General features: G+C 52.5%; 795 protein-coding genes, 16 tRNA genes, 3 rRNA genes, 3 other RNA genes, 64 pseudogenes, 1 riboswitch and 1 other annotated feature (2 of these 883 cut by a window edge). Of the genes and pseudogenes, 518 read left to right on the forward strand and 363 right to left on the reverse strand.

What is annotated here, in order from left to right:
* On the reverse strand, nucleotides 1-444 hold the 5' portion of the coding sequence (gene coaE / locus ACFK9X_RS05130) for a dephospho-CoA kinase (protein WP_151115753.1). It extends 177 nt beyond the left edge of the window; 444 of the gene's 621 nt are visible here — the first part of the coding sequence; its start codon is at nucleotides 442-444; its stop codon lies beyond the left edge, outside the window.
* Between the two features lie 225 nt (nucleotides 445-669).
* Here coaE and ACFK9X_RS05135 point away from each other — a divergent pair, with 225 nt between their 5' ends.
* Complete coding sequence (locus tag ACFK9X_RS05135; RefSeq protein WP_001217365.1) at nucleotides 670-1,713, forward strand: GMP reductase; 1,044 nt, start codon at nucleotides 670-672, stop codon at nucleotides 1,711-1,713.
* Between the two features lie 30 nt (nucleotides 1,714-1,743).
* On the opposite strand, the gene hofC is transcribed toward ACFK9X_RS05135, so the two are convergent.
* The 4 genes from hofC to nadC all read right to left on the reverse strand — a co-directional run bounded on the left by hofC (nucleotide 1,744) and on the right by nadC (nucleotide 5,883).
* The gene (gene hofC / locus ACFK9X_RS05140; protein ID WP_023200600.1) at nucleotides 1,744-2,946 is read right to left on the reverse strand and encodes a protein transport protein HofC; all 1,203 of its coding nucleotides are present in this window, start codon (nucleotides 2,944-2,946) and stop codon (nucleotides 1,744-1,746) included.
* Entirely contained in the window at nucleotides 2,936-4,321 is a 1,386-nt protein-coding gene (gene gspE, locus ACFK9X_RS05145) for a type II secretion system protein GspE (protein ID WP_023239709.1), read from the reverse strand. The genes hofC and gspE overlap by 11 nt, the downstream gene beginning before the upstream one ends.
* Nucleotides 4,322-4,330: 9 nt before the next feature.
* Nucleotides 4,331-4,768: a prepilin peptidase-dependent pilin gene (gene ppdD / locus ACFK9X_RS05150; protein ID WP_151115755.1), complete on the reverse strand. Its 438-nt coding sequence runs from the start codon at nucleotides 4,766-4,768 to the stop codon at nucleotides 4,331-4,333.
* 221 nt (nucleotides 4,769-4,989) lie between these two features.
* The gene (gene nadC, locus ACFK9X_RS05155; RefSeq protein WP_001135135.1) at nucleotides 4,990-5,883 is read right to left on the reverse strand and encodes a carboxylating nicotinate-nucleotide diphosphorylase; all 894 of its coding nucleotides are present in this window, start codon (nucleotides 5,881-5,883) and stop codon (nucleotides 4,990-4,992) included.
* Between the two features lie 87 nt (nucleotides 5,884-5,970).
* Here nadC and ampD point away from each other — a divergent pair, with 87 nt between their 5' ends.
* On the forward strand, nucleotides 5,971-6,534 hold the full coding sequence (gene ampD, locus ACFK9X_RS05160; protein ID WP_151115757.1) for a 1,6-anhydro-N-acetylmuramyl-L-alanine amidase AmpD: 564 nt from the start codon (nucleotides 5,971-5,973) through the stop codon (nucleotides 6,532-6,534).
* Nucleotides 6,531-7,385 carry a beta-lactamase regulator AmpE gene (gene ampE / locus ACFK9X_RS05165; protein ID WP_000172039.1) on the forward strand — a complete coding sequence of 285 codons (855 nt, stop codon included), beginning with the start codon at nucleotides 6,531-6,533 and terminating at the stop codon, nucleotides 7,383-7,385. Before ampD ends, ampE begins: the two co-directional genes overlap by 4 nt.
* 91 nt (nucleotides 7,386-7,476) lie before the next feature.
* Here the strand turns inward: ampE and ACFK9X_RS05170 are convergent, their stop codons facing one another.
* The 3 genes from ACFK9X_RS05170 to aroP all read right to left on the reverse strand — a co-directional run bounded on the left by ACFK9X_RS05170 (nucleotide 7,477) and on the right by aroP (nucleotide 11,370).
* Nucleotides 7,477-8,427, reverse strand: coding sequence for a family 43 glycosylhydrolase (locus tag ACFK9X_RS05170; RefSeq protein ID WP_000024778.1), 951 nt, complete (start codon nucleotides 8,425-8,427; stop codon nucleotides 7,477-7,479).
* The gene (locus ACFK9X_RS05175) at nucleotides 8,427-9,833 is read right to left on the reverse strand and encodes a glycoside-pentoside-hexuronide (GPH):cation symporter (protein ID WP_000357540.1); all 1,407 of its coding nucleotides are present in this window, start codon (nucleotides 9,831-9,833) and stop codon (nucleotides 8,427-8,429) included. Before ACFK9X_RS05175 ends, ACFK9X_RS05170 begins: the two co-directional genes overlap by 1 nt.
* A gap of 163 nt (nucleotides 9,834-9,996) precedes the next feature.
* Nucleotides 9,997-11,370 carry an aromatic amino acid transporter AroP gene (aroP, locus tag ACFK9X_RS05180; protein ID WP_161126852.1) on the reverse strand — a complete coding sequence of 458 codons (1,374 nt, stop codon included), beginning with the start codon at nucleotides 11,368-11,370 and terminating at the stop codon, nucleotides 9,997-9,999.
* 562 nt (nucleotides 11,371-11,932) lie between these two features.
* On the opposite strand from aroP, the gene pdhR reads away from it, so the two are divergent.
* The 5 genes from pdhR to ACFK9X_RS05205 all read left to right on the forward strand — a co-directional run bounded on the left by pdhR (nucleotide 11,933) and on the right by ACFK9X_RS05205 (nucleotide 19,621).
* Entirely contained in the window at nucleotides 11,933-12,697 is a 765-nt protein-coding gene (pdhR, locus tag ACFK9X_RS05185; protein ID WP_000331771.1) for a pyruvate dehydrogenase complex transcriptional repressor PdhR, read from the forward strand.
* Nucleotides 12,698-12,856: 159 nt separating this feature from the next.
* Complete coding sequence (aceE, locus tag ACFK9X_RS05190) at nucleotides 12,857-15,520, forward strand: pyruvate dehydrogenase (acetyl-transferring), homodimeric type (protein WP_000003853.1); 2,664 nt, start codon at nucleotides 12,857-12,859, stop codon at nucleotides 15,518-15,520.
* A gap of 14 nt (nucleotides 15,521-15,534) precedes the next feature.
* Nucleotides 15,535-17,424 (forward strand): pyruvate dehydrogenase complex dihydrolipoyllysine-residue acetyltransferase, encoded by a 1,890-nt coding sequence (gene aceF, locus ACFK9X_RS05195; RefSeq protein ID WP_151115762.1) that lies wholly within the window; start codon nucleotides 15,535-15,537, stop codon nucleotides 17,422-17,424.
* Between the two features lie 199 nt (nucleotides 17,425-17,623).
* Nucleotides 17,624-19,048, forward strand: a complete 1,425-nt coding sequence (gene lpdA / locus ACFK9X_RS05200) for a dihydrolipoyl dehydrogenase (protein ID WP_001519338.1) — start codon at nucleotides 17,624-17,626, stop codon at nucleotides 19,046-19,048.
* Between the two features lie 288 nt (nucleotides 19,049-19,336).
* The gene (locus ACFK9X_RS05205; protein ID WP_000765363.1) at nucleotides 19,337-19,621 is read left to right on the forward strand and encodes an outer membrane protein; all 285 of its coding nucleotides are present in this window, start codon (nucleotides 19,337-19,339) and stop codon (nucleotides 19,619-19,621) included.
* A 37-nt stretch (nucleotides 19,622-19,658) separates the two neighbouring features.
* On the opposite strand, the gene ACFK9X_RS05210 is transcribed toward ACFK9X_RS05205, so the two are convergent.
* The gene (locus ACFK9X_RS05210) at nucleotides 19,659-20,450 is read right to left on the reverse strand and encodes a DUF2950 family protein (protein ID WP_000757452.1); all 792 of its coding nucleotides are present in this window, start codon (nucleotides 20,448-20,450) and stop codon (nucleotides 19,659-19,661) included.
* A gap of 12 nt (nucleotides 20,451-20,462) precedes the next feature.
* Nucleotides 20,463-22,085: a DUF3300 domain-containing protein gene (locus ACFK9X_RS05215; protein WP_080250449.1), complete on the reverse strand. Its 1,623-nt coding sequence runs from the start codon at nucleotides 22,083-22,085 to the stop codon at nucleotides 20,463-20,465.
* 388 nt (nucleotides 22,086-22,473) lie between these two features.
* On the opposite strand from ACFK9X_RS05215, the gene acnB reads away from it, so the two are divergent.
* Nucleotides 22,474-25,071 carry a bifunctional aconitate hydratase 2/2-methylisocitrate dehydratase gene (gene acnB, locus ACFK9X_RS05220; RefSeq protein ID WP_000888953.1) on the forward strand — a complete coding sequence of 866 codons (2,598 nt, stop codon included), beginning with the start codon at nucleotides 22,474-22,476 and terminating at the stop codon, nucleotides 25,069-25,071.
* Nucleotides 25,072-25,110: 39 nt separating this feature from the next.
* Here acnB and ACFK9X_RS05225 read toward each other — a convergent pair whose 3' ends face one another.
* A complete protein-coding gene (locus tag ACFK9X_RS05225; protein WP_000110442.1) occupies nucleotides 25,111-25,575 on the reverse strand; it encodes a membrane protein in 465 nt (154 codons plus the stop codon).
* Between the two features lie 409 nt (nucleotides 25,576-25,984).
* A complete protein-coding gene (locus ACFK9X_RS05230) occupies nucleotides 25,985-26,308 on the reverse strand; it encodes a low molecular weight protein tyrosine phosphatase family protein (RefSeq protein ID WP_001101536.1) in 324 nt (107 codons plus the stop codon).
* A 270-nt stretch (nucleotides 26,309-26,578) separates the two neighbouring features.
* On the opposite strand from ACFK9X_RS05230, the gene yacL reads away from it, so the two are divergent.
* From yacL to ACFK9X_RS05255, 5 genes and pseudogenes are all read left to right on the forward strand, one after another.
* Nucleotides 26,579-26,941, forward strand: a complete 363-nt coding sequence (gene yacL, locus ACFK9X_RS05235) for a protein YacL (protein WP_000384308.1) — start codon at nucleotides 26,579-26,581, stop codon at nucleotides 26,939-26,941.
* A gap of 234 nt (nucleotides 26,942-27,175) precedes the next feature.
* A complete protein-coding gene (locus ACFK9X_RS05240; RefSeq protein WP_001022091.1) occupies nucleotides 27,176-28,129 on the forward strand; it encodes a 2-keto-3-deoxygluconate permease 1 in 954 nt (317 codons plus the stop codon).
* Nucleotides 28,126-29,397, forward strand: a pseudogene (locus ACFK9X_RS05245) (D-threonate kinase). Before ACFK9X_RS05240 ends, ACFK9X_RS05245 begins: the two are co-directional and overlap by 4 nt.
* Entirely contained in the window at nucleotides 29,387-30,370 is a 984-nt protein-coding gene (locus ACFK9X_RS05250; protein ID WP_000448745.1) for a D-threonate 4-phosphate dehydrogenase, read from the forward strand. Before ACFK9X_RS05245 ends, ACFK9X_RS05250 begins: the two are co-directional and overlap by 11 nt.
* A 9-nt stretch (nucleotides 30,371-30,379) precedes the next feature.
* Nucleotides 30,380-31,147 (forward strand): DeoR/GlpR family DNA-binding transcription regulator, encoded by a 768-nt coding sequence (locus ACFK9X_RS05255; RefSeq protein ID WP_000678254.1) that lies wholly within the window; start codon nucleotides 30,380-30,382, stop codon nucleotides 31,145-31,147.
* A gap of 29 nt (nucleotides 31,148-31,176) precedes the next feature.
* Here the strand turns inward: ACFK9X_RS05255 and speD are convergent, their stop codons facing one another.
* From speD to ACFK9X_RS05270, 3 genes are all read right to left on the reverse strand, one after another.
* Nucleotides 31,177-31,971 (reverse strand): adenosylmethionine decarboxylase, encoded by a 795-nt coding sequence (speD, locus tag ACFK9X_RS05260; protein ID WP_151115769.1) that lies wholly within the window; start codon nucleotides 31,969-31,971, stop codon nucleotides 31,177-31,179.
* A 20-nt stretch (nucleotides 31,972-31,991) separates the two neighbouring features.
* Nucleotides 31,992-32,852, reverse strand: a complete 861-nt coding sequence (gene speE / locus ACFK9X_RS05265) for a polyamine aminopropyltransferase (protein WP_000829968.1) — start codon at nucleotides 32,850-32,852, stop codon at nucleotides 31,992-31,994.
* 106 nt (nucleotides 32,853-32,958) lie between these two features.
* Complete coding sequence (locus tag ACFK9X_RS05270) at nucleotides 32,959-33,306, reverse strand: YacC family pilotin-like protein (RefSeq protein ID WP_000846613.1); 348 nt, start codon at nucleotides 33,304-33,306, stop codon at nucleotides 32,959-32,961.
* A 201-nt stretch (nucleotides 33,307-33,507) separates the two neighbouring features.
* Here ACFK9X_RS05270 and cueO point away from each other — a divergent pair, with 201 nt between their 5' ends.
* A complete protein-coding gene (cueO, locus tag ACFK9X_RS05275; protein ID WP_000946058.1) occupies nucleotides 33,508-35,118 on the forward strand; it encodes a multicopper oxidase CueO in 1,611 nt (536 codons plus the stop codon).
* Between the two features lie 84 nt (nucleotides 35,119-35,202).
* Here cueO and ACFK9X_RS05280 read toward each other — a convergent pair whose 3' ends face one another.
* A complete protein-coding gene (locus tag ACFK9X_RS05280; RefSeq protein WP_151115771.1) occupies nucleotides 35,203-37,593 on the reverse strand; it encodes a glucose/quinate/shikimate family membrane-bound PQQ-dependent dehydrogenase in 2,391 nt (796 codons plus the stop codon).
* Between the two features lie 205 nt (nucleotides 37,594-37,798).
* Between ACFK9X_RS05280 and hpt the strand changes: the two genes are divergently transcribed.
* Nucleotides 37,799-38,335 carry a hypoxanthine phosphoribosyltransferase gene (gene hpt / locus ACFK9X_RS05285; RefSeq protein WP_000683343.1) on the forward strand — a complete coding sequence of 179 codons (537 nt, stop codon included), beginning with the start codon at nucleotides 37,799-37,801 and terminating at the stop codon, nucleotides 38,333-38,335.
* 57 nt (nucleotides 38,336-38,392) lie between these two features.
* On the opposite strand, the gene can is transcribed toward hpt, so the two are convergent.
* On the reverse strand, nucleotides 38,393-39,055 hold the full coding sequence (can, locus tag ACFK9X_RS05290; RefSeq protein ID WP_000651591.1) for a carbonate dehydratase: 663 nt from the start codon (nucleotides 39,053-39,055) through the stop codon (nucleotides 38,393-38,395).
* Between the two features lie 108 nt (nucleotides 39,056-39,163).
* On the opposite strand from can, the gene ACFK9X_RS05295 reads away from it, so the two are divergent.
* Nucleotides 39,164-40,090 (forward strand): ABC transporter ATP-binding protein, encoded by a 927-nt coding sequence (locus ACFK9X_RS05295; protein WP_151115773.1) that lies wholly within the window; start codon nucleotides 39,164-39,166, stop codon nucleotides 40,088-40,090.
* Nucleotides 40,087-40,857 (forward strand): ABC transporter permease, encoded by a 771-nt coding sequence (locus tag ACFK9X_RS05300; RefSeq protein ID WP_000983418.1) that lies wholly within the window; start codon nucleotides 40,087-40,089, stop codon nucleotides 40,855-40,857. Before ACFK9X_RS05295 ends, ACFK9X_RS05300 begins: the two co-directional genes overlap by 4 nt.
* 116 nt (nucleotides 40,858-40,973) lie before the next feature.
* On the opposite strand, the gene ACFK9X_RS05305 is transcribed toward ACFK9X_RS05300, so the two are convergent.
* Genes ACFK9X_RS05305 through ACFK9X_RS05320 form a run of 4 tightly spaced genes read right to left on the reverse strand, consistent with a single transcriptional unit; the run spans nucleotide 40,974 to nucleotide 45,905 of the window.
* Nucleotides 40,974-42,053: a fimbrial protein gene (locus tag ACFK9X_RS05305; protein ID WP_000794043.1), complete on the reverse strand. Its 1,080-nt coding sequence runs from the start codon at nucleotides 42,051-42,053 to the stop codon at nucleotides 40,974-40,976.
* 8 nt (nucleotides 42,054-42,061) lie between these two features.
* Nucleotides 42,062-44,608 carry a fimbrial outer membrane usher protein gene (locus ACFK9X_RS05310; RefSeq protein ID WP_151115775.1) on the reverse strand — a complete coding sequence of 849 codons (2,547 nt, stop codon included), beginning with the start codon at nucleotides 44,606-44,608 and terminating at the stop codon, nucleotides 42,062-42,064.
* Nucleotides 44,609-44,634: 26 nt separating this feature from the next.
* Complete coding sequence (stiB, locus tag ACFK9X_RS05315; RefSeq protein WP_001086413.1) at nucleotides 44,635-45,318, reverse strand: fimbrial biogenesis chaperone StiB; 684 nt, start codon at nucleotides 45,316-45,318, stop codon at nucleotides 44,635-44,637.
* 47 nt (nucleotides 45,319-45,365) lie between these two features.
* Complete coding sequence (locus tag ACFK9X_RS05320) at nucleotides 45,366-45,905, reverse strand: fimbrial protein (protein WP_000777530.1); 540 nt, start codon at nucleotides 45,903-45,905, stop codon at nucleotides 45,366-45,368.
* 369 nt (nucleotides 45,906-46,274) lie between these two features.
* Here ACFK9X_RS05320 and ACFK9X_RS05325 point away from each other — a divergent pair, with 369 nt between their 5' ends.
* A complete protein-coding gene (locus tag ACFK9X_RS05325; RefSeq protein WP_151115777.1) occupies nucleotides 46,275-46,715 on the forward strand; it encodes a PTS sugar transporter subunit IIA in 441 nt (146 codons plus the stop codon).
* A 61-nt stretch (nucleotides 46,716-46,776) separates the two neighbouring features.
* Nucleotides 46,777-48,006, forward strand: a complete 1,230-nt coding sequence (locus ACFK9X_RS05330; protein ID WP_000245312.1) for a polysaccharide deacetylase family protein — start codon at nucleotides 46,777-46,779, stop codon at nucleotides 48,004-48,006.
* Nucleotides 48,007-48,012: 6 nt separating this feature from the next.
* Here ACFK9X_RS05330 and panD read toward each other — a convergent pair whose 3' ends face one another.
* The 9 genes from panD to thpR form a co-directional block, all read right to left on the reverse strand.
* Nucleotides 48,013-48,393 (reverse strand): aspartate 1-decarboxylase, encoded by a 381-nt coding sequence (gene panD / locus ACFK9X_RS05335; protein WP_000621526.1) that lies wholly within the window; start codon nucleotides 48,391-48,393, stop codon nucleotides 48,013-48,015.
* A 94-nt stretch (nucleotides 48,394-48,487) separates the two neighbouring features.
* Nucleotides 48,488-49,342, reverse strand: a complete 855-nt coding sequence (gene panC / locus ACFK9X_RS05340) for a pantoate--beta-alanine ligase (protein ID WP_151115779.1) — start codon at nucleotides 49,340-49,342, stop codon at nucleotides 48,488-48,490.
* A 125-nt stretch (nucleotides 49,343-49,467) separates the two neighbouring features.
* Nucleotides 49,468-50,259, reverse strand: a complete 792-nt coding sequence (panB, locus tag ACFK9X_RS05345; RefSeq protein ID WP_000805487.1) for a 3-methyl-2-oxobutanoate hydroxymethyltransferase — start codon at nucleotides 50,257-50,259, stop codon at nucleotides 49,468-49,470.
* Between the two features lie 120 nt (nucleotides 50,260-50,379).
* Nucleotides 50,380-50,859: a 2-amino-4-hydroxy-6-hydroxymethyldihydropteridine diphosphokinase gene (gene folK / locus ACFK9X_RS05350; protein ID WP_000150777.1), complete on the reverse strand. Its 480-nt coding sequence runs from the start codon at nucleotides 50,857-50,859 to the stop codon at nucleotides 50,380-50,382.
* Nucleotides 50,856-52,253, reverse strand: a complete 1,398-nt coding sequence (pcnB, locus tag ACFK9X_RS05355) for a polynucleotide adenylyltransferase PcnB (protein WP_225321152.1) — start codon at nucleotides 52,251-52,253, stop codon at nucleotides 50,856-50,858. Before pcnB ends, folK begins: the two co-directional genes overlap by 4 nt.
* A gap of 161 nt (nucleotides 52,254-52,414) precedes the next feature.
* Nucleotides 52,415-53,311 carry a tRNA glutamyl-Q(34) synthetase GluQRS gene (gene gluQRS / locus ACFK9X_RS05360; RefSeq protein WP_000132295.1) on the reverse strand — a complete coding sequence of 299 codons (897 nt, stop codon included), beginning with the start codon at nucleotides 53,309-53,311 and terminating at the stop codon, nucleotides 52,415-52,417.
* A gap of 68 nt (nucleotides 53,312-53,379) precedes the next feature.
* Complete coding sequence (gene dksA / locus ACFK9X_RS05365) at nucleotides 53,380-53,835, reverse strand: RNA polymerase-binding protein DksA (RefSeq protein WP_001155232.1); 456 nt, start codon at nucleotides 53,833-53,835, stop codon at nucleotides 53,380-53,382.
* A gap of 176 nt (nucleotides 53,836-54,011) precedes the next feature.
* Entirely contained in the window at nucleotides 54,012-54,716 is a 705-nt protein-coding gene (gene sfsA, locus ACFK9X_RS05370) for a DNA/RNA nuclease SfsA (protein ID WP_000899412.1), read from the reverse strand.
* A 16-nt stretch (nucleotides 54,717-54,732) separates the two neighbouring features.
* Complete coding sequence (gene thpR, locus ACFK9X_RS05375; RefSeq protein ID WP_001294178.1) at nucleotides 54,733-55,263, reverse strand: RNA 2',3'-cyclic phosphodiesterase; 531 nt, start codon at nucleotides 55,261-55,263, stop codon at nucleotides 54,733-54,735.
* Between the two features lie 72 nt (nucleotides 55,264-55,335).
* On the opposite strand from thpR, the gene hrpB reads away from it, so the two are divergent.
* The 13 genes from hrpB (at nucleotide 55,336) to stfH (ending at nucleotide 74,086) form a co-directional block, all read left to right on the forward strand.
* A complete protein-coding gene (hrpB, locus tag ACFK9X_RS05380; RefSeq protein ID WP_191964517.1) occupies nucleotides 55,336-57,765 on the forward strand; it encodes an ATP-dependent helicase HrpB in 2,430 nt (809 codons plus the stop codon).
* A 140-nt stretch (nucleotides 57,766-57,905) separates the two neighbouring features.
* Nucleotides 57,906-60,428 carry a bifunctional glycosyl transferase/transpeptidase gene (gene mrcB, locus ACFK9X_RS05385; protein ID WP_000918127.1) on the forward strand — a complete coding sequence of 841 codons (2,523 nt, stop codon included), beginning with the start codon at nucleotides 57,906-57,908 and terminating at the stop codon, nucleotides 60,426-60,428.
* 292 nt (nucleotides 60,429-60,720) lie between these two features.
* Nucleotides 60,721-62,910, forward strand: a complete 2,190-nt coding sequence (gene fhuA, locus ACFK9X_RS05390) for a ferrichrome porin FhuA (RefSeq protein WP_151115785.1) — start codon at nucleotides 60,721-60,723, stop codon at nucleotides 62,908-62,910.
* 48 nt (nucleotides 62,911-62,958) lie between these two features.
* Nucleotides 62,959-63,756: a Fe3+-hydroxamate ABC transporter ATP-binding protein FhuC gene (fhuC, locus tag ACFK9X_RS05395; protein WP_001157204.1), complete on the forward strand. Its 798-nt coding sequence runs from the start codon at nucleotides 62,959-62,961 to the stop codon at nucleotides 63,754-63,756.
* Nucleotides 63,756-64,646, forward strand: coding sequence for a Fe(3+)-hydroxamate ABC transporter substrate-binding protein FhuD (fhuD, locus tag ACFK9X_RS05400; RefSeq protein WP_001205357.1), 891 nt, complete (start codon nucleotides 63,756-63,758; stop codon nucleotides 64,644-64,646). Before fhuC ends, fhuD begins: the two co-directional genes overlap by 1 nt.
* Nucleotides 64,647-64,660: 14 nt before the next feature.
* Nucleotides 64,661-66,700 carry a Fe(3+)-hydroxamate ABC transporter permease FhuB gene (gene fhuB / locus ACFK9X_RS05405; protein ID WP_151117901.1) on the forward strand — a complete coding sequence of 680 codons (2,040 nt, stop codon included), beginning with the start codon at nucleotides 64,661-64,663 and terminating at the stop codon, nucleotides 66,698-66,700.
* A 939-nt stretch (nucleotides 66,701-67,639) separates the two neighbouring features.
* Nucleotides 67,640-68,200, forward strand: coding sequence for a fimbrial major subunit StfA (gene stfA / locus ACFK9X_RS05410; protein ID WP_001090553.1), 561 nt, complete (start codon nucleotides 67,640-67,642; stop codon nucleotides 68,198-68,200).
* A gap of 85 nt (nucleotides 68,201-68,285) precedes the next feature.
* A complete protein-coding gene (locus tag ACFK9X_RS05415) occupies nucleotides 68,286-70,943 on the forward strand; it encodes a fimbrial biogenesis outer membrane usher protein (protein WP_151115787.1) in 2,658 nt (885 codons plus the stop codon).
* A 17-nt stretch (nucleotides 70,944-70,960) separates the two neighbouring features.
* The gene (stfD, locus tag ACFK9X_RS05420; RefSeq protein ID WP_151115789.1) at nucleotides 70,961-71,713 is read left to right on the forward strand and encodes a fimbrial chaperone StfD; all 753 of its coding nucleotides are present in this window, start codon (nucleotides 70,961-70,963) and stop codon (nucleotides 71,711-71,713) included.
* 18 nt (nucleotides 71,714-71,731) lie between these two features.
* Nucleotides 71,732-72,244, forward strand: a complete 513-nt coding sequence (locus ACFK9X_RS05425; RefSeq protein ID WP_001250314.1) for a fimbrial protein — start codon at nucleotides 71,732-71,734, stop codon at nucleotides 72,242-72,244.
* A complete protein-coding gene (gene stfF / locus ACFK9X_RS05430) occupies nucleotides 72,241-72,717 on the forward strand; it encodes a fimbrial minor subunit StfF (RefSeq protein WP_000737997.1) in 477 nt (158 codons plus the stop codon). Before ACFK9X_RS05425 ends, stfF begins: the two co-directional genes overlap by 4 nt.
* Nucleotides 72,717-73,247: a fimbrial protein gene (locus ACFK9X_RS05435; protein WP_000239536.1), complete on the forward strand. Its 531-nt coding sequence runs from the start codon at nucleotides 72,717-72,719 to the stop codon at nucleotides 73,245-73,247. Before stfF ends, ACFK9X_RS05435 begins: the two co-directional genes overlap by 1 nt.
* Nucleotides 73,247-74,086, forward strand: coding sequence for a fimbrial adhesin StfH (gene stfH / locus ACFK9X_RS05440; protein ID WP_023200097.1), 840 nt, complete (start codon nucleotides 73,247-73,249; stop codon nucleotides 74,084-74,086). Before ACFK9X_RS05435 ends, stfH begins: the two co-directional genes overlap by 1 nt.
* A gap of 107 nt (nucleotides 74,087-74,193) precedes the next feature.
* Here stfH and hemL read toward each other — a convergent pair whose 3' ends face one another.
* Nucleotides 74,194-75,474, reverse strand: coding sequence for a glutamate-1-semialdehyde 2,1-aminomutase (hemL, locus tag ACFK9X_RS05445; RefSeq protein WP_151115791.1), 1,281 nt, complete (start codon nucleotides 75,472-75,474; stop codon nucleotides 74,194-74,196).
* Between the two features lie 169 nt (nucleotides 75,475-75,643).
* Between hemL and clcA the strand changes: the two genes are divergently transcribed.
* Together clcA and erpA are read left to right on the forward strand one after the other, a co-directional pair.
* The gene (clcA, locus tag ACFK9X_RS05450) at nucleotides 75,644-77,065 is read left to right on the forward strand and encodes a H(+)/Cl(-) exchange transporter ClcA (RefSeq protein WP_000845429.1); all 1,422 of its coding nucleotides are present in this window, start codon (nucleotides 75,644-75,646) and stop codon (nucleotides 77,063-77,065) included.
* An 81-nt stretch (nucleotides 77,066-77,146) separates the two neighbouring features.
* Nucleotides 77,147-77,491, forward strand: coding sequence for an iron-sulfur cluster insertion protein ErpA (gene erpA / locus ACFK9X_RS05455; protein WP_001278668.1), 345 nt, complete (start codon nucleotides 77,147-77,149; stop codon nucleotides 77,489-77,491).
* A gap of 100 nt (nucleotides 77,492-77,591) precedes the next feature.
* Here the strand turns inward: erpA and ACFK9X_RS05460 are convergent, their stop codons facing one another.
* The 3 genes from ACFK9X_RS05460 to mtnN are packed head-to-tail and all read right to left on the reverse strand — an operon-like array spanning nucleotide 77,592 to nucleotide 79,743.
* A complete protein-coding gene (locus ACFK9X_RS05460; RefSeq protein WP_000964234.1) occupies nucleotides 77,592-78,215 on the reverse strand; it encodes a TRIC cation channel family protein in 624 nt (207 codons plus the stop codon).
* A gap of 36 nt (nucleotides 78,216-78,251) precedes the next feature.
* The gene (gene btuF, locus ACFK9X_RS05465) at nucleotides 78,252-79,052 is read right to left on the reverse strand and encodes a vitamin B12 ABC transporter substrate-binding protein BtuF (RefSeq protein ID WP_001539046.1); all 801 of its coding nucleotides are present in this window, start codon (nucleotides 79,050-79,052) and stop codon (nucleotides 78,252-78,254) included.
* Nucleotides 79,045-79,743 (reverse strand): 5'-methylthioadenosine/S-adenosylhomocysteine nucleosidase, encoded by a 699-nt coding sequence (mtnN, locus tag ACFK9X_RS05470; RefSeq protein WP_001523143.1) that lies wholly within the window; start codon nucleotides 79,741-79,743, stop codon nucleotides 79,045-79,047. Before mtnN ends, btuF begins: the two co-directional genes overlap by 8 nt.
* 84 nt (nucleotides 79,744-79,827) lie before the next feature.
* On the opposite strand from mtnN, the gene dgt reads away from it, so the two are divergent.
* The 3 genes from dgt (at nucleotide 79,828) to cdaR (ending at nucleotide 84,208) form a co-directional block, all read left to right on the forward strand.
* Nucleotides 79,828-81,345 (forward strand): dGTPase, encoded by a 1,518-nt coding sequence (dgt, locus tag ACFK9X_RS05475; protein ID WP_000146450.1) that lies wholly within the window; start codon nucleotides 79,828-79,830, stop codon nucleotides 81,343-81,345.
* 129 nt (nucleotides 81,346-81,474) lie between these two features.
* Nucleotides 81,475-82,902 carry a serine endoprotease DegP gene (degP, locus tag ACFK9X_RS05480; protein WP_000753958.1) on the forward strand — a complete coding sequence of 476 codons (1,428 nt, stop codon included), beginning with the start codon at nucleotides 81,475-81,477 and terminating at the stop codon, nucleotides 82,900-82,902.
* Between the two features lie 148 nt (nucleotides 82,903-83,050).
* Nucleotides 83,051-84,208 (forward strand): DNA-binding transcriptional regulator CdaR, encoded by a 1,158-nt coding sequence (gene cdaR, locus ACFK9X_RS05485; protein ID WP_024138428.1) that lies wholly within the window; start codon nucleotides 83,051-83,053, stop codon nucleotides 84,206-84,208.
* A gap of 88 nt (nucleotides 84,209-84,296) precedes the next feature.
* Here cdaR and ACFK9X_RS05490 read toward each other — a convergent pair whose 3' ends face one another.
* Nucleotides 84,297-84,683 carry a DUF3461 family protein gene (locus ACFK9X_RS05490; protein ID WP_000272193.1) on the reverse strand — a complete coding sequence of 129 codons (387 nt, stop codon included), beginning with the start codon at nucleotides 84,681-84,683 and terminating at the stop codon, nucleotides 84,297-84,299.
* Between the two features lie 246 nt (nucleotides 84,684-84,929).
* On the opposite strand from ACFK9X_RS05490, the pseudogene ACFK9X_RS05495 reads away from it, so the two are divergent.
* Nucleotides 84,930-86,231, forward strand: a pseudogene (locus ACFK9X_RS05495) (MFS transporter).
* Between the two features lie 36 nt (nucleotides 86,232-86,267).
* Here the strand turns inward: ACFK9X_RS05495 and dapD are convergent.
* From dapD to map, 3 genes are all read right to left on the reverse strand, one after another.
* Nucleotides 86,268-87,092, reverse strand: a complete 825-nt coding sequence (gene dapD, locus ACFK9X_RS05500) for a 2,3,4,5-tetrahydropyridine-2,6-dicarboxylate N-succinyltransferase (RefSeq protein ID WP_001186673.1) — start codon at nucleotides 87,090-87,092, stop codon at nucleotides 86,268-86,270.
* Nucleotides 87,093-87,121: 29 nt separating this feature from the next.
* A complete protein-coding gene (gene glnD, locus ACFK9X_RS05505) occupies nucleotides 87,122-89,794 on the reverse strand; it encodes a bifunctional uridylyltransferase/uridylyl-removing protein GlnD (RefSeq protein WP_001094519.1) in 2,673 nt (890 codons plus the stop codon).
* A gap of 237 nt (nucleotides 89,795-90,031) precedes the next feature.
* Nucleotides 90,032-90,826: a type I methionyl aminopeptidase gene (map, locus tag ACFK9X_RS05510; protein ID WP_151115793.1), complete on the reverse strand. Its 795-nt coding sequence runs from the start codon at nucleotides 90,824-90,826 to the stop codon at nucleotides 90,032-90,034.
* Nucleotides 90,827-91,275: 449 nt separating this feature from the next.
* On the opposite strand from map, the gene rpsB reads away from it, so the two are divergent.
* The 21 genes from rpsB (at nucleotide 91,276) to tilS (ending at nucleotide 116,946) form a co-directional block, all read left to right on the forward strand.
* Nucleotides 91,276-92,001, forward strand: a complete 726-nt coding sequence (gene rpsB / locus ACFK9X_RS05515) for a 30S ribosomal protein S2 (protein WP_151115795.1) — start codon at nucleotides 91,276-91,278, stop codon at nucleotides 91,999-92,001.
* A gap of 257 nt (nucleotides 92,002-92,258) precedes the next feature.
* Entirely contained in the window at nucleotides 92,259-93,110 is an 852-nt protein-coding gene (gene tsf, locus ACFK9X_RS05520) for a translation elongation factor Ts (protein WP_000808106.1), read from the forward strand.
* 144 nt (nucleotides 93,111-93,254) lie between these two features.
* The gene (gene pyrH, locus ACFK9X_RS05525; protein ID WP_000224567.1) at nucleotides 93,255-93,980 is read left to right on the forward strand and encodes a UMP kinase; all 726 of its coding nucleotides are present in this window, start codon (nucleotides 93,255-93,257) and stop codon (nucleotides 93,978-93,980) included.
* A 146-nt stretch (nucleotides 93,981-94,126) separates the two neighbouring features.
* Complete coding sequence (gene frr / locus ACFK9X_RS05530) at nucleotides 94,127-94,684, forward strand: ribosome recycling factor (protein ID WP_000622423.1); 558 nt, start codon at nucleotides 94,127-94,129, stop codon at nucleotides 94,682-94,684.
* A gap of 141 nt (nucleotides 94,685-94,825) precedes the next feature.
* Nucleotides 94,826-96,022 (forward strand): 1-deoxy-D-xylulose-5-phosphate reductoisomerase, encoded by a 1,197-nt coding sequence (gene ispC, locus ACFK9X_RS05535; RefSeq protein ID WP_151115797.1) that lies wholly within the window; start codon nucleotides 94,826-94,828, stop codon nucleotides 96,020-96,022.
* A 312-nt stretch (nucleotides 96,023-96,334) separates the two neighbouring features.
* Nucleotides 96,335-97,093, forward strand: a complete 759-nt coding sequence (gene ispU, locus ACFK9X_RS05540; RefSeq protein ID WP_000947413.1) for a (2E,6E)-farnesyl-diphosphate-specific ditrans,polycis-undecaprenyl-diphosphate synthase — start codon at nucleotides 96,335-96,337, stop codon at nucleotides 97,091-97,093.
* A 12-nt stretch (nucleotides 97,094-97,105) separates the two neighbouring features.
* Nucleotides 97,106-97,963, forward strand: coding sequence for a phosphatidate cytidylyltransferase (cdsA, locus tag ACFK9X_RS05545; protein ID WP_000922419.1), 858 nt, complete (start codon nucleotides 97,106-97,108; stop codon nucleotides 97,961-97,963).
* An 11-nt stretch (nucleotides 97,964-97,974) separates the two neighbouring features.
* The gene (gene rseP, locus ACFK9X_RS05550; protein ID WP_000949017.1) at nucleotides 97,975-99,327 is read left to right on the forward strand and encodes a sigma E protease regulator RseP; all 1,353 of its coding nucleotides are present in this window, start codon (nucleotides 97,975-97,977) and stop codon (nucleotides 99,325-99,327) included.
* A gap of 31 nt (nucleotides 99,328-99,358) precedes the next feature.
* A complete protein-coding gene (gene bamA / locus ACFK9X_RS05555; protein WP_001240927.1) occupies nucleotides 99,359-101,776 on the forward strand; it encodes an outer membrane protein assembly factor BamA in 2,418 nt (805 codons plus the stop codon).
* A gap of 123 nt (nucleotides 101,777-101,899) precedes the next feature.
* Nucleotides 101,900-102,385, forward strand: a complete 486-nt coding sequence (gene skp, locus ACFK9X_RS05560) for a molecular chaperone Skp (RefSeq protein ID WP_000758966.1) — start codon at nucleotides 101,900-101,902, stop codon at nucleotides 102,383-102,385.
* Nucleotides 102,386-102,388: 3 nt separating this feature from the next.
* The gene (gene lpxD, locus ACFK9X_RS05565; RefSeq protein WP_001139265.1) at nucleotides 102,389-103,414 is read left to right on the forward strand and encodes a UDP-3-O-(3-hydroxymyristoyl)glucosamine N-acyltransferase; all 1,026 of its coding nucleotides are present in this window, start codon (nucleotides 102,389-102,391) and stop codon (nucleotides 103,412-103,414) included.
* A 105-nt stretch (nucleotides 103,415-103,519) separates the two neighbouring features.
* The gene (gene fabZ, locus ACFK9X_RS05570) at nucleotides 103,520-103,975 is read left to right on the forward strand and encodes a 3-hydroxyacyl-ACP dehydratase FabZ (RefSeq protein WP_000210741.1); all 456 of its coding nucleotides are present in this window, start codon (nucleotides 103,520-103,522) and stop codon (nucleotides 103,973-103,975) included.
* 3 nt (nucleotides 103,976-103,978) lie between these two features.
* The gene (gene lpxA / locus ACFK9X_RS05575) at nucleotides 103,979-104,767 is read left to right on the forward strand and encodes an acyl-ACP--UDP-N-acetylglucosamine O-acyltransferase (RefSeq protein WP_000565950.1); all 789 of its coding nucleotides are present in this window, start codon (nucleotides 103,979-103,981) and stop codon (nucleotides 104,765-104,767) included.
* Complete coding sequence (gene lpxB, locus ACFK9X_RS05580) at nucleotides 104,767-105,915, forward strand: lipid-A-disaccharide synthase (RefSeq protein WP_000741216.1); 1,149 nt, start codon at nucleotides 104,767-104,769, stop codon at nucleotides 105,913-105,915. Before lpxA ends, lpxB begins: the two co-directional genes overlap by 1 nt.
* Nucleotides 105,912-106,508, forward strand: a complete 597-nt coding sequence (gene rnhB, locus ACFK9X_RS05585; protein WP_000569412.1) for a ribonuclease HII — start codon at nucleotides 105,912-105,914, stop codon at nucleotides 106,506-106,508. The genes lpxB and rnhB overlap by 4 nt, the downstream gene beginning before the upstream one ends.
* A gap of 23 nt (nucleotides 106,509-106,531) precedes the next feature.
* Nucleotides 106,532-110,014 (forward strand): DNA polymerase III subunit alpha, encoded by a 3,483-nt coding sequence (gene dnaE / locus ACFK9X_RS05590; protein WP_151115799.1) that lies wholly within the window; start codon nucleotides 106,532-106,534, stop codon nucleotides 110,012-110,014.
* Between the two features lie 12 nt (nucleotides 110,015-110,026).
* Nucleotides 110,027-110,986, forward strand: coding sequence for an acetyl-CoA carboxylase carboxyl transferase subunit alpha (accA, locus tag ACFK9X_RS05595; protein WP_000055753.1), 960 nt, complete (start codon nucleotides 110,027-110,029; stop codon nucleotides 110,984-110,986).
* 179 nt (nucleotides 110,987-111,165) lie between these two features.
* A complete protein-coding gene (locus tag ACFK9X_RS05600; protein ID WP_000524169.1) occupies nucleotides 111,166-112,929 on the forward strand; it encodes a chitinase in 1,764 nt (587 codons plus the stop codon).
* Nucleotides 112,930-113,004: 75 nt separating this feature from the next.
* Nucleotides 113,005-115,146 (forward strand): lysine decarboxylase LdcC, encoded by a 2,142-nt coding sequence (gene ldcC / locus ACFK9X_RS05605; RefSeq protein WP_151115801.1) that lies wholly within the window; start codon nucleotides 113,005-113,007, stop codon nucleotides 115,144-115,146.
* Between the two features lie 55 nt (nucleotides 115,147-115,201).
* Nucleotides 115,202-115,591 carry a VOC family protein gene (locus tag ACFK9X_RS05610; protein ID WP_151115803.1) on the forward strand — a complete coding sequence of 130 codons (390 nt, stop codon included), beginning with the start codon at nucleotides 115,202-115,204 and terminating at the stop codon, nucleotides 115,589-115,591.
* Between the two features lie 62 nt (nucleotides 115,592-115,653).
* On the forward strand, nucleotides 115,654-116,946 hold the full coding sequence (tilS, locus tag ACFK9X_RS05615; RefSeq protein WP_151115805.1) for a tRNA lysidine(34) synthetase TilS: 1,293 nt from the start codon (nucleotides 115,654-115,656) through the stop codon (nucleotides 116,944-116,946).
* Between the two features lie 83 nt (nucleotides 116,947-117,029).
* Here tilS and rof read toward each other — a convergent pair whose 3' ends face one another.
* Nucleotides 117,030-117,290 (reverse strand): Rho-binding antiterminator, encoded by a 261-nt coding sequence (rof, locus tag ACFK9X_RS05620; RefSeq protein WP_000062330.1) that lies wholly within the window; start codon nucleotides 117,288-117,290, stop codon nucleotides 117,030-117,032.
* The gene (locus tag ACFK9X_RS05625) at nucleotides 117,277-117,477 is read right to left on the reverse strand and encodes a YaeP family protein (RefSeq protein WP_165886418.1); all 201 of its coding nucleotides are present in this window, start codon (nucleotides 117,475-117,477) and stop codon (nucleotides 117,277-117,279) included. Before ACFK9X_RS05625 ends, rof begins: the two co-directional genes overlap by 14 nt.
* Nucleotides 117,478-117,674: 197 nt before the next feature.
* On the opposite strand from ACFK9X_RS05625, the gene ACFK9X_RS05630 reads away from it, so the two are divergent.
* The 3 genes from ACFK9X_RS05630 to nlpE are packed head-to-tail and all read left to right on the forward strand — an operon-like array spanning nucleotide 117,675 to nucleotide 119,372.
* Complete coding sequence (locus tag ACFK9X_RS05630; protein WP_001185324.1) at nucleotides 117,675-118,220, forward strand: YaeQ family protein; 546 nt, start codon at nucleotides 117,675-117,677, stop codon at nucleotides 118,218-118,220.
* Nucleotides 118,217-118,639, forward strand: a complete 423-nt coding sequence (gene arfB / locus ACFK9X_RS05635; RefSeq protein ID WP_151115807.1) for an alternative ribosome rescue aminoacyl-tRNA hydrolase ArfB — start codon at nucleotides 118,217-118,219, stop codon at nucleotides 118,637-118,639. Before ACFK9X_RS05630 ends, arfB begins: the two co-directional genes overlap by 4 nt.
* 31 nt (nucleotides 118,640-118,670) lie before the next feature.
* Nucleotides 118,671-119,372: an envelope stress response activation lipoprotein NlpE gene (gene nlpE, locus ACFK9X_RS05640; RefSeq protein WP_151115809.1), complete on the forward strand. Its 702-nt coding sequence runs from the start codon at nucleotides 118,671-118,673 to the stop codon at nucleotides 119,370-119,372.
* Nucleotides 119,373-119,445: 73 nt separating this feature from the next.
* Here the strand turns inward: nlpE and proS are convergent, their stop codons facing one another.
* The 6 genes from proS to metN form a co-directional block, all read right to left on the reverse strand.
* The gene (proS, locus tag ACFK9X_RS05645) at nucleotides 119,446-121,164 is read right to left on the reverse strand and encodes a proline--tRNA ligase (RefSeq protein ID WP_151115811.1); all 1,719 of its coding nucleotides are present in this window, start codon (nucleotides 121,162-121,164) and stop codon (nucleotides 119,446-119,448) included.
* Between the two features lie 110 nt (nucleotides 121,165-121,274).
* The gene (gene tsaA, locus ACFK9X_RS05650) at nucleotides 121,275-121,982 is read right to left on the reverse strand and encodes a tRNA (N6-threonylcarbamoyladenosine(37)-N6)-methyltransferase TrmO (RefSeq protein WP_151115813.1); all 708 of its coding nucleotides are present in this window, start codon (nucleotides 121,980-121,982) and stop codon (nucleotides 121,275-121,277) included.
* Nucleotides 121,979-122,383 (reverse strand): Rcs stress response system protein RcsF, encoded by a 405-nt coding sequence (gene rcsF / locus ACFK9X_RS05655; RefSeq protein WP_001202315.1) that lies wholly within the window; start codon nucleotides 122,381-122,383, stop codon nucleotides 121,979-121,981. Before rcsF ends, tsaA begins: the two co-directional genes overlap by 4 nt.
* 118 nt (nucleotides 122,384-122,501) lie before the next feature.
* Nucleotides 122,502-123,317, reverse strand: coding sequence for a methionine ABC transporter substrate-binding lipoprotein MetQ (gene metQ, locus ACFK9X_RS05660; protein WP_151115816.1), 816 nt, complete (start codon nucleotides 123,315-123,317; stop codon nucleotides 122,502-122,504).
* A 38-nt stretch (nucleotides 123,318-123,355) separates the two neighbouring features.
* Nucleotides 123,356-124,009 (reverse strand): methionine ABC transporter permease MetI, encoded by a 654-nt coding sequence (locus ACFK9X_RS05665; RefSeq protein WP_001287486.1) that lies wholly within the window; start codon nucleotides 124,007-124,009, stop codon nucleotides 123,356-123,358.
* Nucleotides 124,002-125,033: a methionine ABC transporter ATP-binding protein MetN gene (gene metN, locus ACFK9X_RS05670; RefSeq protein WP_058110334.1), complete on the reverse strand. Its 1,032-nt coding sequence runs from the start codon at nucleotides 125,031-125,033 to the stop codon at nucleotides 124,002-124,004. Before metN ends, ACFK9X_RS05665 begins: the two co-directional genes overlap by 8 nt.
* 189 nt (nucleotides 125,034-125,222) lie before the next feature.
* Between metN and gmhB the strand changes: the two genes are divergently transcribed.
* From gmhB to dkgB, 8 genes are all read left to right on the forward strand, one after another.
* The gene (gene gmhB / locus ACFK9X_RS05675; protein WP_001140158.1) at nucleotides 125,223-125,789 is read left to right on the forward strand and encodes a D-glycero-beta-D-manno-heptose 1,7-bisphosphate 7-phosphatase; all 567 of its coding nucleotides are present in this window, start codon (nucleotides 125,223-125,225) and stop codon (nucleotides 125,787-125,789) included.
* A 367-nt stretch (nucleotides 125,790-126,156) separates the two neighbouring features.
* A 16S ribosomal RNA gene (locus ACFK9X_RS05680) occupies nucleotides 126,157-127,698 on the forward strand.
* Between the two features lie 69 nt (nucleotides 127,699-127,767).
* Nucleotides 127,768-127,844 (forward strand) — tRNA-Ile (locus tag ACFK9X_RS05685).
* Nucleotides 127,845-127,955: 111 nt separating this feature from the next.
* Nucleotides 127,956-128,031, forward strand: a tRNA-Ala gene (locus tag ACFK9X_RS05690).
* A gap of 182 nt (nucleotides 128,032-128,213) precedes the next feature.
* Nucleotides 128,214-131,301 (forward strand): 23S ribosomal RNA (locus tag ACFK9X_RS05695).
* Nucleotides 131,302-131,498: 197 nt separating this feature from the next.
* Nucleotides 131,499-131,614 (forward strand): 5S ribosomal RNA (gene rrf, locus ACFK9X_RS05700).
* The 16S, 23S and 5S rRNA genes sit together here with 3 tRNA genes alongside, the layout of an rRNA operon.
* 191 nt (nucleotides 131,615-131,805) lie before the next feature.
* A tRNA-Asp gene (locus ACFK9X_RS05705) sits at nucleotides 131,806-131,882 on the forward strand.
* Between the two features lie 164 nt (nucleotides 131,883-132,046).
* A complete protein-coding gene (dkgB, locus tag ACFK9X_RS05710; RefSeq protein ID WP_151115818.1) occupies nucleotides 132,047-132,850 on the forward strand; it encodes a 2,5-didehydrogluconate reductase DkgB in 804 nt (267 codons plus the stop codon).
* A 20-nt stretch (nucleotides 132,851-132,870) separates the two neighbouring features.
* Here dkgB and yafC read toward each other — a convergent pair whose 3' ends face one another.
* Nucleotides 132,871-133,785, reverse strand: a complete 915-nt coding sequence (gene yafC / locus ACFK9X_RS05715; protein ID WP_151115820.1) for a DNA-binding transcriptional regulator YafC — start codon at nucleotides 133,783-133,785, stop codon at nucleotides 132,871-132,873.
* 104 nt (nucleotides 133,786-133,889) lie between these two features.
* Here yafC and ACFK9X_RS05720 point away from each other — a divergent pair, with 104 nt between their 5' ends.
* The 3 genes from ACFK9X_RS05720 (at nucleotide 133,890) to ACFK9X_RS05730 (ending at nucleotide 136,845) form a co-directional block, all read left to right on the forward strand.
* Nucleotides 133,890-135,065 (forward strand): MFS transporter, encoded by a 1,176-nt coding sequence (locus ACFK9X_RS05720; RefSeq protein ID WP_151115822.1) that lies wholly within the window; start codon nucleotides 133,890-133,892, stop codon nucleotides 135,063-135,065.
* Between the two features lie 131 nt (nucleotides 135,066-135,196).
* Nucleotides 135,197-135,997: an endonuclease/exonuclease/phosphatase family protein gene (locus tag ACFK9X_RS05725; protein WP_001230970.1), complete on the forward strand. Its 801-nt coding sequence runs from the start codon at nucleotides 135,197-135,199 to the stop codon at nucleotides 135,995-135,997.
* A 77-nt stretch (nucleotides 135,998-136,074) separates the two neighbouring features.
* Nucleotides 136,075-136,845, forward strand: coding sequence for a class I SAM-dependent methyltransferase (locus ACFK9X_RS05730; protein WP_023255415.1), 771 nt, complete (start codon nucleotides 136,075-136,077; stop codon nucleotides 136,843-136,845).
* A gap of 55 nt (nucleotides 136,846-136,900) precedes the next feature.
* On the opposite strand, the gene mltD is transcribed toward ACFK9X_RS05730, so the two are convergent.
* Both mltD and gloB read right to left on the reverse strand, forming a co-directional pair.
* Nucleotides 136,901-138,268: a murein transglycosylase D gene (gene mltD, locus ACFK9X_RS05735; protein WP_151115824.1), complete on the reverse strand. Its 1,368-nt coding sequence runs from the start codon at nucleotides 138,266-138,268 to the stop codon at nucleotides 136,901-136,903.
* Between the two features lie 71 nt (nucleotides 138,269-138,339).
* Entirely contained in the window at nucleotides 138,340-139,095 is a 756-nt protein-coding gene (gene gloB, locus ACFK9X_RS05740) for a hydroxyacylglutathione hydrolase (protein WP_001052773.1), read from the reverse strand.
* A 34-nt stretch (nucleotides 139,096-139,129) separates the two neighbouring features.
* Here gloB and ACFK9X_RS05745 point away from each other — a divergent pair, with 34 nt between their 5' ends.
* Nucleotides 139,130-139,852, forward strand: a complete 723-nt coding sequence (locus ACFK9X_RS05745) for a class I SAM-dependent methyltransferase (protein WP_151115826.1) — start codon at nucleotides 139,130-139,132, stop codon at nucleotides 139,850-139,852.
* Here the strand turns inward: ACFK9X_RS05745 and rnhA are convergent.
* The gene (gene rnhA / locus ACFK9X_RS05750; RefSeq protein WP_151115829.1) at nucleotides 139,849-140,316 is read right to left on the reverse strand and encodes a ribonuclease HI; all 468 of its coding nucleotides are present in this window, start codon (nucleotides 140,314-140,316) and stop codon (nucleotides 139,849-139,851) included. The genes ACFK9X_RS05745 and rnhA overlap by 4 nt on opposite strands.
* Before the next feature lie 63 nt (nucleotides 140,317-140,379).
* Here rnhA and dnaQ point away from each other — a divergent pair, with 63 nt between their 5' ends.
* Nucleotides 140,380-141,111 (forward strand): DNA polymerase III subunit epsilon, encoded by a 732-nt coding sequence (gene dnaQ, locus ACFK9X_RS05755; protein WP_001670675.1) that lies wholly within the window; start codon nucleotides 140,380-140,382, stop codon nucleotides 141,109-141,111.
* A gap of 133 nt (nucleotides 141,112-141,244) precedes the next feature.
* A tRNA-Asp gene (locus ACFK9X_RS05760) sits at nucleotides 141,245-141,321 on the forward strand.
* Nucleotides 141,322-141,642: 321 nt separating this feature from the next.
* On the opposite strand, the pseudogene ACFK9X_RS05765 reads toward ACFK9X_RS05760, so the two are convergent.
* The 6 genes and pseudogenes from ACFK9X_RS05765 to tagK all read right to left on the reverse strand — a co-directional run bounded on the left by ACFK9X_RS05765 (nucleotide 141,643) and on the right by tagK (nucleotide 147,804).
* Nucleotides 141,643-142,698 (reverse strand): annotated as a pseudogene (locus ACFK9X_RS05765) (ImpA family type VI secretion system protein).
* Between the two features lie 10 nt (nucleotides 142,699-142,708).
* Nucleotides 142,709-143,704 carry a type VI secretion system baseplate subunit TssG gene (tssG, locus tag ACFK9X_RS05770; RefSeq protein ID WP_000145239.1) on the reverse strand — a complete coding sequence of 332 codons (996 nt, stop codon included), beginning with the start codon at nucleotides 143,702-143,704 and terminating at the stop codon, nucleotides 142,709-142,711.
* The gene (tssF, locus tag ACFK9X_RS05775; RefSeq protein WP_000371506.1) at nucleotides 143,701-145,584 is read right to left on the reverse strand and encodes a type VI secretion system baseplate subunit TssF; all 1,884 of its coding nucleotides are present in this window, start codon (nucleotides 145,582-145,584) and stop codon (nucleotides 143,701-143,703) included. Before tssF ends, tssG begins: the two co-directional genes overlap by 4 nt.
* A 15-nt stretch (nucleotides 145,585-145,599) precedes the next feature.
* Nucleotides 145,600-146,094, reverse strand: a complete 495-nt coding sequence (gene tssE, locus ACFK9X_RS05780) for a type VI secretion system baseplate subunit TssE (protein WP_000108006.1) — start codon at nucleotides 146,092-146,094, stop codon at nucleotides 145,600-145,602.
* On the reverse strand, nucleotides 146,091-146,915 hold the full coding sequence (locus tag ACFK9X_RS05785; protein ID WP_023210067.1) for a type VI secretion system accessory protein TagJ: 825 nt from the start codon (nucleotides 146,913-146,915) through the stop codon (nucleotides 146,091-146,093). The genes tssE and ACFK9X_RS05785 overlap by 4 nt, the downstream gene beginning before the upstream one ends.
* Nucleotides 146,902-147,804, reverse strand: a complete 903-nt coding sequence (gene tagK, locus ACFK9X_RS05790) for a type VI secretion system-associated protein TagK (RefSeq protein ID WP_151115831.1) — start codon at nucleotides 147,802-147,804, stop codon at nucleotides 146,902-146,904. The genes ACFK9X_RS05785 and tagK overlap by 14 nt, the downstream gene beginning before the upstream one ends.
* Nucleotides 147,805-148,161: 357 nt before the next feature.
* On the opposite strand from tagK, the pseudogene tssH reads away from it, so the two are divergent.
* The 19 genes and pseudogenes from tssH (at nucleotide 148,162) to ACFK9X_RS05885 (ending at nucleotide 173,230) form a co-directional block, all read left to right on the forward strand.
* Nucleotides 148,162-150,800: pseudogene (gene tssH / locus ACFK9X_RS05795) on the forward strand (type VI secretion system ATPase TssH).
* 99 nt (nucleotides 150,801-150,899) lie between these two features.
* Complete coding sequence (gene tssB / locus ACFK9X_RS05800; protein WP_151115834.1) at nucleotides 150,900-151,442, forward strand: type VI secretion system contractile sheath small subunit; 543 nt, start codon at nucleotides 150,900-150,902, stop codon at nucleotides 151,440-151,442.
* 23 nt (nucleotides 151,443-151,465) lie between these two features.
* Nucleotides 151,466-152,974, forward strand: a complete 1,509-nt coding sequence (tssC, locus tag ACFK9X_RS05805; RefSeq protein WP_000013881.1) for a type VI secretion system contractile sheath large subunit — start codon at nucleotides 151,466-151,468, stop codon at nucleotides 152,972-152,974.
* A gap of 66 nt (nucleotides 152,975-153,040) precedes the next feature.
* Nucleotides 153,041-153,427 (forward strand): BPSL0067 family protein, encoded by a 387-nt coding sequence (locus ACFK9X_RS05810; protein ID WP_000323515.1) that lies wholly within the window; start codon nucleotides 153,041-153,043, stop codon nucleotides 153,425-153,427.
* A 12-nt stretch (nucleotides 153,428-153,439) separates the two neighbouring features.
* Nucleotides 153,440-153,886 (forward strand): STY0301 family protein, encoded by a 447-nt coding sequence (locus tag ACFK9X_RS05815; RefSeq protein WP_001573854.1) that lies wholly within the window; start codon nucleotides 153,440-153,442, stop codon nucleotides 153,884-153,886.
* Nucleotides 153,887-154,137: 251 nt separating this feature from the next.
* On the forward strand, nucleotides 154,138-154,623 hold the full coding sequence (locus tag ACFK9X_RS05820) for an Hcp family type VI secretion system effector (RefSeq protein ID WP_000312793.1): 486 nt from the start codon (nucleotides 154,138-154,140) through the stop codon (nucleotides 154,621-154,623).
* A 66-nt stretch (nucleotides 154,624-154,689) separates the two neighbouring features.
* The gene (gene tssJ, locus ACFK9X_RS05825; protein ID WP_151115837.1) at nucleotides 154,690-155,226 is read left to right on the forward strand and encodes a type VI secretion system lipoprotein TssJ; all 537 of its coding nucleotides are present in this window, start codon (nucleotides 154,690-154,692) and stop codon (nucleotides 155,224-155,226) included.
* 3 nt (nucleotides 155,227-155,229) lie between these two features.
* On the forward strand, nucleotides 155,230-156,573 hold the full coding sequence (gene tssK / locus ACFK9X_RS05830) for a type VI secretion system baseplate subunit TssK (RefSeq protein ID WP_000118732.1): 1,344 nt from the start codon (nucleotides 155,230-155,232) through the stop codon (nucleotides 156,571-156,573).
* On the forward strand, nucleotides 156,570-157,874 hold the full coding sequence (gene tssL / locus ACFK9X_RS05835) for a type VI secretion system protein TssL, long form (protein ID WP_151115839.1): 1,305 nt from the start codon (nucleotides 156,570-156,572) through the stop codon (nucleotides 157,872-157,874). The genes tssK and tssL overlap by 4 nt, the downstream gene beginning before the upstream one ends.
* Entirely contained in the window at nucleotides 157,875-158,648 is a 774-nt protein-coding gene (locus tag ACFK9X_RS05840) for a Rap1a/Tai family immunity protein (RefSeq protein WP_151115841.1), read from the forward strand. It abuts the gene before it with no gap.
* A 202-nt stretch (nucleotides 158,649-158,850) separates the two neighbouring features.
* A complete protein-coding gene (locus ACFK9X_RS05845) occupies nucleotides 158,851-159,282 on the forward strand; it encodes a Shiga toxin A subunit (protein ID WP_151117903.1) in 432 nt (143 codons plus the stop codon).
* A gap of 33 nt (nucleotides 159,283-159,315) precedes the next feature.
* A complete protein-coding gene (tssM, locus tag ACFK9X_RS05850; protein ID WP_023197901.1) occupies nucleotides 159,316-163,185 on the forward strand; it encodes a type VI secretion system membrane subunit TssM in 3,870 nt (1,289 codons plus the stop codon).
* On the forward strand, nucleotides 163,185-163,973 hold the full coding sequence (locus tag ACFK9X_RS05855; protein WP_151115843.1) for a TagF domain-containing protein: 789 nt from the start codon (nucleotides 163,185-163,187) through the stop codon (nucleotides 163,971-163,973). Before tssM ends, ACFK9X_RS05855 begins: the two co-directional genes overlap by 1 nt.
* On the forward strand, nucleotides 163,970-164,386 hold the full coding sequence (locus ACFK9X_RS05860; protein ID WP_001596567.1) for a DUF2195 family protein: 417 nt from the start codon (nucleotides 163,970-163,972) through the stop codon (nucleotides 164,384-164,386). The genes ACFK9X_RS05855 and ACFK9X_RS05860 overlap by 4 nt, the downstream gene beginning before the upstream one ends.
* Before the next feature lie 23 nt (nucleotides 164,387-164,409).
* A complete protein-coding gene (locus tag ACFK9X_RS05865) occupies nucleotides 164,410-164,931 on the forward strand; it encodes a DUF2778 domain-containing protein (RefSeq protein ID WP_000968384.1) in 522 nt (173 codons plus the stop codon).
* Between the two features lie 396 nt (nucleotides 164,932-165,327).
* Nucleotides 165,328-167,559: a type VI secretion system Vgr family protein gene (locus ACFK9X_RS05870; protein WP_151115845.1), complete on the forward strand. Its 2,232-nt coding sequence runs from the start codon at nucleotides 165,328-165,330 to the stop codon at nucleotides 167,557-167,559.
* A gap of 59 nt (nucleotides 167,560-167,618) precedes the next feature.
* Nucleotides 167,619-168,077: a DcrB-related protein gene (locus tag ACFK9X_RS05875; RefSeq protein ID WP_000186513.1), complete on the forward strand. Its 459-nt coding sequence runs from the start codon at nucleotides 167,619-167,621 to the stop codon at nucleotides 168,075-168,077.
* Between the two features lie 15 nt (nucleotides 168,078-168,092).
* The gene (locus ACFK9X_RS05880; RefSeq protein ID WP_225321147.1) at nucleotides 168,093-172,808 is read left to right on the forward strand and encodes an RHS repeat-associated core domain-containing protein; all 4,716 of its coding nucleotides are present in this window, start codon (nucleotides 168,093-168,095) and stop codon (nucleotides 172,806-172,808) included.
* Nucleotides 172,805-173,230 (forward strand): hypothetical protein, encoded by a 426-nt coding sequence (locus ACFK9X_RS05885; protein ID WP_000682228.1) that lies wholly within the window; start codon nucleotides 172,805-172,807, stop codon nucleotides 173,228-173,230. The genes ACFK9X_RS05880 and ACFK9X_RS05885 overlap by 4 nt, the downstream gene beginning before the upstream one ends.
* A 74-nt stretch (nucleotides 173,231-173,304) precedes the next feature.
* Here the strand turns inward: ACFK9X_RS05885 and ACFK9X_RS05890 are convergent, their stop codons facing one another.
* Nucleotides 173,305-173,610: a SymE family type I addiction module toxin gene (locus ACFK9X_RS05890; protein ID WP_010989118.1), complete on the reverse strand. Its 306-nt coding sequence runs from the start codon at nucleotides 173,608-173,610 to the stop codon at nucleotides 173,305-173,307.
* A gap of 52 nt (nucleotides 173,611-173,662) precedes the next feature.
* On the opposite strand from ACFK9X_RS05890, the gene ACFK9X_RS05895 reads away from it, so the two are divergent.
* From ACFK9X_RS05895 to ACFK9X_RS05945, 11 genes and pseudogenes are all read left to right on the forward strand, one after another.
* A complete protein-coding gene (locus ACFK9X_RS05895) occupies nucleotides 173,663-173,860 on the forward strand; it encodes a transposase (RefSeq protein WP_001224073.1) in 198 nt (65 codons plus the stop codon).
* Nucleotides 173,794-174,367, forward strand: a pseudogene (locus tag ACFK9X_RS05900) (integrase core domain-containing protein); the annotation flags it as partial. The gene ACFK9X_RS05895 and the pseudogene ACFK9X_RS05900, both read left to right, overlap by 67 nt.
* Before the next feature lie 773 nt (nucleotides 174,368-175,140).
* Complete coding sequence (locus ACFK9X_RS05905; protein ID WP_151115847.1) at nucleotides 175,141-175,635, forward strand: hypothetical protein; 495 nt, start codon at nucleotides 175,141-175,143, stop codon at nucleotides 175,633-175,635.
* 132 nt (nucleotides 175,636-175,767) lie between these two features.
* Nucleotides 175,768-176,160 (forward strand): Saf-pilin pilus formation protein SafA, encoded by a 393-nt coding sequence (locus ACFK9X_RS05910; RefSeq protein ID WP_225321148.1) that lies wholly within the window; start codon nucleotides 175,768-175,770, stop codon nucleotides 176,158-176,160.
* A 180-nt stretch (nucleotides 176,161-176,340) separates the two neighbouring features.
* A complete protein-coding gene (gene safB / locus ACFK9X_RS05915) occupies nucleotides 176,341-177,081 on the forward strand; it encodes a pili assembly chaperone SafB (protein ID WP_000691914.1) in 741 nt (246 codons plus the stop codon).
* A 23-nt stretch (nucleotides 177,082-177,104) separates the two neighbouring features.
* A complete protein-coding gene (locus ACFK9X_RS05920) occupies nucleotides 177,105-179,615 on the forward strand; it encodes a fimbrial biogenesis outer membrane usher protein (protein WP_151115849.1) in 2,511 nt (836 codons plus the stop codon).
* A 21-nt stretch (nucleotides 179,616-179,636) separates the two neighbouring features.
* Nucleotides 179,637-180,107: an AfaD family invasin gene (gene afaD, locus ACFK9X_RS05925; protein ID WP_000266929.1), complete on the forward strand. Its 471-nt coding sequence runs from the start codon at nucleotides 179,637-179,639 to the stop codon at nucleotides 180,105-180,107.
* 407 nt (nucleotides 180,108-180,514) lie between these two features.
* Complete coding sequence (locus ACFK9X_RS05930; RefSeq protein ID WP_023200514.1) at nucleotides 180,515-181,336, forward strand: polysaccharide deacetylase family protein; 822 nt, start codon at nucleotides 180,515-180,517, stop codon at nucleotides 181,334-181,336.
* Nucleotides 181,337-181,418: 82 nt separating this feature from the next.
* Nucleotides 181,419-181,656: pseudogene (locus ACFK9X_RS05935) on the forward strand (PerC family transcriptional regulator); the annotation flags it as partial.
* A 496-nt stretch (nucleotides 181,657-182,152) separates the two neighbouring features.
* Nucleotides 182,153-183,099: pseudogene (locus ACFK9X_RS05940) on the forward strand (LysR family transcriptional regulator).
* Between the two features lie 119 nt (nucleotides 183,100-183,218).
* Complete coding sequence (locus ACFK9X_RS05945; protein ID WP_031626858.1) at nucleotides 183,219-183,434, forward strand: hypothetical protein; 216 nt, start codon at nucleotides 183,219-183,221, stop codon at nucleotides 183,432-183,434.
* Nucleotides 183,435-183,437: 3 nt separating this feature from the next.
* Here the strand turns inward: ACFK9X_RS05945 and pagN are convergent, their stop codons facing one another.
* From pagN to fadE, 4 genes are all read right to left on the reverse strand, one after another.
* The gene (pagN, locus tag ACFK9X_RS05950; RefSeq protein ID WP_000787603.1) at nucleotides 183,438-184,157 is read right to left on the reverse strand and encodes an adhesin/invasin protein PagN; all 720 of its coding nucleotides are present in this window, start codon (nucleotides 184,155-184,157) and stop codon (nucleotides 183,438-183,440) included.
* Between the two features lie 330 nt (nucleotides 184,158-184,487).
* Nucleotides 184,488-184,895, reverse strand: coding sequence for a Spy/CpxP family protein refolding chaperone (locus tag ACFK9X_RS05955; RefSeq protein WP_000788200.1), 408 nt, complete (start codon nucleotides 184,893-184,895; stop codon nucleotides 184,488-184,490).
* Between the two features lie 309 nt (nucleotides 184,896-185,204).
* Nucleotides 185,205-185,972, reverse strand: coding sequence for an amidohydrolase (locus ACFK9X_RS05960; RefSeq protein WP_023200511.1), 768 nt, complete (start codon nucleotides 185,970-185,972; stop codon nucleotides 185,205-185,207).
* Nucleotides 185,973-186,080: 108 nt separating this feature from the next.
* Complete coding sequence (gene fadE, locus ACFK9X_RS05965) at nucleotides 186,081-188,525, reverse strand: acyl-CoA dehydrogenase FadE (RefSeq protein WP_151115853.1); 2,445 nt, start codon at nucleotides 188,523-188,525, stop codon at nucleotides 186,081-186,083.
* A 238-nt stretch (nucleotides 188,526-188,763) separates the two neighbouring features.
* Between fadE and lpcA the strand changes: the two genes are divergently transcribed.
* Both lpcA and ACFK9X_RS05975 read left to right on the forward strand, forming a co-directional pair.
* Nucleotides 188,764-189,342, forward strand: a complete 579-nt coding sequence (gene lpcA, locus ACFK9X_RS05970; protein ID WP_000284051.1) for a D-sedoheptulose 7-phosphate isomerase — start codon at nucleotides 188,764-188,766, stop codon at nucleotides 189,340-189,342.
* Nucleotides 189,343-189,505: 163 nt separating this feature from the next.
* A complete protein-coding gene (locus ACFK9X_RS05975) occupies nucleotides 189,506-190,273 on the forward strand; it encodes a class II glutamine amidotransferase (protein ID WP_000333387.1) in 768 nt (255 codons plus the stop codon).
* Here ACFK9X_RS05975 and dpaA read toward each other — a convergent pair.
* Nucleotides 190,244-190,984 (reverse strand): peptidoglycan meso-diaminopimelic acid protein amidase, encoded by a 741-nt coding sequence (dpaA, locus tag ACFK9X_RS05980; protein ID WP_001225658.1) that lies wholly within the window; start codon nucleotides 190,982-190,984, stop codon nucleotides 190,244-190,246. The genes ACFK9X_RS05975 and dpaA overlap by 30 nt on opposite strands.
* Nucleotides 190,985-191,233: 249 nt before the next feature.
* Between dpaA and dinB the strand changes: the two genes are divergently transcribed.
* From dinB to prfH, 3 genes are all read left to right on the forward strand, one after another.
* Nucleotides 191,234-192,289 (forward strand): DNA polymerase IV, encoded by a 1,056-nt coding sequence (gene dinB / locus ACFK9X_RS05985; protein ID WP_023200510.1) that lies wholly within the window; start codon nucleotides 191,234-191,236, stop codon nucleotides 192,287-192,289.
* Between the two features lie 218 nt (nucleotides 192,290-192,507).
* A complete protein-coding gene (locus ACFK9X_RS05990) occupies nucleotides 192,508-193,647 on the forward strand; it encodes an RNA ligase RtcB family protein (protein WP_000528901.1) in 1,140 nt (379 codons plus the stop codon).
* Complete coding sequence (gene prfH / locus ACFK9X_RS05995) at nucleotides 193,644-194,258, forward strand: peptide chain release factor H (RefSeq protein ID WP_000602087.1); 615 nt, start codon at nucleotides 193,644-193,646, stop codon at nucleotides 194,256-194,258. The genes ACFK9X_RS05990 and prfH overlap by 4 nt, the downstream gene beginning before the upstream one ends.
* Nucleotides 194,259-194,412: 154 nt before the next feature.
* Here the strand turns inward: prfH and pepD are convergent, their stop codons facing one another.
* Entirely contained in the window at nucleotides 194,413-195,870 is a 1,458-nt protein-coding gene (pepD, locus tag ACFK9X_RS06000; RefSeq protein ID WP_001292977.1) for a cytosol nonspecific dipeptidase, read from the reverse strand.
* A gap of 248 nt (nucleotides 195,871-196,118) precedes the next feature.
* On the opposite strand from pepD, the gene gpt reads away from it, so the two are divergent.
* From gpt to crl, 3 genes are all read left to right on the forward strand, one after another.
* Nucleotides 196,119-196,577, forward strand: a complete 459-nt coding sequence (gpt, locus tag ACFK9X_RS06005; protein ID WP_001292018.1) for a xanthine phosphoribosyltransferase — start codon at nucleotides 196,119-196,121, stop codon at nucleotides 196,575-196,577.
* An 88-nt stretch (nucleotides 196,578-196,665) separates the two neighbouring features.
* Complete coding sequence (frsA, locus tag ACFK9X_RS06010) at nucleotides 196,666-197,910, forward strand: esterase FrsA (RefSeq protein ID WP_000189588.1); 1,245 nt, start codon at nucleotides 196,666-196,668, stop codon at nucleotides 197,908-197,910.
* A gap of 57 nt (nucleotides 197,911-197,967) precedes the next feature.
* Complete coding sequence (crl, locus tag ACFK9X_RS06015; protein WP_000174696.1) at nucleotides 197,968-198,369, forward strand: sigma factor-binding protein Crl; 402 nt, start codon at nucleotides 197,968-197,970, stop codon at nucleotides 198,367-198,369.
* Between the two features lie 50 nt (nucleotides 198,370-198,419).
* Here crl and phoE read toward each other — a convergent pair whose 3' ends face one another.
* On the reverse strand, nucleotides 198,420-199,472 hold the full coding sequence (gene phoE, locus ACFK9X_RS06020) for a phosphoporin PhoE (RefSeq protein ID WP_053445587.1): 1,053 nt from the start codon (nucleotides 199,470-199,472) through the stop codon (nucleotides 198,420-198,422).
* 282 nt (nucleotides 199,473-199,754) lie between these two features.
* Between phoE and proB the strand changes: the two genes are divergently transcribed.
* The 4 genes and pseudogenes from proB to ACFK9X_RS06040 form a co-directional block, all read left to right on the forward strand.
* Nucleotides 199,755-200,858 carry a glutamate 5-kinase gene (proB, locus tag ACFK9X_RS06025; protein WP_151115855.1) on the forward strand — a complete coding sequence of 368 codons (1,104 nt, stop codon included), beginning with the start codon at nucleotides 199,755-199,757 and terminating at the stop codon, nucleotides 200,856-200,858.
* A gap of 11 nt (nucleotides 200,859-200,869) precedes the next feature.
* Complete coding sequence (proA, locus tag ACFK9X_RS06030) at nucleotides 200,870-202,120, forward strand: glutamate-5-semialdehyde dehydrogenase (protein WP_000893225.1); 1,251 nt, start codon at nucleotides 200,870-200,872, stop codon at nucleotides 202,118-202,120.
* 115 nt (nucleotides 202,121-202,235) lie between these two features.
* Nucleotides 202,236-202,311: transfer RNA gene (locus tag ACFK9X_RS06035), tRNA-Thr, on the forward strand.
* Between the two features lie 163 nt (nucleotides 202,312-202,474).
* Nucleotides 202,475-202,729, forward strand: a pseudogene (locus tag ACFK9X_RS06040) (Arm DNA-binding domain-containing protein); the annotation flags it as partial.
* Between the two features lie 17 nt (nucleotides 202,730-202,746).
* Here ACFK9X_RS06040 and ACFK9X_RS06045 read toward each other — a convergent pair.
* Nucleotides 202,747-203,909 (reverse strand): annotated as a pseudogene (locus tag ACFK9X_RS06045) (IS3 family transposase).
* A gap of 66 nt (nucleotides 203,910-203,975) precedes the next feature.
* Here ACFK9X_RS06045 and ACFK9X_RS06050 point away from each other — a divergent pair.
* The 9 genes and pseudogenes from ACFK9X_RS06050 to ACFK9X_RS06090 form a co-directional block, all read left to right on the forward strand.
* Nucleotides 203,976-204,341: pseudogene (locus ACFK9X_RS06050) on the forward strand (diol dehydratase reactivase ATPase-like domain-containing protein); the annotation flags it as partial.
* Nucleotides 204,310-204,417 carry a diol dehydratase reactivase ATPase-like domain-containing protein gene (locus tag ACFK9X_RS06055; protein ID WP_021294037.1) on the forward strand — a complete coding sequence of 36 codons (108 nt, stop codon included), beginning with the start codon at nucleotides 204,310-204,312 and terminating at the stop codon, nucleotides 204,415-204,417. The pseudogene ACFK9X_RS06050 and the gene ACFK9X_RS06055, both read left to right, overlap by 32 nt.
* Nucleotides 204,418-204,526: 109 nt before the next feature.
* A complete protein-coding gene (locus ACFK9X_RS06060; RefSeq protein WP_001573898.1) occupies nucleotides 204,527-204,850 on the forward strand; it encodes a DUF1889 family protein in 324 nt (107 codons plus the stop codon).
* 341 nt (nucleotides 204,851-205,191) lie between these two features.
* On the forward strand, nucleotides 205,192-206,430 hold the full coding sequence (locus ACFK9X_RS06065; protein ID WP_077910630.1) for an MFS transporter: 1,239 nt from the start codon (nucleotides 205,192-205,194) through the stop codon (nucleotides 206,428-206,430).
* 131 nt (nucleotides 206,431-206,561) lie between these two features.
* Complete coding sequence (gene leuC, locus ACFK9X_RS06070) at nucleotides 206,562-207,983, forward strand: 3-isopropylmalate dehydratase large subunit (RefSeq protein WP_001274854.1); 1,422 nt, start codon at nucleotides 206,562-206,564, stop codon at nucleotides 207,981-207,983.
* A gap of 1 nt (nucleotide 207,984) precedes the next feature.
* Nucleotides 207,985-208,611 carry a 3-isopropylmalate dehydratase small subunit gene (gene leuD / locus ACFK9X_RS06075; RefSeq protein WP_000379343.1) on the forward strand — a complete coding sequence of 209 codons (627 nt, stop codon included), beginning with the start codon at nucleotides 207,985-207,987 and terminating at the stop codon, nucleotides 208,609-208,611.
* 14 nt (nucleotides 208,612-208,625) lie between these two features.
* Entirely contained in the window at nucleotides 208,626-209,504 is an 879-nt protein-coding gene (locus tag ACFK9X_RS06080) for a fumarylacetoacetate hydrolase family protein (RefSeq protein WP_023256545.1), read from the forward strand.
* Nucleotides 209,504-210,418, forward strand: a complete 915-nt coding sequence (locus tag ACFK9X_RS06085; protein ID WP_151115857.1) for an alpha/beta fold hydrolase — start codon at nucleotides 209,504-209,506, stop codon at nucleotides 210,416-210,418. Before ACFK9X_RS06080 ends, ACFK9X_RS06085 begins: the two co-directional genes overlap by 1 nt.
* A 33-nt stretch (nucleotides 210,419-210,451) precedes the next feature.
* Nucleotides 210,452-211,417, forward strand: a complete 966-nt coding sequence (locus tag ACFK9X_RS06090; protein WP_151115859.1) for a LysR family transcriptional regulator — start codon at nucleotides 210,452-210,454, stop codon at nucleotides 211,415-211,417.
* Here ACFK9X_RS06090 and ACFK9X_RS06095 read toward each other — a convergent pair.
* Nucleotides 211,362-211,634: a hypothetical protein gene (locus ACFK9X_RS06095; protein WP_023193128.1), complete on the reverse strand. Its 273-nt coding sequence runs from the start codon at nucleotides 211,632-211,634 to the stop codon at nucleotides 211,362-211,364. The genes ACFK9X_RS06090 and ACFK9X_RS06095 overlap by 56 nt on opposite strands.
* 691 nt (nucleotides 211,635-212,325) lie before the next feature.
* Here ACFK9X_RS06095 and ACFK9X_RS06100 point away from each other — a divergent pair.
* A complete protein-coding gene (locus ACFK9X_RS06100; protein ID WP_000766845.1) occupies nucleotides 212,326-212,724 on the forward strand; it encodes a hypothetical protein in 399 nt (132 codons plus the stop codon).
* A 46-nt stretch (nucleotides 212,725-212,770) separates the two neighbouring features.
* Here ACFK9X_RS06100 and stbE read toward each other — a convergent pair whose 3' ends face one another.
* From stbE to ACFK9X_RS06125, 5 genes are all read right to left on the reverse strand, one after another.
* Nucleotides 212,771-213,529, reverse strand: coding sequence for a fimbrial biogenesis chaperone StbE (gene stbE / locus ACFK9X_RS06105; RefSeq protein ID WP_151115861.1), 759 nt, complete (start codon nucleotides 213,527-213,529; stop codon nucleotides 212,771-212,773).
* Nucleotides 213,495-214,820 carry a fimbrial usher protein StbD gene (gene stbD / locus ACFK9X_RS06110; RefSeq protein WP_023238749.1) on the reverse strand — a complete coding sequence of 442 codons (1,326 nt, stop codon included), beginning with the start codon at nucleotides 214,818-214,820 and terminating at the stop codon, nucleotides 213,495-213,497. Before stbD ends, stbE begins: the two co-directional genes overlap by 35 nt.
* 4 nt (nucleotides 214,821-214,824) lie before the next feature.
* Nucleotides 214,825-217,386: a fimbrial outer membrane usher protein gene (locus ACFK9X_RS06115; protein WP_079787948.1), complete on the reverse strand. Its 2,562-nt coding sequence runs from the start codon at nucleotides 217,384-217,386 to the stop codon at nucleotides 214,825-214,827.
* Entirely contained in the window at nucleotides 217,370-218,131 is a 762-nt protein-coding gene (stbB, locus tag ACFK9X_RS06120) for a fimbrial biogenesis chaperone StbB (protein WP_000781492.1), read from the reverse strand. The genes ACFK9X_RS06115 and stbB overlap by 17 nt, the downstream gene beginning before the upstream one ends.
* Nucleotides 218,132-218,192: 61 nt before the next feature.
* Nucleotides 218,193-218,729 carry a fimbrial protein gene (locus ACFK9X_RS06125; RefSeq protein WP_000062036.1) on the reverse strand — a complete coding sequence of 179 codons (537 nt, stop codon included), beginning with the start codon at nucleotides 218,727-218,729 and terminating at the stop codon, nucleotides 218,193-218,195.
* A gap of 663 nt (nucleotides 218,730-219,392) precedes the next feature.
* Here ACFK9X_RS06125 and ACFK9X_RS06130 point away from each other — a divergent pair.
* From ACFK9X_RS06130 to ACFK9X_RS06170, 9 genes and pseudogenes are all read left to right on the forward strand, one after another.
* Entirely contained in the window at nucleotides 219,393-220,127 is a 735-nt protein-coding gene (locus ACFK9X_RS06130) for a hypothetical protein (RefSeq protein WP_151354190.1), read from the forward strand.
* Nucleotides 220,100-220,400, forward strand: a pseudogene (locus ACFK9X_RS06135) (hypothetical protein). The gene ACFK9X_RS06130 and the pseudogene ACFK9X_RS06135 overlap by 28 nt, the downstream one beginning before the upstream one ends.
* Nucleotides 220,401-220,899: 499 nt before the next feature.
* The gene (locus ACFK9X_RS06140; RefSeq protein WP_151115863.1) at nucleotides 220,900-222,474 is read left to right on the forward strand and encodes an EAL domain-containing protein; all 1,575 of its coding nucleotides are present in this window, start codon (nucleotides 220,900-220,902) and stop codon (nucleotides 222,472-222,474) included.
* Nucleotides 222,475-222,573: 99 nt separating this feature from the next.
* Nucleotides 222,574-223,317, forward strand: coding sequence for a transcriptional regulator (locus ACFK9X_RS06145; protein WP_000081377.1), 744 nt, complete (start codon nucleotides 222,574-222,576; stop codon nucleotides 223,315-223,317).
* Nucleotides 223,290-223,778, forward strand: coding sequence for a hypothetical protein (locus tag ACFK9X_RS06150; RefSeq protein WP_151115865.1), 489 nt, complete (start codon nucleotides 223,290-223,292; stop codon nucleotides 223,776-223,778). Before ACFK9X_RS06145 ends, ACFK9X_RS06150 begins: the two co-directional genes overlap by 28 nt.
* A 401-nt stretch (nucleotides 223,779-224,179) precedes the next feature.
* The gene (locus ACFK9X_RS06155; RefSeq protein ID WP_000830239.1) at nucleotides 224,180-224,704 is read left to right on the forward strand and encodes an Ail/Lom family outer membrane beta-barrel protein; all 525 of its coding nucleotides are present in this window, start codon (nucleotides 224,180-224,182) and stop codon (nucleotides 224,702-224,704) included.
* Between the two features lie 143 nt (nucleotides 224,705-224,847).
* On the forward strand, nucleotides 224,848-225,489 hold the full coding sequence (locus tag ACFK9X_RS06160) for a helix-turn-helix transcriptional regulator (RefSeq protein WP_151115867.1): 642 nt from the start codon (nucleotides 224,848-224,850) through the stop codon (nucleotides 225,487-225,489).
* Between the two features lie 10 nt (nucleotides 225,490-225,499).
* Complete coding sequence (locus ACFK9X_RS06165) at nucleotides 225,500-225,724, forward strand: membrane protein (protein ID WP_000737127.1); 225 nt, start codon at nucleotides 225,500-225,502, stop codon at nucleotides 225,722-225,724.
* Nucleotides 225,725-225,781: 57 nt separating this feature from the next.
* Nucleotides 225,782-226,141, forward strand: a complete 360-nt coding sequence (locus ACFK9X_RS06170; RefSeq protein WP_000722978.1) for a DUF4156 domain-containing protein — start codon at nucleotides 225,782-225,784, stop codon at nucleotides 226,139-226,141.
* Nucleotides 226,142-226,210: 69 nt separating this feature from the next.
* Here the strand turns inward: ACFK9X_RS06170 and mdsC are convergent, their stop codons facing one another.
* From mdsC to mdsA, 3 genes are read right to left on the reverse strand one after another with little or no spacing between them, the layout of a single operon-like run.
* A complete protein-coding gene (mdsC, locus tag ACFK9X_RS06175; RefSeq protein WP_151115869.1) occupies nucleotides 226,211-227,668 on the reverse strand; it encodes a multidrug efflux transporter outer membrane subunit MdsC in 1,458 nt (485 codons plus the stop codon).
* Between the two features lie 16 nt (nucleotides 227,669-227,684).
* The gene (gene mdsB, locus ACFK9X_RS06180) at nucleotides 227,685-230,852 is read right to left on the reverse strand and encodes a multidrug efflux RND transporter permease subunit MdsB (protein ID WP_151115871.1); all 3,168 of its coding nucleotides are present in this window, start codon (nucleotides 230,850-230,852) and stop codon (nucleotides 227,685-227,687) included.
* Nucleotides 230,849-232,075, reverse strand: a complete 1,227-nt coding sequence (mdsA, locus tag ACFK9X_RS06185; RefSeq protein WP_151115873.1) for a multidrug efflux RND transporter periplasmic adaptor subunit MdsA — start codon at nucleotides 232,073-232,075, stop codon at nucleotides 230,849-230,851. The genes mdsB and mdsA overlap by 4 nt, the downstream gene beginning before the upstream one ends.
* A gap of 276 nt (nucleotides 232,076-232,351) precedes the next feature.
* On the opposite strand from mdsA, the gene golT reads away from it, so the two are divergent.
* The 13 genes and pseudogenes from golT to foxA all read left to right on the forward strand — a co-directional run bounded on the left by golT (nucleotide 232,352) and on the right by foxA (nucleotide 248,563).
* Nucleotides 232,352-234,640, forward strand: a complete 2,289-nt coding sequence (gene golT / locus ACFK9X_RS06190) for a gold/copper-translocating P-type ATPase GolT (protein WP_151115875.1) — start codon at nucleotides 232,352-232,354, stop codon at nucleotides 234,638-234,640.
* An 11-nt stretch (nucleotides 234,641-234,651) separates the two neighbouring features.
* Nucleotides 234,652-235,116: an Au(I) sensor transcriptional regulator GolS gene (gene golS / locus ACFK9X_RS06195; protein WP_001020583.1), complete on the forward strand. Its 465-nt coding sequence runs from the start codon at nucleotides 234,652-234,654 to the stop codon at nucleotides 235,114-235,116.
* Nucleotides 235,117-235,193: 77 nt separating this feature from the next.
* On the forward strand, nucleotides 235,194-235,388 hold the full coding sequence (gene golB / locus ACFK9X_RS06200; protein WP_001159470.1) for a gold resistance metallochaperone GolB: 195 nt from the start codon (nucleotides 235,194-235,196) through the stop codon (nucleotides 235,386-235,388).
* Between the two features lie 291 nt (nucleotides 235,389-235,679).
* Nucleotides 235,680-236,933 (forward strand): MFS transporter, encoded by a 1,254-nt coding sequence (locus ACFK9X_RS06205; protein ID WP_000288502.1) that lies wholly within the window; start codon nucleotides 235,680-235,682, stop codon nucleotides 236,931-236,933.
* 188 nt (nucleotides 236,934-237,121) lie between these two features.
* Complete coding sequence (locus ACFK9X_RS06210) at nucleotides 237,122-239,080, forward strand: site-specific DNA-methyltransferase (RefSeq protein WP_000910370.1); 1,959 nt, start codon at nucleotides 237,122-237,124, stop codon at nucleotides 239,078-239,080.
* A gap of 9 nt (nucleotides 239,081-239,089) precedes the next feature.
* Nucleotides 239,090-242,062, forward strand: coding sequence for a type III restriction-modification system endonuclease (locus tag ACFK9X_RS06215; protein ID WP_077906240.1), 2,973 nt, complete (start codon nucleotides 239,090-239,092; stop codon nucleotides 242,060-242,062).
* Between the two features lie 276 nt (nucleotides 242,063-242,338).
* On the forward strand, nucleotides 242,339-242,440 hold the full coding sequence (gene ssaA / locus ACFK9X_RS06220; protein ID WP_000934834.1) for a small effector SsaA: 102 nt from the start codon (nucleotides 242,339-242,341) through the stop codon (nucleotides 242,438-242,440).
* 116 nt (nucleotides 242,441-242,556) lie between these two features.
* Nucleotides 242,557-243,960 carry a cytochrome ubiquinol oxidase subunit I gene (locus ACFK9X_RS06225; RefSeq protein WP_000393711.1) on the forward strand — a complete coding sequence of 468 codons (1,404 nt, stop codon included), beginning with the start codon at nucleotides 242,557-242,559 and terminating at the stop codon, nucleotides 243,958-243,960.
* Nucleotides 243,957-244,967, forward strand: coding sequence for a cytochrome d ubiquinol oxidase subunit II (gene cydB / locus ACFK9X_RS06230; protein WP_000151047.1), 1,011 nt, complete (start codon nucleotides 243,957-243,959; stop codon nucleotides 244,965-244,967). The genes ACFK9X_RS06225 and cydB (ACFK9X_RS06230) overlap by 4 nt, the downstream gene beginning before the upstream one ends.
* Nucleotides 244,967-245,038, forward strand: a pseudogene (locus ACFK9X_RS06235) (DUF2474 family protein); the annotation flags it as partial. The gene cydB (ACFK9X_RS06230) and the pseudogene ACFK9X_RS06235, both read left to right, overlap by 1 nt.
* A pseudogene (locus ACFK9X_RS06240) lies at nucleotides 245,017-245,209 on the forward strand (hypothetical protein). The pseudogenes ACFK9X_RS06235 and ACFK9X_RS06240, both read left to right, overlap by 22 nt.
* A gap of 95 nt (nucleotides 245,210-245,304) precedes the next feature.
* Nucleotides 245,305-246,309, forward strand: coding sequence for a ferrioxamine uptake transcriptional regulator FoxR (gene foxR, locus ACFK9X_RS06245; RefSeq protein ID WP_000074601.1), 1,005 nt, complete (start codon nucleotides 245,305-245,307; stop codon nucleotides 246,307-246,309).
* Between the two features lie 145 nt (nucleotides 246,310-246,454).
* Nucleotides 246,455-248,563, forward strand: a complete 2,109-nt coding sequence (gene foxA, locus ACFK9X_RS06250; protein ID WP_151115877.1) for a ferrioxamine B receptor FoxA — start codon at nucleotides 246,455-246,457, stop codon at nucleotides 248,561-248,563.
* Nucleotides 248,564-248,601: 38 nt separating this feature from the next.
* On the opposite strand, the gene ACFK9X_RS06255 is transcribed toward foxA, so the two are convergent.
* A complete protein-coding gene (locus ACFK9X_RS06255) occupies nucleotides 248,602-249,234 on the reverse strand; it encodes a LysE family transporter (RefSeq protein ID WP_151115879.1) in 633 nt (210 codons plus the stop codon).
* Between the two features lie 231 nt (nucleotides 249,235-249,465).
* Between ACFK9X_RS06255 and yahO the strand changes: the two genes are divergently transcribed.
* Nucleotides 249,466-249,741, forward strand: coding sequence for a DUF1471 family periplasmic protein YahO (gene yahO / locus ACFK9X_RS06260; RefSeq protein WP_000848026.1), 276 nt, complete (start codon nucleotides 249,466-249,468; stop codon nucleotides 249,739-249,741).
* A gap of 135 nt (nucleotides 249,742-249,876) precedes the next feature.
* On the opposite strand, the gene prpR is transcribed toward yahO, so the two are convergent.
* Entirely contained in the window at nucleotides 249,877-251,502 is a 1,626-nt protein-coding gene (gene prpR / locus ACFK9X_RS06265) for a propionate catabolism operon regulatory protein PrpR (RefSeq protein ID WP_000205277.1), read from the reverse strand.
* A 265-nt stretch (nucleotides 251,503-251,767) separates the two neighbouring features.
* Here prpR and prpB point away from each other — a divergent pair, with 265 nt between their 5' ends.
* From prpB to prpE, 4 genes are all read left to right on the forward strand, one after another.
* Nucleotides 251,768-252,655, forward strand: a complete 888-nt coding sequence (gene prpB / locus ACFK9X_RS06270; protein ID WP_151115881.1) for a methylisocitrate lyase — start codon at nucleotides 251,768-251,770, stop codon at nucleotides 252,653-252,655.
* A gap of 122 nt (nucleotides 252,656-252,777) precedes the next feature.
* Complete coding sequence (gene prpC, locus ACFK9X_RS06275; RefSeq protein WP_000132743.1) at nucleotides 252,778-253,947, forward strand: 2-methylcitrate synthase; 1,170 nt, start codon at nucleotides 252,778-252,780, stop codon at nucleotides 253,945-253,947.
* A gap of 37 nt (nucleotides 253,948-253,984) precedes the next feature.
* On the forward strand, nucleotides 253,985-255,436 hold the full coding sequence (locus tag ACFK9X_RS06280) for a bifunctional 2-methylcitrate dehydratase/aconitate hydratase (protein WP_151115883.1): 1,452 nt from the start codon (nucleotides 253,985-253,987) through the stop codon (nucleotides 255,434-255,436).
* Nucleotides 255,437-255,476: 40 nt separating this feature from the next.
* Nucleotides 255,477-257,363: a propionate--CoA ligase gene (prpE, locus tag ACFK9X_RS06285; protein WP_151115885.1), complete on the forward strand. Its 1,887-nt coding sequence runs from the start codon at nucleotides 255,477-255,479 to the stop codon at nucleotides 257,361-257,363.
* 103 nt (nucleotides 257,364-257,466) lie between these two features.
* On the opposite strand, the gene hemB is transcribed toward prpE, so the two are convergent.
* On the reverse strand, nucleotides 257,467-258,441 hold the full coding sequence (hemB, locus tag ACFK9X_RS06290) for a porphobilinogen synthase (protein WP_151115886.1): 975 nt from the start codon (nucleotides 258,439-258,441) through the stop codon (nucleotides 257,467-257,469).
* A 512-nt stretch (nucleotides 258,442-258,953) separates the two neighbouring features.
* Here hemB and ehaB point away from each other — a divergent pair.
* Entirely contained in the window at nucleotides 258,954-261,968 is a 3,015-nt protein-coding gene (gene ehaB, locus ACFK9X_RS06295) for an autotransporter adhesin EhaB (RefSeq protein ID WP_151115888.1), read from the forward strand.
* 85 nt (nucleotides 261,969-262,053) lie between these two features.
* Nucleotides 262,054-262,677: pseudogene (gene iprA, locus ACFK9X_RS06300) on the forward strand (hydrogen peroxide resistance inhibitor IprA).
* A 44-nt stretch (nucleotides 262,678-262,721) separates the two neighbouring features.
* Here the strand turns inward: iprA and ampH are convergent.
* Nucleotides 262,722-263,879 (reverse strand): annotated as a pseudogene (ampH, locus tag ACFK9X_RS06305) (D-alanyl-D-alanine-carboxypeptidase/endopeptidase AmpH).
* Nucleotides 263,880-264,225: 346 nt separating this feature from the next.
* Here ampH and sbmA point away from each other — a divergent pair.
* Both sbmA and yaiW read left to right on the forward strand, forming a co-directional pair.
* Nucleotides 264,226-265,446, forward strand: a complete 1,221-nt coding sequence (gene sbmA, locus ACFK9X_RS06310) for a peptide antibiotic transporter SbmA (RefSeq protein WP_151117905.1) — start codon at nucleotides 264,226-264,228, stop codon at nucleotides 265,444-265,446.
* Nucleotides 265,447-265,460: 14 nt separating this feature from the next.
* Nucleotides 265,461-266,555: a surface-exposed outer membrane lipoprotein YaiW gene (yaiW, locus tag ACFK9X_RS06315; protein ID WP_151115890.1), complete on the forward strand. Its 1,095-nt coding sequence runs from the start codon at nucleotides 265,461-265,463 to the stop codon at nucleotides 266,553-266,555.
* A gap of 37 nt (nucleotides 266,556-266,592) precedes the next feature.
* On the opposite strand, the gene ACFK9X_RS06320 is transcribed toward yaiW, so the two are convergent.
* Nucleotides 266,593-266,901 carry a YaiY family protein gene (locus tag ACFK9X_RS06320; RefSeq protein WP_000763139.1) on the reverse strand — a complete coding sequence of 103 codons (309 nt, stop codon included), beginning with the start codon at nucleotides 266,899-266,901 and terminating at the stop codon, nucleotides 266,593-266,595.
* Between the two features lie 267 nt (nucleotides 266,902-267,168).
* On the opposite strand from ACFK9X_RS06320, the gene ACFK9X_RS06325 reads away from it, so the two are divergent.
* Complete coding sequence (locus ACFK9X_RS06325) at nucleotides 267,169-267,384, forward strand: DUF2754 family protein (protein WP_001239240.1); 216 nt, start codon at nucleotides 267,169-267,171, stop codon at nucleotides 267,382-267,384.
* A gap of 25 nt (nucleotides 267,385-267,409) precedes the next feature.
* On the opposite strand, the gene ddlA is transcribed toward ACFK9X_RS06325, so the two are convergent.
* Nucleotides 267,410-268,504, reverse strand: coding sequence for a D-alanine--D-alanine ligase (gene ddlA, locus ACFK9X_RS06330; protein WP_001096593.1), 1,095 nt, complete (start codon nucleotides 268,502-268,504; stop codon nucleotides 267,410-267,412).
* Nucleotides 268,505-268,581: 77 nt separating this feature from the next.
* On the opposite strand from ddlA, the gene ACFK9X_RS06335 reads away from it, so the two are divergent.
* From ACFK9X_RS06335 to adrA, 5 genes are all read left to right on the forward strand, one after another.
* Nucleotides 268,582-269,295 (forward strand): extensin family protein, encoded by a 714-nt coding sequence (locus ACFK9X_RS06335; protein ID WP_000480794.1) that lies wholly within the window; start codon nucleotides 268,582-268,584, stop codon nucleotides 269,293-269,295.
* A 168-nt stretch (nucleotides 269,296-269,463) separates the two neighbouring features.
* Entirely contained in the window at nucleotides 269,464-270,675 is a 1,212-nt protein-coding gene (locus tag ACFK9X_RS06340) for a multidrug efflux MFS transporter (protein WP_151115892.1), read from the forward strand.
* Nucleotides 270,676-270,971: 296 nt separating this feature from the next.
* The gene (gene iraP, locus ACFK9X_RS06345; RefSeq protein WP_001518423.1) at nucleotides 270,972-271,232 is read left to right on the forward strand and encodes an anti-adapter protein IraP; all 261 of its coding nucleotides are present in this window, start codon (nucleotides 270,972-270,974) and stop codon (nucleotides 271,230-271,232) included.
* 351 nt (nucleotides 271,233-271,583) lie between these two features.
* Nucleotides 271,584-271,904: a phosphate starvation-inducible protein PsiF gene (gene psiF, locus ACFK9X_RS06350; protein ID WP_000705165.1), complete on the forward strand. Its 321-nt coding sequence runs from the start codon at nucleotides 271,584-271,586 to the stop codon at nucleotides 271,902-271,904.
* A gap of 91 nt (nucleotides 271,905-271,995) precedes the next feature.
* Nucleotides 271,996-273,108, forward strand: a complete 1,113-nt coding sequence (gene adrA / locus ACFK9X_RS06355) for a diguanylate cyclase AdrA (RefSeq protein WP_000484089.1) — start codon at nucleotides 271,996-271,998, stop codon at nucleotides 273,106-273,108.
* Between the two features lie 14 nt (nucleotides 273,109-273,122).
* Here adrA and proC read toward each other — a convergent pair whose 3' ends face one another.
* Complete coding sequence (gene proC / locus ACFK9X_RS06360) at nucleotides 273,123-273,932, reverse strand: pyrroline-5-carboxylate reductase (protein ID WP_000412193.1); 810 nt, start codon at nucleotides 273,930-273,932, stop codon at nucleotides 273,123-273,125.
* Nucleotides 273,933-274,071: 139 nt separating this feature from the next.
* Between proC and ACFK9X_RS06365 the strand changes: the two genes are divergently transcribed.
* The 5 genes from ACFK9X_RS06365 (at nucleotide 274,072) to ppnP (ending at nucleotide 276,758) form a co-directional block, all read left to right on the forward strand.
* Complete coding sequence (locus tag ACFK9X_RS06365) at nucleotides 274,072-274,527, forward strand: YaiI/YqxD family protein (protein WP_000158137.1); 456 nt, start codon at nucleotides 274,072-274,074, stop codon at nucleotides 274,525-274,527.
* Nucleotides 274,528-274,711: 184 nt separating this feature from the next.
* Nucleotides 274,712-275,257 carry a shikimate kinase AroL gene (gene aroL, locus ACFK9X_RS06370; protein ID WP_000983570.1) on the forward strand — a complete coding sequence of 182 codons (546 nt, stop codon included), beginning with the start codon at nucleotides 274,712-274,714 and terminating at the stop codon, nucleotides 275,255-275,257.
* 26 nt (nucleotides 275,258-275,283) lie between these two features.
* Nucleotides 275,284-275,475, forward strand: coding sequence for a protein YaiA (yaiA, locus tag ACFK9X_RS06375; RefSeq protein ID WP_001143161.1), 192 nt, complete (start codon nucleotides 275,284-275,286; stop codon nucleotides 275,473-275,475).
* A 250-nt stretch (nucleotides 275,476-275,725) separates the two neighbouring features.
* Nucleotides 275,726-276,403 (forward strand): AroM family protein, encoded by a 678-nt coding sequence (locus ACFK9X_RS06380; RefSeq protein ID WP_001276437.1) that lies wholly within the window; start codon nucleotides 275,726-275,728, stop codon nucleotides 276,401-276,403.
* A gap of 70 nt (nucleotides 276,404-276,473) precedes the next feature.
* Nucleotides 276,474-276,758 (forward strand): pyrimidine/purine nucleoside phosphorylase, encoded by a 285-nt coding sequence (ppnP, locus tag ACFK9X_RS06385; protein ID WP_000941953.1) that lies wholly within the window; start codon nucleotides 276,474-276,476, stop codon nucleotides 276,756-276,758.
* A gap of 37 nt (nucleotides 276,759-276,795) precedes the next feature.
* On the opposite strand, the gene rdgC is transcribed toward ppnP, so the two are convergent.
* The gene (gene rdgC / locus ACFK9X_RS06390) at nucleotides 276,796-277,707 is read right to left on the reverse strand and encodes a recombination-associated protein RdgC (RefSeq protein WP_000964305.1); all 912 of its coding nucleotides are present in this window, start codon (nucleotides 277,705-277,707) and stop codon (nucleotides 276,796-276,798) included.
* A gap of 125 nt (nucleotides 277,708-277,832) precedes the next feature.
* On the opposite strand from rdgC, the gene mak reads away from it, so the two are divergent.
* The gene (gene mak / locus ACFK9X_RS06395) at nucleotides 277,833-278,741 is read left to right on the forward strand and encodes a fructokinase (RefSeq protein ID WP_001219276.1); all 909 of its coding nucleotides are present in this window, start codon (nucleotides 277,833-277,835) and stop codon (nucleotides 278,739-278,741) included.
* 21 nt (nucleotides 278,742-278,762) lie between these two features.
* On the opposite strand, the gene araJ is transcribed toward mak, so the two are convergent.
* The 3 genes and pseudogenes from araJ to sbcD all read right to left on the reverse strand — a co-directional run bounded on the left by araJ (nucleotide 278,763) and on the right by sbcD (nucleotide 284,448).
* Nucleotides 278,763-279,935, reverse strand: a complete 1,173-nt coding sequence (gene araJ, locus ACFK9X_RS06400) for an MFS transporter AraJ (protein ID WP_151115894.1) — start codon at nucleotides 279,933-279,935, stop codon at nucleotides 278,763-278,765.
* A 172-nt stretch (nucleotides 279,936-280,107) separates the two neighbouring features.
* Nucleotides 280,108-283,249, reverse strand: a pseudogene (gene sbcC / locus ACFK9X_RS06405) (exonuclease subunit SbcC).
* Nucleotides 283,246-284,448 carry an exonuclease subunit SbcD gene (gene sbcD, locus ACFK9X_RS06410; RefSeq protein WP_151115898.1) on the reverse strand — a complete coding sequence of 401 codons (1,203 nt, stop codon included), beginning with the start codon at nucleotides 284,446-284,448 and terminating at the stop codon, nucleotides 283,246-283,248. Before sbcD ends, sbcC begins: the two are co-directional and overlap by 4 nt.
* 214 nt (nucleotides 284,449-284,662) lie before the next feature.
* Here sbcD and phoB point away from each other — a divergent pair, with 214 nt between their 5' ends.
* The 5 genes from phoB to malZ all read left to right on the forward strand — a co-directional run bounded on the left by phoB (nucleotide 284,663) and on the right by malZ (nucleotide 291,869).
* Nucleotides 284,663-285,352, forward strand: a complete 690-nt coding sequence (gene phoB, locus ACFK9X_RS06415) for a phosphate response regulator transcription factor PhoB (RefSeq protein WP_000113921.1) — start codon at nucleotides 284,663-284,665, stop codon at nucleotides 285,350-285,352.
* 69 nt (nucleotides 285,353-285,421) lie between these two features.
* Nucleotides 285,422-286,717 (forward strand): phosphate regulon sensor histidine kinase PhoR, encoded by a 1,296-nt coding sequence (gene phoR / locus ACFK9X_RS06420; RefSeq protein ID WP_000893645.1) that lies wholly within the window; start codon nucleotides 285,422-285,424, stop codon nucleotides 286,715-286,717.
* Between the two features lie 408 nt (nucleotides 286,718-287,125).
* Nucleotides 287,126-288,445: a branched-chain amino acid transporter carrier protein BrnQ gene (gene brnQ / locus ACFK9X_RS06425; protein ID WP_000149625.1), complete on the forward strand. Its 1,320-nt coding sequence runs from the start codon at nucleotides 287,126-287,128 to the stop codon at nucleotides 288,443-288,445.
* A 74-nt stretch (nucleotides 288,446-288,519) separates the two neighbouring features.
* On the forward strand, nucleotides 288,520-289,890 hold the full coding sequence (gene proY, locus ACFK9X_RS06430) for a proline-specific permease ProY (protein WP_001555879.1): 1,371 nt from the start codon (nucleotides 288,520-288,522) through the stop codon (nucleotides 289,888-289,890).
* Between the two features lie 161 nt (nucleotides 289,891-290,051).
* Nucleotides 290,052-291,869: a maltodextrin glucosidase gene (gene malZ, locus ACFK9X_RS06435; RefSeq protein ID WP_151115900.1), complete on the forward strand. Its 1,818-nt coding sequence runs from the start codon at nucleotides 290,052-290,054 to the stop codon at nucleotides 291,867-291,869.
* 71 nt (nucleotides 291,870-291,940) lie between these two features.
* On the opposite strand, the gene ACFK9X_RS06440 is transcribed toward malZ, so the two are convergent.
* Both ACFK9X_RS06440 and acpH read right to left on the reverse strand, forming a co-directional pair.
* Entirely contained in the window at nucleotides 291,941-292,543 is a 603-nt protein-coding gene (locus tag ACFK9X_RS06440; RefSeq protein WP_000244731.1) for a peroxiredoxin, read from the reverse strand.
* A 209-nt stretch (nucleotides 292,544-292,752) separates the two neighbouring features.
* Nucleotides 292,753-293,334, reverse strand: a complete 582-nt coding sequence (gene acpH / locus ACFK9X_RS06445; protein ID WP_001009858.1) for an ACP phosphodiesterase — start codon at nucleotides 293,332-293,334, stop codon at nucleotides 292,753-292,755.
* 93 nt (nucleotides 293,335-293,427) lie between these two features.
* Between acpH and queA the strand changes: the two genes are divergently transcribed.
* The 9 genes from queA (at nucleotide 293,428) to ACFK9X_RS06490 (ending at nucleotide 301,318) form a co-directional block, all read left to right on the forward strand.
* Complete coding sequence (gene queA, locus ACFK9X_RS06450) at nucleotides 293,428-294,492, forward strand: tRNA preQ1(34) S-adenosylmethionine ribosyltransferase-isomerase QueA (protein WP_001266530.1); 1,065 nt, start codon at nucleotides 293,428-293,430, stop codon at nucleotides 294,490-294,492.
* Nucleotides 294,493-294,688: 196 nt separating this feature from the next.
* Nucleotides 294,689-295,816 (forward strand): tRNA guanosine(34) transglycosylase Tgt, encoded by a 1,128-nt coding sequence (gene tgt, locus ACFK9X_RS06455; protein ID WP_000667305.1) that lies wholly within the window; start codon nucleotides 294,689-294,691, stop codon nucleotides 295,814-295,816.
* 22 nt (nucleotides 295,817-295,838) lie between these two features.
* Nucleotides 295,839-296,171, forward strand: coding sequence for a preprotein translocase subunit YajC (yajC, locus tag ACFK9X_RS06460; protein ID WP_000007628.1), 333 nt, complete (start codon nucleotides 295,839-295,841; stop codon nucleotides 296,169-296,171).
* Nucleotides 296,172-296,198: 27 nt separating this feature from the next.
* The gene (secD, locus tag ACFK9X_RS06465) at nucleotides 296,199-298,046 is read left to right on the forward strand and encodes a protein translocase subunit SecD (protein WP_000934808.1); all 1,848 of its coding nucleotides are present in this window, start codon (nucleotides 296,199-296,201) and stop codon (nucleotides 298,044-298,046) included.
* Nucleotides 298,047-298,056: 10 nt separating this feature from the next.
* Nucleotides 298,057-299,028 (forward strand): protein translocase subunit SecF, encoded by a 972-nt coding sequence (gene secF, locus ACFK9X_RS06470; protein WP_000046629.1) that lies wholly within the window; start codon nucleotides 298,057-298,059, stop codon nucleotides 299,026-299,028.
* A gap of 144 nt (nucleotides 299,029-299,172) precedes the next feature.
* Entirely contained in the window at nucleotides 299,173-299,538 is a 366-nt protein-coding gene (locus ACFK9X_RS06475; RefSeq protein ID WP_000793038.1) for a VOC family protein, read from the forward strand.
* A gap of 25 nt (nucleotides 299,539-299,563) precedes the next feature.
* Entirely contained in the window at nucleotides 299,564-300,256 is a 693-nt protein-coding gene (locus tag ACFK9X_RS06480; RefSeq protein ID WP_000198318.1) for a YafY family protein, read from the forward strand.
* A gap of 169 nt (nucleotides 300,257-300,425) precedes the next feature.
* Nucleotides 300,426-300,773, forward strand: coding sequence for an HNH nuclease YajD (gene yajD, locus ACFK9X_RS06485; protein WP_000974818.1), 348 nt, complete (start codon nucleotides 300,426-300,428; stop codon nucleotides 300,771-300,773).
* A gap of 437 nt (nucleotides 300,774-301,210) precedes the next feature.
* Nucleotides 301,211-301,318 carry a type I toxin-antitoxin system toxin Ldr family protein gene (locus tag ACFK9X_RS06490; protein ID WP_000176312.1) on the forward strand — a complete coding sequence of 36 codons (108 nt, stop codon included), beginning with the start codon at nucleotides 301,211-301,213 and terminating at the stop codon, nucleotides 301,316-301,318.
* 83 nt (nucleotides 301,319-301,401) lie between these two features.
* On the opposite strand, the gene ACFK9X_RS06495 is transcribed toward ACFK9X_RS06490, so the two are convergent.
* Together ACFK9X_RS06495 and ACFK9X_RS06500 are read right to left on the reverse strand one after the other, a co-directional pair.
* Nucleotides 301,402-302,265 (reverse strand): nucleoside-specific channel-forming protein Tsx, encoded by an 864-nt coding sequence (locus ACFK9X_RS06495; RefSeq protein WP_151115902.1) that lies wholly within the window; start codon nucleotides 302,263-302,265, stop codon nucleotides 301,402-301,404.
* Between the two features lie 299 nt (nucleotides 302,266-302,564).
* On the reverse strand, nucleotides 302,565-303,104 hold the full coding sequence (locus ACFK9X_RS06500) for a DUF3251 domain-containing protein (protein ID WP_000198484.1): 540 nt from the start codon (nucleotides 303,102-303,104) through the stop codon (nucleotides 302,565-302,567).
* A gap of 151 nt (nucleotides 303,105-303,255) precedes the next feature.
* On the opposite strand from ACFK9X_RS06500, the gene nrdR reads away from it, so the two are divergent.
* From nrdR to pgpA, 6 genes are all read left to right on the forward strand, one after another.
* Nucleotides 303,256-303,705 carry a transcriptional regulator NrdR gene (nrdR, locus tag ACFK9X_RS06505; protein ID WP_000543533.1) on the forward strand — a complete coding sequence of 150 codons (450 nt, stop codon included), beginning with the start codon at nucleotides 303,256-303,258 and terminating at the stop codon, nucleotides 303,703-303,705.
* A 3-nt stretch (nucleotides 303,706-303,708) separates the two neighbouring features.
* Nucleotides 303,709-304,812: a bifunctional diaminohydroxyphosphoribosylaminopyrimidine deaminase/5-amino-6-(5-phosphoribosylamino)uracil reductase RibD gene (gene ribD / locus ACFK9X_RS06510; protein ID WP_001150218.1), complete on the forward strand. Its 1,104-nt coding sequence runs from the start codon at nucleotides 303,709-303,711 to the stop codon at nucleotides 304,810-304,812.
* A gap of 88 nt (nucleotides 304,813-304,900) precedes the next feature.
* Nucleotides 304,901-305,371 carry a 6,7-dimethyl-8-ribityllumazine synthase gene (gene ribE, locus ACFK9X_RS06515; RefSeq protein WP_001021372.1) on the forward strand — a complete coding sequence of 157 codons (471 nt, stop codon included), beginning with the start codon at nucleotides 304,901-304,903 and terminating at the stop codon, nucleotides 305,369-305,371.
* Between the two features lie 20 nt (nucleotides 305,372-305,391).
* The gene (gene nusB / locus ACFK9X_RS06520) at nucleotides 305,392-305,811 is read left to right on the forward strand and encodes a transcription antitermination factor NusB (protein ID WP_000801129.1); all 420 of its coding nucleotides are present in this window, start codon (nucleotides 305,392-305,394) and stop codon (nucleotides 305,809-305,811) included.
* A gap of 78 nt (nucleotides 305,812-305,889) precedes the next feature.
* Entirely contained in the window at nucleotides 305,890-306,870 is a 981-nt protein-coding gene (gene thiL, locus ACFK9X_RS06525) for a thiamine-phosphate kinase (RefSeq protein WP_151115904.1), read from the forward strand.
* Nucleotides 306,848-307,363 (forward strand): phosphatidylglycerophosphatase A, encoded by a 516-nt coding sequence (gene pgpA / locus ACFK9X_RS06530; protein ID WP_000154063.1) that lies wholly within the window; start codon nucleotides 306,848-306,850, stop codon nucleotides 307,361-307,363. Before thiL ends, pgpA begins: the two co-directional genes overlap by 23 nt.
* Nucleotides 307,364-307,367: 4 nt before the next feature.
* On the opposite strand, the pseudogene ACFK9X_RS06535 reads toward pgpA, so the two are convergent.
* The 5 genes and pseudogenes from ACFK9X_RS06535 to xseB all read right to left on the reverse strand — a co-directional run.
* Nucleotides 307,368-307,459: pseudogene (locus tag ACFK9X_RS06535) on the reverse strand (hypothetical protein); the annotation flags it as partial.
* 7 nt (nucleotides 307,460-307,466) lie between these two features.
* Nucleotides 307,467-308,441 (reverse strand): aldo/keto reductase, encoded by a 975-nt coding sequence (locus ACFK9X_RS06540; protein ID WP_151115906.1) that lies wholly within the window; start codon nucleotides 308,439-308,441, stop codon nucleotides 307,467-307,469.
* Between the two features lie 56 nt (nucleotides 308,442-308,497).
* The gene (gene dxs, locus ACFK9X_RS06545; protein ID WP_151115908.1) at nucleotides 308,498-310,360 is read right to left on the reverse strand and encodes a 1-deoxy-D-xylulose-5-phosphate synthase; all 1,863 of its coding nucleotides are present in this window, start codon (nucleotides 310,358-310,360) and stop codon (nucleotides 308,498-308,500) included.
* Between the two features lie 23 nt (nucleotides 310,361-310,383).
* Complete coding sequence (ispA, locus tag ACFK9X_RS06550) at nucleotides 310,384-311,283, reverse strand: (2E,6E)-farnesyl diphosphate synthase (protein ID WP_151115910.1); 900 nt, start codon at nucleotides 311,281-311,283, stop codon at nucleotides 310,384-310,386.
* Nucleotides 311,284-311,526: an exodeoxyribonuclease VII small subunit gene (gene xseB, locus ACFK9X_RS06555; protein ID WP_001124944.1), complete on the reverse strand. Its 243-nt coding sequence runs from the start codon at nucleotides 311,524-311,526 to the stop codon at nucleotides 311,284-311,286.
* A 209-nt stretch (nucleotides 311,527-311,735) separates the two neighbouring features.
* On the opposite strand from xseB, the gene thiI reads away from it, so the two are divergent.
* The gene (gene thiI / locus ACFK9X_RS06560) at nucleotides 311,736-313,184 is read left to right on the forward strand and encodes a tRNA uracil 4-sulfurtransferase ThiI (RefSeq protein WP_151115912.1); all 1,449 of its coding nucleotides are present in this window, start codon (nucleotides 311,736-311,738) and stop codon (nucleotides 313,182-313,184) included.
* Between the two features lie 43 nt (nucleotides 313,185-313,227).
* On the opposite strand, the gene phnV is transcribed toward thiI, so the two are convergent.
* From phnV to phnR, 5 genes are all read right to left on the reverse strand, one after another.
* Complete coding sequence (gene phnV, locus ACFK9X_RS06565; RefSeq protein WP_000909791.1) at nucleotides 313,228-314,025, reverse strand: 2-aminoethylphosphonate ABC transport system, membrane component PhnV; 798 nt, start codon at nucleotides 314,023-314,025, stop codon at nucleotides 313,228-313,230.
* Nucleotides 314,026-314,027: 2 nt separating this feature from the next.
* Nucleotides 314,028-314,888, reverse strand: coding sequence for a 2-aminoethylphosphonate ABC transporter permease subunit (gene phnU, locus ACFK9X_RS06570; protein ID WP_000052713.1), 861 nt, complete (start codon nucleotides 314,886-314,888; stop codon nucleotides 314,028-314,030).
* 2 nt (nucleotides 314,889-314,890) lie between these two features.
* Nucleotides 314,891-316,000: a 2-aminoethylphosphonate ABC transport system ATP-binding subunit PhnT gene (gene phnT / locus ACFK9X_RS06575; protein WP_151115914.1), complete on the reverse strand. Its 1,110-nt coding sequence runs from the start codon at nucleotides 315,998-316,000 to the stop codon at nucleotides 314,891-314,893.
* Nucleotides 316,001-316,005: 5 nt separating this feature from the next.
* Entirely contained in the window at nucleotides 316,006-317,019 is a 1,014-nt protein-coding gene (gene phnS / locus ACFK9X_RS06580; protein WP_151115916.1) for a 2-aminoethylphosphonate ABC transporter substrate-binding protein, read from the reverse strand.
* 197 nt (nucleotides 317,020-317,216) lie between these two features.
* Nucleotides 317,217-317,936 carry a phosphonate utilization transcriptional regulator PhnR gene (gene phnR / locus ACFK9X_RS06585; RefSeq protein WP_000836268.1) on the reverse strand — a complete coding sequence of 240 codons (720 nt, stop codon included), beginning with the start codon at nucleotides 317,934-317,936 and terminating at the stop codon, nucleotides 317,217-317,219.
* A gap of 139 nt (nucleotides 317,937-318,075) precedes the next feature.
* Between phnR and phnW the strand changes: the two genes are divergently transcribed.
* Nucleotides 318,076-319,179, forward strand: a complete 1,104-nt coding sequence (phnW, locus tag ACFK9X_RS06590) for a 2-aminoethylphosphonate--pyruvate transaminase (RefSeq protein ID WP_000203953.1) — start codon at nucleotides 318,076-318,078, stop codon at nucleotides 319,177-319,179.
* Between the two features lie 9 nt (nucleotides 319,180-319,188).
* Complete coding sequence (gene phnX, locus ACFK9X_RS06595; protein ID WP_001526311.1) at nucleotides 319,189-319,998, forward strand: phosphonoacetaldehyde hydrolase; 810 nt, start codon at nucleotides 319,189-319,191, stop codon at nucleotides 319,996-319,998.
* A gap of 96 nt (nucleotides 319,999-320,094) precedes the next feature.
* Here the strand turns inward: phnX and yajL are convergent, their stop codons facing one another.
* Nucleotides 320,095-320,685 (reverse strand): protein deglycase YajL, encoded by a 591-nt coding sequence (gene yajL / locus ACFK9X_RS06600; protein WP_151115918.1) that lies wholly within the window; start codon nucleotides 320,683-320,685, stop codon nucleotides 320,095-320,097.
* Complete coding sequence (gene panE / locus ACFK9X_RS06605; protein ID WP_109167866.1) at nucleotides 320,651-321,559, reverse strand: 2-dehydropantoate 2-reductase; 909 nt, start codon at nucleotides 321,557-321,559, stop codon at nucleotides 320,651-320,653. The genes yajL and panE overlap by 35 nt, the downstream gene beginning before the upstream one ends.
* Nucleotides 321,560-321,684: 125 nt before the next feature.
* Between panE and ACFK9X_RS06610 the strand changes: the two genes are divergently transcribed.
* Nucleotides 321,685-322,176 carry a YajQ family cyclic di-GMP-binding protein gene (locus ACFK9X_RS06610; RefSeq protein ID WP_161126837.1) on the forward strand — a complete coding sequence of 164 codons (492 nt, stop codon included), beginning with the start codon at nucleotides 321,685-321,687 and terminating at the stop codon, nucleotides 322,174-322,176.
* Between the two features lie 46 nt (nucleotides 322,177-322,222).
* Here ACFK9X_RS06610 and ACFK9X_RS06615 read toward each other — a convergent pair whose 3' ends face one another.
* Nucleotides 322,223-323,587: an MFS transporter gene (locus tag ACFK9X_RS06615; RefSeq protein WP_151115922.1), complete on the reverse strand. Its 1,365-nt coding sequence runs from the start codon at nucleotides 323,585-323,587 to the stop codon at nucleotides 322,223-322,225.
* A gap of 524 nt (nucleotides 323,588-324,111) precedes the next feature.
* Between ACFK9X_RS06615 and ACFK9X_RS06620 the strand changes: the two genes are divergently transcribed.
* Entirely contained in the window at nucleotides 324,112-325,623 is a 1,512-nt protein-coding gene (locus ACFK9X_RS06620; RefSeq protein WP_151115924.1) for an SEL1-like repeat protein, read from the forward strand.
* An 11-nt stretch (nucleotides 325,624-325,634) separates the two neighbouring features.
* Nucleotides 325,635-327,104 carry a tetratricopeptide repeat protein gene (locus tag ACFK9X_RS06625; RefSeq protein ID WP_151115926.1) on the forward strand — a complete coding sequence of 490 codons (1,470 nt, stop codon included), beginning with the start codon at nucleotides 325,635-325,637 and terminating at the stop codon, nucleotides 327,102-327,104.
* A gap of 47 nt (nucleotides 327,105-327,151) precedes the next feature.
* Here ACFK9X_RS06625 and cyoE read toward each other — a convergent pair whose 3' ends face one another.
* The 7 genes from cyoE to ACFK9X_RS06660 all read right to left on the reverse strand — a co-directional run bounded on the left by cyoE (nucleotide 327,152) and on the right by ACFK9X_RS06660 (nucleotide 334,495).
* Nucleotides 327,152-328,042, reverse strand: a complete 891-nt coding sequence (cyoE, locus tag ACFK9X_RS06630) for a heme o synthase (RefSeq protein ID WP_000971352.1) — start codon at nucleotides 328,040-328,042, stop codon at nucleotides 327,152-327,154.
* Between the two features lie 11 nt (nucleotides 328,043-328,053).
* A complete protein-coding gene (locus ACFK9X_RS06635) occupies nucleotides 328,054-328,383 on the reverse strand; it encodes a cytochrome o ubiquinol oxidase subunit IV (RefSeq protein ID WP_000019878.1) in 330 nt (109 codons plus the stop codon).
* Entirely contained in the window at nucleotides 328,383-328,997 is a 615-nt protein-coding gene (locus ACFK9X_RS06640) for a cytochrome o ubiquinol oxidase subunit III (RefSeq protein WP_000179833.1), read from the reverse strand. The genes ACFK9X_RS06635 and ACFK9X_RS06640 overlap by 1 nt, the downstream gene beginning before the upstream one ends.
* Nucleotides 328,987-330,978, reverse strand: a complete 1,992-nt coding sequence (gene cyoB / locus ACFK9X_RS06645; RefSeq protein WP_151115928.1) for a cytochrome o ubiquinol oxidase subunit I — start codon at nucleotides 330,976-330,978, stop codon at nucleotides 328,987-328,989. The genes ACFK9X_RS06640 and cyoB overlap by 11 nt, the downstream gene beginning before the upstream one ends.
* A gap of 10 nt (nucleotides 330,979-330,988) precedes the next feature.
* Nucleotides 330,989-331,945 carry a cytochrome o ubiquinol oxidase subunit II gene (gene cyoA, locus ACFK9X_RS06650; protein WP_001239449.1) on the reverse strand — a complete coding sequence of 319 codons (957 nt, stop codon included), beginning with the start codon at nucleotides 331,943-331,945 and terminating at the stop codon, nucleotides 330,989-330,991.
* A gap of 452 nt (nucleotides 331,946-332,397) precedes the next feature.
* Complete coding sequence (gene ampG / locus ACFK9X_RS06655; RefSeq protein ID WP_000098473.1) at nucleotides 332,398-333,873, reverse strand: muropeptide MFS transporter AmpG; 1,476 nt, start codon at nucleotides 333,871-333,873, stop codon at nucleotides 332,398-332,400.
* Nucleotides 333,874-333,916: 43 nt separating this feature from the next.
* Nucleotides 333,917-334,495, reverse strand: coding sequence for a lipoprotein (locus tag ACFK9X_RS06660; protein ID WP_001537832.1), 579 nt, complete (start codon nucleotides 334,493-334,495; stop codon nucleotides 333,917-333,919).
* A 303-nt stretch (nucleotides 334,496-334,798) separates the two neighbouring features.
* Here ACFK9X_RS06660 and bolA point away from each other — a divergent pair, with 303 nt between their 5' ends.
* The 9 genes from bolA (at nucleotide 334,799) to fadM (ending at nucleotide 345,363) form a co-directional block, all read left to right on the forward strand.
* Complete coding sequence (bolA, locus tag ACFK9X_RS06665; RefSeq protein ID WP_151115930.1) at nucleotides 334,799-335,116, forward strand: transcriptional regulator BolA; 318 nt, start codon at nucleotides 334,799-334,801, stop codon at nucleotides 335,114-335,116.
* A 346-nt stretch (nucleotides 335,117-335,462) separates the two neighbouring features.
* Complete coding sequence (tig, locus tag ACFK9X_RS06670; protein WP_151115932.1) at nucleotides 335,463-336,761, forward strand: trigger factor; 1,299 nt, start codon at nucleotides 335,463-335,465, stop codon at nucleotides 336,759-336,761.
* Nucleotides 336,762-337,007: 246 nt separating this feature from the next.
* The gene (gene clpP / locus ACFK9X_RS06675) at nucleotides 337,008-337,631 is read left to right on the forward strand and encodes an ATP-dependent Clp endopeptidase proteolytic subunit ClpP (protein ID WP_000122257.1); all 624 of its coding nucleotides are present in this window, start codon (nucleotides 337,008-337,010) and stop codon (nucleotides 337,629-337,631) included.
* A 251-nt stretch (nucleotides 337,632-337,882) separates the two neighbouring features.
* Nucleotides 337,883-339,154: an ATP-dependent protease ATP-binding subunit ClpX gene (gene clpX / locus ACFK9X_RS06680; RefSeq protein ID WP_000130314.1), complete on the forward strand. Its 1,272-nt coding sequence runs from the start codon at nucleotides 337,883-337,885 to the stop codon at nucleotides 339,152-339,154.
* A 185-nt stretch (nucleotides 339,155-339,339) separates the two neighbouring features.
* Nucleotides 339,340-341,694, forward strand: coding sequence for an endopeptidase La (gene lon, locus ACFK9X_RS06685; RefSeq protein WP_001067723.1), 2,355 nt, complete (start codon nucleotides 339,340-339,342; stop codon nucleotides 341,692-341,694).
* 208 nt (nucleotides 341,695-341,902) lie between these two features.
* Nucleotides 341,903-342,175 carry a nucleoid-associated protein HU-beta gene (gene hupB, locus ACFK9X_RS06690; RefSeq protein WP_001043544.1) on the forward strand — a complete coding sequence of 91 codons (273 nt, stop codon included), beginning with the start codon at nucleotides 341,903-341,905 and terminating at the stop codon, nucleotides 342,173-342,175.
* A 290-nt stretch (nucleotides 342,176-342,465) separates the two neighbouring features.
* Nucleotides 342,466-344,331, forward strand: coding sequence for a peptidylprolyl isomerase (ppiD, locus tag ACFK9X_RS06695; protein WP_151115934.1), 1,866 nt, complete (start codon nucleotides 342,466-342,468; stop codon nucleotides 344,329-344,331).
* Between the two features lie 155 nt (nucleotides 344,332-344,486).
* On the forward strand, nucleotides 344,487-344,861 hold the full coding sequence (locus ACFK9X_RS06700; protein ID WP_000680322.1) for a helix-hairpin-helix domain-containing protein: 375 nt from the start codon (nucleotides 344,487-344,489) through the stop codon (nucleotides 344,859-344,861).
* A 103-nt stretch (nucleotides 344,862-344,964) separates the two neighbouring features.
* A complete protein-coding gene (fadM, locus tag ACFK9X_RS06705; protein WP_001194543.1) occupies nucleotides 344,965-345,363 on the forward strand; it encodes a long-chain acyl-CoA thioesterase FadM in 399 nt (132 codons plus the stop codon).
* Between the two features lie 105 nt (nucleotides 345,364-345,468).
* On the opposite strand, the gene queC is transcribed toward fadM, so the two are convergent.
* Nucleotides 345,469-346,164, reverse strand: coding sequence for a 7-cyano-7-deazaguanine synthase QueC (gene queC, locus ACFK9X_RS06710; protein ID WP_000817199.1), 696 nt, complete (start codon nucleotides 346,162-346,164; stop codon nucleotides 345,469-345,471).
* Between the two features lie 64 nt (nucleotides 346,165-346,228).
* Nucleotides 346,229-347,934: pseudogene (locus ACFK9X_RS06715) on the reverse strand (SgrR family transcriptional regulator).
* A gap of 100 nt (nucleotides 347,935-348,034) precedes the next feature.
* Between ACFK9X_RS06715 and cof the strand changes: the two are divergent.
* Complete coding sequence (gene cof, locus ACFK9X_RS06720) at nucleotides 348,035-348,853, forward strand: HMP-PP phosphatase (RefSeq protein ID WP_000113030.1); 819 nt, start codon at nucleotides 348,035-348,037, stop codon at nucleotides 348,851-348,853.
* A gap of 49 nt (nucleotides 348,854-348,902) precedes the next feature.
* Here cof and cdsH read toward each other — a convergent pair whose 3' ends face one another.
* Entirely contained in the window at nucleotides 348,903-349,958 is a 1,056-nt protein-coding gene (gene cdsH, locus ACFK9X_RS06725; RefSeq protein WP_072104615.1) for a cysteine desulfhydrase, read from the reverse strand.
* A 175-nt stretch (nucleotides 349,959-350,133) separates the two neighbouring features.
* Here cdsH and ACFK9X_RS06730 point away from each other — a divergent pair.
* From ACFK9X_RS06730 to amtB, 3 genes and pseudogenes are all read left to right on the forward strand, one after another.
* Nucleotides 350,134-350,367: pseudogene (locus ACFK9X_RS06730) on the forward strand (multidrug ABC transporter permease/ATP-binding protein); the annotation flags it as partial.
* Nucleotides 350,368-350,579: 212 nt separating this feature from the next.
* Nucleotides 350,580-350,918 carry a P-II family nitrogen regulator gene (glnK, locus tag ACFK9X_RS06735; RefSeq protein WP_000780341.1) on the forward strand — a complete coding sequence of 113 codons (339 nt, stop codon included), beginning with the start codon at nucleotides 350,580-350,582 and terminating at the stop codon, nucleotides 350,916-350,918.
* Nucleotides 350,919-350,949: 31 nt separating this feature from the next.
* Nucleotides 350,950-352,236, forward strand: coding sequence for an ammonium transporter AmtB (amtB, locus tag ACFK9X_RS06740; protein ID WP_023260097.1), 1,287 nt, complete (start codon nucleotides 350,950-350,952; stop codon nucleotides 352,234-352,236).
* A gap of 99 nt (nucleotides 352,237-352,335) precedes the next feature.
* Here the strand turns inward: amtB and tesB are convergent, their stop codons facing one another.
* Complete coding sequence (tesB, locus tag ACFK9X_RS06745; protein WP_151115936.1) at nucleotides 352,336-353,196, reverse strand: acyl-CoA thioesterase II; 861 nt, start codon at nucleotides 353,194-353,196, stop codon at nucleotides 352,336-352,338.
* Between the two features lie 214 nt (nucleotides 353,197-353,410).
* Here tesB and ACFK9X_RS06750 point away from each other — a divergent pair, with 214 nt between their 5' ends.
* Nucleotides 353,411-353,980, forward strand: a complete 570-nt coding sequence (locus ACFK9X_RS06750) for a YbaY family lipoprotein (protein WP_000779802.1) — start codon at nucleotides 353,411-353,413, stop codon at nucleotides 353,978-353,980.
* Nucleotides 353,981-354,000: 20 nt separating this feature from the next.
* Here the strand turns inward: ACFK9X_RS06750 and ACFK9X_RS06755 are convergent, their stop codons facing one another.
* Nucleotides 354,001-354,402: an MGMT family protein gene (locus ACFK9X_RS06755; protein ID WP_151115938.1), complete on the reverse strand. Its 402-nt coding sequence runs from the start codon at nucleotides 354,400-354,402 to the stop codon at nucleotides 354,001-354,003.
* An 84-nt stretch (nucleotides 354,403-354,486) separates the two neighbouring features.
* Here ACFK9X_RS06755 and ffs point away from each other — a divergent pair.
* An RNA gene (gene ffs, locus ACFK9X_RS06760) (signal recognition particle sRNA small type) lies at nucleotides 354,487-354,583 on the forward strand.
* Nucleotides 354,584-354,632: 49 nt separating this feature from the next.
* Here ffs and ACFK9X_RS06765 read toward each other — a convergent pair.
* Nucleotides 354,633-356,182: pseudogene (locus tag ACFK9X_RS06765) on the reverse strand (EAL domain-containing protein).
* Between the two features lie 224 nt (nucleotides 356,183-356,406).
* Here ACFK9X_RS06765 and ACFK9X_RS06770 point away from each other — a divergent pair.
* Nucleotides 356,407-356,667, forward strand: coding sequence for a type B 50S ribosomal protein L31 (locus ACFK9X_RS06770; protein WP_079787602.1), 261 nt, complete (start codon nucleotides 356,407-356,409; stop codon nucleotides 356,665-356,667).
* 5 nt (nucleotides 356,668-356,672) lie between these two features.
* Nucleotides 356,673-356,813: a type B 50S ribosomal protein L36 gene (gene ykgO / locus ACFK9X_RS06775; RefSeq protein ID WP_001197749.1), complete on the forward strand. Its 141-nt coding sequence runs from the start codon at nucleotides 356,673-356,675 to the stop codon at nucleotides 356,811-356,813.
* A 55-nt stretch (nucleotides 356,814-356,868) separates the two neighbouring features.
* Here the strand turns inward: ykgO and ACFK9X_RS06780 are convergent, their stop codons facing one another.
* The 6 genes from ACFK9X_RS06780 to acrA all read right to left on the reverse strand — a co-directional run bounded on the left by ACFK9X_RS06780 (nucleotide 356,869) and on the right by acrA (nucleotide 363,667).
* Complete coding sequence (locus tag ACFK9X_RS06780) at nucleotides 356,869-357,339, reverse strand: YlaC family protein (RefSeq protein ID WP_000136181.1); 471 nt, start codon at nucleotides 357,337-357,339, stop codon at nucleotides 356,869-356,871.
* Nucleotides 357,340-357,455: 116 nt separating this feature from the next.
* Nucleotides 357,456-358,007, reverse strand: coding sequence for a maltose O-acetyltransferase (gene maa / locus ACFK9X_RS06785; RefSeq protein ID WP_001278792.1), 552 nt, complete (start codon nucleotides 358,005-358,007; stop codon nucleotides 357,456-357,458).
* A gap of 178 nt (nucleotides 358,008-358,185) precedes the next feature.
* Nucleotides 358,186-358,404 carry an HHA domain-containing protein gene (locus tag ACFK9X_RS06790; protein ID WP_001280991.1) on the reverse strand — a complete coding sequence of 73 codons (219 nt, stop codon included), beginning with the start codon at nucleotides 358,402-358,404 and terminating at the stop codon, nucleotides 358,186-358,188.
* 27 nt (nucleotides 358,405-358,431) lie between these two features.
* A complete protein-coding gene (gene tomB / locus ACFK9X_RS06795) occupies nucleotides 358,432-358,806 on the reverse strand; it encodes an Hha toxicity modulator TomB (protein ID WP_000344807.1) in 375 nt (124 codons plus the stop codon).
* Nucleotides 358,807-359,301: 495 nt separating this feature from the next.
* Nucleotides 359,302-362,451: an efflux RND transporter permease AcrB gene (acrB, locus tag ACFK9X_RS06800; RefSeq protein WP_151115940.1), complete on the reverse strand. Its 3,150-nt coding sequence runs from the start codon at nucleotides 362,449-362,451 to the stop codon at nucleotides 359,302-359,304.
* A gap of 22 nt (nucleotides 362,452-362,473) precedes the next feature.
* Entirely contained in the window at nucleotides 362,474-363,667 is a 1,194-nt protein-coding gene (gene acrA, locus ACFK9X_RS06805) for a multidrug efflux RND transporter periplasmic adaptor subunit AcrA (protein WP_151115942.1), read from the reverse strand.
* 141 nt (nucleotides 363,668-363,808) lie between these two features.
* Between acrA and acrR the strand changes: the two genes are divergently transcribed.
* Both acrR and mscK read left to right on the forward strand, forming a co-directional pair.
* Nucleotides 363,809-364,462, forward strand: coding sequence for a multidrug efflux transporter transcriptional repressor AcrR (gene acrR / locus ACFK9X_RS06810; protein WP_151115944.1), 654 nt, complete (start codon nucleotides 363,809-363,811; stop codon nucleotides 364,460-364,462).
* 118 nt (nucleotides 364,463-364,580) lie between these two features.
* A complete protein-coding gene (gene mscK / locus ACFK9X_RS06815; protein ID WP_000178248.1) occupies nucleotides 364,581-367,943 on the forward strand; it encodes a mechanosensitive channel MscK in 3,363 nt (1,120 codons plus the stop codon).
* Nucleotides 367,944-367,984: 41 nt separating this feature from the next.
* Here the strand turns inward: mscK and ACFK9X_RS06820 are convergent.
* The 4 genes and pseudogenes from ACFK9X_RS06820 to priC form a co-directional block, all read right to left on the reverse strand.
* Nucleotides 367,985-368,464: pseudogene (locus ACFK9X_RS06820) on the reverse strand (Rpn family recombination-promoting nuclease/putative transposase); the annotation flags it as partial.
* A gap of 125 nt (nucleotides 368,465-368,589) precedes the next feature.
* Nucleotides 368,590-369,033, reverse strand: a pseudogene (locus ACFK9X_RS06825) (Rpn family recombination-promoting nuclease/putative transposase); the annotation flags it as partial.
* A 69-nt stretch (nucleotides 369,034-369,102) separates the two neighbouring features.
* Nucleotides 369,103-369,270 (reverse strand): pleiotropic regulatory protein RsmS, encoded by a 168-nt coding sequence (gene rsmS, locus ACFK9X_RS06830; protein ID WP_000051161.1) that lies wholly within the window; start codon nucleotides 369,268-369,270, stop codon nucleotides 369,103-369,105.
* Between the two features lie 13 nt (nucleotides 369,271-369,283).
* Nucleotides 369,284-369,811, reverse strand: coding sequence for a primosomal replication protein N'' (priC, locus tag ACFK9X_RS06835; RefSeq protein WP_011233110.1), 528 nt, complete (start codon nucleotides 369,809-369,811; stop codon nucleotides 369,284-369,286).
* A 68-nt stretch (nucleotides 369,812-369,879) separates the two neighbouring features.
* Here priC and ACFK9X_RS06840 point away from each other — a divergent pair, with 68 nt between their 5' ends.
* The 8 genes from ACFK9X_RS06840 to hemH all read left to right on the forward strand — a co-directional run bounded on the left by ACFK9X_RS06840 (nucleotide 369,880) and on the right by hemH (nucleotide 378,045).
* Nucleotides 369,880-370,257, forward strand: a complete 378-nt coding sequence (locus ACFK9X_RS06840; RefSeq protein WP_001189860.1) for a DUF454 family protein — start codon at nucleotides 369,880-369,882, stop codon at nucleotides 370,255-370,257.
* A 152-nt stretch (nucleotides 370,258-370,409) separates the two neighbouring features.
* Nucleotides 370,410-370,961, forward strand: a complete 552-nt coding sequence (gene apt / locus ACFK9X_RS06845; protein ID WP_000127350.1) for an adenine phosphoribosyltransferase — start codon at nucleotides 370,410-370,412, stop codon at nucleotides 370,959-370,961.
* 113 nt (nucleotides 370,962-371,074) lie between these two features.
* A complete protein-coding gene (gene dnaX, locus ACFK9X_RS06850) occupies nucleotides 371,075-373,003 on the forward strand; it encodes a DNA polymerase III subunit gamma/tau (RefSeq protein WP_000121967.1) in 1,929 nt (642 codons plus the stop codon).
* Nucleotides 372,336-372,400, forward strand: a sequence feature (DnaX frameshifting element). (Overlaps the previous gene by 65 nt.)
* A gap of 45 nt (nucleotides 373,004-373,048) precedes the next feature.
* Entirely contained in the window at nucleotides 373,049-373,378 is a 330-nt protein-coding gene (locus tag ACFK9X_RS06855; RefSeq protein WP_000467098.1) for a YbaB/EbfC family nucleoid-associated protein, read from the forward strand.
* Complete coding sequence (gene recR / locus ACFK9X_RS06860; RefSeq protein WP_001195023.1) at nucleotides 373,378-373,983, forward strand: recombination mediator RecR; 606 nt, start codon at nucleotides 373,378-373,380, stop codon at nucleotides 373,981-373,983. The genes ACFK9X_RS06855 and recR overlap by 1 nt, the downstream gene beginning before the upstream one ends.
* Before the next feature lie 110 nt (nucleotides 373,984-374,093).
* Nucleotides 374,094-375,968, forward strand: a complete 1,875-nt coding sequence (gene htpG / locus ACFK9X_RS06865) for a molecular chaperone HtpG (protein WP_001523272.1) — start codon at nucleotides 374,094-374,096, stop codon at nucleotides 375,966-375,968.
* Nucleotides 375,969-376,209: 241 nt separating this feature from the next.
* The gene (adk, locus tag ACFK9X_RS06870) at nucleotides 376,210-376,854 is read left to right on the forward strand and encodes an adenylate kinase (protein ID WP_001220237.1); all 645 of its coding nucleotides are present in this window, start codon (nucleotides 376,210-376,212) and stop codon (nucleotides 376,852-376,854) included.
* Nucleotides 376,855-377,082: 228 nt separating this feature from the next.
* Nucleotides 377,083-378,045, forward strand: a complete 963-nt coding sequence (gene hemH, locus ACFK9X_RS06875; RefSeq protein ID WP_001250078.1) for a ferrochelatase — start codon at nucleotides 377,083-377,085, stop codon at nucleotides 378,043-378,045.
* Here hemH and aes read toward each other — a convergent pair.
* Entirely contained in the window at nucleotides 378,042-379,013 is a 972-nt protein-coding gene (gene aes, locus ACFK9X_RS06880; RefSeq protein ID WP_151115947.1) for an acetyl esterase, read from the reverse strand. The two genes, hemH and aes, sit on opposite strands and share 4 nt — an antisense overlap.
* 152 nt (nucleotides 379,014-379,165) lie before the next feature.
* Between aes and gsk the strand changes: the two genes are divergently transcribed.
* Nucleotides 379,166-380,470 (forward strand): inosine/guanosine kinase, encoded by a 1,305-nt coding sequence (gene gsk / locus ACFK9X_RS06885; RefSeq protein WP_000671593.1) that lies wholly within the window; start codon nucleotides 379,166-379,168, stop codon nucleotides 380,468-380,470.
* Between the two features lie 122 nt (nucleotides 380,471-380,592).
* Here gsk and ybaL read toward each other — a convergent pair whose 3' ends face one another.
* Together ybaL and ACFK9X_RS06895 are read right to left on the reverse strand one after the other, a co-directional pair.
* The gene (ybaL, locus tag ACFK9X_RS06890; protein WP_000546202.1) at nucleotides 380,593-382,269 is read right to left on the reverse strand and encodes a YbaL family putative K(+) efflux transporter; all 1,677 of its coding nucleotides are present in this window, start codon (nucleotides 382,267-382,269) and stop codon (nucleotides 380,593-380,595) included.
* Between the two features lie 214 nt (nucleotides 382,270-382,483).
* Nucleotides 382,484-383,704, reverse strand: a complete 1,221-nt coding sequence (locus tag ACFK9X_RS06895; RefSeq protein ID WP_151115949.1) for an MFS transporter — start codon at nucleotides 383,702-383,704, stop codon at nucleotides 382,484-382,486.
* Nucleotides 383,705-383,876: 172 nt separating this feature from the next.
* Here ACFK9X_RS06895 and ushA point away from each other — a divergent pair, with 172 nt between their 5' ends.
* Nucleotides 383,877-385,529, forward strand: a complete 1,653-nt coding sequence (gene ushA, locus ACFK9X_RS06900) for a bifunctional UDP-sugar hydrolase/5'-nucleotidase UshA (protein WP_151115951.1) — start codon at nucleotides 383,877-383,879, stop codon at nucleotides 385,527-385,529.
* A gap of 116 nt (nucleotides 385,530-385,645) precedes the next feature.
* Here the strand turns inward: ushA and ybaK are convergent, their stop codons facing one another.
* The 4 genes from ybaK to copA form a co-directional block, all read right to left on the reverse strand.
* Nucleotides 385,646-386,125 (reverse strand): Cys-tRNA(Pro)/Cys-tRNA(Cys) deacylase YbaK, encoded by a 480-nt coding sequence (gene ybaK / locus ACFK9X_RS06905; protein ID WP_151115953.1) that lies wholly within the window; start codon nucleotides 386,123-386,125, stop codon nucleotides 385,646-385,648.
* A gap of 201 nt (nucleotides 386,126-386,326) precedes the next feature.
* Entirely contained in the window at nucleotides 386,327-387,121 is a 795-nt protein-coding gene (locus tag ACFK9X_RS06910; RefSeq protein ID WP_151115955.1) for a TraB/GumN family protein, read from the reverse strand.
* Between the two features lie 85 nt (nucleotides 387,122-387,206).
* Nucleotides 387,207-388,034: a lysozyme inhibitor LprI family protein gene (locus ACFK9X_RS06915; protein ID WP_151115957.1), complete on the reverse strand. Its 828-nt coding sequence runs from the start codon at nucleotides 388,032-388,034 to the stop codon at nucleotides 387,207-387,209.
* Between the two features lie 354 nt (nucleotides 388,035-388,388).
* Nucleotides 388,389-390,890, reverse strand: coding sequence for a copper-exporting P-type ATPase CopA (gene copA / locus ACFK9X_RS06920; protein WP_080077392.1), 2,502 nt, complete (start codon nucleotides 390,888-390,890; stop codon nucleotides 388,389-388,391).
* Nucleotides 390,891-390,999: 109 nt separating this feature from the next.
* Here copA and cueR point away from each other — a divergent pair, with 109 nt between their 5' ends.
* On the forward strand, nucleotides 391,000-391,416 hold the full coding sequence (gene cueR / locus ACFK9X_RS06925; protein WP_001026760.1) for a Cu(I)-responsive transcriptional regulator: 417 nt from the start codon (nucleotides 391,000-391,002) through the stop codon (nucleotides 391,414-391,416).
* Here the strand turns inward: cueR and ACFK9X_RS06930 are convergent, their stop codons facing one another.
* Nucleotides 391,417-391,869, reverse strand: coding sequence for an NfeD family protein (locus ACFK9X_RS06930; protein ID WP_000561177.1), 453 nt, complete (start codon nucleotides 391,867-391,869; stop codon nucleotides 391,417-391,419). It lies immediately after the preceding gene.
* On the reverse strand, nucleotides 391,866-392,783 hold the full coding sequence (locus ACFK9X_RS06935) for an SPFH domain-containing protein (protein ID WP_151115960.1): 918 nt from the start codon (nucleotides 392,781-392,783) through the stop codon (nucleotides 391,866-391,868). The genes ACFK9X_RS06930 and ACFK9X_RS06935 overlap by 4 nt, the downstream gene beginning before the upstream one ends.
* Nucleotides 392,784-392,929: 146 nt before the next feature.
* Here ACFK9X_RS06935 and fetA point away from each other — a divergent pair, with 146 nt between their 5' ends.
* Entirely contained in the window at nucleotides 392,930-393,607 is a 678-nt protein-coding gene (gene fetA / locus ACFK9X_RS06940; protein WP_079839844.1) for an iron efflux ABC transporter ATP-binding subunit FetA, read from the forward strand.
* Entirely contained in the window at nucleotides 393,594-394,373 is a 780-nt protein-coding gene (fetB, locus tag ACFK9X_RS06945; protein WP_001002130.1) for an iron efflux ABC transporter permease subunit FetB, read from the forward strand. The genes fetA and fetB overlap by 14 nt, the downstream gene beginning before the upstream one ends.
* Before the next feature lie 85 nt (nucleotides 394,374-394,458).
* On the opposite strand, the gene cnoX is transcribed toward fetB, so the two are convergent.
* The 3 genes from cnoX to tesA all read right to left on the reverse strand — a co-directional run bounded on the left by cnoX (nucleotide 394,459) and on the right by tesA (nucleotide 396,912).
* Entirely contained in the window at nucleotides 394,459-395,313 is an 855-nt protein-coding gene (gene cnoX, locus ACFK9X_RS06950) for a chaperedoxin (RefSeq protein WP_000116066.1), read from the reverse strand.
* 59 nt (nucleotides 395,314-395,372) lie between these two features.
* Complete coding sequence (locus ACFK9X_RS06955) at nucleotides 395,373-396,143, reverse strand: SDR family oxidoreductase (RefSeq protein ID WP_151115962.1); 771 nt, start codon at nucleotides 396,141-396,143, stop codon at nucleotides 395,373-395,375.
* A gap of 154 nt (nucleotides 396,144-396,297) precedes the next feature.
* Complete coding sequence (gene tesA, locus ACFK9X_RS06960) at nucleotides 396,298-396,912, reverse strand: multifunctional acyl-CoA thioesterase I/protease I/lysophospholipase L1 (protein ID WP_001010574.1); 615 nt, start codon at nucleotides 396,910-396,912, stop codon at nucleotides 396,298-396,300.
* Between tesA and ybbA the strand changes: the two genes are divergently transcribed.
* The 5 genes from ybbA (at nucleotide 396,883) to ACFK9X_RS06985 (ending at nucleotide 401,709) form a co-directional block, all read left to right on the forward strand.
* A complete protein-coding gene (ybbA, locus tag ACFK9X_RS06965) occupies nucleotides 396,883-397,563 on the forward strand; it encodes a putative ABC transporter ATP-binding protein YbbA (protein ID WP_151115964.1) in 681 nt (226 codons plus the stop codon). The genes tesA and ybbA overlap by 30 nt on opposite strands.
* A gap of 220 nt (nucleotides 397,564-397,783) precedes the next feature.
* Entirely contained in the window at nucleotides 397,784-398,917 is a 1,134-nt protein-coding gene (locus ACFK9X_RS06970) for a porin (RefSeq protein WP_000152869.1), read from the forward strand.
* 256 nt (nucleotides 398,918-399,173) lie between these two features.
* Nucleotides 399,174-400,004: a MetQ/NlpA family ABC transporter substrate-binding protein gene (locus tag ACFK9X_RS06975; protein WP_151115966.1), complete on the forward strand. Its 831-nt coding sequence runs from the start codon at nucleotides 399,174-399,176 to the stop codon at nucleotides 400,002-400,004.
* A gap of 36 nt (nucleotides 400,005-400,040) precedes the next feature.
* Entirely contained in the window at nucleotides 400,041-401,057 is a 1,017-nt protein-coding gene (gene sfbB / locus ACFK9X_RS06980; RefSeq protein ID WP_151115968.1) for a virulence-associated ABC transporter ATP-binding protein SfbB, read from the forward strand.
* Complete coding sequence (locus tag ACFK9X_RS06985) at nucleotides 401,050-401,709, forward strand: methionine ABC transporter permease (RefSeq protein ID WP_000342247.1); 660 nt, start codon at nucleotides 401,050-401,052, stop codon at nucleotides 401,707-401,709. The genes sfbB and ACFK9X_RS06985 overlap by 8 nt, the downstream gene beginning before the upstream one ends.
* Before the next feature lie 38 nt (nucleotides 401,710-401,747).
* On the opposite strand, the gene mnmH is transcribed toward ACFK9X_RS06985, so the two are convergent.
* Nucleotides 401,748-402,842 carry a tRNA 2-selenouridine(34) synthase MnmH gene (gene mnmH / locus ACFK9X_RS06990; RefSeq protein ID WP_001154067.1) on the reverse strand — a complete coding sequence of 365 codons (1,095 nt, stop codon included), beginning with the start codon at nucleotides 402,840-402,842 and terminating at the stop codon, nucleotides 401,748-401,750.
* Nucleotides 402,843-402,911: 69 nt separating this feature from the next.
* Entirely contained in the window at nucleotides 402,912-403,838 is a 927-nt protein-coding gene (allS, locus tag ACFK9X_RS06995) for an HTH-type transcriptional activator AllS (RefSeq protein ID WP_000460169.1), read from the reverse strand.
* A 226-nt stretch (nucleotides 403,839-404,064) separates the two neighbouring features.
* Between allS and allA the strand changes: the two genes are divergently transcribed.
* The 10 genes and pseudogenes from allA to glxK all read left to right on the forward strand — a co-directional run bounded on the left by allA (nucleotide 404,065) and on the right by glxK (nucleotide 415,917).
* Nucleotides 404,065-404,547, forward strand: coding sequence for an ureidoglycolate lyase (allA, locus tag ACFK9X_RS07000; RefSeq protein ID WP_000764659.1), 483 nt, complete (start codon nucleotides 404,065-404,067; stop codon nucleotides 404,545-404,547).
* Between the two features lie 78 nt (nucleotides 404,548-404,625).
* Nucleotides 404,626-405,444: an HTH-type transcriptional repressor AllR gene (gene allR / locus ACFK9X_RS07005; protein WP_000141265.1), complete on the forward strand. Its 819-nt coding sequence runs from the start codon at nucleotides 404,626-404,628 to the stop codon at nucleotides 405,442-405,444.
* Nucleotides 405,445-405,528: 84 nt separating this feature from the next.
* Nucleotides 405,529-407,310 (forward strand): glyoxylate carboligase, encoded by a 1,782-nt coding sequence (gcl, locus tag ACFK9X_RS07010; RefSeq protein ID WP_151115970.1) that lies wholly within the window; start codon nucleotides 405,529-405,531, stop codon nucleotides 407,308-407,310.
* Nucleotides 407,311-407,322: 12 nt separating this feature from the next.
* The gene (gene hyi / locus ACFK9X_RS07015; RefSeq protein WP_000943590.1) at nucleotides 407,323-408,099 is read left to right on the forward strand and encodes a hydroxypyruvate isomerase; all 777 of its coding nucleotides are present in this window, start codon (nucleotides 407,323-407,325) and stop codon (nucleotides 408,097-408,099) included.
* Between the two features lie 100 nt (nucleotides 408,100-408,199).
* A pseudogene (glxR, locus tag ACFK9X_RS07020) lies at nucleotides 408,200-409,086 on the forward strand (2-hydroxy-3-oxopropionate reductase).
* A gap of 65 nt (nucleotides 409,087-409,151) precedes the next feature.
* Nucleotides 409,152-410,399 (forward strand): MFS transporter, encoded by a 1,248-nt coding sequence (locus ACFK9X_RS07025; protein WP_000005063.1) that lies wholly within the window; start codon nucleotides 409,152-409,154, stop codon nucleotides 410,397-410,399.
* 95 nt (nucleotides 410,400-410,494) lie between these two features.
* The gene (locus ACFK9X_RS07030) at nucleotides 410,495-411,949 is read left to right on the forward strand and encodes a putative allantoin permease (RefSeq protein WP_151115972.1); all 1,455 of its coding nucleotides are present in this window, start codon (nucleotides 410,495-410,497) and stop codon (nucleotides 411,947-411,949) included.
* Nucleotides 411,950-412,027: 78 nt separating this feature from the next.
* Nucleotides 412,028-413,389 (forward strand): allantoinase AllB, encoded by a 1,362-nt coding sequence (gene allB, locus ACFK9X_RS07035; protein WP_151115974.1) that lies wholly within the window; start codon nucleotides 412,028-412,030, stop codon nucleotides 413,387-413,389.
* 58 nt (nucleotides 413,390-413,447) lie between these two features.
* Entirely contained in the window at nucleotides 413,448-414,746 is a 1,299-nt protein-coding gene (locus ACFK9X_RS07040; RefSeq protein ID WP_151115976.1) for a uracil/xanthine transporter, read from the forward strand.
* A 22-nt stretch (nucleotides 414,747-414,768) separates the two neighbouring features.
* Entirely contained in the window at nucleotides 414,769-415,917 is a 1,149-nt protein-coding gene (gene glxK / locus ACFK9X_RS07045; RefSeq protein ID WP_000706331.1) for a glycerate 3-kinase, read from the forward strand.
* A 78-nt stretch (nucleotides 415,918-415,995) separates the two neighbouring features.
* Here the strand turns inward: glxK and allE are convergent, their stop codons facing one another.
* The 3 genes from allE to allD are packed head-to-tail and all read right to left on the reverse strand — an operon-like array spanning nucleotide 415,996 to nucleotide 419,098.
* Nucleotides 415,996-416,781 (reverse strand): (S)-ureidoglycine aminohydrolase, encoded by a 786-nt coding sequence (allE, locus tag ACFK9X_RS07050; RefSeq protein WP_000540981.1) that lies wholly within the window; start codon nucleotides 416,779-416,781, stop codon nucleotides 415,996-415,998.
* A gap of 10 nt (nucleotides 416,782-416,791) precedes the next feature.
* Nucleotides 416,792-418,027, reverse strand: a complete 1,236-nt coding sequence (allC, locus tag ACFK9X_RS07055; RefSeq protein ID WP_151115978.1) for an allantoate deiminase — start codon at nucleotides 418,025-418,027, stop codon at nucleotides 416,792-416,794.
* Between the two features lie 21 nt (nucleotides 418,028-418,048).
* Nucleotides 418,049-419,098 (reverse strand): ureidoglycolate dehydrogenase, encoded by a 1,050-nt coding sequence (gene allD, locus ACFK9X_RS07060; RefSeq protein WP_151115980.1) that lies wholly within the window; start codon nucleotides 419,096-419,098, stop codon nucleotides 418,049-418,051.
* A 315-nt stretch (nucleotides 419,099-419,413) separates the two neighbouring features.
* On the opposite strand from allD, the gene ACFK9X_RS07065 reads away from it, so the two are divergent.
* The 4 genes from ACFK9X_RS07065 (at nucleotide 419,414) to ACFK9X_RS07080 (ending at nucleotide 424,065) form a co-directional block, all read left to right on the forward strand.
* Nucleotides 419,414-421,078, forward strand: a complete 1,665-nt coding sequence (locus tag ACFK9X_RS07065; RefSeq protein ID WP_151115982.1) for an acyl-CoA synthetase FdrA — start codon at nucleotides 419,414-419,416, stop codon at nucleotides 421,076-421,078.
* A gap of 9 nt (nucleotides 421,079-421,087) precedes the next feature.
* A complete protein-coding gene (locus ACFK9X_RS07070) occupies nucleotides 421,088-422,347 on the forward strand; it encodes a DUF1116 domain-containing protein (protein ID WP_000495330.1) in 1,260 nt (419 codons plus the stop codon).
* Between the two features lie 74 nt (nucleotides 422,348-422,421).
* The gene (locus ACFK9X_RS07075; RefSeq protein WP_225321149.1) at nucleotides 422,422-423,168 is read left to right on the forward strand and encodes a DUF2877 domain-containing protein; all 747 of its coding nucleotides are present in this window, start codon (nucleotides 422,422-422,424) and stop codon (nucleotides 423,166-423,168) included.
* A 3-nt stretch (nucleotides 423,169-423,171) separates the two neighbouring features.
* On the forward strand, nucleotides 423,172-424,065 hold the full coding sequence (locus tag ACFK9X_RS07080; RefSeq protein WP_000855337.1) for a carbamate kinase: 894 nt from the start codon (nucleotides 423,172-423,174) through the stop codon (nucleotides 424,063-424,065).
* 40 nt (nucleotides 424,066-424,105) lie between these two features.
* Here the strand turns inward: ACFK9X_RS07080 and purK are convergent, their stop codons facing one another.
* From purK to ppiB, 4 genes are all read right to left on the reverse strand, one after another.
* The gene (purK, locus tag ACFK9X_RS07085) at nucleotides 424,106-425,173 is read right to left on the reverse strand and encodes a 5-(carboxyamino)imidazole ribonucleotide synthase (RefSeq protein WP_000815601.1); all 1,068 of its coding nucleotides are present in this window, start codon (nucleotides 425,171-425,173) and stop codon (nucleotides 424,106-424,108) included.
* Nucleotides 425,170-425,679, reverse strand: a complete 510-nt coding sequence (gene purE / locus ACFK9X_RS07090) for a 5-(carboxyamino)imidazole ribonucleotide mutase (RefSeq protein WP_000098736.1) — start codon at nucleotides 425,677-425,679, stop codon at nucleotides 425,170-425,172. Before purE ends, purK begins: the two co-directional genes overlap by 4 nt.
* Nucleotides 425,680-425,796: 117 nt before the next feature.
* Complete coding sequence (lpxH, locus tag ACFK9X_RS07095) at nucleotides 425,797-426,519, reverse strand: UDP-2,3-diacylglucosamine diphosphatase (protein WP_000212284.1); 723 nt, start codon at nucleotides 426,517-426,519, stop codon at nucleotides 425,797-425,799.
* A gap of 2 nt (nucleotides 426,520-426,521) precedes the next feature.
* Nucleotides 426,522-427,016 (reverse strand): peptidylprolyl isomerase B, encoded by a 495-nt coding sequence (gene ppiB / locus ACFK9X_RS07100; RefSeq protein WP_000255991.1) that lies wholly within the window; start codon nucleotides 427,014-427,016, stop codon nucleotides 426,522-426,524.
* Between the two features lie 172 nt (nucleotides 427,017-427,188).
* Here ppiB and cysS point away from each other — a divergent pair, with 172 nt between their 5' ends.
* A complete protein-coding gene (gene cysS / locus ACFK9X_RS07105) occupies nucleotides 427,189-428,574 on the forward strand; it encodes a cysteine--tRNA ligase (protein WP_000912376.1) in 1,386 nt (461 codons plus the stop codon).
* A gap of 44 nt (nucleotides 428,575-428,618) precedes the next feature.
* Here cysS and ACFK9X_RS07110 read toward each other — a convergent pair whose 3' ends face one another.
* From ACFK9X_RS07110 to folD, 5 genes are all read right to left on the reverse strand, one after another.
* Nucleotides 428,619-429,443: a DUF2145 domain-containing protein gene (locus ACFK9X_RS07110; RefSeq protein WP_020839510.1), complete on the reverse strand. Its 825-nt coding sequence runs from the start codon at nucleotides 429,441-429,443 to the stop codon at nucleotides 428,619-428,621.
* Nucleotides 429,440-429,877, reverse strand: coding sequence for an STM0539 family protein (locus ACFK9X_RS07115; protein WP_151115984.1), 438 nt, complete (start codon nucleotides 429,875-429,877; stop codon nucleotides 429,440-429,442). The genes ACFK9X_RS07110 and ACFK9X_RS07115 overlap by 4 nt, the downstream gene beginning before the upstream one ends.
* Nucleotides 429,870-430,415: a metal-dependent hydrolase gene (locus tag ACFK9X_RS07120; protein ID WP_001143507.1), complete on the reverse strand. Its 546-nt coding sequence runs from the start codon at nucleotides 430,413-430,415 to the stop codon at nucleotides 429,870-429,872. Before ACFK9X_RS07120 ends, ACFK9X_RS07115 begins: the two co-directional genes overlap by 8 nt.
* Nucleotides 430,416-430,541: 126 nt before the next feature.
* Entirely contained in the window at nucleotides 430,542-430,754 is a 213-nt protein-coding gene (gene ybcJ / locus ACFK9X_RS07125; RefSeq protein ID WP_000190278.1) for a ribosome-associated protein YbcJ, read from the reverse strand.
* Between the two features lies 1 nt (nucleotide 430,755).
* Nucleotides 430,756-431,622: a bifunctional methylenetetrahydrofolate dehydrogenase/methenyltetrahydrofolate cyclohydrolase FolD gene (gene folD, locus ACFK9X_RS07130; protein ID WP_000729165.1), complete on the reverse strand. Its 867-nt coding sequence runs from the start codon at nucleotides 431,620-431,622 to the stop codon at nucleotides 430,756-430,758.
* A 546-nt stretch (nucleotides 431,623-432,168) separates the two neighbouring features.
* Here folD and fimA point away from each other — a divergent pair.
* The 5 genes and pseudogenes from fimA (at nucleotide 432,169) to sfmF (ending at nucleotide 437,373) form a co-directional block, all read left to right on the forward strand.
* Nucleotides 432,169-432,723 carry a type 1 fimbrial protein subunit FimA gene (fimA, locus tag ACFK9X_RS07135; RefSeq protein ID WP_151115986.1) on the forward strand — a complete coding sequence of 185 codons (555 nt, stop codon included), beginning with the start codon at nucleotides 432,169-432,171 and terminating at the stop codon, nucleotides 432,721-432,723.
* Between the two features lie 4 nt (nucleotides 432,724-432,727).
* Nucleotides 432,728-433,180, forward strand: a pseudogene (locus ACFK9X_RS07140) (fimbria/pilus periplasmic chaperone); the annotation flags it as partial.
* Nucleotides 433,181-433,210: 30 nt separating this feature from the next.
* A complete protein-coding gene (locus ACFK9X_RS07145) occupies nucleotides 433,211-435,823 on the forward strand; it encodes a fimbrial biogenesis usher protein (RefSeq protein ID WP_151115988.1) in 2,613 nt (870 codons plus the stop codon).
* A 14-nt stretch (nucleotides 435,824-435,837) separates the two neighbouring features.
* Nucleotides 435,838-436,845: a type 1 fimbria D-mannose specific adhesin FimH gene (fimH, locus tag ACFK9X_RS07150; protein WP_151115991.1), complete on the forward strand. Its 1,008-nt coding sequence runs from the start codon at nucleotides 435,838-435,840 to the stop codon at nucleotides 436,843-436,845.
* 9 nt (nucleotides 436,846-436,854) lie between these two features.
* Nucleotides 436,855-437,373 (forward strand): fimbria assembly protein, encoded by a 519-nt coding sequence (sfmF, locus tag ACFK9X_RS07155; RefSeq protein WP_000577507.1) that lies wholly within the window; start codon nucleotides 436,855-436,857, stop codon nucleotides 437,371-437,373.
* 45 nt (nucleotides 437,374-437,418) lie between these two features.
* Here the strand turns inward: sfmF and fimZ are convergent, their stop codons facing one another.
* The 4 genes from fimZ to fimW all read right to left on the reverse strand — a co-directional run bounded on the left by fimZ (nucleotide 437,419) and on the right by fimW (nucleotide 440,464).
* Nucleotides 437,419-438,051, reverse strand: coding sequence for a fimbria biosynthesis transcriptional regulator FimZ (gene fimZ / locus ACFK9X_RS07160; RefSeq protein WP_000801272.1), 633 nt, complete (start codon nucleotides 438,049-438,051; stop codon nucleotides 437,419-437,421).
* Between the two features lie 602 nt (nucleotides 438,052-438,653).
* Nucleotides 438,654-439,376 (reverse strand): fimbria biosynthesis regulator FimY, encoded by a 723-nt coding sequence (gene fimY, locus ACFK9X_RS07165; protein WP_115409237.1) that lies wholly within the window; start codon nucleotides 439,374-439,376, stop codon nucleotides 438,654-438,656.
* Nucleotides 439,377-439,394: 18 nt separating this feature from the next.
* A complete protein-coding gene (locus tag ACFK9X_RS07170; RefSeq protein WP_151115993.1) occupies nucleotides 439,395-439,706 on the reverse strand; it encodes a diguanylate cyclase in 312 nt (103 codons plus the stop codon).
* A gap of 161 nt (nucleotides 439,707-439,867) precedes the next feature.
* Complete coding sequence (gene fimW, locus ACFK9X_RS07175; protein WP_000948629.1) at nucleotides 439,868-440,464, reverse strand: fimbria biosynthesis transcriptional regulator FimW; 597 nt, start codon at nucleotides 440,462-440,464, stop codon at nucleotides 439,868-439,870.
* Nucleotides 440,465-440,718: 254 nt separating this feature from the next.
* On the opposite strand from fimW, the gene ACFK9X_RS07180 reads away from it, so the two are divergent.
* Nucleotides 440,719-440,795 (forward strand) — tRNA-Arg (locus tag ACFK9X_RS07180).
* 21 nt (nucleotides 440,796-440,816) lie between these two features.
* On the opposite strand, the pseudogene ACFK9X_RS07185 reads toward ACFK9X_RS07180, so the two are convergent.
* From ACFK9X_RS07185 to ACFK9X_RS07215, 7 genes and pseudogenes are all read right to left on the reverse strand, one after another.
* Nucleotides 440,817-440,942: pseudogene (locus ACFK9X_RS07185) on the reverse strand (integrase); the annotation flags it as partial.
* Nucleotides 440,911-441,325, reverse strand: a pseudogene (locus ACFK9X_RS07190) (IS3 family transposase); the annotation flags it as partial. The pseudogenes ACFK9X_RS07190 and ACFK9X_RS07185, both read right to left, overlap by 32 nt.
* A 34-nt stretch (nucleotides 441,326-441,359) precedes the next feature.
* Nucleotides 441,360-441,578, reverse strand: coding sequence for an IS3 family transposase (locus ACFK9X_RS07195; RefSeq protein WP_001541675.1), 219 nt, complete (start codon nucleotides 441,576-441,578; stop codon nucleotides 441,360-441,362).
* Nucleotides 441,579-441,964: 386 nt separating this feature from the next.
* Nucleotides 441,965-443,617 carry a DUF6056 family protein gene (locus ACFK9X_RS07200; protein ID WP_151115995.1) on the reverse strand — a complete coding sequence of 551 codons (1,653 nt, stop codon included), beginning with the start codon at nucleotides 443,615-443,617 and terminating at the stop codon, nucleotides 441,965-441,967.
* Nucleotides 443,598-444,517 (reverse strand): annotated as a pseudogene (locus ACFK9X_RS07205) (glycosyltransferase family 2 protein). The gene ACFK9X_RS07200 and the pseudogene ACFK9X_RS07205 overlap by 20 nt, the downstream one beginning before the upstream one ends.
* Nucleotides 444,514-444,876, reverse strand: coding sequence for a GtrA family protein (locus tag ACFK9X_RS07210; protein ID WP_000915524.1), 363 nt, complete (start codon nucleotides 444,874-444,876; stop codon nucleotides 444,514-444,516). Before ACFK9X_RS07210 ends, ACFK9X_RS07205 begins: the two are co-directional and overlap by 4 nt.
* 869 nt (nucleotides 444,877-445,745) lie before the next feature.
* Nucleotides 445,746-446,120, reverse strand: a pseudogene (locus tag ACFK9X_RS07215) (ATP-binding protein); the annotation flags it as partial.
* Nucleotides 446,121-446,123: 3 nt separating this feature from the next.
* Here ACFK9X_RS07215 and ACFK9X_RS07220 point away from each other — a divergent pair.
* A pseudogene (locus ACFK9X_RS07220) lies at nucleotides 446,124-446,348 on the forward strand (efflux RND transporter permease subunit); the annotation flags it as partial.
* A gap of 17 nt (nucleotides 446,349-446,365) precedes the next feature.
* Here the strand turns inward: ACFK9X_RS07220 and rclR are convergent.
* Nucleotides 446,366-447,220: a reactive chlorine-specific transcriptional regulator RclR gene (gene rclR / locus ACFK9X_RS07225; RefSeq protein WP_058107647.1), complete on the reverse strand. Its 855-nt coding sequence runs from the start codon at nucleotides 447,218-447,220 to the stop codon at nucleotides 446,366-446,368.
* Between the two features lie 215 nt (nucleotides 447,221-447,435).
* On the opposite strand from rclR, the gene rclA reads away from it, so the two are divergent.
* From rclA to rclC, 3 genes are all read left to right on the forward strand, one after another.
* Nucleotides 447,436-448,761: a reactive chlorine resistance oxidoreductase RclA gene (gene rclA / locus ACFK9X_RS07230; RefSeq protein ID WP_080205985.1), complete on the forward strand. Its 1,326-nt coding sequence runs from the start codon at nucleotides 447,436-447,438 to the stop codon at nucleotides 448,759-448,761.
* Between the two features lie 156 nt (nucleotides 448,762-448,917).
* Nucleotides 448,918-449,154, forward strand: coding sequence for a reactive chlorine resistance periplasmic protein RclB (gene rclB / locus ACFK9X_RS07235; protein WP_151115997.1), 237 nt, complete (start codon nucleotides 448,918-448,920; stop codon nucleotides 449,152-449,154).
* 12 nt (nucleotides 449,155-449,166) lie between these two features.
* Nucleotides 449,167-449,727: a reactive chlorine resistance membrane protein RclC gene (rclC, locus tag ACFK9X_RS07240; protein ID WP_000362181.1), complete on the forward strand. Its 561-nt coding sequence runs from the start codon at nucleotides 449,167-449,169 to the stop codon at nucleotides 449,725-449,727.
* Between the two features lie 78 nt (nucleotides 449,728-449,805).
* Here rclC and ACFK9X_RS07245 read toward each other — a convergent pair whose 3' ends face one another.
* The gene (locus ACFK9X_RS07245) at nucleotides 449,806-450,981 is read right to left on the reverse strand and encodes a DnaJ family molecular chaperone (protein WP_001033452.1); all 1,176 of its coding nucleotides are present in this window, start codon (nucleotides 450,979-450,981) and stop codon (nucleotides 449,806-449,808) included.
* Nucleotides 450,982-451,306: 325 nt separating this feature from the next.
* Between ACFK9X_RS07245 and pheP the strand changes: the two genes are divergently transcribed.
* The gene (gene pheP / locus ACFK9X_RS07250) at nucleotides 451,307-452,701 is read left to right on the forward strand and encodes a phenylalanine transporter (RefSeq protein WP_000786288.1); all 1,395 of its coding nucleotides are present in this window, start codon (nucleotides 451,307-451,309) and stop codon (nucleotides 452,699-452,701) included.
* 41 nt (nucleotides 452,702-452,742) lie between these two features.
* Here pheP and ACFK9X_RS07255 read toward each other — a convergent pair whose 3' ends face one another.
* Nucleotides 452,743-453,990, reverse strand: coding sequence for a mechanosensitive ion channel family protein (locus ACFK9X_RS07255; RefSeq protein WP_001156978.1), 1,248 nt, complete (start codon nucleotides 453,988-453,990; stop codon nucleotides 452,743-452,745).
* Between the two features lie 310 nt (nucleotides 453,991-454,300).
* Here ACFK9X_RS07255 and ACFK9X_RS07260 point away from each other — a divergent pair, with 310 nt between their 5' ends.
* Nucleotides 454,301-456,271 (forward strand): autotransporter outer membrane beta-barrel domain-containing protein, encoded by a 1,971-nt coding sequence (locus ACFK9X_RS07260; protein ID WP_151115999.1) that lies wholly within the window; start codon nucleotides 454,301-454,303, stop codon nucleotides 456,269-456,271.
* A gap of 266 nt (nucleotides 456,272-456,537) precedes the next feature.
* Here the strand turns inward: ACFK9X_RS07260 and nfsB are convergent, their stop codons facing one another.
* The 3 genes from nfsB to ACFK9X_RS07275 form a co-directional block, all read right to left on the reverse strand.
* Nucleotides 456,538-457,191, reverse strand: coding sequence for an oxygen-insensitive NAD(P)H nitroreductase (gene nfsB / locus ACFK9X_RS07265; RefSeq protein ID WP_023253961.1), 654 nt, complete (start codon nucleotides 457,189-457,191; stop codon nucleotides 456,538-456,540).
* Between the two features lie 96 nt (nucleotides 457,192-457,287).
* Nucleotides 457,288-457,656 carry an MmcQ/YjbR family DNA-binding protein gene (locus tag ACFK9X_RS07270; RefSeq protein ID WP_151116001.1) on the reverse strand — a complete coding sequence of 123 codons (369 nt, stop codon included), beginning with the start codon at nucleotides 457,654-457,656 and terminating at the stop codon, nucleotides 457,288-457,290.
* Nucleotides 457,656-458,237 (reverse strand): TetR/AcrR family transcriptional regulator, encoded by a 582-nt coding sequence (locus ACFK9X_RS07275; RefSeq protein WP_000113609.1) that lies wholly within the window; start codon nucleotides 458,235-458,237, stop codon nucleotides 457,656-457,658. Before ACFK9X_RS07275 ends, ACFK9X_RS07270 begins: the two co-directional genes overlap by 1 nt.
* 288 nt (nucleotides 458,238-458,525) lie before the next feature.
* Between ACFK9X_RS07275 and ACFK9X_RS07280 the strand changes: the two genes are divergently transcribed.
* Entirely contained in the window at nucleotides 458,526-458,867 is a 342-nt protein-coding gene (locus tag ACFK9X_RS07280) for a RamA family antibiotic efflux transcriptional regulator (RefSeq protein ID WP_000155631.1), read from the forward strand.
* A gap of 5 nt (nucleotides 458,868-458,872) precedes the next feature.
* Here the strand turns inward: ACFK9X_RS07280 and ACFK9X_RS07285 are convergent, their stop codons facing one another.
* The 4 genes from ACFK9X_RS07285 to ACFK9X_RS07300 form a co-directional block, all read right to left on the reverse strand.
* Nucleotides 458,873-459,121 (reverse strand): DUF1158 family protein, encoded by a 249-nt coding sequence (locus ACFK9X_RS07285; RefSeq protein ID WP_000682497.1) that lies wholly within the window; start codon nucleotides 459,119-459,121, stop codon nucleotides 458,873-458,875.
* Nucleotides 459,122-459,187: 66 nt separating this feature from the next.
* Entirely contained in the window at nucleotides 459,188-460,306 is a 1,119-nt protein-coding gene (locus tag ACFK9X_RS07290; RefSeq protein WP_001196908.1) for a YbdK family carboxylate-amine ligase, read from the reverse strand.
* Between the two features lie 11 nt (nucleotides 460,307-460,317).
* Nucleotides 460,318-461,022, reverse strand: a complete 705-nt coding sequence (gene entD, locus ACFK9X_RS07295) for an enterobactin synthase subunit EntD (RefSeq protein ID WP_000958063.1) — start codon at nucleotides 461,020-461,022, stop codon at nucleotides 460,318-460,320.
* 45 nt (nucleotides 461,023-461,067) lie between these two features.
* Entirely contained in the window at nucleotides 461,068-463,323 is a 2,256-nt protein-coding gene (locus ACFK9X_RS07300) for a TonB-dependent siderophore receptor (RefSeq protein ID WP_001034952.1), read from the reverse strand.
* 188 nt (nucleotides 463,324-463,511) lie between these two features.
* On the opposite strand from ACFK9X_RS07300, the gene fes reads away from it, so the two are divergent.
* The 4 genes and pseudogenes from fes (at nucleotide 463,512) to wzz(fepE) (ending at nucleotide 470,238) form a co-directional block, all read left to right on the forward strand.
* Nucleotides 463,512-464,726 carry an enterochelin esterase gene (gene fes, locus ACFK9X_RS07305; RefSeq protein WP_151116003.1) on the forward strand — a complete coding sequence of 405 codons (1,215 nt, stop codon included), beginning with the start codon at nucleotides 463,512-463,514 and terminating at the stop codon, nucleotides 464,724-464,726.
* A gap of 30 nt (nucleotides 464,727-464,756) precedes the next feature.
* Nucleotides 464,757-464,975: an MbtH family protein gene (locus tag ACFK9X_RS07310; RefSeq protein WP_000396012.1), complete on the forward strand. Its 219-nt coding sequence runs from the start codon at nucleotides 464,757-464,759 to the stop codon at nucleotides 464,973-464,975.
* Complete coding sequence (entF, locus tag ACFK9X_RS07315) at nucleotides 464,972-468,856, forward strand: enterobactin non-ribosomal peptide synthetase EntF (protein WP_151116005.1); 3,885 nt, start codon at nucleotides 464,972-464,974, stop codon at nucleotides 468,854-468,856. The genes ACFK9X_RS07310 and entF overlap by 4 nt, the downstream gene beginning before the upstream one ends.
* 249 nt (nucleotides 468,857-469,105) lie before the next feature.
* Nucleotides 469,106-470,238: pseudogene (gene wzz(fepE), locus ACFK9X_RS07320) on the forward strand (LPS O-antigen length regulator Wzz(fepE)).
* Nucleotides 470,239-470,290: 52 nt separating this feature from the next.
* Here the strand turns inward: wzz(fepE) and fepC are convergent.
* From fepC to fepD, 3 genes are read right to left on the reverse strand one after another with little or no spacing between them, the layout of a single operon-like run.
* Nucleotides 470,291-471,085: an iron-enterobactin ABC transporter ATP-binding protein gene (gene fepC, locus ACFK9X_RS07325; protein ID WP_000140620.1), complete on the reverse strand. Its 795-nt coding sequence runs from the start codon at nucleotides 471,083-471,085 to the stop codon at nucleotides 470,291-470,293.
* Nucleotides 471,082-472,071, reverse strand: a complete 990-nt coding sequence (gene fepG / locus ACFK9X_RS07330; RefSeq protein ID WP_000480067.1) for an iron-enterobactin ABC transporter permease — start codon at nucleotides 472,069-472,071, stop codon at nucleotides 471,082-471,084. The genes fepC and fepG overlap by 4 nt, the downstream gene beginning before the upstream one ends.
* On the reverse strand, nucleotides 472,071-473,078 hold the full coding sequence (gene fepD, locus ACFK9X_RS07335) for a Fe(3+)-siderophore ABC transporter permease (protein WP_001277879.1): 1,008 nt from the start codon (nucleotides 473,076-473,078) through the stop codon (nucleotides 472,071-472,073). The genes fepG and fepD overlap by 1 nt, the downstream gene beginning before the upstream one ends.
* 110 nt (nucleotides 473,079-473,188) lie before the next feature.
* Here fepD and entS point away from each other — a divergent pair, with 110 nt between their 5' ends.
* Nucleotides 473,189-474,433: an enterobactin transporter EntS gene (gene entS, locus ACFK9X_RS07340; protein WP_001081662.1), complete on the forward strand. Its 1,245-nt coding sequence runs from the start codon at nucleotides 473,189-473,191 to the stop codon at nucleotides 474,431-474,433.
* Between the two features lie 62 nt (nucleotides 474,434-474,495).
* On the opposite strand, the gene fepB is transcribed toward entS, so the two are convergent.
* Nucleotides 474,496-475,452 carry a Fe2+-enterobactin ABC transporter substrate-binding protein gene (fepB, locus tag ACFK9X_RS07345; RefSeq protein WP_151116007.1) on the reverse strand — a complete coding sequence of 319 codons (957 nt, stop codon included), beginning with the start codon at nucleotides 475,450-475,452 and terminating at the stop codon, nucleotides 474,496-474,498.
* Between the two features lie 308 nt (nucleotides 475,453-475,760).
* Between fepB and entC the strand changes: the two genes are divergently transcribed.
* The 7 genes and pseudogenes from entC to ACFK9X_RS07380 all read left to right on the forward strand — a co-directional run bounded on the left by entC (nucleotide 475,761) and on the right by ACFK9X_RS07380 (nucleotide 483,138).
* A complete protein-coding gene (entC, locus tag ACFK9X_RS07350) occupies nucleotides 475,761-476,936 on the forward strand; it encodes an isochorismate synthase EntC (RefSeq protein WP_000367604.1) in 1,176 nt (391 codons plus the stop codon).
* 9 nt (nucleotides 476,937-476,945) lie between these two features.
* Nucleotides 476,946-478,556 carry a (2,3-dihydroxybenzoyl)adenylate synthase EntE gene (entE, locus tag ACFK9X_RS07355; RefSeq protein WP_017441647.1) on the forward strand — a complete coding sequence of 537 codons (1,611 nt, stop codon included), beginning with the start codon at nucleotides 476,946-476,948 and terminating at the stop codon, nucleotides 478,554-478,556.
* 13 nt (nucleotides 478,557-478,569) lie between these two features.
* Complete coding sequence (locus ACFK9X_RS07360; protein WP_001007166.1) at nucleotides 478,570-479,427, forward strand: isochorismatase; 858 nt, start codon at nucleotides 478,570-478,572, stop codon at nucleotides 479,425-479,427.
* The gene (gene entA / locus ACFK9X_RS07365; RefSeq protein WP_151116009.1) at nucleotides 479,427-480,182 is read left to right on the forward strand and encodes a 2,3-dihydro-2,3-dihydroxybenzoate dehydrogenase EntA; all 756 of its coding nucleotides are present in this window, start codon (nucleotides 479,427-479,429) and stop codon (nucleotides 480,180-480,182) included. Before ACFK9X_RS07360 ends, entA begins: the two co-directional genes overlap by 1 nt.
* Before the next feature lie 2 nt (nucleotides 480,183-480,184).
* Nucleotides 480,185-480,598 carry a proofreading thioesterase EntH gene (entH, locus tag ACFK9X_RS07370; protein ID WP_000637966.1) on the forward strand — a complete coding sequence of 138 codons (414 nt, stop codon included), beginning with the start codon at nucleotides 480,185-480,187 and terminating at the stop codon, nucleotides 480,596-480,598.
* 181 nt (nucleotides 480,599-480,779) lie between these two features.
* Nucleotides 480,780-482,877: pseudogene (cstA, locus tag ACFK9X_RS07375) on the forward strand (pyruvate/proton symporter CstA).
* A gap of 63 nt (nucleotides 482,878-482,940) precedes the next feature.
* Nucleotides 482,941-483,138 carry a YbdD/YjiX family protein gene (locus ACFK9X_RS07380; RefSeq protein WP_000460619.1) on the forward strand — a complete coding sequence of 66 codons (198 nt, stop codon included), beginning with the start codon at nucleotides 482,941-482,943 and terminating at the stop codon, nucleotides 483,136-483,138.
* Between the two features lie 35 nt (nucleotides 483,139-483,173).
* Here the strand turns inward: ACFK9X_RS07380 and ACFK9X_RS07385 are convergent, their stop codons facing one another.
* Nucleotides 483,174-484,262, reverse strand: a complete 1,089-nt coding sequence (locus ACFK9X_RS07385) for an oxidoreductase (RefSeq protein ID WP_151116011.1) — start codon at nucleotides 484,260-484,262, stop codon at nucleotides 483,174-483,176.
* A gap of 126 nt (nucleotides 484,263-484,388) precedes the next feature.
* On the opposite strand from ACFK9X_RS07385, the gene ACFK9X_RS07390 reads away from it, so the two are divergent.
* Nucleotides 484,389-485,549, forward strand: coding sequence for a pyridoxal phosphate-dependent aminotransferase (locus ACFK9X_RS07390; protein WP_001245592.1), 1,161 nt, complete (start codon nucleotides 484,389-484,391; stop codon nucleotides 485,547-485,549).
* On the opposite strand, the gene ACFK9X_RS07395 is transcribed toward ACFK9X_RS07390, so the two are convergent.
* From ACFK9X_RS07395 to dsbG, 4 genes are all read right to left on the reverse strand, one after another.
* Nucleotides 485,550-486,167, reverse strand: a complete 618-nt coding sequence (locus tag ACFK9X_RS07395; protein ID WP_151116013.1) for a ParB/RepB/Spo0J family partition protein — start codon at nucleotides 486,165-486,167, stop codon at nucleotides 485,550-485,552.
* Entirely contained in the window at nucleotides 486,140-487,375 is a 1,236-nt protein-coding gene (locus tag ACFK9X_RS07400; protein ID WP_151116015.1) for a phosphoadenosine phosphosulfate reductase, read from the reverse strand. The genes ACFK9X_RS07395 and ACFK9X_RS07400 overlap by 28 nt, the downstream gene beginning before the upstream one ends.
* Nucleotides 487,376-487,540: 165 nt before the next feature.
* Nucleotides 487,541-488,443, reverse strand: a complete 903-nt coding sequence (locus ACFK9X_RS07405; RefSeq protein ID WP_000002497.1) for a LysR family transcriptional regulator — start codon at nucleotides 488,441-488,443, stop codon at nucleotides 487,541-487,543.
* A gap of 316 nt (nucleotides 488,444-488,759) precedes the next feature.
* Nucleotides 488,760-489,506: a thiol:disulfide interchange protein DsbG gene (dsbG, locus tag ACFK9X_RS07410; RefSeq protein WP_000597122.1), complete on the reverse strand. Its 747-nt coding sequence runs from the start codon at nucleotides 489,504-489,506 to the stop codon at nucleotides 488,760-488,762.
* Nucleotides 489,507-489,946: 440 nt separating this feature from the next.
* Between dsbG and ahpC the strand changes: the two genes are divergently transcribed.
* The 6 genes and pseudogenes from ahpC to ACFK9X_RS07440 all read left to right on the forward strand — a co-directional run bounded on the left by ahpC (nucleotide 489,947) and on the right by ACFK9X_RS07440 (nucleotide 496,803).
* Nucleotides 489,947-490,510: an alkyl hydroperoxide reductase subunit C gene (gene ahpC, locus ACFK9X_RS07415; RefSeq protein ID WP_000052802.1), complete on the forward strand. Its 564-nt coding sequence runs from the start codon at nucleotides 489,947-489,949 to the stop codon at nucleotides 490,508-490,510.
* 241 nt (nucleotides 490,511-490,751) lie between these two features.
* A complete protein-coding gene (gene ahpF / locus ACFK9X_RS07420) occupies nucleotides 490,752-492,317 on the forward strand; it encodes an alkyl hydroperoxide reductase subunit F (RefSeq protein ID WP_151116017.1) in 1,566 nt (521 codons plus the stop codon).
* A gap of 332 nt (nucleotides 492,318-492,649) precedes the next feature.
* Entirely contained in the window at nucleotides 492,650-493,210 is a 561-nt protein-coding gene (locus ACFK9X_RS07425; RefSeq protein WP_000377428.1) for a molecular chaperone, read from the forward strand.
* A pseudogene (locus ACFK9X_RS07430) lies at nucleotides 493,203-495,482 on the forward strand (molybdopterin-dependent oxidoreductase). The gene ACFK9X_RS07425 and the pseudogene ACFK9X_RS07430 overlap by 8 nt, the downstream one beginning before the upstream one ends.
* Nucleotides 495,479-496,036, forward strand: a complete 558-nt coding sequence (locus ACFK9X_RS07435; protein ID WP_151116019.1) for a 4Fe-4S dicluster domain-containing protein — start codon at nucleotides 495,479-495,481, stop codon at nucleotides 496,034-496,036. The pseudogene ACFK9X_RS07430 and the gene ACFK9X_RS07435 overlap by 4 nt, the downstream one beginning before the upstream one ends.
* Nucleotides 496,036-496,803, forward strand: coding sequence for a dimethyl sulfoxide reductase anchor subunit family protein (locus tag ACFK9X_RS07440; RefSeq protein ID WP_151116021.1), 768 nt, complete (start codon nucleotides 496,036-496,038; stop codon nucleotides 496,801-496,803). Before ACFK9X_RS07435 ends, ACFK9X_RS07440 begins: the two co-directional genes overlap by 1 nt.
* A gap of 67 nt (nucleotides 496,804-496,870) precedes the next feature.
* Here the strand turns inward: ACFK9X_RS07440 and uspG are convergent, their stop codons facing one another.
* Nucleotides 496,871-497,299 carry a universal stress protein UspG gene (uspG, locus tag ACFK9X_RS07445; protein ID WP_000278499.1) on the reverse strand — a complete coding sequence of 143 codons (429 nt, stop codon included), beginning with the start codon at nucleotides 497,297-497,299 and terminating at the stop codon, nucleotides 496,871-496,873.
* Between the two features lie 222 nt (nucleotides 497,300-497,521).
* Here uspG and ACFK9X_RS07450 point away from each other — a divergent pair, with 222 nt between their 5' ends.
* Nucleotides 497,522-498,760, forward strand: a complete 1,239-nt coding sequence (locus ACFK9X_RS07450) for a zinc-dependent alcohol dehydrogenase (RefSeq protein ID WP_000646116.1) — start codon at nucleotides 497,522-497,524, stop codon at nucleotides 498,758-498,760.
* Between the two features lie 82 nt (nucleotides 498,761-498,842).
* Here the strand turns inward: ACFK9X_RS07450 and rnk are convergent, their stop codons facing one another.
* The 9 genes and pseudogenes from rnk to citC form a co-directional block, all read right to left on the reverse strand.
* Nucleotides 498,843-499,253 carry a nucleoside diphosphate kinase regulator gene (gene rnk / locus ACFK9X_RS07455; RefSeq protein ID WP_000089748.1) on the reverse strand — a complete coding sequence of 137 codons (411 nt, stop codon included), beginning with the start codon at nucleotides 499,251-499,253 and terminating at the stop codon, nucleotides 498,843-498,845.
* Between the two features lie 234 nt (nucleotides 499,254-499,487).
* Nucleotides 499,488-500,295 (reverse strand): annotated as a pseudogene (gene rna / locus ACFK9X_RS07460) (ribonuclease I).
* A gap of 109 nt (nucleotides 500,296-500,404) precedes the next feature.
* On the reverse strand, nucleotides 500,405-501,868 hold the full coding sequence (gene citT / locus ACFK9X_RS07465; protein WP_000059029.1) for a citrate/succinate antiporter CitT: 1,464 nt from the start codon (nucleotides 501,866-501,868) through the stop codon (nucleotides 500,405-500,407).
* A 37-nt stretch (nucleotides 501,869-501,905) separates the two neighbouring features.
* Complete coding sequence (gene citG / locus ACFK9X_RS07470; RefSeq protein WP_151116023.1) at nucleotides 501,906-502,802, reverse strand: triphosphoribosyl-dephospho-CoA synthase CitG; 897 nt, start codon at nucleotides 502,800-502,802, stop codon at nucleotides 501,906-501,908.
* Nucleotides 502,774-503,325: a citrate lyase holo-[acyl-carrier protein] synthase gene (gene citX, locus ACFK9X_RS07475; RefSeq protein ID WP_151116026.1), complete on the reverse strand. Its 552-nt coding sequence runs from the start codon at nucleotides 503,323-503,325 to the stop codon at nucleotides 502,774-502,776. The genes citG and citX overlap by 29 nt, the downstream gene beginning before the upstream one ends.
* Nucleotides 503,326-503,328: 3 nt before the next feature.
* Nucleotides 503,329-504,858 (reverse strand): citrate lyase subunit alpha, encoded by a 1,530-nt coding sequence (citF, locus tag ACFK9X_RS07480; protein ID WP_000192327.1) that lies wholly within the window; start codon nucleotides 504,856-504,858, stop codon nucleotides 503,329-503,331.
* 9 nt (nucleotides 504,859-504,867) lie between these two features.
* Nucleotides 504,868-505,776: a citrate (pro-3S)-lyase subunit beta gene (gene citE, locus ACFK9X_RS07485; RefSeq protein WP_000622342.1), complete on the reverse strand. Its 909-nt coding sequence runs from the start codon at nucleotides 505,774-505,776 to the stop codon at nucleotides 504,868-504,870.
* On the reverse strand, nucleotides 505,773-506,069 hold the full coding sequence (gene citD, locus ACFK9X_RS07490; RefSeq protein WP_000700679.1) for a citrate lyase acyl carrier protein: 297 nt from the start codon (nucleotides 506,067-506,069) through the stop codon (nucleotides 505,773-505,775). The genes citE and citD overlap by 4 nt, the downstream gene beginning before the upstream one ends.
* Nucleotides 506,066-507,142: a [citrate (pro-3S)-lyase] ligase gene (gene citC, locus ACFK9X_RS07495; protein ID WP_000467872.1), complete on the reverse strand. Its 1,077-nt coding sequence runs from the start codon at nucleotides 507,140-507,142 to the stop codon at nucleotides 506,066-506,068. Before citC ends, citD begins: the two co-directional genes overlap by 4 nt.
* 384 nt (nucleotides 507,143-507,526) lie before the next feature.
* On the opposite strand from citC, the pseudogene dpiB reads away from it, so the two are divergent.
* Together dpiB and dpiA are read left to right on the forward strand one after the other, a co-directional pair.
* A pseudogene (gene dpiB / locus ACFK9X_RS07500) lies at nucleotides 507,527-509,188 on the forward strand (sensor histidine kinase DpiB).
* The gene (gene dpiA, locus ACFK9X_RS07505; protein ID WP_000138786.1) at nucleotides 509,157-509,837 is read left to right on the forward strand and encodes a two-component response regulator DpiA; all 681 of its coding nucleotides are present in this window, start codon (nucleotides 509,157-509,159) and stop codon (nucleotides 509,835-509,837) included. Before dpiB ends, dpiA begins: the two are co-directional and overlap by 32 nt.
* 53 nt (nucleotides 509,838-509,890) lie before the next feature.
* Here the strand turns inward: dpiA and dcuC are convergent, their stop codons facing one another.
* Complete coding sequence (dcuC, locus tag ACFK9X_RS07510; protein WP_000958619.1) at nucleotides 509,891-511,276, reverse strand: anaerobic C4-dicarboxylate transporter DcuC; 1,386 nt, start codon at nucleotides 511,274-511,276, stop codon at nucleotides 509,891-509,893.
* Between the two features lie 378 nt (nucleotides 511,277-511,654).
* Between dcuC and pagP the strand changes: the two genes are divergently transcribed.
* Complete coding sequence (gene pagP, locus ACFK9X_RS07515; RefSeq protein WP_151117909.1) at nucleotides 511,655-512,227, forward strand: lipid IV(A) palmitoyltransferase PagP; 573 nt, start codon at nucleotides 511,655-511,657, stop codon at nucleotides 512,225-512,227.
* Between the two features lie 187 nt (nucleotides 512,228-512,414).
* Nucleotides 512,415-512,624, forward strand: coding sequence for a transcription antiterminator/RNA stability regulator CspE (gene cspE, locus ACFK9X_RS07520; RefSeq protein WP_000034826.1), 210 nt, complete (start codon nucleotides 512,415-512,417; stop codon nucleotides 512,622-512,624).
* Between the two features lie 57 nt (nucleotides 512,625-512,681).
* Here cspE and crcB read toward each other — a convergent pair whose 3' ends face one another.
* The gene (gene crcB, locus ACFK9X_RS07525; protein WP_000939753.1) at nucleotides 512,682-513,065 is read right to left on the reverse strand and encodes a fluoride efflux transporter CrcB; all 384 of its coding nucleotides are present in this window, start codon (nucleotides 513,063-513,065) and stop codon (nucleotides 512,682-512,684) included.
* A 90-nt stretch (nucleotides 513,066-513,155) separates the two neighbouring features.
* On the opposite strand from crcB, the pseudogene ACFK9X_RS07530 reads away from it, so the two are divergent.
* Together ACFK9X_RS07530 and tatE are read left to right on the forward strand one after the other, a co-directional pair.
* Nucleotides 513,156-513,934, forward strand: a pseudogene (locus tag ACFK9X_RS07530) (deaminated glutathione amidase).
* 128 nt (nucleotides 513,935-514,062) lie between these two features.
* A complete protein-coding gene (gene tatE / locus ACFK9X_RS07535; RefSeq protein ID WP_151116028.1) occupies nucleotides 514,063-514,266 on the forward strand; it encodes a twin-arginine translocase subunit TatE in 204 nt (67 codons plus the stop codon).
* 85 nt (nucleotides 514,267-514,351) lie between these two features.
* Here the strand turns inward: tatE and lipA are convergent, their stop codons facing one another.
* The 11 genes and pseudogenes from lipA to ACFK9X_RS07590 form a co-directional block, all read right to left on the reverse strand.
* Nucleotides 514,352-515,317 (reverse strand): lipoyl synthase, encoded by a 966-nt coding sequence (lipA, locus tag ACFK9X_RS07540; protein WP_000042640.1) that lies wholly within the window; start codon nucleotides 515,315-515,317, stop codon nucleotides 514,352-514,354.
* A 205-nt stretch (nucleotides 515,318-515,522) separates the two neighbouring features.
* Nucleotides 515,523-516,483: pseudogene (locus tag ACFK9X_RS07545) on the reverse strand (YbeF family transcriptional regulator).
* A gap of 301 nt (nucleotides 516,484-516,784) precedes the next feature.
* Nucleotides 516,785-517,426: a lipoyl(octanoyl) transferase LipB gene (lipB, locus tag ACFK9X_RS07550; RefSeq protein ID WP_000284009.1), complete on the reverse strand. Its 642-nt coding sequence runs from the start codon at nucleotides 517,424-517,426 to the stop codon at nucleotides 516,785-516,787.
* A gap of 99 nt (nucleotides 517,427-517,525) precedes the next feature.
* Nucleotides 517,526-517,789 carry a DUF493 family protein YbeD gene (gene ybeD / locus ACFK9X_RS07555; protein WP_000850547.1) on the reverse strand — a complete coding sequence of 88 codons (264 nt, stop codon included), beginning with the start codon at nucleotides 517,787-517,789 and terminating at the stop codon, nucleotides 517,526-517,528.
* A 107-nt stretch (nucleotides 517,790-517,896) separates the two neighbouring features.
* A complete protein-coding gene (dacA, locus tag ACFK9X_RS07560) occupies nucleotides 517,897-519,108 on the reverse strand; it encodes a D-alanyl-D-alanine carboxypeptidase DacA (RefSeq protein WP_000858711.1) in 1,212 nt (403 codons plus the stop codon).
* A 139-nt stretch (nucleotides 519,109-519,247) separates the two neighbouring features.
* Nucleotides 519,248-520,381 (reverse strand): endolytic peptidoglycan transglycosylase RlpA, encoded by a 1,134-nt coding sequence (gene rlpA, locus ACFK9X_RS07565; protein ID WP_151116030.1) that lies wholly within the window; start codon nucleotides 520,379-520,381, stop codon nucleotides 519,248-519,250.
* A 10-nt stretch (nucleotides 520,382-520,391) separates the two neighbouring features.
* Nucleotides 520,392-521,504: a peptidoglycan glycosyltransferase MrdB gene (gene mrdB / locus ACFK9X_RS07570; RefSeq protein WP_151116032.1), complete on the reverse strand. Its 1,113-nt coding sequence runs from the start codon at nucleotides 521,502-521,504 to the stop codon at nucleotides 520,392-520,394.
* Between the two features lie 2 nt (nucleotides 521,505-521,506).
* Nucleotides 521,507-523,408 carry a peptidoglycan DD-transpeptidase MrdA gene (mrdA, locus tag ACFK9X_RS07575; protein WP_000828700.1) on the reverse strand — a complete coding sequence of 634 codons (1,902 nt, stop codon included), beginning with the start codon at nucleotides 523,406-523,408 and terminating at the stop codon, nucleotides 521,507-521,509.
* Nucleotides 523,409-523,438: 30 nt separating this feature from the next.
* Nucleotides 523,439-523,906, reverse strand: a complete 468-nt coding sequence (rlmH, locus tag ACFK9X_RS07580; protein ID WP_000776107.1) for a 23S rRNA (pseudouridine(1915)-N(3))-methyltransferase RlmH — start codon at nucleotides 523,904-523,906, stop codon at nucleotides 523,439-523,441.
* Between the two features lie 3 nt (nucleotides 523,907-523,909).
* Nucleotides 523,910-524,227, reverse strand: a complete 318-nt coding sequence (gene rsfS / locus ACFK9X_RS07585) for a ribosome silencing factor (protein WP_151116034.1) — start codon at nucleotides 524,225-524,227, stop codon at nucleotides 523,910-523,912.
* A gap of 328 nt (nucleotides 524,228-524,555) precedes the next feature.
* Nucleotides 524,556-525,164, reverse strand: a complete 609-nt coding sequence (locus ACFK9X_RS07590) for an adenosylcobalamin/alpha-ribazole phosphatase (RefSeq protein ID WP_001241923.1) — start codon at nucleotides 525,162-525,164, stop codon at nucleotides 524,556-524,558.
* 96 nt (nucleotides 525,165-525,260) lie between these two features.
* Here ACFK9X_RS07590 and cobD point away from each other — a divergent pair, with 96 nt between their 5' ends.
* A complete protein-coding gene (gene cobD / locus ACFK9X_RS07595; RefSeq protein WP_151116037.1) occupies nucleotides 525,261-526,355 on the forward strand; it encodes a threonine-phosphate decarboxylase CobD in 1,095 nt (364 codons plus the stop codon).
* Here the strand turns inward: cobD and nadD are convergent.
* From nadD to leuS, 4 genes are read right to left on the reverse strand one after another with little or no spacing between them, the layout of a single operon-like run.
* The gene (gene nadD / locus ACFK9X_RS07600; RefSeq protein WP_001518902.1) at nucleotides 526,330-526,971 is read right to left on the reverse strand and encodes a nicotinate-nucleotide adenylyltransferase; all 642 of its coding nucleotides are present in this window, start codon (nucleotides 526,969-526,971) and stop codon (nucleotides 526,330-526,332) included. The two genes, cobD and nadD, sit on opposite strands and share 26 nt — an antisense overlap.
* A 1-nt stretch (nucleotide 526,972) precedes the next feature.
* Nucleotides 526,973-528,004 carry a DNA polymerase III subunit delta gene (gene holA, locus ACFK9X_RS07605; protein ID WP_000620491.1) on the reverse strand — a complete coding sequence of 344 codons (1,032 nt, stop codon included), beginning with the start codon at nucleotides 528,002-528,004 and terminating at the stop codon, nucleotides 526,973-526,975.
* On the reverse strand, nucleotides 528,004-528,594 hold the full coding sequence (gene lptE / locus ACFK9X_RS07610; protein ID WP_151116039.1) for an LPS assembly lipoprotein LptE: 591 nt from the start codon (nucleotides 528,592-528,594) through the stop codon (nucleotides 528,004-528,006). Before lptE ends, holA begins: the two co-directional genes overlap by 1 nt.
* Nucleotides 528,595-528,608: 14 nt before the next feature.
* The gene (gene leuS / locus ACFK9X_RS07615; protein WP_151116041.1) at nucleotides 528,609-531,191 is read right to left on the reverse strand and encodes a leucine--tRNA ligase; all 2,583 of its coding nucleotides are present in this window, start codon (nucleotides 531,189-531,191) and stop codon (nucleotides 528,609-528,611) included.
* A gap of 236 nt (nucleotides 531,192-531,427) precedes the next feature.
* Here leuS and ACFK9X_RS07620 point away from each other — a divergent pair, with 236 nt between their 5' ends.
* The 5 genes and pseudogenes from ACFK9X_RS07620 to ACFK9X_RS07640 all read left to right on the forward strand — a co-directional run bounded on the left by ACFK9X_RS07620 (nucleotide 531,428) and on the right by ACFK9X_RS07640 (nucleotide 536,522).
* Nucleotides 531,428-531,769, forward strand: coding sequence for a UxaA family hydrolase (locus ACFK9X_RS07620; protein ID WP_001574029.1), 342 nt, complete (start codon nucleotides 531,428-531,430; stop codon nucleotides 531,767-531,769).
* Between the two features lie 16 nt (nucleotides 531,770-531,785).
* Complete coding sequence (locus tag ACFK9X_RS07625; RefSeq protein WP_001675440.1) at nucleotides 531,786-532,958, forward strand: UxaA family hydrolase; 1,173 nt, start codon at nucleotides 531,786-531,788, stop codon at nucleotides 532,956-532,958.
* 49 nt (nucleotides 532,959-533,007) lie between these two features.
* Nucleotides 533,008-533,960: pseudogene (locus ACFK9X_RS07630) on the forward strand (2-keto-3-deoxygluconate permease 2).
* Nucleotides 533,961-534,027: 67 nt separating this feature from the next.
* Complete coding sequence (locus ACFK9X_RS07635) at nucleotides 534,028-535,956, forward strand: sigma-54-dependent Fis family transcriptional regulator (RefSeq protein WP_151116043.1); 1,929 nt, start codon at nucleotides 534,028-534,030, stop codon at nucleotides 535,954-535,956.
* Between the two features lie 92 nt (nucleotides 535,957-536,048).
* Nucleotides 536,049-536,522, forward strand: coding sequence for a zinc ribbon-containing protein (locus tag ACFK9X_RS07640; protein WP_151116045.1), 474 nt, complete (start codon nucleotides 536,049-536,051; stop codon nucleotides 536,520-536,522).
* 38 nt (nucleotides 536,523-536,560) lie between these two features.
* Here ACFK9X_RS07640 and ACFK9X_RS07645 read toward each other — a convergent pair whose 3' ends face one another.
* On the reverse strand, nucleotides 536,561-537,556 hold the full coding sequence (locus ACFK9X_RS07645) for a tetratricopeptide repeat protein (protein ID WP_001016629.1): 996 nt from the start codon (nucleotides 537,554-537,556) through the stop codon (nucleotides 536,561-536,563).
* A gap of 124 nt (nucleotides 537,557-537,680) precedes the next feature.
* Between ACFK9X_RS07645 and ACFK9X_RS07650 the strand changes: the two genes are divergently transcribed.
* Genes ACFK9X_RS07650 through ACFK9X_RS07665 form a run of 4 tightly spaced genes read left to right on the forward strand, consistent with a single transcriptional unit; the run spans nucleotide 537,681 to nucleotide 541,994 of the window.
* Nucleotides 537,681-538,388, forward strand: a complete 708-nt coding sequence (locus tag ACFK9X_RS07650; protein ID WP_151116047.1) for a DUF1266 domain-containing protein — start codon at nucleotides 537,681-537,683, stop codon at nucleotides 538,386-538,388.
* The gene (locus ACFK9X_RS07655; protein WP_151116049.1) at nucleotides 538,385-539,818 is read left to right on the forward strand and encodes a J domain-containing protein; all 1,434 of its coding nucleotides are present in this window, start codon (nucleotides 538,385-538,387) and stop codon (nucleotides 539,816-539,818) included. Before ACFK9X_RS07650 ends, ACFK9X_RS07655 begins: the two co-directional genes overlap by 4 nt.
* Before the next feature lie 11 nt (nucleotides 539,819-539,829).
* Nucleotides 539,830-540,525: a DUF1266 domain-containing protein gene (locus tag ACFK9X_RS07660; RefSeq protein WP_000356624.1), complete on the forward strand. Its 696-nt coding sequence runs from the start codon at nucleotides 539,830-539,832 to the stop codon at nucleotides 540,523-540,525.
* The gene (locus tag ACFK9X_RS07665) at nucleotides 540,522-541,994 is read left to right on the forward strand and encodes a J domain-containing protein (RefSeq protein ID WP_001017760.1); all 1,473 of its coding nucleotides are present in this window, start codon (nucleotides 540,522-540,524) and stop codon (nucleotides 541,992-541,994) included. The genes ACFK9X_RS07660 and ACFK9X_RS07665 overlap by 4 nt, the downstream gene beginning before the upstream one ends.
* A gap of 21 nt (nucleotides 541,995-542,015) precedes the next feature.
* On the opposite strand, the gene ACFK9X_RS07670 is transcribed toward ACFK9X_RS07665, so the two are convergent.
* The 12 genes and pseudogenes from ACFK9X_RS07670 to miaB form a co-directional block, all read right to left on the reverse strand.
* Nucleotides 542,016-543,713 (reverse strand): molecular chaperone HscC, encoded by a 1,698-nt coding sequence (locus tag ACFK9X_RS07670; RefSeq protein WP_151116051.1) that lies wholly within the window; start codon nucleotides 543,711-543,713, stop codon nucleotides 542,016-542,018.
* Between the two features lie 75 nt (nucleotides 543,714-543,788).
* Nucleotides 543,789-545,027 (reverse strand): annotated as a pseudogene (locus ACFK9X_RS07675) (hypothetical protein).
* Between the two features lie 31 nt (nucleotides 545,028-545,058).
* Nucleotides 545,059-545,994 carry a pyrimidine-specific ribonucleoside hydrolase RihA gene (gene rihA / locus ACFK9X_RS07680; RefSeq protein ID WP_151116053.1) on the reverse strand — a complete coding sequence of 312 codons (936 nt, stop codon included), beginning with the start codon at nucleotides 545,992-545,994 and terminating at the stop codon, nucleotides 545,059-545,061.
* A 116-nt stretch (nucleotides 545,995-546,110) separates the two neighbouring features.
* Nucleotides 546,111-546,836 carry a glutamate/aspartate ABC transporter ATP-binding protein GltL gene (gltL, locus tag ACFK9X_RS07685; protein WP_000631369.1) on the reverse strand — a complete coding sequence of 242 codons (726 nt, stop codon included), beginning with the start codon at nucleotides 546,834-546,836 and terminating at the stop codon, nucleotides 546,111-546,113.
* On the reverse strand, nucleotides 546,836-547,510 hold the full coding sequence (gene gltK, locus ACFK9X_RS07690; protein WP_000272799.1) for a glutamate/aspartate ABC transporter permease GltK: 675 nt from the start codon (nucleotides 547,508-547,510) through the stop codon (nucleotides 546,836-546,838). The genes gltL and gltK overlap by 1 nt, the downstream gene beginning before the upstream one ends.
* Entirely contained in the window at nucleotides 547,510-548,250 is a 741-nt protein-coding gene (gene gltJ / locus ACFK9X_RS07695) for a glutamate/aspartate ABC transporter permease GltJ (protein ID WP_000020930.1), read from the reverse strand. Before gltJ ends, gltK begins: the two co-directional genes overlap by 1 nt.
* A 158-nt stretch (nucleotides 548,251-548,408) precedes the next feature.
* A pseudogene (locus tag ACFK9X_RS07700) lies at nucleotides 548,409-549,317 on the reverse strand (amino acid ABC transporter substrate-binding protein).
* Between the two features lie 354 nt (nucleotides 549,318-549,671).
* Nucleotides 549,672-551,210 carry an apolipoprotein N-acyltransferase gene (gene lnt, locus ACFK9X_RS07705; protein WP_000853075.1) on the reverse strand — a complete coding sequence of 513 codons (1,539 nt, stop codon included), beginning with the start codon at nucleotides 551,208-551,210 and terminating at the stop codon, nucleotides 549,672-549,674.
* Nucleotides 551,211-551,229: 19 nt separating this feature from the next.
* Complete coding sequence (gene corC, locus ACFK9X_RS07710; RefSeq protein WP_001278612.1) at nucleotides 551,230-552,108, reverse strand: CNNM family magnesium/cobalt transport protein CorC; 879 nt, start codon at nucleotides 552,106-552,108, stop codon at nucleotides 551,230-551,232.
* A gap of 157 nt (nucleotides 552,109-552,265) precedes the next feature.
* Nucleotides 552,266-552,739 (reverse strand): rRNA maturation RNase YbeY, encoded by a 474-nt coding sequence (ybeY, locus tag ACFK9X_RS07715; RefSeq protein WP_000084477.1) that lies wholly within the window; start codon nucleotides 552,737-552,739, stop codon nucleotides 552,266-552,268.
* Nucleotides 552,736-553,782 carry a PhoH family protein gene (locus ACFK9X_RS07720; protein ID WP_001018045.1) on the reverse strand — a complete coding sequence of 349 codons (1,047 nt, stop codon included), beginning with the start codon at nucleotides 553,780-553,782 and terminating at the stop codon, nucleotides 552,736-552,738. Before ACFK9X_RS07720 ends, ybeY begins: the two co-directional genes overlap by 4 nt.
* 204 nt (nucleotides 553,783-553,986) lie before the next feature.
* Nucleotides 553,987-555,411, reverse strand: coding sequence for a tRNA (N6-isopentenyl adenosine(37)-C2)-methylthiotransferase MiaB (miaB, locus tag ACFK9X_RS07725; protein ID WP_001519200.1), 1,425 nt, complete (start codon nucleotides 555,409-555,411; stop codon nucleotides 553,987-553,989).
* 143 nt (nucleotides 555,412-555,554) lie between these two features.
* Between miaB and ubiF the strand changes: the two genes are divergently transcribed.
* Nucleotides 555,555-556,730 carry a 3-demethoxyubiquinol 3-hydroxylase gene (gene ubiF / locus ACFK9X_RS07730; protein WP_151116055.1) on the forward strand — a complete coding sequence of 392 codons (1,176 nt, stop codon included), beginning with the start codon at nucleotides 555,555-555,557 and terminating at the stop codon, nucleotides 556,728-556,730.
* A gap of 66 nt (nucleotides 556,731-556,796) precedes the next feature.
* Here the strand turns inward: ubiF and ACFK9X_RS07735 are convergent, their stop codons facing one another.
* The 12 genes from ACFK9X_RS07735 to nagB form a co-directional block, all read right to left on the reverse strand.
* Nucleotides 556,797-557,372 (reverse strand): membrane protein, encoded by a 576-nt coding sequence (locus ACFK9X_RS07735; protein ID WP_001109072.1) that lies wholly within the window; start codon nucleotides 557,370-557,372, stop codon nucleotides 556,797-556,799.
* A 135-nt stretch (nucleotides 557,373-557,507) separates the two neighbouring features.
* Nucleotides 557,508-557,582: transfer RNA gene (locus tag ACFK9X_RS07740), tRNA-Gln, on the reverse strand.
* Between the two features lie 43 nt (nucleotides 557,583-557,625).
* Nucleotides 557,626-557,700: transfer RNA gene (locus ACFK9X_RS07745), tRNA-Gln, on the reverse strand.
* A gap of 46 nt (nucleotides 557,701-557,746) precedes the next feature.
* Nucleotides 557,747-557,823 (reverse strand) — tRNA-Met (locus ACFK9X_RS07750).
* Between the two features lie 15 nt (nucleotides 557,824-557,838).
* Nucleotides 557,839-557,913: transfer RNA gene (locus tag ACFK9X_RS07755), tRNA-Gln, on the reverse strand.
* Nucleotides 557,914-557,936: 23 nt separating this feature from the next.
* Nucleotides 557,937-558,021: transfer RNA gene (locus ACFK9X_RS07760), tRNA-Leu, on the reverse strand.
* Between the two features lie 8 nt (nucleotides 558,022-558,029).
* Nucleotides 558,030-558,106, reverse strand: a tRNA-Met gene (locus ACFK9X_RS07765).
* 222 nt (nucleotides 558,107-558,328) lie between these two features.
* On the reverse strand, nucleotides 558,329-559,993 hold the full coding sequence (gene asnB, locus ACFK9X_RS07770) for an asparagine synthase B (protein ID WP_000337041.1): 1,665 nt from the start codon (nucleotides 559,991-559,993) through the stop codon (nucleotides 558,329-558,331).
* Between the two features lie 289 nt (nucleotides 559,994-560,282).
* Nucleotides 560,283-561,035 carry a ribonucleotide monophosphatase NagD gene (nagD, locus tag ACFK9X_RS07775; protein WP_000153143.1) on the reverse strand — a complete coding sequence of 251 codons (753 nt, stop codon included), beginning with the start codon at nucleotides 561,033-561,035 and terminating at the stop codon, nucleotides 560,283-560,285.
* Between the two features lie 46 nt (nucleotides 561,036-561,081).
* Nucleotides 561,082-562,302 (reverse strand): DNA-binding transcriptional regulator NagC, encoded by a 1,221-nt coding sequence (nagC, locus tag ACFK9X_RS07780; RefSeq protein WP_151116057.1) that lies wholly within the window; start codon nucleotides 562,300-562,302, stop codon nucleotides 561,082-561,084.
* Nucleotides 562,303-562,306: 4 nt separating this feature from the next.
* Nucleotides 562,307-563,461, reverse strand: coding sequence for an N-acetylglucosamine-6-phosphate deacetylase (nagA, locus tag ACFK9X_RS07785; RefSeq protein ID WP_000271186.1), 1,155 nt, complete (start codon nucleotides 563,459-563,461; stop codon nucleotides 562,307-562,309).
* Between the two features lie 59 nt (nucleotides 563,462-563,520).
* Nucleotides 563,521-564,321 (reverse strand): glucosamine-6-phosphate deaminase, encoded by an 801-nt coding sequence (nagB, locus tag ACFK9X_RS07790; RefSeq protein WP_001237059.1) that lies wholly within the window; start codon nucleotides 564,319-564,321, stop codon nucleotides 563,521-563,523.
* A gap of 326 nt (nucleotides 564,322-564,647) precedes the next feature.
* Between nagB and nagE the strand changes: the two genes are divergently transcribed.
* From nagE to chiQ, 4 genes are all read left to right on the forward strand, one after another.
* Nucleotides 564,648-566,600, forward strand: a complete 1,953-nt coding sequence (gene nagE, locus ACFK9X_RS07795) for a PTS N-acetyl glucosamine transporter subunit IIABC (RefSeq protein WP_151116059.1) — start codon at nucleotides 564,648-564,650, stop codon at nucleotides 566,598-566,600.
* Between the two features lie 210 nt (nucleotides 566,601-566,810).
* The gene (gene glnS, locus ACFK9X_RS07800) at nucleotides 566,811-568,478 is read left to right on the forward strand and encodes a glutamine--tRNA ligase (RefSeq protein ID WP_001287179.1); all 1,668 of its coding nucleotides are present in this window, start codon (nucleotides 566,811-566,813) and stop codon (nucleotides 568,476-568,478) included.
* 654 nt (nucleotides 568,479-569,132) lie between these two features.
* The gene (gene chiP / locus ACFK9X_RS07805; protein WP_001258803.1) at nucleotides 569,133-570,539 is read left to right on the forward strand and encodes a chitoporin; all 1,407 of its coding nucleotides are present in this window, start codon (nucleotides 569,133-569,135) and stop codon (nucleotides 570,537-570,539) included.
* 49 nt (nucleotides 570,540-570,588) lie between these two features.
* Entirely contained in the window at nucleotides 570,589-570,921 is a 333-nt protein-coding gene (gene chiQ / locus ACFK9X_RS07810; RefSeq protein WP_151116061.1) for a ChiQ/YbfN family lipoprotein, read from the forward strand.
* A 48-nt stretch (nucleotides 570,922-570,969) separates the two neighbouring features.
* Here the strand turns inward: chiQ and tcuC are convergent, their stop codons facing one another.
* From tcuC to ybfF, 9 genes and pseudogenes are all read right to left on the reverse strand, one after another.
* A complete protein-coding gene (tcuC, locus tag ACFK9X_RS07815; RefSeq protein ID WP_000057014.1) occupies nucleotides 570,970-572,274 on the reverse strand; it encodes a tricarballylate/proton symporter TcuC in 1,305 nt (434 codons plus the stop codon).
* Between the two features lie 83 nt (nucleotides 572,275-572,357).
* Nucleotides 572,358-573,464, reverse strand: coding sequence for a tricarballylate utilization protein TcuB (gene tcuB, locus ACFK9X_RS07820; protein ID WP_151116063.1), 1,107 nt, complete (start codon nucleotides 573,462-573,464; stop codon nucleotides 572,358-572,360).
* Nucleotides 573,451-574,854, reverse strand: a complete 1,404-nt coding sequence (gene tcuA, locus ACFK9X_RS07825; RefSeq protein ID WP_000228705.1) for an FAD-dependent tricarballylate dehydrogenase TcuA — start codon at nucleotides 574,852-574,854, stop codon at nucleotides 573,451-573,453. Before tcuA ends, tcuB begins: the two co-directional genes overlap by 14 nt.
* A gap of 97 nt (nucleotides 574,855-574,951) precedes the next feature.
* Nucleotides 574,952-575,878, reverse strand: a complete 927-nt coding sequence (gene tcuR, locus ACFK9X_RS07830) for a tricarballylate utilization LysR family transcriptional regulator TcuR (protein WP_000423371.1) — start codon at nucleotides 575,876-575,878, stop codon at nucleotides 574,952-574,954.
* A 114-nt stretch (nucleotides 575,879-575,992) separates the two neighbouring features.
* Nucleotides 575,993-576,445 carry a ferric iron uptake transcriptional regulator gene (fur, locus tag ACFK9X_RS07835; RefSeq protein ID WP_000131699.1) on the reverse strand — a complete coding sequence of 151 codons (453 nt, stop codon included), beginning with the start codon at nucleotides 576,443-576,445 and terminating at the stop codon, nucleotides 575,993-575,995.
* Nucleotides 576,438-576,523, reverse strand: a pseudogene (locus tag ACFK9X_RS07840) (ryhB-regulated fur leader peptide). Before ACFK9X_RS07840 ends, fur begins: the two are co-directional and overlap by 8 nt.
* 203 nt (nucleotides 576,524-576,726) lie before the next feature.
* The gene (fldA, locus tag ACFK9X_RS07845) at nucleotides 576,727-577,257 is read right to left on the reverse strand and encodes a flavodoxin FldA (protein WP_001018621.1); all 531 of its coding nucleotides are present in this window, start codon (nucleotides 577,255-577,257) and stop codon (nucleotides 576,727-576,729) included.
* Nucleotides 577,258-577,407: 150 nt separating this feature from the next.
* Nucleotides 577,408-577,701 (reverse strand): LexA regulated protein, encoded by a 294-nt coding sequence (gene ybfE, locus ACFK9X_RS07850; protein WP_001040939.1) that lies wholly within the window; start codon nucleotides 577,699-577,701, stop codon nucleotides 577,408-577,410.
* 133 nt (nucleotides 577,702-577,834) lie between these two features.
* Nucleotides 577,835-578,605, reverse strand: a complete 771-nt coding sequence (gene ybfF, locus ACFK9X_RS07855) for an esterase (protein WP_000773246.1) — start codon at nucleotides 578,603-578,605, stop codon at nucleotides 577,835-577,837.
* A 184-nt stretch (nucleotides 578,606-578,789) separates the two neighbouring features.
* On the opposite strand from ybfF, the gene seqA reads away from it, so the two are divergent.
* Both seqA and pgm read left to right on the forward strand, forming a co-directional pair.
* On the forward strand, nucleotides 578,790-579,332 hold the full coding sequence (gene seqA / locus ACFK9X_RS07860; protein WP_000848395.1) for a replication initiation negative regulator SeqA: 543 nt from the start codon (nucleotides 578,790-578,792) through the stop codon (nucleotides 579,330-579,332).
* Nucleotides 579,333-579,356: 24 nt separating this feature from the next.
* Nucleotides 579,357-580,997, forward strand: coding sequence for a phosphoglucomutase (alpha-D-glucose-1,6-bisphosphate-dependent) (pgm, locus tag ACFK9X_RS07865; protein ID WP_000974387.1), 1,641 nt, complete (start codon nucleotides 579,357-579,359; stop codon nucleotides 580,995-580,997).
* A 114-nt stretch (nucleotides 580,998-581,111) separates the two neighbouring features.
* Here pgm and ACFK9X_RS07870 read toward each other — a convergent pair whose 3' ends face one another.
* The 10 genes from ACFK9X_RS07870 to kdpF form a co-directional block, all read right to left on the reverse strand.
* Nucleotides 581,112-581,597: a pyridoxamine 5'-phosphate oxidase family protein gene (locus ACFK9X_RS07870; protein WP_000070053.1), complete on the reverse strand. Its 486-nt coding sequence runs from the start codon at nucleotides 581,595-581,597 to the stop codon at nucleotides 581,112-581,114.
* Nucleotides 581,598-581,661: 64 nt separating this feature from the next.
* On the reverse strand, nucleotides 581,662-582,981 hold the full coding sequence (gene potE / locus ACFK9X_RS07875; RefSeq protein WP_000042658.1) for a putrescine-ornithine antiporter: 1,320 nt from the start codon (nucleotides 582,979-582,981) through the stop codon (nucleotides 581,662-581,664).
* The gene (gene speF, locus ACFK9X_RS07880) at nucleotides 582,978-585,176 is read right to left on the reverse strand and encodes an ornithine decarboxylase SpeF (RefSeq protein WP_151116065.1); all 2,199 of its coding nucleotides are present in this window, start codon (nucleotides 585,174-585,176) and stop codon (nucleotides 582,978-582,980) included. Before speF ends, potE begins: the two co-directional genes overlap by 4 nt.
* A 378-nt stretch (nucleotides 585,177-585,554) precedes the next feature.
* A complete protein-coding gene (speFL, locus tag ACFK9X_RS07885) occupies nucleotides 585,555-585,659 on the reverse strand; it encodes a leader peptide SpeFL (protein WP_015632840.1) in 105 nt (34 codons plus the stop codon).
* Nucleotides 585,660-585,936: 277 nt separating this feature from the next.
* Nucleotides 585,937-586,614: a two-component system response regulator KdpE gene (gene kdpE, locus ACFK9X_RS07890; protein WP_001623149.1), complete on the reverse strand. Its 678-nt coding sequence runs from the start codon at nucleotides 586,612-586,614 to the stop codon at nucleotides 585,937-585,939.
* Complete coding sequence (gene kdpD, locus ACFK9X_RS07895) at nucleotides 586,611-589,295, reverse strand: two-component system sensor histidine kinase KdpD (protein WP_151116067.1); 2,685 nt, start codon at nucleotides 589,293-589,295, stop codon at nucleotides 586,611-586,613. Before kdpD ends, kdpE begins: the two co-directional genes overlap by 4 nt.
* Nucleotides 589,292-589,876 carry a potassium-transporting ATPase subunit KdpC gene (kdpC, locus tag ACFK9X_RS07900; RefSeq protein ID WP_001518103.1) on the reverse strand — a complete coding sequence of 195 codons (585 nt, stop codon included), beginning with the start codon at nucleotides 589,874-589,876 and terminating at the stop codon, nucleotides 589,292-589,294. The genes kdpD and kdpC overlap by 4 nt, the downstream gene beginning before the upstream one ends.
* A gap of 8 nt (nucleotides 589,877-589,884) precedes the next feature.
* The gene (kdpB, locus tag ACFK9X_RS07905; RefSeq protein ID WP_151116069.1) at nucleotides 589,885-591,933 is read right to left on the reverse strand and encodes a potassium-transporting ATPase subunit KdpB; all 2,049 of its coding nucleotides are present in this window, start codon (nucleotides 591,931-591,933) and stop codon (nucleotides 589,885-589,887) included.
* 20 nt (nucleotides 591,934-591,953) lie between these two features.
* A complete protein-coding gene (kdpA, locus tag ACFK9X_RS07910; RefSeq protein WP_151116071.1) occupies nucleotides 591,954-593,633 on the reverse strand; it encodes a potassium-transporting ATPase subunit KdpA in 1,680 nt (559 codons plus the stop codon).
* Complete coding sequence (gene kdpF, locus ACFK9X_RS07915; protein ID WP_001670793.1) at nucleotides 593,633-593,722, reverse strand: K(+)-transporting ATPase subunit F; 90 nt, start codon at nucleotides 593,720-593,722, stop codon at nucleotides 593,633-593,635. Before kdpF ends, kdpA begins: the two co-directional genes overlap by 1 nt.
* Nucleotides 593,723-594,058: 336 nt before the next feature.
* Between kdpF and ACFK9X_RS07920 the strand changes: the two genes are divergently transcribed.
* Together ACFK9X_RS07920 and phrB are read left to right on the forward strand one after the other, a co-directional pair.
* The gene (locus ACFK9X_RS07920; protein ID WP_000401437.1) at nucleotides 594,059-594,265 is read left to right on the forward strand and encodes a YbfA family protein; all 207 of its coding nucleotides are present in this window, start codon (nucleotides 594,059-594,061) and stop codon (nucleotides 594,263-594,265) included.
* Between the two features lie 110 nt (nucleotides 594,266-594,375).
* Nucleotides 594,376-595,797 carry a deoxyribodipyrimidine photo-lyase gene (gene phrB, locus ACFK9X_RS07925; RefSeq protein WP_151116073.1) on the forward strand — a complete coding sequence of 474 codons (1,422 nt, stop codon included), beginning with the start codon at nucleotides 594,376-594,378 and terminating at the stop codon, nucleotides 595,795-595,797.
* Between the two features lie 38 nt (nucleotides 595,798-595,835).
* Here the strand turns inward: phrB and ACFK9X_RS07930 are convergent, their stop codons facing one another.
* On the reverse strand, nucleotides 595,836-597,317 hold the full coding sequence (locus ACFK9X_RS07930) for an MFS transporter (RefSeq protein ID WP_001041123.1): 1,482 nt from the start codon (nucleotides 597,315-597,317) through the stop codon (nucleotides 595,836-595,838).
* 328 nt (nucleotides 597,318-597,645) lie between these two features.
* Between ACFK9X_RS07930 and ybgI the strand changes: the two genes are divergently transcribed.
* From ybgI to nei, 18 genes and pseudogenes are all read left to right on the forward strand, one after another.
* Nucleotides 597,646-598,389 (forward strand): radiation resistance protein YbgI, encoded by a 744-nt coding sequence (ybgI, locus tag ACFK9X_RS07935; RefSeq protein ID WP_000798844.1) that lies wholly within the window; start codon nucleotides 597,646-597,648, stop codon nucleotides 598,387-598,389.
* 15 nt (nucleotides 598,390-598,404) lie between these two features.
* Nucleotides 598,405-599,061, forward strand: coding sequence for a 5-oxoprolinase subunit PxpB (pxpB, locus tag ACFK9X_RS07940; RefSeq protein ID WP_151116075.1), 657 nt, complete (start codon nucleotides 598,405-598,407; stop codon nucleotides 599,059-599,061).
* Nucleotides 599,055-599,987 (forward strand): 5-oxoprolinase subunit PxpC, encoded by a 933-nt coding sequence (gene pxpC / locus ACFK9X_RS07945; protein ID WP_000932043.1) that lies wholly within the window; start codon nucleotides 599,055-599,057, stop codon nucleotides 599,985-599,987. Before pxpB ends, pxpC begins: the two co-directional genes overlap by 7 nt.
* Entirely contained in the window at nucleotides 599,977-600,711 is a 735-nt protein-coding gene (pxpA, locus tag ACFK9X_RS07950) for a 5-oxoprolinase subunit PxpA (RefSeq protein ID WP_151116077.1), read from the forward strand. The genes pxpC and pxpA overlap by 11 nt, the downstream gene beginning before the upstream one ends.
* A gap of 323 nt (nucleotides 600,712-601,034) precedes the next feature.
* Nucleotides 601,035-601,166, forward strand: a complete 132-nt coding sequence (locus ACFK9X_RS07955) for a hypothetical protein (protein ID WP_001521652.1) — start codon at nucleotides 601,035-601,037, stop codon at nucleotides 601,164-601,166.
* A 59-nt stretch (nucleotides 601,167-601,225) separates the two neighbouring features.
* A complete protein-coding gene (locus ACFK9X_RS07960; protein WP_151116079.1) occupies nucleotides 601,226-601,792 on the forward strand; it encodes a tyrosine-type DNA invertase in 567 nt (188 codons plus the stop codon).
* Nucleotides 601,793-601,969: 177 nt separating this feature from the next.
* Nucleotides 601,970-602,305 (forward strand): hypothetical protein, encoded by a 336-nt coding sequence (locus tag ACFK9X_RS07965; RefSeq protein ID WP_151116081.1) that lies wholly within the window; start codon nucleotides 601,970-601,972, stop codon nucleotides 602,303-602,305.
* A gap of 1 nt (nucleotide 602,306) precedes the next feature.
* The gene (locus ACFK9X_RS07970; protein ID WP_001194237.1) at nucleotides 602,307-603,047 is read left to right on the forward strand and encodes a hypothetical protein; all 741 of its coding nucleotides are present in this window, start codon (nucleotides 602,307-602,309) and stop codon (nucleotides 603,045-603,047) included.
* Nucleotides 603,048-603,332: 285 nt separating this feature from the next.
* A pseudogene (gene glf, locus ACFK9X_RS07975) lies at nucleotides 603,333-604,484 on the forward strand (UDP-galactopyranose mutase).
* Complete coding sequence (locus tag ACFK9X_RS07980; RefSeq protein WP_000973919.1) at nucleotides 604,481-605,377, forward strand: glycosyltransferase; 897 nt, start codon at nucleotides 604,481-604,483, stop codon at nucleotides 605,375-605,377. The pseudogene glf and the gene ACFK9X_RS07980 overlap by 4 nt, the downstream one beginning before the upstream one ends.
* Before the next feature lie 12 nt (nucleotides 605,378-605,389).
* A pseudogene (locus ACFK9X_RS07985) lies at nucleotides 605,390-606,522 on the forward strand (glycosyltransferase family 4 protein).
* A gap of 128 nt (nucleotides 606,523-606,650) precedes the next feature.
* On the forward strand, nucleotides 606,651-607,421 hold the full coding sequence (locus ACFK9X_RS07990) for an ABC transporter permease (protein WP_000998823.1): 771 nt from the start codon (nucleotides 606,651-606,653) through the stop codon (nucleotides 607,419-607,421).
* Between the two features lie 3 nt (nucleotides 607,422-607,424).
* Entirely contained in the window at nucleotides 607,425-608,135 is a 711-nt protein-coding gene (locus ACFK9X_RS07995) for an ABC transporter ATP-binding protein (protein WP_000702849.1), read from the forward strand.
* A gap of 93 nt (nucleotides 608,136-608,228) precedes the next feature.
* Nucleotides 608,229-610,007, forward strand: coding sequence for a glycosyltransferase (locus tag ACFK9X_RS08000; protein WP_151116083.1), 1,779 nt, complete (start codon nucleotides 608,229-608,231; stop codon nucleotides 610,005-610,007).
* Between the two features lie 192 nt (nucleotides 610,008-610,199).
* Complete coding sequence (locus ACFK9X_RS08005) at nucleotides 610,200-611,033, forward strand: glycosyltransferase family A protein (RefSeq protein ID WP_001667936.1); 834 nt, start codon at nucleotides 610,200-610,202, stop codon at nucleotides 611,031-611,033.
* A gap of 57 nt (nucleotides 611,034-611,090) precedes the next feature.
* Nucleotides 611,091-613,039: pseudogene (locus tag ACFK9X_RS08010) on the forward strand (HAD family hydrolase).
* A gap of 67 nt (nucleotides 613,040-613,106) precedes the next feature.
* The gene (locus ACFK9X_RS08015) at nucleotides 613,107-613,244 is read left to right on the forward strand and encodes a hypothetical protein (RefSeq protein WP_151116085.1); all 138 of its coding nucleotides are present in this window, start codon (nucleotides 613,107-613,109) and stop codon (nucleotides 613,242-613,244) included.
* Between the two features lie 48 nt (nucleotides 613,245-613,292).
* Nucleotides 613,293-614,084, forward strand: coding sequence for an endonuclease VIII (nei, locus tag ACFK9X_RS08020; protein ID WP_151116087.1), 792 nt, complete (start codon nucleotides 613,293-613,295; stop codon nucleotides 614,082-614,084).
* 54 nt (nucleotides 614,085-614,138) lie between these two features.
* Here the strand turns inward: nei and ACFK9X_RS08025 are convergent, their stop codons facing one another.
* Nucleotides 614,139-615,185, reverse strand: a complete 1,047-nt coding sequence (locus ACFK9X_RS08025) for an AbrB family transcriptional regulator (protein WP_151116089.1) — start codon at nucleotides 615,183-615,185, stop codon at nucleotides 614,139-614,141.
* Nucleotides 615,186-615,321: 136 nt separating this feature from the next.
* The gene (locus ACFK9X_RS08030) at nucleotides 615,322-616,605 is read right to left on the reverse strand and encodes a citrate synthase (RefSeq protein WP_000785808.1); all 1,284 of its coding nucleotides are present in this window, start codon (nucleotides 616,603-616,605) and stop codon (nucleotides 615,322-615,324) included.
* A gap of 100 nt (nucleotides 616,606-616,705) precedes the next feature.
* Here ACFK9X_RS08030 and ACFK9X_RS08035 point away from each other — a divergent pair, with 100 nt between their 5' ends.
* The 27 genes from ACFK9X_RS08035 (at nucleotide 616,706) to pnuC (ending at nucleotide 641,162) form a co-directional block, all read left to right on the forward strand.
* Nucleotides 616,706-616,951: a hypothetical protein gene (locus ACFK9X_RS08035; RefSeq protein ID WP_001539488.1), complete on the forward strand. Its 246-nt coding sequence runs from the start codon at nucleotides 616,706-616,708 to the stop codon at nucleotides 616,949-616,951.
* 393 nt (nucleotides 616,952-617,344) lie between these two features.
* The gene (gene sdhC / locus ACFK9X_RS08040) at nucleotides 617,345-617,749 is read left to right on the forward strand and encodes a succinate dehydrogenase cytochrome b556 subunit (protein WP_000263340.1); all 405 of its coding nucleotides are present in this window, start codon (nucleotides 617,345-617,347) and stop codon (nucleotides 617,747-617,749) included.
* A complete protein-coding gene (gene sdhD, locus ACFK9X_RS08045) occupies nucleotides 617,743-618,090 on the forward strand; it encodes a succinate dehydrogenase membrane anchor subunit (RefSeq protein WP_000254356.1) in 348 nt (115 codons plus the stop codon). The genes sdhC and sdhD overlap by 7 nt, the downstream gene beginning before the upstream one ends.
* Nucleotides 618,090-619,856 carry a succinate dehydrogenase flavoprotein subunit gene (gene sdhA, locus ACFK9X_RS08050; protein ID WP_000775561.1) on the forward strand — a complete coding sequence of 589 codons (1,767 nt, stop codon included), beginning with the start codon at nucleotides 618,090-618,092 and terminating at the stop codon, nucleotides 619,854-619,856. The genes sdhD and sdhA overlap by 1 nt, the downstream gene beginning before the upstream one ends.
* Nucleotides 619,857-619,872: 16 nt before the next feature.
* The gene (sdhB, locus tag ACFK9X_RS08055) at nucleotides 619,873-620,589 is read left to right on the forward strand and encodes a succinate dehydrogenase iron-sulfur subunit SdhB (protein ID WP_151117911.1); all 717 of its coding nucleotides are present in this window, start codon (nucleotides 619,873-619,875) and stop codon (nucleotides 620,587-620,589) included.
* Between the two features lie 525 nt (nucleotides 620,590-621,114).
* A complete protein-coding gene (gene sucA, locus ACFK9X_RS08060; protein ID WP_151116091.1) occupies nucleotides 621,115-623,916 on the forward strand; it encodes a 2-oxoglutarate dehydrogenase E1 component in 2,802 nt (933 codons plus the stop codon).
* Between the two features lie 14 nt (nucleotides 623,917-623,930).
* The gene (gene odhB, locus ACFK9X_RS08065) at nucleotides 623,931-625,139 is read left to right on the forward strand and encodes a 2-oxoglutarate dehydrogenase complex dihydrolipoyllysine-residue succinyltransferase (protein WP_000099858.1); all 1,209 of its coding nucleotides are present in this window, start codon (nucleotides 623,931-623,933) and stop codon (nucleotides 625,137-625,139) included.
* 141 nt (nucleotides 625,140-625,280) lie between these two features.
* Complete coding sequence (gene sucC / locus ACFK9X_RS08070; RefSeq protein WP_001048590.1) at nucleotides 625,281-626,447, forward strand: ADP-forming succinate--CoA ligase subunit beta; 1,167 nt, start codon at nucleotides 625,281-625,283, stop codon at nucleotides 626,445-626,447.
* Complete coding sequence (gene sucD, locus ACFK9X_RS08075; protein ID WP_000114633.1) at nucleotides 626,447-627,316, forward strand: succinate--CoA ligase subunit alpha; 870 nt, start codon at nucleotides 626,447-626,449, stop codon at nucleotides 627,314-627,316. Before sucC ends, sucD begins: the two co-directional genes overlap by 1 nt.
* Nucleotides 627,317-628,899: 1,583 nt before the next feature.
* On the forward strand, nucleotides 628,900-630,468 hold the full coding sequence (gene cydA, locus ACFK9X_RS08080) for a cytochrome ubiquinol oxidase subunit I (protein ID WP_000884369.1): 1,569 nt from the start codon (nucleotides 628,900-628,902) through the stop codon (nucleotides 630,466-630,468).
* A gap of 15 nt (nucleotides 630,469-630,483) precedes the next feature.
* Nucleotides 630,484-631,623 (forward strand): cytochrome d ubiquinol oxidase subunit II, encoded by a 1,140-nt coding sequence (gene cydB / locus ACFK9X_RS08085; RefSeq protein WP_000568258.1) that lies wholly within the window; start codon nucleotides 630,484-630,486, stop codon nucleotides 631,621-631,623.
* Nucleotides 631,624-631,637: 14 nt separating this feature from the next.
* Nucleotides 631,638-631,751 (forward strand): cytochrome bd-I oxidase subunit CydX, encoded by a 114-nt coding sequence (cydX, locus tag ACFK9X_RS08090; protein WP_000270278.1) that lies wholly within the window; start codon nucleotides 631,638-631,640, stop codon nucleotides 631,749-631,751.
* 210 nt (nucleotides 631,752-631,961) lie between these two features.
* Nucleotides 631,962-632,243, forward strand: coding sequence for a cyd operon protein YbgE (gene ybgE / locus ACFK9X_RS08095; RefSeq protein ID WP_000875305.1), 282 nt, complete (start codon nucleotides 631,962-631,964; stop codon nucleotides 632,241-632,243).
* Between the two features lie 228 nt (nucleotides 632,244-632,471).
* Nucleotides 632,472-632,876, forward strand: coding sequence for a tol-pal system-associated acyl-CoA thioesterase (ybgC, locus tag ACFK9X_RS08100; RefSeq protein WP_001046240.1), 405 nt, complete (start codon nucleotides 632,472-632,474; stop codon nucleotides 632,874-632,876).
* Nucleotides 632,873-633,565, forward strand: a complete 693-nt coding sequence (gene tolQ, locus ACFK9X_RS08105) for a Tol-Pal system protein TolQ (protein WP_151116093.1) — start codon at nucleotides 632,873-632,875, stop codon at nucleotides 633,563-633,565. Before ybgC ends, tolQ begins: the two co-directional genes overlap by 4 nt.
* Nucleotides 633,566-633,568: 3 nt before the next feature.
* Nucleotides 633,569-633,997 (forward strand): colicin uptake protein TolR, encoded by a 429-nt coding sequence (gene tolR / locus ACFK9X_RS08110; protein WP_000124676.1) that lies wholly within the window; start codon nucleotides 633,569-633,571, stop codon nucleotides 633,995-633,997.
* 64 nt (nucleotides 633,998-634,061) lie between these two features.
* Nucleotides 634,062-635,234, forward strand: coding sequence for a cell envelope integrity protein TolA (gene tolA / locus ACFK9X_RS08115; protein WP_151116095.1), 1,173 nt, complete (start codon nucleotides 634,062-634,064; stop codon nucleotides 635,232-635,234).
* Nucleotides 635,235-635,357: 123 nt separating this feature from the next.
* Nucleotides 635,358-636,650 carry a Tol-Pal system beta propeller repeat protein TolB gene (tolB, locus tag ACFK9X_RS08120; RefSeq protein ID WP_001562341.1) on the forward strand — a complete coding sequence of 431 codons (1,293 nt, stop codon included), beginning with the start codon at nucleotides 635,358-635,360 and terminating at the stop codon, nucleotides 636,648-636,650.
* Nucleotides 636,651-636,684: 34 nt separating this feature from the next.
* Nucleotides 636,685-637,209: a peptidoglycan-associated lipoprotein Pal gene (pal, locus tag ACFK9X_RS08125; protein WP_001176623.1), complete on the forward strand. Its 525-nt coding sequence runs from the start codon at nucleotides 636,685-636,687 to the stop codon at nucleotides 637,207-637,209.
* A gap of 9 nt (nucleotides 637,210-637,218) precedes the next feature.
* The gene (gene cpoB / locus ACFK9X_RS08130; RefSeq protein ID WP_000097553.1) at nucleotides 637,219-638,007 is read left to right on the forward strand and encodes a cell division protein CpoB; all 789 of its coding nucleotides are present in this window, start codon (nucleotides 637,219-637,221) and stop codon (nucleotides 638,005-638,007) included.
* A gap of 164 nt (nucleotides 638,008-638,171) precedes the next feature.
* A tRNA-Lys gene (locus tag ACFK9X_RS08135) sits at nucleotides 638,172-638,247 on the forward strand.
* Between the two features lie 139 nt (nucleotides 638,248-638,386).
* Nucleotides 638,387-638,462, forward strand: a tRNA-Lys gene (locus tag ACFK9X_RS08140).
* 134 nt (nucleotides 638,463-638,596) lie between these two features.
* A tRNA-Lys gene (locus ACFK9X_RS08145) sits at nucleotides 638,597-638,672 on the forward strand.
* Between the two features lie 128 nt (nucleotides 638,673-638,800).
* Nucleotides 638,801-638,926: non-coding RNA, RtT sRNA (locus ACFK9X_RS08150), on the forward strand.
* Nucleotides 638,927-638,955: 29 nt separating this feature from the next.
* Nucleotides 638,956-639,080: non-coding RNA, RtT sRNA (locus ACFK9X_RS08155), on the forward strand.
* Between the two features lie 294 nt (nucleotides 639,081-639,374).
* Nucleotides 639,375-640,418, forward strand: coding sequence for a quinolinate synthase NadA (gene nadA, locus ACFK9X_RS08160; RefSeq protein ID WP_151116097.1), 1,044 nt, complete (start codon nucleotides 639,375-639,377; stop codon nucleotides 640,416-640,418).
* 24 nt (nucleotides 640,419-640,442) lie between these two features.
* On the forward strand, nucleotides 640,443-641,162 hold the full coding sequence (gene pnuC, locus ACFK9X_RS08165; RefSeq protein ID WP_000345361.1) for a nicotinamide riboside transporter PnuC: 720 nt from the start codon (nucleotides 640,443-640,445) through the stop codon (nucleotides 641,160-641,162).
* Here pnuC and zitB read toward each other — a convergent pair.
* Together zitB and ACFK9X_RS08175 are read right to left on the reverse strand one after the other, a co-directional pair.
* On the reverse strand, nucleotides 641,159-642,097 hold the full coding sequence (gene zitB, locus ACFK9X_RS08170; protein ID WP_079840467.1) for a CDF family zinc transporter ZitB: 939 nt from the start codon (nucleotides 642,095-642,097) through the stop codon (nucleotides 641,159-641,161). The genes pnuC and zitB overlap by 4 nt on opposite strands.
* Before the next feature lie 110 nt (nucleotides 642,098-642,207).
* Nucleotides 642,208-642,594, reverse strand: coding sequence for a YbgS-like family protein (locus ACFK9X_RS08175; protein ID WP_000784385.1), 387 nt, complete (start codon nucleotides 642,592-642,594; stop codon nucleotides 642,208-642,210).
* Between the two features lie 319 nt (nucleotides 642,595-642,913).
* Here ACFK9X_RS08175 and aroG point away from each other — a divergent pair, with 319 nt between their 5' ends.
* On the forward strand, nucleotides 642,914-643,966 hold the full coding sequence (gene aroG, locus ACFK9X_RS08180) for a 3-deoxy-7-phosphoheptulonate synthase AroG (RefSeq protein WP_001109233.1): 1,053 nt from the start codon (nucleotides 642,914-642,916) through the stop codon (nucleotides 643,964-643,966).
* A 93-nt stretch (nucleotides 643,967-644,059) separates the two neighbouring features.
* Here aroG and ACFK9X_RS08185 read toward each other — a convergent pair whose 3' ends face one another.
* Nucleotides 644,060-644,605: a FumA C-terminus/TtdB family hydratase beta subunit gene (locus ACFK9X_RS08185; protein ID WP_000970374.1), complete on the reverse strand. Its 546-nt coding sequence runs from the start codon at nucleotides 644,603-644,605 to the stop codon at nucleotides 644,060-644,062.
* Nucleotides 644,606-644,619: 14 nt separating this feature from the next.
* Nucleotides 644,620-645,465 (reverse strand): fumarate hydratase, encoded by an 846-nt coding sequence (locus tag ACFK9X_RS08190; protein WP_151116099.1) that lies wholly within the window; start codon nucleotides 645,463-645,465, stop codon nucleotides 644,620-644,622.
* Nucleotides 645,466-645,594: 129 nt separating this feature from the next.
* Here ACFK9X_RS08190 and ACFK9X_RS08195 point away from each other — a divergent pair, with 129 nt between their 5' ends.
* On the forward strand, nucleotides 645,595-646,485 hold the full coding sequence (locus tag ACFK9X_RS08195) for a LysR family transcriptional regulator (RefSeq protein WP_151116101.1): 891 nt from the start codon (nucleotides 645,595-645,597) through the stop codon (nucleotides 646,483-646,485).
* On the opposite strand, the gene ACFK9X_RS08200 is transcribed toward ACFK9X_RS08195, so the two are convergent.
* A complete protein-coding gene (locus ACFK9X_RS08200) occupies nucleotides 646,486-647,469 on the reverse strand; it encodes a LysR family transcriptional regulator (RefSeq protein ID WP_000282119.1) in 984 nt (327 codons plus the stop codon).
* 222 nt (nucleotides 647,470-647,691) lie between these two features.
* On the opposite strand from ACFK9X_RS08200, the gene ACFK9X_RS08205 reads away from it, so the two are divergent.
* The 7 genes and pseudogenes from ACFK9X_RS08205 to ACFK9X_RS08235 all read left to right on the forward strand — a co-directional run bounded on the left by ACFK9X_RS08205 (nucleotide 647,692) and on the right by ACFK9X_RS08235 (nucleotide 655,415).
* The gene (locus tag ACFK9X_RS08205; protein WP_000074129.1) at nucleotides 647,692-648,960 is read left to right on the forward strand and encodes an SLC13 family permease; all 1,269 of its coding nucleotides are present in this window, start codon (nucleotides 647,692-647,694) and stop codon (nucleotides 648,958-648,960) included.
* Nucleotides 648,961-649,009: 49 nt separating this feature from the next.
* Nucleotides 649,010-649,255 (forward strand): oxaloacetate decarboxylase subunit gamma, encoded by a 246-nt coding sequence (locus tag ACFK9X_RS08210; protein WP_022544642.1) that lies wholly within the window; start codon nucleotides 649,010-649,012, stop codon nucleotides 649,253-649,255.
* A 15-nt stretch (nucleotides 649,256-649,270) separates the two neighbouring features.
* Complete coding sequence (gene oadA, locus ACFK9X_RS08215; protein WP_151116103.1) at nucleotides 649,271-651,046, forward strand: sodium-extruding oxaloacetate decarboxylase subunit alpha; 1,776 nt, start codon at nucleotides 649,271-649,273, stop codon at nucleotides 651,044-651,046.
* Nucleotides 651,047-651,061: 15 nt separating this feature from the next.
* A complete protein-coding gene (locus ACFK9X_RS08220) occupies nucleotides 651,062-652,363 on the forward strand; it encodes an oxalacetate decarboxylase subunit beta (protein WP_151116105.1) in 1,302 nt (433 codons plus the stop codon).
* A gap of 118 nt (nucleotides 652,364-652,481) precedes the next feature.
* A pseudogene (locus tag ACFK9X_RS08225) lies at nucleotides 652,482-653,180 on the forward strand (triphosphoribosyl-dephospho-CoA synthase).
* Nucleotides 653,181-653,559: 379 nt separating this feature from the next.
* The gene (locus ACFK9X_RS08230) at nucleotides 653,560-654,639 is read left to right on the forward strand and encodes an iron ABC transporter permease (protein WP_000128327.1); all 1,080 of its coding nucleotides are present in this window, start codon (nucleotides 653,560-653,562) and stop codon (nucleotides 654,637-654,639) included.
* Nucleotides 654,639-655,415, forward strand: a complete 777-nt coding sequence (locus ACFK9X_RS08235; protein ID WP_151116107.1) for an ABC transporter ATP-binding protein — start codon at nucleotides 654,639-654,641, stop codon at nucleotides 655,413-655,415. The genes ACFK9X_RS08230 and ACFK9X_RS08235 overlap by 1 nt, the downstream gene beginning before the upstream one ends.
* Before the next feature lie 90 nt (nucleotides 655,416-655,505).
* Here the strand turns inward: ACFK9X_RS08235 and gpmA are convergent, their stop codons facing one another.
* The 8 genes and pseudogenes from gpmA to modE all read right to left on the reverse strand — a co-directional run bounded on the left by gpmA (nucleotide 655,506) and on the right by modE (nucleotide 664,372).
* Nucleotides 655,506-656,258 carry a 2,3-diphosphoglycerate-dependent phosphoglycerate mutase gene (gene gpmA, locus ACFK9X_RS08240; protein WP_151116109.1) on the reverse strand — a complete coding sequence of 251 codons (753 nt, stop codon included), beginning with the start codon at nucleotides 656,256-656,258 and terminating at the stop codon, nucleotides 655,506-655,508.
* Nucleotides 656,259-656,481: 223 nt separating this feature from the next.
* Nucleotides 656,482-657,522, reverse strand: coding sequence for a galactose-1-epimerase (gene galM, locus ACFK9X_RS08245; RefSeq protein ID WP_000931428.1), 1,041 nt, complete (start codon nucleotides 657,520-657,522; stop codon nucleotides 656,482-656,484).
* Entirely contained in the window at nucleotides 657,516-658,664 is a 1,149-nt protein-coding gene (galK, locus tag ACFK9X_RS08250) for a galactokinase (RefSeq protein ID WP_001049366.1), read from the reverse strand. The genes galM and galK overlap by 7 nt, the downstream gene beginning before the upstream one ends.
* A gap of 2 nt (nucleotides 658,665-658,666) precedes the next feature.
* A complete protein-coding gene (gene galT, locus ACFK9X_RS08255) occupies nucleotides 658,667-659,713 on the reverse strand; it encodes a galactose-1-phosphate uridylyltransferase (RefSeq protein ID WP_151116111.1) in 1,047 nt (348 codons plus the stop codon).
* Between the two features lie 10 nt (nucleotides 659,714-659,723).
* Entirely contained in the window at nucleotides 659,724-660,740 is a 1,017-nt protein-coding gene (galE, locus tag ACFK9X_RS08260) for a UDP-glucose 4-epimerase GalE (RefSeq protein ID WP_001265465.1), read from the reverse strand.
* 222 nt (nucleotides 660,741-660,962) lie between these two features.
* Complete coding sequence (locus ACFK9X_RS08265; RefSeq protein ID WP_000885519.1) at nucleotides 660,963-661,871, reverse strand: DUF2167 domain-containing protein; 909 nt, start codon at nucleotides 661,869-661,871, stop codon at nucleotides 660,963-660,965.
* 170 nt (nucleotides 661,872-662,041) lie between these two features.
* Nucleotides 662,042-663,516 (reverse strand): annotated as a pseudogene (gene modF / locus ACFK9X_RS08270) (molybdate ABC transporter ATP-binding protein ModF).
* Between the two features lie 67 nt (nucleotides 663,517-663,583).
* Complete coding sequence (gene modE, locus ACFK9X_RS08275) at nucleotides 663,584-664,372, reverse strand: molybdenum-dependent transcriptional regulator (RefSeq protein WP_001147416.1); 789 nt, start codon at nucleotides 664,370-664,372, stop codon at nucleotides 663,584-663,586.
* Nucleotides 664,373-664,500: 128 nt separating this feature from the next.
* On the opposite strand from modE, the gene ACFK9X_RS08280 reads away from it, so the two are divergent.
* From ACFK9X_RS08280 to modC, 4 genes are all read left to right on the forward strand, one after another.
* The gene (locus ACFK9X_RS08280; protein WP_000891513.1) at nucleotides 664,501-664,650 is read left to right on the forward strand and encodes an AcrZ family multidrug efflux pump-associated protein; all 150 of its coding nucleotides are present in this window, start codon (nucleotides 664,501-664,503) and stop codon (nucleotides 664,648-664,650) included.
* A gap of 166 nt (nucleotides 664,651-664,816) precedes the next feature.
* Nucleotides 664,817-665,590, forward strand: coding sequence for a molybdate ABC transporter substrate-binding protein (modA, locus tag ACFK9X_RS08285; protein ID WP_151116113.1), 774 nt, complete (start codon nucleotides 664,817-664,819; stop codon nucleotides 665,588-665,590).
* A complete protein-coding gene (gene modB / locus ACFK9X_RS08290; RefSeq protein ID WP_000604026.1) occupies nucleotides 665,590-666,279 on the forward strand; it encodes a molybdate ABC transporter permease subunit in 690 nt (229 codons plus the stop codon). Before modA ends, modB begins: the two co-directional genes overlap by 1 nt.
* Before the next feature lie 2 nt (nucleotides 666,280-666,281).
* Nucleotides 666,282-667,340, forward strand: coding sequence for a molybdenum ABC transporter ATP-binding protein ModC (gene modC / locus ACFK9X_RS08295; RefSeq protein ID WP_000891706.1), 1,059 nt, complete (start codon nucleotides 666,282-666,284; stop codon nucleotides 667,338-667,340).
* On the opposite strand, the gene ACFK9X_RS08300 is transcribed toward modC, so the two are convergent.
* A complete protein-coding gene (locus tag ACFK9X_RS08300) occupies nucleotides 667,341-668,159 on the reverse strand; it encodes a pyridoxal phosphatase (protein WP_001748281.1) in 819 nt (272 codons plus the stop codon).
* Nucleotides 668,160-668,322: 163 nt separating this feature from the next.
* On the opposite strand from ACFK9X_RS08300, the gene pgl reads away from it, so the two are divergent.
* Nucleotides 668,323-669,318, forward strand: a complete 996-nt coding sequence (pgl, locus tag ACFK9X_RS08305) for a 6-phosphogluconolactonase (RefSeq protein WP_151116115.1) — start codon at nucleotides 668,323-668,325, stop codon at nucleotides 669,316-669,318.
* Nucleotides 669,319-669,461: 143 nt separating this feature from the next.
* On the opposite strand, the gene ACFK9X_RS08310 is transcribed toward pgl, so the two are convergent.
* Nucleotides 669,462-670,745 carry a putative acyl-CoA thioester hydrolase gene (locus tag ACFK9X_RS08310; protein WP_001094776.1) on the reverse strand — a complete coding sequence of 428 codons (1,284 nt, stop codon included), beginning with the start codon at nucleotides 670,743-670,745 and terminating at the stop codon, nucleotides 669,462-669,464.
* 238 nt (nucleotides 670,746-670,983) lie between these two features.
* On the opposite strand from ACFK9X_RS08310, the gene hutI reads away from it, so the two are divergent.
* From hutI to hutH, 5 genes are all read left to right on the forward strand, one after another.
* Nucleotides 670,984-672,207: an imidazolonepropionase gene (hutI, locus tag ACFK9X_RS08315; RefSeq protein ID WP_151117913.1), complete on the forward strand. Its 1,224-nt coding sequence runs from the start codon at nucleotides 670,984-670,986 to the stop codon at nucleotides 672,205-672,207.
* On the forward strand, nucleotides 672,204-673,145 hold the full coding sequence (gene hutG / locus ACFK9X_RS08320) for a formimidoylglutamase (protein WP_151116117.1): 942 nt from the start codon (nucleotides 672,204-672,206) through the stop codon (nucleotides 673,143-673,145). The genes hutI and hutG overlap by 4 nt, the downstream gene beginning before the upstream one ends.
* A gap of 44 nt (nucleotides 673,146-673,189) precedes the next feature.
* The gene (locus tag ACFK9X_RS08325; protein ID WP_151116119.1) at nucleotides 673,190-673,915 is read left to right on the forward strand and encodes a histidine utilization repressor; all 726 of its coding nucleotides are present in this window, start codon (nucleotides 673,190-673,192) and stop codon (nucleotides 673,913-673,915) included.
* A gap of 196 nt (nucleotides 673,916-674,111) precedes the next feature.
* A complete protein-coding gene (gene hutU / locus ACFK9X_RS08330) occupies nucleotides 674,112-675,797 on the forward strand; it encodes a urocanate hydratase (RefSeq protein ID WP_151116121.1) in 1,686 nt (561 codons plus the stop codon).
* A 1-nt stretch (nucleotide 675,798) separates the two neighbouring features.
* Complete coding sequence (hutH, locus tag ACFK9X_RS08335) at nucleotides 675,799-677,319, forward strand: histidine ammonia-lyase (RefSeq protein ID WP_151116123.1); 1,521 nt, start codon at nucleotides 675,799-675,801, stop codon at nucleotides 677,317-677,319.
* 84 nt (nucleotides 677,320-677,403) lie between these two features.
* On the opposite strand, the gene ACFK9X_RS08340 is transcribed toward hutH, so the two are convergent.
* The gene (locus ACFK9X_RS08340; protein WP_000767403.1) at nucleotides 677,404-677,880 is read right to left on the reverse strand and encodes a kinase inhibitor; all 477 of its coding nucleotides are present in this window, start codon (nucleotides 677,878-677,880) and stop codon (nucleotides 677,404-677,406) included.
* A gap of 57 nt (nucleotides 677,881-677,937) precedes the next feature.
* Entirely contained in the window at nucleotides 677,938-679,227 is a 1,290-nt protein-coding gene (gene bioA, locus ACFK9X_RS08345; RefSeq protein WP_151116125.1) for an adenosylmethionine--8-amino-7-oxononanoate transaminase, read from the reverse strand.
* An 86-nt stretch (nucleotides 679,228-679,313) separates the two neighbouring features.
* Here bioA and bioB point away from each other — a divergent pair, with 86 nt between their 5' ends.
* The 7 genes and pseudogenes from bioB (at nucleotide 679,314) to slrP (ending at nucleotide 688,385) form a co-directional block, all read left to right on the forward strand.
* A complete protein-coding gene (bioB, locus tag ACFK9X_RS08350; protein ID WP_000090724.1) occupies nucleotides 679,314-680,354 on the forward strand; it encodes a biotin synthase BioB in 1,041 nt (346 codons plus the stop codon).
* Entirely contained in the window at nucleotides 680,351-681,508 is a 1,158-nt protein-coding gene (gene bioF / locus ACFK9X_RS08355) for an 8-amino-7-oxononanoate synthase (protein ID WP_023242032.1), read from the forward strand. Before bioB ends, bioF begins: the two co-directional genes overlap by 4 nt.
* The gene (gene bioC, locus ACFK9X_RS08360) at nucleotides 681,492-682,247 is read left to right on the forward strand and encodes a malonyl-ACP O-methyltransferase BioC (RefSeq protein ID WP_151116127.1); all 756 of its coding nucleotides are present in this window, start codon (nucleotides 681,492-681,494) and stop codon (nucleotides 682,245-682,247) included. The genes bioF and bioC overlap by 17 nt, the downstream gene beginning before the upstream one ends.
* On the forward strand, nucleotides 682,240-682,926 hold the full coding sequence (gene bioD / locus ACFK9X_RS08365) for a dethiobiotin synthase (protein ID WP_151116130.1): 687 nt from the start codon (nucleotides 682,240-682,242) through the stop codon (nucleotides 682,924-682,926). Before bioC ends, bioD begins: the two co-directional genes overlap by 8 nt.
* 649 nt (nucleotides 682,927-683,575) lie before the next feature.
* Nucleotides 683,576-685,597: an excinuclease ABC subunit UvrB gene (uvrB, locus tag ACFK9X_RS08370; RefSeq protein ID WP_000042502.1), complete on the forward strand. Its 2,022-nt coding sequence runs from the start codon at nucleotides 683,576-683,578 to the stop codon at nucleotides 685,595-685,597.
* Between the two features lie 308 nt (nucleotides 685,598-685,905).
* Nucleotides 685,906-686,080: pseudogene (locus tag ACFK9X_RS08375) on the forward strand (hypothetical protein).
* 7 nt (nucleotides 686,081-686,087) lie between these two features.
* Nucleotides 686,088-688,385, forward strand: a pseudogene (slrP, locus tag ACFK9X_RS08380) (SPI-1 type III secretion system effector E3 ubiquitin transferase SlrP).
* A gap of 91 nt (nucleotides 688,386-688,476) precedes the next feature.
* On the opposite strand, the gene yvcK reads toward slrP, so the two are convergent.
* Nucleotides 688,477-689,385, reverse strand: a complete 909-nt coding sequence (yvcK, locus tag ACFK9X_RS08385; protein ID WP_001246031.1) for a uridine diphosphate-N-acetylglucosamine-binding protein YvcK — start codon at nucleotides 689,383-689,385, stop codon at nucleotides 688,477-688,479.
* A 264-nt stretch (nucleotides 689,386-689,649) separates the two neighbouring features.
* Nucleotides 689,650-689,794, forward strand: a riboswitch (molybdenum cofactor riboswitch).
* Between yvcK and moaA the strand changes: the two genes are divergently transcribed.
* The 9 genes from moaA (at nucleotide 689,782) to ACFK9X_RS08430 (ending at nucleotide 695,290) form a co-directional block, all read left to right on the forward strand.
* Entirely contained in the window at nucleotides 689,782-690,771 is a 990-nt protein-coding gene (gene moaA / locus ACFK9X_RS08390) for a GTP 3',8-cyclase MoaA (protein WP_000168186.1), read from the forward strand. It overlaps the preceding riboswitch by 13 nt.
* A 21-nt stretch (nucleotides 690,772-690,792) precedes the next feature.
* The gene (gene moaB / locus ACFK9X_RS08395) at nucleotides 690,793-691,305 is read left to right on the forward strand and encodes a molybdenum cofactor biosynthesis protein B (protein ID WP_151116132.1); all 513 of its coding nucleotides are present in this window, start codon (nucleotides 690,793-690,795) and stop codon (nucleotides 691,303-691,305) included.
* Between the two features lie 2 nt (nucleotides 691,306-691,307).
* Entirely contained in the window at nucleotides 691,308-691,793 is a 486-nt protein-coding gene (moaC, locus tag ACFK9X_RS08400; protein WP_000080894.1) for a cyclic pyranopterin monophosphate synthase MoaC, read from the forward strand.
* Nucleotides 691,786-692,031, forward strand: a complete 246-nt coding sequence (moaD, locus tag ACFK9X_RS08405; RefSeq protein WP_161126829.1) for a molybdopterin synthase sulfur carrier subunit — start codon at nucleotides 691,786-691,788, stop codon at nucleotides 692,029-692,031. The genes moaC and moaD overlap by 8 nt, the downstream gene beginning before the upstream one ends.
* 1 nt (nucleotide 692,032) lies before the next feature.
* On the forward strand, nucleotides 692,033-692,485 hold the full coding sequence (moaE, locus tag ACFK9X_RS08410) for a molybdopterin synthase catalytic subunit MoaE (protein WP_151116137.1): 453 nt from the start codon (nucleotides 692,033-692,035) through the stop codon (nucleotides 692,483-692,485).
* A gap of 47 nt (nucleotides 692,486-692,532) precedes the next feature.
* Nucleotides 692,533-693,237 (forward strand): Bax inhibitor-1/YccA family protein, encoded by a 705-nt coding sequence (locus tag ACFK9X_RS08415; RefSeq protein ID WP_104075927.1) that lies wholly within the window; start codon nucleotides 692,533-692,535, stop codon nucleotides 693,235-693,237.
* 145 nt (nucleotides 693,238-693,382) lie between these two features.
* Nucleotides 693,383-694,090, forward strand: coding sequence for a Bax inhibitor-1 family protein (locus tag ACFK9X_RS08420; RefSeq protein ID WP_151116139.1), 708 nt, complete (start codon nucleotides 693,383-693,385; stop codon nucleotides 694,088-694,090).
* A 23-nt stretch (nucleotides 694,091-694,113) separates the two neighbouring features.
* Nucleotides 694,114-694,722 (forward strand): hypothetical protein, encoded by a 609-nt coding sequence (locus ACFK9X_RS08425; RefSeq protein WP_077951057.1) that lies wholly within the window; start codon nucleotides 694,114-694,116, stop codon nucleotides 694,720-694,722.
* Nucleotides 694,723-694,729: 7 nt separating this feature from the next.
* Complete coding sequence (locus tag ACFK9X_RS08430) at nucleotides 694,730-695,290, forward strand: hypothetical protein (protein ID WP_001750124.1); 561 nt, start codon at nucleotides 694,730-694,732, stop codon at nucleotides 695,288-695,290.
* A 2-nt stretch (nucleotides 695,291-695,292) separates the two neighbouring features.
* On the opposite strand, the gene ACFK9X_RS08435 is transcribed toward ACFK9X_RS08430, so the two are convergent.
* From ACFK9X_RS08435 to ACFK9X_RS08445, 3 genes and pseudogenes are all read right to left on the reverse strand, one after another.
* A complete protein-coding gene (locus tag ACFK9X_RS08435; protein ID WP_151116141.1) occupies nucleotides 695,293-696,255 on the reverse strand; it encodes a YbhN family protein in 963 nt (320 codons plus the stop codon).
* Nucleotides 696,255-697,496: a cardiolipin synthase ClsB gene (clsB, locus tag ACFK9X_RS08440; protein WP_000649639.1), complete on the reverse strand. Its 1,242-nt coding sequence runs from the start codon at nucleotides 697,494-697,496 to the stop codon at nucleotides 696,255-696,257. Before clsB ends, ACFK9X_RS08435 begins: the two co-directional genes overlap by 1 nt.
* Nucleotides 697,493-698,250 (reverse strand): annotated as a pseudogene (locus ACFK9X_RS08445) (endonuclease/exonuclease/phosphatase family protein). Before ACFK9X_RS08445 ends, clsB begins: the two are co-directional and overlap by 4 nt.
* A 132-nt stretch (nucleotides 698,251-698,382) precedes the next feature.
* Here ACFK9X_RS08445 and ACFK9X_RS08450 point away from each other — a divergent pair.
* Nucleotides 698,383-698,793 carry a YbhQ family protein gene (locus tag ACFK9X_RS08450; RefSeq protein ID WP_000871970.1) on the forward strand — a complete coding sequence of 137 codons (411 nt, stop codon included), beginning with the start codon at nucleotides 698,383-698,385 and terminating at the stop codon, nucleotides 698,791-698,793.
* On the opposite strand, the gene ACFK9X_RS08455 is transcribed toward ACFK9X_RS08450, so the two are convergent.
* The 5 genes and pseudogenes from ACFK9X_RS08455 to cecR all read right to left on the reverse strand — a co-directional run bounded on the left by ACFK9X_RS08455 (nucleotide 698,755) and on the right by cecR (nucleotide 704,498).
* Nucleotides 698,755-699,861 (reverse strand): ABC transporter permease, encoded by a 1,107-nt coding sequence (locus ACFK9X_RS08455; RefSeq protein WP_151116143.1) that lies wholly within the window; start codon nucleotides 699,859-699,861, stop codon nucleotides 698,755-698,757. The genes ACFK9X_RS08450 and ACFK9X_RS08455 overlap by 39 nt on opposite strands.
* A gap of 115 nt (nucleotides 699,862-699,976) precedes the next feature.
* Nucleotides 699,977-701,107, reverse strand: coding sequence for an ABC transporter permease (locus tag ACFK9X_RS08460; RefSeq protein ID WP_000045765.1), 1,131 nt, complete (start codon nucleotides 701,105-701,107; stop codon nucleotides 699,977-699,979).
* A complete protein-coding gene (locus ACFK9X_RS08465; RefSeq protein WP_001287612.1) occupies nucleotides 701,100-702,836 on the reverse strand; it encodes an ATP-binding cassette domain-containing protein in 1,737 nt (578 codons plus the stop codon). The genes ACFK9X_RS08460 and ACFK9X_RS08465 overlap by 8 nt, the downstream gene beginning before the upstream one ends.
* Complete coding sequence (gene hlyD / locus ACFK9X_RS08470) at nucleotides 702,829-703,824, reverse strand: secretion protein HlyD (protein ID WP_000743436.1); 996 nt, start codon at nucleotides 703,822-703,824, stop codon at nucleotides 702,829-702,831. Before hlyD ends, ACFK9X_RS08465 begins: the two co-directional genes overlap by 8 nt.
* A pseudogene (gene cecR / locus ACFK9X_RS08475) lies at nucleotides 703,824-704,498 on the reverse strand (transcriptional regulator CecR). Before cecR ends, hlyD begins: the two are co-directional and overlap by 1 nt.
* Before the next feature lie 229 nt (nucleotides 704,499-704,727).
* On the opposite strand from cecR, the gene rhlE reads away from it, so the two are divergent.
* From rhlE to ybiB, 3 genes are all read left to right on the forward strand, one after another.
* On the forward strand, nucleotides 704,728-706,089 hold the full coding sequence (rhlE, locus tag ACFK9X_RS08480) for an ATP-dependent RNA helicase RhlE (protein ID WP_000007065.1): 1,362 nt from the start codon (nucleotides 704,728-704,730) through the stop codon (nucleotides 706,087-706,089).
* A gap of 207 nt (nucleotides 706,090-706,296) precedes the next feature.
* Nucleotides 706,297-708,441: an ATP-dependent DNA helicase DinG gene (gene dinG / locus ACFK9X_RS08485; protein ID WP_001218675.1), complete on the forward strand. Its 2,145-nt coding sequence runs from the start codon at nucleotides 706,297-706,299 to the stop codon at nucleotides 708,439-708,441.
* Nucleotides 708,442-708,470: 29 nt separating this feature from the next.
* Nucleotides 708,471-709,445, forward strand: a complete 975-nt coding sequence (gene ybiB / locus ACFK9X_RS08490) for a DNA-binding protein YbiB (protein WP_151116145.1) — start codon at nucleotides 708,471-708,473, stop codon at nucleotides 709,443-709,445.
* A gap of 155 nt (nucleotides 709,446-709,600) precedes the next feature.
* Here ybiB and ybiJ read toward each other — a convergent pair whose 3' ends face one another.
* The gene (gene ybiJ / locus ACFK9X_RS08495) at nucleotides 709,601-709,861 is read right to left on the reverse strand and encodes a DUF1471 family protein YbiJ (protein WP_000849089.1); all 261 of its coding nucleotides are present in this window, start codon (nucleotides 709,859-709,861) and stop codon (nucleotides 709,601-709,603) included.
* A gap of 284 nt (nucleotides 709,862-710,145) precedes the next feature.
* A complete protein-coding gene (locus tag ACFK9X_RS08500; RefSeq protein WP_000146330.1) occupies nucleotides 710,146-710,412 on the reverse strand; it encodes a DksA/TraR family C4-type zinc finger protein in 267 nt (88 codons plus the stop codon).
* A gap of 204 nt (nucleotides 710,413-710,616) precedes the next feature.
* On the opposite strand from ACFK9X_RS08500, the gene rlmF reads away from it, so the two are divergent.
* On the forward strand, nucleotides 710,617-711,543 hold the full coding sequence (gene rlmF, locus ACFK9X_RS08505; protein ID WP_108614510.1) for a 23S rRNA (adenine(1618)-N(6))-methyltransferase RlmF: 927 nt from the start codon (nucleotides 710,617-710,619) through the stop codon (nucleotides 711,541-711,543).
* Here the strand turns inward: rlmF and ybiO are convergent.
* The 6 genes from ybiO to rhtA form a co-directional block, all read right to left on the reverse strand.
* The gene (gene ybiO / locus ACFK9X_RS08510) at nucleotides 711,540-713,762 is read right to left on the reverse strand and encodes a mechanosensitive channel protein (protein WP_001267704.1); all 2,223 of its coding nucleotides are present in this window, start codon (nucleotides 713,760-713,762) and stop codon (nucleotides 711,540-711,542) included. The genes rlmF and ybiO overlap by 4 nt on opposite strands.
* Before the next feature lie 118 nt (nucleotides 713,763-713,880).
* Complete coding sequence (gene glnQ, locus ACFK9X_RS08515) at nucleotides 713,881-714,603, reverse strand: glutamine ABC transporter ATP-binding protein GlnQ (RefSeq protein WP_000569093.1); 723 nt, start codon at nucleotides 714,601-714,603, stop codon at nucleotides 713,881-713,883.
* The gene (glnP, locus tag ACFK9X_RS08520; RefSeq protein ID WP_001159076.1) at nucleotides 714,600-715,259 is read right to left on the reverse strand and encodes a glutamine ABC transporter permease GlnP; all 660 of its coding nucleotides are present in this window, start codon (nucleotides 715,257-715,259) and stop codon (nucleotides 714,600-714,602) included. The genes glnQ and glnP overlap by 4 nt, the downstream gene beginning before the upstream one ends.
* 145 nt (nucleotides 715,260-715,404) lie before the next feature.
* Complete coding sequence (glnH, locus tag ACFK9X_RS08525; RefSeq protein ID WP_000838671.1) at nucleotides 715,405-716,151, reverse strand: glutamine ABC transporter substrate-binding protein GlnH; 747 nt, start codon at nucleotides 716,149-716,151, stop codon at nucleotides 715,405-715,407.
* A 476-nt stretch (nucleotides 716,152-716,627) separates the two neighbouring features.
* Entirely contained in the window at nucleotides 716,628-717,131 is a 504-nt protein-coding gene (gene dps / locus ACFK9X_RS08530) for a DNA starvation/stationary phase protection protein Dps (protein ID WP_000100805.1), read from the reverse strand.
* Nucleotides 717,132-717,433: 302 nt separating this feature from the next.
* A complete protein-coding gene (rhtA, locus tag ACFK9X_RS08535; protein WP_151116147.1) occupies nucleotides 717,434-718,321 on the reverse strand; it encodes a threonine/homoserine exporter RhtA in 888 nt (295 codons plus the stop codon).
* Nucleotides 718,322-718,674: 353 nt separating this feature from the next.
* On the opposite strand from rhtA, the gene ompX reads away from it, so the two are divergent.
* Nucleotides 718,675-719,190, forward strand: coding sequence for an outer membrane protein OmpX (gene ompX, locus ACFK9X_RS08540; RefSeq protein ID WP_151116149.1), 516 nt, complete (start codon nucleotides 718,675-718,677; stop codon nucleotides 719,188-719,190).
* 191 nt (nucleotides 719,191-719,381) lie between these two features.
* Nucleotides 719,382-719,840, forward strand: a complete 459-nt coding sequence (tnpA, locus tag ACFK9X_RS08545) for an IS200/IS605-like element IS200F family transposase (protein ID WP_000502121.1) — start codon at nucleotides 719,382-719,384, stop codon at nucleotides 719,838-719,840.
* Between the two features lie 123 nt (nucleotides 719,841-719,963).
* On the opposite strand, the gene ACFK9X_RS08550 is transcribed toward tnpA, so the two are convergent.
* Nucleotides 719,964-721,544 carry a phosphoethanolamine transferase gene (locus tag ACFK9X_RS08550; protein ID WP_151116151.1) on the reverse strand — a complete coding sequence of 527 codons (1,581 nt, stop codon included), beginning with the start codon at nucleotides 721,542-721,544 and terminating at the stop codon, nucleotides 719,964-719,966.
* A gap of 265 nt (nucleotides 721,545-721,809) precedes the next feature.
* The gene (mntS, locus tag ACFK9X_RS08555; protein WP_001001755.1) at nucleotides 721,810-721,938 is read right to left on the reverse strand and encodes a manganase accumulation protein MntS; all 129 of its coding nucleotides are present in this window, start codon (nucleotides 721,936-721,938) and stop codon (nucleotides 721,810-721,812) included.
* 185 nt (nucleotides 721,939-722,123) lie between these two features.
* Between mntS and mntR the strand changes: the two genes are divergently transcribed.
* Both mntR and ACFK9X_RS08565 read left to right on the forward strand, forming a co-directional pair.
* Complete coding sequence (mntR, locus tag ACFK9X_RS08560; protein WP_000533542.1) at nucleotides 722,124-722,597, forward strand: manganese-binding transcriptional regulator MntR; 474 nt, start codon at nucleotides 722,124-722,126, stop codon at nucleotides 722,595-722,597.
* Nucleotides 722,594-723,706, forward strand: a complete 1,113-nt coding sequence (locus tag ACFK9X_RS08565; RefSeq protein WP_151116153.1) for an anion transporter — start codon at nucleotides 722,594-722,596, stop codon at nucleotides 723,704-723,706. The genes mntR and ACFK9X_RS08565 overlap by 4 nt, the downstream gene beginning before the upstream one ends.
* 43 nt (nucleotides 723,707-723,749) lie before the next feature.
* Here the strand turns inward: ACFK9X_RS08565 and ldtB are convergent, their stop codons facing one another.
* Nucleotides 723,750-724,670 (reverse strand): L,D-transpeptidase, encoded by a 921-nt coding sequence (gene ldtB, locus ACFK9X_RS08570; protein ID WP_001056404.1) that lies wholly within the window; start codon nucleotides 724,668-724,670, stop codon nucleotides 723,750-723,752.
* Nucleotides 724,671-724,888: 218 nt separating this feature from the next.
* On the opposite strand from ldtB, the gene ACFK9X_RS08575 reads away from it, so the two are divergent.
* Complete coding sequence (locus ACFK9X_RS08575; protein WP_151116155.1) at nucleotides 724,889-726,484, forward strand: ABC-F family ATPase; 1,596 nt, start codon at nucleotides 724,889-724,891, stop codon at nucleotides 726,482-726,484.
* 121 nt (nucleotides 726,485-726,605) lie between these two features.
* Here ACFK9X_RS08575 and ACFK9X_RS08580 read toward each other — a convergent pair whose 3' ends face one another.
* A complete protein-coding gene (locus ACFK9X_RS08580) occupies nucleotides 726,606-727,871 on the reverse strand; it encodes a DUF1479 domain-containing protein (protein ID WP_151116157.1) in 1,266 nt (421 codons plus the stop codon).
* 261 nt (nucleotides 727,872-728,132) lie between these two features.
* On the opposite strand from ACFK9X_RS08580, the gene ACFK9X_RS08585 reads away from it, so the two are divergent.
* Nucleotides 728,133-728,942, forward strand: coding sequence for a Cof-type HAD-IIB family hydrolase (locus ACFK9X_RS08585; protein ID WP_000217910.1), 810 nt, complete (start codon nucleotides 728,133-728,135; stop codon nucleotides 728,940-728,942).
* 77 nt (nucleotides 728,943-729,019) lie between these two features.
* Here ACFK9X_RS08585 and ACFK9X_RS08590 read toward each other — a convergent pair whose 3' ends face one another.
* The 4 genes from ACFK9X_RS08590 to moeA all read right to left on the reverse strand — a co-directional run bounded on the left by ACFK9X_RS08590 (nucleotide 729,020) and on the right by moeA (nucleotide 734,619).
* Complete coding sequence (locus ACFK9X_RS08590; RefSeq protein ID WP_151116159.1) at nucleotides 729,020-731,452, reverse strand: glycyl radical protein; 2,433 nt, start codon at nucleotides 731,450-731,452, stop codon at nucleotides 729,020-729,022.
* 5 nt (nucleotides 731,453-731,457) lie between these two features.
* On the reverse strand, nucleotides 731,458-732,357 hold the full coding sequence (locus ACFK9X_RS08595) for a glycyl-radical enzyme activating protein (protein WP_000576953.1): 900 nt from the start codon (nucleotides 732,355-732,357) through the stop codon (nucleotides 731,458-731,460).
* Between the two features lie 277 nt (nucleotides 732,358-732,634).
* Nucleotides 732,635-733,384 (reverse strand): molybdopterin-synthase adenylyltransferase MoeB, encoded by a 750-nt coding sequence (gene moeB, locus ACFK9X_RS08600; RefSeq protein WP_000829278.1) that lies wholly within the window; start codon nucleotides 733,382-733,384, stop codon nucleotides 732,635-732,637.
* Nucleotides 733,384-734,619 carry a molybdopterin molybdotransferase MoeA gene (gene moeA / locus ACFK9X_RS08605; protein ID WP_161126782.1) on the reverse strand — a complete coding sequence of 412 codons (1,236 nt, stop codon included), beginning with the start codon at nucleotides 734,617-734,619 and terminating at the stop codon, nucleotides 733,384-733,386. The genes moeB and moeA overlap by 1 nt, the downstream gene beginning before the upstream one ends.
* 203 nt (nucleotides 734,620-734,822) lie before the next feature.
* On the opposite strand from moeA, the gene iaaA reads away from it, so the two are divergent.
* Genes iaaA through gsiD form a run of 5 tightly spaced genes read left to right on the forward strand, consistent with a single transcriptional unit; the run spans nucleotide 734,823 to nucleotide 741,112 of the window.
* Nucleotides 734,823-735,764: a beta-aspartyl-peptidase gene (gene iaaA, locus ACFK9X_RS08610; protein WP_151116164.1), complete on the forward strand. Its 942-nt coding sequence runs from the start codon at nucleotides 734,823-734,825 to the stop codon at nucleotides 735,762-735,764.
* A 10-nt stretch (nucleotides 735,765-735,774) separates the two neighbouring features.
* Nucleotides 735,775-737,646 carry a glutathione ABC transporter ATP-binding protein GsiA gene (gene gsiA, locus ACFK9X_RS08615; RefSeq protein WP_151116165.1) on the forward strand — a complete coding sequence of 624 codons (1,872 nt, stop codon included), beginning with the start codon at nucleotides 735,775-735,777 and terminating at the stop codon, nucleotides 737,644-737,646.
* A gap of 32 nt (nucleotides 737,647-737,678) precedes the next feature.
* Nucleotides 737,679-739,217 carry a glutathione ABC transporter substrate-binding protein GsiB gene (gene gsiB / locus ACFK9X_RS08620; protein ID WP_023210284.1) on the forward strand — a complete coding sequence of 513 codons (1,539 nt, stop codon included), beginning with the start codon at nucleotides 737,679-737,681 and terminating at the stop codon, nucleotides 739,215-739,217.
* Between the two features lie 60 nt (nucleotides 739,218-739,277).
* Nucleotides 739,278-740,198, forward strand: a complete 921-nt coding sequence (gsiC, locus tag ACFK9X_RS08625) for a glutathione ABC transporter permease GsiC (RefSeq protein WP_000936067.1) — start codon at nucleotides 739,278-739,280, stop codon at nucleotides 740,196-740,198.
* A gap of 2 nt (nucleotides 740,199-740,200) precedes the next feature.
* Nucleotides 740,201-741,112, forward strand: coding sequence for a glutathione ABC transporter permease GsiD (gene gsiD, locus ACFK9X_RS08630; protein WP_001236024.1), 912 nt, complete (start codon nucleotides 740,201-740,203; stop codon nucleotides 741,110-741,112).
* A gap of 90 nt (nucleotides 741,113-741,202) precedes the next feature.
* On the opposite strand, the gene rimO is transcribed toward gsiD, so the two are convergent.
* On the reverse strand, nucleotides 741,203-742,528 hold the full coding sequence (gene rimO / locus ACFK9X_RS08635; protein WP_000073317.1) for a 30S ribosomal protein S12 methylthiotransferase RimO: 1,326 nt from the start codon (nucleotides 742,526-742,528) through the stop codon (nucleotides 741,203-741,205).
* Between the two features lie 230 nt (nucleotides 742,529-742,758).
* Here rimO and bssR point away from each other — a divergent pair, with 230 nt between their 5' ends.
* The 8 genes and pseudogenes from bssR (at nucleotide 742,759) to ACFK9X_RS08675 (ending at nucleotide 749,690) form a co-directional block, all read left to right on the forward strand.
* Nucleotides 742,759-743,142: a biofilm formation regulator BssR gene (gene bssR, locus ACFK9X_RS08640; RefSeq protein WP_151116167.1), complete on the forward strand. Its 384-nt coding sequence runs from the start codon at nucleotides 742,759-742,761 to the stop codon at nucleotides 743,140-743,142.
* A gap of 102 nt (nucleotides 743,143-743,244) precedes the next feature.
* Nucleotides 743,245-743,530: pseudogene (locus tag ACFK9X_RS08645) on the forward strand (IS4 family transposase); the annotation flags it as partial.
* A gap of 325 nt (nucleotides 743,531-743,855) precedes the next feature.
* Nucleotides 743,856-744,371: a CoA ester lyase gene (locus ACFK9X_RS08650; protein WP_001521476.1), complete on the forward strand. Its 516-nt coding sequence runs from the start codon at nucleotides 743,856-743,858 to the stop codon at nucleotides 744,369-744,371.
* A 22-nt stretch (nucleotides 744,372-744,393) separates the two neighbouring features.
* Nucleotides 744,394-745,143 carry an electron transfer flavoprotein subunit beta/FixA family protein gene (locus ACFK9X_RS08655; protein ID WP_001523061.1) on the forward strand — a complete coding sequence of 250 codons (750 nt, stop codon included), beginning with the start codon at nucleotides 744,394-744,396 and terminating at the stop codon, nucleotides 745,141-745,143.
* A gap of 10 nt (nucleotides 745,144-745,153) precedes the next feature.
* Entirely contained in the window at nucleotides 745,154-746,101 is a 948-nt protein-coding gene (locus tag ACFK9X_RS08660; protein WP_000157776.1) for an electron transfer flavoprotein subunit alpha/FixB family protein, read from the forward strand.
* Between the two features lie 32 nt (nucleotides 746,102-746,133).
* On the forward strand, nucleotides 746,134-746,397 hold the full coding sequence (locus ACFK9X_RS08665) for a hypothetical protein (protein WP_001528824.1): 264 nt from the start codon (nucleotides 746,134-746,136) through the stop codon (nucleotides 746,395-746,397).
* On the forward strand, nucleotides 746,394-747,557 hold the full coding sequence (locus ACFK9X_RS08670; RefSeq protein WP_000835387.1) for an acyl-CoA dehydrogenase family protein: 1,164 nt from the start codon (nucleotides 746,394-746,396) through the stop codon (nucleotides 747,555-747,557). Before ACFK9X_RS08665 ends, ACFK9X_RS08670 begins: the two co-directional genes overlap by 4 nt.
* Nucleotides 747,558-748,004: 447 nt before the next feature.
* Nucleotides 748,005-749,690 (forward strand): electron transfer flavoprotein-ubiquinone oxidoreductase, encoded by a 1,686-nt coding sequence (locus tag ACFK9X_RS08675; protein ID WP_001000306.1) that lies wholly within the window; start codon nucleotides 748,005-748,007, stop codon nucleotides 749,688-749,690.
* Between the two features lie 5 nt (nucleotides 749,691-749,695).
* Here ACFK9X_RS08675 and ACFK9X_RS08680 read toward each other — a convergent pair whose 3' ends face one another.
* Nucleotides 749,696-750,586, reverse strand: a complete 891-nt coding sequence (locus ACFK9X_RS08680) for a LysR family transcriptional regulator (protein WP_000545334.1) — start codon at nucleotides 750,584-750,586, stop codon at nucleotides 749,696-749,698.
* A 264-nt stretch (nucleotides 750,587-750,850) separates the two neighbouring features.
* Nucleotides 750,851-751,276 carry a GntP family permease gene (locus ACFK9X_RS08685; RefSeq protein ID WP_000287110.1) on the reverse strand — a complete coding sequence of 142 codons (426 nt, stop codon included), beginning with the start codon at nucleotides 751,274-751,276 and terminating at the stop codon, nucleotides 750,851-750,853.
* 346 nt (nucleotides 751,277-751,622) lie between these two features.
* Here ACFK9X_RS08685 and ACFK9X_RS08690 point away from each other — a divergent pair.
* Nucleotides 751,623-751,826, forward strand: a pseudogene (locus tag ACFK9X_RS08690) (IS1 family transposase); the annotation flags it as partial.
* Nucleotides 751,812-752,314 (forward strand): annotated as a pseudogene (locus ACFK9X_RS08695) (PQQ-dependent sugar dehydrogenase); the annotation flags it as partial. The pseudogenes ACFK9X_RS08690 and ACFK9X_RS08695, both read left to right, overlap by 15 nt.
* Here ACFK9X_RS08695 and ACFK9X_RS08700 read toward each other — a convergent pair.
* Entirely contained in the window at nucleotides 752,311-752,937 is a 627-nt protein-coding gene (locus ACFK9X_RS08700) for a glutathione S-transferase family protein (RefSeq protein WP_000631907.1), read from the reverse strand. The pseudogene ACFK9X_RS08695 and the gene ACFK9X_RS08700 sit on opposite strands and share 4 nt — an antisense overlap.
* A 243-nt stretch (nucleotides 752,938-753,180) precedes the next feature.
* Here ACFK9X_RS08700 and dacC point away from each other — a divergent pair, with 243 nt between their 5' ends.
* Complete coding sequence (dacC, locus tag ACFK9X_RS08705) at nucleotides 753,181-754,383, forward strand: serine-type D-Ala-D-Ala carboxypeptidase (RefSeq protein ID WP_151116169.1); 1,203 nt, start codon at nucleotides 753,181-753,183, stop codon at nucleotides 754,381-754,383.
* Nucleotides 754,384-754,428: 45 nt separating this feature from the next.
* On the opposite strand, the gene deoR is transcribed toward dacC, so the two are convergent.
* Together deoR and ybjG are read right to left on the reverse strand one after the other, a co-directional pair.
* A complete protein-coding gene (deoR, locus tag ACFK9X_RS08710; protein ID WP_000450106.1) occupies nucleotides 754,429-755,187 on the reverse strand; it encodes a DNA-binding transcriptional repressor DeoR in 759 nt (252 codons plus the stop codon).
* Nucleotides 755,188-755,258: 71 nt separating this feature from the next.
* Entirely contained in the window at nucleotides 755,259-755,867 is a 609-nt protein-coding gene (gene ybjG / locus ACFK9X_RS08715) for an undecaprenyl-diphosphate phosphatase (protein WP_001531378.1), read from the reverse strand.
* A gap of 312 nt (nucleotides 755,868-756,179) precedes the next feature.
* Here ybjG and ACFK9X_RS08720 point away from each other — a divergent pair, with 312 nt between their 5' ends.
* A complete protein-coding gene (locus ACFK9X_RS08720; RefSeq protein WP_001181284.1) occupies nucleotides 756,180-757,412 on the forward strand; it encodes an MFS transporter in 1,233 nt (410 codons plus the stop codon).
* A 53-nt stretch (nucleotides 757,413-757,465) separates the two neighbouring features.
* Here the strand turns inward: ACFK9X_RS08720 and ACFK9X_RS08725 are convergent, their stop codons facing one another.
* On the reverse strand, nucleotides 757,466-758,281 hold the full coding sequence (locus ACFK9X_RS08725) for a Cof-type HAD-IIB family hydrolase (protein WP_000023559.1): 816 nt from the start codon (nucleotides 758,279-758,281) through the stop codon (nucleotides 757,466-757,468).
* Complete coding sequence (locus ACFK9X_RS08730) at nucleotides 758,278-759,489, reverse strand: MFS transporter (protein WP_000217420.1); 1,212 nt, start codon at nucleotides 759,487-759,489, stop codon at nucleotides 758,278-758,280. Before ACFK9X_RS08730 ends, ACFK9X_RS08725 begins: the two co-directional genes overlap by 4 nt.
* A gap of 167 nt (nucleotides 759,490-759,656) precedes the next feature.
* Here ACFK9X_RS08730 and ACFK9X_RS08735 point away from each other — a divergent pair, with 167 nt between their 5' ends.
* Nucleotides 759,657-760,277: a TetR/AcrR family transcriptional regulator gene (locus ACFK9X_RS08735; protein WP_151116174.1), complete on the forward strand. Its 621-nt coding sequence runs from the start codon at nucleotides 759,657-759,659 to the stop codon at nucleotides 760,275-760,277.
* 116 nt (nucleotides 760,278-760,393) lie between these two features.
* Here the strand turns inward: ACFK9X_RS08735 and ACFK9X_RS08740 are convergent, their stop codons facing one another.
* Nucleotides 760,394-762,079, reverse strand: a complete 1,686-nt coding sequence (locus tag ACFK9X_RS08740; protein ID WP_001024853.1) for an aspartate:alanine antiporter — start codon at nucleotides 762,077-762,079, stop codon at nucleotides 760,394-760,396.
* Nucleotides 762,080-762,349: 270 nt separating this feature from the next.
* Between ACFK9X_RS08740 and ACFK9X_RS08745 the strand changes: the two genes are divergently transcribed.
* A complete protein-coding gene (locus ACFK9X_RS08745) occupies nucleotides 762,350-762,727 on the forward strand; it encodes an inner membrane protein YbjM (protein ID WP_000680850.1) in 378 nt (125 codons plus the stop codon).
* Nucleotides 762,728-762,758: 31 nt separating this feature from the next.
* Here ACFK9X_RS08745 and ACFK9X_RS08750 read toward each other — a convergent pair whose 3' ends face one another.
* Complete coding sequence (locus ACFK9X_RS08750) at nucleotides 762,759-763,022, reverse strand: GrxA family glutaredoxin (protein ID WP_000495513.1); 264 nt, start codon at nucleotides 763,020-763,022, stop codon at nucleotides 762,759-762,761.
* A gap of 169 nt (nucleotides 763,023-763,191) precedes the next feature.
* On the opposite strand from ACFK9X_RS08750, the gene ACFK9X_RS08755 reads away from it, so the two are divergent.
* From ACFK9X_RS08755 to ACFK9X_RS08815, 13 genes and pseudogenes are all read left to right on the forward strand, one after another.
* Nucleotides 763,192-763,482, forward strand: a complete 291-nt coding sequence (locus ACFK9X_RS08755) for a YbjC family protein (protein WP_151116176.1) — start codon at nucleotides 763,192-763,194, stop codon at nucleotides 763,480-763,482.
* Nucleotides 763,466-764,188, forward strand: coding sequence for a nitroreductase NfsA (gene nfsA, locus ACFK9X_RS08760; protein WP_000075300.1), 723 nt, complete (start codon nucleotides 763,466-763,468; stop codon nucleotides 764,186-764,188). The genes ACFK9X_RS08755 and nfsA overlap by 17 nt, the downstream gene beginning before the upstream one ends.
* 57 nt (nucleotides 764,189-764,245) lie before the next feature.
* Nucleotides 764,246-765,148 (forward strand): 30S ribosomal protein S6--L-glutamate ligase, encoded by a 903-nt coding sequence (gene rimK / locus ACFK9X_RS08765; protein ID WP_000684361.1) that lies wholly within the window; start codon nucleotides 764,246-764,248, stop codon nucleotides 765,146-765,148.
* A gap of 95 nt (nucleotides 765,149-765,243) precedes the next feature.
* Nucleotides 765,244-765,720, forward strand: coding sequence for a YbjN domain-containing protein (locus tag ACFK9X_RS08770; protein WP_000624814.1), 477 nt, complete (start codon nucleotides 765,244-765,246; stop codon nucleotides 765,718-765,720).
* Between the two features lie 348 nt (nucleotides 765,721-766,068).
* Nucleotides 766,069-767,181 (forward strand): spermidine/putrescine ABC transporter substrate-binding protein PotF, encoded by a 1,113-nt coding sequence (gene potF, locus ACFK9X_RS08775; protein ID WP_000125769.1) that lies wholly within the window; start codon nucleotides 766,069-766,071, stop codon nucleotides 767,179-767,181.
* A gap of 87 nt (nucleotides 767,182-767,268) precedes the next feature.
* Nucleotides 767,269-768,402, forward strand: coding sequence for a putrescine ABC transporter ATP-binding subunit PotG (potG, locus tag ACFK9X_RS08780; protein WP_001000698.1), 1,134 nt, complete (start codon nucleotides 767,269-767,271; stop codon nucleotides 768,400-768,402).
* 9 nt (nucleotides 768,403-768,411) lie between these two features.
* Entirely contained in the window at nucleotides 768,412-769,365 is a 954-nt protein-coding gene (gene potH / locus ACFK9X_RS08785) for a putrescine ABC transporter permease PotH (protein ID WP_000105453.1), read from the forward strand.
* Nucleotides 769,362-770,202: pseudogene (potI, locus tag ACFK9X_RS08790) on the forward strand (putrescine ABC transporter permease PotI). The gene potH and the pseudogene potI overlap by 4 nt, the downstream one beginning before the upstream one ends.
* A gap of 73 nt (nucleotides 770,203-770,275) precedes the next feature.
* On the forward strand, nucleotides 770,276-770,749 hold the full coding sequence (locus ACFK9X_RS08795) for a YbjO family protein (protein WP_000505788.1): 474 nt from the start codon (nucleotides 770,276-770,278) through the stop codon (nucleotides 770,747-770,749).
* 42 nt (nucleotides 770,750-770,791) lie between these two features.
* Complete coding sequence (rlmC, locus tag ACFK9X_RS08800) at nucleotides 770,792-771,919, forward strand: 23S rRNA (uracil(747)-C(5))-methyltransferase RlmC (RefSeq protein WP_151116178.1); 1,128 nt, start codon at nucleotides 770,792-770,794, stop codon at nucleotides 771,917-771,919.
* A gap of 294 nt (nucleotides 771,920-772,213) precedes the next feature.
* On the forward strand, nucleotides 772,214-773,557 hold the full coding sequence (locus ACFK9X_RS08805; RefSeq protein WP_151116180.1) for a PTS sugar transporter subunit IIC: 1,344 nt from the start codon (nucleotides 772,214-772,216) through the stop codon (nucleotides 773,555-773,557).
* A gap of 29 nt (nucleotides 773,558-773,586) precedes the next feature.
* On the forward strand, nucleotides 773,587-773,907 hold the full coding sequence (locus ACFK9X_RS08810; RefSeq protein ID WP_000655399.1) for a PTS sugar transporter subunit IIB: 321 nt from the start codon (nucleotides 773,587-773,589) through the stop codon (nucleotides 773,905-773,907).
* Between the two features lie 9 nt (nucleotides 773,908-773,916).
* The gene (locus ACFK9X_RS08815; RefSeq protein ID WP_000644020.1) at nucleotides 773,917-775,404 is read left to right on the forward strand and encodes a sulfatase; all 1,488 of its coding nucleotides are present in this window, start codon (nucleotides 773,917-773,919) and stop codon (nucleotides 775,402-775,404) included.
* Nucleotides 775,405-775,623: 219 nt separating this feature from the next.
* Here ACFK9X_RS08815 and artJ read toward each other — a convergent pair whose 3' ends face one another.
* From artJ to ACFK9X_RS08845, 6 genes are all read right to left on the reverse strand, one after another.
* On the reverse strand, nucleotides 775,624-776,355 hold the full coding sequence (artJ, locus tag ACFK9X_RS08820) for an arginine ABC transporter substrate-binding protein ArtJ (RefSeq protein ID WP_000737538.1): 732 nt from the start codon (nucleotides 776,353-776,355) through the stop codon (nucleotides 775,624-775,626).
* Between the two features lie 236 nt (nucleotides 776,356-776,591).
* Nucleotides 776,592-777,260 carry an arginine ABC transporter permease ArtM gene (gene artM / locus ACFK9X_RS08825; RefSeq protein WP_151116182.1) on the reverse strand — a complete coding sequence of 223 codons (669 nt, stop codon included), beginning with the start codon at nucleotides 777,258-777,260 and terminating at the stop codon, nucleotides 776,592-776,594.
* Nucleotides 777,260-777,976 carry an arginine ABC transporter permease ArtQ gene (artQ, locus tag ACFK9X_RS08830; RefSeq protein ID WP_001001677.1) on the reverse strand — a complete coding sequence of 239 codons (717 nt, stop codon included), beginning with the start codon at nucleotides 777,974-777,976 and terminating at the stop codon, nucleotides 777,260-777,262. The genes artM and artQ overlap by 1 nt, the downstream gene beginning before the upstream one ends.
* Before the next feature lie 6 nt (nucleotides 777,977-777,982).
* Nucleotides 777,983-778,714, reverse strand: coding sequence for an arginine ABC transporter substrate-binding protein ArtI (artI, locus tag ACFK9X_RS08835; protein ID WP_151116184.1), 732 nt, complete (start codon nucleotides 778,712-778,714; stop codon nucleotides 777,983-777,985).
* A 17-nt stretch (nucleotides 778,715-778,731) separates the two neighbouring features.
* On the reverse strand, nucleotides 778,732-779,460 hold the full coding sequence (gene artP, locus ACFK9X_RS08840; protein ID WP_000027186.1) for an arginine ABC transporter ATP-binding protein ArtP: 729 nt from the start codon (nucleotides 779,458-779,460) through the stop codon (nucleotides 778,732-778,734).
* Between the two features lie 229 nt (nucleotides 779,461-779,689).
* Nucleotides 779,690-780,205, reverse strand: a complete 516-nt coding sequence (locus ACFK9X_RS08845; protein WP_151116186.1) for a lipoprotein — start codon at nucleotides 780,203-780,205, stop codon at nucleotides 779,690-779,692.
* A gap of 127 nt (nucleotides 780,206-780,332) precedes the next feature.
* On the opposite strand from ACFK9X_RS08845, the gene ACFK9X_RS08850 reads away from it, so the two are divergent.
* Complete coding sequence (locus tag ACFK9X_RS08850) at nucleotides 780,333-780,656, forward strand: heavy metal-binding domain-containing protein (protein ID WP_001160725.1); 324 nt, start codon at nucleotides 780,333-780,335, stop codon at nucleotides 780,654-780,656.
* Nucleotides 780,653-781,483, forward strand: a complete 831-nt coding sequence (locus ACFK9X_RS08855; protein ID WP_151116188.1) for an N-acetylmuramoyl-L-alanine amidase — start codon at nucleotides 780,653-780,655, stop codon at nucleotides 781,481-781,483. Before ACFK9X_RS08850 ends, ACFK9X_RS08855 begins: the two co-directional genes overlap by 4 nt.
* Here the strand turns inward: ACFK9X_RS08855 and ACFK9X_RS08860 are convergent.
* The 7 genes from ACFK9X_RS08860 to ACFK9X_RS08890 form a co-directional block, all read right to left on the reverse strand.
* Nucleotides 781,480-782,493: an NAD(P)-dependent oxidoreductase gene (locus ACFK9X_RS08860; protein ID WP_000866905.1), complete on the reverse strand. Its 1,014-nt coding sequence runs from the start codon at nucleotides 782,491-782,493 to the stop codon at nucleotides 781,480-781,482. The two genes, ACFK9X_RS08855 and ACFK9X_RS08860, sit on opposite strands and share 4 nt — an antisense overlap.
* 95 nt (nucleotides 782,494-782,588) lie before the next feature.
* Nucleotides 782,589-784,022 (reverse strand): SDR family oxidoreductase, encoded by a 1,434-nt coding sequence (locus ACFK9X_RS08865; RefSeq protein WP_151116190.1) that lies wholly within the window; start codon nucleotides 784,020-784,022, stop codon nucleotides 782,589-782,591.
* A gap of 10 nt (nucleotides 784,023-784,032) precedes the next feature.
* Complete coding sequence (gene ltaE, locus ACFK9X_RS08870; RefSeq protein ID WP_151116192.1) at nucleotides 784,033-785,034, reverse strand: low-specificity L-threonine aldolase; 1,002 nt, start codon at nucleotides 785,032-785,034, stop codon at nucleotides 784,033-784,035.
* Between the two features lie 38 nt (nucleotides 785,035-785,072).
* The gene (gene poxB, locus ACFK9X_RS08875; protein ID WP_151116194.1) at nucleotides 785,073-786,791 is read right to left on the reverse strand and encodes a ubiquinone-dependent pyruvate dehydrogenase; all 1,719 of its coding nucleotides are present in this window, start codon (nucleotides 786,789-786,791) and stop codon (nucleotides 785,073-785,075) included.
* 157 nt (nucleotides 786,792-786,948) lie between these two features.
* Nucleotides 786,949-787,917, reverse strand: a complete 969-nt coding sequence (hcr, locus tag ACFK9X_RS08880; protein ID WP_000178698.1) for an NADH oxidoreductase — start codon at nucleotides 787,915-787,917, stop codon at nucleotides 786,949-786,951.
* Between the two features lie 11 nt (nucleotides 787,918-787,928).
* On the reverse strand, nucleotides 787,929-789,581 hold the full coding sequence (hcp, locus tag ACFK9X_RS08885) for a hydroxylamine reductase (RefSeq protein WP_000458785.1): 1,653 nt from the start codon (nucleotides 789,579-789,581) through the stop codon (nucleotides 787,929-787,931).
* A 143-nt stretch (nucleotides 789,582-789,724) separates the two neighbouring features.
* Nucleotides 789,725-790,624: a lysine exporter LysO family protein gene (locus tag ACFK9X_RS08890; RefSeq protein WP_000491118.1), complete on the reverse strand. Its 900-nt coding sequence runs from the start codon at nucleotides 790,622-790,624 to the stop codon at nucleotides 789,725-789,727.
* A 201-nt stretch (nucleotides 790,625-790,825) separates the two neighbouring features.
* Here ACFK9X_RS08890 and ACFK9X_RS08895 point away from each other — a divergent pair, with 201 nt between their 5' ends.
* Complete coding sequence (locus ACFK9X_RS08895; RefSeq protein WP_000599770.1) at nucleotides 790,826-792,484, forward strand: ATP-dependent endonuclease; 1,659 nt, start codon at nucleotides 790,826-790,828, stop codon at nucleotides 792,482-792,484.
* Here ACFK9X_RS08895 and ACFK9X_RS08900 read toward each other — a convergent pair.
* Nucleotides 792,481-793,431: a VirK/YbjX family protein gene (locus tag ACFK9X_RS08900; protein ID WP_001519667.1), complete on the reverse strand. Its 951-nt coding sequence runs from the start codon at nucleotides 793,429-793,431 to the stop codon at nucleotides 792,481-792,483. The two genes, ACFK9X_RS08895 and ACFK9X_RS08900, sit on opposite strands and share 4 nt — an antisense overlap.
* A 145-nt stretch (nucleotides 793,432-793,576) precedes the next feature.
* Between ACFK9X_RS08900 and macA the strand changes: the two genes are divergently transcribed.
* Together macA and macB are read left to right on the forward strand one after the other, a co-directional pair.
* Complete coding sequence (gene macA / locus ACFK9X_RS08905) at nucleotides 793,577-794,695, forward strand: macrolide transporter subunit MacA (RefSeq protein ID WP_001201759.1); 1,119 nt, start codon at nucleotides 793,577-793,579, stop codon at nucleotides 794,693-794,695.
* Nucleotides 794,692-796,638, forward strand: a complete 1,947-nt coding sequence (gene macB, locus ACFK9X_RS08910) for a macrolide ABC transporter ATP-binding protein/permease MacB (RefSeq protein WP_151116196.1) — start codon at nucleotides 794,692-794,694, stop codon at nucleotides 796,636-796,638. The genes macA and macB overlap by 4 nt, the downstream gene beginning before the upstream one ends.
* A gap of 129 nt (nucleotides 796,639-796,767) precedes the next feature.
* Here macB and cspD read toward each other — a convergent pair whose 3' ends face one another.
* Nucleotides 796,768-796,989, reverse strand: coding sequence for a cold shock-like protein CspD (cspD, locus tag ACFK9X_RS08915; protein WP_000447499.1), 222 nt, complete (start codon nucleotides 796,987-796,989; stop codon nucleotides 796,768-796,770).
* 150 nt (nucleotides 796,990-797,139) lie between these two features.
* Here cspD and ACFK9X_RS08920 point away from each other — a divergent pair, with 150 nt between their 5' ends.
* From ACFK9X_RS08920 to clpA, 3 genes are all read left to right on the forward strand, one after another.
* Nucleotides 797,140-797,217: a hypothetical protein gene (locus ACFK9X_RS08920; protein ID WP_212742690.1), complete on the forward strand. Its 78-nt coding sequence runs from the start codon at nucleotides 797,140-797,142 to the stop codon at nucleotides 797,215-797,217.
* Between the two features lie 95 nt (nucleotides 797,218-797,312).
* On the forward strand, nucleotides 797,313-797,633 hold the full coding sequence (gene clpS / locus ACFK9X_RS08925; RefSeq protein WP_000520789.1) for an ATP-dependent Clp protease adapter ClpS: 321 nt from the start codon (nucleotides 797,313-797,315) through the stop codon (nucleotides 797,631-797,633).
* 30 nt (nucleotides 797,634-797,663) lie between these two features.
* Nucleotides 797,664-799,940, forward strand: a complete 2,277-nt coding sequence (clpA, locus tag ACFK9X_RS08930; protein ID WP_151116198.1) for an ATP-dependent Clp protease ATP-binding subunit ClpA — start codon at nucleotides 797,664-797,666, stop codon at nucleotides 799,938-799,940.
* A 210-nt stretch (nucleotides 799,941-800,150) separates the two neighbouring features.
* Here the strand turns inward: clpA and ACFK9X_RS08935 are convergent, their stop codons facing one another.
* From ACFK9X_RS08935 to ACFK9X_RS08955, 5 genes and pseudogenes are all read right to left on the reverse strand, one after another.
* Entirely contained in the window at nucleotides 800,151-800,348 is a 198-nt protein-coding gene (locus tag ACFK9X_RS08935) for a hypothetical protein (protein WP_151116200.1), read from the reverse strand.
* A 161-nt stretch (nucleotides 800,349-800,509) separates the two neighbouring features.
* Nucleotides 800,510-800,863: pseudogene (locus tag ACFK9X_RS08940) on the reverse strand (tyrosine-type recombinase/integrase); the annotation flags it as partial.
* Between the two features lie 717 nt (nucleotides 800,864-801,580).
* Nucleotides 801,581-801,668, reverse strand: a tRNA-Ser gene (locus ACFK9X_RS08945).
* 148 nt (nucleotides 801,669-801,816) lie between these two features.
* Complete coding sequence (locus tag ACFK9X_RS08950) at nucleotides 801,817-802,494, reverse strand: hydrolase (protein WP_151116205.1); 678 nt, start codon at nucleotides 802,492-802,494, stop codon at nucleotides 801,817-801,819.
* 19 nt (nucleotides 802,495-802,513) lie between these two features.
* Nucleotides 802,514-803,374 (reverse strand): pirin family protein, encoded by an 861-nt coding sequence (locus ACFK9X_RS08955; RefSeq protein WP_151116207.1) that lies wholly within the window; start codon nucleotides 803,372-803,374, stop codon nucleotides 802,514-802,516.
* A gap of 108 nt (nucleotides 803,375-803,482) precedes the next feature.
* Between ACFK9X_RS08955 and ACFK9X_RS08960 the strand changes: the two genes are divergently transcribed.
* Nucleotides 803,483-804,394 carry a LysR family transcriptional regulator gene (locus ACFK9X_RS08960; RefSeq protein ID WP_151116209.1) on the forward strand — a complete coding sequence of 304 codons (912 nt, stop codon included), beginning with the start codon at nucleotides 803,483-803,485 and terminating at the stop codon, nucleotides 804,392-804,394.
* Nucleotides 804,395-804,484: 90 nt separating this feature from the next.
* On the opposite strand, the gene infA is transcribed toward ACFK9X_RS08960, so the two are convergent.
* From infA to trxB, 6 genes and pseudogenes are all read right to left on the reverse strand, one after another.
* Nucleotides 804,485-804,703 (reverse strand): translation initiation factor IF-1, encoded by a 219-nt coding sequence (gene infA, locus ACFK9X_RS08965; protein ID WP_001040187.1) that lies wholly within the window; start codon nucleotides 804,701-804,703, stop codon nucleotides 804,485-804,487.
* Entirely contained in the window at nucleotides 804,631-805,014 is a 384-nt protein-coding gene (locus ACFK9X_RS08970; protein WP_001539595.1) for a membrane protein, read from the reverse strand. Before ACFK9X_RS08970 ends, infA begins: the two co-directional genes overlap by 73 nt.
* Nucleotides 805,015-805,720, reverse strand: a pseudogene (aat, locus tag ACFK9X_RS08975) (leucyl/phenylalanyl-tRNA--protein transferase). It abuts the gene before it with no gap.
* Between the two features lie 44 nt (nucleotides 805,721-805,764).
* On the reverse strand, nucleotides 805,765-807,486 hold the full coding sequence (gene cydC / locus ACFK9X_RS08980; RefSeq protein WP_151116211.1) for a cysteine/glutathione ABC transporter ATP-binding protein/permease CydC: 1,722 nt from the start codon (nucleotides 807,484-807,486) through the stop codon (nucleotides 805,765-805,767).
* The gene (gene cydD, locus ACFK9X_RS08985) at nucleotides 807,487-809,253 is read right to left on the reverse strand and encodes a cysteine/glutathione ABC transporter permease/ATP-binding protein CydD (RefSeq protein ID WP_151116212.1); all 1,767 of its coding nucleotides are present in this window, start codon (nucleotides 809,251-809,253) and stop codon (nucleotides 807,487-807,489) included. It lies immediately after the preceding gene.
* A gap of 113 nt (nucleotides 809,254-809,366) precedes the next feature.
* Entirely contained in the window at nucleotides 809,367-810,335 is a 969-nt protein-coding gene (trxB, locus tag ACFK9X_RS08990) for a thioredoxin-disulfide reductase (protein ID WP_115286149.1), read from the reverse strand.
* Nucleotides 810,336-810,881: 546 nt separating this feature from the next.
* Here trxB and lrp point away from each other — a divergent pair.
* The 10 genes from lrp (at nucleotide 810,882) to ACFK9X_RS09040 (ending at nucleotide 826,556) form a co-directional block, all read left to right on the forward strand.
* Nucleotides 810,882-811,376 (forward strand): leucine-responsive transcriptional regulator Lrp, encoded by a 495-nt coding sequence (gene lrp, locus ACFK9X_RS08995; RefSeq protein WP_000228469.1) that lies wholly within the window; start codon nucleotides 810,882-810,884, stop codon nucleotides 811,374-811,376.
* Nucleotides 811,377-811,510: 134 nt separating this feature from the next.
* Nucleotides 811,511-815,587, forward strand: a complete 4,077-nt coding sequence (ftsK, locus tag ACFK9X_RS09000; RefSeq protein WP_151116214.1) for a DNA translocase FtsK — start codon at nucleotides 811,511-811,513, stop codon at nucleotides 815,585-815,587.
* A gap of 142 nt (nucleotides 815,588-815,729) precedes the next feature.
* Nucleotides 815,730-816,341, forward strand: a complete 612-nt coding sequence (gene lolA / locus ACFK9X_RS09005) for an outer membrane lipoprotein chaperone LolA (protein WP_001765126.1) — start codon at nucleotides 815,730-815,732, stop codon at nucleotides 816,339-816,341.
* Nucleotides 816,342-816,350: 9 nt separating this feature from the next.
* The gene (gene rarA / locus ACFK9X_RS09010) at nucleotides 816,351-817,694 is read left to right on the forward strand and encodes a replication-associated recombination protein RarA (RefSeq protein WP_151116216.1); all 1,344 of its coding nucleotides are present in this window, start codon (nucleotides 816,351-816,353) and stop codon (nucleotides 817,692-817,694) included.
* Nucleotides 817,695-817,952: 258 nt separating this feature from the next.
* Nucleotides 817,953-819,245 carry a serine--tRNA ligase gene (gene serS / locus ACFK9X_RS09015; RefSeq protein ID WP_000886697.1) on the forward strand — a complete coding sequence of 431 codons (1,293 nt, stop codon included), beginning with the start codon at nucleotides 817,953-817,955 and terminating at the stop codon, nucleotides 819,243-819,245.
* Between the two features lie 236 nt (nucleotides 819,246-819,481).
* Nucleotides 819,482-821,926, forward strand: a complete 2,445-nt coding sequence (dmsA, locus tag ACFK9X_RS09020) for a dimethylsulfoxide reductase subunit A (protein WP_151116218.1) — start codon at nucleotides 819,482-819,484, stop codon at nucleotides 821,924-821,926.
* A gap of 10 nt (nucleotides 821,927-821,936) precedes the next feature.
* Nucleotides 821,937-822,554 carry a dimethylsulfoxide reductase iron-sulfur subunit DmsB gene (dmsB, locus tag ACFK9X_RS09025; protein WP_000213069.1) on the forward strand — a complete coding sequence of 206 codons (618 nt, stop codon included), beginning with the start codon at nucleotides 821,937-821,939 and terminating at the stop codon, nucleotides 822,552-822,554.
* A gap of 1 nt (nucleotide 822,555) precedes the next feature.
* Nucleotides 822,556-823,419 (forward strand): dimethyl sulfoxide reductase anchor subunit family protein, encoded by an 864-nt coding sequence (locus tag ACFK9X_RS09030; RefSeq protein ID WP_151116220.1) that lies wholly within the window; start codon nucleotides 822,556-822,558, stop codon nucleotides 823,417-823,419.
* A 349-nt stretch (nucleotides 823,420-823,768) separates the two neighbouring features.
* Nucleotides 823,769-824,917: an MFS transporter gene (locus tag ACFK9X_RS09035; protein WP_000109278.1), complete on the forward strand. Its 1,149-nt coding sequence runs from the start codon at nucleotides 823,769-823,771 to the stop codon at nucleotides 824,915-824,917.
* A gap of 217 nt (nucleotides 824,918-825,134) precedes the next feature.
* Nucleotides 825,135-826,556 carry an APC family permease gene (locus ACFK9X_RS09040; protein ID WP_001134268.1) on the forward strand — a complete coding sequence of 474 codons (1,422 nt, stop codon included), beginning with the start codon at nucleotides 825,135-825,137 and terminating at the stop codon, nucleotides 826,554-826,556.
* Between the two features lie 292 nt (nucleotides 826,557-826,848).
* Here the strand turns inward: ACFK9X_RS09040 and pflA are convergent, their stop codons facing one another.
* Nucleotides 826,849-827,646 carry a pyruvate formate lyase 1-activating protein gene (pflA, locus tag ACFK9X_RS09045; protein WP_202441310.1) on the reverse strand — a complete coding sequence of 266 codons (798 nt, stop codon included), beginning with the start codon at nucleotides 827,644-827,646 and terminating at the stop codon, nucleotides 826,849-826,851.
* 118 nt (nucleotides 827,647-827,764) lie between these two features.
* Nucleotides 827,765-828,091: a hypothetical protein gene (locus ACFK9X_RS09050; RefSeq protein WP_010989001.1), complete on the reverse strand. Its 327-nt coding sequence runs from the start codon at nucleotides 828,089-828,091 to the stop codon at nucleotides 827,765-827,767.
* 130 nt (nucleotides 828,092-828,221) lie between these two features.
* Here ACFK9X_RS09050 and sopD2 point away from each other — a divergent pair.
* Nucleotides 828,222-829,180, forward strand: a pseudogene (gene sopD2, locus ACFK9X_RS09055) (SPI-2 type III secretion system effector SopD2).
* 75 nt (nucleotides 829,181-829,255) lie between these two features.
* On the opposite strand, the gene pflB reads toward sopD2, so the two are convergent.
* The 3 genes from pflB to ycaO form a co-directional block, all read right to left on the reverse strand.
* Nucleotides 829,256-831,538, reverse strand: coding sequence for a formate C-acetyltransferase (gene pflB / locus ACFK9X_RS09060; RefSeq protein WP_001292799.1), 2,283 nt, complete (start codon nucleotides 831,536-831,538; stop codon nucleotides 829,256-829,258).
* A gap of 59 nt (nucleotides 831,539-831,597) precedes the next feature.
* Nucleotides 831,598-832,455: a formate transporter FocA gene (focA, locus tag ACFK9X_RS09065; RefSeq protein ID WP_000642539.1), complete on the reverse strand. Its 858-nt coding sequence runs from the start codon at nucleotides 832,453-832,455 to the stop codon at nucleotides 831,598-831,600.
* Nucleotides 832,456-832,860: 405 nt separating this feature from the next.
* Nucleotides 832,861-834,621, reverse strand: a complete 1,761-nt coding sequence (gene ycaO, locus ACFK9X_RS09070) for a 30S ribosomal protein S12 methylthiotransferase accessory factor YcaO (RefSeq protein WP_000194822.1) — start codon at nucleotides 834,619-834,621, stop codon at nucleotides 832,861-832,863.
* 136 nt (nucleotides 834,622-834,757) lie between these two features.
* On the opposite strand from ycaO, the gene ACFK9X_RS09075 reads away from it, so the two are divergent.
* From ACFK9X_RS09075 to ACFK9X_RS09140, 14 genes are all read left to right on the forward strand, one after another.
* Nucleotides 834,758-835,450, forward strand: a complete 693-nt coding sequence (locus ACFK9X_RS09075; protein ID WP_000642866.1) for a DUF421 domain-containing protein — start codon at nucleotides 834,758-834,760, stop codon at nucleotides 835,448-835,450.
* A 185-nt stretch (nucleotides 835,451-835,635) separates the two neighbouring features.
* Nucleotides 835,636-836,724, forward strand: a complete 1,089-nt coding sequence (serC, locus tag ACFK9X_RS09080) for a 3-phosphoserine/phosphohydroxythreonine transaminase (RefSeq protein ID WP_000079591.1) — start codon at nucleotides 835,636-835,638, stop codon at nucleotides 836,722-836,724.
* Between the two features lie 70 nt (nucleotides 836,725-836,794).
* Complete coding sequence (gene aroA, locus ACFK9X_RS09085) at nucleotides 836,795-838,078, forward strand: 3-phosphoshikimate 1-carboxyvinyltransferase (RefSeq protein WP_000445178.1); 1,284 nt, start codon at nucleotides 836,795-836,797, stop codon at nucleotides 838,076-838,078.
* 142 nt (nucleotides 838,079-838,220) lie between these two features.
* Nucleotides 838,221-838,982, forward strand: coding sequence for a M48 family metallopeptidase (locus ACFK9X_RS09090; protein ID WP_151116224.1), 762 nt, complete (start codon nucleotides 838,221-838,223; stop codon nucleotides 838,980-838,982).
* A 172-nt stretch (nucleotides 838,983-839,154) separates the two neighbouring features.
* Nucleotides 839,155-839,838, forward strand: a complete 684-nt coding sequence (gene cmk / locus ACFK9X_RS09095) for a (d)CMP kinase (RefSeq protein WP_000125006.1) — start codon at nucleotides 839,155-839,157, stop codon at nucleotides 839,836-839,838.
* 113 nt (nucleotides 839,839-839,951) lie between these two features.
* Nucleotides 839,952-841,625, forward strand: coding sequence for a 30S ribosomal protein S1 (gene rpsA / locus ACFK9X_RS09100; protein WP_000140324.1), 1,674 nt, complete (start codon nucleotides 839,952-839,954; stop codon nucleotides 841,623-841,625).
* Nucleotides 841,626-841,780: 155 nt separating this feature from the next.
* Nucleotides 841,781-842,065 carry an integration host factor subunit beta gene (gene ihfB / locus ACFK9X_RS09105; RefSeq protein WP_000167332.1) on the forward strand — a complete coding sequence of 95 codons (285 nt, stop codon included), beginning with the start codon at nucleotides 841,781-841,783 and terminating at the stop codon, nucleotides 842,063-842,065.
* A 229-nt stretch (nucleotides 842,066-842,294) separates the two neighbouring features.
* The gene (locus tag ACFK9X_RS09110; protein ID WP_151116226.1) at nucleotides 842,295-844,559 is read left to right on the forward strand and encodes a ComEC family protein; all 2,265 of its coding nucleotides are present in this window, start codon (nucleotides 842,295-842,297) and stop codon (nucleotides 844,557-844,559) included.
* Nucleotides 844,560-844,595: 36 nt separating this feature from the next.
* Nucleotides 844,596-846,344, forward strand: coding sequence for a lipid A ABC transporter ATP-binding protein/permease MsbA (msbA, locus tag ACFK9X_RS09115; RefSeq protein ID WP_000551246.1), 1,749 nt, complete (start codon nucleotides 844,596-844,598; stop codon nucleotides 846,342-846,344).
* Entirely contained in the window at nucleotides 846,341-847,318 is a 978-nt protein-coding gene (gene lpxK, locus ACFK9X_RS09120) for a tetraacyldisaccharide 4'-kinase (protein WP_151116228.1), read from the forward strand. The genes msbA and lpxK overlap by 4 nt, the downstream gene beginning before the upstream one ends.
* A gap of 43 nt (nucleotides 847,319-847,361) precedes the next feature.
* A complete protein-coding gene (locus ACFK9X_RS09125) occupies nucleotides 847,362-848,594 on the forward strand; it encodes a winged helix-turn-helix domain-containing protein (protein WP_151116230.1) in 1,233 nt (410 codons plus the stop codon).
* Nucleotides 848,595-848,645: 51 nt separating this feature from the next.
* Nucleotides 848,646-848,828 (forward strand): protein YcaR, encoded by a 183-nt coding sequence (gene ycaR, locus ACFK9X_RS09130; RefSeq protein ID WP_000350061.1) that lies wholly within the window; start codon nucleotides 848,646-848,648, stop codon nucleotides 848,826-848,828.
* Nucleotides 848,825-849,571, forward strand: a complete 747-nt coding sequence (gene kdsB, locus ACFK9X_RS09135; RefSeq protein ID WP_023237954.1) for a 3-deoxy-manno-octulosonate cytidylyltransferase — start codon at nucleotides 848,825-848,827, stop codon at nucleotides 849,569-849,571. Before ycaR ends, kdsB begins: the two co-directional genes overlap by 4 nt.
* Nucleotides 849,572-849,781: 210 nt before the next feature.
* Nucleotides 849,782-850,675: a YcbJ family phosphotransferase gene (locus ACFK9X_RS09140; RefSeq protein WP_000436889.1), complete on the forward strand. Its 894-nt coding sequence runs from the start codon at nucleotides 849,782-849,784 to the stop codon at nucleotides 850,673-850,675.
* Here ACFK9X_RS09140 and elyC read toward each other — a convergent pair.
* Complete coding sequence (gene elyC, locus ACFK9X_RS09145) at nucleotides 850,655-851,431, reverse strand: envelope biogenesis factor ElyC (protein WP_000899553.1); 777 nt, start codon at nucleotides 851,429-851,431, stop codon at nucleotides 850,655-850,657. The two genes, ACFK9X_RS09140 and elyC, sit on opposite strands and share 21 nt — an antisense overlap.
* Nucleotides 851,432-851,566: 135 nt before the next feature.
* On the opposite strand from elyC, the gene cmoM reads away from it, so the two are divergent.
* The 7 genes and pseudogenes from cmoM (at nucleotide 851,567) to ACFK9X_RS09180 (ending at nucleotide 862,506) form a co-directional block, all read left to right on the forward strand.
* On the forward strand, nucleotides 851,567-852,370 hold the full coding sequence (gene cmoM, locus ACFK9X_RS09150) for a tRNA uridine 5-oxyacetic acid(34) methyltransferase CmoM (RefSeq protein WP_001154025.1): 804 nt from the start codon (nucleotides 851,567-851,569) through the stop codon (nucleotides 852,368-852,370).
* A complete protein-coding gene (gene mukF / locus ACFK9X_RS09155; RefSeq protein ID WP_001288828.1) occupies nucleotides 852,363-853,685 on the forward strand; it encodes a chromosome partition protein MukF in 1,323 nt (440 codons plus the stop codon). Before cmoM ends, mukF begins: the two co-directional genes overlap by 8 nt.
* Nucleotides 853,666-854,370, forward strand: a complete 705-nt coding sequence (gene mukE, locus ACFK9X_RS09160) for a chromosome partition protein MukE (RefSeq protein ID WP_000060025.1) — start codon at nucleotides 853,666-853,668, stop codon at nucleotides 854,368-854,370. The genes mukF and mukE overlap by 20 nt, the downstream gene beginning before the upstream one ends.
* A complete protein-coding gene (gene mukB / locus ACFK9X_RS09165; protein ID WP_151116232.1) occupies nucleotides 854,370-858,836 on the forward strand; it encodes a chromosome partition protein MukB in 4,467 nt (1,488 codons plus the stop codon). Before mukE ends, mukB begins: the two co-directional genes overlap by 1 nt.
* 344 nt (nucleotides 858,837-859,180) lie before the next feature.
* Nucleotides 859,181-861,023: pseudogene (gene ldtD, locus ACFK9X_RS09170) on the forward strand (L,D-transpeptidase).
* Between the two features lie 259 nt (nucleotides 861,024-861,282).
* A complete protein-coding gene (locus tag ACFK9X_RS09175) occupies nucleotides 861,283-861,831 on the forward strand; it encodes a YcbK family protein (protein WP_001748323.1) in 549 nt (182 codons plus the stop codon).
* 27 nt (nucleotides 861,832-861,858) lie between these two features.
* Nucleotides 861,859-862,506, forward strand: coding sequence for an MBL fold metallo-hydrolase (locus tag ACFK9X_RS09180; protein WP_001109471.1), 648 nt, complete (start codon nucleotides 861,859-861,861; stop codon nucleotides 862,504-862,506).
* Between the two features lie 61 nt (nucleotides 862,507-862,567).
* Here ACFK9X_RS09180 and aspC read toward each other — a convergent pair whose 3' ends face one another.
* From aspC to ACFK9X_RS09200, 4 genes are all read right to left on the reverse strand, one after another.
* Entirely contained in the window at nucleotides 862,568-863,758 is a 1,191-nt protein-coding gene (gene aspC, locus ACFK9X_RS09185) for an aspartate transaminase (RefSeq protein ID WP_000462653.1), read from the reverse strand.
* A gap of 184 nt (nucleotides 863,759-863,942) precedes the next feature.
* Nucleotides 863,943-865,034, reverse strand: a complete 1,092-nt coding sequence (ompF, locus tag ACFK9X_RS09190) for a porin OmpF (RefSeq protein ID WP_000977709.1) — start codon at nucleotides 865,032-865,034, stop codon at nucleotides 863,943-863,945.
* A gap of 605 nt (nucleotides 865,035-865,639) precedes the next feature.
* Nucleotides 865,640-867,040 (reverse strand): asparagine--tRNA ligase, encoded by a 1,401-nt coding sequence (asnS, locus tag ACFK9X_RS09195; RefSeq protein WP_000117871.1) that lies wholly within the window; start codon nucleotides 867,038-867,040, stop codon nucleotides 865,640-865,642.
* Between the two features lie 200 nt (nucleotides 867,041-867,240).
* Nucleotides 867,241-867,702 (reverse strand): Lrp/AsnC family transcriptional regulator, encoded by a 462-nt coding sequence (locus ACFK9X_RS09200; RefSeq protein ID WP_000762343.1) that lies wholly within the window; start codon nucleotides 867,700-867,702, stop codon nucleotides 867,241-867,243.
* A gap of 316 nt (nucleotides 867,703-868,018) precedes the next feature.
* Between ACFK9X_RS09200 and dpaL the strand changes: the two genes are divergently transcribed.
* Both dpaL and ACFK9X_RS09210 read left to right on the forward strand, forming a co-directional pair.
* A complete protein-coding gene (gene dpaL, locus ACFK9X_RS09205; protein ID WP_020438006.1) occupies nucleotides 868,019-869,233 on the forward strand; it encodes a diaminopropionate ammonia-lyase in 1,215 nt (404 codons plus the stop codon).
* Nucleotides 869,234-869,478: 245 nt separating this feature from the next.
* Nucleotides 869,479-870,915 (forward strand): sodium:alanine symporter family protein, encoded by a 1,437-nt coding sequence (locus tag ACFK9X_RS09210; protein ID WP_151116234.1) that lies wholly within the window; start codon nucleotides 869,479-869,481, stop codon nucleotides 870,913-870,915.
* A 77-nt stretch (nucleotides 870,916-870,992) separates the two neighbouring features.
* On the opposite strand, the gene pncB is transcribed toward ACFK9X_RS09210, so the two are convergent.
* The 9 genes and pseudogenes from pncB to ACFK9X_RS09255 form a co-directional block, all read right to left on the reverse strand.
* Nucleotides 870,993-872,195 (reverse strand): nicotinate phosphoribosyltransferase, encoded by a 1,203-nt coding sequence (pncB, locus tag ACFK9X_RS09215; protein ID WP_000191404.1) that lies wholly within the window; start codon nucleotides 872,193-872,195, stop codon nucleotides 870,993-870,995.
* A gap of 194 nt (nucleotides 872,196-872,389) precedes the next feature.
* Nucleotides 872,390-873,682, reverse strand: a complete 1,293-nt coding sequence (locus ACFK9X_RS09220) for a site-specific integrase (protein WP_151116236.1) — start codon at nucleotides 873,680-873,682, stop codon at nucleotides 872,390-872,392.
* Nucleotides 873,683-873,726: 44 nt separating this feature from the next.
* Nucleotides 873,727-873,975 carry an excisionase family protein gene (locus tag ACFK9X_RS09225; RefSeq protein ID WP_000065276.1) on the reverse strand — a complete coding sequence of 83 codons (249 nt, stop codon included), beginning with the start codon at nucleotides 873,973-873,975 and terminating at the stop codon, nucleotides 873,727-873,729.
* A 40-nt stretch (nucleotides 873,976-874,015) separates the two neighbouring features.
* Nucleotides 874,016-874,255, reverse strand: a complete 240-nt coding sequence (locus ACFK9X_RS09230; protein WP_001237031.1) for a DUF4060 family protein — start codon at nucleotides 874,253-874,255, stop codon at nucleotides 874,016-874,018.
* 42 nt (nucleotides 874,256-874,297) lie between these two features.
* Entirely contained in the window at nucleotides 874,298-875,455 is a 1,158-nt protein-coding gene (locus ACFK9X_RS09235; RefSeq protein WP_151116238.1) for a RecT family recombinase, read from the reverse strand.
* Nucleotides 875,418-878,345 (reverse strand): RecE family exodeoxyribonuclease, encoded by a 2,928-nt coding sequence (locus ACFK9X_RS09240; RefSeq protein ID WP_151116240.1) that lies wholly within the window; start codon nucleotides 878,343-878,345, stop codon nucleotides 875,418-875,420. Before ACFK9X_RS09240 ends, ACFK9X_RS09235 begins: the two co-directional genes overlap by 38 nt.
* A 126-nt stretch (nucleotides 878,346-878,471) precedes the next feature.
* Nucleotides 878,472-878,822: a hypothetical protein gene (locus ACFK9X_RS09245; protein WP_001750116.1), complete on the reverse strand. Its 351-nt coding sequence runs from the start codon at nucleotides 878,820-878,822 to the stop codon at nucleotides 878,472-878,474.
* A gap of 21 nt (nucleotides 878,823-878,843) precedes the next feature.
* Complete coding sequence (locus ACFK9X_RS09250) at nucleotides 878,844-879,002, reverse strand: YdaE family protein (protein ID WP_000917562.1); 159 nt, start codon at nucleotides 879,000-879,002, stop codon at nucleotides 878,844-878,846.
* Nucleotides 878,995-879,150, reverse strand: a pseudogene (locus ACFK9X_RS09255) (hypothetical protein); the annotation flags it as partial. The pseudogene ACFK9X_RS09255 and the gene ACFK9X_RS09250, both read right to left, overlap by 8 nt.
* Before the next feature lie 250 nt (nucleotides 879,151-879,400).
* On the opposite strand from ACFK9X_RS09255, the gene ACFK9X_RS09260 reads away from it, so the two are divergent.
* On the forward strand, nucleotides 879,401-879,607 hold the full coding sequence (locus ACFK9X_RS09260; protein WP_000373338.1) for a hypothetical protein: 207 nt from the start codon (nucleotides 879,401-879,403) through the stop codon (nucleotides 879,605-879,607).
* A gap of 32 nt (nucleotides 879,608-879,639) precedes the next feature.
* Here ACFK9X_RS09260 and ACFK9X_RS09265 read toward each other — a convergent pair whose 3' ends face one another.
* The 3 genes from ACFK9X_RS09265 to ACFK9X_RS09275 all read right to left on the reverse strand — a co-directional run bounded on the left by ACFK9X_RS09265 (nucleotide 879,640) and on the right by ACFK9X_RS09275 (nucleotide 881,660).
* Nucleotides 879,640-880,572 carry a hypothetical protein gene (locus tag ACFK9X_RS09265; protein WP_023185157.1) on the reverse strand — a complete coding sequence of 311 codons (933 nt, stop codon included), beginning with the start codon at nucleotides 880,570-880,572 and terminating at the stop codon, nucleotides 879,640-879,642.
* A complete protein-coding gene (locus tag ACFK9X_RS09270; protein ID WP_001170496.1) occupies nucleotides 880,569-881,042 on the reverse strand; it encodes a DUF6932 family protein in 474 nt (157 codons plus the stop codon). Before ACFK9X_RS09270 ends, ACFK9X_RS09265 begins: the two co-directional genes overlap by 4 nt.
* 150 nt (nucleotides 881,043-881,192) lie before the next feature.
* On the reverse strand, nucleotides 881,193-881,660 hold the full coding sequence (locus ACFK9X_RS09275) for a helix-turn-helix domain-containing protein (protein WP_001151473.1): 468 nt from the start codon (nucleotides 881,658-881,660) through the stop codon (nucleotides 881,193-881,195).
* 13 nt (nucleotides 881,661-881,673) lie between these two features.
* Here ACFK9X_RS09275 and ACFK9X_RS09280 point away from each other — a divergent pair, with 13 nt between their 5' ends.
* From ACFK9X_RS09280 to ACFK9X_RS09340, 13 genes and pseudogenes are all read left to right on the forward strand, one after another.
* Entirely contained in the window at nucleotides 881,674-881,901 is a 228-nt protein-coding gene (locus ACFK9X_RS09280; protein ID WP_000145711.1) for a YdaS family helix-turn-helix protein, read from the forward strand.
* A complete protein-coding gene (locus ACFK9X_RS09285) occupies nucleotides 881,867-882,241 on the forward strand; it encodes a CII family transcriptional regulator (protein ID WP_015702794.1) in 375 nt (124 codons plus the stop codon). Before ACFK9X_RS09280 ends, ACFK9X_RS09285 begins: the two co-directional genes overlap by 35 nt.
* Nucleotides 882,242-882,332: 91 nt before the next feature.
* Nucleotides 882,333-883,169: a replication protein gene (locus ACFK9X_RS09290; RefSeq protein WP_151116242.1), complete on the forward strand. Its 837-nt coding sequence runs from the start codon at nucleotides 882,333-882,335 to the stop codon at nucleotides 883,167-883,169.
* Entirely contained in the window at nucleotides 883,166-883,861 is a 696-nt protein-coding gene (locus ACFK9X_RS09295; protein WP_000801767.1) for a replication protein P, read from the forward strand. Before ACFK9X_RS09290 ends, ACFK9X_RS09295 begins: the two co-directional genes overlap by 4 nt.
* Before the next feature lie 13 nt (nucleotides 883,862-883,874).
* Complete coding sequence (locus ACFK9X_RS09300) at nucleotides 883,875-884,672, forward strand: hypothetical protein (protein WP_000664367.1); 798 nt, start codon at nucleotides 883,875-883,877, stop codon at nucleotides 884,670-884,672.
* A 520-nt stretch (nucleotides 884,673-885,192) separates the two neighbouring features.
* Nucleotides 885,193-885,426 carry a DinI family protein gene (locus ACFK9X_RS09305; protein WP_001217669.1) on the forward strand — a complete coding sequence of 78 codons (234 nt, stop codon included), beginning with the start codon at nucleotides 885,193-885,195 and terminating at the stop codon, nucleotides 885,424-885,426.
* 116 nt (nucleotides 885,427-885,542) lie between these two features.
* Nucleotides 885,543-885,791: a hypothetical protein gene (locus tag ACFK9X_RS09310; protein WP_014343878.1), complete on the forward strand. Its 249-nt coding sequence runs from the start codon at nucleotides 885,543-885,545 to the stop codon at nucleotides 885,789-885,791.
* Nucleotides 885,792-885,825: 34 nt separating this feature from the next.
* Nucleotides 885,826-886,428, forward strand: a complete 603-nt coding sequence (locus tag ACFK9X_RS09315) for a DUF1367 family protein (RefSeq protein ID WP_001540681.1) — start codon at nucleotides 885,826-885,828, stop codon at nucleotides 886,426-886,428.
* Entirely contained in the window at nucleotides 886,428-886,634 is a 207-nt protein-coding gene (locus ACFK9X_RS09320) for a hypothetical protein (RefSeq protein ID WP_001241019.1), read from the forward strand. Before ACFK9X_RS09315 ends, ACFK9X_RS09320 begins: the two co-directional genes overlap by 1 nt.
* 2 nt (nucleotides 886,635-886,636) lie before the next feature.
* Nucleotides 886,637-887,248 (forward strand): recombination protein NinG, encoded by a 612-nt coding sequence (locus tag ACFK9X_RS09325; protein ID WP_151116244.1) that lies wholly within the window; start codon nucleotides 886,637-886,639, stop codon nucleotides 887,246-887,248.
* The gene (locus ACFK9X_RS09330; protein WP_001617856.1) at nucleotides 887,245-887,391 is read left to right on the forward strand and encodes a YlcG family protein; all 147 of its coding nucleotides are present in this window, start codon (nucleotides 887,245-887,247) and stop codon (nucleotides 887,389-887,391) included. Before ACFK9X_RS09325 ends, ACFK9X_RS09330 begins: the two co-directional genes overlap by 4 nt.
* Entirely contained in the window at nucleotides 887,381-888,178 is a 798-nt protein-coding gene (locus ACFK9X_RS09335) for an antitermination protein (RefSeq protein WP_001047630.1), read from the forward strand. Before ACFK9X_RS09330 ends, ACFK9X_RS09335 begins: the two co-directional genes overlap by 11 nt.
* 398 nt (nucleotides 888,179-888,576) lie before the next feature.
* Nucleotides 888,577-888,701: pseudogene (locus ACFK9X_RS09340) on the forward strand (hypothetical protein).
* Between the two features lie 135 nt (nucleotides 888,702-888,836).
* Here ACFK9X_RS09340 and ACFK9X_RS09345 read toward each other — a convergent pair.
* Nucleotides 888,837-889,286 (reverse strand): lipoprotein, encoded by a 450-nt coding sequence (locus ACFK9X_RS09345; RefSeq protein WP_000798706.1) that lies wholly within the window; start codon nucleotides 889,284-889,286, stop codon nucleotides 888,837-888,839.
* Nucleotides 889,287-889,646: 360 nt separating this feature from the next.
* Nucleotides 889,647-890,333 (reverse strand): type III secretion system effector protease GtgA, encoded by a 687-nt coding sequence (gene gtgA / locus ACFK9X_RS09350; protein ID WP_001574215.1) that lies wholly within the window; start codon nucleotides 890,331-890,333, stop codon nucleotides 889,647-889,649.
* Nucleotides 890,334-890,608: 275 nt separating this feature from the next.
* Here gtgA and ACFK9X_RS09355 point away from each other — a divergent pair, with 275 nt between their 5' ends.
* The 18 genes and pseudogenes from ACFK9X_RS09355 to ACFK9X_RS09440 all read left to right on the forward strand — a co-directional run bounded on the left by ACFK9X_RS09355 (nucleotide 890,609) and on the right by ACFK9X_RS09440 (nucleotide 905,633).
* Nucleotides 890,609-890,938 carry a phage holin, lambda family gene (locus ACFK9X_RS09355; RefSeq protein WP_151117915.1) on the forward strand — a complete coding sequence of 110 codons (330 nt, stop codon included), beginning with the start codon at nucleotides 890,609-890,611 and terminating at the stop codon, nucleotides 890,936-890,938.
* On the forward strand, nucleotides 890,922-891,374 hold the full coding sequence (locus tag ACFK9X_RS09360; protein WP_000984585.1) for a lysozyme: 453 nt from the start codon (nucleotides 890,922-890,924) through the stop codon (nucleotides 891,372-891,374). The genes ACFK9X_RS09355 and ACFK9X_RS09360 overlap by 17 nt, the downstream gene beginning before the upstream one ends.
* 17 nt (nucleotides 891,375-891,391) lie before the next feature.
* Complete coding sequence (locus ACFK9X_RS09365) at nucleotides 891,392-891,871, forward strand: lysis protein (RefSeq protein ID WP_151116246.1); 480 nt, start codon at nucleotides 891,392-891,394, stop codon at nucleotides 891,869-891,871.
* 207 nt (nucleotides 891,872-892,078) lie between these two features.
* Complete coding sequence (locus ACFK9X_RS09370; protein ID WP_000371784.1) at nucleotides 892,079-892,612, forward strand: DUF1441 family protein; 534 nt, start codon at nucleotides 892,079-892,081, stop codon at nucleotides 892,610-892,612.
* On the forward strand, nucleotides 892,569-894,707 hold the full coding sequence (locus tag ACFK9X_RS09375; RefSeq protein WP_000989241.1) for a phage terminase large subunit family protein: 2,139 nt from the start codon (nucleotides 892,569-892,571) through the stop codon (nucleotides 894,705-894,707). The genes ACFK9X_RS09370 and ACFK9X_RS09375 overlap by 44 nt, the downstream gene beginning before the upstream one ends.
* Nucleotides 894,704-894,910 (forward strand): primosomal replication protein PriB/PriC domain protein, encoded by a 207-nt coding sequence (locus ACFK9X_RS09380; RefSeq protein ID WP_151116248.1) that lies wholly within the window; start codon nucleotides 894,704-894,706, stop codon nucleotides 894,908-894,910. The genes ACFK9X_RS09375 and ACFK9X_RS09380 overlap by 4 nt, the downstream gene beginning before the upstream one ends.
* On the forward strand, nucleotides 894,907-896,454 hold the full coding sequence (locus ACFK9X_RS09385) for a phage portal protein (protein WP_391029445.1): 1,548 nt from the start codon (nucleotides 894,907-894,909) through the stop codon (nucleotides 896,452-896,454). The genes ACFK9X_RS09380 and ACFK9X_RS09385 overlap by 4 nt, the downstream gene beginning before the upstream one ends.
* Nucleotides 896,378-898,459 (forward strand): ClpP-like prohead protease/major capsid protein fusion protein, encoded by a 2,082-nt coding sequence (locus tag ACFK9X_RS09390; RefSeq protein ID WP_151117919.1) that lies wholly within the window; start codon nucleotides 896,378-896,380, stop codon nucleotides 898,457-898,459. Before ACFK9X_RS09385 ends, ACFK9X_RS09390 begins: the two co-directional genes overlap by 77 nt.
* A gap of 90 nt (nucleotides 898,460-898,549) precedes the next feature.
* Entirely contained in the window at nucleotides 898,550-898,873 is a 324-nt protein-coding gene (locus ACFK9X_RS09395) for a DUF2190 family protein (RefSeq protein WP_001107908.1), read from the forward strand.
* Nucleotides 898,866-899,165, forward strand: coding sequence for an ATP-binding protein (locus ACFK9X_RS09400; protein ID WP_000774239.1), 300 nt, complete (start codon nucleotides 898,866-898,868; stop codon nucleotides 899,163-899,165). The genes ACFK9X_RS09395 and ACFK9X_RS09400 overlap by 8 nt, the downstream gene beginning before the upstream one ends.
* On the forward strand, nucleotides 899,146-899,712 hold the full coding sequence (locus ACFK9X_RS09405) for a phage tail protein (protein WP_151116250.1): 567 nt from the start codon (nucleotides 899,146-899,148) through the stop codon (nucleotides 899,710-899,712). Before ACFK9X_RS09400 ends, ACFK9X_RS09405 begins: the two co-directional genes overlap by 20 nt.
* The gene (locus ACFK9X_RS09410; protein ID WP_000196703.1) at nucleotides 899,709-900,110 is read left to right on the forward strand and encodes a phage minor tail U family protein; all 402 of its coding nucleotides are present in this window, start codon (nucleotides 899,709-899,711) and stop codon (nucleotides 900,108-900,110) included. The genes ACFK9X_RS09405 and ACFK9X_RS09410 overlap by 4 nt, the downstream gene beginning before the upstream one ends.
* A gap of 11 nt (nucleotides 900,111-900,121) precedes the next feature.
* Nucleotides 900,122-900,871 (forward strand): annotated as a pseudogene (locus tag ACFK9X_RS09415) (phage tail protein).
* 45 nt (nucleotides 900,872-900,916) lie between these two features.
* A complete protein-coding gene (gene gpG, locus ACFK9X_RS09420; protein WP_000478859.1) occupies nucleotides 900,917-901,315 on the forward strand; it encodes a phage tail assembly chaperone G in 399 nt (132 codons plus the stop codon).
* Nucleotides 901,312-901,641: a phage tail assembly protein T gene (locus tag ACFK9X_RS09425; protein WP_010989009.1), complete on the forward strand. Its 330-nt coding sequence runs from the start codon at nucleotides 901,312-901,314 to the stop codon at nucleotides 901,639-901,641. Before gpG ends, ACFK9X_RS09425 begins: the two co-directional genes overlap by 4 nt.
* Nucleotides 901,642-901,720: 79 nt before the next feature.
* Nucleotides 901,721-904,708, forward strand: coding sequence for a phage tail tape measure protein (locus ACFK9X_RS09430; protein ID WP_151117921.1), 2,988 nt, complete (start codon nucleotides 901,721-901,723; stop codon nucleotides 904,706-904,708).
* A complete protein-coding gene (locus ACFK9X_RS09435) occupies nucleotides 904,705-905,037 on the forward strand; it encodes a phage tail protein (RefSeq protein WP_151116252.1) in 333 nt (110 codons plus the stop codon). The genes ACFK9X_RS09430 and ACFK9X_RS09435 overlap by 4 nt, the downstream gene beginning before the upstream one ends.
* 98 nt (nucleotides 905,038-905,135) lie before the next feature.
* On the forward strand, nucleotides 905,136-905,633 hold the full coding sequence (locus ACFK9X_RS09440) for an Ail/Lom family outer membrane beta-barrel protein (protein ID WP_000725267.1): 498 nt from the start codon (nucleotides 905,136-905,138) through the stop codon (nucleotides 905,631-905,633).
* A 116-nt stretch (nucleotides 905,634-905,749) separates the two neighbouring features.
* Here the strand turns inward: ACFK9X_RS09440 and sodC1 are convergent, their stop codons facing one another.
* Entirely contained in the window at nucleotides 905,750-906,283 is a 534-nt protein-coding gene (sodC1, locus tag ACFK9X_RS09445; RefSeq protein ID WP_000877926.1) for a superoxide dismutase [Cu-Zn] SodC1, read from the reverse strand.
* Nucleotides 906,284-906,372: 89 nt separating this feature from the next.
* Between sodC1 and ACFK9X_RS09450 the strand changes: the two genes are divergently transcribed.
* The 8 genes and pseudogenes from ACFK9X_RS09450 to ACFK9X_RS09485 all read left to right on the forward strand — a co-directional run bounded on the left by ACFK9X_RS09450 (nucleotide 906,373) and on the right by ACFK9X_RS09485 (nucleotide 915,193).
* Entirely contained in the window at nucleotides 906,373-907,068 is a 696-nt protein-coding gene (locus ACFK9X_RS09450; protein ID WP_001152415.1) for a phage minor tail protein L, read from the forward strand.
* Between the two features lie 9 nt (nucleotides 907,069-907,077).
* A complete protein-coding gene (locus tag ACFK9X_RS09455; protein ID WP_000606351.1) occupies nucleotides 907,078-907,815 on the forward strand; it encodes a C40 family peptidase in 738 nt (245 codons plus the stop codon).
* The gene (locus tag ACFK9X_RS09460; protein ID WP_001576012.1) at nucleotides 907,713-908,417 is read left to right on the forward strand and encodes a tail assembly protein; all 705 of its coding nucleotides are present in this window, start codon (nucleotides 907,713-907,715) and stop codon (nucleotides 908,415-908,417) included. The genes ACFK9X_RS09455 and ACFK9X_RS09460 overlap by 103 nt, the downstream gene beginning before the upstream one ends.
* Nucleotides 908,418-908,488: 71 nt before the next feature.
* Nucleotides 908,489-910,937, forward strand: a pseudogene (locus ACFK9X_RS09465) (host specificity protein J).
* 26 nt (nucleotides 910,938-910,963) lie between these two features.
* Nucleotides 910,964-911,839: a DUF1983 domain-containing protein gene (locus ACFK9X_RS09470; protein ID WP_001541993.1), complete on the forward strand. Its 876-nt coding sequence runs from the start codon at nucleotides 910,964-910,966 to the stop codon at nucleotides 911,837-911,839.
* A gap of 38 nt (nucleotides 911,840-911,877) precedes the next feature.
* Nucleotides 911,878-912,120: a hypothetical protein gene (locus ACFK9X_RS09475; RefSeq protein WP_000178849.1), complete on the forward strand. Its 243-nt coding sequence runs from the start codon at nucleotides 911,878-911,880 to the stop codon at nucleotides 912,118-912,120.
* 53 nt (nucleotides 912,121-912,173) lie between these two features.
* Entirely contained in the window at nucleotides 912,174-914,612 is a 2,439-nt protein-coding gene (locus ACFK9X_RS09480) for a phage tail protein (protein WP_151116254.1), read from the forward strand.
* Nucleotides 914,612-915,193 (forward strand): tail fiber assembly protein, encoded by a 582-nt coding sequence (locus ACFK9X_RS09485; protein ID WP_000143167.1) that lies wholly within the window; start codon nucleotides 914,612-914,614, stop codon nucleotides 915,191-915,193. Before ACFK9X_RS09480 ends, ACFK9X_RS09485 begins: the two co-directional genes overlap by 1 nt.
* A 3-nt stretch (nucleotides 915,194-915,196) precedes the next feature.
* Here ACFK9X_RS09485 and ACFK9X_RS09490 read toward each other — a convergent pair.
* A pseudogene (locus ACFK9X_RS09490) lies at nucleotides 915,197-915,412 on the reverse strand (tail fiber assembly protein); the annotation flags it as partial.
* Between the two features lie 257 nt (nucleotides 915,413-915,669).
* Between ACFK9X_RS09490 and sseI the strand changes: the two are divergent.
* Nucleotides 915,670-916,638 (forward strand): SPI-2 type III secretion system effector SseI, encoded by a 969-nt coding sequence (sseI, locus tag ACFK9X_RS09495; protein WP_151116256.1) that lies wholly within the window; start codon nucleotides 915,670-915,672, stop codon nucleotides 916,636-916,638.
* 97 nt (nucleotides 916,639-916,735) lie between these two features.
* Nucleotides 916,736-917,154, forward strand: a pseudogene (locus ACFK9X_RS09500) (transposase); the annotation flags it as partial.
* Between the two features lie 131 nt (nucleotides 917,155-917,285).
* Here the strand turns inward: ACFK9X_RS09500 and ACFK9X_RS09505 are convergent.
* From ACFK9X_RS09505 to gtgE, 3 genes and pseudogenes are all read right to left on the reverse strand, one after another.
* The gene (locus tag ACFK9X_RS09505) at nucleotides 917,286-917,912 is read right to left on the reverse strand and encodes an SOS response-associated peptidase (protein ID WP_000334547.1); all 627 of its coding nucleotides are present in this window, start codon (nucleotides 917,910-917,912) and stop codon (nucleotides 917,286-917,288) included.
* Between the two features lie 68 nt (nucleotides 917,913-917,980).
* Nucleotides 917,981-918,287 (reverse strand): annotated as a pseudogene (locus ACFK9X_RS09510) (hypothetical protein).
* Nucleotides 918,272-918,958, reverse strand: coding sequence for a virulence effector protease GtgE (gtgE, locus tag ACFK9X_RS09515; RefSeq protein ID WP_001525490.1), 687 nt, complete (start codon nucleotides 918,956-918,958; stop codon nucleotides 918,272-918,274). Before gtgE ends, ACFK9X_RS09510 begins: the two are co-directional and overlap by 16 nt.
* 225 nt (nucleotides 918,959-919,183) lie before the next feature.
* Here gtgE and ACFK9X_RS09520 point away from each other — a divergent pair.
* Nucleotides 919,184-920,439 (forward strand): IS3-like element ISSen1 family transposase gene (locus tag ACFK9X_RS09520; RefSeq protein ID WP_151116258.1). Its coding sequence is split into 2 segments (ribosomal slippage): nucleotides 919,184-919,535 and nucleotides 919,535-920,439, totalling 1,257 coding nucleotides; the frame shifts between segments, so codons are not numbered across the junction.
* A 104-nt stretch (nucleotides 920,440-920,543) separates the two neighbouring features.
* On the opposite strand, the gene ACFK9X_RS09525 is transcribed toward ACFK9X_RS09520, so the two are convergent.
* Nucleotides 920,544-920,735 carry a DinI-like family protein gene (locus ACFK9X_RS09525; protein WP_000497441.1) on the reverse strand — a complete coding sequence of 64 codons (192 nt, stop codon included), beginning with the start codon at nucleotides 920,733-920,735 and terminating at the stop codon, nucleotides 920,544-920,546.
* Nucleotides 920,736-921,161: 426 nt separating this feature from the next.
* Here ACFK9X_RS09525 and pepN point away from each other — a divergent pair, with 426 nt between their 5' ends.
* Nucleotides 921,162-922,746 carry the 5' portion of an aminopeptidase N gene (pepN, locus tag ACFK9X_RS09530; RefSeq protein ID WP_023241234.1) on the forward strand. It continues 1,028 nt past the right edge of the window, so the window shows 1,585 of its 2,613 coding nt (coding positions 1-1,585); the start codon lies at nucleotides 921,162-921,164; its stop codon lies beyond the right edge, outside the window.

Raw genomic sequence — 922,746 nt, forward strand, 5'->3', positions numbered from 1 at the left:
CGTAACATCATCACGCTGCATTGTGCGTATGAGCTGCGTTTCGGGCGTCACGTCAACCACCAGTACGCGGTTGGCTTTTTGATACAGCCTGTTTTCAACCAGCAGAGGCACAACCCATAACACATAGGGCGACGTAGCCTGTTGAAACTGTCGTTGGGTTTCCTGCTGAATTAAGGGATGAAGCAGAGCGTTAAGCCAGGCTTTTTCTTCCGGATGCGAAAAAATACGCTCACGCAGCGCCCGGCGACGTAACGTGCCGTCGGCGGCGATAAGTTCAGAACCAAAATGTTCCGCTATTGCGTTCAGGGCGGGCTGCCCTGGCTCAACCATCTGGCGCGCGATAATATCCGCGTCGATGACGGTTATTCCGAGGTCAGTGAAGGCATCAGCGACGGTACTTTTACCGCTGCCAATACCGCCGGTTAAGGCTACGGTATACCTCATATCTCCAGCTTCCGGAATTTTAGTTTGACAATCAAAAGGTTAAATTTTAAACATACAAAGACGATGCGCTCTGAGCATTAACCTACTATTCGCCAGGTAAATTTATGGGATTGTAACGTAAAAAAAGAGAATTTCGCAGTCTTGTACGGCCATGATTAGTGCGTATGATAGCGTCACTGGAGTTGTGAGTTTCGATTTTTCGCCATTAACCCCAGGAATCCGCACATGCGTATTGAAGAAGATCTGAAGTTAGGTTTCAAAGACGTTCTTATCCGTCCTAAACGTTCTACCCTCAAAAGCCGTTCCGATGTCGAACTGGAACGTCAATTCACCTTTAAACACTCAGGTCAGACCTGGTCTGGCGTACCGATTATTGCGGCCAATATGGATACCGTCGGGACGTTTGAAATGGCGCAAGCATTGGCCGGGTTTGATATTCTGACTGCTGTACATAAACATTATACCGTTGAAGAGTGGGCAGCTTTTATCAACACGGCTTCGGCTGATGTTCTCAAGCATGTGATGGTTTCCACCGGGACCTCTGATGCTGATTTCGAAAAAACCGTGCAGATTCTGGCGCTGAATCCTGCGCTGAACTTTGTCTGTATTGATGTGGCCAATGGCTATTCAGAACATTTTGTGCAGTTCGTCGCGAAAGCACGTGAAGCATGGCCGACAAAAACAATCTGCGCAGGCAATGTGGTAACGGGCGAGATGTGCGAAGAGCTTATCCTCTCCGGCGCCGATATCGTGAAAGTGGGAATTGGTCCCGGCTCCGTATGCACGACGCGTGTAAAAACCGGCGTTGGTTATCCGCAACTGTCGGCGGTTATCGAATGTGCTGACGCGGCGCATGGCCTGGGCGGTATGATCGTCAGCGATGGCGGCTGCACCATGCCAGGCGACGTAGCAAAAGCCTTTGGCGGCGGCGCGGATTTCGTTATGTTGGGCGGCATGCTGGCGGGGCACGAAGAGAGCGGCGGCAGCGTGGTAGAAGAGAACGGCGAGAAATTTATGCTGTTCTACGGCATGAGTTCGGAATCTGCGATGAACCGTCATGTCGGCGGCGTTGCGAAATACCGCGCGGCAGAAGGTAAAACGGTTAAATTGCCGCTGCGTGGGCCGGTGGGCAATACCGCCCGCGATATCCTGGGCGGTCTACGCTCAGCCTGCACTTATGTCGGCGCGTCTCGCCTGAAAGAGTTGACCAAACGCACCACCTTTATTCGGGTGCAGGAACAAGAAAACCGCATTTTCAATAGCCTCTAATATTCTGGCTGGCGTAAATGTGCGCCAGCCTTATCCCATCCCGCTCATCGCGTCTCCCAGATGAAAAATCGGCAAATACATCGCCACCACCAGCGTACCGATAATTAAGCCGGTGATGATCAATAACGCCGGTTCCAACAGCGACGCCAGATTATCGGCCAGCGCCAGCGTAGTTTCACTGTGGTGACGGGCAAGGTTATGCAGCATGATATCGAGTGAACCGGACGCTTCGCCCGTTCTGACCAGTTGCAGGCATAGCGGACTAAATTCCTGGGTATTTTTTAGCGCCAACCAGACCGGATTGCCTGCGGCGATCTCCTGATGTACCTGCGTTAAACGCTGTGACCAGTAAGGGCAGCCGAGACTCTCGATAGCGCTTTCCAGTCCCTGAAGAAAAGGAATGCCTGCGCTTTGGGTCAATGCCAGTACGGTGAATATTTGCGCTAGTTTCTGGCCTCTTATCAGGCGACCCATAACGGGAAGCCGTAGCAGAAGACGCTGCCGCTGCGCTTGCCAGGACGGTTTTTGTTTTACCCTGCGGTGAGCGATAGCAACGAGCATCGTCAGGAACAAGATGAGCCAACCCCATGCCGCCCCCCATTGCGCTATCGCGATAATACCGCGCGTCAGAAGAGGGAGCGGGGTATTGAAGCTACGGTAAATGGCGGCAAATTCCGGCAGAACAAAGTGCAGCATGGCGAAAACGACCAGAGCGGCCATTGCCAGAATAATGACGGGATAGCGTAGCGCCTTTTTTACGCTAACCGTAATCTGCCGTTGCGCTTTTTGCTGACGGGCCAGTTCAAAGCAGCATTCGGCCAGTTTGCCGGTCAGTTCTCCGGTGCGGATCATCGTCTGGTAGAGCGGCGGAAATACCTGCGGCCAGGAGACTAATGCGCTGGAAAAAGGGACGCCCTGTTCAAGCTCGTGAGCCAGCGTGCGCAACAGCGCTTGCCATTGTCGGTGTGGATGCTGTTTCGCAAGGAGTTCCAGCCCTTCAGAAAGCGTCAGCCCGGCATGAATGAGCGTGGCCAACTGATGAATAATTTCAGCGCTTTGCTCTTCTTTCCACAGTGCGGCGTTAACGCCCATGCGCTTGATGCGAAGCGGCATAATGCGCTGATGTTGCAGGGTGATGATCAGCGCCAGACGATTGTCCGCCCATACAACGTCTTGTTCCAGTTGACCTTTATCGTTAACGCCTTGCCAGCGCCAGAGCTGTTTAACGCTCATGGGGCATTCCCAGAACGCGCAGTATCTCTTCAAAGGACGTCATGCCTTGTTCAACGGCGCGACAGCCATTTTCAAAAAGCGTCCCTGTACCGGTCTGTTGGAGGTGGGCTTCCAGTGCTTGCGCCGATGCGCCGCTCGCAATTAACTGACGTAATGCCGGGGTAACGGTTAACACTTCGAATAACGCGGTTCGGCCATAAAAGCCGTGGTAGCAATGCTGACAGCCGCTTGCCTGCCAGCGCGGTAGCGCGCTGGGCCAAAGATTGGGCGATAGCACTACGGGATCGTTCAGGCGCTGTTTGCAGTGCGGGCAAAGCTTCCTTACCAGGCGTTGCGCTACCACCAGCGTAAGCGCCGATGAGATCATCCAGCGTGCTACGCCCATTTGCTGCAAACGTATCAGGGTTTCGCTGGTGGAGTTCGTATGTAGCGTTGAAAGTACCAGATGGCCCGTTTGTGCCGCCTTAATGGCGATTTCTGCGGTGTCGCCGTCACGAATTTCACCTACCATGATGATGTCAGGGTCCTGGCGTAAAAGCGCGCGCAGCACATTTTGAAAGGTGAGCCCGGCGCGGGGATGGATCTGCGTCTGGTTAATCCCATCCAGTGGAATTTCTATCGGATCCTCAACGCTACAGAGGTTGATACCCGGCGTATTCCGGGTTTGTAGCGCGCTGTATAGCGTGACCGTTTTTCCGCTACCGGTGGGGCCAGTCACCAGTACCAGCCCCTGAGGTTGCTGTAGGGCTTGTCTAAAAGCGGTAAGTTGTGCCCCGGACATGCCCAGCGTGTCCAGATCCAGCGTTTGTTCAACCTGATGCAACAACCGTAAGACGACTTTTTCGCCTTCTTTACAGGGAAGCGTGGCGATACGAAAAGAGATGCTGTCGCCCGTCAGGTCAACGGTAAATTGCCCGTCCTGCGGCAGCCGATGTTCAGCGATGTCCAAATTTCCCAGGACTTTCAATCTGGCCGTCAGCGCAAGCCCCGTCTCTTTGGCGATGTCCTGCAGAATATGAAGAACGCCGTCGATGCGGAGTCTTATTCGGTAGCGGCTGGCGCCTGGTTCGAGATGGATATCAGAGGCGCGTTTCGCCATCGCCGAGCGTAATGTCTGATTGAGAAGCTGGGCCGCGGTTTCTCCACCTTTCGCGGCGTTTGTCGAGGGAGCCTGATCCGGCTTATGCCGATGATTTTCCATTTGCTGGCGAGTCCAGCACACAATATCAATCTGTTTTTGCGTGGCGAAATGCAGAGCGTCCAGTAACGCATGAGAGGGCGCGTCGACCACCGCAACAGTGATACTGTTGCTGGCGCTATTGATCAGTACAGCCTGATGACGTTGACACAAGGTGTTGAGCTGAGCGTCTTTCATCTTGTCTCCTTAGTTGGCGTCAAAACGGAAGACATCTTCACAAGCCTGTTGTAACGCGCTGTCGCTTTGAATATTGCAGTTACGCGTCCAGCCAGTAATGCCGTTAGCATTGTCCCAGGCGGGCGTCATGATGACGCTAAGCCCGCTCAGACTCTCCTGGCCGGTAAGCGTGATGACGCCTTTTTCCACGCTCATGCCCGAAACATAACGGGTGATGACGGGCGAGGGGATACCGTTGACGCCCGCATCGCATGTGCTCGTCCCACCATGTTCCAGAGCGCAGAGTTCGACGGCAGTACGGTAGGGGACAAACGTTTGCAACATATCCATCAGCGCCGCTTTACGCAGATAGTTCTGGTAAGCCGGAATGCCAATGGCGCTTAAAATGGCGATGATGCCAATAACGACCATCAGTTCGATAAGCGTGAAACCGCGTTGTTTTTCCATTGTTCGCTCCTTGAGTTAGCTGGCGCTACTGTGGCAAACGCGGGAAGAGCGGGCGAGCGGCAAAAGGTAAAACGGGAAGGCGGATTCTGAAGATTTTCGCTGCGTTACATGACACGGCAACGTTATTGCGAGGCGCTACGAATATTTTACCGAATAATGACGCGGATCTACGGACAGGTGATTTATAGACCCGACGGCGCAGCGCCATCGGGTGGAGAGGATCAGCAAAAACGCATGGAGAGATCGAGCGCGCGCACATGCTTGGTCAGCGCGCCAACGGAGATGAAATCCACCCCGGTTTCAGCAAATTCGCGTAAGGTTTCCGCGGTGACGTTGCCGGATACTTCCAGCCGCGCCTGGCCGTTGACGCGTTTCACCGCCTCGCGCATCTGGTCGGTGTTGAAATTATCCAGCATGATAATATCCGCGCCTGCTTTCAGCGCATCGTCCAGTTCATCCAGATTTTCGACCTCGACTTCTACCGGCACGTCCGGATGTAGCCAGAACGCTTTTTCCACCGCCTGACGAACCGAACCGGAGGCGATAATATGGTTTTCTTTAATCAGGAACGCGTCAGTGAGGCCCAGACGATGATTGGCGCCGCCGCCGCATAAAACCGCATATTTGAGCGCGGTGCGCAGACCCGGCAGCGTTTTACGCGTGTCGAGCAACTGGGTTTGGGTGCCAGCCAACAGTCCAACGTAGCGGCGTACTTCACTGGCGACGCCGGAAAGGGTCTGGACAAAGTTTAGCGCCGTGCGCTCGCCGGTCAGCAATACGCGAGCCGGGCCGTTCAGTTCAAACACTGTTTGGTTGGCGTGAATGGCGTCGCCGTCATCGACATGCCAGGTGAGGCGCACATCATCGCCCGCCAGTTGGATGAAGACCTCTTCAACCCAGCGCTTGCCGCAGAAAACGCCGTCTTCACGAGTGATCACCGTGGCATGGGCTTGCGTATCTGCCGGCAAAAGTTGCGCGGTGATATCGTTGCCAGCATCGACTTCTCCACCTAAATCTTCACGCAGCGCCTGAGCAACGGCGGCAGGGATATCGAGATTAATGCGTTCCAGTAGCGCGTCACGTCGGTCGTCTGGGTTATAACGGCGAGGCGGCATGATAAAACTCCAAATTGCTAACGAATCATAAGGTAGAAACATGCTACTCTGAAGCAGCTATAAGCACCACTCAAAAGGAGACTCCGCATGTTGCCAGATAAGGGTTGGTTGGTAGAGGCGCGACGCGTCCCTTCTCCGCATTATGATTGCCGTCCGGATGACGAAAAACCGTCCTTGCTGGTGGTGCATAATATTAGCCTGCCCCCCGGCGAGTTTGGCGGTCCGTGGATCGATGCATTATTCACCGGAACGATAGATCCAGACGCCCATCCTTTTTTTGCAGAAATCGCTCATCTTCGTGTTTCGGCCCATTGTCTGATTCGTCGCGACGGTGAAATCGTCCAGTATGTGCCTTTTGATAAGCGTGCGTGGCATGCGGGCGTGTCAAACTATCAGGGGCGGGAACGTTGTAATGATTTCTCCATTGGTATTGAGCTGGAGGGGAAGGATACGCTGGCTTATACCGATGCGCAGTATCAGCAGCTAGCCGCCGTGACGCGCACGCTTATCGCTAGCTATCCGGCGATCGCCGACAATATGACCGGACACTGCAACATTGCGCCTGACCGCAAAACGGACCCTGGCCCTGCCTTTGACTGGCCGCGCTTTCGCGCTTTGGTAGCCCTCTCGTCGCACAAGGAGATGACATGACGCTGTTTACGACATTACTGGTGCTGATTGTCGAGCGCCTGTTTAAGCTGGGCGAGCACTGGCAGCTCGATCATCGGCTGGAGGCGCTATTCCGTCGGATTACGCATTTTTCGATGTTGCGCACGATGGGAATGACGGCGATCGCGATGGTGGTGACTTTTCTACTGCTCCAGGCGTTAAAAGGGCTGCTATTTAACGTGCCGACGCTGGTGGTGTGGATTCTCCTGGGCGTGCTGTGTATCGGCGCGGGCAAAGTGCGAGTACATTATCACGCCTGGCTGAAAGCGGCGTCCCGTAACGATCCGCATCCTTGCGAGGCGATGGCCAGCGAGCTTACGCTGATTCACGGCGTGCCGCCGGATTGTAATGAGCGTGAATTTTTGCGTGAGCTGCAAAATGCGTTGTTATGGATAAATTTCCGTTTTTACCTCGCACCGCTATTTTGGTTTATCGTTGGCGGTCCATGGGGGCCGGTAACGCTGGTGGGCTATGCGTTTTTACGGGCCTGGCAGACCTGGCTGGCGCGCTATCAGACGCCGCACCAACGTTTGCAATCCGGCATTGACGCTATTCTTCATGTGCTGGACTGGATTCCGGTACGTCTGGCGGGCGTAGTGTATGCATTACTGGGGCATGGCGAGAAAGCGTTGCCGGCCTGGTTTGCCTCGCTGGCGGATCTGCATACTTCGCAGTATCAGGTGCTCACACGTCTGGCGCAGTTCTCACTGGCGCGTGAACCGCATACTGACAAAGTAGAAACCCCCAAAGCGGCGGTGTCGATGGCGAAGAAGGCCTCGTTTGTGGTGGTGGTGATTATTGCGTTGCTCACCATTTATGGGGCATTAGTGTAGCGTTGTGCCGATGGCGCTAACGCTTATGCTGCCTACAATGGAAAAATCTGTAGGCCCGGTAAGCGCTAGCGCCACCGGGCAGTGCAACGGCTTAGATCGTATCGGCTGGCGGCACGCCAAAATCAGGCATCCCGTTTTCGTCCCAGCGCACCCGTTTCAGACGCGTATGGCGGTTGGGATCGTACAACGGATCGCCTTCAATTTCGGTGTAATTTCTCGCGTGGTACACCAGTACATCTTCACCTTCCGGCGTTTGCGTAAAGCTGTTATGTCCCGGCCCATACTGGCGATTTTCATAGCTGGTGGTAAAGACCGGGCGCGGTGATTTATGCCAGTTGGCCGGATCGCGCGGATCGTCGTTTACGTTAATCCACAGTAATCCCATACAGTAGTTTTCATCGGTGGCGCTGGCCGAATAGCTGATAAACAGCTTGTCGCCATGCACCACGACGGCCGGACCTTCGTTAACCCAAAAACCCCGACACTCCCAGTCGTACTCTGGCTTACTGAGTCTTACCGGCTCGCCTTTAATCGTCCACGGATTTTCCAGTTCAGCCAGATAAATATTTGAGTTACCGGCAATATCCGGCGCTTTTTGCGCCCACAGATACCACTGCTTTCCCTGATGATAAAAAGTGGTGGCATCGAGGGCGAAGGTATCAAACGGTGTTTTAATTTGACCTTTCTCCGTCCACTTGCCGGTGAGTGGGTCGGCATCGGCGCACTCCAGGGCAAACATGCGATGCTGAAACATTCCCAGCTTATCAAGCGCTTGAGTATGGGTAGCGGCAAAATAGATGTACCACTTGCCGTTGATGCGGTGCATTTCCGGTGCCCAGATGAGCTGGCTCATCGGGCCGCTTTCCGGTTTACGCCAGACGACAACGGGGTCGGCGGCGCGCAACCCTTCCAGCGAATTAGCCCGGCGGATTTCCAGCCTGTCATATTCCGGTACGGAGGCAATAAAGTAGTAATCGCTGCCGTCGCGTAAAATAAACGGATCGGCACGTTGTTCAATAAACGGGTTTGGCCAGTTTGCCATCAGGCTTTCCTTACGCTTTCAGCGGCGTTGAGCTCCTGCAACTCACTCAATTCGCGGTAATTAGTGCGACGTTTTTCCAAATCGTCCTGGATTTTTTTCATCAGTTCACGGTCAACTTTCAGCAGACGTACCACGCCTGCGGTAATCAGATAGCCAACGCCGGGGATAACGGTAAACAACAGCATAATACCGTTCATCGCCGAGGCGCTTTGCGCTTTGGCGCTGGCGTCATAACCGTACCAGGAGAGCAAAAAGCCGACCATCGCCCCGGCAATCGCCAGGCCCAGTTTCAGGAAGAACAGATTACCGGAGAAGCTAATACCGGTAATGCGTTTGCCGGTTTTCCATTCGCCGTAATCATCGACGTCCGCCATCAGCGACCAGTGCAACGGGGAAGGGATCTGATGCAGAATATTGAGCAAGAAGTAGAGCGCCACTATCATCACGGTGGCTTTCGGGTCAAAGAAATAGAATGCGCAGGAGAAAATCGCCAGCGCGATATTGGTCCAGAAAAATACCTTCAATTTACACCAGCGATCGGTTAAGACTTTTGCCAGCATACTGCCGATCATCATACCGACCACGCCAAGACTAATAAAAAGCGTAGCGAAATGGGTGCTTTGTCCCATCACCCAGGTGACGTAATACATGGTCGCCGCCATACGGATAAACCCCGGGCAGACGTTACATAAGGTCAATAGCAGAATGCGTACCCATTGATCGTTTTTCCACACGTCTTTGAAATCATTCTTCATATCATCGTGCGTCGGAACGGCAGGGCGAACGCGTTCGCGGACGCTGGCAAAGCAGAACAGAAACATACCCATGCCGATAATCGCCAGCACGGTCATCGCCAACTGATAGCCTTTGGCTTTGTCGCCGCCGCCAAACCAGTCCACCATCGGCAATAGCGTTAACGATAGCAACAGCGTCGCGATGCCGACTAACACGAAGCGATAAGCCTGACAGGCCACGCGCTCTTTTGGATCGTTGGTGATCACGCCGCCCAGTGAGCAATAGGGAATATTGATGGCGGTGTAGGTCACGGAAAGCAGAAAATAGGTGACGAAAGCATAGACAACTTTGCTGTTATAGCCCCAGTCCGGCGTCGTGAACATCAGCACGCTGAACAGCGCGTAGGGAAATGCAATCCACAGTAGCCAGGGGCGGAAACGACCATATTTACTTTGGGTACGATCGGCAAGCGCGCCCATCACCGGATCGGTAACGGCATCGATAACGCGTACTGAAAGGAGTAAAACACCGACTAACGCCGGGGCAAGACCAAAAATATCCGTATAAAAATAATTAACAAACAGCATGATAGCGCCAAAAATAATGTTACATCCGGCGTCACCCATGCCATACCCGATTTTCTCTCTTACCGAAAGTCTGCCCTTATCCATTGAGACTTCTCCCCATCAGATGATGGCGGTAATTATTCGCCTGCGAGCTTTTTTTTGCGTAGCAGGATCATGCCGCTGATATGGATAAAATGGTTATACGTGGGAAACTGTGAGGCAGATAACACCCTCCCCGGACGGGGAGGGCGGAAAAGTAACGTCACGATCAGTGGGCTTTCACCGTTTTTGCCGTTTTTTCTTTACACAGATAGCCGACGCCCAGGATAAGCAGCCATACCGGAATCAGCCACACGGAGATCGCCATACCTGGCGTCATCAGCATAATGATCAATACCGCCGCCATAAACAGCAGGCAGAGAACGTTGCCGAACGGATAAAACAGGGCCGGGAAGCGGGTTTTCACGCCCTGCTGCTGTTTCGCGCGACGGAACATCATATGGGCAAGGCTAATCATCGCCCAGTTAATGACCAGCGCGGAGACCACCAGCGCCATCAGCAGTCCGAATGCGGACTCTGGGGCCAGGTAGTTGAGCAGCACGCACAACGCAGTCACGACGGCGGAAACCAAAATGGAGCTCACCGGCACGCCGCATTTGTCGACGTTCAGCAGCGCTTTCGGCGCATTTCCCTGCTGGGCCAGACCGAACAGCATACGGCTGTTGCAGTAAACGCAGCTGTTATAAACCGATAGCGCGGCGGTGAGAACCACGATATTCAGCGCATTGGCGACAAACGTATCGCCCAGCTCATGGAAGATAAGGACAAACGGGCTGGTATCGGCGGTGACGCGAGTCCATGGCAGCAGCGAAAGCAGAACCGCCAGCGAGCCGATATAAAAAATCAGGATGCGATAGATAACCTGATTGGTAGCTTTGGGAATGCTCTGTTCCGGGTTATCGGCTTCAGCGGCGGTGATCCCTACCAGCTCCAGTCCGCCGAACGAAAACATAATAATGGCCATCATCATCACCAGCCCGGTCCAGCCATGCGGCAGAAAGCCGCCCTGTTCCCACAGGTTGCGCACGGTGGCCTGCGGACCAGCGGTATCGCTGAAGAGTAACCACGCGCCGAACAGAATCATAGCGATGACGGCGATCACTTTAATAATGGCGAACCAAAACTCCATCTCACCGAACACTTTAACGTTGGTCAGGTTGATGGCGTTGATAATCACAAAGAAGGCTGCCGCAGAAGCCCAGGTGGGGATCTCCGGATACCAGAACTGGATATATTTACCCACTGCGGTCAGTTCCGCCATGGCAACTAATACGTACAGCACCCAGTAGTTCCAGCCGGAAGCGAATCCGGCAAAGCCGCCCCAGTATTTATAGGCGAAGTGGCTAAAAGAGCCGGCGACCGGTTCTTCAACCACCATCTCTCCCAGCTGGCGCATAATCAGAAAGGCAATAAAGCCTGCAATCGCATAGCCCAGGATAATTCCTGGCCCCGCCGACTGAATAACGGAGGCGCTTCCCAGGAACAAGCCTGTCCCTATCGCGCCGCCCAATGCGATAAGCTGAATATGGCGGTTTTTCAGGCCGCGCTTGAGCTGCTCGCCGTGCTGCTGACTGTCCATTATAAAACCTCGTGTATCGGGCGCGGTTTATTCATAACGCGCTTATTTTGAACGATGCAGTAGTGCGTGTGTAAGTTTGCAATTCCGCTTTTTGTATTGATTTATTTACAGATTCGTTTTTTTAAATGTCACTTCAACTCTTTCGTCTTGATCAGAATAATGGTATGTGGCCGCGAATGCACCTGCTTTGTGCAGGGGTGATGACGAGTTGCGTAAAAAGAAAGCACTTGTAAATACCTCCTTTTATTTTCCCTTACAGATGTTAATTTGTTTTTATTCATTATTTATGCATAAAAATGCATTTAATCTACTATTGAATCGGTTCAGATGAGATTTTTTATCGTTTCAAATACGTTAAATCTACCTCCAGGTGGGTAAATTTAACATTTGTGCACAGTTACAGTTTTGAAACATGATTTCTGTAAAATTGTTAAAATGTGCCTCCTTTACTGATTTCAATCAAAACCTGTATGGACAGAAGGTGAATACTTTGTTACTTTAGCGTCACAGACATGAAATTGGTAAGACCAATTGACTCCGGGCAAATGGCTTAAGACAGGAAATCATGGCCTACAGCAAAATCCGCCAACCAAAACTCTCCGATGTGATCGAGCAGCAGCTGGAGTTTTTAATCCTTGAGGGAACATTGCGTCCCGGAGAAAAACTCCCACCGGAACGTGAACTGGCAAAACAGTTCGACGTCTCCCGTCCCTCCTTGCGCGAGGCGATTCAACGTCTCGAAGCGAAGGGATTGTTGCTTCGTCGTCAGGGCGGCGGAACCTTCGTGCAGAGCAGCCTGTGGCAGAGCTTTAGCGACCCGCTGGTGGAACTGCTCTCCGATCACCCTGAATCCCAGTTTGACCTGCTCGAAACGCGCCATGCTCTGGAAGGCATTGCGGCTTATTACGCGGCGCTGCGCAGCACCGATGAAGATAAAGACCGTATTCGCGAGCTGCACCATGCTATTGAGCTGGCGCAAGAGTCCGGCGATCTGGATGCCGAGTCCGAAGCCGTGCTCCAGTATCAAATCGCCGTCACCGAAGCGGCGCACAACGTGGTATTGCTTCATCTGCTAAGGTGTATGGAGCCGATGCTGGCGCAAAACGTGCGGCAGAACTTCGAATTGCTGTATGCGCGTCGGGAGATGCTGCCGCTGGTGAGTACGCATCGCACCCGTATATTTGAAGCCATTATGGCCGGAAAACCAGAAGAAGCGCGTGAAGCGTCACACCGACATCTGGCGTTTATCGAAGAGATTATGCTGGACAGAAGCCGTGAGGAGAGCCGTCGTGAACGCGCTTTACGCCGCCTGGAACAGCGCAAGAATTAGTTTTTTCTGGCAGAACGTTAACCAGAAGATGTTGTGAATAACGCGCAAAAATGTGCGCGGCAACTAAACGCAGAACCTGTCTTATTAAGCTTTCTGACGAAAGTTTAATGGGACAGGTTCCAGATAACTCAACGTATTAGATAGATAAGGAATACCCCCATGTCAGAACGTTTCCAAAATGACGTGGATCCGATCGAAACTCGCGACTGGCTACAGGCGATCGAATCGGTCATCCGTGAAGAAGGTGTTGAGCGCGCTCAGTATCTGATTGACCAACTGCTTTCTGAAGCTCGTAAAGGCGGCGTGAAAGTCGCGGCAGGCGCAGGGGCCAGTAATTACATCAACACTATTGCCGTTGAAGACGAACCGGAATACCCGGGTAATCTGGAGCTGGAACGTCGCATTCGTTCTGCGATCCGCTGGAACGCCATCATGACCGTGCTGCGCGCGTCTAAAAAAGACCTTGAGTTGGGCGGCCACATGGCGTCCTTCCAGTCTTCCGCCACGATCTATGATGTCTGTTTTAACCATTTCTTCCGTGCGCGCAACGAACAGGATGGCGGCGACCTGGTGTACTTCCAGGGCCACATCTCTCCGGGCATCTACGCTCGCGCGTTCCTGGAAGGTCGTCTGACCCAGGAACAGATGGATAACTTCCGTCAGGAAGTTCACGGCAATGGCCTCTCTTCCTATCCGCACCCGAAACTGATGCCGGAATTCTGGCAGTTCCCGACCGTCTCTATGGGTCTGGGCCCAATCGGTGCTATCTACCAGGCGAAATTCCTGAAATATCTGGAACACCGCGGCCTGAAAGATACCTCTAAACAAACCGTTTACGCCTTCCTCGGCGACGGCGAGATGGATGAGCCGGAATCCAAAGGCGCGATCACCATCGCCACCCGTGAAAAACTGGACAACCTGGTCTTTGTTATCAACTGTAACCTGCAGCGTCTTGACGGCCCGGTCACCGGTAACGGCAAGATTGTTAACGAACTGGAAGGCATCTTTGCAGGTGCTGGCTGGAACGTTATCAAAGTCATGTGGGGCGGTCGTTGGGATGAACTGCTGCGTAAAGACACCAGCGGTAAGCTTATCCAGCTGATGAACGAAACCGTTGACGGCGACTACCAGACCTTCAAATCCAAAGACGGCGCTTACGTACGTGAGCACTTCTTCGGTAAATACCCGGAAACCGCCGCGCTGGTGGCTGACTGGACCGATGAGCAGATTTGGGCACTGAACCGCGGTGGTCACGATCCGAAGAAAGTCTACGCGGCACTGAAAAAAGCGCAGGAAACCAAAGGCAAAGCGACCGTAATCCTGGCCCATACCATTAAAGGTTACGGCATGGGCGACACCGCGGAAGGCAAAAACATCGCTCACCAGGTGAAGAAAATGAACATGGACGGCGTGCGTTACGTCCGCGATCGTTTCAACGTGCCGGTTGCCGATGCTGATCTCGAAAAACTGCCGTACATTACCTTCCCGGAAGGTTCTGAAGAACACAAATACCTGCATGAACGCCGTCAGGCGCTGCATGGCTACCTGCCAAGCCGTCAGCCGAACTTCACCGAGAAGTTAGAGCTGCCTCAACTTTCAGATTTCGGCGCGCTGCTGGAAGAGCAAAGCAAAGAGATTTCCACCACTATCGCTTTCGTGCGTGCTCTGAACGTGATGCTGAAGAACAAGTCGATCAAAGATCGTCTGGTACCGATCATCGCCGACGAAGCGCGTACCTTCGGTATGGAAGGTCTGTTCCGTCAGATTGGTATCTACAGCCCGAACGGTCAGCAGTACACCCCGCAGGACCGCGAGCAGGTTGCATACTATAAAGAAGACGAGAAAGGTCAGATTCTGCAGGAAGGTATCAACGAACTGGGCGCAGGCGCATCCTGGCTGGCTGCGGCGACCTCTTACAGCACCAACGATCTGCCGATGATCCCGTTCTATATCTACTACTCCATGTTCGGGTTCCAGCGTATCGGCGACCTGTGCTGGCAGGCTGGCGACCAGCAGGCTCGCGGCTTCCTGATCGGCGGGACTTCCGGTCGTACTACGCTGAACGGTGAAGGTCTGCAGCACGAAGATGGTCACAGCCACATTCAGTCGCTGACTATCCCGAACTGTATCTCTTACGACCCGGCTTACGCTTATGAAGTGGCTGTCATCATGCATGATGGTCTGGAGCGTATGTACGGTGAGAAACAAGAGAACGTTTACTACTACATCACCACCCTGAACGAAAACTACCACATGCCGGCCATGCCAGCAGGTGCCGAGGAAGGTATCCGTAAAGGTATCTACAAACTCGAAACCCTCGAAGGTAGCAAAGGTAAAGTTCAGCTGCTGGGCTCCGGTTCTATCCTGCGTCACGTCCGTGAAGCGGCACAGATCCTGGCGAACGACTACGGCGTAGGCTCTGACGTATATAGCGTGACCTCCTTCACCGAACTGGCGCGTGATGGTCAGGATTGTGAGCGCTGGAACATGCTGCACCCGCTGGAAACCCCGCGCGTACCGTACATCGCTCAGGTGATGAACGACGCTCCGGCAGTGGCATCTACTGACTATATGAAACTGTTCGCCGAGCAGGTTCGTACTTACGTACCAGCTGACGACTATCGCGTACTGGGTACGGATGGCTTCGGTCGTTCCGACAGCCGTGAGAACCTGCGTCACCACTTCGAAGTTGATGCTTCTTATGTGGTTGTTGCAGCGCTGGGCGAACTGGCTAAACGTGGCGAAATCGACAAGAAAGTGGTAGCGGATGCGATTACCAAATTCAACATCGATGCAGATAAAGTTAACCCGCGTCTGGCGTAAGAGGTAAAAGAATAATGGCTATCGAAATCAAAGTACCGGACATCGGGACAGATGAAGTTGAAATCACCGAGATTCTGGTCAAAGTGGGCGACAAAGTTGAAGCTGAACAGTCGCTGATCACCGTAGAAGGCGACAAAGCCTCTATGGAAGTCCCGTCTCCGCAGGCTGGCGTCGTGAAAGAGATCAAAGTCTCTGTCGGCGACAAAACCGAGACCGGTGCACTTATCATGATTTTCGATTCCGCCGAAGGTGCAGCCGACGCTGCGCCTGCTAAGGCAGAAGAGAAGAAAGAAGCGGCTCCGGCAGCAGCACCTGCTGCGGCAGCGGCGAAAGACGTTCACGTACCGGATATCGGCAGTGACGAAGTTGAAGTGACTGAAGTGATGGTGAAAGTGGGCGACACCGTTGAAGCTGAACAGTCGCTGATCACCGTCGAAGGCGACAAGGCCTCTATGGAAGTGCCGGCGCCGTTCGCGGGCACCGTGAAAGAGATCAAAGTGAACACCGGTGATAAAGTGTCTACCGGCTCTCTGATTATGGTCTTCGAAGTGGCGGGTGAAGCGCCTGCCGCAGCACCAGCGAAAGCGGAAGCCGCTCCGGCTGCGGCTGCTCCAGCAGCAGCGACGGGCGTAAAAGACGTTAACGTACCGGATATCGGCGGCGACGAAGTTGAAGTCACCGAAGTGATGGTCAAAGTCGGCGATAAAGTTGCCGCTGAACAGTCGCTGATCACCGTCGAAGGCGACAAGGCCTCTATGGAAGTTCCTGCGCCGTTCGCGGGCACCGTGAAAGAAATCAAAATCAGCACCGGCGATAAAGTGAAAACCGGTTCTCTGATTATGGTCTTCGAAGTAGAAGGCGCAGTGCCTGCGGCCGCTCCGGCTAAACAGGAAGCGGCGGCACCGGCTCCGGCGGCGAAAGCTGAGAAGCCTGCTGCCCCGGCTGCCAAAGCGGAAGGCAAGTCTGAGTTCGCTGAAAACGACGCGTACGTTCACGCTACCCCGCTGATTCGCCGCCTGGCGCGCGAGTTTGGCGTAAACCTGGCGAAAGTGAAAGGCACCGGTCGTAAAGGCCGTATTCTGCGCGAAGACGTTCAGGCTTACGTGAAAGACGCTATCAAACGTGCAGAAGCGGCTCCGGCAGCAACTGGCGGTGGTATCCCGGGTATGCTGCCGTGGCCGAAAGTGGACTTCAGCAAGTTTGGTGAAGTTGAAGAAGTGGAACTGGGCCGTATCCAGAAAATCTCTGGCGCGAACCTGAGCCGTAACTGGGTGATGATCCCGCACGTTACGCACTTCGACAAAACCGATATCACCGATCTGGAAGCGTTCCGTAAACAGCAGAACGCCGAAGCTGAGAAGCGCAAACTGGATGTGAAATACACGCCAGTGGTCTTCATCATGAAAGCGGTTGCCGCTGCTCTGGAACAGATGCCGCGCTTCAACAGCTCTCTGTCCGAAGACGGTCAGCGTCTGACCCTGAAGAAATACATCAACATCGGCGTGGCGGTTGATACCCCGAATGGCCTGGTGGTTCCGGTCTTTAAAGACGTGAATAAGAAGAGCGTGACCGAGCTGTCTCGTGAACTGACCACCATCTCCAAAAAAGCGCGTGATGGTAAGCTGACCGCTGGCGAAATGCAGGGTGGTTGCTTCACTATCTCCAGCATCGGCGGCCTGGGAACTACCCACTTCGCGCCGATTGTTAACGCGCCGGAAGTGGCTATCCTCGGCGTTTCTAAGTCGGCGATGGAACCGGTGTGGAATGGGAAAGAGTTTGTGCCGCGTCTGATGATGCCTATCTCTCTTTCCTTCGACCACCGTGTGATCGATGGTGCTGATGGTGCGCGTTTCATTACCATTATCAACAATATGTTGTCTGACATTCGCCGTCTGGTGATGTAAGCGAAAAGCCGGCCCGACGGCCGGCTTTTTTTGATAATCTCATGGAGTTTGTGAGGTTATTAGCGAAAGCGATAATTCGTGATCCGTTTGTTGTTTCAAAATTGTTAACAATTTTGTAAGATACGGGCGGATAGAACGACCCGGTGGATGATGGGCGATCAAGTACCCCGGACCGCCGGATACAAATAAAGAGGTCATGATGAGTACTGAAATCAAAACTCAGGTCGTGGTACTTGGGGCGGGCCCGGCAGGCTATTCTGCCGCTTTCCGTTGCGCTGATTTAGGTCTGGAAACCGTAATTGTAGAACGCTACAACACCCTTGGCGGTGTTTGTCTGAACGTCGGCTGTATCCCTTCTAAAGCGCTGCTGCACGTAGCAAAAGTTATCGAAGAAGCCAAAGCGCTGGCTGAACACGGTATCGTCTTCGGTGAGCCGAAAACCGATATCGACAAGATTCGTACCTGGAAAGAGAAAGTGATCACGCAGCTGACCGGCGGTCTGGCGGGTATGGCCAAAGGCCGTAAAGTGAAAGTGGTCAACGGTCTGGGTAAATTCACCGGGGCTAACACCCTAGAAGTGGAAGGCGAAAACGGCAAAACCGTGATCAACTTCGACAACGCGATCATCGCGGCAGGTTCTCGTCCGATCCAATTACCGTTTATTCCGCATGAAGACCCGCGCGTATGGGATTCTACCGACGCTCTGGAACTGAAAGAAGTACCGAAGCGTATGCTGGTCATGGGCGGCGGTATCATCGGTCTGGAAATGGGTACCGTATACCACGCGCTGGGTTCAGAGATTGACGTGGTTGAAATGTTCGACCAGGTTATCCCGGCGGCTGATAAAGACATCGTTAAAGTCTTCACCAAGCGCATCAGCAAGAAATTCAACCTGATGCTGGAAACCAAAGTGACTGCCGTTGAAGCGAAAGAAGACGGTATCTACGTTTCGATGGAAGGCAAAAAAGCCCCGGCTGAAGCGCAGCGTTATGATGCGGTTCTGGTGGCGATTGGTCGTGTGCCGAACGGTAAAAACCTCGACGCGGGCAAAGCTGGCGTGGAAGTTGACGACCGTGGCTTTATCCGCGTGGACAAACAGCTGCGCACCAACGTGCCGCACATCTTCGCTATCGGCGATATCGTCGGCCAGCCGATGCTGGCGCATAAAGGCGTTCACGAAGGCCACGTTGCCGCTGAAGTTATCGCCGGGAAGAAACACTACTTCGATCCGAAAGTTATCCCGTCTATCGCGTACACCGAGCCAGAAGTGGCATGGGTTGGCCTGACCGAGAAAGAAGCGAAAGAAAAAGGCATCAGCTATGAAACCGCCACCTTCCCGTGGGCAGCTTCTGGCCGTGCTATCGCTTCTGACTGCGCAGACGGTATGACCAAACTGATTTTCGACAAAGAATCTCACCGCGTGATCGGCGGGGCGATTGTCGGCACCAACGGCGGCGAGCTGCTGGGTGAAATCGGTCTGGCGATCGAAATGGGCTGTGACGCGGAAGACATCGCGCTGACCATTCATGCGCACCCGACGTTGCACGAGTCCGTCGGTCTGGCTGCTGAAGTGTTCGAAGGTAGTATTACCGACCTGCCGAACCCGAAAGCGAAGAAGAAATAATCTTCTGTAGGTGGCAATGCGCCACCCGATACAAAAAAGCGGCTTTACAGCCGCTTTTTTTATGCATGGCAAATCAGATGTGTCAAATGATGGCGAAGGATAACGAAACCGCAAAATTTATCGTTTCCGCAGCAGTACGTTTTTCAAAGCTTATGCCGTCGGTAGTGCCTTTGTCTGTCATTTTCGACCAACTAATTGTTTCATAAGAAATACCTCTCCTTACTTTGTCATCATCCTGAAATTGGTAACTCTATAAAATAATATCGAGCTAATTATGAGGTTTGATATATGAAACTTTTTCTGACAACAGCAGCGCTAACTGCGACCTTGATTTCCGGCATGGCATTTGCCAGCGATCCCGTCATCCCCTGGGCGACTAACAGCGGCGGTACGGAAAGCACGCATATTGCGGCAATGGGCGAGGATTTGAATGCGCAGCATCAGCAGATCACCCACACGCATGAAGGCGTATGGGCGGCTAATTCCGGCAGCATTCAGGCTGATGAAGCTGCGCTGACCAGCAACAAGCCGCCGGTACAAGGCCATCCGGAATTAATGCCGCATCAGGGCTAATGATCATGGCCTGGCGATAACGCCAGGCGCTTACGGGTTATTCGGCGACCTGCCACTGTGCGTCTGGCGCAAAACGCGTGATAGCCTGAACTTTACTCTCCGTCTCCTTGCCTAAATCCGCCTGATAAATACGATCGTCCTGGTTGACCATAAAACTCATCACCCCGGTTTCGCCGTAATGCATCGGCCAGGCCAGAAGCGCCGCGCCGTGACCGTCGTTATCGCTGATAATACGGAAATGGTAGCCGTGGTAACCCTCGTCTGGCGCTGCGGGGCTAAAGTTTGGGCCTAACGGACTGGGGACGTCGCCTGCTTTGGTTGGCCAGTACAGGCCATCTTTTTGGCCTTCGCTACTGATTATCCTGTGCGCCCAGCGATGGTTTTGTAAGTAATAGTCCTGCTGCGCATCAACGTAAGCATGCATGGCCTGTAAGGTAGAAAGTTCATTTCGCCCAATAGTACGGGTGAGGATCTCATTCCCGGCTGCCGCCATATCAAAGCGCCAGCCGCCAGTCTCTTTCACCATGGGCACCGGGAGCTGCCAGTCTTCTCGTCCGACATTCAGGTGCGCCGTATTGTCTTTTTGTACAATGCGATGGCCTTCGCGCCAGTCACGATTGAAGCGGGCCACGGCCTCGGGATCGGCACCTTCCGGCGGCAGAAATTGCCGCCAGTCATCGCCCAGTAGCGCGGTAAGCTGCGTTTCGTTTTTTCCGGCTACCGCCGCGGCGAAGGCGCTGGCGGCCGCTTCCGGGGAGGGGAACCGTTCCTGCGCGTAGCCCAGCAAGGGTAACGACAGTAACAGAGCGCTTAACATAACCTTTTTCATTATCTGCTCCGGTTAACGGCGATGAAATTCATGATGTTCAGAAAAATGTTCCCGCGCGGCGGCGCGTTGCTCGGTGTTTAAGTGACTGCCGCGACGGCTTTCCAGGCCGCGTAGCTGTTGCGATTGCCATGACGGCGATCGACTGTCGTTCCCGCTAAACACATTGGCGTGCATATTCTGGCGAAATGCCTGACGCTGCTGCGGCGTAGAGGATTCAATACGCTGGCGGGCGGTGTCTCTCTGCTGTTGTGAAACAGGGTGCTGCTGGGCTTTAGCCTTCAGCTCGGAACGATGCTGCTGCGTGGTGGATTTATTCAGTGTCTGCTGCGCCGCCTCGCGACGACTGCTGTTTTGTGTTCCGTCATAGCCACGGTAATTATTACGCTGGGCAATTTGATTTAACTGCTGCGATGCCGCCTTACGCTGGGCATCGCGGGTGCCTGGCGCTGGCAAAGAAGCGTTGGCCGTATGGCTGCGCTGTTGAAATTGCGTCATGGCCGCCTGGCGCTGACTGTCGCGAGACACTGGCGCTTGCTGCGTTGCGCTTAACCCGCCGCTAACATTGGTGGGATGGAACCGTTGCGCAACGGTATTATTCGGATAGGGGACGCCATTGCGCCAGGCGGGATTATGCTGCCAGCCCATCGTTTGGCCCGGCAGGTTTTGCCCGGATATTCGATTGAAATTATTGACATTGATGTTGATATTATCGCCATTATGTTGATAACCGTTACCACCATGATGGTAATCATCATCATGGTGGTCGTCGTCATGGTGGTGATGATCGTCGTCATCCCAGTCTATGCTGCTGAACAACGCATAGGTGGTGGCGACGCCCAGACTATAACCAAAACCTTTAACAAAACTATCGGCAAACTGCTGCCCCGGAGGGGGCGGTAAATACACCGGCGGATAAGCGGTATTGGGCCAGGCGCCATACACCGTCGCGGGGTTATAGTTCGGCACGTACACCACCTGCGGATTCGCGGGTTCAATTTTTATAACGGTCGACGGTGTCGCTGGCGTACTGGCGGATGTGGTGGTTGTCGTCGTGACGGCGGTAGAAGCGCTGGACTTCGGCACGCTGGTGACGGTTTGCTGTGGCGTGGATTTTAGCGAACCGGTTTGTTGAGCGAGCAGACGCAGCCTTTGCACCGCATCCATCACATCCTGTGGCTGGGCTAAGAACGCATCGCCCAGGTTTTGCACCCATTGCGGATTCTCGCCCATAAGCGCCATCAACTGGGGAAAGGCGACCAGCGATTTGACGCTGGGGTCCCACGGTTGGCTGGCCACCGCCTGAATAGCGGCATCGCCCTGCAGCGTAGGGTTATCGCGCGACCACTGGACGGCCTGAACTACGTTCGCCGGGTAGGTGGAGGCCATGAGCACCTGCGAAAGCAGGGCATCGGGATAAAGCGCGACAGGCGCGACCCATTGATCAATTTGCGCAGTGGTAAAGGTCGTTTTCGCGACAGGCGCGGGCACAGCGGTCTGCGTTGGCTCAGGGGCGGGAGCTGCCGCCTGCGCGGGCGCTTCGGGAGCGCGGCTTTTAACATACAGTACGCCCGAAGCGGCAAATAACCCGGCACTGCACACAAGGGCAATGAGATGGGGTTTAAAGGGCAACGTCATTTTATCTCTCCCGATTCCAGAGAATCGCTATGGTCATTATGCCTGCCGCCGACGGGGTGCAGTTTGGCGTGAGTATAAAGGGACGATAGTTTAATTTTTAGCTAATGTTGGGATCGGTAACGTTACGTGACGATCAAAGCACGAAATGAGGTAAGCATTTATGGCTGCAGCTCCCGTCTCAGTAGAGCATTAGACCATCCTTAACGATTCAGCCACTTTTTTATGTTGCTTTTTTGTAAACAGATTAACACTTAAAGAAAATCCTGTTATTGTGCCTTATGCGGTACCGGGCATTTACCCTACTAACTACTGTCTCACAGGAGCGTGAAGAGAATCGCCCATCAACAAAAGCGCCGCATTATGACAATGAGAGCGAGGAGATATCGTCGTGCTAGAAGAATACCGTAAGCACGTAGCTGAGCGTGCTGCCCAGGGGATTGTGCCAAAACCTTTAGACGCAACCCAAATGGCTGCGCTTGTCGAGCTGCTGAAGACCCCGCCTGTGGGCGAAGAAGAATTCCTGTTAGACCTGTTGATCAACCGCGTTCCTCCTGGCGTAGATGAAGCCGCTTATGTTAAAGCCGGTTTTCTCGCTGCTGTCGCGAAAGGCGACACCACCTCCCCGCTGGTATCCCCAGAAAAAGCCATTGAACTGCTGGGCACCATGCAGGGTGGTTACAACATTCATCCGCTGATTGACGCGCTGGACGATGCGAAACTGGCGCCGATTGCGGCCAAAGCGCTGTCTCACACCCTGCTGATGTTCGATAACTTCTACGACGTAGAAGAGAAAGCCAAAGCGGGCAATGAATATGCCAAACAGGTGATGCAATCCTGGGCCGACGCCGAATGGTTCCTGAGCCGTCCGCCGCTGGCGGAAAAAATCACCGTCACCGTTTTCAAAGTGACCGGCGAAACGAATACCGACGATCTCTCTCCGGCGCCGGATGCGTGGTCGAGACCGGATATCCCGTTACATGCGCAGGCGATGCTGAAAAACGCCCGTGAAGGCATTGAGCCGGATCAGCCAGGCGTTGTCGGCCCCATCAAACAAATCGAAGCATTGCAGAAAAAAGGCTACCCGCTGGCCTACGTGGGCGACGTGGTGGGCACCGGTTCTTCCCGTAAATCCGCGACCAACTCCGTGCTGTGGTTCATGGGCGATGACATCCCGAACGTGCCGAACAAGCGCGGCGGCGGTCTGTGCCTCGGTGGCAAAATTGCGCCTATCTTCTTTAACACTATGGAAGATGCGGGCGCACTGCCAATCGAAGTTGACGTTTCTAACCTGAATATGGGCGATGTGATTGACGTCTACCCGTACAAAGGCGAAGTGCGCAATCATGAAACCGATGAACTGCTGGCAACCTTCGAACTGAAAACCGACGTGCTGATCGACGAAGTGCGTGCCGGTGGTCGTATTCCGCTGATTATCGGACGTGGCCTGACCACCAAAGCGCGTGAAGCGCTGGGTCTGCCGCACTCTGATGTATTCCGTCAGGCAAAAGACGTGGCAGAAAGCAGCCGTGGCTTCTCTCTGGCGCAGAAAATGGTCGGTCGCGCCTGTGGTGTGAAAGGTATCCGTCCGGGCGCGTACTGCGAACCGAAAATGACCTCCGTCGGTTCTCAGGATACTACCGGCCCGATGACCCGCGACGAGCTGAAAGACCTGGCCTGTCTGGGATTCTCCGCCGATCTGGTCATGCAGTCGTTCTGTCACACCGCAGCCTATCCGAAGCCGGTTGACGTCACCACGCACCACACGCTGCCAGACTTCATTATGAACCGCGGCGGTGTCTCTCTGCGTCCGGGCGACGGCGTGATTCACTCCTGGCTGAACCGTATGCTGCTGCCAGATACCGTGGGTACCGGCGGCGACTCCCATACCCGTTTCCCGATCGGTATCTCCTTCCCGGCGGGCTCTGGTCTGGTGGCGTTTGCCGCCGCGACCGGCGTGATGCCGCTGGATATGCCGGAATCCGTGCTGGTACGCTTCAAAGGCAAAATGCAGCCGGGCATCACCCTGCGCGATCTGGTCCATGCCATCCCGCTGTACGCCATCAAACAGGGCCTGCTGACCGTTGAGAAGAAAGGCAAGAAAAACATCTTCTCTGGCCGCATCCTGGAAATCGAAGGTCTGCCGGATCTGAAAGTGGAGCAGGCGTTTGAGCTGACCGATGCTTCTGCCGAGCGTTCCGCTGCGGGTTGTACCATCAAGTTGAACAAAGAGCCGATCGTTGAATACCTGACCTCCAACATCGTCCTGCTGAAGTGGATGATTGCGGAAGGCTACGGCGACCGTCGTACGCTGGAACGCCGTATCCAGGGCATGGAAAAATGGCTGGCGGATCCGCAACTGCTGGAAGCCGATGCTGACGCAGAGTACGCGGCGGTGATCGACATCGATCTGGCGGATATCAAAGAGCCAATCCTCTGTGCGCCGAACGATCCGGACGACGCGCGTCTGCTGTCTGACGTGCAGGGCGAGAAGATCGACGAAGTGTTCATCGGCTCCTGCATGACTAACATCGGCCACTTCCGTGCAGCCGGCAAGCTGCTGGACAACCATAAAGGCCAACTGCCGACTCGCCTGTGGGTGGCGCCGCCAACCCGTATGGACGCCGCGCAGCTGACCGAAGAAGGTTACTACAGCGTGTTCGGTAAGAGCGGTGCGCGTATTGAGATCCCTGGCTGTTCCCTGTGTATGGGTAACCAGGCGCGTGTGGCTGACGGTGCGACGGTGGTTTCCACTTCTACCCGTAACTTCCCGAACCGTTTAGGTACCGGTGCGAACGTCTTCCTGGCTTCTGCGGAGCTGGCGGCGGTTGCGGCGCTGATCGGCAAACTGCCGACGCCGGAAGAGTACCAGACCTACGTGGCACAGGTGGATAAGACGGCGGTGGATACTTACCGTTATCTGAACTTTGACCAGCTTTCTCAGTACACCGAGAAAGCGGACGGCGTGATTTTCCAGACTGCGGTGTAACAGAGACGGGCCCGGATTTCCGGGCCCGAATGGTGCTTCTTATTTATTATTACGCTTCACTTCCCGTAGCCCCGGCAAATACGTAATTACCCCGCCCATTATTGCCCCGGCTACAATCGCTGGAATAAGCATAATCAATACTTCACCATATATTAATGGTAGTATGCTTATGTCAAAACCATATCGCACCAAATTAAACAACGTCGTGATCAGACCGCCTGCAATGGCGCAAAGGATCATCCTGTTAATTATTTTTTGATATAATTTCAGGGGTATCAGCGCGCAGGCGACACCGGTTAACCATGCGGGGAGGAGACTGTATATCCAGCCGGTAATAATAACTAATGCTGGTATTGTTCTGTAGAAACAGAACAAAAATGAGTCTGGTCCGCCAATAATGGCGGGTGAATAGTTTATGACACCTATCGCGGTGGCTGCGCCTATTAACGGCCCAAGCAGAATAAACCAACCGCTATGATAAATTATTCGTCGAAATACAGACATAATGTATCCTTCCTTAATTTTCCTTCAACCGTCTGACAAAAAATACAACTCACTACGGCTTCTCTGCTGATATCGCCCATTGCTGGAGTTCAGTTGAAAAGTGCTTATCAAGTAGCCAACAATTTCATGACAACGACCCGGATGATAAGGAAGCGTCTGAAAGACTAGCAGGCGTCGGCGTGGGCAGGGTATTGATGATTTCTGAAAAAACGCCAGAGGGACGCCGGGCTGGTAATGCTATAGCTGGATGAGGGGCAGCCGTTTTTAATGACTGCTCTCTTCCGGCGCATAATAAAAGGTCATCTAAACGGCGCGCTGCCTGATGTGAAATTTGTCGTCGAGTTTTCGCTTAACGGAGAGTAAGTGAATGTAATCGTGATCGATGATGGACATTTCCTTGCGGCAACGCCTATATCCCCAGCACTTCCGGCACCAGCTCTTCCAGTTGCCTGACCAGTTCAGGGTCCATATAGCGATAATCGTCGGGGATATCGAGTACGTGCAGGGGCTTATTTTCAATAATACGACGATATTCAGCCATCAACCGGTCTTTATGTTTCTGCTCCATAACGCAGATAACGTCAGCCCACTGAAGTAACCCGCACGACACGCTTTTTTTGGCGTTGCGGCTGGTGCCAGCGGAACGGACGCTAAGGCCAGGATAGCGGCGGAACACCTGCTCCGCCGTGGGGCTGCGCCATTGATTTCGGCTGCATATGAAAAGCACATTCATTAAATAAATACTCTTCCAGATCGCGCTTCGCTAACGGCGAGTGTGTGAATCGTGGAGACTTAATACCCCACGGTGCGGCACGTAGCACTTTGTCGGAGTGCGTGTAGATATATTGAAGCGCTAGAGTGACTTTCTGTATGAATAATAAACTGTTTTGGCATTTTTATTTTATCTTTTGTGCGCCCCGCTGTTTTTCTTTCACCGTGCTGCGATAATTACCTTAAGGCGCAATGCGGTATTGGCGCATTGCCAGGGCAGAGGAAAACAATTATGGATTACGAATTTCTGCGCGACGTTACCGGAGGGGTAAAAGTACGAATGTCGATGGGCCACGAGGTGGTCGGTCACTGGTTTAATGAAGAGGTTAAAGACAACCTCTCGCTACTGGATGAAGTAGAACAAGCCGCGCGTACGGTCAAAGGCAGCGAACGCTCCTGGCAACGAGCAGGGCATGAATACACGATCTGGATGGACGGCGAAGAAGTGATGATTCGCGCCAATCAACTGGATTTTTCCGGCGATGAGATGGAAGAGGGGATGAGTTATTACGATGAAGAGAGTTTATCCCTGTGCGGCATGGAGGATTTTCTGCGGGTCGTCGCCGCGTATCGGGAATTCGTCAGTAAAGCCTGACCCTCTCTTCGTTATTGTCCCACAACGCCAGTCGACGGACAGTTGGGGGCGGTAGTGGAAACGAAGTCGCCAAACATTCCAGCCGGGAGTATCCCGGCTTTTTTATAGCAGAATGATTTTTTGATTTTTATTAATCATTTTAAAACTGTAATCTGACGCGTTTGTGATCTTAATTTGATTTAATATAATCGTTATGATTTTATTCAATCACAACAAGCAACAGGCGGTAAGACCATGAACATCAAAAAAGCAATAGAGCGCGTACCCGGCGGCATGATGGTCGTACCGCTCGTTATTGGCGCAGTCATTAACACCTTCGCCCCGCAGGCGCTTGAGATCGGCGGTTTTACCACTGCCTTATTTAAAAACGGCGCGGCACCGCTGATTGGCGCTTTTCTGCTGTGTATGGGAGCCGGTATCAGTGTGAAAGCCGCGCCCCAGGCGTTATTGCAGGGCGGGACGATTACGCTCACTAAGTTGCTTGTCGCCATCGGGATTGGCCTGAGCGTGGAGCATCTTTTCGGCGCGGAGGGTATTTTTGGCCTGAGCGGCGTGGCGATTATCGCGGCGATGAGCAATTCGAATGGCGGACTTTATGCTGCGCTGGTAGGCGAATTCGGCAATGAGCGCGACGTCGGCGCTATCTCTATTTTGTCTCTTAATGATGGCCCTTTCTTTACGATGATTGCGCTGGGCGCGGCAGGGATGGCGAACATTCCCATTATGGCGCTGGTGGCGGTGCTGGTTCCGCTGGTTGTCGGCATGATCCTCGGCAATCTTGATCCTCATATGCGCGATTTTTTGACCAAAGGCGGCCCGCTGCTCATTCCTTTCTTTGCTTTTGCGCTGGGGGCGGGCATCAACCTGGAAATGTTACTGCAAGGCGGACTTGCCGGAATTCTGCTCGGCGTGCTGACAACGTTCGTTGGCGGTTTCTTTAATATTCGCGCAGATCGTCTGGTTGGCGGAACTGGCATTGCCGGGGCGGCGGCCTCCAGCACCGCGGGTAATGCCGTTGCGACGCCGCTGGCTATTGCGCAGGCCGACCCTTCGCTCGCCGAGGTGGCCGCTGCTGCCGCTCCGCTGATTGCCGCCTCGGTGATCACCACGGCAATCCTGACGCCAGTGTTGACCTCCTGGGTTGCGAAAAAACAGGCGCGTCAGGCTTCTTTGGAGAAAAACGCATGAAAATGATGGTTATCGCCGATGATTTTACCGGATCGAATGATACCGGCGTCCAGTTGGCGAAGAAGGGGGCGAGAACGGAAGTTATGTTGAGCGCGTCGCAAAAACCGTCCCGCCGCGCCGATGTGTTAGTCATTAACACCGAAAGCCGGGCGATGCCCGCAGATCAGGCGGCATCTGCCGTTTATGCCGCGCTTTCCCCGTGGTGTGAGACATCGCCAGCGCCGCTGGTGTACAAAAAAATCGACTCCACATTTCGCGGTAATATCGGCGCCGAAGTGACGGCGGCCATGCGCGCCAGTCAGCGAAAACTGGCCGTTATCGCCGCCGCGATCCCTGCGGCCGGACGCACGACGCTTGAAGGAAAATGTCTGGTTAATGGCGTCCCGCTACTGGAAACCGAATTTGCCAGCGATCCGAAAACGCCCATTGTCTCTTCCCGTATTGCCGAGATAGTGGCGTTGCAAAGTGAGATCCCTGTGTATGAAGTCTTTTTGCAGGATGTCCGACGCGGCGGGTTAAGCGCCTTACTTACGGCTTATGCGGCTGAGGGCGAAGGGATTATCGTCGTGGATGCGGTGGAAGAGCGGGACCTGACGTTGATTGCGCAAGCGGCGTGTGAACAACCGTCGATGCCGCTACTCGTCGGCGCAGCGGGTCTGGCGAATGCGTTGCCGGTTGAACTTTTTATGCAAGACCGGCAGCGGCTGCCGGTGCTGGTGGTGGCCGGTTAGATGAACGAAGCCACGCGACGTCAGGTGGATAATGCGCTGTGCCGGGGACGTGCGGAGGTCGTGGATATTGATGCCGCGCGCATGGTGTCGGATAGCGCGGAACAGGAAATCGCGTCTGTCGTAGAGCAGGCCTGCGCGCTGTTAAGTCAGCATCGACATACGATTTTACGCACCAGCCGTCGCGCAGAAGATCGACAGTTAATCGACGCGCTGTGCGAAAAATCCGCGATGAGTCGTCAGCAATTGGGCGAGCGACTGAGTCAGCGGCTTGGCGTCGTCACGTTAAACATTATCGAGCAGGCGCGGATTGGCGGGTTGTTTCTGACCGGCGGCGATATCGCTACCGCCGTCGCCGGCGTGCTTGGCGCTGAAGGTTATCGCATTCAGAGCGAGGTGGCGCCCTGTATTCCCTGTGGAACGTTTGTAAACAGCGAAATTGACGATCTGCCGGTCATTACCAAAGCGGGCGGATTCGGTTCAGACAGTACGTTGTGTGACGCGCTTTATTATATTGAGGAGATGTATTGTGGAGACTAAAACCGTTGCCATTACCATGGGCGATCCAGCGGGCATTGGGCCGGAAATTATTGTTAAAGCGCTAAGCGAAGACGGTCTCAACGGCGCGCCGCTGGTGGTTATTGGATGCCTCGCAACGTTGAAACGTTTACAGGCGAAGGGCATCACGCCGAACGTCGAGTTACGGGCCATTGAACGGGTCGCCGAAGCGCGTTTTGCGCCCGGCATCATTCATGTGATTGATGAGCCGCTGGCGCAGCCGGAGGCGCTGGAGGCCGGGAAAGTTCAGGCGCAGGCGGGGGATTTAGCGTATCGCTGCGTGAAGCGCGCCACCGAGTTAGCGTTACGGGGCGACGTACAGGCTATCGCTACCGCGCCGCTGAATAAAGAGGCGCTGCACCTGGCAGGGCACAACTATCCGGGCCATACCGAGCTGCTCGCGACCCTGACCCATAGCCGCGATTACGCGATGGTACTTTACACCGATAAACTAAAAGTGATTCACGTTTCAACGCATATCGCGCTGCGTAAATTCCTTGATACGTTAAGTACCGCGCGTGTCGAAACGGTGATTGGCATTGCTGATACTTTCCTCAAGCGTGTGGGTTACGTTAAACCGCGTATCGCCGTGGCAGGCGTGAATCCTCATGCGGGCGAGAATGGCCTGTTTGGCGATGAAGAGACGCGTATCCTGACGCCAGCCATTACCGATGCCCGCGCAAAAGGTATGGACGTTTATGGGCCGTGCCCGCCGGATACTGTATTTCTCCAGGCTTATGAGGGACAGTATGATATGGTGGTGGCGATGTATCATGATCAGGGGCATATCCCGTTGAAATTGCTTGGCTTTTATGATGGCGTGAATATCACCGCGGGGCTGCCGTTTATTCGGACCTCTGCCGATCATGGCACCGCATTTGATATCGCCTGGACGGGAAAAGCAAAATCTGAGAGCATGGCCGTATCGATCAAACTGGCAATGCAACTGGCATAATTCCCTGTTATGAAAGGACAACACCGTCTGGATCTCATTGTGGCGTATCTGAAAAACCATACGCTGGTTACGGTAGAACAGCTGGTTGAGGCGGTTGACGCATCGCCAGCCACTATCCGTCGCGATTTGATCAAGCTGGATGAGCAGGGCGTGATCAGCCGTAGTCATGGCGGCGTGGCGCTGCGGCGTTTTGAACCCGCCCAGCCCACCACCAATGAAAAACAACTGCGATCGCCTGCTGAAAAACGGGCGATCGCACGCGTTGCCGCATCGCTGGTCAATGCTGGCGATGCCGTCGTGCTGGATGCCGGTACGACAATGATGGAGCTGGCGAAATGCTTAACCCATCTTCCGCTGCGGGTCATCACCGTCGATCTGCATATTGCGCTGTTTTTAGCTGAGTTCCGGCAAATTGAAGTGACGATTGTCGGCGGTCGTATCGATGACAGCAGTCAGTCCTGTATCGGTGAGCATGGGCGTAAGCTGTTGCGCAGCGTGTATCCGAACATCGCGTTTATGAGCTGTAATTCATGGGGGGTAAAAACGGGCGTGACGACCCCAACGGAAGATAAGGCCGGGCTTAAACAGGAGATTATTGCTAATGCGCAGCGCAAAGTGTTGCTGGCGGACAGCAGTAAGTATGGCGCGCATTCGCTCTTTAATGTGGTGCCGCTTGAGCGCTTTAATGACGTGATTACCGACGTCAATCTGCCGCCGTCAGCGCAGGTTGAACTGAAAGGGCGCGCTTTTGCGCTAACGCTGGTGCAGCCGGAGTGACAGCGCCGTCAGGCGCTGCCAGTGGTGAATCAGACCGCAGAAATATTGCGGCCGTAGTAAATCTCGCGCATCTCTTTCCACAGCGCGGCGGTGATCTCCTGGCGTTCGGTTTCAGTGAGATCTTCCGGTTTGGTGTGAAACATGTAGTGCTTAAGATCGAACTCTTTAAGCAGCATCTTGGTATGGAAAATATTTTCCTGATACACGTTTACATCCACCATGTCATACAGCGACTTCATATCTTCCGACATAAAATTCTGAATAGAATTAATCTCATGATCGATAAAGTGCTTCATACCGTTGACGTCGCGCGTAAAGCCGCGCACGCGGTAATCGATGGTGACAATATCGGACTCTAGCCGGTGGATCAGGTAATTGAGCGCTTTTAGCGGTGAAATCACCCCGCAGGTTGACACTTCGATGTCGGCGCGAAAGGTGCATAGCCCGCCTTCCGGATGGCTTTCCGGATAGGTATGCACACAGATATGGCTCTTATCGAGGTGCGCCACCACGGTTTCCGGCAGCGGGCCGGGATGTTCGGTTTGATCGATAAGTTTCGGGTCGACTGGCTCTTCGCTCACCAGAATCGTGACGCTGGCGCCCTGGGGTTCATAATCCTGACGGGCGATGTTCAGGATGTTCGCGCCGATAATGGAGCAGGTCTCCGACAGGATCTCGGTCAGTCGGTTGGCGTTATAGAGTTCATCGATATAGGCGATATAGCCATCGCGCTCTTCTGCGGTTTTGGCGTAGCAGATATCGTAAATACAAAAACTCAGGCTTTTCGTCAGATTGTTAAAGCCATGCAGTTTCAGCTTTTTCAATTTTTATCACCTCCTTAACGTCACTGTGCGGACAGTGCGTCATGTAGATATTGCGGTAGCGCAAATGCAGCGGCATGAATAGCCGGGTTGTAATAGCGGCATTTGAGTCCGGCGGCATGAAAACGCGCCTGAATAATTTCGCTCGACAGGTGGCGAAGAGCGTCGTTGTCCGTCGCCCAGGCGAAGGTCATAATGCCGCCGTAATAGGTCGGAATCGCCGCTTGGTAGAAGCCGACATCGCTGAAGTAATGACTCAGCTTGCGGTGGCTGTCGAGCGCTTCATCCTGCTGCAGGAAGCACACGCCGTTCTGGGCGACAAAAATGCCGCCCGGATTCAGGCAACGCTTACAGCCTTCATAAAAGGCGGAGGTAAACAGGCTTTCGCCGGGGCCTATCGGATCGGTACAGTCGGAAATGATCACATCAAAGGTCTGATGGGTCTGATTGACGAAATTCACGCCGTCGTCGATTACCAGCGTAAAGCGCGGATCGTCGTAGCTGCCGGCATTGTGGTTGGGTAAATACTGGCGGCAAAACGAGACTACGCCAGCGTCGATCTCTACCATGGTGATGGTTTCGACGTTTTTATGCCGGGTAACTTCACGTAGCATTGCGCCGTCGCCGCCGCCGATAATCAGAACGTGTTTCGCATGACCGTGCGCCAGCAGCGGGACGTGGGTCATCATTTCATGATAAATAAACTCGTCGCGTTCGGTGGTCTGTACCACGCCGTCCAGCGCCATCACGCGGCCAAAAGCGGCGTTTTCAAAGATGATTAAATCCTGGTGATCGGTTTTTTCATGATACAGAACGTTGTCTACGGCAAAGTACTGACCAAACTGGTCGTGTAGCGTTTCATGCCACATCGTATTTTCGGCCATTGGCTGATACCTCCATTGTTAACACCCGTAAAAAAAGGGCGCAACATCATAGCTAACAATGACCGTGGATGCACGGTCATTATTTCAGCAATAGGATCACGGAGGATTATTTAACGTAGGCTAACAGGCTCAGAGAATCGCGGGCCAAAGCTTTGCATTTTTTAGCGACCGGAATACCGATGCCGCTAAGATCGCGGTAGCTGTCTTCGCCCAACGATTTCATATCGAAGGTGTCGTAGTTACTCAGGTCCCACTGATTTTGCTGGGCAAAAAAGACCAGCGCACGCCGAATCTGACTGTTGGGTAAATTTTGGTAACCACAGTCATTTTTCAGAAAAACGAAAACCGCCGTTAAATCGGCCATATCTTCAGCTTCGGATTCAGTAAGCGCATAGCTATTTGCGCATAAGGCCATCAGGCTGCCAAACAACACGGGTCTGAAAAACGTCTTCATTGCTTCTACCACGGCATCAGGGAAAGTCAACGTTAGCATACTGAGAACGTAGCGACGACTTTTATTATCAGGATTGGTCGCGGCGTTTTCATTCTTATTGTATTGCTGTCAGGAATGGTAAAGACGTGTTGCTGGCTTGACCTTCCCGTTAGGGCAGGGTCTAAGCTTAGACACCCGCCTGTTCATTATAAGGAAATGATTATGTTACGCCGTGATTTCTTAAAATATTCAGTGGCGCTGGGGGTTGCATCAGCGCTGCCGCTGTGGAGCCGCGCCGCTTTTGCCGCCGAACGTCCCGCGTTGCCTATTCCTGACCTGTTAACGGCAGATGCGAGCAACCGTATGCAGTTAATTGTTAAAGCCGGACAGTCCACATTCGCTGGTAAGAACGCGACAACCTGGGGCTACAACGGTAATTTGCTGGGGCCAGCGGTACAGCTTCACAAAGGAAAAAGCGTGACCGTTGATATCCATAACCAACTGGCCGAAGACACGACGCTTCACTGGCATGGTCTGGAGATTCCAGGCATCGTCGACGGCGGTCCGCAGGGGATTATTCCCGCAGGCGGAACCCGCACGGTGACGTTTACGCCGCAGCAACGCGCCGCGACCTGCTGGATTCATCCGCACAAACACGGCAAAACCGGGCGCCAGGTGGCGATGGGCCTTGCCGGACTGGTGCTGATTGAAGATGACGAGATTCGCAAATTGCGCCTGCCGAAACAGTGGGGCATCGACGATGTACCGGTGATCATTCAGGACAAACGTTTCTCCGCCGATGGCCAGATTGATTATCAACTGGATATTATGACCGCCGCCGTCGGCTGGTTTGGCGATACGCTGCTGACCAATGGCGCGATCTATCCGCAGCATTCCGCGCCGAAAGGCTGGCTACGTCTGCGCTTGCTAAATGGCTGTAATGCGCGTTCTCTGAATATCGCCGCCAGCGATAATCGCCCGCTTTATGTGATCGCCAGCGACGGCGGCCTGCTGGCGGAGCCAGTGAAAGTCACCGAACTGCCGTTATTAATGGGCGAGCGTTTTGAAGTGCTGGTGGATATCAGCGACGGGAAAGCCTTTGACCTGGTGACGCTGCCGGTCAGCCAGATGGGAATGGCGATCGCTCCGTTTGATAAACCGCATCCGGTGATGCGTATCCAGCCGCTGCGGATTACCGCCTCCGGTACGCTGCCGGATACGTTGACGACGATGCCGGCGCTGCCGTCGCTGGAAGGGCTGACGGTGCGCAACCTGAAACTGTCGATGGACCCGCGTCTTGATATGATGGGGATGCAAATGCTGATGAAGAAATATGGCGCTCAGGCGATGAGCGGCATGGATCATGACAGCATGAACGCGCATATGCAGGGCGGCAATATGGGGCATGGCGAGATGGATCATGGCAACATGGATCACAGCGGGATGAATCATGGCGCGATGGGCAATATGAATCACGGCGGAAAATTCGACTTCCATAACGCTAACTTTATCAACGGCCAGGTCTTTGATATGAACAAACCGATGTTCGCGGCGCAAAAAGGCCGACATGAACGTTGGGTGATTTCCGGCGTGGGTGACATGATGCTGCATCCTTTCCATATTCACGGCACCCAGTTCCGTATTTTGTCAGAGAACGGCAAAGCGCCAGCGGCGCACAGAACGGGCTGGAAGGATACGGTACGCGTTGAGGGTGGTATCAGCGAAGTGCTGGTCAAGTTCGATCACGACGCGCCGAAGGAACATGCCTATATGGCGCACTGTCATCTGTTAGAACATGAAGATACGGGAATGATGTTAGGATTTACGGTCTGACCGATGTCTGCGACGCAGGCCGGGTAAGGCGAAGCCGCCACCCGGCACCCGGCACAATGCCCGGCATACGCCGGGCATTAATGGTTATTTCGCGTCGTCAGGCAAAGCATAGGCCACGATATAGTCGCCCATCTTCGTACCAAACGAACCGTGGCCTCCGGCAGAAACGACCACGTACTGCTTACCGTTTACCTCATAGGTCATCGGCGTTGCCTGGCCTCCGGCGGGTAAACGTCCCTGCCACAGTTTTTCCCCGTTGCTCATGTTATAAGCGCGCAGGTAGTTGTCGGCGGTCGCGGCGATAAACAGCACGTTACCGGCGGTTGAGATTGGCCCGCCCAGCATGGGCATCCCCATGTTGAACGGCACCGGAACCGGCATCGGGAACGGCATACTGTCGCGCGGCGTCCCTATACGTTTCTTCCACACGATTTCATTGGTCTTCAGATCCAACGCGGAAATATAGCCCCAGGCCGGTTGTTTACACGGCAAACCAAACGGCGAAAGGAACGGATTCAGCGTGACGCCGAACGGTACGCCGTACTGCGGCTGAATACCCGCTTCTGTACCGGTACCTTTCGCGTCTTTCGGCGGTTCCATTGGATTACCCGGGCCGCGTGGGATCAGCTTCGAGACAAACGGCAGCGCCATCGGGTTAGCGATAGCGACCTGACGGTCTGGATCGACGGAAATACCGCCCCATTCAAACATCCCCAGGTTGCCAGGGAATACCAATGTCCCCTGCTCGGATGGCGGGGTGAAGATACCTTCATAGCGCAACTGGTGGAACATGACGCGGCACACCAGTTGGTCGAACATGGTCGCGCCCCACATATCCGCGCCGGAGAGATCTTTTTTCGGGCGGAAGGTTAAATCAGAGAACGGCTGAGTTTTGGTGACGTAATCGCCTTTTGCCGCGCCCTGTGGGACCGGTTTTTCCGGAGCGGGCACGACCAGCTCGCCATTACGTCTGTCGAGCACAAAGATATTACCGGTTTTCGCTGGCGCATAGATAACCGGAACGGTAGTACCGTCAACGGTAATATCTGCCAGCGTCGGCTGTGCCGGCAGGTCCATATCCCACAGATCGTGATGGACGGTCTGATAACTCCAGGCCAGTTTCCCGGTGGTGGCATTCAGCGCCAGGATGGAGCTGGCATAACGCTCCTGCTCCGGCGTGCGGTTACCGCCCCAGATATCCGGCGTGGTCACGCCCATCGGCAGATAGACCAGATCCAGTTTCGCATCATAGGCGGCAGGCGCCCAGGAGTTCGGCGAGTTAAAGGTAAAAGCGTGCTCATCGGCTGGAATCGCGTTCGGATCTTTCGCCCCCGGATCGAAGGCCCACATGAGTTTACCGCTATTAACATCAAAACCACGGATAACGCCGGACGTTTCGCGGGTAGAGAAGTTATCCGTGACCGAACCGGCAATGACAATTGTTTTATCGGTGATAATCGGCGGCGACGTCGGTTCATACAGTCCCGGCGTGGTATCCGGCATATTGGTTTGCAGATTCAGGACGCCTTTGTTGGCGAAGGTTTCACACAGCTTGCCGGTTTCGGCATTCACCGCGAAAAGGCGACCGTCGTTGACCGGGAGGATAATACGGCGCGGACAGTCGGCGATGACCTCCGGCGAGGCGGTATCCGCTTTGGCCTCATGATAAGAGACGCCGCGGCAGGTCACATGCTGGAAAGACGAATCGGTCTTCAACTGAGGATCAAAATGCCACTTCTCTTTACCGCTGGCGGCGTCCAGCGCGAACAGACGCTGGTGAGCCGTACACAGATAAAGCGTATCGCCGACTTTAATCGGGGTCACTTCGTTGGTGATTTCGCCCGGATCGTTGGGTTGTTTCAGATCGCCGGTGCGGAAGACCCACGCTTCTTTCAGTTGGTGAACGTTATCCGCAGTGATCTGTTTCAGCGGCGAATAGCGTTGGCCTTCCTGATTACGTCCATAGGCCGGCCAGTCTTCGTCGGCGATCGACGAACTTGTTGCGGCGGGCGTGGCGTCGGCGCGAAGCGTACCGTTGATCTCCTGCGGGTCGTTGAAGCCAGCCCAGGTCAGAATGCCGCCGCTAATCAGCAGCGCCACGACCAGCGCCGCCACTGCGCCGCTGGAAGGAACCACCAGCCGATGCCAGACAAACGGCAATATTAGCCAGATGCCGAAAAACACCAGGATATCGCTACGCGGCGTGAGCGCCCAGAAGTCGAACCCGACTTCCCACACGCCCCAAATCATTGTCGCCAGCAGCAGGGCGGCATACAGCCACAGTGCGGCACGTTTACTGCGCCATAGCAATCCGGCCACAACCAGCATCACGAGGCCCGCGATGGGGTAGTACCAGGAACCGCCAATAGCAACCAGCCAGACACCTCCGATAAGAAGATACAGCCCACAAAGTGCTGCAAGGAGGGCCGTCAGCGTCACGAGTAATCGTGGCGATCGTGCGTTATTTTCTGCCATAAAAAGACACCATCCCAAATTGTTAATTTTTTAGTAGCAATTAAGTATAGGAATTAACATGTGTGATCGTCATCACAAAATGAGCTTTCTTATCAAATGCCGCGAATGAATACGTTTGCTGTTATACTGCGTGCCTTGCGCGTCAATGCGGCGTTATTAGTCACCGGCATTGAGTGATTTGTTTTTAAATCATATGGTTATAAATATGAAACATACTGTTGAAGTCATGATCCCCGAAGCGGAGATCAAAGCACGTATTGCCGAGCTGGGTCGTCAGATTACCGAACGTTATAAAGACAGCGGCAGTGAAATGGTGCTGGTAGGTCTGTTGCGTGGCTCATTTATGTTTATGGCGGACCTGTGCCGTGAAGTCCAGGTTCCTCATGAAGTCGATTTTATGACCGCCTCCAGTTATGGTAGCGGCATGTCCACCACTCGCGACGTGAAAATCCTCAAAGATCTGGATGAAGATATTCGTGGTAAAGACGTGCTGATTGTCGAAGACATTATTGATTCCGGTAATACGCTGTCGAAGGTCCGTGAAATCCTGGGCCTGCGCGAGCCGAAATCGCTGGCGATTTGTACGCTGCTGGATAAACCTTCTCGCCGCGAAGTGGACGTGCCGGTTGAGTTCGTTGGCTTTTCGATTCCGGACGAATTTGTAGTCGGTTACGGTATCGACTACGCTCAGCGTTATCGCCATCTACCGTATGTTGGTAAAGTGGTGGTGCTGGACGAGTAAGCGCAGAAATGCCGGATGGCGTCGCTAAAGCGACTTATCCGGCCTATAGCTAATGGCTTATTGGTGGGGAATGTATTTCAGACTTAGGGCGGAAATACCCTTATGATAGCCGTTCTCCAGCGTTTCTCTGTTGGTGGCGGTGACGTCAAGATCGCGCAGCAGGCCATCATTGATACTGTACGCCCAGCCGTGAATGGTCACATTCTGACCGCGTTTCCACGCTGACTGCATAATGGTGGAATGCCCCAGGTTATAGACCTGTTCCATGACGTTCAATTCATAGAGCGCGTCCAGACGTTGCTCTTCGGGCATTTTTCCCAACAGCGAGCTATGTTTAAGCCAGATGTCGCGGATATGCAGCAGCCAGTTATTAATCAAGCCCAGCTCAGGGTTTTCTACCGCAGCCTTGATACCGCCGCAACCGGAGTGGCCGCAAATGATAATATGCTCAACTTCCAGAACATCTACCGCATACTGAACCACGGAGAGACAGTTCAGATCGGTGTGAATAACCAAGTTAGCCACATTACGGTGAACAAACAATTCGCCCGGTTCAAGCCCGGTTAAACGCTCTGCGGGAACGCGGCTGTCGGAACATCCAATCCATAGAAAGCGCGGTTTTTGCGCTTGCGCCAGTTTCTCAAAAAATCCGGGGTCCTCTTCCACCAGCATTTTTGACCATAGTGCATTGTTGCTGATGAGTGTATCTATGTCTTTCATGGAAGTTAACGACCTGTAACCAAATAAGTGCGTTGGGCTAATATAGGGCAACTCCGTAATTATTTAAACCATATATAAAGTGTAAGAACGTAAAGTAAGTGAGAATTTATGACCATTGCGCTGGAACTTCAACAACTTAAAAAAACCTATCCCGGCGGCGTTCAGGCGTTGCGCGGCATAGATTTGCAGGTCGAAGCGGGGGATTTTTACGCGCTTCTGGGGCCAAATGGAGCAGGGAAATCGACCACCATCGGTATTATCAGCTCATTGGTTAATAAAACGTCCGGGCGCGTTAACGTTTTTGGTTACGACCTGGAAAAAGACGTGGTTAACGCCAAGCGACAGCTTGGACTGGTGCCACAGGAGTTTAACTTTAACCCGTTTGAAACGGTGCAACAGATCGTAGTGAATCAGGCGGGTTATTACGGCGTGGAACATAAAGAGGCGGTTTTACGTAGCGAAAAGTATTTAAAACAGCTCGATCTGTGGGAAAAACGTCATGAACGCGCGCGGATGCTCTCCGGTGGGATGAAGCGCCTCCTGATGATCGCCCGCGCGCTGATGCATGAGCCTAAACTATTGATTCTCGATGAGCCGACGGCGGGCGTCGATATCGAATTGCGTCGCTCGATGTGGGGATTCCTGAAAGACTTAAACGCCAAAGGCACCACCATTATTCTCACCACCCACTATCTGGAAGAGGCGGAAATGCTGTGCCGCAATATCGGTATTATTCAGCACGGCGAGCTGGTGGAAAATACCTCCATGAAAAATCTGCTTTCAAAGCTGAAATCGGAGACGTTTATTCTGGATTTAGCGCCAAAAAGCCCGCTACCTAAGCTTACGGGTTATCAATATCGTCTGGTGGATACCTCGACTCTGGAGGTGGAAGTGTTACGCGAGCAGGGGGTTAACAGTGTCTTTAGCCAACTGAGTGAGCAGGGGGTTCAGGTATTAAGTATGCGTAATAAAGCCAACCGTCTGGAAGAACTGTTTGTGTCGCTGGTGCATGAAAAACAAGGAGATCGCGCATGATGCAGCTTTACTGGGTTGCCCTTAAAAGCATCTGGGCGAAAGAGATCCACCGCTTTATGCGGATCTGGGTGCAAACGCTGGTGCCGCCTGTCATCACCATGACGCTCTATTTTATTATTTTCGGTAACCTGATTGGTTCGCGCATCGGCGAAATGCATGGTTTTAGCTATATGCAATTTATTGTGCCGGGCCTGATTATGATGGCGGTCATTACTAACTCCTACGCGAATGTCGCGTCGTCATTTTTTAGCGCCAAGTTTCAGCGCAATATTGAGGAACTGCTGGTCGCGCCGGTGCCAACGCACGTGATCATCGCCGGATTTGTCGGCGGCGGCGTAGCGCGCGGGCTATGCGTAGGGATTCTGGTGACGGCGATTTCGCTCTTTTTCGTGCCTTTCCAGGTGCATTCCTGGGTATTTGTCGCGCTAACGCTGATTCTGACCGCGATTCTGTTCTCGCTGGCCGGACTGCTGAACGCCGTGTTTGCGAAAACCTTTGACGATATCAGTCTGATCCCGACCTTTGTGCTGACGCCGCTGACCTACCTCGGCGGGGTATTTTACTCGCTGACGCTGCTGCCGCCGTTCTGGCAAGGGCTGTCGCACCTGAACCCGATCGTCTACATGATCAGCGGTTTCCGTTATGGTTTTCTGGGTATCCATGATGTGCCGCTGGTGACGACGTTTGGCGTACTGGTGATCTTTATCGCTGCTTTCTATCTGCTGTGTTGGTCGCTGATCCAGCGCGGGCGCGGGTTGCGCAGTTAAGCGCTGACTGGGGAGATGGGGCGTTGGGTTGCACTTCGCTTCACCCCATCTACGGGTCCGTAATATCAATGGGTTACGGGTCGGTAGGTGAGGCTTGTCGAAACCCAACGCTTCTCTCAGCGAATCTGAATCTCCAGCGTGGCGGTGGCCTGGTATTCTCCGGTGTGGGGAACATGTCCGGTGGTATTGACCGGCGCGGCGGTGAACTCGGTGCTGCCTCTACCGTCAGTGTAATCTTCAATCGGCAATTCGGCGCTGCCGCCGGGAACGATGGTATTATCGTATTTATCGGAAATCCGTATCCCCAAATTCTCATTGTCGGTTTTCAGGTAGTCCGGGTTGTGCGGATCGGTTGCGCCATTTAATGACATTGACAGGTTGGTGCCGTCCGCCACGTTGCTACAGGTAAAGTTTACCTGAGTGGTGACGTGCGAGTTCTGCGGACTGTCGCCGAGGTGACGAATATCTTTGCCCTCAATATCCGGTAGCCTGACCTCGATAACCTGCCCGGCGTTGATGGAGCAGGACTGCGGCACGGTAATGGTCCCGGACATGGTGACGTGCGCCATCGGTGGAACGGAAGGGGGAATATTATCTCCGCTGCTGCCCGGCGTTTTTGACAAATAGAGATTCATAATCGTCGTCTCAGGAATGGTGATTTCACCTACCAGTGGGTGAGTAATATAAATACGCACGTTACCCTTATTCCCTGCGGACATTTTGTTTATGTCCGCGCCCGTACACCCGCCTGCGGTGGGGTCCTGATTACTGATCGCTGAAAAGGGAACGGGGATATACTGTTTCAGGTTACCGACGATGTAGGTTTCCGTACCAATCTCCAGCTTACCCGCGACCAGAACATAAAAATCCATCTGTTGCCCATTGCTACCCGCTTCGCTGTACGTTCCTTTTTGTGTTAAATCGCCGGTCGTGGCGGTGAAATAGTTAACGCCCTGATAATCTTTATTATCGCAGTCGCACCTGGCGCTGTATTCGCCGCCGACCGACCAACTCTCTTTGACTATTTTCCCTGCCTGGTTCTCATCCGTATCGGTAATGGTCTGGTCAAGGGGAAAAAAGAAATTATGCGTGCCGCTGGTGGGTTGACACCAGCCGCTTCCGTTGCCCATCGTTCCGTCTGCCAGCGCATGGCCTGAAAATAGCGACAGCGCCAGCAGCATCCATAAATTCTTCATTGTGTTCCTCACTGGCAGACGGCGTTCGCCATCACTATGCCGTTCATATTTTTGCTGATATCCAGGTGGTAATCCGCGCGACAAGAGGCGCTTCCCCAGTTCACCAGCAGCAGGCCCTCTTCCGGCAGGCCGCTGAGGAAGACCTGGCCTTTATCGCCGACGATACTGGCCAGGTTCGCATCCTGCCCATCGACGCTTGCCGTCGCGCCAAAGGGCACGGGCTCGCCATTGCTGCGCGTCAGCGTTAACAACACGCGATAGCCCTTATGCGTGTCATACGCCGCGCGCACCACCGCATTACGCGTCGGGTAGACGGTCTGGTTGTTGAGCGGAATATCCACGTTGTCAGCAAACGTGCTGCTGTCGAGCGAGATATCGTAGCGATAATACGGCGTGACGTTGGGGATCACCGTATAACCCCGGAAGTCGGTGGCGACGCCGGTCTGGTTTTCAACCGAAACGCCGCTGGCGCCGGGCGCTTTAATTAAAATCGCCGCGCCGGTAATCGGCTGGCTCAGGGTAATACCGTTTTCGTGCGCCAGAATGCCGCCGCTGATGCCGTAGCTGACTTGTTGGCTATCTGGCGACTGATTGTAACCGGCGTTGAGGTTGGCATAAGTGCCTTTATAGCTGGCGTTTACCCCGCCGGAATCACCGTCTTGTGTGCTGTGGCTTTGCTGTAACGACCAGTTCAGGTTTCTGTCACGCAGCGCGGTGCCGCTAAGGGTGGTGCTGTTCACCGTGGCATCGTGCTTACGCGTGTTCAGCATATAGCTGGCGTATAGCCTGGAATCGAACACCGTAAACGGAACGTGCAGCGACAGCGTGAACAGCCGATCGTTCTGGTTATAACGATCGTCGTCGTTGTCATCATCGTCATTGTCCGAACGGTACTGGTAGGTGTTTTTGTTATAGCTGTAGCTCAGCGTATAGCTCACCGGACCCCAGCTATTGTTGTAGCTGGCGCTCAGGGATTCCATCTGCTGCGCGCTGTGCCAGTAATCTTCTTTGACCCAACTTAGCGTTAAGGAACCGAGCGTATTGCTAATTTGCTGGTTGACCGAAGCTTCGAAACGATTATGGCGCTTGCCGTAGTTATCATAAAAATCGTCGTCCGGGTTGATCACCTCGCTCAGCGAATTGTAGTTTTCGCTGGCGTAACGATAGCCGGCCAGCGAAAACGTGGTGCCCGTACTGACGACGCCCTTGCTGTAGCGGACGCGCCAGGATTGCCCGATTTCTTTGCGGCCATCGTCAAATTTGGCGTGCGACCAGATGCCGTCCAGGGAAATGGCCCCCAGCATCTGCATATTTTGCCCGACGCCGAAGGCGACGGACTGGTATTTATCGCCGGCAATCTGGCTGCCGCCGTACAGGGTGATGCCCCACGGCAGGCCGTACAGCAGGGTCGCCTGGCCGAAGTCGTCCAGCGCGTGGTTGTTATAATCGCGATATTTACCCACGGTCACGCTGTATTTTGCCCGTCCGGTGCGCTGCAGAATCGGCAGCGAAGAGTAGGGCACGATAAAATGCTGTTCGCTGCCGTCGGCTTCTTTTACCGTCACGTCATAGTCGCCGTTGCTGCCGGTGGGAAACATATCGTTGATTTCAAATTCGCCCGGCGAAACGGCGGTCTGATAGGCGATATAGCCGTTTTGCCGCACGATAACCTGCGCGTTTGAGCGGGCGATGCCGCGAATCGTCGGGGCGTAACCACGCTGGCTGTTGGGCTGCATTTGATCGTCAGAGGTGAGCTGGAGGCCGCGAAAAGGTACGCTGTCGAACACGTCGGATGGCGTATTGCTGTCTCCGGCGGTGAACTGGCTTTTCAGCGCGATAATGTCGCGCTGTAAATAGTTATAAACGCTGTTCCAGCTACCGCTCTCGCCGTTATTTGAACTCCAGTTACTGTAGTTGCGAAAACGCCACGGCCCGAGGTTAAAACCCGGCTGGAGAGCGAGATACTTCGATTCCGCATCGTCGGAATCCTCACTGGAACCGTACTCTTTATAGCCGCTGAAGCTGTAGTTCAGCATCAGCGCGGTAATCCCCTCCTGCCACTTTTCCGGCGGTACGTAGCCGCGTGCGTTGTTGGCGATGTAGAGTTGCGGGATGCTTACTGATAATGCCTGTTGCTGAAAGTCAAACCGCTGGCTGGCGCCGGGGATAACGCTGAGATCGACGCAGCCTTTTTCACTCTCCAGCGTTGGAAAAAGGTCGGTTTTGACGCCGTTATCTTTTAGTTCCTGGAGCCGTAAACAGCCCTGTAATGCCTGTTGACCGTCACTGAGCGTCGCGAGTTGAAAATCAACGTTTCGTGCGCCGATTTCTGTTTTATTGATATTGATAGTGACGTAATAGGTACCAGGCAGCTGGCTTTTGTCGTTATCAAATGTCGACAGATCGACGCTTGTGCGATTCGCCTGCCCATGGTTTTCAATAAATGCCGGATTGAAATAGTCGCGCGCCCATGCAACGTGTGTGAACGTGCTGCCCAGCGCGATACACACAGCGCAGCGCGATAAATAAAATACCCGGTGTTGCCTTTTGCGCATCGGCACTCTCATCCCTGTCACTCTTCTCAAGGCGTTTGTTTATGTTCGGGGCCAGTACCGCCAAAATCGTTGATGATAGACCAGGCGATCGGGCCGCTGGCGGCGGCAGGCAGCGTGTACTGCGCGTTGCCGAAAGGCGCCACATAGCGCGGGGCTTTCACTTTTTGACTGCCAACGGAAAGGGTGGCGAAGTTCATATAATAGGGCGTGGGGTTCTTCACGGTGAGCGTGCGACCCTGACGCGACCACGTTAATCGATCGGCAACCTCTTCTGGTTTTTGGGTTAACGCTTTTGGCCGGTAAATCAGCTTAAATTCCGCTTTAACGGCCAGCATGAGCGTGTTGTGTTTATTGTCCGGATTGCTGCTGGGAATCGATTTAATATCCAGCCAGTACATCGACTCGCGATCTTCCGGCAAATTACCGCCGGTACGGATAATTCGCAGTACGTTTTTTTGCCCGCCATTAAGGCGAAAAAGCGGCGGGGTGACCATAAACGGTGCATCACCGCTCGCCCCGGTTTCACTGATCGATTGCGCCCAGGACTGAATTAAATAGGGAACGTTGTCGCTATTGCTTATCGATATGGACGCATCTTTGGCATCGCCGTGAAAAATAACCCGCGTTGTGCCGATGTTTATCCCTGCGGCATGCGCCAGCGAACCGCACAACAGGCAACAAAGCAATCCTGCTTTAGCCAATGAATTCATTGATGACCTCAATAAACAAAGGGGCCAGCCGACGCTGGCCACCAGGATCAGTTATATTGCAGATAGAATGTTGCGGTTGCATCGACCGTTCCCGACTTAACGGGAACCGCGGTGGCGATATAGCGGGCGGTGAAAGGCATTGAGAGTTCCGTCACCCCCTCTGCTGTAGGGAGCGCGACTGCGGCAGACCATGCCTGAAGATCGTTAAAGGTCATAGGGGTGCTAGTTTTATCAAGAATTTGCACGCCAATATTCTCAGCATCATCCTCATTTTTCAGGATGGTCGCATCGGTTCCGTCGAGTGTGCCTTCAAAGCGCGCCTGTACACTGCTGTAGACGTTTGCGTCGCAGTTTTCGAGTTCGATGGTGAAGTCTGTATCCCCTGCCGTCTGCCCTGCGGCAGTGAAAAGAGAGGCAAATTCTTCCTGTAATGTCACCTCTACTGAATCCGTTTTTACCGTACAGGCGTTTTGCTTAATGAGGCCGGTGATATGTACGGTGCCGTCTTTGGCGGTGTCTGCCAGCGCGGCGGGGGAGAGGGTGATGGCGGCCAGTGCCACAGTGAGTGTTTTTAAGGAGAGTTTCATTATCTTTGATCCTTTAAGATATTATAAATATTGACATAGTAACAATATCTATAGTGTGGAAAGTTATTGTTCTTTTTATTCCCGAATGAGTAAATATAATGTCCGATGATTTTTACGGCGCGAAGAAAAATTCAGAATACATAAATATGAAATATTTATAATATATATTTAATCAATTATTTTGGTGAGTGTTTGTTTAATTGAATCGCCGTGATTACCCTTTAATGGGCCAGATTCTATGAAGGCTGCTAACAATTTTAAAAATAATGCAAATTTTTTTGAATAAAAAATGATCGTGGTCATAGTGTGTTGTCGGCCAAAAAAACATGCTGACATCATGCAGGATTGGAGCTCAATGGAGGAGAAGTTATGCTGGGATGGGTCATTTCCTGTCATGACGATCGGGCGCAGGAAATGCTCGAAGGTCTTGAAAAGAAGTATGGGCCGTTGGCGCAGTGTCGGGCGGTCAATTTCTGGCGTGGGTTAAGCGTAAATATGCTCAGCCGCGTGATGTGTGACGCCCTCCATGCCACCGACTCCGGTGAAGGCGTGATATTTTTAACCGACATTTCCGGCGCGGCGCCTTATCGTGTAGCGTCGCTGATGAGCCATAAACATTCTCAATGTGAAGTTATTTCCGGCGTTAGCTATTCATTGATGGAGGAAATGATTACCTGGCGAGAGTCAATGAGCAGTTCAGCATTTCGCGACCAGATTGTCGCGCTTGGCGCGCCGGATGTCACCAGTCTCTGGCATCAGCAGCAGAAAAATCCGCCTTTTGTATTGCTGCATGATTCGTATGAGTTTTGATCAATACCATTGACGACGCTTTTGCTACAATGACGGCGTTTTTTCGCCTCGGTTATGATATATGGTTATGCGCGTTGTTCTTATCTTGCTGTTCTTTTTCGCCGGTAATGTGTTGGCTGCCTTGCCCGCTCGTTATATGCAAACGACGAAAGATGCCGCCATCTGGTCGCAGATTGGCGACAAAATGGTGACCGTAGGGAATATCCGCGCCGGACAAATTCTTTCCGTAACGCCTGTTGCGGCTGATTATTATGCCTTTAAATTCGGCTTCGGTGTGGGCTTTATCGATAAAGGCCATCTGGAATCCGTGCAGGGAAAACAAAAAGTGGAAGATGGCCTGGGCGATCTTAACAAGCCGCTCAGCAATCAGAATCTGGTGACCTGGAAGGACACGCCGGTGTATAACGCGCCGGACATCAGTAGCGCCCCGTTTGGCGTATTGGTGGATAATTTGCGTTACCCCATTATTAGCAAGCTGAAAGGCCGGCTACATCAAACTTGGTATCAGATCCGTATTGGCGACAGGCTGGCTTATGTCAGCGCCATGGATGCGCAGGAAGACAACGGCATTCCGATTTTGACCTATCATCATATCTTACGTGATGAAGAGAATACTCGTTTTCGCCATACGTCCACCACGACTTCGGTTCGGGCATTCAGCAACCAAATGACCTGGCTTCGCGATCGCGGCTATGCCACGTTGACGATGTACCAACTGGAGGATTACATCTATAACCGCGCGAATTTCCCGGCGCGCGCGGTGGCTATCACCTTTGATGATGGCCTTAAATCGGTGAGTCGCTATGCGTATCCGGTATTAAAGCAGTACGATATGAAAGCGACGGCATTTATTATCTCATCGCGTATTAAGCGCCATCCGCAAAAATGGAATCCCAGGTCGCTGCAATTTATGAGCGTGTCCGAATTGCGCAAGATAAGCGATGTTTTTGATTTTCAGTCGCATACCCATTTTTTACACCGGGTAGACGGGCATCGCCGCCCGATTTTATATAGCCGCAGCTACCATAATATTCTGTTTGATTTTGAACGTTCGCGGAGGGCGCTCACACAGTTTACTCCGCACGTATTTTATCTTTCTTATCCCTTTGGCGGCTATAACGCGACCGCGATCAAAGCAGCAAAAGACGCCGGTTTCCATCTGGCGGTCACCACGGTGAGAGGGAAGGTGAAGCCGGGAGATAATCCGATGCTGCTCAAAAGGCTGTATATTTTACGCACGGATTCGCTGGAAACGATGTCGCGGCTGATCAGCAACCAGCCGCAGGGATAAGGACTATCAGGCAACCTGTACCGGAATAGCTTTCGCGGTGCGCTTCATTTCGTTGTCGCCTTCAAAATAGGCCACTTTCGGACGCCATGTACGCGCTTCTTCATCAGACATGGTGACGAAGCTGGCGATAATCACAATGTCGCCAACTTCAGCACAGTGCGCCGCCGCACCGTTCACCGAGATGATTCTGGAGCCGCGTTCAGCCGCAATCGCATAGGTTGAGAAACGTTTCCCATTGGTCACGTTCCAGATATCAATCGCTTCGTTTTCCAGAATACCGGAGGCATCAAGGAAATCCTGGTCAATGGCACAAGAACCTTCGTAGTGCAGGTCCGCCTGCGTGACTTTTACGCGGTGGAGCTTGCCTTGCAGCATGGTGCGAATCATAACTTCTTTACCCTGTCGTTTACCTTGGCTAAGCAGGCGCTTGTGGCCTGCTTTGGAAATTCTCAGGCAGTATTGCCCGATTTTTAACTCCTGTCTACTGGGCTAATGTAACGCTTTGATTATCGATCAGACGCGCCTGACCCAGCCAGGCGGCGGCCAGAATCACTGCGCGTTTGCTGGTTTCCGTCAGCTCCTGCAGCGTGTCGGCATCACGGATTTGAATGTCGTCGGCACGGAAGCCTTTTTCATTCAGTTCCTGTTCGGCAATGGCAATAATCTCTTGCAGCTCACGATTACCCGCAATCAGTTTTTCAGCGATGCTATTCATCACGTTGTATAGACCCGGCGCAATTTTGCGCTGCTCTGCGGTCAGATAAGCGTTACGTGAGCTGAGCGCCAGACCGTCTTTAGCGCGAATAATCGGCACGCCGACGATCTCAATGTCATAACTCATATCCGCCACCATTTTGCGGATCAGCGCCAGTTGCTGGAAATCCTTCTCGCCAAAGCAGGCGATATCCGGCTGGATCAGGTTGAACAGCTTGCTGACGATAGTCGAGACGCCGCGGAAGTGGCCCGGACGGCTGGCGCCTTCCAGCATGGTGGAGAGGCCGGGAACATCAACGTACGTCTGGCCTTCCAGCCCCTGTGGGTAGATTTCCTCAACGGCTGGCGCAAAGACATAATCGACTTTGCGTTTGTTCAGCTTTTCACAATCTTCCTGCAGCGTGCGCGGATAACGCACCAGATCGTCCGGCCGATCAAACTGCATCGGATTGACGAAAATGCTGACGATCACCACATCAGCCCGGGCTTTTGCCTCATCGACCAGCCTCATATGGCCGTCGTGCAGGTTGCCCATGGTGGGAACCAGTGCGACGCGTTTACCTTCCTGACGCAGACGACGAATATGCTGGCGCAGCAGCGGCAGGGTTTCAATGATTAGCACAACAAAACTCCTTGAGTTGCTTGATGATCCTGCCCGATGGCGTTGCGCTTATCAGGCCTACATCCGTTGAGGATCTGTAGGCCGGATAAGACGCGTCGCGTCGCCATCCGGCACGGTCAGAAAAATTAGTGAAAGCTGTGTTCTTCGCCCGGATAAACGCCGGACTCCACTTCAGCCATATACTGCTGTACGGCGGCGCGCATGTCGCCTGCTTCAGCAAGGAAATTTTTCGCGAATTTGGGAATATGGCCGCCGGTGATGCCAAACGCATCGTGCATCACCAGGATCTGACCGTCGGTGACGTTGCCCGCGCCGATGCCGATCACCGGAATCGACAGCGCTTCCGTGACGCGCTTCGCCAGCTCAACCGGCACGCACTCCAGCACCAGCAGTTGAGCGCCAGCGGCTTCTAAAGCCAGCGCGTCATCCAGCAGCACTTGTCCTGCATCTCCACGGCCCTGAATTTTATAGCCGCCGAAGATATTCACCGACTGGGGCGTTAACCCCAGATGACCACAAACCGGCACGGCACGTTCGGTGAGCATTTTCACCGTATCAACCAGCCAGGCGCCGCCTTCAATTTTGACCATATTGGCCCCCGCACGCATCACGATAGCCGCGTTTTCACATGCCTGTTCCGGGGTGGCGTAAGCCATAAACGGCAGGTCGGAGAGCAATAGACAGTTGGGCGCGCCACGTCGCACGGCACGAGTGTGGTAAGCGATATCTTCCACGGTGACCGGCAGGGTGGAGTCGTGCCCCTGAATCGTCATGCCCAGTGAGTCGCCAACCAGCATCACATTGATACCTTCGTCGGCAAATAACTTAGCGAAGCTGTAGTCGTAGGCGGTAATTGTCGCGAAGCGTTTTTTCTCTTGCTTGCATTTCTGCAGCAGTGAAATAGTGGTGGGTTTCATAACGTTTCCTGATGGTAAAAGTTATATTTCCCGGCATTCTAACAGTCATATTCAGGGGGGCAATTGATTTAAGCAATCGTTTGGCGCTAAAGCAGTAAACGCTAAAGGGGAGGCGATGTTTTACCAGTGGGCGGGTTTTGCAGCACCAAGATGGGTGAGATGCTGATGCAGGCTGATACCATCCGGAAAGATCAGATCAGGAGCGATTTCGAATAACGGCCACAGCATAAAACCGCGGTTTTTCATGTCGTAGTGCGGCACGGTCAGACGGTCGGTGTTAATGACTTCATCGCCAAACAGCATAATGTCGAGATCCAGCGTGCGTGGCCCCCAGCGTTCGGCCTTGCGCACCCGGCCCTGTTGCAGCTCAATGCGCTGGGTATGGTTAAGCAATTCTTCGGGGGCGAGGGCGGTATCCAGCGCCACCGCGGCGTTCAGGTAGTCCGGCTGATCCTGTGGACCAAGCGGCGGCGTGCGGTAAAACGAAGACACCGTGACGATACGGCTATCGGGAATGTCGGCGATAGCCTTCAGGGCGGCATTGACCTGCTCCAGCGGAGAGGCCAGATTACTGCCAAGCGCGATATACGCGATCGTCATACGGAGCCCTCGCGGCGCGGCGCGCGTTTGCGCGGACGTGAACGGCGGCGGCGTGGAGCAGGATCGTCGTCCAGCTCGTTGAGCATCCCTTTTTGTTCTGGCGGCGCGGAAGCCTGAAACTCGGCCCACCACTGCGCCAGACGTTGCAGTTCAGTATTATTTTCCACCTGAGCGCGCAGCTCCAGCAAATCAAACGCGGCGCGGAATTTGGGATGTTCCATCAGCTTCCAGGCGCGTTTGCCCTGACGACGGGACATGCGTAACTGAAGCTGCCAAATATCACGGGTAAGCGTGGTAAGGCGTTTCGGGATCGCCAGTGAACGGCAGGCCTCATCCAGCACATCATTCATGGCCAGCGCGAAAGCGTCGTAATAGGCCAGACCGCTCTCCTGAGCGATTTTTTGCGCCATCTCCAGCAGCGGATACCAGAACATGGCGGCAAACAAAAATGCCGGATTAACGCGCATCTCGTTACGGATGCGGTTATCCGTATTCTTCAACACCTGCGCAATGATGCGTTCCATTGCGCTGTCGCCGTTTTCGGTGAAATAACGCGTAATGGTAGGAAACAACGGCTGGAAGAGGTGGTATTCCCGCAGTTGTTGATAGGTTTCGTAACCGTTCCCCGCCTGCAACAGCTTCAGCGACTCTTCGAACAGGCGCGCGGGAGGAATGTCGTTTAGCAAGGTTGCCAGACGCGGGATTGGCTCAGCCGTTTCAGGGCTGATACGCATATTGAGCTTCGCAGCGAAACGCACGGCGCGCAGCATTCGAACCGGATCTTCGCGGTAGCGCGTTTCCGGATTGCCGATCAGGCGAATCACGCCTTCTTGCAGATCCTGCATCCCGCCGACGTAATCGCGCACGGTAAAATCCGCCACGCTGTAGTAAAGGCTGTTGATGGTGAAATCGCGGCGCTGGGCATCTTCTTCGATAGAGCCGAAGATGTTGTCGCGCAGCAGCATACCGTTTTGCCCACGCTGGGAGGTCGTACGGTCGCTTTCACTGCCTTCATGATGACCACGAAACGTTGCCACTTCGATAATTTCCGGGCCAAACATCACGTGAGCCAGGCGGAAACGACGTCCCACCAGACGGCAATTGCGGAATAATTTCCGTACCTGATCCGGTGTTGCGTTGGTAGTCACGTCGAAATCCTTCGGCTTTTTGCCGAGCAGGAGATCGCGGACGCCGCCGCCGACCAGGTAGGCTTCATAGCCCGCTTTGTTCAGCCTGTACAGTACCTTGAGGGCATTTTCACTGATATCTTTGCGGGAGATAGCGTGCTGTTCACGCGGGATAATCGTCATATATGGACGGGCGACGGCTTGTTCTGCCTCGCTCTCCTCGCGGCTTAACACCTTACGGCAAAAATTAGCGACTCGGGTAAAAATAGCGCACCTCGGTAGTGTCATACATTAATAAGATCAACTTACTCTATGTCTTTCGCATTACGGCAGACGGGCGTAAGAGAGCAACGCGACCTGGGCTGTAAGCATCATTAACGCCGCAGCAATGCGAAAGACGATGAGCAAAAATAGCGGCTAATCATAGCTCAGCGAGACGCATTTGAGAATGCCGGATTTACATTAGCCGATGTGGGTACGGCTGTAAGCCTCCAGTGCGCCACTGCAAAGCGCAGCAACTCCTCAACAGACATCTCCTGCCACGCTACGACGTCGCGTTGGCCTAAAAAGCGCAATGCCTGGACCAGTACCGGGCGCGGATCGCCTGTCGCAAGCGCAGGGGCATGATTTTGCTTGGAAAGTTTAGCGCCTTGTTCGTTGAGCGCCAGCGGAAGGTGCACGTAGCCTGGCGCACGCCAGCCAAACTGTTTATACAGCGAAAGTTGTCGGACAGTGGGTTCGATTAAATCTGCGCCGCGGACGATCTCCGTCACCCCCTGAAAATGATCGTCGACCACCACGGCCAGATTATAAGCAAACAGTCCGTCGCGGCGGTGGATAATAAAATCTTCGCTCGCCAGCTGTGGGTCAGCCTGGATGTCGCCGCGCAAGGCATCATGGAAATGCATCACCGGATGCTGCTGTTTAATTCTGACGGCGGCATTCTCCGGCCCGTGGCATAACGTCCGACAATGGCCGTCGTAAATACCGCCCAGACGCTGAATGCGCGAGCGGGGGCAAGTGCAGTAGTAGCTCAGTCCCTGCTCGTGAAGCCAGGCCAGCGCCTCGCGATAAGCCTCATGACGCTGTGATTGCCATAAGACCTCGCCATCCCAGTGCAGGCCGTAATGTTCCAGCTGGCGCAGAATGGTCGCTGCGGCACCGGGAACTTCACGTGGGGGGTCGATATCCTCGATGCGAACGCGCCAAATTCCGCGTTGCGCACGGGCTTGTAGATAGCTGCCGAGGGCGGCGATTAACGAGCCGAAATGCAGTTCGCCGGATGGCGACGGCGCGAAACGGCCAATATAGTGTGAGTCAGTCATGCTGCGGGCAATAAAGAATAAGGCGGGAAAACTCCCGCCTGTCATAAATAGGGTAGAAACGAACGGGATTAACCCGCCATCTGTTTTTCGCGAATTTCAGCCAGCGTTTTGCAGTCGATGCACAGATCGGCTGTTGGACGCGCTTCCAGGCGGCGGATACCAATCTCCACCCCGCAGGACTCGCAATAACCGAAGTCTTCATCTTCCACTTTCTTCAGCGTCTTCTCGATCTTTTTGATCAGTTTGCGCTCACGGTCACGATTACGTAACTCCAGGCTAAACTCCTCTTCCTGCGCGGCGCGATCGACCGGATCGGGGAAGTTGGCGGCTTCGTCCTGCATGTGCGTCACAGTGCGATCGACTTCATCCCGGAGTTGATTACGCCATGCTTCAAGAATACGCTTGAAGTGCGATAGCTGGGCTTCGTTCATATACTCTTCGCCCGGTTTCTCCTGGTACGGCTCCACCCCAGCGATGGCGAGAATACTCAGGGACGATGTTTTACGGTTTTGCCCTTCTTGCATGTTGCTTCTCCTTAACACGCACTATCGATCCCCATGTTCGGGGGAAAATCAGGTCGCTATAAATAGCAGATGCTTTTCCGGATAGCAATTATCTAAACGTAACACTTGACAACCCTGTGAGGAAAAGCGTATTTACGCACGCGGCCAGAATACTTAATAATCAGGCTGTTATTCCACTACAACGTTATGGGTACTGGTTCGTTCAGTTCCATTTTTTGGGCTGAAAGTTCTGCTTTATAAGCTAAAACTTCCACGCCTTTATTCTGAGCCTCGCTCAATAGCTGCGCGTATTTTATATCGATATGACGTGCGGGTGAAAAACGTGTAATGGCGGAGTGCAGCACCGCGAACACCACCACTGCGCGATGACCTGCCGCCGCAACGCCCATCAATTCCCGAAGATGTTTTTGCCCTCGTTCGGTGATGGCGTCGGGAAAATAACCGTTTTCTTTTTCCGCTAACGTGACCGATTTCACTTCAATATAGCAGTCCGGGCGGAAATCTGCCTGTAACATAAAATCTATACGGCTGCGCTCGGCGCCATATTTGACTTCACTTTTCAGAATATTGTACCCCGCCAGCGCCGGCAGGCGATTCTCCTGAATTGCTTCTTTCGTTAGCTGGTTCGCCCGCAGCGTATTCACGCAAATGAATGCGCCGGATTGCGTTTCAGTCAATTCCCAGGTATGCGGATATTTGCGTTTAGTATTTTCTGATGTCGAATACCAGACGGTATCGCCAGGCGTGGCGCAGCCGGTCATCGCGCCGGTATTAGGACAGTGCAGCGTAAGCGTTGTACCGTCAGGGGTGATCACATCGGCTAAAAAACGTTTATAGCGCTGAATCAGCGTAGCGCGTTGTAAAGGGGGTGAGAATAGCATCGACATTCCTTCATTATTATTCGCCCAGCGTCCAGCGCTGCAGCTCGGCATAGCGGGTACGGCCTTGCCCATACGAAGAGGCGTAAAGCGCAAACGACGTGACTGGAAATGACCAGCAAAAGCCCGGCGGCGGGATAGCCACCGTATGGCTGGCGTCGCGCAGCAGCGTAATATGCGGGTGAAAAGGCTGCGGGCTTTGGTAACAACCGCTGCGGGCGGCCTGCGCGCGCAGCATATTAGCCAACTGCAACAACCCGCGCGGCGGCTGGCGCATCCCCAGCCACACCACGCGCGAACGCAGCCACTGACCGGCGTCATCCAGATGTAGCGTAAAGCCCGGCTGGCGAATTCGTCCGGCCAGTTGCGCAAGCGCGCGCTGCTTATCGCTACTGACGTCGCCTAAAAAGGCCAGCGTCAGGTGTAGGTTCGCCGCTGCGACGGGGCGTCCGTCTTCAGACGCAAAATGGGCGGCGCGCCAGGCGATAATTTGCGCGCGCGCGTCGTCGGGTAAGTCAATCGCAAAAAACAGCCGTTTTGGCTCAGACATAGGGATACTCGGTTATGGATTAACACGATGCTACAATGCGGCGCAAAGAAAGTTAACCCCGTGGAGCCGTTTGTGACGTCATTGCCCGTTGCCGCCGTATTGCCTGAATTGTTGACAGCCCTAAAAACCGCGCCGCAGGTTTTGTTGTCCGCGCCTACCGGGGCGGGGAAATCCACCTGGCTGCCGTTGCAACTCCTGCAACAGGGGCCGGTTGCTGGAAAAATCCTCCTGCTTGAACCGCGTCGTCTGGCGGCGCGTAATGTCGCGCAGCGTCTGGCGGAAGCGTTGAATGAAAAGCCTGGCGAAACGGTAGGTTACCGGATGCGCGCGCAAAGCTGCGTGGGGCCGCGTACCCGGCTGGAAGTGGTGACCGAAGGCGTATTGACCAGAATGATTCAGCGCGATCCCGAATTACGCGGCGTGGGGCTGGTGATACTGGATGAATTTCATGAGCGCAGTTTACAGGCGGATTTAGCGTTAGCGCTGTTGCTGGATATCCAGCAAGGGCTCCGTGACGATCTCAGGCTGTTAATCATGTCTGCGACGCTGGATAACGACAGGCTTTGTCAGCGACTGCCTGATGCGCCGACGATCGTCTCGGAGGGGCGCGCGTTCCCGGTGGAGCGATGTTATCAGCCGCTCGCGACGCATTTGCGTTTTGATGAAGCCGTCGCGATGGCGACAGCGGAACTGTTGCGCAATGAAAACGGTTCGCTGCTGCTATTTTTACCCGGCGTAGGCGAAATACAGCGCGTTCATGAACATCTGGCGTCGCGGGTAGGCAGCGATGTCCTGCTTTGTCCGCTGTATGGCGCATTGTCTCTGGAAGCGCAACGCAAAGCGATTGTTCCCGCACCCGCCGGGATGCGTAAAGTGGTATTGGCGACTAACATTGCCGAAACCAGTTTGACGATTGAAGGGATTCGTCTGGTCGTCGATAGCGCTCAGGAGCGCGTGGCGCGATTTGACGCGCGAACGGGACTGACGCGGCTGGTTACGCAGCGTATCAGTCAGGCATCAATGACGCAGCGCGCGGGGCGCGCCGGACGACTGGCGCCGGGTATCTGTTTACATCTGCTGGCCAAAGAACAGGCGGAGCGGGCGGCGGCGCAAAGCGATCCGGAAATCTTACACAGCGACCTTTCCGGTTTATTGATGGAGGTGTTGCAGTGGGGATGTCACGATCCGGCATCGCTTTTCTGGCTGGACAGGCCGCCGGAGGTGAATCTTCAGGCCGCCCGCTGTTTATTATTGATGTTAGGCGCGCTGGAGGGCGAGCGGTTAAGCGCGCGGGGCCGGAAAATGGCGGCAACAGGTAACGATCCGCGCCTGGCGGCGATGTTAGTCAACGCTGGCGAGGGCGATAGCGCCGCCACTGCCGCCATGCTCGCGGCCATCCTTGAGGACCCGCCGCGCGGCGGCGGTGCGGATTTAAGCGTAGTATTTTCGCGGCGACAGCCGGGCTGGCAGCAGCGTAGCCAGCAGCTTTTAAAACGGCTGCAGGTGCGTAATGGCGAGCCGGATAGCGCGCTTATTATGCCGCTGTTGGCCAGAGCGTTTAGCGACCGCATCGCGCGGCGTCGTGGTCAGGAAGGGCGCTATCAGTTAGCCAATGGTATGGGCGCGATGTTAGATGCGGATGACGCGTTGGGACGTCATGAATGGCTGATCGCGCCGCTGTTACTGCAAGGTAGCGCCTCGCCGGACGCCCGAATATTGTTGGCGCAGCCGCTGGATATTGCCTCGCTGATTCAGGCGTGTCCTGATTTACTGCGCCAGTCCGACACGGTTGAATGGGACGAGGCGCAGGGAACGTTGAAAGCATGGCGCAGAATGCGTATTGGACAGTTGACGGTTAGCGTTCAGCCACTGGCGAAGCCGTCTGAAGAGGAGCTTCATCAGGCGATGCTGAACGGCATCCGCGATAAAGGTCTGTCCGTCCTTAACTGGACGCCGGAAGCGGAGCAGTTCCGTCTGCGTCTGCACTGTGCGGCGAAATGGCTGCCGGAATATGACTGGCCTGCCGTGGATGAGGCGTCGCTGCTGGCGACTCTGGAAAATTGGTTGCTGCCGCACATGACAGGCGTACAGTCGTTACGGAGTCTGAAATCTCTGAATGTGACTCAGGCGTTACGGGGACTGCTTGACTATGCCATGTTGCAACGTCTGGATAGTGAACTGCCTGGGCATTACACTGTGCCGACGGGAAGCCGAATAACGATTCGTTATCATGAAGATAACTCGCCCGCGCTGGCGGTCAGAATGCAGGAAATGTTTGGCGAAGCGAAGACCCCAACCATCGCTCAGGGCCGCGTGCCGCTGGTGCTGGAACTGCTTTCGCCAGCGCAGCGACCGCTACAGATTACGCGCGATTTAAGCGCTTTCTGGCAGGGGGCGTATCGCGAAGTGCAAAAAGAGATGAAGGGCCGTTACCCCAAACATGTCTGGCCGGACGATCCGGCGAATACGGCCCCAACGCAGCGCACGAAGAAGTATTCGTGACGTGTTATACGTTGCCTCCAGGCCAGATAAGGCGTTAATCGCCATCCGGCAAAAGGGTAAATTGAGAGATTTCTTCTTCTGTCGTCTGGCGGAAGAATAGAGAATCGGGCCTTTGCGCCTGTATGTTGCGGAGAAAAAGCATGGCGGGGAATGACCGCGAGCCGATTGGACGTAAGGGGAAACCGTCACGTCCTGTGAAACAAAAGGTGAGCCGTCGTCGGCAGCATGACGACGATTATGATGATGACTATGAGGATGAAGAACCGATGCCGCGTAAAGGTAAGGGCAAAGGGCGTAAGCCTCGTGGCAAGCGTGGCTGGCTGTGGCTATTGCTAAAACTGTTTATCGTTTTTGTGGTGCTGTTCGCCATTTACGGCGTCTATCTGGATCAAAAAATCCGCAGCCGTATCGATGGCAAGGTCTGGCAGCTTCCGGCGGCGGTATATGGCCGGATGGTGAACCTTGAGCCAGACATGCCTGTCAGCAAAAACGAGATGGTAAAATTGCTGGAAGCGACGCAGTATCGTCTGGTGACGAAGATGACCCGTCCCGGCGAATTTACCGTGCAGGCCAATAGCATTGAGATGATCCGTCGTCCGTTTGACTTCCCGGACAGCAAAGAAGGGCAGGTGCGCGCGCGGCTGACGTTCAGTGACGGGCGTCTGGAAACCATCGTCAATCTGGATAACAACCGCCAGTTTGGCTTCTTCCGTCTCGATCCGCGGCTTATCACCATGCTTTCTTCGCCAAATGGCGAGCAGCGTTTATTCGTCCCGCGCAGCGGTTTCCCGGATCTGCTGGTCGATACGCTGTTGGCGACGGAAGACCGTCATTTCTATGAGCATGATGGCATTAGTCTTTACTCTATCGGGCGTGCGGTGCTGGCCAACCTGACGGCGGGACGCACGGTGCAGGGGGCCAGTACGCTGACCCAGCAGCTAGTGAAGAACCTGTTCCTCTCCAGCGAAAGATCATACTGGCGTAAAGCGAATGAAGCCTACATGGCGCTGATCATGGATGCCCGTTACAGTAAAGATCGTATTCTTGAGCTGTACATGAACGAGGTCTACCTCGGTCAAAGCGGGGACAATGAAATTCGCGGTTTTCCGCTGGCGAGCCTGTATTACTTTGGTCGTCCGGTAGAGGAACTGAGCCTCGATCAGCAGGCGTTACTGGTGGGGATGGTAAAAGGGGCGTCGATTTATAACCCGTGGCGCAACCCGAAACTGGCGCTGGAGCGTCGTAACCTGGTGTTACGCCTGTTACAGCAGCAGAAAATCATCGATCAGGAACTCTATGACATGCTGAGCGCGCGTCCGCTTGGCGTACAGCCGCGCGGCGGCGTTATTTCACCGCAGCCAGCGTTTATGCAGATGGTTCGTCAGGAACTGCAGGCGAAGCTGGGGGATAAAATTAAAGATCTCTCCGGCGTGAAGATCTTCACCACCTTTGACTCCGTGGCGCAGGATGCCGCAGAAAAAGCCGTTGTCGAAGGTATTCCGGCGTTGAAGAAGCAGCGTAAATTGAGCGATCTGGAAACCGCGATGGTGGTGGTGGATCGCTTTAGCGGCGAGGTGCGCGCGATGGTTGGCGGGGCGGAGCCGCAGTATGCCGGCTATAACCGTGCCATGCAGGCGCGCCGTTCCATCGGGTCGCTGGCGAAACCGGCGACCTATCTGACCGCGTTAAGTCAGCCGAACTTATACCGTCTGAACACCTGGATTGCCGATGCGCCGATTTCTCTGCGCCAGCCGAATGGTCAGGTCTGGTCGCCGCAGAACGACGATCGTCGCTACAGCGAAAGCGGGAAAGTGATGCTGGTGGATGCGTTAACTCGCTCAATGAACGTACCGACGGTCAATCTGGGGATGGCGTTAGGTTTACCGGCGGTAACCGATACTTGGACGAAGCTCGGCGTGCCGAAAGATCAGCTCAATCCGGTTCCGGCTATGCTGTTAGGAGCGCTGAACCTGACGCCGATCGAAGTGGCGCAGGCGTTCCAGACTATCGCCAGCGGCGGAAATCGCGCGCCGTTATCAGCGCTGCGTTCAGTTATTGCGGAAGATGGTAAAGTGCTGTACCAAAGTTATCCGCAAGCTGAACGCGCTGTACCGGCACAGGCGGCTTACCTGACGCTCTGGACAATGCAGCAGGTCGTCCAGCGTGGTACGGGGCGTCAGCTTGGCGCGAAATATCCGGGTCTGCATCTGGCGGGTAAAACCGGGACGACAAACAACAATGTCGATACCTGGTTTGCCGGTATCGACGGCAGCCAGGTGACTATCACCTGGGTAGGCCGTGATAACAACCAGCCGACGAAATTGTACGGCGCCAGCGGCGCGATGGCGATTTACCAGCGCTATCTGGCGAACCAGACGCCGACGCCTTTAGTTCTGACGCCGCCGGAAGATGTGGTGGATATGGGCGTTGATTACGACGGTAATTTTGTCTGTAGCGGCGGTATGCGCACTCTGCCGGTCTGGACGGACGATCCAAATACGCTGTGCCAGCAGGGCGAGATGATGCAGCAGCAACAGCAGCCGTCAGGCAATCCGTTCGATCAGTCGTCTCAGCCGCAGCAGCCTGCGCAGCAACAGCCGCCGAAAGAAGAGAAGAGCGACGGCGTTGCCGGCTGGATTAAGGAGATGTTCGGCGGCAATTAATCACGGTAATAGTACCGGGTGGCGCTGTGCTTACCCGGTCTACACCGTTACGACCCCATTATGTGCGACGTAGGCCGAATAAGGCGCTTACGTCGCCATCCGGCAAATCCCCTATAAATAACATTTCAGTCTAATTTATTAACCCTTCCTTTTCATCTGGTTATTTCTTAACCCCTTAGTTTTCGTAGGGCCGCGTATCGCTTGCCATTGCGACGATATTTCGCCTATCATGCTGTGGTTATAATAATAATTATCGTTTACGTTATCATTCACTTTCATCAGAGATATACCAATGGCGCGTCTTAAAACTGCTCAGCCAAACTCCTCACTGCGTAAAATCGCAGTTGTAGTAGCCACAGCGGTTAGCGGCATGTCTGTCTATGCACAGGCGGCGGTTCAACCGAAAGAAGAAACCATTACCGTAACCGCAGCGCCTGCCGCGCAGGAAAGTGCCTGGGGACCGGCTCCGACCATCGCCGCGAAGCGTTCCGCCACTACCACCAAAACTGATACACCTATCGAAAAAACGCCACAGTCGGTTTCGGTGGTCACTAACGAAGAGATGCAGATGCATCAATTCCAGTCAGTAAAAGAAGCGTTGGGTTACACGCCGGGCGTAACGGTAAGCAGTCGCGGCGCTTCCAATACCTATGACTTCGTGATTATCCGTGGCTTCTCTTCCGTCGGCCTGAGCCAGAATAACTATCTGGATGGCCTGAAATTGCAGGGTAACTTCTACAACGATGCGGTTATTGATCCCTACATGCTTGAGCGTGTTGAGTTGATGCGTGGCCCAACGTCCGTTCTCTACGGTAAGAGCAACCCGGGCGGTATCATTTCGATGGTTAGCAAGCGGCCGACTACTGAGCCGCTGAAAGAAATTCAATTCAAAATGGGGACGGACAATTTGTTCCAGACCGGTTTTGATCTTAGTGATTCCCTGGATGACAACGGTGAGTTCTCATATCGTCTGACGGGGCTGGCGCGTTCGACAAATGAGCAGCAAAAGAGTTCTGAGTCGCAGCGCTATGCGATTGCGCCCTCTTTTACCTGGCGTCCTGATGAGAAAACGAATTTTACGTTCCTTTCTTATTTCCAGAACGAACCAGAGACCGGCTACTACGGCTGGCTGCCGAAAGAGGGAACGGTTGAACCGTTACCGAATGGTAAACGCTTGCCGACAGATTTCAATGAAGGGGCGTCAAACAATACCTATTCTCGTAACGAGAAAATGGTGGGATACAGTTTCGAGCATGGCTTCAACGACACTTTTACCGTGCGCCAGAATTTACGTTTTGTCGAAATGAAAACCGCGCAAAAAAGCGTCTATGGCACGGGGATTGCGGCGGACGGCCATACGCTTAACCGCGGTACTATCGTTGACAACGAGCGTTTACAGAATTTCAGCGTAGATACACAACTGGAAAGTAAATTCGCGACCGGCGATATTGATCATACGTTGCTGACGGGTGTCGATTTCATGCGTATGCGTAATGATATTAACGCGACGTTTGGTAGCGCGCCGTCAATCGATCTCTATAACAATTACCATCCTGAATACTTTGCTTTCGGCGGCGCTGAGCCGTACCAGATGAACGAAAGTAAACAAACAGGCCTCTATGTTCAGGATCAGGCGGAATGGAATAAGTGGGTATTTACTCTCGGCGGCCGCTATGACTGGTCTAAACAAGCGACAACGGTGCGTCAGAATTCCACTACGCCGACAGAAGGATATATTGAACGTAATGACCACCAGTTCACCTGGCGCGGTGGCGTAAACTACGTATTCGATAATGGAATTTCACCTTACTTCAGCTATAGCCAATCTTTCGAGCCAAGCGCCTTCGATTTGTGGAGCACCCCACGCGTTTCTTACAAGCCGTCAAAAGGCGAGCAATATGAAGCAGGGGTGAAATATGTACCGAAAGACATGCCGGTTGTTGTTACGGGTGCCGTTTATCAGCTGACCAAAACCAATAACCTGACCGCCGATCCAACCAACCCATTAGCGCAGGTGCCGGCAGGCGAAATTCGTACGCGAGGTGTAGAGCTGGAAGCCAAAGCAGCATTGACGGCTAACATCAATATGACGGCGTCTTACACTTATACTGATGCTGAATACACGAAAGACACTAATCTGAAAGGGAATACGCCAGAGCAGGTGCCTGAACACATGGCGTCGTTGTGGGGCGATTACACCTTCAACGAAGGTCCGTTGTCAGGTTTAACGCTGGGAACAGGCGGTCGTTTTATTGGTTCCAGTTACGGCGATCCGGCTAATAGCTTCAAGGTAGGCAGCGCAGCGGTGATGGATGCGGTCGTCAAGTACGATCTGGCGCGTTTTGGTATGGCGGGCTCCAGCATTGCGGTTAACGTTAATAATCTGCTCGACCGCGAATACGTCGCCAGCTGCTTCCAGACCTACGGCTGTTTCTGGGGCGCAGAACGTCAGGTCGTTGCAACGGCAACCTTCCGTTTCTAATTTCTTTTTGGGCACGGCTTGCCGTGCCCGTTTTACAAGTTGGCTGCGATGCAGGAAAACCACATTCATTCCGATACCACCTTTGCGCTGCGAAGCGTCGCCTTTCGTGTGCCGGGCCGCACGCTTTTACACCCTCTCTCGTTAACGTTTCCCGCAGGTCGCGTCACCGGACTTATCGGTCATAATGGTTCCGGTAAATCCACGCTGTTAAAAATGCTGGGCCGCCATCAGCCGCCTTCCGAAGGGGATATTCTGCTCGACAATCAGCCGCTGGCGAGCTGGAGCAGCAAGGCGTTTGCCCGCAAAGTTGCCTATCTGCCTCAACAATTGCCACAGGCGGAAGGAATGACGGTGCGCGAACTGGTGGCGATTGGCCGCTATCCGTGGCACGGCGCGCTGGGACGCTTTGGCGTCGCGGACCGGGAAAAAGTAGACGAGGCGATTACGCTGGTCGGCTTAAAACCGCTGGCGCATCGTCTGGTAGACAGTCTTTCCGGCGGTGAACGCCAGCGCGCGTGGATTGCCATGCTGGTCGCGCAGGATAGCCGTTGTCTTCTGCTGGATGAGCCGACGTCAGCGCTGGATATCGCCCATCAGGTGGACGTGCTGGCGCTGGTGCATCGTTTAAGCCAGCAGCGCGGGCTGACGGTGGTTGCGGTGCTGCACGATATCAACATGGCGGCCCGCTACTGTGATTATTTAGTCGCGCTACGCGGCGGTGAAATGATTGCGCAAGGAACGCCTGCGGAACTGATGCGCAGTGACACGCTGGAACAGATTTACGGTATCCCGATGGGTATCCTTCCGCATCCGGCGGGCGCGGCACCTGTGAGTTTTGTGTATTAATGCGTGATTTATATCCTCTGACTCGCCGCCGTTTATTAACGGCGATGGCGCTCTCGCCGCTGCTGTGGCAAATGAATACGGCGCAGGCTGCCGCTATCGATCCCCGCCGGATTGTGGCGCTGGAGTGGCTGCCGGTTGAGCTGCTGCTGGCGCTCGGTATTACGCCGTATGGCGTGGCGGACGTGCCAAATTATAAGCTGTGGGTTAGCGAACCGCCGTTGCCGGATTCGGTGATTGATGTGGGTCTTCGCACTGAACCCAATCTCGAACTGCTGACGGAGATGAAGCCGTCGTTTATGGTCTGGTCGGCAGGCTACGGACCCTCGCCGGAGAAACTGGCGCGGATCGCGCCGGGGCGCGGGTTCGATTTTAGCGACGGCAAAAAGCCGCTGGCGGTGGCCCGACGCTCGCTGGTTGAACTGGCGCAGACGCTGAATCTGGAAGCTGCGGCAGAAAAACATCTGGCGCAATACGATCGCTTCATCGCCAGCCAGAAGCCGCATTTTATCCGCCGCGGGGGGCGTCCGTTACTGATGACGACGCTTATCGATCCGCGGCATATGCTGGTGCTCGGCCCGAATTGCCTGTTCCAGGAGGTGCTGGACGAGTATGGCATTGTCAATGCCTGGCAGGGTGAAACCAACTTTTGGGGCAGTACGGCGGTTAGCATCGATCGGCTGGCGATGTATAAAGAAGCGGATGTGATCTGCTTCGATCACGGGAATAACACCGATATGAACGCGCTGATGGCAACGCCGCTGTGGCAGGCCATGCCGTTTGTCCGCGCCGGGCGCTTTCACCGGGTGCCCGCCGTTTGGTTCTATGGCGCGACCCTCTCCACGATGCACTTTGTCCGCATCCTGAATAACGTGTTGGGAGGCAAAGCGTGAGCAGAAAACGTGAAATGCCGGATGGCGGCGCGAAAAGCGTCTTATCCGACCTACGGTTCGGGCGCTTTGTAGGCCGGATAAGGCGAAGCCGCCATCCGGCGTTGCTGTTATTGGCGCTGTTTGTTGCCGCCTGCTGGCTGACATGGGTTAACTTCTCCGTTGCGCTACCGCGCAGCCAGTGGCAACAGGCTATCTGGTCACCGGATATCGACATCATTGAGCAGATGATTTTTCATTACAGCCTGCTGCCAAGACTGGCGATTTCGCTACTGGTGGGCGCGGGACTTGGGCTGGTAGGCGTCCTGTTCCAGCAAGTATTACGTAACCCGCTGGCGGAACCGACCACGCTGGGTGTGGCGACCGGCGCGCTATTGGGGATCACGGTGACTACGCTTTGGACGATTCCCGGCGCGCTGGCCACGCAGTTTGCCGCCCTGACGGGAGCCTGCATTGTCGGCGCGCTGGTGTTCGGCGTGGCGTGGGGCAAACGCCTGTCGCCAGTGACCCTGATCCTCGCCGGGCTGGTGGTTAGCCTCTATTGTGGCGCAATCAACCAGTTACTGGTGATTTTCCACCACGATCAGTTGCAAAGCATGTTTTTATGGAGCACCGGAACGCTAACGCAAACCGACTGGAGCGGCGTGCAGCGTCTGTGGCCGCAGTTGCTGGGCGGTGTGATGCTCACGTTATTGTTGTTACGCCCGATGACGCTGATGGGGCTGGATGACGGCGTTGCGCGTAATCTGGGTCTGGCGCTGTCGTTAGCGCGTCTGGCGGCGCTGTCGCTGGCGATTGTGTTGAGCGCTCTGCTGGTCAACGCGGTGGGCATTATCGGTTTTATCGGCCTGTTTGCGCCGCTGCTGGCGAAAATGCTTGGCGCAAGACGTCTGCTGGCGCGCCTGATGCTGGCGCCGCTCATTGGGGCGCTTATTTTGTGGCTATCCGATCAGATTATCCTTTGGCTAACCCGCGTATGGATGGAGGTTTCCACCGGGTCAGTGACGGCGTTAATCGGCGCGCCGCTGCTCCTGTGGCTGCTGCCGCGGCTTAAAAGCATGAGCGCGCCGGATATGAACGCCAGCGATCGTGTGGCGGCGGAACGTCGGCACGTTCTTGCTTTTGCCGTTGCCGGTGGCGCGCTCCTGCTGCTGGCAACATGGGGCGCGCTCTCTTTTGGTCGCGACGCGCACGGCTGGACGTGGGCGAGCGGAACGCTGCTTGAAGAACTGATGCCGTGGCGCTGGCCGCGGATACTGGCGGCGTTAATGGCGGGCGTCATGCTGGCGGTGGCGGGCTGCATTATTCAGCGTCTGACCGGTAATCCAATGGCCAGTCCGGAAGTGCTGGGGATCAGTTCCGGAGCCGCGTTTGGCGTGGTGTTGATGCTGTTTTTGGTGCCGGGGAATGCTTTCGGTTGGCTACTGCCTGCCGGAAGCCTGGGCGCGGCGGCGACACTGCTGATTATTATGTTAGCCGCCGGGCGCGGCGGTTTCTCGCCGCAACGGATGTTGCTGGCGGGGATGGCGCTCAGCACCGCGTTTACCATGCTGCTAATGATGCTCCAGGCGAGCGGCGACCCGCGGATGGCGGAAGTGTTGACCTGGATCGCAGGATCTACCTATAACGCCACTGGCGGGCAGGTTACGCGAACCGCGATCGTGATGGTGATTTTGCTGGCCATTGTGCCGTTGTGTCGCCGCTGGTTAACGATTTTGCCACTGGGCGGCGATGCCGCGCGCGCGGTGGGCATGGCGCTTACGCCGTCGCGTATCGCGCTGCTGGCGCTGGCGGCGTGTTTGACGGCAACCGCGACGATGACCATTGGGCCGCTGAGTTTCGTTGGACTGATGGCGCCGCATATTGCGCGGATGCTCGGTTTTCGCCGGACGATGCCGCATATGGTCATCTCGGCGCTGGCAGGGGGCGTTTTACTGGTCTTTGCCGACTGGTGCGGCAGGATGGCGCTATTTCCGTATCAGATCCCGGCGGGACTGCTTTCAAGCTTTATTGGCGCGCCGTATTTTATCTATTTGCTACGTAAACAGAGCCGGTAAAAAAAGGCTGTGCCACATTTATGTCGGGTGGCAGCCATGCTCAACCCGACCTACAAATTACACAATATCAATATGTTGTGGCAATATTTTGTAGACCTAAAAATAGCTGAACGCTATCAGGTGCGAGAGCTGTCCTGTCACGTTTTATCGAGGGAATTCTGCTTTTATTTTCAGCAAGAAGCAGGTGTTATTTCTGTATCGATAAGTCATGTGCTATTTCAGTGGCGCGCTGCTGTCTTCTGAACAGGGTGACTAATTTCAACATATCCAGGCCCGAAACGTTGATGATAAATTGCGGCATGATCTATTCAATAATAAGAATTACCGGTTTCGGTATTAAGCCTTTTTAAATATTAAGATGTGGATGCCGCATCTTTAATGCATCTCGTAAATCAATTTTAATTTAATAATAAATTTTCATTATAAAACTTCGATAATAAAATATTATTTTTTTATCGAAGTAATAAAAAACAACTCTATTAAAATAAATTAATTGCCACGAGTAAACAAAAAAAATGTAATTTAGCATTTTTTGTTTTTTTTAATGAAATTTATACCAAAAATAAATGTTACGCGTCATTGCTATATATTCAGTACTGTAATTCTGATCTTTTTTTATTCATTTTGACATGTTTATTGCTTTTTTGGCTCTCCCGTCTTGCTTGCTTTGTTTGTTTTTTGAATGGTAAAAATATTTATTATTTAATTCTGATAATCCTTTAAATAAAAAACACTTGTCTTTGGGTTTTTAATGGAAAATACTTCACCGCGCCTAAGGGATGTTATTTATTAACGTGTTGTTTGCTTCTTTTGAATGTTGCATCGGCAATTTCATAACTCGTCATATAATATATATCTACTAATATAAACATGGGGTATTGAGTATAACTCCGTGTGAATAGCGTAAAAATACTCACCAACTTTTAATAAGGATGAAAAATGAATACAGCAGTAAAAGCTGCGGTTGCTGCCGCACTGGTTATGGGTGTTTCCAGCTTTGCCAATGCTGCAGGCAGTAATACTGGTACGGTTACTTTTACCGGTACTATTGAAGATTCACCGTGTTCAATCGTGGTTGGCGACGAACACCAGACCGTTAACTTGGGCCATATCGGTACCGGTTCTCTGATGGGCGGTAAAGAATCTTCAAAAGTCGATTTCCATATCGGTCTGGAAAACTGCGCATTCACCACTGAGAAAGAAGCGTCTACCGTTTTCTCTGCCATCGGTAACGAATCCAGCGCTAATCCGGGCAGCGTTGCGCTGATGCGTATCGGCGGCGGCGAAATGGCGGGTTCCAGCATTGTCATCGGCAACCACCTGGGTTCCGCGATCAAATTGGGCGACGCTTACAGCGAAAATCTGACGATGAACGGCAGCGTTGCGGCGGCGAAACAGACTCTTAACTTCAAAGCCTGGGTGAAAGGCGATTCCGCTGCCAGCACTATCGATACCGGCGAATTCAGCAGCACCGTAAACTTCACGATCAGCTATCTGTAAGTGAAATATCATCCTGCGGCAGTCTGCCGCAGGATAATGCTTAAAGTAAAAAAATAGATTATATATTTCAGGGATAGATTGTCTGATGGCTCACTATAAAAAATTTCGTCTGAGCACGCTTGCGGCCGTGGTGGGTATTGTTCTGGCTGTCGGTCCGGAAAATAGCTATGCGGAAGCGCCCATTCAATTTAATACCCGATTTCTTGATGTTAAAGATGATGCCAGCCTGGATCTCTCCCGTTTTTCCCGTAAAGGCTACATTATGCCGGGGAGCTATCATCTCCTGGTGCTGGTCAATCAGAGTCAAATTGCCCAGGATAATGTTATTACGTATTCCGTTGATAATAACGATCCTGATAACACCTATCCCTGTTTATCGCCTGAACTGGTATCGCTGCTGGGGTTAAAACCTGAAATAGCAGATAAAATGATCTGGATAAATGCCGGTCAGTGTCTGCAACCAGATCAACTGGAAGGGATGGAAACCCAAACGGATTTAAGCCAGTCAACGCTGACGGTGATTATTCCGCAGGCCTATCTGGAATACAGCGATGAAGAGTGGGATCCACCTTCCCGCTGGGATGAAGGGATTCCCGGCGTATTATTTGACTACAACGTTAACAGCCAGTGGCGACATGCTGAACATGATGACGGCGATGAGTATGACATCAGCGGCAACGGCACGGTGGGTGCCAACCTCGGCGCGTGGCGTTTGCGCGCGGACTGGCAGGCTAACTATCGTCACGAAAATGACAGCGAAGATAAAGACAACTTTGGCTCCAGTTCCGAACAGAACTGGGACTGGAACCGCTATTACGCCTGGCGGGCGATCCCGCAGCTCCGGGCGCAGCTAACGCTGGGCGAAGGATCGCTGGAATCCGATATTTTCGACGGCTTTAACTATGTTGGCGGCAGCCTTATCACCGACGATCAGATGTTACCGCCTAATCTGCGCGGCTACGCCCCGGATATATCAGGCGTGGCGCGCACCAACGCCAAAGTCACCGTGACCCAGCGCGGGCGGGTGATTTATGAGTCGCAGGTCCCGGCTGGGCCGTTTCGCATTCAGGATATTAATGAAACGGTATCCGGCGATCTACACGTCAAAATTGAAGAACAAAGCGGTCAGGTGCAGGAATATGACGTCAGCACCGCCTCCATTCCGTTTCTGACCCGTCCCGGCCAGGTGCGCTACAAGTTGGCAGCCGGGCGACCGCAGGACTGGGATCACAATATGGAAGGCGGCTTTTTCACCTCAGCCGAAGCCTCCTGGGGGATCGCTAACGGCTGGTCGCTGTACGGCGGTGCCATCGGTGAGCAGGATTATCAGGCGCTGGTGTTAGGACTGGGGCGCGATCTGGCGCTGCTGGGCGCGTTTTCCGTCGATGTCACCCATTCCCGTGCGACGCTGCCAGAGGGTAGCGCCTACGGCGACGGCACCATTCAGGGTAACTCGTTCCGTGCCAGCTACGCTAAAGATTTTGATGATATAGACAGCCGTCTGACGTTTGCTGGTTATCGCTTTTCCGAAGAAAACTACATGACGATGGACGAGTTTATCGATACGCATAATGACGATAACGATCGTCAGCGCACCGGCCACGATAAAGAGATGTATACCCTGACGTACAGCCAGAACTTTTCGGCAATAAACGTCAACGCCTATATCAACTACACCCATCGCACCTACTGGAATCAACCTAACCAGGACAGCTATAACCTGACGCTGTCGCACTATTTCGATGTCGGTGAGGTGCGCGGGATCAGTCTGTCGGTGAACGGTTTTCGCAACGAATATGACAATGAGCGTGATGACGGCGTGTACGTCTCGCTCAGTATTCCGTGGGGCAACAACCGCACGCTGAGCTACAACGGCTCCTTTAGCGATGACAACAACAGCAATCAGGTCGGCTATTACGAGCGCATTGACGATCGCAATAACTACCAGATCAACGCTGGTCGCGCGGATAACGGTGCGACTCTCGACGGCTACTACCGTCATCAAGCGAGCTATGCCGACATTGACGTCAGTGCGAACTATCAGGAAGGCGACTATACCTCCGGCGGGCTGAACATCCAGGGCGGCGCGACGCTGACTGCTAAAGGCGGGGCGCTGCACCGCACCAGCGTCAACGGCGGCTCGCGGCTGCTGGTGGATGTCGGCGATGAAGCGAACGTACCCATCTCCGGCTACAGCACGCCGGTATATACCAACGCGTTTGGTAAAGCCGTCATTGTCGACGTCAACGACTACTACCGCAACCAGGTGAAAATCGACATTACCCAGTTGCCGGAAGACGCGGAAGCAATCCTCTCCATCGCTCAGGCGACCCTGACGGAAGGGGCGATCGGTTATCGCCGCATGGAGGTGCTCAGCGGTAAAAAAGCCATGGCCAGTATCCGCCTGCGCGATGGCGGCACGCCGCCCTTCGGCGCAGAGGTTTACAACAGTCGCCAGCAACAGTTAGGGATCGTAGGTGAAGACGGCAGCGTTTATCTGATCGGCATTAACCCCGGCGAGCGGTTGCAGGTGACATGGGAAGGTAAAACGCAGTGTGAAGCGACGTTGCCCGATCCGCTGCCGGGCGATCTGTTTAGCGGCCTGTTGCTGCCGTGCATCGGCGACGCTTCATCACCTGAGGCAACGCAGCCCGAAGAGAAACCATTACTCCAGCTTCATACGCAGCGGCGGACGTCTTCGACGCAACCCGAAGCGCTCTCTTCTCGTTATCCAACACATTGATTCAGGAAACCGCATTCATGATGTCATTAAAACGTTATAACCTGGCCGCTGTTTTGCTGCTTTTGCTGGGCGGCTACGGTAGCGCCCAGGCCGCCATCGCGCCCGATCGTACCCGCTTGGTATTTCGCGGCGAAGATAAGTCGATAAGCGTCGATCTGAAAAACGCCAACAGCAAACTGCCCTATCTGGCGCAGTCCTGGGTGGAAGATGAGAAGGGCGTCAAAATCACCTCGCCTTTAATCGTCGTCCCACCGGTCCAGCGCATTGAGCCGTCGGCAATCGGACAGGTCAAAATTCAGGGGATGCCGGCGCTGGCGTCGCTCCCCCAGGATCGGGAAACCCTTTTTTATTACAACGTGCGCGAAATTCCGCCGCAAAGCGACAAGCCCAATACGCTGCAAATCGCCCTGCAAACGCGCATCAAAGTTTTTTACCGCCCGCAGGCGCTATCGAAAATCGATATGCAGCATCCCTGGCAATACAAGATCACCCTTCAGCGTCAGGGCAATGGCTATCAGGTGAGCAATCCGACCGGTTACTACGTGGTGTTAAGCAACGCCAGCAGCCGCATGGACGGCACACCGGCCAGAGGCTTTAGCCCATTAGTGATTGCACCAAAAAGCAACGTGACGCTGGGAGGGGACGCCAGTGAATTAGGTCACTCGCCTGTGCTGACTTACGTCAACGATTATGGCGCGCGGTTACCGCTGATTTTTAACTGTACTGACAACAGTTGTGCGGTAGATGAAGCAAAAAGCAGAAAGTCGTAACCGACAAGGAGACGCAAGATGAGGCAATGGCGGTTACGGCTGGGCACGGTAACGTGTGCGGCCATGCTGAGTGCGGTCAGTATGCCGCTGGCAGCGGGAAGTAAGACGGTCAACATGACGCTGACGATAGTCGTTAATGCCGCGCCGCCCTGTACTGTGACCGGCGGTGAGGTGGAATTTGGCAATGTGTTGACGACGAAAGTGGATGGGGTGAATTACCGGCAGGCGGTGGGCTATCGCCTGAGCTGTAACGGCAGAGTGAGCGATTACCTGAAGTTACAGATTCAGGGGAATGCGGTGACTATCAATGGCGAGTCGGTATTGCAAACCGATGTCGATGGATTGGGTATCCGTCTGCAAACCGCCACGGATGGCGCGCTGGTTTCACCCGGCAATACGCAATGGTTGTCATTTCAATACAGCGGTGGCAGCGGTCCGGCCATCGAGGCGATTCCTGTCAAAGATAATGGCGTAACGTTAACAGGTGGCGCGTTTAACGCAGGCGCTACGCTGGTGGTGGATTACCAATGAAAAAAATGGCTTTGATGGTGTTAATAAGCAGCAGTTTTGCCGCGCAGTCGGCTGAGAATCTTAAGTTTCACGGTACGTTAATATCACCGCCGAATTGCACGATTAGCCATAATCAGACGATCGAAGTTAAGTTCGGTAACATGCTGATTAGTAAAATAGATGGTACGCGTTACGCACAGAATGTTCCGTATGAGATCACCTGTGATTCAGCGGTGCGCGACGATACGATGACAATGACCCTGACACTAAGCGGCTCTGTGACTGATTTTAATCAGGCGGCGATAAACACCAGTGTGGCGGGGCTGGGGATTGAACTTCGGCAGAACGACCAACCGTTTACGTTGGGGTCCACCATTACTGTAAATGAGCAGTCGGCACCTGTTCTGAAAGCCATACCGGTTAAAAAGAGCGGAGCCTCGCTGACAGAAGGTGACTTCGATGCGACGGCAACATTACAGGTGGATTATCAGTAATGGTTAAAAAACAGACGTTATTACACGGCGTGGTCTTCATCCTCTGGGGGACGCTGATATTGCCGGTCTCAGCGGCAGATAATCTGCATTTTTCCGGTAGTCTGGTCGCCAGTCCGTGTACCTTAACAATGCAGGGAGCCGATATTGCTGAAGTCGATTTTTCATCGCTTGATGCTTCTGACTTTATTCCCGGCGGCCAGTCTGCCCGCAAACCTTTGGTGTTTGAACTAACAGATTGCGATTCGGCGCTGAGTAACGGAGTGCAGGTAATTTTCACTGGAACCGAAGCGACCGGAATGCGCGGTATCCTGGCCATCGATAGCTATTCAGGCGCTTCCGGGATCGGGATTGGCATTGAAACGCTATCCGGCGTTCCCGTGGGCATTAATAACGAAAGCGGTGCGGTATTTACGCTGGTGACGGGGAAAAATACGCTAAGCCTGAATGCCTGGGTACAACGTCTTCCCGGCGAGGACCTGATTCCGGGAAGGTTCTCTGCAAGTGCGCTAGCCACATTTGAGTATTTATAATGAAAATAATACGGACTTTATTTTTGCTGCTGATTGCCGTTTATGGCAGTTCGGTAGTGGCCAAACCCATGCTGAAAGCGACGTTTTCAAGCACCACGATGTATTATGGTATTGGCCCTAATAGCGACAAATCTATTGTGGCGGAGGTGACGATAGCGACTCCGGAGGGAGTGTACTATGGCTCCTGGAACCTTTCGGGACATCGTAAAGGAGAAACGCTAACCGCAGACTCCTGGTCTGGGCCAGAACCTGCGCCGAAGGTTGTATTGAAGGATTTTGATAACACTGTTTCGCGATCTGCGTGCAAGAATCTTCCCTCGAACTGGAGGGGGTGTGGTTCTTTTACCCTGGAGATTACGGTACAAAGCGATGATTATGGTTGCCCCTGGCTGGCGTCGAGCCATATCGTTGCTACCGCTTTTATCACTAACGAAACGTATTCCCCGCCGGATACGCGCAGCTCAGTTTGCCCGAAAGTTCCCGTTGATACTTTTGATATCTCCTGGGATGCGAACGTTTCGAAACAGAAAACAACCCTCATGCTTGATGCCACCGGTGGCACAGTGAATCGCACGTTACATACCTATTTGATGGAGGGGGGGAAACTGTGCGATGGCAGCAAATTTGACAACCGTGGCGCTTATTGCCGTTTTGTCTCATCGGGTATTACGCTCAATGTGCTGGGCTGCGACCAGTCGAGCGTCACGACCAGCGCCGTTGATCATCCGATAACCGATGTTGAGCTTCATGACATTAATGTAGCGGTGAACACCCGCAACATTGGCTCCGGGCAGTTCACGTCGACCTGTAGCTTCCAGTATATTATTGATGAGCTTTAGGGGGGCTGGGTGTTTGGCGAAGATTCACGCTAACTTGGTATGAACCAAAAAAAAGCCGGGTGGCGGCTTCGCCTTACCCGGCCTACGTTGTTTTTGGACGTTCTCTTTTACAGTTTCGCAAACACCCGACACGCGGCGTCAATAGTATTATTAATGTCGTCCATGCTGTGTGCGACCGACATAAAGCCCGCCTCAAACGCCGATGGCGCCAGATACACGCCTTCCTCCAGCATCAGGTGGAAGAAACGCTTAAAGCGTTCCACGTCGCACGCCATCACGTCCTGATAGCAGGTTACGCTCTCAGCGTCGGTGAAGAAAATCCCGAACATGCCGCCGACATGGTTAACCACCAGCGGAATATTCGCTTCTTCGGCAGCTTCCAGCAAACCTTCCGCCAGACGGGTGGTGAGCTCATCCAGCGTTTCATGAATGCCGGGCTGGGCGACTTCATTCAGGCAGGCGAAACCGGCCGCCATCGCAATCGGGTTGCCGGAAAGGGTGCCCGCCTGGTAAACCGGGCCCGTCGGCGCCAGCGCATCCATTACATCGCGACGACCGCCAAACGCGCCTACCGGCATCCCGCCGCCGATGATTTTACCCAGACAGGTCAGGTCAGGCACGACGCCGTAGTAATCCTGGGCTCCGGCCAGCGCTACGCGAAAACCGGTCATCACTTCGTCGATAATCAGCAGCGCGCCGAACTCATCGCACAAGGCGCGCAGACCTGGCAGAAATTCCGGCAGCGGCGGGACGCAGTTCATATTGCCCGCTACGGGTTCGACGATGATACAGGCGATTTCCTGCGGATATTGTTCAAACGCCGCGCGCACTGACGTCAGATCGTTATAAGTGCAGGTCAGCGTATGTTTCGCGAAATCTGCCGGCACGCCCGGCGAGTTCGGCTGACCGAGCGTCAGCGCGCCAGAACCGGCTTTGACCAGCAGACAGTCTGCGTGGCCGTGGTAGCAGCCTTCGAATTTGATAATCTTATCGCGGCCAGTAAAACCACGCGCCAGGCGAATAGCGCTCATCGTCGCTTCGGTGCCGGAGTTCACCATGCGCACCATGTCCATGGTCGGCACCAGGTTGGTCACCAGTTCCGCCATTTTTACTTCCATTTCGGTTGGCGCGCCGAAGCTTAAACCGCGCTCCGCAGCTTCGATCACCGCATTGCGGATAGCCGGATGGTTATGCCCCAGTACCATTGGCCCCCAGGAACCGAAATAGTCGATATACGCTTTGCCATCGACATCATAAAGATAAGCGCCGTCCGCTTTTTCGATAAACAGCGGAGTACCGCCTACGCCAGTGAAGGCGCGAACAGGGGAGTTCACGCCGCCGGGGATCAGTTCGCGGGCCGCGCTATAGAGATTTTCAGACTTACTCATGGAAAGATTCCTGGTTCGTAGAAAAAGTGAATACCCGCTATTCTAAGTTATTCAGAGAAGGTTATGAAAGTTTTACGCATTTGAAACAATACGATTTGCAGGGGATTTTCGCGGCGTTGGCGAGTAGAATGCCGACTTTAGATTTGTATTACCAATTAATGATCTTCTGATGAAAACAGACACTTCCACCTTTTTAGCTCAGCAAATTGTGCGCTTACGGCGCAGAGATCAGATTCGCCGGTTAATGCAGCGGGATAAAACGCCGCTGGCCATCCTGTTCATGGCGGCCGTTGTCGGCACGCTTACCGGACTGGTTGGCGTCGCCTTTGAAAAGGCGGTTTCCTGGGTACAAAACATGCGCATTGGCGCGCTGGTTCAGGTCGCGGACCATGCGTTTTTGCTTTGGCCGCTGGCTTTTATCCTTTCGGCGTTACTGGCGATGGTCGGCTACTTTTTGGTGCGAAAATTTGCGCCGGAAGCCGGCGGCTCGGGTATCCCGGAAATTGAAGGCGCGCTGGAGGAGTTACGTCCGGTGCGCTGGTGGCGCGTGTTGCCGGTGAAGTTTATCGGCGGGATGGGAACGTTGGGCGCAGGAATGGTATTAGGGCGCGAAGGGCCAACGGTGCAAATCGGGGGCAACCTGGGGCGCATGGTGCTGGATGTTTTTCGTATGCGCAGCGCCGAAGCGCGGCATACGTTGCTGGCGACCGGCGCGGCGGCGGGGCTCTCTGCGGCGTTTAACGCGCCGCTGGCGGGTATCCTGTTCATTATTGAAGAGATGCGCCCGCAGTTTCGCTACAACCTGATTTCGATTAAAGCGGTGTTTACCGGCGTCATCATGTCGAGCATTGTGTTCCGCATATTTAACGGCGAAGCGCCGATTATTGAAGTCGGCAAACTGTCTGATGCGCCGGTTAACACACTGTGGTTATACCTTATCCTCGGCATTATTTTTGGCTGCGTCGGGCCGGTATTTAATTCGTTGGTGCTGCGTACCCAGGATATGTTTCAGCGCTTTCATGGCGGCGAAATTAAAAAATGGGTGCTTATGGGCGGCGCGATCGGCGGCCTGTGCGGTATTCTGGGGTTGATTGAGCCGGAAGCGGCAGGCGGCGGATTTAACCTTATTCCTATCGCCGCGGCAGGTAATTTTAGCGTCGGGCTACTGCTGTTCATCTTTATTGCCCGGGTTGTCACGACGCTGCTTTGCTTTTCTTCCGGCGCGCCGGGGGGCATTTTCGCCCCGATGCTGGCGCTGGGAACGCTGCTTGGTACGGCCTTCGGTATGGCGGCGGCAGTGCTTTTCCCGCAGTATCACCTGGAGGCCGGTACCTTTGCGATTGCCGGGATGGGGGCGCTGATGGCGGCGTCGGTGCGCGCCCCGCTGACGGGGATTGTGCTGGTGCTGGAGATGACCGATAACTACCAGCTCATTTTGCCAATGATTATCACCTGTCTTGGCGCGACACTATTAGCCCAGTTTTTGGGCGGGAAACCGTTATACTCAACCATCCTGGCGCGCACTCTGGCGAAGCAGGATGCGGAACAGGCGGCGAAAAGCCAGAATGCGCCTGCGGGCGAGAATACTTGAACGAATTACCAGGGTATTAGATAATGACTGCCAATATTGGGTGAAAATTTATCCAATTACCGATGTCGTTTGGAGCAAAATATGAGTGATGACGTAGCGCTGCCGCTGCAGTTTACCGACGCAGCAGCGAATAAAGTAAAAAGTCTTATCGCTGACGAAGATAACCCGAATCTGAAACTGCGCGTGTATATCACCGGCGGTGGTTGCAGCGGCTTCCAGTATGGTTTTACCTTTGACGATCAGGTTAACGAAGGGGATATGACCATCGAAAAACAGGGCGTTGGCCTGGTGGTTGACCCGATGAGTTTGCAGTATCTGGTGGGTGGTTCGGTAGATTATACCGAAGGTCTGGAAGGTTCCCGCTTCATTGTAACCAACCCGAATGCGAAAAGTACCTGCGGGTGTGGCTCTTCCTTCAGCATTTGATCGCTGTTCGTTGTGCCGGATGGCGACGCGAGCGTCTTATCCGGCCTACAGGAAAGATGTTCCAGGCCCGATAAGCGTAGCGCCATCGGGCAAAACAATATCAACGTCCGTTTTCATCCAGGGCAAACGTCGGCAATTTCAAATGCCAGCGAATGGCCGCCAGCCGAATAAACAGCGTGACGACCATACCCATCATGCTGGCGCTTTCCAGCGGTACTGAAAACGTATAAAACGCGGTGGCGTGAACAATCCCGCCGATAATACAGGCCGTGGCATAGATTTCGGTGCGTAGGATCATGGGAATCTCGCGTGCCAGAACATCGCGAATAATCCCGCCGCCGACGCCGGTAATCACGCCCATACAGACGGCCACTAATGGCCCCGTTTCAGCGAGGAAGGCTTTATTCACCCCAATGCCGACAAACACCGCCAGCCCGACCGCATCCAGCACCGGCAACATCCATTTCGGCAGACGTCTTGGCTGGCGAACCAGCAGGATGGTCAGCATACTGGTGACCATGGCGACGACCAGGTCGGTAGGATCTTTAACCCAGAATACCGGGCCGTTATCCAGCGCCATATCGCGGATTGTCCCGCCGCCAACGGCAGTAACGACGCCGAGCACCAGGACGCCGAACGGGTCCATACGTAATTTCCCGGCCAGCAACACGCCAGAGATAGCAAATACAGCCGTGCCTACAATATCCAGCCAATAGACGAGCATTGTCGAATCCCCACTGGGAGCCTGGTAAGACAGGCTCTAATTCACCTGTGAAAGCGCATTACAGAGTTGTTTTGCGGCGAGGATAATACGCGGGCTTGCGCGTTCAAACCAGTCGCTGTTAAGCGGAATAACCGGAATTTTTAGCAGGTTTCCCCAGTATTGTTCAATTTTGAGAATTTCGCCCGCTTTTCCGGCCACGATAATGGCCTGAGGATGCCTTGCCAGCACCTGCTCACGGCTGACTTGCGGCCACGGCACGCGGCTGTCAGCAAAGACGTTTTCTCCGCCGCAGGTCGTCAAAACCTGATGTTGAATAGACCCTTTACCACTGGTAAACAGAGGATTCATGCCAAACTGAAGAAAGACGCGCTTTTTAGCTTTACCGGCATACTCGGCGTTGAGCGCGGCGTACTCGTTTAGCAATGTCTGCGCTGCCTGCTGAGCCTTTTCCGGCTGCGGGCTCCAGGCGGCCAGTTGACGGAGCGTGTCGGCGATCTGTTCGATGCTTACCGCGTCCACCCACATGACCTTAATACCTAATGACGTCAGTTGGTTTACCTGGCGTTCCGCATTACCGCCGCGCCAGGCGACGACCAGATCCGGCTTCATCGCCACAATGCGTTCCAGATTCATTCCCTGCCAGGTAGAGACCTGTTCTATTTTTTGCGCTTCGGGCGGGTAGTCGGAATAGCTGCTGACGCCAACGGGCGTAATCCCGGCGGCAAAAGCGAGCTCCGTATTGGCGGGAGAGAGGGTAATTACGCGCGGCGCAGCGTAAAGCCACACCGGGAGCGTAAGCAGCAGGGCGACCAGCGCCCTGAACATTTGCTTAACCATGCGCCAGTTTCTGTACCAGCGTTTCGACCATCAGAGTCGACTGTTTCGCCGCCACCGCGAGGAATTCGTCAAAGCTGAGGTGCGATTGCTGATCGGCCACGTCAGAGATAGCGCGTACCACCACGAACGGCACGTTGAAGTTATGGCAGACGTGGGCGATAGCGGTGGCTTCCATCTCTACGGCGACCGCGTCGGGGAAGTTATGCCGGATTTTCGCCAGCCCGACGGAACCGTTAATAAACGCGTCGCCGCTAACAATAAGGCCGCGTACCGCGTTCAGATTCAGATCCCTGATGCAGGATTCCGCGGCGGCGATCAGCTTATCATCGGCCTTAAATCCAGCCGGACAGCCCGGTAATTGCCCGTATTCATAGCCGAAAGCGGTCACATCAGCGTCGTGGTAACGTGCTTCGTCAGAGACGACGATATCGCCGACCTTCAGCGTGGACGCCAGACCGCCTGCGGAACCGGTATTGATGATCACGTCCGGCTTGCAGTGCTCCAGAAGCAACGTTGCGCCCAGCGCCGCCGCGACTTTACCGATACCGGATTTCAGCAACGCCACTTCGGTGCCGTTCAACTGGCCAGTGTAAATTTCGCAGCCGCCCAGCGTAATCGTCTGACGGTTGTCAATTTTGTCACGCAGCAGCGTAACTTCTTCTTCCATTGCGCCAATGATGCCGATTTTCATAGATTTACTCGCGATAAGTCAGTTTTGGGGGCATAGTTTATCATGCGCTTATGGGGAAGCGCATTTCTCAGGCGGGGAGAGGATATGGCATCGATCGATTTCCGAAATAAAATTAACTGGCATCGTCGTTATCGTTCACCGCAGGGCGTAAAGACGGAACATGAGATCCTGCGGATTTTTGAAAGCGATCGCGGGCGGATTATCAACTCTCCGGCTATACGCCGTTTGCAGCAAAAAACGCAGGTTTTCCCGCTGGAGCGCAATGCCGCGGTGCGTACTCGTCTGACGCATTCGATGGAGGTGCAGCAGGTGGGGCGTTATATCGCGAAAGAGATTTTAAGTCGCCTGAAAGAGCAAAACCGACTGGAGGAGTACGGTCTGGATGCGCTGACCGGTCCCTTTGAAAGTATTGTGGAAATGGCCTGCCTGATGCACGACATCGGTAATCCGCCGTTCGGTCATTTTGGCGAGGCGGCGATCAATGACTGGTTTCGTCAGCGGCTGCATCCGGAAGATGCGGAAAGTCAGCCGCTCACGCATGATCGCTGTGTGGTTTCCTCGCTACGGCTACAGGAAGGCGAAGAAAATCTGAACGATATTCGCCGCAAGGTACGTCAGGATATCTGCCATTTTGAAGGCAATGCACAGGGAATTCGTCTGGTACATACGCTCATGCGGATGAATCTTACCTGGGCGCAGGTTGGCGGAATTTTAAAATATACCCGTCCGGCATGGTGGCGAGGGCCGGTGCCGGATTCCCATCGCTATTTAATGAAGAAACCGGGCTATTATCTTTCTGAAGAGAAGTATATTGCGAGGTTACGTAAAGAACTGCAGTTAGCGCCTTACAGTCGCTTTCCATTAACGTGGATTATGGAAGCCGCAGATGATATTTCTTATTGTGTCGCCGATCTTGAAGACGCGGTAGAGAAAAGAATCTTTAGCGTTGAGCAGCTTTATCACCATTTATATCACGCGTGGGGCCACCATGAGAAGGATTCGCTGTTTGAGCTGGTGGTAGGAAATGCGTGGGAAAAATCACGCGCCAATACATTAAGCCGCAGTACCGAAGATCAGTTTTTTATGTATTTACGGGTAAATACATTAAATAAACTGGTGCCCTATGCCGCTCAGCGTTTTATTGATAATTTGCCGCAGATTTTTGCCGGTACCTTCAATCAGGCGCTGCTGGAAGATGCCAGCGGTTTTAGCCGCCTGCTTGAACTCTATAAGAATGTGGCGGTTGAACATGTGTTTAGCCATCCGGATGTAGAACAGCTTGAACTACAGGGATACCGGGTGATCAGCGGGTTATTAGATATCTATCAGCCGCTATTAAGCTTGTCGCTTAACGACTTTCGCGAGCTGGTGGAAAAAGAACGGTTGAAACGCTTCCCTATAGAATCGCGCTTATTTCAGAAACTTTCTACGCGCCATCGTTTGGCCTACGTGGAAGTCGTCAGTAAATTACCCACGGATTCGGCGGAGTACCCGGTACTGGAATATTATTATCGCTGTCGGTTGATTCAGGATTATATCAGCGGGATGACTGACCTTTACGCATGGGATGAATATCGGCGTTTGATGGCGGTCGAACAGTAAATGGACTTTTGTAAAGATGGACAATAAATTTTTACTTTTTCCAGAAACTTTGTTCCGGAACTTCGCGTTATAAAATGAATCTGACGTACACAGCAATTTTGCGTTACCTGTTAATCGAGATTGAAACACATGAAAAAAACCACATTAGCAATGAGTGCACTGGCTCTGAGTTTAGGTTTGGCATTGTCGCCTCTGTCTGCCACGGCGGCTGAAACGTCCTCTTCAGCAATGACTGCCCAGCAGATGCCAAGCCTGGCACCGATGCTCGAAAAAGTGATGCCATCGGTGGTCAGTATTAATGTAGAAGGTAGCACCACGGTGAATACGCCGCGTATGCCGCGTAATTTCCAGCAGTTCTTTGGCGATGACTCCCCGTTCTGCCAGGACGGTTCTCCGTTCCAGAATTCTCCGTTCTGCCAGGGCGGCGGTAACGGCGGCAACGGCGGTCAACAACAGAAATTCATGGCGCTGGGCTCCGGCGTAATTATTGACGCCGCGAAGGGCTACGTCGTCACCAACAACCACGTGGTTGATAACGCCAGCGTGATTAAAGTACAGCTTAGCGATGGGCGTAAATTCGATGCTAAAGTGGTAGGCAAAGATCCGCGTTCTGATATCGCGCTGATTCAAATTCAGAATCCGAAGAACCTGACGGCGATTAAGCTGGCGGACTCCGACGCGCTGCGCGTGGGGGATTATACCGTCGCTATTGGTAACCCGTTTGGTCTGGGCGAAACGGTGACGTCAGGTATCGTTTCGGCGCTGGGGCGTAGCGGCCTGAACGTAGAAAATTATGAGAACTTTATTCAGACCGACGCCGCGATTAACCGCGGTAACTCCGGCGGCGCGCTGGTGAACCTGAACGGTGAGCTGATCGGTATTAACACCGCGATTCTGGCGCCGGACGGCGGCAACATCGGTATTGGCTTCGCTATCCCCAGTAACATGGTGAAAAACCTGACGTCGCAGATGGTGGAATACGGCCAGGTGAAACGCGGCGAACTGGGGATCATGGGGACTGAGCTGAATTCCGAATTGGCGAAAGCGATGAAAGTCGATGCCCAGCGTGGCGCGTTCGTCAGCCAGGTGATGCCGAATTCGTCCGCGGCGAAAGCGGGTATCAAAGCCGGGGATGTCATTACCTCGCTGAACGGTAAACCGATCAGCAGCTTTGCGGCGCTGCGCGCTCAGGTCGGCACTATGCCGGTCGGCAGCAAAATCAGCCTCGGTCTGCTGCGTGAAGGTAAAGCGATTACGGTTAATCTGGAACTGCAGCAGAGCAGCCAGAGTCAGGTTGATTCCAGCACCATCTTCAGCGGGATTGAAGGCGCTGAAATGAGCAATAAAGGCCAGGATAAAGGCGTTGTGGTGAGCAGCGTGAAAGCGAATTCACCCGCCGCGCAAATTGGCCTCAAAAAAGGTGATGTGATTATCGGCGCTAACCAGCAGCCGGTGAAAAATATCGCCGAACTGCGTAAGATTCTCGACAGCAAGCCGTCGGTTCTGGCTCTGAATATTCAGCGTGGTGATAGTTCTATTTATTTGCTGATGCAGTAATCACCTTTGTCCCCCTTCCGCCATGGAAGGGGGCAACACTTTTCTGTGAAACCCCCCACAACTCCATACTTATTTGCACCGTTTTGTGCATTTGCACAATGTCGAGACCTGTTATCTTCCTTATGCTTGTGCTCTGCTCACAGGAGGGATTTATGGCTGGCATCTTGATACCAAAATGGCGCAGGATATCGTGGCGCGCACTATGCGCATCATCGATACCAATATCAACGTAATGGATGCCCGCGGGCGTATTATCGGCAGCGGCGATCGGGAACGTATTGGTGAATTGCACGAAGGCGCGCTGTTAGTGCTGTCGCAGGGCCGGGTTGTGGATATTGACAACGCCGTGGCGCGACACCTGCACGGGGTGCGTCAGGGGATTAATCTTCCCTTACGTCTTGAGGGCGAAATTGTCGGCGTGATCGGCCTCACCGGCGAACCAGAGCATCTGCGTAAATATGGCGAACTGGTGTGTATGACTGCCGAAATGATGCTGGAGCAGTCGCGGTTAATGCACCTTTTGGCGCAGGATAGCCGTTTGCGCGAAGAGCTGGTGATGAACCTGATTCAGGCCGAAGAAAATACGCCGGCGCTGGTGGAATGGGCGCAGCGTTTGGGGATCGATTTGAACCAGCCGCGTGTGGCGGCGGTGGTGGAAGTCGACAGCGGCCAGCTTGGCGTCGATAGCGCAATGGCGGAACTTCAGCAGTTGCAGAATGCGCTTACCACGCCGGAGCGTAACAACCTGATAGCCATTGTTTCTCTCACCGAGATGGTGGTGCTCAAACCCGCCTTAAACTCGTTTGGTCGCTGGGATGCTGAAGATCATCGTAAGCGCGTAGAGCAGCTTATCTCGCGAATGAAAGAGAATGGTCAGCTACGTTTTCGCGTGGCGCTGGGCAATTACTTTACCGGGCCGGGCAGTATTGCACGTTCATACCGCACGGCGCGCACTACGATGATGGTCGGCAAACAGCGGATGCCAGAAAGCCGCAGCTATTTTTATCAGGATTTGATGCTGCCGGTTCTGTTAGATAGCCTGCGTGGCGGCTGGCAGGCCAATGAGCTGGCGCGCCCGCTGGTAAAACTCAAAGCGATGGATAACAACGGGTTATTACGTCGGACGCTGACGGCGTGGTTTCGCCATAATGTCCAGCCGCTGGCGACCTCTAAGGCGCTGTTTATTCATCGTAACACGCTGGAATATCGGCTAAATCGTATTTCGGAACTGACCGGGCTGGATTTGGGAAATTTTGACGATCGGCTGTTGCTGTATGTGGCGCTACAACTGGATGAACAGCGTTAAGCCCGGCGGCGCTACGCTTATCAGGCCTACCGGGATATATCTGTAGGCCGGATAAGGCGTAACACGTCGCCATCCGGCAACACACAGCTTACTTACGGGTAAGCTTGTCCAGATCGGCTTCGATTTCACTGATCTTATTCGCGACGACGCTTTCCAGATGGCGCAAGTCGTCGAGGATCTTACGTTTGAGATCGAGTTCTGAGCGGTCGCGCTGGCAGATTTGGTCCAGCTCGTCAATCACATAGCGTAGGTTAGGGCTAATCTCCTGTACTTCTTTATAACCCTGACCGATGCCATCGGCCACCACCGTTTTACGCTGGCGTGGATACTTAAACTTCACGCTTTTAGCAAAGAATTCACCTCTATCCTTTTGAAAATAGATTTTCAGGATATCGTTATTGGCTTCTTGCCGCAGGCTGTAACGATCGATTTCCTCAGGATTGGTAATGCCCAGACTTTTTAGATTGTCATACATAGCGGTATCCTTCATCACACTATAACTTTTGAATAATTAACGAAAAATTGGTTTTTCGCCACCAATGTATACAAAAAAAGCGTAGTTGATCGCAGAAGACGTCTCGGCAACGTCATGAGCAAAAGGGCGGCGGTTATTGATAGCTTAAGTAATTCAACGCGATATTCCGTTTATAGAGAAAGCGTTTGAGGTCAGTGTGGGAAATTGACCGGAGGCAGTGGTCGATAACCTTGAGAGGCGGAGTCTATGTCCGGAACGTATAATGCTACTATTCGCCGGGTGGTGGTTTCCGCCTGGATAGGAAACTCCATTGAATATTATGATTTTCTATTATACGGCCTGGCAAGCGCGCTGGTATTTGGCCCGCTTTTTTTTCCTGGCGCCAGCCCATTGACTGCAACGTTATCTTCTTTTGCCAGTTTCGGCGTGGGATTTATCTCCCGACCGCTGGGCGCGCTATTTTTTGGCAACAGGGGAGATACGCTTGGGCGTAAAAACACGTTATTAATCACGTTAGGGGGGATGGGCGCGGTCACGTTTCTCATCGGTTGCCTGCCTTCTTACGCCAGTATTGGCGCGCTGGCGCCTGCTTTACTGGTTATTCTGCGTTTTCTACAGGGATTTATGGTTGGAGGCGAATGGGGAGGCGCCATGTTGATGGTCGTGGAATATGCTGCTGGAAAGCACCGGGGGCGGTTAAGCGCGCTATCGCAAACAGGAGGACTCACGGGACAATTATTGGCGACAGGCGTATTTATAGTCGTGACCCAATTACCGAAGGAGGCGTTGTTATCGTGGGGATGGCGTATTCCTTTTCTGCTCAGTGCGCTTTTGGTGTTGCCTGGATTATATATGCGTCATCGTCTGGATGAGACGCCTGTCTTCCGTGCGTTTAAAAAGCAGCAGGCCATTAATCATAGGCAGCAAAGAGAAGAAAGGCCGGTGGTCAAAGTAGTACGAGAACAATAGCGCAGCATTTTGCTGATTATAATTCTGCGTTTTGCGGAAAGCGTTCCCTTTTTTCTTGCCACCGTCTTCGCGGTTTCCTGGGCGACGACGCAGCTTGGGATTGCCAGCCTGACTATTCTGTACATTGTAATGTTCACCTGTCTGCTGGCGTATCCCATGCACGTGCTATTTGGCATCATGTCGGATCGGCGTGGCTGCCGTCAGGTGTATATTTTCGGCGCGCTTTTTGTCGCGGCAATGGCTTTTCCCTTTTTCTGGCTGCTGGAAAGCCGTTCGCTCATACTGATGACAATGGGCTACGTTCTGCTTATTAACATTGGTCATAATTCACTGAATGCCGTGCAACCTTCTTTTTTCGCCGGACTGTTTCATCCGCCTGTACGCTACAGCGGTTCATCAATTGGCGCTCAGTTGGGGGCGGTTGTGGCAGGGGGATTCACGCCGTTTATCGCTAAAGCGTTAAGCGCAGTCTATGATAACAGTTGGACTTTGGTTGCCGGTTATGTCGTTTTGACTGCGCTGGCTTCGGCGTTTGCGGCAAAGATTGCGCCGGAAACCGTGTTACCGCATTCGCCGTAATGCAAAGGGGGGCTGTCGCCCCCGCTTTTCACTCGCTTAATCAATAGTGCGCAATAATTCGTTAATGCCCACTTTACCACGCGTTTTGGCGTCGACTTTTTTCACGATCACCGCGCAGTACAAACTGTACTTACCGTCTTTTGACGGCAGGTTGCCGGAAACGACCACGGAGCCCGCCGGTACGCGGCCATAGTGAACTTCACCGGTTTCGCGATCGTAGATTTTGGTGCTCTGGCCGAGGTATACGCCCATGGAAATGACGGAACCTTCTTCGACAATGACGCCTTCCACGACCTCAGAACGCGCGCCAATAAAGCAGTTGTCTTCAATGATGGTCGGGTTAGCCTGCAGCGGCTCCAGTACGCCGCCGATACCCACGCCGCCGGAAAGGTGAACATTTTTACCAATCTGCGCACAGGAACCCACCGTCGCCCAGGTGTCAACCATGGTGCCTTCGTCAACGTAGGCGCCGATGTTAACGTAAGACGGCATCAGCACGGTGTTGCGGGCGATAAATGCGCCCTGACGAACGGCCGCAGGCGGAACGACGCGGAAGCCTTCTTTCTGAAAACGCGCTTCGTCGTAATCAGCGAATTTCATCGGGACTTTATCGAAGTAGCGGCTTTCCGCACCGTCGATAACCTGGTTATCGTTAATACGGAAAGAGAGCAGAACCGCTTTCTTCAACCACTGGTGAGTGACCCACTGACCGTCGATTTTTTCTGCGACACGCAGCGCGCCGGAATCAAGTAGAGAAATGACCTGGTTTACTGCCTCTCGGGTCACGGTATCTACATTAGCCGGCGTAATATCGGCGCGGCGCTCAAAAGCGGTCTCAATAACGTTCTGTAACTGCTGCATTGTTAAACTCTTTCATATTAATAAACACACTACCCTTTATCGTTTGGATTGAGGGCCGCTGTCAACCGTTGTTGCACCTCAAGTTGCAGCACATTATTAAGTGCGCGCCGATCCGCTGTGGCGATTATGAATAAATCTTCTACTCGTTCACCAATGGTTGTAATTCGGGCGCCATGAAGCGAAATTCCCAGATCGGCAAAAATTTGTCCGACCCTGGCCAGCAGACCAGGTTGATCGAGCGCGATCAATTCCATGAATGATTTTCTGTCGGTATGGGTGGGCAGAAAATTGACTTCCGTTTCGACCGTAAAGTGCCGTAACTTTGCCGGTTGCCGACGCGGCTGCGGCGGCTGCCAGCTACGCTGCGTAATGGTCTGTTCAAGACCGGTGCGAATAACGTCATGGCGATCCGCCGCCAGCGGGCTGCCGTCTGGTTCCAGAACAATAAACGTATCCATTGCCATGCCGTCGCGAGTGGTAAAGATCTGCGCGTCATGGACGCTTAAATTACGCCTGTCCAGCTCGGCGCAGACGGCGGCAAACAGATAGGGTCTGTCCGGACTCCAGATAAAAATTTCGGTTCCGCCGCGCGTGGCCTGCGGACTAAGCAACACTAACGGTTGGCGCAGATCGTGCTGCAATAAATGGCGTGCGTGCCAGGCGAGCTGATTTGGACTATGACGAACAAAATAGTTAGCGCGACAGCGGGTCCAGATTTTGTGCAGCGCGGCTTCATCAATATTGTCCATTCGCAGCAGCGCCAGCGCCTGAAGCTGATGGTGACGCACGCGCTCACGCATATCCGGCGTATTTTGCATTCCGCGCCTGAGCTGTTTTTCCGTGGCGAAGTACAGCTCGCGTAGCAGGCTCTGCTTCCAGCTATTCCACAAGGTTTCGTTGGTCGCGCAGATGTCCGCGACGGTCAGGCAGACCAGAAAACGCAGCCGTGTTTCGGTTTGCACCTCTTCGGCAAACTGCTTGATGACTTCCGGATCCTGGATGTCGCGGCGCTGGGCGGTGACTGACATCAGCAGGTGTTGGCGCACCAGCCAGGCGACCAGTTGCGTTTCGCGTGAGTTCAAACCGTGCAGTTCGGCGAAGGTGAGTACATCCTGCGCGCCCAGTACGGAATGGTCGCCGCCGCGTCCTTTCGCAATATCGTGGAACAGCGCGGCGATCAGGATCAGTTCCGGATGGGGAAGCCGCGGCCAGAGATCGACGCATAGCGGATGGCGCTGGCGCGTCTCTTCTTTCGCAAAGCTCTCCAGTTTGAGCATTACGCGGATGGTGTGTTCATCCACCGTGTATGCGTGGAACAGGTCAAACTGCATTTGTCCGACGATGTGCGACCACTGCGGCATATAAGCCCACAGTACGCTGTGGCGATGCATGGGCAGCAGGCCGCGGCTGACCGCGCCGGGATGGCGCAGCATACTAAGAAACAGAGTGCGCGCCTCCGGGATGTAACACAGCGGTTGGCTCAGGTGGCGGCGGGCGTGGCGCAAGTGGCGTAACGTCGTAGAGTAGATGCCGGTGATCGCGCTATTGCGCACCATCATATAAAACATGCGCAGGATCGCTTGCGGTTCGCGGATAAACAGCGTGTCGTCACGCAGATCAATGAGCGTGCCGCGCAGTTGAAACTCATCGTCAACAGGACGCGGTTTTTCATCCGCAGGCAGCGCCAGAATCGCCTCGTCAAATAGCTGAAGCAGCATCTGATTGAGTTCGCTCACCCGGCGCGTAACCCGGAAGTAGTCTTTCATCATCCGCTCAACCGGATCATTGCCCTCGCCGCTGTAGTTAAGGCGTTGAGCGACGCTTAACTGGCGGTCGAACAGCAGGCGGTTATCGTAGCGGCTGACCACCAGATGTAGCGCAAAGCGAATGCGCCACAGGATATGCAGGCACTCGTTGAGCTCCGCGCGCTCAGCGGGGGTTAAAAAGCCGAATCCCACCATCTCATCGAGCGAGGTAGCGCCGAAGTGACGTCGGGCGACCCACTGTAACGTATGGATATCGCGCAGGCCGCCGGGGCTGCTTTTAATATCCGGCTCCAGATTATAGCTGGTACCGTGATAGCGCTGGTGGCGCTGGTTCTGCTCTTCTACTTTGGCGGCGTAAAATTTGTCGGACGGCCAAAAACCTTCGCTGAAAATATGTTTTTGTAGTGCCAGAAACAGAGCGACATCACCGATCAGCAGGCGCGTTTCGATGAGGTTTGTCGCAACGGTTAAATCAGACAGACCTTCCAGCAGACATTCTTCCAGCGTACGTACGCTATGCCCGACATCCAGCTTGACGTCCCATAATAAAGTCAGCAGCTCGCCGACCTTTTGCGCCTGTTCATCGGGTAGCTTTTTGCGGCTTAAAATGAGCAGATCAATATCGGAAAGCGGATGCAGTTCGCCGCGTCCATAGCCGCCGACGGCGACCAGCGCCAGATCGGCAATCTGACCGAAACCGGCCTCAATCCACAGGCGTTGCAACAACTGGTCGATAAATTCGGTACGGGCTTCAATAAGCTGTTCAGCACAAATGCCGCTGTCAAATGCCTCTCCCAGCCAGTGTTGAAAGATGTCGATGCGGGCTTTGATACCGGCGACGGTCAGTTCAGCGCGCGGCCAGACGCCAGGGTTTTGCGGCTGGTCAGGGAGGGTGGGGAGTGCGGTATTCGCGTGCTGTTCAGGAAGAGTATTCATATGCGCCACCCATTAAAAAGCCGGATGGTGGCGTGAACGCCTTATCCGGCCTACGTATTTACTCTTCATCCTTCAAGTTGCTTCTACGTTGGCTGCGCTCGTTCACTCCAGTCACGTACTTATGTACGCTCCTGAAGATTCACTCTCTTGCCGCCTTGAGGCAACTCGAATGATTTTGAGTAAAGGTGTAATTTGTAGGCCTGATAAGATGCGAATGCATCGCCATCAGGCAAAACATTATTCGTCGTGTGTGATGATCGCCGGGATGGTGTCATCTTTACGCAGCGTCAGAATTTCACAGCCGTTTTCCGTTACCACAATAGTATGCTCGTACTGAGCAGACAAGCTGCGGTCTTTGGTTTTTACCGTCCAGCCGTCTTTCATGGTGCGGATACGGTAATCCCCGGCGTTCAGCATCGGTTCAATGGTAAAGGTCATGCCAGGCTGCAACACGACGCCGCCATCGTCTGCATCATAATGCAGCACCTGCGGTTCTTCATGGAAGCCGCGACCAATACCGTGTCCGCAGTATTCACGTACCACGGAGAAACCTTCGCCTTCGGCATATTTCTGGATGGCGGCGCCAATGGTGCGCAGGCGGATGCCCGGTTTCACCATTTTGATGCCCAGATACAGGCTCTCTTGCGTGACGCGGCACAGACGCTCGCCCAGAATGGTCGGTTTGCCGACGATAAACATCTTCGAGGTATCGCCGTGGAATTCATCTTTAATCACGGTCACGTCGATGTTGACGATATCACCATCTTTCAGATGTTTAGCGTCATCCGGAATGCCGTGGCACACCACTTCATTAATAGAGATACAGACGGATTTCGGATAGCCGTGGTAGCCGAGGCTGGCGGAGATCGCGTGTTGTTCGTTAACGATGTAATCGTTACAGATACGGTCCAGTTCGCCGGTGGTGACGCCCGGTTTGATATACGGTTCGATCATTTCCAGCACTTCGGCTGCCAGACGGCCCGCGACGCGCATTTTTTCGATGTCTTCAGATGTCTTGATAGAGATAGCCATGAATTCTGTCCATCAGTGCCGATGATTTCGGCAATAATTGTGTAAGTGCTGACAATGGTATCAGTCAGGGGTGTGCCCTGCCAAATTGAGAATCATTCTGAACTTCGCCTTTCGTGCCACAGGTGCGTTGGCGACATTTTTCACCCCAGTCACTTACTGGCCGTAAGCTCCCGGGGATGCAAAAATTTGCCGCCTGCCTGTAACACGAAATTCATCGTTCAATTCAGCATTGAGTGCCAACAATTATTGGTGTCGGTGGCGTATTTGTGGTATAAAGCGCGCCGGACCTCCGATCCATTCGAAGACTACACACGATGGACGGGAGCGACAAATCTCACTTTGTGTAACAACACACACGTATCGGCACATATTCCGGGGTGCCCTTTGGGGTCGGTAATATGGGATACGTGGAGGCATAACCCCAACTTAATCTATAGAGGTTTTAAATCATGGCAACTGTTTCCATGCGCGACATGCTCAAGGCTGGTGTTCACTTTGGTCACCAGACCCGTTACTGGAACCCGAAAATGAAGCCTTTCATCTTCGGCGCGCGTAACAAAGTTCACATCATCAACCTTGAGAAAACTGTACCGATGTTCAACGAAGCTCTGGCTGAACTGAACAAGATCTCTGCTCGTAAAGGTAAAATCCTTTTCGTTGGTACTAAACGCGCTGCAAGCGAAGCGGTGAAAGAAGCTGCTAACAGCTGCGACCAGTTCTTCGTGAACCATCGCTGGCTGGGCGGTATGCTGACTAACTGGAAAACAGTTCGTCAGTCCATCAAACGTCTGAAAGACCTGGAAACTCAGTCTCAGGACGGTACTTTCGAAAAGCTGACCAAGAAAGAAGCGCTGATGCGTACTCGTGAGCTTGAGAAACTGGAAAACAGCCTGGGCGGTATCAAAGACATGGGCGGTCTGCCGGACGCTCTGTTCGTTATCGATGCTGACCACGAGCACATTGCTATCAAAGAAGCGAACAACCTGGGTATCCCGGTATTTGCTATCGTTGATACCAACTCTGATCCGGACGGCGTTGACTTCGTTATCCCGGGTAACGATGACGCAATCCGTGCTGTTAGCCTGTACCTGAGCGCTGTCGCTGCAACCGTTCGTGAAGGCCGTTCTCAGGATCTGGCTTCCCAGGCGGAAGAAAGCTTCGTAGAAGCCGAGTAATAAGGCTTGATAACTCCCTAAAATAGTTCGAGTTGCAGGAAGGCGGCAAGCTCGAGAATTCCCGGGGGCTTACATCAGTAAGTGACTGGGATGAGCGAGTGAAGGCAACGCACCTGCGGCTCGAAATATGAAGGGGAGAGCCCTTATAGACCAGGTAGTATCACGTTTGGTTAGGGGGCCTGTATATGGCCCCCTTTTTCACTTTTATATCTGTGCGGTTTGATGCCGGGCAGATCAAATCTTTCGAGGATTTTAGAATGGCTGAAATTACCGCATCCCTGGTAAAAGAGCTGCGTGAGCGTACCGGCGCAGGCATGATGGATTGCAAAAAAGCGCTGACTGAAGCGAATGGCGACATTGAGCTGGCAATCGAAAACATGCGTAAGTCCGGCGCTATCAAAGCGGCGAAAAAAGCAGGCAACGTGGCTGCTGACGGCGTAATCAAAACCAAAATCGACGGCAACGTCGCTTTCATTCTGGAAGTTAACTGCCAGACTGACTTCGTGGCTAAAGATGCTGGCTTCCAGGCATTTGCTGACAAAGTGCTGGATGCCGCTGTTGCTGGCAAAATCACTGACGTAGAAGTCCTGAAAGCGCAGTTCGAAGAAGAGCGCGTTGCTCTGGTAGCGAAAATCGGCGAGAACATCAACATTCGTCGCGTCGCTTCCCTGGAAGGCGACGTTCTGGGTTCTTACCAGCACGGTGCGCGCATCGGCGTTCTGGTTGCCGCTAAAGGCGCTGACGAAGAGCTGGTTAAACAGCTGGCGATGCACGTTGCGGCAAGCAAGCCGGAATTCGTTAAGCCGGAAGACGTGTCTGCTGACGTGGTAGAGAAAGAGTACCAGGTACAGCTGGACATCGCGATGCAGTCCGGTAAGCCGAAAGAAATCGCAGAGAAAATGGTTGAAGGCCGCATGAAGAAATTCACCGGCGAAGTTTCTCTGACTGGTCAGCCTTTCGTCATGGAACCGAGCAAATCTGTTGGCCAACTGCTGAAAGAGCACAACGCTGACGTGACTGGCTTCATCCGCTTTGAAGTGGGCGAAGGCATTGAGAAAGTCGAGACTGACTTTGCAGCAGAAGTTGCTGCGATGTCTAAGCAGTCCTGATTTTCCTGAGGAGCCGCCTGAGGGCGGCTTCTTTTTGCGCCTCTCTTGTAAAATCAGCCGACGCCTGGCGTCTGCGCTGAAATGCGACGTACAATGTCGCCGGAATTAACTCATATCAATCGTTGACAGTCTCAGGAAAGAAACATGGCTACCAATGCAAAACCCGTCTATAAACGCATTCTGCTTAAATTAAGCGGCGAAGCTCTGCAGGGTACGGAAGGCTTCGGTATTGATGCAAGCATACTGGATCGTATGGCTCAGGAAATCAAAGAACTGGTTGAACTGGGTATTCAGGTTGGTGTGGTGATTGGCGGTGGTAACCTGTTCCGTGGCGCGGGTCTGGCAAAAGCGGGGATGAACCGCGTTGTGGGCGACCACATGGGCATGTTGGCCACCGTCATGAACGGCCTGGCAATGCGTGATGCGCTTCACCGCGCCTATGTGAACGCCCGCCTGATGTCGGCAATTCCTTTAAACGGCGTGTGCGACAACTACAGTTGGGCCGAGGCTATTAGCCTGCTGCGTAATAACCGTGTTGTGATTCTGTCTGCAGGTACGGGTAACCCGTTCTTCACTACCGACTCTGCGGCCTGTCTGCGCGGGATCGAAATTGAAGCGGATGTCGTACTGAAAGCGACCAAAGTGGATGGTGTATTCACTGCCGATCCGGCAAAAGATCCTTCCGCGACCATGTACGATCAGCTGACCTACAGCGAAGTGCTGGATAAAGAGCTGAAAGTGATGGATCTGGCGGCGTTCACGCTGGCTCGTGACCACAAACTGCCGATTCGTGTTTTCAACATGAACAAACCGGGCGCGCTGCGTCGTGTGGTGATGGGCGAAAAAGAAGGGACGTTAATCACGGAATAATTCCCGTGAGCGCCAAATACGGGTAAGATTCTGTTCTATTGACGGGTCTTATTACCTGGCAGAAATTAAACGAGACTATACTTAGCACATCTTTATATTGTGTGACCGTCTGGTCTGACTGAGACTAGTTTTCAAGGATTCGTAACGTGATTAGCGATATCAGAAAAGATGCTGAAGTACGCATGGAAAAATGCGTTGAAGCGTTCAAAACCCAAATCAGCAAAGTGCGCACGGGTCGTGCTTCTCCCAGCCTGCTGGATGGTATTGTCGTAGAATACTATGGCACTCCGACCCCGCTGCGCCAGTTGGCAAGCGTAACGGTAGAAGACTCCCGTACCTTAAAAATTAACGTGTTTGACCGTTCTATGGGGCCAGCCGTTGAAAAAGCGATCATGGCGTCAGACCTCGGTTTGAATCCAAGCTCTGCGGGCACCGATATTCGCGTTCCGCTGCCGCCGCTGACCGAAGAACGTCGTAAAGATCTGACGAAAATTGTCCGTGGCGAAGCGGAGCAGGCGCGTGTCGCCGTTCGTAACGTCCGCCGTGATGCGAACGATAAAGTAAAAGCTCTGCTGAAAGATAAAGCGATCAGTGAAGATGACGATCGTCGCTCTCAGGAAGAAGTACAGAAAATGACCGACGCGGCAATTAAGAAAGTTGATGCGGCGTTGGCAGATAAAGAAGCAGAACTGATGCAGTTCTGATTGATCTGTACGCAGATATAAACTCATTCCACCGCTAAACCTGGCGGATGAGTGGTGTACAAAGCGCCGCGCAGAAGACATTATCAGGTCTCCTGTGCGGCGTTTTGCTTTTTATTCCGTTTCAACACTTCTGGACGTTTCATGAAGCAATTAACCATTCTGGGCTCGACCGGCTCTATTGGTTGCAGCACACTGGACGTGGTGCGCCATAATCCTGATAGCTTCCGCGTTATCGCGCTGGTGGCGGGTAAAAATGTCGCCCGCATGGCGGAGCAGTGCCTGGAGTTCTCGCCGCGTTATGCCGTGATGGACGATACGTCGAGCGCAGAACAGCTCAAAATAATGCTTCAGCAGCATGGCAGCCGCACCGAGGTTCTGAGCGGTCAGCAGGCTGCCTGTGAGATGGCGGCGCTTGATGAGGTCGGGCATGTGATGGCGGCCATTGTGGGCGCGGCTGGTTTACTGCCGACCCTGGCGGCGATTCGCGCAGGGAAGACGATTCTGCTGGCGAATAAAGAATCGCTGGTGACCTGCGGGCGGCTGTTTATGGACGAAGTAAAACGCAGCAACGCCCGGCTTTTACCCGTCGATAGCGAACATAACGCGATTTTTCAGAGTTTGCCGCAATCTATTCAGCATAATCTGGGATACGCTGACCTTGAGCAAAATGGCGTAACGTCGATTTTGCTTACCGGGTCTGGTGGCCCGTTTCGTGAAACGCCAATGTGCGATCTGGCAGCGATGACGCCGGATCAGGCATGTCGTCATCCGAACTGGTCGATGGGGCGAAAAATCTCCGTCGACTCCGCCACCATGATGAATAAAGGTCTGGAATACATTGAAGCGCGTTGGTTATTTAATGCCAGCGCACGTCAGATGGAAGTGTTGATCCATCCGCAATCGGTCATTCATTCGATGGTGCGTTATCAGGACGGCAGCGTCCTGGCGCAGCTTGGAGAACCTGACATGCGTACGCCTATTGCGCATACGATGGCATGGCCGAATCGCGTCACGTCCGGCGAGCAGCCGCTTGATTTTTGCAAACTCAGCGCGCTGACGTTTAGCGCGCCAGATTATCAGCGTTATCCGTGCCTGAAGCTGGCGATGGAGGCGTTTGAGCAAGGTCAGGCGGCAACGACGGCGCTCAATGCGGCAAACGAAATCACCGTTGCCGCGTTTCTGGCGCAACAGATTCGTTTTACCGATATCGCCGGGCTCAATTTAGCGGTGCTGGAGAGGATGGATTTACAGGAACCGGCAAGCGTTGAGGACGTATTGCAGGTTGACGCCATCGCGCGTGAAGTAGCCAGAAAACAAGTGATACGGCTCTCACGCTGACGATTATCCCGCGACAGAAGATCGTGCTATTTGTTAGCGTTGGGCTTCGGTGATATAGTCTGCGCCACCTGATCGCAGGTTTTTGGCTTTTTTCTGTCAGGTTAGCCGTGGTTTTACACGGCTTTTTTGTGGATACACAAAATCATTCAGGACGCATCGGGACGGCAGGCGAATACGTTCCCGGCGTGCGCAGACAGCGCACGACAGGGGCGATGACGCGCAGTCATCCGCGAAGCGAACCGAAGAGAATGTGTATAAAGGCTTCAGTATTCCTGAGTACCGCTAAATCCTTTCAGGGACAAAAAACGCGTTATGTTGTCTGCAACTCAACCAGTAAGCGAAAATTTGCCAGCGCATGGCTGCCGTCATGTTGCAATAATTATGGATGGCAATGGTCGCTGGGCGAAAAAGCAAGGGAAGATCCGGGCCTTTGGGCATAAAGCCGGGGCGAAGTCCGTCCGGCGAGCGGTCTCTTTTGCTGCCAATAACGGTATTGATGCGTTAACGCTGTATGCCTTTAGTAGTGAAAACTGGAACCGACCGGCGCAGGAAGTGAGCGCGTTAATGGAGCTGTTTGTGTGGGCGCTGGATAGCGAAGTCAAAAGCCTGCACCGCCATAACGTTCGCCTGCGTATTATCGGCGATATCAGTCGATTCAACTCACGTTTACAAGAACGTATTCGCAAATCAGAAGCGCTTACCGCCCATAATACGGGTCTAACGCTGAATATCGCTGCGAATTACGGCGGACGTTGGGATATTGTCCAGGGAGTCCGACAACTGGCGGAACAGGTGCAGGCTGGAGTGCTGCGCCCCGATCAGATTGATGAAGAGAGACTAGGCCAGCAAATCTGTATGCATGAGCTGGCGCCTGTGGATTTAGTAATTAGGACTGGGGGAGAGCATCGCATTAGTAACTTTTTGCTTTGGCAAATTGCCTATGCCGAACTTTACTTTACGGATGTTCTTTGGCCCGATTTCGATGAACAAGACTTTGAAGGTGCGCTGCATGCCTTTGCTAATCGAGAGCGTCGTTTCGGCGGTACCGAGCCTGGTGATGACAAAGCCTGATGGGGGTCGCTTTTGCTGAAGTATCGCCTGATTTCTGCTTTTGTGTTAATACCCGCGGTCATCGCTGCGCTTTTTTTATTGCCGCCGGTGGGGTTCGCCATTATTACGCTGGTTGTCTGTATGCTGGCCGCGTGGGAATGGGGACAGTTAAGCGGTTTCGCCGCGCGTTCACAGCGGGTTTGGCTGGCGGTGCTGTGTGGTCTGTTATTGGCGCTGATGCTATTTTTGTTGCCTGAGTATCATCACAACATTCGTCAACCGCTGGTTGAGATGTCGCTTTGGGCATCGTTAGGATGGTGGATTGTCGCGCTACTGCTGGTGCTATTTTATCCCGGTTCGGCGGCAATCTGGCGCAACTCAAAAACATTGCGTCTCATTTTCGGTTTGTTAACTATTGTGCCATTTTTCTGGGGAATGCTGGCGCTGCGCGCCTGGCACTATGACGAGAATCATTACAGTGGCGCAATATGGCTACTCTATGTCATGATCCTGGTCTGGGGAGCGGACTCTGGCGCGTATATGTTTGGTAAATTATTTGGCAAACATAAGCTGGCGCCGAAGGTTTCCCCGGGTAAAACTTGGCAAGGGTTTATCGGCGGGCTTGCTACGGCTGCCGTGATCTCATGGGGTTACGGTATGTGGGCGAATCTGAATGTTGCGCCTGTTATCTTGCTGATTTGCTCTGTGGTGGCGGCTCTGGCTTCTGTACTGGGCGATCTCACCGAGAGTATGTTTAAGCGCGAAGCAGGAATTAAGGATAGCGGCCACTTGATTCCAGGCCATGGCGGCATTCTGGACCGAATTGACAGCCTGACGGCTGCCGTACCGGTCTTTGCTTGCCTGTTGTTACTGGTGTTCAGGACGCTCTAACGGAAGGTTTTATGCTGAGTATTCTCTGGAATCTGGCTGCATTCATCATCGCACTGGGCGTGCTGATCACTGTGCATGAATTTGGTCATTTCTGGGTTGCCCGGCGCTGCGGTGTGCGAGTTGAGCGCTTTTCCATCGGCTTTGGTAAAGCGCTCTGGCGTCGTACCGATCGGTACGGCACCGAGTATGTCATCGCCCTGATCCCGCTGGGCGGCTACGTCAAAATGCTGGATGAGCGCGCCGAACCGGTAGCGCCGGAATTGCGTCGTCACGCCTTCAATAACAAAACGGTGGGCCAGCGCGCCGCAATTATTGCCGCAGGTCCGGTTGCGAACTTCATTTTTGCTATCTTTGCTTACTGGCTGGTCTTTATCATCGGCGTCCCTGGCGTTCGTCCGGTCATTGGCGAAATAACACCCAACTCGATTGCAGCGCAGGCGCAAATTGCGCCTGGTACGGAACTTAAAGCCGTTGATGGTATCGAAACCCCTGATTGGGATGCCGTGCGTTTACAACTGGTGTCCAAAATTGGCGATCAGCAGACGACGGTGAGCGTCGCGCCGTTTGGCAGCGACCAGCGGCAGGACAAAACGCTTGATTTACGTCACTGGGCATTTGAGCCTGATAAGCAAGATCCTGTATCTTCTTTAGGGATTCGGCCCCGCGGGCCACAGATCGAACCGGTACTGTCAGAAGTGCAGGCGAATTCCGCAGCCAGTAAAGCGGGTTTGCAAGCAGGCGACAGGATCGTTAAAGTCGATGGTCAGCCGTTAACGCAGTGGATGAAATTCGTGACGTTTGTACGCGATAATCCCGGTAAGCCGTTAGCGTTAGAGATTGAAAGGCAGGGGAGCGCCTTGTCGTTGACGTTAACGCCGGATACGAAATCGGTTAACGGAAAGGCGGAAGGGTTTGCAGGCGTGGTGCCTAAAATTATTCCTCTGCCGGAAGAGTACAAGACTATACGCCAGTATGGGCCTTTTAGCGCCATCCTCGAAGCCACGGATAAGACGTGGCAGTTGATGAAGCTGACGGTCAGTATGCTGGGTAAATTGATAACCGGTGATGTGAAACTGAACAACCTCAGTGGGCCGATTTCTATCGCTCAGGGGGCTGGGATGTCAGCGGAGTTCGGGGTGATTTATTACCTGATGTTCCTTGCGCTAATCAGCGTGAACTTAGGGATAATTAACCTGTTTCCGCTGCCCGTTCTTGACGGGGGTCATCTGCTGTTCCTGGCGATTGAAAAGCTTAAGGGCGGGCCGGTATCCGAGCGGGTTCAAGACTTTAGTTATCGCATTGGCTCGATTTTGCTGGTGTTGTTAATGGGGCTTGCACTTTTCAATGATTTCTCTCGGTTGTAAGAGAGTTAGTTAGGAAGAACGCATAATAACGATGGCGATGAAAAAGTTGCTCATAGCGTCGCTGCTGTTCAGCAGCGCCACCGTATACGGTGCTGAAGGGTTCGTAGTGAAGGACATTCATTTCGAAGGCCTGCAGCGAGTCGCCGTTGGTGCGGCTCTCCTCAGTATGCCGGTGCGCACAGGCGACACGGTTAATGATGAAGATATCAGTAACACCATTCGCGCTCTGTTCGCCACCGGCAACTTTGAGGACGTCCGCGTCCTGCGCGATGGTAATACCCTTCTGGTTCAGGTAAAAGAACGTCCGACCATTGCCAGCATCACTTTCTCCGGGAACAAGTCGGTGAAAGATGACATGCTCAAGCAAAACCTCGAAGCGTCTGGCGTACGTGTTGGCGAGTCTCTGGATCGCACCACGTTGTCTGATATCGAAAAAGGTCTGGAAGACTTTTACTATAGCGTAGGTAAATACAGCGCCAGCGTTAAGGCGGTCGTCACGCCGCTACCGCGCAACCGTGTTGATCTTAAACTGGTGTTCCAGGAGGGCGTATCGGCGAAGATCCAACAGATCAACATCGTCGGTAACCATGCCTTTAGCACCGAAGAACTCATTTCTCATTTCCAGTTGCGTGACGAAGTGCCGTGGTGGAACGTCGTCGGCGATCGTAAATACCAGAAACAGAAGCTGGCGGGCGACCTTGAAACCTTGCGCAGCTACTATCTGGATCGCGGCTACGCGCGTTTCAATATTGACTCCACGCAAGTGAGTCTGACGCCGGATAAGAAAGGGATCTACATCACCGTCAATATCACCGAAGGCGATCAGTACAAGCTTTCCGGGGTTCAGGTGAGCGGTAACCTGGCCGGACATTCCGCTGAAATTGAGAAACTGACGAAAATTGAACCGGGCGAGCTCTATAACGGCACCAAAGTGACCAAAATGGAAGATGACATCAAAAAGCTTCTGGGTCGCTATGGTTACGCCTATCCGCGCGTGCAGTCACAGCCTGAAATTAACGATGCTGACAAAACCGTAAAACTGCGCGTGAACGTCGATGCGGGCAACCGTTTCTACGTGCGTAAGATCCGCTTTGAAGGCAACGATACCTCAAAAGATTCCGTTCTGCGCCGTGAAATGCGCCAGATGGAAGGGGCGTGGCTGGGCAGCGACCTGGTTGACCAGGGGAAAGAGCGTCTGAACCGTCTCGGCTTCTTTGAAACCGTCGACACCGACACGCAGCGCGTTCCGGGGAGCCCGGATCAGGTTGATGTGGTGTACAAGGTGAAAGAGCGTAACACTGGTAGCTTCAACTTCGGTATCGGTTACGGTACAGAAAGCGGCGTGAGCTTCCAGGCCGGCGTTCAGCAGGACAACTGGTTAGGTACCGGTTATTCCGTGGGGATTAACGGCACCAAAAACGACTACCAGACCTACAGCGAACTGTCCGTTACTAACCCATACTTTACCGTTGACGGCGTGAGCCTCGGTGGTCGTATCTTCTATAACGACTTCCAGGCGGACGACGCGGATCTATCCGACTATACCAACAAGAGTTACGGTACGGATGTGACGCTTGGCTTCCCCATCAACGAGTACAACACGTTGCGTGCTGGTCTGGGTTATGTCCATAACAAACTGTCCAACATGCAGCCGCAGATCGCGATGGATCGTTATCTTGAGTCGATGGGACAATCTGCTGATACCAGCAGTTTTGCCGCTGATGACTTCACCTTTAACTACGGCTGGACCTATAACAAGCTTGACCGTGGTTATTTCCCGACGGACGGTTCGCGCGTCAATCTGACGGGGAAAGTGACGATTCCAGGTTCCGACAACGAATACTACAAAGTGTCGCTGGATACCGCGACCTATGTGCCTATCGATAACGATCACAAGTGGGTGGTTCTGGGGCGTACTCGCTGGGGTTACGGCGATGGTTTAGGCGGCAAGGAAATGCCGTTCTATGAGAACTTCTATGCCGGTGGTTCCAGTACCGTGCGTGGTTTCCAGTCGAATACTATCGGCCCGAAAGCGGTTTATGGCTATGGTGCTCACACCGATCCTAATGATAACAATGATGATTACGAAGCCTGTACTCAGTCTTCAGGCTGTAAATCAGATGATGCGGTAGGTGGTAATGCCATGGCTGTCGCCAGCCTGGAATTTATTACCCCGACGCCGTTCATCAGCGAAAAGTATGCCAACTCGGTTCGTACCTCCTTCTTCTGGGATATGGGTACCGTTTGGGATACGAACTGGGATCCGTCATCTGCGCCGTCAGATGTACCGGATTACAGCGATCCAGGCAACATCCGTATGTCCGCGGGTATCGCATTACAATGGATGTCCCCATTGGGGCCGTTGGTCTTCTCCTACGCCCAGCCGTTTAAAAAGTACGATGGAGACAAAGCCGAGCAGTTCCAGTTTAACATTGGTAAAACCTGGTAATTGTTCATTGCAAAGGAATGCATTGGTAGTGTAGCGATGACTTTTGGCGATGCCCCTCAGGGATCGCCAGGCCACGCAAAGAGCTGTACCTTCGGGTGCAAATGGGATGGTAAGGAGTTTATTGTGAAAAAGTGGTTATTAGCTGCAGGTCTTGGTTTGGCGATGGTAACGTCCGCACAGGCTGCTGACAAAATTGCAATCGTCAACATGGGTAATCTGTTCCAACAGGTTGCGCAGAAGACGGGTGTATCCAATACACTGGAAAACGAATTTAAAGGCCGTGCGGCTGAACTGCAAAAAATGGAAACCGATCTGCAATCTAAAATGCAGCGTCTGCAATCCATGAAAGCAGGTAGCGATCGTACTAAGCTGGAAAAAGACGTGATGTCTCAGCGCCAGACTTTCGCGCAAAAAGCGCAGGCTTTTGAGAAAGATCGCGCTCGTCGTTCCAACGAAGAACGCAACAAACTGGTGACTCGTATCCAGACTGCGGTGAAAAAAGTGGCTAACGACCAGAGTATCGATCTGGTGGTAGACGCAAACACCGTTGCTTACAACAGCAGCGATGTGAAAGACATCACCGCTGACGTACTGAAACAGGTTAAATAAGTAATGCCTTCAATTCGACTGGCTGACTTAGCAGAACAGTTGGATGCAGAATTACACGGTGATGGCGATATCGTCATCACCGGCGTTGCGTCCATGCAATCTGCAACAACAGGCCACATTACGTTTATGGTGAATCCTAAGTACCGTGAACACTTAGGTTTATGCCAGGCTTCTGCGGTTGTCATGACGCAGGACGATCTTCCTTTTGCTAAGAGTGCGGCGCTGGTAGTTAAAAATCCCTACCTGACCTACGCGCGCATGGCGCAAATTTTAGATACTACGCCGCAGCCCGCGCAGAATATCGCGCCAAGCGCCGTGATTGATGCGACGGCAACGCTGGGTAGCAATGTTTCAGTCGGCGCGAATGCGGTGATTGAATCTGGCGTACAACTGGGCGATAACGTGGTTATCGGCGCAGGCTGTTTCGTCGGAAAAAATAGCAAAATCGGGGCGGGTTCACGCTTGTGGGCGAACGTAACGATTTACCACGACATTCAGATCGGTGAGAATTGCCTGATCCAGTCCAGTACGGTGATCGGCGCGGACGGTTTTGGCTACGCTAACGATCGTGGCAACTGGGTGAAGATCCCACAACTGGGCCGGGTCATTATTGGCGATCGTGTCGAGATCGGCGCTTGTACCACCATTGACCGTGGCGCGTTGGATGATACTGTTATTGGCAATGGCGTGATTATTGATAATCAGTGCCAGATTGCACATAACGTCGTGATTGGCGACAATACGGCAGTTGCCGGTGGCGTCATTATGGCGGGTAGCCTGAAGATTGGCCGTTACTGCATGATTGGCGGCGCCAGCGTGATCAATGGGCATATGGAAATATGCGACAAAGTCACGGTAACTGGCATGGGTATGGTGATGCGTCCCATCACGGAACCGGGCGTCTACTCCTCAGGTATTCCGCTGCAACCCAACAAAGTATGGCGTAAAACTGCTGCACTGGTGATGAACATTGATGATATGAGCAAGCGTCTCAAAGCGATTGAGCGCAAGGTTAATCAACAAGACTAACGTTCCGCCTTGTAGTTGCCATTCTTTTCCGGCCTGTCACATTCATACGATTGCGGCAGGCCGTGTTATTATTGCCTTTTTGTATATTTGGACAGGAAGAGTATTTTGACTACTAACACTCATACTCTGCAGATTGAAGAGATTTTAGAGCTTCTGCCGCACCGTTTTCCGTTTTTACTGGTCGATCGCGTGCTGGACTTTGAAGAAGGTCGTTTTCTGCGTGCGGTGAAAAATGTCTCCGTCAACGAGCCGTTTTTCCAGGGGCACTTCCCGGGCAAACCGATTTTGCCAGGCGTGCTGATTCTGGAAGCGATGGCGCAGGCAACCGGTATTCTGGCGTTTAAAAGCGTTGGTAAACTGGAACCTGGCGAACTGTATTATTTCGCGGGTATTGATGAAGCGCGCTTTAAGCGTCCGGTGGTGCCAGGCGATCAGATGATCATGGAAGTCACTTTCGAGAAAACGCGTCGTGGCCTGACCCGCTTTAAAGGGGTTGCGCTGGTCGACGGTAAAGTCGTGTGCGAAGCAACCATGATGTGTGCTCGTAGCCGGGAGGCCTGATTCGTGATTGATAAATCCGCCTTTATTCATCCTACCGCCATTGTGGAAGACGGCGCTGTAATTGGCGCTAATGCCCACATTGGTCCCTTTTGTATTGTTGGGCCGCAGGTCGAAATTGGTGAGGGAACCGTACTGAAGTCTCATGTGGTCGTGAATGGTCAAACCAAAATCGGCCGCGACAACGAGATTTATCAGTTTGCCTCCATCGGTGAAGTGAACCAGGATCTGAAATATGCGGGTGAGCCGACCCGTGTGGAAATTGGCGATCGTAACCGCATCCGCGAAAGCGTCACCATTCATCGTGGTACAGTGCAGGGCGGTGGGTTGACGAAGGTGGGTAGCGATAACCTGCTGATGATCAATGCGCATGTCGCACATGATTGTACGGTAGGTAATCGCTGTATCCTCGCCAACAACGCCACGCTGGCGGGGCATGTATCAGTCGATGATTTTGCGATCATCGGCGGTATGACGGCAGTTCATCAATTCTGCATTATCGGTGCGCATGTGATGGTCGGCGGCTGCTCCGGCGTGGCGCAGGATGTCCCTCCGTATGTGATTGCGCAGGGTAACCATGCGACGCCGTTCGGGGTAAATATCGAAGGGCTGAAGCGTCGCGGCTTTAGCCGTGAAGGGCTGGTGGCGATTCGTAATGCCTACAAACTGTTGTACCGCAGTGGTAAAACGCTCGACGAAGCGAAGCTGGAAATCGCTGAACTTGCTGAAAAGCATCCGGAAGTGAAGGCGTTTACCGAGTTCTTTGAGCGTTCAACGCGCGGTCCGATTCGTTAATGGCGGCACAGCGTCCTTTAACGATTGCCCTGGTCGCCGGTGAAACGTCCGGCGATATTCTTGGTGCAGGCTTAATTCGTGCGCTGAAAGCGCGCGTACCCAACGCCCGCTTTGTGGGCGTTGCGGGGCCGCGTATGCAGGCCGAAGGGTGTGAAGCCTGGTACGAAATGGAAGAGCTGGCGGTCATGGGCATTGTTGAAGTGCTCGGACGTTTACGCCGTTTGTTGCATATCCGCGCCGATCTGACCCGCCGTTTTACCGAACTCAAGCCCGATGTCTTTGTCGGGATTGACGCCCCTGATTTCAATATTACCCTCGAAGGTAATCTGAAAAAACAAGGGATTAAGACCATTCATTATGTCAGCCCGTCCGTTTGGGCCTGGCGACAGAAACGCGTTTTCAAAATAGGCAGATCCACCCATATGGTGCTGGCTTTTCTGCCTTTCGAAAAAGCGTTTTACGATAAATTTAACGTCCCGTGCCGCTTTATCGGTCACACCATGGCGGATGCCATGCCGCTGGACCCGGATAAAAATGCGGCGCGCGACGTGCTGGGTATCCCGCATGACGCCCATTGTCTGGCGCTACTGCCAGGCAGCCGTGGCGCGGAAGTGGAAATGCTCAGCGCCGACTTCCTGAAAACCGCACAATTGCTGCGACAGCGCTATCCCGATCTGGAAGTGGTAGTGCCTCTGGTGAACGCGAAACGCCGCGAGCAGTTTGAAAAAATTAAAGCGGAGGTTGCGCCGGATCTCGCCGTTCATTTGCTGGACGGCATGGCGCGCGAGGCGATGATCGCCAGCGACGCGGCGTTGCTGGCCTCGGGTACGGCGGCGCTGGAGTGTATGCTGGCAAAATGCCCGATGGTCGTGGGGTATCGTATGAAGCCCTTCACTTTCTGGCTGGCGAAACGTCTGGTGAAAACGGAGTATGTGTCTTTGCCTAACCTGCTGGCGGGAAGAGAATTAGTCAAAGAGCTGTTGCAGGAAGAGTGCGAACCGCAAAAACTCGCCGAAGCGCTGTTGCCGCTACTGGCGAACGGTAAAACCAGCCATGCGATGCACGACACCTTCCGTGAACTGCATCAGCAGATCCGCTGTAATGCCGATGAGCAGGCGGCAGATGCCGTCCTGGAGTTAGCACAATGATCGAATTTGTTTATCCACACACCCATTTAGTGGCGGGTGTGGATGAAGTGGGCCGTGGCCCGCTGGTGGGCGCCGTAGTGACCGCCGCCGTGATCCTCGATCCGGCGCGTCCGATCGTCGGTCTGAATGATTCCAAAAAATTGTCTGAAAAGCGTCGTCTGTCATTGTATGACGAGATTAAAGAAAAGGCGTTAAGCTGGAGTCTGGGACGCGCGGAAGCGCATGAAATTGATGAGCTGAATATTTTGCACGCCACCATGCTCGCCATGCAGCGCGCTGTCGCTGGTCTGCATATTGCGCCAGAATATGTGCTGATCGACGGCAATCGCTGTCCGGAGCTGCCTGTGCCGTCAATGGCCGTGGTGAAAGGCGACAGCCGCGTGGCGGAGATTAGCGCGGCGTCTATTCTGGCGAAAGTCACCCGCGACGCAGAAATGGCGGCGCTGGATATCGTTTTTCCTCAGTATGGCTTTGCGCAGCACAAAGGCTATCCAACCGCTTTTCATCTGGAAAAGTTGGCCCAGTATGGCGCGACGGCGCACCACCGACGCAGTTTTGCGCCTGTTAAACGCGCTCTGGGACTTGTGTCCTGACTCTTGTATCGAGAAATCTGAAGATGTCTGAACCACGTTTCGTTCACCTGCGGGTGCACAGCGACTACTCTATGATCGATGGGCTGGCGAAGACCGGGCCGCTGGTGAAAAAGGCGGCCTCATTAGGTATGCCTGCGCTGGCGATCACCGATTTTACCAACCTCTGCGGTCTGGTGAAGTTCTACGGAGCGGGTCATGGCGCGGGCATTAAACCCATCGTCGGGGCGGACTTTAACGTTCACAACGAACTGCTGGGAGATGAGCTGACTCATCTGACGGTACTGGCGGCGAATAATACGGGATACCAGAACTTGACGTTGCTGATCTCGAAAGCGTATCAGCGCGGCTACGGCGCGGCAGGCCCGATTATCGAGCGCGACTGGTTGGTAGAGCTTAAAGAAGGTTTGATTCTGATTTCCGGCGGACGCATGGGCGACGTAGGCCGCTGTCTGCTACGCGGCAACCAGGCGCTGGTGGAGGAGTGCGTTGCTTTCTATGAAACGCATTTTCCCGATCGCTACTTCCTGGAACTGATCCGTACCGGCAGACAGGACGAAGAGACCTATCTCCATGCTGCGGTTGAACTGGCTGAGGCACGTGGTTTGCCGGTTGTCGCGACAAACGATGTCCGTTTCCTTGAAAGCGATGATTTTGACGCCCATGAGATTCGTGTCGCGATCCACGACGGTTTCACGCTCGACGATCCTAAACGTCCACGCAATTATTCACCGCAGCAGTATATGCGCAGTGAAGAAGAAATGTGCGAGCTGTTCTCCGATATTCCGGAGGCGCTGGAAAATACGGTGGAGATTGCCAAACGCTGCAACGTAACGGTGCGTCTGGGTGAATATTTCCTGCCGCAGTTCCCGACCGGCGATATGACCACCGAAGATTATCTGGTCAAAAAATCGAAAGAGGGGCTGGAAGAGCGTCTGGCTTTCCTGTTTCCGGACGAAGAAGAGCGCAAAAAGCGTCGCCCGGAATATGACGAGCGTCTGGATATTGAACTACAGGTTATCAACCAGATGGGGTTCCCTGGCTACTTCCTCATCGTGATGGAGTTTATCCAGTGGTCAAAAGATAACGGCGTGCCGGTAGGGCCGGGACGTGGTTCCGGGGCTGGTTCGCTGGTGGCCTACGCGCTGAAAATTACCGACCTTGATCCGCTGGAATTTGACCTGCTGTTCGAACGTTTCCTGAACCCGGAACGTGTCTCGATGCCTGACTTCGACGTTGACTTCTGTATGGAGAAACGCGACCAGGTGATTGAGCACGTCGCAGACATGTACGGGCGTGATGCGGTATCGCAGATTATCACCTTCGGTACGATGGCGGCGAAAGCCGTTATCCGCGATGTGGGCCGCGTGCTGGGGCATCCGTACGGTTTTGTCGATCGTATCTCGAAGCTGGTGCCGCCCGATCCGGGCATGACGCTGGCAAAAGCCTTTGAAGCGGAACCGCAACTGCCGGAAATTTACGAGGCGGATGAAGAGGTCAGAGCGCTGATCGATATGGCGCGTAAGCTCGAAGGCGTCACGCGTAATGCCGGTAAGCACGCTGGCGGCGTGGTCATCGCGCCGACCAAAATTACCGACTTTGCGCCGCTGTACTGCGATGAAGAGGGCAAGCATCCGGTTACCCAGTTTGATAAAAGCGACGTGGAATATGCCGGGCTGGTGAAGTTCGACTTCCTCGGTTTGCGTACGCTGACCATCATCAACTGGGCGCTGGAGATGATCAACAAGCGGCGCGAGAAAAACGGCGAGCCGCCGCTGGATATCGCCGCCATTCCGCTGGATGACAAGAAAAGCTTCGACATGCTGCAGCGCTCGGAAACCACGGCGGTCTTCCAGCTTGAATCGCGCGGCATGAAAGATCTGATCAAACGTCTGCAGCCGGACTGCTTTGAAGATATGATCGCACTGGTGGCCCTGTTCCGTCCCGGCCCGTTGCAGTCAGGGATGGTAGATAACTTTATCGACCGTAAGCACGGTCGTGAAGAACTCTCTTACCCGGACGTTCAGTGGCAGCATGAAAGCCTGAAGCCGGTACTGGAGCCGACCTACGGCATCATTCTGTATCAGGAACAGGTGATGCAGATTGCCCAGGTACTTTCCGGGTATACTCTCGGCGGCGCGGATATGCTGCGTCGTGCGATGGGTAAGAAAAAGCCGGAGGAGATGGCCAAACAGCGTTCCGTTTTTGAAGAGGGTGCGAAAAAGAACGGTATCGACGGCGAACTGGCGATGAAAATCTTTGACCTGGTGGAGAAATTCGCCGGTTACGGGTTTAACAAATCGCACTCCGCCGCTTATGCGCTGGTTTCTTACCAGACGCTATGGCTAAAGGCGCACTATCCGGCTGAATTTATGGCGGCGGTGATGACTGCCGATATGGACAACACCGAGAAGGTCGTCGGCCTGGTGGACGAGTGCTGGCGGATGGGACTGAAAATTCTGCCGCCGGATATTAACTCCGGATTGTACCATTTCCACGTTAACGATGAGGGCGAGATCGTCTACGGTATCGGCGCGATCAAAGGCGTCGGCGAAGGGCCGATCGAAGCGATCATCGACGCGCGTAATCAGGGCGGCTATTTCCGCGAGCTGTTTGATCTGTGCGCGCGGACCGACACCAAAAAGCTCAACCGCCGGGTGCTGGAAAAGCTGATCATGTCCGGGGCGTTCGACCGCCTGGGGCCGCACCGCGCCGCGCTGATGAACTCATTGGGCGATGCGCTGAAAGCCGCCGACCAGCACGCCAAAGCGGAAGCTATCGGTCAGGCGGATATGTTCGGCGTACTGGCGGAAGAGCCGGAGCAAATCGAGCAATCCTATGCCAGCTGCCAGCCGTGGCCGGAGCAGGTGGTGTTAGATGGGGAACGTGAAACGTTGGGGCTGTACCTGACGGGCCACCCCATCAATCAGTATTTAAAAGAAATTGAGCGCTATGTCGGCGGGGTAAGGCTCAAAGACATGCATCCGACAGAACGTGGTAAAGTCACCACGGCTGCGGGGCTCGTGATTGCCGCAAGGGTTATGGTCACCAAGCGCGGCAATCGTATCGGCATCTGTACGCTGGATGACCGTTCCGGGCGTCTGGAAGTGATGTTATTTACCGACGCGCTGGATAAATACCAGCAGTTGCTGGTAAAAGACCGCATACTTATCGTCAGCGGACAGGTCAGCTTTGATGACTTCAGCGGGGGGCTTAAAATGACCGCCCGCGAAGTGATGGATATTGACGAAGCTCGCGAAAAATACGCTCGCGGGCTTGCTATCTCGCTGACGGACAGGCAAATTGATGACCAGCTTTTAAACCGACTCCGTCAGTCTCTGGAACCCCACCGCTCGGGGACCATTCCAGTACATCTCTACTATCAGAGGGCGGATGCGCGTGCGCGGCTGCGTTTTGGCGCAACGTGGCGTGTCTCTCCGAGCGATCGTTTACTTAACGATCTGCGTGGCCTCATTGGTTCGGAGCAGGTGGAACTGGAGTTTGACTAATACAGGAATACTATGAGTCTGAATTTCCTTGATTTTGAACAGCCGATAGCAGAGCTGGAAGCGAAAATCGATTCTCTGACTGCGGTAAGCCGCCAGGATGAGAAACTGGATATTAATATCGATGAAGAAGTCCATCGCCTGCGCGAAAAAAGCGTAGAACTGACGCGCAAAATCTTCGCCGATCTCGGCGCATGGCAGGTAGCCCAACTGGCGCGCCATCCGCAGCGTCCGTACACCCTGGATTATGTCCGTCTGGCGTTTGATGAGTTTGATGAGCTGGCGGGCGATCGCGCCTATGCTGATGACAAAGCCATCGTCGGCGGTATCGCGCGTCTGGAAGGGCGGCCGGTGATGATCATTGGTCATCAGAAAGGTCGTGAAACCAAAGAAAAAATTCGTCGTAACTTTGGCATGCCAGCGCCGGAAGGCTACCGCAAAGCGCTGCGCCTGATGGAAATGGCTGAACGCTTCAACATGCCGATTATCACCTTCATCGACACCCCGGGCGCTTACCCTGGCGTGGGCGCGGAAGAGCGTGGTCAGTCTGAAGCCATCGCCCGCAACCTGCGTGAGATGTCTCGTCTGAACGTACCGGTCATCTGCACCGTGATTGGCGAAGGCGGCTCCGGCGGCGCATTGGCGATTGGCGTGGGTGATAAAGTGAATATGCTGCAATACAGCACCTATTCCGTTATCTCCCCGGAAGGTTGCGCCTCTATTTTGTGGAAGAGCGCCGACAAAGCGCCATTGGCTGCTGAAGCGATGGGCATCATCGCGCCGCGTCTGAAAGAGCTGAAGCTAATCGATTCCATCATTCCGGAGCCGCTGGGCGGCGCGCACCGTAATCCGGAAGCGATGGCGGCGTCGCTAAAAGCGCAGCTGCTGGAAGATTTAGCCGATCTCGATGTGTTAAGCACCGATGATTTAAAAAACCGTCGTTACCAGCGTTTGATGAGCTACGGTTACGCCTAATCATTTACCTCATTTCTCCCAGGAGGCCGGATAATCCGGCCTCTTTTTTTTGGACGAGGAAAAATGAGACGCCGATGAGCTGATGTGATTAAACGCAACGGCATGTTCTCCCTGACACTGTAGCAACTGCCAGGCGTGTGGCCAGGGCAGGCGGTGAACTACCCTTCAAGGAGAAAATTATGGGATTGCAAAAAACACTGGCGCTCAGCGCCGTAGCGGCAGGGATCATGTTGAGCTTATCCGGTGCGCAGGCCGCGCCGCTGCTTAGCAGTAGTGAGCCAATGACCATTAACGCCAGCGATCTGGCGGCGAAAGAGAAAGCGCTGACGGATTTTCCGTTAATGGAGGCAGTGAAATCCTCTATCCAGACGTTGGATAACAGCGCGGTCGAACAAATCGAACCGGGGCGCGCCGCTAACCCGGCAAACGTAAAACGCGTTGAAAGTATTCTGAAAGAGGCCGACTGGGATTATCTGTTCCCGATGCGCGCGCCGGAATATACTTACTCTAACTTCCTGAAAGCGATAGGTAAATTCCCGGCGGTTTGTGGTACCTACACCGATGGACGCGATAGCGACGCTATCTGCCGTAAAACCCTGGCTACTATGTTTGCGCATTTTGCCCAGGAGACGGGCGGTCACGAAAGCTGGCGTGACATTCCGGAATGGCGTCAGGCGCTGGTCTATCTGCGCGAAGTCGGCTGGACAGAAGGGCAGAAAGGCGGCTACAACGGCGAATGTAACCCGGATGTATGGCAGGGCCAGACCTGGCCGTGCGGTAAAGATAAGGACGGCGATTTCCTCAGCTATTTTGGTCGCGGGGCAAAACAGCTTTCTTATAACTACAACTATGGGCCTTTCTCTGACGCGATGTATGGCGACGTTCGCCCTCTGCTGGATAAACCCGAGCTGGTGGCGGATACCTGGATGAACCTGGCGAGCGCCGTCTTCTTCTTTGTGTACCCGCAGCCGCCGAAGCCGTCTATGCTACATGTGATTGACGGTACCTGGCAGCCAAACGATCGCGATAAAGCAAACGGCCTGGTATCAGGTTTCGGCGTCACTATTCAGATCATCAATGGCGGCGTGGAGTGCGGCGGCGCAGATGAGAATGCGCAGTCGCTTAACCGTATCGCCTACTACAAAGAGTTTGCCAACTACCTGAAAGTGCCGGTGCCGGCTGACGAAGTGTTGGGCTGTAAAAAGATGAAGCAGTTCGATGAAGGCGGCGCTGGCGCGTTACCGATCTATTGGGAACAAGACTGGGGCTGGAGCGCCGATACTGCGGACGGTAAAACCTATTCCTGCCAGTTAGTTGGATATCAGACGCCGTATACCGCCTTTAAAGAGGGCGACTACACGAAATGTGTACAACATTATTTCAACGTTAATGTCGTCGATGATAACGGAACCACTGAACCGGATGTCACGCCAACTCCGGCGCCAGTGACGGATGAAAACGTGGCGCCAGTCGCGCGCATTGCCGGGCCGGTCGGGGCGGTGGAAGCCGGTAGCCAGGTTTCACTCAGCGCGGAAGGATCGACCGACGCGAATGGCGACAAGCTCACCTATACCTGGATGTCGCAGGATGGCAAAACGCTGAGCGGCCAGGATAAAGCCGTTGTGATTTTCAACGCGCCGGATGTCACTCAGAACACCCAGTATGTGGTGAATCTGACCGTTAGCGACGGTACGCTCTCCAGTACAGCGGTTTATACGCTGAATGTGAAAGCGAAGGCCGCCGCTGCGGATGACGAAGATAAGACCACCAGCTACCCTGCCTGGAGCAGCAGCCAGAAATGGAATCCGGGCGACATCGTCAACAGTAATGGCGCATTGTACCAGTGCAAACCGTTCCCGGAAGGCTCATGGTGTAATGTTGCGCCTGCCTACTATGAGCCCGGCGTAGGGATTGCCTGGGCCGATGCATGGAACGCATTGTAATAAGATAAATCCTGTCGGTGCTTTGCATCGGCAGGATTGTTACTATGCTTATCTCAGGTTTTTTCAGGAGAAAGCATGAACATCATCGCCATTATGGGGCCGCACGGGGTTTATTATAAAGATGAACCCATCAAGGAGCTTGAGCGTGCATTACAATCCCTGGGATTTCAAATTATCTGGCCGCAAAATAGCGTTGACTTGTTGAAGTTTATTGAACATAACCCGCGCATCTGCGGCGTTATTTTTGACTGGGATGAATACAGTCTCGACCTTTGTAGCGAAATCAACCAGCTAAATGAATACCTTCCTCTCTACGCCTTTATCAATACCAACTCCACGCTGGACGTTAGCGTTCACGATATGCGCATGGCGCTGTGGTTTTTTGAGTATGCATTGGGGCTGGCTGAAGATATCGCGACGCGCATTCATCAATATACAAACGAATATCTCGATAATATTACGCCGCCGTTTACCAAAGCGCTTTTTACCTACGCCAAAGAAGGAAAATATACCTTTTGTACGCCGGGTCATATGGCGGGAACGGCGTATCAGAAAAGCCCGCCAGGCTGTCTGTTTTATGACTTTTTTGGCGGCCATACCTTAAAGGCCGATGTGTCGATTTCGGTGACTGAACTGGGATCGCTGCTGGATCACACCGGGCCGCATCTGGAAGCGGAAGAGTATATCGCCCGTACTTTTGGCGCCGAGCAGAGTTATATGGTGACGAACGGTACGTCGACCTCGAATAAAATTGTCGGTATGTATGCCGCGCCTGCGGGAAGTACGCTACTTATTGATCGTAATTGCCATAAATCGCTGGCGCATTTGCTGATGATGAGCGATGTGGTGCCTCTCTGGTTGAAGCCGACGCGCAATGCGCTCGGTATTCTCGGCGGTATTCCTAAGCGTGAATTTACCCGCGACAGCATTGCGCGTAAGGTGGCGGAAACCGCGCAGGCGCAATGGCCGGTTCATGCGGTTATCACCAATTCGACTTACGATGGTCTGCTGTATAACACTAACTGGATCAAGCAGATGCTGGACGTTCCCTCGATCCATTTTGATTTCGCCTGGGTACCCTATACCCATTTCCATCCGATCTACCAGGGGAAAAGCGGGATGAGCGGCGATCGGGTGCCCGGAAAAGTGATTTTTGAAACGCAATCCACCCATAAAATGCTGGCGGCTTTTTCGCAGGCGTCGCTTATTCATATCAAAGGGGAATATGACGAAGAGACGTTTAACGAAGCGTTTATGATGCACACTTCCACATCGCCGAGCTATCCCATTGTCGCCTCTATCGAGACCGCGGCGGCGATGCTGCGCGGCAATCCAGGGAAAAGATTGATTAATCGTTCGGTGGAACGGGCGCTCCATTTTCGTAAAGAAGTACAGCGGTTACGTGAAGAGTCCGATAGCTGGTTCTTTGATATCTGGCAGCCGGAAGAGGTTGATGAGGCCGAATGCTGGCCGGTCACGCCGGGAGAAACCTGGCATGGCTTCACCGATGCTGATGACGATCATATGTTCCTCGATCCGGTTAAGGTGACAATCCTGACGCCGGGGATGGATGAACAGGGCAACATGAGCGAAGAGGGGATACCCGCCGCGCTGGTGGCGAAGTTCCTCGATGAGCGAGGCGTGGTGGTGGAAAAAACCGGGCCGTATAATCTGCTGTTTTTGTTCAGCATAGGGATTGATAAGACCCGTGCGATGGGGCTGCTGCGCGGACTGACGGAATTTAAACGCGCCTACGATCTTAACCTGCGCGTCAAAAATATGTTGCCGGATCTGTATGCGGAAGATCCGGATTTTTATCGCAATATGCGCATTCAGGATCTGGCGCAGGGGATCCATAAACTGATCCGCCAGCACGATCTTCCGGGGCTGATGCTGCGGGCGTTCGAGGTTTTACCGGAGATGATCATGACCCCGCACCAGGCCTGGCAGCGTCAGATCAAAGGTGAGGTGGAAACCGTGGCGCTCGATCAACTGCCAGGGCGCGTTTCCGCGAATATGATCCTGCCTTATCCGCTAGGCGTTCCGCTGTTGATGCCCGGCGAGAGGATCACGCAACAGAGTCGGGCCGTGCTCGATTTTCTGCTGATGCTCTGCTCGATTGGCCAGCATTATCCCGGTTTTGAAACGGATATTCACGGTGCGAAACGGAATGAAGACGGGGTGTACCAGGTACGAGTCTTAAAACACGCCTGTTAGCTTGCCTGACGGGAATGTGACGAGTAACGTACTGATAATCAATAAAGGAGACGCTATGCTGGGATTAAAACAGGTTCATCACATCGCGATCATTGCGACAGACTATGCGGTGAGCAAGGCGTTTTATTGCGATATTCTGGGGTTCGATCTGCTAAGCGAAGCCTGGCGGGAAGAGCGTGACTCGTGGAGGGGCGATTTGGCGCTAAACGGGCAGTATGTGATTGAGCTTTTCTCTTTTCCCTTCCCTCCGGCTCGTCCAAGCCGACCTGAAGCCTGCGGCCTGCGCCATCTGGCTTTCAGCGTGGAAAATGTGGAAAACGCCGTTGCGCATCTGGAAAAGCATCAGGTTAAGTGCGAACCGATACGCATCGATCCGTATACCGGGAAGCGATTTACTTTTTTCAACGATCCGGACGGTTTACCGCTTGAGCTGTATGAGCAGTAAGGCTTGTCATTAAGACGCTCGCCAGGTAACGTTGCCGGGCTAAGTCACTATAAGCATGGATCATGACCACTCTCACGTTGAATACCTCGTTACTCTCTTCTCGCCGTATTCTGGCTGCCTTTAGCGGCGGCCTGGATTCTACGGTGCTTCTGCATCAACTGGTGTTGTGGCGAGAACGCCACCCTGACGTTACGCTGCGTGCTATCCATATTCATCACGGTTTAAGCCCTCATGCTGATAGCTGGGTGCGGCATTGCGAAACCGTATGCGAACGCTGGCAGGTTCCGCTGGTAGTGGAGCGGGTGACGCTGGCGGATAATGGCCTGGGTATCGAGGCCCATGCGCGTGAAGCGCGCTACCGGGCGTTCGCACAGACGCTATTGCCTGGCGAAGTGCTGGCAACCGCGCAGCACCTTGACGATCAGTGTGAAACATTCCTGCTGGCGTTAAAGCGCGGCAGCGGTCCGGCCGGACTTTCCGCGATGGGAGAGTGCTCGCCTTTTGCCGGAACTCTGCTTCTTCGCCCGCTGTTGAGAGAAACGCGGAAGACGCTGGAACAGTGGGCTGTGCGTCATGGCTTATGCTGGATTGAAGATGAAAGCAATCAGGATGACGCCTACGATCGCAATTTTTTACGCCTGCGCGCGCTTCCACTCTTGCAGCAGCGCTGGCCGCATTTTCCTGCGGCGGTAGCCCGTAGCGCGACGCTCTGCGCCAAGCAAGAAAGGCTGCTGGACGAGCTTCTGGCCAGCGATCTTACGGACTGTATCACGACGGAGGGAACATTGCGGCTCTCTCCATTAATGTCGATGAGCGATGTACGGCGGGCGGCGATTTTGCGTCGCTGGCTGGCGATGCGTAATGCGCCGATGCCCTCTCGCGACGCGCTGGAACGTATCTGGCAGGAGGTGGCGCTGGCGCGCGACGATGCCTCTCCCTGTTTACGTTTTGGCGATCGCGAGATTCGCCGTTATCAGTCGCAACTGTGGTGGATTAAATCCGTGGCCGGACAACACGAAACGACGGTCGCCTGGCCCGTCTGGCAAACACCGCTGGCGCTGCCTGCCGGCTTAGGGACGGTACAGCTCGTTCCTGGCGGCGAACTGCGCCGACCGCGAGAGGAAGAATCCGTCAGCATTCGTTTTAAAGCGCCAGGGTTGCTACACATTGTGGGACGTCACGGCGGACGTAAATTAAAGAAAATCTGGCAGGAGCAGGGGATCCCGCCCTGGCGACGAGACACCACGCCGCTGTTGTTTTACGGCGAAACGTTGATTGCGGCTGCGGGTGTTTTTGTGACGCGTGAGGGAGCAGCAGAAGATAAAGAAGGGGTGAGTCTGGTTTGGCATGCCTGATGGCGCTGCGCTTATCAGGCCTACGTATCGCATGGAACGTAGGCCGGATAAGGTGCTTGCACCACCATCCGGCAACAAAATACTCAGGATTCGCTAACTACCACGGTACCAATTTCCGGGTGGCTGAAACTGGCGATTTTGTCGAGACGAAGCTCACAAGACTCGCCGGAAACCTCGGCAAGCAGATATTCTACGTTTTTACGTAAGATCAAATCGTTCGCTTTTGCCTGCAAAACCTCGCCATCTTTTAACGTTAGCGTCAGTATTAAATGATGCATGCAGGCAAGCTCAAGACTATCGTAGTCATCGCAATTAATGGGTTGATACGTTTCATTCATTGACATAATCGCTCACCAGTAAGTTCGCGGTAGCATAAGCTGCCTTTTCCCTGACCGACTCTGAAAGGGCGCTATCTGCCGCCACTTCATTAAGCACTTTCAATACACAACCCAGCGCATCCGGGACATACCCTAAGTCTCCGCTGGCGATTTCCGCATACCGCTTGCGTACTAACTCACAATATTTTTCCACATGCCCTCCTGTCAGCATTCTGACTTAACCGTGGATGCAAGTCTAAGCCTACGAAGTTAAATCTTGTTTAGCAAGGTGACTATACCATACTCATTTGCGCAATATCAGCGCCTGACGCGAGTGGGTAAAAGATTCGTTAACAGCCTTTTAGCGCGGTTTTCGCTACAATGGGCGCCTGATTCGAAAGGAGTTTTCTCATGGCGCTTAAAGCGACAATTTATAAAGCCGTCGTCAATGTGGCTGACCTTGATCGCAACCGGTTTCTGGATGCGGCATTGACGCTGGCGCGTCACCCTTCTGAAACGCAGGAGCGCATGATGTTGCGCCTGTTGGCATGGATAAAATATGCTGATGAACGGTTGCAGTTTACACGCGGGCTCAGCGCGGAAGATGAACCGGAGGTCTGGCTGCGCAACGATCATCTGGGCATCGATCTCTGGATAGAGCTGGGGCTGCCGGATGAGCGCCGTATTAAGAAAGCCTGTACTCAGGCGAGCGACGTCGCGCTCTTTGCTTATAACTCCCGGGCGGCGCAAATCTGGTGGCAGCAGCATCAAAGCAAGTGCGCGCAGTTCGCTAACCTGTCCGTCTGGTATCTGGATGACGGGCAACTGGCGCAGCTCAGTGAATTTGCCGATCGTACCATGACGCTACAGGCGACGATTCAGGACGGCGCAATCTGGCTTTCTGATGCTCGGAATAATCTGGAAATACAGCTAACCGCCTGGCAACAGCCCTCATGATTGCCATCTCCCGGACGGTCTCCATAGCCGACAATGAGCTGGAAATTACGGCCATTCGCGCGCAGGGCGCGGGTGGTCAGCACGTAAATAAGACCTCTAGCGCGATTCATTTGCGCTTTGACATTCGGGCCTCTGGCCTGCCAGAGTATTATAAACAGCGTTTGCTGACGGCCAGCCACCATCTGATAAGCGATGATGGCGTCATTATCATTAAGGCGCAGGAGTTCCGGAGCCAGGAGCTCAACCGGGAAGCGGCTATCGCCAGGCTGGTTGCCGTCATAAAAGAATTAACCGCGGAGCAGAAAAGCCGTCGCGCAACCCGTCCGACGCGTGCCTCGCAAGAGCGCCGCTTGTCCTCAAAGGCGCAAAAATCTTCTGTAAAGGCGCTTCGCGGCAAAGTTCGTCGTCCACTGGATTGACGGGCAGGAATAGCAATTTCATAAGGATTTTATGGTGAGAACAGCAATATTGTCAGTAGCGGCAGCCTGTACGCTATTTGCATTGATAGGGTGTAATAACCGTGCGGAAGTTGACGCCCTGCAACCTGCGCAGGCGGCGGAATTAAAACCCATGCAGCAAAGCTGGCGCGGCGTGCTGCCCTGTGCGGATTGTGAAGGTATTGAAACGTCACTGTTTCTGGAAAAAGACGGCACATGGGTGATGAACGAGCGCTATCAGGGCGTGCGCGAAGAACCTTCCTCTTTTGCGTCATACGGTACCTGGGCGCGGACGGCGGATAAACTGGTGTTAACCGACAGCAATGGCGAGAAATCGTATTATCGCGCGAAAGGCAATGCGCTGGAGATGCTCGACAGAGAAGGCAATCCGGTGGCTTCGCAGCTTAATTATACGCTGGTGCCTGTTACCGCCAGCCTGCCGGTAACGCCAATGCCGCTACGTGGTATGTATGTATACAGGGCCGACGCGGCGACCTTTACCGATTGCGCGACCGGAAAACGGCTGCCGGTCGCCAGTAACGCCCAGCTTGAGCGCGGCTATCTGACGGCGAAAGGTGAAGCGGAAAAACCGGTGCTGCTGATGGTCGAAGGGCATTTTGTGTTTGCCGCGAATCCGGACACGGGCGAGCCGGTAAAAACGCTAATAGCTGATAAAAATGTGAAGTTTGCGCCGGGTAAGGATTGCACTCACTAATAAAAGGCCTCGCAGGGTGCGAGGCCTTTACATATCTGCCGGATGGCGCCGGGCAATCCCAACAAAATGTCGTTTAGCCTTTAATGGCCTTGACCAGATAATCAACGATATCGCCGGTTTTAATAAGCGATTTTTCACCGCTACGACGGTATTTATACTCAATATCGTCGTTATCCAGGTTGCGATCGCCAATCACGATTGTATGTGGAATACCAATCAGCTCCATATCGGCAAACATCACGCCCGGGCGCTCTTTACGGTCGTCCATCAGCACTTCAATGCCCTGCGCGCGCAATTCGCTGTACAGCTTTTCCGCCAGCTCCTGCACACGGAAGGATTTGTGCATATTCATCGGCAGAATAGCGACCTGGAAAGGCGCAATAGCGTCAGGCCATACAATGCCGCGCTCGTCAAAGTTCTGCTCGATAGCTGCGGCAACGACACGTGTTACGCCGATACCGTAACATCCCATTGTCAGGATCTGGTTACGGCCATCTTCACCCTGAACGGAGGCTTTCAGCGCTTCTGAGTACTTGGTACCTAACTGGAAGATGTGACCCACTTCGATACCGCGTTTGATAAGCAACGTTCCCTGACCGTCCGGACTCGGATCGCCGGCGACTACGTTACGGATGTCGGCAACAACAGGCGTCGCCACATCGCGATCCCAGTTAATACCAAAGTAGTGTTTACCGTCGATGTTAGCGCCAGCGGCAAAATCGCTCATGGCGGCAACGGTACGATCGATGATGACCGGAATCGGCATATTGACCGGGCCGAGGGAGCCAGGGCCAGCATTAATTACGGCGCGAATCTCTTCTTCGGTAGCGAAGGTCAGCGGGCTGGCAACGTGCGGCAGTTTTTCCGCTTTAACTTCATTCAGTTCATGATCGCCGCGAACCAGCAGAGCCACCAGCGGAGACTTGCTGTCTTTCACCGCTTTCACCAGCAGCGTTTTTACCGTTTTTTCAATTGGCAGGTTGAATTGTTCCACCAGCTCCGCGATGGTTTTGGCATTTGGCGTATCGACCAGAGTCATTTCCTGCGTCGCCGCTGCGCGCGGCGTTTGCGGCGCGATAGCTTCTGCCAGTTCAATGTTAGCCGCGTAATCAGAAACATCAGAGAAAACGATATCGTCTTCGCCGCTTTGCGCCAGCACCTGGAATTCATGCGAGGCGTTGCCGCCGATAGAACCGGTATCGGCCTGTACCGCGCGGAAATCCAGCCCCATACGGCTGAAGATACGGCTATACGCGGCGTACATGGCGTCATAGGTTTCCTGCAACGACTCCTGAGAGGTGTGGAAAGAGTAAGCATCTTTCATCAGGAATTCGCGCGAACGCATCACGCCAAAGCGCGGACGCACTTCATCACGGAATTTGGTCTGGATTTGGAAGAAGTTCAGCGGCAACTGCTTATAAGAGCTGAGTTCATTACGCACCAGATCGGTGATAACTTCTTCGTGGGTCGGGCCGAGTACGAACGGACGCTCGCCACGGTCGACAAAACGCAGCAGTTCCGGACCGTACTGTTCCCAACGACCACTCTCTTGCCACAGGTCGGCTGGCTGAACGACTGGCATCGACACCTCGATAGCACCGGCGTTGTTCATCTCTTCACGCACGATGTTTTCGACTTTTTTCAGGACGCGCAGGCCGGTCGGCAGCCAGGTATATAACCCGGAGGCGAGCTTGCGGATTATCCCGGCGCGCAGCATCAGCTGGTGGCTGATAACCTCGGCGTCGGCAGGTGTCTCCTTCAGAGTGGAGAGCAGGTATTGGCTAGTACGCATATTGTTACGGTTCCAGTTGAACGATCGAACAGGCTCAATGTGAGCCTGATACAAAAAAAGTGATTTAGTTTACCAGCGTGCAAGAGATGTCAAAAGAGAAGGGCGTGAAATTACCGTGGTTCCAGCGCAAACACTTCAAATCCGGTGTTAACTACACGCCAGCGCACGTTAAAATCATGCAGCCAGACGGCATAGGTTTTGCCCGTCTCTTCACCCTTACGATAAGCCGGGCGAGGATCTTGCGCCAGCACATCGCAAATAAATGTCCGTAGCTGCGGATAACGCCTTTCCAGCGTCGTAAGCTGTTGAGCCACCTCAGCGGTAAAACTCACGGGCATTTCAGCTATCGGCGCCTGTTGCGCATAGCTGGCGGCGGTGTCCGGTAAGGCCTCGGCAAACGGTAAATACGGTTTAATATCCACGACCGGCGTGCCATCCACCAGATCCAGACTGCCTAATTTCAGAATTACGCTCTCTTTCCGGCACTCGATACCTTTTAGCGCAACGAGCGACATGCCAATCGGATTGGGGCGGAACGTGGAGCGCGTGGCAAAAACGCCCATTCTGGCGTTACCGCCAAGACGGGGCGGACGAACTGTTGGCCGCCAGCCGCCGTCCATCGTCTGATGAAAAACGAAAAGTACCCACAAATGGCTGAACGCCTCCAGGCCGCGAACGGCATCGGCCTGGTTGTAAGGCGCTATCAGATGCAGTTCGCCGCAGGCGCTTTTGATCAGACCAGGCTGGCGCGGAACGGCGAATTTTTCTTTATAGGGGGAGCGAATAACGCCGATTTGTTCAAACTGAAAGCTGCTCATTTCGCCGAAATATTCAGGGCGGACCCGATACAAACCGCCTGACGGTAGCAGCCTGGCGTGCCGCTGGTAATTTCACAGCTGTGTAGCAGGACGGCGTTGGCTTTCATTTTAGATGCATTAATCTGCATACGCTTGCGCGCAGTTGGAATGTTAGGCGGAGAGTCTTGATTTGTCGCCTGACAGGATTCGCCGCTAACCTCGCCAAGATCGCGGAAAGGTTTGCCGACTAAGTCTTCAGCATTGGTGTAAATCCTGACGGGAGCGGCACGCGGCGCTTTAGGTTTCTCCGGCTCCGCTTTTGGCGGGGTTGCGGTGCTTTGAACGGGTTCAACAGGGGATCTGCTTAGCATGGAACAACCGCCCAGCATGAGTGCCAATAAACAGATCGGTAAAGCACGCATAATATTTCCTCAATGAATGTTCTAATTGCCAGATATTGAATCAGGAGCTTGCATAAATGACAAGACGGGCAATAGCCCGTCCTGAATAATATTACAGATTGTGGAATCAGCCTAAAACTTACCAGCCTTTCACCGCACCGCCATTAAAAACTTTATTTGCGGCTTCGTACACTTCATCAGACTGGTAAGCCTGAACGAATTTTTTCACATTCTCGGCGTCTTTGTTATCTTCACGCGTCACGATCAGGTTAACGTACGGAGAATCTTTATCTTCAACGAAGATACCGTCTTTCGCTGGCGTCAGGTCAATCTGGCTGGCGTATGTCGTATTGATGACCGCTAACGCGATCTGCGCGTCATCCAGCGAACGCGGCAACTGCGGCGCTTCCAGCTCAACAATTTTCAGATTTTTCGGGTTTTCCACGATATCCAGCGAGGTAGGAAGCAGACCGACGCCGTCTTTCAGTTTAATTAGCCCTACTTTTTGCAGCAGCAGCAGGGAACGACCAAGGTTGGTCGGGTCGTTAGGCACAGCGACCTGGGAACCGTCCTTGAGCTCATCCAGAGATTTGATTTTTTTGGAATATCCTGCAATGGGATAGACAAAAGTCTTACCAACAGAAACCAGTTTGTAGCCGCGATCTTTGATTTGCTGATCCAGATACGGTTTGTGCTGGAAGGCATTGGCATCGATATCGCCTTTGCTCAGTGCTTCATTAGGCAGAACATAATCATTAAAGGTCACCAATTCCACGTCCAGGCCGTATTTTTCTTTCGCGACTTTCTGCGCGACTTCGGCAACTTGCTGCTCTGCGCCAACGATTACGCCGACTTTAATATGATTCGGATCTTTTTCATCCTGACCGCAACCCGCAAGTGCCAGAGAACCAATCAGAGCACCCACTGCCGCAAAGGTTTTGAATTTGAACGCCATGCTTATTTCCTTAATGAGTATTTGTGTTGTGTTTAACGTTACTTATGCGTGACAGCCCTGACGATGCGATCGCCGGATAACTGAATTAAATAAACCAGAACGACGAGTAATACCAGCACCGTATTCATCACGGTAGCATTGTATCCAATATAACCGTACTGATAGCCGATTTGACCGAGGCCGCCTGCGCCGACGGCGCCGCCCATTGCGGAGTAACCGACTAGGGTGATCAGTGTAATGGTTGCCGCATTCACCAGACCAGGCAGCGCTTCCGGTAAAAGGATTTTACGTACAATTTGCAGCGGCGTGGCGCCCATCGCTCGCGAGGCTTCAATCAGCCCGGCAGGGATCTCTAACAACGCATTTTCCACCATACGGGCGATAAAAGGCGCGGCACCGACGGTCAGCGGTACAATCGCGGCCTGCAAACCAATGGAGGTGCCGACAATTATTCGGGTAAAAGGAATCATCCACACCAGCAGGATGATAAAGGGAATTGAGCGGAAAATATTGACCACCGCAGAGAGGGAGCGATACAGCCTGGCGTTCTCCATAATCTGCCCCGGGCGCGTAACATACAGCAATACGCCAACCGGCAGGCCAATCACGAAACCGAAGAAACCGGAGACAAAGGTCATCGCCAGCGTTTCCCAGACGCCACGAACCAGTAACCACATCATTGCCTCAGACATAACCCAGTACCTCTACTTTCACATGGTGATCCTGCAGCCAGGCAATTGCGGCTTGCGTCTCTTCTTGTGTGCCGTGCATTTCCGTTAGCATAATGCCGAACTTCACACCGCCCGCGTAATCCATCTGCGCGCTGATAATATTATTGTTCACGTTGAAACGACGCGCGGTTTCAGAAAGCAGCGGGGCATCCACAGACTGTCCGGTGAATTCCATGCGCAGCATCGGCACGCTGTCAGTTTCCGGCGACGCTTTCAAACGCGCCTGGTAATCTTCCGGAATGTCCAGGTGCAGAGTGGACTGAATAAACTTCTGCGCCAGCGGCGTTTTAGGATGCGAGAAGACTTCGCTGACCGTATCCTGCTCAATAAGCTCGCCATTACTGATAACGGCAACGCAGTCGCAGATACGTTTCACGACATCCATTTCATGAGTGATAAGCAGAATCGTCAACCCCAGACGACGGTTGATATCTTTCAGCAATTCCAGAATCGAACGGGTCGTCGCGGGATCAAGCGCGCTGGTGGCTTCATCGCACAGCAACACTTTTGGATTACTGGCTAACGCGCGGGCAATCGCGACACGCTGTTTCTGACCGCCGGAAAGATTTGCCGGATAGCTGTCGTGCTTGTCGCCAAGACCGACTAAATCCAGCAGTTCTGTGACACGGCGTTTGATCTCTTCCTTTGGTGTGTTATCCAGTTCCAGCGGCAACGCGACGTTGCCAAACACGGTACGGGAAGAGAGCAGGTTAAAATGTTGGAAAATCATGCCGATTTGACGGCGAGCTTTGGTCAACCCGGACTCTGAAAGCGTTGTCAACTCCTGACCGCCGACCTGAACGCTACCTTCGGTTGGGCGTTCAAGTAAGTTAACGCAGCGGATAAGCGTACTTTTACCGGCGCCGGAGGCGCCAATGACGCCATAAATCTGCCCGGCAGGAACGTGCAGGCTGACATTATTTAGCGCCTGAATGGTGCGCGTCCCCTGCTGGAACACTTTGGTAATATTCGAAAGTTTAATCATTGATTCTTTATTATCGTAATGAAATGAGCGGAGGCATTTTCGTCTGCCTAATACGGTCAACGCCGTCAACAGAATGGATGTTAAGGCATCCAGACGTCTAAATCAATCAGGCTTTATACGATGAGCACTTTCTTGCCTGCTGAAACATGCGATACTAGCGCCACTTGCTTTACTCAGGAGCTATAAAAGGTGGCAAAGTCTGTACCCGCAATTTTTCTCGACCGTGACGGCACCATTAATGTGGATCACGGCTACGTACATGAAATCGATGCATTCGAGTTTATAGACGGTGTTATTGACGCGATGCGCGAGCTAAAAAAAATGGGCTATGCGTTGGTGGTGGTGACGAACCAGTCCGGAATCGCGCGCGGCAAATTCACTGAGGCGCAGTTTGAAACGTTAACCGAATGGATGGACTGGTCGTTGGCGGATCGCGATGTTGATTTGGACGGCATCTATTATTGTCCTCACCATCCGCAGGGCAGTATAGAAGAGTTCCGTCAGGTATGTGATTGCCGCAAGCCGCATCCAGGAATGCTTATCTCGGCGCGTGATTTCCTGCATATCGATATGGCGGCTTCTTATATGGTGGGAGACAAGCTGGAAGATATGCAGGCGGCTGCGGCGGCAAATGTCGGGACAAAAGTGCTGGTGCGTACGGGCAAACCGGTCACGGCAGAAGCAGAAAACGCGGCGGACTGGGTGTTAAACAGCCTTGCCGATCTGCCATCGGCGATAAAAAAGCAGCAAAAATAAGCGTTATGGATAAAAGATGAGCGGTTAAAACAAAAATGCATTTTTCCGCTTGTCTTCCTGAACCGACTCCCTATAATGCGCCTCCATCGACACGGCGGATGTGAATCACTTCACACAAACAGCCGGTCGGTTGAAGAGAAAAATCCTGAAATTCAGGGTTGACTCTGAAAGAGGAAAGCGTAATATGCACACCCCGCGCCGCTGAGAAAAAGCGAAGCGGCACTGCTCTTTAACAATTTATCAGACAATCTGTGTGGGCACTCGAAGATACGGATTCTTAACGTCCCCGGACGAAAAATGAATACCAAGTCTCAAGAGTGAACACGTAATTCATTACGAAGTTTAATTCTTTGAGCATCAAACTTTTAAATTGAAGAGTTTGATCATGGCTCAGATTGAACGCTGGCGGCAGGCCTAACACATGCAAGTCGAACGGTAACAGGAAGCAGCTTGCTGCTTCGCTGACGAGTGGCGGACGGGTGAGTAATGTCTGGGAAACTGCCTGATGGAGGGGGATAACTACTGGAAACGGTGGCTAATACCGCATAACGTCGCAAGACCAAAGAGGGGGACCTTCGGGCCTCTTGCCATCAGATGTGCCCAGATGGGATTAGCTAGTTGGTGAGGTAACGGCTCACCAAGGCGACGATCCCTAGCTGGTCTGAGAGGATGACCAGCCACACTGGAACTGAGACACGGTCCAGACTCCTACGGGAGGCAGCAGTGGGGAATATTGCACAATGGGCGCAAGCCTGATGCAGCCATGCCGCGTGTATGAAGAAGGCCTTCGGGTTGTAAAGTACTTTCAGCGGGGAGGAAGGTGTTGTGGTTAATAACCGCAGCAATTGACGTTACCCGCAGAAGAAGCACCGGCTAACTCCGTGCCAGCAGCCGCGGTAATACGGAGGGTGCAAGCGTTAATCGGAATTACTGGGCGTAAAGCGCACGCAGGCGGTCTGTCAAGTCGGATGTGAAATCCCCGGGCTCAACCTGGGAACTGCATTCGAAACTGGCAGGCTTGAGTCTTGTAGAGGGGGGTAGAATTCCAGGTGTAGCGGTGAAATGCGTAGAGATCTGGAGGAATACCGGTGGCGAAGGCGGCCCCCTGGACAAAGACTGACGCTCAGGTGCGAAAGCGTGGGGAGCAAACAGGATTAGATACCCTGGTAGTCCACGCCGTAAACGATGTCTACTTGGAGGTTGTGCCCTTGAGGCGTGGCTTCCGGAGCTAACGCGTTAAGTAGACCGCCTGGGGAGTACGGCCGCAAGGTTAAAACTCAAATGAATTGACGGGGGCCCGCACAAGCGGTGGAGCATGTGGTTTAATTCGATGCAACGCGAAGAACCTTACCTGGTCTTGACATCCACAGAACTTTCCAGAGATGGATTGGTGCCTTCGGGAACTGTGAGACAGGTGCTGCATGGCTGTCGTCAGCTCGTGTTGTGAAATGTTGGGTTAAGTCCCGCAACGAGCGCAACCCTTATCCTTTGTTGCCAGCGGTTAGGCCGGGAACTCAAAGGAGACTGCCAGTGATAAACTGGAGGAAGGTGGGGATGACGTCAAGTCATCATGGCCCTTACGACCAGGGCTACACACGTGCTACAATGGCGCATACAAAGAGAAGCGACCTCGCGAGAGCAAGCGGACCTCATAAAGTGCGTCGTAGTCCGGATTGGAGTCTGCAACTCGACTCCATGAAGTCGGAATCGCTAGTAATCGTGGATCAGAATGCCACGGTGAATACGTTCCCGGGCCTTGTACACACCGCCCGTCACACCATGGGAGTGGGTTGCAAAAGAAGTAGGTAGCTTAACCTTCGGGAGGGCGCTTACCACTTTGTGATTCATGACTGGGGTGAAGTCGTAACAAGGTAACCGTAGGGGAACCTGCGGTTGGATCACCTCCTTACCTTAAAGATGCGTACTTTGCAGTGCTCACACAGATTGTCTGATGAAAAACGAGCAGTAAAACCTCTACAGGCTTGTAGCTCAGGTGGTTAGAGCGCACCCCTGATAAGGGTGAGGTCGGTGGTTCAAGTCCACTCAGGCCTACCAAATTTTCCCTGAATACTGCGTTGTGAAATAACTCACATACTGATGTATGCTTCGTTATTCCACGCCTTGTCTCAGGAAAAATTATCGGTAAAGAGGTTCTGACTACACGATGGGGCTATAGCTCAGCTGGGAGAGCGCCTGCTTTGCACGCAGGAGGTCTGCGGTTCGATCCCGCATAGCTCCACCATCTCGTGAGTGTTTACGAAAAAATACTTCAGAGTGTACCTGAAAGGGTTCACTGCGAAGTTTTGCTCTTTAAAAATCTGGATCAAGCTGAAAATTGAAACACAGAACAACGAAAGTTGTTCGTGAGTCTCTCAAATTTTCGCAACACGATGATGAATCGCGAGAAACATCTTCGGGTTGTGAGGTTAAGCGACTAAGCGTACACGGTGGATGCCCTGGCAGTCAGAGGCGATGAAGGGCGTGCTAATCTGCGATAAGCGCCGGTAAGGTGATATGAACCGTTATAACCGGCGATACCCGAATGGGGAAACCCAGTGTGACTCGTCACACTATCATTAACTGAATCCATAGGTTAATGAGGCGAACCGGGGGAACTGAAACATCTAAGTACCCCGAGGAAAAGAAATCAACCGAGATTCCCCCAGTAGCGGCGAGCGAACGGGGAGGAGCCCAGAGCCTGAATCAGCATGTGTGTTAGTGGAAGCGTCTGGAAAGGCGCGCGATACAGGGTGACAGCCCCGTACACAAAAGCGCATGTGCTGTGAGCTCGATGAGTAGGGCGGGACACGTGATATCCTGTCTGAATATGGGGGGACCATCCTCCAAGGCTAAATACTCCTGACTGACCGATAGTGAACCAGTACCGTGAGGGAAAGGCGAAAAGAACCCCGGCGAGGGGAGTGAAAAAGAACCTGAAACCGTGTACGTACAAGCAGTGGGAGCCCCACCACTAAGCCAGTGGTGAACTCCACATACGCATCCTTTGCTGAGGATACGGTTAACGGAGCGAAAGCGACGTTCAACCTCAAAAGAAGCAGAGGGGGCTTAGTGGTGGGGTGACTGCGTACCTTTTGTATAATGGGTCAGCGACTTATATTCTGTAGCAAGGTTAACCGAATAGGGGAGCCGCAGGGAAACCGAGTCTTAACCGGGCGTTAAGTTGCAGGGTATAGACCCGAAACCCGGTGATCTAGCCATGGGCAGGTTGAAGGTTGGGTAACACTAACTGGAGGACCGAACCGACTAATGTTGAAAAATTAGCGGATGACCTGTGGCTGGGGGTGAAAGGCCAATCAAACCGGGAGATAGCTGGTTCTCCCCGAAAGCTATTTAGGTAGCGCCTCGTGAATTCATCTCCGGGGGTAGAGCACTGTTTCGGCTAGGGGGCCATCCCGGCTTACCAACCCGATGCAAACTGCGAATACCGGAGAATGTTATCACGGGAGACACACGGCGGGTGCTAACGTCCGTCGTGAAGAGGGAAACAACCCAGACCGCCAGCTAAGGTCCCAAAGTCATGGTTAAGTGGGAAACGATGTGGGAAGGCCCAGACAGCCAGGATGTTGGCTTAGAAGCAGCCATCATTTAAAGAAAGCGTAATAGCTCACTGGTCGAGTCGGCCTGCGCGGAAGATGTAACGGGGCTAAACCATGCACCGAAGCTGCGGCAGCGAACGTATCACTTAAAGCGATTCAGCGGGTTACGATTGACGGAGCGAAGCGACGTCAAAGCGTATACAAAGTCGAGTCGGTTTAAGGATACGTTCGTTGGGTAGGGGAGCGTTCTGTAAGCCTGTGAAGGTGTGTCGTGAGGCATGCTGGAGGTATCAGAAGTGCGAATGCTGACATAAGTAACGATAAAGCGGGTGAAAAGCCCGCTCGCCGGAAGACCAAGGGTTCCTGTCCAACGTTAATCGGGGCAGGGTGAGTCGACCCCTAAGGCGAGGCCGAAAGGCGTAGTCGATGGGAAACGGGTTAATATTCCCGTACTTGGTGTTACTGCGAAGGGGGGACGGAGAAGGCTATGTTGGCCGGGCGACGGTTGTCCCGGTTTAAGCGTGTAGGTGTGTGTTCCAGGTAAATCCGGTTCACTTTAACACTGAGGCGTGACGACGAGGCACTACGGTGCTGAAGCAACAAATGCCCTGCTTCCAGGAAAAGCCTCTAAGCATCAGGTAACATCAAATCGTACCCCAAACCGACACAGGTGGTCAGGTAGAGAATACCAAGGCGCTTGAGAGAACTCGGGTGAAGGAACTAGGCAAAATGGTGCCGTAACTTCGGGAGAAGGCACGCTGACACGTAGGTGAAGTGATTTACTCACGGAGCTGAAGTCAGTCGAAGATACCAGCTGGCTGCAACTGTTTATTAAAAACACAGCACTGTGCAAACACGAAAGTGGACGTATACGGTGTGACGCCTGCCCGGTGCCGGAAGGTTAATTGATGGGGTCAGCGCAAGCGAAGCTCCTGATCGAAGCCCCGGTAAACGGCGGCCGTAACTATAACGGTCCTAAGGTAGCGAAATTCCTTGTCGGGTAAGTTCCGACCTGCACGAATGGCGTAATGATGGCCAGGCTGTCTCCACCCGAGACTCAGTGAAATTGAACTCGCTGTGAAGATGCAGTGTACCCGCGGCAAGACGGAAAGACCCCGTGAACCTTTACTATAGCTTGACACTGAACATTGAGCCTTGATGTGTAGGATAGGTGGGAGGCTTTGAAGTGTGGACGCCAGTCTGCATGGAGCCGACCTTGAAATACCACCCTTTAATGTTTGATGTTCTAACGTGGACCCGTTACCCGGGTTGCGGACAGTGTCTGGTGGGTAGTTTGACTGGGGCGGTCTCCTCCTAAAGAGTAACGGAGGAGCACAAAGGTTGGCTAATCCTGGTCGGACATCAGGAGGTTAGTGCAATGGCATAAGCCAGCTTGACTGCGAGCGTGACGGCGCGAGCAGGTGCGAAAGCAGGTCATAGTGATCCGGTGGTTCTGAATGGAAGGGCCATCGCTCAACGGATAAAAGGTACTCCGGGGATAACAGGCTGATACCGCCCAAGAGTTCATATCGACGGCGGTGTTTGGCACCTCGATGTCGGCTCATCACATCCTGGGGCTGAAGTAGGTCCCAAGGGTATGGCTGTTCGCCATTTAAAGTGGTACGCGAGCTGGGTTTAGAACGTCGTGAGACAGTTCGGTCCCTATCTGCCGTGGGCGCTGGAGAACTGAGGGGGGCTGCTCCTAGTACGAGAGGACCGGAGTGGACGCATCACTGGTGTTCGGGTTGTCATGCCAATGGCACTGCCCGGTAGCTAAATGCGGAAGAGATAAGTGCTGAAAGCATCTAAGCACGAAACTTGCCCCGAGATGAGTTCTCCCTGAGACTTTAAGTCTCCTGAAGGAACGTTGAAGACGACGACGTTGATAGGCCGGGTGTGTAAGCGCAGCGATGCGTTGAGCTAACCGGTACTAATGAACCGTGAGGCTTAACCTTACAACGCCGAAGATGTTTTGGCGGATGAGAGACGATTTTCAGCACTGATTCAGAGTTGAGTACGCAATAATTTGCGCAGCAGCAAGGCGGCAAGCGAAGGAAAGGAAGGAGCATACAGAAGTATGTGACTGACTTTACGAGCGCAGGCAACGCCGCTGATGCGATAAAGAATTGCGTACAGAGCACAAAAGAATTTGCCTGGCGGCACTAGCGCGGTGGTCCCACCTGACCCCATGCCGAACTCAGAAGTGAAACGCCGTAGCGCCGATGGTAGTGTGGGGTCTCCCCATGCGAGAGTAGGGAACTGCCAGGCATCAAATTAGAAGTATGGCATTAACTTTTGGGGCAGTTCACTACTCGACAGAGAGTAGGACAAAAGCGAAAGCTTTTGAACGTTGCGAAGCAACGGCCCGAAGGGTGAATCACGAAGTGATTCATAAACTGCCAGGCATCAAATTGCAGTAAACCGGGATGAAAATCCGGGTTGTGACAAAGAAATTCGGTGGAGCGGTAGTTCAGTTGGTTAGAATACCTGCCTGTCACGCAGGGGGGCGCGGGTTCGAGTCCCGTCCGTTCCGCCACTTATTAAGAGCCCTGAGCATTAGCTCAGGGCTTTTTCTTTGCCTGCGATTTAATTATTGCTCAATTCGCAAAAATCCTCTGCATTTCTCGCTCTTTTTCTGCAAAGCGCTGAAGGTCATAATCCCCTCAGTTAACGAACATAGTGATTAAAAAGAGGAATTCTATGACTATCCCTGCATTCGGTTTAGGTACTTTTCGCCTGAAAGACGACGTGGTTATCGCTTCTGTGAAAACGGCGCTTGAACTGGGCTACCGTTCTGTCGACACTGCGCAAATCTATGATAATGAAGCGGCTGTTGGACAGGCGATTGCTGAGAGCGGCGTACCGCGTAATGAGCTGTACATCACCACCAAGATCTGGATTGAAAACCTTAGCAAAGACAAGCTAACCCCAAGCCTGAAAGAGAGCCTGAAAAAACTGCGTACCGATTATGTCGATCTGACGCTGATCCACTGGCCATCTCCGGGTGATGCTGTGTCTGTCGAAGAATTTATGCAGGCATTGCTGGAAGCTAAAAAACAAGGGCTGACTCGCGAAATTGGCATTTCAAACTTCACCATTCCGTTGATGAAAAAGGCTATTGCCGCGGTGGGCGCAGACCATATCGCCACCAACCAGATTGAGCTATCTCCGTATCTTCAGAATCGTAAGGTGGTTGACTGGGCGAAAGCGCACGGTATCCATATCACCTCTTACATGACGCTGGCATACGGTAAGGCGCTGAAAGATGAAGTGATTGCGCGCATTGCGGCTAAACATAATGCGACCCCGGCGCAGGTTATTCTGGCATGGGCAATGGGTGAAGGTTACTCGGTGATCCCTTCATCCACCAGGCGTGAAAACCTGGCAAGCAACCTGCTGGCGCAGGACCTGCATCTGGATGCCGAAGATAAAAATGCGATCGCGGCACTGGACTGCAACGATCGTCTGGTTAGCCCGGAAGGACTGGCCCCTGCCTGGGATTAATTACCCGATCCTTTGTACCTTTATCCCTCTTTCACAGCTCCTGCGGGGGCTGTTCTTATATATTCGCTCAAAAAGTCGATAAATGCCCGAATGCGTGTGCTGACTGCGCGATCGCTGTAGTAAACGGCGCTGAAAGGCATTTCTACCGGCAGACGTTTATCGGCCAGCAGTTCCACCAGTTCTCCCCGTGCGATCTCTTTATCAATCATATAATCTGAAAGACATGCAATGCCGTTACCGTTCAGGCAAAGCTGTTTTAACGTTTCTCCGCTGTTGGAAGAAATCCCACATTCGATCTCATGGAGCTGCCCGTCGCTACAGGCAATCGGCCAGGTATTGAGCGAAACAGGTTCTGAGAACCCCAGGCACAGATGCCGTTTTAACTCTTCAACGGTCTCTGGCTTGCCAAAACGGGCAATATAATCCGGTGAGGCGATAATCTTGCGATAGCTGGTAAATAACGGGCGCGCGCGCAGACTTGAATCTATCAACGTGCCTGCGCGTATCGCAACATCCACTTTTCGTTCAATAAGATTGATGAACGTTTCTGAGGAGACAAGAGACAACGTTATTTCCGGATACCGTTCACGAAAAGGTTTAATCAGCGGCATCAGGAAATGCAGCATTACCGGCGTTGCCGCATCGATACGCAGTAAGCCGCGCGGGGTATTACGCGACTCCATGATTTCCGTTTCTGCGGCGGCCATTTCTTGCAGTATCTGCTGCACGCGCCTGAAGTATCGCTCTCCTTCTTCAGTCAGGCTCAGCTGTCGGGTCGTACGATTAAGCAGACTGACGCCGAGCTTCATCTCCAGCTTTTTAACTGCCCGGCTGACAGCGGAATTGGCCTGTCCAAGCTGCTCTGCCGCCCGGCTGAAGCTGCCGCTTTCCACGACAGCGACAAAAATTGCGAGTTCTTCGGAGGTGGCTTTCATTTTTGCTCCTGAAGCAAAATTAAATTGATATTTTGGCTATTTTTGTCATTAAAACATCCAGGCATACTGCGTGTCATCTGATTACTGCTGTTATGGAGTTATGTATGCCTCTCGCTTTATTTGCACTGACTATAAGTGCCTTCGCTATTGGCACGACTGAGTTCGTGATTGTCGGCCTGGTGCCGACCATTGCACAACAACTGGCTGTCTCGTTACCTTCCGCCGGAATGCTGGTTTCAATCTATGCGCTGGGTGTGGCTATTGGCGCGCCGGCGCTGACCGCTCTGACCGGACGCCTGCCGCGTAAACAGTTACTGGTCGCGCTGATGGTCTTGTGTACGGCGGGGAATTTGCTGGCGTGGCAGGCTCCGGGCTATATGACATTAATCGCCGCCCGTCTGCTGACGGGCCTGGCGCACGGCGTGTTCTTCTCGATTGGCTCTACCATCGCGACAAGTCTGGTGCCAAAAGAGAAAGCGGCTTCTGCTATCGCTATTATGTTTGGTGGTTTAACGGTAGCTCTGGTCACGGGCGTGCCGCTGGGCACATTTATCGGTCAGCATTTTGGCTGGCGTGAGACCTTCCTTGCGGTATCACTGTTAGGCGTGATTGCGCTGATGAGCAGTCAACTGCTGATCCCTGCCAATATTCCTGGTCGGGCGGCCGCCAGCATTCGTGACCAGGTGAAAGTACTGACTCATCCTCGTCTGCTGCTGATTTACGCCGTTACGGCGCTGGGCTACGGCGGGGTATTCACGGCATTCACCTTCCTGGCGCCGATGATGCAGGATCTGGCGGGATTCTCTCCGGCAGCAGTAAGCTGGATCCTACTGGGTTATGGCGTATCAGTGGCTATCGGCAATATCTGGGGCGGTAAACTGGCGGATAAGCATGGCGCCGTGCCGGCGCTGAAATTCATTTTCGCCGTGCTGTTTGTTCTGCTTATGGTCTTCCAGGTGACGGCCTCCACGCAGTATGTCGCGCTGGCTACCATTCTGGTGATGGGGGTCTTTGCCTTCGGTAACGTACCGGGGTTGCAGGTCTACGTGGTACAGAAAGCGGAACAATTCACGCCTAATGCAGTAGATGTGGCGTCAGGTCTGAACATTGCGGCGTTTAACATTGGTATTGCGCTGGGTTCCGTGATTGGCGGACAAACGGTGGCGCATTACGGTTTGGCGCAGACGCCGTGGATTGGCGCCCTCATTGTTCTGGTGGCTTTCCTGCTGGTGGGCGTCAGCGGACGTCTTGATAAACCTGTACGCATTGCTCTGGAGTAAATTATTGATGTAAGCGCCTACTTACAAAACAAACTGCAATTGTTCGTTGAAAGTGAGTGCTAAAATCCCTATAACAGAAGAACCAGTCCGGTTGAGGACTGGTTGACGTTACAGAGGTTTGAAAGTCAAAAGTGCGAAAAAACACCTATGCGATGCGCTATGTTGCCGGACAGCCCGCCGAGCGGATTTTGCCGCCAGGGTCGTTTGCGAGCATTGGCCAGGCATTGCCCGCCGGGGAACCGCTAAGCAGTGAAGAGCGGATCCGTATCCTCGTGTGGAATATATTCAAGCAGCAGCGAGCCGAATGGTTATCGGTGCTGAAGAACTACGGCAAAGATGCGCATCTGGTCCTGTTGCAGGAGGCCCAGACGACGCCTGAACTGGTACAGTTTGCCACCGCTAACTATCTTGCCGCCGATCAGGTTCCCGCTTTTGTATTACCTCAGCATCCGTCTGGCGTCATGACGCTTTCTGCCGCCCATCCTGTTTACTGCTGCCCTTTACGGGAAAGAGAACCAATTTTACGTTTGGCGAAATCAGCCCTGGTGACGGTATATCCGTTGCCGGATACCCGTTTATTAATGGTAGTAAATGTTCATGCGGTAAATTTTAGTCTGGGCGTGGACGTGTACAGTAAGCAGTTACTTCCGATCGGCGACCAGATTGCGCACCATAGCGGCCCTGTCATTATGGCGGGGGATTTTAATGCCTGGAGCCGCCCACGTATGAATGCGTTGTACCGCTTTGCACGTGAGATGTCGCTGCGCCAGGTGCGTTTCACTGACGATCAACGCCGTCGTGCGTTTGGACGACCGCTGGATTTTGTTTTTTATCGTGGTTTAAACGTGAATGAAGCCTCCGTACTGGTGACGCGCGCTTCCGATCACAATCCGCTACTCGTTGAATTCAGTCCCGGCAAACCTGAGCAATAAAGGTGCGTCAGGTCTGCCGTGGGGCAGGCCTCTGCGGGTGCTGCCCTTTACTTTTCTCATAACAGAAGGGCACTACCATGACAACGCATTCCCACCATGACAATGTTGAAAAGCAGTTTGGTTCACAGGCGAACGCCTATTTACATAGCGCCGTTCACGCAGCGGGTCGTGACTTAGCGCGGCTGGCGCAAAGGCTGTCTGATTTTTCCCACGCGAACGTACTGGATATGGGATGTGGAGCTGGACACGCGAGTTTTGTCGCTGCGCAACATGCCAACTCGGTCGTGGCATACGATTTATCAGCCAGCATGCTTGAGGTTGTCGCTGGAGCGGCGGAAGAAAGACATTTAAGTAATATTACTCTCCGGCAAGGCTATGCCGAAAAACTGCCCTTTGAAGATGCATCGTTTGAGATGGTGATTAGCCGCTATTCCGCGCATCACTGGCACGACGTTGGTCAGGCATTGCGTGAGGTTTATCGTGTATTAAAACCCGGCGGCGTGCTGATTATCATGGATGTCATGTCGCCTGGACATCCTGTACGCGATATCTGGCTGCAAACGGTGGAGGCGTTACGCGACACGTCGCATGTCCGTAACTATTCCAGTGGTGAATGGCTGGCGATGGTCAATAACGCGATGCTGGTAACGAATACCGTGATAACCGATCGTTTATCGCTGGAGTTTCGCTCATGGGTAACGCGGATGCGTACTCCAGCGCCGTTGGTTGAGGCGATTCGATTATATCAGGCGAGCGCCCCGGTAGAGGTGAAGCGTTATTTTGAGTTGCAGGATGACGGCTCGTTTAGCAGCGATACTATCATGCTGGAAGCGCATAAAGCGGTATAGCAATTTAAAAGGCGCCGGGGGAAGCGGCGCCTTTTGGCTTTTTCGTCGGACAATATCAGGAGTCTGGCGTGCTATTGTCCTTCACAAACAACGTAAGCTGATCGCCCGGTTGTAGATTATCCGTATCATGGTTCCAGCGCATCACATCTTTGATATTCACCCCGTGACGTCTGGCGATACTGGAAAGCGAATCGCCTTTACGGACACGATAGGTAATGCTATCGCTATTGTTTGCCAGTCGTTGCGCGCTGCTGCCAGCGCCTACGGTCAGGCTTTGCCCGATTTTCAGGCGCGAACCACGCAGGTTGTTCCACTGCTGCAAGTCCTTCGTGCTTACGCCAAGCCGCGAAGCAATACCGGAAAGCGTATCGCCAGAGCGCACCTTATAGCTACTGCTATTCAACGGCGTATTGTCGGCGATCAGTTGGGACTGAACGGCGTCAATCTCACCGGAAGCCAGCGACTCACGCAACTGCTCGGCATGCTTTTTGGGCACCATAACATATTGCGGACCGCTTACGCCTAAGGTAGACCCTTTTACACCGGCATTAAACGTCTTCAGCTTGCTGATAGACATGCCCGCCATATCCGCAACCTGCGCCATTTCAACTGGACTGTTTAAACGAACTCGTGCCAGCGCTCGGCTTTCATCTGTTGTTGGCAGACGTACGCCGTAGCGTTTGCTGTTTTTGAGAATTTCACTCAATGCCAGCATCTTAGGTACGTAGAGTTTTGTTTCTCTGGGCAAAGAAAGCGACCAGAAATCCGTCGGTTTTCCACGCGCTTTGTTTGCTTTAATTGCCCGCATAACACGGCCTTCGCCGCTGTTATACGCTGCAACGGTTAACAGCCAGTCGCCGTCAAACATTTTGTTCAGACGCTGCATCATGTCTAACGCGGCGGTCGTAGAGGCTACAACATCGCGACGCGCGTCATAATTACGGGTCTGCTTTAAACCATAATTGCGCCCTGTGCTCGGTATGATCTGCCAGATGCCTGCGGCATTGGCGCCAGACGTTGCGTGAGGATCAAAAGCGCTCTCCACTATGGGTAGTAGTACCAGCTCCATAGGCATGTTACGTTTCTTAACCTGCCCCGCTATCCAGTACATATACGGCTCTGCCCGTAAAGTTACATCGTGGAGATAGCTCTTATTGCGTAAATACTTCTGTTTCTGTTCGCGAATCCGGCTGTTTTCCGGAATTCCCATCTTTAGCTCGTCGCCAATGAAAGCCCACAAGTCCTGATCTGGCGCGATAGACGTTCCGTCGTCCATCCATCGTGCCTGACTCGTAAACTTTCCTGCTTCCCCTTGACCAGCTGCAGAAAGGCTCTGTGCGTGCTGTTGGACGTTGCCAGTGTTCTGAGACGTCTGGCACCCCACAAGCAGGACAGAGGCGAGTAATATCGCTTTTGCCTTCATGTGTGTGTCAATAGTTGCTTAAAAGACGACCGATCATAACGGCGAAGTTAGCGAATGACAAGTAAGAATTATCAGAACGTGTCTTTCTTTGACCTTAACCATGCAAAACGCGCTTCTGGTTGTTGCAATATTGTTTCTTTGTTTATTTCGTTAATTAAATCAATATCTTCAGTTCTTAAAAAAAGATTAATCTTACGCTCATTTTTAAGAATAACGGGTAATGTCATTTGTTTTTTTACACGTAACTCTTTAACTTTACGATAATATTCATTTATGAACGAATCGTGCGGAAGTATGCTCAATGCGAACTTAATGTTAGCTAAAGTGTATTCGTGAGCGCAGCAAATGAGTGTGTCGTCAGGCAGAGAATTAATTTTCATAAGTGACTGATACATCTGTGATGGCGTGCCTTCAAACAGTCGACCACAGCCGCCAGAGAACAGCGTGTCGCCGCAGAATAAGTAAGGGTGGCTAAAGTAACAGACGTGTCCTAACGTGTGGCCCGGCGTGGCAAAAAGAGTAAATTTCTCGCCTAAAACGCGAATAGTATCGCCATCGCCAACAAGATGGGTTGCTCCCTTGTCTTGCGTTTCCGCCGGTCCATAAACCGTCATTTGCGGGAAGTGTTGCAACAGCTCTTTGACTCCGCCAACATGGTCGTGATGGTGATGCGTCAGAAAAATCGCCTCCGGCATCCACTTATGTTCAGCAATGGCCTTTAAGACGGGGGCCGCTTCGCCGGGATCAACAATCACACAGCGGCCTTCATCATTGGTCAGCACCCAGATGTAATTGTCCTGAAACGCGGGAATACTGTTAAGATTCATATATTACCTCTCAAATAATTAGCGGAAGGTTGCGATGAAACCGGCAAGGCTCTCTCAAACTGTCGTTGCGCCCGGATGTTGGGGTGAGTTGCCCTGGGGCAATTACTACCGTGAGGCGCTGGAACAGCAGCTAAATCCGTGGTTTGCAAAAATGTATGGTTTCCATTTGCTTAAAATCGGTAATTTAAGCGCAGAAATCAATTCCGAAGCGTGCGCGGTCTCCCATCAGGTGAATGTTTCGTCGCAGGGGGCGCCGATGCAGGTTCTGGCCGATCCGCTACACCTTCCTTTTGCAGATAAATCCGTCGATGTTTGTCTGCTGGCGCATACTTTGCCGTGGTGTACCAACCCGCACCGTTTATTGCGGGAAGCCGACCGCGTATTGATTGATGACGGTTGGCTGGTCATCAGTGGATTTAACCCGCTGAGTTTGATGGGGTTACGTAAACTGGTACCCGTTTTACGTAAAACACCTCCCTATAATGGTCGGATGTTTACCCTTATGCGGCAACTGGACTGGCTGTCTTTACTCAATTTTGAAGTGCTACATTATAGCCGTTTTCATGTCTTACCCTGGAAAAAGCAGGGGGGGCGGCTTTTAAATACGCATATCCCGGCGCTGGGCTGTTTACAGCTTATTGTGGCCCGTAAGCGGACCATCCCGCTTACGCTTAATCCGCTGCGACATAATAAAAGTAAAACCCCTATCCGCCAGACCGTTGGCGCCACCCGGCAATATCGCAAACCGGATGGCTAAGCCTCCGCCTGGTAGCCACTATCTTCCTGCGTGGGGTTCATTGCCGCGGCGCGCGCCAGTTCATCACAACGCTCGTTTTCGGGATGGCCTGCATGGCCTTTGACCCATACCCATTTGATCTGATGCTGACCTAACGCAGCATCGAGACGTTTCCAGAGATCGACATTTTTTACGGGTTTCTTTTCCGCAGTTTTCCAGCCGCGTTTCTTCCAGTTATGAATCCATTGGGTAATTCCTTGCCGCACATATTGGCTGTCGGTGCTCAATGTCACTTCGCAATGTTCTTTTAACGCTTCAAGCGCGACGATCGCCGCCATCAGTTCCATACGGTTATTGGTGGTCAGCGTGTAACCTTCACTAAACGTTTTTTCATGATCGCGATAGCGTAAGATAGCGCCATAACCACCAGGCCCTGGATTCCCCAGGCAAGAGCCATCGGTGAAAATTTCTACCTGTTTAAGCATCTCTGGTAGACTTCCTGTAATTGAAATCGATAACAAAACGCAAGTCTGACATAAATGACCGATATGAGCACTGCAATTACACGACAGATTGTCCTCGATACCGAAACCACCGGTATGAACCAGATAGGCGCGCACTATGAAGGTCACAAGATTATTGAGATCGGTGCGGTTGAGGTGATAAACCGTCGTCTGACCGGCAACAATTTTCATGTTTACCTGAAGCCGGATCGGCTGGTGGATCCGGAGGCGTTTGGCGTACACGGTATTGCCGATGAGTTTCTGCTGGATAAGCCGGTTTTTGCTGATGTGGTCGATGAGTTTCTTGATTATATCCGCGGCGCGGAGCTGGTCATCCATAACGCATCGTTCGATATCGGCTTTATGGATTATGAGTTTGGTCTGCTTAAACGCGATATTCCTAAAACCAATACTTTCTGCAAAGTTACCGATAGCCTGGCGTTGGCGCGGAAAATGTTCCCCGGCAAGCGTAACAGCCTTGATGCGCTGTGTTCGCGTTATGAGATAGATAATAGCAAACGTACTTTGCACGGCGCATTGCTCGATGCCCAGATCCTTGCCGAAGTGTATCTGGCGATGACGGGCGGGCAAACGTCCATGACGTTTGCGATGGAAGGAGAGACGCAACGGCAGCAAGGTGAAGCGACCATTCAGCGAATCGTTCGCCAGGCCAGCCGGTTACGGGTCGTTTTTGCCTCTGAGGAAGAGCTGGCTGCGCATGAATCGCGGCTTGATCTGGTGCAGAAAAAGGGCGGAAGTTGCCTTTGGCGGGCGTAATTTATTCCTTTTTAGGCTATAAAAATCATCCTTCGGGCGATTTTTGCAGCAACTGATTCAAAAGGTGAGAAAAAGCGTTGACGGGCGACACCGCAAACCGTAATATTCGCCTCGTTCCCAGCGGGAACATCACGGAGCGGTAGTTCAGTTGGTTAGAATACCTGCCTGTCACGCAGGGGGTCGCGGGTTCGAGTCCCGTCCGTTCCGCCAGATACAAATCTCAGGGTGTTTTTATACATCCTGTGAAGTAAAAAAAACCGTATCACTGTAAAAGGGATACGGTTTTTTTTCGTCTTCAAGAAGTTCCACCGCCTATCGTGGAATCTGACGCAAATGGGCCTACGCCTGGATGACGAACAGGATATTACCGCCACTTCTTTCACTGTCATGGCTATTTTGATCCCACTGACATTTAAGGCGCGGCCTCATGGCGGTGCTTAACTGGGATCGGGACATGTTCAGCGCAGAAGCAGACTGCGTAATGTTGATATCACTCAGATAATTACGGAGAACCGCCAGACATGCGCATCATCACTCCAGGGCATCCCACTTCTCCAGCAACTCCACCGGGATCTCATTGATCACCTCCGAGAACCGTTTTCCCACCAGTCTTTCAGCCTGGCGTAACAGTGGGATGGTCGGGCTACTGGGTTCACTGCTCTCAAACCAGCGACGAATGCACCGCAGGCGCTCCAGCGCATCATTACGATCGCGAATTGGCCCCGGTTCAGCATTGTGTGGGAGGGATATACCGGGTGGCGCGTTGACAGGCGGCACATCCTCTGCCCGTGCCGGAACGGCATTATCCATAACCGTGCCTGCGGGGTCTGGCACTGGCGCTGGCGACGGAGGGATTTCCGGTGTGGTTGTCTGTACCACGTCAGGCAGCAGCGCTAACAACTGCCGCAGGCGTGAAAAATCTGGAGCCAGATCGCCTAATGTCTCACGCGCCCACACTTGCAGGCGTTCTGCGCTTTCCTGCGCTTCGCGAAACGCCGCCAGCGGTAATGCCCCACGGGCTTCGAGGTCGGCCAGTTGCTAGCGGACGGATTCGGGGGCCAGCGCATCAGCCGGGCGAGGGGCGGATAACGCGCGCTCGACATCCCGTACCTGCAGGCGCAGGACGGCACTGTTTGACAGCGTGATACCGCGAATGTCTGCCATCACGCCTTCGTGATCCAGCAGCGCCGCCAGGGCATTACTGCGCGCCAGCGCCGCATCTTCAATAGATTCTGCGGGTGTGCCTTCGCCGGTAAGCAGCTGTGGATGGAGTGCATCGGACCAGATTACGCTCAGTTCTGCCAGTTGCGTGAGCATTTCCGCCAGTCCCTGTGCGCCAGCCTGCTGGATGCGACTGCGCAGCAGCAGGATTAACACCCGGATATCCTTACTGCGCGTGAGCAGACGGCGCGCATCACGTTCAATTTCCGGCCAGTTCACGGCTTCCGGCGTACTGACAAAATCACCATATTGCGCCTCCGCCTGGGGGGCGGCGCGACTGAACAGCAGCAGGTATTCCGGGTCGTACTCCGGATCGGGGCCGCAGGGTTGTTCCGCGCTTACCGGTTTAGTCAGGGACATGTCCATATCATTACTCTCAGTGGGTTAAGCCGTGTTCAGGTTCAAAAATCATGCCGGTCACCGGACGGTCATGCATGGCTTTACCTGCCCAGGCCGTCCAGCCAAGCCGCTGCGCACCGCCGATCACCGCAGGCGGTGCGGCATGAGGCTTCAACTGCAGCTCAATTTCCCAGCAATATTCAAAACCGATGAACGTACGCACCAGTTCTGTCAGCACGGGCAGATTGTTGCCGCCGGGCAGAAAACGCAGGTAATCCTCCAGCGTGAGCGGGCCGATAATTAGCCGGAATTTGTACTGCATATCCGGTACGGCCTGGCCGATAAGCGCCCCGTTGCCCAGCACCGAAGACTGCGCGGGCGTGCCCAGACGGGTGATTTCATCGTTCGCCACCGTTATCCAGTGCAGGGCGAATTCTTTCACCGCAAAAGGTACGCTGAAATAGTGCGCCAGCGTGGCGGCCAGCCCGTCAGGATTGCGCGATTCGCGTACCAGATGGGCGGAGGCTGCCAGGCGAACATGATCTGACAGCGGGCTTTCGGCGCTTTCCCGTAGATCCTGCCCGCTGAGACTGGCGATATAAAACGCAAAACGGTCGTGTTCCGGTTTGTCCAGCCCGCCACCAGCGGACTGGGCGCTGCGCCATGCCTGCCAGAACTGCGTCAGCCAGCGGTGGTGAAAAATATTGGAAAAATGAACCAGCGTCGGATCGTGACGACTCTCTGAGCGGTTTAGCGCCAGCTCGGTATAGTGCAGCGGCAACGGGCCGTTTGGCCCCCATAGTCCGAGGCTGTACAGGCTCAGGTGCAGGCGTCCATCCTGCCAGCTGACCTGGGCGATTTCCCGTGGCGCAAAGGTCATCGTCGGCGTCTGTCCCAGACGGAATTTTTCCATCCGTGGCTGCCAGATACTGCCTGCCGGAGTATCACAGAGCTGGGCATCCACGCGCCGCATCAGGTTCAGGAATCCGTAACGCCAGGGGGTTTTCTGCGCCTGGTCGAGAGCGCCGGTCATACGCTCCCCCGTTGCCCGGTTCTGACCGGCCAGGTCATGACATGCCCGCGTTGCATCGAGTGCAGCGTCATCTGCGAGAAGGTATTAATGGAAACATGGCGGGCAATATAGTGTTCCAGCACCAGACCGAACAGGTAAGGACTGATACCGGAAAATCCTTCTTCGTCCACGGTCAGTTCGCAACTGACGCCCCGGCCATAGACCAACAGGCCGGAGCCGGGCAGGCGGCGGGTCACCGGGGTGGTTTTGCAGCCAATCAGGCTGCGCACCTGGCGCGACTGCGGGCTGTCGTGAGCCGGGATAAACAGATTCAGCAGATCGCGCAGTGCCTGGCCGCCGGTGCGGTGATCCAGATCGGCCAGCGGCAGATAATTAAACGACAACTGCCGGATCAGCCGCCAGGCCATTTCGCGTTCAGCCAGCGGCGGCTGCGGCGGGCGCGGCGGTTTGATAAGACCCACGCCCGCCACCGGAATCGCCGCATCTACGGTCAGATCATCCCGGCCATTACGTGGAATAAGGCAGGGCAGATCGCGGTTAGTCACCATTGCCGTGACGGTGATATGGCGCAGATTTTCCGGGTAGGGCGCTTCATGCTGATCAACCAGCGACAGGAAGACTTCCGAGCCGGTATAGGGGGTTCGGGTGCCATAGCGGCGGGCGTTTTCTGACGAGCGGCGCGGCTCACGACGCAGTGAAAAATAACGCCCGTGGTTGCCTTCGTCATTATTACGGGTGTGATACAGCGGACGAAAAATCATCTTCCGTGTGGTTTCCGCTTCCAGGCCTTCGACTTCCTGAACAGAAAACACCTCGTAATCCAGCGGACGGGTACGATCCACCACCAGATGCTGTTCCGTCACGCTGTGAGTAACTTCAATCCGGGTGGTGGTGCGGGGAAACAGGTTGATCACCGGCGTACAGAACAGGCTGAACTGTGCAGCGTCCGTCTGATGAATCAGCCAGTCCGGCGGCAGGCGGTTAAGCAGTATGACAATTTCCGCCACATTGCCCTGCACCTTTTGTAACCCGGCAGACAATCCGGTCGGGGTGAAGAAGTAAAACCGTTCCGGACAGGCGAAAAATTCATGCAGCAGATTATGGCCGTGAAACACGTTCCAGGCGAGCGGCAGCAGCCCCTGCCCTGGCTCCAGCCCTTCGTGCGCCACCGGGTGTTGAAGATTCACATTCAGTTCGCCGTCAAAGTGACCGGGTTCACCGGCCAGTGTGGCGACGGCGCTGGTATGCAGCAGCTCAAACAGGTGTGACGCAATGCGTTCTTCGCCGCAGAGGTAAAAGGGCAGCCGTGCCGGACCGGCCAGCTCGCTGAAAGTCAGTTCCCCGAAGGTTCGCAGGGTGATGCGCAATGCCCCGGCGACATGAATATTAGGCGGCAGATAGCGGTGCAGGGCGGGCATATCCGGCGGCGCGGCGGTCAGGCGTACCTCCTCGATGGACAGCGGCCACAGCGTGACGTCCTGGCTGCTGCGAAACTGGCAGGCGGTATTTTCGCCTTCCGGGATGGGGGAAACGAACGCGGTATCGCGCGGCACGGTGACCCCTTTCGCCAGATCGCCTTCCTGCGTATCGGGATACAGCTTTACCACTGCCATCGATGGCGTGGGGGTGACGTAATTGGGGCTGACGACTTCCAGTAACCGCTGTGTGAATCGGGGAAATTCGGCGTCAATTTTTAGCTGAGTACGGGCGCTCAGAAAGCTGAACGCCTCGATCATGCGTTCCACATACGGGTCGGCAATATCGGTTCCCTGCATCCCCAGCCGGGCGGCAATTTTGGGATGGAGGGTGGCGAACTCAGCACCGGTCTCCCGCAGGTAGCTCAGTTCGCGGTTGTAATACTCCAGTAGCCGTGGATCCATGAATAATGCCCTGTATTAAAAGAACGTAATGCGGCTCAGCTCCATATCCAGCGCGCTGCGTACCAGAAACTCCGTGGGATACGGCTGCGTCAGAATTTGTCCGCGAATTTCAAACTGTAGCGTGTTATAGCTACCCTGCCGGGCTTCATCGAGCAAGGGCGTGACCCTGAGTGTGGCGGCGTTCAGCCGGGGTTCGAAACGGATAATGGCGCGCCGGATCGCCTCGCTGATATCGTCCCACTTGTGCTCATACATAAAGCTGCCCGCCAGCGGCGGCAGACCATAGTTGAGCACTGACGCCGCCGCCTGCGGATAGCGCCGGGCGTCGATGTCACCCTCGTGGCTAATGGTATTGAGCAAAAAGGAGAGATCCCGGCGAATGATCTCCTTCAGTTGTACCGGCGTGACGCTGATATCCCGGTCAATTTTCTGATACGGAGCATTGTCACACAGCCGATCAAACAGCGTGGGCAGCAGGTGGTTAGCGGGTGTAAAACGAGACGTGCTCATGCGCCATCGTTTTCCTGAGCATGAAAGGTACAATGGGTCATGTCCAGCAGGCTGATATCGCCGTGGCTGGTCAGCCACACTTTCTGCCCCAGCGCCCGCACGGTGGTTTCGCCGGGGCCGTCCTGCCAGGCGGTTTCCCGGCACAGACGCAGGGCGTCGGATGCACTTTCCGAACCGCTGTAACGGGTAAAGAGCCAGGCGCCGTGCGTATCGCCATTCATCAGGGTGATATTAATGGGTTTCCACAGCAGATCGGTCAGGCGCGTCGGTTGCGGCGATTCCAGCGAGCGTATTTGCGAAAACGGCAGCCAGATATACACGCCGCCGGTGACCAGCTCAAGTACCGGGCCAAGGCGGGAATCGCTGTCGCTCGCCCAGTCAAATGCGCCGCCGTTCCACTGTCCGCCAGTATCTGTTATGGCTTCCAGTGCGGTATTACGGTGTTTATCAACCTCACCGGTATCGTCATGACAGGCGAGTGCCGCCAGCAGTGACTCCACCCAAACGGGCTGCGGCAGAAGAAAACCGGGTCGTTGTTCACCCTGAAAAACGGTGTGGCGGAACATTTCGCAGCGAACCAGCTCCCGGTACAGCCGGGCCTCCTGGGTATAATTGGCCTCCATCCTGGCGCATAGCTGAAGCTGGTGCAGCGCCCGCGACCAGTCTCCGGCCACACACAGCAACTGAAACAGGCTATGGCGGCAGAGCGCCTTCGCCGGATTTTCCCGAACCTGCTGCTCCGCCATCTGAATCCCCTCCGCAATAGAGTATTCCTGTAGCAGCGCGGACAGGGTAGCAGGAAGCGTGTCAGTTTTTTTCATGGGCGGTATTTCCATTTTTCTGTGTCGGAGTGATTCGGTAGTGGCTGTCGATGCCAATAATACGATGCTCGCGGCGGGTCAGATCGGGCAGTATCTCGCTATGTGCGGTTTTCCCCGCCTGTTCCGGCGAGAGCAGTTGCAGGATATCGGGCATTGATTCCATCGCCAGCCAGTGCATTTCACCCTCACCGGTCGTGTCCAGCATATCCAGAATGGCATCAATACCGGGCGCGCCTGCCACCATATCCTGTAACGTGTCGGTGTCGCCCTTTTTATCGTATAACGACGTCAAATCCTGGGTGACAGCGTCTTCATTTCGGGGAAACGGTTTAGGACGGAGGGGCTTTTCCTGCCCGGAGGGCCGCAATGCCTGCTGATATTCCTGGTAAAGCTGGTGTAGCGTGCTATCCGCTTCATGGCCGGTGTAAGAGGACGCGGTTTCCCGGACGGGAATAATATCGAACGGGTTCTGCGGATTGAGCTGTTGTTGTTTAAACCAGTCCAGATCCAGGTACTCAGCAACGGATTCAGATGACTGAACCAACTGAGGAAACGAAACATCGGGACGGGACTCATCATTGGTGCGGGCAAGGCACCAGGATGACAGACCCCATTCAATCGTATCTCCATCATTCAGCCGCATACGGTGATGAGGTTCCATCACCTGCTCATTGACGGCACAGCACAGTTCATCAGAGTGATTAACAATCCACCACGCCTCTTCGTGGCGAACAAGACTGAGCGCGATATCGTCTTTCCCATGTTGCTCAAAAAGCGGAATGTAGGGGGCGGCGGCAGTAAATACGATGTATGTCTCTGCGGGATACTGTGCGTTATCCGTTATACCCTGCGACTGTATTTTCCGTAATTCCCACATGTCTTGTTTCATTATGTCCCTTAAATGTATTTATTTTTCTGGAGGAAACGTTTAGGGAGTTTTAATTCATAAATAATTTTAACTAAATTCATAGGGAGTCATTATTGATGACACCCTTTTTATTATTTTCGTCGTGAATGCATTGTTGTATGCATAGATGTCTTTTTTGAGATATTATTTCTTTTAATTATGCAATTGCGATTTTTATCTTGCTGTTCATTGATTATTTAATATTAACGGCTTAGTTGCTAATTAGTCCCTGATCTGTATCATTGTTTTGTTTCGATATTTTTTCGAGGCTATCAATAAAGAATTGTTTATATATTTATATGCATTGATGCATTATTTTTATGTCACAAGGCATAACACATGGAAACTCCTGTTTCACGCAGTGCGTTGTATGGAAAACTGGCCGGCCCACTATTCCGGTCGCTGGAATCGGCAACGGCATTTTGCAAACTACGCTCTAATCCCTGGGTTGAGCTGACTCACTGGCTGCACCAGTTAACACAGCAGCCCGATAACGATATTCTCCACGTTCTTCGGCATTACCAGATCCCTCTTTCTGATGTGGAGAAAGCGTTACTCCGGCAACTGGATATGCTGCCCGCCGGGGCCAGCGCCATTAGTGATTTTTCTCACCATATCGATCTCAGCGTTGAAAAGGCCTGGATGCTGGCGAGCGTCCGTTACGGCGATAACAAAATTCGCAGCGGCTGGTTGCTGCTGGCCTTGTTGACCACGCCAGAACTGCGTCGGGTACTGAGCAGTATCTGCGCGCCGCTGGCCACGCTTCCGGTTGATGAACTGACTGAAATACTGCCCTCGTTGATCGAAACATCGCCGGAAGCGCAGGAGCGCCCTTACGACGGCTCCGGCCTGGCATCAGCCATTCCCGGTGAAAGCAGTCAGGCGATTCCCAACGGCGGGCAGGACGGTAAATCCGCGCTGGCAAAATACTGTCAGGACATGACGGCACAGGCGCGCGACGGCAAAATCGACCCGGTGACGGGGCGTGAGCATGAAATCCGCACCATGACGGATATTCTGCTGCGCCGTCGCCAGAATAATCCACTACTGACTGGTGAGGCGGGCGTCGGAAAGACGGCGGTCGTCGAAGGTTTTGCCCTCGCGATTGCGCAGGGGGAAGTGCCGCCCGCGCTGCGGGAAGTACGGCTGCTGGCGCTGGACGTTGGCGCTCTGTTGGCCGGAGCCAGCATGAAAGGCGAGTTTGAATCGCGTCTGAAAGGGGTACTGGAAGAGGCCGGGCGCTCGCCGCAGCCGGTTATTCTGTTTGTCGATGAAGTTCACACTCTGGTGGGCGCGGGCGGCGCATCCGGCACGGGCGATGCCGCTAACCTGCTGAAACCGGCGCTGGCGCGCGGCACCCTGCGGACTATCGGTGCCACCACCTGGAGCGAATACAAGCGCCATATTGAGAAAGATCCGGCACTGACCCGTCGTTTTCAGGTGTTGCAGATTGCCGAACCGGAAGAGATCCCCGCAATGGAAATGGTGCGTGGTCTGGTGGATACGCTGGAAAAACACCATAACGTTCTGATTCTGGATGAGGCGGTACGTGCGGCGGTACAGCTTTCTCACCGCTACATTCCCGCCCGGCAATTGCCGGATAAGGCCATCAGCCTGCTGGATACCGCCGCGGCCCGCGTGGCGCTGACGCTGCACACGCAGCCTGCCAGCGTACAGTTCCTGCGCCAGCAGCTAAAAGCGGCGGAAATGGAACGGTCGCTGTTGCAGAAGCAGGAAAAAATGGGGATTCAGTCAGATGAGCGGCGCGATGCGCTGACGGCGCGAATTTTCTCGCTCAACAATGAACTGACTGCATCCGAATTTCGCTGGCAGCGGGAGCTGGAACTGGTACATACGTTGCAGGAACTGCGTGTCGCAGAGTCTGATGCTGATGACAAAACCACGCTGCAACAGGCCGAAACGGCGCTAAGGGAGTGGCAGGGCGACGCGCCGGTGGTGTTCCCGGAAGTCAGCGCGGCGGTTGTCGCGGCGATTGTCGCCGACTGGACCGGTATTCCTGCCGGGCGCATGGTGAAAGATGAGGCCAGCCAGGTGCTGGAACTGCCTGCCCGACTGGCGCAACGCGTTACCGGGCAAGACGGCGCGCTGGCGCAGATTGGTGAACGTATTCAGACCGCCAGGGCGGGACTGGGCGATCCACGCAAACCGGTGGGCGTGTTTATGCTGGCCGGGCCGTCCGGTGTCGGTAAAACCGAAACCGCGCTGGCGCTGGCGGAGGCTATCTACGGCGGTGAGCAGAACCTGGTAACCATCAATATGAGCGAGTTCCAGGAGGCTCACACCGTTTCCACGCTGAAAGGCGCGCCCCCCGGCTATGTGGGCTATGGCGAGGGTGGTGTGCTGACGGAAGCGGTGCGTCGCCACCCCTGGAGCGTAGTGCTGCTCGACGAGATCGAAAAAGCGCACCATGACGTCCATGAACTCTTCTATCAGGTGTTTGACAAGGGCGGGATGGAGGACGGTGAGGGAACACATGTCGATTTCAAAAACACCACGCTACTACTCACCACCAACGTGGGTTCCGACCTCATCAGCCAGCTTTGTGAAGATCCGGCCTTAATGCCCGATGCTACGGGGCTTAAAGAGGCGCTAATGCCGGAATTGCGCAAGCATTTCCCGGCGGCATTTCTGGGCCGCGTGACGGTGATCCCTTACCTGCCGCTGGATGAAACGTCGCGTGGCGTGATTGCCGTCTGCACCTTGACCGGCTGGTGGCGCGGATGGGTGAACAGCACGGCGTGACGCTGACGTATAGCGAGGAACTGGTCGCACATATTGTGGCGTGCTGTCCAATGCATGAAACGGGCGCGCGGTTGCTGATTGGCTACATCGAACAGCACATTCTGCCACGACTGTCGCGCTACTGGTTGCAGGCCATGACGGAAAAAGCCGCGATCAGGCAGATTGATATCGGCGTTAATGGTGATGAGCAGATTGTTTTTGAGATCGTTTGCTGAAACCGGCCGTTCGAAGTGTCCGTAGTGCGATTTTAAAAACTGTACCGGTATACCGCTCCCCTTGCGGCAACCAGTTGACTAAAAAGGAAATGAAGGATTATGGCTATCAACAATAGCGTGCAGAAATTCATCGCGCGCAACCGCGCGCCGCGCGTGCAGATTGAATATGACGTAGAGATTTACGGTTCCGAGAAAAAAATCGAGCTGCCGTTCGTGATGGCGGTGCTGGCCGATCTGGCCGGGAAACCGCGTGAAGAACTGCCGCCGGTGACGGATCGCAAATTCCTCGATATTGATATTGATAACTTCAATGAGCGCATGAAAGCCATTGCGCCGCGCGTGGCGTTCGCTGTGCCGAATACGCTGACGGGTGAAGGTCAGTTGATGGTCGATATCACGCTGGAAAATATGGACGACTTTTCGCCGGCACAGATTGCCCGCAAGGTGGACGCCCTGAACCAGTTACTGGAAGCCCGCACTCAACTGGCGAACCTCCAGACCTACATGGATGGCAAGGCGGGGGCGGAAAATCTGGTCAATAAACTGTTGCAGGACCCGACTCTGCTGAAAACGCTGGCGAATGCGCCGAAATCGGCCGCTACCCAGCAAGATGTGTCAGCGGATAATGAATCAGCGGAATAACGTCGAATTTTTAAGGAATTTTCATGGCAAACAGTAATATGCAGGCAACCGACGCGGTTGCTCAGGATACCGCCTCCGCATCCGGTGAATTTGATGCGTTGCTGAATCAGGCCTTCCGACCCAAGACTACCCAGGCGGCAAAAGCCGTGGAAGCCGCGGTGCAGACGCTGGCGCAACAGGCGCTGGCGAACACGATCACCGTCAGCGATGACGCCTATAAAAGCATCAGCGCTATTATTGCGCAGATCGACTTTAAACTGACCGAACAGATCAAACTGATCCTGCAACATCCCGACTGGCAGAAGCTGGAATCCTCCTGGCGCGGTATGGAGCATTTGGTTTACAACACCGAGACCGACGAAAAGCTGAAAATTCGCTTCATGAATCTGTCAAAAGATGAATTGCGGCGCAACATGAAGCGTTACAAGGGCATCGCCTGGGATCAAAGCCCGATGTTCAAGAAACTGTATGAAGCCGAATACGGCCAGTTAGGTGGCGAACCTTATGGCTGTATCATTGCGGATTACTACTTCGACCATACACCGCCCGATGTGGATCTGCTCGGCTCTATCGCCAAAGTCGCCGCGTCGGCCCATGCGCCGTTTATTGCCGGGGCTTCCCCCTCGGTACTGCAAATGGACTCCTGGCAGGAGCTGGCGAATCCCCGCGACCTGACCAAAATCGTCACCCAGAACCTGGAATATGCGCCGTGGAACTCGCTGCGGGCTAGCGAAGACTCCCGTTATATTGGCCTGACGATGCCGCGTTTTCTTGCCCGCCTGCCGTATGGCGCAAAAACCAACCCGGTGGACGAGTTTGATTTTGAAGAAGATGCGGATGGTTCTGACCATACCAAATACGTCTGGAGCAACGCGGCCTACGCGATGGGCGTAAACATCAACCGTTCCTTCAAACACTACGGCTGGTGTACGTTGATTCGCGGTGTGGAATCAGGCGGTGCGGTGGAAAATCTTCCCTGCCATACCTTCCCGACTGACGATGGCGGCGTGGACATGAAATGCCCGACCGAAATCGCCATCTCTGACCGCCGCGAGGCTGAACTGGCGAAAAACGGTTTTATCCCGTTGATCCACCGTAAAAACTCAGACTATGCCGCCTTTATCGGCGCACAATCGCTGCAAAAACCACAGGAATACTACGATCCGGACGCGACGGCCAACGCCAACCTGTCCGCCCGTCTGCCGTACCTGTTCGCCTGCTCGCGCTTCGCTCACTTCCTCAAATGTATCGTCCGCGACAAAATCGGTTCCTTTAAAGAGCGTGAGGATATGCAGCGCTGGCTAAATGAATGGATTATGAATTACGTCGACGCCGATCCGGTGAACTCCTCGCAAGAAACTAAAGCCCGTCGTCCGCTGGCTGCCGCTGAAGTAGTGGTGGAAGAGGTGGAAGGCAATCCAGGTTATTACGACGCGAAATTCTTCCTGCGTCCGCATTTCCAGCTTGAAGGGCTGACGGGATCGCTGCGCCTGGTGACAAAACTGCCGTCAGTGAAGCAGGGCAATGCCTGATGCATTTATTTTGTGAATGTTTAAGCGAGTGAAGTCAGAGAAGATAGAGAATATAAAGAGGGATATATGGCATATATTTACGGTTTGGTTGATTCGTTGCAAGGGAAAGATCAGGTCGGTGATGGGGAGTGTGTGACTTTAGTCAAGCAATATGCACATTTGGGGGTTACAGGAACCTGGAAGCAAGGGCGAAAGGTTTTTGGGGATAAGTCGATCCCCAGGGGGACAGCAATCGCAACTTTTGTTAATGGTAAATACCCAACTGGTGACGCTGTGCATAAACATGCGGCTTTCTATCTTGAACAGGATTCTAACTATATTTATGTTATGGATCAGTGGAAAAAGAAGAAAAAAATCTCGTCCCGCTCACTTTCTCGTAAAGGTGGGATACGTAGTGATGGCACATATCCGGATGCCAGTAACAATGCCGAAGCTTTTTATATTATTGAGTAGGAAATACATATTATGACCATAAGCTCAACTTTTCATCTGTTACCTGGTATTGTTCTGCTCTTTTCACAATATGCTGTAGCCTGGGAAGTCAGTTGTCCGGCTGTTATTGATACTCAGTCTTCTGCTGTGAGCCTGAAGTCTGATGTCCCAGCGCCGTGGCAGCTTTCTCCTCGATATATGTCGCGTTTATGGTTAAGTAGTATTGGGGTAACGCAGGGTAAACCTGAAAACCTGATGGATCTCAAACCAGAGACTAAAAAAGTAAACGGTGAAAATTGGTCTGTATGGGAAACAGAACGTGTTAGCGATAAAGAAACCGATCGCTATTGGGTTTCGTGCATTTATGGTCATGAACAGATATGGTTGGCGCAACCAATACCTGCTTCTTCTACTCGCTGTAAGACCCGTGATTTTGAGGGGTCGCCAGAAGACCAGTCTGTATCTTTTATCTGTAATTAGCAATTTGAAACGTGAAAATTTCAGTACAGATTATGGTTTTTATTATCGGAAGCTATGAGGCATTATTTATATGCATTAAATAATGCAAACTCATAAAATAACTAAATACATTATCGGTATCGGAAAAATATACAGTCTTCTGTTGTCCTGAAATTATTGGAGAGGAATTCTGTACGGCAATGATTTATCTATAAACAAAGATGTAGATAAAATCAGATTAATTTTAAGTAAAACTTAACAAGGATATAAAAATGGCTTATGACATTTTTTTGAAAATTGACGGCATTGACGGCGAGTCAATGGATGACAAACACAAAAATGAAATTGAAGTACTGGGCTGGCGCTGGAATATTCATCAGGAATCCACCATGCACGCCGGTAGTGGCCTCGGCTCCGGTAAGGTCTCTGTCACTAATCTGGAATTCGAGCATTATATCGATCGCGCCAGCCCGAATCTGTTCAAATACTGTGCCTCCGGTAAGCACATTCCGCAGGCCATTCTGGTTATGCGTAAGGCTGGCGGCAACCCGTTGGAGTACCTCAAGTACACCTTTACCGATCTGATCGTTGCGGTCGTTTCACCTAGCGGTAACAGAGAAGGCGAAATCGCGTCTCGCGAGCGGATTGAGCTCTCCTTCAGCACCGTGAAGCAGGAATACGTGGTGCAGAACCAGCAGGGTGGCAGCGGCGGCACCATCACCGCAGGCTACGACTTCAAGGCCAACAAAGAAATTTAACGGTTGTTTTTCCGGCCAGATTTACATCTGGCCGGATTTATTATTTTGATTTTAAAGGGATTTACAGTGAATGAATGGCGTAACCCCACTCGGTGGTTATGTGCGGTAGCTATGCCTTTTGCACTGCTCCTGCTTTCCGGATGCGGCAGTAGCGATGCGTTACCTGACCTCGAATCACAGCGACTCGACCTGAGCGTGAAAGCCTCCGATAAGGTGAATCCTGACAATCAGAAGAAGGCCGCGCCCATTGAGATACGTGTTTATGAACTAAAAAATGACGCCGCTTTCACGAGAGCTGATTACTGGTCGCTCCATGACAACGACAAATCCGTCCTTACCGACGATTTAGTGCGTCGCGACAGCTTTATTTTGCGTCCCGGCGAAGAGAAAAAACTGCGTCGCCCGCTGAATGCGCAGACCACGGCAATCGGCGTACTGGCCGGATACCGTAACCTGGCCAAATCGGTCTGGCGGGTAACCTACAAAATCCCGGAAGCCCCGGAAAAAGCCTGGTACAGCAGCTTCATACCGGGGAAAGGAAAAGTGCAGTTGGAGGCGGAACTGGAACAAAGCGCCATTGTAATTACGGAACGGGATAAATGAATTATGAGCTGGAATGACCGCGTAGTCTGGAGTGAAGGACAATTTTTACTGCCGCAGATGTTTCAGCAGCAAGAGCGTTATCTGGAACACGTCATGCATTACCGCAGCCTGCCGCTGACCCCCTTTTTCTGGGGATTCAGCCACTACAATATTGATGGCGAAGCGCTGAACATCGGTAAACTGATACTGAAAGAGGCATCAGGGATTTTTCCTGACGGCACGCCGTTTAACGCACCGGACCACACCCCGCTGCCGCCGCCGCTGACCATCCTGCCGGAGCACCTGAACCAGCAGATTTGTCTGGCGGTACCGGTACGCGCGCCGAACAGCGAAGAAACCACGTTTGACAATAACCCGGAATCACTGGCGCGTTTCTCGGTACATGAACACGACATCCGCGACGCCAACTCGCTGGGACGTGGCGCGCAGTTATTACAGCTCAGTCATCTGCGCCTGCGGCTGCTGCCGGAAAAGGCGGTGACGGGCGCCTGGATTGGCCTGCCGTTGACCCGCATCACCGGGTTGAACCCTGACGGGCGGATAGATATCGACCACGACCTGATCCCGCCCATCATTAATTATCAGGCCAGTTCACTGATGTGTACCTGGCTGTCGTGGATCAACGATCTCATCCGGATGCGGGCCGATTCGCTGGCGGAACGGCTGACCGGCAGCGACAACCACGGCCATGAAGCAGCGGAGGTCTCCGATTACCTGCTGCTGCAAATTCTCAATCGCTTTGAGCCGCTGCTGACTCACCTGGCGAAAACCCCGCTGGCCCCGGAAGTGTTGTATCGCTACCTGTCCGAACTGGCCGGGGAACTCTCCACCTATGTGCGTCCACAAACGCGACGGCCCGCTGAATACAAAGAGTACAAACACCTGACGCCCTATGCCGGGTTGAAATCGCTGGTTGATGAGGTGCAGTTCCTGCTGAACGCGGTACTGATCCGGGGCGCGCAGCGCATCGAGCTGAAAGAGGGGACTTACGGCATCCTGAATGCGGTGGTGGCCCCTTCCGATCTTGCCGATTTCAGCACGCTGGTACTGGCGATAAAGGCTTCAATGCCGACCGATGTGCTACTGCAACATTTTGCCGCCCAGACCAAAATCGGGCCATCCGATCGCCTGCCGGAACTGATCCGCTCGCATCTGCCGGGGCTGGCTTTGCAGGTTCTGCCTGTACCACCGCGCCAAATCCCGTTTCAGGCCGGATACATCTATTACGACATCCGCCGCGAGGGAGCATTGTGGGAACACATTGCCCGTTACGGCGGGATGGCCATGCATACCGCCGGGGAATTTCCGGGGCTGGAGACAGAACTGTGGGGAGTGCGCGATAAATGACAGACAGTACCCTGACGCCGCCAGCGGCGGACATGATGTCCTTTTTGTCCACCACGCCGGAGCATAAGGACAGTGAATATGAAACGCCGGTACACACCAGCCAGCGCACGGAACTCAATGTCATCGTTGAAGACGGTCCGGACAGCAAACTCCGGCTGGCTGAAATCAGCGCGGCGGCTAACCCGTTGCTCGCCGCTGCCCGGCCTTTATTGTGCGCTCTCGCAGCCATGCCCGCTAAACTGGATGCGGCCCTGGTAGAGCCTTACCGTAATCTGCTGGTACGCGAGATGCATCTGTACCAGACATTATGCGATCAGGCGAACCTGCGGCGCGAGCACGTACTGGCGGTACGTTACTGCCTGTGTACGGCGCTTGATGAAGCCGCCAATAACACAACCTGGGGACGGCGCGGCGTCTGGGCCGGAAAAAGCCTGCTGGTAACATTTCATGGTGAAAGCGAAGGCGGGATAAAACTTTTCCAGATCATCGGGCGTCTGGCGGCCAGCTTCCAGGAACATGGCAACGTACTGGAGGTTATCTACCACCTGCTGGGGCTGGGATTTGAAGGCCGCTACAGCGTGCAGCCAGACGGGCGTAAGCAACTGCACAATATTCGTCAGCAACTGCTGACACAGCTTTCACAGCGTCGCGATCCGGTCATGCCCGCGCTCTCGCCTGACTTTCAGGGGGCGATAAGCGGACGACTGCGGCGGATGCGCCGGGTGCCGGTCTGGCTGAGCGCCGGGATAGCCCTGTTGGCGATGCTGACGCTGTTTGGCCTTTACAGCCACCGGATGGATGTGCAGACCGTCACCGTACAACAGCATATTGATGCGATTGGTATAAAACTGCCGCCGCCGCCCGTGCCGGTTCATAAGCTGCGGCTGAAAATCCTGCTGGCAAACGAAATCGCCCGTGGCCTGCTGACCGTGGACGAAGATGACCAGCACAGTAGGGTGGTCTTCCGTGGCGACGCCATGTTTGTACCGGGACAAAAAACGGTGAGTGACGCAATCCGGCCAGTGATTAACAAAGCGGCGCGGGAAATCGCCCGCGTGGGCGGCGCAGTCACTGTAACGGGTCACACTGACAGCCAGCCCATTCATTCGGCTGAATTCCCATCCAACCTAGTGCTGTCGGAAAAACGGGCGGCGGAAGTTGCGGCGTTGCTGACCTCCGGCGGCGTACCTGCCGGACGGGTACATATCGTCGGCAAGGGCGATACGGTGCCGGTGGCGGATAACGGCAGTAAAGCCGGGCGGGCGAAAAACCGTCGGGTGGAAATTCTGGTAGTGGAGTGAATGATAAAAAAATCGACCTATGATGTGTCTCATCATTCGGCAATATGTGGCGTGACGGGGGATTATTATCGGATCTCAGCGACATATCACATAACACGATCTGTTCGTGTTTTTTTGATCATCTTATGTTGCCTGTTATCCGGTGGCGCTTTTGCCGGATCCCCGATTAACGCAGGCTTCATTTCCCCCGATAATGTCAACCTCAGTACTTGGGATTTCCTGAAATTTTATGCCACTGACAACGTACAGAAAAAAGACAATGCACTGATGTATATGCTGGGGGGGGAGGATGCGACAGAAGGTAAAGCCTGGTGTGGATATGGTCAGGTTGACAGTATAACAATAAACCATACTGTGCTGACCTGGTTTGAACAGCACGCAGTGAAAAAGCCTGATGTAAGGGCTTCAATACTAATAGAGGAAGCATTAGTTAAAAATTTTCCCTGTCAGAGGACAGACTCCTCCATAAAAATTGCTTCCCGGTCATCTCCCATTTTATCCCTGACTCCGGATGCGCTTAATCTTTCAGGTAATGACTTTTTTAAATTTTGGGTGTCTGGTAATCAACGGGATAAACTCAGGGCGGGTATCTATCTGCTCGGCGTGGAGGATGCGACAGATAACAAACTGTGGTGTGGATACGCTTTATTTAAGACGCTAACATTAAATGAATTAGTCTATGTTTCTCTTAAAAATAAAACCAATGAGGAACTGAATTCTCGCGCGGCTGAACTTATCATAAATAAATTAATAGAGTATCCCTGTAAGATATAAAATCATTCAAGTTGCATCAAGGCGGCAAGGGAGTGAATCCCCGGGAGCGTACATTAGTTCGTGACTGGGGTGAGCGAGGAAAGCCAACGCACATGCAGCCTGAAGTATGACAGGTATACCCTGTGATAATGTTATCGCTGCCAGTTCAGATAAAGTCTTGGTGGTAAAGTCTTGGTGGTAAGATATTGATATGTTTAAGGTAATGGTCTGTCTGTTGGTGGGTGTTCCTGCCATTTCTTATGCGCACGATTATGGGTGTGCTACGGTTGGAGCATCAATGGAGTCATCATTATTTGATGCCATAAAAAATGACCTGAATATAGATGTCGCTACTATTATAAAGGATAAAACAAAGGTAGAGATTCTTGATATCTCACCTGTATCTAAGGTCTATGCAGAATCTCTGGCCAGGATGGATTATGAAAAAGATAAGGCCAAAAATAAAGTGGCAATATTAGATAAAAAAACCTATTTCGATAGTTATTATGAAAATCAGGTTAAATCTATCGTGGCAAAATATACCTATATTAACAAAGATAAAGAAAAAGATATTTTCATTGCATCCAGCTTCATGAATGCTGATGAGTGTTCTGTAAGATTTAATGGTTATATTACTTTATCCAGGGAATTTTAAAATATTGATTATTGGGTGGCGAGTCGAAATATAATGCAAAAATTTCTTAGTCTGCTTTTTTCCCGGCGCGCGCTGGCGATTGTGGGCGTTCTGGTTCTGGCGCTGCTGGTCTGGTTTGTCGGGCCGCTGGTGTCATTTGATACCCTGCGCCCGCTGGCCTCCGTGGGTAGCCGGGTAGTGACCATTGCCCTGTTGCTGATGCTGCTGGTACTGTGGCTGGTCAACTGGTCGATGAGTATCATCGGCATCAGTGTCCTGTGCCTGGCGATTGGCTTCGTCACACCGCTGCTGGCCCTGGGCGATGTCCATCCGTTTGCGCCGCTGTGGGTCCGCCTGACATTAATTGGTTTCATCCTGCTGATGTACGCGCTGTACGGCCTGTACCGGCTGTGGCGTGCGCTGCGTATGGATGAACAACTGCTGCGTCGCTTCCTGCATCCGCGCGGGGAAGAGGTACCGGTGGCAGGCGAGATCAAAGCCGACCTGCGCACCGTCAACCATATTGTCACGCAGGCCATCCGGCAGCTGCGGCAGTTGCGGGTGGATATGCCTGGCTGGCGTAAAATCTTCGAGGGAAAACGCTTTCTGTATGAGCTGCCGTGGTTCATGGTGGTCGGCAGTCCCGGCGACGGCAAAACCACGGCCCTGCTGAACACCGGATTGCAGTTCCCGCTGGCGGAGCAAATGGAGCAGACCTCGCGTATCCTGACAGTACCGGGTGGCGGCACGCTACACTGCGACTGGTGGTTTACCAACGAAGCGGTGTTGATTGATACCGCCGGACGCTACGCCCGCCACGATGACGGCGGCGAAGCGAGCGCCGCGCAGCGTAACGCCGGAGAGTGGCAGGGCTTTCTCGGTCTGCTGCGTAAACATCGCCCCGGCGCGCCGCTTAACGGCGTGATCCTGACGCTAAACGTGGCGGATTTAACCGCACAGTCACCGGCGGAACGCCTGGCGGCCTGCGCCGCTCTGCGGGCGCGACTGGCAGAACTGCGCGAGACCCTGGGGATTCGCTTTCCGGTCTATCTGGTGGTCACCAAAATGGATTTGTTGCCGGGGTTCAGCGAATATTTTCGCACGCTGACCAGCCATCTTCGTGCACAAATCTGGGGCTTCACGTTGCCGTACAGCCGCAGGCGAAAAGCGGGCGACCCGCAGGCGCTGCACGCCGCCTGCGCGCAGGAGCTGGCGCGCCTGACGCTGCGGTTGGATCAGGGACTGGATACCCGGTTACAGGAAGAGTACGACCTTAAAAGCCGCCAGCGGCTGTATACCTTCCCGCGTGAGTTCGCCGCCCTCGGCGAGCCGTTGCTGGAGGCTATTGAACAGATCTTCCTCGATTCAAAATTCGATGCCACGCAACTGAATAACACGCTGCGCGGGGTGTTTTTCACCAGCGCCGCGCAGGCGCAGGCCGACGCCGTGGCCGACCAGTTGAGTATCTGGCAGCGCTTTGTCCGGGCGATAAAAACCGCCCGTGGCGAATCCTCCGCCTCTCTCCCACACGCTCTGCCGGACGGCAACCGCAGCTACTTCCTGCATGACCTGCTGACACAGTTTATTTTTCGTGAAGCGCACCTGGTGGAGCCAAACCTCCAGTGGGCCTGGCGTTACCGCCTGCTGCGCCTCGGCGGGCACCTGCTGGTACTGGTGCTGGCATTCCTGTTGTGGCAGGGGATGCAGACCAGCCAGCAGACCAACGGCGACTATCTGAATGAAATCAGCGCCCGCGCGACCCGGCTGGACGGTGATGTGAAAGCCTACACCGGTAAACCGGCGATGGCTCCCGTCCCGGCACTGCTGGACAGCGCAAGGGAACTGTCCGCCTGGCCGGAACTGGACCCGGACGCGCCGCCGCTGACCTGGCGCTACGGCCTGTACAGCGTACCGCCGGTAACCGACAGCGTGGCGTCGCTGTACAACCGCCTGCTGGATCAACTGCTGCTGCCGCCGCTGGTGAAACGGATGGAGTATGTGCTGGCGGACGCCATTGCCCGTCAGGATAGTAAAGCGGCCTACGATGCCCTGCGCATCTATCTGCTACTGAATCTGGATAAAGATCACGAAGATAAATACAACGCGGCGGAGATCCAGTCGTGGGTGATTAACGATCTGGGGAACAGCGACAGCGTGGCCGGGTTCGGCGGGCGCGCCGCCGTGCTGACGCATATCGAAGCGCTGTTTGACGGCAGCCGGGTGGTGCATTCACCGTATGAGAAAGATGAGGCGCTGATCCGCCAGGCGCGGGCATTCCTCGACGGTCACACCAGTACCGAGCGTATCTACGCGCGGGCGCTGGCGGCAATGGAGAGCGAAGCGCCGCAGGAGTTCACGCTGGTACGCGCCGTCGGCGCGGATGCGGGAACGGTGTTTGTGCGTAGCAACGGCGCGCCGCTGGATCGGGGCGTGCCGGGTATTTTTACCCGTGAAGGATACCGGGAGCTGTTCGACAAACGATTACCGGAATTTGTGGCGGCGGCGACGGCGAACGATGGCTGGGTGATGGGCCGGGAGAGTACGCCAAAAAAGCTGACTGACAGCCTGCGCAGCCAGATACCGGGGCAGGAGCAGTCTGTCGCCCGCGAAGTCCGCCGTTTGTACCTGACGGAATATGCCCGCCGCTGGCAGGATTTTCTGGACAGTATCCATAGTATCAACAGTGCCGGGGAAGAGGGCAGTTCCGGCCTGGCTTATGATTTACAGGTGCTGCGCACCCTGGCGTCGCCGGACTCACCGCTGATGCGGCTGGGAAAAGCGGTGGTGGAGCAGACCACGCTGGTGCCGCCGCCGGACCCGCAGGCCAGACAGAAACAACTGGCGCAGCGCGCATCCGGTAACGCGGGGAAAGTGGTACAGACGGCAAAACTGTTCCAGGATATTCACCCGGAAGAACGGCTGGAAAAAACGCTGGTGGATGACCGTTTCGCCGCGCTGCGCGAGGTCATTGCCGGGCGGACGGACGGCGGACAGAGCGGCGGTGGGACGATGCAGATCGCTTCGCTGCTGACCATGCTCAACGAGTATTACACCCAACTGACCATTGCTGATAGCGCGCTGGCGGCGGGGACGTTGCCAGCGCGCATTACTGCCGCAGACAAGTTGCAACTGGAGGCGGCGAAACTGCCTGCGCCGCTGAAAAACATCCTGCTGGATCTGACGAAGCAGGGAACGCGCAAAATCAACGCCGGGACCGGCGACGTGCTGAACACCCAGATGGAGGCGATGATGGGCGACGACTGCCGTGACGCCATCGACGGGCGCTATCCGTTCGCCGACAGTCCGCAGGAGGTCAGCGCCGAGGACTTTAACCGCATCTTCGCCAGCGGCGGCGTACTGGATGCTTTCTGGAGCAAACAACTGGCTCCGCTGGCGGACACCGCCAGCGACCCGTGGCGCTACAAACCGACCGAAGGCAACATGACGTTGCAGGGGCCGGATTTAACGCCGTTTCAGCAGGCGAAGCAGATCCGCAGCGTATTTTTTAACAGCGAGGGCGGGAAAAAATTTTCCTGGTCGATGCAGATTAGCGTGGTGGATATGGACCCGGCCATCACGGAACTGGTGATTGATATCGACGGCCAGGTGCTGCGCTACGCCCATGGTCCGGACCGTCCCCTGAAAGTAACGTGGCCGGGACCGCGCAACGGCTCGATGGCGGAAATCACCGCCAGCCCGCGTATTCGCCAGGACACCTCAACGCTACTGACCGGCGGGCCGTGGGCGCTGTTTCATCTGCTGGACGCCGGAATGGTACAGGAAACGGCGGTGCGGGGGCGTCAACTGGTGGAATATGATTTTGACGGTCGCCGGGTGGTGCTGGAAATCACCGCCGGGCGGGATTTTAACCCGGTCAGCCGGGAGCTGTTGCAGAACTTCAGTTGCCCGGCGAGGGCGCTGTAATGCGCCGGCCAGCAGTGGTATCAGCCCCGGCGATGTTCGGCAGGCTGCCGGACCAGCGCGACTATGTGCGCTGGCGAGTGGGCGCTGAAGAGGGACGAATATGGCAGGACTGGCTGAACCGCCAGACGTGGGTGGGCAGCGGGCGGCATATCGTGTTGCCGGGAGGCCAGACGACCGATGAAGAGCGTGACGGCTGGATGCACCTGTCGCCGCGTGGCGAACATGATATGCCCGCGCCGGAACACCATCCGCTGCCGTGGAGCTTTGTGATGTCGCCGGGATTTTTGCCGATGGGTGGGACGACTGACTGGCTGACCGGAGTGCTGATGGCGTCACGGGATAGCGTGGGGCGCCCGTGGCCGCTGGTGATTTACCAGCGCTGCGGTCGGGAGTGGCTGGACGAGAGTTTGCAGGAGACGCAGGGCTGGCTGTACTGGCTGGCGAGGCTGGCGGCGCAGCATATCACGCCGGACACGATGCGGCGCGGGCGGCTGACCGATCAGGTGGACCAGCTATGGGCGATGTGGCAGCCGGGGCCGTGGTGGGCGCAGTGGCTGCGCGGGTTACGACGTACATCGCAGCGCAGCCGGGAATTGACCGGGCTGCCGGATGAAGCACCGGTAGTAGAACTGCCGGGCGTGCGTTATCTGCCGTGGCCGGGCTGGCCGGGTAAGACGCTGGGGCAGGCAACACCGGGGCAAGGCTGGTTCTGGCAGCAGAACAGTGAAGGGCGGTATGTGGATGCGCTGCGGTTGGTGGATGAAAAAAATAGAGGTCAGATGCTGTGAAAAAGTACGCTGTAGAGGTTCTGTTTATGTCTGCCTGTGCAGGAATGTTCCTGCCCGTATTTGCCTGGGGCGGAACAGATGTAAACATTGATAACCCGCTGGCGGAGTGTGTGGATATCCATCCCGTTCATCGTCAGGAAATGGATAACCTTACCATTCTGAAAACAACGGTCACACTGAAAAAAAGTACCGGTGAATGTGGCTGTTTCTCAACATTAATCAACTATACCAGCTTACTGGCGCAGGATGTTGAGGGTTACGGACGCGGAAGTGCATATTCCCTTCAGGAGGGGAATATCTCACTGGCGAAGATGCAGGGACGTTATCCTTTCAGCTTTGTATTATCGGTGGATAACCAGTCTGTACGGGATCAGAAGCTGGCGCTAATGATACGTTGTACACCACCGCTGTAATACACAGAATAGTCAGAGAGAAGATGATGGCAGTAAGACTGACTTTTGACGGACAAAAGCTGACATGGCCTGGTATCGGGATATTTAAGGCGACCACGGGGTTACCGGATTTACAGTGGCCAGATAAACAGTGTGTGCCGGATGCGGCGATACCGGAAGGGAATTATAAATTGTTTATTCAGTTTCAGGGGGAGGCACCGATAAGAAATGCTGCGGATTGTGATCTGGGACCATCATGGGGCTGGAGTACCATTCCGCGAGGCCAGGCTGCCGGAACATGTGAAATATACTGGGCGAACTGGGGATATAACCGTATCCGGCTGGAATCAGCGGATGAGAAGACCCGAAAAGCCTGTGGGGGCAAGCGGGGTGGTTTTTATATCCATGATTCCACCAAAGGTTACAGCCATGGTTGTATTGAAGTGGAACCGGTGTTTTTCCGTATTCTGAAACAGGAGACGGAAAAAGAAAATGGTGAAAAGACATTTACGGTTAATGTTAAGTATGTTTCTGGTCAGCAAACGAATGGTGGAACAAAACAATAATACCGTTAAAACCGGATCAAATTATCGTGTCTGAACATGCTGTGGTTGACAATGATTACAATGGTGGCCAGATAAGTAACGAGCACCAATGATAAAGTATATGACTGGCGGTGTGCTGGTTATTAATCAAATTTTTATAAAATGCAATGCGAATCTGGTAAGCGTAATAAAAATAAAATCATAATATTGTTATATTCATTTCCTTATTTATGTAATTCAGTATTTATGTTATGTGCTAATTTTTGTGTTTTTATTTTCATGGCTCTTGTCAGCAATATACCCTGTTCTTCTGGTAAATATTTAAATATAACAGGCTGGTTGCATTATAAAGTGCGGGGCACTGTTTCCTGACGGTGAGTCTATTTATTTTAATCCGGTATTAAAGGAGTCACTACCATGAGTTTTGTATCCACAAATAATAAATCCGGTATAGGAGGGCTGACGACAACCACGCCGCCGATAACCGGAGAAAGTGGCGGTGTCACCGCAGATTCAGTCGCCGGAAGCGTGGCAGATGCGGCGGAAGCCGCCGTGGAACAGGCTGCGGGATCGCTGTTTGGCGCATTGCCGGAGCCATCAGGACTGGTGAAAGCCGCGGTGGCAGCGGCGCAGGCCGCCGCCGCAGGTATGGCGCAGGATGCGGTATCGGCCATCGTCTCCGCTGTTGCAGGCGGGCCGGGGGCGCATAATGTGACGGTCAGCGGCAGCGCCGTACCGCCGGGCGCATTACTGTTCGCCAGCCTGGACGGCGGCGAAACATTAAGTGAACTGTTCAGCTATGTGGTACAGCTAAAAACGCCCGACACCCTGAATCTGGGCTATGTCTCCCCGGCGGCCAACCTGCCGCTCAAACCGATGGTGGGCAAAGATCTGTGCGTCAACATCGAACTGGATGGTGGCGGTAAACGACATATCAGCGGGCTGGTCACGGCGGCGCGGGTGGTGGGCCATGAAGGGCGTTCGGTTACCTATGAGCTACGTATGGAGCCGTGGCTGAAACTGCTGACCCATACCAGCGACTACAAAGCATTCCAGAATAAAACCGTGGTGGATATTCTGGATGAAGTGCTGGCGGAATACCCCTACCCGGTGGAAAAGCGGCTGGTGGAAAGCTACCCGGTACGCACCTGGCAGGTGCAGTACGGTGAAACTGATTTTGATTTTCTTCAGCGACTGATGCAGGAGTGGGGCATCTATTGGTGGTTTGAGCACAGTGAGGACAGCCACACGCTGGTGCTGGCGGATGCCATCAGCGCCCACAAAGCATGTCCGGACTCGCCGCTGGTCGAGTGGCACCAGGAAGGGCTGAAGCTGGACAAGGAGTTTATCCACACTATCACGGCAAACGAGAGTCTGCGGACTGGACAGTGGGTGCTGGATGATTTCGATTTTACGAAGCCACGTTCATTGCTGGCAAACACGGTGGCAAACCCGCGTGAAACCGGTCATGCCACCTACGAGCATTATGAGTGGCCGGGAGACTACTTCGACAAGAGTGAAGGCGAGATGCTGACGCGCATTCGTATGGAAGCGCAGCGCAGCCCCGGCAGTCGGGTGCTGGGGGGAGGGAATATCCGCACACTCATGACCGGTTATACCTTCACGCTGGAAAACTATCCCACTGCCGAAGTCAATCAGGAATACCTGCTGATGCAGACCTTGCTGTTTGTGCAGGACAACGCGCAGCACAGCGGGCAGGACCAGCACTTTACCTTTTCCACCCGTTTTGAACTGCACCCCACCCGCGAGGTGTTCCGCCCGCAGCGGACGGTGAGCAAACCCCACACCAAAGGGCCGCAGAGCGCCATCGTCACCGGCCCGGCGGGCCAGGAAATCTGGACGGATCAGTACGGGCGGGTAAAGGTACAGTTTGGCTGGGATCGCTACGGCAAAATGGATGAAAACAGCTCTTGCTGGATACGCGTCAGCTACCCATGGGCGGGCAAAGGCTTCGGGATGATCCAGATCCCGCGTATCGGCCAGGAAGTGCTGGTGGATTTCAAAAACGGCGATCCGGATCTGCCGATCATCGTGGGGCGTACCTACAACCAGGACACCATGCCGCCGTGGGGACTGCCGGGCGCGGCAACACAGAGCGGGATATACAGCCACACTATCGGCGGCGGACCGACCAATGCCAACGCTCTGCGTTTTGAAGATAAACCCGGTAGTGAAGAGGTCTGGCTACATGCTGAAAAAGATCAGCGTATTGAAGTTAATAATAATGAAAGTCACTGGGTGGGGAATAATCGGGTTAAGGTCATTGATCAGTCAGAAATAGCCACTATTGGCGCTGTCCGCGACCATAAAGTTCAGTATGACGATACCTCTCTGGCCGGAGGAAATAAAACCATTCAGACGGTAAAAGAGTTATATCTGGCAGCGGGTGATTCTATTACTCTGAGTTGTGGTGACACCGTTCTGTACATGAGCAGTAAGGGGGAATTTTACGTAACCTGTAAAACGTTCAATATTACTGCAACAGATGCCGATGGTCAGATTAATACTATAAAAGGGCAGCTGGATTTAAATATGAATAAAAGAGAAACCAAAGTGGGAACATTTGGTGAGTCAGAAAAAACAGCAATGGCAGCAGTAATTAAGGAAACTTTCCCACCCAAAGAATAGTTTTTATTTTAGTGCCGGACTTATCAACACTTTCAGACCAAAAAGGATTTTATATAATCATGACGAACTATTATATCAACGAAGCCATCTTGAGTTTCTCCGGTAATATATCCCAGGACAGCACCCTCAATATGATCCGCCTGAGCGATCCGGATGCGGCGCTGATTATCAGCCGCGGCAAAATGCAGGACGGTGATGAACTGGCGTCCCAGGTTGAACAACAGATGAAAAAACTGGAAAAGCAGGTTAAGGAACTGCGTTATACGCCAGCACAGGTTGTCCGGCTGGGTATTGACGGGAAAATGGAGGGGCTGGAAATACAGAGTCAGTTCATCCGGGGTAATGAGCATGTATACCAGTACCAGGCGGTATTTGTGCTACAGAGCAGCCGGGTAATGATGGCCCTGACCTATGCCCGCTCAACAGCGTTAACCGAAGCGGATAGGGGGCGCTGGGCGGATATCAAAAAGAATCTGCGTTTCAGGTTGGACCCGGAAAACACGGCAACCGGACAATAACACAGGGAGTGTGGTATGGGAGAAGCATTCTGGGCGGCAAGGGAAGGCGACGCGCTGCTGCATACGTCCTTTCTGGCAGATCTGGTGGGCAGTGCGCTGGAATTCGCCATCAATGCGGTTATTGATTTTGCGGCACTGGCTGTTGTGGCGCTGGCGACGGGGGCTACGGTGGCAACGCTGGGATGCAGCGCCGTATTACTTGTGGGGACCGTGGTCGGCGCGACGATGTTGCTGAGTGGCGCCGGGGAGAAAATCAGTAAAGCCTGTGAAGACATAGCCAACAGCCTTTTTCCGCCGAAAATTGAGGGATATATCCTGACCGGCTCAGGCGACACCCGGATTAACAGCAAACGGGCGGCGCGGGCGGCGGCAACGGCATTATCACGCCATGATGTGGAAACCCTGGATGCGCAGGCGCAGGCAGAGGCAGAAGAAGAAAAACGCAGGCAGGACGCCAAATCAATGTGGGATGTGGCCGGGGAATATCTGGATGCAGTAAAAGGCCGGGCAGAGAATATGGCTAAGGGCGTCGTTTCCGTGGTGAGCCGGATGGGATCAGCGGAAGGATGGGCCTCGCTGGGAAATGATGCTCTGGCAGAGGCGGGCGATATGCTTTCCGACACGGGCCACTTTATTTCAGAGATGTGGCAGCCCACGGTGGCAACGGCATATCCGGGGTCTGACCCGAAACAGGATGATAAAATCGACTGCCACAAACATCCCTCTTCATTCACCCAGTTTATGGCGCAGAAACTGCAGGCGCTGACGGATGACCCGGTGGGGACGGTACTGGGGGCGATGAACACTTTCGATGTGCTGGAAACCGGTTTTCAGGAGGCAAGCGCGCTTATCGGCAGCGTGTCGAACCTGTTCAAAGGCGACGATGAGCCGCCCGCAGCAGAATATATCGCCGAAGGGACGCGGGATGTGCGTATCAACAGCCAGCCTGCGGCGCGCAGCGGGGTACGCTGTACCTGCGAGGCAAAAGTGGTGGATGAGCCTGAGAACGGCGTACATGTATCCGGTGATGTACGTATCGGCGGGCCGCTTCTGGTGGTACGGGATATCAAAAGCGGTAAGTCACAAATAACCCTGGTGACCACCATTGCGCTGACGTTCATGCAGCCCGGACGGGCGTCAGCTAAAAGTGCCTGCTTTATGATGGGATTGGGCATTAACATGATGGTTCAGAAGGCGGGGAGTGCGCTGAACCGCCCGGTAAACGCCGCCACCGGAGCCAAGTACCTGGCAGGCGATGATGACGTTGATTTCAGTCTGCCCGGCCACTTCCCGCTGGAGTGGCAGCGGACCTACAGCAGCCGTGATGAACGGACGGAGGGGATGTTCGGGCGGGGCTGGAGCGTGCTGTATGAAGTGTGCCTGGAGCGTACGCCGGACAACCCGGATGAAAACTGCATGACGTATGTATCCCCAATGGGACGGCGAATTGACCTGCAGGCGGTGGAGCCGGGGAGCGGTTTTTACAGCCCCGGCGAGGGGCTGGCAGTGCGGCGCAGCGAACAGGGCCACTGGCTTATCAGCAGTGATGACGGCGTGTACAGGCTGTTTGAAGCGGACCCGTTCAGCCCACAGCGTCGGCGGCTGAAAATGCTGGGCGACCGCAACAGTAACTGCCAGCACCTGACCTACGACAACCACGGGCGTCTGGTGGAAATCAGCGGCGATCGGCAGCGCCCCTGCATCCGGCTGCACTATGAGCTGGCAGCGCACCCGCAGCGCGTGACGCGCATCTTCCGCCATTACCCGGAAGGGGAGCCGGAGCTGCTGCGGCGTTACCGCTACGATGAGGCGGGGCGGCTGAACGGGGTGGTGGACAACGCAGGTCAGTATCAGCGCGAGTTTGCGTATGACGACAACGACTGCATGACGATGCACCGGGAGCCGGGCGGCGAACGGTATTACTACTCCTGGGCGTGGTTTGAAGGCCCGGACGATGCGGCGTGGAGGGTGACGGGCCATCATACGGACAGCGGCGAGCAGTACCGTCTGGACTGGAATCTGGCAGAACGTTCGCTGTGCGTGACGGATAGTCTGGGGCGTACGCGCTGCCACTGGTGGGATGCGCAGGGCCTGGTGACGGCGTACCGGGACGAGGCCGGGCAGATGACCACTTTCCGCTGGAGCGATGAAGAGCGGTTACTGCTGGGGATGACGGACGCGCAGGGCGGCAAATGGCGTTATGTCTATGACCGTCTCGGCCATCTGACGGAGACGCATGACCCGCTGGGCCGGGTTGAGCAGACGCAGTGGCATCCGGTGTGGCACCAGCCGGAAACGGAGGTGGATGCCGCGGGGGCGGCGTGGCGTTATGAGTATGATGAGCGGGGCAACCTGCAGGCGGTCAGCGACCCGCTGCACCAGCGCACGGTATACGGGTATGACCGGCACGGCCAGGTGGTGCGGATAACCGACGCGCGGGGCGGAGATAAATACCTGCAGTGGAACGAAGACGGGCAGCTTATGCGCCACACGGACTGTTCTGGCTCGCAGACGGCATGGTTTTATGATGAACGCACGCGGCTGGAAAGGGTGACGGACGCGGAGAGTAACAGTACGCGTTACAGCTATGACGGCAACGGACATCTGACGGAGGTCATGTTCGCGGACGGGCGTACGGAGCGTTACCAGCCGGATGCGGCGGGACGGCTGGTGAAATACACCAGCCCGGCGGGGCAGATAACACGCTGGCAGCGGGACGGCCAGGGGCGGGTGCGCAGGCAGACGGATGCGACGGGTCGCAGGACGGCGTATGAGTACGACGCTTACGGGCGGCTGACCACGCTCACGAACGAGAACGGGGAAAGCTACCGGTTCCGGTACGATGTTCTGGACCGGGTGACGGAACAGACGGACCCCGGCGGCAGCCGCCGGGCATACGGGTATAACGCGCTGAATGCGGTGACGGCGGTGATATACGGCGGGGAGCGCGGGGGAGAAATCCGTCACGGTCTGGAGCGTGATGCGGCGGGGAGGCTGACGGCGAAAACCACGCCGGAGACGCGCACGGAATACCGGTACGACGCGGCGGACCGTCTGCTGGAAATCCGCCGCAGGCGGCATGATGCGGCGGAAGGCGGAGAGCCGGAAGTTATCCGGTTCAGCTATGACAGTGCGGGTAACCTGCTGAGCGAGGAGACGGCGCAGGGCCTGCTGCAGCACCGGTACGATGTTCAGGGCAACCGCACAGAAACGCAGATGCCGGACGGGCGGATGCTGCGGTACCTGTACTACGGGAGCGGCCATCTCCAGCAAATCAACCTGGGGCGTGATGTCATCAGCGAGTTCACGCGCGACCACCTGCACCGTGAGGTGCAGCGGAGCCAGGGGCGGCTGGACACGCGGCGGATGTACGACCGGACGGGCCGGTTAACGCGGAAACTGACCTGTAAAGGAATGCGCGGTGTGGTGCCGGAGACGTTTATTGACCGGGAATATGCGTATAGTGGCCAGGATGAGCTGCTGAAAAAGCGGCACAGCCGGCAGGGGGTGACGGATTATTTTTACGACACGACGGGGCGCATCACGGCGTGCCGGAATGAGGCATACCTGGACAGCTGGCAGTACGACGCGGCGGCGAACCTGCTGGACAGGCGGCAGGGAGAGACCGCGCAGGCGGGTGCAGGCAGCGTGGTGCCGTTCAACCGGATAACGTCATACCGTGGGCTGCATTACCGTTACGATGAATATGGCCGGGTGGTGGAAAAGCGGGGCCGCAACGGCACGCAGCACTACCGCTGGGACGCGGAGCACCGGCTGACGGAAGTGGCGGTCATCCGGGGAAGCACCGTACGGCGTTACGGGTACGTGTACGACGCGCCGGGCAGGCGGGTGGAGAAGCACGAACTGGACGCGGAAGGAAAGCCGTATAACCGGACGACGTTTTTATGGGACGGAATGCGGCTGGCGCAGGAGTGCAGGCTGGGGAGAAGCAGCAGCCTGTATATCTACAGCGACCAGGGGAGCCACGAGCCGCTGGCGCGGGTGGACAGGGCGGCGCCGGGCGAAGCGGATGAGGTGCTGTATTACCATACGGACGTAAACGGCGCGCCGGAGGAGATGACGGACGGCGGGGGCAATATTGTCTGGGAAGCGGGCTATCAGGTATGGGGGAACCTGACGCATGAAAAAGAAACCCGGCCCGTACAGCAGAACCTGCGTTTCCAGGGGCAATATCTGGACAGGGAAACGGGGCTGCATTACAATTTGTACAGATTTTATGATCCGGATATCGGGAAGTTTATATCGGGCGATCCGATAGGGTTAAAAGGCGGGATAAACCTTTATCAGTATGCGCCTAATCCGATTAGATGGATCGATCCATTAGGACTTGATTATACAACCTGGCAAATTCATTCCCCTGGTTATGGTGATGTTGTTCAAAAAGGACTTCATTTTTATGCCCCTGGTGGTGTTGAATTATCTGTAAGACCTGATAATAAAGGTGGTATAACATTTACAAATGCAATCCCAAATGAAGCAGGAAGTCCAAAAGTAACAAAAGCAATTGCATTGGCTAAAGAACATTTTGAAAAAGATGTCAGATTCAGAAATGATATACTGAATAAGGCAAATGAAGCGGTGCAATCTGTTCTTGATCATGCAAAAAGAGAAACTGGATCTTTGCGTGATTTGGCTAATGGTCGATCAAGAGAGTTTCGTGATATTGCCCGAAACGTGGAAAGACATAATACACGTGGAGGGTGTGTATGAAACATAATAAATGGAATCCTGCATTTAAATTGGATGTAATGAATGTTATTAAAGATCTTTCTATTAAAGGTTTATGTGTTGGCTCATCTATTGCTCAACTTCATGAAATAATGGGAGAGCCAGAACTACCAGTGGCAAGAATGGGTAAGAAATCAAAAATATATTATTGGCTTTATGGTAATGTTAGTTTCCTTTCCGAAGGAGACTATGTGATAGCTATAGATATTGATTTTCATAGCAATAGAGAACGGGTGATTACGTTTGATAAGACAATGAATTGGGAGATCAATGATTGGTTAAATTTAGCGAATGAAAATGAATTTGACATAAATAATGATAATAAATTGTTTTATTTAACTCATGATGGCATTTCAATTTGTTTATCTCAAAATGGTAGGCTGGGCATGGTTTCTCTTCGGTGAGAATAAGAGGTGATATTTTATTTTTTAAATATGCCGGGAGATTTAAATTCCCGGCTTTTATTATTTAACCCCCATCAAATCCCGCCTTCGAGCCTGCTCCGCTTAATCACCGGAATATCCCCGGTATCGTTCAGCGCCCCCGGAAAGGTTTTTAGCCACGCTTTCACCTTCTTTTGATTAATAAAAGTCACGCCCATCCCTTCAATACAGACAAAGAGTCCGCGGGTATGCTGCGGCGTGATCACGATGCAATCCCTCATTACCCGCACCTTGACGGGCATCCCGTTAATAAACCCCGCCTGCGGCATCCATTCACCGTACAAACGAACTGAAAGTCTCTCAACGCGTGAGTATGTAAGTATCCCGCATAATCGAGCCATTCACATTTAGAGATCATCCGACATAATCAATCTGCCAACGCAGGAGATCGCTATGCGTAAAGCCCGTATTACTGCGCACCAGATCATCGCTGTGATTAGATCAGTCGAATCCGGACGGACTGTTAAAGATGTCTACCGGGAGGCCGGTATTTCTGAAGCCACCAGGGACAACTGGAGGTCTGGATACGGCGGCAGGGATACGCGTGGAATCACAAAAGGCTCCACCGTATTTACTGTCTGCTCAAGCTGAATTTTCGCCGTAAGGGTAAACAACGGCTGCCGGTACGCAATCCCTCGCCACTGGTCACGCCGGAAGCGCTGAACCAGAGCTGGTTTATGGGCGTCGTTTTCGCACGTTCAATGTTGTTGATGACTGTAATCGTGAAGCGTTGTCGATTGAAATCGATCTGAATCTGCCAGCTCTGCGAGTGGTCCGTGTACTCGACAGGATTACAGCAACCGCGGTTATCCGGCCATGCTGCGTATGGATAAGGGACCGGAATTTATCTCGCTGGCACTGGCTGAATGGGCAAAGAAACATGTAGTAAAGCTGGCGTTTATCCAGCCGGGTAAGCCGAAGAAAAACGTTTTCATCGAGCGTTTTAACCGGACATACCGTACAGAAATACTCAATTCTTATCTGTTCAGAACGCTGAATGAGGTGCGGGAAATTACGGATAAAGGGTTATCAGAATATAACTGCGAACGTCCATATGAATCGCGGAACAATATGATACCGGAGGAATACCGCCAATAACGTTATCTGGCCGGAATCTTAAAAATGCATGGAACTAAAACGGGTCTATTTACAGGGGCACCTGCGATGAATTTCGCTGCACTGAAAAGCGATACCGGATGAGAGTTGCTTCAAATTAATGTGCCATGTTCACGGGGAGGTGGTGCGACGTTTGCATAATCCAGCAAGAACTGAAAGGAAGGGGAGAGCTTTTTCATGCCTGTATAATCAGTCTGGCCTGTGTCAGTCAGCTCTTAGTGTTGAGACTCTCGTTGGAGCGTTATAATTGCTTTTCCGTTTCGGAAAACAAGATTTTCCATTAAAGATCTTCCCTGCGAGGAAAAGTTAACTAATAATCTTACCGTCGAGTTAGGAGATGTAGGAGATGTAGGAGATGTATGTTTAAATATAAACAATGTTGCAACGATGCCTGATAATTATCCTCTCTTCGAAGATAAGTTTCCCACACCCAGTGTGGTGGGTTTCATTGTAATGTTATCACTTGAATGTAAATGGAAGGTATAATTGCTTTTTGACTGGCATTCTATTCCACCCTGACAATACGATGTTAACATCAATGCTGGTTATATTGGCAATAACGCAATTTTTTTCAGATTAAGAGGTGCTCTGATATATAGATTTTTATGACATTACTTGTTTGAATTGGTAACAAATACCAATAAGTACAAGTTGTTATTACCAGCCAGGGATTTTTCCATATGGTAAAATTGTTATGACATCATAACATTCTGGATGTGCGATTTTAACTTAGTTTTAAAGAGGTATTTTTTTCAATGAAAAACATAAAAAAATTAATTATCGCAAGCGTGTTGAGCATGATAACTGCTAGTTGTTATGCTGGTTCAATCGTGGTGGGCTCAGAGCAACAAAGTTCAGTGGATATTGGCTTTGTCTCTCCCCAGCAGTTGAGCGTAACATTTGCTCCAGTGGCGGGCTTAAAGGCTGGGGTGATTAAGTCTAATACGGAGATTGCGACTATTGCAGTTAGTTCTGTTGCTGCTAAACAATTCGCGATCGCAGCGGATTTTAAGGCAAAGGATGTCATGAATGGCGATACATGGACTTTATATGGTAAAAATACTGGCAAAGGAATCAAAGTGTACTTCTATGGTGAGACAACCTCACCAAAGGGGAATGTAAATTACAATGGGCATCAGTGGATCATATATGATATTAACGACAAACTTGGTGTTAAACTAGCTGGAGATCAGAATGTCCCAGCTGATGTCTTCCCAATGACTGTAAACATAGCGGCATATCAAGCTTAATAGTAAGCAACTTCTATTAAGTATTATTAAGTCTTAAAGTATTCCCAGCCACAGGCTTTTCTGTACGGTGAATTTTGGCATGACATTATTCATTCTTGATGTGCTGGGGGATTTTGAAAAGGTGGATTTCCGATGAAAAACATAAAAGATTTAATTATCGCAAGCGCATTGAGCATTATGGCTGCTAGTTGTTATGCTGGCTCGCTCGTGCCGAATACAAGCACTGGCGTGTCGGCGGATGTAAACTTCAGCAATCCTGGACAACTACAAGCACAGCTTACTCCAGTGTCTGGCTTGGTGGCAGGGCCTCATAAGGGGGATGAGGCTATTGCTATACTTTCGGCAAGCGGTTCGAGCAAACAATACGTGGTAACGGGAGATTATTCTAAACCTGAAACAGTGGGCAACGACAGCGATGTGTGGACGGTAATTGGTAAAAGTGGTAATACCATTAAAATTACCTTTGGGGGGGTAGCCTGTGGCTCAAAAGGTTCATTAGTGGATGGTGCTTCGCATAAGTGGTAGATATATAACATGACAGACAAAGTCGCTGTGAAATTGTCTGGATCACAAACGGTAAAGGCTGATACTTATCCAGTGACGATACACATAGCGGAGTATCAAGCTTAATAGTAAACAACTTTTATTGCGCCTTTATTAAGGCGCAATAAATATCAAGTCATACATTTTTTTATAACTTGTAATATGAAAATTATTAGTTTTGGTGTAATGGCGGCTGTTTTATTCGTCTCTAATTCTATAACTCCTCCAGTGTATGCCGCTGAGCAGAAATTAAGTTTAAACACTAAATCATTCAGCGTGAAGCTGGGGGCTACACGGGTGATTTATCACGCTGGTACAGTTGGAGCCACGCTCTCGGTGAGCAACCCGCAGAATTACCCTATTTTGGTTCAGTCTTCAGTCAAAGCAGCAGACAAAAGTTCGCCTGCTCCTTTTTTGGTGATGCCGCCTCTATTTCGTTTAGAAGCGAACCAGCAGAGTCAACTGCGTATTGTCCGTACTGGTGGTGACATGCCAACGGATCGTGAGACTTTACAGTGGGTCTGTGTAAAGGCGGTACCACCCGAAAATGAACCGTCGGATACACAGGCTAAGGGCGCGACCCTTGACCTCAATTTGTCCATCAACGTCTGTGATAAGCTGATTTTCCGCCCGGATGCCGTGAAGGGGACGCCGGAAGATGTTGCAGGAAATTTAAGATGGGTGGAGGCGGGCAACAAACTTAAGGTGGAGAACCCCACCCCGTTTTACATGAATTTAGCCTCCGTCACAGTAGGGGGAAAGCCCATTACAGGGCTTGAGTATATCCCCCCTTTTGCTGACAAAACACTAAATATGCCAGGTAGTGCCCATGGTGATATCGAGTGGAGAGTTATTACTGACTTTGGTGGTGAAAGTCATCCGTTCCACTACGTCCTTAAATAAATCCAGGGGCTTAGCGGCAGAATATGAAGTTCAAACAACCTGCCTTGCTACTGTTTATCGCGGGAGTGGTTCACTGCGCAAATGCGCACACTTACACATTCGATGCATCAATGTTGGGCGATGCAGCGAAAGGGGTTGATATGTCGCTCTTTAACCAGGGGGTACAACAGCCAGGGACTTATCGAGTGGACGTAATGGTGAATGGTAAACGTGTCGACACCCGTGATGTGGTGTTCAAATTAGAAAAGGATGGGCAAGGAACGCCTTTTCTGGCTTCTTGTTTGACGGTCAGTCAGCTTTCACGCTACGGCGTAAAAACGGAAGATTACTCTCAGTTGTGGAAAGCAGCAAAGACCCCAGATGAGTGTGCGGATCTGACCGCCATTCCACAGGCTAAAGCGGTACTGGATATCAATAATCAGCAACTGCAACTGAGTATTCCGCAGTTGGCGTTGCGTCCGGAATTTAAGGGGATCGCTCCAGAAGATCTTTGGGATGATGGTATTCCGGCGTTTCTGATGAACTACAGTGCGGGGACAACGCAGACGGATTACAAAATGGATATGGAGAGGCGTGACAACTCTTCCTGGGTACAACTGCAACCGGGAATCAATATAGGTGCGTGGCGTGTCCGCAATGCGACCAGTTGGCAGCGGAGTAGTCAACTGTCGGGGAAGTGGCAGGCAGCATATACCTATGCTGAGCGTGGACTGTACTCACTAAAAAGTCGTCTGACTCTGGGGCAAAAGACTTCGCAGGGGGAGATATTTGATAGTGTGCCATTTACCGGTGTGATGTTGGCATCGGATGACAACATGGTGCCCTACAGTGAGCGGCAGTTTGCTCCGGTAGTGCGTGGGATTGCCCGCACGCAGGCTCGGGTGGAGGTCAAACAGAATGGTTACACCATTTACAACACCACCGTGGCGCCCGGACCGTTTGCACTGCGGGATCTGTCGGTAACAGACAGTGGTGGTGATCTGCATGTCACCGTGTGGGAGGCCGATGGCAGTACACAAATGTTTGTGGTGCCGTATCAGACCCCGGCGATAGCACTGCACCAGGGATATTTGAAGTACAGCCTGTTGACGGGCCGATACCGATCGTCAGACTCTGCAACGGATAAGGCGCAGATCGCGCAGGCTACGTTGATGTATGGTCTGCCGTGGAATCTCACTGCATACGGCGGTATACAGAGTGCAACGCACTATCAAGCTGCATTGCTTGGTTTGGGGGGATCTCTCGGGCGGTGGGGGAGTTTATCTGTCGATGGAAGCGACACACACAGTCAGCGTCAGGGGGAAGCGGTACAGCAAGGAGCCTCCTGGCGACTGCGTTACAGCAACCAGCTGACTGCGACGGGGACAAATTTTTTTCTGACGAGATGGCAGTATGCCTCGCAGGGCTATAACACCCTATCCGATGTGCTCGACAGTTATCGACATGATGGCAACCGTCTATGGTCGTGGCGGGAAAATTTGCAGCCGAGCTCGCGTACCACCCTGATGTTGAGTCAGTCATGGGGGAGGCATTTGGGCAATCTGAGTTTAACCGGTTCCCGTACCGACTGGCGTAATCGCCCCGGTCATGATGGCAGCTACGGACTGAGTTGGGGAACCTCTATTGGAGGGGGCTCGCTGTCATTGAACTGGAATCAAAACAGAACGCTGTGGCGCAATGGCGAGCACCGTAAAGAGAACATAACCAGCCTGTGGTTCAGTATGCCATTAAGCCGCTGGACGGGGAATAATGTAAGTGCTAGTTGGCAGATGACTTCACCATCACACGGTGGTCAGACGCAACAAGTGGGGGTCAACGGAGAGGCATTCAGTCAGCAACTGGATTGGGAGGTGCGTCAGAGTTACCGTGCCGATGCCCCGCCAGGTGGTGGTAATAACAGCGCATTGCACTTGGCATGGAATGGGGCTTACGGCCTGTTAGGTGGTGACTATAGCTACAGCCGGGCGATGCGCCAGATGGGAGTCAATATCGCGGGAGGTATAGTTATCCACCATCATGGTGTGACGCTGGGGCAACCTTTGCAAGGCTCAGTGGCGCTGGTTGAAGCGCCAGGGGCCTCGGGGGTGCCAGTTGGCGGCTGGCCTGGCGTTAAGACGGATTTTCGTGGCGACACCACAGTGGGCAACCTGAGCGTCTATCAGGAGAATACAGTCAGCCTCGATCCGTCGCAACTACCGGATGACGCAGAGGTCACACAAACCGATGTGCGCGTGGTGCCAACCGAAGGGGCGGTGGTGGAAGCGAAGTTTCACACTCGCATCGGGGCCAGGGCACTGATGACGCTGAAACGGGAAGATGGTAGCGCCATTCCTTTCGGGGCGCAGGTTACAGTCAATGGGCAGGATGGCAGTGCTGCTCTGGTGGATACTGATAGCCAGGTTTATCTCACTGGTCTGGCGGATAAGGGCGAACTGACGGTGAAATGGGGAGCACAGCAATGTCGGGTTAACTACCAGCTACCTGCCCACAAGGGAATCGCGGGCTTGTATCAAATGAGCGGTCTCTGCAGATAGCCGATTCTGAAGGAGAGAACAATGTGGATGAAAATACAGCGAATGAAAACGGTTATCTATAGCGTAACCTTACTGGTCGCTGCCAGTAGCTTGATGCCGATAGCGAACGCCGCAGAAAAACTTCAGACAACGCTACGTGTAGGGGCTTACTTTCGGGCTGGGCACGTGCCAGATGGGATGGTGCTTGCGCAAGGCTGGGTGACTTATCACGGCAGTCACAGCGGGTTTCGGGTATGGAGCGATGAGCAAAAGGCGGGTAATACGCCTGCCGTATTGTTGCTGAGCGGGCAACAGGATCCTCGCCATCACATTCAGGTTCGCCTGGAGGGCGAGGGATGGCAACCAGATACGGTGAGTGGTCGTGGCGCCATTTTAAGAACCGCTGCAGATAACGCCAGTTTCAGTGTGGTCGTTGATGGTAATCAGGAAGTGCCAGCGGACACCTGGACGCTGGATTTTAAGGCCTGTGCATTGACACACGAGGAGGCGTAGACATCTGTTCCACTCATACTTCCTGTATAAGTGAATAAGGCGAATACTGTATATCAGGTTCGAGGATGTATTGAAAATTTACTCAAGGCAAATATGGTTAGCAATCTTCATTGCAGAAAAATCAATTGCTGATTTATTTTAAAATCTGAAATTCATCTTTTTTTGTAGGGAGAGGAATATTATGTTTCGTAAAATAATTTAACGGACACTGATGCCTTTATTATTTTCTGTTTTGTGGATTTGTTTGATTCACTCTTTTGTGAGCAGGGCTTTATAAGCCCCTGGTATAAGGTTTGTTTATCTGTCAGGTATTCATATGTGATATTTAAGATTTTATGTTTAGAGGGCTTTTTCTTGTCCCCTCAGGCGTAAAAATAATTTATTTTTTATATAAAGGAATAAAGCAGATGTCTTATGCACGACATTTACCGGTATTAATGTATCACCATGTCAGTGATAAACCCGGACAGATAACCTTATCTCCCCGTACGTTCCGGGCGCAGATGAAATGGCTGGCTGAATCTGGCTGGAAAACCGTTACCGCAGCAGAGGTGGAAGCTTTTTATCATGGTGCAAGATTGCCTCGTAAAAGCGTCATGCTGACCTTTGATGGCGGCTGGCTGGATAACTGGTTGCAGGTTTTTCCGGTGCTGCAGGAGTTTAATCTGCATGCGCATCTCTTTCTTGTGACCAGTTTGATCAGTGACGGACCGGTCCGTATTCCTGCAGGCGAACCGGTGTACTCTCATGATGAGTGTCAGATGCTGGTTAAACAAGGCCGGGCTGATGAGGTCATGCTGCGCTGGTCAGAGGTCCGGGAGATGCACCTCAGTGGCCTTGTTGAGTTTCACTCGCACACGCACACCCACCGACGCTGGGACCAGAAACCTGTGTCCCGTAATCCGTCGGATTTGCTTCGTGTCGATATTCTTCTTAGTCGTAAGCGGATGAGGGAGATGCTGGGTTGCTGCAGTCAGCATCTGTGCTGGCCTGAGGGCTGGTATTGTTCTGACTATATTCATGTGGCTGAAGAGCTGGGGTTCACATACCTGTATACCACAGAAAGGCGTATGAACAATCCAGTCATCGGTTCACAGCGTATTGGTCGTATCAACACAAAGGAGCGAAAGAATGTGGGCTGGCTGAAACGTCGTCTGTTTTATCACACCACGCCCGGATTTTCTTCGCTGCTGGCCCGGCATAAGGGGGCACGTCGGATAGCTGACTGAGCCGGAGATCAGGATGAAAGTGCTGCATACCGAATCCTCCCCCATCATCGGCGGGCAGGGGTTGTAGGCTATATCCTAAATGATGGTGCTGATTTTGAGCAGAAATAAGATAACACCGGAGGCCGTGATAGACCCGGTTGCGCAGAATCTGGAGGCAGCAGGTCACTGGCGCAGGGCTTCTACCCGCTGGCTTTTGGTCATGGGCGATTTTGAATGTACAGAGGCCCAGCGGGAGTGGTTGTTGTTGCGCCGGAGTTATTGCCTTGCGCAGATATCTTCCCCTGGCGCCAGTAAAGCTGGATATCAGCGACGTGACGAAATGAGAGGAGCCTGCACATAGGTTTGTGTTTTGAGTAAGTGTCTTATTTAAACCGTCTGTTCTGTTTCCTCCGCTTTCACAAATAATATCGAGCCGGGTGGGGGGTACGCAAGTAAGAATAATCTGGCGATGTTTTGCTTGTTTCCACGGGATACTTTGTTAGGTGAACGATGCAATTAATGTGCTCCAGACTGCGTCACAGAAAAGGAGAATGCCTTTGCAGAACGGGTGCATGACAATGAACCACTTTATTATTGAGATCTGGTTCGGCGACAACCTTGACGATCACTTCTGAGATAGGGTATTTACACTGAGTGGTAAACAGGTTCAATTAGTAACCGGAGATGGATGCAAAATCATGATCGATTCAGATGCTATTTTGCAGCCAATAGATTTTTTATTATGATGATATCAAGGACATTGAGGCACACAATGACGCATCAGTAAGTCGTTGATAGCTCCTTTAATATAAGAATTTCTTTTATCAACGGAAGATAATGATGGAACTGATCAATAATCGTGGTATGCGAGACTGGATGATATTTATTAAAGTGGCGGAAGTAGGAAATCTTTCCCGGGCTGCGCGGGAATTAGATATTAGCATTTCTGCTGTCAGTAAATCGCTTAGCCGCCTTGAGAATTCTATTGAGGTTACTTTACTTCGGCGCGATTCACATCACTTAGAACTGACTGGAGCTGGTCAGACAGCCTATGCAAGCATGAAAAGGATAACATCTTCCTTTCAGTCCTTGCTGGATGAATTGCGAAATCCGGATAAAATTATCAGAGGGAGTATAAAATTTTCGGCTCCGGCTATTGTCTGTGAGTTTCTTGCCAATAAGTGGATATGGGAATTTACAGCTAGCTATCCGGATACAAAAATCTACCTAGATTCACGAGAGCGTAGCGATTTTTTTAGTAAATCCCTGGAGTTTGATGAGCTGGTTTTTAAAAGTGGCATAATCGAAAGTGAGGATCTCGTGTATCGAAAGATAAGCCCTTTAAAGTTGGTTCTTTGTGCGAGTCCGAAATATATCAGAAAATATGGCAGGATCTCACATCTTGGCGATTTGGAAAATCACATTATTGTGGGTCTTCACAACCATGGTCTTTCCGGACCTCTTACTCTTTTCCGTCAAGATGAATCATACACTATTAGTGGCGCTGTTAATGTTCATTTATCTTCCAATAATCTTTTGAGTGTTCTTAATTTGGTTTTAGAAGGAAAGGGTATCAACCTCATGACTCCGGCCTGGCTTGCCACCAAATACTTAAAAATAATGAACTTGAAATTATACTTCCTGAATGGAGGGTTCCAGATCTCCCCATTTATCTTGTATGGCGTCATCGTCAGTATTATTCTCCTTTATTTCAACGCTTTCTGTCTTTTATTGAAGATAAATGGAATAATCGCCCACAAATTGATTTTCTGAATGATGATTAACCCGTTTGGAATGGTTTTGACACGTTCCTGACTTAAACCCACATGATGATGACTGAATTGAGGCATCGAGATATGCGACTGGTCAGCCAGTCGTCTTTTGACGATGCCCAATACAAAACATGATGCCGACTGACGGAAATGATAATATCCGGAAACAGGACGGGACTGTTTTTGGGCAGCCGGAATTTAAGCCCATACCAGAAACGTTGCAGTGTACTGAAAAATGGCGCCAGGTTGCACCTGTTCAAAGATTTTCTGAAGGCGCAGGAGTATTCATTACTGATATCCTCCATTGCGCCTTCGGGAACCCACAGGACCAGCTATTTTACCAATAGTGTTTAAAAGGCGTAAGTAATGCCGAGCATGAAGTCATTGGAGGCAGCCTTTGTGTCTGCATCATAAGCGGTATGTTCATCACCAGCATAGTGATTTTTTGAAATGCTTACTTTGCCAGCATTAATGTATTTATAACTGGCGTCAATCATAATATTATCTGTTACAGCATATTTTGCACCGATACCTGCGCCCCAGGCAAAGTTATTTTTTGAAGCAGACAGAGTTTCATTAATACCAAAACCAACAGGAATGGTGTTATTACTTAGCTTCACATGAGCGAGGCCAACGCCTGCGCTGATATAGGGAGTAAATGCCGTACTATTGTGAAAATCATAATAGCCATTAACCATGTAAGTGGTCATTCGGACCTGATTTTTTACATTTATGTGTACTGGATCACCAAATGCAATAATATCCTGCCCGCCTTTAGCATCCGTCTCACCTCTGAAAGTGGTATCCAGTTCTAAACGTACTGGAAGCTGGAATGGATCATAAAAGTCATAACCGATAGCAACCCCGCCGCCAAAAACGCCTTTGGTACGGTCAGGTAACGTTGCATGACCATTGACTATCTCATCCTGGCTGAAGGTTGAGTTGATTCCATAGACATTGACTACGGATGTCCCCGCTTTCCCGGTGATATAGATCCCTTCTTTTGCTGATGCAGTAGCGGACCAGGCTACCACAAGGGGAATGATGCAGACTGCGAAAAAGTTTTTCATTTCAGAACCTGCCTTAATATTGGGCTAAAAGACAAGTTTCACGGTATAGGGTGTGATATAACGATTACATAAACGAAGCCCAAAAAACGGTCTATTGTAACGCTGGGTTTTCTGTAAGCGGGTAAAAAATGAGATGAAGATTTTAAATAACAATACGATAATCGTCGGTATGGAAATCCATCTCCTCGCCAAATTGCCCCACGTACGGTTTCACTTCTACGTTATGTAACGGGTAGTGTGAGATGGAGCGATGCTGTAAGAAAAAGATGAAGATGAATTTGTACCCGACCTGGATAAAGCCCGTTATCCCGGAATAACGGGCAAAAATATTTACTCAAGTGCCTGGGCGAGATCTTGTTGTACCTGTTGACGCTGTTCTGGTGTTAAGACTTTGCTTAAATCAAAATAATATTTAACCCGATAATAGCGAGCCTGTTGTTCTATGTTACTGAAGGCTGCAAGCTGCTGTTTTACGGCGGCGTCATCCCATTTACCGGATTTAATCACCTCTATCAGCGCACCGTCTTTAATTCCCTTCATAGAAATCTGACTGACGTCGGTTTCCAGTTGTTGGTGAAGTTTTTTGATCCGGGTAATCTGATCGTTTGTTAGCTTCAGATGCTGGACAATAGGATCCTGGGCGGGCAGGGGAGGATTGGGGACAGCGGTGGCGAAAGCGCCAAAAGAAACGCCCGCCAGAGTCGCTGCCAGTAAAGTTGTGCGTACAAAGTTTTTCATGAAGATATCCTGATAAGGGAGTGATTAACCGTTTTTATTACCCACGAATGGCGAGCAATTATCTTAGAGCCTATCCCAGTAGGCGTTATTGGCGCAGCCAGTTTGGACACGGACAGCGCGCAAAAACCGGAGCGTACACGTAGTACGTGAGGATTTTGAGCACTGCCCAGGTCCAAAATGGCAAGTAAAATAGCCCTAATGGGATAGGCTCTTAGTCAGAATACGTTGCCTGCCACATTACGCCACGCGAATTTGTTTTACGGAGAGTTACGGAGTGAAACAATCCCGCCGCGGTGAGCGGCAGGTTGCTTACAAGATGAATGGATCGGCATCGCGCCAGGCTGGAAATTTTTCGCGATAGTCCTGCAAGGCGACGAGAGAAAGATCGGCATCGATACGTGTCGCCTGGTGTGGTTCGGCGGTGGCGATAATGTCGCCCTGGGGATTAATGATCCGGCTATCGCCGCGATAATGTAACCCGTTGCCATCGGTGCCAACCCGGTTGCAGCCTGCGACATAAGCCTGATTTTCAATAGCGCGCGCCGTCAGTAATGTTTGCCAGTGTAGCGAGCGCGGCGCGGGCCAGTTCGCTACATACAGCGCCAGATCGTAATCATTGCGGTTGCGCGACCATATCGGAAAACGCAGATCGTAACAGATCAGCGGCAGAATGCGCCAACCGCGCCACTGCACGATGATGCGTTTATCGCCTGCGGCATAATGTTGATGTTCATCCGCCATACGAAACAGATGGCGCTTATCATAGAGATGAACTTTGCCTTCCGGTTCAACCAGTAAGAAGCGATTTACGGCGCCGCGCTCAGTTTGTAGCGCCGCGCTGCCGGCAATCAGAGCGTCAGTTTGTCGGGCTTTGGCCTGCATCCACGTAATCACGCTATCTTGCGAAAGTGAGTTATTAGCGGCCTCCATCGCGAAGCCGGTGGTAAACATTTCAGGCAGAACAATCACATCCCGGCCAGATACGAGCTCTAGCTGTCTGTCAAAATGACGCAGGTTTGCCGGGCCGTCCATCCAGACTAAAGGTTGTTGCAACAGAGTAATTTTCAAACCAGACACGATCGGAGCTCCTCATTGAACAGCGTCTTTACACTGTAGCATGAGCAATAATAAAAAAGCGGCAAGAAAAAGCCCCGCGAAAGCGGGGCAGGAAAGACACGAGACTGATTATGCGGCTTCGACTTTACGCACTTTCTCCGGCAGCTTTACCGGTTTGGTCGCCAGCGCTTCAGGTTCAAAATCATCAACGTTGATACTGCGCAGGCGGCTCTCTTCCGCTTTCGCCAGGATGGCGGCTTCATCTTTATCTATAAGCCCTTTCGCCAGCGCATTGCGCGCCAGTTCATCCAGACGAGTAAACGGCAGATTTTTACCCAGTTCTTTGCAGATGCGCTGGTGGATAGGGTCGGCAGCGATGACATCACGCAGCGCTTCTTCCAGTAAACCGACCGGATTATGTTCGGCGGGCGTCAGATACTGACCGCGCCCAATGCGTGAACGTGTGGCGTTCGGCACCTGTAGGATCTTCGCCACGGCGTGATCCAGCTTATCAGACGGCGCCAGATAATGACGGCCAGTCGGGAAGATCATCGCGGTGAGCAATCCGGCCACGACGCGGTTCGGGAAGTTCTGCAGCAGATCGTCCATCGCTTGTTCAGCACGATACAGCGCATCCTGTACGCCCCAGTGCACCAGCGGCAGGTCGGCTTCGTGGCGACCTTCGTCGTCGTAACGCTTCAGTACGGCTGAGGCCAGATAAAGCTGACTCAACACATCGCCCAGACGCGCGGAGATACGCTCGCGGCGTTTCAGGCTGCCGCCCAGTACCGCCATTGACACGTCGGACAGCAGGGCCAGGTTTGCGCTCAGTCGGTTCAGATGCTGGTAATAACGCTTCGTGGCGTCGCCGGTTAGCGTATGGCTCGTTAATCCGCGGGTCAGGCCAAGCCAGAAACTGCGGACGGTATTGCTGCCGACATGGCCAATATGTTTAAACAACAGTTTATCAAAGGCATTCACATCATTATTCTGCGCTGCGGCCATCTCTTCCAGTACATAAGGATGGCAGCGAATGGCGACCTGACCAAAGATCATCATGCTACGGGTCAGGATATTCGCGCCTTCCACGGTGATCGCGATAGGCGCGCCCTGGTAAGCACGCGCCAGGAAGTTGCTCTCGCCCAGCATAATGCCTTTACCCCCAGTGATATCCATCGCGTCGATAATGGACTGCTGGCCACGGTGGGTGCAGTGGTACTTCACGATAGCCGACAGTACCGCCGGTTTTTCGCCCAGCATAATGCCGTAGGTGATTAACGATGCGGCGGCATCCATCACATAAGCGTTACCTGCAATACGCGCCAGCGGTTCCTCAATACCTTCCATCTTGCCGATAGAAATTTTGAACTGACGACGAATGTGAGCATAGGCGCCGGTTGCCAGCGCGACGGATTTCACCCCGCCAGTGGAGTTGGACGGCAGGGTAATACCGCGTCCTACCGACAAACATTCCACCAGCATACGCCAGCCTTGTCCGGCCATTTTGGGGCCGCCGATAATATAATCAATAGGCACGAAAATATCGTTACCGCGGGTTGGACCATTCTGGAACGGAACGTTAAGCGGGAAGTGACGACGACCAATTTCCACACCCGGCGTTGAGGTAGGGATCAGGGCGCAGGTAATACCCAGCTCTTCTTCTCCGCCTAACAATCTATCCGGATCGGAAAGCTTAAACGCCAGACCCAACACGGTAGCTATCGGCGCCAGCGTAATGTAACGCTTGTTCCAGGTCAGGCGCATACCCAGCACCTGCTGGCCCTGCCATTCGCCCATGCAAACCACGCCGGTATCCGGAATGGCGCCTGCATCAGAACCTGCTTCCGGGCTGGTCAGCGCAAAGCAGGGGATCTCCTGGCCGCGCGCCAGTCGCGGCAGATAGTGATTCTTCTGCTCTTCCGTACCATAGTGCTGCAACAACTCGCCAGGGCCGAGTGAGTTTGGAACGCCGACGGTGATAGCCAGAATCCCGGAGACGCCGGACAGTTTTTGCAGTACACGGGACTGCGCATAAGCGGAGAACTCCAGTCCGCCGTACTCTTTTTTAATGATCATCGCAAAAAAACGATGCTCTTTCAGATAAGCCCACAGTTCCGGCGGCAGATCCGCCAGTTCATGGGTAATCTGGAAATCGTTCGCCATCCGGCACGCTTCTTCTACCGGACCGTCGAGAAACGCTTGCTCTTCGGCAGTGAGTTGCGGTTGCGGATAGTTGTGCAGTTTTTTCCAGTCAGGCTTGCCCTGGAACAGATCGCCTTCCCACCAGGTTGTACCGGCATCAATCGCTTCTTTCTCAGTGCGCGACATCGGCGGCATGACCTTACGGAAGCCGCGGAACACCGGTGCGGAAATCATTGATTTTCGCATCGGTGTGAGGTTAAACGGCACGAGGATAATGGCCAGAGGAACCAACAGCCAGATGGACCACAGGCCAGCGACGCCAAGTGCGGCGGTCCAGGCGAGCAGAATCAGGCTGCTGAGAAATAAACTCACGCGGTGATAGAACAATGCGCCGAGCAGAACAACCGTAGCGATAATACTCAAAATCATCATAACGAAAAGCTCCCTTGCTTGTAGGAGGTCTGACCACTTGTGATGATTAGGTTGTAGTGGATGTAAAATCTTTTAGCAATGTGTTTACAAAATAATTACAACAAAGCTCACATTGTTGCCGTTTTTGGGGCACGAAAAATCAAAAGCGTGAGGCGTTAATTCGGCTTATGCTTCTCGCCTGTACTGCTATCCGGTACACTGCATACTGTCATTTACATTCATGCTGAAGGATATCCTCATGTACCAGGATCTTATTCGTAACGAACTGAACGAAGCGGCGGAAACGCTGGCTAATTTTTTAAAAGATGACGCCAATATTCACGCCATTCAGCGCGCGGCGGTCCTGTTGGCTGACAGTTTTAAAGCGGGTGGTAAGGTACTTTCCTGCGGTAACGGCGGCTCCCATTGCGATGCGATGCACTTTGCTGAAGAGCTGACAGGTCGTTATCGTGAAAATCGTCCGGGCTACCCGGCAATTGCGATTTCTGATGTTAGCCATATATCCTGCGTCAGTAATGATTTTGGCTATGACTATATTTTCTCTCGTTACGTTGAGGCGGTAGGGCGCGAAGGCGATGTCCTGTTAGGGATCTCGACGTCGGGTAACTCTGGTAACGTGATTAAAGCGATTGCCGCGGCCCGTGAAAAAGGCATGAAAGTGATTACGTTGACCGGCAAAGACGGCGGCAAAATGGCGGGAACGGCGGATATTGAAATTCGCGTACCGCACTTCGGTTATGCCGATCGTATTCAGGAAATTCATATCAAAGTAATTCATATCCTGATTCAGTTGATCGAAAAAGAGATGGTTAAATAAGCCGATAATATTTGCCGGTCTTATCGGGCCTGGAACGTGTAGGCCCGATAAGCGAAGCGCCATCGGGCATTGTGGCGGATGGCGACGCAAGCGTCTTATCCGGCCTACGAGCTGTGCTTTGCTGGTCTTATCAGGCAATTAACCGTTTTAAGGTAGGTGATGTATGTGCGAACTGCTTGGGATGAGCGCCAATGTGCCGACGGATATCTGCTTTAGCTTCACCGGACTGGTGCAGCGTGGCGGCGGAACCGGGCCGCATAAAGACGGCTGGGGAATTACCTTTTACGAAGGAAAGGGCTGTCGCACGTTTAAAGATCCGCAACCGAGCTACCATTCGCCGATTGCGAAACTGGTACAGAATTACCCGATCAAGTCCTGCTCGGTTATCGCCCATATCCGTCAGGCTAATCGCGGTGAAGTGGCGCTGGAAAATACACACCCTTTTACCCGGGAATTATGGGGACGCAACTGGACTTATGCTCATAACGGTCAGCTCAACGGTTATAAGTCGCTGGAAACCGGTAATTTTCGTCCGGTGGGGGAAACCGACAGCGAAAAAGCGTTTTGCTGGCTATTGCATAAATTAACGCAGCGTTATCCCCGCACGCCGGGCAACATGACAGCGGTATTTAAATATATTGCGACACTGGCGACGGTATTACGTGAAAAAGGCGTTTTTAACATGCTGCTGTCAGATGGGCGATATGTGATGGCGTTTTGCTCAACCCATTTACACTGGATCACTCGCCGGGCGCCGTTTGGCGTAGCCACGCTGGTGGATCAGGATATGGAAATTGATTTCAGCTCACAGACCACGCCAAATGACGTGGTTACCGTGATTGCTACCCAGCCGCTAACGGGGAATGAAACCTGGCAAAAGATTATGCCAGGCGAATGGGCGTTATTTTGCCTCGGAGAGCGTATAATTTGAGGCCAGCTGTGGCTGAACGACTTCGTGACTCAACGGTTTGCTCACGACGTAACGTCCATCAACGATAGAAACAGTTGGCGGCTTATGCGTCTGTTCAAAATAATCGTAGCCGGGTTTTAGCTGCGCCCAGAAATCTTTGTAATAAGAATATTTATGACGCTGCATATTGGCGTCGGTCATCCGGAACGGATAAATACTCACCTGTACGCTCGGCTGACCAAAGACCAGCGCGGCGGTGACAAACTGGAAAATCTCATCAATGCCGCTGTCGGTCATGGCATAGCAGCCGACGGAAACACAGGCGCCGTGAATCATCAGATATTTACCATCATAGCCATGCGCGCGATCGTAGGCATTGGGAAAACCAATGTTGATGGCCTTATAAAAACGGCTGTCTGGCTTGAGTTGATTGCGCTGAACGCTGTAAAACCCTTCCGGACTTTTAAAATCGCCCTGACGGCGTTTCGGGCCTAACCCGCCGGAATAGTTGCAAATTTTGTAGCTATCAAGCAACTGGTATTGCTCACCCATTTTGACGTAAAGATCAAGGGTGCGCTCTTCTTTAAAAATCTGAATATAGACCGGTGAGCCCATTAACTGCTGCTTATACTCTTTACTGACCGGCGTGACGGGGCTGCTGCTGCTCAGCAAACCGGCAAATGAGACGCACGGCATCAGAAGCATCGCAAGAAAAAATGCGATTTTACGCATACTGCTTGTTCCTTGATAAAACGGTTACACACGCCAGAACGGCAAAAGAGTCCCCAAATCGGAGTAATCTGGATTTGGAGCGCTCACATTAGCACCACGGCAGTTTTTCGCAAGTCCCCGTGTGTACGTTTACAATTTTCCCGCCGCTTTCGTCGTCATACCTTCGAATATGTCGCATTTTTAACGCGAATGTCTCTTTGCGCGCAATAAAACATACTGTACACTTAAACAGTATTGTGGGGGCGAGCGATGCGCAAAATCATACATGTTGATATGGACTGTTTTTTTGCCGCGGTAGAGATGCGTGATAATCCGGCGTTACGCGATATCCCCATTGCCATTGGCGGGAGTCGTGAGCGAAGAGGCGTTATCAGTACCGCCAACTATCCTGCGCGCCAGTTTGGCGTACGTAGCGCGATGCCGACCGCCATGGCGCTAAAGCTGTGCCCCCATCTCACCTTACTGCCTGGCCGCTTTGACGCCTATAAAGAGGCTTCGCGGCATGTACGTGACATCTTTTCCCGCTACACTTCACTGATTGAACCGCTCTCGCTGGATGAAGCCTGGCTGGATGTGACTGACAGCCCGCACTGTTATGGTTCGGCAACTCTGATCGCCAGGGAGATTCGTCAGACTATTTTCAATGAACTGCAACTCACCGCCTCCGCCGGCGTTGCGCCAGTGAAATTTCTGGCGAAGATCGCCTCCGATCTCAATAAACCGAACGGACAATATGTTATTACGCCAGCCGATGTACCCGGCTTTCTTAAAACGTTGCCGTTAGCCAAAATTCCAGGCGTGGGGAAAGTTTCCGCCGCTAAACTGGAAAATATGGGGTTAAGAACCTGCGGGGATATTCAACAGTGCGATCTGGCGATGCTTCTCAAACGCTTTGGTAAATTTGGCCGGGTATTATGGGAGCGTAGTCAGGGTATTGACGAGCGTGATGTTAACAGCGAAAGGCTGCGTAAATCGGTAGGTGTTGAGCGTACTCTGGCGGAGGATATTCATGAATGGTCGGACTGCGAGGCCATTATTGAACATTTATATCCGGAACTGGAGCGTCGTCTGGCTATAGTAAAGCCCGATTTACTGATTGCCCGACAGGGCGTTAAATTAAAATTTAATGATTTTCAGCAAACCACTCAGGAACATGTCTGGCCGCAATTAAGTAAAGAAGACTTAATTACCACCGCCCGTAAAACCTGGGACGAGCGTCGCGGCGAGCGCGGCGTACGGCTGGTGGGGCTACACGTAACGCTGCTCGACCCTCAGTTGGAACGACAGTTGGTGTTAGGGTTATAAGTCAGGCCATTAATATTTTATCACTATTACGATTGCGCCATCTAAATTTCAGTATTACTATACCCACGTTTTCTCATTCTCAATAACTGCAAAGGAGGTTCATCATGACACTTTATTCTCTGAACGCACTTTGCAGACCTTTCCAGGATTAATTTTCTTTTATTGCCCTGGATTAGTCTGCCATTTCCTGATTTTTTAATTCATATATGGAATGGTATATGGGCAATTATATTCGTCCTTTATCAGATGTGGTATTTTCTATCGCATCAGATAACCTGTGGATCGAAGATTCCGCGATCCAACAATTATATACGACGGCTAAGTTAACCGGTATGAAACGCGTTATCGGGATGCCAGATCTGCATCCGGGGCGTGGCTATCCTATTGGCGCAGCCTTTTTCTCGCGTGGACGCTTTTATCCGGCGCTGGTCGGCAACGATATCGGCTGCGGCATGGCGTTATGGCAAACGGATATTTTAGGGCGTAAATATAACGCCGATAAACTGGAGAAGCGGCTGGCGTCGCTGACTGACGTGGCGGACGCGCAGTGGCTGGAGGAGAATGTCCCCGCCGCAATGCAGCATCATTCGTGGCGCTCTGCGCTGGGTTCCATTGGCGGCGGCAATCATTTTGCCGAGCTGCAGCAGGTCGATCGCATCGTCGATGCTGATTCGTTCGCTTTGTCGGGGTTACAAAAAACGCAGTTATTACTGCTGGTACACAGTGGTTCACGCGGTCTGGGGCAAGCTATCCTGCGTCGTCATGTGGAGGCGTTTTCGCATAACGGTTTGCCGGAAGATAGCGACGATGCGCGCCGCTACCTTGCAGAACATGACGATGCGCTGGCATTTGCCCGCAGTAATCGCGCGCTGATTGCCCGCCGGATACTGCAACAGCTCAGGGCTGAGGGCGAACCGCGGCTGGATGTGGCGCATAACTTCGTTGAACCCTGTACTGTCGCGGGTGAGGCGGGGTGGCTGCATCGTAAAGGCGCTACGCCAGATGGGCAGGGACTGGTGATTATCCCCGGCTCGCGCGGCGATTATAGCTGGCTGGTGAAACCCGTCGTCAGCGAGGAGAGCCTCTTCTCCCTGGCGCACGGCGCGGGGCGCAAATGGATGCGTACCGAGTGTAAAGACCGGTTATCGGCAAAATTTACCCCGCGACAGCTCTGCCGTACCGGGATGGGTAGCCGGGTGATTTGCCGCGATCGCCAGCTCATTTATGAAGAAGCGCCGCAGGCGTATAAATCCATCGATAGCGTTGTGGATTGTCTGGCAGACGCCGGACTGATTACGCCGGTTGCCTGCCTGCGTCCGGTGCTGACGCTGAAAACCTCAGGGGAGAAAAGCGCATGATCTTACTGCAACTTTCTTCCGCACAGGGACCGGACGAGTGTTGTCTGGCGGTAAAAAAAGCGCTGGATTGTCTGACGAAAGAAGCCGCCAGAGAAAAGGTATCGCTGACACGGCTTGAAACAGAGCCGGGACGATTACCAGACACGCTGCGTTCCGCGCTGGTCTCGCTGGACGGCGAAAAAGCCATGGCTTTCAGTGAACGTTGGTGCGGCACGTTACTGTGGATTTGTACCAGCCCGTATCGCCCGCACCATGGGCGAAAAAACTGGTACGTCGGCATTGGGCGCTTTTCCGCCGACGAACACATACAGTCTGATGAGATTCGTTTCGAGACTCTGCGCTCTTCCGGCCCGGGTGGGCAGCACGTTAATAAAACCGACTCGGCAGTGCGGGCCACGCACCTGGTGAGCGGGATTAGCGTGAAGGTTCAGTCGGAGCGCAGTCAACATGCGAATAAGCGTCTGGCCCGGCTGCTGATTGCCTGGCGGCTGGAACAGCAACGGCAAAATGAGTGTGCGGCGTTGAAGTCTGAAAGGCGTCTGTTCCATCATCAGATTGAGCGCGGCAATCCGCTGCGGATATTTAAAGGAATGGCGTTTACGCCACAATAATTCGGTGTTACTGGCGCTGTTATAGGGCTGTCTGGCTATTCGCGTGTAGCCGCAGCGCTATTCAGCGCATCCAGGAGAGCTTATCTGGCAATGGATACCCGATATTCCATATTGATAGCCCGTCCAGAAATGGGACGGGCATTTTAGCGCTTTCTTACTTCGCAGGAATCGCTTTCAGCAATTCGGTCAGCAGAGTCCAGTAGTGGCCGACGCTTTCGATATGCACCTGCTCATCCGGAGAGTGAGGTCCGGTAATGGTCGGCCCAATAGAAACCATGTCCATATCCGGATAGGGTTTCTTAAACAGACCGCATTCCAGGCCGGCGTGGATAATTTGGATGTTCGGTGTCTTGTTGAACAGACGCTGATAGGTTTCCCGCACCAGGTGCATGACCGGCGAGTTCGCATCGGGCTGCCAGCCAGGATAGCTGCCTTTTGCTTCGGTTTTCGCGCCAGCCAGCTTGCCCAGCGAATCCAGCATACTCACCACATAATCTTTACCGCTGTCGATAAGAGAGCGAATCAGGCAGTGAATTTCGACATTCGCATCAGACATTGTGACCACGCCAACGTTCAGCGATGTTTCCACTACGCCTTTCGCCACGTCTGAATTGCGGATCACGCCGTTCGGCGTTGCGTTCAGCAGGCGCACAAAGGTATCGCGTGACGGCGCGGTCAATGCGGCTTTATCACTGGCAACCTCATTGAGTTGCAGCGTCAGGTTTTTCTCTTTTTCCGCCAGTTCGTTTTTCAGAATATCCTGGTAAGCGTTCACTAATGTTTTCAGCGCGCCTACGTTGTCTGCGGCAACGGCGAGGGTAGCGAACGCTTCGCGCGGAATCGCGTTACGCAGCGTGCCGCCGTTGAAATCGATCAGACGCAGATCCAGTTCTTCTGCGTGCCCGGCCAGAAAACGCGCCAGCAATTTGTTAGCATTGCCAAGGCCTAGGTGAATTTCACCACCGGAGTGGCCGCCTTTCAGGCCTTTCAGGGTTAGCTTAAAGCATGCAAATCCTGCGGGTACAGCTTCACGGGTCAACGGCAGATTAGAGGTAAAATCGATGCCGCCTGCGCAGCCCATATAGATCTCACCTTCTTCTTCAGAGTCGGTGTTGATCAGGATGTCGGCCTGCAACCAGCCGGACTGGAGGCCGAACGCGCCATCCATGCCCGCTTCTTCGGTCATGGTCAGCAGCACTTCCAGCGGGCCGTGGACGACATTATCGTCAGCCAGTACCGCTAACGCAGAAGCCATTCCAATACCATTGTCGGCGCCGAGCGTAGTACCGCGCGCTTTAACCCATTCGCCATCAATATAAGGCTGGATAGGATCTGTAGTGAAGTCGTGAACGGTGTCGCTATTTTTTTGCGGCACCATATCCAGATGCGCCTGTAAAACGACCGGCTTGCGATTTTCCATACCTGCAGTGGCGGGCTTACGGATCAGAATATTACCGACCTGGTCGCGATCCACGTAAAGGCCTTTCTCCTTGGCCCAACTCACAATATGTTCCGCGAGTTGCTCTTCGTGATAGGACGGGTGAGGAATAGAACAGATTTTGGCAAAAATATCCCACAAAGGTTGTGGTGATAACTGAGACAGTTCAGACACGATAAGTCTCCTTGGCGGTGGTCTGAAAAACGTTCTTACAGGCCACAGGGTTAGCGGAATTGATAACTCTTACGAGATGCGACTGAGAATACCACTTTCTCCGCCTGCGGGTAGTATAAAGCATACAAAAAGAGGCGTGGATTCCGCTAAACACTGGTTTTTAGCGCGTCAGGTCTCTATAATCTCGCGCAACTATTTCCCCCTCGAACACTTTTTAAGCCGTAGATAAACAGGCTGGGACACTTCACATGAGCGAAAAATACGTCGTCACCTGGGACATGTTGCAGATTCACGCACGCAAACTGGCGAGCCGCCTCATGCCTTCAGAACAATGGAAAGGCATTATTGCCGTAAGTCGTGGCGGCCTTGTACCGGGCGCACTACTGGCGCGTGAATTGGGCATTCGTCATGTCGATACCGTATGCATCTCCAGCTACGATCACGATAACCAGCGCGAACTGAAAGTGCTGAAACGTGCAGAAGGCGACGGCGAAGGCTTTATCGTCATCGACGATCTGGTCGATACCGGCGGCACCGCCGTCGCGATTCGCGAAATGTACCCTAAAGCGCATTTCGTCACGATTTTCGCTAAACCGGCGGGCCGTCCGCTGGTTGATGATTATGTTATTGATATTCCTCAGAACACCTGGATTGAGCAGCCCTGGGATATGGGTGTGGTATTTGTACCGCCGATTTCAGGTCGTTAATCAGCAGCTTTTCAGAGCGCCCGGCAATGCCGGGCGCTGTTTTATTGGTTACAATAAGCCTCTATGAGTATCCAAGGAGGCTGCACGAATGACACAGGCTAACCTCAGCGAAACCCTGTTCAAACCCCGCTTTAAACATACTGAAACGTCTACCCTTGTCCGTCGGTTCAATCGTGGGTCGCAGCCGCCCATGCAATCCGCGCTGGACGGTAAGAACGTCCCGCACTGGTATCGCATGATAAACCGCCTGATGTGGATTTGGCGCGGCGTTGATCCACGAGAAATCCTTGATGTGCAGGCGCGTATTGTGATGAGCGACGCAGAGCGAACGGATGATGATTTATACGATACGGTCATCGGTTACCGCGGCGGCAACTGGATTTATGAGTGGGCAAAGCAGGCGATGGACTGGCAGCAGAAAGCCTGTCAGGAACAGGACGCCATGCGCAGCGGACGCTACTGGCTTCATGCTTCAACGCTCTATAACATTGCCGCCTACCCGCATTTGAAGGGCGATGAGCTGGCGGAGCAGGCGCAGGCGCTGGCGAATCGCGCCTATGAAGAGGCCGCGCAGCGGTTGCCAGGCTCGTTACGTGAAATGGAATTTGCCGTTCCTGGCGGTTCGCCTGTCACCGCGTTTTTACATATGCCGAAAGGGGATGGCCCGTTTCCGACGGTGCTCATGTGCGGCGGCCTGGACGCCATGCAAACCGACTATTACACCCTGTATGAACGCTATTTCGCGCCGCGCGGTATCGCGATGTTAACGCTTGATATGCCTTCGGTTGGATTTTCATCAAAGTGGAAATTAACCCAGGATTCCAGCTTGCTCCACCAGCATGTGTTAAAAGCGCTTCCTAATGTCCCATGGGTGGATCATACCCGTGTTGCGGCGTTTGGTTTCCGTTTTGGCGCCAACGTTGCGGTGCGTCTGGCCTATCTGGAAGCGCCGCGTTTGAAAGCGGTGGCTTGCCTGGGGCCGGTGGTCCATGCGCTACTTAGCGATCCGCAACGACAGAGCACGGTGCCGGAGATGTATCTGGATGTGCTGGCCAGCCGTCTGGGTATGCATGATGCTTCGGATGAGGCGCTGCGTGTGGAGCTCAATCGCTATTCGTTGAAAGTACAGGGGCTACTGGGCAGACGTTGTCCTACGCCAATGCTTTCCGGCTTCTGGAAAAACGATCCTTTCAGCCCGGAAGAAGAGTCTCGCTTAATTACAACATCATCTTCAGACGGTAAGCTGATAGAGATCCCTTTTAACCCGGTGTACCGCAATTTTGACCGCGCGCTGCAAGAAATTACCGACTGGATTAATCATAGATTGTGTTAATAGATTGATAAATTCTATTGATTTGGTAAAACAGTTGCTTCATTAAAGGAGATCGCAATGACGTTACCGAGTGGACACCCGAAAAGTAGATTGATCAAGAAATTTACCGCGCTTGGCCCCTATATCCGGGAAGGGCAGTGCGAAGACAATCGTTTTTTTTTCGATTGCCTGGCAGTTTGCGTCAACGTGAAGCCCGCGCCAGAGAAGCGTGAATTTTGGGGCTGGTGGATGGAGCTGGAAGCACAAGAGAAACGCTTCACTTATCGTTATCAGTTTGGTTTGTTTGATAAAGAGGGCAACTGGACCGTAGTGCCGATTAACGAAACCGAAGTGGTGGAGCGACTGGAATACACGCTACGCGAGTTTCATGAAAAACTACGCGACCTGCTGATTTCTATGGAGCTGGCGCTGGAGCCGTCTGACGATTTCAACGACGAGCCGGTAAAACTGTCGGCATAACCCTGCTGCCATGCCTGATGGCGTAGCGCCATCAGGCACAATGCGACTTATCAGAACTGGTAGGTCAACCCTATTGCCACAATATCATCGTCATTAATGCCTAACGTGTTATCGCTATCAAGCTGATTGATTTTGTAATCTACAAACGCGGACATATTTTTGTTGAAATAATAGGTTGCGCCAACGTCAATGTAATTCACCAAATCCTCACTGCCGACGCCCTCAATATCTTTGCCTTTTGACAGCACATAGCCTAATGACGGACGCAGACCAAAATCAAACTGATACTGGATAACTGCCTCGAAGTTTTGGGTTTTATTGGCAAATCCGCCGGAAACTGGCGTCATGTTGCGGGTTTCTGAATAGAAAGTCGCCATATAAATATCATTCGCGTCATACTTAACACCCGTAGCCCAGGCTTCGGCTTTATCGCCCGTACCGCGGCGCTGCAGATTTTGCTCCCTGGTGCGATCGGAGAGAGTATAAGCGCCGCTGACGGCAAAATCACTGCCGCCGAAATCATAGCTCACGGCAGTACCGAAGCCGTCGCCGTTTTGCTTTTTCACATCGCGATCTTCGTTTTTCCCCTGATACTGTAAGGTAAGATCCAGTCCATCAACGATGCCGAAGAAATCGGTATTGCGGTAAGTCGCCAGCCCGCTGGCGCGTTTAGTCATAAAATTATCGGTCTGGGCGGAAGAGTCGCCGCCGAATTCGGGAAACATATCCGTCCAGGCCTCAACATCGTACAGCGCGCCCAGGTTACGTCCATAGTCAAAAGAACCGATATCTTTTAATTTCAGGCCAGCAAAGGCCAGGCGGGTTTTTTGCTGGGACGAATCACTTTCGGCTTTATTACCGGCAAACTCAGCTTCCCAGCGCCCGTAGCCGGTCAATTGATCGTTAATTTGCGTTTCGCCTTTAAAACCAAAACGAACGTAGCTTTGATCGCCATCTTTGCTGTCATAATCGCTCATATAGTGCATGGCTTTAACTTTTCCATACACATCAAGCTTATTACCGTTTTTATTGTAAACCTCGGCGGCGTGAACAGATGCTGATGCGATGATACTCACCACTATTGCCAGAGTGCTCTTATTCATTTCCATTCCTGTTTTAATTACGCGCTATGATTTGTCGGGAGACCCGGTAAAAAACAGGAAGGTTTTTAACGTTCGGTAATGAAAGATTTATGACAAAGTGAGAATTTTTTTAAAAAAATATGTTTAATTGTTGCGGTAATAAAATGGTCAAATTCCGCCGCTACGCTTGCTGATCCTGCGCAACAAAATTTCACGCTACGCGTACAGGTTGTTGGCAACCGGAGCCAGTCCTGCTAAAACGTTCATTTGGTCTTTATTTCTTATTTTGAACGGCAGAGAATCATGAGTGACAGCCAGACGCTGGTCGTAAAACTCGGCACCAGCGTGCTAACAGGCGGATCGCGCCGCCTGAACCGTGCCCATATCGTAGAACTTGTCCGCCAGTGCGCGCAGCTACACGCTGCGGGACATCGTATTGTTATTGTTACCTCTGGCGCGATTGCCGCCGGGCGTGAACATCTCGGCTACCCGGGACTGCCGGCAACGATCGCCTCTAAACAGCTTCTGGCGGCGGTAGGGCAAAGCCGCCTGATTCAACTGTGGGAGCAGTTGTTTTCAATTTACGGTATCCATATCGGGCAGATGCTGTTGACGCGTGCGGATATGGAAGACAGAGAGCGCTTTCTGAACGCCCGCGATACGCTGCGTGCATTACTGGATAACCATATTGTGCCGGTTATCAATGAAAATGATGCCGTTGCGACAGCGGAAATTAAAGTGGGCGATAACGATAACCTCTCCGCGCTGGCGGCGATCCTGGCAGGCGCGGATAAACTGCTGCTGCTGACCGATCAGCAAGGATTATTTACCGCCGATCCGCGTAGCAATCCGCAGGCGGAGCTTATCAAAGATGTGTATGGCGTTGACGATGCGCTGCGCTCTATCGCGGGAGACAGCGTTTCCGGGCTGGGAACCGGTGGTATGAGCACTAAGCTTCAGGCGGCAGACGTGGCCTGTCGCGCGGGTATTGATACGATTATTGCCTCAGGCAGTAAACCGGGCGTGATCGGCGATGTGATGGAGGGGATTTCCGTCGGCACCCGTTTTCATGCGCAAGCCTCGCCGCTGGAGAACCGCAAACGTTGGATCTTCGGCGCGCCGCCGGCAGGTGAAATTACGGTTGATGAAGGCGCGACCGCGGCAATGCTGGAACGTGGCAGTTCACTTCTGCCAAAAGGCATCAAAAGCGTGACGGGCAATTTCTCGCGGGGGGAGGTCATCAGAATTTGTAACCTGCAAGGGCGTGATATTGCTCATGGCGTCAGCCGTTATAACAGTGATGCTCTGCGGCGGATAGCCGGTCACCACTCTCAACAAATCGATGCGATTCTGGGCTATGAATATGGCCCGGTCGCTGTTCATCGTGATGACATGATTACTCGATAAGGAACAGGCATATGCTGGAACAAATGGGCATTGCTGCTAAAGCGGCGTCGTATAAGCTGGCGCTGCTCTCCAGCGGCGAAAAAAATCGCGTGCTGGAAAAAATAGCCGATGAACTGGAAGCGCAAATGGAAAGTATCCTCAGCGCGAACGTACAAGATGTTGAGCAGGCGCGAGCCAACGGCCTGAGCGAAGCGATGCTGGACCGCCTGGCGCTGACCCCTGCGCGTCTGAAAGCGATTGCTGACGATGTGCGCCAGGTCTGTAATCTCGCCGACCCGGTCGGGCAGGTGATCGACGGCGGTCTGCTGGACAGCGGGCTACGTCTGGAGCGCCGCCGCGTGCCGTTGGGCGTGGTTGGCGTTATCTATGAGGCGCGTCCGAACGTTACCGTTGATGTGGCTTCTTTGTGTCTGAAAACCGGTAATGCGGTGATTCTACGCGGTGGGAAGGAGACGCATCGCACGAATGCCGCAACCGTTCGTGTCATTCAGAAGGCGCTGAAAGCTTGCGGTTTACCGGAGGCGGCGGTTCAGGCGATTGATAATCCGGACCGTTCGCTGGTCAATGAAATGCTGCGTATGGATAAGTACATCGATATGCTGATCCCGCGCGGCGGCGCAGGCTTGCATAAACTGTGCCGCGAGCAATCCACCATTCCGGTGATTACCGGCGGGATTGGCGTGTGCCATATTTTTGTTGATAGCAGCGCAGACATCGCCCCGGCGCTGAAGATTATTGTCAACGCTAAAACCCAGCGCCCGAGCACCTGTAACACGGTGGAAACCTTGCTGGTGCATCAGGACATCGCAGAACGCTTTTTGCCTGCGCTGAGCAAGCAGATGGCGGAGAGCGGCGTGACGTTGCATGGGGATGAAACCGTCATGCAGGTACTGCATGGCCCTGCCAAACTGGTGCCGCTGAAACCGGAAGAGCTGGATAACGAGTTTCTGTCTCTGGATCTGAACGTTGTGGTGGTCGAAAATATGGATGGCGCTATCGCCCACATTCGCGAACATGGTACTCAGCACTCCGATGCGATTTTGACGTGTGATATGCATAATGCTGCGCGTTTTGTGAACGAAGTGGATTCCGCTGCGGTTTATGTCAACGCCTCTACCCGTTTTACCGACGGCGGGCAGTTTGGGCTTGGCGCAGAAGTGGCGGTCAGCACGCAGAAATTACATGCCCGCGGTCCGATGGGGCTTGAAGCGCTTACCACCTATAAGTGGATCGGCTTTGGCGATGGTACGATTCGTGCGTAATTAATGACGAGCGGTGCAAAAATAGCCGGTTGAGTAGCAAGGCTATTGACGCACCGCCCGGTTAGTTTTAACCTTCTACCCCGTGATTCACCCGCGTGAACACACCCTTCTCAGGGCCGATATAGCTCAGTTGGTAGAGCAGCGCATTCGTAATGCGAAGGTCGTAGGTTCGACTCCTATTATCGGCACCATCTCAAGTTCCTCAAACGTCCGTATTCATCCATAAATACACTGATTTATAACGACTTTATTGCTTTTTTGTCCATCACCGTCCGTAACCATCCAGTAGAATCCGACACTGAATGTGTATAGGATTGTGTATATGTTCCTGTTCGGTCTTGGATTCCTATCCACATGCCTTTAAACGATATGCAGATTCGCCGCGCTAAGCCTGAAACTAAAGCCTATACACTCGGAGATGGGCAAGGGTTGTCATTGCTAATTGAACCTAATGGAAGCAAGAGCTGGCGGTTCCGTTATCGTTTTGCCGGTAAGCCAAAAATGATCTCGCCGGGTGTGTATCCGACGATCACACTTGCAGATGTCAGTTCTCGTCGTGATGATGCCCGAAAACTTGTGGCAGAAGGAAAGAGCTGTGATCCTACCCGCGTAATATGGGCACAACCCTAAGCGAGGTTCTGGTTTTCAAATTGTTCCGGACTGAGACCGCCACAGGCACTGTGACGACGCCACCGATTGTAATCACACTCACTATAATTAAACACTGCTGTCCGCATTATTTCCCGGCTGACAAAGTCCTCTCCGTGGATACATTCCACCCTCAGCGTATGGAAGAAGCTTTCCGCACAGGCATTGTCGTAACAACAACCTCTGGCGCTCATACTTCCCCGCAGATTATGGCGTTTCAGTAAGCTCTGGTAATCCGTTGAACAGTACTGACCGCCTCTGTCTGTATGCACGATGACATTTTCCGGACATTTACGCCGCCACAGCGCCATCTGTAACGCATCGCAGGCAAGCTGTGCTGTCATCCGCGAGGACATCGACCAGCCAATGACTGACCGCGACCACAGATCGATAACCACGGCCAGATAAAGCTAGCCTTCACCAGTGCGAAGATACGTGATGTCACCCACCCACTTCTGATTCGGGCCGCTGGCGTAAAAGTCCTGCTTCAGCAGATTCTCTGAGACTGGCAGATCATGTTTGCGGTAACTGACCGGACGGAACCGGCGCGAGGCTTTCGCCCGCAGCCCCTGCCGACGCAGGCTGGCCGCCACGGTTTTCACGTTGAACTGGTAACCCTGAGCACGAAGCTCATCCGTCAGGCGTGGCGCACCATAGCGTTGTTTTGCGTCACTGAATGCTTCCCGGACGACGTTATCACAGACAAGGCGGAACCGCTGACGCCGGTTTATCTGATGACGACGCTGATGCCAGACGTACCAGCCGCTACGGGCAATCTGAAGTACACGGCACATGGCTTTGATATTGAACTCAGCCTGATGTTTTTCGATGAAGACATACTTCATTTCAGGCGCTTCGCGAAGTATGTCGCGGCCTTCTGGAGAATGGCCAGTTCCTCATCCCGTTCTGCCAGTTGACGTTTCAGACGGGCGATCTCAGCGGACATCTCCTGCTCGCGTTCAGAAGAAGAGAGCTGATTTTGCTGTTTGCTTCGCCAGTTGTGGAGCTGTGATTCATACAGGTTAAGTTCGCGGGCGGCAGCGGCCACCCCAATGCGTTCAGCCAGTTTCAGGGCTTCCTGACGAAATTCAGGCGTGTGCTGCTTGCGTGGCTTTTTGGTGGTTGATGCTGGTTTTGTCATGTGAGTCACCTCTTACTTGTGAGTTTACTCACTTAGTCGCGTGTCCACTATTGCTGGGTAAGATCAATGGCCTCGCTGACCAGTCATGACATGAACGCCGTGCATATCCAGGATCTTCTTGCGGTGGATACGTTTATTCCCCGCGCGGTACAGGGTGGCATTGCCGGGGAATGTTCAATGGAAAACGCCGTTGGCATTGCGGCGATGGTGAAATCCGATCGCTTACAGATGCAGGCTATCGCCAGCGAGCTAAGCGCCCGGTTAAATACCCCAGTTGAAGTCGGTGGTGTGGAAGCCAACATGGCTGTGGCTGGCGCGTTAACGACGCATGGATGCGCCGTGCCGCTGGCGATCCTCGATTTAGGCGCAGGATCCACCGATGCCGCCATTATCAATAACGATGGCGCAGTACGGCGTTGTCGCCGGGCAGGGTAATATCCGTGGTACTGAAGGCCCGCGCAATGCGGTAGCGACCGGGCTGGTTTTAGCCGGAGAAGCCAAAAAATAGTGCAGAAAACAGCCGCGCAAGCGTTTAGCTGCGGGGTAAGTCAAAGAAAGGCGATGTTCTCTTTGATATCCCGGCGGAGTTGGGTACATAGTATCAAGGTGTCTCTCACGTGGTTAATTTTAAGGATAAGAGCATGCCAACAGCAATTGAAAAAGCCTTGGATTTTATTGGTGGTATGAACACTTCGGCGTCAGTGCCCCATTCAATGGATGAAAGCACCGCTAAGGGAATTCTAAAGTATTTGCATGACTTAGGTGTGCCAGCGAGTCCGGAAGTTGTGATGGCACGGGGTGAGCAGGAGGGATGGAATCCTGAGTTCACGAAAAAAGTGGCCGGATGGGCAGAAAAAGTCGCCTCCGGTAACCGCATCCTTATCAAAAACCCAGAGTATTTTTCGACCTATATGCAGGAGCAGCTCAAAGAACTCGTGTGAGCTGACTATCGAATAAAACGCTAACGGACGTTTCCATCTAAGGATGGCGGCGTCCAGAAGGGGTTGCCAGTGACAATTTTGGACTGCCGATTCATTTCTTTTCGTCAAATTAATGTCTATATATTTATTGAATAAATATATAGTTCATAACTTACTACGTTGCCATTACCGCGTCATTCTTAGATGATCTACATTTCATAAAACACTTGATTCCATTTTGTCTCTATTAAGAAAAATAAAATGTGAACGCTGTCAATTCTACAAACGTAAAAGATAAATATTGTATACACGGATGTTTGTTGGCAAACAGGCAGATGGCAATCAGGATCTTTTACGGAACATTGTGTATGAAAAATAATATTGAAGAGACAATAGGTAAGTACTTGCCTATTTTAATGATATTACCTCTGGCGGGTTTGGCAGAGTTAGCTTCTTTATATTCAATCCAGGCTTTATTACCAAAGTTAAGTGAGGTTTATAATATCCCATTGAATCAGGTAGGGATGATTTTGTCTGCTGAGGTGGGGTTTCTGGCATTAGCCATGTTATTTAGCGGCACGTTATCTGACCGTTTTGGGCGAAAGCCAATCATTTTTTATTCGTTGCTGGCAGGAGGTATTTTAACTCTATTGTGCGCAACTGCATCATCATGGCCGATGCTGGTGGTATACCGCGCTTTGCTCGGCATTGCAGTAAGTGGTATTACGGCGGCCGTTACAGTCTATATCAGTGAAGAAGTCTCTCCTGCTTTGGCAGGGATTGTTACTGGATATTTTATTTTTGGCAATTCGCTAGGGAGTATGTCTGGTCGTGTGTTTGCAACTTTGATGATGGAGCATGTATCTATAGATACGATTTTCTTTATCTTCGGTGGTGTTCTGATTGCTATGGCACTCGCGGTGAAGTTGTTTCTCCCAACATCCCGACAGTTTGTTCCTACACCTTCACTACAGCTTGGTGCAGTGTTGAAAGGCGGGTTGGAACATTTTAAGAATATCCGCGTATCATTATGTTTTGTCATTGGATTTATTCTTTTCGGCTCTTTTACGTCCATCTTTAATTTTCTGGCGTTTTACCTGCATCGACCGCCTTATGAGCTGAGCTACACCTGGATAGGTTTGATTCCAGTTAGCTTCTCATTAACTTTTTTTCTTGCGCCATATGCTGCCCGTGTCGCGTTGAATATTGGGTCGATGAATGCGCTCAGTATGCTGATCATCTGTATGATGGTCGGTGCATTTCTCACGCTAATCGCCCCTTCTCTGTGGGTTTTCATTTCAGGTATCGTTTTACTGTCAGTCGCATTTTTCTCTGCTCATTCCACCGTATTAGCCTGGGTCAGTTCACGGAGTCCAAACGCAAAAGGACAGGCGACATCGTTTTATCTGCTTTGCTACTACGCTGGCGGTGCAGTAATGGGGTATTTAAACGGGTATCTTTTCTCCTGGCAGGGATGGAATGCTATTGCGGCATCATGTCTGATGATGCTGGGGATAGGATTATTTATCTGCCGGTTTATTTTCGCAAAATATGAGAAACAACCGCAAATCAAAAAACAGTCAGTTCAGGAGAGTTTCTGATTATAGACACGAAGTGTGTTTTTATACTTTCCATAATGGAATCATCATTTTTTCATTAATGTGTCACTATAGCTAAAAGCTTAAATTGTGAATATTTGGCTACCCGGATATTCGTTGCTCCAGGAATATATATGTCTGCTAAAACGCTGTATGAAAAATTAGTTGAGTCACATACCATTCGTGAACTTGATAACGAAGGACATGTTTTACTTTATATTGATCGTTCAATACTGAATGAATATACCAGCCCGCAGGCATTTAGCGGGTTAAGAGAACGCGGCCGCACCGTTCGGCACCCCGACACGTTTTTATTGAATATTGACCATGTTAATCCTACGCGGTCGCAACGGGATGACTTAATGACCGATCCGGGAGGACAGCTACAGGTTGATTACTTTCGGGAAAATGCCGCTGACTTTGGCATCACATTATTTGATGTGCTGGATCCGCGTCAGGGGATTGAACACGTGGTTGCTCATGAACAAGGGCTAGTGATGCCTGGCATGGTGATCGCCGCCGGGGATAGTCACACGACAACCTACGGTGCATTTGGCGCGCTGGGCTTTGGTATCGGGACGTCGGAAATTGAACATCTGCTGGCCACGCAGACGCTGGTTTACCGCAAGCTCAAAACCATGCGCGTAAGTGTTCAGGGAGAGCTACCTTTCGCCTGTTCCGCAAAAGATATTGTTCTTGAATTGCTTGAACGTATTGGCGCTGATGGCGCGACGGGATATGCCATTGAATTTGTGGGTGAGGCCATCAGCGCGTTGAGCGTTGAAGGACGAATGACGCTCTGCAACATGGCGGTAGAAGCGGGGGCGCGTGGTGCCATTATTGCGCCGGATAAAAAGGTTTTTGACTATATCTACGGTAAACCGCAAATGCCTGTAGGTGAACTCTGGCAGCAGGCATTGCTGGAATGGTCACAGTTGAGCAGCGATGCTGATGCGGTATTTGATAAGACGGTGGCGATCAACTGCCATGATCTTGAGCCTAAAGTCACCTGGGGAATCAGTCCGGATCAAACAGGTTCCATCACCGGACGTGTTCCTTTCCCGGAACAGGAAACCAATCCGCTTAAGCGCCTGGCGCTTGAGAAGGCCCTTCATTACATGGGATTAACGGCTGGCATGTTGCTGAAAGATATTCGTATCTCTCACGCTTTTATTGGTTCATGCACAAATGGTCGCATTGAGGATTTGCGTGCCGTTGCGAAGGTGCTTGAAGGGCGCAAAATCGCCAGCCATGTTCGCGGGATCATTGTGCCTGGTTCAACAATGGTAAGACGCCAGGCGGAAGAAGAAGGACTGGCGAAAATCTTTATTGCTGCCGGTTTTGAATGGCGGCAGTCGGGTTGCTCAATGTGCCTTGCGATGAATGAAGATGTATTGTCGCCCGGCGATCGCTGTGCATCAGGTACGAATCGTAACTTCCCTGGACGACAGGGCGCTGGAGCAAGAACGCATTTGATGAGCCCGGCGATGGTTGCGGCGGCGGCGGTAGCGGGGCATCTGGTCGATGTTCGGTCATTACTTCAGGCAGGGGAATAAGATGGATACGTTTAAGCAAATCAGCGGGCGAATTGCGCCGATGCTGGAACCGAATATCGACACTGATGTGATTATGCCAAAACAGTTCCTGAAAGGGATCGATCGCCAGGGGCTGGATAAAGGGGTGTTTTTCGATCGTCGCTTTATGGCTGGCGGCCAACCAAATCCTGATTTTATTCTGAACATGCCGGGCTGGCAGAGCGCGACATTCCTGCTGGTTGGCCCCAATTTTGGCTGTGGATCGAGTCGTGAACACGCCGTATGGGGATTAAAACAACTGGGAGTACGGGGGCTGATAGGTAGCACATTTGCAGGCATTTTCGATGATAACTGCCAACGCAACGGGATCCTCACGGTCTCATTAGATGAACCTGCTTTGGCGCGCCTGGCGCAGCTTGCCGCGAGTGCTGATACCAATTCTATCACTGTTTCACTCGATCGCTGCGAAATTACGACGGCAGAGGAAACGATCTCCTTTGTGATCAGTGAACTCAAACGGGCGATGCTGGCCGCAGGCGAAGATGCGATAGCCTGGACATTGCAATACTTGCCGGAGATTGAAAATTTTGAGGTTGCGCATTATTCACGGCGGCCGTGGTTAAAACGCCCTGCATCCCCGCGCGGTTAAGGAAGAAGACTGCAATGAAACTGGTTCAATATCTTGTGAACGGTGGCAAACGCTACGGCATTATGCAGGAAACCGGAATAATTGATCTCTCGCAGCGGCTTGGCGACAAATATCCCACTTTGAAATCTCTCCTGTGCGCTAATGCGCTGACGGATGCGGCGTTATGGTGTGATGAGCCGGCGGATTATTACTACCAGGAAGTCACTTTTCTGCCGGTGATTGACGATCCGCAGAAGATCATCTGTGTCGGAATGAATTACGCCGATAAGCGTATTGAGTTTAATGAAACCAACCCGACCCCAACCCTTTTTGTCCGCTTTGCAGATTCTCAGACCGGGCATAATGGCCTGCTGCTGAAGCCTGAAAATACCAATGAGTTCGACTACGAAGGTGAATTAGCCGTAGTGATTGGGCGGCCATGCTCCCGGGTCAGCGCTGAGGATGCTTTAGATTATGTCGCCGGATACAGCTGCTATATGGATGGTTCAGTGAGGGACTGGCAGCATAGCTGGTTTACGGCTGGAAAAAACTGGCCTTCGACAGGATCATTCGGTCCGTGTCTGGTGACCACAGACGACATTCCCGATCCCCAGATGCTACGTTTACTGACACGACTAAACGGGCGGGAGGTGCAGAACGAATCTACGGCAAATATGATCCATCCTATCGCTTCACTCATTGCTTATATAAGCACCTTTACTCTGCTTTCCCCTGGCGACACGATCCTCACAGGGTCGCCTGGTGGAGTGGGCAAAAAACGCGTTCCACCGCTGTTTTTACACGATGGTGATGTTATTGAAGTTGAGATTGAACATATTGGAACCCTGCGCAATGTCGTCCGGGATAGCCGTTATTTAACATCATCTGTTAGCTGGCATGACGGGAGAAAGTGATGAGTACACTGATTGAATGCGGCGCCTCTCCGTTTATTCCGGGGTTTGCGCTCAAGGATGTTCGTCTGGAAAATGGTCTGACGGTAAGAGTGGCTATCGGAGGCAGCGGTTCACCTTTGGTACTGCTACATGGGCATCCGCAGAATCATACAACATGGCGGAAAGTCGCACCGACATTGGCGCAAAATCATACAGTCATTTTGCCGGATTTGCGTGGCTATGGCGACAGCGATAAACCAACGAGCGATCCGGCGCACCGTACCTATTCAGAGCGCACCATGGCGCAGGATATCGTCATGTTAATGGATGCGCTCGGCTTTTCCCGTTTTGCCTTTGTAGGGCATGATCGTGGCGGACGCGTAGGACACAGGCTCGCGCTGGGTTATCCGGATCGTGTGACCTGTTGTACTTTTATCGACATTGCTCCAACCGCGACGATGTACGCCTTGACCGATAAATCCTTTGCTACGCGTTACTTTTGGTGGTTTTTCCTGATTCAACCTTTCCCGTTACCCGAAACGATGATTGCGCACGATCCGGCATTTTTTCTGCGTAAGCATATTTCTGGCCAGCTAAAAATAGAGGGCGCGACCTCGCAGGAAGCATTCAATGAATACCTGCGCTGTTACCAGAACCCTGAGATGATCCACGCGATCTGTGAGGACTACCGGGCTGCTGCGACGATTGATTTGGACGATGATGCCGCAGATACGTCGGCGCGTATCCGGTGTCCGTTACAGTTGCTGTGGGGAGGGCTGGGAACGGTAGGGCAACTATATAATGTGGTTGGTACCTGGAAAGAAAAGGCGCTAAACGTTCAGGGGGAAGCATTGCCTTGCGGACACTCCCCGCAGGAAGAGTGTCCTGAGTACTTTATCCAGAAACTTCAGTCCTTTTTACATTCAGTGTTATAACTCGGTCATCCTTTGCAACTTCGCACTGATGCTATGAAAACGACACCTGTAGGAAAAAAACATCGCCAGCCCCTTGAGGGCTGGCCTTCTGTTGAAGATCTTTTCGTTTTTGTCACCGTTGCTCGCAACGGTGGATTTGCCCGGGCAGCGCTGGAGCTGGGGTTATCTCCCTCCTATATCAGCAAACGTATCGCTATCCTTGAAAAATGTCTCAACGCCCGGCTTTTTTTTCGAAATAACAGAGTGATGCGTCTCACACCGGAAGGCGAAAATTCGCTGGGTGGGGCTATGCAGGTCGTCAGTGAAATGGATGGTTTTGTAAGTCGTTTGGATAATCAACGTGGTGTGTTGGCTGGTAATATCACCATCAACTGCTCATTTGGTTTTGGGCATAAATATGTCGCAGAGGCGCTGTCGTCATTTATGATCACCTATCCTGATATTACGGTAAAACTCACGCTAACAGATCGTGAAGTGGATCTGGTGGAAGAGGGGATCGATATTGAAATTCGCGTTGGGGATGATATCAACGAATTGTATATCGCACGGCAGTTAGCCACTAATCGACGGATCCTGTGTGCTTCCCCTGAATACCTCGAACGACACGGCAAGCCAGAGTCTGTTAGTGCGCTTGTGCAGCACGATTGCCTAATGATTCAGGAAAAAAACTCGGCATTTGGCAATTGGATATTAACGGACGGTAAGCAGCAGACACATTGCCGACTAAACGGTTTTCATTCTTCCAACAGCGGCAGTGTGGTGCTTATTTGGGCCCTGAAAGGCCATGGCATTACATTGCGGTCGGAATGGGATGTTGCGCAGTATATTGAACGAGGTGAGCTGGTTCGCGTGTTGCCTCAGTGGTATCAGGAAGCGAATATCTGGGCTGTATATACCCGGCGTTCATCAAGTTCTGATCGTATCAAAATCTGCATCGATTTCCTCACGGAGCATCTTGCACAATGCTTGCCAGGCGGTAAAGCACCGGGCGTACTGTGATCAGTCGGTGCCAACTGTCGTGGCGCCAGATGCTCTGACTTACGTTTACTGTTAGGTGTTCTTTTTGCCAGCACCCAGTAGCTTTTAGGGCGTTGCGTTGGTGGCGCGGTTTTGTTTCCGCTATCGTGGCGAAGTTATCTTTTATCCCACCACGCGGCCCAACCTCCACATAGATACCTCCATTATTACCGGATTTCTCACCTGGTTTTAACGTCATATTTTATCTCCTGATTTTTGGGTGACGATTATCGGAGGTTGAGAATTCTATTGGTATCGGCTGGATGGCATTGTAAGTATCACACACTCACTCCATAACAATCAGATTGATTGAGCGACTACTTTAGCTCAATAGATATGTGTTCATCTTAAGCGTATTATCGCAGGTTGGCAATTAAAATCCTTTTAAAAAACAATACCATCCATCAATTCAATATGCTGATTTTTCGAGGTTTTCTCAAATTTAGTTATGCTTATGTAATGCTACCTAACTGACTAAAAGTAATTCTCTTTTCACACAAAAGCCTTAACAGAGGAAACGCAATATTACGTGACTTAATGCCTCTGCTCATTCTCATTAGTTATACCAATGTAATGTTTTCTCACAGCAAAAGAGAAGTAGCTACCTGTGCAGCATTATAGGCGGAAAATCCATTGGGGGTATTACCAAAGATGAAATAGAAAATTAATATTATTAATTAAATGAATATGAAATAGGTATTGTTCCTGTTATCGTTACAACCTTTTCTGTCATAACAATCTTCTCATTTTCTTTCTCGCATACTTGCTGAGCATGGTATAAATGTCTATGAGGACGTCAGCTCGGAAAGCATTCGTTCTGCATGGTATGCCTTTCGCTATTCTCAGGGGCGTGAAATGAAAGTTTTCTTTGATGGAGTCTATATAAGTATATGAAATTGATAATAATCCTCCTTCTCGCGCTATTCCCGTTATGTTCATCTGCCAGCAATCATTATGCCCTTGTTTTTGAAAATAACACGATACTGCTTGTTTTAAATCTTAAATGTTCTCCCTGTGATTTAAACTGCGCAAATATTCAATATCAGCTTTTCAATAAAGAGACGGAATCTGTTATTTCAGGGGTTGCTAAGCCTGTGACAACGGGCATCGAAAATAATTTTCGTGGTTATATGATGCGTAATAATAATACGTTCTACACATTAATTGAGTCAGATAATGAAAACGTATGGGATATGTCTGTTGAGGAGAAGGGAACTCAACAGAACAAAGATGCCGTGCAAAAAGTAAAATATCAGCTTAATACTATTTTTGACAATGGTACATGCTGAGTCTGACTTGTCTCAGGGATACGATCGCATCCCTGAATATTTCCCATCAAAACTCAGGAATAAAATCACTCTCACTAATATATTTTTCCAGTATGGCGGTATATTGTCGCCAGTTCCCGGAGTCATTGATTACTGCATAATTTATCGATGCTCCCGGCGTTGGCGAGCGTGTTAGCGGCACATCACGTGCTGTTTTCGGCGCAACCATGATATCGCCGATACTTTTCTTGTCATCCGTCGTTAGTGTTAAACTCATATACCACGAGGTGGGGTTAACTATCCGTATAGTATTCTCTTTAGCAATAAAGCGTAATTTTTTCTCCTCCGCTTCCGTTGGCGCTTTTAATCCGGTCGGGCGAATTAAAATTTTTAGCCGCAAACGAAGCGGTAATACCAGTTTTCGCGGGTGGTTTTTAATGTCCTGGGTGACTGGCGGTATCTGATAAATGTTTAGCCAGAAGAGACTCTCCCGGTCCGTTGCCAGCTGCTGGCGGGAACTCAGGAGCAGGCGAAGCGTTCTCAGTTCTCCTGGCTGCATTTTAAATACCGGCGGCAGCGCCACCAGCGGCGTTTTGCTATTATCCGGAGAGGCGTCAATGTTTCCGGCGTCGGTCCATACCTGTAACAGCATCGGCGTTGTATTATCGTTGGATAATGTCAACGATTGAGCGACATCATCTGAAGCAAAAATAATTCGGGTTCTGTCAATATTAACGGCGGCTTGTGTCGGGCCATACCATCCCGTCAACCCGAGTAGCGTTAATATGACTTTACTGAAAACTAACCACTGCCTGTAATTGCGCATTCACGCTTCCTGCCGTTACTGTTTGTCCGCCGATCGCCTCAAGCGAGGCAGTAAAATCACCGCTGTAGGTTTCTACTGAACCGGATGATACCCGTGTGGTTAAATCTTTATAGCCATACCAGCCTCGGGCGTTGCCAGTGCCTGTCTTGATCCGATCGGGTAACAGGTTAATTGGCGTACCGGCATCGTTATAGATGCGGATACCCACTCCGGAAGCTACGCCAGGTTCGCCATAATGGGTGTCCAGTAGCCACGACAGACCGCCTGCGGATGTGGTTAGCCCCAGGCGACGCGCCGCCGCCACGGCGGTGGGTTGATTAACGACAAACCCCATTGCGACATTAGCGGCGCTGGTGGACGGGAGGGCACTGGACACTGCGCCGGACTCACATTCCAGGCTGACGTGGAAAGGCGCCTGGCTATTGCCTCCGGCGGCTAATATGCCAACGGCGACAGGGGGAATTTTCACGATCGCAGAATAATCTTTGATTTTACATAACGCGCCGCGAACATAGGTGACGCTATTATATGTACTCCATGCCCCGGGCCAATAGCTGGGCCAGCCATAATAATCGCTGGCATGATCCAGTCCCGCTTTGATCCGCTCGGTAATCAAGCCTGGGCCTTTAAACGCGATATAACCCCGAGGCTGCGTCCAGGTATCTCGGTCCATTGGATTCTGGTAGGCAAAATATTTTCTTGAGTCAATTTTAAACATCTCATATAACACGTTGCTAAACGCGCTGGCAGGAATATAAATATATTTGTCATCCTGAAACCAACTGTCTGCGGTAAGTTGGCGTTCTTTCCAGAAGCGGCTGTAATATTCGCCGGTACTGAGGTTTGTCATACGGACAGCGACATTACGCTCCACATCATAATAAGCGCCTTCTACTTCGGGAGTAAAAAATGCCCCCGCAAAAGCGCTATCGCCATTTGTCGAATACATCTCATAGAGCTTCCCGGCATCGGCGGAATCGCAGCGGTAAAGTACCTGTTTACTGGAATAGGGCGTGCCGGTGGCGGCCGTCAGGAAGTTACCGATCCCACTGGCCAATAGTGTGCCGGAGGGTTGAAATGTTTCACTATTACTGATGCTAATCACCGTTGGCAAACCGATATTACCCGTATTCGTGTCAGTTGCGCCGATCCAGTTTTGCGCCGTGTAGCCCGCTTTTATCGCCGCGTCAGAGAGCGCGCTCTTATCGGTGACTTTGATACATGACGACCATGTTCCGGCGCTGACGAACAGGCTGGTGATAAACAATAGCGTTCGGAAACTAAAAAGCATTGTGCTATTCCTTCTCGCAGATTTTGTTCAGATAGAGAAACGGTTCTTTGGTGTGAAGATCGAGTTGGTAGGCAACCCGGCAACGCTGGTTTGCCCCTGTTCCCCAGCGCACCAGTAGAGAACCCGACGGATGGGCGATACGGGCATAAATCTGCCCACTCTGGCCGACCATGCCGATGTTTGTGCCTTCACCGTTGAAAACATCAGCGCCCATTGGCGGTATGCCGCCATCCGGCATCTTCACGGAGATCAGCACTGCTTTGCCGCTGATAGTGGCGAAATTGACACGCGCGATGGCGCCGGCATAGGGCACAATCTGCTGACTTCCTCCCGTCAGTTCGGCATCGCTGCGCATCTTACGGGTATCAAGCGTAACGTTATTGACGCGGTAAGGAGATAACGAAGGCAGAATGGCGTAACCAAAGCGATCAACCACAGCGCCCTGGCCATTTTGTACGATCGCGCCCTGCGCGCCATCGGCATGAATAAGCGCAAAGGTATCGCTGGTATAGGGGCCAGCCGTCAGACCGCCAGGGTGAAGTACCAGGGTGCCGGACGCGCCCAGCCCTTCCTGACGATAGTTATCACCCTGGTCATAGTTGGCGCGAAGTGCGCCAAACCGGGTGTTTTGTTGTAGATTACCGCCAAACGTCGTTGGCGCGCTGCTATCGCTATTACTATTGCGATAACGCTCGTAGCCGCCATAAACCGACCATGACAGGTCGCTGTTTTCACCGCTACTGCCGGTCATGGATACGGTTGAGGAACGGCTTTGACTGGACTGGTTATAATTCATGGCGACAGACGTTCTGTTTTCGCCCCAATCCAGCGGTATAGAGACATTAAACGACATTGTGGTTTCGGTATATTTTTGTCGGCTACTCACGTCCAGTGGTTCGTTAACGCCGTGATAAAAGCGATCGTAATCCCAGGTGGTGCGCTGTCGTGCGATATTCACCCCGTAGCTTATATTCCGCCACTGGTTGCTATATCCCATTTGTAGCTGTGTTATACGCGATTGGTTATTGTAGTAGTCTGCGGTGCTGGCGCTGAGGTTAAGCGTGCCAAGCTGTCCTAACGGCTGGCTTACCGTCGCGGACAGGCGATTGCGTTGATGCAGCGTGTCGGAGTAGTAATCAATCCCCGTTTTTGCTTCCCGGCGTACGCCGAGCACGTCCTGAAGATCGCGAAAGCCGTTGGTTGAATAACGATAAGCCGCCAGTACCAGGTTAGTGCCGGTGGTAAACGTTTTGCTGTAACTGAGTTCCGCGCGCCAGCCTTGCTGGCGATCGTTATGCTCTGCGCGCGCGTTCGACCAGGTGGCGTTAAGGCCGAACGCGCCCATACCGGTGGCCCAGACGCCGCCCGCCAGCCATGCCTGGTAACGCTGCGCAATTCGTGAACCGAGGTTGAGGGTAATGGTGTTATTAACGCCGTGCTGGAACGTTCCCTCAAAGAAACGATTTTCAATATCGTAGTACTGACGAACCCTGCCGAAGGCCAGCGAATAGTGCCAGTTACCGGGACGTACCGAATCCGGCACGGAAGAATAAGGCACGGTGAAACGTGAGGTTTTACCGCTGGCCTCGATAACCTCTACCTCCAGATCGCCTTGATAACGGGTGTTGTACAGATCGTCAATATAAAATGGGCCCGGCGGAACGTTGGTTTCATAAATCACTTTCCCCAGTTGTTTTACTACCACGTGCGCGCTACTGGCCGCTACGCCCCGAACTTCCGGCGCATAACCGCGTTTGCCCTGCGGGCGCATCCGCTCGTCGGTGACAAGTTTAGCTCCGTTAAAAGACAGACTGCCGAATAAGCTGGAGTCCGTATAGCTATCGCCCAGCGACAGAATACTGTTAATAGACGCGACAGGTTTTTGCACCCAGGTTCGAACGCTATTATAGCGCCAGGCGCTTCCGCTCTGGTTGCTATTGGCATAGCGCAGATTACTTTGATGACGGACCTGCCAAAGTCCGAGGTTAACGCCCATGTTTAAACCGCTCCATAAGTATTGGTAGCGATAATGGCTGTCGGTATTTTCGGTGTGGGTCCAGTTTGTGTTATGGCGTAAAAACAGCGCCAGCGCGCCGCTATCCCACTCTGAAGGGGAGATATAACCGCGCGGTTTGTGCGTAAGTTCGGTCATTGGAATCGTCAGCAACAGGCGAAGCGTGGCGCTATCAAATTGCCAACCGGCATGAGGTACCCACTCCCTGAGCGGGCGACACTCGGTCGCAGCGTCGGTCGCGGGGAGTGATTTTATCTGTGCCGCTTTCATCACCGATAAGGGCAGACAGGGTTCAGTCTGTTGACCCTCTTTTACAGCATTAAATCGAATATTAGTGCTCGCTGTTACCAGCGTGCCATTAACGTAAACGTCGGCAAGATAGTCTCCGGAAGGCGTTTGCTGTTCATTAAAACGGGCAATATTTTGTCCGTAAGTGGCCCCCTGAAGTAGCGCAGGATCAAAATAATACTCTTCACCCTGCGCGGAGCCTGAGCAAACTATGGCGATCAATAGCGCAAGGCTTTTGCGGTTCAAATTAATGGTGGGGGACATCGTAGCTCTCGCTTATCCTTGCGCCCAGGTCGTTAACCAAAGTAACGGTGACTGTACCGGAGAAGGATTTGAGTGACCGTTTGCCCGGCAGCCACCAGGTTTGACTGGAGAAAGGGGCAATCATGTCAGCATCCAGGTTATACGAAGCGCCGTTCACTTTTACATTCAGGTTACTTAAAGAGGCAAACCAGGGCTGCGGATTAACAATAACAATACCGCTTTTTCCGGAACCCTTATTTACCGTTTTAATCTGTAGTTTTTTCGCCAGATTATCAGGTTTACCTAGCCCGTCAGGACGATAGAAAAGTTTTATTCTTGAGCGCAGCATCACCAACATTTTATTTTGCCCGCTGTCGCTGCCAATATTCGTTGGTGGTACCTGTAATACGTTAAACCAGAATACTGATTCACGATCCTGCGGCAATTTTTTTGTGTTGTTATAAATTACGCGTACCACCTGGCCTGCTTTGGGTTGAATACGAAATACTGGCGGCGTGGCAATAAACGGCATCGCGCTGCTATTTTCCGGGCTGGTATTCATATCGCCATCATCAAACCAGGTTTGTACGATATAAGGTATTGCATCATTATTTTTTAACTGCACATCTACGGAGGAGGCTGTTGATGGGTAAATTATTCGGCTACCCAAAATAGTAACGCTCGCCCACGATGCTGTGGCGGGTAGGGCCAGCAATAGAAAAACTATTAAGTAATATAATGCGGAATGTCGGGTATCCATTTTCATCTCAACAACTCCCTGGCGATTGAAAATGGTCTGGCGTTTCAACGCCAGACCGTAGCGACAATTATTTATACGAAACGGCGTATTGAAGGGTGGCAGCGACTGTCCCAGCCTCTGCTTTCCCGGTAGAGTAATACCGCGCGGTATAAGTCGCGCTCGCTTCAGAAGCATTTGGTTCCAGCTGTAGGTCGCCGTCGCCAGTAAAGCCGCCGGTCAGATTGATTGGCTCCCCTGAAGTGTCGAGTAATTGGACTTCAACATTTTTCGCGCTGCCAGTATTACCCAGGTTACCGTTACTGGTGACCTGATTACCAACAAAGACAGTGGAAATTTTTGTTGTTTTGTCCTTAGAGCCGGTACACCCGGACAGCCCAATATCAAACGTTATTGGCCCCGCGGTTTTCCCTTGTTCTGATAACTCTTTAGTACTTACTGTTGGCAATAACACGACGGGTTTAGCCTGATTACCATTAATCACGACAGAGCACGTTTCATCAGAGACTTCCCCTTGAAAGGTGATGGTGTTATCAGAAACAGCCATCGCGCTGCTGGAGACAAGAAGCGAGCCTGTGATCATTGCTAAATATTTTTTCATAGACATATAATAATGTTCCTGTATTAATCTTTACTTTTTCAGGACGAGTGCAATTCGCCCGAATGTTTCGTGCTTATGGAGGAGTGGTAAAAATAACGATCATTAACTCTATTTTTGGATGTGAGCTATACCCTCCTGACTATTGATAATGCGATATAAAACAAACAGACTTATTTCTCTTATCATGAAATAGAGCGATAAGCGCTTTCGTCCATACATCTCATTAGTACAACTGATAGTGTTATCATTTGATTGAGTGTAATCCGATAACAATTATCTCCGCGTCTGAGTAGATAGACTATGTTGCAATACAAACCTGCACATTTTTGCTATGTAAAATCCGCATAAGTTAAACCTCCCGATGGATAATACGATGGTGAGATTAAGGTAAATTTTCTGAAATGTGCTTCTGAAACAGTATAATTAGTCTTACTTTTTTCTTACTTTTGGCCTTTCAGAAGTTTCCTGAGTTTGCGTTAAGGTAAAGAAAAGTGTTCAGATTTACCTATAACTGTTTGATTTGTAATGTGCAGGTAATACTTGTGTCAATTATTGTTTACTATAAGTGAGACTTATAAGTTAAACTCAGGTTAATTAGGGGGCTGAATTCTTTTTTGAGCATGATAATATGTCGTCTGAATGATGGATGCAGTTACCTTTAGGATTGTCATGAATGAAAGCATATTTTTACTTGATAAGCGTGTTGTATTTGATAGTACGAAGATGACCTTATCGCATGGTAATGAGATAATCAGAATATCAGAAGCTGAGACCCATCTGCTTCTTGCTTTTTGGCATGGTCTTTACAAAAAAGAAGATATTATTCATTTTGTTTGGGAAAATCGTGGAGGCTGCGTCTCAGAATCAAGTTACTATAAACTCATTAATCAAATGAGAAATGATTTTAGTAGCATCGGTCTACAGTCATCTGACATCGTAACTCGTCCTCGGGTGGGGGGGGCGCTGTCTGTTGCCATTGAACCTATAAAAAAAATCACCTCCCTAAAGGTGAGTGATGAAAACGTTAAAGGCACCCCGACTCGGGAGAACATATTTTACAAAATTAAACGTCACAGCGTATTTGTGGTATTAACAGGAGCCATTCTTCTGGCATTGCTCTATGGTGTATTTACTATATATAAAGCGCCTGTTCGTAACAGCCCTGATAGTTTTTTTACATATCTTGGTGAATATAACGATTATGCAATCTATAAAACAAAAGAGGATAAGGTCACATTAAGTGAAGTAGTTTTTGCTTTTAACTCTCTAAAAATTAAAATTTACCGGCAAAATGGACGCCATCTTTATTATATCAGGGAGCCAAATATGAATATTTTTCTGCAATGCTTAAATCCTGTTGAAATGGCGGTGCCAAAATGTATTACAGTAAAAGAACGTTACTGATTATATTTGTAATATTTATCGCCATTGTCGCAATCGGATCGGTAATAGCGCTTGAGTGGGTAAATCGTGACTCTTATAGAACCAATAATCTTATATGCACGACAAAATCAGAAGCGTATATTGAACCACGAAAATTGTACATGGATGGTGGACTTGTGCTGGATCTTAAATCCGGCAGGATTACCCTACACTACGATGTTACTACCGATACGAAAGAGAAGCGGCTTTTTTTTCGTGACATCTGCATCAGCAAACTGCGCAGAACGGGTATGAAAACATTTACTTTTAAAGTCAATTCAGTTAAGACCTTTGAGTCTGATACTGCTGGCGATTTATTTTCTTGGTTGAGGTTGTTACAACCCGGTACGATTAATGAGCTAAAGATTGTCAAAATTGGGAAAAACACCTACATGTTTTCGCTTAATCGGCATTTGTATAATGTGTGTACCACCAGTAGTAACGTTGAGTTGTAGCCAATAATCCCTGTATTGATGGGAATTCGTTCCGTGATTTATGCCTCATCAGGCAGCGAACCTGGTATCAGGCTAACATATTGAATTTAGATATCTGCTATCGCTTATTTTAACGATAGTATCCTGCACCTGTTGGGTATTGATATTTTCTTGTCTATTTTCGGCACAGGGAGTGCCATCTTGCTATCATTAAGAACGTATAATCTATCTCTCAATATTGCTTTTCTATATTAATGTTACTTTAGTTATCCTATAAAAGCGTACAGTGGCAAAAGGAAGGCCGGTAAGAGGGCAATGATTTGAAAGTAAGAAAGCTATTTCTGATGTTGTTTATTGCCGTTCCACTGATCGTAATGATATTGGTGGGGTTACTCGCGGGTATCTTCCAGCTAAAACGAGATATCGCCGTCAGCGCCAATACGCTGCTGCGGTTTAGCGCGGATATATCTGCCGCCTCCTGGCAAGTCGCCAGAAAAGCCGCCAGACTGGCTGAGAGTTCTTGCACTGACACGCTGAAAGAACTGTCCAGAACGCGGGCCTTCACTCCTTATGTCCGTGACATTGGGTTTCTGGAAAATGGCGATATCACTTGCTCCTTTGTCACAGGAACCGAACGCTATCATTTTTCCCGGCTGGCAGGGCTTTCTTTACCTGCTTCTTATCCGGAACGGTGGTTGCGATCTATCGGTAGTATGGCCGAAGGACCCGATCGCCTTGTTGTGGTGTATGTGAAAAAAGTAGCAGCGGATAAAGCGGCTTTCGTCATTGTGGATTCGCAGTATGTCCAGGAGCTCATGGAGATATTGGCTGCAGAAAGAGCATCAGCCTTTAGCCTGACATTCGGCGCAGGAGAGGCGATTACCAGCGCTGCGAAGTTGCGCGGTAAGGCGTTTTTAACGCAGCGGTTCACCTCAACCGATCACACTATCCAGCTGATGGTGCGAACCCCTTTCTCAACGTTATCGGCATACTGGTTACAAAACCTTTTTATTTTTATTCCGCTGTCATTATGTCTTTCTGTAGGGATGATGTTGTTCTACAGGCGCTGGTATTTAAAACGCTTATCTCTGGCCCGGGAGATTGCCAGGGGAATAACGCACAATGAATTTACGGTACATTATCAACCTGTTTTTAATGTTAAACACGGTAGTTGCGGCGGCGTGGAGGCGCTAATGCGCTGGCCGCAACCGGATGGCCGTTTTATAACTCCCGATATTTTTATTACCGCCGCAGAAAATGAAGGCATGATTATTCCACTCTCTCGTCATCTGTTCGAACTGATTGCTCATGACGTGATAAACTGGACTGTACCGGATGATTTCTATATCAGCGTAAATATATCGCCTGCGCATCTTATGGATGACGGTTTTATACAAGATATAGAGGCGCTCAGGACTCGTTTGGGAACGATAACGCTTATGTTGGAGCTCACCGAACGTAGCCTGATTGTAGAACCTTCACAGGTCGCAGAAAAACTTTCAACGCTCCGTGAAAAAGGCGTGTTAATAGCGATTGATGATTTTGGGACCGGCTATTGCTCCCTCTCCTATCTCCAGCAATTACCTGTAGACTCTCTTAAAATAGACAGAACGTTTATCGATACCATTGATACCAGCAGCGATAATGTTCCTGTCCTGGATACTATCATTACGCTGAGTCAGCGACTGGGACTCAATGTGGTTGCCGAAGGGGTCAGTACCCAGCACCAATTGCGTTACATCTTAAGCCACGGGGTAGGATTCGTTCAGGGATTTTTTTATGCCAGGCCGATGGGGACTAATGACTTTATGAGTTGGCTTGGCAAGTCAGCCCAGCGGCAAAATGGTTTGCTCAAGGGGGAAAGCGGATCCGCGAGCGATCTGGTGGCTGAATAATGCAGGAACTCGCTACGGAAAAAAATTCAATAGCACGATATATCCTGGTAATATGTTTATGCCGTGAAGAAACGTGATAGCACTGGGGCGGATATTTTTATGAGTCAGAACAATTATCTGATTGACAAAAGGGTTATTCTTGATTGTGAACGAATGACGCTTTCCTGCGCCGGAGAGTCGATAACGATATCTGAATCGGAACGCAGTTTGCTTATCGCTTTTTATGAAGGCCTTTTTAAAAAAGATGATTTAATTAACTATGTCTGGGGGCGCAAAGGTGTCGTGGTCTCTGATGCCAGTTATTATAAATTGATTAACCAGCTACGAGGGTCATTTGATAAAATTGGTCTTAAGGGGGCGTCTGTTGTGACTCGCCCTCGCGTGGGTGTTTTACTCTCAGTTTCCATTGAACCGTTGAGTGATGAGGCGCAAAATACGCCGTTGCCTGCTGTTGCTGAAACAGAAGTATCGACGGTTGAAGTGCGGCACGATGACACTATTATTACCCCAATACCGGGCGCTGTGAATAAAAAAGATTGGCTCTACTTTTGCCTGGCCGCGCTTCTGATGTTTTTTATGATGTATAAAGTTAAGGGTGAAAATATTGATTACTTTACCCTCCAGGGTTCGTATGATGGATACACTTTTTATAGTGTCGGGCATGATAAAACCCATCTGACGGATATCGTTGAAGCGTACTCTGAGATGAGTAATGAAATACATAAACAAAACGGAAAAATCATTTATTACATTCGCGTTCCTAATACAAATATTTTTGTCCAGTGTCTTAACCAACTTGATATAGCGGAGCCGAAATGCATTTCCATAAAAGAACGTTATTAAGCGTGGCGACGCTTGGTATGCTGGCTGTTTCAGTCGTACTGATGGTAGTTTGGGTACGAAACAGTAACCATAGTTCTATTAATACTAATGAATTTTTATGTACGACAAGAACGGTAACGACGATACAACCTAAAGATATCCATGCCGATGGCAATCTTGTTCTTGATTTTAAGATGAAGAGAATTACGCTTCAATATGAAATAAAAACAAAAGATAACGGTGTAAAAATATTATACCGGGACGTATATATGAAAAATTTACATCGAATAGCGCCTGGTGTTTATACGTTCGAAGTATCCCAGGTAAAAGTCTTTGCCACGGACACGGCTGGCGATCTGTTATCATATTTACGGGTTCTGCATCCGGAAGCGGCTAATGAGATTCGAATATCTAAAGTGGGTGAGAAAACCTTTTTTTATTCTCTTAATCGGCAGCTTTATAACGTTTGTACCGCGCAGTAGATCTGAATGTTGTCTGAATGCGTCAGAAAGCGAGTTGCGAAATTGCCCTCCGCAAGGGTAAAGGTTAACTCGAACACCAGTTAAAGAGCATTAAAAACAATGGGTTATGGGTTTTTTACTCTTCATGGCGGTAACTGATACTCGCTGATAACCTCTCGCAGCCCGCCTGACGGATGCGATGCCAGGATCGGGTCTGAAGCAACTATGAATCCGCTATTAATAAAAAAGTAAGAACTCTGTAAGACTGATTTCATATCCATTATCGAATATATCAGGGTATATTACCTCCGCAGTTGGCATGACTGGTAATAAGCGCATTAGGTGCTCTTAATCTAAATGCTATTTGTGTGCCATAAGTTCCGGTACCGCCTTAATTATATATCAAAAATGGAGTGGTTTTAATGAAAAGACGGTCTTCGTTCCTTGTTTTTTTAGGTTTATTATTAGCGTCACCTTTAGCTTTGGCTAACGATCAGCACACCGTATCGTTTGGTTATGCACAAACTCATCTCAGTTCATTGAAAAATAGCGATAGCAAAGATCTGCGAGGCTTTAATTTTAAATATCGTTACGAGTTCAATGAGACCTGGGGGATGTTAGGCTCATTCACCGCGACGCGCAATGAAATGGAGAACTACACCTGGAAAGAGGGGAAATTGCATAAAAATGGTTCCGATTCTGTAGACTATGGTTCTTTGATGTTTGGACCAACATATCGTTTTAATGACTATGTGAGCCTGTACGGCAATGCGGGTATAGCGACGATGAAATTTAATAAACACTCAAAAGAAGAGTCCTTTGCCTACGGAGCTGGCGTAATATTTAATCCAGTTAAGAGTATATCTATCGATGCATCATGGGAAGCCAGTCGTTTCTTTGCTGTGGATACCAATACATTTGGTGTCAGCGTAGGTTATCGCTTCTGACATTAAAATTATAAGCGTTACGTTTATGGCAAGGAATTAAAAATAATATGGCGCTGCTACAGAATAGGGATGGTTATGAGCGCTCAGGTAATCTTAAGAGGAAGATAAAACACTCACCGTAGCGTTATTCTATTGATGAAATTATGATAAATTCACTATCGGAACAACTTCCGTTAAAAACGATAGGTATAGTTTTAACGGATGATTATTATACTTATTTAGGCATCGCTTCACTCTTTGAGGATGGGAAGTGCTTTATGTTCCCACTCAATGGAGAATATAATTCGTGTCAGATATCAGCTAGCGAAGATATCATAATTATTATTGATGGACGAGTTTTGACTCAGGGGGTCTGGAAAGGTTTTAAGGCGCTCATGCAGCATTATCCACATGCTCGTCGAATCTGGCTCACGCGCAGAGATATTGGAAAACTTTATCCACATGGCTGCGATAGAGATCCTGATATCGATCCCGATTTGGCAAAGCCTGTTTTTATTGAGCATTTCATTAAATACGCTTGTGCAAACGAAGTAGCGGTCGGTGAACTTGCGCCGTTGACAAAAAAGGAGGAGGAGTTGTTATGGCACTTTTTATATAAAAAGTCGATGAGTCAGATCGCCAGTAGCTATGGCATGAGTCGTAAGACTTTGTACATTCATAGATTGCGTATCTGTCGTAAATATGGCTTCAAACGCTTTTTCCATTTGCTATTTATTTACCAAAGAAGTCGCCATATCTTCGCATCTAAAATTTGCCGTGTAGACAAAAACGCCGATCAGGCTTGAAGCAAACAAGATGAAAAAGTTAACGATGAGAGAGTGTGAAAGCATCAATCCTACTATGCTGCTTGCCATTAAGATACTTATCTCGGCGCTTGACGAAAAAACAAAAATAAGACTCAGAGAGCATATTGAAAAAACTGAACAAGAAATAGCCTCAAGCATACATGATAGCATCATGACAGAGACTTTTCTTCAGCAAATGAAAGACATTCGTTACATCTTAAATATAGTTCCTTGACGGCGTTCAGAAGCAAGAACGCGTTATTATTTAATGATTAATAGACCAGGTATTAGTATGAAAAAGATCTTAGTATGTTTCGTCGGCTTGGCTTTAACCGCATGTAGCGCTAATTCGTTGAATTATGGCGCTGAACAGGTACGGGTGATGACCAGCGAGCCAGGTAAGGAATGCAGCTACTTAGGGGATATCACGGGCAGCCAGGGGAATTTCTTTACCGGTGGCTGGACTTCCAACAGTAACCTGGAAACGGGTGCCCGTAACGATCTGAAAAACAAAGCTTATAAAATGGGCGGCAATACGGTAGTCCTGTTAACCCAGCGTGCAGGCCAGACAGGAAGTTCATGGCACGGTTCGGGCTCAAGCAAACAAACGAATGTCACGTTAAGCGGGAACGTTTATCGTTGCCCTCGTTAACCTTATTTTGCAGGCAATATATGCCTGTTTAGCGCGCGCGCCGCACTGGCGACGCGGGCGCTATTTGGGCTAACCTTGCTTTTTCTCGCTGTATTCCCGCCAACCGCCGCCTAATGCTTTATACAGATTAATGATATTCAGCTGTTGCATGAGCCGTGTGCGTACCAGGCGCTGTTGCGCGCCATAAAGCATACGATGGGTATCAAGCAGCGTAAGGTAGTCATCGACGCCTTCCTGAAAACGGAGTCCGGCCAGCTCATAGGCGATTTGGCTGGCTTCAACCGCGCGTTGTTCTGATTGCGCCTGGTCATTCAGCGTACGCTGTCCCGCCAGACCATCCGCCACGTCGCGAAAGGCTTGCTGAATAACGTTTTCATACCTGGCGATTTCAATCTGTTTTTGGACATGCGCCCTATCCAGGTCAGCGCGTAATGCGCCGCCGTGAAAGAGAGGCAAGGTGATTTGCGGTAGAAAACGCCAGCTTCCCGAGCCCGGTTCAAAGAGTCCGCTAAGAGACGCGCTGGCCGTTCCCGCCGTGCCTGTCAGGCTGATTGTCGGGAAGAAGGCGGCGCGCGCTGCGCCTATTCGGGCGTTTGCGCCACGCAGCCTGTACTCGGCGGCGCGAATATCCGGGCGGCGTACCAGCAGATCTGACGGTAATCCGCCTGGAAATGTGGTCGGGATCGCGACTTCCGTAAGCGTGACCGCCTCGTTTAGTCGACGCGACAGTTCAGGCGTGAGCGGCTGGCCCAACAGCAATTCCAGCGCGTTACGATCCCGCGCCAACTGTCGCGTATACGCCGCGCGATTGATTTCGGCAGAACGCAGCGCGATCTCCGCCATACGCAGATCGAGCTGTGTGGCGTTGCCTGTCCGGGCAAGCTGGGTTGTCAATGTGTATGAACTTTTTTGCGCGGCCAGCGTATCTTCGGTTAAGCGCAGCAGCTCCCGGTCAGCCCGTAGCGTCAGCCAGGCGCTGGCGACTTCGGAAACCAGGCTCATTCGCGCCGCAATGTACGTCTCATCAAGCGCCATATAGGCGGCTAATGCCTGGTCGCTAAGGCTTCGCACTCGCCCCCAGAGATCCAGTTCCCAGGCCGTCGTCGCCCCAGCCATCTCGTAGCGTCGGTTAATCTCAGGCTCGTCCGTGACGCTGAGATCGGCGGGAGTGCGACCGGCGTCCATGGCGGTGGCGATGCCGAGCGTCGGCAGCATCTCCGCGCGCTGAATACGGTATAACGCCCGGGCGGCTTCAACATTGAGCCCTGCCTTGCGTAAATCCCGATTATTGCGTAACGCGATCGCGATCAGTTCCTGTAGAAGCGGATCGTGGAAGAAATCACGCCAGCCAATGTCAGCGGCATCCGGCGCGCCAGAAACGGTTGACGTTGCGTAGGGATAGACCATCGCAGTCGGCGATGCGGGGCGTTCGTGCTTCGGCGCCATCGTACAGCCAGCAAGCGTGGTGACGAAAGCAAGCGTCGCCAGCGTGGCGGTCTGCCGATAGCCTGTAAAAGTGATCTTCATTATGCCATTCCCATCATTATGCTTGCTGATCATGTGAATCAACGCGGTTCTCACGCTTTAATGCCATCCTGCGAACCACCACGTAAAATACAGGCGTCAATAACAGGCTGAAGAGCGTAACGCCCAACATGCCGGCAAACACGGCGATGCCCATCGCATGTCGCATTTCCGCGCCGGCACCCGTCGCGAGTACCAGTGGTACTACGCCTGCGATAAAGGCGAATGAGGTCATCAGGATAGGACGTAGACGCAGGCGGGACGCTTCCAGTACGGCGGTCAGCGGGTCTGCGCCGTCGTGTTCTTTGGCGCGGGCAAACTCGACAATCAAAATGACGTTCTTGGCCGCCAGGCCGACCAGCACCACGAAACCAATCTGCGTAAAGATATTGTTATCTCCGCCAGATACCCACACGCCGACAATGGCTGAGAGTAATGACATAGGCGCAATAAGCAGGACGGCAAAGGGCAGCGACCAACTGTTGTACTGCGCCGCCAGGATCAGGAAGGCCAACAGCACCGCCAGCGCAAAGATAGCAAGCGCAGAGTTGCCGGCCTGTTTTTCCTGATAAACCAGATCGGTCCATTCGAAGACCATCCCTTCCGGCAACGTTTCACGCACGATCTTTTCAATCGCGTCCGTCGCCTGTCCGGAGGAGAAGCCCAGAGCCGGTCCACCGCTAATATCTACCGAGGGGAAGCCGTTGTAATGGATGATTCTGTCCGGCCCCGACTGGCGCATAATCGTGACGAAAGCGCTAAGCGGGATCATCTCGCCCTTCGCATTGCGGACTTTAAGCAGGCCGATATCCTCTTGTTGCATACGGAATGGCGCATCGGCCTGCGCCATCACCCGCCAGGTACGGCCAAATCGGTTGAAATCGTTGACGTAAAGCGAGCCGAGGTTAATTTGCAACGTTTCAAAGATGTCGGTGAGCGATACCCCCATTGATTTCGCCTTCACCCGGTCGATATCCACCTGTAATTGCGGGGCGTTCGTCTGGAAACTGGCCAGCATATTGGCCAGTTCGGGCGTCTGCATCGCCTTAGACATAATCTCGCTTTGCACCTTTGTCATCGCTTCAAATCCCAGTTCCGCACGATCTTCAATCTGCAATTTAAAGCCGCCCGTCGCGCCAAGCCCTGGAACCGGCGGCGGTGGGAAGATGCCAATAAACACGTCGGGAATGTGTCTAAATTTGTGCATTAGCTTTCCGGCGATAGCGTTAGCGGAAAGCGAAGGATCTTCACGCTCGTCAAAGGGTTTCAGCATGGCGAACATCAGCGCCGAATTTGGCACATTTACCGGGCCGTTAACCGACAGGCCGGGGAAGACGACGACACTTTCGACGCCGGGTTCCGCCAGCGCGATAGCGGACATCTGTTTTACGACCGCCTCTGTGCGATCCAACGATGCGCCGCTTGGGAGCTGGGCGATGCCGACGAGATAGTATTTATCCTGCGCAGGCACAAACCCGTTCGGCACCTGATGGAAGCCAAGCCAGGTCAGCCCCACAAAGCCAGCATAGAGCACCATCACAATGACGCTGCCGCGCACGGCCCGACGGACGGCGCTAACATAGCGGTTCGACGCGCTGTCGAAGAAACGGTTAAAGCGATGGAAAAAACCGCCAGTGACCGTGCCCATCAACCGCGTTAGCCAGTCAGCCTTCGCAGTATCGTGGTGCGGTCTTAGCAAAATGGCAGCCAGCGCAGGGGAGAGCGTCAGCGAGTTAATGGCCGAAAGGATGGTCGAAATAGCGATGGTCAACGCGAACTGACGATAAAACTCACCCTGCAGGCCCGCCAGGAATGCGGAAGGGATAAAGACCGCCGTCAGCACCGAGGTAATAGAAAGAATGGGACCAGTGACTTCATCCATCGCCTTCTTTGCCGCCTCTCCGGGGCTTTTGCCCTGCGAGATATGCCGTTCCACGTTTTCGACCACAACGATGGCGTCATCGACAACGATACCTATCGACAGGACCAAACCAAACAGCGAAAGCGTATTCAGCGAAAAGCCAAACAGGTGCATCAAGGCAAAGGTGCCGACCAGCGAAACGGGAACCGCCACCAGAGGAATAATGGACGCCCGCCAGGTTTGCAGGAACAGCACCACGACAAGGACGACCAGCACGAGGGCTTCCAGCAACGTAATCGCCACCGATTGTAGCGATGCGCGCACGAAGACCGTAGGATCATAGGCAATCCGGTATTCGATATCCTGCGGGAAGTTTTGCTGCAACTCATCCATTTTGCCGCGAATCGCGTTAGAAACGTCAATCGCATTGGCGCCCGGACTTTGAATAATCTGTAACGCTGGCGCCGCTTCGCCATTCAGTAAACTGCGCAGCGTATAGGCATCTGCGCCCAGCGTGACGCGGGCGACATCACGCAGACGCGTCACCTCGCCGTCAGCGCCGATTTTTACCACAATCTCGCCGAACTGTTCTTCGCTGGTCAGGCGGCCCAGCGTGTTTACCGTCATCTGAAAAGCGGCGGAGGCCTCCGGCTGCTGCCCGACGGAACCGGCGGCGACCTGTACGTTTTGTTCCCGCAACGCCGTAACGATATCACTGGCGGTAAGACCGCGGTTGGCGATTTTCGCCGGGTCCAGCCAGACGCGCATGGCGTACTCGCCCGCGCCCCAGACGAGAACATCGCCGACGCCGGGTAAACGGGCCAGCTCGTCGCGAACCTGCCGGATGGCGAAGTTAGACAGGTAAAGCGAGTCATAGCGTTTTTGCGGCGAGACAAGATGGACCACCATCAACATATCGGGGGACGTTTTCTCCGTTACAACGCCAATTCGCTGGACTTCTTCGGGCAGGCGAGGCAGCGCGCGGGATACCCGGTTTTGCACCTGAATTTGCGCCATATCAGGATCGGTTCCCTGTTCGAAGGCAATAGAGATAACCATGCGACCATCAATGGCCATCTGGGTATTCATATACAACATGCCGTCAACGCCGTTGATCACCTGTTCCAGCGGCGCGGCTACCGTATCGGCAATCACTTGCGGGTTAGCGCCGGGGTAGCTGGCGCTAACCTGTACCGTGGGCGGCGTAACGGCCGGATATTCACTCAGCGGCAGTTTTAAAAAGGCGATAGCGCCAGCCAGCAGCATTAACAGAGACAGGACGATGGCGAAGATGGGGCGTGCGATGAAAAAGTGGGTGAATTTCATTGGCGCACCGCCTTCGGCGCGCTGTCGCCGTCCGCTTTAGTCAATGTCGCGGTCTGTTTATCGGTCACATTCTGTCGCATCGGCACCAGACGCGGCGCAACGGTCATGCCAGGACGCACCAGCCCCTTGAGGATGATTTTTTCTCCCGGCAGTACTCCCTGTGTAACGACGCGGAGTCCATCGACCATTTGTCCCAGCTCAACCGGACGATACTCCACCTGATTCTCCTTGCCGACGATCAGCACATAGTTTTTGCCCTGATCGGCGCTCACCGCCAGATCGTCAATTAGCACGGTTTCCCGCGGCTCGCCGATGGGCAAACTGATTCGGGCAAACAGGCCGGGAGAAAGCATTCCGTCGGGGTCAGGAATCACGGCGCGCGCCCGGATAGTGCCGGTGCTGCGGTTCATCTGATTGCCCATAAAGTCGAGTGCGCCCTGATAAGGCAGCCCGTTATCGGTGGTTAACCCCATGTTGACTACCGGTGGATTTTTGTCGGAGCGGGTATGCCGTAACGCCTTCAGCCAGGTGGCTTCGTCAATATCGAAATACACATACATGGGATTGTGAGACACGATAGTCGTCAGAAGCGTGGCGTTACCCGCTACGCCGCCGCTGACCAGATTGCCCCGGGTCACCAGTATGCGGTCAACGCGTCCGGCAATGGGCGCGGTAATACGGGTCCTGGAGAGTTCAAGGCGCGCTGCGGCGACGGCGGCTTTGGCCGATTGCATCTGCGCCTGTCGCGCATTACGCGTGGCGGTGACATCGTCAGCGTTTTTACGTGATACGGCGCCGCTGGCGACCAGTCGTTGAATGCGATCGAAATCCGCCTGCGCCTGGCGGGCCAGTACTTCAGCCTGACGTAATTGCGCGACGGCGGTGTCGAGGGCGACCTCGAACGGGCGCGGATCGATCTGGAACAGCAGTTGTCCGCGGCTTACCAGACGTCCTTCCGGAACGCTGACGGCGTCAAGGGTTCCTCCCACGCGCGAACGCAGTTCCACGGTCTCCGGCGCGGCCAGAAAACCGGTGAATTCCGCCGTAGGCGCGAGTGTGCGGCTAAGGGCTTTAGCAACCGGTACCGACGGTGGAGGCGGCGCGCTGGCCGGTGGTCCGACGGCGTTGTCTTTATCCCATAGTGCTCCGCCGGCCATGTAAATCACGCCCCCGATGGCGGCGATGACGCCGGCTATCAACATAATTTTGAATGTTCTACGCATGTCGTTTCCCTCTTTACCGCAGCGTGTCGGCCATTCCGCAACGCTGCCGCAGAATTTTTGGCAAAGGCTAGGCGTTACAACGAAGGAAAGGTCAAGTGTTCCTGGCGGGTTTTTACGGGACGTAGGTCGGCATCGTGGCGTAAATGTCTCGCATCATCCTCTTTTATGAGCCATCTCACATTCTCGCCGAACCGTGCAGCCTGAATACGCTTGACCTTCCCACAATGGCAAGCTTTAGGCTTTCTGATACCGAATAGTCAGGATGGGGAAGTCGTCATGAGTCAGTCAGAAAATCGTCACGACACGATAAGCTTGCTTATTGAAGGTATGACCTGCGCGTCGTGCGTCGCTCGCGTTGAAAAAGGTATTAAGGCTGTGCCTGGCGTAACGGACGCTACGGTGAATCTGGCGACGGAGCGCGCCACCGTCCGCGGGACGGCGTCGGCGGAGGCGGTGATCGCGGCGATTGAAAAAACGGGGTATGAGGCGCGCCCGGTAGAGACGGCGGGGCAGGGCGAAGACGACTCTGAAGAGAAAAAAGAGGCCGAGCGCGTCAGGCTGAAGCGCGATCTGATTCTCGCCAGCGTGCTGGCGCTCCCCGTTTTTGTGCTTGAAATGGGCTCGCACCTTATTCCTGGTATGCACGAGTGGGTGATAAAAACGATTGGCCTGCAACAAAGCTGGTACTGGCAATTTGCACTGACCCTGTTGGTGCTGACGATCCCCGGTCGCCGTTTTTACCTTAAAGGGTTCCCGGCGCTGGCGCGTCTGGCGCCGGACATGAACTCGCTGGTCGCCGTGGGAACCGCAGCGGCGTTCGGCTACTCGCTGGTGACGACCTTTACGCCCGACCTGTTGCCTGAAGGGACGGTAAACGTCTATTACGAGGCCGCCGCAGTGATTGTCGCGCTTATTCTGCTGGGGCGCTTTCTGGAGGCAAGGGCGAAGGGGCGGACTTCCGAAGCGATTAAACGTCTGGTGGGGCTACAGGCGCGGGTCGCGCATGTGTTACGCGAGGGCCGCATCGTGGATATCCCTGTCGACGAGGTTGTGCTGGGCGACTGTGTGGAGGTTCGGCCAGGCGAGCGGATCCCGGTTGACGGCGAAGTGACCGAAGGCCGCAGCTTCGTTGACGAGTCGATGATTACCGGCGAACCGATACCGGTTGAGAAATCCGCAGGAAGCGCGGTGGTGGGCGGTACCGTCAACCAAAAAGGCGCGCTCACGCTGCGGGCGACCGCCGTCGGCGGACAGACCATGCTGGCGCAAATCATTCGTCTGGTGGAACAGGCGCAGGGTTCAAAACTGCCGATTCAGGCCGTCGTGGATAAAGTGACGCTGTGGTTTGTCCCAATGGTAATGCTTATTGCTGCGCTGACCTTTGTGGTATGGCTGGCGTTTGGGCCGTCGCCTGCGCTGACTTTCGCTCTGATCAATGGTGTTGCGGTTCTGATTATCGCCTGTCCTTGCGCGATGGGCTTGGCGACGCCGACCTCCATTATGGTGGGAACCGGTCGTGGGGCGGAAATGGGCGTGCTGTTCCGTAAGGGGGAGGCGTTACAGCTACTCAAAGACGCTAAGGTGGTGGCCGTAGACAAAACCGGGACGCTTACCGAAGGCCGCCCGGTACTGACCGATCTCGACGTGGCCAGCGGCTTTGAGCGCCGTGAGGTGCTGGCGAAAGTCGCGGCGGTAGAATCGCGTTCAGAGCATCCGATTGCCCGTGCGATTGTCGTGTCGGCAGAAGAGGAAGGGATCGCGCTACCAGGCATGAACGGCTTCGAATCGGTGACCGGGATGGGCGTATACGCTACCGTTGACGGTACGCGTGTTGACGTGGGGGCTGATCGCTATATGCGCGAAATTGGCGTGGATATTAGCGGCTTCGCCACCACCGCCGAACGGTTAGGGCAGGAAGGGAAATCGCCGCTCTATGCGGCTATTGACGGTCAACTGGCGGCGATTATCGCCGTGGCCGATCCGATCAAACCCAGTACGCCCGCCGCAATTAACGCTTTACATCAGCTCGGCATTAAGGTCGCCATGATCACTGGCGATAATGCCCGCACGGCACAGGCTATCGCCAGACAGTTAGGAATTTATGATGTGGTTGCCGAGGTATTGCCAGAAGGGAAAGTCGAGGCGATACGGCGCCTGAAAGCGGCGTATGGGCAGGTGGCGTTTGTCGGCGATGGCATCAACGATGCGCCAGCGCTGGCGGAGTCCGACGTGGGGCTGGCGATTGGCACCGGCACCGATGTGGCGGTGGAATCCGCCGACGTCGTACTAATGTCCGGCAACCTGCAAGGCGTGCCGAATGCTATCGCGCTGTCTAAAGCGACCATCCGCAATATCCACCAGAATCTGTTCTGGGCCTTTGCTTACAATACGGCGCTGATTCCTGTCGCGGCAGGCGCGCTATTTCCGGTCTGGGGCATATTATTGTCACCGGTATTCGCCGCAGGGGCGATGGCGATGTCGAGCGTGTTCGTGCTGGGCAACGCTTTGCGGCTGCGCCGTTTCCGGGCGCCGATGGCAACCCCATCCGACACATCCACGACATGAGGAGGAGCGTCATGAACATCGGTAAAGCAGCTAAAGCATCGAAAGTCTCGGCCAAAATGATTCGCTACTATGAACAGATTGGTCTGATTCCCGCGGCAAGTCGGACGGATTCCGGCTATCGGGCCTATACCCAGGCTGATGTTAATCAATTGCATTTTATACGCCGCGCGCGCGATCTCGGCTTTTCAGTTGCTGAAATCAGCGACTTACTGAATCTTTGGAATAACCAGTCGCGGCAAAGCGCTGACGTCAAACGCCTGGCGCAGACGCACATTGATGAACTGGACAGACGTATCCAGAACATGCAGCACATGGCGCAAACCCTCAAAGCGCTGATTCACTGCTGCGCCGGCGACGCGCTGCCAGATTGCCCCATTCTGCATACGCTTGGACAACCTGACGATAGCGAGCCGGAGGCGCGTACCGGAGCGGTATTGCGCCGTCCTCGTCGCCACGGACTGGCAAAGCGTCTGTAAGTCCTGAGATTACGCTTGACCTTCCAACACTGGCAAGGCCCAGACTGGCAACAGTTCCCACACAAAAGGAGTTCACTATGCAGTTCCATATTGATGACATGACCTGCGGCGGCTGCGCCAGTACGGTAAAAAAGACGATTCTGACTCTCGATGCTAATGCGACGGTGAGAACTGACCCGGCGACGCGTCTGGTTGACGTTGAAACGTCGCTATCCGCGGAGCAGATTGCCGCCGCCCTGCAAAAGGCCGGTTTCCCGCCGCGCGAGAGGTAATCGTCAATGGCGATCGGTCTGGCGACAGGCCGGTCGCGATACGCTAGCCACGCTTCGCTTTCCTTTGCATGAGATAATCCCCATAAAAAGTGTGACAAATCATGTGTCAGTAAGCTTTGTTAATAATATGTAATGATTTGTCTATTTTTGCTAACATTTTACCTGCTATATACAAAAAGATAACAAATAAGTAGCGCAACGCTACCTTGTTACGTCGCTTTGACGACGGGAGCGCTTCAGCGTTTCGCCGCTTCAAAGCTTGATGTTATTTTTTGATGCAGGACACTACCTATGTACACCCCCCTGAACTGGACGACGACACAACGACATGTGGCGTTTGCCAGCTTTACCAGTTGGATGCTGGATGCGTTTGATTTCTTTATCCTTGTCTTTGTACTTAGCGATCTCGCCGAATGGTTTCACGCTTCCGTATCGGACGTTTCCATTGCGATTATGCTGACCCTGGCGGTACGTCCCATTGGCGCGCTGCTATTTGGTCGAATGGCGGAAAAGTACGGACGTCGACCGATACTGATGCTCAATATTCTGTTCTTTACGGTGTTTGAACTGCTTTCCGCCTGGTCGCCCACCTTCATGGCATTTCTGATTTTTCGGGTCATGTACGGCGTGGCGATGGGCGGGATATGGGGCGTTGCGTCATCACTGGCGATGGAAACCATTCCCGATCGTTCGCGTGGCCTGATGTCGGGCATTTTTCAGGCGGGCTATCCCTGCGGCTATCTGTTCGCCTCGGTTATTTTTGGCCTCTTCTACAGTATGGTAGGCTGGCGCGGCATGTTCCTGATTGGCGCCCTGCCTGTTGTCTTGCTGCCTTATATCTGGTTTAAAGTGCCGGAATCCCCCGTCTGGCTGGCGGCCAGAGCGCGTAAAGAGAATACCGCGCTGCTTCCTGTTCTGCGCAAGCAGTGGAAGTTGTGTCTGTATCTGGTGCTGGTCATGGCGTTCTTTAACTTTTTCAGCCACGGCACGCAGGATCTCTATCCTACCTTCCTGAAGATGCAGCATGGTTTTGATCCGCATCTGATCAGTATCATTGCGATTTTTTATAACATTGCCGCCATGCTCGGCGGTATTTTCTACGGTACGCTATCGGAACGTATTGGGCGTAAAAAAGCGATCATGATCGCCGCCTTTCTTGCGCTTCCGGTACTCCCGCTATGGGCATTTTCCAGCGGATCATTCACGATTGGCCTGGGCGCGTTTCTGATGCAGTTTATGGTGCAGGGCGCCTGGGGTGTCGTACCGACCTGGCTGAACGAGCTGGTTCCGGCGAATGCGCGCGCCGTGCTGCCAGGGTTTGTTTACCAACTCGGTAATTTACTGGCGTCGGTTAATGCGACGTTACAGGCCCGCATCGCGGAAACGCATGGCGGAAATTACGGGTTGGCAATGGCGATCGTGGCTGGCGCGGTGGCTATTTTAATCTGTGTATTTGTGGCATTTGGTCGCGAGACCCGGGGAGTCGTCATCTCCGGTACAGATAGCGACGCCCTCCCGGAGTCGGCCATCGGTCATCGCACGTAAACACTACGCTCCTGGCGCATACTGTCGCCGGGAGCACGCCTTCCTCCCGTCGTTTTCACGCCCTTTCAACGAACAACAAAGGTTAATGATGGCATCTGCCGTTCGTGACCATTACAATCATCGCTTACTTTTTTCTTTATAAGAAATTGATTGCTGCACCTTAAAATTATCAACGGAGCGAAGATATCATGTTGAAAGATAACCAAAAACACAACGAGTCTGTTGCCCCGAATAGCGCCTTTCTGTCTGAGTTACAACGTGCATTACCGGAATTTTTTACCGCCGATCGCTATAACGAGCAGGGCGAACTGATCGCGAAAGGCGGATTTGATCTCGCCAGATTTGAGCGCGCGCTGAAAGCGCGTAATATTGATGAGCTGACTAGCGGTTATCAGATTGATTTTATTGGCAAAGATTACGCAAAAAAACAGGCGGGTGAAAAATCCGTTACCGTTATCGTTCCTGACGTGGAACACAATACTCTGGCAGAAAATAAAAACAGCCATAATCTTTTTCTGACCGGAGATAATCTGGATGTTTTACGCCATCTGCAAAATAATTACGCCGATACCGTCGATATGATCTATATCGATCCCCCTTATAACACCGGATCGGACGGGTTTGTCTATCCCGATCATTTTGAATATAGCGATCGGGCGTTGCAGGATATGTTTGGTCTTAATGATACCGAACTGGCACGTTTAAAATCCATTCAGGGTAAATCGACGCACTCCGCGTGGTTATCTTTCATGTATCCGCGTCTTTTCCTGGCCAGGAAGCTCCTGAAAGATACCGGATTTATTTTTATCTCTATCGACGATAATGAGTACGCCAATCTTAAATTAATGATGGATGAGATTTTTGGCGAAGGCGGATTTGTCACCAATGTGATGTGGAAGCGCAAAAAAGAGATTTCTAACGACTCTGATAACGTTTCCATCCAGGGGGAATACATTCTTGTTTATGCCAAAACCGGTCAGGGCGCTTTACGTTTAGAACCGCTTTCTAAAGAGTATATTCAGAAATCCTATAAAGAACCGACCGAACAGTTTCCAGAAGGGAAATGGCGCCCGGTGCCGTTAACGGTGTCAAAAGGGCTGAGTGGCGGCGGCTATACCTATAAAATTACCACGCCGAACGGTACGGTACACGAAAGACTATGGGCTTATCCTGAAGCCAGTTACCAAAAACTGGTGGCCGATAATCTGGTCTATTTTGGCAAAGATAACGGCGGTATTCCCCAGCGAGTCATGTACGCGCACCACAGTAAAGGGCAGCCAACGACCAATTACTGGGATAACGTAGCGTCGAATAAAGAGGGGAAAAAGGAGATTCTGGATCTCTTCGGCGACAACGTTTTTGATACGCCGAAACCGACCGCATTATTGAAGAAAATCATCAAGCTCGCTATCGATAAAGACGGCGTCGTCCTGGACTTTTTTGCCGGTTCCGGCACTACGGCCCATGCGGTAATGGCGCTGAATGAAGAAGATGGGGGGCAGCGCACGTTTATTCTGTGTACTATCGATCAGGCATTAAGCAATAACACTATCGCGAAAAAAGCAGGTTATAACACTATTGATGAAATCAGCCGCGAGCGAATTACACGCGTTGCGGCGAAGATCCGCGCCAACAATCCCGCGACCAATAGCGATCTCGGTTTTAAACATTATCGTTTTGCCACTCCGACACAGCAGACGCTGGACGATCTGGATAGCTTCGATATTGCTACCGGCCATTTTATCAATACCAGCGGTCAACTGGCCGCTTTCACCGAGTCAGGATTTACCGACATGATCAATCCTTTTTCCGCCAGAGGATTGGGAGTGCCGGGCGGCGCAAGCGGCGAAGAGACCTTATTAACGACATGGCTGGTCGCCGATGGTTATAAAATGGATATTGACGTACAGACCATTGATTTTTCCGGCTATTGCGCCAGGTATGTTGATAATACGCGCCTGTATCTGATTGATGAACGATGGGGAACAGAGCAGACCCGCGATCTTCTCAACCACATTGGTACGCACCAGCTTCCGGTTCAGACCATTGTCATTTACGGCTACTCTTTCGACCTTGAATCCATTCGTGAACTGGAAATCGGCTTAAAACAGCTTGATCAAAAAGTGAACCTGGTGAAGCGTTATTAAGAGGGGATGATGATGAATATTTTACTGGAAGAACTTCCCCATCAGGAACAGGCGTTAGCGGCGATTCTGGCGAGTTTCACCGGTATCGATCACGCGCAAGCCGATCATAATCACTATGCTAATCCGCTGATTAAGGAACGTTACGACGATAAGGCCAATATTGACGTTAAAATGGAGACCGGGACGGGTAAAACCTATGTCTATACCCGGTTGATGTATGAATTGCATCAGAAGTATGGCCTCTTCAAATTTGTGCTGGTAGTGCCGACGCCAGCCATTAAAGAAGGCGCGCGGAACTTTATCACCAGCGATTACGCCAGACAGCATTTTTCACAGTTCTACGAAAATACGCGGATGGAACTTTGCACCATCAACGCCGGTGATTTTAAAGTAAAGTCGGGGCGTAAAAATTTTCCGGCCCAGCTATTAAGTTTTACTGATGCCAGCCGTCGTGATAGCCATACGATTCAGGTTTTGCTGATCAATGCGCAAATGCTCAATTCCGCCAGTATGACGCGAGACGATTACGATCAAACGCTCCTGGGCGGGCTGACGTCGCCTGTTAAAGGGCTGCAAATGACGCGACCGGTGGTCATTATTGATGAACCGCATCGTTTTGCGCGAGATAACAAATTTTATCGAGCGATTCAGGCTATTCAGCCGCAAATGATCGTCCGCTTTGGCGCTACCTTCCCGGATATTGTCGAAGGTAAGGGTAAAAATAAATGTGTACGTAAAGATTACTATCGCCGGCAACCGCAGTTTGATCTCAACGCGGTGGACAGTTTTAACGATGGTTTGGTGAAAGGTATTGATATTTATTACCCGAATCTCCCCGAAGAACAGGCCAACAATCGTTATATCGTTGACAGCGTCACGGCAAAGAAATTAATCCTCCGACGGGGGAGCAAAATTGCCGAGGTTGGCGTGGGCGAAAATCTCGCCGATGTCGATGCAGGATTTGAAGGCAGTATCGAATATGCCGGCAGTAAAATGTTGTCGAACGATCTGGAGCTGGAGGCAGGGATGGCGCTGGTGCCAGGAACCTTTGGCGCGAGCTACCAGGAACTGATTATTCAGGAAGCCATTGATAAGCATTTTGATACAGAGCAGGCAAATTTCTTACGCAGCAATGAGCCAGAAAATAATGCCCCGCGTATTAAGACCTTAAGCCTTTTCTTTATTGACAGTATTAAAAGCTATCGTGATGACGAAGGCTGGTTGAAAGTCACTTTTGAGCGTTTGCTGAAAAAGAAACTGACGCAACTGATTGACGATTATCAGCGCAAGACCCTGCCGCGAGAAGTGGAGTATCTGTCTTTTCTGCAGGCCACGCTCGCCAGCCTGCACTCGGATAACCAAAACGTCCACGCTGGTTACTTTGGCGAAGACCGCGGAAGCGGCGATGAGGCGATCCAGGCTGAGGTAGATGATATTCTGAAAAATAAAGAGAAGTTGCTCAGTTTTTCAGACCATCACGGCAACTGGGAAACGCGCCGCTTTCTGTTTTCAAAATGGACGCTTCGCGAAGGCTGGGATAACCCGAATGTTTTTGTCATTGCTAAATTACGTTCTTCCGGTAGCGAGTCGAGCAAAATTCAGGAAGTGGGGCGCGGCCTGCGGCTACCGGTAGATGAAAACGGCCATCGCGTTCATCAGGAAGAGTGGCCGTCCCGGCTGTCGTTTCTGATTGGTTATGATGAAAAAGCGTTTGCCAGTATGCTGGTTGATGAGATTAATCGCGACAGCAAAGTTCAGCTTAACGAGCAGAAGCTGGATGAGGCGATGATCACACTCATCGTCACCGAGCGACAAAAAGTCGATCCTGCGTTTACGGAGCTTCGTTTGCTGGAAGATCTGGATGATAAAAAACTGATCAACCGGAGCAATGAGTTTAAACCCAGCGTCACGCTTAACGGGGAAACCAAAAGTGGTTTTGCGTGGCTACTGGAGTTCTACCCTGAGCTGACGCAGGCGCGGGTGCGAGCGGATCGCATTCGTGACAATAAGCCCGCCTCCCGGCTGCGAGTCAGGTTACGCAAAGAGAATTGGGAACAACTTAGCAGTATCTGGGAGCAGTTTTCCCGCCGTTATATGCTGCAATTCGAGCGTAGCGGCGCTTCTCTGGAACAAATTGCCGCCGAGGTGCTGCGCGATCCGGCGCTGTATATTCGCCAGAAGCCAAGCCAGGTGCAACAACGGCTGGTATCGAATGAAGATAATGGCCGTTTTGAAGTGGCGCAGCGGGAAGGCGAATTAGCCGCCAGCGAATTTATGGCGGGCATGAAATATGGCCATTTTCTTAAGCAACTGGCGTTACGCACCAGTCTGCCGGTTAACGTCCTGCACCCGGTGTTAATGGCGATGCTGCGTGATGTTTTGCACGGAGATTCACGCTATTTAAGCGAGATCTCGTTGGACAATATGACCCGCGCATTACAGACGCGGATTAATGCGCATTTTGCGCAGCGCCACGATTATCTGCCTCTCGACTTCCAGGCTTCAACGTCGGTATTTGATTCCACGGCACGGCAGTTCAGAGAGGAGATTAGCGCTGAAATTGTGGGGAAAAATGTGGATGAGAATGCGATAGACGATCCCCGTTCTCTCTATCAAATACCGCCGTTGCGTTATGACAGCGTCGATCCAGAATTGCCGCTATTAAAATACGATTATCCGCAACAGGTTTCTGTGTTTGGCAAACTGCCTAAGCGGGCCATTCAGATCCCCAAATATACGGGGGGCTCTACTACGCCGGATTTTGTGTACCGTATTGAGCGTCAGGACGCCGACAGCGTTTATTTACTGGTTGAAACTAAAGCAGAAAATATGCGCGTAGGCGATCAGGTTATTCTTGATGCGCAACGTAAATTCTTCGATATGCTGCGTCGGCAAAATATCAATGTCGAGTTTGCGGAAGCGACCAGCGCGCCGGCGGTATTTTCTACGATCAATGGCTTGATTGAGGGGAAGGCAAACTAACGGGTTTGAATGAACCTTAACGGTTATCTTTTTGATAGACCATATAAAATGGCCGCCGCGCAGCGAGCGTTGCGGTCATTCTCCCTGTGCTAATCCCCCGTCCCGTAAACCGCGTTGACTTGAAGGTTATCGTTTTACGTCTATTCTTAACTTTCAGCTACGCGTATTTTGCTGAAATTGCAAATAGTCTTGAAGACGCTGTTTTTTTGTTTTGCCGTTATTTTTATAACGGCCAGGTAGATATTGCCAAGTGAATGTAACTAAGGGAGACATGTTATGCTAAATAGATACTACCGTTTCGCTGTCGAAAAAGACGACCCCTCCGAAGCGCCAGAGTCGGGCGATAAGCCTGACAGCCAGCCGCAAAAAAAATCGTAATTTATCTGGATATTCCCCGACGTTTATACGTTTGGGGAAAATAACCGTTTCGTTTCAACCTGGTTGCGAACAGTGAATATTTTACACGAAGTGACTATATATAAACGGGAGGGAACATGGAGTTTGATGCCTTCTTTTTAGCGAGACTCCAGTTTGCCTTTACCGTCTCTTTTCATATTATTTTCCCCGCGATTACGATTGGCTTAGCCAGTTACCTGGTGGTACTGGAAGGTTTATGGCTAAAAACGCGTAATCCTGTCTGGCGCTCGCTCTATCAGTTCTGGCTCAAAATTTTTGCCGTCAACTTCGGGATGGGCGTGGTCTCCGGTCTGGTCATGGCTTACCAGTTCGGAACGAACTGGAGCGGTTTCTCCCAGTTCGCCGGCAGTATCACCGGGCCTTTATTAACCTATGAAGTGCTCACCGCATTCTTCCTGGAAGCGGGATTCTTAGGCGTGATGCTTTTTGGCTGGAACAAAGTCGGGCCGGGCCTGCATTTCTTGTCTACCTGTATGGTGGCGTTGGGCACGTTAATGTCGACGTTCTGGATTCTGGCGTCTAACAGCTGGATGCATACCCCGCAGGGATTTGAAATTCATAACGGTCAGGTGGTCCCGGTGGACTGGTTCGCGGTGATTTTCAACCCGTCGTTCCCGTATCGCCTGTTGCATATGTCCGTTGCGGCGTTTTTAAGTAGCGCGATGTTTGTCGGCGCGTCCGCTGCCTGGCATTTACTGAAAGGTAACGATACGCCGGCTATCCGCCGTATGTTCTCGATGGCGTTATGGATGGCGGTCGTGGTGGCGCCCGTTCAGGCATTGATTGGCGATATGCATGGCCTTAACACCCTGAAGCATCAGCCGGTCAAAATCGCCGCGATTGAGGGGCACTGGGAAAATACGCCCGGCGAGCCAACGCCGCTTACGCTGGTAGGCTGGCCGGATATGGAGGCGGAACGGACCCGCTATGCGCTTGAGATCCCGGCGTTGGGCAGTCTGATCCTGACGCATAGCCTGGACAAACAGGTGCCTGCGCTAAAAGATTATCCCAAAGAGGATCGCCCCAACTCTACCGTGGTGTTCTGGTCTTTCCGTCTGATGGTGGGCATGGGCGTACTGATGATCTTCCTGGGGCTGGCCAGCCTGTGGCTACGCTACCGACGCCGACTGTATCATTCGCGGCCCTTTATGCACTTTGCGCTGTGGATGGGGCCGTCCGGGCTTATCGCCATCCTTGCCGGATGGGTGACGACGGAAGTAGGACGCCAGCCGTGGGTGGTCTATGGCCTGCTGCGAACGCGTGATGCGGTTTCCGCGCACAGTACCTTGCAGATGAGCATCAGTTTGCTGGCCTTCTTTGTGGTCTATTCCCTGGTCTTTGGGGTTGGCTATATTTATATGATTCGCCTTATCCAGAAAGGGCCGCAGCCGGCGGAGACACCGACCGCTGAAACCGATGGCAGACCCGCGCGTCCTATCTCTGCCGTGGGAGAATCGCTTGAGCAGGAGAAACGCGAATGACCATCGATCTTCCGGTTATCTGGTTTGCTATTATCGTGTTCGCCACGCTGATGTATATCGTGATGGATGGTTTCGATCTGGGCGTCGGTATCCTGTTTCCGTTTATTCGCGATAAACACGATCGCGATGTTATGGTGAACTCGGTCGCGCCGGTATGGGACGGGAACGAAACCTGGCTGGTGCTGGGCGGGGCCGGGCTTTTTGGCGCGTTCCCGTTGGCTTATGCCGTCATCACCGACGCGCTGACTATCCCGCTGGTGGTTATGCTGCTTGGTCTTATCTTTCGCGGCGTCGCTTTTGAATTCCGTTTTAAAGCCACCGAGTCGCATCGCGCGTTCTGGGATAAATCCTTTATCGTCGGGTCAATCCTGGCGACCTTTGCCCAGGGGGTTGTGGTGGGCGCGGTGGTGAGCGGTTTTCAGGTGGAAGGGCGAACCTTTAGCGGTTCGCAGCTTGACTGGCTGACGCCGTTTAACCTGTTCTGCGGCGTCGGTCTGGTTGTCACCTACGCGCTGCTGGGCGCTACCTGGCTGATTATGAAAAGCGAAGATCCGCTGCATAGCCGGATGTGCGCGCTGTCGCGCCCGTTGTTGATCGTCTTGTTGTTGGTGATGGGAGGCGTCAGCGTGTGGACGCCGCTCACCCACGACGACATCGCCGAGCGCTGGTTCACGCTGCCCAATTTATACTACTTCCTGCCGGTGCCTGTGCTGGTGTTGGCTTTTAGCGTCTGGCTATGGCGCAGCGTGAAAAAACCAGAATCCCATGCGCGCCCATTTATTCTCACGCTAGGGTTGATTTTTCTGGGGTTCAGCGGGTTAGGCATCAGTATTTGGCCGAATATTATTCCACCGGATATTTCGCTGTATGCCGCCGCCGCGCCGCCGCAAAGTCAAAGCTTCATGCTGGTTGGGGCGCTGATAATCATCCCGATTATTCTGGCTTATACCTTCTGGAGCTACTACGTCTTCCGTGGAAAAGTGCGACATGGTGAGGGATATCACTGATGGTTAAAGTGAAAAAATGGTCGCGACGAGTCGTATGGATGGTCGCGATATGGTGCGCCAGCGTGCTTCTGCTGGCGGGCGTCGGAATGTTGTTCAGACTGCTCATGACCTCCGCAGGATTTCGCTCCTGACTGATATCCCCCGGACGCGCTTTCGTCTCTCGCGAAAGCGCGTTTTTATCGACAGATCGGCGTTTATCGATCACCTTTGCTCGCCTTATCTCTCCCCTCAATAGAGGTTGATAATTATTCTCATCTTTATTGTCGTTCCCGGGCCGCAGTGATATGGTTACACAGTGGCTAACGCTCTGGTATAACGCAGATAAACGGTATTGATAATGTCTCCGATCTCCTGTCACTCTTCCGCCGCCCCGGCGATGAAAAAGATCTTTTCCGTCAGCGACTTCATCGCGTTTGGCGAGCGTTATGGCATTGATTACCGCTTCCCTGCGTTACCGCAGTATACGCAGAGTAGTCCCGTACTTCATGGCGATATCGAAGAGATAGCGCTTCCCGGCGGGATTTGCATTACACGCTCGGATGTTCACGTATTACAACCTTATGAAACTACCTCTCGCCATAGTAGTCCTCTGTATATGCTGGTGGTGCTGGAAGGTAACGTCGCGCTGGCTGTCAATGAGCAGACCTTTTTGTTGAGCGCGGGGATGGCGTTTTGCTCTCAACTGAGTGAGCAGCAGACAATACGCGCCCATCACGGCGCAGACAGCAAATTGCGCACCTTGTCGCTGGGAATGTACCCGGACGGCGGATGGCGGGAGCGTTTGCCTGTCTCGCTGGCAGACGAGTGGGAAAATAGCGCGGCCTCGGCGAGGGTCTGGCAGGTGCCGGAGTTTCTGCTTTCGGGGCTACGTTATGCGCAGCAGCCCGGACCCCATGCTGCGTCACGCCAGTTAATGCTGGAAGGCATCATGCTGCAATTACTGGGCTATGCGCTAAATCTATGTCAGCCCGCAACGCAAAAACGCGGGCTTCCCGTCACCGGTGAATATCAGCGGCTGGAGCTCATTCGGCGTTTACTGGAGCAGACGCCGGAAAAAGCCTACACGCTGAACGAACTGGCGCGTCGGGCGGCAATGAGTCCAAGTAGCCTGCGGTGCAAGTTTCGCCATGCCTATGGGTGTACCGTGTTTGATTATCTGCGTGATTGCCGCCTGGCGCGCGCGCGTCGTTATCTGATGGAGGGATACAGCGTGCAGCAGGCCGCCTGGATGTCAGGCTATCAACATGCCACAAACTTTGCGACGGCATTTCGTCGGCGTTATGGTTGCTCGCCCGGCGAGCTGCGTGACGCGTCTCTGACGGCGTCCCGCCACTGTGCGTAACGCGCCCCGCCAGAGCGGTAATATCCGCTGCTAACCCGGTTTTCTGCCGCTTTGGGTGATTTTTTATCATTGCTCATAGGCAATCTGGCGTTACGCATAGTGGTCCGTTATCTCTAAAAGGTAATAATTCTTATTTACAATAAAGATGCCTTTGGAGATGTTCATGTTTGCGACAACGCGTATGGCGCTATTGATAGGCGGAGCTATCGGCGGCGCGACTTTTCCTCTTTTTGCCCAGGAAACCACAAAAAATGATACCGTCATTGTCACCTCGCCCGTTCAGAGTGGCGCGACCAAGCTGGCGACGCCAGATATTGAAACGCCGCAGTCGGTATCCATTATTACCCGCCAGCAGTTTGAAGAGCAGGGCGCAACCAGCGTGCGTCAGGCGGTCAGCTACACCCCAGGCGTATACAGTAACCAGATAGGCGCCTCTAACCGCTTTGATTACATCGTATTGCGTGGTTTTTCGGACGGTAGTCTGGATAACGTCTATCTCGACGGGTTAAAAATGATGGGCGACACCAATTCGCACAGTTCGTTGGTGGTTGACCCCTGGTTTCTGGAAGATATCGAGGTGGTACGCGGCCCGGCGTCCGTTCTGTATGGACGTTCATCGCCAGGCGGCATTGTCGCGCTGACGTCGCGAAAACCGGCGTTTGATGCCGGAGGAGAAGTGAAGCTGTTTGCCGGCAATAACAACCAGCGCGGGGCGGCTTTTGATGTGACCGGCCCACTGGATGACAATGAACGTGTGGCGGCGCGTCTTAGCGGCATGACACGTTACGCCGATTCGCAGTTTACCCCCTTGAAAGAGGAACGTTATGCGCTGATGCCGAGCCTGACCTGGCGAATTACCGATCGGACGCGTCTTGATCTTATGGCCTATCTGCACCGTGATCCGGAAGGCGGTAGCCACTCCGGACTGCCTTATCAAGGCACGGTTGTACCTTATAACGGCGGAAAAATTTCTAACACTTTCTTTGAAGGTGAAGATGACTACGACAAATACGATCGCCGTGAAAATATGGTGGGTTATAACATTGAGCATCTGTTCGATAACGGCTGGTCGGTACGGCAAAAATTGCGCTATTTGCATACCAAAGTGACGTTGAATCAGGTCTATGCCGCAGGTTGGTTGAATGAAACGGCGCTGAATCGCGGCTATTCCGGCTCCGGGGAGAAAATGTCGGCTATCGCGCTGGATAATCAGCTCGACGGCAGCGTGGATACCGGGGCGATTAATCATCGTCTGCTGGTGGGGATCGATTATCAGGATCGCAGTAATCATACTACTGGCTATTATGGCGCGTTTCCGCCGATTGATGCTTTCAACCCTGTTTATGGCGCTCAGCCGGATTACATTACGTTGTATAGCCGTGAAAAACATAAGCTGCGGCAGACCGGATACTATTTACAGGATCAGATGTCATGGGATCGCTGGCGCTTTACGTTGGGCGGTCGTTACGATCGGGTCAGCGTGTCTAACATCGACAAACTTCATGATTCACGCAGTGATCTCAATAAAAACAACGTCAGTACCCGTGCTGCGTTGCTTTATCTGTTCGACAATGGCGTCGCCCCCTATCTCAGTTATTCTATCGCGTTTACGCCGACCAGCTTCGCCGACGAAAACGGCAATGTGCTGGAACCGATGAAAGGCAAGCAGTGGGAGGCGGGGGTAAAATACGAACCGCTGGGGGGGAACAGCCAGTTTAGCGCCGCCGTGTATCGTATTAACCAGACCAATATCGCGACCAAAGAAGAACCTACCGATCCGTACCGCTCGATTGGTGAAATTGAGTCTAAAGGGGTGGAACTGGAGGCCATTAGCCATTTGTCGGATAGCGTCCGTTTGCAGGCGGCGTATACCTATACTGATATCCGTTATAAGAAAAGTAGCCCGCAAGAACAGGGTAAGCGCGCGGTTTATGCTCCACGGAACCAGGCCAGCGCCTGGCTAAGCTACGATGTGAAAAGCGGTCTGTTAGAGGGGATGACTTTGGGCTCCGGCATCCGGTACGTCAACGGCGTGACCAGCGATCGCCTGAATACCCACACCTTGCCGTCCTATACACTGGTCGACATGGTGGTTGGGTATGATTTATCCAGCATTGGGTTAAATGGCTTGAGCGCCCAGCTCAACGTAAATAACCTGACGGACAAACGCTATGTCGCTGCCTGTAATTCGCTCTCTTATTGTTATTTTGGCGCCGAGCGTAGCATTGTAGGCAGCGTGTCATGGGCGTTTTGATAACGCTTATCGTCCGGTAGCAAAGGCTACCGGGCAAACTAGCGGTGCGTCACGCCTTCATAGAGAAGTCTGAGCGCAAACATCCCGATAATGGCGCCGATAACACGGCTGGCAATGCGCTGTATACGCCCATAAGCGCGGCGGACTGCGGGAAGCGAAAAGGCCTGGCTGAGAAAAATACGCCAGATAACGGATGACAGCACAATTCCGGCCCAGGCCATTAATCTTGCCCATGTGGGCGTTTCTGCGCTAAGCGTTACGGAAAAAATACTGATAAAAAACAGTACGGTTTGCGGATTGGATAAATCGGTCATTAATCCCCGGCGAAAGAAAATTGTCCACGGGGCGGCAATTGGCGTCTGGAGCGTGCTCATTTGCGGCGTCGCCTGGTGACGAATACTGTTCCAGGCGAACCATAATAAATAGGCGCCGCCGACAATTTTGATAAGAGAAAATACCGCTTCGCATTGCGTAATGAGCGTCGCCAGACCGAAAATCCCCAGCCCGGAATAAAAGGCGTCTCCCGTGGCGACGCCCAGGCCGGTGATGACTCCCGTCCGGCGTCCTGATGCGAGGCTGGTTTGCACCACCACAAACAGATTCGCGCCGGGATTAAAAAAGGTTAACACAAACAGACTGACGGTAAGCACAACGGCATGAAACGGCTCCATAGACAACTCTTCCCATAGCCTCAAGAAATAACGTTCATCTTATTAATAGTCAAACCAGATGATTGCGAGTGAGATCACAAAGCAGGGGCGTTTTAATCCGCGTTGTTACGCCGACTGAGCGGGGGCTGACTGGATTTTTCCAGCAATCTACACTACTTATTTAATCAGTCCGAACGGCCTTTTTGTTCTGATAAAGCGATGATGGCGTAATAATAAAACGAGGGTTTTGCTATGAAAACTGGCTACAAGGTTATGCTTGGCGCATTAGCGTTTGTCGTGACAAACGTTTATGCCGCAGAAATCATGAAAAAAACGGACTTTGATAAAGTCGCCTCCGAATACACGAAAATTGGCACGATTTCCACCACCGGGGAAATGTCGCCGCTGGACGCCAGAGAAGATTTAATCAAAAAGGCGGATGAAAAAGGGGCGGATGTGGTGGTGCTGACGTCCGGGCAGACAGAAAATAAAATTCATGGTACGGCTGATATTTATAAAAAGAAATAAAAGCGTTGCATCATAAAAATACCCGCCTGGGTTTCCGGCGGGTATATTTATTCCTGGCAACCGGCATCCGTTTTGCCGGATGACGGCCTGCAGTAAACGTAGCGCCATCAGGCATTCAGGACGCGGTCATTTGTCTTAATTATCCGACTGGTCTTTGGCACCAGCTTTTAAACGACGCCACAGAGTGGTGCGGCTAATCCCCAGATAACGCGCCGCGGCGCTCTTATCGCCCTTAAAGCGCGCCAGTACATCCTGTAACGCGTTCGCATCCACGGTTGAAGGCGTCAGCTCTGCTGTGTTCACCATAAGCTCAGGTAATAACTGCCGCATAAATTGCCTGTCCAGCGTTGGCGCGGGATCGACGCTTAAAAAAAGCGCCAGGCGCTCCATCATATTACGCAGTTCGCGAATATTACCGGGCCAGCGCCAGGCCAGCAAAAGCGGCTGACACTGTGTCAATCCATGACGTATCGATTCGGTAAACGGAATTTCCATCGCTGCCAGCGACTGTTTTAAAAAGCTTTCCGCGAGCGGCAAAATATCAGCCTGCCGCTCGCGCAAAGGAGGAAGCGTCAGACGCAGAATACTCAGGCGGTAAAAGAGATCGGGGCGAAAACGTCCTTGCATTATCTCCCGATCCAGATCGCAATGCGTAGCGCTGATCACCCGGACATCCACCGGGATCGGCTGGTGTCCGCCGACGCGAGTGACGGCTTTTTCCTCCAGTACGCGCAAAAGTCGGGTTTGTAACGGCAAAGGCATTTCGCCGATTTCATCCAGAAACAGCGTGCCGCCGTGTGCGATTTCAAACAGCCCCGCCCGGCCTCCTCGTCGTGAACCGGTAAACGCCCCCTCTTCATAACCAAACAGTTCCGCTTCCAGCAACGACTCGGTAATCGCGCCGCAATTGACGGCGACAAAGGGAGGGGATGGCTTATTCTGACGGTGAGGCTGGCGGTGAAAAAACGTCTGGTGAATCGCCTGCGCCGCCAGCTCTTTTCCGGTCCCTGTTTCCCCCTGAATCAGCACTGCCGCACGGGAGCGGGCATAGAGCGTAATCGTCTGGCGGAGCTGCTCCATTTGCGGCGACTGGCCGCGTATATCGCCCAGTTCATACCGGGTTTGTAATCCCTTGCCGGATGGGTAATCCACGCGCTGGCGCCGTGTCAGACGGGTCATATCCAGCGCATCATGAAAAGCCTGACGAACGGTCGCCGCGGAATAAATAAAGATGGCGGTCATTCCCGCTTCTTCCGCCAGATCGGTAATTAATCCCGCGCCGACGACGGCCTCAATACCGTTGGCCTTAAGTTCGTTAATTTGCCCGCGCGCGTCCTCTTCGGTGACATAGCTTCGCTGTTCAAGACGGAGGTGAAACGTTTTCTGAAAGGCAAGTAAAGCCGGAATGGTCTCCTGATAGGTCACGATACCGATAGACGAGGTGAGCTTTCCCGCTTTCGCCAGCGCCTGTAATACATCGAATCCGCTGGGCTTGATGAGGATCACCGGTATTGACAGGCGGCTTTTTAAATAGGCCCCATTCGAACCCGCCGCGATAATCGCGTCGCAGCGCTCGGTCGCCAGTTTTTTGCGAATGTAGGTCACCGCCTTTTCAAAGCCGAGTTGAATAGGCGTGATGGTCGCCAGATGATCGAATTCCAGGCTGATATCCCGAAACAGTTCGAACAGACGCGTTACGGAGACCGTCCAGATCACCGGTTTATCGCTATTATCGCGCGGAGCGCTGTGGGCAGTCGTCATCGCAGTAGGTTCATCTTTAAGGGGCGATTTTTTGTTTTAAATGTGTTTCATAAATGTTGCAATGAAACAGAGCGATTCGTTTCATGAAACGTTAGCTGACACGTTTTTCTTTTCCCTTAATCGCGCTTATTCATAACAGGAATGACTGTAATTACCTGTTTTTAAATCTCATTGTATTTAATTTTCTCGCTGCCTCTTTGCCTGGCATAGCCTTTGCTTTGGTGAATACATCCTGAGTAACAATTTACTAACATGAGGACGAGATATGTCTTTACATTCGCCGGGGCAGGCATTTCGCGCCGCGCTCGCTAAAGAGAATCCATTACAAATTGTCGGCGCTATCAATGCCAACCATGCTCTGTTGGCCCAACGGGCCGGGTATCAGGCTATCTATCTTTCTGGCGGCGGCGTAGCGGCGGGCTCGCTCGGACTGCCGGATCTGGGGATTTCGACGCTGGATGATGTGTTAACCGATATCCGGCGCATCACGGATGTTTGTCCGCTGCCGCTGTTGGTAGATGCGGATATTGGCTTTGGCTCCTCCGCCTTTAATGTCGCGCGGACGGTAAAGTCCATAGCCAAAGCGGGTGCCGCCGCGCTGCATATTGAAGACCAGGTTGGCGCTAAGCGCTGTGGACACCGTCCAAACAAAGCGATCGTCTCGAAAGAGGAGATGGTAGACCGAATTCGGGCGGCAGTGGATGCGCGCACCGATCCGAACTTTGTGATCATGGCGCGTACCGATGCGCTGGCGGTGGAAGGGCTGGAGGCGGCTCTCGATCGCGCGCAGGCTTACGTGGACGCGGGGGCAGACATGCTGTTCCCGGAGGCGATCACCGAACTGTCGATGTTCCGCCGGTTCGCCGACGTGGCGCAGGTGCCGATCCTCGCCAACATCACTGAGTTTGGCGCGACGCCGCTGTTTACGACCGACGAGTTGCGCAGCGCAAACGTGGCGATGGCGCTCTATCCGCTGTCGGCGTTTCGCGCCATGAACCGCGCCGCAGAAAAAGTCTATACCGTGCTGCGCCAGGAAGGGACGCAAAAGAACGTGATCGACATCATGCAGACCCGTAACGAGCTGTACGAAAGCATCAATTACTACCAGTTCGAAGAGAAGCTGGACGCGCTGTACAGGAATAAAAAATCGTAGCCTGTAGGCCTGATAAGGCGAAGGCGCCATCAGGCAATGCCGGATGGCACTACGTTTAACCCGCCTACGGTACGGCCTACACGCCTCAATACCCTACACATTACAATAATGACGAGGACAATATGACAGACACGACGATCCTGCAAAACAACACGCATGTCATTAAGCCTAAAAAATCAGTCGCGCTTTCCGGCGTACCTGCCGGAAATACCGCTCTGTGTACCGTGGGAAAAAGCGGTAACGATCTGCACTATCGCGGTTACGACATTCTCGATCTGGCGGAGCACTGCGAATTTGAAGAAGTCGCGCATTTACTGATCCACGGAAAATTACCGACCCGCGACGAGCTGAACGCGTATAAAAGCAAATTAAAAGCGCTGCGCGGATTACCCGCCAATGTCCGTACCGTTCTGGAAGCGTTACCGGCGGCCTCGCACCCGATGGACGTGATGCGTACCGGCGTTTCCGCGCTGGGCTGCACCCTGCCGGAAAAAGAGGCACATACCGTCTCCGGCGCGCGCGATATTGCCGATAAGCTGTTGGCCTCGCTCAGCTCTATCCTTCTTTACTGGTATCACTACAGCCACAACGGCGAACGTATTCAGCCGGAAACCGACGATGATTCCATCGGCGGCCATTTCCTGCATCTGCTGCACGGTGAAAAGCCAACCCAAAGCTGGGAAAAGGCGATGCATATTTCGCTGGTGCTGTATGCCGAGCATGAGTTCAACGCCTCGACGTTTACCAGCCGGGTGATTGCCGGAACCGGCTCGGATGTCTACTCCGCGATTATCGGCGCGATTGGCGCGCTGCGCGGCCCGAAACACGGCGGGGCGAATGAGGTGTCGCTGGAAATTCAACAGCGTTATGAAACGCCGGACGAGGCAGAGGCGGATATCCGTAAACGCGTGGAAAACAAAGAGGTGGTGATTGGCTTTGGACATCCGGTTTACACCATCGCCGACCCGCGCCATCAGGTGATCAAACGGGTGGCGAAACAGCTTTCAGAAGAAGGCGGCTCGCTGAAGATGTACCACATCGCCGACCGTCTGGAAACGGTGATGTGGGAGACCAAAAAGATGTTCCCGAATCTCGACTGGTTTTCGGCGGTCTCCTACAACATGATGGGCGTCCCTACCGAAATGTTCACCCCGCTGTTTGTCATCGCCCGCGTTACCGGCTGGGCGGCGCACATTATTGAACAGCGTCAGGACAACAAAATTATTCGTCCTTCCGCCAATTATACCGGCCCGGACGATCGCCAGTTTGTGCCGATCGAAAAGCGTTGCTAATTAAAACCTCTAAATATAAAAACAGGAGTTGTACCCTATGTCCGCACATATTTCGAACGTTCGCCCAGACTTTGACCGTGAAATCGTTGATATCGTTGATTACGTTATGAATTACGAGATCACCTCAAAGGTGGCGTACGACACCGCGCATTATTGCCTGCTCGACACGCTCGGTTGTGGTCTGGAAGCGCTGGAATACCCGGCCTGTAAAAAATTGCTTGGGCCGATCGTGCCAGGCACGGTGGTGCCCAACGGCGCACGCGTGCCGGGCACCCAGTTCCAGCTCGATCCGGTACAGGCAGCCTTTAACATTGGCGCGATGATCCGCTGGCTCGATTTTAACGATACCTGGCTTGCCGCCGAGTGGGGCCATCCTTCCGACAACCTCGGCGGTATTCTGGCGATCGCGGACTGGCTGTCACGCAACGCCGTCGCCGCCGGCAAAGCGCCGCTGACCATGAAACAGGTATTGAGCGGGATGATCAAAGCCCATGAAATTCAGGGCTGCATCGCGCTGGAAAACGCCTTCAACCGTGTCGGGCTTGATCATGTACTGCTGGTGAAAGTGGCCTCGACTGCGGTGGTCGCTGAAATGCTGGGGCTGACGCGCGATGAGATCCTCAACGCGGTATCGCTGGCGTGGGTGGATGGGCAGTCGTTGCGCACTTATCGTCATGCGCCGAATACCGGTACGCGCAAATCCTGGGCGGCGGGCGATGCGACTTCGCGCGCGGTACGTCTGGCGCTGATGGCGAAAACCGGCGAGATGGGCTATCCCTCGGCGCTCACCGCCAAAACATGGGGCTTCTACGACGTTTCATTCAAAGGTGAAACGTTCCGTTTCCAGCGTCCTTACGGCTCCTACGTGATGGAAAACGTGCTGTTCAAAATTTCTTTCCCGGCAGAATTCCACTCGCAAACCGCCGTCGAAGCGGCGATGACGCTGTATGAGCAGATGCAGGCCGCGGGTAAAACGGCAGCGGATATCGAGAAAGTGACCATCCGTACCCACGAAGCCTGTCTTCGCATTATCGATAAAAAAGGCCCGCTCAATAACCCGGCGGACCGCGATCACTGTATCCAGTATATGGTCGCCGTGCCGTTGCTGTTCGGACGGTTAACCGCGGCGGATTATGAAGACGAGGTGGCGCAGGACAAGCGTATTGACGCCCTGCGCGAGAAAATCATGTGTTATGAGGACCCGGCTTTTACCGCCGACTATCACGACCCGGAAAAACGAGCTATCGGCAATGCGATCACCTTGGAGTTTACTGATGGCTCACGCTTTGGCGAGGTTGTCGTGGAGTATCCGATTGGTCATGCGCGTCGCCGCGCCGACGGTATTCCGAAGCTTATCGAAAAATTTAAAATTAACCTGGCGCGTCAGTTCCCGACTCGCCAGCAGCAACGCATTCTGGATGTCTCCCTGGACAGAGCCCGCCTGGAGCAGATGCCGGTTAACGAATACCTCGATTTATATGTCATCTGAGCCAGCCAGCAGTAAGGCGTAAGTTCAACAGGAGAGCGTGATGTCTTTTAGCGAATTTTATCAGCGTTCCATTAACGAACCGGAGGCGTTCTGGGCCGAGCAGGCCCGGCGTATCGACTGGCGACAGCCGTTTACGCAGACGCTGGATCATAGCCGTCCACCATTTGCCCGCTGGTTTTGCGGCGGCACCACTAACTTATGTCATAACGCCGTCGACCGCTGGCTGGATAAACAGCCGGAGGCGCTGGCGCTGATTGCCGTCTCATCAGAGACCGATGAAGAGCGCACATTTACCTTCAGCCAGTTGCATGATGAAGTCAACATTGTGGCCGCCATGTTGCTGTCGCTGGGCGTGCAGCGTGGCGATCGCGTATTGGTCTATATGCCGATGATTGCCGAAGCGCAGATAACCCTGCTGGCCTGCGCGCGCATTGGCGCGATCCATTCGGTGGTCTTTGGCGGTTTTGCCTCGCACAGCGTGGCGGCGCGCATTGACGATGCCAGACCGACGCTGATTGTGTCGGCGGATGCCGGAGCGCGGGGCGGTAAAATTCTGCCGTATAAAAAGCTGCTTGATGACGCCATTGCGCAGGCGCAGCATCAGCCGAAACACGTTCTGCTGGTGGACAGAGGGCTGGCGAAAATGGCATGGGTGGATGGGCGCGATCTGGATTTTGCCACGTTGCGCCAGCAGCATCTCGGTGCGAGCGTGCCGGTGGCGTGGCTGGAATCCAACGAAACCTCGTGCATTCTTTACACCTCCGGCACTACCGGCAAACCGAAAGGCGTCCAGCGCGACGTCGGCGGTTATGCGGTGGCGCTGGCAACCTCGATGGACACCATTTTTGGCGGCAAGGCGGGCGGCGTATTCTTTTGCGCATCGGATATCGGCTGGGTCGTCGGCCACTCCTATATCGTTTACGCGCCGTTGCTGGCAGGCATGGCGACTATTGTTTACGAAGGACTGCCGACGTACCCGGACTGCGGGGTTTGGTGGAAAATTGTCGAGAAATACCAGGTTAACCGGATGTTTTCCGCTCCGACCGCGATTCGCGTGCTGAAAAAATTCCCGACGGCGCAAATCCGCAATCACGATCTCTCCTCGCTGGAGGCGCTTTATCTGGCCGGTGAGCCGCTGGACGAGCCGACGGCCAGTTGGGTAACGGAGACGCTGGGCGTACCGGTTATCGACAATTATTGGCAGACGGAGTCCGGCTGGCCGATCATGGCGCTGGCCCGCGCGCTGGACGACAGGCCGTCGCGTCTGGGAAGCCCGGGGGTGCCGATGTACGGTTATAACGTCCAGCTACTCAATGAAGTCACCGGCGAACCTTGCGGCATAAATGAAAAAGGCATGCTGGTGATCGAAGGGCCGCTGCCGCCGGGCTGTATTCAGACTATTTGGGGCGACGATGCGCGTTTTGTGAAGACTTACTGGTCGCTGTTTAACCGTAAGGTTTATGCCACTTTCGACTGGGGAATCCGCGACGCCGAGGGGTATTACTTTATTCTGGGCCGTACCGATGATGTGATTAATATTGCGGGTCATCGGCTGGGGACGCGAGAAATAGAAGAAAGTATCTCCAGCTACCCGAACGTAGCGGAAGTGGCGGTAGTGGGGATAAAAGACGCTCTGAAAGGGCAGGTAGCGGTGGCGTTTGTCATTCCGAAGCAGAGCGATACGCTGGCGGATCGCGAGGCGGCGCGCGACGAGGAAAAAGCGATCATGGCGCTGGTGGACAACCAGATCGGTCACTTTGGTCGTCCGGCGCATGTCTGGTTTGTTTCGCAGCTCCCCAAAACGCGTTCCGGAAAGATGCTTCGCCGCACGATCCAGGCGATCTGCGAAGGCCGCGATCCGGGCGATCTGACAACCATTGACGATCCCTCGTCGTTGCAGCAAATTCGCCAGGCGATCGAAGAATAGCCGTAAGCCGGATAAGCCGCGTTCGGCAACGGGTTAGACTCAGCGACTGAATAGTGGGGTGTAAAGTCGGGAAAGGGCGGCAGCGCGCCGCCCTGTAACAGAATTAACGCAGAATATTTTTCTCAGCCAGATCCAGTGCTAAGTAACTGAAAATCAAATCGGCGCCGGCGCGTTTAATCGAGCCCAGACTTTCCAGCACGACCTTTTCTTCATCGATGGCGCCAGCCATAGCAGCAAATTTAATCATGGCGTATTCACCGCTCACCTGGTAAGCGCCAAGCGGCAACTCTGTGCGTTCGCGGATTTCACGCAGCACGTCCAGATACGCGCCGGCCGGTTTCACCATCAAGCAATCCGCGCCCTGGGCTTCGTCGAGCAGTGATTCGCGAATCGCTTCACGGCGGTTCATCGGATTCATTTGATACGTCTTGCGGTCGCCTTTTAACGCGGTACCCGCTGCTTCACGGAAAGGGCCGTAGAAAGAAGAGGCGAACTTGGTGGAGTAGGACATTATTGCCGTATCGGTAAAACCGGCGGCATCCAGCGCCTGGCGGATAGCCTGGACTTGTCCATCCATGGCCGCGGAGGGCGCAATAAAATCTGCTCCAGCCGCCGCCGCGATAACGGCCTGCTTGCCGAGGTTGGCCAGCGTCGCATCGTTATCCACACCGTGTTCGCACAACACGCCGCAGTGGCCGTGCGAGGTGTATTCGCAGAAGCAGGTGTCGGACATGACGATCATCTCCGGCACGGTTTGCTTACAGATGCGGGACATTCTTGCCACCAGACCGTCTTCTTTCCAGGTATCGCTGCCGGTGTCATCAGTATGGTGAGAAATGCCGAAGGTCATAACGGAACGAATGCCAGCATTTGCGATACGTTCAATCTCTCGCGCCAGCTGCTTTTCCGGGATACGCATTACGCCGGGCATGGCATCAATAGCTTTGTAATCGTCGAGTTCTTCTTCAACAAAGATCGGCAACACCAGGTCGTTCAGGCTAAGTGTTGTCTCTTCAAACATAGCGCGCAGCGCAGCGGATTTGCGCAGGCGGCGAGGGCGATGGATAAGGTCTGTCATGGTCTGCCTGATGTTTGTGGAATCGAAGGCCCAGTATACCTGAATCTGCAGGCAGATGTTTTACGAAAACGGTCCTTAACGTAGCAGGCGCAGCCCCGGCGGCGGCGGAACATGGCGCTTCTTTTATATACCGAAGATTAATACCTCAGGCACTATATCATTTTAAATAAGAATTAGTTTTACGTTGTTTTTAGTTTTATTTCATCGTCATTTAAGTAAATGTGGGTTTTAACATTATTCATGTTTATTTTGTTTTTCTTTAATCTATATTTATCTTATATGTATTTTGTTTTTTTATTTTCTTGTAAGGTCATGAAAAAGAATGCTTTTCAATTATAAAACTTCCTTTTATTACGTCTTTTTAATTCATGTCCGAATCCGGACTGAGGATAAAGAATAATTGAACCTTTTAGCAATGACGCCGCATAATCCTTCTTGCTAAACATCTGTATGTTTTTATGCATTGATAATTGATGGATCAACTATATTACGTCCCTGAGGAGGGATGACAAATGCACTCCTGGAAAAAGAAACTTGTAGTCTCACAATTAGCATTGGCTTGCACTCTGGCAATCACTTCTCAGGCGAATGCTACTACTAATGATATTTCTGGTACCACTTACAATACGTTTCATCACTACAACGATGCGACCTACGCTGATGACGTTTATTATGATGGCTATGTAGGTTGGAACAACTACGCAACTGATAGTTACTATAACGGTGACATTTATCCTGTAATCAATAACGCGCGAGTTAATGGCGTTATTTCTACCTACTATCTGGATGATGGCGTTACTACCAATACTAATGCGAATAGCCTGACAATTAAAAACAGTACTATTCACGGTATGATTACCTCCGCGTGTCTTGAGGGTACCGATTGCGTAAATCGTGACACCGGGTATGTATATGATCGTCTGGCGTTGACCGTTGATAACTCTACTATTGATGACAACTACGAGCATTATACCTATAACGGTACCTATACCGATGGTACTGCGGATACACATGTTGTTGATGTTTATGGCATGGGTACCGCGATTACACTGGATCAGGAAGTTGATCTGTCTATTGTAAATAATTCTCATGTTGCTGGTATTACCCTGACTCAGGGCTACGAATGGGAAGATATCGACGATAACACCGTTAGCACTGGCGTAAACAGTAGTGAAGTATTTAATAACACAATCAATGTTGTTGATTCTACCGTAACCTCTGGTTCATTGTCTGATGAAGGTACTTCCGGCTGGTTTGGTAATACTAATAACGCTAGCGATTACAGTGGTTCTTATACTGCTGATGACATTGCGATTGCGGCAATTGCACACCCATATGCTGATAATGCAATGCAGACGACGGTCAACCTCAGCAACTCCACGCTGATGGGCGATGTTGTATTCTCCAGCAATTTCGATGAAAACTTCTTCCCGAATGGAGCGGATAGCTATCGTGATACTGATGCTGACCGCGACACGAACGGTTGGGATGGCACTGACCGTATGGATGTTACCCTGAATAATGGTAGCAAATGGGTTGGTGCAGCAATGTCTGTACATATGACAGACACTGATACTGATGCCGATGGAGACGGTGTTTTTGAATATACTGTAGATACTAACGGCGACGGTATTCTTGATGCCACATCTCCGGATGGAGTTTACGATTCTTATGCTGTAGGTACCGAGGCAACTGCAACTCTGATCGATATCGCAGCTAATAGTCTGTGGCCATTATCAACTGTAGGTGTTGATAACATTTATACTGACTACAGTGAGTATAACCATATCGTTGGTAACGAAGTTTATCAGAGCGGCCTATTTAACGTGACCCTGAATACCGGATCACAGTGGGACACTACTAAAACTTCTCTGATTGATACGCTGAGTATCAATAGTGGTTCTGTTGTCAATGTTGCTGATTCTACTCTGGTTTCTGACACTATCGGCCTGACTGGTGGTTCTGCTCTGAACATCAATGAAGATGGTCATGTTGCAACTGATACCCTGTCTATCGATAACAGTACCGTTACGATTGCTGATGATGTTTCTGCTGGCTGGAGCGTAAATGATGCTGCCCTGTACGCAAACACTATCAACGTAACCAATAATGGTGTACTGGATGTTGGTAATAGCGCTTCTAATGCGCTGCAGGTTGATACTCTGAACCTGACCAGCTACACCGATGCTAACGGTTATGTGAACGCTGGTGTCTTCAACATCGAAAGTAACCGTTTCGTACTGGATGCTGACCTGACTAACGATCGTACTAACGACACGACTAAGTCTAACTACGGTTATGGCGTGATTGCGATGAACTCTGATGGTCATTTGACCATTAACGGTAACGGCGATACTTACGATACCGACCAGACGGAAGCAGGTCAGGATGAAGTTGATAACGTTGGTGACAATGTTGCAGCTGCCACCGGTAACTATAAAGTGCGTATCGACAACGCCACTGGCGCGGGTTCTGTTGCGGAGTATAAAGGTAATGAGCTGATCTATGTTAACGATAAGAACAGCACCGCGACCTTCTCTGCAGCAAACAAAGCTGACCTGGGTGCTTACACCTATCAGGCTAAGCAGGAAGGCAACACTGTCGTGCTGGAACAGATGGAACTGACCGACTACGCTAACATGGCGCTGAGCATTCCTTCTGCGAACACCAATATCTGGAACCTGGAACAAGACACCGTTGGTACTCGTCTGACCAACGCTCGTCATGGCCTGGCGGATAACGGCGGCGCATGGGTAAGCTACTTCGGCGGTAACTTCAACGGCGACAACGGCACCATTAACTACGATCAGGATGTTAATGGCATCATGGTCGGTGTTGATACCAAAGTTGACGGTAACAACGCTAAGTGGATCGTTGGTGCGGCAGCAGGTTTCGCGAAAGGCGATCTGAGCGATCGTACCGGTCAGGTGGATCAGGACAGCCAGTCTGCCTACATCTACTCTTCCGCTCGTTTCGCAAACAACATCTTTGTTGACGGTAACTTGAGCTACTCTCACTTCAACAACGATTTGTCTGCTAACATGAGCGACGGTACTTACGTTGACGGCAACACCTCTTCTGACGCCTGGGGCTTCGGCTTGAAACTGGGTTATGATCTGAAGCTGGGTGATGCAGGCTACGTAACGCCTTACGGCAGCGTATCCGGTCTGTTCCAGTCTGGCGATGACTACCAGCTGAGCAACGACATGAAAGTTGACGGTCAGTCTTACGACAGCATGCGTTATGAACTCGGTGTAGATGCAGGTTATACCTTCACTTACAGCGAAGATCAGGCGTTGACGCCGTACTTCAAACTGGCTTACGTTTACGACGACTCCAACAACGATGCTGACGTAAACGGCGACTCTATCGACAACGGCGTAGAAGGTTCTGCGGTACGTGTTGGTCTGGGTACTCAGTTCAGCTTCACGAAGAACTTCAGCGCCTACACCGATGCTAACTACCTCGGCGGCGGTGATGTTGATCAAGACTGGTCTGCAAACGTTGGTGTTAAATATACCTGGTAATCATTTTCTCTCAGGAGAAATAAAGGTAATTTAAACTGAAAAATGCCCGTCAAGGACTTGACGGGCATTATTGCAAGGAATGCATATGTTATCTTTAAGCAAGCCACTACAGGAATTCTACAGACTCGATAAATGCCTTTCTAAGCATGGTACGCGTTTCGAGTTTGTTAACGATAAAGAGATTATCTGTTCACCTGATGAAAGTAATACCCATACCTTTGTTATTTTAGAGGGGGTTGTTTCGTTAGTTCGCGGTGATAAAGTTCTTATTGGTATTGTGCAGGCCCCCTTTATTTTCGGTTTAGCCGATGGTGTGGCGAAAAAAGAGGCACAATATAAATTAATTGCGGAGAGCGGTTGCATTGGTTATCGCCTCTCATCATCACAAACTCTTGCCATCATTGAGTAAAACCAACTGTGGCGTGAAGCCTTCTGTTGGATAGTATGGAAAAGTCAGGTACTGGAACTTCGTGACAAGCAGCTCATTGGTAATAATTCTTACGACCAAATTCGTGCGACGTTAATGACAATGATTGAGTGGGATGAAGAACTTCGCTCACGTATTGGTGTTATGAATTATATTCATCAACGAAAGCGCGTATCGCGATCGGTGGTGGCGGAAGTTCTCGCGGCCCTGCGTAAGGGTAATTACATTGAAATGAATAAAGGCAAACTGATCAGTATTAACCGTTTGCCCTCCGAATATTAACAAAAATGTTGCGCCTCGTCTGATATAGCGCGAGGCGCGACGACTCAGGATGCAGGAATAGCAATCGGTTTATTGCCGCTTAGCTCAGTAACCAAATCGTTAATCCCGTCGCTCATATTGGTAAAACGAGTGAGGGGGGAACGGGTTACCACCACAAAAGCGCCAATATTATATTGCGGGATCATCGCCATATAGGTAATAAAACCGCCGCCGCCTCCTGTTTTCTGGATAATGCCAGGACGTCCGTCTTTTGGCGCCATATAGACCCAGCCCAGACCGAGCGCGTCGGCTTTACCCGGTACGTCCATCCCGATGATTTTCTTTAACTATGTGCGCTGATAAATCAACGTTTGCATACGATCGGCCTGATGGCTACGGTGATAAAAATCTGAAGACAGATACTGTTGCATCCAGCGCATCATATCTCCTGGCGTAGAATAGACCCCGCCGCTGCCAATGGCAGCCAGCGTATTATTACAGGGGCTTGCGCCTTTTTCTGCCACCATCAGACGTTTACACTGATCGGGAGAGGGGGTAAACGTGGTGTCTTTCATTCCCAGCGGGCGGGTAATCTTTTCTTCAAACAGTTGCGTATAAGGTTTGCCGGAGGCGGTCGCCAGCGCGTCGGCTAACAGGTCGAACGCCAGATTGGAATAGGCCGCCTGCGAGCCTGGCGCGACTTTTAACGTTGCTGTGGAGAGCCAGCTCCAGCGTTGTTCGCGGGTTGGCCAGACAAATACCGGACGATGCGCCGCGCCGCCGGGCTGTTCTCGCGGAAGCGCGCTGGTATGGGTCGCTAAGTTGACCAACGTAATCGGCGTGCCTTGATACGTCGGGACATGCGCGCCGGGAGGCGCATATTTGCTGAGAGGATCGTTTAATTTTACCGTTCCCTGATCGAGCAATTTTACCAACATTTCACTGGTCATTAGCTTGGTGAGCGAAGCGATACGAATGACCGAATCAAGCTGTGGACGAACATTATTGCCCGGTCTGGTGTCACCGAAACTACGAAATACGCGTTGATTGCCGTCGATCACCACCAGCGCCATGCCTGTGGCGCCGCTACCATAAAAGATATGCTCGGCATAACGATCAACGATATCAGAGGCAAAAACCGGATCGGCAATCGGCTGAGCCGCCTGGACAGAAGTAAGTGATGCCGCAAACAGCATGGCAGTAAAAAGCAGACTACGTTTCAACGGTGATGTCCATAAGTGAAATAACGGTGGTTATGCGTATTTATACTACCCGGCGGCACATTGCAAAACGTTAAAGAGAAAAAAGTGGGTGAAAAAACGTAACGGCGGGTTTTCGTGATGGAGAATGTTTACTTTTGTGATAAAGCGCTTGTGATAACCTGATAGCGTCAGCGTGCCTGCTGAGTATGAAACTCGTCGAAACAATTCTGTTGAGCAGAAATGCGAACTAAGCGTCACAACGTAGGTCACAATGCCTGGTTTAGCCCTTTCATTTGCGTGGGCATGGCGTGCTATTGCCGCCGTCACAGCAGCCGTAATAAAGATAAGAAGTTAGCAGGAGAGCATGATGTTTAAATCTTTTTTCCCAAAGCCAGGGCCGTTTTTCATGTCGGCGTTTGTTTGGGCGCTGATCGCCGTCATTTTCTGGCAGGCGGGAGGAGGAGATTGGGTGGCGCGACTTGTAGGGGCATCCGATGAAGTACCTATCAGCGCAGCGCGCTTCTGGTCGCTGGACTATCTGATTTTTTATGCTTATTACCTGATTTGCGTGGGATTATTTGCAACGTTCTGGTTCATCTATAGCCCGCACCGCTGGCAGTACTGGTCGATACTTGGCACCTCGCTCATTATTTTTGTCACCTGGTTTTTGGTGGAGGTTGGCGTCGCGGTTAACGCCTGGTACGCGCCGTTCTATGATTTGATTCAAACGGCGCTCAGCTCGCCGCACAAGGTCACTCTTGGTCAATTTTATCATGAAGTGGGGGTGTTTCTCGGTATTGCGCTTATCGCCGTGGTGATCGGCGCGCTGAACAACTTCTTTGTCAGCCACTATGTATTTCGCTGGCGTACCGCAATGAATGAGCACTATATGGCGCACTGGCAGTACCTGCGCCATATCGAAGGGGCTGCCCAGCGTGTGCAGGAAGACACCATGCGTTTTGCCTCTACACTGGAGAATATGGGCGTGAGTTTTATCAATGCCATCATGACGCTTATCGCCTTTCTGCCGGTGTTGGTCACCCTGTCAGCGCATGTGCCGGATTTACCCATCGTAGGACATATCCCTTACGGCCTGGTCATTGCCGCTATAGTCTGGTCATTAATGGGGACGGGCCTGCTGGCGGTCGTCGGGATCAAATTGCCGGGGCTGGAATTTAAAAATCAGCGAGTGGAAGCCGCTTATCGTAAGGAGCTGGTCTACGGTGAAGATGACGCCAGCCGCGCCACGCCACCCACCGTCCGTGAACTGTTTAGCGCGGTGCGCCATAACTACTTCCGTCTCTACTTTCACTATATGTATTTCAACATCGCGCGCATTCTCTATTTGCAGGTCGATAACGTTTTCGGTTTGTTCCTGCTGTTTCCTTCCATTGTTGCCGGTACGATTACGCTGGGGCTGATGACGCAAATCACCAACGTGTTTGGCCAGGTGCGCGGTTCGTTCCAGTATTTGATTAACTCCTGGACGACGCTGGTGGAGCTGATGTCTATTTATAAACGTTTACGTAGCTTTGAACGTCAGTTGGATGGTCAGCCAGTTCAGGAAGTGACCCACTCTTTTAGCTAACAGAAGGAAACGTTATGTCGGCGGCGTCCCGTCTTTATCCTCTGCCTTTTCTGGCGGTCGCCATATTGGCTGGCTGTAGTAGTCAATCCGGGCAGCCGGTGAGCAAGGGCGAGAAGCCTGTCGACGTGGCAAGCGTAGTACGTCAGAAAATGCCGGCCAGTGTCAAAGACAGAGAGGCCTGGGCGAAAGATATCGCGATAACGTTTAAGAGCCAGGGGCTGGCGCCGACGGTAGAAAATATCTGTTCGGTGCTGGCTGTCGCCCAGCAGGAGTCCGGTTATCAGGCGGATCCTGTCGTGCCGGGGCTAAGTAAAATCGCCTGGCAGGAGATTGATCGCCGCGCTGAACGACTACACATTCCGCTGTTTCTGGTGCACACCGCGCTGAAAATTAACTCCCCCAACGGCAAGAGCTATAGCGAACGCCTGGACACGGTAAAAACCGAAAAACAGCTTAGCGCTATTTTTGACGATTTTATCAATATGGTCCCGATGGGGCAGACGCTATTTGGCTCATATAACCCGGTGCATACGGGCGGCCCGATGCAGGTCAGCATTGCCTTTGCCGAACAGCACGCGAAAGGTTATCCGTGGAAGATGGCGGGTACGGTACGTCAGGAGGTCTTTACGCGCCGTGGCGGGTTGTGGTTTGGAACTTACCATTTGCTGAATTACCCGGCGAACTACAGCGCGCCTGTTTTCCGCTTCGCCGACTTCAACGCGGGATGGTACGCCAGCCGTAACGCTGCGTTCCAGAATGCCGTCAGTAAAGCCAGTGGGGTAAAACTGGCGCTGGATGGCGATCTGATTCGTTATAACAGCAAGGAACCGGGCAAAACAGAGTTAGCGGTGCGCAAACTGGCAGGGCAGTTGGGAATGAGTGAGCGTGAAATTCGCAGCCAACTGGAGAAAGGCGATAGCCTGGCGTTTGAAAAAACGGCGCTCTACAAGAAAGTCTATAAACTGGCCGAGGCCAAAACGGGCAAGACGCTTGCGCGGGAAATGTTGCCCGGTATTCAACTGGAAAGTCCGAAGATCACACGCAAGCTGACGACCGCCTGGTTTGCTAAACGAGTTGATGAGCGGCGGGCGCGGTGTATGGGGCGATAAATTTCGCGCTGGGATACTTTCTCCAGCGCGCTAAGGTTTATTGGTGACGGTGACGCCAGCGTAAAAACGCGGCGATAACGGCGAAAATGAGGCAGCCCGTGAGGAAGGGCACCAGGCCAAAAATCGTCCCGACGCCCAGCCCAATCTCTACCCGCGGTCGACCTGTATCCTGTACCTGCATCAGATGCTCATAGATGCCCGGCGCATGAACCAGCAGGTTTAAGAGTTGCGCTCCGGCCCAGAAGCAAAACAGTACAAATATGGCGTAAGCAATATTTCCGGGCGTAGAGGAGGTTTCTCGATGCTTCCCGCTGAACAGCGATTTTGAGAGAGTGAAATCAGCCATAAAGACCTCTAGGATGATCGGCTACGATCTGGCGTTATGCCATCGGCTTACTGTGAAGTCTGACAGGTCATTGTGTTTGTCAATATCAGAATCATGGTAATTTCACATACGGAATGTATCCATCGCGTAAATTTTTGTTAGTTGTCACAAAACGATCACTTTTATCAAAATCAATTAACATTTAAGAAATTCCGTATCCCCCACAGACTCGCCCGCCAGAAGTATGCAAAAATACGTTTTTGTTGCTGTTAATACGTCGGAGTCGTTATGCGTTTGCCTGTAAAAATTCGTCGTGACTGGCACTACTATGCCTTCTCTATTGGCCTTATCTTTATTTTGAATGGCGTCGTAGGATTGCTGGGATTTGAGGCGAAAGGATGGCAAACCTATGGTGTTGGGCTGGTAACGTGGATTATTAGCTTCTGGCTGGCGGGGTTCATCATTCGCCGGCGCGAAGATGACGAGGTAAAAGACGCCCGATAAACGTTGCGCTATCGGGCGTGCGCTATTACATCGTGGTTTTTAAGGCATTATTCGCCGTATGGCGTTCCAGCGCCAGCTCAATCAGACGGCTGATCAAATCGGTATAGCCCAATCCGCTCGCCTGCCAGAGTTTTGGATACATACTGATATTGGTAAAACCTGGCAGCGTATTGATCTCGTTAATCACGACCTCATTGTCTGCCGTTAAAAAGACATCGACACGCGCCATACCCGCGCACCCCAGCGTCTGATAAGCCTGGATCGCAATCGCGCGAATCTTGTCATTCACCCCGGAAGGGAGCTGCGCAGGTACGACAACTTGTGCGCCGTTATCATCAATATACTTAGTATCGTAGGCGTAAAATTCGCTATTCAGTACGATTTCGCCGCAGGTGCTGGCCTGTGGGTTATCGTTACCTAATACGGCGCATTCGATCTCGCGCCCTTTGATCCCTTGCTCCACCACCACTTTATGATCGAATTCGAAAGCCAGCGCGACCGCCTGCTGATATTGCGCTTCGTTAGCGACTTTACTGACGCCGACCGAAGAGCCCTGATTGGCGGGCTTAACGAACAGCGGCAGTCCCAGACGGGATTCAACCTCGGCAAAACTAAACGCGTGACGATTCGTTCGGGTGAGTGTAATAAACGGGGCGATATTCAGTCCTGCATCGCGTAGCAGTCGTTTGGCGACGTCTTTATCCATGCAGGCTGCGGAGCTCAGCACGTCTGAACCGACAAACGGTAAGTTTGCGACGCGTAGCATCCCCTGCAATGAGCCGTCTTCGCCCAGCGTACCGTGGACGATAGGAAAAATAACATCTACCGTCGGTAGCGGCTGCCCGTTCTGGGCGTTAATCAATTGGTGTTGGTGTTTGCCAGGCACCTGGGCCAGACTGATTGCCGAAGGACGTAGCGCGATATGTGCCGGATCGTCTGCATTCTGCAAATAATTTTCCGCATCGTTAACATGCCATTGTCCCGCCTTATCTATCCCTAACAGCACCACGTCGAAGCGGGTTTTATCGATCGCATCAACGATATTTTTCGCTGATTGCAAAGACACTTCATGTTCCGCCGACTTACCGCCAAATACTATTCCTACCCGCAATTTCGCCATCTTAAAAACCCATTCCATCGAATGCAAAGCGTATACATTACCACGACAAAACGCGGGTTTCGCGGGGTTCTGCCATAATGTTTATGGGATGTGAGAACGGAGGCCGCGTGAGAGGTAAGGGTTTTCTGATTATTGTGCTGTTGGGCGGTATTGGCGGGCTGGGATATCGTTATCTTCCCTCTTATTATAATCCTTTTGCTCCGCTACAACTTGCCGATCCGCCAGGCTGGATCACTACCTTCAAACTACAGCGCCTGACGCCGTCGCAGTGCCGGGAGCTGTTGACGGCGGCCAATCAACAGGGATTAATTTCATCACAACCTGTTGCGGATAGCGCTGGTGAATGTCCCTTGTCCCATGTTGTGCGCGTCAGAGATTTTGGCCAGGTCAAACTGAGCAGCAGTTTTTTAGCCTCCTGCCCGTTGGCGCTGCGCTCCGCGCTGTTTGTCGAACAGCAGGCAAAACCTTTAACAGAAACGTGGATGAAGCGCCGCCTGACCCGCATCGAACATCTGGGTAGCTATGCCTGCCGTAATATTTATCACCGCCCGGATGCGCGTCGCAGTGAACATGCCAGCGCAGAAGCGCTGGATGTCAGCGGGTTTCAGCTATCAGATGGCCGAAAAATCACTGTTCTGCGCGGCTGGGGGCGTCAGGAGACGGGGCCCTGGTTACGCGCTATGTTAAACGCCAGTTGCCATTATTATGGCAATGGGCTCGGGCCTGACTATAACGCTGCGCATGCTAACCATTTTCATCTTGGAATGCGGGGCTACGGCGTGTGTCGTTAAAGCATAAACGTCTGCCTTGCGCGGCTATATAATGTGACATGTTTCACAAAAATGATGAGCGGGGAGACAAAATAGCAAAGTGTGACGTATCGCACCTCTGGAACCACCAGGAAAAAGAGAACTTGCTAAGCTAACGCGTATTTTCAGCTACTTACCGTTACGAGTCTTATGGAATCCTGGAAAGTTAATCTAATTTCCGTTTGGTTTGGATGTTTTTTTACCGGGCTGGCAATCAGCCAAATCCTGCCATTCTTACCCCTTTATATTTCCCAGCTTGGCGTCTCTTCCCATGAAGCGTTATCAATGTGGTCCGGGTTAACGTTTAGCATCACGTTTCTTATTTCCGCCATTGTGTCGCCGATGTGGGGCAGTCTCGCCGATCGTAAAGGGCGTAAACTGATGCTATTGCGCGCGTCGCTCGGGATGGCGATAGCTATTCTCCTGCAGGCATTTGCGACCCATGTCTGGCAACTTTTCCTGCTGCGCGGAATCATGGGGTTAACGTCAGGCTATATCCCCAATGCCATGGCGCTGGTAGCCTCTCAGGTACCACGCGAACGTAGCGGCTGGGCGCTCAGTACGCTTTCTACCGCGCAGATCAGCGGCGTTATCGGCGGGCCGTTAATGGGCGGCTTTGTCGCGGATCATATCGGGCTGCGGGCGGTATTTCTGATTACCGCCATGCTGTTGGTGGTGAGCTTTCTGGTCACGCTATTTTTAATTAAAGAAGGCGTGCGTCCGGTCATCAAGAAAAGCGAACGCCTGAGCGGTAAAGCCGTTTTTGCGTCGTTACCTTATCCTGCGCTGGTGATCAGTTTGTTTTTTACCACGATGGTCATTCAACTCTGTAATGGTTCCATCAGTCCAATCCTGGCGCTGTTTATCAAATCAATGATGCCGGACAGTAATAACATCGCCTTTCTTAGCGAGTTAATTGCCTCGGTGCCCGGTATCTCTGCGCTTATCTCCGCGCCTCGCCTGGGAAAACTTGGCGACAGAATCGGCACGGAAAGAATTCTGATGGCCACGCTTATCTGCGCAGTGCTGCTTTTCTTCGCGATGTCCTGGGTCACCACGCCGTTCCAGCTGGGGCTGTTACGTTTCTTGTTAGGCTTTGCCGATGGCGCGATGTTACCCGCCGTACAAACGTTATTGGTGAAATACTCCAGCGATCAAATTACCGGACGTATTTTTGGCTACAACCAGTCATTTATGTACCTGGGCAACGTGGTTGGGCCGTTGATGGGCGCGACGGTATCGGCGATGGCCGGTTTCCGCTGGGTTTTTATCGCTACGGCGGCGATCGTGTTGATCAATATCGGGCAACTGACCCTGGCGTTACGTCGTCGGCGTAACGCGCAAAAAGCGAAAGGCCAATAGCGGTGCATCGTAACGGCGTTTCTGCCGTTACGATATGGTTTAAATTAAAAGATATATTCTTTATCCGTGAAGTTTTTCTATAGATGGCATAACCTTAAATTATGATATAGCGTGATTATTGTTTTTTGATGGTTTATTATCGTCTCGTTTTCGGTCTGAGAAACGTTTCGCTGCGGCGACAGTGATAATTATTTGTGTAAAGTTCTTCCTGTATCATAAAAATAGTACTTTCAGCCTCTAGGCAGTGGTTCTTCATAGTGATAACGTCACCCTGGAACTAATAAGGAAATATGGTCATGAAAAATCTCATAGCAGAGTTGTTGCTTAAGCTAGCCCAAAAAGAAGAAGAGTCGAAAGAACTGGTTGCTCAGGTAGAAGCGTTAGAGATTATCGTCACAGCAATGTTACGTAACATGGCGCAAAACGAGCAGGAGATGTTGATACGTCAGGTAGAGGGGGCACTTGAAGGCGTAAAGCCGGATGCCAGCGTTCCTGATCACGATACGGAATTGCTGCGCCAATATGTAAAAAAGTTGCTGAGACACCCCCGGCACTAATCGTATTTAAAACAACACAGTTGTTATAACGTTACTTTTATGAAATAACATAGCCGCTTCGTTTTTATTTTCTTCTGGGTAATACAGAGCAAAATAAAAACGAAGCGGCTATGGTAATAACAGTGTAACGTTATGCGCTGTTCTTCTGCATCCTGCCAGTGTAACTGTGGATAATCGAATTGCACATTAGCCTACGGTTTGTCAATCAATAAAACATCTATTGCTAACGGTAAGTAATACTTTTACAGCCGGGTGGTATTTTTGCCAGTAACAGCCAGACTTATATAAAGTCCCTGGGATATTTCCCAAAGGGACAACGTGTAATGTGTACACTGACAAAAGGATGGTGCTATGAAAATAACATTACTGGTGACTTTACTTTTTGGCCTGGTCTTTTTAACCGCCGTCGGCGCAACCGAGAAACCGTTAACGCCGCAACAGCAGCGCATGACGACCTGTAATCAGCAGGCGACAGCGCAAGCGTTGAAAGGCGATGCGCGTAAAACCTACCTTAGCGACTGCCTGAAAAACAGTCAGTCAGCCCCTGGCGAGAAAAGCCTGACGCCGCAACAGCAGAAAATGCGTGAATGCAATGTTCAGGCGACGGAACAATCACTGAAAGGCGATGACCGTAGCAAGTTTATGAGCGCCTGCCTGAAAAAAGCGGCGTAGTGCTATCGGGTGAGTCCTGAAAAACACTCACCCGAAATTTCATACTTCCTCCATGCGCTCTGTTTCTATAATTTGGGAAAGTTGTTTCTAAATGTTCCCAAAAATAATGAATGATGAAAATTTTTACCGAAAAGCGGTTGAACAGGCGGTAGCGCCGCCTGACCCTCCTGATGATCGTCAGCGCTCCGGGTTGCGCTTCGCCCGGCGCATCAGGCTACCGCGTGCGGTGGGGTTAGGGGGGATGTTTTTACCGGTGGCCGCCGTGTTAGTGACGCAACCTGTCTTTGGCGGCTGGTGGCTATTGCTGGTCGGCTGGTCTTTTGTCTGGCCGCATCTGGCATGGCAGTGGGCGGCGAAAGCCCTTGATCCGCTACGCCAGGAAATTTACAACCTGAAAGTGGATGCGATCCTCTCCGGCATGTGGATCGCGCTGATGGGCGTCAATATGTTGCCTGCCGCCGCGCTGTTTATGATGATGAGCATGAATCTGATGGGCGCTGGCGGGCGGCGGCTATTCACTGTCGGAATGGGCCTTTTGCTGGCGTCATGTCTGGTGACGTTGCAGCTTACCGGGCTACCCGTCGCGATGCGAAGCTCGTCGCTGGAAGTCACGCTCTCTTTGCCCGTCATTATGTTGTATCCGCTTCTGTTCGCCTGGGTAAGTTACCAAACGGCCATTAAATTAGCGGAACATAAGCGACGCTTGCAGGCGATGAGCTCGCGGGATGGCATGACCGGCGTCTATAACCGACGCCACTGGGAAATTTTATTACGTAATGAATTCGATCACAGCCGACGCCACCATCGGGAGGCGACATTGTTGATTATCGATATCGATCATTTTAAGAGCATTAACGACACCTGGGGACATGATGTTGGGGATGAGGCTATTATCGCCCTGACGCGTCAATTACAGATAACGCTACGCGGGAGTGATATTATCGGGCGCTTTGGCGGCGACGAATTTGCGGTGATTATGTGCGGAACGCCGGCAGACAGCGCGATTACCGCCATGTCGCGAGTGCATGAACGGCTAAATACCTTACGCTTGCCGGGCGCGCCGCAGGTCATGTTACGTATCAGCGTGGGCGTGGCGCCGTTAACGCCACAAATCGGTCATTATCGGGAATGGTTAAAGTCTGCGGATATGGCGCTTTACAAAGCAAAGAATGCCGGACGTAACCGCACCGAAGTGGCGGCATGACGTCCAGCCGGGCTTCAGGATTTACTGAGCGCCTCTGATTTTTCCATACACTTCGTCATCGCTTCTATTACCGCAGCGCGGAAGCCACGTTCTTCCAGAACGCGTACGGCTTCAATTGTCGTTCCGCCAGGCGAGCACACCATATCTTTCAGTTCGCCGGGATGCTTTCCGGTTTCGAGTACCATTTTCGCCGACCCCATGACGGCCTGCGCGGCGAATTTATAAGCCTGAGCGCGAGGCATACCGCCAAGAACGGCTGCGTCCGCCATCGCCTCGATAAACATAAAGACATAGGCCGGCGAAGATCCGCTCACGCCAACCACCGGATGGATCATCGGCTCAGCAATCACTTCCGCCTCGCCAAAGCAGCGGAAAATATTCAGGACATCAGCCGTATCTTCCGGTGTGACCAGCGCGTTGGGCGTGACGGAGGTCATTCCTGCGTTGACCAGCGACGGCGTATTCGGCATAGCGCGAATGATTTTACGGTCGTGTCCCAGCGCGCGCGCAAGCTGATCAAGCGTTACGCCTGCGGCGATAGAGACCACCAGCGAGTCTTTGTTCAGGCTGGAGGAGATTTCACTGAGCACTTTCACCATAATGCCCGGTTTTACCGCGCCGAAAACGATATCCGCGACCTGAGCGACCTCCTGCGCGCTTTGCGCCGCATTAATGCCGTACTGGTCATGCAGGGCGGCAACTTTATCGGGGGAGGGGGTGTAGACCCAGATCTGACCGGGAAGTACCTGACCGCTGGCAATCAGTCCGCCAAGAATAGCCTTGCCCATATTACCGCAGCCAATAAAACCGATTTTCTTCTCCATCTCGTCACTCCCTATGTTTGTGTGTTATGGGGAATGGTTAGCTTAACGCGGATTGAAAACGGGCAGAAGGAGAAACAGCACTTTGATGAAAGACAAAAGCGCGAGACAATAAAAGATTGTATACCGTACGGGAGACATTATGACCATCTGGGTGGATGCGGATGCGTGTCCGAATGTCATTAAAGAAATTTTGTACCGCGCCGCCGAGCGGATGCAGTTGCCGCTTATTCTGGTTGCCAATCAGGCCTTGCGCGTGCCGCCTTCGCGTTTTATCCGCACGCTTCGCGTGGCCGCCGGGTTTGACGTGGCGGATAACGAAATCGTGCGTCAATGCGAAGCGGGCGATCTGGTGATTACCGCGGATATTCCGCTGGCGGCTGAAGTGCTGGAAAAAGGCGCTGCGGCTCTTAATCCCCGGGGAGAACGCTATAGCGACGCCACGATTCGCGAACGTCTGACGATGCGTGACTTTATGGACACGCTACGCGCCAGCGGCGTACAAACGGGGGGGCCAAACACTCTCTCGCCGCGCGATCGTCAGCATTTTGCCGCCGAGCTGGATAAGTGGTGGCTGGAAAGCCAGCGTAAAAAATAAATCCTGTAATGAAAAATTTACAGTTTATTCATTTCTGATTCTTGCTATAGTACTAATATTGTGACTTTAGTACCTTTGTGTAAATTATTATTTACATTTATGCGTTGTACTAGTTAGATGATATGATTATAACATTGCTGATATCAAATCCTGCGTATGCGCAGTTCCTGGGGGAACGCCTGCTATGATGCAACCTCTTTATCTTGTTGGCCCGCGGGGCTGTGGGAAAACCACCATCGGTATGGCGCTGGCGCAGGCAACCGGTTTCCGGTTTGCAGATACCGACCGCTGGCTGCAATCGCACGTGCAGATGAGCGTCGCTGATATCGTTGAAAAAGAAGGCTGGGGAGGGTTCCGCGCCCGGGAAACCGCGGCCCTGGAGGCGGTAAGCGCGCCTTCGACTGTCGTGGCGACAGGGGGCGGTATTATTCTCACGGAGTATAACCGACGTTATATGCACCGTGTTGGCGTAGTGATTTATCTGTGCGCGCCGGTATCCACGCTGGTTAACCGGCTTGAGGCTGAACCTGAAGCGGATCTGCGCCCGACCCTCACCGGCAAGCCGTTGAGCGAAGAGGTTCGGGAAGTGCTTGAGCAGCGTGACGCGTTGTATCGCGAAACGGCACATTACATTATTGACGCGACGAAAACGCCGGCCCAGGTCGTTTCTGAAATTATTGCGGCGCTGCCGCCCTCGACGCAACGGTTACAGGGAGATGTCTATACTTAACGCTCACCCAGAATAAAGGAAACGCTATGCCAACCAGACCACCTTATCCGCGGGAAGCTTATATCGTCACCATTGAAAAAGGCACGCCGGGCCAGACGGTGACGTGGTATCAGCTACGGGCTGATCATCCGAAACCTGATTCGCTCATCAGCGAGCATCCGACCGCAGAAGAAGCGATGGATGCGAAAAAACGTTACGAAGATCCGGATAAATCATAGACGCATGAACCACTCGGAAGGGATTCTGAGTACCCCTAAATTGTATCTCCATCACATTCTTGAAACATTTATACTGGCAACTAAAACCGTAAATTAAGCGATAACAATACAATATTGGAGTTATTTGGAATCTTTACACAATACGTTGCTCATCTGCTGCTACGCTTTCTGAGATTTGTAGGGCAGGTAGCGCGGTGAGCGTGTGAATATTTGCCCGGGAATTACGACGAAGTAATAAGGTGGAATAAAAATGAGTGCGTCGTTGGCAATCCTCACAATCGGCGTTGTGCCAATGAGCGAAGTGTTACCGCTTCTGACGGAATACATCGACGAACAACACATCACCCATCATAGCCTGCTGGGAAAAATGAGCCGGGAAGACGTTATGGCGGATTACGCTGTAGAGCCTGGCGACGATCCGCTTTTGACGTTGCTGAATGATAACCAGATAGCCCATGTTTCCCGCCAGAAAGTGGAGCGAGATTTACAGAGCGTTGTCGAGGTGCTGGATAACCAGGGTTACGATGTCATTATACTGATGAGCACCGCGGCGATTAAAAGTATGGCAGCCCGTAATTCTATTTTGCTTGAACCGCTGCGTATTATTCCACCGCTTGTCGCCTCTATTGTGGATGGGCATCAGGTGGGCGTGATTGTGCCTGTTGCAGAACTTCTGGCGGCCCAGGAGAAAAAATGGCAGGTATTGCAAATGCCGCCGGTGTATTCGCTGGCGAATCCGGTTCACGGTTCTGAGCAACAGTTAATTGATGCCGGGCAGGCGCTACTGGATCAAGGCGCGGACGTCATTATGCTGGATTGTCTGGGTTTTCATCAGCGTCATCGGGATATTTTACAGCAGGCGCTGGATGTGCCGGTTTTACTCTCTAATGTTTTGATTGCGCGGTTAGCTTCAGAACTGCTTGTCTAATTTTACGTGACAGGCCGAACGTCAGGACTCTATATTGGATGTTAATTTAATAATGAGACGGGGCCTGATTATGCTACAAAGCAATGAATACTTTTCCGGGAAAGTGAAGTCTATTGGATTTACCAGCAGTAGCACCGGCCGGGCCAGCGTTGGTGTGATGGCGGAAGGGGAGTATACCTTTGGCACCGCCGAACCCGAAGAGATGACGGTTGTGAGCGGCGCGTTGAAGGTACTGTTGCCGGGAACTGTCGAATGGAAAGTGTATACAGCCGGTGAGGTGTTTAACGTGCCTGGCCACAGCGAGTTTCATCTCCAGGTTGCTGAGCCCACCTCGTATCTGTGCCGCTATTTGTAACGGTGAGTCCCCTCTCCGGCGGAGAGGGGCCCTCTGGTTAGCGCTGCGCTTCGCCGCCTAATCCTTCCACCAGGCTTTGAATCAGCGCCGCCAGCTCGCCGGTCATCAGGATAAAGTCCGCGTCAAAACGTTGGGCAAAATCTTCCCGGTCGATATCTTCGTTCTGATCGCGCAGCTCATCGCAGAATTTCAGACGCTTAATGGAGCCGTCGTCGCACATGACGAATTGAATACGCTGCTGCCAGTCGAGCGCCAGCTTCGTGACCACTTTACCCGCTTCAATATGAACGGCGATCTCGTCGCTGACCAGATCCTGCTTTTTCGCGCGGATCACGCCGCCATCTTCCAGCATCGCTTTCAATTCGGCTTCGTCCAGCAACTGGAAACCCTGAGCGACCGTACCGGAGCGCACCCACTCGGTGAGCGTCAGCTCAATCGGATTTTCCAGCGCCAGCGGGACGACCGGCAGCGAGCCAAGACTTTTACGCAGTAGCGCCAAAGTATCTTCCGCTTTTTTCGCGCTGGCGCAGTCAACCATAATCAGGCCGTTAACGGTATCAATCCACATCATTGTCTGACTGAAGCGGCTAAACGCGCGCGGCAGCAACGAATGCAACACTTCATCCTTCAGGGAATCTTTTTCCGTCTTCTTCAGCTTGCGTCCCTGATCGGCTTCCAGTTTCTGGATTTTCGCCTCCAGAGCCTGTTTGATCACTGGCGATGGCAGGATTTTCTCTTCTTTGCGCGCGCAAATAATAATTTGGCCATTGGCGGTGTGCGTTAACGCATCGCTGTGAGAGCCCATCGGCGGAACCCAGCCCATTTTGGCCATATCCTGGCTACCGCATGGGGTAAACGTCATTGAGGCGAGCTGTTTCTCCATCTCTTCGGCGCGTAATGTAATATCGCGGCTAAGACGGTAAACCATTAAATTTTTGAACCACAGCATGATAATTTCCACGGCCTTGTCGTTAAATCCAGGCGGTATAGTAACGAATTGTCGGCAGGCTTGCATTGCCAATCAGAACGGTGAATTCTACCCTGTTGATATTCCCAAAAAATGAGGAGCGGTATGTGCGTATTGGTATCGATTTAGGCGGCACAAAAACGGAAGTCATTGCGCTTGATGATGCAGGAGAGCAGCGGTTTCGCCATCGTCTGCCTACGCCGCGGGAGGATTATCAGCAAACGATAGAAACCATCGCTACGCTGGTCGACATGGCGGAACAGGCGACCGGCCAGACCGGTAGCGTTGGCATTGGCATTCCCGGTTCTCTCTCGCCTTACACCGGCGTGGTAAAAAACGCTAACTCTACGTGGCTTAACGGCCAGCCGTTCGATAGCGATGTGAGCCGTCGTCTGAAGCGTGAAGTGCGGTTAGCCAACGATGCCAATTGCCTGGCGGTATCAGAGGCGGTAGATGGCGCGGCGGCGGGGGCGCAAACGGTATTTGCGGTGATTATCGGTACCGGGTGTGGCGCGGGCGTAGCGCTAAATGGCCGGGCGCACATCGGCGGCAACGGTACGGCAGGTGAATGGGGTCACAATCCGTTGCCGTGGATGGATGACGATGAGTTGCGTTACCGCGAAGAAATTCCCTGTTATTGCGGTAAACAAGGCTGTATCGAAACCTTTATTTCCGGTACGGGATTCGCCACGGATTACCAGCGTTTGAGCGGTAAAACGCTAAAAGGCGATGAGATTATTCGTCTGGTCGACGCGCAGGACGCCGTGGCGGAACTGGCGTTAAGCCGTTATGAGCTACGGCTGGCGAAAGCATTATCTCATGTCGTGAATATTCTGGATCCGGATGTCATTGTGCTGGGCGGCGGTATGAGCAATGTTGAGCGCCTGTACAAGACGGTTCCGTCGCTGATGAAATCGTTTGTTTTTGGCGGCGAGTGCGAGACGCCGGTACGTAAGGCGCGGCATGGCGATTCAAGCGGCGTGCGCGGCGCGGCCTGGCTGTGGCCGCTGGCGTAATGTTTTTAGCCGGATGGCGCGTCATCCGGCAACCGGCGTGACCGATGGCTGCTTGTGTTTTAGACGTCCGTATACCAGCAACGACGACATGGCGGCAAACGAGAGCAGGGCGGCGGGAAGCGCCACATAGTGGTACGCAAAACCTAGCGTCAGCATCAGCCCGCCGCACCAGGCGCCAATTGCGCTACCGAGATTAAACGCGATTTGCCCTCCCGCCGCGCCCAGCAGTTCGCCGCCTTTGGCGTTTTGCAGCAGCAGGATTTGCAGCGGCGCAGAGAGCGCAAACAGACCAGCGCAGCAGATAAACGCGAAAGTCAGCGATGCCGTTTTGTATCCGCTGAAGAAAAAGAGCGCCATGAGAGAGAGCACGATAACGAGGTCAGTCACTACCGCGATGCGCAGCGGCGTATATCTGCCGGAGAGTTTGCCGCTTAACAGATTGCCTAACACCATCCCCAGCCCGACCAGCATCATAATAAACGTCATGCTCGTCTCCGAAAAACCGGAGATGTACATCATAAATGGCTTGATATAGCCGAACCAGGCAAAAACGCCCGCATTGCCGAACATCGTGGCGGCGAAAATGAGCCACGGCGCAGGACTACGCAAGAAGTGGAACTGCTCGCGCAGGCTGCCTTGGGCTTTGTCACGGATATCCGGCACCCAGAAGAAAATCGCGGTGAGCACGGCGATGTTGAAAACCGCGATCAATAAAAAGGTGTAGCGCCAGCTAAATTCCTGGCTCAGGTAAGTGCCGACCGGAATGCCCACCAGATTCGCCACCGTCATCCCTGAAACCATACCCGCGACGGCGGCGGTGACTTTCCCGGGGCGGATAATCTTTGACAGGACAATGGCGCCGACGCCAAAAAAGGCGCCGTGCGGAAAGCCGGAAACCAGTCTGCCGACGGCGAGCATCAGATATGACGAGGAAAAGGTAAATATGGCATTGCCCATCACGCACAGCGTGACCAGAAACAGCAGTATATGTTTAAGCGAAAAGCGGCTGGAAAAGAGCGCCATAACAGGCGCGCCCAGCACGACGCCGAAGGCGTAAAACGAGATCATATGCCCGGCGGCGGGAATTGTTATCCCGACATCGCGTGCCAGCTCCGTCAGCACGCCCATAATGCCAAACTCGGCCATCCCCAGTCCGAACGTACCCAGCGCCAAAGAAAAAATAACTTTTTTCATACCACCTGCCGAAAATAAAGGCGCATGTTGCGCGCTGTGGCTGTGAATTGTCACAGCCAATCAACGTATAGCTTGCGGATAAGCGCGAGGTAATACCATTCCTTATCCGTCTTTGTGTATTCATTATTATGCTATGTCATGACGGTATGCTGTGCGCAGGATGACACTCGCGTTACTCCACAGCAAACGCTTTGTCCAGTTTGCTATAACCAAGCCCATTGATTTTTTTTCACTTTTATCTGCACAGGGATACGTTCTTTCATGGCTTCCACGTGGCTAATCACACCGATGGTCTTCCCGTTGGCATTCAGCGCGTCGAGCGCATCCAGCGCGGCGTCCAGCGTTTCGCTATCAAGCGTGCCGAAGCCTTCGTCGAGGAACAAAGAATCAATGCGCGTTTTATGGCTGACCAAATCTGATAACGCCAGCGCCAGCGCCAGGCTGACCAGGAAACTTTCGCCGCCTGATAACGTTCGCGTATCGCGCACGGCGTCGGCCTGCCAGGTATCGACAACCTCCAGTTCCAGCGCGTCGCTGGCTTTGCGCTGCAATAAATAGCGGCCATGCAGGCGGGTGAGCTGATGATTCGCCAGCCAGACCAGATTATCCAGCGTCAGTCCCTGGGCGAATTTGCGGAACTTATCACCTTCTTTAGAGCCGATCAGAGCATTGAGATAGCCCCAGTCTTCCACTTGCTGAGAGGCTTGTTTCATTTCCGCCATCAGCGCCCGTTGGCGCTGCCGATTATCTGCATCCTGTTTAATTTGCTGGCGGATTTCCCCCTGGCGTGTCGTGTTTTCACGCAGTTGTTGCGCCAACTGCGCCAGCCGCTGCGCGAGCTGCTCCGCCGTACACGTTGGGTCCAGACCGGCGGGCGGCTGTTGCTGATGGTCAGCCAGCGCCTGCGCGGACTGCGCGCTTAACGCCTTCGCTTGTTGTAGCTGACTTTCCAGCGTTTGTTGTTGTTTTTCCAGACGGGTCACGGTCTCTTCATCCAGCAACGCCGCCAGGAACGTTGCCTGGCTGTCAAACGGGCTATTTTTTAACGCCGCATCAAAGTGCGCTATCGCCTCGGCGGCGCGCTGCTGCTCCTGCGTCGTTTGTTCCTGCAGGGTTTGCAACTGGCTTTGTAATGACACGCACTCATCATGCGCCTGCCGCCAGTTATCCAGCGGCACGTCGTCGTCGGAATCCGCGGTATCCGTTTGCGGTAGCGTCTCCAGCAACGGGGCAAGCCTGTCGATCTGCATTTGCAAATCCGCGAACTCTGTCTGACGCTGTTGCCATATTTTCGCTTCGTCGGCGCGCTCATTCAGCCACGAAGCCTCGTCTTCTGGCGCAGGAAGGGAAAGCGTATACTGCGCCAAATCAGCCGTCAGCGACGCCTGACGCGGCGCAATCTGCGCGGTAAAGCGCGCTACCTGTTCAGTATGCGCCGCGATTTGCGTTTGTAGAGCATGACGCTGGCTGAGCTGATCCAACTGTTGCTCATGCTCTTCCGCGGCGGTCAGCCAGCCCGCGAGGTCTTCTTGCGGCTGGAGCTGAACGCCCAGCGTAGCGCACAGCGTTTGCCATTCCTCAGTAAGCGCTTGCTCCTCCTGCAACAACGACTGCGCCTCGCTTTCATCCCGCTGTAATTGTTGCGTTAAGGCATCTAACTGTCCTCGCAGCGCCGCGCCTTCTTCCGCCAGCGTTTTGACCTCTTTTTCCAGCGCGTCGCGGCGGGTTTGATTCGCGCTCAGTTCCAGCGCCTGATAGGCGGCGATGGCGGGGTGCGTCGTCGAGCCGCAAAGCGGACACGGCTGGCCGGACTGTAAGTGCGCCCGCTGGCTTTCCAGATCTTTGATGCGCGCCTCCTGCTCGCAAATAGTGCGAACGTCCGCAAGCTCCTGCGCTTTAGTCTTATAACTCAAACGCTTATCCGCCAGACGTTGGGTGTATTGCGCCTGCTCCTGATGATGACGCGCGATAGCTGCCTGTAGCTGCGCCTGACGCTTTTGTTTCGGGAGAATTTGCCCCTGAAGCGCGGCGAGACGATGGCGTAGCGGACGCTGCCGAGTATGCAATGCTCTGGCTTCCGCCAGCGCCTGTGGCGTGAGGTCGAGCGTGAGCGGCGGTAGCGCATCACGCTGACGCGTATCGCTCAGCAACTGCTGTTGCCATTGGCTCAGTTGCGCCCGATCGTGGGATTGTTGTGTTAATAATGCTCGCCACCCCGCCAGTTCGCTGCGCCAGACGCGGATGCCGTCGTGTTCCGCCAGCCATGTCTTCAACCGCTGCCCTGTGGCGTTCAGTTGCGTGAATTGTCGATGCGCGCAGGCGCGGATACGCTGGCGCAGACGATACGCGCTTTGTAAGCGAGCATTCACTTCATCACTGTGCTGGCGAACACGCTCAACGGCGCGGGTTTGTTCCTGAATGCGCTCCCAATGCGGGCGCAACTGGCGAGCAGGTTGCGCCAGAGTCAACGCCGCGAGCTGCGGCTGCGCTTTTTCTCGCGCCTCTTGTGCCGCGTACATCGCCTGCTGTCGGGCGTGTAATTCAGTGTGGAGCTCGTTTTTTCGGGTCAGCCAGTGAAGGTGCTGCTGCTGTCCCTGCTGGCTGGCCAGCAGGCGTTTCTCTTCGTCAGTAAGCGCCTGCAAACTGGCTTCCAGTTGCTGTAACTGTTCGTCCGCCAATAGGGCGACGCCGCTGGCCTGCGCTTGTAACTTTTCCAGTTCGAGACGGGCTGATTTATGTTTTTCAAATACCTGTGCGGAGATCTGCCCGTAAATCTCAGTGCCGGTGAGCTCCTCCAGAAGCTCTGCGCGCTCTTTCGCTTTGGCGTTAAGAAAGGCGGCGAACTGCCCCTGTGATAACAACATCGAACGGGTGAAGCGCCCGTAGTCCAGCCCGGTCAACGTGGCGATCATCTCCAGTTTATCCTTTACCTTATCGGCAAAGATCTTTCCGTCTGAACACCGCGCCAGCTCCACGCGTGGGGCCTGGAGATTGCCGTCAGGCTGATTTCGGGCTCGGTTCTGGCTCCAGAACGCGCGCCAGGCTTCGCCTTTTACCTCAAACTCCACTTCGGCCAGACATTCCGCCGTATCGCGCGTCATCAAATCGTTTTGCGATTGCGATACCGTATTCAGGCGCGGCGTTTCGTGGTACAGCGCCAGGCAGATGGCGTCAAGCAAGGTGGTTTTTCCCGCGCCGGTCGGGCCGGTAATGGCGAATAACCCGTTACTGGCAAACGGTTCGGCGGTAAAGTCGACCTTCCATTCTCCTTTCAGCGAGTTCAGGTTTTTCAGACGCAAACTGAGAATTTTCATGCCTCGTGCTCCTCATTCAACGCGTAGAGCGTGCTGGAAAAGAGCTGATTCAGGCGCTCGCGCTGCGGGGTATCTAACGCTTCCAGCGCCAGACGCCGCGCAAAAACCTCTTCCACGCAAAGCTCGCTTAATGTTTCCCGCCGCTCGTTCGCCAGCGAGCGCTCACGCTGTTCGCGGCTACGGCGCACCAGTAATACCTCTACGGGGAGTGACTCCGTTAATGTCTGTATTCTGCGTTGGATATCGTGCAGATAATCATCGGTGGTGATTTCAATATCCAACCAGACGGGGGGCGATTGCTCAACGCCGCGCCACTGCTCAAGCTGTTCGGTAATTGATGCCAGGTCGCCTTTTAAAACCGCCAACGGTTGAGTCACGGGGACAGCCAGACTTTCGGTGCTTTGCCATTTCCCCTGGTCGAAGGTCACCAGATGCACGCATTTGCTTTTGCCGTACTCATCAAAGCTGAGGGCGATGGGCGAGCCGCAATAGCGGATATGCTCCGTGCCGCCGGCACATTGCGCGCGGTGAATGTGTCCTAATGCGATATAATCTGTGGGGGGGAAATGCTGCGCCGGAAAGGCATCCAGCGTACCGATATAAATGTCGCGAACCGCATCGCTTTTGCTGGCGCCGACGGCGGTTAAATGTCCCGTCGCGATAACCGGCAGCTTTCGTTCGCCGCGTAGCTGGCACGCTTCCTGATACTGCTGTTGATAATAATCGGCAATCGCATGAAGAAGTTGCTGCTGTTTCTCGCTGCCGGATAACCCCGCCTGACTGGTAATAATGTCGCGCGGGCGCAAAAAGGGAATGGGGCACAGTACGGCGCCCGGAGAACCGTCGCGACGATGAAGTAGCCGCGGCGCATAGCCCGCGCTGGCGATCACGGTTGTATTGAGAAACGCCAGAATGTCGCGCGACTCGTTTAGCGTGGCGACGGAATCATGATTACCGGCCAGCACCACCAGATGACAGCCCGTTTGCTGTAAATTAACGACGAAACGGTTATAAAGTTCTCGGGCATAGCTTGGCGGCGAACCGGTATCAAAAATATCGCCAGCAACAATAATGGCATCCACCTGATGGGCCTGCGCGGTCTCCAGCAGCCAGTCCAGAAAAGCCTGATGCTCCGCGGCGCGGCTTTTACTGTAGAAGTTTTGTCCCAGATGCCAGTCAGAGGTGTGGAGGATGCGCATAATTGTTCCATGCAAAAAAAGCGTGAACGGGATTATACACGTCATCCCCTCCATTTTTGGGCGCAATTTACCGCCGGTACACGGTAATGCACGGTTTCACCGGTGTCATAAATCATCAACATGCTGTCAATGCCGCCTTTTTTTTTCATAAATCTGTCATAAATCTGACGCATAATGGCGCGGCATTGATAACTAACGACTAACAGGGCAAATTATGGCGAGACGTATTCTGGTCGTAGAAGATGAGGCGCCGATCCGTGAAATGGTGTGCTTCGTGCTCGAACAAAATGGCTTTCAGCCCGTAGAAGCCGAAGATTATGACAGTGCGGTGAATAAACTTAATGAACCCTGGCCGGATCTCATCCTTCTTGACTGGATGTTGCCCGGCGGGTCAGGGTTACAGTTTATTAAACATCTCAAACGTGAGGCCATGACCCGGGATATTCCTGTGGTTATGCTGACCGCGAGAGGTGAGGAAGAAGATCGTGTGCGCGGGCTGGAAACCGGCGCTGACGATTACATTACCAAGCCGTTTTCCCCCAAGGAGTTGGTGGCGCGCATTAAAGCCGTTATGCGGCGTATCTCGCCGATGGCGGTCGAAGAGGTGATCGAGATGCAGGGACTGAGCCTTGATCCTGGCTCTCACCGCGTGATGACCGGCGACAGCCCGCTGGATATGGGGCCGACCGAATTTAAATTACTCCATTTCTTTATGACGCACCCGGAACGGGTTTACAGCCGCGAACAGCTGCTCAATCATGTCTGGGGCACCAATGTGTACGTTGAAGACCGGACGGTCGACGTGCATATTCGCCGTTTGCGTAAGGCGCTGGAGCACAGCGGCCACGACCGGATGGTGCAAACGGTACGCGGGACAGGGTATCGTTTTTCGACCCGCTTTTAATGCCTTTTCCGCCAGTTGATCACAGGTTTCTGGCGGAGAAGGCTTTCCATTCTTGAGGGAGTATGACGCGTGCTGGAACGGCTGTCATGGAAAAGGCTGGTGCTGGAGCTGGTGCTCTGTTGCATCCCCGCGCTTATCCTTAGCGCTTTTTTTGGTTATCTGCCGTGGTTTTTACTGGCGGCGGTGACGGGACTGCTTGTCTGGCATTTCTGGAATTTATTACGCCTCTCCTGGTGGCTTTGGGTCGACAGAAGTATGACGCCGCCGCCGGGACGGGGAAGTTGGGAACCGCTGTTATACGGTTTACACCAGATGCAGTTGCGAAATAAGAAGCGTCGCCGCGAGCTGGGGAACCTGATTAAACGTTTTCGCAGCGGCGCGGAGTCGCTGCCTGATGCCGTGGTACTGACCACAGAAGAGGGCGGCATTTTTTGGTGTAACGGTTTGGCGCAACAGATACTGGGGCTACGCTGGCCGGATGACAACGGGCAGAATATTCTCAATCTACTGCGTTATCCGGAGTTTACCCAGTATTTAAAAACGCGTGATTTCACCCGTCCGCTTCATTTGGTGCTCAATACCGGGCGGCACCTGGAGATCCGCGTCATGCCTTATACCGATAAACAACTCCTGATGGTGGCGCGCGATGTGACGCAAATGCATCAGCTTGAAGGCGCCAGACGTAACTTTTTCGCCAACGTTAGCCATGAGTTGCGTACGCCCTTGACGGTATTGCAAGGCTATCTGGAAATGATGCAGGAACAGGCGCTGGAAGGGGCGACGCGAGAGAAAGCGCTGCATACGATGCGCGAGCAAACGTATCGTATGGAAGGGCTGGTAAAACAACTGCTTACGCTGTCTAAAATTGAGGCGGCCCCGGCGCTGTTATTAAATGAAAAAGTGGATGTACCGATGATGCTGCGGGTCGTGGAGCGTGAAGCGCAGACGCTCAGCCAGCAGAAACATACCTTTACGTTTGAGGTCGACGATAGTCTTAGCGTTCTGGGCAACGAAGAGCAGCTACGTAGCGCGATCTCAAACCTGGTGTATAACGCGGTAAACCATACGCCGGCGGGAACGCATATTACGGTGAGCTGGCGACGTGTCGCGCATGGCGCTGAATTTTGCATTCAAGATAACGGTCCGGGGATTGCTGCCGAGCATATTCCTCGTCTGACCGAACGCTTCTACCGCGTCGATAAAGCGCGTTCGCGGCAAACGGGCGGCAGCGGCCTGGGATTGGCGATTGTGAAACATGCGTTGAATCACCATGAAAGCCGCCTTGAAATCGACAGTTCGCCTGGCAAAGGAACGCGATTTAGCTTTGTACTGCCGGAACGTTTAATTGCCAAAAATAGCGATTAATTGCCTTTCGTAAGTATAACTTTCCATAAGCCAGCGGATGCTGGCTTATTTTCTTTGCAGTTAAGACGGGCTCGTTGAAACATTCAACGTTTGGTGATTTTTTGTTCGCATGATTAGCCATAACTTTTTCATGAGAATGGTGTTTTATTCTGGTTGTAAATTTCATATCGCTATATTCATCTGGTTTTTAGATCCCACCTTGCTTTAAAACGTTATAAGCGTTTAAATTGCGCTTCAGGTGCTGTCATTACGACTGCATTTGCGCGGTAAATCGAAAAACAATTCTTCGCCGCATCGGTCCGGGAGCTTTTCCCGCTGAAATTGATAAAAAACGCCGCTTTATAATCCTCCGGGAAAGGCAAAAATTTTAATGTTTACAACATCACCATCCACAGGCAGTAAGACTTTATGACCCATCAGTTAAAATCGCGCGATATCATCGCCCTGGGCTTTATGACATTTGCGCTGTTCGTTGGCGCAGGCAATATTATCTTTCCTCCTATGGTCGGTTTGCAGGCGGGTGAACACGTCTGGACAGCCGCTATTGGCTTTCTGATTACCGCCGTAGGGCTACCGGTTCTTACTGTTGTGGCGCTGGCGAAAGTCGGCGGCGGCGTAGACAGCCTCAGTACGCCGATTGGTAAAGTGGCGGGACTCCTGCTGGCGACCGTTTGCTATCTGGCCGTCGGGCCGTTATTTGCGACGCCGCGTACCGCGACGGTGTCGTTTGAGGTCGGTATCGCTCCGTTGACTGGCGATTCTGCAATGCCGTTGCTGATTTACAGCGTGGTCTATTTCGCTATCGTTATTCTGGTTTCCCTCTATCCGGGTAAGCTGCTGGATACGGTAGGGAATTTCCTGGCGCCGTTGAAAATTATTGCGCTGGTCATCCTGTCCGTCGCGGCTATCGTTTGGCCTGCCGGTCCAATCAGCAACGCCCTGGACGCTTATCAGAATGCGGCCTTTTCTAACGGATTTGTGAACGGCTATCTGACGATGGATACGCTGGGCGCGATGGTGTTTGGTATCGTTATTGTGAACGCGGCGCGTTCTCGCGGCGTGACCGAAGCGCGCCTGTTGACGCGTTACACGGTCTGGGCCGGCCTGATGGCGGGCGTGGGGCTGACGCTGCTTTACCTTGCCTTGTTCCGCTTAGGTTCTGACAGCGCGACGCTGGTCGATCAGTCAGCGAACGGCGCGGCGATTCTTCATGCCTACGTTCAGCATACCTTTGGCGGCGCGGGAAGCTTCCTGCTGGCGGCGCTGATCTTTATCGCGTGTCTGGTGACGGCGGTGGGGCTGACCTGCGCCTGCGCTGAGTTTTTCGCGCAGTATATTCCGCTGTCTTACCGCACGCTGGTCTTTATTCTCGGCGGCTTCTCTATGGTGGTGTCAAACCTCGGACTGAGCCATCTGATTCAAATCTCCATTCCGGTGCTGACGGCTATCTATCCGCCGTGTATCGCACTGGTTGTATTAAGTTTTACCCGCTCATGGTGGCATAATTCCACCCGTATCATCGCGCCGGCCATGTTTATCAGTCTGCTTTTTGGTATCCTTGACGGCATCAAAGCATCTGCCTTCGGCGATATGCTGCCAGCCTGGAGTCAGCGTTTGCCGCTGGCGGAACAGGGACTGGCTTGGTTGATGCCAACGGTGGTGATGGTGATCCTGGCGATTATCTGGGATCGCGCGGCGGGTCGGCAGGTGACCTCCAGCGCTCACTAAAATCGCTGACATATGTGTACACCACGGGGCTTAACGCCCCGTGGTTTTTTATTGTGTTGATAGGTCAGAAATTGATGGAAAGCAATAATAAGCTAAAGCGTGGGCTGAGCACCCGGCACATTCGCTTTATGGCATTAGGTTCGGCAATCGGCACCGGCCTGTTTTACGGCTCGGCGGACGCCATCAAAATGGCGGGGCCGAGCGTGCTGTTGGCCTATATTATTGGCGGGGTCGCGGCATATATCATTATGCGCGCATTGGGGGAAATGTCCGTTCACAACCCTGCCGCCAGCTCATTTTCGCGCTATGCGCAGGAAAACCTCGGCCCGCTTGCGGGCTACATTACCGGCTGGACCTACTGTTTTGAGATCCTGATCGTCGCCATTGCCGACGTGACCGCGTTCGGCATTTACATGGGAGTCTGGTTCCCCGCCGTGCCGCACTGGATTTGGGTACTTAGCGTGGTGCTGATCATTTGCGCCATCAACCTGATGAGCGTCAAGGTGTTCGGCGAGCTGGAGTTTTGGTTCTCCTTCTTCAAAGTCGCCACCATTATTATCATGATTGTCGCGGGTATCGGCATCATTGTGTGGGGAATTGGCAACGGCGGGCAGCCGACCGGCATTCATAACCTGTGGAGCAACGGCGGCTTCTTCAGCAATGGCTGGTTGGGAATGATCATGTCGCTGCAAATGGTGATGTTCGCTTACGGCGGGATTGAGATTATCGGTATCACCGCCGGGGAAGCGAAAGACCCGGAGAAATCCATTCCGCGCGCCATTAACTCAGTACCGATGCGTATCCTGGTATTTTATGTCGGCACGCTGTTCGTCATTATGTCTATCTATCCGTGGAATCAGGTCGGCACAAACGGCAGCCCATTTGTGCTGACGTTCCAGCATATGGGGATTACCTTTGCCGCCAGCATTCTGAACTTTGTGGTATTGACCGCCTCGCTTTCCGCTATCAACTCCGATGTGTTCGGCGTAGGCCGTATGCTGCATGGTATGGCGGAGCAGGGGAGCGCGCCGAAAGTCTTTGCCAAAACGTCACGCCGTGGTATTCCGTGGGTTACTGTGCTGGTGATGACGATTGCGCTGCTGTTTGCGGTTTACCTGAACTACATCATGCCGGAAAACGTCTTCCTGGTGATTGCCTCGCTGGCGACGTTTGCGACGGTATGGGTATGGATCATGATCCTGCTGTCACAAATCGCCTTCCGCCGTCGTTTACCGCCGGAAGAGGTAAAAGCGCTGAAGTTTAAGGTGCCGGGCGGTGTCGTAACGACGATAGCGGGTCTGATTTTCCTGGTCTTCATTATTGCGCTTATCGGCTACCATCCGGATACCCGCATCTCACTGTATGTGGGCTTCGCCTGGATAGTTCTGCTGTTGATTGGCTGGATATTTAAACGCCGTCGCGACCGTCAATTGGCGCAGGCGTAGTCGTTTTTCTCTGCCTTATCCGGTCTGCAGGCAACGGTAGACCGGATAAGCGGAGCCGCTTCTCCTCCTGGAGCCTCCTCCCCTAATAAACCCCTGGATGATGAGTTATCCTTTAAATCTCTGTGGCAAGGTGGCCCCATTTTCAGTAGAGGGGATACGAGATGTTGAATGCCTGGCACTTACCGGTTGCCCCATTTGTGAAGCAACATAACGATAAATTAACCATTACGCTGTGGCTGAGCGGAGAAAATCCGCCGTCTCGCGTGACGTTGCGCTCAGAATTCGATAATGAAGAAATCTCACTGGCGATGCGCAAACAGCGCCGCCAGCCGCAGCCGGGCGTGACGGCGTGGCGAGCGACGCTCAATATCGCGTTAGGGCAACCCCGTCGCCGTTACAGCTTTAAATTGCTTTGGCATGACCGCCAGCTTTGGTTTACGCCACAGGGATTTAGCCGTTTTCCGCCTGCGCGTCTGGAACAATTTGCGGTTGATGTGCCGGATAGCGGCCCGCAGTGGGTCGCCGATCAAATTTTTTATCAGATCTTCCCGGATCGTTTTGCCCGCAGCCAGTCTCGTGAAGCTGGGCAGGATAAGGTGTATTACCACCATGCTGCCGGTCACGACATCGTGCGTAAAGAGTGGGATGAACCGCTCACCCCCCAGGCGGGCGGTTCCACCTTTTACGGCGGCTGTCTGGATGGCATTTGTGAGAAGCTGCCGTATCTGAAAAAACTGGGCGTCACAGCGCTATATCTGAATCCGGTATTTACCGCGCCGAGCGTCCATAAGTACGATACGGAAGATTATCGCCATGTCGATCCGCAATTTGGCGGCGATCGGGCGCTGCTACGCCTGCGGCGTAAAACCCAGGTGCAGGGCATGAGGCTGGTGCTGGATGGCGTGTTTAATCATAGCGGCGACTCGCATGTGTGGTTTGACAGGCATAACCGCAGCACTGGCGGCGCGTGCCATCACCCGGACTCGCCGTGGCGCGACTGGTACTCCTTTTCACCACAAGGCGTGGCGCTGGACTGGCTGGGTTATCCGAGCCTGCCGAAACTCGATTATCAATCAGAAACGCTGGTCGATGAGATCTATCGCGGTGAGGACAGTATCGTTCGTCACTGGCTAAAGGCTCCGTGGAATATGGACGGCTGGCGGCTGGATGTCGTACATATGCTGGGCGAGGCGGGCGGGGCGCGTCATAATTTGCAGCACGTCGCCGGTATTACCCGGGCGGCAAAAGAGGCGCAGCCCGAAGCCTATATTGTGGGGGAACATTTCGGCGATGCGCGGCAGTGGCTACAGGCCGATGCGGAAGATGCCGCCATGAATTATCGCGGCTTCACCTTCCCGCTATGGGGATTTCTCGCCAATACTGATATCGCTTACGAACCACAGCATATTGATGCCCGGACCTGTATCGCGTGGATGGATAACTACCGCGCCGGGCTGTCACATCAGCAACAACTGCGCATGTTTAATCAACTCGACAGCCATGATACTGCGCGCTTTAAAACTCTGCTGGGTAAAGACGCGGCGCGCCTGCCGCTGGCGGTGGTCTGGCTGTTTACCTGGCCCGGCGTGCCATGTATTTATTACGGCGATGAAGTCGGCGTGGACGGCGCAAATGACCCCATGTGCCGCAAACCGTTCCCATGGGATGAACGCAAGCAGGACGGCAACTTGCTGGCGCTGTACCAGCGTATGGCGAAACTGCGCCAGAGCAGTCTGGCGCTGCGTCGTGGCGGATGCCAGGCGCTGTATGCCGAAGGTGACGTAGTGGTATTCGTGCGAGTTTATCAGCAGCAGCGGGCGCTGGTGGCGATTAACCGGGGCGAGGCCTGTGAAGTGGCGCTGGAAGCGTTGCCGTTGCTGAACGTGGCCGGATGGCAATGTAAAACGGGAAGCGGTGATATCCGCGAGGGAAGACTTAGTTTACCCGCGATTTCCGCGACGGTATGGATGAATCGTTGAGGCGAGGTGGTTCGTAACACCTTACGAATAAAAAAGGCTCGCATTCGCGAGCCTTTTATCAATGCACTGACTTACAGGCTGGAAATGTTCTCAGCCAGGTATTTAGCCACGCCGTCCGGAGAGGCGTTCATGCCTTCTTTGCCTTTTTCCCACTGCGCCGGGCAGACATCACCGTGCTCTTCGTGGAACTGCAGCGCGTCGACCATACGCAGCATTTCGTCGATATTACGACCCAGCGGCAGATCATTTACGACCTGGTGGCGAACAATACCGTTAGCGTCAATCAGGAAAGAGCCGCGCAGCGCAACGCCTTCGTCCGGGTGTTCGATACCGTAAGCTTTCTGAATTTCACGCTTCACGTCGGCGACCATTGCGTATTTCACCGGGCCAATGCCGCCTTTATCGACAGGGGTGTTACGCCATGCGTTGTGAACGAACTCAGAGTCGAAAGAAACGCCGACCACTTCAACGCCGCGCTTCTGGAATTCTTCATAACGTTTATCAAAGGCGATCAGCTCAGACGGGCAAACAAAAGTGAAGTCCATCGGCCAGAAGAACAGAACGGTCGTTTTACCATTGGTGTGCTGTTTGAAGTTGAATTTATCAACAATCTCACCGCTACCCAGTACCGCCGCAGCGGTGAAATCCGGGGCCTGACGAGTAACCAGTACCATAATAATTCTCCTGCAATATTAAGGGTTTTAGAACGCAACGCGGGCAGTATAGGGAGGGCGAAGCGACAAAACAATGCGGTCTTGACAATCAATGAGACAGCTTTTGCCTATCGATCGGGTCATTATAAATCGTAATGATGACCCTTTTATGACAGCGAACGATCTTTCTGCCAACGGCGGATCTGACGCACGCCCTCGCTATCAGGCCGTCACAGCGCTTTGCGGGCGGCCTGTGCCATCATACGCGGATAAAAATGCCAGAAGCGCTCTTCTAACGCGTCGTAGTGCGCGTCCAGATCGTACCAGGAATCACGCAAGGCATCCAGCCGGGGACGGCGATTCGCCATGCCATTCAGCACGTTTTGAATGAAATCCATATCGCGATACCGCTCTAACCATTTTTCTGACCAAAGATAATCATTCAGGTTGACAAAGCGCGGCGGGGAGTCGGGCAGAATCGTCGCGACCTGCGCATGGGCGTAGCCGACAAACGCCTGAAGTGGAAAATCAGGGGAGATTTGCGTCCAGTGGCGCGATAAAAAATGATCCCACATGACGTCCAGCGTAATGGGCGCCACGCGCCGCGTTTCATGGCGGAACCACTCTCGCGCCTCACGAACTTCCGGCAGGTTGTCGGTCATGACGTCAATACGCCGATGCATATAAATACCCTCTACCACGTCAGGAGGATAATGCGTTGCCGGGTTACCGCGGACAAAATCGGCCAGAAGATTACCGGAAAGCGAGCTGTCGGCAAGGTGCGCCAGATGCAGGTGAGCAAGAAAATTCATTATTGATTCTCTGTCCAAAAAGCGGGTAACGGTTGCAGCGGGAACGCCCCGGCACTAGACTACCCGCCTCTTATTTTAGTCTGAGTCAGAGTCATGCGCGTTACCGATTTTTCCTTTGAACTACCCGAATCCCTGATTGCCCACTACCCACAGCCGGAACGCAGTCGCTGCCGTTTGCTGTCATTAGAGGGGCCGACGGGCGCGCTGACGCACGGTACTTTCACCGATCTGCTCGATAAGCTCAACCCTGGCGATTTGCTGGTCTTCAATAATACCCGCGTGATCCCGGCGCGGCTCTTTGGCCGTAAAGCCAGCGGCGGCAAGATAGAAGTGCTGGTCGAACGTATGCTCGATGATAAACGCATCCTGGCGCATATTCGCGCTTCTAAAGCGCCAAAACCGGGCACGGAACTGCTACTGGGCGACGACGAAAGTATCCACGCGACCATGACCGCGCGTCACGGCGCTCTGTTTGAAGTTGAGTTTAATGACCCGCGTCCGGTGCTGGATATTCTTAACGCCATCGGCCATATGCCGTTGCCGCCGTATATCGACCGTCCGGACGAGGACGCCGATCGCGAACTGTACCAGACGGTCTACAGTGAAAAACCGGGCGCCGTCGCCGCGCCGACCGCCGGGCTGCACTTTGACGAGCCGCTGCTGGCGGCGCTTCGTGAGAAAGGTGTCGAAATGGCGTTTGTTACGCTACACGTCGGCGCGGGCACTTTCCAGCCGGTGCGTGTCGATACCATTGAAGATCACATCATGCACTCCGAATATGCTGAGGTGCCGCAAGAGGTGGTTGACGCGGTGCTGGCGGCGAAAGCGCGCGGCAACCGGGTGATTGCGGTCGGCACCACCTCGGTACGCTCACTGGAAAGCGCGGCGCAGGCGGCAAAAAGCGATTTGATAGAGCCGTTCTTCGGCGATACGCAAATCTTTATTTATCCAGGTTATCAATACAAAGTGATTGATGCGCTGATCACCAACTTCCATCTGCCGGAATCGACGTTGATTATGCTGGTTTCCGCATTTGCCGGTTATCAACACACCATGAATGCCTATAAGACTGCGGTAGAACAAAAATATCGCTTTTTTAGCTACGGGGACGCGATGTTTATCACGTACAATCCGCAGGCTATTTCTGAGCGTCCGTAAGAAGGCTATCTCACTTGCCATTTTGACGCCGGGCAGTGCTCGCCATCCTCACGTACTGCGTGTACGCTCCGGTGGTTGTGCGCTGGTCGACCCCAAACTGGCTGCGCCGATGACGCCTTCGGGAATTTATTAGCTATGGAATCATTCCGTAGCGAATCGTTAAACGTCGGACTGTTTTTCTGACGCAGGAGTGATAATGAAATTTGAGTTAGATACCACCGATGGTCGCGCGCGTCGCGGTCGTCTGGTGTTTGATCGTGGCGTAGTGGAAACGCCTGCTTTTATGCCTGTGGGGACTTACGGTACCGTGAAAGGCATGACGCCGGAAGAAGTGGAAGCGACCGGCGCGCAGATTATTCTCGGCAACACTTTCCACCTGTGGCTGCGCCCGGGTCAGGAGATCATGAAGCTGCATGGCGACCTGCACGATTTTATGCAGTGGAAAGGGCCGATTCTCACCGATTCCGGCGGCTTCCAGGTCTTCAGCCTCGGCGATATTCGTAAGATTACCGAGCAAGGCGTGCACTTCCGTAACCCGATCAACGGCGATCCGATTTTTCTCGATCCGGAAAAGTCGATGGAGATCCAGTACGATCTCGGTTCCGATATCGTGATGATCTTTGATGAATGTACGCCGTATCCGGCAGACTGGGACTATGCTAAACGCTCGATGGAGATGTCGTTGCGTTGGGCGAAGCGTAGCCGCGACCGTTTTGATAGCCTTGGCAATAAGAATGCGCTTTTTGGCATTATTCAGGGCAGCGTTTACGAAGATTTACGCGATATCTCGGTGAAAGGTCTGGTAGAGATTGGCTTTGATGGCTACGCTGTCGGCGGTTTGGCTGTCGGTGAGCCGAAAGCAGATATGCACCGTATTCTGGAGCACGTTTGCCCGCAGATCCCGGCTGACAAACCGCGTTACCTGATGGGCGTGGGTAAACCGGAAGATCTGGTGGAAGGGGTGCGTCGCGGTATTGATATGTTTGACTGTGTCATGCCAACGCGAAATGCCCGTAATGGTCATCTGTTTGTGACCGACGGCGTGGTGAAGATTCGTAATGCAAAGCATAAAAGCGACACCAGCCCGCTTGACGCCGAGTGCGATTGCTACACCTGTCGCAATTATTCACGCGCTTACTTGCATCATCTCGACCGTTGCAACGAAATATTAGGTGCGCGTCTCAATACCATTCATAACTTGCGTTACTACCAGCGTTTGATGGCGGGTTTACGCAAGGCTATTGAAGAGGGTAAATTAGAGAGCTTCGTAACCGAGTTTTACCAACGTCAGGGGCGACCCGTTCCACCTTTGAACGTTGATTAATTTTAATAATGAGGGAATTTGAATGAGCTTTTTTATTTCTGATGCGGTAGCGGCAACAGGTGCTCCAGCGCAGGGCAGCCCGATGTCTCTGATTTTAATGCTGGTGGTGTTTGGTCTGATTTTCTATTTCATGATCCTGCGCCCGCAGCAGAAGCGCACCAAAGAGCACAAAAAGCTGATGGACTCCATTGCGAAAGGTGATGAAGTTCTGACGAATGGCGGTCTGGTCGGTCGAGTGACCAAAGTAGCGGAAGCCGGCTACATTGCCATCGCGCTGAATGACACCACGGAAGTGGTTATCAAACGTGACTTCGTAGCTGCCGTTCTGCCGAAAGGCACCATGAAGGCGCTGTAATATTTCGTTTTCCCAAAGGGAACTGCCGTGTTAAACCGTTATCCTTTGTGGAAGTACATCATGCTGGTCGTCGTGATTATCGTCGGCCTGCTTTACGCACTTCCCAACCTGTATGGTGAGGATCCGGCTGTTCAAATCACTGGCGTGCGCGGCGTCGCCGCCAGTGAGCAAACGCTGATCCAGGTCCAGAAAACGTTACAAGAAGAAAAAATTCCCGCTAAGTCTGTGGCACTGGAAGAGGGCGCTATTCTTGCGCGCTTCGACACCACCGATACCCAGCTACGCGCCCGTGAAGCGCTGATGAGCGTGCTGGGGGATAAATATGTCGTGGCGCTTAACCTTGCGCCGGCTACGCCGCGCTGGTTGGCGGCTATTCACGCCGATCCGATGAAGCTCGGTCTTGATCTGCGCGGCGGCGTTCACTTCCTGATGGAAGTGGATATGGATACCGCGTTAGGTAAACTCCAGGAACAAAATATCGATAGCCTGCGCAGCGATCTGCGTGAAAAAGGCATTCCTTATACCACCGTTCGTAAAGAAAATAATTATGGGCTGAGCATCACGTTCCGTGACAGCAAAGCGCGTGATGAGGCGATCGCCTATCTGACGCCGCGTCATCGTGACCTGGTGATTTCCAGCCAGGGCGGTAATCAACTTCGCGCGGTAATGACCGATGCGCGCCTGAGCGAAGCGCGCGAATACGCCGTTCAGCAGAACATTAATATTCTGCGTAACCGTGTTAACCAACTGGGCGTCGCGGAACCTGTCGTACAGCGTCAGGGCGCAGACCGTATTGTGGTTGAGCTGCCGGGTATCCAGGATACCGCTCGCGCGAAAGAAATTCTCGGCGCGACCGCGACGCTGGAATTCCGTCTGGTGAATACCAACGTTGACCAGGCCGCCGCTGCCGCCGGGCGCGTACCGGGCGATTCCGAAGTGAAACAGACCCGCGAAGGTCAGCCGGTGGTATTGTACAAACGCGTGATCCTCACCGGCGACCATATCACCGACTCGACGTCCAGCCAGGATGAATATAACCAACCGCAGGTTAACATCTCGCTGGATAGCGCAGGCGGCAATATCATGTCTAACTTCACTAAGGACAATATCGGCAAACCGATGGCAACCCTGTTTGTGGAGTATAAAGACAGCGGTAAGAAAGACGCTAACGGTCGCGCCGTACTGGTGAAACAGGAAGAGGTGATTAACATTGCCAACATCCAGTCTCGGCTGGGTAACAGCTTCCGTATTACCGGTATCAGCAACCCGAACGAAGCGCGTCAGCTCTCGTTGTTGCTGCGTGCGGGCGCCCTGATTGCGCCGATTCAGATCGTTGAAGAGCGCACCATTGGCCCGACTCTGGGTATGCAGAACATCAAGCAGGGCCTGGAAGCCTGTCTGGCCGGTCTGGTGGTCTCCATCCTGTTCATGATCTTCTTCTATAAGAAGTTTGGTCTGATTGCGACCAGCGCGTTAGTGGCTAACCTGGTGTTGATTGTCGGTATCATGTCGCTGTTGCCGGGGGCAACGCTCAGTATGCCGGGGATTGCGGGTATCGTGTTAACCCTTGCGGTGGCGGTCGACGCCAACGTTCTGATTAACGAACGTATCAAAGAAGAGTTGAGTAATGGCCGCACGGTACAGCAGGCGATAAACGAAGGCTATGCCGGCGCGTTCAGTTCCATCTTCGATGCGAACATCACGACGCTGATTAAAGTCATCATTCTGTATGCTGTCGGTACCGGGGCAATTAAAGGGTTCGCGATTACGACCGGTATCGGTGTGGCGACGTCGATGTTTACCGCGATTATCGGTACGCGTGCTATCGTAAACCTGCTATATGGCGGCAAGCGCGTCACTAAGCTGTCAATCTGAGGAGTGCGATGTGGCACAGGAATACACTGTTGAACAACTAAACCACGGCCGTAAAGTCTATGACTTTATGCGCTGGGACTTCTGGGCATTCGGCATCTCCGGGCTGTTGCTGATCGCGGCCATTGTCATTATGGGCGTACGCGGGTTTAACTGGGGGCTGGATTTCACCGGTGGCACGGTAATTGAAATCACGCTGGAAAAACCGGCTGAAATGGACGTGATGCGCGAAGCGCTGCAAAAAGCGGGCTATGAAGAGCCGCAGTTGCAGAACTTTGGCAGCAGTCACGACATTATGGTGCGTATGCCGCCAACCGAAGGTGAAACCGGCGGTCAGGTACTGGGTAGCAAAGTGGTGACGATCATTAATGAAGCCACCAACCAGAACGCGGCCGTGAAGCGTATTGAATTCGTGGGGCCAAGCGTGGGCGCCGATCTGGCGCAAACCGGCGCCATGGCGCTGCTGGTGGCGTTGATCTCTATCCTCGTTTATGTCGGTTTCCGCTTTGAGTGGCGACTGGCGGCAGGGGTGGTCATCGCGCTGGCGCACGACGTGATCATTACGCTGGGGATACTGTCGCTTTTCCATATCGAGATTGACCTGACCATTGTGGCATCGTTGATGTCGGTGATCGGTTACTCGCTGAACGACAGTATCGTGGTCTCCGACCGTATTCGTGAAAACTTCCGCAAAATCCGTCGCGGGACGCCTTACGAAATCTTTAACGTGTCGCTGACCCAGACGCTACACCGTACGTTGATTACCTCCGGTACGACGTTAGTGGTAATTCTGATGCTGTACCTCTTCGGCGGTCCGGTACTGGAAGGCTTCTCGCTGACGATGCTGATCGGTGTCTCTATTGGTACGGCATCTTCTATCTATGTCGCATCGGCGCTGGCGCTGAAACTCGGCATGAAGCGCGAGCATATGCTGCAGCAGAAAGTCGAAAAAGAAGGGGCGGATCAGCCGTCCATTCTGCCGTAAACACGTATTTAAGTGTTATCTGAATCCCGGTCATGCGATCGGGATTTTTTTTATGTACCATGACGATAAACATTACTGACAGTATGCTGTCAGGAGCCCTGTCATACACTCCTCATGAATTAACCCACACACGCAGGAGGATGTATGAAAAACTTGATTAACTGGTTTGAAATTCCAGTTACTGATATGGCGCGTGCAATCGCCTTTTATGAGCAAGTGATGCAGATATCGTTACGTCGGGAAACCATGGATGGGGTGGATCTGGCCGTATTCCCGTATGCTGAACCCGGACCCGGCGGAGCGCTGATAAAGCAGGATGATGTCGCTCCAGTTGCGCAGGGAGTCGTTATTTATCTGCATACCGCCGATTTGTTAGCCTCGATTGAACGTGTCGTCCTTGCTGGTGGTAAGTGTGTTCTGGAACCCATGGTTCCCGGAGATGACATTGGAACCATCGCGTTGTTTATTGACAGCGAAGGTAACCGAATAGGTTTACATCAACCTGCGTGATATTTGCTAAATGTAGAGAGTCAATATGACCAGACGCGCTGACCGTTTGTTTCAGATCGTGCAAATTTTGCGGGGTAGACGACTGACGACGGCAGCGCTGTTGGCACAGCGGCTTGCGGTTTCTGAACGGACAATTTATCGCGATATTCGCGATCTGTCGTTATCCGGTGTGCCTGTCGAAGGTGAAGCGGGGAGCGGATACCGTTTAATGGCGGGTTTTGATCTGCCGCCCTTGATGCTTACCCATCGTGAATCGGAAGCACTGATGGTGGCTATACGGTTATTGAAAACCTGGGGCGGCGATTCGCTATCGCGCGAGCTTGAATCCGCCCAGGAAAAAGTGTTGGCTATTTTACCGGAAGAGAGCCGTCGTAAAGCGGAGCAGACACGGATTTACGCTCCGGATTTGGGTACATCTCCACATTCGCGCAGCGCGTTTGATCTTATCCATCAGGCCGTTTCGGCGCAGCAGGTGTTGGCGCTACATTATCGTGATGAAGCGGGGCATCTCTCTTCGCGGGATATACAACCGCTGGGATTGTTTTTCTGGGGAGAGCACTGGCTACTGGTTGCCTGGTGTGAGAGACGGGAAGACTATCGGTGTTTTCGCCTCGATCGCTGTTTACAAATTACTCCGCTTAACCGGCGATTTCGTGAAACAATCGACCGTTCTTTGCGTGATTTTTTGCGAAAAGTCGAGCACGAAAAAATGCCGTAAGATGTGATAGCGATACCTCTAACGCTTGTAAAACGGGTTGATTGGTCATCAGTTTGCCTGAAATAGCCTTGCTTACCTGGATATATAAGTTGCACAGAATCATTGCTAAAAGCCCGGCTTCGCGGGAAACTGCGCATAACCCTTTGTATTATTCAGGTACCTGTTAATTATGGCTATCATCCCAAAAAACTACGCGCGCCTGGAAAGCGGCTATCGTGAAAAAGCGCTGAAGCTGTTTCCGTGGGTGTGCGGACGTTGTTCCCGTGAGTTTGTGTATTCAAATCTGCGTGAGCTGACGGTGCATCATATCGATCATGACCACACCAATAACCCGGAAGACGGCAGCAACTGGGAGCTATTGTGCCTCTACTGCCACGATCACGAGCATTCCAAATATACCGAAGCCGATCAGTACGGTTCGACGGTCATTGCCGGGGAAGATGCGCAAAAAGATGTCGGCGAGGCGACTTATAACCCGTTTGCCGATCTGAAAGCGATGATGAACAAAAAGAAATAAGCAGACTGCTGACAAAGCTGTTGGTGCTGTTGAATGTTAGGTTACGCTTCGCTCCACCCAACGGAATCCGCAATATAAATGAATTATTGGTTTTCGTAGGTCGGATGCAATCTGGCATTTTTTCAGCCCCGGAGTTTGTCGCCAGCCCCAAATGTCCTGTAACGCATACATTGTCACTGGAATCCCGATCGCAAGGTTGGGATTTTTTTGTTTTTAAGTCCTGCCGATACTGGCGAGCAGAGTAGAATCAGCGGTAAGCCGGGGCAACCCGGTGAGGCGCAATGTTGCGGGGGCTTGATCCCCGGTGGCCTTGTCGCTGGAAAGAGAAAACCCCCGCACATTGTTCGGTATTCACCGGCAACATTACGGGGGCTAACTTGACTCCAGACAAGTTGAGGATAGCCGCGAACCGTTGCCATTGCAACAAAGGCGGCAATATGACGCTCACAGAGTTGAGCATTACTATCTGGCACGATCTGGCGGCACCAACGCTGGTCGGGATTGCGACAGGTCTGTTTTTAGGCTGGTGGCATCGCCGGAAGTAATGTGAAGTGGGCGCGACTCGCCGCCGCATGGCAGCATGCGCCCGAAACGGGCCAGAGGACGACCTCTGGCCTTTTTTGCAGGTTTAGAAGTTGTAACCCACGACCAGGTAGCCGCCCCAGCCGGTAGATTTCGCGCTGAAATCGCCGTCTCCCCAGTTCAGTTTTGCGCCATTCTGCCACTGTCCGCCGTTATGGAAGTAACGCGCAACGACCGAGTAGTGCCAGTGATCGTAGTTCAGCGCCAGGATATGGCTGGAAGCGATGGAGTTGCTGGTACGGTTCGGATCGTCGCCTAAATCAGATCCCCAGTCAAAGTTGGTAAAGCCGATATAGCTCAGTTTACCGCCCCACAGATCGGTGATGGGGACGAAGTATTTCACTTTGAAACGGTAGTCGTCCCATTCGTTTTCATTGGACGCGCCGTAGTTTTGCCACTGATATTTCGCATACACGTTCAGCGACAGGCCCATCGGCAGGCCGGTGTCGATATCGGTCCCCAGACCCATATACCACGTGCTCTGGCGGCTGGCTTTGTTATCGCCCATATCGTAGATGTAGTTGTTGGCGAAATACCACTCTTTAAACGGGCCGAAGCTCAGGTCTGCGCCGGTCAGCTTATCAATTGAGAAACGCGGTTCGATTTCCATGAACAGCGGAGAACCGTCGGACCAGATACCTTTATCGTTGCCGTTACCCCAATCAAAGGTTTTGGGAATATCGATATAGCCGTAGAAATCAAACCAGTCTTTTTTGGCAAATGCTTCATATTCCAGATAGACGTCGTTGTTCAATTTCGGCGAGAAACGGGTGTGGTAGCTGCCTACCACGTTTACGCTCTGGTGCCACCAGTCGGACAAATACTGCGGCTGATCATTTTCTGCTGCGTTAGCAGTAAAAGATGAGGTGAGCGCCAGCGCTGCGCTGACTGCGAGTAAAGTTTTTTTCATATGTATGCCACTGTTTGAAATCCCTTGCGGGAGTGAAAAGAACGCAATTTGCGTTTCTAAATATTTCGTGTTTCTGCGGAGCCTATTATAAAAATCATTGCTCACAAAAATATGTCTTGTTTCACATATCTATCATTTACGTAATCGATTGCGTTCACGTTTGCGCATTTTAGACGCGGCGACAGTACTATCTTTCATGAATATTACCAATCCATGTCATAAATGACGGAAATGTCAGTAGGGCAACAAAAGTCGCGCGGGGGATGTTGCGGAACGCACAAAACGCTCCGCCAGAACGTTTATTGATTAACAGGCTGAATATCATGGATGCGAATGAAGCCTAACTGCGCCGGAGTGATCCCCTTCAACGGTAACGAAATATTGACATCACTGGGCGCCAGCAAGCTGGCTGGGGCATTTACCAGAAGGCTCTGTGCATTCACCTCCTGATAGTTCTCCGTAGTGCCCTGAAGTTGCCCGTACTCTACGGTAGCGCTGAATGCCGGCAGCGGATCGCGGGACTCGCCCTGAATGTGTAACGTTGCGTGAGCGCCGTCTGCGACAGGCGTAATTTCCAGTAATGTCATACGTAGCGTACCGATCTGGCTCTCCAGCCGGGCAGGCGTATTGGCGCCAGGCAACAAATAGACGCCGCGGGTTGACTCCGCATTCAGCTTATTTTGTTGGGTAATTTTTACCGTTTCCTGATTCAGTTGGGTCATCTCTTTATTCAGGGTGCTAATGCTTTGATGCATCTGGCGAACTTCGCTCTGCGGCGCGCAGGCGGTCAGGCTCAAGAGACTTCCCACCAGGAGAATTCTTAGGTAACGTCTTGTCATGTCGATCATTTCCTTCATGGTTCGATAGCGTAATGGTAGTGCGCTATACGCACAAAGGCACCGATCCTTTATCTCAAAAGCGCTCCGCCTTTGTTGTCGCGCCAGTTCAGGGTAAAATAGCATTTCCTAAATCATCTGGTCAGGACGCCGTATGCATTGCCCATTTTGTTTCGCCGTAGATACCAAAGTCATTGACTCTCGTCTTGTAGGCGAGGGCTCGTCCGTGCGCCGCCGTCGGCAGTGCCTGGTGTGTAATGAACGCTTTACGACCTTTGAAGTGGCTGAACTGGTCATGCCGCGCGTGATAAAAAGCAACGATGTGCGCGAACCCTTTAATGAGGATAAGCTGCGTAGCGGCATGTTGAGAGCGCTGGAAAAAAGACCCGTCAGCGCAGATGATGTTGAAATGGCATTGAACCATATTAAGTCACAATTACGTGCCACTGGGGAGCGTGAAGTTCCCAGCAAGATGATTGGCAACCTGGTCATGGAGCAGCTGAAAAAACTCGATAAAGTCGCGTATATTCGCTTTGCCTCCGTCTATCGCAGTTTCGAAGATATCAAAGACTTTGGCGAAGAAATCGCTCGCCTACAGGACTAAGCCATGCAGGATGAGTTTTACATGGCGCGAGCGCTCAAACTGGCGCAGCGTGGACGTTTCACCACTCACCCGAACCCTAATGTCGGCTGTGTCATTGTTAACAATGGCGACATCGTCGGAGAAGGTTATCACCATCGCGCCGGAGAGCCGCACGCCGAGGTCCATGCGCTGCGGATGGCGGGCGCAAAAGCCAAAGGCGCAACCGCCTATGTCACGCTTGAACCCTGTAGCCATCATGGGCGAACGCCGCCATGTTGCGATGCGCTGATTGCGGCCGGCGTCGCGCGCGTGGTCGCCGCGATGCAGGACCCGAACCCACAGGTCGCCGGGCGCGGACTGTATCGTCTGCAACAGGCGGGTATTGCGGTCAGCCACGGGTTAATGATGAGTGAAGCGGAGGCGCTCAATAAAGGCTTCCTCAAGCGGATGCGTACCGGATTCCCTTATCTTCAGCTTAAACTGGGCGCCTCCGTCGACGGACGGACGGCGATGGCCAGCGGCGAAAGCCAGTGGATCACCTCGCCGCAGGCCCGGCGCGACGTTCAGCGCTTGCGTGCGCAAAGTCACGCTATCTTAACCAGTAGCGCGACGGTATTGGCTGACGATCCGGCCTTGACGGTGCGTTGGGCGGAGTTAGATGCCTCTACGCAGGCGTCTTACCCGCAGGAAAATCTGCGCCAGCCGGTGCGAATTGTTATCGACAGCCAAAACCGGGTAACGCCTGCGCATCGTATTGTGCAGCAGCCTGGCGAAACGTGGATTGCGCGTACCCAGGAAGATAGCCGCGCGTGGCCCGATTCGGTTCGTACTATCAGCGTGCCGGCGCACAACGGACATTTGGATCTGGTTGTGCTGATGATGCAGTTAGGCAGGCAGCAGATTAATAGCATATGGGTTGAAGCCGGACCGGGACTGGCGGGCGCGTTGCTGCAAGCCGGGCTGGTGGATGAACTGATTGTCTATGTCGCGCCTAAATTGTTGGGAACCCAGGCGCGGGGATTATGCGAATTGCCGGGGCTTGAGAAGCTCGCCGACGCGCCGCAATTTACCTTCAGCGAAATACGCCATGTCGGCCCGGATGTTTGCCTGCATATGGTGAGCGCATGAGTTCTCCCGTCGAAAGGGGAGCAGCGCTCAAATTATTATGATAAAATCCGCCCCCCTGCGGGGCCAAATGAACCCTGGAAGAGAGAATATGAACATTATTAAAGCTAACGTTGCAGCCCCTGACGCTCGTGTCGCCATCACTATTGCGCGTTTCAATCAGTTTATCAACGACAGCCTGCTGGATGGCGCGGTTGATGCCCTGACGCGTATTGGTCAGGTAAAAGATGATAATATTACCGTAGTGTGGGTGCCTGGCGCTTATGAACTGCCGCTGGCGACCGAAGCGCTGGCGAAAAGCGGTAAATATGACGCCGTGGTTGCGCTGGGAACCGTGATTCGCGGGGGGACTGCGCACTTTGAATATGTGGCAGGCGGCGCCAGCAATGGCCTGGCAAGCGTTGCCCAGGACAGCGGCGTGCCGGTAGCCTTTGGTGTTCTGACCACCGAGAGTATTGAACAAGCCATCGAACGTGCTGGTACAAAAGCCGGTAATAAAGGCGCAGAAGCTGCGCTGACCGCGCTTGAAATGATTAATGTATTGAAAGCCATTAAGGCCTGATTTTTTGTAAGGGGAATTCCGTGAAACCTGCTGCTCGTCGCCGCGCCCGTGAGTGTGCCGTTCAGGCGCTTTACTCCTGGCAGTTGTCCCAGAACGACATCGCTGATGTTGAATACCAGTTCCTGGCGGAACAGGACGTAAAAGACGTCGACGTTCTCTATTTCCGTGAACTGCTATCCGGGGTGGCGACTAACAGCGCGTACCTGGATGGTTTAATGAAACCGTATCTGTCCCGCCTGCTTGAAGAGCTGGGACAGGTTGAAAAAGCCGTGCTGCGTATTGCGTTGTTTGAGCTGTCAAAACGCAGCGATGTGCCTTATAAAGTGGCCATCAACGAAGCGATTGAACTGGCGAAAACCTTTGGCGCTGAAGACAGCCACAAATTCGTCAACGGCGTACTGGATAAAGCAGCTCCGGTGATTCGCCCCAACAAAAAGTGATTCACAGGCCGGAAAGATAGCGGGCGATCGATACCCGCCGTCTCCGGCCTTTTCTTTTTTTCTGCTGAGGCATAACGTATGGCATGTGGCGAGTTTTCCCTGATTGCCCGTTATTTTGACCGTGTAAGAAGTTCTCGTCTTGATGTTGAAACCGGTATTGGCGACGATTGCGCGCTCCTGAATATTCCTGAAAAGCAGACCCTGGCGATCAGTACCGATACGCTGGTGGCGGGCATCCATTTCTTACCCAATATCGATCCTGCCGATCTGGCGTATAAAGCGCTGGCGGTGAATTTAAGCGATCTGGCGGCGATGGGCGCCGATCCGGCATGGTTAACGCTGGCGCTCACGCTTCCTGACGTCGATGAGGCGTGGCTTGCCGCGTTCAGCGACAGCCTGTTTGAACAACTGGATTACTACGACATGCAGCTCATTGGCGGCGATACCACGCGCGGCCCGCTGTCGATGACGCTCGGTATTCATGGCCTTGTGCCAGCCGGTCGGGCGCTGAAACGTTCTGGCGCAAAACCGGGCGACTGGATTTATGTTACTGGCACGTTGGGCGATAGCGCTGCCGGGCTGGCGATTCTACGGGGTGATTTTCGCGTGGGAAGCTGGGGGGATGCCGACTATCTGGTCAAACGCCATCTGCGCCCGACGCCGCGTATTTTACAAGGACAGGCGCTACGCGATCTCGCCAGTTCGGCGATCGATCTTTCCGACGGTTTGATCTCCGATCTTGGTCACATTCTGCAAGCCAGCAACTGCGGCGCGCGAATCGATTTGGAGGCGCTGCCTGACTCCGAAGAACTGTGGAGACATGCCAATGATCCCGAACAAAAGCTTCGCTGGATGTTATCCGGCGGCGAAGATTATGAACTGTGCTTTACCGTCCCGGAGCTGAACCGTGGCGCGCTGGATGTCGCGCTTGGTCATCTGGGCGTGCCGTTTACCTGTATCGGGCAAATGACGGCGGATATCGAAGGGATTGCCTTTGTGCGTGACGGAGAACCTGTCACTTTTGACTGGAAAGGATATGACCATTTTGCCACGCCATAAAGATGTTGCGAAAAGCCGCCTGAATTTGCGCAATCCGTGGCACCTGCTCGCTACCGGCTTTGGCAGCGGGCTGAGCCCTGTGGTGCCGGGCACGATGGGCTCGCTGGCGGCGATCCCCTTCTGGTATTTGATGACGTTTCTGCCGTGGCAGCTTTATTCGCTGGTCGTGATGTTTGGGATCTGCATTGGCGTTTATCTTTGCCATCAGACGGCGAAAGATATGGGCGTACACGACCACGGCAGTATTGTCTGGGATGAATTTATCGGTATGTGGATAACGCTAATGGCGTTGCCGACGACGGACTGGCAGTGGGTGGCTGCCGGGTTCGTTATTTTCCGCATTCTGGATATGTGGAAACCCTGGCCGATCCGTTGGTTTGATCGCAACGTGCACGGCGGCATGGGGATTATGATCGATGATATCGTCGCCGGCGTGATATCCGCCGGCATACTGTATTTTATCGGTCATCACTGGCCGCTCGGTATTATTTAAAGGGTTTGCCGGATGGCGGCGTAAACGCCTTATCCGGCCTATCCCCGAACAATATGTCGATTTCGCAGGCCCGATAAGTGCCGCGCCATCGGGCAATGGCAGATTATTTAAATCCCACCACCGGATGCTGTTTGTACGGCGTTTCGAGTTCAGCAATCTGCTCCGGTTTGAGCGTTAAATCAACGGCATTCAGCAACTCATCTAACTGCTCTTCACGCGAAGTGCCGATAATCGGCGCGGCGACGCCTCGTTTACTGAGTAGCCAGGCCAGCGCAACCTGCGCTCGCGTTGCGCCAAGCGCCTCGCTGACGCCAGCCAGCCGTTCCGCTATTTGCGCATCATTTTTATCGCTTTCATCGTATAAATTTTTACCCACGTCATCCGAGACCAGCCGGGCCGTGGTTTCTCCCCAGGGGCGAGTTAAGCGCCCGCGCGCCAGCGGACTCCACGGAATCACGGCAACGCCTTCCTGCCAGCACAGCGGTAGCATCTCTCGCTCTTCCTCGCGGTAGATCAGGTTATAGTGATCCTGCATGGTGACAAACGGCGCCCAGCCGTGTTGTTTTTGTAGCGCCAGTGCCTGGGCAAATTGTGAGGCGTGCATTGAGGAAGCGCCGATATAGCGGGCTTTACCCGCCTTCACCACGTCGTTTAGCGCTTCCAGAGTTTCTTCTATCGGCGTGGTGTAATCCCAGCGGTGGATTTGCAGGATATCGACATACTCCATTCCCAGACGGGTGAGGCTATCGTCAATAGAGCGCAGGATTTGCGCGCGGGACAATCCTTCCGGCAGATCGCCGACGCGATGGAAGACTTTCGTCGCTACCACCACCTCGTCGCGCCGGGCGAAATCACGCAGCGCGCGGCCGACAATCTCTTCGCTGCTGCCGTCGGAGTAGCTGTTGGCGGTATCAAAAAAGTTAATGCCGCCCTCAAGGGCGCGCTTGATGATGGGACGGCTGCTCTCTTCGGGAAGCGTCCAGGCGTGATTGCCGCGACTCGGCTCGCCGAACGTCATACAGCCCAGACAAAGGCGGGACACCTGAAGAGCTGTATTTCCTAACGTGTTGTATTGCATGACTCCGCTCCTGTTATACCCGTCACTCTTCAAGCATAGCAGGAGCAAAGAGGGGATTATGCCAGCCAGGCCTTGATTTTGGCTTCAATGCCTGCGGCGTCAAGCCCCAGTTCCGCGCGGGCTTCTTCCTGCGTTCCTTGCGGGATAAAGAAATCCGGAAGACCGATATTCAGCACAGGTACAGGTTTACGATGGGCCATTAGCACTTCGTTTACGCCGCTGCCAGCGCCGCCCATAATGGCGTTTTCTTCCAGCGTCACCAGCGCGTCATGCTGCGCGGCCATCTCCAGAATTAACGTGTCGTCCAGCGGCTTAACAAAGCGCATGTCGACCAGCGTGGCGTTCAGCGCTTCGGCGACTTTCGCCGCCTCAGGCATTAAGGTGCCAAAGTTCAGAATCGCCAGTTTTTCGCCATGACGCTTCACAAGGCCTTTACCAATAGGCAGTTTTTCCAGCGGGGTTAGCGCCACGCCCTGCGCATTACCGCGTGGATAACGTACTGCCGTCGGGCCGTCGTTATAGTGATACCCGGTAAATAACATCTGGCGACATTCGTTTTCGTCGCTTGGCGTCATGATCACCATATCCGGGATGCAGCGCAGATAGGAGAGATCGAACGCGCCCTGGTGCGTTTGTCCATCCGCGCCAACGATACCGGCGCGATCGATGGCGAACATGACCGGCAGTTTCTGGATAGCGACGTCATGGATAACCTGATCGTAGGCGCGTTGCAGGAAAGTAGAGTAGATCGCCACGACGGGCTTATAGCCGCCAATCGCCAGGCCTGCGGCGAAGGTGACGGCATGCTGCTCGGCGATGGCGACGTCAAAATAGCGATCCGGGAATTTACGTGAAAATTCCACCATGCCGGAACCTTCGCGCATCGCCGGGGTGATCGCCATCAGCTTGCTGTCTTTGGCGGCGGTTTCACACAGCCAGTCACCGAAGATTTTTGAATAACCTGGCAGACCGCCGCTGCTTTTCGGCAAACATCCGCTGGAAGGATCAAATTTAGGCACCGCATGGAAAGTGATCGGATCTTTTTCCGCGGGCTCATAGCCGCGGCCTTTCTTGGTCATGATATGCAGGAACTGCGGGCCTTTCAGGTCGCGCATGTTCTTCAATGTGCTGATAAGCCCCATGACATCGTGACCATCGACCGGCCCGATGTAGTTAAAGCCCAGCTCTTCGAACAGTGTTCCCGGCACAACCATGCCTTTAATATGTTCTTCGGTACGCTTGAGCAGTTCTTTAATTGGCGGTACGCCGGAGAAGACCTTTTTTCCGCCTTCGCGCAGAGAAGAGTAAAGCTTACCGGAAAGTAGCTGCGCCAGATGGTTGTTGAGCGCGCCGACGTTTTCCGAAATCGACATTTCATTGTCGTTCAGAATGACCAGCATGTCGGGCCGGATATCGCCTGCGTGATTCATTGCTTCAAACGCCATACCGGCGGTGATGGCGCCGTCGCCAATCACACAGACGGTGCGGCGATCTTTGCTTTCTTTCTCCGCTGCCACGGCAATACCGATACCGGCGCTGATGGAGGTGGAGGAATGCCCAACGCTCAGCACATCGTATTCGCTTTCTCCGCGCCACGGGAACGGGTGCAGACCGCCTTTCTGGCGAATGGTGCCGATTTTGTCGCGACGACCGGTAAGGATTTTATGTGGATAAGCCTGGTGACCAACATCCCAGATTAGCTGGTCAAACGGGGTGTTGTAGACATAATGCAGCGCCACGGTAAGTTCTACCGTGCCCAGCCCGGAAGCGAAGTGCCCGCTGGAACGGCTTACGCTGTCGAGTAAGTAGCGGCGTAGCTCGTCGCAGAGTTTCGGCAGACTCTCTTTCGGTAACAGTCGTAACTCCTGGGTGGAGTCGACCAATGCCAGGGTAGGGTATTTGGCTATATCAAAACTCATCGCAAGCTCATTGGATATGGGGTTTATTTATCACGCTGGATTATGTAGTTCGCTAGCGCTTCCAGTGCCGAGGTGTCCAGTGATTGCGCGGCCAGCTGATGTAACGACTGACGGGTGTCCTCTATCAGGTCCCGGGCTTTATTCCGGGCTTGCTCAAGACCCAGAAGTGCAGGGTAGGTACTTTTGCCAAGCTGCTGGTCTGCGCCCTGACGTTTACCTAACGTTGCAGTATCGCCCACCACATCCAGAATGTCATCCTGAACCTGGAAGGCAAGGCCGATACTCTCTGCATAGCGGTCAAGTATCGGCAGAGTATTCCGTCCTTTATCGCCCGCGCTCAACGCGCCAAGTCTAACGGCGGCGCGAATGAGCGCGCCGGTCTTATGGCGATGAATGCGTTCCAGCGCGTCCAGAGTGATCCGCTGGCCTTCTGCCGCCAGATCCAATGCCTGACCGCCGCACATACCGGCGATGCCGCTGGCGTTCGCCAGTTCGGCGATCATCGCGATACGATCGCGATCGGTGACTTCCGGCATCGGCGCGTCGCTGATAATGGCAAACGCCAGCGTCTGCAACGCGTCTCCCGCTAGGATTGCGTTGGCTTCGCCAAATTTAATATGGCAAGTCGGCAGGCCGCGACGCAAATCGTCATCGTCCATCGCTGGCAGGTCGTCATGGATCAGCGAATAGGCATGAATGCATTCGACCGCCGCAGCTGGCGCATCCAGCGTTGCCGTACTGACGCCAAACATTTGACCGGTGGCGTAAACCAGAAATGGCCGCAGGCGTTTACCGCCTAATAATGCGCCATACTGCATGGCTTCGACCACGGGAGTGTTCTGAAAGGGCAGTGGCGCGATAAAACGGCTCAGCGCCTGATTCGCTTGCGTTACGCAAGCCTGTAGCTGCTGCGTAAAGTCCATTTACTCATTATCCGCGATAAAAGGCTCAGGTGAAGCCTCTTCATTATCAGACAGCAAAATTTGCACGCGCTGTTCCGCCTGCTGCAGTTTTGCCTGCCCCTGACGCGCCAGTTGTACGCCGCGCTCGAATTCATTCAGCGCGTCTTCCAGCGGCAAATCGCCGCTTTCCAGGCGGGTAACAATATGTTCCAGCTCGCTCAGCGCAGTTTCAAAGCTGGCGGGCGCCTCATTTTTCTTCGGCATGATGACTGTTTGACTCTCTGTAATGGCAGCACAAGTCTATGGTAACGGACTCGCACTGATAAGCAAATAACGCGCAATGGTAAGGGGAAATGCGCAAGATGTCCGTGATGGTGATATACTTCCGCGCCTGGATGCAGCCGTAGGTATGGGCTGCTGTACTATTTCTCCACGACAAGCCTTAGATAGCTTGCTAAAGAACCATTGCCGCCATGAAGTTTATCATTAAATTGTTCCCGGAAATCACTATCAAAAGCCAATCTGTGCGTTTGCGCTTTATAAAAATTTTAACCGGGAACATCCGTAACGTTTTAAAGCACTACGATGAGACCCTCGCGATTGTCCGTCACTGGGATAACATTGAAGTTCGCGCCAAAGATGAAAACCAGCGTCTGGCGATTCGCGACGCGCTGACCCGCATTCCGGGGATTCACCATATTCTTGAAGTCGAAGATGTGCCGTTCACCGATATGCACGACATTTTCGAGAAAGCGTTGGCGCAGTATCGCGAACAGCTTGAAGGCAAAACCTTCTGCGTGCGCGTAAAACGTCGCGGTAAGCATGAGTTTAGCTCCATTGAAGTGGAGCGCTATGTTGGCGGCGGATTAAATCAGCATATTGAATCGGCGCGCGTGAAGCTCACTAACCCGGATGTGACGGTGCATCTGGAAGTGGAAGATGATCGCCTGCTGCTGATCAAAGGGCGTTATGAAGGTATTGGCGGTTTCCCGATTGGCACCCAGGAAGATGTGCTGTCGCTGATCTCCGGCGGTTTTGACTCCGGCGTCTCCAGCTATATGCTGATGCGTCGCGGCTGCCGCGTACACTACTGCTTCTTTAACCTTGGCGGCGCGGCGCATGAAATCGGCGTTCGCCAGGTGGCGCATTACCTGTGGAACCGCTTTGGCAGCTCCCATCGCGTGCGTTTTGTGGCGATTAACTTCGAACCGGTGGTCGGCGAGATTCTGGAGAAAGTTGACGACGGCCAGATGGGCGTGGTGCTCAAACGTATGATGGTACGCGCGGCGTCGAAAGTGGCGGAACGTTACGGCGTACAGGCGCTGGTGACCGGCGAAGCGCTGGGCCAGGTGTCCAGCCAGACGCTAACCAACTTGCGCTTGATCGATAACGTGTCTGACACGCTGATCCTGCGCCCGCTGATCTCTTACGATAAAGAGCACATTATCAACCTGGCGCGCCAGATTGGTACGGAAGATTTTGCCCGTACGATGCCGGAATACTGTGGCGTGATTTCAAAAAGTCCGACGGTGAAAGCCATTAAAGCGAAAATTGAAGCCGAAGAAGAAAATTTCGACTTCAGTATTCTCGATAAGGTGGTAGAAGAAGCGAACAACGTCGATATTCGTGAAATCGCCCAGCAGACCCAGCAGGAGGTGGTGGAAGTTGAAACCGTGAGCGGTTTTGGCGCCAACGATGTGATTCTGGATATCCGTTCTGTCGATGAGCAGGATGATAAGCCGCTGAAAGTGGAAGGCGTCGACGTCGTTTCGCTGCCTTTCTACAAGCTGAGCACTAAATTTGGCGACCTCGATCAGAGCAAAACCTGGCTGCTGTGGTGCGAACGCGGCGTAATGAGTCGCCTGCAGGCGCTCTATCTACGCGAGCAGGGGTTTGCCAATGTGAAGGTGTATCGCCCGTAATTCCTTTGCCGGGTGGCGGCTATGTCCTACCCGGCCTACCGTTTTATTTCTGCCCCAACCGTTTTGCAATGCGCTCCAGCTTCATCATCAGCAGCAGCGTAATGGCCACCAGCACAATGGTCAGCGCTGCGCCGTCGGCGATATTTCCACGGTCGGTCAGGCTAAAGATAGCTACCGGCAGCGTCGTCCAGCCCGGCGGATAAATCATCATCGTCGCGCCCAACTCCCCCATGGAGAGCGATAAACTCAGCGCCAGCGCTGACATCATCCACGGCATCAATAACGGCAACGTCACGTGACGCAGACGATACCAGGGCGATGCCCCCAGACTCGACGCGACGTTTTCAATATCGGCGGAAATTCGCGCCAGTCCGGTCGACACGTTACTGAAGGTAAAGGCGGAAATCAGCACAAAGTGCGCTGTCAGCACAATCCATAGGGTGCCGTTCATTTGCAATGGCCCCTGGCTGAAAGCAACCAGAATGCCCAGACCCACGGACACTGACGGAATCGCACTCGGCAGATAGAACACCATACTTAACCACTTCTGCGTTTTCACCCCATATTGACGCAGCGCCAGCGCCGCCCAAACGCCGCAAAGCAGCGCAAACAGGCTGGCGCAAAAGCCAATCGTGAGGCTGGCAAGTAGGGCATCCCATGCCGCACCGTGCAGAGCGTTAACAAAGTGGTTCAGCGTGAAGCCACTCGGCAGAATACCGTTCCACTGCTGGCTAAGGCTGGACATCAGAATCACCGCCAGCGGCAGGAAAAAGAACACGATAAACAGTACGCTAGCCACAACGCCCGCCGCTGCGCGTCCTTTAGGTGACCAAATTAGCATGGCTAGCTCCTTACGCCGGTACGCGATGCCGCCAGGCGATAGAGGGAGAACAGCCCCAGCGACAAGACAATGTTAATCAACGCAATCATGCAGGCGACCGTATAGTCGGACTCCAGAATCGCTTTGCTGTAAACCATCATCGGCAGGGTGTTAACCCCTTTCGCGCCAATAAACAGTACGATGCCGAACTCGTTAGTGGTCAACAGTAGGCACAGGCTGCCACCAGCCATCAGCGCCGGTAGCGCCGCCGGGAAAATCACCTGCCCAATCACCCGTAACGGGTGCGCCCCCAGAATACTGGCTGCCTCTAGCTGGCTTTTATCAATTTGCCGCAGCGCGGCCATCAGTGGCCGCATCACCAGCGGAGTGAACACCGTGATCTCCGCCAGAATGACGCCCTGCATCGAGTAGAGAAAATCCACCGGCGGTAGCTCAAAGGCAAACAGGCTCATCAGCGCACCGTTGAGCAGACCCGCTGACCCATAAATAAAGGTGAACGCCAGCGTAATCAGGAAGGTCGGCAGCGCAATAAAAGTATCGACGACCCGACCAATCAACTCGCTGCCGGGGAAAGGAATAAACACCAGAATCAGCGACATCACGCTGCCCAGCAGCAGGCAACCGGCGGTGGCGAAAAAGGCGATTTGCAACGTGTTCAGCAACGCGCCGACAAAGCGTTTCGAGTCGACCACCTGCCGGAAGGTCTCGAGCCCGATCTCGCCATTGGCACCGCGTAGCGCCTGTTCAACGATGAGCGACAGAGGCCAGAAAAACAGCGTCGCCAGCACCAGCAACGGGAGCAGCAGCCACAGCAGTGGGCGTAGGTTAAGCGCCGGTTTTTCCAGAGGTAAAATGAGTGACATGGTTATACCTCAATCAGGACCGCATCATCCGGTTCGAACCACAGCGCCAGCTTGTCGCCCACGCGCGGCAGCGGATTGACATGCGTCAACACCATCCGCACCGTTTCGCCAGCAACGTCACACAGCAGATGGGTTAAATCGCCCTGCCAGTGCACCGATTGCAGTGTGGCGTTGAAGCGGTTGCTGTAGGCCGAACGCGGCGTCAGGCTGAGGTGCTGAGGACGAATGCACAGCAGTTTGTTGTAACCGTGGTGGCTGCCCCGGCTGAACGCGCGAATCACCGCACCGCCGCAGCTGGCGTCCACCAGCCCCGGAGCCTCCGTTATCCCCAGCGCGATGGCGGAGAGAATATTGGCGCGACCTAAGAATTCGGCGGCAAAACGATTGGGCGGATGCTGATATAGCGCGCGGGTTTCGCCGTGAGCAATCAGCGAGCCATCCTTCATAATGCCGATTTTATCGGCCAGGGTGAGCGCTTCCGTTTGATCGTGGGTGACGTAGAGAATAGTGAGTTCCGGCAGCTCACGGTGAAGACGGGCGATTTCTTCCACCATATTATGACGAATCTGTGCGTCCAGCGCTGACAGTGGTTCATCCAGCAACAGCACGCGCGGGCGCACGGCAATCGCGCGGGCGATGGCCACGCGTTGCTGCTGGCCGCCGGAAAGTTGATGCGGATAACGGGTGGCGTAATCACTCATGCCAACCGTTTTCAGCGCCTGCGTTACACGCTCATTAATTAGCGCCTTTGGCTGCTTCTGCGCACGCAGGCCAAAAGCGACGTTGTCTTCCACTTTCAGATGCGGGAACAAGGCGTAGTTCTGCACCACCATCGCCAACCCGCGTTTATAGGGTGGCAGATGGGTGACGTCCGTATCGCCAATCAGAATACGACCGCCTGCAGGTTGCACAAAGCCCGCAACCGCACGCAGCACCGTCGTTTTTCCAGATCCTGATGGGCCAATCAGCGCCAGCACTTCGCCAGGTTCAATCGTCAAAGAGAGCGGTTTAAGCACCACGTTGCCGTGATACGCAACGCGCAGCGAGTCGAGGACTATCCCCGATGTCCCCTGCGATGCAGGGGCGTGAACGGTGGTCGTTTTCATCAGCATCAGGCTTACTCGCTTTCGGTCACTTTGTGCCAACGGCTAATATCTGCCGACAGCGAAACGGCTACGTCATCCCAATTTGGCTGCCAGCTCTGCACGCCTTCTAACGCGGCAGTGGCGGCCTTGTAATGTTCGTCGCTCGGCGTCACGTCGCTGCGTACCGGCATTCCCCAGGAGAGTTTGCTGACGCGAGTCTGCGCTTCTTTACTCAGCAGGAAGTTAATCAGCTTTTTACCATTTTCACTCTGCGGTGCCCCCTGGACCAGGCCAATGACATAAGGGATGGCCAGCGCGCTGCGCTCGCCTTTGTCGTTGGCCGGCCAGAAGATTTTCACGTTCGGGTTACGTTCCATCTGCGCGAGGTTCATTTGCAGGTCGCCGTTAGCGACGTAGATTTCACCTTTATTAACCAGCGCGGTTAGCTTGCCGGTAGAGGCAGATGGCCCGACGTTATTGGCCTGCAGCTTGCCGAGATACGCAAAACCGGCATCTTTACTGCCGAAGCTGTGGAAAGCCTGCAGCATCACCGCCGTGCCGTCAGCGGCCTGACCTGGCGTGGAATACTGGAGTTTATTTTTGAATTTACCGTCAAGCAGATCCTGCCAGCTCGCCGGGGCAGTTTTCAGCAGCTTGCTGTTGTAGATAAAGCTCAGATAGTTCTTTACCAGCGGCGAATAAAGGTTGTTGGCATCGGGGATAGCCGAGGCGGCGTCGGTGTTAAAGTTCGCCAGCAGCTTTTCGGCGGCGGCGCGCTGAATGAATGGCGGCGCGGTTACCAGCACGTCGGCCTGCGGATTCGTACGCTCTTTTGCCAGACGTTCCACTACCACGCCACCACCGCCTTCAACATAGCGTACGGTAATGCCGGTCGCTTTGGTGAATGCGTCAAACTGCACCTGGTACCAGCTGTTATCGCCATCGTGCAGCCCGTCGATGGAGTACACCGTGACCACTGATTCCGCCCATGACGGGGCGCTGGCGAGAGCGAAGACAGACAGCAGAGCAAGTCGGGAAAGTTTCATCGTAATAGCCTCATAGCGTACGTTGCATTTTCTGGCCTATACCAGGTTTGCTTTTTACGCTAAACGGCTTATATGACAAAACGATGAAAGAGAAATAAATCAGTCCACGCCGGATGATGCTGCGCTTATCCGGATAGCCGTGAGACGATACGATTGACAGGCCGGATAAGTCCCGCAGCCAACATCCGGCGCACCCGCTAGTGGGTATCTACCTCAATGCGCAGGCTGTCGTGACGCCAGTATTCGATATCCAGATCCAGCACTCGCCCGTGTTGATCGTAGTTCAGACGGCGCAGCAACAGCGCCGGGCGTCCTTCCATAACTCCCAGCGCCTGTGCGGCCTGCGCAGGCATGGCGGTGGGGTAGAACGACAGATGCATGCTGGTATAGACGAGGTTGTAGTGCGACTCGTATACCTCGGTCAGGCTGCCGTTGAGATCGTACTGCAGCAGCTCAGGCACGCGGGCGGGCAAACAATGGTTTTCGCAGTAGCACACGGCGCGGCCATCGGCGTAACGCAGACGGGTCAGCAGATAGATTTGATCAAACGGCTGGAGCTGGAGGGGCTCCATGACCTCGACAGGCACGGTGGTTAACACGCCGCTCAGTAGCGCGGTTTTTGGCTCCCGCCCCTGCTCGCGGCAAAGCTTATGGAAGTTGGTGTTCTGGGTCGGATCCAGCCACAGGCGTTCCGGCGTAACGAACCAACCGCGACGATCGGCGCGCCAGATAAGCCCACTGGACTCCAGCTGCGCCAGGCTTTCGCGAATAGTAATGCGCGTGGTGTTGAAGATCGCGCACAGTTCGCGTTCAGACGGCAGTTTATCACCGCTTTTCAACGCACCGCTCTGAATACGCGCCTGAAGCTGCGCCTTGATCAACAGGTACTGCGGGATATCGCCCGGGATAGATTTCATGCTTACTCGCTTCCGTTTTGCCTGCCGCCATTATACAAGCAGAGATGAATTTTTTGTTGCAGCGCGATTTTCTCTTTGCCCCGTCGCGGCAAAGATCGTCATGATAAATGCAATCTGGTATAGACCAAAGGTAAATAACATGACTTCGCGTAACTATCTGCTGCTGACTCCTGGCCCGCTCACCACCTCTCGTACCGTGAAAGAAGCGATGTTGTTCGATAGCTGTACCTGGGATGATGATTACAATATCGGCGTGGTGGAACAGATCCGCCAGCAGCTAATCGCACTGGCAACGGCCTCCGAAGGCTACACCTCCGTACTGCTGCAAGGCAGCGGCAGCTATGCTGTGGAAGCCGTACTGGGCAGCGCATTGGGTCCGCAGGATAAGGTGCTGATCGTCAGCAACGGTGCATACGGCGCACGAATGGTCGAGATGGCCGGCCTTATGGGTATAGCCCATCACGCTTACGACTGCGGCGAAGTTGCGCGCCCGGACGTGCAGGCGATCGACGCGATCCTCAACGCCGACCCGACGATCAGCCATATCGCCATGGTGCATAGCGAAACGACCACCGGGATGCTCAACCCCATTGATGAGGTGGGCGCTCTGGCGCATCGCTATGGCAAAACCTACATCGTTGACGCCATGAGCAGCTTCGGCGGCATCCCCATGGATATTGCAGCATTACACATCGACTATCTGATCAGCTCCGCTAATAAATGCATCCAGGGCGTGCCGGGTTTTGCCTTTGTGATTGCCCGCGAGCAAAAGCTGGCCGCGTGCAAAGGGCGTTCCCGCTCGCTGTCGTTAGATCTCTACGCCCAGTGGCGCTGCATGGAGGATAACCACGGCAAATGGCGTTTTACTTCGCCCACTCATACCGTCCTGGCGTTTGCACAGGCGCTGAAAGAGCTGGCGAAAGAAGGTGGCGTGGCGGCACGTCATCAACGCTATCAGCAAAATCAGCGCAGTCTGGTGGCCGGAATGCGGGCGCTGGGCTTTAACACGCTGCTGGATGACGAACTTCACTCGCCCATTATCACCGCCTTTTATTCACCGGAAGACCCGCAGTATCGCTTTAGCGAATTTTATCGCCGCCTCAAAGAGCAGGGCTTTGTTATCTATCCTGGCAAAGTGTCGCAAAGCGACTGCTTCCGCATCGGCAACATTGGCGAAGTATATGCCGCCGATATCACTGCCCTGCTGACCGCCATTCGTACCGCCATGTACTGGACGAAATAAGGAACCATGATGAACCGTATTCACGCTGTTATTCTCGACTGGGCGGGCACCACCGTCGATTTTGGCTCCTTTGCGCCGACGCAAATTTTCGTCGAGGCGTTCCGTCAGGCATTTGATGTGGAGATCACCCTCGCCGAAGCACGCGTGCCAATGGGGCTGGGTAAATGGCAACACATTGAAGCGCTGGGAAAATTACCTGCTGTTGACGCGCGCTGGCAGGCAAAGTTTGGTCGCTCCATGAGCGCAGCAGATATTGATGCCATCTACGCCGCTTTCATGCCGTTACAGATTGCTAAAGTTGTCGATTTTTCTTCTCCTATTGCCGGAGTTATCGACACGATCGCGGCGCTACGAGCCGAGGGCATTAAGATAGGCTCCTGCTCCGGTTACCCACGAGCGGTGATGGAGCGCCTGGTTCCCGCCGCCGCCGGGCATGGCTATCGTCCGGATCATTGGGTGGCAACGGACGACCTGGCCGCAGGTGGTCGCCCGGGGCCGTGGATGGCGCTGCAAAACGTGATTGCGCTGGGCATTGATGCGGTCGCGCACTGTGTGAAGGTAGATGATGCCGCGCCGGGCATTAGCGAGGGGCTTAACGCGGGGATGTGGACGGTGGGGCTGGCGGTATCGGGTAACGAATTCGGCGCAACATGGGACGCCTATCAGACAATGTCGAAAGAGGACGTTGCGGTCCGCCGCGAGCACGCGGCCAGCAAGCTGTACGCCGCCGGGGCGCATTACGTGGTGGATTCACTGGCGGATTTACCTGGGGTGATTGCGCATATTAATGCGCGTCTGGCGCAGGGCGAACGCCCGTAAAATAACTGCCGGATGGCGCTGTCGCTTATTCGGCCTACAGACTGTACCGTTTTGTAGGCCGGATAAGGTGTTTACGCCGCCATCCGGCAATCATTCTTACTCGTAGTAGTTATAAATCCCCGCCGCCATCACCAGTTGCGAAGCCACTTCATGCGCTTTTTCACGACCAGCCAACAAGTCGATGATTTTCAAGCCAAAATCGATAGCGGTACCAGGTCCCTGGCTGGTTAATAATTTTACCCGCGCATCCCACACCACACGCTTATCCTGCCACTGTTCGGCGGGGATCTTATCTTTCAGCGCCGGAAAACCGGTCATATTGCCGATAGGGAAGATATCGTGCGGCACGAGCACTGTAGCGGCTGCGGCGCAAATGGCTGCGACAATGCGCCCGGAGCGGTGAAACTGTTTTACGGTTTCGACCAGCAGCGGGCTGTCGCGAAAGCACTCGGCGCCTTTAATTCCGCCGGGCAACACGATGATGTCATAATCGCCGTCGGCAACTTCAACCAGCGGCGCATCCGCCAGTAGCTTCACGCCGCGTGAGCAGACAATCGTCAGGTTGCCATCGCTGGCGACGCTGGCGGTAGTGACGTGGATTCCGCCGCGAACCAGCAGATCGATAGTGGTGACCGCTTCGGTCTCTTCACTACTAGGGGCGAGGCATACCAGTGCCTGAGCGCTCATACTCACTCTCCTTTCGCTTTACCATTTCAAACAGGCGGCTATTTTCCGGAACGGCGAGACCGTGCACGCGGGCGCGCTTGAGTAAATAACCGGTGATGTAGTCAATTTCGGTATGGCGCATAGCGCGCACGTCCTGCAACATGGATGAGATGTTTTCTGCCGTACTGTCAATCACTTGCTCAACATAATAGCGTAAATCGTCTGCCGATGTGTGGTAGCCTTCACGTTCAATCACGGCGGCGACCTCTTCGCAAATTGCGTTAATTTCATCAGTATGATGGCGCAGCTCGCCGTTCGGGCAGTTCCAAAGCGCGGTGAGCGGGTTGATAACACAGTTGACGGCCAGTTTGCGCCACATCTCTGCGCGGATATTGTTATGCCAGGCGACATCGGGCAGTACCCCCTGCAGGATATCGGCGAGATAACTGTAATCGCCGTCTTGCTCGCGCGCCGGGCCAATATGCGTAGTACCGTTAGCGACATGAATAATGATATTACCGTCGCGGCGCGCAGCATGGGTGATAGTCCCCATCAACATCGGCTGTTGGATATTTTGCAGCTCTTCTATGGTTCCCATTCCATTATGAATGAGCAGGATAGGCGACGTCACCGGTAGGGTTGACGCCAGGGTTCGTACTGCGTCGGAAACCTGCCACGCTTTCAGCGTGACTAACAACAGTTCGCTCTTCGCCAAAAAATCCGGATCGTTTGCCGTCAGTGATTCGTTGAAAAAGGAACCATCGGTATCGATCAGATTTACGCTGCAATAAGGTTGTGGCACTCGTAGCCAGCCCTGTACGTCATGTCCGTGTTTGCACAGTGCCGAAAGCCAAAGTTGTCCTAAGGCTCCGCATCCCAGTACAGTAATTTTCATTGTTCCTCCTCACCTGCAACAGCGCCAGGTGTTATGGCGCTAATTATAGCGTCATCAGCTAAGCTTCTCGTTAAGCCTCGTTGCAGGTATTATGCAACGCAACGAAAATGAAGGGAGAAGAAAAGATGCCATCTTTCGATATTGTTTCTGAAGTTGATCTGCAGGAAGCGCGTAACGGCGTGGATAACGCGGTTCGCGAGGTTGAGTCTCGTTTTGACTTTCGTGGCGTAGAGGCGACTATTGAACTGAACGATGCCAATAAAACCATCAAGGTGCTGAGCGAGTCCGATTTCCAGGTCAATCAGTTGCTCGATATTCTGCGCGCCAAGCTGCTTAAACGCGGTATTGAAGGCGCTTCGCTGGATGTACCGGACGAGTTCGTGCATAGCGGTAAAACCTGGTATGTGGAAGTGAAGCTGAAGCAGGGCATTGAAAGCGCCGTGCAGAAGAAAATCGTCAAGCTGATTAAAGACAGCAAACTGAAGGTGCAGGCGCAAATTCAGGGGGAAGAGATTCGCGTGACGGGCAAATCACGTGACGATCTGCAATCGGTAATGGCGCTGGTTCGCGGCGGCGATTTGGGCCAGCCGTTCCAGTTCAAAAACTTCCGCGATTAAGTTGTTATGCCGGATAGAGCCTCGCCGCCATCCGGCAATAAAGCATTCATCCTTTGCTGATAAGCTGTTCAACTTCAAAGCGATTGGTCACTTTGCTGTCGATTTTGACGTAAGCGGAATGCTCTTCCGCCACGATCAGCGCTTCGCTTACGCCTTTCATTGCCAACAGTCGCTGTTTTAGCCTGTCGTCAGCAACGATATCCGCTGGAATTTCCACGCGCAGGCTGCTGACATAGGGCGGCTCTTTCATGGTACTTGCCACCGCCAGCCATACCATCGCCAGTACGGCCCCGGCAAGGAAAACGGTTTGCCCATCAAACGTGCCATCTATCCAGCCGCCCAGCGAGCCGCCAAGCGCCACGCCAAGAAATTGACTGGTAGAATAGACGCCCATCGCCGTTCCTTTATACCCCGCGGGCGATTCTTTGCTAATCAGCGAAGGCAGCAGCGCCTCCATCAGATTAAAGGCGAGGAAAAAGAGTTGTACGCCAATCACCAGCTCCCAGAAATGTTGGCCCGCTCCCCACAACACGATTTCTGCGACGACAATGAGCCCCACGCAGAACAGGAATACCTGCTTCATCCGCCGTTTGACTTCAGCATAGATAATAAAAGGCACGACGGCGGCAAAGGCGATCACCATGGTTGCCAGATACGCCTTCCAGTGTTCGGCGGCAGGGAAACCGGCATCGGCAAGCTGGCCGGGCAGGGCGACAAAGGTGGACATCAATAAAATATGCAGACACATAATGCCGAAATTGAGCTTGAGCAGCCTCGGCTCCGCCAGCACTTTACTGAAGCTGCCTTTGACCATCCCGGATTCGCGATTCAGCACATGGTTAGTACTGTTGGGAACCACCCAGATCGTCAGAAGAATGCCCAGAGTGGCGAGGGCGGCGATCATCCAGAACAACGCGTTCAATCCCAGACTATGGGTAACGATCGGCCCTAATACCATCGCAATCGCGAAGGTGATACCAAAGCTGACGCCGATAAACGCCATCGCTTTGGTGCGGTTTTGCTCGCGGGTGAGGTCAGACAGGAGCGCCATGACGGCGGCGGCAATAGCGCCGGACCCTTGTAGCGCTCGCCCCAGAATAATGCCCCAGATTGAGTGGGAGAGCGCGGCAATGACGCTACCCGCGACAAATACCGCCAGTCCGCCGACAATCAGCGGTTTACGGCCAATGCGGTCGGACAGCAGCCCAAAGGGAATTTGAAAGATAGCCTGCGCCAGCCCGTAAATGCCGATCGCAATGCCGATTAATGCTTCGCTGGCGCCCTGTAGCGCCATACCGTATGTGGTCAGTACTGGTAGAACCATAAACATACCCAGCATACGCAACGAAAAGACGGTCCCTAAACCCCATGTGGCGCGCAGCTCCCCTGGCGTCATTTTATAATCGTTCATTGCCACCTCTGTATAAAAGCTGGGAGTAGTGTAGTGCGGGGAGTGTGCCGGGTAAATAGAGGGTTAATTAGCAAATATTATGTTTTTGAAACAGTTGAGCTAAAAAAGAGATAAATTGTTAACACGATAGGGGCGATCGGGAGAGTCAGCATAGCCTTGTGCTCATTCATATTCCGATCTCCTTGAGCTGTAGTGGCTATCTGAGCCATCTCAGTATAGTGTAGCGGTTAGCCACGGCCTTCAGGCTGTGTACGCTGTTGCTCCATGTAGCAATAGCAGACTCGTCAAGTCAGACTGTCAGCGAACCGCGCTGCTGGCCGGTGGGTGACTTTAAACTTTTGCTTTGCCATAGGAAGCCGATTCTGAAACGATGGCAATGATCAGAACCGTCCATCTCCTGAAAATTTGATTTATTCAACAACGCCGAGACTGATAGCAAACTTTCCGCGTGATGGCGCGCGTTTATCAGGCAGAAGGTTCGTCAGCAGTCGCATTTATTATATTATTCAAGGAGTGAATTCGTTATGGAAATTAAATTTTTATCATTATGTATTTTAGCGGGTGTTTTATTTGTTAGCCAGGTGAATGCTTCAGCGAACAACGGTAAAGATGATGTAAAATATGCTGCGCTTACCCAGAAGGATCTTGATGCTTTGCCTGTGGAAAAAAGAGCTTCGGTTCTGGATGAACTGGGGTTTATCCATGAATACGGCCTTAATGTACCGATGAATCGCGAACAGGCGTTGCAGTATTACAAGCAGGCCTGTGAGCTTGGCGGTAACTACGGCTGTTATAATGTGAAGTATGCCTATCAGTATGGCGACGGAGTGGCCAAAGATAGCGCTCAGGCCAATAAGTATGCTAAGAAAATGAATCTGGATAATTTATTGATTGAGCAAGAATATATTGATAAGTTTTCGCAAGAAATTTTCACGGCAAAAGTATTGGCCGATACGGATAAATCGCAGCGACCAGAATTTATTAATGCACTATTTAATTTTCTAAATAATAGGCCAGAGAGCGATGCGCTTTTTTTTAGTCGTATCGGATTTAATCAGGAAAAAACGTTCCGCCTTGCTACGCTATGGGTGCAGGACGGCGATCCACAAATGGATTATCAACTGGGGTTACTCACCCTTAATGATTTCTCTGGTCATTATGTGGATGAGCCTTATAAAGCCAGGCCGGCCTCGTTGAAATGGTTTCGCGCCGCCGCGGAAAAAGGCGTCGTTGAGGCCCAATCTCTCTTGGGGGGTATTTATTCGGGGGGAGAGGGCGATGAGTGGGGGATTAAGCCAGACATTCAGGAAGCACAAAAATGGTATGGACAGGCGGCTAAGCAGGGGGACAGCGATGCACAGATTGCGTTAGGTAAAATCTATTATTCTGGCGTAACAGGGCGCACTGATTACGTTAAAGCGCTGGCATTATTTACGCAGGTTGAAAATGATGGCACTAATTCGCGCTCAACGATGCCGTTGAGTTGGATGTATTATAACGGTTTAGGTACTGCACCTGATTGTGATAAAGCCTGGTCGTATTACAAGAAAGCATCTCGATATGTAGGTAAGATGGTTGAGGAAAAAATATTTTTAAGTAAGTGCGCAGCGGATATTCAGAGTCGAAAAAACAACGCGGATGCTTTACCTAAAGTAACGCTAAAAAAAGAGAGTGTTTTCTCTCGCGGGATAACGGCTAAACCGAAAGAATGCGCACTAATTTTTCAGATTGGCACAGATAAAATCCGTAACATGGCGAATTTGCATATTACGCTTGAGCTGAAAAATGATGATGGAATGGCAACTGAGGAAACGTTGATGATTCCGCCATTCGGTTTGAATACTCTGGGGATAGATATGCAAAATCATGATGTTGATCCTCTCATTACCACATACGATCTCCCGCTGTATATGCAAGATTTTTGTCACGGGATCGGCGATATCCATTTTACGCTGAAATCCGCTACGGCAACGATTAACGGTAAGAATGTCGATTTACTGAAAGCTGATAGTGTGCGCTTTTTAGATAAAGAATAAGGGAATGAAAAATGATAAAACGGAAATGGAGTATTTTGTTTCTGCTTGGGCTTTCTTTCGCATCGGTATGTCAGGCAGGTGATGATATTGACGCGTTGTATAGCCGTATTGCGCAGAAAGATATTCAGGCGCTAAATGAGCTAAAAGCGTTAGCCAAAGATAATAATGCTCAAGCGCTGGCGGAGTTGGGGTTTATTTATGAGTACGGCGTTGCTGTGCCGAAAGATACGATACAGGCTATCAAGTATTATGAGCAGGCTTGTCATGTTGAAGAACCCTATGGCTGCTACAACGCTCGTTATTTTTATCTGCATGGCCTGGGGGTGATGCAGGATGACGTTTTGGCAAAAGAGCTTGCGGATAAAACCAGTAAAGCAGACACCGATACTGATGCGCAGACGGTGACGCGCCTGATAGCCGACGAAATAGATACGGCAAAGCAAGCCGCGGAAAGCGATATTACTCAGCGTTCCCGGTTTATTGAAACATTACGCCAGTATGCCAGCGGCGGGAGCGCGATGGCCGCGCTCATCACGCGCCTGGGTTATTCAAAGGCGGATATCCTGCACCTTGCGGAGCTGTGGGCGCAGGAGAGAGACCCTGAACTTAACTTTATCGTTGGTAGCCTCTATGACTCTGGTTTTGTTGAGGTCGACGATAAAGAGGCGCGTTCGTTGCAATGGTTCCGCAAGGCTGCTGAATTGGGCCAGGCTGATGCGCAGAATATACTCGGTTACTTCTACTTGAATGGAAAACGAGGGATTAAGCGCGATCTGCAGAAGGGGGTGCAGTGGTACGAGTTGGCGGCTGCGCAGGGTAATGTCGATGCGCTCATAAATCTTGGTGAGATCTATTACTCCGGGACGCAGGTTCCGCTTGATTACGCTCGGGCGTTTGAATTCTTTGAACGGGCGGCGAAGATGGGCAAGTCTCGCGCTTTAAACTATCTTGCCTGGATGTATACCAACGGTCAGTTTGTCGACACGGATTGCCGGAAGGCAGCGGAGTTGTTTGCTCAGGGGCGAACAAGTTTTGCAGACGATCCCCATTTTCAGGTGACCTGCGAAAAAGACCGACAGGCCCGCGCTGAGGCTGTGGCAATGCGTGAAAAGAATTTGCCGAAGTTAACCTTCAATCGTGATCGTGTTTTCGGTGCGAGCCAGGGCAGCGGCTATGCATGCGAGCTGGAGTTTGTCGTCAAAACGGACAGAATCAGCAGTATAGAGAATTTGCGCGTCTCACTGACGCTGAAAAATAAGGCCGGGGCGATGTCACAGCAGGTTATCGCATTTGAGCCTTTTGGGCTAAATACGCAGGACCGCAATTTACAAGGGTATAAGTCTGATACGCTCCGTGAATCGACATTACAACCTATCTATCAGCCGGAATTTTGCGATGTTGATAGCTATAGCGTGACTGCTGTGACGGGAATGGTTAACGGTAAAGAGATGGATATGCTTAAGGCAGGCGTTTTTCTGTAACTGCGAGCGAAAATAATGGCGTATCAAGCGATACGCCATTAAAAGTCTTACCAGACGTAAGTCAGCAGATTCTGCGAATTCGGCACCATAAAATCAACGGACATCATGATACTCAGCGCGGTAATCGCAATGATAGAGAAGCCGAACAGCTTGCGCGCCCAGACCTTATCATCTTCCACTTTGTAACCGCGTAGCGCCATGCCGAGCCACCAAACGCTGACCGCCGCGGCGACCACCAGGTATTTGTAACCGGCATAACCGCCCAACGTGAGCATTAGCGTTGCAACGGCAAACGCAATGATATACAGCGTGATGTGGTTTTTAGCGACTGAGATTCCTTTTACCACCGGCAGAACCGGGATATTGGCCGCCTGATAGTCCTTAAAGCGGAAAATGGCGATGGCGTAAGAGTGCGGCATCTGCCAGAGGCTGAAAATAGCCAACAGGATCGCCGCGCCGCTGTCAAAGTCGCCCGTTACGGCGCAGTAGCCAATCACCGGCGGCGCTGCGCCGGAGAGAGAACCAATCAGCGTTCCGTAGACGGAGTGACGCTTCATGTACAAGCTGTACACGCCAACGTAGACCACGAAGCCCATTACCCCCAGCCAGCAGGCCAGAGGATTGGCGCCAAACCACAACAGCATAAAGCCAGCAATACCCAGCAGGGTGGCGTATACCAGCGAGACGCCAGGAGAAATCAGGCCTTTGACCAGCACCCGATTCTTGGTCCTTTCCATCTTCCTGTCGATATCCCTGTCGATGTAGTTGTTAAATACACAACCCGACGCCACAACCAGTGACACCCCGACCAGCGTATAAATGAACAGGGGATAGTCAATGCTGCCCTTTGAGGCCAGCAGAAATCCCCCGATCACCGAGATCAGGTTGCCAAAGATGATGCCTGGTTTCGTTACTTGCAGGTATTGCTTAAACATCATACTCGCCGCTCTTAGTGCATCATCATGTTGTAGTTGAGGTTCCACATAATCCAGATGGAGCCCACAACCAGGATGGCGATGATCAGCACGGTAAAGATGAAGGCCGTCATGTTCCAGCCTTCATCAGATTTGGTGTTCATGTGCAGGAAACACACCAGATGCACCAAAATCTGCACCACTGCCATTGCCAGGATAGATCCCAGAATAACGGCCGGAGAGGCAGCGCCAGTCATCACCATCCAGAATGGAATAACCGTCAGGATGACCGACAGGATAAAGCCGGTCATGTACGTTTTTACGCTGCCGTGGGATGCGCCGCCGCTCTCGGTAGAATGACTCATTACATCGCCCCCATCAGATAAACAACAGTGAATACGCAAATCCAAATCACATCCAGGAAGTGCCAGAACAGGCTCAGACACATGATGCGGGTACGGTTAGTGCTGGTCAGACCGCGACGGGCAACTTGCACCATCAGCACCGCCATCCAGATCAAACCGGAAGTGACGTGCAGACCGTGCGTGCCGACCAGCGCGAAGAACGCAGACAGGAAGCCGCTGCGATCCGGGCCCATACCGTTAACAATCAGGTGATGGAATTCATAGAGTTCCATCCCGATAAATCCGGCACCGAACAAGAAGGTCAACGCCAGCCAGGAGATAACCTGGCTCTTGTTGTTCTTGTGCATGGCGATCGCCGCCATGCCGTAGGTAATGGAGCTAAATAACAGCAGGAAGGTTTCAACCAGAACGAACGGCAGTTCGAAAATGTCCTTACCTGTCGGGCCGCCAGCGGTGCCGTTTACCAGAACGGCATAGGTAGCAAACAGAATAGAGAACAGAATGCAGTCGCTCATCAGGTAGACCCAAAATCCGAAGATTTTGTTCTGGCCTGCGTCATGGTGCCCGTGTTCGTGCGCGTGGGCAGTCGCGTGCGTTAAAGTATCAGTTGCCATTTTTCAGCCCTGCCTTAGTAATCTCATCGAAATGCTGGTTTTCCAGTTTTTCGACTTCCGGGACCGGCACGTAGTAATCCACATCTTCATCAAAGCTTTTTACAATCCAGCTGATGATCATGCCTGCGAAACCCACTATCGCCAGCCACCAGATATGCCAGATCATGGCGAAGCCAAATACCGTCGCGAAGGCGGCGATAACAATACCGGCACCGCTATTTTTCGGCATATGAATCTCTTCATACTGTCCAGGCTGTTGGTACGCTTCGCCTTTTTCTTTCATTTCCCAGAAGGCGTCACGTTCGTGAACGTGCGGCACAACGGCAAAGTTATAGAACGGCGGCGGAGACGAGGTTGACCACTCCAGCGTACGGCCACCCCATGGGTCGCCGGTCAGATCGCGGTTCTGATCGCGGTCGCGAATAGAAACGAAGATCTGAATCAGTTGGCACAGGATACCCAGCGCAATCAGCGCGGCACCGGCGGCGGCAACCATCAGCATCGTATGGAACTGCGGATCAATTTGCTGGCTGAGGCGACGGGTCATGCCCATGAAGCCCAGTACGTACAGCGGCATAAAGGCTACAAAGAAACCGATAATCCAGAACCAGAAGGCGCGTTTACCCCAGGTTTCGTTCAGCTTGAAGCCAAACGCCTTCGGCCACCAGTAGGTCATACCCGCGAAGCAGCCAAACACCACGCCGCCGATGATCACGTTATGGAAGTGCGCAATCAGGAACAGACTGTTGTGCAGGACGAAGTCCGCGCCCGGTACCGCCAGCAGCACGCCGGTCATACCGCCGACCGAGAAGGTCACGATAAAGCCGATGGTCCACATCATTGCGGAATGGAAGACGATACGGCCCTGATACATGGTGAACAACCAGTTGAAGATCTTCACCCCGGTCGGGATGGCGATAATCATGGTGGTGATACCGAAGAAGGCGTTAACGTTCGCGCCTGCGCCCATCGTGAAGAAGTGGTGCAGCCAAACGATAAACGACAGTACGGTAATACAGACGGTCGCCCAAACCAGCGAGGTATAGCCGAACAGACGTTTACGCGAGAAGGTCGCTGCGATTTCGGAGAATACCCCGAAGACCGGCAGAATCAGAATGTACACTTCCGGATGGCCCCAGGCCCAAATCAGGTTGATGTACATCATCATGTTGCCGCCCATATCGTTGGTAAAGAAATGGGTGCCCAGATAGCGATCCAGGGTCAGCAACGCGACGGTAACCGTCAGAATCGGGAAAGAGGCGATGATCAGTACGTTGGCGCACAAAGAGGCCCAGGTAAAGACCGGCATCTTGAACATCGTCATACCCGGCGCACGCATCTTCAGGATCGTCACGAAGAAGTTGATACCGGTTAACGTCGTACCAATACCCGAGAGTTGCAACGCCCATATCCAGTAATCGACCCCGACGCTGGGACTGTACTCTATTCCCGATAGCGGCGGATAAGCCAGCCACCCTGTCTGCGCGAATTCACCCACGCCCAGCGAGAGGTTAACCAGAATAATGCCGACAACGGTGAACCAGAAGCTCAGGTTGTTCAGGAAAGGGAAAGCAACGTCGCGCGCGCCGATCTGCAGCGGAACCACTAGGTTCATCAGACCGATAACGAAGGGCATCGCCACGAAGAAGATCATGATTACGCCGTGAGCGGTAAAGATCTGATCGTAGTGGTGCGGCGGTAGAAAACCCGCTTCGCCTGCGGAGGCAAGCGCCTGCTGGCTACGCATCATGATGGCATCGGCGAAACCACGTAACAGCATCACAATCGCGACGATGATATACATGATGCCGAGGCGTTTATGGTCAACCGACGTTAACCACTCTTTCCATAGGTAGGTCCACTTACCGAAGTAAGTAATCGCTGCCAGTATCGCCAGTCCCCCGACGATAATTGCAGCGATCGTTACCATGACGATAGGTTCATGGAACGGTACTGCATCCAGTGATAATTTTCCGAACATCTTATCTTCCTCAACCCTTGGAGTTGGCGGATTCCGCGTGGCTCATGTCCATACCTTCCATTCCTTCATGCGAGCTGTGCTCACCTTCAGGTTGGGTCATGTCCATGCTCTTACCGTGGCCCATGAATTTGTTAATAACGTCCTTGAACAAATCAGGTTTCACGCTGGAGAAATATTCCACCTTGTTGTACTCGCTTGGCATAGCCACTTTCTCGAACGCCGCCATATCATTCATGGTGTTCGGAGACTGCTTCGCTTTTGCGACCCATTGGTCGAATTCTGCGCGGTCTTTGGTGGCGATAGCTTTAAACTTCATACCAGAGAAGCCCGGGCCGCTATAGCTGGCGGAGATGCCATCGTAGGTTCCGGGTTCGTTGGCGATCAGATGCAAACGTGTTTGCATACCGGCCATGGCATAAATCTGGCTACCCAGACGCGGGATAAAGAAGGAGTTCATCACGGAGTTGGAGGTCACTTTGAAATAAACCGGCGTGTTCGCCGGGAAGGCGATCTCGTTGACGGTGGCGATACCCTGCTCCGGATAGATGAAGAACCATTTCCAGTCCATGGAAACCACTTCGATGGTGATCGGTTTTTCGTCATGCGCCAGCGGCTTGCTTGGTTCAAGCGCGTGCGTGGTTTTCCAGGTCAGTACGGCAAGGAAAATGATGATTAAGATAGGCACCGTCCAGACCACGGCTTCCACTTTATTGGAGTGTGACCAGTTCGGACTATACTTCGCATCCTTATTACTCGCACGATACTTCCAGGCGAAACCAACAGCCATCAAGATGGCGGGAATAACGACGATCAACATCAGGCCAAATGCCGTCAGTATCAGCGAACGTTGCTCCAGTCCAATCTGTCCTTTGGGATCCAGCAGCGCAGAATTACAGCCACTGAGTAATGCAGTGCCTGCAATTAATGACAACCATCCCAAACTTTTATTGTATTTCCTGAGTCTCATTTAACGACCTCAATTCCACGGGACCTGGTGGCGTTTAAAGTGTAGGGGCATTTTACGGTAAGGTTACATTACTGTAAACATGATTGGTTCTGTGTTACCAAGTTCTGCCGCGCATGTCACATATGTTGCCAAGTATGTCGAAATAACTTTAAGACACTGTTGAAACTTTGCGTTATAACGGATGAGGTCTGTAAGTGGGATGTTGAGGGATAATTGGTATAACCAATGTAAAAATAAAACAATTACTTAACAATTTATTATCAATAAAAGGACAATCAACGGCAGAAATTTAAATTTAATCGGCTGAATCGTGTAAAGAATATAGGTAGCGTAGAAATTACCAATAATTTCCAAAATTCTGTTGCGCACAAAAAGACAGATATATTTTTTATCAATTGATGGTTATTTAGCCGTTATAATTCCGGGTCGTTATTACAACGGCAAATAATGTTTTAGAGCAGGCGTGTTTTTCGTAGCGCCAGGTAGTCCAGCAACCCGCCAAAGACAATGCCGCACACGGCAACCGCTACCGCAGTTTCAAGCAATCCGGACAGGAATGAGAAGTTAGTGTAATCCAACGCGTTCATGGTCAGCAGGAGTACCCAGACCGCCAGCAAAGCGACGCCCGCGAGCAGGATTGAAAGCGCGAAATTGTAGGCGCCACGGTATTGCGTGCGGGGAATGAAACGCTCGTTCTGCCAGCTATATTCCAGCGTTTGCCGACAGACCAGCAACAGTAACAGCCCGGGAACGGCGGCAACAACCGAGAAGAGGTAGAATGTCGGCCAGCCGTGCGCTTCAACGAACCAGCCCGCTACAGGACCAACATAAACCCGGCCTACTGCGGAGAGGGCCGACAGTAGGGCAAACTGTGTTGCGGAAAACGACTTATTACATAGCGTCATTAATAAGGCGACAAAGGCGGCAGTACCCATCCCGCCGCACAGATTTTCGAAAAAGACCGCCGCGCCCATGCTGAACATGTTTTTATCGGTAATGGAGAGCAACCAGTAACCGGCGTTGGACGCGCCTTGCAAAATGCCGAAAATCAGCAGCGCGCGAAACAGCGAAAGACGCTGCATTAATATGCCGCCGTATAACGCGCCGACGATTGTCGCCAACAGGCCCAGCGTTTTATTGACCACGCCGACTTCGCCGGCGTCAAAGCCGACGCCGCGAATCAAAAAGGTGGTGGTCAGGCTCATAGCGAAGGCGTCACCCAGTTTATAAAGCACAATGAGCAGTAAAATCAGCCAGGCGTTATTACGGCCAAAGAAATCGCGTAGCGGCGCGACGACGGCCTGTTCCAGCGATTTCGGGGACGGGATAGTATCGGTCGGTTCCGGCGCCAGTAAGGTGGCGATAATGCAGGGGATCAGCAATGCCGCCATCAGCCAGTACATGCCCTGCCAGCCGAGCCAGCGATCGGCCAGCCATAGCGCCAGTCCGCCGGAAACCAGCATCCCCAACCGGTAGCCAAGCACGCTGATTGCCGCGCCAGCGCCGCGTTCTTCTGCGGGTAAAACATCGGTTTTCCAGGCGTCGAACACGATATCCTGCGAGGCGGAGCAAAAAGCAATCACCACCGCCAGCGCCGCCATCCAGCGTAGCTGCGTGCCGGGTTCAAGAAATCCCATCGCCGCAATCGCCGCCAGTAATAACAGTTGGGTGGCGAGTAACCAACCGCGACGACGACCTAAAAAAGGCGGCGTGTAGCGGTCCATCAGCGGGGACCAGAGAAACTTAAACACATAGGCCTGACCAACCAGCGAGAAGAAGCCAATCGTTTTAAGATCGATATTCTCGACGGTCATCCACGCCTGTAGCGTACCGGAGGTGAGCGCCAGCGGGAGGCCAGAGGCAAAACCCAATATCAGCAGAATGGCTGAACGCGGTTGCTGGAAAATACGTAAATATTGACTTGACATAGGCATCTACAGACCCGGCTTCTGCCGGGTCTTGTTGTTGCTATTAACGGGCATTTTGCTTGATAAAATCGTGAATACTGGTGTCCTGAGACATATCAGCAATGGTATCGGTCAGAACGCTGTTTACCGCGTCGGCAATATTCTGGTTAGAGGCCTGGAACGCCCCTTCAATAGAGTAGTTGGCGCGATAGTTTTTGGTCATCTTGCTGCCATTTGCCGCGGTCGCAATAATCGCGATATCCGCTTTGGTCGCGATGTTGTAGCGCACGCTGCCCTGGGAAACATCAGCATACAGTTGGTTAACAATTATCTGCAGATTAACCGCGCCGTTAGGCCCGATCATATAGCCCCGCGCCGTCATCTGTTTTTCCAGGACTTCTTGTAACAGGAAGCGTAAATCGCGGGAGGCGGTTAACGTTACCAGCTGGTTGTTACGCGTGACTTTCGCTAACGCTTGATCCTGGCGTTGGTCCGCGCCGGTAATGCTAACGGTGACGCCCATCAGGCTCGGGTCCTGCTGTGGCAAGGTGATCTTCGGCGCGACGTCAATGGTCGTCGGCGGTGTGGCGCATCCTGCCAGCATAAACAGAGCGACTAACGGAAAGAGAAGTTTTTTTAACATATTCAGGCTCTCAATGACGCTTAAAACGTGATAGGTAAAAATTCCCGCCATCATAACACCGCTAACGGCGAGGGGAAGTGGTCAACGCAGGTAAATTCGTCGTAATGTCCGATTTGGTATTGATAACGGCGCGAGCGGGGATTTTGAGCGCTAAAAGAATGATTAAGGCAGTAAACTTCATACGTTTGGCTGAAATAATCAGACGAAAGCTAAATTTTTGTTGTCATGCTGTAATGGAAACGGTAAAAGCGGCTAGTATTTAAAGGGATGGGTGACATCACAGCGTTGTCGGAGGAGATTTTCATGATGATACGTGAGCAAATAGAAGAAAAATTAAGGACAGCGTTCGACCCCGTGTTTCTCGAAGTTGTGGATGAAAGCTATCGTCACAATGTTCCTGCAGGATCGGAAAGCCATTTTAAGGTCGTGCTGGTGAGCGATCGCTTTACAGGCGAACGTTTTCTTAATCGTCATCGGATGATTTACGGTACGTTAACGGCGGAACTCTCCACAACCGTACATGCGCTGGCACTGCATACTTATACCCTCAAAGAGTGGGAAGGGTTGCAGGGTACTATCTTCGCGTCGCCTCCTTGTCGCGGCGCGGGAAGCATCGCGTAGCAAAACGGATTTGCAACTACCTCCGCTTTTCCAGTATGTTGCTACAGAATTATGTGAAAACGGCCTGCGGGCCGTTTTGTTTTGTCTGAATTTTGAGCGTGTCGTACAGTATTCAGACAAAAATTAGCCGAGAATTGTGAAAACCGCCGCAGCATCGCACAATCACTGTTCTCGACTCACAAAAGTGATGCCGCTATAATGCGCCGTCTTATATATGAACGTCTTCGGGATGATTCTGACGACAGGGAATGTGATTGATTATGAGAACATCCCGGTTCCGCGAAGCAAATAGCACGTGCTTGCGGAGTAGAGTTGACCGAGCACTGTGATTTTTTGAGGTAACAAGATGCAAGTTTCAGTTGAAACCACTCAGGGCCTTGGCCGCCGTGTAACGATTACAATCGCTGCTGACAGCATCGAGACCGCTGTAAAAAGCGAGCTGGTCAACGTAGCGAAAAAAGTACGTATTGACGGCTTCCGTAAAGGCAAAGTACCGATGAATATCGTCGCTCAGCGTTATGGCGCTTCTGTTCGCCAGGACGTGCTGGGCGATCTGATGAGCCGCAACTTCGTTGACGCGATCATCAAAGAAAAAATTAACCCGGCAGGCGCGCCGAACTATGTTCCGGGCGAATACAAAGTGGGTGAAGACTTCACTTACTCCGTCGAGTTTGAAGTCTATCCGGAAGTTGAGCTGACCGGACTCGAGTCCATCGAAGTTGAAAAACCGGTTGTTGAAGTCACCGACGCTGACGTTGATGTGATGCTGGACACCCTGCGTAAGCAGCAGGCGACCTGGAAAGAAAAAGACGGCGCTGCTGATGCGGAAGACCGCGTGACCATCGACTTCACCGGCTCTGTAGACGGCGAAGAGTTCGAAGGCGGCAAAGCGACCGATTTCGTTCTAGCGATGGGCCAGGGTCGTATGATTCCGGGCTTTGAAGACGGCGTTAAAGGCCACAAAGCTGGCGAAGAGTTCACTATCGATGTGACCTTCCCGGAAGAGTACCATGCTGAAAACCTGAAAGGTAAAGCGGCTAAGTTCGTTATCAACCTGAAGAAAGTTGAAGAACGCGAACTGCCGGAACTGACCGAAGAATTCATCAAACGTTTCGGCGTTGAAGATGGTTCCGTAGCCGGTCTGCGCGCTGAAGTACGTAAAAACATGGAACGCGAGCTGAAAGGCGCGGTGCGTAACCGCGTTAAGTCTCAGGCGATCGAAGGTCTGGTAAAAGCTAACGACATCGACGTACCGGCTGCGCTGATCGACAGCGAAATCGACGTTCTGCGTCGTCAGGCTGCGCAGCGTTTTGGTGGTAACGAGAAACAGGCTCTGGAGCTGCCGCGCGAACTGTTCGAAGAACAGGCTAAGCGTCGTGTAGTTGTCGGTCTGCTGCTCGGCGAAGTCATTCGTACCAACGAGCTGAAAGCGGACGAAGAACGCGTTAAAGGCCTGATCGAAGAGATGGCGTCTGCTTACGAAGATCCGAAAGAAGTGATTGAGTTCTACAGCAAAAATAAAGAGCTGATGGACAATATGCGTAACGTCGCTCTGGAAGAACAGGCTGTTGAAGCGGTTCTGGCAAAAGCGAATGTGTCTGAAAAAGCCACTTCCTTCAATGAGCTGATGAACCAGCAGGCGTAATTTTTCGCGTTAAAAGCACGAAATTTGCACAAAAACCCGTCACCTTTCAGTGACGGGTTTTTTTTGTCACGCATTTTGCATGGTAAGGGTGCGAAAACCGCGTTTCAGTGTTAGCGTTAGAGCAAAAGATTGTTATGCTTGAATTATGGCGATGCCGTACCCATTACAGAGGGACTGGCTGATAATCCGTCCATCAGGTTACAATCAGTACAGCAGATTTTTTCAATTTTTATCCAGGAGACGGAAATGTCATACAGCGGAGAACGAGATAATTTGGCCCCTCATATGGCGCTGGTGCCGATGGTCATTGAACAGACCTCACGCGGTGAGCGCTCTTTTGATATTTATTCTCGTCTACTTAAGGAACGCGTCATATTTCTGACCGGCCAGGTCGAAGACCATATGGCTAACCTGATCGTGGCGCAGATGCTGTTCCTGGAAGCGGAAAACCCGGAAAAAGATATCTATCTGTACATTAATTCTCCTGGCGGCGTAATTACTGCGGGGATGTCCATCTATGACACCATGCAGTTTATTAAGCCAGACGTCAGCACCATTTGTATGGGACAGGCGGCCTCTATGGGGGCGTTTCTGCTGACTGCCGGGGCGAAAGGCAAACGTTTCTGCTTGCCGAACTCTCGCGTCATGATCCACCAGCCGCTGGGCGGCTACCAGGGCCAGGCGACGGATATTGAAATTCACGCCCGCGAAATTTTGAAAGTAAAAGGGCGCATGAATGAACTTATGGCGCATCATACGGGTCAATCTCTTGAGCAGATTGAACGTGATACTGAGCGCGATCGCTTCCTCTCCGCGCCTGAAGCGGTAGAGTACGGTTTGGTTGACTCAATTTTGACCCATCGTAATTGATGCCCTGGACGCAAGTGTGCCGCTATACACTTCATCCTTCACGCTACCTCGGTGTTGGCTGCCAGCGCGCCTCCCGGTGACTTACTTATGTAAGCGCCTGCGGAGTCGCTGAGTTGCCGCCTTGATGTAGCTCGAATGATTTTGTGTATATACTAATGAAGGGCGGCACAACGCTGATTAGCGGCTTGCGCCTGAGAATGGCATTTGCGTCGTCGTGTGCGGCACAAAGAACAAAGAAGAGGTTTTGACTCATGACAGATAAACGCAAAGATGGCTCGGGCAAATTGTTGTACTGCTCTTTTTGCGGCAAAAGCCAGCATGAAGTGCGCAAGCTGATTGCCGGTCCATCCGTGTATATCTGCGACGAATGCGTCGATTTATGTAACGACATTATTCGCGAAGAAATTAAAGAAGTTGCTCCGCACCGTGAACGTAGTGCGCTGCCGACGCCGCATGAAATTCGTACCCACCTGGACGATTACGTTATCGGCCAGGAGCAGGCGAAAAAAGTGCTGGCGGTGGCGGTCTATAACCACTACAAGCGTCTGCGTAACGGCGATACCAGCAATGGCGTCGAGTTAGGCAAAAGCAACATTCTGCTGATTGGACCGACCGGTTCCGGTAAAACGCTGCTGGCGGAAACGCTGGCGCGCTTGCTGGATGTGCCGTTCACTATGGCGGATGCGACCACGCTAACCGAAGCGGGTTACGTTGGTGAAGACGTCGAGAATATCATTCAGAAACTGTTGCAGAAATGCGACTACGACGTGCAAAAAGCGCAGCGTGGGATTGTCTACATTGATGAAATCGATAAGATTTCGCGTAAATCAGACAATCCGTCCATTACCCGCGATGTTTCCGGCGAAGGCGTACAGCAGGCGTTGCTGAAACTGATCGAAGGCACCGTCGCCGCGGTTCCACCGCAGGGCGGTCGCAAACATCCGCAGCAGGAGTTCTTACAGGTAGATACCTCTAAGATTCTGTTTATCTGCGGCGGCGCGTTTGCCGGTCTGGATAAAGTGATCGCTAACCGTGTTGAAACCGGCTCCGGCATTGGTTTTGGCGCGACGGTGAAAGCGAAGTCCGACAAAGCCAGCGAAGGCGAGCTGTTGTCGCAGGTTGAACCGGAAGATTTGATCAAATTTGGTCTGATTCCTGAGTTTATCGGTCGTCTGCCAGTGGTAGCGACGCTGAATGAACTCAGCGAAGAAGCGCTGATTCAAATCCTGAAAGAGCCGAAAAATGCGCTGACCAAGCAGTATCAGGCGCTGTTTAACCTGGAAGGCGTCGATCTGGAATTCCGTGACGAAGCGCTGGACGCTATCGCCAGGAAAGCAATGGCGCGTAAAACCGGTGCCCGTGGTCTGCGTTCTATCGTCGAAGCGGCGCTGCTGGATACCATGTACGATTTGCCATCTATGGAAGACGTCGAAAAAGTGGTGATCGACGAGTCCGTTATTGCCGGTCAGAGTAAGCCGTTGCTGATTTACGGCAAACCGGAAGCGCAGGCTTCTGGCGAATAATTAAACATTCATACAATCAGTTAGCCAAAAAAGGGGGGATTTTATCTCCCCTTTCGTTTTTCCTGTAAACACGCCGTTGAATGTGTGGGAAACATCCCCATATACTGACGTACATGTTATAGGTGGTATGGAGCACAGCTATACTATCTGATTACCTGGCGGACACTAAACTAAGAGAGAGCTCTATGAATCCTGAGCGTTCTGAACGCATTGAAATCCCCGTATTGCCGTTGCGCGATGTGGTGGTTTATCCGCACATGGTCATACCCTTATTTGTAGGGCGGGAAAAATCTATCCGTTGTCTGGAAGCGGCTATGGACCATGATAAAAAAATCATGCTGGTCGCCCAGAAGGAAGCATCAACGGATGAGCCGGGTGTAAACGATCTTTTCACCGTCGGGACTGTGGCCTCTATTTTGCAGATGTTGAAACTGCCTGACGGCACCGTAAAAGTGCTGGTCGAGGGGTTACAGCGCGCGCGTATTTCCGCGCTGTCTGACAACGGCGAACATTTCTCCGCGAAGGCGGAGTACCTTGATTCGCCAGCCATTGATGAGCGAGAACAAGAAGTGCTGGTGCGTACCGCTATCAGCCAGTTCGAAGGCTACATCAAGCTGAACAAAAAAATTCCGCCGGAAGTGCTGACGTCACTCAATAGCATTGACGACCCTGCACGTCTGGCTGACACCATCGCCGCGCATATGCCGCTGAAACTGGCGGATAAACAGTCCGTACTGGAGATGTCCGACGTTAACGAACGTCTGGAATATCTGATGGCGATGATGGAATCTGAAATTGATCTGCTGCAGGTTGAGAAACGCATTCGCAACCGCGTGAAAAAGCAGATGGAGAAATCCCAGCGCGAGTACTATCTGAACGAGCAAATGAAAGCGATTCAGAAAGAGCTTGGCGAGATGGACGACGCGCCGGACGAAAACGAAGCGCTGAAGCGTAAGATCGACGCGGCGAAAATGCCGAAAGAGGCGAAAGAGAAAGCGGAAGCGGAACTGCAGAAGCTGAAAATGATGTCTCCGATGTCGGCGGAAGCGACCGTGGTGCGCGGCTACATCGACTGGATGGTGCAGGTGCCGTGGAATGCGCGTAGCAAGGTCAAAAAAGACCTGCGTCAGGCGCAGGAAATCCTCGATACTGACCATTATGGTCTGGAGCGCGTGAAAGACCGCATCCTTGAGTATCTCGCGGTTCAAAGCCGTGTAAATAAAATCAAGGGGCCGATCCTGTGTCTGGTGGGGCCGCCGGGGGTAGGTAAAACCTCGTTGGGCCAGTCCATCGCTAAAGCAACAGGGCGTAAATACATCCGTATGGCGCTGGGCGGCGTGCGTGATGAAGCGGAAATCCGCGGTCATCGCCGGACTTACATTGGCTCTATGCCGGGTAAACTGATCCAAAAAATGGCCAAAGTGGGGGTTAAAAACCCACTGTTCCTGCTCGATGAGATCGACAAAATGTCTTCTGACATGCGCGGCGATCCGGCTTCCGCACTGCTGGAAGTGCTGGATCCGGAGCAGAACGTGGCGTTCAGCGATCATTACCTGGAAGTGGATTACGATCTCAGCGATGTGATGTTCGTCGCCACTTCCAACTCCATGAACATTCCGGCGCCGCTGCTGGATCGTATGGAAGTGATCCGTCTGTCCGGTTATACCGAAGACGAGAAGCTGAATATTGCTAAACGTCACCTGCTGCCGAAGCAGATCGAGCGTAACGCGCTGAAGAAAGGCGAACTGACGGTCGACGATAGCGCGATTATCGGTATTATCCGCTATTACACGCGTGAAGCGGGCGTTCGTAGTCTGGAGCGTGAAATCTCCAAACTGTGCCGCAAAGCGGTTAAACAACTGTTGCTCGATAAGTCGTTAAAACATATCGAAATTAACGGTGATAATCTGCACGACTACCTCGGTGTGCAGCGCTTTGATTATGGCCGCGCGGATAGCGAAAACCGCGTAGGTCAGGTGACGGGCCTGGCGTGGACGGAAGTGGGCGGCGATCTGTTGACCATCGAAACCGCCTGCGTCCCGGGCAAAGGCAAGTTGACCTACACCGGCTCGCTCGGTGAAGTGATGCAGGAATCCATTCAGGCGGCGCTGACCGTGGTGCGTGCGCGCGCGGAAAAACTGGGTATTAATCCGGACTTTTACGAAAAACGCGATATCCACGTTCACGTGCCGGAAGGCGCAACGCCGAAAGACGGTCCAAGCGCCGGTATCGCGATGTGTACCGCGCTGGTTTCCTGCCTGACCGGTAATCCGGTGCGCGCAGATGTGGCAATGACCGGCGAGATCACGCTGCGTGGTCAGGTGTTGCCGATCGGCGGCCTGAAAGAAAAACTGTTGGCGGCGCATCGCGGCGGGATTAAAACAGTCTTAATTCCATTCGAAAATAAACGTGACCTGGAGGAAATTCCGGACAACGTCATTGCCGATCTGGATATTCACCCGGTTAAGCGTATTGAGGAAGTTCTGACGCTTGCTCTGCAAAACGAACCGTCTGGAATGCAGGTTGTAACCGCAAAATAGTGACCTCGCGCAAATAGCGCTAATAAAAACAGGGCTGGCAGGCTATTTCGGACTTGCCAGCCTTTTTTTGTATAGCTAATTTAGATGGTTGATTGGGTCTGCCACCATTAACGGGTGTTGTAAGGGCGTGGCAGGCCTGATATAACTGCTGCGCGGTCGTACTTCGAAGGATTCAGGTGCGATATAAATTATAAAGAGGAAGAGAAGAGTGAATAAATCTCAACTGATCGAAAAAATTGCTGCAGGGGCTGATATCTCTAAGGCTGCGGCTGGACGTGCGTTAGATGCGATTATTGCTTCTGTTACCGAATCTCTGAAAGAAGGGGATGACGTTGCACTGGTAGGCTTTGGTACTTTTGCTGTTAAAGAGCGTGCTGCCCGTACTGGTCGCAACCCGCAAACAGGTAAAGAGATCACCATCGCCGCTGCCAAAGTGCCGAGTTTCCGTGCAGGTAAAGCGCTGAAAGACGCGGTAAACTAAGCGTGATCCCCTAGGGGGATGTGACAAAGTACAAGGGCGCATCAACTGATGTGCCTTTTTTATTGGCGATTCGGGACTTTCTGTGCGTTGCGGGCTGACAATTGCCCTCGTTTCTTGTCACAATAGGCTTTTGTGCGCCGCGTTCAGAAAATGCGATGCGCGTGAAGTCTCTATACGCAAATCATTCGGGTTGCGTCGACGCGGCTACTGAGCGAATCACTCAGTAGCCAGCAGAGAAGCCGCCTGAAAGATAAAGTGTAAAGTCACCTACAGCGGAGTGTGGTTACACCATGATGGACAGCTTACGCACGGCTGCAAACAGTCTCGTGCTCAAGATTATTTTCGTTATCATTATCGTGTCGTTCATTTTGACCGGCGTTAGTGGTTACCTGATTGGCGGAAGCAATAACTACGCCGCAAAAGTGAATGGCCAGGAAATCAGCCGGGCACAGTTTGAGAATGCGTTTAACAACGAACGTAACCGTATGCAGCAGCAGTTGGGCGACAGGTATTCTGAACTGGCGGCCAACGAAGGTTATATGAAAAGCCTGCGCCAGCAGGTGCTGAATCGTCTGATAGATGAAGCGCTGTTGGATCAATATTCCCGCGAACTGAAACTGGGCATCAGCGATGAGCAGGTAAAGCAGGCGATTTTCGCCACTCCCGCTTTTCAGGTGGACGGTAAGTTTGACAACAACCGCTATAACGCGATTGTGAATCAGATGGGAATGACCGCCGATCAGTACGCTCAGGCGCTGCGTAACCAGCTTACCACTCAGCAACTGATCAACGGCGTGGCCGGTACTGATTTTATGCTGAAAGGGGAAACCGACGAACTGGCAGCATTAGTCTCTCAACAGCGCGTGGTGCGTGAAGCCGTTATTGATGTCAACGCGCTGGCGGCGAAGCAGCAGGTGACCGATCAGGAAGTGTCCAGCTACTACGATCAGAATAAAGTCCGCTTTATGACGCCGGAACAGTTCCGCGTAAGCTATATCAAGCTGGATGCCGCGACGATGCAGGCACCGGTCAGCGATGCGGATATTCAGGCCTATTATGACCAGCATGTAGATCAGTTTACTCAGCCGGAGCGTATTCGTTACAGCATTATTCAGACCAAAACGGAAGATGATGCGAAAGCGGTACTGGATGCGCTGAACAAGGGCGAAGATTTCGCCACGCTGGCGAAAGAGAAATCTACCGATATCATCTCTGCGCGTAATGGCGGCGATATGGGCTGGCTGGAAGAGTCTGCCACGGTGCCGGAACTGAAAAACGCCGGATTAAAAGAAAAAGGCCAGATATCTGGCGTGATTAAGTCGTCTGTCGGTTTTCTGGTGGCGCGTCTGGATGATATTCAGCCTGCCAAAGTGAAACCGTTAAGCGAGGTTCGCGACGACATTGCCGCGAAAGTGAAACAAGAAAAAGCGCTGGATGCTTACTATGCGTTGCAGCAGAAGGTGAGCGATGCGGCAAGCAACGACAATGAGTCGTTAGCAGGCGCTGAACAGGTCGCTGGCGTAAAAGCGGTTGAAACCGGCTGGTTTAGCCGTGACACCTTACCGGAAGAGCTGAACTTCAAACCGGTAGCCGATGCTATCTTTAATGGCGGTCTGGTGGGCGAAAACGGTACGCCGGGGCCGAATTCAGACATTATCACCGTGGATGGCGACCGAGCTTTTGTCGTACGCGTGAGCGAACATAAACCTGAAGCCGTGAAGCCGTTGGCAGAAGTGAAGGAACAGGTCACTGCCCTGGTGAAGCATAACAAAGCGGAACAACAGGCGAAGCTGGATGCGGAAAAACTGCTGGTCGAGCTGAAAGCGGGCAAAGGCGCGGAAGCGATGAAAGCGGCGGGTCTGAGTTTTGGCGAGCCTAAAACGTTAAGTCGTACCAGTCAGGATCCGGTGAGTCAGGCGGCCTTTGCGTTAAGCCTTCCGACGAAAGATAAGCCAGTTTATGGCGTGGCGAACGATATGCAGGGTAACGTCGTTCTGCTGGCGTTTGACGAGGTGAAAGCGGGCGCCATGCCGGAAGCGCAGAAAAAAGCGATGGTGCAGGGCATCACGCAGAACAATGCGCAAATTGTCTTTGAGGCGCTGATGAGCAATCTGCGTAAAGAGGCGAAAATCAAAATCGGCGACGCTCTGGAATAGCAGTAATCGTCGAGGCGCTTCGCAAAAAATTGCAAAACGTTGTATCCCACAAAGGCCGCTTTCGCGGCCTTTTCCATTTCTGAGAATTGCCGTTTGTTCGTTTTTCTCCGCCCCGCTATCGTGGCTGCACTGTTAACAAACAAGGAGAAAACAGTATGAAACACGGAATTAAAGCACTGCTTATTACGCTTTCTTTAACCTGCGCGGGCATGGCCCATAGCGCGCTGGCGGCGACGCCTGTCGCAAAAAATGCAGCGGTGGAAACAAAAGCGGATACGCCTTCTTCATCCTCCGCCAAAGCGGCATTACCTGCTAAAGCCAGCGATGATGAAGGTACCAGGGTGAGCATTAATACCGCGTCTGCGGAGGATCTGGCGCGGGTGATGAACGGCGTTGGGCTGAAAAAAGCGCAGGCTATTGTGAGCTATCGGGAGGAGTATGGTCCTTTTAAAACGGTGGATGATTTAAAGCAGGTGCCGGGAATGGGAAGCGCGCTGGTGGAGCGTAATCTGGCAGTTTTAACATTGTAATCACTTGCACAGTGGCCAAAATTTGCCAGACTGTAGAGGTCATACCAGTTATGACCTCTGTACTTGTCGTTTACTTATAACAACAACGTAAGGTTATTGCGCTATGCAAACACAAATCAAAGTTCGTGGATATCATCTTGATGTTTATCAACATGTTAATAATGCCCGCTATCTGGAGTTTCTGGAAGAGGCCCGTTGGGATGGTCTGGAAAACAGCGACAGCTTTCAGTGGATGACGGCCCGCAATATTGCCTTTGTGGTGGTAAACATCAATATAAATTACCGTCGCCCGGCGGTATTGAGCGATCTATTGACCGTGACCAGCCAGGTACAACAGCTTAACGGTAAAAGCGGCGTATTAAGCCAGACGATTACGCTGGAGCCAGAAGGGCAGGTGGTGGCCGATGCGCTCATCACGTTTGTTTGTATTGATTTAAAAACGCAAAAAGCGCTGCCGCTGGAAGGCGAATTGCGTGAAAAGCTGGAACAGATGGTGCAATAACGCTTCGCAGTCTGATGGCGTTGAACTTGTCCGGCCTGGCGATATTGACCATGGTGAATATCGCCAGGCCGGATAAGGTGCATGCGCCGCCATCCGGCAAAACAATCACCTTAACCCGGTTTTTTGCTTCATTGCTGCCATCACCGCCGCTTTATTCGACAGATAATGATTCAGGCCGTTAGCGCGCAGATTACAGGCTGCGCAATGACCACAGCCATCGCCTTTAATGCCGTTATAGCAGGTCAGCGTCTCTTCGCGAACCAAATCCAGTTGGCCCCAATAATCGGCCAGCGCCCAGGTTTCAGCTTTATCAATCCACATTAAGGGCGTTTCGAAACGGATATCTTTCGCCATGCCCAGATTCACCGCGTGATTCAGCGCTTTGACGAACTCATCGCGACAGTCTGGATAGCCGGAAAAATCGGTCTCGCAAACGCCGGTGATCACCGCCTCGGCTTTGACCTGATAAGCGTAAATCGCCGCCAGCGTCAGAAAGAGAATATTTCGTCCCGGTACGAAAGTATTGGGGATACCGTCAGCGTTCGGTTCATAGTCCGGCACCGGAATGCTATCCCGCGTCAGGCTGCTGACCGCCAGTTCGTTCAGCAAAGTGGCATCCAGCACTTTATGCGCGCGTGCGCCAAGTTTTAACGCCAGCGCGCGCGCGACATCAATCTCTGCGCGGTGGCGCTGACCATAATCAAACGTGACACAATGCACTTCATCATACTGATGCCGCGCTTGCGCCAGACAAGTGGTGGAGTCCTGACCTCCACTAAATACAACAACGGCGCGTTTCATAGTTATCCTGATCAATGACGAAAACCAATATGGTAACGCGTACGGATAATCCCGACCAGCTTCTTCACGGCGAAGGCGGCGGAAGCCAGGCTTCGCTAAATTCAAACCAGCCGCGAGGGGTGAGCCGAACGCCGTTAACGCCCGGTGGGGCGCTGATGCGATAGTGATAATTAAACAGCGGCGTAAGTGTGGCGTCATCCATCAGGTTAGCAAAAACTTGTTGTAGCGCGGCGCGGCGCGGCGATCTTTTTCATTGGGCTGAATTTGCAGAGCGTCAAGCGTAGCCTGCAGATGGGAAAACGCAGGCGCGTCCAGGACATGCGGCCAGATCTGATCGCAACGTAGCCACTGCTCCAGCGTATATTCCGGCGCTTCGCCGATCAGCCTGTCGCCCATCATCAGATCCGCTTGCGTCAACGCAGGGCAGTTATCCCAGTTTTTGGCATTATGAAAAATCAACGTTAACTCACAGCCGAGCGTCGCCAGGTAATGTCGAAGTTGTTCCGCCATCGTATGCAGCTCTACGGGAAGGTGATACGCCAGGGTAAGTTTTTTCGGCAATGGCGTTTCATCAACGTCCTGCCATTGCGGGATTGTCCAGCCGGGTAGCAGCCCCTGACTTGGCATAATCAAGTTCTCATCTACCGGCAAGGTTTTCAGCAGCGAAGTATGATGGATAATATGTATCAGACGCCGCGCCTGCTGTACGTTGAGCCGTGAGCCCTTTTTGAGGGTTAAATAACAAAAGCCAAGACTGATACCACTACTTACCTGACTCAGCGTCGCCAGCTCTTCCGGTTTGCCGATGGCAATCTGCACCGGATGGCGGCAACTGGTGCCCAGATCCTGGGCAAACAGTTGCGGGGTGCTCCAGAATTCAATCGCTTTCAGCAGCGGATGGCTGAGGTGATAATGGTCATGACTTTCCAGACGCACCAGTTCCGGCGTGAACAACGCCAGGCGAAAAGGACCGGTGCCGATAAGCGGCAGGTCAGGATGCTCCAGACCGCTACAATAGCTCGCCAGACGATGCGCCAGCCAGTAATCAGGTCGGTGAAGGAGAAAGGTCAGGCACTGAGGATGCGTTACTTCGATCCGTGCGACGCTAATAAACAATTTGCTTAGCGCCGGTAGGGTAAGCAGCCTTTCCAGGCGTTCGTGTAGCTGCGCGGTGTCCACCGTATCGCCATTATGCCAGTGCAGCGTGGAGCGAATATAAAAATCCCAGCGTAAACCGTCGGCGGAAACCTCCCAGTGATGCGCCAAATCCCCGCAAGGATATTGACTGTCGCGGTCGAAGCGCGTTAACCCGGAAAAAACTTGCCCTGCGAGATGCTGTTCCGCGCGGCCTGGCAGGAAACCCGGCTGCAGCGGATCAAGCGGACGATAGTAGGGAATACGCAATGTCGGCGTATCGTTTTGCCATTGGCCGCCCATAAAAGGCTGGAGCATCGCCCGTAACTCGCCCGGCGCCAGCTGCGCCAGTTCCAGTACGTTGAGCTGCTGCCCTTTTTCCAGCGCCTGTTCCATCATGGCGGTGCGGAGCGATTCCGGCGTGACCAGAAACTGGAGCCGTCCACGTTTCCCGCGCCCGGACTGCGCCTCCCATCTTAGCCAACCTGCCTGCTGGGCCTGACGCAGCAGCGTTCGCAGATGGCGCTCGCTACAAAAACAGCGTTCGGCCAGTTCGCTAACGGTGACATGTTGCGTTTCCCCGGCGGAAGGCTGCCAGAGGCGTTGATATTGATTAAGCCGATTCAGTAGCCTCATAGAAACCCGGAACACTTCCTTTTATCTGTTCACTATTACTTCCGTATATCTCAGGTAATACTGAACAACAAGTTAACCGCGTCACAGTGTGGAGAAAGAGATGGCCCGTCTGGCAGCATTTGATATGGATGGCACGTTATTAATGCCCGATCACCATTTGGGTAGAGAAACGATCGCCACGCTGGCGCGTCTGCGCGAACGCGATATCACCCTGACATTCGCTACGGGTCGTCATGTGCTGGAAATGCGGCATATTCTGGGGACGCTTTCACTGGATGCTTATCTTATTACCGGTAACGGGACGCGAATTCACTCGCTGGAAGGCGACGTGCTGCATCGTCAGGATCTCGATCCTCAGGTTGCCGATACGGTGATGCACCATGCCTGGGATACCCGAGCCAGTATGCATGTGTTTAATGACAACGGCTGGTTTACAGGCCAGGAGATCCCCGCGCTACTCCAGGCGCACGTCTACAGCGGCTTTCGTTATCAGGTTATCGATATAAAAAGCATTCCGGCCCATCAGGTGACGAAGATCTGTTTTTGCGGCGATCATGACGATCTGATCCGTTTGCGCATTCAGCTCAATGAGGCGCTGGAAGAACGCGCTCATCTCTGTTTCTCTGCCGTCGACTGCCTGGAAGTGCTACCGCTGGGGTGCAATAAAGGATCGGCGCTGGCGGTATTGAGCAACCATTTAGGGCTTTCACTGGCAGATTGCATGGCGTTTGGCGACGCGATGAACGATCGGGAAATGCTGGGCAGCGTCGGGCGGGGGCTCATTATGGGCAATGCCATGCCGCAGCTTATCGCCGCGCTGCCACACCTTTCGGTTATCGGACATTGTGGTAATCAAGCGGTATCACACTTTTTGACGCATTGGCTGGACAATCCGCATCTACCTTATTCCCCCGAATGAGAGATCTCTTCCAGCAAGCCAGACATTCAGTCTGGCTTTTTTTTGGTTTTTAGTCGCCGGTAAGTAATTTTGCGATGGCCGCTGACCACGGCGTCAAATCGCCGATATGGTCGCTAACCCAGGCCGGATGGTAATAGGTATCCAGATAGCGATCGCCGCTATCGCACAATAACGTCACGATAGCGCCGGTTTCTCCAGCCTCGCGCATCCGGGCCGCAAGCTGCAGAGCTCCCCACATATTCGTGCCGGTAGAGGCGCCGACTTTACGGCCTAGCTGCGTTTCCAGCCAGTGTGTGGTGGCAACGCTGGCGGCGTCCGGCACGCGCAGCATCTCATCCACGACATCCGGAATAAAAGAAGGCTCTACTCGCGGACGACCAATTCCTTCAATTTTACTGCCCACCGGGCTGCGTAATGAAGCGTCGCGATCCTGCCAGTAAGGTAAAAAGACGGAATTTTCCGGATCCACCACCATGAGCTGAGTATCATAGCCCTGGCTGCGAATATAGCGCCCAATCGTCGCAGAGGTTCCGCCCGTTCCGGCGCTCATGACGATAAATCGCGGTACCGGATGGGGTTCGTTGCGCATCTGGCGGAAAATACTGTCGGCAATATTATTGTTGCCCCGCCAGTCGGTAGCTCGTTCTGCGTAGGTAAACTGGTCCATATAGTGACCGTTCAGTTCATGCGCCAGCCGCTCGGAGGCGGCATAAATTTCGCAGGCGCTCTCCACAAAATGACAGTGGCCGCCGTAAAATTGAATCTGTTCGATTTTACGTTTTGCGGTACAGGCGGGCATGACGGCGATGAACGGCAGTCCCAGTAAACGCGCGAACCAGGCTTCGGAAATCGCCGTTGAGCCTGATGACGCTTCAATAATCGGAGTGCCTTCTTTAATCCAGCCATTGCACAGCCCATAAAGGAACAGCGAGCGCGCCAGACGATGCTTGAGGCTACCGGTGGGATGCGTGCTTTCGTCTTTCAGGTAAAGCTGGATACCTGGAAATGCCGACAGGGGCAAACGAATAAGATGCGTATCCGCCGAGCGCTGGTGGTCAGCGTTAATTTCATTAATGGCATTTTTAACCCAATTGCTACTCATCATTAATATCCATTTATCATTTTGTGCCAAGAGTAGCGAAAAGTACGGAAAAAATTGTTGCTATTTGACCTTTAAATTACAATGTAAGGAGAAAAATATTCTCTATGGAGTGGGTATGTTAGATAAAATTGACCGTAAACTGCTTTGCTTATTGCAGCAGGACTGTACCCTCTCTTTGCAGGCGCTGGCGGCGATTCGCGAGCGCACCACGCTGGTGGTTATTGCCCATCGGCTATCGACAATCGTGGAGGCGGATACCATTCTGGTTCTCCATCGCGGCCAGGCGGTGGAGCGCGGGACGCATCAACAATTGCTGGCGGCGCAAGGGCGCTACTGGCAAATGTATCAATTACAGTTAGTTGGCGAGGAGTTAGCCGCCAGCGTACACGAAGAACCCGGCCCTGCGGCGTAAGGTTTGGCGCCACAGGGCAAAACCTCGCCCATCATGCACCGTCGTGGTGCGTTTTTCTTTCCCTGTTTCGATTTTGGGGCGCGTCAATATAAAGACGCGCCGCTAACCGCGCTTTTCCTCGCTCGCCAGCTTCTGGCACATCCTTTGCAATATCCATTCAGAAGAGTCCATGCGCGGCGGCAGCCGTTACCTAATTCTGACTGGAGGGTTCTATGAAGCTGGTTACCGTGATTATCAAACCGTTCAAGCTGGAGGACGTGCGGGAGGCGCTTTCTTCCATTGGCATTCAGGGACTGACCGTCACCGAAGTGAAAGGGTTTGGCCGTCAGAAAGGACACGCCGAACTGTATCGCGGCGCGGAGTACAGCGTGAATTTCCTGCCGAAGGTCAAAATTGATGTGGCTATCGCCGACGACCAACTGGAAGAGGTGATCGATATCATCAGTAAAGCGGCTTACACCGGAAAAATTGGCGACGGCAAAATTTTCGTCGCGGAGCTCATGCGCGTTATTCGGATTCGTACCGGCGAAGCTGACGAAGCAGCGCTGTAAGACCCGCCACACAGCAACAGGAAATGAAAAAATGAAGATAGCGATGATAAAAACCACACTGGCTTCACTGGCGCTGCTGCCTGGGCTAACGATAGCCGCGCCGGCGGTTGCCGATAAAGCGGATAGTGCTTTTATGATGATTTGCACCGCGCTGGTGCTGTTCATGACGATACCGGGTATCGCGCTGTTTTACGGCGGATTAATTCGCGCCAAGAACGTGCTGTCAATGTTAACGCAAGTGACCGTCACCTTTGCGCTGGTCTGTATTTTATGGGTGGTGTACGGCTATTCGCTGGCTTTTGGCGAAGGGAATCATTTCTTCGGTAATGCTGATGGGGCGATGTTGAAGAATATCGCGTTGACGGCGGTAACGGGTACGATTTATCAGTATATTCATGTCGCGTTTCAGGGATCTTTCGCCTGTATTACCGTCGGGCTGATTGTCGGCGCGCTGGCGGAGCGTATTCGTTTTTCGGCGGTGCTGATTTTTGTCGTGGTGTGGTTCACGCTCTCTTATATCCCGATTGCGCACATGGTGTGGGGCGGCGGCCTGCTGGCTGCTCACGGCGCGCTGGATTTTGCCGGTGGTACGGTGGTGCATATTAACGCCGCTATCGCCGGGCTGGTGGGGGCTTATTTAATTGGCAAACGCGTCGGCTTTGGGAAAGAAGCATTTAAACCCCATAACCTGCCGATGGTCTTTACCGGTACTGCGATTCTATATATCGGCTGGTTTGGATTTAACGCGGGTTCTGCGGGGAGCGCAAACGAGATAGCAGCGCTGGCCTTTGTGAACACCGTGGTGGCGACCGCCGCCGCGATTCTGGGGTGGATTATCGGCGAGTGGACGCTACGCGGTAAGCCTTCCCTGCTGGGGGCGTGTTCCGGCGCGATTGCCGGTCTGGTCGGCGTGACGCCAGCCTGTGGCTATGTTGGCGTTGGCGGCGCGCTGGTTATCGGCGTTATTGCGGGTCTGGCGGGATTGTGGGGAGTCACCATGCTTAAACGTCTGTTACGGGTAGATGATCCGTGCGACGTATTTGGCGTTCACGGCGTTTGCGGAATAGTCGGCTGTATCCTGACCGGCGTTTTTGCCGCCAGTTCGCTGGGCGGCGTTGGCTTTGTCGACGGCGTTACGATGGGACATCAGGTGATGGTACAGCTGGAAAGTATTGCTATTACGGTCGTCTGGTCCGGTATTGTCGCGTTTGTTGGTTACAAACTGGCGGATATCCTTGTTGGACTGCGTGTACCGGAAGAGCAGGAGCGCGAGGGGCTGGATGTGAACAGTCACGGCGAGAATGCGTATAACGCGTGATTGCGCAACATGCCTGATGGCGCTGCGCTTATCCAGTTTACCGTAGGCCGGATAAGCGCAGCGTCATCAGGCCATTAACGCCGCATAGCGGCATGTTTTTTAATTGTGATTACGCATTACCCCTTCCTGCACGGTTGAAGCGACCAGCGCGCCATCCTGAGTATAAAACTCGCCGCGAACAAAGCCCCGGGCGCTGGAGGCGGAAGTGCTCTCCACGCTATAAAGTAGCCATTCATTAAAATTGAACGGACGATGGAACCACATAGAGTGATCGATAGTGGCGATCTGAATGCCCTTTTCCAGAAAACCGATGCCGTGAGGCTGAAGCGCGACGGGAAGGAAATTCAGATCCGAGGCATATCCCAGTAAATATTGATGGACGCGAATGTCATCCGGAACGGTGCCGTTGGCGCGAATCCATACCTGACGCACAGGCGCGGCGACGTGACCTTTCAACGGATTGTGAAATTCGACGGGACGAATTTCCAGCGTGCGATCGCAGAGAAACTTTTCTTTCAGAATCGGCGGCAGTAAATGCGCCAGCGATTGCGCGATTTCCGTTTCTGACGGTAGTCCTTCCGGCCCGACTGCCGTCGGCATGGTTTTTTGATGTTCGAAACCCGGTTCCGGCGCCTGGAATGAGGCGGTCATATAAAAGATGGGTTTCCCGTTCTGAATAGCGGCAACGCGGCGGGCGCTGAAGCTGTTCCCATCGCGCAGCACTTCTACGTCATAGATAATGGGTTTTTGGCTATCGCCCGGCCGCAGAAAATAGCTGTGGAATGAATGCACCAGGCGTGCTTCCGGCACCGTTTCTTTGGCGGCATAGAGCGCCTGGCCCACCACCTGACCGCCAAATACCTGGCGCAGCCCTAAGTCTTCACTTTGGCCCCGAAAGAGTCCTTCTTCAATTTTTTCCAGATTCAATAATGTCAGCAAATTATTCAGTGTCTGACTCATACATACTCTCCAGGTGACAACGATGCCGAAGCGAGGTAGGGCAGAGTATAACGCAATTTTGCAAGTGGTCCGATGGGTACAAAAGTCTGAATAACAGACCAATTCCAGGCAAAAATGAGTGACATGTGCCACACTTAATCACGTTATGTTTCTGTTAACCACTCTTCCGGCGGGGGGAAAGGCCTGCTGGTGCATTGATGATAAGGAGAATTGAATGAAACTCGTGCACATCGTAAGTGGTTTAGCGGTTGCGATATCTCTGGCGGCCTGCGCTGATAAAAGCGCTGATATCCAGACGCCTGCGCCAAACCCTAACATGTCGATTACAGCTAACCAGTCTACTATTCAGCAACCCAATGTTTCCGGTACCGTCTGGATCCGCCAGAAGGTCGCTCTGCCGCCAGATGCGGTGCTGACCGTGACGCTTTCAGATGCTTCGCTGGCTGATGCGCCGTCTAAGGTGCTGTCGCAAAAAGCGGTACGTACCGAAGGTAAACAGGCGCCTTTCAGTTTTGTGTTGCCGTTTAACCCATCAGATATTCAACCTAACGCGCGCATTCTCCTGAGCGCGGCCATCACCGTTGATAATAAGCTGGTATTTATTACCGATAGCGTGAAACCGGTGATTAACAATGGCGGCACTAAAGCGGATCTTACGCTGGTACCGGTACAGCAAACGGCGGTGCCTGTGCAGGCCAGCGGTGGTGCGACGACGACGGTTCCATCGACTTCGCCGACCCAGGTCAATCCGTCTTCTGCCGTTCCTGCGCCTACCCAGTATTAATCCTGCGCCAACCCTCTCCGTTACGGAGAGGGGTAATACACCCAGCGATAGCGTTGTAAATCGATTTGTCCGCTTCCCGACACCACCACGCCTTCCGCCAGTAATGCCTGACGTTGCCGCTGTAGATCCGGCCCGGTAAGTGATATTGCGCCGTGGCGGTTCACCACCCGATGCCATGGTAAAGTGCTGCCTTCCGGCAGACGTTTTAAAACTCCGCCGACCTGACGCGCCGCCCGAGGCGAACCGGCAAGCCGGGCGACATCACCGTAGGTCGTGACAAATCCTTCCGGGATCGAGGCGACGATTTGCCAGACGCGTTGAGGAAAAGTGTCCTGAATATCCATAATAGAATCCTGCGTTAATGCTTCAGGATAATCTGGAATAAGGGGGGAGGAAAGCCCGGATGCGCAAGAAACCAGCATCCGATGCCTGATGGGTTGCAATTGCACGATATAGCAGTGATAATGCGCCTGCGCGTTGGTTCACAACGCTCTCAATGGGGGCTCTGTTGGTTCTCCCGCAACGCTACTCTGTTTACCAGGTCAGGTCCGGAAGGAAGCAGCCAAGGCAGATGACGCGTGTGCCGGGATGTAGCTGGCAGGGCCCCCACCCATTTGTGCCTCTCCACACTGTTCTTTTCTGCTGTGCGACGTTATAGCCGCTGTTCCGCCCAAAGAATAAATGCCGTAGCGGGTAGGGGCTTACTGTATAACCAGCCCTGACCATAATGTACGCCATGCTGGCGTAGCCACTGTTCTTGCCTGGTCGTTTCGATGCCTTCTGCGACCATCTTGAGTTTGAGCGTTTTCGCCATTTCAATAATATGCGGCGTGACGTTTTTATATTCCAGCGCATCGACAAAAGATTTATCAATTTTAAGGACATCCACATCCAGATTTTGTAAGTAGCTGAGGCTGGAATAGCCGGTGCCAAAGTCATCAATATAAATGGAATGTCCCGCGTTACGGTATCTGGCGACAATGGGCGCGCTGGTTTTCGGATCGGCGAACTCGCGTTCCGTTAATTCAAGCGCGATTTGCGACGGAGAAATTTGGCTACGGTTCAGCAGCGTGCTTAACAGCGTCGGCAACGTTTCCGACGCCAGATCGGATGCCTCAAGATTGATTGAAATATGTTGTTCGGGATGGGACTTTAACCAACTCCCCATGTCTTCAAAAACGGTTTCGATGATTAACCGGGTTAGCGGCTCCGTGAGCCCGGTTTGTTCAGCCAGCGCGATAAAAATTTCCGGCGAAAGGAAGGTGCCGTCCGCCTGTTGCCAGCGAGCTAAGGCTTCGGCACCGAAATTTTTCCGCTGCTCAGGGAGACAATAGGCTGATAGTGTACGTTAATTTCGCGATTGTCTATCTCATCCTGGAGACGGTGGCGGGGCGACTGTAGCCGACGCAAAATACGCAGAATAAAGGCCGCGGTCAGCAGACCCGTTACGATGCCCGCCGGTAGCCAGATAAACGCCTGTCGATACCAGCTCCTTTCCAGCGGAGCGGTCGGTGCCCAGCTTACGATAGTAATGCCCATTTCCGGAAAGGGGTGGATAGCATACTGAATGCCTCGGTTTTCCAGCCGCAGGGGCGTCTCATGGTGAATGAGCGGAAGAATAGCGGGGTCAAGGTTACCGCTGCTGGCAACCACAGTATTGCGTTCCCGGCCAATAATAGCGACGTCAATCGGCCATGCGCCAAACGGAATCACATCGATAAAGGACGCCGGGTCGATCATCACGATATAGCTGTCGCTCCCGAGTGCCGCCATATAGCGTTTTATACCCAGATCGTTTTGCGCCGTAAACCAGGCGTGATAACCGTCGCGAGTGATTTTCATGGGCGGAGGGAACGCGGGAATATGGCTCTCTTTTTCAAGTGAGGAACAAACGGGAATCGAATTTTTAAGATACAGAACTTCCTGGACATACCGAAAGCTATAAGACACGCGGCGCATGGCGAGTAAATGGGCGCTGCTGCAGGGCTCGCCTTTAAAGGAGGCAATATGCGTTAACGCGGCTTTTGCCTGGTCACTGACCCTTTCTGTACGTAGCGCCACCCGGGACGAGAAGATATCCAGCTCTTCATTAAACCTTTTTTCAACTTGACGGTGCGCCAGCCACAGGCTCAATCCTATCGGGAAAAGGACAGACAGGATAAGCACTCCCGTTACCAGGCTGACCAGATGTCGTGTTGTCACAGTGATGTCCTTATAAACACAGCGTAGAGAAAGTATATCCGATCGTAAATCGCGCCCTCGAATGATAAAGCTATTTTATCGATTTTACAGATACAGGGGCCAGACTAACGCGTTACGCCACGTTGCTTTTGCCGCCAGGAAGAGATCGTGAATGTTTACCGGTTGAAAAAGGAGTGTTGATAGCGTATTTTATTGTTATGTTATAACATGATTGAGAGAGCGCAATGAAACCTGATATTCATCCTGTATACCGCACCGTCGTATTTCACGACACCAGCGCAAATGAATATGTGAAAGTGGGATCAACTATCAAAACTGAACGTGAAATCGAACTGGACGGCGTGACATATCCGTATGTCACTATTGATGTGTCATCAAAATCGCATCCTTTTTATACCGGTAGACAGAAAACGCTTGATAGCGAAAGTAGCGCCGCACGCTTCCAGAAACGTTTTGGTCATTTTATCGGCGCTAAACGGGGGTAAATGAAATGCAGGTGTTAAACTCACTTCGCAATGCAAAACAACGGCATCCGGATTGCCAGATAGTCAAACGCAAAGGACGCTTATACGTGATTTGTAAAACAAATCCGCGTTTTAAGGCGGTTCAGGGGCGTAAAAAAAGACGTTAAAAAACCAACAGTTCAGGGAAAGCAGTGCGTACCAGGGAGGGTGCGCACTTTTTTATTACCGGCTGGCTTCTGCGCGGGCCAGCGTAAAAATATCGTAGAAGGAAAGTTCGCCCTTACGGGCAACCATTTTTTGCAGCTGGACTTTATGTTCATTATCCACCTGTGGAGACTGAAGAATCGTCTCAATGAGCGTGGGGGGAACAAAGCGGGTGTTGTACCATTCGCCGTTGTAACAGACCCGGAGGTCCAGCACATCGATGTCGTTATAGTGATAACGCGGGGCGATGTCGAAAAAGAAGAAGCCATTAAATGCGATAAATAACACCACTAACAGCCACACTGACCCCACCAGCGTTTCTGATTGCAGCATGACCGCCAGCGTCGCAAACCAGGCTGCATACATCGCGATAAATAACCCAGGATGCTTGCGGATAAAACTGATACTAAAACGCGGCCTGTTATCGCGTTTTTCACGGATGTTTAAGTCATCAATAGTTTCGCTAAGCAGGCGCTGTATCTCTGTCATCTTTTGCCTTCATGATTTCTGCGACATAGGGGTAGTAACAGCCCATTTTAAAGGGAGGTGTAACGTGAAAAAAGTAACAGATTAACCACGAATTAGCATAACAGTTATCATTTTGACTACAATTTTTTAATGATTCGCGCCGGATTTCCGCCTACCACAACGTCTGGCGGTACGTTTTTTATCACCACAGCGCCTGAAGCGACGACGACGTTATCGCCGATGGTTACGCCCGGATTAACGACGGCTCGTCCGCCTATCCAGACATTATTTCCGATAGTGACGGGTTTACCTAATTCTCTGCCGCTGTTGCGTTCGACGGCGTCCAGCGGGTGCGTGGCGGTATAGATATGTACCCCTGGCGCGAGCATACAATTATCGCCAATATGAATTGGGCAAACATCAAGCATGACGCAGTCGAAGTTAGCGTAAAAGGAGTGACCAAGAAAAATATTATAGCCGTAGTCGCAACGAAAGGAAGGTTCAATATAGGCGTCTTCGCATCGACCCAACAGGTCGCGTAAAATCGCCTGACGCTTATTTATTTCATCAGGCGTAGTATAATTGTATTGATGGATGAGTTGACGCGCCCGCAGTCGATCCTGGCATAAAGTTTCATCGGTCGGGCAATACAGTGCCCCAGCGATCATTTTTTGTTTTTCGTCACTCATCGCGCGCTCCCCTTGGTGGATATTATCGCAATAGAAGCAATAATAAAGTATTAGAGGGAACGTTCCCTGCTATTGGTATGTGATCTATATCACTGTTCTATAATAGCCCGTTGTGTTATTAGCCTGAACGAGGAGGCAGATAACACCTGCGTGTTCTCTAAAAAGTAATGTAGCGTGATTAACGAATGAATTTCCATACTGAAGAGGGGATCTTGTCGTAGAGTTTGTTCATCGTCAATTCTGCAAGACGGTGATCCGCAGCTGAGTAAAATACAGCCAGCTCATTGTCGGACAACTCATATTTATTTTTCTCAATGACGCGCTCCAGAGTGTCAATTGTCTGACAGCGCCGTAAACGCATCAAATAATCAGTTTTAGTTAATGGTTTATCAGACATAAATTCTACCTATGATTGTAATAATTTTTAACAAGACAAACTAACAGGATTAGCCCTGGTGGCGTTGACGAAACAACGGAACAGGCGGTTGCCCGATTTACGCCATTTTTGCAAATCCTGCGTATTAATACCATAGCTGCTGAACAACATAAAGGTGTCGTCCAGGTATTCATCTATCTGCGCAATCAATTTATTGTCTTCATTGTACTTAATTTTATAATTAAGCGCGAAAGTTGCAATATGCTCTATCAGCTCATTGAGCTGCAGGTTGACTGCTGAGGTCGGGTCATTAACCCAGCCATGGTTGCTTTCTTCAAGGTTTGCAAGACAGTCATGATACAGAGTTTCGCAAAGAAATTTAAGCTGTGCTATATCATGTCTTTTGGGTGAGTATTCGTCCATAATGCATCCCCTTTTTAGTGGCTTAAACTAACCGAACACCTTCGGGATGGATACAACTAACTAACCTGGTACTTCCCACGTCACCTTATGATTTAACTATAATCTACTCTAAAAAACTTTTCATCGTCATATTACTAAAAATTACAATTGCGTGAAAGCCGTGTGTCGCCATACTTTTTCGAATTTTAACAGTGAACGTCGGTCGCCTAAAAAGGAACCAGTTTTATTGCTCGTATAATCATTGGGTTAACGTTTTTTAGCTTTTCAGGCTAAAACAATAGACTCTGATAGGAGAAAATAGCCAGGAATATTCTTAATATTTCTTAATTAATGGCTGAATTAAGAAATGGCCAACTTTCCTAAGAAAAGCCTTTAACGCAGTAAGGATTATACCTTTTATTAATATGGCAAAAAATAATCAATCTAACAATAAGCGTATTTTATGATTTTTGCGTAAAAAAGGCCGCTTGCGCGGCCTTATCAACAGTGAGCAAATCAGCGATGTTCTGTCGAATGACTATGCTCAATATCTTCGCTTTTACGGCTAAAGCGGCGGCGTACCACCACGAAGAAGACTGGTACGAAGAAAATAGCCAGTACGGTTGCCGTTACCATCCCGCCCAGTACGCCAGTACCTACCGCATTCTGCGCGCCGGAACCCGCGCCGGAACTGATAACCAGCGGCATAACCCCCAGCATGAACGCTAACGAGGTCATCAGAATCGGGCGCAAACGCATCCGGACGGCCTCCAGCGTCGCTTCTACCAGACCTTTCCCTTCTTTATCCATTAAGTCTTTGGCGAATTCGACGATAAGTATCGCGTTCTTCGCCGACAACCCAATGGTTGTGAGCAGGCCCACCTGGAAGTAAACGTCGTTAGTCAGTCCGCGGAAGGTCGCAGCCAGCAGCGCGCCGATAACCCCAAGCGGAACAACCAGCATTACGGAGAACGGGATAGACCAGCTCTCATACAATGCCGCCAGACACAGGAAGACGACGATCAGCGAGATAGCATACAGAGCAGGGGCCTGGTTGCCGGACAACCGCTCCTGGTAGGACATCCCGGTCCAGTCATATCCAATGCCTGACGGCAGCTTGCTGGCCAGTTCCTCCATCATCGCCATCGCTTCACCAGTACTCTTGCTTGGCGCCGCCTGACCCAGAATTTCCATCGAAGGCAGACCGTTATAGCGTTCCAGACGCGGCGAACCATATTCCCAGCGGGAAGAGGAGAATGCGGAGAACGGCACCATCTGACCATCGCTACCACGAACGTACCAGTCGTTAATATCATCCGGCAACATGCGGTATTTCGCTTCGGACATCACGTAAACTTTCTTCACACGACCGCGATCGATAAAGTCGTTTACATAGCTGCCGCCCCATGCTGCGCCCAGCGTGGTATTAATGTCGCTAATAGACACGCCCAGCGCCTGAGCTTTTTCCTGGTCGATATCGATTTTAAACTGCGGCGTATCTTCCAGACCGTTAGGTCGAACGCCGACCAGCAGATCAGGATATTTCGCCACCTCGCCGAACAACTGATTACGTGCCTGGGTGAGTTTTTCATGACCAAGTCCCGCCTGGTCAATCAACTCGAAGTCAAAGCCGGTTGCGGTGCCCAGTTCAACAATCGCCGGCAGGTTAAAGGCGAAGACCATCGCATCTTTAATTTGTGAAAACGCTGCGGTTGCCCGCTGGGTAATCGCTTCAACCTTGTTTTTTTCGCCTGGACGATCGGCCCAGTCTTTCAACGACACGAATGCAATACCGGTATTCTGACCGCGCCCTGCAAAACCGAAGCCGTTGACGGCGAATACCGATTCAACGTTGGCTTTCTCTTTGTTCAGATAGTAATCCGTGACCTCATCCAGCACTTTTTGCGTGCGCTCTTGCGTCGCGCCGGCGGGGAGCTGGACCATTGTCAGGAATACACCCTGGTCTTCATCCGGCAAGAAAGAGCTTGGCAGACGAACGAACAGATAAGCCATACCGACGACGATAATGAGATAGAGCAGCAGATAACGCCCGGTGCTGCGCAGAATATTGCCTACGCTATCGGTGTAGTGATGCGTGCTCTTATCGAACAGGCGGTTAAACCAGCCGAAAAAGCCTTTTTTCCCTTCGCCATGATCGCCTTTGGCGACGGGTTTGAGCATCGTCGCGCACAGCGCAGGCGTCAGGATCAGCGCGACCAGCACCGACAGCGCCATCGCCGATACGATGGTGATAGAGAACTGACGATAAATTGCCCCGGTTGAGCCGCCAAAGAAGGCCATCGGAATAAATACCGCCGACAGTACCATCGCGATACCCACCAATGCGCCCTGAATCTGGCCCATGGATTTGCGCGTCGCTTCCTTCGGCGGAAGGCCTTCTTCCGTCATAACACGTTCGACGTTCTCGACCACCACGATGGCGTCATCCACCAGCAAGCCGATGGCGAGCACCATCCCGAACATCGTCAGCGTGTTTATCGAGAAACCGAATGCCGCAAGCACGGCAAAGGTTCCCAACAACACCACCGGAACCGCAATAGTCGGAATCAACGTCGCGCGGAAGTTCTGCAGGAACAGGTACATCACCAGGAACACGAGGATAATCGCTTCGACCAGCGTTTTTACCACTTCATGAATAGAGATCTTCACGAACGGCGTGGTGTCATACGGGTAGACGATTTTCATCCCTGGCGGGAAGAACGGTTCCATTTTTTTCAGTTCGGCGCGAATAGCGGTAGCGGTATCCAGCGCGTTGGCGCCGGTAGCCAGTTTGATGCCAAGACCTGACGCTGGCTGACCGTTAAATTTCGCGATGACGTCGTAGTTCTCGCCGCCAAGCTCAATTTTCGCTACATCCCGCAGACGAACCTGAGAGCCATCCTGATTCACTTTCAGCAGGATTTTGCCAAACTCATCCGTTGAGGTCAGACGCGTTTGGGCAATAATCGATGCGTTAAGCTGCTGGCCTTTTACCGGCGGCGTACCACCGAGCTGACCTGCCGCGACCTGGGCGTTCTGCGCTTTGATCGCGTTAATCACGTCGACCGGCGTCAGTTGGTATTTGGTCAGCTCTGTCGGATTCATCCAGATACGCATCGCATACTGCGAACCAAACAGCTGGACGTCGCCCACCCCAGAGGTACGGCTGATCGGATCTTTCATATTGGCGGCAACGTAATCCGAAATATCCTCCTGGGTCATGGTGCCGTCGGTGTTAATGACGCCCACTACCATCAGGAAGCTACTTGAGGACTTCTCAACGCTCACGCCCTGTTGCTGTACTTCCTGGGGAAGTAACGGCATTGCCAGTTGCAACTTGTTTTGAACCTGAACCTGCGCGATGTCCGCATCGGTGCCGGATTCAAAGGTCAGCGTGATCTGCACGGTCCCCGTGGAGTCACTGTTGGAGGACATATACATCAGGTTATCGATACCGTTCATATTCTGTTCGATAACCTGCGTGACGGTATCCTGTACCGTTTTCGCATCAGCGCCAGGGTAGGTTGCGGAGATCGTCACTGCTGGTGGCGCAATCGTCGGATATTGCGCTACCGGCAATTTGAGGATCGCGAGCCCCCCTGCCAACATGATGATGATGGCGATCACCCACGCAAATATAGGGCGATCGATAAAGAAATTAGGCATGTCTTAACGGCTCCTGTTTAAGTTAAGACCTGGGCTGAGCAGGTTGATCACCGCTTGCGGCTTGCTGTTTGTTATCCGCGGTAATTTCCTGCACTTTAACCTGTGCGCCAGGACGTACTTTTTGCAGCCCGCTGACGACTACGCGGTCGCCCGCTTTCAACCCGTCAGTCACCAGCCACTTATCGCCGATCGCCTGGCTTGCGACGATTTGGCGGGTTTCCACTTTGTTATCAGCGCCAACCACCAGCACCGTGGCATCGCCGCGTGGAGTACGGGTAACGCCCTGTTGTGGAACCAGTAATGCCGTCGGTTTTGTCCCTTCCTGCAGACGTGCGCGAACGAACATTCCTGGCAATAAGGTGTGAGCCGGGTTAGGGAAGATGGCGCGCAAAGTAATAGACCCGGTGGTTTGGTCAACGGTCACGTCGGAGAACTCAAGCGTACCGGACTGCGGGAATTTGATACCGTCGCTGGTCACCAGGTCGACCTTCGCTTTGCCGTTTTCCTGTTTCAGCGAACCATTTGCCAGCTCCTGCTTCAGGCGCAGGAAGTCATTGCTGGACTGGGTCACATCGACATAAATAGGGTCTAGCTGCTGCACTGTCGCCAGCGCCGACGCCTGACCGTTCTGTACCAGCGCGCCTTCCGTTACGGACGACTTACCAATACGACCGCTAATCGGTGAGGTGACTTTGGTATACGCCAGGTTGATACGTGCGGTTTCAACGGCGGCTTTTGCTGCGACAACGGCGGCAGTCGCTTGTTGCGCATCAGCCAGCGCCTGATCGTATTCCTGCTTACTGATGTACTGCGTACCCAGCAGCTTTTGATAACGCTTCACCGTCAGTTCAGCGATATTCGCGGCGGCCTGCGCTTTTGCCAGATCGCCCTTAGCGCTGTCGTAAGTCGCCTGGTAGGTCGCAGGATCAATCTGATAGAGAGAGACTCCCGCTTCGATATCACTTCCCTCAACGAAATTACGCTTCAGGATAATGCCGCTTACCTGTGGGCGAACTTCGGCGATACGGTAAGCAACGGTACGACCCGGAAGTTCAGTTGTGATTTGCAGTGGTTCCGTTTTTAGTGTGACAACTCCAACTTCTGGCATCTGCTGGCCGCCTTGCTGGTCCTGTTTGTCGTCACATCCTGTTAGCGCTAAGCTGCCTGAGAGCATCAGAACGACCGCCAGAGGCGTTAACCCTCTGTTTTTGTTCATATGTAAACCTCGAGTGTCCGATTTCAAATTGGTCAATGGTCAAAGGTCCTTAAACCCATTGCTGCGTTTATATTATCGTCGTGCTATGGTACATACATCCATAAATGTATGTAAATCTAACGCCTGTAAATTCACCGACATATGGCACGAAAAACCAAACAACAAGCGCTGGAGACACGACAACACATCCTGGATGTGGCCCTGCGTTTGTTCTCGCAGCAAGGCGTATCAGCAACCTCGCTGGCGGAGATTGCGAACGCTGCTGGCGTGACGCGCGGCGCAATCTATTGGCATTTCAAAAATAAGTCGGATTTATTCAGTGAGATCTGGGAGCTATCAGAATCCAATATTGGTGAGCTTGAGATTGAGTATCAGGCAAAATTCCCCGACGATCCACTATCTGTATTAAGAGAAATTTTAGTTCATATTCTTGAAGCTACTGTAACAGAAGAACGACGCCGCTTATTGATGGAGATTATATTCCATAAATGTGAGTTTGTCGGAGAAATGGTTGTGGTTCAACAGGCGCAACGTAGCCTTTGTCTGGAAAGTTACGATCGGATTGAACAAACGTTAAAACGTTGTATTAATGCTAAAATGCTGCCTGAAAATCTGCTGACTCGTCGTGCGGCGATACTGATGCGCAGCTTTATTTCAGGGCTCATGGAAAACTGGTTATTTGCTCCGCAATCGTTTGATTTAAAAAAAGAAGCTCGCGCCTACGTCACGATCCTGCTGGAGATGTATCAATTGTGTCCGACGCTGCGCGCGTCGACGGTCAACGGCTCCCCCTGATAATATTCCAGGAAAACTCCTGGACATTTTCTGTGTCGCTATTCTGTTTGTTACAGGCGTGATATTCTTGCGACTCAATTATTTCCGGTCTGCTTGCCGGTTCAGACACTTCATTCTCATGACTATGTTGCAGCTTTATAAACGTTCACAGCATTTTGTTTTTATTACAATTAGCGTCCTTATTATCCTGCTGTCCTGTCAGTCTCTGGCGTTTGCCCGGGGGCAAACGAATGGCGACCTGCCGTCAAAAGCGGATGTGCAAAACCAGCTGGATACGCTGAATAAGCAAAAAGATCTCTCCGCCCAGGATAAGCTCGTCCAGCAAGACCTTATTGATACGTTAGCTACGCTGGAGAAAATCGAGCGGGTGAAAGAGGAGACCGTACAGCTACGGCAGAAGGTGGCGCAGGCGCCTGAAAAAATGCGTCAGGCGACGGCTGCGTTGAATGCGCTGAGCGATGTCGATAATGATGATGAAATGCGAAAAACGCTGAGTGCGCTTTCGCTACGTCAGCTTGAGCTGCGCGTGGCGCAGGTACTGGATGATTTGCAAAATTCGCAAAACGATCTTGCCGCTTATAACAGCCAGCTTGTTTCGCTACAGACCCAGCCTGAGCGCGTGCAAAACGCCATGTATACCGCCTCACAGCAAATACAGCAAATCCGTAACCGTCTTGACGGCAATAACGTCGGCGAAGCTGCGCTTCGCCCCAGCCAACAGGTGTTATTACAGGCACAACAGGCGCTGCTTAATGCGCAGATCGACCAGCAACGCAAGAGTCTTGAAGGAAATACCGTTTTGCAGGACACCCTGCAAAAACAGCGGGATTACGTGACGGCCAACAGTAATCGCCTTGAACATCAGCTTCAACTTTTACAAGAGGCGGTCAACAGTAAACGACTTACGCTAACGGAAAAAACGGCCCAGGAGGCCATTTCGCCGGACGAAACGGCGCGTATCCAGGCGAACCCGCTGGTAAAACAGGAACTGGATATTAACCATCAACTCAGCCAGCGTCTGATTGTCGCGACCGAAAACGGCAATATGTTGATGCAGCAAAACATTAAAGTAAAAAACTGGCTCGATCGCGCGCTGCAGTCGGAAAGAAATATCAAAGAACAGATTGCCGTCTTAAAAGGCAGCCTGTTGCTGTCGCGTATTCTTTATCAACAGCAGCAAACTCTGCCCTCCGCCGACGAACTCGAAGATATGACCAACCGCATTGCGGATTTGCGTCTGGAGCAGTTTGAAATCAACCAGCAGCGTGATGCCTTATTCCAAAGCGATGCCTTTGTCGACAAGCTGGAGGAGGGGCATACCAGCGAGGTGAATGATGAAGTTCATGATGCGTTGCTTCAGGTGGTGGAGATGCGCCGTGAGCTATTGGATCAGCTAAATAAACAGTTGGGTAACCAGCTGATGATGGCGATTAACCTGCAAGTTAACCAGCAGCAGCTGATGAGCGTCTCGAAAAATCTGAAAGCCATTCTGACGCAGCAGATTTTTTGGGTGAACAGTAACCGCCCTATGGACTGGGACTGGCTTAAAGCGTTCCCCCAAACGTTAAAAGAGCAATTCAGCGCCATGAAAATCACGGTGAACTGGCAAAAAGCCTGGCCCGCGGTATTTATTGCTTTTTTGGCCGGGTTGCCGCTCTTGCTCATCGCCGGTTTAATCCGCTGGCGTCTGAAATGGTTAAAAGCGTATCAACAGAAGCTGGCCGCCGCCGTGGGATCGCTGCGTAACGATAGTCAGCTCAATACGCCAAAAGCTATTCTGATCGATCTGATCCGCGCGCTGCCGGTGTGCCTGATTATCCTCGCGCTTGGACTGATCCTGCTGACCATGCAGCTAAATATCAGCGATCTGCTCTGGGCCTTTAGTAAAAAGCTCGCGATGTTCTGGCTGGTCTTTGGGCTGTGCTGGAAGGTGCTGGAAAAAGAGGGCGTGGCGATACGCCATTTTGGTATGCCGGCGCAGTTGACCAGCCACTGGCGTCGCCAGATTGTACGCATTAGCCTCGCATTGCTGCCGCTGCACTTTTGGTCTGTGGTGGCGGAGTTGTCGCCGCTGAATCTGATGGATGACGTGCTGGGGCAGGCGGTTATTTTCCTCAATCTGCTGGTCATAACATTGCTGGTGTGGCCACTGTGCCGGGAAAGCTGGCGCGATAAAGAATCTCACGGCATTCGACTGGTGACCGTGACGATTCTTTCCATTATTCCGGTGGCGTTAATGGTATTAACGGCGACCGGCTATTTCTATACCACCCTGCGCCTGGCGGGGCGCTGGATTGAAACCGTCTATCTGGTCATTATCTGGAACCTGCTTTATCAAACGGTGCTGCGCGGGTTAAGTGTAGCAGCGCGCCGGATTGCCTGGCGACGCGCGCTGGCTCGTCGTCAGAACCTAGTAAAAGAGGGAGCGGAAGGGGCGGAGCCACAGGAAGAACCCACCATCGCGCTGGAGCAGATTAACCAGCAAACATTACGTATCACGATGCTGCTAATGCTTGCCCTGTTTGGCGTTATGTTCTGGGCGATTTGGTCCGATTTGATCACCGTATTCAGCTATCTTGATAGCATCACGCTGTGGCACTACAACGGCTCCGAAGCTGGCGCTGCGGTGGTGAAAAGCGTGACGATGGGCAGCTTGCTATTTGCCATTATTGCCGCGATGGTGGCCTGGGCGCTCATCCGCAACTTACCCGGCCTGCTGGAAGTGCTGGTGCTTTCACGCCTGAATATGCGCCAGGGGGCTTCGTATGCGATCACCACGATCCTTAACTACGTCATTATCGCTGTTGGCGCGATGACAGTATTCGGATCGCTCGGCGTCTCGTGGGATAAACTCCAGTGGCTGGCGGCGGCGTTGTCGGTAGGTCTCGGTTTTGGGCTACAGGAGATCTTCGGTAACTTTGTCTCGGGTTTAATCATCCTCTTCGAACGTCCGGTACGCATTGGCGATACGGTAACGATCGGCACCTACTCCGGCACGGTCAGTAAGATTCGTATTCGCGCCACCACTATTACCGATTTTGATCGTAAAGAAGTGATCATTCCGAACAAAGCGTTCGTAACGGAGCGGCTGATTAACTGGTCCCTGTCCGATACCACGACTCGTCTGGTGATCCGGCTTGGCGTGGCCTATGGCTCGGATCTGGAGAAAGTGAAAAGAGTCCTGCTACAGGCGGCGATGGAGCATCCGAAGGTGATGCACGATCCGGAACCTGCCGTATTCTTCACCACCTTTGGCGCCAGCACTCTGGATCATGAACTGCGTCTGTATGTGCGTGAATTGCGCGATCGTAGCCATACGGTGGATGAACTGAACCGCGCGATCGATCGATTGTGCCGTGAAAATGATATCAATATCGCCTTTAACCAGCTTGAGGTGCATCTGCATAACGCGAAGGGCGACGAAGTCACTGAAGTGAAGCGCGATCTCAACGGCGGCGATCTGGCGCCGGCGGCAAGCTAAAAGGCGGTGGGCTGCGCGCTTTATGAGTGCGCGCGGCGCCGCTAATGCGAAAGCGTAGAAAGCTCTTCCGGCGTAATGCCGGTGACGCTGGCGATGAGCCCAGGTTTCAGCCCGTTGGCAAGCATTTTGCGGGCAATAGCGCGCGCTTCGGCCTCACGGCCTTGTGCTAACCCTTGCTCAAGGCCTTTTTGCAACCCTTCCGTTCGGCCTTTTTCTTCCAGCCATTCCGCTATTGTCATCAGTTGTTCCTTATACTGCGGCGCGCCCTGCGCCAGTTGACGAATTAGCGCCCCGGGTTCTGCGGCGTTTCCTGCTTTCAACATATAGTTGATCAGTACACTGAGCTGCGTGTCCGTCAAATGATCCTGCGTTAAAAGCGTGATAAGGGGGTCGAGCAGTTCGCTTAAATCGCGTTGACGAATATGTTTTTACAGGAGCTCTAACATCGCTATCCGCCGATGCTGCAAAAGCTGATTATCCGGCATTGTCGTCAGGTAGACCAGCGCAAATTCATGACTGTATATACCCTTCATACTTCAAGTTGCTTATGTGTTGGCTACGCTCGCTCACCCCAGTCACATAGTTATCTATGCTCCTGGGGACTCACTCCCTTGCCGCCTTTAAGCAACTCGAATTATTTTGGGTATAAGGCCTTCGCCATATCCGGTTTCACAAACATATTATGCCAGTTAAGGCTATAGGGCCACGGGCTTTCCGGACCGTGATAAAAGAGGATTGGTACCACCAGCGGCAAGGTATCATGGCCGGCATCCAGATGACGCTGCATGGCGGCAATGGCGTAACGCATCAGGCGAAAAGCCATCAGCCGGTCTGATTTGCTCTGATGTTCAATGAGCGCGTAAACATACCCGGGGCCGTGTTGGGTATGCAGAGAGTAGAGAATATCTGAATAGCGGCTGCGTAAATTGTCTTCAACAAAACTCCCCGACTCCAGCTTCAGTGAATCCAGATCGCAGATTGCAAGAAAGTCTTCTGGCATGTGGAGAGCCAGAAAGTCGCGGGCGACCTCTTTTTGCATCAGCATTTGTCGAAATACCGCATCGTGCGGCGTGGTGGGTAGACGTTCCATGACCCATCCCTTGTTGCCTGACTGTAGCGACCACTCTGTCAGCGACAACGAGGACAAACCAGAGGGCAATTACTCTGTTTGCGAGTCGTCCTCCGTACTTTTTAACTTGTTTTCGTAATCTCGCATAACTATTTCCAGCGCGCGTAGCACCGTTCGTGCCGGTAAGCGATTCTCTTCAAGCAGCACAATTAAATCCACGGCCAGTTTGACTTCATCAGGGGCATTTTCAAGCGACATACTTTCTCCAGGATTAACGGGTTAAACGCGCCAGTACGTTTTCTATTTTCTCCAGCGCATGTCGGCAGCGCGCCAGCCGTCCTTCATAGATCTCGACTTCCTTTTGCAGCGTTTGTTGTTCGACAAGGCCGGTCGCCTGCGCCAGACGAATTTTGCGCTCCTGTGTCATCGCCAGTAGTCGACGTTCAAACTCCTGATGCTGTATTCGTCTGCGCTGCCAACGGCCAAGCCCTGGCGCGGCGGCGTCCCACTGGCGTAGCGACCAGGTGGCGGTTTCACGCGATATCGCCTCCAGTTGCGAAGCCAGATGTTCCGCCAGCCAGGCGACTTGCGGCAGTTGCTCATGTTTTACCGCCTGACGCAACGCGGCGAGATTGGCGTCAGCCTCTTCCAGATATCCCTGCAACAGAGTACTGCGGGTACGGAAAAGATGTCGGTCAAAGCGCGCGCTTAACGTCGCATGTTGCGCCAGCGGCGCGCAGCGTTGGCGTAGCGTCGCCAGCCTCTCTTCCAGCGTCTGTAACAGCATAGCGGTTTTCAATTCAACACCCCGATGAAAATAAGACAGGCTGTGCTACAGTAGCCTTCTGTTTGATAACGATTCGCATTATGCAACGTACTATTTTAATCATCATTGGCTGGCTGGCGGTAGTATTAGGGACATTGGGCGTGGTTTTGCCCCTGTTGCCGACTACGCCGTTCATTTTACTGGCGGCCTGGTGTTTCGCCCGCTCGTCGCCGCGTTTCCATGCCTGGTTGTTATACCGCTCATGGTTTGGCGGTTATCTGCGCCACTGGCAGCGCTATCGGGCCATGCCGCCGGGAGCGAAACCGCGAGCGATCGCGTTGATATTGCTGACCTTTGGTATCTCGCTGTGGCTGGTGAATATGATGTGGGTGCGGGTGCTGCTGTTGGTTATTTTGGCCTGTCTGCTGATTTTTATGTGGCGGATACCGGTGATTGATGAAAAGCAACAAAAGCGCTGAAGCACACGAATCGCTGTTGCAATTGTCGTTCACAGCCAGTAAATTCGACCGTTTTCGAGCACAGGCGCAGGCGGTCAAAGAGTAACCGAGCGTTACCCCTGACTGAAAAGTATTGCGCCGTGAGTAACACCGTACTTAGCAGGCATATATCCATGACCGCGACTGCACAGCAGCTTGAGTTTCTCAAAAACAGCATCAAAAGCATTCAAGATTACCCGAAACCGGGCATTCTTTTCCGTGATGTCACCAGCTTACTGGAAGACCCGAAAGCCTACGCGCTCAGTATTGAACTGTTGGTTGAGCGTTATAAAAATGCGGGTATCACCAAAGTGGTCGGCACCGAAGCGCGTGGCTTCCTGTTTGGCGCGCCGGTTGCGCTTGGGCTGGGCGTTGGTTTTGTTCCGGTACGTAAACCGCGCAAATTACCGCGTGAAACTATTGCCGAGACCTATGAATTAGAGTACGGCACCGATCAGCTGGAAATCCATGTCGACGCGATTAAACCTGGCGACAACGTGCTGGTCGTGGACGATCTGCTGGCGACTGGCGGCACCATTGAGGCGACCGTGAAGCTGATCCGTCGTCTGGGCGGGAAAGTCACCGATGCGGCGTTCATCATTAATTTGTTCGATCTGGGCGGCGAGCAGCGTCTGGAAAAGCAGGGGATTACCTGTTATAGCCTGGTGCCGTTTCCTGGGCATTGATTCAGGCTATCCGCACTGCTATTTTAGCCAGAGAGACAACCTCGCTGTATCGGCGAGGTTGTGTTAGCATTACCCTTCTATGAATCCACCTTCCAGCGTTTCAGAGCCTGCCAATGAGTTATCAGGTCTTAGCCAGAAAATGGCGCCCACAAACCTTTGCTGACGTCGTCGGCCAGGAACATGTGCTGACCGCACTGGCGAACGGCTTGTCGTTAGGGCGCATTCATCACGCATATCTTTTTTCCGGCACGCGCGGCGTCGGTAAAACCTCTATCGCCCGACTGCTGGCGAAGGGGCTGAACTGCGAAACCGGTATTACCGCGACGCCGTGCGGCGTTTGCGATAACTGTCGGGAAATTGAGCAGGGGCGTTTTGTCGATCTCATTGAGATTGACGCCGCATCGCGTACCAAAGTCGAAGACACCCGCGACCTGCTGGATAACGTCCAGTACGCGCCTGCGCGCGGTCGCTTTAAAGTCTATCTGATCGATGAAGTCCACATGCTGTCGCGCCACAGCTTTAATGCGCTACTTAAAACGCTTGAAGAGCCGCCAGCGCATGTGAAATTTTTACTGGCGACCACCGATCCGCAGAAGCTGCCGGTGACCATTTTGTCGCGCTGCCTACAGTTTCATCTCAAAGCGCTGGATGTTGAACAGATTCGCCATCAGCTTGAGCATATTCTCAATGAGGAACATATCGCTCACGAACCCCGCGCGTTGCAGTTGTTATCGCGTGCGGCTGACGGCAGCCTGCGCGATGCATTAAGTCTGACTGACCAGGCGATCGCCAGCGGCGACGGGCAGGTTTCGACGCAGGCGGTAAGCGCCATGCTCGGTACGCTGGACGACGACCAGGCTTTGTCATTAGTCGAGGCGGTGGTTGACGCTAACGGCGAACGCGTCATGTCGCTTATCAACGAGGCGGCGGCGCGCGGTATTGAATGGGAAGCGCTGCTGGTCGAAATGCTTAGCCTGCTGCACCGTATTGCGATGGTGCAACTTTCGCCTGCCGCGTTAGGCAGCGATATGGCGGCTATCGAGCAACGGATGCGCGAACTTGCCCGGACGGTGCCTCCCGGCGATCTTCAGCTCTATTATCAGACGTTGTTGATTGGTCGCAAAGAATTGCCCTGGGCGCCGGACCGGCGGATGGGCGTTGAAATGACGTTACTGCGTGCACTGGCGTTTCACCCGCGTATGCCCTTGCCGGAGCCTGAAACGCCGCGGCAGTCTTTTGCGCCCGTGGCCCCAACGGCGGTAATGACGCCGCCGCAGGTGCAGCAGCCGTCGGCGCCCGCGCCGCAGACATCGCCAGCGCCGCTGCCGGCATCTACCAGTCAGGTGCTGGCGGCGCGCAATCAGCTACAGCGCGCGCAGGGAGTAACCAAAACAAAAAAGAGTGAACCGGCAGCCGCATCCCGCGCGCGGCCGGTGAATAACTCTGCGCTGGAGCGGCTGGCCTCGGTTTCGGAGCGCGTACAGGCGCGCCCGGCGCCGTCTGCGCTGGAAACGGCGCCAGTAAAGAAAGAGGCTTATCGCTGGAAGGCCACCACGCCGGTAGTACAAACCAAAGAAGTGGTGGCTACGCCAAAAGCGCTTAAGAAAGCTCTGGAGCATGAAAAAACGCCGGAGCTGGCGGCTAAACTGGCGGCGGAGGCGATTGAGCGCGATCCGTGGGCGGCGCAGGTAAGCCAGCTTTCTTTGCCTAAGCTGGTGGAGCAGGTGGCGCTCAATGCCTGGAAGGAGCAGAACGGCAACGCGGTTTGTCTGCATCTGCGCTCGACGCAGCGGCACCTCAATTCCAGCGGCGCGCAGCAAAAGCTGGCGCAAGCGCTCAGCGATTTGACGGGAACGACGGTTGAACTGACCATCGTTGAAGATGATAATCCCGCGGTGCGTACGCCGCTGGAATGGCGTCAGGCCATTTATGAAGAGAAACTCGCGCAAGCGCGTGAGTCAATTATTGCGGATAATAACATTCAGACGCTGCGTCGATTCTTCGACGCCGAGCTGGATGAAGAGAGTATCCGCCCCATTTGATCGTAAGCCCGGCTTGCGATTGTGAACCATCAAGAGAGAGAGCTTATGTTTGGAAAAGGCGGTCTGGGCAATCTGATGAAGCAGGCCCAGCAGATGCAGGAAAAAATGCAGAAAATGCAGGAAGAGATTGCGCAGCTGGAAGTGACCGGCGAATCCGGCGCGGGTCTGGTGAAGGTTACCATCAACGGCGCGCATAACTGCCGCCGCGTGGAAATTGACCCAAGCCTGCTGGAAGATGACAAAGAGATGCTGGAAGATCTGGTCGCTGCGGCCTTTAACGATGCGGCGCGCCGCATTGAAGAGACGCAAAAAGAGAAGATGGCTTCCGTCTCTTCCGGTATGCAACTGCCGCCAGGCTTTAAGATGCCATTCTGATGCAAACCAGTCCGCTGTTAACTCAGCTTATGGAAGCGTTGCGCTGCCTTCCGGGCGTCGGCCCTAAGTCGGCGCAGCGGATGGCGTTTACCCTGTTGCAGCGCGATCGCAGCGGCGGAATGCGCCTGGCGCAGGCGCTGACCCGGGCGATGTCGGAAATCGGCCACTGCGCCGACTGCCGCACCTTTACCGAGCAGGATGTCTGTAATATTTGCTCGAACCCGCGGCGTCAGGAAAACGGCCAGATTTGCGTGGTGGAGAGTCCTGCGGATATCTACGCCATTGAGCAGACCGGGCAATTTTCCGGGCGGTATTTCGTGCTGATGGGCCACCTGTCGCCGCTGGACGGCATCGGGCCGGATGATATCGGTCTCGATCGTCTGGAACAGCGGCTGGCGTCAGAAAAAATCAGCGAGCTGATCCTCGCGACCAACCCGACGGTTGAAGGGGAGGCTACCGCGAACTATATTGCCGAGCTGTGCGCGGAGGCCGGCGTCGAAGCCAGTCGTATCGCCCACGGCGTGCCGGTTGGCGGCGAACTGGAGATGGTCGACGGTACTACGCTGTCCCACTCGCTGGCGGGACGCCATAAGATTATTTTCTGAACAAACGGAGGCGGCATTCGCGGCCTCCGCTTGAAATCACACCCGCTTGTCCCCATCTCACCCTCAACGTATTTTTACCATTAAAAATGGCATTGTTGAGGTCTATCCACATGAAAGGACAAGAAACGCGTGGTTTTCAGTCAGAAGTTAAACAACTTCTGCACCTGATGATCCATTCTCTTTATTCCAATAAAGAAATCTTCCTGCGTGAACTCATCTCTAACGCCTCAGATGCGGCGGACAAGCTGCGTTTCCGCGCTCTGTCAAACCCGGACCTGTATGAAGGAGATGGCGAGCTGCGTGTGCGCGTCTCTTTCGATAAAGATAAGCGTACGTTGACCATTGCCGATAACGGCGTGGGGATGAATCGTGATGAGGTGATTGACCACTTAGGCACCATTGCCAAGTCCGGCACCAAATCTTTCCTCGAATCAATGGGGTCCGATCAGGCGAAAGATAGCCAGCTCATCGGTCAGTTTGGCGTAGGCTTCTACTCCGCGTTTATTGTGGCCGATAAAGTGACCGTTCGTACCCGTGCGGCAGGCGACAAGCCGGAAAATGGCGTGTTCTGGGAATCGGCAGGCGAAGGCGAATACACCGTTGCCGATATCACCAAAAATGACCGTGGTACGGAAATCACCTTACACCTGCGTGAAGGCGAAGATGAATTCCTCGATGACTGGCGCGTACGCTCGATTATCAGTAAATATTCCGATCACATCGCATTGCCGGTAGAGATTGAAAAACGGGAAGAAAAAGACGGCGAAACCGTGATTTCCTGGGAGAAAATCAACAAGGCTCAGGCGTTGTGGACCCGCAACAAGTCGGAAATTAAAGACGACGAGTACAACGAGTTTTACAAGCACATCGCGCATGATTTCACCGATCCGCTGACCTGGAGCCACAACCGCGTGGAAGGTAAGCAGGAGTACACCAGCCTGCTGTATATCCCGTCGCAGGCACCGTGGGATCTGTGGAACCGCGATCACAAACATGGTCTGAAGTTGTACGTACAGCGCGTGTTCATTATGGACGATGCCGAGCAGTTCATGCCGAACTATCTGCGTTTCGTGCGCGGCCTGATTGATTCTAATGACCTGCCGTTGAACGTCTCCCGTGAAATCCTGCAGGACAGCACGGTAACGCGTAATCTGCGTAGCGCTCTGACCAAACGCGTCCTGCAAATGCTGGAAAAACTGGCGAAAGACGACGCGGAAAAATACCAAACTTTCTGGAAACAGTTCGGTCTGGTGCTGAAAGAAGGTCCGGCGGAAGATCACGCCAACCAGGAAGCGATCGCTAAACTGTTGCGCTTTGCCTCCACCCATACCGACTCTTCCGCCCAGACCGTGTCGCTGGAAGATTACGTCTCCCGGATGAAAGAAGGGCAGGAAAAAATCTACTACATCACCGCAGACAGCTATGCGGCGGCGAAAAACAGCCCGCACCTGGAGCTGCTGCGTAAGAAAGGCATCGAAGTGCTGCTGCTCTCCGATCGCATCGATGAGTGGATGATGAACTACCTGACCGAGTTTGACGGTAAAGCATTCCAGTCGGTCGCTAAAGCCGATGAGTCCATCGAAAAACTGGCGGATGAAGTCGACGAAAACGCGAAAGAAGCGGAAAAGGCGCTTGAGCCGTTCGTGGAGCGTGTCAAAACCCTGCTGGGCGATCGCGTGAAAGAGGTGCGTCTGACGCACCGTTTAACCGATACGCCGGCGATTGTCACCACCGATGCGGATGAAATGAGCACCCAGATGGCGAAACTGTTCGCCGCGGCCGGTCAGTCCGTGCCGGAAGTGAAATACATCTTTGAGCTCAACCCGGATCATGTGCTGGTTAAACGCACTGCCGATACCGAGGATGAAGCGCAGTTTAAAGAGTGGGTCGAGCTGCTGCTGGATCAGGCGCTGTTCGCTGAACGCGGTACGCTGGAAGATCCGAACCAGTTTATCCGCCGTATGAACCAGTTGCTGGTGTCCTGATAACGCTCATCTGATTGCCGGATGGCGACGCGAAGCATCTTATCCGGCCTACGGGCGAGTACTGTTTGTAGGCCGGATAAGCGCCAGCGCCATCCGGCATTTTTTATAATACCTTCTTTTTTCTGGATTTCTCTTCGTTAACCGTTTCAGCATCAGGCGGCTTCCTTGAGCGAAATGCGTGATGGTGGTATCGTTTAGCGCTTTTTAAAAAATATCGACAACCTTTGAGGGGATTTTCGTAATGCGTATTATTCTGCTTGGCGCTCCGGGCGCGGGTAAAGGAACTCAGGCTCAGTTCATCATGGAGAAATATGGTATTCCGCAAATCTCCACTGGCGATATGCTGCGCGCCGCAGTGAAATCAGGCTCCGAGTTGGGCAAACAGGCGAAAGATATCATGGACGCCGGTAAACTGGTGACCGATGAACTGGTGATTGCGCTGGTTAAAGAGCGTATCGCCCAGGAAGACTGCCGTAACGGTTTTCTGCTGGACGGTTTTCCGCGCACGATCCCGCAGGCTGACGCGATGAAAGAAGCGGGTATTGTCGTGGATTACGTGCTGGAATTCGACGTACCGGACGAACTGATCGTTGACCGTATTGTGGGTCGTCGCGTGCACGCCGCCTCTGGCCGCGTTTACCACGTTAAGTTTAATCCGCCGAAAGTAGAAGGCAAAGATGACGTCACCGGTGAAGATCTGACGACCCGTAAAGACGATCAGGAAGAGACCGTTCGCAAACGTCTGGTGGAATATCATCAGATGACCGCGCCGCTGATTGGCTACTACCAGAAAGAAGCGGAAGCGGGCAACACCAAATACGCTAAAGTTGACGGTACGCAGGCCGTTGCCGACGTGCGCGCAGCGCTGGAAAAAATCCTCGGTTAATTTTTTCGCGTAGTGAACCGCTTATCAGGCCTGCCATTATCCCGCAAGCCTGATAAGCGTAGCGCCATCAGGCAATCGGTGCCGGATGGCGGCCTGAACGCCTTATTCGGCCTGCTGGTATCGTTAGCGCCATTCGGCGAATTCTCGTCTTACCTCTCGCAGCAATTAGTTCTTCTTTATCACTTTTCCGCTACAATTATCAACAATTTGAATAGATAAGAGGCGGCAATGCGTCAGACGAAAACCGGTATCCTGCTGGCTAACCTTGGCACGCCAGATGCCCCAACTCCCGAAGCGGTAAAGCGCTACCTGAAACAATTTTTAAGCGACAGACGCGTGGTGGATACTCCTCGTCTGCTGTGGTGGCCGCTGCTGCGTGGCGTTATTTTACCGCTGCGTTCGCCGCGCGTCGCGAAACTTTATCAATCTATCTGGATGGATGGCGGTTCGCCGCTCATGGTATATAGCCGCGAACAGCAACAGGCGCTGGCCGCGCGGTTGCCAGACACGCCCGTCGCGCTGGGGATGAGCTACGGCTCGCCCTCGCTGGAAAGCGCTGTCGATGAACTGTTAGCAAGCGACGTCGACCATATCGTCGTGCTGCCGTTGTACCCGCAATACTCTTGCTCAACGGTGGGCGCAGTCTGGGACGAACTGGGGCGGATACTGGCGCGTAAACGTCGTATTCCCGGTATCTCATTTATTCGCGATTACGCGGATGACGGCGCTTATATCGATGCGCTGGCGAAAAGCGCGCGTGAGTCGTTCGCCAGGCACGGCGAGCCCGATGTGCTTCTGCTCTCCTATCACGGCATTCCACAACGTTATGCGGATGAAGGCGATGACTATCCGCAGCGCTGTCGCGATACCACGCGCGAACTGGTTTCCGCATTGGGACTGCCGCCGGAAAAGGTAATGATGACGTTCCAGTCGCGCTTTGGCCGTGAACCGTGGCTGACGCCGTACACCGATGAAACGCTAAAAATGTTGGGTGAAAAGGGGACTGGCCATATTCAGGTCATGTGTCCGGGATTTGCCGCGGATTGTCTGGAGACGCTGGAAGAGATAGCGGAACAGAACCGCGAGATTTTCCTTGAAGCGGGCGGTAAAAAATATGCGTACATTCCGGCGCTGAACGCGACGCCGGAACATATTGATATGATGCTGAAACTCACGGCGCCGTACCGTTAACGCGGCGTCTTCATCCTCGCCATAAAGAAGCGTGCGCCGTCCTGCAAGGCATCGTCGGCGATTGTCATCATTCGCGAATAGTGCAGAAAGGCGTGCAGCGTGCCGGGATACATTTTGTATTCGCAGGGCTGCTGGTGCGCCTGTAATGTCTGGTGCAGCAAGCGGCTGTCATCAATGAGCGGATCAAACTCCGCGCTGGCAATAAAGCAGGGCGGCACATCGCGCGTGAGATCGTTATTAAACAGACAATACCAGGGCGATTCCCGATCTTCATCGTTACGCAGATAGGCCTTTTCGTACATGTCCAGATCTTCACGCGTCAGGCCGTCCCACGCGCCGCCGAACAGACGGCGGCTTACCGAGTCCTGCAACCCATACAACCCATACCACAACAGAATTGCGATAACGTTACCGCAGCGAATGTGCTTATCACGTAGCCAGAGCGCGCTGGCAAGCGCCAGCATGGCGCCTGCGGAATCCCCGGCGAAACCGATTTTCTCCACGTTGAGCGAGTATTCATCGGCATGTTGAGAGAAGTAGCTGCATACCGCGACGGTTTCTTCAATGGCCTGCGGATAACGCGCTTGCGGCGACAGCGAATAATCAATACCGATCACGGTGCAGCCGGTATAACGCGCCAGCAGACGCATTATCCGGTCATGCGTATCCAGGTTACCGAGGATAAATCCGCCGCCGTGCAGATAGTATAAGGTGGCCTGACTGGTCGGCTGCGGCGAGTAGAGCCGGGGTGTTACATCGCCATAAGGAGTAGGGACGGCGCAGGTGCGGGTGGTCATGGACGGCGCGTCGGCATTCCAGAAACGGCGCTCAAGAAGATAATACTGACGCTGGGTCTCAATATCGCCATCGGCAGGCCAGGGGGGAAGGCCTGGTTGCTGGAAGTTTACGACGGCTGTCATTTCGTCAGATAGTCGGGTGAGTACGGGAATTTTATTTTCCGGCTTCATAAAACGCTCCTTGTGAAAGTGAACCATTGTAAAAAACGCGGCTGGAGAAACTGCGATCTCGTCGTCCGATATTGAAACGCCATCGTCCGTCGCGCGCAGCAGGGGGAATGTGCTACCATGCAGCGCTCCGTTATTCATCCGTAAGCACAATCATGAAATTTCCCGGTAAACGTAAATCCAAACACTATTTTCCCGTCAATGCGCGTGACCCGTTGTTGCAACAAATTCAGCCAGAACAGGAAACCAATGCCTCCTGGGTCGTCGGTATCGACCAGACGTTGGTGGATATTGAGGCGAAAGTGGATGACGATTTTATTACACGCTATGGATTAAGCGCCGGGCATTCTCTGGTGATAGAAGACGAGGTGGCGGAGAAGCTGTATCAGGAACTGACGCGGGAAAATCTGATCACCCATCAGTTTGCTGGCGGCACCATAGGCAATACGATGCATAATTACTCGGTACTGGCGGATGACCGTTCGGTGTTACTGGGCGTGATGTGCAGCAACATTGAGATTGGCAGCTACGCTTATCGCTACCTGTGTAATACTTCCAGCCGTACCGACCTGAATTATCTGCAAGCGGTAGATGGCCCGATTGGCCGCTGTTTCACGCTGATTGGCGAATCCGGCGAGCGTACCTTCGCTATCAGCCCCGGCCATATGAATCAGCTACGGGCGGAAAGTATTCCGGAAGCGGTGATCGCTGGCGCTTCCGCGCTGGTGTTGACCTCATATCTGGTGCGCTGTAAGCCTGGCGAACCGATGCCTGACGCGACGATGAAAGCGATCGAATACGCGAAAAAGCATAACGTGCCGGTTGTCATGACGCTGGGCACCAAATTTGTGATCGCCGATAATCCGCAGTGGTGGCAGGCGTTTCTCAAAGAGAATGTCTCGATTCTGGCAATGAATGAAGAAGAAGCGGAAGCGCTGACCGGCGAAAACGACCCGCTGCTGGCGGCGGATAAGGCGCTGGACTGGGTCGACCTGGTGTTATGCACCGCCGGGCCGATAGGGTTATATATGGCAGGCTTCACCGAAGAGGAAGCAAAACGTAAAACCCAGCATCCTCTGCTGCCGGGGGCTATTGCTGAATTTAACCAGTATGAATTTAGCCGGGCAATGCGCCATAAAGATTGTACTAATCCGCTGCGCGTTTATTCGCATATTGCGCCGTATATGGGCGGGCCGGAAAAAATCATGAACACCAACGGCGCGGGCGATGGCGCGCTGGCGGCGCTGCTGCACGATATTACGGCGAACAGTTACCATCGTAGCAACGTACCGAACTCCAGTAAGCACAAATTCACCTGGCTGACCTATTCGTCGCTGGCGCAGGTGTGTAAATATGCTAACCGTGTCAGTTATCAGGTACTGAACCAGCATTCTCCGCGTCTGACACGTGGGCTGCCGGAGCGTGAGGACAGCCTGGAAGAGTCGTACTGGGATCGCTAATCTGGCTTGCCCGATGGCGCTGCGCGCATCGGGCCGTCCGGCGTTGATTGCCTGATAGCCCGGTCTACGTAAAGTGGGACATTCCATGCCGGATAAGACGTTTGTTGTCGTCCGGCAAACCCTTAACTGGCGACGACTTCACCTGCGGGCGGCGTTTCAAGCAGTTCCAGCATCGCCCGGGCAATTTCTCGCTCGCCCATCACTACCTGATTGGCTCCCCGCTCGGTAATATATTTCACTTCATCATCATAGTGCGCGCGGGCGATTATCTCGATATCAGGGCTTTTTTCCCGCGCTGAGGCGACAATCTCGCCGGCTTCGTACCCGTTGGGGATGGTCAACAACAGCCAGCGGGCGCAGTCCAGATGCGCCAGATTCATAATTTCTTCGTTAGCGGCGTTGCCCAGCACGGCGCGAATCCCGCGTTCGCGCAGTTCATCCACGCGGGTACGGGACGTTTCGATAACCACCAGCGGAATCCCCGCCGCCAGTAATTTTTCTCCCAGCAGACTGCCTACGCGGCCAAAACCCACCAGCAGGGCATGATTACAGATATCCACCGGAATTTGCTTCTCTTCTTCGATAGCCTCTTCCAGAGTTTGCTCTTCCAGCGTTTCGGTTTTCGCCAGATACTTCTCCAGCAGGGTAAACAGTACGGGATTAAGCATAATCGACAAAATAGCGCCTGCCAGCACCAGGTTCTGTCCCGCTTGCGGCAGCAGGTTGAGCGCCATGCCGAGTCCGGCGAGAATAAAGGCGAACTCGCCGATTTGCGCCAGGCTGGCGGCAATGGTCAGCGCGGTTCGCGGCGAGTGGCCGAACATACGCACCAGGAAAAACGCAGCGATCGATTTACCAAAGACGATAATGGCAAGCGTCGCCAACACCGCCAGCGGCTGTTGAATCAAGACTAACGGATCGAACAACATGCCGACGGAAACAAAAAACAGGACGGCAAAGGCGTCGCGCAGCGGCAACGTATCGTGCGCCGCCCGGTGACTCAGTTCCGACTCATTAAGTACCATTCCAGCGAAGAACGCGCCCAGCGCAAAAGAGACGTCAAACAGTTCTACCGCGCCAAACGCAATGCCTAACGCCAGCGCCAGTACGGAAAGGGTAAATAATTCGCGCGAGCCGGTGGCGGCGCTGCGGGCCATAATCCACGGTACCAGACGGCGTCCGACCAGCATCATGATGGCGATAAACGCCACCACTTTACCAATGGTTATCCCCATATCGACTGCCAGCGAGGCTATGCCGACATCGCCTTTTTCCACCATGCCGGCAACGGCGGGCAGCAAGACCAGCGTCAGCACCATCACCAGATCTTCGACAATCAGCCAGCCGATGGCGATTTGTCCGCGCTGGCTATCAAGGAGTTGCCGCTCCTCAAGCGCGCGCAGCAGGACGACGGTACTGGCGGTAGACAGACAGAGCCCAAAAACGATGCCGGTCATTAATGACCATCCCAGCACGGCGGAAAGCGCCATACCCAGCAGCGTCGCCACCGCTATCTGAGCGACAGCGCCGGGAATGGCGATAGACTTTACCGCCATCAAATCCTTCAGCGAAAAATGCAGCCCGACGCCGAACATCAATAGAATCACGCCGAGCTCCGCCAGCTCCGGCGCCAGTTTGGTATCCGCAACAAAACCCGGGGTAAAAGGTCCCGCCAGAACGCCCGCTAACAGATATCCCACCAGTGGAGAAATACGCAATTTGTTGGCAATCATGCCGAGAATAAAAGCGAGCACAAGGCCGCCGACAATGGTGGTGATAAGCGGGGTAGCGTGATGCATTCCGTCTCCTTTGGTTGCTGGACTCCAAAACTCCGGGTAATAGTTTATGACAATTTCAATCAGGATGTTTATAAAAAATGGTTGTGTTTTATAAAAAGATACAATCTGACGGTAAAAAGAGCACGGAACGGAAAAGTGATAAGTATGGGATGGGCAAAGCATGATGGCATCGGGATGTACAGGCGGTTAAAGCGTACCTTTAACCGCCATAAAATCACGCTTTATGTCGATTATCAGGTAAGAATATGGTCAGTATCCCCAGAAGCGGCAGGAAAGCACAGATTTTATAAACTAAATAGATACTGGTATGGTCGGCAATCAGCCCCAGCACCGCTGCGCCCAGGCCTCCCATCCCGAAGGCAAACCCGAAAAACAGTCCTGAAACCATACCGATGCGTCCTGGCAGCAGCTCCTGGGCATACACCAGAATGGCGGAAAACGCCGACGCGAGAATAAAGCCGATAATCACCGTTAAAATCCCCGTCCAGTACAGCGTGGCGTAGGGTAAAACAAGGGTAAACGGCGCGACGCCGAGAATAGAGCCCCAAATCACATATTTTCTGCCGATTTTATCGCCCACAGGCCCGCCGATTACCGTCCCGGCAGCCACCGCAAACAGGAAGGCAAACAGATGGAGCTGCGCGTTTTGTATTGATAATCCGAATTTTTGCATCAGATAAAAGGTGTAGTAGCTACTGATGCTCGCCATATAGAAATATTTCGAGAAAATGAGTAGCAATAATACGCTGACCGCCAGCACGACTTTATTGCGCGGTAGCGGGTTAGCGATTATCGCTTTTGGCTTGCCTTTCGCTATCCGGTGCTGGGCGGCATACCAGCGGCTGATCTGCGCCAGCACCACGATCGCCAGCAGCGCGGTCAGCACAAACCAGGCGACATTCCCTTTGCCATAGGGCGCGATAATCACGGCGGCCAGCAGCGGGCCCAATGAACTGCCGAAGTTACCGCCGACCTGGAAGATAGACTGCGCCAGACCATGACGTCCGCCGGAGGCCATGCGCGCCACGCGGGACGATTCCGGGTGAAAAACGGACGAGCCGGTACCCACCAGCGCCGCAGCGAGCAATACGCCGCCAAAACTTCCCGCCATTGCCAGCAGTACCAGCCCGCTCAGGGTAAAACACATGCCGACAGGCAGCGACCACGGCATGGGATACTTATCCGTCCAGTAGCCGACGACCGGTTGCAGTAGCGATGAGGCGAGCTGGAACGTCAGGGTGATCAAACCTATCTGGACGAAGGTCAGCGAAAACTCCGCCTGCAACAGGGGATAAATGGCTAAGATTAGCGACTGGATCATATCGTTCAGCAGATGGGAAAGACTGATCGCGCCCAAAATACCAAACGAAGTACGTGCTTTAGCGGCCGCTGCGGGCGCGCCGGCTAACGGCTGGGTTGGTTCACTCATGGCCATAGAAAGTCACTTAAATTTTATGCGATGTTGGAGATAGTAGGATGTGTAATTATTACTTGCCTAACATACCTGTGAAATGTGTTTGAAGGAAGTCTCAATTCTGAAAACATATTTGTCTATTATTGCAAGGAAAGGTAATTTCTGCGGTTGATATTGAGTCAGGGAGAGAAAGATGAAATTTTTGAAACGGGGTGTGGCGCTGGCGTTACTGGCGGCGTTCGCGCTGACGACTCAGCCTGCACAGGCTTACGAAAAAGATAAAACCTATAAAATTACTATCCTGCATACCAACGATCACCACGGTCACTTCTGGCGCAGCGAATATGGCGAATATGGTCTGGCGGCGCAAAAAACGCTGGTGGACAGTATCCGTAAAGAGGTGGCGCAAGAGGGGGGAAGCGTCCTGTTGTTATCCGGCGGCGACATTAATACCGGGGTGCCGGAATCCGATCTCCAGGATGCGGAGCCCGATTTCCGCGGGATGAATCTGATTGGCTACGACGCTATGGCCGTCGGTAATCATGAATTTGATAACCCGCTCACCGTATTGCGCCAGCAGGAAAAGTGGGCGAAGTTTCCCTTTCTTTCCGCCAATATTTATCAAAAAAGTACCGGCGAGCGTCTGTTTAAGCCGTGGGCTATTTTTACACGCCAGGATATAAAAATCGCGGTAATCGGCTTAACCACCGATGACACGGCGAAAATAGGCAACCCGGAATATTTCACCGATATTGAGTTTCGTAAACCTGCTGAAGAAGCAAAGGTGGTGATTCAGGAACTTAATATGAATGAAAAACCGGACGTGATTATCGCGACCACACATATGGGGCATTATGACAACGGCGATCACGGTTCGAACGCGCCGGGCGACGTTGAGATGGCGCGTAGCCTGCCTGCCGGTTCGCTGGCGATGATTGTGGGCGGTCACTCACAAGACCCGGTATGCATGGCGTCGGAAAATAAAAAACAGGTGAATTACGTACCGGGAACGCCCTGCGCGCCGGATAAGCAAAATGGCATCTGGATCGTGCAGGCGCATGAGTGGGGTAAATATGTGGGCCGCGCGGATTTCGAATTCCGTAACGGCGAGATGAAAATGGTTAACTACCAGCTTATTCCGGTAAATCTCAAGAAAAAAGTGACCTGGGATAACGGGAAAAGCGAGCGTGTACTTTACACGCCGGAAATCGCAGAAAATCCGCAAATGTTCTCGTTATTAACGCCGTTCCAGAATAAAGGTAAAGCGCAACTGGAGGTGAAAATTGGTAGCGTGAATGGCCTTCTTGAAGGCGATCGCAGTAAGGTCAGATTTGTCCAGACCAATATGGGACGGGTGATTCTGGCTGCGCAGATCGCGCGCACCGGCGCCGATTTTGGCGTGATGAGCGGCGGCGGTATTCGCGACTCGATTGAGGCGGGAGATATTACCTATAAAAGCGTGCTCAAGGTACAGCCATTCGGCAACATTGTGGTGTATGCCGATATGAGCGGTAAAGAGGTGGTTGATTATCTCACCGCCGTAGCACAGATGAAACCGGACTCCGGCGCCTATCCACAGTTCGCCAATGTGAGCTTTGTCGCCAAAGAGGGCAAGCTCACCGATCTGAAAATCAAAGGCGAGCCTGTTGATCCGGCCAAAACCTACCGCATGGCGACGCTGAGTTTCAACGCCACGGGCGGCGATGGTTATCCGCGCATCGATAACAAACCGGGATACGTGAATACCGGGTTTATTGACGCGGAAGTGCTGAAAGAGTTTATTCAGCAAAATTCACCGCTGGATGCGGCGGCGTTTACGCCAAATGGCGAGGTGAGCTGGCTGTAGCGGTACGGATAGCCATCACTGCCTGATGGCGCGCAGCCTTAAGGCCTACGGATTATGTCTGCTGTAGGCCGGATAAGGCGTTTGCGCCTCTATCCGGCAATGTATTTTACGCAGGCTTAATCCCGACGCGCGATATCAGCGAATTTAGCACCCAGGATGGCGGCCAAATCGTCAGCCGCCAGTTCAATATCCAGCCCGCGTTTACCACCGGAAACATAAATAGTGGCAAACGTGCGGGCAGGCGCGTCAATCAGCGTGGGCAGCCGTTTCTTCTGTCCCAGCGGACTGATCCCGCCGACCAGATATCCCGTGGTGCGTTGCGCCACCATCGGGTCGGCCATATCGACCTTTTTCGCGCCCAGAGTTTTGGCGACTTTTTTCAAATCCAGCTGTCCGGCTACAGGCGTCACGGCGACGGCCAGTTGCTTCATATCGCCATTCACGGCAACCAAAAGCGTTTTATACACCTGATCGGCGTTTAGCCCGAGCTTACGCACCACTTCATCGCCAAAGTTAGTTTCATTCGGATCGTGATCGTAGGTGTGAATGTTAAACGGAATCTTGTTTTTTTCGAGTAACTTAACTGCGGGTGTCATAACGTTCCTTCTTACTACAGACGTGATTTGCCATCAGCATACGCCCGAAAGCGGACTAAAAAATAGTATAATCTTGTGCATTAGGTCTTGGCAGTTGCGGCAACTTTGAGCGACAATCTGAAGATCCGAAGCGAAAGCGTCGGGATAATAATAACGATGAAATTCCTCTTTGACGGGCCAATAGCGATATTGGCCATTTTTTTATTTCAATATTTGCGGTAGGTTGCCTTCGCCGTACAGATGTAGCGCCCCTACGGCTACCACGTAGCGTCCCGGCGGCAGTGCCAGCAGCGCGTCGCGCCAGGCTTCATTGCGTTTTACCATCAGTACATCATACAGCGGTTGGCTAAACGTTCTGGGGAGCGAAGCGCCGACGCTGGTCGGCGGCTGTTCAAGCCACCAGCCGATCATCACCTGCAAAAGCCGTGCGTTGGTGTGCCAGTGCGTCAGCGTGTCGTCGAGCAGCGCCATCCCGCCATCGGGCAGATCGCAGAGTAGTTCGAGCTGGTGTTTCGCCCCTTCCAGCTCTTGCACCGGCAGCGACATTTCGCGGGCAGCCTGTAATAACTGATAATCAATGCCATAGTCCGGGCGCAATCCCAGCCGTTGCGCCTGCGTGGCCTGTAGCACCATAGCTATCTGCCATAAAGGTTGATTATCAAAATGGATCAGCGGCATACCCAACTCGCTGACCCGTTTTTCCAGTGCGCTTAACTGCCCGGCGCTGAGACGTTCGACCAACGGCGGGCATTTGGTGAGATTGCTGAATGGCGTTTCGTTACCGGAAATATCCGCTTCAACGACCAGCGCATCGGCTTGGCGTAGCTTTTTCACCAGCTTTGCTGGAAGAGGAGCCATATCGCGCGTTCCCATATGGATACTGCCAACCAGATGCAGATGACGACCGCCGGGCAGGGAGAGATCGATAGCAGGCCAACTATTTGGGGTACCACGCAGCGCGCGCCATAAACGTTTAGGTTGATTTAATAGCTCCATACGCGCTCCCTTTGAAAAAGCTCATGCTAGCGCGTTGGAGAAAAGGGCGCAATGCGCCCTGACGGGACGTCAACGATCGGTCGGGTTATTCGCTACCGTCGAGATAGGCCGTTCTGGCGATGGTCATTTCAAGCTGGCATTTATAAATACTGATGCGCTTCTCAGCAGGTATGGCCTCGGATTTTGCATCGCTAAGTTTGCCGCACTGCTGCTCTTTTTTGGTCACCCAGACTCGCTGTTCTTGTTTTAATGCCGTTCGGGCAGAGGCGGGTAGCGATTTCCAGACCTGATTAAGCTCGCGATCTCTACTCTCAAATTTCTTTGCTGCGATTTCAATCAGTGAGTTATTTTTTTTCTTTATAATGCTATCACCAGATACCGTCATTCTTGCCATTACATAAATAGACCGCGCCAATTTATCGATTTTCTGCACAGGGGTGACAACAATATCTTTGTTGTTGTCTGCTAGCTGAATATTGTAGTTAACCTGTTTCCAGATCACCGTATTGTTTATTACCTGTCCATCCCCTTGTGAAATATAGAATAGAGTATTTGGTAAGTCTTTCATTAATTTAAACAATGGCTGAGGAATACTCATGGCGACGGTAGCCGAGCAAGTTCGTAGGTTGGCATTTTCTGGTTGAGGGTTCTGCGTGATTACATCACTGAATTGAACAGGAATAGCCCGGAGTTGCTGCTCGTATTGAGTCTGGGGGATATCGAAGAAAAGCGTGGAGGGCTCTTTAATATAGTCTTGCTGTAAACGACCTAATGCTTCATTGTAAATCCATTCTTTTGCCGCCGTGACTGCATTATCGTTGCCACATTTTAACTCTGGAGTGGAATCAAATAACCCTGCATAACTGACGGCGGGAGAAAGCAGGAAAAGAAGCGGAACTGCTTTTCTAAACATAAATAACACATCCTTATGATTCAAAAAAATATTATAAAATGTTGATTTTTATTTTTCTATAGGATGTGCGGTTAAATTTTTATATATTGATACGGTAAATTACTGATGACTTAATAATATATCATGCAGCTGATGCTGCCTGATATATACCCTTCATACTTCAAGTTGCTTATGTGTTGGCTACGGATTACTCGGCCCATCCATGGGCCTCGCCCTGACGGGCCGTCGCACGCGACGTTCAAATCTGCTCCCGGCAGATTTGTCGCTCACCCCAGTCACATCGTTATCTATGCTCCTGGGGACTCACTCCCTTGCCGCCTTTAAGCAACTCGAATTATTTTGGGTATAGACTTTTTACGCTTTCGGTTTAAAGCGCAATAGCCGGTTGGCATTGCTGACGACGGTAATGGAAGACAGCGCCATTGCCGCGCCCGCTACTACCGGGTTTAACAAGGTACCGGTAAACGGCCACAGAATACCGGCGGCCACCGGGATACCAATGCTGTTGTAGATAAATGCGCCAAGCAGGTTTTGCTTCATATTGCGCAACGTTGCGCGCGAAATGGCCAGCGCATCCGCCACGCCCATCAGACTATGGCGCATCAGCGTAATCGCCGCGGTTTCAATCGCCACATCGCTGCCGCCGCCCATCGCGATACCGACGTCCGCCTGCGCCAGCGCGGGCGCATCGTTGATACCATCGCCGACCATCGCAACCTGACGACCCTGGCTTTGCAGACGTTTAATCGCATCGGCTTTGCCATCCGGCAGAACGCCCGCAATGACTTCGTCAATACCCGCTTCTTTGGCAATCGCGTTAGCCGTCGTTGGGTTATCCCCGGTGAGCATTACCAGACGGTATCCGGCGTTGTGCAGGCGTTCAAGCGCGGCAATACTATCGCTGCGCAATGGATCGCGTACCGCCAGTAACGCCGCCGCTTTACCGTCAATCGCCAGCAGGACCGGAGTCGAGCCTTGCGAGGCCTGCGCGGTGATTTCCGCCGTCATATCATCCGTGGCGACGTGCTGTTCGTTCAGCAACGCCTGGTTCCCCAGAAGCAGTTGATGACCTTCCGCTTCACCGCTGACGCCCAGTCCGCGCAGCGTTCTGAAACCGTTCACCTGCGGCAGTTTATCGTCGCCGGCTTTTTCCAGAATCGCATGGGCCAGCGGGTGGCTGGAGCCTTGTTCGAGCGCGGCAGCCAGACGTAATGCCTGAGCTTCCTCAACGCCGTTAAAGGTTTTTATCGCCACCACTTGCGGCTTGCCTTCCGTCAGCGTCCCGGTTTTATCAAAAACGAGGGTATCCAACGTACTGGCGCGTTGCAGGGCATCGGCGTCGCGTACCAGCACGCCGAATTCGGCAGCGCGGCCTACGCCGGAAATAATCGACATTGGCGTCGCCAGGCCTAATGCGCAAGGGCAGGCGATAATCAGTACGGTGGTGGCGATGACCAGCGTATAAACAATTTGCGGCGCCGGCCCGAAGAAATACCAGATAGCGGCGCTGAACAGCGCAATGGCCACGACGACGGGAACGAATACCGCGGAGATTTTATCGGCCAGTTGGCCAATTTCCGGTTTACTGCTCTGCGCCTGGCGTACCATGCGAATAATGCGTGACAGCGTGGTATGACTGCCCACCGCGCTGGCGCGGAACAGGACGCTGCCGTCCTGGACGACGGTGCCGGCATGAACGCTGTCGCCTTCGCCTTTTTGCTGCGGAATGGGTTCGCCGGTCAGCATGGCTTCATCAAGCCACGCTTCGCCCTGGGTAATTTCGCCATCCACCGGCACGCGATCGCCGGTAGTGAGCCGCAGCAGCATCCCTGGCTGAACGTCCGCCAGCGGGACGCTTTTTTCGCCGTCTTCTGTCACTACGCGTGCGGTGGGCGGGGTGAGATCGAGTAATTTTTCCAGCGCTTTTGAGGAACGCTGACGGGCGCGCGCTTCCAGCATGTGTCCGAGATTAATCAGACCGATAATCATCGCGCTGGCTTCGTAATAGAGGTGCCGTGCTTCCATCGGGAACCACTGCGGCCACAGGTTGACACTCATGGAGTAGAGCCAGGCGCCCCCGGTGCCGAGCGCCACCAGCGTATCCATCGTCGCTGTGCCGTTCAGCAGGCTTTTCCACGCGTTACGGTAAAAGTGACCGCCCGCAAAGACCATCACCGCAAGCGTGATCAGGCCAATAGCCAGCCACAGGCTGCGGTTGTCGCCGGTCACCATCATGTTATCGCCGATCATCCCCCAGACCATGACCGGTATACCGACCGCCAGGGCGACGATGGCCTGCCAGCGAAAACGTTTCATGGTGGCGATGGCGGTTTCCTGCTGGCGCTCGCGGCGTTTGATGTCATCTTCAATCGCCTCTGCGCCGTAGCCGGCTTTTTCCACCGCCTGCACTAAATCAGCGGCGGACGCGCTGCCCATCACCAGCGCAGTGCGTTCCGCCAGGTTTACCCGTGCCTGCGTGACGCCCGGTACGCTTTGTAGCGCATGTTGTACGCGGGTGACACAACTGGCGCAGCTCATGCCGCTTAACAGCAACTGTTGGCTTTCTTCATCGGCCGTCGCTACCGGAAGCTCATGAGGAACCGCTGCCAGTGCTTCCGACGGGATTGATGACTCTGTCAGCGGTTTAGCCTTTGGGTGGCTTAACGTCGCGCCATACCCGGCTTGTTTGATGGTTTCAATTAACGCGTCCGCACTGGCGGTGCCGGTAACGTGCGCTTCGGTTACGGTGACGTCCGCCAGCTCAACATCCGGACGTTGTTCAAGACTTTCTTTCACGCGTTTAACGCAATGACCGCAGGACAAACCGTCCAGGGTCAGGTCGATAGTTTGAGACATAGTAAAAACTCCTTTATGATTGGTCATCAATTCATTGACCTTAGTAATCGTAGTGACTCACTGTGATAAAGGTTAAACCTTCCAGCAAGGTTAAGGTCAAGGGGGAAATATGAATATTAGCGATGTGGCGAAAAAAACCGGTTTAACCAGCAAAGCCATTCGGTTTTATGAAGAGAAAGGGCTGGTGACGCCGCCATTACGTAGCGAAAATGGTTATCGCACCTACACGCAGAAGCATTTAAACGAGCTGACGTTGCTGCGACAGGCGAGGCAGGTGGGGTTTAATCTGGAAGAGTGTGGCGAACTGGTCAATCTGTTTAACGATCCGCGACGCCATAGCGCAGATGTGAAAAAGCGGACGCTGGAAAAGGTCGCGGAGATCGAGCGCCATATCAGCGAGCTGCAATCAATGCGCGATCAACTGCTGGCGCTGGCGGAGAGTTGTCCCGGCGATGACAGCGCCGACTGCCCGATTATTGATAATCTTTCCGGCTGCTGTCATCACAAGGCGCAAAAGCCACGTTGATTAAACGGCACGAATGCGTAAGGTGATGCCTTCCACGGCGATCACTTCGACATGCGTACCTGCGCGCAGGTCTTCGTCAGCGCATACCGGCCACGAGCTGTCGCCGACACGCATATGACCCCGTCCGTTAACTAACGCGGCATCAAGCATAAACCGGCGGCCTACCAGTTGTTGTCCGCGTTGGTTAAGGCGGCTGTCGGTCGGCTTCTGCTCCCGCACGCGACGCGCCAGCCAGCGCCACCAAAGCCAGGCCGCCAGCAACGTTAAGGCCGCAAACAGCACGCCCTGCCATTCCCAGCCGAGCGGTAAGAGCCAGACGGTTAAGCCGGTAATCACTGCCGCCACGCCGCTCCACAGCAAATAGCCGTTACCGCCGAGCATTTCCGCAGCCAACAACAGGCCGCCGAGGCTAAGCCAGAAGATATGCGGATGCACCAGAATCATCGCTATCATGCTTTTTTCCGTTCGCGGGCGCTGTCCTTAACCAGCTCGCTGATCCCGGCGATAGCGCCCATCAGACTGCTGGCATCCAGCGGCATCATGACCACTTTGCTGTTATTCGCCGAGCCGATTTGCTGTAACGCTTCGGTGTATTTCTGCGCCACGAAGTAGTTTATCGCCTGAATATCCCCGGCGGCGATGGCTTCAGACACCATCTGCGTAGCGCGGGCTTCCGCTTCGGCGGAACGTTCGCGCGCTTCCGCCTGCAGGAAAGCGGACTGACGTTCGCCTTCGGCTTTCAGAATCTGCGACTGTTTTTCCCCCTCGGCTTTCAGGATTTCCGCCTGACGTACCCCTTCGGCCTCAAGGATATAGGCGCGTTTGGTACGTTCCGCTTTCATCTGGGCGTTCATCGAGGAGATCAATTCCGCGGGCGGGCGGACATCGCGAATTTCGATACGGGTAACTTTAATTCCCCACGGATTGGTGGCTTCATCGACAATATGCAGCAGCCGCGTGTTGATGCTGTCGCGCTGGGAGAGCATTTCATCCAGCTCCATCGAACCGAGCACCGTACGGATATTGGTCATGGTCAGGTTAATGATTGCCAGTTCCAGGTTGCTGACTTCATAGGCGGCGCGCGGCGCATCGATAACCTGAATAAAACAGACCGCATCGATAGTGACGTTGGCGTTATCTTTTGAGATCACCTCCTGCGACGGAATATCCAGCACCTGCTCCATCATATTGATCTTGCGGCCAATTCTGTCCATAAACGGTACAACAAGGCTTAATCCCGGCTGCAGGGTTTTGGTGTAACGTCCAAAGCGCTCCACCGTCCACTGGTATCCCTGCGGAACGATTTTGACGCCCGCGCCGACGATCACCAGCGCGACGAAAATGAGAATAGGGATAAGAATGAGCATAGCTAAACCTCCTGTTGCGTTGTCCATAAACCGATTTTGCTGACGAATTAAGCGAATTATACCTGATTCAGTAAAGCATGTTCCCCCCTTATTAATTACAGGGATACACTATCGCTATAAAAATATGAACAACGGATGCGCAATAAATGACAGAACGTAGCATGTTGCTTGAGTTAAAGCAGGTCGGTTACCGGACTGCGACGACAAAAATAGTGAATAACATCAGTTTTACGCTGCAACGCGGCGAATTTAAGTTAATTACCGGTCCTTCTGGCTGCGGAAAAAGTACGTTGTTGAAAATGGTGGCCTCGTTAATAAGCCCTGATATCGGCGTGATTCTTTTTGAGGGGCAGGATATTACTACTCTGAGTCCGGAAGCCTATCGCCAGCAGGTTTCTTATTGCGCTCAGACGCCAGCGCTATTTGGTGATACGGTTTACGATAACCTGATTTTTCCCTGGCAAATTCGCCATCAGCGCCCGCAGCCGACAGCCTTCGCAGACGATCTGGCGCGTTTTGAACTGCCGGAGACGATTCTGCAAAAACCGATTGCCGCGCTTTCCGGCGGGGAAAAACAGCGTATTGCTCTAATTCGTAATCTACAGTTTCTGCCGAAAATACTGTTACTCGACGAAATAACCAGCGCGCTGGATGAACATAACAAACGGAATGTGAATGATATTATTCATCGCTATGTTCGCGATAAGCAGGTCGCTGTCTTGTGGGTAACGCATGATAAAGATGAAATTCAACACGCGGATAAGGTGATAACGTTAACGCTATCTGCCGGAGAGATGCAGGAGGCGCGTTATGAACGAGCATAATATTACCAATACCTCGCTGGCGTTATCGATGCTGCTGGTGGTGGTCGCGATGCTCATCAGTCACAAGGAAAAGCTGGCGCTGGAAAAAGATATTCTGTGGAGCGTATGCCGGGCGGTGATACAGCTCATTATTGTCGGCTATGTACTGAAATACATCTTTGGCGTTAATCATGCCGCCCTGACGCTGCTGATGGTGCTGTTCATCTGTTTTAACGCCGCCTGGAATGCGCAAAAGCGCAGTAAATATATCGATAAGGCATTTCTCTCCTCGTTTATCGCCATCACCGTCGGCGCCGGACTAACGCTGACGGTACTGGTGCTTACCGGTTCGATTGAATTTGCGCCGATGCAGGTGATTCCCATCGCTGGCATGGTCGCCGGTAATGCGATGGTGGCGGTAGGGCTGTGCTACAACCAACTGGGGCTGCGTTTTCATAGCGAGCAGCAGCAAATCCAGGAAAAATTAAGTTTGGGCGCAACGCCGAAAATGGCCTCCGCCGGGCTTATCCGCGATAGCATCCGCGCATCGCTTATCCCGACGATCGACTCGGCAAAGACCGTTGGGCTGGTGAGCCTGCCGGGGATGATGTCCGGGCTGATTTTTGCCGGGATCGATCCGGTAAAAGCGATTAAATATCAAATTATGGTAACGTTTATGCTGTTGTCGACAGCCAGCCTGTCTACCATCATTGCCTGCTATTTAACCTACCGGAAGTTCTATAATTCGCGTCATCAGTTGGTAGTGATGCCGCTCAAGAAATCATGATAATTGCCGGATGATGGCGCAAGCGCCTTATCCGGCCTGAGGACGACAGGTAGGCCAGATAAGCGCGCCATCAGGCAAGAGAGGATTAATACAGTAGCGCGTACAACTGGCGGCGGTATTTCGACGCCAGCGCGTCGCCGGTGCCGAGCGCGGCAAGGATCTCCTGGAAGGTTTTGCGCGTCTGTCCCTCGGCGGCGGCAAGATCTTTTCTCAGATGGCTGAACAGCAATTCCAGCGCTTCTTCATTACGTCCGACCTGGTGCAACTGCAACGCCAGTTGCGTTGCCAAAGCCGCATCCTGCGGATTCTCCGCGACTTGCTGCTGAAGTTGCTGAATTTCCGGCGTATCCGCCGCCTGTTTAAGCAGTTCGATCTGCGCGACCAGCCCCTGATAACGGGTATCCTGATCCTGTAGCGGGATAGTTTTTAATACCGCTTCGGCCTCTTCAGAGCGGTTCAGCGCAATTTGCGCTTCCGCCAGTAACAGGCCAATCTCACTGTTCTGCGAAGAGAGCTGCCAGGCGTCTTTGAGTAACGGCAGTGCGTCAACGTAGTTGCCCTCCTGCATTAACTGCATCGCTTGTTGCGCTTTTAGCTCTTCTTCACGCGGCAGTACTTTATCCAGCAGAGCGCGGATTGCCTCTTCCGGCTGCGGCCCCTGGAAACCATCGACCGGTTGGCCATTCTGGAACAGATAGACAGTCGGGATGGCGCGCAGACCAAACTGAGCGGCGATCATCTGTTCGGCGTCGCAGTCCAGCTTTGCCAGAATAAACTGACCGTGGTACTGGGCAGCCAGACTTTCCAGCACTGGCGTTAATTGCAGACAGTGTTGGCTGCGTTCAGACCAGAAATAGAACAGTACCGGCGTGGTCATGGACTGCTCTAAGGTCTGCTGCAGGTTGGATTCATTAATATTGACAATGTTCTGTACGGACATGGCGTCGCTCTCTTTTGTCTGTGTCACGTTTACATGGGGGCTGACGGGCGCGCTTCAACTCAGCTTTGTAAAATTTTATCCAGCATCCGGCCCGGCAATATGCGTTTCAGCGCCATCACCGCCCAGGTGACCAGCGTAACGGGATAGCGCAGCCTGGGTTTATCGCTTGCAAAAGCATGACGTACTTTCGCTACTACCGCGTCAGGATCGCGGGTGAAACGTGCGGCGATGCCGGGATTTTCTACCGGTTGATCACGTTGCGTCTGGTTAACGCTATCCGTAAAACGGGTACGAATCGGCCCCGGTTCTATCAGGCTCACTTTAATGCCTGTGTGCCGTAGCTCCATACGTAGCGCGTCAGACCAGGCTTCGAGCGCATATTTGCTGGCGGCGTAAGCGCCGCGCCCTGGGGTGGAAATCAGCCCCATTACCGATGAGGTCATCACAATGCGTCCTTCGCCATGCGGCAACATGGCGGGAAGTAAGCGCATAGTAAGCTGATGCGCGCCGAAAAAATTACTGGAAAACTGCTGCTCCATCTGCTCACGGCTGATGGTAGAAAGGGGGCCATACACGCCGTAGCCGGCATTGTTAAAGATCCCATACAGACGATTATCGGTCAGGGCGATCACTTCATCGGCGGCACGAGCCACGCTTTCAGGGGAGTCGAGATCGATCAACACGCCGGTAAATCCCATACTGTTCATCCGGGCGACATCATCAGGTTTGCGGCAGCCCGCCAGGATTTGAAAGCCCTGGCGTTTAAGTTCAAGCGCGCTGTCCAGACCGATTCCGCTGGAACATCCTGTTATTAAGACCGATTTTTGCATAACTTTACCTGTCAGGATCTCCGTTGATTTAAGAGTCGTGGTTAACTATATCCGTCATACTTCAAGTTGCCTGTGCGTTCGTTTACTCCAGTCACATAGGTATCTATGCTCCTGGACATTCTCTTACGTGCCGCCTTCATGCAACTCGAATTATTCAGGAGAGAAAAGGGGTCAACTGCTTCGCCATCCAGTCGGCAATAAACGGCTGGGCGTCGCGGTTGGGATGAATGCCGTCATCCTGCATCCACTGCGGTTTCAGATATACCTCTTCCATAAAAAACGGTAACAGAGGAATATCGAACTCTTTGGCGAGCTTAGGATAAATGGCGCTAAAGGATTCATTATAACGGCGACCGTAGTTAGCGGGCAGATGAATTTGCATCAGTAACGGTTGGGCATCGGCGGCTTTCACCGTCTGAATGATTTTACGTAGCGTCTGTTCGGTTTGCGCAGGCGCAAAACCGCGTAGGCCATCGTTGCCGCCAAGTTCCACCACTACCCAGCGCGGGTGATGCTGTTGCAACAGCGCCGGCAAACGCGCCAGTCCCTGCTGCGAGGTATCTCCGCTTATACTGGCATTAACGACCGACGTTTTGTTTTGCCATTTATCATTAAGGAGCGACGGCCATGCCGCGCTGGCGGCCATACGGTAACCGGCGCTGAGGCTATCGCCCAGAATTAATAAGGTGTCTGCGGCGGCGGCACGGAAAGTTAACAGGATCAAAAACAGGAAGGGCAAATGCCAGCGGAAAACAGTGTTGAAGTTCATCGTCTCAGGAAGTCCGTCGGTCAGGGTGAGCATGAGCTTTCCATCCTTACCGGAGTTGAACTGGTTGTCAAACGCGGCGAAACCATTGCGCTGATTGGCGAATCAGGATCGGGAAAATCTACGCTGCTGGCGATTCTCGCCGGACTGGATGACGGCAGTAGCGGAGAGGTCAGTCTGGTCGGGAAACCGCTTCACCAGATGGACGAAGAGGCGCGGGCGCAGCTTCGCGCTCAGCATGTCGGTTTTGTTTTTCAATCCTTCATGCTTATTCCTACGCTTAACGCGCTGGAAAACGTTGAGCTACCGGCCCTGCTACGCGGTGAAAACAGCGGTCAGAGTAAGGCGGGGGCGAAAGCGCTGCTCGAACAACTGGGACTGGGAAAACGGCTTGACCACCTTCCGGCACAGCTTTCCGGCGGCGAACAGCAGCGCGTAGCGCTGGCGCGCGCGTTTAACGGGCGTCCTGATGTGCTGTTTGCCGATGAGCCGACGGGCAACCTTGACCGTCAGACCGGAGATAAAATCGCCGACCTGCTATTTTCGCTTAACCGCGAGCACGGCACCACGCTGATTCTGGTGACGCACGACCCGGCGCTGGCGGCGCGCTGCTGCTTTCCGTATGCGGCGGCTGGCTTGGCGTTCGTTTGCTGAAAGGCAAAGCGCTATTCCGACAGTTTAGTGGATGATTCATGATGTGAATAATTTCGCGCCGGTTTTTAAAACGGCGCGTACTTTTTTAGTCGCACAAATTGCTAACTCCTTGATTTTTAGTAGCACAAATCATTAAAAAATACACAACACGTAAGGTTTTATAACAGTTATTATTTGCCTGCTAAATGATTTGGATTGGCTATCTATCAAGGAAAATATAATGACAATTAAAATAACAGCGTTGGCGGCATCGATCGGCGCGGCAGTGGCTTTCATGCCTTTCGCTACTCAGGCGGAAATCACCGTTTTAAAACAAGATCCCCAGGCGGGTAATCCACTCAGCCGACTCAATTTCACCGTCGGCGGGAGTATTCGTCCGCAGTTCCAGAATATGACCGGCAATGACGGCGCGAACGGTTATAAACGTAATGGTTTTGATGGCGGGACGCGTTTCCGCTTCGCCGCGGATTATTATCTGTTTGATGATATCAGTTGGATTAGCTATTACGAGCTGGGCGTCAATATCCCTGCGGTATTTGACTGGGATAACCATTATGCGAAGGGCGCGACTGATACCACTCGCCGTATGCTGTATACCGGCTTCAAGAGCGCGACGTGGGGAACGCTGACCTTCGGTCAACAGAACAGCATTTATTACGATGTGGTGGGCGTAAAAACCGATATCTGGGATTACGACATGATAGGTCAGGCGCCTGGCAACGGGATTAACGGCGACTACGATGGTTCTTATCGCACGCGTAAGTCATTGAAGTATAAGAAAAGCATTGGCAATGTCGATCTCTACGCGTCTTATCTGTTCAGCGACGATTATAATGCCAATAACGGCCTGAATTACAAACGTAAAGGCGGCGGTTCTTTAGGCGCGGATTACCATCTCACCGACGATCTGACCTGGGGGACGGCATGGAACTATACCCGTGCGGAGATGCGCGGCAACGGCAATAAAACTTACGATCAAAATATTGTCGGTACCGCATTAAGCTGGACGCCGGAAAACTGGACTATCGCCGCAGGCGGCGGTTGGTATCAGAACTTTATGACGACCAAAAAAGTGTCTGTGAATGATTACTTTGCCGGCGATGCGTGGGGTCTGGAATATTTTGTCGGTTACGCTTTCCCGATTGGTCAGTATGCCGTGAAAGCTATTCAACCGTACTTTATGGGCGACCGCATTGAATATGTGAATGGCCGCGACTATCTGCGCACCGATAACGGCGTGGGGATCACCTTCCAACTGGATTATGGTTTCCGTGTTGATTATGAACATGTTTTCACCTCCAGCACTGACAATCTGGGCGATATGAACCTGGTGCGTCTGCGTTACGATTTCTAAAGCGTTTTCCTCTGCCGGATGTTGGCGTTAAGACCTCTTATCCGGCATTTCCCTTTACGCCATTCCCGCCTGACACACGCCTGAGCGCCTGCCTCGTACATTTAACGACACACCAGGAAACATCATGAAATAATTTCAAGGACAGCAGGCTGTGATCTGTGTCATGTTAAGAAATAGCCTTTCGTTTGGGCCAAAACAGACGATGCCGCATGAACGGCATCCGGCACAGCATCACACTATTTAAAATGGAGAAATTATGGGATTGCGTCAGAGTTTACGCATTGCGGCCAGCACGCTATTACTGGCCTGCGGATTACAGTTTGCCCATGCCGATGGTTCCCCGCAAACGATCGTATTTGGCGTCGCGCCAGGGCCGTATGGCGACATGGTGAAGCAGGCGATTGCGCCGACATTAAAAGAAAAAGGGTATAAGGTCGTGGTGCGCGAGTTTAGCGACTATGTCCAGCCCAATATGGCGTTAGCTAACGGTAGCATCGACGCCAACCTCTTTCAACATACCCTCTATTTTGACAAATTCACCGCTGACAAAGGGCTGAAGCTCAGCAAACTTATTGTGGTACCGACCGCCGGGATGGGCTTCTATTCACGTAAAATCAACAGTCTGGATGCGCTTAAAAAAGGGGACATTATTACTCTCTCCAACGATCCGACCAACCTGGCGCGTGGTCTTCGCTTCCTGAAATCGTTGGAGCTGATCACGATTAAGGACAATATCGATCCGACCAAAGCCTCTGAACGAGATATCGCCAGCAATCCAAAAGGACTGGTTTTCAAACCGCTGGAAGCCGCACAGCTACCACGCACGCTGGATGGCGTGACCGGCGCGCTGGTTAACGGGAACTTTGCGGTGGCGGCAGGACTCGATCTCTCCAGCGCGATTAAGCAGGAACACCTGGATGAGAATCTGAAAAATATCATTGCGGTACGCAGTGAAGATGCCGATAAGCCGTTTGCCAAAGATATTGTCGAGGCGGTGAAATCGCCGGCTTATCGCGCGGTTATCGACGATCCAAAGAATATTTATAGCGCCTTCCAGAAACCGGAATGGATGACCGCGACACCCTGATCGCAGCGGTGACCATCCCCAATTTCTGAGGTGAATATGATTGAAATAGAAAAAGTCTGCGTCGATTTTACCGCCGGTCGCGGTACCCCCACGCGCGCGGTGGATGATGTGAGCCTGCATATCGCCGCGGGCGAGATTTTTGGCATTGTCGGTACCAGCGGCGCAGGAAAAAGCACTCTGCTGAGTACCCTGAACGCCTTAACGCGTCCCAGCCAGGGGCGCGTCAACGTCAACGGCGTGGAAATTTCGGCGCTGGACGGAAAAGCGTTACGTCAGGCGCGGCAGCGTATTGGTATGATTTTCCAGCATTTTAACTTAATGCATACCCGGACAGTGGCGCAAAACGTGGCGTTTAGCCTGAAAGCGGCTGTCTGGGAACGCAGCAAAATCGCGCCGCGGGTGGCGGAAATTTTAACGCTGGTGGGCCTTGCCGATAAAGCGAACCGTTTCCCGGTACAGCTCAGCGGCGGGCAAAAACAGCGGGTGGGGATAGCCCGCGCCATCGCTAACCATCCGGATGTGTTGCTGTGTGACGAACCGACTTCTGCGCTGGATCTGGAAACTTCCGCCACGATTCTGGCTCTGCTCAGACAGATCAACGCACAGCTCGGGATTACTATTGTGCTGATCACCCATGAAATGAACGTGATCAAATCTATTTGCGATCGCGTGGCGGTGATGTCGGGCGGTAAGGTTGTGGAATCGGGCGAGGTGTTTGATGTGTTTGCCCACCCGCAACACGCTTTCACACAGCAACTGGTGTCTCATACCCTTAATTTGACCCTGCCGGAACGTTTACGGGAACACCTGCCCGGGCAGTTGCTGAAAATTTTGTTTATCGGCGATTCGGCGGAGCAGCCGGTACTGTCGGAGGTGGCGATCAAGTTTGGCGTCGCGGTCAATATCCTGCATGGCAAGATTGAATATATCGGCGAACGCGCGTTGGGCATTCTGGTGGTGCAATTAACCGCGCCGCATAATCCAACGGCGGTGGCCGCCGCCGTGGAGCATATCCGTCAACGTACCGCACAGGTGGAGGTGATCCGTGGATGATTTATTGCCGGATTTAACGCTGGCGTTCAATGAAACTTTCCAGATGTTGAGTATTTCAACGGTGCTGGCGATTCTTGGCGGTCTACCGCTCGGTTTTCTGATTTTTGTCACCGATCGTCATCTGTTCTGGCAGAACCGTTTTATTTATCTCGTCGCCTCGGTTCTGGTGAATATTATCCGCTCGGTGCCATTTGTTATTTTACTGGTGCTGTTACTGCCGCTAACGCAGCTTTTGCTGGGCAATACGATTGGCCCGATTGCAGCCTCCGTCCCGCTGTCGGTGGCCGCAATCGCGTTTTATGCACGCCTGGTAGATAGCGCGCTCCGTGAAGTCGATAAAGGGATTATTGAGGCGGCGCTGGCATTCGGCGCTAGTCCGATGCGTATTATCTGTACCGTACTGTTGCCGGAAGCCAGCGCAGGGCTGCTGCGCGGCCTGACGATTACGCTGGTAAGCTTAATCGGCTACTCGGCGATGGCCGGGATTGTCGGCGGCGGCGGGGTAGGCGACCTGGCGATTCGCTATGGCTACTACCGTTACGAAACCGAAGTGATGGTTGTTACCGTAGTGGCGCTGATTGTGCTGGTTCAGGTCGTTCAGATGCTGGGCGACTGGCTGGCAAAACGTGCCGACAAGCGCGACAGACACTAAGCCGGCTCAATGTAGCGTCAGCCGGCAATAAAAGTAAGCTATTGCGCCTTTAGCCAGTTGGCAACGTCTTGCCATGGGCCGCGAAAAACGATATTCGCGGCTTTTTTCTCCAGTTGATAGCGATACATCGGGTCGTAATATTCGTTAAGTAGCGGAACCAGCCATGCCATATGGCCGTCGGTGCTGCCGCTGGATAATTGCTCCGCCAGCGCCCTATCCAGCGTGTCCGTCAGTTCGGCAAAGCGTTGCAACCCCAGACGGCGGCGAATAGCGAACAGTCCATGATGAAGATATTCACTATACGCCTGCCAACCGGCTTCATCGCCGTAGGCGTGGGTGAAGTCGTGATGCATACGGATGAAATACTCTTCACGCAGTCGTTCCAGACGAAGCGCAAACGGATCTTCCACTACCGCAATGGGGGCCTGCGCCATTCTTTCGCGTAAACACTCAGGCAGATGGTTGGCGCCGATCGTTCGCCCTTCATCTTCCAGTACCCACCTTTTTAGCGTCTGACGCGCGTTAATTTTCAGCAATTCAACGGCAAGTTTGTTTTCAAAACTGGCCTGGCTGAGCTGGGGTTTCAGCGTGCGGCCAAAAGAGGAGCCGCGATGACGCGCGAGACCTTCCAGATCCACGCCGTTGGGCTGTTGTCGTACCAGTTGCGTTTTGCCGCTGCCCGTACAGCCGCCAATTAAAAGTATCGGTTTTTGCGCCAGTTGCCAGGTCGCCTGAATTGCTGTCTGGCGCAGCGCTTTATAGCCGCCTTCAATAAGCGGGCAGTCAATCCCTGTTTCTTGCAGCCAACGTTGTACGATATGTGACCGCTGACCGCCGCGCGCGCAGCACAGATACCCGTTGGGGAAACGTTGATACGCGGCTTTCCAGGCCTCAAGCCGCTGCTGGCGAATGTCGCCGCAAACCAGCCGATGCCCCAACGCTAACGCCGCATCCGCGCCCTGACGTTTGTAGCAGGTGCCGACGGCGGCTCGCTCGTCATCCATCATCAATGGCAGGTTGATAGCGCCCGGCATGGCGCCCTGTTCAAACTCAATCGGCGCGCGTACATCAATTAAAGGCGTATCGGCAAGGAGGAGCGCGCGATAGTCCTGTGCTTTTTGTCTGTCTTGCATAACGTAAAACGTAACCTTAAATCATCCTTTGCGCTATTTTACGCGCCAATTCGCAAAGTGGCTTGATTTTTAACAGCGTACCGTGTTGAAAATGGATAAAAAACCGGCTATTTCGGGTTGCCGTTGGGTAAATAATTTCACAATGTCTTCTACCGCTTTGCCTCCGCCAAATTTATGCCAGGCGAGGCTTAACGGTGAGGGCGGACGCATCGTAGGGATGGTACAGCTTACCAGTTCGTTTTTGTCGATCAGCGTTTGACAAAGCGGCTGCGGGACAAAACCGATACCGACGCCTGCCAGATGAGCGGCGATTTTGGTTTCCATATCAGGCACGATAATTTCCTTCTGCCCCGGAAGGCGCCAGGCTACCCGCTTGGTCAGCGTACGCGCGCTGTCTTCGATATTAATTGCCGGGAAACGGCGCAACTGCGCTTCTGTTAGAGGCCCGCTGACGTGAGCTAAAGGATGATCCGCGGACATTACAAAACGCCATTGTACGGAACCTAAAGGGTCGAGCATAAAGGTATTAGCCAACGGCTCGGTGCCAGTTACGCCAATCGCCAGCGAAAAACCTTCATACAGGAGCGAATCCCAGACGCCCATATAAATTTGCCGGGAAAAGTGAAACTGAGTGAAGGGGTAACGCGCATTAAGCCACGATAAGAGACTGGCGACCGCTTGCGGGCTATAGAGCAGGTTATTCACCACAATATTGACCTGACGCTCTACGCCGTCGTTAACCTGGCGTAGCTCGTCAGGCATGCTGTCCAGCCACGCAAGCCAGTCTTTTGCCTGAGAGAGAAGGTGAGAGCCCGCCGCCGTCAACGAGACGCTTCGCGTTGTGCGAAAGAACAGCCCTACGCCGGTATTTTCCTCCAGCAGTTTGATGCGGTAGCTAATGGTTGCCGTGGTTTTACACAGGCGCTCCGCCGCTTTGGAGAAACTCCCCGTTTCGGCAACGCTGATAAAGGTACGCAGTGTTTCCGGGTCAAACATCGTCAGACGCCTCCTTACGATCCTGATAAAACCAGAATTGTTTTCCTATGATTTTTAAGTAGTTTTACATAATAGCCATGTTTGATTTGTGGTCTAAATCTACTTTTGGAAAAATATTCCAACTTTTATGTTGATGTTAAATCCCGAAGGTTTTAGATTGCATGGTATTGAAACCGGACAGAGTCCAAACCGCGGTTAAACGGAATCGAGCTACAAGGGAAAAATAATGAAACTTGAGGTATTACCGTTAGATCAGAAGACGTTCAGCGCTTATGGCGATGTTATTGAGACGCAGGAACGAGACTTTTTTCATATAAACAACGGGTTAGTTGAGCGATATCACGACCTGGCGAAGGTTGAAGTTCTGGAGCAGGATCGCACGCTGATCAGTATTAACAGGGCGCAACCGGCCGCGATGCCTATTGTGGTACATGAACTGGAACGTCATCCTTTAGGTACGCAGGCGTTTGTGCCGATGAACGGCGAGGCTTTTGTCGTTATTGTCGCGCTCGGCGATGATAAACCCGATCTCTCCACGCTGCGGGCGTTTATTAGCAATGGACGGCAGGGCGTCAATTATCACCGTAATGTATGGCATCACCCGCTGTTTGCGTGGCAGACGGTTACCGATTTTCTGACGGTGGATCGCGGTGGCAGCGATAACTGTGATGTTGAAAGTATCCCGACACATGAACTCTGTTTTGCGTGACGCTATTGGCCTTCTTGCATAAGATGAACATATTGTTCATTGTTTATGCTCATATTTTGGGCCGGAGTTAACGTAAATATGACGGAAGTAAGACGACGCGGCAGGCCAGGACAGGCAGAGCCGACTGCGCAGAAAGGCGCTCAGGCGCTGGAGAGGGGCATAGCGATATTGCAATATCTCGAAAGAAGCGGCGGCAGTTCATCAGTTAGCGATATTTCCGGCAGCCTGGATTTACCGCTTTCTACGACGTTTCGCCTGTTAAAGGTACTGCAAGCGGCTGATTTTGTGTACCAGGATAGCCAGCTTGGCTGGTGGCATATTGGTTTAGGCGTATTTAATGTGGGCTCTGCGTATATTCATAATCGCGATGTCCTCTCGGTGGCCGGACCCTTTATGCACCGACTTATGCTGCTTTCTGGCGAGACGGTCAACGTAGCGATTCGCAACGGTAATGAAGCGGTGTTAATCGGTCAAAAGGAGTGCAAATCGATGGTCAGAATGTGCGCGCCCTTAGGGAGTCGTCTGCCGTTACATGCTTCCGGCGCCGGAAAAGCGCTGCTTTACCCGCTCACCGAAGAAGAGCTGGTGGGGATCGTCGTCAATACCGGTTTGCGGCGGTTTACGCCGACCACTCTGGTGGATTTACCTATCCTGCTTAAAAATCTGGAGCAGGCGCGTGAACAGGGCTACACCGTCGACCAGGAAGAACATGTTGTCGGGCTGAATTGTATCGCCTCTGCTATCTATGACGATGCGGGCAGCGTGGTCGCCGCTATCTCAATATCGGGACCGGCTTCCCGGCTGACGGAAGATCGCTTTATCAGCCAGGGGGAACTGGTACGGGATACCGCGAAAGACATCAGTACGGCGCTTGGGCTAAAACCCCCTGTAGCCTGAGCCGCATCCCGTTCGCTGGAGCGGGACTTTTTTAAAATTTTTAAAAGTTGGAAACTTTTTCCAATAAAAAGAGGTAGCAATAAAATGGCAAAAATGAGAGCCGTGGATGCGGCAATGTATGTGCTGGAAAAAGAAGGTATCACCACAGCATTCGGCGTTCCTGGGGCTGCAATCAACCCCTTCTATTCTGCAATGCGTAAGCATGGAGGCATTCGCCATATACTGGCGCGTCATGTGGAAGGCGCTTCGCATATGGCTGAGGGCTACACACGTGCGGCGGCAGGTAATATTGGGGTTTGCCTGGGCACTTCCGGCCCGGCGGGAACCGACATGATCACCGCGCTCTATTCCGCTTCTGCCGACTCTATCCCGATTTTATGCATTACTGGTCAGGCGCCACGAGCGCGTCTGCACAAGGAAGATTTCCAGGCAGTCGATATTGAAGCGATTGCAAAATCAGTCAGCAAGATGGCAGTGACGGTTCGTGAGGCGGCGCTGGTGCCGCGCGTATTACAACAGGCTTTTCATCTGATGCGCTCAGGCCGCCCAGGTCCTGTGCTGGTTGATTTACCGTTTGATGTCCAGGTTGCGGAAATCGAATTCGATCCGGATATGTATGAGCCGCTGCCGGTATATAAGCCAGCCGCCAGCCGCGTACAGATTGAAAAGGCGCTGGAGATGCTGATTCAGTCCGAGCGTCCGGTAATTGTCGCGGGCGGCGGGGTTATTAACGCCGACGCCGCGCCACTGCTGCAGCAGTTTGCCGAACTGACCAACGTACCGGTGATCCCTACCCTGATGGGCTGGGGCTGTATCCCGGACGATCACCCCTTAATGGCGGGGATGGTCGGCCTGCAAACGGCGCACCGCTACGGCAACGCCACTCTGCTGGCATCCGATATGGTTTTTGGCATCGGTAACCGTTTCGCCAACCGTCATACGGGGTCCGTTGAGAAATATACTCAGGGGCGAAAAATCATCCATATCGATATTGAACCGACGCAAATTGGCCGCGTGTTGTGCCCGGATCTGGGCATCGTTTCTGACGCCAAAGCGGCGCTAACGTTGCTGATCGATGTCGCGCAGGAGATGCAAAAAGCGGGGCGTTTGCCATGCCGGAAGACCTGGGTGGACGAATGCCAGCAGCGTAAACGGACTTTGCTGCGTAAAACCCACTTTGACAACGTGCCAGTGAAGCCGCAGCGCGTCTATGAAGAGATGAACAAAGCCTTTGGTCGCGATGTGTGCTATGTCACCACCATTGGATTGTCGCAAATCGCGGCAGCGCAGATGCTGCATGTGTTTAAAGACAGACACTGGATCAACTGCGGCCAGGCGGGGCCTCTTGGCTGGACAATCCCGGCGGCATTAGGGGTTTGTGCTGCCGATCCGCAACGCAATGTGGTGGCGATTTCCGGCGATTTCGACTTCCAGTTCCTGATTGAAGAGTTAGCCGTCGGCGCGCAGTTTAACATTCCGTATATCCATGTGCTGGTTAACAACGCTTATCTTGGTCTGATTCGCCAGTCGCAACGCGCATTTGACATGGACTACTGCGTACAGCTCGCCTTTGAAAATATCAACTCCAGCGAAGTGAATGGCTATGGCGTTGACCATGTAAAAGTGGCGGAAGGGTTAGGCTGTAAAGCCATTCGTGTCTTTAAACCGGAAGATATTGCGCCTGCATTTGAACAAGCCAAAGCGCTAATGGCGCAATATCGCGTTCCGGTGGTGGTGGAAGTCATTCTGGAACGCGTAACCAATATTTCCATGGGCAGCGAACTGGATAACGTAACCGAGTTTGAAGAGGTTGCGGATAGTGCGAAAGATGCGCCAACAGAAACCTGTTTTATGAAATATGAGTAAGGGAGGTAATCGATGTTACGTTTCTCTGCCAATCTTTCTATGCTGTTTACGGAATATGATTTCCTGGAACGCTTTGATAAAGCGGCGTTGTCGGGATTTCGCGGCGTGGAATTCATGTTTCCCTACGATAACGACATCGAAGTGTTAAAACGTAAGCTCAGGGATAATAATCTGGAACATACGTTACATAATTTACCGGCTGGCGACTGGGCGGCTGGCGAACGTGGAATTGCCTGTATTCCTGGGCGCGAAGAAGAATTTCGCGATGGCGTAGCGGCCGCAATCCGTTATGCACGTGCGTTAGGCAATAAGAAAATAAATTGTCTGGTGGGTAAAACGCCGTCAGGATTCTCCGCAACGGAGATCCACGACACGTTGGTTGAAAACCTGCGCTATGCGGCAAATATGCTGGCGAAAGAAGACATTTTATTACTTATCGAACCTATTAATCACTTTGATATGCCGGGATTCCATCTCACCGGCACTCAACAGGCGTTAGCATTAATTAAGGATATCGGCAGCGATAATATCAAAATTCAGTATGATATTTATCACATGCAACGCATGGAAGGGGAATTAACGCAAACCATGACGGCATGGGCCGATAAAATAGGCCATTTACAGATTGCTGATAACCCGCGTCGCGGCGAGCCGGGGACCGGGGAAATCAATTATGACTTTATTTTTAATGTCATTAAACAGTCTGATTATGATGGCTGGGTTGGCTGTGAATATAAACCACTGACTACCACGGAAGCGGGATTATCGTGGATTAATCAGTACCGTTAAAACGCAGAATAATTCGGGCAGCGCTTTTTTTTCCACTGTGTTGGAAGGGGATTGTGTTGCCTGAATCTGGAAACACCGAAAGCAATAAAAGAGGTTGTATATGAAACTGGGATTTATTGGCCTGGGAATTATGGGCTCGCCAATGGCTATCAATTTGGCACGCGCCGGTCATCAATTACACGTTACGACTATTGGTCCGGTCGCGGACGAACTGCTCTCGCTGGGGGCGGTAAATGTTGAGACTGCACGTCAGGTAACTGAATTTGCAGACATCATCTTCATAATGGTGCCGGATACGCCGCAGGTTGAAGAGGTGTTATTTGGCGAACACGGTTGCGCCAAAACATCGCTTCAGGGAAAAACCATCGTCGATATGAGTTCTATTTCTCCTATCGAAACCAAACGTTTTGCCCAGCGCGTTAATGAAATGGGCGCTGATTACCTGGATGCCCCGGTTTCCGGGGGAGAAATCGGGGCGCGTGAAGGCACTCTGTCGATTATGGTCGGCGGCGAGCAGAAAGTCTTTGACCGCGTTAAACCGCTCTTTGACATCCTGGGAAAAAATATCACCCTGGTGGGCGGCAATGGGGATGGGCAAACCTGTAAGGTGGCTAACCAAATTATTGTTGCGCTGAATATTGAAGCGGTTTCTGAAGCCTTAGTGTTTGCTTCAAAAGCAGGCGCCGATCCGGTACGCGTGCGCCAGGCGTTAATGGGCGGGTTCGCCTCTTCACGCATTCTGGAAGTTCACGGCGAGCGCATGATCAACCGGACGTTCGAGCCTGGTTTCAAAATCGCGCTTCATCAGAAAGACCTTAATCTTGCATTGCAAAGCGCAAAAGCGCAAAAGCGCTGGCGCTGAATTTACCGAATACGGCGACCTGCCAGGAATTATTCAATACCTGTGCGGCAAATGGCGGGAGCCAGCTTGATCATTCGGCAATGGTACAGGCGCTGGAATTAATGGCCAATCATAAATTGTCCTAATTATGTGTATCGCTGCGGCTGCAGCGATACCTGTTCACAAGGAACACTCTGTAAAGGTGAAGAACATGAGTGAAACTAAAAAATCCGGGATTGATTACTGGAAACAAATTGTTGTCGTAATGAGTCTGGGCTGGGTAGCGATTTGGATCTATCGCACCGTGCTTACGCCAATTTATCCAGAAATTCAGGCATCTTTAGACAATGTAAGTAATGCAGAAATAGGCGCCATTGCAAGTTTTTACTTTTTTGCTTACTGCAGTATGCAAATCCCTTGCGGAATATTGGTCGATAAATTCGGTCAAAAAATCATGCTGATGGCCGGATTTACGCTTTTTATTATTGGTACACTCTGTATCGCGAAAGCCAATGGCCTGGCCATGATCTATACAGGGTCGCTAATGGCAGGCGGAGGATGCGCTTCTTTCTTTAGCTCGGCTTATTCACTCTCTTCGGCAAACGTGCCGCAGGCCCGTCGGGCATTAGCCAATGCGATTATCAACAGCGGGTCGGCTATAGGGATGGGGATTGGCTTAATCGGTTCCAGCGTATTAGTAAAAAACATGAGCATGGCCTGGCAGAATGTACTGTATATCGTGGCCGCGATATTAGTAATCATGCTGTGCGTTTTTACGCTGGTCATTCGTGGTAAAGCCAAAAGCGACTCTGCGCAAGCGGAAAAGCAAACCCAAACCGTTACGGAAGATGAGAAACGCGCGCCTTTATTCTCTGGTTTATTGTGTAGCGTTTACTTCCTCTATTTCTGTACCTGCTACGGTTATTATTTGATAGTGACCTGGCTGCCCTCTTATCTACAGACTGAAAGAGGATTTGATGGCGGAGCTATCGGGCTGGCATCAGCGCTGGTGGCGGTAGTTGGCGTACCGGGGGCGTTATTTTTTAGCCATCTGTCAGATAAATTTCGTAACAGTAAAGTTAAGGTTATTCTCGGTCTGGAAATTGTGGCGGCAGCAATGTTGGCGTTTACGGTTTTGTCCCCGAATACCACGATGCTGATGGTCAGCCTGACGCTATACGGCTTGCTGGGGAAAATGGCGGTAGACCCGATCCTGATCTCCTTTGTATCTGAACAGGCTTCGGCAAAAAGTCTGGGAAGAGCTTTCAGCCTTTTTAATTTCTTTGGCATGAGCTCGGCGGTTGTCGCCCCAACGTTGACCGGATTTATTTCGGATGTAACGGGGTCGAAAGAGATCAGTTTTGTGATTTCAGCATGTTTAGTGGTCACCGGAACGCTGATCTTTGCTGTCGTCACTTTATATAAAAAGAAAGCAACGCAACGTATTGCTTCAGCTTAAAAATAATTATATCTACTAATTCTTTATTTTATATTTATTTGTTCCTCATAGCTAAACCCATAACAACGTTATCCGATGCGTGAAAAGAGGGATTTATGGAACATCAAAGAGAGCTATACCAGCAGCGCGGTTATAGCGAAGACTTATTACCTAAAACAGAAACCCAACGAAACTGGAAGGCATTTAACTATTTCACCTTATGGATGGGATCTGTACATAACGTGCCAAATTACGTTATGGTCGGCGGTTTTTTTATACTGGGGCTATCAACATTTAATATCATGTTGGCCATTATTATCAGCGCATTATTTATTGCGGCGGCGATGGTAATGAATGGCGCGGCAGGCAGCAAATATGGCGTTCCTTTTGCTATGATATTGCGAGGTTCTTACGGCGTCCGCGGCGCGCTATTCCCTGGATTATTGCGAGGGGGAATCGCGGCAATTATGTGGTTCGGCTTACAGTGTTACGCGGGATCGCTGGCATTTCTTATTTTGATTGGGAAGATCTGGCCAGGATTTCTGACATTAGGCGGAGATTTCAAGCTGCTGGGTCTTTCACTGCCAGGACTAATTACTTTTCTAATTTTTTGGATTATTAACGTTGGCATCGGTTTTGGCGGTGGTAAAGTATTAAATAAATTTACCGCTATTCTCAATCCATGTATTTACATTGTCTTTGGCGGCATGGCTATTTGGGCAATATCGCTGGTCGGCATTGGCCCGATTCTGGACTATCTGCCTTCAGGCGTGCAAAAAGCAGAGCACAGCGGCTTTCTGTTCCTGGTGGTGATTAACGCCGTAGTCGCCGTCTGGGCTGCGCCAGCAGTGAGTGCGTCCGATTTCACGCAAAACGCGCATTCATTTCGCGCTCAGGCATTGGGACAAACACTGGGGCTTATCGTAGCGTATATATTATTCGCCGTAGCCAGCGTGTGCATTATTGCCGGAGCCAGTATTCATTATGGTATGGATACCTGGAACGTGCTGGATATTGTGCAGCGCTGGGACAGCCTGTTTGCTTCATTCTTTGCGGTGCTGGTGATTCTGATGACGACAATTTCAACCAACGCCACCGGTAATATTATACCTGCGGGGTATCAAATTGCGGCGCTTGCCCCGACAAAGCTTAACTATAAAAATGGCGTAATGATTGCCAGTATTATCAGTCTACTGATTTGCCCATGGAAATTAATGGAGAATCAGGACAGTATTTATCTGCTCCTCGATATTATCGGCGGTATGCTTGGCCCGGTAATCGGCGTAATGTTAGCTCATTATTTTGTGGTAATGCGTGGAAAAATTAATCTTGATGAGCTGTACACCGCCAGCGGTGATTACAAATATTATGATAATGGATTTAACCTGACTGCATTTTCAGTCACCCTGGTCGCAGTCATTCTGTCATTAGGCGGCAAGTTTATACCATTTATGGAGCCTTTATCCCGCGTGTCCTGGTTTGTAGGCGTAATAGTTGCGTTCGTTGCTTATGCGCTATTGAAGAAACGCACGGGTTTTGAAAATACAGGAGAGAAAAAACTCGCAGGTTAAATATTGAAAAAGCATTAAGCGTATTTAATGAAGTGTGCGCTATTTAAAAACTATCTGTATCCATACAAGGAGTTTGTTATGTCTTTTGATTTAATTATTAAGAACGGTACTGTCATCTTAGAAAACGAAGCGAGAGTTATCGATATCGCCGTCCAGGGCGGAAAAATCGCCGCGATTGGCGAAAACCTGGGGGAAGCGAAAAATGTGCTGGATGCGACGGGATTGATCGTTTCGCCGGGCATGGTTGACGCGCATACCCACATTTCTGAACCGGGCCGTACCCACTGGGAAGGCTATGAAACCGGTACCCGCGCGGCGGCGAAAGGCGGTATTACCACGATGATTGAGATGCCGCTCAATCAGCTGCCGGCGACGGTAGATCGTGAGACGATTGAACTCAAGTTTGACGCGGCAAAAGGTAAATTGACTATCGACGCCGCGCAGTTGGGCGGTTTGGTTTCTTATAACCTGGATCGGCTGCATGAGCTGGACGAAGTGGGCGTTCTCGGCTTCAAGTGCTTTGTCGCCACCTGCGGCGATCGTGGCATCGATAATGATTTTCGCGACGTTAATGACTGGCAGTTTTACAAAGGCGCGCAAAAACTGGGGGAAATGGACCAGACGGTACTGGTACATTGCGAAAATGCTCTGATTTGCGATGAGCTGGGTGAAGAAGCTAAACGCGAAGGACGCGTAACGGCGCATGATTATGTCGCCTCACGTCCGGTATTTACTGAAGTGGAAGCCATTCGTCGCGTGCTGTATCTGGCGAAAGCGGCAGGTTGCCGTCTGCACGTTTGCCATATCAGCAGCCCGGAGGGGGTAGAGGAAGTAACGCGCGCGCGTCAGGAAGGTCAGGATGTCACCTGTGAATCGTGCCCGCACTATTTTGTCCTCGATACCGATCAGTTCGAAGAGATTGGCACCCTGGCAAAATGTTCTCCGCCAATTCGCGACCAGGAAAACCAGAAAGGGATGTGGGAAAAACTGTTTAACGGCGAAATCGACTGCCTGGTATCCGACCACTCTCCATGCCCTCCGGAAATGAAAGCAGGCAATATCATGCAAGCATGGGGCGGAATTGCCGGACTGCAAAACTGCATGGACGTCATGTTTGATGAAGCGGTGCAAAAACGCGGTATGTCGTTGCCGATGTTTGGCAAATTAATGGCGACCAACGCCGCCGATATTTTTGGTCTGAAACATAAAGGACGTATTGCCCCCGGCAAAGATGCTGACCTGGTCTTTATTCAGCCTGACAGCAGCTATGTTCTGAAAAATGAAGACCTGGAATATCGCCATAAAGTCAGTCCGTATGTTGGCCGTACTATTGGCGCGCGTATTACCAAAACGATTTTGCGCGGCGATGTTATTTATGACATCGAGCATGGCTTCCCTGTGCCGCCAAAAGGTCAGTTTATCCTTAAACATCAGCAGTAATCCGGTGTGATTTAATGCCCGTCGTCACGACGGGCATTCTCTATTTTAAGGTGTGGATATGTTCCCTGTTATTAACCGCGAAAGTGTATTGTCCGGCTTTCAGTGGTTTTTCTTTATTTTCTGTAACACGGTTGTGGTTCCCCCTACCTTGCTGTCCGCTTTTCATCTTCCTGCTGATAACCTGTTAATGCTCACACAATACGCTTTTTTGACCACCGCGTTGGCCTGCTTGGCTAAGGCATTTTGCGGCCATCGCCGGGCCATTATGGAAGGGCCGACAGGGCTGTGGTGGGGCGCTATTCTTACGATTACGCTTGGCGAGGCGTCTCGCGGCACGCCGCTGAACGATATCGCCTCCAGCCTGTCGGTCGGGATTGCGATCTCCGCGATGGTGACGATATTTATCGGCATTAGCGGCTTAGGACACCGTCTGGCTCGCCTGTTTACGCCAGCGGTAATGGTTTTTTTCATGCTGCTTTTGGGCGCGCAGCTGACCTCAATATTTTTTAAAGGCATGCTGGGGCTGCCTTTTGGCATTGCCGATACCAGCGCCAGAATCAAATTGGCCCCCTTTGGGCTGGCGGTCGCGGTGATGTGTTTTATCCTCGCGATGATTATTTTCCTGCAGCAGCGTATCTCCCGTTACGCGTTACTGGTAGGGACCGTGGTCGGGTGGGGGCTATGGCGGTTATGCTTTCCTTCATCACACTTACCGCCGGGTGAATTAAGCTGGCGATGGTTTCCGCTGGGCAGCCACGGCACGCTGATGCCGGGTATTATTGTGACGGCGGTGATGACGGGGTTAGTCAACATCAGCAACACTTACGGCGCCATCCGCGGTACCGATATCTTTTATCTGCATCAAGGGTCAGGCAGTTCTCGTTATCGCCGAAGCTTTATGATTTCCGGACTGATGACGTTAGTGACGGTGCCTTTCGCGGTCGTGCCTTTTTCGCCTTTTGTGTCTTCCATTGGTTTATTAACGCAAACCGGCGACAGTTCTCGCAAATCTTTTATCTGCGGTAGCGCGCTGTGTCTGCTGGTTGCCATTATAACGCCGTTAACCCGCTTATTTTGCGCTATTCCACTGGCGATCAGCAGCGCCGTTATGCTGGTCTCTTATTTACCTTTACTTTATTCCGGTTTGGTTTTTAGCCAGCAAATTACGTTTACCGCGCGGAATATTTATCGCCTGGCATTACCGCTTTTTGTCGGCATTTTTTTGATGGGGCTTCCTCCGGTCTATTTACAGGATCTTCCACTGATGATTCGTCCTCTGCTTAGCAACGGATTACTGGTGGGAATCTTACTGGCAGTGCTTATGGAAAATCTTATTCCGTGGGAACGCATTAAATAACGTGAGAAAAAAAGGAGACATGATGAAGATTGTAATTGCGCCAGATTCATTTAAAGAGAGCTTAAGCGCTGATAAATGCTGTCAGGCTATTAAAGCGGGATTTTCAACCGTATTTCCTGATGCGCGCTATGTCTGTTTACCGATCGCCGATGGTGGAGAAGGAACCGTGGATGCGATGGTGGCTGCGACCGGCGGGAAACGGGTTTCTGTGGACGTTAGCGGGCCGATGGGGGAAAAAGTAAACGGATTTTATGGCCTGACCGGCGACGGCAAAACGGCGATTATTGAAATGGCGGCGGCGAGCGGATTGATGCTGGTGGCGCCAGAGGCGCGTAATCCGTTGCTGGCATCCAGTTTCGGCACAGGCGAATTGATTCGTCACGCCCTGGACGCGGGAATTCGCCATATTATTCTGGGTATCGGCGGCAGCGCCACGGTGGATGGCGGAATGGGAGTAGCGCAGGCGCTCGGTGTGCGTTTTCTGGACGCGCAGGGAACGCCTCTTGGCGCCGGAGGGGGCAATTTATCGCGCCTGGCGAGCATTGACCTGCAGGGGTGCGATCCGCGAATTTCAGAGTGTCGTATTGAGGTCGCCTGTGATGTTGATAACCCGTTGGTGGGGCCACGCGGCGCGGCGGCGGTATTCGGTCCGCAGAAAGGGGCGACGCCTGAAATGGTCGAGACGCTGGAAAATGGATTACGTAATTATGCCCGTGTCTTACATGCCCTGACCGGACGCGACATGTCTCAAATACCGGGCGGTGGAGCGGCCGGAGGAATGGGGATTGCTGCTATCGTCTTCCTGGAAGCGGAAATGAAGCCCGGTATTGAGATTGTTATGCAGGCGGTGAAGTTGGAGGAGGCGGTAAAAGAGGCCTCGCTGGTGATTACCGGAGAAGGGCGAATCGACTCGCAAACGGCGGGAGGAAAAGCGCCGATAGGCGTTGCGTCAGTGGCGAAACGGCATCACGTCCCGGTTATCGGCATTGCCGGCGTACTGGGCGACGGCGTGGAAGTGGTCCATCGCCACGGTATTGATGCAGTATTCAGTATTTTGCCGCGGCTGGCGCCTTTGCCGGAAGTTCTGGCGAACGGTGAACAAAATCTCTACCACAGCGCCTGTAATATTGCCCGCGTCATCAAACTTGGCCAGGATATCGGGACTCGTTAAGCATAAAAAAAGCCACGGTTCTCACCGTGGCAAAATCCAACATAGCTAAATAAAAATAATCAGGAGGGCTGCCCGCCGTTAAATCATAACGTCGCGGTTACAGTCTTTGGAGTAGATGTAGCTGAATGCTTCGCCACGACCTACACCGTATCCGGCCTGCAGGGAATAAGCGCCCATGAAGATGTAGTCGCCTTTTTTCACCGGCACCCAGTTGTTGTCGAGGTTATAAACTCCCTGGCCGGAAAGGATATAAGCGCCATGTTCCTGGACGTGGGTTTCAATATAGCCGTGGCTGGCGCCCGGTTCGAACGACAGAATATGCATATTCATATCGAAGCCCAGCTCTTTAGGCAGGAAATCCAGCAGAATAACATCTTCCATGCCTTCATAATGAATACGCTCCAGCTGGCTGGCATTGCCGGAAACCAACCACGGGGCATGCCCCTCGACAGGAGTATAGCGGCGTTTATATAAAAATAGCTGGCTGTCTTCCGTTTGAGCGTTGCTAAAGGTCATCATCTCGCCCGGTGGACAATAGAGGTATCCGCCCTGGGTTAAAGAGAATGTTTTTCCTTCTGCTTTAGCTTCAATATTTCCCGCAATGACATAGAGAAAAGTTTCAATCCCCTCGCCGCCAAAGCCCTGCTGGTTGCCGCCATTCTGATGTAAGGTGACCAGATAATCGACGAAAGAAGCACCCAGCTTCGGCGTCGAAAGGATGGTGACGTCACAGTTTTCAAAGCCGGGAATAATATTTTTCACCAGACCGTCCGGCGTTAAGAGCGCATAGTTACCGTGTTTCACAATGGCGCGGTTCGCCAGTAAATCATCGCGGTAACCCGTGACGTTATTCAGATATCCCATTGATGGCTCCTTATTTTTGCCAGGCAAGTTGATGCAGCATTAATGCCAGAGTTTTGACCCCTTCAGCAAGGTCATTAATGTTGGTACGTTCCGCCGGGTTATGGCTGATACCATTAATGCTGGGGACGAAAATCATACAGGTAGGGACGCGCGGCGCGAAAATTTGCGCGTCATGACCTGCGCCGCTATGCATTATGCGATAGTTCAGTTGTTCGGTTTCACACAGCCTGGTGAGGGCCGCGACCAGTTCGGAGTTCATCGGCACCGGCGCTTCGTCCATCCACAAATCGATATCGATGCTGATATCCATTTCATCGCAGATGGCGCGCATATCGTTTTCCAACTGTTCGGTAAATTCGCGAAGTACGGCGGCGTCCGTATGCCGGCAATCGATTGTAAATGTGGTTTTTCCAGGGACTACATTGACCGTATTCGGCTGCGGCTCAACTTTGCCGAACGTTAATACCAGGGGATCGCCATGCTGTTTGGCTTTTTCAATGGACTGACTGCAAATACGACAGAAGGCGTGCACCGTATCGCGACGATAGCCCATTGGCGTTGTGCCTGCATGGTTGGACTCGCCGTTGAGCGTCACCGTGTAGCGACGTTGCCCGACGATGGCGTTGACGACGCCAATCGACTGTCCGTTGCTCTCCAGAACGCAGCCTTGCTCAATATGCAATTCAACAAAGGCGCGGATATCGGTTCGCGCAGCGAGCGGCGCGGCGGGAAGGGTAAATCCGCACGCCTGCATAGCGTCGACAAAGCCTGTGCCTTTGGCGTCCTGGATATGGCGTACCTCTTCAGGATTCGCCAGGCCAAAAATGTTCTTGCTGCCCCAAAAAACGTAAGGGAAACGGCTGCCTTCTTCCTCAGCCATTGACACTACCTCGACGGTGCGCAGCGGCGCGCCGTAGGTCGCTTTTAGCCAGTCGAGCGCCAGCCAGGCGGCAAGCGCGCCGAATTGCCCGTCCAGATTGCCGCCGTTGACGACCGTATCAATATGCGAACCGCTTAAAATCACCTGCTCCGGAAATTGTGTGCCGCAAAGGCGGCCATATAAATTTCCGACGTCATCAAAGCGTGTCTCCAGACCGCTTTCTGCCATTCGCTTTTTAAACTGCTGCTGTGTTTCCAGCCACTCAGGCGAATAAAGTAAACGCGTCATTCCGCCCGTAGGATCGGCTCCAATGGAAGAGAGCCAGGGCAATGTTTCTTCTATCGCGTGGCGAAAATGCTTTATCATAGAAAATTCCTGTTTCAATAATTATTGGGCAAAGGGATTTTTTGTTTCGTATGACTTGAGATAGAGGGCATCGGAAATCAGATATTGATAAATATCATCAACAATATCGATACCATTCATATCGGCATTTTTCTGTTTAATATCCTGATCCTGTCCAGGATAATAAACCTGTTTAAAACCGGGGGCGGGCTTCACGGCATTGAGTTCCTGCATGGTCTGACTAATATGTTTGCGGAATAATTCACAGGAAGAAAAGAACGCCGGATTAATGACCAGATGAAGTTGTCCTAAATTGCGTCCGGCGTGTAAATCTTCATACATCGAACTGACCTGGCGGCCAAACGGCAGCCCCAGCAGAATGCCGGACAAAATATCGATCATCATCATCAGGCCGTAACCTTTCGGGCCTGCGGCGGGTAATAACGCATTGACGGCAAAAGGATCATGTGTCGGCGCGCCGTTTTTATCGACGGCCCAACTCTCCGGAATGGACTCATTGCGGGACCGTGCATCGAGGACTTTTCCCCAGGCCTGCACGGTGGTGGCCATATCAAAGGTAATGATGTCATCGCCTTCGCCCGGCGCGGCAAAGGCCAGCGGATTAGTGCCATAGTAAATATCCGCCCCGCCAAACGGCACGACCATAGGATCGGACTGACAGATAGACAGACCGATCAGGCCTTCGCGAGCAGCCTGGCGGACGAAATAAGAGATGGCGCCGCTATGGCACATTCTGCTAATGCCGACAACCGCGACGCCATTTTTTTTGGCTATTTCAATAGCATGCTCCATTCCCATTTTGGCTGCGACCTGTCCGGCAGCATTATCGGCATGCAGTATCGCCGTACAGGGACCGGTATTCTCAATGCGGAACGTCGGCTCCCGGTTGGTGCCGCCTTTTGAAATTCGTTCGGCATAATATTCAACGCGTACGGCGCCATGTGAGTGAATACCTCTGGCATCTGCATAAACCAGTACGTCGGCGACGATGGCGGCGTGCTCACGTTTTAGTCCGGCTTTATAAAGCTTATTTTCGATAAGCTGATGGAGTGTTTCCCGACTGATTTTCATCTGTCTTCCTTTTTAACGACGGTGTGAAGCATGACTGAGATTAACATACCGGGAAAATAAAATGATTATGTGATCCAGACAGGCAAAAAAATATAATTAGAATTTATTTGATAATCAGGCGGGTTTTATCTTTTTGCTTAAATAAAAAGCTTTTTTAGAAAATCATAACTAATCCTTTAGCCGTTGTTTGAATTCTTTTGTTAATAAATTTGATGTGACATTAATCACTCTATTTACCCTCCCGGATATATACCGTGAAGCGCACATTAACACTGCTCGTGCAATTGCAATGGGTGCAATTATTAAGGAGTTGTTATGATCCACGCCTTTATTAAAAAAGGGTGTTTTCAGGACTCTGTCAGCTTAATGATTATTTCTCGAAAGCTGAGTGAGTCCGAAAATGTTGATGATGTATCGGTAATGATGGGAACGCCTGCGAATAAGTCGCTGCTGGAAACTACCGGTTTCTGGCATGACGATTTTCATGGCGCTACGCCCAATGACATTTGCGTGGCGATTCGTACCGAAGCGGTAGATGACGGCATTACGCAAGTGATTGTGCAACAGCTCGAAGAAGCATTGCAGCAGTTGGCGCAGGGAAGCAGCGGCAGCCAGTCGTTAATCCAGGTCAGACGCTGGGAAAGCGCCTGTCAGAAACTGCCAGAGGCGAATCTGGCGCTGGTATCGGTGGCCGGCGAATATGCGGCGGAACTGTCGGAGCAGGCGCTGGATCGTTCGTTGAACGTGATGATCTTCTCCGATAATGTCACGCTGGACGATGAAATCAGACTAAAACGCCGGGCGCGTGATAAAGGACTGCTGGTCATGGGGCCGGATTGCGGCACCGCTATGATCGCCAATACGCCGCTGGCTTTCGCTAACGTCATGCCAGAGGGCAACATCGGGGTGATTGGCGCTTCCGGCACCGGTATTCAGGAGCTCTGTTCACAGATTGCGCTGGCGGGGGAAGGGATTACCCATGCCATCGGGCTTGGCGGACGCGATTTGAGCGCCGAGGTCGGCGGGATCAGCGCGCTAACGGCACTGGAGATACTCAGCGCGGATGAAAAGAGCCAGGTGCTGGCCTTTGTCTCCAAACCGCCTGCCGATGCGGTTCGTCAGCATATTATCGCGGCGATGAAAGCCACCGGGAAACCCGTTGTAGCGCTGTTCTTAGGGTTTTCCTCTCCCGTTGCGCGTGAGGGAAACGTCTGGTTTGCCTCGACGCTGGATGAAGCCGCCCGCCTGGCATGTTTATTGTCTCGCGTGACGTCGCAGTGTAAAGAAATGGTTTCAACAGGCGGCGTGATTCGTGGCCTCTATACCGGCGGAACGCTGGCGGCGGAAGCGGCGGGGCTGCTGGCCGGCTATCTGGGCGTCGCGGCGGATACGGAACATCACCATGGCATGATGCTTGACGCTGACGGCCACCAGATTATCGATCTGGGCGATGACTTTTATACCGTTGGGCGACCACATCCGATGATCGACCCGGCGTTACGTAATCAGCTTATCGCCGGGCTTGGCACGCAGCCGCAGGTACGCGTGTTATTAGTGGACGTCGTTATTGGTTTTGGTGCGACCGCCGATCCCGCCGCATCGCTGATTCAGGCCTGGCAGAAGGCATGTGCCGCACGCGCCAGCGATCAGCCGCTGTTCGCCATCGCAACCGTCACCGGAACGGAACGCGATCCTCAGTGCCGCTCGCAACAAATCGCCGCGCTCGAAGATGTCGGCATCACGGTAGTGGATTCTCTTCCCGAAGCCACTCTGTTGGCCGCGGAACTGATTCGACCCACTCTCTCTTCTACTCATCCATCAGCTCCCCGGTTACTGGAAGCGGTAGCGGTGATTAATGCCGGGTTACGTAGCTTTGCACTGGATTTACAGGCTGCCGGTATGCCCGTGGTGCACTACCAGTGGGCGCCTGTCGCTGGCGGTAATAAAAAACTGGCTCGTCTGTTAGAACGTTTGCAATAAGGGGTTCCCATGTTTACATCAGTGGCGCAAGCCAACGCTGCAGTCATCGAACAAATTCGTCGCGCACGTCCGCACTGGCTGGATGTGAAGCCAGCTTCTTCATTAATTAGCGTGCTCAATCAAGGGAAAACGCTTCTTCATGCCGGCCCGCCGATGCGCTGGCAAGAGATGACCGGCCCGATGAAAGGCGCCTGTATCGGCGCATGCCTGTTTGAAGGATGGGCCAAAGATGAAATGAGCGCGCTCGCGCTGTTAGAGCAGGGAAAGGTCAACTTTATTCCCTGCCATCACGTTAACGCCGTGGGGCCGATGGGCGGTATTACCTCAGCCAGTATGCCGATGCTGGTCGTGGAAAATATCACCGACGGCAATCGCGCGTACTGCAATCTCAACGAAGGGATCGGCAAAGTGATGCGTTTCGGCGCCTATGGCGAGGATGTTCAGCAACGTTTGCGCTGGATGCGTGATGTGCTGATGCCGGTATTAAGCGCGGCGCTGGGACGTCTGGAGCGGGGGCTCGACCTGACCGCAATGATGGCGCAGGGCATTACGATGGGAGATGAATTCCACCAGCGCAATATCGCCTCTTCCGCATTGCTGATGCGCACGTTGGCGCCGCATATCGCCCGTCTGGAACACGATAAGCAGCAGATAGCGGAAGTGATGGATTTTCTGAGCGTCACCGATCAATTCTTCCTTAATCTGGCGATGGCCTACTGTAAAGCCGCCATGGACGCAGGCGCGCAGATTCGCGCCGGCAGCATTGTGACGGCGATGACCCGCAATGGCGATATGTTTGGCATTCGGGTTAGCGGTCTGGGCGACCGTTGGTTCACCGCGCCTGTTAATACGCCGCAGGGGCTATTTTTTACCGGTTTTTCGCAGGATCAGGCCAACCCGGACATGGGCGACAGCGCCATTACTGAAACGTTTGGTATTGGCGGCGCTGCGATGATTGCCGCGCCTGGCGTAACGCGTTTTGTTGGTGCCGGGGGAATGGAAGCGGCGAAATCTGTTTCTGAAGAGATGGCTGAAATTTATCTCGAACGCAACATGCAGCTACAAATCCCCGGCTGGGATTTTCAGGGGGCCTGTCTGGGACTGGATATCCGCCGCGTGGTCGAGACCGGAATTACGCCGCTGATTAACACGGGTATCGCGCATAAAGAGGCGGGGATTGGCCAGATTGGCGCGGGAACCGTCCGTGCGCCGCTGGCCTGTTTCGAGCAGGCGCTGGAAGCGCTGGCGGAAAGCATGGGCGTAAGTTAAGAGAGCGTCTCATGAAACGTATCCATCCTCTTATGGCAAGCCGACAATCGGCGGATTATCGGCAACCCTAGCAGATGTCAGGGGTATGGCGTCGCTCTATTAATTTTGTGGCGAAAAGCGGTGAGTTATTAACGCTTCACCGTCGGGGGAGCGGCTTCAGTCCGGGAGGGTGGATACTGCGCGGCGGCGATTTTGACGCCTTGCGTGATGTGCTCACCGATGGCGAAAAACCGCAGTCAACCGCTGCCGGTATTCAGATTGGCGAGTTTCTTTTATGCGAGCCGGAGAGGCGCTGTTCGCTGCGGGTTCCACGCTATCTTGCGTCGCCGCGTCTTAACGCGACGTACATGCAGCGTAGTGAGGAGACGGGACTGTTTGGGCCGTTAACCGTCGCCGCAGCTCAGCCTCTATGTCCGGAACTTCGCCAGTTTTGTCACTGCTTTCAGTCAGCGCTTGCAGGTGCTGCGACTGACTGGCGGCTATGGCTGGGTAAAGGGCCTGGCTTAACGCCCAGTCATGACGACACGCTGACGGGAATGTTGCTGGCGGCCTGGTATTTTGACGCCATAGATGAACGCGCCGGGCGTAATTTTTTTGCCCAATCCGGCAGCCTTGATCGGGCGACGACGCTCGTGAGCGTCAGCTATTTACGCTATGCGGCTATGGGGTATTTCGCGTCGCCTTTACTCCACTTTATTCATGCGCTGCGACGAGATGCTCGCACAGAAACGGCGATTGACGGACTGCTGGCGCTGGGGCACACCTCGGGCGCGGATACGCTGCTGGGGTTCTGGCTTGGACAACAAATAGTAAAAGGATAGGGAATGAAAACGTTGGTAGTTGCTCTTGGCGGCAACGCATTATTGCAGCGCGGAGAAGCGCTAACGGCAGAGAATCAATATCGCAATATTGCTGACGCGGTGCCCGCGCTGGCGCGACTTGCCCGCTCGTATCGGCTGGCGATAGTACATGGCAACGGCCCTCAGGTCGGCCTGTTGGCTTTACAGAACCTTGCCTGGAAAGCCGTTGAGCCTTATCCGCTGGATGTGCTGGTAGCGGAAAGTCAGGGAATGATCGGCTATATGCTGGCGCAGCGTCTGGCGCTTGAACCCGATATGCCGCCGGTGACTGCGGTATTAACGCGAATAAAGGTATCGGCGGACGATCCTGCTTTTCTTGAACCGGAAAAGTTTATCGGTCCCGTTTATTCGCCAGAAGAGCAAATGGCGCTGGAAGCGACTTATGGCTGGCATATGAAACGTGATGGAAAATATCTGCGCCGTGTCGTCGCTTCCCCGGCGCCGCGTCAGATTATCGAAAGCGCCGCTATTGAGTTATTGCTAAAAGAGGGCCATGTGGTGATTTGCAGCGGCGGTGGCGGGGTACCTGTTGCTGGCGAGGGCGAAGGGGTCGAGGCGGTGATAGATAAAGACCTGGCGGCGGCATTGCTGGCGGAGCAGATAGCGGCCGATGGTCTGATCATTTTGACGGATGCGGATGCGGTGTATGAACATTGGGGAACGCCGCAGCAGCGCGCTATTCGTCAGGCTTCGCCCGATGAGCTGGCGCCGTTTGCCAAAGCCGATGGCGCGATGGGACCGAAGGTGACCGCGGTAAGCGGGTATGTGAAGCGGTGCGGAAAGCCGGCATGGATTGGCGCGCTGTCGCGTATTGACGATACCCTGGCGGGCAGGGCGGGAACCTGCATCTGTCTGTGATCGCGACGGGCGGCAACAGAGAATGCGCCGCCCACGCTGTTTATTTAAGCTTACTTTGCGCCCAGATAATGCCGCTGGCGTATTCGCCCGGCAGGAGCGGAGAGAGCGCTTCCAGGGTGGCGCTAAGACGTGACGTATCGCTGTCGGTCAGATTCAGATGGCCGACTTTTCGCCCCGGACGTACCGCTTTATCATACCAGTGCAGATGTACCAGCGGCAGCTTCAGCCAGTCGTAATTCAGCTCGCTGCCGATCAGATTGATCATCACCGACGGGGCGTTAATCACCGGCGCGGGCAACGGCAGGCCGGTAATCGCGCGCAAATGCAATTCAAACTGACTGATGCTGGCGCCATTTTGCGTCCAGTGTCCGCTGTTATGCACGCGCGGCGCCAGTTCATTGATTAACAGGCCTTCCGGCGTGATAAAACATTCCATCGCCATTACGCCGACGTAGTTCAACGCCTGCATAATTGCTGACAGCATCGATTCCGCCTGCTCCTGCTGTTCGGCGTTCGCCTGTGGGAACGCGACGCTGGTCCGCAAGATGCCGTCCTGATGCAAATTGTGCGTTAGCGGGTAAAACACGGTACTACCGTCATGAGCGCGCGCGCCGACTAACGACACTTCGCCGGAAAAATGGATACCGCGCTCAACAATACATTCGCCATAGCAGTCATCCGGCAGTTGCCCGGTTTCGTCCGCGCGTAGACGCCACTGCCCGCGACCATCGTAGCCGCCAACGCGACGCTTAATAATCGCCAGTTCGCCCAGACGGTCAAAGATGCCGGACCACTCGTCAGCGCTGGTCAGCAGTTGCCACGGCGCGGTCGCGAGTCCCAGTTTATCGAAAAGCTGTTTTTGTGTCAGACGGTCGGCGATGATCGGAAATACATCGCGATTGACGAATGCCGGGTGGCGCGCCAGCTCGCGGGTAAGCGCGGTTTCCGGCCAGCGCTCAATCTCTGCGGTAATGACGCTCTGCTGTACCGGCACGGCGGTAGGCTCTGCATCCAGACCAACCGGCCAGACGGCGATACCCAGCGGTTCGCCCGCCTGGCGCAGCATTCGGCCCAGTTGCCCGTTGCCGAGAACGCAAACTTGCTTCATAGCGTCCCCCGCGGATCGGGATTTTCCAGAACTTCATCGGTTTGCGCTTTGCGCCAGTCGGCAATGCGCTGATGCAGTTCCGCGTCGTGTTGCGCCAGAATCTGCGCGGCGAGCAGGGCGGCGTTAGCGGCACCGGCTTTACCGATCGCCAGCGTACCCACCGGAATGCCGCGCGGCATCTGCACGATGGAGTAGAGGCTATCCACGCCGCTTAGCGCAGCGCTTTGTACCGGCACGCCGAGTACCGGGACCAGCGTTTTTGCCGCAATCATTCCCGGCAGGTGCGCCGCGCCGCCCGCGCCGGCAATAATCACTTGATATCCGTTCTCTTCCGCCGTTTCGGCGAAGCTGAACAGTTTATCGGGGGTGCGATGAGCGGAAACCACTTCTACATGGTGCGGGACATCCAGAATTTCAAAAATTTCGGCGGCGAATTGCATGGTAGCCCAGTCGCTTTTGGACCCCATCACGATGGCGACACGCGCCGGATTATTGCGGGAAGACATGCGTCTTAAAACTCCTGTGGTGCGGGACACGCTGCTTTTGAGGTGTCAGAGAATAGCATGATAATCAGGCAAGGAAAACGGTTGCGTGTACGCCGTAACGGACGATTCGACGAACATTTACAGGGGGAAGGCGATTAACTCCACGTTGTCCGGCGTGACTTTTACCATTGAACCTTCATGATGCCATGCGCCTAACACCACGCGGAACGCGGGCTGGTCGTTGGCGGAAAGTTCATGCACCGCCGGGCGGTGGGTGTGACCGTGAATCAGCCACTGTACGCGGTGTTTTTCCATTTCGGCGACGACGGTCTGTGCATTGACGTCCATAATATCCAGCGATTTGCTGCTGTTGGCGGCTTTGCTGCCGGCGCGCATTCTGGCGGCGATACGGCGGCGGATAAACAGCGGCAGGGTAAGGAATAGTCGTTGAACCCACGGATTATGGACTTTGGCGCGAAACGCCTGATATCCGGCATCATCGGTACAGAGCGTATCGCCGTGCATAATCAACACATTGCGGCCATACAGGTCGAGCACTTTTTCCTGCGGCAGTAGAATCATGCCGCTTTCGCGGGCAAAGCGTTTGCCAATCAGGAAATCACGGTTACCGTGAATAAAGAAACAGGGGACGCCGGAATCAACCAGCGATTTAATGGCAACGGCCATTTCACGATGTAGCGGGTTGGGGTCGTCGTCGCCAATCCAGGCCTCGAAGAGATCGCCAAGAATATACAGCGCGTCGGCCTGACGGGCTTCTACGGCTAAAAAACGCAGAAAACCGGCGACGATCGCCGGTTCTTCCGTTTGCAGATGCAAGTCTGCAATAAACAGTGTCGCCACGATTACTCGCTGACGGTCACGTTTTCAATGATGACGTCTTCTTTTGGTACGTCCTGGTGCATACCGCTACGGCCAGTGGCGACGCCTTTGATTTTATCTACCACGTCCATACCTTCTACGACTTCCGCAAAGACGCAGTAGCCCCAGCCCTGCAGACTTTCGCCGGAGAAGTTCAGGAAGTCGTTGTCTGCCACGTTGATGAAGAATTGCGCGGTAGCCGAATGTGGTGCCTGAGTACGCGCCATCGCCAGCGTACCACGGGTATTTTTCAGACCATTGTTGGCTTCGTTTTTGATCGCCTCTTTGGTGGCTTTCTGTTTCATGCCCGGCTCAAAGCCGCCGCCCTGAATCATAAAACCGTTAATCACACGGTGGAAAATGGTGTTGTTGTAAAAACCTTCGCGGCAGTAGTCCAGGAAGTTTTTAACTGTTTCAGGCGCTTTATCATCAAAGGTTTTGATTACGATATCGCCGTGATTAGTGTGGAAAGTAACCATTTTTGCATCCTGTTCCAAGAGAGTGGTGCTTTAGCCCGCAATGGGGCACATATAGGGGCTTGTTATAGCATAACCGTAAGCTGCGATCACCTTGCAAAGTGTGCTGCTTCGATTACGAATAATATGTATCATACGGAGATTATTACCCACACACGTCTATACGGAATCTTCGATGTTAAAAATTTTTAATACACTGACGCGCCAAAAAGAGGAATTCAAACCCATTCATGCCGGGGAAGTCGGCATGTACGTGTGTGGTATCACCGTTTACGATCTCTGCCACATTGGTCACGGACGCACGTTTGTCGCTTTTGACGTTGTCGCGCGCTATTTGCGTTTTCTCGGTTATAAGCTGAAGTATGTGCGTAACATTACCGATATCGACGATAAAATTATTAAACGCGCCAATGAAAACGGCGAAAGTTTTGTCGCGCTGGTCGACAGAATGATTGCGGAAATGCATCAGGACTTCGACGCGCTGAATATTTTGCGTCCGGACAGCGAGCCGCGTGCGACGCACCATATTCAGGAAATTATCGAGCTCACCCGCACCTTAATCGAGAAAGGGCACGCCTATGTGGCGGATAACGGCGATGTGATGTTTGATGTACCGACCGATCCGACTTATGGGCAGCTTTCCCGTCAGGATCTTGAGCAGCTTCAGGCGGGCGCGCGCGTGGATGTCGTTGACGTGAAGCGTAACCCGATGGACTTCGTGCTGTGGAAAATGTCGAAAGAGGGCGAGCCGAGCTGGCCGTCGCCGTGGGGCGAAGGGCGCCCGGGCTGGCACATTGAATGTTCGGCGATGAACTGCAAGCAGTTGGGCAACCATTTTGATATTCACGGCGGCGGTTCCGATCTGATGTTCCCGCACCATGAAAACGAGATTGCCCAGTCTACCTGCGCGCATGACGGCGAATACGTCAACTACTGGATGCACTCCGGTATGGTGATGGTGGATCGCGAGAAGATGTCCAAATCGCTGGGCAACTTCTTTACCGTGCGCGACGTGCTGAAATACTACGATGCGGAAACCGTGCGCTACTTCCTGATGTCCGGGCATTACCGTAGCCAACTGAACTACAGCGAAGAGAACCTCAAGCAGGCGCGCGCCTCGCTGGAGCGGTTATACACTGCATTGCGTGGAACGGATAAATCAGCGGCCCCGGCGGGCGGCGAGGCGTTTGAAGCGCGTTTCGTGGAGGCGATGAATGACGATTTCAATACGCCGGAAGCCTACTCCGTCCTGTTTGATATGGCGCGTGAAGTCAACCGTCTGAAGGGCGAAGATATGACCGCCGCGAATGCGATGGCGTCTCATCTGCGGAAGATTTCCGGCGTGCTGGGACTGCTGGAGCAGGAGCCGGATGTTTTCCTGCAAAGCGGCGCGCAGGCGGATGACGGTGAAGTTGCGGAAATTGAAGCCTTGATTCAACAGCGTCTGGATGCCCGTAAAGCGAAAGACTGGGCGGCGGCGGACGCGGCGCGCGATCGTCTCGCTGAAATGGGTATTATTCTGGAAGATGGCCCGCAGGGCACCACCTGGCGGCGTAAGTAAGCGCTTTTACAGGCCGCTCTATTTGCATAGAACGGCCTGTTTTTTTATTTTTTCGCACCGGGCGAAAGATAAACACACACCGACTCCCCCAGATTCTGATGTTCACACCCGGGTATTGCCCGGCTGTAATGGGCAATAAAGCGGATGACGCTGTCGCCGCTGTTTAGCCCCACATTTCCTTTTCGCAGCAATTCTGCTGGCTGATCGTCGGTGAAAACGTTAGGGGTGAACAGTTTTGCGCCTAATCGTTCAAAAGTGCCAGCACTAACGATAGAGGGTTGATAACCCTGAAGCTGCAACCAGCGGCGGGCATCATTACGTGACCAAACCTGCGCATCGTTTGCTCGCGCAAACACTTCGAGAAGCCAGCCATTCGAATTCTGATAAGGGCCGGAAAAAGGCCACGCAATCAGGTTATAGCGGGGACTGTGGAAGAGATTGAGTTTGATAGCGCTATGTAAGAGCGTTTGTAATGCCGTCGCGATATCTGAACGCGGGCGCAAAACGGCAATGCTCTGATTCACCAGGTCATCAGCCAGAAACTCATACAGGCCTTGTATATAGAGCGCTGATTCAGCGGTTCCGCAAGTATTCAGATTATGGTAAACCCGCCAGTCTCCGTTTGGCTGGCGCATGGCATAGCCAGCATGTGACCAGGTTAAATGTCGGCTCGACATATCTTGCCCCTGGCGAACCAGAATGACGACCGGATCGGGTTGACTGTTAAGCTGTTGTTTGAGCTGTAGCGCCTGATCCATTGTCGCTGCGATGTTCTCCGGCGTGTTTGCTTTTTGGTGACAGTTAGCACTGTCTGCATAAGCGTTGAGCGAGATTGCGCTGAGCCACAGGGCAAACGCGAACCGCTTCATTTGGCCGGTACCGTCTGGTTGCTGGAAAGTCCTGCGTCGTCCTGATTTACCATATGGGCAAGGACTTTGCCCTCTTTTTTCAAATAAGCGCCGGTGCCTTCCTGCGTTTTTTCCAGAGTGACTTTATCACCTGCTTTGAGGTTGCCTTCTTTGACGACATTTAGCGGAACTTGCATTTTAATGTCTTTGTTATCGGGGGACTTAGTGGTTAACAGCGCGGTTTGTTGCTTTTTATTTTCGACAACAGATCCAATGCTCAGGTTGAGCGGCAGCAGTACGGGGGAGAGTATAATTCCGCTAACCAGTGCGGAACTGCCCACGCTGACAACCGCAGACGATGCCGCATACCAGCCAGTGGCAGACATTTCTTCGCTATAGCTGGCGTGGGAAAATGAGAAACAGACGACCGCGGCGGCGAATATCATTTTATTCATATTGATTCCTTTTAATATGCGTTTTAAGTACCCATAGAAATAACACTAAAATACTTCCCGGCAACCACACCCACAGCAATTCTGAGAGAATGACCTGGTGTCCATACGGCGTGATGTAGCTTGAAAGCGCAAACGGCGCGACTTTAATCACCTGCCAGGGCGCAAAAAAACGTTCATCTGACCACGGCCACAGCCAGCCAACGCCTTTACCACCCGTGGTTATCGAATCCAGCAGGCTGTGCGACAACAATGAAACGGTTAAAAATAGCCAGCAGCGCACCTGCCCAGCTCGAAACCATCGTCGTCCCGCGAGTACGCACAACAGGGGGAGGACGAATGCGAAAAGTAAAGAGTGGGTAAATCCGCGATGGCCAAATACGTTGCCGTAGGCGACGCCAAATTTAAAGGCCAGCACGTCGGCATCGGGGAGCATCGCCAGCACAACACCGGCAAACAGCAGGCGAGGAGGGATAACTTTCAGGCCTAAGCCTGCGCCAAAACACAGAGGAACGGCGGCGTGGGTGATAACGGTAGGCATAGCGATGGTTCACAGGGAAATAGCCATGCTAGCAGTTGGAACGCAGAGGATTAAGTGGATGATTATCTGAAAAGACAGCGTAATCAGGCCGGATAAGACGCTTTGCGTCGCTATCCGGCACTTGTATCAGGCCACGACGTTCACACTTTGGCCTTCAAAGCTAACGGTTTGCCCGGCGACAATTTTGCAGCGTTTACGCGTTTCAACCGCGCCATCAACCTTCACCAACCCGTCGGCAATGGCGATTTTCGCCTGCGCGCCGCTTTCGCTCCAGCCTTCCAGCTTGAGCAGATCGCACAGCTCGACGTGCGGGTGCTTGCCTAAAGAGAATGTCGCCATATTATTTTCCTTGTGGATCGTGATATTCAATGCACGCCTGCAGCGTGTTTTCGATAAGCGTGGCGACCGTCATCGGGCCGACGCCGCCCGGTACTGGCGTGATGTATGACGCGCGCGCCGCGGCTTCGTCAAACACGACGTCGCCAACGACCTTGCCATTTTCCAGACGATTAATACCGACATCAATCACAATTGCGCCTTCTTTAATCCATTCGCCGGGAATAAAGCCCGGTTTACCTACGGCGACAATGAGCAAATCAGCATGCTCGACATGGTGACGCAGATCTTTTGTAAAGCGGTGCGTAACGGTAGTCGTACAGCCAGCCAGCAGCAGCTCCATGCTCATCGGGCGTCCAACGATATTGGACGCGCCAATGACCACCGCATTCAGGCCGTAGGTATCAATGTTGTAACGCTCAAGCAGGGTCACAATACCGCGGGGCGTACAGGGACGCAGGCGCGGCGCACGCTGGCACAGACGACCGACATTATAAGGATGAAAACCGTCTACGTCTTTATCTGGCGCGATACGCTCCAGCACTTTAACGTTGTCGATGCCTGCCGGTAAAGGCAACTGCACCAGAATACCGTCGATCGTGTTATCTGCATTCAGAGTATCGATAAGCGCCAGCAGTTCGGCTTCGCTGGTGGTTTCTGGCAGGTCATAGGAGCGGGAGACGAATCCCACCTCGTCGCACGCTTTACGTTTGCTTGCGACATAAATCTGTGAGGCCGGATTGCTGCCGACCAGCACCACAGCCAGGCCGGGAGCGCGAAGACCTGCTGCGACGCGTGCCTGAACTTTTTGAGCAACCTCAGATCGCACCTGCTGCGCAATCGTTTTACCGTCAATAATCTTTGCTGCCATCAGAGAGAAGATTCCATCTGTTACTTCAAGTCAAAGGGGATAGCGCTATTTTGTCAGAAGCGGGCCTCGCTGTCAGTTAACGTTTGTGTTTCCGATGCAAACGCGACGTCTCCCCCGTCCGTTGCCGATACTGAGACGTGACCCGTAAGCGCGCCATGATTAACCAAAAAGAAACAATTCATCACCCTGGCTATGGTTACCGTAATCCCTCGTCGTTAATAGCGTCGGGCGGCATAATGCGACATTTTATACAAAATAAGATTAGACCCTTCTTATATCCCAATAAGAATTAGCTTAGGTCATTAAAAGAGTTTGCGGCTGTTTTTTATTTAGCGAAATGTTTAATTTATTACCGTGACGAAATGTCATATTCGCAAAGATTAATTACTGCGTCTGATACTCAGGGGAGAAACAGAAAACTAATTAATCTGCGATATCTATCTTTACAGGATGCAGAGATAACTTTTCTGACATGCTATGTCGATAATAATTCAAACGGAGCCGACAGGATGCCGAAACCGGGTGTGTGTAATTCAAGGGAAATCCATGAAACATAAATTAATGACCTCTACTATTGCGAGTCTGATGTTTGTCGCTGGCGCAGCGGTTGCGGCTGATCCTACTCCGGTGAGCGTGAGCGGCGGTACTATTCATTTCGAAGGTAAACTGGTTAATGCAGCCTGTGCCGTTAGCACTAAATCCGCCGATCAAACGGTGACGCTGGGTCAATACCGTACCGCCAGCTTTACGGCGATTGGTGATACGACCGCGCAGGTGCCTTTCTCCATCGTCCTGAATGACTGCGATCCGAAAGTGGCGGCCACCGCTGCCGTGGCTTTCTCTGGTCAGGCAGATAACACCAACCCTAATTTGCTGGCTGTCTCCTCTGCGGACAATAGCACTACCGCAACCGGCGTCGGGATTGAGATTCTTGATAATACCTCTTCACCGTTGAAGCCGGACGGCGCGACCTTCTCGGCGAAGCAGTCGCTGGTTGAAGGCACCAATACGCTGCGTTTTACCGCACGCTATAAGGCAACCGCCGCCACGACGCCAGGCCAGGCTAATGCCGACGCCACCTTTATCATGAAATACGAATAATCCCGTCAGCGAACCCAAAAGCGAAAACACGCTGCGTATTATCTACGCCGGGCAACCGCTACCCGGGGATCGGGAGTCGTTATTCTGGATGAATGTGAAAGCCATTCCGTCGGTCGATAAAAGTCATATTGTAAGGAAAAACGTTCTGCAACTGGCGATTCTGTCGCGCATCAAACTGTTCGTGCGTCCGGCGAATTTGCCGCAGACGCCGGAAGACGCGCCGACCTTGCTGAAATTTTCCCGTGTCGGCAACCATCTCAAGATAACCAACCCATCTGCTTATTACCTCACGCTGGTCAATATCAGCGTGGGCGCGAAAAAGATTGATAACGTGATGATCGCGCCAAAAAGCGACATGCAAATTCCCTTACCGACTGGCGCGCAGGGCAGCGTGACATTTCAGACCGTCAATGATTACGGCGCATTGACGTCGGCGACAACGGCCAGTCTCGGTTAAGCAGAGAGCGTGAAGCCACACGAGAACACGATGAAGAAGACAACCTGGTTTGCAGGGCGATTTCCCGGTTATGTATCACCGTTAAGCGGCGTGGCGCTGTCGGTGCTGGCGGCGCTGTGTCCGCTGACGAGCCGCGGCGAAAGTTATTTCAACCCTGCGTTTTTGTCGGCGGATACCGCGTCCGTGGCGGATTTATCTCGCTTTGAAAAAGGTAATCATCAGCCTCCCGGTATTTACCGGGTGGATATCTGGCGTAACGACGAATTCGTAGCGACGCAGGATATTCGTTTTGAGGCGGGCGCCGTGGGCGCCGGCGATAAATCCGGCGGCCTGATGCCTTGTTTTACACCGGCGTGGATTAAACGGCTGGGCGTGAATACCGCGGTGTTCCCTGTCTCAGATAAAGGCGTCGATACCACGTGTATTCACCTTCCTGAGAAAATCCCGGGCGCGGAGGTCGCGTTTGATTTCGCGTCGATGCGCTTAAATATTAGCTTGCCGCAGGCGTCATTGCTCAACAGCGCGCGTGGCTATATCCCGCCGGAAGAGTGGGATGAAGGGATACCTGCCGCACTCATTAATTACAGTTTTACCGGTAGCCGCGGAACAGACAGCGATAGCTATTTTTTGAGTCTGCTGAGCGGGTTGAACTATGGCCCCTGGCGGCTGCGTAATAACGGAGCCTGGAACTATTCGAAAGGGGACGGCTATCATTCGCAACGCTGGAACAACATTGGCACCTGGGTACAGCGCGCCATCATTCCGCTAAAAAGCGAACTGGTCATGGGGGACAGCAATACCGGGAACGATGTTTTAGACAGCGTCGGCTTTCGCGGAGCGCGGCTGTACTCTTCTGACAATATGTATCCCGATAGCCTGCAGGGCTACGCCCCCACGGTCAGAGGGATCGCCCGGACGGCGGCAAAGCTGACGATACGACAGAACGGGTATGTTATCTACCAAAGCTATGTGTCGCCGGGCGCGTTTGCGATTACCGATCTTAATCCTACCTCTTCCAGCGGCGACCTTGAGGTGACGGTAGATGAAAAAGACGGTAGCCAACAACGTTACACGGCGCCTTACTCTACCGTTCCGCTATTGCAGCGTGAGGGCAGGGTGAAGTATGACCTGGTGGCCGGGGATTTTCGCAGCGGCAATAGTCAGCAGTCTTCGCCATTCTTTTTCCAGGGAACGGTGATTGCCGGCCTGCCTGCGGGGCTGACGGCTTACGGCGGTACGCAACTTGCCGATCGTTACCGTGCCGTGGTGGTCGGGGCGGGGCGAAATTTGGGCGACTGGGGAGCCGTGTCGGTCGATGTCACACATGCGCGTAGCCAACTGGCAGATGACAGCACCCATCAGGGGCAATCGTTGCGTTTTCTGTACGCCAAATCGCTGAATAATTACGGGACTAATTTTCAATTGCTGGGTTACCGCTATTCCACGCGCGGATTTTACACCCTGGATGATGTGGCATACCGCAGTATGGAAGGGTACGACTACGAATACGATAGCGACGGACGCCGCCATAAAGTGCCGGTGGCGCAGAGCTACCACAATCTCCGCTACAGCAAAAAAGGCCGCTTTCAGGTCAATATTTCGCAAAACCTGGGGGATTACGGGTCACTGTATCTTTCCGGCAGTCAACAAAATTACTGGAATACGGCGGATACCAATACCTGGTATCAACTGGGATACGCCAGTGGATGGCAAGGCATAAGTTATTCGCTGTCATGGTCGTGGAGCGAGTCGGTGGGGATCTCAGGCGCCGACCGCATTCTGGCATTCAATATGTCCGTTCCGTTTAGCATTCTGACCGGACGGCGCTATGCGCGCGACACTATTCTTGATCGTACTTATGCCACGTTTAACGCCAACCGCAACCGCGACGGCGACAACAGCTGGCAGAGCGGCGTGGGCGGCACGCTTCTGGAAGGACGTAATCTGAGCTACAGCGTGACGCAGGGGCGTAGCAGTAGCAATGGTTATAGCGGCAGCGCCAGCGCTAGCTGGCAGGCGACGTATGGCACGCTGGGCGTGGGATATAACTACGATCGCGATCAGCATGACTATAACTGGCAACTTTCCGGCGGCGTGGTCGGTCATGCGGATGGTATTACGTTTAGCCAACCGTTGGGCGATACCAATGTCTTGATTAAAGCGCCGGGAGCGAAAGGCGTGCGCATCGAAAACCAGACCGGCGTGAAAACGGACTGGCGGGGCTATGCGGTAATGCCCTACGCCACGGTATATCGCTATAACCGCGTCGCGTTAGATACCAACACGATGGACAACCATACCGATGTCGAAAATAACGTCAGCAGCGTAGTGCCGACAGAGGGCGCGCTGGTGCGGGCTGCTTTTGATACGCGGATAGGCGTAAGGGCAATCATTACCGCGAGGCTTGGCGGACGTCCGTTACCGTTTGGCGCGATAGTACGAGAAACCGCCAGCGGCATTACCAGTATGGTCGGCGATGACGGGCAAATTTATCTGAGCGGCTTGCCGCTAAAAGGTGAACTGTTCATCCAGTGGGGAGAGGGGAAAAACGCGCGTTGTATCGCCCCTTACGCCCTGGTGGAGGATAGCCTGAAGCAGGCGATTACGATAGCCAGCGCGACCTGTATCCGTCCGTCGTCATAAAAGGAAAAATAGAGATGAAAATATACTCAGCGCTATTGCTGGCGGGGACCGCGCTCTTTTTCACCCATCCCGCGCTGGCGACGGTTTGCCGTAATTCAAACGGGACGGTGACCGATATCTTTTACGACCTGTCAGATGTTTTCACCAGCGGCAATAATCAGCCGGGACAGGTGGTTACGCTGCCGGAAAAATCTGGTTGGGTCGGCGTAAACGCGACGTGCCCGGCGGGGACAACGGTAAATTATACCTACCGAAGCTATGTATCAGAATTACCGGTACAAAGCACCGAAGGAAATTTTAAATACCTCAAGCTGAATGACTACCTTCTGGGCGCGATGAGCATCACCGATAGTGTCGCTGGCGTATTTTATCCGCCCCGTAACTATATTCGCATGGGCGTCGACTCTAACGTGTCGCAGCAAATGCCGTTTGGCGTGCAGGACTCAAAGCTGGTTTTTAAATTAAAAGTGATACGGCCTTTTATTAATATGGTGACGCTCCCTCGCCAGACAATGTTTACTGTCTATGTGACGACCTCTACCGGCGACGCGTTGAGCACGCCGGTATATACCATTAGCTACAGCGGCAAAGTGGAAGTGCCGCAAAACTGCGAAGTGAATGCCGGACAGGTCGTGGAGTTTGATTTCGGCGATATCGGCGCGTCGTTATTTAGTCAGGCGGGGGCGGGTAATCGTCCGCAAGGCGTCACGCCGCAAACGAAAACTATCGCTATTAAATGTACCAACGTCGCGGCGCAGGCCTATTTATCTATGCGGCTTGAAGCCGAAAAGGCCTCAGGGCAGGCGATGGTGTCCGATAATCCGGATTTAGGCTTTGTGGTTGCTAATAGCAACGGTACGCCGCTCACACCCAATAATTTGTCGAGTAAAATTCCGTTTCATCTTGATGATAACGCCGCCGCTCGCGTAGGTATTCGCGCCTGGCCGATCAGCGTGACGGGGAATAAACCGGTGGAAGGGCCGTTTACTGCGCGCGGCTATCTACGAGTCGATTATGATTAAGGAGGCATAATGATCTTTCGGCGCGTTTTCATCGCTATCGGTTGTGTTTTGTTCAGCCCGCTGAGTCAGGCCAACTCATCTCTGGGCGAAGTGAATATTGAACTGCGCGGTAACGTGGTGGATTTTACCTGCGCCGTGGTGGCGGGCGACAGTAACAAATCGGTTAACCTCGGCACCTGGCCGACAAAACAGCTTCACGCCGCCGGTGACGCCACGCAACCGGTAGCCTTTAGCCTAAAACTTGAAGGCTGCCCGCCGGGGTCGGCGTCTATAACGTTTTCCGGGACGCCAGCGCCCGGCACGGCATTACTGGCGCTTGCTGATACGGCAATGGCGCAAAAACTGGCGATTGAAATTCGCGATGGCGATCAACGTCGATTGCCGCTTGAACAGGCCAGCAAGGCCGTCGATATTGACAACAATGGCAATGCTACCCTGAAATTCTATGCGAACTATATCGCCTTAGCCGATGGCGTGCAGCCCGGTCTTGCTAACGCGGATGCGACCTTCCTGATCAATTACAATTAGTGTCCGTTATTGTGGCTCCCGAACGATAATTCGCCGGGAGTACATTTACAATAATTCGTGTGATTTGGCGTAATCGATAAGCTCAACGATAGAGTGAAGGCCAAGTTTAGAAAATATATTGGCCTTATGCGCGCTGATAGTCTTGTTACTCAATAAAAGTTGCTCGGCAATTTCTTTGTTAGACATTCCATTGGCCAGATAGCGCAGCACGGTAACTTCGCGGTTAGAAAGTGGCATATCATGGTGCCCGCCTTTGGGGGGACGGGTATTACTGATAAAGTTAAGCGTCTCAGATGGAAAAAAAGAATAGCCGGATAAAATCATTTTTACCGCATTATAAATATCATTGAGGTCTTTGCGTTTACTTACAAATCCGTTTGCGCCCGCTCTTATTGCTCTTCCGGCATAAAAAGCCTCTGATTTCGACGATAAAAAAAGTATCCGGGTATGTTCTTGGATAGATTTGATTCGTTTAAGTAAGGTAAAGCCGTCGGTGCCCGGTAATTCAATATCCAGAATGACAAGGTCAACAGGATAAGTGCGCAGATACTCTATCGCTGTTCGGCTATCATCCGTTTTCAGGACAACCTGAATATTGCTATTTTTACCGAGTAAAACTTCGATCGACATTCTTACAATAGGGTGTTCGTCCATAATGATAACAGATGCAGGTTTCATTGTTGTATGCCTCAGACTGTTATGCGTCCTTCGTTTTAGAATAAGCGTCAGACACCTTAAAGATTGTGAAATAGCCAGATCTACACACCACACAGTGGAGCAATAATAAAGAATGAGACCTCCCTGTTGACTGGCTATTTTTCGTAAGAGTAATAAATATGTGGAATATCCATTTCGCACCAACAAAAAAGAAATTTCTGATTAAGTAAAAACAATATGGATTATACCTGGTCTGATTTCTCGGAAAAGTCTTGCGAAATGCGAATTATGGATAGCGGGTAGGATATTCTGTGACGTTATAGAAAATTTGTTCGTGGTGGAGCTATTTTCTTTGGAGTTGACATTGAGTAGTTTAAACTGTTGTTTTTAAGTATAAAAATAATATGAAAGACTAATTGTTTAGTATTTGTTATGTAATACAGAAAGATGTTGACGCTGGAGACCTCGAAAAACGAGGAGGAACAGGGGACGATGTAAGAAAAAATTTTTTATCGCTTACCAGGACGAGTTGTAAATATTAATTTTATGTGAAATATTTACATTTAATGGAAGTGAAAATAAGTAATTTCTTAAAAAATCTTATTCACCAAAACGTTACTTCGTTAAAAAATGTCGTGGAAAGTAACGTTTAGCTGCTGGACCAGCCGAAGAAAGCTTTGCCTGTGGGGAAGGTTAAGGAGGGTGATAAGTTGTTTAAGCCGGTAAACTACACGATGATAAGGTACGCTTTGCTGACGTGCTATTTCTTTTAAAGAGGCGCCTTGCGCTAAAGTTTCAATCATCAACCAGTCAGTACGGCTAAAGCTTTCCGATAAGCGAGGTTTGGAGGCTGATAACAAGGCTTCGCGTACTGAGGCCAGATTTTGTCGTCGCGACAGGACAAAAAAACGCCCAGCCATACGGATAAACTGTGTTATAGCGGGGGTTTTATCTGATACCAGCAGGTAAATCTGGATATCGCTTTGTTGCCAACTGAGCGCGCGTAGCTGGTTAAGCGCCTCAATACAGGAGACAGGTAGCGCCTCCATATCTACAATCAGTTGTCTGAGCGACCCCTTTTCAATCCACAAAGAAATGTCATCTAATGAGCGGAATGCTGCGGTACGTTTTCCGGAAAATAAGTAGTGACTCAATGAATAGCCGAGGTAGTTGTCAGTTGTAATTATTGCCTGAGAAATGATACCAACCGGCAAGGCATAATTGAGCTGTTGGTTCAGTAACTCAAGGCGATCAAATATCTGCGGCGTTGGAGAGTGATAACGGCAGGCGCAGTCTTTAGCATTTCTTAAACGGCGGTGTCTTTCCCTGCGTGGTACGCTGCGCATCCTGCTTTTTCCATTGCTCTAATATATATCTGGTAATATGGCTGGCCATAAATAACCTTGTTCCATCGTTGCACCAGCGTAAAAAGCAATGCTTCGTTGCTCTGATGTTTCAATGCCTTCCATCAGCATTAACTGCTGAAAAAAAACTTCGCTATCATGTTCTGACGGAAGTTGCGTCAGGACCTCATAGCCGATTAATTGCGCAGTTGAGAGATTAACGATTGGCTCAGATTTTAACAATTCGCTGTTGAGAAATGAATGACGTGTGGGCGAAGACGCCAGGTGTGGGGGATTTATCCTTTCCTTTAACAAAGTACCCTGTGCCACCAAACACTCCTCCAGGCATTTATGATGCAGCCATATATTTTCGACCCCTGAATCTATCAGGATATTATGGGCATCATTGTGGCAGCGTTAAAAAAATGCCTGTAGGTATCGTTACTTAATTATTGGTGAGATATTTCGTAAGCCTTGTAAAAAGTTAAGTGAGTTTACTTACTGAGTAAGAAATGAAGGTTAACTCTAATATATTTTAAAAACTGCTGCTCCGTTTTAACATGTAATTTTCGCATAATGCTCCGGCGGAGTGACTTTGTCTGCTCTTCAGAAAGTGAAAGTAAAGCGGCCGTTTCGCTTAAATGATAACCGCTGGCGATCAGTTTTAACAGGTGACGTTCTGTTACTGAAAAATGACGAGTCGTGCAGTAGTGGCAAATGCCAGAAGGGACGCTATGTCGAAGCGCTCGTTTATGTAAGATCAATATCATTTTCCGGGTAATTTCTTCAACATCATCTTCCCGATAAATATGCGGCAGCATATACAGACATGGTCTGAACATGAGCTTTTCTTTATCGCATTTATTACAAATAATCACCCGTAGCTGATGTTGGGTATGCATAGGTATCTGGTAACAGCCTGCGCTGAACCAATCATCATCCAGGGCCAGGAAAGCGATATCGGCATTATCTATCTCTTCTGGCGGCAGAAAGTCAATTTTCTGCTGCCATTGATTCGCCAGACGCGTCATGATGATTTTCAAACCATGCTCAAAGTGACTGTTTTGTTCCTTAATAGCGATACTCAGCATAAAAAATATCCTACACGGCAGGTGAATCATGGTGAAATATTAAAGAAACTTATTGATTTTCTAAATACTGGCGGCCTTAATTCCCACTTTATGCGTGCTGAGATGTGTCCAGGCGATTTCCTGGAACCTGGCATTGCGCCAGAAAAGACGATATTCGTACACTTAGTCAGCAACCAGAACAAAAGCCATTGACTCAGGAGTACCTGACCGTATAATTCTCGCGTTTCGTCTACACGAAGTCTTCACTTCACAAGGCGCCCTTAGCTCAGTTGGATAGAGCAACGGCCTTCTAAGCCGTGGGTCGCAGGTTCGAATCCTGCAGGGCGCGCCACTTATAAATCAACGTGTTACGTTTCTTTATTTCCTCCTTATTTTCCATATGGTACATATTTGGGACATCATCACCAAAAATGTCGTCTATTTTCCTCGCGTGTTCCGTTAAATGATTAGGCGCAAGGTGAGCATATCTGTGAATCACCACGGATAACCTGGACACTTCTGAGTCGTTGATGATATAGGTTTTCATATTCAGCCGGTGGCATCTGCTCGCTCGAACCATGCCGGCGTCTACTGTTATAAAACATTTCTATGTAATCAAAAATATCGCTTCTGGCTTCGTCTCTCGTTCCGTAGATCTTTTCCTTTATCCGTTCACGCTTCAGTAGCTGGAAAAAGCTTTCTGCAACCGCATTGTCATGACAGTTGCCACGACGGCTCATTCTGCTCTCCAGTCCGTGCGGTTTCAGGAGCGACTGCCATTCATAGCGGGTGATTACGTCGCCACACGGCCATCAGAAGCGCATTCAGGACTCTATCTTTTGTCATTCATGGTTGCAGTGACCAATTGAATCTATTGCGGCTTTTTTTTATATGTCCCGCTCGTCAGTAACCCGCTTCAACTCTTTCGGGAGTCGGCGGATTCCGGTCTGATCATCTGACTGCTCTTTATTTCTTTATTGGTGGAGGAGTTCGACCCGTACTTCTTTATCCTGGCGTAAAGACTGTGGGTAGTAATATCGAGATGTGTTGCGGCGCTGGAAACAGAATGGCCACGCTCAACGACCTGTCTTACCGCTTCAATTTTAAACTCTTCGGGATAACGTTTACCGCTCATAGGCACCTCTCTTTAAGTCATCTTAAATGGCTCTGAGGTGTCTGTTAAACCTGTGGCGATTCACATTGACCGCAGATTGTCAGGTTCCTTTACCCGGTAGTGAAACCAGTAGGGGGCAGTTTATCCGCACTAAAAGACGGTGTTCCTGCATCTGTGGTGGAGTTGAACCGGATGGGCTTTGGGCACATGCGTATCCTTGCGTGTATTGGTCAGTTGCCGGAGTCTGGATTAATGCACTATGGCTCCGTTGGGTTCTTTTTTGGGACTGATGGTGCATTGCGACTTCTTGCTAAGAAACCTGATGGGGCATTTGTGACATACGATATGTAGGAATCCCCGCCGCCCGTTACCCATTGGTGGCGGGGAACATTAATTATACATGAATGTTATTTAATTATTTCCGTAATATTCTCATTTGTCCTCGCCCCTGTTCTAACGTCCCATGTCCCAGATGTAATTGATTCTAATTCATTTGAATCTATGCCGTTAATCGCCCGCCCGGAAAGCCATCTTCCGTCTATTTGGAATGTCTTCTTGTCGACATCTGCATTTATAATTTTTCCATCCTTTGTTTTAAAGCTAATGAACATCGCTGTATTCTCATCAAGAGAATTAGCAGGATTTTTATTAAACTCAAATATTACAAAGGTTTTAATGCCCATTTGCTGTTTATATATCCATAATGATTTTATATAAACGTTGTTACATATTTTTGCGTTAATATTAAGAGGCTTGAAATTAAAGGCTCGTGAATAGTCGAAAAATCCTGGAGCAGTTATTTTCAAATCAATCCCGTAGTATCTAGACATTGCTTCACTGTTAAACGTATCAAGACTTGGGCCTGCATGCAGTACCGGTGGAAAGTAATAATCAGGAATTATCGCTTGATCTTGTTTGTTATGTTTCGCCCTGTCTATTATTTCTTCCCTAATCTCCGTTTGTTTGCTTATTGATTTAATTGATGAGTAATAGAGGATGTATGATGGGATGAAATATAAAAAAGCCATTGCATATGTAGTAACAGATAAATAAATGGAAGCCTTGTTAAATTTCGTAAATGCAGAATGAGCAACAAAGGAAATCGAAAGAATCATAAAGCAGAGTGCTCCATTGAGAGCCCTGCTGGGCATTGCAGGAGATGCAAGGAACGCAACATTTGCAGCAATTGCACCCAGCATGAATAAAAAGCTTCCAAACATAAGTTTGCTGCTACTATTCCTTGATAACACTACAGAGATTAGTAGTATTATAAATGCAATATAGACCTGCCAATATGCCCCCATTGCTGATGGCAGCCTTTCTGAAAAGTGCTCAAGAACCCTCCATGCAAGTGGTTGATTGTACCAGTCTTGTATTGTAGACGCACGGGATAGGTTTCCCGGAGCCAGCAGGAGAACCCCCGCGCCTATTGCAGATCCGAATACGCCAATCAGTAAATATTTATTTCTATTCATTATAAAGAAATATGCTACAGAAATTAATACAACTACAAGAGATGTATTTTCATTTGAGCAACCTGCAAATATCGATGATATGGCATATACAAAGAGTATTAAATTGGATTTTTTACCATTGCTTAAATATATAGAAATTAGTATATAAATGGCAATGAACATGTTGGTCCATAAGTAATTTGCTGACCCAACAAGCCAGAAGTTAGTTTGACCGAGGGCTGGATTTGCAACGAAGTATAAGAAAAATAAGAAAATCATCACATATGGGGACGGTGACGACTTTGTTAATGTAGCTGGGATCATTGTCCAGCACAACACCATTAATGTTAGCGCTGCTGAGTTTATTGCATTGTAAATATGCGGGGAGAAAAACTTTAATAGAGATGTGCTGATCGTATCTGACACAACCCTTCCGCTCCATCCCAAATAGTGCATTTTTACGCTAGAAAGCGAAAGCTCTCTTAGGGCATAAGTATAGTCATCAGAGTTCATTGGTGTGATAAATCCTATTGAATACACCAACGAGAAAACTATAAGGATAGCGATTACCATTTTTAATCTATTGTTAACCATTTTTCTTCTCATTCTTAATTATGTACTTAGGCCTTTTTTTTGTTTCTATGTAAATCCTGCCAATATATTCCCCAAGAATACCTATTCCTATCAATTGAACGCCACCCAGAAAAAGTACAGAAACAAGAAGAGACGGGTAGCCAGGAACATTATTTCCAAATATTAATTTATCAATAATCATCCATGCACCGTAAAGGAATGACATACCTGCAATAAACAATCCAATGTAAGTCCATATGCGGAGCGGAAATGTTGAGAAAGAAGTTATTCCTTCCAGCGCCAGATTCCATAATTTCCAGCCATTGAATTTTGAATCGCAGGCAACACGCTCAGCGCGGGCGTATTCAACTACATCAGTCTTGCCGCCCACCCATGACAGAACGCCTTTCATAAACAGATTACGTTCTGGCATCTGTTTAATATTTTCGACAACCTCACGGCTCATTAACCGGAAATCACCGACGTTCTCTTCAATTTTCGGATTGCTGATTTTATTGTGCAGCTTATAAAACCATTCAGCTGTCTTACGCTTCATGCGCCCGTCAGTTGAGCGGTCTGAGCGCTTAGCCAGCACCATATCCGCGCCAGCCTGCCACTGAGATGGGGGATAACTTCTATCGGATCCTGTAAATCGACATCAATAGGAATGACCGCATCCCCGGTTGCATGGTCGAGACCCGCGAAAAGAGCAGGTTCTTTACCGAAGTTTCGCGTAAACGAAAGCGGAATAACGAGCGGATCAGATGCAGCTATTTTGTTAATTATTGATTCAGTCGCATCTTTGCTTCCGTCGTTGATGAAAACAATCTCAACTTCATACGGTTTTAGCTCTTCAAACTCGCGAACCGTTTTATAGAAAATAGGTATCGTGGCTTCTTCATTGAAGACCGGAACGACTAACGAGACTTTCATTTCGCATCCCTAAAGACAATGAAATTTGAATAAATGAATCCGCATATCAGGCTGATAGCTGAAAAGGTGACAAGAGTAAGGAGTGGCGGCAGGGAACATTTGTCAGCCATCCAGCCAACAACGGCGCTCAGTGTTCCCATAAACCCCACGTACATCATGTAGCGAAGCGTGGTGGTGCTGGCATTAAAGGTGAAGCGCGCATTGGCATAGAAGCTGAACGATACGGCGATAACAAAACCGGAAAAGTTCGCCAGCGCCTGATGCGTATGCATCCCATACACACAAAAAGCAAATACGCCCCAATGAATAAGCGTGTTAAGAACACCGATCGATGTGTACTTAGCGAATAACTTCAACATTATGAAAATCAGCGGATTCGGAAAGGTCTGGAGTGTAGCACTACAAATTGCTTTGATCGATATAAACGATCAATAATGTGATATTTGATAGTTTAAACTTATTGTTATATTATTAATTGATCGTTGTTGCCGATCAATAGGTATTGCTGATTGCTAAGTAGTTTGGGACAAAAACGGGACACACAAAGCTTTGCATTGGTTTGCAAGGCTTTGCATGTTTTTCGAGGATGGGGCGAGTGTGAGCGCCGTAGTAATGGGATAACTTGTTGTTAGCTCAGGTAGTTCCAGGAACATCTAAGCCGTGGGTCGCAGGTTCGAATCCTGCAGGGCGCGCCATTTAACCTCTCAAAATTATGTTAATCCGTAAGCTTCTGCGGGGGCGACGTTGTGCCATCCGCAGTACGTGACGCTAATATGCAAATAACTAATTGTGTTTAATCTGTTTATGGTGCTCCTCAGCCTGGATCTCATGGGCGAAAGAATGGGCATTATTCATCGATTGATGGATGACCATTGCTTTTTCATAGTCGTCCATTTCAGAAAAGGGTGTCGCATTTTCCACAGGAGTCGGGGCGCTGGTTTTCTGTGTCTAAGCCATTTGCTGGTGCGCGAAGGCGTCACCGTTATTCATCATCTCATGCGCGGTGACGGATAATTGGCGGGATTCCATTTTCTCTGCGACTTTTACGCCAGCTGAAATAAAAAAACGACAGCTAAAAGGGATGTAAACTTATTCAACTTATTTCTCCGGTGTGGGTTAATAAGAGAAATAATAAAACAGTCGTTGAGTCTGGCGCGTGACGGGATAATGACGATGATGTCAGATTATTTTGCTGGTTAGCGATAGCGCCTTTCACTATCGCTACAGTTCAACGGAGGTGTTTGGGTAATGTCAAAATAAAACGAGTAGCGCGCGTATCGGAGGTGACAGAAACTTTTCCCTGATGCGCAATGACGATGGATTTTACAATTGCCAGGCCTATACCGCTGCCTTCCCCTTTACGCTGGCGGGAGGGATCAACCCGATAAAAACGATCGAAAAGGCGCGGCAAATGTTCCGGCGCGATTGGCGTACCGGGGTTTTCAACAATAATATGTATCTGGTCGTCCGCTTCTTTTATCCGAAGAGTAATGGTTTTACCTGGCGGCGTATAGCGCATCGCATTAGAGAGTAAATTACTGATCGCTCTGCGCAGCATGATGGGATCGCCGGTGATTCAGCAGGCGCGGCCTTCAAAGCGCAAGCTCCCAACACCTTTTCGGCAGAAACACTCAATGAGGCGCTCTACCACGGGGCGGTGCTCCGGGTGCGGCCAAAAGCCATGACGGTAGCGGTGATTATCGCCGGTCTGCTACCTGTTTTATGGGGGACCGGCGCGGGTTCTGAGGTGATGAGCCGTATTACCGCGCCGTTGCTGTCGCTGTTCATCATTCCGGCAGCCTACAAGCTGATGTGGCTGCGCAGGCATCGTCGCCTTGCGGCACACGTTTATCGTCCGAGCGCGCTGACCCGTTTGCGGTACTCGCCTGGTGTACAACCGAATTCACGGACAAACGCTTTGTGAAAAGAAGATTCGCTCGCATAACCTACCGACTCGGCAATCACCATCACCGGCAGCGCTTCACGCGACAGGGTCTGGGCGGCGATTTGCAGGCGCAGCGTTGTTAACACGGCTAAGGGCGTCGTAGCGGACACGTCGCGAAATAGCTGGGCGAAGCTCGCCCGCGACATGTGTACCCGTTGCGCCAGCGTTTCGACCGTCCAGGGATGCGCCGGTGTTTCCAGCATGTGAAGGATCACGCGGCCCAGCCGGGGATGCAGTAATAAATTGAGCACGCTTTTCTCCGTGCCAGCCTGCGATAGCCAGTCGCGAACGGCGAGGGTAAACAGCGTGGCGCACTGCTGACTGTATAAGACATCAGCGCCAGGTAAATGGCGTTCCGACTCCTGCTGTAACAGCAAAATGGCGGCGTTAAGCCAGATACTGGCGGGGCTATGCGGCGGCGGGGCAAGACATAACACTTCCGGCAACGCGGTAAGGAAATAACGTGACGTCGTGTGCAGACGTAGACTACCGCACACGATATGTGTCGGTGCTTCGCCAGACTGGCGCAAACGGTGGGCGGAGTTTTGCGGCAGAATCACCACCTTTCCCGGCGTAAGCGTCATGGCGTCGCCGGTAGGCATTTCCAGTTGCGCTTCGCCCTGCGTAACGGTATGCCAGCGAATCACCGATAGTTCGCCAGCGGCGTGCGGCAACTGCCAGTCGCCGCCTAACGGGCAATTCTTGTCGATTGAGCCCTGAGGGGCGTTAAGCGTCAATAGCCGACTAAGCGCATCCATATAGACTCCAGAACAGATTCTTTTTCAAAAATAGGGATAACCATTTCTGTCTCTGATTACTATATTTCGGACTCAATGTCATTTCTACTCTTGTTTTTGCTAACCGCTAATTTAGACGATAAGACAAAAATTGGCGCGTTACGGATAACCCTGTCTTTTTTGACGTTATTTATACTTGTCCTGACAAACAGATGGTGATTTGGCGGAGAAAGAAGATGACACAGTATCAGGCGCTCATTATTGGTTTTGGCAAGGCAGGAAAAACGTTGGCGGCAACTCTGGCGAAGACGGGATGGCGCGTGGCGATTATCGAACAGTCCGCCAGTATGTTCGGCGGAACCTGCATCAACATTGGCTGTATTCCAACGAAAACGCTGGTGCATGACGCGGAACGTGAGGGCGATTTTTCTGTCGCCATGCAACGCAAAGCGGCGGTCGTAAATTTTTTACGCGACAAAAATTTTCATAATCTTGCCGACCTGGACAATGTCGATGTGATTGAGGGAAGGGCGGAGTTTATTGATAACCATACCTTACGGGTATTTCAGGCGGACGGCGAGCGGGTGTTACGGGGAGAAAAGATCTTCATTAATACTGGCGCAGAGTCGGTGATCCCGGCTATTACGGGCTTAACAACGACGGCAGGGGTGTTCGATAGCACCGGACTACTCAGCCTGAGCCAGCGTCCGGCGCGCCTAGGGATTTTAGGCGGTGGTTATATTGGCCTTGAATTTGCCTCAATGTTCGCCAACTTCGGTACGAAGGTCACTATCTTTGAAGCAGCGCCGCAATTCCTGCCTCGTGAAGATCGGGATATCGCGCAGGCAATTACCCGTATTTTACAGGAAAAGGGCGTCGAGCTGATTTTAAACGCCAACTTACAGGCCGTATCCTCAAAGGAGGGCGCGGTACAAGTAGAAACGCCGGAAGGCGCGCATCTTGTGGATGCCCTGCTGGTGGCGTCGGGGCGAAAACCGGCGACGGCTGGCTTACAGTTGCAGAACGCCGGCGTGGCGGTGAACGAACGCGGCGGGATCATCGTGGATGATTACCTGCGTACCACGGCGGACAATATCTGGGCGATGGGCGACGTTACCGGTGGGTTGCAGTTTACCTATATTTCACTGGATGATTTTCGTATTGTACGCGACGGGTTATTGGGAGATGGCAAACGCAGTACCCGCGATCGCCAGAATGTTCCGTATTCCGTCTTTATGACGCCGCCGCTCTCTCGTGTCGGGCTGACGGAAGAACAAGCGCGGGCAAGCGGCGCAACGGTGCAGGTGGTGACATTACCGGTGGCGGCGATCCCTCGCGCCCGTGTTATGAACGATACTCGTGGCGTACTAAAAGCGGTAGTGGACGTGAATACGCAGCGTATTGTAGGGGTGTCATTGTTATGCGTCGATTCTCATGAAATGATTAATATCGTTAAAACCGTTATGGATGCAGATTTACCTTATACGGTGTTACGCGACCAGATATTTACCCATCCTACAATGAGTGAGTCTTTAAACGATCTCTTCTCTCTCATTAAGTAAAACATAAATAATGTAGCCCTGTTAATCAGGGCTTTTTTTTGCCTGTCAGACCATAAAAATACGCCAGGACAAATATGCTGGCGTCTGAAAGAAAAGGCTTTAGTCAGGCATAACGTATTATAACACCATTGAAATAACCCACGACTGGAAATCTCGATGTTAAAAGTTACCACGCTTATTGCTTCATTATTGGCTGCGCCGCTGGCGTTTTCCGCCTCCGCCCAGCCGCTAACTGACGTTGAATATATCAGCGTTTCTGCGGTGTCAGCAACGCCGTCAATGCTTGAAGACGCTATTGCCAGACTGGCGCAAAGTAAACAGGCGTCGTCATGGAAAATTACGTCAATGCGTATTGATAATACGAGTTACGCCACTGCGATATTATATAAATAAGGAGAGCCTGAGATGGATAAATATCTTCGTCTGTTAAGTCAGGGGGATCGGCTTGGATTAACATTAATTCGCCTGAGTATCGCCATCGTTTTTATCTGGATTGGACTACTAAAATTTGTGCCCTATGAGGCAGACAGTATTACCCCGTTTGTGGCGAACAGCCCGTTTATGTCTTTTTTCTATGAACATCCTGAAGAATATCGTCAGCATCTGACGCATGAGGGCGAACTAAAACCGGAGGAACGCGCCTGGCAAACGGCCAATAATACGTATGCGTTTTCGGATGGTCTGGGCGTGGTGGAATTGATTATCGCGGTGCTGGTACTGGCTAACCCTGTCAGCCGCTGGTTAGGGCTGGCGGGCGGCGTGCTGGCATTCCTGACGCCATTTGTCACGCTGTCGTTTTTAATCACCACGCCGGAGGCCTGGGTTATGCCGCTGGGCGATGCGCATTATGGTTTCCCGTATTTATCGGGCGCCGGGCGGCTGGTATTAAAAGATACGTTAATGCTGGCAGGGGCGGTGATGATCATGGCGGACTCCGCCCGTTCGTTACTTTTACAGCGCCAGTAGCGACCCTCTTACCCTCTTTATGCCGCGATTCGTCGGGTGGCGCTTGCGCCATCCGACAATGTGTTGATGAATGATGGACTACCCTGCCAGAAGTTCCTGTTCCACCTGTTGAACCTGCGCCTCCAGCGTATTGCGAATTTCGGTTAGCGCCCGTTCCTGCTCGGAGAAATAGGCTTCCTTATCCGCAACGGAAGAGGCGAGCCGCCAGGCGTTTTCCGTTTCCAGTTGCGTTATCTCTTTCAACAGCGCGTCGATTTGCGTGCGGAGCTGGCGTATTTTATGGCGCAGATGTTCCAGGTTATTGAGCCTGTCGCTTGCCATCATCGGTTCCAGACCGCTTTGCAGCTGCGTCAATAACGCGCGAATTGCCGCCAGATCGGCATTCTGCCGCGCCTGATTAAGCTGTACCATCATCTGGTGCGCTTTTTCTTTCAATTCATCGGCGACCACATCCGGGTGACACAGGCGGCTGGCCTGACGCCACAAACGTTTTAATTCATTGCGTTCGTCAGCCGACAAACGTTGATCGCGAGCGTAGCGGAATTGCGCTTCCTGCTGCTGCTCCCGGTACTGGTGATAGTCCTGTTCCGCATTTTCCTGCGCCTGGCGGAATGCGCTGTCGTCCTGATGGGAAAAATCCGCTTCCAGCTCGCGAATTTCCGCCAGCAACGCGGTAATTAATTCCGTCTGCTGCTGGATTCGCTGACGGATGCCCACCGCTTCGCGCGAGGCGGCATTCAATCCTGTCCACTGCTGTTTTAGCGTTGCCAGTTGATCCACGGCCTGGGAAATAAATTGCAGGCAGGATTGATAATCCTTTTCCCGGCGTTTTATTTCGGCTTCTTGCTTACGCTGCATACTCACCGCGAGCTGTTTACGCAACTCCAGAATACGGCTCATCAACGGCCCGAGACGCAGATGATAGAGGTCGTTGAAATCGTCGAGGATTTGTACCCGCGCATTTCGTTTGTCAATCAGATCGCGAAGTTGGGCTTCAAGCGCTTTCAGCTCCAGCTTACTGGCGGCAATAGAGGGATCTTGCCACGTCGAGAGCGCCCGTTGAGCCTGTAGCCAGGCGGCGATCTCTTGCATGGCGTCACTGAATCGACGAGCTTCAATCGCCTGGGCAATCGCGCTGATTACGGCATCCTGCGGCTCATTTTTCAGGTAGATGAGCTGCTGACGGATAATCTCTTCATCCTCAAGTTCGATGGCGCTTTTGATGATCTCTAAACGTTTGATGATTTTATTCATGACGTTGATGCCTGGCGTGGCTCAAAAACGGATAACAGATACCAGGTCTGATTCACCTTTTTGAAAATACTGAAAAAATACTAAATGTATTCTGTAGGGTGTCGTACTTTTCGTCCAGAGTTATTCACATATTTTATACTCGGCGTCTGTCACCCGTAACGTTCTATATCGGCGCGCACTCTTTTCTTTTTACTCCCCGCGACATCTTTTTTTACACGATAACGTTAACGTCCGGAGTTGAGCCTTGACAAACGATTGCGCCTTGCGGCAGCGAGAGCGAAATGTTAAAAGGTGCCCCTCAATAAAAACGATACAGGGGTAGGACGTGAAAAACGCGTCAACTGCATCCGGCGCCAGCGTGTCGGATGCCGCGTCGAAGAATGAACCGACGCTTCAGCGGGGGTTGCAAAACCGCCATATTCAGCTAATTGCGCTGGGCGGCGCCATTGGCACCGGACTGTTTCTGGGCATCGGCCCGGCGATTCAAATGGCGGGGCCGGCTGTTTTGTTGGGCTATGGCGTTGCCGGGATTATCGCTTTTCTCATTATGCGCCAGTTGGGTGAAATGGTCGTGGAAGAGCCGGTTTCCGGATCGTTTGCCCACTTCGCCTGGAAATATTGGGGGCCGTTTGCGGGCTTTTTGTCGGGCTGGAACTATTGGGTCATGTTTGTGCTGGTCGGGATGGCGGAGTTGACCGCGGCGGGCATCTATATGCAGTACTGGCTGCCTGACGTACCAACATGGGTATGGGCGGCGGCGTTTTTTATTATCATTAATGCCGTGAATCTGGTGAACGTTCGTCTGTATGGCGAAACGGAATTCTGGTTCGCGCTCATTAAAGTGCTGGCGATTATCGGCATGATAGGTTTTGGTCTGTGGCTGCTGTTCTCCGGCCACGGCGGCGAACATGCCAGCATTGATAACCTCTGGCGTTATAACGGTTTCTTCGCTACCGGTTGGCATGGTTTGCTTCTGTCGCTGGCGGTGATTATGTTTTCTTTTGGCGGACTGGAGCTGATCGGCATTACTGCGGCGGAAGCGCGCGATCCGCAAAAAAGCATCCCGAAAGCGGTGAATCAGGTGGTATACCGTATTTTGCTGTTCTACATCGGTTCGCTGGTGGTGTTGCTGGCGCTCTATCCGTGGGTAGAGGTGAAATCCAATAGCAGCCCTTTTGTGATGATCTTCCATAACCTGGACAGTAATGTGGTGGCTTCGGCGCTGAATTTCGTTATTCTGGTCGCGTCGCTTTCGGTATATAACAGCGGCGTTTATTCGAATAGCCGAATGCTGTTCGGCCTGTCCGTACAAGGCAACGCGCCGAAATTTTTAACCCGCGTCAGCCATCGCGGCGTACCGGTGAACTCGCTGATACTTTCCGGAGCGATTACCTCGCTGGTGGTGCTGATCAACTATCTGTTGCCGCAAAAAGCGTTTAGCCTGTTGATGGCGCTGGTTGTCGCGACGCTATTGCTAAACTGGATAATGATCTGTCTCGCGCATTTACGTTTTCGCGCGGCGATGCGTCGTAAAGGGCGCGAGACGCAATTTAAGGCGCTGTTCTATCCCGCCGGAAACTATTTGTGCATTGCGTTTCTGGCGCTGATTCTGGTGTTAATGTGTACGATGGACGATATGCGATTGTCGGCGATTTTGCTGCCGGTATGGATTGTATTCCTGTTTATCGCGTTTACCGTTTTGCGCCGTAAGGCTCATTAACTTTTTTGCCCGATCCCATGTTCATGCGATCGGGCAATCCATTAATGCCGCAATGTCCCTGACAGCGCGCGAATATCGCTGCCGGTCGGCGTCTGATGAATACGCAAGCCAAACTCTTCCACCACGGCAAAAATATGGTCGAAAATATCGGCCTGAATGCTCTCATATTCCAGCCACACGACGGTATTGGTAAAGGCGTAGATCTCTATCGGCAAACCATGATCGTCAGGCGCCAGTTGGCGTACCATCAGCGTCATGTCTTTACGGATGCGCGGATGGTGGCGTAAATATTCGTTCAGATAGGCGCGAAATGTCCCGATATTGGTCATTCGGCGGTGATTTAAGGCTGATTCCGGCGCATCCAGTTGTTTATTCCATTCATCGATTTCCTGATGACGGCTGGTAAGGTACGGCTTTAACAGTTGCGCGGTTAACAGCCGCTGTTTTTCATCATCATCCAGAAAATGGATACTGGTCGCGTCAATATTAATGCTGCGTTTAATCCGGCGTCCGCCGGACGCAGACATGCCGCTCCAGTTTTTGAACGAGTCGGAAACCAGCGACCAGGTGGGAATGGTGGTGATGGTATTATCCCAGTTGCGTACTTTTACCGTGGTTAAGCCAATATCAATGACCGCGCCATCTGCGCCATATTTTGGCATCTCCAGCCAGTCGCCCAGTTTGAGCATATCGTTGGCGGAAAGCTGGATACCGGCAACCAGGCCAAGAATCGGGTCTTTAAAGACCAGCATTAATACCGCGGCCATCGCGCCAAGCCCGCTGATTAAAATTGCTGGTGACTGGCCAATCAGCAGTGAGATCATCAGAATGCCGACGATAATTGCGCCGATGAGCTTAATGCCCTGAAATATTCCTTTTAGCGGTAACTGAGAGGCGGCGGGCCATTTTTGCGATAGATTGAAAATCACGTCCAGCAGAGAAAATAACGACAGCAGGGCGTAGGTCATAATCCATAACTGCGCGCAGGTCGTCAGGATATCCGCAGCCTCACTGCCTTTTTGTAGCCAGAGCGCGGCCTGAATATTGACAATGATGCCTTGTAGCGTAAAAGCCAGACGATGGAATAATTTATTCTGGGTAATAATTTGCAGCCACAGGCGGGAACTGGCGCTGGCGCGTTTTTCGAAAGCGCGCAGTACTATCCAGTGCAAAATAATATGCACGACAACTGCTGTCAGAAAAATAATACCAAATATCACCACCAGCGACGTGGTGTGATTCATTTCAATTCCCGCTAAATCTTCTACCCGGGATATCAATTCCTGCATAATCTCTCCTTTATAAACAGCAGCCTATGATGACTGCTGAATGGCATTTATGCAAATCAGGACGCCTGCGCTTCAGGCATAATCAGCAACAGACGGTTAAAAGCGCCTCTGGGGTTATCCATACGCTATATTTTATCCAGCGCCCTATAAACGTCGTTATTTTACGCGGTTCCCTCTTTTTGAACAGGCGCCAGTTCGTCAACAATGGATGAAAACATTTTAACCAGAATGCTTAAAACGATTGCAATGTTTCTGTCGGATGATGATTAGCACCGTCGTACCTATCAACAATAACATTAAGGAACATCGGATGACCCAAAAGCGTACCCTGCTAAAATACGGCATACTCTCGCTGGCGCTGGCCGCGCCATTATCTGCCTGTGCGTTTGATTCTCTTACGGTAATTGGCGATAGCCTTAGCGATACCGGGAATAACGGTCGCTGGACCTGGGATAGTGGTCAAAATAAGCTCTACGACGAACAGTTGGCCGAACTATATGGGCTGGCATTAAGCCCTTCCAGCAATGGCGGTTCTAATTATGCCGCCGGCGGCGCGACGGCGACCCCGGAATTAAACCCGCAGGATAATACCGCGGATCAGGTACGGCAGTGGCTTGCCAAAACGGGGGGAAAAGCCGACCACAACGGTTTGTATATTCACTGGGTCGGCGGAAACGATCTGGCGGCGGCCATCGCGCGACCTGCCATGGCACAGCAAATAGCCGGTAATAGCGCCACTAGCGCGGCGGCGCAGGTAGGGCTGTTACTGGATGCCGGCGCCGGGCTGGTCGTGGTGCCAAACGTACCGGATATTAGTGCGACGCCAATGCTTCTGGAGGCGGTAATCACCGCCGGGCTGGGCGCAGCGGCGCCCCCGGCGCTAAAAGCGGCGTTAGAGGCGCTGGCGGAGGGAGCTACGCCCGATTTCGCCAGTCGGCAACAGGCGATCCGCAAGGCGTTGCTGGCGGCGGCTGCAACGGTAAGCAGCAATCCGTTTATTCAGCAACTGCTCGTTGAGCAACTGCTGGCGGGCTATGAAAAGGCGGCAGGGCAGGCGTCAGCTCTGACCGATTATTATAATCAGATGGAAGAGAAGGGGCTGGAGCAACACGGCGGCAATATAGCCCGTGCCGATATCAACGGCCTCTTTAAGGAAATTCTTGCCAACCCGCAGGCGTTTGGTCTGACAAATACCGTAGGTATGGCTTGCCCGCCGGGCGTATCCGCTTCGGCGTGCTCCTCGGCAATGCCTGGATTTAATGCGTCGCAGGACTATCTGTTTGCCGATCATTTACATCCCGGTCCGCAGGTCCATACCATTATTGCGCAATATATCCAGTCGATCATTGCCGCGCCGGTACAGGCGACATACCTGAACCAAAGCGTTCAGTCGATGGCGCAAGGCAGTCGTACCACGCTTGACAGTCGCTACCAGCAGCTTCGCCAGGGGGAAAACCCTGTCGGTTCGCTGGGTATGTTCGGCGGATACAGCGGGGGATATCAACGTTATGATAATAATGAGGCCGACGGGAACGGTAATCATAATAATCTGACGGTTGGCGTCGATTATCAGCTTAACGAGCAGGTACTGCTGGGAGGGCTGATAGCCGGTTCTCTGGATAAGCAACATCCTGACGATAATTATCGTTATGACGCCCGCGGTTTTCAGGCCGCCGTATTCAGCCATTTACGCGCCGGTCAGGCGTGGCTGGATGGCGATTTACACTACCTGTCCGCTAAATTCAGTAACATTCAGCGCAGTATCACGCTCGGTGCGCTAAGACGGGTGGAAGAGGGCGAAACCAACGGTCGGCTGTGGGGCGCGAGGTTAACCAGTGGTTATGATTTTGTCATGATGCCGTGGTTAACGACCGGACCGATGCTGCAATATGCATGGGATTACAGCCACGTTAATGGTTATAGCGAGAAGCTCAATACCAGTACATCAATGCGTTTTGGCGACCAAAACGCCCATTCGCAGGTGGGCAGCGCGGGTTGGCGTCTGGATCTTCGCCACAGTATCATTCATTCCTGGGCGCAGATTAATTATCGCCGTCAGTTTGGCGATGATACGTATGTGGCGAACGGCGGCCTTAAATCGACCGCGCTGACGTTTAGCCGCGACGGAAAAGCGCAGGATAAAAACTGGGTTGATATCGCGATTGGCGCAGATTTTCCGCTGTCGGCAACGGTGTCCGCTTTCGCCGGGCTGTCGCAAACGGCAGGGTTAAGCGATGGCAATCAAACCCGTTATAACGTTGGGTTTAGCGCCCGATTTTGATGACACGCCAGGGAGGGCCAACCCCGTGGTGACAATATCGCCATCGTAGGCGCAAACCGGTGTCACGCCGTTTTCTCCTTCATCCAGATAGGGGGTATCCAGATATGGCAAACGGCGTACCAGTTTTAAATATTATTTATTTTCAATAGGTTGAAAGAAAAAGTTAACACTAGCGATGTAAAACCTGGCACTTCGCGCCATTGATCATTGGGGAACCTGGCAGAAAGGTGAAAAAAGCCGGACGGGCGTCCGGCTTAGGCAGGGGATTAGACTTCCGTCAGTGTGGTTTCAAGCGGCAGACGTGATTTCGGCAGCCCGGCGTTGAAATCCTCGACGCTATGATGGCCGACCGGCACCACGACCAGACTGGTATAGCCTTTTTCTTTCAGACCAAATTCAGCGTCGAGCACCTCGGCGTCGAAACCTTCAATGGGGACGGCGTCGAGACCCATCGCGGCGACGCCCAGCAGAAAGTTGCCGACGTTCAGATAAACCTGTTTCGCCATCCACTGGTGGTCATCTTTCAGCGAGACGCGGTGCATATCGGCGAAAAAGCGGCGACCTTTATCATTTGCCGCTTTAGCTTCCGGCGTAGCGAAACGGCCATCAGCATCTTCCTGATCGACGACGCGCTCAAGCCATGCGTCATCCATCGCGGTTTTCGCGCAGAAGACCACCACATGGGAGGCGTCTAACATTTTACGTTCGTTAAACACATAATTGGCGGCGGCGGATTTTGCGACACGCGCTTTGCCCTCTTCCGTACTGGCGACAATAAAGTGCCACGGCTGGGAATTGGTGCTGGAGGGACTGTACTGTAGTAGTGTTTTTATTTTATCCGCTTCTTCGGCGGTCAGTTTTTTGCTGGGATCGAACGCCTTAGTGGAGTAGCGCTGTAAGGCGACAGAAACGATATCCATAAATGCTCCTGGTTGGTTTAGTACCCTTTTGTATCAGCAGGGTACCGGGTTATCGGTAAAAAGATAAGGGAGGAAAATGCGGAAACGGTTATTGCATCAGCGCGGCCGCAGGCGCAGTTGCTCTCTTTTAGGCAGCCCGTCTACGACCAGATTCCATGAGTCATTTATCAAATCGTTGAGTAGCGAGACGGTGATATCCTCGCCCGCATAGACTGAAATCCAGTGTTTCTTATTCATGTGATAGCCAGGCGCAAGGCTGGGGTAAATTTGTTGATTTACCAGGGACTTTTGGGGATCCGACTTCAGGTTCACCACTGGGCGACAGTGATGTTCAGTGAACAGCATGAATATTTTGCCGCCGACTTTAAACACATCGTACTGTGGGCCGAAAGGCCAGCAGTGTTCGGTAAAAGGCAGTTCCAGCGCAAAGCGTTTTGCCCAGGCGTGCAGTGTTTGACCGTCCATTATTGCTCCTCGCGAGTCAGCGCGCGCCACATGGCTTCGAATCCCAGCGCAATATATTCGCCAGCGCGAGCGGGATCGCGCGCGGCGAAATCCATTGTTGTTTCAGCCAGCGCCAGAAAAAGGCCGTCGCCGAAGGCGCGGTACTCATCCGACATAAACACCATCAAAACGGAACGATGACATAAATCGCGCAATTCGGGGAACATATCGTCGGCCCGTTGTTCCGTCTCTTTGGTGAGCTTTTCGCTGACAGCCAGTTGACGGATCGCCCGGTGGCGCGCGGGATGGTTCAGACCCCAACTGATGTAACTGTTCCAGATAAAACGGGTCATCATTTTGGCATCGGTAATGGATCGATCCAGCTCCATTATCATCGACTGGCAGAGATCCTGCTTTAAATGCAAATACAACGTGTTAATTAGCTCATCTTTGGTCGCGAAATAGCGAAACAATGTTCCTTCTGCAACACCTGCGTTACGCGCAATCACCGCCGTTGAGGCGGCGATACCGGATTGCGCTATCGCCTGGGTTGCCGCTTCCAGTAATGCTTGTTTTTTGTCTTCACTCTTCGGACGAGCCACTACACGTTACCCTTATGTCTGGAAAAACATGATTGAATCATGCCCGTTGTCGCGTCGCAACGGTGAATGTCAACCTTTGAAAAGTACCTTGACGGCGTATCTTTGCTTTCTATAATGAGTGCTTACTCACTCATAATCAAGGGCTGCCGCATGAAGTGGTAGAAAAGCATATTGCAGGCTATGCGATAAGCCGTCTCACAATTTATGTGGTTATTACTATGCTTATTGCTGTTGCCGTAAATGTGCGGTGCGGGAGCCGCTGACGAGTTTGATAGAGGGGAGAGCACGATGACCATTTCCGCTCAGGTTATCGACACGATTGTCGAGTGGATTGATGATAATTTGAATCAGCCGTTACGTATTGATGATATTGCCCGTCATGCGGGGTATTCCAAGTGGCACCTGCAGCGCCTTTTTATGCAGTACAAAGGGGAGAGTCTGGGACGCTACGTGCGTGAACGGAAGCTAAAACTGGCGGCGCGCGACCTGCTCGACACCGACCAGAAGGTGTATGATATTTGTCTCAAGTATGGTTTTGATTCGCAGCAAACCTTTACGCGCATTTTTACCCGCACGTTCAACCTGCCGCCAGGCGCTTATCGTAAAGAAAAGCATGGCCGTACGCATTGAAATGTTTAATCGGCCAGCGAAAACCAGCGCCGCCAGATAAAGCGAATGACATAATATTCCAGCGCGCCGAGCAACAGAAACCATAAACAAAACAACAAAGTATAAAGCTGGTTGAGATCCATAAGATGAAAGATCCCGACCAGTTTTTGCGCCAGCGCAAGGCCGAGCGAAGGGGCGGGCAGCAGCAGGCTGGAGAGCAACGCCATCAGCAAAATACCGGCAGCGGTCATCAATGATTCAAGCGGGTGTTTCATGGCTTTGTTAAACGTAAGTTAAAACGCCATTGTCCGGGATATCGCCTGGTAAGGCAAATATGCTGTCTATTGTCCCGCCCAGATTTCACAATGTTTTTGTACCAGACCTATCAGCGATCCGCCGTCGGCAATAAACTCCCGCATATATTGCGCTTCGTTACCGCCTTTTTTCACCTGCAGACGTAGCGCGTCAATGGCGCTGTCGGCGCCCAGCTTGCGCGCAGAGGGGGTAACGTTGTCCAGCAGACGCAGCGTATCATCTGCCAGGCGACGGCGGTCGCCGGTATAGGCATCGGTTAGCACGCCCTCCAGACCATAGCGGCAAGCCTGAAAACGGTTGAATTTATATAACAGATAGTCTTGTTCCTGCGGTTTAAAGGGACGCTCGGTCAGCAGCCAGTGCGCGGTCGCCTGAATCAACCCTGCCATATTGATGGCATGATCAAGGGTGAGCGGCGTATCCATCACCCGAACTTCTACCGTGCCAAAGGCCGGGCTGGGGCGGATATCCCAGTGCAAATCTTTGATGCTGTCGATCATCGTGGTGTAAGACAGACGGCGAAATAGTCCGGCAAACTCTTGCCAGTTACTGACCCACGGCATGGGACCGTTATCGGGAAAAGCGGAAAAAATATTCAGGCGCGCGCAGGCAAAACGGGTGTCAGATCCTTGCATATAGGGAGACGCGGCGGAGAGCGCAATAAAGTGCGGCACAAAATGCGACAGCCCGTGTAAAAGATAAATCGCATCGTCGCCATTCGCGCAGCCGACGTGGACATGCTGGCCGAAAACCGTCGCCTGTTGAATTAAGTAGCCGAAATTTTCCAGCGTGCGTTGATAGCGCTCATTATCACAGACCTCCTGACGCTGCCATTTTTGAAAAGGGTGCGTACCGCCGCCGCAAATGCCGAGATGGTGTTCCGACGCCGCCTGTAAAATAACGTGCTGCATGGCAGAAAGTTGGGCCGCCGCCTGGTCAATATCGCGGCAGACGCCCGTGGCCATCTCCAGCATACTTTCGGTGATATCGTGCTTAATTTCTCCCGCAGTAAGTTGGGGCTTAACGGCGTCGATCAGCGTAGAAGAGTCCTGACTTAAATCGTAGCCAGGTGGATTGATCACCTGCATCTCCAGCTCAATACCAAGCGTATAAGGTTCAGAAACGTGAAAATCATTCAGCGCCATAGCGATCTCATTTATCGGGGGATTGCGCTAAGTATAGAAGCGGGAGCGCTCCTGTCGTGGGGAAAGCGCGTTATTGCAGAAACAAGAGTAATAACGCTATTGCTACGTTGAAACCATTCTGTACGGACGGTACGTTCAGCCATCATGGCGGCAAAGGCTGGCAGCAGATGTAACGAGATGTGCGTGGCGGTAAGCGAGGTAACTTTTGCGCTATCGAATCCCGGGAGCGTGACGCGGTCTGAAAAGGCTTTATAAACGCTCTCTTTGGCGGAGAAAGCCAGCGTCAGGGCAAGCGGAAAAGGGAGCGAGCTCGCCTGGAGAATTTGGCGCTCATCGCTATCAATAATGGACGGCGCCAGCTCTGTCGCCGTGTGTTGACTCATGATTTTTTCTATATCAATGCCGATACGCTGTTGGGATATGACGGCCAGCGCCGTTGTCGCACAGTGGCTGATGCTGCCAAATAGGCCGTCCGGCCATAGCGGCTGTCGCTTGTCGCCCATACCGGGCACTGTCCTGACGCCCACCTCGCGTAGCGCATGAACGGCGGCAATGCGGCCTGCCAGATGTTCAGCTTTACGCTTGCGTCCGGCAGACCGGAGCCGATCGTGATGAGGTAGCCATAGCAGGTCGTGTTCGCGAAAGCTGCTCGCATCAAAGTCGACGATATGCAGCCTGTGTCCGGCAAAGGGAAGGGGAAAATGAGATGTCAGCATCGTTTTTGCCAATTCCCTCCCCGAATGAGGGAGGGAAGGTTGCCATCAGAAATGGGTATTAATGCTCATATACCACGTACGTCCTGGTTCGTTATAGGTGTACGCGCCAGCGCCCGCCATATAAGCGCCAGTTTGAGTATCCCTGACGGTTTGCGCGTTACCTTCACGCCACAGACGTTTGTCAAAGAGGTTATCCACGCCACCGGTCAGGCTGACATTTTTGGTCACGTCCCAGGTCGCGCTCAGGCCAACAATACTGTATGGGCTGACCGCTTGCTTATCTGTTCCGGTAACGGGGTTACCCTGATAATCATATTTCTTCGGCTCTTGTTTGCCGTACCAGGTGAAGGTCGATTGCAGAGAAACGTCCTGACGTACCTGCCAGCTCAGGGTTGAGTTAAGCGTGTACTGTGGAATAATCGACAGGCGTTCGCCGGTCTCTTTGTTTTTACTCTGCAGCATATACGTAACGTTATTCGTCCAGTTGACGGTGTCGCTAACCGGTACGTTTAACGTGCCTTCCAGACCTTCAACGACCGCTTTCGGCACGTTCTCCCACTGATAAACATCCGTTTTGCCGTTGTTGATACGCTGCAACGGCACCGTACCCGCTTCAATCTTATTGCGGTAATCATTGCGGAACCAGGTGATGCCGGCCAGCCAGCCATCGCGTTTAAATTCCAGACCGATCTCTTTATTGATGCTGGTTTCGGCTTTCAGATCATCGTTACCCATCATATAGCAGCCGATGCCGGTACCCGCGCCAGTCGCGTAGCAACCCTGACCTTTACTGTACAAAATATAGTTTGGGTTAGTCTGGTACAGACTCGGGGCTTTATAAGCGCGGGCGATCCCCATTTTCAGAGTAAAGTCATCCCCCAGACCTTGCGACAGGTTCAGCGACGGGCTCCAGTTATCCCCCACAATACTGTGATGATCGAAACGTAGCCCCGGCGTCAGCATGGTGCTGTCGGTCAGTTCCATGTTGTTTTCAGCAAACAGAGAGAAAATTTCCGCTTTTGAATAGGGGCTACGATTGGTACTGCTGTAACCCGGGATATTTCCCCCCATAAAGGTTTGCGAGTTGGAGAGCTCGTCTTTCATACGCTGTTGGGCCCATTCGGTACCCAGCGTCAGGTTTTGATTGACCAGCAGATCGAAAGGAAGGCTCACTTCGCTGTGTAGGGTGACGTCATTCAAATCGGCATCGGCATATTTTTGCGATGCTTTGGGATCGAAAATTCCTTCGGTGCCGCCTGCCAGGCCTTCCGGCATCCGGGAGTTACGGGTATGTTCGTATTGCACCCAGTTACTGGTGGTTACGCCATTATTCCAGCCGCCGTTCCAGGTCAGAGAGTAGTTCTGCCGATAGAGGCGGTTTGTCTCTTTTCCGTAATTATCTTTCACCAGTTGGTTCGTATTGGTGTTCTGAGTATCGCCGGCATAGAGGTTGCCCTGGCGACTGTAACCGGCCTCCAGCTCCAGAGACTGAAGCGGAGCAAAATCCCAACGAACCACGCCGTTGATATCTTTGTTAATGACCCCCTCGCGTCCGGCTGGTAACGTGTCGGCGTAACTCCCGGTACGTTCAGACTGATGCCCCTGGTTAATATTACGCGCATCCGCCTGCGTTTTGTCGAGGTTGCCATACAGACGGAAGCTGAAATCCCCGCCCAGCGGGCCGTTCAGGCTAAAGTTAGTGCGTTTGGTCGCGCCTTCGTCTTTATGTTCCGGCGCGTTGAAATAGGTATTCCAGGAGCCGTGCCACTCGCTACCGCCTTTTTTGGTAATGATATTGACCACGCCACCCGCCGCGCCGTTACCGTAGCGTGCAGCGGCAGGGCCACGCAGCACTTCAATGCGTTCGATCATCTCCGGCGGCACCCACGCGGTATCGCCACGGGTATCGCGTTCGCCGCGCCAGCCCAGGCGCACCGAGTTACGGCTGGTGACGGGTTTACCGTCTATCAGGATAAGGGTGTTTTCCGGCCCCATGCCGCGAATATCGATTTGGCGGTTATTCCCGCGCTGACCGCTGGTGGAGTTGCCGGTCAGGTTCACGCCCGGCATGGTGCGGATGATTTCTGACACGTCGCGCGCGGGCGGATTTTTGCGGATCTCATCGGCGGTGATGGTGGATACGCCTGGCGCCTGTAGGTTTTGCTGGGCAGCGGTCACCACGATGGTGTCTTCATTGGTGAGCGCAGCGCTATCGGTTTTGTCTTCCGCCATCACGGGCAGAGCGGCCCCGTAAATCCCTAAATTGACCAGTAAGGTCAGGGAATGAATCTTCTTGTTCATTGTATATCCTGCTTTTCTTTAGCCACATAAGCCAAAGCGCCCGTCAAAGGCATTGGCCGGGTGGTGAAATTGTGTTCGCGCGTCCCATAGCGCGACAATACGCTATTGCAAATGCAAATAGTTATCAATAATATTATCAATATATTTCACCTTTTATATACAAAATTCATAATAAACACAGGGTTATAATGAAAGAGGCGCTGGCAACGGGAAGTAAGGCCTGGTGGAGGACGAAAACCGGGCCGGAATGGATACGGGAAAAAGACGGAAATTATCGGGTCAATTTTTGGTGGCGCGACCCGCAGGGAAACGAAACACACTCCCCGATACGGCGTGTCTGGGTCTACATCACTGGCGTAACCGATCATCATCAAAACGCGCAGCCTCAGACGATGGCGCGTATTGCCGGAACGGATGTCTGGCGCTGGAGTACGGCGCTTAGCGCTAACTGGCGCGGCAGCTACTGTTTTATTCCTACCGAACGCGATGACGTTTTTGCCGATTTTGCGCCGGGCGAAACGCCCGATCGGAACGCACTGCGTGAAGGCTGGCGACAGCTATTACCGCAGGCGATTGCCGACCCGCTTAATTCGCAAAGCTGGCGGGGAGGACGTGGTCATGCGGTTTCAGCGCTGGAAATGCCGGATGCGCCCCTTCAGCCGGGATGGGATCGTCCTGAAACGCCGTACTCGCCGCCTTTGATGATGCAGTGGCATAGCGCACGTCTGGGTAACTCCCGCCGCGTATGGATATTGACGACCGGAGACGAGGCGCCGGAGGAAAGACCGTTGGCTATTCTGCTGGACGGTCAATTCTGGGCGGAAAATATGCCCGTCTGGCCCGCGCTTGCCTCGCTGACTCATCAACGCCTGCTTCCCGGTGCCGTCTATCTGCTGATTGACGCGATTGATACTCACCACCGCAGCCAGGAGTTGACCTGCAATGCCGACTTCTGGCTGGCAGTGCAGCAGGAACTGTTGCCGCAAGTCAGAGCCGTGACGCCTTTTAGCGATGATGCCGGGCGAACGGTGGTCGCCGGACAGAGCTTTGGCGGCCTGTCGGCGCTGTATGCCGGCCTGAACTGGCCGACGCGTTTTGGCTGTGTACTAAGCCAGTCAGGATCGTTCTGGTGGCCTCATCGCATCACCCCGCCGGAGGGGGAAGTCATTACCCGGCTGAAAACCGGCGCATTATGTGCGCGCGGACTGCGTATCGTACTGGAAGCCGGCGTGCGTGAGCCGATCGTGTTTCAGGCGAATCAGGCGCTTTATGCCCAACTGAATACTTCGCAGCAGTCCATTTTCTGGCGTCAGGTTGACGGCGGACACGATGCGCTTTGCTGGCGCGGCGGGCTAACGCAAGGGCTGATGCTGCTTTGGCAGCCGCTTATCGACACGCTTTAACCGGGCACATGTCCATGACAGGAGTTGAGTATGGAATTCAGTAATCCCTTCGATAATCCGCAGGGACAGTTTTACATCCTGCAAAATGCGCAGCGTCAATTCAGCCTTTGGCCAGCGGCGTGCACGCTTCCCGCAGGCTGGGACGTGGTATGCGAACCGCAATCGCAGGACGCGTGCCAGCAGTGGCTTAATACGCGCTGGACAACACTGAATCCGGCGCATTATGCCGATAAGCAGGAGGCGAAATGACGCAGCGTTTACCGTTAGTCGCCGCTCAGCCGGGGATCTGGATGGCGGAAAAACTCTCTGATTTACCCTCCGCCTGGAGCGTGGCGCACTATGTGGAACTGAATGGCGAGCTGGATGTCGCCTTGCTGGCAAAAGCGGTAGCGGTAGGGATGCAACAGGCGGATACGCTACGGATGCGTTTTACCGAAGAGAACGGCGAGGTCTGGCAATGGATAGATCCTGAGCACACCTTCGGCGAGCCCCCGATTGCCGATTTACGCGACCAGCCCGATCCGCATCACGCGGCGCTGGCGTTAATGCAGGCGGATTTACGGCAAAACCTGCGCGCAGATAGTGGTAAGCCGCTGGCGTTTCACCAGTTAATCCGCATTGATGATACCCGCTGGTATTGGTATCAGCGCTATCACCATTTGCTGGTGGATGGCTTTAGCTTCCCGGCGATAACCCGCCAGATTGCGGCGATTTATCGCGCCTGGCAGAGCGACGCCCCTACGCCGGAGTCGCCTTTTACCCCCTTTGCGGATGTGGTCGAGGAATATCAGCGCTATCGCCAGAGCGAGGCCTGGCAGCGTGACGGCGCCTTCTGGGCGCAGCAGCGCCGCGAGCTGCCGCCGCCGGCGTCAATTTCTGCCGCGCCGTTGCCGGGGCGGTCGGCGAGCGCGGATATTCTGCGTATGAAATTGAGCGCGCCGGCGGGGGCGTTTCGCCAACTGGCGGCGCACATGCCTGAGATACCGCGAGCGGATCTTGCCCTGGCGCTGGTGACGTTGTGGCTGGGACGATTATGCGGGCGTATGGATTATTCCGCCGGATTTATCTTTATGCGGCGGATGGGCTCGGCGGCGTTAACGGCGACCGGGCCTGTCCTTAACGTGTTGCCGCTGGCGGTTAACCTTCATGCGACGGAAGATCTGCCAACGCTGGCGAAGCGTCTTGCGGCGCAGTTAAAGAAGATGCGCCGCCACCAGCGTTACGACGCCGAACAGATTGTACGCGATAGCGGGCGAGCCGCAGGGGAGACGCCGCTATTTGGCCCGGTGCTCAATATAAAAGTATTTGATTATCATTTGGATCTTCCTGGCATACAGGCGCAAACCCATACCCTGGCTACGGGGCCGGTTAACGATCTTGAACTGGCGCTTTTTCCGGATGAAAACGGCGGTCTGGATATTGAATTGCTGGCGAATGCACAGCGTTACGATGACGCCACGCTCTCCCGCCATGCCTTACGATTGATGGCGCTTATCACGCAGTTTGCTGATAACCCGGCGCTGCGCTGCGGCGATGCGCAAATGCTGCTGGCGGAAGAACAAACGCAATTAACACACCTTAATAATACGGCGGTAACGATTCCCGCCGCCACGCTTAGCGATTTGGTGGCGCAGCAGGCGCAAAAAACGCCAGAGGCTTCCGCGTTGGCAGATGCGCATTATCACTTTACCTACCGTGAAATGCGTGAACAAGTTGTGGCGCTGGCATACGCGCTGCGGGAACGCGGCGTTCAGCCTGGCGATAGCGTGGCGGTGGCGTTGCCGCGGTCGGTTTTCCTGACCTTAGCGCTGCATGGCATTGTCGAGGCGGGCGCCGCCTGGCTGCCGCTGGATACCGGTTATCCTGACGATCGGCTGCGAATGATGCTGGAAGATGCGCAGCCGAAACTTTTAATTACGACTCAGGCGCAGCTGGCGCGCTTTCACGATATTCCGGGGATGGAATATTTGTGTTATAGCCAACCGCTACCGGTCAGTGACGCCACTCCGCTGGGGCTGTCGTTACCGCATCATACCGCTTACATCATTTTCACCTCTGGCTCGACGGGCAGGCCGAAAGGGGTGATGGTGGGACAAACGGCGATAGTCAACCGGCTGCTGTGGATGCAGGATCACTATCCGTTGACGGCGGATGATGTAGTAGCGCAAAAAACGCCGTGCAGTTTTGACGTCTCAGTATGGGAGTTTTTCTGGCCGTTTATCGCCGGGGCGAAACTGGTGATGGCCGAGCCGGAAGCGCACCGCGACCCGCTCGCGATGCAGCGGTTCTTTGCGCAATACGGCGTCACGACCACTCATTTTGTGCCGTCGATGCTGGCGGCCTTTATTGCCTCGCTCACGCCAGCGTCGGCTGGGAAAAGCTGCGCTTCCTTAAAGCGCGTTTTCTGTAGCGGCGAGGCCCTGCCGACGGCGCTGTGCCGCGAATGGGAGACGTTAACCAACGCGCCGCTACACAATCTGTACGGGCCAACGGAGGCCGCGGTGGATGTGAGCTGGTATCCGGCCTGTGGCGATGAGCTGGCGGCTGTTGACGGCAACAGTATCCCGATTGGTTATCCCGTCTGGAATACCGGTTTACGTATTCTCGATGCGCATATGCAGCCGGTGCCGCCGGGCGTGGCTGGCGATCTCTATCTTACCGGTATCCAACTGGCGCAGGGCTATCTGGGGCGTCCGGATCTTACCGCCAGCCGTTTTATCGCCGATCCTTTTGCGCCAGGTGAACGGATGTACCGTACCGGAGATGTGGCGCGCTGGCTGGATTCCGGCGCGGTGGAGTACCTGGGGCGCAGCGACGATCAGCTCAAAATTCGGGGTCAACGTATTGAACTGGGCGAGATTGACCGCGTCATGCAAACGCTGCCGGATGTTGAACAGGCGGTAGCACATGCCTGCGTCTTTAATCAGGCGGCGGCGACGGGCGGGGATGCCCGGCAACTGGTCGGTTATCTGGTGTCGCACTCCGGTTTGCCGCTGGATTTACCGGCGCTGCAGGAAAAATTACGCCAAAAACTTCCCGCGCATATGGTGCCGGTTGTGTTGTTGCAACTTGCCGGTTTGCCGCTTAGCGCTAATGGCAAGCTGGATCGCAAAGCCCTGCCGCTGCCGGACCTGACGCCGCGCGTGAAAGGGCGTGCGCCGCAGTCCGCCACGGAGATTGCTGTCGCCGCGGCGTTTTCCCGCCTGCTGGGCTGTGAGATTAACGACGTTGAAAGTGATTTCTTTGCGCTGGGCGGACACTCGCTGCTGGCGATGAAACTGGCCGCGCAGCTAAGTCAGACGTTTAACCGCCAGGTGACGCCGGGGCAGGTGATGGTGGCGTCTGACGTGGCGCAGTTAAGTAAGCTGCTCGATACTGACGATGACGAACGCTCGCGCAATCTGGGATTCGGGCCGCTGTTGCCGCTGCGTGAAAGCGATGGTCCAACGTTATTTTGTTTCCATCCGGCGTCGGGGTTCGCCTGGCAATTTAGCGTATTATCACGCTATCTCAGCCCGTCGTGGTCGATTATGGGGATTCAGTCGCCGCGCCCCGCTGGCCCTATGCAAACCGCAACCACCCTTGATGAGGTATGTGAACATCATCTGGCGACATTGCTCGCCCGGCAGCCGCATGGCCCTTATTATTTATTAGGCTATTCGCTGGGCGGGACGCTGGCGCAAGGGATCGCCGCCCGGTTGTGCGCGCGCGGCGAAACCGTGGCGTTTTTGGGGTTACTGGACACCTGGCCGCCGGAAACGCAAAACTGGCGGGAAAAAGAGGCGAATGGCCTCAATCCGGACGTATTGGCGGAAATTGAACGTGAACGCGCTGCGTTTGTCGCCGCGCAGCAGGGAAATGCCTCCGAAGCCTTATTTACCGCCATTGAAGGCAATTATGCGGATGCCGTCCGTTTGCTGACGACGGCGCATAGCGTACCGTTTGATGGACATGCTACGCTCTTTGTGGCGGATAAAACGGTGCCGGAAGGCGTATCGCCTGAACAGAGCTGGTCGCCGTGGATAGCGTCTTTGGCTATTTATCGCCAGCCGTGCGCGCATGTAGATATTATTTCTCCCTCCGCTTTTGAAACTATCGGGCCCATCATCAGCGAACTTATTAATAAATAACGGGCGTTGTTTCTGCCTTTAACAAATTAAATCCTGAAACCCATAATAATTACTAATTATTATGGGTTTTTTATTGCAACTATTAATTCTTTTAACATAAGTGATACATGCTACAGGCAAGTTTAATTCCGAATATTTAGCTTTTCGGGCACTGGCGCGTAAAGATTGTTTCGGATAATTCTGACTTGCTGTTAGAATCTCTGACAGGAATATGTTCTTTCATTGGATAAAGTTTTCAGGTCATACGGCATGCCATCTCTTAATGTAAAACAAGAAAAAAATCAGTCATTTGCAGGTTATTCACTGCCGCCCGCCAACAGTCATGAAATCGATTTGTTTAGCCTTATAGAGGTGTTATGGCAGGCGAAACGTCGTATTCTTGCTACCGTTTTCGCCTTTGCGTGCGTGGGGTTGCTTCTGTCCTTTCTGCTGCCGCAAAAATGGACCAGCCAGGCGATTGTCACACCGGCGGAGTCGGTACAGTGGCAGGGGCTGGAGAGAACGTTGACCGCGCTGCGCGTGTTGGATATGGAGGTAAGCGTTGATCGGGGCAGCGTATTTAATCTGTTTATTAAAAAGTTTAGCTCGCCCTCGCTGCTGGAAGAATATCTTCGTTCTTCTCCGTATGTCATGGATCAATTAAAAAGCGCGCAAATAGACGAGCAGGATCTTCACCGGGCGATTGTCCTGCTGAGCGAAAAAATGAAAGCGGTGGACAGTAATGTCGGCAAGAAAAATGAAACGTCGTTATTCACGTCGTGGACGCTGAGTTTTACCGCGCCGACGCGGGAAGAAGCGCAAAAAGTGCTGGCTATATTCAGTACATCTCCGATATCGTCGTGAAAGAGACGCTGGAAAATATTCGTAACCAGCTGGAAATCAAAACCCGCTATGAGCAGGAAAAGCTGGCGATGGATCGGGTGCGTCTCAAAAATCAGCTTGATGCCAATATTCAACGTCTTCATTATTCGCTGGAAATCGCCAACGCCGCCGGTATTAAGAGACCGGTTTACAGCAATGGTCAGGCGGTAAAAGATGATCCGGATTTTTCTATTTCTCTCGGCGCGGATGGTATTTCCCGCAAACTGGAAATTGAAAAAGGGGTAACGGACGTGGCCGAGATCGACGGTGATTTGCGTAACCGTCAATACCATGTTGAACAACTGGCGGCAATGAATGTGAGTGACGTGAAGTTTACCCCGTTTAAATATCAACTGTCGCCGTCTCTGCCAGTGAAAAAAGATGGCCCGGGTAAAGCGGTCATTATTATCCTGGCGGCGTTGATTGGCGGTATGATGGCCTGCGGCGGCGTATTACTGCGTCACGCGATGGTCTCACGTAAAATGGAAAACGCGCTGGCGATAGATGAACGGTTAGTCTGATTTACCCGAAAAGCCGGATAGCGATATCCGGCTTTGTCATCTGTGTGGGCGACTATCGCCGCCCCAACGGTACCACCAGCGGCGTACCGGCAACCGGATCGTCGATAATCATACAGCGCAGCCCATAGATTTTTTCGATAAGCTCTGCGGTAACAATCTCTTTCGGCGCGCCCTGTGCGACAATATTACCTTCGCGTAATGCAATCAAATGCGTGGCGTATCGGCAGGCCTGATTCAGGTCGTGCAGGACGGCGGCGAGCGTATAACCTTTTTCGCGGTTGAGATCGCTTAACAACTCCAGCAAATCAATTTGATGGCTAATATCCAGCCACGTTGTCGGCTCATCCAGCAGCATGATGGACGTTTCCTGCGCCAGCACCATGGCTATCCACGCCCGCTGACGTTGGCCGCCGGACAGAGTGTCTACACTTTGCGCCGCCAGTGAGGTGATACCTGTTGCACGCATGGCACTGGCGACGGCGTCGGCATCTTCCTTGCGCCAGCGGGTAAATAACGGCTGATGCGGATAACGCCCTCTGGCGACCAGTTCTTGTACGGTGATATCGCCCGGCGTGGTGGCGTTTTGCGCCAGCAATCCGATGCGCCGCGCCACCTCTTTACTGGCGTAACGCTGTATTTGTTCGCCATCCAGCCAGACATGGCCGTCAACAGGCGTCATCAGACGGCTTAGCGTACGTAGCAACGTCGACTTGCCGCAGCCGTTAGGGCCGATGATGGCGGTAAAATGGCCGTCCGGAATCGAAACATTAAGGTTTTTTGCGACGGTATAGCTGCCATAACCCAGCGTTAACTGGTCGCCGCGCAAACGGGCTACGGATTCGGTCATTTTTTGCGGGACTCCTGAATTAACAAGACGATAAGGTAAATACCGCCGAGGCTGACGGTGACCACGCCCACTGGAAGCTGATAAGGCATAAACAGTTGCTGCGCGCACGCATCGGCGGCCAGTAGTAATAACGCGCCGCACAGCGCCGACTGGGTTAATCCCCAGCGCGCTGTGCCGCTAAGACGACGGGCGATGTGCGGCGCGACAAGGGCAATAAACGAGATGGGGCCAGCCAGTGCCGTTGCAGCAGCGGTGAGCGACACCGCCACCAGCATCAGCATCAGGCGTGACCGCTCCACGCTAACACCCAGCGCGCAGGCGCTGTCATCGCCCATCTCCAGCAGCCGCATACGACGCACCAGTAGCGCGGCGCCTGTCAGCATCACCATAATCAGCGGCGCCGAAGGCCAGGTTTTTGCCCATGTCAGACCGTTGAGCGACCCGGCGTTCCATAAGCCGGCGGTGAGCGCCGTTTCCAGCGACGCCTGCAACAGAAGCCAGGTATTAAAGGCGACTAACATCGCGCGGATGCCGATACCGATGATAATCAGCCGGAAAGTTTCAATCCCGTTACGCCAGGCGAGCAGCCAGACAATCAATGACGTGACGATACCGCCCGCCATTGCCGCCAGCGCGATCGCGGTAAGATGCTGGCCAAACAGGACCATTGCGACCAGTACGCCGCTCCAGGCGCCAGTATTAAAGCCCATCACATCAGGGCTGCCTAGCGGGTTACGCATCAACGACTGAAAAATCGCGCCACTGACGCCAAGCGCAGCGCCAATCAGCAGCGCCATTAATACGCGCGGTAGTCGCCATTCGGTTACGACAAGGGTGATGTTACGCGGCGCGTCGCCCAGCAGCGCGGCAATAATCTGCCCGGTCTCAAGAGGCACGGCGCCGCTTTGCAGACTCCATAAGCCAATGGCGAAGCAGCCGGCCGCCAGAAGCAGGCAACTTACGATAAGCCGACGAGAAAGAAACATCACAGGCCGCCTCCGTTCGATTTACGGCGTACCAGAAAGATAAGTACCGGCGCGCCGATAAATGCACTGACGACCGATACGCGGAGTTCGCCCGGCACCAACAGACGACCAATAATATCGGCAAAAAGCAGCAGAGCAGGGGTTGCCAGTAGCGTCACTGGCAGCGACCAGCGGTGGTCTGCGCCCACCAGCCAACGCGCCATATGCGGCATCATCAGACCAATAAAGGCGATAGGGCCGACCAGCGCCGTTGCGCTGCCGCACAAGACGGTAATCGCCAGTAAACCGATAAGTTGGGTGCGTGCCACTTTACTCCCCAGCGCCGTCGCAGTATCGCTGCCGAGGCTCAGGCTATTCAGCGCACGGCTCAGAAATAGCGCCACGATCCCAGCGATAACCACGGGCGCAAGCGCGACTTTCAACGTTTGCAGGCTGCGAATGTCCAGCGATCCCGCCTGCCAGAAGCGAAGCTGATCATAAACCTCTGGATTTAACAGCGCGATGCCGCTGGTCAATCCTTCCAGTACCGCGCCAAGCGCCACGCCCGCCAGTGTCAGGCGGACCGGGCTTAACTGGCCGCCGCCCTGACTACCGGTGAAGGCGACAATCAGCGATGCGATAAGCGCGCCGCTAAATGCCATGAAAAGCTGTTCCAGCGGCGTGGAGAAACCAAACAGCGCCGCGCCCAGTACAATGGCGAAGCTGGCGCCGTTGTTAACGCCCAGAATCCCCGGGTCGGCGAGCGGGTTGCGAGTAAGTGTTTGCATGAGCGCCCCGGCGAGACCCAACGCGCCGCCTGCCAGTAATCCGGCCAGCGTACGCGGCAAACGCGCATCCAGGACGATAGTGCAATCGGCGCTTTGGCACACGCCGGTGAACGCCTCCAGCACGACGGCTGCGGGCAGCGGTTTCGCGCCAATGACCAGGCTTAAAACCGCGGCGAGACTCAGTAATAACAACAATCCGGGCACGGCAAACGCGCGCGTCACGGAAAACGAGCATGACATAGCAACTTCCCTGATAATGATAGTAATTATCGTTATCTATCTTATTTGGTTATGTTAGCATGTGCAGCCATTGAATGGATATTAAAAAAAACTCGCATTAAGGCGTTGTAATGAATCGACAATCCTGGCTGCTCAATCTCAGCCTGTTGAAGACGCACCCTGCATTTCGCGCAGTATTTCTGGCCCGTTTTATCTCTATTGTCTCGCTGGGGCTGCTTGGCGTGGCGGTTCCGGTACAGATCCAAATGATGACGCACTCCACCTGGCAGGTAGGACTGTCGGTAACGTTAACCGGCGGCGCCATGTTTATTGGCTTAATGGTGGGCGGTGTACTGGCCGATCGCTACGAACGCAAAAAGGTGATTCTGCTGGCGCGCGGTACTTGCGGTATTGGCTTTATTGGCCTGTGCGTGAACGCGCTGTTGCCGGAACCCTCATTGCTGGCGATATATCTCCTTGGCCTGTGGGACGGCTTTTTCGCGTCTCTGGGCGTGACCGCGTTACTGGCGGCGACGCCAGCGCTGGTCGGAAGAGAAAATCTGATGCAGGCTGGCGCGATTACCATGCTGACGGTACGTCTGGGATCGGTTATTTCCCCGATGTTGGGGGGCATATTGCTTGCCAGCGGCGGTGTAGCCTGGAACTATGGGCTGGCGGCCGCCGGGACGTTTATTACGCTATTGCCGCTACTGACGCTGCCGCGACTGCCTGTTCCTCCGCAGCCGCGGGAAAATCCTTTTATCGCGTTACTGGCGGCATTTCGTTTTTTGCTCGCCAGTCCGCTTATCGGCGGTATTGCGCTGCTTGGCGGTCTGGTGACGATGGCAAGCGCGGTACGCGTCCTCTATCCGGCGCTGGCGATGAGCTGGCAGATGTCGGCGGCGCAAATCGGTTTGCTGTATGCGGCAATTCCGCTGGGGGCGGCCATTGGCGCGCTGACCAGCGGACAACTGGCGCATAGCGTTCGTCCGGGGCTCATTATGCTGGTTTCGACAGTTGGTTCTTTTCTGGCGGTGGGGCTGTTCGCCATCATGCCGGTCTGGACCGCAGGTGTTATCTGTCTGGCGCTGTTTGGCTGGCTTAGCGCCATCAGTTCGTTATTACAATACACTCTGCTGCAAACCCAGACGCCGGAAAATATGCTGGGGCGAATGAATGGCCTGTGGACCGCGCAAAACGTCACGGGAGACGCTATCGGCGCGGCGCTGTTAGGCGGTCTTGGCGCAATGATGACGCCGGTCGCTTCCGCGAGCGTGAGTGGATTCGGGCTGGTGATTATCGGTTTGCTGCTGCTGTTAGTGCTGGGCGAGCTACGCCGTTTTCGCCAGACGCCGCCGGTTAGCGATGCTGGCTGATGAAGGGGCGTTTATCCGACTGACAAAATCGGTCTGGTCAGTCGGATAAGACTCCGATAAGGCTAAAACAGGGCGGCAAGCCGGTTAAGCAACAATGTTGCGCTGTAATAATCCAGACGGAACGTCTCCGTACCCAGGGCATAGACGCGCTTATTTTGCACCGCTGGCAGGTGCGCCAGCAGCGGATTGGCGTAAATGGCCGCGACATCTTTGTTGTCGCCGGCAAACAGGAAAAGAGATTCACCGTTTAACCCGGCGGCCAGATTTTCACCGCCAAGCTGAATGATATCGTGGCGCTTACCCTGGCTTTTGCTGGTTTGCAGCTCTCGGAGCAATGTCGCCAGCGTAAAGCCTAACTGTGTCAATAGCTTGCCTTGTGCTGATTCTGGCGTCCACAGATTGGCGCTATGCGCGGCAGGGGTATACACCAGCGCGCTAACCGGCTGCGGCGGCAGGGCGATTCGCTGTTTAACCGTCGTCAGTTGCGCCTCAAATTCCGCTATTCGCGCGGCGGCCTGTTTCTCCTGACCGGTGATCTCGCCAAGTTGCGTGAGCAAACTCTGCCAGCTTTTATCGTCATAATTGATGACGAGCGTCGGCGCGATAGCGGAGAGCTGATCGTAAAGCGCCAGCGCGGAGTCGCCGCCGGTGGCGCTAATCAAAATGAGATCCGGCATTTGCGCGGCGACCGTTTCGGCATTCGGTTCGCCGATGTACAGCCGGGCGACATGGCGAGCCTTTGCTACGTCGCTCCACTGGCGCATAAACCCTTGATCGTCGGCAAAGCGGTTATTCGGCGTAGTGGCTCCGCTGGCGACGACGGGCGCATCAATCGCCAGCAGCGAGCCTGTCAACGTCACGCTGGTAGAGACGATACGCGCGGGTTTGTGGTCCAGAGTATGAACGCCGCGGCTGTCCTGAATTTGCCGGGGCCAACCGGCGTCCTGGGCTAAGGATATTCCTGAAATTGATAAACCAACCACTAAAAGCAGCCAACGATAAAAGGCGGGGAGTCTCACAATAGCGTCCTGTTATTAATAAAGTTAATGCTTCTCATTTTCATGTCAGCGGCAGCGAGATGCAAGCCTTAGTGCCATTTAACTCATGACCAGAGTTGACAGAGCGACGTTTTACTCTTAGGTTAGCGCACTAAAAATAGAAATAATAATCATTATTATACACAAAATTATTCAAGAAGCATCGCAACGGCAAGGGAAGAAATCCCCGCGAGCATAGATAACTGTGTGACCGGGGTTTCTGATCGCAGCCAACAAAGAGGCAGCTTGAAAGATGAAGTGTATATAAGCCTTTATCATTGGAGGATGATATGGATATGTCACTGGCCGAGGACGCTCAGGAGACAATGGCAACGCTTGCTCCCGATCGCTTTTTCTTCATGTCGCCGTATCGCAGTTTTACCACTTCCGGGTGCTTCGCCCGTTATACCGAGCCTGCGGTTGCCGGCGATTCGCCGGATAGCCCTTTCCAGCAGAAATTGCGCCAGCAGTTTGCCGAGGCCAAATCGCAGGGCATCGCCAACCCTATCCTGGTGGGGGCGATCCCCTTTGATACTCGTCAGCCGTCGTCGCTATTTATCCCGATGGCGTGGCAGTCCTTTTCCCGCCAGCAAAAGCAGCGCACGGCGCGTTATTTTACTGACCATCAGTCGCTGACGGTGACGGCGCGAAAGGCGATTCCGGAGCAGGATGCTTTTGAAGCGATGGTCGCACGCGCGGCTATGCTGACCGCCACGCCAGACGTCGATAAAGTGGTGCTTTCCCGGCTGGTAGATATCACCACTGATGTGGCGGTGGATAGCGGAGCATTGCTGGAGCGGCTGGTTGCGCAGAATCCAGTTAGTTACAACTTCCATGTGCCACTGGCGGATGGCGGCGTTCTGCTGGGCGCCAGCCCCGAATTGCTGCTACGCAAAGAGGGCGAGCGGTTTAGTTCGCTGCCGTTAGCAGGCTCGGCACGCCGACAGCCGGATGACGTTCTGGATCGCGAGGCGGGAAACCGACTGCTGGCTTCACAAAAAGATCGCCATGAACATGAGCTGGTGACGCAGGCGATGAAGCAGATCCTGCGCGATCGCAGCACGGAACTGCAATTACCTTCCTCTCCGCAGTTGATCACCACGCCGACGCTATGGCATCTCGGTACGCCGTTTGAGGGCAAGGCCAACGCCGGAGAAAACGCGCTGACGCTGGCCTGTCTGCTGCATCCAACGCCTGCGTTAAGCGGTTTCCCCCATCAGGTCGCGAAAAAGCTGATTGCTGAACTAGAACCGTTCGATCGTGAACTGTTTGGCGGCATTGTCGGCTGGTGCGACGCCGAAGGAAACGGCGAGTGGGTAGTGACGATTCGTTGTGCGAAATTGCACGGTAATCAGGTGCGCCTGTTCGCTGGCGCCGGGATTGTCCCTGCCTCTTCGCCAGTCGGCGAGTGGCGGGAAACCGGCGTCAAGCTCTCTACGATGTTGAACGTTTTTGGACTGCATTAAGGAACGATGATGCGTATACCTTTCACCCGTTGGCCGGATGAATTTGCCCGCCGTTATCGTGAAAAAGGCTACTGGCAAGACGTGCCGTTGACCGATATTCTGACCCGCCACGCTGACAGCGACAAGACGGCGGTCATTGAAGGCGAGCGCGCATTCAGCTATCGCCAGCTCAACCAGGCCGCAGATAATCTGGCCTGCAGTTTACGCCGTCAGGGCATCAAACCTGGCGAAACCGCTCTGGTACAACTGGGGAATGTACCGGAACTGTATATCACCTTTTTCGCCCTGTTGAAGCTTGGCGTAGCGCCCGTTCTGGCGCTGTTTAGCCATCAACGTACCGAACTTAACGCCTATGCGATGCAGATCGCGCCGACGCTGGTGATTGCCGATCGCCAACATACGCTGTTCGCCGGGGAGGACTTTCTCAACACGTTTGTGGCTGAACACCGCTCTGTGCGGGTGGTGTTATTGCGCAACGACGACGGCGATCACAGCCTGGACGCGGCGATGCGGCAGGCGGCGGAAGATTTCACCGCCACGCCATCACCTGCTGACGAAGTGGCCTACTTTCAGCTTTCCGGCGGTACTACCGGCACGCCAAAGCTTATTCCCCGTACCCATAACGACTATTACTACAGCGTGCGCCGCAGCAATGAGATTTGCGGTTTCAACGAGGAGACGCGTTTTCTGTGCGCGATTCCCGCCGCGCATAACTACGCCATGAGTTCGCCGGGCGCGCTGGGCGTCTTTCTTGCCAAAGGAACGGTAGTGCTGGCGACCGATCCCAGCGCCACGCTCTGTTTCCCGCTGATCGAAAAACACCAGATTAATGCCACGGCGCTGGTGCCGCCCGCGGTCAGTCTATGGCTACAGGCTATCCAGGAGTGGGGCGGCAATACGCCGCTGGCGTCATTAAGGTTATTGCAGGTCGGCGGCGCGCGGCTTTCTGCGACGCTGGCCGCCCGTATTCCGGCTGAAATTGGCTGTCAGTTGCAGCAGGTCTTCGGCATGGCGGAAGGGTTAGTGAACTATACCCGGCTGGACGATAGTCCGGAACGGATTATCAATACCCAGGGAAGACCCATGTGTCCGGACGACGAAGTGTGGGTGGCGGATGCCGACGGGAATCCACTGCCGCCGGGCGAGATTGGTCGTCTGATGACGCGCGGCCCCTATACTTTTCGCGGCTATTTCAACAGTCCGCAACACAATGCCAGCGCCTTTGACGCCAACGGTTTTTACTGCTCCGGCGATCTGATCTCCATTGATCAAGACGGTTACATCACCGTTCACGGGCGTGAAAAAGATCAGATCAATCGGGGCGGCGAGAAGATAGCCGCCGAAGAGATAGAAAACCTGTTACTGCGCCACCCGGCGGTGATCCATGCGGCGCTGGTCAGCATGGAAGATGAACTGCTGGGAGAGAAAAGTTGCGCATATCTGGTGGTAAAAGAACCGCTGCGAGCGGTACAGGTACGCCGTTTCCTGCGAGAGCAGGGCGTGGCGGAATTTAAATTACCGGATCGCGTGGAGTGCGTTGCGTCACTGCCGCTGACGCCGGTTGGTAAAGTCGATAAAAAACAATTACGCCAGCGGTTGGCGTCACGTTCACCGCTCTGAAGGAGAAAGAGAGATGGCCATTCCGAAACTACAGTCTTACGCGCTGCCCACCGCACTGGATATCCCGACCAACAAAGTGAACTGGGCATTTGAGCCGGAGCGCGCTGCGCTGCTCATCCACGATATGCAGGATTATTTTGTCAGCTTTTGGGGCCGCAACTGCCCAATGATGGACCAGGTGATTGCCAATATCGCCGCCCTGCGCCAGTACTGTAAGGAACATCATATCCCGGTCTATTACACCGCTCAGCCGAAAGAGCAAAGCGATGAAGATCGCGCGTTACTCAATGATATGTGGGGGCCGGGACTGACGCGCTCTCCGGAACAGCAGAAGGTGGTAGAAGCCTTAACGCCGGATGAGGCGGATACGGTGCTGGTGAAGTGGCGTTATAGCGCGTTTCACCGCTCGCCGCTGGAACAGATGTTAAAAGATACGGGACGCAATCAGCTCATCATTACCGGCGTGTATGCGCATATTGGCTGTATGACCACCGCTACCGATGCGTTTATGCGCGACATTAAGCCGTTTATGGTGGCGGATGCGCTGGCGGATTTCAGCCGGGAAGAGCATCTGATGGCGCTGAACTATGTGGCGGGGCGTTCCGGTCGCGTCGTCATGACCGAGTCGCTGCTGCCGACGCCGGTTCCTGCCAGTAAAGCGGCGCTGCGGGCGTTGATTCTGCCGTTGCTGGATGAGACCGACGAGCCGCTGGATGATGAAAACCTGATTGATTATGGCCTGGATTCAGTACGCATGATGGGGCTGGCGGCTCGCTGGCGTAAAGTACACGGCGATATCGACTTCGTGATGCTGGCGAAAAATCCGACCATTGACGCCTGGTGGGCGCTGCTTTCTCGCGGGGTAGAGTAATGCCCTGTATTGATTTTTCAGACAAAACGGTATGGGTGACCGGGGCGGGGAAAGGGATCGGCTACGCGACGGCGCTGGCGTTTGTTGACGCCGGGGCGCGGGTAATCGGCTTCGATCGCGAATTTACGCAAGAGAGTTATCCCTTTGCTACCGAAGTCATGGATGTGGCGGATGCCGCACAGGTTGCGCAGGTGTGCCAACGTGTGTTGCAAAAAACGTCGCGGCTGGATGTGCTGGTCAACGCCGCCGGTATTTTACGTATGGGAGCGACCGATGCGCTTAGCGTCGACGACTGGCAGCAGACGTTTGCGGTCAATGTGGGCGGGGCATTTAACCTGTTTTCGCAGACGATGGCGCAGTTTCGCCGTCAGCAGGGAGGGGCGATTGTCACCGTAGCCTCAGATGCGGCGCATACGCCGCGTATCGGTATGAGCGCTTACGGCGCCTCTAAAGCGGCGCTGAAAAGCCTGGCGCTAACCGTAGGGCTGGAGCTGGCGGGCTGCGGGGTACGCTGTAATGTGGTGTCGCCGGGCTCGACCGACACCGATATGCAGCGCACGTTATGGGTGAGTGAAGATGCCGAACAGCAGCGCATTCGCGGTTTCGGCGAACAATTTAAGCTCGGCATACCGCTCGGTAAAATCGCCCGTCCGCAGGAGATAGCCAATACCATTTTGTTTCTTGCCTCCGATCTGGCCAGCCACATTACCTTGCAGGATATCGTGGTGGACGGCGGTTCAACATTGGGAGCCTGACGATGATCTGGAAACGGCATTTAACGCTGGATGAATTGAACGCTACCAGTCAGAACACGCTGGTGGCGCATCTGGGCATTGTTTACACCCGTCTGGGCGATGACGTGCTGGAGGCGGAAATGCCCGTCGATGCCCGCACTCATCAACCGTTTGGTCTGCTACACGGCGGCGCATCGGCAGCGCTGGCGGAGACGTTAGGATCAATGGCCGGTTATCTGATGACCCGCGACGGGCAGTGCGTGGTCGGGACCGAGTTAAACGCCACCCACCACCGCGCCGTCTCGCAGGGGAAAGTACGCGGCGTTTGCCTGCCGCTGCATCTGGGGCGGCAGAATCAAAGCTGGGAAATTACGCTCTTTGACGAGCAAGGGAGGCGCTGCTGCACCTGTCGCCTGGGAACGGCGGTAATGGGATAGTTCTGGCAAAGTAAAATGCAATTGCAGCATTAACGAAGAAAGGAAGTGATCTGGTTAATACTGTAATGTAAAAAATTGGTAACGATCCGGTTTTATCATGTTGTTGTGTTGTTAATTACGGTAAAGGTGTTATAGAAACAAAATGTAACATCTCTCTGGAACACCCAAACGGACAACAACTATGAATAAATCAGGGAAATACCTCGTCTGGACAGCGCTCTCAGTATTGGGTGCGTTTGCCTTGGGCTATATTGCGTTAAATCGTGGGGAACAGATCAACGCGCTATGGATCGTGGTGGCGTCGGTCTGTGTCTATCTTATTGCGTATCGTTTTTATGGGCTCTATATCGCCAAAAAAGTGCTGGCGGTTGACCCAACGCGTATGACGCCCGCGGTACGTCATAATGATGGTCTGGATTATGTCCCGACCGATAAAAAAGTGCTGTTCGGTCACCATTTTGCGGCCATTGCTGGCGCAGGTCCGCTGGTCGGGCCGGTACTGGCGGCGCAGATGGGCTATCTGCCGGGGATGATCTGGCTGCTGGCGGGCGTCGTGCTGGCGGGAGCGGTGCAGGACTTTATGGTGCTGTTCGTCTCGACCCGGCGCGATGGGCGTTCGCTTGGCGAGCTGGTTAAAGAGGAGATGGGCGCGACGGCAGGGGTGATCGCGCTGGTGGCCTGCTTTATGATCATGGTGATCATTCTGGCCGTCCTGGCGATGATCGTGGTGAAAGCGCTGACCCATAGCCCGTGGGGAACGTACACTGTCGCGTTCACCATTCCACTGGCGATTTTTATGGGCATCTACTTACGTTATTTGCGTCCGGGGCGCATCGGCGAGGTGTCGGTCATTGGGCTGGTATTTCTTATTTTCGCTATTATTTCCGGCGGATGGGTGGCGGCAAGCCCAACCTGGGCGCCGTACTTTGATTTTACTGGCGTGCAGCTTACCTGGATGCTGGTGGGGTATGGTTTTGTCGCGGCGGTACTGCCGGTCTGGCTGCTGCTCGCGCCGCGTGATTACCTCTCTACCTTCCTGAAAATTGGTACGATTGTCGGTCTGGCGGTCGGGATTCTGATCATGCGTCCGACGCTGACTATGCCGGCGCTGACCAAATTTGTTGATGGTACCGGACCGGTCTGGACGGGCGACCTGTTCCCGTTCCTGTTTATTACCATTGCCTGCGGCGCGGTCTCCGGTTTCCATGCGCTCATTTCCTCCGGCACGACGCCGAAGATGTTGGCCAACGAAGGCCAGGCCTGCTTTATCGGCTACGGCGGGATGTTAATGGAATCTTTCGTCGCCATTATGGCGCTGGTCTCGGCCTGTATTATCGATCCGGGCGTTTACTTTGCGATGAATAGCCCGATGGCGGTACTGGCGCCAGCGGGGACAGCGGATGTCGTGGCTTCTGCCGCGCAGGTGGTCAGTAGTTGGGGTTTCGCTATCACGCCGGATACGTTACACCAGATTGCCAATGAAGTCGGCGAACAATCCATTATCTCCCGCGCAGGCGGAGCGCCAACGCTGGCGGTAGGGATGGCCTACATTTTACATGGCGCGTTGGGCGGCATGATGGATGTGGCGTTCTGGTATCACTTCGCCATTCTGTTTGAAGCGCTGTTTATTCTGACGGCGGTAGATGCGGGTACCCGTGCGGCGCGCTTTATGTTGCAGGATCTGTTGGGCGTAGTGTCGCCAGGGCTGAAACGTACCGATTCGCTGCCAGCGAACCTGCTTGCTACGGCATTGTGCGTGCTGGTATTTCCTCCATCAGGGCGTGGTCGATCCGTTGGGCGGTATTAACACCCTGTGGCCGCTGTTTGGCATCGCTAACCAGATGCTGGCGGGTATGGCGCTGATGCTTTGCGCCGTGGTACTGTTCAAAATGAAGCGTCAGCGTTATGCGTGGGTCGCGCTGGTGCCGACGGCCTGGCTGCTGATTTGTACGCTGACGGCGGGCTGGCAGAAAGCGTTTAGTCCGGATGCGAAAATCGGCTTCCTGGCCATTGCCAATAAGTTCCAGGCGATGATCGACAGCGGCAATATTCCGCCGCAGTACACCGAATCGCAACTCGCGCAGTTGGTATTCAATAACCGTCTGGATGCCGGGCTAACCATCTTCTTTATGGTGGTGGTCGTGGTGCTGGCGGTCTTCTCTATTAAGACGGCGCTGGCCGCTCTGAAGATTGATAAACCGACGGCGAATGAAACGCCGTATGAGCCGATGCCGGAAAATGTGGATGAGATCGTGACGCAGGCGAAAGGCGCGCACTAATCTTTTTACATCAATAGCCCTCTCCAGAATAAGGAGAGGGCATTTGGATGACAGGTGACAACGATGTTCGATACGCTTTCGAAAGCCGGAAAATATCTGGGACAGGCCGCAAAAATGATGATTGGCGTGCCAGACTACGACAACTATGTTGAGCATATGCGCATAACGCATCCGGATCAGACGCCGATGACCTATGAAGAATTTTTCCGCGAGCGGCAGGATGCGCGCTATGGTGGAAAAGGCGGCGCGCGTTGCTGCTGATGGTTGCCAGGCCTGATAAACGCAACGTCACCAGGCTATATTCTGAAAAATTCAACTTTTTCAAACGCCGCACGCAGGGTGTCTGGCGTTAACGTCACCGGTAAATAGTGGATGGATTCGACCGGGCGCAGGGTATGCGCGATGACCCTATCGATCTCGGCGGTGTTATGAATATCCACGTCCAGTTCGCTAAGCTTGGCCGGCAGATGAAATCGCCGGTACGCTGCAATCAATTGCGCCAGCACGTCATCTTGTCCCAGTAGCGCGCTTTGCACCAGAATGCCATAAGCCACTTTCGTTCCGTGCAGGAATTTTTCCGTTTGCGGCAGGACGGTCAGACCGTTGTGTACCGCATGGGCGGCGGCGACACGGGTATAGCGTTCCCCGAGGCCGCCGACCATACCGCCGCCAGCAATAATCGCATCCACCACGTCGCAAAATGCCTGGGTCAGCCGACGCTGCTGTTTATCCGCTAATGCTTGTTCGCTGCTGTCCAGCAGGAGATCGCGAATAGCGCACGCGCTGTTAATGCCCAGCCTTACGGTCAATGGCAATGTTTCAGGCTGCGGCGCAAGCACAACGGCTTCATACCATTTCGCCAGCGTATCGCCAATGCCAGCTAACAGATAGTCATCGGGCGCCTGCAGAATAATGCGCGGTTCGACCAGCACCAGAAAATTGGCATCATCAAAAATTTCGAACTGTAACGCCTGTCCCGCGTCGTTATACCAGACGGAAAGCGGTGTCCAGGCGGCGCAGGTCGCCGCGATGGTCGGGATAGCGACAAACGGCAGCGCCAGACGGCGGGCGAGCGCTTTGGCGGTATCGAGCAGCGCGCCGCCGCCGACGCCTATCACCACCTGACGATCGTCGTTGCAGGCGTGCGCCAGTTGGGCAACATGGCGTTCGCTACAATGGCCGGTAAACTGCAGATGTTTTGCGCCAGCACGTTCAAACGCTTCCGGCAGGTAAGGCCGGGCGGCGGCAATCGCGCGTTCGCCGTACACCCAAACGGCGTGGGAAAGCTGTTCCGGCGTGAAAAAGTCGGTCAGTCTTTCGAGGCTTCCTGCATGGGAAAAATAATTCGCCGGGCCGGTAACGACGCGGATCTCAGTGTGGTTCATGTTGTGTTGTCCTTAGGGTCTTCTCACCGTTGTTATTATATTTAGACATCTAAACGTCTTGATTGCCAAATACTAACACCCTGTGATAGTGTGTCAACAACCACATCACTGGCGGGTATGAAGATAATGAGAAATAACCCACTGATTCCAAAAAGCAAATTGCCAAATCTTGGTACCACGATTTTTACGCAAATGAGCGCGCTGGCGCAGAAACATCAGGCAATAAATTTATCGCAAGGCTTCCCTGATTTTGATGGTCCTCGTTATTTGCACGAGCGGTTGGCTTATCATGTCGCGCAGGGCGCGAATCAATATGCGCCGATGACGGGGGCGCAGGCGCTGCGGGAGGCCATTGCCGATAAAACGGCGGAAATATATGGTTATCGACCCGATGACGTCAGTGATATCACCGTCACAGCGGGCGCGACAGAAGCGCTGTATGCGGCGATTACCGCGCTGGTGCGGGCAGGGGATGAGGTTATCTGTTTCGATCCCAGTTACGACAGCTATGCCCCAGCCGTGGCGCTCTCCGGCGGCGTGTTAAAACGCATAGCGCTTACGCCGCCGCATTTTCGCGTCGACTGGCAGGCGTTTTCGGCGTTGCTTAGCGAGCGCACGCGACTGGTGATCCTCAATACGCCGCATAATCCCACCGCTACCGTCTGGCGCCAGGCGGATATCGAGGCGCTGTGGCAGGCTATCGGCGAGCGGGAAATTTATGTATTAAGCGATGAAGTGTACGAACATATTTGTTTTGCCGCCGAAGGTCATGCCAGCGTACTGGCGCACCCGCAGTTACGAGAGCGGGCGGTTGCCGTTTCATCGTTTGGTAAAACCTTTCATATGACGGGATGGAAGATTGGTTACTGCGTTGCGCCTGCGGCCATTAGCGCCGAAATACGCAAAGTTCATCAGTACCTGACGTTTTGCGTCAATACGCCGGCGCAACTGGCGCTGGCGGATATGCTGCGCGCCGCGCCGGAACACTATCGCGCGTTACCCGATTTTTACCGGAAAAAACGCGATGTGTTGGTTAACGCGCTGGCGCAAAGCCGATTAAAAGTGCTGCCCTGTGAAGGTACCTATTTTCTGTTAATCGATTACAGCGCTGTGTCGACGCTAAATGACGTTGAGTTTTGTCAGTGGCTAACCGAAGAAGTCGGTGTCGCCGCTATTCCGCTCTCTGTCTTTTGCGCCGCCCCTTTCCCGCATCAGCTTATACGTTTATGTTTCGCTAAACAGGAATCAACGCTGCTGGCCGCCGCAGAGCGCCTGTGTAAACTGTAGTTATTTAACCGTCCACGCTCTGGAGAATCGACGGTCTGCAAAAAGCTCCTGCAGGCCGTTGATCTGTTTCAGGCGCAGGACTTCATCGGCGTCCATACCTAACTCCTGGCCGATTTTGCTCTCGTCCCAGCCTAGCAGAGAAAGTTCGCGCACGATTTCTGACATGGCGTGGATCTGGTGGCGCCCGCGCGCGCGGTTATGCCGAATGGTTGCCGCCATGCGTTCGTGACGTTCTCTGTCCAGACACGTTATCGGCAGGTAGTCTTTCAGACGCCTTTTCAGGGCCGCTTTTCCTTTGCCCAGCTCATGACGGTGAAAACCGTCTACAATCTCGTACTCCTCCGTATTGGCCTTTACCACCACGATCGGCTGAGTAAACCCATCTTGTTCAATCGATTTAAGCAGCAGTTTTTTCTCCGGCGGCGCAACGTTATTCGGGTTGTAGTCATTAGGTGAAATATGATCGTTTTTCACCCACAGGACACAATCGACAGGCTCATCGCGAAAAGGACTAACGCTATGTATCGCCATTCTAAATTCATTAATGGCGGCGATCCTCTCCTCTTCAGGCAGTTCAGAGAGAAAGTGAATTATTTCGGTTGTGAGTCGGTGTTGCATAAGATCCCCCATTCCTGGCGTTTAGCTTTCATACGTTCGTTATAACGCTGGTAATTCTTAGGTTTTGTCGGACTGAATGACAGCGCCCGGCACCAGTAATCATTGTTCAGTAATACTTTGCAGATCCGTCGCCACGACGGAATATCGCGCGATCCGATATCGCCATGCTGCGTTTGTGGAATAGTGTTCATGCCTTTTTTCTTATACCACTGCAAATAAACGGCGATTTTATTACGGTAATGTTCGGCAGTGACTTCAGGCATACTGTGTAGCAGGAGCAGCGCGTACTCTTCCCAGTTAAGGTGATCGGGTTTTAAAATTTTCCGGTGGCCGTAAAAATGGCTGTCTTGTCCGGCGTATATTCCTCCGCTGAGTGCGCCGCTGACTCTGGCGCACATGGCCGCCCAGCGCTCAGGTTCGATAACATGATACAGCCATAACCCCTGTCGTTGTTCCGGGCCGAACGGTTCGCAAATACGCATGTAACGGGGCGGCACTCCAGCCTGATACATCAAATTATACAAAGGGTTACATGGTTTACCTGTTTTGGCGAACCAGGTCCAGATATCTGCGGTTTTCCAGTCATAGATGGGATAGATATACCAGGTGTGCCCTTTAGGGGCTAACGTGGTCCAGGGCTTATCGTCGGCAAAGCGCAGCTTATGCGAGTTAGCGATAGCGGCAAATCGGTTATAGGATTCGTCGGAACGAATACCGACCAGCATAGCGGCAGGACGTTTTTCTGAAAACCAGTCGGCAAAATCGCGAACGAACTGTTCAAAGGTCATGCCGTGTTGATAAAAGGAAAAAAAGGCCGGATCGGTAATCGCATCTTCTGGCGGTTGTCGTACCCAGTCGGTACCCGGCTGCCAACACTGCCACTCCGGCTGGTATTGTGAAAGGGAATTTTGTGTGGTTAAGGGTAATGCGACCCAATAAAAACGCTCAATAACGTCCGCGTAGTATTCACGTAACGATTCAATATAGACGATGGTACAGGAGAATTGCGCTTCCCAGTCAATGAAGAGAACATGGATCTTTTTATTCATTTTGCGCGCCAACGTTGCCGTCAGGTGCAACATAAGTCCTGAATCTTTACCACCAGAAAATGAGACGCAGACCCGGGGTAAGGTTTCCAGGGTCCACATTATACGCTCTTGAGCCGCTTCCAGAACATTTTGCTCGAGCGGAACTTTATAAACCGACATCTCTGGATAGTCTCCGATGTGTTAACTTCAGTATATTCGAAATAATTAACATAAAGGATAAGCAGATTAGATGAACTTGCAATGCTTTATTATATTTGTAAAATAAATATATTCCATAAACATATACATTAAATTTATATTAATATCCGTTATCTGACCTTCTTATTAATGTTTTTTTGTGATGTGCTCAATGAGCTCAGCAAATCCGCTATTATTCAGCGAAGCCCTATTATACATAAGATAGAATTGTATGGGAGCAATGGTAAAAGGTATGGTGACTTTTTTAAGTTTGATAGAGGAAGAGTAATAGTCAAAAAATGTTTGTGGTAAAAAACCAATAAGCTCCGTGGAGCTGATAGAGTTGGCGATGGTCATCAGCGATTTGCTTCTGAAACCAATTATTCTTTCCCCCAGCACATCATCCATAAGTGAATGATATTCTTTCATACCGGTTGCCCGGGAGACGAGTTGCGTAAATGACTCTTGTAGAATTTCGTCGATAGTGGCGGTGTCGCCTAGTCGGGGATGGTTTTCACTGCAAACCAGGATGCATTCTAGCCTATTAAAGTGAGTACAAACAATAGAACGATTATTCAGTGGGGCCATTGAAACCACAATATCTGCTTTGCGGTAGGCAAGCAGATCTTCAGGCAGTTCGTCAGTGGTCAAAATGTCGTGATGTTCAATTTCAACCTGTGGATCTTTGCGGATATATTTAACTAATTTCATCACATATTGGGTGATCAACAGCTGTGGGCTGTAGATAATAAATTTTTTCTTCAGGCTGGACTGATTCATTATATTAATAGTTTGTTCCAGGCTGTTAAGATTATTTTCTAAATGATAATGTAAATTAATGCCTGTTACGGTAGGCGTAATTCCTTTGCCTGAACGAATAAATAGAGGGTCGTTGAATTGCGTGCGCAGGCGTTGCAATGACTGGCTTACGGCAGAAGGTGTAATATAGAGTGTTTCTGCTGCTTTGCTAATGCTTAAATGTTGATAGATACATTCAAATATAACCAACAGGTTAAGATCAAATTTTTTAAGGTCGTAAAGGTTAGCCATAGTATGTTCCCGGCATTATCATGGTATCTTCCATGATTATGACTTAATCTCAATAATTTACCAGAGTTATGTTTATTAAACTTAATGTAGAGTTTATTTAAACTAAAATACCACAGTTATGAATATTTTAGCGAGTAAATAATTACAGTAAAGGCGGACATAACGTACACTTTTATAACCACGCCGTTAGTCTAAAAAGGCTGTGTCGGATGACATGCTGGTCTGGCGTTGCGTTAATGCCAGTCAGAGGTTGGCCCGACAAACGTAGCGCTATCGGGCGTGGTACGGTTAAGCTCCAGCTTTGCTAATTTCTGCGTTAAGGCTGCCCCATCATGGCGTCCAGTTGCGCTTTTTCCGGTAAACCCACAACCTGTTGCAAAATCTTATCTTTATTCATGTAATAAATTGCTGGCGTCGCGTTAGCGCCAAGATCGTCCATTAGCTGCTGATTCTGATTAATGACTTTCATCTGAGCCGGGGGGATGGACGCCGGAACCTCCAGCTTCATCTTTCCTGCGGAGGCTTCATAGTCATGCCAGGTTTTCGCCGGGTCTTTCGCGGCTAAAATCGCTGCGGCTGTGGCCGGGCTTTCCGGTTTAATCACGCCGACCAGTAATGTGCGTAATTGTACCTTGCCGGATTCGACCCACGGACGAGCTTGTTGCCAAAACTGCTTACAATAGGGGCAGAAAGGGTCGGCGAAGACATACAGCACCACCGGCGCGTCTTTTTTACCGTCGAGTATCCATGACGCTTTTTCCATTTTCTGCCACATTTCACGTCCGGCCGGCGCATAGATCTCTTTTTCTATCAGGGCGTTGCTAAGATTTTCGCCTTTTTCATTATACATATAGCCGGAAATCGCGTGTTTACCGTCCGGCGTCAGGTAAATCGTGACGCCCATATCCTGATACTTTCCGAGATAGCCCTTCATGCCCCCCGGCGCCTCGAAGGATTTCAGGATAGTTATACCCTGTTTTTCAATGGCTTTAACCGGCGCAGGCAGTTCTTCCGCGTGGGCGAGAATGGGCAGCATAGCAAGCAGCAATGTACGTTTAATCATATTTTTTCCTTTTAATATCAAAGCGAAAAGAGTATTAATGATGATGCCTATCACAGACATAGGTAAGAGCTGGCGTGCCAGGATTGCCCTTTCTGTGCTGGGGTGATGTAATCCTTTTCGCTGTTACAGCCTTTGTTAAGGTAATGTAGAGCGCAACACTTAGCCAGCATATACGCTATGGATTTCGAGTTGCAGACAATACGTCTGTAATTTGCAAGACGAGTCGTACTGGCTCTGAAGTTACCTACGGGTAGTTCAGGTAATGGGGCCGCCTGTCAGGCGGCCTTTTTACTTTAGATGGCTGACAGGGCGCAGTGTTCACAATGTCGCCCGAATCGGGTTGTTAGTTAACGCTTATTGATTTGATAATGGAAACGCATTAGCCGAATCAGCAAAATTTCGTTAACTTACTCCTCAACGAAAACACGGAGGAAGTATAGATGTCCTTAATTAACACCAAAATCAAACCTTTCAAAAACCAGGCGTTCAAAAACGGTGAATTCATTGAAGTCACCGAGAAAGATACCGAAGGCCGCTGGAGCGTCTTCTTCTTCTACCCGGCCGATTTTACCTTTGTTTGCCCGACTGAACTGGGTGACGTTGCCGACCATTACGAAGAACTGCAGAAGCTGGGCGTAGACGTTTATTCCGTCTCAACCGATACTCACTTCACGCACAAAGCATGGCACAGCAGCTCTGAAACTATCGCAAAAATCAAATATGCGATGATCGGCGACCCGACTGGCGCCCTGACCCGTAACTTCGACAACATGCGTGAAGATGAAGGTCTGGCAGACCGTGCGACCTTTGTTGTTGACCCGCAGGGTATCATCCAGGCGATCGAAGTTACCGCTGAAGGTATCGGCCGTGACGCGTCTGACCTGCTGCGTAAAATTAAAGCAGCACAGTACGTTGCCGCTCACCCAGGCGAAGTATGCCCGGCGAAATGGAAAGAAGGCGAAGCGACTCTGGCTCCATCTTTAGACCTGGTCGGTAAAATCTAAATTTCCGTCGTCTTTCACGCCATAGCTGCGTTGGCGTCGCCTGCTCACCCCGGTCACTTACTTCAGTAAGCTCCCGGGGATTCTCAGGCTAGCCGCCTTACTCTGACGTGAAATACTTTGGAAATTGTTTCAGTCATGGGCGCACCCGCGCCCGTTTCATTTCAGCACCATGACGCAAGTTGCATTAATGCAGTCCCGCGAAGTCGGCTTGCATGATGATGTTTTCAGAGAGGGAAGAAGAATGCTCGACACAAATATGAAAACCCAGCTCAGGGCTTACCTTGAGAAACTGACCAAACCTGTTGAGCTGATTGCCACGCTGGATGACAGCGCTAAATCGGCGGAAATCAAGGAACTGCTGGCTGAAATCGCCGAGCTGTCCGACAAAGTCACGTTTAAAGAAGACAATACTCTGCCGGTGCGCAAGCCGTCTTTCCTGATTACGAATCCAGGTTCTCAGCAAGGGCCGCGCTTTGCCGGTTCTCCGCTGGGCCACGAATTTACCTCGCTGGTTTTGGCGCTGCTGTGGACCGGCGGTCATCCGTCAAAAGAAGCGCAGTCGCTGCTGGCGCAGATTCGCGATATTGACGGCGATTTTGAATTCGAAACTTATTATTCACTCTCCTGCCATAACTGCCCGGACGTAGTGCAGGCGCTGAACCTGATGGCGGTGCTGAACCCGCGTATTAAACATACGGCAATTGATGGCGGCACCTTCCAGAACGAAATCACCGAACGTAACGTGATGGGTGTTCCGGCGGTATTTGTTAACGGTAAAGAGTTCGGCCAGGGACGTATGACTCTGACCGAGATTGTCGCCAAAGTGGATACTGGCGCAGAAAAACGCGCGGCGGAAGCGCTGAACAAACGCGATGCGTATGACGTGCTGATTGTCGGCTCCGGCCCGGCGGGCGCGGCGGCGGCGGTCTACTCGGCGCGCAAAGGCATCCGTACCGGTCTGATGGGCGAGCGCTTCGGCGGTCAGGTGCTGGATACCGTGGATATCGAAAACTATATCTCGGTGCCGAAAACCGAAGGCCAGAAACTGGCGGGCGCGCTGAAAGCGCATGTCAGCGATTACGACGTTGACGTTATCGACAGCCAGAGCGCAAGTAAACTGGTTCCGGCCGCGACAGAAGGTGGCCTGCATCAGATTGAAACGGCGTCCGGCGCAGTATTGAAAGCGCGCAGTATCATCATCGCCACCGGCGCGAAATGGCGCAATATGAATGTGCCGGGCGAGGATCAGTATCGCACCAAAGGCGTCACCTATTGCCCGCACTGCGACGGTCCGTTATTTAAAGGGAAGCGTGTGGCGGTCATCGGCGGCGGCAACTCTGGCGTTGAAGCGGCTATCGATCTGGCAGGTATTGTAGAACATGTTACGTTGCTGGAGTTCGCGCCGGAGATGAAGGCGGATCAGGTGCTACAGGACAAAGTGCGTAGTCTGAAAAATGTCGATATCATTTTGAATGCGCAAACGACAGAAGTGAAGGGCGACGGTTCGAAAGTGGTGGGACTGGAGTATCGTGACCGTGTCAGCGGCGATATTCATAGCGTCGCGCTGGCAGGGATTTTTGTGCAGATTGGTCTGTTGCCGAATACCCACTGGCTGGAAGGCGCGCTTGAGCGTAACCGCATGGGCGAGATCATTATTGACGCCAAATGTGAAACCAGCGTTAAGGGCATCTTCGCCGCAGGCGATTGCACCACCGTTCCTTACAAACAGATTATCATCGCCACAGGCGAAGGGGCGAAAGCCTCGTTGAGCGCCTTTGATTATCTGATTCGCACCAAAATCGCATAAAAAGAAGTAAGCACACCTGCAAGGCCAGTTAACTGGCCATCGTAAATGGCCCGATAGTGTAAGCTATTCGGGCCTGCGGTGTTTATGCCTGGGGAACGCCACCGGGTAAAACACCTTCTTCATTATCAATACTCTGAAACCGTCTGTTAATAACAGACGGTTTTTTATTTCAACGGTCTTCTGTTTTTAAACTTTGAAACAATAAAAAAGCCTTCTACGGATTTAACTGGAATTTTTCTGTTTTTTTATCAAAGAAAGATTAAGCGCTTCCGCTAACATGCCCATTCTTTTTTCTTGATTTATATTGCATTTGTATGTGAGGTTATTTATTCATGGATTCAATCTATGAATCACTGACGGAATTAGAAAAAACAGGGCTTACATTGCGTGATTTTTTTAATTCTCATGATAGTCATTCACTGAAATCTGCCTACGTGAGATTAAATCCCTCTGCTGCGGTAAACCTTACCGACCGGGCGTGGCTGGAAGCGGAGTATGACTTTAATGCGCTATTCGTCGGTCCTGGCAAGCTGCTGGCTGCGCCTTTCGCTTCAGTGTATCTGGAGGACGATGCGCTGGTGATGGGAAAGGCGACGCTGGAGATACGGGAGTTTATGGCAGCGTTGGGATTATCGGTTAATCAGGAGAGCAATATCCCTGACGATCATATTTCCTGCGTGCTGGAATTGACCACACTATTACTGGCTAATACCCGGCAAACGTCACCATACCGCTCTACTCTCACTCAATATATCAATAACTATTTAACAAAGTGGGTGCCATTATATATCGAAAAAATAAAAACTCATGCACAAACGACCACGTTATATACGGTGGCGGACATCTTATTTTATTGGCTTGATGAATTAAAACGAGAGTATCAATATGAGTAATGAGACGGGACATCTGAACAGACGTTCTTTTTTAAAGGGGATAGTGGCACTGGGCACCGTTGCGGCTTTACCCGGAGGATTACTGACCTCCCGATGCGCGCTTGCGCAGCCGCCTGTTCCCTTTAACCCTAAAACGTACAAAATTTATCGTAACGCGTGTCCGCGTAACTGCTATGACACCTGTAGCCTCAAGACGTGGGTAAAGGACGGAGTCATTACTTTCGTGGAAGGCGCGCCGGAATCAACATTTACTCACGGTACCCCTTGCGTCAAAGGGTTAAGCTATCCGCGCCGGGTTTATAGCCCCGATCGTATTAAATATCCCATGGCGTAGGACGTTCGCGGTAGCGGCAACTGGCGTCGCATCTCATGGGAAGAGGCGATGCAGCGCATTGCCGCCAAAATGCTGGAGATTAAGAAAAAAGACGGTTCTATGCTCGGTCTGGCGCTGACCAAATATTCCGGTAAGTTTGGCGTGCTGAACTATGCCGTTGAAGGGATGATGTCCTCGCTTGGCTACACCACCCGTTTTGCCGGTACGCCGTGCTGGCCTGCCGGCATCGACGCGCAAAACTACGACATGGGCGACATGTGGTGTAACGACCCGGAAGATATGGTGAAAGCGAAATACATCATTATCTGGGGCGCCAACCCGGCCTGGTGCTCAATGCACAGCATGAAGTACATCTATCAGGCGCGCGAGAAAGGGGCGAAGGTCGTGGTTATCGACCCGCTGCTGTCGCAGACTGCCGCCAAAGCCGATCTCTACCTGCGCGTGCGGCCTGGCTCAGACGGCGCGCTGGCGCTGGGAATGGCGCGTCATCTGGTGGATAAAGGCCTGGTGGATCAGAATTTTGTCAACAACGATGCTCACGGCTATCCGGAATTTGAAGCCTATCTGCGCAATAACGTCACCGTGGAATGGGCATCAGAAATCTGCGGCCTGTCTGCGGATGTCATTCGCCAGCTGGCGGAAGAGTTTACGGCGGTTAAGCCGGCCACGGTCTGGATTGGTTACGGGATGCAGCGTCATGTCAACGGCGGCGCCAACGTTCGCGCTATCGATGCCTTTGTCGCTATGTCCGGCAACATCGGTGTCGAAGGCGGCGGCGCGCGTTATGGCCATCTGCATACCTGGGGCTTTAACTATAACGCCATGCTGCAGAAGCCGCCGGAGGGCGCTATTGGTATACCGGGAGCGGCGGGCACCACCAGTGAATTCGGGGCTGCCGCTGGCAGCGACGCCGTGCAGTACTCCGATCGCTCCCTGAATATTAACCAGACGGCGCAGGGGATTCTGGAGGCCAACGATCCGCCGGTTCGTATGCTGTGGGTCGCCTGTAAAAACCCGTTTGCCCAGGATTTCGATCGCAGCAAGATGAAAAAAGCGTTTGAAAAACTGGAAATGGTGGTCTGCGCCGATCAGTTCTTCAACGAAACGGTGCAACACGCTGATATCGTGCTGCCCGTTACCACCGCGTTTGAAGAGTGGAACGTGGATGCTTCTTACTGGCACTACTGGCTTTCCATTAATCAGCCGGCGATTAAGCCGATGTATGAAGCAAAATGCGACCTTGAAATCGCTACCATGCTGTCGCGCACCATTAATAAGATGGCGCCGGGTTCCTGTACCTTCCCGCAAGAGTTCGATCACAAGCGCTGGCTGGATCAGGAGTTCAACGACGGTATGGCGAAAATGTTTGGCATCTCTTCCTGGGACGATCTGCTGGACGGGCCGAAAAAAGCGATCCTGCCAAGTTCTGCCGCCTGGTACGATCGCAAGTTCAAAACGCCGTCAGGCAAGTATGAATTTAAATCTGAACTGGCGGAGAAAAACGGCCACACCGCGCTGCCGGAATACAAACCGGAAGCCGAGAGCAAACTGCCTTTCCATCTGTTTACGCCGCACGTGCAGTTTGGCCTGCACTCGCAGTTTATCAACCTGGACTGGATGCAGGTGTTCTACCCGGAACCGTTCGTTTATATCCATCCTTCTTCCGCGAAGAAAAAGGGCATCAGAGAGAACGATCTGGTCAAAGTTTTCAATGGCACCGGTGAAGTTGAGCTGCGGGCAAAAGTCACCACCAACGTGCCGGAAGATTTTCTGGTGATGTATGAAGCGTGGTTCCCGAAACGGCAGTACAACGTGCAAAACGTCGTGGCCGATACGCCTGCTGATATGGGGCTGATGAAAACTGGCGCGCCGGGCGCCGCTATCCACAGTCAGTTTGCTGACGTTGTATTGATCGGTAAAGGGGAATCCGTAGCATGAGACGTGCGTTTTTAGTGAATAGCGATAAGTGCATCGGCTGCCGCGGCTGTGCTATGGCGTGTAAAAGCTTTAACCAACTGGAGCCGGATCGCTTCTGGCGCTACGTTTATCCGTTGGATAAAGACATCTATCCACATGAAGAGCGGGCGTTTTACTCGCTGGCCTGTAGCCACTGCGAACATCCGGCCTGCGTCGCCGCCTGTCCGGTCGAAGCCTATACCAAACGTGAAGATGGCGTGGTGGTGCATAACCCTGAGCGCTGCATCGGCTGTAAAAACTGTATTCGTAACTGTCCTTATGGCGCGCCGCGTTTTAATGAAGAGACGCGTAAAGCGGAAAAATGCAGTATGTGCTACGAGCGTCTTGATATCGGTATGAATCCGGCGTGCGTAAACGCCTGTCCGGTGGGCGCCTTGTCGATTATCGATTTGGATGCCGATCCTGTGCCCGATAATGCGGTGCAGTATCCGCCAGGGTTCCCGCATATGCCACAGCTTAATCCAGGAACGCGCTTTATTCTGGCGCGCCAGCCTAAGCAGCCGGAGGACAAGTAATGGAAAAATATGAACTGCCGCTGGTGTTTTTTACGGTATTAAGCCAGATGTCTGTCGGGATGGCTTTGGTACTGACATGGCGTACGCTGCGTGGTGAAGTGGAAGGCCAGCGTTTCTATTGGTTGGCCATCGGGCTGGTGCTGGCACTGGCGTCTATTGCCGCGATTCTGCATCTGGCGCATCCCGATCGCGCTTATAATGCGCTGATTAACCTGCGACATGCCTGGTTAAGTCGGGAAATCCTTGGCGCCACGTTGTTTGGCGCAGCGGTCGGCGTAACGTTCCTGGCAAAGGGACATAAAGCGATGGCTCTTATCGCCTCCGTGTTCGGCGTGTTACTGGTGGCGGTGCAGGGAATGACCTACGCCGCGCCAGCGATGGTGGCTATCGCTAATGGATTTACCATGCTGTTATTTTTTATTACGGTATGGGTCATGGGTTGCGCGGCGATTCCGCTGTTAAAACTCAGGCCTGCCGTTCCTGCGTTACGCCAGGGAGTTGTGGTGTGTATCGCGGTACTTATCGCGGCGCCGCTGGTGTGGTTAAGCGGGGGAACGGTCATGCAGATGACGGCGCGTTCATGGCTGGCTTCACCGTTTTATCTGGCAAGCCTGGTCTGCCTTGCGCTCGCTTTTGTCGCCAGCCGTCACGGTGATTCGCGCCCGAAACTCCTGTTCGTCTTGTTATTCGTCGGCGTATTTCTGAGTCGGCTAGTCTTTTTTGGCGACACGGTGAGTACTATTGTGAATATCGGGCATTTGTACTAACGATGATGTAGTAAAAAGCCCTGCCAGGCGTGACCTGGCAGGGCGTGTCAGTTTTTAGCCACCAGGGTTAACGCACAACCAATACCGGCAGCGTCGCATGGCGCACCACGCTTGAGGCGTTAGACCCCAACAGGTGTGTCGTGATGGACGGATTACGCGAACCGATTACCACGACATCCGCATCCAGTTCTTCGCCCATCTCATTGACGACATCGCGCACGCTACCAAAGCGAACATGCGTTTTAATTCGTGAAGGATCGATACTGAAGTGTCCCACCATCGTTTGCAGACGCGTTTCCGCCTCATGCTGTAAATGTTCTTCAAAGCGACGCACGTCGGCGGCAAAGCGGTGCAGACTCATGCTCGCGGACCCAGGCAGTACATGCAACAGATGAATGACGCCATCCTGTTGCGCCAGAAACTCAGCGTGGCGAATGGCTTTATCGCTAAGTTCCATTTCAAAAACATCAACCGGCATAATGATTGTCTTATACATACCCGTTACTCCCTGTTAATCAATACTGAATTTATTCAAGCATATAATAATGTTTCTTTCTGCTATTTGTCTGGCAATTTTAAATATTGCGACAACCTGACGTTAAAAAAGTCGTGTATTTTCCAGGAAAAATCCTAAAGCCGCCTGTTTTTCCGGCAGTCTCTCCGGGATAGCTACCCTTTTATAGTCGAACGCAATATTCACCGTTACCCCGGAGGCTGCATGAAAGCATTGACGTATCACGGTCCACATCACGTAAAGGTTGAAAACGTACCCGATCCCGGCATTGAGCAGCCTGACGATATCATTTTGCGTGTTACCGCCACCGCGATTTGCGGATCTGATTTGCATCTCTATCGCGGCAAGATCCCACAGGTAAAACATGGTGATATTTTTGGCCATGAATTTATGGGCGAGGTGGTGGAAACCGGACATGATGTGAAGAATATTCGGAAAGGGGATCGGGTCGTTATCCCGTTTGTCATTGCCTGTGGTGACTGTTTTTTCTGTCGGCTACAGCAATATTCAGCGTGTGAAAACACTAACGACGGACACGGCGCGGCGATGAATAAAAAACAGATCCCGCCACCGGCGGCGCTGTTTGGGTATAGCCATCTGTATGGCGGCGTTCCCGGCGGACAGGCCGAATATGTTCGCGTGCCAAAAGGTAATGTTGGTCCATTTAAGGTGCCGCCGCTGTTATCTGACGATAAGGCGCTGTTTCTTTCTGATATTTTGCCTACCGCCTGGCAGGCGGCAAAAAATGCCCAGATTCAGCAAGGTTCCAGCGTGGCGGTTTTTGGCGCAGGGCCGGTAGGATTACTGACTATCGCCTGTGCGCGACTGCTGGGCGCGGAGCAGATCTTCGTCGTTGATCACCACGCCTGGCGCCTGCGTTTCGCCGAAGAACGTTACGGCGCGATACCGATCAACTTCGATGATGAGAACGATCCGGCGGAAAAAATCATCGAGCAGACGGCAGGACACCGCGGCGTGGACGCGGTAATTGATGCCGTAGGCTTTGAAGCGAAAGGCAGCTTGACGGAGACGGTGCTGACGAACCTTAAACTGGAAGGCAGCAGCGGCAAAGCGCTGCGACAATGTATCGCGGCGGTCAGACGCGGCGGCGTGGTCAGCGTGCCCGGCGTGTATGCCGGTTTTATTCACGGCTTTTTATTCGGCGACGCCTTTGATAAGGGGCTAACTTTTAAAATGGGTCAAACCCATGTTCACGCGTGGCTGGGGGAATTATTACCGCTTATTGAAAAAGGGTTGCTGAAGCCGGAGGAGATTGTCACGCACTATATGCCGTTTGAAGAGGCGGCGCGCGGCTACGAAATTTTCGAAAAACGCGAAGAAGAGTGCCGGAAGGTCATTCTGGTGCCGGGAGCGACGTCGGCACAAGCGGCGCAGAAACAGGCGACGGGAGTAGTCAACCCGATGCCAGGCGGCGTTGTCTGAAGCAGGCAGAAATGAAAGGGCTAACGGAAAGAGGATGCGCAGGCATCCTCTGTGTAAACGCATTAACGCTTATGCAGATGGTTTAACGCAGGAAGTCGCCCGCGGCTTCAGGCTGATATTCGAGTTCCAGCACTTCGAGATGGGTGGAGGCGCCGCCCGGCAGTTCCCAGTGAATGGTGTCGCCGACGCGCAGTCCCAGCAACGCCGCGCCGACGGGCGCCATTACCGAAAGCTGGGTACTGCTGTCCGTCATATTGGCGGGGTACACCAGCGTCCGCACGCGTGTTTCACCATCGCTCAAATTGCGGAATTTAACGCGGCTGTTCATGGTGACGACATCGTTCGGCATCTCTTGTGGCGAACACATTTGCGCGCGATCCAGTTCGGCGTTGAGCGCGTCGGCAATCGGCAGATCCGCATACGCAGGCTGTTCCAGAAGACGATCAATACGTTCGGCGTCAAGGTCGTTAATGATAATAGTGGGTCTGGACATTTCTTACTCCATGTCATCGATACTGCGAGTAGTGCAGGTAAATGGTCCCAAAAGAAAACCCTCACCGTCTGGCGGCGAGGGTTTAACTCTCATGATGATACTGAGACTTACCCCGTCTTTGAAGTGATTTAGTTCACATTCGGGTAAATCCTCAAACGTCATAGCCCTGAGTGAATTTTAGTCTACATTCGGGCGTGTTCTCAAATGTGGCTACGGTTTTAAACCTCTGCTTCGTCAATAACCGGCTTTATCGATAATAAACTGTTTCCCGCAGTTGCCGGGATGCGGCTGCGGCAGGAATGAGGCAGAGGAGAGCGGCGCGTTAATCATCGACGCCTTTAATGAAAACTGAATCTCTGTTAAATAGGCGGGATTGCCATGGCAGTTTACTTTAACGGCTTTGACATTATCCTGGCCCCACATTTGTGCGACGACGCTATCAAACTCAGCGCGGCTAACGGTTTTGCCGTAATTATCCGTCAGAAACTGCCCCAGTGCGCTGTCTTTTATCGCCTTATCCAGCCGTATCATGGTGCCGAAATAGGCATTGGAATCAAACCCGAAACAGGCGCCATGTTTGGCATATTCGTAGCGCTCCAGACAGGAATTCCCCCCCCCCGCCGGGCATCACTTCCTTAAGCGCTGCCGCGATGTCAGGCGAAAGTCCGGGGGCGGAGGCTGAGCATTTCCGGCTGGCCTTGACTTCAGGCAGATTCGGGATTGGCCGCGTCGCACAACCAAAGCGCTGCCAGCGTCTCTGGCCAACACCGCGTGCGGCGATAGATTTGGGTAATCCTGGCCACAGGCCGTGGACGGTCAGAAAGTCTGCTTTGTTGGCTGGCTCTTTTTGCAGACGGCACTCATCGGGCTCCCGATGGTGGCGTTCATGCTGGCTTTGACAAAAACCGGTTTGCTAGGAAAGCGCCAGCACATAGTCAGTGAAATCACCGTACTGTTGCGCCTGAAGTTCGTCGGCGTTGGCGGCAAAAATCGGGGTTAAGAGGGCAGCCAGCAGCGGACTGTAATGCCATATTGTGTTCATGATGAATTCGATAATTTATACACATTATGAATGTTACCCATTTAATCATAAAAAATGCCGCTCAGGTGAACCTGAACGGCATCATTTTTAACCTGCGTTGGCGTAATGTTTAATTCCACATTGCCAGAATCGGCCAGCCCACCAGCAACAGCATCGCGATATAGATAACGCCAAAGATTGCGCCAAGCCGCCAGTAGTCTCTGGATTTCACGTAACCGCAGCCGTAGATAATCACACCAGGGCCGGTGGCATACGGCGTCAGACAGCCCATTATACCGATAGACAGCACCAGCAGAATACACAGTTGTTCCATCGGAACGCCCGGAATGCCTTTACCCACCGCCAGAATGACCGGCAGCATGGTCGCGGTGTGAGCGGAAAGACTGGCGAACAGATAGTGCGCGAAATAGAACACCAGTACCAGTACAATCACGGTTGCATCCGGCGAGAAACCTTCCAGATGCGTACTCATGGTATTGGCGAACCAGTCAATAAAGCCGGAGCGGGTTAAGCCATTGGCCATGACCACCAGCGTAGCGAGGTTCACCAGGGTGTTCCAGGCGCTGTTGTAGCGCGTAATGTCTTTCCACGGCACAACATGCAGCGCCAGCATCAGCGAGACGGCCAGCAGACCCACGGCAGTGGCGTTGATGATTTTTCCACCAAAAACCCACAATCCTAAGCTAAGCAGCACCAGGCCAATCAGCGTCCACTCTTTGCGGGACAGACGCCCCATGTTTTTTAACTCGCCGCCAGCCCAGGCCGCGACTTCCGCACTGTGGGTCACTTCAGGTTTATAAAGCACATAGGAGAGCCACGGCGCAACGATCAGTAAAATAATCCCTACCGGCAGAAAGCTGAGAAACCACTGCAGCCAGCTAATCTGGACCCCGGCGATCTTGCTGACGAACTCCAGACCTAACACGTTTGGCGCCGCGCCAGTGACAAACATCGAAGAGCTCAGGCTGGTACTGATCACCATCATCCACATCAAATAACCGCCGATGCGGCGTGCGGAAGGATCGTTTGGAAACGATTTAAACAGTGGCGGCAGGTTCTTGATGACCGGGAAGACAGTCCCGCCGGTACGAGCCGTATTGGAGGGAGTAAACGGCGCCAGCAAAATATCGATAATGACAATCGCATAGCCGAGCGTCAGCGTGCGTTTACCCATGAATTTTACCAGAAACAGCGCAATGCGGCGCCCCAGCCCGGTCACTTCGTAGCCCAGCGCGAAAATAAACGCGCCGAAAACCAGCCAGACCGTGGTGCTGGAGAAACCGGCAAGCCCCCATTTCAGCGCCTGTTTACTGGCTTTAAACGCCGGATCGGCCAGTTCTGAAGCGTCAAATAGCAGGTAATTGCTGCCGATAACGCAAATGGTTACGGCGATAAAACTGATCGCTGTCGCCGGGATCGGCTCCAGGATCATACCGACAATCATCGCGACGAAAACCGCAAAATAGTGCCAGGCCTGCGGCGGCATACCATCTGGAACAGGAATTAGCAACATGACGCCCATCACCACTAATGGGGCCAACAACTTCCATATATTATCTTTGGATAAAGACATAAATGACTCTCCGGAAAGGATATTTTCTATAATTGTGTTAATGATTAACTTGCGAAATTTGCGCTAAAAACCAGGTCACGATCAGCAGATCGGCGCTACCGCCTGGGCTGAGATTGCGTTCAATGCATTGCTGATCGAACCGGTGGAGATAAACGAGATCGTCAGGCGTCCGTATGCCGCCCTGATGTAATAAGACCGCCGCCTGCTGCTGTAACCAGCGCAGACCGTCCGCCCCGCCGCGCGACGCGACGTTGGTATCGCCGTTAAGTGACATCAGCAGCAGTAAGGTATCAAGCAGCGCCAGTTCGGGATCGCGCCCCTGCGCCAGCAATGCGCGGTAGTGCGGCAACGCGTGGCGGATGACCAGCGGATAGCCCGCTTCCGCTTCACCGCGCGCGCCGGTTAATCCCAGTTGCTGATACAGCCGCTGGCCTGCGGTGAGCTGTAGGTTGTTCTGGCGCAGTTCGCGCGTGGTCAGGCCGCGGCAAAAATCGGCGGCGGTAGCGCAGAGTGTTTCTGCGGTGATCGGCTGGCGTAGCTGATACAGGCGGCCAATGGCGGCGCACAGTAACCCCGGCGAGAAAATGCTGCCTTTATGGGTATTGACGCCCGCCGTTGCGCGAAACATCGCTGCTTCACAGGCCATCCCCAATGGACGCAGGCCCGCCAGAACTGACTCTGGCGGCAGGCGCGTGCAGCTGGCGCCATATTCCATAAAGCGCGGCAGCCAGTGTCGAATCGCCTCCGCGCTGCGGTGAAAATCCGCCAGCGCCATATCTTTGTGCGCGCCGCAGTTTAGTCGGTCTACCAGACCGGGTTTTGGCGATAAATTTACCTCGGTCAGCATGGCGCGCCAGGCCAAATCGGCCCAGGCGTCATACAGCGACTGAGGCTGAATGGAGGCGTTAGTCGGGTTGGCAGGAATCGGCATCATGCAGCAGCGCCTCCATATGAATCAGTAAATCAGTCAGCGCGTGGGTTTTACCCCGCGCGCATTCAGCCGCGCTTTGCCCGCACAGCAGACAGCGGCGAGCGGGAAGCGCGAAATGGCGGCGGGAGAGTATTTCGCCTTCCGCCGTCAGGACATCGATATCCCACAGGCGCCCCAGTGGATAACGCTGTTCAAGTGCGATGGTCGCCTGTTTGAGCGCCTGAGCGGGCGCGTCAATCGCCAGCAGCCCTTCCGGCCCGCTGGCGGAAACCAGTGTAGCCTGCTCCCGGATAGTCCAGCCATACTCTTCTGCCAGCGTGTGCAGGGCAGCCACGCCGTGATTAAAGATCCGGCGGGTTAACGCGCTGTCTTTCATCGGGCCTGGCGCTACCACGGTAAAGGAGACCAGCGGAGTAGCGTGACGCGTTAGCCAGGCGCGCTGTCTTGCTTGTCTCTCATCCCGGCTGGCGAGCAGCTCAGGAATAGAAACGTCGTGACAGGTGGCGAGTTCAGGAAACAGGCGCATGGCTTATTCCTTCACTTGATGCACCACATCGATCACTGAACCGTCGCGATAACGCACGACAGCAATCACGCGGTCGGTGAATTCGATAGGGCGGGGCTGACCGGTAAGCAGTTGCGCGCGTTCGCGCAGCCACTCAATCGATACCACTTTCATTCCCGCTGCTTTCAGGCGTTCAGCCAGCTCCGGACGCGCCGGATTGACGGCGATACCGTGATCGGTGACCAGAATGTCGACGCTGGAGCCCGGTGTGACGCAGGTGGTGACGTTATCAACCAGCGTTGGGATGCGACCGCGTACCAGCGGCGCGACGATGATGGACAGCGCCGCCGCGACGGCGGTATCGCAGTGACCGCCGGACGCGCCGCGTAGAACGCCGTCGGAGCCGGTCAGCACGTTAACATTGAAGTGGGTGTCTACTTCCAGCGCGCTCAGCACCACCACGTCCAGACGGTCGACGGAAGCACCTTTAGAGCCCCAGTTGGCGTACTGGTTAGCGCTGATTTCGATATGGTTCGGGTTGCGGGCCAAAGATTGCGCAGCGTTACGATCGAAGCTCTGCACGTCAAGCAGTTTGCGGATTAAGCCCTTTTCATGCAGGTCGACCATGGTGGCGGTGATACCGCCCAGCGCGAAATTAGCCACAATGTTGCGGCTACGCATTTTGTCTTCCAGGAAGCGGGTGACCGCCAGCGATGCGCCGCCGGTGCCGGTTTGCAGGGAGAAACCTTCGTTGAAGTAGCCGGAGTGAGCAATGACTTCCGCCGCGCTGCGGGCGATCAGCAGTTCACGCGGATTAGTGGTCATGCGGGTCGCGCCAGCGCCGATTTTGTTTGCATCACCGACTTCTTCGATTTGCACGATCAGATCAACCTGATCCTGAGAGATGCTTGCCGGGTTATGCGGATACGGCAGCAGTTGCTCCGTCAGCATCACGACCTGCTTCGCGCTGTCGGCATCCACCATCGCGTAGCCCAGTGAACCGCAACAGGCCTTGCCGGTATAACCATTAGCATTACCGAATTCATCGCAGGAGGGCACGCCAAGAAACGCAACATCAATGTTGAGTTCGCCGCTTTGTACCAGATGTACACGACCGCCGTGGGAGTGAATCTGAACCGGCTCAGCCAGCAGGCCGCGAGAAATTTCTTCCGCCAGCGGGCCGCGCAGGCCTGACGTGTAGATGCGGCTGACCACCCCGTTACGAATGTGTTCAACCAGCGGCGCGTGGCAGTCGCTCAGCGAGCTGGAGGCCAGGGTCAGATTTTTGAAGCCCATCTTCGCGATGGTTTCCATCACCAGGTTAATCGTCAGATCGCCGCCGCGAAACGCGTGGTGAAAGGAAAGCGTCATGCCGTCGCGTAAACCGGAACGGCGGATGGCCTCTTCCAGGCTGGCGCACAGTTTGTGGTCGCGCGGTTTTTGCGCTTGTAGATCCAATTTTGCCGCACTTTGGTAAGCGCTCAGTTCGCTTTCAGCGTGACGGCTCCAGGCGGCTACGCGATCTTGGCGTTGAGATTCATTTTTCTGCGTCATTTTTTTGCCTTATTCTTCGCGAATACCGGAAAGTTCTGCACGGGAGAGCACCAGACGGGCGCGTTCAATCACCGGGCTGTCGACCATCTTGCCGTTAAGGGAAACGACGCCGAGACCTTCGCGGGCGGCGGCTTCTGCGGCCTCAACGACCAGACGCGCATGGGCGACCTCTTTACGCGTCGGCGCATAAAGGTTGTGCAGCAGTTCTATCTGGCGGGGGTTGATCAGTGACTTACCGTCAAAGCCCAACTGTTTAATGTGGGCGGCTTCTTGCAGGAAACCGGCTTCGTTGTTGGCGTCGGAATAGACGGTATCGAAGGCCTGAATGCCGGCGGAACGCGCGGCCTGCAAAATGGCGCAGCGGGCGAACAGCAGTTCGGTGCCTTCCGGAGAGCGTTCGGTGCGCAGGTTGCGAACATAGTCTTCCGCGCCCAGCGCAATCCCGATCAACCGTTCAGAGGCGTGGGCGATTTCTACCGCGCGGGTAATACCCAGCGGCGATTCCACGGCAGCTAACAGGCCGGTACTGCCCGGTTCGCGACCGCAGGCGTTTTCAATGCGCAGAATTTCGTTTTCGATATCAATGACGTCCTGCGCGGTGTCGGTTTTCGGTAAACGCACCACGTCCGCGCCGCCGCGCACGACCGCTTCCAGATCGTTGACGCCCCATTCGGAATCCAGCGCATTCACGCGGACAATGGTTTCGACGTCACGGTAAAGCGGGTGTTGCAGCGCGTGATATACCAGACGGCGCGCCGCATCTTTTTCGCGTAATGCAACGGAGTCTTCCAGGTCGAACATCAGCGCGTCGGCCGGGTAGATAAACGAATTGCTCACCATCGCCGCGTTGGCGCCCGGTACGAATAACATACTGCGGCGGGTGCGGGTTTTACGTTGTTGCAGAGAGGCGGAAATCATTGGCGATCCTCCCAGGGCAGAGCGGCAATACCGCTGGCGCGCGCCAGTAGCGTTTCCAGTCGGGCGCGCAAAATGCAGTCCAGAGCGCCTTTATCATCGACGTTCAGTTGTACGCCGCGCACGTCGTAGCGAGAAAGCACCTCCAGGATGGTGGCGCGAATGGCCTCGCCAAACTGTTTTTCAACGCTACTGTTGATTTGCAGGTCAATATCCTGCGTATCGAGCGGCGCAATGCGTATCATCACATCGCCGGACTCAAGCGTGCCTGCGACGGCTAGCTGGTTTATTTTCATTTTTCACCTGTTGCTAAGACGGGGGACTTTTGACGGGCTGCCGCGCTGCCCGGATGGCGTTCGACCATGCCCTGCAAATAGCGCAGGGTGGCGTCGGGAACCAGCGGCGCGATAGCCGTGAGATCGTGTTTAACCAGCAGCTTGCGTACCCAGGAGGCGGATATCGGCGTCTCCTGGAAGCAAAGCCGCTCTATTTCCACCAGCGTAATGGGTGGGGCGGGAAGCGTTGGCGTCTCCAGCCAGAAACGCATATCAAGGTTGTACTGGGCGGTAACGGTGCAAAACGGTTCCGTACCGACAAAGCGGTGTGTGATGCCAAGCGCGGGCGCCAGATACTGGCGAAAAATCTTCAGGTCGATTTCGGTATAACAGTGATTAATGACGCTCTGCTCTTTAATGAAATAGCAGGGGAACGTCGCCCGAGAAATAATGTATTCGGAGCCGCGGTGAACGGTTAAGCGCGGGATATCGGTGGTCCCTTTAAGAACCAGATCGAGTCGGTCTTCATAGGGAAAGCGTGATGTATCTTCTTTGACCAGGAACAGATGCAGCCAGTCGCACTGTGCCGCCGCCTGTTGGATCAGATAGCGATGGCCGTGCGTGAAAGGATTGGCGTTCATCACAATACAGCCAATTTTCTTTCCCTCATGACGCAATGTCGCCAGCGATTCCGCATACCGTTTCAACCGGGTCGCGCTATTTTCCATTAAGACCATTACGCCAGGGACGCTGGCTATCGTCGAAAAGCTGCACTGTTTAAACAGCGCTTCGTATTCCGTTTTGGTATAAATAAAAAGATGGGTGCAGTGCCGCTCCCAGGCGAGATTAATCAATTCCGTCGCCAGCGTTAACGCTAAGCCTTCGCCGCGTACTGATTCGCTAATGGCCACGCATTTAATGATATTTCCGGCAATACCGCCGCAGGCAATAAGACGGTCATCACGGCTGACGGTAATAAACACTTCTACAGTGGTATCGACGCTTAAATCATTCTCTTTGAGAAAGTGAGCGATCTCCGCCATTTTTTTATTTTCAGAGCGTTTTACCCGAGTGAATACATTATTGCCAAACATAGTAAGAAATATCCTGGTGATATGCTTGTTGCCACTTTTCTGTATATGTTGCGCTGTGTTGCAACTTGATAACTTTTTCTTTTCAGTCAGAGTGGGAGTTTTTTTATGACGAGTTATTTATTTTTCTCTATGACGTATACATCGTAAGGAGTATTTTGGTGGTAAATTTTGATTTATTTCACAAAGCGTTAGATGGTTTTTAAGTGTTTTATGGTTTTAAGTTTTTTAATTAATTTAATCGCCATTCCGGCGGTGGGTTTTAGTTGTTTAATTGATTTAATGTGGGGAATCTGTAACGATTGGTTTTTATATGCATCAAGATGCTGAAAACATTTTTATTACATTTGCGATAAATCTGAAGAGAAATGCCCATAAGGAACCTTAATGTCCTATCAGAAAAATAAAAAGCTGTTTCCTTTTTTTCGGCAACTCGCGTTTCCGTTACGTATTTTTCTGCTCATTCTGGTGGTTTCTGTTTTCATCGTGGCAGCGTTAGCACAATATTTGTCTGCCAGTTTCGAAGATTATCTAGCGTCCCATGTTCGTGATATGGCGATGAATCAGGCAAAAATTATTGCTTCTAACGACAGCATTATCGCTGCCGTAAAAAACCGGGACTATAAACGCCTGGCGATAATTGCGAATAAACTGCAGCGCGGGACGGATTTTGACTATGTGGTGATAGGCGATCGCCACTCGATCCGGCTTTACCATCCGAATCCGGAAAAAATCGGCTATCCCATGCAGTTTACGAAACCCGGCGCGCTGGAAAGAGGAGAAAGTTATTTCATTACCGGTAAGGGCTCAATAGGGATGGCGATGCGCGCCAAAACGCCTATCTTTGACAACAAAGGCAACGTGATCGGCGTTGTTTCAATTGGCTATCTGGTCAGTAAAATCGACTCCTGGCGGCTGGACTTCTTATTACCGATGGCGGGGGTTTTTGTCCTGTTGCTGGTGGTATTAATGCTGCTTTCCTGGTTTTTCGCCGCGCATATCCGCCGACAAATGCTGGGCATGGAGCCGAAACAGATTGCGCGCGTGGTACGCCAGCAGGAGGCGTTGTTTAGCTCGGTTTATGAAGGGCTGATCGCCGTTGATCCGGAGGGACATATTACCGCGATTAACCGCAGTGCGAGAAAAATGTTGGGGCTGCCGTCGCCGGGGCGTCAGTGGCTGGGCAAGCTGATCGCGGAAGTCGTCAATCCGGCAGACTTTTTTACCTGCCAGATCGCAGAAAGACGCCAGGACGTGATGGCCAACTTCAATGGCCTGAGCGTCATCGCCAATCGTGAGGCTATCCGTTCCGGCGAGGAGCTGCTGGGCGCTATTATTAGTTTTCGCAGCAAAGATGAAATCGCGACGTTGAACGCGCAGCTAACCCAGATTAAACAGTATGTTGAGAGCCTGCGCACGCTACGCCATGAGCACCTGAACTGGATGTCGACTCTGAACGGCCTGCTGCAAATGAAAGAGTATGATCGGGTCAGAGAGATGGTGCAGGGTGAGTCGCAGGCGCAGCAGCAACTTATTGATAGTTTACGCGGCGCCTTCGCCGATCGTCAGGTGGCCGGTTTGCTGTTTGGCAAAGTTCAGCGCGCGCGTGAACTGGGGCTCAAGATGGTGATTGTTCCCGGCAGCCAGCTACATCAACTGCCGGAGGGGCTGGATAGCACGGAGTTCGCCGCCATCGTCGGGAATCTGCTGGATAACGCGTTTGAGGCGAGTTTACGTACACAGGAAGGCGACAATACCATCGAACTTTTCCTGAGCGACGAGGGCGACGAGGTGGTAATAGAGGTCGCCGACCAGGGCTGCGGCGTTCCTGAAGCGCTGCGGGAAAAGATTTTTTAACAGGGCGTAAGTACCCGCACCGACGAACCCGGTGAGCATGGTATCGGGTTATATCTGATTGCACGTTATGTGGGGCGCTGTGGCGGGGTCATTACGCTGGAAGACAATGATCCTTGTGGCACTTTATTTTCTTTATTCCTTCCGAAAGTGAAAAAAAACGATGACAGAACCATTAACCCTATTGATCGTTGAGGATGAAACGCTGCTGGCGGAGATGCACGCAGAATATATCCGCCATATTCCTGGCTTTAACCAGATATGGCTGGCGGGCAATCTGGCGCAGGCGAGAATGATGATTGACCGGTTCAAACCTGGATTAATTCTGTTGGATAATTATCTGCCGGATGGGAAGGGGATTACGCTGCTGCATGAATTAATGCAGTCGCGCTATCCCGGCGGCGTCGTGTTTACGACCGCCGCCAGTGACATGGAGACGGTAGCGGAAGCGGTACGCAGCGGCGCGTTTGATTATCTGGTCAAACCTATTGCTTATGAGCGTTTGGGGCAGACGCTGACCCGCTATCAACAGCGCAGACGTATGCTGGCGAGCGCGGATAGCGCAAGCCAGAAGCAGATAGATGAAATGTTCAACGCCTATGCGCGCGGCGAACCGAAAGGGGATTTGCCGACCGGTATTGATGCCTTAACCCTTAATGCGGTGATGAAGCTGTTTGCCGATCCAACCGTACGCCATACGGCTGAAACGGTCGCGCAGGCCTTAACGATAAGCCGCACCACATCCCGACGCTACCTGGAATATTGCGCGAGTCGGCACCTGATTGTCGCAGAGATTATTCATGGCAAAGTGGGCAGGCCGCAGCGTATTTACCACGGCGGCTAAGCCTGGTTTAAGATGCCGGGGCGATGTTTTCCCTCGCCCCGGCTTACCGGCTATCAGCCGCCAGTAACGGCGGAAGAGGCGCCTGGCACCATAATTTCCGTGGCGATAATGACGATCAACAGACCGACGATGACCGGAACGGACGTGCGCTTCACCACTTCAAACGGTGATATTTTAGCCATCCCGGCGACAGCGACCACGACGCCGGAGACCGGCGAAATCGTGCGCCCCAGGTTTGAGGCTTGCAGCATTGGGATGGATAAATAGGCTGGGTTGATACCGGAGGAGTGCGCCAGTTTAGGGATCATCTCAACAAAGGCGTAAAAAGGCGCATTGCCTGAACCGGTGGTCATCGCGGCCAGCATGGTTAAAATCACTAAGACCAGCATCAGAATAATGCTGGCGGAGCCAAAAGAAGTGGCAATCGAGATCAGACTTTGGATAAAGCCAATGGTGCTCAGCCCTTGGGCGAAAACGCCCGCCGCGACCAACAGCATCACAACGCCGGCAAACGCATCCGCCATGCCGCGATAAGCCACTTCCAGGCCGGAAAACACATTTTGCGTGTTGAAACCGCGCACGAATTCCAGCACGGCGGCCAGCAGCATACAGATCACCAGAATGGTAATAATGTGCAACTGCGGCCCCCATTTACCGTCAAAAATCAGTACGCCGATAATGGGCGTGAACGGCAAAAGGGCATAAAACGCCGGGGCCGTGGTGGTAATCTCCGCCACGTCCAGCATCTCATGTGAAATGTTCTCTTTTTTATCCAGATAGCGTTGCCAGAAAAAGTGCGCAATCGCCATACCGATAATGGCGGCGATGGAAATCGGCAGCGTGGTTTTGAACGCGAAATCGATTAACGGCATCTCCGCCGCTTTTGCGGCTAAAACCACATCGCCAGACGTTGGCGAGAGGATGATGGCGGCCGGAGAGGCGCAAATAGCCGCCGCCGCGCCGCGGCTAATGCCGACGTTGACCATCACCGGGAAGAGAGTAGCCATGAGCAGTACGCCAAGCCCCGTCGCGGAAGAGACGGCCAGCGACATCAGGCAGGCGACAAAATAGGCAGCAATCATCAACAGGTAGGGCGAGTTTATGTACTGTAAAGGTTTCGACGCCAGCTTCACGACCATATCATTCGCGCCGATATGCGTCATATAGGCGGCAAAGCCGCACAGCATCATGATCATCATGCCAAGATCGCCGCCGCGACTCATAAGCAAAATTTTGATGTATTCAACAATATCTGTTGCGGTATAGCCGGTACTGGTTTCGCTGGCAGGTAATACCTTATGCCCCATCAGCGCGCTGATAATAAGCAGAACCAGACCGCCGACAAATAAAACGCCAGTGGCGGAGTATCCCTTAATGATGTAGCGCGCTACACCCACAATAACGACGACTCCGATAAGGAGTTCTATAACTGTTAGCATTGTTTCCCCTGTCTTATCGACACCCAGAGTAAAAATAAGAGCCACAAAAGTGGTATAAAAATGTACCGAATAAAGGATGGCGCCTTACTGATTAAAATCACGGCGCGGTTATTTTTTCATGTCATCGCTAAAGATGAAATATGCTTATACGAATTTTCTGTAGCGCTATAAGTATTAATTTATTGTTATTTTATTGTTTTATTTGTTGTGCTTTGTTTTGTGTTTTTTGTGAAAGCTTATTAAGGAGCGCGCGACGGTTCTGAGTGCTAAATCAAACGCCGTTAACCCGATACTCTCTCAGATTATTCTCTGTTTATAGTTTGTTAAGATTTTATTCAGGTTAATGTTGTTATTATCACAGTCGAATTTTTGAACGGTATGGCTGTTGTGATGATTATCAGAAAGTATTTTCTTATTATTGCTCTCCTTGTTATGCCATGGCTGGCTATTCCTTCAGTCTCTGCGGCGGATAAAGGGTGGTTTAACACGTTTACCGGTAACGTCGCAGAAACGTGGCGACAGCCTGAGCATTATGATTTGTATGTCCCCGCCATTACCTGGCATGCGCGCTTTGCCTACGATAAAGAGAAAACGGATCGCTATAACGAGCGGCCGTGGGGCGTTGGTTTTGGTCAGTCGCGCTGGGACGATAAAGGCAACTGGCATGGCCTCTATATGATGGCCTTTAAAGATTCATTTAACAAATGGGAACCCATAGGCGGTTATGGCTGGGAAAAAACCTGGCGACCGCTGGAAGACGATAATTTTCGTCTGGGACTGGGCTTTACCGCAGGCGTTACCGCGCGCGACAACTGGAATTATATTCCCATCCCTGTGCTGTTGCCTTTAGCGTCGATAGGCTATGGTCCCGCTACCTTTCAGATGACCTACATTCCGGGTTCGTATAACAACGGAAACGTCTATTTCGCCTGGATGCGTTTCCAGTTTTGATGGGGAAGGGCATGCTTCAGTTGTGAATTAAAAAGTCTTAAAAAACAATAATTAGCTAGAGTTAGCTAAAAATTAACGCGATATTTATCACTTTTTCGCAAAGTTCGACTGGACAAAATGCATCACAATTGTTGTACTGGTATCCGACACAGCATTTGTGTCTATTTTTCATGTAAAGGTAATTTTGATGTCTAAGATTAAAGGTAACGTTAAGTGGTTTAATGAATCCAAAGGATTCGGTTTCATTACTCCGGAAGATGGCAGCAAAGACGTGTTCGTACACTTCTCTGCAATCCAGACCAATGGTTTTAAAACTCTGGCTGAAGGTCAGCGCGTAGAGTTCGAAATCACTAACGGTGCCAAAGGCCCTTCCGCTGCAAACGTAACTGCTCTGTAAGCATACGTCCGACAGCAAGATTTCAAAACCCGCCCTTTCGGCGGGTTTTTTTTGCGCTTAACGCGCCGCTGCGGCGGAAAATAGCCAGAATGCCAGCGCCGTCATGGCAAACGAACCCAACAGGTTAATCAGCACATTCAGCAGCGCCCAGCCAAAGCGCCCCTCTTGCAGCAAGAATACCACTTCAGCAGAAAAAGTAGAAAAGGTCGTCAGGCCGCCGCAAAAGCCGGTCGTAATGAGCACTTTCCACATCGGATCGATATGTGTCATGCGGTTAAACCAGGCGAACCCCATGCCGATAATAAACGCGCCAAGCAAATTTGCTGTTAGCGTACCGATGGGAATCGCCTGATGAAGCGGATTAAAACGCATACTTAGCATCCACCGGGCTACGCTCCCCGTTCCACCGCCGATAAAAACTGCTAAAAGAAGCTGTAACACTGCCGAATCCTTTATTTAATTGCTATACAAGAGGAGTGTAACGCCGAACACGCATAATTGGCGAGTCCTGACAGAGGTGTGGGAGGGGATATGTTCGTTGCAGCCGGGCAGTTTGTGGTGAGTTCTGTATGGGAAGAGAATGCGCAAGTTTGCGTTTCGTTAATGGCTCAGGCGGCGGGCCGCGGCGTATCGCTTCTGGTGTTGCCTGAGGGGATATTAGCGCGAAATGACATCGACCTTGACCTGCCGATTCGCGCCGCGCAGCCGCTGGATGGCGCGTTTATGACGCGGCTTCTGGAAGAAAGCGCTCATAATAATATGACGACGATATTCACTATCCTTGTCCCGTCAACGCCTGGACGGGCGGTTAATATGCTGGTGGCGCTACGGGCGGGTCACATTGTCGTGCGTTACGCGAAGCTGCATCTCTATGATGCGTTTTCGATGCAAGAATCCCAAAGTATTGATGCCGGAACCGGTATCGCGCCTGTGCTGGACGTGGAGGGGGTTAAGGTGGGGCTTATGACCTGCGCTTTCCGGACATGGCGTTAGCGCTGGCTTTACAGGGGGCTGACGTATTGGCGCTGCCGACGGGCTGGGTTCGCGGCCCGTTGAAAGAGCAGCAGTGGTCGACGCTGCTGGCGGCGAGAGCGCTGGATACCACCTGCTATATGATTGCGGCCGGGGAGTGTGGTAATCGTAATATTGGTCAAAGTCGTATTATCGATCCGTTGGGGGTAACGATAGCCGCGGCAGCCGATCGTCCGGCGCTGATCGTCGCGGAAATATTCAGAGAACGAATAGACCAGGTGCGGGAGCAACTTCCTCTTTTGCAGCAACGACGATTTGCGCCACCGCAATTATTATGATGTTTTTTTACGCAAAGCTTGATTCACCTTGTTACAGATTGCTATTGTGTGCGCGCGTCGAAAGACCGTTAATATTCTCAGGTTAATCCGGCGCGTTACGCAGCCTGTTTTTAGTGAAGAAGGTATCTATGGGTGAGATTAGTATTACCAAACTTCTGGTGGTTGCCGCACTGGTTGTTCTGCTGTTTGGTACCAAGAAGTTACGTACGCTGGGCGGAGACCTGGGCACGGCGATTAAAGGATTCAAGAAAGCAATGAACGATGAAGACGCGGGCGTTAAGAAAGACGTCGACGGTAGCGCTCAGGCTGAAAAACTCTCGCACAAAGAGTAATAGCGCGATGCGCTTGCTCCGCAGAGTAAAAAAACCGGCGAGTTGCCGGTTTTTTTTGCCTGAAATGTAAGCGTCTATTACACGATCATTTCACTTCCATGCCTTTGGCCTGGAGATCAGCATGGTACGAAGAACGTACAAAGGGGCCACAGGCGGCATGGGTAAAGCCCATCGCCAGGGCTTCCGCTTTCATCTCGTCAAACTCTTCCGGGCTGACATAACGCTGTACCGGCAGGTGATGGCGGCTTGGCTGTAGATACTGACCAAGCGTCAGCATGGTAACGCCGTGACGGCGTAAGTCGCGCATAACCTCAATGATTTCCGCATTGGTTTCGCCTAAGCCCACCATCAGACCCGATTTTGTCGGAATTTCCGGGTGCGCTTCTTTGAAGCGTTCCAGTAATTTCAGCGACCAGTTGTAATCGGCGCCCGGACGAACCTGGCGGTAAATACGCGGCACGTTTTCCAGGTTGTGGTTAAACACATCCGGCGGCGTCGCGTTAAGGATATCCAGCGCGCGATCCATACGTCCACGGAAGTCTGGCACCAGGGTCTCTATTTTTATCTCCGGGCTTTTGGCACGGATGGCAGTGATGCAGTCAGCAAAATGCTGGGCACCGCCGTCACGCAGATCGTCACGGTCGACAGAGGTGATGACCACATAGCGTAGCGCCATGTCGGCGATCGTTTGCGCCAGTTTCTGCGGCTCTTCCGCATCCGGCGCAACGGGGCGGCCATGGGCGACATCACAGAACGGACAGCGGCGAGTGCAAATGGCGCCAAGGATCATAAACGTAGCGGTACCGTGGTTGAAACATTCAGCCAGGTTTGGGCAAGACGCTTCCTCGCAGACAGAATGCAGGCCATTTTTGCGCATTGCGGCTTTGATGCCCTGGATACGGGTAGAATCCGCCGGAAGTTTTATTTTCATCCATTCCGGTTTACGTAGTAGAGCGTCGCGCTCTGTGACCACATTTTTAACCGGGATAAGAGCCATCTTATCGGCATCGCGGTATTTTACACCGCGTTCCATCACAATGGGTTTACTCATAGCGTGCGTGTTCCAGTTGCGAATAACGAAGGAAAGCGTTTCAATTCAAGGGAAAGTTGTATTTATCAACTATTTTTGAATTTGTGACACGCAGTATATCATTGATAAGGGCCATAAAGCAGCCTGACAGCCCGGCAAAATGTAAAATAGTTGTTGTTTTGTGCTGTTTGCCCATATCTTCCGTGACCTGAATGCAACATTTTTGTCAGAACGCCTCACGAATGATATCAATGACGTTCTCCAGCACCGGATCGCGCAGACTCAGTTTATTGTAATGCAGCGAGAACTCGACCTGTTCACTATTCACCGGCGCGTAGGGAAGGCGCTCAAGCGGCCAGCAGCGGCTAAATAAGTCGTAGAAGCGGGTGGGCATCAGTCCCAGCAGATCGCTGCTGGCGATCAGCGAGGCAATGGTAAAAATATTGTAGCTGCTAAAACTGATTTGCTGATCGGGAAATGTCTCCTGCAGTCGCTGGCGCAGGAGGGAAAGATGTTGTCCCTCCAGCATCAGAAAGGTGTGATCCGCGTTGTTCAGTCTCTCTTCAGTAATGGCGTTCGCCAGACACGGGTGATGCTGGCGGCAGACAATCTCAAGCGTATCGCTAAACAGGACGTGATGCTGGATGCTCCGGTTGTTATAGCTATGGGTATTGATAATGAGATCGGTCTGAAACTGACTAAGCTGGCTTTCGGCATCGTCTACCGGAATGTTGCGCAGCAAAAGCTGAGGATAACGCGGCCTGATGGCCTGGTAAATAATCGGCATCACTAGCGCGCCGACCGAAGGCGTCGTGCCAATCGTAATGGTGCGTTGCTTATCATAGCTGCCCGTAAGATCCAGGGCGCCAAGAATAGATTCCAGCCCCTGGCTGATGTATTCGTGCAGATGCGTAGCATACGTCGTGGGCGTTACGCCCTGGCCTTTGCGAATAAACAGCGGATCGGGAAATATAGTCCGTAATTTTTGAATGGACTGGCTGATGGCTGATGGCTGACGGCGTCAGGTTAAGAATTTTCGCTGCATTGACGATCCCTTTATGGACATATACGGCCTCAAAAATCGTCAACAGATTGAGGTCAATATTTCTCAGTGTTCTGAAAATTTGCGGTTTGTCTTGTAGATGTTGATCGGCCGGTTGTCTTTCTGCCTGATTATTATCACTCACGCTCTGGCTCCGAATTCATTCGTATTATGAATAATAGATGAAATAATATATTTTGCATTTATGAGTTGGTTTTAAAATTACTCTTATGAATGTATTTTTAGTCATTTCAATAAGATAAGTAACAGCAAGGCCGGGATTTTGTTCACGGAAAATTCCTCATCATGAGGACTGAAGAGACCATGCCGCCTGGCGGCTACAGCAGGGATATAACGAAAATATAGAAAGCGGGGGGAGAAGTAAAGCATTCAAATCATATATGATTAATGACCCATAAATTTCTTGGGCCATTATATTTTACGCATTAAGCAGCAATATATTCATACGGTGGATTATTTAGCAGAGCTAAAATATTCGCCAGCAAGCGGGGCGCAATATTATCCGTGGTAGCGTCTTCCTTCCACTGCGTTATTTTAGCCATTTCCATGCCGGCATAACCACACGGGTTGATGCGTAGGAAAGGAGAAAGATCCATGTTAACGTTTAGCGCTAAACCGTGGAATGAGCAGCCGCGACGGATACGTAAACCCAGCGAGCAGATTTTCTTTTCACCCACATAGACGCCCGGCGCATCGGCGCGCGGATGCGCCTCAATACCAATTTCAGCCAGTGTATTCACCACGGTCTGTTCAAGTAGGGTGACTAAATCACGCACGCCCAGTTTACGTCGTTTCAGGTTAAGTAAAACGTACATTACCTGTTGGCCCGGACCATGATAGGTCACCTGTCCTCCACGATCGCTCTGCACAACGGGAATATCGCCAGGCATCAATATATGTTCCGCTTTACCGGCCTGGCCCTGGGTAAACACCGGGTAATGCTCAACCAACCAGATTTCATCATGGCTGTTTTCATCGCGCATATCGGTAAAGTTATGCATGGCCTGAGAGATAGCTTCATAGGGCTGAAGGCCGAGCTGGCGGACAAGGATTTTATCCTGATACAAAACGGCATCTCCGTAGAGAATGAAAAAAGAGAGGAAAGTATATCACAGCGGGGGAGGCGGGGAGTTACCCGGATAAGACCGGGTAACCGTCTGGATGTATTACAATACCATTCGCACGATATCAATATTGCCCAGTTCTTCGTACAGCGTTTCAACCTGTTCAATATGGGTGGCATTAATGGTGATAGAGACCGAGTGGTAGTTGCCTTTGCTGCTCGGTTTTACCGTCGGAGAGTAATCACCAGGCGCATGGCGCTGTACCACTTCAACCACCTGATCAACCAGCTCAGGTAACGCCTGCCCCATTACTTTGTAAGTAAATGGCGTAGGGAATTCAAGCAGTTCGTTAAGTTTGGTTTTCATGTCAGCTCCGGCATTACGTAAAAAAATAACAACTCCCGCCACAGGGCGGGAGTTTTACTGATGCATAGTATATGGGGACGAAAATCACACTTTCAAGCGTTCAATTTTTATCCAAACCAGTGATGGAACATTAATTTAATGTAATCAATGATTTTACCGAAGAAGTTCCCTTCCGGGATCTCTTGCAGTACGACCAGCGGACGCTGCTCGATGGTTTTACCGTCCAGCTGGAAGTTGATGGTGCCGACTACCTGGTTTTTCTGCAGCGGCGCGTGCAGTTCTGCGGTATTCAGTACATAGCTCGCTTTCAAATCTTTCATGCGACCGCGAGGGATCGTCAGGTAAACGTCTTTATCGACGCCCAGCGAGGCGCGATCGGTATTACCAAACCAGGCGGGTTCAGAGGCGAACTCTTTACCAGCCTTCAGCGGATTAACGGTTTCAAAGAAACGGAAGCCCCACGTCAGCAGTTTTTTGCTTTCTGTTTCACGGCCTTTATAGGTTCGTCCGCCCATTACGGCGGAAATCAACCGCATCTGGCCTTCGGTTGCGGAAGCGACCAGATTATAGCCCGCTTTGCTGGTATGGCCGGTTTTGATGCCGTCCACATTCAGGCTGTTATCCCACAGCAGACCGTTACGGTTTAACTGGCGAATGCCGTTAAAGGTGAACTCTTTTTCTTTATAAACGGCATATTCGTTAGGCACATCGCGAATTAACGCCTGACCAATCAGCGCCATATCGCGAGCTGAACTGTATTGTCCGTCGGCGTCCAGGCCGTGTACGGTCTGGAAGTGGGTATTTTTCAGCCCTAACGCGTTCACATAGCTGTTCATCAGCCCGACGAAAGCATCCTGGCTACCGGCGGCGAAATCAGCCATCGCCACACAGGCGTCATTACCGGATTGCAGATTGATGCCGCGTATCAACTGAGAGACGGGTACCTGCATTCCCGGTTTGAGGAACATCAGCGAGGAACCTTTAAATACCGGATTGCCGGTGGCCCAGGCGTCATTACCGACGGTAACCAGGTCGGTTTCTTTAAATTTACCCGCTTTCATTGCCTGTCCGATGACGTAACTGGTCATCATCTTCGTCAGACTAGCCGGGTCGCGACGTTCGTCGGCGTTTTGTTCCGCCAGAACTTTGCCGGAGTTGTAGTCGATCAGGATGTAGGATTCCGCATCGATCTGCGGAACGCCCGGGATCATAGTTTTGATATTCAGGTCATCGGCATGTGCGGTTGAGATAAACGCGGCACAAAGCGCCGTGGTGAGCGCCATGCGCTGCATAAAACGAGCGGAAAAAGTGGTCTTCATGGTCTGAACTACGACGTCCGTGATGAAATTAAAAAAAGAGCCCTACTATAGCAAAAGCATAACTGGCAGGCATCTGACTTTCCGCGTGACTTTGTTAATGTCATTTACAGAAATTGACAGTACAGATACCTGCGATCGGTTACTGCGCGCTGGCGATAAAGGACTGTAATTGTGCTTCTGTTTGCAAACGTTGCTGTAACGCGCTGGCTTCGGCTTTACTGGCAAAAGGCCCCAGTTGAATACGCCAGACCGCGCCGTTTTGTATTACGCGCCCTGGTACGCTGAACTGCTGGCTTAAACGCTGTTGGTACTGCTGCGCGCGCGTTTGATCGCTGACGGCGCCGACCTGGACGACGAAACGACCGCTCGCCGCGGTGGCTGGTGCGCTCACCGGGGCAGATACCGGGGCCGCGGCGGCAGGCGCGCTAACCGGCGTCGCAGTCGCTGGAGCCGCCACCGGCGCGGAAACCGGCGCTGGCTGTGGCGCCGGCGTCGGTTCATTACCCTCCAGCACGCCAGGCGCCAGCGTAGTCGGCGCGCCGAGGAAGCCGCTGCTGCTCACCGGCGCGCCGGTGGTGTCGTCACTTTTCAACGTGGAATTACTGACCGGAAGCACGTCGCCTTGCGGTTGCGCAGGTACTGAAGAGGCGCTTCCCATTCCGCCGCTTAAATCAGGGCGAGGGGGCAGAGCGTAGGTCTGTTTCGCCACCGTCGTACAGGCCATCCCCGGGCCGGAGAGCGAACCATCCGGCGCCACGATAATAGGGTCAATCCGTACTTTAGTATTATTCGAGGTATTCAGACGATCCGCCGCCGCGCGGGACAGGGAGATGACCCGATCGGTGCCATAGGGGCCGCGATCGTTAATACGCACGACGATCATGCGACCGTTGGCCAGGTTGGTGATTCGCGCATAGCTGGGGATAGGCAGTGTCGGATGGGCGGCGGTAAGCTGCATCGGATCGAACATCTCCCCGGAGGCGGTTAAATTACTGCCGGGTTCCGCATCATAAATAGCGGCCAGGCCAGCCTGGCTAAAGCGGGACGGGTCCTGAACGATTTTATAACTTTTACCGTCACGCTGATAATCCTGGTTTGCGGTCGGATTCAGAGGTTCATAACGCGGTTCCGCTCCGCTGATTTCCACAGTCGGACCATTGCATACCGCAGGTTGCGGCGCGACGGTGGTTTGCTGCTGACCGCCGTCATTAGTACATGCCGCGAGTAGTACTATCCCTGCCGCGACGCAGATTACAGGCAACTGCTTACGCATTGCGCACCCCTTATACGCTTTTCGACAACATTTTTCTGTGGGTGTGGATCGACATCACAATCCCGAACCCGGCCATCAGCACAATCAGTGCGGAGCCCCCGTAGCTGACCAGGGGTAAAGGTACTCCAACCACAGGCAGAATACCGCTCACCATACCAATATTTACGAAGACATAAACGAATAATATTAACATTAATCCGCCAGCCATCACGCGACCAAATGTAGTTTGCGCTCTGGCGGCAATCCACAAGCCGCGCATTATTAGCAAAATATAGAGCGCGAGCAGAATCAGGATGCCCACCAGACCGAGCTCTTCCGCCAGTACCGCGAAGATAAAGTCGGTATGGCGTTCGGGTAAAAACTCCAGCTGCGACTGGGTGCCGTGGAGCCAGCCTTTACCGCGCAGGCCGCCTGAGCCAATGGCGATTTTAGACTGAATAATATGATAGCCCGCGCCCAGCGGATCGGTCTCCGGATCAAGGAGCATCATGACGCGCTGGCGTTGGTAATCGTGCATCAGGAAAAACCACAAAATAGGAATAAATGCAGCGATCAATACAATGGCGACCCCAATTAAGCGCCAGCTCAGACCAGACAAAAATAGGACAAAGAGACCGGAAAGGGCGACCAGAATAGACGTCCCCAGGTCCGGCTGGGCGGCGACCAGCAGGGTAGGCATAAAGATTAATACCAGAGCGATGGCGGTATTTTTCAGCGAGGGCGGGCAGACGTCACGGTTAATAAAGCGGGCGACCATCAGCGGCACGGCGATTTTGGCTATTTCCGAAGGCTGAAAGCGAACGATGCCCATATCGAGCCAGCGCTGCGCGCCTTTGGATATTGCGCCGAAGGCATCAACGGCGACCAGCAAAATGATACAAATGATATAGAGATAGGGCGCCCAGCCTTCATACACGCGCGGCGGGCTCTGCGCCATCACCACCATGACCACCAGCCCCATCGCAATCTGACCGATTTTACGCTCCATCATGCCGATGTCCTGGCCGCTGGCGCTCCAGATGACCAACGCGCTATAAACCAATAACGCCAGCAGAATGAGTAGCATCGTGGGATCGATATGAATTTTATCCCAGAAGGTTTTTTTGTTCGGATTATCCGTCATGATTATTGGTCCTCCGCCGCTGCAACCACCGGGTTTTCCGCAGGCAAATGGGTGTTGTTGTCGCCCAGCATGATGTGATCAAGGATTTGGCGCATGATCGTGCCTACTGCCGGGCCTGCGCCGCCGTTTTCAAGGATGATCGCGACGGCGACCTGAGGATTGTTATACGGCGCAAAGGCGGTCATTAATTTATGGTCACGCAGGCGCTCGGCGATTTTATGCGCATTGTACGTTTCGTTGGCCTTCAGGCCAAAGACCTGCGCGGTGCCCGACTTCGCCGCGATTTTATAGGGCGCGCTGGCAAAATATTTATGCGCCGTGCCGTTAGGGCGGTTGGCGACGCCATACATGCCATCTTTCGCAATTTCCCAGTAGCCGGAGTGAATATCGCCCACCGGCGGCTCATGCGGCTGTACCCACGGCACCTGTTTACCGTTTTCCGCGGTGCTCATTAACAGGTGCGGGACTTTAACTACACCGTCGTTAATAAGGATCATCAGTGCCTTACTCATCTGAATCGGCGTCGCCGTCCAGTAACCCTGGCCGATGCCCACCGGAATCGTATCGCCCTGATACCACGGTTTTTTAAAGCGTTTCTGTTTCCACTCGCGGGTCGGCATATTACCAGAGCGCTCTTCTGCGAGATCAATTCCGGTATAGTGACCATAGCCGAACTTACCCATCCATTCCGACAGGCGATCGATCCCCATGTCATAGGCCACCTGATAGAAGAAGGTATCCGCCGACTCTTCAAGGGATTTGGTGATATTCAGATGCCCGTGGCCCCATTTTTTCCAGTCGCGGTAGCGTTTCTCAGACCCCGGCAACTGCCACCAGCCAGGGTCGAAAAGACTGGTGTTACGGGTGATGACGCCAGCGCTTAATGCCGATACGGCGACGTAAGGCTTAACGGTAGAAGCGGGTGGGTAGACACCCTGAGTCGCGCGGTTCACTAATGGCGTGTTCGGGTCGTTAAGCAGCCCGGAGTAATCTTTGCTGGAGATGCCGTCCACGAAAAGGTTAGGGTCGTAACTTGGCATGGAGACCAGCGATAGCACGCCGCCGGTACGCGGATCGGTGACAATCACCGCCGCGCGACTGCCTGCCAGCAGCGTTTCAATATACTGCTGGAGCTTGAGATCCAGCGTCAGGTAGATATCGTGTCCGGCCTGCGGCGGCACCTCTTTAAGCTGGCGAATAACGCGGCCGCGGTTGTTGACTTCAACCTCTTCATAACCGGTTTGCCCATGCAGAATATCTTCATAGTAGCGCTCAATGCCCAGCTTGCCGATGTCATGAGTGGCGGCGTAGTTCGCCAGTTTGTTTTCTCTGTCGAGACGCTCGACGTCTTTATCATTGATTTTCGATACGTAGCCGATAACGTGGGTCAGCGCCGATCCGTATGGATAATAGCGGCGTTTATAGCCTTTGACTTCGACGCCCGGAAAACGGTACTGGTTGACAGCAAAGCGCGCGACCTGAACTTCCGTCAGGTTTGTTTTCACCGGAATAGAAGTAAAGCGATGGGATCGGGCGCGCTCTTTTTTAAAGGCGGCGATATCGTCGTCGTTTAAATCGACCACACTGCGTAGCGCATCCAGCGTTTGCTGAACGTTATCCACCTTTTCCGGCATCATTTCAATCTGATAGATAGTGCGGTTCAGCGCAAGGGGAATGCCGTTACGGTCGTAGATTATCCCGCGGCTTGGCGCAATTGGCACCAGCTTGATACGGTTTTCGTTCGAGCGGGTCTGGTAATCGGTAAAACGGAGAATTTGCAGATTATACAAATTGGCGATCAGTACGCCGGTCAGCAGCAAAATACCCAAAAAGGCGACCAGCGCCCGACGCACAAACAGTGCGGACTCAGCCGTATAGTCACGAAAAGAATTTTGTCGTTTCATCCGCTGCTTAATCTTCTCAAGACTTCACGATCACTCACGGTGATAAGGGTGGTTGGTTGTGATGCTCCACGCCCGGTACAAACTCTCCGCAACCAGAACCCGAACCAGCGGGTGAGGGAGCGTTAACGCCGAGAGCGACCAGCTCTGTTCCGCTGCCGCTTTGCAGGCGGGAGATAATCCTTCCGGGCCGCCAATCAGCAAACTGACGTCGCGCCCGTCCTGTTTCCAGCGCTCCAGCTCATTGGCTAACTGCGGCGTATCCCACGGCTTGCCTGGAATATCCAGGGTAACAATGCGATTCTTACCGGCGGCGGCCAGCATCTGCTCGCCCTCTTTGTCGAGAATGCGTTTGATATCCGCGTTCTTGCCGCGTTTGCCCGCAGGGATTTCAATCAGCTCAAAGGGCATATCTTTCGGAAAACGACGCAGATATTCCGTAAATCCCGTTTGAACCCAGTCGGGCATCTTCGTGCCGACAGCGACAAGTTGCAGCTTCACGCATTAACTCCAGAGTTTTTCCAGTTCATACAGGCGGCGACTTTCTTCCTGCATGACATGCACAATCACATCGCCCAGATCGACGACAATCCAGTCAGCCGCATTTTCGCCTTCGACGCCCAACGGCAGCATACCGGCCGCGCGCGACGACTGCACCACGTGGTCGGCAATAGACATAACGTGACGGCTGGAGGTGCCGGTACAAATAATCATACAGTCGGTGATACTGGATTTACCCTGAACATCTAAGGTGATGATGTCCTGACCTTTCAGGTCATCAATTTTGTCGATAACAAAATCCTGGAGTGCTTTACCCTGCAAGTTTTCCCCCTGGGTGAATAATTACGTTATAACGATAGAAAAAAGGCCAACAGGCTGGACCGGTAAGGCGTTGCGAGTTAACGCTAACCTTCCGGCGGGACGCCGTGTAGTATACCTGAATCAGCGGCGATACCGGGACTTATGTCGCCGGATCGGCGTTTAAAACCAGATTATCATCCCATCCCACGTCACAGAAAGCATCGCCATTTTTGTAAAACAATTTCTGCAAAGCTCTGCAAGGTGAAAAAAGCCTGGCTGCGGAGAATAACAGCCTGTCGGGGGCTGTCAATGGGCGAAACCGCTGCGGCGAGAAAAAACGGAAAATTCATCACTCAGGCCGCCAGACGGCGCGACTATTTAATACTTTCAGGGTGGCGAACCCTTCGCACAGGTCGATTGCGCTCCAGCATCCCTGTTCTACCCGGAAATGCCATAGCGAGGCGGCAGGCATTGCGAGCAGACGGGCAATCAACAGGCTGAGTACGCCCTGATGGCTGACGATCAGCAGGTTCTGGCAATCGCTAAACGCGTCGAGTCGCGAGATAAAGCGCTCTACGCGCCGGGTAAAAGCCTGAAAACCCTCGCCATTGGTCGGAACCGCATTCTGCCAGTCCGTACACCAGGCAGCATAGCTTTCGGCATCTTCATGGGTGAGGTCGCGGTGATGGCGCATTTCCCAGTCGCCAAAGTACATCTCATTAAGCTCAGGTAAGATGTGTTGCGGCACATCCCGGCCCTCCAGTACGAGCCGGGCGGTATGGCGCGCGCGCTCCAGCTCGCTGCATAACACCCTGTCAAATGGCGCGTGGCGCAATAAAGTATGTAGCGTTTTCGCCTGGCCAATCCCTTTTTCCGTTAACGGCGTGGGAGCATGTCCGCTATACAACCCGGCGACATTGGCCTCGGTTTCGCCATGACGCACCAGCCACAATCGCATGGTATTCCTCATGAGGTTAAATGCGCAAAACATGATAATGCCCCTGATTGCGCAACGTTTTTTTCACTAAAATAGCGTTTTTTGGCCGGAGGCATAATGGCGTTATTCAACAGCGCGCATGGCGGTAATATTCGGGAAGCCGCGACGGTGTTGGGCATCTCGCCTGACCAGTTACTGGATTTTAGCGCAAACATTAATCCGCTGGGTATGCCTGTCAGCGTGAAACGCGCGCTTATCGACAATCTGGACTGCATTGAGCGCTACCCGGACGCCGATTATTTTCATTTGCACCAGGCGCTGGCGCGTCACCATCAGGTGCCGGCATCGTGGATACTGGCGGGAAATGGCGAGACGGAGTCAATCTTTACCGTGGCGAGCGGTCTTAAACCGCGTCGTGCAATGATTGTCACGCCAGGTTTCGCGGAGTATGGCCGGGCGCTGGCGCAAAGTGGCTGTGAAATTCGTCGCTGGTCTCTACGCGAAGCGGATGACTGGCAGCTTACCGATGCCATTCTTGAGGCGTTGACGCCCGATCTGGACTGCCTGTTTCTGTGTACGCCTAATAATCCTACCGGCCTGCTGCCGGAGCGGCAGTTATTACAGGCCATTGCCGATCGCTGCAAATCGCTGAACATTAACCTGATCCTGGATGAAGCGTTTATCGATTTTATTCCGCATGAGACGGGCTTTATTCCTGCTCTTAAAGATAATCCGCATATCTGGGTGCTGCGTTCGCTGACCAAATTTTATGCCATTCCCGGCCTGCGGTTGGGATATCTCGTCAATAGCGATGACGCGGCGGTGGCGCGGATGCGTCGCCAACAAATGCCGTGGTCGGTTAACGCGCTGGCGGCGCTGGCCGGTGAGGTAGCGTTACAGGATAGTGCCTGGCAACAGGCGACCTGGCATTGGTTACGGGAGGAGGGCGCCCGGTTTTATCAGGCGCTTTGTCAGCTTCCCCTGCTGACGGTTTATCCCGGGCGGGCAAACTATCTGTTGTTACGCTGTGAGCGAGAGGATATTGATCTGCAGCGACGGTTGCTGACGCAGCGGATTTTAATCCGTAGCTGCGCTAACTACCCGGGGCTGGACAGCCGCTATTATCGTGTGGCGATACGCAGCGCTGCGCAAAACGAGCGTCTGCTGTCGGCGCTGCGCAATGTGCTTACCGGTATAATCCCTGCTGATTGATGTAGTTCAGCACGTTTTCCGGCAACAGATCGTCGCAGGATTCGCCTTTTTCCAGCCGTTCGCGGATGAGGGTTGCGGAGATATTAAGCCATGGCGTTTCCGCCAGGTAAATTTTACCGGCTGGCAACTGGTGCAGATCGTCTGGCGTATGGGTCAGATGCTGTTCCAGCCACTGCTGGTGTTGCGCCTGCGTCATTTCAAGGGGGTAGCCGGGACGACGACAAACGATCAGGTGAGTGTTATCAAGGATGGTGTCGTAATCATGCCAGGTGGGGAAGTTAAGCAGCGAGTCCTGGCCGATAATAAACGCCAGCGGCGCTTCGGGACCCTGTTCTTCGCGCCATGCTTTTAGCGTTTGCGCAGTGTAAGAGGGCGCGTTTCGCTGTAGCTCGCGTTCATCCAGCGTAAAAAGCGGCTTATCGGCGATAGCCAGCTCCAGCATATATTTACGCTGCGCGCTGGAGGCTTCCGGCTGGGGGCGGTGCGGCGGCACATTGTTAGGCATAATAATCACCCGCGATAAGCCGATCAGATTCGCCAGCGTTTCAACAGGTTTAAGATGTCCATAATGCACCGGATCAAAGGTGCCGCCGAATAAAGCCTGTAACGATTTCATATCACCCATCAATAAATACGTCTGCCAGCGCCTTATGGCAGAGCAGGAGCGATAGCCCTTCAAGATCTGCCCATACCGACTGACCATAATCCTGTTTGAGCGTAATTTCTGTACGCGTCAGTAACTGCACGGCCTGGCGAAGCTGCGCAGGATGGAGACGCTGCAACGCGTCGCCGATCATGGGGCGACGGTTTTGCCAGACCCGGTGTTTATCAAACAGCGCGCGTAACGGCGTATGCGCGGACTGACGTTTGAGATTGACCAGTAGCAGCAGCTCTCGCTGGAGGGTCCGCAGCAGAATAACCGGCTCGCTGCCTTCGAGGCGTAGCTGTTGCAGAATATGCAGCGCGCGTTTGCTTTTCCCCATCAGTAACGCATCCACCCAGTGGAAAGGGGTAAAGTGGGCGGCGTCATTGACGGCCTGCTCCACGCGAGGAAGCGTTAACTTACCGTCAGGCCAAAGCAGCGACAGCCGTTCCAGCGCCTGCGCCAGCGCCAACAGATTGCCCTCATAGCAATAGCACAGCAGTTGGTTCGCGGCGTCATCCAGTTGCAAATTCTGTGCTTTCGCTCTGGCGGCCACCCAGCGGGGAAGCTGCGCCTGCTCCGGCGTCTGACAACTGACCTGAACGCTACGGTCTGCCAGCGCGGTATACCAGGCGGCGTTTTCCTGCGCTTTGGTGAGCTTGTTTCCGCGTACTATTAATAACAGGTCGTCATGCAGCAGCTCGCTCAGGGTGGCGAGTTGCTCATTCATTGCCGCGTTAGGCCCGTTTTCCGGCAGTTGCAGCACCAGCGTTTGACGGCTGGCGAACAGGCTCATCGCCTGGCAGAGTGAGAAAAGCGATCCCCAGTCGGTACTGGGATCGAGAGTAAAAGCGTGGTGCTCTTCGAAGCCTTGCGACGCAGCCGCCAGACGAATAGCGTCCTGACTTTCCTGCAGCAGCAGCGGATCGTTGCCCAATAGCAGATATGCCGCACGCAGCCCTTCATTGAGCTGCGCTCGGAGTTGTTCAGGATACAACCTGATCATTAGTTACTCAGCGTAGTGGAGACGCGTGCTGGCGTAGAGGCGGGCGCCGCCGTCTCATTGTCGGCGGTAGCCTCCTCTTTCGTCGCCTGAATATCCGCCGCGCGGACGCTGGTCAGCTTACGAATCAGCTGTTCAGCGGCTTTGTCGTACATCTCCTGAACGATCATGGCCTGCTCGTTATCCTTCGCCAACGCTATCTGCGGGTTATCGAAGAACGAACGGTACACTTTCGTGCTGATAGGATAGATGTCATGGCCCGGAATCAATACCGAGGCATTGACGGTCATCACCATCTGATATTCCGCCGTCTGGCCGTCCTGGAACACTGACGCCGTATCCTGCGAAATAGTCACCGTTCCAAGCCGCAGAGACGGAACGTCTTTGCGCGTTGTGTCTTTATCAAGCAGGTTTACGTTATTCAGCCGTAACTGATTACGTACCGCACGACTTAGCGGACCGTTCGGATCGCCGGAATCGAGGATCATCGTTTTCATTGAAGCCGGAACCTGCGTAGTGCTACGCAGATGCCAGCCGCATCCGGCGGTGACCAGCACCGCCAGAGATAACAACAGTGTTACCAGATATCGCACGCTTCCTCCCGCGCTTAGCCAACAACCAGATTGAGGAGTTTACCCGGAACGTAAATCACTTTACGCACGGTAACGCCATCAAGATATTTTGCCACCAGATGTTCCTGGCCTGCACGTTCACGCACCTGTTCTTCGGTGGCATCCACCGCAACGGTGATCTTACCGCGAACTTTACCGTTAACCTGCACGACAACCAGCGTGGTGTTTTCCACCATTGCCTGCTCGTCGGCTACCGGCCACGGCGCGTTGTCGATATCGCCTTCGCCACCCAGCTCCTGCCACAAGGTAAAGCAGACGTGCGGCGTGAACGGGTTAAGCATACGCACGACGGCCTGCAGCGCTTCCTGAAGCAGTGCGCGGTCTTGTTCGCCTTCCTGCGGGGCTTTCGCCAGTTTGTTCATCAACTCCATGATCGCCGCAATGGCGGTGTTGAACGTCTGACGGCGGCCGATATCATCGGTCACTTTGGCAATGGTTTTATGCACATCGCGACGCAGCGCTTTTTGATCTTCGCTCAGCGCATCGACGTTCAGCGCCGCGACAGGACCTTTAGCGGTGTGTTCGTAAACCAGCTTCCAGACGCGTTTAATAAAGCGGTTTGCGCCTTCTACGCCGGACTCCTGCCATTCCAGAGTCATATCCGCCGGAGAAGCGAACATCATAAACAGGCGTACCGTGTCCGCGCCATAACGTTCAACCATTACCTGCGGGTCGATACCGTTATTTTTCGACTTGGACATTTTACTCATGCCAGTGTAGACCAGCTCATGACCCGCTGCGTCTTTTGCTTTGACAATGCGGCCTTTTTCATCGCGCTCGACGATAGCGTCAACTGGCGAAACCCAGTTACGTTCGCCGTTCTCGCCGACATAATAGAACGCACCCGCCAGTACCATGCCCTGGCACAGCAACTGTTTAGCCGGCTCGTCAGAGGTGACCATGCCCGCATCGCGCATCAGCTTATGGAAGAAGCGGAAGTAGAGCAGGTGCATGATGGCATGTTCAATACCGCCGATGTAGATGTCGACCGGCAGCCAGTAGTTTGCCGCTTTCGAATCCAGCATTCCTTCCTGATACTGCGGGCAGGTGTAACGCGCGTAGTACCATGACGATTCCATAAAGGTGTCGAAGGTGTCGGTTTCACGCAGCGCCGGCATACCGTTAACGGTGGTTTTCGCCCACTCAGGATCGGCTTTAATCGGGCTGGTGATGCCGTCCATGACGACATCTTCCGGCAGAATAACCGGCAGTTGATCTTCCGGCGTCGGCAGCACGGTGCCGTCTTCCAGGGTGACCATCGGGATCGGCGCGCCCCAGTAACGCTGACGGGAAACGCCCCAGTCACGCAGACGATAGTTCACTTTACGTTCGCCGACGCCTTTTTCCGCCAGTTTATCGGCAATGGCGTTAAACGCCGCTTCAAAGGCCAGACCGTCGAACTCGCCGGAGTTAAACAGCACGCCTTTTTCGGTCAGCGCCTGTTCGGAAAGATCCGGCTCGGAACCGTCGGCGGCCAGAATCACCGGCTTGATGGTCAAACCGTATTTGGAGGCAAATTCGTAGTCGCGCTGATCGTGACCCGGAACGGCCATCACCGCGCCAGTGCCGTACTCCATCAGCACAAAGTTTGCCGCCCAGACCGGGATCTCTTCGCCAGTTAACGGATGAATCGCTTTATAGCCGGTGTCGACGCCTTTTTTCTCCATGGTCGCCATTTCGGCTTCGGCCACTTTGGTGTTACGGCATTCGTCGATGAACGCCGCCAGCTCGGCGTTATTCGCCGCCGCTTTTTGCGCCAGCGGATGACCGGCGGCCACTGCCAGGTAGGTGGCGCCCATAAAGGTATCCGGACGGGTGGTATAGACGGTCAGCGTGTTATCGTAACCCTTCACATCGAAGGTGATTTCCACGCCTTCAGAACGGCCAATCCAGTTGCGCTGCATCGTTTTTACGGTATCAGGCCAGTGGTCCAGCTTATCCAGATCGCGCAACAGCTCGTCTGCGTAAGCGGTGATTTTGATAAACCACTGTGGGATCTCTTTACGCTCAACTTTGGTGTCGCAGCGCCAGCAGCAGCCGTCGATCACCTGTTCGTTGGCGAGAACGGTCTGATCGTTCGGGCACCAGTTAACGGCAGAAGTCTTCTTGTACACCAGGCCTTTTTTATACAGCTCGGTGAAGAACTTCTGTTCCCAACGGTAGTATTCCGGGGTGCAGGTCGCGATTTCACGGCTCCAGTCATAGCCAAAACCCAGCGTTTTGAGCTGGTTTTTCATGTACGCGATGTTGTCGTACGTCCATGGCGCCGGCGCGGTGTTGTTCTTCACCGCCGCGCCTTCCGCCGGCAGGCCGAAGGCGTCCCAGCCGATTGGCTGCAGCACGTTTTTGCCCAGCATACGCTGGTAGCGGGCAACCACGTCGCCGATGGTGTAGTTACGTACGTGGCCCATGTGTAGTCGGCCAGAAGGATAGGGAAGCATCGACAGGCAGTAATACTTCTCTTTGCTCTCGTCTTCGGTCACTTCAAATGTGCGCTTCTCATCCCAGTGAAGCTGTACTTTGGATTCTATCTCTTCCGGGCGGTATTGCTCTTGCATGGTAGCCAGTAGTCCTGTTTTCGATACAGCTACAAATGTAGCTTTAGAGGTGGTGTTTAGATCCGCATAGCATAGCCCAAACACGCACGTCAAAACAGGGGGTAGAACATTTGTCGCGCCAGGCGTCCGTGAGGAGGTGACGCAAAATGCGACACGACTGAGGCAAATTACCGCAGTTCCTGTCACCGCCAGATCGGCCCATAAAAATAAAGTCATATAAAACATACAATTAAAAAATGGCACGCCTTTTGATTAGGGAGGACAGGACTAAAGCAAAGGAGTTAATCGTGAAAAAAAATGCAGTGGTGATTCACCCTCAGGATTGCGTCGCGACGGCTATTACGGCGCTCAAGGCCGGCGAAACCGCCACAATGTTCATTGGCGAACGCGAGATAAGCGTTGTGTTACATCAGGATGTGCCATTTGGCCACAAATTCGCCATCTGCGATGTGCCTTTTCATGGCGAAGTTTATAAATATGGCGAATCTATTGGCCGCGCCACTCAGGAAATAAAAAGTGGCGACTATGTGCACGTCCACAATGTGGAAAGCGAACGCGGACGTGGTGACTGGAAATAATATAAAACAAGGGAAAATGATTATGAGCAATGAGACTTTTTTGGGTTTCCGCCGCCCTGACGGCCGTTTTGGCATCCGTAATTATGTACTGATTTTACCTACCAGCGTTTGTGCGAATAAAGTTGCCCGGGATATTGCCCGGCAGGTAAAAGGCGCGACATGGGTGAATAACGATTTTGGCTGCTGCCAGGTAGCAGGCGATGCGCGTCTGACGGAAAAGACATTGATTAATGTGGCGAATAATCCCAACGTCGGCGCTATTGTGGTTGTGGGCTTAGGCTGTGAAGGCGCGGAGCCGCTGCGCATCGCAGAAGAGATTACCGCATTTGGCAAACCGACTTCCTGCATTACCATTCAGGAAGAGGGCGGCACGCTTAAATGTCAGGCCAGGGGGATTTCGCTGGCCCGCGACTATGCGCAACAACTCTCCATGCAAAAACCGCAGCAAGCGCCGGTTAGCGAGCTGCTGCTGGCGATGGAGTGCGGCGGGTCAGATACGACATCGGGGCTGGCGTCTAACCCTTCCTGCGGGGTCGCCTCGGATAAGCTGATACGCTGTGGCGGAAGCTCAATTCTTTCTGAAACGACGGAATTTATTGGCGCCGAGCATGTGATGGCGAAACGCGCGGTGACGCCGGAGGTTGGTCAACAGCTCATTGATTTAGTGGTCGGCTGCGAGGCGCGAGCAAAAGCGCTGGGCGAGGATATTCGCGGGGGACAGCCGACGCCGGGCAATATTAAAGGCGGGCTGACTACCATTGAAGAAAAATCGTTAGGCTGTATGCATAAAGCAGGTCATGCGCCGCTACAGGGCGTACTGGAATATGCCGATAGCCCAACGCATCCTGGCCTGTGGATTATGGATACCCCGGGGCAGGATATTGAATCTATTTCCGGCATGGTGGCGGGTGGAGCGCAGATCGTTATTTTTACTACCGGTCGCGGAACGCCTGCCGGTAACCCAATAGCGCCGGTAATAAAAATTACGGGTAATAAAGCAACGTGGGAAATGATGCAGGACAATATTGATATTGATGTGTCCGCCATTATGTCTGGCGAGGCTTCTATTACGCAAATGGGCGAGGAAATTTATCAGGAAATTTTACGCGTCGCGAATGGGAAAACGACTAAATCAGAAGATTTAGGTCATAACGAATTCTCTATTTATAAGATCGCGCCGACGTTCTGATACCAAATCGGGCAGCACAAGCTGTCCGGTTATCTCCTGGGAATAAGCTATGAAAATTAAAAAAACACTGGAACGTTTTCCTGGTGGTATGATGGTTGTACCGCTGATCATCGGCGCATTGTTTAAAACCTTTGCGCCGGAGGCGCTGGAAATAGGCGGTTTTGTCACCTCTATTTCGCATGGCGCAATGGCGATTTTAGGCATGTTTTTAGTCTGTATGGGCGCGGATATCCAGTTTAAAGCCGCGCCGAAAGCGCTGAAAAAAGGCGCTGCGATCACCTTTGCGAAATTTGCCAGCGGCGTGATTATTGGCATTCTGGTCGGAAAATTTTGCGGCCCGGATGGGTTATTAGGTCTGTCGGCTTTAGCGATTATTTCGGCGATGACCAACTCGAACAGTGGGTTATATGCCGCGTTGGTGGGGGAGTACGGCGATGAAACCGACGGCGGCGCGATTGCGGTAATATCGTTGAACGATGGTCCCTTTTTCACCATGCTGGCGTTAGGATCGGCAGGCATGGTGTCGATACCCTTTATGAATCTGGTGGCGGTTATTATTCCCATTATCATTGGCATGATTTTGGGTAATCTGGATGAGGACATGCGCAAGTTTCTTAAACAGGGCAGCGTGGTAACGATTCCTTTTTTGCCTTTGGGTTAGGATACGGTATTGATTTCGCAAGACTTATCACGGCAGGTTCTTCAGGCATTTTACTGGGACTCATGACGGTGGCGATTGGCGGATTTTTTAATATTTTCGCCGATCGTCTGACGGGAGGCAGCGGCGTGGCAGGCGCGGCGGTATCCACCACCTCTGGCAACGCTGTCGCGACGCCAGCGGCAATCGCGCTGCTCGATCCGCATTTTACCGACCTGGCGTCGACGGCGGCGGCGCAGGTGGCGGCCTCGACGATTATTACCGCTCTGTGCGCCCCCTTCCTGACCGTATGGATAAAAAAACGCTACGATCGTAAACTGAACCCAGCCGCCGCAGGCGGTTAGCGTTTCGGCGGAAAATAAATCACGACGGGCGGTCTCGCCCGTTCATAAACCAACAGGATGGTGAGTGATGAATAAGACGAAAGATATAGCCGCATCTCCTCTCTGTTTTGTCTCTCCTTACCCGCAACTGGCAAAGGCTGCCGAGGCGCTGGTCGCGCAGTTGGATTACGCCGTCACTATTCATCAAACGACGCTTAATCGTATCCTGGATGAGCTACCTTTATTAGAGTCCCGTGGGCACCAGGTACTGATTAGTCGTGGCGGCTGTGCGGAAATATTAAAAAAGCACAGTAAATTACCGGTAGTCGAAATTAAAATGTCCGGCTACGACATTCTTGATGCGCTTATCCCTTTTAAAGGACAAAAAGGCACTGTCGGTATTGTCGGCTTTTCCAGTGTGATCAAAGGATGCGCGCGCGTAGCGGAACAGTTAAATATTAACTATAAAATTTTTACCTTACAGGGAAATGATAAAGAAACGATTTCTTGCCTGAAGCAACAATTAGCGTCCACGCCATTAGATTGCATTGTTGGCGATACCGTTTGTCAGGATTATTTTTCACCGCTGGGCTCGCAATTCCGTTTACTTGATTCCAGCCCAGCCTCAATAACCGAAGCTCTGGAAGAAGCCCGCTCATTATATCTGGCTTTTCGCAGCCAATTACTCGAGCGTCATCATCTGCAGCTGATTCTCGATCAGTTTGATAAAGCTGTTATCACGCTTGATGATACCGGCGCGTTACTGCATTACAATAAATATGCGAGCCAACTTTTTAAAATTAACGCCTCCGGTGAGATTTATGACGCATCTTTCCTGAAACAGGTATTGCACCAGGAGCGGCATACATTACGTGAGGGAAAAACCGTCAGCGCGAAAGTCGTCGATACGCCGCAAGGCGCGATGGTGGTTAATCTGTATCCGGTATTTGCGGCCAGACAGTTAAGCCGGGTGGTGTTGACGATGCAAACCGTCTCCAGTTTACAGGGGGCGGAACATCATGTTCGCCGCCAGGAACTGTCTCGCCGCGGCTTGAGTGCCCGCTATCATTTCGACGATCTGCTTACCGAAAACCCGGAAATGCTGCGTCGTCTGGCGATCATTAAAAATTATGCCGGTACGGACGCGACTATCTTAATTAATGGCGAAAGCGGGACGGGAAAAGAGGTGCTGGCGCAAAGTATTCATAATGCCAGCCAACGCGTCAACGGCCCGTTTGTCGCCATTAACTGCGGCGCGATGGCCCCTCAGATTCTGGAGAGCGAACTCTTTGGCTATGTCGCCGGCGCATTTACCGGCGCGTCGCCGAAAGGCAAAATAGGCCTGTTTGAATTAGCGCACCACGGTACCATTTTTCTGGATGAGATTAGCGAGCTGGATAAACCGCTACAGACGCGCTTATTACGGGTATTGCAGGAGCGGCAGATTATGCGGCTGGGCTCAGACCAGATGATACCTGTTGATATTCGCGTGATTGCGGCGACCAATCAGACGTTAACGAAGCTCATTGCGGACGGGACATTTCGCGAAGATCTTTACTATCGGCTTAACGTATTAAAAGTGACCACCATCCCGCTACGCAAACGTCCGGAGGATATCAAAGCCATCGGCCTGTCGCTGCTTACTAGTTTCAGCCAGCATTATAAACGCCCGGCACTAACGTTAACCCCGGCGCTGTGGCAAGAGCTTCAGCGCTTCGCCTGGCCCGGAAACGTCAGGCAGTTAAGCAATATTATCGAACGGCTGGTGCTCTCTATTGATCACTCCCCGGCCACGCTGGATGAGGGACGCCTCTTGCTGGACGATCTGGAAGAGGGGAGCCGACGCGAGCCAAATACCTGCCACGACTGCCAGATGCTGGCTGGCGATTATAAAACTATTCGCCTGCGTATTCTGAGAAAATTATTAGAGGCGGAAAGGGATAATAAATCGTTAGTGGCGAAACGGTTAAATGTCGATCGTACCTCGCTGACGCGCTGGATACGCGAGTCGGCCTGACAAGAATTTACAGACTCTGTGGGCAGCCTTGCAAAGCGTAACGCAAATAACGTCTATTATTATAGGCAGTTAACGATCCAAGAGGTGAAGTGATGAACAAGGTTGCTCAATATTACCGTGAACTGGTGGCCTCATTAAGCGAGCGTTTACGCAATGGCGAGCGCGACATTGATGCGCTGGTGGAGCAGGCGCGCCAGCGCGTGATGCAAACAGGGGAGTTAACGCGAACCGAGGTGGACGAACTGACGCGCGCTGTCAGACGCGATCTGGAAGAGTTCGCCATGAACTACGAAGAGAGCCAGGACGATAGCGTCTTCTTGCGGGTGATTAAAGAGAGTCTCTGGCAGGAACTGGCGGACATTACCGACAAAACCCAGCTGGAATGGCGCGAGGTATTCCAGGATTTGAATCACCACGGCGTGTATCATAGTGGCGAAGTGGTGGGATTGGGGAATCTGGTGTGCGAGAAATGCCACTATCATCTGGCGGTTTACACGCCGGATGTGTTGCCGCTCTGCCCGAAGTGTGGCCACGATCAGTTCCAGCGCAGGCCGTTTGAGCCGTAAGGTTCATTATCGTGAGCGGACGGTTGCCGTCCGCCATGTTAAGCGTGCAGTTGGGCTTCCAGTTTGCGGATCTCTTCGTCGACGTTCCATTTGCCCGTGGGCTGTGCTTTTTTGAACCAGTAAAGCGCTTGTTGTAGGTCTTGTGCGGTACCGTATCCATCTCTGTACATGCATCCGAGGTTGTACCAGCCCGATGAATTGTTACATTCTGCTGATTTGTGGAACCATTCCAGTGCTAGTGAATAATTTTGCTCGACGCCATGACCGCATTTGTACATCCAGCCGATACTGTTATAGGCATCATCGTCACCCTGGTCTGCCGCTTTTCGAAACCAGTATATTGCCTGCTGGTAATCTTGTTTGATACCTTTTCCGATGTAATAACAATAGCCCATCTGATATTGCGAGTAGCTGCTCTCTTGTAGCGCGCTCTTCTTGTACCAAAGGGCGGCAAGGGATAAATTTTTTCGACATCCTTTCCCATTGCCATACATATACGCCAGTCTTTCCTGGCTGGCGCAATGGCCTTGTAATGCTGCCTGTTTAAACCAGTAGAGTGCCTGTGTATTATTTTGCTCTACGCCAGTTCCTGAATGATACATTCTCCCGAGATTATATTGCGCAAGGTTGTGGCTCTGTTCTGCTCCTTTGCGATACCAGGCAACGGCCTGGGCATAATCTGGAGCCATCCCGGTTTCTCCTTCCTGAACCCAGCCTAATGTGTTGAAAGCGTGTCGGTGTCCTTGCTGTGCGGCTTTTTCTGACCAGAATAAAGCCAGCGTATTATCTTTCATGTCGGTAGGCGTGTCTTTGTATCGTAAGCCGAGCCAATATTGCGCCTCGCAATGCCCTTGCTCGGCCGCCTGCTGTAGCCAATAAAAAGAGAGCTTATCCTCTTCGCTGCCATCTATACGTTCGTCATTATATAAACGGCCTAATATATATTGAGCTTCGCTATTTCCTGACTGCGCCAGTTCGGTTAATTGTGCTAAAGATACGTTGTCGCAGGGATGACTGGTTATGGAATGATTCATTTTTTAATTTATCCCGCCATTGTTTTTTAGATTAATAATATATTGCGATTTGGCTTTGTTGTACTCTATTTTAGTTTTCAATTGCGTTTTTATTTGTAGCGTGAATATATTTTGGCGATTTATTATGGATAAAGAATCACAATATTTACTCTTTGCACTTTCCTCGCCGATGGAAGTATTGAACGAGGACTGTTTACCTTCACATTCGTCACCGAAAATGTATTTAGGTGTAAAACGTTTCGATCTTGAATCGTCGTGGGGTATTGAAAATCGTGATGAGCAGCTTCAGACCATTTCCCGCATGACGGATGACGGTCATGCCACACAACTGGAATGGCTATATCGCCGCTGGTTTAGGTATGCGCCGCAGGAGTGGCAGGAGTATACCGACGCGCTGGACGAGGGAGATCGCATTTATGCCCGATTCGTCGCTGATACCGCCGTGTGTTGCGGCGAAGGTGGTATTCGCAGTTGGGATTATGTGCGGATGGGATTTCTCTGCCGCATGGGCGTGCTCAATGAATGGCTGACGGAAGAGGAGAGCCTGTGGCTGCAGTCGCGGATACAGCTTCGCGCGCTCAGCTATTATTCCGGCTGGTTGCCGTATTTCAGCGCTTATTACACCGGGCGTTTGTACTGGCAGTTACGGAATGGCGATAACCTACCGTTGCTACGCGAGACATTCGCCCGTAAGGAGTTTGATGACGCGGGGCGACGTATGATGAATAAGCTGATCGCAGGGAAGGACAGTTTTTACGCCACGCTGCCGTGGCGCTACCTGCCCCATTACCCTGAATGCCCGGACACGCTTCAGGAGGTGAGCGATCTATGAAAACCTGTTGGCAAGTCCTTGGCATTGAGGCCACCACGGATACCGACGCCATTCGTCAGGCTTATCTGGCGCTGCTGCCGTCATTTCATCCGGAAACCGATCCGCAGGGTTTTAAGCAATTGCGAGAAGCCTATGAGAATGCATTGCAGGGGACAACATCGCCCGCCATTACGGTGGTTGATGAGGATCCCGATACCCCGTGGGTGAATTATCTCAGGGAGATATTCGGTGATTTGCTGGCGGATGGCGAACGGCGCTTTCAGCCGCAGGCATGGCAGGAGTTTATCCAACAGATCAATAAATTATCGATTTTACAGGTCGAAAAATCGCGCTGGTGGCTGTGCGCTATCGCGATGAAGACCTTTCCTATTTCTTACTCGTGTCTGAAACTGCTGTCAGATCGCCTGGCTTGGGAACAGGGGAGTGATAATCGAGATGTCGATGCCGAGGAGGTGGAGGATCTTTTGTTTGAAATCCGCCGTGGCGACCTGTTTGATTATTCGCTATTGCTGCATTTGCCAGTGGCGGTACAAAACCAGACCATTGCTTTTTATGATGCCCTGGACAACACCTTTTTCGAGCATCCTCTCTATTTCGCCCAACTTATGGCGCAGCACGGCGCCTGGATTATCCCGGACAATCTACGCTTTCAACGACGTCTGTTACGCTGGTTCAGCACCTTGCACTGGGGTATTGCGGAGCTGCTGCCTGTCGCCCTGGCATGGCAGGAAGCCGAACCCGATAACGCAACGCCGGGTTATTACTACTTAGCCCAGCGCGTATTTTGCGGTGAAGGCGATAGCCTGCTGCCAGAACTTTACGCGCAGTGGTGGGCGTATCCTTCTACCCAGCTTGACGATCTGTTGCTGCGCTGGTGCCGTCAGCATCGACCGGACTTTTTCCCGCTGCTGGTGATGGCGGTTGAGGGGCGTGAGCAGGTGGATATTAACGCTGAACAGCTGCTGTATATTCCCGGCTCAAGCGCTCGTTCCTGCTTGCTGTGGGCCGAGGCGCTGCACAGCGGCGCATTATCGCCGCTAAGCGAAAGTTTTATTGCGCGGCGTTTGAATTATGGCGCGCCAGCGGTGAGTGAGGCGCATAGCCAGCATCCATACTGGCTGTTGTATCAGGTGGCGGATAGCCTGGCGTGCGCCGAGGAGCCGTCAGCGGCATTGTTACAGAGTCTGGTAACGAAGCTTGATGCGCCGGATATCTGCCCGTTGGAAGCGCTGGTTATTCGCGGGTTGCTGGGGCGGGCTGCGGCTGTCGCCACACCGTGTGAAGCTGTAGTCGCAGATGAAGAACCGGTGACGACGGTGACTTCGCCGAGTACGGAGGAATCTGGCGGCGGCTTTGGCCTCTGGCAGGTGATTAAAATCATTTTATTTATTGGCGTTGTCGGCCATGTATTACGCCAGTTTATGCATTAGGGATATCGAATATGGACAAGGAAGAACAATATTTACTTTTTGCGCTCTCCACGCCGATGGAGGTGCTATATATCGGCAATGAGCCTTCGCATACCTCTCCAGCAATGTATACCGGAATTCCTGCTGTCGATCTCTCCGATTCATGGGGGATTGATAACCGTGAAGATCTTATTCAAACCATCTATCGGATGACGGACGATGGTCATGCGGCAGATTTGGCTCCCTTTTATATCCGCTGGTTTACGCTATCTCCTCGTCAATGGCGCGAATTTACCGCGCAGTTTGGCGAGCAGGGCCAGATTTATGCGCGATTTGTTGCCGAAACCGCACTATGCTGCGGGCGCGGCGGCATTAAAGCCTGGGACTATGTGCGTATGGGGTTTTTATGCCGGATGGGGGTGTTGAATCAATGGCTGACGGAAGAGGAAAGCCTGTGGCTGCAATCGCGTATCTATGCGCGGGCGTACTATTTTTACGACGGTTGGACGCAATATTTTGCCGCCTATTCGTTGGGTCGGCTGTACTGGCAGGCTAAAGGGGACACCATACAGGCATATTTCGCTCACCTAAAGTACGACGCTTCAGGCGCGCGGATGTTTAATGAACTGGCCTCTACGACAGAGAGTTATTATGCGCAGCTACCGTGGCGTCCGCTCAACGAACAACCGACATGCCCGGAAACGCTTAAAGGAGTGAGCGATTTATGAATATCTGTTGGGAAATCCTGGGCATTGAACCTACCACCGATCTGGAATGTATCCGTCAGGCTTATCTTGCCCTGTTGCCCTCATTCCACCCTGAGAGCGATCCGCAGGGTTTTAAGCGATTGCGCCAGGCCTATGAAGAAGCGCAGCACTGGGCCGCCTCGCCTGCGGAGGACGCAAAAACGGAAGAGGTGGGCGACGAACATGAAATACTGGTGGCGTTCAGGGAATTGCTGGCATCAGAGCGCGATCGCTTTCAGCCCTCGGCATGGCAGAAATTTATTCAGCAATTGAACCAGTGTTCAATGGATGAGATAGATAAGCTGCGCTGGCAGTTGTGCGACATCGCCATGAAAACAGAAACGATCTCGCTGTCTTGCCTGGCATTGTTGGCGCAGCGTCTGAACTGGCAGCCGCAGGAAGCAGAAGATGATGCTGATGGAGAAGAGCTGGAAGCATTTCTGGAGACCGTAAAGCGGGGCGATGCGTTTGATCTGCTAAGTCTGGCCAAATTGCCTCTTGTTGTTCAAGACCAAACTGACGCCTACTTTTTTAAGCTTGAGCGTATCTGGCGCTTTTATCCCGAACATTTTGCCGACGCTCTGCAGGTTCAGGGAGCCTGGATAATTCCCGATGATAAACAGCTGCATCGTAAACTATTACACTGGTTTAGCGCCGAGCAGTGGGGCATGGCGGAACTGGTCGATATTGCTCGTCGCTGGCAGGCCGCGGAGCCGGATAACGAAGATGCGCACTATTACCTGTGCAAACAGCGTTTGCTCTGCGGTGAAGGGGAAAGCCTGTTGGCCGACCTTTGCGATTTCTGGCAGCGTTATCCCTCCACGCAGGCGGACGACCTGTTGCTGGGCTGGTGCCGCCAGCATCGGCCTGATTTCTTCCCGCTGGCGGTGATGGCGGTCGAAGCGCGCTGTATGGCGGATGCCGAATATGTCCCCGGTGAAAGCGCGCGCACGCGTTTACTGTGGGCCGACATTTTGCACAGCGGTAGGTTATCACCGCTGGGGCGTTCATTTGTTGACTCCCTGTTTTATAAGCGAAAAGCGATGGCGTGGGCAAATTCACGGCTGAGTACCCAGGGGGAACCCGAAACGCCGCTGTTGGATCTGTACCGGACGGCGGAGCAGGTGGTGCTGGAAGCGTTTCCCAAAGAAAAGCCCTTTTTTCGCCTGCTGATCCGGCTGGAGGAGGGGCAGTCCTGTCCGCTGGAGGCGCTGATAACGCAGGCATTGTCATCTAAAATCGCCATGAAGCCAGGCGATATTCGTGACAAAAAGGAGCTGGCGGAAGAGCTCAGGCTGGCGGCTGAGAAAGAAGAGACAAAATTGTCTTCTGAAGCGAAAACCGAAGCACCCCGTCAGGCGGAATCTGGCGGGGTGATGAAAATCATGAAGATTGTCGGTTTGATCGCGTTGATTGTCTGCGCGTTAAATCGATTCTTCCATTTTTTCTGAACAGGGGTAGTGAAAGCGCCGTTACGGCGCTTTCGGCTCGTCAATACCCAGATATTCACAGGCGCGACGGCGTACGTCATCGACACGCTGCATATCATTAGACAGCAGGGCCGCGTCGAAATCGGTAATAATCTCCCCCAGCATTTCGCGCTCATCGCCTAACGCGCGTGACCACTGCTCCTCTAACTGTGCTTTAAACGTCCGGTTAATCAGCATATCGCGGGGATAAATTTTCAGCGCCAGCAGCCGCTCGCGGCTGGCGTCGATTTGCTGCGTCGTCAGTGAGGTGGCATTGTGACTGATGATTCTGGATTCACTCTTGCCGTCTTCCAGCAGCACGTCAACTTCCAGCAGCACGTCAACTTCCAGCAGACCATTAATATCGTAGCTAAAACGAATATCAATGGCCTGAATGTGCCCGTTCGGCTTCAGCATGACGTCAAAAGAATCAATCAGGATATTATTTTTCACCTTATGGCTTTCGCCCTGGTATACCCTGACGCAAATAGAGTCCTGCTCAGGGTGCATGGTGGAGTACGTTTCCACTTTTGACACCGGAACGGTGGTATTGCGTTCAATGATGGGCGAGAAAATACCAGGCACTCCCTGTCGGTTGACTTCCACGCCCAGCGAGTAGGGGCAGATATCCGTGAGGATCACCTCTTCAACGTCTTCATGGCGCAGGCGACAGGCGGCCTGAGTTGCGGCGCCAAGCGCCACGATGGTGCTGGGATCGTAACTTTGATAGGGCAATTTACCGAATAAGCGCACCGCGATGCGTTGCACCAGCGGCATCTGTGACGCGCCGCCGACCAGCACCAGGCTGTCAATTTGCTCCGGTTTGAGTCGGGAGTCGCGCAGCGCCTGCTCAATGGTCGTGCGCAGCCGGTTGAGCAACGGTAGCCACAGGGCTTCCAGCTCATCGTCATAAAACGTGCTTTCCAGAACGCTCTCCTGATAAAGCCAGCTCATGCGCAGCGGGGAGCTGCTGGCGCATTTTGCGGCTTCAACACAGGCATACAGCGCAGCCAGATCGCTATCCGTCAGCGCTGATTTATCGAGGTTCCAGCGTTTCAGCACTTCATCAAGCAACAAATGCGTGAAATCTTCGCCGCCGAGGTAGTTATCGCCAGCGGAGGCGTGAACTTCGATAATCGGCGTAGCGTATTCCAGAACGGTCACATCAAAGGTTCCGCCCCCCAGATCGAAAACCAGCGAACGGCTGTTTTGCTGCGTATGCAGGCCATAAGCCATTGCCGCCGCCGTGGGTTCATTGATCAAACGCACGGCGTTTAACCCCGCAAGCTCAGCGGCAAGGCGTGTATGCTTCCGCTGCTCATCGCTGAAATAAGCCGGAACCGAGATCACGACGTCCTTGATTGGCTGCTGAAGGTAGTCTTCCGCATCTTCTTTCAGCGAGCGTAAAACCAGCGAAGATAATTCCGGCGCATTAAACGACTCTTCACCCAAATGCCAGTGAGTATTACTGCCCATTGCGCGTTTAAATAAGGCAGCGGTTTTATCTGGATGAGATGTTTTACGAGCTGCGGCAGGTTTTCCCACCAGAATTTGCTTATTTTCATCCATACTAATTATGGATGGTGTTAAATATTCACCAAATTTATTAGGTATTAATTGTGCGGCTCCGTCTTGCCAGACGGCGATTAAACTATTAGTGGTGCCGAGATCGATACCAATCGCTAACGTTGCATTATCCATTGCGTTTAATTTATCGGGAAAGAGAGTTTATAGAATAAAGAACACCACCCTCTGGCGTGGTGATCTTTATCAATGTCACGCCTGGCGAAAGTATTCATCCATAATGTTCGTCAACTCCGGGCGCTCGCCGTCATCATTGATGGCGAAATCGAGGAAAAAAGCATCGGCCTGTGGCGTGCGTTTCTGGGCCAGTAAACGAAACGCCAGCGGGTAGTGGCAAGCATAATCGGGGGTGCGAGTCAGAAAACGGACAAAATCAATCAACAAGGGGGAATGGGTATAAAACAGCGCGCGTAACAATACGGCGGGAAATCCCTCTTCGGTGATCCCTTGCGCCATGATTTTGTTGAGGCCGGCCTCGCTCAGATCGCCTGCGGCAATAATGTCTGCTCAGGCCGCAAGATTGGGATAATTCGCCGCGCAGTTAGCCAATGCGTTCGGCCAGTTGACGCGGGTATAACGTTCGTCATGGCGAGTAAAGTAATCCTCCCAAAGGGATGGCGGTAGTTTTTCGTACTGTATTTTCAGGGGGATGCGGCGCTGAAACTGGGCTTCTTCCAGGCGCTCGCCGTCATAAAATCGCAGGTATTGCTGTCGCGTCTCGTAGCATGTCATCGCCACCGGCTGGCTGATGACCCAGGTCTTCACGGGCCGGCCTTCCAGCGCGGCGGCGGTGGCTTTATGGTGACCATCAAGCAGGACGCAAAGCCAGCTGTCATTCATATACCAGGCCAGCGCGTGGCTCTCTGGCTTATCGCAGTAATACTCGGCGCGTTGTGGGTTAAATCGCGATGGGGGCTGGCCTAGCAGTAAAAAACAGGGTTCGCCGGACTGGTAGTGATAGTCCACGTCAGCAATCCACTGCCCTGTGGTCGCGGGATTCGGTTGTTTTTCGTTACCCACCGCCCAGAAAAAATGCCCGTTGCCATCCGTCGGATAAAGTTCGCGTTCTTCCAGCCGGTAATAGCCATCGGCAAAGAGTGAAAACAGCGGCGTCAGGGCGGTAAATGCTTCGTTCAACCCGACTCCTGGCTGATTCCACTCGGCAAGTGAGGATAAAAACTGCGCGGCGCCTTCATCATCATTGCTAAAACCGGCATAAACAAATTCTGCGCAGGTTGGGCACCAGGATTCAGAGAAAAAACGAATCAGCGGTGAGCCATGCCAGGAAAGCGTATGAATACCGGCGTCAGAGTCGGGAGCGTGGATAACGCAGGGACGAAGCAATGCTTTTCCGTTACGTACTGAAAACGTTATATGGGCTACATCGTGCTGTAGCAGGCTGATTTCAGGTCTATTGTTACGCCAAAACATCGCTGTTCATCCCTGGATTCTACTTTGCGCTTTATGCGTAGTATTGCAGCCGCTCCGCCAGCAAATCGACAAATCCCTGGCGGTCTACATCCACCATCACCGTCGCATTCGGCTTATTCCCCGTCAGGAAATAATAATCCACCACCGTCATCCCCTGGGTGTATTTCCCCTTGGTTTCCACGCCAACCCAACGCTTAACGGTGGTGAAAATCTCGGGTTTCAGCAGCCAGGCGATGGTGCACGGGTCGTGCAGCGGCGCGCCGACAAATCCCCATTTTTCGTCTTTGTGGTATTCAAAGAAGAAGTCGAGTAGTTCAGCCACGATCGTCGAAATTGGATTGCCGATGTCGCGGAAACGCTCGATATCGGCGGCGTGAATCTGCGCCTTATGGGTGACGTCCAGCCCGGCCATCACCACCGGAATGCCTGACTGGAAGACAATTTCTGCCGCTTCCGGATCGACGTAAATATTAAATTCCGCAGCGGGCGTCCAGTTACCCAGCGCCATCGCGCCGCCCATGATCACAATGCGGGCGATTTTCGTATGCAGTTCCGGATGGCTATTCAGCAGCAGCGCCACGTTGGTCTGTGGGCCAGTGGAGACGATGGTGACCGGCTGTGAGCTCTCGCGCAGTGTTTTTGCCATCAGCTCAACGGCAGTGCCGCTTTGCGGGGCGAATGACGGCTCGGGCAGCGCCGGGCCGTCAAGACCGCTTTCGCCGTGAACGTTATCAGCGATAATCAGTTCGCGCATGAGCGGTTTCACCGCGCCGCCCGCCACCGGAATATCCGGGCGTTTGAGCAGCGTCAGCATCCGCAGCACGTTGCGCAGGGTCTTCTCCGGCGTCTGGTTGCCGGCGGAAGAGGTGATCGCTTTCACTTCCAGTTCAGGGGAGGCGAGGGCGAGAACGAGGGCGATCGCGTCATCATGACCCGGATCGCAATCAATAATAATGGGCTGTGCCATAGCGGTTCCTTGTAAGCGGTACTTTGTGACAAGGTTAACGCCCGGCTGGATACGTTTCGAGAAGCGAAGAAGTAAAGCGTGAGATAGCGCGCACTCTGACGTGCGCGCCGGGAAGATTAGTGCAGGATTTTCGCAAGGAAGTCTTTTGCGCGATCGGAACTGGGGTTAGCGAAGAACTCCTCTTTTGGCGAATCTTCGACGATTTTACCTTCATCCATAAAGATCACCCGGTTAGCCACTTTACGGGCAAAGCCCATTTCGTGCGTCACCACCATCATGGTCATCCCTTCGTTCGCCAGTTCGACCATCACGTCCAGTACCTCGTTGATCATTTCCGGATCGAGTGCGGAAGTCGGTTCATCGAATAACATGGCAATGGGGTCCATACACAGCGCGCGGGCGATCGCCACGCGCTGCTGCTGGCCGCCGGAAAGCTGCGCCGGGAACTTGTTGGCATGCGCAGACAGGCCAACGCGCTCCAGCAGCTTCAGGCCTTTATCGCGGGCGGCGGCCTTATCGCGTTTCAGCACTTTCACCTGCGCCAGCGTCAGGTTTTCGATGATCGACAGGTGGGGAAACAGTTCGAAGTGCTGGAATACCATGCCTACGCGGGAACGCAGTTTCGCCAGATCGGTTTTTTTGTCGTTCACTATAATGCCGTTAACGGTAATTTCGCCTTTTTGCACCGGTTCCAGACCATTGACGGTCTTAATCAGCGTGGATTTACCGGAACCCGATGGCCCGCAGACTACCACCACCTCACCTTTTTTCACTTCTGTTGAACAATCGGTCAGCACCTGAAAGTGACCATACCATTTTGAAACATTTTTCAGGGTAATCATTAAACTGTCCTTTTCTTCAAATAGCTGACCAGCAACGACGCGCTCAGGCTGATAACAAAATAAACGGCGCCGGCGAACAGAATCATTTCGACCTGAGTACCGTCACGCTCGCCGATAGTCGACGCGGTGCGGAAGAAGTCCGCTAGGCTGAGTACATAAACTAAAGAGGTGTCCTGAAATAGCACGATGCCCTGCGTAAGCAACAGCGGCACCATCGCCCGAAACGCCTGCGGCAGAATAATGAGCTTCATCGACTGCCAGTGGGTCATCCCCAACGCCAGCGCGGCGCTGGACTGCCCGCGGGAAATACTTTGAATACCGGCGCGAATAATCTCGGAATAGTAGGCCGCTTCAAACATGGAGAATGCCACCATCGCGGAGATCAGGCGGATATCGGTTTTCGGCGATAGTCCCAGCACGTTTTGCAGAAAGCCGGGTACAATCAGATAGAACCACAGCAGCACCATCACCAACGGGATGGAACGGAAAACGTTAACATACGCTTTAGCAAACCAGGCGATAGGGGCAAAGCTTGAGAGGCGCATGACGGCCAGAATGGTTCCCCAGACTATCCCCACGACAACGGCGGTGACGGTGATCTTCAGCGTGATGACCAACCCGGCCAGCAGGTAAGGCAGTGAGGGGATAATCGAACTCCAGTCAAATTCGTACATTATTTGCTCCCCACGTTGCCCGGCAGGCGGACTTTGCGTTCAACCAGGCTCATGACCAGCATGATAACGGCGTTAATCAGCACATAGGCCAGCGTAATGGCGGTGAAGGATTCCCAGGCGTGCGCCGAGTAATCCAACAGTTTGCCTGCCTGCGCCGCCATATCCACCAGGCCGATGGTTGAGGCAATAGCCGAGTTTTTCACCAGGTTCATCATCTCTGACGTCATTGGCGGCACGATAACGCGATAGGCATTCGGCAGCAGGACATAGCGATAAGCCTGCGGCAGCGTTAGCCCCATCGCCAGCGCCGCGTTCTTCTGCCCGCGAGGCAGAGACTGAATCGCGGCGCGCACCTGTTCGCAAACGCGGGCGGCGGTAAACAGTCCCAGACAGATCATTGAGGAGAGGAAAAACTGAATATTGGGATCGAGTTCCGCCTTAAACCACATGCCAAGATCTTCCGGCAACAGTTCAGGCACCACCAGGTACCAGGTGAAGAATTGCACGATCAGCGGCACGTTGCGGAACAGTTCTACGTACAATGTGCCCAGTCCGGAGAGGAAACGGTTGGGAACGGTACGTAAAATGCCGAAAATAGATCCTACCAGGAAAGCGATAATCCAGGCGGTAATCGAAAGGGCTACGGTGACCTGAAAACCACTCCATAGCCAGCCGAGATAGGTGGTATTGCCGAAGGGGGCTTCCTGTAAAAAAATACCCCAGTTCCAGTCTATTGACATACATCTACTCCGAAAAAAAGGGTAGCAGCGCTACCCTCGAAGATTGTTGCCCGGCGATCTGCGGTTTCAGGCCCGATGGGGAACGACCATCAGGCTTATAGTCTGTCCGTGCTGAGCGACAATCGAGAGGACAGGAGTCCCGTCCCATTTAGTTTTAGTTAGTTAAGCGCTTTATCATTCGGTGCTTTGAACAGGGCTTTCATCTCGTCAGACAACTCGAAATTCATGTTCAGGTTTTTCGGTGGGATCGGATTTTTAAACCACTTATCAAACCACTTTTCCGCTTCGCCGGAGGTTTGCGCCTGAGCGATGGTATCGTCCATCAGCTTTTTAAACTCAGGGTCGTTTTTACGCAGCATACAGCCGTAGGCTTCCTAGGACTGCGGTTTACCGACAATCTCCCAGTTATCCGGTTTCTTGGCTTTGGCGCGCTCGCCGGCCAGCAGCGCGTCATCCATCATAAAGGCGACGGCGCGACCGCTTTCCAGGGTGCGGAACGAGTCACCGTGGTCTTTCGCGCTAATAATACGCATCCCCATCTTTTGCTCTTCGTTAAGCTTATGCAGCAGAATTTCAGAGGTCGTCCCGGAGGTGACGACGACCGCTTTGCCTTTCAGATCCGGGAAATCTTTAATATCGCCGCCTTTTTTAGTCAGCAGTCGCGTCCCGACGACGAAAATCGTATCGGAGAAAGCGGCCTGTTTCTGGCGCTCAAGGTTGTTAGTCGTTGAACCACATTCAAAATCGAAGGTTCCGTTTTGCAACAGCGGAATACGGTTTTGCGAGGTGATCGGGATCAGCTTCACCGGCAGATCGGGCTTGTTAAGTTTCTTTTTTACCGCTTCCACAATGGCGTTGGAGTAGTCCTGGGAATAGCCGACCACTTTCTGCTGGTTGTCGTAATAAGAAAAGGGCACAGAAGATTCGCGATGCCCGACGACGATCACGCCATTTTTAGCGATCTTGTCCAGGGTGCTACCAGCGGCAGGCGCGCCATCTTCTGCGTGCGCAAGGCCCGCAGACAGTCCCATGACCAGCATTGCTGTGGTTAGCTTACGTAATTGCATATCCAACTCCTTTATCATCTGCGCCGTCGACGCATTGATAGCTATTGTGATGTTGTTATTGCCTGCAACTTGCGCGTGCAGTGTTATGTGTGTTTGTTAACATTTAGCGTGGCTTGTTGTAAATATTTTGCTGCGATATTGTTTATTTTTGCGAAGTGCGCCGCACCGTTCAGAGGCAAAAATCCTACATTGCACCGTTCAGGTGCTACCGATGATCGTTTTTGGTGCGACCCGGTTGCACAAGCAGCCAGAACAGGTTTGCCATGTTTAACAAAGCAATAGACGTGCCAGAATGAGGGAAAAAGGAGGATTTTCAGGCCGGATAAATGAAGCGCTATCCGGCCTGGGGAGAGATTATTTCCGTCTTTGTCGCAGACTCATCACTACCGCGCCAAAAGCAAACAGCGCGGTCAGTACCCATAGCGGCCAGTTGCCGGTACGGGCATAGGGAGTTAACCCCGTGGTTGGCGTGACATTGGTGGTCAGTACCTGGCGTGTGAACTGCGGGATCATCGCCTGAATTTCGCCCTGCGGGCCAATCACCGCCGTAATACCGTTATTAGTACTGCGCAGTAACGGACGCGCCAGCTCCAGCGAACGCATCCGCGCCATCTGGAAATGTTGCCACGGGCCAATGGACTTACCAAACCAGGCGTCGTTAGAAATCGTCAGCAGGTAGTCGGTGTCCGGGCGGAAGTTATCTCGCACCTGCTCGCCAAGAATAATTTCATAACAGATTGCCGCCGTCAGCTTATAGTCGTGCGCATGTAACTGCGGCTGGATATAAGGGCCGCGGCTAAAGGAGGACATGGGCAGATCGAAGAACGGCGCCAGCGGACGCAGGATAGACTCCAGCGGAACGAACTCGCCAAAGGGCACAAGGTGATTTTTATTGTAGCGATTGGGCGAGTCATAACTGTATGGATTATCCTTGCCCAACGTAATAATCGTATTGTAGGTGTCGTATCGATTCTGTTTATTGAGACGCGCATCGACAATACCGGTGATCAGCGTGCTATTTTTTTCGCGTAACATCTCGTCCAGCGAACGAAGGAAAGGCTGCTGATTGATTTCGAGATCCGGAATCGCCGACTCAGGCCAGATAATAATCTGTGATTTGCCTAACTCTGGGCGAGTTTCGTTGAGATAAATTTTTAGCGTATTCAGTAGCTGGTTTTCGTCCCACTTCAGCGACTGCGGGATATCGCCCTGCACCAGCGATACCTGGGTCGCTTTGGCCGGTTCCAGCGTAAACCACTGGATATAACGTAGCGGAAAGGGCAAAGCAAACAGAATCACGGCGACAGCCAGCGGACGCCAGTTCCGCGTCGCCAGTGCCAGCGCTAACAGGCCGCTGACCATCATCAGCAGGAAGTTGATCGCTTCGACGCCCATTACCGGCGCCAGGCCTTTTAGCGGGCCATCGACCTGACTATAGCCAAATTGCAGCCAGGGGAAGCCGGTCAGCACCCAGCCGCGTAAAAATTCGGTGATTTGCCATACTGCAGGCGCGGCGATAGCGACGCGCAGCCAGTTGGTTTTTGGCCACAGGCGCGACAAAATCCCGGCAAACAGTCCGGTATACAGCGAGAGATAAGCTGCAAGCAGCACCACCAGAAAAACGTTAACCGGGCCCGGCATGCCGCCAAACTGCGCGATACTGACATAAACCCAGTTAATCCCGCTACCGAAAAGTCCGAGTCCCCAGCAATAGCCGATGGCGGCAGACTGGAGCGGGCGGCGATTAAACGTTAAGGCCTGCAGCCCGATAAGCGACACTATCGCTGCGGGCCAGACGTCATACGGAGAGAAAGCCAGTGTTCCGCAGGCGCCGAATAATAACGCCAGCAGCAGGCGAATACGCTGGCGTTCAATTAACGAGGCAAATGCCATTTTTAGTCCACTATTGCTGTTATTCGTCCAGTTTTGGCTGGGGCGAGTCATCCGGGATCCTGACATGCACCTGAATAATACGACGACTATCGGCCATCGCCACTTTGAACTGGTAACCATCAATGTCAATGGTTTCGCCGCGGGCCGGTAAATGGCCGAATGCCTGCATCACCAGTCCGCCGATGGTATCGACTTCTTCATCGCTGAAGTGGGTGCCGAAAGCGTCATTGAAGTCTTCAATCGACGCCAGCGCGCGAATCGTCCAGGTATGGCGGCTAAGCTGACGGAAGTCGATATCGTCTTCTTCGTCATACTCATCTTCAATTTCACCGACAATCAGTTCGAGGATGTCTTCGATAGTTACCAGGCCGGAAACGCCGCCAAACTCATCAATCACGATCGCCATATGGTAGCGCTGGGAGCGGAATTCCTTGAGCATACGGTCAACCCGTTTGCTTTCCGGTACGACAACCGCGGGGCGTAACACTTTGTCCATGCTGAAGGCTTCGGCATCGCTGCGCATAAACGGCAGCAAATCTTTGGCCATCAGAATCCCTTCAATGTGATCTTTATCTTCGCTGATCACCGGAAAACGCGAGTGGGCGGACTCGATGATAACATCGAGACATTCGTCCAGCGTCTGGTTGCGTTTCAGGGTAATCATCTGGGAGCGCGGGATCATAATATCGCGAACGCGCTGGTCGGCGATGTCCATTACGCCTTCGAGCATATCGCGCGTATCTTCATCGATAAGCTCGTTCTGCCCGGAATCACGGATCAGCGCCAGCAACTCATCACGGTTTTTAGGTTCACCGTGGAAAAGCTGGCTGAGTAGCAGGGAAAAAAATCCCTTTTTACTGTTTACTGTGTCACTACTGTGTGAATTGTCGTCGCTCATGGCGTCGTATGGGTTCTCATGTTAGTTAATACAAAGCTCGTCATGCGTATACTCAGCTGTGACGGCATGTTTTGCCTGATGGCGCTACGCTTATCAGGCCTACAAAAGGCATGAATGTAGGCCGGATAAGGCGCAAGCGCCGCCATCCGGCAAGCTACTATTCTGCAATCTTCTCGGCAATGTACGGATCCTCATAGCCCATAGCAAGCATAATCTCCGTTTCGAGAGACTCCATCTCTTCCGCTTCGTCATCGTCGATATGATCGTAACCCAGCAAATGCAGGCTACCGTGCACGACCATGTGCGCCCAGTGCGCCTCCAGCGGCTTGCTCTGTTCCTGCGCTTCCTGCTCCACGACCTGACGGCAAATAATCAGATCGCCCAGTAGCGGCATTTCAATGCCGGGGGGCGCTTCAAACGGGAAGGAGAGAACATTAGTGGGTTTATCTTTCCCGCGGTACGTCAAATTAAGGTCGTGGCTTTCGGCCTCATCCACCAGACGGATTGTGACTTCCGCCTCTTCCTGAAACTGCGGAATAACGCCGTCCAGCCAGCGTTGAAACTGAGCTTCATCCGGCAGGCCCGCGTGGTTTTCACAGGCCAACTGTAAATCGAGGATCACCTGGCTCATTTCTGTTCCTGCTCCTGGGCTTCACGCTTACGCTCCGCCGCCAACGCCGCTTTTCGTTTTTGTTCTGCCTCTTCCCAGGCTTCATAGGCGTTCACAATGCGGGCAACGACCGGATGGCGCACCACGTCTTCGCTGTGGAAGAAGTTGAAACTGATTTCATCGACTTCCGCCAGCACTTCAATGGCATGACGCAAGCCGGATTTGGTGTTGCGTGGCAGGTCAATCTGCGTCACGTCGCCGGTGATCACCGCTTTCGAGTTAAAGCCGATACGCGTCAGGAACATCTTCATCTGTTCGATAGTGGTGTTCTGGCTTTCATCCAGAATGATAAAGGCGTCGTTTAATGTGCGTCCGCGCATATAGGCCAGCGGCGCGACTTCAATCACATTGCGTTCAATCAGCTTCTCGACTTTTTCAAAGCCGAGCATTTCGAACAGCGCGTCATACAGCGGACGCAGGTATGGGTCCACCTTCTGACTTAAATCGCCTGGCAGAAAGCCGAGTTTTTCGCCCGCTTCCACCGCCGGACGGGTCAGCAGAATACGGCGAATCTCCTGACGCTCCAGGGCGTCTACCGCAGCGGCGACCGCAAGATAAGTTTTACCGGTACCCGCCGGGCCGACGCCAAAGGTAATATCATGATCGAGAATATTGGCGATGTACTGCGCCTGGTTCGGGGTACGCGGTTTAATCACGCCGCGCTTGGTTTTGATATTGATCGCTTTGCCATAGTCAGGCACGCTTTCCGCGCTCTGTTCCAGCACCCGCGCTTCTTTGATCGCCAGATGAATTTGTTCCGGTTCGATATCCTGAGTCTGGCCGCGCATCGGTGCGGTATCGACATACAGACTTCGCAAAATATCTGTCGCCGCGGTCACGCAAATCGGACGACCGGTCAGTTTAAAGTGATTGTCACGGCGGTTGATTTCAATACCGAGACGACGTTCGAGCTGTTTAATATTGTCATCAAACGGCCCGCAAAGGCTCAACAGACGGGCGTTGTCTGCGGGCTCAAGGGTAATTTCGCGAGTGTCTATATTCAAACTGTTCCTCTTGTGTCTGTATCGCCGGACGCTGAACATTTACCGGCATCTAAGGAAATTATTCACGCCATAGGGAAAAGGCGCAAGCATTGCAATGAAGATGGGGATGAAGAGGGAAAATTGCAAGGCCCGTCGGGCGACAGGCCATGACCAGGAAGCCCGACAGGCGTAGCGCCATCGGGCATTATTGCCTTTCCTGCAGGATTAAGGCTGGTAGAATCCTACGCCCAGCTCATTTTCTTTACGGGTACGGGCAATGACGGACTCCGGCGTTTCGGCGACGCGCAGACCCATTTCATCTTCGGTACGCACCACTTTTCCGCGCAGGGAGTTCGGATAGACGTCAGTAATTTCCACATCGACAAACTTACCAATCATCTCCGGCGTGCCTTCAAAGTTCACCACCCGATTGTTTTCGGTACGGCCAGACAGTTCCATAATGTTTTTACGTGACGTGCCTTCCACCAGAATGCGCTGTGTCGTGCCGAGCATACGGCGGCTCCATGCCATCGCCTGCTGATTGATACGCTCTTGCAGAATATACAGACGCTGCTTCTTCTCTTCTTCCGGTACGTCATCAACCATATCGGCAGCCGGCGTTCCCGGACGCGCAGAGAAGATAAAGCTGTAGCTCATATCAAAGTTGACGTCAGCGATAAGCTTCATGGTTTTTTCGAAATCATCGGTAGTTTCGCCTGGGAAACCGACGATAAAGTCAGAGCTTATCTGAATGTCCGGCCGCGCCGCGCGCAGTTTACGGATGATTGCTTTATATTCCAGCGCAGTGTGGGTGCGCCCCATCAGATTCAACACGCGATCGGAACCGCTCTGTACCGGCAGATGCAGGAAACTGACCAGCTCCGGCGTATCGCGGTACACCTCGATAATATCGTCGGTGAACTCAATCGGATGGCTGGTGGTAAAGCGAATACGGTCAATGCCGTCGATGGCGGCAACCAGACGCAGCAGATCGGCAAAGGTGCCGGTGGTGCCGTCGTAGTTTTCTCCGCGCCAGGCGTTAACGTTCTGGCCCAGCAGGTTGACCTCACGCACGCCCTGCGCCGCTAGCTGGGCGATTTCGAACAGGATATCGTCTGAGGGACGGCTGACTTCTTCACCGCGGGTATACGGCACCACGCAGTAAGTACAATATTTATTGCAGCCTTCCATGATAGAAACAAACGCGGTCGGGCCTTCTGCGCGCGGTTCCGGCAAACGGTCGAACTTCTCGATTTCCGGGAAGCTGATATCGACCACCGGGCTGCGGTCGCCACGCACGGAGTTAATCATCTCCGGCAGGCGGTGTAAGGTTTGCGGGCCAAAAATAATGTCGACGTAATGGGCGCGTTGACGAATGTGCTCGCCTTCCTGGGAAGCCACGCAGCCGCCGACGCCGATAATCAGATCGGGATTTTTCTCTTTTAACAGTCTCCAGCGACCTAATTGATGGAAGACTTTTTCCTGAGCCTTCTCGCGGATTGAGCAGGTATTCAACAGCAGCACATCCGCCTCTTCCGCCACGTCGGTCAGTTGATAGCCGTGGGTGGCGTCCAGCAGATCGGCCATCTTCGATGAATCGTACTCGTTCATCTGACAGCCCCAGGTTTTAATATGGAGTTTTTTAGTCATCGACTTGCTCTTGCGAAATAGTGGCTGAAAAGCAGGGCGCATAGTGTAATGCTTTGGCGCGGTTGTGACCAGTATGACTGACGTCAGCCCTAATGGGTAAAAAATCCTGTAAACTTGTCTAAAACGTAACAGGATGAATGACCATGACAAATCAACCAACGGAAATTGCCATTGTCGGCGGGGGAATGGTCGGCGGCGCGCTGGCGCTGGGTCTGGCGCAGCAAGGGTTTACGGTGATGGTAATAGAACATGCCGCGCCTGCGCCGTTTGTGGCTGACAGCCAGCCTGACGTGCGGATTTCGGCCATTAGCGCGGCATCCGTGGCGCTGCTCAAGGGGCTGGGCGTTTGGGAGGCGGTGCAGGGGATGCGTAGCCATCCTTATCGGCGACTGGAGACCTGGGAGTGGGAAAACGCCCATGTGGTGTTCGACGCCGCTGAACTCAAGCTGCCGCTGTTAGGCTATATGGTAGAGAACAACGTCCTGCAACAGGCGCTGTGGCAGGCGCTGGAAGCGCACCCCGGCGTGACGCTGCGCGTTCCGGCTTCACTGGCGGCATTGCACCGCCGCCACGATGGTTATGCGCTGGAACTGGCCGACGGCGAATGGGTAACGCCGAAGTTAGTGATTGGCGCCGACGGCGCGAATTCGCAGGTTCGGCAAATGGCGGGAATTGGCATTCATGCCTGGCAATATGCGCAGTCGTGTATGCTTATCACCGTCAAGTGTGAAAATTCGCCAGGCGACAGCACCTGGCAGCAGTTTACGCCAACGGGGCCGCGCGCCTTTTTGCCGCTGTCCGATGATTGGGCGTCGCTGGTGTGGTATGACGCTCCGGCACGTATTCGCCAGTTGCAGGGTTTATCGATGACGCAATTGCAGGTGGAAATTAACCAGCACTTTCCGGCTCGTCTGGGGGCGGTGATGCCTGTCGCGGCGGGCGCGTTTCCGCTAACCCGTCGTCACGCGTTGCAGTATGCGCAACCGGGGCTGGCGCTGGTAGGCGACGCGGCGCATACCATTCATCCGCTGGCCGGGCAGGGCGTCAACCTGGGGTATCGGGATGTTGATGCGTTGATTGATGTGCTGGCGAGTGCCCGTAGCTATGGCGAGTCCTGGGCCAGCCATTCGGTGTTGAAACGCTATCAGACGCGGCGCATGGCAGATAATTTTATGATGCAAAGTGGAATGGATCTGTTCTATGCCGGGTTCAGCAATGAACTGCCGCCGCTGCGTATTTTACGCAATATGGGGCTGATGGCGGCGCAGCGCGCAGGCGTGCTAAAACGTCAGGCGCTGAAGTATGCGTTGGGATTGTAACCCGCTGAATGCCTTACCCGGTTTGTAAAAACGCTCAATTGCAGGTCGGGTAAGCGTATTGACATCTTACTTTACTGCAAATAAAGCACATAAACCTAATTTCCCTTTGAAATCAATTTCATACCAAGGTGATGCCATTTCAATTGTGCATACGTTGTATTGGCAACGTACTACTTTATGTAGCATCAGTAATGTGGAACTCATTGATTTTACAAGAATCGCCAGAGTGATTAATGCGGCGAGAATCCGATACCACGTCAGTGTTGCATGTTGGACATCAAACCACAGAATATAAAAAGTGATGATGTGAAGAATGACTTTGCTGGACAGGGCGCGAATATAGAATCCACGCAGCGCCGTTTTCGAGGAAAACGCGACATTAATCAGCGCGCTTTGTTTTTCTTGCACAGGGATCCCTGGCAGATACACTATCCATTCCGCACTATTCTGGCGTAGCATGACCGCCTTTTTCTGGTGCAGTATATGTAGCCTCATTGACACTGCCACGGGGTAAACCAGACCCAAAATAATCAACCAGGCGGCGCTGGCCGTGATATCAATGAAGGTGAAAGCGCAGAGCAAGACGACCATAAAAAATGTTAATGGCTGCAAAAAGAGATACCAACAAAACTGGTAATTCATTGTGAGGTTACCGAACGCTCCCTGTAAGGCTTTATCATAGCGTTTTACTGATAGCAGGGCATTGAGGGGGAAACCTCTTTCGGAATTTATAAACGCAGAAAAGCAAAAAGCTCGCCGAAGCGAGCTTTTTAAAAGTGGCTGGGGTACGAGGATTCGAACCTCGGAATGCCGGAATCAGAATCCGGTGCCTTACCGCTTGGCGATACCCCAATTGTCGTACTTCTTGCGCTCATTAGCAGAGCGTCTTTAAAACTGGCTGGGGTACGAGGATTCGAACCTCGGAATGCCGGAATCAGAATCCGGTGCCTTACCGCTTGGCGATACCCCAACAAATTATTTTCGAACCGGTCGAATACCTCGACGCGTTCTGAATATGGTGGCTACGACGGGATTCGAACCTGTGACCCCATCATTATGAGTGATGTGCTCTAACCAACTGAGCTACGTAGCCAGATGATTTCTTCGATGGCTGGGGTACCTGGATTCGAACCAGGGAATGCCGGTATCAAAAACCGGTGCCTTACCGCTTGGCGATACCCCATCCGTACAACGCTTATCGGTGAATGGTGCGGGAGGCGAGACTTGAACTCGCACACCTTGCGGCGCCAGAACCTAAATCTGGTGCGTCTACCAATTTCGCCACTCCCGCAAAAAAGATGGTGGCTACGACGGGATTCGAACCTGTGACCCCATCATTATGAGTGATGTGCTCTAACCAACTGAGCTACGTAGCCATCTTTTTTTCGCGTTACCTTATCGGCGTTGCGGGGCGCATTATGCGTATTGAGCCTTGAAGCGTCAACCTCTTTTTCATCGAAAAACGTCGGAAAGTGTCTGTTTGGTTAGGTTGCGAACAGCGTGGCGCAATATTCGGCAATTATTGGTTATTAATCGTTTTTCCGAAAGTAGTTTGCTATAAAAAAAGAGCCCCTAAGGGCTCTTTCGTCATCGTTAATTTACTGGTACGCCGACTGATGCACGCCGACCGCGCGGCCTGACGGGTCATCCATCGTTTTGAATGCTTCATCCCACTCAATGGCTTTGGCGGAAGAACAGGCCACGGACGGGCCGCCGGGTACGCATTCCGCGGCGCTCGGCACCGGGAACAATTCTTCAAAAATTTCCCGGTACAAGTACGCCTCTTTAGACGACGGCGTGTTGTATGGAAAGCGGAAGCGGGCGGTTTCCAGTTGTTGATCGGAAATCTGTTTCGCCGCCACCTCTTTCAGCGTATCAATCCAGCTGTAACCTACGCCGTCAGAGAATTGCTCTTTCTGACGCCACGCGACGCTTGCTGGCAGATAAGACTCGAAGCACTCGCGCAGCACGTGTTTTTCCATCTTGCCGTTGCCGCACATTTTATCCTGTGGGTTGATACGCATCGCCACGTCGAGGAATTTTTTATCCAGGAACGGTACGCGCGCTTCCACGCCCCAGGCGGACATCGCTTTGTTGGCGCGGGCGCAGTCATACATATGCAGCGCCTGTAGCTTACGGACCGTCTCTTCATGTAACTCTTTGGCGTTCGGCGCTTTATGGAAGTACAGGTAGCCGCCAAACACCTCGTCGGAACCTTCGCCGGAGAGCACCATTTTGATGCCCATCGCTTTGATCTTACGCGACATCAGATACATCGGCGTTGAGGCGCGGATAGTGGTCACGTCATAGGTTTCAATGTGGTAGATAACATCACGAATGGCATCAAGGCCTTCCTGCACGGTGAAGTGAATTTCATGGTGCACGGTGCCGAGGTGGTTAGCCACTTCCTGGGCCGCCTTCAGGTCAGGCGAACCTTCCAGACCGACCGCAAAAGAGTGCAACTGTGGCCACCAGGCTTCGGAGCGCTCCTGATCTTCGACGCGACGGGCGGCGAATTTTTTGGTGATTGCCGAAATAACCGACGAGTCCAGACCGCCGGAGAGCAGCACGCCATAAGGGACGTCGGACATCAGGTGGCTTTTCACGGATTCTTCCAGCGCCTGGCGCAGCGCGTTTTTGTCGGTAACGTTGTCTTTTACCGCATCGAACTCAAACCAGTCGCGCTGATAGTACTGACGAATTTCGCCGTCTTTGCTCCACAGGTAGCTGCCCGCCGGGAACTCTTTAATGGTGCGGCAGACCGGGGTCAGCGCTTTCATTTCTGACGCTACGTAGAAGTTGCCGAATTCGTCATAGCCCATATAGAGCGGAATAATACCGATATGGTCACGACCAATCAGATAAGCGTCTTTTTCGCTGTCATACAGGGCGAAGGCGAACATCCCCTGTAAATCGTCAAGGAAATCCGGCCCTTTTTCCTGATACAGCGCGAGAATAACTTCGCAGTCGGAGCCTGTCTGGAACGCGTAACGATCGCCATACTCCGCGCGTAACGTCTGATGGTTATAAATTTCACCGTTCACCGCCAGTACGTGGGTTTTTCTGGCGTTATACAGGGGCTGGGCGCCAGCGTTAACATCAACAATCGACAAGCGTTCATGTGCGAGAATCGCGTTATCGCAAGCGTAGATGCCGGACCAGTCCGGGCCGCGATGGCGCATCAGGCGTGACAGTTCAAGGGCTTTTTTACGCAGTTCCGCTGCATCTGTTTTGATATCGAATACGCCGAAAATAGAACACATAGCCTTCTCCGTTAATCTGTTGCGTCGTACTTTTTGTATTTGCTTGACTAAAAAATGCCGCAAAGGCGTGGAAGGCGCAAGGGGATTACGGTCTGAAAAATGAAAAATGCAATCGTCATTGTTGATTAGTGAAAAATGATTACGTATTGCGCGGATTTATTGATGGATCTTCAGTTTTATCGTGGTTTAATTGAATTATGTTTTTCCTGATGACGTTTCGCTTATCAGGCCTACAATGTTGTTCGAACCGTAGGCCTGAAAGCGGCGCGTCATCGGGCAGGGGACAGGTTTAGATAACGTCTATCTCGGCGACGGAAGGGTAAATCCAGCTTGGGCGGAACGGCATACTGTCAATATCATTGATTGTTGATACGCCTGAAAGCACCAGAATGGTCTCCAGACCGGCCTGGAACCCCGCCAGAATGTCGGTGCGCAGGTTGTCGCCGACGATAACGGTCTCTTCCGAGTGCGCCTGCATTTTGTTTAACGCCGCGCGGATGATCCACGGGCTGGGTTTGCCGACATAAAACGGCTTCCGGCCGGAAATTTTTTCAATGCCTGCGCACAGCGCGCCGCAGGCCGGATAAAAGCCGCGACCGTGAGTATCCGGGTTGGTAGCGATAAAGCGCGCGCCATTGGCGACGAAAAATGCTGCTTTATGCATCATGTCCCAGTTGTAGGAGCGGGTTTCTCCAACGATGACAAAATCAGGGTTCACATCGGTAATGGTAAAACCCGCTTTATAGAGCTCGTGAATAAGCGCGCCTTCGCCCACGACATACGCTTTTTTACCTTCCTGACGGCGCAGAAAATCGGCTGTCGCCATTGCTGACGTATAAAACACGCTGTCCGGCACGTTAACGCCAGCGGTAGCAAAACGGTTCGCCAGATCCTGGCCGGTTTGCGACGGGTAATTGGTCAGCAGCACCAGCGGCAGACCTTTTTCCAGAATCCCCGTCAGAAATTCCGCCGCACCGGGTACGGCTACGTTGTCGTGCATCAGCACGCCGTCGATATCGCAGATTACATTCTTGATGGTCATGAACTACCCAGGGAATTTGTGAATAATCCGATACTATAAGAGCGCATCAACTTTCCAGCAAACGTTGCAGCAATGTTCCGTTGAGCATGGCGCGTTTAACTAAGGCAAATGCGCCGATAGCAGAACGGTGATCCAGCGTGGAGCGTACCACCGGCAAATTTTTGCGAAATGCCTTTAACGCCTGAGTATTGATACAGCTTTCGATAGCGGGCAACAGGACTTTATCGGCTTCAATGATCTCGCCGGCAATGACGATTTTTTGCGGATTAAACAGGTTGATAGCAATGGCGATCGTTTTGCCCAAATGGCGACCAACATGCTCAATGACTTCCGAGGCCAGGCTGTCACCCCGGTTTGCCGCCTTACAGATGGTTTTAATCGTGCAGTCGTCAAGCGGAACACGGCTTTGATACCCTTGTTTAAGCAAATTCAGCACCCGTTGTTCAATCGCCGCATTGGCGGCAATGGTTTCCAGACAGCCGAAATTACCGCAGTGGCAGCGCTCGCCCAACGGCTCCACCTGAATATGCCCAATTTCGCCGACGTTGCCGTTACGGCCAATGAAGATGCGTCCGTTGGAGATAATCCCGGCGCCTGTACCACGATGAACGCGCACCAGAATCGAGTCCTCGCAATCCTGACTGGCGCCGAAGTAGTGTTCCGCCAGCGCCAGGCTACGGATATCGTGTCCCACGAAACAGGTAACGTGAAACCGTTTTTCCAGCGCTTCGACCAGTCCCCAGTTTTCAACCTGAATGTGCGGCATGTAACGAATCACGCCGCTTTCCGGATCGACAAGCCCTAGCAGGATCACCGAGATAGCGATCAATTCACGAATTTTACGCTGACAGCTATCAATAAAGACGGCGATGGTGTTGAGCAGCGCGTGTTCCAGCGTCTCCTGGGTGCGCTCCGGCAGCGGATAATGCTCCTCAGCGACCACTTTACTGCTCAGATCGTAGAGCGTTAAAGTGGTGTCATGACGCCCCAGGCGAACGCCAATGGCGTGAAAGTTACGGGTTTCCGTGACGATAGAGATAGCGCGGCGGCCTCCGGTAGAGGCCTGCTGATCGACTTCTTTGATCAGCCCGCGTTCAATGAGTTGACGCGTAATTTTCGTTACGCTGGCGGGAGCAAGCTGGCTTTGCTCGGCAATTTGTATGCGCGAGATAGGACCATGCTGGTCAATCAGGCGGTAAACGGCCGCGCTGTTAAGCTGTTTTACGAGATCAACGTTACCTATCTGAGCTTGTCCGCCTGGTGTCATATTCTCACTTACTCAAGTCAACGACCTCGTCACCATTAACGATGGTCTTGATAATTTTAAAATCGTGGGTGAACGCGGTCAGGTTGGCGACTTTACCCGGCGCAATGCTACCGAGATGTTTATCAACGCCGATAGCGCGAGCCGGATAGAGCGTTGCCATGCGCAGCACTTCATCCAGCGCGATGCCGCAATGCGCGACCAGGTTGCGTACGCCTTCAATCATGGTTAAGGACGAACCGCTCAACGTACCGTTTTCATCCACACACAGTCCATTGCGGTAGTATATTGTTTTACCTGCGAAAATGAACTGCTCAATATTGGCCCCCGCCGGTGCGGTGGCGTCTGTCACCAGACAAAGTTTGTCGCCTTTCAGGCGTTTGGCATTGCGAATGTTGGCGTAGTCGACATGCAGACCATCGGCGATAACGCCGCAATAAATATCCGCTTCGTCCAGAACAGCGCCAGCAAGGCCCGGCTCACGCCCTGTAATGTACGGCATCGCGTTAAACAGGTGAGTCGCAAAGGTAATCCCGGCGCGGAAGCCCGCTTTCGCCTCTTTTAACGTCGCGTTGGAGTGACCTGCGGAAACCACAATGCCCGCATTCGCCAGTTTAGCGATTACGTCAGCAGGCACCATTTCCGGCGCGAGTGTGACTTTGGTGATGACGTCGGCATTATCGCATAAGAAATCGACCAGCGCAGCGTCTGGTTTACGCACGAAATCAGGATTATGGGTGCCTTTTTTTACCAGATTAAGCCAGGGGCCTTCCAGGTGGAGACCCAGCGCCTGGTGCGGATGTTTTTCCAGGTATTCGCGCATGACGCGAATGCCCTGTTTCATCAATTCGTCGCTGGTAGTGATAAGCGTTGGCAGAAAGTTAGTACAGCCCGATTTTTCATTGGCTTTCTGCATAATTTCCAGCGTTTCAACGCTGACGGCTTCTGCGGTATCGTTAAACTGCACGCCGCCGCAGCCGTTTAGCTGCACATCAATAAAACCGGGGGAGAGAATGGCCCCATTCAATGAGCGTTGTTCTATTCCCGGCGGCAGTTCGGCCATCGGACAAACGCGGTCAATCAGGCCATTAGCGACAACAAGCGCATGGTCATCAAGAATTTCGTGACCGGTAAAGATCCGGCCCTGGGTTAAAGCATACATTCCGACCCCCGATATCAAAAATTTACCGCCCCGCATTGACTGGCGGAGCGGAGACAACATTACAGACCTTTAATATTTTCTGCTTCTAATTCATTGAAATATTTCAATGTTTTAACTTTAAGTTCCATTGTGGACGGCTCATCGCATACCACAACCGCTTTCGGATGGAGTTGCAGGCAGCTAATGGTCCACATGTGGTTGACGTTGCCTTCAACCGCCGCCTGCAGCGCCTGGGCTTTCTGATGGCCCAGCACCAGAATCATCACTTCTTCCGCATCCAGCAGCGTGCCTACGCCTACCGTCAGCGCGTATTTCGGCACCTGGTTTACGTCACCGTCAAAGAAGCGGGAGTTCGCTACGCGAGTATCATGGGTTAACGTTTTGATACGGGTACGGGAAGCTAGGGAAGACGCCGGTTCGTTAAAGGCGATGTGACCGTCGTTGCCGACGCCGCCCATAAACAGATGGATTTTACCGTAAGAACGAATTTTTTCTTCATATTGACGGCATTCCGCATCGATATCCGGTGCGTTACCGTTGAGAAGATTGATGTTTTCTGCTGGAATATCAACGTGATCGAAAAAGTTACGATGCATAAAGCTGTGGTAGCTTTCCGGGTGCTCTTTCGGCAGGCCAACATATTCGTCCATATTAAAGGTGACCACATGCTTAAAGCTGACCTCGCCCGCTTTGTGCATCTCAACCAGCGCTTTGTACGCCGTTAGCGGCGTGCCGCCGGTAGGCAGCCCAAGGACAAACGGACGATCGGCGGTCGGTTTGAACGCATTAATACGGTTAACGATATGGCGAGCGGCCCATTTGCCAACCTGTTCTGCGGTACTCAGGGGGATCAGTCTCATTCTTCACCTCAATAATCAATGTCAAAATTTGGCGGATCGTATTAAGCGTAACCTGGATATCCAGGGTTCGTGTTCAATCCGTCCTGATTTTTTGAATCATAAAATAAGTTTTCCGTGTTAGCCAGTGGATGGTGGGGGTAATTACGATATTTAGTGATTATAATCACAAAAAACACCCATTTAATTTGCGAGGCGAATTAATTTTCCACACACTCTGCAGAAGATGATCTCACCGTTCGATTACAGAACATCACGTTTTTAACGTTTGCAGCACAATAAAAAACGGCTTCAAAGAAGCCATATCGGCGTCTCGTAGGGGGAATAAGATGAATATTTTAGGTTTTTTCCAGCGGCTGGGTAGGGCGTTGCAGCTCCCTATCGCCGTGTTGCCGGTGGCAGCGTTGTTGCTGCGATTCGGCCAACCAGATTTGCTGAATATGCCGTTTATCGCGCAAGCGGGCGGGTCTATTTTCGATAACCTGGCGTTGGTTTTCGCTATCGGCGTGGCCTCCAGTTGGTCTAAAGATAGCGCAGGCGCGGCAGCGCTGGCGGGAGCCGTGGGTTACTTCGTCATGACCAAAGCGATGGTGACGATTAACCCGGAAATCAACATGGGCGTGCTGGCGGGGATTATTACCGGTCTGGTCGGCGGCGCGGTTTATAATCGCTGGTCTGGTATCAAACTGCCTGATTTTCTCAGTTTCTTCGGTGGAAAACGTTTTGTGCCGATCGCAACGGGCTTTTTCTGTCTGGTGCTGGCCGCTATTTTCGGTTACGTCTGGCCGCCGGTACAGCATGGCATCCATGCGGGCGGTGAATGGATCGTTTCCGCAGGCGCGCTGGGTTCCGGTATCTTTGGCTTCATCAACCGTCTGCTGATCCCCACCGGTCTGCATCAGGTACTGAACACCATCGCCTGGTTCCAGATTGGCGAATTCACCAATGCCGCAGGCACTGTATTCCACGGCGACATCAACCGCTTCTATGCTGGCGACGGCACGGCGGGGATGTTTATGTCCGGCTTCTTCCCGATCATGATGTTTGGCCTGCCGGGCGCCGCTCTGGCGATGTATTTCGCCGCGCCGAAAGAACGTCGTCCGATGGTGGGCGGTATGCTGCTGTCTGTCGCGATCACCGCGTTTCTGACCGGCGTAACCGAGCCGCTGGAATTCCTGTTTATGTTCCTGGCGCCGCTGCTGTACCTCCTGCACGCCATTTTGACCGGTATCAGCCTGTTCGTCGCGACGTTGCTGGGTATCCATGCGGGCTTCTCTTTCTCGGCAGGCGCGATCGACTATGTTCTGATGTATAACCTGCCAGCGGCCAGCAATAACGTCTGGATGTTGCTGGTGATGGGCGTTGTATTCTTTATCATCTACTTCCTGCTGTTCAGCGCGGTTATTCGTATGTTTAACCTGAAAACGCCGGGCCGCGAAGATAAAGTTGATGAGATGGTAACGGAAGAAGCCAACAGCAACACCGAAGAAGGGTTAACGCAACTGGCGACCAGCTATATTGCTGCGGTTGGCGGTACGGACAACCTGAAAGCTATCGATGCGTGTATTACCCGTCTGCGCCTGACCGTGAACGACTCTGCTCGCGTCAACGATGCGGCCTGCAAACGCCTCGGCGCTTCCGGCGTGGTGAAACTGAACAAACAGACCATTCAGGTTATTGTCGGCGCGAAAGCGGAATCGATTGGCGATGAAATGAAGAAAGTGGTGGCGCGGGGACCGGTCGCGGCAGCGTCTGCTGATGCGGCTCACGTTGCAACACTTGCTCCGGCGGCCAAACCCCAGGCGGTGCCGAATGCGGTAACTATCGCTGAACTGGTCTCTCCGATTACCGGTGAGGTAGTGGCGCTGGATCAGGTACCGGATGAAGCTTTCGCCAGCAAAGCGGTCGGCGACGGCGTGGCGGTGAAACCCACCGATAAAACCGTGGTTTCTCCGGCGGCGGGTACTATCGTGAAAATCTTCAACACTAACCACGCGTTCTGTCTGGAAACCGAAAAAGGCGCGGAGATCGTTGTCCATATGGGTATCGATACCGTCGCGCTGAACGGTCAGGGCTTCAAGCGTCTGGTAGAAGAGGGTGCGGAAGTCACGGCGGGTCAGCCGGTTCTGGAACTGGATCTGGACTTCCTGAATGCCAATGCGCGTTCCATGATAAGCCCGGTTGTTTGCAGCAACAGCGATGACTTCAGCGCTCTGGTCATCAAAGCGGATGGTCACGTGGTAGCGGGTCAAACGCCACTGTACGAGATCAAGAGCAAATAATCGCTTCCTGGCCGGATAAGGCGTAAGACGCCATCCGGCGATATCACAGAAAACATAAGCGGCAGAGGGAAACCTTCGCCGCTTTTTTTTACCGCAATTAGCCCCAATATTTTCTGCAAAGCCACTTTTTAAGTAACTAAAGGTTGTCAGTCTGTCCGGCTTATAAGATCATATGCCGTTATACGTTGTTTACGCTTTGAGGAATCCACGATGAGTGAGGCTGAAGCCCGCCCGACTAACTTTATTCGTCAGATTATTGATGAAGATCTGGCGAGTGGTAAACATACCACTGTCCATACCCGTTTTCCGCCGGAGCCGAATGGCTATCTGCACATCGGCCACGCGAAATCTATCTGCCTGAACTTTGGCATCGCGCAAGATTATCAGGGCCAGTGCAACCTGCGTTTCGATGACACCAACCCGGTAAAAGAAGATATCGAGTACGTTGATTCGATCAAAAACGACGTCGAGTGGTTAGGCTTTCACTGGTCTGGCGATATTCGCTACTCCTCCGATTACTTTGACCAACTGCACGCCTATGCGGTCGAGCTAATCAATAAAGGCCTGGCCTACGTTGATGAGCTGACGCCGGAGCAGATCCGTGAATACCGCGGTACGCTGACCGCGCCGGGTAAAAACAGCCCGTTCCGCGATCGCAGCGTGGAAGAGAACCTCGCGCTATTTGAAAAAATGCGTACCGGCGGTTTTGAAGAGGGTAAAGCCTGTCTGCGCGCTAAAATCGACATGGCGTCGCCGTTTATCGTGATGCGCGATCCGGTGCTGTATCGCATTAAATTCGCCGAGCATCATCAGACTGGCAACAAGTGGTGCATCTATCCGATGTACGACTTTACTCATTGCATCAGCGATGCGCTGGAAGGCATTACTCATTCTCTGTGTACGCTGGAGTTCCAGGATAACCGTCGTCTGTACGACTGGGTGCTGGACAACATCACCATTCCGGTTCACCCGCGCCAGTACGAATTCTCGCGGCTGAATCTGGAATACACCGTGATGTCCAAGCGTAAGCTGAACCTGCTGGTGACCGACAAACACGTCGAAGGCTGGGATGATCCGCGTATGCCGACTATTTCCGGTCTGCGCCGTCGCGGCTATACCGCGGCTTCTATTCGTGAGTTCTGCAAACGCATCGGCGTCACCAAGCAGGACAACACCATTGAGATGGCGTCGCTGGAATCCTGCATTCGCGAAGATCTGAACGAAAACGCGCCGCGCGCGATGGCGGTAATCGATCCGGTAAAACTGGTTATCGAAAACTACCCGCAGGGCGAGAGCGAAATGGTTACCATGCCTAATCATCCGAATAAACCGGAGATGGGCCGCCGTGAAGTGCCGTTTAGCGGTGAGATCTGGATCGATCGCGCAGATTTCCGCGAAGAAGCGAACAAACAGTACAAACGTCTGGTGATGGGCAAAGAAGTGCGTCTGCGTAATGCCTACGTCATTAAAGCGGAGCGCGTAGAGAAGGATGCCGAAGGGAATATCACCACCATCTTCTGTACCTATGATGCTGATACGCTGAGTAAAGATCCGGCTGACGGGCGTAAAGTGAAAGGCGTAATCCACTGGGTTAGCGCAGCACATGCGCTGCCGATTGAAATTCGTCTCTACGACCGTCTGTTCAGCGTGCCGAATCCGGGCGCCGCGGAGGACTTCCTGTCCGTTATCAACCCCGAATCATTAGTGATTAAGCAGGGGTATGGTGAGCCGTCTCTGAAAGCGGCGGTAGCAGGGAAAGCTTTCCAGTTTGAACGTGAAGGCTACTTCTGCCTCGACAGCCGCTATGCAACGGCCGATAAGCTGGTCTTTAACCGCACCGTGGGCCTGCGTGATACCTGGGCGAAAGCGGGCGAATAAGCACTGCGCCAACAGGCGAATGCTGTAAAAATACCTTGTCAACGCCGCGTTTTGCGGCGTTTTTTCTCTGCATTTCCAAGAGCCTATCCCATTAGGGCTATTTTACTTGCCATTTTGGACCTGGGCAGTGCTCGCCAAAACGCGTTAGCGTTTTGAACGCCGCTAGCGGCGGTCCGAAGGGCGAGCGTAGCGAGTCAAACCTCACGTACTACGTGTACGCTCCGGTTTTTGCGCGCTGTCCGTGTCCAAACTGGCTGCGCCAATAACGCCTGGTGGGATAGGCTCTAAGTCGATTCTCTTTTTTGCGAGGCGAATTAATTATTCTCTGAAAATTATTGATCTGATAAATGATTATTAATCTAGATGTTATAAGCGTCAGGTCAACAGGAGACAATTATTTTCATGCCTATGGAAAACAAGTCAATTTTCTTTCTGGCGGTCTGCTTCCCTCACCAGCAGTTGAATGTAACAGAAAGCAATTAAATATGTGCGGTTGCTCATATTATTACATACTGGTTACAGAAAGAGATTGATAATTCGCATCGCGAAAAATAGTCTATTTAACGTAGTAAATGAGGTTCCTCAGCGCTACTTTTTATTTTTTCGCTGTTCGCTTTTGTCGGCAGCAATTTATACGTCAAAGAGGATTAACTTATGCGTACGTTTAGTGGCAAACGTAGTACGCTGGCTCTGGCTATCGCCGGTATCACAGCAATGTCGGGGTGGATCGTTGTTCCGCAGGCGCAAGCCTCCGGCTTTTTCGACGACTCCACGTTAACGGGCGGCATCTATTATTGGCAGCGTGAACGCGATCGCAAAGATGTGACCGACGGCGACAAATATAAAACTAACCTTTCTCATGCGACCTGGAACGCTAACCTGGATTTTCAGTCTGGTTACGCTGCGGATATGTTCGGTCTGGATATCGCGGCGTTTACCGCGATTGAAATGGCAGAAAACGGCGATAGCGGTCATCCAAACGAAATTGCCTTCTCGAAAAAGAATAAAGGCTACGACGAAGACTATTCCGGCGATAAGAGCGGTATCAGTCTTTATAAAGCCGCAGCGAAATTTAAATATGGCCCGGTCTGGGCGCGCGCCGGTTATATTCAGCCTACCGGTCAGACGCTGTTAGCGCCGCACTGGAGTTTTATGCCGGGTACCTATCAGGGTGCGGAAGCTGGCGCCAGTTTTGACTATGGCGATGCGGGCGCGTTAAGTTTTTCCTACATGTGGACTAACGAATATAAAGCGCCGTGGCATACCGAAATGGATAAGTTTTATCAGGCGGATAAAAAAACCAATGTGGATTATCTCCACTCCATCGGCGCGAAGTACGACTTCAAAAATGATCTGGTGCTGGAAGCGGCGTTTGGTCAGTCCGAAGGCTATGTCGATCAATATTTCGCAAAGGCCAGCTATAAATTTGATTTAGGCGGCAATCCGTTCACCACCAGTTACCAGTTCTACGGCGCGCGCGACAAAGTAGACGATCGCAGCGTGAATGATATTTACGACGGTACGGCCTGGCTGCAGGCGTTGACCTTCGGCTACAAAGTCGCGGAAGTGGTTGACCTGCGTCTGGAAGGCACCTGGGTGAAAGCGGACGGTCAGCAGGGCTATTTTCTGCAACGTATGACGCCAACCTACGCCTCTTCAAACGGTCGTCTGGATATCTGGTGGGATAACCGCTCCGACTTTAACGCTAACGGTGAAAAGGCGGTTTTCTTCGGCGCGATGTATGACCTGAAAAACTGGAATCTGCCGGGCTGGGCTGTGGGCGCGTCTTACGTTTACGCCTGGGATGCTAAACCGGCAACCTGGCAAAGTAACCCGGATGCTTACTACGACAAAAACCGCACTATCGAAGAGTCCTCATACAGTCTGGATGCGGTCTATACCCTGCAGGAGGGGCGTGCCAAAGGCACCATGTTCAAACTGCACTTCACCGAATATGACAACCACTCCAATATTCCAAGCTGGGGCGGTGGTTACGGCAACATCTTCCAGGATGAACGTGACGTGAAATTTATCGTTATTGCGCCATTCACTATTTTCTGATGTCAGATGCGGCAGGCTGCCGGTCTGCCGCGCTGTTGAGGAACGACCTATGAAAAAAATTTTACTCATCGCCAGCATGACCGCCGGTTTGACGGCCTGCGCGTCATCACCCGCGCCGGAAGAATATAGCCGGCTGAAAGAGGCGTACAGCGCCTGTATCAATACCGCACAGGGCTCGCCTGAGAAGATAGAGGCCTGCCAAAGCGTACTGAATGTCCTTAAAAAAGACCGCAAACATCAGCAATTTGCTAACGAAGAAAGCGTGCGGGTACTGGACTATCAGCAGTGCATTCAGGCGACGCGCACGGGTAACGATCAGGCGGTCAAGGCTGACTGCGACAAGGTCTGGCAGGAAATTCGCAGTCATAATAACGTGCAATAAAAACCTGCCTTGCCACCCACGGGCGAATGTTTTCCGCCCGTGGTTTTTTCAGGCTTTATTTTCTGCCGCGATATAGCCGCGACTCAGACGTACAAACAGCATCGCCGTCGCGGCAAGTCCACATAATGCCGCGCACATCAGCCACCAGCCGGGCGAGCTTTTGTCGCCGGTTAACTTTACCAGCGCGGTAGAGATGGCCGGCGTCAGGCCGCCAAAAATCGCCGTCGCCAGGCTAAAGGCCAGCGAGAAACCAACGGTACGCACATAGACTGGCATCACTTCGGTTAACGCCGCGACCATTGCGCCGTTATACATGCCAAAAAAGAAAGAGAACCACAGCAGTACCAGCGTCATGCGGGTAAAGTCGGGTGCGGCGGTCAGCCACTGCATGACGGGCCAGGTGGTGATCAGCGCCAGCAACGTAATGCCCATTAACACGGCGCGACGGCCAATCCGGTCGGAAATCGCGCCGCCAATGGGTAACCAGATAAAATTGGACACCCCCACCAACATGGTGACGATCAAACTGTCCCGCGCGCTGAGATTAAGCACGGTTCTGCCATAGGTCGGCGTATAAACGGTGATAAAATAAAACGTTGTGGTGGTCATCGCCACCAGCAGCGTTCCGGCCGTAATAATGCGCCAGTTTTTGGCGATAGTTGCAAAAATTTCCCTAGTGTCGGGGCGATGCTTGCGTTGTAAAAACGCTTCTGTTTCTTGTAATGAACGACGTAAAACAAAAATCAGCGGAATGATCATACAGCCGATAAAGAACGGAATTCGCCAGCCCCACTCCGATATCGCGTCGTGTCCCAGCGTGATATTCAGGCTATAACCAATCAACGCGGCGACAACGATCGCAACCTGCTGACTGGCGGATTGCCAGCTGGTATAAAACCCTTTATTGCCTGGCGTTGCGATTTCGGACAGATAGACCGAGACGCCGCCTAACTCAACGCCCGCAGAAAATCCTTGTAATAACCGGCCCAACAGCACCAACGCAGGCGCTGCCAGGCCGATCGTTTGGTAGCCGGGGACGAGGGCGATGAGCAACGTACCGCAGCCCATAATCGCCAGCGTCACCATCAGCCCTTTACGGCGTCCGATTCTGTCAATATAGGCGCCAAGCACAATCGCGCCGACGGGGCGCATTAAAAAACCGGAGCCAAAGACGGCAAAGGTCAACATTAATGAGGCAAATTCGCTTTCCGCCGGAAAAAACGTTCTGGCGATATAGGTGGCGTAAAATCCGAACAAGAAAAAATCAAACTGTTCAAGAAAATTGCCGCTTGTCACGCGCAGTATTGCGCCGAACGTGCCGGCGCGCGATGTTGCAGGTGTGTGTTGTGCCATAGGGTTTGCTCTCCACTGTCTTTATTGTTTTATGGGTAAGATGTTGCGGGTCAGTTGCCTGTATCCCCCGCATGTTTTCCGCGTCACTTCTCAACTGCCCATTTGAGTAAGGCCGCGCAGCGGAAAAATCCGTGGGCGAATTTTCCGTAGGGAAGAGTGAGAAAGAGCGCCATCACCACGCCTAAATGGAGCGCCAGCAGTATGCCCATTCCGCTGGTGTCTCTGCCTGCCAGCAGCGCCAGCCCGGTAAGACTGGTTAAGAACAGCAGCAGAATAAAGCCGCGATCCATGGGTTTCTGGCGCACATCGCCATGTAACGGCGACCGCCGCAGATTGAGCCACAGTAGCCCGGCCGGGCCGATAAGCAGACCGATACCGCCCAGCGTGCCGAGCATGACCGGCAGGCTAAAGAACGGGTAGGGCGCTTCCCAACCGGCGACGTAGTGATAGCCCGTCGCCACGACCGTGGCGGCAAAACAGAGCATAAAACCGTAGAAGGTAAAGTGATGAAAGCGACGGCGCAGCAGCGTGAACGCATCGTCCGCTTCGTTACAGCCTTTGCCGTGACCGCCGTCGAGATATTTCAGCGTTAACGCATTGTGCGACGCTTCCGCAATCTCCGCCGAACGCGGTACACCCGGCGAGATCTCACGCCAGAAGCGGATTACGCCCGCCATAAGCAAACCGATTGCCAGCACAAAAACTGAGCCAAACATCCATGCCAGCAGGCTATGCGGAAAAATTTGATAGAAGTCACCGGCCAGCGGCGGATGAATCAGCGACCCTTTCAGCGCCATCGTCAGTAATAAAAAGAGCGTCAGACCGACTATCAGCGCCAGCGCGACGGTGATCCCCGCCCGACGGTATAACGCGCCAAAAGCGGCGGGCTGGGCATACTGTTGATACGTCTCCAGGCGGGCTTGCGCCATCGCTTTCGGCACGTTAATGGCAAATTCATGGGGCGGCGCGTACTGGCACGCGTGCAGGCAGGCGCCACAGTTATGACATAAATTCGCCAGATAATGAATATCGGCTTTACCGAATTCGAGCCGCTGGGTCATCGCCGGAAATACCGCGCAAAAACCTTCGCAGTAGCGACACGCGTTACACACTTGCATGACGCGTTCGACCTCGGCTTCCGGTTCGGTAAGCACGGTGGCCTCAATGATTAATTTTTCAAGCTGTTTCATGCTGCGCCTCCTTGTGCGCCGCGCGGGCGGCTTCTATTCCCGCAATGCGGCCAAAGGTTGTGCCGATAGACATGCCTACGCCTGCGGTATACCCCTTGCCCAGAACATTTCCTGCCATCATCTCGCCGGCAACAAACAGGTTGCGGCTTGGATGACCGGCAAAATGCACCGCGGCACGTTCATTGACTTTCAGGCCCAGGTAGGTAAACGTGATGCCGGGTCGCAGCGCATAACCGTAGTAGGGCGGCGCATCAAGCGGGCGCGCCCAGTGGGTTTTCGCCGGCGTCAGGTTTTTAGTAGCGCAGTCATCAAGCAAGGTATGATCAAAATGACCGGGTTGGCAGGCCTGGTTATACTGCGTGACGGTATGGGTAAATTTTTCCGCGTCCAGCCCCAACTGGCAGGCCAGTTCAGCCAGCGTATTGGCCTGCGCGCCAGGAAAAACCGGCGGCATAAAGTGGCCGATGGCTTTGCTGTCAATAATCGAATAGCCAATTTGTCCTGGCTGTTGAGCCACCAGCCGCCCCCAAATGGCGTAACGCTTCGGCCAGAAATCTTCGCCTTCATCATAAAAACGTTCGGCGTCGCGATTCACGACAATACCCAGCGATACGCAATCCACGCGAGTACAAATACCGCCGTCGTACAGCGGCGCCCTGGCATCAATCGCTACGCAGTGCGACTGGGACGGATCGCCAATGATATCCGCGCCGGCATCCATCATAAATTTGAGTAATACGCCCTGGTTAAAACGCGTGCCGCGAATCAGAAAATTATCCGCGGGCCATTCGCCGCGGGCGTTTTCTCCCCAGGCCTCCCGCAGCCATTCACGGTTTGATTCGAAACCGCCAGCCGCTAATACGCAGGCTTTGGCGGTAATACGTTCGCTACCCGCCAGCGCTGCCACGAATTCGCCGTCATGAAGTTCAAGCGCGTGAACCGGCGTGTTATAGCGAATCTGTACGCCCAGCCGTTCGGCGCTACGGTAATAGGCATTGACGAGCGCTTTCCCGCCGCCCATAAAAAACGCATTGGTGCGCGCAACGTGGAGCGCACCAGATAGTGGCGGTTGAAAGTTAACGCCATGTTTGCGCATCCAGTCGCGGCATTGCGAAGAGGTGCGAATGACCAGCCGCGCCAGCGCCTCGTTGGTGTTGCCGTCGGTGACTCGCCACAGATCCTGCCAGAATTCCTCTTCAGGATAGCTTTCTACCAGCACATCCTGCGGCGCATCATGCATACAGCGCAGGTTTCGTGTGTGCTGAGAATTTCCGCCGCGCCATTCTCGCGGGGCAGCCTCCAGCAGCAGAACCGATGCGCCCGCTTCCCGTGCGGTCAGGGCGGCGCATAATGCGGCATTGCCTCCGCCTATCACCAGTACATCAACCATCTTATACTCCCGTACCATTTAACTATTTGTTAAATTTGTAATTGAAATGTATACGGATAAATAAGCGGCGCGCTATCAGGTAGCGCTAAACAGGGGTTTAGTAAGCGTAAAGGGTTGCGCCTGGCCATTCACCGGCGTCGACTAACTGACGCATAACTTTGGTAAGGACTACTCTGGCGGCAAGGCCGGCGGGCGTCAGTTCATCATCCGACAGGCTAACTAAAAAATTGGGGCGGCTGAGTACCGGATTATGGACGCCGATCACGCGTAGCGCGTCGTTATCCAGATGAGAAATCGCCGCGCCGGGCTGCAACGTGGCGCCAAGACCGTCGCGCACGGCGCGCATCAACAACGCCAGGCCGTCAATTTCCGCGACGATTTCAACGTTAAGCGCATGTTCCTGGCAGACAGCGTCCAGCCTGCCGCGCAGCCCGTGTCCCTGGCTTGGCATAATGAGCGGAATGCCTGCCAGTTGTTCAGGTGTGATCGGGTTATCAGGAAGCGCCGCCAGCAGGGCATGGGAGCCAATCAGAAAAAGCTGTTCTTCAAGGATCGGTCTGGCGCTCCAGCGCAGGATTTTATCTTTTTGAAAGACAACGGCTAAATCAATCTGGCGGGTATTGATCATTCTTTCCAGATTACCGGACAAGCTTTCCACCACATGCAGTCGGACATCGGCATAGTTTTCCTGCATGGCATGGATAAACGGTATACCCAGTATGGAGGCGGTACTGGGGGCCATTCCTACGCTCACATGACCGGAAAGGCGCGCTTCTCTGGCGGCGAGAATCGCGTCGTCGGCATGACGCAGGGCGAGTTGCGCCTGTGAATAAAAGGCCAGCCCGGCGTTGGTTGGCGTTACGCCGCGCGAGGTGCGCTGCAGCAGACGGATAGCAAGCTCGTTTTCCAGACGGGACATCTGTTGACTTAAGGCTGAAACGCCAATATCAAGATCCTGTGCGGCGCTGCCCATACTGCCGGTTTCAATAATACGCACGAAATAGCGTAACTGGCGAAGCTCCATTCCTGCTCTCCTGAGATGCGATAGCGTTTTTTACATTAAATCAACATCAAGCGGCAGGAAAGGGGAGGATATAAAAAAGCCAACCGGGCGGTTGGCTCTTCGAAAGATTTACACTTATTTAGTCGCGTCATCGTGCGCGTGCTCGTCTTCGCGGCAGTCGCCTTCAGCGCAGTGGCCGTAAAGATAGAGGCTGTGATTAGTTAAACGAATACCGTGTTTCGCCGCAATTTCACGCTGGCGCGCTTCAATAGAGTCATCACTAAATTCAATCACTTTTCCGCAATCAAGGCAGATAAGATGGTCGTGATGATGCTGTTGCGTCAGTTCAAAAACGGATTTACCGCCTTCAAAATTATGGCGGGTCACGATACCGGCATCGTCAAACTGGTTCAGCACACGGTATACGGTTGCCAGACCGATTTCTTCACCCATGTCGATCAGGCGTTTGTATAAATCTTCCGCACTGACGTGATGGTTATCTGGTTCCTGAAGAACTTCCAGAATTTTTAAACGAGGAAGCGTTACTTTCAGGCCAGCCTTCTTTAATGCGGTATTGTTGTCAGTCATGCGGAATCTGTCCTGTTGCTAAACGATTCACTTCATTAGAGAAGTGACAGAAATTGCACTCAAGATAATGCGTATCATTATAGGACTGCCATGCCGAAATGAAAACCGCAAGTCTCTCGCAGATGTTAATAAAACTGTGGTTTTGCCTGCAAATTCTGGCGCCACCTGATTACACCCGGACATTGTACAGGGATGGGTGCGAAAGTTACAAATTTGTAGCAATTATTTTGATTGGTCTTGTCTATTGATGCGGCGCAGATATAACGCTGCGCCGCATAAGATTAGGCGTTGAGGATGTCGTCGAGGTGCAATTCAGCCGAAACTTGCTTAACCCATTTTTCAACACGCTCGGCGGTCAGTTCAGGCTGACGGTCTTCGTCAATCGCCAGACCGACAAAATGATCGTCGTCAGCCAGACCTTTAGAGGCTTCAAAATGATAGCCTGCAGTTGGCCAGTGACCCACAATCGTGGCGCCGCGCGGCTCGATAATGTCGCGAATCGTGCCCAGCGCATCACAGAAGTATTCCGCGTAGTCTTCCTGATCGCCACAGCCAAACAGCGCCACCAGCTTACCGTTAAAGTCAATCTCTTCGAGAGTCGGGAAGAAGTCATCCCAGTCACATTGCGCTTCGCCATAGTACCAGGTTGGGATGCCCAGCAGCAGAATGTCATACCCTTCCAGGTCTTCTTTACTGCTTTTTGCAATGTCATGCACATCGGCAACGTCTTTACCAAGCTGTTTTTGAATCATTTTTGCGATATTTTCGGTATTACCGGTGTCGCTGCCGAAAAAGATGCCAGTGATTGCCATGAGTAAAATAACCTCTTGAAACTTATTGAAATGGTGGTGGCGAATTGCCCACGGATAAGGGCAATCATAGCAGAACAGGCAGATATGCGGAAACAGCAATCACGCGGGACTGCACGCTCTGCTACACGAAATATGAAACAAAACTTATTTTCAGACTAAACCCTGGCCGCGCAGCGCCATAAGCTGCTTCATTAATATTTCTTCAATGAGCTCGCTGCGGCTAATGTTGCGCGCTTCGGCCAGCTCATTCAGCGCGTCAACCGCTTGTGCGTTGAGTTTTAATTCGACACGCTTGAGGCCACGAACTTTGTCGCGTTTTAACTGGTTGCGCTTGTTGATGCGTAACTGTTCATCGCGCGAAAGCGGATTCGTTTTAGGTCGTCCCGGGCGACGCTCGTGCGCGAACAGATCTAATGTCGTACGGTCCGTTTGTTCTTTGGCCATGATTTTGGTGACTTCGGGGGAAACAATCAGCCAGGCTTATGCCCGGATGGATAGCGCGCCATCATACATCAGCGAGGAAGCGACGCCAACGCCCGCGCGCGTAATCGCGCACAGGCGATGAGTTTTTAATCAGTTAGCGTTTATCGTGCAGATAACGGCGGATGGCGCGCAGAACCGCCTCTGGTTTTTCGGCATGTACCCAGTGGCCCGCGCCGGCGATCACATGCGCGCGCGCCAAAGGGAATTGTGCCAGTAGCGTGTCGCGGTACGCTTCGGTCACGTACGGCGAGTTACCGCCTGGAATAAACAGCGCCGGATGTTCCCAGGGCGGAATGGTTTCCCAGCCGACGATATGCGGATACTGCTCCCATAATACCGGAACATTAAAACGCCATTCGCCTTCAGCCCAGGATTTTAACAGAAACTGGATCACGCCTTCTTCGTTGAGGTGTTGGCGCATAATCCCTGCCGCCTGTTGGCGGGATGTCGCGTCGGATTCGCTGACGGCATTAATGGCCGCGAAAATGCGATCGTGGCGGCGAACGTGATAATCCACGGGGGCGATATCAATCGCGACCAGACGATCGATGCGATCGGGCGCCAGCGCCGTCAGCGCCATTACCGCTTTTCCGCCCATGGAATGACCAATAAACGTCGCTTTTTCAATCTGCTGCGCGTCAAGCGTATCCAGAAGATCCTGGGCCATTGCCGGATAATCCATGACCGGATCGCGCGGCGATAAACCATGATTGCGCATATCGACCTGAATAATGTCGTGATCGGTCACCAGATCGCGCGCCAGTACGCCGAGGTTGTCCAGGCTGCCAAACAGACCATGAACGAGAACGATGGGGGAATTATTGTGCAGGTTTTGTGCAGATTGCGCTCGGATGTTTAATTTCATGGCAAAGTTCTTTTTTTCGCTCTGTCGGGTTAGGGTATTATGTTGACCATTTTGCCACTGGGCTGCAACCTCTAAGGTTTACTCCGAGTTTTTTTGTCAGCCGGGCTTAACGCTATCCGCTGTTGGGATTTGTTCCTATAATCCCAATGACTTGTATTCAGCAAAGACATCGCACTGGATTAAGATGAAAACGATTGAAGTTGATGATGAACTCTATAGCTATATTGCCAGCCACACCAAGCATATCGGCGAGAGCGCATCCGACATTTTACGGCGTATGTTGAAGTTTTCCGCCACGACACAGCCAACGGCTTCAGCGGTGAAGGGGACGCCTGCGGCGCAACCCGTTGCCGAAGCGAAACCAGTTAACCCGGTAAAAGACAAAGTTCGCGCGATGCGTGAGCTGTTGTTGTCTGACGAATATGCCGAGCAGAAAAAAGCGGTCAACCGCTTTATGCTGATTCTGACTACACTCTATTCACTGGATCACCACGCGTTTGCGGAGGCGACGGAGTCGTTGCATGGCCGCACGCGCGTCTATTTTGCGGCGGATGAACAAACGCTGCTGAAAAATGGGAATCAAACTAAACCTAAGCACGTTCCCGGCACGCCGTACTGGGTGATCACCAACACCAACACCGGCCGTAAATGCAGCATGATCGAACACATCATGCAGTCAATGCAATTCCCGGCGGAATTGATTGAAAAGGTTTGCGGAACAATTTAATCCTTGCATTAGAAGGACCAGGCAATGGCAATCCACAACCGCGCAGGACAACCCGCGCAACAGAGTGATTTGATTAACGTCGCCCAACTGACGGCGCAGTATTATGTACTGAAACCGGAGGCAGGGAATGCAGAACATGCCGTGAAATTTGGCACTTCCGGCCATCGCGGCAGCGCAGGTCGTCACAGTTTCAACGAACCGCATATTCTGGCGATCGCCCAGGCGATTGCTGAAGAGCGGGCGAAAAATGGCATTACCGGCCCCTGCTATGTGGGGAAAGACACCCATGCGCTCTCGGAACCGGCCTTCATTTCCGTGCTGGAAGTGCTGGCGGCAAACGGCGTAGACGTTATCGTGCAGGAAAATAATGGCTTTACGCCAACGCCTGCCGTGTCAAATGCTATCCTGGTCCATAACAAAAAAGGCGGCCCGCTGGCTGATGGTATTGTCATTACGCCGTCGCACAACCCGCCGGAAGATGGCGGTATTAAATATAATCCGCCCAATGGCGGCCCGGCGGATACCAACGTCACTAAAGTGGTAGAAGATCGCGCCAATGCGCTGCTGGCGGGCGGCCTGCAAGGCGTTAAGCGCATCTCTCTGGATGCGGCAATGGCCTCGGGCCACGTTAAAGCGGTAGATCTGGTACAGCCGTTTGTCGAAGGGCTGGCGGATATCGTTGATATGGCGGCGATTCAGAAAGCCGGTCTGACGCTGGGTGTCGATCCGCTGGGCGGCTCCGGTATTGAATACTGGAAACGTATCGCTGAGCATTACAAACTTAACCTGACGTTAGTTAACGATCAGGTTGATCAAACCTTCCGCTTTATGCACCTTGATAAAGACGGCGCGATCCGTATGGATTGCTCCTCCGAATGTGCGATGGCGGGTTTGCTGGCGCTGCGTGACAAGTTTGACCTGGCCTTCGCCAACGACCCGGACTACGACCGTCATGGCATCGTGACGCCTGCAGGGCTGATGAACCCGAACCATTATCTGGCGGTCGCCATTAACTATCTGTTCCAGCATCGTCCGCTGTGGGGCAAAGACGTGGCTGTCGGTAAAACGCTGGTCTCTTCCGCGATGATTGACCGCGTGGTGAATGACTTGGGACGCAAGCTGGTGGAAGTGCCGGTAGGCTTCAAATGGTTTGTTGACGGTTTGTTCGACGGCAGCTTTGGTTTCGGCGGGGAAGAGAGCGCGGGCGCTTCGTTCCTGCGTTTCGACGGTACGCCGTGGTCTACCGATAAAGACGGTATCATCATGTGCCTGCTGGCGGCGGAAATCACCGCCGTTACCGGGAAAAACCCGCAAGAGCATTACAATGAACTGGCAGCGCGTTTTGGCGCGCCGAGCTATAACCGTCTGCAGGCGAGCGCGACCTCCGCGCAGAAAGCGGCATTGTCTAAACTGTCTCCGGAAATGGTCAGCGCCAGCACGCTGGCAGGCGACCCGATCACCGCGCGTCTTACCGCAGCGCCGGGTAATGGCGCATCGATTGGCGGCCTGAAGGTAATGACCGATAACGGCTGGTTCGCCGCGCGTCCATCCGGTACGGAAGACGCTTACAAGATCTATTGCGAAAGCTTCCTGGGGGAAGAACATCGCAAGCAGATTGAGAAAGAAGCCGTTGAAATCGTTAGCGAAGTATTGAAAAACGCCTGATGGGCGATATGGAAGAAAAAGGAGCCGTAAGGCTCCTTTTTTATATTAACGGCGCTGCGCTTATCAGGCCTGTAAACCGCCTCCAGGCCGGATAAGGCGCTTGTGCTATCTGACTTATTCGCTCTGAGTCGCCAGATGTCGGCGGCAGGTGAGGGCGTCGCATTCGATACGCACCACGCAAACCGCTTTCATCATATCTTCCCGATAACTGAAGGTTTTTCCCGGATCGGTCTGGCGCATAATGACGTCCAGGCCGTGGCGCATCTCCTCGCGCGTTTGCAATATCGATGCCAGTCCGGTGGCGAAAACGCTGGTGTAGGCGTAGCTATAATCACAGGGGTCATCGGCACGTAGTAATGCATGGTCGCCGTCCATTTCAATGCATACTGCCGGGTTCTTACGTAACAGACGCATCTTTTTCCCGGTGCGTGCGCCGTGAAAATAAAATATCCAGCGTCCGTTCTGATACTCGTAGCCAAAATTTACGGGGACAACATACGGACAGAGATTGTCGTTAAACCCTATCCGACACACTTCGTGTTTACTGAGAATAGCCAGTATTTCTGCTATATCAGTGACTTCCCGTTCTGGATTACTCATTTCTATTATCTTATTCAAAGAGTGAAAATGCCCGGACTACCGTTACCGCAGCCCGGGCGCGCCATCAGCCGTGTTTATTTTTCAATTCAAAACGCGGTGAGACCAGGCCGTATAACGTCCAGCCGAGGAAGGTCACAATTGAGCCGTACAGCATGGCTTCTTCACCGGAGGAATAGAGCGCGTAGAAGCTATACATGGCGCCAACGAAGGCCACGAAGTTAGCGACTTTCGCTTTTGATGACGGCACATTCGCCATTTTCTGAATGATAACCAGCGCGGCCATCGACAGAATATACGGAATAATGTTCGTCACCACCGCCAGGTTAACCAGGACGTTAAACTGACTATTCAGCGACGGGCTAATGGTCATCAGCGACAGGCCAGTCTGAATAATCACAATAATCAACATCCCCTGAACCGGCGCGTCGACTTTCGTTACACGAGAGAAGACTTTCGGGAAATAGCCTTCGTCAGCGGAGGATTTAAAGACCTGAGCGATAGTGAACTGCCAGCCCAGCAGCGAGCCGCAGCAGGACATTACCATCAGCGCCATGATCACTTTACCTACCGCAGGCGTGAACATCTGTGCAAACGCCAGACCAAACGGCGCCGTGGAGTTCGCCAGATCCATGTTCGGCACAATCCCGGCAATCACGTTAGTCGAAACGATATAGATGACCGCCGCGCCCAGCGTACCGCCCAGTACCGCGATGGGGACGTTCTTTTCCGGATTCTCGACCACGTCTGCGTTGGCGCAGGCGGATTCCAGTCCAAGAAATGCCCACAACGTCATGGCGATGGAAGAACCGACCGCGCTAAAGAACGGAACATGGTGCGGGTTCCATGACGCTACGTACATGCTGGGGCTAAACCAGAACCAGCCAATGATGCACAGGCCGACAACCGGAATGATGACGCCCCAAACGGTAACGCTACTGATCTGTCCGGTAATACGCGCGCCGCCAAAGTTTGCGATGGTACAAACCCACAATACGGCGATAGTCGCCAGACCGATCTGGAGCGGCGTCAGCGCGGCGCCGAACAGTTCGGTACCATAGCCGACAGCGGAGATGGCGATAGCCACGTTGGCGATCAGCAGCGAGACGCCGTAGGTATAGTTCGCCATAAAGTTGCCGGATTTACCGAAGGCATATTCGGCGTAACCGCCCATGCCGCCGGATTTACGGCTAAACATACCGCATTTCGCAAACGCCCAGGCCAGTGCCATCGAGCCGACGGCAGTGACCAGCCAGGAGATAATGGATATCGTGCCGACTTCAGACAGTTTGGTCGGTAGCATGATGATCCCGGAGCCCATCATGTTGACCATAGTCAGAATTGTGAGCTGCACGACACCCATTTTATTGGATTTAGGTTTACTCATAATTTTTCCTCCTTCAGCAGGGAGCGCTGCGCGTCACGAGGTTTAATGACGTAGCACCAGACCTGCTTACGGCCGTCGTGTTCTTCGATATAAACGCCCTGCAGTTCAGGCGCAAAGCCCGGCAGCAGGTTGATCCCTTCTTCCAGGGCGCTGAAGTAACGCAGGACAGAACCGCCCCAGATTTCACCCGGAACTACACACAGCACTCCCGGCGGGTAAGGCAGAGCGCCTTCAGCCGCGATACGACCTTCCGCTTCCGGCAGGCGAACCAGTTCGACCTCGCCGCGCAGATAGGCATAGTTGGCCTCTTGCGGATTCATACTGACTTTCGGGAAATGCGATTTACGGAACATCTCTTTTTGCAGCTGTTTCACGTTGTGCCGCGCATAGAGATCGTGCATCTCCTGGCAAAGCTGACGCAGGGTATAGCCGGCATAACGCTCTTCATGCTGTTTGTAGATGGACGGTAATACTTCCGCTAACGGCGCATCAGCTTCCAGCAGTTTTTCGAAACGAGCCAGCAGGGCGACAAGCTGTTGTAACTTCGCCATGTCTTCTGCCGGCGTCAGCAGGAACAGAATGGAGTTGAGGTCGCATTTTTCCGGCACAACGCCGTTCTCGCGCAGGAAGTTGGCGAGGATCGTGGCAGGAACGCCAAAGTCTTCATATTCGCCGCTCGCTGCATTAATGCCCGGTGTGGTGAGCAGCAGTTTGCAAGGGTCGACAAAGTACTGATGTTCGGCATAGCCTTCAAACGCATGCCAGTGTTCTCCCGGAACGAAGTGGAAGAAGCGCAGATCGCTGGCGATCTCTGACGTCGGGTATGACTGCCACGGCTTACCATCAATCAGTTCCGGTACGAACGGACGGATGTGATGACAGTTTTCGAGGATCAATTTACGGGCATCGATGCCGTTAACCACGCAATCCATCCACATATTGCGACCGCTGACGCCTTCGTGCATTTTGGCGTTAACGTCCAGCGCAGCGAACAGCGGATAGAACGGGCTGGTGGAGGCGTGCATCATAAAGGCGTTGTTCATGCGCTTATGCGGAACGTAGCGCGATTGCCCTTTGATATGGCTATCTTTTTTATGGATCTGCGAGGTCTGGGAGAAACCGGCTTGTTGTTTATGAACGGACTGCGTCACCAGAATACCCGGATCGTTTTCGTTCAGTTCCAGCAGCAGCGGCGAACAATCGGCCATCATCGGAATAAATTGTTCATAGCCGACCCAGGCGGAGTCAAACAGGATGTAGTCGCACAGATGACCAATTTTATCGACGACCTGACGGGCGTTATAAATGGTACCGTCGTAGGTGCCTAACTGGATGACGGCCAGACGGAATGGACGTGCTTCGCGGGCACGCTGCGGCGCGACTTCGCTAATCAGCTCGCGCAGGTAATCTTCTTCGAAGCAGTGAGCGTCGATCCCGCCGATAAAACCATACGGGTTACGCGCGGTTTCCAGATAAACTGGCGTTGCGCCCGCCTGCAATAATGCGCCGTGGTGGTTAGATTTGTGGTTGTTACGGTCAAACAGTACCAGATCGCCCGGCGTTAACAGCGCGTTGAGGACGACTTTGTTAGAGGAGGAGGTCCCGTTCAGCACAAAGTAGGTCTTATCGGCGTTAAAGACTTTCGCCGCATGTTGCTGCGCAATGCAAGGCGCGCCTTCGTGAATCAGCAGATCGCCCATCGCCACGTCCGCGTTGCATAGGTCGGAGCGGAAGAGCGTTTCGCCAAAGTATTCCACGAACTGATTACCGGCAGGATGACGGCGGAAGAATTCGCCGCCCTGATGCCCCGGGCAGTCAAATGCGCTGTTGCCCTGGTTGACATAATCCACCAGCGCCCGGAAAAACGGCGGACGTAACTGCGTTTCGTAGTGGCTTGCTGCGGTTTCCAACTGGCGACCATAGAAGGCAGTACGGGATTCATTATATTCGAATACACCAGAGATACGCGGCAAATACTCAGACGGTACGCGCCCTTCGTCATGAGTCGCGACAAACACGGGAATACCGTAACCCGTTGCGTCGATTTCATCGAGTTTTCCGTGTTCAATGTCGTCGATGGATAACACGATGGCAGCCACGTCGATGAAACGACTCTCATCAACATTTACAATATTACGGTGTGTAGAAAAACAATCCGGGCAATGACGGCTAACGGCAATTTTTAATTCTGACATTTTTCATCTCTTTATTTCAGGTAATAGCAGGCCCTCAATTTCTCGCATGAGAAACTGATTCTTCCGGAAAAAATCAAAGCTATCCCGCTGATAAAAAATCAGTAAATTAGCTTTATTTTAGATGTAATAAATCCCAACCCGTCCGGTTGCAGGAAATTCAGGATTTAAGGAGTTGAGTACTACGATATACAGGCAGAAACCGCGATAACTAAAATTGCGCTGAGTCGGAATTTCTTCTGTCAAACCATATAGTTATCTGGCTTGGTGTAAAAGAATTACCGTACTGTCGCTTTTAACAATTCGAGTTATTTAGGCAATAGACCTGAATGACATAAGGGTCGGAAAGACCTGTATGCTGAAGTACCCGTAGCAGAAAAACTACCGGGCATTAAAGAAATGAAAGTCGAAACTATTACGGTGGGCAAACATCATAATATGCGTTGTCCGCCTTATATGGGGCATAAAACGATTATTATTTTCCATTTTGAGGTCCTTTCATTGATTTATTGAAAGCATGGATATTTTATCCAGGAAGCGCCAGCAATCTGTGAACCAGATCAACAAAAAACGATCATTTGAAAAATAATTAGTCGGCGATTATGCATATCGTGCTGTGAAATAACGGATTGTTTCTTAAATGTTAATTATATGTTTTTTATATCCTCTATAAAATATAATATCGCCGCGAAAATAATTATTCGCGACGCCGAAAATAAATGACATAAAAATTAGAAGTTATTTAAAAATAATGAATAGCTATTCACGGCATAAAGCGATAGCCAATTCCGGTTTCGGTAATAAAATGGCGTGGGCGGGTGGGATCTTGTTCCAGTTTCTGGCGTAAATGTCCCATATAGATGCGCAAATAGTGGCTATGCTCCACGGCGTTAGGCCCCCAGACCTGGTTTAATAACTGCCGTTGGGTTAATACTTTGCCGGTATTATTGAGTAATACCGCCAGCAGGCGGAACTCAATCGGCGTCAGATGGATTTCTTCGTCGCCACGGTGGATCAACCGTGCGGCGAGATCGACCGTCACGCCGGAAAAACGGACGATCGGATCGGCGCTAGGGCTGGCGGCGTGCCGTCGCAGCGCGACACGCAAACGCGCCTGCAACTCGCCAATGCCGAATGGCTTGCTCAGGTAATCATCAGCTCCGGCGTCAAGCGCGGCAATCTTATCGCTTTCTTCGCTGCGGGCGGAAAGGACAATCACCGGTATTGCGCTCCACTGACGCAGGTCGCGAATGAAATCGATTCCGTCGCCGTCCGGCAGGCCGAGATCGAGAATAATCAGATCGGGCTTTCGCGTGGCGGCTTCCAGTAAACCACGTTGTAATGTTTCAGCTTCATACACGCGCAGGCCGTCGCCTTCCAGCGCGGTGCGCAGAAAGCGGCGGATGGCCTGTTCATCTTCAACAATCAGAACGTTTGTCACATATCCTCATGAAAATCGTCAAGTTCAGGTGGTTTTCCTTGCGGCAGCGTCACACGGAAACAGGCGCCGCCCTGCGGTCGATTATAGGCGGTAAGCGTGCCGCCGTGTACCTCTACGATAGCATGGCAAATCGCCAGCCCCAGCCCCACGCCGGGGACGGCGGACTCTTTGTTGCCGCGGGCGAACTTATCGAAAATCTTCTGTTCTTGCCCCGCAGGAATACCCGGCCCGTTATCCCAGACATCCAGTTGTAAACGATCGTCCTTAACCGCAGCATCAATGCCGATACTGGCCTGCGGCCCGGCGTACTTAACGGCGTTTTCCAGCAAGTTGATCAGGACGCGCTCAAATAAAGGGCCATCGACATGGATAAGCGTTAACTGTTGCGGCAGCGACAATGTAATCGGATGCAATAAACCCGGCTCTAACATCTGTAACGCGCTACCGACGACCTCTTCCAGCGTCAGCCACTCTTTTTTAAGATTAAACCCGCCGGACTGAATACGCGCCATATCCAGCAAATTATTCACCAGCCGGGTGGTGTTGAGAATATGCTGGCGGATTTCACTGGCCTGACGCGCGTGGGGCGATCCTGCGCTGGCTAAATCCAGCGTCAAAATTTCCGCCTGGCCGAACAATACCGTCAGCGGCGTGCGTAAATCATGCGACAGCGCCGCCAGCAGAGCGTTGCGAATACTTTCGCGCTCGCTGGCGAGACGCGCCTGTTCTTCGCTGGCGGTCAGCGTCAGTCGTTCCAGCGCGTTGGCGACAAGCAGAGTAAATGTTTCCAGCAGGCGTTGCTGCTCCGGCACCATTAACTGACGCAAATTACCCGGTTCGACGATAGCCAGACCGTACGTTTTATCGGCGCTTTTCAGCGGCAGGATTTGATAAGGCACGCCAGGGAGGGTATCGGTGCCTGCGCCGGCAGGCTGGCCTTTATCAAAACTCCAGCGCGCAATTGCGTCGTCCCACGGCGTCATGCCTTGCTGGTGGGTGAGAGGCAGCAACTTACCGTTAGTATCAGGTAATAAAATTTGGCTGCGCGCCTGAAACGTCGAGGCGATAAACCGCTCGCTGGTCGCGGCGATATCATGTTCGCTACGCCCGACGGTCAGCGCTTTAGACATTTCATATAAATGACGGGTACGCTGTTCCCGATAACGGGCGACGCGCGCCTGATAGCGCACCCCGGCAGTAAGATTGCCAATCACCAGACCAACCGTCAGCATCACGGCAAAGGTCAGCAAATACTGCACGTCCGAAACGGCGAGCGTACCGCGTGGCGCGATAAAAAAGAGATCGAAACTCGCCACGTTAATCACCGTCGCCACCACCGACGGCCAGCGTCCGTAAAGCAGCGCAATCACCACTACGCCCAGCAAATAGAGCATCACCAGATTGGCGGCGTCAAAGGTGACAAGCCACTGCATAGCGATAAGCGTGGTGATGGCGCAAAGCGCTACGGCGACCAGACAGCCCTGAATCTGCCCACGCCATTTCTCTTTAAAAGGTCGGTTATCAGGCGTTTGCGCCAACGCGCGGGCAGGCGGCTCTTCCAGCGCGACGATCACCTGATCGAGATCCGGCGCGCGCCTGGCAAGACGGTCGGCGAAAGCGTCACGTCGCCACCAGCGTCGCGACGCCGGGCGGCCCATGACGATTTTCCCCAGATTATGTTCGCGGGCATAGCGCACGACCGCTTTCTCTTCGGCGGGATCGGACAGGGTGGCGGTTTCCGCGCCAAGCTCCTGCGCCAGGCGCAGCGCGCTTAAAATGGCCCGTCGTTGCTTTTCCGGTAAGCGGTGTAACGTTGGCGTTTCGACATAGACGGCGTGCCAGACGCTGCCGAGCCGGGAGGCCAGACGCGCCGCGGTACGCACCAGTTTTTCGCTGCCGGTGTTATGCCCGATACACAGTAAAATAGCATCGCGGGTATGCCATACTTTTTCTTCGCCCGGATGCGCGCGCCAGGCGCGCATCTGATCGTCCACGCGATCGGCTGTCCGGCGTAGCGCCAGCTCGCGGAGGGCGATCAGATTGCCCTTGCGGAAAAAATGTTCAATAGCGCGTTCCGCCTGGCCGGCGATATACACTTTACCTTCGTTGAGCCGTTGGCGCAGATCGTCGGGCGGCAGATCGACCAGTACGACTTCATCAGCGGCATCAAAAAAGGGATCGGGGACGGTTTCGCGCACCTGAATCCCCGTGACGCCGCTCACCACATCGTTCAGACTTTCCAGATGTTGTACGTTCACGGTGGTGAAAACGTCGATTCCCGCTTCCAGCAGCTCTTCAATATCCTGCCAGCGCTTAGGATGGCGTGAGCCAGGCGCGTTACTGTGCGCCAGCTCATCCATTAAAATCAGCGCCGGACGCCGGGCGAGGGCGGCATCCAGGTCAAATTCGCGAATTTGCCGCCCCCGGTGCGAGTGACGTTTTGGCGGCAGAATGGTCAGCCCGTCAAGTAGCGCGGCGGTCTCTTTACGGCCATGCGTCTCTACCACGCCGATCACCACATCCAGTCCCTGCGCTCGCAGCCGCTGCGCTTGCGCCAGCATCGCCCAGGTTTTTCCGACGCCTGCGCAGGCGCCGAAGAAAATTTTCAACTTCCCCCGGTGGGGCGGGGGCGTTTGTTCCAACAAGCGATCCGGATCAGGACGCAAGGGTTCGTCGTTCATTTAGCTCTGTGTCCCTGTAGCGCATCCAGCGCCAGATTAAGCTCAACAATATTCACCACCGGTTGCCCAAGAAAGCGCGCCAGCGGCCTGTGCGTATATTCTGCAACCAGTTGCGCGACCTGTTCAACGGGAAGCTGGCGAGCCGCCGCCACGCGGGGGATTTGCCATGCCGCGGCGCCGGGCGTCAGATTATTATCCAGCCCGCTTGCCGAGGCCGTCGCCAGCTCAACCGGAACCGCGGAACTCGCCTGGGGGTTAGCGGCGCGTAGCGCGGCGACGCGGGACTGTATTTGCGCATCCAGTTCGGGATTGCTGGCGGCCAGGTTGCTTCCGCCCGACGCCAGTGGATTATAAGGCGTATCGGCGGTGGCGGAGGGCCGGCCATGAAAATAACCCGCGGCGGTAAACGATTGTCCGATAAGCGCTGAGCCGCGTATCACATTGTCTTTATGAATCAGCGAGCCATTAGCCTGCCAGGGAAACCACCACTGCCCCAACGCCGTGGTCAGAAGCGGATACACGCCACCGGTCAATAACAGCAGAAATAACATTGTCGAAAAAGCAGGACGTAAACCGATCATCATACACCTCATGCCAGACCCAGCAGGGTCAGCAGCACATCAATCACTTTGATGCCAATAAACGGCACCACCAGACCACCCAGACCATAGATCCATAAATTACGGCGCAGCATGGCCGATGCGGAAAGCGGCTTATAACTCACGCCTTTTAATGCCAGCGGGATCAGAAAAATGATAATCAGGGCGTTAAAGATCACCGCGCTCAGAATGGCGGAGTTCGGCGAATGCAGCCCCATCACGTTGAGCGCGTTTAGCTGCGGATAGGTAGCGGCAAACGCGGCGGGAATAATGGCGAAATATTTCGCTACATCATTCGCGATACTGAAAGTGGTGAGCGAGCCGCGCGTCATCAGCATCTGCTTACCGATATGCACCACTTCAATCAACTTGGTCGGGTTAGAGTACAGATCCACCATATTACCGGCTTCTTTCGCCGCCTGGGTGCCGGAGTTCATCGCCACCGCGACGTCAGCCTGCGCCAGCGCCGGGGCATCGTTAGTGCCGTCGCCGGTCATGGCGACCAGCCGTCCTTCCGCCTGATATTGGCGGATCAGCGCCAGCTTGGCTTCCGGCGTGGCTTCGGCAAGAAAATCGTCCACACCGGCCTCGGCGGCAATCGCTGCCGCCGTCAGGCGGTTATCGCCAGTGATCATCACCGTTTTAATGCCCATCTTTCGTAGCTGGGCGAAACGTTCTTTAATGCCGCCTTTAACGATATCCTTGAGGGCGATAACACCCAGTACGCGCGCGCCTTCCACTACCACCAGCGGCGTCGCGCCCAGACGCGCCACGTTCTCGACGTTTTGCTCGACATCGGCGGGAAAATGGCCGCCATTGCTCTCGACATGACGCCGAATCGCGTCCACCGAGCCTTTACGGATCATCCGGTTATCGATATTAATCCCGCTCATGCGGCTTTGCGCGGTAAACGGAACAAAGGTGGCATGAAGCGACTGCACATCGCGTTCACGCAGGTTAAAGCGCTGTTTGGCGAGGATCACAATGCTGCGGCCTTCCGGCGTTTCGTCGGCCAGCGAAGCGAGCTGCGCGGCGTCAGCCAGCGTGCGTTCGTCCACCCCTCGGGCGGGAATAAAATCGGACGCCTGGCGGTTGCCGAGCGTGATAGTGCCGGTTTTATCCAGCAGCAGCACGTCGACATCGCCCGCGGCTTCTACGGCGCGGCCGCTGGTGGCGATGACGTTCGCGCCCAACATTCGGCTCATTCCGGCTACGCCAATGGCGGAGAGTAGCCCGCCGATGGTGGTGGGGATCAGGCACACCAGCAACGCCACCAACACGGTGACGCTGACCGCGTTACCGCCCCAGGCGGAGAAGGGCCACAGGGTGGCGGTCGCCAGTAAAAAGACAATGGTCAGGGCGATGAGCAAAATCGTCAGGGCAATCTCGTTAGGCGTTTTCCGCCGCTGCGCGCCTTCCACCATCGCGATCATCCGGTCAAGAAAGGTTTCGCCAGGATTGACGCTACAGGCAATCACCAGCCAGTCGGAAAGAATTCGCGTGCCGCCGGTGACAGAGGCGAAATCGCCGCCGGACTCGCGGATCACGGGCGCGGATTCGCCGGTAATCGCACTTTCATCCACCGAGGCGCCGCCTTCGATGACCTCGCCGTCGCAGGGAATAATATCGCCCGCTTTGACTAGGACAATGTCGCCTTTCCGCAGTTCAGCGGCGGGCACGTTATCGGCCTGCGCATCATGGCGCGGGGCGCGCAGACGGCGAGCGAACGCGGTCTTTTTCACCCCTTTCAGACTGTTTGCCTGGGCTTTGCTGCGGCCTTCCGCCAGCGCTTCGGCAAAATTGGCGAACAGTACGGTGAACCATAACCACAGGCTGATCACCCCTGTAAACAAGGCGCTTCCCGCTATTTGTCCTGTTACCATAGCGAGCGTTAACAGAGTGGTTAGCACGCTGCCGGCCCAGACCACAAACATCACCGGGTTACGCCACTGGGCGCGTGGGCTTAATTTTTTTACGGCATCCGTTAGCGCCTGTACGAGTAAAACAGGTTCAAACAGCGCCAGTTGCTTGCGACTCATATCAATGTACTCCACATCGCTCAAGGTAAAGAGAAATGTTCCGCTACCGGGCCAAGCGCCAGGGCAGGAATAAACGTCAGCGCGCCGACCAGCAGTACCGTGCCGATGAGCAGGCCAATAAATAGCGCGCCGTGTGTCGCCAGCGTTCCCTGACTGGCCGGCTGTACTTTTTTACTGACCAGCGATCCGGCGATGGCCATGACAGGAATAATCACGCCGAAACGGCCGACGAACATGCAGAACGCCAGCAAACAGTTCCAGAAAGGCGAGTTAGCGCTCAGACCCGCAAAGGCGCTACCGTTGTTGTTGGCGGCAGAGGAGACGGCATATAGCACTTCGCTAAAACCGTGCGGGCCAGGGTTCAGCATTGCGCTGCGTCCGGCATCCGTCATCATCGCCAGCGCCGAACCCAACAAGACCAGCATCGGCGTGACCAGAATCGCCAGCGCGGTCATTTTCATTTCGCGCACGTCGATTTTTTTCCCCAGATATTCCGGCGTGCGACCGATCATCAGCCCCGCGATAAACACCGCCAGCAGGACAAACAGCAACATGCCGTACAGGCCTGAACCGACGCCTCCAAAGACCACTTCGCCAATTTGCATCAGCCACATCGGCACCATACCGCCCAGAGCGGTAAACGAGTCGTGCATGGCATTTACCGCCCCGCAGGACGCCGCGGTCGTGACGACGGCAAACAGGCTGCTGGCCAGCACGCCAAAGCGTGTTTCTTTACCCTCCATGTTGACGCTACTGTCCGCGCCCGCCGCCAACAGATGTGGATTTCCCTGAACTTCCGCCCACATCACTACCGCTACGCAGACCACAAAAATGAATGACATTGCCCACAGTAGCGCGCGTCCCTGACGGCGATCGCCCGCCGCTTCGCCAAAGGCGAAACAGAGCGCGGCTGGAATCAAAAATATCGCCAGCATCTGCGCCAGATTAGTGAGCGCGGTAGGGTTTTCGAACGGATGCGAAGAGTTGGCGTTAAAGAAACCGCCGCCGTTGGTGCCAAGCATTTTGATCGCCTCCTGCGAAGCAACCGGACCCATCGGCAAAAGTTGTTTAGCGCCTTCAAGGGTGGTGATGGGCTGATAAGCCGACAGGTTTTGCGGTACGCCTTGTTGGATAAAAAACAGCGCGATAATTAACGCGACAGGAAATAATATCCATAGCGTAATGCGTACCAGATCCTGCCAGGCATTACCCAGCATGTGCACATTCTGGCGCGTAAAGGCGCGGATAAGCGCAAAAACCACCGCAATCCCGGTCGCCGCCGACAGGAAATTTTGCACCGTCAGCCCGGCTATCTGGCTAAAGTAGCTCAGCGTGCTTTCGCCGCTGTAGGCTTGCCAGTTGGTATTGGTGACGAAGCTGACGGCGGTATTCAGCGCCAGATCCCAGGACAGCCCCGGTAGCCGCTGCGGATTTAAGGGCAGCCACTCCTGCCAGAACAGCAGGCAAAACAGGATGCCCAGTCCCAGCAGATTGAGCGTCAGTAGCGCCAGTAAATACTGACGCCAGTTCATTTCGTGGTCGGTAATGCCAAGAGTCCGCCAGAGGATACGCTCAACGCCAGCCACGCCCGGCAACGGAACGGCGGCGATGAGCCTTGCCAGGCCCGAACCCAATGGTTTCGCCAGTACCAATAAAATCAGTAAAAAACTGGCGATCAGTAAAAATCCTTGCGCGGCCATCAGAACGCCTCCGCATTAATCAGGGCATAGACCAGATAACCTAAAAGTAAGAAAACCAGCACGATGCCAGTTATCACGCCTGCACTCACAGAGCACCTCCAGTGGCATTGTTTTACTCCTGAGAAAGGTAATTTTTTGGCTGCAAAGATTTCGCAAAAATTGGCGGGCGGAGTGTAAAAAAAGTATAAAAATGGCAAAGACCATTATTTAACTAATGGTTAGTATTAATTTAACCTTTTTGTAACCAATTTACGCTTTGAATGTAAATCTGCTGGAAAAGCGTGAAAATAAGTGGTCGGATGAGTAGTAAAATTACACCGAAAGCGGTACTATTTTAATCAGGTAACGAGGTTCAATTTTTCGGTGCTATTCACCGATTCAATCTATACCGGGGCGGGTAGCGTCGGTATAAAGGGGGGAAACGTATGGAACACTATAAAGACTATCCGGCGCATGTCATTTTTGTCCGTCGTGCTTTCGCGGTGATCGCAGGCGTGCTGGCGCTGCCGGTGATGCTCTTCTGGAAAGACCGCGCGCGTTTTTATAGTTATCTGCACCGTGTCTGGTCGAAAACCAGTGATAAACCGGTATGGATGGCGCAGGCTGAAAAAGCCACCTGCGACTTTTATTAATCGCGACCAGCCTGAAAAACCGTCAGCCGCCACGCTGGCGGTTTTTTTATGCGCCAGGGTCTACACTGTTTAACGCTATTCGCCGTGACGTTTCATCTTTCAGGAGTTGTATGCCCACCCATTTAGTCTGGTTCAGGCGCGATCTGCGTTTACAGGATAACCTTGCGCTGGCCGCCGCCTGCCGCGATGCATCCGCGCGGGTGCTGGCGCTTTATATTTCCACCCCCGCGCAGTGGCAGGCCCATGATATGGCGCCGCGGCAGGCGGCATTCATCAGCGCGCAGCTCAATGCGCTACAGACGGCCCTTGCAGAGAAAGGCATTCCGCTGCTGTTTCATGAAGTGGCGGATTTTAACGCCAGTATTGAAACGGTCAAAAACGTTTGCCGACAGCATGACGTCAGCCATCTGTTTTATAACTATCAGTATGAGTTTAACGAGCGTCAGCGTGATGCGGCGGTGGAAAAAACGCTGCCCTCTGTCATCTGCGAAGGCTTTGACGATAGCGTGATTCTGGCGCCCGGCGCGGTGATGACCGGCAATCATGAAATGTATAAAGTTTTTACGCCGTTTAAAAATGCCTGGTTGAAACGGCTAAAAGAAGATATCCCGCCGTGCGTTCCGGCCCCGAAGATCCGGGTGAGCGGCGCGCTTTCTACACCCTTAACGCCAGTCTCGCTTAACTACCCGCAACAGGCGTTTGACGCCGCGCTTTTCCCGGTGGAAGAAAACGCGGTCATCGCGCAGCTACGTCAGTTTTGCGCGCAGGGCGCAGACGAGTACGCGTTACGGCGCGATTTCCCTGCGGTTGACGGCGCCAGTCGGCTTTCCGCCAGCCTGGCGACGGGCGGCCTGTCGCCGCGACAGTGCCTGCACCGATTACTGGCGGAGCAGCCGCAGGCGCTGGACGGCGGGCCGGGAAGCGTCTGGTTGAATGAGCTCATCTGGCGGGAATTTTACCGTCATTTAATGACCTGGTATCCGGCATTATGCAAACACCAGCCGTTTATCCGCTGGACAAAACGCGTCGCGTGGCAGGAAAACCCGCACTATTTTCAGGCATGGCAGAAAGGCGAAACCGGTTATCCCATTGTCGATGCGGCGATGCGCCAGCTTAACGCGACGGGCTGGATGCATAACCGTTTACGCATGATTACCGCCAGCTTTCTGGTAAAAGATCTGTTGATTGACTGGCGGTTGGGGGAGCGCTATTTCATGTCGCAGCTTATTGACGGCGATCTTGCCGCCAATAATGGCGGCTGGCAGTGGGCCGCCTCAACCGGTACTGACGCCGCGCCTTATTTTCGTATTTTTAATCCCACGACTCAGGGAGAGAGGTTCGATCGCGACGGCGAATTTATCCGCCAGTGGCTACCGGCATTACGCGATATCCCTGGAAAAGCGATTCACGAGCCGTGGCGGTGGGCGGAAAAAGCGGGAGTCGTGCTTGATTATCCTCGGCCTATTGTGGAGCACAAACAGGCGAGAATCGCAACGCTTTCCGCCTATGAGGCGGCGAGAAAAGGGGCGTGATACAGGCCCGGTAGCGCAAACTACCGGGCCTTCTGCTATCAGGATTCGACGGCCAGCGCGCGGCTTTTGAATTTGAAGGACTGATACAGCCAAATCAGCAGGACAACCCCTACGCAGGCTAACGCGCCCCAGGTGATCTGTTCAAAAACATCCACATAGGCGTTGATGGCGTAATTAACCGCGCCGCTGGCGTCGAAGGCGCTTTGCGAGGTCTGGTCAGCGATGACGCCTGCCAGATAGTTAGCTATCGCGCCGGACAGCAGCATATAAATTCCGGTTAATACGCCGGTGACGCCGGGGATATCAATGCGCGTAATTTGCGACATGGCGACCGGGTCGATAAACAGCTCGGCAAAGCCCATCACCGCCAGTCCCAGCACCATTAGCGGCATTGAAGAGTGTCCGTAAGCGGCGGACCAGCGTGCGCTCAGGGTCAGAATACAGAATCCGGCGCTCATCAGACCGAGACCCAGCGCGAATTTGCCCCAGATACGCACGGTGCGATTACCGCTTACGCTCTCTTTAACCAGCCAGGCCAGGACGACCCCACACAGCATCACGGCAAAGGCGTTCACCGACTGGAACATGGCGGTAGGAACGGAATAGCCCAGAATATCGCGGTTCACAAAGCGGTCGATATACAGGCTGATAGAACTGCCGCCCTGCTGGGCAAACGCCCAGAACAGCATACTGAACAGGGTCAGGGTGACAATCAGCCCCAGTTCTTTGCGCTGTTTGGCCGTTTGCGCCTGACGATAAATTTTTGCCAGCACGACCAGGCCGATCGCGGTCGCCACGATTAAGGCATAGACAGACCATTCTTTCCAGAACAGAACGGTAATCAGCAACGGCGCCGCTACCAGCAAAATTAACAGCCAGCCCCAGTTCGGCAGCAGGTAGTTTCTGGCGCACAACACGGCTTTATTAACGCCGGTGGTGTGGGTGAAATGACGATTTCCACACAGGAAGATCACTAACCCCGCAAGCATACCAATGGCAGCGAGCGCAAAGCCCATCGCCCAACTGTACTCCTCTTGCACATAGCCGCAGGCGATAGGCGCCACGATCGAACCAATATTGCCCGCTGCGTAAAGCAGCGAGAACCCGCCGTCGCGGCGCGGATCTTCCGGCTGGTACAGTTCGCCTAGCAGGCAGCTAATATTCGATTTAAACAGGCCGTAGCCGCAGACAATGATCGCCAGCGACAGATAAAGGAATGTCGGCGCGATCTCACTGGCGCCCAGCACTAAATGACCTATAGCCATTAAAAATGCGCCCAGCATGACTGCCATTCGGTTGCCAAGCACCTTATCCGCCAGATAGCCGCCAAGAATCGGCGTTACGTAGACCAGCGAACAATAAGCGCTGAATAACTCATAGGCGTGGTTATCGTCGTATTTTAGCTGATTGGTGAGATAAAGAATCAGTAGGGCGCGCATACCATAAAAGCTGAAGTACTCCCAAATTTGCAGGGCGACAACGTAGTAAATAGCGCGGGGTTGAGATGCTTGTTTATTCATCGTATTTCCGGGATAGAGGCACTGCGGCAAGAAAGCGGGCATCTCAGATAATGCCTTTCTTTGTGGGCTTATTAAGCCTGCCGCATCGCCGTGTTTCCTTAAAGTTACCAACATGATATAGAACTGATTTTTTCTGCAATATGCGTTCTGATTGCATAAATATACATGAAGCCGATCGTGTTTTGCTAAGTAATTTGCGCCAAACCCGGGGGTGATTGTTTCTTGATGTGTCAAACAAATGTTTATCGACGAATGGCTAACGGGAGGCTATGTTAACGGAGGCTGAACCCGTAACGGGAAAGTAGAACGTGGGTTAAAGGGAGCGATGATGAAAAACACCGAGCTGGAACAACTGATTAACGACAAGCTGAACAGTGCGGCAATAAGCGATTATGCGCCGAATGGTTTACAGGTCGAAGGAAAAGAGACGGTACAGAAAATCGTTACCGGCGTGACCGCAAGTCAGGCGCTGCTCGATGAGGCGGTGCGTTTGCAGGCCGATGCGGTCATTGTTCATCATGGTTACTTCTGGAAAGGCGAGTCTCCGGTTATTCGCGGCATGAAACGCCGTCGCTTAAAAACGTTACTGGCAAATGATATTAACCTTTACGGTTGGCATCTGCCGCTGGATGCGCACCCTGAGCTGGGCAACAATGCGCAGTTGGCGGCGCTATTGGGCATTACCGTGAAAGGAGAAATTGAGCCGCTGGTGCCGTGGGGAGAGCTCTCAATGCCGGTGCCGGGGCTGGAACTGGCCTCATGGATTGAAGCGCGTCTGGGGCGTAAACCGCTATGGTGCGGCGATACCGGGCCAGAGAATGTGCAGCGTGTCGCCTGGTGTACCGGCGGCGGGCAAAGTTTTATTGATAGCGCCGCCCGCTTCGGCGTGGATGCTTTCATTACCGGCGAGGTGTCTGAACAGACCATTCATTCCGCGCGCGAACAGGGGCTGCATTTTTATGCCGCCGGGCACCATGCCACTGAACGCGGCGGTATTCGCGCCCTGAGCGAATGGTTGAACGAAAACACGGCGTTGGATGTGACGTTTATTGATATCCCTAACCCGGCATAACTGAGAGGTAATAAAGTGCAGCGAGCGCGTTGTTATCTGTTAGGCGAAACGGCGGTCGTCCTGGAACTTGAACCGCCGATTACGCTGGCGAGCCAGAAACGCATCTGGCGTCTGACGCAGCGTCTGGTCGATATGCCGAACGTGGTGGAAGCCATTCCCGGGATGAACAATATCACCGTGATCTTGCGGGAACCGCAAACCCTGGCGCTGGATGCAATTGAGCGTCTGCAGCGCTGGTGGGAAGAGAGCGAGGCGCTGGAGCCGGACTCGCGTTCGGTTGAGATCCCGGTGATCTATGGCGGCGCAGGCGGGCCGGATCTGGCGGCGGTGGCACGGCACAGCGGTTTGAGTGAAAAGCAGGTCGTGGAGCTACATGCCTCCGTTGAGTATGTCGTCTGGTTTTTAGGCTTTCAGTCTGGCTTTCCCTATCTTGGGAATTTACCAGAACCGCTCCATATGCCCAGACGTGCGGAGCCGCGCCTGCAGGTTCCGGCCGGTTCTGTCGGCATCGGCGGCGCGCAGACGGGTATTTATCCATTATCCACGCCGGGCGGCTGGCAGCTGATCGGCCTCACGCCGTTGAAGTTATTCGATCCGATGCGGGAGCCTCCGGTTCTGCTACGCCCTGGCGATAGAGTACGCTTTGTGCCGCAAAAGGAGGGAATATGCTGAATATTATTCGCGCGGGGATTTATACCTCCGTGCAGGATAGCGGGCGTCACGGCTTTCGTCAGTCGGGGCTGAGTCACTGCGGTGCGCTGGATAAACCCGCCTTTCAGACCGCTAATCTCCTGGTCGGGAACGATGCGAATGCCCCGGCGCTGGAAATCACTCTCGGTCAACTGGTTGTCGAATTTGAAAATGAGACCTGGTTCGCTCTTACCGGCGCAGGCTGCGAGGCGCAGTTGGATGATCAACCGGTCTGGACCGGCTGGCGATTGCCGGTAAAAGCGGGTCAGCGTCTTACGCTGCATCGACCGCTTCACGGGATGCGTAGCTATCTGGCGGTGGCGGGCGGTATTGCTGTGCCGGAGGTGATGGGATCGTGTAGTACCGATCTGAAGTCCGGCATCGGTGGGCTGGAAGGACGGCTGCTAAAAGATGGCGATCGGCTGGCGACGGGTAAACCATCGCGACAGTTTAGCGGGCCGCAGGGCGTGAAGCAGTTACTGTGGGGGAATCGCATCCGTGCGCTACCGGGGCCGGAATACCGTGAGTTCGATCGCGCCTCGCAAGAAGCGTTCTGGCGTTCGCCATGGCAGCTCAGTCCGCAAAGTAATCGCATGGGCTATCGTTTGCAGGGACAATCGTTAACGCGGACAACGGATCGCGAACTGCTGTCGCACGGTTTGCTGCCCGGTGTCGTGCAGGTGCCTTACAACGGCCAACCTATTGTGCTAATGAATGATGCCCAGACAACTGGCGGCTATCCGCGCATTGCCTGCATCATCGAGGCAGATATGTACCATCTGGCGCAGATCCCGCTAGGACAACCGATCCATTTTGTGCAATGTTCGCTGGAAGAGGCGCTCAACGCGCGCCATGAGCGTCAGCGCTATCTGGAACAGCTTACCTGGCGGCTTCAGCATGAACATTGATTTAAATGCGGATGTGGGCGAAGGTTGCGCCAGCGACAGCGAATTATTAACGCTGGTCTCCTCCGCCAATATCGCCTGTGGTTTTCACGCCGGTGATGCGCAAACCATGCTGACCTGTGTGCGCGAGGCGCTGAAAAACGGCGTGGCGATCGGCGCGCATCCCAGCTTTCCGGATCGGGATAATTTTGGGCGGACGGCGATGGTTTTGCCGCCGGAAACGGTATACGCCCAGACGCTGTACCAAATCGGCGCGCTGGGGGCGATTGTCCAGGCGCAAGGCGGCGTGATGCGCCATGTCAAACCGCACGGTATGCTCTATAACCAGGCGGCGAAAGATCCTCATCTGGCACAGGCGATTGCGAAAGCGGTACACGACTATGATCCGTCACTGATACTGGTTGGACTGGCGGGAGGTGAGCTGATCCGGGCCGGTGAGCGCCATCGCCTGGTGACGCGGCAGGAGGTGTTTGCCGATCGCGGCTATCAGGCCGACGGTAGCCTGGTGCCGCGCATGCAACCTGGCGCGCTGATTCACGACGAAGAGCAGGCGCTGGCGCAAACGCTGGATATGGTACAAGCCGGGAGAGTGAAAAGCGTTACTGGCGTGTGGACGACTGTCACGGCGCAAACGGTGTGCATTCATGGCGACGGCGAGTATGCGCTTGCATTCGCTCGCAGGTTACGCGCCGCGTTCAATGCGCGTAATATACACGTTATTGCCTGAGAGCCCGACGATTGAAGCTATTATATTACGGCTGCTAAAAATTATCGTGTTCTGTTCTCTTAATGTCAGGAAGAGGGATTTATTCAATACTATATAAATCCCCTTATAATATATTATTTTAAAAATAACCAAGTGATGCTGTAATAGCCAGTATGATGAGCTTATTGCTGTTAGCAGCAGAGTTTTTGAAAATCATTATGATATTGTTAGCTATCGCCATCTAATCAAACCTCCGGGGCGGGTAAACTACCTGACTCTTTATTACCCCTTTCTGATTGATTTACCTCACGATAGCCTCATTTTTAGCATTTATATTCCTCATCATGACGACTTATCAGGAGATTGAAGCCAGATTGATTCGCTGTTTCACTATCACGTCATGGATAGCGTGCCAGATTGCCAGCTATATGGATTTTAAGCTGTTTACGCATAGCAACTTTTTTAGCGAAAATTAAACTCATCTGATCAGTGATTTTTTAGTATATTACTCATTTTGTTATGATGGATTTGTTTTGTGAAAAGAAAATATCTTACGCAAGAAGAGATTGAAAAACTGCTGTCAGCGACCGACAGAATGCCCTTCCCGGAAAGAAACCGCTGCTTAATCCTGATGGCGTTTATTCACGGCTTCCGGGCCAGTGAGCTGCTGGGGCTGCGCTTGTCGGATATTGATCTTGCAGGAAGACAGCTTTATATCCGGCGCCTCAAAAATGGCTTTTCAACGTGTCCCCCCCTCCTTCCCGATGAGTATAACGTACTGAAAAGCTGGCTCAGGGCCAGGAAGTATCTTGAGAAAGGGGCTGACGGAGACTGGCTGTTCCTGTCGCTACGACGGCATCCGCTCAGCAGGCAACAATTTTTTTACATACTTCGTGAGGCAGGGCGGTTGGCCGAATTAACGATAGCGCCACATCCTCATATGCTGCGACATGCCTGCGGCTACGCCCTTGCTGATAAAGGGATTGATACACGACTCATACAGGACTATCTGGGGCACAGGAATATCCAGCACACCGTAAGATACACCGCAAGTAACGCCGGGCGTTTTCATGGAATATGGCGAAAAAAACGTCGAGTATAACCGTACGTTCTGAATCATATTGTTAAATCACAGAGAAATCTGTTCAGGGAAAGCTGATTTACATAATCAACATATAAATCAATAGATTACTGTGTTTTCTATTTGTCATTTTGTACTCCGCACAGGGCAGAATTACCCTGCGGCAGGAGCATTTACTACCAGGGGGACTGACGGCCTGTGCAGCCGAAAAGCAGAACCGGACAGGGTGTCAGAGTGCTGTGTTTAGATAGGGCCAGACGTCATTTTTCATACAGACATGGAATGGCTCCCGGTCCACGAAAGGGTGCGGACATGTTGTTTCCACAACACGAAGCTGCCGTTGCTGGCGCAGTGCCGGGTCGGCAATGGCCAGAGGAGAACAATCTGATGACGCAAGAATATGCGGAAATATCCACCGGAAGGGAGGGCACCAGTAAGTGCCGGTACAGTATGGGGGCGAAAATATTTTTGCTCCTGCTGGCGGTCTCCACCGTCGCAGCGTTGTTCAGCCTGTATCAGGTTCTGACGTACTGATATGCAGACGTTAACCAGAGTACTGCCGCCTCTCCGGCTGATTATGTTTTGTCAGTCAGGCGAAAATCCTGCGCAGTTTCCGGATACCGGCGGCCTTTGCGTGGAGGACTGCGTTCGTCTCAGGACACCAGAAGGGCTGCTGGATCGGTTGCGTCGGTGGCCCGGCGCGATGGTGATATCCGCCGGACGGCCATCAACCCAGCTTCTGCTGTGGCAACAGGTTTTTCAGCGTTATCCGCGGACAGTGGTTTTTTGCAGCAGTAACGCGTTTTTACCGGTTGACGTCAGCGTGGAAGGTTACTTCCGCCATCTGAGGCTGATTAAACGCGCCATGTCGGTAAGGGTTCTGGCCAGAATGGCTGAGCTTGCCATATGGTCATCACTACAGACATCGCCTTACGAGGAGGAGATGAAAAGCGCGTTGAGCGTGCCGGAGCTGGTGATGGAGATAAACAGCCGCACGCTGGTCAGGTTACTGTCAGAGCGTCTGCCAAAACAGGGACGGCGGGTGCTGGGATTACTGTTGTCAGGCTGTAGCCCGGAAATGACGGCCCGTATGCTGGGAACCGGCGTGAGGCAGGTCTGGCTCGCGGAGCAGACGCTGAAACAACGCTGGGATATCCCGACAGGAGTACCGCTATCTGATGCGGTAAGAATAAGGATACCGGACGTCGGCCCGGACATCAGTCAACAGAGTGGGTTGGTAAAAACTGGGGCCGGTAACGCACCGGATTTATGCTGACAGCATATTTACATCATGCCGCGCGGTATTCAGACCCATAATGTTGCGTTCTGAATGAGTTATCTTCACAAAATAAATATGGCAATCATCGTTGTCCGGAAATACCGCATAACGTGTGACATTAATGAATCTGTAATCAGTGCGAGGGTTTACGCGCTGTGGCGGTAGCGTGGAATTATCTGGATGCGTTGAGTAAATTTCACTTTACCCTTCTGATATAAATGAAAATGGTTCTGGATAAACTATCTAATATTATCTGTGTCTGCGAACAGAGTGACAAAAATAATGCAACGTAAAAAGATACTAATTGTAGGTGCGGGCCTTTCAGGCGCAGTAATAGCACGCCAGTTAGCCGAGTAGGGACATGTAGTCAATATTATTGATCAACGTTCGCATATCGGTGGTAACGCTTATGATGCCCGAGATGAGCACACGGGTATTATGGTGCACGTTTATGGTCCTCATATTTTTTATACTGATAATGAAACTGTATGGAATTATGTAAATAAATACGCTGAGATGATGCCTTATATCAATAAAGTTAAGGCCACAGTAAATGGTCAGGTATTTTCTTTACCTATCAATCTTCATACCATCAATCAATTTTTTGGTGTCGCCTGCTCACCTGATGACGCCAGGAAATTACTGCTTCAAAAATGTGATAGCACCATTCTGGAACCACAAAATTTTGAGCAACAGGCCTTGCGTTTCATTGGCGAAGAGTTATATGAAGCCTTTTTTAAAGGTTATACCATTAAACAATGGGGGCTTCATCCTTCCGCGTTATCCGCTTCTGTATTGAAACGTATCCCTGTTCGCTTTAATTATGATGATAACTATTTCAATCATAAGTTTCAGGGAATACCAAAATTTGGTTATACACAAATGGTCAAGTCCATTGTCGAACACGAAAATATCGCTGTTGAACTATGTCGCTCCTTCACTCAGGAAATGCGGACAGATTATGATCATGTTTTTTTCAGTGGCGCGCTGGATGCCTTTTACTCCTGTCAATATGGCCGACTGGAATATCGTACATTAGACTTTAAAAAAATAATTTGCCAGAGTGATTATCAAGGATGCGCAGTAATGAATTATTGTTCAATAGATACTCCTTATACTCGGATTACTGAGCACAAATATTTTTCTCCGTGGGAGAGACATGAAGCTTCAATATGTTATCAAGAATATAGTCGGGAATGTGAAGCTGGTGATATACCCTACTATCCTGTTCGCAGGGCAGATAAAATGGGTTTACTGAATAAATATCTGTCGCGGGCTAAAAAAGAAAAAAATATTACTTTCATTGGTCGTCTTGGCACTTATCGTTATCTCGATATGGACATCACGATAGCTGAAGCATTACAGACGGCGGACGTATACTTAACGTCGCTATATGAACAAAAAGAAATGCCAGCTTTTACAGTTACCGTTTGATGAAGTGTACAGCGCTAATCGTAACTTTTAACCGTCTTGAAAAATTAAAAAAAAGTGTGCGAGAGACTGTTAAGGCGGGTTTTTCCTCTATTGTTATCGTTAATAATGGCTCAAGCGACGGTACAAGGGAATGGCTTTCTTCATTAAGTGAACCTGGCATCACGATACTTAATCTTAAAGATAATCTTGGTGGTGCTGGCGGATTTAAAGTAGGTAGTCAATATATATGCTCATATAGTAATGCCGATTGGGTATTTTTCTATGATGATGATGCTTACCCGGAAATTAATATTTTAAAACATTTCTCGTTATTAGATACCTCAAGATACCGTATATTTGCGTCGCGAGTTCAGGACACCTATGGACGGTCTTGTCGGATGAATTTGCCTTTCATCAGGGTTCCATCTACGGTGTTTGAGACTATTTATTATGTGATACGCCCAGAGAGGTTTTCTCCAGTAAGAACTCAGGTTACTGATGTTCAAACTGTGTCATTCGTTGGTATGATTATTGATCGAAAGGTATTGAATAACCATCTTAACGATATCCATGATGAACTTTTCCTTTATTATGATGATTTTTTCTTTGGTTATAAGCTAGTATTGTCCGGGCAGAAAATTCGTTACTCCCCAGAAATTAAATTTATTCATGATATCTCTATTCATGGAAGGTGTATCTGCCCCGAATGGAAAGTATATTATCTTTGTAGAAATTTGTTGCTGCTGAGAAAACTTTTACCCGTTCCCAGGATATTCAGTGTTCTTTCTATAGTATTACGCCTCTCTAAATATCTCGCCATATTACCATGGCAGCGTAAGAAATTTCGTTATCTATATTTTATCTGGCAGGGAATACTTCATGGACTTAAAGGTATTAGTGGGAAATATCATTAGCAGGACGAAGAGATGAAAAGGTTATGTTATTTTGTAAATTCAGACTGGTACTTTGATTTACATTGGACAGAACGTGCGATAGCGGCAAGGGATGCGGGTTATGAAATTCATATCATAAGTCATTTTATTGGTGAAGAGATTATAAAAAAATTCAAAACGCTTGGTTTTATTTGTCACAATGTGTCTCTTGTTGCTCAGTCATTTAATATGTTTGTTTTTTTAGAGCATTCCTTAACGCTCGGAAAATTATTAAAGAGATTAATCCTGACTTATTGCATTGTATTACGCTCAAACCTTGCCTGATTGGTGGGGTTAGCGCCAGGAGAAGTAATAGTCCAGTTGTTATCAGCTTTGTCGGACTTGGTCGAATCTTTTTATATAATACCGTGCCAATGAGAATATTGCGTGCGTTAACCGTTTTGGTTTACAAATATATTGCCGGTAATAAGCGTAGCGTTTTTATTTTTGAACATGATAAAGATCGACGAAAAATATCGCGTTTAGTAGGTATTGATTATCATAAAACTATCGTTATCGAAGGTGCTGGAATTAACCCGGATATTTATAAATTCTCTATAGAGAAAAAACATGAGATACCGATAGTCCTTTTTGCAAGCCGAATGTTATGGAGTAAAGGTCTTGGCGATCTCATTGAAGCAAAAAAGATCCTCAGACAAAAAAATATTCATTTTGTTTTAAATGTTGCAGGTATATTGGCCGAGGACGATAAAGATGCTATCCCTTTGGAGCTCATTCATCACTGGCATAATGAAGGACTAATTAACTGGCTGGGACGCTCTTCGAATGTATATGAGCTTATTCAGAAATCGAATATCGTTGCATTACCATCTATTTATCCGGAAGGAGTACCACGGCTTTTATTAGAGGCATCATCTGTAGGACGTGCATGTATTGCTTATGATACCGGCGGATGTGATAGCTTAATTATTCATAACTATAATGGGTTGATCGTGAAAAGTAATTCAGCTCAGGAGTTAGCGGTAGAATTAGAGTATTTGTTAAAAAATCCACAGATTCGCTTAGAGATGGGGGCGAATGGAAGAAAACGTGTAAAGGAATTGTTTTCCAGCATATTAGTCATTAATAAGACATTGCAAATTTATAAAGACACTATTGGTTGCTAACACCATAAAGTGCTTATGAAGTAGGTCAGTGTTTAGATAAATAGTATGTAAATATTATAGAAAATAAATAAGTTATATTTTCATATCGTTAAAGAATAAGTTCTTCAGGTAAAGGTGACACGGAAACAATGAATGATTTGAAAGAAGCTCTGGCCAGGCACCAACTTTGGATTTCGCTAGGTTGGAATGATGTCCTGGGACGATACCGGCGATCGGTGTTAGGGCCTTTTTGGATAACGATTTCGATGGGGGTCACCATATCAGCGATGGGACCTCTTTACGGTTCGCTGTTCAGTTCTGGTTCCGAAAATTTTATCATGCATCTTACTTTAGGTATGATCTTTTGGGCCTTTCTATCAGCAACTATTAATGAGTCATGCGGAATATTTAATGAGTCCGCATCAATTATTAAACAATCTGACCTTCCGCTATATTTATATATATTACGTGTTTTCTATCGGCAGTTTATGATTATGTTGCATAATTTTATCATTATACCTTTCGTGATTTTTTTTACCAATACATCGGTAAATCTTGATATTCTCCTTTTTATACCTGCAATTGTAATAACATCCATCTCATTAATTTCTACAGGTATGATTCTCGCCATTTTTTGCACAAGATATCGTGATATGGGACCGGTTGTTCAAAGTGTGGTAACGTTGTGTTTTTTTATAACTCCCATCATTTGGACATCGGAACAATTACCAAAGGGAAGAAAGGAATTTGTTGATTATAATATTTTTTATTACTTTATGGAGATGCTCAGGAAACCATTAATGGGAACTGTACCAGATGTAACTATATGGTTTTACACAATAATAACCTCTATTATTATGTTGATGGTCTCAACCTTAGTGTTGACTAAATATCGCTCAAGAATCGTATACTGGTTATAATTAATGAAAATCTCTTGCAAAAACGTTGGCGTAATACTCCCTATATTTAACTCCAGCCACCGTTCATTTAAAAAAACTTTTCTACAGGCTGCTTCAGGTGGACGAATTGGCTCATCGAATACCGGGATTATTGAAGTAGAGGCATTAAAAAAAATTGATTTTACGCTTACCGAAGGTAACCGTCTTGCGCTTATCGGACACAATGGTTCGGGCAAAACCACTCTTCTGAGAGTACTTGCAGGGGCCTATAAACCAACTTCAGGGAAGTATGAATGTATCGGTCGAGTCACCAGCCTCATTGATCCCATGATGGGAATGGATGGTGAGCTTACAGGCCTGGAAAATATAAAACTGAGGGGACTATTTCTCGGTCTGTCAAAAAATGAAATAAAAAATATTACAGAAGATGTCATCGAGTTCAGCGAGTTAGGTGATTTTATTAAAATCCCCGTTAGAACGTATTCTAGTGGTATGGTTCTGAGGCTTGGTTTTTCTATTTCTACTGCAATTAATCCTGAAATTTTACTGATGGATGAATGGATGAGCGTGGGTGATAGTGATTTTAAAAGAAAAGCAGAGATGAGATTAAATAGCTTTATCTCTAAAGCGGGCATTATGGTAATGGCCACTCACGATGATGAACTGGCTAAATCTGTATGTAATAAGTTCATCAGGCTTGAGCACGGTGAGATAGTTAGCAAAGGCGGATTTTAATATTCTTATTGCAGTATTTATATCACTACGCGGTGAGTAATTTACTATTTTATAATAGCGTTACCCCAGATAATATAAATTTATAGGTTCGTTATGTATTTTTTACTTCAAAAAGTAATTTTACCAAACATTGATCTATGCACGGAAGAGCAGCTTTATTTCAGAACTCAGGGCGGGAAGTATAACTATACCTCACGTAACTTACTTGTTCCGCGTCATAAGGTTGCATATTTTGATACTTTTTTTAATGCATTCTCAATTAAGAAATGGAAAAAATATACAACCTTAACATCACTTTTTTTGCGGGTTAATATAATTGGTCGCGGAACTATAACTGTAAGGCATAAAGAGAATGGTGTCATTAGAGTATTAAAGCAAATTGATTTTAACTCGTCATGTAATATTAGTGATGAGATTGAAATTGATATATCAAAAATAAATTTTGGATATATCTATGTGGAGTGGCAATCAGACGAAGACTCTGTTTTAAATGGATTTAAATTTCTGACTAAAGATCATGTTAGTAAATCATCTATGGCTTTAGTTATAACAACTTATAATAGAAAAGAAGCTGTTACTAAAACAATCAATAGAATTAATAAAACACTCTTAACCCAGAGCGAATTTAAAGATCGTTTTAAATTGATTGTCGTTAATAATGGCGAGGCGATTAATCACCCGTCAGGAAACGGCATTATGGTTATCAATAATGAAAACCTCGGTGGGTCAGGCGGGTTTATGAGAGGTTTGATAGAGGCAGGGAAAATCAACGATATCAAACATGTCATATTTATGGATGACGACGGCTCATGTGAAATTGAATCGATTTGTCGAACTCATGCTTTTTTACTGATGGCTAAAGACAAAAATACAGTTGTTACTGGCTGTATGCTTTTTGAAGATAACCCGGCAATCATACATGAATCTGGTGCCATATGGCATAGAGATTTTTTACATTACCCGGATAAACATTATCTGGATGCTCGGGAAATAGATTCTTTAGATACTTTTGATAATGAAAGAAAAATAGGCTACGGTGGATGGTGGTTTTTTGCCTTTAATATTAACGCTATTGAATATTACTCATTTCCTTTCTTTGTTCGTGGTGATGACCTGCTATTTGGATATATGCATAAAAAACATAATATTGTCACACTTAATGGTGTGGCTTCGTGGCAAATGGATTTTGAAAGAAAAATATCGGTTCTAAATAGCTATTTGAACTTCAGGACTGTTGCTGTACCTGCATTAATTAGTAAAAGAAAGTTTGCTGCACTACTGTTAAGTGTTTTCTTTGTGCGGGAAGTCTTTCTTGCGAGTTTTTCATGCCGCTATGAACTTGCCAGAGCAATGATTATGTCATATAACGATTGTCTTTCTGGACGGGAGTTTTGGGAAGATAATGTAGATCTTCTGGAGATAAGAAAAAGAATTAATGCAATAACTCATAATGAAAAATTCAATGTAGAAGGTATTGATATTGTTAATGGTTGTGTTGATTACCCATGTTCTGGTAAAGAAAAAGCCATCTACAAATTTTTTAGATGCATAACCCTTAATGGACACTTAATTCCAGCTTTCTTTTTAATTAAAAAACCAATCGTGGTTGATTATCGTCATTATCACCCTACTAAGTTTTCATTCCGGAGAATTACTATCTATCATTTAAATATAGAAAATGGCAAATTATTAAAACTTACCCACTCAAAAATGGAGTTTTTTAAAGTTATTATTAATGGTTTGTTTACGGCAGTCAAAAATTTTTATCGGTTTAAATCTGCAAAAAAAGAGATGAAAAATAGTTTGCCCTATCTTACCTCAAAGCTCTTTTGGTATAAAAAATTCAATAAAAAATCTGAAGATAAATATTAAACATGATGTAAGTGGTGTTGATGAGAATTATACCGATTTTTTAATTATATGACTATGATAATCTTAGGTATGGTTCTGTTGCTACACCTTATCTGGTGTCAGTCTAATAAAATATTATAATCCTTACCCAATGTCAGCATTTATTCATAGGGTGTTAATTTTTATATATACCGTAAAACGCGAAATCAGAATATGGAAAAGAGTCTTTTAGTTATTGTCCGACATAAACCTGGGCGTACTCGTCTATTAATGCGGGCCTTGCAATCCATTAATGACCAGACGTTCAAAAAAATAAATATCATCATTTTCTGCATGGAGGAAGAATTGAAATGTCACAATGTGGATGATTTTTATCTGAAAGAACTGTCAAATATATATAGTGTTATCTACGACGAAAGCTGTATCTTTAATGCTATTAAGATGTCTGAATCTAATTATTTATGCTTTATGGATGATGACGATTCTTGGGCCCCTGAATATGTGTCAAGGCTACTCAGTGTTTTGGCGAATATACAGTCAACGTATTCATCTGTAAATGCAATAGCATGCCATACAAATAAAGTTGCTGAGATTGCGGAAAATAATAGAATAATTATAAATTCAACGCAACCATGGAACCACTATTTAAATGCTGGCCCTGTTAGTTTTGATGTTATTTATTACAGGAATTCTATTCCACTTTCCTCGTGTTTATTCGATAAAAATTCTGTTATCGATATGATTGAAAGTCATAAATTATCCTCTCCTGCATTTTTCTGGCCTTTTTTTATTCATTACCTTGCAGAAAATGATGTTTGGATCTTACCTGAAGCACTGGCATTTTATCATTTCAGAGAAAATGATGACTTTGAATTTGGCAATTATACCGTAATTAACAATGAGTTATTTGATATAGAATGCAAAATTGCAGAAAATAAAATGATGAGAAGTATTGATGACTCATCATTGCTCAATGTGTTACTTTCAAATATTGCTAACAATAGTCTTTTTCATAAAATCTCTTATATTGAAAATAAGATTAAATAAAATATGGATATGAACTTTAAAAAATACAAGACCGTAAGCTTTGATATCTTTGATACATTGGTTAGCCGGAGGGTTTACCGTCCCAGAGATTTGTTTTCATTGATGCAATCAACTTTAGCAACTGAGAACTTTTTTATATCAGCGTGCGAGATTGATATTATTGATAATTTTCCAGAGATAAGAGTTCAGGCGGAAGTAAGTGCCAGAGAGAATAGGGTCAGGCGTTTTGGCGGTGAGCCGGAAGTACTCATATCTGAAATATACGATGAAATTTTAAAAAAGCATCCGCAGCTTTCACCAGCGACAGTAGAAAAGATAATCGATCTGGAAATACAAATGGAGAAGATTGTTTTATATAAAAATTCGCGTGGAAGCTGTTTGTTTGAAAAGGCTATTAGTGATGGTTGCAAAGTTATTTTAATTAGTGATATGTACCTTCCATCAGCAATATTAAAGGAGTTGTTAACATCATGTGGCTATGATATCAGTAACATTCCAGTTTATTCATCTGGTGAAGAGCGGCACTCTAAAAATAGTGGCAAGTTGTTTTCAATAGTCAAGAAAAATGAAAATGTAGATATTGCATCGTGGATGCATGTTGGCGACAATGTTCATGCAGATATTCTGAACGCTAAAAAACTCGGTATAAATACTCTCCATGCTGATTGGTCGGAGTATAATCATGGGGTATCTAATCATTGGAAAGCTAAAGATATTATTGGTGAATCTATTTGTAAGGCTTTATTACTTAAACAAGTTTCTGCTTTCCATCAAAATGATCCTTTAAACGAGATAGGATTTAAAGTATTTGGTCCGTTATTATTAGGTTATGTATCCTGGTTAGCGAATCAGTTAAAGATTCATAAAATTGATAAAGCGCTTTTTTTAGCACGCGATGCTCACTTAATCTATAAAATTTATAATGAATACTTTTCAGAAGAACATGTAAAATGTGAATATTTATATATATCCCGCGCATCAGCTTATATGGTGGGGATGACTGATTGGCCGATGCACAGGATTTGGCATCTTTTTGGTGGTAAGAATAAGAAAAGTATTAAAAAGATACTTGCTATCGCGGGGTTAGATGCGAGTGAGCATATTTCAGATATACATCATGTTGGTTTTCCTGACGAGGAGTATATTCCTGTTTCAGGAGAGGAACATAAGGTTCACTGGCTTATAAATAAATTATTTCCATATATTTTATTAAAAAATACTCAGCACAGAGAAGTTTACGCTGATTACTTTAAAACGGCCTGTGAAGGTTTTAAAAATATAGCACTTATCGATGTAGGATGGATGGGTAATATTCAATCAGTATTTGCTCGTTCTTTAGGTGCGCAATGGGCAGAAAAACAAATACATGGGTTTTATTTGGCAACTTTTGCTGGCGCCAATGATAACCGATCTATTTATAATAAGATGTTTGGTTGGCTAACCAACTATAAGATGTTTGGTTGGCTAACCAACTATAAGATGTTTGGTTGGCTAACCAACTATGGACATCCCCACGATAAGTGTGATCTTTTCTTATCAGGAGGGGTGGAAATAATGGAGTTCGCTATGGCTGATAATACTGGGTCAACAATTGGCTATAAAAAACGGATAATGGAATAATTCCTGTACGTGAAGATAGCAGTGGTTCTGAAATTGAGTATTTAAAAAAAGCGGCAAGATTGCAATCAGGGATTATTTCTTTTTTTGAGTACGTCAAGCCGCTCATACAAAAAGGAAATTATGCAGCACTTAGTAGTGTTGTATTGTCAGAACCTTTTTTTGAATTGATAGCCAGACCCTCAAGCGCTCAACTGGACGCCTTATCTTCCCTCACACATTCAGAGTCCGCGGGATCTAACGCAGAAAGAATCGTGCTAGCCAAGAAACTGCCTTTAAAGGATAAACTTTTTCCCGGAGAAAATTATATCAAAGAGTTGAATGCCAGTTATTGGAAAGAAGGCTTTAAAAGGATCAACAGAAAAAAATTTTGGGCAAAATATAACTAAGCGTCATTTAATTCCGGTAGGCAGACAATCATTATTGGGCGCTCGCCCGACAAGGGCTGAGTCGATTATGCTCTGGCGCGATCATGTTAACCCTGACGGGGAAGTGGTCTCGTGCTGCGATAATGTTATTATCACTGGATACCACCGCCTGTTTGTCCATCCGCTGTGGATGTTCATTATGGCGTTCGATGTGCATTCCAGATAGTCAGAGGCGGTGTAGTCCATTAATCAACTGTTAACAAAGGATATTATCATGCCTGAAGGCCCGGAAATTCGTCGTGCGGCGGATAATCTGGAGGCGGCAATCAAAGGCAAACCCTTAACCGATGTCTGGTTTGCCTTTGCACAGTTAAAACCGTATGAATCGCAGCTTACCGGTCAACTTGTTACCCGGATAGAGACGCGGGGAAAAGCGTTATTGACCCACTTTTCAAATGGCCTGACGCTCTACAGCCACAACCAACTCTATGGCGTATGGCGGGTGATCGATACTGGCGAAATACCGCAGACCACGCGTATATTGCGCGTCAGGCTACAAACGGCGGATAAAACTATTCTGCTTTATAGCGCGTCTGATATCGAAATGCTGACAGCAGAGCAGCTCACGATGCACCCTTTTTTACAGCGAGTCGGTCCGGATGTGCTGGACGCGCGTCTCACTCCGGAAGAGGTTAAAGCTCGATTGCTGTCGCCGCGTTTTCGCAACCGACAATTTTCCGGACTGTTGCTGGATCAGGCCTTTCTGGCGGGATTGGGGAATTATCTGCGCGTTGAAATCCTCTGGCAGGTAGGGTTAACCGGACAGCATAAAGCGAAAGATCTCAACGAGGCGCAACTGAATGCGCTTTCTCACGTGCTGTTGGATATTCCGCGCCTGTCCTACACGACTCGCGGTCAGGCGGATGAAAACAAGCATCATGGCGCACTGTTTCGCTTTAAGGTTTTCCACCGTGACGGCGAAGCGTGCGAGCGGTGCGGCGGCATTATTGAAAAGACAACACTGTCCTCACGCCCGTTTTACTGGTGCCCGCATTGCCAGAAATAGCCGGAACCGCCATCGGCGAGCGGCTATTGCCTGATGGCGCGACGCTTATCAGCCCTACAAAGGTTGTCTGGGCGCATAGGTTGATATAAAACGGGCCACTGCTGGCCCAGTTAACAGAATGCTGAACAGCCGTAGGGTTTGCATTGCCATGATGAGCGCCATATCGGCACTGCTTCCTGCCGCGATCGCGGCAACCGTATCCAGACCACCGGGACTGGTGGCGAGATAAGCCGTCATAAAATCAATCTGCATGTAGTAAGCCATTCCCCACGCCATCGCGGCGCAAATCGCCATCAGCGCGAAAATTGACAATAAGATTTGCGGCAATGGCCGCAGCGCCATAAAAAACACCTGTCTGTCAAAACCCAGCCCAATACGCCAGCCTATCGCCATATACGCCACGGCCAGCAGCCATTCGGGTAATTCAATCTCAATGATGCCTTGCGAATGGAGAAGCGCGCCTGCCAACATGGGGAGCAGCATCGTGCCGGAAGGGATACGCATCAGGCGACCGGCAATGCCCGCCACGATCGCTAATAACAGCGTCGTCAATAAATTACCGCTAAGCGGCGGAAACCAGATCACCTGTTGGCTGACCGCTGCCGCGCTGTCGCCGAGTATCAGGCGTGTCACCAGCACCGCCGCGCCAGCCACAAACAGTACCCGTAGATACTGCATAAACGCCACCAGGCGGATATCCGCCCCGTAATCTTGCGCCATCGCTACCATTGCCGCCGCGCCGCCCGGCGAAGACCCCCATGCGCCGGTGTTGCCGGGCAGCGAGCTGTAACGTACCAGCAGCCAGCCGACTACCGCGCTGGAAAGCAGCGTCACCAGCAACACAAAAAGCACGACCGGCCAGTAGAGGGCGAGGGTGGTCAATATCGAACCGGTTAGATTTTGGGCGATCATACAGCCGAGAATTGCCTGCGCGGCGAGAAAAATACCGCGCGGAAGTTGTAGCGTACTACCTCGCAAACTCAACACGATACCCGCAATCATTGGACCGAGCAGCATCGCCGCCGGAAGGTGCAGCCAGAGAAAAATAAGGGAAATGAGCAGCGATAACAGGAACAACAAAAACCACTGCAGAATCGGCATTCCATGCTCCCTGAATGATATTTAGCGAAACCTTAATTAATCATAGAGAGTAACGGGGTAAGAATAAAATAATGAGGATAAGAAAAAAGGGAAAATGTACCGGATGGCGAGGGTTGCGTCGCCATCCGGTTGTCAATTAACGCTTCAGCGCCGATTTAAAATCGCGTTTATCGTAGCCGGTATACAGCTGACGAGGACGGGCGATTTTCATGCCGTCAGTGTGCATTTCATTCCAGTGTGCAATCCAGCCAACGGTACGCGCCATGGCGAAGATCACGGTGAACATGGAGGACGGAATGCCCATCGCTTTCAGAATGATGCCGGAGTAGAAGTCTACGTTCGGGTACAGTTTCTTCTCGATGAAGTACGGGTCGTTGAGCGCAATGTGCTCAAGCTCCATCGCCACTTCCAGCAGATCGTCTTTGGTGCCCAGCTCTTTCAGCACTTCGTGGCAGGTTTCACGCATCACGGTGGCGCGCGGATCGTAGTTTTTGTAAACACGGTGACCGAAGCCCATCAGGCGGAAAGAATCATTCTTGTCTTTCGCACGGCGAACAAATTCCGGAATGTGTTTAACAGAGCTGATTTCTTCCAGCATTTTCAGCGCGGCTTCGTTGGCGCCGCCGTGCGCGGGTCCCCACAGGGAGGCGATCCCGGCGGCAATGCAGGCGAATGGGTTGGCGCCGCTTGAACCTGCGGTACGTACCGTTGACGTTGAGGCGTTCTGCTCATGGTCAGCGTGCAGGATCAGAATACGGTCCATCGCGCGCTCTAGTACCGGATTCACTTCATAGGTTTCACACGGCGTGGAGAACATCATGTTCAGGAAGTTACCGGCGTAGGAAAGGTCGTTGCGCGGATAAACAAACGGCTGACCGATGGAATATTTGTAACACATCGCCGCCATGGTCGGCATTTTGGACAGCAGGCGGAACGCCGCGATTTCACGGTGGCGCGGATTGTTCACATCCAGCGAGTCGTGGTAGAACGCCGCCAGCGCGCCAGTGATCCCGCACATTACCGCCATCGGATGTGAGTCGCGACGGAAAGCATGGAACAGGCGAGTGATTTGCTCATGGATCATCGTATGGCGGGTGACTGTCGTTCTGAACTCGTCATACTCTTCCTGCGTCGGTTTTTCGCCGTACAGCAGGATGTAACAGACTTCCAGATAGTTGGAATCGGTAGCAAGCTGGTCAATCGGGAAACCGCGATGCAACAAAATGCCTTCGTCGCCGTCGATGAAGGTGATTTTAGATTCGCAGGATGCGGTAGAGGTGAAACCAGGGTCAAAAGTAAAAATTCCTTTTGAACCGAGACTACGAATATCAATAACATCTTGACCGAGTGTACCTTTTAGCACATCCAGTTCAATAGCAGTATCACCAGTAAGGGTGATTTTTGCCTTTGTATCAGCCATTTACGGTCTCCTTAGCGCCTTATTGCTTAAGACTGCCGGAACTCAGACTTGCCTTCTCCACGTCATCTTCCTCGTCGTTAGTGCAGGGAAGATTCTGTGTATGCATCAATCAACCGTTACCAGTTTGTTATTTGGCTCGCCGCTCTGTGAAAGAGGGGATGACCTGGGTACAGAGCAATGGGCGCTTGCAGGTAACGGCTTGATTAATTTCGAATTAGCAGCAAATCAGGAACGTAGCAATCCGAGTAATGTAACCTGTCTATCACTAATAACTGTCCTGAAAGAATGGGTCAATATCATTGTACTGTTGCATAACTTATTAACAGGTGAAAGAGTGACCCCATAACTTTTACGCATTATATGCTTTTTCTGGTGTTGTTTGTAACAATTTTGTTTAATGTTTATCAAATCAGATGATTGAAAATTAAAAAAATGTTGTTATCGTGACCTGTGTCACTGTTCAGGATAAAACCCGACAAACTATATGTAGGTTAATTGTAATGATTTTGTGAACGTCCTATACTGCCGCCAGGTCTCCGGAATACCCTGCAATCCCGAGCCACCCAGCGTTGTAACGTGTCGTTTTAGCTACTGGAAGCAGTGTTTTACATGACGCGCAGTTATAGAAAGGACGCTGTCTGACCCGCACGCAGACCGGAGGAAGGAAATCCCGTCGTCTTTCTGGCTACAGGTAGATTCATCTCTGTAACCGAAGTCTTAAGGGAATAATAAGAACAGCATGTGGGCGTTATTCATGATAAGAAATGTGAAAAAACAAAGACCTGTCAATCTGGATCTACAAACGATTCGGTTCCCCATCACAGCGATAGCGTCCATTCTCCATCGCGTATCCGGTGTGATTACTTTCATCGCAGTCGGCATACTACTGTGGCTACTGGGCACCAGCCTCTCTTCTCCGGAAGGATTCCAGCAGGCCGCCGACATTATGGACGGCTTCATCGTTAAATTTATCATGTGGGGCATCCTTACCGCGCTGGCGTATCACGTCATCGTGGGAATTCGTCACATGTTAATGGATTTTGGCTATCTGGAAGAAACATTCGAAGCGGGTCAACGCTCTGCCAAAATCTCTTTTGTTATCACTGTCGTGCTTTCACTTCTCGCAGGAGTCCTCGTATGGTAAGCAACGCCTCCGCATTAGGACGCAATGGCGTACATGACTTCATCCTGGTCCGTGCTACCGCTATCGTTCTGACGTTATACATCATCTACATGGTGGGTTTTTTCGCCACGAGCGGCGAACTGACCTTTGAAGCCTGGACCGGTTTCTTCTCATCGGCCTTCACCAAAGTCTTCACCCTGCTGGCGCTTTTTTCCATCTTGATTCATGCCTGGATCGGCATGTGGCAGGTGTTAACCGACTACGTTAAACCACTGGCAGTGCGTCTGATACTGCAACTCGTTATCGTTGTTGCGCTGGTGGTTTACGTCATCTATGGATTTGTTGTGGTGTGGGGTGTGTAATGAAACTGCCAGTCAGAGAATTTGATGCTGTTGTGATTGGTGCCGGTGGCGCAGGTATGCGCGCGGCGCTGCAAATTTCCCAGAGCGGCCAAACCTGTGCGCTGCTCTCGAAAGTCTTCCCGACCCGTTCCCATACCGTTTCCGCGCAGGGCGGTATCACCGTGGCGCTCGGCAATACCCATGAAGATAACTGGGAATGGCACATGTACGACACCGTTAAGGGGTCGGACTACATTGGTGACCAGGATGCCATCGAATATATGTGTAAGACCGGACCGGAAGCGATTCTGGAACTGGAGCACATGGGGCTACCGTTCTCCCGTCTTGATGATGGACGTATCTATCAGCGCCCGTTCGGCGGCCAGTCGAAAAACTTTGGCGGCGAGCAGGCGGCACGTACCGCGGCGGCGGCTGACCGTACCGGTCACGCCTTGCTACATACGCTGTATCAACAGAATTTGAAAAACCACACCACGATTTTCTCCGAATGGTATGCGCTGGATCTGGTGAAAAACCAGGATGGCGCGGTGGTGGGGTGTACCGCACTGTGCATCGAAACCGGTGAAGTGGTGTACTTCAAAGCCCGCGCGACGGTGCTGGCGACCGGCGGCGCAGGCCGTATCTACCAGTCCACCACCAACGCTCACATCAACACCGGTGACGGTGTCGGTATGGCGCTGCGTGCCGGTGTCCCGGTGCAGGACATGGAAATGTGGCAGTTCCACCCAACCGGTATCGCCGGGGCGGGCGTGCTGGTGACAGAAGGCTGCCGCGGCGAAGGCGGTTACCTGCTGAACAAACACGGCGAGCGCTTTATGGAGCGTTATGCGCCGAACGCCAAAGACCTGGCGGGTCGTGACGTGGTGGCGCGTTCCATCATGATCGAAATCCGTGAAGGTCGCGGCTGTGATGGTCCGTGGGGGCCGCACGCTAAACTGAAACTGGATCACCTGGGTAAAGAGGTGCTGGAATCTCGCCTGCCGGGTATCCTGGAGCTGTCCCGCACTTTCGCCCACGTTGACCCTGTGAAAGAGCCGATTCCGGTTATCCCGACCTGCCACTACATGATGGGCGGTATTCCGACTAAAGTGACCGGTCAGGCGCTGACCGTGAACGAGCAGGGCGAAGATGTGGTCATTCCGGGACTGTTTGCGGTAGGCGAAATCGCCTGTGTATCGGTTCACGGCGCCAACCGTCTGGGCGGTAACTCATTGCTGGATCTGGTGGTCTTTGGCCGTGCGGCGGGGCTGCATTTACAGGAATCCATCGCCGAGCAGGGCGTGCTGCGCGACGCCAGCGAGTCTGACGTTGAAGGTTCTCTGGAGCGCCTGAATCGCTGGAACAATAACCGCAATGGCGAAGATCCGGTGGCTATCCGCAAAGCGTTGCAGGAGTGTATGCAGCATAACTTCTCCGTATTCCGTGAAGGCGACGCGATGGCGAAAGGGCTTGAGCAGTTGAAAGTGATCCGCGAGCGTCTGAAAAACGCCCGTCTGGATGACACGTCCAGCGAGTTTAATACCCAGCGTGTTGAGTGTCTGGAGCTGGATAACCTGATGGAAACTGCCTACGCCACTGCCGTATCAGCCAACTTCCGGACGGAAAGCCGCGGCGCGCATAGCCGCTTCGATTTCCCGGAGCGTGATGATGCCAACTGGTTGTGTCATACCCTGTATCAGCCGCAAACGGAATCCATGACGCGCCGAAGCGTCAATATGGAGCCGAAACTGCGTCCGGCGTTCCCGCCGAAGATTCGTACTTATTAATTGCGGAGACAGGATGATGAAACTCGAATTTTCGATTTATCGTTATAACCCGGATGTCGATAACGCTCCGCGTATGCAGGATTACACCCTGGAAGGCGAAGAAGGGCGCGACATGATGCTGCTGGATGCGTTAATCCAGCTTAAAGAAAAAGATCCCAGCCTTTCTTTCCGCCGTTCCTGCCGCGAAGGTGTGTGTGGTTCTGATGGTTTGAATATGAACGGTAAGAGTGGTCTGGCCTGTATTACCCCTATTTCGGCGCTGACTCAGCCGGGTAAGAAGATTGTGATTCGCCCGCTGCCCGGTTTGCCGGTGATCCGCGATTTGGTGGTAGACATGGGGCAATTCTACGCACAATATGAGAAGATTAAGCCTTACTTATTGAATAATGGGCAAAATCCACCGGCTCGTGAGCATCTGCAGATGCCGGAGCAGCGTGAAAAACTCGATGGGCTGTATGAATGTATTCTTTGCGCCTGTTGCTCAACATCCTGCCCGTCATTCTGGTGGAACCCGGATAAGTTTATCGGTCCGGCGGGTCTGCTCGCGGCGTATCGATTCCTGATCGATAGTCGTGATACCGAGACCGACAGTCGTCTGGAAGGGATGAGCGATGCATTCAGCGTATTCCGCTGTCACAGCATTATGAACTGCGTCAGTGTATGCCCTAAAGGACTGAACCCGACGCGCGCTATCGGCCATATTAAGTCGATGCTGTTGCAGCGTAGCGCATAAGCAGTTGTAGTGGTTGCCGGATGGCGACGTACCGTCTTATCCGGCCTACAGGTTACGTATTTTGTAGGCCTGATAAGCCAGGCGCCATCGGGCAATAGAAGTGCAGGAAACCTCTAAAAACTGCCATATGATTAGTAATAATCGAGATGTTCAGAGCGAGACAAGGCGCGGTCTGAACGAATCTTCGGGAGCATAGTTAACTATGTGACCGGAGTGAGCGAAGGCCGCAACGCAGTCGTAGCCTGAACAGCGAAGATTATTAGACAGTTTTTAAAGGTTCCTTAGCGGACGCAGATGACACGACAGTCCGCAACAAGTGAACCCCGGCACGCATACAGCGTATGCGTGGTTAGTATCCACGGCGAAATACTCGTCATAGTTCACGTTGCATGTGCGTTGGCTGCACTTGCTCACCCCGGTCACTTACTGGATGTAAGCTCCCAGGGATTCGCAAGCTTGCCGCCTTCCTGAAACGTGACCTATTTAGAGTATTAAATAAGCAGAAAAGATGCTTAAGGGATCACGATGCAGAACAGCGCTTTGAAAGCCTGGTTGGACTCTTCTTACCTCTCTGGTTCGAATCAGAGCTGGATAGAACAGCTCTATGAAGACTTCTTAACCGATCCTGACTCGGTAGACGCTAACTGGCGTTTGACGTTCCAGCAGTTACCTGGTACCGGAGTCAAACCGGATCAACTCCATTCAAAAACACGTGAATATTTCCGGCGGCAGGCGTTGGCTGGCTCACGTCACTCTTCTACGATTTCCGACCCTGACACCAATGTGAAGCAGGTTAAAGTCCTGCAGCTTATCAACGCTTATCGTTTCCGTGGCCATCAGCATGCAAACCTCGATCCGCTGGGACTGTGGAAACAAGAACGCGTGGCGGATCTGGACCCTTCTTTCCATGATTTGACCGAGGCCGATTTCCAGGAAACCTTCAATGTCGGCTCCTTTGCCAGCGGCAAAGAGACGATGAAGCTGGGCGAGCTGCTCGACGCGCTCAAACAGACCTACTGCGGCCCGATTGGCGCTGAGTATATGCACATCACCAGCACCGAAGAGAAACGCTGGATCCAACAGCGCATCGAATCCGGTCGTGCGGCTTTTAGCGCTGACGAGAAAAAACGTTTCCTGAACGAACTGACCGCCGCTGAAGGGCTGGAACGTTATCTGGGCGCCAAATTCCCGGGTGCGAAACGTTTCTCGCTCGAGGGGGGAGATGCGCTGATACCCATGCTGAAAGAGATGGTTCGCCATGCGGGTAACAGCGGCACTCGCGAAGTGGTGCTGGGGATGGCGCACCGCGGTCGCCTGAACGTGCTGATCAACGTACTGGGTAAAAAACCGCAGGATCTGTTCGACGAGTTTGCCGGTAAACATAAAGAACATCTGGGTACCGGCGACGTGAAGTATCACATGGGCTTCTCGTCAGATATCGAAACCGAAGGCGGTCTGGTTCACCTGGCGCTGGCGTTTAACCCATCGCATCTGGAAATTGTGAGCCCGGTGGTGATGGGCTCCGTGCGCGCCCGTCTGGACAGACTGGACGAACCGAGCAGCAACAAAGTGCTGCCGATCACTATTCACGGCGACGCCGCGGTGACCGGCCAGGGCGTGGTTCAGGAAACCCTGAACATGTCGAAAGCGCGCGGTTACGAAGTGGGCGGTACGGTACGTATCGTTATCAACAACCAGGTGGGCTTCACCACCTCTAACCCACTGGATGCGCGTTCAACGCCTTACTGCACCGATATCGGTAAAATGGTCCAGGCGCCGATTTTCCACGTCAATGCGGACGATCCGGAAGCCGTCGCTTTTGTGACCCGTCTGGCGCTGGACTTCCGTAACACCTTTAAACGCGATGTGTTCATCGATCTGGTGTGCTACCGCCGTCACGGCCACAACGAAGCCGACGAGCCAAGCGCAACCCAGCCGCTGATGTACCAGAAAATCAAAAAGCATCCGACGCCGCGTAAAATCTACGCCGACAAACTGGAAGCTGATAAGGTCGCAACGCTGGAAGATGCCACCGAAATGGTCAACCTCTATCGCGATGCGCTGGATGCAGGCGAATGCGTGGTGAAAGAGTGGCGTCCGATGAATATGCACTCGTTCACCTGGTCGCCGTATCTAAACCACGAATGGGATGAAGCATACCCGAACAAGGTAGAAATGAAGCGTCTGCAGGAGCTGGCAAAACGTATCAGCACCGTGCCGGAAGCCATTGAAATGCAGTCTCGCGTGGCGAAAATTTATGGCGACCGTCAGGCAATGGCGGCAGGCGAGAAATTGTTTGACTGGGGCGGCGCGGAAAATCTGGCTTACGCCACGCTGGTCGATGAAGGCATTCCGGTGCGCCTGTCCGGGGAAGACTCTGGTCGCGGCACCTTCTTCCATCGTCATGCGGTGATCCACAACCAGACGAACGGCTCAACGTATACGCCGTTGCAGCATATTCACAGCGGTCAGGGACAGTTTAAAGTCTGGGACTCCGTGCTGTCTGAAGAAGCGGTACTGGCTTTTGAATACGGTTATGCCACGGCGGAACCACGTACCCTGACTATCTGGGAAGCGCAGTTTGGCGATTTTGCCAACGGCGCGCAGGTAGTGATTGACCAGTTCATCTCCTCCGGCGAGCAGAAATGGGGCCGGATGTGCGGTCTGGTGATGCTGTTGCCGCATGGCTATGAAGGGCAGGGCCCGGAGCACTCTTCCGCGCGTCTGGAACGTTATCTGCAACTTTGCGCCGAGCAGAATATGCAGGTTTGCGTGCCGTCCACCCCGGCGCAGGTCTACCATATGCTGCGCCGTCAGGCGCTGCGCGGGATGCGTCGTCCGCTGGTGGTGATGTCGCCGAAATCGCTGCTGCGTTACCCGCTGGCGGTTTCCACGCTTGATGAACTGGCGAACGGTTCCTTCCAGCCGGCCATTGGCGAAATTGACGAGCTGGACCCTAAAGCCGTAAAACGCGTGGTAATGTGTTCTGGTAAGGTTTATTACGACCTGCTGGAACAACGTCGCAAAAACGACCAGAAAGATGTCGCTATCGTGCGCATCGAACAGCTCTATCCGTTCCCGCATAAAGCGGTGCAGGAAGCGCTGCAACCATACGCTCACGTCCATGATTTTGTCTGGTGCCAGGAAGAGCCGCTCAACCAGGGCGCATGGTACTGCAGCCAGCATCATTTCCGTGAAGTGATTCCGTTTGGGGCCGCTCTGCGTTATGCAGGTCGCCCGGCCTCCGCCTCTCCGGCGGTAGGGTATATGTCCGTTCACCAGAAACAGCAACAAGATCTGGTTAATGACGCGCTGAACGTCGATTAAATAAAGGATAAATAATGAGTAGCGTAGATATTCTTGTTCCCGACCTGCCTGAGTCCGTAGCGGACGCGACCGTCGCCACCTGGCATAAAAAACCGGGTGATGCGGTTGTTCGTGACGAAGTGCTGGTAGAAATCGAAACTGACAAAGTGGTACTGGAAGTACCGGCATCAGCGGACGGCATTCTGGATGCGGTTCTGGAAGAGGAGGGGACCACTGTCACCTCTCGCCAGATCCTGGGTCGCCTGCGTGAAGGCAACAGCGCGGGTAAAGAGACCAGCGCGAAATCTGAAGAGAAAGCGTCTACGCCGGCACAACGCCAGCAGGCGTCGCTGGAAGAACAAAACAACGATGCGCTCAGCCCGGCGATCCGTCGCCTGCTGGCTGAACACAATCTGGAAGCCAGCGCCATTAAAGGCACTGGTGTGGGTGGGCGTCTGACCCGTGAAGATGTGGAAAAACATCTGGCGAAAGGCGAGTCTAAAGCACCCGCTGTTGAACCTGCAGCACAACCCGCTCTGGGCGCGCGCGGCGAAAAACGCGTGCCAATGACCCGCCTGCGTAAGCGCGTGGCCGAGCGTCTGCTGGAAGCGAAAAATTCCACCGCCATGCTGACGACCTTCAATGAAGTCAACATGAAGCCGATTATGGATTTGCGTAAGCAGTATGGCGAAGTGTTTGAAAAACGTCATGGTATCCGCCTGGGCTTTATGTCCTTCTACGTGAAAGCGGTAGTGGAAGCGCTGAAGCGTTATCCGGAAGTGAACGCCTCTATCGACGGCGATGACGTGGTGTATCACAACTACTTTGATGTGAGCATGGCGGTGTCTACGCCGCGCGGCCTGGTCACGCCGGTCCTGCGTGACGTGGATACGCTGGGCATGGCTGACATCGAGAAAAAAATTAAAGAACTGGCTGTCAAAGGCCGCGACGGCAAGCTGACCGTAGAAGACCTGACCGGCGGTAACTTTACCATTACCAACGGCGGCGTATTCGGTTCTCTGATGTCTACCCCGATCATCAACCCGCCGCAGAGCGCGATTCTGGGAATGCATGCTATTAAAGACAGGCCGATGGCGGTGGATGGCAAGGTGGAAATCCTGCCGATGATGTACCTGGCGCTCTCTTACGATCATCGCCTGATCGATGGTCGCGAATCCGTGGGCTTCCTGGTCACCATCAAAGAGTTGCTGGAAGATCCGACCCGTCTGCTGTTGGACGTGTAGTCAGCAAGAGCATCACCTGCTACCTGTAGGCCGGATAAGGCGTTCACGCCGCCATCCGGCGATGGTGTAATGCCTGATGGCGCGCAGCTTTCAGGCCTACAGGTCTAAAGATAACGATTACCTGAAGGATGGACAGAACACATGAACTTACATGAATATCAGGCAAAACAACTTTTTGCCCGCTATGGCTTACCGGCGCCGGTGGGTTATGCCTGTACTACTCCGCGTGAAGCCGAAGAAGCCGCGTCTAAAATCGGTGCCGGCCCGTGGGTAGTGAAATGTCAGGTTCACGCTGGCGGCCGCGGCAAAGCGGGCGGTGTGAAGGTAGTAAAAAGCAAAGAAGAGATTCGCGCCTTTGCGGAAAACTGGCTGGGCAAACGTCTGGTGACCTATCAAACAGACGCTAATGGCCAACCGGTAAACCAGATTCTGGTTGAAGCGGCGACCGACATCGGCAAAGAACTGTACCTCGGCGCGGTGGTTGACCGTAGTTCTCGTCGCGTGGTCTTTATGGCGTCTACCGAAGGCGGCGTAGAGATCGAAAAAGTCGCGGAGGAAACCCCGCATCTGATCCATAAAGTCGCGCTCGATCCGCTGACCGGCCCGATGCCGTATCAGGGACGGGAACTGGCGTTCAAATTGGGTCTGGAAGGTAAACTGGTGCAGCAGTTCACCAAAATCTTTATGGGCCTGGCAACCATTTTCCTTGAGCGCGACCTGGCGCTGATCGAAATCAACCCGCTGGTGATTACTAAGCAGGGCGATCTGATTTGCCTCGACGGCAAGCTGGGCGCTGACGGCAACGCGCTGTTCCGCCAGCCGGATCTGCGCGAAATGCGCGACCAGTCTCAGGAAGACCCGCGTGAAGCGCAGGCGGCACAGTGGGAACTGAACTACGTCGCGCTGGACGGCAACATCGGTTGCATGGTGAACGGCGCGGGCCTGGCGATGGGCACCATGGACATCGTTAAGCTGCATGGCGGCGAACCGGCTAACTTCCTTGACGTGGGCGGCGGCGCAACCAAAGAGCGCGTCACCGAAGCGTTTAAAATCATCCTCTCGGATGACAACGTGAAAGCGGTTCTGGTTAACATCTTCGGCGGTATCGTCCGTTGTGACCTGATTGCCGACGGTATCATCGGCGCGGTGGAAGAAGTGGGCGTGAACGTTCCGGTGGTGGTGCGTCTGGAAGGCAACAACGCCGAACTCGGCGCGAAGAAACTGGCTGACAGTGGCCTGAATATTATTGCAGCGAAAAGTCTGACGGATGCAGCTCAGCAGGTTGTTGCCGCAGTGGAGGGGAAATAATGTCCGTTTTAATTAATAAAGATACCAAGGTTATCTGCCAGGGCTTCACCGGTAGCCAGGGGACTTTCCACTCCGAACAGGCGATTGCTTACGGTACGCAAATGGTCGGCGGCGTAACGCCGGGCAAAGGCGGCACCACGCATCTGGGTCTGCCGGTGTTCAACACCGTGCGCGAAGCGGTAGAAGCTACCGGTGCGACCGCATCCGTTATCTACGTCCCGGCGCCGTTCTGCAAAGACTCCATTCTGGAAGCGATCGACGCAGGCATCAAACTGATTATCACCATCACCGAAGGTATTCCGACGCTGGATATGCTGACTGTGAAAGTGAAGCTGGACGAAGCGGGCGTACGCATGATCGGCCCGAACTGCCCAGGTGTGATCACCCCGGGCGAATGCAAAATCGGCATCATGCCGGGTCACATTCATAAGCCGGGTAAAGTGGGTATCGTTTCCCGTTCCGGTACGCTGACCTATGAAGCGGTTAAGCAGACCACCGACTACGGTTTCGGCCAGTCTACCTGTGTCGGTATCGGCGGCGACCCGATCCCGGGCTCTAACTTCATCGACATCCTGAAGCTGTTCCAGGAAGATCCGCAGACTGAAGCGATCGTGATGATCGGCGAGATCGGCGGTAGCGCAGAAGAAGAAGCGGCGGCTTATATTAAAGAACACGTGACCAAGCCGGTTGTTGGCTATATCGCGGGCGTTACCGCGCCGAAAGGCAAACGTATGGGCCACGCTGGCGCCATCATTGCCGGTGGTAAAGGTACCGCTGATGAGAAATTCGCTGCTCTGGAAGCGGCTGGCGTGAAGACGGTTCGCAGCCTGGCCGATATCGGCGAAGCGCTGAAAGCAATTATAAAATAAAAACTCGCTGTTCCTGCGGGAACAGATAAATGTCCGTTTTCGACATGGTTGGCCACCTTTACGGTGGCCTTTTTTATGGCTTTATTGTTTGTGGCAAAGTACGGGTGAAGCATCCGGGATATAAAATTATTGGCTTTGTAAATATTGAACTATAGGAAAATAATGCCTCATTAAAAAAACATGGTGGAGTCTAAAAATAATTGATAATAACCGTCTGGCTGCGGCAGTAAATTTACTCAGTTTGCTGGTTAACTCTTTTTCAGCAAATACAGATGCTGTCTTAGTGAAAGACCTGCCGACCTCACTGGAGACGGATTATGCGCTTTCCGCCATGAAAAAAACGCATTGCAGCATTACACTATGTTGACGCTAACCTCTATAGTAAATTGACGCTTGACTCTGTGGCCGCGCATGTTTGCCTGAGCGCGAACTACACGTCTCCTCAGATGTATCGCGCTTACACAGACTGCTTGTTTAATGGCAGAATAAAACAGCTATTTTAATCATAAGAGTACCGACATTATTTCCATGAAGTATTAAAGATATCGTTTAATAAATTATATGAACTTTTGCTGATTAAAAGAGGTTAACTTTAAAAATTATTAAGAACTTATTGACACTATTCGTTCGTGATTAATCATGTTTAAAGGGTATTTATGGCTGCGAATAAACAGAATTATCACTATGAGTGACGTAGATATTGAGGGTAAATCTGTGAAGGTGATAACAGAATCTTCACTATAATAATTATAGAGAGGCAAATACGGTGTTATTGAAATAAAGAAAAATTAGCGAATAAAATGTTTGTTTCTGGCTATCTGGAAAGCTTATTAGCGATAATTAAGGCGATAACCTGGCAAGATGATCCTGGCCGTTAGTCGTCGGGAAAGGGAAGTTGGGGCAGGGTAATCCCGGTGGGATGATGGCGCGTGTGCAATGAGATAGTTTCTTTGCGGTGTTAATTATAAGTAAAATAAAAATAGACTAAATGTATAAAATAATAAGTGTTGATAACCTACAGAAAAAATCTGTGAGCTATTTAGCAATAATTGAACATCAATGTGGAATGTTTTTTACGGGATGCGGGGCAGTAAAAAACGCACAAAATGTTTAGCCTTACCGAATAAGCCTCTTTTTACAGGGAGTTTGAAATTACTCTTTGCAAAAACAAAAAGTTAACAAAAAATTCACCATGCATTCAATGAATAAACATTATTAACATTAACTTCAAAAATTGATTTTAATCAATATTTAAATGTTGGAAAAGAGCATCAAAACTGGTTAAATTGTCCGTGATCAAATTCCCTGAAAAGCGATAGATTAGCCATAAATTAATCGCTGTCGAAAAAAGCAAATCTGACCCACTAAAAACCTGTTTATTGTAAGGGTTTTACGGCGTAATATATTTGCGGGATCAATTTGGGTTTTTTATTAACATGTTTGTAACTTTTCATCATTACTGTTTCCTTCCCGAGGGGATAGTACGATGGAAGGCCGCAAATAAATTTGTATTGGGGCATGCGTGTGACCCTTTCTAACGGGGTTCACTCTCGGAGTCTTCATGCGATGAGCAAGGAGTCATGATGTTAGATATAGTCGAACTGTCGCGCTTACAGTTTGCCTTGACCGCGATGTACCACTTCCTGTTTGTGCCGCTAACGCTCGGTATGGCGTTCCTGCTGGCCATTATGGAAACGGTATACGTCCTTTCCGGCAAACAGATTTATAAAGATATGACCAAGTTCTGGGGCAAGTTGTTTGGTATCAACTTTGCTCTGGGTGTGGCTACCGGTTTGACCATGGAGTTCCAGTTCGGGACAAACTGGTCGTACTACTCCCACTATGTTGGGGATATCTTCGGTGCGCCGCTGGCCATCGAAGGTTTGATGGCCTTCTTCCTCGAATCCACCTTTGTAGGTCTGTTCTTCTTTGGCTGGGATCGTCTGAGTAAAGTTCAGCATATGTGCGTCACCTGGCTGGTGGCTCTGGGGTCCAACCTCTCCGCGTTGTGGATTCTGGTAGCGAACGGCTGGATGCAAAACCCAATCGCTGCGGATTTCAATTTCGAAACCATGCGTATGGAAATGGTGAGCTTCTCTGAACTGGTGCTGAACCCGGTAGCACAGGTGAAATTTGTTCACACTGTGGCGTCCGGCTATGTCACCGGCGCGATGTTCATCCTCGGTATCAGCGCTTACTACATGCTGAAAGGTCGTGACTTCGCCTTTGCTAAACGCTCCTTTGCTATTGCCGCCAGCTTCGGTATGGCTGCCGTACTGTCCGTTATCGTACTCGGTGACGAATCCGGTTACGAAATGGGCGACGTGCAGAAAACCAAGCTCGCTGCGATTGAAGCAGAATGGGAAACGCAACCTGCTCCGGCCTCCTTTACCCTGTTCGGCATTCCTGACCAGGACAAACAGGAAAACCATCTGGCGATTCAGATCCCTTATGCGCTCGGCATTATCGCTACGCGTTCCGTGGACACGCCGGTTATTGGCCTGAAAGATCTCATGGTTCAGCATGAAGAGCGTATCCGTAACGGGATGAAAGCCTATGAACTGCTGGAGCAGCTGCGCGCCGGTTCTACCGACCAGGCCGTTCGCGACCAGTTTAACAGCATGAAGAAAGATCTCGGCTACGGCCTGCTGCTGAAACGCTATACGCCTAATGTGACTGACGCGACCGAAGCGCAGATCCAGCAAGCGACGAAAGATTCCATTCCTCGCGTTGCGCCGCTGTACTTCGCTTTCCGTATCATGGTGGCGTGCGGCTTCCTGCTGCTGGCGATCATCGCACTTTCTTTCTGGAGCGTGATTCGTAACCGCATCGGTGAGAAAAAATGGCTGTTGCGCGCGGCGCTGTACGGTATTCCACTGCCGTGGATTGCGGTTGAAGCAGGTTGGTTCGTCGCCGAGTATGGTCGTCAGCCGTGGGCGATCGGCGAAGTGTTGCCGACAGCCGTGGCGAACTCATCGCTGACCGTGGGCGATCTGCTGTTCTCCATGTTCCTGATTTGCGGCCTGTATACCCTGTTCCTGGTGGCAGAATTGTTCCTGATGTTCAAATTTGCACGCCTTGGCCCAAGCAGCCTGAAAACCGGTCGCTATCACTTTGAGCAGTCCACCGTGACTTCTCAGCCGGCACGCTAAGACAGGAGTCGTCAAATGATCGATTATGAAGTACTACGTTTTATCTGGTGGCTGCTGGTTGGCATTTTGCTAATTGGTTTCGCTGTCACCGATGGGTTCGACATGGGGGTGGGGATGCTCACCCGTTTCCTCGGTCGTAACGACACCGAACGTCGAATTATGATTAACTCTATCGCTCCACACTGGGACGGTAACCAGGTGTGGTTGATCACCGCGGGCGGTGCGTTGTTTGCTGCCTGGCCGATGGTTTACGCTGCGGCGTTCTCCGGTTTCTATGTGGCGATGATCCTGGTGCTGGCGTCTTTGTTCTTCCGTCCGGTCGGTTTTGATTACCGTTCCAAGATTGAAGACCCGCGCTGGCGCAACATGTGGGACTGGGGCGTGTTCATCGGTAGCTTTGTGCCGCCGCTGGTGATTGGCGTGGCCTTTGGCAACCTGTTGCAGGGCGTACCGTTCCATGTAGATGAGTATCTGCGTCTGTACTACACCGGTAACTTCTTCCAGTTGCTGAACCCGTTTGGTCTGCTGGCGGGTATCGTAAGCGTAGGGATGATCATCACGCAGGGGGCGACTTACCTGCAAATGCGCACCGTTGGCGAACTGCACCTGCGCGCGCGCGCCACCTCGCAGATTGCGGCGCTGGTGACATTAGTGTGCTTTGCGCTGGCGGGCGTTTGGGTAATGTATGGTATTGATGGTTATGTCGTGACATCCGCGATTGATCATCATGCCGCCTCTAACCCGCTGACTAAAGAAGTGGCGCGTGAAGCTGGCGCCTGGCTGGTGAACTTTAATAATGCTCCGATCCTGTGGTTGGTTCCGGCTCTGGGCGTGGTTCTGCCGCTGCTGACTATCCTGACTTCCCGTATGGAGAAAGGCGCGTGGGCATTCCTGTTCTCTTCGCTGACCCTGGCCTGCATTATTCTGACGGCGGGTATCGCTATGTTCCCATTTGTGATGCCGTCCAGCACGATGATGAATGCCAGCCTGACCATGTGGGATGCGACATCCAGCCAGATGACGCTGAACCTGATGACCTGGGTTGCGGCGGTGTTCGTACCGATCATTCTGATCTACACCAGCTGGTGTTACTGGAAAATGTTCGGTCGTATCACTAAAGAACATATTGAAAGCAACACCCACTCTCTGTACTAAGTAAGGAGCTTAAAATGTGGTATTTCGCATGGATTCTGGGAACGCTTCTTGCCTGTGCATTCGGGATCATTACCGCCCTGGCGCTTGAGCACGTTGAAGCGGGTAAAACCGGTCAAGAAGAAAGCTAATGATTCATATTGTCGCTATGCAATATACAAAATCATTTAAGTTGCATCGCGGCGGCAAGGCTGCGAATCCCCAGGAGCTTACATCAGTAAGTGACTGGGGTAACAAATCTGTCAGGAACAGATTTGAACGCTGCTTGCAGCGGCCCTGTAAGGGGGGGCCCAGGGATGGGCCGACTAACAGCCGCAGCCAACAAAGAGGCAGCTTAGAGGATGAAGTATATTTATGCGGTAATGGACAAGCGCCCGTTAAGGGCGCTTTCCTTCGTGATGGCGATAGTGCTGGCAGGATGTATGTTCTGGGACCCGTCACGGTTTGCCGCCAGGACCAGCACGCTTGAAATCTGGCACGGATTATTGCTGATGTGGGCGGTTTGCGCAGGCATAATCCACGGCGTGGGTTTTCGCCCTGAATCCGTACACTGGCAAGGGATTTTTTGTCCGCTCCTTGCGGATATCGTCCTTATCGTCGGCCTGATTTTCTTCTTCTTGTGAATAAGAAACCTCCTTAAAAATATAGGGGCTTGCATAAGCCCATATATTTTTACTCTCCCTTAACTTCCCCCCATTCCCAAGCCTCATTCCCACGCGTATAGTAGCAACGTTTAAAAGCTCTACTTTTGTTGCATTACCGGGATGTAAAGTGAATACAAGGCGATATACAACGGCATTCTTGAGGCATTACGGCGGCAAGCGGATGACGCCAACAAAGAGGCTGCAGGGATGAATAAGTATATGTTTCGATGGCCAATTCGAGTTTATTACGAAGACACGGACGCCGGCGGTGTGGTTTATCACGCCAGCTATGTCGCTTTTTATGAAAGAGCGCGCACGGAGATGCTGCGTCACCATCACTTCAGCCAACAGGTGCTGCTGGCGGAGCGGGTCGCCTTTGTGGTGCGCAAGATGACGCTGGAATACTATGCGCCTGCGCGGCTCGACGATATGCTTGAAGTTCAAACAGAAATTACGTCAATGCGTGGCACCGCTTTGGTTTTCACGCAACGCATTGTCAACGCAGAGAACACGCTGCTAAATGAAGCAGAGGTTCTGATTGTTTGCGTTGATCCACTCAAAATGAAGCCTCGTGCGCTTCCTAAGTCTATTGTCGCGGAGTTTAAGCAGTGACTGACATGAATATCCTTGATTTGTTCCTGAAGGCAAGCCTTCTGGTTAAACTTATCATGTTGATTTTGATTGTTTTTTCAATAGCATCCTGGGCCATCATTATCCAGCGAACGCGTATTCTGAACGCCGCTGCGCGTGAGGCGGAAGCGTTTGAAGATAAATTCTGGTCCGGAATCGAACTATCGCGTCTGTACCAGGAAAGCCAGGGGAGGCGCGATAGTCTGTCGGGCTCGGAACAAATCTTTTATAGCGGGTTCAAAGAGTTTGTCCGGCTCCATCGCGCCAACAGCCATGCGCCGGAGGCAGTGGTAGAGGGGGCGTCGCGTGCGATGCGCATCTCCATGAACCGAGAGCTGGAAACGCTGGAAACGCATATCCCGTTTCTTGGCACGGTAGGCTCAATCAGTCCTTATATCGGTCTGTTTGGCACCGTATGGGGGATTATGCATGCGTTTATCGCCCTGGGCGCGGTGAAACAGGCGACTCTGCAAATGGTTGCGCCGGGTATTGCCGAAGCATTGATTGCCACGGCGATTGGTCTGTTTGCCGCCATCCCTGCGGTTATGGCTTACAACCGACTGAATCAGCGCGTGAACAAGCTGGAACTGAATTACGACAACTTTATGGAAGAGTTCACCGCGATTCTGCACCGCCAGGCGTTTACCGTAAGCGAAAGCAACAAGGGGTAAGCCATGGCCAGAACGCGTGGACGAGGTCGTCGCGAACTTAAGTCCGAAATCAATATTGTACCGCTACTCGACGTACTGTTGGTGTTGCTGCTGATCTTTATGGCAACCGCGCCGATCATTACCCAGAGCGTGGAGGTCGACTTGCCGGAGGCGAATCAGTCGCAGGCGGTCAGTAGTAACGACGATCCACCGGTCATTATTGAGGTTTCCGGAGTAGGGCAATACAGCGTAGTGGTTGATAAAGATCGAATGGATCAACTGCCGTCTGAACAGGTGATCGCAGAAGTAAAGCGTCATCTGCAGGCTAATCCGAAAACAGTCTTTTTAATCGGCGGCGCGAAAGAGGTGCCGTACGATGAAATAATTAAAGCGCTGAACTTGTTACACAGCGCGGGCGTAAAATCGGTTGGCTTAATGACGCAGCCAATCTGAAGTCTGCGTCCCGTTGGCTTGAAAGACGGCGAGTAACAGGCGAACAGTTTTTTGGGAACCGAGAGTGTCAAAGGCAACCGAACAAAACGACAAGCTCAAACGGGCGATAATTATTTCAGCCGTGCTGCATATCATCTTATTTGCAGTGCTGTTCTGGAGTTCGTTTGATGAGCATATAGAGGCTTCTGCCGGCGGCGGCGGTGGTTCCGCTATCGACGCGGTGATGGTCGATCCTGGCGCCGTTGTGCAGCAGTACAACCGTCAGCAGGATCAACAGGCCAGCGCCAGACGCGCGGAAGAAGAGCGTAAAAAGCTGCAACAGCAGCAAGCAGAGGAGCTGCAGCAGAAGCAGGCTGCTGAACAGGAGCGGTTGAAACAACTTGAGAAAGAACGTTTAGCGGCTCAGGAGCAGCAAAAGCAGGCTGAAGAAGCGGCAAAACTGGCGCAACAGCAGCAGCAACAGGCCGAAGAAGCGGCGAAAGCGGCGGCGGACGCGAAGAAAAAAGCGGAGGCCGAGGCGGCGAAAGCGGCGGCGGACGCGAAGAAGAAAGCGGAAGCCGAAGCGGTAAAAGCGGCAGCGGACGCGAAGAAGAAAGCGGAAGCCGAAGCGGCGAAAGCGGCGGCGGACTCGAAGAAGAAAGCAGAGGCCGAAGCGGCGAAAGCGGCGGCGGAGGCGAAGAAGAAAGCGGAGGCCGAAGCGGCGAAAGCAGCGGCGGACGCGAAGAAGAAAGCGGATGCCGAGGCGGCGAAAGCGGCGGCGAAGAAGAAAGCGGATGCCGAAGCGGCGAAAGCGGCGGCGGACGCTAAGAAGAAAGCGGCTGCCGAAAAAGCGGCCGCCGCAGAAGGCGTCGACGATCTGCTTGGCGATCTCAGCTCGGGTAAGAATGCGCCGAAAACCGGCGGTGGCGCGAAAGGGAATGGCCAGCCATCGAAAGATAGCGGTACATCGGGCGCTAACGGTGGGGCGACAGGCGCTGATATCAGCGCCTACGCGAAACAGATTCAGGTCGCCATTCAGAGCCGTCTGTATGATGCGAGCCTGTATCAGGGCAAACAATGTGTCTTGCATATTAGCCTGGCGCCGGATGGCTCATTAAAAAGCATTACGTCTGAGGGCGGCGATCCGGCGCTTTGTCAGGCGGCGTTAATGGCGGCAAAAACCGCGAAAATTCCTAAACCGCCAAGCCAGGCTGTTTATGAGAAAATAAAGGATGCCAAACTAGACTTTAAACTGTAGATACTTTTCTTTATGGAAGTTGGAGCGGTTGAGTTGTTACTGGTCCTGGTGGTTTTGTGTATTTGAGTTTGTTAACATTCTGCTAAATTATCGTGGGTCGCAGGCCCAGGTATGGGAGATATGATGAAGCAGGCATTACGAGTAGCATTTGGTTTTCTGATGCTGTGGGCGGCGGTGCTGCACGCAGAAGTTCGTATCGAGATCACCCAGGGGGTGGACTCGGCGCGACCGATTGGCGTTGTGCCTTTTAAATGGGCCGGGCCGGGCGCTGCGCCTGAAGATATCGGCGGCATCGTGGCGGCAGATTTACGCAATAGCGGTAAATTTAATCCGTTAGACCGGTCACGACTGCCGCAGCAGCCAGCCACCGCTCAGGAAGTTCAGCCTACCGCATGGTCTGCGCTGGGTATTGATGCTGTCGTTGTTGGACAGGTCACGCCGAATCCGGACGGTTCCTACAATGTTGCTTATCAGCTGGTTGACACTGGCGGCGCGCCGGGGACTGTACTGGCGCAAAATTCTTATAAAGTGAACAAGCAGTGGCTGCGTTATGCAGGTCATACCGCCAGTGACGAAGTCTTTGAAAAACTGACGGGCATTAAGGGCGCGTTCCGTACTCGTATCGCCTATGTGGTACAGACTAATGGCGGTCAGTTCCCGTATGAACTGCGTGTGTCGGATTACGATGGTTACAATCAGTTTGTGGTGCACCGTTCTCCGCAGCCGTTGATGTCTCCGGCGTGGTCTCCGGACGGCTCAAAACTGGCTTACGTGACATTTGAAAGCGGTCGCTCCGCGCTGGTTATCCAGACGCTGGCAAACGGCGCAGTGCGTCAGGTTGCGTCCTTCCCGCGTCACAACGGCGCGCCGGCCTTCTCGCCGGATGGGACGAAACTGGCGTTCGCGTTATCGAAAACCGGAAGTCTGAACCTGTACGTTATGGATCTTGCTTCCGGCCAGATTCGTCAGATAACGGACGGGCGTAGCAACAATACGGAGCCGACCTGGTTCCCGGACAGCCAGACTCTGGCCTTTACCTCTGACCAGGCTGGACGTCCGCAAGTGTATAAAATGAACATTAACGGCGGTGCGGCGCAGCGTATTACCTGGGAAGGTTCGCAAAACCAGGATGCGGATGTCAGCAGCGACGGTAAATTTATGGTAATGGTAAGCTCAAATAACGGGCAGCAGCACATTGCCAAACAAGATCTGGTGACGGGTGGCGTACAGGTTCTGTCGTCAACGTTCCTGGATGAAACGCCAAGTCTGGCACCTAACGGCACGATGGTAATCTACAGCTCTTCTCAGGGGATGGGATCTGTGCTGAATTTGGTTTCTACAGATGGGCGTTTCAAAGCGCGTCTTCCGGCAACTGATGGTCAGGTGAAATCGCCTGCCTGGTCGCCGTATCTGTGATAATAATTAATTGATTACTAAAGGAATTAAAGAAATGCAACTGAACAAAGTGCTGAAGGGCCTGATGATTGCCCTGCCTGTTATGGCAATCGCGGCATGTTCTTCCAACAAGAACGCCAGCAATGACGGTAGCGAAGGCGGTATGCTGAACGGCGCCGGCACGGGTATGGATTCGAACGGTAGCGGCAATATGTCGTCTGAAGAGCAAGCGCGTCTGCAGATGCAGCAGCTGCAGCAGAACAACATCGTTTACTTCGATCTCGACAAGTACGATATCCGTTCTGACTTCGCGGCAATGCTGGATGCGCACGCTAACTTCCTGCGTAGCAACCCGTCTTACAAAGTCACCGTAGAAGGTCACGCGGACGAACGTGGTACGCCTGAGTACAACATCTCCCTGGGCGAACGTCGTGCTAACGCCGTTAAAATGTACCTGCAGGGTAAAGGCGTTTCCGCTGACCAGATCTCCATCGTTTCTTACGGTAAAGAAAAACCTGCCGTACTGGGCCACGACGAAGCGGCTTACGCTAAGAACCGTCGCGCTGTACTGGTTTACTAAGAGAATTGCATGAGCAGTAACTTCAGACATCACCTGTTGAGTCTGTCGTTACTGGTTGGCATAGCGGCCCCCTGGGCCGCTTTTGCTCAGGCGCCAATCAGTAGTGTCGGCTCAGGCTCGGTCGAAGACCGCGTCACTCAACTTGAGCGTATCTCTAACGCTCACAGCCAGCTTTTAACCCAACTTCAGCAGCAGCTCTCCGATAATCAGTCCGATATAGATTCTTTGCGCGGCCAAATCCAGGAAAATCAGTATCAACTGAATCAGGTGATGGAGCGCCAGAAGCAAATTATGCTGCAGCTGGGGAGCTTGAATAATGGCGGCGCAGCGCAACCAGCAGCTGGTGACCAGAGCGGGACGGCAACCACTGCGACCCCCGCCCCGGATGCCGGTACGGCAACCTCAGGGGCGCCGGTACAAAGTGGCGATGCGAATACCGATTACAATGCGGCAATTGCGCTGGTGCAGGATAAGTCTCGCCAGGATGATGCGATTGTGGCGTTTCAGAACTTCATCAAGAAATACCCTGATTCTACTTATCAGCCGAACGCCAATTATTGGCTGGGCCAGTTGAATTACAACAAGGGTAAAAAAGATGATGCCGCCTATTATTTCGCCTCGGTAGTAAAAAACTATCCTAAGTCGCCGAAGGCTGCGGACGCGATGTACAAAGTTGGCGTTATCATGCAGGACAAAGGTGATACGGCAAAAGCGAAAGCGGTTTATCAGCAGGTGATTAACAAATATCCTGGCACTGATGGCGCGAAACAGGCGCAAAAGCGTCTTAACGCGATGTAATGCGTACCATGCGACCAGAAAACGCCTTTTTTCTGGTCGCGTCGTGCGATTCCTAAGCAGTTGAGCCCTCTGCGTCGAAATTTTTGTTGCGCTCAAATCTGAAATCAGTAATATATGCCGCCGTTGCCACGGGATATTAAACAACTCGAAAGCAACGTAAAAGTGGGTCGTTAGCTCAGTTGGTAGAGCAGTTGACTTTTAATCAATTGGTCGCAGGTTCGAATCCTGCACGACCCACCAATTTAACATCAAACTCAGATGTTGAACGTGAAGGATAACGTTGCGTCAGCAACCTGTAGGGCGAGGCGAAGCCGAGTCATCCTGCACGACCCACCATCTTTAGATGGTCCGAGTAAAATCTTTCAGGCAGCACCCGCATGGGTCGTTAGCTCAGTTGGTAGAGCAGTTGACTTTTAATCAATTGGTCGCAGGTTCGAATCCTGCACGACCCACCAATATACAAGGTGGTAACTGGTAGAGAACGTGAAGGATAATGTTGCTTTAGCAACGGCCCGAAGGGCGAGGCGAAGCCGAGTCATCCTGCACGACCCACCATCCTGAATGATTGAAGCAGTAACCCTTATCCAAGGGGTCGTTAGCTCAGTTGGTAGAGCAGTTGACTTTTAATCAATTGGTCGCAGGTTCGAATCCTGCACGACCCACCAATTTAACATCAAACTCAGATGTTGAACGTGAAGGATAACGTTGCGTCAGCAACGGCCCGTAGGGCGAGGCGAAGCCGAGTCATCCTGCACGACCCACCAATGTAAAAAAGCGCTCTAAAGGCGCTTTTTTGCTATCTGCGATATGGAAGATTCGAACCTGCCGTAGGTTCGGGTCGAACGCAGTGAGACAACGGAGCCGTTTACGGCGACGGCCCGAAGGGCGAGCGAAGCGAGTCATCCTGCACGACCCACCAGTGTAAAAAGGCGCCCTAAAGGCGCCTTTTTGCTATCTGCAATATGAAGATTCGAACCTGCCGCAGGTTCGGGTCTCATGCAGTGAGACAACGGAGCCGTTTACGGCGACGGCCCGAAGGGCGAGCGAAGCGAGTCATCCTGCACGACCCACCAATGTAAAAGAGGGCGCTGGCGGCGCCTTTTTGCTATCTGCAATATGGAAGATTCGAACCTGTCGCAGGTTCGGGTCTTGCCTGATGCGCTGCGCTTATCAGGCCTACAGACGGCACCGCTCACGTAGGCCAGATAAGACGTTACGCCGCCATCAGATATGGGGCTACGTAATTATTGTGACTTTCCTTATTGAATCAGCTATCTTGTTTAGCATATAAAACAAATTAACCGATTGTGGCGTTTGTTACGCTTTCATTCGGTTATTTCGTTAAGTCACTAAAACGAGAAACCACGATGAGCGTAATGTTTGACCCACAAGCCGCAATCTACCCGTTCCCGCCGAAACCAACGCCGTTGAATGACGATGAAAAGCAATTTTATCGTGAGAAAATCAAGCGGTTGCTCAAAGAGCGCAATGCCGTCATGGTGGCGCACTACTACACCGATCCGGAAATTCAACAGTTGGCAGAAGAAACCGGCGGCTGTATTTCCGACTCGCTGGAAATGGCCCGTTTCGGCGCGAAGCACGCCGCATCCACGCTACTGGTAGCGGGCGTACGGTTTATGGGGGAAACCGCCAAAATCCTCAGCCCGGAAAAAACCATTCTTATGCCTACCCTGGCGGCGGAATGTTCGCTGGATTTAGGCTGCCCAATAGACGAATTTAGCGCTTTTTGTGATGCGCATCCTGACAGAACCGTAGTGGTCTATGCTAACACCTCGGCTGTTGTTAAAGCGCGTGCGGACTGGGTTGTGACCTCCAGTATCGCCGTAGAACTGATTGAGCATCTGGATAGTTTGGGGGAAAAAATTATCTGGGCGCCGGACAGACACCTGGGGAGTTACGTGCAAAAACAGACCGGGGCCGATGTACTGTGTTGGCAAGGGGCGTGTATCGTGCATGACGAGTTTAAAACCCAGGCGTTGACCCGTTTAAAAAAAATCTATCCCTATGCCGCTCTTCTGGTTCACCCTGAATCGCCGCAGTCCATTGTCGAGATGGCCGATGCGGTGGGCTCCACCAGTCAGCTTATTAAGGCGGCAAAAACGCTGCCGCACAGACAGCTTATCGTGGCGACCGATCGCGGCATCTTCTACAAAATGCAGCAGGCGGTGCCTGAAAAAGAACTGCTTGAAGCGCCCACGGCTGGCGAGGGGGCGACCTGCCGTAGCTGCGCGCACTGTCCGTGGATGGCGATGAATGGCCTGAAAGCCATTGCTGAAGGGCTGGAGCAGGGAGGCGCGGCGCATGAAATACAGGTTGATGCGGCGCTACGCGAGGGCGCATTACTGCCGCTCAACCGGATGCTGGATTTTGCGGCTACACTTCGGGCGTAAAGACGGAAATCTTTGGGGGAGAGAATGGATTTTTTTAGTACGCACAACATACTGATTCATATTCCGATTGGCGCTGGCGGGTACGATCTCTCGTGGATCGAAGCGGTAGGAACCATCGCCGGCCTGCTCTGTATTTGGCTTGCCAGTCTGGAGAAGATCAGCAACTACTTTTTTGGACTGGTTAACGTCACCCTGTTTGCGATTATTTTCTTTCAGATCCAGCTTTATGCCAGCCTGTTGCTGCAACTCTTTTTCTTTGCCGCCAATATTTATGGCTGGTATGCGTGGTCGCGGCAAACAAAGGATAATGAAGCCGAGCTTAAAATCCGCTGGCTGCCGTTGCCAAAAGCAATGGCATGGCTGGCGATATGTGTGATAGCTATCGGTTTGATGACGCGATATATCGATCCCGTATTCGCCGTCCTGACGCGCGTGGCCGTCGCCATTATGCAGATGCTGGGGTTACAGGTGACAATGCCTGTACTGCAACCGGACGCTTTCCCGTTCTGGGACTCTTGCATGATGGTGCTGTCTATCGTGGCGATGATTTTGATGACACGCAAATATGTCGAAAACTGGCTCCTGTGGGTGATAATCAACGTAATCAGTGTGGTGATTTTTGCTTTGCAGGGCGTCTATGCGATGTCGCTGGAATATCTGATCCTGACATTTATCGCCGTGAACGGTAGTCGCCTGTGGATAAACAGCGCGCGGGAGCGAGGATCGCGCGCGCTTTCCCGTTAATGGTGATGAACATGCCCGGATGGCGTCTGATTCAGATGACAGTCCGGGCCGTGACACACTTGATACTCCATCTGAATCGTAGCGTGCGCAATATGGTATTCGTGCATCAGGAAATCCTGGATACGTTCCAGCAGCGCATCATGGTCGTGTGGCGGAATGACCTGAGCGTGCAATGTCATGACCGGTTTTTCGCCGACCATCCAGACATGCACATGGTGTACGTTGCGGACTTCGGGGATTTCCCGGCTTAAATGGCGCTGTAAGGCATTAATATCCAGTGAAACCGGCGCGCCTTCCAGCAATTCGTTGACGCTATCTTTTAACAAACGCCAGGCGCTGCGTAGTACCAGTACCGAAACCAGAATAGAGAGAATCGGGTCCGCTGGCGTCCAGCCCGTCCAGATAATGATCAACGCGGCGACTATTGCGCCGACGGAACCCAGCAAATCGCCCATCACATGTAGCGCGGCAGCGCGCACGTTCAGGTTTTTTTCATCGCTTCCCCGATGGAGTATCCAGAACGCAAACAGGTTCGCCAGCAGACCCGCAACCGCAATTACCATCATCAGATTGCCCGCCACCGGACGTGGCGTGTAAAAGCGCTCTATCGCTTCCCAGACAATGAGAAGGGTAATGACCACCAACGCAATGGCATTCACAAAAGCCGCCAGTGTGGTGAGTCTTAGCCAGCCAAAAGTGTGGTGAACAGTCGGGGGACGACGGGAAAATTGAACCGCTAGCAGCGCAAAGAGAAGGGCCGCCGCGTCGGTGAGCATATGTCCCGCATCCGCCAACAACGCCAGAGAGCCGGAGAGTATCCCGCCCACCACCTCAAGGAGCATAAATCCGGCAGTGACGATAAAGGCGAAAAGCAGGCGACGAGCATTATTATCTTTCGGCAGGTGTGAATCGGCATGAGAGTGTGAGTGCGCCATAACGTCATTCCTTTGTTATTCTCATCAATACTGTAGACATCATACTGATTTTTCGCTGACAAAATAAAAAGGAGAGCGAAAGCTCTCCCGTTATCAGACTTTTTTCTTCATTACTGTGTGGTACCGTCGGTTTTGGTATTCACGTCATTATTGACGCCATTACCGGTTTCCACTTTTTTATTAATATCCGGGCAGCGACCGTCTTTACACATGGTATTTTTATGCTCTTCATCCTTGGTCATTCCGTCATGATTCATGGTTGAACCGTCTGGATGCTGCATCGTGCTGTTAGTATTGCCGTTGGTATTGATGTCGTTGTTATTCACATCATTCGGCGCTACATTCTGGCGGGCGTCCGGGGCAACCTGACCGGCATTTGCCGCCGAGTTCGCCTGGCCATTACTGGATTGCGCGTTAGATTCAGCAGCTAACGCTGTGCCGCTGGCAAGGCCGAGGGTAGCGGTGAGTAAAAGCGTAGTCAGTTTTGTCATTTTCATAAGATGCTCCTGTTATGGTGGATATGTCGGATAACCTCTTCCAACAGTGCACGTGTCAGTCAAATCCTCAAATAAGGGATAAAAAGCGTTCGCCGCCGCGGGTTAACGCAGCAGAGAATCTTGCAATAATTCATAAACAGAGTGGTTACAGTTAAAAAGTGTAGGTTAGATCCCATTTTTCGCTACATTTGTGCGTTTTTTTCCTGAATTCCAGGATTATTCCGTTCAAAGTGTAAAAGCCCGTTTACACTATTTAATTGAAGAGATAGATTGGAGGGATTGCATTCATTGGGATAAGTACGGCAACACTGGAATAAACATGAATTATCAGAACGACGATTTACGCATTAAAGAAATCAACGAGTTATTACCTCCGGTCGCGCTGCTGGAAAAGTTTCCCGCCACGGAAAATGCAGCAAATACCGTTGCTCACGCGCGCAAAGCCATCCATAAAATTCTCAAAGGCAATGACGATCGTCTGCTGGTGGTGATCGGTCCTTGTTCAATTCATGATCCGGCAGCGGCGAAAGAGTATGCCGCCCGTTTGCTGGCGCTACGCGATGAGCTTCAAGGCGAGCTTGAAATTGTCATGCGCGTCTATTTTGAGAAACCGCGTACCACCGTCGGCTGGAAAGGGCTGATTAACGATCCGCACATGGATAACAGCTTCCAGATTAACGACGGTCTGCGTATTGCGCGCAAACTGCTGCTGGATATTAACGACAGCGGCCTGCCTGCCGCCGGCGAATTCCTCGATATGATCACGCCGCAATATCTGGCCGATCTGATGAGCTGGGGCGCCATTGGCGCGCGGACTACTGAATCCCAGGTTCATCGCGAATTGGCGTCTGGCCTCTCTTGTCCGGTCGGTTTTAAAAATGGTACTGATGGCACGATTAAAGTCGCCATTGACGCCATCAACGCCGCCGGCGCGCCGCATTGCTTCCTCTCCGTCACTAAATGGGGTCATTCGGCGATTGTGAATACCAGCGGCAACGGCGACTGCCATATCATTCTGCGCGGAGGTAAAGCGCCAAACTATAGCGCGCAGCATGTTGCTGAGGTGAAAGAAGGCCTCATCAAAGCGGGACTGACGCCGCAGGTCATGATCGATTTCAGCCATGCCAACTCCTGTAAGCAATTTCAAAAGCAGATGGAGGTTTGCGCCGATGTCTGCCAGCAGATAGCGGGCGGTGAAAAAGCGATTATTGGCGTGATGGTAGAGAGTCATCTGGTAGAAGGAAACCAGAGTCTGGAAAGCGGTCAGCCGCTGACCTACGGTAAAAGCATTACTGACGCCTGTATTGGCTGGGAAGATACCGATGCGCTGCTTCGTCAGTTGTCGGCAGCGGTAAAAGCCCGTCGCGGCTAAGTTTATTTTCTATCCTGTGGTGAAGCGCAGGATAGAAAACATATCGGTCCGGTAACAGTCTACCGGACCGATATTACCAATATTAATGTATTATTATTTGGCGTACTTAGGTACTTCCTGCTTCTGGAGAGTATTTCCTTCCGAATCAATTCCTACAATGACTCTATAGCGGTCAAAATATAACTTCTTAATGGATTCTGTTCCTAATTCTTCGTAGGCAACAATTTCTACTGATTTAACATGTTTTGTATTAATTGCAGACGCTCCTCCAATCCCGAGTAGCGAAACCCCACCGTATTTTTTACAAAGCTCAGCGACATAATCAGCACGATCGCCTTTGCCAAGAAACGCAGTTGCCCCTTGTTGAAACATCATTTCTACAAATGGGTCCATACGCGCGGCCGTTGTAGGACCGTTGGAGCCAATAGGTAAACCAGGTCTGGCAGGGCAGGGGCCAGCATAGTAAATCGTTTGGTTTTGAAAATCGACCGGTGATTTTTCTCCGTTACTAAGCGCTACTTCGATTTTTTTATGCGCGGCGTCACGGCAGGTGTAAGCAAATCCAGTGAGAAATAATATATCGCCGACCTTAAGAGTTTTCGCTTTCTCTTTAGTCAATGGTAATGTTAATTCCATCATAGCTTCTCCAGGTATTAAATGATTTCACTAGCGTGGCGGCTTGCATTACATTGGAAATTGATTGCGACTGGCAGTGCAGTGATATGGCAAGGATAGTAATCGACATGCACGCCTAACGCCGTAATACGCCCGCCCATACCTAAAGGGCCGATCCCTGTATTATTCACGGCCTCTAATAATTCAGCTTCGAGCTGGGCATAAAGTGGTTTAGCATTGAACTCACCAAGAGGGCGTAATAATGCTTTCTTCGCCATCCACGAACAGTGAACCATTGTACCGCCAACGCCGATACCAATAATATAAGGAGGGCATGGATTGCCTCCTACACGACGGACAGTTTCCAGAACAAAATCTTTTATACCATCAATACCATCGCCGGGAAGCAATGTTTTAAAAGTTCCCATATTTTCGCTACCGCCGCCCTTTGGCATAACGGTAATTGTCACTCGGTCACCATCAACAATTTCAGTATGTAAAATTGCAGGAGTATTATCATTAGTATTAATACGTTCTAATGGATCTGCAACCATGGATTTTCTTAAGTATCCATTTTCATAGCCCTGGCGAACACCCTGGTTCACCTGATCTTTAAGCGGCTTACCTTCCCAGCATACATGTTGTCCAATTTCCATTATAACGATACAAGTGCCGGTATCATGGCAGCATGCAAGTTGTTCTTTTTTTGCATACTCTCCATTATCAATTAATATCTTAATGGTTTCCTTGCCGATCTTTGACTCTTCTTTATCATATGCTTTACGAAAAGAACACATGAGATTATCATCCAGTTCATAACAAGCTTTTTTTACAAGTTTTTCGATAACCGGAATGATAATTTCTGTATTTAATATACGACTCATACTCCCTCCAGTGCTATGTTGCATTGTTTTATCCATTAATCACATTTTCATGATATTCGTATTCATTGTAGGAAGGAAATATGTTATTTTTATTAAATGATAAATTTTATTTATAGTAGTGGAAAATAGATGGAAATTAGACAATTAGAATATTTTGTAAGCGCTTCTTTGTTAGGTAACTTAACCAGAGTTGCTGAGCGGCATTTTGTTTCTCAACCTAATATCACCATTGCTATTAAGAAGTTAGAGACTGAATTAGGGGTGACATTATTTGATAGAAAGAAAAATAAACTTGTCCTTACTGAGGAGGGCATGTTTTTCTTACAAAAAATTGAACCTATCCTTATTGCGTTAAAAAATAGCGTAGCGGAAATGAAAGATTATCGTAATGAAAATGGTGGCATAGTAACTTTGGGGATCCCACCGATGATAAGTTTGTTTCTTTTTTCACCGCTCTTCAAGCATTTCCGAGAGATTTATCCAGAGATGGAACTCTCTCTTGTTGAAGAGGGGACTTTTGGTTTACATGATAAACTTTCTGCTGGAGAGCTGGATCTTGCTATTGTTATTATTAATGACTGTCCAAAAGAATTAGTTACGGTACCATTAATGACTCAGCAGCACGTGGTATGTATGTCAGATAAACATCCCCTGGCAAAAAAGGATAGTATCGATTGGGAAGATCTACAATATGAGCCATTGATACTAATGAAAAAAGATTCCTGGCATAGAAAAACGATTATTGAAGAATGTACAAAGCGAGGAATTCATACACATATTTTTCTATCATCAAACAGGGTTCAAACCAACATAGATCTGGTTGCTAAAAATGAAGGAGTTTCTTTCATTTTGGACGCTGTCGATCTTAAAGCCGAAAAAGTAATAACCAAGGCCATGACCGAGCCGACTTATGTTACGATTGGTTTGGCCTGGAAGAAAGATAAATATTTATCATATGCAACCAGAGCGTTAATTAAATTCATTGAGGATTATATTAAAGAACATTTTACAATTAAATAATTATATTTGTTCTTCAACAAAAATTTCCCATAGCTCTTCGGCATCTGGAGGCATTCTCTTGGCTGGTCTATAAAGTCTTATTTCTATGGGGACCCATAAATTGCTTTCTTTTTCCGCTGCAGTAACAATAGTTTTAGCCTCTATATCTTGCCTGGCAAGGCTTTGAGGTATCCAGGCAACACCATCGCCAGATCTGACCATTGCCAATAGTGTTGCTGCCAGATCGGCCACAAAGGCAACATTTATATTATGGGTAATTCTGTTAATAGACGCTGTATTTGCTATTATTCTTCCCAGACCTGATTGTGATGAAAAAGAAAGGTAAGGGAATTGAATCTTATTATTTATATTCCACAACGGTTTTAACGTTTCTGAGTCTGGTTTACTGAATGGAATTAATGTATCAAACCCAAGACGAATGCTCATAAAGTTATTTTTATTTAAATTTAGATGCATATGTGGGTGATGGTGACACAGTAAAAATTGTGAATCTCCCTGCCGCATCATTTTTTCGCACGCATTCAATGAGTCAGATAAAAGACGAAATGAACCAAATTTTGCAATTTTATCACTTTGCTTTAACAAGTGCGGTACAAAAGAGAAAGACAAAGCATGCGTTGCTGAAAAAACAAGACTAGGTTGTTTATTACCTGCAGCCTCAAGGGTATCACTTTTCAATGTGTACAAGGAGTGGATCAGTTCGGGAAGCTGGTCTGTAAATACTTCTCCGGCCTTGGTAAGGGTGACTCCCCGTTTACTTCTTTCAAAAAGGGGCGTACCCACCCATTCTTCGAGAGATTGTATCCGACGACTAAATGCGGGTTGAGTCACATATCTTGAGGCAGACGCTTTTGAGAAATTCAACGTTTCTTTTAGAGCCAGACAGTCTTCGAGCCATGTTAGTTCGAGGTGATGCCGATATTGCATAAGCTGCAACCTTATTAGCATTGGATGAGTTTCATTTATATAAGTAGCATTATACACAGACAGATTTTAAGAGGAAATTATTTGATTAAACAGAAACAAAAGCAGTAAGAATATGTTATGCCTTTGTCGGGTAAGTGTTGTTATTTATGTGAGGGTATTCTTTCTCAATAGAAATTAATTAGATGTGATTTTAGTATAACATGTGATTTATGCTTGTTGCAGTTGTATTCATGACTGTAATGAGTTGTTTTTGTACCCTAATAATATAAGGACGTATACATGTCACCAGCGATTATTACTTTGTTGGTTTTAGTGGTTGCAATAATTATCTTTGTTAGCGATCGTCTTCCTATGGGATTAGTTGCGTTTATGGTCCCAATGGCACTTTATTTTACCGGTGTTATCGATGCTAAGGATATTTTTGCTTCAATCGTAAATGCGAATGTTATTCTTATCGTCGCCATGTGTGTACTCGGTGCGGCATTTTTTAAAACAGGTTTGGCATGGCAATCAAGTAAAATTTTACTAAAATATGCTAAAACAGAAAGAAGCCTTAGTGTATTGATTTTTCTTATTGGTGGAGTTATGTCTGCCTTTGTTTCTAATAGCGGAACAGTTGCTGTGCTAATTCCTATTGTTTTAGGTATTGCCGCCAGTAGTCAGATTAAGCCTATTAAACTTCTTATGCCTCTGGTTTTTGGGGCAACAATCGGTGCTGATATTTCTATTATCGGTTCGCCAGGAAATCTGATTGCTAAAAATACTATTGAAACTTTTAGTAAGGGAAGTCTGTCGGTGCCATTTTTCGAATACGCTAAAATTGGTATTCCTTTGCTGATTGCATGCTCTATATTTCTCTATTTCTTCGGTTCAAAACTCATCGCAGATCGTGATGGAAATACACAATCTGATTCTCAAATGGATTATAGCCAAATTCCGGCATGGCATAGAAATTTAACTTTAGCCGTTTTTATTCTGTCTATCGCTGGGATGGTGGCAACTGATTATATTAAGTTTCTGCCTCCAATGCATATTATTGCGTGTTGTGCGGCTATTGTTCTTGTATTTGCTGGCGTTTTGACACAAAAGGAAACTTTTAATTCTTTTGAAACACTAACTGTTTTCATGCTTGCGTTTATGATGCCTTTAGGAGCCGCGCTTAATTCTACTGGTGCTGGAGAAATGATTGCTAATGCCGTTATTTCAGTAACCGGAGATTCTGGCGTTATGATTATTATGGCGTCATTGTGGATACTTACATGGGCTTTGACTCAAGTTATGAGTAACACTGCAGCATGTACGTTGTTATGCCCGGTAGGATGGACTATCGCACAGTCTATTGGCGCAGACCCTCGTGCAGTTGTTATTGCTGTTTTTATTGCGAGTAGTGTTGCTGTTTGTACCCCAATGGCTATTCCAGCAAACTCAATGATTATTGGCCCGGGGAATGTTAAATTTAAAGATTTCTTAAAACCCGGATTGGCGATTAGTTTGGTTTGTTTTATCGTTAGTATGATTTTACTACCGGTATTTTATCCATTCTATTAATGCCTGATATTACTTTTCTATTTTAGATTATTAAATTTGAGACTTTATTATGAATAGTTCGGTGCTATTAGGTGAAGGCTTCACTCTGATGTTCCTCGGCATGGGGTTCGTGCTGGCGTTTCTGTTCCTGCTGATTTTCGCCATTCGCGGCATGTCCGCCGCCGTCAACCGTTTCTTCCCTGAACCGGCTCCGGCGCCAAAACTGGCACCTGCTGCCGCCGCGCCCGCGGACGACTTTGCCCGCCTCAAGCCGGTGATTGCCGCCGCCATTCACCATCACCGCCTTAACGCTTAATTCCCGGAGGGATCCATGACTATTGCCATTACCGATGTCGTCCTGCGCGACGCCCACCAGTCTCTGTTCGCCACCCGCCTGCGCCTTGATGACATGCTGCCGATTGCCGCCGCGCTCGATGACGTGGGCTACGGGTCGCTGGAGTGCTGGGGCGGCGCCACCTTTGACGCCTGTATCCGCTTTCTCGGCGAAGACCCGTGGCTGCGCCTGCGCGAACTCAAAAAAGCCATGCCCAAAACCCCGCTGCAGATGCTGCTGCGTGGTCAGAACCTGCTCGGTTATCGCCACTACGCCGATGACGTGGTGGAACGCTTCATTGAGCGGGCGGTGAAAAACGGCATGGACGTGTTCCGCGTCTTCGATGCCATGAACGACCCGCGCAATATGAAAGCCGCACTGCAGGCGGTGCGCAGCCACGGCGCGCACGCCCAGGGCACGCTCTCGTACACCACCAGCCCGGCGCACACCCTGCAGACCTGGCTGGATTTAACGGAGCAACTGCTGGAAACCGGCGTTGACTCGATTGCCATCAAGGATATGTCCGGTATCCTGACGCCAGTGGCGGCGTATGACCTGGTCAGCGAAATCAAAAAACGCTATGACGTGCGCCTGCACCTGCACTGTCACGCCACCACCGGGATGGCGGAGATGGCCCTGCTGAAGGCTATCGAGGCGGGCGTCGACGGCGTCGACACGGCAATTTCGTCCATGAGCGCCACCTACGGCCACCCGGCCACCGAAGCGCTGGTGGCGACGTTGGCAGGTACTGAGCACGACACCGGGCTGGATATCCTGAAGCTGGAAAATATCGCCGCGTACTTCCGCGAGGTGCGCAAAAAGTATCACGCCTTTGAAGGCCAGCTGAAGGGCTACGACAGCCGTATTCTGGTGGCCCAGGTACCGGGCGGAATGCTCACCAACCTCGAAAGCCAGCTGAAGCAGCAGAACGCGGCGGACAAACTCGACCAGGTGCTGGCGGAAATCCCCCGCGTGCGCGAGGACCTCGGCTTTATCCCGCTGGTGACCCCCACCTCACAGATTGTCGGCACCCAGGCGGTGCTCAACGTCCTGACCGGCGAGCGCTACAAAACCATCGCCAAAGAAACCGCTGGCATTCTGAAAGGCGAATACGGCCACACCCCGGTGCCGGTGAACGCCGCGTTACAGGCCCGCGTGCTGGAAGGGGGCGCTCCGGTGACCTGCCGTCCGGCGGATTTACTCAAACCGGAACTGGCTGAACTGGAAGCGGACGTCAGGCGCCAGGCGCAGGAGAAGGGCATCACTCTGGCGGGAAACGCCATCGACGACGTGCTCACCGTGGCGCTGTTCCCGCAAATCGGCCTCAAATTCCTTGAGAACCGCCACAACCCGGCGGCGTTTGAGCCGGTGCCGCAGGCGGAAGCCGCGCAGCCGGTGGCAAAAGCAGAGAAGCCTGCCGCCTCCGGTATCTACACCGTGGAAGTGGAAGGCAAAGCCTTTGTGGTGAAGGTCAGCGACGGCGGCGATATCAGCCAGCTTACTGCGGCTGTTCCGGCAGCCTCTTCCGCACCGGTTCAGGCTGCCGCTCCCGCAGGCGCCGGCACCCCGGTCACCGCGCCGCTGGCGGGCAACATCTGGAAGGTGATTGCCACCGAGGGCCAGACGGTGGCCGAAGGCGATGTGCTGCTGATTCTGGAAGCCATGAAGATGGAAACCGAAATTCGCGCCGCGCAGGCCGGGACGGTACGCGGTATCGCGGTGAAGTCCGGCGATGCGGTCTCCGTCGGCGACACCCTGATGACGCTGGCGTAAGGACGAGGAGCGGAAATGGAAAGTCTGAACGCCCTGCTTCAGGGCATGGGGCTGATGCACCTTGGCGCAGGCCAGGCCATCATGCTGCTGGTCAGCCTGCTGCTGCTGTGGCTGGCGATAGCGAAGAAGTTCGAACCGTTGTTGCTGCTGCCGATAGGCTTCGGCGGGCTGCTCTCCAACATCCCGGAAGCGGGCATGGCGCTGACCGCGCTGGAAAGCCTGCTGGCGCATCACGACGCCGGGCAGCTGGCGGTGATTGCCGCGAAGCTGAACTGCGCGCCGGACGTGCACGCCATTAAAGAGGCATTAGCGCTGGCGCTGCCGTCGGTGCAGAGCCAGATGGAGAACCTGGCGGTGGACATGGGCTACACGCCGGGGGTGCTGGCGCTGTTCTATAAAGTGGCGATTGGCTCCGGTGTCGCGCCGCTGGTCATCTTTATGGGCGTGGGCGCGATGACCGACTTCGGCCCGCTGCTGGCCAACCCGCGCACCCTGCTGCTCGGCGCGGCGGCGCAGTTCGGCATCTTCGCCACCGTGCTGGGGGCGCTGACGCTGAACTACTTCGGCCTGATTTCCTTCACCCTGCCGCAGGCGGCGGCCATCGGCATTATCGGCGGCGCGGACGGCCCGACGGCGATTTATCTGTCGGGCAAGCTGGCCCCGGAGCTGCTGGGAGCCATCGCGGTGGCGGCGTACTCGTATATGGCGCTGGTGCCGTTAATCCAGCCACCGATTATGCGCGCGCTGACCAGCGAGAAAGAGCGGAAAATCCGCATGGTGCAGCTGCGCACGGTGAGTAAGCGGGAAAAAATCCTCTTCCCGGTGGTGCTGTTACTGCTGGTGGCGCTGCTGCTGCCGGACGCGGCGCCGCTGCTGGGGATGTTCTGCTTTGGCAATCTGATGCGCGAAAGCGGCGTGGTGGAGCGTCTGAGCGACACGGTACAGAACGGGCTGATTAATATCGTGACCATCTTCCTCGGGCTGTCGGTGGGCGCAAAACTGGTGGCGGACAAGTTCCTGCAGCCGCAGACGCTGGGCATTCTGCTGCTGGGGGTGATTGCGTTTGGTATCGGGACGGCGGCCGGGGTGCTGATGGCGAAGCTGATGAACCTGTGCAGTAAGAACAAAATCAACCCGCTTATCGGTTCGGCGAGGGGCTCGGCGGTGCCGATGGCGGCCCGCGTATCGAACAAAGTGGGGCTGGAATCAGACCCGCAGAACTTCCTGCTGATGCACGCGATGGGCCCGAACGTGGCGGGGGTAATTGGCTCGGCCATTGCCGCGGGCGTGATGCTGAAATACGTGCTGGCAATGTAAATCTGTTCCTTTCCCGGAGGCGGCGCGTTGCGCCTGTCCGGGCTACCGGATTGCATGGATCTGTAGCCCGGACAGATGCGCAGCATCGCCTCCGGGAATGTCCCATAAGGAGACTTTGATGAATGAAACCATAGCATTTCGTCCGGAAGGCCGGGCATCGACAAAAGATGTGGTTGTCGATTACACGCTGGCGTCACTGGACGAGCTTGAACAACTGCACCCGGCGCTGAATCTGCTGGCGCACCCGTCAATCGTCCGTGGCAGCCATGATTTCTTTGTCCGTTGTTATGACGCGGGCATACAGCATGCGCAGGCCGGGGCGGCTGAAACGGTAGCGGTTTTGCCTGATTCGCTGCCACAAGAACGGCAAAGGAGCGGGCTGCTGTGTGCCGCAGCAGGTCGTCTGGATGCCCTGCGCCAGCCGCTGACGCACAATCGTTTATGTGACCTGGCCAGTCAGTTCTGTGCTGGCATGGCAGATGTTGACAGCGAAACCCGCAGCGGTTTTTATACCGTGCGCAGCATATCGCTGCCGGTTTACCGGCGGCTGTTGCGGGATTAACATTCTCACGGTGTCTGCCTGCAGCAGGCTCTGCTGCACCTGCTGGCCTGGAAGAGCGATTCCCCCTGGGCGCGGCAGCAGGCGCAACGGCTGCTCTGGCAGGGAGGCGTGCTGGGCGATAAAGGTGAGTTTGCGCTTATGACGCTGGATGATGAACTGCGAGAGCGCCAGATTGAGTGGCCCGGGCTGTGGTCGCTGCTGGCCGTCACCGGGTTTCTGGCGAAATTCCCTGCCGGACCGATATTTGCTGACTGAAAAATGAGGACTGCTGACAATTATCTGTTGTGTTGGCATTTCTGCGAGAGGCAGCTAGCGCTTTGCCTGACTTACGAAACGAGAATATCAACAGATTACGTACTTTTTGTAGGTCCGTGGTTGGAACATTGCCACCTGGTTACACGTTGTCAGCAGCCTCAAGCGTGGATGGCTCCACGCTTTTTTTGTCTATGGAAAACCCCCAGCCAGGCCCTGTCTCTTGATCAGGAGATCTGATCAAGAGACAGGGCTATGCCGGAGGATATTTATTGGAAACCGGTGAGATAGGCCACCGTGTCATTAATCGAAATATAAATAAATATATAACGAAATAATTCGGCGCTATAATTCTCCTCTGATTAATAACGTAGCCCGAGCCATGACCTGTCAGGACAAATCACTTTTAGCCCCCGCTCTCGCTTCCACGCCCGTCATTCCGCGCTATCGCCAGATCATACGCAAACGGGCTGTGCTCATGTTAGCTATTGCGCTGGCGATGATGGCTTCACTGATGGTGGATGTAACCTGTGGGTCTTCGGGTTTACCGCTCAGTGCGCTGTGGCAGGCGCTTTTCCAGCCGGAAAAGGTGAATGCGGGCATACACGTTATTGTCTGGGATATTCGTTTACCCTATGCCCTGATGGCCCTACTGGTGGGCATGGCGTTAGGGTTAGCGGGCGCCGAAATGCAAACCATTTTAAATAATCCGCTGGCGACGCCGTTTACCCTTGGCGTATCGTCCGCAGCGGCTTTTGGCGCTGCGCTGGCGATTGTGTTGGGGATCGGTATTCCCGGTATTCCTGCCGCCTGGTTTATCCCGGCCAATGCGTTCATCTTTGCGCTTTTATCCGCGTTACTCCTGGACGGTATTACCCGTTGGACAGGCGTCGCCGCATCCGGAGTGGTGTTGTTCGGTATTGCGCTGGTATTCACCTTTAACGCGTTGGTCGCCATTATGCAGTTTGTGGCTGATGAAGATACGCTGCAGGGGCTGGTATTCTGGACGATGGGGAGCCTGGTCCGCGCGTCGTGGGAAAAATTGGGCGTACTGGCCGTGGTGTTTATTGCTGTGCTTTTTTGCGCGTTACGAAGCGCCTGGCAACTCACGGCATTACGTCTGGGCGAAGAGAGGGCGATGAGCTTTGGGATTCATGTCCGCCGTTTACGCCTGCTGTCATTGTTGCGTATCAGCTTGTTATCAGCGCTGGCGGTAGCTTTCGTCGGGCCGATTGGTTTTATTGGTCTCGTTGCGCCGCACATTGCGCGAATACTGTTGGGGGAAGATCACCGTTTCTACCTTCCGGGCAGCGTGCTGATAGGCGGGCTGGTGTTATCGCTGGCCTCTATTGCGGCGAAAAATAGTATTCCGGGCGTCATGGTGCCGGTGGGGATTGTCACCTCGCTGGTCGGGGTTCCGTTCTTTTTAAGCATTGTATTGCGACATCGGGGGAGTCTCTGATGCGCGGGTTAATGCTCCGCTCATTTAGCGCCGGCTATTCCACTCAGCCGGTTATTGCAGATCTCAACGTTCCCTTACTGCCGCGCGGGAAAATTACCATTTTGCTGGGGCCGAACGGCTGTGGTAAATCGACGTTACTACGTTCGCTGGCCGGGCTGAATAACGCCGACGGCGAGGCGCTGCTTGATGGCGAAGATCTCATGTCGTTATCGTTTGCCGAGCGGGCGCAGAAAGTTGTGTTTTTGCCGCAGTCATTACCGCAGGGCGTACATCTGCATGTACTTGAGTCGATTATCGTGGTACTGCGGGCATCAGGCGGCAGAGACAATGCGCAGGGCAGAGCGCAGATACTGGCTATCCTTGAGCAATTGGGCATAACGCATCTGGCGTTGCAGTATCTCGACCAGCTTTCCGGCGGTCAGCGGCAGTTAGTGGGTCTGGCGCAATCGCTGATTCGTCGCCCTGAACTTCTGTTGCTGGATGAGCCGCTCAGCGCGCTGGATTTAAACTATCAGTTTCACGTAATGGATCTCGTGCGTCGGGATACCCAGGCGCAAAATAGGGTGACGATAGTCGTGGCGCATGACATTAATATTGCACTGCGTCATGGTGACCATGTCCTGATGCTAAAAGACGGCAGGCTGGTCGCCAGCGGCGCGCCGGAGACGGTGATTACTGCGGAGCGTCTGGCTGAAGTGTACCGGGTACGAGGACGCGTGGAGCGCTGTTCGCAGGGGAGATTGCAGGTGGTGCTGGATGGCGTGATCGCTGTTTAAGACATATTGTCTGATGGCGCTGCGCTTACCCGGCCTACCCATTGCTCGTAGGCCGGATAAGGCAGTTATACCGCCATCCGGCAAAGGTGATTACTTCGCTTTACCCTGATTCGCCACGGCAGCCGCTTTCGCAGCGATCTCGTCAGCGTTGCCCAGATAGTAATGTTTGATCGGCTTGAAGTTTTCGTCGAACTCATACACCAGCGGCACGCCGGTTGGGATGTTTAACTCAAGAATCTCATCTTCACTCATGTTATCCAGGTATTTCACCAGCGCACGCAATGAGTTACCGTGAGCGGAGATGATCACGCGCTCACCGCTCTTCATACGCGGCAGGATGGTGTCGTTCCAGTAAGGAATAACGCGGTCGATGGTCAGCGCCAGACTTTCGGTCAACGGCAGCTCTTTCTCGCTCAGTTTGGCATAACGTGGATCGTGACCCGGATAACGCTCATCATCTTTGGTCAGTTCCGGCGGCGTCACGGCAAAACCGCGGCGCCACTGCTTAACCTGCTCGTCACCATATTTTTCTGCCGTTTCCGCTTTATTCAGCCCCTGCAACGCGCCATAGTGACGTTCATTGAGTTTCCAGGATTTTTCCACCGGCAGCCACGCCTGATCCAGTTCATCCAGTACGTTCCACAGCGTATGGATAGCGCGTTTCAGTACGGAAGTGTAGGCAAAATCAAAGCTGAAACCTTCTTCTTTTAGCAGTTTACCCGCTGCTTTTGCTTCGCTTACGCCTTTTTCAGACAGGTCAACATCATACCAGCCGGTGAAACGGTTCTCTTTGTTCCATTGACTTTCACCGTGACGTACCAGAACCAGCTTAGTTACAGCCATACTCTCACTCCTATAAATCATATGTAATGATAATAATTCTCATTATATTGCCGCGAGGTGTTGGCGGCAATGCTTACGCATAACCATAGCGAAAATAGTGGAGCAGTGTAAGGTTCTTGTGAATTCAGAGTTGCGATTTTGTCTTTAAGTGGTGGAGGTTTGAGCAGGGCAATGGCGCGTAGGCCCGATAAGCTTGCGTCATCGGGCATGTAGCGGCATATCGTTAGAACGGAATAAACTGATACTCGGTCAGGCTGGCGTACTCCTCGCCAGGGCGAAGGATACAGTCAGGCTGCGGCCATTCAGGATGATTCGGACTGTCCGGCAGCAGTTCGCTTTCCAGCGCCAGCCCTTGCCAGTCGGCATAAGGTTCCGGCCCGCGGGAAGGTGTACCCGCCAGATAATTGCCGGAATAAAACTGTAACGCCGGGGCGGTGGTGTAAACCATCATTTGTAGCTTTCCATCCTGTGACCACAGACGGGCCGCCGGCTTTTTGCCATCACCCTGCGTCTGTAGCAGGAAAGCATGATCGTAGCCTTTAACCTTGCGCTGATCGTCATCGGCGAGAAATTCACTGGCAATGACTTTTGGCATCCGGAAGTCAAACGAGGTATTGGCTACCGATTTTAGCCCCTGGCGTGGAATACCGGATTCATCTACCGGCAGATACTCATCCGCCAGAATTTGCAGCTTATGCTGGCGCACGTCGGTCCGATCGCCGTCCAGATTAAAATAGACGTGGTTGGTCAAATTCACCGGACAGGGCTTATCGACCGTTGCCCGGTAAGTGATGGAGATTCTATTGTCATCGGTCAGACGATATTGCGCCGTGGCGCACAGATGGCCAGGAAAGCCCTGGTCGCCGTCATCAGAGGTGAGCGCGAATAATACCTGGCGATCGTTCTGGTTCACAATTTGCCAGCGGCGCTTGTCAAAGCCTTCCGGTCCGCCGTGTAGCTGGTTCTCGCCCTGGCTTGGGCTTAACTGTACGGTTTCGCCGGCAAACGTATAACGGCTATTGGCGATACGGTTCGCGTAACGGCCAATAGAGGCGCCGAGGAACGACGTCTGTTCAGGGTAGTGTTCCGGGCTGGCGCAGCCCAGCAATGCTTCCCGAACGCTGCCGTCAGACAGCGGAATACGGGCGGAAAGAAGAGTGGCTCCCCAGTCCATCAGCGTTACCACCATCCCTGCGCTGTTGCGCAGGGTTAGCAGGCGGTACGGTTGACCATCGGGGGCCAGTGCGGGCGTTTCATTTAGCACTGTCCTGCTCCTTGTGACGGTTTGCATACATAAAAGGTTTCTTTGATTCCGGTTTTCGCTTCGTACTGTTGCGCAACGGCCTGCTGCACAGCGGGAACCAGATCTTCCGGGATCAGCGCGACAACACAGCCGCCAAAGCCGCCGCCGGTCATGCGCACGCCGCCTCGATCGCCGATGGTCGCTTTGACGATGTCTACCAGCGTGTCTATCTGCGGGACGGTAATTTCGAAATCATCGCGCATTGAGGCATGGGACTCCGCCATCAGTTGGCCCATACGTTGCAAATCACCTTTCTCCAGCGCGCTTGCCGCTTCAACGGTGCGCGCATTTTCGCTCAATACATGGCGAACGCGTTTTGCGACTACCGGGTCCAGTTCGCTGGCGACGGCATTGAACGCCTCAAGGCTGACATCGCGCAGGGCCGGCTGCTGGAAGAAACGGGCACCGGTTTCGCACTGTTCACGGCGGGTATTATACTCGCTGCCCACCAGCGTGCGCTTAAAGTTACTGTTGATGATCACCACGGCGACACCTTTCGGCATGGAAACCGCTTTGGCGCCGAGCGTACGGCAATCAATCAGCAACGCATGATCTTTTTTGCCGAGCGCAGAGATGAGCTGATCCATAATGCCGCAGTTACAGCCGACAAACTGGTTCTCGGCCTCTTGTCCGTTGAGCGCAATTTGCGCGCCGTCCAGCGGCAGGTGATAAAGCTGCTGGAAGACGGTGCCCACCGCCACTTCCAGCGAGGCGGAGGAGCTTAACCCGGCGCCCTGCGGCACATTGCCGCTGATGACCATATCCACGCCGCCAAACGCGTTGTTACGCTGTTGCAGGTGTTTCACTACGCCGCGCACATAGTTAGACCACTGCTGGCTATCGTGGGTCACGATCGGCGCATCCAGTGAAAATTCGTCCACCTGATTGTCGTAATCGGCGGCAATCACCCGTACGGTACGATCGTCGCGCGGCGCACAGCTAATTACGGTCTGGTAATCGATAGCGCAGGGCAGAACAAAACCATCATTGTAATCAGTGTGCTCGCCGATCAGATTGACGCGGCCTGGCGCCTGAATCGTGTGGGTAGCAGGGTAGCCGAAAATTTCAGCAAACAGCGCGCGCGTTTTCTCTTTCAGATTCATTTTTATACTCCGGATTCGCGAAAATGGATGTCGCTGACCGCGCGCAGGCGTTCAGCCGCTTGTTCTGCGGTTAAATCACGCTGGGTTTCCGCCAGCATTTCATAGCCGACCATAAATTTACGGACGGTCGCAGAGCGCAGCAGCGGCGGATAAAAGTGCGCGTGCAACTGCCAGTGCGCGTTTTCTTCACCGTTAAACGACGCGCCGTGCCAGCCCATTGAGTAGGGGAAGGAACACTGAAACAGGTTGTCATAACGACTGGTCAGCTTTTTCAACGCCAGCGCCAGAGAGTCGCGCTGCTCGTCGCTTAAATCGGTAATGCGCAGGACATGCGTTTTGGGTAACAGTAGCGTTTCGAACGGCCACGCCGCCCAGTAAGGCACCACCGCCAGCCAGTGTTCGGTTTCGACCACGGTGCGGCTGCCGTCCGCCAGTTCCCGCTGGACATAATCCACCAGCATTGGCGAGCGCTGCTCGGCGAAATAGGCTTTTTGTAAACGATCTTCGCGTTCGGCCTCATTCGGCAGGAAGCTGTTGGCCCAGACCTGTCCATGCGGATGCGGGTTCGAACAGCCCATCGCCGCGCCTTTATTTTCAAAGACCTGCACCCACGGATAGGTTTTGCCTAACTCGGCGGTCTGCGTCTGCCAGGTTCTGACGATTTCCGTCAGCGCGGGCAGGCTCAACTCCGGCAGCGTTTTACTGTGATCGGGAGAAAAGCAGATCACGCGGCTGGTGCCGCGCGCGCTCTGACAGCGCATCAGCGGATCGTGGCTGTCCGGCGCATCCGGCGTATCGGCCATCAGCGCCGCGAAATCGTTAGTAAAGACGTAAGTCCCTTTGTAATCGGGATTTTTATCGCCGGTGACACGCGTATTGCCCGCACACAGGAAGCAGTCCGGATCATGGGCCGGCAGCATTTGCTGAGACGGCGTTTCCTGCGCCCCCTGCCAGGGGCGTTTTGCGCGATGCGGTGAAACCAGAACCCACTGGCCGGTAAGCGGGTTATAACGGCGATGCGGATGATCGATGGGATTAAATGGGGTCATAACAACGTCCTTAATCTGGGTATCCCTGCGGATGGCGTGACTGCCAGTGCCAGGTGTCCTGCGCCATTTCGTCAAGCGTGCGGGTGACGCGCCAGTTCAGCTCGCGATCGGCTTTGCTGGCATCCGCCCAATACGCCGGGAGATCGCCGTCGCGACGCGGCGCGAAGTGGTAATTAATGGGTTTACCGCAGGCTTTACTAAAGGCGTTGACCACATCCAGGACGCTACTGCCGACACCCGCGCCGAGGTTATAAATATGTACGCCGGATTTGTCCGCCAGTTTTTCCATCGCCACGACGTGCCCGTCGGCTAAGTCCATAACGTGAATGTAATCGCGTACGCCGGTGCCATCCTCGGTCGGGTAATCATTGCCGAAAACGGCGAGCGATTCGCGACGACCCACGGCGACCTGGGCGATATAGGGCATCAGGTTATTCGGAATACCTTGCGGATCTTCTCCCATGTCGCCCGACGGGTGCGCGCCGACCGGGTTGAAATAACGCAGCAGAGCAATACTCCACTCCGGCTGGGCTTTTTGCAGATCGGTGAGGATCTGTTCTACCATCAATTTACTTTTGCCGTAGGGGCTTTGCGGCGTGCCGGTAGGAAAACTTTCGACGTAAGGAATTTTGGGCTGATCGCCATAAACGGTGGCAGAGGAGCTAAAAATAAGGTTTTTAACGTTGGCCGCACGCATGGCGCTGACCAACCGCAGCGTACCGTTGACGTTGTTGTCATAGTACTCCAGCGGCCTGGCGACCGATTCGCCGACGGCTTTCAGGCCGGCAAAGTGAATCACGGTATCAATCGCGTGATCGTGCAGAATTTCGGTTATAAGCGCTTCGTTGCGAATATCACCTTCGACAAAGGTCGGGTGCTTACCGCCCAGACGTTCAATCACGGGCAGCACGCTGCGCTTGCTGTTGCAGAGGTTATCGAGGATGACGACGTCATGACCATTTTGCAGCAACTGTACGCAGGTATGACTTCCAATGTAACCGCTACCACCTGTAACCAATACTCTCATAATTCGCTCCGTTAAGCCTATGGTATGGAATAACCATAGCATAACAAAGATGCGAAAAGTGTGACATGTAATAAATTAGTGGAATCGTTTACACGCTGGTGATTTTACGCATTTATATCAATTAAATGATTACAAATCATCTGGCTTGAGAATGCTTCTGCTTTTTATCCGAAAAAAAGGCGCGTTACGCGCCTGGGAATGAAACGGACGGGGCAAGAGCTGTCAGTCTTTTTTACGCGAGAGTAGCTTCCTGGCGAGCGCCCCGACAGCGACGACGCCGATGGCGGTCACTTTCCAGAATTTAAGTAACGCGATACCGAGCATAGCAAGCAGCCCTACTTTCTTGGCCGCGATACCGCCAATCAGCGCGGCGAGCCCATACTCCGCTATTTTGTCCGTTGATTCGTTGAAGTCAGCGTAGCGTTGTCCAGCGTTGAACTTGACGGAACTGAGAATTCTTTTCGCCAGAGGGATTTCATGGTCAACAGAACCTCTGTCGGTCACCAGATTTAAAGAAAAATAGCCTTCACGTCCCAGCAGATAGGTGTTGTAGTTCACGCCTTGTTCATTCAGTGGTTCGTTGGTGCCGATATCCTGGATGGCGGCGGACCAGATCAGACGATGATTGGTTGCATCGTAGGTAGGCTTCTCGATCCAGCCAATAATTTCTATCGGCTCAATGCCTTTTGCAATACGATCTTTATTCGCTTCTTTTGTGCCTTTGCGCAGGTTATCCATTAATTCATCGGCATCCCAATTTTTTGCATCATCATCTTTTACATAACCAGAATCATCATATTCGATAGAAATAAATCCATTCATTTCCTTTTTAAATACGAGACCGTAAAAATATTCATCGTCAACATAGTTACCAATTTCACGCATAAATACCGCCGCTTCTTTTGCGGGTATCCAGGTAAATCCTTCCGGTAGATTAAGCGTGGCTTTATCACCTAAACTAATTTTTGTCGGACCCGCAACGGCGGCGCGACTCATGCCTTCAACAGCGACCTCAACGGCGGTTTTACGCGCTTCCTGCGCAGCGGTCGGCTTTTGCTCAGCATAACTGCCGGGGCAAAATAACATGGCTGCCAGTAAAAATAGTATTATTTGTGGAAAACGAAAAGCCATAATGAATCCCTTATATTCACATACGACATCATTGTCGAAAATTTCAGGATTATTATGACAATGAGGCGGTCAGCGATTCAAGAGATAGTAAGCTTATCGACCGTTATTATTATTCTTAATAAAAGGAGAGTGGTTCCAGAATGGCGCGCGGCGCCATTCTGATAATACATTTAATTATTGCATCGTCCGGAAACGTACTTATAACGTTCGCCATCTGGTACAAATTCCAGCCGGTGGGTAATACAGGCAGGCGCATCCTCTGCATGATGGGAAACGAACAGCAGTTGGGTCTCTCCCTGGCGAATTAATACATCTACAAAACGGCGTACCAGTTGGCGGTTCAGCGGGTCCAACCCTTGCAGCGGCTCATCCAGAATCAACACTGTCGGATGTTTAACCAGCGCGCGCACGATCAGCGCCAGCCGCTGCTGTCCCCAGGAGAGACTGTGGAAGGGGGCATCCGCCGTACGCTTATCGATTCCCAGAATATCCAGCCACTGTTGCGCCAGTTTTCGTTGCCTGTCTGAAACGGCCTGGTAAATGCCGATAGAATCGAAATAGCCGGAGAGAATGACATTGCGTACCGTGGTACTGACGCGGTAATCCAGATGTAAACTGCTGCTGACGTAGCCGATATGTTTTTTGATATCCCAGATTGTTTCGCCGCTTCCTCGCCGCCGCCCGAACAGCGTGAGATCGTTGCTGTAGCCTTGCGGATGATCGCCAGTAATAAGGCTAAGCAACGTAGACTTACCCGCTCCGTTAGGACCGACGATCTGCCAGTGTTCGCCCGGATTGACTCGCCAGCTTAGGTGGTGGAGGATAGGGCGATCGTTATACGAGACTACGCCATCGTTAAGTACGATCCGTGGTTCGCCATCGGGTAACGCATGGCGGGCGGAAGGTTCGTCCGGTTCGGGTAATTGTACGTCGGTCAGACGCTCGCTGTGCGCGAGTTGAGCAACCAACGCCCGTTGCAGCAACTCCGCCGTCGTTCCGGTCTCCGCCAGGGTACAGTCGGCAAGCACGCCGGCAAACTGCACGAAGTCCGGGATTTCATCAAAACGGTTGAGTACCAGCGCCAGGGTCATACCCGCCTGGTTCAACGCCGTCAGGCGTTGCGCCAGTTGTTGACGGGCGGTCACGTCAAGCCCGTCGAACGGTTCATCAAGGATTAATAACTCCGGCTCAGACATCAGCGCCTGACACAGCAGCGCTTTTCGCGTCTCGCCGGTAGAAAGGTATTTAAAACGCCTGTTGAGTAAAGTGGAAATGCCGAACTGCTGCGCCAGCATCGCACAGCGGGCAGGATGGTGAACTTCATCCTGAATAATTTCCGCGGTAGTGCGCCCGGTATCGTCTTCGCCAGACTGAGCATATCGGTGTTATTACGTTGCCACTCATCGCTGACCAGCTTTTGCAATTGTTCAAAGGACAGACGAGTAATGCGGGTAAACCGACACTGGCGCTCGCCAGTTAATAACGGCAGTTCGCCCGCCAGCGCGCGGGCGAGCGCCGACTTCCCGCTCCCGTTAGCCCCAACGAATGCCCAGCTATCGTCCGCATTGAGCGTCAGCGAATCCAGATGAAGTGTTTTTGTATCGCTCAGACGAAACGTGCCTTGCGAAATTTGCAACGATGACATTTTGCATCCCATTTTTTGCAGCGATGAATGACAGGGATACGTCTTTCGGCAACGGATGTCAATGTGCTTAGCACAACGTTGCAATAATCACTCTGTCCGCATTAAACCAGGCAATCACGTCATCGCCTTCCTTTAACGTAGCGGCATCCGCAGTCGGTATCGTGGCGCACAGCGTCTGGCCGTCCGGCAGCGCCATCAACACTTCACACTGTTCCGCGCCGCGCTCGATATGGCTGATCGTTCCCGACAACTGATTGTCAGCGGCGCGCGCAACGGCTGCATCCCGGGTAATGCCAACCCACGGCGCTTTTAGCAGGATCAGCACTTCTTTACCTTCCTCCAGGCCGAGACGCTCGCCGCTTTGCGCCGTCAGCGCGACTTTGAGCCGCGTTTTGCCGTCGGCCAGCAGCACGTCGACATGCTGTTGCACCTGATCGCGATCGCGGGCGGTAATGGTGCCGAACCACTGATTTCGGGCGCTGGTTTGCAGTGAAAAGCGGGAGATAGCTGCCAGCAGACTGTCAAGCGGCAGGGCGTCATCGTCGCTTAACACATCGAACGCTTTTTGCTGAATTTGGCCCAGCAAATCGTAAAGCTGGATCAGACGCTGGCCATAGCGGGTTAATACCGCGCCGCCGCCGCCTTTGCCGCCCGTCGCGCGTTCAACCAGCATATGTTCGCTAAGCTGGTTCATGTCGTTTATCGCATCCCAGGCGCTCTTATAGCTGATTCCCGCGTCTTTCGCGCCCTGACTAATCGAGCCGGAAAGCGCAATGTGTTTCAGCAGAGAGATACGTCGGGGATCGGCAAAAAGCTTTTGCTGAAGTTTCAGGGTAAGAAGGATTTCGGCCTGCATAACCAGCTCCTGGTAAAAAGACTATTGTGACTGAAAAGCGCGTCAGCGCAAAGCCGACCGCACAAAAGGGGAGTGCTTTTCTGTGTGATGCGGTTAAAATACAAAAAGGACTATATCTGGAGTTGCCCATGTTAGAGTTATTAAAAAGTCTGGTATTCGCCGTCATCATGGTACCGGTAGTGATGGCCATCATCCTCGGTCTGATTTACGGTCTGGGTGAGGTGTTCAACATTTTTTCCGGTATCGGTCAGAAAGACCAGTCCAGACAGAACCGCTGATTTCCCCAAACGCCCGCTCAGTCGGGCGTTTTTGTTACTCAAGATCCTGCTTTTCCTGCCGATATTTTCTGTGTTTAATCGTTAATGGGTATGAATAACCGCTGGGAAACCCCTGAGATTATCGTTATATTGTCGTTTACATAACGAAACGCACAAGGAGTTACAGATGGCGCATTCCTGGTTACGCCAGGTTGCAGGGGCGACATTATCTTTCGTCATCGCTGGTCATGCGCTGGCGGATGAAGGCAAGATCACCGTATTTGCCGCCGCGTCGCTAACGAACGCGATGCAAGACATTGCGGCAGAATATAAAAAAGAGAAAAATGTGGATGTGGTCTCCTCATTCGCCTCCTCTTCAACGCTGGCGCGCCAGATAGAAGCGGGCGCGCCGGCGGATCTGTTCATCTCTGCTGACCAGAAATGGATGGATTACGCAGCCGATAAAAAAGCGGTGGATACCACGACGCGCGAAACATTGCTTGGCAATAGCCTGGTGGTGGTGGCGCCGAAAGCCAGCGAGCAGAAACCGTTTACCATCGACAACAAAACGGACTGGATTCGTCTGCTGAACGGCGGACGTCTGGCAGTGGGCGATCCGCAACACGTACCGGCGGGAATTTATGCCAAAGAAGCGCTGCAAAAGCTGGGCGCATGGCAAACGCTTGAACCGAAACTGGCGCCGGGCGAGGATGTGCGCGGCGCGTTGGCGCTGGTCGAACGTAACGAAGCGCCTTTAGGCATTGTATACGGTTCTGATGCGGTCGCCAGCAAGGGGGGCAACGTGGTGGCGACGTTCCCGGAAGATTCACATAAAAAAGTGGAATACCCCATCGCTATCGTGGAGGGGCATAAAAATGCGACCGTCAGCGCGTTCTATGATTACCTGAAAGGACCGCAGGCCTCGGCAATCTTTAAACGTTATGGATTTACGACGAAGTAATGATACTGACCGATCCAGAATGGCAGGCTGTCCTTCTTAGCCTGAAAGTGTCTTCCCTGGCCGTGCTGTTTAGCCTGCCGTTTGGGATCTTTTTTGCCTGGTTACTGGTGCGATGCCGGTTTCCGGGCAAAGCCTTACTTGATAGCGTCCTGCATCTGCCGCTGGTGCTGCCGCCGGTGGTGGTCGGCTATCTGCTGCTGGTGTCGATGGGGCGACGCGGATTTATTGGCCAGTGGCTGTATGACTGGTTCGGTCTCACGTTTGCCTTTAGCTGGCGCGGCGCCGTGCTGGCGGCGGCGGTGATGTCCTTCCCGCTGATGGTGCGGGCCATTCGGCTGGCGCTGGAGGGGGTGGATATCAAGCTCGAACAGGCCGCCAGAACGCTGGGCGCCGGGCGCTGGCGCGTTTTTCTGACTATCACCTTACCGCTTACCCTGCCGGGCATTATTGTCGGTACGGTGCTGGCGTTTGCCCGTTCGCTTGGCGAATTTGGCGCGACCATTACCTTTGTTTCCAATATTCCGGGCGAAACCCGCACCATACCTTCCGCCATGTATACCTTGATTCAGACGCCTGGCGGGGAGAGCGCGGCGGCGAGGCTGTGCGTGATTTCGATTGTATTAGCGCTGATTTCGCTGTTGATTTCTGAATGGCTGGCGCGGATTAGCCGTGAACGGACGGGGCGCTAACCATGCTGGAGCTTAATTTTTCCCAGACGCTGGGAACGCACTGTTTAACCCTCAACGAAACGCTGCCAGCCAGTGGGATCACGGCTATCTTTGGCGTCTCCGGCGCGGGAAAAACCTCGCTGATTAATGCCATCAGCGGTTTGACTCGCCCGCAAAAAGGACGCATCGCGCTGAATGGCCGGGTGTTGCATGACGCGGAAAACGGTATCTGTTTAACGCCGGAAAAGCGCCGCATCGGTTATGTTTTCCAGGATGCGCGCCTGTTCCCTCATTACAAAGTACGCGGCAATTTGCGCTACGGCATGGCGAAAAACATGACCGGTCAGTTTGATAAGCTGGTGTCGCTGCTGGGAATTGAAGCGTTGCTTGATCGCCTGCCGGGGAGCCTGTCCGGCGGAGAAAAACAGCGCGTAGCGATAGGCCGGGCATTGCTCACCGCCCCGGAGTTGCTGCTGTTGGACGAACCGTTGGCCTCGCTGGATATCCCGCGTAAACGCGAATTACTGCCGTACCTGCAACGGCTGGCGCGGGAAATCAATATTCCCATGCTGTATGTCAGCCATTCTCTCGATGAAATTCTCCACCTGGCGGATAAAGTCATGGTGCTGGAGGATGGACAGGTTAAAGCGTTTGGCCCGCTGGAGGAGGTCTGGGGAAGCAGCGTTATGCACCCGTGGCTGCCGAAAGAGCAACAGAGCAGTATTCTGAAAGTCAGCGTGCTGGAGCATCACCCGCATTATGCCATGACCGCTCTGGCGCTTGGCGACCAGCACCTGTGGGTAAATAAACTCAATCAGCCGCTGCAATCCACACTGCGTATTCGTATACAGGCGTCGGATGTCTCGCTGGTACTACAGCCGCCGCAGCAGACCAGTATCCGCAACGTATTGCGGGCAAAAGTGGCGAATTGTTATGACGATAACGGACAGGTGGAAGTCCAGCTTGAGATAGGCGGCAGAACGCTGTGGGCGCGAATAAGCCCGTGGGCCAGGGATGAGCTGAATATCAAGCCTGGCCTGTGGCTTTACGCGCAGGTGAAAAGCGTTTCTATCACCGCCTGACTATAGCAGGTGGGTGTAAATAAATTTGGCGATGCTATCGGTAGTGTTATCGCCGATCACGACGTCAGCGCGCGCTTTCACCGCCTCATCGGCGTTGCCCATCGCAACGCCGGTGCCTGCCGCCTCCAGCATACTGATGTCGTTGTAGTTATCGCCGAAAGCGATCACATTTTTCATTGACCCTCCCTGCGCTTCTATCCACTGGGTAAGGCGCTTGCCTTTACTGTTGCCTTTGCGCGCGATATCCACCTGATCGTGCCATGACCATTCGCACTCCAGGCCAAGCGCCTGTTCAACATGCTGACCGAACCGCTGTAGCCTGGGAATATCTTCATCGGTAAGCGCAAACTTCCACACGGCATTCACGTCGCGCGCCGCCTGCGCCAACGAAGATACCTGTGTAAAGGTCGGACGTTGCTCCGGCGGCAAGGTCTGCGCCCACCGGGAGGTACGCACGACGTGACCGGTTGGGTGTTCGTAAAGCATAGCGTCATCAACATACATCAGGCCGTGAATCTGATGCTCATCCAGTAAATCAATCAACTGCAACGCCTTATCCACGGGCATAGGATCGGCATCCAGGACAGTTTTAGCTTGATAATCATACAAATAGGTGCCGTTGCAGCAAATAGCAGGTGTTTCCAGCGCCAGCGCCTGATAAAAAGGATGAATAGCAACGTGATGGCGACCAGTGACAATGATAAGTTGAAAGCCCGCCTCTTTGGCGCGTGATAGCGCGTCAAGCGAGGAGGGGAGTAAGGTTTTATGCGGGGTTAATAATGTTCCGTCTAAATCGAGGGCAATCACGCGTGCAGTCATAATTTTTTCCAGATTAAGAGTAATAATTCCGTCTGTCGGCATGGTACACCGGGACGGTAAGCAGACAAAATTCTGCGTCTGAATTCAGCATTCGCCGTCAAAAGCGACTACGTTAAGCTGTGTCCTGTTATTGCAGCTACATGCCATATGCAAAGGAGTATTCATGAAACAAACAGTCTATACCGCCAGCCCTGAGAGTCAGCAAATTCACGTCTGGAGCCTGAACCACGAAGGGACGCTGACGCTGGTGCAGGTCGTGGATGTGCCCGGTCAGGTTCAGCCGATGGTGGTCAGTCCGGATAAACGCTACCTCTATGTCGGCGTGCGCCCGGAGTTTCGTGTCCTGGCGTATCGTATTGCGCCGGATGATGGCGCGCTGACGTTTGCCGCCGAATCCGCCCTGCCGGGTAGCCCGACCCATATTTCTACCGATCATCATGGTCGTTTTGTCTTTGTCGGCTCGTATAACGCCGGTAATGTCAGCGTGATGCGCTTACAGGATGGCCTGCCGGTTGAGCTGGTGGATGTGGTGGAGGGGCTGGACGGCTGTCACTCGGCGAATATTACGCCTGATAACCGTACCTTGTGGGTGCCTGCGCTAAAACAGGATCGCATTTGTCTGTTTACGCTAAGCGATGACGGCCATCTGGTGGCCCAGGAGCCGGCGGAAGTAAATACAGTTGAAGGGGCAGGCCCGCGTCATATGGTCTTCCACCCGAATCGACAATATGCGTATTGCGTCAATGAACTGAACAGTTCGGTGGATGTCTGGCAGCTTAAAAATCCGCATGGCGAGATAGAGTGCGTACAAACCCTGGATATGATGCCCGCCGATTTTTCCGATACCCGTTGGGCGGCGGATATTCATATTACGCCGGATGGACGGTATCTGTATGCCTGTGACCGCACCGCCAGTCTGATTACCGTCTTTAGTGTCTCCGAAGATGGCAGCGTACTGAGCGTTGAAGGCTTCCAGCCGACGGAAGCCCAACCGCGCGGCTTTAATATCGACAATAGCGGAAAATACCTGATTGCAGCGGGTCAAAAATCACATCATATCGCGGTCTATGAAATTACGGGCACTCAGGGGTTGCTGACGGAAAAAGGCCGTTATGCCGTCGGCCAGGGGCCAATGTGGGTTATGGTGAACGCGTACTAAAGCGCTGTGTGCCGGAGGGCGGCGGGCTGGAGCTCATCAAGGCGGGATGCCTGATTAATTTCAATAAACATCGCTTGCAGTAAAACCACGGGCCGCCACATCTGCTGCGGCGGCCCGTTTATAAGCCTGAACCGGAACGGCGATTACTGCTTAGGTTCCGCCACCACTTTACTGCCTACACCGCGGTTGTTGTATTCCCACATGCGGTTGTAGTTAGTGTCGTTCAGATTACGCTGCACCTCGTCTTTGTCATCCACGGTTCCCGTATTTCCGGCAAACGGACGTTTCGAGATGACCGCGTCGGCCCACGGTTTGGCAACGTTGAAGCCCTCGTTAATCACGCTGTCGCGGATCACGACCTGACCGTTGGTGTTGGCGTCGACATCCAGCGAGCGGCCAAGCTGCGCAACGCCATCGCCGGAGGCGTTAAAGCGGCTGTTGATCGCCAAAAAGCCATAGTAAATATTGGACAGCGTCGCCGGGGCGAAAACGTAGGCTTCCTGCTGTGTGCGGGAGTTGACGACCTGGAAGTTGGTGTTATCGAACACCACGGCGCCGCGTCCGGACACCATATCCACATCGCCTTCAATATAGCTGTTCGTCACCAGCGTACGCGGCTGACGATCGGTTTGCAGACGGTTCTGCACGCCGCTGTTGGTCACAAAGAAGGTGTTCTGGCGGCCAAGGATATTGACCTTGTTAATCTGGACTTTGTCGCCATCGGTACGCAGCGCCACCGCCGGATGGTTTCCGGCATCGACGCTGTCGCCCAGCGTGTTCTCGATGGTCAGATTTTGTAGCTGCAGACCGTTATTCTGCGACCAGAACGCGGCAGAACACATCACACCGATCGTCGCGGCGTGTTTGCTTTGGCAGTTATCGAACATATACCAGGCGGGTTTACCAGGCATATATTTCCCGCCGGGATTCACCGCGCGGCGCCAGTCAGCGACGCTCATTTCACCATCAATCGCCATCCCAATTTTCACATCGATCGGTTTTTCACCGGTCCCGTACAGGGTCAGACTTCCCGGCGCGGCGGGAACATACACGGTCCCCTGATAGTCGCCCGGCATAATAGCAATGTACTGGCGTTTGTTCGTGCGTTTAACCATTGCCGCATCGACCGCGGCCTGAATTGAGGTGTGCGTAACGCCTGGCGTACCTGCCGGCCCCACCACAAAGTCAGGCTGTGCGGGCAGGGTAATCGGCGACGGCGACCACGGGGCGGTATTCGGCGTCAGGGAGGCAAAATAGCGCGCCGCAACGAAGTTTTTCGCTTCATTTGCCGACAGAATGGGGCGCGAGGCGGTGCCAGGCGCGGTTTGATCGGAAGGGATCTGATCGGGTGGCGTAGAGCTACAGGCGCTCAGCGTCACGCCAAAAGCCAGTGCCAGCGCCAGACGGGAAACCGATAATGTATTCACAGGTTGCTCCGGGCTTGAAAAAAGTTAAATGACATCCATTGAAGCCTGCTTTTTTATACTAAGTTGAACGAAACGGGAAGGCGAAAAGGTAAAAAGTTCCTTTTCAGGCTGGAAACACCTGTCGCATCAGATAGTTTTATCACAATTAAGCAACAACTTTCGCGCTTTGAGTTGACAATCCGGAGCAGAAAGAAAATAAATGTCTATACAACTCATGACAGGCAAGAGAGCGACAGGAATGCGGCAACTTTTACCGGGCGATACTGTCTGGCGAAACATCAGGCTGGCGACAATGGACCCGCAGCGGCAAGCCCCGTACGGGCTGGTGGATAACCAGGCGCTGATTGTACGCGAAGGGCATATTTGCGATATCGTGCCAGAGACGCAGCTTCCTGTCAGCGGGGACAATATCCATGATATGCAGGGACGACTGGTAACCCCGGGACTTATCGATTGCCACACGCATCTGGTGTTTGCCGGTAACCGCGCCGCAGAGTGGGAACAGCGGCTTAACGGCGCGTCATACCAGCATATTAGCGCTCAGGGCGGCGGCATTAACGCGACGGTATCAGCAACCCGCGCCTGTGCGGAGGAGCCGCTCTACCTGCTGGCGCGCGAACGCATGATGCGCCTTGCCAGCGAAGGCGTTACGCTGCTGGAGATTAAATCCGGCTATGGCCTGGAGCTGGCGACAGAAGAAAAGCTGTTGCGCGTCGCTGCAAAACTTGCCGCCGAAAACGCTATCGACATTAGCCCCACGCTATTGGCCGCTCATGCTACGCCAGCGGAGTATCGTGACGACCCGGACGGCTACATCACTCTGGTCTGCGAGACGATGATTCCGCAGCTCTGGCAAAAAGGGTTATTTGATGCGGTAGACCTCTTTTGCGAGAGCGTCGGTTTTAATGTGGCGCAGAGTGAGCGCGTATTGCAGACGGCGAAGGCGTTAGGTATTCTCGTTAAAGGCCATGTTGAGCAGCTTTCGCTGTTGGGCGGCGCGCAGTTGGTGAGCCGTTATCAGGGCTTATCGGCGGATCATATCGAATATCTTGATGAAGCGGGCGTCGCGGCGATGCGTGACGGCGGTACTGTCGGCGTGTTGTTGCCCGGCGCGTTTTATTTTCTGCGCGAGACGCAGCGCCCGCCGGTGGAACTGCTGCGCCGCTATCAGGTGCCTGTCGCCGTCGCCAGCGATTTCAATCCCGGCACCAGCCCGTTTTGCAGTTTGCATCTGGCGATGAATATGGCCTACGTACAGTTTGGTCTGACGCCGGAAGAGGCATGGGCGGGCGTTACGCGCCATGCCGCACGCGCGTTGGGAAGACAGGCGACGCATGGGCAGATCAGGGCCGGCTACCGGGCGGATTTTGTGGTGTGGGATGCTGAACAGCCGGTAGAGATTGTGTATGAGCCGGGGCGTAACCCTTTATATCAGCGGGTATACAGAGGAAAAATCTCATGACGCAATGGTATCCGGCTTCTCCGGCGCTCTGGCAGGGGCGCGATGACAGTATAGAAGCGCCGGATGCGCGGCGTCTGTTTCAGACCGTCACGCGCAGCGAGACCTTTTCCCCCGAAAACTGGCAGCAAAAGATCGCGTTAATGGGATTTGCCTGCGACGAGGGGGTAAAACGCAATGCAGGTCGTCCCGGCGCGGCAGGCGGCCCGGACGCGTTGCGTAAAGCGCTGGCGAATATGGCCAGCCACCAGGGACATGAACGGCTGGTGGATTTAGGCAATTGGGTTGTGCCGACGCCCGATCTGGAAGGCGCGCAGCAGGCCTTGCGCGATGCGGTAAGCCGCTGCCTGCGGGCCGGGATGCGCACGCTGGTGCTGGGCGGCGGGCATGAAACCGCGTTTGGACACGGCGCGGGGGTGCTGGACGCGTTTGCGCAGGAAAGCGTAGGGATCATTAATCTTGATGCGCATCTGGATCTCCGTCAGACCGACCAGGCAACATCCGGGATGCCGTTTCGTCAACTGGCGCAGCTATGCGACGCGCAGAGCCGCGCGTTTCATTATGCCTGTTTCGGCGTGAGCCGTGCGGCGAATACGCAGGCGTTGTGGCGGGAAGCGCAGTGGCGGAATGTTACCGTGGTGGAAGATCTGGACTGCGATGACGCGCTGGCGCAGATGACGCAGTTTATCGACAAGGTGGATAAAATTTATCTGACTATCGATCTCGACATATTGCCTGTCTGGGAAATGCCGGCCGTCTCCGCTCCCGCAGCGCTGGGCGTGCCGCTGATACAGGTTCTGCGTTTAATTGAGCCGGTTTGCCGCAGCGGAAAATTACAGGCGGCGGATCTGGTTGAATTTAATCCACGCTTTGATGAAGATGGCGCAGCGGCGCGCGTGGCGGCGCGGCTTGGCTGGCAAATCGCGCACTGGTGGCGTTAATCTGTCATCCGGAAAACACTATCCGCATAAGGAAGGCTTCACGCATGTATTCATCCCGCTCCCGTTCTGCGCCTGCGCCTTTTTACGAAACGGTGAAACAGGACATCTGTAAAAAAATAGCCGGCGGCGTCTGGCAGCCGCACGATCGCATTCCGTCGGAAGCTGAACTGGTCGCTCAGTATGGCTTTAGCCGAATGACCATCAACCGGGCGCTGCGTGAGCTGACGGATGAAGGGTGGCTGGTGCGTTTACAGGGCGTGGGGACGTTTGTCGCCGAACCGAAAGGCCAGTCCGCGCTGTTTGAAGTCCGCAGTATCGCCGAGGAGATTGCCGCCCGCCGTCATCAGCATCGTTGTGAGGTGCTCACGCTGGAGCGCGTGCGGGCAAACGCCATCCAGGCCAGCGCTCTCAACGTCAATGAGAACGATGTCATTTTCCATTCCATCATGGTGCATTATGAAAACGATCTGCCGGTACAAATTGAAGATCGCTGCGTGAATGCGGATATTGCCGTGGATTACCTGACGCAGGATTACCGTCAGACCACGCCGCACGCTTATTTGTCGCGGATCGCGCCGCTAACGGAAGGGGAACATATTGTGGAGGCGGTGCGCGCCACGGCGCAAGAGTGCGCGTGGTTAACTATCAAAGAGCATGAGCCTTGTCTGCTCATTCGTCGTACAACCTGGTCCGCGTCGCGGATTGTTTCTCACGCCCGCTTACTTTTCCCCGGGTCACGCTACCGGCTACAGGGACGATTTATCTCCTGAGCGGACTGCTGCCGGAAAACGTGATTGCTGACACAATATAACAAAATTGTATCATTTTTGTTAACTCTATTCTTGTGCTTACTTGTATAGACAAGTATATGTCTGATTCTTATCTGTGGGTCTGCGGCGGTGCCTGATAGTGGCGTTTTAGCGTTATTTGGCGATGGCAGACCGATAATAATGAGGAGTCATTGCTATGCCTGAAAGCAAGTATCGTCAGCAGACTATCCGCGCGCCCAGAGGCACGGTATTAACGGCGAAAAGCTGGCTGACAGAAGCCCCGCTGCGGATGTTAATGAATAATCTCGATCCTGACGTGGCGGAAAATCCGCATGAGCTGGTGGTCTACGGCGGGATTGGTCGCGCCGCGCGCAACTGGGAATGCTATGACGCTATTGTTGATGCGCTCACCCGGCTGGAGGCGGACGAAACGTTGCTTATTCAGTCTGGCAAACCGGTCGGCGTATTTAAAACGCACGACAACGCGCCGCGGGTATTAATCGCCAACTCCAACCTGGTTCCCCACTGGGCGACATGGGAACACTTTAACGAACTGGATGCGAAAGGGCTGGCGATGTACGGTCAGATGACGGCCGGAAGCTGGATCTATATCGGCAGTCAGGGAATCGTGCAGGGAACATACGAAACCTTTGTCGAGGCGGGGCGTCAGCACTATAACGGCACGCTGGCGGGACGCTGGGTGCTGACCGCCGGGCTGGGCGGCATGGGCGGCGCGCAACCGCTAGCCGCGACGCTGGCCGGAGCGTGTTCGCTGACGATTGAATGCCAGCAAAGCCGTATCGATTTTCGTCTGCGTACTCGCTACGTGGATGAGCAGGCCGCCACGCTGGATGACGCGCTGGCCCGCATTACGCGCTACACCTGCGAGGGGAAAGCCGTGTCCGTCGCCCTGTGCGCGAATGCGGCGGATATCCTGCCGGAACTGGTTAATCGCGGCGCGCGCCCGGACCTGGTGACCGATCAGACCAGCGCCCACGATCCGCTACATGGCTATTTACCCTCCGGCTGGCGCTGGGAGGAGTATCAGAAAAACGCGCAATCCGATCCCCACGGGACGATGCAGGCAGCGAAACGTTCCATGGCGGCGCATGTTCGGGCGATGCTGGCGTTCAGTAAAATGGGCGTGCCGACCTTTGACTATGGCGACAATATTCGTCAGATGGCGAAAGAGATGGGGGTGGAAAACGCCTTTGATTTTCCGGGATTTGTGCCAGCCTATATTCGTCCGCTGTTCTGTCGTGGCATCGGGCCGTTTCGCTGGGTGGCGCTGTCCGGCGATCCGCAGGATATCTATAAAACCGATGCCAAAGTCAAAGAGATAGTGGCTGAGGATAAACATCTGCATCACTGGCTGGATATGGCGCGCGAGCGCATTCATTTTCAGGGGTTACCGGCGCGTATCTGCTGGGTAGGCCTGGAGTGGCGGCAAAAACTGGGGCTGGCGTTCAACGAAATGGTGCGTTGCGGCGAGGTATCCGCGCCCATTGTGATTGGCCGCGATCACTTGGATTCCGGTTCTGTCGCCAGCCCTAACCGTGAAACCGAAGCGATGCGCGACGGTTCCGACGCGGTTTCCGACTGGCCGCTGTTAAATGCGTTGCTGAATACCGCCAGCGGGGCGACATGGGTATCGCTCCATCATGGCGGCGGAGTGGGGATGGGTTTTTCGCAACACGCCGGTATGGTGATTGTCTGTGATGGCACTGACGAGGCCGCCGCGCGTATTCGCCGCGTGTTACACAACGATTCGGCGACGGGCGTCATGCGCCATGCCGATGCCGGATATGATCTCGCGGTGGAATGCGCTGTTGAGCAAGGTCTGAATTTACCGATGGTTGCGGCGACGCAGGGGAAAGGCTGATATGAACACCATGACACTCACTCCGGGGCAGTTAAGTCTCTCTCAACTGTACGATATCTGGCGTCATCCGGTACAGCTTCGGCTGGACGCCAGCGCCATTGACGGCATTAACGCCAGCGTCGCGTGCGTCAATGATATCGTTGCCGAAGGGCGTACCGCCTACGGCATCAACACCGGTTTCGGCCTGCTGGCGCAGACGCGCATCGCTGATGAAGACTTGCAAAATCTACAGCGATTGTTGGTGCTGTCTCACGCCGCGGGCGTAGGCGACCCACTGGATGACGCGATGGTGCGTCTGATCATGGTATTGAAAATCAATAGTCTGGCGCGCGGGTTTTCCGGGATTCGGTTGAGCGTGATAGAAGCGCTCATCGCTCTGGTGAATGCCGGCGTGTATCCGCTGATTCCGGCAAAAGGCTCGGTTGGCGCGTCGGGCGACTTAGCGCCGCTGGCGCATCTGTCGCTGACGCTGCTTGGCGAAGGAAAAGCGCGCTGGCAGGGCGAATGGCTTCCGGCGCAGACGGCGCTAAAAAAGGCCGGACTGGAGCCTGTCGCGCTGGCGGCCAAAGAGGGGCTGGCGCTGCTTAATGGCACCCAGGCATCAACGGCCTTCGCGCTGCGCGGTTTGTTTGAGGCACAGGAGTTATTTGCCTCCGCCGTTGTCTGCGGCGCGCTGACTACCGAAGCCGTACTGGGATCGCGCTGTCCTTTTGATGCGCGCATTCATGCCGCGCGCGGACAACAGGGGCAAATTGACGCCGCGCGGTTGTTCCGGCATCTGTTGACCGATACCAGTGCTATTGCTGAATCACATCACCACTGTCATAAAGTTCAGGACCCGTATTCCCTTCGCTGCCAGCCGCAGGTAATGGGCGCTTGTCTGACCCAGTTACGTCAGACGAAAGAGGTACTGCTGGCTGAGGCCAACGCGGTGTCCGATAATCCGCTGGTCTTTGCCGATGCGGGGGAGGTGATCTCCGGCGGTAACTTCTATGCTGAACCGGTTGCCATGGCGGCGGATAATCTGGCGCTGGCGATAGCGGAAATCGGCGCGCTATCGGAGCGGCGCATCGCGCTGATGATGGATAAACATATGTCGCAGTTACCGCCGTTCCTGGTGAAAAATGGCGGCGTTAATTCCGGTTTTATGATTGCCCAGGTCACCGCCGCGGCGCTCGCCAGCGAGAATAAAGCGCTGGCGCACCCGCACAGCGTGGATAGCCTGCCGACCTCGGCGAATCAGGAAGATCATGTCTCAATGGCCCCGGCGGCAGGGCGGCGACTCTGGGAAATGGCGGCGAATACCCGCGGCATCATTGCCGTGGAGTGGCTGGCGGCCTGTCAGGGGATAGATTTACGGGAAGGGTTAACCTCCAGCTCGTTACTGGAACAGGCGCGGCAGACACTGCGCGAGCGGGTGGCGCACTATACGCAGGATCGTTTTTTCGCACCCGATATTGAGTGTGCGACGACGCTGCTGGCGCAAGGCGCGTTACAGCGTCTGGTGCCGGACTTTATGTGAATGCTGCCGGATGGCGCGGCGTTTATTCGGCTTACCCAACCCGTTGGCAGGGTAAGACGTTTACGCCGCCATCCGGCACAGCGTTTAACTGAACATCGCCGTTATCGAGGCGCTGGCGAGCGAATGGAAATGCACGTTAAAGCCGACCATCGCGCCGCTGGCGTCTTCATCAACGTCAAGACGCTCGACGTCCAGCGCGTGAACCGTAAAGATATAGCGGTGCGTTTCCCCTTTAGGCGGCGCCGCGCCGCCGTAGCCCGCTTTACCGAAATCGGTACGCGTCTGAATGACGCCGTCTGGTACGGCCACCAGGCCTGAGCCGAACCCCTGGGTCAGTACGCGCGTATCCGCCGGGAGGTTTACCACCACCCAGTGCCACCAGCCGGAGCCGGTCGGCGCGTCGGGATCGTAACAGGTCACGACAAAACTTTTGGTGCCCATCGGCACGTCGTCCCAGGCCAGATGCGGCGAAATATTATCGCCATCATAGCCCATACCGTTAAAAACGTGGCGATGAGGAAGCTTATCTCCATCGCGCAAATCGTTGCTGATAAGTTTCATGCGCTCTCCTTTTGACTCACCAGAAGTGTAGCCAGAAGCAGCATCGCTTACCGCTGATTAATGGCTAAAAAATGTTTCATTGTGTACCGCGTCATTGACCGCCTGGGTCAAACGGCGCAGTTGATCCGGACGAATAATGTAGGGCGGCATCAGGTAGATTAGCTTGCCGAACGGCCTGATCCAGACGCCTTGCCCGACGAAGAAGCGTTGAAGCGCCGCCATATTGACCGGATGCGTGGTTTCAACCACCCCAATCGCGCCCAACACCCGCACATCCGCCACCCAGGGCGAACTTTGCGCGGGGGCTAACTCAGCGCGTAACTGAGACTCGATAGACGCCACCTGCTGACGCCATTCGCCGCTTTCCAGCAGCGTCAGGCTGGCGCAGGCGACGGCGCAGGCCAGCGGATTCCCCATAAACGTCGGGCCATGCATAAAACACCCCGCCTCGCCGTTGCTAATAGTCTCTGCAACCTGGCGTGTCGTGAGCGTTGCCGAGAGGGTCATGGTGCCGCCGGTTAAGGCTTTGCCGAGACACAGAATATCCGGCGCGATCCCGGCGTGCTCGCAGGAGAACAGTTTGCCGGTACGGCCAAACCCGGTGGCTATTTCATCGGCAATCAGCAGAATGCCTTCGCGATCGCACATGTTACGAATACGCCTGAGCCATTGTGGATGATATATGCGCATCCCGCCCGCGCCCTGAACGATAGGTTCCAGAATCACGGCGGCTATTTCATGGCGATGCGCGGCCATCAGGCGGGCAAATGGCGCGATGTCGCTTTCATCCCATTCGCCATCCATCCGGTTTTGCGGCGCCGGCGCGAACAGATTTTCCGGCAGATAGCCTTTCCACAAGCTGTGCATGGAGTTATCCGGATCGCACACCGACATCGCGCCGAACGTGTCGCCATGATAACCGTGGCGAAACGTCAGAAAACGCTGACGCGATTCGCCGCGCGCCTGCCAGTATTGCAGCGCCATCTTCATGGCCACTTCTACCGACACCGAACCAGAGTCGGCCAGAAAGACACACTCCAGCGGCTCAGGCGTTATCGCGACCAGCTTACGGCACAGATTCACCGCAGGTGTATGGGTTATGCCGCCGAACATGACATGCGACATGGCGTCAATTTGCGCTTTCATCGCCGCATTCAATTGCGGGTGGTTATAACCATGAATGGCCGCCCACCAGGAGGACATCCCCTCAATCAGGCGTTCGCCCGAGGCGAGAACCAGCTCGCAGCCTTCGGCCCGCTCAACGGGATATACCGGCAGCGGCGAGGTCATGGAAGTGTAAGGATGCCAAATATGGCGTTTATCGAAGGCCAGATCGTCCGTTGTCATAATCGACTTGTAAACCAAATTAAAAAGATTTAGGTTTACGAGTCTACACCATATCAAAAACAAACAACATATTTTGGAGAAGCCCGATGGCTCGCCACCCACGCTGGACACTGTCGCAAGTAACCGAATTATTTGAAAAACCACTGCTGGAATTGCTGTTTGAAGCGCAGCAAATTCATCGCCAGCATTTCGATCCGCAGCAGGTACAGGTTAGTACGCTGCTGTCGATCAAAACCGGCGCCTGCCCGGAGGATTGTAAATACTGCCCGCAGAGCTCGCGCTATAAAACCGGGCTGGAAGCCGAGCGTTTAATGGAGGTAGAGCAGGTACTGGACTCCGCCCGTAAAGCGAAAAACGCCGGTTCGACCCGCTTCTGTATGGGAGCGGCCTGGAAGAATCCGCATGAACGCGATATGCCTTATCTGGAGAAGATTGTACAGGGCGTCAAAGCGATGGGGCTGGAAACCTGTATGACGCTCGGCATGTTGAACGAGAGCCAGGCGCAGCGCCTGGCTAACGCCGGGCTGGATTACTACAACCACAACCTCGATACCTCGCCGGAGTTTTACGGCAATATCATCACTACCCGTACCTATCAGGAGCGCCTCGACACGCTGGAAAAAGTCCGTGAAGCAGGGATTAAAGTGTGCTCCGGCGGCATTGTGGGTCTGGGCGAAACGGTTACCGATCGCGCCGGACTGTTGTTGCAGTTGGCGAACCTGCCGACACCGCCGGAAAGCGTGCCAATCAACATGCTGGTGAAGGTGAAAGGCACACCGCTTGCGGATAACGATGACGTGGATGCGTTTGATTTTATTCGTACTATCGCCGTGGCGCGCATCATGATGCCGACCTCATACGTGCGTCTTTCCGCAGGGCGTGAACAGATGAACGAGCAGACCCAGGCGATGTGCTTTATGGCCGGGGCGAACTCGATTTTCTATGGCTGCAAATTGTTAACTACGCCAAATCCGGCAGAGGACAAGGATCTGCAGTTATTCCGTAAGCTGGGGCTGAATCCGCAGCAGACCAGGGTGCTGGCGGGCGATAACGAGCAGCAGCAACGTCTGGAGCAGACGCTGATGACGCCTGACACCGATGATTATTACAACGCGGCAGCCTTATGAGTTGGCAACAACGCGTCGACGATGCGCTGACGGCGCGTCGGGCGACGGATACGTTGCGCCGCCGCTATGTGGTGTCGCAGGGCGCCGGACGCTGGCTGGTAGCGAACGGGCGACAGTATCTTAACTTCTCCAGCAATGATTACCTCGGCTTAAGTCAACACCCGCAGATTATTCGCGCCTGGCAACAGGCAGCGATACGTTTTGGCGTCGGCAGCGGCGGGTCGGGTCATATCAGCGGTTATTCCGTGGCGCACCAGGCGTTAGAGGAGGAACTGGCGCAATGGTTAGGATATCCACGCGCGCTGCTGTTTATCTCTGGCTTTGCGGCGAATCAGGCGGTCATTACCGCCTTAATGAAAAAAAATGACCGGATTGTGGCCGACAGGTTGAGTCATGCTTCCCTGCTGGAGGCCGCCAATCTGAGTCCGGCGCAGCTTCGCCGCTTTATCCATAACGATACGCAGCATCTGTCGCGTTTACTGCAATCGCCCTGCGTGGGCCAGCAACTGGTGGTGACAGAAGGTGTATACAGCATGGACGGCGACAGCGCGCCGCTGGCGGAAATCCAGCACATTGCCCGCAGGCATCATGCCTGGCTGTTGGTTGATGATGCGCACGGCATCGGCGTGACTGGCGATGAGGGGCGGGGCACCTGCTGGCAACGGGGGGTGAAGCCTGAGTTGCTGGTGGTGACTTTCGGTAAGGGGTTTGGCGTCAGCGGCGCAGCGGTGCTCTGCTCGGAAAGCGTCGCGGATTATCTGCTGCAATTTGCCCGTCATCTGGTTTACAGCACCAGTATGCCGCCCGCCCAGGCGCAGGCGTTAAGCGCCTCGCTGGCGGTGATCCGTAGCGATGAAGGTGGTGAACGGCGCGAAAAACTCGCCGCTCTGGTTCAGCGCTTTCGGGCCGGCGTTAACGCGTCCCGATTTACGCTACTGAATGCCCATAGCGCCATCCAGCCGTTAATCGTGGGCGATAACAGCCGTGCATTGCGCCTGGCGGAGGCGCTGCGTCAACAAGGATGCTGGGCGACGGCGATTCGCCCGCCGACGGTGCCTGTCGGCACGGCGCGCCTGCGCTTAACGTTAACGCAGGCGCATGAAGCGTGTGATATCGACCGTCTGCTGGAGGTGCTGCATGGCGCAGGTGAATAAGCAGGCTATTGCGGCGGCGTTTGGCCGGGCCGCATCGCAATATGAACAGCACGCCTCTTTGCAGCAACACAGCGCGGATGCGCTGCTGACGCTGTTGACAGGCCGCCAGTTTGCCAGTGTGTTGGACGCAGGCTGCGGCCCCGGACGTATGAGTCGTTACTGGCGAGAGCGGGGGAGCGAAGTGACCGCCCTGGATCTTTCGCTGCCGATGCTGCAACAGGCTCGCGATCGTCAGGCGGCGCATCACTATTTGCTGGCGGATATCGAAGCGATTCCCCATGACGCCGGCGTTTTTGACCTGGCCTGGAGCAACCTGGCGGTCCAGTGGTGCGGCGATTTACGTGATGCGTTGAGCGAGTTGTATCGGGTTGTACGGCCCGGCGGCGTGGTGGCGTTTACCACCTTGTGCCAGGGGGCGTTGCCGGAGCTGCGTCAGGCATGGCAGGCCGTCGATAATCGCGCTCACGCGAATAGCTTTTTGCCGGAAGAGGCCATTGACCACGCGCTGCGCGGCTGGCGGGCGTCTCGTCATACTCAGGCGATGACATTGTGGTTTGAGGATGCCCTGAGCGCGATGCGCTCGCTTAAAGGCATTGGCGCCACCCATCTTCATGAAGGGCGGGAGTCGGATGTATTAACCCGCGCCCGGCTTAGACAGATTCAGTTGGCATGGCCGCAGCGGCAGGGGAAATATCCGCTGACGTACCATCTTTTTATGGGAGTGATTGAACGTGACTAAACGCTATTTTGTGACCGGTACTGATACTGAAGTCGGTAAAACGGTTGCCAGTTGCGCCTTATTGCAGGCCGCAACGCAGTTAGGTTATCAAACCGTAGGCTATAAGCCCGTCGCTTCCGGCAGCGAAATGACAACCGACGGGCTACGCAATAGCGATGCCCTGGCCTTGCAGCGTAACAGCAGCCTGCCGCAACCTTATTCCGCTATCAATCCTTATACTTTTGCCGAGCCTACCTCTCCCCACATCGTTAGCGCCGACGAAGGCCGGGCGATAGACGCGGCGGCGTTATCACGCGGATTGCGAACGCTGGAGGCGCAGGCAGACTGGGTGTTGACAGAAGGGGCGGGCGGCTGGTTTACACCGATCTCTGCCACGCTGACGTTTGCCGACTGGGTACAGACGGAGCAGCTGCCGGTGATTCTGGTTGTTGGCGTCAAGCTGGGCTGTATTAATCACGCCATGCTGACGGCGCTGGCGGTAGAACAGGCCGGATTACCACTTGTCGGATGGATAGCCAACGACATACAGCCGCCGGGCGCGCGTCATGGTGAATATCTCGCGACGCTTCGCCGCGTCATACCGGCCCCGCTGTTAGGGGAAATCCCGTGGCTGGGCATTTCTCCATCGCAGGCGGCGACAGGACAGTATCTGGACCTCAGCCCCCTGGAACGCGCCTGACCGCGCTTAAAAACCGCCTTCTTGCAGGATCTGACGATCCTGCTGTTCTTTCGCCAGACCCTCCTGACGTCGCCATGCTAAAAATGTGCAAAATGTGAGCGTCTACGCCTCAATTTTTCCCTTCTCGTTAGCCAATAATCTGCCAAAAATAGCGATAATTTTTTTTCTCGCCCGGCGAAAACGTCAAGGACTGATTTTGCCAGGCGGCAGGGGATACGGGCTGGAAGCAGTTATCCACTATTCCTGTGGATAACCTTGTGTATTAGAGTTAGAAAACACAACGTAAGCGAGAGGCGACGCGGCCTGCGACTAAATTGGCGCGAAAGACGGCTTGAGAAAATATCCCTTTTCAGACAGCAAGTTATATAAAATCAATGGTTGTAAAGGAAGGGAGATACGTTGACATAAAACTTTCATCATCCGACTTGACAAATGTTAAAAAAGACTCTGGTCTGGGGATAACCAGCACACTGCTGGAATTTTACCCCGCGACTGTCTATGTTTTACCTCTAAATAGCGTGGGGTATCTGCCGATAGCCATTATACACTGGAGTGTTACTGTTTTTTCATCCAGTATTTTTTATTGGCAATATTCACCGTCGAGAGTAAAATTACATCCCTGCCCGCTCACTCCTTCAGGTAGCCGCTCATGAGTAAACCGTTCAAACTGAATTCCGCTTTTAAACCTTCTGGCGATCAGCCGGACGCTATACGTCGTCTGGAAGAGGGGCTGGAGGACGGGCTGGCGCATCAGACGTTATTGGGCGTGACCGGCTCCGGGAAGACATTCACCATTGCCAACGTCATTGCGGACTTGCAGCGGCCAACGATGGTGCTTGCGCCCAATAAAACCCTGGCGGCGCAGCTCTACGGCGAAATGAAAGAGTTTTTCCCGGAAAACGCGGTGGAGTATTTCGTCTCCTACTATGACTACTATCAGCCGGAAGCGTATGTGCCAAGTTCGGATACGTTTATCGAAAAAGACGCTTCGGTAAACGAACATATTGAGCAAATGCGGTTGTCGGCAACGAAAGCGTTGCTTGAGCGACGCGATGTCGTGGTGGTGGCTTCCGTGTCCGCGATTTACGGTCTGGGCGATCCGGATCTCTACCTGAAAATGATGCTGCATCTGACGGTGGGAATGCTGATTGACCAGCGCGCGATTTTGCGTCGGCTGGCGGAATTGCAATACACCCGTAACGATCAAGCTTTTCAGCGTGGTACCTTTCGCGTGCGCGGCGAAGTGATCGACATCTTCCCGGCTGAATCTGACGACATCGCGCTACGCGTTGAGCTGTTTGATGAAGAAGTGGAACGCCTGTCGCTGTTCGACCCGTTAACCGGGCAGGTAGAGTCAACGGTGCCACGTTATACTATCTATCCCAAAACGCACTACGTAACGCCGCGCGAGCGTATTCTGCAGGCGATGGAAGAGATAAAAGATGAGCTGGCGGACAGGCGTAAGGTCTTGCTGGCGAATAATAAGCTGCTCGAAGAGCAGCGATTAAGCCAGCGCACGCAGTTCGATTTAGAGATGATGAACGAGCTGGGCTACTGCTCAGGCATTGAAAACTATTCCCGCTTTCTGTCGGGCCGCGGGCCGGGCGAACCGCCGCCAACCTTGTTCGATTATCTGCCCGCCGACGGACTGCTGGTGGTGGATGAGTCTCATGTCACCATCCCGCAGATAGGCGGCATGTACCGCGGCGACCGGGCGCGCAAAGAGACGCTGGTCGAGTATGGCTTCCGTCTGCCTTCGGCGCTGGATAACCGTCCGCTGAAGTTTGAGGAGTTTGAAGCCTTAGCGCCGCAAACTATCTATGTTTCCGCCACGCCCGGCAACTATGAGCTGGAAAAATCTGGTGATGAGGTGGTGGATCAGGTCGTGCGACCGACCGGGCTGCTGGACCCGATTATTGAAGTGCGTCCGGTGGCGACCCAGGTGGACGATCTGCTGTCCGAAATTCGTCAGCGTGCGGCCATTAATGAGCGTGTCCTTGTCACTACGCTTACCAAACGGATGGCGGAAGATTTGACCGAATATCTGGAAGAGCACGGCGAGCGCGTGCGTTACCTGCACTCAGATATTGATACCGTGGAGCGCATGGAAATCATCCGCGATTTGCGTCTGGGCGAGTTTGACGTTCTGGTGGGGATTAACCTGCTGCGCGAAGGGCTGGATATGCCGGAAGTCTCGCTGGTGGCGATTCTGGACGCCGATAAAGAGGGCTTCCTGCGCTCCGAGCGCTCCCTGATTCAGACCATAGGGCGCGCGGCGCGTAACGTTAACGGTAAAGCGATTTTGTATGGCGATAAAATCACGCCGTCGATGGCGAAGGCGATTGGCGAAACCGAGCGACGTCGCGAGAAGCAGCAGAAGTACAACGAAGAGCACGGTATCACTCCGCAGGGGCTGAACAAAAAAGTGGTCGACATCCTGGCGCTGGGGCAGAACATTGCGAAAACCAAAGCGAAGGGGAAAGGCAAGGGCCGTTCTACGGCAAAAGCCGGAATTGTCGAACTGGATATGACGCCGAAAGCGTTGCAGCAGAAAATTCATGAACTGGAAGGGCAAATGATGCAGCACGCGCAAAATCTGGAGTTTGAAGAAGCCGCGCAAATTCGCGACCAGTTGCACCAGTTACGCGAGTTGTTTATCGCGGCGTCCTGACAATGTGTCGATCGCCAGCGAGTCATCGTTACCATGGCTCGCTTTTGAGAATTTCAGTTCAATAGTAAGGGCTAAGTCAGTCAGGAATGAAAAACAGTGACAGGCTTTGACTAACGAGATTGTCGAAAAACTCAAAACATCAATGGGGTAGCTAGTTTAATCACAACTGAAGAAAATTAGCGTTGAGGCTGAACCCAACGCTAATTTTCCCTCTCTCCTCGGCTATGAAAAAAAACGCCCCGTATTATCGGTATAGCTATCCTTATGATCGTCATTTTAATCTTATGTGAGTTCGTTGAAATCGTGTCATGGCAACAGATAACATCATCCTACGTAAAAAAAGAGGTGATAGAAGCGTGAGCATTTATAAGTCAAGCGCTGCAAATACTGAATGATTTGTCCGAAATAATGACGACTGTGACCTCTTATTTAAAGTTGAGAATATCCTTATCTGTTACTTTAGGTTACGTTCAGATCAGGTAGGGAAAATATGTTTAATATTACTAATATACAATCTACGGCAAGGCATCAAAGTATTAGCAATGAGGCCTCAACAGAGGTGCCTTTAAAAGAAGAGATATGGAATAAAATAAGTGCCTTTTTCTCTTCAGAACATCAGGTTGAAGCACAAAACTGCATCGCTTATCTTTGTCATCCACCTGAAACCGCCTCGCCAGAAGAGATCAAAAGCAAGTTTGAATGTTTAAGGATGTTAGCTTTCCCGGCGTATGCGGATAATATTCAGTATAGTAGAGGAGGGGCAGACCAATACTGTATTTTGAGTGAAAATAGTCAGGAAATTCTGTCTATAGTTTTTAATACAGAGGGCTATACCGTTGAGGGAGGGGGAAAGTCAGTCACCTATACCCGTGTGACAGAAAGCGAGCAGGCGAGTAGCGCTTCCGGCTCCAAAGATGCTGTGAATTATGAGTTAATCTGGTCTGAGTGGGTAAAAGAGGCGCCAGCGAAAGAGGCAGCAAATCGTGAAGAAGCCGTACAACGGATGCGTGACTGCCTGAAAAATAATAAGACGGAACTTCGTCTGAAAATATTAGGACTTACCACTATACCTGCCTATATTCCTGAGCAGATAACTACTCTGATACTCGATAACAATGAACTGAAAAGTTTGCCGGAAAATTTACAGGGAAATATAAAGACCCTGTATGCCAACAGTAATCAGCTAACCAGTATCCCTGCCACGTTACCGGATACCATACAGGAAATGGAGCTGAGCATTAACCGTATTACTGAATTGCCGGAACGTTTGCCTTCAGCGCTTCAATCGCTGGATCTTTTCCATAATAAAATTAGTTGCTTACCTGAAAATCTACCTGAGGAACTTCGGTACCTGAGCGTTTATGATAACAGCATAAGGACACTGCCAGCACATCTTCCGTCAGGGATTACCCATTTGAATGTGCAGAGTAATTCGTTAACCGCTTTGCCTGAAACATTGCCGCCGGGCCTGAAGACTCTGGAGGCCGGCGAAAATGCCTTAACCAGTCTGCCCGCATCGTTACCACCAGAATTACAGGTCCTGGATGTAAGTAAAAATCAGATTACGGTTCTGCCTGAAACACTTCCTCCCACGATAACAACGCTGGATGTTTCCCGTAACGCATTGACTAATCTACCGGAAAACCCCCCGGCGGCATTACAAATAATGCAGGCCTCTCGCAATAACCTGGTCCGTCTCCCGGAGTCGTTACCCCATTTTCGTGGTGAAGGACCTTAACCTACAAGAATAATCGTAGAATATAATCCTTTTTCAGAACGAACAATACAGAATATGCAGCGGCTAATGTCCTCTGTAGATTATCAGGGACCCCGGGTATTGTTTGCCATGGGCGACTTTTCAATTGTTCGGGTAACTCGACCACTGCATCAAGCTGTCCAGGGGTGGCTAACCAGTCTCGAGGAGGAAGACGTCAACCAATGGCGGGCGTTTGAGGCAGAGGCAAACGCGGCGGCTTTCAGCGGATTCCTGGACTATCTTGGTGATACGCAGAATACCCGACACCCGGATTTTAAGGAACAAGTCTCCGCCTGGCTAATGCGCCTGGCTGAAGATAGCGCACTAAGAGAAACCGTATTTATTATAGCGATGAATGCAACGATAAGCTGTGAAGATCGGGTCACACTGGCATACCACCAAATGCAGGAAGCGACGTTGGTTCATGATGCTGAAAGAGGCGCCTTTGATAGCCACTTAGCGGAACTGATTATGGCGGGGCGTGAAATCTTTCGGCTGGAGCAAATAGAATCGCTCGCCAGAGAAAAGGTAAAACGGCTGTTTTTTATTGACGAAGTCGAAGTATTTCTGGGGTTTCAGAATCAGTTACGAGAGCCGCTGTCGCTGACAACAATGACCCGGGATATGCGATTTTATAACGTTTCGGGTATCACTGAGTCTGACCTGGACGAGGCGGATATAAGGATAAAAATGGCTGAAAATAGGGATTTTCACAAATGGTTTGCGCTGTGGGGGCCGTGGCATAAAGTGCTGGAGCGCATAGCGCCAGAAGAGTGGCGTGAAATGATGGCTAAAAGGGATGAGTGTATTGAAACGGATGAGTATCAGAGCCGGGTCAATGCTGAACTGGAAGATTTAAGAATAGCAGACGACTCTGACGCAGAGCGTACTACTGAGGTACAGATGGATGCAGAGCGTGCTATTGGGATAAAAATAATGGAAGAGATCAATCAGACCCTCTTTACTGAGATCATGGAGAATATATTGCTGAAAAAAGAGTTGAGCTCGCTCATGAGCGCCTACTGGCGATAGCTGAACGCAGTTTATCAGAAGGGGGAGAGAGCCTGTTTACCCTTCGGTGTAAACAGGCTTCTGATAAGCGCAGCGTCGTCGGTAAATGGGCTTAACCCAACGCCTGTAGCGCTTTTTCCAGCGCATTGTGTAGTAACTGACGATCGTGGCGATAGGGGATATCGCTGGCCTCCAGCACTTCCTGAATCACCAGCCGATCGTTCACCGCACTGACGTCAACTTGCGGTCCAACCACCACCGCGTCAATGACTTTTTTGCCAATATATTGCTCCATCATCGCCAGCTTATCGACCAGCGTTAAACTGGCGGCGGGCAGACTCAGTTCGCGACCCAGATTGCCGATATACACCATTGGCGCTGGGGTGCGCCGCAGCGCCTGCGCCAGTTCATCCAGCAGCAGGCAAGGCATCAGGCTAGTATAAAAACTGCCAGGGCCAATCAGAATCAGATCCGCGTCATTAATGGCCTGTACCGCTTCCCGCGTCGCCGGAACGTTTGGCGTTAACATGATCTCCTGCGGCGGCGTCGCTAACTGATCGATATTCACCTCGCCATAAATCTCATGCCCCTGATCGTCAATCGCCATCAGATCTACCGGTAGCTCCGACATCGGGATCAGCTGCGCGTCCACTTTAAGCAGATTACGAATTAAATTAATCGCTTCCAGAGGCCGCACGCTCAGGTGATCTAACGCCTTTAACATCAAATTTCCGAGGTTATGACCAGAAAGTTCGCCATTACCGCCAAAACGGTACTCAAACATAGCGGATGCGACGCTGGGTTCGGTAATTAACTGATTCAGACAGTTGCGCATATCGCCCCAGGCGATCCCGCCTTCCGAGCGGCGAATACGGCCAGTTGACCCCCCGTTATCTGTGGTAGTCACAATGCCGGTCAGGCGCGAACCTAATGAAGAAAGCGAGGAGAGGACGCGTCCTAATCCATGCCCTCCGCCGAGGGCAACGACACGATCAAGGTCAGCCAGCGTACGATTGCGCATAAAAATTCCTGAAGTCAAATAAGCAGCGCTACAGTAGCGCAAGTCGCGGGTTTTCAGCAATTAGCCGACCGGCTAAAAGACAATTAATTATTCCCGACTACCCCTTTATAGCGAGGGCGTTACCACGGCTAAATGATATATATCAATGTAAAAGTGTGATTTTCACGTATTCTGTCGCTAAATAGCACGATCATATCGCTATATATATGTTTATATAGCGAAAGCGTGATGGCGAAATTGTCATTTACACGCTAGTATCGGCGTAACCACAGTAAACACTCTAGCCTCTGCACCTGGGTCATTTTTGATATGGTGCTTTGGCCGTGACAACGTTTAACGTTTGCCACCAGGGCGCAGGAAGAAATGACTCCGCCTCCCGTATTTGGAAAGGTGTACATGGCTTCACAACTTACCGATGCTTTCGCGCGTAAGTTTTACTACTTGCGTTTGTCGATTACCGATGTGTGTAACTTTCGTTGCACCTACTGTCTGCCGGATGGCTACAAACCTGGCGGCGTCACTAACAACGGTTTCCTTACCGTCGATGAAATTCGTCGCGTTACGCGCGCTTTTGCCAGTCTTGGCACGGAGAAGGTGCGTCTTACCGGCGGCGAGCCTTCATTACGCCGCGATTTTACCGACATCATTGCCGCCGTGGGTGAAAATGATGCTATTCGCCAGATTGCGGTGACCACTAACGGTTATCGACTGGCGCGCGATGCCGCGAGCTGGCGCGAAGCGGGGCTGACGGGCGTCAATGTTAGCGTGGATAGTCTGGATGCGCGTCAGTTCCATGCGATTACCGGTCAGGACAAATTCCGCCAGGTGATGGCGGGCATCGATGCCGCCTTTGACGCCGGTTTCGAAAAGGTGAAAGTCAACACCGTGCTGATGCGCGACGTGAATCACCATCAGTTGGATACCTTCCTTGCCTGGATTCAGCCTCGCCCCATTCAGCTACGCTTCATTGAACTTATGGAGACGGGCGAGGGGAGCGATCTCTTCCGCAAACATCATATTTCGGGTCAGGTATTACGCGACGAGCTGATTAAGCGCGGTTGGATCCACCAGCTCCGCCAGCGCAGCGATGGCCCGGCGCAGGTTTTTTGTCATCCCGATTACGCCGGTGAGATCGGTCTCATTATGCCGTATGAAAAAGATTTCTGCGCCACCTGTAACCGCCTGCGTGTTTCGTCCGTCGGTAAGCTGCATTTATGTCTGTTTGGCGACGGCGGCGTGAGTTTACGCGACCTGTTACAGGATGACGCGCAGCAATACGCGCTTGAGGAACGTATTTCCGACGCGTTGCGGGAGAAAAAGCAGACCCACTTCCTTCACCAGAGCAATACTGGTATTACGCAAAATTTATCTTACATTGGCGGTTAATCCTTAATAAGGAGATTTCAGATGAGTCAGGTCAGCGCTGAATTTATCCCGACCCGCATCGCTATTCTTACTGTTTCCAGCCGACGCGGCGAAGAAGACGACACCTTCGGTCATTATCTGCGTGATTCGGCGCAGGAGGCCGGGCATGAAGTGGTGGCGAAAGCCATCGTTAAAGAGAACCGTTACGCGATTCGCGCCCAGGTTTCCGCCTGGATCGCCAGTGATGAGGTGCAGGTCGTATTGATAACTGGTGGGACCGGTTTGACCGAAGGCGATCAGGCGCCGGAAGCGCTGTTGCCGCTGTTCGATCGTGAAGTGGAAGGATTTGGCGAAGTGTTTCGCATGCTCTCGTTTGAAGAGATCGGCACCGCAACTCTGCAGTCGCGCGCGGTAGCTGGCGTGGCGAATAACACCTTGATTTTCGCCATGCCGGGCTCCACAAAAGCATGCAGAACCGCATGGGAGAATATCATTGCGCCGCAGCTGGATGCCCGTACACGCCCATGTAATTTTCACCCTCATTTAAAGAAATAACGATGTCGCAATTAACCCATATAAACGCCGCAGGCGAAGCGCACATGGTGGACGTTTCCGCTAAAGCGGAAACCGTTCGTGAAGCGCGGGCGGAAGCATTCGTTACCATGCGTAGTGAAACGCTGGCGATGATTGTTGATGGCAAACACCACAAGGGCGACGTTTTCGCGACCGCCCGAATTGCCGGTATTCAGGCCGCCAAACGCACCTGGGAGCTGATCCCGCTGTGCCACCCGCTACTGCTAAGTAAAGTGGAGATTCAGCTTCAGGCCGAGCCGGAGCATAACCGTGTGCGTATTGAGTCGCTGTGCCGTCTGACCGGTAAAACCGGCGTCGAAATGGAAGCGTTAACCGCGGCGTCCGTCGCGGCGTTAACCATCTACGACATGTGTAAAGCGGTACAAAAAGATATGGTAATTGGTCCGGTGCGTCTGCTGGCGAAAAGCGGCGGCAAATCGGGGGATTTTAAGGTGGATGCGCATGATTAAGGTGCTTTTCTTCGCCCAGGTTCGCGAGCTTACAGGAACTGACGCGCTGGAGCTTCCAGCAGATTTTTCCACCGTTGAGTCGCTGCGACAGCATCTGGCGACAAAGAGCGATCGTTGGGCGCTGGTGCTGGAAGACGGCAAGCTGTTGGCGGCGGTCAACCAGACGCTGGTAAGTTTTGACCATCCGCTGACGGCGGGCGATGAAGTGGCGTTTTTCCCGCCAGTCACGGGGGGCTAACATGCGTGAAACGCGAATTGTAGTCGGCCCTGCGCCGTTTAGCGTCGGGGAGGAATATTCCTGGCTGGCGGCGCGCGACGAAGACGGCGCGGTCGTCACCTTTACCGGAAAAGTGCGCAATCATAACCTGGGCGATAGCGTTAAGGCGCTGACGCTGGAGCATTATCCCGGCATGACTGAGAAAGCTCTGGTGGAGATCGTCGCGAAGGCGCGTTCCCGCTGGCCGCTGGGACGGGTCACGGTGATTCATCGCGTTGGCGAATTATGGCCGGGCGATGAGATTGTGTTTGTCGGCGTCACCAGCGCGCACCGCAGTAGCGCGTTCGACGCCGGTCAGTTCATTATGGATTATCTGAAAACCCGTGCGCCGTTCTGGAAGCGTGAAGCCACGCCGGAAGGCGATCGCTGGGTCGAAGCGCGCGACAGCGACCAGCAGTTGGCGAAACGTTGGTAGCAGAATGTGATACGCTTTAGGGTATCATTTCCACACAGGAGTTCATCATGGACAGATTTCCACGATCTGATTCAATAGTGCAGGCGCGATCCGGCCTGCAGACCTATATGGCGCAAGTGTATGGCTGGATGACGGTCGGACTGTTACTGACCGCGTTTATCGCGTGGTATGCGGCTAATACGCCAGCCGTCATGATGTTTGTCTTTTCCAGTAAGATCACCTTCTTTGGCTTAATTATTGCCCAGCTTGCGCTGGTGTTTGTTCTGTCGGGACTGGTGCATAAACTTAGCGCCGGAATGGCGACGACGCTGTTTATGCTCTATTCGGCGCTAACCGGATTGACGTTATCCAGTATTTTTATCGTTTACACCTACTCCTCTATCGCCAGCACGTTTGTGGTGACGGGGGGAATGTTTGGCGCCATGAGCCTGTACGGGTACACCACTAAACGCGATCTTAGCGGTTTCGGCAACATGCTGTTTATGGCGCTTATTGGTATCGTTCTGGCGTCGCTGGTCAATTTCTGGCTGAAGAGTGAAGCGCTGATGTGGGCGGTAACCTATATCGGGGGGGTGGTGTTTGTCGGTCTGACCGCCTATGACACGCAGAAACTGAAAAATATCGGCGAGCAAATAGATACCCGCGATAGCGCTAATCTGCGTAAATATTCGATTCTCGGCGCGTTAACGCTGTACCTGGACTTTATCAACCTGTTCCTGATGTTACTGCGTATTTTTGGTAATCGCCGCTAATTATAGCGATCTCTTAAAATCCTGGCCCTGCGCCAGGATTTTTTTAGGACTATATTTAGGGCGAAACAGCATAAATATCTTAGAAATGTTTTCCTGCGCTTGCCATTCTTATCACCGTGATCATGTGAAGAGTGATAAATGACAAGTGGGACCTCTGGCTGCAATACGTATACGGCAAATAGCATTTATTCCCGCGACAATGTTATCCCTTACCTATTGGTATACTGCGTTGGGACTATGGTGTACCGCCGGCATTATATGGTTAACGTTGTATACTCATTTTTTGATAACTCACGTTCAACCTGTTGTTGTTTTGTGGATATCAGCACTTTTGCTTGGCCTGGGGTATGGGGCCGTTACCTGTGTTTTCCGCTTTGGCACTGTTGTCGTAACGTTGATATATATTGCCATAATTACACTTACCGGCGTGTCATTAGCTTACCTTTTCTCAGGTGGCGTGACCATTTTCGTGATTGTTGGAATCATGTTTAGTCTTAATGCCTTATTTATTTTCTACCTGAATATCAGCTCTGGTCTATTCAGGCCGTTAATTTTTATGGCGGTAAGCGGGATCATCGCTGCGATAGTTGTCAATAGCCTGGTGGCCAGTAGCACTCTGGTCTGGATAGTCAGTATGCTGACGGTATTGGTATGGACATTGATTACAGCACTAGAAAAATCGACACTTCATGGTTATGCCCGCATATTATACCACAGCGAGTTTTCATCCCCGTCTCGTTGCGCTTTATTTGGCGCGCTGACGCTTTACCTTGGTATTATTAATGCTGTGGTTACGCTGTGTCGTTATATCATTTTGATGATTCTGGAAATACTATTATCTTTCAGGCCGTAGGCGTTGCAGGTTTTTTATTCAGGTTGGTGATGATGGGTATAATGAGTAAATTATGTGGCAAACAATTTTGGTTAGCGTTTTGTGAAGCTAAAGACGTCACTCGCGCCATTAAAAATGGCGGCGAGGATTTTAATAAGAAATGCCCACCAGCGCTGATTTCTCATTTCATTACCGGATTGTCATGGGAACATTCATTACCTAATCCTGCGCCTGTTTGCGCGTTTAGTTTTATGCTTCTTGTGGGAGGTGTGTGCAGTGCGCATTTTGTTTTTGATAAGTTTATTCTATATTGGCCACTAAATATAATCATTTATTTGGGCAGTGCTATAGGTATGATGCTATGTGTTATGGCTGAGGTATGGCTTATTGCCAAAGGTTTTATCCTGGGGTTGCGCCTCTGCGTTTTACTGTTTTTATTAAATATTATGCTCTGCGGTACTGGATTATTTGACGTGTTGTGCAATCAAAATAGCGAACTAAAGAGTGATCTGGTTATCGCGATTATTATGGTTGTGCTTTGCCGCTGGGTGATGAATGGCGAAACGTTTACGATGATGATTCGTTTCTGCCTGGGGCGTCGATTAGTGCGAGTCGCATTACAAAAATATCTCACCTCACAGACAAGGAAATGATAAGCCCATGAACCTGATGACGTGGCTAACAGGAAAAACACTGGCGGAGCTGGTGAAAAAAGGGCAGTTGATCCCGCCAGAAATTAAGTTACCTGTGTATCCGGCCAGCCACTACAAAAAAAACTGGTATGAACAAGGTATTCCTCACGGAGGCGTTATTGGGCTTACGGCGATCATGATGACCATGACATGGATCGTCAGTATAAACATGGTTATTGCGCAGTTTGAGCTGCACAATAAAAAGCATCTGGAGCTGGTCTTCTTCCTGACCGTGGGCTATATCGCTTTTCTTACCCCGTCAAATCAGCTCCTGCTTAAAGGAAGAATGAGCGGGGTCATTATTTACCGCTATGCGCTATTGCTGGCCATTATTTCCGTTACGTTGGCAACGTTCTGTACCCTGTCATCAGTATTCATGGGCGAGTTTCACGAAGTGCTCCTGTTGCTGTTTAGCTGGTCATTGCTGCTTTTTTCCCGCTTACAGATGAATACGTCTTTTTTCTCAGCATATGTTTATTTTTACCGGATAAAACGCGTTGTGCTGGAAAGCGAAAACGCGTCTGCTTAAATTTATTTCGCCATCGCCCGCTCGTTTTTCGCCCGCAGCTTCTTCGCCCGGCTCTCCAGGATCAGGTAGCACACCAGCGCCAGCAACAGGGGAATAAAATAGTAAAGCACGCGGTACGCGAGCAGGGCGGCGATAATCGTGCCTTGCGACGTATGTTCGCCCGCCAGCAACGCAAGGAATACGGCCTCCAGCACGCCGATGCCTGCCGGAATATGCACGATGACGCCCGCGATACTGCTCACCAGCAGTACGCCCAGCACAAAGAAATAGTTCACATCCTGACCCATCAGCAGCCAGATAATGGCGCCCATCGCCATCCAGTTCGCGCTGGAGATCGCCATCTGCGCCAGCGCGAATTTCCATGACAGCAGCACCAGTTTCTGTCCTTTAATCGTCATATGCCGCCGCTTCGCAAAGGCGCAAAACCACAGATAGACCGCGATAATCAACAATAAAACGATACCGAGAATACGTAGCGTGCCTGCATCGATATACCAGTGGTCGGGAAGCTGGACAATGCCGAAGGTAAAAATGATGCCGCCAAGCAGAATATAGCCCAGCCAGTTAGTGGTAATGCTGAGTGAGAAAATGCGCGTGATAGTACTGCCGGGCAACCCGAGGCGAGAGTATAGTCGGTAACGCATCCCGATCCCGCCGACCCAGGTGCTGAGCGTCAGGTTAAAGGCATAGCAGACGAACGATACCAACATCACCTGTCGCTTCGCCAGTTTATGGCCGCAATAAAGCCGTCCAAGCAGGTCGTAGCAGCCGTACAGAAGATAGCTAACGATCACCAGTCCCACAGCGCTTAAAAGCGCCGTGCGGTTATAGTCGCGGATGACGGTCCAGACATCGCCCCAGTCGACCTTTTTAGCATAAACCACCAGCAGAACGACGACCGCAATAAAAAACAGCCAGGTCAGCACTTTTTTAGCCAGCCGCCAGCGCGGATGCGATTTAGCCATTAGGGCTTCACTCCTGTATTTTCTGGATCAACGCGATCCTGGGTTTCCATTTCTGGCTGGGCAGGCGGGGGAACCTGCGCCAGATGCGGGGTATGCGCAGGTAGCCAGCCGACCAGCGCCGGGAAATGACGTAAAAAGTGGAACGCCAGCACGCTTTTGGTCAGGTTCCACCAGGTGCGTTTTGGCAGCATAGACTCATCGACCTGCTTACAATCATTCACGATGATGCCTTGTAAATTATCGCGCAGGGTCTGGTTAAAGGTACGATCGTGAATGATCAGGTTAGCTTCAAGGTTAAGCGACAGGCTGAGCGGATCGAGATTACTCGACCCTACCGTGGCCCAGTGATCGTCCATCAGCGCCACTTTGCCATGCAGCGGACGGCGTCGGTATTCATAAACCTGCACGCCGCCCTTCACCAGATAGTTATAGAGCAACCGCGCGCCGACTTTGACTATCGGCATGTCTGGTTCCCCCTGGACAATCAGTTTTACGCTCACGCCACGGCGGGCGGCTTTACGCATTGCGTGGAGCAAGCGATAGCCGGGGAAAAAATAGGCGTTAGCGATAATCACTTCACGCTTTGCCTGGGTCAGCATTTTCAGATAATGACGTTCGATATCGTCGCGGTGTTCTTCATTATCCCGCCAGACAAACAGCGCCTGCGCTTCGCCGGGGTGACGGTTTTCTTCAGCCTGGTGATGGCGCTTCCACCAGCGGCGCGCGGGGCTTTGCCCCGGCAGATTCTCGACTTCGAATTGCAGGATATCGGCCACTACAGGCCCTTCGACCCGTACCGCGTAGTCTTGTTTCGCCTGCGGGCCGTAATCCGACATATGTTCGGCGGAGTAGTTAATGCCGCCGACAAAAGCAATACGATCATCAATCACCACAATTTTGCGGTGCATTCGGCGGAAGATATTGGTTCGCAACCCCAGTAGACGCGGGCGGGGGTCGTAATAGCGAAAAATCACGCCCGCTGAGGTCAATTCGCCGACAAACGCGTCGCTGAGATCGGGAGAGCCGTAGCCGTCGAGTAATACTTCGGCTTTTACGCCGCGCTGTGCGGCTTTTAGCAGAGCGGCATGGAGTTTTTTACCCACCTCATCTTCAAACAAGATAAAGGTTTCCAGAATGATTTTTTGCTGTGCCTGAGCGATAGCCTCAAACACGGCAGGATAGAACTGGTCGCCGTTTTCCAGTAGCTGAATTTGATTACCTTCACGCCAGCCGCATTTCATAGATGGATCTCCGCGCTAAGGGGGCATGGTCTGATAAATGTCGCCAGTTCCGCAGCGGTAGCGCCGTAGGAGAACTGGCGTTCGCATTCTTGACGTAAATACGATCGAGTCGCAGCAGCGGCATACTCACCGGGAATGTGCGCGCCGGTCGGCCATGGGCACGGGTGAATATCTCCTCCAGCCCGGCCGCGTTTAACGGCGGGCCGGCCTTTTGCCGCCAGTCATTAAAGTCTCCGGCCACCAGCACCGGTTCTGATTCCGGCAAGGCATTCACCCATCCCGCCAGCATGGTTAACTGCGCCTGGCGGTGGCTCTCCCGCAGGCCGAGATGTACGCACATGACGTGGATAGGGCGGTTGAGCATGGGCGGCGTAATGCGGCAATAGAGCACGCCGCGTTTTTCGCTACCGCCGACCGAGACGTCGCGATTTTCATAATGTTCAATGGGATAGCGAGAAAGAACCGCGTTACCGTGGTGGCCTTCCGGATAGACCGCATTGCGGCCATAGGCGAAATCGCTCCACATGGTGTCGGCCAAAAATTCATAGTGGGTAGTGTCCGGCCAGTTTTCGATATGCAGCGGATGTACTTCATGCGCGCCCATTACTTCTTGCAGACAGACGATATCGGCACCGACCGTTCTGACGGCGTCGCGCAGCTCCGGCAGGATGAAGCGTTTATTAAAGGCGGTAAAACCTTTGTGCGTATTAATTGTGAGCACTTTGAATGAAAAATTTCGCGTGTGTTGAGTCATTTTCTTCCTGTCCGCGTCACTATCCTGATTGAAATAGTGTAGTCGTCGTCACAAAAAGATGCGGTCTTACGGAATTTTCCGTAAAGTTCGGTACTCTGAATAATGAGAGAAAAATGCTTCAGGAGAAAAGCCATGAAGTGGCAACAACGCGTTCGTGTCGCAACCGGCCTCGGTTGTTGGCAGATTATGTTGCATTTACTGGTAGTGGCGATGCTGGTAATAGGCTGGATGAGCGGCACATTAGTGCGCGTCGGCCTGGGATTATGCGTGCTTTATGGCGTGACGGTACTGCTGATGCTGGCGTTGCAGCGCCATCATGAGCAACGCTGGCGCGATGTGGCGGATGTGCTGGAAGAGCTGACTACCACCTGGTACTTCGGCACCGCGCTGATTGTCCTCTGGCTGCTATCCCGCGTATTGCAAAACAATGTCTTGCTGGCGCTGGCGGGGCTGGCTATCCTGGCCGGGCCCGCCGTGGTCTCGCTACTGGCGAAAGATAAAAAGCTACATCACTTTGCGTCTAAACATCGCATACGCCGCTGACCCCGTGGTGGCCGCTATCACCAGTAGCGGCCACAAACTTCCCCAGACAACTCCCAGACTCGCATCCTTAAGATAAATTTGCTTAGTAATATCAGTAAAGTGGCGGATAGGGTTTATCCACGTCAGGTTTTGCAGCCAGACCGGCATATTTTCCACCGGCGAGACATAACCCGAGAGCAAAATCGCCGGCATCATAAAGACAAAGACGCCGATAAACGCCTGCTGTTGCGTGGCGCAAAGCGATGATATCAGCAAGCCAAAGCCTACCAGCGACAGCCCGTAAATCACCATCGTGAAATAAAACAGCGCTAACGAACCGGCGAAGGGAATTTGGTATGCCCAAATGCCGATAGCCAGCACGATCGTGGCCTGGAAGGTCGCGACAATCAGCGCCGGCACCGCTTTACCAACGAAAATCTGCCAGGTGGTGAGCGGAGAGACCAGCAGCTGATCCAGAGTGCCTTGTTCACGCTCGCGGGCGACGGACAGCGAAGTGACGATCATCACGCCAATAGTGGTGATCATGGCGATCAGCGAGGGCACCACAAACCACTTGTAGTCCAGATTCGGGTTATACCAGTTGCGTACCACCAGTTCGCTATTGTTGGGCTTTGGTTTGCCGTCCATCAATGTCTGCTGATACTCCTTGACGATCTGTTGCAGATAATTGGCGGCAATTTGCGCGCTGTTGGAGTTACGTCCATCAAGAATGAGTTGCATCGGCGCAGGCTGGAAGGTATCCAGATTCCGCGAGAAATCCGCCGGGAAGCGCACCAGCAGCAGCGCTTTTTGCGTATCGATAGTCGGCTGGATCTCCTGCGGACTGTTCAGCAATAGCACATGGGTAAACGCTTTCGCGCGGGCAAAACGCTGGGTAAGTTCTACCGAATGTTTGCCGTTATCTTCGTTATAGATGGCGATAGTCGCGTTAGTGACTTCAAGCGTCGCGGCGAACGGAAACAGGATGACCTGAATCAGCACAGGCAGAATCAGGATCGCGCGCGTTTGCGGTTCGCGTAAAAGCGATTGCAGTTCTTTGCGAATTAACGTCCATAAACGATGAAACATGCCCGTCCTCTCAGTCCAGTTTGCAGGCCTGATAAGCAAAGCGTATCAGGCATAATACCGGATGGCGGCGTGAACGCCTTATCCGGCCTACGACGACAATTATCCATACACATAGTTAATCCAGCCGTCGTTTGGTTTTTAGCCACGTCAGGCCAATAAACATCACCGCCGAGGCGATTAAAAACAGTACGTTAACGCCTAACACGACCGGAATATTGCCGGCCAGAAACAGACTTTGTAGGGTGCTGACAAAATAGCGCGCCGGAATAATATAGGTCACCGCGCGGATCACCGCAGGCATACTGTCTATCTGGAAGATAAATCCGGACAGCATAATCGAGGGCAAAAACGCGGCGTTCAGCGCCACCTGCGCGGCGTTAAACTGGTTGCGAGTGATAGTGGAAATCAACAGCCCCATCCCCAGCGTACTCAGTAAAAACAGACTGGTGATGATAAACAGAATCACCAGCGAACCGCGATACGGCACGCCGAGAATAAACACCGATACCAGCATACAGAGCAGCATCGCCAGCATACCGAGAAAGTAATAGGGAATAAGCTTACACAGCAGCAGTTCAACACGCGTCACTTCGGTTGAGAGCAGCGCCTCCATCGTGCCGCGCTCCCATTCGCGGGCAACGACCAGCGAGGTGAGGATTGCGCCAATTACCGTCATGATAATGGTCACCGCCCCGGGAATGATAAAATGCTGACTGATCGCCGCCGGGTTAAACCAGTAGCGCGTCTGGACGTCGATGAGCGGTTCAAAGGTGTCGCCGCGATCTTCCGCCCGCTGCTGTTGCCAGATTTGCCAGATGCCTTCAACATAACCCTGAACGAAGTTGGCGGTGTTTGGCTCGCTGCCGTCGGTAATCACCTGAATCGGCGCGCTGTCACCGTCGCGCGCCATTTGCTGCGCGAAATCCACCGGAATCACCACCAGTCCGCGAATGCGTCCGGCCTGCATTTTTTCAATTAATTCATGGCGGTTATCGCTAATGGTCGCGTCGATATAGGGTGAACCGGTCATCGCATGAGTGAAATCCAGCGCCTCCTGGCTTTGTTGTTCAAGCAGAATCCCCACCCGCAGCTTGCTGGAGTCGAGGTTAATACCGTAACCAAAAATAAACAGCAACAGCAGCGGGATCACCACCGCAATCAGCCAGCTACTGGGATCGCGCACGATCTGGCGCGTCTCTTTGACGCACAACGCACGCACGCGGCGCCAGGAGAGAGACTTACTCATGCGTATGCTCCTTATCCCAGTCATTGATGAGAGTGATAAAGGCCTGCTCCATCGTCGGATCGGCCTGTTGCTCATCGGCGGCCTGCGCTTTGAGATCGTCCGGCGTACCGCTGGCGATAAGCTTCCCGCGATAAACCAGTCCGATGCGATCGCAATATTCCGCCTCATCCATAAAGTGGGTCGTCACCATTACCGTGACCCCTTTTTCCACCATGCTATTAATATGCAGCCAAAATTCACGGCGGGTGAGGGGATCAACCCCGGACGTTGGTTCATCAAGGAATAAAATATCCGGTTCGTGCATCAGCGAGCAGGCCAGCGCCAGTCGCTGTTTAAAGCCCAGCGGCAGCGCATCGGTGGGATGCGACGCGATGCTTTTCAGACCAAACGCTTCACTCATGCGCTGAATTTTTTCATTTTGCGCGCGGCCCCGCAAACCGTAGACGCCGGAGAAAAAACGCAGGTTCTGCTCAACCGTCAGGTTGCCGTAAAGCGAAAATTTTTGTGCCATATAGCCCAGATGCTGACGGGCTTTGCCGGAGCTGACTTTCAGGTCCATATCCAGCACCAGCGCCTTGCCGGACGTCGGCACCAGCAGGCCGCACATCATTTTAAAGGTGGTTGATTTACCCGCGCCGTTCGGGCCGAGCAGGCCAAAAATCTCGCCGCGTTGTACGACGAAATTAACATGGTCCGTGGCCGCGAAATCGCCAAATTTTTTCGTCAGTTCCTGCGCTTCAATCACCGTTTCGCCGGCAGTGCCTTCAACCGTATGCAGGATTGAACCCAGCGGAGACTCCGAGGTTCCCGCTCCGCCAAGCAGATCGATAAACGCATCTTCGAAGCGCGGCGCGGTCTCATTGAGGGTGATTTCCGGCATTCCTTCGGCCTGACGAATATCTGCTGCGGTCGCCTCTTTTTTCAGGATCAGGCGTACCGAACGCCCCTGAATCATGCCGTCGCTCACCTGCGGCAGTCTGAGCGCTCTCTGTAGTAACTTACGGTTGTTTTCCTGTGGACTGCTCATCAGAAAGCTACGACCGGCCATCGTTTGCGTCAGCGCTTTAGGTTCGCCCTGATAGAGCAGCTCGCCTTCATTCATCAGCAGCACATCGCGGCACTGTTCGGCTTCATCCAGATAGGAGGTGCTCCATAAAATCAGCATCCCGTCGCCCGCCAGTTCGTGGACCATTTGCCACAACTCGCGCCGTGAAATCGGGTCAACGCCAACGCCCGGTTCATCCAACAGCAGCACTTTCGGTTCGCCGACCAGCGTACAGGCCAGCCCCAGTTTTTGCTTCATCCCGCCGGACAATTTTCCTGCCAGACGGCCAGTGAAAGGGCCGAGGGCGGTAAACTCCAACAAACGGGCAAAGGTCTTTTCCCGTATCTCGCCGGTAACGCTGCGTAAATCGGCATAGAGATTAAGGTTCTCCATGACGGTAAGATCTTCATACAGACCGAATTTCTGCGGCATATAGCCCAGAACCGCGTGCAGCTCGCTGTCGTTTTGTATCGGGTCGAAGCCCAATACTGACGCGTTGCCGCCATCGGCTTTGAGCAGGCCCGCCAGCATACGCATCAGCGTGGTTTTTCCTGCGCCGTCCGGCCCTACCAGCCCGGTGACATAACCGGAATGAATGGTACAGTCGAGCGGCGCGACGGCGGGTTTATCCATTCCCGCAAAGCGCTTCGTCAGACCGTGCAGCGTAATAACGGCCTCACTCATGCCGTGCCTCGTCATTAAATTTCACCGTGACTGGCATCCCCTGGCGTAACGCATCGTCCGCATCGGTGACGATAATGCGCAGGCGATAGACGAGATCGGTACGCAGATCCGGCGTTTCGACGGTTTTCGGCGTAAATTCCGCGGTGGGCGAAACGAAACCAATCTTGCCGTGGTAAGGTTTGTCAGGACGACCGTCGGTATACAACAGAATGTCGCGCCCCGGTTGCGTCTGACTGAGGTTGCGTTCATCGACATAGGCGCGCACCCAGACGGGGCGGGTCAGCGAGAGCGTTAATACCGTGCTGCCGGCGTTCAGCATACTGCCAGGCTCGACCGCGCGGGTGAGCAAGGTTCCGTTGGCAGGCGCGATAAGCGTGGTGTCCTGCAAATCAAGCTGCGCCTGCGCCAGTTGGGCCTTTGCCTGTTCCAGGCTGGCTTTCGCCTGGGCGATATCCTGTTCACGATTACCGGTACGGTACTGGCTCAGTTTATCCTGCGCGGACTTCAGCGTCGCCTGCGCCTGATCGCGCGATGAGCGGGCGTTTTCCAGATCGTTAGCGGAAATGGTGCGGCTTTTCCACAATCCTTGCTGACGGTTATAAAAGTTTTGCGCGTAGTCATAGGCGGCTTGCGCCTGTCTGACGGCGGCGGCGGCCTGGGCTATCTCTTCATCGCGATAGCCTGCCAGCATCAAATCATATTGCGCCTGCGCGACCGACACGCCAGCTTTCGCCTGCATTAGCGCGTTTTCGTATGGCGCGTGATCCAGTTCGCCGAGCACCTGTCCGGCTTTGATAGTATCGCCTTCATCAACATTCAGCGACGCCAGCCTGCCGCCGACGCGAAAGCTGATATTGACGGTACGGATATCGACATTACCGTATAGCGTCAGCCCATCGTCCTGCCGACTTTGATACCACCAGGTTCCACCGGCAATCACAGCGACGATCGCTGCGATTGCCAGTCCGATAACGACAGGTTTTTTCATCAGTCCAGACTCCTTTGCGTTAAACCGTGCAGAATAAGATCGATGTGGCAGGTTACCGTCTGGTAAATCAGCTCCGCTTTTTCTTCATCAAACTGCGGCCAGCCGGTACGTAACAGAATAGTTTCTTTGCCGAGACGAAACGCCAGTACTTCTCCCAGTAAGGCATGGGTATGCAAAATCATGCGCGTATCATTGGCGTCGCAGCCGGTATAAGCGGCAACCAATCTTGTCAGATGGGTGTGCAACGGATCGATAACCTGTTCATGGACCAATTGATAGGCCGACGTGGGAGAGAGCTGCTCGCGTGAAATAAATTTGCTCAGGTTAACGGTGTCTTCCTGCGTCAGCAGCATAATCATGTTCTTGCAGGCGAGCAGAATGAGCTCGCGTATGGCGTCCCGGTCAGGGGCAGGCTGGCTAAACAGACGCTCCGCTTTTTCAGCATGGGGGCGAAATTTTTCGCCAAGAAAATCGGCAATCCACTGGGCGCAGGCGAGGTATAAATCCTCTTTTGAGCCGAAATAGTAAGTAATGGCGGCAATATTTTGCCCCGCCAGCGCAGCGATATCGCGCGTGGTGGCATGGAGGCCATACTAGCCAAACTGCGCCAGTGCGGCGGCAATGAGCTGACTTTTCGCCTGCTCGCCCTTGGTGGTCGTGGTGGGAATATTCATCACACGCCCTAATTTTTAATCAATCGATTGATTAAGACTATGACTCATAATGGCACTTGTCCAGTGTGGTCGATTAATTTGTCTTTGCTACCTTCCGGGATAATTTATGCGCCGCATCACAAAAACTGCTACACTCCGCCCCTTCATGACATTGTGGTTTTTGTCATTCCAAATTTGAGCATCTCCCTGAAAACTACACCGGCAACGGTCGGGGCGGTCCGGAGTAGTTATGTCTTTTGATTCCCTGGGATTAAACCCTGATATCCTGCGCGCCATTGCCGAGCAGGGTTACCGTGAACCTACCCCTATTCAGCAACAGGCGATTCCCGCCGTGCTGGAAGGCCGCGATCTGATGGCCAGCGCCCAGACCGGAACCGGTAAAACGGCGGGTTTTACCCTGCCATTGTTGCAGCATCTGATTACCCATCAGCCGCACGCTAAAGGTCGTCGCCCGGTGCGCGCATTGATCCTCACGCCAACCCGCGAGCTGGCGGCGCAAATTGGCGAAAACGTCAGAGATTACAGTAAATATCTCAACATTCGCTCGCTGGTGGTATTTGGCGGCGTAAGCATCAATCCGCAGATGATGAAACTGCGCGGCGGCGTGGATGTGCTGGTGGCGACGCCGGGACGTCTGCTCGACCTGGAACATCAAAATGCCGTAAAGCTGGATCAGATTGAGATTCTGGTACTGGATGAAGCCGACCGTATGCTGGATATGGGCTTCATTCACGACATTCGTCGCGTGCTGGCGAAACTGCCGGCGAAGCGTCAGAATCTGCTGTTCTCCGCCACGTTCTCCGACGACATCAAAGCGCTTGCCGAAAAGCTGTTACGCAACCCGCTGGAAATCGAAGTGGCGCGCCGCAACACGGCCTCAGAGCAGGTGACGCAGCACGTGCACTTTGTCGATAAAAAACGCAAACGTGAACTGTTGTCGCAGATGATTGGCCAGGGCAACTGGCAGCAGGTGTTGGTCTTCACCCGCACCAAGCATGGCGCGAACCATCTGGCGGAACAGCTTAATAAAGACGGTATTCGCAGCGCGGCGATCCACGGTAATAAATCGCAGGGCGCACGTACCCGCGCGCTGGCCGATTTTAAATCCGGCGATATTCGCGTGCTGGTGGCGACGGATATTGCGGCGCGTGGTCTGGATATTGAAGAGCTGCCGCACGTGGTCAACTATGAGCTGCCGAACGTGCCGGAAGATTATGTACACCGTATTGGCCGTACCGGTCGCGCGGCGGCAACTGGCGAGGCGCTGTCGCTGGTCTGTGTTGACGAACATAAATTGTTGCGTGATATCGAAAAGTTGCTGAAAAAAGAGATCCCACGCATTACGACGCCGGGCTATGAGCCGGATCCGTCGATTAAAGCGGAGCCGATTCAGAATGGCCGTCAGCAGCGCGGCGGCGGCGGTCGTGGACGCGGACAAAATCAGGGGGGAGCGGGGCGCAGTCAGCAGCCGCGACGTCAGGATAGTGGGGCAGCGAAGGCGAAACCAAAACCGCGCACAGGCGAGGGGAAACCCGCGGGCGACAAAGCACGTCCGCCGCGTCGCCCGCGCAGAATCACGCCTGCCCAGTAAATTTTATCCGGCAACATGCCCGGTAGCGCGACGCTTACCGGGCCTACGGACTATGCAAATACGTAGGCCGGATAAGGTGCTTGCACCGTCATCCGGCAAAATACACATCGCGTTGCGAGCCGCCTTCCAGAACCGGCAAAAAAGGTACTTCCCGCCCCTGAAATGTGCCACAATAGTGGCTGTTTATACAGTACTTCAGGTTTTCTCATGGCATTGACCGCTGCGCTGAAAGCGCAAATCGCCGCCTGGTATAAGGCGCTTCAGGAACAGATTCCCGACTTTATTCCCCGTGCGCCGCAGCGGCAGATGATTGCTGACGTCGCCAGAACGCTGGCCGGGGAAGAAGGGAGACATCTGGCTATTGAAGCGCCGACCGGCGTCGGGAAAACCCTCTCCTATCTTATTCCCGGTATCGCCATTGCCCGGGAAGAGCAAAAAACACTGGTGGTCAGTACCGCTAACGTGGCGTTACAGGATCAGATCTTTAGCAAAGATTTGCCGCTGCTACGAAAAATCATCCCCGATCTGCGCTTTACCGCCGCCTTTGGCCGCGGGCGTTACGTGTGTCCGCGAAACCTGGCGGCGCTCGCCAGTAGCGAGCCTACGCAGCAGGATCTGCTCGCCTTTCTTGATGACGAACTGACGCCTAACAACCAGGAAGAGCAAAAGCGTTGCGCCAGGCTGAAAGGGGATCTTGACGGTTACAAATGGGATGGTCTGCGGGATCATACCGACATTGCTATTGACGACGATCTGTGGCGGCGATTAAGTACCGATAAAGCCAGTTGTCTGAACCGCAACTGTCACTATTACCGCGAATGTCCATTCTTTGTCGCCCGACGTGAAATACAGGAAGCGGAAGTCGTGGTGGCGAATCACGCGCTGGTAATGGCGGCGATGGAAAGTGAAGCCGTACTGCCGGAACCAAAGCATCTGCTGTTGGTACTGGATGAAGGTCATCATCTGCCCGATGTCGCTCGCGATGCGCTGGAGATGAGCGCGGAAATTACCGCCTCTTGGTATCGCTTGCAACTGGATCTGTTCAGCAAACTGGTGGCGACCTGCATGGAGCAATTTCGCCCTAAAACCACGCCGCCGTTAGCGAACCCTGAGCGACTTAACGCCCATTGCGAGGAGGTATACGAACTGATCGCCTCGCTCAATGCCATTCTTAATCTGTATATGCCCGCAGCGCAGGAGGCGGAGCACCGTTTTGCAATGGGCGAGTTGCCTGATGAGGTCATGGAAATCTGCCAGCGACTGGCGAAGCTGACCGAGACGCTGCGTGGGCTGGCGGAATCCTTTCTCAACGATCTCAGCGAAAAAACCGGGTCGCACGATATTGTGCGTTTGCATCGGGTGATTTTACAGATGAACCGGGCGCTGGGAATGTTCGAGGCGCAAAGTAAATTATGGCGGCTGGCTTCGATGGCGCAGTCTTCAGGCGCGCCGGTGTCCAAATGGGCGACGCGTGAAATACGCGAAGGGCAACTCCACGTCTGGTTCCATTGTGTCGGTATCCGCGTCAGCGATCAGCTGGAAAGATTGTTATGGCGCAGCGTACCGCACATTATTGTCACCTCGGCGACACTGCGCTCGCTCAATAGCTTTTCGCGCCTGCAGGAAATGAGCGGCTTAAAAGAAAAAGCCGGCGACCGCTTTGTGGCGCTGGATTCGCCGTTTAATCATGTGGAACAGGGGAAACTGGTGATTCCTCAAATGCGCTACGAACCCACCATTGATAACGAAGAGCAGCATATTGCCGAAATGGCAGCCTATTTTCGTGAGCAACTGGAGAGCAAAAAACATCATGGTATGCTGGTACTGTTCGCCAGCGGGCGGGCGATGCAGCGTTTTCTGGAGCATGTCGCTGATGTGCGCTTACTCCTCCTGGTCCAGGGTGACCAGCCGCGTTACCGGCTGGTAGAGCTGCACCGTAAACGGGTGGAGAGCGGCGAACGTAGCGTGCTGGTTGGGCTTCAGTCTTTTGCCGAAGGGCTGGATCTTAAAGGCGAGCTGCTGACGCAAGTCCATATCCATAAAATTGCCTTTCCGCCGATCGACAGCCCGGTCGTGATCACCGAAGGCGAATGGCTAAAAAGCCTGAATCGTTATCCGTTTGAGGTACAAAGTTTACCAAGCGCGTCTTTTAATTTAATTCAGCAGGTAGGGCGATTGATCCGTAGCCATGCCTGTCGGGGAGAAGTGGTCATTTATGATAAGCGGTTGTTGACCAAAAACTACGGACAGCGTTTACTGAATGCCTTACCTGTTTTTCCGATAGAGCAGCCTGCCGTGCCAGACGTTATAGTAAAACCAAAAGCAAAACCTGCACGCCGCCGACGGCGTTAATGCTGTGAGCACACTTCAAGGAGCTTTCAATGGATTATCGCAAGATCATCAAAGAGATCGGGCGAGGTAAAAATCACGCCCGCGATCTGGATCTGGATACCGCGCGCGGTTTGTATACCCGAATGCTGAATGGCGACATCCCCGACCTGGAAATGGGCAGTATATTGATGGCGCTGCGTATTAAAGGCGAAGGCGAAGCCGAAATGCTGGGCTTTTATGAAGCCATGCAGAATCATACCATCAAACTGACACCGCCCGCAGATAGGCCGTTGCCGGTCGTTATTCCCAGCTATAACGGCGCGCGTAAACAGGCGAATTTAACGCCGCTGCTGGCTATCCTGCTGCATAAATTGGGCTTCCCAGTCGTAGTACACGGCGTCAGTGAAGATCCGACCCGTGTACTGACGGAAACTATATTTGAGCTGATGGGGATTATCCCCACCCTACACGGTGGACAAGCGCAGGCCAAACTGGACGGGCGCCAGCCGGTGTTTATCCCGGTGAGCGCGCTCTGCCCGCCGCTGGAAAAACAGCTGGCGATGCGCTGGCGGATGGGCGTGCGTAACAGCGCGCATTCACTGACCAAGCTGGCGACGCCATTTGCTGAGGATGCCGCGCTGCGTTTATCAAGCGTTTCTCATCCTGAATATGTTCCGCGTGTGGCGACCTTTTTTAGCCGCATTGGCGGGCGGGCTTTGCTGATGCATGGTACCGAAGGCGAAGTCTATGCCAACCCGCAACGCTGTCCGCAAATTAGCCTGATTGATAGCCGCGGCGTGCAGGTACTGCATGAGCGCCAGAGCGACACGTACGACGAGCCGCTTTCACTGCCTGCGACTAAAGATCCTGAAATCACCGCGCGCTGGATTGAGCGCTGCCTTGCCGGCCACGAGCCGGTGCCGCAATCATTAAAAACGCAAATGGCCTGTTGTCTGGTTGCGACGGGAGAGGCGGCGACGTTAGAAGACGGGCTTGCGCGCGTCGAACAGGCTTTTAGCGAATAAAAAAAGCCCGTCCAGTGGCGGACGGGCAAATAAGGGTAACAAACAGGGTTAATGAGGGTTGGAGCAGTGGGTCTGTTGGCAAACAGACGAGGGTAATACCCGTCAGAATTCAAACAACAGCGATGTTACAGCCTGAAATCTGGCGGGCAGGTAAATTATTTATAAATCACCGCAGTGCCGCTCATTTTGTCATTACCTACGGCGGAGGTGATGTTATAAGCGCTTGCGCCAGCAGCGGCGGCTTTTTCTGCCAGTTTAGCTTCCAGGCCATCCAGCGTGGTGGCGCCATCGGCAGACACTACGCCGATTTTATGCAGGTTTTGCGTCTGAGACGCGCTAACCGGTTCTGCGGCAAAAGCGCCAAAAGAAAGGGTGGAAAGCGCGATGGCTGCAACAGCATATTTAATGGTTTTCATGATTAATCTCTCGCAGGTTATTCTGTTTATGGGACGATGTTCCGTCGATGTGATGAGTATCACGGTTTTTTGCGAAAGATAAAATCGAATAGAATTGACTGCCTTGCTCAAAATTTTTGAATGACAAATAACCTATTGATTATTAATTAATTCAACGGTTGAATTTACCTTTCTTGTCATCTGGCTTTACAGAGTCGAGGTTAACGGCACATTCTGCGACGCAGAACGCTAAAAAGCATGAGCGTAAAGGAATGGATAATACTGGCGGTTTCGGTAAAGAAAAGTCAGCGTAACTGGCTGTCTTTTGAACCTCTACGATTATATCCTGAAAATGTTGCGTTATGTAAATCTTTCTCCTGTTGGCAGGCTATGCATAACCGAACGCCCGGCACGGCTTTACGCCGCGCTTCAGGGATAGGATCGCCGCAAGATTCGCATTCATCGCGACTTTCGCCGTGGGGAAGTTCGCCGCGAGCGCGGGCAACGGCATCTTCAATGGTATTGTTGATTTGTTCATTCACTGCGTCGTCATTTGCCCAGCCGGATGCCATCACGCTCTCCTGATTTTAGGGTACCTGAGGTTAAGTGTAGCGCCGTCAGGCGAAAAAATCGCATCGCGCGGCCTTTTCAGACCATGAGCAGAGCCAATGTCATTCAGAGAGCCGATCAAACGAGCGAGGCAGGGAATTCGCGGTGGTATATTTACCCCGTGGCGTTATACGGGTATCTTACGCCGCTGCTAAAAGGAGAATGCCATGTCCGCCCAGAAACCGGGGTTACACCCGCGCAACCGCCATCAACACCGTTATGATCTCGCCGCACTGTGTCAGACCACGCCGGAATTGACGTCCTTTCTTATCCGCACGCCCGCCGGTGAACAGAGCGTTGATTTTGCTAATCCGCAAGCGGTAAAAGCGCTCAATAAGGCATTGCTGGCGCATTTTTATGCCGTCACACACTGGGACATTCCGCCAGGGTTTTTATGTCCGCCGGTGCCTGGTCGTGCGGATTATATCCATCATCTGGCGGATCTGCTTGGCGAAACGACAGGGAGTATTCCGGCGCAGGCAACTATTCTGGACGTGGGCGTGGGCGCCAATTGTATTTATCCGCTTATCGGCGTCCATGAATATGGCTGGCGATTTACCGGTAGTGAAGTCAGCGACGCAGCGATGTCCAGCGCGCAGGCTATCATTCAGGCTAATACGGGGTTAAGCCGCGCCATTCGTCTGCGTCGGCAAAAAGATCCGGCGGCCATTTTTACCGGTATCATTCATAAAAATGAATTTTATGACGCAACGCTTTGTAACCCGCCTTTTCACGACTCCGCCGCCGCAGCCCGCGCGGGCTGCGAGCGTAAGCGCCGCAATTTGGGGCAGAATAAAGATGATGCGCTGAACTTTGGCGGTCAACAGCAGGAGCTATGGTGCGAAGGCGGCGAAGTCGCCTTTATTAAAAAAATGATTGCTGAAAGCCAATCCTTCCGCCGTCAGGTGTTGTGGTTTACGACGTTGGTGTCGCGCGGCGAGAATTTACCGCCGCTTTACCGGGCGTTGACGGAGGCTGGCGCGGTGAAAGTGGTGAAAAAAGAGATGGCCCAAGGGCAAAAGCAAAGCCGCTTTATTGCCTGGACCTTTATGGATGACGACCAGCGTCGCCGTTTTATCACCCGTAAACGCTAAATCGTCGGTTCGCGCGGCGGCAGCGAATCAGGCGACGGGCCGCCGACGGGGGCGGGCAGAACCTGATACGTTTGCACCGGCGCGCGCACATTCGCCAGATCAAAATGCTTTTTCACCTGGCTATCAAGGGCAAAACGCACCGTCCACTGCTTGAGCGGTAGCGTGGTGAACGACACGCGTAAAGTAAACGCCGTGTTCGTTAAACCGACAATACCGGCGAACGTGGGTTCGCCGATAATCAGCCCGCGAATATCCTCCGTCTCCATCAGCGCCGTTACCGCGTCTTTCAGCGCCTGATTCGCTTTATCCGCATCCTCATGGCGATCCACGTCATAGTTGGCGACAACAGAGCCGATACCGCGCACAAAGTTGGCGAAAGTGGTGATCGAGGACCACGGGATAATATGGTATGCCCCGGTATCTTGCCGCACGCCGACGGAACGAATCGACATTCTTTCGACCGTCCCCGTCAGCGGGCCTATGGTGACTAAGTCGCCGGTATTCATCCCGTTTTCAAACTGAATAAAGACGCCGGTGATAATATCTTTCACCAGGGTTTGCGAACCGAAAGAGATAGCCAGACCTAACGCGCCCGCGCCAGCCAGCAATGGCGCGATATTGACGCCGATTTCCGATAACACGATCATGATGGTTATGGTACTGATAATCACTGCCAGCGCATTGCGGAACAGCGTCAGCAGCGTGCGCGTGCGGGCGCTGGGTAGCGGGCGGCCATGAATATCGGAGGCCAGACGATTCTCAATCAGACTGGCGAGGATCGTCCATCCCACGGCGGAGAAGAATAAGATTAACGCGATACGGATAAGGATATCGACCATCTTTTCCCCCGCGCCATAATGTAGCCAGTGCCAGAAATCGAATAGCCCCCAGGCGTTGAGCAACAGCATAACGGCGACGCAGACGGTCAAAAAGCGTGCGACTTTTAGCGCTGAGGAGAGCCAGCCGTTAAGCCGCTTTTGTAATTCCGGGTAGTTGCGCTGCGTATGGGGCGACAGGGTGATGGTTTTCGCTATCCAGCGGGTAAACATACCGGAGATAAACGCCGCGATGCCAATAATCGCCAGACTGCGCACGGTCGCGCCCATCATAAACTTCAGGCTATTGCCTGGGTCGAATAACGAGAAGAAAAACAGCACGATAAAGTAAGCGCTGGCCAGCCAGTGCCACACCAGCGCAAAGGCGCGGATAAACAGGCTAAAAAAGGCTAATGATCGTTCCGCCAGACTTAATAAATGTTGCGTAATCTCCGCTTTGTTTTTAAAGATCAGGTACAGCGCCCAGATGGTGATGCAGAGCATGATCGCCACATTAGCCATCGCGCCAACCTGAACATTCACCTGGTTGGAAATAATCGGAACGGCAACAATCAGCCCGTAGCCAATCAAGCTGCTAAGGGAACTCATACGGCGATTCCAGTAACGCGCTGTCGCATCCTGAATCGCGAATGGGCGTAACTCCGGTACATTAGGGCAAAAAATAAGCCGCAGAATCGCTTTAAAGAACTCTATTAGCGCGAAGGCATTCAGGAACAGGCTTTGCTGAAAAGCGATAGTTCGACTTCCCGCATGGAAATTATCACTGAGCATCTGACCGATAAATAAGGTGAGCGCCAGTAGCAGGAGGTCGATAATAAACGCGCCGACGATCATCGCCGGGAGCTGTAACCAGTTGCTGCGTTCACGGTTTTTCTTGCGTGCCCACAGGCCCATTTTTCGATATAACGGCAGGGCGCAAAGCCGTATCACGCTATAAAAACCAAATACCGCGACGGCCAGAAATAAAAAGTGGGTTAACGCGTTGGTGAAGGTTTGCGAGTTAAACGGCTTGTGCGGCGCATCGGTGATGTTGCGATAAAGCTGGGCGAAACGGGTAGCGAAAGCATCGCCGTACTGACGGGTAACGGTGGTGACGTTCTCCAGTACCGTTTTCTCATCTTTGGCCGCAGGCGGCGCAAGCGCTGGCGCTGGCTCGGTCGGCGGCGTGGTTGAGGCTTCGCGGAGTTGCGCTATCAATTCGTTACGTGAAGCCTCGTTCTCCAGTACGTCAGCCAGGGCCGCATAGGCCGCTTTTTTTTGTTCAGGACTAGGCTCTGGCGCTGCTTGCTGGCTGGTTGATGTCCCCGTGGTCACGCCGGGTATGGCGACCGCATGGGCAGGTGCGCCCAGTAGACAAAAAAGGATGAACAGGGTCCACCGCATAACTCCTCCAGTGAGAAAAGAGACGCAAAACACTAAGTATAGATGGCGCAGGGGAGGGAAAATGAAATGGGACTATTCCATGATGCCCTTCCTGCCGCAGGGCTGGAAGGGCGATATCTCAGGAGACGTGCTGTAAAAATTCCTGTAAACGTGGGCTTGGCGGGTTTTCGATCAACGCCTGCGGACTGCCATCTTCGGCAATACGGCCTTTATCGATAAAAATCAGCCGTGAGGCGACTTTTTCGGCAAAGCCGATTTCGTGAGTGACAATGACCATGGTCATGCCTTCTTCCGCCAGATCCTGCATGACTTTCAGCACTTCATGGCGCAGTTCAGGGTCCAGAGCGGAGGTTGGCTCGTCAAAGAGCATCATTTTCGGCTTCACTGCCAGCGCTCGGGCAATGGCGACGCGCTGTTGTTGACCTCCGGAAAGCTCGGAGGGGTAGTGGTGCGCCCGTTCCGCCAGTCCAACTTTCGCTAACAGAGCTTTCGCCTGTTTTTCCGCTTCTTCTTTCTTTACGCCGCGCACGCGCAGAGGACCGAACATCACGTTTTCGAGCGCGGTCAGATGCGGGAACAGATAAAACTGTTGAAACACCATGCCGGCTTCCTGGCGAATCAGCCGTTCGTCTACTTTAGGATCGTTGACTTTCAGACCATCGACAATCAGATCGCCGGAGGTGATCTCTTCCAGTTTATTGATACAGCGTAATAACGTGGATTTACCCGAACCGGAAGGGCCGATAATCACAACCACTTCGCCCTGACGGATGTTTAAATCAATGTTATGTAGCACCTGGGTGGGGCCAAAGTGCTTGGAGACGTTTTTAAATTCAATCACAGGATTTTCATCCTTCTTTCAAGACGACGCAAAATAAAGCTCAGCACCAGCGTAATGATCAAATAGAAGACGGCCACGGCGCTCCAGATTTCCAGGGCGCGAAAGTTACCGGCAATAATTTCCTGGCCCTGACGGGTCAGCTCGGCTACGCCGATAACAATAAACAACGAGGTGTCTTTGATGCTAATGATCCACTGGTTGCCCAGCGGCGGCAGCATACGGCGCAGAGCAAGCGGTAAAATAACATGGCGGATGGTTTCCCGGCGAGAAAGGCCCAGCGCCAGACCCGCTTCGCGAAAACCTTTGTGAATGGATAATACTGCGCCACGAGTAATTTCCGCGATATAAGCGCCGGAGTTAATCATAATTGTCACGACCGCTGCGCTGAATGGATCAATACGCAAATCATTAAATGCCATCGGCAGGGCAAAGTAGATAAACATGACCTGGACAACGATGGGCGTGCCGCGAATAATTTCAATGAAAACCAGGGCGATGTGGTTGGCGAACCAGCCGCCAAACGTACGGGCAAAACCTGCCGCCAGTCCAATAACCAGGCCGCCAGCCAGACCGAGGACCGAGATCCACAGAGTCATTTTAGCGCCCTCAAGCAAAAGCGGAATGGCGGGCCAGATGGCGCTCCAGTCAAACTGCATATGTCGTTCCTGTTACCGTGGTGTAAATAGTCAAATGCTCTATCCGGCGCGGAAATGGCGTGAAAGTGTCTTATCCGTCACGGAAAAGAGCTGTAGGCCCGGTGAGCGTCCTCACTACCGGGCCACAAGCCAACATCAGGTCGTTTTATTTAGGTTCTGTACCGAACCATTTTTTGTAGATTTCGTTATAGGTGCCATTCTCACGCAGCGTTTTCAGCGCGCCGTTGACTTTCTCGCGCAGTTCATCGCTGCCTTTCGGGAAGGCAACTCCGTATTGCTGTGCTTCCAGCGATTCGCCTACCGCCTTGAACTGGCCGTTGCCTGCGGTTTTGATAAAGTACAGGATGTTCGGCGTATCGTGCAGAACAGCGTCTGCGCGGTTGGTGCCTAATTCCATGTACGCGTTATCAATGTTCGGGAACTGACGCAGGTCTTTGGTTTTGATATTCGCTTTCGCGTAATCCACCGACCCGGTTCCGCTCTTCACGGCAACGACTTTGCCATCGAGGTCTTTAACGCTTTTAATGTCGTTATTGTTGGCTTTCACCATCACGAGCAGACCGCTTTTGTAATAGCCATCGGAAAAGTCGATCGCTTTTTTACGTTCGTCCGTAATCGTAATACCCGCCAGCGCCAGATCGATATTTTTGGTTTGTAATGCCGGAATAATGCCGCTGAAATCCATCGGTTTCAGGGTGTAGTCCAGCTTCAATTCTTTCGCGATAGCGTCCCACAGATCAACATCAAAACCGACGTATTTGTCGCCCTGTTTAAATTCAAACGGAACGAACGCCGTATCGGTTGCCACAACGAGTTTCTTATCCGCGGCGTGCGAAGACACCGCAAAAGCCAGGGTAAGTGCAGCCAGTGAAACTTTTAATAGAGACTTCATAGCATTTCCTTTTCTATCCACGGGGCGATCCCCTGCGAGAACATGTAGCGTAATGAAAAAATCATGCCAATTATGTAACTCATTGTTTTAACAGAAGCGTCAATCATTCCTGTGCACAATAAGTCGGGCAAAACCAGTATGCCGCACCGTTTTGGGGCACTGATTTAGTGCATGAATAACAAAGTAGAGATACAGGGTCTATTTAGCGTAAAAATTGTTGTTAAAACAATCTTTAATTAACGATTGTGTGATGTAATTATTACAAATAATTCACTTTTATCGGAGGGGAGTACAAGACGTGTGCACTATTTAAGTGCAAAACCCCTGTGCCAGGCAGGGGTATAGGGATGACTTATATACCTGTGTACATCAAGTTGCAGGTGCGTTCGCTTCAGTGACAGACGGAAGTCAGGCTTCTGCGGATTCGCTGCGTTTGTACCTTCCTGCAACTCGAAGTATTCAGGGTAGAGATAGATTTATTCGATGTTGGATTCGATAAACCACAGGAATTTATCGAGGTCGCGTGATGCGGCGGTAAAGATATCGGCAGTGTCTTCATCTTTGGCTTCACCGATAGCTTTGCGAACATCATTAGCGACAACAGCGTAGCGATCGGCCAGTTCTTTTAAGTGATCCTGCACGTTATGGATGTCGAGCGGATAGCTTTTCAGTGGAGTTTTGCTGTTGATAACTTGCGTGGTGCCTAACGCCACACCGCCAAGCTGTACGGCGCGCTCGGCCATAGTATCCAGATGATCGGTCAGTGCGGTACGGAAGCCATCCAGCATCTCATGAACGGCAATAAAGTTAGCACCGCGCATGTTCCAGTGGGCCTGTTTCGTGATCAGCGACAGGTCAATGAACTGGATCACCTGACGATTAAGCAACTCAACCGTCGCTTTTTTATCGCTCTCTGATACATCGTTACGGGTATAAAGCAGATTAGACGCTTTTGTTTTTACCAGTTTAGCGGTACTCATAATCTCATATCCTCTTGATGTTTGTGTCCCAGGTAATTAACGAAAATAAGTATAGCACCGGTTTTTAACTTTGCTTTTTTGAATTTACCTATCACTTTAATAGTACAGACAAGATTTAATATTTATTTTGATTATAAATCAATTGGTTAGGCAGGTTTGTTGTTTGGTGGGTAATAATTCTCATTTTAATGTAAAAAATGAGAAAAAATATGACAAAAAATGACGAAGTAATAGCGCGATAATAAAAGGTGAATAACGAGGTGATATTCTGCATGATTATGCACATCATGCAGAATAAGAAACTATTTTACGTCAACTTGTTTAATTTGCGGTTCGCGGCGAATCGTTAGGGTAGAACCCATTGAGGCGGCAATGATGGCGCACAGGGCCAGGATCTGTATGCCCGTAAGCGTTTCGCCCAGAAAAATCATCCCGGAAACGGCGGCCAGCGCGGGTTCCATGCTCATCAGCGTACCGAAGGTGCGGGTTGGCAGGCGCGTCAGCGCAATCATTTCCAGTGAATAAGGCAGTGCCGTAGAAAGCACAGCGACCGCTAACCCTAAGGGAAGAATCGACCAGTGCCATAGCGCGTCGCCAGCCTGAACTGCGCCAATCGGCACGAAAATGACGGCGGCAATCAGCGAGCCTACCGCCACCGTGGCCGGACCATGTTCCGCGCCTGCTCGCTGGCCGGTAAGAATATAGACAGCCCAACAGGCGCCAGCGCCGAGCGCCAACGCGGCCCCGGTAAGATCGACGTGAGACATATCTTGTCCTAATGGCAGCAGGAACCAGAGTCCAAGCACAGCCAGTACGACCCAAATAAAATCTACCGGCCGCCGGGATGAAAACAGCGCGACCGCCAGAGGACCGGTAAATTCCAGCGCGACCGCAATACCCAACGGCACCGTTTGAATCGACAGATAAAATAGATAGTTCATCCCGCCCAGCGACAGACCATAAAACAGTAAAGGCAGCCGCTGCTCTTTGGCAAAACGCAAACGCCAGGGTTTGAAAAAGGCGATAAGGATAAGCGTTCCCAACGCCAGACGAAGCGCCGTTACACCCGGCGCGCCGACAAGAGGAAATAACGATTTTGCCAGTGAAGCGCCACTCTGAATAGAGGACATGGCAATGAGCAAAACCAAAATGGGCAACCAGACTGGTAGTTTACGTGTTGACCCCGGCATCCTTTCTCCTGTCAAAAAATGTCAGTACGAGTAAAGGTGGCAGTGTAATGGAAATTCCCCGCGGCGGTTGAGGATTTGTTGAAAAAAAATTTCCAGGATTCCATAAAATGAACTTAAATTGATGGATAAATAGACTGTTAGTTTAGGAATAATCTGGATGAATGTATCGCGCCGCACGCGCATTATTGGTGCAATAAGCCGGAAAAGTGATGTTAATTGAATAAGATAGCGCGATATGGAAACGTTCTGTTACATGAAAGGCGCCCTTAGACACCGTGAATCGCAAAGAGTTTCCCATTAATTTTTGATATATTTAAAACTTAGGACTTACTTGAAGCACATTTGAGGTGGTTATGAAAAAAATTGCATGTCTTTCAGCACTGACCGCTGTTCTGGCTTTTTCCGCAGGTACTGCAGTAGCTGCTACTTCTACCGTTACCGGTGGTTACGCTCAGAGCGACGCGCAGGGCGTAGCGAATAAAATGAGCGGTTTCAACCTGAAGTATCGTTACGAGCAGGACGACAACCCGCTGGGCGTAATCGGTTCCTTCACCTACACCGAAAAAGATCGTACTAACGGTGCAGGCGATTACAACAAAGGTCAGTACTACGGCATCACTGCCGGCCCGGCTTACCGTCTGAACGATTGGGCAAGCATCTACGGTGTAGTCGGTGTGGGTTACGGTAAATTCCAGACGACCGATTACCCAACCTACAAACATGACACCAGCGATTATGGCTTCTCCTATGGCGCTGGTCTGCAATTCAACCCGATGGAAAATGTTGCTCTGGACTTCTCTTACGAGCAGAGCCGTATTCGTAGCGTTGACGTTGGCACCTGGATTGCTGGCGTAGGTTACCGCTTCTAATCACGTCGGTGAAAATGAAAAATCCGCCTTTCGGGGCGGATTTTTTTTGTCTATGGAAAACCCCCAGCTAGGCTGGGGGTTCCGGAAAGCTTTCAGCTTTAAGCCAGTTATTAAAACCCCTTTTGATTTGTTAAAACATCTTGCGGTCTGGCAACTGCAAAAGTTCAACAAGAAATCAAAAGGGGGTCCCAATGGGGGACGAAAAGAGCTTAGCGCACACCCGATGGAACTGTAAATATCACATAGTTTTCGCGCCCAAATACCGAAGACAAGCGTTCTATGGAGAGAAGCGTAGGGCAGTAGGCAGCATATTAAGAAAATTGTGTGAATGGAAAAACGTACGAATCCTGGAAGCGGAATGTTGTGCAGATCATATTCACATGCTTCTGGAGATCCCGCCGAAGATGAGTGTGTCGAGCTTCATGGGATATCTGAAGGGTAAAAGTAGTCTGATGCTTTACGAGCAGTTTGGGGATCTAAAATTCAAATACAGGAACAGGGAGTTCTGGTGCAGAGGGTACTATGTCGATACGGTGGGTAAGAACACGGCGAAGATACGGGAATACATAAAGCACCAGCTTGAAGAGGATAAAATGGGTGAGCAATTATCGATCCCTTATCCGGGCAGCCCGTTTACGGGCCGTAAGTAACGAAGTTTGATGCAAATGTCAGATCGTATGCGCCTGTTAGGGCGCGGCTGGTAAGAGAGCCTTACAGGCGCATCTGAAAAACCTCCGGCTATGCCGGAGGATATTTATTGCCTGAAACGTGCATTATTTTAGTGAAAAAATATCGCTGCCCAGATGGTTATAGTCCACTTTCTGTAATTTGAAATTGGTGATATAAACGGGCCCGGCTTTCTGTTCCGAAATAAATCGATAGCGATTTTTGATCTCTTTAGCGCTAATTCCTGTCCATTGCGAGAAAAAACTCAGGAAATCGTTCGCGGAACGGCGAGCTTTAATGATCCGATGCTCTTTACTGTCGCTGGATAGCACCATAAACGGCACCTGGAAGTTTTGCTGGAATTTGTCGTCATGCGCCAGGTACTGTACCGCTTTGCCGCGCTCTTTAAACGCCAGCCCGTGATCGGAGAAATAGACGAGCGAAAAACTGTCGCCGCTATGACGAAGCTGAGTATAGAGCTGACGGAGCAAATCGTCGGTTTGCGTCATGGTGTATAAATAACAAGACGTCTCTTTCGACTGGACAAACGTCGCGTATTTTCCCTGAGTACGGTCGCAGGCCTGGGGATGCGATCCCATTAAATGCAACACAATCAACTGCGGTTGCGTGCGTTCTGTCGCCAATACCTGCGCCGTCATGGTTAACAGCGCGTCGTCGCGAGTATTTTTATCCGCTTCAAAATCGCCGTTTTTCAGGAAATGCGCTTCATCGGCGCGTTTGGCGATACTGGCGATGGCCGTGTCGTATTCGCCAATTTGCCCCTGATTGGAAAACCACCATGTCTGAAAACCGGCGCGGTTAGCCAGCGTGACGAAGTTATCCTGATACTGCGGTTTGTTATCCACCACGCGATTGAGCGTTAAACCAAGCGATTTTTGCGTTGAGCCGCTGGCGGCGATGTAATCCATAAAGAAGTCGCCATTCACATGGCTGGCGAAGGGGGTATTATCCCAGTGGCCGCCGAAAGCGCCCATGGCATCCCGTCGCGCGCTTTCACCAATCACCACGACATAGATGTGATATCTGGGTTTCACCGCAGTAACCGTCCAGCTATCTTTTATGCCGGATAGCTGCGCCATACGGTGCTGCTCTTCAATGACTTCGTTGTTATTGACGATAACGTCTTTGGCGAAGCGAAAAACCGGATAGCCGGTATCAATAACCTTAAAAACGCCGCCCCACGCCAGATTTTGTACCGGCGCGACGAAAAATGCCGCGACGCTAATCAGCAGGCACAGGCTGTCGAGGCTATTCCAGCGCGGCTTGACCTCTTCTTTTCGGCGGCGAAGCGCAATAATACCCAGCGCAAAAATAAAAAGTCCGGTCAGGTAGCTATACCACGGGAAGATGGTCAGGATTTCGCTCGACTCTTCCATATTGGTGGAGTGCAGCGCCAGCAGCGTATTAAAGTTCGGCGCGCCGTAAGCCTGGCCAAAGGGAAAATAGCAAGCAGCTACCAGCGAACAGATGCCGAGCAGCGCTTTTTGTCCGCGGGGCAGGTAGCGCCAGAGCAACAGCAACAGGCAGGTAAACGCCGCGGTATAAAGCAGGCTAAAGGGATAGCCGAGCGCGAGGTTAATCAGCAGCGACTGTAAAAAGTAGAGGCCCGCCCACGGGCTTACCGCCCGACGACGGGCGAGAAGTGAATCGATAAGGGTTGAATTCATATGCCACTATTGCAAAAACGCCATGTGCTAACCCTGGCGCGAAGGGTCATTACCTGCCTGATTATGCGTAAAAAAGGTATTGGGTTTGCAACGGCGAGTCGCAAAATATTCAGGGCTGCCAGAAGATAGAGCGTGCGGGTAAGAAGGTCAACCGCCGGAAAGAAAATGTTTTGCGAAGAGAATAGCAAAACCACAAAAAAAACAGGGGAAATGGGCGCCATTTCCGTTGAGGATGCAAAATAAAGCGGCGTACCGCACCGCCGCGTTATTTCGTGGAAGGGTTATCCTGCTCCGGTTTGCCGTTGATCATATCGCACAACATAGAGAGCAGCATTAACCGGACTTTAAAGGGAGAGTGACTGAACACGCGTATACACCTCTTAAATTCGTTCATATAAACCTCCTGATGTTTCTATCCCATCGATCCGTGAGGGATGTCTGCATTACATACAGATATAGCACAGGCTATGTTTTATAGCTATTGCTAAAACGTTAATTTTTTGTGCCCAGACAACTCTGGTTTACAATGAGCGCTCTGTCAGCTGACGCGTTAACGCGTCACAGAAACGAGGAAGCAAAATGGGTCGTCGCGCAGGTACGCCAACAACAAAAAAAGTGACGCAATTGGTGAACGTAGAAGAACACGTTGAAGGATTTCGTCAGGTCAGAGAGGCGCATCGGCGTGAGTTGATAGACGACTACGTTGAGCTGATTTCCGATTTAATTATTGAGGTAGGGGAAGCGCGTCAGGTGGATATGGCGGCGCGGCTCGGCGTCTCCCAGCCGACTGTGGCCAAAATGCTTAAGCGCCTGGCATCGTTAGGATTTATTCAAATGATCCCCTGGCGCGGCGTTTTTCTGACGCCGGAAGGGGAGAAGCTGGCGCAGGAAAGCCGCGAGCGGCATCAAATTGTCGAAAATTTTTTACTGGTATTAGGCGTAAGCCCGGAAATCGCGCGTCGTGATGCGGAAGGGATGGAACACCATGTCAGCCAGGAGACATTAGATGCCTTTTTGGCCTTCACGCAACAGCATGGAACATCTGCAGAATGAATCTGGCCTTTTTACGGGCGCTGCGGCGTGACCGTTTTTTTCAGTTGTTGATCATTGTGGGGATGGCGTTAAGCCTGTTTGTTCCTTTTGCGCCCCGCGCCTGGCCTGGCGCGATTGACTGGCACACCATTATTACCCTCAGTGGGTTAATGTTGCTCACTAAAGGCGTTGAGCTGAGCGGCTATTTTGATGTGCTGGGACGCAAGATGACGCGCCGATTTCATACCGAGCGGCAACTGGCGATGTTCCTGGTGCTGGCTGCGGCGGTGCTGTCGACCTTTCTGACAAACGATGTCGCGCTGTTTATCGTTGTGCCGCTGACGATAACGTTGAAAAAACTGTGCGCGATTCCGGTCAACCGATTGATTATTTTTGAAGCGTTGGCGGTGAACGCTGGTTCGCTGCTGACGCCTGTCGGTAATCCGCAAAATATTCTGTTGTGGGGACGCTCCGGCTTAACCTTTGCTGAATTTAGCGGGCAAATGGCGCCGCTTGCCGTCATGATGATGCTGACGTTACTGCTCCTGTGCTGGTTTTGTTTTCCGGGTAGGGCGTTACAGTACCATACCGGTACGCGTTCGCCGCAGTGGCAGCCCCGTCTGGTGTGGAGTTGCCTGGGATTATATGTCGTTTTTCTTACCGCGCTGGAGCTCAGGCAAGAGTTATGGGGACTGGTGTTGGTGGCTGCTGGGTTTATTGTGCTGGCGCGCAGGGTGATAGTCAGCGTGGACTGGACGCTGCTGTTGGTATTTATGGCGATGTTTATTGATGTCCATCTACTAACGCAATTGCCGGCGTTGCAGGGCGTTTTCAACCAGGTTGGCGCACTGTCTCACTTGGGACTTTGGCTAACCGCTATCGGCTTGTCTCAGGTTATCAGTAATGTGCCCAGTACCATTCTCCTGCTGAACTATGTACCGGCCTCGACGCTGCTGGCGTGGGCGGTGAATATCGGCGGGTTTGGTCTGCTGCCGGGGTCGCTGGCAAATCTTATTGCTTTACGGATGGCGAACGATTGCCGAATCTGGTGGCGGTTTCATTTCTATTCGCTGCCGATGCTGGCATGGGCGGCGCTGGTGGGATATGGATTATTGCAACTGATGCCGTAAGAGAAGCCCGATAGTATCTATCGGGCTTCGCAGGCAGAGTCTGTCAGTTCAGACGAACCGGCATCCCGGAACGATCCTGAACCGCCTGTTGTACGACGGTCTGATCAACGTCAGGCTCGTTGGTGACGGCCAGGATGCTCTTATTAAGCGTGATCGGCACCGCTTCCTTACCTTCAAACTGCGCTTCCGTCGTTGACAGCGGGTTATGCACCTCAATGTAACGGCTACCGTCCGGCTCGGTGGTGGCTTTTACCGGTTCATCGATAAACTGCACGCGGGTACCGACCGGCACATTTTCAAACAGGAATTTGATATCGTCGTTGCGCAGACGTACGCAGCCGTGGCTCACGCGAAGCCCGATGCCGAAGTTGGCGTTGGTGCCGTGAATAGCATACAGGCGACCAATGTACAGCGCGTACAGGCCCATCGGGTTATCCGGGCCCGCAGGCACGACGGCAGGCAGCGGCTCGCCGGCGGCGCGATATTCAGCGTGCATTTTTGCCGTAGGCGTCCAGGTCGGACCCGCTTTTTTACGTTCAACTTTGGTCGTCCAGTTGATAGGCGTGTCTTTACCTAACTGACCGATCCCAATCGGCAGGACGATAACGGTGTTTGTGCCTTTCGGGTAGTAATAGAGGCGCATTTCCGCGCTATTGATGATAATGCCTTCGTGTACGGTATCCGGCAGGATCAGCTGCTGCGGGATATTCAGCACGGTACCGCCCTTCGGCAGGAAGGTATCCACGCCCGGGTTGGCTTCCAGCATGTTGGACAGCCCCATCTGATACTCCGCGGCAAAATACTCCAGCGGCTGGGTATTGCCCTCCGGAACGGTGATGACCTGATTTTGCCCAATTAAACGGCTACCATCGGTAGGCAGCGGGTAAGTGACTGCTGAGGCTGTTTTACAAAAACCAACTACAGCGAAAGCCGCCGCGAAAAGCGTTGTTAATTTCATATTCATGTTATGCGAGATTCTGTGCCAAGCAGGCTAGTAGGTTGAGAATTCTGTCATGTTGGGAGCGCATTATAGGTGCATTCCAGTAAACAGGGAATTCAGATGTGTACGAAATCACGTTTTTTTCCCTTACGGTTCAGTGTAGCCCTTTGTACAGGGCGCGATCTTATTTCAGACTTGTGGCATAATAAGCGGTTTGTCACATCTTTTTTCAGGATAAGCCTGTGTTAGTTTCCAGCAACGTTACCATGCAGTTCGGCAGTAAGCCGCTGTTCGAAAACATTTCCGTCAAATTTGGCGGCGGCAACCGTTACGGCCTGATTGGCGCCAACGGTAGCGGAAAGTCCACTTTTATGAAAATCCTCGGCGGCGACCTGGAGCCGACGCTGGGCAATGTTTCCCTCGATCCGAATGAGCGCATCGGTAAGCTGCGTCAGGACCAGTTCGCTTTTGAAACATTCACCGTACTTGATACTGTCATTATGGGGCATGGCGAACTGTGGGAAGTCAAGCAGGAGCGCGACCGTATCTACGCCTTGCCGGAAATGAGCGAAGAAGACGGCTATAAAGTCGCCGATCTGGAAGTAAAATACGGCGAGATGGACGGTTATTCCGCTGAGGCGCGCGCGGGCGAACTGCTGTTGGGGGTGGGCATCCCGCTGGAGCAGCATTACGGTCTGATGAGTGAAGTCGCGCCAGGCTGGAAATTGCGTGTGCTGCTGGCGCAGGCGTTATTCTCTAATCCGGACATCCTGTTGCTCGACGAACCGACCAACAACCTGGATATTGATACTATCCGTTGGCTGGAGCAGGTGCTGAACGAGCGCGATAGCACGATGATCATCATTTCGCACGACCGTCACTTCCTGAACATGGTTTGTACGCATATGGCGGATCTGGATTACGGCGACTTGCGCGTCTATCCGGGTAACTATGATGAGTATATGACGGCGGCGACTCAGGCACGTGAACGTCTGTTGGCCGATAATGCGAAGAAAAAAGCGCAAATTGCCGAGCTGCAATCTTTTGTTAGCCGTTTTAGCGCCAATGCCTCTAAATCGCGTCAGGCAACGTCGCGCGCGCGGCAGATCGATAAAATCAAGCTGGCAGAGGTGAAAGCCTCCAGCCGTCAGAACCCGTTCATCCGTTTTGAGCAGGATAAAAAACTGTTCCGTAACGCTCTGGAAGTGGAAGCGTTGACGAAAGGTTTTGATAACGGTCCGCTGTTTAAAAATGTCAATTTGCTGCTCGAAGTCGGCGAGAAGCTGGCGGTACTCGGCACCAATGGCGTGGGTAAATCTACGCTGCTGAAGACGCTGGTTGGCGATCTGGACGCCGATCACGGCACCGTTAAATGGTCGGAAAACGCGCGTATTGGTTACTACGCGCAGGACCACGAATATGAATTCGAAAATGACCTGACGGTGTTTGAATGGATGAGTCAGTGGAAGCAGGAAGGCGACGACGAGCAGGCAGTGCGCAGTATTCTGGGCCGCCTGTTATTTAGCCAGGATGATATCAAAAAGCCTGCGAAAGTCCTTTCCGGTGGCGAGAAGGGCCGTATGCTGTTCGGCAAGCTGATGATGCAAAAGCCGAATATCCTGATTATGGACGAACCGACTAACCACCTGGATATGGAGTCGATCGAATCGCTGAATATGGCGCTGGAGCTGTATCAGGGCACGCTGATCTTTGTTTCGCACGACCGTGAGTTCGTCAGCTCGCTGGCAACCCGCGTCATTGAAATTACGCCGGAGCGCGTGGTGGACTTCAGCGGCAACTACGACGATTATTTGCGTAGTAAAGGGATTGAAAGCTAAACACTGACGCCCGGTGGCGCTGCGCTTACCGGGCCTACGTATCCTGGCGCGTAGGTCCGGTAAGACGGGTGCGCCCAGGCAAAGGGCACACCGCAGGTGAGCGGGAAGGGCGGTACGACCGTCAAACGTCCATACCTAATGCCCGCTTGCCGTGAATATTCAGATCGCGCAGCGTGAAGCGCCCTTCCCAGGTGGTTTCATAGTCCTCGCGCGGGAAATCGCCCGGTGATGCGCCTGTCTCCAGCGCCGCTTTCACCTTACGCGCATAGGCCAGATTCTTCTCACACATTGGCGCGGCAGGAATGTACATCACATTGCCCCAGCCCTGCTGATTTTCGACGGGGGCGACGGAGTGGATGACATCGCAATGCCACCACACGGAATCCCCGGCTTCCAGCGGCGGAATGCTGGTTAACGCCGCCATCAGTAAAGGATGCCACTGTTCAGAAACCGGCAGCACCCGGCCCGGCGCGACGCCGCATAATTCATCTTCCGGGACATCATCCAGCAGCGGGCGCAGCAGAATATACGCCATCGCCTCCGGGATAGGGACGACATGAAGCAACCCCTGACCGGGCAGCATATCGGAGAGCGCGGTCCAGCCCTGGAAGGTGCGAAATACCGAGCATTTGGTGGTGTTATCCACCGTATACTCTTCAACTTCGGTACGGTGTGCCGCATTCCACGGATCGTACTGCTCGACGTTGCCGTTAAACACGCTGGCGAATACCCGCTGATAGGCTGGCAGCAGCCAGCGCTCCAGCGCACCGGAGTCGGTATGCGCCCCCAGTCCTTTGGATGTGGTGCTCGGCGGGCGGCGGCGGATGCGATCCGGGTAAATGATGCTGATATCCGGATTAAACCATCGCTTGCCGTCGTGCTCTACCTGCCATAGACGGTTGAGGAACGACTGCGCCAGCGCCATCTCTTCACTTTGGCGGGCCTGCATTTGCGCCTGCGACCAGTAGACAGGATAGATTTCAGGCCGGGAGGCGCTCAGCGTACCGAAAAAATTATCCCCCGGTCCTTTATACACCTCGTCAAAATGGTTCTTGTCCAGATAGTCGAGCATCGACTGGTCCCATGCCAGCGCCTGTTCGCGTGGAAAATGACCTTTAATCACCGCGCACCCGCGGCGCTTAACCTCGGCGCGGGTGGCATCGCTAATGTTGCCCATCGCCAGTTCGCTAAAAGGGATAATTGGCCATACCGGCTGCCCCTGCGCCTTCAGATCGTTAATTTCCGCCACCCGGGCTGCTATGGTGGCGCTCAAACGGTCGAACACCGCCTGTACGTCGCCGATTTGCGCGCGTAGCGCCTGCTTCATCTGACGAATGGCCGCTTTTGGGTCGGCGGGCAGCGTTTCGTGGGTAAAAGGAGTCGTCATATCAACCTCATCATCTTTCGTTCGAAAGTAAAATTAGTTACATCTGATAATTTAAGTTAAAATAAGGTTAATGCAAGTTTAAAATATTGCAGGAGCGCACAAGGAGAGAAGCGAGAGGAAAACGTAAGGTGGCCAGGACGCCTTAATGTCTTATGCGGCTATTCCTTTCGTTCAGCCACTTTTCATTCGAAATAAATTTGTGGTTCTGCTCACATTGTTATTAAAATGTTTCTGGTCGCAGTTACAGCCAGGAGCTTAAGTATGACCGTTAACGTTGTCGTTACAGATATGGACGGCACTTTTCTCGACGATGCCAAGCAGTACGATCGTGTACGCTTCATGGCGCAATACCAGGAACTGAAAAAACGTAATATCGAATTTGTGGTCGCCAGCGGTAATCAGTACTACCAGTTGATCTCCTTCTTCCCCGAGCTGAAAGACGAAATTTCCTTTGTCGCAGAAAATGGCGCGCTGGTGTATGAACATGGCAAGCAGTTGTTTCACGGGGAGCTAACCCGGCATGAATCGCGGATTGTGATTGGCGAACTGCTGAAGGATAAGCAGCTTAACTTCGTCGCCTGCGGTCTGAAAAGCGCTTATGTCAGCAAAAACGCTCCCGAGACTTTCGTGGCGCTGATGGCCAAACATTATCACCGCCTGCAGCCGGTAAACGATTATCACGACATTGACGATATCCTGTTTAAGTTCTCCCTGAATTTGCCCGATGAACAAATTCCGCTGGTTATCGACAAACTGCACGTATCTCTGGATGGCATCATGAAGCCCGTCACCAGCGGCTTCGGTTTTATCGACCTGATTATCCCGGGACTGCATAAAGCGAATGGCATCAGTCGTCTGTTAAAGCGCTGGAACAGGTCGCCACAGAATGTCGTCGCCATTGGCGACAGCGGTAATGATGCGGAAATGTTGAAAATGGCGCATTACTCTTTTGCCATGGGCAATGCCGCAGACAATATCAAAGCGCTTTCACGCTATCACACTGATGATAATAACCATCAAGGCGCGCTCAACGTCATTCAGGCCGTGCTTGACGGCACCGATCCCTTCTGATTAACAGGCCTGCGTCGGCCTGTTAAACGTAGCGCCATCAGGCAGTTCGGACATATTGCCGATGGCGCCTGGGCAAATTACAGCATATGTTCGGTACGGGCGATGATATCGTCCTGCGCGTCCGGCGACAGCGCGGTGAAGAAGGCGGAGTAGCCTGCCACACGCACGACCAGATCGCGGTACTGGTCCGGATGTTTTTTCGCATCCAACAGCGTTTCGCGTGACACGATGTTGTACTGAATATGCCAGCCTTTATGCACCTCAAAGAACGTCCGTAGCAGAACCATCAGTTTCTGTTTGTCGGATTCGTTTTCCAGCGTCGTTGGGTTCAGTTTCTGATTGAGCAGCACGCCGCCGAGAATGGAACCGGTAGGTAATTTGCCTACGGAACCAATCACCGCCGTCGGGCCGAGATGATCCGTACCCGATGCAGGGCTTGCGCCTTCCGCCAGCGGCGTATGCGCTTTGCGACCATCCGGGGTAGCCATAGTCGCGGCGCCAAATGGCACGTTTGCTGAGATAGAGGACGTACCGGCGTAATAGTTGCCGCCCACAGGGCCACGACCATAGCGCGGGTTATGGTATTGCTTCAGCTCATCAATATAGGTCTGATAAGCGCGCGCCAGCAGGGTATCGACACTGTCATCGTCGTTACCGTACTTCGGCGCGCCGTTAATCAGACGCTGGCGCAGCTGCTCATGGGGCAGCCCGTCAAAGTCATCGGCCAGCGCGGCGGCAAGCTGCTGTTGACCGATAACGCCCTGTTCGAAGACCAGTTTTTTCACGGCGGCGAGGCTGTTGCCCAGGTTGGCGATACCGACCTGAAGACCGGATACCCAGTCATATTTAGCGCCGCCTTGCTTGATACTCTTCGCGCGTTCAATACAGTCGTCTACCAGCGCTGAGCACAGAATATCGTGGACGTTCTCTTCCAACATGGTGTCGACCACATACTCAATTTCGATCGATTTGCGCGTGTAGTAGCGAATTTGGGTATCCCAGGCGGCCATCACTTCGTCAAAATTGTTAAAGTTGCCTGCGGAGAGCGCCTTTTCCTGCGGCAGAAATACCTTGCCGCTGGTGGCGTCGCGACCGCCTTCCAGCGCCGCCAGCATGACGCGGGCGAAGTTAATAAAGCTCATGCCGGTGCAGCGATAACCCCATTTCCCGCCGACGGCGGTTTCGATACAGCCGATCGCCGCGTAATCGTAAGCGTCCTGTGGTTCGATCCCCAACTTGATAAATTCCGGGATGACGATTTCATCATTGTTAAACGCCGGCATCCCAAAGCCGCAGCGGATGACCTGGACGCAGGCGTCAAGGAAATCGTTACTCATTCCGGCGTGATAACGCACACTGAGGTTGGGCTGGGTAGAACGCAGACGTCCGCAGGACTCCAGAATGGCGTAAGACAGTGGATTCACTGCGTCCATTGGCTGACCGTTGATGAGATTCTGACCGCCAATGGTGACGTTTTGATACAGCGGGCTGCCCGCGGAGGCTTTAGAGTGCGAACCGGAGCGGATCTTGTTTACTTCCAGCAGTTTCAGCCAGCTGCTGTGCAGCAGTTCAATGGCGTGCTCACGATCCAGCGTCTGGTTTAGTTCGACATCGCGACGATAATAGGGGTAAAGATACTGGTCCATACGACCAAATGACACCGAGTGACCGTTAGACTCAATTTGTAGAATCAGTTGGATGAAGTAGCACAATTGCAGTGCTTGCCAGAAGGTCTGCGGCGGTTGGTGGGCGATCACCTCGCAGTTTTCGGCGATGGTAAGTAGCTCTTTACGACGGCTTTCACGGGACTCTTCGCCCGCCATCTGGCGCGCCAGCGCGGCAAAGCGCGTGATGTGCTGGCTTACCGCGTCCAGCACAATATCAATCGCCTTCAGGAACTGCTCGCCATGCAGATCTTCCCGCACGGTCAGGTTGATGCGTGAGCGGCGCTCGGCGACTTTATCGCGCAGGCCATCAAGCCCTTTTTCCAGCAGCAGCGGGAAGTTCACCGCCAGGTGCGCATCGCCGGAAGTCATATTGCCTTCGGCTTTGATAATGCCAGTCGCCAGAAGCCCTTTTTGTTCATCGGTAAACATGCCGTAGCAGCGATCCTGGACGGTTTGACCGCGCCACCACGGACAGACGTCGTGCAGAATACGTTTGTTTTCTTCACTTACGGAAAAACCTGCGCCGGGCCGGTCTGCCAGGTCGTCGATCTCTTTTTCAATCCACGAGACGGTATATTCCGGGAAAATCGGCGCGGCGCGGACTTCACTTGCCTGGTTGCCGACGATCAGTTCATCGTGTTTTATCCAGATAGTGCGTTCCGCCAGGTGATGGGCCAGCGCCAGCGCGCGGCGTACCGGAATCGGTTTATCCAGATGCTGCTGATACATTTCGGTATAATGCTGCGCGCGCTCGGTACAGACCGGCGGTTTCACGATATGTACCAGCGCGGTTTTGTGCGCCTTAATGCGGTCACTGAGCGTGTCCAGTTTCAGTTGGGTCATGATAATTATCCTCTTAGGGTCGCGGTTAAACCTTTTTGGCAGGCGTACTTCTGGGCAAAATCAAGTAACGCCGGCGCATCCAGTGGTTTATCCGGGGCATGATAGGGTTGACTGAGTAAGTGGTATTTATTGATGCCCAGCGTGTGGTAGGGCAGAAAATGAATTTCCCCGACGTGCAGTTCGTCGGCGGCAAAGTCGGTAATGGCTTTAATGGCCTCCTCATCGGCATTAAATCCCTGAATCAGCGGGACGCGAATCACCATTTTTTTGCCCGCGGCGGCGAGTTTCCTGAGATTTTCCAGCACCCGCGAGGCGCTGCCATCGGTCCACTGCTTAAACGGCCCGTCGGCGACATGTTTCAAATCAGCCAGAAACAGATCGATATAAGGCAGTGAGGGCGCAATGTATTTCCATGGAACATGCAGACAGGTCTCAACCGCTGTATGAATACCGGCGTCATGGCTGGCTTTAAACAGCTCTGCCGCCAGTTCCGGCTGCATAAACGGTTCGCCGCCGGAAAGCGTAAGACCGCCGCCGCTGCGATCGTAAAAAGGTTTATCGCGCAGTACCGTCGCCATGATCTCATCCACGCTTTTTATTTCGCCGCACACGGTTAACGCCTGTGTGGGGCAGCAATGCGCCAGGACTGAAAAATGGGCGTCGGTCAGTTTCTCGCGATGGATGAGCAGGCCGTTTAGCGCGCGCTCAATGACGTCCGGCGCGGCTTGCGCGCACAGGTCGCATCCTTCGAGACACAGCCGCGCGTCGTATAACAGATCCTGAGCGCGGGCGCGGCTTTCCGGGTTCTGGCACCAGCGACAGCCCAACGAACAGCCTTTGAGAAATACTACGGTACGGATACCGGGGCCATCGTGGGTAGAATAGCGCTGAATATTGAAGATCATAAACGGCCTCTCTTATTTCATATAAAGATTAAATTACTTTCGAGTGAAAGTTATCTTGATGTGCGTCAACGAATGGAGAGGTTCTGACAAAGAGGCGTTAAATGAGGTACAACATCACGGTTTGAGGTTGTGGTATGGCGTTTAAGATGATGCCGCGCTGCTTGAGCCGATCGTCAGTCGGAGCTTGGGTAAGCTGGCTTTGCGTCTGATGACAGTAATTATCTGTTGATACAGCACGGCCATAAACCGTGCTTCGGTATGTTTATCCGTAAAGTGGCTACTGTCCGCAGACTTCACAGCCGGGGTTGCGTATCAACTTCATTTCGCGGAACTGACAGGTCATCGCATCGTACATGACGATTTTTCCGCTAGCGGGCTGACCGTAATGCGCCAGCAGCTTAATGGCCTCCATTGCCTGTAGCGAACCGATCACGCCAATCAGTGGCGCCATCACCCCTGCCTCTACGCAGGTCAGAGCGTTTTCGCCAAACAGACGGCTCAGGCAGCGGTAACAGGGTTCGTTTTCCCGATACGTAAAGACGGTAACTTGTCCTTCCATACGAATTGCCGCGCCGGAGATTAGCGGCACTTTCGCGGTATAGCACCCGGCGTTAAGTTGATTACGTACGCTAACGTTATCAGTACAGTCCAGTACCAGCGAATGCCCGGCAATCAGGCTGGTCATAGCGTCGTCGTCCAGCCGCGCGTTAACGGGCGTAATGGTAATATGCGGGTTGATTCGCGCCAGCGCGTCGCGGGCGGACTCAACCTTTGGCTGCCCGACCGTGGCGTCGCTGTGCAAGGTTTGACGCTGGAGATTGGAAACGGAAACGGTATCAAAATCGAGTAGCGTCAGTTGCCCGACGCCAGCGCCGGCCAGATACTGCGTTGCCGCGCAGCCGAGTCCGCCCAGCCCGACCACTAATACCCGCGCATCTTTTAACGCTTCCTGCCCTTCAAAATCGAAGCCGCGCAGAATAATTTGTCGGTTATAGCGCAGCATCTCCTGGTCGCTAAGTTCCGCCATTACAGGCCTCCGAACAGAGCATTAAACGGCTCGACTTCCACCCATTCTCCCGGCTCAACATTGCCGCGTTCACGCTCCAGCACAATAAAGCAGTTGCCCAGACTAAACGAGCTGAAAATATGTGAACCCTGGTGTCCGGTGGTCGTGACCTCCAGTTCGCCGTTGGCGCTACGTTGCAGAATGCCGCGCTGGAAATCGAGACGCCCCGGCGTTTTCTTCAGGCGAGATGCTGTGCGTACACGCTGGCGCGGCGGCACTGCGCTTGCCGTGTTGCCGCCAAGCTTCGCCAGTAAGGGCTGAACCAGTTGATAAAAAGTGAGCGCCGCAGAGACTGGATTCCCCGGCAGGCCACAGAACCAGCTATTACTGAGCTTGCCGAAGGCAAACGGTTTGCCTGGCTTGATAGCCAGCTTCCAGAAGGCGATTTCGCCCAGCTCCTCAAGGATGGTTTTGGTATAGTCCGCTTCACCAACCGAGACGCCGCCGGAGCTTATCACTACATCGGCCTGGCTGTCGGCGTCGATAAATGCGGCGCGAAGCTTATCGGGATCGTCAGGAATAATGCCTAAATTGATCACTTCGCAGCCAAGCTGTTGCAGCATCAAATGTATAGTTAGACGGTTAGTGTCATAAATTTGTCCCGCCTCCAGCGGCTGGCCCGGAAGCTGGAGCTCGTCGCCGGTCGAGAACAGCGCTACGCGCACTTTACGTACAACCTGCGCATCGGCAATTCCCAGCGACGCCAGCACTGGCAGTTCGGCAGTAGTCAGGCGCGTACCGGCCGGAAAGACCACCGCATCCTGGCGAATATCCTCGCCGCGGCGGCGGATGTTTTGTCCGCAACGAACATCGGCGGTAAAACGCACGCCGTCATCGGTTTGTTCCGTCTGCTCTTGCATGACTACCGCCTCGCAACCTGCCGGTACCGGGGCGCCGGTCATAATGCGAATGCAGGTTCCCGCAGGCCACTCTCCCTGGTAGGGCTGACCGGCAAATGCTTTGCCGGCGACGGGCAGCGGCTTATCGGCGGACAAATCCGCCACACGTACCGCATAACCATCCATAGCTGAATTATCAAAGCCGGGGACATCAAGGGGAGATACGATATCGGTCGCCAGGATGCGGCCAAAGCAGTTCACCAGCGGCAACGTTTCTACGGCGGTGAGAGGGGTAATACGTGAAAGCATCTGGGTCAGCGCCGTTTCAAGCGGCATCAATCCGGCGGAAAATTTCATGAACATACTCCTGCGAGGCAAAATCGAATCCGGCTATTATGTCAGAAAACAGTGGCGGGCAGTATGCTACCTCGGTCTTAGAGACGGCCTTGCGCCTTTACATACCTTACGCATCTTTCTATATTCAAAAATCGAATGAATAACTCACAACAATTCTGATAGTTATAGTAAAAGTTGTGTGCCACCGTTAATGGACCCTAAAAATGAATAAAGCAGTGATTGCGATTCACGGCGGCGCAGGCGCGATTGCTCGCGCGCAAATGAGCCATGAGCAGGAGCTACGCTATATCCAGGCGCTGTCAGAGATTGTCGAAAGCGGGCAAAAGATGCTGGAAGCGGGTGACAGCGCGCTTGATGTAGTGACGGAAGCGGTGCGCCTGCTGGAAGCGTGTCCGCTCTTCAATGCGGGTATCGGCGCGGTCTATACCCGAGACGGAACTCATGAACTGGATGCCTGCGTGATGGACGGCAATACCCTGAAGGCCGGAGCCGTCGCGGGCGTGAGTCATGTTCGCCATCCTGTGCTCGCCGCCAGACTGGTGATGGAGCGCAGCCCGCATGTACTCATGGTGGGGGAAGGGGCGGAAAACTTTGCCTTTTCACAGGGGATGGCGCGCGTTTCGCCGGATATCTTTTCCACCCCGGCGCGTTACGAGCAATTGCTGGCGGCGCGTGCGGCGGGCGAAATGGCGCTCGATCACAGCGGCGCGCCGCTGGACGAAACGAAAAAAATGGGTACAGTCGGCGCGGTAGCGCGGGATAAATTCGGCAATCTGGCGGCGGCAACGTCTACCGGCGGGATGACCAATAAATTGCCCGGGCGCGTCGGCGACAGCCCGCTGGTCGGCGCTGGGTGTTATGCCAACAACGCCAGCGTCGCCGTTTCCTGTACCGGAACAGGAGAGGTCTTTATTCGTACGCTCGCGGCTTACGATATCGCCGCATTGATGGAATATGGCGGACTCAGCCTTGCCGACGCCTGCGAGCGCGTGGTGATGGCAAAATTACCGGCGCTGGGCGGCAGCGGTGGATTGATCGCCGTTGATCACGAAGGTAATGTCGCGTTGCCGTTTAACAGCGAAGGGATGTATCGCGCCTGGGGATATGCCGGGGATACGCCGACCACAGGAATTTACCGGGAATAAGGAGCCGCAGGTGCCGCACAGCGATGAACTGGATAGCCGCGATGTTCTGTCCGTCAGTGGCATGAATATCGCGTTTCACCACGAAGGGCAACAGGTAGACGCCGTGCGTAATGTGTCATTACGCCTGAAGCGTGGAGAGACTCTGGCGATTGTCGGCGAGTCGGGATCGGGAAAATCGGTGACGGCGCTGGCGTTAATGCGGCTGATTGAGCAGTCGGGCGCGAACGTGCGCTGCGGCGAAATGCTGTTGCGTCGGCGTAATCGCCAGGTGATTGAGTTGTCTGAGCAGAGTGACGCGCAGATGCGGCGTGTGCGCGGCGCGGATATCGCCATGATTTTCCAGGAGCCAATGACCTCGCTCAACCCGGTATTTACCGTTGGCGAGCAAATTGCCGAATCTATTCGTTTGCATCAGGGGGCCAGCCACGAAGAGGCGCTGGCGGAAGCGAAACGTATGCTCGATCAGGTACGGATCCCGGAGTCGCAGGCGATTTTATCGCGTTATCCGCATCAGCTTTCCGGCGGGATGCGCCAGCGAGTCATGATCGCGATGGCGCTATCCTGCCGTCCGGCGGTATTGATTGCCGATGAACCCACCACGGCGCTGGATGTCACTATCCAGGCGCAAATTCTGCAACTTATCAAAGTGTTGCAGCAAGAGATGTTGATGGGCGTGATTTTTATCACCCACGACATGGGCGTCGTGGCGGATATTGCCGATCGCGTGCTGGTGATGTATCAGGGCGAGGCCGTGGAAACCGGCAGCGTAGAGCAGATTTTCCATGCGCCGACGCATCCTTATACCCAAACGTTACTGGCCGCCGTCCCTCAGCTTGGCGCGATGCGCGGCCACTCGCTGCCACGCCGTTTCCCGTTGATTTCCGCTGACGAACCAGCCCTTTATGAATCGCAGATTGAGCAAGACACGGTGGTGGAAGGCGAGCCTATTCTCCAGGTTCGGGGGCTGGTGACGCGATTCCCGCTGCGTAGCGGTCTCTTTAACCGCGTTACGCGTGAAGTTCATGCCGTTGAGAATATCAGTTTCGATCTCTGGCCCGGCGAAACGCTATCGCTGGTGGGCGAGTCCGGTAGCGGAAAATCGACGACCGGACGCGCGCTGCTGCGGTTGGTTGAATCCCGGCAGGGGGAGATTATCTTTAACGGCCAGCGCATTGACACGTTGTCTGCGGGTAAACTCCAGCCGTTGCGCCGCGATATTCAATGTATTTTCCAAGACCCTTACGCCTCGCTCGACCCGCGCCAGACCGTGGGGTATTCCATTATGGAACCTTTACGGATTCATGGCCTGGGGCAGGGGGACGCTGCGGCAAAGCGCGTGGCCTGGTTGCTTGAGCGTGTCGGATTACGTCCTGAACATGCCTGGCGTTATCCGCACGAGTTTTCCGGCGGTCAACGTCAGCGCATCTGCATAGCTCGCGCGCTGGCATTGAATCCTAAAGTGATTATTGCCGATGAGGCGGTCTCCGCGCTGGATGTTTCCGTTCGCGGACAGATCATTAATTTACTGCTCGATTTACAACGGGAAATGGGGATCGCCTACCTGTTTATTTCGCATGATATGGCGGTCGTGGAGCGAATTAGCCATCGCGTGGCGGTGATGTATCTTGGTCAAATTGTTGAGATGGGGCCGCGGCGCGCCGTTTTTGAAAATCCGCAGCATCCTTATACGCGTAAATTGATGGCGGCGGTGCCGGTTGCCGATCCCTCCAGACACCGGCCGCGACGCGTTCTGCTATCAGATGATATACCCAGCAATATTCATAAACGTGGCGAAGAGACGCCCGCCGTTTCATTACAGTTGGTCGGGCCGGGACATTATGTTGCGCGGCCGCTGCAGGATAATGCGCTCTCGCGCTTATAACATTCAGACAGGCAGGGTTTCAGGAGAATAACATGACGCAATTTATTACGCATAAATGGCTGGCGGCGCTGGGACTGGCCTCATCCATTGCGGCTTTTCCGGCCCTGGCGGCCAAAGATGTGGTGGTGGCGGTAGGGTCTAATTTCACCACGCTCGATCCGTATGACGCCAACGATACACTCTCGCAGGCGGTGGCGAAGTCATTTTATCAGGGGCTGTTTGGCCTGGATAAAGACATGAAGGTAAAAAACGTCCTGGCGAAAGGCTATACCGTTTCTGATGACGGTCTGACCTACACCATTACCCTACGACGGGGGGTGAAATTTCAGGACGGCGCGGATTTTAATGCGGCGGCGGTAAAAGCGAATCTCGATCGCGCCAGCAATCCGGATAACCACCTCAAGCGTTATAACCTGTATAAAAATATCGCAAAAACGGAAGTCGTCGATCCGGCAACGGTAAAAATTACCCTGAAACAGCCGTTCTCCGCTTTCATTAATATTCTGGCGCACCCGGCGACGGCGATGATCTCGCCGCAAGCGTTGGAAAAATATGGCAAGGATATTGGTTTTCATCCGGTCGGCACTGGTCCATATCAGCTTGAAACCTGGAATCAGACCGACTTTGTCAAAGTGAAAAAGTTCGCCGGTTACTGGCAGCAGGGCTTACCCAAGCTGGATTCTATTACCTGGCGTCCGGTTACTGACAACAATACCCGCGCGGCGATGCTGCAAACCGGCGAAGCGCAATTTGCTTTTCCTATCCCTTATGAGCAGGCCGCGTTACTGGCGAAAAATAAAAACCTCGAACTGGTCGCCAGCCCGTCCATTATGCAGCGTTATATCAGTATGAATGTGACGCAGAAGCCGTTTGATAATCCTAAGGTGCGTGAGGCGTTGAATTACGCTATCAATCGTCAGGCGCTGGTTAAAGTGGCGTTTGCCGGATACGCCACGCCGGCGACGGGCGTGGTGCCGCCGTCGATAGCCTATGCGCAAAGCTATCAGCCGTGGCCCTATGATCCGGCTAAAGCGCGCGAACTGTTGAAAGAGGCGGGGTATCCAGACGGTTTTAGTACCACGCTGTGGTCATCGCATAACCATAGCACCGCGCAAAAAGTGTTGCAGTTTACCCAACAGCAACTGGCGCAGATTGGCATTAAAGCCCGGATAACCGCGATGGACGCTGGCCAGCGCGCTGCGGAAGTTGAGGGCAAAGGGCAAAAGGAGAGCGGCGTGCGAATGTTCTATACCGGCTGGTCGGCGTCGACGGGCGAAGCTGACTGGGCGTTATCGCCGCTCTTCGCATCACAAAACTGGCCGCCGACGCAGTTTAATACCGCTTTTTACAGCAACAAGCAGGTCGACAGTGATTTGGCGGCGGCTTTAAAGACCAACGATCCGCAGGAGAAAACACGATTGTACAAAGAGGCGCAGGATATTATCTGGAAAGAGTCGCCCTGGATACCGTTGGTGGTGGAGAAATTGGTTTCTGCGCACAGTAAAAATTTGACCGGTTTCTGGATTATGCCGGATACCGGTTTCAGCTTTGACGATGCGGATTTGAAGTAAGTAATGCGATGGGGCTGGATGGCGCGCGCGTTGTCCGCCATCCGGTAAAAGGTTCGTGTGATGCTTAACTATGTTCTCAAGCGCCTGCTGGGATTAATTCCTACGCTGTTGATTGTGGCAGTGCTGGTGTTTTTATTTGTTCATTTGTTGCCCGGCGACCCGGCGCGGCTGATAGCCGGACCGGAAGCCGACGCGCAGGTGATCGCGCTGGTTCGTCAGCAGCTGGGACTTGATCAGCCGCTTCATGTCCAGTTTTGGCGTTACATCACCCATGTTTTACAAGGCGATTTCGGGACGTCAATGGTTTCCCGCCGCCCGGTTTCTGAGGAGATCGCCAGCCGCTTTTTGCCGACGCTGTGGCTGACGATAACCAGTATGATATGGGCGGTGCTGTTTGGCATGGCGATCGGCATCGCCGCCGCCGTGTGGCGTAATCGCTGGCCTGACCGGTTAGGAATGACGCTTGCCGTGACCGGCATTTCTTTTCCGGCTTTTGCGCTGGGAATGTTGTTAATGCAGATTTTTTCCGTGGATCTGGGCTGGCTACCGACCGTGGGGGCGGATAGCTGGCAACATTATATTTTACCCTCCCTGACGCTTGGCGCGGCGGTGGCATCCGTCATGGCGCGTTTTACGCGCTCCTCGTTTGTCGATGTCCTGAGCGAGGATTACATGAGGACCGCGCGGGCGAAAGGCGTCAGTGAAACGTGGGTGGTGTTAAAACATGGCCTGCGCAATGCAATGATCCCGGTCGTCACCATGATGGGACTGCAATTTGGCTTTTTGCTTGGCGGCTCGATCGTCGTTGAAAAAGTGTTTAACTGGCCGGGGCTTGGGCGATTACTGGTCGACTCCGTCGACATGCGCGACTACCCCGTGATTCAGGCAGAAGTGCTGCTGTTTTCTCTGGAATTTATTCTTATCAACTTAGTGGTGGATGTTCTCTATGCCGCCATTAATCCGGCTATCAGGTATAAGTAAGGATGCGATTATTTAACTGGCGCCGTCAGGCGATTTTACATGCTATGCCGGTGGTAAAACCCGACCAGATACGCACGCCGTGGCGGGAGTTCTGGCGTCGTTTTCGCCGCCAGCATGTCGCGTTGGTCGCCGGGGGATTCGTACTGGCGTTAATTCTGGTGGCGATTTTTGCCCGTTGGCTGACGCCCTACGATGCGGAAAACTATTTTGACTACGATAGCCTGAACAATGGCCCCTCTTTGCAGCACTGGTTTGGCGTTGACTCGCTGGGAAGAGACATCTTTAGCCGGGTTCTCGTTGGGGCGCAGATCTCACTGGCGGCGGGCGTGTTCGCGGTATTTATCGGCGCGATAATCGGTACGGTGTTGGGATTACTGGCGGGATATTATGAAGGCTGGTGGGATCGTTTTATTATGCGCATTTGCGATGTGTTGTTCGCCTTCCCCGGCATTTTGCTGGCGATTGCCGTTGTGGCGGTGTTAGGCAGCGGTATTGCTAATGTGATCGTTGCGGTGGCGATTTTTTCTATTCCGGCGTTTGCTCGTCTGGTGCGCGGAAATACCCTGGTCTTAAAACAGCAGACGTTTATTGAGTCTGCCCGCAGTATCGGCGCCAGCGACACGACGATTTTGTTTAGCCATATCTTGCCGGGAACGGTCTCGTCAATTGTGGTTTTCTTTACGATGCGTATCGGTACGTCAATTATTTCCGCGGCAAGCCTGTCATTTCTCGGATTAGGCGCGCAGCCGCCAACGCCGGAGTGGGGAGCGATGCTCAATGAAGCGCGGGCGGATATGGTCATCGCGCCGCACGTAGCGCTCTTCCCGGCGGTGGCGATTTTCCTGACTGTGCTGGCGTTTAACCTGTTAGGCGACGGGTTGCGCGATGCGCTGGACCCGAAGATTAAGGGGTAAGCCAGCCCGGTGGCGTTGACGCCTGGCGGGCCTGGAACGGGCTCGCCAGGTGGGGTGACACATCCGACACCCGCGCCGGGGGAGGTGGCGTTAAACCCGACTGCCCCACAAATCATATTCGTCGGCGTTTTCCACTTTCACGCGCACGATATCGCCCGGCTTGACGTTGGTTTCGCCGTTCAAATAGACCGCGCCGTCAATTTCCGGCGCATCCGCCATGCTACGCCCGATAGCGCCTTCTTCGTCAACCTCATCGACGATCACCAGAATTTCGCGGCCCACTTTTTCCTGCAAGCGCTCAGCGGAGATTTGCTGTTGCAGTTGCATAAAGCGGTTCCAGCGTTCTTCTTTCACCTCTTCCGGCACCTGATCCGGCAGCTCATTCGCGCCTGCGCCTTCCACCGGGCTGTACTTGAAGCAGCCTACACGATCGAGGCGCGCCTCTTTCAGGAAGTCGAGCAGCATCTGGAAGTCTTCTTCCGTTTCGCCGGGGAAGCCGACAATAAAGGTGGAGCGTAAGGTCAGTTCCGGGCAGATTTCGCGCCACTGCTTAATGCGCGCCAGCTGGCGGTCAACGGAACCGGGACGTTTCATCAGTTTAAGAATCCGCGGGCTGGCATGTTGCAGCGGAATGTCCAGATAAGGCAGGATTTTGCCTTCCGCCATTAGCGGAATCACATCATCAACGTGTGGGTAGGGGTAGACGTAGTGCAGACGTGTCCAGACGCCCAGTTTTGATAACTGCTCGCACAGGCTCACCATACTGGTTTTCACCGGTTCGCCATTATGGAATCCGGTGCGGTGCTTCACATCTACGCCGTAGGCGGAGGTATCTTGCGAAATCACCAGAATCTCTTTGACCCCGGCATCAACCAGACGTTTCGCTTCGCTTAATACGTCGCCAATCGGGCGGCTGACCAGATCCCCGCGCATCGACGGGATGATGCAGAACGTGCAGCGGTGATTACAGCCTTCAGAAATTTTCAGATACGCATAATGGCGCGGCGTCAGTTTTACACCCTGTTCCGGTACGAGGCTTAAAAATGGATTGTGCTTCGGCTTCGGTACGTAATGATGTACGTGCTGCAGAACTTGCTCATAGCTATGCGGCCCGGTGATTTCCAGTACTTTCGGATGCACTTCGCGGATCTGATCTTCTTTTGCGCCCAGGCAGCCGGTGACGATTACCTTACCGTTTTCGTTCAGCGCTTCGCCAATGGCTTCCAGTGACTCTTGTACCGCGCTGTCAATAAAGCCACAGGTATTAACGATAACCATATCCGCATCGTCATAGCGTGGCACAACGTCATAGCCTTCGGTACGCAGCTCAGTCAGGATGCGTTCCGAATCAACGAGGTTTTTCGGACAGCCCAGGGAAACGAAGCCGATCTTTGGCTGGTGGGTTACATTACTCATAGCTTAAAAAGTGTTCATTTATTGGAATGGTCAGGGCAGGGATTCTACAGATATCCGAACAAAAATTGTATCGCAATCTCATCAGGAGCGGCGGCATCAACCGTTGTGGTTATCAGCAAAAGGTGAAAAAGGGCAATTCTAAGAAAATTCTTGATCTCTGACACCCCTTTGTCTAAAAAACGACCATACTATTAAGTTGAACCCTGGTAGAAAAGAGGAGGAAAAAAGGTATGGTCGTTGACAGACTGAGAACCGAGCTTCTCAACAAGCTGATAAACGCGCGTATCGATCTTGCCGCTTATCTGCAATTGCGAAAAGCGAAGGGGTATATGTCAGTCAGCGAAAGTGACTCTCTGCGTGACAATTTTTTTGAACTGAATCGCGAGCTCCACGATCAATCCTTACGGCAGGGACTGCATCTCGATCAGGAAGAGTGGAACGCGCTGCGCCGTGCCGAAGGCGCGCTTGCAGCCGCCGCCGTTTGTTTAATGAGCGGACACCATGATTGTCCGACCTTTATTGCCGTCAACGCAGATAAACTTGAAAACTGTCTGACAACTTTGACGCTGAGTATTCAGAGTCTGAAAGCACATTCACCGCTTACACAGGTCTGAATAAGGGGGAGGCGACTCCTGAGGAATCCCCAGCAAACCAGGACAGGCATAGTGTTATGTGATCTAATTGATTGCGCTAACACTTTCAAGGAAATCATCACTATGCCTGCTCGTTCATTATGCCAAAAATCCTTTAAAAATATACTGGAGCCTTTGCACCTTTACCGCCGTCAATCTCTGATTGAGGCTACCAGTGTAGTGATTAACGGTGCATCTCTTACACTTATTCAGTATTGGGCGTGATTTGTCAGGAGTAGCATCGGTCAGGCACAAGATAAAACGTATCGATCGACTTCGGGGAAAGTCTCACTTGCAGAATGAAGTTTCAGATACTTTTTCAGCGTGTTACTAAAAAATCACGGAGGGAATGACCCGGGTTGTCATGCTCTCCTATATGCCAGCCTGTTTTCCGCCAAAGGTGACTAAATTCGGTTCACCAGACAATCGTTGATGTTCTTAGGGAACGGTATAGTCGAATTCACTCCTGAAACAGGTACGGAATGTCGGCCGTTTACTATTCTGAAACGTTATTTATATCAAATAATTAAATTTTATTTTTATCTTTGTTATTGTAACAATAAATTACATGTTTCTTTCTGTTATCAGCGAACCTGAACCAATTTTAATGGGGGGTTAGATAAAAGCTAATTCAGAAAATTATTTTTTTAAGATATATTGAATTATCAGATGCTCCATTCAAATGAGAGACGAGAATGCAAACGTTAGAACGGTTTTTTCTTTTCGTTACGGGGGACCAACCTGAACGATTTGAAAAAGCAAATAGCAGTTGTGCTGATAGCGTAATCCTTGATTTAGAAAATGCGGTGTCATCTGAGAAAAAAATAATTGCCAGAGAAAATGCTCTGAATTTCATGAGTAATGATGAAAAAGTACTGATTGCTGTACGTGCAAAAATTGTAATAACTTCACGCCTGGCTGGATCATATCCTTCTGTTGACGGTATCACAACTGAATTTATGAAAAACGAGTTGACAATACAAAATGCTATTCACTCCTGTAAAATGGGGTTCAGTGGCAAGGTATGTATTCACCCTCCACAAATTTCACATGTAAACAGAGCATTCAGCTATTTAAAACAAGAAATCGAGTGGGTTCCCCAGATTATGCGACTGGCTCAATATCCCCATGGAGCGTTCAGTCATGAAGGGCAAATGGTGGATAAACCGTTACTGGAAAAAGCAAAAAGGATTTTGGCTCATAGCATTTAGTAAATATATGAAGGAGTCACCAATGAAAGCTTTAGTTTGTGTAAAACAAGTTGTCGATCATAACGTTAGAATTAGAATAAAGCAAGATCATTCTGATGTTGATATTTCTGATTCAAAACTCAGTATCAATCCATTTGATGAAATTGCAGTTGAAGAAGCAGTACGTTTAAAAGAACGGGGATTAATCAGTGAGGTTGTTGTAGTGTCTATAGGAAACACAGGTGTAGGGGATGTATTGCGTACAGCACTGGCAGCAGGGGCAGACAGGGCAATACACATATTAACAAAAAACTCTCTTACACCACTAATTGTGGCCAAAACTATCACCGCTATTACCCGGAATGAAAAACCCGATATTATATTATTAGGCAAGCAAGCTATTGACGATGATTGTAATCAGGTAGGCCAAATGCTGGCAGCATTACTCGATCTTCCCCAAGCCACTAATGTTAGTGAAATTACTATTTCTGATAATTCATTAACTGCTGTTCGTGAGGTTGATGGAGGATTAGAAACGTTAAATTTATCCCTGCCTGCAGTACTCACTACAGATCTACGTCTGAATACACCGAGGAATATCAGCTTGCCGAATGTTATTAAAGCCAAAAAGAAACCTGTTAAGGAGATAGATTTCGATTCACTTGGTATTAACCCGTCATCCAGATTGACTATTATTAAAGTTGATGAGCCAGCAAGAAGGAAAGCAGGCATAATCGTTCCAGATATTAACACGCTGCTAGATAAATTAAAAAACGAAGAAAAAGTAATTTAAGGAGGAAAATATGGCTTCTTTAGTTATTGCTGAACATAACGGCAATACTCTTTTACCTTCAACACTCAGTACTATCACTGCGGCAAAAGCCATTAATAGTGATATAGATATACTTATGTTAGGATATGGTATAGAAAGTATTGCAGTTAAAGCCAGTCATATTCAGGGGATATCCACTGTATTTGTTGCTGACAGCCCACTATTCGAACACCTTCTGGCAGAGAATGTGGAAAAACAGATCAGCTATTTTTTGAATAGTGGGAAAAATCATTATCAGTCCATTCTTTTTCCTGCAAGCTCTTTTGGAAAAAACTGTGCGCCACGCTTAGCAGCAAAACTTGATGTATCTCAGATTAGTGATATTACGCGTGTCATTGATCAACATACCTTTGAACGTCCAATCTATGCGGGTAACGCTATTGCCACAGTACACAGTGATGATGAATATAAAGTGATAACTGTTCGTCCTACCTCATTTGCGGCTGCGGTTGCGGAAGATGAGGGAAAAGCCCCCATTGAATTTACAGAGGTTGTTCTTGGTTCAGATCAGGTAAAATTTATTAGCCAACATGTTAATAAAAGTAACCGTCCAGACTTACAATCCGCCAGAGTTGTAGTATCAGGTGGACGAGGAGTAGGAAGTGCACAGGCATTCAAAGAACTTGTTGATAACCTGGCAGATAAATTAGGCGCTGCCGTGGGGGCAAGCCGGGCTGCTGTAGATGCTGGTTATGCACCAAATGATTATCAGATTGGCCAGACCGGAAAAATCGTTGCGCCTCAACTTTATATTGCTCTGGGAATTTCTGGCGCCATACAACATCTTGCCGGGATGAAAGAGTCAGGCGTCATTGTCGCTATTAATAAGGATCCTGACGCTCCTATCTTTTCTATTGCGGATTATGGTTTGGTAGCTGATATTTTCAAAGCTGTACCTGAACTTATCGATAAATTATAAATCATATTTTTTCCTCCTTAAAGGTAACTTTTATGCAATATACTGATATTCAAATTTGGCAGCCTGGCATTCTGCGCAACACCGATTATCTTAACCCCGGTCCCGCTAAGCTGCTGGCCGCCACTCTGGATAAAGACATCAAAATCTTTAAAGAGGGGGGCGTTCTGCCAGAATTATGGCACTGGCTCTATTTTCTTCCTGTCGACCGCCAGTCAGATCTATCTGCTGATGGTCATCCGATAAAAGGTCATTTTCTACCCCCTGTTGGCGCTGGTTTATTGAGGAAAAAATTATGAAAAGTATTGAAAAGGATAAATATCAGGATATTCGTGATGCGGTTCGTTCATTATGTAGTGAATTTGATGATAAATATCACCGTAAGATAGATGAAGCAAAAGCCTATCCTGAAGAGTTTGTTAATAAACTAACCAAAGCTGGTTGGCTGGCTGCGCTCATCCCGGAGGAATTTGGAGGGTCAGGGCTTGGTTTAACTGAAGCATCTATTATCATGGAAGAGATCAATAGATCGGGTGGAAACTCTGGAGCCTGCCATGGTCAGATGTATAACATGAATACGTTGTTACGTCATGGATCCGATAAACAGAAAGAATTCTGGCTGCCACGGATAGCTACTGGTGAATGGCGCCTGCAGTCGATGGGCGTCACAGAACCCACAGCAGGTACAGATACCACCAGAATTAAAACTACAGCTGTAAAAAGAGAAGACCGGTATGTGATAAACGGACAAAAAGTCTGGATTTCACGTGTTCAACATTCAGACTGGATGATTCTTCTGGTTCGAACTACTCCGCTTGCAAATGTAAAACGTAAATCCGAAGGGATGTCTATTTTCATGGTTGATATTAAAGAAGCTATGAAAAATGGAATGACAGTACGACCTATTCCCAATATGGTCAATCATGAAACCAACGAGCTCTTTTTTGACAACCTGGAAATTCCCGAAGAAAATCTTATTGGTGAAGAGGGTATGGGTTTTCATTACATACTTGATGGTTTAAATGCAGAGCGTACCTTGATTGCGGCAGAATGTATAGGCGATGGATATTGGTTTATGGATCGTGTTACCCGCTATACCTGCGAGCGTGAGGTTTTTGGTCGTCCCATTGGTCAGAACCAGGGGGTGCAGTTTCCTATTGCAGAAGCATTTATTGCAGTGGAAGCGGCTAATCTGATGCGTTTTAAAGCGTGCGAGCTTTTTGATCAGCATCTTGATTGTGGAGCACAGGCTAATATGGCGAAATACCTTGCTGCGAAAGCCAGCTGGGAAGCAGCCAATGCCTGCCTGCAATTTCATGGTGGATATGGTTTTGCCTGTGAGTATGATATCGAACGAAAGTTTAGAGAAACACGTTTATATCAGGTTGCTCCCATATCTACCAACCTGATCCTGAGCTATATCGCTGAGCATGTGCTGGAGATGCCACGTTCATTCTGATGTCAAATCAATTGGAAAAATATTATGAAACAGTTACCTCTGTCCGGAGTCATTATAGTCTCGATTGAACATGTCATTGCCGCTCCCTTCTGTACCCGACAGTTGGCTGATTATTTCTCGCGGGTAACTATAATAGAATGCCAAGAAAATAGGGACTTTTCCTGCAATTATGATGAACGGCTTAAAAATGATTTGTGTATATTCTTTTTCATCTGAGGGAGAAAGATAAATATAAATGTTATGGAATGCTTCATCATCACCGACATTTTTTTATAGTTGATAACTGGCTATATAGTCTTATAGGCACCTTTTTCTAAGGTTGAACATTCCTATACCATTTCATCTGTTTTATCACTATGATATTTATTTCATTGGTTACAATATGAATGCAATTTTATTTACATAATATAGCTGTTCCTACGGTGCTGAAAAATTAAGGGGTTAATAATGAACGATACACTTTCTAATACCCAGCAATCACGTGAGACAATAGAATGTGATGTTCTTATTGTGGGAGCAGGACCCGCCGGATTATCTGCAGCTCTTAAACTTAAATTACAGGCAAATGACGCAGGAAAAGAACTGTCCATTATCGTCCTTGATAAAGGAGCTGAGCCTGGTTCTCATATTCTCAGTGGGGCAGTCATGGATCCCCGAGCGCTGAATGAACTAATTCCTGATTGGCAGGAAAGAGGCGCACCCATTAAACAGCCTGTTACTCAGGATAAATTACTGTTACTGACGAATGAAAAATGTATTAATTTGCCGGATGCATTGATTCCTGATAATTTTCGCAACCATGGAAACTTTATCGTAAGCCTCGGTAATCTCATTAAATGGCTCGCCGGTCAGGCAGAAACGTCAGGCGTGGATATTTATGCAGGCTTTTCGGCAACTGAGATACTGTATGATCAGGATACTAACATTATCGGTGTAGTAACTGGTGATATGGGACGTCATCGGGATGGCAGCAAGAAAGAGGGGTTCCAGAGTGGAATAGAAATTCTGGCAAAATATACAATTTTTGCCGAAGGGGCCCGCGGTAGTCTGGCTAAAGAACTGATCAAAAAATTTCATCTTGATACAGGCAAAGCACCCCAGAGTTTTAGCATAGGCATAAAAGAGTTGTGGGAGGTTCCATCAGACCAGTCCCATCCGGGGCTTGTAATTCACACCACAGGTTGGCCTCTGGATAAAGAGTCGTTCGGGGGTGGGTTTCTCTATCATCTTAATGATAATAAAATTGCACTAGGTTTGGTTGTGGGACTTGATTATTCAAATCCCTGGTTAAGCCCTTTTCAGGAAATGCAGCGCCTGAAAACACACCCTTCTATACGCAAATACATTGACCGGGGTAAGCGTATTGGTTATGGCGCAAGAGCAATCAATAACGGCGGGATTGCGTCTATGCCTGATCCCTGTTTACCTGGTGGTCTGCTGATTGGTTGTAATGCCGGTACGCTCAATGCAAGTAGAATCAAGGGCATCCATACAGCTATCAAAAGTGGCATGATAGCGGCTGACGCTATATTTAATGCTTTGCTGGACAACAGGAAAAACGACATACTGACAGAATATCAAACATTACTGCGACAGAGCTGGCTTTGGCAGGAACTGGAAAATGGTAGTAATTTCAAACCCTGGTTTAAAAAAGGGCGTGTGATAGGTTTTATCATGACTGGCATTGAGCATTGGCTGCTTCCCCGAATGGGTATAAAAAAAATCCCCTGGCGTGTAAAAAATAACCGACCGGACAATATCACTCTGCAACCGGCCAACAAAAGCCAGAAAAAACTGTACGACAAACCTGACGGTAAACTGACGTTTGATATTTTGTCATCCGTCTATCTCAGTAACACCTGGCATGATGACGACCAGCCAGTACATTTGAAAATCAGTGATCAGAATATCCCTATATCAATTAATCTGGATATTTATGGTGGCCCCGAAGAACGATATTGCCCTGCCGGAGTATATGAATTTTTACAGGATAGTGAAACACAAAATATGCGTCTGCAAATAAATTCACAGAACTGTATTCACTGTAAAGTTTGTGACATTAAAGATCCTAAACAAAATATAACCTGGACTACGCCTGAAGGTGGCAACGGACCAAATTATACAGGGATGTAACGCTATCACTCATTCTGAGCTGTGAGCATAGTAACCAGTTTTTGTGTGAAGCCGGGTAATTTGTCAAAGCTTCTGGCGCAGATTTGTAATTTTCTTAATGACCAAAATTCATCAAGATCAATAATCGAAAATTCATGCAACTGACGCAAACGGGATGCAGCAGAGTGAGGCATTATACCAATGCCCACTTTTGCTTCAACCATACGGCAAAATGTTTCAAAGTTGCCGACCTGTATTCTAATTTTCAGTTTAGATGGTACTAGTTCTGCCTTTTTTCGGATAAATTCAAACATTCCTGTCCCTTCAGGCAGGCTGATTTGTTCATATTGAATTAATTCATGAAAGGTCACGCTTTTTCTGTCAGCAAAGGGATGGTCTGTCGCGGTGATAAGCACTAGCCTATCAGTACGGAACGGCAGTATTTCAAGATTATCTGTTGTAATATTACCAGCAACAATTCCGAGATCAGTTTTCCCCTCAATAACAGAACGTACAATTTCCGGACTTGGATACTCCCTGAGATCAATATTCACATCGTTATATAGTGTAAGGAAATGGCTCAACAATGGGGGGAGATACTCTGCAATAGCAGTTATACTGGAAAATATTCTGACATGTCCTTTGATGCCTTTAACATGCTCCTGCATATCGCTACGTAACATTTCCATTTGATTCACAATAAGGCTGGCGTGGTGTTTAAATGTTTCACCAGCAGAGGATAACGTTATCCCCTTGCTACTACGATACAGCAATCTCAGATTGATACTCTGTTCAAGATTACGTATACGCACGCTACCAGATGCGGCAGACATGTAAGTTTTTTCCGCTCCACGTGTTAAGCTCCCTTCTTCACTGATAGCAAGGAATAATTTTAAATCTTTTATATCAAAGTGCATCGTTGTGGCTCATAATTAACGTATAATACAGTGTGCTGCTTTTTTATAGACTCAGTCAGACTGAGTATTTCGGCCTATCCGAATTCCTGTCACGTCGAGATAACTACAAAATGTAGGCTGACGGTGTCACCGCCCTACCATGATCCGGGGCGGATCTGGTAGGACGCTGGTGACCGCTGACAGGGGGTCAGGTCAGACATATTGTCGGAACCGTTGTAACGTAGATGCTAATACCTGCTCCCCGTGGTCATCAGGTTAACCCGTTTACAGCGGTTTTTTCAGCCCCGGCAGATTTATCATAAACTGATCACCGTAAATATGTGGAATCAGCCAAGTAAAGAACAGATTGGCAAACGCCACCACAAACAATGATACGCCTCCATAGGTCAATAAAGCGCATACAAGAATAATCATCGGCATGGCTTTGTTCTGGCCCACCATACAGGTCACAGCACTGACAATTGAGTAGTAAAAACCAGCAAATTCAATCAGCTTGCCAAATACTGCACCCAGCAGAAAGACAGGAAAATAAAGTTTTACAAAACCGATCAACTTATCCATAAATATATCACTGAAAACCGGGGCGACCGTCACTGGACGGGTGAACAGAACTGCGCCAAGTGCTACCAGCGGAGCAAAAAGGATCACACTGTAACCACGATAAGCGACCAGCATCAGTAATGAATACATTCATTGTCTTATCTCGCTAGCATGACTACCCATTTTATCCATGTTATGCAACAGCTTGTGTCATATTTTTCTGATCTCCATTTTAGATCAGACAGGCTATTACTCAGGGATTCCGGCGCGAAGAATGGAACATACTCTAAAAAGTACTCGGCGGATTCAAGTCGGTATCACTCCGTTAATAATCTTTATTCTCGACCCGCTGCATGTTGATTTTACGGTTAAACGCCGTTCTCTTATTCATCGCAGGAGTAAACCATCATGACATGCAGTGAAATCCCCAGAAAACGATCATGTATTCAATCGTTGATTATCGTTTCGAATACCGACTTTTATCGCAGGATTTATGATGGCTAAAGTCGATGTGAAATGCCCGTTTTGCGCGCAAACGGCATCCGTTAAAAAGTATGGTCCGGGGAGTGCAGGGCACCAGCATTACCGCTGTCAGGCATGTTGCCACAGCTTTCAGGTCGACTATGAATACCGCGCCTGTCAGCCCGGCATGAAAGGGCAGGTTGTTGATCTTGCCATGTACAATGCCGGTATTCGTAATCCGCAGGGGCTGGCCATCAATCCCTGGAGCGGCGCGCTATGGCTGCATGAACACGGTCCGCGCGGCGGCGATGAAATTAACATCCCGGAAAAAGGCAAAAATTATGGCTGGCCGCTGGCTACATGGGGCGTTAACTATAGCGGTCTGAAAGTGTCGGAAGCCAAAGGTAAAATTGTCGCGGGGGCGGAGCAGCCGGTTTATTACTGGAAAGATTCTCCGGCAATTAGCGGGATGGCCTTTATATCAGCGACGTTTTTGTGCCGTGACGGCATAAACTGTTTATCGGCGCGCTAAAAGATAAAGAGGTTATTGTGATGCGCGTCAATGGCAATACGGTGACGGAAGAAGACTGTATTTTGAGTGACAGAAAGCAACGTATCTACGATGTGCGTGTCGGACCTGACGGCTACTTATATGTGTTAACCGATGAGTCCGACGGGCAGTTACTCAAGGTAAGTCCTTCACTTGAGGCCGCGGCTACGCGTTAGGTGACTGGGATCATCACCACTTTGCGAAAAGCAGGGCGCTCGGTAAGCTGTTGATACCAGCGTTCCAGATTCGGGCGCGGCGTCCATTTCAGACCCACGTTCAACAGGTTATAGACGAAAGGCGCAATGGCGATATCGCCGGTGCCGAAGTTGTCTCCGGAGAACCACGGCTGGTGGGCCAGAGCGTCATCAAGCAGCGCAAACAGGCTATCACACTTTTCGATACCAGCTTCAATTGCCGCCTGGTCGCGTTTTTCCGGCGGGGTTCTGACCAGTCCCATCAGGATCACGCGGTGCGCCGGGCTTAACGTTTGATTCGCCCAGTCCATCCATTTTTCGCCCTCCGCACGCCGCGCCGGATTATCAACCCATAGCCGGTTCTGGCCGTATTGCGCCGCCAGATAGCGGACAATGGCATTGGATTCCCACAATAACAGGTCGGTTTCATCATCTTTAAGCAGCGGCACCAGCCCATTAGGATTCATCGCCAGATAGTCGGCATCCTGGTTAACGCCGAATTTTCCGCCTGCCAGAATTTGATCGTATGGCAGTTCCAGCTCTTCAAGCGTCCACAACACTTTTTTAACATTAGTCGAGTTGTTCCGGCCCCACAGCGTAATCATATTAACCCCTTCCGTTTTATCAGGATGATGACAGTAATCGGCCTACCGTGAGATAAACCTAACATTTACACAATGGTCTGTAAAAAAATCGTTATGAAGGAAGCGTAACGGGATGTTATTGCATAAACTTTAAAAACTTTACCAAGTTACGGTTTCTTTAACGTCGTGAGTGCGTTATTACTCACCGCACTTATTACACGGTGGTGTGACGTGTGTTTTTGGAATGGATACTCGGGTGGTACTATGACGCAATACGCTTCTTCCCTTCGTAGCCTCGCGGCAGGTTCGGTTCTCTTATTCCTTTTCGCTTCGCCTGTAAAGGCAGAGGAACAAACGATCGCGCCGCCGGGCGTTGATGCGCGAGCCTGGATCTTAATGGATTACGCCAGCGGTAAAGTACTGGCGGAAGGCAACGCCGATGAGAAACTCGACCCTGCCAGTTTGACAAAAATTATGACCAGCTACGTGGTGGGCCAGGCGCTGAAGGCAGGGAAAATCAAGCTGACCGATATGGTGACGGTGGGCAAAGATGCCTGGGCGACGGGGAACCCGGCGCTACGTGGGTCGTCGGTGATGTTTCTGAAGCCCGGCGATCAGGTGTCGGTTGCGGATCTTAATAAAGGCATCATCATTCAGTCAGGTAACGATGCCTGTATCGCGCTTGCCGACTACGTCGCCGGAAGCCAGGAGTCCTTTATCGGTCTGATGAACGCCTATGCGAAACGACTGGGGTTAACCAATACAACCTTCCAGACGGTACACGGTCTTGATGCGCCAGGGCAGTTCAGTACCGCTCGCGATATGGCGTTGCTCGGCAAGGCCTTGATTCACGATGTGCCTTACGAATACGCCATTCATAAAGAAAAAGAATTTACTTTTAATAATATTCGTCAACCGAACCGCAACCGCCTGTTGTGGAGCACCAATCTGCATGTCGACGGCATGAAAACGGGGACAACGGCTGGCGCTGGGTATAACCTTGTCGCCTCCGCCACTCAGGGCGATATGCGCCTGATCTCTGTCGTGCTGGGGGCGAAAACGGACCGTATTCGTTTTAATGAGTCAGAAAAACTGCTGACCTGGGGTTTCCGCTTCTTTGAAACGGTCACGCCGATTAAACCTGACGCGACATTCGTGACGCATCGGGTCTGGTTTGGCGATAAGCGTGAGGTCAATTTGGGGGCGGGCGATGCGGGGTCTGTGACGATTCCGCGTGGGCAGCTTAAAAACCTGAAGGCCAGCTTTACGTTGAACGAACCACAGCTCACGGCGCCGTTGAAGAAAGGGCAGGTTGTCGGCACCATCGATTTCCAGCTTAACGGAAAATCCATTGAGCAACGCCCGTTAATGGTGATGGAAAACGTCGAGGAGGGGGGATTTTTCAGCCGGATGTGGGATTTTGTGCTGATGAAACTCCATCAGTGGTTTGGCAGTTGGTTCTCGTAAAATAACTCCGTTGCCGGGTGCGCGTCGCATCCGGCAAACCTGCGGTTAATACATCAGAGTAATTTGTTGCGCTTTAGCGTAGGCCACAAAGGCCTCATCGGGACGGCGGTCGCTGATAATCGTATCAAAGCGTGATAATTCCCCCATCCGCGCCGGACGTACCTTGCCGAATTTACTGTGATCCACCACCAGTACATGGCTCTGTGCCATTGTCATTGCCCAATGTTTTACCGGCAGCTCTTCCAGATTAAAGCAGGTAGCGCCTTTACTGGTATGAACGCCGGCGGCGGAATAAAACGCGATATCCGGACAAATATTGTTTAACGTTTCATGGAAATCAAGCGGTTTGAAAATGGCGTTGCTGGCGTGAAACTCCCCGCCGCTGAGGATAGCGCGGCAATGGGGTTTGTCCTGCAGCGCCAGAAAGGTATTAAGTGAATAGCACACCGCCGTAAAGGGAAGGTCATTATCAATGGCTTCAATGATCCACGGCGTGGTGGTGCCGCAGTCAATAAATACCGTCTGATGCGCTTGTACCAGGCCCGCAGCCAACTGAGCGGCTCGGCGTTTTTCTTCCACCAGACGAGATTTTTGATCGCTTAACAGATAATGACTGGCGCTGCGGGGCTCCAGTACGATATAGCCGCCCAGCAACACGACAGGCGCGCTTTTATGGTTCAGGTCGCGACGAATGGTCATTTCAGAGACGCCCAACAGGGTCGCGGCTTCTTTAAGGTGAAGTTTATCGCTGCGTTTTAAGGCCTGCAGCAATTGACCAATACGCTCGTCGCGTCGCGTTTCCATAGTTCCCCTGGAGAGTTAAATAAGCGCTCCGCACCATACAGAGCGCTTAATATTACTCTTTTTTTCGCTGTTTAGTCACGTACCCAGCCTTTTCGAATGGGCAATGCGAAACAGAAACGGTAACAACGTTGCAGCGCCTGGTAGAGCGGCGCGCCGTACCATTGCCAGATCAGCTGTGCGCTCAGGCAGCCAAGCATCGCTACCAGCAGCGCGCCAATCATATCTAACGGCCAGTGTACGCCGAGATAGACGCGCGACCAGGCGATGGTAATGGCTATCGCCATCATCACGATGCCTGACCAGAGGCGGTGCCAGAACAAAAACGCCAGCGCAAAGGTAAAAATCACCGTACCGTGATCGCTGGGGAACGAGTCATCGGCGGCATGATGCAGGAAGTTATAGCCGATATGATCGACAAAGGGACGGTCGTGCGGGAAAAGGTGTCCCATTGTCCAGGAGACCGCCAGACTGATAATCAGCGCGATGCCGATTTTAACGATCAGCTGGCGCTGGGCGCAGACCCGATCGCGGGGCCCCCACAGCCAGAGTACAACGGCTAAGAGCGGGACGATGTTGATGACATCTTTGGCGATAAAGATAGCGAGCGAAATCGTCCACTGCGCGGAATCAGGCGTGGCGTTAATAAAATAAAACAGCGAGTTGTTAAGGTTTTCCAGCATAACATCCAGGCTCGGAGCAATAAAATCAAAAGGGATAGCCAGCTCATCCCCGTGCAAACTGAGCATAAATGCAGCGTAACAGAGAGGAAAAGCAGTATTGTCTTATTTGGCGGCAACATGAAGAGATTTAAGACAATGGCATAAAATAAAGTTGATGATAACGGCGCAAACTTAAATTAACCTTAAAGTATGCAAGCGCTAAGTGGCTTTCTGTAAAAATGTGCGCTATTCCCCTTGCAGCCTCATAATTCGCTATCTCAGTTCCCCGACTTTCATTACACTCTGCGCGGTTTTTATTGGCGAAGAGATGGTATGCAGAATCGTTTACAATCAGGCGGCAGGCTGGGACGTCAGGCGCTGCTTTTTCCTCTCTGTCTGGTGCTGTACGAATTTTCTACTTATATTGGCAACGACATGATCCAGCCGGGTATGCTGGCGGTGGTTGAGCAGTATCAGGCGGGCCTGGACTGGGTTCCGACGTCCATGACCGCTTATCTGGCGGGCGGTATGTTCTTACAGTGGCTGCTTGGCCCGTTGTCTGACCGGATTGGCCGTCGTCCCGTGATGCTGGCGGGCGTCGTGTGGTTTATTGTCACCTGCCTGGCGACGTTACTGGCGAAAAACATCGAACAATTTACCTTCCTGCGTTTTTTGCAAGGGATTAGCCTGTGTTTTATCGGCGCTGTAGGGTATGCCGCGATTCAGGAATCCTTTGAGGAGGCGGTGTGTATAAAAATTACCGCGCTGATGGCGAACGTGGCGTTAATCGCGCCGCTACTGGGACCACTGGTTGGGGCGGCATGGGTGCATGTTCTGCCGTGGGAGGGGATGTTTATTTTATTTGCCGCACTGGCCGCTATCGCCTTTTTCGGGCTACAGCGCGCAATGCCGGAGACCGCCACGCGGCGGGGCGAAACGCTGTCATTTAAGGCGCTGGGCCGGGATTATCGACTGGTGATAAAAAACCGGCGGTTCGTCGCAGGGGCGTTAGCGCTGGGATTTGTCAGCCTGCCGCTGTTGGCCTGGATTGCGCAGTCGCCGATTATCATCATTAGCGGCGAACAGCTCAGCAGCTATGAATATGGTCTGCTGCAGGTGCCCGTTTTTGGCGCGCTCATCGCCGGTAATCTGGTGTTGGCGCGTTTAACCTCCCGACGTACGGTTCGCTCGCTGATCGTGATGGGCGGCTGGCCTATCGTCGCGGGGCTGATCATCGCCGCGGCGGCGACGGTGGTTTCATCCCATGCTTATTTATGGATGACGGCGGGATTAAGCGTATACGCTTTTGGCATTGGGCTGGCGAATGCCGGACTGGTGCGTCTGACGCTCTTCTCCAGCGATATGAGTAAAGGAACGGTCTCGGCGGCGATGGGAATGCTACAAATGCTGATTTTTACCGTTGGCATTGAAGTCAGTAAACACGCCTGGTTAAGCGGCGGCAATGGGCTATTTAGCCTGTTTAATCTGGCAAACGGTATTCTTTGGCTACTGCTGATGCTGGTCTTCTTAAAAGATAAGCGGACGGGGAATTTGCAAACAGTCTGAGAGAGCGGCTACGCCTGATAAGCTTTCTGTTATCAGGCGTAGAGAGGCATCCGCTAGACGTTGAACGGCGGCTCGTTGTTTAATACGCTGTCGATGATATCCAGCACGCCTTCCTGATTGTTCGATCCGGCGCGGTATTTCGCCGCCGCCGCGACCGCTTCGCTGGCGTGCGACATGGCAAAACTAAACCCGGCCTGACGCAGCATCTCAATATCGTTGCCGCCGTCGCCGAATACCACCACTTCACTATCATGAATGCCCCAGCGCTGCTGTAACAGACGCAGGCCGTTGGCTTTATGCACGCCGGGAATTATTAAATCAATACTGCCATAGCCGGTATGAACGGGGACCATGATATCGCCAATGGCGTCGTGCAGCGCCGCCTGTACTTCCGGTATCCGTTCATCGGTAATATTAAGGCCGAATTTGAAAAAAACATCGCTGATATTGTTGAAATTATCCACAAACTCCAGACGATGATAATACATTGCCGCAACGGCTTTTAACGCATCGTCGTACCGTTTCAGCGTGTAGGCGCTGTTTTTTCCACAGGCGATGATCTCCACATCGGCGCGTGTGAGCAGGTGTTCGACAACCGCCTGGAAGTCGGCTTTTGCCAGCTCGCCGTTAAAAACATCCTCTCCTTCGCTGACCACCCAGCCACCGTTTTCCGCGACAAAAGCGATTTCGTGCGCAATTTCCGGAAAGAAGGAGATTAACTGGTAATACTGGTTGCCACTGGCCACGACAAAGCGAATGCCTTGCCGCTTCATTTGTTGGTACTGCGCCATAAACCGGTCACGGTTATAGGTTTTTTGATCGCTCAGAAAAGTGCCGTCCATGTCGACGGCGATTAATTTAATACTCATGCGTTATGCTCCATCACCGGTTGCGGAGTCGATACAGGTTTGGCGACGGCCTTCGCCACCAGCGCCGCCAGAATAACCAGCGCCAGCACAACCATCATGGCGCTGCGTAATCCATAATGCTCTCCCAGATAGCCCAACAGCGGCGGCCCGACCAAAAACGCCAGATAGCCGGTCGTGGCGACAACGCTCACGCGCGTCGGCGCGTCGGGACCGGTATCGCTGGCGGCGGAAATGGTCAGCGGGAAGCCGAGCGAAGCGCCTAAGCCCCAAAGAATGACCGAGACGCCGGCGACCCAGTCGCTATCGACAAAAATAATCAGGCCAATGCCCAGCGCTCCCATCAACGCGCTGGCGCGAACAACCGTCACCCGGCTATAGCGGTCAATAAACCAGCCGCCGGTAAAGCGGCCAACGGTCATACCAAGCGTGAAACCGGCGTAGATCAGAGAGCCGGAGGTTGGGCTAAAACCGTGTCCGTCTACCATCAGTAGCGGTAGCCAGTCATTCGCAGATCCTTCGGCGAATGCCATTGCCAGCACCACCACGCCAATAAGCAAAAGCTGGATGTCCCGATAAAAAGGTAATCCTTTTTCCTGAAGGTGAGAATCTTCCGATGCGTTTTTACCCGTACCGTCAGGGATCGCCCGAATGGCGATGAAAATGGGCGCGATCGCCACGGCAGCCGCGAGGATGATATGGATGTTAGCCGGGACGCTTAATGCGGTTAACGCCATGCCGACACCAGCGCCCGCCAGCGTGCCGAAACTGTAAAAACCATGCATCATCGGCAGAACTGTTTTATTCAGCTCGCGTTCGACTGCCGCGCCTTCGACATTAATCGCCACTTCGGCGGCGCCAAAACTGGCGCCGAAAACGGCTAATCCAAGGGCAAAAATCAGCGGCGAGGCGCACCACAGCGCGACGCTAAGAATAACCATCCCGCCTACTGCGCAGGTCATCGTCGTGCGAATAACCTTCCGGGTGCCAAATCGTTTCACCAGCCAGGCGGAACAAAGAATACCGCTCATTGAACCGATAGAAAGCCCGAATAAGACCGCCCCCATTTCCGCGGTAGAGACGGAAAGAATATCCCGAATAGCAGGCGTTCGGGTTGCCCAGGAGGCCATCAGCAGTCCGGGTAAAAAGAAGAACATAAACAGCGCCCAGGTACGGCGTTTTAAGGCGTTACGTGAGGAGAGGACGGTCATAGCGTCAGGCCAGAAAATAGAAGCGAGAGGTAAACATTAGCAAGCTTGTGTACATTTGTACATATCGTCGTCATACTTCGTTGTGCAGACAGTTTTTACTGTCTGTTTTTTCAGCGTAAGCGGCAGGCTACTATCGCCTGCATCCTGAATGAGATGTGGAACTCATCATGAAAGAAAATGCCATAAGACGCGCCAATGATCCTAAGCGACGGGAAAAAATAATTCAGGCCACACTGGAAGCGGTAAAGACCTATGGCGTTCATGCCGTGACGCACCGGAAAATCGCCGCTATCGCTCAGGTGCCGCTTGGCTCGATGACCTACTATTTTGCCGGTATGGATGCGTTATTGAGTGAAGCTTTTACACTTTTCACCGAGAACATGTCGCGTCAATACCAGGATTTTTTTGCGCAGGTGACGGATGCGGAGGGGGCGTGCCAGGCGATAACGGAAATGATTTACGGCTCGCAGGTTACGACGCCGGATAATATGGCGTTAATGTATCAGTTATATGCCTATGCCAGCGATAAGCCAGCGTTAAAAATAGTCATGCAAAACTGGATGCAGCGTAGCCAGAATACGCTGGCGCAGTGGTTTGACGCACAGACCGCCCGCGCGCTGGATGCGTTTATCGAGGGGATGACGCTGCATTTTGTAACGGATCGAACGCCGCTGGCGCGTGAAGCGATTTTACAGATGGTAAAGCGAATCGCCGGAGAGTCAATGTCGTGTCACTCTGCGTCAGGCAACAAAAAACCCACCAACCTTGAACCGAAATGGCGGGGTTGATGGGCTCCACAAAATGGGGACATCAAAGAAAAGCAGTGGCAATAGGTATGACTGATGCTTTAACGAAAAGTTCGACCTATTGGCAAAATTTTTTCACTTAAAGGCAAACTTCAGTTTTATCCTAACCCCGGCCAGATGATGACAATAAGCGTCCCCGCCAGCGTTAGCAGAACGTTGGCGATGGCGTAAGTCCCCGCATAACCCAGCGCTGGAATATTACTGCGCGCCGTATCGCTAATGATTTCCATCGCCGGGGCGCAGGTACGCGCGCCCATCATGGCACCGAACAGCAGCGCCCGGTTCATGCGCAGCACATAAGCGCCAAACAAGAAGCAGATCACCACCGGTACCAGGCTGACGACAAGCCCGGCGATCAGCATTTGTCCGCCGACCGCGCCCAGACCGTTGCTGATACCGCTGCCGGCGCTTAAACCAACGCCTGCCATAAACACCATCAAGCCGAATTCTTTCACCATATTAAGCGCGCCCTGCGGAATATAACCAAAGGTAGGATGGTTAGCGCGCAGGAAACCGAGCATGATCCCGGCGAACAGCAATCCGGCCGCGTTGCCGATGCCGAAACTAAAATTGCTGAACTGGAAGGTAATCATCCCGATCATTAACCCGATGATAAAAAAAGCGCAGAAGGCGAGCAGGTCCGTCACCTGACTATGGATCGAAATAAAACCAATGCGATCGGCGATGGTTTTTACGCGTCTGGCGTCGCCGCTCACCTGTAACACGTCGCCTTTATTCAGCACGACGTTATCGTCGATAGGCATTTCGATCTGGCTGCGGATGACGCGGTTAAGGAAGCAGCCATGATCGGTCAGCTTGAGCTGAGCGAGGCGGCGACCGACCGCATTGTGGTTTTTCACCACAATTTCTTCCGTCACGATGCGCATATCAAGCAGATCGCGATCAAACACTTCCTTACCATTACGGAAGCTAGGATCGAGCCTGGCGTGCGCGTCCGGATAGCCGACCAGCGCAATCTCATCGCCCATTTGCAGCACCGCATCGCCATCCGGGTTCGCCAGAATACCGTTACGGCGAATACGTTCGATATAGCAGCCTGTCTGGCGGTAAATACCCAGCTCGCGCAGGTTTTTGCCGTCAGTCCAGGCCACCAGTTCCGGGCCAACCCGATAGGCGCGGATAACCGGCAAATAAACCTTGCGATTAGCATCGGTATCCAGACCGCGCTCGCGAGCAATTTGCTGGGCGCTGGTTTGCAAATCCTGATGCTGTAGTTTAGGCAAGTAGCGCGCGCCCACGATCAGACTGACCAACCCAATCAGATAGGTCAGGGCATAGCCCAGGCTCAGATTATCAAGAGCGGAGGAGAGTTGCGTGCTGGCGATGCCGGAATGTCGCAGGGTATCGCCTGCGCCAACCAGCACGGGCGTGGAGGTCATTGAGCCAGCCAGCATACCGGCCGTCAGGCCGATATCCCAGCCGAATAGCTTACCAAGGCCTAAGGCGATTAGCAGAGCGCTACCGACCATGACCAGGGCAAGCATCAGATAATTTTTACCGTCGCGAAAAAAAATCGAAAAAAAGTTGGGGCCAGCCTCGACGCCGACACAAAAAATAAACAGCATAAATCCCAGATTTAGCGCGTCGGTGTTAATACTGAAGTGTTGCTGCCCTAATAATAGAGAGACCACTAAAACGCCAATGGAATTACCAAGTTGGACTGAACCCAGACGTAACTTGCCAAGACACAGGCCAAGAGCCAGGACCACAAATAATAACAGGATGTAATTCCCATTTAACAAATCTGCGACGTTTATATTCACGGAGACTAACTTCTTGTTTACGAGTAAGCTGTTGAAAGAAATGCTAATTTACGCTACTGTTTTTATCATGAATTAAGGGTGCAATCGTATTGCATACAGCATCCAAATAAAAACAACACAACAATATATCCTGCTAGTTTAATCTTATTGCGTACTAACGGCTATAAGAATCGTGCAGGTGTGTTTTTGGCATGGAATGCCACATGACTTTATCTGACTGGATGCCTCACGGCGGAAAGCGTGTTCGATAGAGAGTGTCAGGAGGAACGATTGAAACATAAACACGGGTGGGCAAGCGTTGTCTGCTGCTTTGTACTCTTTATTGTGGTGTGTCTTTCATTAACTATGCATGTACAAGGCGCTTTTCGCGCGGCAGGGCATCCTGAGATTGGACTGTTATTTTTTACGTTGCCTGGTGCGGTGGCCAGTTTTTGTTCTCACCGACGCGAGGTGATCCGACCGCTGATCGGGGCGATGCTGGCGGCGCCGTTTTGCCTGGTGTTAATGCGCGTGGTATTTATGCCTACCCGATCGTTTTGGCAAGAACTCGCGTGGTTATTTAGCGCCGTATTCTGGTGTGCGTTAGGCGCGCTCTGTTATTTGTTTATTAGCAGCCTGTTTAGCCACCGGCGAAAAAAACGCCGATAGCGCCCTCCGTCAGAGGGCGTTGCCAGAGCAATCAGGCGAAAAGATTCAGATTTTCTTTTGCCCATGCTTCAAAATCCGTACAGCCGCCGATATGTTTTTGATCGACAAAAATCTGCGGTACGGTTTCTACAGGTTTACCTACGGTTTTTTCCAAATCCGCTTTAGTAATGCCTTCAGCATGGATATCAATATAGCGGTAGTTGAAATCGTCGCGTTCTTTGCTCAGTTTTTCCGCCAACTCTTTTGCACGCACGCAATAAGGGCACCCTGGACGGCCAAAAATAACAGTAAACATATCTCTCCTCGAACATAAAGCCAGACGGCGAACAGGTGTTATCATGCCGCGATTTACGGCAGATGAAAAGCAGGTTACGCCTGTTCCTTTGATAACCCAGGGCTATATCTGTTAAGCACGCCGGACCAGAACGTTCTACACTGTGCGTCAGTTAACCGGGAGGCTTGATATGCGCACGATTGGCGTGTTACCCAAAAGCGTACTGATACTGGAATACCTCGGTATGATTTTGCTGGCGCTTGCTCTGCTATCGCTTAATCATTACCTTACGCTGCCCGCGCCGTTCAATACGCCGCTGGCTGGCGTATTGATGGTTTTCCTCGGCGTCGTGTTGAGCCTCCCCGCCGCGGTGGCGATGATGTGGCGTATTGCGCAGTTACTGGCGCCGCAGTTGATGAAACGTCCACCCGACATTTCTTCCCGTTCAGATAGAGAAAAGCATAATGAGTCCGACCATTGAACTTCTTTGTGGCCATCGTTCTATTCGCCATTTCACCGATGAACCCGTGACTGACGCGCAGCGAGAGGCCATTATTGCCGCCGCGCGCAGCACGTCCAGTTCCAGTTTTTTACAGTGCAGCTCTATTATCCGTATTACCGATCGGGCGCTGCGCGAGGCGTTAGTGCCCCTGACGGGCGGGCAAAAGCATGTGGCGCAGGCCGCTGAGTTCTGGGTATTTTGCGCCGATTTTAATCGTCATTTGCAGATCTGTCCTGACGCGCAGTTGGGGCTTGCCGAACAACTGCTGCTCGGTGTCGTCGATACGGCGATGATGGGGCAAAACGCGCTGACGGCGGCGGAATCACTGGGGTTAGGCGGCGTGTATATCGGCGGCATCCGTAACAATATTGAGTCTGTTACCGAACTATTAAAATTGCCGAAGCATGTATTGCCGCTCTTTGGCCTGTGTTTGGGATGGCCTGCGGATAATCCGGATCTGAAACCGCGCCTGCCTGCCGAGCTTGTGGTTCATGAGAACCAGTATCAACCGCTTGATGAAAAGCTGCTGGCGCGCTATGACGAGCAGTTGGCTGAGTATTATCTGACCCGCGGCAGTAATACGCGACGCGATACCTGGAGCGATCATATCCGTCGCACCCTGATTAAAGAAAATCGCCCATTTATCCTTGAATATTTGCATAAACAGGGCTGGGCGACGCGCTAAAACCTGCGGGCCAGTGTATGATACGCGGGCTTTTCAGGGTTTTCAGCGAGGTGCAGGGTGAAAATTGCCATATTGTCCAGGGATGGAACGCTCTATTCTTGCAAACGTCTGCGCGAAGCGGCGATGCGGCGCGGCCATCTGGTCGAGATACTCGATCCTCTTTCCTGCTATATGAATATTAATCCGGCTGCGTCGTCGATCCATTACAAGGGGCGTCGTCTGCCCCATTTTGACGCCGTTATTCCCCGTATTGGTTCGGCCATTACCTTTTATGGTACCGCTGCGCTACGTCAGTTTGAGCTACTGGGTAGCTATCCGCTGAATGAATCCGTCGCTATTACCCGCGCGCGCGATAAGCTGCGATCGCTACAACTTCTGGCGCGCCAGGGGATCGATCTCCCCATTACCGGGATCGCCCATTCGCCGGATGATACCAGCGATCTTATTAAGATGGTTGGCGGGGCGCCGCTGGTCGTGAAGCTGGTAGAAGGCACGCAAGGGATCGGCGTGGTATTGGCGGAGACGCGTCAGGCTGCTGAAAGCGTTATTGATGCGTTTCGGGGGCTGAATGCCCATATCCTGGTTCAGGAATACATTGCCGAAGCTAAAGGATGCGATATTCGTTGTCTGGTCGTCGGCAATGAGGTTGTGGCGGCGATTGAGCGGTGCGCGAAAGCCGGTGATTTTCGCTCCAATCTTCATCGTGGCGGGGTGGCCAGCATCGCGACGATCACGCCTCGTGAACGGGATATCGCCATCAAAGCCGCACAAACGCTGGGGCTGGATGTGGCGGGCGTCGATATTTTACGCGCCGCGCGCGGGCCGCTGGTGATGGAGGTGAATGCCTCGCCGGGACTGGAAGGTATCGAAAAGACTACGGGCGTAGATATCGCGGGGCGAATGATTCAGTGGATAGAACGTCACGCTACACCTGAATTTTGCCTTAAAATCGGCGGCTAATCGCAATCGTGGATTCCGCCGTAGTACGAAGCACGCTTTTTGCGTAAGCTGTGCCGGTAATTTTTCATCGTCATCGTAAGAGGTAGCACATTATTATGATATCACTGGTCGTTCCCACTCTGGATACGTTGCGTCAATGGCTCGACGACCTGGGCATGAATTTTTTCGAATGTGATACCTGCCAGGCGCTGCATTTGCCGCATATGCAGAATTTTGACGGCGTCTACGATGCTAAAATCGATTTGGTGGACAACACCGTTCTTTTTTCCGCGATGGCGGAGGTCAGGCCTTCCGCGTTGCTGCCGCTGGCGGCCGATCTCTCTGCTATCAACGCCAGTTCGTTGACGGTAAAAGCCTTTCTCGATATGCAGGATGATAATCTGCCAAAACTGGTTGTGTGCCAGTCTTTATCCGTTATGCAAGGCGTCACCTACGAACAGTTCGAATGGTTTGTTCGCCAAAGTGAAGAGCAGATTTCTATGGTGATCCTTGAGGCCGGGGCGCATCAGCTTCTGTTTAACGCGGAAGAAGACGCGCAAAAAACCAGCGCAGTTGACCATTTTCTTCACTAATCCCTTCCGATAATCAGGCAGTCGCTGCCAGCGCGGCTGCTGTTTACGTTTTTTTATGCTGCTATTAACCTTTATTTAAAGAATTATTCACCTCCTTTCTGACCATTTCGCTTTATCACATAGACAAAACCTGCATAAAAAATTGATAAAAGGCGTTTTTTAATCTGGGCTATAGCCTCAAACCTTAGCTAAAGTTATTCTTGCGAAGCTTCTATAGCGAGCTTGATGGCAGGGAGGGCGACCTCTCTTCTTCATTTGTATCAAATGAAAAGGTATGCACATTTCAGGCATGTTTTAAACCACGCCTAATGGGTTCATTTGTTAACGGATTTCAGAAGGAAAGCGATGATGACCGCCTTAAAGAAAAAATGGCTATCGGGTCTGGTTGCGGGTGCTCTGATGGTCGTCTCTGTCGGCACGCTCGCTGCCGAACAAAAAACGCTGCACATTTATAACTGGTCAGATTATATCGCGCCGGACACGGTGGCGAACTTTGAAAAAGAGACCGGGATTAACGTTATCTATGATGTCTTTGACTCTAACGAAGTGCTGGAAGGCAAGTTAATGGCAGGCAGCACCGGGTTCGATCTGGTGGTGCCATCGGCCAGTTTTCTTGAGCGCCAGCTCACCGCGGGCGTTTTTCAGCCGCTGGATAAAAGCAAACTTCCCGGCTGGAAAAACCTCGATCCTGAACTGCTGAAACTGGTAGCGAAGCACGATCCTGACAACAAATACGCCATGCCCTACATGTGGGCCACGACGGGCATTGGCTATAACGTTGATAAAGTGAAAGCGGTGCTGGGGGATGATGCGCCAGTGAATAGCTGGGATTTAGTCCTCAAGCCGGAAAATCTGGAGAAGCTAAAAAGCTGCGGCGTCTCTTTCCTTGATGCGCCTGAAGAAATTTTTGCCACTGTGCTGAACTATCTGGGTAAAGATCCGAATAGCAGCAAAGCGGATGACTACACCGGCCCGGCAACCGATCTGTTGTTGAAGCTACGGCCAAACATTCGCTATTTCCACTCCTCGCAATACATTAACGATCTGGCTAATGGCGATACCTGTGTGGCCATCGGCTGGGCGGGCGATGTCTGGCAGGCCGCTAACCGAGCGAAAGAGGCGAAAAATGGCGTCAATATCTCTTTCTCGATCCCCAAAGAGGGGGCAATGGCGTTTTTTGATGTGTTTGCCATGCCGGCTGACGCCAAAAATAAAGACGAGGCCTACCAGTTCCTTAATTATCTGCTGCGCCCTGATGTGATTGCCCATATTTCCGATCACGTTTTCTACGCCAATGCGAATAAAGAGGCGACGGCGCTGGTCAGCCAGCAGGTGCGCGATAACCCGGGAATTTATCCGCCGGCGGATGTGCGGGCCAAGTTGTTTACCCTGAAAGTGCAGGAGCCGAAGATTGATCGCGTCCGCACCCGCGCATGGACGAAGGTGAAAAGCGGTAAGTAATTTATTAACGGTATGGCCTGATAAGCGTGCGCTATCGGGCATTCCACCGTTTGTATCGTTTGATTGTGTTATGCCGGAGAGCGCCTTGTGAATGATGTCCCCCACCGCCCGCAGGTGAAAACCCGTAAAGCGCTGACGCCGCTTCTGGAAATTCGCAACCTGACGAAGTCATTCGACGGGCAACATGCTGTCGATGATGTCAGTCTGACTATCTATAAAGGCGAGATTTTTGCCCTGCTGGGCGCGTCAGGTTGTGGAAAATCGACTCTGCTACGGATGCTGGCAGGTTTTGAACCGCCGAGCAGCGGGCAAATTATGCTCGACGGCGTCGATCTGGCGCATGTTCCGCCGTATCAGCGTCCGATTAATATGATGTTTCAGTCCTATGCGTTGTTTCCGCATATGACGGTAGAGCAGAACATCGCTTTTGGTCTGAAGCAGGACAAACTGCCGAAGGCGGAGATTACCAGCCGCGTCAATGAGATGCTGGGTCTGGTGCACATGCAGGAGTTTGCAAAACGTAAGCCGCATCAGCTTTCCGGCGGTCAGCGCCAGCGCGTGGCCTTGGCGCGCAGCCTGGCGAAACGTCCTAAGCTGCTCTTGTTGGATGAACCGATGGGCGCGCTGGATAAAAAATTACGCGACCGGATGCAGCTTGAAGTGGTGGATATCCTTGAGCGCGTCGGCGTGACCTGCGTCATGGTGACGCACGATCAGGAAGAAGCGATGACGATGGCGGGGCGCATTGCCATCATGAACCGTGGAAAATTTGTGCAAATTGGCGAACCGGAGGAGATTTACGAGCATCCGACGACCCGCTATAGCGCCGAATTTATCGGATCGGTAAATGTTTTTGAGGGCTTACTGAAAGCGCGTGAGGAGGACGGTCTGGTCATTGACGCGCCCGGTTTGGTTCATCCGTTAAAAGTCGATGCAGATGCCTCTGTCGTTGATAATGTGCCGGTATATGTGGCGCTACGTCCGGAAAAAATCATGCTGTGTGAGTCGCCGCCTGCCGATGGCTATAATTTCGCCGTCGGCGAAGTGGCGCATATTGCGTATCTCGGCGATCTGTCTATTTATCATGTGCGGCTAAAAAGCGGGCAGATGATCAGCGCTCAACTGCAGAATGCGCACCGTTACCGGAAAGGGTTACCGACCTGGGGCGATGAAGTGCGTTTGTGCTGGGAAGCGGATAGCTGCGTGGTCCTGACGGTATAAGGGGGAAACATGAGCACACTTGAACCTCCGGCACGCATCAGTAAACCTGGCGGCGCGGCGCTATGGTTGGCGCGAATGCAAATGAAACATGGGCGTAAGCTGGTTATTGCTTTGCCCTATATTTGGCTCATTCTGCTGTTTTTACTGCCGTTTCTTATCGTCTTTAAGATAAGCCTGGCGGAAATGGCGCGGGCGATCCCGCCGTATACCGATCTGCTGGAATGGGCTGACGGTCAGTTGTCGATTACGCTCAACCTCGGCAATTTTTTGCAACTGACCGACGATCCGCTCTATTTCGAAGCCTATCTACAATCGTTACAAATTGCCGGTATTTCCACAATCTGCTGCCTGCTGCTGGGCTACCCGCTGGCGTGGGCGGTGGCGCACAGCAAGCCCTCCACGCGCAATATCCTGCTGCTGTTGGTGATTCTGCCCTCGTGGACGTCTTTTTTAATACGCGTCTATGCCTGGATGGGCATTTTGAAAAACAACGGTGTGCTGAACAATGTGTTGCTGTGGCTAGGGGTTATCGATCAGCCGCTGACGATCCTGCACACTAACCTGGCCGTCTATATCGGCATTGTTTATGCTTATCTGCCGTTTATGGTTCTGCCCATTTATACCGCATTGACGCGCATTGATTATTCGCTGGTGGAAGCGTCGCTGGATCTCGGCGCCCGACCGCTGAAAACATTTTTTAGCATCATTGTTCCACTCACCAAAGGCGGAATCATCGCCGGCTCGATGCTGGTTTTTATCCCGGCAGTGGGCGAGTTCGTGATCCCGGAACTGCTTGGCGGGCCGGACAGTATCATGATTGGTCGCGTCCTGTGGCAGGAGTTTTTCAATAACCGCGACTGGCCGGTTGCTTCTGCGGTCGCCATTATTATGTTGCTGCTGCTGATAGTACCGATCATGTGGTTCCATAAACATCAGCAAAAAAGTGTGGGGGAGCACGGATGAATAACTTACCGGTCGTTCGCTCGCCCTGGCGCATTCTGATTCTGGTGCTGGGGTTTACTTTTCTCTATGCGCCGATGTTAATGTTGGTGATTTACTCGTTTAACAGTTCGAAGCTGGTGACGGTGTGGGCGGGATGGTCGACGCGCTGGTATGGCGAGCTCTTTCGGGATACCGCCATGATGAGCGCAGTGGGACTAAGCCTGACAATTGCCGCCTGTGCGGCGACGATGGCGGTGGTGCTCGGTACTATTGCTGCGGTGGTGATGGTGCGATTTGGACGATTTCGCGGCGCAAACGGCTTTGCGTTTATGATCACCGCGCCGCTGGTGATGCCGGATGTGATTACCGGGCTGTCGCTGCTGCTGCTGTTTGTCGCGCTCGGTCATGCTATCGGCTGGCCCTCCGATCGCGGGATGCTGACCATCTGGTTGGCGCATGTCACTTTCTGTACCGCCTACGTGGCAGTGGTGATCGCTTCGCGATTACGCGAACTGGATCGTTCGATTGAAGAGGCGGCGATGGATCTTGGCGCGGCGCCGTTGAAGGTCTTTTTTGTCATTACGTTACCGATGATCATGCCAGCGGTGATCTCGGGCTGGCTGTTGGCCTTTACGCTTTCCCTTGACGATCTGGTGATTGCCAGCTTCGTTTCCGGTCCCGGCGCCACCACGCATGCTGGTTTTCTCCAGCGTGCGCATGGGCGTGAACCCGGAAATCAACGCGCTGGCGACGTTAATCCTCGGCGTGGTAGGAATCGTCGGATTTATTGCCTGGTACCTGATGGCGCGAGCGGAAAAACAGCGGATTCGCGATATCCAGCGTGCAAGACGCGGCTGAAGCCACTAAAATCTTCCTCTATGGCAATGCGTTGCCGCGCGGGTCGCGGCATCATTTTCAGGGAAGACATTCATTGGGATTTATAAAGCAATCAACCTCATCACATGCCCGTTTAAATGTGCCTACGCTGGTGCAGGTTGCGGCTATGGCGATTATTTTGATTCGCGGTCTCGATGTGCTGATGATTATGAATACCCTCGGCATACGCGGGATGGGCGAGTTTATTCATCGCAGCGTGCAGACGTGGAGCTTAACCCTGGTCTTTCTGGCAAGCTTAGTGCTGGTCTTTGTTGAAATTTATTGTGCGTTTTCGCTGGTGAAAGGCCGTAGCTGGGCGCGTTGGGTGTACCTGGCGACACAAATTATTGTAAGTGGGTATCTGTGGGCGGCGTCGTTAGGCTACGGGTATCCGGAGTTGTTTAGCATCGCGGGAGAATCGAAGCGTGATATCCTGCATTCCCTGGTCATGCAAAAACTCCCCGATCTTTTAATTCTGTTTCTGCTGTTTATTCCCGCTCCCAGCCGTCGGTTCTTCCGGCTGCAATAATGTGTATAATCGTCGCCCCGGATAATATGAAGGTTTTTTGGTATGCAGTGCGCACTCTATGACGCGGGTCGCTGCCGTTCCTGTCAATGGATTACGCAGTCGGTTAACGAACAACTTTCCGCAAAAACAGCCGATTTACATCGTTTGCTCGCCGGGCTGCCTGTTGAACAGTGGGGCGCGCCGATTGGCGGCCCGGAACAGCATTTCCGCAACAAAGCGAAAATGGTCGTGAGCGGTAGTGTAGAAAAACCGCTCTTCGGGATGCTGCATCGCGACGGTACGCCGGTCGATCTTTGCGGCTGCCCGCTGTATCCCGCCTCCTTTGCCCCCGTATTCAGCGCGCTAAAACCTTTTATTGCCCGTGCCGGACTCACGCCTTATAACGTGGCTCGAAAACGCGGCGAACTGAAATACCTGTTGCTGACGGAAAGCCAGTTCGATGGCGGTATGATGCTACGCTTCGTGTTGCGTTCAGAAACCAAACTTACGCAACTGCGCGCGGCGTTACCGTGGCTGCGCGCGCAACTGCCGCAGCTCAGAGTGATCACCGCAAATATCCAGCCGGTACATATGGCGATTATGGAAGGGGAGACGGAAATCTACCTGACGGATCAGCAGGCGCTGGTGGAACGTTTTAACGATGTGCCGCTGTGGATTCGCCCGCAAAGTTTCTTTCAGACCAACCCTACGGTCGCCAGCCGATTATATGCAACGGCGCGCGATTGGGTAGGGCAACTGCCGGTACGCCATATGTGGGATCTTTTTTGCGGAGTGGGCGGATTCGGCCTGCACTGCGCGACGCCGCAGATGCAATTAACCGGTATTGAGATCGCGCCGGAGGCGATTGCCTGCGCGAAGCAATCCGCTGCCGAGCTGGGATTGACCCGCCTTCATTTCCAGGCGCTGGATTCCACCCAATTCGCCATCGCACAAGGCGAAACGCCCGACCTGGTATTGGTGAATCCTCCCCGCCGCGGCATTGGCAAGCCGTTGTGCGATTACCTTGCACAAATAGCGCCGCGTTTTATTATTTATTCAAGCTGTAACGCGCAGACGATGGCGCAGGATATTCGTCATCTGCCGAACTACCGTATTCAACGTGTTCAGCTTTTCGATATGTTCCCGCATACCGCGCATTATGAAGTGTTAACACTGCTTTGCAGGCTGTAGCGCCAAAAGCCAGACATACAAAATATCTATATTAACTATCTAATTATCCATAAATAATAATAACCATGATCGATCGATAAAAAACTCCGATCGATCGTGGTTATATATTACCCTATTTTTGCAAATCAAATCACAAATAATCACTTTAAATCTTTTAATGACTAATTTTGATTATTACAGTGCGTGTAAGGCAAAATTAGACAAGGTGGTTTATCGGGTAACTTTCAATAGCATCAGCGAAGCAATACGTAACGTCAGTAAAGGGGTCAATCATGACAACGAATAGGCACGCTTATGGAGGGCGTTCAGACGATGTTTGCCAAATTTATAGATGTTATTCAAACGTTTTTAACTGAACCGGCAATATTAATTGGGATATTAGTCGGTGTTGGCTATGCGCTGGATAAAAAGACGCCTATAAAAATTATCACCGGTATGATCAGCGCGATGGTCGGTTTGATAATGGTGTTATTTGGCGGCTTTCAATTTTCAGCCACTTTTAAACCGGTTGCAGAGGCAGTCAGCAAAGCTTATGGCGTGCATGGATACTTAATGGATTCATACGCCATGAAAGCCGCGACGCAAATAGCGCTGGGCGATAATTTCGGCTATGTAGGATACGTTTTTGTACTGGCGTTTTTTACTAACCTGTTATTAGTTTTATTTGGCCGTTATACCGGCGCAAAAGGTATATTTCTTACCGGTAATACCGGGGTCTCTCATTCACAGGCGGTACTGTGGTTAATCGTCTTCTGGCTGGGGTTCGGTTGGGTACAATCCATTGTGATTGCCGGGGTATTGACCGGGGTCTTTTGGGCGTTTTCAACTACGCTTATTGTTAAACCCATCGCCAAAGTGACCAATAACGCCGGTTTTACCATTGCGCATAACCAGATGCTGGGACTGTGGTTTTTCTCGAAATTCGCGCATAAATTCGGCGATCCGGAAAAGCATGACGCCGAAAACCTGAAACTTCCCGGTTGGTTAGCCATTTTTAACCACAACGTGACGGCAATCGCCATTGTGATGACGCTCTTCGTTGGCGGTTTTCTATTGGCGACAGGGATCGATAACGTACAGTTAATGGCGAAAGGCAAACCCTGGTATATCTATATCATCAATCTGGGCCTGCAATTCTCTATGTATATGGTCATCTTGCTGCAGGGCGTGCGGATGATGGTTGGTGAAATTAACGGTTCGTTTAAAGGATGGCAGGATCGCTTTATTCCTAACGCCATACCGGCTGTGGATGTTGCTGCTTTATTACCTTTTTCGCCTAACGCGGCCACGCTGGGATTCGTCTTTTGTACTTTCGGCACGATTTTTTCCATGGGCATTCTGCTGCTCATCCATAGCCCTATTATGGTACTGCCTGGTTTTGTTCCGCTCTTCTTTTCCGGCGGTCCCATCGGCGTATTAGCCAACCGAATGGGGGGATATCGTTCCGTTATTATTTGTACTTTCCTGTTAGGGATTATTCAGACTTTCGGTACGGTATGGGCCATTCCTTTAACCGGGCTGGCAAAAGAAGGTGTGGGCTGGACGGGAATATTTGACTGGGCGACTCTGTGGCCTGCAATTTGTGAATTACTGAAATTTATTGCTTCAACGTTCCATCTTGGTCCTTATTCCATTTAATTGATTCGGTTTATATAAAGGATTTTATTATGAAAGATTCTGTAAATATTTTATTCGTATGCGGTTATGGTGTAGGCAGTAGCGTAATGTTACAGACTGTTGTTAAAAAAGCGTTAGCAAAATATGACTTCTCTTTTGATATGGAGCATACGGCAGCGGGAGAGGTCGGTGGATTTACCGACTGGGCAGATATTTATGCGATTTCGAAAAAATTGCTTGATGTTGTTAGCCTCGATCCTAAACACGGACAATATCTCATTCCCATTGAGAATATCATGGATGGCGAATCAATAGGTAAACAGATTTACGATGTGGTAGAGAAAAATTTTCCGCACCTGCTCAACAAATGAGGGTGAGTCATGAAAGCGATTATTCTGCTGTTTGACAGTCTGAATAAAAACTATTTGCCGCCCTATGGTGATTTGCTAACGAAAGCGCCTAACTTTCAACGCCTGGCGGCACATGCCGCCACCTTTGACAATAGTTATGTCGGCAGTATGCCCTGTATGCCAGCCCGTCGGGAACTGCACACCGGGCGCTATAATTTCCTGCATCGTGAGTGGGGGCCGCTGGAACCCTTTGATGATTCCATGCCGGAATTATTGAAAAAAGCGGGGATCTACACCCATCTTATCAGCGATCATCTGCATTACTGGGAAGACGGCGGCGGTAACTACCATAACCGCTATAGCTCCTGGGACGTAGTACGCGGTCAGGAGGGCGATCACTGGAAGGCAAGCGTTGGCGAGCCGCCCATTCCGGAAGTACTGCGCGTTCCACAAAAACAAACCGGAGGCGGCGTTTCCGGGCTATGGCGTCATGACTGGGCGAACCGCGAATACATCCAGCAGGAAGCCGATTTTCCCCAGACGAAAGTTTTTGACGCCGGGTGCGATTTTATCCATAAAAATCATGCCGAAGATAACTGGTTATTGCAGGTTGAGACGTTCGATCCGCATGAGCCGTTTTATACCACCGAGGAATATTTATCGCTCTATGACGATGAGTGGCAAGGCCCGCATTATGACTGGCCGCGCGGCAAAGTCAGTGAAAGTGAGGAGGCGATAGCGCATATTCGCTGTCGTTATCGGGCCCTGGTTTCCATGTGCGACCGCAATCTGGGACGTATCCTTGATCTGATGGATGAACACGATCTCTGGCGCGATACGATGCTGATTGTCGGTACCGATCACGGCTTCTTGCTGGGGGAGCACGGTTGGTGGGCTAAAAATCAAATGCCCTATTATAACGAGGTGGCGAATAACCCGCTGTTTATCTGGGACCCGCGCAGCGCGGTATGCGGAGCGCGACGGCAGTCGCTGGTGCAGATGATTGACTGGGCGCCAACGCTACTGGATTATTTTCAGCAACCTATTCCCGCAGATATGCAGGGCCAACCGCTGGCGAAAGTCATTGCCAGTGATGAACCCGTCAGGGAAGGCGCGCTGTTTGGCGTGTTTAGCGGACATGTTAATGTTACCGACGGACGCTATGTTTATATGCGGGCCGCGCAGCCGGGGCGTGAGCATGACATTGCGAACTACACGTTAATGCCGATCAAGATGAATGCGCGTTATGACGTGGATGAACTGGGAAAATTATCTCTGGCACCTCCGTTTAACTTTACTAAAGGGCTTCAGGTATTACGTATTCCGGCCAGGGAAAAATATAAAGGTGTGAATAGTTTTGGTCATCTCTTGTTTGATCTCAGAGACGATCCGCAGCAGCAACATCCTATTCATGATGAGGCCATCGAAGCAAGGATGATCAACTTACTTATCCGTTTGATGAAAGAAAATGATGCTCCGGCGGAGCAGTATCGCCGTCTGGGTCTGGATGTTGTCTAAAAACGTAACAATGTTGTAAGCCGGGTGCGCGTTAGCGTCACCCGGTAAGTATTAGTCCGAATCGCCTGTTGATGCAGGCGTTTGAGACTGATGACAAACTGTAGAATGCTCAATGGCGCTGCGCTTATCAGGCCAGGATAGTTTCCTGATGGCGGCCCGTGGGCTGAATAAGGTATTTATACTGCCATTTCGCAACACGGTGGGTTAATCACATACGTCTTACTGCGGGAACCACTGATCGCTAATTTTCTGATAAGTGCCGTCCGCTTTAATGGCGGCCAGCGCATTATTCAGTTTTTCCAGCAACGCCTTATTGTCCGGGCGCACCGCGATGCCAAGTCCGGTACCGAAGTATTGCGGATCGGTCACTTTCTCTGTTGCCGGACCCAGTTGCGGATTCGTTTTCAGCCACTCATTGACCACTGCGGTATCGCCAAAGACGCCGTCAATACGGCCATTTTTCAGGTCGATAATCGCATTCTGGTAGCTGTCGTAGGCCACGGTTTTGACCTCCGGATGTTTATCCTGGAGATATTTTTGATGCGTGGTGCCATTTTCCATACCGATACGCTTACCTTTTAGATCGGTAAAGGTTTTATAGGTGTCTTTTTTGGCAATCACCAGCGCGGAGTTCGCATAATAGGGATTGCTAAAGGCGACCTGTTTACTGCGCTCCGGGGTAATGTCCATTCCGGAAATGACGGCATCATATTTTCTGAATTTCAGCGCCGGGATAAGACTATCGAAAGCATGATTGGTAAAAGTACATTCTGCCTGCATTTGCTTGCATAATGCGGTTGCCAGATCGATATCGAAGCCCACAATTTTATTACTCGCATCCAGGGATTCAAACGGGGGATAGGTGGCGGAAACCCCGAAATTGATTTTTTCAGCGGCGATGCTGCCAGTGGCGAAAGAGGCGAGTAATGCAGCCAGAACTAATTTTTTCATGATGTCACTCCCGTAATCTTATGATTATGCGCCGTGTCTGCGGCATAGATTTACAATGCCATTAACTGAATTTTTATGCAATAAAAATGAGTAAATATTTTATAATGGGTAAAAAAAGACGGACAGGTTAACCACTTGTCCGTCGGATTTATTCAATATTATGCATCGTAGGCTTGATAAGCGCAGCGCCATCTGACCATTGTCGAACGGCGGCGAGAATGCCTTATCCTGCCTGGTTAATTGCGCCGCTCAAACGCCAGGGCTTTACGCTCAATCAAACGCATCATCAGCGTCAATAGACCGTTGACGACCAGGTAAATTACGCCTGCCGCGCCAAATACCACCACATCGTAGGTACGACCATAGAGCAACTGACTGTACCCCATGACTTCCATCAAGGTGATGGTATAGGCCAGCGAGGTACTTTTGAAGACCAGTACCACCTCATTAGAATAGGAGGAGAGGGCGCGTTTAAACGCATAGGGCAACAAAATCGCCAGCGTATCTTTCTTACTCATCCCCAGCGCGCCACAGGACTGCCACTGACCTTCCGGAATCGCGCGAATCGCGCCATAAAATAGCTGCGTGGTATAAGCGGCGCTGTTTAGCGACAACGCGATCAGTGCGCACAGCCACGGTTCAGACAGTAGATGCCAGAGTAGCGGATACTCTTGCAGCGTCGGGAATTGACCGGGTCCGTAGTAGATCAGGAAAATTTGCACCAACAACGGCGTACCGGTAAACAACGTGATATAGCCGCGCACCAGCCACACCACGAACGGCGTTTTTAGCGTCAGGATGATGGTAAAAACTAACGCCAGCACCAAAGCGATGGCAATAGAAGCCACGGTCAGCGTCAGGCTGGTGTGTAGCCCTTTTAGCAGTTCAGGTAAGTACTCAAGCATTAGTCCGGCCTCCGCTCAAAACGTGTTGCGCGCAGGTCTATGCGTTTGAGAATGTACTGACTGATCAGCGTAATGACCAGGTAAATAGCCGCCGCAATAATGTACCAGTTAAACGGTTCCTGGGTGCGTGTGGCAATACTTTTGGTCTGCAACATCAGATCGTTAACGCTGATAAGGCTGACCAGAGCCGTATCTTTTAGCAACACCAGCCACTGATTACCCAGCCCTGGCAGGGCGTGACGCCACATCTGCGGCATCACCAGACGGAAAAAAATCGCCGTCTTTGATAATCCCAGTGCCTGACCCGACTCCCACTGACCAGACGGAACGGCTTTCAGCGCGCCGCGTAGCGTCTGCGACGCATAGGCCGCATACAGCAGGGACAACGCAATCACGCCGCACAGGAACGGACTGACGTCAAAGTTCTCAATCTCCATTTGCACCGGGATCTGCGTAAAGCCGAGATGGAGGGTAAACCCGTCAGATAGCGTAAGCAGGAGTTGCGAGGAGCCGAAATAGATAAACAGCACCACCAGAATTTCCGGCAGACCGCGCAAAATAGTGACCAGCGCGGAGCCTATCCAGGCTATCGGGCGCCATTTTACGGACTCCCAGACGGCAAAGAACATGGCTAACGCGAGGCCAATGATCAGCGCGCAGACGGCAAGGCCGACGGTCATCCCGGCGGCGCTTGCTAAAGGAAAAAATTCGTTCATCAAAGATTACTTCTGGAACCATTTGTTATAGATGGTCTCGTAAGTCCCATCTTTCTTCACTTTTTCCAGCGCAGTATTGAATTTCTGCTGCAGCTCGGTGTTGCCCTGACGTACCGCGATACCCAGGCCGGTGCCGAAATAATCTTTATCGGTGACTTTATCGCCGACCGGCGCCAGCTTAGGATTGGCTTTCAGCCATTCGGTCACGACCGCCGTGTCGCCGAAAACAGCGTCGATACGGCCATTTTGTAGATCCAGCTTCGCGTTCTGATAGCTGTCATGCGGTACGGTGGTGATTTCCGGATGCTTATCCATGATGAATTTCTGGTGCGTCGTACCGTTCTGTACGCCGACTTTCTTACCTTTCAGTTGATCGACGCTGGTGTATTTGCCCTGCTGACCCACGAACAGCGCGGAGTTGTCGTAATATGGCGTGGTAAACAGCACCTGCTTTTCACGTTCTGGCGTGATATCCATTCCCGCCATTACAGCGTCGAAGCGGCGGAATTTCAGGCTGGGGATCAGGCTGTCGAACGCCTGATTGGTAAAGGTACAGGAGGCGTCGATCTCTTTACATAGCGCGTTGGCCAGGTCGACGTCAAAGCCGACAATCTTGTTATTAGCATCCATCGATTCGAACGGCGGATAGGACGCTTCGGTCGCAAAACGAATGGTCTGGGCTGCTGTAGCGGAAAGGCTAAAGCCTGCAATTAGCGCGGCAATCAGAACTTTTTTCATTGTCATTGTCCCGAATCTTAGTGAGAGAGATAGTTTTTGAACGCTTCGGTCTGAGGGTGGGCAAAGCAACCCGCATCACCGTGCTCGACGATGTGACCATTTTCCATATAAATCACACGACTGGCGGTCTTACGCGCCACTTCGACTTCATGCGTAACGATCACCTGAGTAATGTTCGTTTCCGCCAGCTCATGAATAATACTGACGATTTGAGCGGTAATTTCCGGGTCCAGCGCGGCGGTCGGTTCATCAAACAGCAGCACCTGCGGTTCCATCATCAGCGCGCGGGCAATCGCGACGCGCTGCTGCTGACCGCCGGAAAGGTGCAACGGATAACGATCGCTATAGGGCTTCAGACGTAGACGCTCCAGCAGCTTTTCTGCGCGCGCCAGCGCCTGATCTTTTGTCAGACCCAGTACGCGGCAGGGCGCTTCAATCAGATTCTGCACAACGGTGAGATGCGGCCAAAGATTATATTGCTGAAAGACCATTCCGACATTTTGACGTAGCTCACGAATCGCCTTATCGGACGGCGTTTTCGTAAAGTCAAAATGGTTCCCGGCGATAGTCAGAGTGCCGGAGCGCGGCATCTCAAGCAGATTGAGTACACGCAGCAGCGAACTTTTACCCGCCCCGCTTGGGCCAAGCAACACCAGCGTTTCGCCTTCGGGGCAATCCAGCGTGATATCGAACAGCGCCTGATGCGCGCCGTAAAAGCAATTAATGCCGTTTAATTGAATACTCATTGACACTCGTATACAGGCAGTCTGATAGCTATTGAAGCCGCAGATAGTACCTTTCGCAGAATAGTTATGCAATATTTATGCGTTAAAAGTTAAATATATCCCACATTCTTCCCTAAACATAGCACAAAATAGCAGGAGGAATAGTAGGTAAGAAGAATTGTCGGCATCCCGGGCAGAATGCCAGACAATTTACGGGGTTATGGGTGCAAAAGCGGGGGAATACTGTCTGTTAACGGTTTTCTATCGACTGGCGCAGCGTACCGGCAGGGGCATGGACATCTCCGCCCAGATAGCGAACGTCGTCAATCACCCAGCATGAGCCTTCGTGAATCATAAGCACTTCATCCTGCCAGCTTTGATCGCCCTGTTTTAACGCTACCCGCAGAGGAATGTTGCGCGCATCTCGGTTCGGAATGGTTGATGCGCTGGCGACGTTGGCGCTATCCGGCAGCGTAGCGCGGCTGGAGAACAGATCGCCGCTCATCAACTGGCGGTGCTCCGTATCGCGGCTGACGTCGGTCAACAATTTCGCCAGGTTATCACTCAAGTAGGGGCGAAGCGCGGCGATATCATTGCTGTGGTGTTGAATACGGTAGTCGTAAAATTGTTGAGCCACGCTGTCCGGGCCGCCTTCCACACACGCGCCGATACGCGGGCCATTATCTTTGTAGGCGGGAGTGACGGTCGTACAGGCGCTAAGCAGAAGCGCGCACGGGATGAGCAAAGAGAGTTTAGAATAGCGCATGATGATTTCCTTATAGGCGATCGAGCAAAAACCGATCTACGATAATCAATTATATCCTTTCAATGATAGCGTATCAGCTTGATAATGCGTTTGAGATCGTGTGCTTAGCTAACCCGGGAGATTCACTATGCAGTTTTCAACAACCCCAACGCTGGAAGGACAAAGCATCGTGGAGTATTGCGGTGTGGTGACGGGCGAAGCCATTTTAGGCGCCAATATTTTCCGCGATTTTTTCGCCGGCATTCGGGATATCGTCGGCGGACGTTCCGGCGCGTATGAGAAAGAGCTGCGTAAAGCGCGTGAAATTGCTTTTCAGGAACTTGGCGAGCAGGCTAAAGCGTTGGGTGCCGATGCGGTGGTAGGCATCGATATTGATTACGAAACTGTCGGCAAGGATGGCAGTATGCTGATGGTCAGCGTCAGCGGAACGGCGGTGAAAACGCGCCGATGAGAGCGCTACTGTGGCTGGTTGGTCTCGCGTTGCTGTTAACAGGCTGCGCGAGCGAAAAAGGAATTATCGACAAAGAGGGATATCAGCTTGATACCCGACATCGGGCGCAGGCGGCCTGTCCGCGCATTAAAGTACTGGTGATTCACTATACGGCGGAAAACTTTGACGTTTCGCTGGCGACGTTAACGGGTCGCAACGTCAGTTCGCATTACCTGATTCCCGCAACCCCGCCATTATATGGCGGTAAACCGCGCATCTGGCAACTGGTGCCGGAACAGGATCAGGCCTGGCATGCGGGCGTCAGTTTCTGGCGAGGCGCCACACGTCTCAATGATACGTCTATTGGCATTGAGCTGGAAAATCGCGGCTGGCGAATGTCCGGCGGGGTGAAATCTTTCGCGCCGTTTGAATCCGCGCAAATTCAGGCATTGATTCCGTTAGCGAAGGACATTATCGCGCGCTATGACATCAAACCGCAGAATGTGGTGGCCCATGCGGATATCGCGCCGCAGCGTAAAGACGATCCCGGCCCGCGCTTCCCGTGGCGCGAGCTGGCGGCGCAGGGGATTGGCGCCTGGCCTGACGCCCAGCGTGTGGCGTTTTATCTGGCTGGACGCGCGCCGTATACGCCAGTCGATACCGCAACGGTGCTTGCGTTACTCTCGCGCTATGGCTATGAAGTCAAAGCCGATATGACGGCGCGCGAGCAGCAGCGGGTGATTATGGCGTTCCAGATGCACTTCCGTCCGGCGCAATGGAACGGTATCGCAGATGCCGAAACGCAGGCGATTGCCGAAGCATTACTGGAGAAGTACGGCCAGGATTAACGCGGTAAATTTCCGTGATCGCGCAGCCAGGCGGCGGTGCGCTCAATGCCTTCGTCCAGCGTGATGATGGGCTGGTAGCCCAGCTCTTCCTGCGCGCGAGTCGTATCGAGCGTAAAATCAAAATTCAGTTTTGACACGCCGTAATGCGTTAGCGGGGGCTCTTTGGCGGATTTTTTGCCGAAGCGCTCCATACTGCGGGCGATCATATCCAGCATCGGGTAAGGCACAGAGCGAATGCGGCAATCGATAGTCAATTCATCAATTAACTTTTGTACGATGCTGCGTAAGGTACGGTTTTCGCCGTTAGTGATGTTATAAGCGCGGCCAGAAGGCAGATGATCGCAGCCCGGCTGGCTGGCCAGCCACATGGCGTGGATCGCATTTTCATAGTAGGTCATATCGACCAGCGCGCTGCCCCCGTGCGGTAATAAGACGCTACCGTAATGGTGCATCATATGCGCCAGACGTGGGATAAATACTTTATCGTGCGGGCCAAACAGGCTTTGCGGACGCAACACCGTAAAACGTGTTTGCGGATTGGCCTGCGCCAGCAGATTAATCACCTCTTCACCGGCGGCTTTACTGCGGGCGAACTCATTGGCAAACCGATGCGGACGGAAATCCTCTTTGATATCACGGTGATGGTGGTAATCAAAATAGAGCGAGGGAGAGGAGATATGAATAAAATTGCGCACGCCCCAGGCGACCGCCCATTCTCCCAGGCGGCGGGTGGCGCGAACATTCGCCAGATCGAAAGCCTGTTGGGTTCCCCAGGGCGAGGTAAAGCTGGAGCAGTGCCACAACGTGTCGATCCCGGCAAGCATCACTTTAGCCTGCGAGGAGACCAGTTCGGTTAAATCCGCATGGACGAATTCCGCGCCCATTTTTTCAAGCAGCTTGCCCATCGCTTCATTGCGACCCGTCGCTCTGACGCTGATGCCTTTATTGCGCAAAAATTCAACCGCGTTTCGACCTAAGCCGCTGGTGGCGCCGGTAACCAGTACCTTCATATCAATCCACTGTGTTTAATAAACCGTCGTGCGCATTCTTCCGTGAATTACGTCGGTATGCAATGGGAAACACGAAAGAATACAGCAACTTTTTCTCATTTTTCTGTGATTTGTTCTGCAAGTCGGGCAATACGCCTTGCCATTCCTCGGAAAATAAACAGGTGCGCCGGGATCATCAGTAGCCAGTAAATCAGGCCCGGCATTCCGTGTGGATGCCACCAGGCGTGCACGTCAATTTCGCGGTAGCGGCCTTTATCGTGCAGCGTGAAGCTAAGCCGCCCCAGGCCCGGCGCTTTCATGCCAAACAAGAGCGTGAGCTGTTTTTCTGGTTCGACAATGATCACTTTCCAGCTATCTACCGTATCGCCAGGCTTGAGCAAAGTATGCGACGGGCGGCCTTTCGCCAGTTTATGCCCCACCAGACGATCCATCGCGGCGCGCGTCTGCCACAAAATATTGCCGAAAAAATAGCCCTCTTTGCCACCCAGCCGATTTACGACCTGCCAGAGCGCCGATAGGCTGGCCGGGGTCTGCGCGGTAAAGCCCGCCTGCTTTGGAAAATAGCCGTATTCGGGACGCCAGCGGGCGAAGGCCAGCGCGTCGTAGCCCCAGTCGCTGGAGTTCACCAGTTTTTCTTCTTCTTTCAGCGTGCGGCGAACGGCGTCATCAAAGGTGATAAGCGTTTGGGGGATCAACTTTTTTAACGCGGCGTCATCGGCCAGCAAATCGTGCCTTAATCCCTGGATTAACGCTTTTGCGGTAGTTGGCGGCACGGAGGTAATGACGTTTAAAAACCAGACCGAAATCCAGCGGGTCGGAAAAGGCACCGGGATCAGCGGACGCCGTTTACCGCTGACGGCCATAAAACGTTCAAACTGCTGCTGATAACTTAATACCTGCGGCCCGGCGGCTTCCAGAATACGATGCTCGTGCGCAGGGTGCTCCAGTAAGCCGACCAGGTAGTAGAGTAAATTTTCCAAGGCGATGGGCGTGGTGCGCGAACGCACCCAGCGCGGCGGCGTGAGTATTGGCAGGTTGTAAACCATGTCGCGCATGACTTCGAAGGCGGCGGAGCCTGCGCCGACGATGATCCCGGCGCGTAATTCCGTCACCGGTACGCCTGCGTCGCGCAGCGTGTCAGCCGTAAGCTGGCGGGCGCGCAGGTGATCGGATTGCTCATGCGTCGGCGCCTGCAATGAACTGAGGAAAATAAGTTGTTTAACCGGCGTCTGGCGCAGCGCGTCGCGCACGTTGAGCGCCGCCTGACGCTCATGGGCGATAAAATCGCCGCCTTCGCCCATGCCGTGTACCAGATAGTAAACGGTATCAATGTCGCGAAGCAGCGCGGGTAAATTTTCCGGCCAGTGCAGATCGACCTTATGACAACTGACGTTGGCGAGGCGCTGTTTTTCCAGACGTTCGATGCGTCGCGCCGCCGCTCGCACATGATGCCCTTGCTGACTTAGCGCAAAGACCAGGTGCTGGCCGATATAGCCGCTGGCGCCGAGAACCAGAATGCGTTGCGCCACGTTGCTCTCCTTAGCGGGCTAAAAAGGCGCGCCAGTGGGCGACGACGTCGGTAAGCTGTTCGCGAGAGACATCCAGATGCGTCACCAGACGCACAATCGGCGCGGCGTTAATCAGGATATTCCGTTCCCGCAAATAGTCGCCAAGCGCGGCGGCCTGTGCTTCGCCAACGCGAACAAACAGCATATTCGTTTCGTGGCGCATGACCTCCGCGCCCGCTTCCCGAAGCTGCTGCGCCAGCCAGGCGGCGTTATCATGATCCTCTCGCAGACGCGCCACGTTATGCTTCAGCGCATACAGTCCGGCCGCTGCCAGAATCCCGGCCTGACGCATTCCGCCGCCGACCATTTTACGCCAGCGCGTCGCGCGTTTAATGTAGTCGCGGTTACCGACCAGCAGCGAACCGACCGGCGTTCCGAGACCTTTTGACAGGCAGATGGTAAAAGAGTCGCAATACTGCGTAATCTCTTTTAACTCACAGCCGTAGGCAACCACCGCGTTAAAAATTCGGGCGCCGTCAACGTGCAGCGCCAGCCCACGTTCGCGGGTAAACGTCCAGGCGTCTTTCAGATACGCGCGCGGCAGCACTTTCCCGTTATGCGTATTTTCCAGACTGAGCAAGCGCGTACGCGCGAAGTGGATGTCATCCGCTTTAATCTTCGCCGCCACGTTCTCCAGCGGCAGCGTACCGTCCGCGGCGGCGTCGATGGGCTGCGGCTGAATGCTGCCGAGCACCGCCGCGCCGCCAGCTTCATAGAGATAATTATGCGCGCCCTGACCGACGATATACTCTTCGCCGCGTTCACAATGGCTAAGCAGCGCGACCAGATTGGCCTGGGTGCCGGTGGGTAAAAAAAGCGCCGCTTCTTTACCGGAAAGGTCGGCGGCGTAGCGCTGAAGGGCGTTAACAGTAGGGTCATCGCCGTATACGTCGTCCCCGACCGGGGCGGTCATCATCGCCTCGAGCATGGCGCGGCCCGGTCGGGTAACGGTATTACTGCGTAAATCAATCATGGCACATCCCTGGATTTTAAAAGGTGATGTGCACTGTTTTACCTTAGCCAGTTCGTTTTCGCCAGTTCGATCACTTCATCGCCGCGGCCGCTAATAATGGCGCGTAGCATGTACAGGCTAAAGCCTTTCGCTTGTTCCAGTTTGATCTGCGGCGGGATCGCCAGCTCTTCTTTTGCCACGACCACGTCAACCAGTACCGGGCCGTCAATGGAAAACGCGCGCTGTAGCGCACCGTCCACGTCTGCGGCTTTTTCCACGCGAATACCGGTAATGCCGCAGGCTTCGGCGATACGCGCGAAATTGGTGTCGTGCAGTTCGGTACCGTCGGTAAGGTAGCCGCCGGCTTTCATTTCCATCGCCACAAAGCCCAGCACGCTGTTATTAAAGACGACGATTTTTATCGGCAGCTTCATCTGTACCACCGAGAGAAAATCGCCCATCAGCATACTGAAGCCGCCATCACCGCACATCGCGATAACCTGCCGACCCGGCGCGGTGGCCTGAGCGCCGAGCGCCTGTGGCATGGCGTTGGCCATTGACCCGTGGTTAAACGAGCCCAGCAGGCGGCGCTTGCCGTTCATTTTTAGATAGCGGGCCGCCCAGACGGTCGGCGTGCCGACATCGCAGGTAAAAATAGCGTCGTCAGCGGCGAAATGGCTAATTTGTTGCGCCAGATATTGTGGATGGATGGCTTTATCGCTGAGTTTGGCTAAGTCATCAAGTCCCTTACGGGCGTCCCGATAGTGCTCCAGAGCTTTATCGAGGAATTTACGATTGCTTTTTTCTTCCACCAGCGGCAGCAGGGCGCGAAGCGTGGCTTTAATATCGCCCACCAGCGCCATGTCGACTTTGCTGTGCGCGCCAATACTGCCCGGGTTGATGTCAATCTGAATGATTTTGGCATCGCTCGGATAAAAGGCGCGGTAGGGGAACTGGGTGCCGAGCAGGATCAGCGTATCGGCGTTCATCATGGTGTGGAAGCCAGAAGAGAAGCCAATCAGGCCGGTCATTCCCACATCATAAGGGTTATCGTACTCAACGTGCTCTTTGCCGCGCAGGGCATGAACGATTGGCGCTTTTAGCTTTGCCGCCAACGCGACCAACTCCTCATGCGCGCCCGCGCAGCCGCTACCGCACATCAATGCGATATTGCTGGAGTAGCGCAGCAGTTGCGCCAGTTTTTTCAGCTCTTCCTCCGCCGGCGTGACGACGGGGTGCGGGGCATGGTACCAATGGGTGACGGCGTTTTCAGGCGCGGGTTTCAGCGCCACGTCACCCGGAAGTACGACCACGGAGACGCCGCGATTTAGCACCGCTTTGCGCATGGCGATGGCGAGTACCTGCGGGATCTGCTCCGGGCTGGAAACCAACTCGCAATAGTGGCTGCATTCACGAAACAACTCCTGCGGGTGGGTCTCCTGGAAATAACCGCTGCCGATTTCACTGGACGGAATATGGGCGGCGATCGCCAGAACAGGGACGTGGTTACGGTGGCAATCAAACAGGCCATTGATCAGGTGCAGGTTGCCCGGTCCACATGAACCGGCGCACACTGCCAGCTCGCCGGTAAGCTGCGCTTGTGCGCCGGCGGCGAAAGCGGCGACCTCTTCGTGGCGGGTTGGCATCCATTCAATGGTTCCCATACGATTAAGACTATCGCTCAGGCCGTTCAGGGAGTCGCCAGTGACGCCCCAGATTTGTTTTACGCCAGCCTGTTCCAGCGTTTTGGCGATAAAAACAGCAACGGTTTGTTTCATGGTTCTCCATCTCCTTAAATGTGATAACGGTTACAAGTTTAGTTGAAGATGACGATGACGTTTTTCTTTGGCGAAGAGAGGGGCGAAAGGATGAAGCGAGCGGCAAATCGCCCGGTGGCGCTAACGCTTACCGGGCCTACGATGGAACGTTTACCGATTATGCGAGAACAAGATCGCCCTGCGGATGGCAGGAGCAGGCCAGTACGTAACCTTCGGCAATCTCCGCCTCGCTCAGCGTCATGGTGCTGCTCACCGTATAGTCGCCGGAAACGACTTTGGTTTTACAGCAGCCGCAAACACCTGCCCGACAGGCAGCGGCAACCGGTACTTTATTACTCTCCAGCGCCTCCAGCAGCGTCGTACCGATCGGGGCATAAAATTCCTGCGCTGGCTGTAGTTTGGTGAATTTCAGGCCGCTGGTTGCCGTTTCCGCCACCGGCGTGAAGAACTTCTCTTTAAAGAAGCGCGTTACGCCAAGCGCTTTCACTCCCTGTTCGACGAAATCCATATAGGGCGCCGGGCCGCAGGTCATGATGGTGCGCGATGCCAAATCCGGTACGCGCTGTAATAATTCCGTGGTCAGACGGCCCGCGACAAAACCTTCCGTGGCATGATTTTCCGCCACTAGCGTGACCGGATACTGTCGCCACTCGTCGGCAAAAATCACATCATCCGGCGAACGGACGTTAAAGATGACCTGCACATCGGCCTGTGGGCGGTATTTTGCCAGCCAGCGACGCATCGACATGATTGGCGTTACGCCACAACCGGCGGCGAGCAGCAGAAACTTATCTTCTGTTTTATCGTCACAGGTAAAATCGCCCATTGCATCAGACAGCCAGATGTAATCGCCGCGCTTGATGTCATGGGTCAACCACTGTGAACCCGTGCCATCTTCAATCCGACGAACGGTCAGCGTGATATATTCACTGACGCCCGGCGTAGACGAAAGGGTGTAGGCGCGCAGCGTTTCCGCTGAATTACGCACGCTCACCAGCGCATACTGCCCGGCGCGATAAGGGTAGTAGTCATGGCATAATAGCGCAATTGTCCATACATCCGGCGTCTCCTGACGGATGTGATGCACCTGCATTCGCCAGGGACATTGTGAGGTTGGCATCGTCATCATTGACCTCCTTACGCGCTCAGCAATTGCTTCATGTCTTCTTCAACGGTGGTCACGGAGCGCAGGCCGAACTTCTCGTTGAGGATAGCCAGCAGATCCGGCGTGAAGAAGCCCGGCGCGGTCGGCCCGGTGACAATATTTTTCACGCCTAATGACAGCAGCGTCAGCAGAATCACGATTGCTTTCTGCTCAAACCAGGAGAGCACCAGCGATAGCGGCAGATCGTTGACGCCGCAGCCCAGTTTTTCCGCCAGCGTCACCGCCAGGATAATCGCGGAGTAAGCATCATTACACTGACCGGCATCGACCAGACGCGGCAGCCCTTCGATGTCGCCGAACTCCAGTTTGTTGAAACGGTATTTACCGCACGCCAGGGTCAGGATCAGGCAGTCATCCGGTACGCTGGTGGCGAAATCGGTAAAGTAGTTACGCTCGCCGCGCGCGCCGTCACAGCCGCCGACCAGGAAGATGTGACGCAGTTTTTCACGACTGACCAGATCGATGAGTGTATCGGCAGCGCCGAGCAGGGTCTGACGGCCAAAACCGACGGTGATGAGATGCGGAATTTCGCTATACGGGAAGCCCGCCATCTGCTGCGCCTGGGCAATGACCGGCCCGAAGTCATCGCCTTCAAGATGGCTAACGCCCGGCCAGCCGACGATGCTACGGGTCCAGATACGGTCGTCATAGCTGCCCACGGTCGGGTCGATAATGCAGTTAGAGGTCATCACGATTGGGCCAGGGAAGCGGGCGAATTCGACCTGCTGATTCTGCCAGCCGCTGCCGTAGTTACCGACCAGATGCTTGAATTTACGCAGTTCCGGATAGCCGTGTGCGGGCAGCATTTCACCGTGAGTGTAGACGTTAACGCCGGTGCCTTCGGTCTGCTCCAGCAGGTTGTAGAGATCTTTCAGATCGTGACCGGAGATCAGAATGCACTTGCCTTCAGTCGCTTTGACGTTGACCTGAGTCGGCGTAGGGTGACCGTATTTGGTGGTTTCACCGGCGTCCAGAATGCTCATCACTTTGAAGTTCATCTGGCCGATTTCCATTGCGCACTCCAGCAGCGCGTTCATGTCAGCAGGCCAGGTGCCCAGCCAGGCCATGATTTTGTGGTACTGCGCGTAAATGTCGTTGTCGTATTGACCGAGAACGTGCGCGTGCTCCATATACGCCGCCGCGCCTTTCAGACCGTACAGGCACAGCAGACGCAGGCCGAGGATGTTCTCGCCAATGGCGGCTTTGTCTTTATTCGGGGTAAATTCCGCCGCCTGACGTTGCAGTTCGCCCAGATCGTCGCTAACCAGTTGCAGATCGGCCATCGGATTGTCGCAATGCGCATTGGCATCCACGCTCAGGCACTGCGCTTTCAACGCTTCACGCAAGGCAATCGCTTCACGGGCGTAGCCGACGATACGCGGAGAGTCGAAGTTAACGTTGGTCAGCGTGGAGAAAAACGCGCGCGGCGCAAAGTTATCAACGTCGTGATTAATGATGCCATATTCACGGGCCTTCACCGCCCAGGCAGACAAACCTTGCAAAGCCGCAATCAGCAGATCCTGCAGATCGGACGTTTCAGCCGTTTTACCGCACATTCCCTGCGCGTAGGAGCAGCCGTTTCCGGCTGGTGTACGGATGGTTTGTTCACATTGCACACAAAACATGGTCACACCTTTTAAAGTTATATTTAATATACATGTTTAAGATTATGCCTGTGAACAAAGGGATAAAAGGGATTTCTGCCATAATGTGCAAGGAGATTGATTTAGCGCAATTTTGGCGGCAGATGCCTACCGCCAAAGAGGTATCAGGCCGAGAAGAACGCCATTAAGAGGGGTACCAGCAGGCTGAGGATAAAGCCATGTACGATAGCCGCCGGAACAATCTCTACGCCGCCGGAGCGCTGTAATACCGGCAACGTAAAGTCCATTGAGGTCGCTCCGCACAGGCCCAACGCCGTTGAGCGGCTGCGGCGAACCAGGCCGGGAATAAGCATAATGGCTAAGAGCTCGCGGGCCAGATCGTTAAAAAATGCCGCGCTGCCGATAACCGGTCCAAACGACTCCGTCAGCAAAATACCGGAAAGAGAGTACCAGCCGAAACCTGACGCCATCGCCAGGGCGGTTTTTAGCGGTAAGTCCAGGATAAACGCATTAATCACGCCGCCCAGTAATGAGCTTGCCACGACAACGACCGCGACCATCATTCCCCGGCGGTTAAGCACAATTTGCTTTAAGGTCATGCCGCTATTTCGTAGCTGAATCCCCACCAGGAACAATAAAAAGATCAGCGTATATTCACTGGCTTCGGTGGCGTGCTGTAAAACAGAGAGTCCGCTCAGGCCGATGACAAACCCCAATACCACTACGCCGCACAGTTGCAGCGACTCCAGCGCCATGGCAATACGTGAAGGCAGTTTTTCCTGCTGATGATGGTGACGCCACGGGAGGATACGTTCCAGCCACAATAAGGCGGCGATATTACACAATAAAATAATCGTAATACTGACGGCGGAATAATGAAAAATCGCCACCAGATTACTGGCGAGGTTATCCAAAAACGCCAGGCTTATTCCCATAAAAAAGAGAATAAGGTACACGATCCAGCTCAGTAGCCGGTTAATAAGTTGTAATGCGGCTTTATGTCGCAGTGGAATGAGATAGCCCACAATCAGTGGAACCAGAATGATTAAAAGTCCTGAAAACATGAACAGCCGGGCCCTTTTTTATTGTTTGAATAGCGTACATGACACTACCGAATTCCAGACTATCAGTAAAGCGACACCGTCAGCCGTACATTTATCAGACATTTGCCCCAGGCAAAGGGGGGGAATATCACGCCAGGCGGACGCATTTGCCGTTATACTGCGGTGAATTTTATGGAGTGATGACGTTTTTCTGGAGGAAGCATGATTCTCGAACGCGTTGAAATAGTAGGATTTCGCGGTATCAACCGACTGTCGTTGATGCTGGAGCAAAACAACGTGCTGATTGGGGAAAACGCCTGGGGCAAATCCAGCCTGCTGGATGCGCTGACTCTGTTATTGTCGCCGGAACTCGATCTCTACCATTTTGTCCGTGAGGATTTCTGGTTTCCGCCTGGCGACATAAAAGGACGCGAGCATCACCTGCATATTATTCTGACTTTTCGCGAAACGCAGCCAGGGCGGCATCGGGTACGTCGTTATAGAGCGCTGGAAGCATGCTGGTCGCCTTGCGAGGATGATTTTCACCGCATTTTTTATCGGCTAGAGGGCGAATGCGGCGCCGATGGCAGCGTGATGACGTTGCGCAGTTTTCTCAATAGCGATGGGCAGCCATTGCCGGTGGAAAATATTAACGATCAGGTGCGCCACCTGGTTCGTCTGATGCCAGTGCTACGTTTGCGCGATGCGCGCTTTATGCGACGTATTCGCAACGGTACGGTGCCCAATGTGCCGGATGTTGAAGTCACGGCCCGGCAACTGGATTTTCTGGCGCGTGAGCTGGCGACCCGGCCGCAAAATTTAACCGACGGGCAGATTCGCCAGGGACTGTCCGCGATGGTGCAACTGCTTGAACACTATTTCTCAGAGCAGGGCGCAGGACAGGCGCGTCACCGACTCATGCGCCGACGTTCGCAAAATGAGCAGCGTAGCTGGCGCTATCTGGATATTATTAATCGGATGATCGACAAACCGGGCAGCCGGTCGCATCGGGTGATCCTGCTGGGGCTTTTCTCCACGCTGTTACAGGCGAAAGGGACGCTGCGGTTACATAAAGACGCACGACCATTACTGCTGGTGGAAGATCCGGAAACCCGTTTACATCCCATTATGCTTTCAGTCGCCTGGCAATTGCTCAATCTGTTACCGCTACAGCGGATAGCGACAACCAACTCAGGCGAACTGCTTTCGCTAACGCCGGTGGAACATGTCGTACGGCTGGTGCGCGAATCTTCCCGCGTCGCCGCCTGGCGTCTGGGCCCGGGCGGGTTAAGCGCGGAAGATGGACGGCGTATCGCCTTTCATATCCGCTTTAATCGCGCGTCGTCGCTGTTTGCGCGTTGCTGGCTACTGGTGGAAGGCGAGACGGAAACCTGGGTTATTAATGAGCTGGCGCGTCAGTGTGGACATCATTTTGATGCGGAGGGCATTAAAGTCATTGAGTTTGCTCAGTCTGGCCTGAAACCGCTGGTGAAGTTCGCCCGCCGTATGGGAATCGAGTGGCATGTCCTGGTGGATGGCGACGAAGCGGGGAAAAAATATGCCGCGACGGTCCGCAGCCTGCTTAATAACGATCGGGAAGAAGAACGCGAACATCTCACGGCGCTGCCTGCGCTGGATATGGAACATTTTATGTATCGTCAGGGCTTTGCCGATGTTTTTCACCGGGTTGCGCAGCTTCCGCCTAATGTGCCGATGAATACCCGGAAAATTATCACTAAAGCTATCCACCGCTCGTCAAAGCCGGATTTGGCGATTGAAGTCGCGATGGAAGCTGGGCGGCGCGGAATTGACGCCGTGCCGCCGCTGTTCAGAAAGATGTTCTCGCGCGTGGTTTGGCTGGCGCGGGGCCGGGCGGATTAGCGTTTGAATGTGGCCGGAACCTGTTCGACGACGCTATCGAGTAATGCATAGCGGCGGCGATACTCGGCCCGTTTTTTACTGGCGATCTCCGCTTCGCTTTTTCGGGCGATCGCCAGCGGCAGCGTATAGTAATTCCCTTTAATTCTTTCACCGCCTAACGATTCCCAAAACGCGTCATAGTCGGCATGCATTTGCGTCTTTTTATCCATGTATCGCCAGCTACGATAAACGTGCGCATCGTTACTCACGGCTATAATCTTTTCTGCCTGAAAGACTTGCGCAAACTGACAGAGAGCCTCCATCACGATGCGTTTGGGAAAAAGACCATGGCAGGCTTTGGTCGCCTGCTGGATAATTTCGTGAGGGACGTCGTTTGCCGCGCCCTGTAATCCGCCGATAAATAGTGTGCGTTGTTGGTTAAAGCGACACAGGGTAAATGTGATCTCTGCCAGAATACGTAACTGTGCGTCGCGAACAACAATAGTGCTTTCACCTTCTTTATCCAGTGAGACCAGACTGACTAAATCAAGTTGAAACAACTCGCCGGTTTTAGTTTCAAATTTAGCAAGATTCAGGCCATACTGACTTAAATAGCTAACTTGTTGTTCCCGCGATAAAAGTTGGCGCATCTGTTGATAATGAAAACACAGCGCATCTAAGGCGAAATCGCGTTTAATATTTACAGCCATATAAGGACGATGTAGCCGAATAGGCAAACGCGGCTGACGAGCAAGTAACGTATTTAACTCCGGCCATTGGGTGAGATTGGTCAGTAATTGGCTGGTTGCACGCGGCATGACTAATGAGCGGATTAAAAACTTGCGACGAAAGCTGGCTTTACGCCAGAATTTTCCTGGCTGTAATTGCCCGCGCGTCAGACGAATAAATAATTGTAAAGGAGAGATGTAATCTGAAGTGTACCAGGTATTATCTGTAAGCTGTGTCATGATCGTAATCCGCGACATAAGATTGTCGAGATTGAACCACAGGAAACATTAACCAATCGTCAATACAGCCGGCGCTATCTTTATTGCGTCAGGTTTGTTTATATACGGTTTACTTTCTGGTTAAAATTTTGCCGTCAGGGTTTCTATGCGTGCTAAGGGAAAGAAATTTAAAAAGCGTTATCTGGTCATTATTTTAATTCTTTTAGTGGGGGGGATGGTTAGCTGGCGAATGATAAATGCGCCGCTGCCAACTTATCAGACATTAATCGTGCGGCCAGGCGATCTTGAACAGAGTGTACTGGCGACTGGAAAACTGGACGCGTTGCGTAAAGTGGATGTCGGCGCGCAGGTGAGCGGCCAGTTGAAAACGCTGCTGGTCTCCATTGGCGATAACGTTAAAAAAGATCAGCTACTCGGCGTGATTGACCCAGATCAGGCGGAGAACCAGATAAAAGAGGTCGAGGCCACCCTGATGGAGCTGAACGCGGAGCGTCAGCAGGCAGCTGCTGAGTTAAAGCTGGCGCGGGTTACGCTGGCGCGCCAGCAGCAGTTAGCTAAGACTCAGGCGGTATCGCAACAGGATCTGGATACTGCGGCGACGGAGTTGGCGGTTAAACAGGCGCGTATTGGCACCATAGATGCCCAGATCAAACGTAATCGGGCCTCGTTGGACACCGCGAAAACCAACCTGGAATATACCCGTATTGTTGCCCCCATGGCGGGGGAAGTGACGCAAATCACTACCCTGCAAGGACAAACGGTGATTGCAGCTCAGCAGGCGCCCAATATTCTGACGCTGGCGGATATGAGCACCATGCTGGTAAAAGCGCAGGTCTCGGAAGCGGACGTGATCCATCTTCGGGCGGGGCAGAAAGCATGGTTCACCATTGCAGGCGATCCGCAAACGCGCTATGAAGGCGTTTTAAAAGATATTCTGCCGACGCCGGAAAAGATCAACGACGCTATTTTTTATTACGCCCGGTTTGAAGTGCCGAATCCCAAAAGAATCTTGCGTCTTGATATGACCGCACAGGTTTATATTCAACTCATGGATGTCAAAAATGTGCTGATTATTCCTCTCGCCGCGCTTGGCGAACCGGTGGGCGGCAATCGTTATAAAGTGGCGCTGTTGCGTAACGGCGAAAAACGTGAGCGCGAAGTGGTCATTGGCGAGCGTAACGATACAGACGTGGAAGTGGTTAAAGGTCTGGAAGCGGGCGATGAGGTGATCATCGGCGAGAGCAGGCCAGGAGCGACGCCATGACGGCATTGCTTGAACTGCGCAATGTGAGTCGCAGCTACCCCTCCGGAGAAGAGCAGGTGGCGGTGTTGAAAGATATCTCTCTGCAAATCCACGCCGGGGAGATGGTGGCGATCGTCGGCGTTTCCGGTTCTGGAAAATCAACGCTGATGAATATCCTCGGGTGCCTGGATAAACCGACCAGCGGCACTTATCGGGTGGCGGGGCGGGACGTCTCGACGCTGGACCCGGACGCGCTGGCGCAGCTGCGGCGTGAGCATTTTGGCTTTATCTTTCAGCGCTACCATCTGTTGTCGCATTTAACGGCAGCGCAAAATGTTGAAATCCCCGCCGTCTACGCCGGCATTGAACGCAAAAAACGCCAGGCGCGCGCCAGAGAGTTGCTTTTGCGGCTGGGATTAAGCGATCGCGTCGATTACCCGCCTTCACAGCTTTCTGGCGGACAGCAGCAGCGTGTCAGTATTGCCCGCGCGCTGATGAACGGCGGACAGGTGATTCTGGCGGATGAGCCGACCGGCGCGCTGGATAGCCATTCCGGCGAAGAGGTGATGGCGATTTTGCGCCAACTGCGCGATCGCGGACATACGGTGATCATTGTGACGCACGATCCGCTGATTGCCGCCCAGGCGGAGCGGATTATTGAAATTCACGATGGCAAGATTGTCCATAATCCGCCCGCGCAGGAAAAGAAACGCGAACAGGGCGTTGACGCTGCCGTAGTTAATACGGCTCCCGGCTGGCGGCAATTTGCCAGCAGCTTTCGCGAAGCGCTGTCAATGGCGTGGTTAGCGATGGCCGCTAACAAAATGCGTACTTTACTGACCATGCTGGGAATTATTATCGGTATTGCGTCGGTGGTGTCGATTGTGGTGGTCGGCGACGCCGCAAAACAGATGGTACTGGCGGATATCCGCGCTATGGGCACTAATACGATTGATATTCATCCAGGCAAAGATTTCGGCGACGACAACCCGCAGTATCGACAGGCGCTGAAATATGACGATCTGGTCGCTATTCAGAAACAGCCGTGGGTTAACTCTGCGACGCTCAGCGTTTCAAAGAGCTTACGTCTTCGCTATGGCAATATTGATATTGCCGTAAATGCTAATGGCGTCAGTGGCGATTATTTTAACGTTTACGGCATGTCCTTTAGGGAGGGGAACACCTTCAATGCTGTACAGCAACAGGATCGCGCGCAGGTGGTGGTGCTGGATGCCAACACGCGACGCCAGCTATTTCCAAATAAAGCGAATGTCGTAGGGGAAGTGGTGCTGGTGGGTAATATGCCGGTTATTGTTATTGGCGTGGCGGAAGAGAAACCGTCCATGTACGGCAATAGCAATCTGTTGCAAATTTGGTTGCCCTATAGCACGATGTCAGATCGCATAATGGGTCAGTCATGGCTTAACTCGATCACCGTTCGTGTGAAAGATGGCGTTGATAGCGATCAGGCTGAACAGCAGCTTACTCGCCTGCTCACCTTACGCCACGGTAAAAAAGACTTCTTCACCTGGAATATGGACAGCGTCCTGAAAACGGCTGAAAAAACCACCTATACTCTTCAGTTATTTCTGACGCTGGTGGCTGTCATTTCGCTGGTTGTCGGCGGCATCGGCGTTATGAATATTATGCTGGTTTCCGTCACCGAGCGAACGCGTGAAATCGGCATCCGTATGGCGGTAGGCGCGCGCGCCAGCGATGTGCTACAGCAGTTTCTTATTGAAGCGGTGCTGGTTTGCCTGGTTGGTGGAGCGCTGGGGATTAGCTTGTCGATGTTCATCGCATTTATGCTACAGCTTTTCCTGCCCGGCTGGGAGATCGGTTTTTCACTGACTGCGCTGGCGAGCGCGTTTTTATGTTCGACGTTTACCGGGATACTGTTTGGCTGGCTACCGGCGAGAAACGCGGCGCGACTGGACCCGGTGGATGCGCTGGCAAGGGAGTAATCTTGCTGACGTCATTTGTCGGCCTGATAAGATGCAACGGTGTTGCTATCAGGAACTGGCGTTAAATAAAAATGCCAGCCGATCGGGCTGGCATTTTGCCTCCTGGATGTACACAATGAGACAGAGGAGCTATGCAACGGCCTCTGCTTCGATGGGCACGATGACGCTGGCGTGATTGCCTTTTGGCCCCTGGTGGACATCAAACCGGACAGACTGTCCGGCTTTAAGCGTTCTGTAACCATCCATTTGAATGGTGGAATAATGGGCGAAAATATCCTCGCCGCCGCCTTCAGGGCAGATGAAACCAAACCCTTTGGCATTGTTGAACCACTTTACAGTACCCGTTTCCATGTTTCGACATCCTTCGTAAATCTTATATAAGTAAGATGGAATGAACCGGTGACGGAGTGGGGGCTGTTCAAAACCTCACCAACTCTCGACATTACAATTTAGAGAAATCAGGCGAGGCGTCAAGCATCAGGCAGGGGGGATCGGGTAAAAATGAATCAAAAATTTGAAGCAGTTAACGCTATTGCCGGGAATGTGACAGATGTCGCGGATGGTACTGATAGATGTTAGTTATCTATCAATTGAGGTAGATTGATTGTGTGCATAGACTCTGGTCAGCGGCAGATTTTCCTGCCGACAACCGTAACCGATAATGACGACTGACAATGGGTAAGACGAACGATTGGCTGGATTTTGACCAGTTGGTGGAAGATAGCGTGCGCGACGCGCTAAAACCGCCATCTATGTATAAAGTGATATTAGTCAATGATGACTACACTCCGATGGAGTTTGTTATTGACGTGTTACAAAAATTCTTTTCTTATGATGTAGAACGTGCAACGCAATTGATGCTTGCAGTTCACTATCAAGGCAAAGCCATCTGCGGCGTGTTCACCGCCGAGGTGGCGGAAACCAAAGTGGCGATGGTGAACAAGTATGCAAGGGAGAACGAGCATCCGTTGCTGTGTACGCTGGAAAAAGCCTGAAGGCAGGTATAAAAATTGGGGGAGGTGCCTATGCTCAATCAAGAACTGGAACTCAGTTTAAACATGGCTTTCGCCAGAGCGCGCGGGCACCGTCATGAGTTTATGACCGTCGAGCATCTGTTGCTGGCGCTGCTCAGCAACCCATCGGCTCGCGAAGCGCTGGAAGCATGCTCCGTGGATCTGGTGGCGCTCCGTCAGGAACTCGAAGCCTTCATTGAACAAACCACACCCGTACTGCCTGCCAGTGAAGAAGAGCGTGATACGCAGCCGACGTTAAGTTTCCAGCGTGTCCTGCAACGTGCCGTCTTCCACGTTCAGTCTTCCGGGCGTAGTGAAGTGACTGGCGCGAATGTGCTGGTGGCTATCTTTAGCGAACAGGAATCACAGGCGGCTTATCTGCTGCGTAAGCATGAAGTGAGCCGTCTGGATATCGTGAACTTTATTTCTCACGGGACGCGAAAAGACGAACCGAGCCAATCTTCCGATCTCGGCAATCAGCCAACTGGCGACGAACAAGCTGGCGGGGAGGAACGTATGGAAAACTTCACGACGAATCTTAACCAACTTGCTCGCGTGGGCGGCATCGATCCGCTGATTGGTCGTGAAAAAGAACTGGAACGCGCGATCCAGGTCTTGTGTCGTCGCCGTAAAAATAACCCGTTGCTGGTAGGGGAATCCGGTGTTGGCAAAACGGCGATTGCCGAAGGGCTGGCCTGGCGTATCGTGCAGGGCGATGTGCCGGAAGTGATGGCCGATTGCACCATTTACTCTCTGGATATCGGTTCGCTGCTGGCGGGCACCAAATACCGTGGCGATTTTGAAAAACGGTTTAAGGCGTTGCTGAAACAGCTTGAGCAGGATACCAACAGCATCCTGTTTATCGATGAAATCCATACCATTATCGGCGCTGGCGCGGCGTCGGGCGGACAGGTGGATGCGGCAAATCTGATTAAACCGCTGCTTTCCAGCGGCAAGATCCGGGTGTTCGGCTCAACGACCTATCAGGAATTCAGCAATATTTTTGAGAAAGACCGCGCATTAGCGCGCCGTTTCCAGAAAATTGATATTACCGAGCCTTCGGTGGAAGAGACGGTGCAAATTATCAACGGCTTGAAACCTAAGTACGAAGCGCACCACGACGTGCGTTATACCGCGAAAGCGGTGCGTGCGGCGGTCGAGCTGGCGGTAAAATATATCAATGACCGCCATCTGCCGGATAAAGCCATTGACGTGATTGACGAAGCGGGCGCTCGGGCGCGTCTGATGCCGGTGAGCAAACGTAAGAAAACGGTCAACGTGGCGGATATTGAGTCCGTAGTGGCGCGAATTGCGCGAATTCCTGAAAAGAGCGTCTCGCAGAGCGATCGCGATACGCTGAAGAACCTGGGCGATCGTCTGAAAATGCTGGTCTTCGGCCAGGATAACGCGATTGAGGCGCTGACCGAAGCTATTAAGATGAGTCGTGCGGGTCTGGGCCATGAGCATAAACCTGTCGGCTCATTCTTGTTCGCCGGGCCAACTGGCGTAGGGAAAACTGAAGTTACGGTACAGCTTTCAAAAGCGCTGGGTATTGAGCTGTTGCGCTTCGATATGTCCGAATATATGGAGCGCCATACGGTGAGCCGTTTGATCGGCGCGCCTCCGGGATACGTCGGTTTCGACCAGGGCGGGCTGCTGACGGATGCGGTGATTAAGCATCCTCATGCGGTGCTGTTGCTGGATGAGATCGAAAAAGCGCACCCGGATGTCTTTAACCTGCTGCTGCAGGTGATGGATAACGGTACGCTGACCGATAACAATGGCCGTAAGGCGGATTTCCGCAACGTGGTGCTGGTGATGACCACCAACGCCGGCGTGCGAGAAACCGAACGTAAATCTATTGGTCTTATTCATCAGGACAACAGTACCGATGCGATGGGCGAGATCAAGAAAGTGTTTACGCCGGAGTTCCGTAACCGTCTCGACAACATTATTTGGTTCGATCATCTGTCTGGCGAGGTGATTCATCAGGTTGTCGATAAGTTTATCGTCGAGTTGCAGGCTCAGTTGGATCAGAAAGGCGTCTCTCTGGAAGTCAGTCAGGAAGCGCGCGACTGGCTGGCGGAAAAGGGCTATGACCGGGCGATGGGCGCACGACCAATGGCACGTGTGATTCAGGATAACCTGAAAAAACCGCTGGCCAATGAGTTGCTGTTTGGATCGCTGGTTGATGGCGGACAGGTCACCGTCGCGCTGGATAAAGAGAAAAATGCGTTGACGTATGGCTTCCAGAGTGCGCAAAAGCACAAGCCGGAAGCCGCGCATTAATCTTCGTTTCACTGCCGTACAAACCGGGCCTTAGCGCTCGGTTTTTTTATGCCGGCTAATAGTTAGCCTGATGGCGTTGTGCTCGCGGTAGGCGGATAAGGCGCTTGTAAATTGCGCCATCATCCGGTAATCGACGGGTCAAATGCGAAAAAAAGCCCGCCCCGCTGTGTGAAAAGGGATGCTGAAGCCGCTGTTACCAATGCCAAAAAACTAATCCTCTTCTCTGAAAAGAGTAGTCTTACACTTAGCACAAAGAATTCTTCTATGATTATCCCATACCTGTATCAAACCAACATCGCTGAATTTCTCGTGACCACAACTGTAGCAGGATATTTTGCTCATATTTTGTTTTTTAATATATTCATCTTTGGTGGGAAGTTGCTTCCAGTAGCCTATCAGTCCGGGCATAACCTCTCCTTGAGTGGGTTATGTAATTTGCAAATTATGATAATAATTATATAATAAATAGTTCAGTATGAAATTATCACTTATCACATTTTCGAAAGCGAATGCTATTAGCATCACACTTTCTACGTTGTTATCAACGATAATGCTTTCGTACAGGTAGCTTAGCTGTTGGCAGTGCTATACCCCGTCCAATCATCCATCAACGCCACCCGTTTAGGCCATAACGTCCCACGCTGATACGCTGCTTCAGCCTTATCTGCCAACTGGTGCGCCAACGCATGTTCAATAACCTCACGTTGATAATCCGTTGCTTCACCAGTCCACTCACGGAAAGTAGAACGGAAGCCATGTTGCGTTAAGTTGGTATATTCCATTCGTTTCAATACAGCCAATAACGACATATCAGAAAGTGTTTCAGCGCGAGGGGCAGGGAATACATGATTGTTATTTTTCAAACGCGGTAAGCCTTCTAATAAAGCAACGGCAGAATCAGACAGAGGAACTCGGTGCTTTTTTACTACCGAGAGATACTTATGCAAACTTTTCTAAAGCGTTTCAGACAGGGGAGTAGGGCTGTTTTTACACAATCTATAGCAACTTCCCCATAGCAACAAAAGGTCCAAAAACAAACCTTTTATCAGGGAAATCACAGCAAAAACAAGAAGTTTAGATACAAAAGCCCGTAGTTTCGTATGAGCTCTTTCTTGAAGATGGCGGTGAGGGGGGATTGACTCGCTTTGCTCGCCCCTTCGGGGCAGCCCGTTCGCTGTGCGCCCGGTCTGTCCAACTGGCTGCGCCGCTACTCAGCCCATCCCTGGGCCTCGCCCCTTCGGGGCCAGAGCAAGCTCTGTTCAAAAACGCTCCCGGCGTTTTTGTGTCGAACCCCGGTCGGTGGTTCTCATCCCCCCTTGGTTTGGGGGATACATATAAGCAAAAAGCCCGTACTTCTGTACAGGCTCTCAACTTGAATATGGCGGTGAGGGGGGGATTGACTCGCTTTGCTCGCCCCTTCGGGGCAGCCCGTTCGCTGCGCGCCCGGTCTGTCCAACTGGCTGCGCCGCTACTCAGCCCATCCCTGGGCCTCGCCCCTTCGGGGCCAGAGCAAGCTCTGTTCAAAAACGCTCCCGGCGTTTTTGTGTCGAACCCCGGTCGGTGGTTCTCATCCCCCCTTGGTTTGGGGGATACATATAAGCAAAAAGCCCGTACTTCTGTACAGGCTCTCAACTTGAATATGGCGGTGAGGGGGGGATTCGAACCCCCGATACGTTGCCGTATACACACTTTCCAGGCGTGCTCCTTCAGCCACTCGGACACCTCACCATATTGTATTGCTGCCTGACCACTTGGGGGGCAACGGGGCGCTACTATAGGGAGTTGCGCTAAAACGGTCAAGCAGAATTTACATATTCACTGTCGTTTGCTCATGCAATAGACATAATCCCCGCCCAAACTGGCGCGGGGAGGCAAATTAACGCTGTGAATCCAACATTTCGTTGTTTTTCACCACATCCTGCGCTTTGCTGTAGCTTTCGATCAGCAGTTGATAGGCCGGGAATACCTGAGTATAAACGTCGGCCCACGCGGCGGCGTCTTCACGGTTCCAGGTGCCTTGCAGCTCAGAGGCGACTGCGGCAGTATCCATCGGTACGACGCCAGCCTGTACGATACGCGCCAGGGTGATCTCCTGCGCCATCTTACTGTAGGTGCCGGATGCGTCGATCACGGCAAATACCTTATAACCTTCCGCTACCGCGCTAATGGCCGGGAATGCCATACACACGCTGGTAATCGTCCCGGCAATGATCAGCGTCTTACGACCCGTCGCTTTTACCGCCTTAACGAAATCTTCGTTATCCCAGGCGTTAATTTCACCTTTGCGCGCAATGTACTGCGCATGTGGCGCATTAGCGTGGATCTCCGGGATCAGCGGGCCGTTCGGACCTTGCGGTACGGATGCCGTGGTAATGACCGGCATTTTCGCTAACGTCGCCATCTTCGCCAACGCCGCGGCGCGAGCGCGTAATTCCGGCATTGGCATATCGCCTACGGTCTGGAAAAGACCGCTTTGATGATCGATTAAAAGCATCACGGAATCGTTAACATCAATTACCGGGAGCAAACCATTAAAATTAGCAGGACTTGACATCGTGTTCTCCTTCATGTTTTCAGATTTGGCCAAAACGGCCGGAGTTGAAATCGCGGACTGCTTCTGCGATCTCTTGTTTCGTGTTCATAACAAATGGGCCGTAACCCACAATCGGTTCATTCAACGGCTCGCCTGATAACAGCAATACGCTGGCGTCGCTGATGGCCTCAAGGTGCAGCGTTTTCCCTTGCTGGCTCAACACCACCAGTTGCGCTTCGTTGACCGGCGTCGTGCCGTTCACCGTGATATTGCCTTTCAGTACCACCAGCGCGGTGCTCCATCCTTCCGGCTGTGCCAATGTAAGCTGGCGATTGCGTTGCAGGCGCATATCCCAGACATTGAGCGGCGAGAAAGTGTGCGCCGGGCCTTTTGTCTCTTCATAACGCCCTGCGATGACCCGCACGACTCCGGCGTCATCCGGCAACGTAACGGTCGGGATAACATCGTGGGTAATGCTTTGATAACCCGGGGTGGTCATTTTGTCCTTCATTGGAAGGTTAACCCACAACTGCACCATTTCCAGTTCGCCGCCCCGACGGGTAAACGCGTCGGAATGGAACTCTTCATGCAAAATGCCTGCGCCTGCGGTCATCCATTGAACGTCGCCCGGGCCGATAACGCCGCCGTGACCGGTAGAGTCCCGATGCTCGACTTCGCCACCATAAACAATCGTCACGGTCTCGAAACCGCGGTGTGGATGCTCCCCAACGCCGCGTTTTTCATTACCCGGCGTAAATGTGTGCAGCCCGGCATAATCCAGCAGCAGGAATGGACTCAACTGCTGCGCATGTGACTGATAAGAAAAGAGTGAACGAACCGGAAATCCATCGCCAACCCAGTGCGGGCGAGGTGCGGTATAGACGCCTGTAATCTGTTTCATGGTGTTCTCCTCAGTGGCGTTGTCTTGATGTGAATAAGCTTATATTCATGACAAAAGGTTCGGTAGTGGCTAAAATGGCTCATACCGTTCCATTAATAGGACAATGTAATGATAAAAACGGATCTCAATGATTTTGCGTGGTTTGTGCATGTGGTCGAAGAGGGTGGGTTTGCCGCGGCGGGGCGTGCGCTTGATGAACCAAAATCAAAACTGAGCCGGCGTATTGCGCAACTGGAGGAACGGCTGGGCGTGCGATTGATTCAGCGAACTACCCGGCAGTTTAACGTTACCGAAGTGGGACAAACATTCTATGAGCACTGTAAAGCGATGCTGGTGGAAGCTCAGGCGGCGCAGGATGCCATTGCCGCATTGCAGGTAGAGCCTCGCGGTATTGTGAAGCTGACCTGCCCGGTGACGCTGCTGCATGTACACATCGGCCCAATGCTGGCGAAATTTATGGCGCGTTATCCTGATGTTTCGCTACAGCTTGAAGCGACCAATCGTCGGGTGGACGTCGTAGGGGAGGGGGTGGATGTGGCGATTCGCGTCAGGCCGCGCCCGTTTGAAGATAGCGACCTGGTGATGCGCGTCCTGGCTGACAGAGGGCATCGCCTGTTTGCCAGCCCGGATCTTATCGCACGGATGGGAATCCCTTCCGCGCCGGCGGAGTTGAGCCATTGGCCAGGGCTAAGTCTTGCATCCGGCAAGCATATCCACCGCTGGGAACTTTACGGCCCGCAGTGCGCGCGTGCGGAAGTCCATTTTACCCCGCGTATGATTACTACAGACATGTTGGCGCTACGCGAGGCGGCGATGGCGGGCGTGGGGCTTGTGCAGCTACCTGTCTTAATGGTGAAAGAACAACTGGCCGCCGGTGAACTGGTCGCGGTGCTGGAAGAGTGGGAGCCCCGGCGGGAGGTTATTCATGCTGTGTTCCCGTCCCGGCGAGGATTATTACCTTCCGTACGTGCGTTGGTCGATTTTTTGACGGAAGAGTATGCGCGAATGGTGGAAGAGTAACCTGCTCGTCATTCATCGACTTAATGGACGCAAAAAAGGCCGGTTAAACCGACCTTTTATCCAGCCGCCCTTCAGGGCGTGAGGAGACAATTAGCGACTACGGAAGACAATGCGGCCTTTGCTCAGGTCGTACGGGGTCAGCTCAACGGTCACTTTGTCGCCCGTCAGGATGCGGATGTAGTTCTTACGCATTTTACCGGAGATGTGTGCAGTAACCACGTGACCGTTTTCTAACTCTACGCGGAACATGGTATTAGGTAACGTTTCGAGAACGGTACCTTGCATTTCAATATTGTCTTCTTTGGCCATCTAATCCTCTGGGGTATCACTACCATAATTTGAACCGGCAAGATAATGCCGAACTTCTTTTGATAAGTAAAGATTTGTGCGTTTAAAACACAGCAAACCAGGTTTAGCACATGATTCCGCGACACACGACAACGCCGCGTTATACACCTTTTCCCTGATACTACCGCCTGATGTATCGACATAAGCGCAACATATAAGGGAACGGTGAAATAAACGATGGGCGTTACCTGACAACGGGCTGCGGGATAATGAGCTAAACCAATTCTGCGGCAGCAATTATAACACCCCAATAAAAAATGTGCCGAAAACATTCACTTCCGGGGCAAAAATAATGTCCGCGGCACCCAAAAACGGGAGGCCAGCGGCTGTTGGCGTAAGGCCGCGAGGTGATCGAGGTAGTCACGACGTGGAATTTCAATGGCGCCGAGCGAGGCGGTATGACTATTAAGTACCTGACAATCAATAAGTTTACCGCCGTGACGGGTAAATTCAGAGCAAAAAAACCAGCAGTGCGGTTTTAGAGGCATTCTCCTGGCGGCTAAACATCGATTCGCCGCAAAACAGCGCCCCCTGCGAGACGCCATACATCCCGCCGACCAGTTCCCGATCGCGCCACACTTCAATGGAGTGCGCGTGGCCCAATTCATGTAATCGGCGATAGGCTTCCTCAATACCACGCGTTATCCAGGTGCCTTCGTCACGGTGATTGGCGCATCCATCAATGACCCGGTCGAAAGCGTAATTGAGCGTCACGCGGTAAGGGGATGCGTTGTGAAAGCGCTTCATGCTGCGACTGAGGTGAAACTTTTCAGGCCACAGCACGGCGCGCGGATCGGGCGACCACCACAGAATCGGGTCGCCCGGCGAAAACCACGGGAAAATCCCGTGCTGGTAGGCCATTAACAACCGGGCAGGGCTGAGATCGCCGCCCAGCGCCAGTAAACCGTTAGGCTCGCGTAAAGCGCCTTCCGGCGAAGGGAAAGCGATAGAATGTCGGGAAAGCTGAACCAGACGCATGACGGCGAAACTCCAGTACGCAAGTCGGATCGTTCAATAATAGCTTACAGACGTTGTTTAAACTGATAATAGCGCCCTTGTCCGGCTAACAATTCTGCATGAGTGCCTCGCTCAATGATGCGCCCGTCGTCCATTACGATGATTTGATCAAAACGGGCCAAGCCGCGCAAACGGTGAGTCACCATCAGGACGGTTTTCTCGCGCATCACATCGGCAAGTAATTCCAGCATTTCGCTCTCGGTGGTCGCATCCAGCCCCTCAGTGGGCTCATCCAACAGCATTAACGGAGCATCATGCAACAGCGCGCGGGCGATGGCCAGACGACGAAGTTCGCCGCCGGATAGCAGGCGACCGCCTTCGCCGAGCCAGCTATTAAGCCCACTATCTTCGAGCAGATTTTCGAGGCCGACGCGACGCAGCATGTCGGAAAGGGCTTCGTCGCTGGCATTGGGCGCCGCCAGTAATAAATTATCACGCAGCGTGGCGCTGAACAGGTGGACACGCTGGGGCATCACGCTGATAGTCCGGCGTAAGGCGGACTCGCTCAGCGAGGATAGCGGAAGATCGTTGAGCAGAATTTCGCCTTGTTGCGGGTCCCAGGCGCGGGTGAGTAGCTGCAACAGCGTTGATTTTCCGCAGCCGGTACGCCCCAGAATAGCGACATGCTCGCCAGGATTAGCCTGTAATGAGAGGGCATTGAGCGCATTAATCGGCTGGTCGGGATAACGAAACGAAACGTCCCGCAGGGTGAGTGTGACCTTTTCCGGCGCGGGAGTTTCTGCCTGTGGAAAGGTCACCTCCGGTTTTTGCTCCGTTAATTCAGTGATACGAAGCGCAGAGGCGATAACCTGCCCCAGATGCTGGAATGCGCCGGTAACGGGCGCAAGCGCCTCGAAAGCCGCCAGCGCGCAGAAGACAAACAGCGCGATGAGCGCGCCGGGCTGCGTATTGCCGCCAACGCCGCCGGAGGCCATCCACAACATTAACATCACCGCCAGCGCGCCAATCAGCAGCATTAACGCCTGCGATAAGGCGGTCAGTTCAGACTGTCGGCGTTGGGCCTCATGCCATTGTAATTCGGTGGCTTCCATTTGCGCCCGATAGCGTTTGCTGGCGCCAAAAATGGTGAGTTCCGCCTGGCCCTGTAACCATGACGTGAGCTGCTGGCGATACTGACCGCGTAGATGCGTCATATTTTGGCCGGTATTTTTGCCGGCGCGATAAAACACCGGCGGCATAATAAACAGCGTCAACAGCATAATGCCGCCCAGCGTGATCGCCAGCGTCACGTCGAGAACGCTAAGCCCCAGGGTGACAATCATAATCACTACAAAAGCGCCGACCAGCGGGGAGATGACGCGCAAATAGAGATGATCCAGCGTGTCAACGTCGGCAACGATGCGGTTCAGCAGTTCACCTTGCTGATATCGCGCCAGACCCGCGGGGGAGAGCGGTAAAAGTTTGCTAAAGGTATAAATACGCAGATGTTGCAGCACGCGGAACGTGGCGTCATGACTTACCAGACGTTCAAAATAACGACCAGCGGTACGGGTAATGGCCGCGCCGCGCACGCCGGCTGCCGGGAGCATATAGTTAAAACTGTAAATTCCCGCGAAGCCTGCGATAGCGGACGCGGACAGGAACCAGCCGGAAAGCGTCAGCAGCCCGATACTGGCAAGCAGGGTCAGGATTGCCAGCGCAATTCCCAGCGTTAGCATCCATTTATGGCGTTTATAAAGCGTCAGATAAGGGAGTAGCGCGCGCATTTAAATATCCTCCTGACGATGAGCCAATAACGTCGCAAAAGCGCCGTTGGCGGCGCTGAGTTCGGCATAACTGCCTTGTTCGACAATCGCGCCATCTTGCATAACCCAGATAGCGTCCCAGTCGGCGAGATCTTCCAACTGATGCGTCACCATTAATGTGGTCTGGCGTTTTGACGCCGCTTTTAACGCCTGCATGACGCGTTGCTCGCTGTGAGCGTCCAGGCTTGCCGCCGGTTCATCCAGCAGTAGCAGTTGACAGGGATTAAGTAGCGCACGGGCGACCGCTACACGCTGTGCCTGGCCGACGGAAAGTTTGCTGGCATGATTGCCGAGCGGGGTGTCTACTCCCTGCGGCAGCAGCGGTAAAAACTCGCTTACCCATGCGGCGTCAAGCGCGGCATAAAGTTCCTGCTCGCTGGCGTCCGGGCGCGCCAGTAATACATTTTCGCGTAGCGTCGCTGCAGGTAATTGCGGGTTTTGCCCAACCCAGGAGAGATGCTGGCGCCAGGATTCCGGCGAGAGATCGCGAAGCTCGACACCGTTAATACGCAAAGATCCCTGATAGGAGAGAAAACCGGATAATACATTCAACAGAGAGCTTTTACCGGAACCGCTGCGTCCTACCAGGACGGCGCGTTCTCCTGCCGCTAATGAGAAATTCAGCGGCCCGGCAAGCGTTTTGCCTTCTGGCGAGGTGATAATAAGATTGACTGCGTCAATGGTTACAGGTTCGTTTTCCGCCAGCTCAACTTCGCCGCGCGCCGGGTGGGCGAGGGGTGTTTCCAGAAACGTCTTCAGACTATCTGCCGCGCCAACCGCCTGCGCCTTAGCATGATAAAACGTGCCGAGGTCGCGTAATGGCTGGAAAAACTCCGGCGCGAGGATCAAGGCGAGGAACCCGGCGGCGAGCGTCACGCCGGTACCGTAATGACCAAAGTTCAGCTCGCCCAGGTAAGAGAAGCCAAAATAAACGGCGACCAGCGCAATAGAAAGCGAGGTGAAAAATTCCAGCACGCCGGAAGATAAAAAGGCGAGGCGCAGTACTTCCATCGTGCGCTGACGAAAATCCTGCGATGCTGCGCGAATGCTCTCGGTTTCCGCTTCTCCACGACCGAAAATTCGTAGCGTTTCCATCCCGCGCAGACGGTCAAGAAAATGGCCGCTTAGCCGGGCAAGCGCCAGGAAATTGCGGCGGTTGGCGTCAGCCGCGCCCATCCCCACCATCGCCATAAATAGGGGAATGAGCGGGGCGGTGCCCAGCAGAATCAGCGCTGCCGCCCAGTTTGACGGGAAAATCGCCGCCACGATTAAGAGCGGTACGCAAACGGCAAGCGCCATTTGCGGCAGATAGCGCGCATAATAGTCATGCATATCGTCAATCTGCTCCAACACCAGCGTCGCCCAGCTACCGGCGGGCTTGCCCTGAATCCAGGCTGGGCCGGCTTGCTGCAGACGATCCAACACCTGACGGCGGATCTCAAAGCGAATATGTTGTCCGGCATGAAAACCGACGCGCTCGCGCAACCACACCACCCAGGCGCGGAGGACAAAGACCAGTATCAGCAGGATAAAAGGGAGCAACAGCGCTTCCCGTGGAATGTTCTCCATGATCATATGTTGCAGGATACGCGCCATGATCCAGGCCTGAGCGACAATTAATACGCCACTCATGAACCCCAACAGGCGGGAAATATTCAACCACCGTTGGGAGATTACGCTTTGCTGTTTTAACCAGCGGGTCAGCTCTTTTTGACGGGTTTTATTCATTGCACGCTTAGCAGGTGAGTTATTGGAATTTCAGGCAGGGCAATGTTACAACGACGCAAAAATAAAGGCGACTTATAGTCGCCTTTTTTACTTTTGTTACTGATTTGTAAAAACTATTTACTCGCGTCGGCCAGACCATCGAGATAGCGTTCAGCATCCAGCGCCGCCATACAGCCCGTACCTGCAGAGGTGATCGCCTGACGGTAAATATGATCCATAACGTCACCCGCCGCGAATACGCCAGAGATGCTGGTTTGTGTGGCGTTGCCATGGGTGCCGGACTGAACTTTGATATAACCATTTTCCAGCTCAAGCTGGCCTTCGAAGAGCGCCGTGTTTGGGCTATGACCGATGGCTACGAAAAGTCCGGCGATGTCCAGCGTCTCGATATTATCGCTCTGCTGCGTGTCGCGAAGACGCAGACCAGTAACGCCCATCTGATCGCCGGTCACTTCTTCCAGCGTCCGGTTGGTGTGCAGAATGATATTGCCATTTTCGACTTTATCCATCAGGCGCTTAATGAGGATTTTTTCAGCGCGGAAACCGTCACGGCGATGGATAAGGTGCACTTCCGAAGCGATGTTGGACAGATAAAGCGCTTCTTCAACTGCGGTGTTGCCGCCGCCGATCACCGCCACTTTCTGGTTGCGGTAGAAGAAACCGTCGCAGGTTGCGCAGGCGGAAACGCCGCGCCCTTTAAAAGCTTCTTCCGATGGCAGCCCCAGATAGCGCGCGGAAGCGCCGGTCGCAATGATCAACGCATCACAAGTGTACTCTGCGCTGTCACCTGTCAGACGGAACGGACGATTTTGCAGATCCACTTTGTTGATGTGATCAAAAATTATCTCGGTTTCAAATTTTGCCGCATGTTCATGCATGCGTTCCATCAGCAGCGGGCCGGTCAAATCGTTTGGATCGCCGGGCCAGTTTTCCACTTCCGTCGTGGTAGTCAGTTGACCGCCTTTTTCCATACCGGTAATTAGTACCGGCTGTAAATTTGCGCGCGCGGCATACACCGCCGCGGTATATCCCGCCGGTCCTGAGCCCAGAATAAGCAGCTTACTGTGTTTGGTCGTGCCCATGAGATCCCCATAGTTGTTGGCAGACAATGAGCAGAATTGTAGGGAATTTACAGACGTAAAAAAAGAGCATAACGATTTTGTTAACAATATGTGTAATAGCATGAACCGATGAACGACCGCGACAGCGACGTTATCATCACAAACTTTAATTAAAATCGGTAACTTATAAGGTGACGAAATGACAGTTTACCGCCCTCTCTAATGAATAACTGGCATGTTGTACTAAAAATCGATGTTTTGCTTTGACAATCACCTGCTGTTTTGCGAAAACATTCGAGGAAGAAAAAAACTGTGTTATGTATGTGCTGCATAATCATGCATGTAAATACCATGTTTACCGGGCTAGTGAAATCTACGCATGGCGTGGACAGACGCCATTCGTGATGTCGATAGCTGCCGCGAGGCAACGGTCTTCTCACCATAGACCAGGCATTGCGCGCCGTTAATCCCTCTGGGTTTCGGTCTATTGTGATGGGCAGCGACTCTGAACAGTGATGTGAGTAGAGTCAGGCAGGAGTAGGGAAGGAATACAGAGAGACAATAATAATGGTAGATAGCAAGAAGCGCCCTGGCAAAGATCTCGACCGTATCGATCGTAACATTCTTAATGAACTGCAAAAGGATGGGCGTATTTCCAACGTCGAGCTTTCTAAACGAGTAGGACTTTCGCCGACACCTTGCCTTGAGCGTGTGCGTCGGCTGGAGCGACAGGGGTTTATCCAGGGCTATACGGCGCTGTTGAACCCGCATTATCTGGATGCGTCACTTCTGGTATTCGTTGAGATTACCTTAAATCGCGGCGCGCCGGATGTGTTTGAACAGTTTAATGCCGCCGTGCAAAAGCTTGAAGAGATTCAGGAGTGTCATTTGGTTTCCGGCGATTTCGACTACCTGTTGAAAACCCGTGTACCGGATATGTCAGCGTATCGAAAACTATTGGGAGAGACGTTGCTGCGCTTGCCAGGTGTGAACGACACCCGAACTTATGTAGTGATGGAAGAGGTAAAACAGAGTAATCGTCTGGTTATTAAGACACGCTAACACGGAACAGGTGCAAAATCGCTGTAGTTTGATTACACTCCTGTTAATCCATACAGCAACAGTGCCGGGGCAACCCGGTGCTGTTGTCCGTTTTAGCATCGGGCGGGAAAAGCCTGGAACCTGGAGAGCCTTTTTTGAGCCAGGAATATACTGAAGACAAAGACGTCACATTGACGAAGTTAAGCAGCGGGCGCCGACTTCTGGAAGCGTTGTTGATACTTATTGCCCTTTTTGCCGTCTGGTTGATGGCGGCCTTGTTGAGCTTTAACCCTTCGGACCCCAGTTGGTCGCAAACCGCCTGGCATGAACCCATCCATAATTTAGGCGGCGCGCCGGGCGCGTGGCTGGCCGATACACTGTTCTTTATTTTTGGCGTAATGGCCTACACCATCCCTGTCATTATTGTCGGCGGGTGTTGGTTTGCGTGGCGTCATCAGTCTACGGATGATTACATCGACTATTTTGCTGTGTCGCTACGCCTTATCGGCGTGCTGGCGCTGATTCTCACTTCCTGCGGTCTGGCGGCCATTAATGCTGACGATATCTGGTATTTCGCCTCTGGCGGCGTAATTGGCAGCCTGTTAAGCACCACGCTGCAGCCGTTGTTGCATAGTAGCGGCGGAACGATAATGCTTCTCTGTATTTGGGCTGCCGGGCTGACGCTCTTTACCGGCTGGTCCTGGGTCAGTATCGCCGAAAAATTAGGCGGCTGGCTGCTTAATATACTGACCTTCGCCAGCAACCGTACCCGGCGTGATGATACGTGGGTTGACGACGAAGAGTATGATGACGAATACGATGAAGAAACCGACGGCGTGCAGCGTGAATCTCGCCGGGCGCGTATTTTGCGCGGCGCGTTGGCGCGTCGTAAGCGACTGGCTGAAAAATTCAGCAATCCACGGGGCCGTCAGACCGATGCCGCGCTCTTTTCCGGCAAACGGATGGATGATGACGAGGACATTCAGTATAGCGCGCGCGGCGTCGCTGCCGATCCCGACGACGTTCTGTTTTCGGGCAACCGTGCGACGCAGCCGGAATATGATGAATATGATCCGCTGTTAAACGGCCATTCTGTCACCGAACCGGTCGCCGCCGCTGCGGCCGCAACTGCCGTCACCCAGACGTGGGCAGCGTCCGCCGATCCCATAATGCAAACGCCGTCCATGCCGGGGGCTGAGCCGGTTGTCGCGCAACCGACCGTGGAGTGGCAGCCCGTACCGGGGCCGCAAACCGGCGAGCCGGTTATCGCGCCTGCGCCGGAGGGGTATCAGCCGCATCCGCAATATGCTCAACCGCAGGAGGCGCAAAGTGCGCCGTGGCAGCAACCTGTGCCTGTCGCTTCCGCGCCGCAATACGCCGTGACGCCAGCGACCGCAGCAGAATATGACTCTCTTGCGCCGCAGGAAACACAGCCGCAATGGCAGGCGCCGGATGCCGAACAACACTGGCAGCCGGAGCCGACCCATCAGCCGACGCCGGTTTATCAGCCGGAGCCGATAGCGGCTGAACCTTCTCACATGCCGCCGCCGGTTATCGAACAGCCGGTTGCCACCGAGCCTGAACCTGACACAGAAGAGACCAGACCTGCCCGTCCTCCGCTTTACTATTTTGAAGAGGTGGAAGAGAAACGCGCTCGTGAGCGCGAACAACTGGCGGCATGGTATCAACCGATTCCGGAGCCGGTAAAAGAGAACGTGCCGGTCAAACCTACGGTATCTGTCGCGCCGTCCATACCGCCAGTGGAAGCGGTAGCCGCCGCCGCGTCGCTTGACGTAGGTATTAAGAGTGGCGCCCTGGCAGCAGGCGCCGCGGCCGCTGCGCCTGCATTTAGTCTGGCTACCGGCGGCGCGCCGCGTCCGCAGGTGAAAGAGGGGATTGGTCCGCAACTGCCGCGTCCGAACCGCGTTCGCGTGCCGACCCGACGGGAACTGGCGTCGTACGGTATTAAGCTGCCGTCACAGAGGATTGCAGAAGAAAAAGCCCGCGAGGCGGAGCGCAATCAGTACGAGACGGGCGCGCAGCTAACCGATGAAGAAATAGATGCAATGCATCAGGACGAGTTAGCCCGTCAGTTTGCGCAGTCGCAGCAGCATCGTTATGGTGAGACGTATCAGCATGATACTCAACAGGCAGAAGATGACGATACCGCTGCGGAAGCTGAATTAGCCCGCCAGTTTGCCGCTTCGCAACAGCAGCGCTATTCCGGCGAGCAACCCGCTGGCGCGCAGCCGTTCTCACTGGACGATCTGGATTTCTCGCCAATGAAAGTATTGGTTGATGAAGGTCCGCACGAACCGCTGTTCACGCCGGGTGTCATGCCCGAGTCAACGCCTGTTCAGCAACCTGTAGCGCCGCAGCCGCAGTATCAGCAGCCGCAGCAGCCGGTAGCGCCGCAGCCACAGTATCAGCAGCCGCAACAGCCGGTAGCGCCTCAGCCGCAGTATCAGCAGCCGCAACAGCCGGTAGCGCCGCAGCCGCAGTATCAGCAGCCGCAACAGCCGGTAGCGCCGCAGCCGCAGTATCAGCAGCCGCAACAGCCGGTAGCGCCGCAGCCGCAGTACCAGCAGCCGCAGCAACCGACAGCGCCGCAGCCGCAGTATCAGCAGCCGCAACAGCCGGTAGCGCCGCAGCCGCAGTATCAGCAGCCGCAGCAACCGACAGCGCCGCAAGACAGCCTGATCCACCCGCTGTTGATGCGTAACGGCGACAGTCGTCCATTACAGCGTCCGACGACGCCGCTGCCTTCGTTAGATCTTTTGACGCCGCCGCCGAGCGAAGTTGAACCGGTAGATACCTTTGCGCTGGAACAAATGGCGCGTCTGGTTGAAGCGCGCCTGGCGGATTTCCGCATTAAAGCTGATGTGGTGAACTATTCGCCAGGCCCGGTCATTACTCGTTTTGAACTGAATCTGGCCCCGGGCGTTAAAGCAGCGCGTATCTCCAACCTTTCCCGGGATCTGGCGCGCTCATTGTCAACGGTAGCCGTACGCGTTGTGGAAGTCATTCCAGGCAAACCTTACGTAGGGTTGGAATTGCCGAACAAGAAACGGCAAACCGTTTATCTGCGCGAAGTGTTGGATAACGCCAAATTCCGCGAGAATCCGTCGCCGCTTACCGTGGTGTTAGGTAAGGATATCGCGGGCGATCCGGTAGTGGCGGATCTGGCGAAAATGCCTCACCTGCTGGTGGCCGGTACGACCGGTTCCGGTAAGTCGGTCGGGGTTAACGCCATGATCCTCAGTATGCTGTATAAAGCGCAGCCGGAAGACGTTCGCTTTATCATGATCGACCCGAAAATGTTAGAACTCTCGGTCTATGAAGGTATACCGCATCTGCTGACAGAAGTTGTTACCGACATGAAAGACGCGGCTAACGCGTTACGCTGGAGCGTCAATGAGATGGAGCGTCGCTATAAGCTGATGTCCGCGCTCGGCGTGCGTAATCTGGCTGGGTATAACGAGAAAATCGCCGAAGCGGCCCGCATGGGGCGTCCGATTCCGGACCCGTACTGGAAGCCGGGCGACAGTATGGATGTTCAGCATCCGGTTCTGGAAAAACTCCCGTATATCGTGGTACTGGTTGATGAATTTGCCGACCTGATGATGACCGTCGGTAAAAAAGTTGAAGAGCTGATCGCGCGTCTGGCGCAGAAAGCGCGCGCCGCGGGGATTCACCTGGTACTGGCGACGCAGCGTCCGTCGGTCGATGTGATTACTGGTTTAATTAAAGCCAACATACCAACCCGTATCGCTTTTACCGTATCCAGTAAGATCGACTCCCGCACCATTCTTGATCAGGGTGGCGCTGAGTCGCTATTGGGAATGGGGGACATGCTCTATTCCGGACCAAACTCCACCATGCCGGTACGTGTCCATGGGGCGTTTGTGCGTGACCAGGAAGTCCATGCGGTGGTGCAGGACTGGAAAGCGCGCGGTCGTCCGCAATATGTGGATGGCATTACCTCCGACAGCGAAAGCGAAGGTGGCGGTGGCGGTTTTGACGGCGGCGAAGAATTAGATGCGCTATTCGATCAGGCCGTTAATTTCGTCACCCAGAAGCGTAAAGCGTCCATTTCCGGCGTTCAGCGTCAGTTCCGCATCGGCTATAACCGTGCGGCGCGTATTATCGAACAGATGGAAGCGCAGGGTATTGTCAGCGCTCAGGGGCATAACGGTAATCGTGAAGTGCTGGCTCCGCCGCCTTTTGAGTAAACCTGTAAGCCGGATGGCGCTGTGCAGGCTGCCATCCGGCAACAAAATTCAGTATTTTCTTCTTTCCTCATGCTGATTTTTGGCCTGGAATAGAAAGCAAAAGGAGCTCCTGGTCGGGAGTGTCGAAACCTGAGGAATAATGATGAAAAAAATGGCAATCGCCTGTGCATTACTTTCAAGCGTTGTAGCCAGCAGCGTATGGGCTGACGCCGCCAGCTCTCTGAAAAGCCGTCTGGATAAAGTGAGCAGCTTTCATGCCACCTTTACTCAAAAAGTCACCGATGGCAGCGGTGCCGCGGTGCAGGAGGGACAGGGTGATTTATGGGTTAAGCGGCCAAATCTATTCAACTGGCATATGACGCAACCTGACGAGAGTATTCTGGTTTCTGACGGCAAAACGTTATGGTTCTATAACCCGTTTGTAGAACAGGCTACCGCCACGTGGTTGAAAGATGCCACCGGAAATACACCGTTTATGCTGATTGCCCGCAACCAGGCCAGCGACTGGCAGCAGTATAATATTAAGCAGGATGGCGATAATTTTGTGCTGACGCCGAAAGCCAGCAACGGCAATCTGAAACAGTTCACCATCAATGTGGGACGCGACGGGACTATCCACCAGTTTAGCGCCGTAGAACAAGACGATCAGCGTAGCGCCTATCAGCTAAAATCCCAGCAAAACGGCGCTGTTGAGCCGTCAAAATTTACGTTTACTCCGCCGCAAGGGGTAACGATAGACGACCAACGTAAGTAGAGGCGATGAGTGAGCAATCTGTCGCTCGATTTTTCTGATAATACGTTTCAACCGCTGGCCGCGCGAATGCGGCCGGAAAATTTAGCGCAGTATATCGGCCAGCAGCATTTGCTGGCCGCAGGTAAGCCGTTGCCACGCGCTATTGAGGCCGGGCATCTGCACTCCATGATTTTATGGGGGCCGCCAGGGACGGGGAAAACCACGCTCGCTGAAGTGATCGCCCGCTACGCCAGCGCCGATGTCGAGCGTATTTCCGCCGTCACTTCTGGGGTAAAAGAGATTCGTGAAGCTATCGAGCGCGCCTGCCAGAATCGTAATGCTGGTCGCCGTACCATCCTGTTTGTCGATGAAGTGCATCGCTTTAACAAAAGCCAGCAGGACGCCTTTTTACCGCATATCGAAGATGGCACTATCACCTTTATCGGCGCGACCACGGAAAATCCCTCTTTTGAGCTGAACTCGGCGCTATTGTCGCGAGCGCGGGTCTATCTGCTGAAATCGTTGACCACTGACGATATCGAGCAAGTACTGGACCAGGCGATGCAGGACAAAACGCGTGGTTACGGCGATCAGGATATCGTGTTACCGGATGAGACACGGCGAGCGATTGCTGAGTTGGTCAATGGCGACGCGCGGCGCGCCTTAAATACGCTGGAAATGATGGCCGATATGGCGGAGGCGGATGACAGCGGCAAACGCGTTTTATTGCCCGCCTTGTTGACCGAGATCGCCGGCGAGCGCAGCGCGCGTTTTGATAACAAAGGCGATCGCTTCTACGATCTTATTTCCGCCTTACATAAATCAGTGCGCGGCAGCGCGCCGGATGCCGCCCTCTATTGGTATGCCCGTATCATTACCGCGGGAGGCGATCCGCTGTACGTGGCGCGTCGCTGCCTGGCGATTGCCTCGGAAGATGTGGGTAATGCCGATCCGCGCGCGATGCAGGTCGCCATTGCCGCATGGGATTGTTTCACCCGCGTTGGCCCGGCTGAAGGCGAAAGGGCGATCGCGCAGGCTATCGTTTATCTCGCCTGCGCGCCGAAGAGCAACGCCGTCTATACCGCCTTTAAGGCTGCGCTGGCCGACGCGCGCGAACGTCCTGATTATGACGTTCCTGTCCATCTGCGTAATGCGCCAACCAAACTGATGAAAGAGATGGGCTATGGCCAGGAGTACCGCTATGCCCACGATGAGCCCAATGCCTATGCTGCGGGTGAAGTGTACTTCCCGCCGGAAATCGCGCAAACGCGCTATTATCATCCGACAAATCGTGGTCTGGAAGGCAAGATTGGCGAAAAGCTCGCCTGGCTGGCTGAACAGGATCAAAATAGCCCCACAAAACGCTACCGCTAGTGTAAACGTTGCGGTAAGGTTATCTCTAAATATGATGCTCCAGGTATCATGGCGTTGATGATGAATCTCGTTATGCCTGATAGCACGTTGCTTATGAGGTCCGCGGGTATAGCGCAATGGATGCGTTGTTGCTGTCGTCGGTCAGGTAAGGCGAAAACGTCGCTATTACGTAAACGCGGTTTACGTTCATCAATACAATCAGAGGCGATCATCAATTGATCGCGTTTCCTTTTATTATTCGATAAGCACAGGATAAGCATGCTCGATCCCAATCTGCTGCGTAATGAGCCAGACGCAGTCGCTGAAAAACTGGCACGCCGGGGCTTTAAGCTGGATGTAGATAAGCTGCGAGCTCTTGAAGAGCGTCGTAAAGTTTTGCAGGTCAACACGGAAAACCTGCAGGCGGAGCGTAATTCTCGATCGAAATCCATCGGCCAGGCGAAAGCGCGCGGGGAAGATATCGAGCCTTTACGCCTGGAAGTGAATAAACTGGGCGAAGAGCTGGATGCGGCGAAAGCCGAGCTGGATACCTTGCTGGCGGAGATCCGCGATATCGCGCTGACCATCCCAAACCTGCCTGCGGATGAAGTGCCGGTAGGTAAAGATGAAAACGACAACGTTGAAGTCAGCCGCTGGGGTACCCCGCGTGAGTTTGATTTTGAAATCCGCGATCACGTCACCTTAGGGGAAATGCACTCCGGCCTCGACTTTGCCGCCGCGGTTAAGCTGACCGGCTCCCGTTTTGTGGTGATGAAAGGACAGATTGCGCGTATGCATCGCGCATTGTCGCAGTTCATGTTGGATCTGCATACGGAACAGCACGGCTATAGCGAAAACTACGTGCCGTATCTGGTTAACCACGACACGCTGTATGGCACCGGTCAACTGCCGAAATTCGCAGGCGACTTGTTCCATACCCGTCCGCTGGAAGAAGAAGCAGACAGCAGCAACTATGCTTTGATCCCGACGGCGGAGGTTCCGCTGACCAATCTGGTACGCGATGAAATCATCGACGAAGATCAGCTGCCGATTAAAATGACGGCGCATACGCCTTGTTTCCGTTCTGAAGCAGGTTCTTATGGTCGTGATACCCGTGGCCTGATTCGTATGCATCAGTTTGACAAAGTTGAGATGGTGCAGATCGTTCGCCCGGAAGATTCTATGGCTGCGTTGGAAGAGATGACCGGCCACGCGGAAAAAGTGCTCCAGCTACTGGGACTGCCGTACCGTAAAATCATTCTGTGCACTGGCGATATGGGCTTCGGCGCCTGCAAAACCTATGACCTCGAAGTCTGGGTTCCGGCGCAGAATACCTACCGCGAGATCTCTTCCTGCTCTAACGTCTGGGACTTCCAGGCGCGTCGTATGCAGGCACGTTGTCGCAGCAAGTCCGACAAAAAGACCCGTCTGGTCCATACCCTGAATGGTTCTGGTCTGGCGGTAGGTCGTACCCTGGTGGCTGTGATGGAAAACTATCAGCAGGCTGATGGCCGCATTGAAGTGCCGGAAGTATTACGTCCGTACATGAACGGACTGGAATATATCGGCTAATCCTCGCTTTCTCCTCTTCTAAAAAGCGCCTTCGGGCGCTTTTTTTATGCCAGTTTGATACCGGACAATAATTCCTACCCTATTAGGGGTAATACTGATTTCGAATGAAGGTCAGTTTTTAACACTATTTTTCTATTTTTTCGATATATATCAGACTTTATAGCGAAGTTGTCGCTATATAAAATTCTATACATCGTTTTATTGCTTTTTTATTGTGAGCAGCAGAGTGAGCCCTTATGAAAACTAAGATCCCTGATGCCGTGCTGGCAGCCGAGGTGAGCCGTCGTGGTTTAGTCAAAACCACCGCGATAGGCGGCCTGGCGATGGCCAGTAGCGCATTTACCCTGCCATTTACCCGCATCGCTAACGCCGCAGAGGCGATAAGCCCGACGAAAACCGACGAGAAAGTCGTCTGGAGCGCCTGTACGGTAAACTGTGGCAGCCGTTGTCCGCTACGTATGCATGTTGTGGATGGCGAAATCAAATATGTAGAAACGGATAATACCGGAAACGATGATTACGATGGCTTGCATCAGGTTCGTGCCTGCCTGCGCGGTCGTTCTATGCGTCGTCGCGTCTATAACCCGGATCGGCTCAAGTATCCGATGAAGCGCGTCGGCGCGCGCGGCGAAGGTAAATTTGAGCGTATTAGCTGGGACGAAGCCTACGATATCATTGCCACCAATATGCAGCGTCTTATCAAAGAGTATGGCAACGAGTCCATTTATCTGAACTATGGCACGGGTACGCTGGGCGGCACTTTGACACGTTCATGGCCGCCAGGAAAAACGCTGGTCGCTCGTCTGATGAACTGCTGTGGCGGTTATCTGAACCACTACGGTGATTACTCTTCCGCGCAAATCGCAGCGGGTCTGAATTACACCTATGGCGGCTGGGCGGATGGCAATAGTCCATCCGACATTGAAAACAGTAAGCTGGTGGTGTTGTTTGGTAATAACCCTGGCGAAACCCGCATGAGCGGGGGCGGTGTAACCTATTATCTTGAACAGGCGCGGCAGAAATCAAACGCGCGGATGATCATTATCGACCCTCGTTACACCGACACTGGCGCTGGTCGCGAAGATGAGTGGATTCCGATTCGTCCAGGTACCGATGCGGCGCTGGTCAATGGTCTGGCATATGTCTTAATCACCGAGAACATGGTCGATCAGCCGTTCCTGGATAAATATTGCGTCGGTTATGACGAAAAAACCTTGCCTGCCAGCGCGCCGAAAAACGGTCACTACAAAGCCTATATTCTGGGCCAGGGTAAAGACGGTATTGCGAAGACGCCGGAGTGGGCGGCGCAAATTACCGGTATTCCGGCAGATCGCATTATTAAACTGGCGCGAGAAATCGGCAGCGCTAAACCCGCCTATATTTGCCAGGGATGGGGACCACAACGTCATGCTAATGGAGAAATCGCCACGCGCGCCATCTCGATGCTGGCGATCCTGACGGGTAATGTTGGGATTAACGGAGGTAATAGCGGCGCGCGCGAAGGGTCTTATGCCCTGCCATTTGAACGTATGCCCACGTTAGAAAACCCGGTTGAAACCAGCATCTCCATGTTTATGTGGACCGATGCCATTGAACGCGGCCCGGAAATGACGGCGCTGCGTGATGGCGTGCGGGGGAAAGATAAGCTGGACGTGCCGATTAAAATGATCTGGAACTATGCTGGCAACTGTTTGATTAACCAGCACTCTGAGATTAACCGCACCCACGAAATCCTGCAGGATGACAAGAAATGCGAAATGATCGTCGTTATCGACTGTCATATGACCTCGTCGGCAAAATACGCCGATATTCTGTTACCGGATTGCACTGCTTCTGAGCAGATGGACTTTGCGCTGGATGCCTCCTGCGGAAACATGTCTTACGTTATCTTCACTGACCAGGCAATTAAACCGCGCTTCGAGTGTAAGACGATTTATGAGATGACCAGCGAACTGGCGAAACGTCTTGGCGTGGAACAACAGTTTACCGAAGGACGGACGCAAGAAGAGTGGATGCGTCATCTGTACGAACAGTCGCGTAAATCCATTCCGAATCTGCCCACCTTTGAGGAGTTCCGTAAGCAAGGCATCTTCAAACAGCGCGACCCCGAAGGCCACCATGTCGCCTATAAAGACTTCCGCGAAGATCCGCAAGCGAATCCACTTACAACGCCATCGGGCAAGATTGAAATCTATTCACAGGCGTTGGCGGATATCGCCGCTACCTGGGAGCTGCCGGAAGGCGACGTGATCGATCCATTACCGATCTACACGCCAGGTTTTGAAAACTATAACGATCCGCTAACGGATAAATTCCCGCTGCAGTTGACGGGTTTCCACTATAAAGCGCGTGTGCATTCCACTTATGGCAACGTAGACGTACTGAAAGCCGCCTGTCGCCAGGAAATGTGGATTAACCCAATGGATGCGCAGAAACGCGGTATCAACAATGGCGATAAAGTCCGCATCTTCAACGATCGCGGCGAAGTTTATATCGAGGCTAAAGTGACGCCGCGCATGATGCCGGGCGTGGTCGCTCTGGGAGAAGGCGCATGGTATGACCCGGATGCAAAACGCGTGGATCAGGGCGGATGTATTAACGTACTGACGACCCAACGTCCTTCTCCGCTGGCGAAGGGGAACCCGTCACATACGAACCTCGTTCAGGTTGAAAAGGCGTAAGGAGTAACCGATGACAACCCAGTATGGATTTTTTATTGATTCCAGCCGTTGCACCGGTTGCAAAACCTGCGAACTGGCCTGCAAGGACTACAAAGATTTGACCCCGGATGTCAGCTTCCGTCGCATTTATGAGTATGCAGGTGGCGACTGGCAGGAGGATAACGGCGTCTGGCACCAGAACGTCTTTGCCTACTATCTCTCCATCTCCTGTAACCACTGCGAAGACCCGGCCTGCACCAAAGTCTGCCCGAGCGGCGCGATGCACAAGCGCGATGACGGTTTTGTGGTGGTGAACGAAGAGGTCTGTATCGGTTGCCGCTACTGCCACATGGCCTGCCCGTACGGCGCGCCGCAGTACAACGCGGCCAAAGGTCATATGACCAAGTGCGATGGCTGTTATGACCGGGTGGCGGAAGGCAAAAAGCCGATCTGCGTCGAATCCTGCCCGCTGCGGGCGCTGGATTTCGGCCCGATAGACGAACTGCGCAAAAAACACGGTGAGCTGGCTGCCGTCGCGCCGTTGCCGCGCGCGCATTTCACGAAGCCGAATATTGTGATTAAACCCAACGCCAACAGCCGCCCGACCGGGGACACCACCGGTTATCTGGCCAATCCGAAGGAGGTATAAGATGGGAAGTGGATGGCATGAATGGCCGTTGATGATCTTCACGGTCTTTGGTCAGTGCGTGGCCGGTGGTTTTATTGTTCTGGCTCTGGCGCTGATGAAGGGCGACCTGCGCGCGGAAACGCAGCAGCGGGTGATCGCCTGTATGTTTGGTCTGTGGGTGCTGATGGGGATTGGCTTTATCGCCTCGATGCTGCATCTGGGCTCGCCGATGCGCGCGTTTAACTCGCTTAACCGCGTGGGTGCTTCCGCACTGAGCAATGAAATTGCCAGCGGCTCGGTGTTTTTTGCGGTCGGCGGGATTGGCTGGCTGCTGGCGGTACTGAAAAAGCTGCCGCCGGCACTGCGCACACTCTGGCTGATTATCACGATGGTACTGGGCGTCGTCTTCGTCTGGATGATGGTACGCGTCTATAACAGCATCGATACAGTACCGACCTGGTATAGCGTCTGGACGCCGCTGGGCTTCTTCCTGACGCTCTTTATGGGTGGCCCGCTACTGGGTTATCTGCTGCTGCGCATCGCGGGCGTGAACGGTTGGGCGATGCGTCTGTTGCCGGCGGTGTCGGTGCTGGCGCTGGTGGTTATTGCCATTATGGTGGCCATGCAGGGCGCGGAACTGGCGACGATTCACAGTTCCATTCAGCAGGCGTCTGCTCTGGTGCCGGATTATGGTTCGCTGATGGCCTGGCGTATGGTGCTGCTTGCGGCGGCGTTGTGCTGCTGGATTGTGCCACAGTTAAAAGGGTATCAACCTGCGGTACCGTTGCTCTCTGTCGTCTTCATTCTGATGCTGGCGGGGGAATTGATTGGCCGCGGCGTATTCTATGGGCTGCATATGACCGTGGGCATGGCGGTAGCCAGCTAACGCGTTGACGCGCATTCGGCCTGCAGAACGTGCAGGCCGAATACGCCTTTAGCCACCATCAATCTAAGGAATATAACCGGGGCGGAGAAGGCGCATATAAATCCATAGAGAAGAAAACGAAGCTAAAGGAACCATGAAATTTTTCGACTGAACAAAACGCCGATTTTGCGGGTTAGATCAATAAAAACAAGGGGATGAATTTTTAGCCTTTCAATATATTCACACGCAGAATAAGTAAATCAAATCGATAGTCTCAAAACTTGCGGATCGCCCATGCGGAGCCGATTGACAATGTTTTTGGCGATGGCATGATGCGCATGAAATTTGAACTTCCTCACGGTTTTTATTCATGTCCACCTATACCCGTCCCGTCATGCTTTTGCTGTGCGGGCTACTTTTGTTGACCCTGGCCATTGCGGTACTGAATACGCTTGTGCCGCTGTGGCTTGCTCAGGCAAACCTTCCTACCTGGCAGGTGGGGATGGTCAGCTCGTCTTATTTTACCGGCAATCTGGTCGGGACGTTATTTACCGGGTATTTAATTAAACGCATTGGGTTTAACCGTAGCTATTATCTTGCCTCGCTGATCTTCGCCACGGGTTGTGTCGGATTGGGGGTGATGGTGGGGTTCTGGAGCTGGATGAGCTGGCGTTTTATTGCCGGTATCGGCTGCGCCATGATTTGGGTGGTTGTCGAGAGCGCGTTGATGTGCAGCGGAACCTCGCATAATCGCGGGCGCCTGCTGGCTGCCTATATGATGGTCTATTACATGGGGACCTTCCTTGGACAATTATTGGTCAGTAAAGTATCTGGTGAATTGCTGCACGTCCTTCCCTGGGTGACCGGAATGATTCTGGCGGGAATTCTGCCGCTACTCTTTACCCGAATTGTAAATCAGCAAACGCAGACACGTCATTCCTCTTCTATTAGCGCCATGCTGAAGCTACGCCAGGCGCGTCTTGGCGTGAATGGTTGTATTATTTCCGGCATTGTTCTTGGTTCATTATATGGCCTGATGCCGTTATATCTGAAGCATCAGGGGATGGCTAACGCCAGCATCGGTTTCTGGATGGCGGTGCTGGTGAGTGCCGGCATTTTGGGGCAATGGCCAATGGGACGTCTGGCGGACAAATTTGGTCGCTTGCTGGTGTTACGCGTACAGGTATTCGTTGTCATACTCGGTAGTATTGCCATGTTAACCCAGGCGGCGATGGCGCCAGCTCTGTTTATTCTGGGGGCGGCGGGTTTTACGCTTTATCCCGTTGCAATGGCCTGGGCCTGTGAAAAAGTCGAACACCACCAGCTTGTGGCAATGAACCAGGCGCTGTTGTTAAGTTATACGGTAGGGAGCCTGTTGGGGCCGTCTTTTGCTGCGATGTTAATGCAGAATTATTCAGATAATCTGCTGTTTATTATGATCGCCAGCGTATCGTTTATTTATCTGCTGATGCTGTTACGTAACGCCGGCCAGACGCCTAATCCTGTCGCCCACATCTAACTGTTCTCTGAATCGTATGCAGGACGTGAGTCTTGCATACTCTTTGTTTATGTTTTACGTAAAATAATTGACCTGCATAATTTTCTTGCTTTACTGAAAAATAAAATGTGCCGAAGGTTATAATTTTGCGCTCCTCTATTTTCTCTCTTCGTCTTTACCGCGCATAATCCCCCGCTTCATTTATAGTAATAGCATTGTGTTCACGAAGGATCGCGTTATGCCGAATGTGCAGGAAAAACAGTTGCGATGGTACAACATCGCCTTGATGTCGTTTATTACCGTTTGGGGATTCGGCAATGTTGTCAATAACTATGCTAACCAGGGGTTAGTGGTTGTCTTCTCCTGGGTGTTTATTTTTGCGCTCTATTTTATTCCTTATGCCTTAATCGTGGGGCAACTGGGCTCAACCTTCAAAGAGGGAAAAGGGGGCGTCAGTACCTGGATTAAGCATACGATGGGGCCGGGGTTGGCTTACCTTGCGGCATGGACTTATTGGGTCGTGCATATTCCCTACCTGGCGCAAAAGCCGCAGGCGATACTCATTGCATTGGGATGGGCTTTAAAAGGCGACGGCTCGTTGATAAAAGAATATACCGTCGTTGCCTTGCAGGGGCTGACGCTGGCATTGTTTGTTTTCTTTATGTGGGTTGCTTCCCGGGGGATGAAATCGCTAAAGGTTGTTGGGTCTGTGGCCGGAATTGCCATGTTTATCATGTCAATTTTATATGTTGTGATGGCAGTGACCGCGCCAGCAATTACAAACGTTGAAATTGCGACCACTAACATCACCTGGCAGTCATTTATTCCTCATATCGATTTTACCTATATCACCACCATCTCTATGTTGGTCTTTGCGGTTGGTGGGGCAGAGAAGATCTCGCCTTATGTCAACCAGACGCGGAATCCAGGAAAAGAATTTCCGAAGGGGATGCTCTTTTTAGCCGTCATGGTTGCGGTCTGCGCTATCCTCGGTTCGTTGGCGATGGGAATGATGTTTGATTCCCGGCATATACCTGACGATTTAATGACCAATGGGCAATATTATGCATTCCAGAAATTGGGTGAGTATTACCATATGGGTAATTCATTAATGGTGATTTATGCCATTGCCAATACTCTGGGGCAAATCGCCGCGCTGGTGTTTTCTATTGATGCGCCACTGAAAGTTTTACTGGGTGATGCAGACACTAAATATATCCCGCAGCGCTTATGTCGTACTAACGCTTCAGGTACGCCTGTTAACGGTTATTTGCTGACATTAGTGTTGGTCGCTATCTTGATTATGTTGCCAACGCTTGGCATCGGCGATATGAACAACCTGTACAAATGGCTGCTTAATCTCAATTCAGTCGTTATGCCGCTGCGCTATCTGTGGGTATTTGTCGCCTTTATTGCCGTCATTCGACTGGCGCAAAAGTACAAACCCGAATATGTGTTTATTCGCAACCGGGCGTTGGCGTTAACTGTGGGAATATGGTGTTTTGCCTTCACCGCGTTTGCCTGCCTTACCGGTATTTTCCCCAAAATGGAGGCGTTCACGCCGGAGTGGACATTCCAGCTGACGTTGAACATCGTGACGCCTTTTGTCCTGGTCGGGTTGGGATTAATTTTCCCACTGCTGGCGCGTAGAAACACATAACGACGCTCTTTTCCACGGCGCTCCTGTCAGGCGAGCGCCTTTTAAGGTTACAGGTGCCTGGGTTCCAGGCGGAGACCACGGTATTAACAGGCGCCGGGGGCAGCAATAGTTGTCAGACCTTCAACCCAGCAGCAGATAAGCGACTCTGTATTTAATACCTGGTTAGCGCAATATTGTTAACCATGCCTGTCTGATGGCGGGGTCGGGTATTTTAGCGGTAAGAGCGTTATCCAGACAGCAAAACGGCTACCGTCATGGGTAGCCGTTTAAAAGCGGGTAAGATAGCAGGCGATTAATACATCACTTTATGACCATACTGCTCAAGAATACCCTTTACACGCTCCATGGTCTCTTTTTTAGGCGGCTTCACGCCATCCAGTTTATATTCTTCGCCCATTGCCACCCATTTATGTTTGCCCAGCTCATGATAGGGCAACAGTTCGATTTTTTCGACATTACCCATATCGCGGGTAAACTCGCCCAGGCGATGCGCGGAATCATCGTCGTCAGACCAGCCGGGAGCGACAACGTAACGGATCCAGACCTTCACATTTTTCTTTGATAAATACTGCGCGAATTCCAGCGTCCGGTGATTAGAGACACCGACCAGATTCTGGTGGATCTCATCATTCATCTGCTTGAGATCGAGCATCACCAGATCGGTAACGTCCAACAGTTCATCAATCACCGGGTCATAACGGCGCACAAAGCCGTTGGTGTCGAGACAGGTGTGGATACCTTCTTTTTTACAGGCGCGAAACCAGTCGCGTACAAATTCTGCCTGCAAAATGGCCTCGCCGCCGGATGCCGTCACGCCGCCGCCAGAAGCATTCATAAAATGCCGATAGGTCACCACCTCTTTCATTAAGTCTTCAACGGTGATTTCTTTACCGCCATGCGTATCCCATGTGTCGCGGTTATGGCAATACAGGCAGCGCATCAGGCAGCCCTGAAAAAAGGTAATAAAGCGGATGCCTGGGCCATCAACGGTGCCACAGGACTCAAAGGAGTGAATGCGACCAATAACCGGCTTTTTATCAGCAGTTACTGCAACACTTTCATTTGTAATACAATCGGTTAAGTTACTCATATCGCTTCGGCTAGCTCTAAATAACATGGGGTTTATGGACACATTCCGGGCATGTTGAGCACCCTGGTAAGGGGGTTGCATCCTGTAAAAAAGCGGTACTGCGAGCGTAAATTTTGGACTACAGAATGTGTGGCTGTTCCAGAATGTGCTGCAATGGAGCTATTTTACCTCTATTCAGTATAAAATATACGGCAAATCTATGCTGCATAACTCGCACCGCCAGAAATTCTGGCTCATTCATCAGCTCGTAACGCCTCAACCGCAATACATACTGCAAGTGTATCATCCATAGCGCCCTAGTTTTACTATTTATGATCCGCCTCTTTTTTCGAATGGTTGGCGCCGTTTTGTTGTGGTCAGAACGAAAATAATTCTCAACATAATTCAGATGTGTCCAAAGAACGTTATGCGCTGTCCAGCGCCTGGCGTCGCATTCAACGCGCAATCAGGTGTAAATCTGATGTCATTTCTAAACCCAGGCTGATTCAATCTCTTAAATAGAGTGTGGTTTTAATCAAAAAATGAGAGCAACGGATTGGATCTTGCTTTCGCGGTAAATAATCAAGGGAGTTATTATGCCAGTTACGTTAAGTTTTGGTAATCGTCATAACTATGAAATTAATCATTCACGGCTAGCCCGTTTGATGAGTCCTGATAAAGAAGAAGCGCTATACATGGGGTATGGGATAGATTTAAGGACTGCTTCAGAACACACAAAAAACAAGAGGTGCTGGAGGTATTATATACACTCATCCATGGATGTGAACGTGAAAATCAAGCTGAACTTAATGTTGATATAACCGGCATGGAGAAGATACATGCCTTTACACAATTAAAACAATATGCTAATCCATCTCAACAAGACCGCTTTGTTATGCGTTTTGATATGAATCAGACACAAGTTTTATTTGAGATTGATGGCAAGGTTATTGATAAATGTAATTTGCATCGTCTCCTCAATGTTTCAGAAAACTGTATTTTTAAAGTGATGGAAGAAGATGAAGAAGAGTTGTTTCTTAAAATATGTATTAAGTATGGAGAAAAAATTGCTCGCTATCCAGAATTATTAGAAGGATTTGCTAATAAACTTAAAGATGCAGTTAATGAGGATGATGACTTTAAGGATGAAGTTTATAAGCTTATGCGATCTGGAGAAGATCGAAAAATGGAATGTGTTGAATGGAATGGTACTCTTACTGAAGAGGAGAGGAATAAACTACGCTGTCTTCAAATGGGGTCTTTTAATATTACTACCCAATTTTTTAAAATAGGTTACTGGGAATTAGAGGGGGAAGTCCTGTTTGATATGGTTCATCCAACACTTAGCTATCTGCTACAAGCATATAAACCGTCATTGTCATCTGATTTAATAGAAACTAACACCATGCTGTTTTCTGATGTATTAAATAAGGATTATGATGATTATCAAAATAATAAAAGAGAAATTGATGCTATTCTAAGAAAAATATATAGATCACATAATAACACTTTATTTATAAGTGAAAAGTCGAGTTGTCGCAATATGCTTATATAAAAAGTCATTAAAAAGGCCCCACTGATATGGAGCCTTTTTTGTACGCTTTTTATGGCGTAATTTCAGTCAAACCCATTACATGGTCTGCGTGAAGGTACGAGTAATAACGTCCTGCTGCTGTTCTTTCGTCAGGGAGTTAAAACGTACTGCGTAACCAGATACACGGATGGTCAGCTGCGGATATTTTTCCGGATGTTCCATCGCGTCCAGCAGCATTTCACGGTTCATGACGTTGACGTTCAGGTGCTGACCGCCTTCGATGGACGCTTCGTGGTGGAAGTAACCATCCATCAGACCTGCCAGGTTAGTCTTACGAACTTCGTCGTCTTTACCCAGTGCGTTCGGAACGATAGAGAAGGTATAAGAAATACCATCTTTCGCGTAAGCAAACGGCAGTTTAGCAACGGAGGTCAGAGAAGCGACAGCGCCTTTCTGGTCACGACCGTGCATCGGGTTAGCACCTGGTCCGAACGGCGCGCCAGCGCGACGACCATCCGGGGTGTTACCGGTTTTCTTACCATACACAACGTTAGAAGTAATGGTCAGAACAGACTGTGTCGGGATAGCGCCACGGTAGGTGGTCAGTTTCTGAATTTTCTTCATGAAACGTTCTACCAAGTCAACCGCCATGTCATCTACACGAGCGTCGTTGTTACCAAACTGCGGGTATTCGCCTTCGATTTCGAAGTCGATAGCCAGACCATCTTCGTCACGAATCGGTTTAACTTTCGCATATTTGATGGCAGACAGGGAGTCAGCAGCAACGGACAGACCTGCGATACCACACGCCATGGTGCGGATAACGTCACGGTCGTGCAGCGCCATCAGAGAGGCTTCGTAGCTGTACTTGTCGTGCATGTAGTGGATAACGTTCAGCGCGGTGACATACTGTTTAGCCAGCCAGTCCATGAAGTGATCCATGCGGTCCATCACTTCGTCGAAGTTCAGAACATCGCCTTTGATCGGTTCGGATTTCGGACCAACCTGCATTTTCAGTTTTTCATCAACGCCGCCGTTGATAGCGTACAGCATGGTTTTCGCCAGGTTTGCACGCGCGCCGAAGAACTGCATTTGTTTACCAACGATCATCGGGCTTACGCAGCATGCGATAGCGTAGTCATCGTTGTTGAAGTCCGGACGCATCAGGTCATCGTTCTCGTACTGCAGAGAAGAAGTGTCGATGGAGACTTTAGCGGCGAATTTCTTGAAGTTCAGCGGCAGTTTTTCAGACCACAGAACGGTGATGTTCGGCTCCGGAGACGGCCCCATGGTGTACAGGGTGTTCAGGAAACGGAAGCTGTTTTTGGTGACCAGAGTACGGCCATCAACGCCCATACCGCCGATAGATTCGGTTGCCCAAATCGGGTCGCCGGAGAACAGTTCATCATATTCAGGAGTACGCAGGAAGCGAACCATACGCAGTTTCATGACCAGGTGGTCAATCATTTCCTGTGCGTCTTGCTCGGTGATTTTGCCTGCTTTCAGGTCACGTTCGATGTACGCATCCAGGAAGGTGGATACACGACCGAAGGACATTGCTGCGCCGTTCTGAGATTTAACCGCAGCCAGGTAACCGAAGTAAGTCCACTGGATTGCTTCCTGAGCGTTAGTCGCCGGACCAGAGATATCGCAGCCGTATTTAGCCGCCATTTCTTTGATCTGACCCAGAGCGCGGTGCTGTTCAGCGATTTCTTCACGCAGACGGATAGTCGCTTCCAGATTTACGCCGTTTTCCAGATCGGATTGCAGAGACGTAAACTGTGCGAATTTGTCTTTCATCAGGTAGTCGATACCGTACAGCGCTACGCGACGGTAGTCACCGATGATACGGCCACGGCCATACGCATCCGGCAGACCGGTCAGAACGCCGGATTTACGGCAACGCAGGATGTCCGGAGTATAAACGTCGAACACGCCCTGGTTGTGAGTCTTACGGTATTCGGTGAAGATTTTTTTGATCATTGGGTCCAGCTCGCGATTGTACGCTTTGCAGGAACCTTCAACCATTTTGATGCCGCCGAACGGGATAATCGCACGCTTCAGCGGAGCTTCAGTCTGCAGACCAACAATTTTCTCAAGCGCTTTGTTGATGTAGCCAGCGTCGTGAGAAGTGATGGTGGAAGCAACGGAGGTGTCAAAGTCAACAGGCGCGTGAGTGCGGTTTTCCTGTTTAACGCCTTCCATTACGCTGTCCCACAGCTTGGTGGTCGCGTCAGTAGCGCCAGCCAGGAAGGACTCGTCACCCTCATACGGAGTGTAGTTTTTCTGAATGAAGTCACGGACGTTTACTTCATTCTGCCAGTCACCTTTGGTAAAACCTTCCCAGGCTGTGGCTAACTTTTCATTAAGCTCGGACATGTAACACCTACCTTCTTAAGTGGATTTTTTATTTACTGCGTGTAATGGGCATCAACAGATTAATGATGCTCGTTACCACGCAGGTAAATGACCCAGTATGTCAACCCGACCAACAAACCGCCGCCGATAATATTACCGATCGTGACCGGAATCAGGTTATCAGTGATGAAGCTCATCACGGTCAGGTGAGAAAAACTTTCCGGAGACGAACCAACCGCGGTCCAAAACTCCGGTGTAGCAAAATCGCGTATTACAATACCCATAGGAATCATAAACATGTTTGCGATACTGTGCTCAAAACCGCTGGCGACAAACATGGCGACGGGCAGTACCATGATGAACGCTTTGTCCATCAGGCTACGACCTGAGTAGCTCATCCACACGGCCAGACAAACCATCAGGTTCGCCAGAATACCGAGGCAGACAGCTTCAATAAAAGTGTGGTGCATTTTGTGGTCGGCGGTTTGCAGGACGTTAAGTCCCCATTGACCGTTGGCAGTCATATACTCGCCGGAAAGCCACATCAGTAACACGAAAAGCAGAGCGCCAATCAGGTTACCAAAATAGACGTTTAACCAGTTTTTAGCCAGTTGCCCCCAGGTGATGCGACCGCTAGCTTTAGCTACAACGATCAGAACAGTAGAGGTGAAGAGATCAGCGCCGCAAATAACACAGAGAATCAGTCCCAAAGAGAAACAGATACCCCCGATAAGTTTCGCCATGCCATAAGGCATCGCGCCAGTACCGGTTGTCGCAGTAATATAAAAAACAAAGGCAATTGAAATGAATACACCGGCGGTAATCGCCAGATAGAAAGTCTTAAGCGGATGTTTCGTTGCTTTATAGACGCCTGCTTCTTCAGCCACTTTGGCCATTGCTGCAGGGAGTAAAAGGTCAAAAGGGTTGTCAGCTTTCACACTAACTCTCTCTTTATTAAGTCGGCGACGAGATACTAACAAAGCATTATAGATGAGAATTTGATATAGATCATATCTCGCCTGGCTTATAGGCCCGTAAGTCGCATGGCTTTTATGCAATTACGGTGTAACTTTTTGATTATCCTAATAAAAATAAATTTTAAAAATTATAAATAGAGTTGAATTTTTTCCTGACTCCTCCTGCTGCACGGTTAATTAATATAGAGTAATCAACAAATAAAGTAACATCACTATGTCAATTAATTTAATATCAACAACCAATATTTAACCTTGTTATTACATTTTTTCGCCGTTTAGCGAAAATAAATAAAACGGGGCCGCAAAGGCGCCCCGTAATATAACGCAGCCGAGAGGGTAAACCTACCCTAAGTCACTCATATGGCCTTATTTTGACCAGTATGCCGCTTTCGCGCGCTGTAATTTATCATACGCTTTTAACAAGGACTGATGCGCCGGGAACGCTTGTAGATCGTGGTCGACAGCCGGTAGTCCATAAAAAGCCGCTTCACCGCTAAGCGCGGCGCTGGCGGCCTCTACAGCCTCTGCGCCATACATTTTTATAAAAGCATTGAGATATTGCAGTGGCTGACGCGCATCTTCTTGCGACAGGAGCAGCAGAGTTTGCAGGCAACGGTAATAGTTTGCGCGTGCCGGACTAAAGACCGACGAATTGAACTCCATCGTCCATTCTGTCCAGATTAGCGCCTGCTCCAAATCGCCGCCCGCTAACGCTAGCATTGCTTTTAATTCACCAACGCGCAGTGTATACCAACCATTGTCCGCTCCGGTCGCCAGACCCAGCAGTTCACGCACGCGGGTGAAATCGTCAAAACCTTCTTCATCCAATTGTTCAATCAGATTGAGATAATCTTCTTTATTCCAGGCGCTACCGGGCAGCGAAAGCAGAGTCTCACGAAGATGGCTACCCATATTGTTGTTGGCCAGCCACAGATCTTCGGCAGGATAAATATCAGACATTCCCGGTACGATAATACGACAGGCGTATACGCCGAGATGCTCGTAATCGGCAATGTAAACTTCTTTATCTTCAGCAGCAAAGATGGCCATCAGCGTGGCGAATTCTTCTTCGGTAGTGCCGGAAAAACTCCAGTCCGTGAACGGATAATCGGCGTCCTGTTTGAACAGATCCCAGGAAATCAGGCCGCTGGAGTCGATGAAGTGGGTCTCCAGATTAGTGTGCTCCGCGACTTCTTCATCATCGAACGTTGGTGGCGTGAAGACATCAAGATCTTTCAGACCGCGTCCCTGGAGTAGCTCGGTCACTGTACGCTCCAGCGCAACGCCAAAGTCAGGATGGGCGCCAAAAGAAGCAAAGCAGGTACCGTTAGCCGGGTTGAACAGCACGACGCAGATAACCGGATACTTACCGCCCAGCGAGCCGTCATAGGCGAAAATCGGGAAACCCTCGGCTTCCAGCGTGGCGATTGACTCCATTACCGCCGGATAACGCGCCATCACCTCTGCGGGAATCTCCGGCAGACTGATACTTTCCGCAATGATGCGATTTTTCACATAACGCTCGAAGACTTCCGACAGTCCCTGAACGCGGGCTTCATTACGCGTATTGCCGGCGGACATTCCGTTAGAGACGTACAGGTTGCCGATGATATTCATCGGAATATACACGGTCTGGTTATCGGACTGACGGGTAAATGGCAGGCCGCAGACGCCGCGAGCTTCATTGCCGGACTGAAGATCAATTAACTGGCTTCCGGTGAGTTCATTTTCCGGATCGTAAAACGCGCGCAGACGGGCATCAAGCAAGCCTTCCGGTACGTCGTCATTTTCAGTCAGCGGGAACCACTTTTCGTTCGGGTAATGCACGAATGGCCCATTGGCGACCGTTTCGCCAAGCCAGAAATCAGCAAAGAAGTAGTTGGTTGACAGACGCTCGAAGTATTCGCCCAGCGCCGAGGCCAGCGCCGCTTTTTTGGTCGCGCCTTTTCCGTTGGTAAAGCATAACGCGCACTCTTTATCGCGAATATGCACTGACCAGACGTTTGGCACCGGGTTCAGCCAGGAGGCCTCTTCGATGTGAAAGCCGAGGTCGAGTAACTTTTGCTGGAAGCGGGCGATGGAGTCTTCCAGCGCGGCGTCTTTGCCGGGAATAAATGTTTGCGTCATGAAAATCACTTTTGTCGTACGGAAAGCGCGCAATGATACGGGTTTTATGTGACGGGCGCTATCTCGCCGGGACATCGGCGGAAATAAAAGTATTGGCTATGCTTTTACACTGGCATTCACAGGAAGAGCATAAAAAATGAAAGCATTTGATTTGCAACGAATGGCGCTGGATAACGTGCCGGTAGCGTTTTTGGGGGAAGTGGCGCTGCGTAGCTTTTACACCTTTGTTCTGGTGTTTCTTTTCTTAAAGGTGACAGGACGACGCGGCGTACGGCAAATGTCGCTTTTTGAAGTGCTGATCATTTTGACATTGGGATCGGCGGCAGGCGACGTCGCGTTTTATGATGACGTTCCGATGCTCCCTGTTCTGGTGGTATTCATCACCCTGGCGCTGCTCTATCGCCTGGTCATGTGGCTGATGGCGCATAGTGAAAAGTTGGAAGATCTGCTGGAAGGCAAGTCGGTGGTCATTGTTGAAGACGGCGAACTGGCGTGGGAAAAACTGCAGCGCTCGAACATGACGGAGTTTGAATTTTTTATGGAGCTTCGCTTGAATGGCGTTGAGCAACTGGGGCAGGTCAGACTGGCCATCCTGGAGACAAACGGACAAATCAGCGTCTATTTCTTTGAAAATAAAGACGTTAAGCCGGGGTTAAGCATTCTTCCTGAGCACTGTACGCCACGCTTTATCGTGGCGCCGGAGGCTGGCGACTATGCCTGCGTACGTTGCAGTGAAGTGATACGCATGAACGCCGGGGAAAAGCAATTATGTCCGCGCTGCGCAAATCCAGAATGGACGAAGGCAAGCCGGGCTAAACGCGTTGTTTAACAGAGAAAATATCGGATTTATACGGTTAATCCGGAAGATTCTGTTGTGTGACGAATGCCGCATTTTCTCCTCGCATTGTTTTACCCATTGCGGCGCGTGTCACTGAATGATAAAACCGATATTCACATGAATAACGTTTGCCTGATGTCTGTCAGGCAGGAAACAATGCAGCGTGGTGAGGGGAAATGGCTCAGGTCTTTAATTTTAGTTCAGGTCCGGCGATGCTACCGGCGGAAGTACTTAAACTGGCGCAACAGGAACTGCGTGACTGGCACGGTCTTGGTACGTCGGTAATGGAAATTAGCCATCGAGGCAAAGAGTTTATCCAGGTCGCTGAAGAGGCGGAGCAGGATTTTCGCGATCTCCTTAATATCCCCTCCAACTATAAAGTTTTATTTTGTCACGGCGGCGGTCGCGGGCAGTTTGCTGGCGTGCCGCTCAATCTGCTGGGCGATAAAACCACGGCGGATTATGTCGATGCTGGTTACTGGGCGGCGAGCGCCATCAAAGAAGCCAAAAAATACTGTGCGCCGCAGATTATCGACGCCAAAATCACCGTGGACGGCAAACGTGCCGTAAAACCGATGCGCGAGTGGCAGCTTTCCGATAATGCCGCTTATTTGCACTATTGCCCGAATGAGACCATTGACGGCATCGCCATCGATGAAACGCCGGATTTTGGCCCGGAGGTGGTCGTCACGGCGGACTTTTCTTCTACCATCCTGTCTGCGCCGCTGGACGTCTCTCGCTATGGCGTAATTTATGCTGGCGCGCAGAAGAATATCGGTCCGGCAGGACTGACGCTGGTTATCGTCCGGGAGGATCTGTTAGGCAAGGCGCATGAGAGCTGCCCGTCCATCCTCGACTACACCGTCCTGAATGATAACGACTCGATGTTTAATACGCCGCCGACTTTCGCCTGGTATCTTTCCGGTCTGGTGTTCAAATGGTTGAAAGCGCAGGGCGGCGTGGCGGCGATGCACAAAATCAATCAGCAAAAAGCGGAGTTGCTGTACGGTGTGATTGATAACAGCGATTTCTACCGTAACGATGTCGCACAGGCCAACCGTTCGCGGATGAATGTTCCGTTCCAGTTAGCGGACAATACGCTGGACAAGGTCTTTCTGGAAGAGTCTTTCGCCGCCGGTCTGCACGCCTTAAAAGGGCACCGTGTTGTTGGCGGTATGCGCGCCTCTATCTATAACGCCATGCCGATTGAAGGGGTAAAAGCGCTGACCGATTTCATGATCGATTTTGAGCGTCGCCACGGCTAATACGTTTCTTTTTTCATCCCCACGGCCAGTCTGTGGGGTTTTTATTTCTGTTTTTTGAGAGTTGAGTTTCATGGAATCCCTGACGTTACAACCCATCGCGCGGGTCGATGGCGCCATTAATTTACCTGGCTCCAAAAGTGTTTCAAACCGTGCTTTGCTCCTGGCGGCTTTAGCTTGTGGTAAAACCGCTCTGACGAATCTGCTGGATAGCGATGACGTCCGCCATATGCTCAATGCCCTGAGCGCGTTGGGGATCAATTACACCCTTTCTGCCGATCGCACCCGCTGTGATATCACGGGTAATGGCGGCGCATTACGTGCGCCAGGCGCTCTGGAACTGTTTCTCGGTAATGCCGGAACCGCGATGCGTCCGTTAGCGGCAGCGCTATGTCTGGGGCAAAATGAGATAGTGTTAACCGGCGAACCGCGTATGAAAGAGCGTCCGATAGGCCATCTGGTCGATTCGCTGCGTCAGGGCGGGGCGAATATTGATTACCTGGAGCAGGAAAACTATCCGCCCCTGCGTCTGCGCGGCGGTTTTACCGGCGGCGACATTGAGGTTGATGGTAGCGTTTCCAGCCAGTTCCTGACCGCTCTGCTGATGACGGCGCCGCTGGCCCCTAAAGACACAATTATTCGCGTTAAAGGCGAACTGGTATCAAAACCTTACATCGATATCACGCTAAATTTAATGAAAACCTTTGGCGTGGAGATAGCGAACCACCACTACCAACAATTTGTCGTGAAGGGAGGTCAACAGTATCACTCTCCAGGTCGCTATCTGGTCGAGGGCGATGCCTCGTCAGCGTCCTATTTTCTCGCCGCCGGGGCGATAAAAGGCGGCACGGTAAAAGTGACCGGAATTGGCCGCAAAAGTATGCAGGGCGATATTCGTTTTGCCGATGTGCTGGAGAAAATGGGCGCGACCATTACCTGGGGCGATGATTTTATTGCCTGCACGCGCGGTGAATTGCACGCCATAGATATGGATATGAACCATATTCCGGATGCGGCGATGACGATTGCCACCACGGCGCTGTTTGCGAAAGGAACCACGACGTTGCGCAATATTTATAACTGGCGAGTGAAAGAAACCGATCGCCTGTTCGCGATGGCGACCGAGCTACGTAAAGTGGGCGCTGAAGTCGAAGAAGGGCACGACTATATTCGTATCACGCCGCCGGCGAAGCTCCAACACGCGGATATTGGCACGTACAACGACCACCGTATGGCGATGTGCTTCTCACTGGTCGCACTGTCCGATACGCCAGTTACGATCCTGGACCCTAAATGTACCGCAAAAACGTTCCCTGATTATTTCGAACAACTGGCGCGAATGAGTACGCCTGCCTAAGTCTTCTGTTGCGCCAGTCGACGGGCTGGCGCGCCGAGTCCGTATTCGCACTATTTTTATAATTATGACTAATGCTAATTTGTTGATGATTTAACACATTGATTTATGTGTTTTTTATAATAGTTATCAACGGAATATTAGTATGAAAAATAAATCATTACTACTGGCGGTGGCGATTTCCGCCACGCTACTGGCAGGATGTAAAAATGGCGTGAATGGCAATTTAATCGCCAGTTCAGGCATGTCAGCCTACAAAGCCGCCACACTGTCCGATGCGGATGTTAAGGCATTATCTAATAATGCCTGTAAACAAATGGACAGCGAGAATCAACTGGCAGGTTCGAAAAGCAAATACACCAAACGTCTGAGCAAAATCGCCAAAGCGCTGGGTAACAACATTGACGGTACGCCGGTTAGCTATAAAGTCTATATGACCAGCGATATCAACGCATGGGCGATGGCGAACGGTTGCGTTCGCGTATACTCCGGCCTGATGGATCTGATGACCGATAATGAAATTGAAGGCGTACTGGGCCATGAACTGGGCCATGTCTCTTTAGGGCACTCTCGCAAGGCAATGCAGACCGCTTATGCCACGCTGGTGGCTCGCGATGCGATTTCCGCCACCAGCGGCGTCGCAGCGCAGCTTTCCCAGTCTCAATTGGGCGATCTGGCGGAAGGCGTCATCAATTCGGCGTTTTCTCGCAGTCAGGAGTCGGATGCGGATGACTTCTCTTACGATCTGCTGAAAAAACGCGGGATTAACACCCAGGGCTTAGTCACGGCATTCGATAAATTCGCCACAATGGACGCAGGTCATGCAAAATCATTGATGGACTCCCACCCGGCTTCAGCCGATCGCGCGCAGCATATGCGCGACAGAATTGCCGAAGATAAAAAGTAAATCATTGTCATCTTTCGGGCTGGTTTCTCGCCGGCCCGCTATAATTGCGCAATTATTCCGCATCTGATTACAGACAAAACTGGTTTTTGCACGCAACGTTAACGGTCGCGAGCGTTGGCGCGTATAATGCGCGGCGTTTACGTTAACGGTACGCCTGTTTAAGGAGATAAAGATGACGGCAATTGCCCCGGTAATAACCATTGATGGCCCAAGCGGTGCAGGTAAAGGCACCTTGTGCAAAGCAATGGCGGAAGCATTGCAATGGCATCTGCTGGATTCCGGCGCGATATACCGCGTACTGGCGCTGGCGGCATTGCATCACCATGTCGATCTCGCCTCTGAAGATGCGCTGGTGCCTCTGGCGTCCCATCTGGACGTGCGTTTCGTCTCAACGGACGGCAACCTGGAAGTTATCCTGGAAGGCGAGGACGTTAGCGGCGAAATCCGTACGCAGGAAGTCGCGAACGCGGCATCCCAGGTGGCGGCATTCCCACGCGTGCGTGAAGCGCTTCTTCGCCGCCAACGCGCATTCCGCGAAGCGCCTGGTTTAATCGCCGATGGACGCGATATGGGGACCGTGGTCTTCCCGGATGCGCCGGTAAAAATTTTCCTTGACGCCTCCTCGGAGGAACGTGCGCATCGACGTATGCTACAGTTGCAGGAGAATGGCTTTAGTGTTAACTTTGAACGCCTTTTGGCCGAGATCAAGGAACGCGACGATCGCGATCGTCATCGTGCCGTTGCGCCGTTAGTTCCTGCTGCTGATGCATTAGTTTTGGATTCTACCCGATTAAGCATTGAGCAAGTGATTGAAAAAGCGTTACAATATGCGCGCCAAAAATTGGCTCTCGCTTAAATGCGACCGAATTTGTAGTACCCCCGTTGCAAAGGATTGACAGCGGGTATGTTAAACAACCCCATCCGGCACGGAGCCAGGTGGACGTTAAATATGAAACCTGAAGATTAAACATGACTGAATCTTTTGCTCAACTCTTTGAAGAATCCTTAAAAGAAATCGAAACCCGCCCGGGTTCCATCGTTCGTGGTGTTGTTGTTGCTATCGACAAAGACGTAGTACTGGTTGACGCCGGTCTGAAATCTGAGTCTGCCATTCCGGCTGAGCAGTTCAAAAACGCCCAGGGCGAACTGGAAATCCAGGTTGGTGACGAAGTTGACGTTGCTCTGGATGCAGTAGAAGACGGCTTCGGTGAAACTCTGCTCTCTCGTGAGAAAGCTAAACGTCACGAAGCATGGATCACGCTGGAAAAAGCTTACGAAGATGCTGAAACTGTTACCGGTGTTATCAACGGCAAAGTTAAGGGTGGCTTCACTGTTGAGCTGAACGGTATTCGCGCGTTCCTGCCAGGTTCTCTGGTAGACGTTCGTCCGGTGCGTGACACTCTGCACCTGGAAGGCAAAGAGCTTGAATTCAAAGTAATCAAGCTGGACCAGAAACGTAACAACGTTGTGGTTTCTCGTCGTGCCGTTATCGAATCCGAAAACAGCGCAGAACGCGATCAGCTGCTGGAAAACCTGCAGGAAGGCATGGAAGTTAAAGGTATCGTTAAGAACCTCACTGACTACGGTGCATTCGTTGATCTGGGCGGCGTTGACGGCCTGCTGCACATCACTGATATGGCCTGGAAACGCGTTAAGCATCCGAGCGAAATCGTGAACGTTGGCGACGAAATCAATGTGAAAGTGCTGAAATTCGACCGCGAGCGTACCCGTGTATCCCTGGGCCTGAAACAGCTGGGCGAAGATCCGTGGGTTGCTATCGCTAAACGTTATCCGGAAGGTACCAAACTGACCGGTCGCGTGACCAACCTGACCGATTACGGCTGCTTCGTTGAAATCGAAGAAGGCGTTGAAGGCCTGGTTCACGTTTCCGAAATGGACTGGACCAACAAAAACATCCACCCGTCCAAAGTGGTTAACGTTGGCGACGTAGTGGAAGTGATGGTTCTGGATATCGACGAAGAACGTCGTCGTATCTCCCTGGGTCTGAAGCAGTGCAAATCTAACCCGTGGCAGCAGTTCGCAGAAACCCACAACAAGGGCGACCGCGTTGAAGGTAAAATCAAGTCTATCACTGACTTCGGTATCTTCATCGGCCTGGACGGCGGCATCGACGGCCTGGTTCACCTGTCTGACATCTCCTGGAACGTTGCAGGCGAAGAAGCAGTTCGTGAATACAAAAAAGGCGACGAAATCGCTGCAGTTGTTCTGCAGGTTGACGCAGAACGTGAACGTATCTCCCTGGGCGTTAAACAGCTCGCAGAAGATCCGTTCAACAACTGGGTTGCTCTGAACAAGAAAGGCGCTATCGTAACCGGTAAAGTCACTGCAGTTGACGCTAAAGGCGCAACCGTAGAACTGGCCGACGGCGTTGAAGGTTACCTGCGTGCTTCTGAAGCATCCCGTGACCGCGTTGAAGATGCGACTCTGGTTCTGAGCGTTGGCGACGACGTTGAAGCTAAATTCACCGGCGTTGATCGTAAAAACCGCGCAATCAGCCTGTCTGTTCGTGCGAAAGACGAAGCTGACGAGAAAGATGCCATCGCAACTGTTAACAAACAGGAAGATGCAAACTTCTCTAACAACGCAATGGCTGAAGCATTCAAAGCAGCTAAAGGCGAGTAATCCTCTGAAACTTCGGGTCTTTTAGTCCGAAGTATAACGAGATTACTTGACAGATTGCAGGTTTCGGCCTGTAATCAAGCACTAAGGGCGGCTACGGCCGCCCTTAATCAATCTCACGGCTGCAGCCAATTTGCCTTTAAGGAACCGGAGGAATCATGACCAAGTCAGAATTGATTGAAAGACTTGCAACCCAGCAATCTCACATTCCCGCTAAGGCGGTTGAAGACGCGGTAAAAGAGATGCTGGAGCATATGGCCTCGACTCTTGCGCAGGGCGAGCGTATTGAAATCCGCGGTTTCGGCAGTTTTTCTTTGCATTACCGCGCGCCTCGTACCGGACGTAACCCCAAGACCGGCGATAAAGTGGAACTGGAAGGAAAATACGTTCCTCACTTTAAACCGGGTAAAGAACTGCGCGATCGCGCCAATATTTACGGTTAAGTTTTAACGCAAAACTTGAACCCGAAAAAAGCACCGTCAGGGTGCTTTTTTCATTTATACACCGTCAGGCGCAAACGCTATTCGACCGAAAACTGGAAAACGTTTCGCATTTTTTGCTGCGTCTTACATTTATCAGGTAAAAAACCTGGAATCCGCGCCGTATAGCACAAAATCCCCTCCAGACAATGGCGTCCTGAACCTGCACACTTTCCCGCACAGGGAGGTGTCTATGAAGATAACGACGGTCAGCGTATGCGTAGTATGCGGCATACTTCCGCTCATGATATTGCCAGTATTACCTGATACGTGGATTCTCGCGGTGCTGTTTTGTCTGGCATGTTTGCTTTGCCTCATACCCCATCACTATGCGCGCTACGCGGCATTAACTTTGCTCTTTTTCATGTGGGGGATATTTGCCGCCAGGCAGGCCATCTGGGCGGGAAACGTCCTGCCCGCCGCGACGCAGGAGGCGACAGTCGTCATTACTGCCACCGATCATATGACCACTCATTATGGGCGAATCACCCATTTGCGCGGAAAGCCGCTCTTTCCTGCTGTAGGGATTGTCCTGCATGGCCAGTACTTACCCACGGAAGTGTGTGCCGGGCAACAGTGGGCGATGACGCTGAAGGTCAGAGCGGTACACGGGCAGCTTAACGAAGGCGGTTTTGATAGCCAACGTTACGCGCTGGCGCAGCACCAACCGTTGACCGGGCGTTTTCTACAGGCTAAAGCGATTAACCCTGAGTGTAGCTTGCGTGCGCGCTATCTTGCTTCGCTTCGCGCTACGCTTGCGCCTTATCCGTGGCAGCAGGTTATTCTGGCGTTGGGAATGGGGGAGCGGGGAGCGTTGTCGCAGGAGGTGAAGGCCGTTATGCGCGATACGGGGACTGCCCATTTGATGGCGATTTCCGGCCTGCATATCGCTTTTGCCGCGTTATTGGCTGCCGGATTAATCCGTGGCGGACAATTCTTTTTGCCGGTCAGATGGATTCGTTGGCAGACGCCATTGCTGGGCGGCATTCTTTGCGCGATATGTTATGCCTGGCTTACCGGCTTACAACCGCCTGCGCTGCGCACGGTGGCGGCGCTGAGCGTCTGGGGAGGATTAAAATTAAGCGGACGACAGTGGAGCGGCTGGCAAGTCTGGTGCTGCTGTCTGGCCGCGATTATTTTCGCCGATCCTGTGGCGGTTATATCACAAAGTCTTTGGCTGTCAGCATTTGCGGTTGCCGGCCTGTTATTCTGGTATCAGTGGTTTCCTGCGCCAAACGGAAATTTTCCACGAGGCTTACGCTGGTTGCTTAACCTGCTTCACTTACAGGCAGGCATTACACTTCTGCTTTTGCCTCTCCAGGTGGCGCTTTTTCATGGCATAAGCGTTACCGCAATGCTGGCGAATCTTTTTGCCGTACCCTGGGTCACATTTGTGACGGTTCCGCTCATCCTGGCGGGAATGATTCTGCATTTAACCGGGCCGTTTTTTCTTGAAGAGTGGGTATGGTACCTGACCGATCGCGCGTTAGCCGCGCTATTTTACCTGTTGAATGCTTTACCGCAGGGCTGGGTGAATATTGATAACCGTTGGCAGTGGCTGACGTTTTTGCCCTGGCTAATGCTTATCGCGTGGCGATTAAACGTCTGGCGTACCTGGCCGGCGGTCTGTTTATGCGGGTTATTGTTGATGAGCTGGCCACTCTGGCGGCCGATAAACGCCAGTGGATGGCAGGTGCATATGCTGGATGTTGGTCAGGGGCTGGCGATAGCGATCGTCAGGGGCGATAAAGTAATACTCTACGATACCGGTCGGGCATGGCCGGAGGGCGACAGCGGGCAACAGGTTATTATTCCCTGGTTGCGCTGGCATAATCTGACGCCGGAGGGCGTTATTTTGAGTCATGAGCATCTGGATCATCGGGGCGGGCTGCGTTCGCTACAGCAGGTCTGGCCGTCAATGTGGATTCGCAGCCCGTTAGGCTGGCAGGGACATTTGCCCTGTTTTCGCGGTGAGCAGTGGCAATGGCAGGGGCTAACGTTTCAGGCGCACTGGCCGTTACGCGAAAGTGCCGATCGAGGAAATAACCGCTCCTGTGTGGTCAAAGTGGATGACGGCGTACATAGCATCCTGCTCACGGGCGATATTGAAGCGGGCGCTGAACAAAAAATGCTAAGTCGTTACTGGCGACATCTTGCGGCGACGTTTATCCAGGTGCCGCATCATGGTAGTAATACGTCGTCGTCGCTACCATTTATTCAGCGCGTACATGGTGAAGCGGCGCTGGCGTCCGCATCGCGCTATAACGCATGGCGGCTGCCGTCCCGCAAGGTAAAACAGCGCTACCGACAGCAGGCGTATCAGTGGTTTGATACACCCCACCAGGGGCAAATTTCGCTGCTGTTTTCTCCGCAGGGCTGGCGCATACAAGGCTTACGGGATCAAATTTTACCTCGCTGGTATCATCAGTGGTTTGGCGTGTCCGAGGATAACGGGTAGAATATGCGGCTATTTCAACAAATGCTGGTTTTTTGAATGCATAACGATAAAGATCTCTCTACGTGGCAGACCTTCCGCCGACTGTGGCCAACCATAGCGCCTTTTAAAGCAGGTCTGATCGTGGCGGGCATAGCGTTAATTCTCAACGCAGCCAGCGATACCTTCATGCTATCGCTCCTCAAGCCATTACTGGATGATGGTTTCGGTAAAACGGATCGCTCAGTGTTGCTGTGGATGCCGCTGGTGGTTATTGGGCTGATGATATTACGAGGCATCACTAGCTATATCTCCAGCTACTGTATTTCATGGGTGTCAGGCAAGGTGGTAATGACCATGCGCCGTCGCCTGTTTGGCCATATGATGGGAATGCCCGTCGCCTTCTTTGATAAACAGTCTACCGGTACGCTGCTGTCGCGTATTACTTACGATTCAGAACAGGTTGCCTCTTCTTCATCTGGCGCACTGATTACCGTGGTGCGTGAAGGGGCATCGATCATCGGATTGTTTATCATGATGTTCTATTACAGCTGGCAGTTGTCGATCATCCTGGTTGTTTTAGCGCCGATTGTGTCGATTGCGATTCGCGTTGTCTCAAAACGGTTCCGCAGCATCAGTAAAAATATGCAGAACACGATGGGACAAGTGACTACCAGCGCTGAACAAATGCTGAAAGGACACAAAGAGGTACTGATTTTTGGCGGTCAGGAAGTCGAAACTAAACGCTTTGATAAAGTCAGCAATAAGATGCGACTGCAAGGCATGAAAATGGTCTCTGCCTCGTCAATTTCCGATCCTATCATTCAGCTCATTGCCTCGCTGGCGCTGGCGTTTGTCCTCTATGCTGCGAGCTTCCCAAGCGTAATGGATAGCCTGACGGCAGGGACCATCACCGTGGTGTTCTCCTCCATGATCGCGCTGATGCGTCCATTAAAATCGCTGACAAACGTTAACGCGCAGTTCCAGCGTGGGATGGCGGCTTGTCAAACGTTGTTTGCGATTCTGGATAGCGAACAGGAGAAAGATGAAGGTAAACGTGTCATTGACCGCGCGACCGGCGATCTCGAATTCCGCAATGTGACGTTTACTTACCCGGGCCGTGAAGTGCCGGCATTGCGTAACATCAATTTGAAAATTCCTGCCGGGAAAACCGTGGCGCTGGTGGGGCGTTCCGGATCGGGTAAATCAACTATCGCCAGTCTGATCACCCGTTTCTACGATATTGATGAAGGGCACATCCTGATGGATGGTCACGATCTACGCGAATACACTCTGGCCTCTCTACGTAATCAGGTGGCGCTGGTTTCGCAAAACGTGCATCTGTTTAACGACACGGTCGCCAATAACATTGCTTATGCCCGGACGGAAGAATACAGCCGCGAGCAGATTGAAGAGGCAGCGCGCATGGCCTATGCCATGGACTTTATCAATAAGATGGATAATGGCCTGGATACCATCATCGGCGAAAACGGCGTACTGCTTTCCGGCGGTCAGCGCCAGCGTATCGCGATCGCCCGCGCCTTACTGCGCGACAGCCCGATTCTGATCCTTGATGAAGCTACGTCCGCGCTGGATACCGAATCTGAACGTGCGATTCAGGCAGCGTTGGATGAGCTGCAGAAAAACCGTACCTCTCTGGTGATTGCGCACCGTCTCTCCACCATCGAACAGGCGGATGAGATCGTTGTAGTCGAAGACGGTATTATCGTTGAGCGCGGCACTCATAGCGAGCTGCTGGCGCAACACGGCGTTTACGCCCAGCTACATAAGATGCAATTTGGCCAATGATTGCGCGTATCTGGTCGGGTGAATCCCCGCTATGGCGGTTACTGCTGCCGCTCTCCTGGCTGTATGGCCTGGTGAGCGGGGCGATTCGTCTGAGCTATAAGCTTGGTTTTAAACGCGCCTGGCGAGCGCCGGTACCGGTGGTTGTGGTAGGGAATCTTACGGCTGGCGGTAACGGTAAAACCCCCGTAGTCATTTGGCTGGTGGAAAAGCTGCAACAGCGTGGCGTGCGCGTGGGGGTCGTTTCCCGCGGCTACGGCGGGAAAGCTGCCGCTTATCCGCTGCTCCTGACGCCTGAGACGACAACCGCAGAAGCGGGAGATGAACCGGTATTGATTTATCAGCGGACCGGCGCGCCTGTCGCGGTGGCGCCTGAACGCGCCGCGGCGGTGAAAGCGATTCTGGCGGCGCATAATGTGCAGATTATTATCACCGACGATGGGTTGCAGCATTACCGGCTCGCGCGAGATATTGAAATTGTGGTGATTGACGGCGTGCGCCGTTTTGGCAACGGCTGGTGGCTTCCTGCCGGTCCTATGCGCGAACGCGCCAGTCGCCTGAAAACCGTAGACGCCGCTATCGTCAATGGCGGCGTCGCCCGGGCGGGCGAAATCCCCATGCAGCTAGCGCCTGGACTGGCGGTGAACTTACGTACGGGAGCGCGTTGCGATGTGGCGCAACTGAGCAATATTGTGGCGATGGCGGGCACCGGTCATCCGCCGCGCTTTTTCGCCACGCTGGAAGCCTGTGGCGCGCATCCGCAAAAGTGCGTCCCGCTGGCCGATCATCAAACGCTCGCCCCTGCTGACGTTCAGGCGTTGGTCGGTGAAGGGCAGACCCTGGTAATGACGGAAAAAGACGCGGTGAAATGCCGTGCTTTTGCCGAAGATAACTGGTGGTTCTTACCGGTTGATGCGCGTTTGTCCGGTGAGCAGCCTGATAAGTTGCTTCAACATATCACCTCGCTGGTTCGCTAGCGTCCCCCAATGCAGCGGCAGTGATGAATTTATGGAGTCATGAATGTCATTGCCGTACCTTTCTCTTTCCCAGGCCCGTTGTCTTCACCTTGCTGCGCAGGGGCTATTGAAAAAGCCGCGCCGTAACGCGCTGCCTGGCGATGTTCTTGCCGCCATCTCACGCATGGCGTTGCTGCAAATTGATACCATCAATGTTGTCGCACGTAGCCCCTATCTGGTGCTGTTTAGCCGTCTCGGTTCGTACCCGCAGGCCTGGCTGGATGAGGCGCTGCGACGCGGCGAGTTAATGGAATACTGGGCGCATGAGGCCTGTTTCTTACCACGCCGCGACTTTAAACTTATCTGCCATCGTATGCTGTCGCCGGAAAAGATGGGCTGGAAATATCGCGCGGCATGGATGCATGAGCACGCGGAAGAAATAGAACAGCTAATGCGGCATATTCAGGAGCACGGCCCGGTGCGATCTGCCGATTTTGAACATGCGCAGAAAGGCGCCAGCGGCTGGTGGGAATGGAAACCACATAAACGCCACCTTGAGGGTTTATTTACCGCCGGAAAAGTCATGGTTGTTGAGCGGCGTAATTTTCAACGTGTATATGATTTAACGCGCCGTGTGATGCCGCACTGGGATGATGAACGCGATGGACTGTCACAGCCGCAGGCGGAAAGCCTGATGCTGGATAATAGCGCGCGCAGTCTGGGGATTTTCCGTGAACAGTGGCTGGCGGATTACTACCGCCTGAAACGTCCTGACCTGAAAGGATGGCGGGAGAGCCGGGCGGAACAGCAGCAGATTATTCCGGTCGAGGTGGAAACGTTGGGGCGGATGTGGCTTCATGCCGATCTTCTTTCGCAGCTTGAACCGGCGCTAAATAACGCCTTAAAGGCGACCCATAGCGCAGTGCTGTCGCCTTTCGATCCTGTGATATGGGATCGCAAGCGGGCAGCGCAGCTTTTCGGATTTAACTATCGGCTGGAATGTTATACGCCTGCGGCGAAGCGCCAGTACGGTTATTTTGTGCTGCCGCTATTATACCAGGGCCGTTTAGTCGGGCGAATGGACGCCAAAATGCACCGTAAAACGGGGGTACTTGAGGTTATCTCGCTGTATCTGGAGGACGATATTCGCCCTGGCGTTAGTCTGCAAAAAGGAATCTGGCAGGCCATTAGCGCGTTTGCTGCCTGGCAACGGGCATCGCGCGTGACGCTGGGACAATGTCCGCCAGGCCTGTTTAGCGCCATGCGTCATGGCTGGGAAATAGACCCTGCACCATAACCGATTATGTTAATATTGAAGGATTCACAATCCGGTCCATCTGGAGGAACTATGGATCATCGTCTGCTTGAAATCATCGCCTGCCCGGTATGTAACGGCAAACTCTGGTATAACCAGGAACAGCAAGAATTAATTTGCAAACTGGATAATCTCGCTTTCCCGTTACGCGACGGCATTCCTGTATTGCTGGAAAATGAAGCTCGCGCCCTGACATCTGATGAGAGTAAATCATGAGTTTCGTCGTCATCATTCCGGCCCGTTTTTCATCTACCCGACTGCCAGGCAAACCATTAGTGGATATTAATGGTAAGCCCATGATTGTTCATGTCCTGGAGCGGGCGCGCGAATCTGGCGCGGAACGCATTATTGTCGCCACCGATCATGAAGACGTGGCTCGTGCGGTAGAAGCGGCTGGCGGCGAAGTGTGCATGACGCGCGCCGATCACCAGTCCGGCACCGAACGGTTGGCGGAAGTGGTAGAGAAGTGCGGATTCAGCGACGATACCGTTATTGTGAACGTTCAGGGCGATGAGCCGATGATCCCGGCGGTTATTATTCGCCAGGTCGCGGAAAATCTGGCACAGCGCCAGGTTGGCATGGCGACGCTGGCGGTGCCGATTCACAGCGCCGAAGAAGCGTTTAACCCGAATGCGGTAAAAGTCGTGCTGGATGCTGAAGGCTATGCGCTTTACTTTTCCCGGGCGACGATTCCCTGGGATCGCGATCGCTTTGCAAAAAGTCTGGAAACGGTAGGGGATACTTGCCTTCGTCACCTGGGCATTTATGGCTATCGCGCGGGGTTTATCCGCCGTTACGTGAGCTGGCAACCCAGCCCGCTTGAACATATTGAAATGCTGGAGCAACTCCGTGTGCTGTGGTACGGCGAAAAAATTCATGTCGCCATCGCCAAAGCGGTGCCCGGCACGGGCGTAGACACCGCCGACGACCTGGAGCGCGTACGCGCTGAAATGCGTTAACATGATCCTGTTCATGATCGTCTTAGACGGTCATGAACAGCGCGGTATGATAGCGCAAAGATGAATACTCACGTCTGCTCATCAGTGGCGGCTTTCTCGTACCGTTACGATTTTCCTCATTTTTCTTTTCTTCCCTTGATCTGATACGGGTGACATCTGTCCATACGACGCTCATTATTAAAGCAGTAGCACTAATGGGGGTAATCTGGAATGGAACAGTTGCGGGCCGAACTCAGTCATTTGTTGGGTGAAAAACTTAGCCGTATAGAGTGCGTGAATGAGAAAGCGGATTCCGCATTGTGGTCATTATATGACAGCCAGGGCATTCCGATGCCGCTGATGGCGCGAAGTTTTACCACTCCCGGCGTTGCGCAGCAACTGGCATGGAAAACCTCAATGCTGGCGCGTAGCGGTACGGTGAGGATGCCGGTAATCTATGGCGTATTGACGCATGAAGAGCATCCTGGTCCGGATGTGCTGCTACTGGAACGACTGCGCGGTGTGCCGGTCGAGGCGCCGGCGCGCACTCCGGAACGCTGGGAACAGCTAAAAGATCAGATTGTCGAAGGGCTGTTAGCCTGGCATCGGCAGGATAGCCGCGGTTGCGTTGGCGCCGTAGACCATACTCAGGAGAATATCTGGCCTTCCTGGTATCGTCAGCGGGTGGAGGTGCTGTGGACGACGCTAAATCAGTTCAGCAATACCGGTCTGACGATGCAGGACAGACGCATTTTGTTTCGTACCAGAGAATGTCTTCCTTCGTTATTTGAAGGGTTTAACGACAACTGCGTACTGGTGCATGGCAACTTCTGCCTGCGCAGTATGCTTAAAGACGCCCGTAGCGATCAGCTTCTGGCGATGGTCGGCCCCGGGCTGATGCTGTGGGCGCCGAGAGAGTTCGAACTGTTTCGCCTGATGGATAATCCATTGGCGGAGGGATTGCTTTGGCATTATCTGCAACGCGCGCCAGTGGCGGAGTCCTTCATCTGGCGGCGTTGGCTCTATGTGCTGTGGGACGAGGTTGCGCAATTGGTCAATACCGGACGTTTTAACCGTACCAATTTTGATCTGGCGGCGAAATCATTACTCCCCTGGCTTGCCTGATATGCCTTTCAGCCATTGCCAAAGTCGCCCTAATGTTTCATACCCAGCGCGATCGCTGTGCATCAGCCAGACCGGGGACGGAATTGCCCGCTCCCAGGGATTGAGCGGCGAATCGATCGCCAACTGATTCGCCGGCGCGGGAAGCGGATTCAGCCCGGCATGCTGAAAGAAAATCATCGCACGCGGCAAATGCGAGGCGGAGGTTACCAACAGGAAAGGGGCGTCGCCGATGGCCTGCTTAACGGCGGCGGCTTCTTCTTCCGTATCTTTTGGCTTATCCAGCGTAATAATATCGCTACGCGGTACGCCCAGCGACTGCGCCACCCGCGCACCGACTTCCGCCGTGCTTACCGTATTGGTTTTTGCTATGCCGCCGGTAAAAATCAGCCTGGCTCCCGGATTCGCGCGCCACAGCCGAATGCCTTCCGCCAGCCGCGGCAAGCTGTTGTTAATTAAATTAGAGCTCGGCGCCCACTGCGGGTTCCAGGTATAGCCGCCGCCGAGAACCACAATATATTCCACCTTTTGCGGACCCTGCCAGGTAGGGTAGCGGTTTTCTATCGGACGCAGCAAATGGTCAGAGACGGGTTGCAGGCTTAATAGCAATAGCGCCAGCCAACCTACGCTGATAAATACTTTTCCGGTCTTCTGAAAGCGGCTAAACCAGAGCAGCGCCAGGCCGACGCCAATGATCAGCAACATCAGCGGAAGCGGCAATAACATACCGCCAATCACTTTCTTTAGCGTAAAAAGCATCCTTTTTGGTTCCTTTTTTAACCATATAGCGGAGGATTAACGGTGATATTACACCAGACAGGTTCATTCTGGCCGCGGCTGTGACAAAATAGCGGTTTTATCAGATAACGCCTGAGCCAGCCTGTGGAGAGTCCGATGCAGGATCGCAATTTTGATGACATTGCTGAAAAGTTTTCCCGTAACATTTACGGCACGACCAAAGGACAACTGCGGCAAGCCATTCTGTGGCAAGACCTGGATCGCGTGCTGGAGGAGATTGGCGGGCGGAAACTGCGGGTGCTGGATGCCGGCGGCGGCGAAGGGCAAACGGCGATTAAGATGGCGGAACGCGGCCATCAGGTGACGTTATGCGATCTGTCTGGCGAAATGATCGCCCGCGCGCGGCAGGCGGCCGAGGCAAAAGGTGTGAGCAAAGACATGCATTTTATACAATGCCCGGCTCAGGACGTCGCTTCGCATTTGGAAAGCCCGGTTGATCTGATATTGTTTCATGCTGTGCTGGAGTGGGTAGCCGATCCTGTCGGCGTATTAGAAACGCTCTGGTCAGTATTGCGCCCTGGCGGCGCGCTGTCGTTGATGTTCTATAACGCTAACGGTTTGCTGATGCACAATATGGTGGCGGGTAATTTTGACTACGTGCAGGCGGGGATGCCTAAACGCAAGAAGCGCACGCTGTCGCCTGACTACCCGCGCGACCCCGCGCAGGTGTACCAGTGGCTGGAGGCGATTGGCTGGCAGATTACCGGTAAAACCGGCGTGCGTGTGTTTCATGATTATCTGCGTGAAAAACACCAGCAGCGTGACTGTTATGAGACCCTGGTCGAACTGGAAACGCGTTATTGCCGCCAGGAGCCGTATATTAGCCTTGGGCGCTACATTCATGTCACCGCGATTAAAAGCCCGGCGCTAGCCGCAGATGCAAGGATAACCTATGAGTGAATTTTCCCAGACAGTCCCCGAACTGGTTGCCTGGGCCAGAAAAAACGACTTTTCCATCTCGCTGCCGGTAGACAGACTTTCCTTTCTGCTGGCGGTCGCCACGTTGAACGGCGAACGCCTTGACGGCGAGATGAGTGAAGGCGAGCTGGTGGATGCATTCCGCCATGTGAGTGATGCGTTTGAGCAAACCAGCGAAACCATCGGCGTGCGCGCGAACAACGCGATTAACGATATGGTGCGTCAACGTCTGCTGAACCGCTTTACCAGCGAGCAGGCGGAAGGCAATGCGATTTACCGATTAACCCCGCTCGGGATTGGCATCACCGATTACTACATTCGTCAACGCGAATTCTCTACGCTGCGTCTTTCTATGCAGTTGTCGATTGTGGCCGGCGAATTGAAGCGCGCGGCGGATGCGGCAGCGGAGGGGGGCGATGAGTTCCACTGGCATCGCAACGTTTACGCGCCATTGAAATATTCGGTGGCGGAGATTTTCGACAGTATCGATCTCACCCAGCGCATCATGGATGAACAGCAGCAGCAGGTGAAAGACGATATCGCACAACTGCTGAATAAAGACTGGCGGGCGGCGATTTCCAGCTGTGAGCTGCTGCTTTCCGAAACGTCCGGTACGCTGCGCGAGTTGCAGGATACGCTGGAGGCGGCGGGCGATAAGCTGCAGGCTAACCTGCTGCGCATTCAGGATGCCACGATGACGCACGACGATCTGCATTTTGTCGACAGGCTGGTGTTTGACTTACAAAGTAAACTCGACCGCATTATCAGTTGGGGTCAGCAGTCTATTGATTTATGGATCGGCTACGATCGTCACGTGCATAAATTTATCCGTACCGCGATCGATATGGATAAAAACCGTGTCTTCGCCCAGCGGTTGCGCCAGTCCGTGCAGACTTATTTTGACGATCCCTGGGCGCTAACCTACGCGAATGCCGATCGTCTGCTGGATATGCGCGATGAAGAGATGGCGTTGCGTGACGATGAAGTCACCGGGGAGTTGCCGCCGGATCTGGAATATGAAGAGTTTAACGAGATCCGCGAGCAGTTAGCGGCCATCATTGAAGAACAGCTGGCTATCTACAAAACCAGACAAACGCCACTGGATCTTGGACTGGTGGTGCGCGAGTATCTGGCGCAATACCCGCGCGCGCGTCATTTCGACGTGGCGCGTATTGTTATCGATCAAGCGGTACGTCTTGGCGTAGCGCAAGCAGATTTCACCGGACTGCCAGCCAAATGGCAGCCGATTAATGATTACGGAGCCAAGGTACAGGCGCATGTCATTGACAAATATTGAACAAGTGATGCCGGTTAAGCTGGCGCAGGCGCTGGCGAATCCGTTATTTCCGGCGCTGGATAGCGCATTACGTTCGGGCCGCCACATCGGGCTGGACGAACTGGATAATCATGCCTTTCTGATGGATTTTCAGGAATACCTGGAAGAGTTTTACGCGCGTTATAACGTGGAACTGATTCGCGCGCCGGAGGGGTTCTTCTACCTGCGTCCGCGTTCTACCACGCTTATCCCGCGCTCGGTGTTATCCGAACTGGATATGATGGTCGGTAAAATTCTCTGCTACCTCTATCTTAGCCCGGAGCGTCTGGCCAACGAAGGGATCTTTACTCAGCAAGAATTGTACGACGAGCTGCTTACCCTTGCGGACGAAGCCAAACTGCTAAAGCTGGTTAATAACCGCTCGACGGGATCTGACGTTGATCGTCAGAAACTGCAGGAAAAGGTGCGTTCTTCTTTAAACCGCCTGCGTCGTTTGGGCATGGTATGGTTTATGGGCCACGACAGCAGCAAATTCCGCATTACCGAATCGGTCTTCCGCTTTGGCGCGGATGTCCGCGCCGGCGACGATCCTCGCGAGGCGCAGCGTCGTCTCATCCGCGACGGGGAAGCGATGCCCATTGAAAACCATCTGCAACTTAATGATGAGACCGAAGAGAGTCAGCCGGACAGTGGAGAGGAAGAATAATGATTGAACGCGGTAAATTTCGCTCGCTAACGCTGATTAACTGGAACGGTTTTTTTGCCCGTACTTTTGACCTGGATGAACTGGTCACGACGTTATCCGGGGGCAACGGTGCCGGGAAATCCACGACGATGGCGGCGTTCGTCACGGCGCTGATCCCGGATCTTACATTACTGCACTTTCGTAACACCACGGAAGCCGGCGCCACCAGCGGTTCGCGCGATAAAGGTCTGCACGGTAAGCTGAAGGCGGGCGTCTGTTACTCCATGCTCGACACCATTAATTCCCGCCATCAGCGGGTGGTGGTCGGCGTGCGTCTGCAGCAGGTCGCTGGGCGCGATCGCAAAGTGGACATCAAACCGTTCGCTATCCAGGGGCTGCCGATGTCGGTACAGCCGACACAACTGGTGACGGAGACATTAAACGAACGTCAGGCGCGCGTACTGTCGCTTGCTGAGCTGAAAGACAAGCTTGACGAGATGGAAGGCGTGCAGTTTAAGCAGTTTAACTCCATCACCGATTATCATTCGCTGATGTTTGACTTAGGGATTATCGCCCGTCGTCTGCGCTCCGCTTCCGATCGTAGTAAATTCTATCGTTTGATAGAGGCCTCGCTGTACGGCGGGATCTCCAGCGCCATTACCCGATCGCTACGCGATTATTTATTGCCGGAAAACAGCGGCGTGCGCAAGGCGTTCCAGGATATGGAAGCGGCGCTGCGCGAGAACCGACTCACGCTGGAAGCGATTCGTGTTACCCAATCCGATCGCGATCTGTTTAAGCATTTGATCAGCGAAGCCACCGATTATGTGGCGGCGGATTATATGCGCCACGCCAATGAGCGTCGGGTTCACCTTGATCAGGCGTTGGCGTTTCGACGCGAACTGTACACATCGCGCAAACAACTGGCGGCTGAGCAGTACAAGCACGTCGATATGGCCCGTGAGTTGGGCGAACATAACGGCGCCGAAGGTTCTCTTGAGGCGGATTACCAGGCGGCGAGCGATCACCTGAATCTGGTGCAAACCGCGCTGCGTCAGCAGGAAAAAATTGAACGCTACGAAGCGGATCTTGAAGAGCTGCAGATTCGACTCGAAGAGCAAAACGAAGTGGTGGCGGAAGCCGCCGAAATGCAGGACGAAAATGAAGCGCGTGCCGAAGCCGCCGAGCTGGAAGTCGATGAACTCAAAAGCCAGCTTGCGGATTACCAGCAGGCGCTGGATGTACAGCAAACGCGCGCGATTCAGTATAACCAGGCGATATCAGCGCTTGCCCGCGCTAAAGAACTTTGTCATCTGCCGGATCTAACGCCGGAAAGCGCCGCCGAATGGCTGGATACTTTCCAGGCAAAAGAGCAGGAAGCTACGGAAAAACTGCTGTCGTTGGAACAAAAGATGAGCGTGGCGCAAACCGCGCACAGTCAGTTTGAGCAGGCTTATCAGCTGGTAGCGGCGATCAACGGCCCGCTGGCGCGTAGCGAAGCCTGGGACGTGGCGCGCGAGCTGTTACGGGACGGCGTGAACCAGCGTCATCTGGCGGAACAGGTACAGCCGCTGCGGATGCGCCTGGGCGAACTGGAACAGCGGCTGCGCGAGCAGCAAGAGGCGGAACGTCTGCTGGCGGAGTTCTGTAAGCGACAGGGCAAAAATTTTGATATTGACGAACTGGAAGCGTTGCATCAGGAGCTGGAAGCCCGCATCGCGTCCTTGTCTGATAGCGTGTCGTCAGCCAGCGAACAGCGTATGGCCTTGCGTCAGGAGCAGGAACAGCTGCAATCCCGTATCCAGCATCTGATGCAACGCGCTCCTGTCTGGCTAGCGGCGCAGAATAGCCTGAACCAGCTTAGCGAACAGTGCGGCGAGGAGTTTACGTCTAGCCAGGAAGTGACCGAATACCTGCAACAGCTACTGGAGCGTGAGCGCGAAGCCATTGTCGAACGCGACGAAGTGGGCGTGCGTAAAAATGCGGTTGATGAAGAGATCGAACGTTTAAGCCAGCCGGGCGGCGCGGAAGATCAGCGTTTGAATGCGCTGGCGGAGCGTTTTGGCGGGGTACTGCTGTCGGAAATCTACGACGATGTCAGTCTTGAAGATGCGCCGTACTTTTCCGCACTGTATGGCCCGTCGCGCCATGCGATCGTCGTACCGGATTTATCGCAAATAGCCGAACAGCTTGAAGGTCTGACCGACTGCCCGGAAGATCTGTACCTGATCGAAGGCGATCCGCAGTCTTTTGATGACAGCGTATTCAGCGTTGACGAGCTGGAAAAGGCGGTGGTCGTGAAAATTGCCGACCGTCAGTGGCGTTATTCGCGTTTCCCGTCGCTGCCTATTTTTGGCCGTGCGGCGCGCGAGAACCGTATTGAAAGTCTCCATGCGGAACGGGAAGTGCTTTCCGAGCGCTTTGCCACGCTCTCGTTTGACGTGCAGAAAACCCAGCGTTTGCACCAGGCGTTCAGCCGTTTTATCGGTAGCCACCTTTCCGTTGCCTTTGAGGACGATCCGGAAGCGGAAATTCGCCGACTGAACGGGCGTCGCGTCGAGCTGGAACGCGCGTTGGCGACGCATGAAAGCGACAACCAGCAGCAGCGCCTTCAGTTTGAGCAGGCGAAAGAGGGCGTTTCCGCGCTTAACCGTTTGCTGCCGCGGCTGAATTTATTGGCCGATGAAACGCTGGCCGATCGGGTCGATGAAATTCAGGAACGGTTGGATGAGGCGCAGGAAGCGGCGCGATTTGTGCAGCAATATGGCAACCAGTTAGCCAAACTGGAGCCAGTAGTTTCCGTTCTGCAAAGCGATCCGGAACAGTTTGAGCAATTAAAAGAAGACTATGCATGGTCGCAGCAAATGCAGCGCGACGCGCGCCAGCAGGCTTTTGCTCTGGCTGAAGTTGTCGAACGTCGGGCGCATTTCAGCTATTCCGACTCGGCGGAAATGCTGAGCGGCAACAGCGATCTCAACGAAAAGCTGCGCCAGCGGCTGGAGCAGGCGGAAGCCGAGCGTACCCGCGCCCGCGAAGCGCTGCGCAGCCATGCCGCGCAGTTAAGTCAGTACAGCCAGGTTCTGGCCTCGCTAAAAAGCTCTTACGACACGAAAAAAGAGCTGCTTAACGATTTGCAGCGCGAATTACAGGATATTGGCGTTCGCGCCGACAGCGGGGCGGAAGAGCGCGCCCGCCAGCGTCGGGATGAACTGCACGCTCAGTTGAGCAATAACCGTTCGCGTCGCAATCAGCTTGAGAAAGCGCTCACCTTCTGCGAAGCGGAGATGGAGAACCTGACCCGTAAGCTGCGCAAGCTGGAGCGTGATTATCATGAAATGCGCGAGCAGGTCGTGACCGCGAAAGCCGGCTGGTGCGCAGTCATGCGGATGGTGAAAGACAATGGCGTGGAACGCCGTCTGCACCGTCGTGAGCTGGCTTATCTGTCGGCGGATGAACTGCGCTCCATGTCGGATAAGGCGTTGGGCGCGCTGCGCCTGGCCGTCGCGGATAACGAACATCTGCGCGACGTATTGCGTCTGTCGGAAGATCCGAAACGCCCGGAACGTAAAATCCAGTTCTTTGTGGCCGTTTACCAGCATCTGCGCGAACGTATTCGTCAGGATATTATTCGTACCGACGATCCGGTTGAAGCCATTGAACAAATGGAGATTGAGCTGAGCCGTCTGACGGAAGAGCTGACATCGCGTGAGCAAAAGCTGGCGATCAGTTCCCGCAGCGTGGCAAACATTATCCGCAAGACAATCCAGCGTGAGCAGAACCGTATCCGTATGCTGAACCAGGGGTTGCAAAGCGTCTCGTTTGGCCAGGTGAATAGCGTGCGGTTAAACGTCAACGTGCGTGAAACGCATGCCACCTTGCTGGATGTGCTTTCAGAACAGCAGGAGCAGCATCAGGATCTGTTTAACAGCAATCGTCTGACCTTCTCCGAAGCGCTGGCGAAACTGTACCAGCGCCTGAATCCGCAGATCGATATGGGGCAACGCACGCCGCAGACCATCGGCGAGGAGCTGCTGGACTACCGTAACTATCTGGAAATGGAAGTTGAAGTTAACCGTGGGGCCGACGGCTGGCTGCGTGCGGAATCCGGCGCGCTATCAACGGGGGAAGCTATCGGGACCGGGATGTCAATTCTGGTGATGGTGGTGCAAAGCTGGGAAGACGAAGCGCGCAGACTGCGCGGGAAAGATATTTCGCCATGTCGCCTGCTGTTCCTCGATGAAGCGGCGCGTCTGGATGCGCGCTCTATCGCCACGCTGTTTGAACTATGCGAACGTTTGCAGATGCAGCTCATCATCGCCGCGCCGGAAAACATCAGTCCGGAGAAGGGCACGACCTATAAACTGGTGCGTAAAGTGTTTCAGAATACTGAGCATGTTCATGTTGTCGGGCTGCGTGGCTTTGCGCCGCAGCTTCCGGAAACGCTTCCCGGTACGCAAACGGAAGATACGCCTTCAGAAGCGAGTTAAATACGGCAGAAACGATGACGTGCCTGATGGCGCCTCGTTTATCAGGCAAGGCCGGATAAGTCGGTTACGCCGCCATCCGGCACAACAAGTTCTGCTTTATCATTAGCCTGGGGCGGCGAAAGCCGCCTTTTTCTTTATCTGAAAAATCTCTCCGGGTAGTGCATTTTCTTTAAACTTCTTTACATTAGGTTAGGCAAAAACGTAACGAACTTTATATACTGGAGTTAAGCCTGACGAGTGAGCAGGCTGACTCGTCATACTAAACAAAAGCATTGGTTGCGGTTGACCCGCGCTGCGGGCAGCACAGTCATGCGGAGTATGATAACGAAAACAGGGGGCAAGGGATGTTGCTTAACAAGATGTGTGGTCGTTGTCTGTCGGCAATCAGTTTATGCCTGGCCGTAACATTCGCTCCACTGTTCAATGCGCAGGCCGATGAGCCTGAAATGATACCTGGCGATAGCGCCGCTGCCGCGACGGATCTGGCTGGGCCGCAGAAGCAATCAGCCGCGACGGCGATTATGGCCGGGATTCAGCCGCTGCCGGAGGGCGTTTCAGCCGAGAAAGTCCGGGCTGATTTACAGTCGCAGCTTCCTTCCGGCTATACGCCGGTCTATATGAGCCAGCTGACATTGCTGTATGCCGCGCGCGACATGAAGCCCATGTGGGATAATCGCGATGCGGTGAAAGCCTTCCAGCAACAGTTGGCGGAGGTGGCGATTGCCGGATTCCAGCCGCAGTTTACCGCCTGGGTGGCATTGTTGACCGATCCCGCCGTAAACGGTATGGCGCGCGATGTTGTGTTGTCAGACGCCATGATGGGCTATCTCCATTTCATTGCGAATATCCCCGTCAAAGGCCAGCGCTGGTTATATAGCAACAAACCTTACGCATTGGCGACGCCGCCAGTCTCGGTGATTAACCAGTGGCAAATCGCGCTGGAAGAGGGCCAGTTGCCGATGTTTGTCGCCAGCCTGGCGCCGGCACCCACAGTATGCGCCCATGCATGATGCGCTGCTGAAGCTGGTGGCGGACTCTCGCCCGTGGCCGCAGTTGACCAATACCGCGACGCTGCGCCCGGGGCAATGGAGTAACGATGTGCCTGCGCTGCGCGAAATATTACAGCGTACGGGGATGCTGGATGGCGGTCCAAAGATAGCCTTACCCGGCGATAACACTGCTGATAGCGCCGTCGTCAGCCCCTCCGCCGTGGTCGACGAAACATCGGTGGCGCACGACGAACCAACGGCCCGCCGTAGTAAGCCGGCTCCGGCGGTACGCGCCGCCTACGATAATGAACTGGTCGAGGCGGTAAAGCGTTTTCAGGCATGGCAAGGGCTGGGGGCGGATGGCGTTATTGGCCCGGCGACGCGTAACTGGCTTAATATGACCCCCGCGCAACGCGCAGGCGTACTGGCACTGAATATCCAACGTTTACGCCTGCTGCCGGCGGAACTCTCTACCGGTATTATGGTAAACATTCCCGCTTATTCGCTGGTCTACTATCAGAATGGCAACCAGGTGCTGGCTTCAAGGGTGATCGTCGGGCGTCCCGATCGTAAAACGCCGATGATGAGCAGCGCGCTGAATAATGTGGTGGTGAACCCGCCGTGGAACGTTCCGCCCACGCTTGCGCGTAAAGACATTTTACCGAAGGTGTGGAATGACCCAGGCTATCTGGAGCGCCATGGCTACACCGTGATGCGCGGCTGGAACAGCAAAGAAGCGATCGATCCGTGGCAGGTTGACTGGGCCACCATTACGCCATCGAATCTTCCGTTCCGTTTCCAGCAGGCGCCAGGCGCGCACAATTCGCTGGGGCGTTATAAATTTAATATGCCGAGTTCAGATGCGATCTATCTGCACGATACGCCTAACCATACTCTCTTTCAGCGTGACGCCAGGGCGTTAAGTTCCGGCTGCGTGCGGGTCAATAAGGCCTCTGAGCTGGCGAATATGCTCTTGCAGGATGCTGGCTGGAACGATGCGCGGATCTCAGGCGCCCTGAAGCAAGGCGACACGCGGTATGTCAATATCCGGCAGAACATTCCAGTAAATCTTTACTATCTGACCGCATTTGTCGGCGCAGATGGACGTATGCAATATCGTACAGATATTTACAATTACGATCTCACAGCGCGATCCAGCGCACAAATTGTGCCAAAGGTTGAACAATTAATCAGGTAAATGAAGAAGTTCTGGTAAATATGTTGTCCTAATGTTTGGCTTCAACGGGGCGTTTCGCTGTAGACCCCCGTTGTGGCTGGGGGAGGGCCATCTTGACGCGGGCTTTATCGGCAGTTAAGGTGCCTTTCGTGCGCCAGAAGTGCATATACAACAACCTTTAAGTCGACCGGGCCGTTCAGAAGTCTGTGCCAGCCGGTATCATGTCTGCTTAAAGGTAGAAGTGTATTAACGATAACATTGACCTGTAGACCTGATTATCATGGACAAATTTGACGCTAATCGCCGCAAGCTGCTGGCGCTTGGTGGTGTCGCTCTCGGCGCCGCCATCCTGCCCGCGCCAGCGTTTGCCACACTCTCGACCCCACGCCCGCGCATTTTGACGTTAAACAATCTCCATACCGGAGAGTCAATCAAGGCGGAGTTTTTCGATGGAAGAGCCTACATTCAGGATGAATTAGCAAAGTTAAACCATTTTTTCCGTGACTATCGCGCGAATAAAGTCCGAACAATCGATCCCCGCCTGTTTGACCAACTTTACCGACTCCAGGGTCTGTTAGGGACGCGTAAACCTGTGCAGCTCATCTCAGGCTACCGTTCTCTTGATACCAATAATGAATTACGCGCCCGTAGCAGCGGCGTAGCGAAAAAAAGCTACCATACAAAAGGGCAGGCGATGGATTTTCATATTGAGGGCGTGGCGCTGAGCAATATTCGCAAAGCGGCGTTATCTATGCGCGCAGGTGGTGTAGGATATTACCCACGTAGTAACTTTGTGCATATTGATACCGGGCCGGCGCGGCACTGGTAATCAGCGAGGCTTAATCAAAGGAGCAGTATGAACTATCGTATTATTCCGGTCACCGCGTTCTCCCAGAACTGTTCATTAATCTGGTGCGAACAAACCCGGCTGGCGGCGCTGGTCGATCCGGGCGGCGACGCGGAAAAAATTAAACAGGAAGTGGACGCCAGCGGCGTGACGTTGATGCAAATTTTACTCACGCATGGGCATCTCGATCACGTCGGCGCGGCGAGTGAACTGGCGCAGCATTACGGCGTTCCTGTTATCGGTCCGGAAAAAGAAGATGAGTTCTGGCTGCAAGGACTGCCGGCGCAAAGCCGCATGTTTGGTCTGGATGAGTGTCAGCCGCTGACGCCTGATCGCTGGCTGAACGACGGCGATCGCGTCAGCGTGGGGAATGTGACGTTACAGGTGTTACATTGTCCGGGACACACGCCGGGACACGTGGTTTTCTTTGATGAACAGTCGCAACTGCTGATCTCCGGCGATGTGATTTTCAAAGGTGGCGTCGGGCGCAGCGATTTTCCTCGCGGCGATCACACCCAGTTGATTGACGCCATTAAGCGTAAATTATTGCCGCTTGGCGATGATGTGACCTTTATTCCTGGCCACGGCCCGCTCTCTACGCTCGGGTACGAGCGTCTGCATAATCCCTTCTTGCAAGATGAGATGCCGGTCTGGTAAGCAGAATGAAAAAGCCTGCACATTGCAGGCTTTTTTATCGGTCACGCCAGTCGGCAGCTTTTTACAGTACCGCGACAATGGCTTCGCACAGTGGCGCCATATTATCCGGGGTCATGCCCGCCACGTTCACGCGACCAGAAGCCACGGCATAAACGCCGAACTCTTCACGCAGACGCAGCACCTGATCTTTGGTCAGACCGCTGAATGAGAACATCCCGTTCTGCTTGATAATAAAGCTGAAGTCACGGTTCGCGCCTTTTTCCTGCAAGGTATTCACGAACAGTTGACGCATACGCTGGATACGCTGGCGCATGTCCGTCAGTTCCTGTTCCCAGATAGCGCGCAGGGCGTCATTACTCAGGATAGTCGCGACGATGGACGCGCCGTGCGCTGGCGGGTTGGAGTAGTTAGCGCGAATGGCGGATTTCATCTGGCTAAAAGCGCGATCCACGGTTTCCGCATCGGCGGCAACGAGGGTGCAGGCGCCGACGCGCTCATTATATAAGCCGAAGTTTTTGGAGTAGGAGCTGGCGACAATAAGCTCTTTATGCAGCGCGGCAAAGGCGCGCAGACCTTCCGCATCTTCTTCCAGGCCGCGGGCAAAGCCCTGGTAAGCGAAATCGAATAGCGGCAGCCACCCTTTTTCAACGGAAAGCTCAGCCAGAACCTGCCACTGTTCCAGAGTAGGGTCAATGCCGGTTGGGTTATGACAGCAACCGTGGAACAGAACCACATCGCCGGCCTGTGCTTCGCTCAGGCTGGCTTGTAGCGCTTCAAAATCCAGCGTGTGATTTTCCGCATCGTAGTAAGCGTACTCCCGAACTTCCAGGCCGGCAGCGTTAAACACGCTTTTGTGGTTCGGCCAGCTGGGGTTGCTCACCCACACCCGTTTTACCGGAGTATTTTTTGCCAAAAAGTCGGCGGCAATGCGTAACGCGCCGGTACCGCCCGGCGTTTGCGCCGTGCGTGCGCGCTTATCGTTAATCAGCGCGCTGCCTTTGCCGAACAGCAGTTCCTGAGTGCAGCGAGCAAATTCCGGAATCCCGTCAATGCCGAGATAGTTTTTCGTCGTTTCATTTTCCAGTAAATACTGCTCGGCTTTTTTAACGCTGGTGAGCACCGGTGTTTTGCCGGTTTCATCTTTATATACGCCAATGCCAAGGTTAATTTTCCCTGGACGGTCATCGGCGCGAAACAGATCGGCCAGGCCCAAAATCGGGTCGGCAGGAGCGGCGGTTATGTTCTCAAACATGACGAGGTTCCATTATAGTTACAGAAGGGAAATCCGCTATCAGGTTAACGGCAGATTTACAAAATGCCAACCGTTAGCGCTAAAAAGCCCGCCTGTTTTTGAAAGACGCACATTTTCTCTAAGAGAGATAAAAAAACAGGACCGAAGTCCTGTTTTTGAGGCATAAAACAAAGGGGTCTGCTGATCAGAACTGGTAAGTAATACCGACAGCCGCCTGATCGTCGGTGCCAACGTAGCTGGAGCTGTAGTCGTTTTCGTCCAGCAGGTTGAAACGGTAGTCAACCCATACGTTCATGTTTTTGTTGAAGTAGTAAGTCGCGCCCGCCTGAATATATTTCGCCAGATCGGCCGAGCCGTCGGCGCCGTTCAACTGCTTACCTTTACTCTGCACATACGAGATTGCCGGACGCAGGCCGAAGTCAAACTGGTACTGAGCGACCACTTCCAGGTTCTGCGTTTTGTTTGCCATTTCCACGGTATCGGTAACCGTATTTTCAACAATGCTCATATTGCGGGTTTCAGCATATACGGCAGCCAGGTAGACGTTGTTTGCATCATATTTCGCGCCAACGGCCCATGACTCTGCGCGATCGCCATTACCATCGCGATCCTGCTGATCGTTAGTACGCTTGCTGTTGCTGTACGCTGCGGTGACGCCAAAGCCGTCGAACTCATATGCCATGGTGTAACCTACGCCATCGCCATTCTGAGAGTTAATGCTGTGGTTGTCCTGATTTTTACCCTGATACTGGATACCGAAAGAGAGACCGTCCACCAGACCAAAGAAGTCAGAGTTACGGTAGGTCAACAAACCGCCAGCACGGCTGGTCATGTAGTTATCAGTATAGGCGCCGCCCCAGGTTTCGCCGGAGAAGTAGGGGGCCATATCGGTATAGGATTCAACATCGTAAACGATACCGTAGTTACGACCATAATCGATTGAACCCACTTCCGCGTATTTCAAACCCGCGAAAGCCAGACGTACCAGATTCGAGTTCTGCTGTTCGCCTTCAGCGCGGTCTGCTTTAGTACGGTATTCCCACTGACCGAAACCGGTCAGATCTGTGTTAATCTGCGTTTCCCCTTTAAAACCAATCTGGGCATAAGTCTGGTCGGCATTTTTACTATCGCCGGTCGTTGTCCATACGTGACGACCCACGGCTTTACCGTACAGATCCAGCTTATTACCATCTTTATTATAAATTTCTGCTGCGTTTGCGGTTGCAGCAGCCAGCAGGGCAGGGATCACCGCTGCCAGGATTTTGCGCTTCATCATTATTTATTACCCTCATTGGTTTTTTTATATGACACCTGCCACTGCCGTCAATAAATTCCGTCAATAAAACTTTACAGAAATATTGATGAGAGTTTGGTGTCTTTATGTGTCTGACAGGCATCTTTCCATTCAAACTAACGTTTCGCTACCGTGAAAGTGCTACAAAGATAAAGATTTAGTTTCAAAAAGAAAAATATGTAAACAAATGTTATTTTTACGGAACTTTGTGAACAACGTCAAACTTCCCCTGAGTTATCGCTTTGATTTGATCGTTTTTCTTTTATATCTATGATTTTATTGCATTTATTTGTTCGCGGCACCGTTGTGCCTGAAAAAGCAGCAGACGAGCTATTTCATAAAAATAGCCATTTAGAAGTCTTGATGTCTGAAATTGCGGTGAAAAATTGTGCTATTAGAACAGGAAAATCTAATCCGCAATAAAATTAAGGATTAATTTTTATGTGTAAATATTTTCGTGAAATATGCAGTAACAAGATGTGGTAATTCAGAGGGTTGTAATTAAATTTATTTACTTATTGATAATAAAGCTGACATTCAGGCGGAAAAAAAGGCCAGCATAGCTGGCCTTGAGTGTGTCGTAAAAATCAGAAGCTGGCGTTGCGTGGGGTCCGTGGGAACGGAATAACATCGCGCACGTTTTGCACACCCGTGACGTAAGCGATAAGGCGTTCAAAGCCCAGACCAAAGCCGGAATGCGGTACAGTACCGTAGCGACGCAAGTCGCGATACCACCAGTAATCCTCTTTATTCAGCCCCATTTCGGCCATACGGGCATCCAGCACATCCAGACGCTCTTCACGCTGGGAACCACCGATGATTTCGCCGATTCCCGGCGCCAGCACATCCATGGCCGCCACGGTTTTGCCATCTTCGTTAAGGCGCATGTAAAATGCTTTAATTTCTTTCGGATAGTTTTTCACCACTACCGGCGCTTTGAAATGCTCTTCCGCCAGATAACGTTCGTGTTCGGAAGAGAGGTCGACGCCCCAGAACACCGGGTTTTCAAATGTCTTACCACAGCGTTCCAGAATGGCGACCGCCTCGGTGTAATCCACCTGAGCGAAGTCGGTAGAGACAAAACGCTCCAGACGAGCGATAGCGTCTTTATCCACGCGTTCGGCAAAGAACTTCATGTCATCCGCACGCTCTTCCAGAACCGCGTTGAAGACATATTTCAGCATGGCTTCCGCCAGACGGGCGTTGTCTTCCAGATCGGCGAATGCCACTTCCGGCTCCAGCATCCAGAACTCCGCCAGGTGGCGGCTGGTGTTGGAATTTTCCGCGCGGAAGGTCGGCCCAAAAGTATAGATTTTGGACAGCGCGCAGGCATAGGTTTCACCGTTGAGCTGGCCGGAGACGGTCAGGAATGATTCTTTGCCAAAAAAGTCTTTGTCAAAATCTACTCTGCCCTGGTCGTTACGCGGCAGGTTTTCCAGATCCAACGTTGAGACGCGGAACATTTCGCCAGCGCCTTCGGTATCGGAAGCGGTAATCAGCGGGGTAGAAACCCAAAAGAAACCCTGCTCATCGAAGAAGCGATGCAGCGCCTGCGCCAGAGTATGGCGGACGCGCGCTACCGCGCCAATCAGGTTGGTGCGCGGGCGCAGATGCGCGACCTCACGCAGATACTCAATGCTGTGGCGTTTTGCCGCCATCGGGTAGGTATCCGGATCTTCCACCCAGCCTGCGACCTCTACTTTCGTAGCCTGGATTTCGAAACTTTGCCCCTGTCCCGGCGACGCGACAACCTTACCTGTTACTACCACGGAGCAGCCTGTCGTCAGGTGTAATACTTCTTCATTATAATTGGGCAGAGAATTATTAATGACAGCCTGTACAGGATCAAAGCAGGAGCCGTCATAAACGGCGAGGAAGGAGATGCCAGCTTTTGAATCTCGGCGGGTACGCACCCATCCGCGCACGGTGACTTCTTGGTCAACGGCTACGCGGCCCTGGAGTACGTCGGCTACAGGCACAACGCTCATAATATTCTCTCTAGTTAATAGTCGGAAAAAATAAACACTTGTCCACCCGAAATGGGGGTATTCCTATGTTACCTGGCATCTGCAATCAGACAAGCAGAAATCGCATCTGGAAGCAGGTTTTCAGAAAGAAACCTGTAAAAAGTTCGCACCTGCTCGCGAACCATTGAGAATTTAGGCTGGTTTTGCAAGCTTTGCGCACGTTACTCGATCAGGACGCGCATCTCTTGCTTGGCGTTTTGCATCACGACAATCGTTTTAAAAGACTTTATATTGCCTGAGGAAAAGAAAAGCTCACGGGTAAGCGTTTCATATTCCGCCATGTCACGAACATTGAGCACCAGTAAAAAGTCGAAATCGCCCGTTACGTAGTAGACCTGCTGCACCTGCGGGCAACTGACAAACCGTTGACGAGCCTCTTCCAGTAAATTGAATCGCTCGTTTTCGATCACCACCTGCACCACAATCGTGACCGGGCGTCCCACTTTGCCAGCATCAATAAGGCTGACATTGCCTTTAATTATGCCCGCCTCCTCCAGTGCCGCGATACGACGATTCACTGCCGAAGGTGAAAGATTGACCTGTTCGGCGATTTCCCGCTGAGAAAGACGATTATCGCGCTGCAATAATGTCAGAATGTTTTTATCCCAGGCGTCAAGCTTCATATCGCAAATAACCTCTTTAATGTGATGACTATCACTGTGCGCAATTTTGCCGCGTCCAGGCCGTTAAAAAAAGGTGAAAATTGCACGACGATGGGCATTTTCGCGCCATTTAACAGCAATAAGCATAGTACTATCATAATCAGCGGAATAAAGAAAAGGACGTAATAGATATTGTGCGACTCTTTTATCAGTACGTTTATTAAAGTGAGGATAACCACTACTACAGCCACAAAACGCGAGTTCTTTGCTTGTTTCTACTCAATAATTGACAAAAATATATTATTTCAGTAAATAAACTTTAACAAAAGGTATCATTATGCATGAGCTTATTAAATATCAGTTTAATACACGTCGGAAAAAATATGGTACAGGAGCGGCCTTAAGTTTGCTTAACGGAAATGTTGGGCATGAGGTGTTAGCATTTCATAAAAAATTACCCAATTATGCCGTTACGCCGTTACATAATCTGGCGCATCTAAGCCAGCGGCTTGGACTAGGGTCCATCCATATTAAAGATGAATCCTGGCGTTTTGGCCTGAATGCTTTTAAAGGTCTGGGCGGCTCTTATGCTGTAGGAAAATATCTCGCTGATAAATTGCAATGTGATATTAACTCGTTAAGTTTTGCTGCCCTTAATACTCCTGAGATTAAAGAAAAAATTAAAGATTGTGTTTTTGTTACCGCGACGGATGGCAATCATGGCCGTGGTGTGGCGTGGGCGGCAGAGCAATTAGGTCTAAAAGCCGTCGTTTATATGCCTAAAGGATCATCGTTAATCCGGGCAGAGAATATTCGCCATCATGGAGCTGAATGCACCATCACCGATCTGAACTACGATGATGCAGTGCGACTGGCCCATAGAATGGCGCAAACAAAAGGCTGGGTGCTTTTGCAGGATACAGCCTGGACAGGGTATGAAGAGATCCCAACATGGATTATGCAAGGCTATATGACACTAGCGGTTGAAGCTTATGAGCAGCTCGCAGAAACAAACAGTCCGTTGCCAACCCATCTTATTTTACAAGCGGGGGTGGGATCGTTTGCTGGCAGTGTTATGGGTTATTTTGTTGAAAAAATGCAGGAAAATATCCCTAATATTATTGTGGTTGAGCCGCATCAGGCCAACTGTCTTTATCAATCCGCAGTTATGAATGATGGTCAACCTCACTGCGTCACTGGCGATATGGCGACGATAATGGCCGGGCTTGCGTGTGGGGAGCCGAATATTATCAGTTGGCCTATTATTCGGGACAACACCAGTTGTTTTATTTCCGCTGATGACTGTCTGGCGGCTAAGGGTATGCGTATTTCTGCCGCGCCGCGTCCAGGTACGGATACGCCTTTTATTTCCGGCGAGTCCGGAGCTATTGGCGTAGGGTTACTTTATGAGTTGATGAACAATATGCATTATCAGGATCTTGCTAATCGCTTACAGCTTGATGCCAGTGCTCATGTTCTGCTTATTAGCACCGAAGGCGATACGTCCCCAGATATTTATGAAGATATAGTCTGGAACGGACGCAGTGCTTAAACATTACGACTAAAAAATTAGATAATAAAGGTAGCATGTAAAAAATGCGTTTTTTATACGCATAATAAACCTAATGCAGGAAGCAAGACTTTATAACAATATACCATTAAAACGGCATTTAGTGAGTAAGGGATGCTCCTACCCGCTGACTTTCCAGTTTAGTGTTGTTGGCAAAATTCAGGATTACGCTGAACTGGAAAGATTATTTCTGAGACTGAACGAATTAATTTAAATCCGAGGTCATTATGTTAGAGCAACTTTCACAACTCTTTGAATTTCTATGGGGTGGCCCATTATTTTTGTGTGTCATCGGCATTGGTTTTTATTTTACAGTACGCCTCAAATTTTTCCAGATTATCAATTTAAAAGAAATTTACCGTAATACAATTGGTACACTTGCCGGAAAAAATAAACAAAACACTACTGGCGAGGCAGCGTCTAAAAAATCCTTAAAATCAATAGAGGTGGCTGCCACTGTGCTATCCGGCTCATTAGGCGCGGGAACGATCGCAGGTGTTGCTGCGGCTATTGCGGTTGGCGGGCCTGGGGCAATTTTCTGGATGTGGATCATTGCGGTCGTGGGTATGATGACCAAAATGGTTGAAGTGACGCTGGCGGTGAAATACCGAAGTAAAGGTGAGAATGGCGAATATTATGGCGGCCCAATGCATTATATTAAGAAAGGGCTCAATAAAAAATGGCATCCCCTGGCAGGACTATATGCGTTTGCATTAATGATTCTGGTTATTACGGATGCCTGTTTTGTGCAAACTAATACGATGGCGGCGGTCATTCACTATACGTTTGACATCCCAACAAGCGTCATTGGGGGATTTATTGTCATCGTATGCGCGTTGGTTATTTTAAAAGGACTCGCCAGTCTTGGTAAATTCTGTACGATTGCACTTCCACCGATCACCATTGCCTATTTCATTGGTGCCGCTGGTGTAGTGGTATTGAATATCGAGGCTATCCCACAGGTTATAAAAAGTATTTTCTATTATGCCTTTGCCCCTGCGCCAGCAGCCGGTGGCTTTGTCGGGTCAACCATCATGATGGCCATCAGTAAAGGAGCCAGTCGCGGAATATTCACTAACGAAGCCGGCATGGGTACCTCGGCCACAGTACATGCTACTGCCAACGTGGATTATGCTTTCCGTCAGGGAATGTGGGGGGCAGTGGAAGTATTTTTTGTTTCAATGATTACCTGTAACTTTACCGCATTTGCTGTACTTGCTTCTGGTATGTGGACAGACGCCAGTTATCAAGGTATTCAGATTATCTTTGCCGCCTTAAAAGAAACATGGCATCCGATTATTGTTCAGGTTCTCTGTCTCGGTGTGGCGTTGATTCTGTTTACTTCTTATCTTGGTTCATATATTAAATTTCGCACTTCAATAAACTATATCTTTGGCGATAAGCTAGAACGCATCATTAAATGGCTATATTTTTTGCCGCCACTGATTGCCGTTAATATGGAAATCCCGGTAATCTGGTTAATGGCTGATATTGCTGTCGGTTTTCTGGTTATCCCCAACGTAATTGCTCTGTTCTTGCTGCGTAAAGAATTTATTAGCGAATTCAATTTATTCAGAACGCGTACACAGCGGGACACTAATTCTGTAAAAACAACGCAAATCACGCACGTAAATATGTCGAAGAGTGAAGGGAAAGAAGAGTAACCATCGCGGCCAGAACAGGTAAGATGGTCAGAAGAGTAACAAAGCGCCCACTTTCCGGGCGCTTCGCACAGGCATGGTTAACTTGCTTTACGCACCTGCGGGAGATCGAACGCTTTACGCAGCGCGCGCACAAACGCTTTATCATGACAGATCGTTTTACCGGGGCTGTCGGAAAGTTTAGCCACCGGCTTTCCGTTACATTCCACGAGTTTAATCACGATATTGAGCGGTTTTACCTGAGGGATATCGCAGGTCAGGCGGGTACCGATGCCGAAGCTTAACTGCACGCGAGAGGCGAAATGGCGATAGAGCTCGACCGCCTTTGGCAGATCAAGGTTATCTGAAAAGACCAGCGTTTTTGTCAGCGGATCAATCCCCAGCTTTTCATAATGGGCAATCGCCTTTTCGCCCCATGCGACAGGGTCTCCTGAGTCGTGGCGTAACCCCTGATAACGGCTGGCGAATTCAATGCCGAAATCGCGTAAAAACGCATCCATTGTAATGCAATCTGTCAAGGCGATACCAAGCTGGTCCGGATATTCGTTAAGCCAGGCGGCCAACGCGGCACGCTGGCTGGTCGCCAGGTCCGGACTGATTTGTTGATGCGCCTGGAACCATTCGTGCGCCTGAGTGCCCATCGGCGTCAGCGCCAGGCGACGCGCGAGATCATAGTTGCTGGTGCCGACGAACCATGACTCCTGCTGGAGACGTTTAACTATCGCCTGCTGCACTTCACGAGAGAAACGGCGGCGGGTGCCGAAGTCCATCAGGTGGAAGCGGGACATATCGAGATTGGCGGTTAACGCAGTGAAATCAACCAGCTTACTTTCCAGCGCGTCGAGCGCCTGATCAACGCCCGCGTTTGGCGAGCGGTAGTGATGAACCAGCTCACTGATCACGGCCAGCAGCGGCACTTCCCACATAATGACTTCACGCCACGGGCCGGTTAAGCGAATATTCAGCTTGCCGTTATCGTTGGTGACACAGACTTGAGCTGGGTTATAGCGAAACTCGCGTAACCAGTTCAGATAATCCGGTTTAAAAAAGGGCAGGCCGGAGAGCCACTGGAACTCGTCCTCCTGGAGGCGCAGGTGCTGCATCGCGTCCACCTGCTCGCGAATAGCATCGGCATAAATACCCAGCAGGTCGTCGCCACGGCAACGAAACTCAGCCGCTACCTGCACATCATAGTAGTGGTGAAAAACGGCTTGCTGCATATGCAACTTATAAGCATCTGTATCCAGCAACGAGTGCAGAACAGGAGAAGCGAATTGTGTCATAGGTGCGCTGTTGCGTCCTCTCACGGGAGCGTTTAGTACAATAAACAACTAAGAAAACCGCTGGAGTATACCTTGTTTAGCGATTTATTGAACCCCGATCACACCATAAGCTGTCTTTAGGGTCGAGCGCATTTCGTGCCCCATGTTATAAAAATGTAGCGATGCGACTGCTAACCCCTTGAATTTAAGGATTTCTACTGCGCTGCTACCATGCTTTGGGGCAGTGATGGGGCATATCGGGAAAGTGCCTGGTTGAGCAGAGAAACCTGTTCTGCGCTCTTCTCTGACATCCACTTTCCATACACCTTGTAAACCATCTGTGCATCGGTATGCCCCATCTGCGTTGCTATAAAGTTTGGGTTAGCACCAGCTGATAATGACCAGCATGCATAGGTATGTCGTGACTGATACGCGTTACGGTAACGAATGCCGGCACGCTTGATTATCGGGGCCCAAATTTTATTAATGGAATTAACCGCGTAGTGATATCCTGTGCGAGGTCCACGTTTGACGCATTGAGGGCTGAATACGAACGTGCAGGGCTGAATGACAGATTGTTCATATTCCCGCAACTTCACTTCAACCTCAAACTGCCGGCCAAGGCGTGTCAACTGGGCCTGATTCCTCAGGGCATCAATAGCTGGTTGAATGAGATATATCACCCTGTCAGTACCTGCGTCGGTTTTTGGCAGGGTGAACTCATCCGTCTGGGTAAGGTTGCGCTTCACAATGATCGTCCCGGCATGCAGATCGATATCTTCCCAGGCCAGACCGCACAACTCCCCATGCCTCATTCCGGTATAGACTGCCAGTGACCAGAGATTTCTCATCTGCTGGTGGCCGCATGCCTGGATAAACCTGATGAACTCGTCTGTCGTGAGTGGATCTGGTTCCCCTTTCGCTTTCTTGAGACGGTTAATTCCGCTAAACGGGTTTTCCTTTGCATAGCCGTTATCTGTTCCAAACTGGAAGATCTCGGCCATCAGCATCATGTAATTATTCACTGTGGACGATTTCCGGCCTTTAACCTGAGTCCGGTGATCCTTCTTCATTACCTGAAAGCCCGTCAGCAACTTCTTCCTGACATACAGCAAATCCTCAGTAGTCACCGCAGAAACCATTTTGTTTTCGCCGATGAGTGGAAGCATGTTTTTTATGATAGATTCGTACCTACTCATGGTATTAGAGCTGATCTCCATTCTCTTCAGCTCGGACCATCTTTCGGTAAGCTCCAGCACAGTAATTTCCTTTCTATCCTGACCGAACCGGGCAAGGTTCGGTGAGTTTGGGAATTTTTCCACATAGTTAAAATTCCCCATCCTTATCGCAAAACAAACCGAAGAACGCAGTTCGTCAGCTATCTTGCGATTTTTTGCAGTGTCAGGGATACCAAGGTTTTCCCTGACACGTTTACCTTTATACAGAAACCAGATGCGGAGCGAACCGCCGTGGTTTTCGACGCCTGTCGGGTATGATGCATTAGCCATTAATCCCTCCTGACGTCCAGGAGCATTGACGAGTGTACTGCTTTTCATGTTGTCTTCGCACCTGGTTGATTTTTTTTCTGCGCCTCGATCCACTGATCAACGGCTTCTCTGTTGTATATGCATTCGCTCGAAGGCTTCGGATTTCCGTCTGGTGAAATGTGCAGGTACTCGCGGCCCAGCATCCAGGATTCTTTTCTGGCGCGGGTAATGGTTCCGGGCTTAAGCCCGGTAACCGCAATCAGAACTTTTTCGCTAACCCACTTGTTTGGCGTCAGTTGGATAATGTTGCTCATCGTTTTCTCCAGTGGCCCCGCAGCGGGCCATCGCTAATATTCAGTTTGCCTGTGCTGGCAGATTTCTAAGTTTCCGGACGCCGATCATTGCGGTGGCTACGTAGCTGGTGGCCCGGTTAACTACTTCGACAGGAACCTTTACGCCATCCACTACAACGGTGTAATTGGTAACGTGCTTTTGTCTGCCGTAATCGCCGAACTTCTCATGATGCGCTGCCAGTGCAACATCACATGCGCGACGGCCCAATGGCGATTGCTTACTGCGATTTATAAGGCGCATAAAACCTCCTCAGGCGGGAGGGCGTAACCCCTCCCGATGCAATTAGCCGATGTATTCCGGTTTCATATCATCCAGGGTGACGCGGTACTTATCGTGCAGTTCGTCGCCAAGATGACGTTTAGCAGCGCCAAGCGTGCTTTCAGCTTTAGCAAACATCTCTGCGGCTTCCGGTTCGCCAGGGTTTGGAATTGAGTTGATCACTGCCTCGACTTTGTTCTGTGCATCGACCTGGTAATAGCGCTTCACTGCTTTGTTTTTTAATTCGGTGAACAGCGCAGTACCCAGCAACGCTTTCTGTGATTCGATATCCGCACGGATTGCTTTTGCCTGATCAACGGAACTTGCTGTATCAATGCGTTCGCGAAGATCGTCGGCAACAGCATCAACGTTAGCTGCCGACTCCTGCGCGCTGGTCCTGGTGCTAACCTCGCTGGTGATTTCCTGTACGCTCATGCGCTGGACTGGAGCAGGGTTAATCTCGCGTTCTTCTCGTTGCTCAACCTCATCAGGGCTGTACACGCCGAGGATCACTTCCGGGCAGTACAGGCGAGCCCAATATTTAACGCCCAGATAGGCAATTTGCTGTTTAGGGTTTGAAACCCATAGCGGAGAATTGCAGGTAACAACGCCGGAGAGGTAAAGAGGTTCTCCCCAGGTGATTTCAGATTCACCTCGCAGAATGGCACCAACCTGAACGAACAGGCCGATCTCGTCCTCATCCGTCCAGCCACGAACGCGCTCAGTGACGGTGTACTTCCCATTTTTACCGTTTTTATCGCGTGTGATTTCCTGTGTCCTGGTGCAGCGCTCCCAGTCACCCCCATAGCGGTAATGAAAACGGCCATGAATGGCACTGGAGCTTGCGATTACTGCGTTGACCAGTTGTGCCTCGTAACCAAGAACACCGTTAACCAGGTGTGTTTTCTGAGCCACAGCGTAAGGATTCATGCCCCATTGCATAGCCTGCATGACGATAGCCATACAGTCGGCTGGTTTCCCTGCAAGGTGTGCCGGTACCGTCACCTGTGAGTCTGCCATCGGGTTAGCGAAAGCTGTTAACTGACCCAGTGCCTGAACGTTAAAAATTGCGTTACTGGCAGAAATGGTGTTTGGTGCCTGCTGCTCAGTGGTAACAATATTTGTGTTTTCCATGATTTTCCCCTTATGCCTGTACGCGCAACGCTTCAAGGCGGCGCACATCAAAATCGTTCAGTTCGTCGGTGTAGTCTTCTGTGATAGGCGCTGACCATTCACCAGTGTCGAAGCCGTTTGCTATCTCTCGCATTGTTTTGCGGTATTCCAGCATGCCAAGTTCCAGCAACTCGGTAGACGCCTCAATGATGGCGACCCAGTGGTAGTTCTCGTCTTTGTTGACGAAAATCCAGAAAAACTGGTCCAGCGCCGCAGTTTCGCAGTACATGGCCGCGCTCAGGTGATAGTCCCGATCGATGATTTCCCGGTGCAACTTCGCACGCAGGCCTTCCTGCTTGATGTTCCACATGCTGATAGTTTTCAGGTCGGCGCCAATGCGCAGGCCGCCCATATCGAGCTCAAGGTCAGGGCGTACCCGAACTTCCAACCCGGTTTCCTCATCAATCCCAAAATAGCTAACCTCGACAGCGCGGCTTGGGTGAGTCAGCAATTTGCCGGCGGTCGGGTGCTCCAGCAGGGCTTTCTGAATGTTCAGCGCGGTGCTGAGCTGTTGGCGGGTGACCAGCACTTTCCCTTCGGTGTTCTCCCGCCACGCATCCAGCAATTCGTCGGCGAATACCGCTGCCGGGTTGACTGATTTCACGGCCTGAATCAGATCGGCCTTCGTGCCAGAGACTTTCAACGGCGACGATTTTTGCGCTTCCTGAGCGACCAGGTCAGGGTTGATTATTGCCAGTTGCTCCAGCAGCGCGTCACGGCTGCCGCTGGTTTTAACCGGCGCGGGCAGGGTGGCGTTGTACTCTTTGATGCAGGCTTTCATCGCCGTGGCTGTATGTTTGGTGCCGTTTTCAATGCGCTGGAATTCTTCGGGAAGCTGCTCATACGATGCATAGGTTTCATCTACCGAAGCTCCAAGCGGCATCTGCGACGGCAGGGTGGCGTTGTACTCTTCCAGCAGCGCTTTGATATCGTCAGCACTCAGCAGCGCTGGCAGGCTGGCGTTGTGCGCGTCGATGAACTCGCGCAGGGTGGCGGTGGTGTTGAAAGCACCCTCAGGGATCTCCGGCTCTACGCTGAACTCCGCTTCGAGGTTTTCCGGCTGTAGAGCCAGAACATGTACCAGGTTGCCCATATCAAGCACTGGAGAGCGCTCTTTGACGATAGTCTTCTCTACGTGACGCGCGTTAAAGTACATCAGCGACACGCGAGCATCTTTCACCTGAGTTGAGCTGATCCCGTTGGCGGCGTGGTAAACCTCGTTTGGTACACCTTCATAGCGGCCCGGCTCGAAGTATTCCGGCCAGGCTGCTTCTGGCTCTTCTTGTTGCGATTCCGGTACGTTTTGTTGCGCCTCAGGTTCAGATTGGCTCACAGAATCGTTGTTCTGGTGCGTCTCAGCCTGATTCTGGTTCTCTACGGTAACGGCTTCTTTACCAGTACCCAGATCGCCTTCGCCTGCCTGCACCGCATCACCAGCCTGTTTTTCATCACTGTCAGCTTTTTGAACCTGCACATTGCTGGTGGTCTCCGGATTCGTTTCTGTGCCATGAGTTGATGAGTTCTGCATTAAAGCGGACACGTCGAAAATACCGTTGCCAACATTTTTAACCAGTTCAGGTTCGGTGGTCGGCTGGCTTGTCCCGGTCTTCACCCATTTTGGGTCGTTCGGGTCGCTGATGCCTTCCACATATTCACCGCGCGCGGCGGCAAGCTGTCGGTTGGCTTCTTCTACCGCGTCTTTTTCCGGAGTGTGTCGGGCAGCCGTGAGAGCTTCCTCGGTGGGGTTCTCGTGATCAGTCTCCGTTAAGTTGGCGTTGATATACCCCTGAAGGCGTCCGGGGTAGTGATAAAACTCAGGGTGCGCGCTTCGGATCAGCGCGAAAATAGCGGCGCGGGAATAATCCAGGATACCGGGCGTTGCGCGAAGTGCTGCGGACCATTCTTTGAACGGACTTTCCTTTTTCTTTACGATTTCTTTTGCGCGACGGTAAACGCTGCCAGGTAGCTCATAGATATTAAAGTCCATAGGCAAAGTGGCCATTGCAATCTCTACGTCCAGAGTATCGAGAGTATGTTCGTAATCAGGGTTACGGTCAGTCTTATTGCCACCGCCAGCGTTGGCGCCGCTTTCAGTGCGTTGAATAGCCGATACACGGTTGCCTTTCGCCCACTCCTTAACGAGCAAACCGCGATCGATATGCTCCGTCTCGAACCATGTTTTAAGGAACTGGATAACAGTCGCCAGTTCAGGAGTTTTTCCATCGACAGGGAATATTTTTTTAACGGCATTCACTATTTTGTGAATGTCATGTTCAATGGCTTTCTTGAACGCTTCAACATTCTCGGCGGCAAGCAGCAGGTTCTGGACATATGAATTATCGGTGTCCATTTCGAGACGCAGAATTTCTTTTTTCTGGGAGGCGTCGACGTGATAAAGATACTCACCTTCACCTATGTACTGAGCAAGAACGCGGTGACGGAGAGGCATAGTTGCGACAACAGTCAGCTCGGGGGCTGGGGCTGTTGCCTGGGCAGGGCTGTTGCTTTCGTTACCAAAATTTTCGGTGTGGTCTTCCAGCACTTCGCCTGTTTCGGTATCAACACCATCGACGATATGCTGGCGCGCCGCGGCGGCGGCTTCAGATGATGGCAGGGTGACGCCGGGGATTTGCGTCCAGGTCATATTGTCTTTAGCGAGTTGATAGTAATCGCAGAAAGTGAGGCTCAGTTCGCCTTCCGGCGGCAGCTCGTTAACGACAGGGAAATTAGTAGCGACAGCTTTGAAATAATCTTTCAGCTTCGCACCGGATTTAATCAGAAGATAATCCAGTGTTGCATTTGCCGCTTCAAAATCATCACTGCACCAGAGTACAGCGTCTTTCTGGCCTGATGATTTCTTTGCTTTGCGGACTAAAAATACAGGATTAATTCCACTCATTGTTTTGTCCTCAATTCGTGTAGAATGGAGGTGCCTTAACAGCACCCCGATATATCTGGTTGTTAGGTCCGGTTCGCTTTGGTCGGTTGGACCGGACAGGGCACGCCCGCTTCGGTGGGCGTTTTCTTAATGGATGGTCTGATAAAATTTTTCTGAGTAATCAAGCTTGTAACTTCGGTAATTACCAAACCCTGCTTGTTCTCCATCACTTACCTTGACTGTGAGCAGCGAAATGGCTTCTACAGCACAATGAGGACAGTCGAACTTTCCGAGTACATATCCACCGTCGAGAATCACAGTGGTTTCGCCAGTTGAATTTGAGTGAATAACGCCTGAGACTTTCTTTTCGCAATTGAATAAAGCAATGCTCTTATTAACTGCTTTCAGGTTCATTTCTATTTTTACGATTTCCATAATTTCTCCAGTCTTAAATTCAGGGTGTAGGAAGCCACGCCAAATTAATGGCGAATTTTTCATTTCATATTTCGGAACTACTATTTAACTTTCGTGCGCCATCTGGTCGTATTCAGCGCACTGCCTGGAACAATATTCCTTTTCTTTGCGCGCCAGTTGCGAGCCGTTGAGATAGAGAAGGGTGTTTTTTACTTCTTTGCCTTCATCAATGGATTTGCGGCAGTAACCGCATTGTTTAAGCATCCGGATCTCCTTTCTGCGCCAGCAGGTAGCAGAGGCGGCGGATTAAAACCTCAATCCGGTTGAGCGGGACGGCCTGCTGTCGAGCTGGTTTACGTGCGAAATCAATCATTCTCACCCTCGTTTGCCTTATCGCCGGCCAGCGGAACGTTTATCACCTTCTGCGCGTTAACTTTTCCACCTCATTCCGGTCTTCGTATGCCCCGGGCGGCTAGTTCGTGGGCGTCCTGCCTCGGTGGTTCGTTGTTGCTATGGAATAAGTAAGGCATTATTTTACTTTATAGTCAGCCAATGCGGAATTGAAGTGTAAGGCAAGGCTGTACAACAAGCGTGTTCATTTTTGAACTATGTGTAGCCGCTCAATATGTATATGATTAAAAAAACATCAGTAAGGGGTGGTTATGGATCGTGACGAGCTGGAAGAAGACCGTGCGGCATTCATTGCGGGTGAGATTGGCGGCGCAGTGGTCGAATTGATAATCGACGGCGTAGTGATTAACCGTGATGCAATCGTTGAACGTCTGGAGGAGAAGCGGAGGAGAGTCGGGAACGTTATTCACAAAGGTGTATTACGGGATGCGGCTGCTATGGTGAGAAAAGGGCAATAAAAAACCCGGCGCGAAGGCCGGGAGTCAAAACTTTACTGGAAACTTTTAATCATAAGATTTTTCTTGACGTAATTCAGTCTCTCGTTGTGTATTTCTGTAACCGTCGCAATCACGCTAACACGCTCCCCTACCTTATATTTACTTTGTAAGTTACCAAGCATTTCAATAGGATATGAGCATTTAAACTTGCCGAATTCATTGACTATTTCCAATTTCCCGAACATAGATAATAAAGCTAATTCACCGGTAATAATCTCATCGTAAGGTTTGGATACATGTGTGGTCATTAGGCGCTGAGATAACTTACGTAAACGTTCATTGTTCAATGAAACATGGCGTTTTCCATTACTAAGAGGGCCAACCCAACTAAGATCAAAGTTTAAGTTGTTTTTTTCACATTCTTGGGCAATTTTTTGCAAACTGGCGGCAGAATTTGTACCTATTTCAGCAATTTTCGAGATGAACTCAACGTCATTATCTGTGCCTAAAAGTGAAAAAATCTCCTTAACAGCGTGGCTCGAAACAGTATCAACTAATTCACACGATCCTGTTGAAAAGGTGATAGCTAACCTTGTTGAGCCTGGTGTTAAGTCAGCAAGCCGCATATCTAGTTGTGTTCTTATACTTTGCGGTACTCTACTGGAGTCTTTACCGCTTGAGATTCTGTGTGTCGCTTTTTGAATTAGCCCAGCCAGGCTGCCAGATAATGCAGAAAGAAGCTCTAAAGGAATTGTTCCAAAATCAACCAAAGCCCCTCTGAGGCGCAACTCCATGAAGTCAACCAGTGGGTGTCTCGACTCGATGTGACGTTTTTCTTCCAGTAAATCGCTTAAATGAGAATCCATAGAGTTGAATAAAACTCTATCAGCAAAAGTGTGGTTACTCGTTAGGGAAAGAGAGTCAACCTCACGCTGAACGAAAGCAATTCTGTCATTTAATGACTTGAAAATTTTATCATCGTTCATAGCATGATCCTCACCAAACCCTTTGGATTCTCCTTACGATCAAAACCAAACCAACCGCGCCAGTAACTTCTTCTCTCACTATAGTTAACTTGAGGGTGGTTTTCAGCCAAGAGCAGAACATCAATATCAAAATTCTGCTTTACGTATTGACGATCCAGCATTGCTCCTACTTGACCATGCAATGTAGAAGGTAACTGATTCAATGCTTGATAATCTAAAACTAAAAGTAAATCAATATCATCTGGCTCTGGTTTTTCTGTAGTAAACGAACCATCTATCCAAACTTCGCTAAAACATTTTATTTGCAGGTTAATGTCGCGAATGAATTTCATGTACTGTATATATTTACAGTACAAATCATTTCGACGCAATGACTTTGGAAAGCTATCAACACATAAACGCTTCAGTCCATCGTCATCAAAATCATGGAAACCCGCGGTAAGTAACGGGGGAAAACACAACTTTTGCATGCATTGCCTTGCTGTAAGTATTTATGTTTTTGTGTAGTGTCGAGTTTTTGACCTAAGTGTTATTTTCGTATGCGTCGTGAAAAATGTGCCTTACTTGTTAGGCACACGATAATAAATTTACATCATACTAACCATTTGAAAATAAATGTATTATTCTGGTTCGCTTCTAATCCTTCGCCCCATGTACTTCGCATACAGTTCGTCGAGTTCTTTCAATCGCAGAGATACGATCCGCAACATGTTCTGCTGCTCTTCTTCCGGTAACTGGCGATAGAGCTCAAGCAGGCGCTGTTCGTCAGGTTTAAGTCCGTCTTTCTCTCCGACATCCTCACCAAGCAGCCACGGAATTGATACGCCAGCAGCATCAGCGATAGCTAATGCGGAGCTTTTACTAATTCTTCCTGTTTTGAACCAACTGGAAACTGCTTGTTTGCTGACACCAGCTACCCTGGCCATCTCTGTTTTAGAGAAACCCTTCTTATTTAACTCTGCCAGCCTGGAGATCAGGCCATTCGTCAGTGTGTTATCGCTCATCACCGCATTGTAAATGATTGCTTTACTTGTAGGTAGGCATGCGTAGTTTGACTTGTTGGTAAAATGATGATTTACTTTTGCCATCTAAGGAGGTCCTATGACTGGTATTGAAAAAGCAATTCAAAAATTTGGAACAGGGGCTGCTCTTGGAAGAGCGCTTGGATTTTCAAAAATGACAATTTCCAACTGGAAAAAGACCGGGATTCCCCCCGATCACATTCGTTCAGTTTTCGAACTTACAGGTGTTACGCCACATGAGTTACGGCCTGACTTGTATCCAAATCCAACAGATGCATTACCAAGCCAAGAGGCATCAGCCAAATAACCATAGAGGATATTTACCCATGGAGAACGCAATTGCACGAAAGTTAGACCCACCAGAAATCAACCCGATTGAGATAGAGAGTGTCCTGCTCAACCGGCTTGCATCAGTAGGGCAGAAATCATACGCCGAGCATATGGGCATCAGCGAGTCGACAGTCAGCAGGCGTAAAGCTGAGGGATATTTCTGCAACATGGCGAAAGAGCTGGCTTTTCTTGGGATTCAGGCCGCGCCACCGGAAGCGGTACTGGTATCCAGAAACTATCTCACAGCCGTAGAGATTCTCGCTGATGCCGGGCTAAAGGCTGAACGAGCCAGGCCGGATGCGCTGGGGTGGGACTGAAAATGGTAGCAACCAAAAAGGCGAAAGCCGCGGTGAGGGGTCACCAACGGCTTTCTGGTGGAATTAACTGGATCAATTCACAGGAGTAATTATGGCAAACACTGCTGAAGTAATCAATTTTCCTGTGCCTGACGTGGCACATAAGGAGCCGCGCGTGGCAGAGCTCGATGATGGGTTTACGCGCATCGCCAATGAGATCCTTGAGGCTGTAATGCATGCAGGTTTGTCGCAGCATCAGCTTTTGGTGTTCATGGCTGTCATGCGCAAAACATACGGCTTCAATAAGAAATCTGACTGGGTCAGTAACGAGCAGCTCTCGGTGCTGACCGGCATTCTCCCTCATAAGTGCTCATCTGCAAAAAGCGCCCTGGTTAAGCGGGGGATATTAACTCAAACCGGTCGTGTTATCGGGATTAATAAAACGGTCAGCGAATGGTCATCTTTACCTGTAAAAGGTACAGAAAAAAAACCTTACCTGGAAAAGGTAAATTTACCTGAATCAGGTAAGAAAAGTTTACCCGAATCAGGTAACGGCTATTACCCAAATCAGGTAAACACAAAAGACACTATTACAAAAGACAGTAAAGACAATAGTAATAAACCCCCTAAACCCCCCCGGGCGGTTTCGTTCGATGCATCAAGTGTTCAGTTGCCTGACTGGCTGTCTTCGATCACCTGGTCTTCATGGGTTGAATACCGCCGTGACCTGAAAAAGCCGATCAAGTCTCAGCAGACCGTGACGCAGGCTATCAACCTGCTCGACCGCTGCAGGCTGAACGGATACACACCTGAAGAAATTATTAACCGCAGTATTGCGAATGGCTGGCAGGGTCTGTTCGAACCTGACGGACAGGCGAAGCGCAGCAGAGATACCGATCAGGAAAGTATCCACTGGAACAGCCCGGATGCATGGAGGGATTTCCTATGAAACCTGAACTCTACCGCGCAATAAACAATCGGGATGGCGCAGCGATGGCAAGCATAGCCAGGGGTAACCCTGAGCATGGCCGGGTTGTGAATTCAGACGCTGAGCGCCTTGTTGACGCGCTGTTCATGCAACTGAAGCAGATTTTCCCGGCCGCGACGCAAACCAATCTCCGCTCCGATGCTGACGAGCGAGTAGCTAAGCAGCAGTGGATAGCGGCATTTTCAGAAAATGGCATCCGCACCCGCAAGCAGCTATCCGCCGGAATGCAGAAAGCCCGTTCCAGCCAGTCTCCGTTCTGGCCGTCGCCAGGTCAGTTTATTTCGTGGTGCCGTGAGGGGAGTGGAGCACTAGGGGTCAGTGTTGACGACATCATGGACGAATACTGGCGTTGGAGAAAGCTGGTTTTCCGTTATCCGACCAGTGAGCAGTTCCCCTGGAGAGATAAAAATCCGCTGTATTACCACGTCTGCCTGGAGCTGCGCCGCCGTGGAACTGAGGGGCAATTAAGTGAAAAGGAACTTATCCGGGCCGCTGGCGACATCCTGCATGACTGGGAAAAGCGAGCTCTTGCAGGTAAACCCATACCGCCTGTTCGTCGCGCTTTATCCGCGCCGTCGCGGGATCGCGGTCCAACGCCAGCCGAGTTGTTAATGGCGAAATACAAACAACGCAAAGACGCCGGTCTGATTTAACAGGAGCAACCAAATGAAAGAACGTGGAATAACTGATGGTTTAACCATGAATCAGCTTGCAGAACGTAATGCTGAACACGTAACTACTATAGCGGCACTGGAAGCCAGATGCGCGGCGCTGGTAGCGGAGAATGCGGGGCTGAAATACCAAGAGCCAGCCGGATACCACGTCATCAAAGAGTGCGGAAAGGTTGGCTGTAGTGTTGCAACGCTTGAGGAGGCCGAGAAAACGCGGGACTTCTGGAATAAAAAGTGGACTATCAGGCCGTATTTCTACTCCGCAGCACCAGCGCCGGTAGTGCCGGAGGAAATGCCAAAAGGCCTGGCGGATCAAATTGTCAGTCTGCTGGCTCATAACATTGGCGATAAGTTTTTGGCTCAGAAAATCTGGAACGCCTGTCGCGCTGCCATGCTTCAGGGTAGCAAACCTGTAAGTAATCGTGATGAGTTGCTATACGCAAAGGTTAAGGCAGTCGCTGACCTGTACGCCCTGTACTGGAAATCGGGAGAAGTGGTTACTTATACGCCTAACCCAGAAAAGGCGACCATCTGGCTAAATAACTACTCGGGAACTTGCGTTCAGGAATACGTGAAGCTTGAACGGCTGCAAGAAGCGCTGGCTGGCAACTCTCCGGTAATTCCGGATGGTTACGCACTTGTCCCCGTTGAACCAACGGACGAAATGATAGCGGCAGCGATGGAATGTGATGATGTGGTTTTCGACAGTAAAGATCCAACCGCATTCTGTGTTCAGTTTCGGGAAATATATTGCGCGATGGTGGATACCGCACCAAAACCAGAGCAGAGCTAATGTCCCGTATCTACATGCCGGTCCTGTGATCGGCATTAGTGTAAAATCAAAAAATACGAATCAGTGGTTTGTAATCAACATTTCTTAGGTTTGTAGATATGCGAATAATAATCAGGAAGAAACCTGCGTTCACTGACCTGTACCAGACTGGTGTTCTGACGCGTATAGCAGCCGTTAAGACTGACAGTGGCGGCTGGCGCCTGTTTGGAGTGTGGCGTGATCAGGATATCGCTGTATTTGTGGAAGCGGCGCGCGGCGGCATCCGGGAATGGTCCGGCTTAAATTATCTGGCTGAGTTTGTGTTCAGTTGTGGCATTAGTCTCTGGGAGGTTCACAACAAGACAGAAAGGAAAACTCCGGCATGAAGTGTTGCGTCATAACCCGCTTCGGCGGGTTTTTCCGCCTAAAATCTGATATGAAACAACATGCTAGCTTTTGCAAAAAGTGCTATTCACCTCTTGAATATTCTTTCTAACAGGTATACTGTGTTTATATACAGTAGTTAAATGTAGAGGGAATTATGAGAATTGAACTTGTTATCAGCCGGACAAAACAGCTTCCGGAAGGTGCCGTTCCTGCACTTGAAAAAGAATTAATTACCCGTCTCCAGAATCAGTATGAAAACTGCAACTTAACCATCCGTCGAGGCAGTCAGGATGGTCTGAGTATCGTCGGTGCTGCTGATGGCGATAAAAAACGTATACAGAGCATCCTGCAGGAAACGTGGGAAAGCGCTGACGACTGGTTTTATTAACATTGCGCTTAATGCTGGCGCGCATTTTTCAGAATACCGCAATTTGCGTATCCCTTTGATGCTGCTGCCGACAATTTTTAACCGCGTCTGTACATCGCCTGAAGGGAGAACAAAAATTGAGTAATTCAGCTTTGCAAAAGTCAGAAGATAGCTGGTATGACATTGTAAGAAGATCTGATGGCTGCGTGGTGTTTAGCTTTCCATCATCAGGCAGGCATCTTATCTATCGTGTAAATGGCATGGTATCTATGCGTCCTTTGCTGGATGATGAAGAAGTTTTTACTCCCAACGGTTTTATGCATTTTATTCGCCGTCTCGGCTACCGGGTAACACCACCTTCTGATAATATGAAATCAACGGCCTGAACAACCGTTAACCTTCTGCGCCACGGAGAATACCATGGCGCACGAATTACAACTCATCAAGCAGTCATCTGGAATTCTGATCCCCGCAACGCCGGAGACCAGTGATATTCTGCAATCAAAAATCAAACTCGGCGCCGTGCTGGTGGCTGAGTTCCGTCAGGTGAGGAATCCTGTATTCCATCGCCGCTTTTTCGCGTTGCTTAATCTTGGGTTTGAATACTGGGAACCCACCGGCGGCGCCATTTCTGCCAATGAGCGCAAACTGGTAAACGGTTATGCAAAGTTTCTCGCTGCATATGGCGGGAATGAAAGCGCATTACTGGATGCGGCTGAACAGTATCTGGAACAGATTGCAAACCGCCGGGTAACAAACGGGATTAGCCTGTGTAAATCATTCGATGCCTACCGCGCATGGGTGACGGTTGAGGCTGGTCACTATGACGCCATCCAGCTACCGGACGGCACCCTTCGCAAACATCCCCGCAGCATCGCTTTTTCCAGTATGGATGAGGTCGAATTTCAGCAGTTGTATAAATCTGCGCTTGATGTTCTCTGGCGCTGGATTTTATCACGTACATTCCGTACTCAGCGCGAGGCCGAGAACGCCGCCGCCCAGCTCATGAGCTTTGCGGGGTGATGGCGATGAAATACTCCTGGTTCCATCATCATGACTGCACAACCGAGCAGGCCGACACGCTGATATCGGATTATCAGAAGCGGGGCGTAAGGACAGAAAAGAGCCTGAACCCTGACTTCATTACCTGGACTGTCAGCGCGAAATTACCTGAATATGCACACCGGGTGCGGACGCCAAAATCCTTACGCCAAAAGGTCTGGGGGTGAACATGGCTAAATTACCGCGCCGTAAGTGCGCAAACAAAGAATGCCGCCAGTGGTTTCACCCGATACGCGAGGGGCAGATCGTTTGCTCGTACCAGTGCGCCAGCGCCGTCGGCAAAGAACAAACCAGAAAAGCTCGCGAAGCCGCGCAACGTAAGGCGCAATCCCTTCAGCGCGCCGCTGAGAAAAAAGAACGCGCCACCTGGCGCCAGCGGAAAGCCCCGGTTAAGCCGCTGAAGCACTGGATTGACTTGACGCAGCGCGCCGTAAATGACAGTTGCCGCGAAACCGAACTGGCAGAAGGACTCGGTTGCATCTCCTGTGGAACGAAGACGGCGTTCGCATGGCATGCAGGCCATTACAGGGCTACGGCCGCCGCGGGGCATCTGCGCTTCACTCGTTTCAACATCCATCTTCAGTGTGATGTCTGCAACGTCTACAAATCAGGGAACATCGAAGCATATCGTACCGCGCTGGTTGAGCGTTACGGTGAGGCGGCGGTGCTGGCACTCGAGAACAATAACACCCCGCACCGCTGGACGGTCGAGGAGCTGAAGGAAGTCAGGCTCGCGGCTCTGGCGGATCTGCGTGCGCTAAAAAAGCTGGAGGCCGCATGAAACCAGAACTGATCGAGATACTCCGCATGCGCTGGTTGCGTCTCCGAATTTATCGATACCGGGGATCTTTTCCTGTGGCATACCGCATTCTTCGTAATTACGTCCGCATTGAAGCAAAACGGGAGCATCGAAATGAATCTTGAGTCCTTACCGAAATATTTTTCACCTAAATCCATGATGCCCGGCGCAGTACCATGCGGAATAACGTCTGATACGCTGACTATTACTGACGTAATGGCATCCCTCGGGCTACTTACTGCAAAAGCCGCAGTGGGTATTGAATTGTATCTTGCAAAAGCTGGGGTTTTATCTTCTGAAAATATCATCGCCTATATCAGGCTATTAGCAGAGCAGCGTGCAGAACGGCATGGGGCATTACGGAAAATGGAAGAGGGTAAGCGTTCAAAATTTCTCGACACTATGGCGCGTTATGTATTTCGCGATTATTCCCTCAGCGCGGCCAGCCTGGTGACGTGCAGTAGCTGTCATGGTGCTAAATTAATTGATGCTGAGGTTTTCACGAACAAGGTTACCTATCCGGATGGTAAGCCACCAAAATGGGTAAAAGATACGAAAGGTATTTCTCCGTCCGACTGGGAGGTGTGGAAATCAGTTCGTGAGCAGGTACGCGTAGTGTGTAAGGCGTGTGATGGCAAAGGCCATGTGAAAAATGAATGTCGTTGCCGGGGACGCGGAGAAATTCTCGATAAGAAAAAATCTGAGTTGCAGGGCGTGCCGGTTTATAAAAAATGCCCAAGATGCAAGGGAAGAGGCTACCCACGTCTCAAAGATACCGAGATTTTTAAAGCACTAGGAGTAACGGAAATGGTATGGCGGTACAACTATAAACTGTTTTTCGATCGGCTGGTGGAGCATTGCCATATTGAGGAATCGTATGCAGAAAAGGTTCTGGGAAACGTGACTCGATGACCAAAATAATTTAGCTATTGCAAACTTAACGGAAAATGGCTAACCTGATTCCAACGATGGGTTATTATGCCTGTGACGTTACAAGAATTAAGAACCTCGCCTCGGCGGGGTTTTCTTTTATGGATTCCCGACGCCAATAAGACAAAGTGCGGGGAGTGATGCGGAGTCTACATGTTCCAGCCGACCGCAAAGCTCACACAGGCAGGACCACAATCTGATACCGCGATAGCTTTTGCTGATCGCGCCGGAGCGGTAACCGGCAACAATTTAAGCCTCGGTGATTGCCGGGGCTTTTCTGTTTGTGCCGTCCGGAATAATCCCTCTGAGTTTTGTCGTTGATCCACCGGGCGGCCTTCCTACTTCACACTGCGCCATCCGAGCTATCGGAGGTGAGGCTTATGAAAATGCACAACGATCCCCATTCAATGGACTCACAATCTATTTTTGCTGGCTCACAATTACTGCCAATGGAAAAACTTCTCATTTGGCTCTGAGCGTCGGATTTCGCTCTCACTTAGCGTGAGTCCACGTCCGATTTCAGTTGCAGTTATTGTGAGCCAAAATTTGCGCTGATTGCGAGTCTGACTTTTTTCGATTGTGAGTCGTTACAGATAGCCGCCGGGCCAGACACCACAACGGTACCAGGTGGCGTTATGTGCTAGAAACCGAAATTCTTGAACATCTCATTACTACTCATATCGTTGGCTGGCGCACGGTTCATCGACTCCATCTGCTTGATCAACCCTATGCTAGCACCAACAGGCCCCCCGACGCTGAAACCGACGCTGCTGGAGCGGGTTTTGCTGGTGCTACTGCTGTGGGTTTGACTACGGGTGTTACAGTTGCTTTGGTGTGTCCGTGTGAGACCATTTTCGCTGAGCTGGCTATCTTCACTTTGGGTGCAGTTTCCCTGTGACTGGCTGTGACTGTCTCCTGTGGTGTGGTTGCGGCTATCCGTGTGCCACTCGCTATAGCCTCCCGCCGGCGCAATGATTCCGACCGATGTACCGTGGGTGGCATAGGGAGGCATGACCATGCCACTACAGCCACCGAGCAGTAACGCGGTGCCGACGATAAAAATGAACTTACCCAGAGCGGTGTTTTTCATTAGTTCCTACCTATTTCTTCTCGTTGGTTATTTCTATGCCCTGCCTTGGCAGGGCTCGCTATTATTCATTCTTCAACTGTGAGATCAAGTTATTTTAATTAAATCGGTATTATTCTTAATTGTGTTCTTTATGAATAAATATCCTCCGGCATAGCCGGAGGATATTTATTATTTCCCCTCATAACTGAGAGGCCCCACACAACCAGAGGGGGATGAATGTCCGAATCGATTTCTGGTACTGGGTTAGCAGGTGGCATCCTGACAGGAGCCAGTGTCTATGGACTGCTGACCTGTATTAGCTCAGACCTGAACTGGTTACTGTGTTGTAGCATCGTGGGATTTTGCATTTTTTGATGAGTGTCAATTACTAAATTCGTAGGCGATTCTTGGTGGTGATGTGTGACCCATCTCTTTTAAAATGATATTGGTATACTCGACTACCGGGCCTCTTGGATTACTGTCTTCTTTGTCCTGAAGGTGAGTCAACGCGTGTACAACTTCGTGAATAAATGAGCGTGTTGTATCAAATTGTTGTGGGCCATCATTACTTTCATAGTACTCTGGTATTGAATCATCGTCTGTATCATCCAGGTTGAGGGCAATCACTTTTCTGCCTTCTGAACTCTCCAGGTCCTCATCAGTTACGGTAGTACCAAAGTTTTCTCCGGCTCCCAGCAACCAGCGTTGTTCTACATCACGCAATTCCTGATCGTAGGCATAATTCATCAGTCTGCGGAATGTCCCGCTTTGAGTGTATGCATCTTCAAGTATGCGTGATAGCACCTCACGGCATTCATCATAGGTATCATCATCAATTTCGATATCAGGATCCATTCCTCCTGGTCCAGAGATAAGGTATTCAGCAAGACACATTGGTTCCAGCCTGGCTTTATCATCGGTAGCAAGACCATCATGTTGGAGGCGTAATTGCGAAGGATTATCTTGGTGTTCTGGAAGGTCTGGAAATACCTTGCTGTCATGAGGATGGGATAATCCATATGTTGACATCATATTATTGATAAATATTGGTTTAATTCCCGTTGGCATGATGAGTTACACATCCTTTTTATTACATGGAATTAACATTCTATAAATAGCATGTTTTTGTCAAACAGAATTCACTCAGCACGCAATCAATTAAGCTAAAAGCTAAATTTGCAGTATTTGTGCCTCACCTCCATTAAAATTGTACTCTGCGTGATTTTACTTTCAGATTCTGCAACCACAGGCAATCCTGTTTTACAAGATATTAAACCCTGCAACCCAACCATTTCACTCACTCTAGTTACCATCCGAAATCATCGGAGGTGAGGCTTATGAAAATGAATGACAAGACTCCTGAATTCTGGGCTGCGGTTTTGACCGGACTCAAAAATGCGTGGCCCCAGATACTTGGGGCGTTAATGGCCGGACTCATTGCCTACGGCCGACTGATATACGACGGCGCCACCCGTAAAAATAAATGGTTTGAGGGCGTCCTGTGTGGCGCTCTTTCCTTATGTGTCACCAGTGCGCTTGATGTGGTAGGCCTGCCGGTTTCCATTTCGCCTTTCGTTGGCGGAATTATTGGCTTTGTCGGTGTGGACAAGCTGCGCGAAATCGCAATTAGCGCACTCAAAAAACGTGCAGGGGTTAATGATGAGAATCAGTGAAAAAGGCATTACCCTAATCAAAGAGTTTGAAGGTTGTAGCCTGACAGCTTATCCGGACCCGGGAACGGGGGGAGATCCCTGGACGATTGGTTATGGCTGGACCCACTCTGTTGACGGTAAGCCAGTTAAGCCCGGAATGATGATTGACGAGGCTACTGCCGAGCGCTTGCTTAAAACTGGTTTAGTCGGTTATGAAAATGATGTGTCCAGACTGGTTAAGGTCAAGTTGACGCAAGGCCAGTTTGATGCGCTGGTGTCGTTCGCGTACAACCTCGGCGCCCGGACATTATCCACATCAACTCTGCTGCGGAAGCTAAACGCTGGTGATTACGCTGGTGCCGCTGATGAGTTCCTGCGCTGGAATAAGGCTGGTGGGAAAGCCCTGAACGGGCTTACCCGTCGGCGTGAGGCGGAGCGTGCTCTGTTCCTGTCATGATGTTCAACTGGAAAACGATGTTTGTTGGCCTGTTGCTCGTCTCGCTAATTGTTGCCGGTCTGCTGGCAAATCACTACCGAAATAATGCCAGCGCCTACAAAGAGCAGCGCGACACCGTTACTCATAGGCTGACGCTGGCGAACGCGACAATTACCGACATGACTAAGCGCCAGCGTGACGTTGCCGCCCTCGATGAAAAATACACGAAGGAATTAGCCGATGCGAAAGCTGAGAATGATGCTTTGCGCGATGATGTTGCCGCTGGCCGCCGTCGCCTGTACGTCAACGCAACATGCCCCGCAGTGCCGACAGGTAAATCCACCTCCACCGCCCGCATGGATAATGCAGCCAGCCCCAGACTGGCAGACTCCGCTCAACGGGATTATTTCGCCCTCAAAGAGCGAGTGAAGACGATGCAAAAGCAACTGGAAGGGGCGCAGGCGTACATTCGCACCCAATGCCACGGTAATGCAGGAAAAACTAGTAACCAATGGTGACTGTATTAAAAAGGTACTCCCGGGCAGGGGGCGCCACGGGTGGTTTCGGGCTCGCGGGAATCGGCTGATTTTTGATTTTTTAGTCTCTGTCAGCACTGAAAAATAACCTTAAAAATCAATGCATTTACTGTTTTTAGTGTCGAAGTGGTACGTTTTTTGTTCGACACTGAACGCCATTTTCACCGTATACAGGAAAAGAGCACGACTGTGGATCAGGAAATTAAAAGCCTCGAATTAAACATCACACAGCTTTCGGCCATCACTGGTGCACACCGACAGACCATCGCCAGCAGGCTGAAGGGCGTAAAAACCTCAGGTGGGAACGGTAGTAACCTGAAAATCTACCGGCTGGTGGATATTCTGACCGCCATGATGACGATGCCGGCTGTTACCGGGGAGAATGACCCCAATAAGATGAAACCCTCAGATCGACGGGCATGGTTTCAGTCGGAAATGACGCGTATTGAGCTGGAAAAGGAGATGAGAACTCTGATCCCGGCCAGCGAGGTGCTGAGCGTTTATGCTGTCATGGCAAAAACGGTCGTCAAGACACTGGAGATACTGCCGGACTTACTGGAAAGGGATGCGGCATTGCCGCCTGATGCGCTGGAAATGACGCAAAAAATTATTGATCAACTCAGGGAAGATCTGGCCAGCATGACATACCAGGCCTGCGCGGATGCTATAAACGGAGATGATGATGACAACGGTGACGAAGGGCAAGAGGAAGAGCAGGAATAGTTTAGCCTCTGCCGTTGTTGCCGGATGTGATATCTCATCGATGTTCAGGCCGCCGCGCAGGATGAAAATATCGGATGCGGTCAGAAAATATATGCGCGTACCACGCGATGCGGGAAATTCTGTGGCATGGGAATCCACCCTGACCCCCTATGTGGTGGAAGCCATGAACTGCCTGTCATCACGCAGCTACGATGCCGTGGTATTTGTCGCCCCGGCAAGAACCGGTAAGACGCTGGGGCTGATTGACGGCTGGATTTCCTACAATATTGTCTGCGATCCGTCTGACATGCTGGTGGTTCAGATGACTCAGGACAAGGCGCAGGAGCACTCAAAGCGGCGTCTGGCAAAGATGTTTCGCCACAGTCCGGCGATAGCAAGAAGACTCAGCCCTCACCGTAACGATAATAATGTGCATGATAAAACGTTTCGTGATGGCTCGTTTCTGAAAATTGGCTGGCCATCAATCAATGTTTTTTCGTCTTCGGATTTTAAATGTGTGGCGCTGACTGACTACGATCGGTTCCCCGAAGATGTTGATGGTGAGGGGGATGCATTCTCGCTGGCGTCGAAGCGTACCACAACGTTTATGTCGCTGGGTATGACACTGGTGGAGAGCTCGCCGGGGCGGGAAATTACCGATACCAGATGGAAACCGTCATCACCGCACGAAGCACCGCCGACCACAGGAATACTTTCCCTGTACAACCGTGGCGATCGTCGTCGCTGGTACTGGCCGTGTCCGCATTGTGGCGAATATTTTCAGCCATCAATGGCGAATATGACCGGCTATCGCCATATTGCCGACCCTATGGAGGCCAGTGAAGCAGCGCGGATTCAGTGCCCACACTGCCATAAGTTGACTGAACCACAGCAGAAGCGTGAGCTGAATAATCGTGGCGTCTGGTTGCGGGAAGGTCAGCACATTGACCGCGACGGCAATATTACCGGCGAAGCCCGCCGCTCACGTATCGCCAGTTTCTGGATGGAGGGACCGGCGGCGGCTTATCAGACCTGGGCGCAACTGGTTTACAAGCTGCTGACCGCCGAAGAGGAATACGAACGAACCGGCAGCGAGGAAACCCTGAAAGCCGTCATCAATACGGACTGGGGATTACCCTATCAGTCCCGTCGCTCGCTGGAGGCACGCAGCGGTGACGCGCTGATGGCACGCGCTGAGGACGTATCAAAACGTACCGTTTCTGACGGGGTGCGTTTTATTGTGGCAACCGTTGACGTACAGGGCGGTAAAAAGCGGCGCTTTGTGGTCCAGGTAGTGGGCTATGGCGCATATGGTGAACGCTGGATCATTGACCGCTACAACATCCGTTATTCCCTGAGAGTGAATGAGGATGGCGAAAGCCAGCCTGTCAATCCGGCTGCAAGACCGGAAGACTGGGATTTGCTGAAAACGGATGTGCTGGAAAAGACGTATCCGCTGGCGGCAGATCCTGAACAGTTTATGCCGGTACTGGCAATGGCGGTGGACTCAGGCGGTGAAGACGGTGTTACCGATAATGCCTACGCGTTCTGGCGAAGGTGTAAGCGAAAAGGCGTTGCCGGGCGCGTTTATCTGTTCAAGGGAGACAGTACCCGACGCGAGAAGCTGATCACCAAAACCTATCCCGATAACACCGAACGCTCAGAACGTCGGGCAAAAGCCAGGGGGGATGTGCCGTTGTATCTGTTACAGACCAATGCCCTGAAAGACAGGGTAGCTGCCGCACTGGAGCGTGAGGAGCCGGGGGCGAATTACATTCATTTTCCTGACTGGCTGGGGCCGTGGTTCTACGAGGAACTGACCTATGAAGAGCGCAGCGCAGACGGAAAGTGGAAAAAACCGGGACGCGGTAATAACGAGGCGCTCGATCTGATGTGTTACGCCCACGCGCTGGCTATTCTCCGTGGCTATGAGCGAATCAACTGGGAAAAACCACCAGGATGGGCTCGCTTACCGGAAAAAGACGCCGCAAAAACCACGCAGCCTGTTGAGGTTCGCCAGCAGGAGCAACACGAAGGAGGAGAGAAAGCCGTGAAAGCCAGGAAGAAAAAAATTTTACCCGCCTGGGGCGGTGGTTCCGGAGGAGGGTGGTTATGACCAGGGCAGGGCTACAGGAGTTGTACAACGCCTGTCTGGAGGCCGAGCTTGCTGTACTGAAAGGCAAGTCCATCATGCTTAACGGTCAGTCAATGACAATGGAAAGCCTGGAGGAAATCAGGAAGGGGCGCCGCGAGATTGAAGACAGGTTACAGCGGTTAAATAATCCGCGACGGCTTTTCACCCGGGCGAGGTTGTCATGAATTTTATCGATAAAGCTATCAGCATGATGTCGCCGGGATGGGCTGTATCAAGACTCCGATCGCGGGCAGTAATAAAAGCTTACGAGGCTGCAATACCCACCCGGACACATAAAATTAAGCGTGAAAACCGCAACGCCAATCAACTAAACCAGATTGCCGGAAAGTCCCTGCGGGAGCAGGCCCGCTGGTTCGATAACAATCACGATCTGGTGGTGGGGGCGCTCGATAAGATGGAAGAGCGCGTTATCGGGGCTAAGGGGATCATCGTTGAGCCACAACCACTGACGGTGGCCGGAACGCTGAATAACGCGCTGGCGGAACAAATCCGCGCCAGATGGGCAGAGTGGTCCGTGTCGCCGGACGTGACCGGACAATATACGCGCCCGGTACTGGAGCGCCTTTTGTTACGCACATGGTTGCGGGACGGGGAGGTGTTCTCCCAGATGGTGGCGGGAAAAATGCCGGGGCTTGAGCCGGTGGCGGGCGTACCGTTCTGGCTTGAGGCGATGGAACCGGATTATGTCCCGATGGAACAGACGGACAGTACAAATAATCTGATTCAGGGGATCTATTTTAACGACTGGCAAAGGCCAAAAAGTTACATCGTCTGTAAATCCTGGCCGGGATTTGCCACCGCTATGGTGGCCACCAAGCTTATCGATGCAGAAAATATGCTGCATCTTAAATTCACCCGTCGCCTGAATCAGGCGCGGGGCGTCACGCTGCTGGCGCCGGTTATTATCCGGCTGCTGGATCTGAAGGAGTATGAGGACAGTGAAAGGCTGGCCGCGCGTATTTCGGCGGCTTTTGCCATGTTTATCCGGCGCAGTGACGCAATGGTACAGGATGGTGACGCGCCAGATTATGCGGATAAAGACCGCGATCTGGATATTGAACCCGGCACCATTCTGAAAGACCTGTTGCCGGGAGAGGATATCGGCACCATCAAATCTGACAGGCCAAATGCCAACCTGGAGTCTTTCCGTATGGGGCAACTGCGGGCGGTTGCCGCAGGTGTACGCGGAAGTTTTTCTTCTATTGCTAGAAACTACGACGGCACCTACAGCGCCCAGCGTCAGGAGCTGGTGGAGGCTCAGGAGGGATACGCCATTCTACAGGATAATTTTATTGCTGCCGTCAGTCGCCCGGTTTACCGGCGATGGCTGGCGACGGCGATTACGGCGGGTGTGATAGATGTGCCGACGGACACGGACATGGAGACCCTGTTTAATGCCGTGTATTCCGGTCCGGTTATGCCGTGGATAGATCCGCTGAAAGAGGCGAATGCCTGGAGGATACTGATACGCGGCGGGGCGGCAACAGAGAGTGACTGGGTGCGTGCCTGTGGCGGCGCACCTGCTGAAGTGAAACGCCGCCGTAAGGCGGAAATTGACGAAAACCGTAAGCTGGGACTGGTATTTGATACTGATCCGGCACATGACCCGGGGGAACAGGATAATGCCGGAAGTGAAGACAACAGTGGCGGCGATAAAAATGCCGCCGGTGATGACAGCAGGGAACGGACGCGGGGAGGGAAGCAGTAATAGCTGGTATTCCATCAGGGCTGCAGCCAATAACACGGCGGAAGTCCGCATTTATGACGAGATTGGTGGATGGGGAATTTCGGCTCGCTGGTTTGCAGAAGAACTGGCTGCACTGGGACAGATTAACCGGATAAATCTGCATATTCATTCACCTGGCGGAGCAGTACTGGACGGAATAGCCATTTATAACCTCCTGAAAAATCATCCGGCGCAAAAAACGGTGTATATCGATGGAATGGCCTGCTCAATGGCATCCGCTATTGCGATGGTAGGTAATCCCATCATTATGCCGGAAAACGCCATGATGATGATTCATAAGCCGCGCGGAGTGGCGGGGGGTGAGGCGGAGGATATCCGGGAATATGCTGACCTGCTTGACAAGATCGAAAGCGTCATTATCCCCATCTATACCGAAAAAACTGGAAAAACGCCTGAAGATATTGCTGCCATGCTGGCAAAGGAGACCTGGATGAGCGGCGCGGAGTGCGTCAGTGAAGGGTTTGCCGACAAACTGATACAGCCTGTAAAAGCAATGGCCTGTATTCATTCAAAACGTGTTGAGGAGTTTGAGCATATGCCACAGAGCATTAAAGGTATGATTATCGCCCCGCAGGGCAATGCAGGCGCGCAACCGCAGCCACAGGCAAAAGCCCCTGAGTCACAGATTCAGTCGCAGGCTCAGTCGCTGGTGACTGTAGATGAAAATGCCATTCGCGCACGCCTGCAGGAAGAACAGCGTAACCGTATCACCGGCATTCAGAATGTGTTTTCACTTTCCGGCGATCGTTATGCCTCGCTGATGGCAAAGTGCATTGCTGATGTGGATTGCTCTCTGGAAATGGCGAAGGACAGACTGTTGGCCGAGATGGCGAAAGGTATTACGCCGACTAACCAGCTGAATGGTCCGCAGAATCGCGCAGAGTTTCATGCCGGGATGTATACCGGAAACGGTAATATTACCGGCGACGCCGTTCGCGCTGCCGTGATGGCCCGCGCAGGCTATGAAGAAGCGCAGAAGGATAACCCGTACAACTGTATGACCCTGCGTGAACTGGCGCGAATTTCGCTGGTGGCGAGGGGGACAGGCGTGTCCAGCATGAATCCCATGCAGATGATCGGCATGGCATTTACGCACAGCACCTCCGATTTCGGTAACATTCTGCTGGATGTTGCAAACAAGTCCATTCTGCAGGGCTGGCAGGAAGCGCCGGAAACCTTCGATGTCTGGACCAAAAAAGGACAGTTGTCTGATTTCAGGATTGCGCACCGTGTGGGTATGGGGGGATTCAGTTCACTGCGTCAGGTTCGTGAAGGAGCGGAATACAAATACGTCACCACAGGGGATAAACAGGCGACCATTGCGCTCGCTACCTATGGGGAGCTGTTCAGCATTACCCGCCAGGCCATCATCAATGATGATATGAATATGCTGACGGATGTCCCGATGAAGCTGGGACGTGCGGCAAAAGCCACCATTGCCGATCTGGTTTATGACGTTCTCATCAGTAACCAGAAACTGTCCAGTGATAATGTGGCGCTGTTTGACAAGACGAAACACGCAAACGTCCTTGAAAAAGCCGTTATGGATGTGGCGTCCCTGGATAAAGCGCGCCAGCTAATGCGGATGCAGAAAGAGGGCGATCGCCACCTCAATATCCGTCCGGCATTTGTACTGGTGCCGACGGCGATGGAGTCTGTTTCAAATCAGGTGATTAAATCTGTCAGTGTCAAGGGGGCGGATATTAACGCCGGGATCATTAACCCGGTGAAAGATTTCGCCACGGTGATCGCGGAGCCTCGTCTTGATGACGCCAGTCAGTCCACTTTCTATCTTACTGCAGCAAAAGGCAGCGATACCGTTGAGGTGGCTTACCTTAACGGCGTGGATGAGCCGTATATCGACCAGCAGGAAGGATTCACGGTGGATGGCGTAACCACGAAAGTTCGTATTGATGCGGGCGTTGCGCCGGTGGATTATCGCGGCATGGTGAAATGCACCGTATAACCCACTAAAAGCAGACATTAAGCGATACGGCCCTGACGGGCTTTTTTTATACCTGAAATCCGGCACGGCGTGCCGGAAAGGAGAATAACCGTGGCTAAGAATTACGTGGAAGACGGCAAAACGATTGAAATTGTGGCGACCACGTCACTAAAGAGCGGAGATCTGGTACAGGTCGGCGATATGTTCGCTGTGGCTGTTACCGATATTGCCGCCGGGAGCGCCGGAACCGGCATCGCAGAAGGGGTATTCAGCATACCAAAACTGACAACAGAGGATATTGCCGTCGGGAAAAAAGTGTATCTGAAGGATAACGTGGTTCAGACGGATGCAACCGGCAGCCTGCCGTATGTCGGGGTGGTATGGGCGCCAGCGGCAAACGGTGATGAAACCGTTCCGGTAAAAATTAATGGCTGACCTTTTTGACGGGATGAAAAGGCGCATGGATGCACTTATCGCAGAACGCTTCGGCATGAAGGTCAACATCAACGGGACTGACTGCATAGTGGTGGAGTCTGATTTTCTGGCTGAACTGGGGCCTGTTGAAGGAAACGGAAAAAACGTAGTGGTGTTTTCAGGCAACGTTATCCCGCGCCGGGGAGACAGGGTGGTACTGCGGGGCAGTGAGTTTACCGTGACCCGTATCCGGCGTTTTAACGGTAAGCCACAACTGACTCTGGAGGAGAACAATGGAGGTAAAGGGGCTTAAAGAGGCCATTTCAGTACTTAAAGAAATTGATCGTGGATATGTGACCCGGGCAAAAATTCGGGCCATTAACCGGGTGGCAAAACGGGTGGTCAGCGTGTCAGTTCGCAGTGCTGCTGCTTTGGTGGTGGCCGGAGACAACCGACGGCAGGGTATTCCCGTCAGAGCGGTAAGACGTCGCGCCAGAGTCAGGCTGGCCAGAGCGGACAAGCCTTTTGCCAACATTTATGTGAACTGTGATCCGCTGACTGCCATCAGGTTACTGAGTTCGCCACCATCAACCCCGATGAGGGGGAGAAAAGGTAAGCCGCTACGTATAGGAAAATACCGTTTTGACCGGGGGTTTATTGCGCAGGCTCCGAACGGATGGTGGCAGGTATTTGAGCGTTCCGGTGCCGGAAGATACCCACTTAATGTGGTGAAAATCCCGGTTGCTGATGCATTGCGCCATGCGTTCAACACGCAGGTTGTTTTACAGATGAAAACGGAGATGCCCAAAGAGCTGAAGCATGAAATCAGTTATGAACTGAGGAGATTCACTAAAAAATGACCCGACACAGTGCAGTACGGCAGGCCATTATTGCCGCATTAAAAAAGACCGATGATGGCTCCACCACGTTTTTTGACGGTCGTCCGGTCGTGGTGGAGGAGGATGAGTTACCTGCGGTGGCGGTGTACCTGAGTGATGCTCAGTATACCGGTACTGAGGTGGACGGTGATATCTGGAGCGCGGTGCTACATGTGGAAGTATTTCTGAAAGCCACTGCACCGGACAGCGCCCTGGATGAACAGATGGAGAACAGGGTGTATCCGGCACTGGGGAGCGTGGCGGGACTGGGTGACATCATCCGGACAATGTCGGCGCAGGGGTATAACTATCAGCGAGACGATGAAATGGCGATGTGGGGGTCAGCCGATCTGAGTTACGACATCACCTATTCCATGTAGAGGAAAAGAGAATGACAGACACGACAATTCCTAATCCACTTGCGCCGGTAAAAGGCGCAAATACCACATTCTGGATGTACAACAGCGAGGGTGATCCGTTCGCCAGCCCGCTAAGTGATAATAACTGGCTGAGGCTGGCAAACGTAAAAGACCTGCAGCCGGGAGAACTGACGGCAGATGCAGAAGATAATAACTATCTTGATGACGAGAACGCTGACTGGAAAAGTACCACATAGGGACAGAAGTCTGCCGGGGATACTTCTGTGACGCTGGCGTGGAAGCCAGGTGAGGACGTACAGAAAAAGCTTATTCAACTGTTCACGACCGGGCAGAAGCGCGGATTCCGGATCAAGTATCCGAACGGCACTGTTGATGTGTTCAGAGGCTGGGTGAGCTCGCTGGGGAAAACGGTGCAGAGTAAGGATGAGATCGCCCGTACAGTAAAAATTACCAGTGTGGGCCGTCCGTACATGGCTGAAGAGGATGCACCGGAAGTGGTTAGTGTTACCGGACTGACAGTGGAACCGACAAATGCCACCGTGAAGGTCGGCGCCACAACAGCGGTTACGTTCACGGTGAAACCGGATAACGTGACAGATAAATCACTGCGTATCGCAACGTCAGATCCGACTACAGCCACCGTCACGCAGGCGGAAAATATTGCCACTGTAAAAGGTGTTAAGGCAGGTACAGTGAAAATTATTGGCATGACAACAGACGGTAATTTTACCGCTATTGCGGATATTACTGTTCAGGCATAACCCACCTCTCGTCCTGTTTTGGGGCATTTTTTTCAGGAATAAATCATGTTTTTAAAGAAAGAGACGTTTACCCGGGGGGATGCGTCGGTGGCATTGTTCGAGTTATCCGGCCTGCAACGTATTGAGTACCTGGAGTTCATCCAGAAACGTACTGCGAAATATGACACGGATATGGATGGTACGACGGAAGCGGATAAGCGCGTGGCTTATATGCAAATGGCACTGGAAATTAATGCCTGGCTGGTATCCCGCTCGCTTCTGAATGGTGATTCTTCTCAGGATGCAGACACGCTTTATCAGTCAGTACAGGCGAAGTGGTCGTATGAGGCGCTGGACGCAGGCGCAGAAAGTGTTCTGATGCTCAGCGGGCTGTCTGCGGATAAGAAAGATAACGCCAGTGATTCAGGTAATGAATCAGAGGACATGACGCCGGAAAAGTCCTGAATAATGAGCTTCATTTTGTCCGGCAACTGGCCCGGGAGTTCCGGCGGCCTGACTGGCGCCGGATGCTGGACGAAATGAGTTCAACTGAACTTAGTGAGTGGGCTGATTTCTTTCGGGAAAACAGTTTCAGTGATGCCCTGCTGGATGCGGAGTTTTCCACGCTGAAAGCGCAGGTGTTCATGCTGGTGACGGGGAAAGAAATCGATGCAGCGGACTTCAGTTTGCTGACATTACCCGGAGCGGTACAGAGCATGACGGAGCAGGATCTGCTTGAAGTGGCAGTCGGTATTCCGGGAGGAGTGAGATTTGAGCCAGAAAGTCGGTGATATCGTCATCAACATGGATGTTGATACAGCTAAAGTTGCCGCCGGTCTTCAGACTGCCAGTAACGGGCTGGGGAAGCTGGTGGACAGCAGTGATCTCGTTGAAAAACGCATCAAGCGATGTATGGAGTCCAGCGCCAGAAGTGTGGCGGCATCGGCAAAAAGTATCAGTGCCGCTATGGCGCAATCACAGGTTGCCACACGCACACAGAGTGACGCTATGGCACAACTGGCGCGTGAGGCGAACGAGGCCAGAGAAAGGGCTGTCGACCTGAATCAGAAGTTAAGGGCGGAAGCTGCGCAGGCAGCGGTGGTTGCACAGGCTCAGGATGCAGCCGCAGCGGCATTTTACCGTCAGATTGACAGTGTAAAACAGTTAAGCGGTGGTCTGCAGGAGTTACAGCGTATCCAGGCGCAGGTACGACAGGCGAAAGGACGCGGAGATATTTCACAGGGCGATTATCTGGCGCTGGTGTCTGAAGCTGCTGCAAAGACACGCGAACTTACCGATGCGGAGGCGCTGGCCACGCAGAAAAAAGCACAGTTTATACGTCGACTGAAAGAGCAGACGGCGGTACAGGGCCTCTCCCGTACTGAGTTGCTGCGGGTGAAGGCGGCTGAACTGGGGGTTAGCAGTGCCGCCGATGTCTATATCCGCAAACTGGATACCGCAACAAAATCCACTCATGCACTGGGACTGAAATCAGCAATGGCGCGCCGCGAGATAGGCGTACTGATTGGTGAACTGGCACGGGGAAATTTTGGCGCCCTTCGCGGTTCCGGTATCACGCTGGCCAACCGGGCCGGGTGGATTGAGCAACTGATGTCGCCGAAGGGCATGATGCTCGGCGGGCTGGTTGGCGGTGTGGCTGCGGCGGTTTACGGACTGGGTAAGGCGTACTATGAGGGGGCGAAAGAAAGTGAGGAGTTCAATAAACAGCTTATTCTGACCGGAAGTTACGCCGGAAAAACCACAGGCAAGCTTAATGAAATGGCGAAGTCGCTCGCCGGAAATGGCGTCACGCAGCACGACGCGGCAGGAGTACTGACCCAGGTGGTCGGTAGCGGAGCGTTTACCGGGCAGGCAGTGGCAATGGTATCCCGTACCGCGGCCAGAATGCAGGAAAACGTGGGGCAGTCAGTGGATGAAACCATCCGCCAGTTTAAACGGCTGCAGGATGATCCGGTGAATGCGGCGAAAGAACTGGACAGGGCACTGCATTTTCTGACTGCCACCCAGCTTGAACAAATCAGGGTGCTCGGTGAACAGGGAAGAACGGCTGATGCTGCGAAAATTGCCATGTCCGCGTATTCGGAAGAGATGAATAAACGGGCGGGTGACGTACATGATAATCTGGTCTGGATCGAGAAGGCATGGAATGCCGTGGGTGATGCGGCGAAGTGGGCGTGGGATCGGATGCTGGATATCGGGCGGGAAGATACGCTCGATGAAAAAATCGCGACACTGCAGGAAAAAATCGCGCGCGCCAGAAAAACGCCATGGACAGTGTCTTCCTCCCAGACTGAATATGATCAGCAGCAACTGAACGAACTTCAGGAACAGAAACGCCAGAAGGACCTGCTGGATGCGAAGGCGCAGGCAGAGCGTAATTATCAGAAGACTCAGAAGCGCCGGAACGAGCAGAACGCCGCGCTGAACCGGGATAATGAAACTGAATCCCTGCGGCATCAACGGGAGGTGGCGCGCATTACCGCCATGCAGTATGCCGATGCAGCGGTACGCAATGCCGCGCTGGAGCGTGAAAACGAACGCCATAAAAAAGCAATGGCACGGCAGAAGGAAAAGCCAAAGGCTTACTACAACGACGAGGCCGGGCGACTGCTTTTGCAGTACAGCCAGCAACAGGCGCAGACTGAAGGGCTGATTGCCGCCGCGAAGCTTTCCATGACCGAAAAAATGACGGAAGCGCATAAGCAGCTTTTGTCATTTCAGCAGCGCATCGCTGATTTGTCCGGTAAAAAACTGACGGCGGATGAACAAAGCGTACTGGCACATAAGGATGAAATAGCGCTTGCGCTACAGAAGCTGGATATCTCACAACAGGATTTGCAACACCAGAATGCCTTTAATGAACTGAAGAAAAAGACGCTCACATTAACCAGCCAGCTCGCTGACGAAGAATCCCGCGTCAGGCAGCAGCACGCACTGGCGCTGGCCACAATGGGTATGGGCGATCAGCAACGTGGCCGGTACGAAGAGCATCTGAAAATTCAACAGCACTACCAGGAACAACTGGAGCAGCTTAAGCGCGACAGCAAGGCAAAAGGGACATACGGTTCTGACGAATACCGTCAGGCGGAGCAGGAACTTCAGGCCAGTCTCGATCGCCGACTGGCTGAGTGGGCGGATTATAACGCGAAAGTGGATGCTGCGCAGGGAGACTGGACGCAGGGCGCGTCGCGGGCGCTGGATAACTTTCTGGCGCAGGGGGGCAACGTGGCAGGCATGACGGAGAACGTTTTCACAAACGCATTTAACGGCATGGCGGACAGTATCGCGAATTTTGCCGTGACCGGAAAGGGCAGTTTCCGGAGCCTGACGGTCTCCATCCTGGCTGACCTGGCAAAAATGGAGGCACGTATTGCGGCTTCTAAACTGTTGGGTTCAGTACTGGGTATGTTCGGCTTTGGCGCATCAGCAGGCGGAAGTACACCATCCGGGGCATACAGTTCAGCGGCGCTGTCGGTCATTCCAAATGCGGACGGCGGCGTGTACCGCTCAGCAGGACTCAGTCAGTACAGCGGCAGTATTGTTAACAGACCGACGTTCTTTGCATTTGCCAGAGGGGCGGCAGTAATGGGAGAGGCCGGTCCGGAGGCTATACTGCCGCTTCGTCGCGGTACTGACGGTAAGCTGGGGGTTGTGGCAGCAGGTTCCGGAGGGATGGCGATGTTTGCACCGCAGTATCATATTGCAATCAGCAACACGGGGCCGGAACTGACGCCGCAGGCGCTGAAGGCGGTTTATGATCTGGGTAAAAAGGCGGCGGCTGATTTCGTGCAGCAGCAGGGGCGTGACGGCGGCAGGCTTAGCGGGGCATATCGATGATGAAAACCTTTCACTGGAAAGTTGACCCGGACATGGGGGTGGATTCGGAACCACAGGTGTCGGTGGTGAGGTTCGGTGATGGCTACGAGCAGCGGCGTGCATCCGGGATCAATAATGACCTGAAAAAATACAGTGTGACTATCCGCGTTGACCGGGAGGATGGTCCGGCACTGGAGGGCTTTTTGTCACAGCATAACGGTGTGAAGGCGTTTTTGTGGACTCCGCCTTACGGATACCAGCAGATTAAGGTTGTCTGCCGGAAATGGAGTGTGAAAGCGGGATTGCTGAAAATAACATTCACCGCGACATTTGAGCAGGTTATTTCTTAGTATTTTTGATCGAAACGATCGATAAATATGATTAAACTTTCTAACCTGCTGCTGTTTCACTGAGCCCGCACAGTCAATAATCAAAAAAAGGAAATGTTATGAAAAAGATTGTCGTGGCGGTTTTAGTTGGTCTGGCGTTAGGTAGCATCGGCGTGGCTAACGCAGCAGGGTATAAAAATACCGTTTCAATTGGATATGCCTACACAGATTTAAGCGGCTGGCTTTCCGGTAATGCGAACGGTGCCAACATCAAATATAACTGGGAAGATCTGGACAGTGGATTCGGGGCGATGGGTTCAGTTACATACACCTCGGCTGATGTTAATAACTATGGGTATAAGGTAGGTGATGCTGATTATACCTCCCTTCTTGTTGGTCCTTCATACCGTTTTAACGACTATCTGAATGCTTACGTGATGATTGGTGCAGCAAACGGACATATTAAGGATAACTGGGGAAATTCTGACAATAAAACCGCCTTTGCTTATGGGGCAGGTATTCAGCTTAACCCGGTTGAAAATATTGCCGTTAATGCGTCTTATGAGCATACAAGTTTTTCCACTGATGCTGACAGTGACGTCAAAGCTGGAACCTAGGTGCTTGGCGTAGGTTACAGCTTCTGACCTTTAACATCGATACAGATTTAATGCCCTCCAGTGAGAGGGCTTTTTTATGGGTAAAACGAAATTATGACGATATGGCTATGTTGCTGTTATTTCTCAATGACACCACAGGCAAAACGTGCACCGCCACCACCCAGTGGAGCAGGTTTATCGGAGTAATTGTCACCGCCTTTATGGATCATCAATGAGTGACCTTTCAGTTCTGACAGTGATTTAAGGCGTGGTGCCAGTAACGGATACGTGGCTGTACCATCTGCATTGACAACCAGTCCAGGCAGATCCCCCAAATGCCCTTTGTCATTATATGGGCCAAGATGTTTCCCGGTTTTTTCGGGGTCAAGATGTCCTCCGGCCATGAGCGCCGGAACCTCTTTACCGTCTTTCATTCCCGGCATACAACTTGGGTTTGTGTGGACATGGAAGCCGTGAATTCCTGGCGTAAGACCATTTAGGTGAGGAGTGAAAAGCAGACCGTAAGGTGTCTCTGAAACTGTGATTTCACCTATGTTTTCTCCTGTTCCGCTGGACAGGGCATCGTTCATCTTTACAGTCAGGGTATTCTCTGCCATTGCTGAACAACTGATGAGCGCACCAGCTACCAGCGACAATATTGTGTATTTCATTAGTTACCTCGTTTTTTGGTTGTATCGTAAATACCATTAATAAAAGCAGGTATATGTTTGCAAGATAAATAATAAAGGATCTCTCATATATGCAGGATATACCACAGGAAACCCTGAGCGAGACCACCAAAGCGGAGCAGTCCGCGAAGGTGGATTTGTGGGAATTTGATTTAACCGCGATTGGCGGTGAGCGCTTTTTCTTCTGTAACGAACCGAACGAAAAAGGCGAGCCGTTAACCTGGCAGGGGAGGCAGTACGAACCGTACCCGATACAGGTACAGGATTTTGAGATGAACGGGAAAGGCGCATCTCCCCGCCCGAACCTCGTTGTTGCCAATCTCTTTGGTCTGGTCACGGGGATGGCGGAGGATTTGCAAAGTCTCGTCGGCGCGTCAGTGGTAAGGCATCAGGTTTACAGCAAGTTTCTTGATGCGGTGAATTTCAGTAACGGCAATCCGGACGCTGACCCGGAGCAGGAGGCGGTAGCGCGCTATAACGTGGAGCAGTTGTCAGAACTGGATTCATCAACTGCTACCATTATTCTGGCATCACCGGCAGAAACCGACGGTTCTGTGGTGCCGGGGCGTACCATGCTGGCGGACTCCTGTCCGTGGGATTACCGGGATGAAAACTGCGGATACGACGGCCCGCCCGTGGCCGATGAGTTCGATAAGCCCACCTCAGACCCGAAAAAGGATAAATGCAGCCACTGCATGAAAGGCTGTGAAATGCGTAACAATCTGGTGAATGCCGGATTTTTCGCTTCCATCAACAAACTGTCTTAACAGGTTCCCATGATTAACGATGACATTCTGGCACATGCCCGACAGTGTGCGCCTGCGGAATCGTGCGGTTATGTGGTCAGAACGGCACAGGGAGAGCGGTATTTTCCGTGTGAAAATCTGTCTGCTGAACCCACGATGTATTTTCGTATATCCCCGGAGGATTACCTGAATGCCCGGAACCGCGGCGACATCGTGGCGCTGGTACACAGCCATCCTGACGGTAAGCCCTGTCTCAGCAGTGCGGATCGTACCCTCCAGATACAAAGCGGGCTGGACTGGTGGCTGGTCTGTGATAACAGGATACATAAATTCCGCTGCGTGCCACACCTGACCGGGCGGCAGTTTGAGCATGGCGTGACGGACTGCTACACGCTGTTTCGTGATGCCTACCATCTGGCCGGGATTGATATGCCGGATTTCGATAGGGAAGATGACTGGTGGAGTCAGGGTAAAAGCCTCTATCTGGATCACCTGGAGGCGGCGGGATTTTACCGGGTGAATCCGGAGGATGCGCAGCCCGGCGACGTGCTGATTTGCTGTTTTGGTTCACCGACGCCCAATCATGCGGCGATTTACTGCGGCAACGGTGAACTGTTGCACCATATTCCGGAGCAGTTGAGTAAACGAGAGGGGTATAACGACAAATGGCAACGACGGACACACTCAATATGGCGGCACCGGCAATGGTGCGAATCTGCCTTTACGGGGATTTACAACGATTTGGAAAGCGCATCAGCCTCAGCATAAAGACAGCGGCGGAAGGCATACATGCGCTGGCGATACAACTCCCCGGATTCCGGCAGCGAATGAATGAGGGCTGGTATCAGGTCCGGATTGCCGGGAGCGATATGGCGCCGGATACCCTTACTGCCAGACTGAACGAATCGTTACCGCCGGGGGCAGTGGTTCATATTGTACCGCGTATGGCGGGAGCGAAAAACGGTATCTGGCAGGTGGTAGCCGGGGCAGCGCTGATTGGCGCGTCATTTATTCCCGGTCTGAATGCTGTAGCGGCGGCAGTATTGTTTTCCGCAGGAACCAGTATGGCGCTGGGTGGTGTGGCGCAGATGCTGACACCTGTACCCAAAACACCGACGGTGGGTCAGACAGATAACGGGAAACAGAACACGTACTTTTCTTCCCTGGAAAATATGGTGGCCCAGGGGAACCCGGTGCCGGTGTTGTACGGTGAAATGAAAATCGGGTCACGGGTGATATCGCAGATGATGAGTACCCGGGATGAGAGCACGTCGGGAAAAGTTGTGGTGATCGGCTCCCCGTTACAGGCAAACACCACGTCGCGGCAGGACGGCGGGATTACCAGACCGTCTGTCGTCATCCGGCAGTGATAATCATGACAACATGAGCTGATACACATGACCGCCATTACGGCGGTTTTGTTATTTATGGAGCCAGGAGAATGAGCAAAGGTGGAGGGAAGGGGCATACACCACGTGAGGCGAAGGACGATCTGAAGTCCACACAACAACTGAGCGTGATTGATGCCCTCAGTGAGGGACCGATAGTCGGCCCGGTGAACGGTCTGCAGAGCGTGCTGATTAATAACACGCCGGTGGTGGACGCGGACGGTAACAGTAATATTCACGGCGTGACCGTGGTATATCAGGTGGGGGAGACACCACAGGCACCGCTGGAAGGTTTTGAGGCTTCCGGCGCGGAAACGGTGCTGGGTGTGGAAGTGAAACACGATAATCCCGTTACCCGTACTGTTGTCTCAGAGAATGTCGACCGGCTACGCTTCACCTTTGGTGTACAGATGCTGCAGGAGACCACGGACAAGGGGGACCGTAACCCGTCCTCCGTGAATCTGCTGATACAGTTTCAGCGTAGCGGGATCTGGAACACAGAATTTGATATCACTATTAACGGCAAGATCACAACACAATATCTGGCATCGGTAGTGGCTGATAATTTACCGCCGCGCCCGTTCAGTGTCCGCATGGTCAGGGTGACACCGGACAGCACCACCGACAGGCTTCAGAACAAAACGCTGTGGTCGTCGTATACGGAAATCATCGATATCCGGCAGGGTTATCCTGGCACAGCGGTTGCCGGTCTGCTGGTGGATGCGGAACAGTTCGGCAGCCAGCAGGTCACGCGTAACTACCACCTGCGCGGACGTATTTTTCAGGTCCCCTCAAACTATGACCCGGATACCCGCACATATACCGGCCTGTGGGACGGGGCGTTTAAACCGGCGTACACGAATAACCCGGCGTGGTGCACGATGGATAAACTGACCCACCCCCGTTACGGGCTGGGCAGGCGTATCGGGGGGGCGGATGTGGATAAATGGGCGCTGTACGCCATCGCGCAGTACTGCGATCAACCGGTGCCGGACGGATTTGGCGGCACGGAACCCCGCATGACGCTTAATGCGTATATTACCACCCAGCGTAAGGCGTATGACGTTCTGGCGGATTTCTGCTCGGTGATGCGTTGTATGCCGGTATGGAATGGCCGCAAAATGACCTTCATCCAGGACCGCCCCTCCGATAAAGCATGGACCTACACCAACGGTAACGTGGTGGGCGGGCGCTTTAAATACAGCTTCAGTGCCCTGAAAGACCGCCATAACGCGGTAGAAGTGAGATACACCGATCCGCTGAATGGCTGGCAAACCTCCACGGAGCTGGTGGAAGACCATGCCTCACAGGCCCGTTATGGACGCAATCTGCTGAAAATGGACGCGTTCGGCTGTACCTCACGTGGACAGGCGCACCGGACGGGGTTGTGGGTGATGATGACGGAGCTGCTGGAAACGCAGACCGTGGATTTTTCTGTCGGTGCGGAAGGTCTGCGTCATACACCGGGCGATATTATTGAGGTCTGCGACAACGATTACGCCGGGGCGTCGGTCGGTGGGCGTATCACTGACCTGGATATTTCCACCCGCACGCTGACGCTTGACCGGGAAATAACACTACCGGAAAGCGGCGCCACCACGCTGAATATTGTCGGGCCTGACGGTAAGCCGTTCAGTACGGAGATGCAGTCGCAGCCCGCACCGGATCGGGTGGTAACGAAAGTCCTGCCGGAAACCGTGCAGCCATACAGTATCTGGGGGCTGAAACTGCCCTCCCTGAAGCGCCGCCTTTTCCGTTGCGTGCGTATTAAGGAGAATGACGACGGCACATACGCTATTACTGCCTTGCAGCACGTTCCGGAAAAAGAGTCCATCGTGGACAACGGGGCGCACTTTGACCCGTTACCGGGGACCACCAACAGCATTATTCCGCCCGCTGTGCAGCATCTGACAGTCAGCACGGATAACGACAGTACCCTGTATCAGGCCAAAGCGAAGTGGGGCACGCCGCGGGTGGTAAAAGATGTGCGTTTTGTGGTGAGGCTGACCACAGGCAGTGGGAACGAGGGCGATCCGGTTCGTCTGGTGACAACGGCGACGACCAGCGAAACGGAGTACGCCTTCCACGAACTGCCACTGGGTGACTACACGCTGACAGTCAGGGCAATAAACGGTTACGGGCAGCAGGGTGAACCGGCGTCCGTGGCATTCAGTATTCAGGCACCGGAAGCGCCATCCACGATTGAGATGACGCCGGGTTATTTTCAGATAACGGTGACGCCGCACCAGACTGTCTACGATGCCAGTGTGCAGTATGAGTTCTGGTACTCCGCCACGCAACTGGCGACTGCCGCCGATATTCAGTCAAAAGCACAGTATCTGGGCGTCGGGTCATTCTGGATAAAGGATGGACTGAAACCACTGCATGATGCCTGGTTTTACGTGCGCAGTGTAAATCTGGCTGGAAAATCAGTATTTGCGGAAGCATCCGGACGTCCGGGGGATGACGCGAAAGGGTATCTGGATTTTTTTAAGGGACTGATTACGGAGACGTATCTTGGTACGGAGTTGCTGAAAAAAATTGACCTGACGGAGAATAACGCCAGCAAACTGCAACAATTTTCGAAGGAGTGGCAGGACGCTAACGATAAATGGAGCGCCACGTGGGGCGTCAAAATAGAGCAGACCAAAGACGGCAAATATTATGTGGCCGGACTTGGACTGAGCATGGAAGACACGCCTGACGGGAAGATAAGCCAGTTCCTGGTGGCGGCGGATCGCATTGCTTATATTAACCCGGCAAACGGAAACGAGACGCCCGGATTCGTCATGCAGGGCGACCAGATAATCATGAATGAGGCGTTCCTGAAATACCTGAGCGCGCCGACCATTACCAGTGGCGGGAATCCTCCGGCATTTTCCCTGACGCCGGATGGAAAGCTGACTGCGAAAAATGCGGATATCAGCGGCCATATCAACGCTGTATCTGGCTCGTTTACGGGAGAAATCAATGCCACCTCCGGTAAGTTTTCTGGCGTGATAGAAGCAAGAGAGTTTGTCGGTGATATCTGCGGCTCAAAAGTCATGCAGGGCGTGAGCATCAGGGCGACGAACGACGAACGCAGCACCTCAACACGGTATACCGACAGCGCCACCTATCAGATAGGGAAAACCATCACGGTGATGGCTAACTGTGAGCGTAACGGTGGCACCGGTGCCATCACAGTCACGATAAATATTAACGGCCAGGTGAAAACGGCGGAGGTTATGCCGTATACCGCAGGGATTCCGGCCATGTATCAGACCGTCGTCTTTTCGGTCTACACCACTTCACCTGTCGTGGATATCAGCGTCTCTCTGAGGGTCCGTGGGCAGTACACCACGTCTGCTTCCGTCTGGCCGCTGGTGATGGTTTCCCGGTCGGGGAGCAACTTCACAAACTGACCGGATTTCCGGTCCCTTTCGTTTAATGAGGAACAAATATGACTATGTCGCGCGTAATTTCTCTGGCGGCAGGGCTTTCCCTGTCCGTTTTATTTTCCACTGCTGCCGTTGCCGATAACGGAAGAGGAAGCGGCAACAGCAATATTGAAAACCAGACCCGGATTTATACCGGCACCGACCGTGGGCAGAAACAGCACCGCGAGGCAAAGGGAAAAACAATCACGCGGAGCGTCCAGTGTTCTCTGCCGGCATATTTACGTGACCCGGATAATCAGTGCTGAGATGTGAATGAATCTGAAGCCTGCCTGCGGGCGGGCTTTTTTATGGAGGCAATATGCCAGTACTTATTTCCGGCGTACTGAAGGATGGTACGGGAACGCCGGTACAGAACTGCACCATTCAGCTGAAGGCCTGCCGGACCAGTACGACGGTGGTCGTGAATACGGTGGCATCAGAAAATCCGGATGACGCCGGGCGCTACAGCATGGATGTGGAGCAGAGGCAGTACACTGTCACGCTCCTGGTGGACGGGTATCCCCCGTCACATGCCGGAGTTATTACGGTTTACGATGATTCAAAGCCGGGCACCCTGAATGATTTTCTGGGGGCCATGACGGAAGACGACGTCCGCCCGGAGGCGCTGCGGCGTTTTGAGGCGATGGTGGAAGAAGTTGCCCGCCAGGCATCGGAGGCATCGCGGAATGCCACCGCCGCAGGGCAGGCATCTGAACAGGCGCAGACATCAGCAGGTCAGGCATCGGAAAGCGCCACGGCAGCAGTGAATGCAGCCGGAGCGGCAGAAGCATCAGCCACACAGGCAGCCTCATCCGCAGCATCTGCGGAGAGCAGCGCAGGTACGGCGACCACAAAAGCCGGGGAGGCATCAGCCAGCGCGGCGTCGGCTGACACAGCCAGAACGGCGGCAGCCGCATCGGCAGCCGCAGCGAAAACATCTGAAGCGAATGCAGATGCCTCCCGTACTGCCGCCGGCGATTCAGCTGCTGCCGCAGCCGCCAGCGCGACGGCGGCGCAGACATCAGCAGAGCGCGCCGGAGCATCCGAAACCGCCGCGAAGACGTCAGAAACGCAGGCGGCTTCCAGTGCCGGTGATGCAGGTGCGTCAGCCACTGCGGCGGCAGCGTCGGAAAAGGCGGCAGCCGCATCGGCAGCCGCAGCGAAAACATCTGAGACAAATGCAGCAACGTCAGCAAGTACAGCAGCGGCCAGCGCAACAGCCGCCTCGTCATCAGCATCGGAGGCATCCACTCACGCCGCCGCATCTGATACCAGCGCATCACTGGCGGCGCAAAGCAGTACTGCTGCCGGAGCAGCAGCCACCAGAGCAGAAGATGCCGCAAAACGGGCAGAAGATATCGCGGACGTGATTTCCCTGGAAGATGCCAGCCTGACGAAAAAAGGTATCGTTAAGTTAAGCAGCGCCACGGACAGTGACAGCGAAGCGCTGGCAGCCACGCCAAAGGCGGTCCATGCTGTCATGGACGAGGTACAGACCAAAGCGCCGCTGGACAGTCCGGCACTGACTGGTACGCCAACAGCACCAACTCCGGAAACCGTAGCTGCAGGTATTGAAATTGCCACGGCAGCGTTTGTGGCTGCGAAAGTGGCGCAGTTGGTTGGTTCTGCGCCGGAAACGCTGGACACGCTGAAAGAACTGGCTGACGCGCTGGGTAACGATCCGAACTTTGCCACCACTGTACTGAATAAACTGGCGGGCAAGCAGCCGCTGGACGATACACTGACGGCGCTGTCAGGAAAAAGCGTTGACGGTCTTATCGAATACGTTGGTTTACGGGAAACCATAAATCACGCCGCCGATGCATTACTAAAATCACAGAACGGTGGCGATATTCCGGAAAAGCCGCTGTTTGTACAAAATATCGGAGCGCTCCCTGCATCAGGTACGGCTGTTGCAGCGAACAGACTGGCATCACGCGGCGCGCTTCCGGCACTGACTGGTGCGACAAGAGGCAGCGATAGCGGCCTGATAATGGGCGAGGTCTACAACAATGGCTATCCGACGCAATACGGAAATATTTTACGTCTGACCGGAACCGGTGATGGGGAAATCCTCATTGGCTGGAGCGGGACAAACGGTGCGCCAGCGCCCGCATATATTCGCAGTCATCGAGATACCGCCGATGCTGAGTGGTCCGAATGGGCGATGCTCTACACCTCACTAAATCCGCCACCGAATTCGTATCCAGTAGGTGCGGCGATAGCATGGCCGTCTGATGCTACCCCAGCCGGTTACGCCCTGATGCAGGGGCAATCGTTTGATAAATCTGCTTACCCGTTACTGGCTATAGCGTATCCGTCCGGCATTATCCCTGACATGCGGGGCTGGACAATAAAGGGTAAGCCCATCAGTGGACGTGCTGTACTGTCGCAAGAAATGGACGGCAACAAATCGCACAGTCACAGCGCCAGAGCGCAGGATACTGACTTAGGGACAAAATCTACCTCATCCTTTGATTACGGCACGAAATCGACCAATACCACGGGCAATCATACTCACCAGTTCGGCGGTTATATCAATTCATACTGGGGAGATTCCAATCACACCTCATTTCAGCCTGGAGGTGGTGCATGGACACAGGCCGCTGGCGACCATGCACATACAGTTTATATCGGAGGACATGAGCACACCATGTATATCGGTCCACACGGACACGTCGTTATTGTGGACGCAGACGGTAATGCGGAAACCACGGTTAAAAACATTGCATTTAACTACATAGTGAGGCTGGCATAATGACTTTTAAAATGAGCGAACAGGCGCAGACAATTAAAATTTTCAATCTGCGTTCAGATACTAACGAATTTATTGGTGCAGGTGATGCGTATATTCCGCCGCACACAGGACTACCGGCAAACTGTACTGATATCGCCCCTCCTGATATTCCCGCCAGTCATATTGCTATATTTGACGCTGAAACCCAGACATGGAGTTTGCATGAGGATCACCGCGGCGAGATGGTTTACGACACAACAACCGGCAATCAGGTTTATATCTCCGCTCCTGGTCCGTTGCCCGAAAATGTCACATCAGTTTCACCAGGTGGTGAATACCAGAAATGGGATGGTAAGGCTAAGGTCTGGGTAAAAGACGAAGCGGCTGAAAAAGCAGCGCAGCTTCGTCAGGCGGAAGAAACCAAAAGCCGTCTTTTGCAAATGGCATCTGAAAAAATCGCGCCATTGCAGGATGCAGTTGATCTTGGAATCGCAACAGATGATGAGAAAGCGCGGCTCGACGAATGGAAAAAATATAGGGTGCTGGTAAACCGGATGGATACAGCCGCCCCTGACTGGCCGGAAAGACCAGCCAGCCAGTAGGCGTTACTGTGGTAATGCAGGCCACCTGATTGCTGTGAAGGTGGCCTCATCTGAAACACCTGTTAAGTCCAGCGATTTAAGAACATTGATATAATTCATCGGCAGAATCAAAGCTGCTTTATTTTCATCACTGATAATCCCCAGCGTTAATTCTATGCGCCAGTCCTTAATGGCATTATCTGAATCGTTAAGTAATTTCTGCCGGGTGACTTCTGCCTGCCAAAATTGAACGCCGGGCGTTGATACCGGATGATCTGGTCATCGTGGAAAGCGACCCTGAAAAAATCGACACTTTAGCTGTAAAATGACAGTCCCGCCATCCGGTCATCATAACGGATTTTTCTTCTGCACCTTCTGAAGCCCGCCATGGCAGGACGACCATGAATCCGCCGATAACCTTATTGTGAAATTAAGACCAGGAAGAGATGATGTCTGTCGGACAGATACTATATGTAAATTTATAAAGGTTTTTTGTTATGCCCTTTCATATTGGAAGCGGATGTCTTCCCGCCATCATCAGTAACCGCCGCATTTATCGTATTGCCTGGTCTGATACCCCCCCTGAAATGAGTTCCTGGGAAAAAATGAAGGAATTTTTTTGCTCAACGCACCAGACTGAAGCGCTGGAGTGCATCTGGACGATTTGTCACCCGCCGGCCGGAACGACGCGGGAGGATGTGGTCAGCAGATTTGAACTGCTCAGGACGCTCGCGTATGACGGATGGGAGGAAAACATTCATTCCGGCCTGCACGGGGAAAACTACTTCTGTATTCTGGATGAAGACAGTCAGGAGATATTATCAGTCACCCTGGATGACGTCGGGAACTATACCGTAAATTGCCAGGGGTACAGTGAAACACATCACTTAACCATGGCAACAGAACCGGGAGTGGAACGCACAGATATAACTTACAACCTAACCAGTGATATTGATGCTGCGGCCTATCTGGAGGAATTGAAACAGAATCCAATTATAAATAATAAAATAATGAATCCGGTAGGGCAGTGTGAGTCATTAATGACTCCTGTAAGCAATTTTATGAATGAAAAAGGGTTCGATAATATTCGTTATCGAGGTATATTTATCTGGGATAAACCAACAGAGGAAATACCAATAAATCATTTTGCAGTGGTTGGAAATAAAGAAGGAAAAGACTATGTGTTTGATGTTTCAACCCATCAGTTTGAAAATAGAGGTATGAGTAATCTGAATGGCCCATTAATTCTTTCAGCAGATGAATGGGTTTGTAAATATAGAATGGCAACAAGAAGGAAACTTATTTATTATACTGATTTTAGTAATTCAAGTATAGCAGCTAATGCCTATGATGCATTACCACGAGAATTAGAATCAGAATCTATGGCAGGGAAAGTTTTTGTTACATCACCGAGATGGTTTAATACCTTTAAAAAGCAAAAATATTCCTTAATAGGTAAAATGTAAGCGCACCGTGGAGGACGTCTGTCAGAACCCTGTCAATCCGGCGATGATAGTGTCCACTTAAATTTTGATGGACACTATCACAGATGACAGAGTCCACAGCCCGGCGCAAACACGGCTGTCGGTCAGGAAAGAGAAAAGCCAGTCGCTGTACGACTGGATACAGGCGCAGTTGAAAACGTTGTCGGTGCATGCGGAGATGGCGAAGGAGTTCGGTTACATGCTGAAGCAGTGTGATGCGTTGAGCGTGTCCTCTGCTGCGACGGTCGGGTGGAGATCGACAACAACATCTGTGAAAACGCCTTACGGTGCTTGGCGCTGGGCCGACGTAACTATCTGTTCTTCGGCTCAGACAGGAGCGGCGAGGCAGCGGCGATCATCTATAGCCTGCTGGGTACGTGCAAACTAAACGACGTGGAGTCCGAGGCATGGTTACGCGACGTGCTGTGGAAAATCAGCGACTGGTCATCGAACCGGGTGCACGAACTGCTGCCCTGGAACCTCGAAACCGTAAAATAATCCTTACGCTACGTCCTAAACGGGACGCTTACTGAGTTATGAGGGTGAGGTGGTTTTCTTGATGAGCATCTGAACGCCGGTTTGTGGGATAGGGCAGGTGGGACGGATTCGGGACAGTCATCCGTTTTTAACTATTGGCATGGATTGGTATCTTTTCGCATCATGGGACGTGTGAGCGCAGGTATGACGCGGTATGTTATTGACTTAGAATGTGGTTCCAGGAACTGGCGCATCCATACCCGAGCAGTTTCCGGTGTCAGTGCCAGCGGGCGACGATCGTGAATGTCTACCAGACCTTTATCGGCTGCGGAGGTAACAATCAGAAATCCCTCTGCTTCATCACCGCGCTCAAACGGCGTACTGCCAATGGCAGCCATGAATATCGGCTTCCCGTCCTTTCTGTGAATGAAATACGGCTGTTTTTTGTCGCCTTCCTTCTTCCACTCGAACCATCTATCGGCAAAACAGATAGCCCGGCCATGCTGCCATAGTGGCTTAAACATTCTGCTGGAGGCCGCTGTCGCGACACGGGCGTTAATAAGTGGAGCTTTATCCCACCATCCGGGAGCGTAACCCCAAATCACCGGGTCGAGATGTAATTGCTCGTCGCGTTCGCTCAATAGCAGGACTTTAGTCCCGGGCGCCACGTTATACCGGCCTATAGGCTGAGGGTCATAAGCAATATTACGATCGGCTTCGTCGGCCAGATATGCCAGATATTCTTCACGGGTCTGTGCTTGTGCAAAGCGTCCACACATATGAAACCGCCAGTCGTCAGGCTGAAAGTATAGGGCAGGGGGAAAATGTGGCGCGCTCCGGTAATGATTTACAGGGAATTTATACAGTAATTCGAAATGAAAATTTGTGTATTGATGAATTCCGAAACTGAGCAGTGAGCAAACTGATGAATCAATCGCAAATTGCGTCGAATCTCGACGGCTTTATTCCCCAGTTTCACCCCATAGCTTCCCCGTAGGAAATTGAGCCATAAAAAAAACAGCCCTGACAGGCTGGTTTTTAAGGGGAATTTTGGTCGGCACGAGAGGATTTGAACCTCCGACCCCCGACACCCCATGTTGGCGGTAGCCTGAATAATTATCTTGGTAAAGGTTAACTATCATAAAATGGTACACCAGTCTTTCCAGGAGGAGGAGTGTAAAGGTTTTGGCTCATAAACACCGTCATAGTAAAGACCACAAATACTGCAATCTTCATTTTTATATTTATCATTGAATGCTAAGGTAAGCTTGTCATAGACATCAATATTTGATTGCCATTCAGGTGAGGTATTCATTGAATCATAAATTAATACTTTTTTCACTTCACTATCATAGCCTACAATGCACTCTGCATGTAGACATTCCGAGCCAAGTGAAGGCCTGATCAACATCAGTGGTCCATGGTTTTGTAATTCGTAAGAAATAAAACTCTCAAAGTCATCTTCTACAGTACTATTGAAAACTTCTGCCTGTAAAGCTTCTTTAATGTTTGTAAAAAGAGAGGATTCAGGTATTTTTTGCACATTCATTTCTTTTAATAAATTCTCACATTCTATTATATCAATACCCTCTAATATATTATTAAACGCTTGATTATCAGAAGTGATGTCCTCTAATGCACTATAATTATTGCCATCTCTGGATTTGATAACATTTAATGAGCAAACCCAGCAATTATTGTAGAGGGTGTTGCCTGTGGTATCAAACTGGCTTTGAAAGTTACGATGGTGAATAATCTGACCCTGAGGAGTTGCTGTATTACTTCTGTAAACGCTGCCTAAACTATTTTGAATGTGTCTTAACATAATATACTCGCCGAATAGTAATTTTGTTAATGTAATTATATACTACAGTGTGGATATTAATACAATTCTTTTGTTGTTAATTATTATTTATGAAATTAATTAAAAGTGAATAAGTTAGAGGTGTTTGTTGGCCTTAAAATTACATTTGTTGAGGGGGCTTATATGATATGTTTGACCCGTCCTGAATAGCGTTGACACGTTCCAGACTTAAATCCGGAGAACGTGATGATGACTGAGTTCAAACGCACCCAACGCGATTATCCTCTATCCTTTAAAATAGCCGTCGTTGAGCAGGTCGAAAAAGGCGAGATGACCTATAAACAGGCCCAGCAGCGATATGGCATTCAGGGGCGCTCCACCGTACTTGTCTGGCTGCGTAAATATGGCCGGCTTGACTGGAGACCCGGACTTCCTGACCTGGTGAAGAGGAAACTGCCTGTGGCTCAGACAACTATCCCGCTGACACCCGAGCAAAGAATCAGGGAACTTGAAGAACAGCTTGAGCTGGCAAACCAGAAAGCTGAGTTTTTTGAGTCCGTTATCAACGTCCTGAAAAATGATTACGGGGTAAGTGTTGTAAAAAAGCGGCCCGGCAAGTCCTCACGCAAAGTCAGGCCCCCAAAATAACAGTTACGCGTGCATGTCAGTTCCTGGGGCACAGCAGACAGGCGTGGTACCAGTACAATACAAGATGTAATAAACGGCAGGAGCATCATGCTCAGGTTCTTGATTTTGTTGCCCGTACCCGGTGCCGCCAGCCGCGAATCGGTACGCGTAAACTGCACTATCTGCTGAACATGCAGGCCGATAAAACGCTGAATATCGGACGGGACCGTCTGTTTAATCTGCTGGGTGAATACCGGCTCCTGGTCCCCGTGAAACGGGCATATCACAAAACCACCAACAGCCATCATCGCTTTTACCGGCATCCTAATCTGCTGAAACCCGGCCCTGAACAGGTTACCGCCCTTGAGCCAGAGCAGGTCTGGGTCGCCGATATTACTTACCTTCCACTACGCAGCGGCACGGCCTATCTGAGTCTGGTCACCGATGCCTGCTCCAGAAAAATCGTGGGTTACCATGTCGGGGAAAACCTGCAGACAGAAAATGTGGTAAAGGCGTTCAGGCAGGCTCTGAGGCGGAGAAAAACGACAGGTCCGCTGGTACATCACTCTGACAGAGGACTGCAATACTGTTCGGTACTTTATCAGTCAGTTCATGAGCGAAACGGAATAACCTTTTCAATGACCGATGGTTACGACTGCTACCAGAATGCGCTGGCTGAGAGAATAAACGGGATACTGAAAAATGAGTTTTTACTCTCGCGTCCTGCAGACCTGGAGCAAGCGCGGGAAATAGTAAAAGAGTCCGTGGCAATTTATAACCATGAACGGCCACACCTGGCCCTGAAATACAAAACGCCCGATGATGTTCATCAGGCGTTTTACAGACAAAAAACTGTCAACCTATATCAGGACTAGTCAGTTTTTATTGTATTGTCGCATTTTTCTTAAGCTGAATCCGGATTTTGGGGAGGTGGCTAAATGTAAATGACGTGGTTTAAGATAAATCTATTTTTAATAAGCTATCTGTTCAAATTTTCGCGATCGCTTTTGTTGGTATCACTATTCAAGCAGTTTGCCTGCATCGGCTTCACCCTCACTTCGGCATCAGGGAAAATCTGGTGCACCTGCTTCGTCAGTTCGGCCAGAATGATCTCGCTGGCCCCTTCGAGTCCTTCAACATTACGCTTGTCATAAACCAGTTCTACGAACATACGTGTTTCGCTAATAACTGTTTGTATATACAGTATTTTTGCTTTGGCGGTTTTGTCTGTCAAGGCATGAACCACTTGTTTTTAAATTTTGGGGAACATACTGCGGGCGTGTTTGTTATCGATTTTCCCTGCAGGGCTGATGGGGTCTGGCGTTGACTAAAATTATGTGTGGGGCATGGATGGGGCAAAAGTGGTCTGTGAAGTTCGTTAAAGTTCGTTAATCAAGCTTCATCTCGATCTCGCTCATCCCTTGTTTAAAGCGCTCCTGGACGATCTTTATCGATTTTAAAAACTATGAGTACATATTATAAAAATGTAGCAAATAGGCCGTTTGTGCCTGAAAAGATGAACATTCTGCGTAGCGCGATTTGCGCAACAGGAATAGACTGGAGTCGACACTCTACACAAAGATGCGAAAGGTTTTTTATGACACAACAGCCACAAGCCAAATACCGCCATGACTATCGCGCGCCGGATTACCAGATTACTGATATTGACTTGACCTTTGACCTCGATGCCGAAAAAACCGTGGTCACCGCAATAAGCCAGGCTGTTCGTCATAGCGCGCCTGATGCGCCTCTTCGCCTTGATGGGGAAGATTTAACGCTGGTATCTATCCACGTCAACGATGCGCCGTGGACAGCATATAAGGAAGAAGAGGGCGCGCTTATCATCAGCGACCTGCCAGAGCGTTTTACGTTACGCATTGTCAACGAGATAAGTCCGGCGGCGAATACGGCGCTGGAAGGATTGTACCAGTCCGGCGATGCGCTCTGTACCCAGTGTGAAGCGGAAGGCTTCCGCCATATTACCTGGTATCTTGACCGCCCGGACGTACTGGCGCGATTTACCACCAAAATTATTGCCGATAAAAGCAAATATCCGTTCCTGCTTTCCAATGGCAACCGTGTTGCGCAGGGTGAACTGGAGAATGGCCGTCACTGGGTTCAGTGGCAAGATCCGTTCCCGAAACCGTGTTATCTGTTTGCGCTGGTGGCCGGTGATTTTGACGTGCTGCGCGATACCTTTACCACCCGCTCCGGGCGTGAAGTCGCATTAGAACTATACGTTGACCGTGGCAATCTGGATCGCGCGCCGTGGGCAATGACCTCGCTGAAAAATTCCATGAAATGGGATGAAACGCGTTTTGGGCTCGAATATGACCTCGACATCTATATGATTGTCGCGGTGGATTTCTTTAATATGGGCGCGATGGAGAATAAAGGTCTCAATATCTTTAACTCCAAATACGTGCTGGCGCGAACCGATACCGCGACGGATAAAGATTATCTCGATATTGAGCGCGTGATAGGCCATGAGTATTTCCACAACTGGACCGGCAACCGCGTCACCTGCCGCGACTGGTTCCAGTTGAGCCTGAAAGAGGGGCTAACCGTGTTCCGCGATCAGGAGTTTAGCTCTGATTTGGGGTCACGCGCGGTGAACCGCATCAGTAACGTACGTACCATGCGCGGTTTACAATTCGCGGAAGACGCCAGCCCGATGGCGCATCCTATCCGCCCGGATAAAGTAATCGAAATGAATAACTTCTACACCCTCACCGTTTATGAAAAGGGCGCGGAAGTCATTCGCATGATCCACACGTTGCTGGGTGAGGAGAATTTCCAGAAGGGGATGCAGCTTTATTTTGAGCGCCATGACGGCAGCGCCGCGACGTGTGATGACTTCGTACAGGCGATGGAAGATGCTTCTAATGTCGATTTGTCCCATTTCCGCCGCTGGTACAGTCAGTCCGGCACGCCGATTGTAACGGTAAAAGATGATTATAATCCGGAAACCGAGCAGTACACGTTGACCATCAGCCAGCGCACTCCGGCGACGGCGGATCAGGCGGAGAAGCAGCCGCTGCATATTCCATTCGCCATCGAACTGTACGATAACGAAGGCAACGTCATTCCGTTGCAAAAAGGCGGTCACCCGGTCAACGCCGTGCTGAACGTCACGCAGGCGGAGCAGACATTTACCTTCGATAATGTTTACTTCCAGCCTG

The organism is Salmonella sp. WC3, from assembly GCF_042932255.1.
Taxonomy (GTDB): domain Bacteria; phylum Pseudomonadota; class Gammaproteobacteria; order Enterobacterales; family Enterobacteriaceae; genus Salmonella; species Salmonella enterica.

Bases quoted from the DNA above. Each gene is read 5' to 3' on its own strand.
- ppiD (WP_151115934.1), top strand. From the start codon at position 342,466: ATGATGGACAGCTTACGCACGGCTGCAAACAGTCTCGTGCTCAAGATT.
- ACFK9X_RS08565 (WP_151116153.1), top strand. From the start codon at position 722,594: ATGAATCTGGCCTTTTTACGGGCGCTGCGGCGTGACCGTTTTTTTCAG.
- foxR (WP_000074601.1), top strand. From the start codon at position 245,305: ATGTCTCCGATCTCCTGTCACTCTTCCGCCGCCCCGGCGATGAAAAAG.
- leuD (WP_000379343.1), top strand. From the start codon at position 207,985: ATGGATACGTTTAAGCAAATCAGCGGGCGAATTGCGCCGATGCTGGAA.
- moaC (WP_000080894.1), top strand. From the start codon at position 691,308: ATGTCGCAATTAACCCATATAAACGCCGCAGGCGAAGCGCACATGGTG.
- ACFK9X_RS08220 (WP_151116105.1), top strand. From the start codon at position 651,062: ATGGAAAGTCTGAACGCCCTGCTTCAGGGCATGGGGCTGATGCACCTT.
- tnpA (WP_000502121.1), top strand. From the start codon at position 719,382: ATGGGGGACGAAAAGAGCTTAGCGCACACCCGATGGAACTGTAAATAT.
- psiF (WP_000705165.1), top strand. From the start codon at position 271,584: ATGAAAATAACATTACTGGTGACTTTACTTTTTGGCCTGGTCTTTTTA.
- ACFK9X_RS05175 (WP_000357540.1), bottom strand. From the start codon at position 9,833: ATGGATAAGGGCAGACTTTCGGTAAGAGAGAAAATCGGGTATGGCATG.
- ACFK9X_RS08300 (WP_001748281.1), bottom strand. From the start codon at position 668,159: ATGACTGCACGCGTGATTGCCCTCGATTTAGACGGAACATTATTAACC.
- corC (WP_001278612.1), bottom strand. From the start codon at position 552,108: ATGAGCGACGACAATTCACACAGTAGTGACACAGTAAACAGTAAAAAG.
- ybgE (WP_000875305.1), top strand. From the start codon at position 631,962: ATGAAGTATATTTATGCGGTAATGGACAAGCGCCCGTTAAGGGCGCTT.
- ACFK9X_RS08920 (WP_212742690.1), top strand. From the start codon at position 797,140: ATGAATCAAAAATTTGAAGCAGTTAACGCTATTGCCGGGAATGTGACA.
- ACFK9X_RS06155 (WP_000830239.1), top strand. From the start codon at position 224,180: ATGAAAAGACGGTCTTCGTTCCTTGTTTTTTTAGGTTTATTATTAGCG.
- ACFK9X_RS07385 (WP_151116011.1), bottom strand. From the start codon at position 484,262: ATGAACCACACTGAGATCCGCGTCGTTACCGGCCCGGCGAATTATTTT.
- tesB (WP_151115936.1), bottom strand. From the start codon at position 353,196: ATGAGTCAGACACTGAATAATTTGCTGACATTATTGAATCTGGAAAAA.
- ACFK9X_RS08955 (WP_151116207.1), bottom strand. From the start codon at position 803,374: ATGAAACAGATTACAGGCGTCTATACCGCACCTCGCCCGCACTGGGTT.
- ACFK9X_RS05870 (WP_151115845.1), top strand. From the start codon at position 165,328: ATGAGTTTTGTATCCACAAATAATAAATCCGGTATAGGAGGGCTGACG.
- ACFK9X_RS09305 (WP_001217669.1), top strand. From the start codon at position 885,193: ATGAGAATTGAACTTGTTATCAGCCGGACAAAACAGCTTCCGGAAGGT.
- msbA (WP_000551246.1), top strand. From the start codon at position 844,596: ATGCATAACGATAAAGATCTCTCTACGTGGCAGACCTTCCGCCGACTG.
- ACFK9X_RS08590 (WP_151116159.1), bottom strand. From the start codon at position 731,452: ATGACCCAACTGAAACTGGACACGCTCAGTGACCGCATTAAGGCGCAC.
- seqA (WP_000848395.1), top strand. From the start codon at position 578,790: ATGAAAACGATTGAAGTTGATGATGAACTCTATAGCTATATTGCCAGC.
- gloB (WP_001052773.1), bottom strand. From the start codon at position 139,095: ATGAATCTTAACAGTATTCCCGCGTTTCAGGACAATTACATCTGGGTG.
- hcr (WP_000178698.1), bottom strand. From the start codon at position 787,917: ATGACGATGCCAACCTCACAATGTCCCTGGCGAATGCAGGTGCATCAC.
- entH (WP_000637966.1), top strand. From the start codon at position 480,185: ATGATCTGGAAACGGCATTTAACGCTGGATGAATTGAACGCTACCAGT.
- ddlA (WP_001096593.1), bottom strand. From the start codon at position 268,504: ATGGCGAAATTGCGGGTAGGAATAGTATTTGGCGGTAAGTCGGCGGAA.
- ihfB (WP_000167332.1), top strand. From the start codon at position 841,781: ATGACCAAGTCAGAATTGATTGAAAGACTTGCAACCCAGCAATCTCAC.
- dksA (WP_001155232.1), bottom strand. From the start codon at position 53,835: ATGCAAGAAGGGCAAAACCGTAAAACATCGTCCCTGAGTATTCTCGCC.
- bolA (WP_151115930.1), top strand. From the start codon at position 334,799: ATGATGATACGTGAGCAAATAGAAGAAAAATTAAGGACAGCGTTCGAC.
- ACFK9X_RS09225 (WP_000065276.1), bottom strand. From the start codon at position 873,975: ATGAGCAACATTATCCAACTGACGCCAAACAAGTGGGTTAGCGAAAAA.
- ACFK9X_RS08000 (WP_151116083.1), top strand. From the start codon at position 608,229: ATGTATTTTTTACTTCAAAAAGTAATTTTACCAAACATTGATCTATGC.
- modC (WP_000891706.1), top strand. From the start codon at position 666,282: ATGCTGGAGCTTAATTTTTCCCAGACGCTGGGAACGCACTGTTTAACC.
- ACFK9X_RS05910 (WP_225321148.1), top strand. From the start codon at position 175,768: ATGAAAAACATAAAAGATTTAATTATCGCAAGCGCATTGAGCATTATG.
- modA (WP_151116113.1), top strand. From the start codon at position 664,817: ATGGCGCATTCCTGGTTACGCCAGGTTGCAGGGGCGACATTATCTTTC.
- ACFK9X_RS09455 (WP_000606351.1), top strand. From the start codon at position 907,078: ATGATTAACGATGACATTCTGGCACATGCCCGACAGTGTGCGCCTGCG.
- gltL (WP_000631369.1), bottom strand. From the start codon at position 546,836: ATGATTACCCTGAAAAATGTTTCAAAATGGTATGGTCACTTTCAGGTG.
- ACFK9X_RS05880 (WP_225321147.1), top strand. From the start codon at position 168,093: ATGGGAGAAGCATTCTGGGCGGCAAGGGAAGGCGACGCGCTGCTGCAT.
- pagN (WP_000787603.1), bottom strand. From the start codon at position 184,157: ATGAAAAACTTTTTCGCAGTCTGCATCATTCCCCTTGTGGTAGCCTGG.
- dpaA (WP_001225658.1), bottom strand. From the start codon at position 190,984: ATGCGTAAAATCGCATTTTTTCTTGCGATGCTTCTGATGCCGTGCGTC.
- cydC (WP_151116211.1), bottom strand. From the start codon at position 807,486: ATGCGCGCGCTACTCCCTTATCTGACGCTTTATAAACGCCATAAATGG.
- hutH (WP_151116123.1), top strand. From the start codon at position 675,799: ATGAACACCATGACACTCACTCCGGGGCAGTTAAGTCTCTCTCAACTG.
- mukB (WP_151116232.1), top strand. From the start codon at position 854,370: ATGATTGAACGCGGTAAATTTCGCTCGCTAACGCTGATTAACTGGAAC.
- dpiA (WP_000138786.1), top strand. From the start codon at position 509,157: ATGACAGAACCATTAACCCTATTGATCGTTGAGGATGAAACGCTGCTG.
- ACFK9X_RS05845 (WP_151117903.1), top strand. From the start codon at position 158,851: ATGGTCTGTCTGTTGGTGGGTGTTCCTGCCATTTCTTATGCGCACGAT.
- ACFK9X_RS07650 (WP_151116047.1), top strand. From the start codon at position 537,681: ATGGATAAAGAATCACAATATTTACTCTTTGCACTTTCCTCGCCGATG.
- ACFK9X_RS05610 (WP_151115803.1), top strand. From the start codon at position 115,202: ATGCTGGGATTAAAACAGGTTCATCACATCGCGATCATTGCGACAGAC.
- ACFK9X_RS07070 (WP_000495330.1), top strand. From the start codon at position 421,088: ATGTTTACATCAGTGGCGCAAGCCAACGCTGCAGTCATCGAACAAATT.
- sdhB (WP_151117911.1), top strand. From the start codon at position 619,873: ATGAAACTCGAATTTTCGATTTATCGTTATAACCCGGATGTCGATAAC.
- rclA (WP_080205985.1), top strand. From the start codon at position 447,436: ATGACACAGTATCAGGCGCTCATTATTGGTTTTGGCAAGGCAGGAAAA.
- ACFK9X_RS09320 (WP_001241019.1), top strand. From the start codon at position 886,428: ATGGCGATGAAATACTCCTGGTTCCATCATCATGACTGCACAACCGAG.
- pflB (WP_001292799.1), bottom strand. From the start codon at position 831,538: ATGTCCGAGCTTAATGAAAAGTTAGCCACAGCCTGGGAAGGTTTTACC.
- mtnN (WP_001523143.1), bottom strand. From the start codon at position 79,743: ATGAAAATCGGCATCATTGGCGCAATGGAAGAAGAAGTTACGCTGCTG.
- fadM (WP_001194543.1), top strand. From the start codon at position 344,965: ATGCAAACACAAATCAAAGTTCGTGGATATCATCTTGATGTTTATCAA.
- ACFK9X_RS06610 (WP_161126837.1), top strand. From the start codon at position 321,685: ATGCCATCTTTCGATATTGTTTCTGAAGTTGATCTGCAGGAAGCGCGT.
- cydB (WP_000151047.1), top strand. From the start codon at position 243,957: ATGACCATCGATCTTCCGGTTATCTGGTTTGCTATTATCGTGTTCGCC.
- ACFK9X_RS08035 (WP_001539488.1), top strand. From the start codon at position 616,706: ATGCATCAATCAACCGTTACCAGTTTGTTATTTGGCTCGCCGCTCTGT.
- ltaE (WP_151116192.1), bottom strand. From the start codon at position 785,034: ATGATTGATTTACGCAGTAATACCGTTACCCGACCGGGCCGCGCCATG.
- ACFK9X_RS06150 (WP_151115865.1), top strand. From the start codon at position 223,290: ATGCATTTCCATAAAAGAACGTTATTAAGCGTGGCGACGCTTGGTATG.
- golB (WP_001159470.1), top strand. From the start codon at position 235,194: ATGCAGTTCCATATTGATGACATGACCTGCGGCGGCTGCGCCAGTACG.
- aroL (WP_000983570.1), top strand. From the start codon at position 274,712: ATGATGCAACCTCTTTATCTTGTTGGCCCGCGGGGCTGTGGGAAAACC.
- ACFK9X_RS09385 (WP_391029445.1), top strand. From the start codon at position 894,907: ATGAATTTTATCGATAAAGCTATCAGCATGATGTCGCCGGGATGGGCT.
- rclB (WP_151115997.1), top strand. From the start codon at position 448,918: ATGTTAAAAGTTACCACGCTTATTGCTTCATTATTGGCTGCGCCGCTG.
- ACFK9X_RS08730 (WP_000217420.1), bottom strand. From the start codon at position 759,489: ATGACCGTCCTCTCCTCACGTAACGCCTTAAAACGCCGTACCTGGGCG.
- gsiB (WP_023210284.1), top strand. From the start codon at position 737,679: ATGACGCAATTTATTACGCATAAATGGCTGGCGGCGCTGGGACTGGCC.
- nagB (WP_001237059.1), bottom strand. From the start codon at position 564,321: ATGAGACTGATCCCCCTGAGTACCGCAGAACAGGTTGGCAAATGGGCC.
- pal (WP_001176623.1), top strand. From the start codon at position 636,685: ATGCAACTGAACAAAGTGCTGAAGGGCCTGATGATTGCCCTGCCTGTT.
- sfbB (WP_151115968.1), top strand. From the start codon at position 400,041: ATGATTGAAATAGAAAAAGTCTGCGTCGATTTTACCGCCGGTCGCGGT.
- maa (WP_001278792.1), bottom strand. From the start codon at position 358,007: ATGAGTGACGAAAAACAAAAAATGATCGCTGGGGCACTGTATTGCCCG.
- ahpF (WP_151116017.1), top strand. From the start codon at position 490,752: ATGCTCGACACAAATATGAAAACCCAGCTCAGGGCTTACCTTGAGAAA.
- sodC1 (WP_000877926.1), bottom strand. From the start codon at position 906,283: ATGAAATACACAATATTGTCGCTGGTAGCTGGTGCGCTCATCAGTTGT.
- ACFK9X_RS06840 (WP_001189860.1), top strand. From the start codon at position 369,880: ATGCAACGTACTATTTTAATCATCATTGGCTGGCTGGCGGTAGTATTA.
- sdhD (WP_000254356.1), top strand. From the start codon at position 617,743: ATGGTAAGCAACGCCTCCGCATTAGGACGCAATGGCGTACATGACTTC.
- nfsA (WP_000075300.1), top strand. From the start codon at position 763,466: ATGAGTCCGACCATTGAACTTCTTTGTGGCCATCGTTCTATTCGCCAT.
- fepC (WP_000140620.1), bottom strand. From the start codon at position 471,085: ATGACCGAATCCGTAGCCCGTTTGCGCGGCGACCAGTTAACGCTGGGT.
- fadE (WP_151115853.1), bottom strand. From the start codon at position 188,525: ATGATGATTTTGAGTATTATCGCTACGGTTGTTCTGCTCGGCGCATTG.
- ACFK9X_RS05330 (WP_000245312.1), top strand. From the start codon at position 46,777: ATGGTTATGCGCGTTGTTCTTATCTTGCTGTTCTTTTTCGCCGGTAAT.
- map (WP_151115793.1), bottom strand. From the start codon at position 90,826: ATGGCTATCTCTATCAAGACATCTGAAGACATCGAAAAAATGCGCGTC.
- mdsB (WP_151115871.1), bottom strand. From the start codon at position 230,852: ATGAAATTCACCCACTTTTTCATCGCACGCCCCATCTTCGCCATCGTC.
- lpdA (WP_001519338.1), top strand. From the start codon at position 17,624: ATGAGTACTGAAATCAAAACTCAGGTCGTGGTACTTGGGGCGGGCCCG.
- yajD (WP_000974818.1), top strand. From the start codon at position 300,426: ATGGCTATCATCCCAAAAAACTACGCGCGCCTGGAAAGCGGCTATCGT.
- ACFK9X_RS06480 (WP_000198318.1), top strand. From the start codon at position 299,564: ATGACCAGACGCGCTGACCGTTTGTTTCAGATCGTGCAAATTTTGCGG.
- ACFK9X_RS06365 (WP_000158137.1), top strand. From the start codon at position 274,072: ATGACCATCTGGGTGGATGCGGATGCGTGTCCGAATGTCATTAAAGAA.
- stfF (WP_000737997.1), top strand. From the start codon at position 72,241: ATGAAAAAAATGGCTTTGATGGTGTTAATAAGCAGCAGTTTTGCCGCG.
- ACFK9X_RS08970 (WP_001539595.1), bottom strand. From the start codon at position 805,014: ATGTTTTCGGCACATTTTTTATTGGGGTGTTATAATTGCTGCCGCAGA.
- hutI (WP_151117913.1), top strand. From the start codon at position 670,984: ATGCGGCAACTTTTACCGGGCGATACTGTCTGGCGAAACATCAGGCTG.
- ACFK9X_RS07435 (WP_151116019.1), top strand. From the start codon at position 495,479: ATGAGACGTGCGTTTTTAGTGAATAGCGATAAGTGCATCGGCTGCCGC.
- kdpA (WP_151116071.1), bottom strand. From the start codon at position 593,633: ATGGCCGCGCAAGGATTTTTACTGATCGCCAGTTTTTTACTGATTTTA.
- artQ (WP_001001677.1), bottom strand. From the start codon at position 777,976: ATGAACGAATTTTTTCCTTTAGCAAGCGCCGCCGGGATGACCGTCGGC.
- ahpC (WP_000052802.1), top strand. From the start codon at position 489,947: ATGTCCTTAATTAACACCAAAATCAAACCTTTCAAAAACCAGGCGTTC.
- tssK (WP_000118732.1), top strand. From the start codon at position 155,230: ATGAGCTGGAATGACCGCGTAGTCTGGAGTGAAGGACAATTTTTACTG.
- pncB (WP_000191404.1), bottom strand. From the start codon at position 872,195: ATGACACAATTCGCTTCTCCTGTTCTGCACTCGTTGCTGGATACAGAT.
- ACFK9X_RS07280 (WP_000155631.1), top strand. From the start codon at position 458,526: ATGACCATTTCCGCTCAGGTTATCGACACGATTGTCGAGTGGATTGAT.
- fimZ (WP_000801272.1), bottom strand. From the start codon at position 438,051: ATGAAACCTGCATCTGTTATCATTATGGACGAACACCCTATTGTAAGA.
- rnhA (WP_151115829.1), bottom strand. From the start codon at position 140,316: ATGCTTAAACAGGTAGAAATTTTCACCGATGGCTCTTGCCTGGGGAAT.
- ACFK9X_RS07200 (WP_151115995.1), bottom strand. From the start codon at position 443,617: ATGAGAAGAAAAATGGTTAACAATAGATTAAAAATGGTAATCGCTATC.
- ACFK9X_RS08435 (WP_151116141.1), bottom strand. From the start codon at position 696,255: ATGGCTAAATCGCATCCGCGCTGGCGGCTGGCTAAAAAAGTGCTGACC.
- tig (WP_151115932.1), top strand. From the start codon at position 335,463: ATGCAAGTTTCAGTTGAAACCACTCAGGGCCTTGGCCGCCGTGTAACG.
- ACFK9X_RS05955 (WP_000788200.1), bottom strand. From the start codon at position 184,895: ATGAAAAACTTTGTACGCACAACTTTACTGGCAGCGACTCTGGCGGGC.
- bamA (WP_001240927.1), top strand. From the start codon at position 99,359: ATGGCGATGAAAAAGTTGCTCATAGCGTCGCTGCTGTTCAGCAGCGCC.
- ACFK9X_RS06475 (WP_000793038.1), top strand. From the start codon at position 299,173: ATGAAAAACTTGATTAACTGGTTTGAAATTCCAGTTACTGATATGGCG.
- citD (WP_000700679.1), bottom strand. From the start codon at position 506,069: ATGAAAATAAACCAGCTAGCCGTCGCAGGCACGCTTGAGTCCGGCGAT.
- ACFK9X_RS06755 (WP_151115938.1), bottom strand. From the start codon at position 354,402: ATGCTGGTTTCTTGCGCATCCGGGCTTTCCTCCCCCCTTATTCCAGAT.
- entD (WP_000958063.1), bottom strand. From the start codon at position 461,022: ATGCTGACATCTCATTTTCCCCTTCCCTTTGCCGGACACAGGCTGCAT.
- mrdA (WP_000828700.1), bottom strand. From the start codon at position 523,408: ATGAAACGACAAAATTCTTTTCGTGACTATACGGCTGAGTCCGCACTG.
- ACFK9X_RS06215 (WP_077906240.1), top strand. From the start codon at position 239,090: ATGATGAATATTTTACTGGAAGAACTTCCCCATCAGGAACAGGCGTTA.
- proS (WP_151115811.1), bottom strand. From the start codon at position 121,164: ATGCGTACTAGCCAATACCTGCTCTCCACTCTGAAGGAGACACCTGCC.
- nfsB (WP_023253961.1), bottom strand. From the start codon at position 457,191: ATGGATATCGTTTCTGTCGCCTTACAGCGCTACTCCACTAAGGCGTTC.
- bssR (WP_151116167.1), top strand. From the start codon at position 742,759: ATGGTCGTTGACAGACTGAGAACCGAGCTTCTCAACAAGCTGATAAAC.
- cysS (WP_000912376.1), top strand. From the start codon at position 427,189: ATGTTAAAAATTTTTAATACACTGACGCGCCAAAAAGAGGAATTCAAA.
- ACFK9X_RS05885 (WP_000682228.1), top strand. From the start codon at position 172,805: ATGAAACATAATAAATGGAATCCTGCATTTAAATTGGATGTAATGAAT.
- galK (WP_001049366.1), bottom strand. From the start codon at position 658,664: ATGAATCTGAAAGAGAAAACGCGCGCGCTGTTTGCTGAAATTTTCGGC.
- ybcJ (WP_000190278.1), bottom strand. From the start codon at position 430,754: ATGGCGACATTCTCTTTAGGCAAGCACCCGCACGTCGAGCTGTGCGAT.
- ACFK9X_RS07970 (WP_001194237.1), top strand. From the start codon at position 602,307: ATGCAGACGTTAACCAGAGTACTGCCGCCTCTCCGGCTGATTATGTTT.
- proC (WP_000412193.1), bottom strand. From the start codon at position 273,932: ATGGAGAAGAAAATCGGTTTTATTGGCTGCGGTAATATGGGCAAGGCT.
- ACFK9X_RS05840 (WP_151115841.1), top strand. From the start codon at position 157,875: ATGATAAAAAAATCGACCTATGATGTGTCTCATCATTCGGCAATATGT.
- lipA (WP_000042640.1), bottom strand. From the start codon at position 515,317: ATGAGTAAACCCATTGTGATGGAACGCGGTGTAAAATACCGCGATGCC.
- cydA (WP_000884369.1), top strand. From the start codon at position 628,900: ATGTTAGATATAGTCGAACTGTCGCGCTTACAGTTTGCCTTGACCGCG.
- gspE (WP_023239709.1), bottom strand. From the start codon at position 4,321: ATGAAAGACGCTCAGCTCAACACCTTGTGTCAACGTCATCAGGCTGTA.
- ACFK9X_RS07025 (WP_000005063.1), top strand. From the start codon at position 409,152: ATGAGTGAAACTAAAAAATCCGGGATTGATTACTGGAAACAAATTGTT.
- cyoB (WP_151115928.1), bottom strand. From the start codon at position 330,978: ATGTTCGGAAAATTATCACTGGATGCAGTACCGTTCCATGAACCTATC.
- sucD (WP_000114633.1), top strand. From the start codon at position 626,447: ATGTCCGTTTTAATTAATAAAGATACCAAGGTTATCTGCCAGGGCTTC.
- phnU (WP_000052713.1), bottom strand. From the start codon at position 314,888: ATGTCACTCATTTTACCTCTGGAAAAACCGGCGCTTAACCTACGCCCA.
- ACFK9X_RS08670 (WP_000835387.1), top strand. From the start codon at position 746,394: ATGAAAAGTATTGAAAAGGATAAATATCAGGATATTCGTGATGCGGTT.
- ybeY (WP_000084477.1), bottom strand. From the start codon at position 552,739: ATGAGCCAGGTGATCCTCGATTTACAGTTGGCCTGTGAAAACCACGCG.
- panD (WP_000621526.1), bottom strand. From the start codon at position 48,393: ATGATTCGCACCATGCTGCAAGGCAAGCTCCACCGCGTAAAAGTCACG.
- stiB (WP_001086413.1), bottom strand. From the start codon at position 45,318: ATGAATTCATTGGCTAAAGCAGGATTGCTTTGTTGCCTGTTGTGCGGT.
- moaA (WP_000168186.1), top strand. From the start codon at position 689,782: ATGGCTTCACAACTTACCGATGCTTTCGCGCGTAAGTTTTACTACTTG.
- ACFK9X_RS07400 (WP_151116015.1), bottom strand. From the start codon at position 487,375: ATGTCGGTTTATAAAGTTCCGCTCGAGCAAAATGTTCTGGAAGCGGCT.
- sseI (WP_151116256.1), top strand. From the start codon at position 915,670: ATGCCCTTTCATATTGGAAGCGGATGTCTTCCCGCCATCATCAGTAAC.
- entC (WP_000367604.1), top strand. From the start codon at position 475,761: ATGGATATGTCACTGGCCGAGGACGCTCAGGAGACAATGGCAACGCTT.
- ACFK9X_RS06855 (WP_000467098.1), top strand. From the start codon at position 373,049: ATGTTTGGAAAAGGCGGTCTGGGCAATCTGATGAAGCAGGCCCAGCAG.
- leuS (WP_151116041.1), bottom strand. From the start codon at position 531,191: ATGCAAGAGCAATACCGCCCGGAAGAGATAGAATCCAAAGTACAGCTT.
- ACFK9X_RS08650 (WP_001521476.1), top strand. From the start codon at position 743,856: ATGCAAACGTTAGAACGGTTTTTTCTTTTCGTTACGGGGGACCAACCT.
- ACFK9X_RS06540 (WP_151115906.1), bottom strand. From the start codon at position 308,441: ATGCAATACAACACGTTAGGAAATACAGCTCTTCAGGTGTCCCGCCTT.
- glnS (WP_001287179.1), top strand. From the start codon at position 566,811: ATGAGTGAGGCTGAAGCCCGCCCGACTAACTTTATTCGTCAGATTATT.
- glnD (WP_001094519.1), bottom strand. From the start codon at position 89,794: ATGAATACTCTTCCTGAACAGCACGCGAATACCGCACTCCCCACCCTC.
- clpS (WP_000520789.1), top strand. From the start codon at position 797,313: ATGGGTAAGACGAACGATTGGCTGGATTTTGACCAGTTGGTGGAAGAT.
- ACFK9X_RS06225 (WP_000393711.1), top strand. From the start codon at position 242,557: ATGGAGTTTGATGCCTTCTTTTTAGCGAGACTCCAGTTTGCCTTTACC.
- ACFK9X_RS06495 (WP_151115902.1), bottom strand. From the start codon at position 302,265: ATGAAAAAAACTTTACTCGCAGTCAGCGCAGCGCTGGCGCTCACCTCA.
- ybiB (WP_151116145.1), top strand. From the start codon at position 708,471: ATGGATTATCGCAAGATCATCAAAGAGATCGGGCGAGGTAAAAATCAC.
- ACFK9X_RS05305 (WP_000794043.1), bottom strand. From the start codon at position 42,053: ATGAAGAATTTATGGATGCTGCTGGCGCTGTCGCTATTTTCAGGCCAT.
- ACFK9X_RS09220 (WP_151116236.1), bottom strand. From the start codon at position 873,682: ATGGCTAATGCATCATACCCGACAGGCGTCGAAAACCACGGCGGTTCG.
- ACFK9X_RS08755 (WP_151116176.1), top strand. From the start codon at position 763,192: ATGCGCACGATTGGCGTGTTACCCAAAAGCGTACTGATACTGGAATAC.
- ACFK9X_RS05890 (WP_010989118.1), bottom strand. From the start codon at position 173,610: ATGGCTCGATTATGCGGGATACTTACATACTCACGCGTTGAGAGACTT.
- tcuB (WP_151116063.1), bottom strand. From the start codon at position 573,464: ATGAAACAGCTTGAAAAATTAATCATTGAGGCCACCGTGCTTACCGAA.
- dnaQ (WP_001670675.1), top strand. From the start codon at position 140,380: ATGAGCACTGCAATTACACGACAGATTGTCCTCGATACCGAAACCACC.
- metN (WP_058110334.1), bottom strand. From the start codon at position 125,033: ATGATTAAACTTTCGAATATTACCAAAGTGTTCCAGCAGGGGACGCGC.
- tolB (WP_001562341.1), top strand. From the start codon at position 635,358: ATGAAGCAGGCATTACGAGTAGCATTTGGTTTTCTGATGCTGTGGGCG.
- ACFK9X_RS09275 (WP_001151473.1), bottom strand. From the start codon at position 881,660: ATGGCAAAAGTAAATCATCATTTTACCAACAAGTCAAACTACGCATGC.
- ACFK9X_RS08460 (WP_000045765.1), bottom strand. From the start codon at position 701,107: ATGAGTAAGTCTCTCTCCTGGCGCCGCGTGCGTGCGTTGTGCGTCAAA.
- yahO (WP_000848026.1), top strand. From the start codon at position 249,466: ATGAAAACTGGCTACAAGGTTATGCTTGGCGCATTAGCGTTTGTCGTG.
- gtgA (WP_001574215.1), bottom strand. From the start codon at position 890,333: ATGCCAACGGGAATTAAACCAATATTTATCAATAATATGATGTCAACA.
- ACFK9X_RS09210 (WP_151116234.1), top strand. From the start codon at position 869,479: ATGTTAGAGCAACTTTCACAACTCTTTGAATTTCTATGGGGTGGCCCA.
- ACFK9X_RS09435 (WP_151116252.1), top strand. From the start codon at position 904,705: ATGATGAAAACCTTTCACTGGAAAGTTGACCCGGACATGGGGGTGGAT.
- gpG (WP_000478859.1), top strand. From the start codon at position 900,917: ATGTTTTTAAAGAAAGAGACGTTTACCCGGGGGGATGCGTCGGTGGCA.
- ybjG (WP_001531378.1), bottom strand. From the start codon at position 755,867: ATGCTGGAAAACCTTAACAACTCGCTGTTTTATTTTATTAACGCCACG.
- ACFK9X_RS07640 (WP_151116045.1), top strand. From the start codon at position 536,049: ATGAACAAGGTTGCTCAATATTACCGTGAACTGGTGGCCTCATTAAGC.
- iraP (WP_001518423.1), top strand. From the start codon at position 270,972: ATGAAAAATCTCATAGCAGAGTTGTTGCTTAAGCTAGCCCAAAAAGAA.
- fepD (WP_001277879.1), bottom strand. From the start codon at position 473,078: ATGTCATGCTCGTTTTCCGTGACGCGCGCGTTTGCCGTGCCCGGATTG.
- ybfE (WP_001040939.1), bottom strand. From the start codon at position 577,701: ATGGCCAAAGAACAAACGGACCGTACGACATTAGATCTGTTCGCGCAC.
- ACFK9X_RS08340 (WP_000767403.1), bottom strand. From the start codon at position 677,880: ATGAAACTTATCAGCAACGATTTGCGCGATGGAGATAAGCTTCCTCAT.
- ACFK9X_RS07955 (WP_001521652.1), top strand. From the start codon at position 601,035: ATGACGACTTATCAGGAGATTGAAGCCAGATTGATTCGCTGTTTCACT.
- phnS (WP_151115916.1), bottom strand. From the start codon at position 317,019: ATGAAACTTTCCCGACTTGCTCTGCTGTCTGTCTTCGCTCTCGCCAGC.
- pgl (WP_151116115.1), top strand. From the start codon at position 668,323: ATGAAACAAACAGTCTATACCGCCAGCCCTGAGAGTCAGCAAATTCAC.
- gcl (WP_151115970.1), top strand. From the start codon at position 405,529: ATGGCAAAAATGAGAGCCGTGGATGCGGCAATGTATGTGCTGGAAAAA.
- ACFK9X_RS08850 (WP_001160725.1), top strand. From the start codon at position 780,333: ATGCAGTTTTCAACAACCCCAACGCTGGAAGGACAAAGCATCGTGGAG.
- purE (WP_000098736.1), bottom strand. From the start codon at position 425,679: ATGTCTTCCCGCAATAATCCGGCGCGTGTCGCCATCGTGATGGGGTCC.
- ACFK9X_RS09450 (WP_001152415.1), top strand. From the start codon at position 906,373: ATGCAGGATATACCACAGGAAACCCTGAGCGAGACCACCAAAGCGGAG.
- ispU (WP_000947413.1), top strand. From the start codon at position 96,335: ATGTTGTCTGCAACTCAACCAGTAAGCGAAAATTTGCCAGCGCATGGC.
- rclC (WP_000362181.1), top strand. From the start codon at position 449,167: ATGGATAAATATCTTCGTCTGTTAAGTCAGGGGGATCGGCTTGGATTA.
- ACFK9X_RS06915 (WP_151115957.1), bottom strand. From the start codon at position 388,034: ATGTTTAGAAAAGCAGTTCCGCTTCTTTTCCTGCTTTCTCCCGCCGTC.
- ACFK9X_RS08810 (WP_000655399.1), top strand. From the start codon at position 773,587: ATGAAAGATTCTGTAAATATTTTATTCGTATGCGGTTATGGTGTAGGC.
- prpB (WP_151115881.1), top strand. From the start codon at position 251,768: ATGTCTTTACATTCGCCGGGGCAGGCATTTCGCGCCGCGCTCGCTAAA.
- ybfF (WP_000773246.1), bottom strand. From the start codon at position 578,605: ATGAAATTAAACATCCGAGCGCAATCTGCACAAAACCTGCACAATAAT.
- fimH (WP_151115991.1), top strand. From the start codon at position 435,838: ATGAAAATATACTCAGCGCTATTGCTGGCGGGGACCGCGCTCTTTTTC.
- ACFK9X_RS06750 (WP_000779802.1), top strand. From the start codon at position 353,411: ATGAAACTCGTGCACATCGTAAGTGGTTTAGCGGTTGCGATATCTCTG.
- ACFK9X_RS08845 (WP_151116186.1), bottom strand. From the start codon at position 780,205: ATGCGCTATTCTAAACTCTCTTTGCTCATCCCGTGCGCGCTTCTGCTT.
- clpX (WP_000130314.1), top strand. From the start codon at position 337,883: ATGACAGATAAACGCAAAGATGGCTCGGGCAAATTGTTGTACTGCTCT.
- allB (WP_151115974.1), top strand. From the start codon at position 412,028: ATGTCTTTTGATTTAATTATTAAGAACGGTACTGTCATCTTAGAAAAC.
- pnuC (WP_000345361.1), top strand. From the start codon at position 640,443: ATGGATTTTTTTAGTACGCACAACATACTGATTCATATTCCGATTGGC.
- ACFK9X_RS09140 (WP_000436889.1), top strand. From the start codon at position 849,782: ATGGAACAGTTGCGGGCCGAACTCAGTCATTTGTTGGGTGAAAAACTT.
- ACFK9X_RS09230 (WP_001237031.1), bottom strand. From the start codon at position 874,255: ATGCGCCTTATAAATCGCAGTAAGCAATCGCCATTGGGCCGTCGCGCA.
- acrR (WP_151115944.1), top strand. From the start codon at position 363,809: ATGGCACGAAAAACCAAACAACAAGCGCTGGAGACACGACAACACATC.
- hyi (WP_000943590.1), top strand. From the start codon at position 407,323: ATGTTACGTTTCTCTGCCAATCTTTCTATGCTGTTTACGGAATATGAT.
- lolA (WP_001765126.1), top strand. From the start codon at position 815,730: ATGAAAAAAATGGCAATCGCCTGTGCATTACTTTCAAGCGTTGTAGCC.
- aspC (WP_000462653.1), bottom strand. From the start codon at position 863,758: ATGTTTGAGAACATAACCGCCGCTCCTGCCGACCCGATTTTGGGCCTG.
- tsf (WP_000808106.1), top strand. From the start codon at position 92,259: ATGGCTGAAATTACCGCATCCCTGGTAAAAGAGCTGCGTGAGCGTACC.
- modE (WP_001147416.1), bottom strand. From the start codon at position 664,372: ATGCAGGCCGAAATCCTTCTTACCCTGAAACTTCAGCAAAAGCTTTTT.
- ACFK9X_RS05730 (WP_023255415.1), top strand. From the start codon at position 136,075: ATGACAACGCATTCCCACCATGACAATGTTGAAAAGCAGTTTGGTTCA.
- pagP (WP_151117909.1), top strand. From the start codon at position 511,655: ATGGCTGTTGTGATGATTATCAGAAAGTATTTTCTTATTATTGCTCTC.
- stbB (WP_000781492.1), bottom strand. From the start codon at position 218,131: ATGAAAATGGATACCCGACATTCCGCATTATATTACTTAATAGTTTTT.
- mdsA (WP_151115873.1), bottom strand. From the start codon at position 232,075: ATGCGTAGAACATTCAAAATTATGTTGATAGCCGGCGTCATCGCCGCC.
- nadC (WP_001135135.1), bottom strand. From the start codon at position 5,883: ATGCCGCCTCGCCGTTATAACCCAGACGACCGACGTGACGCGCTACTG.
- ycaR (WP_000350061.1), top strand. From the start codon at position 848,646: ATGGATCATCGTCTGCTTGAAATCATCGCCTGCCCGGTATGTAACGGC.
- ACFK9X_RS09290 (WP_151116242.1), top strand. From the start codon at position 882,333: ATGGCAAACACTGCTGAAGTAATCAATTTTCCTGTGCCTGACGTGGCA.
- foxA (WP_151115877.1), top strand. From the start codon at position 246,455: ATGCCTTTGGAGATGTTCATGTTTGCGACAACGCGTATGGCGCTATTG.
- nagE (WP_151116059.1), top strand. From the start codon at position 564,648: ATGAATATTTTAGGTTTTTTCCAGCGGCTGGGTAGGGCGTTGCAGCTC.
- mukE (WP_000060025.1), top strand. From the start codon at position 853,666: ATGTCATTGACAAATATTGAACAAGTGATGCCGGTTAAGCTGGCGCAG.
- ACFK9X_RS06780 (WP_000136181.1), bottom strand. From the start codon at position 357,339: ATGACAGAGATACAGCGCCTGCTTAGCGAAACTATTGATGACTTAAAC.
- modB (WP_000604026.1), top strand. From the start codon at position 665,590: ATGATACTGACCGATCCAGAATGGCAGGCTGTCCTTCTTAGCCTGAAA.
- ycaO (WP_000194822.1), bottom strand. From the start codon at position 834,621: ATGACGCAAACATTTATTCCCGGCAAAGACGCCGCGCTGGAAGACTCC.
- ybgC (WP_001046240.1), top strand. From the start codon at position 632,472: ATGAATAAGTATATGTTTCGATGGCCAATTCGAGTTTATTACGAAGAC.
- ACFK9X_RS05905 (WP_151115847.1), top strand. From the start codon at position 175,141: ATGAAAAACATAAAAAAATTAATTATCGCAAGCGTGTTGAGCATGATA.
- chiP (WP_001258803.1), top strand. From the start codon at position 569,133: ATGCGTACGTTTAGTGGCAAACGTAGTACGCTGGCTCTGGCTATCGCC.
- ACFK9X_RS07870 (WP_000070053.1), bottom strand. From the start codon at position 581,597: ATGAGTAATCCAGAACGGGAAGTCACTGATATAGCAGAAATACTGGCT.
- clsB (WP_000649639.1), bottom strand. From the start codon at position 697,496: ATGAAATGCGGCTGGCGTGAAGGTAATCAAATTCAGCTACTGGAAAAC.
- tssM (WP_023197901.1), top strand. From the start codon at position 159,316: ATGCAAAAATTTCTTAGTCTGCTTTTTTCCCGGCGCGCGCTGGCGATT.
- dcuC (WP_000958619.1), bottom strand. From the start codon at position 511,276: ATGCTAACAGTTATAGAACTCCTTATCGGAGTCGTCGTTATTGTGGGT.
- ACFK9X_RS05815 (WP_001573854.1), top strand. From the start codon at position 153,440: ATGACCATAAGCTCAACTTTTCATCTGTTACCTGGTATTGTTCTGCTC.
- ACFK9X_RS05745 (WP_151115826.1), top strand. From the start codon at position 139,130: ATGAAACCGGCAAGGCTCTCTCAAACTGTCGTTGCGCCCGGATGTTGG.
- oadA (WP_151116103.1), top strand. From the start codon at position 649,271: ATGACTATTGCCATTACCGATGTCGTCCTGCGCGACGCCCACCAGTCT.
- ACFK9X_RS07210 (WP_000915524.1), bottom strand. From the start codon at position 444,876: ATGTTGAAGTTATTCGCTAAGTACACATCGATCGGTGTTCTTAACACG.
- dacA (WP_000858711.1), bottom strand. From the start codon at position 519,108: ATGAAGACCACTTTTTCCGCTCGTTTTATGCAGCGCATGGCGCTCACC.
- rclR (WP_058107647.1), bottom strand. From the start codon at position 447,220: ATGGATGCGCTTAGTCGGCTATTGACGCTTAACGCCCCTCAGGGCTCA.
- proA (WP_000893225.1), top strand. From the start codon at position 200,870: ATGCTGGAACAAATGGGCATTGCTGCTAAAGCGGCGTCGTATAAGCTG.
- moaE (WP_151116137.1), top strand. From the start codon at position 692,033: ATGCGTGAAACGCGAATTGTAGTCGGCCCTGCGCCGTTTAGCGTCGGG.
- ACFK9X_RS09200 (WP_000762343.1), bottom strand. From the start codon at position 867,702: ATGAAGCTTGACGCCTGGGATAAAAACATTCTGACATTATTGCAGCGC.
- ACFK9X_RS08015 (WP_151116085.1), top strand. From the start codon at position 613,107: ATGCTCTGGCGCGATCATGTTAACCCTGACGGGGAAGTGGTCTCGTGC.
- leuC (WP_001274854.1), top strand. From the start codon at position 206,562: ATGTCTGCTAAAACGCTGTATGAAAAATTAGTTGAGTCACATACCATT.
- ACFK9X_RS09125 (WP_151116230.1), top strand. From the start codon at position 847,362: ATGTCATTGCCGTACCTTTCTCTTTCCCAGGCCCGTTGTCTTCACCTT.
- pyrH (WP_000224567.1), top strand. From the start codon at position 93,255: ATGGCTACCAATGCAAAACCCGTCTATAAACGCATTCTGCTTAAATTA.
- ACFK9X_RS07285 (WP_000682497.1), bottom strand. From the start codon at position 459,121: ATGAAACACCCGCTTGAATCATTGATGACCGCTGCCGGTATTTTGCTG.
- ACFK9X_RS05720 (WP_151115822.1), top strand. From the start codon at position 133,890: ATGCCTCTCGCTTTATTTGCACTGACTATAAGTGCCTTCGCTATTGGC.
- ACFK9X_RS05280 (WP_151115771.1), bottom strand. From the start codon at position 37,593: ATGGCAGAAAATAACGCACGATCGCCACGATTACTCGTGACGCTGACG.
- ispA (WP_151115910.1), bottom strand. From the start codon at position 311,283: ATGGACTTTACGCAGCAGCTACAGGCTTGCGTAACGCAAGCGAATCAG.
- cyoE (WP_000971352.1), bottom strand. From the start codon at position 328,042: ATGATGTTTAAGCAATACCTGCAAGTAACGAAACCAGGCATCATCTTT.
- ppnP (WP_000941953.1), top strand. From the start codon at position 276,474: ATGCTACAAAGCAATGAATACTTTTCCGGGAAAGTGAAGTCTATTGGA.
- rsmS (WP_000051161.1), bottom strand. From the start codon at position 369,270: ATGTCGCTTGAAAATGCCCCTGATGAAGTCAAACTGGCCGTGGATTTA.
- artP (WP_000027186.1), bottom strand. From the start codon at position 779,460: ATGAGTATTCAATTAAACGGCATTAATTGCTTTTACGGCGCGCATCAG.
- ACFK9X_RS08815 (WP_000644020.1), top strand. From the start codon at position 773,917: ATGAAAGCGATTATTCTGCTGTTTGACAGTCTGAATAAAAACTATTTG.
- ACFK9X_RS05975 (WP_000333387.1), top strand. From the start codon at position 189,506: ATGTGCGAACTGCTTGGGATGAGCGCCAATGTGCCGACGGATATCTGC.
- ACFK9X_RS08430 (WP_001750124.1), top strand. From the start codon at position 694,730: ATGAACCTGATGACGTGGCTAACAGGAAAAACACTGGCGGAGCTGGTG.
- btuF (WP_001539046.1), bottom strand. From the start codon at position 79,052: ATGGTTAAGCAAATGTTCAGGGCGCTGGTCGCCCTGCTGCTTACGCTC.
- ACFK9X_RS08585 (WP_000217910.1), top strand. From the start codon at position 728,133: ATGACCGTTAACGTTGTCGTTACAGATATGGACGGCACTTTTCTCGAC.
- ACFK9X_RS09475 (WP_000178849.1), top strand. From the start codon at position 911,878: ATGACTATGTCGCGCGTAATTTCTCTGGCGGCAGGGCTTTCCCTGTCC.
- ACFK9X_RS06975 (WP_151115966.1), top strand. From the start codon at position 399,174: ATGGGATTGCGTCAGAGTTTACGCATTGCGGCCAGCACGCTATTACTG.
- thiL (WP_151115904.1), top strand. From the start codon at position 305,890: ATGGCATGTGGCGAGTTTTCCCTGATTGCCCGTTATTTTGACCGTGTA.
- ybaL (WP_000546202.1), bottom strand. From the start codon at position 382,269: ATGCATCACGCTACCCCGCTTATCACCACCATTGTCGGCGGCCTTGTG.
- yaiW (WP_151115890.1), top strand. From the start codon at position 265,461: ATGTCGGCGGCGTCCCGTCTTTATCCTCTGCCTTTTCTGGCGGTCGCC.
- cspE (WP_000034826.1), top strand. From the start codon at position 512,415: ATGTCTAAGATTAAAGGTAACGTTAAGTGGTTTAATGAATCCAAAGGA.
- safB (WP_000691914.1), top strand. From the start codon at position 176,341: ATGAAAATTATTAGTTTTGGTGTAATGGCGGCTGTTTTATTCGTCTCT.
- ACFK9X_RS09270 (WP_001170496.1), bottom strand. From the start codon at position 881,042: ATGCAAAAGTTGTGTTTTCCCCCGTTACTTACCGCGGGTTTCCATGAT.
- cueR (WP_001026760.1), top strand. From the start codon at position 391,000: ATGAATATTAGCGATGTGGCGAAAAAAACCGGTTTAACCAGCAAAGCC.
- ACFK9X_RS05945 (WP_031626858.1), top strand. From the start codon at position 183,219: ATGATGCCGACTGACGGAAATGATAATATCCGGAAACAGGACGGGACT.
- mrcB (WP_000918127.1), top strand. From the start codon at position 57,906: ATGGCGGGGAATGACCGCGAGCCGATTGGACGTAAGGGGAAACCGTCA.
- tolR (WP_000124676.1), top strand. From the start codon at position 633,569: ATGGCCAGAACGCGTGGACGAGGTCGTCGCGAACTTAAGTCCGAAATC.
- glnP (WP_001159076.1), bottom strand. From the start codon at position 715,259: ATGCAGTTTGACTGGAGCGCCATCTGGCCCGCCATTCCGCTTTTGCTT.
- gsiD (WP_001236024.1), top strand. From the start codon at position 740,201: ATGCGATTATTTAACTGGCGCCGTCAGGCGATTTTACATGCTATGCCG.
- ACFK9X_RS08550 (WP_151116151.1), bottom strand. From the start codon at position 721,544: ATGAATTCAACCCTTATCGATTCACTTCTCGCCCGTCGTCGGGCGGTA.
- ybaK (WP_151115953.1), bottom strand. From the start codon at position 386,125: ATGACACCCGCAGTTAAGTTACTCGAAAAAAACAAGATTCCGTTTAAC.
- citC (WP_000467872.1), bottom strand. From the start codon at position 507,142: ATGTTTGGCAATAATGTATTCACTCGGGTAAAACGCTCTGAAAATAAA.
- ACFK9X_RS08855 (WP_151116188.1), top strand. From the start codon at position 780,653: ATGAGAGCGCTACTGTGGCTGGTTGGTCTCGCGTTGCTGTTAACAGGC.
- folK (WP_000150777.1), bottom strand. From the start codon at position 50,859: ATGACGATCGCGTATATCGCGCTTGGCAGTAATCTGGCCTCTCCGCTG.
- ACFK9X_RS08025 (WP_151116089.1), bottom strand. From the start codon at position 615,185: ATGCCGATTCTGCAGTGGTTTTTGTTGTTCCTGTTATCGCTGCTCATT.
- ACFK9X_RS09525 (WP_000497441.1), bottom strand. From the start codon at position 920,735: ATGTTCGTAGAACTGGTTTATGACAAGCGTAATGTTGAAGGACTCGAA.
- amtB (WP_023260097.1), top strand. From the start codon at position 350,950: ATGAAGATAGCGATGATAAAAACCACACTGGCTTCACTGGCGCTGCTG.
- ACFK9X_RS08660 (WP_000157776.1), top strand. From the start codon at position 745,154: ATGGCTTCTTTAGTTATTGCTGAACATAACGGCAATACTCTTTTACCT.
- adk (WP_001220237.1), top strand. From the start codon at position 376,210: ATGCGTATTATTCTGCTTGGCGCTCCGGGCGCGGGTAAAGGAACTCAG.
- odhB (WP_000099858.1), top strand. From the start codon at position 623,931: ATGAGTAGCGTAGATATTCTTGTTCCCGACCTGCCTGAGTCCGTAGCG.
- rhtA (WP_151116147.1), bottom strand. From the start codon at position 718,321: ATGCCGGGGTCAACACGTAAACTACCAGTCTGGTTGCCCATTTTGGTT.
- ACFK9X_RS08455 (WP_151116143.1), bottom strand. From the start codon at position 699,861: ATGTTTCATCGTTTATGGACGTTAATTCGCAAAGAACTGCAATCGCTT.
- ACFK9X_RS07255 (WP_001156978.1), bottom strand. From the start codon at position 453,990: ATGCAGGAATTGATATCCCGGGTAGAAGATTTAGCGGGAATTGAAATG.
- cpoB (WP_000097553.1), top strand. From the start codon at position 637,219: ATGAGCAGTAACTTCAGACATCACCTGTTGAGTCTGTCGTTACTGGTT.
- ACFK9X_RS08770 (WP_000624814.1), top strand. From the start codon at position 765,244: ATGATATCACTGGTCGTTCCCACTCTGGATACGTTGCGTCAATGGCTC.
- nei (WP_151116087.1), top strand. From the start codon at position 613,293: ATGCCTGAAGGCCCGGAAATTCGTCGTGCGGCGGATAATCTGGAGGCG.
- ACFK9X_RS07260 (WP_151115999.1), top strand. From the start codon at position 454,301: ATGACCCAAAAGCGTACCCTGCTAAAATACGGCATACTCTCGCTGGCG.
- clpP (WP_000122257.1), top strand. From the start codon at position 337,008: ATGTCATACAGCGGAGAACGAGATAATTTGGCCCCTCATATGGCGCTG.
- tssG (WP_000145239.1), bottom strand. From the start codon at position 143,704: ATGACCGGCGCTCTCGACCAGGCGCAGAAAACCCCCTGGCGTTACGGA.
- citG (WP_151116023.1), bottom strand. From the start codon at position 502,802: ATGATGCCGATTCCTGCCAACCCGACTAACGCCTCCATTCAGCCTCAG.
- sbcD (WP_151115898.1), bottom strand. From the start codon at position 284,448: ATGCGCATCCTCCACACCTCTGACTGGCATCTGGGACAAAACTTCTAC.
- ACFK9X_RS09235 (WP_151116238.1), bottom strand. From the start codon at position 875,455: ATGTGCGCCGCCTTGAAGCGTTGCGCGTACAGGCATAAGGGGAAAATC.
- ACFK9X_RS08860 (WP_000866905.1), bottom strand. From the start codon at position 782,493: ATGAAGGTACTGGTTACCGGCGCCACCAGCGGCTTAGGTCGAAACGCG.
- ACFK9X_RS09400 (WP_000774239.1), top strand. From the start codon at position 898,866: ATGGCTGACCTTTTTGACGGGATGAAAAGGCGCATGGATGCACTTATC.
- ACFK9X_RS09265 (WP_023185157.1), bottom strand. From the start codon at position 880,572: ATGAACGATGATAAAATTTTCAAGTCATTAAATGACAGAATTGCTTTC.
- gltK (WP_000272799.1), bottom strand. From the start codon at position 547,510: ATGTACGAATTTGACTGGAGTTCGATTATCCCCTCACTGCCTTACCTG.
- zitB (WP_079840467.1), bottom strand. From the start codon at position 642,097: ATGGCGCACTCACACTCTCATGCCGATTCACACCTGCCGAAAGATAAT.
- acrA (WP_151115942.1), bottom strand. From the start codon at position 363,667: ATGAACAAAAACAGAGGGTTAACGCCTCTGGCGGTCGTTCTGATGCTC.
- tsaA (WP_151115813.1), bottom strand. From the start codon at position 121,982: ATGAGCAGCTTTCAGTTTGAACAAATCGGCGTTATTCGCTCCCCCTAT.
- ACFK9X_RS06910 (WP_151115955.1), bottom strand. From the start codon at position 387,121: ATGGAGCTATTAAATCAACCTAAACGTTTATGGCGCGCGCTGCGTGGT.
- nagC (WP_151116057.1), bottom strand. From the start codon at position 562,302: ATGACACCAGGCGGACAAGCTCAGATAGGTAACGTTGATCTCGTAAAA.
- ACFK9X_RS09245 (WP_001750116.1), bottom strand. From the start codon at position 878,822: ATGAAAAATTCGCCATTAATTTGGCGTGGCTTCCTACACCCTGAATTT.
- ACFK9X_RS09030 (WP_151116220.1), top strand. From the start codon at position 822,556: ATGGGAAGTGGATGGCATGAATGGCCGTTGATGATCTTCACGGTCTTT.
- ACFK9X_RS05490 (WP_000272193.1), bottom strand. From the start codon at position 84,683: ATGTATGACAATCTAAAAAGTCTGGGCATTACCAATCCTGAGGAAATC.
- ACFK9X_RS06935 (WP_151115960.1), bottom strand. From the start codon at position 392,783: ATGCTCATTCTTATCCCTATTCTCATTTTCGTCGCGCTGGTGATCGTC.
- ACFK9X_RS08720 (WP_001181284.1), top strand. From the start codon at position 756,180: ATGCAGAATCGTTTACAATCAGGCGGCAGGCTGGGACGTCAGGCGCTG.
- ACFK9X_RS09485 (WP_000143167.1), top strand. From the start codon at position 914,612: ATGACTTTTAAAATGAGCGAACAGGCGCAGACAATTAAAATTTTCAAT.
- chiQ (WP_151116061.1), top strand. From the start codon at position 570,589: ATGAAAAAAATTTTACTCATCGCCAGCATGACCGCCGGTTTGACGGCC.
- hemH (WP_001250078.1), top strand. From the start codon at position 377,083: ATGCGTCAGACGAAAACCGGTATCCTGCTGGCTAACCTTGGCACGCCA.
- ACFK9X_RS05210 (WP_000757452.1), bottom strand. From the start codon at position 20,450: ATGAAAAAGGTTATGTTAAGCGCTCTGTTACTGTCGTTACCCTTGCTG.
- ACFK9X_RS05785 (WP_023210067.1), bottom strand. From the start codon at position 146,915: ATGAAAAAAACTGACACGCTTCCTGCTACCCTGTCCGCGCTGCTACAG.
- tilS (WP_151115805.1), top strand. From the start codon at position 115,654: ATGACCACTCTCACGTTGAATACCTCGTTACTCTCTTCTCGCCGTATT.
- dmsB (WP_000213069.1), top strand. From the start codon at position 821,937: ATGACAACCCAGTATGGATTTTTTATTGATTCCAGCCGTTGCACCGGT.
- xseB (WP_001124944.1), bottom strand. From the start codon at position 311,526: ATGCCGAAGAAAAATGAGGCGCCCGCCAGCTTTGAAACTGCGCTGAGC.
- dps (WP_000100805.1), bottom strand. From the start codon at position 717,131: ATGAGTACCGCTAAACTGGTAAAAACAAAAGCGTCTAATCTGCTTTAT.
- ACFK9X_RS09315 (WP_001540681.1), top strand. From the start codon at position 885,826: ATGGCGCACGAATTACAACTCATCAAGCAGTCATCTGGAATTCTGATC.
- degP (WP_000753958.1), top strand. From the start codon at position 81,475: ATGAAAAAAACCACATTAGCAATGAGTGCACTGGCTCTGAGTTTAGGT.
- prpR (WP_000205277.1), bottom strand. From the start codon at position 251,502: ATGACGACTGCCCACAGCGCTCCGCGCGATAATAGCGATAAACCGGTG.
- ACFK9X_RS06335 (WP_000480794.1), top strand. From the start codon at position 268,582: ATGTTTATGGGATGTGAGAACGGAGGCCGCGTGAGAGGTAAGGGTTTT.
- ACFK9X_RS06770 (WP_079787602.1), top strand. From the start codon at position 356,407: ATGAAACCTGATATTCATCCTGTATACCGCACCGTCGTATTTCACGAC.
- dapD (WP_001186673.1), bottom strand. From the start codon at position 87,092: ATGCAGCAGTTACAGAACGTTATTGAGACCGCTTTTGAGCGCCGCGCC.
- ACFK9X_RS08030 (WP_000785808.1), bottom strand. From the start codon at position 616,605: ATGGCTGATACAAAGGCAAAAATCACCCTTACTGGTGATACTGCTATT.
- proY (WP_001555879.1), top strand. From the start codon at position 288,520: ATGGAAAGCAATAATAAGCTAAAGCGTGGGCTGAGCACCCGGCACATT.
- tcuA (WP_000228705.1), bottom strand. From the start codon at position 574,854: ATGGTTGATGTACTGGTGATAGGCGGAGGCAATGCCGCATTATGCGCC.
- tssL (WP_151115839.1), top strand. From the start codon at position 156,570: ATGACAGACAGTACCCTGACGCCGCCAGCGGCGGACATGATGTCCTTT.
- hlyD (WP_000743436.1), bottom strand. From the start codon at position 703,824: ATGAAAAAACCTGTCGTTATCGGACTGGCAATCGCAGCGATCGTCGCT.
- rlmC (WP_151116178.1), top strand. From the start codon at position 770,792: ATGCAGTGCGCACTCTATGACGCGGGTCGCTGCCGTTCCTGTCAATGG.
- cyoA (WP_001239449.1), bottom strand. From the start codon at position 331,945: ATGAGACTCAGGAAATACAATAAAAGTTTGGGATGGTTGTCATTAATT.
- rlmF (WP_108614510.1), top strand. From the start codon at position 710,617: ATGTCCGCCCAGAAACCGGGGTTACACCCGCGCAACCGCCATCAACAC.
- ACFK9X_RS07930 (WP_001041123.1), bottom strand. From the start codon at position 597,317: ATGAATAAACAAGCATCTCAACCCCGCGCTATTTACTACGTTGTCGCC.
- kdpB (WP_151116069.1), bottom strand. From the start codon at position 591,933: ATGAGTCGCAAGCAACTGGCGCTGTTTGAACCTGTTTTACTCGTACAG.
- ACFK9X_RS05600 (WP_000524169.1), top strand. From the start codon at position 111,166: ATGGGATTGCAAAAAACACTGGCGCTCAGCGCCGTAGCGGCAGGGATC.
- gsiC (WP_000936067.1), top strand. From the start codon at position 739,278: ATGCTTAACTATGTTCTCAAGCGCCTGCTGGGATTAATTCCTACGCTG.
- ACFK9X_RS07390 (WP_001245592.1), top strand. From the start codon at position 484,389: ATGAGAAATAACCCACTGATTCCAAAAAGCAAATTGCCAAATCTTGGT.
- frsA (WP_000189588.1), top strand. From the start codon at position 196,666: ATGACACAGGCTAACCTCAGCGAAACCCTGTTCAAACCCCGCTTTAAA.
- ACFK9X_RS05665 (WP_001287486.1), bottom strand. From the start codon at position 124,009: ATGTCTGAGGCAATGATGTGGTTACTGGTTCGTGGCGTCTGGGAAACG.
- ACFK9X_RS06320 (WP_000763139.1), bottom strand. From the start codon at position 266,901: ATGGCTGATTTCACTCTCTCAAAATCGCTGTTCAGCGGGAAGCATCGA.
- ACFK9X_RS07670 (WP_151116051.1), bottom strand. From the start codon at position 543,713: ATGGATAATGCAACGTTAGCGATTGGTATCGATCTCGGCACCACTAAT.
- ACFK9X_RS07115 (WP_151115984.1), bottom strand. From the start codon at position 429,877: ATGAATAAAATGATATTCGCCGCCGCGGTCGTCTGTTTCTCATTTTCC.
- allA (WP_000764659.1), top strand. From the start codon at position 404,065: ATGAAACTTGAGGTATTACCGTTAGATCAGAAGACGTTCAGCGCTTAT.
- ACFK9X_RS09260 (WP_000373338.1), top strand. From the start codon at position 879,401: ATGGATCGTGACGAGCTGGAAGAAGACCGTGCGGCATTCATTGCGGGT.
- ACFK9X_RS05240 (WP_001022091.1), top strand. From the start codon at position 27,176: ATGAACATCAAAAAAGCAATAGAGCGCGTACCCGGCGGCATGATGGTC.
- aes (WP_151115947.1), bottom strand. From the start codon at position 379,013: ATGAAGCCGGAAAATAAAATTCCCGTACTCACCCGACTATCTGACGAA.
- ACFK9X_RS07425 (WP_000377428.1), top strand. From the start codon at position 492,650: ATGGATTCAATCTATGAATCACTGACGGAATTAGAAAAAACAGGGCTT.
- cspD (WP_000447499.1), bottom strand. From the start codon at position 796,989: ATGGAAACGGGTACTGTAAAGTGGTTCAACAATGCCAAAGGGTTTGGT.
- speE (WP_000829968.1), bottom strand. From the start codon at position 32,852: ATGGCCGAAAATACGATGTGGCATGAAACGCTACACGACCAGTTTGGT.
- cydD (WP_151116212.1), bottom strand. From the start codon at position 809,253: ATGAATAAAACCCGTCAAAAAGAGCTGACCCGCTGGTTAAAACAGCAA.
- ACFK9X_RS09180 (WP_001109471.1), top strand. From the start codon at position 861,859: ATGAACTATCGTATTATTCCGGTCACCGCGTTCTCCCAGAACTGTTCA.
- moaD (WP_161126829.1), top strand. From the start codon at position 691,786: ATGATTAAGGTGCTTTTCTTCGCCCAGGTTCGCGAGCTTACAGGAACT.
- hutG (WP_151116117.1), top strand. From the start codon at position 672,204: ATGACGCAATGGTATCCGGCTTCTCCGGCGCTCTGGCAGGGGCGCGAT.
- ACFK9X_RS06165 (WP_000737127.1), top strand. From the start codon at position 225,500: ATGAAAAAGTTAACGATGAGAGAGTGTGAAAGCATCAATCCTACTATG.
- ACFK9X_RS07735 (WP_001109072.1), bottom strand. From the start codon at position 557,372: ATGAATTACCAGTTTTGTTGGTATCTCTTTTTGCAGCCATTAACATTT.
- stfA (WP_001090553.1), top strand. From the start codon at position 67,640: ATGAATACAGCAGTAAAAGCTGCGGTTGCTGCCGCACTGGTTATGGGT.
- ACFK9X_RS06090 (WP_151115859.1), top strand. From the start codon at position 210,452: ATGAAAACGACACCTGTAGGAAAAAAACATCGCCAGCCCCTTGAGGGC.
- rnk (WP_000089748.1), bottom strand. From the start codon at position 499,253: ATGTCCAGACCCACTATTATCATTAACGACCTTGACGCCGAACGTATT.
- ACFK9X_RS09410 (WP_000196703.1), top strand. From the start codon at position 899,709: ATGACCCGACACAGTGCAGTACGGCAGGCCATTATTGCCGCATTAAAA.
- ACFK9X_RS08465 (WP_001287612.1), bottom strand. From the start codon at position 702,836: ATGAGTGAGGCCGTTATTACGCTGCACGGTCTGACGAAGCGCTTTGCG.
- ACFK9X_RS07440 (WP_151116021.1), top strand. From the start codon at position 496,036: ATGGAAAAATATGAACTGCCGCTGGTGTTTTTTACGGTATTAAGCCAG.
- thpR (WP_001294178.1), bottom strand. From the start codon at position 55,263: ATGTCTGAGCCAAAACGGCTGTTTTTTGCGATTGACTTACCCGACGAC.
- htpG (WP_001523272.1), top strand. From the start codon at position 374,094: ATGAAAGGACAAGAAACGCGTGGTTTTCAGTCAGAAGTTAAACAACTT.
- pdhR (WP_000331771.1), top strand. From the start codon at position 11,933: ATGGCCTACAGCAAAATCCGCCAACCAAAACTCTCCGATGTGATCGAG.
- nrdR (WP_000543533.1), top strand. From the start codon at position 303,256: ATGCATTGCCCATTTTGTTTCGCCGTAGATACCAAAGTCATTGACTCT.
- stfD (WP_151115789.1), top strand. From the start codon at position 70,961: ATGATGTCATTAAAACGTTATAACCTGGCCGCTGTTTTGCTGCTTTTG.
- panB (WP_000805487.1), bottom strand. From the start codon at position 50,259: ATGAAACCCACCACTATTTCACTGCTGCAGAAATGCAAGCAAGAGAAA.
- macB (WP_151116196.1), top strand. From the start codon at position 794,692: ATGACGGCATTGCTTGAACTGCGCAATGTGAGTCGCAGCTACCCCTCC.
- rnhB (WP_000569412.1), top strand. From the start codon at position 105,912: ATGATCGAATTTGTTTATCCACACACCCATTTAGTGGCGGGTGTGGAT.
- dmsA (WP_151116218.1), top strand. From the start codon at position 819,482: ATGAAAACTAAGATCCCTGATGCCGTGCTGGCAGCCGAGGTGAGCCGT.
- mrdB (WP_151116032.1), bottom strand. From the start codon at position 521,504: ATGACGGATAATCCGAACAAAAAAACCTTCTGGGATAAAATTCATATC.
- panE (WP_109167866.1), bottom strand. From the start codon at position 321,559: ATGAAAATTACTGTACTGGGATGCGGAGCCTTAGGACAACTTTGGCTT.
- ACFK9X_RS06255 (WP_151115879.1), bottom strand. From the start codon at position 249,234: ATGGAGCCGTTTCATGCCGTTGTGCTTACCGTCAGTCTGTTTGTGTTA.
- ACFK9X_RS05895 (WP_001224073.1), top strand. From the start codon at position 173,663: ATGCGTAAAGCCCGTATTACTGCGCACCAGATCATCGCTGTGATTAGA.
- ACFK9X_RS09505 (WP_000334547.1), bottom strand. From the start codon at position 917,912: ATGTGTGGACGCTTTGCACAAGCACAGACCCGTGAAGAATATCTGGCA.
- yaiA (WP_001143161.1), top strand. From the start codon at position 275,284: ATGCCAACCAGACCACCTTATCCGCGGGAAGCTTATATCGTCACCATT.
- ACFK9X_RS07395 (WP_151116013.1), bottom strand. From the start codon at position 486,167: ATGCAACACCGACTCACAACCGAAATAATTCACTTTCTCTCTGAACTG.
- ACFK9X_RS06635 (WP_000019878.1), bottom strand. From the start codon at position 328,383: ATGAGTCATTCTACCGAGAGCGGCGGCGCATCCCACGGCAGCGTAAAA.
- rlpA (WP_151116030.1), bottom strand. From the start codon at position 520,381: ATGCGTAAGCAGTTGCCTGTAATCTGCGTCGCGGCAGGGATAGTACTA.
- ACFK9X_RS07625 (WP_001675440.1), top strand. From the start codon at position 531,786: ATGATTATGAGCAATGAGACTTTTTTGGGTTTCCGCCGCCCTGACGGC.
- speF (WP_151116065.1), bottom strand. From the start codon at position 585,176: ATGTCAGAATTAAAAATTGCCGTTAGCCGTCATTGCCCGGATTGTTTT.
- phnW (WP_000203953.1), top strand. From the start codon at position 318,076: ATGACTTCGCGTAACTATCTGCTGCTGACTCCTGGCCCGCTCACCACC.
- lpxB (WP_000741216.1), top strand. From the start codon at position 104,767: ATGGCGGCACAGCGTCCTTTAACGATTGCCCTGGTCGCCGGTGAAACG.
- ubiF (WP_151116055.1), top strand. From the start codon at position 555,555: ATGACAAATCAACCAACGGAAATTGCCATTGTCGGCGGGGGAATGGTC.
- ACFK9X_RS05930 (WP_023200514.1), top strand. From the start codon at position 180,515: ATGTCTTATGCACGACATTTACCGGTATTAATGTATCACCATGTCAGT.
- kdpD (WP_151116067.1), bottom strand. From the start codon at position 589,295: ATGAACGACGAACCCTTGCGTCCTGATCCGGATCGCTTGTTGGAACAA.
- ACFK9X_RS05325 (WP_151115777.1), top strand. From the start codon at position 46,275: ATGCTGGGATGGGTCATTTCCTGTCATGACGATCGGGCGCAGGAAATG.
- dsbG (WP_000597122.1), bottom strand. From the start codon at position 489,506: ATGATTAAACGTACATTGCTGCTTGCTATGCTGCCCATTCTCGCCCAC.
- ACFK9X_RS08685 (WP_000287110.1), bottom strand. From the start codon at position 751,276: ATGTATTCATTACTGATGCTGGTCGCTTATCGTGGTTACAGTGTGATC.
- dinB (WP_023200510.1), top strand. From the start codon at position 191,234: ATGCGCAAAATCATACATGTTGATATGGACTGTTTTTTTGCCGCGGTA.
- ACFK9X_RS07360 (WP_001007166.1), top strand. From the start codon at position 478,570: ATGGCCATTCCGAAACTACAGTCTTACGCGCTGCCCACCGCACTGGAT.
- prpC (WP_000132743.1), top strand. From the start codon at position 252,778: ATGACAGACACGACGATCCTGCAAAACAACACGCATGTCATTAAGCCT.
- ACFK9X_RS09405 (WP_151116250.1), top strand. From the start codon at position 899,146: ATGGAGGTAAAGGGGCTTAAAGAGGCCATTTCAGTACTTAAAGAAATT.
- ACFK9X_RS07040 (WP_151115976.1), top strand. From the start codon at position 413,448: ATGTTCCCTGTTATTAACCGCGAAAGTGTATTGTCCGGCTTTCAGTGG.
- clcA (WP_000845429.1), top strand. From the start codon at position 75,644: ATGAAAACAGACACTTCCACCTTTTTAGCTCAGCAAATTGTGCGCTTA.
- tssB (WP_151115834.1), top strand. From the start codon at position 150,900: ATGGCTATCAACAATAGCGTGCAGAAATTCATCGCGCGCAACCGCGCG.
- ACFK9X_RS08205 (WP_000074129.1), top strand. From the start codon at position 647,692: ATGTCACCAGCGATTATTACTTTGTTGGTTTTAGTGGTTGCAATAATT.
- kdsB (WP_023237954.1), top strand. From the start codon at position 848,825: ATGAGTTTCGTCGTCATCATTCCGGCCCGTTTTTCATCTACCCGACTG.
- kdpC (WP_001518103.1), bottom strand. From the start codon at position 589,876: ATGATCGGTTTACGTCCTGCTTTTTCGACAATGTTATTTCTGCTGTTA.
- apt (WP_000127350.1), top strand. From the start codon at position 370,410: ATGACCGCGACTGCACAGCAGCTTGAGTTTCTCAAAAACAGCATCAAA.
- tgt (WP_000667305.1), top strand. From the start codon at position 294,689: ATGAAATTTGAGTTAGATACCACCGATGGTCGCGCGCGTCGCGGTCGT.
- galT (WP_151116111.1), bottom strand. From the start codon at position 659,713: ATGACCCCATTTAATCCCATCGATCATCCGCATCGCCGTTATAACCCG.
- ACFK9X_RS05320 (WP_000777530.1), bottom strand. From the start codon at position 45,905: ATGAAACTCTCCTTAAAAACACTCACTGTGGCACTGGCCGCCATCACC.
- lpxK (WP_151116228.1), top strand. From the start codon at position 846,341: ATGATTGCGCGTATCTGGTCGGGTGAATCCCCGCTATGGCGGTTACTG.
- lrp (WP_000228469.1), top strand. From the start codon at position 810,882: ATGGTAGATAGCAAGAAGCGCCCTGGCAAAGATCTCGACCGTATCGAT.
- ACFK9X_RS05170 (WP_000024778.1), bottom strand. From the start codon at position 8,427: ATGGCAAACTGGCCAAACCCGTTTATTGAACAACGTGCCGATCCGTTT.
- ACFK9X_RS08750 (WP_000495513.1), bottom strand. From the start codon at position 763,022: ATGTTTACTGTTATTTTTGGCCGTCCAGGGTGCCCTTATTGCGTGCGT.
- fimY (WP_115409237.1), bottom strand. From the start codon at position 439,376: ATGCGCAGCGTACCACGCAGGGAAAGACACCGCCGTTTAAGAAATGCT.
- ACFK9X_RS08655 (WP_001523061.1), top strand. From the start codon at position 744,394: ATGAAAGCTTTAGTTTGTGTAAAACAAGTTGTCGATCATAACGTTAGA.
- ACFK9X_RS05270 (WP_000846613.1), bottom strand. From the start codon at position 33,306: ATGAAGACGTTTTTCAGACCCGTGTTGTTTGGCAGCCTGATGGCCTTA.
- aroA (WP_000445178.1), top strand. From the start codon at position 836,795: ATGGAATCCCTGACGTTACAACCCATCGCGCGGGTCGATGGCGCCATT.
- ACFK9X_RS08890 (WP_000491118.1), bottom strand. From the start codon at position 790,624: ATGTTTTCAGGACTTTTAATCATTCTGGTTCCACTGATTGTGGGCTAT.
- artM (WP_151116182.1), bottom strand. From the start codon at position 777,260: ATGCTTGAGTACTTACCTGAACTGCTAAAAGGGCTACACACCAGCCTG.
- fldA (WP_001018621.1), bottom strand. From the start codon at position 577,257: ATGGCAATCACTGGCATCTTTTTCGGCAGCGACACCGGTAATACCGAA.
- speFL (WP_015632840.1), bottom strand. From the start codon at position 585,659: ATGGAAAATAATAATCGTTTTATGCCCCATATAAGGCGGACAACGCAT.
- ACFK9X_RS06205 (WP_000288502.1), top strand. From the start codon at position 235,680: ATGTACACCCCCCTGAACTGGACGACGACACAACGACATGTGGCGTTT.
- ACFK9X_RS06660 (WP_001537832.1), bottom strand. From the start codon at position 334,495: ATGTTAAAAAAACTTCTCTTTCCGTTAGTCGCTCTGTTTATGCTGGCA.
- ACFK9X_RS09035 (WP_000109278.1), top strand. From the start codon at position 823,769: ATGTCCACCTATACCCGTCCCGTCATGCTTTTGCTGTGCGGGCTACTT.
- ACFK9X_RS09460 (WP_001576012.1), top strand. From the start codon at position 907,713: ATGGCAACGACGGACACACTCAATATGGCGGCACCGGCAATGGTGCGA.
- rpsB (WP_151115795.1), top strand. From the start codon at position 91,276: ATGGCAACTGTTTCCATGCGCGACATGCTCAAGGCTGGTGTTCACTTT.
- ACFK9X_RS06700 (WP_000680322.1), top strand. From the start codon at position 344,487: ATGAAACACGGAATTAAAGCACTGCTTATTACGCTTTCTTTAACCTGC.
- ACFK9X_RS05425 (WP_001250314.1), top strand. From the start codon at position 71,732: ATGAGGCAATGGCGGTTACGGCTGGGCACGGTAACGTGTGCGGCCATG.
- dxs (WP_151115908.1), bottom strand. From the start codon at position 310,360: ATGAGTTTTGATATAGCCAAATACCCTACCCTGGCATTGGTCGACTCC.
- elyC (WP_000899553.1), bottom strand. From the start codon at position 851,431: ATGCTTTTTACGCTAAAGAAAGTGATTGGCGGTATGTTATTGCCGCTT.
- afaD (WP_000266929.1), top strand. From the start codon at position 179,637: ATGTGGATGAAAATACAGCGAATGAAAACGGTTATCTATAGCGTAACC.
- bioC (WP_151116127.1), top strand. From the start codon at position 681,492: ATGGCGCAGGTGAATAAGCAGGCTATTGCGGCGGCGTTTGGCCGGGCC.
- holA (WP_000620491.1), bottom strand. From the start codon at position 528,004: ATGATCAGGTTGTATCCTGAACAACTCCGAGCGCAGCTCAATGAAGGG.
- yacL (WP_000384308.1), top strand. From the start codon at position 26,579: ATGGATTACGAATTTCTGCGCGACGTTACCGGAGGGGTAAAAGTACGA.
- moeB (WP_000829278.1), bottom strand. From the start codon at position 733,384: ATGGCGGAACTTAGCGACCAGGAGATGCTGCGCTATAACCGACAAATT.
- ACFK9X_RS07920 (WP_000401437.1), top strand. From the start codon at position 594,059: ATGGAACACTATAAAGACTATCCGGCGCATGTCATTTTTGTCCGTCGT.
- ACFK9X_RS08900 (WP_001519667.1), bottom strand. From the start codon at position 793,431: ATGACACAGCTTACAGATAATACCTGGTACACTTCAGATTACATCTCT.
- glnH (WP_000838671.1), bottom strand. From the start codon at position 716,151: ATGAAGTCTCTATTAAAAGTTTCACTGGCTGCACTTACCCTGGCTTTT.
- ACFK9X_RS07665 (WP_001017760.1), top strand. From the start codon at position 540,522: ATGAATATCTGTTGGGAAATCCTGGGCATTGAACCTACCACCGATCTG.
- hutU (WP_151116121.1), top strand. From the start codon at position 674,112: ATGCCTGAAAGCAAGTATCGTCAGCAGACTATCCGCGCGCCCAGAGGC.
- phnT (WP_151115914.1), bottom strand. From the start codon at position 316,000: ATGCTGATGAAAACGACCACCGTTCACGCCCCTGCATCGCAGGGGACA.
- moaB (WP_151116132.1), top strand. From the start codon at position 690,793: ATGAGTCAGGTCAGCGCTGAATTTATCCCGACCCGCATCGCTATTCTT.
- queC (WP_000817199.1), bottom strand. From the start codon at position 346,164: ATGAAACGCGCCGTTGTTGTATTTAGTGGAGGTCAGGACTCCACCACT.
- bioA (WP_151116125.1), bottom strand. From the start codon at position 679,227: ATGACAACGGACGATCTGGCCTTCGATAAACGCCATATTTGGCATCCT.
- fimA (WP_151115986.1), top strand. From the start codon at position 432,169: ATGAAACATAAATTAATGACCTCTACTATTGCGAGTCTGATGTTTGTC.
- ybiO (WP_001267704.1), bottom strand. From the start codon at position 713,762: ATGCGGTGGACCCTGTTCATCCTTTTTTGTCTACTGGGCGCACCTGCC.
- acrB (WP_151115940.1), bottom strand. From the start codon at position 362,451: ATGCCTAATTTCTTTATCGATCGCCCTATATTTGCGTGGGTGATCGCC.
- tcuR (WP_000423371.1), bottom strand. From the start codon at position 575,878: ATGGAGCTTCGCCAGTTACGCTATTTCGTGCGTATTATTGAAACCGGC.
- hofC (WP_023200600.1), bottom strand. From the start codon at position 2,946: ATGAGCGTTAAACAGCTCTGGCGCTGGCAAGGCGTTAACGATAAAGGT.
- fur (WP_000131699.1), bottom strand. From the start codon at position 576,445: ATGACTGACAACAATACCGCATTAAAGAAGGCTGGCCTGAAAGTAACG.
- ACFK9X_RS05875 (WP_000186513.1), top strand. From the start codon at position 167,619: ATGACGAACTATTATATCAACGAAGCCATCTTGAGTTTCTCCGGTAAT.
- ACFK9X_RS06790 (WP_001280991.1), bottom strand. From the start codon at position 358,404: ATGTCTGATAAACCATTAACTAAAACTGATTATTTGATGCGTTTACGG.
- ACFK9X_RS08265 (WP_000885519.1), bottom strand. From the start codon at position 661,871: ATGGCTTTTCGTTTTCCACAAATAATACTATTTTTACTGGCAGCCATG.
- ppdD (WP_151115755.1), bottom strand. From the start codon at position 4,768: ATGGAAAAACAACGCGGTTTCACGCTTATCGAACTGATGGTCGTTATT.
- arfB (WP_151115807.1), top strand. From the start codon at position 118,217: ATGATTGCCATCTCCCGGACGGTCTCCATAGCCGACAATGAGCTGGAA.
- ACFK9X_RS08950 (WP_151116205.1), bottom strand. From the start codon at position 802,494: ATGTCAAGTCCTGCTAATTTTAATGGTTTGCTCCCGGTAATTGATGTT.
- ACFK9X_RS08325 (WP_151116119.1), top strand. From the start codon at position 673,190: ATGTATTCATCCCGCTCCCGTTCTGCGCCTGCGCCTTTTTACGAAACG.
- ACFK9X_RS08700 (WP_000631907.1), bottom strand. From the start codon at position 752,937: ATGATTACGCTGTGGGGCCGGAACAACTCGACTAATGTTAAAAAAGTG.
- ribD (WP_001150218.1), top strand. From the start codon at position 303,709: ATGCAGGATGAGTTTTACATGGCGCGAGCGCTCAAACTGGCGCAGCGT.
- ACFK9X_RS06625 (WP_151115926.1), top strand. From the start codon at position 325,635: ATGATAAAACGGAAATGGAGTATTTTGTTTCTGCTTGGGCTTTCTTTC.
- nagA (WP_000271186.1), bottom strand. From the start codon at position 563,461: ATGTATGCTTTAACCCAGGGCCGGATCTTTACCGGTCACGAAATTCTT.
- ACFK9X_RS08280 (WP_000891513.1), top strand. From the start codon at position 664,501: ATGTTAGAGTTATTAAAAAGTCTGGTATTCGCCGTCATCATGGTACCG.
- ACFK9X_RS09365 (WP_151116246.1), top strand. From the start codon at position 891,392: ATGTTTGTTGGCCTGTTGCTCGTCTCGCTAATTGTTGCCGGTCTGCTG.
- crl (WP_000174696.1), top strand. From the start codon at position 197,968: ATGACGTTACCGAGTGGACACCCGAAAAGTAGATTGATCAAGAAATTT.
- ACFK9X_RS07300 (WP_001034952.1), bottom strand. From the start codon at position 463,323: ATGAACAAGAAGATTCATTCCCTGACCTTACTGGTCAATTTAGGGATT.
- ACFK9X_RS06115 (WP_079787948.1), bottom strand. From the start codon at position 217,386: ATGTCCCCCACCATTAATTTGAACCGCAAAAGCCTTGCGCTATTGATC.
- ACFK9X_RS08450 (WP_000871970.1), top strand. From the start codon at position 698,383: ATGAAGTGGCAACAACGCGTTCGTGTCGCAACCGGCCTCGGTTGTTGG.
- ACFK9X_RS09300 (WP_000664367.1), top strand. From the start codon at position 883,875: ATGAAAGAACGTGGAATAACTGATGGTTTAACCATGAATCAGCTTGCA.
- allR (WP_000141265.1), top strand. From the start codon at position 404,626: ATGACGGAAGTAAGACGACGCGGCAGGCCAGGACAGGCAGAGCCGACT.
- mdsC (WP_151115869.1), bottom strand. From the start codon at position 227,668: ATGAAGATCACTTTTACAGGCTATCGGCAGACCGCCACGCTGGCGACG.
- nadA (WP_151116097.1), top strand. From the start codon at position 639,375: ATGAGCGTAATGTTTGACCCACAAGCCGCAATCTACCCGTTCCCGCCG.
- ACFK9X_RS05990 (WP_000528901.1), top strand. From the start codon at position 192,508: ATGGGCAATTATATTCGTCCTTTATCAGATGTGGTATTTTCTATCGCA.
- sdhC (WP_000263340.1), top strand. From the start codon at position 617,345: ATGTGGGCGTTATTCATGATAAGAAATGTGAAAAAACAAAGACCTGTC.
- infA (WP_001040187.1), bottom strand. From the start codon at position 804,703: ATGGCCAAAGAAGACAATATTGAAATGCAAGGTACCGTTCTCGAAACG.
- ACFK9X_RS05820 (WP_000312793.1), top strand. From the start codon at position 154,138: ATGGCTTATGACATTTTTTTGAAAATTGACGGCATTGACGGCGAGTCA.
- gluQRS (WP_000132295.1), bottom strand. From the start codon at position 53,311: ATGACTGACTCACACTATATTGGCCGTTTCGCGCCGTCGCCATCCGGC.
- tssE (WP_000108006.1), bottom strand. From the start codon at position 146,094: ATGAGCACGTCTCGTTTTACACCCGCTAACCACCTGCTGCCCACGCTG.
- dpaL (WP_020438006.1), top strand. From the start codon at position 868,019: ATGCATGAGCTTATTAAATATCAGTTTAATACACGTCGGAAAAAATAT.
- cmk (WP_000125006.1), top strand. From the start codon at position 839,155: ATGACGGCAATTGCCCCGGTAATAACCATTGATGGCCCAAGCGGTGCA.
- cdsH (WP_072104615.1), bottom strand. From the start codon at position 349,958: ATGATGAGTAGCAATTGGGTTAAAAATGCCATTAATGAAATTAACGCT.
- ACFK9X_RS06490 (WP_000176312.1), top strand. From the start codon at position 301,211: ATGACGCTCACAGAGTTGAGCATTACTATCTGGCACGATCTGGCGGCA.
- hpt (WP_000683343.1), top strand. From the start codon at position 37,799: ATGAAACATACTGTTGAAGTCATGATCCCCGAAGCGGAGATCAAAGCA.
- citX (WP_151116026.1), bottom strand. From the start codon at position 503,325: ATGCGCCTGTTTCCTGAACTCGCCACCTGTCACGACGTTTCTATTCCT.
- entF (WP_151116005.1), top strand. From the start codon at position 464,972: ATGACGCAGCGTTTACCGTTAGTCGCCGCTCAGCCGGGGATCTGGATG.
- ssaA (WP_000934834.1), top strand. From the start codon at position 242,339: ATGCTAAATAGATACTACCGTTTCGCTGTCGAAAAAGACGACCCCTCC.
- ACFK9X_RS07645 (WP_001016629.1), bottom strand. From the start codon at position 537,556: ATGAATCATTCCATAACCAGTCATCCCTGCGACAACGTATCTTTAGCA.
- nadD (WP_001518902.1), bottom strand. From the start codon at position 526,971: ATGAAATCGTTACAGGCTTTATTCGGCGGCACCTTTGATCCGGTGCAT.
- ACFK9X_RS08595 (WP_000576953.1), bottom strand. From the start codon at position 732,357: ATGATCTTCAATATTCAGCGCTATTCTACCCACGATGGCCCCGGTATC.
- rdgC (WP_000964305.1), bottom strand. From the start codon at position 277,707: ATGCTGTGGTTCAAAAATTTAATGGTTTACCGTCTTAGCCGCGATATT.
- tcuC (WP_000057014.1), bottom strand. From the start codon at position 572,274: ATGGCACAACACACACCTGCAACATCGCGCGCCGGCACGTTCGGCGCA.
- trxB (WP_115286149.1), bottom strand. From the start codon at position 810,335: ATGGGCACGACCAAACACAGTAAGCTGCTTATTCTGGGCTCAGGACCG.
- ACFK9X_RS06615 (WP_151115922.1), bottom strand. From the start codon at position 323,587: ATGAACGATTATAAAATGACGCCAGGGGAGCTGCGCGCCACATGGGGT.
- uvrB (WP_000042502.1), top strand. From the start codon at position 683,576: ATGAGTAAACCGTTCAAACTGAATTCCGCTTTTAAACCTTCTGGCGAT.
- fimW (WP_000948629.1), bottom strand. From the start codon at position 440,464: ATGCTGAGTATCGCTATTAAGGAACAAAACAGTCACTTTGAGCATGGT.
- macA (WP_001201759.1), top strand. From the start codon at position 793,577: ATGCGTGCTAAGGGAAAGAAATTTAAAAAGCGTTATCTGGTCATTATT.
- ribE (WP_001021372.1), top strand. From the start codon at position 304,901: ATGAACATTATTAAAGCTAACGTTGCAGCCCCTGACGCTCGTGTCGCC.
- ybbA (WP_151115964.1), top strand. From the start codon at position 396,883: ATGCCAGCGGAAAACAGTGTTGAAGTTCATCGTCTCAGGAAGTCCGTC.
- dkgB (WP_151115818.1), top strand. From the start codon at position 132,047: ATGACTATCCCTGCATTCGGTTTAGGTACTTTTCGCCTGAAAGACGAC.
- gtgE (WP_001525490.1), bottom strand. From the start codon at position 918,958: ATGTTAAGACACATTCAAAATAGTTTAGGCAGCGTTTACAGAAGTAAT.
- asnS (WP_000117871.1), bottom strand. From the start codon at position 867,040: ATGAGCGTTGTGCCTGTAGCCGACGTACTCCAGGGCCGCGTAGCCGTT.
- ACFK9X_RS07270 (WP_151116001.1), bottom strand. From the start codon at position 457,656: ATGGACGGTCAAACACTGCACGCCTGGGCAAAACGCTTTGCGCTGGAA.
- ACFK9X_RS09175 (WP_001748323.1), top strand. From the start codon at position 861,283: ATGGACAAATTTGACGCTAATCGCCGCAAGCTGCTGGCGCTTGGTGGT.
- cueO (WP_000946058.1), top strand. From the start codon at position 33,508: ATGTTACGCCGTGATTTCTTAAAATATTCAGTGGCGCTGGGGGTTGCA.
- ACFK9X_RS06130 (WP_151354190.1), top strand. From the start codon at position 219,393: ATGAATGAAAGCATATTTTTACTTGATAAGCGTGTTGTATTTGATAGT.
- ACFK9X_RS08415 (WP_104075927.1), top strand. From the start codon at position 692,533: ATGGACAGATTTCCACGATCTGATTCAATAGTGCAGGCGCGATCCGGC.
- moeA (WP_161126782.1), bottom strand. From the start codon at position 734,619: ATGAAATTTTCCGCCGGATTGATGCCGCTTGAAACGGCGCTGACCCAG.
- ACFK9X_RS07195 (WP_001541675.1), bottom strand. From the start codon at position 441,578: ATGAGCGGTAAACGTTATCCCGAAGAGTTTAAAATTGAAGCGGTAAGA.
- asnB (WP_000337041.1), bottom strand. From the start codon at position 559,993: ATGTGTTCTATTTTCGGCGTATTCGATATCAAAACAGATGCAGCGGAA.
- ACFK9X_RS09335 (WP_001047630.1), top strand. From the start codon at position 887,381: ATGAATCTTGAGTCCTTACCGAAATATTTTTCACCTAAATCCATGATG.
- ACFK9X_RS08725 (WP_000023559.1), bottom strand. From the start codon at position 758,281: ATGAGTATTAAATTAATCGCCGTCGACATGGACGGCACTTTTCTGAGC.
- rseP (WP_000949017.1), top strand. From the start codon at position 97,975: ATGCTGAGTATTCTCTGGAATCTGGCTGCATTCATCATCGCACTGGGC.
- tatE (WP_151116028.1), top strand. From the start codon at position 514,063: ATGGGTGAGATTAGTATTACCAAACTTCTGGTGGTTGCCGCACTGGTT.
- aroG (WP_001109233.1), top strand. From the start codon at position 642,914: ATGAATTATCAGAACGACGATTTACGCATTAAAGAAATCAACGAGTTA.
- ispC (WP_151115797.1), top strand. From the start codon at position 94,826: ATGAAGCAATTAACCATTCTGGGCTCGACCGGCTCTATTGGTTGCAGC.
- serS (WP_000886697.1), top strand. From the start codon at position 817,953: ATGCTCGATCCCAATCTGCTGCGTAATGAGCCAGACGCAGTCGCTGAA.
- ACFK9X_RS08735 (WP_151116174.1), top strand. From the start codon at position 759,657: ATGAAAGAAAATGCCATAAGACGCGCCAATGATCCTAAGCGACGGGAA.
- metQ (WP_151115816.1), bottom strand. From the start codon at position 123,317: ATGGCGTTCAAATTCAAAACCTTTGCGGCAGTGGGTGCTCTGATTGGT.
- ampD (WP_151115757.1), top strand. From the start codon at position 5,971: ATGTTGCCAGATAAGGGTTGGTTGGTAGAGGCGCGACGCGTCCCTTCT.
- ACFK9X_RS06895 (WP_151115949.1), bottom strand. From the start codon at position 383,704: ATGGCCATGAGTGAACCAACCCAGCCGTTAGCCGGCGCGCCCGCAGCG.
- ACFK9X_RS06380 (WP_001276437.1), top strand. From the start codon at position 275,726: ATGAGTGCGTCGTTGGCAATCCTCACAATCGGCGTTGTGCCAATGAGC.
- ACFK9X_RS06620 (WP_151115924.1), top strand. From the start codon at position 324,112: ATGGAAATTAAATTTTTATCATTATGTATTTTAGCGGGTGTTTTATTT.
- ACFK9X_RS09240 (WP_151116240.1), bottom strand. From the start codon at position 878,345: ATGAGTGGAATTAATCCTGTATTTTTAGTCCGCAAAGCAAAGAAATCA.
- gltJ (WP_000020930.1), bottom strand. From the start codon at position 548,250: ATGTCAATAGACTGGAACTGGGGTATTTTTTTACAGGAAGCCCCCTTC.
- serC (WP_000079591.1), top strand. From the start codon at position 835,636: ATGGCTCAGGTCTTTAATTTTAGTTCAGGTCCGGCGATGCTACCGGCG.
- ACFK9X_RS09295 (WP_000801767.1), top strand. From the start codon at position 883,166: ATGAAACCTGAACTCTACCGCGCAATAAACAATCGGGATGGCGCAGCG.
- ACFK9X_RS09280 (WP_000145711.1), top strand. From the start codon at position 881,674: ATGACTGGTATTGAAAAAGCAATTCAAAAATTTGGAACAGGGGCTGCT.
- mntR (WP_000533542.1), top strand. From the start codon at position 722,124: ATGGGTCGTCGCGCAGGTACGCCAACAACAAAAAAAGTGACGCAATTG.
- ACFK9X_RS07245 (WP_001033452.1), bottom strand. From the start codon at position 450,981: ATGAATAAAATCATCAAACGTTTAGAGATCATCAAAAGCGCCATCGAA.
- adrA (WP_000484089.1), top strand. From the start codon at position 271,996: ATGTTCCCAAAAATAATGAATGATGAAAATTTTTACCGAAAAGCGGTT.
- ACFK9X_RS09040 (WP_001134268.1), top strand. From the start codon at position 825,135: ATGCCGAATGTGCAGGAAAAACAGTTGCGATGGTACAACATCGCCTTG.
- rof (WP_000062330.1), bottom strand. From the start codon at position 117,290: ATGTCAATGAATGAAACGTATCAACCCATTAATTGCGATGACTACGAT.
- ACFK9X_RS09380 (WP_151116248.1), top strand. From the start codon at position 894,704: ATGACCAGGGCAGGGCTACAGGAGTTGTACAACGCCTGTCTGGAGGCC.
- ACFK9X_RS05135 (WP_001217365.1), top strand. From the start codon at position 670: ATGCGTATTGAAGAAGATCTGAAGTTAGGTTTCAAAGACGTTCTTATC.
- fetA (WP_079839844.1), top strand. From the start codon at position 392,930: ATGACAGAACGTAGCATGTTGCTTGAGTTAAAGCAGGTCGGTTACCGG.
- queA (WP_001266530.1), top strand. From the start codon at position 293,428: ATGCGCGTTACCGATTTTTCCTTTGAACTACCCGAATCCCTGATTGCC.
- ACFK9X_RS06085 (WP_151115857.1), top strand. From the start codon at position 209,504: ATGAGTACACTGATTGAATGCGGCGCCTCTCCGTTTATTCCGGGGTTT.
- pflA (WP_202441310.1), bottom strand. From the start codon at position 827,646: ATGAGTAACTTAACCGATTGTATTACAAATGAAAGTGTTGCAGTAACT.
- fhuD (WP_001205357.1), top strand. From the start codon at position 63,756: ATGCGTGATTTATATCCTCTGACTCGCCGCCGTTTATTAACGGCGATG.
- ACFK9X_RS07080 (WP_000855337.1), top strand. From the start codon at position 423,172: ATGAAAACGTTGGTAGTTGCTCTTGGCGGCAACGCATTATTGCAGCGC.
- tomB (WP_000344807.1), bottom strand. From the start codon at position 358,806: ATGGACGAATACTCACCCAAAAGACATGATATAGCACAGCTTAAATTT.
- malZ (WP_151115900.1), top strand. From the start codon at position 290,052: ATGTTGAATGCCTGGCACTTACCGGTTGCCCCATTTGTGAAGCAACAT.
- lpcA (WP_000284051.1), top strand. From the start codon at position 188,764: ATGTACCAGGATCTTATTCGTAACGAACTGAACGAAGCGGCGGAAACG.
- ACFK9X_RS08235 (WP_151116107.1), top strand. From the start codon at position 654,639: ATGCGCGGGTTAATGCTCCGCTCATTTAGCGCCGGCTATTCCACTCAG.
- bioF (WP_023242032.1), top strand. From the start codon at position 680,351: ATGAGTTGGCAACAACGCGTCGACGATGCGCTGACGGCGCGTCGGGCG.
- ACFK9X_RS07635 (WP_151116043.1), top strand. From the start codon at position 534,028: ATGAATAAGACGAAAGATATAGCCGCATCTCCTCTCTGTTTTGTCTCT.
- iaaA (WP_151116164.1), top strand. From the start codon at position 734,823: ATGAATAAAGCAGTGATTGCGATTCACGGCGGCGCAGGCGCGATTGCT.
- ACFK9X_RS06080 (WP_023256545.1), top strand. From the start codon at position 208,626: ATGAAACTGGTTCAATATCTTGTGAACGGTGGCAAACGCTACGGCATT.
- ompF (WP_000977709.1), bottom strand. From the start codon at position 865,034: ATGATGAAGCGCAAAATCCTGGCAGCGGTGATCCCTGCCCTGCTGGCT.
- lpxD (WP_001139265.1), top strand. From the start codon at position 102,389: ATGCCTTCAATTCGACTGGCTGACTTAGCAGAACAGTTGGATGCAGAA.
- sbmA (WP_151117905.1), top strand. From the start codon at position 264,226: ATGTTTAAATCTTTTTTCCCAAAGCCAGGGCCGTTTTTCATGTCGGCG.
- allE (WP_000540981.1), bottom strand. From the start codon at position 416,781: ATGGGATATCTGAATAACGTCACGGGTTACCGCGATGATTTACTGGCG.
- ACFK9X_RS08185 (WP_000970374.1), bottom strand. From the start codon at position 644,605: ATGATGGAATTAACATTACCATTGACTAAAGAGAAAGCGAAAACTCTT.
- mukF (WP_001288828.1), top strand. From the start codon at position 852,363: ATGAGTGAATTTTCCCAGACAGTCCCCGAACTGGTTGCCTGGGCCAGA.
- golT (WP_151115875.1), top strand. From the start codon at position 232,352: ATGAGTCAGTCAGAAAATCGTCACGACACGATAAGCTTGCTTATTGAA.
- lon (WP_001067723.1), top strand. From the start codon at position 339,340: ATGAATCCTGAGCGTTCTGAACGCATTGAAATCCCCGTATTGCCGTTG.
- ACFK9X_RS06955 (WP_151115962.1), bottom strand. From the start codon at position 396,143: ATGCAAAAATCGGTCTTAATAACAGGATGTTCCAGCGGAATCGGTCTG.
- fepG (WP_000480067.1), bottom strand. From the start codon at position 472,071: ATGTTTCTTTCTCGTCGGCTTATCGTAAGTTGCCTGCTTCTGGCGGCC.
- ACFK9X_RS09440 (WP_000725267.1), top strand. From the start codon at position 905,136: ATGAAAAAGATTGTCGTGGCGGTTTTAGTTGGTCTGGCGTTAGGTAGC.
- glnK (WP_000780341.1), top strand. From the start codon at position 350,580: ATGAAGCTGGTTACCGTGATTATCAAACCGTTCAAGCTGGAGGACGTG.
- aceF (WP_151115762.1), top strand. From the start codon at position 15,535: ATGGCTATCGAAATCAAAGTACCGGACATCGGGACAGATGAAGTTGAA.
- yajC (WP_000007628.1), top strand. From the start codon at position 295,839: ATGAGCTTTTTTATTTCTGATGCGGTAGCGGCAACAGGTGCTCCAGCG.
- lnt (WP_000853075.1), bottom strand. From the start codon at position 551,210: ATGGCATTTGCCTCGTTAATTGAACGCCAGCGTATTCGCCTGCTGCTG.
- ACFK9X_RS07655 (WP_151116049.1), top strand. From the start codon at position 538,385: ATGAAAACCTGTTGGCAAGTCCTTGGCATTGAGGCCACCACGGATACC.
- rimO (WP_000073317.1), bottom strand. From the start codon at position 742,528: ATGAGTAATGTAACCCACCAGCCAAAGATCGGCTTCGTTTCCCTGGGC.
- ACFK9X_RS05865 (WP_000968384.1), top strand. From the start codon at position 164,410: ATGATGGCAGTAAGACTGACTTTTGACGGACAAAAGCTGACATGGCCT.
- ompX (WP_151116149.1), top strand. From the start codon at position 718,675: ATGAAAAAAATTGCATGTCTTTCAGCACTGACCGCTGTTCTGGCTTTT.
- phnV (WP_000909791.1), bottom strand. From the start codon at position 314,025: ATGCTAATTTGGTCACCTAAAGGACGCGCAGCGGCGGGCGTTGTGGCT.
- ACFK9X_RS05310 (WP_151115775.1), bottom strand. From the start codon at position 44,608: ATGCGCAAAAGGCAACACCGGGTATTTTATTTATCGCGCTGCGCTGTG.
- phoE (WP_053445587.1), bottom strand. From the start codon at position 199,472: ATGAATAAGAGCACTCTGGCAATAGTGGTGAGTATCATCGCATCAGCA.
- ACFK9X_RS09075 (WP_000642866.1), top strand. From the start codon at position 834,758: ATGAAAGCATTTGATTTGCAACGAATGGCGCTGGATAACGTGCCGGTA.
- ACFK9X_RS05435 (WP_000239536.1), top strand. From the start codon at position 72,717: ATGGTTAAAAAACAGACGTTATTACACGGCGTGGTCTTCATCCTCTGG.
- ACFK9X_RS08580 (WP_151116157.1), bottom strand. From the start codon at position 727,871: ATGACGACTCCTTTTACCCACGAAACGCTGCCCGCCGACCCAAAAGCG.
- ACFK9X_RS08805 (WP_151116180.1), top strand. From the start codon at position 772,214: ATGGAGGGCGTTCAGACGATGTTTGCCAAATTTATAGATGTTATTCAA.
- araJ (WP_151115894.1), bottom strand. From the start codon at position 279,935: ATGAAAAAAGTTATTTTTTCTTTGGCGCTGGGTACGTTCGGACTGGGG.
- citT (WP_000059029.1), bottom strand. From the start codon at position 501,868: ATGTCTTTATCCAAAGATAATATATGGAAGTTGTTGGCCCCATTAGTG.
- brnQ (WP_000149625.1), top strand. From the start codon at position 287,126: ATGACCCATCAGTTAAAATCGCGCGATATCATCGCCCTGGGCTTTATG.
- clpA (WP_151116198.1), top strand. From the start codon at position 797,664: ATGCTCAATCAAGAACTGGAACTCAGTTTAAACATGGCTTTCGCCAGA.
- ACFK9X_RS07990 (WP_000998823.1), top strand. From the start codon at position 606,651: ATGAATGATTTGAAAGAAGCTCTGGCCAGGCACCAACTTTGGATTTCG.
- ACFK9X_RS08665 (WP_001528824.1), top strand. From the start codon at position 746,134: ATGCAATATACTGATATTCAAATTTGGCAGCCTGGCATTCTGCGCAAC.
- ACFK9X_RS07145 (WP_151115988.1), top strand. From the start codon at position 433,211: ATGAAGAAGACAACCTGGTTTGCAGGGCGATTTCCCGGTTATGTATCA.
- ACFK9X_RS05855 (WP_151115843.1), top strand. From the start codon at position 163,185: ATGCGCCGGCCAGCAGTGGTATCAGCCCCGGCGATGTTCGGCAGGCTG.
- ACFK9X_RS06970 (WP_000152869.1), top strand. From the start codon at position 397,784: ATGACAATTAAAATAACAGCGTTGGCGGCATCGATCGGCGCGGCAGTG.
- stbE (WP_151115861.1), bottom strand. From the start codon at position 213,529: ATGCGCAATTACAGGCAGTGGTTAGTTTTCAGTAAAGTCATATTAACG.
- sucA (WP_151116091.1), top strand. From the start codon at position 621,115: ATGCAGAACAGCGCTTTGAAAGCCTGGTTGGACTCTTCTTACCTCTCT.
- can (WP_000651591.1), bottom strand. From the start codon at position 39,055: ATGAAAGACATAGATACACTCATCAGCAACAATGCACTATGGTCAAAA.
- gpt (WP_001292018.1), top strand. From the start codon at position 196,119: ATGAGCGAAAAATACGTCGTCACCTGGGACATGTTGCAGATTCACGCA.
- yajL (WP_151115918.1), bottom strand. From the start codon at position 320,685: ATGAGCGCTCAGGCACTGGTATGCCTCGCCCCTAGTAGTGAAGAGACC.
- ACFK9X_RS05205 (WP_000765363.1), top strand. From the start codon at position 19,337: ATGAAACTTTTTCTGACAACAGCAGCGCTAACTGCGACCTTGATTTCC.
- ehaB (WP_151115888.1), top strand. From the start codon at position 258,954: ATGCACTCCTGGAAAAAGAAACTTGTAGTCTCACAATTAGCATTGGCT.
- ACFK9X_RS09325 (WP_151116244.1), top strand. From the start codon at position 886,637: ATGGCTAAATTACCGCGCCGTAAGTGCGCAAACAAAGAATGCCGCCAG.
- ampG (WP_000098473.1), bottom strand. From the start codon at position 333,873: ATGTCAAGTCAATATTTACGTATTTTCCAGCAACCGCGTTCAGCCATT.
- ACFK9X_RS07030 (WP_151115972.1), top strand. From the start codon at position 410,495: ATGGAACATCAAAGAGAGCTATACCAGCAGCGCGGTTATAGCGAAGAC.
- artI (WP_151116184.1), bottom strand. From the start codon at position 778,714: ATGAAAAAAGTTCTGATTGCCGCGCTAATTGCAGGCTTTAGCCTTTCC.
- ACFK9X_RS05215 (WP_080250449.1), bottom strand. From the start codon at position 22,085: ATGACGTTGCCCTTTAAACCCCATCTCATTGCCCTTGTGTGCAGTGCC.
- ACFK9X_RS08500 (WP_000146330.1), bottom strand. From the start codon at position 710,412: ATGGCATCCGGCTGGGCAAATGACGACGCAGTGAATGAACAAATCAAC.
- glxK (WP_000706331.1), top strand. From the start codon at position 414,769: ATGAAGATTGTAATTGCGCCAGATTCATTTAAAGAGAGCTTAAGCGCT.
- rihA (WP_151116053.1), bottom strand. From the start codon at position 545,994: ATGGCACAGCCCATTATTATTGATTGCGATCCGGGTCATGATGACGCG.
- ACFK9X_RS07590 (WP_001241923.1), bottom strand. From the start codon at position 525,164: ATGCGATTGTGGCTGGTGCGTCATGGCGAAACCGAGGCCAATGTCGCC.
- accA (WP_000055753.1), top strand. From the start codon at position 110,027: ATGAGTCTGAATTTCCTTGATTTTGAACAGCCGATAGCAGAGCTGGAA.
- uspG (WP_000278499.1), bottom strand. From the start codon at position 497,299: ATGTATAAGACAATCATTATGCCGGTTGATGTTTTTGAAATGGAACTT.
- ACFK9X_RS05920 (WP_151115849.1), top strand. From the start codon at position 177,105: ATGAAGTTCAAACAACCTGCCTTGCTACTGTTTATCGCGGGAGTGGTT.
- ACFK9X_RS06325 (WP_001239240.1), top strand. From the start codon at position 267,169: ATGCGTTTGCCTGTAAAAATTCGTCGTGACTGGCACTACTATGCCTTC.
- sucC (WP_001048590.1), top strand. From the start codon at position 625,281: ATGAACTTACATGAATATCAGGCAAAACAACTTTTTGCCCGCTATGGC.
- ACFK9X_RS08895 (WP_000599770.1), top strand. From the start codon at position 790,826: ATGATTCTCGAACGCGTTGAAATAGTAGGATTTCGCGGTATCAACCGA.
- cydX (WP_000270278.1), top strand. From the start codon at position 631,638: ATGTGGTATTTCGCATGGATTCTGGGAACGCTTCTTGCCTGTGCATTC.
- ACFK9X_RS09345 (WP_000798706.1), bottom strand. From the start codon at position 889,286: ATGAAAAACACCGCTCTGGGTAAGTTCATTTTTATCGTCGGCACCGCG.
- ACFK9X_RS08195 (WP_151116101.1), top strand. From the start codon at position 645,595: ATGGAAATTAGACAATTAGAATATTTTGTAAGCGCTTCTTTGTTAGGT.
- acpH (WP_001009858.1), bottom strand. From the start codon at position 293,334: ATGAATTTTCTTGCTCACCTGCATCTGGCGCACCTTGCCGACAGCTCG.
- hemB (WP_151115886.1), bottom strand. From the start codon at position 258,441: ATGACAGACCTTATCCATCGCCCTCGCCGCCTGCGCAAATCCGCTGCG.
- cof (WP_000113030.1), top strand. From the start codon at position 348,035: ATGGCCCGTCTGGCAGCATTTGATATGGATGGCACGTTATTAATGCCC.
- phrB (WP_151116073.1), top strand. From the start codon at position 594,376: ATGCCCACCCATTTAGTCTGGTTCAGGCGCGATCTGCGTTTACAGGAT.
- ACFK9X_RS05460 (WP_000964234.1), bottom strand. From the start codon at position 78,215: ATGCTCGTCTATTGGCTGGATATTGTAGGCACGGCTGTATTTGCTATC.
- ACFK9X_RS07310 (WP_000396012.1), top strand. From the start codon at position 464,757: ATGGAATTCAGTAATCCCTTCGATAATCCGCAGGGACAGTTTTACATC.
- ACFK9X_RS09330 (WP_001617856.1), top strand. From the start codon at position 887,245: ATGAAACCAGAACTGATCGAGATACTCCGCATGCGCTGGTTGCGTCTC.
- ACFK9X_RS09285 (WP_015702794.1), top strand. From the start codon at position 881,867: ATGCATTACCAAGCCAAGAGGCATCAGCCAAATAACCATAGAGGATAT.
- thiI (WP_151115912.1), top strand. From the start codon at position 311,736: ATGAAGTTTATCATTAAATTGTTCCCGGAAATCACTATCAAAAGCCAA.
- rcsF (WP_001202315.1), bottom strand. From the start codon at position 122,383: ATGCGTGCTTTACCGATCTGTTTATTGGCACTCATGCTGGGCGGTTGT.
- prfH (WP_000602087.1), top strand. From the start codon at position 193,644: ATGATCTTACTGCAACTTTCTTCCGCACAGGGACCGGACGAGTGTTGT.
- allC (WP_151115978.1), bottom strand. From the start codon at position 418,027: ATGATAAAGCATTTTCGCCACGCGATAGAAGAAACATTGCCCTGGCTC.
- ACFK9X_RS07620 (WP_001574029.1), top strand. From the start codon at position 531,428: ATGGCACGCCTTTTGATTAGGGAGGACAGGACTAAAGCAAAGGAGTTA.
- tssF (WP_000371506.1), bottom strand. From the start codon at position 145,584: ATGGATCCACGGCTACTGGAGTATTACAACCGCGAACTGAGCTACCTG.
- nagD (WP_000153143.1), bottom strand. From the start codon at position 561,035: ATGACCATCAAGAATGTAATCTGCGATATCGACGGCGTGCTGATGCAC.
- ACFK9X_RS08935 (WP_151116200.1), bottom strand. From the start codon at position 800,348: ATGCCCGGACTGATAGGCTACTGGAAGCAACTTCCCACCAAAGATGAA.
- ACFK9X_RS06930 (WP_000561177.1), bottom strand. From the start codon at position 391,869: ATGATAGCGATGATTCTGGTGCATCCGCATATCTTCTGGCTTAGCCTC.
- purK (WP_000815601.1), bottom strand. From the start codon at position 425,173: ATGAAGCAAGTTTGCGTTCTCGGCAACGGGCAACTGGGCCGAATGCTG.
- ACFK9X_RS07995 (WP_000702849.1), top strand. From the start codon at position 607,425: ATGAAAATCTCTTGCAAAAACGTTGGCGTAATACTCCCTATATTTAAC.
- tesA (WP_001010574.1), bottom strand. From the start codon at position 396,912: ATGAACTTCAACACTGTTTTCCGCTGGCATTTGCCCTTCCTGTTTTTG.
- gsk (WP_000671593.1), top strand. From the start codon at position 379,166: ATGAAATTTCCCGGTAAACGTAAATCCAAACACTATTTTCCCGTCAAT.
- mnmH (WP_001154067.1), bottom strand. From the start codon at position 402,842: ATGCAAGACAGACAAAAAGCACAGGACTATCGCGCGCTCCTCCTTGCC.
- phnX (WP_001526311.1), top strand. From the start codon at position 319,189: ATGAACCGTATTCACGCTGTTATTCTCGACTGGGCGGGCACCACCGTC.
- ldtB (WP_001056404.1), bottom strand. From the start codon at position 724,670: ATGAATATGAAATTAACAACGCTTTTCGCGGCGGCTTTCGCTGTAGTT.
- dinG (WP_001218675.1), top strand. From the start codon at position 706,297: ATGGCATTGACCGCTGCGCTGAAAGCGCAAATCGCCGCCTGGTATAAG.
- ACFK9X_RS06210 (WP_000910370.1), top strand. From the start codon at position 237,122: ATGTTGAAAGATAACCAAAAACACAACGAGTCTGTTGCCCCGAATAGC.
- ACFK9X_RS06440 (WP_000244731.1), bottom strand. From the start codon at position 292,543: ATGGTACTGGTTACTCGTCAGGCCCCGGATTTCACCGCTGCGGCGGTA.
- dgt (WP_000146450.1), top strand. From the start codon at position 79,828: ATGGCATCGATCGATTTCCGAAATAAAATTAACTGGCATCGTCGTTAT.
- mltD (WP_151115824.1), bottom strand. From the start codon at position 138,268: ATGAAGGCAAAAGCGATATTACTCGCCTCTGTCCTGCTTGTGGGGTGC.
- phoB (WP_000113921.1), top strand. From the start codon at position 284,663: ATGGCGAGACGTATTCTGGTCGTAGAAGATGAGGCGCCGATCCGTGAA.
- ACFK9X_RS05810 (WP_000323515.1), top strand. From the start codon at position 153,041: ATGGCATATATTTACGGTTTGGTTGATTCGTTGCAAGGGAAAGATCAG.
- allS (WP_000460169.1), bottom strand. From the start codon at position 403,838: ATGTTTGACCCGGAAACACTGCGTACCTTTATCAGCGTTGCCGAAACG.
- golS (WP_001020583.1), top strand. From the start codon at position 234,652: ATGAACATCGGTAAAGCAGCTAAAGCATCGAAAGTCTCGGCCAAAATG.
- ACFK9X_RS08960 (WP_151116209.1), top strand. From the start codon at position 803,483: ATGATAAAAACGGATCTCAATGATTTTGCGTGGTTTGTGCATGTGGTC.
- artJ (WP_000737538.1), bottom strand. From the start codon at position 776,355: ATGAAAAAATTAGTTCTGGCTGCATTACTCGCCTCTTTCGCCACTGGC.
- ACFK9X_RS09480 (WP_151116254.1), top strand. From the start codon at position 912,174: ATGCCAGTACTTATTTCCGGCGTACTGAAGGATGGTACGGGAACGCCG.
- yafC (WP_151115820.1), bottom strand. From the start codon at position 133,785: ATGAAAGCCACCTCCGAAGAACTCGCAATTTTTGTCGCTGTCGTGGAA.
- rpsA (WP_000140324.1), top strand. From the start codon at position 839,952: ATGACTGAATCTTTTGCTCAACTCTTTGAAGAATCCTTAAAAGAAATC.
- ACFK9X_RS05630 (WP_001185324.1), top strand. From the start codon at position 117,675: ATGGCGCTTAAAGCGACAATTTATAAAGCCGTCGTCAATGTGGCTGAC.
- sfmF (WP_000577507.1), top strand. From the start codon at position 436,855: ATGATCTTTCGGCGCGTTTTCATCGCTATCGGTTGTGTTTTGTTCAGC.
- stfH (WP_023200097.1), top strand. From the start codon at position 73,247: ATGAAAATAATACGGACTTTATTTTTGCTGCTGATTGCCGTTTATGGC.
- bioB (WP_000090724.1), top strand. From the start codon at position 679,314: ATGGCTCGCCACCCACGCTGGACACTGTCGCAAGTAACCGAATTATTT.
- ACFK9X_RS07075 (WP_225321149.1), top strand. From the start codon at position 422,422: ATGTCAGGGGTATGGCGTCGCTCTATTAATTTTGTGGCGAAAAGCGGT.
- deoR (WP_000450106.1), bottom strand. From the start codon at position 755,187: ATGGAAACGCGACGCGACGAGCGTATTGGTCAATTGCTGCAGGCCTTA.
- galE (WP_001265465.1), bottom strand. From the start codon at position 660,740: ATGAGAGTATTGGTTACAGGTGGTAGCGGTTACATTGGAAGTCATACC.
- citE (WP_000622342.1), bottom strand. From the start codon at position 505,776: ATGATTTCCGCCTCTCTGCAACAACGTAAAACCCGCACCCGCCGCAGT.
- ybeD (WP_000850547.1), bottom strand. From the start codon at position 517,789: ATGAAAACCAAACTTAACGAACTGCTTGAATTCCCTACGCCATTTACT.
- fes (WP_151116003.1), top strand. From the start codon at position 463,512: ATGAAAGAGGCGCTGGCAACGGGAAGTAAGGCCTGGTGGAGGACGAAA.
- ldcC (WP_151115801.1), top strand. From the start codon at position 113,005: ATGAACATCATCGCCATTATGGGGCCGCACGGGGTTTATTATAAAGAT.
- dnaX (WP_000121967.1), top strand. From the start codon at position 371,075: ATGAGTTATCAGGTCTTAGCCAGAAAATGGCGCCCACAAACCTTTGCT.
- ACFK9X_RS06160 (WP_151115867.1), top strand. From the start codon at position 224,848: ATGATAAATTCACTATCGGAACAACTTCCGTTAAAAACGATAGGTATA.
- ACFK9X_RS06280 (WP_151115883.1), top strand. From the start codon at position 253,985: ATGTCCGCACATATTTCGAACGTTCGCCCAGACTTTGACCGTGAAATC.
- mscK (WP_000178248.1), top strand. From the start codon at position 364,581: ATGACTATGTTGCAGCTTTATAAACGTTCACAGCATTTTGTTTTTATT.
- ACFK9X_RS08005 (WP_001667936.1), top strand. From the start codon at position 610,200: ATGGAAAAGAGTCTTTTAGTTATTGTCCGACATAAACCTGGGCGTACT.
- cobD (WP_151116037.1), top strand. From the start codon at position 525,261: ATGGCGTTATTCAACAGCGCGCATGGCGGTAATATTCGGGAAGCCGCG.
- cnoX (WP_000116066.1), bottom strand. From the start codon at position 395,313: ATGTCCGTACAGAACATTGTCAATATTAATGAATCCAACCTGCAGCAG.
- pxpA (WP_151116077.1), top strand. From the start codon at position 599,977: ATGAACATTGATTTAAATGCGGATGTGGGCGAAGGTTGCGCCAGCGAC.
- ACFK9X_RS08680 (WP_000545334.1), bottom strand. From the start codon at position 750,586: ATGCACTTTGATATAAAAGATTTAAAATTATTCCTTGCTATCAGTGAA.
- hemL (WP_151115791.1), bottom strand. From the start codon at position 75,474: ATGAGTAAGTCTGAAAATCTCTATAGCGCGGCCCGCGAACTGATCCCC.
- pgm (WP_000974387.1), top strand. From the start codon at position 579,357: ATGGCAATCCACAACCGCGCAGGACAACCCGCGCAACAGAGTGATTTG.
- ACFK9X_RS06170 (WP_000722978.1), top strand. From the start codon at position 225,782: ATGAAAAAGATCTTAGTATGTTTCGTCGGCTTGGCTTTAACCGCATGT.
- ACFK9X_RS08210 (WP_022544642.1), top strand. From the start codon at position 649,010: ATGAATAGTTCGGTGCTATTAGGTGAAGGCTTCACTCTGATGTTCCTC.
- ACFK9X_RS05225 (WP_000110442.1), bottom strand. From the start codon at position 25,575: ATGTCTGTATTTCGACGAATAATTTATCATAGCGGTTGGTTTATTCTG.
- ACFK9X_RS09250 (WP_000917562.1), bottom strand. From the start codon at position 879,002: ATGCTTAAACAATGCGGTTACTGCCGCAAATCCATTGATGAAGGCAAA.
- ppiB (WP_000255991.1), bottom strand. From the start codon at position 427,016: ATGGTTACTTTCCACACTAATCACGGCGATATCGTAATCAAAACCTTT.
- hcp (WP_000458785.1), bottom strand. From the start codon at position 789,581: ATGTTTTGTGTGCAATGTGAACAAACCATCCGTACACCAGCCGGAAAC.
- sdhA (WP_000775561.1), top strand. From the start codon at position 618,090: ATGAAACTGCCAGTCAGAGAATTTGATGCTGTTGTGATTGGTGCCGGT.
- gpmA (WP_151116109.1), bottom strand. From the start codon at position 656,258: ATGGCTGTAACTAAGCTGGTTCTGGTACGTCACGGTGAAAGTCAATGG.
- poxB (WP_151116194.1), bottom strand. From the start codon at position 786,791: ATGAAACAAACCGTTGCTGTTTTTATCGCCAAAACGCTGGAACAGGCT.
- ACFK9X_RS08175 (WP_000784385.1), bottom strand. From the start codon at position 642,594: ATGAAAATGACAAAACTGACTACGCTTTTACTCACCGCTACCCTCGGC.
- fhuC (WP_001157204.1), top strand. From the start codon at position 62,959: ATGCAGGAAAACCACATTCATTCCGATACCACCTTTGCGCTGCGAAGC.
- nlpE (WP_151115809.1), top strand. From the start codon at position 118,671: ATGGTGAGAACAGCAATATTGTCAGTAGCGGCAGCCTGTACGCTATTT.
- ACFK9X_RS07110 (WP_020839510.1), bottom strand. From the start codon at position 429,443: ATGAAGCGGTTCGCGTTTGCCCTGTGGCTCAGCGCAATCTCGCTCAAC.
- yvcK (WP_001246031.1), bottom strand. From the start codon at position 689,385: ATGCGCAATCGTACGCTGGCTGACCTTGATCGTGTCGTTGCCCTCGGC.
- erpA (WP_001278668.1), top strand. From the start codon at position 77,147: ATGAGTGATGACGTAGCGCTGCCGCTGCAGTTTACCGACGCAGCAGCG.
- ACFK9X_RS07450 (WP_000646116.1), top strand. From the start codon at position 497,522: ATGAAAGCATTGACGTATCACGGTCCACATCACGTAAAGGTTGAAAAC.
- ACFK9X_RS08190 (WP_151116099.1), bottom strand. From the start codon at position 645,465: ATGAGTCGTATATTAAATACAGAAATTATCATTCCGGTTATCGAAAAA.
- ACFK9X_RS06640 (WP_000179833.1), bottom strand. From the start codon at position 328,997: ATGGCAACTGATACTTTAACGCACGCGACTGCCCACGCGCACGAACAC.
- ushA (WP_151115951.1), top strand. From the start codon at position 383,877: ATGAAATTTTTGAAACGGGGTGTGGCGCTGGCGTTACTGGCGGCGTTC.
- citF (WP_000192327.1), bottom strand. From the start codon at position 504,858: ATGACGCAGAAAAATGAATCTCAACGCCAAGATCGCGTAGCCGCCTGG.
- ACFK9X_RS07065 (WP_151115982.1), top strand. From the start codon at position 419,414: ATGATCCACGCCTTTATTAAAAAAGGGTGTTTTCAGGACTCTGTCAGC.
- ACFK9X_RS08230 (WP_000128327.1), top strand. From the start codon at position 653,560: ATGACCTGTCAGGACAAATCACTTTTAGCCCCCGCTCTCGCTTCCACG.
- ACFK9X_RS06095 (WP_023193128.1), bottom strand. From the start codon at position 211,634: ATGACGTTAAAACCAGGTGAGAAATCCGGTAATAATGGAGGTATCTAT.
- cydB (WP_000568258.1), top strand. From the start codon at position 630,484: ATGATCGATTATGAAGTACTACGTTTTATCTGGTGGCTGCTGGTTGGC.
- rhlE (WP_000007065.1), top strand. From the start codon at position 704,728: ATGTCTTTTGATTCCCTGGGATTAAACCCTGATATCCTGCGCGCCATT.
- ACFK9X_RS07405 (WP_000002497.1), bottom strand. From the start codon at position 488,443: ATGGCTAACCTTTACGACCTTAAAAAATTTGATCTTAACCTGTTGGTT.
- entE (WP_017441647.1), top strand. From the start codon at position 476,946: ATGCGTATACCTTTCACCCGTTGGCCGGATGAATTTGCCCGCCGTTAT.
- ykgO (WP_001197749.1), top strand. From the start codon at position 356,673: ATGCAGGTGTTAAACTCACTTCGCAATGCAAAACAACGGCATCCGGAT.
- ACFK9X_RS07380 (WP_000460619.1), top strand. From the start codon at position 482,941: ATGTTCGATACGCTTTCGAAAGCCGGAAAATATCTGGGACAGGCCGCA.
- fhuA (WP_151115785.1), top strand. From the start codon at position 60,721: ATGGCGCGTCTTAAAACTGCTCAGCCAAACTCCTCACTGCGTAAAATC.
- prpE (WP_151115885.1), top strand. From the start codon at position 255,477: ATGTCTTTTAGCGAATTTTATCAGCGTTCCATTAACGAACCGGAGGCG.
- ACFK9X_RS05230 (WP_001101536.1), bottom strand. From the start codon at position 26,308: ATGAATGTGCTTTTCATATGCAGCCGAAATCAATGGCGCAGCCCCACG.
- ACFK9X_RS08675 (WP_001000306.1), top strand. From the start codon at position 748,005: ATGAACGATACACTTTCTAATACCCAGCAATCACGTGAGACAATAGAA.
- ACFK9X_RS06055 (WP_021294037.1), top strand. From the start codon at position 204,310: ATGGCGCAGTACGGCGTTGTCGCCGGGCAGGGTAATATCCGTGGTACT.
- sfsA (WP_000899412.1), bottom strand. From the start codon at position 54,716: ATGCTATTCTCACCCCCTTTACAACGCGCTACGCTGATTCAGCGCTAT.
- tagK (WP_151115831.1), bottom strand. From the start codon at position 147,804: ATGAAACAAGACATGTGGGAATTACGGAAAATACAGTCGCAGGGTATA.
- ACFK9X_RS06340 (WP_151115892.1), top strand. From the start codon at position 269,464: ATGGAATCCTGGAAAGTTAATCTAATTTCCGTTTGGTTTGGATGTTTT.
- ACFK9X_RS06100 (WP_000766845.1), top strand. From the start codon at position 212,326: ATGAAATTGATAATAATCCTCCTTCTCGCGCTATTCCCGTTATGTTCA.
- copA (WP_080077392.1), bottom strand. From the start codon at position 390,890: ATGTCTCAAACTATCGACCTGACCCTGGACGGTTTGTCCTGCGGTCAT.
- recR (WP_001195023.1), top strand. From the start codon at position 373,378: ATGCAAACCAGTCCGCTGTTAACTCAGCTTATGGAAGCGTTGCGCTGC.
- dnaE (WP_151115799.1), top strand. From the start codon at position 106,532: ATGTCTGAACCACGTTTCGTTCACCTGCGGGTGCACAGCGACTACTCT.
- ACFK9X_RS09110 (WP_151116226.1), top strand. From the start codon at position 842,295: ATGAAGATAACGACGGTCAGCGTATGCGTAGTATGCGGCATACTTCCG.
- ACFK9X_RS09360 (WP_000984585.1), top strand. From the start codon at position 890,922: ATGATGAGAATCAGTGAAAAAGGCATTACCCTAATCAAAGAGTTTGAA.
- pxpC (WP_000932043.1), top strand. From the start codon at position 599,055: ATGCTGAATATTATTCGCGCGGGGATTTATACCTCCGTGCAGGATAGC.
- ACFK9X_RS06125 (WP_000062036.1), bottom strand. From the start codon at position 218,729: ATGTCTATGAAAAAATATTTAGCAATGATCACAGGCTCGCTTCTTGTC.
- ampE (WP_000172039.1), top strand. From the start codon at position 6,531: ATGACGCTGTTTACGACATTACTGGTGCTGATTGTCGAGCGCCTGTTT.
- potH (WP_000105453.1), top strand. From the start codon at position 768,412: ATGAGCACACTTGAACCTCCGGCACGCATCAGTAAACCTGGCGGCGCG.
- fhuB (WP_151117901.1), top strand. From the start codon at position 64,661: ATGCCGGATGGCGGCGCGAAAAGCGTCTTATCCGACCTACGGTTCGGG.
- proB (WP_151115855.1), top strand. From the start codon at position 199,755: ATGAGTGACAGCCAGACGCTGGTCGTAAAACTCGGCACCAGCGTGCTA.
- ybgI (WP_000798844.1), top strand. From the start codon at position 597,646: ATGAAAAACACCGAGCTGGAACAACTGATTAACGACAAGCTGAACAGT.
- fetB (WP_001002130.1), top strand. From the start codon at position 393,594: ATGAACGAGCATAATATTACCAATACCTCGCTGGCGTTATCGATGCTG.
- ACFK9X_RS05300 (WP_000983418.1), top strand. From the start codon at position 40,087: ATGATGCAGCTTTACTGGGTTGCCCTTAAAAGCATCTGGGCGAAAGAG.
- stbD (WP_023238749.1), bottom strand. From the start codon at position 214,820: ATGCTTTTTAGTTTCCGAACGCTATTGTTTATCACCAGCCTGTTCGTC.
- miaB (WP_001519200.1), bottom strand. From the start codon at position 555,411: ATGACTAAAAAACTCCATATTAAAACCTGGGGCTGTCAGATGAACGAG.
- cmoM (WP_001154025.1), top strand. From the start codon at position 851,567: ATGCAGGATCGCAATTTTGATGACATTGCTGAAAAGTTTTCCCGTAAC.
- ACFK9X_RS09090 (WP_151116224.1), top strand. From the start codon at position 838,221: ATGAAAAATAAATCATTACTACTGGCGGTGGCGATTTCCGCCACGCTA.
- ACFK9X_RS06145 (WP_000081377.1), top strand. From the start codon at position 222,574: ATGAGTCAGAACAATTATCTGATTGACAAAAGGGTTATTCTTGATTGT.
- aceE (WP_000003853.1), top strand. From the start codon at position 12,857: ATGTCAGAACGTTTCCAAAATGACGTGGATCCGATCGAAACTCGCGAC.
- ACFK9X_RS07660 (WP_000356624.1), top strand. From the start codon at position 539,830: ATGGACAAGGAAGAACAATATTTACTTTTTGCGCTCTCCACGCCGATG.
- mntS (WP_001001755.1), bottom strand. From the start codon at position 721,938: ATGAACGAATTTAAGAGGTGTATACGCGTGTTCAGTCACTCTCCCTTT.
- ACFK9X_RS05295 (WP_151115773.1), top strand. From the start codon at position 39,164: ATGACCATTGCGCTGGAACTTCAACAACTTAAAAAAACCTATCCCGGC.
- potF (WP_000125769.1), top strand. From the start codon at position 766,069: ATGACCGCCTTAAAGAAAAAATGGCTATCGGGTCTGGTTGCGGGTGCT.
- folD (WP_000729165.1), bottom strand. From the start codon at position 431,622: ATGGCAGCAAAGATTATTGACGGTAAAACGATTGCGCAGCAGGTGCGA.
- dacC (WP_151116169.1), top strand. From the start codon at position 753,181: ATGACGCAATACGCTTCTTCCCTTCGTAGCCTCGCGGCAGGTTCGGTT.
- entS (WP_001081662.1), top strand. From the start codon at position 473,189: ATGAATCGACAATCCTGGCTGCTCAATCTCAGCCTGTTGAAGACGCAC.
- tssC (WP_000013881.1), top strand. From the start codon at position 151,466: ATGGCAAACAGTAATATGCAGGCAACCGACGCGGTTGCTCAGGATACC.
- ACFK9X_RS06500 (WP_000198484.1), bottom strand. From the start codon at position 303,104: ATGACAAGACGTTACCTAAGAATTCTCCTGGTGGGAAGTCTCTTGAGC.
- ACFK9X_RS07120 (WP_001143507.1), bottom strand. From the start codon at position 430,415: ATGCCTACCGTTATCACCCACGCCGCCGTTCCTCTGTGTTTTGGCGCA.
- phnR (WP_000836268.1), bottom strand. From the start codon at position 317,936: ATGAAATCTATCCCGGGCGATATCCCGCAGTACCTGTTGATCAAGGCG.
- allD (WP_151115980.1), bottom strand. From the start codon at position 419,098: ATGAAAATCAGTCGGGAAACACTCCATCAGCTTATCGAAAATAAGCTT.
- ybiJ (WP_000849089.1), bottom strand. From the start codon at position 709,861: ATGAAAACCATTAAATATGCTGTTGCAGCCATCGCGCTTTCCACCCTT.
- ACFK9X_RS09375 (WP_000989241.1), top strand. From the start codon at position 892,569: ATGATGACAACGGTGACGAAGGGCAAGAGGAAGAGCAGGAATAGTTTA.
- pgpA (WP_000154063.1), top strand. From the start codon at position 306,848: ATGACCATTTTGCCACGCCATAAAGATGTTGCGAAAAGCCGCCTGAAT.
- ACFK9X_RS05255 (WP_000678254.1), top strand. From the start codon at position 30,380: ATGAAAGGACAACACCGTCTGGATCTCATTGTGGCGTATCTGAAAAAC.
- entA (WP_151116009.1), top strand. From the start codon at position 479,427: ATGCCCTGTATTGATTTTTCAGACAAAACGGTATGGGTGACCGGGGCG.
- potE (WP_000042658.1), bottom strand. From the start codon at position 582,981: ATGAGTAAACCTAAATCCAATAAAATGGGTGTCGTGCAGCTCACAATT.
- ACFK9X_RS09355 (WP_151117915.1), top strand. From the start codon at position 890,609: ATGAATGACAAGACTCCTGAATTCTGGGCTGCGGTTTTGACCGGACTC.
- ACFK9X_RS07290 (WP_001196908.1), bottom strand. From the start codon at position 460,306: ATGGCGCTGAATGATTTTCACGTTTCTGAACCTTATACGCTTGGTATT.
- ACFK9X_RS05415 (WP_151115787.1), top strand. From the start codon at position 68,286: ATGGCTCACTATAAAAAATTTCGTCTGAGCACGCTTGCGGCCGTGGTG.